Annotated in this window: 792 protein-coding genes, 6 tRNA genes, 1 other RNA gene, 8 pseudogenes and 2 riboswitches (2 of these 809 only partly in view); of the genes and pseudogenes, 473 read left to right on the top strand and 334 right to left on the bottom strand. The window is 65.8% G+C overall.

Translation table 11 applies throughout. From position 1 onward, the window contains the following. The 9 genes and pseudogenes from QFZ41_RS10180 to QFZ41_RS10140 all read left to right on the top strand — a co-directional run. Positions 1–342: the 3' end of a PepSY-associated TM helix domain-containing protein gene (locus QFZ41_RS10180; protein ID WP_429198658.1), read on the top strand. The gene continues 1,260 nt to the left of window position 1, outside the view; only the last 342 of its 1,602 coding nucleotides appear in the window; its start codon lies off the left edge, out of view; it ends in the stop codon at positions 340–342. 296 nt (positions 343–638) lie between these two features. Beyond that, on the top strand, positions 639–1,661 hold the full coding sequence (locus QFZ41_RS10175) for a LacI family DNA-binding transcriptional regulator (protein WP_429198657.1): 1,023 nt from the start codon (positions 639–641) through the stop codon (positions 1,659–1,661). Positions 1,662–1,848: 187 nt separating this feature from the next. After that, positions 1,849–4,890: a TonB-dependent receptor gene (locus QFZ41_RS10170; protein WP_429198656.1), complete on the top strand. Its 3,042-nt coding sequence runs from the start codon at positions 1,849–1,851 to the stop codon at positions 4,888–4,890. A gap of 105 nt (positions 4,891–4,995) precedes the next feature. Further along, complete coding sequence (locus tag QFZ41_RS10165; RefSeq protein ID WP_429198655.1) at positions 4,996–6,513, top strand: tryptophan halogenase family protein; 1,518 nt, start codon at positions 4,996–4,998, stop codon at positions 6,511–6,513. A 117-nt stretch (positions 6,514–6,630) separates the two neighbouring features. Then, positions 6,631–8,112, top strand: coding sequence for a glucoamylase family protein (locus QFZ41_RS10160; RefSeq protein ID WP_429198654.1), 1,482 nt, complete (start codon positions 6,631–6,633; stop codon positions 8,110–8,112). Beyond that, the gene (locus QFZ41_RS10155; protein ID WP_429198653.1) at positions 8,106–9,398 is read left to right on the top strand and encodes a sugar ABC transporter substrate-binding protein; all 1,293 of its coding nucleotides are present in this window, start codon (positions 8,106–8,108) and stop codon (positions 9,396–9,398) included. The genes QFZ41_RS10160 and QFZ41_RS10155 overlap by 7 nt, the downstream gene beginning before the upstream one ends. Continuing rightward, entirely contained in the window at positions 9,395–10,273 is an 879-nt protein-coding gene (locus tag QFZ41_RS10150) for a carbohydrate ABC transporter permease (RefSeq protein ID WP_429198652.1), read from the top strand. The genes QFZ41_RS10155 and QFZ41_RS10150 overlap by 4 nt, the downstream gene beginning before the upstream one ends. Continuing rightward, entirely contained in the window at positions 10,270–11,091 is an 822-nt protein-coding gene (locus tag QFZ41_RS10145; RefSeq protein ID WP_306848624.1) for a carbohydrate ABC transporter permease, read from the top strand. The genes QFZ41_RS10150 and QFZ41_RS10145 overlap by 4 nt, the downstream gene beginning before the upstream one ends. A gap of 2,339 nt (positions 11,092–13,430) precedes the next feature. Further along, a pseudogene (locus QFZ41_RS10140) lies at positions 13,431–14,033 on the top strand (discoidin domain-containing protein); the annotation flags it as partial. Between the two features lie 164 nt (positions 14,034–14,197). Here the strand turns inward: QFZ41_RS10140 and QFZ41_RS10135 are convergent. The 9 genes from QFZ41_RS10135 to QFZ41_RS10095 all read right to left on the bottom strand — a co-directional run bounded on the left by QFZ41_RS10135 (position 14,198) and on the right by QFZ41_RS10095 (position 21,417). Then, positions 14,198–14,554 (bottom strand): hypothetical protein, encoded by a 357-nt coding sequence (locus QFZ41_RS10135; RefSeq protein ID WP_429198651.1) that lies wholly within the window; start codon positions 14,552–14,554, stop codon positions 14,198–14,200. Positions 14,555–14,647: 93 nt separating this feature from the next. Next, the gene (locus tag QFZ41_RS10130) at positions 14,648–15,331 is read right to left on the bottom strand and encodes an HAD family hydrolase (RefSeq protein ID WP_429198650.1); all 684 of its coding nucleotides are present in this window, start codon (positions 15,329–15,331) and stop codon (positions 14,648–14,650) included. Between the two features lie 65 nt (positions 15,332–15,396). Then, a complete protein-coding gene (locus QFZ41_RS10125) occupies positions 15,397–16,227 on the bottom strand; it encodes a pirin family protein (protein WP_429198649.1) in 831 nt (276 codons plus the stop codon). Positions 16,228–16,317: 90 nt separating this feature from the next. After that, positions 16,318–16,989, bottom strand: a complete 672-nt coding sequence (locus QFZ41_RS10120) for a YecA family protein (RefSeq protein WP_429198648.1) — start codon at positions 16,987–16,989, stop codon at positions 16,318–16,320. Next, complete coding sequence (gene xth / locus QFZ41_RS10115) at positions 16,986–17,753, bottom strand: exodeoxyribonuclease III (protein ID WP_429198647.1); 768 nt, start codon at positions 17,751–17,753, stop codon at positions 16,986–16,988. The genes QFZ41_RS10120 and xth (QFZ41_RS10115) overlap by 4 nt, the downstream gene beginning before the upstream one ends. Before the next feature lie 57 nt (positions 17,754–17,810). Next, positions 17,811–19,856 carry a M3 family metallopeptidase gene (locus QFZ41_RS10110; RefSeq protein ID WP_429198646.1) on the bottom strand — a complete coding sequence of 682 codons (2,046 nt, stop codon included), beginning with the start codon at positions 19,854–19,856 and terminating at the stop codon, positions 17,811–17,813. 94 nt (positions 19,857–19,950) lie between these two features. Then, positions 19,951–20,484, bottom strand: coding sequence for a gamma carbonic anhydrase family protein (locus tag QFZ41_RS10105; RefSeq protein WP_429198645.1), 534 nt, complete (start codon positions 20,482–20,484; stop codon positions 19,951–19,953). A gap of 37 nt (positions 20,485–20,521) precedes the next feature. Next, positions 20,522–20,818, bottom strand: coding sequence for a hypothetical protein (locus QFZ41_RS10100; RefSeq protein ID WP_429198644.1), 297 nt, complete (start codon positions 20,816–20,818; stop codon positions 20,522–20,524). 65 nt (positions 20,819–20,883) lie between these two features. Continuing rightward, complete coding sequence (locus QFZ41_RS10095; protein ID WP_429198643.1) at positions 20,884–21,417, bottom strand: energy transducer TonB; 534 nt, start codon at positions 21,415–21,417, stop codon at positions 20,884–20,886. A 447-nt stretch (positions 21,418–21,864) separates the two neighbouring features. Between QFZ41_RS10095 and QFZ41_RS10090 the strand changes: the two genes are divergently transcribed. The 3 genes from QFZ41_RS10090 to QFZ41_RS10080 all read left to right on the top strand — a co-directional run bounded on the left by QFZ41_RS10090 (position 21,865) and on the right by QFZ41_RS10080 (position 25,600). Beyond that, positions 21,865–22,554, top strand: a complete 690-nt coding sequence (locus tag QFZ41_RS10090; protein ID WP_429198642.1) for a protease pro-enzyme activation domain-containing protein — start codon at positions 21,865–21,867, stop codon at positions 22,552–22,554. Then, positions 22,518–25,001 carry an FG-GAP-like repeat-containing protein gene (locus QFZ41_RS10085; protein ID WP_429198641.1) on the top strand — a complete coding sequence of 828 codons (2,484 nt, stop codon included), beginning with the start codon at positions 22,518–22,520 and terminating at the stop codon, positions 24,999–25,001. Before QFZ41_RS10090 ends, QFZ41_RS10085 begins: the two co-directional genes overlap by 37 nt. 140 nt (positions 25,002–25,141) lie before the next feature. Then, positions 25,142–25,600, top strand: coding sequence for a DUF4126 family protein (locus QFZ41_RS10080; RefSeq protein WP_429198640.1), 459 nt, complete (start codon positions 25,142–25,144; stop codon positions 25,598–25,600). A gap of 4 nt (positions 25,601–25,604) precedes the next feature. On the opposite strand, the gene QFZ41_RS10075 is transcribed toward QFZ41_RS10080, so the two are convergent. Then, complete coding sequence (locus QFZ41_RS10075) at positions 25,605–27,917, bottom strand: TonB-dependent receptor (protein ID WP_429198639.1); 2,313 nt, start codon at positions 27,915–27,917, stop codon at positions 25,605–25,607. 282 nt (positions 27,918–28,199) lie between these two features. Here QFZ41_RS10075 and QFZ41_RS10070 point away from each other — a divergent pair, with 282 nt between their 5' ends. Then, positions 28,200–28,508 (top strand): hypothetical protein, encoded by a 309-nt coding sequence (locus QFZ41_RS10070; protein WP_429198638.1) that lies wholly within the window; start codon positions 28,200–28,202, stop codon positions 28,506–28,508. On the opposite strand, the gene QFZ41_RS10065 is transcribed toward QFZ41_RS10070, so the two are convergent. Next, positions 28,480–29,913, bottom strand: a complete 1,434-nt coding sequence (locus QFZ41_RS10065; RefSeq protein ID WP_429198637.1) for a PLP-dependent aminotransferase family protein — start codon at positions 29,911–29,913, stop codon at positions 28,480–28,482. The two genes, QFZ41_RS10070 and QFZ41_RS10065, sit on opposite strands and share 29 nt — an antisense overlap. Positions 29,914–30,002: 89 nt before the next feature. Here QFZ41_RS10065 and QFZ41_RS10060 point away from each other — a divergent pair, with 89 nt between their 5' ends. From QFZ41_RS10060 to QFZ41_RS10050, 3 genes are read left to right on the top strand one after another with little or no spacing between them, the layout of a single operon-like run. Beyond that, positions 30,003–30,413: a cupin domain-containing protein gene (locus QFZ41_RS10060; RefSeq protein WP_429198636.1), complete on the top strand. Its 411-nt coding sequence runs from the start codon at positions 30,003–30,005 to the stop codon at positions 30,411–30,413. Between the two features lie 8 nt (positions 30,414–30,421). Further along, entirely contained in the window at positions 30,422–30,883 is a 462-nt protein-coding gene (locus tag QFZ41_RS10055) for a carboxymuconolactone decarboxylase family protein (RefSeq protein WP_429198635.1), read from the top strand. A gap of 16 nt (positions 30,884–30,899) precedes the next feature. Next, complete coding sequence (locus QFZ41_RS10050; protein ID WP_429198634.1) at positions 30,900–31,571, top strand: HD domain-containing protein; 672 nt, start codon at positions 30,900–30,902, stop codon at positions 31,569–31,571. On the opposite strand, the gene aroE is transcribed toward QFZ41_RS10050, so the two are convergent. Continuing rightward, a complete protein-coding gene (gene aroE, locus QFZ41_RS10045; protein WP_429198633.1) occupies positions 31,544–32,374 on the bottom strand; it encodes a shikimate dehydrogenase in 831 nt (276 codons plus the stop codon). The two genes, QFZ41_RS10050 and aroE, sit on opposite strands and share 28 nt — an antisense overlap. A gap of 135 nt (positions 32,375–32,509) precedes the next feature. On the opposite strand from aroE, the gene QFZ41_RS10040 reads away from it, so the two are divergent. Continuing rightward, the gene (locus QFZ41_RS10040; protein WP_429198632.1) at positions 32,510–32,728 is read left to right on the top strand and encodes a hypothetical protein; all 219 of its coding nucleotides are present in this window, start codon (positions 32,510–32,512) and stop codon (positions 32,726–32,728) included. Positions 32,729–32,737: 9 nt separating this feature from the next. On the opposite strand, the gene QFZ41_RS10035 is transcribed toward QFZ41_RS10040, so the two are convergent. After that, positions 32,738–34,222 carry a RimK family protein gene (locus QFZ41_RS10035; protein WP_429198631.1) on the bottom strand — a complete coding sequence of 495 codons (1,485 nt, stop codon included), beginning with the start codon at positions 34,220–34,222 and terminating at the stop codon, positions 32,738–32,740. 237 nt (positions 34,223–34,459) lie between these two features. Between QFZ41_RS10035 and QFZ41_RS10030 the strand changes: the two genes are divergently transcribed. The 5 genes from QFZ41_RS10030 to QFZ41_RS10010 are packed head-to-tail and all read left to right on the top strand — an operon-like array spanning position 34,460 to position 37,677. Next, positions 34,460–34,930 (top strand): GNAT family N-acetyltransferase, encoded by a 471-nt coding sequence (locus QFZ41_RS10030; RefSeq protein ID WP_429198630.1) that lies wholly within the window; start codon positions 34,460–34,462, stop codon positions 34,928–34,930. Between the two features lie 44 nt (positions 34,931–34,974). Continuing rightward, positions 34,975–35,190, top strand: coding sequence for an LPS translocon maturation chaperone LptM (gene lptM / locus QFZ41_RS10025; RefSeq protein ID WP_429198629.1), 216 nt, complete (start codon positions 34,975–34,977; stop codon positions 35,188–35,190). A 6-nt stretch (positions 35,191–35,196) separates the two neighbouring features. Beyond that, positions 35,197–36,024: a diaminopimelate epimerase gene (dapF, locus tag QFZ41_RS10020; protein ID WP_429198628.1), complete on the top strand. Its 828-nt coding sequence runs from the start codon at positions 35,197–35,199 to the stop codon at positions 36,022–36,024. 58 nt (positions 36,025–36,082) lie between these two features. Beyond that, entirely contained in the window at positions 36,083–36,769 is a 687-nt protein-coding gene (locus QFZ41_RS10015) for a DUF484 family protein (RefSeq protein WP_429198627.1), read from the top strand. Then, entirely contained in the window at positions 36,766–37,677 is a 912-nt protein-coding gene (locus QFZ41_RS10010) for a tyrosine recombinase XerC (RefSeq protein ID WP_429198626.1), read from the top strand. Before QFZ41_RS10015 ends, QFZ41_RS10010 begins: the two co-directional genes overlap by 4 nt. 18 nt (positions 37,678–37,695) lie before the next feature. On the opposite strand, the gene QFZ41_RS10005 is transcribed toward QFZ41_RS10010, so the two are convergent. Next, a complete protein-coding gene (locus QFZ41_RS10005; protein WP_429198625.1) occupies positions 37,696–39,006 on the bottom strand; it encodes a hypothetical protein in 1,311 nt (436 codons plus the stop codon). Further along, positions 39,003–41,381, bottom strand: coding sequence for a hypothetical protein (locus tag QFZ41_RS10000; RefSeq protein WP_429198624.1), 2,379 nt, complete (start codon positions 41,379–41,381; stop codon positions 39,003–39,005). The genes QFZ41_RS10005 and QFZ41_RS10000 overlap by 4 nt, the downstream gene beginning before the upstream one ends. Before the next feature lie 252 nt (positions 41,382–41,633). On the opposite strand from QFZ41_RS10000, the gene hslV reads away from it, so the two are divergent. The 9 genes from hslV to rbsB all read left to right on the top strand — a co-directional run bounded on the left by hslV (position 41,634) and on the right by rbsB (position 49,513). After that, entirely contained in the window at positions 41,634–42,167 is a 534-nt protein-coding gene (gene hslV, locus QFZ41_RS09995) for an ATP-dependent protease subunit HslV (RefSeq protein ID WP_250339282.1), read from the top strand. A 4-nt stretch (positions 42,168–42,171) separates the two neighbouring features. After that, a complete protein-coding gene (gene hslU / locus QFZ41_RS09990) occupies positions 42,172–43,509 on the top strand; it encodes an ATP-dependent protease ATPase subunit HslU (RefSeq protein ID WP_429198623.1) in 1,338 nt (445 codons plus the stop codon). 39 nt (positions 43,510–43,548) lie between these two features. Continuing rightward, positions 43,549–44,166 (top strand): hypothetical protein, encoded by a 618-nt coding sequence (locus QFZ41_RS09985; RefSeq protein WP_429198622.1) that lies wholly within the window; start codon positions 43,549–43,551, stop codon positions 44,164–44,166. Between the two features lie 203 nt (positions 44,167–44,369). Then, the gene (locus tag QFZ41_RS09980) at positions 44,370–44,723 is read left to right on the top strand and encodes a gamma-butyrobetaine hydroxylase-like domain-containing protein (RefSeq protein ID WP_429198621.1); all 354 of its coding nucleotides are present in this window, start codon (positions 44,370–44,372) and stop codon (positions 44,721–44,723) included. Between the two features lie 115 nt (positions 44,724–44,838). Beyond that, the gene (gene rbsK / locus QFZ41_RS09975; protein ID WP_429198620.1) at positions 44,839–45,735 is read left to right on the top strand and encodes a ribokinase; all 897 of its coding nucleotides are present in this window, start codon (positions 44,839–44,841) and stop codon (positions 45,733–45,735) included. Then, the gene (rbsD, locus tag QFZ41_RS09970; RefSeq protein ID WP_429198619.1) at positions 45,732–46,130 is read left to right on the top strand and encodes a D-ribose pyranase; all 399 of its coding nucleotides are present in this window, start codon (positions 45,732–45,734) and stop codon (positions 46,128–46,130) included. The genes rbsK and rbsD overlap by 4 nt, the downstream gene beginning before the upstream one ends. Next, positions 46,130–47,611, top strand: a complete 1,482-nt coding sequence (locus QFZ41_RS09965; RefSeq protein ID WP_429198618.1) for a sugar ABC transporter ATP-binding protein — start codon at positions 46,130–46,132, stop codon at positions 47,609–47,611. Before rbsD ends, QFZ41_RS09965 begins: the two co-directional genes overlap by 1 nt. A 1-nt stretch (position 47,612) precedes the next feature. Next, positions 47,613–48,557 (top strand): ABC transporter permease subunit, encoded by a 945-nt coding sequence (locus QFZ41_RS09960; protein WP_429198617.1) that lies wholly within the window; start codon positions 47,613–47,615, stop codon positions 48,555–48,557. A 20-nt stretch (positions 48,558–48,577) separates the two neighbouring features. Continuing rightward, on the top strand, positions 48,578–49,513 hold the full coding sequence (rbsB, locus tag QFZ41_RS09955; protein ID WP_371024383.1) for a ribose ABC transporter substrate-binding protein RbsB: 936 nt from the start codon (positions 48,578–48,580) through the stop codon (positions 49,511–49,513). A gap of 304 nt (positions 49,514–49,817) precedes the next feature. On the opposite strand, the gene QFZ41_RS09950 is transcribed toward rbsB, so the two are convergent. Next, on the bottom strand, positions 49,818–52,331 hold the full coding sequence (locus QFZ41_RS09950) for a DNA translocase FtsK (RefSeq protein ID WP_429198616.1): 2,514 nt from the start codon (positions 52,329–52,331) through the stop codon (positions 49,818–49,820). A gap of 200 nt (positions 52,332–52,531) precedes the next feature. Then, complete coding sequence (locus QFZ41_RS09945; protein ID WP_429198615.1) at positions 52,532–53,326, bottom strand: SDR family NAD(P)-dependent oxidoreductase; 795 nt, start codon at positions 53,324–53,326, stop codon at positions 52,532–52,534. 79 nt (positions 53,327–53,405) lie between these two features. Here QFZ41_RS09945 and QFZ41_RS09940 point away from each other — a divergent pair, with 79 nt between their 5' ends. Next, positions 53,406–53,858 carry a winged helix-turn-helix transcriptional regulator gene (locus QFZ41_RS09940; RefSeq protein ID WP_429198614.1) on the top strand — a complete coding sequence of 151 codons (453 nt, stop codon included), beginning with the start codon at positions 53,406–53,408 and terminating at the stop codon, positions 53,856–53,858. A gap of 49 nt (positions 53,859–53,907) precedes the next feature. Here the strand turns inward: QFZ41_RS09940 and QFZ41_RS09935 are convergent, their stop codons facing one another. Both QFZ41_RS09935 and QFZ41_RS09930 read right to left on the bottom strand, forming a co-directional pair. Continuing rightward, positions 53,908–55,098 carry an MBL fold metallo-hydrolase gene (locus tag QFZ41_RS09935; RefSeq protein WP_429198613.1) on the bottom strand — a complete coding sequence of 397 codons (1,191 nt, stop codon included), beginning with the start codon at positions 55,096–55,098 and terminating at the stop codon, positions 53,908–53,910. A gap of 121 nt (positions 55,099–55,219) precedes the next feature. Further along, the gene (locus QFZ41_RS09930) at positions 55,220–56,269 is read right to left on the bottom strand and encodes an NAD(P)-dependent alcohol dehydrogenase (RefSeq protein WP_371024378.1); all 1,050 of its coding nucleotides are present in this window, start codon (positions 56,267–56,269) and stop codon (positions 55,220–55,222) included. Between the two features lie 110 nt (positions 56,270–56,379). On the opposite strand from QFZ41_RS09930, the gene QFZ41_RS09925 reads away from it, so the two are divergent. Both QFZ41_RS09925 and QFZ41_RS09920 read left to right on the top strand, forming a co-directional pair. Then, positions 56,380–57,306, top strand: coding sequence for a LysR substrate-binding domain-containing protein (locus QFZ41_RS09925; protein ID WP_429198612.1), 927 nt, complete (start codon positions 56,380–56,382; stop codon positions 57,304–57,306). Positions 57,307–57,358: 52 nt separating this feature from the next. Next, entirely contained in the window at positions 57,359–58,582 is a 1,224-nt protein-coding gene (locus QFZ41_RS09920) for an MFS transporter (RefSeq protein WP_429198611.1), read from the top strand. A 39-nt stretch (positions 58,583–58,621) separates the two neighbouring features. Here the strand turns inward: QFZ41_RS09920 and mnmE are convergent, their stop codons facing one another. The 4 genes from mnmE to rpmH form a co-directional block, all read right to left on the bottom strand. Further along, positions 58,622–59,965, bottom strand: a complete 1,344-nt coding sequence (mnmE, locus tag QFZ41_RS09915) for a tRNA uridine-5-carboxymethylaminomethyl(34) synthesis GTPase MnmE (protein ID WP_429198610.1) — start codon at positions 59,963–59,965, stop codon at positions 58,622–58,624. Between the two features lie 52 nt (positions 59,966–60,017). Next, on the bottom strand, positions 60,018–61,715 hold the full coding sequence (yidC, locus tag QFZ41_RS09910; RefSeq protein ID WP_429198609.1) for a membrane protein insertase YidC: 1,698 nt from the start codon (positions 61,713–61,715) through the stop codon (positions 60,018–60,020). Positions 61,716–61,779: 64 nt separating this feature from the next. Continuing rightward, positions 61,780–62,145: a ribonuclease P protein component gene (rnpA, locus tag QFZ41_RS09905; RefSeq protein WP_429198608.1), complete on the bottom strand. Its 366-nt coding sequence runs from the start codon at positions 62,143–62,145 to the stop codon at positions 61,780–61,782. 29 nt (positions 62,146–62,174) lie between these two features. Then, on the bottom strand, positions 62,175–62,309 hold the full coding sequence (gene rpmH, locus QFZ41_RS09900) for a 50S ribosomal protein L34 (protein ID WP_008211413.1): 135 nt from the start codon (positions 62,307–62,309) through the stop codon (positions 62,175–62,177). Between the two features lie 191 nt (positions 62,310–62,500). On the opposite strand from rpmH, the gene dnaA reads away from it, so the two are divergent. From dnaA to QFZ41_RS09855, 9 genes are all read left to right on the top strand, one after another. Then, the gene (gene dnaA / locus QFZ41_RS09895) at positions 62,501–63,853 is read left to right on the top strand and encodes a chromosomal replication initiator protein DnaA (protein WP_429198607.1); all 1,353 of its coding nucleotides are present in this window, start codon (positions 62,501–62,503) and stop codon (positions 63,851–63,853) included. Positions 63,854–64,065: 212 nt separating this feature from the next. After that, the gene (gene dnaN, locus QFZ41_RS09890) at positions 64,066–65,166 is read left to right on the top strand and encodes a DNA polymerase III subunit beta (protein WP_429198606.1); all 1,101 of its coding nucleotides are present in this window, start codon (positions 64,066–64,068) and stop codon (positions 65,164–65,166) included. An 87-nt stretch (positions 65,167–65,253) separates the two neighbouring features. Further along, positions 65,254–66,336 (top strand): DNA replication/repair protein RecF, encoded by a 1,083-nt coding sequence (recF, locus tag QFZ41_RS09885; RefSeq protein ID WP_429198605.1) that lies wholly within the window; start codon positions 65,254–65,256, stop codon positions 66,334–66,336. 70 nt (positions 66,337–66,406) lie between these two features. Next, complete coding sequence (gene gyrB / locus QFZ41_RS09880) at positions 66,407–68,851, top strand: DNA topoisomerase (ATP-hydrolyzing) subunit B (protein WP_429198604.1); 2,445 nt, start codon at positions 66,407–66,409, stop codon at positions 68,849–68,851. A 285-nt stretch (positions 68,852–69,136) separates the two neighbouring features. Next, positions 69,137–70,438, top strand: coding sequence for a tetratricopeptide repeat protein (locus tag QFZ41_RS09875; RefSeq protein ID WP_429198603.1), 1,302 nt, complete (start codon positions 69,137–69,139; stop codon positions 70,436–70,438). A 260-nt stretch (positions 70,439–70,698) separates the two neighbouring features. Beyond that, entirely contained in the window at positions 70,699–71,301 is a 603-nt protein-coding gene (locus tag QFZ41_RS09870; protein ID WP_429198602.1) for an energy transducer TonB, read from the top strand. Between the two features lie 52 nt (positions 71,302–71,353). After that, a complete protein-coding gene (locus QFZ41_RS09865; RefSeq protein WP_429198601.1) occupies positions 71,354–72,124 on the top strand; it encodes a MotA/TolQ/ExbB proton channel family protein in 771 nt (256 codons plus the stop codon). An 11-nt stretch (positions 72,125–72,135) separates the two neighbouring features. After that, a complete protein-coding gene (locus QFZ41_RS09860; RefSeq protein WP_072323402.1) occupies positions 72,136–72,549 on the top strand; it encodes an ExbD/TolR family protein in 414 nt (137 codons plus the stop codon). A gap of 6 nt (positions 72,550–72,555) precedes the next feature. After that, positions 72,556–72,960: an ExbD/TolR family protein gene (locus tag QFZ41_RS09855; protein ID WP_306848550.1), complete on the top strand. Its 405-nt coding sequence runs from the start codon at positions 72,556–72,558 to the stop codon at positions 72,958–72,960. A gap of 270 nt (positions 72,961–73,230) precedes the next feature. Here QFZ41_RS09855 and QFZ41_RS09850 read toward each other — a convergent pair whose 3' ends face one another. Continuing rightward, positions 73,231–73,974, bottom strand: a complete 744-nt coding sequence (locus QFZ41_RS09850; protein ID WP_429198600.1) for a pyridoxine 5'-phosphate synthase — start codon at positions 73,972–73,974, stop codon at positions 73,231–73,233. 137 nt (positions 73,975–74,111) lie between these two features. Next, positions 74,112–74,741, bottom strand: a complete 630-nt coding sequence (locus tag QFZ41_RS09845) for a 4'-phosphopantetheinyl transferase family protein (RefSeq protein ID WP_429198599.1) — start codon at positions 74,739–74,741, stop codon at positions 74,112–74,114. A gap of 254 nt (positions 74,742–74,995) precedes the next feature. Here QFZ41_RS09845 and QFZ41_RS09840 point away from each other — a divergent pair, with 254 nt between their 5' ends. Then, positions 74,996–78,481, top strand: a complete 3,486-nt coding sequence (locus QFZ41_RS09840; protein ID WP_429198598.1) for a hybrid sensor histidine kinase/response regulator — start codon at positions 74,996–74,998, stop codon at positions 78,479–78,481. Position 78,482: 1 nt separating this feature from the next. Here QFZ41_RS09840 and QFZ41_RS09835 read toward each other — a convergent pair whose 3' ends face one another. Both QFZ41_RS09835 and acs read right to left on the bottom strand, forming a co-directional pair. Then, positions 78,483–79,151 (bottom strand): response regulator transcription factor, encoded by a 669-nt coding sequence (locus QFZ41_RS09835; RefSeq protein WP_429198597.1) that lies wholly within the window; start codon positions 79,149–79,151, stop codon positions 78,483–78,485. A 3-nt stretch (positions 79,152–79,154) separates the two neighbouring features. Beyond that, positions 79,155–81,095: an acetate--CoA ligase gene (acs, locus tag QFZ41_RS09830; RefSeq protein WP_429198596.1), complete on the bottom strand. Its 1,941-nt coding sequence runs from the start codon at positions 81,093–81,095 to the stop codon at positions 79,155–79,157. A 166-nt stretch (positions 81,096–81,261) separates the two neighbouring features. Between acs and QFZ41_RS09825 the strand changes: the two genes are divergently transcribed. From QFZ41_RS09825 to QFZ41_RS09815, 3 genes are all read left to right on the top strand, one after another. Continuing rightward, positions 81,262–82,737: a hypothetical protein gene (locus tag QFZ41_RS09825; RefSeq protein ID WP_429198595.1), complete on the top strand. Its 1,476-nt coding sequence runs from the start codon at positions 81,262–81,264 to the stop codon at positions 82,735–82,737. A 12-nt stretch (positions 82,738–82,749) separates the two neighbouring features. Continuing rightward, the gene (locus QFZ41_RS09820) at positions 82,750–84,414 is read left to right on the top strand and encodes an MFS transporter (RefSeq protein WP_429198594.1); all 1,665 of its coding nucleotides are present in this window, start codon (positions 82,750–82,752) and stop codon (positions 84,412–84,414) included. Positions 84,415–84,750: 336 nt separating this feature from the next. Continuing rightward, on the top strand, positions 84,751–85,452 hold the full coding sequence (locus tag QFZ41_RS09815; protein ID WP_429198593.1) for an MgtC/SapB family protein: 702 nt from the start codon (positions 84,751–84,753) through the stop codon (positions 85,450–85,452). Positions 85,453–85,462: 10 nt separating this feature from the next. Here QFZ41_RS09815 and QFZ41_RS09810 read toward each other — a convergent pair whose 3' ends face one another. Next, positions 85,463–86,239: an alpha/beta fold hydrolase gene (locus QFZ41_RS09810; RefSeq protein ID WP_429198592.1), complete on the bottom strand. Its 777-nt coding sequence runs from the start codon at positions 86,237–86,239 to the stop codon at positions 85,463–85,465. Between the two features lie 183 nt (positions 86,240–86,422). On the opposite strand from QFZ41_RS09810, the gene QFZ41_RS09805 reads away from it, so the two are divergent. The 3 genes from QFZ41_RS09805 to QFZ41_RS09795 all read left to right on the top strand — a co-directional run bounded on the left by QFZ41_RS09805 (position 86,423) and on the right by QFZ41_RS09795 (position 89,972). Next, positions 86,423–87,487, top strand: coding sequence for a PA0069 family radical SAM protein (locus tag QFZ41_RS09805; RefSeq protein ID WP_429198591.1), 1,065 nt, complete (start codon positions 86,423–86,425; stop codon positions 87,485–87,487). Positions 87,488–87,720: 233 nt separating this feature from the next. Continuing rightward, entirely contained in the window at positions 87,721–89,604 is a 1,884-nt protein-coding gene (locus QFZ41_RS09800; RefSeq protein WP_429200214.1) for a M61 family metallopeptidase, read from the top strand. A gap of 74 nt (positions 89,605–89,678) precedes the next feature. Continuing rightward, complete coding sequence (locus QFZ41_RS09795; RefSeq protein WP_429198590.1) at positions 89,679–89,972, top strand: hypothetical protein; 294 nt, start codon at positions 89,679–89,681, stop codon at positions 89,970–89,972. 22 nt (positions 89,973–89,994) lie between these two features. Here the strand turns inward: QFZ41_RS09795 and QFZ41_RS09790 are convergent, their stop codons facing one another. Together QFZ41_RS09790 and QFZ41_RS09785 are read right to left on the bottom strand one after the other, a co-directional pair. Further along, a complete protein-coding gene (locus QFZ41_RS09790) occupies positions 89,995–90,579 on the bottom strand; it encodes a methyltransferase family protein (RefSeq protein WP_429198589.1) in 585 nt (194 codons plus the stop codon). Between the two features lie 18 nt (positions 90,580–90,597). Next, positions 90,598–91,506, bottom strand: a complete 909-nt coding sequence (locus tag QFZ41_RS09785; protein ID WP_429198588.1) for a LysR family transcriptional regulator — start codon at positions 91,504–91,506, stop codon at positions 90,598–90,600. A gap of 144 nt (positions 91,507–91,650) precedes the next feature. Between QFZ41_RS09785 and QFZ41_RS09780 the strand changes: the two genes are divergently transcribed. Continuing rightward, positions 91,651–92,517, top strand: coding sequence for an NmrA family NAD(P)-binding protein (locus tag QFZ41_RS09780; RefSeq protein ID WP_429198587.1), 867 nt, complete (start codon positions 91,651–91,653; stop codon positions 92,515–92,517). Between the two features lie 21 nt (positions 92,518–92,538). Here the strand turns inward: QFZ41_RS09780 and QFZ41_RS09775 are convergent, their stop codons facing one another. The 3 genes from QFZ41_RS09775 to QFZ41_RS09765 form a co-directional block, all read right to left on the bottom strand. Then, a complete protein-coding gene (locus QFZ41_RS09775; protein WP_429198586.1) occupies positions 92,539–93,219 on the bottom strand; it encodes a type 1 glutamine amidotransferase domain-containing protein in 681 nt (226 codons plus the stop codon). A gap of 66 nt (positions 93,220–93,285) precedes the next feature. Then, entirely contained in the window at positions 93,286–93,894 is a 609-nt protein-coding gene (locus QFZ41_RS09770) for a TetR/AcrR family transcriptional regulator (RefSeq protein ID WP_429198585.1), read from the bottom strand. Between the two features lie 57 nt (positions 93,895–93,951). Next, positions 93,952–94,539, bottom strand: a complete 588-nt coding sequence (locus QFZ41_RS09765; protein ID WP_429198584.1) for a nucleotidyltransferase family protein — start codon at positions 94,537–94,539, stop codon at positions 93,952–93,954. Between the two features lie 184 nt (positions 94,540–94,723). Here QFZ41_RS09765 and QFZ41_RS09760 point away from each other — a divergent pair, with 184 nt between their 5' ends. From QFZ41_RS09760 to QFZ41_RS09750, 3 genes and pseudogenes are all read left to right on the top strand, one after another. Further along, the gene (locus tag QFZ41_RS09760; RefSeq protein ID WP_429198583.1) at positions 94,724–95,971 is read left to right on the top strand and encodes a polyketide synthase; all 1,248 of its coding nucleotides are present in this window, start codon (positions 94,724–94,726) and stop codon (positions 95,969–95,971) included. Then, positions 95,937–96,428, top strand: a pseudogene (locus QFZ41_RS09755) (alpha/beta fold hydrolase); the annotation flags it as partial. The gene QFZ41_RS09760 and the pseudogene QFZ41_RS09755, both read left to right, overlap by 35 nt. Positions 96,429–96,546: 118 nt before the next feature. Then, positions 96,547–96,777 carry an alpha/beta fold hydrolase gene (locus QFZ41_RS09750; RefSeq protein ID WP_429200302.1) on the top strand — a complete coding sequence of 77 codons (231 nt, stop codon included), beginning with the start codon at positions 96,547–96,549 and terminating at the stop codon, positions 96,775–96,777. Between the two features lie 30 nt (positions 96,778–96,807). Here QFZ41_RS09750 and QFZ41_RS09745 read toward each other — a convergent pair whose 3' ends face one another. Then, positions 96,808–97,464 carry a response regulator transcription factor gene (locus tag QFZ41_RS09745; protein ID WP_429198582.1) on the bottom strand — a complete coding sequence of 219 codons (657 nt, stop codon included), beginning with the start codon at positions 97,462–97,464 and terminating at the stop codon, positions 96,808–96,810. A 121-nt stretch (positions 97,465–97,585) separates the two neighbouring features. Here QFZ41_RS09745 and QFZ41_RS09740 point away from each other — a divergent pair, with 121 nt between their 5' ends. The 6 genes from QFZ41_RS09740 to QFZ41_RS09715 all read left to right on the top strand — a co-directional run bounded on the left by QFZ41_RS09740 (position 97,586) and on the right by QFZ41_RS09715 (position 109,537). Beyond that, positions 97,586–100,492 carry a sensor histidine kinase gene (locus QFZ41_RS09740; RefSeq protein ID WP_429198581.1) on the top strand — a complete coding sequence of 969 codons (2,907 nt, stop codon included), beginning with the start codon at positions 97,586–97,588 and terminating at the stop codon, positions 100,490–100,492. A gap of 71 nt (positions 100,493–100,563) precedes the next feature. Further along, positions 100,564–101,097, top strand: coding sequence for a helix-turn-helix domain-containing protein (locus tag QFZ41_RS09735; RefSeq protein ID WP_429198580.1), 534 nt, complete (start codon positions 100,564–100,566; stop codon positions 101,095–101,097). Then, positions 101,094–101,972, top strand: coding sequence for a glyoxalase (locus tag QFZ41_RS09730; RefSeq protein WP_429198579.1), 879 nt, complete (start codon positions 101,094–101,096; stop codon positions 101,970–101,972). Before QFZ41_RS09735 ends, QFZ41_RS09730 begins: the two co-directional genes overlap by 4 nt. A gap of 121 nt (positions 101,973–102,093) precedes the next feature. Continuing rightward, a complete protein-coding gene (locus tag QFZ41_RS09725; RefSeq protein WP_429198578.1) occupies positions 102,094–102,870 on the top strand; it encodes an alpha/beta fold hydrolase in 777 nt (258 codons plus the stop codon). 620 nt (positions 102,871–103,490) lie between these two features. Next, complete coding sequence (locus QFZ41_RS09720) at positions 103,491–108,671, top strand: YadA-like family protein (RefSeq protein ID WP_429198577.1); 5,181 nt, start codon at positions 103,491–103,493, stop codon at positions 108,669–108,671. Positions 108,672–108,682: 11 nt separating this feature from the next. After that, a complete protein-coding gene (locus QFZ41_RS09715) occupies positions 108,683–109,537 on the top strand; it encodes an OmpA family protein (RefSeq protein WP_429198576.1) in 855 nt (284 codons plus the stop codon). A gap of 78 nt (positions 109,538–109,615) precedes the next feature. Here the strand turns inward: QFZ41_RS09715 and QFZ41_RS09710 are convergent, their stop codons facing one another. Further along, complete coding sequence (locus tag QFZ41_RS09710) at positions 109,616–110,125, bottom strand: Lrp/AsnC family transcriptional regulator (protein ID WP_429198575.1); 510 nt, start codon at positions 110,123–110,125, stop codon at positions 109,616–109,618. A 73-nt stretch (positions 110,126–110,198) separates the two neighbouring features. Here QFZ41_RS09710 and QFZ41_RS09705 point away from each other — a divergent pair, with 73 nt between their 5' ends. Beyond that, positions 110,199–110,612 (top strand): DUF2000 family protein, encoded by a 414-nt coding sequence (locus QFZ41_RS09705; RefSeq protein ID WP_429198574.1) that lies wholly within the window; start codon positions 110,199–110,201, stop codon positions 110,610–110,612. A gap of 28 nt (positions 110,613–110,640) precedes the next feature. On the opposite strand, the gene QFZ41_RS09700 is transcribed toward QFZ41_RS09705, so the two are convergent. Further along, the gene (locus QFZ41_RS09700; protein WP_429198573.1) at positions 110,641–111,642 is read right to left on the bottom strand and encodes a LacI family DNA-binding transcriptional regulator; all 1,002 of its coding nucleotides are present in this window, start codon (positions 111,640–111,642) and stop codon (positions 110,641–110,643) included. 93 nt (positions 111,643–111,735) lie between these two features. Between QFZ41_RS09700 and QFZ41_RS09695 the strand changes: the two genes are divergently transcribed. From QFZ41_RS09695 to paoC, 7 genes are all read left to right on the top strand, one after another. Further along, complete coding sequence (locus QFZ41_RS09695) at positions 111,736–112,788, top strand: sugar phosphate isomerase/epimerase family protein (RefSeq protein WP_429198572.1); 1,053 nt, start codon at positions 111,736–111,738, stop codon at positions 112,786–112,788. 21 nt (positions 112,789–112,809) lie between these two features. Continuing rightward, positions 112,810–114,027, top strand: a complete 1,218-nt coding sequence (locus QFZ41_RS09690; RefSeq protein ID WP_429198571.1) for a nucleoside permease — start codon at positions 112,810–112,812, stop codon at positions 114,025–114,027. Positions 114,028–114,038: 11 nt separating this feature from the next. Next, a complete protein-coding gene (locus tag QFZ41_RS09685) occupies positions 114,039–115,163 on the top strand; it encodes a Gfo/Idh/MocA family protein (protein ID WP_429198570.1) in 1,125 nt (374 codons plus the stop codon). 20 nt (positions 115,164–115,183) lie between these two features. Further along, entirely contained in the window at positions 115,184–116,074 is an 891-nt protein-coding gene (locus QFZ41_RS09680; protein ID WP_429198569.1) for a sugar phosphate isomerase/epimerase family protein, read from the top strand. A gap of 109 nt (positions 116,075–116,183) precedes the next feature. Continuing rightward, a complete protein-coding gene (gene paoA / locus QFZ41_RS09675) occupies positions 116,184–116,825 on the top strand; it encodes an aldehyde dehydrogenase iron-sulfur subunit PaoA (RefSeq protein WP_429198568.1) in 642 nt (213 codons plus the stop codon). After that, positions 116,822–117,781 (top strand): FAD binding domain-containing protein, encoded by a 960-nt coding sequence (locus QFZ41_RS09670; protein WP_429198567.1) that lies wholly within the window; start codon positions 116,822–116,824, stop codon positions 117,779–117,781. Before paoA ends, QFZ41_RS09670 begins: the two co-directional genes overlap by 4 nt. Then, the gene (paoC, locus tag QFZ41_RS09665) at positions 117,778–119,976 is read left to right on the top strand and encodes an aldehyde oxidoreductase molybdenum-binding subunit PaoC (protein WP_429198566.1); all 2,199 of its coding nucleotides are present in this window, start codon (positions 117,778–117,780) and stop codon (positions 119,974–119,976) included. Before QFZ41_RS09670 ends, paoC begins: the two co-directional genes overlap by 4 nt. Before the next feature lie 12 nt (positions 119,977–119,988). Here paoC and QFZ41_RS09660 read toward each other — a convergent pair whose 3' ends face one another. Next, positions 119,989–121,758 carry an FAD-dependent oxidoreductase gene (locus QFZ41_RS09660; RefSeq protein ID WP_429198565.1) on the bottom strand — a complete coding sequence of 590 codons (1,770 nt, stop codon included), beginning with the start codon at positions 121,756–121,758 and terminating at the stop codon, positions 119,989–119,991. Positions 121,759–121,936: 178 nt separating this feature from the next. Here QFZ41_RS09660 and QFZ41_RS09655 point away from each other — a divergent pair, with 178 nt between their 5' ends. After that, positions 121,937–123,010 carry an NAD(P)H-dependent flavin oxidoreductase gene (locus tag QFZ41_RS09655; protein WP_429198564.1) on the top strand — a complete coding sequence of 358 codons (1,074 nt, stop codon included), beginning with the start codon at positions 121,937–121,939 and terminating at the stop codon, positions 123,008–123,010. A 5-nt stretch (positions 123,011–123,015) separates the two neighbouring features. On the opposite strand, the gene QFZ41_RS09650 is transcribed toward QFZ41_RS09655, so the two are convergent. Continuing rightward, positions 123,016–123,786: a glycosyltransferase family 2 protein gene (locus tag QFZ41_RS09650; RefSeq protein ID WP_429198563.1), complete on the bottom strand. Its 771-nt coding sequence runs from the start codon at positions 123,784–123,786 to the stop codon at positions 123,016–123,018. 78 nt (positions 123,787–123,864) lie between these two features. Here QFZ41_RS09650 and QFZ41_RS09645 point away from each other — a divergent pair, with 78 nt between their 5' ends. The 12 genes from QFZ41_RS09645 (at position 123,865) to QFZ41_RS09590 (ending at position 139,592) form a co-directional block, all read left to right on the top strand. Next, positions 123,865–124,896, top strand: coding sequence for a CDP-glycerol glycerophosphotransferase family protein (locus QFZ41_RS09645; RefSeq protein ID WP_429200213.1), 1,032 nt, complete (start codon positions 123,865–123,867; stop codon positions 124,894–124,896). A gap of 167 nt (positions 124,897–125,063) precedes the next feature. Continuing rightward, positions 125,064–126,128 (top strand): HlyD family secretion protein, encoded by a 1,065-nt coding sequence (locus tag QFZ41_RS09640; protein WP_429198562.1) that lies wholly within the window; start codon positions 125,064–125,066, stop codon positions 126,126–126,128. Further along, a complete protein-coding gene (locus tag QFZ41_RS09635) occupies positions 126,125–127,663 on the top strand; it encodes a DHA2 family efflux MFS transporter permease subunit (protein ID WP_429198561.1) in 1,539 nt (512 codons plus the stop codon). Before QFZ41_RS09640 ends, QFZ41_RS09635 begins: the two co-directional genes overlap by 4 nt. A 27-nt stretch (positions 127,664–127,690) precedes the next feature. Then, the gene (locus QFZ41_RS09630) at positions 127,691–128,263 is read left to right on the top strand and encodes a TetR/AcrR family transcriptional regulator (protein WP_429198560.1); all 573 of its coding nucleotides are present in this window, start codon (positions 127,691–127,693) and stop codon (positions 128,261–128,263) included. A gap of 112 nt (positions 128,264–128,375) precedes the next feature. Then, positions 128,376–129,035 (top strand): M24 family metallopeptidase, encoded by a 660-nt coding sequence (locus QFZ41_RS09625; protein WP_429198559.1) that lies wholly within the window; start codon positions 128,376–128,378, stop codon positions 129,033–129,035. Between the two features lie 105 nt (positions 129,036–129,140). Next, on the top strand, positions 129,141–131,426 hold the full coding sequence (locus tag QFZ41_RS09620; RefSeq protein ID WP_429198558.1) for a CocE/NonD family hydrolase: 2,286 nt from the start codon (positions 129,141–129,143) through the stop codon (positions 131,424–131,426). 119 nt (positions 131,427–131,545) lie between these two features. Continuing rightward, on the top strand, positions 131,546–133,648 hold the full coding sequence (locus QFZ41_RS09615; RefSeq protein ID WP_429198557.1) for a TonB-dependent siderophore receptor: 2,103 nt from the start codon (positions 131,546–131,548) through the stop codon (positions 133,646–133,648). 115 nt (positions 133,649–133,763) lie between these two features. After that, complete coding sequence (locus QFZ41_RS09610; protein WP_429198556.1) at positions 133,764–134,711, top strand: glycoside hydrolase family 43 protein; 948 nt, start codon at positions 133,764–133,766, stop codon at positions 134,709–134,711. 134 nt (positions 134,712–134,845) lie between these two features. Beyond that, positions 134,846–135,340 (top strand): (2Fe-2S)-binding protein, encoded by a 495-nt coding sequence (locus tag QFZ41_RS09605; RefSeq protein WP_429198555.1) that lies wholly within the window; start codon positions 134,846–134,848, stop codon positions 135,338–135,340. After that, the gene (locus QFZ41_RS09600; RefSeq protein ID WP_429198554.1) at positions 135,337–137,610 is read left to right on the top strand and encodes a molybdopterin cofactor-binding domain-containing protein; all 2,274 of its coding nucleotides are present in this window, start codon (positions 135,337–135,339) and stop codon (positions 137,608–137,610) included. The genes QFZ41_RS09605 and QFZ41_RS09600 overlap by 4 nt, the downstream gene beginning before the upstream one ends. After that, positions 137,607–138,911 carry a c-type cytochrome gene (locus QFZ41_RS09595; protein WP_429198553.1) on the top strand — a complete coding sequence of 435 codons (1,305 nt, stop codon included), beginning with the start codon at positions 137,607–137,609 and terminating at the stop codon, positions 138,909–138,911. Before QFZ41_RS09600 ends, QFZ41_RS09595 begins: the two co-directional genes overlap by 4 nt. Positions 138,912–139,007: 96 nt before the next feature. Further along, positions 139,008–139,592, top strand: coding sequence for a TetR/AcrR family transcriptional regulator (locus QFZ41_RS09590; RefSeq protein WP_429198552.1), 585 nt, complete (start codon positions 139,008–139,010; stop codon positions 139,590–139,592). Here QFZ41_RS09590 and QFZ41_RS09585 read toward each other — a convergent pair whose 3' ends face one another. After that, positions 139,593–140,519: a patatin-like phospholipase family protein gene (locus QFZ41_RS09585; protein WP_429198551.1), complete on the bottom strand. Its 927-nt coding sequence runs from the start codon at positions 140,517–140,519 to the stop codon at positions 139,593–139,595. It lies immediately after the preceding gene. Between the two features lie 106 nt (positions 140,520–140,625). Beyond that, positions 140,626–141,651, bottom strand: coding sequence for a class 1 fructose-bisphosphatase (locus QFZ41_RS09580; RefSeq protein ID WP_429198550.1), 1,026 nt, complete (start codon positions 141,649–141,651; stop codon positions 140,626–140,628). Between the two features lie 132 nt (positions 141,652–141,783). Here QFZ41_RS09580 and QFZ41_RS09575 point away from each other — a divergent pair, with 132 nt between their 5' ends. From QFZ41_RS09575 to QFZ41_RS09545, 7 genes are all read left to right on the top strand, one after another. Continuing rightward, a complete protein-coding gene (locus tag QFZ41_RS09575; RefSeq protein WP_429198549.1) occupies positions 141,784–141,996 on the top strand; it encodes a hypothetical protein in 213 nt (70 codons plus the stop codon). A 19-nt stretch (positions 141,997–142,015) separates the two neighbouring features. After that, the gene (locus QFZ41_RS09570) at positions 142,016–142,654 is read left to right on the top strand and encodes a glutathione S-transferase family protein (protein WP_429198548.1); all 639 of its coding nucleotides are present in this window, start codon (positions 142,016–142,018) and stop codon (positions 142,652–142,654) included. 69 nt (positions 142,655–142,723) lie between these two features. After that, a complete protein-coding gene (locus tag QFZ41_RS09565) occupies positions 142,724–143,428 on the top strand; it encodes a helix-turn-helix transcriptional regulator (RefSeq protein WP_429198547.1) in 705 nt (234 codons plus the stop codon). A gap of 743 nt (positions 143,429–144,171) precedes the next feature. Beyond that, positions 144,172–145,902, top strand: a complete 1,731-nt coding sequence (locus tag QFZ41_RS09560) for a DUF885 domain-containing protein (RefSeq protein WP_429198546.1) — start codon at positions 144,172–144,174, stop codon at positions 145,900–145,902. Positions 145,903–145,965: 63 nt separating this feature from the next. Continuing rightward, a complete protein-coding gene (locus QFZ41_RS09555; protein WP_429198545.1) occupies positions 145,966–146,367 on the top strand; it encodes an MbcA/ParS/Xre antitoxin family protein in 402 nt (133 codons plus the stop codon). Next, the gene (locus QFZ41_RS09550) at positions 146,364–147,065 is read left to right on the top strand and encodes an RES family NAD+ phosphorylase (protein ID WP_429198544.1); all 702 of its coding nucleotides are present in this window, start codon (positions 146,364–146,366) and stop codon (positions 147,063–147,065) included. Before QFZ41_RS09555 ends, QFZ41_RS09550 begins: the two co-directional genes overlap by 4 nt. Positions 147,066–147,083: 18 nt before the next feature. Beyond that, on the top strand, positions 147,084–147,791 hold the full coding sequence (locus tag QFZ41_RS09545) for an SGNH/GDSL hydrolase family protein (RefSeq protein WP_429198543.1): 708 nt from the start codon (positions 147,084–147,086) through the stop codon (positions 147,789–147,791). Positions 147,792–148,193: 402 nt separating this feature from the next. Here the strand turns inward: QFZ41_RS09545 and QFZ41_RS09540 are convergent, their stop codons facing one another. Both QFZ41_RS09540 and phhA read right to left on the bottom strand, forming a co-directional pair. Next, on the bottom strand, positions 148,194–148,442 hold the full coding sequence (locus tag QFZ41_RS09540; RefSeq protein ID WP_429198542.1) for a hypothetical protein: 249 nt from the start codon (positions 148,440–148,442) through the stop codon (positions 148,194–148,196). Between the two features lie 69 nt (positions 148,443–148,511). Continuing rightward, positions 148,512–149,399, bottom strand: coding sequence for a phenylalanine 4-monooxygenase (gene phhA, locus QFZ41_RS09535; protein ID WP_429198541.1), 888 nt, complete (start codon positions 149,397–149,399; stop codon positions 148,512–148,514). 137 nt (positions 149,400–149,536) lie between these two features. Between phhA and QFZ41_RS09530 the strand changes: the two genes are divergently transcribed. From QFZ41_RS09530 to QFZ41_RS09485, 10 genes are all read left to right on the top strand, one after another. After that, a complete protein-coding gene (locus QFZ41_RS09530; RefSeq protein WP_429198540.1) occupies positions 149,537–150,016 on the top strand; it encodes an Lrp/AsnC family transcriptional regulator in 480 nt (159 codons plus the stop codon). An 83-nt stretch (positions 150,017–150,099) separates the two neighbouring features. Further along, entirely contained in the window at positions 150,100–150,900 is an 801-nt protein-coding gene (locus QFZ41_RS09525; RefSeq protein ID WP_429198539.1) for a lysophospholipid acyltransferase family protein, read from the top strand. Next, positions 150,897–151,898 carry a YheT family hydrolase gene (locus tag QFZ41_RS09520; RefSeq protein ID WP_429198538.1) on the top strand — a complete coding sequence of 334 codons (1,002 nt, stop codon included), beginning with the start codon at positions 150,897–150,899 and terminating at the stop codon, positions 151,896–151,898. The genes QFZ41_RS09525 and QFZ41_RS09520 overlap by 4 nt, the downstream gene beginning before the upstream one ends. 50 nt (positions 151,899–151,948) lie before the next feature. Continuing rightward, positions 151,949–153,040, top strand: coding sequence for a PQQ-dependent sugar dehydrogenase (locus QFZ41_RS09515; protein ID WP_429198537.1), 1,092 nt, complete (start codon positions 151,949–151,951; stop codon positions 153,038–153,040). Positions 153,041–153,053: 13 nt separating this feature from the next. Next, entirely contained in the window at positions 153,054–153,677 is a 624-nt protein-coding gene (locus QFZ41_RS09510; protein ID WP_429198536.1) for a YbhB/YbcL family Raf kinase inhibitor-like protein, read from the top strand. Between the two features lie 114 nt (positions 153,678–153,791). Then, on the top strand, positions 153,792–153,950 hold the full coding sequence (locus QFZ41_RS09505) for a DUF1328 domain-containing protein (RefSeq protein ID WP_306848471.1): 159 nt from the start codon (positions 153,792–153,794) through the stop codon (positions 153,948–153,950). Between the two features lie 58 nt (positions 153,951–154,008). Next, positions 154,009–154,398: a DUF883 family protein gene (locus tag QFZ41_RS09500; RefSeq protein WP_429198535.1), complete on the top strand. Its 390-nt coding sequence runs from the start codon at positions 154,009–154,011 to the stop codon at positions 154,396–154,398. 27 nt (positions 154,399–154,425) lie between these two features. Next, positions 154,426–154,908 carry an ABC transporter ATP-binding protein gene (locus tag QFZ41_RS09495; RefSeq protein ID WP_429198534.1) on the top strand — a complete coding sequence of 161 codons (483 nt, stop codon included), beginning with the start codon at positions 154,426–154,428 and terminating at the stop codon, positions 154,906–154,908. After that, the gene (locus QFZ41_RS09490; protein ID WP_429198533.1) at positions 154,905–155,222 is read left to right on the top strand and encodes a hypothetical protein; all 318 of its coding nucleotides are present in this window, start codon (positions 154,905–154,907) and stop codon (positions 155,220–155,222) included. The genes QFZ41_RS09495 and QFZ41_RS09490 overlap by 4 nt, the downstream gene beginning before the upstream one ends. Continuing rightward, positions 155,219–156,382 (top strand): AI-2E family transporter, encoded by a 1,164-nt coding sequence (locus QFZ41_RS09485; RefSeq protein ID WP_429198532.1) that lies wholly within the window; start codon positions 155,219–155,221, stop codon positions 156,380–156,382. The genes QFZ41_RS09490 and QFZ41_RS09485 overlap by 4 nt, the downstream gene beginning before the upstream one ends. Before the next feature lie 6 nt (positions 156,383–156,388). Here QFZ41_RS09485 and QFZ41_RS09480 read toward each other — a convergent pair whose 3' ends face one another. Genes QFZ41_RS09480 through QFZ41_RS09465 form a run of 4 tightly spaced genes read right to left on the bottom strand, consistent with a single transcriptional unit; the run spans position 156,389 to position 163,001 of the window. Then, the gene (locus QFZ41_RS09480) at positions 156,389–157,162 is read right to left on the bottom strand and encodes an SDR family NAD(P)-dependent oxidoreductase (RefSeq protein ID WP_429198531.1); all 774 of its coding nucleotides are present in this window, start codon (positions 157,160–157,162) and stop codon (positions 156,389–156,391) included. After that, on the bottom strand, positions 157,159–158,592 hold the full coding sequence (locus QFZ41_RS09475) for an efflux transporter outer membrane subunit (protein WP_429198530.1): 1,434 nt from the start codon (positions 158,590–158,592) through the stop codon (positions 157,159–157,161). The genes QFZ41_RS09480 and QFZ41_RS09475 overlap by 4 nt, the downstream gene beginning before the upstream one ends. A 1-nt stretch (position 158,593) precedes the next feature. After that, on the bottom strand, positions 158,594–161,785 hold the full coding sequence (locus QFZ41_RS09470) for an efflux RND transporter permease subunit (RefSeq protein ID WP_429198529.1): 3,192 nt from the start codon (positions 161,783–161,785) through the stop codon (positions 158,594–158,596). Between the two features lie 7 nt (positions 161,786–161,792). After that, positions 161,793–163,001, bottom strand: a complete 1,209-nt coding sequence (locus tag QFZ41_RS09465) for an efflux RND transporter periplasmic adaptor subunit (RefSeq protein WP_429198528.1) — start codon at positions 162,999–163,001, stop codon at positions 161,793–161,795. A gap of 190 nt (positions 163,002–163,191) precedes the next feature. Between QFZ41_RS09465 and QFZ41_RS09460 the strand changes: the two genes are divergently transcribed. Further along, positions 163,192–164,175 carry a LysR family transcriptional regulator gene (locus QFZ41_RS09460; RefSeq protein WP_429198527.1) on the top strand — a complete coding sequence of 328 codons (984 nt, stop codon included), beginning with the start codon at positions 163,192–163,194 and terminating at the stop codon, positions 164,173–164,175. A 93-nt stretch (positions 164,176–164,268) separates the two neighbouring features. Continuing rightward, positions 164,269–165,411, top strand: a complete 1,143-nt coding sequence (locus QFZ41_RS09455) for a serine hydrolase domain-containing protein (RefSeq protein WP_429198526.1) — start codon at positions 164,269–164,271, stop codon at positions 165,409–165,411. On the opposite strand, the gene QFZ41_RS09450 is transcribed toward QFZ41_RS09455, so the two are convergent. Continuing rightward, the gene (locus QFZ41_RS09450; protein ID WP_429198525.1) at positions 165,408–166,964 is read right to left on the bottom strand and encodes a winged helix-turn-helix domain-containing protein; all 1,557 of its coding nucleotides are present in this window, start codon (positions 166,962–166,964) and stop codon (positions 165,408–165,410) included. The two genes, QFZ41_RS09455 and QFZ41_RS09450, sit on opposite strands and share 4 nt — an antisense overlap. A gap of 20 nt (positions 166,965–166,984) precedes the next feature. Next, a complete protein-coding gene (locus QFZ41_RS09445) occupies positions 166,985–167,779 on the bottom strand; it encodes an undecaprenyl-diphosphate phosphatase (protein ID WP_429198524.1) in 795 nt (264 codons plus the stop codon). 158 nt (positions 167,780–167,937) lie between these two features. Here QFZ41_RS09445 and QFZ41_RS09440 point away from each other — a divergent pair, with 158 nt between their 5' ends. Genes QFZ41_RS09440 through QFZ41_RS09430 form a run of 3 tightly spaced genes read left to right on the top strand, consistent with a single transcriptional unit; the run spans position 167,938 to position 172,274 of the window. Next, positions 167,938–169,455: an efflux transporter outer membrane subunit gene (locus QFZ41_RS09440; RefSeq protein ID WP_429198523.1), complete on the top strand. Its 1,518-nt coding sequence runs from the start codon at positions 167,938–167,940 to the stop codon at positions 169,453–169,455. Further along, positions 169,452–170,720 carry an efflux RND transporter periplasmic adaptor subunit gene (locus tag QFZ41_RS09435; RefSeq protein WP_429198522.1) on the top strand — a complete coding sequence of 423 codons (1,269 nt, stop codon included), beginning with the start codon at positions 169,452–169,454 and terminating at the stop codon, positions 170,718–170,720. The genes QFZ41_RS09440 and QFZ41_RS09435 overlap by 4 nt, the downstream gene beginning before the upstream one ends. A 3-nt stretch (positions 170,721–170,723) precedes the next feature. Beyond that, complete coding sequence (locus tag QFZ41_RS09430) at positions 170,724–172,274, top strand: DHA2 family efflux MFS transporter permease subunit (protein WP_429198521.1); 1,551 nt, start codon at positions 170,724–170,726, stop codon at positions 172,272–172,274. 7 nt (positions 172,275–172,281) lie between these two features. Here QFZ41_RS09430 and acpA read toward each other — a convergent pair whose 3' ends face one another. After that, the gene (acpA, locus tag QFZ41_RS09425; RefSeq protein WP_429198520.1) at positions 172,282–173,964 is read right to left on the bottom strand and encodes an acid phosphatase; all 1,683 of its coding nucleotides are present in this window, start codon (positions 173,962–173,964) and stop codon (positions 172,282–172,284) included. 45 nt (positions 173,965–174,009) lie between these two features. Next, positions 174,010–175,848, bottom strand: coding sequence for a family 43 glycosylhydrolase (locus QFZ41_RS09420; RefSeq protein WP_429198519.1), 1,839 nt, complete (start codon positions 175,846–175,848; stop codon positions 174,010–174,012). A 258-nt stretch (positions 175,849–176,106) separates the two neighbouring features. Between QFZ41_RS09420 and glnA the strand changes: the two genes are divergently transcribed. The 3 genes from glnA (at position 176,107) to QFZ41_RS09405 (ending at position 179,747) form a co-directional block, all read left to right on the top strand. After that, positions 176,107–177,519, top strand: coding sequence for a type I glutamate--ammonia ligase (gene glnA, locus QFZ41_RS09415; RefSeq protein WP_306848445.1), 1,413 nt, complete (start codon positions 176,107–176,109; stop codon positions 177,517–177,519). Positions 177,520–177,604: 85 nt separating this feature from the next. Further along, positions 177,605–178,390: a glutaminyl-peptide cyclotransferase gene (locus QFZ41_RS09410; protein WP_429198518.1), complete on the top strand. Its 786-nt coding sequence runs from the start codon at positions 177,605–177,607 to the stop codon at positions 178,388–178,390. A gap of 163 nt (positions 178,391–178,553) precedes the next feature. Beyond that, positions 178,554–179,747: an OprO/OprP family phosphate-selective porin gene (locus tag QFZ41_RS09405; RefSeq protein ID WP_429200212.1), complete on the top strand. Its 1,194-nt coding sequence runs from the start codon at positions 178,554–178,556 to the stop codon at positions 179,745–179,747. A 17-nt stretch (positions 179,748–179,764) separates the two neighbouring features. Here QFZ41_RS09405 and QFZ41_RS09400 read toward each other — a convergent pair whose 3' ends face one another. The 3 genes from QFZ41_RS09400 to bglX form a co-directional block, all read right to left on the bottom strand. Then, positions 179,765–180,541, bottom strand: coding sequence for a 3-hydroxybutyrate dehydrogenase (locus tag QFZ41_RS09400; protein ID WP_429198517.1), 777 nt, complete (start codon positions 180,539–180,541; stop codon positions 179,765–179,767). A gap of 90 nt (positions 180,542–180,631) precedes the next feature. Then, complete coding sequence (locus QFZ41_RS09395) at positions 180,632–182,332, bottom strand: alpha/beta hydrolase (protein ID WP_429198516.1); 1,701 nt, start codon at positions 182,330–182,332, stop codon at positions 180,632–180,634. Positions 182,333–182,442: 110 nt separating this feature from the next. Continuing rightward, positions 182,443–184,620, bottom strand: coding sequence for a beta-glucosidase BglX (gene bglX, locus QFZ41_RS09390; protein ID WP_429198515.1), 2,178 nt, complete (start codon positions 184,618–184,620; stop codon positions 182,443–182,445). A 325-nt stretch (positions 184,621–184,945) separates the two neighbouring features. Between bglX and QFZ41_RS09385 the strand changes: the two genes are divergently transcribed. From QFZ41_RS09385 to lanKC, 7 genes are all read left to right on the top strand, one after another. Then, a complete protein-coding gene (locus QFZ41_RS09385; RefSeq protein WP_429198514.1) occupies positions 184,946–185,257 on the top strand; it encodes an ATP-binding cassette domain-containing protein in 312 nt (103 codons plus the stop codon). Next, positions 185,205–185,708, top strand: a complete 504-nt coding sequence (locus tag QFZ41_RS09380) for an ABC transporter ATP-binding protein (protein ID WP_429198513.1) — start codon at positions 185,205–185,207, stop codon at positions 185,706–185,708. The genes QFZ41_RS09385 and QFZ41_RS09380 overlap by 53 nt, the downstream gene beginning before the upstream one ends. A gap of 23 nt (positions 185,709–185,731) precedes the next feature. Then, positions 185,732–188,089, top strand: coding sequence for an ABC transporter permease (locus QFZ41_RS09375; protein WP_429198512.1), 2,358 nt, complete (start codon positions 185,732–185,734; stop codon positions 188,087–188,089). 11 nt (positions 188,090–188,100) lie between these two features. After that, positions 188,101–189,474 (top strand): sigma-54-dependent transcriptional regulator, encoded by a 1,374-nt coding sequence (locus tag QFZ41_RS09370; RefSeq protein ID WP_429198511.1) that lies wholly within the window; start codon positions 188,101–188,103, stop codon positions 189,472–189,474. 64 nt (positions 189,475–189,538) lie between these two features. Then, positions 189,539–190,840 (top strand): sensor histidine kinase, encoded by a 1,302-nt coding sequence (locus QFZ41_RS09365; RefSeq protein WP_429198510.1) that lies wholly within the window; start codon positions 189,539–189,541, stop codon positions 190,838–190,840. Positions 190,841–191,048: 208 nt separating this feature from the next. Next, positions 191,049–191,177: a hypothetical protein gene (locus QFZ41_RS09360; protein WP_429198509.1), complete on the top strand. Its 129-nt coding sequence runs from the start codon at positions 191,049–191,051 to the stop codon at positions 191,175–191,177. 37 nt (positions 191,178–191,214) lie between these two features. Continuing rightward, on the top strand, positions 191,215–193,896 hold the full coding sequence (gene lanKC / locus QFZ41_RS09355) for a class III lanthionine synthetase LanKC (protein WP_429198508.1): 2,682 nt from the start codon (positions 191,215–191,217) through the stop codon (positions 193,894–193,896). 38 nt (positions 193,897–193,934) lie between these two features. Here lanKC and QFZ41_RS09350 read toward each other — a convergent pair whose 3' ends face one another. From QFZ41_RS09350 to QFZ41_RS09330, 5 genes are all read right to left on the bottom strand, one after another. Then, complete coding sequence (locus QFZ41_RS09350) at positions 193,935–196,232, bottom strand: TonB-dependent receptor (RefSeq protein WP_429198507.1); 2,298 nt, start codon at positions 196,230–196,232, stop codon at positions 193,935–193,937. Between the two features lie 46 nt (positions 196,233–196,278). Continuing rightward, on the bottom strand, positions 196,279–196,614 hold the full coding sequence (locus tag QFZ41_RS09345) for a DUF2946 family protein (RefSeq protein ID WP_429200211.1): 336 nt from the start codon (positions 196,612–196,614) through the stop codon (positions 196,279–196,281). A 138-nt stretch (positions 196,615–196,752) separates the two neighbouring features. After that, the gene (locus QFZ41_RS09340; protein ID WP_429198506.1) at positions 196,753–198,348 is read right to left on the bottom strand and encodes an MFS transporter; all 1,596 of its coding nucleotides are present in this window, start codon (positions 198,346–198,348) and stop codon (positions 196,753–196,755) included. Then, positions 198,345–199,781 (bottom strand): efflux transporter outer membrane subunit, encoded by a 1,437-nt coding sequence (locus QFZ41_RS09335; RefSeq protein ID WP_429198505.1) that lies wholly within the window; start codon positions 199,779–199,781, stop codon positions 198,345–198,347. Before QFZ41_RS09335 ends, QFZ41_RS09340 begins: the two co-directional genes overlap by 4 nt. Continuing rightward, positions 199,778–200,770, bottom strand: a complete 993-nt coding sequence (locus QFZ41_RS09330) for an HlyD family secretion protein (RefSeq protein ID WP_429198504.1) — start codon at positions 200,768–200,770, stop codon at positions 199,778–199,780. Before QFZ41_RS09330 ends, QFZ41_RS09335 begins: the two co-directional genes overlap by 4 nt. Before the next feature lie 155 nt (positions 200,771–200,925). Between QFZ41_RS09330 and modA the strand changes: the two genes are divergently transcribed. From modA to QFZ41_RS09300, 6 genes are all read left to right on the top strand, one after another. Beyond that, positions 200,926–201,675 (top strand): molybdate ABC transporter substrate-binding protein, encoded by a 750-nt coding sequence (gene modA / locus QFZ41_RS09325; RefSeq protein WP_429198503.1) that lies wholly within the window; start codon positions 200,926–200,928, stop codon positions 201,673–201,675. Positions 201,676–201,680: 5 nt separating this feature from the next. Then, entirely contained in the window at positions 201,681–202,355 is a 675-nt protein-coding gene (gene modB / locus QFZ41_RS09320; protein WP_429198502.1) for a molybdate ABC transporter permease subunit, read from the top strand. Next, positions 202,352–203,014, top strand: a complete 663-nt coding sequence (locus tag QFZ41_RS09315) for an ATP-binding cassette domain-containing protein (RefSeq protein ID WP_429198501.1) — start codon at positions 202,352–202,354, stop codon at positions 203,012–203,014. Before modB ends, QFZ41_RS09315 begins: the two co-directional genes overlap by 4 nt. Positions 203,015–203,117: 103 nt before the next feature. After that, positions 203,118–204,062 (top strand): lysylphosphatidylglycerol synthase transmembrane domain-containing protein, encoded by a 945-nt coding sequence (locus tag QFZ41_RS09310; protein ID WP_429198500.1) that lies wholly within the window; start codon positions 203,118–203,120, stop codon positions 204,060–204,062. After that, positions 204,059–205,381 carry a serine hydrolase domain-containing protein gene (locus tag QFZ41_RS09305; protein ID WP_429198499.1) on the top strand — a complete coding sequence of 441 codons (1,323 nt, stop codon included), beginning with the start codon at positions 204,059–204,061 and terminating at the stop codon, positions 205,379–205,381. Before QFZ41_RS09310 ends, QFZ41_RS09305 begins: the two co-directional genes overlap by 4 nt. Positions 205,382–205,487: 106 nt before the next feature. After that, positions 205,488–205,964, top strand: coding sequence for a T6SS immunity protein Tdi1 domain-containing protein (locus QFZ41_RS09300; RefSeq protein ID WP_429198498.1), 477 nt, complete (start codon positions 205,488–205,490; stop codon positions 205,962–205,964). A 7-nt stretch (positions 205,965–205,971) separates the two neighbouring features. Here the strand turns inward: QFZ41_RS09300 and QFZ41_RS09295 are convergent, their stop codons facing one another. The 7 genes from QFZ41_RS09295 to QFZ41_RS09265 all read right to left on the bottom strand — a co-directional run bounded on the left by QFZ41_RS09295 (position 205,972) and on the right by QFZ41_RS09265 (position 210,750). Continuing rightward, positions 205,972–206,271, bottom strand: coding sequence for a type II toxin-antitoxin system RelE/ParE family toxin (locus QFZ41_RS09295; RefSeq protein ID WP_429198497.1), 300 nt, complete (start codon positions 206,269–206,271; stop codon positions 205,972–205,974). Further along, positions 206,268–206,543 carry a YlcI/YnfO family protein gene (locus QFZ41_RS09290; RefSeq protein ID WP_429198496.1) on the bottom strand — a complete coding sequence of 92 codons (276 nt, stop codon included), beginning with the start codon at positions 206,541–206,543 and terminating at the stop codon, positions 206,268–206,270. The genes QFZ41_RS09295 and QFZ41_RS09290 overlap by 4 nt, the downstream gene beginning before the upstream one ends. A gap of 71 nt (positions 206,544–206,614) precedes the next feature. Then, entirely contained in the window at positions 206,615–207,889 is a 1,275-nt protein-coding gene (locus QFZ41_RS09285) for an RNA polymerase sigma factor (RefSeq protein WP_429198495.1), read from the bottom strand. 52 nt (positions 207,890–207,941) lie between these two features. After that, a complete protein-coding gene (locus QFZ41_RS09280) occupies positions 207,942–208,712 on the bottom strand; it encodes a YciI family protein (RefSeq protein WP_429198494.1) in 771 nt (256 codons plus the stop codon). A gap of 10 nt (positions 208,713–208,722) precedes the next feature. Further along, positions 208,723–209,175 carry a VOC family protein gene (locus tag QFZ41_RS09275; RefSeq protein ID WP_429198493.1) on the bottom strand — a complete coding sequence of 151 codons (453 nt, stop codon included), beginning with the start codon at positions 209,173–209,175 and terminating at the stop codon, positions 208,723–208,725. Between the two features lie 22 nt (positions 209,176–209,197). Continuing rightward, positions 209,198–209,623 (bottom strand): YciI family protein, encoded by a 426-nt coding sequence (locus QFZ41_RS09270; RefSeq protein ID WP_429198492.1) that lies wholly within the window; start codon positions 209,621–209,623, stop codon positions 209,198–209,200. A gap of 92 nt (positions 209,624–209,715) precedes the next feature. Next, positions 209,716–210,750, bottom strand: coding sequence for an HWE histidine kinase domain-containing protein (locus QFZ41_RS09265; protein WP_429198491.1), 1,035 nt, complete (start codon positions 210,748–210,750; stop codon positions 209,716–209,718). Between the two features lie 343 nt (positions 210,751–211,093). Between QFZ41_RS09265 and QFZ41_RS09260 the strand changes: the two genes are divergently transcribed. The 18 genes and pseudogenes from QFZ41_RS09260 (at position 211,094) to QFZ41_RS09175 (ending at position 237,523) form a co-directional block, all read left to right on the top strand. Beyond that, positions 211,094–217,081, top strand: coding sequence for an alpha-2-macroglobulin (locus QFZ41_RS09260; RefSeq protein ID WP_429198490.1), 5,988 nt, complete (start codon positions 211,094–211,096; stop codon positions 217,079–217,081). A 26-nt stretch (positions 217,082–217,107) separates the two neighbouring features. Continuing rightward, positions 217,108–219,447, top strand: a complete 2,340-nt coding sequence (gene pbpC / locus QFZ41_RS09255; RefSeq protein WP_429198489.1) for a penicillin-binding protein 1C — start codon at positions 217,108–217,110, stop codon at positions 219,445–219,447. A gap of 81 nt (positions 219,448–219,528) precedes the next feature. Then, entirely contained in the window at positions 219,529–220,920 is a 1,392-nt protein-coding gene (locus QFZ41_RS09250) for a sugar porter family MFS transporter (protein WP_429198488.1), read from the top strand. Positions 220,921–221,205: 285 nt separating this feature from the next. Continuing rightward, positions 221,206–221,754 carry a fimbrial protein gene (locus QFZ41_RS09245; RefSeq protein ID WP_429198487.1) on the top strand — a complete coding sequence of 183 codons (549 nt, stop codon included), beginning with the start codon at positions 221,206–221,208 and terminating at the stop codon, positions 221,752–221,754. A gap of 93 nt (positions 221,755–221,847) precedes the next feature. Then, positions 221,848–222,591, top strand: coding sequence for a fimbrial biogenesis chaperone (locus tag QFZ41_RS09240; RefSeq protein WP_429198486.1), 744 nt, complete (start codon positions 221,848–221,850; stop codon positions 222,589–222,591). An 83-nt stretch (positions 222,592–222,674) separates the two neighbouring features. Beyond that, positions 222,675–225,233: a fimbria/pilus outer membrane usher protein gene (locus QFZ41_RS09235; protein ID WP_429198485.1), complete on the top strand. Its 2,559-nt coding sequence runs from the start codon at positions 222,675–222,677 to the stop codon at positions 225,231–225,233. Between the two features lie 115 nt (positions 225,234–225,348). Continuing rightward, positions 225,349–226,302 carry a P-type conjugative transfer ATPase TrbB gene (gene trbB, locus QFZ41_RS09230; RefSeq protein WP_429198484.1) on the top strand — a complete coding sequence of 318 codons (954 nt, stop codon included), beginning with the start codon at positions 225,349–225,351 and terminating at the stop codon, positions 226,300–226,302. A 14-nt stretch (positions 226,303–226,316) separates the two neighbouring features. Beyond that, positions 226,317–226,715 (top strand): TrbC/VirB2 family protein, encoded by a 399-nt coding sequence (locus QFZ41_RS09225; RefSeq protein ID WP_429198483.1) that lies wholly within the window; start codon positions 226,317–226,319, stop codon positions 226,713–226,715. Next, complete coding sequence (locus QFZ41_RS09220) at positions 226,715–227,026, top strand: conjugal transfer protein TrbD (RefSeq protein ID WP_429198482.1); 312 nt, start codon at positions 226,715–226,717, stop codon at positions 227,024–227,026. Before QFZ41_RS09225 ends, QFZ41_RS09220 begins: the two co-directional genes overlap by 1 nt. Continuing rightward, positions 227,023–229,554: a VirB4 family type IV secretion/conjugal transfer ATPase gene (locus QFZ41_RS09215; RefSeq protein WP_429198481.1), complete on the top strand. Its 2,532-nt coding sequence runs from the start codon at positions 227,023–227,025 to the stop codon at positions 229,552–229,554. The genes QFZ41_RS09220 and QFZ41_RS09215 overlap by 4 nt, the downstream gene beginning before the upstream one ends. Positions 229,555–229,556: 2 nt before the next feature. Then, positions 229,557–230,273, top strand: a complete 717-nt coding sequence (locus QFZ41_RS09210; protein ID WP_429198480.1) for a VirB8/TrbF family protein — start codon at positions 229,557–229,559, stop codon at positions 230,271–230,273. A gap of 13 nt (positions 230,274–230,286) precedes the next feature. Continuing rightward, positions 230,287–231,180: a P-type conjugative transfer protein TrbG gene (trbG, locus tag QFZ41_RS09205; protein WP_429198479.1), complete on the top strand. Its 894-nt coding sequence runs from the start codon at positions 230,287–230,289 to the stop codon at positions 231,178–231,180. Between the two features lie 20 nt (positions 231,181–231,200). After that, positions 231,201–231,584, top strand: a complete 384-nt coding sequence (locus QFZ41_RS09200) for a hypothetical protein (RefSeq protein WP_429198478.1) — start codon at positions 231,201–231,203, stop codon at positions 231,582–231,584. A 5-nt stretch (positions 231,585–231,589) separates the two neighbouring features. Next, entirely contained in the window at positions 231,590–232,849 is a 1,260-nt protein-coding gene (locus QFZ41_RS09195; RefSeq protein ID WP_429198477.1) for a TrbI/VirB10 family protein, read from the top strand. A 51-nt stretch (positions 232,850–232,900) separates the two neighbouring features. Continuing rightward, positions 232,901–233,728 carry a hypothetical protein gene (locus QFZ41_RS09190; RefSeq protein WP_429198476.1) on the top strand — a complete coding sequence of 276 codons (828 nt, stop codon included), beginning with the start codon at positions 232,901–232,903 and terminating at the stop codon, positions 233,726–233,728. Positions 233,729–233,805: 77 nt separating this feature from the next. Then, positions 233,806–236,058 (top strand): P-type conjugative transfer protein TrbL, encoded by a 2,253-nt coding sequence (trbL, locus tag QFZ41_RS09185; protein ID WP_429198475.1) that lies wholly within the window; start codon positions 233,806–233,808, stop codon positions 236,056–236,058. Between the two features lie 8 nt (positions 236,059–236,066). Then, positions 236,067–236,501 (top strand): annotated as a pseudogene (locus QFZ41_RS09180) (conjugal transfer protein TrbN); the annotation flags it as partial. A gap of 32 nt (positions 236,502–236,533) precedes the next feature. Further along, positions 236,534–237,523: a fimbrial protein gene (locus QFZ41_RS09175; protein ID WP_429198474.1), complete on the top strand. Its 990-nt coding sequence runs from the start codon at positions 236,534–236,536 to the stop codon at positions 237,521–237,523. Between the two features lie 836 nt (positions 237,524–238,359). On the opposite strand, the gene QFZ41_RS09170 is transcribed toward QFZ41_RS09175, so the two are convergent. Further along, positions 238,360–240,645, bottom strand: a complete 2,286-nt coding sequence (locus QFZ41_RS09170; RefSeq protein ID WP_429198473.1) for a discoidin domain-containing protein — start codon at positions 240,643–240,645, stop codon at positions 238,360–238,362. A gap of 99 nt (positions 240,646–240,744) precedes the next feature. Here QFZ41_RS09170 and QFZ41_RS09165 point away from each other — a divergent pair, with 99 nt between their 5' ends. Next, positions 240,745–241,290, top strand: a complete 546-nt coding sequence (locus QFZ41_RS09165) for a DUF2058 domain-containing protein (protein WP_429198472.1) — start codon at positions 240,745–240,747, stop codon at positions 241,288–241,290. Between the two features lie 7 nt (positions 241,291–241,297). Then, entirely contained in the window at positions 241,298–242,284 is a 987-nt protein-coding gene (locus tag QFZ41_RS09160) for an NAD-dependent epimerase/dehydratase family protein (protein ID WP_429198471.1), read from the top strand. 73 nt (positions 242,285–242,357) lie between these two features. Here QFZ41_RS09160 and QFZ41_RS09155 read toward each other — a convergent pair whose 3' ends face one another. Beyond that, positions 242,358–243,413, bottom strand: coding sequence for a bifunctional transcriptional activator/DNA repair enzyme AdaA (locus QFZ41_RS09155; RefSeq protein WP_429198470.1), 1,056 nt, complete (start codon positions 243,411–243,413; stop codon positions 242,358–242,360). 71 nt (positions 243,414–243,484) lie between these two features. Next, a complete protein-coding gene (locus QFZ41_RS09150) occupies positions 243,485–244,831 on the bottom strand; it encodes an MFS transporter (RefSeq protein WP_429198469.1) in 1,347 nt (448 codons plus the stop codon). Between the two features lie 154 nt (positions 244,832–244,985). Between QFZ41_RS09150 and cyoA the strand changes: the two genes are divergently transcribed. The 6 genes from cyoA (at position 244,986) to QFZ41_RS09120 (ending at position 250,968) form a co-directional block, all read left to right on the top strand. Continuing rightward, on the top strand, positions 244,986–246,050 hold the full coding sequence (cyoA, locus tag QFZ41_RS09145) for a ubiquinol oxidase subunit II (RefSeq protein ID WP_429198468.1): 1,065 nt from the start codon (positions 244,986–244,988) through the stop codon (positions 246,048–246,050). Between the two features lie 70 nt (positions 246,051–246,120). Beyond that, positions 246,121–248,094 (top strand): cytochrome o ubiquinol oxidase subunit I, encoded by a 1,974-nt coding sequence (cyoB, locus tag QFZ41_RS09140; protein WP_429200210.1) that lies wholly within the window; start codon positions 246,121–246,123, stop codon positions 248,092–248,094. Between the two features lie 52 nt (positions 248,095–248,146). Further along, the gene (cyoC, locus tag QFZ41_RS09135) at positions 248,147–248,722 is read left to right on the top strand and encodes a cytochrome o ubiquinol oxidase subunit III (RefSeq protein WP_426287962.1); all 576 of its coding nucleotides are present in this window, start codon (positions 248,147–248,149) and stop codon (positions 248,720–248,722) included. Continuing rightward, positions 248,719–249,114 (top strand): cytochrome o ubiquinol oxidase subunit IV, encoded by a 396-nt coding sequence (gene cyoD, locus QFZ41_RS09130; RefSeq protein ID WP_306848404.1) that lies wholly within the window; start codon positions 248,719–248,721, stop codon positions 249,112–249,114. Before cyoC ends, cyoD begins: the two co-directional genes overlap by 4 nt. Then, positions 249,111–249,890 carry an SURF1 family protein gene (locus QFZ41_RS09125; protein WP_429198467.1) on the top strand — a complete coding sequence of 260 codons (780 nt, stop codon included), beginning with the start codon at positions 249,111–249,113 and terminating at the stop codon, positions 249,888–249,890. The genes cyoD and QFZ41_RS09125 overlap by 4 nt, the downstream gene beginning before the upstream one ends. 148 nt (positions 249,891–250,038) lie before the next feature. After that, on the top strand, positions 250,039–250,968 hold the full coding sequence (locus QFZ41_RS09120) for a DUF535 family protein (protein ID WP_429198466.1): 930 nt from the start codon (positions 250,039–250,041) through the stop codon (positions 250,966–250,968). Between the two features lie 11 nt (positions 250,969–250,979). On the opposite strand, the gene QFZ41_RS09115 is transcribed toward QFZ41_RS09120, so the two are convergent. From QFZ41_RS09115 to QFZ41_RS09105, 3 genes are read right to left on the bottom strand one after another with little or no spacing between them, the layout of a single operon-like run. Further along, a complete protein-coding gene (locus QFZ41_RS09115; RefSeq protein ID WP_429200209.1) occupies positions 250,980–253,436 on the bottom strand; it encodes a TonB-dependent siderophore receptor in 2,457 nt (818 codons plus the stop codon). Between the two features lie 30 nt (positions 253,437–253,466). Further along, the gene (locus QFZ41_RS09110; RefSeq protein ID WP_429198465.1) at positions 253,467–254,483 is read right to left on the bottom strand and encodes a FecR family protein; all 1,017 of its coding nucleotides are present in this window, start codon (positions 254,481–254,483) and stop codon (positions 253,467–253,469) included. After that, entirely contained in the window at positions 254,480–255,022 is a 543-nt protein-coding gene (locus tag QFZ41_RS09105) for an RNA polymerase sigma factor (protein ID WP_429198464.1), read from the bottom strand. The genes QFZ41_RS09110 and QFZ41_RS09105 overlap by 4 nt, the downstream gene beginning before the upstream one ends. 221 nt (positions 255,023–255,243) lie before the next feature. Here QFZ41_RS09105 and QFZ41_RS09100 point away from each other — a divergent pair, with 221 nt between their 5' ends. After that, on the top strand, positions 255,244–256,959 hold the full coding sequence (locus QFZ41_RS09100) for an ArnT family glycosyltransferase (protein WP_429198463.1): 1,716 nt from the start codon (positions 255,244–255,246) through the stop codon (positions 256,957–256,959). Between the two features lie 8 nt (positions 256,960–256,967). Here QFZ41_RS09100 and QFZ41_RS09095 read toward each other — a convergent pair whose 3' ends face one another. Continuing rightward, positions 256,968–257,591, bottom strand: a complete 624-nt coding sequence (locus QFZ41_RS09095; RefSeq protein WP_429198462.1) for a YrbL family protein — start codon at positions 257,589–257,591, stop codon at positions 256,968–256,970. 129 nt (positions 257,592–257,720) lie between these two features. Between QFZ41_RS09095 and QFZ41_RS09090 the strand changes: the two genes are divergently transcribed. Beyond that, a complete protein-coding gene (locus QFZ41_RS09090) occupies positions 257,721–259,649 on the top strand; it encodes an LTA synthase family protein (protein WP_429198461.1) in 1,929 nt (642 codons plus the stop codon). A 16-nt stretch (positions 259,650–259,665) separates the two neighbouring features. On the opposite strand, the gene QFZ41_RS09085 is transcribed toward QFZ41_RS09090, so the two are convergent. From QFZ41_RS09085 to QFZ41_RS09055, 7 genes are all read right to left on the bottom strand, one after another. After that, the gene (locus QFZ41_RS09085) at positions 259,666–261,279 is read right to left on the bottom strand and encodes an ABC-F family ATP-binding cassette domain-containing protein (RefSeq protein ID WP_429198460.1); all 1,614 of its coding nucleotides are present in this window, start codon (positions 261,277–261,279) and stop codon (positions 259,666–259,668) included. A gap of 130 nt (positions 261,280–261,409) precedes the next feature. Next, entirely contained in the window at positions 261,410–263,152 is a 1,743-nt protein-coding gene (locus QFZ41_RS09080) for a response regulator (RefSeq protein WP_429198459.1), read from the bottom strand. An 87-nt stretch (positions 263,153–263,239) separates the two neighbouring features. Then, positions 263,240–264,112 carry a cobalamin-binding protein gene (locus tag QFZ41_RS09075; protein ID WP_429198458.1) on the bottom strand — a complete coding sequence of 291 codons (873 nt, stop codon included), beginning with the start codon at positions 264,110–264,112 and terminating at the stop codon, positions 263,240–263,242. Further along, positions 264,109–264,897, bottom strand: a complete 789-nt coding sequence (locus QFZ41_RS09070) for an ABC transporter ATP-binding protein (RefSeq protein WP_429198457.1) — start codon at positions 264,895–264,897, stop codon at positions 264,109–264,111. The genes QFZ41_RS09075 and QFZ41_RS09070 overlap by 4 nt, the downstream gene beginning before the upstream one ends. After that, positions 264,894–265,919: a FecCD family ABC transporter permease gene (locus QFZ41_RS09065; RefSeq protein WP_429198456.1), complete on the bottom strand. Its 1,026-nt coding sequence runs from the start codon at positions 265,917–265,919 to the stop codon at positions 264,894–264,896. Before QFZ41_RS09065 ends, QFZ41_RS09070 begins: the two co-directional genes overlap by 4 nt. Then, the gene (locus QFZ41_RS09060) at positions 265,912–266,970 is read right to left on the bottom strand and encodes a Fic family protein (protein ID WP_429198455.1); all 1,059 of its coding nucleotides are present in this window, start codon (positions 266,968–266,970) and stop codon (positions 265,912–265,914) included. Before QFZ41_RS09060 ends, QFZ41_RS09065 begins: the two co-directional genes overlap by 8 nt. Positions 266,971–267,053: 83 nt before the next feature. Further along, positions 267,054–267,596: a cysteine hydrolase family protein gene (locus QFZ41_RS09055; RefSeq protein WP_429198454.1), complete on the bottom strand. Its 543-nt coding sequence runs from the start codon at positions 267,594–267,596 to the stop codon at positions 267,054–267,056. A gap of 105 nt (positions 267,597–267,701) precedes the next feature. Here QFZ41_RS09055 and mgrA point away from each other — a divergent pair, with 105 nt between their 5' ends. The 3 genes from mgrA (at position 267,702) to QFZ41_RS09040 (ending at position 270,777) form a co-directional block, all read left to right on the top strand. Beyond that, positions 267,702–268,733: an L-glyceraldehyde 3-phosphate reductase gene (gene mgrA, locus QFZ41_RS09050; protein WP_429198453.1), complete on the top strand. Its 1,032-nt coding sequence runs from the start codon at positions 267,702–267,704 to the stop codon at positions 268,731–268,733. 533 nt (positions 268,734–269,266) lie between these two features. Continuing rightward, positions 269,267–270,061: an SDR family oxidoreductase gene (locus QFZ41_RS09045; protein WP_429198452.1), complete on the top strand. Its 795-nt coding sequence runs from the start codon at positions 269,267–269,269 to the stop codon at positions 270,059–270,061. Beyond that, complete coding sequence (locus QFZ41_RS09040; protein WP_371023594.1) at positions 270,058–270,777, top strand: hypothetical protein; 720 nt, start codon at positions 270,058–270,060, stop codon at positions 270,775–270,777. Before QFZ41_RS09045 ends, QFZ41_RS09040 begins: the two co-directional genes overlap by 4 nt. A gap of 7 nt (positions 270,778–270,784) precedes the next feature. Here the strand turns inward: QFZ41_RS09040 and QFZ41_RS09035 are convergent, their stop codons facing one another. Beyond that, entirely contained in the window at positions 270,785–271,024 is a 240-nt protein-coding gene (locus QFZ41_RS09035) for an ATP-binding protein (RefSeq protein ID WP_429198451.1), read from the bottom strand. After that, complete coding sequence (locus QFZ41_RS09030) at positions 270,990–271,547, bottom strand: sensor histidine kinase (RefSeq protein ID WP_429198450.1); 558 nt, start codon at positions 271,545–271,547, stop codon at positions 270,990–270,992. The genes QFZ41_RS09035 and QFZ41_RS09030 overlap by 35 nt, the downstream gene beginning before the upstream one ends. 170 nt (positions 271,548–271,717) lie before the next feature. On the opposite strand from QFZ41_RS09030, the gene QFZ41_RS09025 reads away from it, so the two are divergent. Beyond that, complete coding sequence (locus tag QFZ41_RS09025) at positions 271,718–272,674, top strand: GlxA family transcriptional regulator (protein ID WP_429198449.1); 957 nt, start codon at positions 271,718–271,720, stop codon at positions 272,672–272,674. On the opposite strand, the gene QFZ41_RS09020 is transcribed toward QFZ41_RS09025, so the two are convergent. Next, positions 272,663–273,307, bottom strand: coding sequence for a DUF2238 domain-containing protein (locus tag QFZ41_RS09020; RefSeq protein ID WP_429198448.1), 645 nt, complete (start codon positions 273,305–273,307; stop codon positions 272,663–272,665). The two genes, QFZ41_RS09025 and QFZ41_RS09020, sit on opposite strands and share 12 nt — an antisense overlap. A 104-nt stretch (positions 273,308–273,411) precedes the next feature. Between QFZ41_RS09020 and QFZ41_RS09015 the strand changes: the two genes are divergently transcribed. From QFZ41_RS09015 to QFZ41_RS08980, 8 genes are all read left to right on the top strand, one after another. Continuing rightward, complete coding sequence (locus QFZ41_RS09015) at positions 273,412–274,110, top strand: DUF3348 domain-containing protein (RefSeq protein WP_429198447.1); 699 nt, start codon at positions 273,412–273,414, stop codon at positions 274,108–274,110. Between the two features lie 10 nt (positions 274,111–274,120). Next, positions 274,121–276,043, top strand: coding sequence for a DUF802 domain-containing protein (locus tag QFZ41_RS09010; protein ID WP_429198446.1), 1,923 nt, complete (start codon positions 274,121–274,123; stop codon positions 276,041–276,043). Further along, the gene (locus tag QFZ41_RS09005; RefSeq protein ID WP_429198445.1) at positions 276,040–276,690 is read left to right on the top strand and encodes an OmpA family protein; all 651 of its coding nucleotides are present in this window, start codon (positions 276,040–276,042) and stop codon (positions 276,688–276,690) included. The genes QFZ41_RS09010 and QFZ41_RS09005 overlap by 4 nt, the downstream gene beginning before the upstream one ends. A gap of 1 nt (position 276,691) precedes the next feature. Continuing rightward, positions 276,692–277,069, top strand: coding sequence for a DUF2894 domain-containing protein (locus QFZ41_RS09000; protein ID WP_429198444.1), 378 nt, complete (start codon positions 276,692–276,694; stop codon positions 277,067–277,069). A gap of 91 nt (positions 277,070–277,160) precedes the next feature. Continuing rightward, a complete protein-coding gene (locus QFZ41_RS08995) occupies positions 277,161–277,604 on the top strand; it encodes an SRPBCC family protein (protein ID WP_429198443.1) in 444 nt (147 codons plus the stop codon). Between the two features lie 18 nt (positions 277,605–277,622). Continuing rightward, positions 277,623–278,276: a glutathione S-transferase family protein gene (locus QFZ41_RS08990; RefSeq protein ID WP_429198442.1), complete on the top strand. Its 654-nt coding sequence runs from the start codon at positions 277,623–277,625 to the stop codon at positions 278,274–278,276. 185 nt (positions 278,277–278,461) lie between these two features. After that, positions 278,462–280,030 (top strand): glycoside hydrolase family 30 protein, encoded by a 1,569-nt coding sequence (locus tag QFZ41_RS08985; RefSeq protein WP_429198441.1) that lies wholly within the window; start codon positions 278,462–278,464, stop codon positions 280,028–280,030. 31 nt (positions 280,031–280,061) lie between these two features. Then, positions 280,062–280,580, top strand: coding sequence for a hypothetical protein (locus QFZ41_RS08980; RefSeq protein ID WP_429198440.1), 519 nt, complete (start codon positions 280,062–280,064; stop codon positions 280,578–280,580). Between the two features lie 110 nt (positions 280,581–280,690). Here QFZ41_RS08980 and QFZ41_RS08975 read toward each other — a convergent pair whose 3' ends face one another. Beyond that, entirely contained in the window at positions 280,691–281,788 is a 1,098-nt protein-coding gene (locus QFZ41_RS08975) for a PQQ-dependent sugar dehydrogenase (protein ID WP_429198439.1), read from the bottom strand. A 262-nt stretch (positions 281,789–282,050) separates the two neighbouring features. On the opposite strand from QFZ41_RS08975, the gene QFZ41_RS08970 reads away from it, so the two are divergent. From QFZ41_RS08970 to QFZ41_RS08950, 5 genes are all read left to right on the top strand, one after another. After that, positions 282,051–283,145 carry a sensor histidine kinase gene (locus QFZ41_RS08970; protein WP_429198438.1) on the top strand — a complete coding sequence of 365 codons (1,095 nt, stop codon included), beginning with the start codon at positions 282,051–282,053 and terminating at the stop codon, positions 283,143–283,145. Further along, positions 283,142–283,975 (top strand): LytR/AlgR family response regulator transcription factor, encoded by an 834-nt coding sequence (locus tag QFZ41_RS08965; RefSeq protein WP_429198437.1) that lies wholly within the window; start codon positions 283,142–283,144, stop codon positions 283,973–283,975. Before QFZ41_RS08970 ends, QFZ41_RS08965 begins: the two co-directional genes overlap by 4 nt. 110 nt (positions 283,976–284,085) lie before the next feature. Next, the gene (locus QFZ41_RS08960) at positions 284,086–284,592 is read left to right on the top strand and encodes a nuclear transport factor 2 family protein (protein ID WP_429198436.1); all 507 of its coding nucleotides are present in this window, start codon (positions 284,086–284,088) and stop codon (positions 284,590–284,592) included. 286 nt (positions 284,593–284,878) lie between these two features. Continuing rightward, complete coding sequence (locus QFZ41_RS08955) at positions 284,879–285,688, top strand: hypothetical protein (RefSeq protein ID WP_429198435.1); 810 nt, start codon at positions 284,879–284,881, stop codon at positions 285,686–285,688. 20 nt (positions 285,689–285,708) lie between these two features. After that, positions 285,709–285,837: a hypothetical protein gene (locus QFZ41_RS08950; protein ID WP_429198434.1), complete on the top strand. Its 129-nt coding sequence runs from the start codon at positions 285,709–285,711 to the stop codon at positions 285,835–285,837. Positions 285,838–285,840: 3 nt separating this feature from the next. Here the strand turns inward: QFZ41_RS08950 and QFZ41_RS08945 are convergent. The 3 genes from QFZ41_RS08945 to dtd form a co-directional block, all read right to left on the bottom strand. Next, positions 285,841–285,916, bottom strand: a tRNA-Ile gene (locus tag QFZ41_RS08945). Positions 285,917–286,133: 217 nt separating this feature from the next. Next, positions 286,134–287,996, bottom strand: a complete 1,863-nt coding sequence (gene rpoD, locus QFZ41_RS08940) for an RNA polymerase sigma factor RpoD (protein WP_306848285.1) — start codon at positions 287,994–287,996, stop codon at positions 286,134–286,136. A 180-nt stretch (positions 287,997–288,176) separates the two neighbouring features. Beyond that, positions 288,177–288,617: a D-aminoacyl-tRNA deacylase gene (dtd, locus tag QFZ41_RS08935; RefSeq protein WP_429198433.1), complete on the bottom strand. Its 441-nt coding sequence runs from the start codon at positions 288,615–288,617 to the stop codon at positions 288,177–288,179. A gap of 76 nt (positions 288,618–288,693) precedes the next feature. Between dtd and QFZ41_RS08930 the strand changes: the two genes are divergently transcribed. Beyond that, positions 288,694–289,599: a lipid A biosynthesis acyltransferase gene (locus QFZ41_RS08930; RefSeq protein WP_429198432.1), complete on the top strand. Its 906-nt coding sequence runs from the start codon at positions 288,694–288,696 to the stop codon at positions 289,597–289,599. Here QFZ41_RS08930 and QFZ41_RS08925 read toward each other — a convergent pair. From QFZ41_RS08925 to QFZ41_RS08910, 4 genes are all read right to left on the bottom strand, one after another. Beyond that, on the bottom strand, positions 289,574–289,897 hold the full coding sequence (locus QFZ41_RS08925) for a tetratricopeptide repeat protein (protein WP_429198431.1): 324 nt from the start codon (positions 289,895–289,897) through the stop codon (positions 289,574–289,576). The two genes, QFZ41_RS08930 and QFZ41_RS08925, sit on opposite strands and share 26 nt — an antisense overlap. Then, a complete protein-coding gene (locus QFZ41_RS08920; RefSeq protein ID WP_429200208.1) occupies positions 289,894–291,837 on the bottom strand; it encodes an ArnT family glycosyltransferase in 1,944 nt (647 codons plus the stop codon). The genes QFZ41_RS08925 and QFZ41_RS08920 overlap by 4 nt, the downstream gene beginning before the upstream one ends. Before the next feature lie 112 nt (positions 291,838–291,949). Further along, the gene (locus QFZ41_RS08915) at positions 291,950–292,948 is read right to left on the bottom strand and encodes a glycosyltransferase family 4 protein (RefSeq protein ID WP_429198430.1); all 999 of its coding nucleotides are present in this window, start codon (positions 292,946–292,948) and stop codon (positions 291,950–291,952) included. Positions 292,949–292,951: 3 nt separating this feature from the next. Next, positions 292,952–294,208, bottom strand: a complete 1,257-nt coding sequence (locus QFZ41_RS08910) for an O-antigen ligase family protein (RefSeq protein ID WP_429198429.1) — start codon at positions 294,206–294,208, stop codon at positions 292,952–292,954. Positions 294,209–294,353: 145 nt separating this feature from the next. On the opposite strand from QFZ41_RS08910, the gene QFZ41_RS08905 reads away from it, so the two are divergent. Continuing rightward, positions 294,354–295,493: a glycosyltransferase family 4 protein gene (locus QFZ41_RS08905; RefSeq protein WP_429198428.1), complete on the top strand. Its 1,140-nt coding sequence runs from the start codon at positions 294,354–294,356 to the stop codon at positions 295,491–295,493. Here QFZ41_RS08905 and rsmB read toward each other — a convergent pair. The 3 genes from rsmB to def are packed head-to-tail and all read right to left on the bottom strand — an operon-like array spanning position 295,454 to position 298,220. Further along, complete coding sequence (gene rsmB, locus QFZ41_RS08900; protein ID WP_429198427.1) at positions 295,454–296,773, bottom strand: 16S rRNA (cytosine(967)-C(5))-methyltransferase RsmB; 1,320 nt, start codon at positions 296,771–296,773, stop codon at positions 295,454–295,456. The two genes, QFZ41_RS08905 and rsmB, sit on opposite strands and share 40 nt — an antisense overlap. Next, a complete protein-coding gene (gene fmt / locus QFZ41_RS08895) occupies positions 296,770–297,714 on the bottom strand; it encodes a methionyl-tRNA formyltransferase (RefSeq protein ID WP_429198426.1) in 945 nt (314 codons plus the stop codon). Before fmt ends, rsmB begins: the two co-directional genes overlap by 4 nt. A gap of 2 nt (positions 297,715–297,716) precedes the next feature. Next, positions 297,717–298,220 carry a peptide deformylase gene (def, locus tag QFZ41_RS08890; RefSeq protein WP_429200207.1) on the bottom strand — a complete coding sequence of 168 codons (504 nt, stop codon included), beginning with the start codon at positions 298,218–298,220 and terminating at the stop codon, positions 297,717–297,719. A 203-nt stretch (positions 298,221–298,423) separates the two neighbouring features. Here def and QFZ41_RS08885 point away from each other — a divergent pair, with 203 nt between their 5' ends. The 5 genes from QFZ41_RS08885 (at position 298,424) to QFZ41_RS08865 (ending at position 305,420) form a co-directional block, all read left to right on the top strand. Next, positions 298,424–299,578: a LysM peptidoglycan-binding domain-containing protein gene (locus QFZ41_RS08885; RefSeq protein ID WP_429198425.1), complete on the top strand. Its 1,155-nt coding sequence runs from the start codon at positions 298,424–298,426 to the stop codon at positions 299,576–299,578. 64 nt (positions 299,579–299,642) lie between these two features. Then, the gene (dprA, locus tag QFZ41_RS08880; RefSeq protein ID WP_429198424.1) at positions 299,643–300,782 is read left to right on the top strand and encodes a DNA-processing protein DprA; all 1,140 of its coding nucleotides are present in this window, start codon (positions 299,643–299,645) and stop codon (positions 300,780–300,782) included. Positions 300,783–300,883: 101 nt separating this feature from the next. After that, complete coding sequence (locus QFZ41_RS08875) at positions 300,884–303,469, top strand: DNA topoisomerase I (RefSeq protein WP_429198423.1); 2,586 nt, start codon at positions 300,884–300,886, stop codon at positions 303,467–303,469. A 1-nt stretch (position 303,470) separates the two neighbouring features. Continuing rightward, complete coding sequence (locus QFZ41_RS08870) at positions 303,471–304,040, top strand: L-threonylcarbamoyladenylate synthase (RefSeq protein ID WP_429198422.1); 570 nt, start codon at positions 303,471–303,473, stop codon at positions 304,038–304,040. Positions 304,041–304,055: 15 nt separating this feature from the next. Then, positions 304,056–305,420 carry an AMP-binding protein gene (locus tag QFZ41_RS08865; RefSeq protein ID WP_429198421.1) on the top strand — a complete coding sequence of 455 codons (1,365 nt, stop codon included), beginning with the start codon at positions 304,056–304,058 and terminating at the stop codon, positions 305,418–305,420. A gap of 7 nt (positions 305,421–305,427) precedes the next feature. On the opposite strand, the gene blaOXA is transcribed toward QFZ41_RS08865, so the two are convergent. After that, positions 305,428–306,273 carry a class D beta-lactamase gene (blaOXA, locus tag QFZ41_RS08860; RefSeq protein WP_429198420.1) on the bottom strand — a complete coding sequence of 282 codons (846 nt, stop codon included), beginning with the start codon at positions 306,271–306,273 and terminating at the stop codon, positions 305,428–305,430. Positions 306,274–306,407: 134 nt separating this feature from the next. On the opposite strand from blaOXA, the gene purD reads away from it, so the two are divergent. Together purD and QFZ41_RS08850 are read left to right on the top strand one after the other, a co-directional pair. After that, positions 306,408–307,691: a phosphoribosylamine--glycine ligase gene (gene purD, locus QFZ41_RS08855; protein ID WP_429198419.1), complete on the top strand. Its 1,284-nt coding sequence runs from the start codon at positions 306,408–306,410 to the stop codon at positions 307,689–307,691. A gap of 60 nt (positions 307,692–307,751) precedes the next feature. Beyond that, positions 307,752–309,626 (top strand): MFS transporter, encoded by a 1,875-nt coding sequence (locus tag QFZ41_RS08850; protein WP_429198418.1) that lies wholly within the window; start codon positions 307,752–307,754, stop codon positions 309,624–309,626. Positions 309,627–309,629: 3 nt separating this feature from the next. Here QFZ41_RS08850 and QFZ41_RS08845 read toward each other — a convergent pair whose 3' ends face one another. The 8 genes from QFZ41_RS08845 to QFZ41_RS08810 form a co-directional block, all read right to left on the bottom strand. Beyond that, positions 309,630–310,496, bottom strand: a complete 867-nt coding sequence (locus QFZ41_RS08845) for a beta-lactamase induction protein (protein ID WP_429198417.1) — start codon at positions 310,494–310,496, stop codon at positions 309,630–309,632. Positions 310,497–310,548: 52 nt separating this feature from the next. Next, positions 310,549–311,535, bottom strand: a complete 987-nt coding sequence (gene nudC / locus QFZ41_RS08840) for an NAD(+) diphosphatase (RefSeq protein ID WP_429198416.1) — start codon at positions 311,533–311,535, stop codon at positions 310,549–310,551. 13 nt (positions 311,536–311,548) lie between these two features. Then, a complete protein-coding gene (erpA, locus tag QFZ41_RS08835; RefSeq protein ID WP_371023634.1) occupies positions 311,549–311,914 on the bottom strand; it encodes an iron-sulfur cluster insertion protein ErpA in 366 nt (121 codons plus the stop codon). Positions 311,915–311,963: 49 nt separating this feature from the next. After that, positions 311,964–312,398 (bottom strand): bactofilin family protein, encoded by a 435-nt coding sequence (locus tag QFZ41_RS08830; protein ID WP_429198415.1) that lies wholly within the window; start codon positions 312,396–312,398, stop codon positions 311,964–311,966. Then, the gene (locus tag QFZ41_RS08825) at positions 312,385–313,128 is read right to left on the bottom strand and encodes a DUF6776 family protein (RefSeq protein ID WP_429198414.1); all 744 of its coding nucleotides are present in this window, start codon (positions 313,126–313,128) and stop codon (positions 312,385–312,387) included. Before QFZ41_RS08825 ends, QFZ41_RS08830 begins: the two co-directional genes overlap by 14 nt. Positions 313,129–313,240: 112 nt before the next feature. Then, positions 313,241–313,720, bottom strand: coding sequence for a bacterioferritin (gene bfr, locus QFZ41_RS08820; RefSeq protein WP_072323582.1), 480 nt, complete (start codon positions 313,718–313,720; stop codon positions 313,241–313,243). A 105-nt stretch (positions 313,721–313,825) separates the two neighbouring features. Next, positions 313,826–314,038 (bottom strand): (2Fe-2S)-binding protein, encoded by a 213-nt coding sequence (locus QFZ41_RS08815; RefSeq protein WP_371023637.1) that lies wholly within the window; start codon positions 314,036–314,038, stop codon positions 313,826–313,828. Positions 314,039–314,106: 68 nt separating this feature from the next. After that, complete coding sequence (locus tag QFZ41_RS08810) at positions 314,107–314,649, bottom strand: RNA pyrophosphohydrolase (RefSeq protein WP_429198413.1); 543 nt, start codon at positions 314,647–314,649, stop codon at positions 314,107–314,109. 170 nt (positions 314,650–314,819) lie between these two features. Between QFZ41_RS08810 and QFZ41_RS08805 the strand changes: the two genes are divergently transcribed. Next, positions 314,820–314,896 (top strand) — tRNA-Met (locus QFZ41_RS08805). A gap of 61 nt (positions 314,897–314,957) precedes the next feature. Here the strand turns inward: QFZ41_RS08805 and QFZ41_RS08800 are convergent. Then, positions 314,958–315,575, bottom strand: coding sequence for a response regulator transcription factor (locus QFZ41_RS08800; RefSeq protein WP_429198412.1), 618 nt, complete (start codon positions 315,573–315,575; stop codon positions 314,958–314,960). Positions 315,576–315,786: 211 nt separating this feature from the next. Between QFZ41_RS08800 and queD the strand changes: the two genes are divergently transcribed. The 12 genes and pseudogenes from queD to glmU all read left to right on the top strand — a co-directional run bounded on the left by queD (position 315,787) and on the right by glmU (position 326,485). Continuing rightward, positions 315,787–316,140 carry a 6-carboxytetrahydropterin synthase QueD gene (queD, locus tag QFZ41_RS08795; protein ID WP_429198411.1) on the top strand — a complete coding sequence of 118 codons (354 nt, stop codon included), beginning with the start codon at positions 315,787–315,789 and terminating at the stop codon, positions 316,138–316,140. Positions 316,141–316,528: 388 nt separating this feature from the next. Then, positions 316,529–316,894: an ATP synthase subunit I gene (locus QFZ41_RS08790; protein ID WP_306848233.1), complete on the top strand. Its 366-nt coding sequence runs from the start codon at positions 316,529–316,531 to the stop codon at positions 316,892–316,894. A 3-nt stretch (positions 316,895–316,897) separates the two neighbouring features. Further along, positions 316,898–317,737 (top strand): F0F1 ATP synthase subunit A, encoded by an 840-nt coding sequence (gene atpB, locus QFZ41_RS08785; RefSeq protein ID WP_429198410.1) that lies wholly within the window; start codon positions 316,898–316,900, stop codon positions 317,735–317,737. 82 nt (positions 317,738–317,819) lie between these two features. Next, the gene (gene atpE, locus QFZ41_RS08780) at positions 317,820–318,107 is read left to right on the top strand and encodes a F0F1 ATP synthase subunit C (RefSeq protein ID WP_139978979.1); all 288 of its coding nucleotides are present in this window, start codon (positions 317,820–317,822) and stop codon (positions 318,105–318,107) included. 82 nt (positions 318,108–318,189) lie between these two features. Further along, positions 318,190–318,660 (top strand): F0F1 ATP synthase subunit B, encoded by a 471-nt coding sequence (locus tag QFZ41_RS08775; RefSeq protein WP_429198409.1) that lies wholly within the window; start codon positions 318,190–318,192, stop codon positions 318,658–318,660. Between the two features lie 2 nt (positions 318,661–318,662). Next, positions 318,663–319,196, top strand: coding sequence for a F0F1 ATP synthase subunit delta (locus tag QFZ41_RS08770; protein WP_429198408.1), 534 nt, complete (start codon positions 318,663–318,665; stop codon positions 319,194–319,196). Between the two features lie 57 nt (positions 319,197–319,253). Continuing rightward, positions 319,254–320,805, top strand: a pseudogene (atpA, locus tag QFZ41_RS08765) (F0F1 ATP synthase subunit alpha). A gap of 74 nt (positions 320,806–320,879) precedes the next feature. Then, the gene (atpG, locus tag QFZ41_RS08760) at positions 320,880–321,788 is read left to right on the top strand and encodes a F0F1 ATP synthase subunit gamma (protein ID WP_306848220.1); all 909 of its coding nucleotides are present in this window, start codon (positions 320,880–320,882) and stop codon (positions 321,786–321,788) included. Between the two features lie 70 nt (positions 321,789–321,858). After that, positions 321,859–323,271, top strand: a complete 1,413-nt coding sequence (gene atpD, locus QFZ41_RS08755; protein ID WP_371023646.1) for a F0F1 ATP synthase subunit beta — start codon at positions 321,859–321,861, stop codon at positions 323,269–323,271. Between the two features lie 39 nt (positions 323,272–323,310). Continuing rightward, positions 323,311–323,736 carry a F0F1 ATP synthase subunit epsilon gene (locus QFZ41_RS08750; protein ID WP_306848216.1) on the top strand — a complete coding sequence of 142 codons (426 nt, stop codon included), beginning with the start codon at positions 323,311–323,313 and terminating at the stop codon, positions 323,734–323,736. 225 nt (positions 323,737–323,961) lie between these two features. Beyond that, positions 323,962–325,038: a DUF748 domain-containing protein gene (locus tag QFZ41_RS08745; RefSeq protein ID WP_429198407.1), complete on the top strand. Its 1,077-nt coding sequence runs from the start codon at positions 323,962–323,964 to the stop codon at positions 325,036–325,038. Between the two features lie 67 nt (positions 325,039–325,105). Continuing rightward, on the top strand, positions 325,106–326,485 hold the full coding sequence (glmU, locus tag QFZ41_RS08740) for a bifunctional UDP-N-acetylglucosamine diphosphorylase/glucosamine-1-phosphate N-acetyltransferase GlmU (RefSeq protein ID WP_429198406.1): 1,380 nt from the start codon (positions 325,106–325,108) through the stop codon (positions 326,483–326,485). Positions 326,486–326,569: 84 nt separating this feature from the next. Here the strand turns inward: glmU and QFZ41_RS08735 are convergent, their stop codons facing one another. Then, positions 326,570–327,538 (bottom strand): pteridine-dependent deoxygenase, encoded by a 969-nt coding sequence (locus QFZ41_RS08735; RefSeq protein ID WP_429198405.1) that lies wholly within the window; start codon positions 327,536–327,538, stop codon positions 326,570–326,572. A gap of 194 nt (positions 327,539–327,732) precedes the next feature. Here QFZ41_RS08735 and QFZ41_RS08730 point away from each other — a divergent pair, with 194 nt between their 5' ends. The 6 genes from QFZ41_RS08730 (at position 327,733) to QFZ41_RS08705 (ending at position 332,668) form a co-directional block, all read left to right on the top strand. Beyond that, complete coding sequence (locus QFZ41_RS08730) at positions 327,733–328,005, top strand: phosphopantetheine-binding protein (RefSeq protein ID WP_429198404.1); 273 nt, start codon at positions 327,733–327,735, stop codon at positions 328,003–328,005. Between the two features lie 106 nt (positions 328,006–328,111). Further along, entirely contained in the window at positions 328,112–328,426 is a 315-nt protein-coding gene (locus tag QFZ41_RS08725; RefSeq protein WP_429198403.1) for a hydroxymyristoyl-ACP dehydratase, read from the top strand. Continuing rightward, positions 328,423–329,370 carry an acyltransferase gene (locus QFZ41_RS08720; RefSeq protein ID WP_429198402.1) on the top strand — a complete coding sequence of 316 codons (948 nt, stop codon included), beginning with the start codon at positions 328,423–328,425 and terminating at the stop codon, positions 329,368–329,370. Before QFZ41_RS08725 ends, QFZ41_RS08720 begins: the two co-directional genes overlap by 4 nt. Then, positions 329,294–329,938, top strand: coding sequence for a LolA-related protein (locus QFZ41_RS08715; RefSeq protein ID WP_429198401.1), 645 nt, complete (start codon positions 329,294–329,296; stop codon positions 329,936–329,938). The genes QFZ41_RS08720 and QFZ41_RS08715 overlap by 77 nt, the downstream gene beginning before the upstream one ends. Beyond that, positions 329,935–332,259 (top strand): MMPL family transporter, encoded by a 2,325-nt coding sequence (locus tag QFZ41_RS08710; RefSeq protein ID WP_429198400.1) that lies wholly within the window; start codon positions 329,935–329,937, stop codon positions 332,257–332,259. The genes QFZ41_RS08715 and QFZ41_RS08710 overlap by 4 nt, the downstream gene beginning before the upstream one ends. Further along, entirely contained in the window at positions 332,234–332,668 is a 435-nt protein-coding gene (locus QFZ41_RS08705; RefSeq protein ID WP_429198399.1) for a phosphotransferase, read from the top strand. Before QFZ41_RS08710 ends, QFZ41_RS08705 begins: the two co-directional genes overlap by 26 nt. Positions 332,669–332,784: 116 nt before the next feature. Here QFZ41_RS08705 and QFZ41_RS08700 read toward each other — a convergent pair whose 3' ends face one another. The 4 genes from QFZ41_RS08700 to QFZ41_RS08685 are packed head-to-tail and all read right to left on the bottom strand — an operon-like array spanning position 332,785 to position 337,171. Beyond that, on the bottom strand, positions 332,785–334,377 hold the full coding sequence (locus QFZ41_RS08700) for an NAD(P)/FAD-dependent oxidoreductase (protein ID WP_429198398.1): 1,593 nt from the start codon (positions 334,375–334,377) through the stop codon (positions 332,785–332,787). A gap of 27 nt (positions 334,378–334,404) precedes the next feature. After that, positions 334,405–335,175, bottom strand: coding sequence for a glycosyltransferase family 2 protein (locus QFZ41_RS08695; RefSeq protein ID WP_429198397.1), 771 nt, complete (start codon positions 335,173–335,175; stop codon positions 334,405–334,407). Continuing rightward, on the bottom strand, positions 335,172–335,972 hold the full coding sequence (locus QFZ41_RS08690; protein WP_429198396.1) for a beta-ketoacyl synthase chain length factor: 801 nt from the start codon (positions 335,970–335,972) through the stop codon (positions 335,172–335,174). The genes QFZ41_RS08695 and QFZ41_RS08690 overlap by 4 nt, the downstream gene beginning before the upstream one ends. Beyond that, the gene (locus QFZ41_RS08685) at positions 335,969–337,171 is read right to left on the bottom strand and encodes a beta-ketoacyl-[acyl-carrier-protein] synthase family protein (RefSeq protein WP_429198395.1); all 1,203 of its coding nucleotides are present in this window, start codon (positions 337,169–337,171) and stop codon (positions 335,969–335,971) included. Before QFZ41_RS08685 ends, QFZ41_RS08690 begins: the two co-directional genes overlap by 4 nt. Positions 337,172–337,285: 114 nt before the next feature. On the opposite strand from QFZ41_RS08685, the gene QFZ41_RS08680 reads away from it, so the two are divergent. Next, a complete protein-coding gene (locus tag QFZ41_RS08680) occupies positions 337,286–337,996 on the top strand; it encodes a YdcF family protein (RefSeq protein ID WP_429198394.1) in 711 nt (236 codons plus the stop codon). Positions 337,997–338,090: 94 nt separating this feature from the next. Continuing rightward, positions 338,091–338,993, top strand: coding sequence for an oxygen-dependent coproporphyrinogen oxidase (gene hemF, locus QFZ41_RS08675; RefSeq protein WP_429198393.1), 903 nt, complete (start codon positions 338,091–338,093; stop codon positions 338,991–338,993). Positions 338,994–338,999: 6 nt separating this feature from the next. On the opposite strand, the gene QFZ41_RS08670 is transcribed toward hemF, so the two are convergent. Beyond that, a complete protein-coding gene (locus QFZ41_RS08670) occupies positions 339,000–339,650 on the bottom strand; it encodes a hypothetical protein (RefSeq protein WP_429198392.1) in 651 nt (216 codons plus the stop codon). Positions 339,651–339,807: 157 nt separating this feature from the next. Between QFZ41_RS08670 and gpmA the strand changes: the two genes are divergently transcribed. Next, complete coding sequence (gene gpmA / locus QFZ41_RS08665; RefSeq protein ID WP_429198391.1) at positions 339,808–340,542, top strand: 2,3-diphosphoglycerate-dependent phosphoglycerate mutase; 735 nt, start codon at positions 339,808–339,810, stop codon at positions 340,540–340,542. Positions 340,543–340,667: 125 nt separating this feature from the next. Continuing rightward, complete coding sequence (locus QFZ41_RS08660; protein ID WP_429198390.1) at positions 340,668–341,198, top strand: DUF1453 domain-containing protein; 531 nt, start codon at positions 340,668–340,670, stop codon at positions 341,196–341,198. A 28-nt stretch (positions 341,199–341,226) separates the two neighbouring features. Here QFZ41_RS08660 and glnK read toward each other — a convergent pair whose 3' ends face one another. Beyond that, positions 341,227–341,565, bottom strand: a complete 339-nt coding sequence (glnK, locus tag QFZ41_RS08655; RefSeq protein WP_306848181.1) for a P-II family nitrogen regulator — start codon at positions 341,563–341,565, stop codon at positions 341,227–341,229. A gap of 179 nt (positions 341,566–341,744) precedes the next feature. On the opposite strand from glnK, the gene ubiK reads away from it, so the two are divergent. From ubiK to QFZ41_RS08640, 3 genes are all read left to right on the top strand, one after another. Continuing rightward, on the top strand, positions 341,745–341,996 hold the full coding sequence (gene ubiK, locus QFZ41_RS08650) for a ubiquinone biosynthesis accessory factor UbiK (protein ID WP_429200206.1): 252 nt from the start codon (positions 341,745–341,747) through the stop codon (positions 341,994–341,996). Between the two features lie 172 nt (positions 341,997–342,168). Then, positions 342,169–343,668: a YifB family Mg chelatase-like AAA ATPase gene (locus tag QFZ41_RS08645; protein ID WP_429200205.1), complete on the top strand. Its 1,500-nt coding sequence runs from the start codon at positions 342,169–342,171 to the stop codon at positions 343,666–343,668. 252 nt (positions 343,669–343,920) lie between these two features. Then, entirely contained in the window at positions 343,921–345,414 is a 1,494-nt protein-coding gene (locus tag QFZ41_RS08640) for an N-acetylmuramoyl-L-alanine amidase family protein (RefSeq protein ID WP_429198389.1), read from the top strand. A gap of 232 nt (positions 345,415–345,646) precedes the next feature. Here the strand turns inward: QFZ41_RS08640 and aceA are convergent, their stop codons facing one another. Together aceA and aceB are read right to left on the bottom strand one after the other, a co-directional pair. Further along, a complete protein-coding gene (gene aceA, locus QFZ41_RS08635; protein ID WP_429198388.1) occupies positions 345,647–346,936 on the bottom strand; it encodes an isocitrate lyase in 1,290 nt (429 codons plus the stop codon). 25 nt (positions 346,937–346,961) lie between these two features. Further along, positions 346,962–348,560 (bottom strand): malate synthase A, encoded by a 1,599-nt coding sequence (aceB, locus tag QFZ41_RS08630; protein ID WP_429198387.1) that lies wholly within the window; start codon positions 348,558–348,560, stop codon positions 346,962–346,964. Positions 348,561–348,765: 205 nt separating this feature from the next. Between aceB and QFZ41_RS08625 the strand changes: the two genes are divergently transcribed. Further along, a complete protein-coding gene (locus QFZ41_RS08625) occupies positions 348,766–349,728 on the top strand; it encodes a LysR family transcriptional regulator (protein WP_429200204.1) in 963 nt (320 codons plus the stop codon). Positions 349,729–349,741: 13 nt separating this feature from the next. Here QFZ41_RS08625 and QFZ41_RS08620 read toward each other — a convergent pair whose 3' ends face one another. The 8 genes from QFZ41_RS08620 to QFZ41_RS08585 all read right to left on the bottom strand — a co-directional run bounded on the left by QFZ41_RS08620 (position 349,742) and on the right by QFZ41_RS08585 (position 355,646). Beyond that, on the bottom strand, positions 349,742–350,200 hold the full coding sequence (locus QFZ41_RS08620; protein ID WP_429198386.1) for a hypothetical protein: 459 nt from the start codon (positions 350,198–350,200) through the stop codon (positions 349,742–349,744). 635 nt (positions 350,201–350,835) lie between these two features. After that, positions 350,836–351,423, bottom strand: coding sequence for a 1-acyl-sn-glycerol-3-phosphate acyltransferase (locus tag QFZ41_RS08615; RefSeq protein WP_429198385.1), 588 nt, complete (start codon positions 351,421–351,423; stop codon positions 350,836–350,838). Continuing rightward, a complete protein-coding gene (arfB, locus tag QFZ41_RS08610) occupies positions 351,420–351,842 on the bottom strand; it encodes an alternative ribosome rescue aminoacyl-tRNA hydrolase ArfB (RefSeq protein WP_429198384.1) in 423 nt (140 codons plus the stop codon). The genes QFZ41_RS08615 and arfB overlap by 4 nt, the downstream gene beginning before the upstream one ends. A 53-nt stretch (positions 351,843–351,895) precedes the next feature. Beyond that, a complete protein-coding gene (locus QFZ41_RS08605) occupies positions 351,896–352,615 on the bottom strand; it encodes a pseudouridine synthase (protein WP_429198383.1) in 720 nt (239 codons plus the stop codon). Positions 352,616–352,620: 5 nt separating this feature from the next. Then, positions 352,621–354,270, bottom strand: a complete 1,650-nt coding sequence (gene ubiB, locus QFZ41_RS08600) for a ubiquinone biosynthesis regulatory protein kinase UbiB (RefSeq protein WP_429198382.1) — start codon at positions 354,268–354,270, stop codon at positions 352,621–352,623. Next, positions 354,267–354,935 (bottom strand): ubiquinone biosynthesis accessory factor UbiJ, encoded by a 669-nt coding sequence (locus tag QFZ41_RS08595; RefSeq protein WP_429198381.1) that lies wholly within the window; start codon positions 354,933–354,935, stop codon positions 354,267–354,269. Before QFZ41_RS08595 ends, ubiB begins: the two co-directional genes overlap by 4 nt. A 35-nt stretch (positions 354,936–354,970) precedes the next feature. Next, complete coding sequence (locus QFZ41_RS08590) at positions 354,971–355,444, bottom strand: tRNA (cytidine(34)-2'-O)-methyltransferase (RefSeq protein ID WP_429198380.1); 474 nt, start codon at positions 355,442–355,444, stop codon at positions 354,971–354,973. Positions 355,445–355,451: 7 nt separating this feature from the next. Continuing rightward, positions 355,452–355,646, bottom strand: a complete 195-nt coding sequence (locus QFZ41_RS08585) for a hypothetical protein (RefSeq protein ID WP_429198379.1) — start codon at positions 355,644–355,646, stop codon at positions 355,452–355,454. Positions 355,647–356,039: 393 nt separating this feature from the next. Between QFZ41_RS08585 and QFZ41_RS08580 the strand changes: the two genes are divergently transcribed. From QFZ41_RS08580 to QFZ41_RS08550, 7 genes are all read left to right on the top strand, one after another. Next, positions 356,040–358,949, top strand: a complete 2,910-nt coding sequence (locus QFZ41_RS08580; RefSeq protein WP_429198378.1) for a M16 family metallopeptidase — start codon at positions 356,040–356,042, stop codon at positions 358,947–358,949. 82 nt (positions 358,950–359,031) lie between these two features. Next, the gene (locus QFZ41_RS08575; protein ID WP_429198377.1) at positions 359,032–359,439 is read left to right on the top strand and encodes a DUF4156 domain-containing protein; all 408 of its coding nucleotides are present in this window, start codon (positions 359,032–359,034) and stop codon (positions 359,437–359,439) included. Between the two features lie 447 nt (positions 359,440–359,886). After that, positions 359,887–360,378, top strand: coding sequence for a MarR family winged helix-turn-helix transcriptional regulator (locus tag QFZ41_RS08570; protein ID WP_429198376.1), 492 nt, complete (start codon positions 359,887–359,889; stop codon positions 360,376–360,378). An 11-nt stretch (positions 360,379–360,389) separates the two neighbouring features. Continuing rightward, on the top strand, positions 360,390–362,516 hold the full coding sequence (locus QFZ41_RS08565; RefSeq protein WP_429198375.1) for an FUSC family protein: 2,127 nt from the start codon (positions 360,390–360,392) through the stop codon (positions 362,514–362,516). Continuing rightward, positions 362,506–362,703 (top strand): DUF1656 domain-containing protein, encoded by a 198-nt coding sequence (locus QFZ41_RS08560; RefSeq protein ID WP_371023683.1) that lies wholly within the window; start codon positions 362,506–362,508, stop codon positions 362,701–362,703. The genes QFZ41_RS08565 and QFZ41_RS08560 overlap by 11 nt, the downstream gene beginning before the upstream one ends. Positions 362,704–362,714: 11 nt before the next feature. Continuing rightward, positions 362,715–363,071 (top strand): biotin/lipoyl-binding protein, encoded by a 357-nt coding sequence (locus QFZ41_RS08555; RefSeq protein WP_429198374.1) that lies wholly within the window; start codon positions 362,715–362,717, stop codon positions 363,069–363,071. A 7-nt stretch (positions 363,072–363,078) separates the two neighbouring features. Beyond that, positions 363,079–363,735, top strand: a complete 657-nt coding sequence (locus tag QFZ41_RS08550) for an HlyD family efflux transporter periplasmic adaptor subunit (protein WP_429198373.1) — start codon at positions 363,079–363,081, stop codon at positions 363,733–363,735. A gap of 19 nt (positions 363,736–363,754) precedes the next feature. On the opposite strand, the gene QFZ41_RS08545 is transcribed toward QFZ41_RS08550, so the two are convergent. After that, positions 363,755–364,351, bottom strand: coding sequence for a GNAT family N-acetyltransferase (locus QFZ41_RS08545; RefSeq protein WP_429198372.1), 597 nt, complete (start codon positions 364,349–364,351; stop codon positions 363,755–363,757). 8 nt (positions 364,352–364,359) lie between these two features. Then, positions 364,360–364,566 carry a YdcH family protein gene (locus QFZ41_RS08540; protein WP_306848145.1) on the bottom strand — a complete coding sequence of 69 codons (207 nt, stop codon included), beginning with the start codon at positions 364,564–364,566 and terminating at the stop codon, positions 364,360–364,362. Between the two features lie 106 nt (positions 364,567–364,672). Between QFZ41_RS08540 and ttcA the strand changes: the two genes are divergently transcribed. The 4 genes from ttcA to QFZ41_RS08520 all read left to right on the top strand — a co-directional run bounded on the left by ttcA (position 364,673) and on the right by QFZ41_RS08520 (position 368,594). Continuing rightward, entirely contained in the window at positions 364,673–365,545 is an 873-nt protein-coding gene (gene ttcA / locus QFZ41_RS08535) for a tRNA 2-thiocytidine(32) synthetase TtcA (RefSeq protein ID WP_429198371.1), read from the top strand. A gap of 35 nt (positions 365,546–365,580) precedes the next feature. Further along, on the top strand, positions 365,581–366,768 hold the full coding sequence (locus tag QFZ41_RS08530; RefSeq protein ID WP_429198370.1) for an amino acid aminotransferase: 1,188 nt from the start codon (positions 365,581–365,583) through the stop codon (positions 366,766–366,768). Between the two features lie 77 nt (positions 366,769–366,845). Further along, positions 366,846–367,754, top strand: coding sequence for a recombination-associated protein RdgC (locus tag QFZ41_RS08525; RefSeq protein ID WP_429198369.1), 909 nt, complete (start codon positions 366,846–366,848; stop codon positions 367,752–367,754). A 72-nt stretch (positions 367,755–367,826) separates the two neighbouring features. Then, the gene (locus tag QFZ41_RS08520) at positions 367,827–368,594 is read left to right on the top strand and encodes a M48 family metallopeptidase (protein ID WP_429198368.1); all 768 of its coding nucleotides are present in this window, start codon (positions 367,827–367,829) and stop codon (positions 368,592–368,594) included. Between the two features lie 12 nt (positions 368,595–368,606). Here QFZ41_RS08520 and QFZ41_RS08515 read toward each other — a convergent pair whose 3' ends face one another. The 8 genes from QFZ41_RS08515 to QFZ41_RS08480 form a co-directional block, all read right to left on the bottom strand. Then, entirely contained in the window at positions 368,607–369,605 is a 999-nt protein-coding gene (locus tag QFZ41_RS08515; protein ID WP_429198367.1) for an alpha/beta fold hydrolase, read from the bottom strand. A gap of 97 nt (positions 369,606–369,702) precedes the next feature. Continuing rightward, a complete protein-coding gene (locus QFZ41_RS08510; RefSeq protein ID WP_429198366.1) occupies positions 369,703–371,553 on the bottom strand; it encodes a M1 family metallopeptidase in 1,851 nt (616 codons plus the stop codon). A gap of 120 nt (positions 371,554–371,673) precedes the next feature. Beyond that, positions 371,674–374,901 (bottom strand): dermonecrotic toxin domain-containing protein, encoded by a 3,228-nt coding sequence (locus QFZ41_RS08505; RefSeq protein ID WP_429198365.1) that lies wholly within the window; start codon positions 374,899–374,901, stop codon positions 371,674–371,676. A 131-nt stretch (positions 374,902–375,032) separates the two neighbouring features. Beyond that, positions 375,033–375,782: a bifunctional demethylmenaquinone methyltransferase/2-methoxy-6-polyprenyl-1,4-benzoquinol methylase UbiE gene (gene ubiE, locus QFZ41_RS08500; RefSeq protein WP_429198364.1), complete on the bottom strand. Its 750-nt coding sequence runs from the start codon at positions 375,780–375,782 to the stop codon at positions 375,033–375,035. A 57-nt stretch (positions 375,783–375,839) separates the two neighbouring features. Beyond that, a complete protein-coding gene (locus QFZ41_RS08495; RefSeq protein ID WP_429198363.1) occupies positions 375,840–379,469 on the bottom strand; it encodes a dermonecrotic toxin domain-containing protein in 3,630 nt (1,209 codons plus the stop codon). Positions 379,470–379,710: 241 nt separating this feature from the next. Then, on the bottom strand, positions 379,711–382,323 hold the full coding sequence (gene plsB / locus QFZ41_RS08490) for a glycerol-3-phosphate 1-O-acyltransferase PlsB (protein WP_429198362.1): 2,613 nt from the start codon (positions 382,321–382,323) through the stop codon (positions 379,711–379,713). A gap of 17 nt (positions 382,324–382,340) precedes the next feature. Next, positions 382,341–383,309 (bottom strand): hypothetical protein, encoded by a 969-nt coding sequence (locus QFZ41_RS08485; RefSeq protein ID WP_429198361.1) that lies wholly within the window; start codon positions 383,307–383,309, stop codon positions 382,341–382,343. Positions 383,310–383,577: 268 nt separating this feature from the next. Beyond that, positions 383,578–384,480 (bottom strand): 5'-nucleotidase, lipoprotein e(P4) family, encoded by a 903-nt coding sequence (locus tag QFZ41_RS08480; protein WP_429198360.1) that lies wholly within the window; start codon positions 384,478–384,480, stop codon positions 383,578–383,580. Between the two features lie 143 nt (positions 384,481–384,623). On the opposite strand from QFZ41_RS08480, the gene QFZ41_RS08475 reads away from it, so the two are divergent. Both QFZ41_RS08475 and QFZ41_RS08470 read left to right on the top strand, forming a co-directional pair. After that, on the top strand, positions 384,624–385,643 hold the full coding sequence (locus QFZ41_RS08475) for an AI-2E family transporter (protein WP_429198359.1): 1,020 nt from the start codon (positions 384,624–384,626) through the stop codon (positions 385,641–385,643). Positions 385,644–385,692: 49 nt separating this feature from the next. Beyond that, positions 385,693–386,712, top strand: a complete 1,020-nt coding sequence (locus tag QFZ41_RS08470; RefSeq protein WP_429198358.1) for an AI-2E family transporter — start codon at positions 385,693–385,695, stop codon at positions 386,710–386,712. Positions 386,713–386,724: 12 nt separating this feature from the next. Here the strand turns inward: QFZ41_RS08470 and QFZ41_RS08465 are convergent, their stop codons facing one another. Further along, positions 386,725–388,719 carry a UvrD-helicase domain-containing protein gene (locus QFZ41_RS08465; protein ID WP_429198357.1) on the bottom strand — a complete coding sequence of 665 codons (1,995 nt, stop codon included), beginning with the start codon at positions 388,717–388,719 and terminating at the stop codon, positions 386,725–386,727. A gap of 118 nt (positions 388,720–388,837) precedes the next feature. Between QFZ41_RS08465 and QFZ41_RS08460 the strand changes: the two genes are divergently transcribed. Both QFZ41_RS08460 and QFZ41_RS08455 read left to right on the top strand, forming a co-directional pair. After that, the gene (locus QFZ41_RS08460; protein WP_429198356.1) at positions 388,838–389,491 is read left to right on the top strand and encodes a thymidine kinase; all 654 of its coding nucleotides are present in this window, start codon (positions 388,838–388,840) and stop codon (positions 389,489–389,491) included. Continuing rightward, entirely contained in the window at positions 389,488–390,264 is a 777-nt protein-coding gene (locus QFZ41_RS08455; RefSeq protein ID WP_429198355.1) for a hypothetical protein, read from the top strand. Before QFZ41_RS08460 ends, QFZ41_RS08455 begins: the two co-directional genes overlap by 4 nt. Positions 390,265–390,273: 9 nt before the next feature. On the opposite strand, the gene QFZ41_RS08450 is transcribed toward QFZ41_RS08455, so the two are convergent. The 6 genes from QFZ41_RS08450 to QFZ41_RS08425 all read right to left on the bottom strand — a co-directional run bounded on the left by QFZ41_RS08450 (position 390,274) and on the right by QFZ41_RS08425 (position 395,521). Beyond that, positions 390,274–391,218, bottom strand: coding sequence for a hypothetical protein (locus QFZ41_RS08450; RefSeq protein WP_429198354.1), 945 nt, complete (start codon positions 391,216–391,218; stop codon positions 390,274–390,276). Positions 391,219–391,308: 90 nt separating this feature from the next. Beyond that, on the bottom strand, positions 391,309–392,121 hold the full coding sequence (mutM, locus tag QFZ41_RS08445; protein WP_429198353.1) for a bifunctional DNA-formamidopyrimidine glycosylase/DNA-(apurinic or apyrimidinic site) lyase: 813 nt from the start codon (positions 392,119–392,121) through the stop codon (positions 391,309–391,311). An 83-nt stretch (positions 392,122–392,204) separates the two neighbouring features. Then, the gene (locus QFZ41_RS08440; protein ID WP_429198352.1) at positions 392,205–392,690 is read right to left on the bottom strand and encodes a hypothetical protein; all 486 of its coding nucleotides are present in this window, start codon (positions 392,688–392,690) and stop codon (positions 392,205–392,207) included. Position 392,691: 1 nt separating this feature from the next. Beyond that, on the bottom strand, positions 392,692–394,038 hold the full coding sequence (locus QFZ41_RS08435; RefSeq protein WP_429198351.1) for a GldG family protein: 1,347 nt from the start codon (positions 394,036–394,038) through the stop codon (positions 392,692–392,694). Further along, a complete protein-coding gene (locus tag QFZ41_RS08430) occupies positions 394,038–394,793 on the bottom strand; it encodes an ABC transporter permease (protein WP_429198350.1) in 756 nt (251 codons plus the stop codon). Before QFZ41_RS08430 ends, QFZ41_RS08435 begins: the two co-directional genes overlap by 1 nt. Then, positions 394,790–395,521, bottom strand: a complete 732-nt coding sequence (locus QFZ41_RS08425) for an ABC transporter ATP-binding protein (RefSeq protein WP_429198349.1) — start codon at positions 395,519–395,521, stop codon at positions 394,790–394,792. Before QFZ41_RS08425 ends, QFZ41_RS08430 begins: the two co-directional genes overlap by 4 nt. Positions 395,522–395,756: 235 nt before the next feature. Between QFZ41_RS08425 and QFZ41_RS08420 the strand changes: the two genes are divergently transcribed. After that, a complete protein-coding gene (locus QFZ41_RS08420; protein WP_371023874.1) occupies positions 395,757–396,950 on the top strand; it encodes a DesA family fatty acid desaturase in 1,194 nt (397 codons plus the stop codon). A 179-nt stretch (positions 396,951–397,129) separates the two neighbouring features. Here the strand turns inward: QFZ41_RS08420 and rpmG are convergent, their stop codons facing one another. Together rpmG and rpmB are read right to left on the bottom strand one after the other, a co-directional pair. Next, positions 397,130–397,294, bottom strand: coding sequence for a 50S ribosomal protein L33 (gene rpmG, locus QFZ41_RS08415; protein WP_036109728.1), 165 nt, complete (start codon positions 397,292–397,294; stop codon positions 397,130–397,132). A 12-nt stretch (positions 397,295–397,306) separates the two neighbouring features. Further along, a complete protein-coding gene (gene rpmB / locus QFZ41_RS08410) occupies positions 397,307–397,543 on the bottom strand; it encodes a 50S ribosomal protein L28 (RefSeq protein WP_089981369.1) in 237 nt (78 codons plus the stop codon). A 303-nt stretch (positions 397,544–397,846) separates the two neighbouring features. Here rpmB and secB point away from each other — a divergent pair, with 303 nt between their 5' ends. The 3 genes from secB to QFZ41_RS08395 all read left to right on the top strand — a co-directional run bounded on the left by secB (position 397,847) and on the right by QFZ41_RS08395 (position 402,509). Further along, positions 397,847–398,338: a protein-export chaperone SecB gene (gene secB / locus QFZ41_RS08405; protein WP_306848085.1), complete on the top strand. Its 492-nt coding sequence runs from the start codon at positions 397,847–397,849 to the stop codon at positions 398,336–398,338. A gap of 3 nt (positions 398,339–398,341) precedes the next feature. Beyond that, on the top strand, positions 398,342–399,379 hold the full coding sequence (locus QFZ41_RS08400) for an NAD(P)H-dependent glycerol-3-phosphate dehydrogenase (RefSeq protein ID WP_429198348.1): 1,038 nt from the start codon (positions 398,342–398,344) through the stop codon (positions 399,377–399,379). A gap of 121 nt (positions 399,380–399,500) precedes the next feature. Next, positions 399,501–402,509 carry a DEAD/DEAH box helicase gene (locus QFZ41_RS08395; protein ID WP_429198347.1) on the top strand — a complete coding sequence of 1,003 codons (3,009 nt, stop codon included), beginning with the start codon at positions 399,501–399,503 and terminating at the stop codon, positions 402,507–402,509. A gap of 153 nt (positions 402,510–402,662) precedes the next feature. Here the strand turns inward: QFZ41_RS08395 and glk are convergent, their stop codons facing one another. Then, positions 402,663–403,703, bottom strand: coding sequence for a glucokinase (glk, locus tag QFZ41_RS08390; protein WP_429198346.1), 1,041 nt, complete (start codon positions 403,701–403,703; stop codon positions 402,663–402,665). A 224-nt stretch (positions 403,704–403,927) separates the two neighbouring features. On the opposite strand from glk, the gene QFZ41_RS08385 reads away from it, so the two are divergent. From QFZ41_RS08385 to QFZ41_RS08375, 3 genes are all read left to right on the top strand, one after another. Then, positions 403,928–405,022 (top strand): ABC transporter ATP-binding protein, encoded by a 1,095-nt coding sequence (locus QFZ41_RS08385; RefSeq protein ID WP_429198345.1) that lies wholly within the window; start codon positions 403,928–403,930, stop codon positions 405,020–405,022. 82 nt (positions 405,023–405,104) lie between these two features. Continuing rightward, entirely contained in the window at positions 405,105–406,094 is a 990-nt protein-coding gene (hemB, locus tag QFZ41_RS08380) for a porphobilinogen synthase (RefSeq protein WP_429198344.1), read from the top strand. Between the two features lie 155 nt (positions 406,095–406,249). Next, complete coding sequence (locus QFZ41_RS08375) at positions 406,250–408,058, top strand: monovalent cation:proton antiporter-2 (CPA2) family protein (protein ID WP_429198343.1); 1,809 nt, start codon at positions 406,250–406,252, stop codon at positions 408,056–408,058. Here QFZ41_RS08375 and QFZ41_RS08370 read toward each other — a convergent pair whose 3' ends face one another. Together QFZ41_RS08370 and QFZ41_RS08365 are read right to left on the bottom strand one after the other, a co-directional pair. After that, positions 408,059–411,490 (bottom strand): ankyrin repeat domain-containing protein, encoded by a 3,432-nt coding sequence (locus QFZ41_RS08370; RefSeq protein ID WP_429198342.1) that lies wholly within the window; start codon positions 411,488–411,490, stop codon positions 408,059–408,061. A 90-nt stretch (positions 411,491–411,580) separates the two neighbouring features. Next, positions 411,581–411,883 (bottom strand): YcgL domain-containing protein, encoded by a 303-nt coding sequence (locus tag QFZ41_RS08365; RefSeq protein WP_429198341.1) that lies wholly within the window; start codon positions 411,881–411,883, stop codon positions 411,581–411,583. 235 nt (positions 411,884–412,118) lie between these two features. Between QFZ41_RS08365 and QFZ41_RS08360 the strand changes: the two genes are divergently transcribed. Next, on the top strand, positions 412,119–413,546 hold the full coding sequence (locus tag QFZ41_RS08360) for an OmpP1/FadL family transporter (RefSeq protein ID WP_429198340.1): 1,428 nt from the start codon (positions 412,119–412,121) through the stop codon (positions 413,544–413,546). Positions 413,547–413,615: 69 nt separating this feature from the next. Here QFZ41_RS08360 and QFZ41_RS08355 read toward each other — a convergent pair whose 3' ends face one another. The 3 genes from QFZ41_RS08355 to trxA all read right to left on the bottom strand — a co-directional run bounded on the left by QFZ41_RS08355 (position 413,616) and on the right by trxA (position 417,464). After that, entirely contained in the window at positions 413,616–414,986 is a 1,371-nt protein-coding gene (locus tag QFZ41_RS08355; protein ID WP_429198339.1) for a glutamate--cysteine ligase, read from the bottom strand. A gap of 169 nt (positions 414,987–415,155) precedes the next feature. After that, positions 415,156–416,976 (bottom strand): transcription termination factor Rho, encoded by a 1,821-nt coding sequence (gene rho / locus QFZ41_RS08350; protein WP_429198338.1) that lies wholly within the window; start codon positions 416,974–416,976, stop codon positions 415,156–415,158. A gap of 161 nt (positions 416,977–417,137) precedes the next feature. After that, a complete protein-coding gene (trxA, locus tag QFZ41_RS08345; RefSeq protein ID WP_429200203.1) occupies positions 417,138–417,464 on the bottom strand; it encodes a thioredoxin TrxA in 327 nt (108 codons plus the stop codon). A 433-nt stretch (positions 417,465–417,897) separates the two neighbouring features. Between trxA and QFZ41_RS08340 the strand changes: the two genes are divergently transcribed. The 5 genes from QFZ41_RS08340 to ung all read left to right on the top strand — a co-directional run bounded on the left by QFZ41_RS08340 (position 417,898) and on the right by ung (position 423,220). Next, positions 417,898–419,742, top strand: coding sequence for a DEAD/DEAH box helicase (locus tag QFZ41_RS08340; RefSeq protein ID WP_429198337.1), 1,845 nt, complete (start codon positions 417,898–417,900; stop codon positions 419,740–419,742). Positions 419,743–420,012: 270 nt separating this feature from the next. Beyond that, the gene (gene ftsE, locus QFZ41_RS08335; RefSeq protein ID WP_429198336.1) at positions 420,013–420,690 is read left to right on the top strand and encodes a cell division ATP-binding protein FtsE; all 678 of its coding nucleotides are present in this window, start codon (positions 420,013–420,015) and stop codon (positions 420,688–420,690) included. Then, entirely contained in the window at positions 420,687–421,667 is a 981-nt protein-coding gene (gene ftsX, locus QFZ41_RS08330; protein WP_429198335.1) for a permease-like cell division protein FtsX, read from the top strand. The genes ftsE and ftsX overlap by 4 nt, the downstream gene beginning before the upstream one ends. Positions 421,668–421,682: 15 nt before the next feature. After that, positions 421,683–422,522 (top strand): response regulator, encoded by an 840-nt coding sequence (locus QFZ41_RS08325; protein ID WP_429198334.1) that lies wholly within the window; start codon positions 421,683–421,685, stop codon positions 422,520–422,522. 8 nt (positions 422,523–422,530) lie between these two features. Further along, a complete protein-coding gene (gene ung, locus QFZ41_RS08320; RefSeq protein WP_429198333.1) occupies positions 422,531–423,220 on the top strand; it encodes a uracil-DNA glycosylase in 690 nt (229 codons plus the stop codon). A 9-nt stretch (positions 423,221–423,229) separates the two neighbouring features. Here the strand turns inward: ung and QFZ41_RS08315 are convergent, their stop codons facing one another. Further along, entirely contained in the window at positions 423,230–423,721 is a 492-nt protein-coding gene (locus QFZ41_RS08315; RefSeq protein WP_429198332.1) for an RES family NAD+ phosphorylase, read from the bottom strand. Then, complete coding sequence (locus QFZ41_RS08310; RefSeq protein WP_429198331.1) at positions 423,718–424,290, bottom strand: antitoxin Xre/MbcA/ParS toxin-binding domain-containing protein; 573 nt, start codon at positions 424,288–424,290, stop codon at positions 423,718–423,720. Before QFZ41_RS08310 ends, QFZ41_RS08315 begins: the two co-directional genes overlap by 4 nt. Positions 424,291–424,745: 455 nt before the next feature. On the opposite strand from QFZ41_RS08310, the gene rpoH reads away from it, so the two are divergent. The 6 genes from rpoH to QFZ41_RS08280 all read left to right on the top strand — a co-directional run bounded on the left by rpoH (position 424,746) and on the right by QFZ41_RS08280 (position 433,739). Continuing rightward, on the top strand, positions 424,746–425,606 hold the full coding sequence (rpoH, locus tag QFZ41_RS08305) for an RNA polymerase sigma factor RpoH (RefSeq protein ID WP_371023837.1): 861 nt from the start codon (positions 424,746–424,748) through the stop codon (positions 425,604–425,606). 82 nt (positions 425,607–425,688) lie between these two features. After that, a complete protein-coding gene (locus QFZ41_RS08300) occupies positions 425,689–426,369 on the top strand; it encodes a response regulator transcription factor (protein ID WP_429198330.1) in 681 nt (226 codons plus the stop codon). Then, the gene (locus QFZ41_RS08295; RefSeq protein ID WP_429198329.1) at positions 426,347–427,717 is read left to right on the top strand and encodes a sensor histidine kinase; all 1,371 of its coding nucleotides are present in this window, start codon (positions 426,347–426,349) and stop codon (positions 427,715–427,717) included. Before QFZ41_RS08300 ends, QFZ41_RS08295 begins: the two co-directional genes overlap by 23 nt. A gap of 80 nt (positions 427,718–427,797) precedes the next feature. Then, positions 427,798–431,001, top strand: coding sequence for an efflux RND transporter permease subunit (locus QFZ41_RS08290; RefSeq protein WP_429198328.1), 3,204 nt, complete (start codon positions 427,798–427,800; stop codon positions 430,999–431,001). After that, positions 430,991–432,190 carry an efflux RND transporter periplasmic adaptor subunit gene (locus QFZ41_RS08285; protein WP_429198327.1) on the top strand — a complete coding sequence of 400 codons (1,200 nt, stop codon included), beginning with the start codon at positions 430,991–430,993 and terminating at the stop codon, positions 432,188–432,190. The genes QFZ41_RS08290 and QFZ41_RS08285 overlap by 11 nt, the downstream gene beginning before the upstream one ends. Before the next feature lie 94 nt (positions 432,191–432,284). Next, positions 432,285–433,739 (top strand): efflux transporter outer membrane subunit, encoded by a 1,455-nt coding sequence (locus QFZ41_RS08280; RefSeq protein WP_429198326.1) that lies wholly within the window; start codon positions 432,285–432,287, stop codon positions 433,737–433,739. A 259-nt stretch (positions 433,740–433,998) separates the two neighbouring features. Here the strand turns inward: QFZ41_RS08280 and tal are convergent, their stop codons facing one another. The 3 genes from tal to QFZ41_RS08265 all read right to left on the bottom strand — a co-directional run bounded on the left by tal (position 433,999) and on the right by QFZ41_RS08265 (position 438,823). Continuing rightward, positions 433,999–434,952, bottom strand: coding sequence for a transaldolase (tal, locus tag QFZ41_RS08275; RefSeq protein ID WP_429198325.1), 954 nt, complete (start codon positions 434,950–434,952; stop codon positions 433,999–434,001). 146 nt (positions 434,953–435,098) lie between these two features. Further along, positions 435,099–437,273, bottom strand: coding sequence for a primosomal protein N' (locus QFZ41_RS08270; RefSeq protein WP_429198324.1), 2,175 nt, complete (start codon positions 437,271–437,273; stop codon positions 435,099–435,101). Positions 437,274–437,644: 371 nt separating this feature from the next. Continuing rightward, the gene (locus tag QFZ41_RS08265) at positions 437,645–438,823 is read right to left on the bottom strand and encodes a DUF3667 domain-containing protein (RefSeq protein WP_429198323.1); all 1,179 of its coding nucleotides are present in this window, start codon (positions 438,821–438,823) and stop codon (positions 437,645–437,647) included. Between the two features lie 89 nt (positions 438,824–438,912). Between QFZ41_RS08265 and QFZ41_RS08260 the strand changes: the two genes are divergently transcribed. Together QFZ41_RS08260 and sppA are read left to right on the top strand one after the other, a co-directional pair. Next, positions 438,913–440,301, top strand: coding sequence for an MATE family efflux transporter (locus QFZ41_RS08260; RefSeq protein ID WP_429198322.1), 1,389 nt, complete (start codon positions 438,913–438,915; stop codon positions 440,299–440,301). 53 nt (positions 440,302–440,354) lie between these two features. Next, the gene (gene sppA, locus QFZ41_RS08255) at positions 440,355–442,274 is read left to right on the top strand and encodes a signal peptide peptidase SppA (protein WP_429198321.1); all 1,920 of its coding nucleotides are present in this window, start codon (positions 440,355–440,357) and stop codon (positions 442,272–442,274) included. Between the two features lie 144 nt (positions 442,275–442,418). Here the strand turns inward: sppA and QFZ41_RS08250 are convergent, their stop codons facing one another. Both QFZ41_RS08250 and QFZ41_RS08245 read right to left on the bottom strand, forming a co-directional pair. After that, positions 442,419–442,634, bottom strand: coding sequence for a hypothetical protein (locus QFZ41_RS08250; protein WP_429198320.1), 216 nt, complete (start codon positions 442,632–442,634; stop codon positions 442,419–442,421). Positions 442,635–442,680: 46 nt separating this feature from the next. Then, positions 442,681–443,481: an ABC transporter ATP-binding protein gene (locus QFZ41_RS08245; protein WP_429198319.1), complete on the bottom strand. Its 801-nt coding sequence runs from the start codon at positions 443,479–443,481 to the stop codon at positions 442,681–442,683. 69 nt (positions 443,482–443,550) lie between these two features. Between QFZ41_RS08245 and QFZ41_RS08240 the strand changes: the two genes are divergently transcribed. Both QFZ41_RS08240 and QFZ41_RS08235 read left to right on the top strand, forming a co-directional pair. Next, on the top strand, positions 443,551–444,333 hold the full coding sequence (locus QFZ41_RS08240) for an SDR family oxidoreductase (RefSeq protein WP_429198318.1): 783 nt from the start codon (positions 443,551–443,553) through the stop codon (positions 444,331–444,333). 81 nt (positions 444,334–444,414) lie between these two features. Further along, complete coding sequence (locus QFZ41_RS08235) at positions 444,415–445,800, top strand: Hsp70 family protein (protein WP_429198317.1); 1,386 nt, start codon at positions 444,415–444,417, stop codon at positions 445,798–445,800. Between the two features lie 243 nt (positions 445,801–446,043). On the opposite strand, the gene QFZ41_RS08230 is transcribed toward QFZ41_RS08235, so the two are convergent. Continuing rightward, positions 446,044–446,694 (bottom strand): DUF4124 domain-containing protein, encoded by a 651-nt coding sequence (locus tag QFZ41_RS08230; RefSeq protein ID WP_429198316.1) that lies wholly within the window; start codon positions 446,692–446,694, stop codon positions 446,044–446,046. Between the two features lie 2 nt (positions 446,695–446,696). Beyond that, positions 446,697–447,641 (bottom strand): DegV family protein, encoded by a 945-nt coding sequence (locus QFZ41_RS08225; protein WP_429198315.1) that lies wholly within the window; start codon positions 447,639–447,641, stop codon positions 446,697–446,699. Between the two features lie 196 nt (positions 447,642–447,837). On the opposite strand from QFZ41_RS08225, the gene QFZ41_RS08220 reads away from it, so the two are divergent. Next, positions 447,838–448,626 (top strand): AMP nucleosidase, encoded by a 789-nt coding sequence (locus QFZ41_RS08220; RefSeq protein ID WP_429198314.1) that lies wholly within the window; start codon positions 447,838–447,840, stop codon positions 448,624–448,626. A gap of 416 nt (positions 448,627–449,042) precedes the next feature. Here the strand turns inward: QFZ41_RS08220 and QFZ41_RS08215 are convergent, their stop codons facing one another. Further along, positions 449,043–452,165: a carboxypeptidase regulatory-like domain-containing protein gene (locus tag QFZ41_RS08215; RefSeq protein WP_429198313.1), complete on the bottom strand. Its 3,123-nt coding sequence runs from the start codon at positions 452,163–452,165 to the stop codon at positions 449,043–449,045. Between the two features lie 438 nt (positions 452,166–452,603). Here QFZ41_RS08215 and QFZ41_RS08210 point away from each other — a divergent pair, with 438 nt between their 5' ends. Continuing rightward, complete coding sequence (locus QFZ41_RS08210; protein WP_429198312.1) at positions 452,604–454,262, top strand: Na+/H+ antiporter; 1,659 nt, start codon at positions 452,604–452,606, stop codon at positions 454,260–454,262. 192 nt (positions 454,263–454,454) lie between these two features. Here QFZ41_RS08210 and QFZ41_RS08205 read toward each other — a convergent pair whose 3' ends face one another. Next, on the bottom strand, positions 454,455–455,246 hold the full coding sequence (locus QFZ41_RS08205; protein ID WP_429198311.1) for a TatD family hydrolase: 792 nt from the start codon (positions 455,244–455,246) through the stop codon (positions 454,455–454,457). 531 nt (positions 455,247–455,777) lie between these two features. On the opposite strand from QFZ41_RS08205, the gene QFZ41_RS08200 reads away from it, so the two are divergent. The 17 genes from QFZ41_RS08200 to QFZ41_RS08120 all read left to right on the top strand — a co-directional run bounded on the left by QFZ41_RS08200 (position 455,778) and on the right by QFZ41_RS08120 (position 480,859). Beyond that, positions 455,778–456,221, top strand: coding sequence for a post-PEP-CTERM-1 domain-containing protein (locus QFZ41_RS08200; RefSeq protein ID WP_429198310.1), 444 nt, complete (start codon positions 455,778–455,780; stop codon positions 456,219–456,221). After that, positions 456,218–458,197, top strand: a complete 1,980-nt coding sequence (locus tag QFZ41_RS08195) for a PA domain-containing protein (protein ID WP_429198309.1) — start codon at positions 456,218–456,220, stop codon at positions 458,195–458,197. The genes QFZ41_RS08200 and QFZ41_RS08195 overlap by 4 nt, the downstream gene beginning before the upstream one ends. A gap of 219 nt (positions 458,198–458,416) precedes the next feature. Beyond that, a complete protein-coding gene (locus tag QFZ41_RS08190) occupies positions 458,417–465,283 on the top strand; it encodes an ESPR-type extended signal peptide-containing protein (protein WP_429198308.1) in 6,867 nt (2,288 codons plus the stop codon). Positions 465,284–465,489: 206 nt separating this feature from the next. Further along, positions 465,490–467,205: a type II secretion system ATPase GspE gene (gene gspE / locus QFZ41_RS08185; protein WP_429200202.1), complete on the top strand. Its 1,716-nt coding sequence runs from the start codon at positions 465,490–465,492 to the stop codon at positions 467,203–467,205. A gap of 8 nt (positions 467,206–467,213) precedes the next feature. Next, positions 467,214–468,431 (top strand): type II secretion system inner membrane protein GspF, encoded by a 1,218-nt coding sequence (gene gspF, locus QFZ41_RS08180; RefSeq protein WP_429198307.1) that lies wholly within the window; start codon positions 467,214–467,216, stop codon positions 468,429–468,431. 25 nt (positions 468,432–468,456) lie between these two features. Continuing rightward, positions 468,457–468,882, top strand: a complete 426-nt coding sequence (gene gspG / locus QFZ41_RS08175; protein ID WP_429198306.1) for a type II secretion system major pseudopilin GspG — start codon at positions 468,457–468,459, stop codon at positions 468,880–468,882. A gap of 27 nt (positions 468,883–468,909) precedes the next feature. Continuing rightward, positions 468,910–469,350 carry a GspH/FimT family pseudopilin gene (locus tag QFZ41_RS08170; protein ID WP_429198305.1) on the top strand — a complete coding sequence of 147 codons (441 nt, stop codon included), beginning with the start codon at positions 468,910–468,912 and terminating at the stop codon, positions 469,348–469,350. Next, the gene (locus QFZ41_RS08165; protein WP_429198304.1) at positions 469,347–469,763 is read left to right on the top strand and encodes a prepilin-type N-terminal cleavage/methylation domain-containing protein; all 417 of its coding nucleotides are present in this window, start codon (positions 469,347–469,349) and stop codon (positions 469,761–469,763) included. Before QFZ41_RS08170 ends, QFZ41_RS08165 begins: the two co-directional genes overlap by 4 nt. After that, positions 469,760–470,425, top strand: a complete 666-nt coding sequence (locus tag QFZ41_RS08160) for a prepilin-type N-terminal cleavage/methylation domain-containing protein (RefSeq protein ID WP_429198303.1) — start codon at positions 469,760–469,762, stop codon at positions 470,423–470,425. Before QFZ41_RS08165 ends, QFZ41_RS08160 begins: the two co-directional genes overlap by 4 nt. Next, positions 470,422–471,276 (top strand): general secretion pathway protein GspK, encoded by an 855-nt coding sequence (locus QFZ41_RS08155; protein ID WP_429198302.1) that lies wholly within the window; start codon positions 470,422–470,424, stop codon positions 471,274–471,276. Before QFZ41_RS08160 ends, QFZ41_RS08155 begins: the two co-directional genes overlap by 4 nt. Further along, positions 471,273–472,523, top strand: coding sequence for a PilN domain-containing protein (locus QFZ41_RS08150; RefSeq protein WP_429198301.1), 1,251 nt, complete (start codon positions 471,273–471,275; stop codon positions 472,521–472,523). The genes QFZ41_RS08155 and QFZ41_RS08150 overlap by 4 nt, the downstream gene beginning before the upstream one ends. Continuing rightward, on the top strand, positions 472,504–473,106 hold the full coding sequence (gene gspM, locus QFZ41_RS08145) for a type II secretion system protein GspM (protein ID WP_429198300.1): 603 nt from the start codon (positions 472,504–472,506) through the stop codon (positions 473,104–473,106). The genes QFZ41_RS08150 and gspM overlap by 20 nt, the downstream gene beginning before the upstream one ends. Then, positions 473,103–473,891, top strand: coding sequence for a hypothetical protein (locus tag QFZ41_RS08140; RefSeq protein ID WP_429198299.1), 789 nt, complete (start codon positions 473,103–473,105; stop codon positions 473,889–473,891). The genes gspM and QFZ41_RS08140 overlap by 4 nt, the downstream gene beginning before the upstream one ends. Before the next feature lie 40 nt (positions 473,892–473,931). Further along, complete coding sequence (gene gspD / locus QFZ41_RS08135) at positions 473,932–476,121, top strand: type II secretion system secretin GspD (RefSeq protein ID WP_429198298.1); 2,190 nt, start codon at positions 473,932–473,934, stop codon at positions 476,119–476,121. A 40-nt stretch (positions 476,122–476,161) separates the two neighbouring features. Then, complete coding sequence (gene hrpB / locus QFZ41_RS08130; RefSeq protein ID WP_429198297.1) at positions 476,162–478,672, top strand: ATP-dependent helicase HrpB; 2,511 nt, start codon at positions 476,162–476,164, stop codon at positions 478,670–478,672. A gap of 145 nt (positions 478,673–478,817) precedes the next feature. After that, entirely contained in the window at positions 478,818–479,975 is a 1,158-nt protein-coding gene (locus QFZ41_RS08125; RefSeq protein ID WP_429198296.1) for a hypothetical protein, read from the top strand. Between the two features lie 104 nt (positions 479,976–480,079). After that, positions 480,080–480,859: a hypothetical protein gene (locus tag QFZ41_RS08120; protein ID WP_429198295.1), complete on the top strand. Its 780-nt coding sequence runs from the start codon at positions 480,080–480,082 to the stop codon at positions 480,857–480,859. Positions 480,860–480,867: 8 nt separating this feature from the next. On the opposite strand, the gene dbpA is transcribed toward QFZ41_RS08120, so the two are convergent. The 8 genes from dbpA to QFZ41_RS08080 form a co-directional block, all read right to left on the bottom strand. Continuing rightward, positions 480,868–482,244, bottom strand: a complete 1,377-nt coding sequence (gene dbpA / locus QFZ41_RS08115; RefSeq protein WP_429198294.1) for an ATP-dependent RNA helicase DbpA — start codon at positions 482,242–482,244, stop codon at positions 480,868–480,870. A gap of 70 nt (positions 482,245–482,314) precedes the next feature. Further along, the gene (locus QFZ41_RS08110; protein ID WP_429198293.1) at positions 482,315–483,382 is read right to left on the bottom strand and encodes a hypothetical protein; all 1,068 of its coding nucleotides are present in this window, start codon (positions 483,380–483,382) and stop codon (positions 482,315–482,317) included. 5 nt (positions 483,383–483,387) lie between these two features. Continuing rightward, positions 483,388–484,527 carry a hypothetical protein gene (locus tag QFZ41_RS08105; RefSeq protein WP_429198292.1) on the bottom strand — a complete coding sequence of 380 codons (1,140 nt, stop codon included), beginning with the start codon at positions 484,525–484,527 and terminating at the stop codon, positions 483,388–483,390. Further along, positions 484,524–485,486 carry a hypothetical protein gene (locus QFZ41_RS08100; protein ID WP_429198291.1) on the bottom strand — a complete coding sequence of 321 codons (963 nt, stop codon included), beginning with the start codon at positions 485,484–485,486 and terminating at the stop codon, positions 484,524–484,526. Before QFZ41_RS08100 ends, QFZ41_RS08105 begins: the two co-directional genes overlap by 4 nt. Next, a complete protein-coding gene (locus QFZ41_RS08095) occupies positions 485,483–486,601 on the bottom strand; it encodes a hypothetical protein (protein ID WP_429198290.1) in 1,119 nt (372 codons plus the stop codon). The genes QFZ41_RS08100 and QFZ41_RS08095 overlap by 4 nt, the downstream gene beginning before the upstream one ends. A gap of 140 nt (positions 486,602–486,741) precedes the next feature. Further along, complete coding sequence (locus QFZ41_RS08090) at positions 486,742–487,461, bottom strand: pseudouridine synthase (RefSeq protein ID WP_429198289.1); 720 nt, start codon at positions 487,459–487,461, stop codon at positions 486,742–486,744. Between the two features lie 5 nt (positions 487,462–487,466). After that, positions 487,467–488,240 (bottom strand): ABC transporter permease, encoded by a 774-nt coding sequence (locus QFZ41_RS08085; protein ID WP_429198288.1) that lies wholly within the window; start codon positions 488,238–488,240, stop codon positions 487,467–487,469. Then, positions 488,237–489,169 carry an ABC transporter ATP-binding protein gene (locus QFZ41_RS08080; protein ID WP_429198287.1) on the bottom strand — a complete coding sequence of 311 codons (933 nt, stop codon included), beginning with the start codon at positions 489,167–489,169 and terminating at the stop codon, positions 488,237–488,239. The genes QFZ41_RS08085 and QFZ41_RS08080 overlap by 4 nt, the downstream gene beginning before the upstream one ends. A gap of 83 nt (positions 489,170–489,252) precedes the next feature. Here QFZ41_RS08080 and QFZ41_RS08075 point away from each other — a divergent pair, with 83 nt between their 5' ends. Then, the gene (locus QFZ41_RS08075; protein ID WP_429198286.1) at positions 489,253–489,999 is read left to right on the top strand and encodes an FAD-binding oxidoreductase; all 747 of its coding nucleotides are present in this window, start codon (positions 489,253–489,255) and stop codon (positions 489,997–489,999) included. Between the two features lie 43 nt (positions 490,000–490,042). Further along, positions 490,043–491,323, top strand: coding sequence for a flavohemoglobin expression-modulating QEGLA motif protein (locus QFZ41_RS08070; protein ID WP_429198285.1), 1,281 nt, complete (start codon positions 490,043–490,045; stop codon positions 491,321–491,323). A 7-nt stretch (positions 491,324–491,330) separates the two neighbouring features. Here QFZ41_RS08070 and QFZ41_RS08065 read toward each other — a convergent pair whose 3' ends face one another. Continuing rightward, complete coding sequence (locus QFZ41_RS08065) at positions 491,331–493,328, bottom strand: reprolysin-like metallopeptidase (RefSeq protein ID WP_429198284.1); 1,998 nt, start codon at positions 493,326–493,328, stop codon at positions 491,331–491,333. A gap of 98 nt (positions 493,329–493,426) precedes the next feature. Continuing rightward, positions 493,427–495,265 carry a reprolysin-like metallopeptidase gene (locus tag QFZ41_RS08060; protein ID WP_429198283.1) on the bottom strand — a complete coding sequence of 613 codons (1,839 nt, stop codon included), beginning with the start codon at positions 495,263–495,265 and terminating at the stop codon, positions 493,427–493,429. Positions 495,266–495,485: 220 nt separating this feature from the next. Here QFZ41_RS08060 and QFZ41_RS08055 point away from each other — a divergent pair, with 220 nt between their 5' ends. The 3 genes from QFZ41_RS08055 to QFZ41_RS08045 all read left to right on the top strand — a co-directional run bounded on the left by QFZ41_RS08055 (position 495,486) and on the right by QFZ41_RS08045 (position 501,261). Beyond that, a complete protein-coding gene (locus QFZ41_RS08055) occupies positions 495,486–497,786 on the top strand; it encodes an NADP-dependent malic enzyme (RefSeq protein WP_429198282.1) in 2,301 nt (766 codons plus the stop codon). A gap of 326 nt (positions 497,787–498,112) precedes the next feature. Continuing rightward, positions 498,113–500,806, top strand: coding sequence for a pyruvate dehydrogenase (acetyl-transferring), homodimeric type (gene aceE, locus QFZ41_RS08050; RefSeq protein ID WP_429198281.1), 2,694 nt, complete (start codon positions 498,113–498,115; stop codon positions 500,804–500,806). A gap of 122 nt (positions 500,807–500,928) precedes the next feature. Next, positions 500,929–501,261: a DUF4377 domain-containing protein gene (locus QFZ41_RS08045; RefSeq protein WP_429198280.1), complete on the top strand. Its 333-nt coding sequence runs from the start codon at positions 500,929–500,931 to the stop codon at positions 501,259–501,261. A gap of 178 nt (positions 501,262–501,439) precedes the next feature. On the opposite strand, the gene QFZ41_RS08040 is transcribed toward QFZ41_RS08045, so the two are convergent. From QFZ41_RS08040 to QFZ41_RS08025, 4 genes are all read right to left on the bottom strand, one after another. After that, positions 501,440–501,769: a hypothetical protein gene (locus QFZ41_RS08040; RefSeq protein ID WP_429198279.1), complete on the bottom strand. Its 330-nt coding sequence runs from the start codon at positions 501,767–501,769 to the stop codon at positions 501,440–501,442. A 96-nt stretch (positions 501,770–501,865) separates the two neighbouring features. Beyond that, on the bottom strand, positions 501,866–502,549 hold the full coding sequence (locus QFZ41_RS08035; RefSeq protein ID WP_429198278.1) for a glutathione S-transferase: 684 nt from the start codon (positions 502,547–502,549) through the stop codon (positions 501,866–501,868). A gap of 183 nt (positions 502,550–502,732) precedes the next feature. Further along, positions 502,733–504,037 carry a thioredoxin family protein gene (locus QFZ41_RS08030; RefSeq protein ID WP_429198277.1) on the bottom strand — a complete coding sequence of 435 codons (1,305 nt, stop codon included), beginning with the start codon at positions 504,035–504,037 and terminating at the stop codon, positions 502,733–502,735. Positions 504,038–504,097: 60 nt separating this feature from the next. Beyond that, positions 504,098–505,357 (bottom strand): MFS transporter, encoded by a 1,260-nt coding sequence (locus tag QFZ41_RS08025; protein ID WP_429198276.1) that lies wholly within the window; start codon positions 505,355–505,357, stop codon positions 504,098–504,100. 96 nt (positions 505,358–505,453) lie between these two features. Here QFZ41_RS08025 and QFZ41_RS08020 point away from each other — a divergent pair, with 96 nt between their 5' ends. Continuing rightward, entirely contained in the window at positions 505,454–506,167 is a 714-nt protein-coding gene (locus QFZ41_RS08020; RefSeq protein ID WP_429198275.1) for a hypothetical protein, read from the top strand. A gap of 2 nt (positions 506,168–506,169) precedes the next feature. On the opposite strand, the gene QFZ41_RS08015 is transcribed toward QFZ41_RS08020, so the two are convergent. Then, complete coding sequence (locus QFZ41_RS08015) at positions 506,170–506,991, bottom strand: ferritin-like domain-containing protein (protein WP_429198274.1); 822 nt, start codon at positions 506,989–506,991, stop codon at positions 506,170–506,172. 72 nt (positions 506,992–507,063) lie between these two features. After that, complete coding sequence (locus QFZ41_RS08010) at positions 507,064–507,477, bottom strand: universal stress protein (RefSeq protein ID WP_429198273.1); 414 nt, start codon at positions 507,475–507,477, stop codon at positions 507,064–507,066. 193 nt (positions 507,478–507,670) lie between these two features. Here QFZ41_RS08010 and QFZ41_RS08005 point away from each other — a divergent pair, with 193 nt between their 5' ends. The 5 genes from QFZ41_RS08005 to QFZ41_RS07985 all read left to right on the top strand — a co-directional run bounded on the left by QFZ41_RS08005 (position 507,671) and on the right by QFZ41_RS07985 (position 510,634). After that, positions 507,671–508,120, top strand: coding sequence for a hypothetical protein (locus QFZ41_RS08005; protein WP_429198272.1), 450 nt, complete (start codon positions 507,671–507,673; stop codon positions 508,118–508,120). Positions 508,121–508,249: 129 nt separating this feature from the next. Continuing rightward, positions 508,250–508,774: a peroxiredoxin gene (locus tag QFZ41_RS08000; protein WP_429198271.1), complete on the top strand. Its 525-nt coding sequence runs from the start codon at positions 508,250–508,252 to the stop codon at positions 508,772–508,774. Positions 508,775–508,776: 2 nt separating this feature from the next. After that, positions 508,777–509,319, top strand: coding sequence for a hypothetical protein (locus QFZ41_RS07995; protein ID WP_429198270.1), 543 nt, complete (start codon positions 508,777–508,779; stop codon positions 509,317–509,319). A gap of 60 nt (positions 509,320–509,379) precedes the next feature. Next, entirely contained in the window at positions 509,380–510,132 is a 753-nt protein-coding gene (locus tag QFZ41_RS07990; protein WP_429198269.1) for a DUF2884 family protein, read from the top strand. A 67-nt stretch (positions 510,133–510,199) separates the two neighbouring features. After that, on the top strand, positions 510,200–510,634 hold the full coding sequence (locus QFZ41_RS07985; protein WP_429198268.1) for a PA2169 family four-helix-bundle protein: 435 nt from the start codon (positions 510,200–510,202) through the stop codon (positions 510,632–510,634). Between the two features lie 7 nt (positions 510,635–510,641). Here QFZ41_RS07985 and QFZ41_RS07980 read toward each other — a convergent pair whose 3' ends face one another. Then, positions 510,642–510,866 (bottom strand): hypothetical protein, encoded by a 225-nt coding sequence (locus tag QFZ41_RS07980; RefSeq protein ID WP_429198267.1) that lies wholly within the window; start codon positions 510,864–510,866, stop codon positions 510,642–510,644. Positions 510,867–510,958: 92 nt separating this feature from the next. Further along, positions 510,959–513,958, bottom strand: a complete 3,000-nt coding sequence (locus tag QFZ41_RS07975) for an ATP-binding protein (protein ID WP_429198266.1) — start codon at positions 513,956–513,958, stop codon at positions 510,959–510,961. A 68-nt stretch (positions 513,959–514,026) separates the two neighbouring features. On the opposite strand from QFZ41_RS07975, the gene QFZ41_RS07970 reads away from it, so the two are divergent. Then, positions 514,027–514,704: a response regulator gene (locus QFZ41_RS07970; RefSeq protein WP_429198265.1), complete on the top strand. Its 678-nt coding sequence runs from the start codon at positions 514,027–514,029 to the stop codon at positions 514,702–514,704. Positions 514,705–514,822: 118 nt separating this feature from the next. Next, complete coding sequence (locus QFZ41_RS07965; protein WP_429198264.1) at positions 514,823–515,656, top strand: DUF2884 family protein; 834 nt, start codon at positions 514,823–514,825, stop codon at positions 515,654–515,656. 7 nt (positions 515,657–515,663) lie between these two features. On the opposite strand, the gene QFZ41_RS07960 is transcribed toward QFZ41_RS07965, so the two are convergent. After that, a complete protein-coding gene (locus QFZ41_RS07960; RefSeq protein WP_429198263.1) occupies positions 515,664–516,614 on the bottom strand; it encodes a D-2-hydroxyacid dehydrogenase family protein in 951 nt (316 codons plus the stop codon). Positions 516,615–516,628: 14 nt separating this feature from the next. Continuing rightward, positions 516,629–517,015 (bottom strand): VOC family protein, encoded by a 387-nt coding sequence (locus tag QFZ41_RS07955; protein ID WP_429198262.1) that lies wholly within the window; start codon positions 517,013–517,015, stop codon positions 516,629–516,631. Between the two features lie 201 nt (positions 517,016–517,216). Between QFZ41_RS07955 and QFZ41_RS07950 the strand changes: the two genes are divergently transcribed. From QFZ41_RS07950 to QFZ41_RS07935, 4 genes are read left to right on the top strand one after another with little or no spacing between them, the layout of a single operon-like run. Next, on the top strand, positions 517,217–517,813 hold the full coding sequence (locus tag QFZ41_RS07950) for an anthranilate synthase component II (protein WP_429198261.1): 597 nt from the start codon (positions 517,217–517,219) through the stop codon (positions 517,811–517,813). Between the two features lie 16 nt (positions 517,814–517,829). Next, positions 517,830–518,861 carry an anthranilate phosphoribosyltransferase gene (gene trpD / locus QFZ41_RS07945; protein ID WP_429198260.1) on the top strand — a complete coding sequence of 344 codons (1,032 nt, stop codon included), beginning with the start codon at positions 517,830–517,832 and terminating at the stop codon, positions 518,859–518,861. Positions 518,862–518,911: 50 nt separating this feature from the next. Next, positions 518,912–519,754 (top strand): indole-3-glycerol phosphate synthase TrpC, encoded by an 843-nt coding sequence (gene trpC / locus QFZ41_RS07940; RefSeq protein WP_429198259.1) that lies wholly within the window; start codon positions 518,912–518,914, stop codon positions 519,752–519,754. Between the two features lie 4 nt (positions 519,755–519,758). Next, on the top strand, positions 519,759–520,466 hold the full coding sequence (locus QFZ41_RS07935; protein ID WP_429198258.1) for an HAD family hydrolase: 708 nt from the start codon (positions 519,759–519,761) through the stop codon (positions 520,464–520,466). Here QFZ41_RS07935 and QFZ41_RS07930 read toward each other — a convergent pair. Continuing rightward, complete coding sequence (locus tag QFZ41_RS07930; protein WP_429198257.1) at positions 520,463–521,209, bottom strand: sulfite exporter TauE/SafE family protein; 747 nt, start codon at positions 521,207–521,209, stop codon at positions 520,463–520,465. The two genes, QFZ41_RS07935 and QFZ41_RS07930, sit on opposite strands and share 4 nt — an antisense overlap. A 138-nt stretch (positions 521,210–521,347) precedes the next feature. Between QFZ41_RS07930 and QFZ41_RS07925 the strand changes: the two genes are divergently transcribed. After that, on the top strand, positions 521,348–522,298 hold the full coding sequence (locus QFZ41_RS07925; RefSeq protein ID WP_429198256.1) for a bifunctional helix-turn-helix transcriptional regulator/GNAT family N-acetyltransferase: 951 nt from the start codon (positions 521,348–521,350) through the stop codon (positions 522,296–522,298). 15 nt (positions 522,299–522,313) lie between these two features. On the opposite strand, the gene crp is transcribed toward QFZ41_RS07925, so the two are convergent. Next, the gene (crp, locus tag QFZ41_RS07920; RefSeq protein ID WP_306851143.1) at positions 522,314–523,009 is read right to left on the bottom strand and encodes a cAMP-activated global transcriptional regulator CRP; all 696 of its coding nucleotides are present in this window, start codon (positions 523,007–523,009) and stop codon (positions 522,314–522,316) included. A gap of 337 nt (positions 523,010–523,346) precedes the next feature. Between crp and speD the strand changes: the two genes are divergently transcribed. Together speD and QFZ41_RS07910 are read left to right on the top strand one after the other, a co-directional pair. Then, a complete protein-coding gene (gene speD / locus QFZ41_RS07915) occupies positions 523,347–524,132 on the top strand; it encodes an adenosylmethionine decarboxylase (RefSeq protein ID WP_089981013.1) in 786 nt (261 codons plus the stop codon). 236 nt (positions 524,133–524,368) lie between these two features. Further along, positions 524,369–525,055: an extensin family protein gene (locus tag QFZ41_RS07910; RefSeq protein ID WP_429198255.1), complete on the top strand. Its 687-nt coding sequence runs from the start codon at positions 524,369–524,371 to the stop codon at positions 525,053–525,055. Between the two features lie 8 nt (positions 525,056–525,063). On the opposite strand, the gene coq7 is transcribed toward QFZ41_RS07910, so the two are convergent. Then, positions 525,064–525,705: a 2-polyprenyl-3-methyl-6-methoxy-1,4-benzoquinone monooxygenase gene (gene coq7 / locus QFZ41_RS07905; RefSeq protein WP_429198254.1), complete on the bottom strand. Its 642-nt coding sequence runs from the start codon at positions 525,703–525,705 to the stop codon at positions 525,064–525,066. 267 nt (positions 525,706–525,972) lie between these two features. Between coq7 and rplM the strand changes: the two genes are divergently transcribed. From rplM to QFZ41_RS07885, 4 genes are all read left to right on the top strand, one after another. Further along, complete coding sequence (gene rplM / locus QFZ41_RS07900) at positions 525,973–526,401, top strand: 50S ribosomal protein L13 (RefSeq protein ID WP_306851138.1); 429 nt, start codon at positions 525,973–525,975, stop codon at positions 526,399–526,401. 9 nt (positions 526,402–526,410) lie between these two features. Next, positions 526,411–526,803 carry a 30S ribosomal protein S9 gene (gene rpsI / locus QFZ41_RS07895; RefSeq protein WP_429198253.1) on the top strand — a complete coding sequence of 131 codons (393 nt, stop codon included), beginning with the start codon at positions 526,411–526,413 and terminating at the stop codon, positions 526,801–526,803. Positions 526,804–526,860: 57 nt separating this feature from the next. After that, a tRNA-Gln gene (locus QFZ41_RS07890) sits at positions 526,861–526,934 on the top strand. 148 nt (positions 526,935–527,082) lie between these two features. After that, the gene (locus QFZ41_RS07885) at positions 527,083–527,571 is read left to right on the top strand and encodes a hypothetical protein (protein WP_429198252.1); all 489 of its coding nucleotides are present in this window, start codon (positions 527,083–527,085) and stop codon (positions 527,569–527,571) included. A gap of 53 nt (positions 527,572–527,624) precedes the next feature. Here the strand turns inward: QFZ41_RS07885 and QFZ41_RS07880 are convergent, their stop codons facing one another. Both QFZ41_RS07880 and QFZ41_RS07875 read right to left on the bottom strand, forming a co-directional pair. Beyond that, the gene (locus tag QFZ41_RS07880; RefSeq protein ID WP_429198251.1) at positions 527,625–527,999 is read right to left on the bottom strand and encodes a hypothetical protein; all 375 of its coding nucleotides are present in this window, start codon (positions 527,997–527,999) and stop codon (positions 527,625–527,627) included. Positions 528,000–528,010: 11 nt separating this feature from the next. Beyond that, positions 528,011–531,289 (bottom strand): winged helix-turn-helix domain-containing protein, encoded by a 3,279-nt coding sequence (locus tag QFZ41_RS07875; RefSeq protein ID WP_429198250.1) that lies wholly within the window; start codon positions 531,287–531,289, stop codon positions 528,011–528,013. A gap of 220 nt (positions 531,290–531,509) precedes the next feature. Here QFZ41_RS07875 and QFZ41_RS07870 point away from each other — a divergent pair, with 220 nt between their 5' ends. Further along, the gene (locus QFZ41_RS07870) at positions 531,510–532,163 is read left to right on the top strand and encodes a LuxR C-terminal-related transcriptional regulator (protein WP_429198249.1); all 654 of its coding nucleotides are present in this window, start codon (positions 531,510–531,512) and stop codon (positions 532,161–532,163) included. Between the two features lie 34 nt (positions 532,164–532,197). Here the strand turns inward: QFZ41_RS07870 and QFZ41_RS07865 are convergent, their stop codons facing one another. Next, positions 532,198–534,069 (bottom strand): hypothetical protein, encoded by a 1,872-nt coding sequence (locus QFZ41_RS07865; RefSeq protein ID WP_429198248.1) that lies wholly within the window; start codon positions 534,067–534,069, stop codon positions 532,198–532,200. A gap of 213 nt (positions 534,070–534,282) precedes the next feature. Between QFZ41_RS07865 and QFZ41_RS07860 the strand changes: the two genes are divergently transcribed. The 10 genes from QFZ41_RS07860 to QFZ41_RS07815 all read left to right on the top strand — a co-directional run bounded on the left by QFZ41_RS07860 (position 534,283) and on the right by QFZ41_RS07815 (position 538,752). Beyond that, on the top strand, positions 534,283–534,843 hold the full coding sequence (locus QFZ41_RS07860) for a glycoside hydrolase family 108 protein (RefSeq protein WP_429198247.1): 561 nt from the start codon (positions 534,283–534,285) through the stop codon (positions 534,841–534,843). A gap of 3 nt (positions 534,844–534,846) precedes the next feature. Next, on the top strand, positions 534,847–535,380 hold the full coding sequence (locus QFZ41_RS07855) for a DUF2589 domain-containing protein (protein ID WP_429198246.1): 534 nt from the start codon (positions 534,847–534,849) through the stop codon (positions 535,378–535,380). 72 nt (positions 535,381–535,452) lie between these two features. Then, on the top strand, positions 535,453–536,097 hold the full coding sequence (locus QFZ41_RS07850) for a DUF2589 domain-containing protein (protein WP_429198245.1): 645 nt from the start codon (positions 535,453–535,455) through the stop codon (positions 536,095–536,097). 72 nt (positions 536,098–536,169) lie between these two features. Then, complete coding sequence (locus QFZ41_RS07845; RefSeq protein ID WP_429198244.1) at positions 536,170–536,430, top strand: hypothetical protein; 261 nt, start codon at positions 536,170–536,172, stop codon at positions 536,428–536,430. Between the two features lie 9 nt (positions 536,431–536,439). After that, on the top strand, positions 536,440–536,889 hold the full coding sequence (locus QFZ41_RS07840; protein WP_429198243.1) for a hypothetical protein: 450 nt from the start codon (positions 536,440–536,442) through the stop codon (positions 536,887–536,889). Continuing rightward, the gene (locus tag QFZ41_RS07835) at positions 536,886–537,050 is read left to right on the top strand and encodes a hypothetical protein (RefSeq protein WP_429198242.1); all 165 of its coding nucleotides are present in this window, start codon (positions 536,886–536,888) and stop codon (positions 537,048–537,050) included. Before QFZ41_RS07840 ends, QFZ41_RS07835 begins: the two co-directional genes overlap by 4 nt. Before the next feature lie 13 nt (positions 537,051–537,063). Next, a complete protein-coding gene (locus QFZ41_RS07830) occupies positions 537,064–537,474 on the top strand; it encodes a hypothetical protein (RefSeq protein ID WP_429198241.1) in 411 nt (136 codons plus the stop codon). A 139-nt stretch (positions 537,475–537,613) separates the two neighbouring features. After that, positions 537,614–537,811 carry a hypothetical protein gene (locus tag QFZ41_RS07825; RefSeq protein ID WP_429198240.1) on the top strand — a complete coding sequence of 66 codons (198 nt, stop codon included), beginning with the start codon at positions 537,614–537,616 and terminating at the stop codon, positions 537,809–537,811. Continuing rightward, the gene (locus tag QFZ41_RS07820; protein WP_429198239.1) at positions 537,808–538,104 is read left to right on the top strand and encodes a hypothetical protein; all 297 of its coding nucleotides are present in this window, start codon (positions 537,808–537,810) and stop codon (positions 538,102–538,104) included. The genes QFZ41_RS07825 and QFZ41_RS07820 overlap by 4 nt, the downstream gene beginning before the upstream one ends. 195 nt (positions 538,105–538,299) lie before the next feature. After that, positions 538,300–538,752, top strand: a complete 453-nt coding sequence (locus QFZ41_RS07815) for a hypothetical protein (RefSeq protein WP_429198238.1) — start codon at positions 538,300–538,302, stop codon at positions 538,750–538,752. A 50-nt stretch (positions 538,753–538,802) separates the two neighbouring features. Here the strand turns inward: QFZ41_RS07815 and QFZ41_RS07810 are convergent, their stop codons facing one another. The 3 genes from QFZ41_RS07810 to QFZ41_RS07800 form a co-directional block, all read right to left on the bottom strand. Next, positions 538,803–539,750 carry an MASE1 domain-containing protein gene (locus QFZ41_RS07810; protein WP_429198237.1) on the bottom strand — a complete coding sequence of 316 codons (948 nt, stop codon included), beginning with the start codon at positions 539,748–539,750 and terminating at the stop codon, positions 538,803–538,805. Positions 539,751–539,912: 162 nt separating this feature from the next. Then, positions 539,913–540,554, bottom strand: a complete 642-nt coding sequence (locus QFZ41_RS07805) for an NrsF family protein (protein WP_429198236.1) — start codon at positions 540,552–540,554, stop codon at positions 539,913–539,915. After that, entirely contained in the window at positions 540,551–541,135 is a 585-nt protein-coding gene (locus QFZ41_RS07800) for a sigma-70 family RNA polymerase sigma factor (protein WP_429198235.1), read from the bottom strand. Before QFZ41_RS07800 ends, QFZ41_RS07805 begins: the two co-directional genes overlap by 4 nt. Positions 541,136–541,392: 257 nt before the next feature. Between QFZ41_RS07800 and QFZ41_RS07795 the strand changes: the two genes are divergently transcribed. The 12 genes from QFZ41_RS07795 (at position 541,393) to pnuC (ending at position 553,143) form a co-directional block, all read left to right on the top strand. After that, entirely contained in the window at positions 541,393–541,671 is a 279-nt protein-coding gene (locus QFZ41_RS07795) for a BufA1 family periplasmic bufferin-type metallophore (protein WP_429198234.1), read from the top strand. Between the two features lie 6 nt (positions 541,672–541,677). Further along, entirely contained in the window at positions 541,678–542,514 is an 837-nt protein-coding gene (bufB, locus tag QFZ41_RS07790; protein WP_429198233.1) for an MNIO family bufferin maturase, read from the top strand. Continuing rightward, positions 542,511–543,245 (top strand): HvfC/BufC family peptide modification chaperone, encoded by a 735-nt coding sequence (locus QFZ41_RS07785; RefSeq protein ID WP_429198232.1) that lies wholly within the window; start codon positions 542,511–542,513, stop codon positions 543,243–543,245. Before bufB (QFZ41_RS07790) ends, QFZ41_RS07785 begins: the two co-directional genes overlap by 4 nt. Positions 543,246–543,255: 10 nt before the next feature. Further along, complete coding sequence (locus QFZ41_RS07780; RefSeq protein WP_429198231.1) at positions 543,256–543,726, top strand: DoxX family protein; 471 nt, start codon at positions 543,256–543,258, stop codon at positions 543,724–543,726. Positions 543,727–543,814: 88 nt separating this feature from the next. Beyond that, positions 543,815–544,084, top strand: coding sequence for a BufA2 family periplasmic bufferin-type metallophore (gene bufA2, locus QFZ41_RS07775; protein WP_306851094.1), 270 nt, complete (start codon positions 543,815–543,817; stop codon positions 544,082–544,084). A gap of 59 nt (positions 544,085–544,143) precedes the next feature. Further along, on the top strand, positions 544,144–544,986 hold the full coding sequence (gene bufB / locus QFZ41_RS07770; RefSeq protein WP_429198230.1) for an MNIO family bufferin maturase: 843 nt from the start codon (positions 544,144–544,146) through the stop codon (positions 544,984–544,986). Beyond that, positions 544,983–545,717 (top strand): DNA-binding domain-containing protein, encoded by a 735-nt coding sequence (locus tag QFZ41_RS07765; protein WP_429198229.1) that lies wholly within the window; start codon positions 544,983–544,985, stop codon positions 545,715–545,717. The genes bufB (QFZ41_RS07770) and QFZ41_RS07765 overlap by 4 nt, the downstream gene beginning before the upstream one ends. A gap of 162 nt (positions 545,718–545,879) precedes the next feature. After that, positions 545,880–546,455 (top strand): hypothetical protein, encoded by a 576-nt coding sequence (locus QFZ41_RS07760; RefSeq protein ID WP_429198228.1) that lies wholly within the window; start codon positions 545,880–545,882, stop codon positions 546,453–546,455. A gap of 575 nt (positions 546,456–547,030) precedes the next feature. After that, the gene (locus QFZ41_RS07755; RefSeq protein ID WP_429198227.1) at positions 547,031–549,046 is read left to right on the top strand and encodes an XVIPCD domain-containing protein; all 2,016 of its coding nucleotides are present in this window, start codon (positions 547,031–547,033) and stop codon (positions 549,044–549,046) included. Positions 549,047–549,078: 32 nt separating this feature from the next. Next, entirely contained in the window at positions 549,079–550,212 is a 1,134-nt protein-coding gene (locus QFZ41_RS07750; protein WP_429198226.1) for a phosphotransferase enzyme family protein, read from the top strand. Between the two features lie 21 nt (positions 550,213–550,233). After that, a riboswitch (TPP riboswitch) is annotated at positions 550,234–550,330 on the top strand. Positions 550,331–550,388: 58 nt separating this feature from the next. After that, on the top strand, positions 550,389–552,572 hold the full coding sequence (locus QFZ41_RS07745) for a TonB-dependent siderophore receptor (protein WP_429198225.1): 2,184 nt from the start codon (positions 550,389–550,391) through the stop codon (positions 552,570–552,572). Next, positions 552,562–553,143, top strand: coding sequence for a nicotinamide riboside transporter PnuC (pnuC, locus tag QFZ41_RS07740; RefSeq protein WP_429198224.1), 582 nt, complete (start codon positions 552,562–552,564; stop codon positions 553,141–553,143). The genes QFZ41_RS07745 and pnuC overlap by 11 nt, the downstream gene beginning before the upstream one ends. Positions 553,144–553,341: 198 nt before the next feature. Here pnuC and QFZ41_RS07735 read toward each other — a convergent pair whose 3' ends face one another. The 6 genes from QFZ41_RS07735 to QFZ41_RS07710 form a co-directional block, all read right to left on the bottom strand. Next, a complete protein-coding gene (locus QFZ41_RS07735) occupies positions 553,342–554,262 on the bottom strand; it encodes a hypothetical protein (protein ID WP_429198223.1) in 921 nt (306 codons plus the stop codon). Between the two features lie 65 nt (positions 554,263–554,327). Beyond that, entirely contained in the window at positions 554,328–555,410 is a 1,083-nt protein-coding gene (locus QFZ41_RS07730) for a DNA topoisomerase IB (protein ID WP_429198222.1), read from the bottom strand. A 48-nt stretch (positions 555,411–555,458) separates the two neighbouring features. Beyond that, the gene (locus QFZ41_RS07725; protein ID WP_429198221.1) at positions 555,459–556,628 is read right to left on the bottom strand and encodes a class I SAM-dependent rRNA methyltransferase; all 1,170 of its coding nucleotides are present in this window, start codon (positions 556,626–556,628) and stop codon (positions 555,459–555,461) included. A gap of 19 nt (positions 556,629–556,647) precedes the next feature. Beyond that, the gene (locus QFZ41_RS07720; RefSeq protein ID WP_429198220.1) at positions 556,648–557,091 is read right to left on the bottom strand and encodes a hypothetical protein; all 444 of its coding nucleotides are present in this window, start codon (positions 557,089–557,091) and stop codon (positions 556,648–556,650) included. Between the two features lie 17 nt (positions 557,092–557,108). After that, entirely contained in the window at positions 557,109–558,053 is a 945-nt protein-coding gene (locus QFZ41_RS07715; RefSeq protein ID WP_429198219.1) for a serine/threonine protein kinase, read from the bottom strand. Further along, positions 558,050–558,502 (bottom strand): hotdog fold thioesterase, encoded by a 453-nt coding sequence (locus tag QFZ41_RS07710; RefSeq protein ID WP_429198218.1) that lies wholly within the window; start codon positions 558,500–558,502, stop codon positions 558,050–558,052. Before QFZ41_RS07710 ends, QFZ41_RS07715 begins: the two co-directional genes overlap by 4 nt. Here QFZ41_RS07710 and QFZ41_RS07705 point away from each other — a divergent pair. Continuing rightward, positions 558,495–559,607 (top strand): 2Fe-2S iron-sulfur cluster-binding protein, encoded by a 1,113-nt coding sequence (locus QFZ41_RS07705; protein WP_429198217.1) that lies wholly within the window; start codon positions 558,495–558,497, stop codon positions 559,605–559,607. The genes QFZ41_RS07710 and QFZ41_RS07705 overlap by 8 nt on opposite strands. Here the strand turns inward: QFZ41_RS07705 and QFZ41_RS07700 are convergent, their stop codons facing one another. The 3 genes from QFZ41_RS07700 to QFZ41_RS07690 are packed head-to-tail and all read right to left on the bottom strand — an operon-like array spanning position 559,608 to position 561,002. Continuing rightward, on the bottom strand, positions 559,608–560,054 hold the full coding sequence (locus QFZ41_RS07700) for a rhodanese-like domain-containing protein (RefSeq protein ID WP_429198216.1): 447 nt from the start codon (positions 560,052–560,054) through the stop codon (positions 559,608–559,610). A gap of 46 nt (positions 560,055–560,100) precedes the next feature. Further along, the gene (locus tag QFZ41_RS07695) at positions 560,101–560,514 is read right to left on the bottom strand and encodes a hypothetical protein (protein ID WP_429198215.1); all 414 of its coding nucleotides are present in this window, start codon (positions 560,512–560,514) and stop codon (positions 560,101–560,103) included. A gap of 29 nt (positions 560,515–560,543) precedes the next feature. Next, positions 560,544–561,002 (bottom strand): YiiD C-terminal domain-containing protein, encoded by a 459-nt coding sequence (locus QFZ41_RS07690; protein WP_429198214.1) that lies wholly within the window; start codon positions 561,000–561,002, stop codon positions 560,544–560,546. A 130-nt stretch (positions 561,003–561,132) separates the two neighbouring features. On the opposite strand from QFZ41_RS07690, the gene QFZ41_RS07685 reads away from it, so the two are divergent. From QFZ41_RS07685 to QFZ41_RS07675, 3 genes are read left to right on the top strand one after another with little or no spacing between them, the layout of a single operon-like run. After that, positions 561,133–561,903, top strand: a complete 771-nt coding sequence (locus tag QFZ41_RS07685; RefSeq protein WP_429198213.1) for a uroporphyrinogen-III synthase — start codon at positions 561,133–561,135, stop codon at positions 561,901–561,903. Between the two features lie 46 nt (positions 561,904–561,949). Continuing rightward, on the top strand, positions 561,950–563,086 hold the full coding sequence (locus QFZ41_RS07680; protein WP_429198212.1) for a uroporphyrinogen-III C-methyltransferase: 1,137 nt from the start codon (positions 561,950–561,952) through the stop codon (positions 563,084–563,086). Further along, positions 563,083–564,339 carry a heme biosynthesis protein HemY gene (locus tag QFZ41_RS07675; RefSeq protein WP_429198211.1) on the top strand — a complete coding sequence of 419 codons (1,257 nt, stop codon included), beginning with the start codon at positions 563,083–563,085 and terminating at the stop codon, positions 564,337–564,339. The genes QFZ41_RS07680 and QFZ41_RS07675 overlap by 4 nt, the downstream gene beginning before the upstream one ends. On the opposite strand, the gene QFZ41_RS07670 is transcribed toward QFZ41_RS07675, so the two are convergent. The 6 genes from QFZ41_RS07670 to polA form a co-directional block, all read right to left on the bottom strand. Further along, entirely contained in the window at positions 564,340–565,527 is a 1,188-nt protein-coding gene (locus QFZ41_RS07670; RefSeq protein ID WP_429198210.1) for a M35 family metallo-endopeptidase, read from the bottom strand. 240 nt (positions 565,528–565,767) lie between these two features. Then, positions 565,768–566,814 (bottom strand): hypothetical protein, encoded by a 1,047-nt coding sequence (locus QFZ41_RS07665; protein ID WP_429198209.1) that lies wholly within the window; start codon positions 566,812–566,814, stop codon positions 565,768–565,770. 62 nt (positions 566,815–566,876) lie between these two features. Next, entirely contained in the window at positions 566,877–568,589 is a 1,713-nt protein-coding gene (locus tag QFZ41_RS07660) for an Hsp70 family protein (protein WP_429198208.1), read from the bottom strand. A gap of 26 nt (positions 568,590–568,615) precedes the next feature. Continuing rightward, positions 568,616–570,826: a DNA helicase II gene (uvrD, locus tag QFZ41_RS07655; protein WP_429198207.1), complete on the bottom strand. Its 2,211-nt coding sequence runs from the start codon at positions 570,824–570,826 to the stop codon at positions 568,616–568,618. Between the two features lie 45 nt (positions 570,827–570,871). Further along, positions 570,872–571,090: a hypothetical protein gene (locus tag QFZ41_RS07650; protein WP_426286559.1), complete on the bottom strand. Its 219-nt coding sequence runs from the start codon at positions 571,088–571,090 to the stop codon at positions 570,872–570,874. A 351-nt stretch (positions 571,091–571,441) separates the two neighbouring features. Further along, a complete protein-coding gene (gene polA / locus QFZ41_RS07645) occupies positions 571,442–574,180 on the bottom strand; it encodes a DNA polymerase I (RefSeq protein ID WP_429198206.1) in 2,739 nt (912 codons plus the stop codon). A gap of 95 nt (positions 574,181–574,275) precedes the next feature. Between polA and QFZ41_RS07640 the strand changes: the two genes are divergently transcribed. Continuing rightward, positions 574,276–574,812, top strand: a complete 537-nt coding sequence (locus QFZ41_RS07640; RefSeq protein WP_429198205.1) for a DUF2782 domain-containing protein — start codon at positions 574,276–574,278, stop codon at positions 574,810–574,812. Between the two features lie 21 nt (positions 574,813–574,833). On the opposite strand, the gene QFZ41_RS07635 is transcribed toward QFZ41_RS07640, so the two are convergent. Further along, positions 574,834–575,532: a glutathione S-transferase gene (locus QFZ41_RS07635; RefSeq protein ID WP_429198204.1), complete on the bottom strand. Its 699-nt coding sequence runs from the start codon at positions 575,530–575,532 to the stop codon at positions 574,834–574,836. A gap of 45 nt (positions 575,533–575,577) precedes the next feature. After that, on the bottom strand, positions 575,578–576,468 hold the full coding sequence (locus QFZ41_RS07630) for a LysR family transcriptional regulator (RefSeq protein ID WP_429198203.1): 891 nt from the start codon (positions 576,466–576,468) through the stop codon (positions 575,578–575,580). Between the two features lie 97 nt (positions 576,469–576,565). Here QFZ41_RS07630 and QFZ41_RS07625 point away from each other — a divergent pair, with 97 nt between their 5' ends. Further along, the gene (locus QFZ41_RS07625) at positions 576,566–577,564 is read left to right on the top strand and encodes a bile acid:sodium symporter family protein (RefSeq protein ID WP_429198202.1); all 999 of its coding nucleotides are present in this window, start codon (positions 576,566–576,568) and stop codon (positions 577,562–577,564) included. Positions 577,565–577,654: 90 nt separating this feature from the next. Here QFZ41_RS07625 and purH read toward each other — a convergent pair whose 3' ends face one another. From purH to QFZ41_RS07610, 3 genes are all read right to left on the bottom strand, one after another. After that, positions 577,655–579,244 (bottom strand): bifunctional phosphoribosylaminoimidazolecarboxamide formyltransferase/IMP cyclohydrolase, encoded by a 1,590-nt coding sequence (purH, locus tag QFZ41_RS07620; protein ID WP_429198201.1) that lies wholly within the window; start codon positions 579,242–579,244, stop codon positions 577,655–577,657. 70 nt (positions 579,245–579,314) lie between these two features. Continuing rightward, positions 579,315–579,548, bottom strand: a complete 234-nt coding sequence (locus tag QFZ41_RS07615; protein WP_429198200.1) for a helix-turn-helix domain-containing protein — start codon at positions 579,546–579,548, stop codon at positions 579,315–579,317. A 225-nt stretch (positions 579,549–579,773) separates the two neighbouring features. Beyond that, complete coding sequence (locus tag QFZ41_RS07610) at positions 579,774–580,592, bottom strand: zinc-ribbon and DUF3426 domain-containing protein (protein WP_429198199.1); 819 nt, start codon at positions 580,590–580,592, stop codon at positions 579,774–579,776. A 79-nt stretch (positions 580,593–580,671) separates the two neighbouring features. Here QFZ41_RS07610 and prmA point away from each other — a divergent pair, with 79 nt between their 5' ends. Beyond that, complete coding sequence (gene prmA / locus QFZ41_RS07605) at positions 580,672–581,571, top strand: 50S ribosomal protein L11 methyltransferase (RefSeq protein ID WP_429198198.1); 900 nt, start codon at positions 580,672–580,674, stop codon at positions 581,569–581,571. A 36-nt stretch (positions 581,572–581,607) separates the two neighbouring features. Here prmA and accC read toward each other — a convergent pair whose 3' ends face one another. From accC to cutA, 7 genes are all read right to left on the bottom strand, one after another. After that, positions 581,608–582,969 carry an acetyl-CoA carboxylase biotin carboxylase subunit gene (gene accC, locus QFZ41_RS07600; RefSeq protein ID WP_429198197.1) on the bottom strand — a complete coding sequence of 454 codons (1,362 nt, stop codon included), beginning with the start codon at positions 582,967–582,969 and terminating at the stop codon, positions 581,608–581,610. An 11-nt stretch (positions 582,970–582,980) separates the two neighbouring features. Continuing rightward, positions 582,981–583,436 carry an acetyl-CoA carboxylase biotin carboxyl carrier protein gene (gene accB / locus QFZ41_RS07595; RefSeq protein WP_429198196.1) on the bottom strand — a complete coding sequence of 152 codons (456 nt, stop codon included), beginning with the start codon at positions 583,434–583,436 and terminating at the stop codon, positions 582,981–582,983. Between the two features lie 57 nt (positions 583,437–583,493). Then, positions 583,494–583,943 carry a type II 3-dehydroquinate dehydratase gene (gene aroQ, locus QFZ41_RS07590; protein ID WP_429198195.1) on the bottom strand — a complete coding sequence of 150 codons (450 nt, stop codon included), beginning with the start codon at positions 583,941–583,943 and terminating at the stop codon, positions 583,494–583,496. Between the two features lie 174 nt (positions 583,944–584,117). Then, positions 584,118–584,672, bottom strand: coding sequence for a DUF1415 domain-containing protein (locus QFZ41_RS07585; RefSeq protein WP_429198194.1), 555 nt, complete (start codon positions 584,670–584,672; stop codon positions 584,118–584,120). A gap of 16 nt (positions 584,673–584,688) precedes the next feature. Further along, positions 584,689–585,222 (bottom strand): TlpA family protein disulfide reductase, encoded by a 534-nt coding sequence (locus QFZ41_RS07580; RefSeq protein WP_429198193.1) that lies wholly within the window; start codon positions 585,220–585,222, stop codon positions 584,689–584,691. Next, positions 585,219–587,441, bottom strand: coding sequence for a protein-disulfide reductase DsbD family protein (locus QFZ41_RS07575; RefSeq protein ID WP_429198192.1), 2,223 nt, complete (start codon positions 587,439–587,441; stop codon positions 585,219–585,221). The genes QFZ41_RS07580 and QFZ41_RS07575 overlap by 4 nt, the downstream gene beginning before the upstream one ends. Positions 587,442–587,511: 70 nt before the next feature. Next, positions 587,512–587,835, bottom strand: a complete 324-nt coding sequence (gene cutA / locus QFZ41_RS07570) for a divalent-cation tolerance protein CutA (protein WP_429198191.1) — start codon at positions 587,833–587,835, stop codon at positions 587,512–587,514. Between the two features lie 185 nt (positions 587,836–588,020). Between cutA and QFZ41_RS07565 the strand changes: the two genes are divergently transcribed. Both QFZ41_RS07565 and groL read left to right on the top strand, forming a co-directional pair. Then, on the top strand, positions 588,021–588,314 hold the full coding sequence (locus tag QFZ41_RS07565; protein WP_036110126.1) for a co-chaperone GroES: 294 nt from the start codon (positions 588,021–588,023) through the stop codon (positions 588,312–588,314). 61 nt (positions 588,315–588,375) lie between these two features. Continuing rightward, positions 588,376–590,019, top strand: coding sequence for a chaperonin GroEL (gene groL, locus QFZ41_RS07560; protein WP_429198190.1), 1,644 nt, complete (start codon positions 588,376–588,378; stop codon positions 590,017–590,019). Positions 590,020–590,211: 192 nt separating this feature from the next. Here groL and QFZ41_RS07555 read toward each other — a convergent pair whose 3' ends face one another. Beyond that, entirely contained in the window at positions 590,212–591,183 is a 972-nt protein-coding gene (locus QFZ41_RS07555) for a hypothetical protein (protein WP_429198189.1), read from the bottom strand. Positions 591,184–591,447: 264 nt separating this feature from the next. After that, positions 591,448–593,340 (bottom strand): LTA synthase family protein, encoded by a 1,893-nt coding sequence (locus QFZ41_RS07550; RefSeq protein ID WP_429198188.1) that lies wholly within the window; start codon positions 593,338–593,340, stop codon positions 591,448–591,450. 178 nt (positions 593,341–593,518) lie between these two features. Between QFZ41_RS07550 and glnE the strand changes: the two genes are divergently transcribed. The 4 genes from glnE (at position 593,519) to QFZ41_RS07530 (ending at position 599,441) form a co-directional block, all read left to right on the top strand. Then, positions 593,519–596,407: a bifunctional [glutamate--ammonia ligase]-adenylyl-L-tyrosine phosphorylase/[glutamate--ammonia-ligase] adenylyltransferase gene (gene glnE / locus QFZ41_RS07545; RefSeq protein WP_429198187.1), complete on the top strand. Its 2,889-nt coding sequence runs from the start codon at positions 593,519–593,521 to the stop codon at positions 596,405–596,407. Positions 596,408–596,455: 48 nt separating this feature from the next. Then, complete coding sequence (locus QFZ41_RS07540; protein ID WP_429198186.1) at positions 596,456–597,388, top strand: nucleoside hydrolase; 933 nt, start codon at positions 596,456–596,458, stop codon at positions 597,386–597,388. Positions 597,389–597,641: 253 nt separating this feature from the next. Continuing rightward, positions 597,642–597,887, top strand: coding sequence for a type B 50S ribosomal protein L31 (locus QFZ41_RS07535; RefSeq protein WP_072323753.1), 246 nt, complete (start codon positions 597,642–597,644; stop codon positions 597,885–597,887). A 258-nt stretch (positions 597,888–598,145) separates the two neighbouring features. After that, positions 598,146–599,441, top strand: coding sequence for a citrate synthase (locus QFZ41_RS07530; protein ID WP_306851016.1), 1,296 nt, complete (start codon positions 598,146–598,148; stop codon positions 599,439–599,441). Between the two features lie 91 nt (positions 599,442–599,532). Here QFZ41_RS07530 and QFZ41_RS07525 read toward each other — a convergent pair whose 3' ends face one another. Both QFZ41_RS07525 and QFZ41_RS07520 read right to left on the bottom strand, forming a co-directional pair. Beyond that, positions 599,533–600,189, bottom strand: a complete 657-nt coding sequence (locus QFZ41_RS07525; RefSeq protein ID WP_429198185.1) for a hypothetical protein — start codon at positions 600,187–600,189, stop codon at positions 599,533–599,535. A gap of 61 nt (positions 600,190–600,250) precedes the next feature. Then, a complete protein-coding gene (locus QFZ41_RS07520) occupies positions 600,251–602,833 on the bottom strand; it encodes a penicillin-binding protein 1A (RefSeq protein WP_429198184.1) in 2,583 nt (860 codons plus the stop codon). Positions 602,834–603,067: 234 nt separating this feature from the next. On the opposite strand from QFZ41_RS07520, the gene QFZ41_RS07515 reads away from it, so the two are divergent. The 11 genes and pseudogenes from QFZ41_RS07515 to QFZ41_RS07465 all read left to right on the top strand — a co-directional run bounded on the left by QFZ41_RS07515 (position 603,068) and on the right by QFZ41_RS07465 (position 615,562). After that, a complete protein-coding gene (locus tag QFZ41_RS07515) occupies positions 603,068–604,126 on the top strand; it encodes a pilus assembly protein PilM (protein ID WP_429198183.1) in 1,059 nt (352 codons plus the stop codon). Then, on the top strand, positions 604,126–604,872 hold the full coding sequence (locus QFZ41_RS07510; RefSeq protein WP_429198182.1) for a PilN domain-containing protein: 747 nt from the start codon (positions 604,126–604,128) through the stop codon (positions 604,870–604,872). The genes QFZ41_RS07515 and QFZ41_RS07510 overlap by 1 nt, the downstream gene beginning before the upstream one ends. Next, positions 604,869–605,516, top strand: coding sequence for a type 4a pilus biogenesis protein PilO (locus QFZ41_RS07505; protein WP_429198181.1), 648 nt, complete (start codon positions 604,869–604,871; stop codon positions 605,514–605,516). The genes QFZ41_RS07510 and QFZ41_RS07505 overlap by 4 nt, the downstream gene beginning before the upstream one ends. After that, positions 605,516–606,043 carry a pilus assembly protein PilP gene (locus QFZ41_RS07500; protein WP_429198180.1) on the top strand — a complete coding sequence of 176 codons (528 nt, stop codon included), beginning with the start codon at positions 605,516–605,518 and terminating at the stop codon, positions 606,041–606,043. The genes QFZ41_RS07505 and QFZ41_RS07500 overlap by 1 nt, the downstream gene beginning before the upstream one ends. 19 nt (positions 606,044–606,062) lie before the next feature. Next, positions 606,063–608,330: a type IV pilus secretin PilQ gene (gene pilQ / locus QFZ41_RS07495; protein WP_429198179.1), complete on the top strand. Its 2,268-nt coding sequence runs from the start codon at positions 606,063–606,065 to the stop codon at positions 608,328–608,330. Positions 608,331–608,553: 223 nt separating this feature from the next. Then, a pseudogene (locus QFZ41_RS07490) lies at positions 608,554–609,547 on the top strand (AAA family ATPase). Positions 609,548–609,699: 152 nt separating this feature from the next. Then, complete coding sequence (locus QFZ41_RS07485; RefSeq protein WP_429200201.1) at positions 609,700–610,464, top strand: DUF58 domain-containing protein; 765 nt, start codon at positions 609,700–609,702, stop codon at positions 610,462–610,464. Next, on the top strand, positions 610,464–610,973 hold the full coding sequence (locus tag QFZ41_RS07480; protein WP_429198178.1) for a DUF4381 domain-containing protein: 510 nt from the start codon (positions 610,464–610,466) through the stop codon (positions 610,971–610,973). Before QFZ41_RS07485 ends, QFZ41_RS07480 begins: the two co-directional genes overlap by 1 nt. Next, complete coding sequence (locus QFZ41_RS07475; RefSeq protein WP_429200200.1) at positions 610,966–611,949, top strand: VWA domain-containing protein; 984 nt, start codon at positions 610,966–610,968, stop codon at positions 611,947–611,949. Before QFZ41_RS07480 ends, QFZ41_RS07475 begins: the two co-directional genes overlap by 8 nt. Continuing rightward, on the top strand, positions 611,946–613,856 hold the full coding sequence (locus tag QFZ41_RS07470; RefSeq protein ID WP_429198177.1) for a tetratricopeptide repeat protein: 1,911 nt from the start codon (positions 611,946–611,948) through the stop codon (positions 613,854–613,856). The genes QFZ41_RS07475 and QFZ41_RS07470 overlap by 4 nt, the downstream gene beginning before the upstream one ends. Then, positions 613,853–615,562, top strand: coding sequence for a BatD family protein (locus QFZ41_RS07465; RefSeq protein WP_429198176.1), 1,710 nt, complete (start codon positions 613,853–613,855; stop codon positions 615,560–615,562). Before QFZ41_RS07470 ends, QFZ41_RS07465 begins: the two co-directional genes overlap by 4 nt. Positions 615,563–615,565: 3 nt before the next feature. Here QFZ41_RS07465 and QFZ41_RS07460 read toward each other — a convergent pair whose 3' ends face one another. Continuing rightward, the gene (locus QFZ41_RS07460) at positions 615,566–616,072 is read right to left on the bottom strand and encodes an O-acetyl-ADP-ribose deacetylase (RefSeq protein ID WP_429198175.1); all 507 of its coding nucleotides are present in this window, start codon (positions 616,070–616,072) and stop codon (positions 615,566–615,568) included. Between the two features lie 64 nt (positions 616,073–616,136). On the opposite strand from QFZ41_RS07460, the gene QFZ41_RS07455 reads away from it, so the two are divergent. The 3 genes from QFZ41_RS07455 to QFZ41_RS07445 all read left to right on the top strand — a co-directional run bounded on the left by QFZ41_RS07455 (position 616,137) and on the right by QFZ41_RS07445 (position 621,032). Beyond that, the gene (locus QFZ41_RS07455; protein WP_429198174.1) at positions 616,137–616,613 is read left to right on the top strand and encodes a MarR family winged helix-turn-helix transcriptional regulator; all 477 of its coding nucleotides are present in this window, start codon (positions 616,137–616,139) and stop codon (positions 616,611–616,613) included. Positions 616,614–616,732: 119 nt separating this feature from the next. Then, positions 616,733–617,866 carry an efflux RND transporter periplasmic adaptor subunit gene (locus QFZ41_RS07450; protein WP_429198173.1) on the top strand — a complete coding sequence of 378 codons (1,134 nt, stop codon included), beginning with the start codon at positions 616,733–616,735 and terminating at the stop codon, positions 617,864–617,866. 10 nt (positions 617,867–617,876) lie between these two features. Then, on the top strand, positions 617,877–621,032 hold the full coding sequence (locus QFZ41_RS07445; protein ID WP_429198172.1) for an efflux RND transporter permease subunit: 3,156 nt from the start codon (positions 617,877–617,879) through the stop codon (positions 621,030–621,032). A 59-nt stretch (positions 621,033–621,091) separates the two neighbouring features. Here QFZ41_RS07445 and QFZ41_RS07440 read toward each other — a convergent pair whose 3' ends face one another. The 3 genes from QFZ41_RS07440 to QFZ41_RS07430 form a co-directional block, all read right to left on the bottom strand. Then, positions 621,092–622,534, bottom strand: a complete 1,443-nt coding sequence (locus QFZ41_RS07440; protein WP_429198171.1) for a M20/M25/M40 family metallo-hydrolase — start codon at positions 622,532–622,534, stop codon at positions 621,092–621,094. A gap of 77 nt (positions 622,535–622,611) precedes the next feature. Then, entirely contained in the window at positions 622,612–623,979 is a 1,368-nt protein-coding gene (locus QFZ41_RS07435; RefSeq protein ID WP_429198170.1) for an ATP-binding protein, read from the bottom strand. Next, complete coding sequence (locus QFZ41_RS07430) at positions 623,976–624,689, bottom strand: response regulator (RefSeq protein WP_429198169.1); 714 nt, start codon at positions 624,687–624,689, stop codon at positions 623,976–623,978. The genes QFZ41_RS07435 and QFZ41_RS07430 overlap by 4 nt, the downstream gene beginning before the upstream one ends. A gap of 149 nt (positions 624,690–624,838) precedes the next feature. Between QFZ41_RS07430 and QFZ41_RS07425 the strand changes: the two genes are divergently transcribed. The 4 genes from QFZ41_RS07425 (at position 624,839) to QFZ41_RS07410 (ending at position 631,356) form a co-directional block, all read left to right on the top strand. Further along, positions 624,839–625,831, top strand: coding sequence for a helix-turn-helix domain-containing protein (locus tag QFZ41_RS07425; RefSeq protein WP_429198168.1), 993 nt, complete (start codon positions 624,839–624,841; stop codon positions 625,829–625,831). 185 nt (positions 625,832–626,016) lie between these two features. Further along, entirely contained in the window at positions 626,017–629,016 is a 3,000-nt protein-coding gene (locus QFZ41_RS07420; protein ID WP_429198167.1) for a TonB-dependent receptor plug domain-containing protein, read from the top strand. A gap of 563 nt (positions 629,017–629,579) precedes the next feature. After that, on the top strand, positions 629,580–630,254 hold the full coding sequence (locus QFZ41_RS07415) for a hypothetical protein (protein WP_429198166.1): 675 nt from the start codon (positions 629,580–629,582) through the stop codon (positions 630,252–630,254). A 34-nt stretch (positions 630,255–630,288) separates the two neighbouring features. After that, on the top strand, positions 630,289–631,356 hold the full coding sequence (locus tag QFZ41_RS07410) for a lipase family protein (RefSeq protein ID WP_429198165.1): 1,068 nt from the start codon (positions 630,289–630,291) through the stop codon (positions 631,354–631,356). Between the two features lie 185 nt (positions 631,357–631,541). Here the strand turns inward: QFZ41_RS07410 and QFZ41_RS07405 are convergent, their stop codons facing one another. The 4 genes from QFZ41_RS07405 to QFZ41_RS07390 form a co-directional block, all read right to left on the bottom strand. Beyond that, positions 631,542–635,720, bottom strand: a complete 4,179-nt coding sequence (locus QFZ41_RS07405) for a GH92 family glycosyl hydrolase (RefSeq protein ID WP_429198164.1) — start codon at positions 635,718–635,720, stop codon at positions 631,542–631,544. A 61-nt stretch (positions 635,721–635,781) separates the two neighbouring features. Next, positions 635,782–638,970, bottom strand: coding sequence for a TonB-dependent receptor (locus tag QFZ41_RS07400; protein ID WP_429198163.1), 3,189 nt, complete (start codon positions 638,968–638,970; stop codon positions 635,782–635,784). A gap of 980 nt (positions 638,971–639,950) precedes the next feature. Further along, entirely contained in the window at positions 639,951–640,358 is a 408-nt protein-coding gene (gene mscL, locus QFZ41_RS07395; protein WP_429198162.1) for a large-conductance mechanosensitive channel protein MscL, read from the bottom strand. 42 nt (positions 640,359–640,400) lie between these two features. Then, the gene (locus QFZ41_RS07390) at positions 640,401–641,087 is read right to left on the bottom strand and encodes a fumarylacetoacetate hydrolase family protein (RefSeq protein WP_429198161.1); all 687 of its coding nucleotides are present in this window, start codon (positions 641,085–641,087) and stop codon (positions 640,401–640,403) included. Positions 641,088–641,219: 132 nt separating this feature from the next. Between QFZ41_RS07390 and QFZ41_RS07385 the strand changes: the two genes are divergently transcribed. From QFZ41_RS07385 to QFZ41_RS07370, 4 genes are read left to right on the top strand one after another with little or no spacing between them, the layout of a single operon-like run. Continuing rightward, complete coding sequence (locus tag QFZ41_RS07385) at positions 641,220–642,473, top strand: efflux RND transporter periplasmic adaptor subunit (protein ID WP_429198160.1); 1,254 nt, start codon at positions 641,220–641,222, stop codon at positions 642,471–642,473. A 19-nt stretch (positions 642,474–642,492) separates the two neighbouring features. Beyond that, a complete protein-coding gene (locus QFZ41_RS07380) occupies positions 642,493–643,179 on the top strand; it encodes an ABC transporter ATP-binding protein (protein WP_429198159.1) in 687 nt (228 codons plus the stop codon). A 16-nt stretch (positions 643,180–643,195) separates the two neighbouring features. Further along, positions 643,196–644,362, top strand: coding sequence for an ABC transporter permease (locus QFZ41_RS07375; protein WP_429198158.1), 1,167 nt, complete (start codon positions 643,196–643,198; stop codon positions 644,360–644,362). Positions 644,363–644,373: 11 nt separating this feature from the next. Further along, positions 644,374–645,696: an ABC transporter permease gene (locus QFZ41_RS07370; RefSeq protein WP_429198157.1), complete on the top strand. Its 1,323-nt coding sequence runs from the start codon at positions 644,374–644,376 to the stop codon at positions 645,694–645,696. Between the two features lie 269 nt (positions 645,697–645,965). Here the strand turns inward: QFZ41_RS07370 and yedA are convergent, their stop codons facing one another. The 3 genes from yedA to QFZ41_RS07355 all read right to left on the bottom strand — a co-directional run bounded on the left by yedA (position 645,966) and on the right by QFZ41_RS07355 (position 648,203). After that, positions 645,966–646,880 carry a drug/metabolite exporter YedA gene (gene yedA, locus QFZ41_RS07365; RefSeq protein WP_371022592.1) on the bottom strand — a complete coding sequence of 305 codons (915 nt, stop codon included), beginning with the start codon at positions 646,878–646,880 and terminating at the stop codon, positions 645,966–645,968. 96 nt (positions 646,881–646,976) lie between these two features. Continuing rightward, the gene (locus QFZ41_RS07360; protein ID WP_429198156.1) at positions 646,977–647,855 is read right to left on the bottom strand and encodes a methylated-DNA--[protein]-cysteine S-methyltransferase; all 879 of its coding nucleotides are present in this window, start codon (positions 647,853–647,855) and stop codon (positions 646,977–646,979) included. Between the two features lie 72 nt (positions 647,856–647,927). Continuing rightward, positions 647,928–648,203, bottom strand: coding sequence for a hypothetical protein (locus QFZ41_RS07355; RefSeq protein WP_429198155.1), 276 nt, complete (start codon positions 648,201–648,203; stop codon positions 647,928–647,930). Between the two features lie 80 nt (positions 648,204–648,283). Between QFZ41_RS07355 and QFZ41_RS07350 the strand changes: the two genes are divergently transcribed. After that, positions 648,284–648,625: a Rieske (2Fe-2S) protein gene (locus QFZ41_RS07350; RefSeq protein WP_429198154.1), complete on the top strand. Its 342-nt coding sequence runs from the start codon at positions 648,284–648,286 to the stop codon at positions 648,623–648,625. Positions 648,626–648,633: 8 nt separating this feature from the next. Here QFZ41_RS07350 and QFZ41_RS07345 read toward each other — a convergent pair whose 3' ends face one another. The 6 genes from QFZ41_RS07345 to QFZ41_RS07320 form a co-directional block, all read right to left on the bottom strand. After that, positions 648,634–650,451 carry an SLC13 family permease gene (locus QFZ41_RS07345; protein ID WP_429200199.1) on the bottom strand — a complete coding sequence of 606 codons (1,818 nt, stop codon included), beginning with the start codon at positions 650,449–650,451 and terminating at the stop codon, positions 648,634–648,636. 167 nt (positions 650,452–650,618) lie between these two features. Then, a complete protein-coding gene (poxB, locus tag QFZ41_RS07340) occupies positions 650,619–652,352 on the bottom strand; it encodes a ubiquinone-dependent pyruvate dehydrogenase (RefSeq protein ID WP_429198153.1) in 1,734 nt (577 codons plus the stop codon). A gap of 47 nt (positions 652,353–652,399) precedes the next feature. Then, positions 652,400–653,125 (bottom strand): tRNA (guanosine(46)-N7)-methyltransferase TrmB, encoded by a 726-nt coding sequence (gene trmB, locus QFZ41_RS07335; RefSeq protein ID WP_429198152.1) that lies wholly within the window; start codon positions 653,123–653,125, stop codon positions 652,400–652,402. A 2-nt stretch (positions 653,126–653,127) separates the two neighbouring features. Then, positions 653,128–653,928, bottom strand: a complete 801-nt coding sequence (locus QFZ41_RS07330; RefSeq protein ID WP_429198151.1) for a thiazole synthase — start codon at positions 653,926–653,928, stop codon at positions 653,128–653,130. 27 nt (positions 653,929–653,955) lie between these two features. Continuing rightward, positions 653,956–654,156 carry a sulfur carrier protein ThiS gene (gene thiS / locus QFZ41_RS07325; RefSeq protein WP_306850982.1) on the bottom strand — a complete coding sequence of 67 codons (201 nt, stop codon included), beginning with the start codon at positions 654,154–654,156 and terminating at the stop codon, positions 653,956–653,958. A gap of 128 nt (positions 654,157–654,284) precedes the next feature. Continuing rightward, complete coding sequence (locus QFZ41_RS07320) at positions 654,285–654,989, bottom strand: hypothetical protein (protein WP_429198150.1); 705 nt, start codon at positions 654,987–654,989, stop codon at positions 654,285–654,287. Between the two features lie 135 nt (positions 654,990–655,124). On the opposite strand from QFZ41_RS07320, the gene QFZ41_RS07315 reads away from it, so the two are divergent. Next, positions 655,125–655,198, top strand: a tRNA-Gly gene (locus tag QFZ41_RS07315). Positions 655,199–655,938: 740 nt separating this feature from the next. Here QFZ41_RS07315 and QFZ41_RS07310 read toward each other — a convergent pair. From QFZ41_RS07310 to QFZ41_RS07290, 5 genes are all read right to left on the bottom strand, one after another. Further along, positions 655,939–657,483 (bottom strand): AAA family ATPase, encoded by a 1,545-nt coding sequence (locus tag QFZ41_RS07310; RefSeq protein WP_429198149.1) that lies wholly within the window; start codon positions 657,481–657,483, stop codon positions 655,939–655,941. Between the two features lie 602 nt (positions 657,484–658,085). Further along, positions 658,086–660,044: an AAA family ATPase gene (locus tag QFZ41_RS07305; protein WP_429198148.1), complete on the bottom strand. Its 1,959-nt coding sequence runs from the start codon at positions 660,042–660,044 to the stop codon at positions 658,086–658,088. A gap of 702 nt (positions 660,045–660,746) precedes the next feature. Next, positions 660,747–661,790 carry an alpha/beta fold hydrolase gene (locus QFZ41_RS07300; protein WP_429198147.1) on the bottom strand — a complete coding sequence of 348 codons (1,044 nt, stop codon included), beginning with the start codon at positions 661,788–661,790 and terminating at the stop codon, positions 660,747–660,749. Between the two features lie 182 nt (positions 661,791–661,972). Beyond that, on the bottom strand, positions 661,973–662,851 hold the full coding sequence (locus tag QFZ41_RS07295; RefSeq protein ID WP_429198146.1) for an SDR family oxidoreductase: 879 nt from the start codon (positions 662,849–662,851) through the stop codon (positions 661,973–661,975). 42 nt (positions 662,852–662,893) lie between these two features. After that, positions 662,894–663,826, bottom strand: coding sequence for an NADP-dependent oxidoreductase (locus QFZ41_RS07290; RefSeq protein WP_429198145.1), 933 nt, complete (start codon positions 663,824–663,826; stop codon positions 662,894–662,896). 108 nt (positions 663,827–663,934) lie between these two features. Here QFZ41_RS07290 and QFZ41_RS07285 point away from each other — a divergent pair, with 108 nt between their 5' ends. Then, positions 663,935–664,813 (top strand): LysR family transcriptional regulator, encoded by an 879-nt coding sequence (locus QFZ41_RS07285; RefSeq protein WP_429198144.1) that lies wholly within the window; start codon positions 663,935–663,937, stop codon positions 664,811–664,813. Between the two features lie 93 nt (positions 664,814–664,906). On the opposite strand, the gene QFZ41_RS07280 is transcribed toward QFZ41_RS07285, so the two are convergent. The 3 genes from QFZ41_RS07280 to QFZ41_RS07270 form a co-directional block, all read right to left on the bottom strand. After that, complete coding sequence (locus tag QFZ41_RS07280; RefSeq protein WP_429198143.1) at positions 664,907–665,731, bottom strand: DUF5694 domain-containing protein; 825 nt, start codon at positions 665,729–665,731, stop codon at positions 664,907–664,909. 106 nt (positions 665,732–665,837) lie between these two features. Further along, positions 665,838–668,708: a type 2 lanthipeptide synthetase LanM family protein gene (locus QFZ41_RS07275; RefSeq protein WP_429198142.1), complete on the bottom strand. Its 2,871-nt coding sequence runs from the start codon at positions 668,706–668,708 to the stop codon at positions 665,838–665,840. Positions 668,709–668,795: 87 nt separating this feature from the next. Beyond that, positions 668,796–668,984 carry a DUF6229 family protein gene (locus QFZ41_RS07270; RefSeq protein WP_306850975.1) on the bottom strand — a complete coding sequence of 63 codons (189 nt, stop codon included), beginning with the start codon at positions 668,982–668,984 and terminating at the stop codon, positions 668,796–668,798. A 214-nt stretch (positions 668,985–669,198) separates the two neighbouring features. Between QFZ41_RS07270 and QFZ41_RS07265 the strand changes: the two genes are divergently transcribed. Continuing rightward, positions 669,199–670,875 (top strand): cyclic peptide export ABC transporter, encoded by a 1,677-nt coding sequence (locus QFZ41_RS07265; RefSeq protein ID WP_429198141.1) that lies wholly within the window; start codon positions 669,199–669,201, stop codon positions 670,873–670,875. 49 nt (positions 670,876–670,924) lie between these two features. Here QFZ41_RS07265 and katG read toward each other — a convergent pair whose 3' ends face one another. The 3 genes from katG to QFZ41_RS07250 form a co-directional block, all read right to left on the bottom strand. Beyond that, positions 670,925–673,177, bottom strand: a complete 2,253-nt coding sequence (katG, locus tag QFZ41_RS07260) for a catalase/peroxidase HPI (RefSeq protein ID WP_429198140.1) — start codon at positions 673,175–673,177, stop codon at positions 670,925–670,927. A 143-nt stretch (positions 673,178–673,320) separates the two neighbouring features. Beyond that, positions 673,321–673,731, bottom strand: coding sequence for a VOC family protein (locus tag QFZ41_RS07255; protein ID WP_429198139.1), 411 nt, complete (start codon positions 673,729–673,731; stop codon positions 673,321–673,323). A 40-nt stretch (positions 673,732–673,771) separates the two neighbouring features. Next, positions 673,772–674,233 (bottom strand): helix-turn-helix transcriptional regulator, encoded by a 462-nt coding sequence (locus QFZ41_RS07250; protein WP_429198138.1) that lies wholly within the window; start codon positions 674,231–674,233, stop codon positions 673,772–673,774. A gap of 77 nt (positions 674,234–674,310) precedes the next feature. On the opposite strand from QFZ41_RS07250, the gene QFZ41_RS07245 reads away from it, so the two are divergent. The 9 genes and pseudogenes from QFZ41_RS07245 to QFZ41_RS07205 all read left to right on the top strand — a co-directional run bounded on the left by QFZ41_RS07245 (position 674,311) and on the right by QFZ41_RS07205 (position 686,015). Beyond that, positions 674,311–676,059: a glycoside hydrolase family 13 protein gene (locus tag QFZ41_RS07245; RefSeq protein ID WP_429198137.1), complete on the top strand. Its 1,749-nt coding sequence runs from the start codon at positions 674,311–674,313 to the stop codon at positions 676,057–676,059. Between the two features lie 37 nt (positions 676,060–676,096). After that, a complete protein-coding gene (locus QFZ41_RS07240; RefSeq protein ID WP_429198136.1) occupies positions 676,097–677,404 on the top strand; it encodes an MFS transporter in 1,308 nt (435 codons plus the stop codon). A gap of 188 nt (positions 677,405–677,592) precedes the next feature. After that, on the top strand, positions 677,593–678,042 hold the full coding sequence (locus QFZ41_RS07235) for an ATP-dependent zinc protease family protein (protein ID WP_429198135.1): 450 nt from the start codon (positions 677,593–677,595) through the stop codon (positions 678,040–678,042). Next, entirely contained in the window at positions 678,039–678,974 is a 936-nt protein-coding gene (rimK, locus tag QFZ41_RS07230; RefSeq protein ID WP_371022625.1) for a 30S ribosomal protein S6--L-glutamate ligase, read from the top strand. The genes QFZ41_RS07235 and rimK overlap by 4 nt, the downstream gene beginning before the upstream one ends. Before the next feature lie 194 nt (positions 678,975–679,168). Continuing rightward, positions 679,169–679,873, top strand: coding sequence for a response regulator transcription factor (locus QFZ41_RS07225; RefSeq protein ID WP_429198134.1), 705 nt, complete (start codon positions 679,169–679,171; stop codon positions 679,871–679,873). Then, positions 679,857–681,141 (top strand): annotated as a pseudogene (locus tag QFZ41_RS07220) (sensor histidine kinase). The gene QFZ41_RS07225 and the pseudogene QFZ41_RS07220 overlap by 17 nt, the downstream one beginning before the upstream one ends. Before the next feature lie 138 nt (positions 681,142–681,279). After that, entirely contained in the window at positions 681,280–683,631 is a 2,352-nt protein-coding gene (locus QFZ41_RS07215) for a TonB-dependent receptor (protein ID WP_429198133.1), read from the top strand. Continuing rightward, positions 683,631–685,127 carry an esterase-like activity of phytase family protein gene (locus QFZ41_RS07210; protein WP_429198132.1) on the top strand — a complete coding sequence of 499 codons (1,497 nt, stop codon included), beginning with the start codon at positions 683,631–683,633 and terminating at the stop codon, positions 685,125–685,127. The genes QFZ41_RS07215 and QFZ41_RS07210 overlap by 1 nt, the downstream gene beginning before the upstream one ends. A gap of 12 nt (positions 685,128–685,139) precedes the next feature. Beyond that, a complete protein-coding gene (locus QFZ41_RS07205) occupies positions 685,140–686,015 on the top strand; it encodes a hypothetical protein (protein WP_429198131.1) in 876 nt (291 codons plus the stop codon). 120 nt (positions 686,016–686,135) lie between these two features. On the opposite strand, the gene QFZ41_RS07200 is transcribed toward QFZ41_RS07205, so the two are convergent. The 4 genes from QFZ41_RS07200 to ahcY all read right to left on the bottom strand — a co-directional run bounded on the left by QFZ41_RS07200 (position 686,136) and on the right by ahcY (position 690,464). Beyond that, a complete protein-coding gene (locus tag QFZ41_RS07200) occupies positions 686,136–687,053 on the bottom strand; it encodes a branched-chain amino acid transaminase (RefSeq protein WP_371022631.1) in 918 nt (305 codons plus the stop codon). 94 nt (positions 687,054–687,147) lie between these two features. Beyond that, positions 687,148–687,648, bottom strand: coding sequence for a DUF4124 domain-containing protein (locus QFZ41_RS07195; protein WP_429198130.1), 501 nt, complete (start codon positions 687,646–687,648; stop codon positions 687,148–687,150). Positions 687,649–687,722: 74 nt separating this feature from the next. Continuing rightward, complete coding sequence (metF, locus tag QFZ41_RS07190) at positions 687,723–688,553, bottom strand: methylenetetrahydrofolate reductase [NAD(P)H] (protein ID WP_429198129.1); 831 nt, start codon at positions 688,551–688,553, stop codon at positions 687,723–687,725. Positions 688,554–689,036: 483 nt separating this feature from the next. Continuing rightward, positions 689,037–690,464 (bottom strand): adenosylhomocysteinase, encoded by a 1,428-nt coding sequence (gene ahcY / locus QFZ41_RS07185; protein ID WP_429198128.1) that lies wholly within the window; start codon positions 690,462–690,464, stop codon positions 689,037–689,039. An 18-nt stretch (positions 690,465–690,482) separates the two neighbouring features. Then, positions 690,483–690,564, bottom strand: a riboswitch (S-adenosyl-L-homocysteine riboswitch). Between the two features lie 95 nt (positions 690,565–690,659). Between ahcY and ppc the strand changes: the two genes are divergently transcribed. Then, the gene (gene ppc / locus QFZ41_RS07180) at positions 690,660–693,365 is read left to right on the top strand and encodes a phosphoenolpyruvate carboxylase (protein ID WP_429198127.1); all 2,706 of its coding nucleotides are present in this window, start codon (positions 690,660–690,662) and stop codon (positions 693,363–693,365) included. Between the two features lie 81 nt (positions 693,366–693,446). Next, complete coding sequence (locus tag QFZ41_RS07175) at positions 693,447–695,429, top strand: methyl-accepting chemotaxis protein (RefSeq protein ID WP_429198126.1); 1,983 nt, start codon at positions 693,447–693,449, stop codon at positions 695,427–695,429. 273 nt (positions 695,430–695,702) lie between these two features. Here the strand turns inward: QFZ41_RS07175 and QFZ41_RS07170 are convergent, their stop codons facing one another. The 3 genes from QFZ41_RS07170 to QFZ41_RS07160 all read right to left on the bottom strand — a co-directional run bounded on the left by QFZ41_RS07170 (position 695,703) and on the right by QFZ41_RS07160 (position 700,114). Next, positions 695,703–697,631 carry an ATP-binding cassette domain-containing protein gene (locus tag QFZ41_RS07170; RefSeq protein WP_429198125.1) on the bottom strand — a complete coding sequence of 643 codons (1,929 nt, stop codon included), beginning with the start codon at positions 697,629–697,631 and terminating at the stop codon, positions 695,703–695,705. A gap of 232 nt (positions 697,632–697,863) precedes the next feature. Then, positions 697,864–698,907, bottom strand: coding sequence for an aldose epimerase family protein (locus QFZ41_RS07165; RefSeq protein ID WP_429198124.1), 1,044 nt, complete (start codon positions 698,905–698,907; stop codon positions 697,864–697,866). A 28-nt stretch (positions 698,908–698,935) separates the two neighbouring features. Then, positions 698,936–700,114: a XylR family transcriptional regulator gene (locus tag QFZ41_RS07160; protein WP_429198123.1), complete on the bottom strand. Its 1,179-nt coding sequence runs from the start codon at positions 700,112–700,114 to the stop codon at positions 698,936–698,938. A 270-nt stretch (positions 700,115–700,384) separates the two neighbouring features. On the opposite strand from QFZ41_RS07160, the gene xylA reads away from it, so the two are divergent. From xylA to QFZ41_RS07130, 6 genes are all read left to right on the top strand, one after another. Continuing rightward, the gene (gene xylA / locus QFZ41_RS07155; RefSeq protein ID WP_429198122.1) at positions 700,385–701,701 is read left to right on the top strand and encodes a xylose isomerase; all 1,317 of its coding nucleotides are present in this window, start codon (positions 700,385–700,387) and stop codon (positions 701,699–701,701) included. A 13-nt stretch (positions 701,702–701,714) separates the two neighbouring features. Next, the gene (xylB, locus tag QFZ41_RS07150) at positions 701,715–703,220 is read left to right on the top strand and encodes a xylulokinase (protein WP_429198121.1); all 1,506 of its coding nucleotides are present in this window, start codon (positions 701,715–701,717) and stop codon (positions 703,218–703,220) included. Positions 703,221–703,249: 29 nt separating this feature from the next. Beyond that, positions 703,250–704,263 (top strand): D-xylose ABC transporter substrate-binding protein, encoded by a 1,014-nt coding sequence (gene xylF / locus QFZ41_RS07145; protein WP_429198120.1) that lies wholly within the window; start codon positions 703,250–703,252, stop codon positions 704,261–704,263. A gap of 61 nt (positions 704,264–704,324) precedes the next feature. Next, positions 704,325–705,872 carry a xylose ABC transporter ATP-binding protein gene (locus QFZ41_RS07140; protein ID WP_429198119.1) on the top strand — a complete coding sequence of 516 codons (1,548 nt, stop codon included), beginning with the start codon at positions 704,325–704,327 and terminating at the stop codon, positions 705,870–705,872. Positions 705,873–705,911: 39 nt separating this feature from the next. After that, on the top strand, positions 705,912–707,057 hold the full coding sequence (locus QFZ41_RS07135; protein ID WP_429198118.1) for a sugar ABC transporter permease: 1,146 nt from the start codon (positions 705,912–705,914) through the stop codon (positions 707,055–707,057). Between the two features lie 105 nt (positions 707,058–707,162). Next, positions 707,163–707,537 carry a TIGR03067 domain-containing protein gene (locus tag QFZ41_RS07130; protein WP_429198117.1) on the top strand — a complete coding sequence of 125 codons (375 nt, stop codon included), beginning with the start codon at positions 707,163–707,165 and terminating at the stop codon, positions 707,535–707,537. A gap of 125 nt (positions 707,538–707,662) precedes the next feature. Here QFZ41_RS07130 and QFZ41_RS07125 read toward each other — a convergent pair whose 3' ends face one another. From QFZ41_RS07125 to QFZ41_RS07105, 5 genes are all read right to left on the bottom strand, one after another. Beyond that, positions 707,663–708,181, bottom strand: a complete 519-nt coding sequence (locus QFZ41_RS07125; RefSeq protein WP_429198116.1) for a DUF4142 domain-containing protein — start codon at positions 708,179–708,181, stop codon at positions 707,663–707,665. A 298-nt stretch (positions 708,182–708,479) separates the two neighbouring features. Then, a complete protein-coding gene (gene metK, locus QFZ41_RS07120; RefSeq protein WP_306850936.1) occupies positions 708,480–709,700 on the bottom strand; it encodes a methionine adenosyltransferase in 1,221 nt (406 codons plus the stop codon). Between the two features lie 149 nt (positions 709,701–709,849). Beyond that, entirely contained in the window at positions 709,850–710,662 is an 813-nt protein-coding gene (locus QFZ41_RS07115; RefSeq protein WP_429198115.1) for an SDR family NAD(P)-dependent oxidoreductase, read from the bottom strand. 54 nt (positions 710,663–710,716) lie between these two features. Beyond that, positions 710,717–711,145 (bottom strand): MarR family winged helix-turn-helix transcriptional regulator, encoded by a 429-nt coding sequence (locus QFZ41_RS07110; RefSeq protein ID WP_429198114.1) that lies wholly within the window; start codon positions 711,143–711,145, stop codon positions 710,717–710,719. Positions 711,146–711,184: 39 nt separating this feature from the next. Next, positions 711,185–712,165, bottom strand: a complete 981-nt coding sequence (locus QFZ41_RS07105; RefSeq protein WP_429198113.1) for an aldo/keto reductase — start codon at positions 712,163–712,165, stop codon at positions 711,185–711,187. 720 nt (positions 712,166–712,885) lie between these two features. On the opposite strand from QFZ41_RS07105, the gene fusA reads away from it, so the two are divergent. From fusA to QFZ41_RS07085, 4 genes are all read left to right on the top strand, one after another. Further along, complete coding sequence (fusA, locus tag QFZ41_RS07100) at positions 712,886–714,958, top strand: elongation factor G (RefSeq protein WP_429198112.1); 2,073 nt, start codon at positions 712,886–712,888, stop codon at positions 714,956–714,958. Positions 714,959–715,031: 73 nt separating this feature from the next. Further along, entirely contained in the window at positions 715,032–716,222 is a 1,191-nt protein-coding gene (locus tag QFZ41_RS07095; protein ID WP_429198111.1) for a molybdopterin molybdotransferase MoeA, read from the top strand. After that, positions 716,192–716,752, top strand: a complete 561-nt coding sequence (mobA, locus tag QFZ41_RS07090; RefSeq protein WP_429198110.1) for a molybdenum cofactor guanylyltransferase — start codon at positions 716,192–716,194, stop codon at positions 716,750–716,752. The genes QFZ41_RS07095 and mobA overlap by 31 nt, the downstream gene beginning before the upstream one ends. Then, the gene (locus QFZ41_RS07085) at positions 716,749–717,087 is read left to right on the top strand and encodes a hypothetical protein (RefSeq protein WP_429198109.1); all 339 of its coding nucleotides are present in this window, start codon (positions 716,749–716,751) and stop codon (positions 717,085–717,087) included. The genes mobA and QFZ41_RS07085 overlap by 4 nt, the downstream gene beginning before the upstream one ends. A gap of 4 nt (positions 717,088–717,091) precedes the next feature. Here QFZ41_RS07085 and fdhD read toward each other — a convergent pair whose 3' ends face one another. Both fdhD and QFZ41_RS07075 read right to left on the bottom strand, forming a co-directional pair. Further along, positions 717,092–718,030 carry a formate dehydrogenase accessory sulfurtransferase FdhD gene (gene fdhD / locus QFZ41_RS07080; protein WP_429198108.1) on the bottom strand — a complete coding sequence of 313 codons (939 nt, stop codon included), beginning with the start codon at positions 718,028–718,030 and terminating at the stop codon, positions 717,092–717,094. After that, the gene (locus tag QFZ41_RS07075) at positions 718,020–720,356 is read right to left on the bottom strand and encodes an FdhF/YdeP family oxidoreductase (protein ID WP_429198107.1); all 2,337 of its coding nucleotides are present in this window, start codon (positions 720,354–720,356) and stop codon (positions 718,020–718,022) included. The genes fdhD and QFZ41_RS07075 overlap by 11 nt, the downstream gene beginning before the upstream one ends. Before the next feature lie 217 nt (positions 720,357–720,573). Here QFZ41_RS07075 and QFZ41_RS07070 point away from each other — a divergent pair, with 217 nt between their 5' ends. The 7 genes from QFZ41_RS07070 (at position 720,574) to QFZ41_RS07040 (ending at position 727,744) form a co-directional block, all read left to right on the top strand. Next, entirely contained in the window at positions 720,574–721,926 is a 1,353-nt protein-coding gene (locus QFZ41_RS07070; RefSeq protein ID WP_429198106.1) for a carbohydrate porin, read from the top strand. Between the two features lie 64 nt (positions 721,927–721,990). Next, positions 721,991–722,902: a LysR family transcriptional regulator gene (locus QFZ41_RS07065; RefSeq protein WP_429198105.1), complete on the top strand. Its 912-nt coding sequence runs from the start codon at positions 721,991–721,993 to the stop codon at positions 722,900–722,902. A 134-nt stretch (positions 722,903–723,036) separates the two neighbouring features. Next, the gene (locus tag QFZ41_RS07060) at positions 723,037–724,119 is read left to right on the top strand and encodes a 4-oxalomesaconate tautomerase (RefSeq protein ID WP_429198104.1); all 1,083 of its coding nucleotides are present in this window, start codon (positions 723,037–723,039) and stop codon (positions 724,117–724,119) included. A gap of 23 nt (positions 724,120–724,142) precedes the next feature. Then, positions 724,143–724,865: a PIG-L deacetylase family protein gene (locus tag QFZ41_RS07055; protein WP_429198103.1), complete on the top strand. Its 723-nt coding sequence runs from the start codon at positions 724,143–724,145 to the stop codon at positions 724,863–724,865. Further along, a complete protein-coding gene (locus tag QFZ41_RS07050; RefSeq protein ID WP_429198102.1) occupies positions 724,862–725,554 on the top strand; it encodes a 4-carboxy-4-hydroxy-2-oxoadipate aldolase/oxaloacetate decarboxylase in 693 nt (230 codons plus the stop codon). The genes QFZ41_RS07055 and QFZ41_RS07050 overlap by 4 nt, the downstream gene beginning before the upstream one ends. 4 nt (positions 725,555–725,558) lie before the next feature. After that, on the top strand, positions 725,559–726,428 hold the full coding sequence (locus tag QFZ41_RS07045) for an amidohydrolase family protein (protein WP_429198101.1): 870 nt from the start codon (positions 725,559–725,561) through the stop codon (positions 726,426–726,428). 23 nt (positions 726,429–726,451) lie between these two features. Then, the gene (locus QFZ41_RS07040) at positions 726,452–727,744 is read left to right on the top strand and encodes a dicarboxylate/amino acid:cation symporter (RefSeq protein ID WP_429198100.1); all 1,293 of its coding nucleotides are present in this window, start codon (positions 726,452–726,454) and stop codon (positions 727,742–727,744) included. On the opposite strand, the gene dusB is transcribed toward QFZ41_RS07040, so the two are convergent. Both dusB and QFZ41_RS07030 read right to left on the bottom strand, forming a co-directional pair. Beyond that, complete coding sequence (dusB, locus tag QFZ41_RS07035; protein ID WP_429198099.1) at positions 727,741–728,727, bottom strand: tRNA dihydrouridine synthase DusB; 987 nt, start codon at positions 728,725–728,727, stop codon at positions 727,741–727,743. The genes QFZ41_RS07040 and dusB overlap by 4 nt on opposite strands. Before the next feature lie 23 nt (positions 728,728–728,750). Continuing rightward, entirely contained in the window at positions 728,751–729,803 is a 1,053-nt protein-coding gene (locus tag QFZ41_RS07030; protein ID WP_429198098.1) for a permease, read from the bottom strand. A 185-nt stretch (positions 729,804–729,988) separates the two neighbouring features. Between QFZ41_RS07030 and selD the strand changes: the two genes are divergently transcribed. After that, on the top strand, positions 729,989–731,029 hold the full coding sequence (gene selD, locus QFZ41_RS07025; protein ID WP_429198097.1) for a selenide, water dikinase SelD: 1,041 nt from the start codon (positions 729,989–729,991) through the stop codon (positions 731,027–731,029). 80 nt (positions 731,030–731,109) lie between these two features. Here selD and QFZ41_RS07020 read toward each other — a convergent pair. From QFZ41_RS07020 to selA, 3 genes are all read right to left on the bottom strand, one after another. Beyond that, positions 731,110–731,205, bottom strand: a tRNA-Sec gene (locus QFZ41_RS07020). Positions 731,206–731,216: 11 nt separating this feature from the next. After that, positions 731,217–733,151 carry a selenocysteine-specific translation elongation factor gene (selB, locus tag QFZ41_RS07015; protein WP_429198096.1) on the bottom strand — a complete coding sequence of 645 codons (1,935 nt, stop codon included), beginning with the start codon at positions 733,149–733,151 and terminating at the stop codon, positions 731,217–731,219. Further along, positions 733,148–734,563, bottom strand: a complete 1,416-nt coding sequence (selA, locus tag QFZ41_RS07010) for an L-seryl-tRNA(Sec) selenium transferase (RefSeq protein WP_429198095.1) — start codon at positions 734,561–734,563, stop codon at positions 733,148–733,150. Before selA ends, selB begins: the two co-directional genes overlap by 4 nt. 298 nt (positions 734,564–734,861) lie before the next feature. On the opposite strand from selA, the gene QFZ41_RS07005 reads away from it, so the two are divergent. The 3 genes from QFZ41_RS07005 to QFZ41_RS06995 are packed head-to-tail and all read left to right on the top strand — an operon-like array spanning position 734,862 to position 737,693. After that, positions 734,862–735,482: a hypothetical protein gene (locus tag QFZ41_RS07005; RefSeq protein ID WP_429198094.1), complete on the top strand. Its 621-nt coding sequence runs from the start codon at positions 734,862–734,864 to the stop codon at positions 735,480–735,482. Positions 735,483–735,501: 19 nt separating this feature from the next. Beyond that, a complete protein-coding gene (locus QFZ41_RS07000) occupies positions 735,502–737,175 on the top strand; it encodes a phospholipase effector Tle1 domain-containing protein (protein ID WP_429198093.1) in 1,674 nt (557 codons plus the stop codon). Positions 737,176–737,192: 17 nt separating this feature from the next. Beyond that, a complete protein-coding gene (locus QFZ41_RS06995) occupies positions 737,193–737,693 on the top strand; it encodes a hypothetical protein (RefSeq protein WP_429198092.1) in 501 nt (166 codons plus the stop codon). Positions 737,694–737,743: 50 nt separating this feature from the next. On the opposite strand, the gene fdhE is transcribed toward QFZ41_RS06995, so the two are convergent. The 12 genes from fdhE to QFZ41_RS06935 all read right to left on the bottom strand — a co-directional run bounded on the left by fdhE (position 737,744) and on the right by QFZ41_RS06935 (position 750,132). Further along, positions 737,744–738,688 (bottom strand): formate dehydrogenase accessory protein FdhE, encoded by a 945-nt coding sequence (gene fdhE / locus QFZ41_RS06990; protein WP_429198091.1) that lies wholly within the window; start codon positions 738,686–738,688, stop codon positions 737,744–737,746. Continuing rightward, positions 738,685–739,344 carry a formate dehydrogenase subunit gamma gene (locus QFZ41_RS06985; protein ID WP_429198090.1) on the bottom strand — a complete coding sequence of 220 codons (660 nt, stop codon included), beginning with the start codon at positions 739,342–739,344 and terminating at the stop codon, positions 738,685–738,687. The genes fdhE and QFZ41_RS06985 overlap by 4 nt, the downstream gene beginning before the upstream one ends. Further along, positions 739,341–740,267: a formate dehydrogenase subunit beta gene (gene fdxH, locus QFZ41_RS06980; RefSeq protein ID WP_429198089.1), complete on the bottom strand. Its 927-nt coding sequence runs from the start codon at positions 740,265–740,267 to the stop codon at positions 739,341–739,343. The genes QFZ41_RS06985 and fdxH overlap by 4 nt, the downstream gene beginning before the upstream one ends. A 10-nt stretch (positions 740,268–740,277) precedes the next feature. Beyond that, a complete protein-coding gene (fdnG, locus tag QFZ41_RS06975) occupies positions 740,278–743,352 on the bottom strand; it encodes a formate dehydrogenase-N subunit alpha (RefSeq protein WP_429198088.1) in 3,075 nt (1,024 codons plus the stop codon). 154 nt (positions 743,353–743,506) lie between these two features. Next, positions 743,507–744,427: a GTP cyclohydrolase FolE2 gene (folE2, locus tag QFZ41_RS06970; protein ID WP_429198087.1), complete on the bottom strand. Its 921-nt coding sequence runs from the start codon at positions 744,425–744,427 to the stop codon at positions 743,507–743,509. A gap of 13 nt (positions 744,428–744,440) precedes the next feature. Beyond that, the gene (locus tag QFZ41_RS06965; RefSeq protein ID WP_429198086.1) at positions 744,441–745,730 is read right to left on the bottom strand and encodes a S8 family serine peptidase; all 1,290 of its coding nucleotides are present in this window, start codon (positions 745,728–745,730) and stop codon (positions 744,441–744,443) included. Then, positions 745,727–746,380, bottom strand: a complete 654-nt coding sequence (locus QFZ41_RS06960) for an anti-sigma factor family protein (protein ID WP_429198085.1) — start codon at positions 746,378–746,380, stop codon at positions 745,727–745,729. The genes QFZ41_RS06965 and QFZ41_RS06960 overlap by 4 nt, the downstream gene beginning before the upstream one ends. Next, positions 746,377–746,976, bottom strand: coding sequence for an RNA polymerase sigma factor (locus tag QFZ41_RS06955; protein ID WP_429200198.1), 600 nt, complete (start codon positions 746,974–746,976; stop codon positions 746,377–746,379). The genes QFZ41_RS06960 and QFZ41_RS06955 overlap by 4 nt, the downstream gene beginning before the upstream one ends. 55 nt (positions 746,977–747,031) lie before the next feature. Then, positions 747,032–747,712: a TorF family putative porin gene (locus QFZ41_RS06950; RefSeq protein ID WP_429198084.1), complete on the bottom strand. Its 681-nt coding sequence runs from the start codon at positions 747,710–747,712 to the stop codon at positions 747,032–747,034. A 72-nt stretch (positions 747,713–747,784) separates the two neighbouring features. Continuing rightward, positions 747,785–748,183 carry a c-type cytochrome gene (locus tag QFZ41_RS06945; RefSeq protein ID WP_429198083.1) on the bottom strand — a complete coding sequence of 133 codons (399 nt, stop codon included), beginning with the start codon at positions 748,181–748,183 and terminating at the stop codon, positions 747,785–747,787. Between the two features lie 21 nt (positions 748,184–748,204). Beyond that, positions 748,205–749,527 (bottom strand): cytochrome C, encoded by a 1,323-nt coding sequence (locus QFZ41_RS06940; protein ID WP_429198082.1) that lies wholly within the window; start codon positions 749,525–749,527, stop codon positions 748,205–748,207. A 56-nt stretch (positions 749,528–749,583) separates the two neighbouring features. Continuing rightward, the gene (locus QFZ41_RS06935) at positions 749,584–750,132 is read right to left on the bottom strand and encodes a cytochrome b (RefSeq protein ID WP_429198081.1); all 549 of its coding nucleotides are present in this window, start codon (positions 750,130–750,132) and stop codon (positions 749,584–749,586) included. 143 nt (positions 750,133–750,275) lie between these two features. Here QFZ41_RS06935 and QFZ41_RS06930 point away from each other — a divergent pair, with 143 nt between their 5' ends. From QFZ41_RS06930 to QFZ41_RS06875, 12 genes are all read left to right on the top strand, one after another. After that, positions 750,276–750,704 (top strand): sugar 3,4-ketoisomerase, encoded by a 429-nt coding sequence (locus tag QFZ41_RS06930; RefSeq protein WP_429198080.1) that lies wholly within the window; start codon positions 750,276–750,278, stop codon positions 750,702–750,704. Continuing rightward, positions 750,698–751,828, top strand: a complete 1,131-nt coding sequence (locus tag QFZ41_RS06925) for a DegT/DnrJ/EryC1/StrS family aminotransferase (protein ID WP_429198079.1) — start codon at positions 750,698–750,700, stop codon at positions 751,826–751,828. Before QFZ41_RS06930 ends, QFZ41_RS06925 begins: the two co-directional genes overlap by 7 nt. Continuing rightward, a complete protein-coding gene (locus QFZ41_RS06920) occupies positions 751,825–753,084 on the top strand; it encodes an O-antigen translocase (RefSeq protein ID WP_429198078.1) in 1,260 nt (419 codons plus the stop codon). Before QFZ41_RS06925 ends, QFZ41_RS06920 begins: the two co-directional genes overlap by 4 nt. Before the next feature lie 23 nt (positions 753,085–753,107). Further along, positions 753,108–754,022, top strand: a complete 915-nt coding sequence (locus QFZ41_RS06915) for a glycosyltransferase (protein WP_429200197.1) — start codon at positions 753,108–753,110, stop codon at positions 754,020–754,022. Further along, a complete protein-coding gene (locus QFZ41_RS06910) occupies positions 754,019–755,188 on the top strand; it encodes a hypothetical protein (RefSeq protein WP_429198077.1) in 1,170 nt (389 codons plus the stop codon). Before QFZ41_RS06915 ends, QFZ41_RS06910 begins: the two co-directional genes overlap by 4 nt. Then, positions 755,161–756,003 (top strand): Wzz/FepE/Etk N-terminal domain-containing protein, encoded by an 843-nt coding sequence (locus tag QFZ41_RS06905; RefSeq protein ID WP_429198076.1) that lies wholly within the window; start codon positions 755,161–755,163, stop codon positions 756,001–756,003. Before QFZ41_RS06910 ends, QFZ41_RS06905 begins: the two co-directional genes overlap by 28 nt. A gap of 79 nt (positions 756,004–756,082) precedes the next feature. Next, on the top strand, positions 756,083–756,913 hold the full coding sequence (locus QFZ41_RS06900; protein ID WP_429200196.1) for a class I SAM-dependent methyltransferase: 831 nt from the start codon (positions 756,083–756,085) through the stop codon (positions 756,911–756,913). A gap of 3 nt (positions 756,914–756,916) precedes the next feature. After that, positions 756,917–758,119, top strand: coding sequence for an amidohydrolase family protein (locus tag QFZ41_RS06895; protein WP_429198075.1), 1,203 nt, complete (start codon positions 756,917–756,919; stop codon positions 758,117–758,119). After that, positions 758,116–758,814 (top strand): class I SAM-dependent methyltransferase, encoded by a 699-nt coding sequence (locus tag QFZ41_RS06890; protein ID WP_429198074.1) that lies wholly within the window; start codon positions 758,116–758,118, stop codon positions 758,812–758,814. Before QFZ41_RS06895 ends, QFZ41_RS06890 begins: the two co-directional genes overlap by 4 nt. 20 nt (positions 758,815–758,834) lie before the next feature. After that, positions 758,835–760,346 (top strand): B12-binding domain-containing radical SAM protein, encoded by a 1,512-nt coding sequence (locus QFZ41_RS06885; protein ID WP_429198073.1) that lies wholly within the window; start codon positions 758,835–758,837, stop codon positions 760,344–760,346. 13 nt (positions 760,347–760,359) lie between these two features. Continuing rightward, on the top strand, positions 760,360–761,493 hold the full coding sequence (locus tag QFZ41_RS06880) for a glycosyltransferase family 4 protein (RefSeq protein ID WP_429198072.1): 1,134 nt from the start codon (positions 760,360–760,362) through the stop codon (positions 761,491–761,493). Next, the gene (locus tag QFZ41_RS06875; protein ID WP_429198071.1) at positions 761,490–762,596 is read left to right on the top strand and encodes a glycosyltransferase family 4 protein; all 1,107 of its coding nucleotides are present in this window, start codon (positions 761,490–761,492) and stop codon (positions 762,594–762,596) included. Before QFZ41_RS06880 ends, QFZ41_RS06875 begins: the two co-directional genes overlap by 4 nt. Positions 762,597–762,617: 21 nt before the next feature. Here QFZ41_RS06875 and QFZ41_RS06870 read toward each other — a convergent pair whose 3' ends face one another. Together QFZ41_RS06870 and QFZ41_RS06865 are read right to left on the bottom strand one after the other, a co-directional pair. Then, positions 762,618–763,829, bottom strand: coding sequence for a nucleotidyltransferase family protein (locus QFZ41_RS06870; RefSeq protein WP_429198070.1), 1,212 nt, complete (start codon positions 763,827–763,829; stop codon positions 762,618–762,620). A gap of 7 nt (positions 763,830–763,836) precedes the next feature. Continuing rightward, the gene (locus QFZ41_RS06865; RefSeq protein ID WP_429198069.1) at positions 763,837–765,309 is read right to left on the bottom strand and encodes a B12-binding domain-containing radical SAM protein; all 1,473 of its coding nucleotides are present in this window, start codon (positions 765,307–765,309) and stop codon (positions 763,837–763,839) included. Positions 765,310–765,487: 178 nt separating this feature from the next. Between QFZ41_RS06865 and QFZ41_RS06860 the strand changes: the two genes are divergently transcribed. From QFZ41_RS06860 to QFZ41_RS06850, 3 genes are all read left to right on the top strand, one after another. Beyond that, positions 765,488–766,531 carry a serine kinase gene (locus QFZ41_RS06860; RefSeq protein WP_429198068.1) on the top strand — a complete coding sequence of 348 codons (1,044 nt, stop codon included), beginning with the start codon at positions 765,488–765,490 and terminating at the stop codon, positions 766,529–766,531. A gap of 29 nt (positions 766,532–766,560) precedes the next feature. Continuing rightward, on the top strand, positions 766,561–768,240 hold the full coding sequence (locus tag QFZ41_RS06855; protein ID WP_429198067.1) for an ATP-binding cassette domain-containing protein: 1,680 nt from the start codon (positions 766,561–766,563) through the stop codon (positions 768,238–768,240). A gap of 355 nt (positions 768,241–768,595) precedes the next feature. After that, positions 768,596–769,774 carry a diguanylate cyclase gene (locus QFZ41_RS06850; RefSeq protein WP_429198066.1) on the top strand — a complete coding sequence of 393 codons (1,179 nt, stop codon included), beginning with the start codon at positions 768,596–768,598 and terminating at the stop codon, positions 769,772–769,774. On the opposite strand, the gene QFZ41_RS06845 is transcribed toward QFZ41_RS06850, so the two are convergent. Further along, complete coding sequence (locus QFZ41_RS06845) at positions 769,771–770,025, bottom strand: CsbD family protein (RefSeq protein ID WP_429198065.1); 255 nt, start codon at positions 770,023–770,025, stop codon at positions 769,771–769,773. The two genes, QFZ41_RS06850 and QFZ41_RS06845, sit on opposite strands and share 4 nt — an antisense overlap. Positions 770,026–770,175: 150 nt before the next feature. On the opposite strand from QFZ41_RS06845, the gene QFZ41_RS06840 reads away from it, so the two are divergent. The 5 genes from QFZ41_RS06840 to QFZ41_RS06820 are packed head-to-tail and all read left to right on the top strand — an operon-like array spanning position 770,176 to position 776,454. Next, entirely contained in the window at positions 770,176–772,776 is a 2,601-nt protein-coding gene (locus tag QFZ41_RS06840; RefSeq protein WP_429198064.1) for a TIM-barrel domain-containing protein, read from the top strand. Positions 772,777–772,779: 3 nt separating this feature from the next. Next, positions 772,780–773,682: a glycine betaine ABC transporter substrate-binding protein OsmF gene (gene osmF / locus QFZ41_RS06835; RefSeq protein ID WP_429198063.1), complete on the top strand. Its 903-nt coding sequence runs from the start codon at positions 772,780–772,782 to the stop codon at positions 773,680–773,682. Continuing rightward, the gene (locus QFZ41_RS06830) at positions 773,679–774,815 is read left to right on the top strand and encodes an ABC transporter permease (RefSeq protein ID WP_429198062.1); all 1,137 of its coding nucleotides are present in this window, start codon (positions 773,679–773,681) and stop codon (positions 774,813–774,815) included. Before osmF ends, QFZ41_RS06830 begins: the two co-directional genes overlap by 4 nt. Continuing rightward, entirely contained in the window at positions 774,812–775,738 is a 927-nt protein-coding gene (locus QFZ41_RS06825; RefSeq protein WP_429198061.1) for an ABC transporter ATP-binding protein, read from the top strand. The genes QFZ41_RS06830 and QFZ41_RS06825 overlap by 4 nt, the downstream gene beginning before the upstream one ends. Next, positions 775,735–776,454, top strand: coding sequence for an ABC transporter permease (locus QFZ41_RS06820; protein WP_429198060.1), 720 nt, complete (start codon positions 775,735–775,737; stop codon positions 776,452–776,454). The genes QFZ41_RS06825 and QFZ41_RS06820 overlap by 4 nt, the downstream gene beginning before the upstream one ends. A gap of 13 nt (positions 776,455–776,467) precedes the next feature. On the opposite strand, the gene QFZ41_RS06815 is transcribed toward QFZ41_RS06820, so the two are convergent. Then, positions 776,468–778,522: a M13 family metallopeptidase gene (locus QFZ41_RS06815; RefSeq protein ID WP_429198059.1), complete on the bottom strand. Its 2,055-nt coding sequence runs from the start codon at positions 778,520–778,522 to the stop codon at positions 776,468–776,470. Positions 778,523–778,746: 224 nt separating this feature from the next. Here QFZ41_RS06815 and QFZ41_RS06810 point away from each other — a divergent pair, with 224 nt between their 5' ends. From QFZ41_RS06810 to QFZ41_RS06800, 3 genes are all read left to right on the top strand, one after another. Then, positions 778,747–779,523, top strand: a complete 777-nt coding sequence (locus QFZ41_RS06810; protein ID WP_429198058.1) for a TenA family transcriptional regulator — start codon at positions 778,747–778,749, stop codon at positions 779,521–779,523. 60 nt (positions 779,524–779,583) lie between these two features. Further along, a complete protein-coding gene (locus tag QFZ41_RS06805) occupies positions 779,584–782,322 on the top strand; it encodes a putative bifunctional diguanylate cyclase/phosphodiesterase (protein WP_429198057.1) in 2,739 nt (912 codons plus the stop codon). A 111-nt stretch (positions 782,323–782,433) separates the two neighbouring features. Further along, positions 782,434–783,108: an HAD family hydrolase gene (locus tag QFZ41_RS06800; RefSeq protein ID WP_429198056.1), complete on the top strand. Its 675-nt coding sequence runs from the start codon at positions 782,434–782,436 to the stop codon at positions 783,106–783,108. Positions 783,109–783,202: 94 nt separating this feature from the next. Here the strand turns inward: QFZ41_RS06800 and QFZ41_RS06795 are convergent, their stop codons facing one another. The 3 genes from QFZ41_RS06795 to rsmI form a co-directional block, all read right to left on the bottom strand. Then, the gene (locus QFZ41_RS06795) at positions 783,203–783,571 is read right to left on the bottom strand and encodes a YraN family protein (RefSeq protein ID WP_429198055.1); all 369 of its coding nucleotides are present in this window, start codon (positions 783,569–783,571) and stop codon (positions 783,203–783,205) included. A gap of 29 nt (positions 783,572–783,600) precedes the next feature. Continuing rightward, positions 783,601–785,400, bottom strand: coding sequence for a penicillin-binding protein activator (locus QFZ41_RS06790; RefSeq protein ID WP_429198054.1), 1,800 nt, complete (start codon positions 785,398–785,400; stop codon positions 783,601–783,603). A 187-nt stretch (positions 785,401–785,587) separates the two neighbouring features. Further along, complete coding sequence (gene rsmI / locus QFZ41_RS06785) at positions 785,588–786,415, bottom strand: 16S rRNA (cytidine(1402)-2'-O)-methyltransferase (protein WP_429198053.1); 828 nt, start codon at positions 786,413–786,415, stop codon at positions 785,588–785,590. Positions 786,416–786,483: 68 nt separating this feature from the next. On the opposite strand from rsmI, the gene rnpB reads away from it, so the two are divergent. The 16 genes from rnpB to lpxC all read left to right on the top strand — a co-directional run bounded on the left by rnpB (position 786,484) and on the right by lpxC (position 804,039). Continuing rightward, positions 786,484–786,850: RNase P RNA component class A (gene rnpB, locus QFZ41_RS06780), an RNA gene on the top strand. Positions 786,851–787,348: 498 nt separating this feature from the next. Beyond that, entirely contained in the window at positions 787,349–787,795 is a 447-nt protein-coding gene (gene mraZ / locus QFZ41_RS06775) for a division/cell wall cluster transcriptional repressor MraZ (protein WP_371022700.1), read from the top strand. A 51-nt stretch (positions 787,796–787,846) separates the two neighbouring features. Next, positions 787,847–788,770 carry a 16S rRNA (cytosine(1402)-N(4))-methyltransferase RsmH gene (gene rsmH / locus QFZ41_RS06770; RefSeq protein ID WP_429198052.1) on the top strand — a complete coding sequence of 308 codons (924 nt, stop codon included), beginning with the start codon at positions 787,847–787,849 and terminating at the stop codon, positions 788,768–788,770. Beyond that, entirely contained in the window at positions 788,767–789,039 is a 273-nt protein-coding gene (ftsL, locus tag QFZ41_RS06765; RefSeq protein ID WP_306850873.1) for a cell division protein FtsL, read from the top strand. The genes rsmH and ftsL overlap by 4 nt, the downstream gene beginning before the upstream one ends. Then, the gene (locus tag QFZ41_RS06760) at positions 789,036–790,844 is read left to right on the top strand and encodes a peptidoglycan D,D-transpeptidase FtsI family protein (protein WP_429198051.1); all 1,809 of its coding nucleotides are present in this window, start codon (positions 789,036–789,038) and stop codon (positions 790,842–790,844) included. The genes ftsL and QFZ41_RS06760 overlap by 4 nt, the downstream gene beginning before the upstream one ends. Next, the gene (locus QFZ41_RS06755; protein WP_429198050.1) at positions 790,841–792,334 is read left to right on the top strand and encodes a UDP-N-acetylmuramoyl-L-alanyl-D-glutamate--2,6-diaminopimelate ligase; all 1,494 of its coding nucleotides are present in this window, start codon (positions 790,841–790,843) and stop codon (positions 792,332–792,334) included. Before QFZ41_RS06760 ends, QFZ41_RS06755 begins: the two co-directional genes overlap by 4 nt. Further along, positions 792,331–793,695, top strand: coding sequence for a UDP-N-acetylmuramoyl-tripeptide--D-alanyl-D-alanine ligase (locus QFZ41_RS06750; RefSeq protein WP_429198049.1), 1,365 nt, complete (start codon positions 792,331–792,333; stop codon positions 793,693–793,695). The genes QFZ41_RS06755 and QFZ41_RS06750 overlap by 4 nt, the downstream gene beginning before the upstream one ends. Continuing rightward, entirely contained in the window at positions 793,685–794,767 is a 1,083-nt protein-coding gene (mraY, locus tag QFZ41_RS06745; RefSeq protein WP_371022705.1) for a phospho-N-acetylmuramoyl-pentapeptide-transferase, read from the top strand. Before QFZ41_RS06750 ends, mraY begins: the two co-directional genes overlap by 11 nt. Before the next feature lie 7 nt (positions 794,768–794,774). Further along, on the top strand, positions 794,775–795,998 hold the full coding sequence (ftsW, locus tag QFZ41_RS06740) for a putative lipid II flippase FtsW (RefSeq protein ID WP_429198048.1): 1,224 nt from the start codon (positions 794,775–794,777) through the stop codon (positions 795,996–795,998). Further along, a complete protein-coding gene (gene murG / locus QFZ41_RS06735) occupies positions 795,995–797,089 on the top strand; it encodes an undecaprenyldiphospho-muramoylpentapeptide beta-N-acetylglucosaminyltransferase (RefSeq protein ID WP_429198047.1) in 1,095 nt (364 codons plus the stop codon). The genes ftsW and murG overlap by 4 nt, the downstream gene beginning before the upstream one ends. Further along, positions 797,086–798,525: a UDP-N-acetylmuramate--L-alanine ligase gene (gene murC / locus QFZ41_RS06730; protein ID WP_429198046.1), complete on the top strand. Its 1,440-nt coding sequence runs from the start codon at positions 797,086–797,088 to the stop codon at positions 798,523–798,525. Before murG ends, murC begins: the two co-directional genes overlap by 4 nt. Continuing rightward, positions 798,525–799,499, top strand: a complete 975-nt coding sequence (locus tag QFZ41_RS06725; RefSeq protein ID WP_429198045.1) for a D-alanine--D-alanine ligase — start codon at positions 798,525–798,527, stop codon at positions 799,497–799,499. The genes murC and QFZ41_RS06725 overlap by 1 nt, the downstream gene beginning before the upstream one ends. Continuing rightward, complete coding sequence (locus QFZ41_RS06720) at positions 799,496–800,236, top strand: cell division protein FtsQ/DivIB (protein ID WP_429198044.1); 741 nt, start codon at positions 799,496–799,498, stop codon at positions 800,234–800,236. The genes QFZ41_RS06725 and QFZ41_RS06720 overlap by 4 nt, the downstream gene beginning before the upstream one ends. A 7-nt stretch (positions 800,237–800,243) precedes the next feature. Further along, positions 800,244–801,479: a cell division protein FtsA gene (gene ftsA / locus QFZ41_RS06715; RefSeq protein WP_429198043.1), complete on the top strand. Its 1,236-nt coding sequence runs from the start codon at positions 800,244–800,246 to the stop codon at positions 801,477–801,479. 136 nt (positions 801,480–801,615) lie between these two features. Continuing rightward, positions 801,616–802,800, top strand: a complete 1,185-nt coding sequence (ftsZ, locus tag QFZ41_RS06710; RefSeq protein ID WP_429198042.1) for a cell division protein FtsZ — start codon at positions 801,616–801,618, stop codon at positions 802,798–802,800. Positions 802,801–803,127: 327 nt separating this feature from the next. Next, positions 803,128–804,039, top strand: a complete 912-nt coding sequence (gene lpxC, locus QFZ41_RS06705; RefSeq protein ID WP_429198041.1) for a UDP-3-O-acyl-N-acetylglucosamine deacetylase — start codon at positions 803,128–803,130, stop codon at positions 804,037–804,039. 392 nt (positions 804,040–804,431) lie between these two features. On the opposite strand, the gene QFZ41_RS06700 is transcribed toward lpxC, so the two are convergent. Then, positions 804,432–804,890, bottom strand: a complete 459-nt coding sequence (locus QFZ41_RS06700; RefSeq protein ID WP_429198040.1) for a DciA family protein — start codon at positions 804,888–804,890, stop codon at positions 804,432–804,434. A gap of 31 nt (positions 804,891–804,921) precedes the next feature. On the opposite strand from QFZ41_RS06700, the gene QFZ41_RS06695 reads away from it, so the two are divergent. The 4 genes from QFZ41_RS06695 to QFZ41_RS06680 all read left to right on the top strand — a co-directional run bounded on the left by QFZ41_RS06695 (position 804,922) and on the right by QFZ41_RS06680 (position 810,407). Then, complete coding sequence (locus QFZ41_RS06695; RefSeq protein WP_429198039.1) at positions 804,922–805,860, top strand: M23 family metallopeptidase; 939 nt, start codon at positions 804,922–804,924, stop codon at positions 805,858–805,860. Positions 805,861–805,990: 130 nt separating this feature from the next. Next, positions 805,991–808,705: a preprotein translocase subunit SecA gene (secA, locus tag QFZ41_RS06690; protein WP_429198038.1), complete on the top strand. Its 2,715-nt coding sequence runs from the start codon at positions 805,991–805,993 to the stop codon at positions 808,703–808,705. A 482-nt stretch (positions 808,706–809,187) separates the two neighbouring features. After that, positions 809,188–810,072: an RHS repeat-associated core domain-containing protein gene (locus QFZ41_RS06685; RefSeq protein WP_429198037.1), complete on the top strand. Its 885-nt coding sequence runs from the start codon at positions 809,188–809,190 to the stop codon at positions 810,070–810,072. Then, a complete protein-coding gene (locus tag QFZ41_RS06680; protein ID WP_429198036.1) occupies positions 810,069–810,407 on the top strand; it encodes a hypothetical protein in 339 nt (112 codons plus the stop codon). The genes QFZ41_RS06685 and QFZ41_RS06680 overlap by 4 nt, the downstream gene beginning before the upstream one ends. A gap of 140 nt (positions 810,408–810,547) precedes the next feature. Here QFZ41_RS06680 and QFZ41_RS06675 read toward each other — a convergent pair whose 3' ends face one another. From QFZ41_RS06675 to QFZ41_RS06645, 7 genes are all read right to left on the bottom strand, one after another. After that, the gene (locus QFZ41_RS06675; protein WP_429198035.1) at positions 810,548–811,399 is read right to left on the bottom strand and encodes a symmetrical bis(5'-nucleosyl)-tetraphosphatase; all 852 of its coding nucleotides are present in this window, start codon (positions 811,397–811,399) and stop codon (positions 810,548–810,550) included. A 56-nt stretch (positions 811,400–811,455) separates the two neighbouring features. After that, positions 811,456–811,839 carry a Co2+/Mg2+ efflux protein ApaG gene (gene apaG / locus QFZ41_RS06670; protein WP_429198034.1) on the bottom strand — a complete coding sequence of 128 codons (384 nt, stop codon included), beginning with the start codon at positions 811,837–811,839 and terminating at the stop codon, positions 811,456–811,458. 53 nt (positions 811,840–811,892) lie between these two features. Further along, positions 811,893–812,672: a 16S rRNA (adenine(1518)-N(6)/adenine(1519)-N(6))-dimethyltransferase RsmA gene (gene rsmA, locus QFZ41_RS06665; protein WP_429198033.1), complete on the bottom strand. Its 780-nt coding sequence runs from the start codon at positions 812,670–812,672 to the stop codon at positions 811,893–811,895. After that, entirely contained in the window at positions 812,669–813,664 is a 996-nt protein-coding gene (gene pdxA, locus QFZ41_RS06660; RefSeq protein WP_429198032.1) for a 4-hydroxythreonine-4-phosphate dehydrogenase PdxA, read from the bottom strand. The genes rsmA and pdxA overlap by 4 nt, the downstream gene beginning before the upstream one ends. Positions 813,665–813,671: 7 nt before the next feature. Continuing rightward, on the bottom strand, positions 813,672–815,039 hold the full coding sequence (locus QFZ41_RS06655; RefSeq protein WP_429198031.1) for a peptidylprolyl isomerase: 1,368 nt from the start codon (positions 815,037–815,039) through the stop codon (positions 813,672–813,674). Between the two features lie 30 nt (positions 815,040–815,069). Next, positions 815,070–817,586 carry an LPS-assembly protein LptD gene (locus QFZ41_RS06650; protein ID WP_429198030.1) on the bottom strand — a complete coding sequence of 839 codons (2,517 nt, stop codon included), beginning with the start codon at positions 817,584–817,586 and terminating at the stop codon, positions 815,070–815,072. 144 nt (positions 817,587–817,730) lie between these two features. Then, on the bottom strand, positions 817,731–818,291 hold the full coding sequence (locus tag QFZ41_RS06645; protein ID WP_429198029.1) for a cob(I)yrinic acid a,c-diamide adenosyltransferase: 561 nt from the start codon (positions 818,289–818,291) through the stop codon (positions 817,731–817,733). 84 nt (positions 818,292–818,375) lie between these two features. Between QFZ41_RS06645 and ubiH the strand changes: the two genes are divergently transcribed. The 3 genes from ubiH to QFZ41_RS06630 all read left to right on the top strand — a co-directional run bounded on the left by ubiH (position 818,376) and on the right by QFZ41_RS06630 (position 821,648). Next, positions 818,376–819,584 (top strand): 2-octaprenyl-6-methoxyphenyl hydroxylase, encoded by a 1,209-nt coding sequence (ubiH, locus tag QFZ41_RS06640; RefSeq protein ID WP_429198028.1) that lies wholly within the window; start codon positions 818,376–818,378, stop codon positions 819,582–819,584. Next, entirely contained in the window at positions 819,581–820,798 is a 1,218-nt protein-coding gene (locus QFZ41_RS06635) for an FAD-dependent oxidoreductase (RefSeq protein ID WP_429198027.1), read from the top strand. The genes ubiH and QFZ41_RS06635 overlap by 4 nt, the downstream gene beginning before the upstream one ends. Before the next feature lie 64 nt (positions 820,799–820,862). After that, on the top strand, positions 820,863–821,648 hold the full coding sequence (locus tag QFZ41_RS06630) for a dienelactone hydrolase family protein (protein WP_429198026.1): 786 nt from the start codon (positions 820,863–820,865) through the stop codon (positions 821,646–821,648). Here QFZ41_RS06630 and QFZ41_RS06625 read toward each other — a convergent pair. Beyond that, positions 821,645–822,643, bottom strand: coding sequence for a polyprenyl synthetase family protein (locus QFZ41_RS06625; RefSeq protein WP_429198025.1), 999 nt, complete (start codon positions 822,641–822,643; stop codon positions 821,645–821,647). The genes QFZ41_RS06630 and QFZ41_RS06625 overlap by 4 nt on opposite strands. Positions 822,644–822,917: 274 nt before the next feature. Between QFZ41_RS06625 and QFZ41_RS06620 the strand changes: the two genes are divergently transcribed. From QFZ41_RS06620 to QFZ41_RS06565, 12 genes are all read left to right on the top strand, one after another. After that, positions 822,918–823,472, top strand: coding sequence for a fimbrial protein (locus QFZ41_RS06620; RefSeq protein WP_429198024.1), 555 nt, complete (start codon positions 822,918–822,920; stop codon positions 823,470–823,472). A gap of 74 nt (positions 823,473–823,546) precedes the next feature. Next, on the top strand, positions 823,547–824,281 hold the full coding sequence (locus tag QFZ41_RS06615) for a fimbrial biogenesis chaperone (RefSeq protein WP_429198023.1): 735 nt from the start codon (positions 823,547–823,549) through the stop codon (positions 824,279–824,281). Positions 824,282–824,297: 16 nt separating this feature from the next. Beyond that, on the top strand, positions 824,298–826,739 hold the full coding sequence (locus QFZ41_RS06610) for a fimbria/pilus outer membrane usher protein (RefSeq protein WP_429198022.1): 2,442 nt from the start codon (positions 824,298–824,300) through the stop codon (positions 826,737–826,739). After that, positions 826,736–827,254 carry a fimbrial protein gene (locus tag QFZ41_RS06605; protein ID WP_429198021.1) on the top strand — a complete coding sequence of 173 codons (519 nt, stop codon included), beginning with the start codon at positions 826,736–826,738 and terminating at the stop codon, positions 827,252–827,254. The genes QFZ41_RS06610 and QFZ41_RS06605 overlap by 4 nt, the downstream gene beginning before the upstream one ends. Before the next feature lie 149 nt (positions 827,255–827,403). Beyond that, entirely contained in the window at positions 827,404–827,988 is a 585-nt protein-coding gene (gene ssb / locus QFZ41_RS06600) for a single-stranded DNA-binding protein (protein WP_429198020.1), read from the top strand. Between the two features lie 734 nt (positions 827,989–828,722). Further along, positions 828,723–829,058 (top strand): site-specific integrase, encoded by a 336-nt coding sequence (locus QFZ41_RS06595; RefSeq protein WP_429198019.1) that lies wholly within the window; start codon positions 828,723–828,725, stop codon positions 829,056–829,058. A gap of 182 nt (positions 829,059–829,240) precedes the next feature. Further along, a complete protein-coding gene (locus QFZ41_RS06590; RefSeq protein ID WP_429198018.1) occupies positions 829,241–829,507 on the top strand; it encodes a hypothetical protein in 267 nt (88 codons plus the stop codon). A 229-nt stretch (positions 829,508–829,736) separates the two neighbouring features. After that, positions 829,737–835,133 (top strand): hypothetical protein, encoded by a 5,397-nt coding sequence (locus tag QFZ41_RS06585; protein ID WP_429198017.1) that lies wholly within the window; start codon positions 829,737–829,739, stop codon positions 835,131–835,133. A 5-nt stretch (positions 835,134–835,138) separates the two neighbouring features. Continuing rightward, the gene (locus tag QFZ41_RS06580; protein WP_429198016.1) at positions 835,139–836,101 is read left to right on the top strand and encodes an RHS repeat-associated core domain-containing protein; all 963 of its coding nucleotides are present in this window, start codon (positions 835,139–835,141) and stop codon (positions 836,099–836,101) included. Next, entirely contained in the window at positions 836,098–836,418 is a 321-nt protein-coding gene (locus QFZ41_RS06575) for a hypothetical protein (protein ID WP_429198015.1), read from the top strand. The genes QFZ41_RS06580 and QFZ41_RS06575 overlap by 4 nt, the downstream gene beginning before the upstream one ends. Positions 836,419–836,724: 306 nt before the next feature. Further along, complete coding sequence (locus QFZ41_RS06570) at positions 836,725–837,261, top strand: YfbU family protein (RefSeq protein ID WP_429198014.1); 537 nt, start codon at positions 836,725–836,727, stop codon at positions 837,259–837,261. A 459-nt stretch (positions 837,262–837,720) separates the two neighbouring features. Then, positions 837,721–838,503 carry an alpha/beta hydrolase gene (locus QFZ41_RS06565; protein WP_429198013.1) on the top strand — a complete coding sequence of 261 codons (783 nt, stop codon included), beginning with the start codon at positions 837,721–837,723 and terminating at the stop codon, positions 838,501–838,503. Between the two features lie 19 nt (positions 838,504–838,522). Here the strand turns inward: QFZ41_RS06565 and QFZ41_RS06560 are convergent, their stop codons facing one another. Then, positions 838,523–838,984: a PA2169 family four-helix-bundle protein gene (locus QFZ41_RS06560; RefSeq protein ID WP_429198012.1), complete on the bottom strand. Its 462-nt coding sequence runs from the start codon at positions 838,982–838,984 to the stop codon at positions 838,523–838,525. A gap of 169 nt (positions 838,985–839,153) precedes the next feature. Between QFZ41_RS06560 and QFZ41_RS06555 the strand changes: the two genes are divergently transcribed. Together QFZ41_RS06555 and QFZ41_RS06550 are read left to right on the top strand one after the other, a co-directional pair. Then, on the top strand, positions 839,154–839,966 hold the full coding sequence (locus QFZ41_RS06555; protein WP_429198011.1) for an SDR family NAD(P)-dependent oxidoreductase: 813 nt from the start codon (positions 839,154–839,156) through the stop codon (positions 839,964–839,966). A 101-nt stretch (positions 839,967–840,067) separates the two neighbouring features. Then, entirely contained in the window at positions 840,068–842,407 is a 2,340-nt protein-coding gene (locus QFZ41_RS06550; protein ID WP_429198010.1) for a DPP IV N-terminal domain-containing protein, read from the top strand. A 195-nt stretch (positions 842,408–842,602) separates the two neighbouring features. Here QFZ41_RS06550 and msrB read toward each other — a convergent pair whose 3' ends face one another. From msrB to QFZ41_RS06530, 4 genes are all read right to left on the bottom strand, one after another. Continuing rightward, a complete protein-coding gene (msrB, locus tag QFZ41_RS06545) occupies positions 842,603–843,190 on the bottom strand; it encodes a peptide-methionine (R)-S-oxide reductase MsrB (protein WP_429198009.1) in 588 nt (195 codons plus the stop codon). 83 nt (positions 843,191–843,273) lie between these two features. Beyond that, positions 843,274–843,621, bottom strand: a complete 348-nt coding sequence (locus QFZ41_RS06540) for a glycine zipper 2TM domain-containing protein (RefSeq protein ID WP_429198008.1) — start codon at positions 843,619–843,621, stop codon at positions 843,274–843,276. Further along, a complete protein-coding gene (locus QFZ41_RS06535) occupies positions 843,618–844,553 on the bottom strand; it encodes a YihY/virulence factor BrkB family protein (protein ID WP_429198007.1) in 936 nt (311 codons plus the stop codon). Before QFZ41_RS06535 ends, QFZ41_RS06540 begins: the two co-directional genes overlap by 4 nt. A 103-nt stretch (positions 844,554–844,656) precedes the next feature. Beyond that, positions 844,657–845,361, bottom strand: coding sequence for an HAD family hydrolase (locus QFZ41_RS06530; protein ID WP_429198006.1), 705 nt, complete (start codon positions 845,359–845,361; stop codon positions 844,657–844,659). 82 nt (positions 845,362–845,443) lie between these two features. On the opposite strand from QFZ41_RS06530, the gene QFZ41_RS06525 reads away from it, so the two are divergent. Then, positions 845,444–845,635 (top strand): CPXCG motif-containing cysteine-rich protein, encoded by a 192-nt coding sequence (locus tag QFZ41_RS06525; RefSeq protein ID WP_429198005.1) that lies wholly within the window; start codon positions 845,444–845,446, stop codon positions 845,633–845,635. A 223-nt stretch (positions 845,636–845,858) separates the two neighbouring features. On the opposite strand, the gene QFZ41_RS06520 is transcribed toward QFZ41_RS06525, so the two are convergent. From QFZ41_RS06520 to QFZ41_RS06480, 9 genes are all read right to left on the bottom strand, one after another. Continuing rightward, positions 845,859–847,199 (bottom strand): carbohydrate porin, encoded by a 1,341-nt coding sequence (locus QFZ41_RS06520; protein WP_429198004.1) that lies wholly within the window; start codon positions 847,197–847,199, stop codon positions 845,859–845,861. A gap of 118 nt (positions 847,200–847,317) precedes the next feature. Continuing rightward, a complete protein-coding gene (locus tag QFZ41_RS06515) occupies positions 847,318–848,841 on the bottom strand; it encodes a CoA-acylating methylmalonate-semialdehyde dehydrogenase (protein ID WP_429198003.1) in 1,524 nt (507 codons plus the stop codon). Between the two features lie 26 nt (positions 848,842–848,867). Beyond that, positions 848,868–849,665, bottom strand: a complete 798-nt coding sequence (gene iolB, locus QFZ41_RS06510) for a 5-deoxy-glucuronate isomerase (protein ID WP_429198002.1) — start codon at positions 849,663–849,665, stop codon at positions 848,868–848,870. Next, positions 849,662–850,570, bottom strand: coding sequence for a myo-inosose-2 dehydratase (iolE, locus tag QFZ41_RS06505; RefSeq protein ID WP_429198001.1), 909 nt, complete (start codon positions 850,568–850,570; stop codon positions 849,662–849,664). Before iolE ends, iolB begins: the two co-directional genes overlap by 4 nt. Beyond that, positions 850,567–852,450, bottom strand: coding sequence for a 3D-(3,5/4)-trihydroxycyclohexane-1,2-dione acylhydrolase (decyclizing) (iolD, locus tag QFZ41_RS06500; protein ID WP_429198000.1), 1,884 nt, complete (start codon positions 852,448–852,450; stop codon positions 850,567–850,569). Before iolD ends, iolE begins: the two co-directional genes overlap by 4 nt. Beyond that, positions 852,447–854,414 (bottom strand): bifunctional 5-dehydro-2-deoxygluconokinase/5-dehydro-2-deoxyphosphogluconate aldolase, encoded by a 1,968-nt coding sequence (locus tag QFZ41_RS06495; RefSeq protein ID WP_429197999.1) that lies wholly within the window; start codon positions 854,412–854,414, stop codon positions 852,447–852,449. The genes iolD and QFZ41_RS06495 overlap by 4 nt, the downstream gene beginning before the upstream one ends. A 12-nt stretch (positions 854,415–854,426) precedes the next feature. Next, positions 854,427–855,215: an ATP-binding cassette domain-containing protein gene (locus tag QFZ41_RS06490; RefSeq protein ID WP_371022748.1), complete on the bottom strand. Its 789-nt coding sequence runs from the start codon at positions 855,213–855,215 to the stop codon at positions 854,427–854,429. 11 nt (positions 855,216–855,226) lie between these two features. Further along, positions 855,227–856,387: an ABC transporter permease gene (locus tag QFZ41_RS06485; RefSeq protein ID WP_426286765.1), complete on the bottom strand. Its 1,161-nt coding sequence runs from the start codon at positions 856,385–856,387 to the stop codon at positions 855,227–855,229. A 19-nt stretch (positions 856,388–856,406) separates the two neighbouring features. Continuing rightward, on the bottom strand, positions 856,407–857,450 hold the full coding sequence (locus QFZ41_RS06480) for a sugar ABC transporter substrate-binding protein (RefSeq protein WP_429197998.1): 1,044 nt from the start codon (positions 857,448–857,450) through the stop codon (positions 856,407–856,409). Between the two features lie 201 nt (positions 857,451–857,651). Between QFZ41_RS06480 and QFZ41_RS06475 the strand changes: the two genes are divergently transcribed. The 5 genes from QFZ41_RS06475 (at position 857,652) to QFZ41_RS06455 (ending at position 862,461) form a co-directional block, all read left to right on the top strand. Further along, complete coding sequence (locus QFZ41_RS06475) at positions 857,652–858,518, top strand: MurR/RpiR family transcriptional regulator (RefSeq protein WP_429197997.1); 867 nt, start codon at positions 857,652–857,654, stop codon at positions 858,516–858,518. Beyond that, positions 858,511–859,503, top strand: coding sequence for an inositol 2-dehydrogenase (gene iolG / locus QFZ41_RS06470; protein ID WP_429197996.1), 993 nt, complete (start codon positions 858,511–858,513; stop codon positions 859,501–859,503). The genes QFZ41_RS06475 and iolG overlap by 8 nt, the downstream gene beginning before the upstream one ends. Before the next feature lie 2 nt (positions 859,504–859,505). Then, positions 859,506–860,522 carry a Gfo/Idh/MocA family oxidoreductase gene (locus QFZ41_RS06465; protein WP_429197995.1) on the top strand — a complete coding sequence of 339 codons (1,017 nt, stop codon included), beginning with the start codon at positions 859,506–859,508 and terminating at the stop codon, positions 860,520–860,522. A 283-nt stretch (positions 860,523–860,805) separates the two neighbouring features. After that, complete coding sequence (locus tag QFZ41_RS06460; RefSeq protein ID WP_429197994.1) at positions 860,806–862,038, top strand: MFS transporter; 1,233 nt, start codon at positions 860,806–860,808, stop codon at positions 862,036–862,038. A gap of 30 nt (positions 862,039–862,068) precedes the next feature. Then, positions 862,069–862,461, top strand: a complete 393-nt coding sequence (locus QFZ41_RS06455; protein WP_429197993.1) for a hypothetical protein — start codon at positions 862,069–862,071, stop codon at positions 862,459–862,461. Positions 862,462–862,722: 261 nt separating this feature from the next. On the opposite strand, the gene QFZ41_RS06450 is transcribed toward QFZ41_RS06455, so the two are convergent. Both QFZ41_RS06450 and cls read right to left on the bottom strand, forming a co-directional pair. After that, on the bottom strand, positions 862,723–863,484 hold the full coding sequence (locus tag QFZ41_RS06450; RefSeq protein WP_429197992.1) for a prolyl oligopeptidase family serine peptidase: 762 nt from the start codon (positions 863,482–863,484) through the stop codon (positions 862,723–862,725). Between the two features lie 323 nt (positions 863,485–863,807). After that, positions 863,808–865,229, bottom strand: coding sequence for a cardiolipin synthase (gene cls / locus QFZ41_RS06445; RefSeq protein WP_429197991.1), 1,422 nt, complete (start codon positions 865,227–865,229; stop codon positions 863,808–863,810). Between the two features lie 116 nt (positions 865,230–865,345). Between cls and QFZ41_RS06440 the strand changes: the two genes are divergently transcribed. Then, positions 865,346–866,530 carry an MFS transporter gene (locus tag QFZ41_RS06440; protein WP_429197990.1) on the top strand — a complete coding sequence of 395 codons (1,185 nt, stop codon included), beginning with the start codon at positions 865,346–865,348 and terminating at the stop codon, positions 866,528–866,530. 10 nt (positions 866,531–866,540) lie between these two features. Here the strand turns inward: QFZ41_RS06440 and QFZ41_RS06435 are convergent, their stop codons facing one another. Both QFZ41_RS06435 and QFZ41_RS06430 read right to left on the bottom strand, forming a co-directional pair. Beyond that, complete coding sequence (locus QFZ41_RS06435; RefSeq protein ID WP_429197989.1) at positions 866,541–867,935, bottom strand: FAD/NAD(P)-binding protein; 1,395 nt, start codon at positions 867,933–867,935, stop codon at positions 866,541–866,543. 46 nt (positions 867,936–867,981) lie between these two features. Further along, on the bottom strand, positions 867,982–868,560 hold the full coding sequence (locus QFZ41_RS06430) for a cysteine dioxygenase (protein WP_429197988.1): 579 nt from the start codon (positions 868,558–868,560) through the stop codon (positions 867,982–867,984). Between the two features lie 160 nt (positions 868,561–868,720). On the opposite strand from QFZ41_RS06430, the gene QFZ41_RS06425 reads away from it, so the two are divergent. Then, on the top strand, positions 868,721–869,005 hold the full coding sequence (locus tag QFZ41_RS06425; RefSeq protein WP_429197987.1) for a hypothetical protein: 285 nt from the start codon (positions 868,721–868,723) through the stop codon (positions 869,003–869,005). Between the two features lie 6 nt (positions 869,006–869,011). Here the strand turns inward: QFZ41_RS06425 and QFZ41_RS06420 are convergent, their stop codons facing one another. Continuing rightward, a complete protein-coding gene (locus tag QFZ41_RS06420; RefSeq protein WP_429197986.1) occupies positions 869,012–869,680 on the bottom strand; it encodes an energy transducer TonB in 669 nt (222 codons plus the stop codon). 169 nt (positions 869,681–869,849) lie between these two features. Then, the gene (locus QFZ41_RS06415; RefSeq protein WP_429197985.1) at positions 869,850–870,677 is read right to left on the bottom strand and encodes a universal stress protein; all 828 of its coding nucleotides are present in this window, start codon (positions 870,675–870,677) and stop codon (positions 869,850–869,852) included. A 103-nt stretch (positions 870,678–870,780) separates the two neighbouring features. Here QFZ41_RS06415 and trhA point away from each other — a divergent pair, with 103 nt between their 5' ends. Further along, complete coding sequence (gene trhA / locus QFZ41_RS06410) at positions 870,781–871,449, top strand: PAQR family membrane homeostasis protein TrhA (protein WP_429197984.1); 669 nt, start codon at positions 870,781–870,783, stop codon at positions 871,447–871,449. Between the two features lie 199 nt (positions 871,450–871,648). Here the strand turns inward: trhA and QFZ41_RS06405 are convergent, their stop codons facing one another. The 3 genes from QFZ41_RS06405 to QFZ41_RS06395 all read right to left on the bottom strand — a co-directional run bounded on the left by QFZ41_RS06405 (position 871,649) and on the right by QFZ41_RS06395 (position 874,749). Continuing rightward, positions 871,649–873,424: a DUF885 domain-containing protein gene (locus tag QFZ41_RS06405; protein ID WP_429197983.1), complete on the bottom strand. Its 1,776-nt coding sequence runs from the start codon at positions 873,422–873,424 to the stop codon at positions 871,649–871,651. Positions 873,425–873,496: 72 nt separating this feature from the next. Continuing rightward, positions 873,497–873,979 (bottom strand): DUF456 domain-containing protein, encoded by a 483-nt coding sequence (locus QFZ41_RS06400; protein WP_429197982.1) that lies wholly within the window; start codon positions 873,977–873,979, stop codon positions 873,497–873,499. Next, positions 873,979–874,749: a DUF3298 domain-containing protein gene (locus QFZ41_RS06395; protein WP_429197981.1), complete on the bottom strand. Its 771-nt coding sequence runs from the start codon at positions 874,747–874,749 to the stop codon at positions 873,979–873,981. The genes QFZ41_RS06400 and QFZ41_RS06395 overlap by 1 nt, the downstream gene beginning before the upstream one ends. 93 nt (positions 874,750–874,842) lie before the next feature. Here QFZ41_RS06395 and QFZ41_RS06390 point away from each other — a divergent pair, with 93 nt between their 5' ends. Next, the gene (locus tag QFZ41_RS06390) at positions 874,843–875,493 is read left to right on the top strand and encodes a serine/threonine protein kinase (RefSeq protein WP_429200195.1); all 651 of its coding nucleotides are present in this window, start codon (positions 874,843–874,845) and stop codon (positions 875,491–875,493) included. Positions 875,494–875,510: 17 nt separating this feature from the next. Here QFZ41_RS06390 and QFZ41_RS06385 read toward each other — a convergent pair whose 3' ends face one another. Beyond that, positions 875,511–876,287, bottom strand: a complete 777-nt coding sequence (locus QFZ41_RS06385) for a ferredoxin--NADP reductase (RefSeq protein WP_429197980.1) — start codon at positions 876,285–876,287, stop codon at positions 875,511–875,513. A 230-nt stretch (positions 876,288–876,517) separates the two neighbouring features. Here QFZ41_RS06385 and QFZ41_RS06380 point away from each other — a divergent pair, with 230 nt between their 5' ends. Together QFZ41_RS06380 and QFZ41_RS06375 are read left to right on the top strand one after the other, a co-directional pair. Further along, positions 876,518–876,910, top strand: a complete 393-nt coding sequence (locus QFZ41_RS06380) for a hypothetical protein (RefSeq protein WP_429197979.1) — start codon at positions 876,518–876,520, stop codon at positions 876,908–876,910. A 366-nt stretch (positions 876,911–877,276) separates the two neighbouring features. After that, entirely contained in the window at positions 877,277–877,720 is a 444-nt protein-coding gene (locus QFZ41_RS06375; RefSeq protein ID WP_429197978.1) for a lysozyme inhibitor LprI family protein, read from the top strand. A 164-nt stretch (positions 877,721–877,884) separates the two neighbouring features. Here QFZ41_RS06375 and QFZ41_RS06370 read toward each other — a convergent pair whose 3' ends face one another. After that, positions 877,885–880,914, bottom strand: a complete 3,030-nt coding sequence (locus QFZ41_RS06370) for a TonB-dependent receptor plug domain-containing protein (RefSeq protein ID WP_429197977.1) — start codon at positions 880,912–880,914, stop codon at positions 877,885–877,887. A gap of 487 nt (positions 880,915–881,401) precedes the next feature. Between QFZ41_RS06370 and xth (QFZ41_RS06365) the strand changes: the two are divergent. From xth (QFZ41_RS06365) to QFZ41_RS06350, 4 genes and pseudogenes are all read left to right on the top strand, one after another. Further along, positions 881,402–882,226 (top strand): annotated as a pseudogene (gene xth, locus QFZ41_RS06365) (exodeoxyribonuclease III); the annotation flags it as partial. Positions 882,227–882,334: 108 nt separating this feature from the next. After that, the gene (locus QFZ41_RS06360) at positions 882,335–884,503 is read left to right on the top strand and encodes a hybrid sensor histidine kinase/response regulator (RefSeq protein WP_429197976.1); all 2,169 of its coding nucleotides are present in this window, start codon (positions 882,335–882,337) and stop codon (positions 884,501–884,503) included. Then, positions 884,500–885,357 (top strand): alpha/beta hydrolase, encoded by an 858-nt coding sequence (locus tag QFZ41_RS06355; RefSeq protein ID WP_429197975.1) that lies wholly within the window; start codon positions 884,500–884,502, stop codon positions 885,355–885,357. The genes QFZ41_RS06360 and QFZ41_RS06355 overlap by 4 nt, the downstream gene beginning before the upstream one ends. Positions 885,358–885,405: 48 nt before the next feature. Next, positions 885,406–888,447 (top strand): sensor histidine kinase, encoded by a 3,042-nt coding sequence (locus QFZ41_RS06350; protein WP_429197974.1) that lies wholly within the window; start codon positions 885,406–885,408, stop codon positions 888,445–888,447. On the opposite strand, the gene QFZ41_RS06345 is transcribed toward QFZ41_RS06350, so the two are convergent. After that, positions 888,441–890,240: a glycoside hydrolase family 97 catalytic domain-containing protein gene (locus QFZ41_RS06345; RefSeq protein WP_429197973.1), complete on the bottom strand. Its 1,800-nt coding sequence runs from the start codon at positions 890,238–890,240 to the stop codon at positions 888,441–888,443. The genes QFZ41_RS06350 and QFZ41_RS06345 overlap by 7 nt on opposite strands. 117 nt (positions 890,241–890,357) lie before the next feature. Between QFZ41_RS06345 and QFZ41_RS06340 the strand changes: the two genes are divergently transcribed. Continuing rightward, positions 890,358–891,197 (top strand): methyltransferase domain-containing protein, encoded by an 840-nt coding sequence (locus QFZ41_RS06340; protein ID WP_429197972.1) that lies wholly within the window; start codon positions 890,358–890,360, stop codon positions 891,195–891,197. On the opposite strand, the gene QFZ41_RS06335 is transcribed toward QFZ41_RS06340, so the two are convergent. The 3 genes from QFZ41_RS06335 to QFZ41_RS06325 all read right to left on the bottom strand — a co-directional run bounded on the left by QFZ41_RS06335 (position 891,177) and on the right by QFZ41_RS06325 (position 893,517). Next, positions 891,177–892,088: a hypothetical protein gene (locus QFZ41_RS06335; RefSeq protein WP_429197971.1), complete on the bottom strand. Its 912-nt coding sequence runs from the start codon at positions 892,086–892,088 to the stop codon at positions 891,177–891,179. The two genes, QFZ41_RS06340 and QFZ41_RS06335, sit on opposite strands and share 21 nt — an antisense overlap. A 12-nt stretch (positions 892,089–892,100) precedes the next feature. Then, positions 892,101–892,589 carry a hypothetical protein gene (locus QFZ41_RS06330; RefSeq protein ID WP_429197970.1) on the bottom strand — a complete coding sequence of 163 codons (489 nt, stop codon included), beginning with the start codon at positions 892,587–892,589 and terminating at the stop codon, positions 892,101–892,103. 100 nt (positions 892,590–892,689) lie between these two features. Beyond that, entirely contained in the window at positions 892,690–893,517 is an 828-nt protein-coding gene (locus tag QFZ41_RS06325) for a plasmid replication/partition related protein (protein ID WP_429197969.1), read from the bottom strand. Between the two features lie 171 nt (positions 893,518–893,688). Here QFZ41_RS06325 and QFZ41_RS06320 point away from each other — a divergent pair, with 171 nt between their 5' ends. Continuing rightward, positions 893,689–894,852: a threonine aldolase family protein gene (locus QFZ41_RS06320; protein WP_429197968.1), complete on the top strand. Its 1,164-nt coding sequence runs from the start codon at positions 893,689–893,691 to the stop codon at positions 894,850–894,852. Between the two features lie 16 nt (positions 894,853–894,868). On the opposite strand, the gene QFZ41_RS06315 is transcribed toward QFZ41_RS06320, so the two are convergent. Continuing rightward, the gene (locus tag QFZ41_RS06315) at positions 894,869–895,771 is read right to left on the bottom strand and encodes an SDR family oxidoreductase (protein ID WP_429197967.1); all 903 of its coding nucleotides are present in this window, start codon (positions 895,769–895,771) and stop codon (positions 894,869–894,871) included. A 37-nt stretch (positions 895,772–895,808) separates the two neighbouring features. Then, positions 895,809–896,546, bottom strand: coding sequence for an SDR family oxidoreductase (locus tag QFZ41_RS06310; protein WP_429197966.1), 738 nt, complete (start codon positions 896,544–896,546; stop codon positions 895,809–895,811). Positions 896,547–896,670: 124 nt separating this feature from the next. Here QFZ41_RS06310 and QFZ41_RS06305 point away from each other — a divergent pair, with 124 nt between their 5' ends. The 8 genes from QFZ41_RS06305 to QFZ41_RS06270 all read left to right on the top strand — a co-directional run bounded on the left by QFZ41_RS06305 (position 896,671) and on the right by QFZ41_RS06270 (position 902,762). Beyond that, positions 896,671–897,564 (top strand): LysR substrate-binding domain-containing protein, encoded by an 894-nt coding sequence (locus QFZ41_RS06305; RefSeq protein ID WP_429197965.1) that lies wholly within the window; start codon positions 896,671–896,673, stop codon positions 897,562–897,564. Between the two features lie 42 nt (positions 897,565–897,606). After that, positions 897,607–898,020 carry a DUF1801 domain-containing protein gene (locus QFZ41_RS06300; RefSeq protein ID WP_429197964.1) on the top strand — a complete coding sequence of 138 codons (414 nt, stop codon included), beginning with the start codon at positions 897,607–897,609 and terminating at the stop codon, positions 898,018–898,020. A 162-nt stretch (positions 898,021–898,182) separates the two neighbouring features. After that, positions 898,183–898,584 (top strand): hypothetical protein, encoded by a 402-nt coding sequence (locus tag QFZ41_RS06295; protein WP_429197963.1) that lies wholly within the window; start codon positions 898,183–898,185, stop codon positions 898,582–898,584. An 84-nt stretch (positions 898,585–898,668) separates the two neighbouring features. After that, the gene (dusA, locus tag QFZ41_RS06290; RefSeq protein WP_429197962.1) at positions 898,669–899,649 is read left to right on the top strand and encodes a tRNA dihydrouridine(20/20a) synthase DusA; all 981 of its coding nucleotides are present in this window, start codon (positions 898,669–898,671) and stop codon (positions 899,647–899,649) included. A gap of 32 nt (positions 899,650–899,681) precedes the next feature. Next, positions 899,682–900,188: a GNAT family N-acetyltransferase gene (locus QFZ41_RS06285; RefSeq protein ID WP_429197961.1), complete on the top strand. Its 507-nt coding sequence runs from the start codon at positions 899,682–899,684 to the stop codon at positions 900,186–900,188. Between the two features lie 154 nt (positions 900,189–900,342). After that, the gene (locus QFZ41_RS06280) at positions 900,343–900,630 is read left to right on the top strand and encodes a PepSY domain-containing protein (RefSeq protein WP_429197960.1); all 288 of its coding nucleotides are present in this window, start codon (positions 900,343–900,345) and stop codon (positions 900,628–900,630) included. Further along, positions 900,630–901,322, top strand: a complete 693-nt coding sequence (locus QFZ41_RS06275; RefSeq protein ID WP_072321955.1) for a response regulator transcription factor — start codon at positions 900,630–900,632, stop codon at positions 901,320–901,322. The genes QFZ41_RS06280 and QFZ41_RS06275 overlap by 1 nt, the downstream gene beginning before the upstream one ends. A 54-nt stretch (positions 901,323–901,376) precedes the next feature. Beyond that, a complete protein-coding gene (locus tag QFZ41_RS06270) occupies positions 901,377–902,762 on the top strand; it encodes an ATP-binding protein (protein ID WP_429197959.1) in 1,386 nt (461 codons plus the stop codon). 54 nt (positions 902,763–902,816) lie between these two features. On the opposite strand, the gene QFZ41_RS06265 is transcribed toward QFZ41_RS06270, so the two are convergent. Both QFZ41_RS06265 and QFZ41_RS06260 read right to left on the bottom strand, forming a co-directional pair. Continuing rightward, on the bottom strand, positions 902,817–903,611 hold the full coding sequence (locus QFZ41_RS06265) for a zinc-dependent peptidase (RefSeq protein ID WP_429197958.1): 795 nt from the start codon (positions 903,609–903,611) through the stop codon (positions 902,817–902,819). 19 nt (positions 903,612–903,630) lie between these two features. Next, positions 903,631–903,969, bottom strand: coding sequence for a hypothetical protein (locus tag QFZ41_RS06260; RefSeq protein WP_429197957.1), 339 nt, complete (start codon positions 903,967–903,969; stop codon positions 903,631–903,633). Between the two features lie 200 nt (positions 903,970–904,169). Between QFZ41_RS06260 and QFZ41_RS06255 the strand changes: the two genes are divergently transcribed. The 4 genes from QFZ41_RS06255 (at position 904,170) to QFZ41_RS06240 (ending at position 906,870) form a co-directional block, all read left to right on the top strand. Continuing rightward, the gene (locus QFZ41_RS06255; RefSeq protein ID WP_429197956.1) at positions 904,170–905,150 is read left to right on the top strand and encodes a biotin--[acetyl-CoA-carboxylase] ligase; all 981 of its coding nucleotides are present in this window, start codon (positions 904,170–904,172) and stop codon (positions 905,148–905,150) included. Further along, positions 905,147–905,905: a type III pantothenate kinase gene (locus QFZ41_RS06250; protein ID WP_429197955.1), complete on the top strand. Its 759-nt coding sequence runs from the start codon at positions 905,147–905,149 to the stop codon at positions 905,903–905,905. The genes QFZ41_RS06255 and QFZ41_RS06250 overlap by 4 nt, the downstream gene beginning before the upstream one ends. A 66-nt stretch (positions 905,906–905,971) precedes the next feature. Beyond that, entirely contained in the window at positions 905,972–906,778 is an 807-nt protein-coding gene (locus tag QFZ41_RS06245; RefSeq protein ID WP_429197954.1) for an SPOR domain-containing protein, read from the top strand. Positions 906,779–906,794: 16 nt separating this feature from the next. Then, positions 906,795–906,870: transfer RNA gene (locus QFZ41_RS06240), tRNA-Thr, on the top strand. 16 nt (positions 906,871–906,886) lie between these two features. Here the strand turns inward: QFZ41_RS06240 and QFZ41_RS06235 are convergent. Beyond that, entirely contained in the window at positions 906,887–907,474 is a 588-nt protein-coding gene (locus QFZ41_RS06235; RefSeq protein ID WP_429197953.1) for a class I SAM-dependent methyltransferase, read from the bottom strand. 423 nt (positions 907,475–907,897) lie between these two features. Between QFZ41_RS06235 and QFZ41_RS06230 the strand changes: the two genes are divergently transcribed. Continuing rightward, positions 907,898–908,233 (top strand): hypothetical protein, encoded by a 336-nt coding sequence (locus tag QFZ41_RS06230; protein ID WP_429197952.1) that lies wholly within the window; start codon positions 907,898–907,900, stop codon positions 908,231–908,233. Positions 908,234–908,262: 29 nt separating this feature from the next. On the opposite strand, the gene QFZ41_RS06225 is transcribed toward QFZ41_RS06230, so the two are convergent. Continuing rightward, positions 908,263–908,703, bottom strand: coding sequence for a helix-turn-helix domain-containing protein (locus tag QFZ41_RS06225; protein WP_429197951.1), 441 nt, complete (start codon positions 908,701–908,703; stop codon positions 908,263–908,265). Positions 908,704–908,868: 165 nt separating this feature from the next. Continuing rightward, the gene (locus QFZ41_RS06220) at positions 908,869–909,108 is read right to left on the bottom strand and encodes a hypothetical protein (protein ID WP_429197950.1); all 240 of its coding nucleotides are present in this window, start codon (positions 909,106–909,108) and stop codon (positions 908,869–908,871) included. Positions 909,109–909,423: 315 nt separating this feature from the next. Between QFZ41_RS06220 and QFZ41_RS06215 the strand changes: the two genes are divergently transcribed. Next, positions 909,424–910,788 carry a serine hydrolase domain-containing protein gene (locus tag QFZ41_RS06215; protein WP_429197949.1) on the top strand — a complete coding sequence of 455 codons (1,365 nt, stop codon included), beginning with the start codon at positions 909,424–909,426 and terminating at the stop codon, positions 910,786–910,788. Here the strand turns inward: QFZ41_RS06215 and QFZ41_RS06210 are convergent. Continuing rightward, the gene (locus QFZ41_RS06210) at positions 910,785–911,681 is read right to left on the bottom strand and encodes a LysR substrate-binding domain-containing protein (RefSeq protein ID WP_429197948.1); all 897 of its coding nucleotides are present in this window, start codon (positions 911,679–911,681) and stop codon (positions 910,785–910,787) included. The two genes, QFZ41_RS06215 and QFZ41_RS06210, sit on opposite strands and share 4 nt — an antisense overlap. Positions 911,682–911,778: 97 nt before the next feature. Here QFZ41_RS06210 and QFZ41_RS06205 point away from each other — a divergent pair, with 97 nt between their 5' ends. The 4 genes from QFZ41_RS06205 (at position 911,779) to QFZ41_RS06190 (ending at position 915,130) form a co-directional block, all read left to right on the top strand. Further along, entirely contained in the window at positions 911,779–912,168 is a 390-nt protein-coding gene (locus QFZ41_RS06205) for a rhodanese-like domain-containing protein (RefSeq protein WP_429197947.1), read from the top strand. 10 nt (positions 912,169–912,178) lie between these two features. Next, positions 912,179–913,099 carry an arginase gene (gene rocF, locus QFZ41_RS06200; RefSeq protein WP_429197946.1) on the top strand — a complete coding sequence of 307 codons (921 nt, stop codon included), beginning with the start codon at positions 912,179–912,181 and terminating at the stop codon, positions 913,097–913,099. A gap of 285 nt (positions 913,100–913,384) precedes the next feature. Beyond that, entirely contained in the window at positions 913,385–914,800 is a 1,416-nt protein-coding gene (locus QFZ41_RS06195; RefSeq protein WP_429197945.1) for a tryptophan--tRNA ligase, read from the top strand. A gap of 3 nt (positions 914,801–914,803) precedes the next feature. Beyond that, a complete protein-coding gene (locus tag QFZ41_RS06190; protein WP_429197944.1) occupies positions 914,804–915,130 on the top strand; it encodes a hypothetical protein in 327 nt (108 codons plus the stop codon). A gap of 58 nt (positions 915,131–915,188) precedes the next feature. On the opposite strand, the gene QFZ41_RS06185 is transcribed toward QFZ41_RS06190, so the two are convergent. The 5 genes and pseudogenes from QFZ41_RS06185 to pdhA form a co-directional block, all read right to left on the bottom strand. Continuing rightward, positions 915,189–915,587, bottom strand: a complete 399-nt coding sequence (locus QFZ41_RS06185; RefSeq protein ID WP_429197943.1) for a VOC family protein — start codon at positions 915,585–915,587, stop codon at positions 915,189–915,191. Between the two features lie 80 nt (positions 915,588–915,667). Further along, positions 915,668–916,132 (bottom strand): DUF1456 family protein, encoded by a 465-nt coding sequence (locus tag QFZ41_RS06180; protein WP_429197942.1) that lies wholly within the window; start codon positions 916,130–916,132, stop codon positions 915,668–915,670. A 204-nt stretch (positions 916,133–916,336) separates the two neighbouring features. After that, positions 916,337–917,726: pseudogene (locus tag QFZ41_RS06175) on the bottom strand (dihydrolipoamide acetyltransferase family protein). A 13-nt stretch (positions 917,727–917,739) separates the two neighbouring features. Next, entirely contained in the window at positions 917,740–918,720 is a 981-nt protein-coding gene (locus QFZ41_RS06170; RefSeq protein ID WP_371024604.1) for an alpha-ketoacid dehydrogenase subunit beta, read from the bottom strand. Positions 918,721–918,733: 13 nt separating this feature from the next. Then, the gene (gene pdhA, locus QFZ41_RS06165) at positions 918,734–919,813 is read right to left on the bottom strand and encodes a pyruvate dehydrogenase (acetyl-transferring) E1 component subunit alpha (protein WP_429197941.1); all 1,080 of its coding nucleotides are present in this window, start codon (positions 919,811–919,813) and stop codon (positions 918,734–918,736) included. Between the two features lie 228 nt (positions 919,814–920,041). Between pdhA and QFZ41_RS06160 the strand changes: the two genes are divergently transcribed. Both QFZ41_RS06160 and QFZ41_RS06155 read left to right on the top strand, forming a co-directional pair. After that, positions 920,042–920,890, top strand: coding sequence for a tryptophan 2,3-dioxygenase (locus QFZ41_RS06160; protein WP_429197940.1), 849 nt, complete (start codon positions 920,042–920,044; stop codon positions 920,888–920,890). Positions 920,891–920,961: 71 nt separating this feature from the next. Then, complete coding sequence (locus tag QFZ41_RS06155) at positions 920,962–922,467, top strand: peptide MFS transporter (protein WP_429197939.1); 1,506 nt, start codon at positions 920,962–920,964, stop codon at positions 922,465–922,467. Between the two features lie 210 nt (positions 922,468–922,677). Here QFZ41_RS06155 and QFZ41_RS06150 read toward each other — a convergent pair whose 3' ends face one another. Further along, a protein-coding gene (locus QFZ41_RS06150; RefSeq protein ID WP_429197938.1) for a MarR family winged helix-turn-helix transcriptional regulator crosses the window boundary here: on the bottom strand, positions 922,678–922,746 show its 3' portion. 381 nt of this gene lie beyond the right edge of the window; the window shows 69 of its 450 coding nt (coding positions 382–450); its start codon lies off the right edge, out of view; it ends in the stop codon at positions 922,678–922,680.

Here is a 922,746-nt window from a genome sequence, read left to right as displayed (position 1 = left end):
GTCCAGCCCGTCTGCTTCACGGCCTTCGCCGCGGCGATCCTCTGGACCTTCTGGCGCCAGCCCGCCAAGGCGGCGGTGGAACTGCTCTGGGCCACCGCCTTCGTCAGCGTGGCCGTCGGGGTGCTCGACGCAACGATCCATGGCGACCGACTGCTGCGCACGCTCGGCGAAGGCCGCTTCGCGGTGCTGGGTGTCGACCTGGTGGCGATCGCGATGGGTGTGGGTTTCGCTTGGCTCGGCATCGCCACGCGCCGTCGTGCCGTCGAAGGGGACCCGTGCAGCGTATGGTCGTCGCGCCGCGTAAGCAGCGAACGGCGTGCCACGGAACTGCAAGAAGCATGAACGGATTCGGCAATTCCATGTAACGCGCGTTACGTGGTTCCTGACGCGACAGCTATTTACTTCCGTGAACACTTCGTGTGTGTCGGCTGTTGCGCCGCCACAATTTCTTGCGTACCACTCAACCCGCTGACGGTACACGCATTTTTAACGCAAGCCGGCAACTGGTATTCAGGGCTCGCGTAGATCCTACTGCAATGCAGCAAACGCTTGATTTCGCACGCTTTACAAGCCCGTGTGAAAACGTTTACGTTCCGCGCCGTCAGGCCCCGGGAGGGCTAGCCAAGGGCGACAACCACGTGAGTGTGACGATCAAAGACGTCGCGAGAATGGCCAACGTATCGGTGGCTTCTGTCTCGCGCGCCCTCAACGGCCACGGCGGCGTGACGGCGGAAACCCAGAAGCGCATCCGCGAAGTCGCGGCCCGTCTTCGCTATGTCCCGCATAACGCGGCGCGCAGCCTCATCACCCGTCGCACGCAGACCATCGGTGCCCTGCTGCCCGACCTGCATGGCGCCTTCTTCTCCGAACTGATCCGCGGTATCGACCTCGCCGCCCGCGCGCGTGGCTTGTACATGCTCGTTTCCAGTTCGCATGGCGATGCCACGGAAGCGGCGATCGCCTTGCGTGCGATGCAGGGCCGCGTCGACGGTCTGCTCGTGATGTCGCCTCATGCCGACGAGGCCTTCCTCGACGAGAATCTGCCGATCGTACTGCCGACCGTGCTGATCAACAGCCACGTGCGCTCCGATCGCCATGCCTCGCTCGATGTCGACGATTTCGGCGGCGCCCGCGCGATGACAGAGCACCTGCTGGGCCTCGGCCGCAAGCGCATCGTGTTCATCGCGGGTCCGCAGGTGAACCACGACGTGCAGGAGCGTGCGCGCGGATATCGCGAGGCATTGGCGAAGGCCGGGCTCGGCGAACGCGCCGTGATCCTGCCGGGCGATTTCACCGAGGAATCCGGCTATCACGCCGGCAAGCAGGCGCTGGCGATGGTGCCGCGCCCCGACGCGATCTTCGCCGCCAACGACATGATGGCGATCGGCTGCCTTTCCGCGCTTTCCGAGGCGAAGGTGCGCACGCCGGACGACATCGCCGTGGTCGGCTACGACGACATCCCCATGGCGCGCTACGTGACGCCACCGCTTACCACCGTCCGCATACGCATCGCCGAGTTGGGCGAGGCGGCGCTGGAACGCCTCGTCAAGATGATCGAGGCACCCGAGGACGCCGCGCCCGAACCGCGCGTCGTCGTCGGCACTGAACTGGTCGTGCGCGCCTCGTGTGGCGGCAGCGACACGGTACGACGACGGGCCTGACGCCCCGTCGGAACGCACGGCTTGCCGGGCCGTGGATGGGACTCCCCAGGACGGCGTCAATCTCAGGACTTCGCACGACGCGATACACGGGGGCATAACGCTCCAAGAGTGGCTCGACCACCGCGATACGACAGCCATGTCGACTCCGTGGATCACACACATAGAAAATATTTGGGAGAGGGGAACAATGAAAGCCTCGATGCAGTTGAAGAAGAAGATTCTCGCCGGCGTCATCACCGCGACCGTCGCCGCCGCGGTGGTATCGCCGCCGGTGTTCGCGCAGTCCGCCAACGCGACCCTTCGCGGCAAGGCGTCGCCGGGCGCGAACGTCACCGCGTTCAATCCGCAGACGGGCCTGACCCGCCACGCCAAGGCCGGCGCGGATGGCATGTACATCATCAACGGCCTGCCGCCGGCGACGTACAAGGTCGACGCGGGTCCCGGCACCGAACAGACGGTGACTGTCACCGTCGCTTCGACCGCGACGCTGAATCTCGCCGCCGCCGCTCCCGCCGCTGGCGACGTCACCGCCAACGCGGCGAACGCCGCATCGCTGGAAGGCGTGACGGTGAGCGCGACGACGCTGACCGAGGTGAGGACGCCCGAAGTCGCCAAGACGATCTCGCTGCGCCAGATCCAGACCATTCCGCAGGTGTCGCGCAACTTCCTCGAATTCGCTGACACGGTGCCGGGCATGGTGTTCAGCGTCGATGCGCAGGGTCATACCTCGCTGCGCGGCGGTGCGCAGAACAACAGCTCCGTCAACGTCTTCATCGACGGCGTGGGCCAGAAGAGCTACGTAAAGGAAGGCGGCGTCGCCGGCCAGGTCAACAGCCAGGGCAACCCGTTCCCGCAGCTGGCCATCGGTGAATACAAGGTCATCACCAGCAACTACAAGGCCGAGTACGACCAGGTCTCGTCGGCCGCGATCACGGCGGAGACGAAGTCGGGCACGAACGAGTTCCACGGTGAAGTGTTCGATACCTATACGTCGGACAAGTACCGCAGCCGCACCCCTGCCGAGGAAGACGGCGACAAGGCGCGCTCATTCGAGAAGGAATACGGTTTCGCTCTCGGCGGCCCGATCATCAAGGACAAGATGCACTTCTTCGTGACCTTCGAGCAGAAGAAGTTCGACACGCCGATCACCGTGACGCCGGGCTCCGATGTGCCCGCGTCCGCCGTCGGCCTGCTTCCGGCGGCCGCGCAGGCCGCACTGGGTCCGGCAAACCTGCCCTTCGATGAAAAGCTATACTTCGGCAAGATCGACTGGGAACTGACCGACCGCGACCGCATCGAGATCAGCACCCAGGTCCGCCGCGAGACCCAGGCCGATAACATCGGCGCGGGCCAGTCGCGCGAGCAGTCCATCACCACCGAGAACCACGACACCCGTGGCACCTTCCGCTGGCAGCACAGTGGTGACTGGTTCTTCAACGAGTTCAAGGCCTCGTACGAGAACTCGTCGAACGACCCCCTGCCGCTGAATTATGGCAACGGTTACAACTACACGTGGCGCCCGAACAACGATGCGGCCATCATCGGCATCGGCTCGGCATCGGCACTGGCCACCCAGATCAAGGGCCAGGAAGGTCCGATGATCTCGGACGATTTCACCTTCAACGACCTCACCTGGCACGGCGACCATGTCGTCAAGGTCGGCTACAAGTACAAGGAAGTCACGCTGCACGCGCAGGACGCGCAGAACACCAACCCGCAGTTCTTCTACAACGTCGATCAGAACGGCACCAACGAACTGCCGTACCGGGCGCAGTTCTCCAATCCCGTCGCCGGCCTGAATTCGATCGCCGAGACCAACAGCAAGCAGTACGGCGCGTACATCCAGGACGACTGGTCGATCAACGACCACCTCATCCTCAACCTCGGTGTGCGTTGGGACAAGGAAAAGACCCCGTCCTACCTCGACTACGTCACGCCGCAGAACGTGATCGACGGCTTCAACTCGCTCGATCCGAATGCCCAGGGCCAGTTCCCGGGCCAGACCTATGCGCAGACGCTGGCCAAGGGCGGCATCGACTACCAGGATTACATCGGCAACGGCCACAACCGCCACGCGCAGAACCAGTGGGCGCCGCGGCTGGGCTTTTCGTACGACCTGTTCGCCGATGAAGCGCACGTCATCCACGGCGGCGCGGGCCGGTCGTACGACCGCAACCTCTACGATTACCTGCAGCTGGAACAGACCAAGTCGGCCCTGCCGTACCAGGAGATCTTCTTCAACATCCCTGGTCGCAGCTGCAACGTCGGTCCGAACACGAATTGCGTGAACTGGGATCCGTCCTACCTCAATGGCCTCGAGAACCTGCAGGCGCTGGTCGCCGGCTCGAACAAGGGCCAGGAGGTCGACATGATGAACAACGACCTGAAGGCTCCGTATTCGGATCAGTTCAGCATCGGCATGTCGAACAAGATCGGCGACTGGAACACGGATGCGACGGTCACACGCGTGCTTTCGTATGACGGTTTCGCCTTCACGCTCGGCAACCGCTATCCGGACGGCTCGTTCTTCCAGAACGGTACCCAGCCCTGGAACAACGGCGTACCGGGCTTCGGCTCGATGATCATCGGTAACAACGGCATCCGCACCCGCACGACCCAGGTGCTGCTGTCGGCCGACAAGCCGTATACCCGCGAGTCGGGCTGGAGCGCGAACTTCGCATACACCTATACGCGCGCCAAGCAGAACCGTGACATCAAGGAACATTACTCGTTCGACGAAGCCACGATCCAGGATTACCCGTTCGTCACCTCGAACGCGGCGTCCAAGCATCGCTTCGTGGCGACCGGCTCGCTGGACGGCCCGTGGGGCTTCACCTTCTCGGCGAAGCTGACCCTCGCGACGCCGCTGCCCTGGAACGGTACGTATGGGTATGGCTCGCCGTACATCTTCCCGACCGGCGAAGCCAATCGTCCTGGCGCATTCACGCCGCCGGGTTCGAAGTTCCTCGTCGGCGGCAAGATCTGGGGTTATCGCGACATCGACTTCCAGGCCACGAAGGACTTCGTGCTCAACGAAAACGACCAGACGAAGTTCTACATCCGCTTCGACATACTGAACGTCTTCAACTGGAAGAACCTGGTCGACTACAACACGAACTTCGGCGCCAACGGCATCCCGGCGATGGGAACGCCGGTCGTGTTCAACAAGAAGGGCAACATCCAGTTCGTGCCCCGTACCGCCCGCTTCACGGCTGGCTTCAAGTTCTAAGCGCTCCAGCGGCGCATCCGGCACGCATGGCCGGGTGCGCCGTATTTGGCGCCCGCGCGTCTCCCCGCGGGCGCATTTCTTAGCCCCTGCACCAGCGGTCCAGCGATGAACAACGGCATCACCCATATCGTCGTCGTCGGTGGAGGCACCGCCGGCTGGATGGCGGCATCCGCGCTGGCGCGCGTGCTCGGCCGGAAGGCGGCCGTCCGGCTTGTCGAGTCCGACGAGATCGGCATCGTCGGTGTCGGTGAAGCCACCGTTCCGCACATCAAGCTGTTCAACAACCTGCTGGGGCTGAACGAAGCCGACTTCGTCGCCCGCACGCAGGGCACGTTCAAGCTCGGCATCCAGTTCCGTGACTGGGGCAGGCTGGGCGATTCCTATATCCACGGATTCGGCGTGATGGGCCACGACATCGGCCTGACGCCATTCCATCAGTTCTGGCTCAAGGGCCGGCAGGCGGGCCACGCCGCCGACCTGGGCGACTATTCCGTCAATACCGTTGCCGCCATCCGCGGCAAGTTCATGCCCGCGCCGGTCGATGTACCCGCGAGCAATCCCCTCGGTGGCATCGCCTACGCGTATCACTTCGACGCGTCGCTCTATGCCCGTTACCTGCGCGAATACGCGGAAGCGCGCGGGGTTCGGCGCAGCGAAGGCAAGGTGCACAACGTCGAGTTGCATCCGGAGTCGGGCCATGTCGCCGCGGTGCTGCTCGCCGACGGCGAGCGTGTCGAAGGCGACCTCTTCATCGACTGCTCGGGGTTTCGTGGGCTGCTCATCGAAGGCGCCCTAGCATCCGGTTACGAGGACTGGAGCCACTGGCTTCCATGCGACCGCGCATTGGCCGTACCGTGCGTGCGCGTGGAGGCACCGACGCCTTATACGCGTTCGACGGCACGTGAAGCGGGGTGGCAATGGCGCATTCCGCTGCAACATCGCACCGGCAACGGCTACGTGTATTCCAGCCGTCATATCAGCGATGACGAGGCGGCCGCGACGCTTCTGGCGAACCTCGATGGCGAACCTCTCGCGGACCCGCGTCCGCTACGCTTCGTCACCGGCATCCGGAAGAAGGCGTGGAACAGGAACGTAGTGTCGCTCGGTCTCGCCAGCGGTTTCATGGAACCGTTGGAGTCGACCAGCATCCATATGATCCAGGCCGGCATTTCGAAGCTGTTGCAGCTCTTCCCGTCCGATGGCGTGATGGACCCGGTGCTGGTCGACCGCTACAACGCGCAGACCCGCTTCGAGGCGGAGCGCATCCGCGATTTCCTGATCCTGCATTACAAGGCCACCACCCGCGACGACTCACCGTTCTGGAACGATTGCAGGAACATGTCGATTCCGGCTTCGTTGCAGGAGAACATCGACCTGTTCCGCCACAGTGGCCGCTTCTTCCGCACCGCCGAGGAAATGTTCGCCGTGGTCAGCTGGATCCAGGTGATGATCGGCCAGGGCATCATGCCGAAGGGTTACGATCCGTTGGTCGATCAGATGCCCGATGAGGATATTCCCAGGTTTCTCGCCAGCATCCGCGACGTCGTCTCGAAGAACGTTGACCTGATGCCCACCCACCAACAGTTCATCGACCGCGAATGCCGCGCACCGCAGGTGGTGTGATGGCCTCCGCGATTGCCAGGGGACGAGCCGGTACGTATGGTTCCCTTTCGACCAAGGCCCTCCGGGGCCTTTCTCCGACCCTCTGGCGTAAACGTTTACACAGCTAGGATCCGCGTCATGCAAGCCAAAACGACAAAGCGACTCTCCCTCGCCCTCGGTGTCGTCCTCGCCATCGCCACGCCGTTGGCCATGGCGGAGAAGGAAACGCCCAAGCCGAAGCGCGCAACCGCGGTGGCCATCAAAGACGTCCACCCCGTGCCGCCGATGATCGCGGATCTGGAGAAGCGCACATTCCAGTGGTTCTGGGACAGTGCCAACCCGTCCAACGGCCTCATCCCCGACCACTACCCGACCAACTCCTTCGCCTCGATCGCCTCGGTGGGCTTCGGCCTCACCGCGTATGGCGTCGGCGTGGAGCGTGGCTACATCACGCGCGAACAGGCGGTCGACCGCACGCTGGCGACGTTGCGTTTCTTCCACGACGCGCCGCAGAACGATTCCGAAGACGGCGCGACCGGCTACCACGGCTTCTTCTATCACTTCCTCAACATGGAAACCGGCAAGCGTCACGATCGCTGGGTGGAGGTGTCCACCGTCGACACGACGCTGTTGCTCGGCGGCGTGCTGTTCGCGCAGAGCTACTACGACCGCGACGATGCGAAGGAAAAAGAGATCCGCAGCCTCGCCGACGATATCTATCGCCGCGTGGAATGGACCTGGGCACAGAACCACAAGCCGCTGATCAGCATGGGCTGGACGCCGGGCGGCAAGGAGATCCCGCACGATTGGGCCGGTTACAACGAAGGCATGCTCGTGTACATCATGGCCCTCGGTTCACCCACCCACCCGGTCGGCGAAGACGCGTGGGCCGCCTGGACGAAGACCTACGACAAGACCTGGGGCGAGTTCCACGGACAGACCTTCCTCAACTTCGCACCGCTGTTCGGGCACCAGTACAGCCATACATGGGTCGACTTCCGCGGCATCCGCGATGCCTGGAGCCGCGCGCACGACCTCGACTACTTCGAGAACAGCCGCCGCGCCACGTATTCGCAGCAGGCTTATGCGGTAGCCAATCCCGGTGGCTGGACCGGCTATGGCAAGAACGTCTGGGGCCTCACCGCCAGCAACGGCCCCGGCGGGCTGATCGTGAAGCAGGGCGACAAGGAGCGCACGTTCGCCGGCTATACCGCGCGTGGTGCGGGTCTCGACTACATCTCCGACGATGGCACCATCGTGCCGACCGCCGCTGGCGGTTCCATCGCCTTCGCTCCAGAGATCGTTATCCCCGCGCTGGAGGAGATGAAGAAGAAGTACGGCCAGTACATCTATACGAAGTACGGCTTCGTCGACGCCTTCAATCTCAGCTTCCACACGCAGACGGAACTGCGCACCGGCAGGCTGGTACCCGGCTTCGGCTGGGCCGATACGGTGCATCTGGGCATCGACCAGGGGCCGATCGTGCTGATGATCGAGAACTACCGTAGCGAGTTCGTCTGGAACGTGATGAAGAAGAACCCGTATATCCGCAAGGGCCTCGAGCGTGCCGGCTTCACCGGTGGCTGGCTCGATGCCGATACGGAAGCCAACCTATGGTGAAGCGCGTGACGCGCGTCCTGCGTGTAACGCTGGCATGGGCGCTTGCCGTTGCCGGGGTCGCTGGCTGCGCTAAGCAGGAAGAGGGCACGCGGACCTTGCAGTTCTGGACGATCGGCCGCGAGGGCGAGGCCGTGGCGAAGCTGCTGCCCGACTTCGAGGCCGAGCATCCGGGGCTGCATGTCGAAATACAGCAGCTGCCGCTCACCGCCGCGCACCAGAAGCTGCTCACCGCCTACGCCGGCGACTCGACGCCGGACATCACGCAGCTGGGCAATACGTGGATTCCGGAGATGGTGGCGCTTGGCGCACTCGAACCGCTCGATGCGCGTGTCGCAGGCTCGAAGGTCGTCGACCGCGACGATTACTTCCCCGCCATCTGGTCGACCAATGTCATCGACGGCACGCTCTATGGCGTGCCCTGGTACGTGGATACCCGCCTGCTTTTCTACCGCAAGGACCTGCTCGCCAAGGTAGGCTACGACCACCCGCCACGCGACTGGAACGAATGGCAGGCGATGATGGCCCGGCTGGCCCAGCCGCCAGGCAAGGCCTATGGGGTGTTGTTGCCGACCAACGAGTTCGAGCAACTGCTGGCGCTGGCCTTGCAGCAGGACGATCCGTTGCTGCGCGACGACGGACGCTACGGCAACTTCCGCAGCCCCGGATTCAAGAAGGCGCTGGCCTTCTACGTCTCCATGTTCAAGGACCAGCAGGCACCGATGATGACCAACGTCGGCATCGGCAATCCCTGGGCCGCGTTCGGCCAGGGCTTCTATGCGTTCTATCTTTCCGGCCCGTGGAATATCGGCGAATTCCGCAAGCGCCTGCCGCCCGAACAACAGGGCGAGTGGAGCACGGTGGCGCTGCCGGGCCCGAACGGCCCGGGCGCGTCGAACGCGGGCGGCTCCAGCCTGGTGATCTACCGGGCGTCGAAGCACAAGGACGATGCCTGGGCGCTCATCGAGTTCCTGTCCCGCCCGGCGATCCAGGCGCGGTTCTATGAAATCCTGGGCGACATGCCGCCGCGCCGTTCCTCGTGGCTGGCACCCGCCCTGAAGGACGACGACAAGGCCACTGCGTTCCGCGACCAGTTGGAACGCGTGAAGCCCACGCCGCCCGTCGCCGAGTGGGAGCGCATCGTCACCGAGATGCAACTGGTCGCGGCGCAGGCCGCGCACGGCGATCTCACGATCGACCAGGCCGCCGAGGAAATCGACCGGCGCGCCGACCGTCTCCTGGAAAAACGCCGCTGGATGCTGGACCACGGCCACAAGGCAACACCATGAATACCACCCGTGCCGCCTGGCTCTTCGTCACCCCCGCGCTGATCATCCTCGGGCTGTTCTTCCTGCTGCCGGTCGTCGCGGCATTGTTCCTGTCCGTCACCGATTACGACCTCTACGCGCTGGCGGACATCCGCAACCTGCGTTTCGTCGCCCTGCAGAACTACTGGTCGCTGCTGCAGCGTCCGCTGTTCTGGTCGGCGTTGGGGCATACCGTCTACTTCGTGGTGGTGGGCGTGCCGTTGTCGCTGATCGCCTCGCTCGGGGCGGCGATGCTCCTCAATTCACCCCTGGCCCGTTTCAAGCCGTTTTTCCGCACCGCGTTGTTCGCCCCCGTGGTCACGACCGTGGTGGCCGTCGCGGTGATCTGGCGGTATCTGTTCAACACCAAGTACGGCCTGATCAACTACGTGCTCGACTCCATCGGCATGCCCACCGTGGACTGGCTCGGCGATCCGCACTGGGCGATGCCCACCATCATCCTCTTCGCCGTGTGGAAGAACTTCGGCTACAACATGATCATCTTCATGGCCGGCTTGCAGGCGATTCCCGGCGACCTATACGAAGCCGCGCGCATCGATGGCGCCTCGGCCATCGCGCAGTTCCGCCACATCACGTTGCCGATGCTGAAACCCACCATGGTGATGGTCAGCATCCTCACCGTCTCGGGTTACTTCCAGTTGTTTGCCGAGCCCTATGTGATGACCGAGGGCGGGCCGCTGCAAAGCACCACCTCTGTGCTGTACCTGATGTACGAGGAAGGCTTCAAGTGGTGGAACCTTGGCTCGGCTTCGGCGGTGGCCTTCATCCTGTTCGTGATCATGTTCGTGGTCACCGCCGCGATGCTTCGGCTGTCGAAGCAGGGAGAAGCGGCATGAGCCCCCGCATGGCGAAAGCCCTCATCAACGGTCTGCTGATCGGCGGCGCCGCGATCGCCATCGCGCCGTTGCTCTACATGGTCTCGGTGTCCTTCATGCCGCAGGGACAGGCCAGCTCGCTACCGCCGCCGGTACTACCCACGCACGCGACGCTGGACAACTACCGGCAGCTCTTCCTCAACGCCGGCATGGGCCGCTACCTGTTCAACAGCCTGCTGATCTCCACGGCGATCACGGTGATCTCGCTCGCCTTCAACCTGATGGCCGGCTATGCCTTCGCCAAGCTGGAATTCAAGGGGCGGCAGCGTCTCTTCCAGGTGTTGCTCGGCGCGCTGGTGATCCCCGCGCAGGTGGCGATGCTGCCGTTGTTCCTGCTGCTGAAGTACATGGGCCTGGTGAACACCTATGGCGCGGTGATCGTGCCCGCGCTGGCGACGATCTTCGGCATCTTCCTCGTCCGCCAGTACGCCAGCGGCATTCCGGACGACCTGATGGAAGCCGCGCGCATCGACGGGGCAGGCGAGTTCCGCATCTTCGCCACCATCGTGATGCCCTTGCTCAAGCCGATCATGGTCACGCTCGCGATCTTCACCTTCCTCGCCGCGTGGAACGACTTCATGTGGCCGTTGATCGCGCTGACCGGACAGGAGCATTACACCCTGCCCATCGCACTGGCGTCGCTATCGCGAGAACATGTGCAGGACAGCGAGCTGATGATGGCCGGCTCGGTCGTGACCATCCTGCCGGTGCTGGTGCTGTTCCTCGCCTTGCAGCGCTACTACCTGGAAGGCCTGCTGCTGGGTAGCGTCAAGGGCTGAGCATGATGCAGAACCACACCGATGATGCCTCTCCCATGTGCGTCACCCTGGCAGGGACCTCACTTGTGGGAGCCGCTTCAGCGGCGATCCCGCGGCAGCGGGCCAGTGTGAGGCAAGCACCCATCGCCGCTGAAGCGGCTCCCACAAGAGCGATGGCGGCTTCCATGGGGCTGAGCGGGACATTGTTCGCGCTATTCATCGTGGGCGCCTCCGTTGCTGCTTCGGCTACAGCGGCTACAGCAGCTACATCCTCGGCGTCCTCGGCTCCGAAGGTGCTCGACAACTTCGATTCGACCAACGGCTGGCAGGCGACGCACACCGACGACGTCTCCGCCACGCTTCGCACCGTCCCCGGAAAGACCGGGCAGGCAATCTGCCTCGACTACGATTTCAACGGCGTATCCGGCGCGGCCTCCATCCGCAAGACACTACCCATCGATTTTCCCGATGGTTTCGCGCTGAGCTTCGACGTGCGCGGAAACATGCCACCGAACACCTTGCAGCTCAAGCTGATCGACGACAGCGGCGACAACGTATGGTGGTTCCAGAAGCCGTCCTTCGTTCCGCGCGATGCCTGGCAGACGATCGAAGCCACGAGCCGGCAAGTGGAGTTCGCCTGGGGTCCGGTGAAGGACCGGACGCTGCGACACGCGCGCGATGTGGAGTTCATGATCTACGCCGAGGCCCAGCCCAACACCAACAACGGTGAGGTGTGCTTCGACAACCTTCGTCTTGTTGCACGTAAACCCGAAGCCGTGCCCGCTCCACCGCCCACGCCCAATGCGATCTTCGAATCGCGCGCGAAGCAGGTACGCCGCGGTCTCTATCCGCGCGGCTTCTCCGGCGAACAGTCCTACTGGACGATCGTCGGCGTGGATGGCGGGAGCCGCGACTCGGCGCTGATCTCCGAGGACGGAGCCGTCGAAGTGACGCGCGGTGGCTTCTCGATCGAGCCATTCCTTATCGATGGCCGGAAGCTCGTCACCTGGGCCGACGTGAAGACAAGCCAGTCGCTGCGCGACGCGTATCTTCCCATGCCTTCCGTGCATTGGCAGGCGGGCGAACTCGCGCTCACGACCAGCGCCTTCGCGCAGGGCCCGGCGGGTGCGTCGCAGCTGGTGGTGAGCTACCGCGTGGAGAACAGCGGCGACACGGCCCGCGACGTCACGCTGGCCCTCGCGGCGCGACCGTTCCAGGTCAATCCCCCCACGCAGTTCCTCAATGCGCCCGGCGGCATCAGCCGTATCGACGACCTGGCATGGGACGGCACGGCGCTCACCGTCAATGGCACGCGCAAGGTGATCCCCTTGCAGACGACGTCCGCATTCATCGCCAGCGCCCATCGTCCGGCCACCTTGAGCGAACGACTGGATGCGGGCGAACGGCCGTCGACGAAGTCGCTGCATGACGAGGACGGATTCGCCCAGGGCGCGATGCTCTATGAATTGCACGTGCCCGCGCATGGCCACGTGGACCTGGGCGTCGTCGTTCCGGTGAAACCGGACGAACGCGTCCCGATGCCGAAAGACGCCGCGCGTTGGCTCACCGATCATGCGGATGCGGTCGCCGCGTCGTGGCGCGACAAGCTGGATCGCGTGACGGTCACCGTACCCGGCATGGCACGTCCGATCGTCGACACGATGAAGAGCGGCATCGCACAGATCCTGATGTCTCGCGACGGTCCGGCCTTGCAGCCGGGTACCCGCTCTTACTCGCGAACATGGGTCCGCGACGGCGCGATGATGCTCGAAGGTCTGCTGCGTACCGGCCATGAAGACGTGGCCTCTGAATTCATCCGCTGGTACGCCCCGCATCAGTTCTCCAACGGCAAGGTGCCGTGCTGCGTCGACGCGCGTGGCTCCGACCCCGTGCCCGAGAACGACAGCCACGGCGAACTGATCTTCAGCGTCGCGGAGCTCTGGCGCTATACGCGCGATCGCGCGACGGTGGAGGCGTTGTATCCCCATGTACGCAAGGCAGTCGCCTATATGGATGGACTCCGTGCGAGCGAACGCGTGCCGTCGCGACTGGAGGGACCGGACCGTGCTCTTTACGGACTGATGCCCGCGTCGATCAGTCACGAGGGCTATTCGGCCAAGCCGATGCATTCGTACTGGGACGACTTCTGGGCGCTTAAGGGGTACGACGACGCCGTGGAACTCGCGCAGGCACTTCGCCAGCCGGAAGATGCGAGGCGCTTCGCCGCGTCGCGCGACCAGTTCCGTGGCGACGTGCACGCGTCCATCGCCGCGGCGGTGAAGGCCAAGGGCATCGACTTCATCCCCGGCTCGGCGGAACTCGGGGATTTCGATGCCACGTCGACCACCATCGCGCTGTCTCCGGGTGGCGAGCAGTCGCGTCTACCGAAAGCCTTGGTCGAAAACACCTTCGAGAAATACTGGCGTGGCTTCGCCGCCCGCCGTGATGGAAAGACCGCCTGGAAGGATTACACACCGTACGAACTGCGTACGATCGCCAGCTTCATCCGCCTCGGCTGGCGCGACCGGCTCGATGAACTCGTCGCTTTCTTCTTCGCCGATCGCCGTCCCGCCGCATGGAACCAGTGGGCCGAAGTGGTCGGCCGCGATCCGCGTGAACCGCGTTTCGTGGGCGACATGCCGCATGCGTGGATCGCCTCGGACTATGTGCGCTCGGCCCTGGACATGTTCGCGTACGACCGTGAATCCGACGGCGCCCTCGTGATCGCCGCCGGCGTGCAGCCTGGCTGGCTGGAAGGCGAGGGCGTAGCGATCCGCGACCTTCGTACGCCGTACGGACGGTTCGGTTACACGCTGAAGGCCAGGGGCGGGGAAGCGATGCTCGAGATCACGCAGCCGGTGGACGTTCCGGGTGGCGTCGTTCTTTCGCTGCCGTCGGGTGAGGTGAAGGTGCCGGCGGGAGCCAAGCACTTGCGGGCGAAGCTCTTGCCGGCCCGGCGATAGCTTCCGGGCTTCGAATTCGCGGCCCTGGTCACTGCTCTTGTGGGAGCCGCTTCAGCGGCGATGGGTGCTTGCTCCGGACTGGCCCGCTGCCGCGGGATCGCCGACAGGGTCGGCTCCCACCAGGGCGAGGCTAGCCAGGTGGGAGCCGACCCTGCCGGCGATGCCTAGTGCGTCGCCACTCGGGTGCGCAAAAGCGCATCGACCGCCTGTTGCCACTCGGCCGAGCCCGGCGAGGCCTGCGGGGCTTCCTGTCCCAGCTTCGTATTCACCGCCCGGTTCCACTCGTCGGACCCCGGCGTGGGCCCATGCCCGTCATCGCTCACAGCAAGAGTCTTGTCGACCCAGGCGAGCCATTCGGGCGAGCCCAGGGCAGGGTTGGCGGGCGCCGTCTTGCCCGGTGCGGGTGACGCGGCCGTGGACGCGGCGGCAGGCGAGGCCTCGGGCGCGGGAGGCTCGGAGTGCGAGCAGGCCGCGATGATGAACGCGGCGGTCAACGGAATGACGGTGAGCAAAAAGCGCATGTGCAATGAAATCCTCGCGACGCGTATGGGTGCGATCCTACGAACCCTTCCCCGTCCGGCGCCTAAACGCCCCGGGGAACTTGTTGAATCCGTTCAGCTTCGCGCTGCGACTTCGTCGATATGTCGGAGCAGGTCGGCCGGGTCCTCGAACACGCGGTAGGCGCCCGCCCGCTCGAGTTCGTTCTCTCCGTAACCCCCGGAGAGCAAGCCAATGCCCAGTGCCCTGGCCCGCTGGGCGGCGAGCATATCCCAGATCGCATCGCCGATGACCATGGCGTCGCGGATGTCGGTCCCCAGCCGTTCGGCGGCGGTGACGAAGAGATCCGGGTCGGGCTTCGCATGCCGCACCTGGTCACGGGTCACCACCGGCACGGTATTCGGGTCGACGCCGAGGGCAGCGATATTGTGCGCCGCCGTCTCCATGCGCCCGCTGGTGGCGATGGCCCAGGGAATCCTGGCGTCCGTGAGCCACTTCAACAGTTCGACCGCCCCCGGCAACGGCTTCACGGCACCGGCCTCCGCCAGCCGGCCATAGGCGGCGGCATGGTTACGGCGAAGGCGGTCGATACGGTCCGGCGTGATCTCGGTCTGCGTCTCGCGCAGCAGGATGTCGGTGAACAAGCCACCGCTCATGCCGATCTTGCGATGAATCCGCCACACGGAAAGGTCGATCCCCTCCATGTCGAGCGATTCCTTCCATGCAAGCACGTGCTGGTAAACGCTGTCGACGAGCGTGCCGTCGAGGTCGAAGAGGAAGGCATGCTTTTGTCTGGACATGCCCGGCAGGGTACGGCGGCAAGGGCGAATCTGACAACCGCCCTCACCATTACCCTGCTCTTACGTCAGAACTTGCCCGCGCGAAAGTCCGCGATGGCCTCGTGAATCTGCGCCGGCGTATTCATCACGAACGGGCCGTAACGCGCGACCGGCTCAGCGAGCGGACGACCGGCGACGAAGAGGACCCGGGCATGTGCCTCGGCGGCGAAGCTCACGGTGTGGCCCTTCGACAGTACGGCCAGTTCGCTGCGCGCCAGCGTTTCACCGGCCACCGTCGCGGAGGTGCCGTCGAACACGTAGGCGAACGCACTATGGCCTTCCGGCACGTCGAGTTCGAACCGGGCACCGGCGTCCAGCGAGATGTCGAGATAGATGGGATCGGTGCTGATGCCGGATATCGGCCCTTTCCCGCCGGCGAGCTCACCCGCGACGACGCGCACGGTCACGCCATCGGCGGGCCGCACGACCGGGATGTCGTCCGGGGCGATGTCCTGGTAGCGCGGCGCCACCATCTTGTCGGCGGCGGGCAGGTTCACCCAAAGCTGGAAGCCCCACATAAGGCCTTCTTCCTGCTGCGGCATTTCCGAATGCAGGATGCCCCGGCCGGCGGTCATCCATTGGACGCTGCCCGGACCCAGGTCACCGCGATTGCCATGGTTGTCGCCGTGCCGCATGCGGCCGGCGAGCATGTAGGTCACCGTCTCGAAACCGCGATGGGGATGCTCGGGAAAGCCTTCGATGTAGTCGCCCGCCTGATCCGAACGGAATTCGTCGAGCAACAGGAACGGGTCCAGCATGTCGAGCGCTGGCTGGCCGATGACGCGCTTGAGCTTCACGCCGGCGCCGTCGGCGGTATCCATGCCGCGGACGCGGCGGGTGATGTGGCGATGGGTCATGGCGGGCTCCTTGGTTGCCGCCAAGATGCCGGTTGCGGCGCCCGTCGCCAAGGTGCGCGGCGTGAACGATGCGTTTCGCGAAACGGGGCCTCAGTGCACCCAGTGACCCGAACGCTGCCTGGGCGGCCCGTCCTCGCCTTCCACGCGCGGGCGGGTGAGTGCCTGCAACTCCGCTTCCGTCGGCGGGGTTTCGCGCCAGTAATCGCCCACGGCGTTGAGCACCTCGGGCAGTTGGCCCAGGCATTCGTCGTATTCGTCGTCGGTGAGCTTCTCGAACTCCGCGTCCGCCTGGAGCACGCCCTCGTCAACGGCCAGCGCCATGATGGGGCCGAGCAGTTGCATCAGCGTGGGGTCCTCGGCGAGGCGGGTTTCCCATAGCTGGGCACGCATGTCGATGCCACGGCTGAAACCCTCGCACCAGCCGGCGGCGGAAAGCATCGGGCCTTCCTCGGTGTCGATTTCGCCGAGGATGGGCTCGTAGGCGTCCACGTCGAGTTCCGCGCTGATCGAATCGTTGAGCTTGGCGAGCAACTCGAGCACTCGGTTGCCCTCGTTCTCGTCCTCGAAGGCGTCGTGCAGTACCTCGTGCAGCCACTCTTCGGGCTTCACCTCGAGGGGACCGATCGCGACGGCCGAGAGCAGGCCGTGCACGCCATCGAGCATGAGGTCGCCGTCGCTACCGTGCGCGCGCAGGTAGGTATCGAGTTCTTCGAGCTCCCTGTCGTCGAGGGAACTTGGCCATTCGGACTTCGGTGTATTCAAAGGTTCAACTCCAACGCGACGGGCGCGTGGTCGGACGGTTGCTCCCACTTGCGCGGTCCCTTGTCGATGATCGACGAGGTCGCGAGGGATTTGAGCGCATCGCTGATCAAAATGAGGTCGATCCGCAGCCCCATGTTGCGGCGGAAGGCCGCCTGACGGTAGTCCCACCAACTGAAGATGCCGGCATCTTCGGTGAAAAGCCGGAAACTGTCATGAAGACCCACATCGAGCAGGGCCTGCAAGGCAGCGCGCTCGGGCGGCGAACAGAAGATGTCCTCGCCCCAGGCGACCGGGTCGTAGACGTCGCGGTCATCGCGGCAGATGTTGAAGTCGCCGAGCACGACGAGTTTGGGATGCCGGGCGATCTGGGCTTCGAGGAAATCGCGCACGCGCGCCAGCCAGTGCAGCTTATACGTGTACTTTTCGTCGCCCAGCGCCTTGCCATTGACGACGTAGAGGTTCACCACGCGGATGTCACCCACGGTCGCGGCAAGGATGCGCCGCTGGGGGTCGTCGAGGCCCTCGATATCGGTCACGACATCGCCGATCTCCTCCTTGGCGAGGATGGCGACGCCGTTATAGGTCTTCTGCCCGGAAAACACGGCCCGGTAACCCATGGCCGCGATCTCGTCGACGGGAAACTTGTCGTCGGTGACCTTGGTTTCCTGCAACGCGATGATGTCCGGCTGCGCCTCGGCCAGCCACTGCTGGAGGTGGGGCAGGCGGACCTTGAGGGAATTGACGTTCCATGACGCGATCTTCATGGTGCCATTGTAAAGGAAAGCCGTGCGGCGCCTGGGCGCCGCACCGACACGGACCACTCAGCCCAGGCCGTAGCTTTTCAGCAAGGCGCTCGGGTCGGGCTCTCGGCCGCGGAAGGCCTTGAAAGACTCCAGCGCAGGCCGGGTCGCACCCACCGCCAGCACCTCCTTGCGGAAGCGCTCACCCGTGGTGCGGTCGAACACGCCCGCTTCCTCGAAGGCCTCGAAGGCATCGGCGGAAAGCACCTCCGCCCACAGGTAGCTGTAGTAACCGGCCGAATAGCCTCCGGCGAAGATATGCGTGAACGCGTGCGGGAAGCGCTGCCAGGCCGGCGGATGGAGCACCGCGACCTCACGGCGTACTTCTTCCAGCACATCGAGCGCGCGGGCACCCCGGCCCGGGTCGTATTCCAGGTGCAGGCGGAAGTCGAACAGGGCGAACTCCAGCTGGCGGACCAGGAACAGACCCGCATGGAAGTGGCGCGCGTCGAGCATGCGCTGGTAGAGGTCGTCCGGCAGCGGCTCGCCCGTCACGTAGTGCTTCGCGAACGAGCGCAAGGCACCGCGATCCCAGGCGAAGTTCTCCATGAACTGGCTAGGCAGCTCCACGGCGTCCCATTCCACCCCGTCGATGCCGCCCACGGACGGAATGTCCACCTCGGTCAGCATGTGGTGCAAGCCATGGCCGAATTCGTGGAACAGGGTCAGCACGTCGTCATGGGTGAGCAAGGCCGGCGCACCGTCGGTTGGCGGCGGGAAGTTGCAGGTCAGGAAGGCGACGGGCAACTGCAGGTGGTCGCCGTCGCGGAACCGTGAGGCGCAGACGTCCATCCACGCGCCACCGCGCTTGCCCGAGCGAGCGTACAGGTCGAGGTAGGCGCCCGCGAACACCGTGCCATCGGCGTTCTTCAGGTCGTAGTACTTCACGTCCTTGTGCCAGGTGTCGACATCGTCGCGGGGGGCGAAACGGACGCCGTACAGGCGCTCGACCACCATGAAAAGACCGTCGATGGCGGCCGAGGCCGGGAAATACGGCTTGATCTGTTCCTCGTCGATCGCATAGCGCTGCTGGCGCAGGCGCTCGGCGGCGAAAGCGACATCCCACGGCTCGAGGTTGTCGATCTTGAGTTCATCGGTGGCGAAATGGCGCAGTTCGTCGAGCTCCTTACGGGCCACCGGTTTCGCGCGGGCGGCCAGGTCGCGCAGGAACGTGAGCACGCTCTCGGGCGAGGTCGCCATCTTCGTGGCCAGCGATTCTTCGGCCGCGTTGGCGAAACCCAGCAGTCGGGCTGCCTCGTGCCGCAGCGCGACGATCTTTTCGATGCGCGCGGAGTTGTCGAACTTGCCTTTGTCCGGACCCTGGTCGGATGCGCGGGTCTGGTAGGCGTAATAGACCGCCTCGCGCAGTTCACGATTTTCGGCGTAGGTGAGCACGGCCTGCACGCTCGGCTGCTTAAGCGTGACCAGGAAGCCGTCGAGATTTTCCTCGCGGGCGTACTCGCGCAGCACGGCACGGCCCGAGGCGGGAATGCCGGCCAGGTCGCGTTCGTCGGTGATGTGCTTGTGCCAGGCTTCGCTGGCGTCCAGCACCGCGTTGGAAAATTCGGTCGTGAGCTTGGACAGCTCGACGCCGATTTCCCGGAAGCGGCTGCGCGCCGGCTCCTCGAGCGCCACGCCGGACAGGCGGAAATCGCGCAACGCATGTTCCACCGCGGCGCGGCCGGCGACGGGAAGGGCGGCGAAGTCGGGACGATCGGCCACCGCTTGCACGGCGGCGTAGAGATCGCGGTTCTGGCCCACTTCGATGCCGTGATCCGTGAGCTTTTCCTCGGCGGCGCCGTGAACCTTGCGCAGCGCCTCGGAGTCGGCCACCGAATGCAGGTGGCTCACCGGCGCCCAGGCGCGTGCCATCGTCTGGTCGAGGCGTTCCTGGGTGAGGATCACGTGCTCGAAATCGCGGACGCCGCCGGGCGCCGCGATCCGCTCGATGGCGGCGCGCTGCTCGGCGATCAAGGCGTCGATGGCCGGTTCGACGTGCTCCGGCCGGATCGCCGAGAAAGCCGGCAAGCCATTCGGGTCGAGAAGAGGGTTGGTGCTGGTGTCCATCGGGATCTCCTTTCAGGCACCCAGCGTGGTGCCGTGGCCGGCCCAAATCAAGCGGCGGCGCGGCGTGGCGGCCCAGGGCGGGCCGTGTATGGCCTCAAGCGAGGTAATCGTCCTTGAGCCGGACGTAGTTGGCCGCCGAGTAGTACAGCTGCTCCACCTGGGAATCGCTGAGCACGCGCACCCTTCTTGCCGGATTCCCCAACCACAGCTCGCGTTCGCCCACGACCTTGCCCGGGGGAATCAGCGCGCCGGCACCCACGAATCCGTTCTTCTTCACCACGGCGCCGTCCAGCACGGTGGCGTGCATGCCGATCAGGCAACCATCCTCGATGGTGCAGGCGTGGATGATCGCGCCGTGGCCGATAGTGACGTCGGCGCCGATGATCGTCGGGAACCCGCCCGGGCTGTAGGGGCCGTCGTGGGTCACATGGATGATCGCGCCATCCTGCAGGTTGCTGCGGGCCCCGATGCGGATATGGTGCACGTCGCCACGGGCGACGGCCCCCGGCCAGATCGAGACATCGTCGGCCAGTTCGACGTCACCTATGACGGTGGCGGCGGGATCGACGTAGACGCGCGCGCCAAGCCGCGGGAGGACGCCCTTGAAGGGCCGGATGGAAGTGGACATGGCGGAATTGTAGCCGTTCGCGCCATGCCCGCCGGGTTCACATGAACGAACCGCCCACGATGCGGCCTTCCGCATCGAGCTTGGGGAAATAACGGCTGTTGTTCTGGCGCATTTCCCGGGTGGTCATCATGTCGGGCGTCACCAGGATCACATCGGGATAGGCCGCGCGGAACTGTTCCGGCGTGGGCCGGGTGGCGATGAAGGCATCGAACGCCTTCATGTCGGTGACGAAACCGGCGACGGGCTTCGGCTGGGCCGCCGGAGCGGTCTGGCAGGCGGTCACGGCGGCGCCACCGAGGACGGCCAGGAAGAAAAGGGAGGTAAAACGGTTCATGAGGGCTCCTTGCCTGTGCGGAGCCGGGATTATCGCCCCGGCCACCGCCACGTACCATGAACCCGTTAACCGTTACGCCTGCGCATCGCTTCGGCCCGGGCCTCGTCTTCCGCGGTGACCACCTGCTGCTGGGCGTCGAGCTTGGCGCCAAGGATGATCAACGTGTAATTGGTGGGGTCATAGTCGCGTAGCAGCGCGATCTCGCGCCGGGCCTCCTCGAGCTGGCGCCGGTTGATCAGGCGCTCGATCTCCTGCGAGGCGAACGGCAGGGTCTCGCGCAACGCATCCTGTGCGGTCGCGTTGTTCGGTTCGAGCTGGATGACGCTGAGGTAATACTCGTAGGCGTTGTTGCCCTGCGGCGCCACGAGACGGCCTTCGCGGGTGGCCTGGCGGGCGAGGTCGAGCAGGATATCGACGCCCGACGCGCCGGCGTCGCCGGATTCGGCCTGCGCCGGGGACGAGCCATGAGCAGCCATTCCCGCGTCGGCACGGTGCACGCGCAGCGTCGCGAACGCCGCGGCGCCGGCGAGGGCCACGACAACGGCGCCGGCCAGGATGACCACGCGGCGGGGAAGCGTGGCCAGGTTGAACTTGAACATGGGGAAATCCGGGAGAACGACCCGCAACCAGGCCGACCCCCTGTGGCCGGCCCCAGCGGGCCTCACATCTTCCCGCCCGATTGTTGCAAATCCGTGGCGGCCGCCCCGCAAGAACTTCCGTGAAGGTCACGGCCATACGCGGACGCATGGAATGATGCTCTCCATGTTGCGTCGAATATCGGTTCGTTTGGACGGCCAAATGTGAACCCTGTCATGTTCACCATCGCCATTGCGGGTTTACGTTGACCGGGCTGATCGACCTGGTTTGCGGCGTTTAGGGGGAAAGCCTTCGGCAGGGGAGTTCGGTGGGGAAACATCACTCACGCTAAGGGAGTCAACACGATGTTACGCGGATATCACACCTGGCTCGCGCTCGCGAGCCTGACGGCAGGCTGCGCCCTGTCATTACCTTCGGCCGCAACGGATCTGCAGCAAGCGACGCGGTCCTTGCAACCGAAAGCCACCGTACGTATCACGAAAACCGTAGAGAACACTTCGACCTTCGCCCTCCCGGGAACCGCGCCGAACCGGACTATCGCCCGCTACGATGCCGGCGCGATGTCGGCGGACGAACCGGTCGGTGACATCACGCTGGTGCTGAAGCGGGACGACGACCGCGAGAAGGCTTTCCGTTCCTATCTGTCGAGCCTGAACAATCCTGCGTCACCGGACTTCCATCATTGGCTTACCGCGACGGAACTCGGCGAGCGCTTCGGGCCCTCGCTGCAAGACGTGAAAACCATCGAGCAATGGCTGCGTTCCCAGGGCCTGACGGTTTCCAACATCTCGCGCGACCGCATGCGCGTCACGTTCTCCGGACCGGCCGCCTCCGTGTCGAAAGCCTTCGGTACGCAGCTGCATCACTACACGGTCGATGGTGAGCGGCACTTCGCCAACAGCTCCGCGACGAAGGTGCCCGCTTCGCTGGCCCCGTTGGTCAAGGGCGTGTCGTTGCATAACTTCTTCCCGAAACCGCAGCACACCGCGGTGGCCCGCAGCACGTTCGATCGCAAACACGGCAAGTGGAGCACGGCGGACGCGGCGAAGCCGTCATTCACCGTTCCGCCTGGCACGATCAATCCGAATACCCCACGTATGACATGGTGCCGGCCGACTTCAACCAGGTCTATAACGTGAAGCCGTTGTGGGAGCGGCGCGGGGCGGTGCGCGGCGCAGGCCAGACCGTGGTCGTCCTCGAGCGCACGAACGTCGTGCCTGACGACGTGGCGCGGTTCCGCAACGCCTTCCTTCCTGCCGACGCCAAGGGAAGTTTCAGCATCCTCCATCCCGTTTTCGATGGCGCGGCTTGTGTCGATCCCGGTCTGAACGGCGATGAGGGCGAAGCCGCGCTCGACGCGGAATGGGCTGGCGCCGCGGCACCGGACGCCGACATCGTGCTGGCGTCCTGCGCGGACAGCGGTTCCACTTTCGGTCCGTTCCAGGCGGCGGCACGCCTGCTCGATGGCGGTCCCGACGGCGGCCTGCCGCCTCCCGTGTGGAGCCTGAGCTACGGCGCCTGCGAATCGCAGGATCCCAGCGACGCGTTTGTCGCCGACGTCCTCTGGTCCTCGGCGGCCGCCGAGGGCGTGACGGTGTTCGTATCGTCCGGTGATGGCGGCTCGACGCAATGTGACCAGGGCGCGCTGTTCTGGTCCACGTCGGGTGCAGCCGTGAACGGGCTGGCGTCCTCGCCTTCGGCCGTGGCCGTAGGTGGCACGGACTTCAACGATCGTGGCCAGCTGTCCACGTACTGGACGGACTCCAACCTGCCGTATTACCAGTCCGCGATCAGCTACATCCCGGAAATGACCTGGAACAACAGCTGCGCGAGCAGCCACCTGTACACCCTGCTCGGCTACAGCGACGGCATCACCGCGTGTAATGACGATGTCGGCCGCGGACAGGATTTCCTCCAGGTCGGCGGCGGCGGTGGCGGTCCCAGCGGCCAGTTCACCCAGCCCCTGGCGCAGATCGGTATCAGCGGTTCGACCAACCACACCGCGCGCATGCTGCCCGACGTGTCGTTGTTCTCCGCCAACGGCATCTTCGGTCATGCCCTGGTGTTCTGCATGTCCGATGAGGCGAACGGCGGCACCGCGTGCGACTTCAACAATCCGGACAGCGTGTTCGCCAACTCGGCGGGTGGCACCTCGTTCGCCGCGCCGGCAATGGCGGGTGTGCAGACGCTTATCAATCAGGCCAGTGGCGACCGCAGCGGTAACGTGTTGCCGGCGTTCTACGGCGTGGCCGCGCGTCAGTTCGGCACGGTCGGTTCACCGAATACGAAGACGCTCACGGCGTGCAACGCGAGCAACGGCGTGACCATCAGCTCCGATTGCGTGTTCAACAACGTCACCGAGGGCGACATCGTCCAGCCGTGCGGCACGGGCACGCTCAACTGCGATACCGGCAAGAAGCTCAACAACATCGTCGGCATCGTCGAGGGTGGCGATCCCACCACCAACTCACTCGTTCCTGCGTGGAAGACCAACGTCGGCTACAGCATGGCGACGGGCCTGGGGACGATCAACGCGTCCAACCTGGTCGATGCCGTGGTCGACTGGAGCGCGCCTGCCAAGCGCGGATATGCCGCGTCGTCGGACTTCCTCTCGCTCAACGACCTGTTCACCAACGACGGCTACAGCGATTTCGCCTATGTCGATCCTTCCGAAGGCATGCTGCACTCGGTGGCGATGAAGGGCGCGGTCAGCCTGTACGACTACACGCAGGCGATCGACCCCAGCCTCACGGTCGTCACCGCGGGCGACCTCGTCCCGGGGTTGAACGCGCTGTCACTGAAGTCAGGCGAACTGGTGCTGCAAGGCAGTGATCGTCGGCTGAACATCTGGGTGTCGACCGGTACCGGCGGTTACTTCACGTTCGTGGTCAGCCACTCCGTGCCGGCTAGCTACAAGCTGCTCGGCGTCGGCGTCCATGATGCCAGCGGCCGACAGAAGCTCGTCTGGTTCGACACGGCCACCTCGCAGATCATCTGGTGGGCGCTGGATCTCGATCCGGTCACGCAGAACGACATCATCGTCACGGGTACATCCCGGCCTATCCCCGGAGTGCCTGGCGCCAAGCCAACCATCGCCGATGCCAATGGCGACGGCTACACGGATTTCGTATGGACCAGTGCCGGCAACACGGCGGTCACGCTGTGGATCGACAACCAGCAGGGCGCCTTTGTCACCCATGCACTGCCCGCTCGTCCAGCGGGTGCCACGCTCTATGGCGTGGGCGACATCGACGGCAACGGAACGACCGATCTGGTCTGGACCGACACCGCGAACGCGCAGCTCAGCTGGTGGACGCTCGACGGGTTCCGCGTGATCGACCAGCGCAGCCGCGCGATCCCGGCGGGATACGCGCTGGCGAGCATCGCCGATTTCGACGGCGATGGCATCGCGGACCTGCTCTGGCGCAACGCCAGTAACCGCGTGCTCGATTGGCAAGGCACCGGTTCGGGCTTCACGTCGTTCAAGGTGGCTGACGCCTGGGGCACGCCCCTTGTCCTCGGGGCACAGGCTAGCGTCCTGGCCAACCGCTTCCAGGGCGGGAGGCGCGTGAGTACTTCGCTGTAAGCTCATCAAGGCGGGCCGGTCGCGATGACCGGCCCGCTGTCGCGGATTCGCCGTCGACGCGGCTCCTACACCGGAAGAACGATTGCATCGGGTGTTCGCATCACGCCTAATGCAACCACCATCCGGGAAAGGAATGCGCCATGATCCTGTTTCTCGCCTTGCTCATCGGTATCGCCGCCGGCTATCGCGCCATGCTCGCCCCCGCGGCCATCGCCTTCGCTGCCCGCTTCGGCGATCTGCAACTGGCCGGCACACCGCTCGCCTTCATGGGTTATGCCTGGACACCATGGATATTCGGCATCGCCGCCCTCGGTGAGCTGGTCGCCGACAAGCTGCCCAGCACCCCCAGCCGCAAGATTCCCTTGCAGTTCGGCACCCGCGTCATCACGGGCGCGCTGAGCGGCGCTTGTGTCGGTGCCACCGACGAGAGCCTCGTCGGTGGCCTGATCGCTGGCGTCATCGGTGCGGTACTTGGCACGTACGGCGGTTCGGCGGCCCGCGCGTGGATGGCCGCCAAATTCCATAAGGATCTCCCCGGCGCGATCATCGAGGACATCGTGACGATCGTGCTGGCCCTCGTCGTGGTCTTTCTCGTCTGACTGGTCAGAACTGCGCGTTGAGGTTCACGAAGTACTGGCGCGGCGCCCCGGCCATCAGGGTCTGGTTGTAGCCCTGAGGGTCGGATGCGACGTAGCCGTTGGTGCCGGTCGAGGCGAAGTAGTGCTTGTCGAACAGGTTGGTGACGTTCAAGCCGACACTGAGGCCCTTGAACGCCGAGACCGCGCCGAAGTCGTACGCGATGCCCGCATCCGCCACCCAATAGGAGGGCACGGCGGAATCGTTGGTATAGGTGATGTAGCGGCGGCCCGTGTACTTGCCTTCGAGGTTGGCGCGCCAGCCGCCCATCTCGTAGCTCAGCGAGGTTGAGAACATCGTCTTCGGCACGCCGACGACGTACTTGTCGGCGGTGGGCACCGTTCCGGCGTTCTGGTAGTCGTCCTGGTACTGCGACTTGTTGTAGGACAGCGAGTTGAGCCAGGTGAACCCGCGCACCGGCTTCCAGATGAAGGCGAGGTCCGCACCGCGGCTCTTCACGTCGCCTACGTTGTTCAGCGAGGACGCGCAGGTGACGACGGCCGGGCAGGGCGTGGTCACCAGCAGGCGGTTTTCGAAGCGCGTGTAGAACAGGCCGAGCGACGCCTCGAAGGTTTCGCCATGCGCACGGTAGCCGACCTGCCAGGTCTGCGATTCCTCGGGCTTCAGCCGGCTCTTAGCGGCGTCGAAAGCCGCCTGCGACGTGCTGAAAGGCGTGATGCCGAAGGCGGACAGGTTCTTCGCATAGGACCCATAGATGTCCTGGTTCTCGTCCAGGCGGTAGTCGACGCCCGCCTGCGGCAGGAAGCCCTTGCTCGCCTTCATGTCCCCTTGGGCAAACGATGTCGTCGGCACCAGGGACGTCGCGTCCGTCGTCACGCGCAACGACTTCGCACCGAAGTTCACGGTGAGCCGGTCGTCGAGCAAGTGGACGGTGTCTTCCGCGTAAGCCATGCGCGTCTTGGTTTCGTAGTGTTGCAGGAACGCGCGAAGGAACGGCTGCTGGTCGTTGTAGAAGGTGTAGAGGGCGGTGTACTGGCCGTCCAACGTAAAGAAGTTGCGTTCCTGGTTCGTATTGGCGTTCTCGCCCCACACGCCCAGTTCGATGTCGTGGTTGGCCAGGCTGAACTTCAGCGCGGAGGTGAGGCCATAGCGGTCGAGGCCGTAGTCGGTGGTGCGCATGGAAAGTGGTACGGCCGGCGACGAGGCCTGGTAAGGCGTGGCCCACTGACCTTCGCCGCGGTCGGCGTGGTAGTAGCCCGTGGCGTCGAGGGTGGCACCGCCGAGGTTGAACGAACCCGACAGGCCCGCCAGGCCATCGCGGCGAATGCCGCCGCCGGCGTAATACGTCGCGTCACCCTTGCCGTAGTCGGCTGGTAGCGCGTTGAGCAGCGCGGGGTATTGGCCCTTGCCGTTGAGCGCGTTGGCGATGCCGACGGCGGTGTTCCAGTCGGGCTGCAGGTAATCCCAATCCCAGCCCAGCGCGCGCTGGCTGGTCAGGGACAGGTCCATGTAGTCGTATTCCTTGCGCTTGCTGCCGTCCGCGAACAGGCTGATGCGGTTGCCGTCGCCCCATTGGTACACGGCCTTGAGGTTGGCCTGGTTGGACTTCTGGTCGCCGAAGCCCTTCCATTTGTCCGTGTCGGCATGGGCGAACGACACGTACATGGAGAAGCCGCCATGGTCGCCGCTGTCCGCGCGCACATAGGTGCGGCTGGTCGAGTCGGAACCCATCACCTGGTTGAAGCGCACGCCCGGCTTCGCATCCGGATCGGCGGAAAAGAACTGCACGGTGCCGCCGAGATTGGTGTTGGAGGCTGTGCCCAGGGCACCGGCGCCTTGCGCCAGCTCGACCGTGGCGAGATTTTCCGATGTGATGGCGCGAGTGACCTGGAGCCCGTCGGTCACGCCGTAGCCCATCGTGCCGAGCGGGATGCCGTCGAGGGTGAAGCCCAGGCGGGACTGGTCGAAGCCATGCAGGGTGATCTGCGTGGACCACTCGTAGGCACCCCACGGGTCGGCCGACTGAAATTGCACGCCAGGCAGCTTGTCCAGCGCCTTCAGGGCGCTGCTGCCGGGGGTCTGCTGACGCACGATCTCCTCGACGCCGATGCTCTGGATCTGTCGCGTTTCGCCCGGTGCGATCACCGAGATGGCATCGAGCTGCTTCGGGGTGTCACGCGCGTCCGCCGCTGGAGCGGCGGGGGCGGGAGCGGCCTTCGCGTCGTCATCCGCGGTGGCGTGCGCGAACCCGGCGTACAGCGACAGGGCGAGCGCGGTGGCGAGGGCGGTACGACGAAAGGAAATACGAACACGCGTCATCGGGGACGATCCATCGGAGGCAAGAACCCGCGAGCCTGTGGCCCGCGCATGTAACGCTGCTTACCCCGGGATGACGGATGTTTGACTGCCTCCCGAAGTGTGACGAAGTTGGCAACCGTTACGCCTGAAACATTTGGACGTCCATCCTTCGGTGGGTACAGTCGGGTTTCCCGGCGTGAGTTGGCCCCAGGTGATCGTTTCAGTGGGGCTACTACAGCCGCTGTTGCGCTGAAACAAGCCGGTCATCCGGCCGGTGCAGGCTCTATCCATAGGGAGGATCCGATGCGTTACCAAAGCCGTTTCCTTTGGCCCACGCTGGCGCTGCTCGCAGGTTGCGCTTCCACGACCACGCCGGTCGCCGTCGCACCGGCGGCGGCACCCATCGCGGTGTCGTGCACGGAAGACGCGCTGAGCGAGCAACCCTGTGTCGCCATGGCGCGGCAGAAGTGCAGCACGCCAAGGGTCGACACCATCCAGCTGGTCCTGGCGGCACCCGTGGCGACGGCGGATGGCTCGGGAATGAAGCAGCGCTACGACTACCGCGCCACGTACCAGTGCCCCGTCAGCGTGACGAGCGCGGACGCGCCTTGAGCGCGACGTCTTCGATGAGTCGATGCAACTGACTGCACGCCGTGGCGAGCCGTGCCTCGTCCACCGTGGCGACCCCGAGCAAAAGACCTGAGCGGTGGGTGGTGCCGGGACTGAACCACGGCGACAGCGGTACCGGCGCGAGCCCGTGCACCCTTGCCTCGCGTGCCACATCGATATCCGGAACATGGTCCGGGAGATACATGACGGCGCCCAGCCCGCCGATGTGCGCGCGATAGCCGTTCGCTTCCAACGCCGCCTGTAGTGCATGGCTCTTCGCGGAATAGATGCGCTTCATGCGGCGCAGATGCCTCATGTAGTGCCCCTCCCGCATGAAATCGGCGATCGCATGCTGGATCGCGGGGCCCGGCGCCGAGCCGAAGTACAGTGCCGCCTGGGTGAAGGCGCTTACCAGGCCCGCGGGGGCGACGATGAAGCCGAGCCGCAGCGCGGGACTGATGGTCTTGCTGAACGACCCCATGTGTATGACGCGCCCCTCGCGATCCAGAGACGCCAGGGCAGGCGCGGCACGCCGTTCGAGCTGAAGCTCACCGAGGTAATCGTCCTCGAGGATCCACGCTCCCGTGCGGACCGCCCAGGCAAGCAACTCGACCCGTCTGGCCAGCGACAGCGTGGCGCCGAGCGGCGCCTGCTGCCCGGGGGTCACCAGGGCCAGCGCCGCCGCGGGAGCCAGTTCGATACCTCGTGGGACGTCGACGCCTTCATCGTCCACGGGCACCGGCACGGGAACCAGCCGGGCGAGCTCGAGCGCCTTGCGGCTCTGGAAGAAACCTGGGTTCTCCATCCAGGCCTCGCGCCCTTCGACACTGAGCACCCTCAGCGCCAGGCCGAGCGCGCCGGCGAAGCCGGCGGTGATGAAGACCTGCGAGGGACGGCATTCGATGCCGCGCGCCAATGCCAGGTGGGCGGCGATCTCGCGCCTGAATTCGATCTCGCCACGAGGATCGGGGTAGAGCGCGGGCGCGGCCGTCTCGGCGCGCGCGGCGTGGGCGCGCAAACGTGCGAGCAGGCTCGCCGGGAAACCGTCGGAGCCCGGCACTCCCATCTGGAACATGGCGGCTCCGCCGAACAGGTGCTGGTACAGCGCCGGTGGTGTGTCCGCCTCGCTTTGCGGCGCCACGCCAGCCCGGCTCGCCGGATGATCGGCGACGCGGGTACCGCCCGGGCGAGACGAGACGATCACCTGTTCGTCGGCCAGGCGTTCGTAGGCTGCCTTGACCGTTCCCCGCGCCACGCCGAGCTGCGCCGCCAGGGCCAGCCATGACGGAAGGCGGGCACCAGGCGCCAGCGCGCCACTGTCGATCGCCGCCAGCACGCCTGCGCGAATCTGTTCCGTCAGGGTGGCGGGGGCGGAACGGTCGATTCTGATGCGCAGCGCGGAGGCCATGCCTCATGGTACATCCGGAAAGGCGTTTTCTGGTTCTTTTCGATGACCCACGGCAGGCGCACCATGGTGCTCCACTTCAGGAGTCGATCATGAGAACAAAGCGTTTTCTTGGAGCGCTACTGACCGCCGCCATGTTGTCGGCGACGGTGGGAGCGCACAGGCCGGGCGAAACGGTCACGCCCAATTTCTCCCGCGCGATCCCGAACATCCCGGGCAAGTCGCTGGTCGCCGTCGAGGTCGCGTATCCCCCAGGCAGCGCCTCGGCACCGCATACGCACGCGAAGTCGGCCTTCATCTACGCGTACGTCGTGTCGGGCGCGATCGAAAGCCAGGTCGACAATGGCCCCGCACGCGTCTACCACGCCGGCGAATCCTTCTACGAGGCGCCCGGCGCGGAGCACCGCATGAGCCGCAATGCGAGCGCCACGGCCCCCGCGAAACTGCTCGCCGTCTTCGTCGTCGACAGCGGCGACACACCCCTCACCACCCCGCACGAATAGGTTCCGTCATGTCACAACGCATCGATTACACGAAGGTTTCGCCGAACGGCGCGAAAGCGCTCGGCGGCGTCTACGGTTATGTGTCGCAGTCCGGGCTGGATGCCCGGCTTGTCGACCTCGTCTACCTGCGGGTGAGCCAGATCAACGGCTGCGCCTACTGTCTCGACATGCATACCCGCGACCTGATCAAGAAGGGCGTGTCGATCGAGAAGCTGGCGCTTCTGCAAGCATGGCGCGAAGCCGGAGCCCTCTTCGACGCACGAGAACAAGCCGCCCTCGCCTGGGCCGAATCGGTGACCCAGGTGGCGCAAACAGGCGTGCCCGACGACGATTTCCGTGCGGCGGCAAGCGTGTTCAGTGAGAAAGAGCTGGTCGACCTGACCTTCGCCATCGGCTTGATGAATGCCTACAACCGTCTCGCGATCAGCTTTCGCAACACGCCGGAAGCGGCTCGCGTGGCGGAAGCCTGAGCAGGCGGAGATAACGATGAACATGCGCTCGAACGATATCCTCGGTATCGGCCTTCCCGACAGCGGCATCGCCCGCGAGGCCACGGAGCTCCTTCGCGACACGCGTAGCGAGCTCCTGTTCACGCACTCGGTACGGGTCTATCTCTGGGGAGCACTCGCGGGCAGGCGCAAGGACATCGCGTTCGATCCCGAGCTGCTCTACGTCGGCGCGATGTTCCACGACCTGGGGCTGACCGGTCCGTTCCACTCCAGCCCGCTGCGGTTCGAAGTGGACGGCGCGAACGCGGCGCGCGACTTCCTGCGCGGCCACGGCATCGCGGAAGCGGACGTCTACAAGGTCTGGATGGCCATCGCGCTGCACACGACGCCCGGCGTCCCGGAGTTCATGCATGCGGAGGCGGCGCTGCTACAGACCGGTGCCGCCATGGACGTGGCGGGGCGCTTCTACGACGACTTCACGGACGAGGAACGCGACGCCGTGACGGCGGCCTATCCCCGCGCGGACACGTTCGGGCACGACATCATCGACATGTTCCACGAAGGCCTGAAAGACCGGCCCGCCACGACCATCGGCACCTTCAACGAAGACTTCCTCGCCTGCAAGGAACCCCGGTTCCAGCGCGTGGACATGTGCAGCGTCATCCTCGCTTCACCATGGACTCAGAAGCGCTGCCGCAACGCGTTGTAGACCGGGTCGGTGTCGGGACGCGTGCCGTGCCAGCGCTCGAAGGCATCGGCCGCCTGCTCCACGAGCATGCCCAGGCCGTCGCGGAAGTAACGGGCGCCCGCGGCGGTGGCCCAGCCCTTGAAGCTGGCCGCCGCGGCACCGTAGCAAAGGTCGTAGCAGGTGGAATGGTCCTGCAGGATCGACATCGGCAGGTCGAACGAGCCGCCGGTCACGCCGATCGAGGTCGCGTTGACGACGAGGTCGAAGCACTCGCCGTCGAGGCCGTCCCAGTAACGCGTATGGCAGCGCGCGGGTTCGCCGATCGCATCGGCCAGCTGGTCGGCACGCTCCGGCGTGCGGTTGACGATGGTCAACGTCTGCACGCCGGCATCGAGCAGGGCCCAGGCGACGGCCTTGGCCGCGCCGCCGGCACCCAGGAGCAGCGCGTCGTGGCCACGCAGGTCGAGGGAGTGACGTTCGGTGACGTCGCGGACGAAGCCGCTGCCGTCCGTGTTGTGGGCCTGGAGCTTGCCGCCCACCAGCGGCGTGAGGGTGTTGGCGGCCCCGACGCGCGCGGCCGCCTCGCTGCGCTCGCTGGCAAGCGCGAAGGCCGCTTCCTTGTGCGGGAGGGTCACGTTCGCGCCCAGCCCGCCGTCGGCGAAGAAGCGGCGTACGGCGGCCTCGAAATCCCCGGGGGCGGCGTCGATGGTCTCGTAGCTCAGGCGGATGCCGAGCTGCGCGGCGAAGGCCTTGTGGATCTCGGGGGACAGCGAATGCTCGATCGGGTGACCGAACACGGCGTAACGGTGCGCTTCAGCGCTCATGGATTCTCCTGGCACGGCGCCGGAACACCCTGCCCGGCGGAAGGATTCTAACAACGTGCCGTCCCGCGGTCGCGGTCCGTGAGACGGCGGCTGCCTAGGCTCCCTCCATCGCTCTTCCGATGCCAGGAGTACGCCATGCACGACACACTCTCGCCGCGCCGCCTGCGCGCCCTCATCGCCATGGCCTGGCTGGCCGCGGGCGCCCTTTTGCTCCTGCTGACGCCGCTTTCGGGACACAGCGAGACGCTCGGCTGGACACCGGCGTTCTGGTTGCTGCTGGCGCCGGCCAGCGTGCTGGTGGCGATGAAGCCGAGCCTGCCGATGGCCTTGCTGATGGCGTTGTTCCGTCGCTGAGGCCCGGGCTCAGGTCTGGATGCCGAGCCGCTTGAGTTCGAGGCGCCGCAGGAACTCCTGCATGATCCGCAGGTAGAGGTCTTCGCCCAGGTACGCGTCCTCGACACCGGCGTCGATCGACGGGTTGTCGTTGACCTCGATCACCACCGGGCGCTCACCGACCTGCTTGAGGTCCACACCGTAGAGGCCGTCGCCGATGGTCTGCGTGGCTTTCAGCGCCAGCTTCACGACTTCGGCCGGCGCATCGCGCACGGGCACGGTGCGGAATCCACCGGATTTCGCCGTGCCCTTGGCACCATGGTTGTAGATCTGCCAGTGACCACGCGACATGAAGTACTGGCATGCGTACAAGGGCTCGTGGTTGAGCACCCCGATGCGCCAGTCGAACTCGGTATAGAGGTATTCCTGCGCGATCAACAGCGCGCTGTGCGAGAACAGTTCCCCCGCCGCCTTCTCCAGGGCCTCGCGCGTTTCCACCTTCACCACGCCGCGCGAGAACGAGCCGTCCGGAATCTTCAGCACGATGGGCAGGCCCAGCCGTTCATGCAGGTCGCGCAGGCGTTTGGGATCGTCGCGGTAGAGGATCTCCGTGATCGGCGTGGCCAGCTTGCGCGAAACCATCATGTCGTTCAGGAAGATCTTGTTGGTGCAGCGAAGGATCGACGTGGGATCGTCCATCACCACCATGCCTTCCTTCTCCGCGCGATGGGCGAAGCGGTAGGTATGGTTGTCGCTGGCGGTGGTTTCGCGAATGAAGAGGCCGTCGTATTCGGCGAGGCGCTGGTAGTCGTTCTTGCCGATGGGATCGACTTCCATGCCCAGGTGCTTGCCGGCCTCGACGAACTGTTTCAGCGCCTTCTTGTTCGACGGCGGCATCTGCTCGTTCGGATCGACCAGCATGGCGATGTCGTAGCGGAAGCGGCGCCGCGCGCGGGGCTTGCGCCAGAGCTTGCGCGAGAACTTCTCCAGCGCGAGGGCGAAGGAGTCCTCCTGGGCGTCGTCCAGCGTGTGCAGGCCCACTGCCTTGACCGCGGAGACCTGCCAGACCCGGTCGCGCTCGAACTCGATGCGCATCAGCGGGCAAGGGAACATGTCGAACACCTGCCTCGCAAGATCCTGCAGGTCGCCGTAGGAGGTCTCGCCGAAATAGACGAGTACGCCGAAGTCGGTGGTGTCGCGCCCGCCGGCCGGCAGGAACTTGGCCAGTTTCTGGTTGAGGTCGTCGATGTCCAGGCCGTACAGCGAGCGGCGGCGCAGGTCGTTCACGGTGCGCACGGAAGGAATCACCTTGTGCCCACGCGCTTCGGCCAGCAGCGACACGTAATAGCCGGTGCCCAGGTACTTGTAGTTGCGGCACAGGTTGATGACCTGGGTGCGCTCGTCGTCGCCACCCACCGGCTGACGGAGGTAATCCATGGCGGTGACGACATCGGCGGACGGGTAATACGAGCCCCAGTCCGAGGCTTTCTCCACGACGATGACGAGCCGGCTCATGAGACCTCGACAGACGGCAACTCCGTTCACTCGACCCCGCCCGGGGCCGATCGTTCGCCGGTGCCGCAGTGTGTGCCTGCGATGGTGCGACACACAAGCGGGGCCGTCGACGCACGTCCGGAAGGATTCATGAAAAAGTCATTGATCCATGCCGACCCGAGGTCTACAGTGCCGCGCTTGCTTCGCACCACTCGGCCCGCGAGCCGTCCTCCACCCGCGCCGGAGTCCCCAAAGCGCATGCAGCCAACCCCGGTCACCGCCTCGGTGCGTGTACGCCGCGCCGAAGTGAGCGATCTCGACGACCTTGTCGCGCTCGAGGAATCGAGTTTCGCGCAGGACCGCCTGAGTCGTGCCCAGTACCGCAAGCACCTCGACAGCGAAAGCGCGCTGGTGCTCGTCGCCAGCGCCAACCATCGCCGCTTCCTCGGTACGGCCGTCGTGTTCTTCCGCAAAGGCACCACGGTCGCACGGCTCTATTCCATCGCCACCACGCCGCAAGCCCAGGGCAAGGGCGTGGGTTCGGCCCTGATCCAGGCGTCGGAGAACGCGGCACGCGCCCGCGGTTGCCGGTCGCTTCGCCTGGAGGTACGCAAGGACAACGGGGTGGCCATCCGTCTCTACGAACGGCTCGGTTACGTGAGGATCGGCGAATACGCGAAGTACTACGCCGACGGCGCGGACGCGTTCCGTTTCGAAAAGCTGCTTTGAGCGGACCCGAGGCTATACTGGCCTCCGTTTCCGGGGAACCGCCCATGCGCCGACTCATCTTGCCGCTTGCCCTCGCCTCCACCGTCGCCGCACTGACCGGCTGCGGCCAGAAGGGGCCGCTGTTCATGCCGCCGCCGCCGGCCGCGTCCGCCACGGCCAAACCGCAGCCGGGCGCGCATCCCGCCGCCAGTTCGACGTCGCTCGCACCGCCGCCGGCCAGCAGCACGCGCGCACCGTTCAACCCGCTCATCCATCAGTAACCGGCGATGCCTTCCCGCTTCACAAAGATGCACGGGATCGGCAACGACTTCGTGATCGTCGACTGGCGTGAAGACGCGCCGCGCACGCCGAACGCGGCGCGCGTGGCCGCGCTGGCCGAACGCCACACCGGCGTCGGCTTCGATCAGCTGATCAGCATCGAGCCGGCGCGTGATCCTTCCTGCGCCTATTACTACGGCATCTGGAACGCCGACGGCTCACCGTCCGGGCAGTGTGGCAATGGCGTCCGTTGCGTGGCCGCCTGGTTGTACCGTGATGGCGCGATCGAACGTGACAGCGACGTTCGCCTGGAGAGCCCTTCCGGCCCGGTCACGGTGCGCGTGCTCGACGCGGGCAGGGTGGTGGTCGACATGGGCGAGCCGGACTTCACGCCGGCCGCCATTCCGCTCGACCTGCCTGCGCATGCCGTCTACACGCTCGCGGTGAATGGCGAGGACGTGAGCTTCGGCGCGTTGTCCATGGGCAATCCGCACGCGGTGGTATTCGTGGACGATGTGAACGACCCGCGCGTGGATACGCTCGGGCCACTGCTCACTGGCCACCCAGCCTTTCCACAAGGCGCGAACGTGGGATTCGCCCAGCGGCTGGGCCCGAACCGTATCCGCCTGCGCGTGCACGAGCGGGGCAGCGGCTGGACCCGCGCCTGCGGCACCGGTGCCTGCGCGGCCGCCGCCGTGGCCCAATCGCTGGGCCTGGCCGCGCCCATCGTCGATGTGGAACTGCCCGGTGGCACGCTGACCATCGAATGGCACGGCCCGGGCCACACCTTGTGGATGACCGGCCCCGCCGCCTTCGTGTTCGAAGGCGAGGTGTGACGTTCGCACGCGAACGGGGCACACTGCGATACATGCAGCACTTCGAGGAAGAAACGACATGACCGACACCGCGATCGACGGCGATATCAAGCCAGCCACCGTGGCGTCCTACCTGCGACGGCATCCGGACTTCCTCGTCGGCTATCCCGAACTCGCCAATGAACTGGTGTTGCCCAGCGCGAACGGCCCCGCCGCCTCGCTCGCCGTGCACCAGTTGCGGGGCCTGCGCGATAAGAACGCCGAGCTGGAGACGCGCCTCAAGGAATTGACGGCGGTCGCCGCCGACAACGAGAAGCTGATGCGTCGCGTGCACAGCCTCATGCTCGCCCTGCTGGGCGCCAGTGGCGTCGAGGACACCGTGCGCCACGTGGTCCGGCGCCTCACCGAGGATTTCCAGTCGGAGCGTATACGCCTGGTCTTCTTCGGCGACCTCGCCGGCCTGCCCGACGAGCCCTGGCTGCTGCGCGAGCCGCATGGTGCCTCGGGGTTGCCCGAATTCGCCTCGTTCCTGGAGCACGGCGATCCCGTCGCCGGTCGCCTGGCGCCCGACAAGCTGCACCGCCTGTTCGGCGATACCGCACCCGATGTCCGTTCCGCCGCGCTCATGCGGATCGGCAAGGATGCGTTGCTGGCCATCGGCAGCGCCGATCCCGACCGGTTCCATCCGGGCATGGGCACGCTGTTCCTCGACATGATCTCGACCACCGTCGGCTCGGCCATCGAACGGGCCCGGAAGGCGGCGTGAACCCGCGCGAGGCCGTCGAGGCCTTCCTGCGCCACTTCGCCGCCGAGCGCGCGCCCTCGGCGCATACGCTCGCGGCCTACCGGCGCGACCTGGACAAGTTGCTCGAGTACATGGATGCCGAGGGCCTGGAAAGCTTCGATGGCCTGAGCCCCGATCGCATGCGCTCGATGATCGCGCGATTGCATCGCCCCTTGCGCGGCAAGGACGGACGCGAGACGAGGGGCCTGGAGCCGAACAGCATCCAGCGGCTGCTCTCCGCCTGCCGCAGCCTGTTCCGCTACCTCAGCCGGGAAGGCAGGCTCGATCACGATCCCGCCGCTGGCGTGCGCGGGCCGAAGGTGCGCCGCAAGCTGCCCCAGGTACTCGATGCGGACGAAGCGAAGGAACTGGTCGAGACCAACCTCGGCGGAACGCTGGCGCCGCGCGACACGGCGATGATGGAACTGTTCTATTCCAGCGGCCTGCGCCTGTCGGAACTTTGCGGCCTGCACTGGGGCGACCTCGACCTCGATGACGGCCAGGTGCGCGTGCTCGGCAAGGGCAACAAGACACGCATCCTCCCGGTGGGGAGATATGCGGTTGCCGCGCTGAGGGCTCTGGCCGCCCTCGGCGGAGCCGATCCGGAGCAGCCGGTGTTCAAGGGCCGCGGTGGAGCGCCCATCGGCTCCCGCGCCATTCAACTTCGTCTGGCCAAGCTGTCCAGCGGCCAGGCCAAGCGCGTGCACCCGCACATGCTGCGACACACTTTCGCCAGCCACATGCTGGAATCGTCGGGCGACCTTCGCTCGGTGCAGGAACTGCTCGGCCACGCCGACATCGCCACCACCCAGATCTACACCCACCTGGATTTCCAGCACCTGGCGAAGGTGTACGACGCGGCCCATCCGCGGGCGAAGCGAAAGGGTTGAGTAGCCCTCGGCATCCTCCTACAAGCGCATGACCGGCCCGCTGCGCTGCATGACCATCTGCTGGGACTGCTGCATCTCCTGCTGTTGTAGCAGGACCTGCATGGCCTGCTGGTCCAGCTGCACGGCCTGGGCGAGGCTCTCCTCCCTCGGCGGTGCCGGCGTGTCCATCGACACGGCGACCGGGACACCGCGGCGCGTGCCGTCGAAGACGATGTGGCGTTCCTCGATCTCCACCGCCGGGAGGCGGTCGGGCCGGTGGATGCCCGCGTGGCGGGCGCGCAGGGCGACCTCGGCGGCCTTGTCGTCGGAGACTTCCATTGGCAACTGGTTGCGGATCGCGGCGTAGAGCGGGTCGTCGCCCGGTTTCGGCAAGGTCGAGCGGGACCTGTGCACGGCCAGCGGGTGCGGGGACTCGATGTGCCGGCCGGGGTCATCCGGATGCATGGCCTCGCGGGCGGCGGCGCGTTCCTGGCGTAGCCGGTAGGTATCTTCCAGGCGCTGCCGCACCGCCGGATCGGTCACGTCGTCCATCTGGTCCAGGCGCACGCCGATCGTCGGCTGCGCATGGTGGATCTCCACCCATGCGCCCTCGTGGTCGCGGGCGTAGTAGTGGTCGATGCGGCCGATGACGTTCGGTGCGTCGTGCGAGCGTTCGTCGAACGCGCCCAGGTAGGCGGCGCCCATGTCGCGCGCGTAGGCGGCGCGTTCGGCCACCGGCATGTCCTGCGCGGTGGCGAGGTTCAGCAAGGTGTCCTTGCCGCGATGCAGGCCGAGCGCGTCGTTGTCGAGCAGGCTCGACCAGACCTGTTCGACGTGGGCTTCGCGGATGGCTTTGGTATCGACCGTTTGGCCACGCGCGGCGGCCAGATTCTCCTGGTGTTCGGCTTCCCGCTCGCCGGCGTGGCGGGCCGCTTCGAGCAGCTTGCGTGGCGTCCAGGCATCGGGATCGACTTCTATCTTGTTGAACGACTTGTCGTGGGCGTCCTGTATGTCCTTGGCTGGCAGATTCAACGCAAGATGCGTCTGGCCGTTTGTCATATGAACCTCGCGGTAGGCCAGGTCCTTCTTGATCAGGTCGACGCCGAAGTTGTCCCACTCCCGCTCGCTGAGCACCTTGCCGTTGTGCTCGCGGGCGTAGTTCTGCGCGTAGCGGTTCGCCGTCGCCCCGGGCATGTTGTCGTGGCGGACCACGCCCAGGGCCAGGCGGCCGTAGCCGTCGTTGCCCGGCAGTTCGGCGAGGTAGTTCCAATACAACTCGCGGTTCCTCTCTCTTACGTAATGCTTGAGGATGTCCAGGTCTTTCTGACTCAAGCCGGACGGCGTACTCATCGATCCATCTCCGCCTCATGCAACAAGCGGCGGATGCGCGTCTCGATCCGCTGCCAATCGGGCATCATCAGGCGCTGGTAGTACAAGCTGACCATGGCCTTGTACTCCGGGATGAGGAAATCGTGGCTGCAGGTGGCGCGGACGAAGACCCCGTCGATTTTGACCAGACGCCCGTTCTGCATGCGCACCCCATCGGGGATGGCCTGCGGCGAACACTTCAGCACGGTGCGCGGAAGGCCGTCCTCGCCCATGTCGACGTACCAGTCGTCGTTCATGTCCGGCTCGAAGGCGCGCGTGGCGGGTCCGTAGAGCGTCACGTAATACGCTTTGAGCTTGTCGAAATCGGCGTAGTACGGCGTCAGCCCGTGGACCGGCGTGCCCTTGATGCGCAGGCCGAGGTTGTCCGCCGGGTCAGCTCGCTGCACCGGGTCCGACAGGTTGAACGGCTCGATCGTCCGCCGCAGGCGGACCCGATACTGCTCGTCGTTCAGCCGGTTCAGGTACGTCACACTGATACCCAGGCTCGCGAGGAACCGGTTGTTGTCCTTGTACACGTCGAAGCCATACGGCAGCGGCTCCAGCGTCGGCCAATCAAGGAGAAAGCTGATTCCATTGCCGTCACCCGATGGCTGGTGATAGCCGTTGAACAGCTTCGACGCCAAACAAAACTGGTGCGGCCCAAGGCTGGCCTCGGTCAGTCCGTTGGGGTCGGCGTAGCCATTCCGTGGCCCGCAAGGGTACAGCGGCGACTCGGCCACGACCTTCTGCGCCGGTGCGGAGCACCCGGCGACCAACGAAGCCAGCAGCACGGCCAGGGGTTTCGGAAACGGCATGGGCTCTCCTTGAGCGGGAACGGGTGGCGCTGGCGCGATGTCGCGGGTCGCCACGACCCGGCAACGCATGGCATGCGACAGGGAGGGGGCGAACACTGCTTGCTCGCCCGCGCGCAGGGCCAGCAAGGCGTCGGCGCCCGCGCGGGGATAGAGCGGCCGGAACGCGCCGCATCGCGAGGCGGCGTGCCGGTCGATGGCGGCGGCCTCACGCGTGGCCAGCGCACGATCGCACGGCGTCTGCACGGCGAGCACGCCGAACCGGTGCATCAGCGCCGCCGCGGTGCGTCCATAGGCGTCGTAGAGCGTGGCGAGGCTCCGGACCGAGGCCAGGCAACGGAAGTTGCCGTCGGTCCGTTGCAGGCACGGCAGCGGGGGAAGCAGGTCCAGGCCATGGATGACGATGACCGCGCGCTCGTCGCGCACCCGGTCGAGCCACTGCGTCACGAAGGCCTCGATCCACGGGACGGCGTCCTGTCGCCGGGCGTAGGGCACGTCGAGGTACACGGTGGTGCTACCCACCGAGGACAGCGGCCGCCGGGCGCCGCGGGTGCCCGCGTCGAGGTCCGCGCCCGCGAAGGGTTCCAGCGGCGCACGCAGCCGGGTACCGATGCGGCCCAGGGTGTCGCCGTCCAGCGCCGCCGCCTCGCGCAAGGCGTCCCGCGTGGCCGCGCTCAACGCCGGGTGGTGCGCGAGCACGGTGAGCACGCGGCGATCGGTGGATCCTTCGCTGACGGCGAGCAACCGCCACAGGTCGCCCGGCGCCGGTGGCACGGATTCGCCGGCCGCGCGCAGCACCTCGTCGAGGGCGGTCACCAGCGTACGGAACATGCCGCGCACGTGGCTGGCCGGCGCGCGGTCGGTGCGATCGCGCGGCGGGTACCAGCACGCCGCCAGCGCATCGAGCGCCTCCCGGTCCAGCCCCCCGTCGGTCCAGGCGGTCGCCAGCGGGTTCCATGGGCGGCCACCGCCGAACGGGGCCAGACGGTGCACCTCACCGATCACGGCACGCCAACCAGCCGTGGCCTCGTGCATCGCCCCGTCGAGGTCGATGACCAGCAGCGGCGCGCGCAGGTCGCGCAGAACACTCTTCAGCATCGCGTGGGTGGCGCCGTAGGCCGGTGCGGCCAGGAGCAGCGATTCGCCCGGGGGCAGGTGATAACGGCGTAGCCGGTGCGTGGTCAGGACCGGTTGTCCCGGTGCGCCCGGACCGCCGTGCGGCCAGTCCGCCGGCCCGAGGAAGGGCGGTCCGTTGGGCCGCGGGTAGCGCACGCGCGCCAGCCGCCAGAGGCGTACGACCCCGTACAACCAGGCGGCCGGTGCCAGCGCCAGCCCGACGCCGCCCGCCCAGCGGATGCGCAGCGCGTACGGTGCGAAGGCGGGCAGGTCCAGCGCCTGCCAGTAGGCGTAGGCCAGACCGACGCGCAGCGTGGTCAGCGGCAGGCCGAGCACCGCGAGGATGCACACGCCGGCCAGGTAAGGAGCGATCATCACCGCGCCCAGGCCTCCCAGGCCCGCTCCAAGGCGCCACACCAAAGGCATCATGCCGTTTCCAACACCGTCCGAAGCGCGGATGCTGCCATGGCTGACCACCGACGCGCTGCGTAAGAGAACGGCGCGCCTGAAACCATGGGCTTTCGGCGGGGGGACGACGAGCGCCGTCACTTCCCAGGCCTGAGGATATTCGCAGCATGCGCTATGCCATCAGCGCCGGTGCGCTCGCTGCTCCAGGGCGAGGCAGGGTTGCGCCGCCTTGCCGGGGCCCCCACTTCTCGCCTCTCCCCCAAGGAACGCACTATGGAACCGATGCATGCCACGACCATCGTCTGCGTCCGCCGCGACGGCAAGGTCGTCATCGGCAGTGACGGACAGGTGACCCTCGGCAATACCGTCATGAAGGCCAATGCGCGCAAGGTACGCCGCCTCGGCAAGGGCGACGTCCTGGCGGGGTTCGCCGGCGCCACCGCCGACGCCTTCACCTTGTTCGAGCTGTTCGAGGAGAAGCTGGTCAAGCACGGCGGCAACCTCACCCGCTCGGCGGTGGAGATGGCCAAGGAATGGCGCACCGATCGCCGCCTGGGCCGCCTGGAAGCCATGCTGGCGGTCGCCGACAAGGAGGCCTCGCTGCTGATCTCCGGTAACGGCGACGTGCTCGAACCGGAGCACGGCCTTATCGCCATCGGCTCGGGCGGGCCCTACGCCCAGTCGGCCGCCCTGGCCTTGATGGAGAACACCGAGCTGGATGCGCGCACGATCGTGGAAAAAGCGCTCAAGATCGCCGGTGATATCTGCATCTATACCAACCACAACTATTCGATCGAAGAGCTCTGACCCGATGTCCGAACTGACTCCCCGCGAGATCGTCAACGAACTCGACCGTTACATCGTCGGCCAGCACGACGCCAAGCGCGCCGTGGCCATCGCTTTACGCAACCGCTGGCGGCGCATGCAGCTCGAACCGGGCATGCGCGACGAGGTCACGCCGAAGAACATCCTCATGATCGGTCCGACCGGCGTCGGCAAGACCGAGATCGCGCGCCGTCTGGCCACGCTGGCCAACGCGCCCTTCGTGAAGGTCGAGGCGACCAAGTTCACCGAAGTGGGCTATGTAGGCAAGGATGTGGAGTCGATCATCCGCGATCTTGCGGACATCTCGTACAAACTCGTGCGCGATCACGCGAAGACCCGTGTGCGCAGCCAGGCCGAGGACGCTGCCGAGGACCGCTTGCTCGATGCCCTGCTGCCGCGGCGGCAGGCGACCGGCTGGGACGACACCGCCAGCAACGTCACCGCGATCGACAGCGACACGCGGCAGAAGCTGCGCAAGCAGCTGCGCGAGGGCACGCTCGACGACCGAGAGATCGAGCTGGACTTCGCCATGAACGTCGGCGTGGAGATCATGACGCCGCCGGGGATGGAGGAAATGAGCCAGCAGCTGGGCAAGATGTTCCAGAACCTCGGCGGGCAGAAGTCTCAGAAGCGCAAGATGAGCATCCGCCAGGCCCGTCCGCTGCTGGTCGAGGAAGAGGCGGGCAAGCTGCTCAACGACGAGGAACTGCGCAGCCGCGCAGTCGACAGCGCCGAACAGAACGGCATCGTCTTCATCGACGAGATCGACAAGGTGGCCCAGCGCTCGGAGTGGGGTGGTGCCGGCGTGAGCCGCGAGGGCGTGCAGCGCGACCTGCTGCCCCTGGTCGAGGGTTCCACCGTCTCGACCAAGTACGGCTCGATCAAGACCGACCACATCCTGTTCATCGCCTCCGGCGCGTTCTCGCTGGCCAAGCCTTCCGACCTGATCCCGGAATTGCAGGGCCGCCTGCCGATCCGCGTGGAACTGAACGCGCTCTCCGTCGACGACTTCAAGCGGATCCTGCGCGAACCGAACAATGCCCTGACCAAGCAATATGTTGCGCTGCTGCATACCGAAGGCGTGACCCTGGATTTCACTGAGACGGGCATCGATCGGCTGGCGGACGTGGCGTTCCAGGTCAACGAAAGGACCGAAAACATCGGGGCCCGCCGCCTGCACACGGTCATGGAGCGGCTGCTGGAGAAGATCTCCTTCGAAGCGGCGGACAAATCCGGTGAAAAGTATGTGATCGACGCTGATTACGTCGATAAAAACCTGGCTTCCCTGGTCCAGGACGAAGATCTTAGCCGTTACATCCTCTGAACATCGGGGTGCCTCCCCTCTGCTAAACTATTGACGTATATGGGCAAGGTTATTCAACTCAAAACCAACGGCCAGCGAGCTGGACTGCGCGAAGCGCAGGACAACCAGCAACTGGTGCGTCTGTGGCGCGGCGAACTCGAACACGGCAGCTTCTGCGGCTACGTGGGCGGTGTCGGCCGTGAATTCTTCCTGCTGTGGGTGATCGGCGACGGCGTGAGCTATGACGGCATGTACATCATGCGGCATCGCGACATTTCCGAATTCGAGGCGCCGGACAAGCATTCGAGCTTCCTCGAGAAGGCGCTCGCGATGAAGGGCATCCGCCCGACACCGCCGGCGGACTTCCCCCTGGACGACATCGCGCAGGTCGTGAAGGCCGCGGCCGCCCACGCGCCGGTCATCGGCGTGCACGTCGACAGCGAAGACGAGTCGGAAGTCTGCTACATCGGCCGCGTGGTCAGCGTGGACGACGAAGGCTTCAACATGCAGGAGATCACTCCCGACGCGGAGTGGCTGCGCGAGCCCTCGTTCTTCTCGTGGGACGAAGTCTCCACGGTGAGCATGGAAGACGCCTACGCCACCGCCCTCCTTGCGGTTGCCGGCGATCCGCCGCCGCTGGAACAGGGCACGGGCGACGGCTTCGGCCGCGCGCCCTGAGCCGCCGCTGGTGTAAATGTGGGAGCTGCTTCAGCGGCGAAAGGGCGCTCGCGACCATGTCCGGCGCCACTTCGTAGGTAGGCATCGCCGATAAATCGGCTCCCACAACAAGCCGGCACTCCCGCAAGAACTCTTCCACAAGAAGCTTTAAGCTCGGCTCCTTGGTCCTCAGTTCCTTTGCTCCATTCCAAGGCCATCGGCCCATGCCCCGCCCGCGTCCCCTCGACATCGTCCTGCATTCGGCCTCGCGCGTCCTCGAGGTGGCTTTCGACAACGGCGAACGCTTCCGTCTTCCCTGTGAATACCTCCGGGTGAACTCGCCCAGCGCCGAGGTGCAGGGCCATGGGCCCGGCCAGAAGATCCTGGTCTCCGGCAAGCGCAACGTGGGCATCACCGCGCTCGAACCCACCGGCCACTATGGCGTGTTGATCCGCTTCGACGACGGCCACGCCAGCGGCATCTTCGGCTGGGACACGCTCTACGACCTCGGCCGCGCCTACGACACGGCGTGGCCCGCCTACCTCGCCGAACTCGACGCCAAGGGATTGTCCCGGTAAGGGAAAGCATGCGCATGAAAGCAACATGCGCGTGCAAGGCGTATATTTGCGCGCCATCCCGCATCCACCAGCGAACACCGGACGTTCCGCGATCCCTACTCCGGAGCAAACCAGCATGACGCGAATCGTCGTCGTCGGCAGCATCAACATGGACCTGGTCACTCTCGCGCCGCGCTTTCCCGGCCCGGGCGAGACGCTCACCGGCGACCGGTTCCTCACGATTCCCGGCGGCAAGGGTGCGAACCAGGCGGTAGCCGCCGCGCGTCTCGGCGCCTCGGTATCGATGATCGGCTGCGTGGGCGACGACGCCTTCGGCAAGCAACTCTACGACGGGCTCGCCGCCGAGGGCATCGATGTCGGCCACGTCGCCCGTATCGACGGCATCGGCAGCGGTACCGCGTCGATCACCGTCGCCGGTGGCGAGAACAACATCGTCGTGGTGCCCGCCGCCAATGGACGGGTCACTCCCGCGCAGGTCGAGGCCGCACGCGAACTCATTCGCGGCGCCGATGCGGTGCTGGTCCAGTTGGAGATTCCGCTGGACGCCGTCGAGGCCACCTTGCGTATCGCGCGCGAAGAAGGCGCTCCGGTCATTCTCAATCCCGCTCCCGCCCAGCGGCTGCCGGTCGAATGGCTGTCGCACGTGCGCTTCCTCACGCCGAACCAGCACGAACTCGCCACGGTGCTCGGCGCGGAAGGCGAATCCGATTTCCGTGAACTCATGCGTCGCGCACCCTGCCCGGTCGTATTGACCCGCGGCGAGGACGGCGCGTGGTTCCGCGACAAGGACGACGAGCCACGGCACCAGCCGGGCTTCAAGGTCGACGCCGTGGATAGCACGGGCGCCGGCGATACCTTCAATGCCGCTCTCGCGGTGTACCTCGCCGAGGGCCTCGACATGGCGGTGCGCAAGGCCTGCGCCGCCGCCGCGATCGCAGTCTCCCGCCTGGGTGCGCAGGACGGCATGCCACGCGCCGATGAACTCGCGGCGTTCCTGGAGACACATCGATGAGACGTAGCGGCCTGCTGCACGCCGAACTCAACCGGCTCATCGCCGCGATGGGGCATACAGACACGCTGGTGATCGCCGACGTGGGACTGCCGGTTCCCCACGGCGTGTCCTGTATCGACCTGGCGGTGCTGCCTGGCACGCCATCCTTCGCGACGGTATTCGACGCGGTATACGCGGAACTCGCCGTCGAACGCGTCACCGTGGCACGCGAGATCCATGAAAGGAATCCCGCGTTGGTCGCGCTGTCGCGCCGCCTCGCCGGCGACGGCCTCACAGTCGACGAGGTGTCCCACGACGACCTCAAGCGACTGACCGCGCGGGCGGTGGCCGTGGTTCGCACCGGCGAGACCTCGCCCTACGCGAATGTGATCCTGCACGCCGGCGTGACGTTCTGATGAGCGCGCCCCTGGTCAGGATGCAGGACATCCACAAGGCCTTCGGTCCGGTGAAGGTGCTCGAAGGCGTGGCTTTCGAGTTGCTGCCGGGCGAAGTGCATGCGCTGATGGGTGAAAACGGCGCGGGCAAATCCACCTTGATGAAGATCCTCACCGGGATCTACGCGCCGGACTCCGGCAGCATCGAGGTCGACGGCAAGCCGGCGTCGATCACGACGCCAGCGGATGCCGAGAAATACGGCATCGCCATCATCCATCAGGAACTCAACCTGATCCCCGCGCTCAGCATCGCGGACAACCTATTCCTCGGCCGCGAGATCCAGCGCTTCGGCCTGCTCGACCATCGCGCGATGACCAGGCGCGCGATGGAGTGGCTGGCGCGCGTGGGCATGGAGCGGCTCGACCCCGGCACCTTGATCGAACGCTTGTCCGTTGGACAGCAGCAGATGGTCGAGATCGCCCGCGCGCTCGGCCAGAACGCGCGCGTGCTCATCATGGACGAGCCAACGGCGGCGCTGACCGAACACGAGACCAACACGCTGTTCAAGCTCATCCGCGACCTGCGCGCGCAGGGCACGGGCATCGTCTACGTGTCGCACCGCATGGAAGAGATCTTCGCCCTGTGCGATCGCATCTCGGTGCTGCGTGACGGTCACTTCGTTGGCACGCGTCCGGTTCCTGGCCTGGCCTTCGACGAGGTGGTGAAGATGATGGTCGGGCGCACGCTCGACGCGCGCTTCCCCACGCGCACGCCGAACATCCGCGAGGTGCGCCTGAAGGTCGAGCACGTGACCGGTGGCATGGTGAAGGATGTGAGCTTCGACCTGCACTCGGGTGAAGTGCTCGGCGTGGCCGGCCTGCTCGGCGCGGGCCGCACCGAACTCGCGCGCCTGCTGTTCGGCCTCGACAAGCTCAGCGAAGGCACGGTCACGCTCGATGGCAAGGTGGTGACGCCGAAGTCGCCGAACGAAGCCATCCATTCCGGGTTCGGTTTCGTTACCGAGGATCGCAAGGCGCAGGGCCTGGTGCTCGGCATGAGCCTGCGCGAGAACGTCAGCCTTCCGCGCGTCCCGGCGCATGCGGGGCTGGTCGACCGTCCGGGCGAGAAGAAACAGACGCGCGGGCTGATCGACGCCTTGAAGATCCGCACGCGCGACATGGAACTCGATGTCCGGGCACTGTCCGGCGGCAACCAGCAGAAGGTCGTCCTGGCCAAGTGGCTGGCGTTGAAGCCACGCGTGCTCATCCTCGACGAGCCCACCCGCGGCGTCGACGTCGGCGGCAAGGCAGAGATCTATCACATCATCAATCAACTCGCGGAGCAGGGCGTGGCCATCCTCATGATTTCCTCGGAACTGCCGGAGGTGCTCGCGATGAGCGACCGCATCCTGGTCATGCACGAGGGCCGTGCGACGGCCCTGCTCGACGCCCACGGTGCCACCCAGGAATCCGTGATGACCGCCGCGACCGGAGGCAAGTGACATGACTCTCCAACTCGACTGGAGCCGCGCCACGACGCTCCTGCAACGCCTCGGCTCCGTGATCGGGCTGATCCTGCTCTTCATCGCGCTGTCGATCATGAGTCCGGACTTCCTCACCACGGGCAACCTGCTGACCGTGTTGCGCCAGGTGTCGATCAACGCACTGATCGCCTTCGGCATGACCTTCGTGATCCTCGCCGGCGGCATCGATCTCTCGGTCGGCGCCATCCTCGCGCTCACGGGCGCGGTCACCGCCGGCCTCATGGCCGCGGGCCACGGCATGGTGCTATCTGCCGGCGCGGGCTTGCTGCTCGGCCTCGTGCTCGGCATGGTCAACGGCGCCCTGGTGTCCTGGGGCAAGGTCGCCCCGTTCATCGCGACGTTGGGCACGATGACGCTCCTGCGCGGCGTCACGCTGTCGTATACGCAGGGCAGCCCGATCCCCGTCACCAATCCCAGCTTCGCGCTGCTCGGTGGTGGGTACGTGGCCAACCTGATCCCGTTGCCGGTGATCTGGATGTTCGTCGCCTTCGTGCTCTGCGGCTTCCTGTTGCGTGGCACGGTGTTCGGTCGCCACGTGATCGCGATCGGCGGCAACGAGGAAGCGGCGCGTTTGTCCGGCGTCCGCCTGTCGCCGATGAAACTGGCGATCTACGGTCTCTCCGGGCTGCTGTCTGCCTTCGCGGGCATCGTGCTCACCTCGCGCCTGTATTCCGCGCAAGCCACCGCAGGCGCCGGCTACGAGCTGGATGCCATCGCGGCGGTGGTGCTCGGCGGCACCAGTCTCGCCGGCGGCCGTGGCTGGCTCTTCGGCACCCTGGTCGGCGCGCTGCTGATCGGCTTCCTGAACAACGGTCTCAACCTGCTCGGCGTAAGCTCCTTCTACCAGCAGGTGGTGAAGGGCATCGTCATCCTGATCGCCGTCCTGCTCGACAGGCGGCAGTAATAACAACGAGGGAACACACCATGCGCAAACTGACATTCCTCGCCGCGGCCGCGGCAACGCTTCTCGCGGCCTGCTCGCAGCAGGGCCCGGGCGAATCCGCCCCGGCAGCCGGTGCAACCGCCGGCGGCGCCGCGCCCTCGGGCACTCCGGTGGTCGGCCTCGCGCTGTCCACGCAGAACAACCCGTTCTTCGTCGAACTCAAGGACGGCGCCGAGAAGGCCGCGAAGGACGCCGGCGTGCAGCTCGTCGTGGTCGACGCGCAGGACGATCCGGCGCGCCAGATCTCCAGCGTGGAAGACCTGATCCAGAAGCGCGTCTCGGTGATCCTGCTCAACCCGACCGATTCCTCGGCCCTGGCCGGCGCGGTGCAGTCCGCGCAGCGCGCGAACATTCCGGTGGTCACGCTCGACCGTGGCGTCGATGGCGCCGAAGTCGCGTCGCACATCGCGTCGGACAATGTCGCCGGCGGCAAGATGGCCGCCGATTACCTGGCGAAGGCGCTGGGTGGCAAGGGCAACATCATCGAGTTGCAGGGCGTGGCCGGCACTTCGGCGGCGCGTGAGCGCGGCAAGGGCTTCGACGACGAGATCGCCACCACCGGCATGAAGGTCGTCGCGAAGCAGCCCGCCAACTTCGACCGCGCGCAAGGCCTCTCGGTGAGCGAGAACCTTCTCCAGGGCAATAGCGACGTGCAGGCGATCTTCGCCCAGAATGACGAGATGGCGCTGGGCGCGGTGCAGGCCCTGGCCGGAAAGAACAAGAAAGTACTGGTTGTCGGCTTCGACGGCACGCCGGACGGCAAGACCGCCGTGCAGAGCGGCGCGATGGCCGCCACCGTCGCCCAACAGCCGGAAGAGATCGGCAAGCTCGGCGTCGAAACGGCGAAGAAGCTCATCGACAAGCAGCCGGTCGAGAAGTCGATCGCCGTGCCGCTGAAGCTGCTCACGAAGGAATAAGAGCACCGCAAGCGCGATGCACCAGGGGCCGGGCCACCGCGAGGTGACCCGGCCTTTTTGCTTCCGCTTCGCGGAAATCGCCGCTGAAGCGGCTCCCACAAAAGCGGAACTTGCCGCTATCGATGTCGGATGAACCAGGTAGGAGTAGACCCTGTGGGAGCCGACCTTGTCGGCGATCCCGCGGCAGCGGGCTAGGCCATGGCAAGCACCCATCGCCGACAGGGTCGGCTCCCACCGAAGCCCGGACCTACACAGAAGCCCAGACCTGCACAACCGAGGCTGGTTTAGTCTTTACCGGGACTGGTCAGTCCTGCGGCCCCGGCGCAATGACTTCGCGCTGGCCATTGATGCCCATCGACGAGACGAGGCCTGCCGCTTCCATGGCCTCGACGAGCCGGGCCGCGCGGTTGTAGCCGATGCGGAACTGGCGTTGCACGAACGAGATGGACGCGCGGCGAGAACGGAGCACGAACGCCGCCGCTTCGTCGTAGAGGGGATCAAGCTCGGCATCGACCCCGTCTTCGCCCGGTTCGCCATCGACGGCTTCGCTGGGCGGACCGGCGAGGATTTCGTCCTTGTAATCGGGCTCGCCGAACTGCTTCAGCCATGCCACGATGCGATGCACTTCCTCGTCGGCGACGAAGGCGCCGTGGATGCGTTGCGGATAGCCCGTACCGGGAGGAAGGAACAACATGTCGCCCTGGCCCAGCAGGCTTTCCGCGCCCATCTGGTCGAGGATGGTGCGCGAGTCGATTTTCGACGACACCTGAAAGGCGACGCGCGTGGGGATGTTGGCCTTGATCAAGCCGGTGATGACGTCGACGGAGGGGCGCTGCGTGGCGAGGATGAGGTGGATGCCCGCGGCGCGCGCCTTCTGCGCCAGCCGTGCGATCAGTTCCTCGATCTTCTTCCCGGCGACCATCATCAGGTCGGCCAGCTCGTCGATCACCACCACGATCATCGGCAGCGTGTCGAGGTGCTCGGGCACTTCCGGATGCGCGGGGAAAGGGTTGAACAACGGCCTGCCGGCGGCCCGCGCCTCGCGGACCTTCTGGTTGTAACCGGCGAGGTTGCGCACGCGCAGGTCGGACATCACCTTGTAGCGATTCTCCATTTCCGCCACGCACCAGTTCAATGCGTTCGCGGCGAGCTTCATGTCGGTCACGACCGGGGCGAGCAGATGCGGGATGCCTTCGTAGACCGAAAGCTCCAGCATCTTCGGATCGATCATGATCATGCGCACGTCGTCGGGCGTGGCCTTGTAGAGCATCGACAGGATCATCGCGTTCACCGCGACCGACTTGCCCGAGCCCGTCGTTCCCGCGACCAGCATATGCGGCGCCTTGGCCAGGTCGGCCACCACGGGCTCGCCGGTGATGCCCTTGCCCATGGCCAGGGTCAGCAACGAATCGGACTCACGGTATTCCGCCGAGTCGAGGATCTCCGACAAGGCGATCATCTGCCGCTGTTCGTTCGGCAATTCCAGACCCATGCATGTCTTGCCGGGGATGGTTTCCACCACGCGGATCGACGTGCGGCCGAGACCGCGGGCGAGATCCTTCATCAAGGCGACGATCTGGTTGCCGCGCACGCCAACGGCGGGCTCGACTTCGTACCGCGTGATCACCGGACCGGCGGACGCACCGACGACCTGCACGGGCACCTTGAACTCGCGCAGGCGCTGCTCGATCAGTTCACCGGTATCGATGAGTTCCTGCTCGGAGATCGCAGTGGTGGCGTTCGCCGGCGCGGCGGCGAGCAGGGAAAGCGGTGGTACCGTGACGGCACTCGTTTCCGTCGCCCGCAGGGGACGAACCGGAGTCAGTGCAACGACGGGCACTGATTCGACAGCCATTTCGTCGTTCGCCGCGATCGCGAACCGCGACACGGGAGCGACCGGAACAGGCGCAACAGACGTCAGTGGAGCTGTTGCGAGAGGCGCATCGTCGTGCCCTGTAAAACCTGCGTCGTATCCGCCACGAGGCGCGCTGTAGGAGATATCGTTCGAGCGCTTCTGCGAAACCGCCTCGACAACATGCTCGACCGGCATCGCTACGCTACGCTCGGTGGGAGCCGACCCTGTCGGCGATTCAAACCTCGCCTCACGCTCCACGGCGCGCGCGACCACCTCCGATCCACCACTCGCAGCAGCCGCCGTTTTCGGCGCCAGCCACGGCTCGCGAATCACCGTGTCCGGCAGCGCGCGATGCCTCGGCGGCACCGGCGTGGCGACGGAAGGGCGAACGGACGGAACGGACTCGCGCCGCGCGGTGTCGACGCGCGGCTTATGCGCAGCGGGTGCCGAACGTGAAGCGGCCGTTGTCGTTTTCCTCCGTCGAGCGGGTGCACGGTCCGGACGACGCACGGCGGGAACGGAACGTCTGCCCGTCGCGCGAGTCGCCGAGCGATTGAACAGTCGACGTATTCCGCCAACGGCGAGGATGCCCAATGGTTCGACCAGCGCATTGCCACGCGCGAGGAACGCGGACAAGGGAACACCCAGGTACCAGGGCAAGGCGATCACGATAGCGACGATACACAGCAGCGCGGCAAAGCCCGGGAAGCCCGATACAACCCCCGCCAGCCAATGGCACACCGCACCGCCCACGGAGGGATCGTCCGTGTAGTGCGACAGCATGAGTCCTTCGAGCGCGGTGCTCGAAAGCAACACGAGAAGGAACCCCGCCCAGAAACGAATCGCACCGGGGCCTACCGTCGGCGGACGCCGCCGGCGAACCATCGCGACGCCGAGACGCCAGAGCAGGGGAAGCAGCCAGAGGGTGGACAGCCCGAAGGCACCGAACACGAAGGAGAGCATGCCTAACCGCGAGAACCTAGCGAGTTCTACAGTTTAGCGCGCATTCGTGCGCCGCCAAAACGGAAGTGGTGGTAAGCCACTGTTCGTGTTGGAGAGCGTCGCCGACAGGGTCGGCTCCCAGAGGGCTACGAATCGCCGATGAATCGGCTCCCACAAGGTTGCGGTTGGCTGGTGGGAGCCGACCCTGTCGGCGATTGACCTCACCCGCGATAGCGCGGCGCCACTTCCTTGCGCGAGAGGTTCGGTGCCATCGCCAGCCGCGCGGCCTCGAACGTCTTGTACTGCGCTTCATCCTGCAACGGCGGAATGGTCACCACTTCGCCACGGTCGTAGCCGACCAGCGCCGCGTCGACCAGATCGGCGGTTTCCATCACCATCCCCGGAAGCAGCGCATCCACGTCCTTGCCCGACTTCTCCCATATCTCCGACCGCGTCGCACCCGGCAACACGGCCTGTGCGCGCACGTTCGTGCCTTGCACCTTGGCTGCCAGGCTTTGGGTGATGTTGAGCAGATGGGCCTTGGAGCCGCTGTAGATGCCGTCGAACATTTCAGGAACGAAGGCCAGGACGGAGGCGATATTGATGATGCCGCCCTTATCGCGTGCGACGAACGCCTTCGCGGCTGCCGCGGTCAGCAGCGTAGGAGCGAGGATGTTCACGGTGATCAGCTTCTCGATCGGCTCGCTGCCGTTCTCGAGCAGGCTGCCTTCGAGCGAAATGCCGGCGTTGTTGACCAGCAGGGTGATGGACGCGTCCTCGGCGAGGCGGCGTTCCACGGTCGAGATGTCCTTGCGGTCGGTCAGGTCGGCGCGCAAAACCTCGACCTTGCGCCCCGTGCGGGCGGCGATCTTCTGCGCCACCGCTTCCAGCCGGTCCACGCGGCGGGCGGCCAGGATCAGGTCGTAGCCGCGGTCGGCGAGACGCTCGGCATAGACCTCGCCGATACCCGAGGAAGCGCCCGTGACCAGGGCCGTACCTTTGTTTTCAGTGCTCATGACGATGACTCCGTAGGGTTACTTGCAAAGTGATAGTAACTAGGTTGCCCTACGATAGTGACTTCACTATCATAATGCAATGGACATCGACAAACTTTCTTCAGGTACCTGCGCCATCTCCCGGAGCCTCGCCCTGGTGGGCGATGCATGGAGCGCGCTGATCCTCCGCGACGCCAGCCGGGGCATGACCCAGTTCGACCAGTTCCGGACCAGCCTGGGCATCGCGCCGAACATCCTGTCCCGCCGATTGAAGTCCCTGACCGAGGCGGGTGTATTGGAGAAGCGCCGCTACAGCGAACGCCCGCCGCGCGACGAATACGTGCTGACCCTGGCGGGCCGGGATTTCATTCCGATCCTCGCGGCGATGGGCGAGTGGGGCCGCCGGTATAACGGGCACGGCAAGCTCAGCCACCTCGTCAACGAGGAGACTGGCTGCCCGGTGCGGGCCGTGGTGGTGGACGAATCGACGGGCAGGCCACTGGGCGGCATACCGATGCACCTGGAAATGCCGGACGGATCGTTGCCGGCATAGCGCAGGCGCCCGTAGACGGTTGCTCGCTATCCCCGCGCGGCTTGCTCGTTCAGGTGTCGCTTCGGCATACGGGCACCTCGAATTTTTCGTTGGGGTCGCCATGGCGTGACGCGACAATCGCGTGTTGCTCTCCGGTGAACCAGCGCTGCGCTGGCCACCAGCGTGGAATCACGGGATGCGTCGTCGGCTCCACCGCCTGTCCCGGCTCCGGAACCAGCACATCGGCGTGGCTGCATCGCGCCGCCGCGAGGATGCGTTCCGGTGGCTCGGTCCACGCGTGATGCGCCAGCTTGATCAGACCCCAGTGCACGGGAATCAACACGCGGCCACGAACCTCTTCGTGCACCAGCATCGCCTGCTCCGGGCCGAGGTGCCAATCGGGCCATTGCGGATCGTACTGACCGGCCTCGATCATCGTCACATCGAACGGGCCGAGCTTCGTGCCCACGTCGACGAAGGTGTCATTGAGACCGGTGTCCCCGGAATAAAAAGCGCGATGAACGGGGCCGACGAGCGCGAAGCCCGTCCATAGCGTGTGGTCGCTTTGCGGCGAAAGACGGCCAGATGCATGCCGCGAAGGTGTCGACACGACGCGCACGTTTCCCACCTTCGCTTCCTGCCACCAGTCCAGCTCGGTGATCCGGTCCCGCGGCACGCCCCAACCGACGAGATGCGCACCGACGCCGAGGGGCACGATGAAGCGCGTGCCACGAGCGTTCAACGCCTGCACGGATGGGCGATCCAGATGGTCGTAATGATCGTGCGAGATCACGACCGCGTCGACACGCGGCAGGCGATCGATCGGCACCGGAGGCTCGTACCACCGCTTCGGACCGAGCCATGGGAAGGGCGAAGGCCGTTCGCTCCACAGCGGGTCGACGACGATGTTCGCGCCATCGATTTCGACGAGCATCGACGAATGGCCAAACCAGGTCACGCGTAGTCCACTCGACGGCGGCTGCGCATAGACGGCCGACGAATCGATCGTGGGTACCGGGGCATCGGGCTCTTCGCCCGGCTGCGATTCGAGCATCTGCCAGATGCCGCCCTTGAGGTTGCTGTACATCGGCAGGGGATTGGCGAAGCGATCACCGTGCCATTGCGGCGAACGGACGATATCCGGGGCACGCGGGTCGTTCGCTCCCGAACCGACGTTGGGCCACGCGGACACCGCGGCGAAGACGATGAAGACGACGAGCAGGCCGACGATGACGGCCAGGTAACGGAGGAAACGCTTCAAGCCCGGAGTCCTTTGGGATTCGCTTCGACGATAGCGGGTAGCCCCGGGTTAGTCACCGCTGAATAGTGCTCGCGGCCGGGGCTGCCCATGAAAGCTGCCTCGGCCGCGAACGTCATTCGCCTCAGGCCGGCATCGTCGCCATGTCGATCACGAAGCGGTAGCGCACGTCGTTCTTCACCAGGCGTACGAAGGTCTCGTTGATCGAGGCCATGTCGACCAGTTCGATATCCGACACGATGTTGTGCTCGGCGCAGAAATCCATCATTTCCTGGGTCTCGGCCATGCCACCGATGGCGGAGCCGGCGATCGTGCGGCGCGGGAGCATCAGGGCGCCACCGATCATGCCGTCGATCGGCGTGAGCACGCCGACCAGCACCATCGTGCCGTCGAGCTTGAGCAGGTTGATGTACGGATTCAGGTCGTGCGACACCGGCACCGTGTTGAGCAGGAAGTCGAAGCTGGCGGCGGCCGCCTTCATCGCTTCGGCGTCCGTGGAGAGCAGCACGGCATCGGCGCCGAGGCGCTTCGCATCCGCACCCTTGGACGCCGAAGTGGTGATCATCGTGACATGCGCGCCCATCGCCTTGGCGAACTTCACGCCCATGTGGCCGAGGCCACCGAGGCCGACGACGCCGACCTTCTGTCCGGGACCGACGTTCCAGTGGCGCAGCGGCGAATACGTGGTGATGCCCGCGCAAAGCAGCGGCGCGACAGCCTTCAGGTCGAGCTTCTCGGATACCTTCACCACGAAACGCTCTTCGACCACGACATCGGTGGAATAGCCGCCATAGGTCGGCGTGCTGCGGTCCTGTTCCGTGCCGTTGTACGTGAAGCTCGTGTGGTTCAGGCAGTACTGCTCGAGGTCGCGCTTGCATGATTCGCACTCACGGCAGGAGTCGACCATGCAACCGACGCCGGCGTAGTCGCCGACCTTGAACTTCTTCACCGCCGAACCGACGGCCTTCACCCGGCCGACGATCTCGTGGCCCGGAACCATGGGGTAGATGGAGTTGCCCCAGTCGTTGTGAGCCTGGTGCAGGTCCGAATGGCAGATGCCGCTGTAGAGGATCTCGATGTGCACGTCATGGGCGCCGACATCGCGACGCGGAACCTTGAAGGGAACGAGGGGCGCCTTGGCCTGGGGGGCGGCGAATCCGCGGACTTCGAACATGGGAGTCATCCTCTTCTGGAGTGGTTCGGTAGCCGGCAACGGTAATGGTTCAACAATCGTTCCCGCCAACGGGGATTACGGGATGAATCGTTGAGTTATCCTTCACAATCATGCGACCCGACAACCTTTCCCACCTCGCGGCCTTCGCCGCCGTCGCCCGCCATGCGAGCTTCCGCAAGGCCGGGGCGGAACTGACCTTGTCCACATCGGCCATCAGCTATGCGATACGGGGGCTGGAGGAACGCCTGGGGGTGACCTTGTTTCACCGGACCACGCGCAGCGTTTCGCTGACCGAAGCGGGGCAGCGCCTGCTGGAGCGCTTGCAGCCGGCACTCGCCGATGTCAACGAAGCGCTGGAGGAAATGAACAACTTCCGCGCGACGCCCGCCGGCACCTTGCGCATCAACATGCCACGGGTCACGGCCCAATTATTGTTGCCGGACCTCTTGCCCCGGTTCCTGGCCACCTATCCGGACATCCATTTCGAAGCGGTGGACAACGACAGCCTGGTCGATATCGTCGCGCTGGGTTTCGATGCGGGAATACGCTTCCTGGAAGCGGTACCCGAAGACATGATCGCGGTGCCTATCGGGGGCGAGCAGCGGGGTGCCTGCGTCGCGTCACCGGAATACTTCGCCACGCACGGCATTCCGAAGCATCCCAACGACCTCTTCCAGCACGACTGCATCCGCTTTCGCTTTCCCAGCGGGCGTCTCTACAAGTGGGAATTCGAGCAGGGTGCCACGAAGCTCGACCTGGACGTGCGCGGCCGGGTCACCTTCGGCGACTTCCGGCTTTCCGTCGAAGCCGCGCTCACCGGCATCGGCGTGACCCTCGTACTGGAAGACCAGGTGGCGGACGTCATTCGCGAGGGGAAGCTGGTCCGTGTGCTGGAGGACTGGTGCCCTCCCTATCCGGGTTTCATGTTGTACTACCCGCGGCAGCGGCGGGTGACCTCGGCCCTGCGCGCATTCGTGGAGTTCGTCCGCGACGCCCGCTGGACGGTAGCGACCGACCCGGCACCGGGCGTATCCTAGGCGGCATGCTGCGTCGCACCAAGGCGGCGCGCCCCTCGTCCCCGGGCTTTCCATGACTTCTACCGCTCCCGCGATCGCTCCGGGCACGCCGCCCGTCCGCGCCCCCCATGTCGGCCTGGTGATCCTCGCCCTGGCCGTGGGCGGCTTCGCCATCGGCACCACCGAGTTCGCCTCGATGAGCATGCTGCCCTTGTTCGCGCAGGGCCTCGGCATCGATGCGCCCACCGCCGGCCACGTCATCAGCGCTTACGCCCTGGGCGTCGTGGTCGGAGCGCCAATCATGACGGTGTTGGGGGCGCGCGTGCCACGCCGCAAGCTGTTGCTCATCCTCATGGCCATGTTCACGGTGTTCAACGGCCTCACCGGGCTGTCGCCGAACTATCACTGGATGCTGGTGTTCCGCTTCCTCGCCGGGCTGCCGCACGGCGCTTACTTCGGCGTCGCGGCCTTGGTCGCCTCGTCGCTGGTGCCGGCGAACCGCCGAACCCGGGCCGTCGGCCAGATGTTCCTCGGCCTGACCTTCGCCACGGTGGTGGGCGTGCCGCTGGCGAGCTGGCTCGGGCAGGCGGTGGGGTGGCGTTGGGCGTTCGCCTTGGTCGCGATACTCGGCATCGCGACGATGACCGCCGTGGCGGTGTTCGCGCCGGAAGTCGCGGCGGACAAGGACGCCAGCCCGCTGCGGGAACTCGGTGCGCTTAAACGTTCGCAGGTGTGGCTCACGCTGGCCATCGGCGCGATCGGTTTCGGCGGCATGTTCGCGGTCTATACGTATCTGGCGGACATCCTCATCTCCGTCACGCACATGCCGTTGCACACGGTTCCCTGGGTGATCGGCGTCTTCGGTGTCGGCCTGACCGCCGGCAACATGGTGGTGCCCGTCTTCGCCGATCGCGCGCTGATGCGCACCGCCGGCGGCCTGCTGGTGTGGAGCATCGTGATGCTGGCGCTGTTTCCGCTGGCTGCCGGCAATGTCTGGACGCTGGGTCTCGACGTCTTCCTCATCGGTATCGGCGGCGCGCTCGGCACCGTTTTGCAGACGCGGCTCATGGATGTCGCGGGCGATGCGCAGGGCCTCGCGGCTTCGCTGAATCACTCCGCGTTCAATACCGCGAACGCGCTGGGACCGTTCCTCGGAGGGCTGGCTATCGCACACGGATACGGATGGACGTCGCCGGGCTGGGTCGGCAGCTTGCTGGCTGTCGCCGGTCTGGCCATCTGGGCGGTATCCCTGGCTAACGAACGCCGCGCTATCGTCGCCACACCGGAGCATTGCTAGGTTCGGTGGGAGCGGACCCTGTCCGCGATGCACTTCGCCTCATTTCCCGATACAAAACGAACCGAATATAGCCCCGAGCAAATCATCGGATGAATACGTCCCCGTGATTTCACCGAGCGCTTGCTGCGCATGACGCAGTTCTTCGGCAGCGAGTTCACCGGCGTGGCTGTCGTGCAACGCGATAGCCGTTCGATCCAGGGACTCGCGTACCGATTCCAACGCCACGACATGCCTGCGGCGCGCGCTGAACGCGCCTTCGCCAGCGCCGGCCGTGGCCAAGTGGCGCAACAGCGCGCGCAACCGATCCAGCCCCTCACCCGTGCGTGCGGAGAGCCAGAGGGTTTCGTATCCACCGCGATGTTCGTAGTGAGCCACCGATTCCGACAGATCGATCTTGTTGACGATGACGACGCGGGTCGCGTGACCCGGCGTGCCATCGAAGAAGGCGAGGTCCTCGTTCGCATGCTCATCGTCTGTAACGAGTAGCGCGACATCGCAGCGTTCGAGTTGTGCGCGTGCGCGACGGATGCCTTCGCGTTCGACGACATCGTCGGACTCGCGAAGACCCGCCGTGTCCGCTAGCTCGAAGGTGGCGCCGTCGATGCTGACCGACTCGCGTAACACGTCGCGGGTTGTACCGGGAATATCGGTGACGATGGCGCGCTCCTGTCCCGCGAGCGCATTCAACAGGCTCGACTTGCCCGCGTTCGGGCGTCCCACGATAGCCACCACGATGCCGTCGTTGAGGCGGACGCCGCGGCGCGTTTCGATCAACAGGGCGTCGAGATTCGCGCGCAAGGTGGCAAGGTTCCGTCCGATCACCGGGTCGGCGAGGAAATCGATTTCCTCCTCGGGAAAATCGATGGCCGCCTCGATATGCACGCGCAGCGCGATCAGTTCACCGAGCAGTTCATCCACGCGTGCGGAGAACACGCCTTCCATCGAACGCAATGCGGCGCGGGCCCCTGCTTCGGACGTGGCGGCGACGACATCGGCCACCGCTTCGGCCTGGGTGAGGTCGAGCTTGCCATTGAGGAAGGCGCGTTCGGTGAATTCACCCGGCCGGGCGAGCCGGGCGCCGAGCGAGATCGTCCGGCGAAGCAACGCGTCGAGGAGCACCGCGCTGCCGTGACCTTGAAGTTCGAGCACGTGTTCGCCGGTGTACGAAGCCGGGCCAGGGAAATAAAGCAGGATGCCGCGATCGATCAGCTCACCGTCGCCATCGCGAAACGCGGCGAAATGTGCATGACGCGGTACTGGTTCGCGTCCAAGCATGGCGCGAGCGATCGCCGGCGCACCGGGACCCGAAACGCGGACGGCGCCGACGCCAGCCGCGCCGGCACCGGTGGCGATGGCTGCGATGGTGTCGTCGCCGTGGTTCATGGCTTACCCGTCGATAGCGAAGCGGCGCGTCTCTCGACGCGCCGCCCGGTGGTCATGCGGTCTTGGCCTTGATGTCGGCCCTGTCGACGCTCCGGTTGATCCACCACTGCTGAAGCAGGCTGGTGGCACCGTTCACGGTCCAGTAGAGCACCAGGCCCGACGGGAAGAAGGCGAAGAAGACACCGAAGATCAATGGCATCACCTTCATCATCTTGGCCTGGGTCGGATCCATGCCGGCGGTGGGCATCATCCGCTGGGTGAGCAGCGTGACCAGGAAGTAGAGTACCGGCAGCACGTAGAACGGATCGGGCGCCGAGAGATCGTGGATCCAGCCGAAGAACGGCGCATGGCGCAGTTCGATGGATTCGGACAACACGCGCAGCAGGCCGATGAAGATGGGGAAGGTGATCAGGATGGGCAGGCAGCCCGCCATCGGATTGACCTTCTCCTTCTTGTACAGCTCCATCATCGCCTGCTGCATCTTCATGCGGTCGTCGCCGTAACGCTCCTTGAGCGCGGCGACGCGCGGTTGCAGCTTGCGCATGCGCGCGCCGGAGCGGAACTGCGCGTCGGTGAGCTTGTACAACGCGATCTTGATCAGCAGCACGAGCAGGATGATCGCCACGCCCCAGTTGCCGCTGATCGCGTGCAGCTGCGAAAGCAACCAGTGCAGTGGCTGGGCGATGATCGTGAACCAGCCGTAGTTGCTGGTCAGTTCCAGGCCGGGCGCGATGACGTCGAGCGTGCCTTGCAGCTTCGGGCCGATGTACAGGCGCGCGACGCTGTCCGCGGTCTGGCCGGGTGCCACCTGGATGGTGGGACCGAACGCACGCACGAGATAACGCGGCGTGGCCGAGTTGGGATCGACGATGGTGCTGCTGTAGTTCACCGACTGGTCGGCCGGCGGGATCCAGGCGACGAAGAAGTAATGCTGGAGCATGCTGACCCAGCCACCGGTGATCTGGCGGTTGAGCGGCTTCTTCGCGAAGTCTAGGAACGGCAACGACTCGAACTTGTTTTCCGGGCTGTACCAGGCGGCGCCGAAGAAGCTGTGCTGGGCGGGGTCGGTATACGCCTTGAACCAGTTCACCTTCTCGGCGGGCACGCGCTGCAATTGGTGGTACGCGTTACCCGTCCACACCGCGCTCGTGCCATTTTCCACGCGCTGGTCGAGAGCGACGACATAGTCGGTGCGCTTCAGTGTGTAGCGCTTGATCACCTTGAGCCCCGACGGGTCGGTCCAGGTGAGGTCGATGCTTACTTCCTTCTCGCCATCGGCCAGCGAGGCCTGCGTCTTCCCGGCGTGGAACAACGCGCGGTGATCGGGCGCGGCACCCGTGTTGCTGACGAGGCCATCCTGGGCGGCGAAGAAATGCGCTGCCTCGTCGTCGAGCAGGCGTGCCGGCGGCGGATTGGGATTCTTCTTGGTGACCGGTTCGTCCGGGTAAGCCAGCAGTTCGGAGCGGACGATGCTGCCGCCACGGGTGTCGATGGTCAGGCGAAGCACGTCGTTCGACAGCGTGACCAGTTCGGCCTTGCCTTCCTCGGCGGGCGCGACGGTGTCGCCCGGCACCTTGGCCGGCGCGACGGCACCTGGAATGCTGCTGTCCGCATTCGGCTTGCCGGCATCGGTCTGGGCCGCCGGCGTCGGAGCGGCGGGCTGGGGACCGTAGTCTTTCTCCCATTCCGTCCACAGCAGGTACGCCACGAACATGAGCGCGAAGAAGAGGAGCGTGCGCGTTTGATTCATTGCAGGGCCAGATCCGAATGGCGCCACGGCCGGATGGCCGGGAAAGGCGGGGAGGACGGGAAGGTCAACGCGCGATTGTGCCGTCGGCACCCTCGCGCTTCAACGGCCGGATACGGCGAAACAGCGCATCGAGCTCGGCCAGGAGCACCGCACCGGTCTCGTTGACCGCGCTGTCGCGGGCCATGACCAGGATATCGACGGGTGGCAGGGCGGGGCGGGCGTGGCGAAATGCCTCACGCGCCAGGCGCTTGATCCGGTTTCGGTCGACGGCGCGCTTGGAACAGCGCTTGGAGATCGCCAGGCCGAGGCGGGCAGTGTCGAGCTCGTTGTTTCCGAAGCGCAAAAGAAAACAGCGGCCGCCGAGGCGACCGCTGACTGTTCGCAACGCTGCGAAGTCGGCGGCGCGGCGAAGCCGCGCATCGCGCGGCAAGGCTGCGGCACGCACGACAGGCGAGCCGCTTACGGGATCAGGCGCTTGCGACCCTTCGCGCGGCGCGCGTTGAGGATCTTGCGGCCGTCGGCCGTGGCCATACGAGCGCGGAAGCCGTGGGTGCGGGCGCGCTTGAGCTTGCTGGGCTGGAAAGTACGCTTCATGGCGCTTACATCCGGGTGAAGATTGAATATGGCCGGAAAGTATGGCCGAGATTCGCGAGGACTGTCAACCGTTTGGGACACCGCGCCAAGGTGAAGACGCGGGCCGGCGGACTCCGGCGAGGGGCCGGAACGCTGGTAGACTTCGTCGTCCACCCCGCGCGCATGCGCCCCTTCTGTGGCAAGAATACCCGATGAGTGATCTCTGGAGACGCTGTCTCGAGCGTCTTGAAGGCGAATTGAGCGCCGAGGATGTCCATACCTGGCTGATGCCCCTGCAGCCACGGGAGGACCCGACCGGCCTGTTCCTGTACGCGCCCAATCCCTATTCGCTGGATACGGTGCGCGAGCAATACCTGGTGAAAATCCAGTCGATCGTGGAACACCTCACGGGCCGTCCCCTGCCCGTGCGTCTCGAAGTCGGCTCGTCCGGCGGCCGTCCGGCGCCGGTGCGTCCGGCGTCGGCCACGCATGTTTCCGCGCCGGCATCGCCGCGTGCTCCGGAGGCGGCACCCGAACCGCCGCATGTGCACAACCTCGACCCGCACTACACGTTCGAGACCTTCGTGGAAGGCAAGTCGAACCAGCTGGGCAAGGCCGCGGCCATGCAGGTGGCGATGAATCCCGGCCGGGCTTACAACCCGTTGCTGCTGTACGGCGGCACTGGCCTGGGCAAGACCCATCTCATGCATGCGGCCGGCAACCTGCTGATGCAGAACAACCCGGGCGCCAAGGTGCTGTACCTGCGCTCGGAGCAATTCGTCAGCGGCATGGTGAAGGCGCTGCAACAGAAGAACATGGACGACTTCAAGCGCCGCTTCCGCTCGGTGGACGCGCTGCTCATCGACGATATCCAGTTCTTCGCCGGCAAGGACACCACGCAGGAAGAGTTCTTCCACACCTTCAACGCGTTGTTCGAGGCGAAACAGCAGATCATCCTCACCTGCGACCGTTATCCGAAGGAGCTCGACAAGCTCGAGCCGCGGCTGAAGTCACGACTGGGGTGGGGCCTGTCGGTGGCGATCGAGCCACCGGACTTCGAAACGCGCGCGGCCATCCTGCTTTCCAAGGCGGCCGACAAGGGCATGGAGGTGTCCGAGGACGTGGCGATGCTGCTGGCCCGGCGCATCCGCTCCAACGTGCGTGACCTCGAGGGCGCGCTCAACACGCTGGCGGCCCGCGCGAACTTCTATCGCAAGCCGATCACCACGGACTTCGCCGAGGAAACCCTGCGCGACCTGCTCAACACGCATGCGCAGGCCGTGACGGTGCCCAACATCCAGAAGACCGTGGCCGACTATTACCAGGTGCGCCTGTCCGACCTGCTCTCCAAGCGGCGTGTGCGCTCGCTGGCGCGCCCCAGGCAGGTCGCCATGGCGCTCTCCAAGGAGTTGACCGAGCACAGCCTGCCGGAGATCGGGGAAGCCTTTGGCGGCCGCGACCACACGACGGTGCTGCATGCCTGCCGCACGATCCGCGGCTTCTGCGAAAAGGACGTGCGCATGCGTCAGGACTGGGAGCAACTCATCCGTATATTGACGGGCTGAGAACCTGTGGATAATAGGTGGATGGACGGAGGACGGTTTTGAGGCCTGAAGTTATCCACAAGGCACCCACATGAAACCGCGTGTTCGGGCTAGTTGATATCTCAAAGCAACCATTTGAAGATTAAACAATTTTCAGACTTGTCAAGATATCCACCGGCCCTACAACTACCACTAATAAAATCTTAAAAACTAAAAGCAGGAGTAGGGGACGCATGCAATTCAGCATCCAGAGGGAAGTACTGCTCAAACCCCTGCAGCAGGTGGTGGGCGTGGTGGAACGCCGCCAGACGCTGCCCGTGCTGGCAAACCTTCTGGTGCGCGCCTCCGGTAGTGAGGTGTCCTTCACGGGCACCGACCTCGAAGTGGAGATGATCGCCACCACCGCCGCCGATGGCGTGCAGGAAGGCGAGATCACCATTCCAGCGCGAAAGTTGTTCGACATCGTTCGCGCACTGCCCGACGGCGCGAAGATCGACGTCAAGTTGAATGGCGAGCGCATCGCCCTCAATGCCGGCCGCAGCCGCTTCACGCTGGCCACGCTGCCGTCGAGCGAGTTCCCGACCATCGATGAGATCGAACTGGTCGAGCGGGTCACGTTGCCGGAAGAGGTGCTGCGCGACCTGATGGACCGCACCGCCTTCGCCATGGCGAACCAGGACGTGCGCTATTACCTCAACGGCATGTTGCTGGATCTGCAGGAGCACACGCTGCGCTGCGTGGCGACCGACGGCCACCGTCTGGCGTTGAAGGAGACCAAACTGGAAAGCTCGGTTTCCGCCCGCCGCCAGATCATCATTCCCCGCAAGGGCGTGAACGAGCTGATCGGTCTGTTCGAAGCGGGCGAAGGCTCGGTCGAACTCGAGTTCGGGCGCAACCACCTGCGCGTGCGTCGTGGCGGTGTCATCTTTACGTCGAAGCTGATCGACGGGCGGTTCCCGGACTACGAGGCGGTCATCCCGCTGGGCGCCGACAAGACGGCCACGATCGAGCGTGACGTGCTGCGCAGCGCCCTGCAGCGTGCCGCGATTCTTTCGAACGAGAAGTACCGCGGCGTGAAGCTGGAACTCAGTCCGGGCCGTATCAAGATCGTTGCTCACAACCCCGAGCAGGAAGAAGCCCAGGAAGAGGTCGAGGCTGAGACCGTGGTCGACGATCTCGCCGTCGGCTTCAACGTGGGTTACCTGCTGGATGCGCTTGGCGCCTTGCGCGGCGACAAGGTGCGCATCAACCTGCGCGACGCCCAGTCGAGTTGCCTCCTGCAGGAAGAGGGCAATGAAGAAGCCCGCCATGTGGTGATGCCGCTTCGCCTCTGACCGGCAGGCACGTTAAAGTTCGGCCCACGACGCCGGGGATGTCTTCGACACCCCGGCGTCGTCCGTTTTGGATGGGAAAGGCTGGGAATGAAGTTCGAGTCGTTACGGATAGCCGGTTTGCGTTGCCTGGAGTCGGTGTCGTTGACACCGGCACCGGGGATCAACGTGTTCGTAGGCCCGAACGGCGCCGGCAAGACCAGCGTGCTTGAAGCCGCCTATCTGCTGTCGCATGGCCGCTCGTTTCGGGCCGGTTCGCGTGACGTCCTGTTGAAACGGGGCGCGAGCGCCCTGTCGGTCTTTGCCGAGGTGCGGTCCGAAGACGGTCGAACACGACGGCTTGGCCTGGGGCGGGAGAGCGGGCGCTGGCAGGCGCGGGTCGATGGGGATTCCGCCGCATCACTGGGTGCGTTGGTACAGGAGTGCGCCGTGGTGTGCTTCGAACCCGGATCGCACGACTTGATCGCAGGCGCCTCGGACGAGCGTCGCCGCTTCCTCGACTGGGGTCTGTTCCACGTGGAACATGCCTTCGTGAATCAGTGGCGCCGGTATCAACGCGCCCTGAAACAGAGGAACGCCGTGCTTCGAGGCGGAGGACCGCTGGATGCAGGCCTGCTGGAACCATGGGAGGCGGAACTGGCGATGGCGGGCGAGGGCATGACGACCTTCCGGCGTGGCTATCTGGACCGGCTGATTCCTCACATCCAGGGCTTCACGGTGAACGTCCTGCCGGAACTCGGTGATTTCTCCATCCGCTACCGGCCCGGCTGGGACGAAGCCGCCGATCTAGCTACGACGTTGGCAGAACGGCGCCTGCGCGATCTGGGCCGGGGCCACACGACCGTGGGTCCCCACCGCGCCGACTTCTCCATCGCTTTCGAACACGCTCCCTTGCGGGAACATCTGTCGCGTGGGCAGGAGAAACTGTGTGCCCTGGCGTGCCTGCTTGGGCAGGCTTCCCTTCACGCTGAAATCCGCGGGGAATGGCCGGTCGTCTGCCTCGACGACCTTGCATCGGAACTCGATCGTACCCATCAAGAGTGGGTAGTCGCGCAGCTTCTTGGCCGCGATGTGCAGGTCTTTATCACGGGTACCGAGATCCCGTCCGCCCTCGCCGATCAGTCCGTCACGATGTTCCACGTGGAACAGGGTGTGGTCGCGGCTTTGCTATAATCGACCGACTGTCCCGAAGCCTTTCCGCGCCGCATCGGGGCCGCTCTATGGCGCCATCACCAGGCATCGCATGAACGAACCTCTCGATCCGACGAATTCGAACGCCTACGACTCCGGCAGCATCAAGGTCCTGAAGGGCCTTGATGCCGTCCGCAAGCGCCCGGGCATGTACATCGGCGATACCGACGACGGTACGGGCTTGCACCACATGGTGTTCGAAGTCGTCGATAACGCCATCGACGAAGCCCTTGCCGGTTACTGCGACTACGTCACGGTCACCATCCATCAGGACGGATCGGTGAGCGTGGCCGATAACGGCCGCGGCATCCCGGTCGACACCCATCCGGAAGAGGGCAGGTCCACGGCCGAAGTGGTCATGACCGTGCTCCACGCAGGCGGTAAGTTCGACGCGAACTCCTACAAGGTTTCGGGCGGCCTCCATGGCGTCGGTGTTTCCGTGGTCAACGCCCTCAGCTCCAGGCTCTGGCTCACCATCTGGCGCGAAGGCAAGGAACATCGCCAGGAATATGCCCACGGCGAGCCGGTAGCTCCGATCGCCGTCACCGGCGACACGAACCGTCGCGGCACCATGGTGCGCTTCCTGCCCAGCCCGGCCACGTTCACCAGCAACATCGAATTCCACTACGACATCCTGGCGAAGCGCTTGCGTGAGCTGGCCTTCCTCAACTCGGGCGTCACGATCGAACTGGTCGACGAACGCAACGAGCGAAAGGACATCTTCGCGTACGAAGGCGGCATCAGGTCCTTCGTGCAGCACCTGGCACAGCTGAAGACCGCGCTGCACCCGACCGTCATCAGCTTCAGCTCGCAGATCGATGGCATCACCGTCGAACTGGCGATGCAATGGACGGACGCGTACCAGGAAACGATGTTCTGCTTCACCAACAACATCCCGCAGCGCGACGGCGGCACCCATCTCACGGGTTTCCGCGCCGCGCTGACGCGTACCCTGCAGAACTACATCGAAAAGGAAGGCCTGGCCAAGAACGCCAAGGTCGGCCTGTCCGGCGACGACATGCGTGAAGGCATGATCGCGGTGTTGTCGGTGAAGGTGCCGGATCCGAAGTTCTCGTCGCAGACCAAGGACAAGCTCGTCTCCAGCGAGGTGAAGACCGCGGTGGAGCAGGTGATCAACGAGAAACTCGCCGAGTTCCTCCTCGAACACCCGGCCGAGAGCCGCAACATCGCCTCCAAGGCCGTCGACGCCGCCCGTGCGCGTGAAGCGGCCCGCAAGGCTCGCGAGATGACCCGTCGCAAGGGCGCCCTCGACATCGCCGGCTTGCCGGGCAAGCTCGCCGATTGCCAGGAGAAGGACCCGGCGCTGTCCGAACTGTTCCTGGTCGAGGGTGATTCCGCAGGTGGTTCGGCCAAGCAAGGCCGCAATCGCCGTACGCAGGCCGTCCTGCCGTTGAAGGGCAAGATCCTCAACGTGGAGAAGGCCCGCTTCGACAAGATGATCTCGTCCGCCGAAGTCGGCACCTTGATCACCGCGCTGGGCACGGGCATCGGCAAGGACGAGTACAACCCGGACAAGCTGCGCTACCACCGCATCATCATCATGACCGACGCGGACGTGGACGGCTCGCACATCCGCACGCTCCTGCTCACCTTCTTCTACCGCCAGATGCCCGAATTGATCGAGCGTGGCCACGTCTACATCGGCCTGCCGCCGTTGTACAAGGTGAAGCAGGGCAAGCAGGAGATGTACATCAAGGACGATACCGTCCTGAACGAGTACCTGATCTCCAGCGCCGTGGACAACGCATCGCTGATGCCGGAAGAGGGTGCGCCGGCCATCGATGGGGTGACCCTGGAGAAGTTGCTGCGCGACTACCAGACCTCGCTCGACCAGATCGCGCGCCTCAGCCATCGCTTCGATACCGTGACCCTCACGGCGATGATCGAGCACGTGCCGATGGAAGAGGGCCTGTGGTCGGACGCGGCACGGATGCAGTCCTGGCTCGACGGTATCGCGCAACGACTCAGTGCGAGCGGTCTGGGCAAGCCGAGCTACGCCCTGCGTTTCCGCCCGGCCCTCAACGAGCAGCAAGGCGCGGCGATCGAAGTCGAGCGCATGCAGCATGGCCTCAGCCATACCTGGATCATGCCGCAGAGCTTCTTCAGCGGTACGGAGTTCCGTGCCATCCAGTCCATCTCGCAACAGCTCGCCGAACTGCACCTGCAGCCGGGCGCGGTCGTTCGCCGGGGCAACGCATCCCGCGGCGTGCTCAGCTTCGCCGAAGTGCGCAACTGGCTGCTCGACGAAGCGAAGAAGGGCCGTACCATCCAGCGCTTCAAGGGCCTGGGCGAAATGAATCCGGAGCAGTTGTGGGAAACCACGGTGAATCCGGAGACCCGTCGCATGCTCCAGGTGGGAATCGAAGACGCCGTCGCGGCGGACCAGATGTTCTCGATGCTGATGGGCGAGGCGGTGGAACCCCGTCGCGACTTCATCGAAGCGAACGCGCTGAAGGTCGCGAACCTCGACATCTGAGGACGCCTTGCCACCCCCGGTGGGACGGAAAGAACGCCCGGTCGGCAGCGACCGGGCGTTTTTTTGTACTCCGTCACAATTCCACGTAACGGGGATGAAAATGCCGTTTTCAAGGCAACCTTTTACCTATAAATCTGTAAGCCCCAACATTCTTCTAACAAGTGGTTGTTTTGGTTGGAATTTTTTCTTGCACTGCGACTTGTTCTTAGGAATCGAATCGGGTTAACCTCTGTAGTCCCCCGGAGCACGTCACTGTGCGACGACTCCTTCAACAGAGGTCAGTCAATGAAACAGGGTTCCTTCATCAAGATGGCGCTCGCTACTGCGATCGCACTTTCCCTTGTCAGTGGCGCCGCGGTTGCTCGCGATACCGCTCCCAAGGACAAGAAAGAGGCGCTGTATCCGAACGCCACTCGTACGGAGCCCAAGCTCGACCTCAAGAGCGAGAAAGACCAGAAGGCCATCAACGAAGGCCTGGACGCCGCCAACAATGGCGAGAAGGACAAGGCACTGCAGATCCTGCAGCCCCTGGCCGACGGCTCGGCTACCAGCAGCAAGTACGCGCAGGCGCTCGCGCTGCAGGGCATCGCGAACCTCAAGTACAACGATGGTGACGTGAAGGGTGCGATCACCACGTTGAAGCAGGCGCTCGATATCGGCGTCATGCCGAACGACACCTACTTCCAGCTGAAGTACATGTACGTGCAGTTCCTCGTCGCCGACGAGCAGTACGCTCCCGCGCTCCAGGCACTCCAGGAATGGCGTGCCGAGGGCAAGAAGGAAACCGCCGATTCGTATGGCCTCGAAGGCAATATCGACTATCGCCTGGAGAAGTACCCCGAAGCGATCGCCGCGATCACCAAGGCCAAGTCCATGCCGGACGCGAAGCCGCAGGGTTCGTGGGACCAGATCCTCGCCGCCAGCTATGCCGAGACCGGACAGGGCGACAAGGCCGCCGATCTCGCCGCCGCCGAACTGGCGAAGAACCCGAACGATCCCACCGCGCTGAACAATGCCGCCTCGGCCTTGATCCAGGCGCAGAAGTACCCGGAAGCGATCTCGCTGATGGAGAAGGGTCGTGCCGCCGGCGCCTTCAAGGACGAGAAGCAATACGTGAACCTCGCCAAGGTCTACCTGATCGACGGCCAGGACCATACCGACCGCCAGGAAGCCAACGCCGCGAAGGCTGGCCAGGTGCTCGAGGACGGTCTCGCCAAGGGCGTCGTCAAGCCCAGTGCCGAGGTCTACAAGCTCCAGGGCGACGCGGCGATCACCGGCGGCAACACGAAGGCCGCGCTGGCCGCCTATCAGAAGGCCGCCCCGCTCGCGAAGGATGGCGAGGTGACGCTGAGCGTCGCGCGGCTCCAGCTACAGGAAAACAAGTACGGCGAGGCCAAGAAGGCCGCGACGGACGCCATCAGCAAGGGTGTGCAACATAAGGGTCAAGCCTACATGGTGCTCGCGGAAGCCGAGCGTGGTCTGAAGAACAAGCCGGGTGCCATCGCCGCCATGAAACAGGCAGCGCAGGATCCGGAAACGTCTGCCAAGGCCAACGCCTGGTTGAAAACCGCAGGTACCGGCAAGTAAGTGTTTGTAAAGTCCCGGAAGTGGGGGGTTGTGAAGAGCCGTAAATCCTCCCTTCAGGTGTCTATACAAACACCAAATGCTGGTGTAACTTGCATATCTTTCCGCTTGCAGAAACCTGCGTTTTCGGCAATGTCAACACGCCGAGCGCCGGAAGAGCAGTGCGGGCTCACTTCCGCTTGATTAGCTCTTGATAGTGACTGATGGCCTCAAGTAACGAATCAACCGGCCAAGCGCCGTTCAGTTGGGGGCGCACAAGTGCGTTGGCAGTAGCCATTGCACTGCACTCGTTTGCCTTCCTGCTGCTGGTCGCGCCGATGGCGCCGCCGAAGTCGCAGGAAAAGCAGAAAGAGAAGGTGGTACAGGTCGATTTCATCGAACCGCCGCCGCCGCCCCCGCCTCCTCCGCCGCCGCCGCCGGAACCCCCTAAGCAGCCGCCCCCGAAAATCATCCAACAGGTGAAGCCGCCTCCGACACCTCCGCCGCCGGCCCCACCGCCGCCGGCTGTCGAAGAGGCGAGCACGAATGCTGTTCCGGCACCGCCGCCGGCGCCTCCCGCGCCGCCAGCACCGCCGGCCGACATCGCACCTAGCGAGAATCTGTCGTACCGTCAGCGTAATCCGCCAAAGTATCCGCCGCAGGCGGTTCGCCAGCGGCATGAAGGTACGGTGGTACTTCTGGTCCTCGTGGGTGTCGACGGTGCACCGAAAGACATCCAGATCGATCAGTCCAGCGGTTTCCGCGAACTGGACAAGGCAGCGCAGGATGCGGCAAGGAACTGGCGATTCAACCCGGGCAAGCGAGGCGGTCAGGCCGTCGAAGGCTATGCACGTGTCCCCGTTACGTTCAACCTAAACCAGCTGTAAGTTTCCTCGACTTACTGCTCCGTTAATGTTTGATTTCCCCAAGGGTAGCGTTATGTTGCAAGACACCTCCGCTCAGCCTGCTAATCCAGGTCAAAACTCCAACGCCGACGCCCTCAAGCAGATGGGCTTCGACCACCTGATCCACAACTTCGACTTCCTCGGTTGGATCGTGTTCGTGGTGCTGGTCGCGATGTCCGTGCTCTCGTGGTACTTCATCGTCGCCAACTTCATCCGTAACAGCATGGTGCGTGCGCGCGCCGACAAGGTCATCCAGGGTTTCTGGAACACCTCGTCGACGCAGGAAGCCATTCGTATGCTCGAAGAGCAGCCGAAGGGCGAACCGTTCTCGAAGATCGCTCTCGATGCCGCTTCGGCCGTCGCCCACCATCAGGCAGCTGCCGGTGGTCGCCTCGCCGAGACGTTGTCGCGTTCGGAATTCATCGATCGCGCCCTGCGCCAGGCCGTGGCTCGCGAGAGCCTGCGTCTGGAAGGCGGCCTGACCCTGCTCGCCACGGTCGGTTCGTCGGCTCCGTTCATCGGTCTTCTCGGTACGGTGTGGGGTATCTACCACGCGCTGATCGGTATCGCCGCTTCGGGCTCCGCGTCGATGGACAAGGTCGCCGGCCCCGTCGGTGAGGCGCTGATCATGACCGCGTTCGGTCTGTTCACCGCTATCCCGGCCGTGCTCGCGTACAACTTCTTCATGCGCTCGAACCGCCTGACGTACGCCCAGTTCGACGAATTCGCGCACGACCTGCACGACTTCTTCGCCACCGGCGCCCGCGTCGAAGGCAATGCGCCGGTCGCACCTGCCAAGAAGTGAGGAACTGACCCATGGCTATGAGCAGCGGGGGCAACAGTGGCGGTCCGATGTCGGAAATCAACGTCACGCCGCTCGTCGACGTGATGCTGGTTCTGCTGATCATCTTCATGATCACGGCACCTCTGATGTCCCATAAGGTCCAGATCGATCTGCCGAAGGCTAATCCGAACGTTAAGGATGACACCCCGGTCGAACCGATGGATCTCGCGGTCAAGCCGGACGGTACGTACTTCCTCAATGACGGTGAAGTCAGCGAGGCTGAACTGAAGGCCCAGTTCGCGGTTGCGGCGGCGAAGTCGCCGCAGCCGGAACTCCAGATCCGTGCGGACCGCACCACCGAATACAAGGTGGTAAAGAAGATCCTTGGCGACGCCAAGGATGCCGGCATGGTCCACGTCGGCTTCATGTCGACTGGCAAGGAGTAACGAACCATGGCATTCAGCTCAGGCAACTCCGGTGGCCCGATGTCGGACATCAACGTCACGCCGCTCGTCGACGTGATGCTGGTGCTCCTGATCATCTTCATGATCACGGCTCCGATGCTGTCGCATAAGATCAAGATCGATCTGCCGCAGCCGAACCCGAACATCGTCAACCCAGAGAATCCGCCGGATCCCGTCCGGCTGCAGATTCGCCAGGATGGCTCGCTGTACTGGAACGACACACCGGTCGACGAACTGGGCCTCAAAGCTCAGATCGCGGTGATCGCCCAGCAGTCGAACCAGCCGGAACTGCAGATCGACGCGGATGACGCGGTTCAGTACGAGGTCGTGGCACGCGTGCTCTCCGACGCGAAGGGCCAGGGCCTGACCAAGATCGGTTTCGTCAACAACTGATCGCAACGGTCGTCCGGTAACACCGAAAACCCCGCCTCACGGCGGGGTTTTTTTTCACGCGTGATCGGGCGTGCCGGGATGCCTTGGTGGTGGAGGCCCGGGATGCCTTGGTGGTGGAGGCTTTGGTGGGAGCCGACCCTGTCGGCGATCCCGCGGCAGCGGGCCAGGTTACGGCGAGCACCCATCGCCGACAGGGTCGGCTCCCACCAAAGCTCTCCTACCGAGGCTATCGGTTCCCTACCTGGAGTCGTCTGGCCCTGCCTGTTGCGATCAGGAAAGGATGTCGAGGTACGCGCGGACAGTGTTCGCCAGGCCCTGGTACAACGCTTCGCCGATCAAGGCATGGCCGATCGACACTTCGGCAAGGCCGGGAATGGCCGACTTGAACGTGCCCAGGTTCGCCTGGCTGAGGTCATGACCTGCGTTCACCGCGAGCCCTGCCTGTTGCGCACGCGTGGCGGTATCCGCGAACGAGGCGAGTTCCGCTCGGGCATCGCCTTTCGCGAAGGCCGCAGCATAAGGCCCGGTGTAAAGCTCGATACGCTGGATGCCGATCGCCTTTGCCTGTGCGAAGCCCTCGCCTCCCGCGTCGACGAACACGCTGACCCGGCAACCGAGTTCGCGGAACGCGGCCACCACGGGCTTCAGCAGCTCGATGTCCTTGGTGAGGTCGAAACCGTGGTCTGACGTGATCTGGCCGTCGCCGTCCGGCACCAGGGTGACCTGGGTCGGCCTTACTTCGCGGGCGAGTGCGATCAGCCCGGGATACGGGCCGCGGGGGTCCGCGAAGGGGTTGCCCTCGATGTTGTATTCGACGCGGCCGCGCAGCAGACCGGCCAAGGTGCGCACATCGTCGGGGGTGACGTGGCGCATATCCGGGCGCGGGTGCACGGTGAGACCACCGCAACCCGCATCGATGCAGGTGTTCGCGGCGGTGGCGATATCGGGTTCATCGCCCCCACGCGAATTGCGCAGCACGGCGATCTTGTTGAGGTTGACGCTGAGTAGGGTCATCGACGGTCCATAAAAAAACGCACGCTGCCATTGCAACGTGCGTAATGACTGTCATCCCAGCATAACTCGCCACGTCCCTGTGGCGCACTCCACGGTCACACACACGTTCAATGAGACACGGCCCACGGGGAAAAGGTTCAAAGCGGAAATGTGAAGACGCGGACGCTTCGTTCATGACCGCGCCACGCCACGGCGGACACCAGTCCCTCGCCCTGGTCCAATGGACGGACGCACCACGTGGACGCAGGTCCAACATCGCCGTCGAAGCGGTCGGGGACAGCGCCGAGGGCAGACAAACGGAACGACACGCGGTGCAACCCATAGGAAAGGCCGCCGCCGTGCGCCTTGAGTACGGCTTCCTTGGCCGTCCACAACGTGAGGAAGCCGCCGAGTCGCTCCGCTTCGGGCAAGGCTTCGAGCATGGCCGTCTCACCCGGTGCGAAGAATCGCTTAGCCAGTTCCAGCGCGCGGGCGCGCGGACGCACGGTTTCGACGTCCACGCCCACTTCGAAACCCGCCGGTCCACGCCCTACCGCCAACACGGCCGTATCGCCGCTGTGCGACCAGTTGAAGCCCAAGGTGTCGAAGGGGGGCGGAAACCGGGGTTTTCCGTGTTCACCGCGTTCGATGGGGCGCGCGCCGGAGCCTGCATAACCGGTGAGCAGGCTGGCGAACGCAATCTCTCCGGCGCCGCCGGACCAGCGGGCGCGCCAGATGTGGATTTCATCGTGATCCAGAACGGGTACGGTGGGCGGAACGTCGCTCATTCGGCTGATCGTGCTTTGAATGGGGGCTTGGGGCAAGCGGGAGTGTGGCGCGGGCGGCTTCGGAAAATGGTGGTGCGGCTGTCCAGGTACATCGTTCCGGAATATCGCCGACAGGGTCGGCTCCCACCAGGTAGCGGTAACCAGGTGGGAGCCGACCCTGTCGGCGATGCTCCTGCGGCAATTCAAGGCACGGATCGGCAACACGCACCATCAGGCCCTAGAATGTCCCTCGTGTCATATGGGGAGCGCCATTCGTGATCGCAGGCTGGCTTTTGCTGCTGGTATCGCTGCTCTATGTGGGCTTGCTTTTCGCGATCGCCTACGTGGGAGATCGCCGCCCGCTCTATCCGCGACAGCCGAAGTTGCGTCCCGTCGTCTACAGCCTGGCGCTGGCGGTCTACTGTTCCTCGTGGACGTTCTATGGCGCGGTCGGCACCGCCGCGCGTTCCGGCTTGTCCTACCTGCCGATCTACCTCGGGCCGCTGCTTCTTTTCGTCCTCGGATTCGGCTTGCTCGAACGCCTGGTGCTCGTGGCCCGCGAGCGCAATATAACGTCGATCGCGGACTTCATCGCGGCACGTTTCGGTAAATCGCATGGCCTCGCGGCGCTCGTCGCCATCATCGCCGTCGTCGCGATCATTCCGTACATCGCGCTGCAGTTCAAAGCTGTCGCCATGTCGTTCTCCGTGCTGGGATCGGGCAGTACCGCCTGGTGGTTCGGAGACACCGCCTTGTGGTGCGCCGCCCTGCTCGCCGTCTTCGCCATCCTGTTCGGCACCCGCAACATCGACGCTACCGAACACCACCACGGCATGATGCTCGCCATCGCCGTCGAATCCCTGGTGAAGCTGCTCGCCTTCGTCGCCATCGGAGTCTATGCCTACATGCATGGGCCGGGCATCGTCGAAACGATGCGTGGCCCGATGCTCCAGGTCGAAAAAGGCAGCATGCCGCCCGGTTTCGTCGCACAGACCCTGCTGGCGTTCTGCGCGATGTTCTGCCTGCCACGACAGTTTCAGATCGGCGTCGTCGAGTGCGAAGACCCACGCGATCTTCGCCGTGCGCGCTGGTTCTTTCCGCTTTACATGATCCTGATATCGGTGGCCGTGCTGCCGATCGTCAGCGCCGGCCTCGGCCTTCCGCAGGTGACGCAGGGCCACGTGGACGCATGGGTGCTGAACCTGCCTATCGCGCTCGGCGACAACGGCATGGCGCTGCTCGCCTTCGTCGGTGGTTTCTCGGCGGCGACCGGCATGGTCATCGTCGCCGCCGTGGCACTCGCGACCATGATCAGCAACGACCTGGTCATGCCCGCCTTGCTGCGCGTGAAACGCTTCGACCTGGAGCGCCGCGGCGATCTCTCCAACATCGTGCTCCTGGTGCGGCGCATCGCCATCGTCGCCCTCGCCGGCCTCGCATACATGTACTACCGCGTGATCGCGGATGCGGAAAACCTTGCCGCCACCGGCCTGCTCTCGTTCGCGGCGGTCGCGCAATTCGCACCGGCGATCGTGTCCGCGTTGTACTGGCGTGGGGCGAGCCGCGTCGGCGTGTATGTGGGATTGCTGGCGGGTTTCGTCGTCTGGGCGTACACCTTGCTGCTTCCCGCGATGACGCGTGCGGGATGGTTGCATCCCGCGTGGATGGACGAGGGTCCGTTCGGTATCGGTTGGTTGAAACCGACCGAGCTGTTCCACCTGTCGGGTTGGGAGTCGGTCACGCACGGGACGTTCTGGTCGTTGCTGTTCAACGTCGGCTGCCTCATCTTCATCTCGCTGCGCTTCCGCCCGAGCGTGGCCGAGCGACTGCACGCGGCACTCTTCGTCGATCCTTTCGTGCGCAGCGCGACCGGCGCCGGCGATTGGCGCGGCCGGGTGACCGTGCGCGATCTCGGCACGATCGCCGGCCGCATCGTAGGCGACCGCGTGACGGTGCGCGCGTTCAATGAATACGGCCAACGTCACGGCGTGACGCTCTCCCCCACCGACTCCGCCGATCGTCCGCTCATCCAGTTCACCGAGCGCCTGCTCGCCAGCGCCGTTGGCGCGGCAAGCGCGCGCCGCATCCTCATGGGTGCCCTGTCCGGAACGGGCCTCGACATCGCGGAAGCCATGGCGCTCATGGATGAAGCATCGCAGGAACTGCGCTTCAACCGCGAACTGTTGTCGACGACGCTGGAGAACGTTTCGCAAGGCATCAGCGTGGTCGACGGTGAAATGCGGCTCGTCGCGTGGAACCGCCGCTACCTGGAACTGTTCGATTACCCGGAAGGGATGGTGTACGTCGGGCTACCCGTGGCCGACCTGATCCGCTGGAACGCCGAGCACGGCGAATGCGGTCCTGGTGAAGTGGACGAGCACGTGGCCAAGCGCGTCCGCTACATGCGCGCCGGTTCACCCCACGTGTTCCAGCGAGTGCGGCCGGACGGCACCGTGATCGAAATGCGCGGACGCGCCCTGCCAGGCGGCGGCTTCGTAACGACCTTCACCGATGTCACGGCGTACAAGTCGGTGGAGCAGGCCTTGATCGACGCAAACGAAACGCTCGAGCAACGTGTGGACGTGCGCACGGCGGAACTGTCCGAAGCCCTGACTGCCACGGCGATCGCACGACGCGAAGCGGAAGCGGCCAACGCATCGAAGACGCGTTTCCTCGCGGCGGCCAGTCACGATCTTCTCCAGCCCCTGAACGCCGCGCGCCTCTTCACTTCCGCGCTTCGGCAACACCCGGGCCTCGACAGCGAAGCGGCGCAGCTGGCGGAGCGCATCGATGCCTCGTTCCGGGCGGCGGAAGATCTGCTGGACGCCTTGCTCGACGTGTCGCGGCTCGACGCCGGCAGCTACCGTCCGGAGATCGCGCCCTTCGCGCTGGCCGACTTGTTCGATTCGTTGCGTCAGCAATTCGCCGTTGTCGCGGAACAGCGCGGGTTGACCCTGCATGTCGTGCCGACCTCGCTGTCCGTACGCACCGATGCGCAGCTGCTGCGCCGGATCGTGGCGAACTTCCTTTCCAACGCCTTGCGTTACACCCGCGCCGGCGGCGTCGTGCTGGGTGTCCGCCGAAACGGCGAACAGGTACGCATCGAGGTCTGGGATAGCGGCCCGGGTATCGCCGACGAACAGCAAGCCCGGATCTTCGGCGAGTTCCAGCGACTGGAACGACCCTCGCCCTGGGGCGAAAAAGGCCTCGGCCTCGGCCTTTCGATCTGCGACCGTCTCGCGGGAATCCTCGGCCATCCGCTAGGCCTGCGTTCGCGCGTTGGCCATGGCAGTTGCTTCAGCATCTCCGTGCCGCGCACCGAAGCGGTGTCGCGCAAGCGCGCTCCTGCCGTGGTGCGTCCGGGTGGCGGCGAACAGTTGCCGCTCACCGTGCTCTGCCTGGACAACGACGAGACCATCCTCGAGGGCATGCGTGCGCTGCTCGGGCGCTGGGGCGTCGATTGCCGCGTGGCGGTCGACCTCGACACCGCGCTGGAAATTCTCTCCGCGACGCATGTCGACCTGATCCTCGCCGACTATCATCTTGGCGATGAAATGGATGGGCTGGAAGCATTGCACGTGTTAGGCACGAAGATCACGCCGATGCCGCCGGCAGCCATGGTCACGGCGGACGGCAGCACGGAGCTGAAGCAGCGCGCACGCACCCTGGGTTATCCGCTGTTGCACAAACCCGTACGCCCTGCCGCCCTTCGCGCGTTGCTCGTCGCACTGGCCAAACGAACTGGTACGCACGCGGCCTGAATCAACCTTCCTGGGATACGCTCGGGAACGATTCCTTCTCCACGTCCAGGTGGCTTGCCGCCAGCGCGACCTGTGTTCGGTTGGAGACGCCGAGCTTGCGCATGATCGCCGTCATGTGCGCCTTCACCGTCGCTTCTGACACGCCCAGGTCGTACGCGATCTGCTTGTTGAGCAAACCCTCCGCGATCATCGTGAGCACGCGGAACTGCTGCGGCGTGAGCGATGCCACGCGGGCGGCCACGTCGGCCTCATCCGCTTTCAGTTCCACGCTGCCACCGACCAGCTGATGCGGCAGCCATACGTCGCCATCGAGCACGGCGCGCACCGCCTCGACGATCTGTTCCACCGCCGCCGACTTCGGGATGTACGCGGATGCGCCATGTGCGAGCGCACGCCGGGCGATCTGCCCTTCCTCGTGGCCGGACACGACGATCGTCGGTAACCCCGGGTACTGCCCGCGAATATGCGCGAGTGCCGAGTAACCCCGTGCGCCCGGCATGTGCAGGTCCATCAACAGCAGGTCCGCGTCGGGCAGGGATTCGATCAGGGCGAACAGCGCGGGCACACTGTCGGCGGTGTGCACGGTGGCGTCCGGCAGCGCCGCCAGCACCGCACGCTGCAAGGCGTCGCGAAACAGCGGATGGTCGTCTGCGATCAGGACATCGGACATGGGCTATTTGATCAACCGTTCTTCCACGAGGTTCTTCACCACGCCCGGATCCGCCAGCGTGGACACATCGCCCAGTTGATCGGGCTGGTTCTCCGCGATCTTGCGCAAGATGCGGCGCATGATCTTGCCCGATCGTGTCTTCGGCAGGCCCGGCGCCCATTGCAGGTGATCGGGCGCGGCGATGGGACCGATCTCCTTGCGCACGCCAGCGATCAATTCCTTGACCAGTTCGTCGCTACCGGTTTCCCCCGCATTGAGGGTGACGAAGGCATAGATGCCCTGGCCCTTGATGTCGTGCGGGCAACCGACCACGGCGGCTTCCGCCACTTTCGGATGAGCCACCAGTGCGCTTTCCACTTCGGCGGTACCGATGCGGTGGCCGGACACGTTGATCACGTCGTCCACGCGGCCGGTGATCCAGTAGTAGCCATCCTCGTCGCGACGCGCACCGTCGCCGGTGAAGTAGTTGCCCGGATAGGTCTTGAAGTAGGTGTCGATGAAGCGCTGGTGATCGCCATAGACGGTGCGCATCTGCCCCGGCCACGAGTCCGTGATCACCAGGTTGCCGCTGCAAGCGCCTTCCTGCGGCCGGCCTTCGGCATCGACGATGGCCGGCACGATGCCGAAGAACGGCAGGGTCGCCGAGCCCGGCTTAAGGTCGGTCGCACCGGGGAACGGCGTGATGAGGAAGCCGCCGGTTTCCGTCTGCCACCAGGTGTCCACGATCGGGCAGCGCTCGTCGCCCACCACGCGGTAGTACCAGTTCCATGCCTCGGGGTTGATCGGCTCGCCCACCGTACCGAGCAGGCGCAGGCTCTTGCGCGAGGTCTTTTTCACCGGGCCTTCGCCCTCGCGCATCAGCGCACGGATCGCCGTCGGTGCCGTGTAGAACAGGGTGACCTTGTGCTTGTCGACCACCTGCCAGAAGCGGCTGAAGTCCGGGTAGTTCGGCACGCCGTCGAACATCACCACGGTGGCGCCATTGGCCAGCGGGCCATAGACGACGTAGCTATGGCCGGTGATCCAGCCCACGTCGGCCGTGCACCAGTAGATATCGTCCTCGCGCAGGTCGAAGGTCAGTTCGTGCGTCAGGCTGGTGTAGACGAGGTAGCCGCCACTGGTGTGCAGCACGCCCTTGGGCTGGCCGGTGGAGCCGGAGGTATAGAGGGTGAACAGCGGATCCTCCGCGTTCATCGGCTCGTAGGCGCAGTCGGTGGACTGCCCTTCCATCAGCGTGTGGTACCAGCGGTCGCGCGGCGACTGCAGGTTGATGGCACCGCCAGTGCGGCGCACCACGATCACGGTTTCCACGCTGTTGGTGCGCGGCCGGGTCAGCGACTCGTCCACGTTGGCCTTGAGCGGGATCTTCTTGCCGCCACGGCAGCCCTCGTCGGCGGTGACGATCAGCTTGGCACCGGAATCGGCGATGCGGCTGGCCAGGGAATCGGGCGAGAAGCCGCCGAACACCACGGAGTGCACCGCGCCGATGCGTGCGCAGGCGAGCATCGCCACGGCCGCCTCGGGGATCATCGGAAGGTAGATCACCACGCGGTCGCCCTTGGCCACGCCCAGGTTCTTCAGCGTGTTGGCGAACTTGCATACCTCGGCGTGCAACTCCCGATAGGTGATGCTGCGTGACTCGCCAGGATCGTCGCCTTCGAAAATGATGGCGGTCTTGTCGCCACGCTGGTCCAGATGCCGATCGAGGCAGTTGGCCGAGACGTTGAGCTGGCCGTCCTCGTACCAGCGGATATGCAGGTCGGCCGGGTCGAACGACACGTCCTTGATCTTCGTCGGCGGCACGATCCAGTCCAGCCGCTCGCTCATCTCCTTCCAGAAGCCCTCGGGATCCTGGATGGAACGCGCGTACATGCGCTCATAGTCGCCCTTGCGGACGCGCGCCTGGGCGGCGAAGGCGGGATCGACCGGATGGATATCGGACATGCTTGCTCCTGGAGACGAGGGTGCGTGGGGCTATGCCTGAAGTTTAGCCTCGCGGCGCAACATAAAGCTGCGACTCCGCTACGACTTTGGTCGAGGTTCGACCTTTGGCGAATGGCACCCCACCCGGGTGTGTCACATGCTCAGCTCGCCAATGGTTGGGGAGACCATGATGAAGACGATCCGTTCCGGTGGCCGCAAGGCCATCGCCCTGAGTGTGGCCTGTGCCCTGATGCTGCCCATGGCGGCGGTGCCGGACACGGCCCACGCCCAGTCCAAGTCGAAGAAGGCGTCGAGCCGCGAAGCGGAACTCGAGTCCAGGGTGAACCAGCTCGAGCAGCAACTCGCCGAGCTGAAGGCCATGATCCAGGAGCAGAAGGCCGCCACCACGCAGGCCACGGCCACGGCGCAAGCCGCGCAGACGCAGGCGCAACAGACCGACGACAAGGTCGCCAAGGTCGAGAAGACCGTGGCCGCGGTACCGGCCAAGCCCACGTTCACCTCGGCGCCCGGCGTATCCGTGGCGCTGCACGGCTTCATCAACGCCAACGCATTCACCCAGAGCAAGGGATACACCTTCGGTAACGGCGCCAACGCCGAGTACCCGATCCCTGGCCAGGGCGGCCGGGTAAACGATTCGCTCAGCGGCGTGGACGTACGCAATACGCGCTTCTGGCTCGACTTCACCGGCGCCAAGTTCACCGAGAACTGGGGCGGTGGCGGCCGCATCGAGATGGACTTCTTCGGCGGCTTCAACGGCACCGGTCCTTACAGCCAGCAGCAGCCGACGCCACGCCTGCGCCAGGCATACATGGACATCACCAACGCGAACACGGGCACCACCTTCCGCGTGGGCCAGATGTGGGACCTCATGTTCCCGCTCGACTATATCCCGCAGTCCCTCTCGCATATCGCCTTCCCGCTGGGCTACGGCACCGGCGTCATCGGTTGGCGTTATCCGGGTGTCATCTGGATGCAGGACCTCAATCATGGTTCCACCGGCACCAAGTGGCGCTTCGACCTCGCCGTGCTCGAAGGCAGCTGGAACGGCCCCGGCCTGACCACGAACTACCTCACGGCGGGCAACGCGGGCTTCAAGCCGCAGGTCGAAGCGAGGATCACGGCGAAGGGCAGCAACTGGCAGGCCTTCGCCGCCGGCCATTACAGCAAGATGGACCTGCACGGCGTGGACGGCACGGTGGTCACACCGATCAAGAGCAACATCAAGAGCACCGCATTCGAAGTGGGCGGCATGTGGATGCCGGGCAACTTCATCGTGAAGAGCGCTCTCTATACGGGTAACGCCATCGGCCAGATCTTCGGCGACCTGTCGCAGTTCGGCGACATCAAGGACAAGGGCGGTTACCTCCAGGTCGGCTACAAGTTCACCCCGAACTGGAGCGTCTATGGCTTCGCCTCGGCCAGCAAGCCCGACGAGGGCGACGTGCTGCGCTGGCGCGCGCCGAACACCGCCGGCTTGCTGAAGAACCGCCAGCAGGCACTCAGCCTGCAATACACCGCCGGTTCGTACGACCTCAGCGTGGAATGGATCCATTCCAATCTCGATTCGACCACGACCAATGGCCTCGGCAGGCAAAAGACGTCGGCGAACGAGTTCACCCTCAACGGCAACTACCGGTTCTGATTGGAGACCGATATGGCGACTACCGCAGGCGGCCTTCGAGCCGACGGCACGATTGGAACCAGCCACAAGCGCGTGATCTTCGCGTCCAGCCTTGGCACGGTTTTCGAATGGTATGACTTCTACCTTTATGGATCGCTCGCCGCGATCATCGGCAAACAGTTCTTCACCGGCCTGAACGAGACCAGCCAGTTCATCTTCGCGCTGCTCGCCTTCGCCGCCGGTTTCGCGGTGCGCCCGTTCGGCGCGATCGTGTTCGGTCGTGTCGGCGACCTCATCGGACGCAAGTACACGTTCCTGATCACCATCGTCATCATGGGTACCTCGACCTTCCTGGTCGGCGTGCTACCCGGCTATTCGACGATGGGTGTGCTCGCGCCGGTCCTGCTCATCCTGTTGAGACTGCTGCAAGGCCTGGCGCTCGGCGGCGAATACGGTGGCGCGGCCACCTATGTCGCGGAGCATGCGCCACAGGGCAAGCGTGGCCTGTACACCAGCTTTATCCAGATCACCGCGACCTTCGGCTTGTTCCTTTCGCTGCTGGTGATCCTGGGTACGCGTCTTGGCCTGGGTACCGAAGCGTTCGAAGCCTGGGGCTGGCGCATCCCGTTCCTGATCTCGGCGGTGCTGGTCGGTGTGTCAGTGTATATCCGGTTGCAGTTGCAAGAGTCGCCGGTATTCAAGCAGATGAAGGCCGAGGGCAAGCAGTCGAAGGCGCCGCTCACGGAGGCTTTCGGCCAGTGGAAGAACCTCAAGCTGGTGATCTTCGCCCTGCTCGGTGCAACCGCCGGCCAGGCCGTGGTCTGGTACACGGGCCAGTTCTATTCGCTCTACTTCCTGACCCAGAGCCTGAAGATCGACGGCACCACGGCGAACCTGTTGATCGCCGCCGCGCTGCTCATCGGCACACCGTTCTTCGTGTTCTTCGGTTGGCTTTCCGACAAGATCGGTCGCAAGACCATCGTGCTGGCCGGTTGTCTGATCGCCGCGCTGACGATGTTCCCGATCTTCAAGGGCCTCACCCACTTCGGCAATCCCGCCGTGGAAGCCGCCGCCGCCTCGGCACCGGTGGTGGTCACCGCCGATCCGAACGCGTGCACTTTCCAGTTCGATCCGGTCGGCAAGAAGACCTTCACCAGTTCGTGCGATGTCGCCAAGAGCGTTCTCGCGAAGAAGGGCATTCCGTATAGCAACGCGGAAGCGCCGGCGGGTACGCTGGCCACGGTGAAGATCGGCGACGAAGTGATCGAGTCGTTCGAAGGCACGGGGCTGGACAAGGCGGCGTTCACCGCGCAGAGCAAGGATTTCACCGCGAAGGTGGCGGCGCAGGTCAAGGCCGCCGGGTATCCGGAAAAGGCCGACCCGGCGCAGTCGAACTACCCGATGCTGGTGTTGTTGCTGGCGATCCTCGTGCTCTACGTGACGATGGTCTACGGCCCGATCGCCGCATGGCTGGTGGAGATGTTCCCGACGCGTATCCGCTACACGTCGATGAGCTTGCCGTACCACATCGGCAATGGCTGGTTCGGCGGATTCGTACCGACCATCGGCTTCATGCTGGTGGCCTGGAAGGGCGATATCTACTACGGCCTCTGGTATCCGGTGGCCGTGGCGCTGATGACTTTCATCATCGGATTGTTCTGCGTCCGCGAAACGAAGGATGTTCCGCTGGAGCATTGAGCCGCGCTGCGTCGTAAGTGATACAAGCCGGCGGCCGCAACGCCGCCGGTTTTTTTCGGTGGGAGCCGACCCTGTCGGCGATCCCGCGGCAGCGGGCCAGATTGAGGCAAGCCCCCATCGCCGCTGAAGCGGCTTCCCACCACAGCATCGAGTAGACCGGTTAGGAATACCTCTGTGGGACTTGGAGCAGACCTGTGGGAGCCGACCTTGTCGGCGATCCCGCGGCAGCGGGCCAGATTACGGCAAGCACCCATCGCCGACAGGGTCGGCTCACCAGGGCATCTATAGCTGCCGCAGGTCACGGCGTCTTTATCGGCTGCGCCGTACGCTGGCTTCATGAGCCTCGACCCCCTCGACATCTTCCTTCGCCTGGCCACCGCCGCCGTCCTGAGCGGCATCATCGGCCTCAACCGTGGAAGGCTGGAATGGACCGCCGGGCTGCGCACGCACATGCTCGTCGGCGTGGGAGCCGCGCTGGCCATCGTGGTGTCCGCCTTCGGTTTCGCCGAGGTCATCAGCGAGCCGCATGTGGTGCTGGACCCTTCGCGAATCGCCGCCCAGGTCATCAGTGGCGTCGGCTTCCTTGGTGCGGGCACGATCCTTTTCGTGGAACGGGACCAGATCGTGCGTGGCCTCACGACGGCCGCGAGCTTGTGGGCCGTGGCATCGGTGGGGCTTGCCGCCGGCAGCGGCCTCTATGTGGCGGCCGTCATGGCCACCGCGATCATCTGGGTGATCCTCGCCTTGCTGAAACCGGTGGAACGGCGCTTCACGGGGAGAAAGGGTCGACGGCCACGTCTGGTTGCGAGGCTGACCGGCACGAACGCATTGGCCGCGTGCGAAACGGCGCTCGCCGAACAGCACCTGCCGTTTACCAAGACGGTGCTGCGTCGCGAAGAAGATGGCGACGATGTCGTCACCATCTTCTTCGCCAAACCCGTCCGCCACGATCAGCTTGCGGCGCTGGCCGATGTGTTGCGCCAGGTGGACGGGCTCAAGTCGGTGAGTTATGACTCACCGGACCTCGCGAAACGCTAGCGTGTCTCGCTCAGTCGCCCTTGGCGGCCTTTTCGATCAGGCTGGCCACATCCTTCGGGTGCGAGATCATCACGACGTGTGAGGCCCCCTTCACCACCACGGTCTTCTTCGACTTCGCGCGCTCGGCCATGAAGGCCATCGAAGCCGGCGGAATGTTCTTGTCCGAGTCGCCGTAGATGTGCCACGACGGGATGTGCTTCCACGCCGCCGCGGTTTCGGTTTCATTCAAGGCCGACGCGGTGATCGGGCGCTGCTCGGCGGCCATCACGGTGGCCTGCTTCACCGGGAGGTCACCGGCGAACTGCGCCGGGAACTTGTCCTGCTGCACGTAGAGATCCTTGTCGCCGTTCGACAGATCCACCGGCGGTGCCAGGGCGGGACCGAGCGTGCTGCCGGGGAACTTGCCCGAGAGACTCGCGGCGGATTCGCCCACTTCCGGCGAGAAGGCGGAAACGTAGACCAGAGCCTTCACGTTGTCCTGCCCTTCGGCCGCCTCTGTGATCACCGAGCCACCGTAGGAATGGCCGACCAGCACCACGGGCGACTTGATGCCCTTCACGACGTCGGCGATATAGGCGGCGTCGGACTTCACGCTACGCAGCGGGTTCGCTGCGGCGACCACGGTGTAGCCGTCCTTGTGCAGTTGTTCGACAACACCGTTCCAGCTCGAGGCATCGGCGAAGGCGCCGTGGACGAGGACGACGGTGGGCTTGTCGGCAGCGAAGGCCGCCGGGCTGGCGGCCAGGGCAGCCAGGGTGGCGAAACGAAGTAGCGAGCGGTGCAGCATGGGCGGAATCTCCTTAAGGGGGACGGGCATCGGGCACGTTGGCCGACGATGGGCGTCGATTGGAGCACCCGCCAGCGGGGGCTTTCTTGTCGCATTCACGCTCGGCCTTACCATTGCCGCCGCCGTATCGCGCCATTTGAGACGATGGAGTCGTACATTTGTACAATGTCAGACCCGATCCCCATGATTCGCCAGCACAAGGGCCGCGGCGCCGCCTCGAACCCGGAAGGCCGCTTCGAAACCACGCGCTTCCAGGCCGAGGATGACGGTTGGCACCGCGAGGAAGACGAGCACCGGCCCGCCACGGAAGTGCGCGAGGAACTGGCGCGCAGTGTCATCACGCGGAACGATTCCCCGGACGTCGGTTTCGAGCAGGCGACCAATCCTTATCGGGGTTGTGAGCACGGCTGCATCTATTGCTATGCGCGTCCCTCGCATGCCTACCTCAACCTCTCGCCCGGCCTCGACTTCGAGACCAAGCTGTTCGCCAAGACCAACCTGGAGGAAATCCTCCGCGCGGAATTGTCCAAGCGAAGCTATGTATGCAAACCGATCAACATCGGCAGCAATACCGACCCCTATCAGCCGATCGAGAAGAAGTGGCGTCTCACTCGCGCCGCGCTGGCGCTGCTCAACGAGTGCAATCATCCGTGCACGATCGTCACGAAGAACGCGTTGATCGAGCGCGACCTCGACATCCTCGTTCCGATGGCCGAGCGCAAGCTGGTGCAGGTGTTCCTCTCGATCAACTCGCTGGATAACAAGCTGGCATCGAAGCTGGAACCGCGTGCGAGTGCTCCACATCGGCGGATGAAGGCGGTGGAGACGTTGGCGAACGCGGGTGTTCCCGTGGGTGTGCTCGTTGCGCCGATCATCCCGGCGCTCAACGAGCGCGACCTGGAAGCGATCATCGAACAGGCGGGTACGGCTGGGGCGAACTCGATCGGTTATACGTGCGTGCGCTTGCCGCATGAGCTCAAGCAGCTCTTTCGCGAGTGGTTGGAACTGCATTACCCGGATCGCGCGGCGCATATCATCAGCCTGATCCAGCAGATGAATGGTGGGAAGGATTACGACTCTAACTTTGCGACGCGGATGCGCGGGCAGGGGGTGTTTGCGGACATTATCCGCAAGCGGGTGCAGGTGGCGATGCGGAAGGCGGGGTTGGATCGGGCTTGGGATACGGTGTTGGATACGTCGGGGTTCGTGGCGCCTAGGGTAGTTTCGCCTCAGGGCGAGTTGTTCTGACGAGGTGGCGACCTCAGAGCCCATTATCATCCGCGATGACCGCACGCCTCGCCATGTTCAAGGACGGCTTCACCGTCATGAAATCTACTCAGCCGGTCTATGATGAGCAGCGACGCATCGTTCGCATGGCGCCCCTCTCCACTCACCGCGAGTTCTTCATGCACCCAATCACTCCTGCTGGTTCGCCGGCTACCACAAGCCGTAAGTTATTGCGCCCTGTCGTAGCCCTGTCGATGGCGCTCGCAGCGATCACGGCCGATGCTCAACAGCCGGTTTCTGATCAAGTCCCACCCCCGCAGGATTCGCCCTACGTCGGAACGTTGACTATCCATGTCGACGCCAACGATACCGTACAGGGCATCTTCCGCGTCCACGAAACCATTCCGGTGAAGGCAGGCGCGTTGACCCTACTATACCCGCAGTGGATTCCCGGCGATCACTCACCGACCGGCCCGATCGCGATGCTCGCCGGCCTCAAGCTCCGCGCCAATGGCAAGCCACTCGCATGGAAGCGCGACGAGTACAACGTCTACGCATTCCACCTCGACGTACCTGCGGATGTCTCCACGATCGACGCGGAATTCCAGTACCTGTCGGAGCGCGAAGACAGCGCGGACTTCGAGATCACCGACCGCATGATGGCCATGGAATGGAGCAAGGTGGCGCTATATCCAGCGGGCTACTATTCGCGCCGCATCACCTTTGCGCCCAGCTTGACGTTGCCGCACGACTGGCAGCTCGGTACCGCCTTGGAAACGGCTTCGAAGTCGGGCGATACCACGACCTTCAAGCCTGTGACATTGGAGAACCTGGTCGATTCGCCGGTCTACGCAGGCCAGTACTTCAAGCGCGTCGCGCTCAATCCGGGGGACAAGGCGCCGGTGTATCTGGACGTCGTCGCCGACGAGCCGAAATACCTTGAGATGTCACCTGAGCAGATCACGGTGCATCGCGCGCTGGTGACACAGGCGGTGAAGCTCTTCGGATCGCACCATTACGATCACTACGACTTCTTGTTCTCGCTATCGGATCAATTGGCTGGCAACGGTACGGAACACCATCAGTCCAGCGAAGACGGCCTGGGTGCCGACTACTTCACGGCGTGGAAGGATGCAGCGTCGGAGCGCGACCTGTTGGCTCACGAGTACACGCATTCGTGGAACGGCAAGTTCCGTCGCCCGGCTGACTTGTGGACGCCCAACTTCAACGTACCCATGGGCGATTCGCTCCTGTGGGTCTACGAGGGCCAGACCCAATACTGGGGTTTCGTGCTGACCGCACGCGCCGGTATGTGGACGCCGCAACAGTTCCGCGACGGGTTGGCCATGGTCGCGGCCAACTACGAGCGCAACCGCGAGGGTTTCCACTGGCGCACGCTCGAAGACACCACCAACGACCCGACCGTCGCGAGGCGCTCGGCCCTGCCTTACCGAAGCTGGCAGATGAGTGAGGATTACTACAGCGGCGGTCAGCTGATGTGGTTGGCCGTCGACGCCAAGCTGCGCAACCTGACGCACGACAAGCAGTCGCTCGATGACTTCGCACGCGCGTTCTTCGGTGTCGACAACGGTAGTTACGTGCCCAAGACGTACACGTTCGACGACGTGGTGGCGACCCTGAATGGTGTCGCCAAATACGACTGGGCAAGCTTCCTGAACGCGCACGTCAATACGCTGAATCCGCCACTTCAGGACGGCCTCGCCGCCACGGGCTGGAAGCTGGTCTACGACGAGAAGGAAAGTGAGTACGAGAAGCAAGCGGACGGACGGCCCGAATCCTCCCGCCATCTACTCAACTTCACGTGGTCGATCGGCCTGACGATGACCGACAGTGGCAAGGTGAACGATGTGCGCTGGGATGGCCCTGCGTTCAAGGCGGGCGTGAGCACCGGCGCCACCGTGGTCGCCGTCGACGGCAACACCTATTCGAAGGATGCCCTGACCAGCGCGATCACCGCCGCCAAGGACAGCAAGACACCCATCGTGCTGACGGTGAAGTACCAGGGCCGTTTCCGTACGATCCCGGTGGACTATCACGGCGGTCTGCAATACCCGCACCTGGTGCGTATCGAAGGTACTTCCGACTACCTGAGCGAGATCATCGCCGCGCGCAAGTAATGTGACACTTTTATTGGACAGAGGTGGACAGCGGCTCGTCGGTAGTGCCGCTGTCCCAAGGGAACAAGGAGAACGTGATCAACACGACTAAGCTAGTCAACGTGGCTTTAGCGCTAGCACCCCTCGGCTGGCTGCTAGCGTTCTACGGCGTGATGTCTCAGCTTGGCGATCCAGCGCCGATGGCCTCACGTTCTTTCATTGAGAGCCATAGACATACCTCGATCATCATTCTGCTGATCGGGGTCATGTGCCTGGTTGCCTCACTCTGGCTTTCAGGTCTCTCATTCACGTTGGCCAGGAAGCGTTCCATGTTGGTTGCGAGTTTTATTGTGATTCCAACCATCGCAATCATCACCGAGTTGTACTGATGGAGCGCGAACCTGTGAGGCTTTAAAGAATCCCGGGAATCAATGCCTTCGTACGTCTCTTGTACGCGGCGTACGTCTCACCGAATGTTTCCCCAAGCATCCGCTCCTCCATCCGTAGCTTTCGCCAGAACGACGCGAAGAGTATCAAGATGGCGACTATCCCTCGGACGTCGCCTTCCTTCGCTGCGGTTCCGATGAAGGCGATCAGGATACCGGTGTAGATGGGATGGCGAATGTATCGATACGGCCCAGCCTCCACAAGTTCGTGGCCGCGCTTTATTTGGACGACGCTGCTCCAGTTGCGCCCCAGTAGTACGCGCGACCAGATGGCCAGGCCCACCCCCACGACGACGATTACCAGCGAAACGGCGAACACGGGCACCGTATGCGGCACGATGCCCTCGCGCAACCACGTGTGACCGAACCAGTCGCCCGGCCCGAGTAGCCCGAACGCCACCACCAGTGGTATCCAATAGAGCAGCATTCGGGTATGCCACGGCTCACCGCGCGCGGCACTTTTGTTACCCCTCGAACCCCATATCCACCACGCCAACAAGACCCACCAGGCGGCACTGATACCTTGTTTCAGCCAGTCTTCGGTCGACAACGGTTCGTTCTCCTTGTTTCAAGTGATTTCCTCAGCGGCCTCGACACAGAACTCGACGAACTTTTCGACCTTGAGCGGCGTGAACTTCCTCGAGGGCCAAACGATGTACAGCGGAAAGGTTTCGCCCGGCCATTCAGGAAAAAGGTCCACGAGCGTGCCACGGCGCAGTTCTTCTTGCACACTGATCGCTAGCGCCTGAGTGACTCCACCCCCAGCCAAACACGCACCGATCTTCGTATCCACGTCGGAGAAAGTCTGTTTGCCGACCGTGCTGACGGGAAGTGTCTCCCCAGCACGCTGAAACTCCCATTCGAAGGGGCGGCCGCTCTGGGGATCCACGAATTGCAGGCAGTTGTGGTTGGTTAGTTCCGACGGATGAGCAGGGCGTCCAAATTTTTCCAGATAGGCGGGCGATGCCACCGTAAGCACGCGCGTCTCGAGAAGGCGGCGAGAAATCATGCTCGATGACGGCTGGGCGCCGAATCGAACGGCGACATCCACTCCATCGGCATTCAAGTCGCCGGTGTCCGAATGCTGGCTGATATGAAGGTCGACAGCCGGATAGCGCCGGGCGAACTCGGGCAATCGCGAGCTCAGGACATGGCGCGCGAATGCAGCCGCCACGCTAACGCGAAGTAGTCCGGTGACCTCCGACGCGTCGCGTGAAGCAGCCGTTGCGGCTTCCTCGATAGCCGCCAGATGAGGCGCTGCCATCTCATACAAGCGGCTCCCCTCCGCCGTCAGCTTCAGCGCACGGGTCGAGCGGGCGATAAGCCGGACAGCCATGCGCGCTTCCAGGCGTGAAATGGCCCGGCTCACCCCCGAAGGGGAGAGGCCCAGAAGCGTGGCCGCCCGCGTGAAGCTGCCGTGTTCCACCACGGCGGCGAGGATGGTCACACCCGAAAGCAAGCGCGCGTCGATGGGCATGGGTGCACTCTTGAAAAAATGCAAAGAAAGCTTGACCGACTTGCATCTAATCACAGGTGGTCCGCCGCGGCTACAGTTGATCGTCGGCAAGGCCTTCCCAGACAAGCCTTGCCATAGCCGCAATCGATTATTGAAAGGTGACCTATGTTCGCTATTACAGGCATTACCGGGCGTGTCGGCGGTGAGCTCGCCAACACCTTGCTCGCTGCGGGAAAGGGCATTCGCGCGATCGTTCGGGACGAAAGCAAGGCCCAGCCCTGGGCTGCCAAGGGCTGCGAGGTAGCCCTCGCCGACCTCGACGACGCGAAGTCTCTCACCGAGGCACTGCGTGGCGTGGAAGGAGCTTTTATCCTTTTCCCGCCAATCTACGACTCGGAACCAACGTTCCCTGAGCTACAGCCCCGTATCGACGCGGTCCGCCGCGCCCTGATCCAGGCGCGACCGGGCAAGGTCGTGGTGCTGTCGACGATCGGCGCCGACGCGGCCCAGCCGAACCTCTTGAACGCGCTCGGGATGGTCGAAGCCGCCTTGGCGGACGTGCCGCTTCCCATCACGTTCCTGCGCGCCGCCTGGTTTATCGAGAACGCGGAGTGGGATGTCGCGTCGGCGCGCGACGAAGGCGTGCTGCATTCTTACCTTCAGCCACTCGATCGTGGAGTGCCGATGATTTCCACCGTGGACGTCGGTCGCACCGCCGCCGCGCTGCTGATGGAAGATTGGGACGGGCACCGGATCGTCGAACTGGAAGCCACCGAGCGCGTGACGCCCCACCAGATGGCGGCGGCGTTCGGCCGTGCCTTGGGTCGGAGCGTCCATGCACAGGTCGTTCCACGTGATCAGTGGGAAACCATCTTCCGACAGCAGGGCATGCGTCACCCAACGCCGCGCATGCAGATGATCGACGGTTTCAATCAGGGTTGGATCGACTTCAAGGACCGGGGAACCCATGCACGGAAGGGGCGGGTCACCCTGGACGAGGCGATCACCCGTCTTGTCGGACGGAAGGGCTGAGGCGGTCATGGAAAAGGGAAGTCACGCCGATAGCTGCTTCATCAGCACCGCGGCGGCTTCCGAGGACGATGCGGGGTTCTGTCCGGTGATCAGCAAGCCGTCGGTGACGACGTAGGAGCCCCAGTCCGGACCCTTCGAATAGAGGCCGCCCTTGGCCTTGAGCTCGTCCTCGACCAGGAAGGGCACGACGTCCGTCAAGCCGACGCCGGCTTCCTCGGTGTTGGTGAAACCCGCGACCTGTTTGCCCTCGACCAGCGGCTTGCCATCGGCCGCCTTCACGTGGCGGAGCACGCCCGGCGCATGACAGACCAGCGCGACAGGCTTCCCTGCCTCGATGAAGGATTCGATCAAGGCGATGGAATGCTTGTCTTCGGCGAGGTCCCACAGCGGGCCATGGCCTCCCGGGTAGAACACGGCGTCGAAGTCTTCCTGTGACACGCTGTCCAGGCGCACGGTGTTGGCGAGCTGCGCGTTCGCCGCGGCATCCGCTTCGAAACGGCGCGTGACATCGGTCTGGAACGACGGCTCGTTGCTCTTCGGGTCCAGTGGCGGTTTGCCACCCTTGGGCGAGGCGAGGACGATCTCGGCACCTGCGTCCTTGAAGGTGTAGTAAGGCGCGGCGAGTTCTTCGAGCCAGAATCCCGTCTTGCGGCCGGTGTTGCCGAGTTCGTCGTGGGAGGTCAAAACGATGAGGACTTTCATGGAGGCTCTCCTGTATGTGTGTATGAAAAGTAGACCAGTCGTCTATCGACAAGGCATAAAAAAACCTCAGGGCGAGGACTGGAGGATCTGGCGAGTGGTGGCCATCGCCTTATGGAACGGCCCGGTGTTGCGAACGATCTTTACCATGACACTGGCGCCCAGCCACAGTTGGTAGAGGCTTTGGGCCACATCCACAGGCTTACCGTCGACGGAGAGGGAGCCATCCGCCACGCCGGCTTCGATCGCCTCGGCAAGGCGCTCGATGATTCCCGCGGTGCCTCGGTTGAGTGACGCGCGCATGGCTTCGGACAAATCCGCGACCTCCGCGCCGAGCTTCACCGCCAGGCACTTGCCCTGGCAGTCCTGGAAGGACTGGTTGTCCTGCCAGGCCTGGAAATAATTCTCCAGCTGGCGAGACACCGGCCCGCTCGCCTGACGCAAGGTGCGGTCCATGTCGGCGAGATAGTCTTCGAAGTAGTCCTCCAGCAGTGCCTCGCCGAACGCCTCCTTCGACCCGAAGTAGTGATAGAACGACCCCTTCGGCACGCCGGCCGCGGTCAACACCTCGTTGAGCCCGACGGCGGAGAAGCCCTTGCCGCCCATGATGCGCTGACCGGTCGCGAGGATCTTCTCGCGAACGTCGGTCGCTTCATTGATATGGGCGCTGGACTTCATGGGAGCTACTCTAGATCAAATTAGACCGGTCGTCTAGTTCTTTTTCCCGGTATATGGTCAGCCGTCGAGGAGGCCGGCGCCGACCGCACCAGCGAGGTCTTCCGGAGTGTCCAGGCGACGAGCGAGAGCGTCCCGACGAATGGCAGCGGGGTGGCCGGCGGTCCACAGACGGCGGAACGCCGCTTCGCCACGCAGCGTATGGATCTGCGCCACGGTCTGCGAGCGAAGCAAGGACGGCGGGCCGAGGGCGTCGCCGTAAGCTGAGACCACATCGCAGCTACCGTCATAGGCGATGAGCAGCTTGTCGAGGTGTTCCTGGGTGAGACAAGGCTGGTCGGCCATGGTGACCAGCAACGGATAGGACCGGCCGCTCAAGGCAGCGGCCGCACGACGAAGCGACGAGGCCATGCCTTCCTCCCACGAAGGGTCGAACACGATGGCCGTACCCGTGACCAACGGCGCCAATCGCTCTGCGTGCGCGCCGAGCACCACCAGCAGATGCGTAGGTCTGGTGGCCTTGGCCATGCGCACGGCGCGTTGGAGGAGCGTTTCACCACCGATGGTCAGCAGTTGCTTCGGCGTGCCTAGCTGTTCGCTCCCCTCGGCCGCCAGGACAACCGCGTCATGTGCCTCGCATCCACGCATATCGATTCCAGAAAAGACGATCAATCCATTTGCCTGTCCCGGTCACCGCTTGGTGCCGGGGAGCCGAATCCACCTAGGGAAGCCCTACGACCAGCGGAGTATTCCCATAAGAAGTTCCCGATGCATAGTGTGGGTAGCGTACTCGCGAGGAAGAAATGCTCGCGTCATACAAGGATGTAACGCCATGATCGCCATTGCGGGAATGAGTTGTCACTTTCCAGGCGCGGAGGGTCTCGACGCGTACTGGCGCCTTGTCAATGCCAATCGCTCCGCGATCAGCGACCCGCCTGCTCACCGGCGCGAGTTCATACGACAGGCGGCGCTGCTCATGCTGCCCGTGCGCGGCGGATATATCGAACATGAAGGCCGCTTCGACCGCCGCTTCTTCAATATGCCGGAGCGCGAAGCCGACAGGATGGACCCTCAGCAGAAGTTGGTTCTCCTGCACGCATGCAGGGCGTTCGAGGATGCGGGGCTTACCCTGGACGATGTCGGAGGTAGTCGAACCGGGGTATTCGTAGGAGCCATGGCCAACGACCTGGCGTATCTGAGGTGGGGCGATGTCGCGCAAACATTACCCGAGGACATCACAGGTAATGGCTTGTGCCTGATCGCCAACCGTCTTTCCTACGAACTGGACCTTCGTGGGCCCAGCATGACCATCGATTCCGCATGTTCGTCGTCGCTGGTGGCCATGCACCAGGCCGTCCGATCATTGCGCGAATTCGAATGCGATTTCGCCCTGGTTGCCGGTGTCAACGTCATCCTGTCCGCCTTGCTGCAAAAGTTCTACCGCGATGCGGGAGTCGGTGCCGCCGATGGCGGTTGCCATTCCTATAGCCGGGAGGCCAACGGAATCGGGCGCTCCGAGGGAGTAGGCGTGCTTCTTCTCCGCCGGGAGCAGGACTTGCCAAGGCGGCGCCGGCGAAGCTATGCCGCCGTAAATGCCACAGGTGTGAACCATGGCGGGCAGGCCATCAGATTCACCGCGCCAAGCGTCCAGGCGCAGGTGGAGTTGCTACAGCAGACCTATGCGAGAGCAGGGGTGCAGCCCCAAGAGATTGCCTACGTGGAGGGCCATGGCACCGGCACCCGCCAAGGTGACCTCATGGAGATAAGGGCGTTACAACAGGTGTTCAGTGGTCGCGATCCCCCGTGCTGGCTCGGCTCGGTAAAAAGCCTCATCGGGCATACGGAAGCGGCCTCGGGCATCGCTGGTTTGATCAAGGTCGCTCTCATGCTCCATTACGCGCACATTCCGCCCAGCGCGCACGCCGACTCGCCCGCCAATCTCCTCGACTCGTCTTCCCCCGTGCGCCTCGTGGAAGCGATGAGATCGCTGAATCCCCGGCGCAGGCATTTCATGGGAGTCAGCGCGTTCGGGCTGGGTGGTACCAATGCACATGTGCTTCTCACCTCCCATCATGCCTAAGATCCGGATCGCGGGAGAACCCATGTATTACATGGAGCGCGGCAACGGGCCCGCGGTTGTCCTTCTGCATAGCTACCTCGCAAATGCGTTCATGTGGTCGCCGCAAGTGCGGGCAATGGAAACGAACCACCGCGTGATCGTGCCCGAACTGTGGGGCCACGGCAGTTCTGGGCATCTGCCGCAGGTGACGAGCGATCTATCGGGCCTGGCAAACCAGGTGGGTGAACTCATGGAGAAGCTGGAACTACACGAGTACGCCTTGATCGGACAATCGGTTGGGGGAATGCTGGCGGGAGAACTCGCTGCGGCCTATCCCCATAGGATCACGAGGCTGGTGCTCATGGCGACCTACCTGGGTGAAGAGAGCGCGGTATCACGCACGAGATTCATGGATCTCCTTGACCGGATCGACGCACGAGGATGCATCGATCCTCCTTTGCTAGAAGAACTCATGCCCATATTCTTCGGGCCGTACGGTTCAGCGGAAACCGTTGCCCTGAAGGTCTCGTTCCGGAGGCAGGTGTCAGCTTTAATGGCCGGACCAACTGAAGCGGAGCATCGTTCCCATCGGCCGCATGATCTTCGAGCGCCGCAGCTTACTCGCGGGCCTGAAATACATCGCCGGCGATTCGATGATGGTGTTATGCGGAGAGCACGACAAAATACGTCCTCCGGCCGAATCCATTCATATGGCGCGACTGGCGGGTTGCCGATACGTGGAGGTTCCCGACGCAGGTCATATTCCCAATCTGGAATCCTCGGCATTCGTCACGCGCGCACTCGTCGATTTCATCGATGGGCATTGAATTCCCAACCCCGCCTTCTCACGAGTTGGCCTAACGGAAGAACCCCCGCTCCAGCGCGATGGCCAGCGCATGCGAGGGATTGCTGGCGTGCAGTTTGCCCATCGCGTTCGACAGGTATTCCTTCACCGTTTCCGGGGATAGCCCCAGGCGCTGCGCGATCTGCTTGTTCGACAAGCCCGCGCCAACGCCGCGCAGCACGGCGATCTCCCGCTCGGTGAGGCATTCGTCGGCGCTGATCTCCCGCTCGGTGAGGCATTCGTCGGCGCTGTGTTCCGCCAACTGTTGCGCCACCTCGGAGGACACCCGTTGTTCGCCGGCGTAGATGGACCGCACGGTCGAGACGAGGTCGTCGGCAAGCGAGGTTTTCAGGAGATAGCCTTGGGCCCCCGCGGCCAGCGCGCGTCGCGCGGACGCATCGCCTGCGTAGGTGGTCAGCATGACGACCTTGGCCAGCGGGTCGATCGACCGCATCGCGACGATGACCTGATCACCGGACAGGTCGGGCAACATCAGGTCCACCACGGCGACATCCGGACGCAGGGTCCGGAACGCCTCGATCGCCGACTTCCCCGTGTCCGCTTCACCCGCCACGACCATGCCTGGATCGGAAGACAACATCGCCACCACACCCGCGCGAAAGAGCGGATGGTCGTCGACAACCAGGATGCTAAGAGGCCGTGCGGTCATGGAGGCCGTCGAATCGGTAAGGGCGCGAGCTTACCCTAGCCGGCCCGCGCGGTTCTGGCCATGGTGCTGGAAGCGCGCCGTGGCAGAGGTCAGAATAGCTCTCGCTTCCCGGGTTTTCCTCATGGCACGCCGCTCGCTGGCAAGGCTGACGTTTCTTTCCCTGTTCGGGCTGTTCGCATGGACCGGCGCCGCCGTGGCCGCGGCACCGGTAACGCCGATCGCTCAATGGCAGCACACGATTTTCACCGCGAAAGATGGCGCGCCCGCGGAAATCAAGGCGATGGCCCAGGACCGTGACGGCTTCCTGTGGTTTGGCGGGTCGACGGGGTTGTTCCGGTTCGATGGCGTGTCCTTCGACGGCAGCCTGACGGAACGGCTGCCCCAGCAGTCGATCATGTCCTTGCTCGCCGCGCGGGATGGCAGCCTGTGGGTTGGCGACCGGCACGGCTACATCACGCATGTCGACCATGGAAAGGCCACCGTCTACTCGCTCGACGGCGACAAGTCGACGGTGATGCAATTCGCCGAACGGGCCGACGGTTCGCTCTGGGCGGTGACCCCGCGTGCCGCCTATCGCTTCGACGGCGCGCAGTGGCGGAACCGGAAGGCTGGGCCCTTCATGCAGGCGATACACGCGCCGGATGGTTCGCTGTTCCTCTTGAGCCGTGCAACGAACGACCGTACGGCCTGGCGCCTCGGCCCGGGCGAGAAGGACTTTGCACCGTCGACGATCGAAGTGGCACGGGAGGCCGTGCTGGGCCGAAAGGGCACGTCGTGGCGTCCCGACACGATGATCGCCGACGAAGTAGTCGATGGCGAAGGCGCGCTCTGGGTCGGCACTGAGACAGGCATCGAGCGCCTTTCCTGGCCGGGCAGCGGAGACCCGAGCGAGCCGCCGCTCAGGGAGTCGTATGCCCGCGCCCAGGGCCTGGGCGGAGCGCAGGCACTGGCCACGCTGCGCGATCGTGAAGGCAACCTCTGGGTCTCCACGCCCGCCACCATCGAGCAGTTCCGGCTGGGCAAGTTCCGCCGCCTGGCCCTGCCCGCCGACAGCTACCTGCCCGCCATCGCCGTGGACGGACGCGGCCACCTCTGGGCCAGCCGGCTCAACGACACCGTGATGGAGTTCGGTAGCGGCAGTCCACGCACCTGGCCCGGGGCGGGCAAGCGCGTCGGTGTCGCGGCGACGGGCACGGACGGCTCGGTGCTGATGGTCGGCAGTGGCGGCCTCGTTCGTATGGACGGCCGGACGGTGGCGCATATTCCGCTGTTTCCGTCGATCCGCGCGGGTGACACCGGATTCCGCGCCCTGGCGCAAGCTCGCGACGGATCGGTCTGGGTCGGCATCGGCCCCGCGTATCGGCACAAGGACGGCGACGCACGCCTGATGGGTGCCGATGCCGGCCTGCCGGACCGGCCGAACCACCTGTGGGCGATCGCGCGGCGCACCGATCACGGGTTGTGGCTGGCCTATAACGACAACACGCTCGCGATGTCCGAGGACGATGGTAGGGAAGCCCGAGTGTTCACCACCACCGATGGCATCGACGTTGGCCACATCTACGCGATCTGGCCGCACGATGGTGGCGTGTGGATCACGGGCCAGCGTGGCGTCCAGTTCTTCCATCCCGGCGAACCGATCGCGAACCTGCGCTTGCGCGGCGGGGAAACCGTCCGCGAAGCCTCCGGCATCGTGCAGCGTCCGGACGGATCGTTGTGGATCAACACGATCCATGGGCTCTACCGCGTCGATCCTGCCTCGATGGCTGCCTGGTGGCGGGCGCACGATAGCGAGGTCGGCTACGAGCGCTTCGACGAACGGGATGGACTCCAGGGCGTGCGTGATTCGCGACCGGCGCCGTCACTGGTGCCGGGGTCGGACGGTCTGCTCTGGATCGCCTCCGACACCGGCATCGCTTCCATCGACGCGGATCGCATTCCTCGCAACATGATCGCCCCCGTGGCCGTCGTGCGGGAAATCAACGGCGAACGCGTGGATGGGCCGGTCGAACTGCCCGCCGGGAGCCGTCGTCTGGAGATCGCGTATTCCGCGCCGGTGCTCGGCGTGCCGACGCGCGCACACTTCGCCTATCGCCTGCAAGGACTCGAAACGGCGTGGCAGGATGTCGGCAACGTCCGTCATGTCTCGTACACCAACCTGGGTCCGGGCGCTTACCGCTTCGAACTCAAGGCGGCGAACGAGGACGGCGTCTGGTCTCGCGTTCCCGCTGCCGTCGACATACGTATCGCGCCTTTCTTTTACCAGTCATGGTGGTTCAGGACGCTCTGCGGCCTGGCCTTGCTCGGCCTGCTGTACCTCGCATACCTCTGGCGGCTGCGGAGCCTGGGCATATTGATCTGTGCGCGGCTGCTGGAACGCGAGCGCATCGCGCGCGACCTGCATGACACCCTGCTGCAAAGCATGCAGGGCGTGCTGCTGCGGGTGAAGGTTGCCGCCGACACCATCAAGGAGCCCGAGACGCGCGACAAGCTGGAACTCGCCTTGAAGGCGACACAGGATGCCCTCGTCGAGGGTCGGCGCAAGATCGTCGGCCTGCGCGGTACGCGAGGCGATGCCAGCAGCCTCGCCGAGCGGCTTCAGGCATACGCCGCCGAGGTCATGGCCGATGATGCCGCCGTCATCGCGGTTTCGACGGCGGGCCGGCCGCGTTCGTTGAATCCCGCCGCGGAAGACGATATCGAGGCGATCGTTTTCGAGCTTCTGTCCAACGCCGCACGGCACGCGCAGGCGGAACGGGTGGACGTGCGGATCACCTTCGCGCGGCGTCGGTTCGAAGTGGAAGTGCGCGATGACGGCAAGGGCATGCAAGGCGGCCGTACCGGCGATCGACCGTCGTTCGGGCTGATCGGCATTCGCGAACGAGCCGAGAAGCTCGCCAGCCGCCTGACGATTCGTCCCCGTTCGCCGAAGGGTACGCAGGCGATGCTGCGCGTGCCGGGCCCCGTGGCCTACTGGTTACCCGAGCGGACGGTGGCGCGCCTGCGCTCGAGGCCGTGGTTCCGTTGACCTGCCGGTAAGCGCGTCCCCCCATCCAGGGGGTCACGCACGTGACATGGCCGGATAGCATCCCAGGCAAGATGCAACACGAAGCGATCGCGCCGCGTAACAACCCAAGCCATGCCCGGACGCGCGTGGTGCGGCAGCTCCTGAACCAGGCGCTCCGCCAGCTCGCCGATTTCGACCGCGCGGACCGCGCCGCCTGTGCGCACTACATCGCGCAGGCATTGCGCATACACCGCGAGTCCACCCAGGGGCATGGCGCCCGGCGCCCCGGGACCGGCCTGGCGCCTTGGCAAGTAAAGACCGTGAAGGAACTGGCGCTGTCACGACTCGACGCGCCACTGGCGGTCACCGAACTAGCGACGGCGTGTAACCTGTCGCGAGGGTATTTCACCCGCGCGTTCAAGGCGACCTTCGGCGTGAGTCCACATCGCTGGCGCCATGGAAAGCGTCTGGAACAAGCGTGCCACCGTCTCATACACTCCGACGAAGCCATCGCCGATATAGCCATCGCCTTCGGCTTCAACGACCAGGCCCACTTCACGCGAGCCTTCAAGAGCGCCATGGGCATCACACCGAACGTCTACCGAAGGCGCAGCAATTCACCATGACGCGAACACAGGCTTTCTTCTTATCCCTCGCACTGGCCGTCACGCCGGCAACCTTCGCGTCCACGCGGGATGTCTCGGTAGGTCCGCAATACGACACCACCCATGTTTACGTTTCCGCCGGGGACATGGACGCCTTCGTTCGCAGTTTCACCGCCACGTTCGAAGGCCAGCCGACGACGCCCGTGGCCGTCACGGTGACGCCGACACCGTCGAAGACGCTATCGCAAGTGGTGCGGACGCCTTCCGGTGCGATCTCCGTCTTCGGCTTCCAGACGCCGGTACCGTATCCGTTCGGGCTGGAGCGCACGGGCTATCTGGTCACCAACGTGGACGACGCCGTCAAGGCGGCCAACGCGGCCGGCGCCGCGACGCTGGTAGCGCCGTTCGACGATCCCATCGGACGCGACGCCGTGGTCAGCTTTCCGGGTGGCGTCAACACGCAGCTCTACTGGCATACGGCGAAGTCGACTTCGGCCCCGCTCGAACACGTGCCGGAGAACCGGATCTACCTGCCGGTCCAGTCGGCCGATGCGTTCGTGAAGGCCTTCGTCGCGTTCGCGCATGGCAAGGTCGTATCGGACGATCGCAAGGCGTCCGCGGTCGAGATCGGCCGTAGCGGAGGCACGTACCGGCGCATCCGCATCGTCTCGGGGTTCGGCAAGGCCACGGTACTGGTGACCGATGGGCATCTCGACTGGCCTTACGGCACGGAACTCACCGGGTACGAGGTAGGCGACCTGGACGCCACCTTGCGCCGTGCGCGTGACAGCGGTGCGACGGTGGTCGTGGCAGCGCACGCCGAGGGTGATCGGCGTGCGGCGATGGTCAGGTTCCCCGGCGGGTACGTCGCCGAAATCCATGGCGCGGCGAACTGAAACGGTTGGTGATATCTGCTGCTTCGCCCGTGCGAACGCCTGCCGATATTTCAATCGCACACGACAGCGGCTCCCTAAGCTCCTGAAAGGTCACCCGACCCTTCACCACCAGGAGCAACCCTTGAAAAAGAACATCTTGTTTCGCCTGACCACGGCGATCGCACTCGCTGGCGCCTCGTTCGCTTCCGCGCAGGCCGCGGAAGCCGCCAGGCCGACCATCGTCCTCGTCCATGGCGCATGGGCGGACGGCTCCAGCTGGAGCAAGGTCATTCCGCTGCTGCAGGCCAAGGGCTACACCGTGCTCGCGGTGCAGAATCCGCTCACTTCGCTGGCCGCGGACGTCGCCGCCACGAAGCAGGTATTGCAGTCGGCCACGGCGCCGGTGGTTCTCGTCGGCCACAGCTGGGCCGGCACGGTGATCACCGAAGCCGGTAACGATCCCAAGGTCGCGGCGCTCGTCTATGTCGCGGCGTTCGCCAACGACGATGGCCAGTCGGCCGGAGAACTGGTCAACGCATACGCGAAGACGCCGGCGCTCGGCACCATCCGTGACGATGGCCATGGCTTCCTCTACCAGACGGAGCAGGGCGTGCTCGAGAACTTCGCACCCGACCTTCCGCGAGTCGAGGCGAAGACGCTGGCAGTGACGCAGGGCGCGCTGGCCGCCAGCACGTTCGGCGACAAGGTCACCACCGCCGCATGGAAAACCCATCCCACCTGGTACATCGTCTCGGCCAACGACCGGGTCATCAACCCGCAGCTGGAGCGCGACGTGGCGAAGCGGATGAACGCGCATACCACGGTGCTCCCTTCGAGTCACGTTTCGCTGCTTTCGCATCCGCGCGAGGTGGCCAAGGTGATCGAGGAAGCCGCCGACGCGGTGAGCAAGAAGGATTGATGCCGTCGGGGCAGGAGGCTTCGCCTCTTGCCCCGTACCGAGTTTGCCGAAACGGCACATCTTTTGCGCGTTGAAGCAACCGCCGTGCCACGTTTGTCCTGAAAATCGACATCAAGAAAACGTGATGATTTTGTGAGAAGAGTGTCACGATTTAGATCGTGCATATCTCTCCTGTAGGAGTAATTGCGCTATAAAAAAACCACGGGTCAGGTTCCGGCATCCATGCCGGCTGAACCATGGAAGAAAGCTGCAGGGGGAGTAGCTCACGCGATGGATAATTCGTACCCATCCAGGTGGATTAGCGAGCGGAATATCCGGACAGGCCCTCGCCTGTGCCGAAGCCATTCCAGCTTTCCCCGAGCCGGGAACCCCGGCTTTGCCCGTACCGGCGCCCAACATCCCCCGCCCTCGGCGCATCACCGATTACGACCAAGCCTGGCTTGAGACGTCCCGTCGTTCGATGGGACGCGTGACGTCCGCGCGTGATCGCGCGCGGACGTAAATAAGAAGAAAGCACCCCTCCATCCGGACGCGTTCCTGCGTTCGCGGACCTTTGCGCGCCTGCGTTTCAGTTCCCCACCACGCTCCTCGGTGCATCAGCCCATGCAGAAGGAAATCGTATGAACAAGATCCACAGCAAAGTCTGGAACCGCGCGCTGAACCAGCTCGTGGTCGCTTCCGAGATCGCTACATGCCATCGCGGTGGCAGTTCGGGACAAGCAAGCGGCAGATCGCCTGCGCGCGGCCTGGCTCCCATGGCCCTGACCCTGCTGATGGCCGCGGGATGGGTCGGATGGAGCGGAGCGGCGGATGCACAGGCGGTCGATTGCACGGCGGCGCCCTATAACGCCTATGCCAGCACCGCGTCGTGCATGGGGTATTCGGCTGCCGCCAGCGGGATCGGGGCAACGGCCGTCGGGTCGCTGGCAAGGGCCAACGTATTGGGCGCCCTTGCGCTCGGCTATAGCTCGACTGTAAATGCCCAGAACGGAATAGCCGTTGGCTTCGGCGCCTATTCCAATGCCGTCAATTCGATCTACCTTGGCGCGCGTACTGCCAACGGCACGGGCGCACTCGCTGGCGGTGCCATCGGCATCGGCACGGACGTAACGGCCTCTGGTCCGAACGCGATCGCCATCGGAACCCAGGCCATCGCGAACGACTCGTCGAACGTCGCGCTTGGCTTGTCCGCTCATGCGACCGGTCTTGAAAGCACCGCGCTCGGTTATGCGACCAACGCGACTGGCGTCAACTCGACAGCCATCGGCAACCAGATCACCGCGGCTGGCGCGGGGAGCATTGCCCTCGGCGCCAATACTGGCGTCATGGTCGATGCCGGTTCGACCAATAGCTTCGCGGGCGGTTGGGGCGCGAAGGTCACCGGTGCGCCCAATGCCGTGGCCCTGGGTACGTTCGCCGCCGCGAATAACGGACAGGCCACCGCCCTGGGCGGATTCACGGTAGCCACGGGGGAAGGAGCGACAGCCGCGGGTCTTTCGTCGCAAGCGGTTTTCGCCCATTCGACCGCCATCGGCTGGCAGGCATATTCGACGGCCCTCAATGCGGTCTACCTGGGAGCCCGCACCGTTGGGACAGGTGCATCGGCCGAATCGGCCATCGCCATCGGCACGGACGTGACTTCGTCGGGTGTCTACTCGATCGGCATGGGCTTGCAGGCGAACGCTAGCCAGGCCGACGCGATCGCCATCGGCAGGCAGGCAAACGCGACGGGTATCAATTCCATCTACGTGGGCGCGCTTCAAAGCGGCGTGGCGGGCGGTGGTGCCACGGCGAACAACGCCATCGCGCTCGGTATCGACATCGTCGCCAGCGGCGTGGGCGCGGTCGGCATAGGTAACTTCACGCTGGCGTCGGGCACGAACAGCACCGCCGTGGGCGGCAGTTCCGCGACAGCGACGAACGCGCTGGCGCTGGGCCGCGCGAACACCGCGTCGGGCACCAACAGCGTGGCGGCCGGTACGTCCTCGCAGGCGCAAGCGGCCTCCACCGTCGCGATTGGCGATACGAACACTGTCGCCGCGGGCGCAGGCGCGGGTTCGTTCGCCGGCGGTCATAACTCGCAGGTGCTCGGTGGTCTCGGCGCCGTGGCCCTGGGTGAAGCGCAGGTCGCCAACGGCAACGGCGCGGTGGCCATCGGCGATCCCAACTCCGCCATCGGCAATGGCGCCGTGACCGTCGGTTCGAACAACACGGCGAACGGCGATGGCGCCGTGGCGGCGGGTAACGGCAACAACGCCCAAGGTGTGGGTTCGGTAGCCCTGGGCAACGCCAGCAGCGCACTCGGCGCCGGCTCGGTCGCCTTCGGCAACACCGCCACGGCGAACAACGCCAACGACGTCGCGTTGGGTTCCGGTTCGACCACCACGACGGCGGTGGGCACGGCGAGCGCCACCATCAACGGCACCACCTACGCGTTCGCAGGCACCACGCCCGGAAGCACGGTGAGCGTGGGTGCCGCCGGCGCAGAGCGGACCATCACCAACGTGGCCGCAGGCCGCATCGACGGCGGCAGCACCGATGCCATCAATGGGTCGCAGTTGTTCGCGGCCAACCAGGCAATCGATACAGTGGGCACCACCGTAACGAACCTCGGTAACACCATCGCCACGACCATCGGCGGCGGCACCACCTACGATCCCAGCACGGGCAACATCACCACCAACGTCACCTACGGCGGCAATACCTATGCCTCGCTGCAGCAGATCTTCAACCAGATCGGTGGCGACATATCAGCGAGCGCCGTTCACTATTACAGCGTCAACGACAACGGCACCCCGGGCGCGAACTACGCCAACGACGGCGCGACCGGCCTCAATGCGCTGGCCGCGGGTGTCGGTGCCACGGCCACCGCCGACAATGGTACGGCGCTGGGCCAGGGCACGGGCGTGTCCGTGCTGGGTGGCGTCGCATTGGGTTCCGGCGCCGTCTCCGACCGCGCCATCGCGCCGACGTCCGGTTCGATCCTCGTGGGCACCAACGTCATTCCATACAACACCACCGATCGCACCTTGCTTGGCTCCGTGTCCGTCGGCAACGCCACGGACTTCCGCCAGGTCACCAACGTGGCGGATGGCACGGAAGACCAGGACGCGGTGACCTTGCGCCAGTTGAAGGGGGCGATGAGTTCATTCTCGGTCACGCCGATCAAGTACTTCCACGCCAATTCCGCCGCCACCGACTCGGCGGCCATTGGTGCCGAATCCGTCGCTATCGGTCCGCAGACCACGGTGAACGGCGATAACGGCATCGGCATGGGCAACGGTGCGATCGTGCAGCAGACCGCACCGGGTGGCACGGCGATCGGCCAGAACGCGACGGTGAATCTCGCCGATGGCGTGGCGCTGGGCACCAATGCGGTGTCGAACGGTATCCAGGCGTTGGCGCTGGGCCCGGGCTCGCAGGCGGCATTCGCCGGTAGCGTGGCGCTGGGTGCGGGTTCCGCGACGGACGCGGCGGTGGGTACCACCAACACGGTGATCAACGGCACCACCTACGCGTTCGCGGGCACGACACCGGGCTCGACGGTGAGCGTGGGCGCGGCCGGTGCGGAGCGGACCATCACGAACGTGGCGGCGGGCCGCATCGACGGCGGCAGTACGGATGCGATCAATGGTTCCCAGTTGTTCGCGACGAACCAGGCGATCGGCACCGTCGGCACCAGCGTCACCAACCTGGGCAACACGGTGACCAACCTCGGTGATTCGATCGCGAACAGTTACGGCGGCGGCACCACCTACGATCCGGCCACCGGCACGATCAATGCCAGCATCACCTACGGTGGCAACACTTACGGGTCGCTGCAGCAGGTCTTCAACCAGATCGACACCGGTGGCATCAAGTATTTCCACGCCAATTCCAACCTGGCCGACTCGCTGCCGAACGGCTTGAACAGCGTGGCGATCGGACCTGTGTCGACAGCCAACACGGAAAACGCCGTATCGATCGGTAACGGCGCCACCGCGGGAGCCAACGTGGGCGATGTGGCCTTGGGTGCGGGTAGCACCACCGGTACGGTGGTCCAGACCGCCAGCGGAACCATCGCAGGTAACACCTACGCGTACGCCGGCAACACGCCCGGCAGCACGGTGAGCGTCGGCACGGTGGGCGCCGAGCGCACCATCACCAACGTCGCGGCAGGACAGGTGAACGGCAACAGCACGGATGCGATCAATGGCTCACAGTTGTTCGCCACCAACCAGGCGCTGGAAACCCTGAACGACACGGTGGCGGCCAACGCCATCCACTACTACAGCGTCAACGACAACGGCACGCAGGGCGGCAACTACGCCAACGACGGTGCGACCGGCATCAACGCACTGGCGGCAGGTGTCGGCGCGACGGCCACCGCCGACAACGCCACGGCGCTGGGCCAGGGCACGGGCGTGTCGGTGCTGGGAGGCGTGGCGCTGGGTTCGGGTGCCGTGTCCGATCGCGCGATCGCTCCCACGTCGGGTTCGATCCTCGTGGGCACCAACGTGATTCCCTACAACACCACCGACCGCACGCTGCTCGGCGCTGTATCGGTGGGCAACGCCACGGACTTCCGCCAGATCACCAACCTTGCGGACGGCACGCAAGACCAGGATGCGGTGTCCTTGCGTCAGCTGAAGGGCGCGATGAGCTCGTTCTCGGTAACGCCGATCAAGTACTTCCATGCCAACTCCACCGCTTCCGATTCGTTGGCGGCCGGTGCCGAGTCGGTGGCGATCGGCCCGCAGACCACGGTGAACGGCGATAACGGCATCGGCATGGGTAACGGTGCGATCGTGCAGCAGACCGCACCGGGTGGCACGGCGATCGGCCAGAACGCCACGGTGAACCTCGCCGATGGTGTCGCGCTGGGCACCAACGCAGTCTCGAACGGTATCCAGGCGCTGGCCCTGGGCGCGGGTTCGCAGGCGGCATTCGCCGGTAGCGTGGCGCTGGGTGCGGGTTCGTCGACGGAGGCGGCGGTGGGTACGGCCAGCACCACGCTCAACGGCACCACCTATGCGTTCGCGGGCACGACACCGGGCTCGACGGTGAGCGTCGGCGCGTCGGGCGCCGAGCGTACGATCACCAACCTGGCGGCTGGACGGATCAGCGGCAGCAGCACGGACGCGATCAATGGTTCGCAATTGTACGCGACCAACCAGACGCTGGAGTTGCTGGGCTCGCAGATCATCAACCTGTCGAACGCCGTCAACAACTTCCCCACCGGTGGCGGTGGCGGCAACACCAACAACACGTACCAGAACAGCGGCGACAACAACACCGCCTCGACCGCCACGGGCGACAACAGCACGGCGATCGGCGCCGGTTCGTCGGCCACGGGTGACAACAGCGTCGCCATCGGCGCGGGTTCGGTGGCCAACCAGTCCAACACCGTCTCGGTCGGTTCGGTGGGTAACGAACGCACGGTCACCAACGTGGCGGCCGGTGTGAACAGCACCGACGCGGTGAACGTGGGTCAGTTGGACCAGGCGATCGAGAGCGCGAAGAACTGGACCAAGAGCTACGTCGACCAGCGCTTCCAGAGCGTCGACCAGGAACTCAACCGCATCGGCAACCGCGCCAACGCCGGCATCGCCTCGGCGATGGCCATGGCCAGCCTTCCGCAGGCCTACCAGCCGAACCAGAACGCGGCGGCGGTGGCGGTCGGCAGCTTCCATGGCGAGACCGGCATCGCCGTCGGCATGTCGACGATCACGGAAAGCGGACGCTACATCATGAAGCTCAACGCCACGACGAACTCGCGCGGCGATGCCGGCGCGGGCATTGGCGCGGGCGTGGTGTGGTGAGGAGCGAACCCATGAATGCTATCCAAGGAATCAAGAACATGCGCACATCGTTGAAAGGCATCTCCGTGGTTTCGTTCGCGCTGGCGTTGGCCGCCTGTGGAAACATCAGCCACGACGTGGCGAAGGACGGCCGCTCCGCAGGCGAAGTGGTGTGGCCCGCAGTGGGCGAGGTCACGCCCATGCACAAGGGCGGCACGTTTCCCAACCTGGCGAACCTGCGACAGGTGAAGTCGGGGCTCAACAAACAGCAGGTATCCGATCTTATCGGCTATCCCCACTTCAGCGAAGGCATCTGGGGCGTGCGGGAGTGGAACTACGTGTTTAACTTCCGTAAGACCGGCAGCGATGAAGTGACCGTGTGCCAATACAAGGTGTTGTTCGACGACGGGAAGCTGGCTCGCAGTTTTTACTGGAAACCCGAGGCGTGTGCCGACTTCCTGAAGGAAGCGGCGCCGGCTCCCGCACCGGCAGCCGTCGAGCCGGTGGCGGCGCGCAAGCCGCGCGTGCTGTCCGCCGATGCACTCTTCGCATTCGACAGCGCCGAGTTGTCGCCGGTCGGCAGGGGCAGTCTCGACGAGATGGCTACGACGCTGCGTGATCAAGGCGACAAGCTGCGGTCCGTACGCATCGTTGGCTATACCGATCGCCTTGGCGGCGATGCCTATAACAGGGCCTTGTCACAGCGCCGTGCCGAAGCGGTGAAGCGTTATCTCGTGGCGAAGGGCATCCCCGCCGATCGTGTGACCGCGGAGGGCCTGGGCGAGGCCGATCCGGTTAAGGGTTGCGAGGACGCGCCGCGCGGGCAATTGATCGGATGCCTGGCACCGAACCGCCGCGTGGAGGTCTGGGTGACCGGCGTCGAGTAACGCGTCGATCAACCAGGATGGCACCGTTGCCGGCACCCCCGGCGACGGTGCCATCGACAATGGATCGGCCTGTGCACATCACATGGGCCCCGTCGGTTCCTCCGGGCTCGGTCCACGCTCGAGGTACGTCGAGAGGGCAATGTAGCTGCGCGTGCCCTTGAAGCCTTCCATCGCGTGGATTCTCTCCAGGAGGTTCTCGAGGCCCCGGGTGTCCGCCGTGCGCACTTTGAGCAACATGGCGCTCTCGCCGGTCACCGTATGGATTTCCTCCACTTCGGGAAACGCCTTCAGCGCGAGAAGCTGGCGTGTCACCGCCCAACTCGTCGTATCCACGTGCACGAAAGCGAGCAGGGGTCGGCCGATTTTCACGCCGTCCAACGAGGCCACCGTCGCCTTGATGACACCGTCGCGGCGCAGGCGCTTCACGCGCTCGTGCAAGGCCGGCGGAGAAAGGTGCACCTGCCGTGCCAGTTCCGCGTAACTGAGCGTCGCGTCCATGGACAACGCGGCTAATAATTTTCGGTCGATCGCGTCGAGACGGACGGTATCACCCTCTTTTCGCTGAAGGTCCTTCGGATTTCTTGGCATACGATGCTTTACCTATTTAACCGAACCTCATTCGGCGTTTTACTCGCTTCATCGCAGAAACGTCCATAGTCCCATGACCACCTTCGATACCCGCGTCGCCATCCTCATCCGAAACGACCTCAAGACCTGGCAACGGCTGAACGTCGCCGCTTTCCTCGCCACCGGCATCGCCGGCGCGGCACCTGAAGCCATGGGTGAACCGTACCTCGACGAGGCCGGGCGCACGTATGCGCGCCTGCTCGGGCAACCGATGCTGGTATTCGAAGCGGACGCGTCCCAGCTCGCCCATGCGCATAAGGTCGCCATCGACCGTGACATCGTCCGTGCCGTCTACGTCGAGGCGATGTTCTCCACGGGCGACGACGCGGCCAATCGCGAGGCATTCCTCGCCGCAGACGCCGATGCACCGAACCTCGTGGGCATCGCCTTGCGCGGTCCCCGCAAGGCGATCGAGAAAGCGACCAAAGGTGTGCCGCTGCATCGGTAAGGGCAGGGAAACGCCCCGTGTCGAGACGTTATCGCGGGGGCGCCGTCGATTCGCGAACGATGAGTTCGAAGGGCAGCTCGACCCCATCGGGGTGAGGCTTGCCGGCCAGGATGCCCAGCAGCACGCGCACCGTTTCGTGGCCGATCGACCGCATGGGTTGGCTGATGGTGGTGAGTGCGGGCGCGAGGTAGCGTGTCGTCCGCAGATCGTCGAAGCCGACGACGGAAAGGTCCGCAGGTACGTTCACGCCGTGCTCCCGGCAGGCGGCCAGCACGCCCATGGCCATCTGGTCGCTGAAGCAGAACACCGCGGTAGGACGTTGCGGGAGGGCGAGCAATCTCCGGCCTGCCGCATAGCCCGATTCGACGGAGAAATCGCCGCGTTCAACGCTCAATGAGCGCACGGCCCGGTGCACCTTCGCCGCCCCGCGCGCACCGTCGAGGCGCTGATGATGCAGCGGATTCGTCTCCGGCCCACCCACGATGCCGATGCGGCGATGGCCCAGGGCATACAGATGTTCCATCGCCACGTGCGCGGCGGCGCCATTGTCGATGTGCACGCTGGGGACACCGAGGTCGGGCGTGAATTCGCAGCCATTCACCACGGGCGCCGCATCGCCGAGTTCGTCGACGAGTTCTCGCGCGGTGGGAGGCAAGCGGTGCCCGAGGACGATGAGGCCATCGGCTTCCTGGCGACGCAGGATCTGCGCATAGCTCTCTTCGCGTTCCGGCTGTTGCTGCGTATCGCCGAGCAGCACGGCATAGCCCTTCGGCTGCGCGGCTTCCTCGACGCCCTTGACGATTTCCGCGAAGAACGGATTGGATACGTCGGGGACGGTCACCAGGAGTTTGCCCGTGCGTCGCGTGCGCAGGCTCTTCGCGGCCGCGTTCGGCACGAAGCCGAGCCTGGCCACCGCGGCCTGCACGCGGCGGCGGGTGGCTTCGGAAACCAGGTCGGGCTGGCTAAGCGCACGCGACACGGTGGCCGGTGAGACCTTGGCCAGCTTGGCGATGTCGTAAATGGTGGCCACGCGCTACCCCGTTCCGTCCTGCCGCACCGCATCATGATCTTGCGAATTTCCGCTGATAGTATCCGTGAAATCGATTTCATTGCAGGCGGCACGATGAAAACGCTCAAAGGCCCCGGCCTGTTCCTCGCCCAGTTCATCGGCGACGAGGCGCCATTCAACCAACTGGATACCCTCGCTGCGTGGGCGGCCGGTCTGGGCTATGCGGGTTTGCAGATACCCACCAGCACACCGCATATCTTCGACCTCGCCAGGGCCGCCACCAGCCAGGCCTACTGCGACGAGATCGGCGCCATGCTCGATCGCCATGGCTTGCAAGTCACCGAGCTTTCTACGCATCTGCAGGGGCAACTGGTCGCCGTGCATCCGGCCTACGACCTCCTGTTCGATGGCTTCGCACCGGAAGCCATTCGCGGAAACCCGGCCGCGCGCCAGGCATGGGCGGTGGACCAGCTGAAGCTCGCGGCGAAAGCCAGCGCGCGCCTTGGTCTCAAGGCCCACGCCACCTTCTCGGGCGCGCTCGCTTGGCCGTATTTCTACCCGTGGCCACAGCGCCCGCCGGGACTCGTGGAAGAGGCCTTCGTCGAACTCGGACGGCGCTGGCGCCCGATCCTCGACGTGTTCGACGAGCAGGGCGTCGACCTCTGCTTCGAGATCCATCCCGGCGAAGACCTGCATGATGGCGTGACGTTCGAACGCTTCCTCGATGCGGTGGATGGCCACCCGCGAGCGAAGATCCTCTTCGATCCGAGCCACCTGCTCCTGCAACAGCTCGACTACCTCGGCTTCATCGATCGCTACCACGAGCGCATCGGGATGTTCCACGTCAAGGATGCCGAGTTCCGACCGGACGCGCGCAGCGGCGTCTACGGTGGCTATCAATCCTGGGTCGACCGGCCGGGCCGGTTCCGCTCCCTCGGCGACGGACAAGTCGATTTCCGCGCGATCTTCTCGAAGTTCGCCCAGTACGACTTCCCCGGCTGGGCGGTGCTGGAGTGGGAATGCTGCCTGAAACATCCCGAGGACGGCGCGCGGGAAGGCGCGCCGTTCATCCGCGACCACATCATCCATGTGACGGACCGCGCGTTCGACGATTTCGCCGGCGCCTCCACCCCGCCCGAGACGCTGCGGCGCCTGCTCGGTCTCTGACCCGCCATCGAGGAAGACACTATGCGACCGATGCTGCTCCGCCTGGGTTCGATGATGTTCCTGGAGTTCTTCATATGGGGCGCGTGGTTCGTCACCCTCGGCACGTATCTGGGCCAGGGGCCGCTCCATGCCGATGGCTCGCAGGTCGCGGCTGCCTTCCTCAGCCAGTCCATCGGCGCCATCATCGCGCCCTTCGTGGTCGGTCTGATCGCTGACCGGTACTTCGCCGCGCAACGCATCCTCGGCGTCCTCCAGATCGCGGGAGCCGCCTTGCTCTGGTGGGCATCGCAGGCGGCGACATTCCCGGCGTTCCTCACCTTGATCATGGTGTACATGGTGTTGTTCATGCCCACGCTGGCACTCGTCAACAGCGTGGCCATGCGCCACATGGAAAACCCGGAGAAACAGTTTCCGCCTGTGCGCGTCGCCGGCAGCGTCGGCTGGATCGTGGCTGGCGTGCTGATCGCGTGGCTGGGCTGGGAGCATGCGCACCGGCTCGAATGGACGTTCCGCATGGCCGCCATGGCCTCGCTGCTGCTCGGCCTCTACGCCTTCACCTTGCCGGACACGCCGCCGCTCAAGCGGGGCGCCAACGTGTCCATGAGCGACATCCTGGGCCTCGACTCGTTGCGCCTGCTGAAGAGCCGGTCGTACCTGGTCTTCTTCCTGGCATCGGTGGCGATCTGTATCCCGCTGTCGTTCTATTACAACTTCACCAACCCGTTCTTGAACGACCTCGGCGTACGCGGCGCCGCCGGCCTGCAATCGCTGGGCCAGGCGTCCGAGGTCGTATTGATGCTGGCGATGCCTTTCTTCTTCACCCGGCTCGGTGTGAAGAAGATGCTCGCGCTCGGCATGGCGGCCTGGGTGGCCCGCTACGTGCTGTTCGCCTATGGCGACGTGAACGCCGGGTACGCCTTGCTGGTCGGCGGCATCATCCTGCACGGCATCTGCTACGACTTCTTCTTCGTCACCGGGCAGATCTACACCGACGCCCACGCCGGACCGCGGTTCCGCAGCGGCGCGCAGGGATTCATCACCCTGGCCACGTATGGCGTCGGCATGCTGATCGGAACCTACCTTTCCGGGTTCGTCGTCGATCGCTTCACGGTGGATGGCGTACATGACTGGCGCAGTATCTGGATGGTGCCGGCCAGCATCGCCTTCGTCGTCCTGCTGGTCTTCCTGTTCCTGTTCAAGGAACGTAGTGCGCGCGCCGCCGCCGCGGAGCCGTTATGAGGGAAAAGCACATGCCACGGTTGAACATCGCCATCGTCGGTGCGGGGATGATCGGCGCGGTCCATCGACGTGCCGCGATGCTGGCGGGCGCCGAGGTGCGTGGTGTCTGCGCTTCGACGCCGGAGCGTTCCAGGGAAGTGGCCGATGCATGGAACCTGCCGCGTGCTTATGCCGGTATCGACGAGGTGATCGCCGACCCCCAGGTTCAGGTGGTGCACGTGTGCACGCCCAACGCCCTGCACAAACCCTACGCGCAGGCCGCACTCGGGGCGGGCAAGCATGTCGTGTGCGAAAAGCCGCTGGCGACCAGCATCGACGATGCGGAGGCGCTCGCGGAGACGGCGCGCCGGACCGGCCTGGTCGCCACCGTGCCTTTCGTCTATCGGTATCACCCCGTGGTCCGCGAAGCGCGTGCCCGCATCGCCGCCGGGGAGTTGGGGCCACTCCGCTTGATCCACGGCAGCTACTTGCAGGACTGGCTCATGGACGCCGGTGCGAACAACTGGCGGGTCGATCCACGGCAAGGAGGCCCGTCGCGCGTCTTCGCCGATATCGGATCGCATTGGTGCGATCTGGTGGAGTGGGTCGGAGGCCAGCGCTTCGCGGAAGTGAGCGCCATGTTCGCCACCGTGGTTCCCGAACGCGCGGCATCCTCACGACAGAGTTTCACCGTGGCGGCGAGCGGCGGTGCCATGGACGCGGTATCCAGCGAGGACGTGGCGGCGGCGATGTTCCGCACCAGCGAAGGCGTGCTGGCGAATGTCACGGTCAGTCAGGTGTCGCCGGGCCGGAAGAACCGTCTGTGGTTCGAACTGGATGGTTCCAGGGCGAGTATGAGCTTCGACCAGGAAGACAGCGAGCGCCTGTGGCTCGGGTATGCGGATCATTCGATGTGTTTCGTGCGCGATCCGTCGGCGGGCAGTGCGGAGCAACGTCGCCTGGCGGTGTTGCCGGCCGGGCATGCGCAGGGTTACGCCCAATGCTTCGAAGCCTTCGTCGCCGATACGTATGCGGCGATAAGGGGCGAGCGGCCCGATGGCCTTCCCACCTTCGACGATGGCCTTCGTGCGGCCCGAATCACCGATCGCGTCGTGGCTTCGGCGGCCAGCCGACGCTGGCTCGACATAGAAGAGTGAGCCCGAGGGAGGCCGGATGCATGTTGAAAAGCCGTCGCACCTTCCTGCGCAATACCACCCTTGCACTAGCCGCGCTGGGAACAGGCATGCCCTTGCTCGCTGACGTGCGGAACGAACGCCCGGCGAGACACTCCGTGGGGTTCCAGCTGTACACCCTGGGTGATGCGGTCGTCACCGACACGGCCGCCGTGCTGGCCAAGCTCGCCAGCTTCGGCTACAGGGAACTGGAAGCCATCAGCTACGCGAACCTCCCGCCGGAGACCCTGCGCCGCCGCGTTGACGAGGCTGGTATGACGCTCCGCAGCGTCCATCTGGATTTCTCGGGCGAACGCGATGCGGCGAAACTGTTCGACACGGCGCATCGCCTCGGCGTGAACCAGGTCGTCAGTTCGGTGCTCTCTCCTTCGGCCGGCGAAAAGCACGTCGATTTCAGTGTGCTCACGGCCGACGACTTCAAGCGTGTCGCAGAGCGCGCGAACAGGATCGGCGAAGCGGCGAAAAAGGCGGATCTTCGTTATGCGTATCACAACCACGACTTCGAGTTCCGAAAATTCTCATCCGGTGGCGGCGGATACGACATCCTGCTCGCTGAAAGCGATCCGCGCCTGGTGCATTTTCAAGCCGATTGCGGCTGGATGAGCAAGGCGGGCGCCGACCCCGTCTCGTATTTCACCCGTCACCCGAAGCGCTATCTGTCCGCCCACATCAAGGACTTCAATGCCGCCGGTGACATCGTCGAACTGGGGCAGGGAATCGTGCCGTACCCGCCAATCCTGCGGGCCGCGCGAAAGGCGGGCATCGAACATCTTTTCGTCGAGCATGATCCGCCGGGCGGCGTTCCCATACCGATGGACGAAGTCCGTCGTGAGGGCGCCTACCTCGGCGAGCTCATTCATGAATTGTCGATATGAGATCTTGCCGATTGGGAGATCTACAATCGCGGCCGTGAATGGCCTACCCTCGGCTAGCAAGCTCCGGCCGCCTGTCCAGGCAAAACCCAACAGCGCTGAGGATCGACTCATGGACCCGTCGAACGATTGGAAATTCACGCGCCGCGATGTCCTGAAAATGGGAGCGGTCTCGGCAACGGCCCTCGCCGTGCCCGGACTCGTCGCCGCCCCCGCCACGAGGGACGCCGCGCAACCGCCCGTCACCGCCAAGGTCGCCATGGAGGTCAACGGCAACCCGCAGACACTGGACCTCGATACGAGGACGACCCTGCTCGACGCCTTGCGCGAGCACATGCATCTCACCGGCACGAAGAAAGGCTGCGATCACGGCCAGTGCGGTGCCTGCACCGTGATCGTCGATGGCCGCCGCATCAACAGTTGCCTCACCCTGGCGGTGATGCACCAGGGCGCCAGGATCACCACCATCGAGGGCCTCGGCACGCCCGCGCGCCTTCATCCGATGCAGGCCGCTTTCATCAAGCACGATGGTTACCAGTGCGGCTATTGCACGCCCGGGCAGATTTGTTCGGCGGTGGCGGTCCTCGATGAGATCCGCGACGACATTCCCAGCCATGCCACGACCGACCTGACCGCCAAGGCCCGGACGACTCCCCTGGAATTGCGCGAACGGATGAGCGGGAACATCTGTCGCTGTGGCGCGTACTCGAATATCCAGGAAGCGATCGCCGAAGTGGCAGGGGTGAAGGCATGAAGCCGTTTACTTACGAGCGTGCCGAATCCCCGGCTGCCGCCGCGTCCGCGGCGGTGCGTGTTCCCGGGGCGAAATTCATCGCCGGCGGCACGAACCTCCTCGACCTGATGAAGTCCGGGATCGAGGAGCCGGCCCACCTGATCGACGTCAACGGACTGGAGCTCGGCAAGATAGAACCGACCGACGAGGGCGGACTGCGACTCGGCGCCATGGTCCGCAACACCGACCTGGCCGCGGACGCGAGGATCAGGCGTGACTACCCGTTACTCTCGCGTGCCTTGCTCGCGGGCGCCTCCGGCCAGTTGCGCAACAAGGCCACCACGGGCGGCAACCTGCTCCAGCGCACGCGTTGCCCCTACTTCTACGACACCAATCAGGCGTGCAACAAGCGGTTGCCCGGCAGCGGTTGCGCGGCGATCGGCGGCTTCAGCCGGCAGCACGCGATCGTGGGCGCGAGCAAGTCGTGCATCGCCGTGCATCCGAGCGACATGGCCGTGGCCATGCGGGCGCTCGACGCCACGGTGGAAACGGTGCGGCCGGATGGCGGCACGCGCCGCATCCCCATTGCCGATTTCCACACGCTGCCCGGCAATACGCCACACATCGAGAACGTGCTCGTGCCGGGAGAACTGATCACCGCCGTCACCTTGCCGAAGCCTGTCGGTGGCACGCAGCTCTATCACAAGGTTCGCGACCGCGCCTCGTACGCCTTCGCCCTGGTATCGGTGGCCATGATCGTGCAACCCGATGGCGGCGGCCGCGTGGCCCTCGGTGGCGTGGCACACAAGCCATGGCGGGTGGAGGCGGCCGAAGCCGAACTGCCGAAAGGAGCCAAGGCGATTGCGGCACGGCTGCTCGCCGGTGCGCAGCCCACCGAAGGCAACGCCTTCAAGGTCACATTGGTCGAGCGGTCCATCGCGGCGAGCCTCGCCGAAGCCAAGGAGACGAAGGCATGAAATTCGACACTCCCGCCACCACCAACCCGATCGACCGCCTGAAGGTCGTCGGCCAGCCGGTGGATCGCATCGACGGGCCATTCAAGACCACGGGCACGGCGCGCTACGCGTACGAACAGCACGAAGCCGTTCCCCATCATGCTTACGGTTATGTCGTCGGCTCGTCCATCGCCAAGGGCCGCATCGCCTCGATCGATCTGACCCGTGCGCAGCGCGCGCCGGGCGTGCTGGCGATCGTCACCGCGAAAACCGCGGGCAAGCTCGGGAAGGGCAAATTCAACACGGCGACCTTGCTCGGTGGCCCCGAGATCGAGCATTACCACCAGGCGGTCGCGGTGGTGGTCGCGGAGACCTTCGAGCAGGCACGCGCCGCGGCACAGCTCGTGCGCGTGGATTACGCCCGCACACCCGGCAAGTTCGACCTCGCGGCGGCGAAGGACAGCGCGACCAAACCGGAACGAGGAAAGTCGGATACGTCCGTGGGCGACTTCGCCGCGGGCTTCGCGGCCTCGGCCGTGAAACTCGACGCCACATACACCACGCCAGACCACTCGCACGCGATGATGGAGCCGCATGCCTCCATCGCGGCGTGGGAAGGCGACAAGCTCACGTTGTGGACGTCGAACCAGATGATCGACTGGGGGCGCGGCGACGTCGCCCTCACGTTGGGCATTCCGAAGGAGAACGTCCGGCTGATCTCGCCGTACATCGGCGGCGGCTTCGGCGGCAAGTTGTTCGTCCGGTCCGACGCGTTGCTCGCGGCGCTCGGCGCACGCGCCGCCAAACGACCGGTGGCAGTGGCGTTGCCGCGCCCCTTCATGATCAACAACACGACGCACCGCCCCGCGACGATCCAGCGCATCCGCATCGGTACGTCGAAAGACGGAAAGATCCAGGCCATCGGACATGAAAGCTGGTCGGGCGACCTGCCCGGCGGCGATCCGGAAACCGCCGTGCAACAGACCCGCCTGCTCTACGCCGGCGCCAACCGCATGACGGCCACCCGCCTCGCCGTGCTCGATCTTCCTGAAGGCAACGCCATGCGCGCGCCTGGCGAGGCGTCCGGCCTGATGGCGCTGGAGATCGCTATCGACGAGATGGCCGAGAAACTCGGCATGGACCCGGTCGAGTTCCGCATCCTCAACGACACCCAGGTCGATCCGGAAAAGCCGGACCGTCCGTTCTCGCAGCGCCGGCTGATCGAGTGCCTTCGCACGGGGGCGAAGCGCTTCGGCTGGGAACGGCGTCCCACGCGGCCCGCGACGCGACGCGACGGGCGTTGGCTCGTAGGCATGGGCGTGGCGGCTGCGTTCCGCAACAACCTCGTGATGAAATCCGGCGCCCGCGTGCGACTGGATCGCAACGGCCGTGTCACGGTGGAAACCGACATGACCGACATCGGCACCGGCAGCTACACGATCATCGCGCAGACCGCCGCCGAAATGATGGGCCTGCCGCTCGACCGCATCGATGTGCGTCTCGGTGATTCGACGTTCCCCGTCTCGTCGGGCTCGGGTGGTCAGTGGGGTGGCAACAGTTCGACCGCGGGTGTCTACGCCGCGTGCGTGAAGTTGCGCGAGGCCGTCGCGCAGAAGTTGGGGCTTGACCCGAACGCCGCCAACTTCGAGGACGGCAAGGTGGCCGTGGGACAACGCAGCCTGCCGATCGCGCAGGCCGCGGCGGACGGCGACGTGGTGGCCGAGGACAGCATGGAATACGGCGACCTCGGAAAGCGCTACCAGCAATCGACATTCGGCGCGCACTTCGTCGAGGCGCGGGTCGATTCGGCGACCGGAGAGATCCGTGTCGGCCGCATGCTGGCCGTGTGCGCCGCCGGGCGCATCCTCAACCCGAAGTCGGCGCGCAGCCAGGTGATCGGAGCGATGACGATGGGTGTCGGCGCGGCCCTGATGGAAGAACTGGTGGTGGACCGGCGGCTGGGCTTCTTCGTCAACCACGACCTTGCCGGATACGAAGTGCCCGTGCATGCCGACATCCCTCACCAGGACGTGATCTTCCTCGACGAGACCGATCCCATGTCCTCGCCGATGAAGGCCAAGGGGGTCGGCGAGCTTGGCATATGCGGGGTCGCGGCGGCCGTCGCCAATGCGGTGTACAACGCGACTGGTGTTCGCGTGCGCGACTATCCCGTGACGCTGGACAAGTTCATCGACAAGTTGCCGCCCGTGGCCTGACCCGGGCGGCGCTCATGCGTCGGTGCCCTCGCTGCCGACGCCGTGATGAACGAGGAACAGGCGGTCGGGATCGTAACGGCGCTTTGCCGCGGCGAGGCGCGCGTAGTTGCCGCCCCAGAAGGCGCGTTGCCAGTCCTTCTGGAAGTAATCGCTTTCCGAAACGTATGATCCGGCGTTCGTGACGGTCTTCGTGAGCCGCGCATAGGCGGCTTTCACGCGCTCCGCCCCGTCTTTCGCGCGGATCTCGTCGACCTGCGCACCCGGCAGTCCTTCATAGACCGGGTCGCCGCCGTTGCCGATGATCGCAAGGGCGAAGGCATCGAGGACGGCGGGATTCGTCGCCGTGTCACGGCTTGCGGCAAGGGCTTCGGGCGGAGCGCCGAAGAGACCCTTGTTGAAGTGCAGGCCCACGTCCATCTTGCTGGCGGCCTCGCATATCGCCGCGGCCAACGTATCCCGCTCGCCATCGCCGAGAAACCGCGATGGCATCCACGCCGACGCATAGCCATGGATGTACCAGCCCACCTGCGCCTGGTCGCCTTTCCAGAGGATGTGGTCGCGCGGCGCGCCCTCGCGTGCGTCGGCGACGACCACGTCGGGTGCGTGCTCGCGGAAGAAATCCACGTCCCAGTAGTGGCGTGCCGGCATGGCGACCACCTGGAGCGGTTTGCGGAACGCGTACGCGGGGCGCTGCTTTACCCAGGCGACGAAAGGCGCCCAGGCGGCTTCGGCGGCTGCCCGGTCCAGGCCCTGGAAGACCATCGTCACCGACATCCGGCGTTGGCCGCGGAAACCGATCTGCTCGCCCCAGTGCGGGTTGCACAAGGCATCGTGATAGAAGCGCAAGGTCTCCGACGCGAGCGCACGATAGGCTTCCTCGGAGTCGGCCTGGATCTCGCCGAATACCGCGCCGACGGTGTCGGGCAAGTCGTGCGTGCGCAAGGTCAACCGCGTGACGACGCCGGCACACCCACCGCCGCCGCCCTTGATGGCCCAGAAGAGTTCGGGTTCACGGTGGGCGTTCACCACGCGGATCTCGCCGTCCGCGGTGACCACCTCGGCTTCCAGCAGGTTCGACGCGGCGGTGCCGTAGCGCTTCGAGAAGCTGCCGAATCCCCCACCGGTCACCAGGCCCGCGACGCCGACGGTGGTGCAGCCACCACCCTGCACATAGCGGCCACCCCGGGTGGTCACTTCGCCATAGGCGTCGATCCACATCGCGCCCGCGCCCACGCTGACCGCCGGCATGGGACGTGTATCAGGCGCCGCGCCACTGGGGACGAAGGCATCGTGCATCTGCACGTGGTTCATCTTCCGCGTCCAGACCAGGAGCGAGTCGGCGGCGCAGGAGGTGCCTTGATAGCTGTGACCGCCGCCTTTCACGACGAGGCGGACACCATGCTCATGGGCGAATTTCACGGCGGCGGCGATGTCTTCCGCGCTCTCGGCGGTCAGGGCGTAAGCGCTCGGCCGTGACGTCCAGGCGCCGAAGTAGCCGCTGGTCTGGGTGAGCGCCACCTGGTCGCCGATGTAGAAGGGGTTCGTCAGCTGGGCGACGGCTTCGGCGCGGGTGGCCGCATCGGCGAGGAAGGGCGAACGAGGCACGGACAGACGTCCTCCGACCTGACGGCTCAAGGCCTGCCATTGCGCCTGTGTCGGCCAACCCGCCGCGCCTGGCCGCATGCGGGTGGCTGCGCGCGCCGCGGTGAAGGCGTCCAGCTTCAGGGCATAGGGAAGCAGCGGCAGGACGAGGGCGGTCTTGAGAACGGTGCGTCGATCCATGGAAGGAGCCTCGTGGAGGACGCGCCGGCGTCCGTTGGGATGGACCGAGCTTGACGCCACGCCGGGGGCGTGTCGCTCACGAAGTGAGGAAAACCGCGGACTCAGGGACGAAAGGCGGGCCTGCGGTGACGAACGGGGAGCTATAATCACGAAGTACCTGTCGCTCGCGAGCTTCCCCGTGCCTGCCTGGACCGACCGCCGTATCCTCGACCTCCTGTCGATCGACCAGCCCCTCCTGCTGGCACCGATGGCGGGGTCCGGCCTGTCCGCGCTGGCCATCGCCGTGGCGCAGGCCGGTGGGCTCGGCGCCATCCCTTGTTCCTCGATCAGCGTGGAGAAAGCGACCGCGGAGGTCGAGGCGTACCGTGACGCGGTCACAGCGCCGATCAACCTCAACTTCTTCGCGCACCGGCCCATCACGCCGGATGCCGAGGCCATGGCGCGCTGGCTGGCGCGGCTCGCGCCGTACTTCGACGAGTTCGGCATCGATGCGGGCGACCTGCCTGCCGCCGGTGGCCGCGCACCGTTCGACGAGGCGATGTGCGCCATGGTCGAGGCGTTGCGTCCGGAAGTGGTGAGCTTTCATTTCGGGCTGCCGGAGGAACGCCTGCTGGCACGGGTGAAAGCGATCGGATCGGTGGTGTTTTCCTCGGCGACCACGGTGGCCGAGGGCCGCTGGCTGGAGCAGCGCGGCTGCGACGCGGTCATCGCGCAGGGCTACGAGGCCGGCGGCCATCGCGGCAACTTCCTCACCGACGACATGTCGGCCCAGCCGGGCACCATGGCCCTCGTGCCGCAACTGGTCGACGCCTTGACCATCCCCGTGATCGCGGCCGGTGGCATCGCCGATGGACGTGGCATGGCCGCGGCGCTTTGCCTGGGTGCGTCGGCCGTGCAGGTGGGGAGCGCGTTTCTGCTTGCAGACGAGGCCACCAGTGTGGACGTGCATCGCCAGGCCTTGCGTACCGCACGCGACGACAACACGGCGATCACCAATGTGCTCACCGGACGGCCCGCGCGCGGCGTGATCAACCGGATCATGCGCGAAGTGGGTCCCTTGTCCGACGACGCCTTGCCATTCCCGCTGGCGGGCGGGCCGCTGGCGCCGTTACGCAAGATCGCCGAAGCGTGCGGCAGCGGCGACTTTCAGCCGTTATGGGCGGGGCAATCCGCCATCATGGCGCGCGAGGGCCCGGCGACCGCGATTGCCTCGGACATCGTGGAGAACGCGGCGCGCCTGCTTCGCCTCTGAGCCGTTCAGGCCTTCTGGCCGTGCTGCAGTAGCCAGAGCTTCACGTACTTGCGCCGCACGTATTCCACGCGGAGCAGGGCATAAACGATGCCGCGCCAACCGTCGAGGAAGCCCGCGCGCAGCACGTAGCCACGAAAGAACCGCCACATCGGGCTCACGATGATCTGGGCGAGCGTGGCGCGCTTGCCGGCGGCGAATTCCTCGGTGGCCATCATGTGCGCGTAGCGCTCCTGCTTGGCCATCCATTCCGAAAGCGAGCGATACGGGTAATGGTCGAGGAAACCGGGCAACATCCGCACCTCGCCGTCGACACTCACCGATTCGTGAATCTCTCGCGGGCCGCGCCAGCCGCCCTGGCGGCGATCGAACAGGCGCAGGACCTTGTCGGCTCCCGCGTTGCCGTGGCGCATGAAGCGGCCGAAGAAATCGTTGCGGCGATAGAAGCGAAAGCCTGCCGCGCCGCGAAATCCCTCGTCACATGCTTTCTCGATCGCGGCCCTCAACTCGGCCCCGACGCGTTCGTCCGCATCGAGGCAGAGTACCCAGTCGTTCGTGGCCTGGGCCACCGCGAACGCCTTCTGGCTGCGGAAACCGTCGAATGGCCGCGAGATCACCCGCGCCCCCGCATCGCGCGCGATGGCGACGGTGTCGTCGGTGGATCCGCCGTCGACCACGACGAGGTCGTCGCAGAAAGGCGCGGCGGAGGCCAGGCAGTCCCCGATGCGATCGGCCTCGTTCTGGGTGATCACGCAAAGGGAAAGGGGGCGTCGGGTCATCGGGGTGCGGTGTCGGGTATCGAGCCGTCATAATGCCACGTCGTCCAGCGTGGAGTGCCGGCCTTGAGCGCGTGCCTGATGTTCGCCACCGAAACCTATGCGTTGCCGATCCTGCGCCCGTTGGCCGCGGCGGCACAGGCTCGCGGCGTGGAGGTGGGCTGGGTGGTGCCGGCGGCGGTCGCGGCGGAGCTTGCGATGGACGAACGCCGCGTGCGCAGCCTGCGTGAGGCGAGGGCGCTGAATCCGGAAGCCGTGTATTGCGCGGCCAACTGGGTTTCGCCCGCCTTGCCCGGGATCAAGGTGCAGGTGTTCCATGGCTTCAACGCGCAGAAGCGCGAGCCGGATCGTGGTCACTTCGCCATTCGCGGTTTCTTCGATCTCTATGTCACGCAGGGTCCGTCGACCACGCTTCCTTTCGAGGAGCTTGCGCGGGAACACGGCTACTTCGCCGTGCGGGAAACGGGCTGGCCCAAGCTCGATCCGTTGTTCGGGCCCGCGTCGGCAGCCGCGCTCGACATGCCTTCGGACGGCCGTCCGGTCGTCATGTACGCCTCGACCTTCAGCCACCGCCTGAGCAGCGCGCCCGCGATGGTCGAGCCGCTGCGCGACATGATCGCGCGTGGCGACCGGCAGTGGTTGCTCACCTTGCATCCGAAGTGTCCCGGGGAAGTGTTCGCCGCGTACCGTGCCCTGGAAGCGCCGAATGCCCGCTTCTTCACCTCGGAACGTCTCGTGGACATGGAAAGGGCGGCGGACGTGCTCGTTTGCGATACGTCCTCGGTGGTGCACGAGTTCGCGGTCATGGGGAAGCCGGTGGTCACCATCGCCAACCGCGTGCCACAGCCCTTCATGCTCGACGTGCCGACAGCGGCCGATGTCGACGGCGCGATCGACCGCGCGCTATCGCATCCGCCCGAACTGATGGCCGCCCTACGTGCGCATGGTGACGACATCCACCCATATCGCGACGGCCACTCCAGCGAACGCGTGCTCGATGCCGTCGACGAATTCCTCCGCGGCGACTTCGGGCTGCTGAAACGGAAACCGCTGAACCTGGTCCGGCGTTTCAAGGCCCTGCGCGACATCGGCCACCTGCTCGACCTGCGCTGACCCCAGCCGGCCACACCAGCCGAGCAAGCCGGGCCAGCCGGGACCGTGTGGGAGCCGACCTTGTCGGCGATCCCGCGGCAGCGGGCACCCCGAAGTAATCCCACCCCTTGAAATTATTCCTATCATCTATAGAATTACAGATGTAATTCAACTTCCCCTGGTGCCCCGTGGCCGCCGTCGCCGACTCCGCCGTCCCCGTCAGGGCACGCAAGAACTCGCTGAAATTCATGGCCCTGGGCACAGCTGCGCTAGGCATCGCCCTCTACGGTGCGCACTGGTGGACCAGCGGACGCTTCCTCGAAACCACCGACGACGCCTACGTCGGCGGGGATATCACGGTGATAGGACCGAAGGTACCGGGCTATATCGAGACCATCGCCGTCACGGACAACGAGGTCGTGCACAAGGGCGACCTGCTGGTGAAGATCGACGACCGGGACTACCGCGCCGCCCTGGAGAAAGCCGAGGCGGCCGTGGCGGCGCAGCAGGCCGCGTTGCGCAATCTCGACGCCGTATTCGAGTTGCAGCACAGCCATATCGCCGAAGCGCACGCGGGGCTCACCGCCGCGCAGGCAGAGGCCACGCGATCGAAGCTGGACGATGAGCGCTATCGCCTTCTGGTCGGCCGTTCGGCCGTGTCGGTGGAAAGCGCGCAACGCGCGACGGCCACTTTCCAGACCGCCCATGCGGTGACGGCGAGCGCGTCGGCGGCGGTGCAGGCCGCGCAGCGGCAACTCGACGTGATCGACACGCAGAAGCGGCAGGTGGAAGCGGCGCTTGCGCAGGCGCGCGCCGAAGCCGATATCGCACGGCTCAACCTTTCATACACCGAGCTGCGCGCGCCGGTGGACGGTGTGATCGGCAATCGCCGCGCCCGCGTCGGCGGCTATGCGGCAACGGGCAGTCAGATGCTGGTGGTGGTGCCTTCGCATGGTTTGTGGGTAGACGCCAACTTCAAGGAAGACCAGCTTGCGCGGATGCACGTGGGCCAGGAAGTCGAGGTGCGCGCGGACGTGCTGCCGGACAAGGGCTTCAAGGGCCATGTCACCAGCCTCGCTCCCGCCACGGGCGCGCAGTTCAGCGTGCTGCCGCCGGAAAACGCCACGGGCAATTTCACCAAGATCGTGCAGCGCGTGCCGGTAAGGGTGACGCTCGACGGCAGCGATGGCGATCTCGGCGTGCTGCGTCCCGGTTTGTCCGTGACCGCTCGCATCGACACGAAGGCGCCATGAGCCCGGTCGCGCACCTCACGCCGGGACAGAAGATCTTCGCCTTCGCCTCGATGTGCCTGGGCATGTTCATCGCACTGCTGGACATCCAGATCGTCTCGGCGTCGTTGCGCGACATCGGCGGTGGCCTGTCCGCCGGAGCGGACGATACGGCCTGGGTGCAGACCAGCTACCTGATCGCGGAAATCGTGGTGATTCCCCTGTCGGGATGGTTGAGCCGCGTGTTCTCCACGCGCTGGCTGTTCGCCGCGTCGGCCGCCGGTTTTACGCTGACCAGCCTGCTTTGCGGCATGGCCTGGGATATCCAGAGCATGATCTGGTTCCGCGCCGCGCAGGGCTTCCTCGGCGGCTCGATGATCCCGTTGGTGTTCACGACGGCGTTCGTGTTCTTCCAGGGCAAGCAACGCGTCATCGCCGCCGCGACCATCGGTGCGATCGCGTCCCTGGCACCTACGCTCGGGCCCACGCTAGGTGGCTGGATCACGGACAACTATTCCTGGCACTGGTTGTTCTTCATCAACCTGCTGCCCGGCGCCTTCGTCACCGTTGCCGTTCCCCTCCTGGTGAAGATCGACGACGCCGACCTCTCCCTGTTGAAGGCCGGCGACTGGCTCGGCATCGCGCTGATCGCCATCTTCCTCGGCTGCCTCGAGTACACGCTGGAAGAGGGGCCGCGCTGGAACTGGCTGGAAGACGACACCATCCGTGCCACGGCATGGGTCAGCATCGCGGCGGGCGTGCTATTCGTCTGGCGCGGACTGACGGCGGCACATCCCATCGTGGACCTGCGCGCGCTGCGCGAGCGCAACTTCGCGCTCGGTTGTTTCTTTTCCTTCGTCACCGGCATCGGCCTGTTCGGCACGATCTACCTTACGCCACTGTTCCTGGGGCGTGTGGAAGGGTACAGCGCACTGCAGATCGGGAAGGCGGTGCTATCGACCGGCGTCTTCCAGATCATGGCGATCCCCGTCTACGCGATGCTGGCCAATCGCGTGGATCTGCGCTGGCTGCTGATGCTGGGGCTGGCGTTGTTCACGTTGTCGATGTTCGAGTTCACGCCGATCACGCACGACTGGAGCGCCACGGAACTGATGCTGCCGCAGGCCTTCCGCGGCCTCGGCCAGCAGTTCGCCGTGGCCCCCACCGTGACGCTCACGCTGGGCAGCCTTCCACCCGCGCGACTGAAGCAGGCCTCCGGACTCTTCAACCTGATGCGGAACCTGGGCGGGGCGATGGGCATCGCCGCCTGCGCGACCATACTCAACGACCGGACCAACCTGCATTTCTATCGGCTTGCCGAGCGTCTGACGCCGGCGAACGAACCGATGAACCATCTGTTCGACGGCGTGCAGCCCGGCACCGAGTCTTACACCGTCGCGTTACGTTCGCTATGGCAGCTGACATTCCGCGAAGCGCAGACGCTGACCTATAGCGACGCCTTTTTTTCCATCATGGTGTGCTTCGCGATCGCCACCGTGATGGTCCCCCTGATGCGCAAGGTGCAGGCGCCCCAGGCGCCTTCCGCCGACGCGCACTGATCCTTCTTCCGTAGCGGGACACGACCCATGCGTTATGAAAAAGACCACAAGGAGCGGACGCGCCAACGCATCGTCGGCACAGCGTCACGGCGGTTCCGCGAACACGGCATCGAAGCCGAAGGCATGAAATCCCTGATGTCCGCCGCCGGTCTCACCAACGGCGCGTTCTACAATCATTTCGAATCGAAGGAAGACCTGACACGCGAAGCCGTGACCGCCGCGATGAACGAGCGCCTGGGCAGGCTGCGCCACTGGATCGAATCCGGTGAAGGTCTGGCGGGCATGATCCGCAGCTATTTCTCGACACGCCACCGTGACCACCCCGGCACGGGCTGCCCCGTCGCCATCCTTTCCGCCGAAGTGGCGCGGCATTCCGGCATCGTCCGCAGCGCCTATACCGATGGCGTCACGGCGTTCATCGAACTGGTGGCCGCGCAGTGGCCTTCCCTTCCGCACGAGGAAGCGCTCTCGCGTGCCACCGCCCTCTACAGCCTCATGGCAGGCGCCATGCAAGTCGCCCGTGCCACCAACGACGAGGCCCTCTCCGTACGTGTCCTCGACGGCGGGATGCGCGCGGCCCTGGCTTTGGCGGACGCCTGACGGGATCGCAAGCACCCATCGCCGCTGAAGCGGCTCCCACAAGGGCGGGTCGCTGTACCCGGGTGGACGCGAAGCGGCGATAATGGCGGCCGACCCACGCCTGGCCGCGACCATGCCGATACCCACCGCCGAAAACGTCGGCGCCGCCTTCTCACGCGAACGCATGCTCGCCGCCCGTGAACGTTCCTGGGCGGCGTTGCGGGACATCGCCGGGCGCATCGTTCCCGGAATGAGCGAAACCGATGCCGCCGCGTTGGCAAAGGAACGCCTCGACGCGGCCGGCATGCAGCGCATCTGGCATCCCAGCACCGTCCGCTTCGGGGCGAATACGTTGAAGACCTTCCGGCAGCCTTCCGCGCCAGATGCGGTCCTGAGGGCCGACGACATCTTCTTCATCGACCTCGGGCCCGTATTCAATGGTCATGAAGGCGATGTCGGGGATACGTTCGTGGTCGGCGATGATCCCCGGATGCATGCCTGCGCGGCGGCTGCGCGCGAGCTGTTCGCACGGACCGAAGCGAGGTGGCACGAAGGTGTCACCGGCAGCGCCCTGTACGCCTATGCGGAAGACGAGGCCACCGCCATGGGCTGGCGCCTCAATCACGAGACCAAGGGCCATCGTGTCGGTGACTATCCGCATGCGGTGCACAAGGCGGGGTCGTTGGGTCGGTTCGACGCCACGCCGGCGCCGGGCCTGTGGATCCTCGAGATACAGATCGCCCATCCCGTCCTGCCCATCGGCGCTTTTTTCGAAGACCTGCTGGTGGCTTGACCGTCGCTGTGTGCTACCGCAGTGCGCGGGCAAGACATGCCCGACGGCACTATCCCGTGCGGGCGGACGTGGGCAACCTCGAAGTACATCCAGGGAAGCCCGATCATGCCGACGTCATCCATGCACCGCTGGGTTATCGCCCTCGTCTTCGTGTGCGTCGCAGGCCCCTTGCTGGCAGGGACCGCGACGCTGCCGTGGAAAGGTGGGTCGACGGGTGAGGCGGGCATCCGTGATCTGGCGGCCGAGGCGATCGTGGCCTATGCGGAGCCGGACCGCGCGACGTACCTCGACAACCTCGCCTCCTTGCAACTGGCCGCTCGCCGCTACGACGATGCCGCGCGGAGCCTCGCCGAACTCGTCGCTCTTCGCAAGGCGGGCGTCCAGCCCCTCGATGCGGCGGGGGCGACTCGATGGCAGGTCTATGCACGTGCCCGCAAGACCGAAGCCGTCATGCGCCTGCCATTCGGCGACGCATATGCGCGTGCATTCCGCGACGTGTTCGCCACGCTCGACGACGTGCTCGCTTCCCAGGTCATCGCCAGCTTTGGCTCGGACGAGGAACCGTATGGTCCACAGCCCGCGCAGTTGCGGGCGGATTACCTGGCGCTGCTCGCGCAGCGGAAAGAGGGCGCCCTCGCCGTCACCGAGGCGGTTGCGCTGGTCAAGGCGTATCAGGCCGCCGAGGCTTACGCCGCATTCCGCCCATTCACGGCGAAGCTGATCGACGAAGACGACCGTCGCCGCTACGAGGTACGGGCGCCCGTGTTGGTGCCGAGTTCCGACGGCGCCTCGGTGACGGCGCTGGTCATGTTGCCCAGGCATCACCCAGCGCCGCTAGCCACGCTGCTCGGATTCACTATCTACGCCAATCCGTGGTGGTCCTCGACCGAATTGCGTCTCACGGCCGCGCATGGCTATGCCGCCGTCGTCGGATACTCGCGCGGAAAGGGACTGTCGCCGGGACAGGCCGTGCCATACGAACACGATGGCGTGGACGCGGACGCCACGATCGAGTGGATCGCGAAGCAGCCCTGGAGCGACGGCCGTGTCGGCATGTATGGAGGAAGCTACAACGGCTTCACCCAATGGGCCGCCGCGAAACACCGGCCAAAGGCACTGCGCGCGCTCATGCCGTCCGTCACGGTGGCGCCCGGCATCGACGTGCCGATGGAGGGGAACGTGTCGTTGACCTTCGTCTATCCGTGGGCGCCCTACGTGGCCGGGGGCAAGGGCCTGGACGAAGCCCGGTACGGCGACAACGCGCACTGGAACGGGCTTTACCGGCGGTGGTACGAAAGCGGGAAGAGCTACCGCGCGCTCGACGAACTGGAAGGCAAGCCGAACCCCGTTTTCCAGCGCTGGCTGGACCATCCTTCCTACGACGCCTACTGGCGGGACATGATCCCCCAAGGCGGGGAGTTCTCCGGCATCGACATCCCCGTACTCACGACGACCGGCTACTTCGATGGCGGGCAGATCGGCGCGCTGCATTACGTGCGCGAACACGAGCGCTACAACCCGCGCGCCGAGCACTATCTCCTGATCGGCCCCTGGGACCACGTGGGGGCGCAACGCAAGGCGCGGCCCGTCGTGGACGGCTATGCCATCGACCCGGTGGCGAAGATCGACATCAGCCGTGTGCTTCGTTACCAGTGGTTCGACTATGTTTTCCGTGGTGGTGCGAAACCGGCCCTGCTGAAGGACCGGATCAACTACGAGGTCATGGGTGCGAACACGTGGAAACATGCACCCAGTGTCGACGGGATGGCGCCGGCAAAGCGGCGGCTCTTCCTGGTGACGGAGGACGGCGCGGCCACGTTGCGGGAACGCCCTTCCGCGGGTACATCGCTCCTCACCGTGGATCTTGGCAAGCGTGACGATCTTCCCGCGGCGGATGCGCCGCCGGGTGTGCTCGACGATCGTAACGCCCTCGCCTTCACCAGCGAACCGCTGTCGGCGGGGACCGAACTGAGTGGCTTGTTCTCGGGCAAGCTCGACCTGGTGACGAACAAGCGCGATTTCGACCTGCGCATCACGCTGTACGAGAAGAAAGCCGGCGGCGACTACTTCCCGCTGTCCTGGTACCTGGCCCGCGCCAGCTATATGGAGGACCGCTCGCACCGGCGCCTCCTGGTTCCCGGCAAACGCACGACGCTCGCCTTCACCAACGGACGTACCACCAGCCGGCTGTTCGAACCGGGCAGCCGGCTGGTCGCCGTGGTGTCCGTGGTCAAGGATCCTGGCTCGTCGATCAACATGGGAAGCGGCGGGGATGTCGGCTTGGAAAGCGCCGCCGATGCCGGTGAGCCGCTGCGGATCGAGTGGCTGGGCAGCAGTTACCTCGACCTGCCGATGGGTCCGACGGAGCCCCCGACCGGCGTACGCAAATAAGAGTCATTCGCAATATTGCGCGACCGGGGCTTTCTGGGTCATCATAGTAATGAGATTCATTCGCAATAGTGACCGGGCGTGAACGGTGATGCCACCGCGTGCCCGACCAGGGAAAGTCCATGATCCTACGCAAGAAAACCTTGCCCGTGCTGCTCGCCGGGCTGCTGACGTCGCTCGCCGGGCAGGCGCAGGAAGCGGCGCCTTCCGCCCCTGGGGACAAGGCTGTGCAACTCGCCCCTGTCGATGTCCACGGGCAGAGGCTGGACGAGGGTTACGCCCGTACCGATGGCTCGGCCGCCACCAAGACCGACACGCCCCTCATCGAAACACCGCAGGCGATCTCGGTGATCTCCGGCACGCACATGATCGACCAGGGCGTGCTCACGGTGCAGGACGCCCTGCGCTACTCGGCGGGCGTCCGCGCGGACGCCTATGGCGTGGACAGCCGTGGGGACGACGCGTTCCTGCGCGGCACGTCGTTCACCCAATACCTGGATGGGCTGAAGCAGAACTTCGGCTATGCCTATGCCCGCACGGAGCCTTACTTCCTCGACCGTCTCGAGATCGTCCGTGGTCCGTCATCGGTGTTGTACGGGCAGGGAACCACGGGCGGCCTGATCGCGCTTTCGTCCAAGCTGCCGCAGTTCACGGCGTCGCACGAGGTGGAAGCACAGCTCGGAAACAATGCGCGCAAGCAGCTGGCGTTCGACTTCACCGGCCCCCTCGATGCGGCCGGCCACTGGGCCTACCGCCTGATCGGCGTCTACCGCGACGCCGATTCGCAGATCGACCACGTGCCGGACGACCGCAAGGCGATCGCGCCCTCGATCACCTGGATGCCCGATGCCGATACCCGCTGGACGCTGCTGGCCAACCTCCAGTTCGATCACAACGGCACGTCGCTGAACTTCCTGCCGCACGCGGGCACCTTGCTGCCCAACCCCAATGGCCGGATCGACACGCGGCGCTTCGTCAGCGAGCCCGGTTTCGACCGTTACGACACCCAACAGCGGTCGTTCACCTCCTTGTTCGAACACCGCTTCAACGACACCTGGACGTTCGTGCAGAACATGCGCTACTCGCACGATAACGTCGACTACCGGAGCCTCTACCCGGATGTCTACTCGAACCCGTCGTACCCCTTCCTGGACGAGTCGCAGCGCACCGTCGCACGTTACAGCTACGTCAGCATCGACCGGCACAAACGCTTCGTCACGGACACGCATGCCGAAGCGGACTTCGACCTCGCGTCGATGCACCACCGCGTCCTCATCGGCCTGGACGTCGGCTATTCACATACGGACAGGCGACAGGGCAACGGTTTCGACGCTGTTCCCTTCGACCTCTACGCGCCCGTCTACGGCAATGGTTTCGTCGCTCCGGATATCTTCCCCGTGGCCTCGAGCCACACTCGCCAGAGAGGCGTGTACGTGCAGGACCAGATCAACTGGGGTGAGCACTGGATCGCCACCCTCGGCCTGCGCCATGACCGCGCGACCCTGACCACCGGCGACAATCGCTCGGTCGACAACGCCACGACGTCGCGCTTCGGCCTCATGTACCGTTTCGACAGCGGCTTGGTGCCGTACGTGAGCTATACGGAGTCGTTCCAGCCACTGGACAGCCTCGACTTCTACAATCGTCCCTACGAGCCCCTTCGCGGCAAGCAGTACGAGGCGGGCCTGAAGTACCAGCCGGCCGGTTCGCCCACCCTGGTCACGGCGACCTACTTCGACCTGCGCGAGGAAAATCGCCTCGCCCCGGACCCGGAAAACCCGCTCAACCAGGTGCAGGCCGGAAAGGCGAAGACACGGGGCGTGGAACTCGAGACCTCCACGCGCATCGGCCGCCACGTGGACCTGATCGGCACGTACACCTGGACGAAGGCGCGTCCGGACGACGGCACGATCGTCGCTGGCCTGCCGAAAAACCAGGGCTCGGTGTGGGGCGTGTACCACGTGAACGATGCGGACGGCGATGGCTTCAGCTTCGGTGCCGGCGCGCGCTACATCGGAACGAACTACGACGAGACCGGTTCGCTGAAAGTCCCGGGGAAGACCTTGTTCGACGCCATGGCCGCGTACACGCAGGGACCCTGGCGTTTTTCGGTCAACGCCGCCAACGTCACCGACCAAGCCTACAACGCCACGTGCCTGGCCCGCGGCGATTGCTTCTACGGCCCACGCCGCAGCATCGTCGGCACGGCGCGCTACAGGTTCTGACCGCCATTCGCATCCGGCCATCCAAACCCGTTAGGATCGGAGATTCCACACGAACGACGGGATGATCGGGATGGGAGTTCGGAAGGTTTTCCAGTGCGCGCTGCTGGCAGTATCGATGTCGACCGCCGCGGTTGCCGCGCCACCGCCGGGGCATGCGGGCAATCCCGTGTTCCCCGGCTGGTACGCCGATCCCGAGGCCGCCATCTTCGACGACACCTACTGGATCTACCCGACGACGTCGAAGGCATACGCGGCACAGACCGGATTCGATGCCTTCTCGTCACCCGATCTGGTGCATTGGACGAAGCATGCCGACGTGCTCGATATCAAGGACATTCCCTGGGCGAAGAAAGCGCTTTGGGCTCCTTCGGTGATCGAGAAGGACAACAAGTACTACTTCTTCTTTTCCGCGAACGACATCCAGAACGATCACGAGGTAGGCGGTATCGGCGTCGCGGTGGCGGACAAGCCTGATGGCCCGTTCCGCGACCTGCTCGGCAAGCCACTCGTCGGCGCCTTCCATAACGGCGCCCAGCCCATCGACCAGTTCGTGTTCCGCGACGACGACGGCACCTGGTACATGATCTACGGCGGTTGGAAGCACGCGAACATCGTGAAGCTGAAGCCCGATTTCACCGCCGTGGAACCGATGGCCGATGGCACCGTGTTCAAGGAGATCACGCCCGCGCCGGAGTACGTGGAAGGCCCGATGATGTTCAAGCGAGGCGGCAAGTATTACTTCATGTGGTCGGAAGGCGGGTGGGGCGGCCCCGATTACTCCGTCGCCTATGCCATCGGCGATTCGCCGATGGGTCCCTTCAAGCGGCTCGGCAAGATCCTCCAGCAGGACCCGAAGATCGCCACGGGCGCCGGCCATCATTCGCTCTTCCACGTGGCGAAGGACGACAGCTGGTACATCGTCTACCACCGCCGTCCGCTGGGACACACGAAGGCGAACGACCGCGAAACCTCGATCGACCGCATGTACTTCGACAAGGAAGGCCACATCCTCCCGGTGAAGATCACCAACGAAGGCGTGGAAGCCAACCCCCTGAGCCCATAGCGGCGCAGGCGCGACCATTTTTTTCAAATGCGCCGGTTCCAGCAAAACTCGCGCGAGGGGTTTCGGCGTAAGCTGCGTGTCGTCATGCATCCCGCCAGCGGAACGTTCGGTCCGCCCAGCCCCAAGGAGCCGTCATGGTCACGTTGCGCGTCAATGGAGAGGATCGTCAGGCGGATGTGCCACCGGACATGCCCCTTTTATGGGTGCTGCGCGATGTCATCGGCCTGACCGGCACGAAATTCGGTTGCGGTATCGCCCAGTGCGGCGCTTGCACCGTGCACCTCGACGGACAACCCGTGCGGTCGTGCCAGTTGCCCGTATCCGCGGTGGGTGACAAGGCGATCACCACCATCGAGGGAATCGGCGCCACACCCGAAGGCACCAAGGTGCAGCAGGCGTGGCTGGCGGTCGACGTCGTCCAGTGCGGCTATTGCCAGTCGGGTCAGATCATGAGCGCGGCGGCCTTGCTGGCGCGCACGCCGAACCCGACGGATCGCGATATCGACGCCGCCATGTCCGGCAATATCTGCCGCTGCGGGACCTACGTTCGCATCCGCGAAGCGATCAAACAGGCTGCCACCGGCAAGCCCAACGGATTGCAGGTGATCGTCGACGGAGGTACGGCATGAGCGCCCGAGACTCCGCCGGCTCCACCATCGACGAAGGGCGCCGGCAGGCGATCCGCCTGGCCGGCGGCGGCCTCGCGGTCGCCTTCCTCTGGACCGCGGGCATGGGGCCCGCCGTGGCGCAGATGAATCCGCGACGCCAGCCCGCCGATGAAGCCGCGGCCGCGGCCGACGGCAACCCGCCGTTCGCGCCCAATGCCTTCATCCGTATCGATGCCGATGGCAGCGTGCGCCTGGTCATGCCTTCGGCGGAAATGGGCCAGTCGATCTACACCGGTATCGCGATGATGCTGGCCGAGGAACTCGGCGTGGGCTTCGACCAGATCAGGGTGGAGCACTCGCCACCGAACGACGCGCTCTACGGCCAGGTGCTGCTCGGCGGCGAACAGGCCACCGGCGGCTCAACCAGTACGCGAGGCCAGTGGCAGGCCCTGCGCGAGGCTGGCGCGGTGGCGCGCGAGTTGCTCGTCGCGGCCGCCGCCGCGCAATGGCATGTCGATCCGGAGGGTTGTTCGGTGGCCCGCGGTGTCGTCACCCACGTCCCTTCCGGTCGCACGCTGGGTTTCGGCGCCGTGGCCGAAGCCGCGGGACGGTTGCCCCAGCCCGCGAGCGTCAAGCTGAAGGAACGCAAGGATTTCACGCTCATCGGCAAGCCCCTGCGCCGCATCGATTCGCCGGACAAGGTCAACGGTGGGACGCAGTTCGGCATCGACGTGAAGGTGCCGGGCATGAAATTCGCGGCAGTGAAAACCAGTCCCGAACTCGCCGGCACGCTGGGCGCCGTGGACGACGGCAAGGCCCGCGCCATCCCCGGCGTGATCGAGGTCATCAAGCTCGACGATGCGGTGGCGGTGGTCGGCGAGCACTACTGGGCCGCCCAGCAGGGCTTGCAGGCCCTGGACATCGAGTGGAAGCCCGGCGTCAACGCGAAGCTGGACACCCAGACCCTCATCGCCGCGTTGCAGGAGACCTCGCGCAACGGCAAGGCGCTGGTCGGCCGCAAGCCGAAAGGCGAGGCGCCCGCGGGCGGCAAGCGTGTGGAGGCGGCCTTCGTCTCGCCCATGCTCGCCCATGCGACGATGGAACCGTTGAACGCCACCGTGCACGTCACGCCGGGCCACTGTGAAGTGTGGACCGGCACCCAGGTGCCCACGCGCGTGGTGAGGGAAGCGGCACGCATCTGCGGTATTCCCGAGCAGGCCGTGGTGCTGCATAACCAGTACCTCGGCGGTGGCTTCGGCCGCCGCCTGGAAACCGATCAGGTCGAACAGGCCGTCGCCTTCGCGAAGCAGGTGTCCTACCCCCTGAAGGTGATCTGGAGCCGCGAGGAAGACATTCGCCACGACCGCGTGCGTCCGCTGTACTACGATCGCATTTCCGCCACGCTCGGCGACGATGGCAAGCCCACGTCGTGGCAGCACCGCATCACCAGCGGCACGGTGCTGGGCCGTTGGCTACCAGCGGCGATGAGCAAGGACGGCATGGACAGCGACGCGATCGAATCCGCCGCCGACCTTCCCTACGAGATGGACAACGCGCTGGTCGAGTGGGCTTATCACGTGATGCCTCCCGGCCTGGTCGTGGGCTGGTGGCGCGGCGTCGGCCCCACGCACAACCTGTTCATCGTCGAAAGCTTCATCGACGAACTGGCGCACACGGCGGGAAAGGATCCGCTCGAATACCGCCGGTCGCTGATGAAGCCCGGTTCGCGTGCCCTGGGCGTCCTGAACCTCGCCGCCGAAAAGATCGGCTGGGGTGGTCAGCCCTTGCCCGCTCGCGTGGGTCGCGGAATCGCCGTGGGTTCACCCTTCGGCAGCCATGTCTGCGCGATCGTGGAAGCGGAAGTGACCGCGCAAGGCCAGGTGCGCTTGCGTCGCGCGGTGGTGGCGGTGGACAACGGCATCACCATCAACCCGAGTTCGGTGCAGGCGCAGATGCAGGGCGGCCTGCTGTTTGGCCTGAGCGCGGCGCTCTACAGCGGCATCACCCTGAAGAACGGCGCCATCGAGCAGAGCAACTTCCACGATTACCGTAACCTCCGTATCAACGAGGTGCCGCAGATCGACGTGTACTCGGTGGAAAACGACGAAGCGCCGGGTGGCATCGGTGAAGTGGGCACGGCGATCGCCGCGCCGGCCCTCGCCAATGCGATCTTCGCCGCCACCGGTATCCGCCTGCGCGAGCTGCCCGTGTCGCGAACCCAACTGGCCGAGTCGCCGGACGCGCTGAAGAAGATAGCCGGCTTGGCTACGAGCAAGGAGGACGTCGCATGAAACGCTTCCTCATCGTCGTCCTGCTCGTGGTCGTGATTGGCGCGGGAGCTTACTTCGTGCTCAACCGCACGGACCACGACGACGGCACGGCACCGGCCATCGCCGGCGCGCCCGCCGATGCCGATCCGGTGGCACGCGGGGAATACCTCGCCCGCGCGGCCGACTGCGTTGCCTGTCATACCGTTCCCGAAACGGGAAAACCGTTCGCCGGTGGCGTCGCGTTCAAGTTGCCGTTCGGCACGATCTACTCGTCCAACATCACCGCCGACGAGGAAACCGGCATCGGCAGGTGGACCGATGACGATTTCGTGCGCGCCGTGCGCGAAGGCGTGCGCAAGGACGGCAAGCACCTCTATCCGGCCTTTCCGTACACCTCGTACACGCAGTTGAGCCGCGCCGACGTGCTGGCGATCAAGGCCTATCTCTTCACCCTGCCCAAGGTGCGCCAGCCGGAAACGCCGAACGATCTCGGTTTTCCGTTCAATCAGCGCTGGGCGATGGGTTTCTGGAACGCGGCCTTCTTCCGCAGCCAGCGCTTCGAGCCGGATGCCTCGCGTTCGCCTGAATGGAACGCCGGCGCCTACCTGGCGGGTCCGCTCGGTCATTGCGCCGAATGCCATACGCCGCGCAACCTCGGCTACGGGCTCAACCATCGCGACGAACTCGCCGGCCAGGAGCTACAGGGCTGGCGCGCTTACAACATCACTTCGGATCCCGTGCACGGCGTCGGCAAGTGGAGCGACGATGCCCTGGCGAAGTACCTCAGCACCGGCTACGCCGCTGGCCATGCCTCGGCAAACGGCCCGATGGGCGAGGCCGTGGCGCACAGCCTGCAGTTCCTCAAACCGGAAGACACCGCGGCCCTCGTCGCATGGCTGCGCACCGTGCCGCCGCGCGAAGGCAAGGATCCCATCGTGGTCGATCCGGCGCCCAAGGCCGTCGTCGCCTCCACCGCCATGGCGCCGGGCGGCGACGATCCGACCGCCGACGTGGACGGACAGCGACTGTTCGAGGGTGCCTGCGCGAGCTGCCACCAGTGGAACGGGGCGGGGCAGCAGACGCCGAACGCGGGTCTGGCCGGTACGCGCGGCGTCAACGACCCGCGCGGCGCGAATGTCACCCAGGCGATCCTGCAGGGAGTGAAGATGCGCATCGGCCAGACCGACATCTACATGCCCGCCTTCGGCCACGCCTATAGCGACCCCGAAGTGGCGGCCCTGGCCAATTACGTGATCCGCCACTTCGGTGGCAAGGAAGGCACGGTGACGGCGAGGGACGTGGCGGATCGCAGGCAACTGTGATCCGCCGGGAAAGGCCTCCATGACGCCCGACATTTCAATGCGCAAGGATTGGCTACAATAGCTCCGGGCAGGGAGAATCCCTGGGGAGCGAGCAGCATGCGTTACGAGAAAGGCCATAAGGAACAGACGCGCCAGAAGATCGTCGAGGCGGCGTCGCAGCGTTTTCGCGCCGACGGCATCGATGCCGTCGGCGTCGTCAGCCTGATGGGCGAGGTCGGCCTCACCCAGGGCGGCTTCTACAACCATTTCGGTTCGAAGGAAGACCTCGTCCGTGAGAGCGTGGCGATGGCGGCGGCCAGCGCCGTCGAACGGCTGGGTGCCCGCGTGGCGGCATCGCGCGGCGAAAGCTACCGCGCGCTGGTCAACAGCTATCTGTCGGCGGAACACCGTGACGCGCCCGAGGCCGGATGTGTCGCCGCCGCCCTCTCGGCCGAGATGGCGCGGCGCCCCGCGGCGACGCGCGCGGCCTTCACCGAAGGCTATGCCGAAATGGTCGAGCTCATCGTGTCGACCCTGCCGGACAGCATCCGTGGCAAGCGCCGCCGCACCCTGGCCATGGCGGTGTTCGCCTCCCTGGTCGGTTCGCTCTCGCTGTCGCGTGCGGTGGCCGATCCGGCGCTGTCCGACGAGATCCTCACGCTCGGCCGCCAATCGGCCCTGGCCCTCGTCGAAGCGGGCTGATCAGTGCGCCGCCGCGACCGGCGCCTTGCCCATGGCGGCCGTCTTCTCGGCGATCTTCGCCCTGATCGCCGGGATGGCCGCTAGCGCCGCACGTTCACCTTCGAGGATCGCCACGTTTTTCTGGTCGAAGTCGGTCGGGCCGATCTGGCCCACCTTCGGCCGGATGACGATGTCGGCCCTTGCGAGCTCCTGTTCGGCCAGCTTGCGTCCCATGATCGTGATCGACTGGCCGACGATGCCGACCATGCTGTCGGGGTTGCTGCCGTCGGGGCGCGCCGAGATGTCGACCGCGATGACGATGTCGGCACCGAGCTGGCGTGCCGCGTCCACCGGTACCGGGCTGACCACGCCGCCGTCGACGAAGTGCTTGCCGTTGATATCGACCGGTTCGAACACGCCGGGGATGCTGCTCGACGCGCGCACCGCCTGGCCGGCGTTGCCACGGATGAAGACCGCGCGAGAGCCGTTCTCCAACTCGGTGGCCACGGCGGCGAACGGTATGCGCAGCTTCTCGATCGGCGTCTGCTTGAGCAGTTCGTTCACGTAATCCTGCAGCTTCTGGCCCTGGACCAGGCCGCCCGAGAAGAAGCGCACGTCGCGGATCTTGCCCTCGTCGAGAGCGAAAGCCTGTTCCTGTAGCTGGAAACCGTCCATGCCACTCGCGTAGAGCACGCCGACCACGCTGCCCGCGCTCGTTCCGGAGACGGCATCGGGATGGATGCCGCTGGCCTCCAGCATCTTGATGACGCCGATGTGCGCGAAGCCCTTGGCCGCGCCGCCGCCCAGCGCGAGTCCGATGCGTGGCTTCGCCGCCAGCACGGGCAGGGCGGTATCGGGACGGGCCTCCGGTTTGCTGCCGCCGAAACAACCGGCGAGCAGGGTCGCTAAGGCCAGCGGGAGCCAATGACGGGCGCGGCGAACGGGCATGGACGGGACCGGGAGGATGGCAGGCGGATCATCGGGCACGCGCGCGGCGGCGGCATGACCGGTTCATGGCGGAAGCCGGGCGGTGGGACCGCCCGGCCATGACACGTCAGTCGCGGGTCTGGTCGGCCTCGAGGTGGTAGCGGGTCGCGACCTCGATCTCGTTCCTCGAACCGAGGAAGACGGGAATGCGCTGGTGCAGGGCGCCCGGCTGGATCTCCATGATCCGCTCGCGGCCCGTGGTGGCCGCGCCGCCGGCCTGTTCGACGATGAAGGCCATGGGGTTCGCCTCGTACATCAGGCGCAGCTTGCCGGTGCCGCCCTTGGCCGTGATCTTCGCGTCGAGCGGGTAGATGAAGACGCCACCGCGGGTGATGATGCGATGCACGTCGGCCACCATCGAGGCGACCCAGCGCATGTTGAAGTCGCGTCCGCGCGGGCCGCTGGCGCCGGCCAGCAGCTCCCCGATGTAGCGCTGCATCGGCGCTTCCCAATGGCGCTGGTTCGACATGTTGATGGCGAACTCGCTGGTCTCCGCGGGAATCGTGATGCCGCGCCGGGTGAGCACGAAGCTGCCGTGCTCGCGGTCGAGGGTGAACTCGTGCACGCCGTGGCCGAAGGTCAGCACCAGCAGGGTGCTCGGGCCGTAGACGACATAGCCCGCGGCCACCTGATCGGTGCCGGGCTGGAGGAAGTCTTCGACCTTCGGCTCGGTGACGCCATCCGGGCAGCGCAGCACCGAGAAGATGGTGCCCACCGACACGTTGACGTCGATGTTCGAGGAGCCGTCGAGCGGATCGAACAGGAGCAGGTGGTTGCCCTTCGGGTAGGCATCGGGAATCGGCTGCGGATCTTCCATCTCTTCCGAGGCGCACGCGGCGAGGTGACCGCCCCAGGCGTTGGCCTCGAGCAGGATCTCGTTGGAGATCACGTCGAGCTTCTTCTGCGCCTCGCCCTGGACGTTGTCCGAGCCGGCATTGCCGAGCACGCCACCCAGCGCCCCCTTGCCGGTGGCCACGGAGATGCGCTTGCAGGCGCGGGCCACCACCTCGATCAGCAAGCTGAGCTGGGCATTGATGTGCCCCGCGCGCTTTTCTTCGATCAGGAACTGGATCAGGGAAACGGGTTTCGTCATCGGAAGGAGCCCTGGCGCGAAAACCCGCATTGTCCGGGTGGCGGGTGAACCGCGCCAGAGGGACTGCTGACAGTACGGTGTCAGTAGCCCCCGCGCAGACTCTCCTTCACACCAACGGGAAGGGGTACTCGCATGAATCGGTTCCTCGAACGGCTTGCCGATCTTTACGCGCCACTGGGCCGCCGCGGCTTGCTCATGGACGGCCACTACCGCTTCGCCCCCGATACCGGCGCCGCCAGCGGAAGCCGCTCCGGCGGCCAGCCCGTGAAAGCGGTCAGGTCCACGCCACGGCTGGCGCGATCAGCCTCGCTCGCCCTCCGCATCGCCCATCCTTTTCATCGCTGACACACAAGGGAATCACCGCATGAACGCCAACAGGATCAAGTTTCACCACGCCCCGAACAGCCGTTCCGGCAGCACGCTGATGTTGCTGGAGGAATTGGGAGCGCAGTACGACATGCACGTGATGAATCTCACCCAGGGCGAGCAGCGCCGGCCGGAGTACCTGAAGATCAATCCGATGGGCAAGGTTCCCGCCATCGAACACCTGGACGGCCTGGTCACCGAGCGGCCGGCGATCTTCACCTATCTCGCCGACCTCTACCCGGAAGCCGACCTCGCACCGGGGCTGCGCGATCCCCTGCGCGGGCCCTACCTTCGTTGGCTGGCGTTCTATGGCTCCTGCTTCGAGCCGGCGGTGATGGACCGCTTCATGAAGCACGAGCCCGCGCCCGTCTCGACGTGTCCGTATGGCGACTTCGACACCGTGATGGACACCATCGAGGCGCAGCTCACGCCGGGGCCCTGGCTCTTCGGCGAGCGGTTCACGGCAGCGGACATCCTCTGGGCCAGCGCGCTGGACTGGACGATGAAGTTCGGCATCGTGCCGCGCCGTGATGTCTTCGAGCAGTACGTGGCGAGGCTGATGGTGCGTCCGGCCATCGTCCGCGCCGTGGCGCAGGACACGGCGCTGGCGCGCGCCCAGACGCTGGCCGCGGCCTGAGCCGGCGGATATGCGCGGCCATGACCATCATCGCTTCCCGCGCGGCGCGCGGGAAGCGATGATTCGGGCATGCGCCGCGCCGACCGCCTGTTCCTCATCATCAACGCCCTGCGCGGGCGGCGCACCGCGCTGCCCGCGCGACAGTTGGCCAGCACGCTCGAAGTCTCGCTGCGCACGGTCTATCGCGACGTGGCGGACCTCCAGCTCTCCGGCGTTCCGATCGAAGGCGAGGCCGGCGTGGGGTACATCCTGCGCAAGGGTTCGGACATCCCTCCGCTGATGTTCTCCGCCGACGAGCTAGAGGCATTGGTCGCCGGTACCCGCTTCGTGCGGGCGTTCGCCGGCGAGCGCCTGGCGCGCGAGGCGCAGGCCGCCCTCATCAAGATCGAGGCGGTGTTGCCGCCGGACCTGCGCGAGAAGTCGGCGCAGTCGAAGATCTTCGCGCCCATCTGGCGCGACCCTTTCCAGAACCAGATCGCGGCGATGCTGGACCGGCTGCATGCCGCCGTGCTGGCGAGGCGCGTGCTCTGCCTCGACTACCGCGACGCCGAGGGCCGCGGCAGCACGCGCGAAGTGGAACCGTTGTGCCTGTCCTTCTGGGGTGGCGCGTGGACCCTGGGCACCTGGTGCCGTCATCGCCAGGCGTTTCGCAACTTCCGTCCCGACCGCATCGCCGATTGCCGCGATGCGGGCGAGACCTTCGCCGATCTTCCCGGCCGCAACCTCGAGGCCTACCTCGACACCATGCGCGGACACTACGCCGGACTCGAGTAACGATTCGTCGAGGAATATCCCGGGCCGCGCTTCGGCTCGGCTTCGCCCTCGCAGTGGTGTGTGTGGGGCAGAGCCGTCGGCCGCCACCCTCGTCGCTCCGGTTCCACCGTCGCTCGGGAAAGGATGCCGCTGCGCGGCCATGTTTGATGGCTGACGCCCCGTCGCGCCCGTCACGCCGGGCGGGGTTTTCGATTCGGCTCCTGCCTCAGCGAAAACGGCCGCCCGTCCAGGCCGGCCCCCTACGGGCCTTTTCGCCCGTCGCTCCTCGGTTCCACAAGTCGCCACGAGGGTGGCGGCCGACGGCTCTTCCGGGCACTGAGGGGGCGTGTGGCACAAGCAACGCCCGCACCTGGGAAGCAAACCGTTCCGTGTGAGCGCCCCTCACCCGGGTGGGAAGCGGGCTGGCCCGCGATTCGCCACCCTATGTCGAGCGAATGAGGCTGTGCACTGCAACCGAGCGAGCGACAAGCCTCCCCCGATCACGGCAAGGCTTCCTTCGCTAGCAGAAAGATTGAGGAATCGCGGGCCAGCCCGCTTCCCACCCGGGTGCGGCATCCAGCATCTAGCAAGTGGTTAGTGACTAGCGGCACGGCGGGCTTTGCTCTTCCTCAACCCACCGCCTGTCGCGCCGAGGGTGGCGCCCGGCAGCTCTACCGCGACGCACATAACGAATGCGAGGGCGAAGCCGAGCCTGAATACAGCCGTGCGATGATCGGGGTTTTCCCCGCACCCACGGAGCCCGCATGTCCCCCTGGATCCGAGCCATCGCCTTCGCCGGACTGTTCGCCGGTACCGCCCATGCCACGCCGCCGGCCGACGACGCGTTCAAGGCCATCTACACCAAGGAATGGACATGGCGTAACGGCCAGGCGGGCATCCTCACCTCGGGCGAGGCGCAGCCGGGCGATGGACGGCTCGACACGGTGGATGCGGCGAGCCAGGCCAAGCGGCTCGCCTACTGGAACGACGTGCTGGCGCAACTCGACCGTATCGATCCGAAGTCGCTGAGCGGTACCGTCCGGGTCGACTACGCCGTCTACCGCGAACAGATCGGCAACCTCGCCGCCGCGCAGCGCTTCGCGCAGTGGCAGATGCCATTCAACAGCGACTCCGCGTTCTGGTCCGATGTCTCCTATGTGCTGCACGGCGACGACCTGCGCACGCGCGACGACTACCGCCACTACATCGAGCGCCTGCGCCAGATCCCCGCGTACATGGACCAGGAGATCGCGAACATGCGCCTGGGCCTGGCGCGTGGCTTCACCGTGCCGCGCGAGGTGCTCGGTGGCCGCGACGTCTCGATCGCCGCGGTGGCGGAACTGAAGAACCCCGAGGACAGCGCGCTGTACAAGCCGTTCAAGGCCATGCCGAAGAACCTCCCGGCGGCCGATGCCGAGGCCTTGCGCAAGGACGCGCGCAAGGCGATCGCCGAGGGCGTGATCCCGGCCTATGGCCGCCTGCTGACGTTTTTCCGCGGCGAGTACGTGCCCAGGGCGCGGCCGACGCTGGCGGCCGAATCGCTGCCTGACGGCAAGGCGTATTACCGCCAGCAGATCCACGAATACACCACGCTCGACCTGTCGCCGGACGAGATCCACGCGATCGGCCTGCGCGAAGTCGCGCGACTTCATGCGGACATGCTGGAGACGATGAAGGAGACTGGGTTCAAGGGTGACTTCCCGGCCTTCCTCACCTTCCTTCGCACCGATCCACGGTTCTATGCGAAGACGCCGGACGAACTGTTGATGCGTACGGCGTGGGTCGCCAAGCAGGTCGATGCGAAGCTGGGCAAGTATTTCGGCTTGCTCCCGCGCCAGCGTTTCGCCATCGAACCGGTGCCCGCCGACATCGCGCCTTACTACACCTCAGGCCGTGGTGGCGCGGACGTCTATCTGGTGAACACGTACGACCTGCCGTCGCGGCCGCTGTTCAACATGCCGGCACTGACGCTGCACGAATCCATGCCCGGTCATGCGCTGCAGCTGGCGCTTTCGGCGGAGCAGCAAGGCTTGCCGCCGTTCCGTCGCGACGGCTACATCTCCGCCTACGGCGAAGGCTGGGCACTGTATTCGGAGTACCTCGGCGAGGAGATGGGCATCTACCACACGCCGTATGAGCACTTCGGCTACCTCACCTACCAGATGTGGCGTGCCTGCCGCCTTGTCGTCGACACGGGCATCCACCATCTGGGCTGGACGCGCCAGCAGGCGATCGATTACCTCACGCAGAACACGGCGCTGAGCGACCGCGAGATCGCCAACGAGGTGGACCGGTATATCAGCTGGCCGGGGCAGGCCCTGTCGTACGAGCTGGGCTACCTGAAGATCCGCGAGTTGCGCGAGCGCGCCGAGAAGCAGCTTGGCGAGAAATTCGACCTGCGCGCGTTCCACGATACCGTTCTGGCGCTGGGTTCCGTGCCATTGCCGGTGCTCGAACAGCATGTCGACGCGTGGATCGCCTCGAGGAAATCGTAAGCGGTACTCCAATTTCTCCATAAGTGGAGTACACTGCGTCACAACTCCACAGGTAAAGCCACGATGCAACCAGCCATCCACGCCGAACCGATCCACGCCGGAGACCTTGGCGGTCCCGCCCTCCGCGCCTTCTTCGCCCTCGCGGAGCGGTGGAAATTACGCGCCGCCGAGCAGCGGACCCTGCTCGGCGAGCCGCCGGAATCCACCTATTTCAAATGGAAGAAGCAGCAGGACGGCGCACTCTCTCGCGACGTGATCGAGCGCATCAGCTACCTGCTCGGCATCTGGAAAGACCTGCAGATCCTCTTCCCGGATCCCGCCCAGGCCGATGCGTGGGTACGCAAGCCTAACGATGCGCCGCTCTTCGGCGGCCAATCGGCCCTGGAGCGGATGCTCTCCGGCAACGTCGCCGACCTCTACGTCGTCCGCCAGTACCTGGACGCCCAACGCGGCTGGAACGGATGAGCCCGGCGCCACCGCTCCACCGGATTCGCTGGAGCCAGGCTTACCGGATCGTGCCCAGCCGGTTCCCGCCCGTGGGCCTGTTCGATCGCATCGCCGAGCCGAAGGACATCGACGCGGTCATGGCCATCGAATCGCTGACCAACCCGCGCCTGCGCGAGGAAATGGGCGCGCTCCGGCTGACGCCGCCGGAACGCCGCGTCTCCGGGCCCGGCACGTCGCCGATCATGGCGGCCTTCACCCATATCCCGCCCGAGGGAAGCCGGTTCAGCGATGGGCATTGGGGCGTGTTCTACGCCGCGCACAGCGTGCCGACGGCGATCGAGGAAACCGTCTTCCACCGCGAGGCCTTCCTCGCCGCCACCCACGAACCGCCTACGGACGTGCAGGTGCGCTGCTACAAGACCTCGATCTCGGGCCGCTTCCACGACATCCGTGGTGGCTGGGGCCCCGAGCACGATCCCGATTCCTACGCCGCCAGCGTGAAGCTGGCGCGGACGCTGCGGGAACAGGGCTCCAACGGCATCGTCTACGACAGCGCGCGCCATGCGGGTGGCGAGTGCGTTGCCGTGTTCTACCCCGATCTCGTCGCGCCGTGCGTGCAGGCCGAACATTTCATCTACCGCTGGAACGGTACGCGGATCGAAGCCGTGCTGAAGGTGACGCCGGTCGAACGGCAGGGTTTACCCCAGCGTCCGTAAGGCGTTACGGTGCGTGGAATGAAACGCCTGACGATTTTCCTCACCCTGCTCGTATTTTCCTTCGCCGCCCACGCCAAAGGGCCGGACCACGGTCAGTGGGAACACGACATCCAGGCTTTCGAGGCCGCGGACCGCGCCAGCCCGCCACCGGCCCACGCCGTGTTGTTCGTCGGCAGCTCGTCGATCCGCTTGTGGGAGAGCCTGGCTTCCGATTTCTCGGAATACCGTGTCATCAACCGTGGCTTCGGCGGTTCCGACCTCGACGACGCCACGGCCTTCGCCGACCGTATCGTCGAGCCGTACCACCCCGTCGCCATCGTCATCTACGCGGGTGACAACGACCTGCAGAATGGCGATACGCCGGAGCAGGTCCGCGACGACTTCGCCGCTTTCGTCGCGAAGGTGCGCCAGGATCAACCGGACGTGCCGATCGCCTTCATCTCGATCAAGCCCAGCGTGGCGCGCCTGAACCTGCTGTCGAACATCGAACGGGCCAACGCGTTGATCCGCGATTGGTCGATGGCGCAGAAAGGAGTCGCGTTCCTCGATGTGGCGCCGGCGATGCTCGACGCGAACGGCCAGCCGAAGCAGGAACTCTTCGTCGGCGACGGCTTGCACATGAACCCGAAAGGTTATGCGCTGTGGGTTGCGCAGGTACGTCCCTGGCTCGCGGAACACGCTGCGGCGGCCGAAGTTAAACGGGACCCAAACGCGGCCATGAAGTGATACGGGAACTTCACGGCTCCGCCCTTATCTAAGTATTCGATCGCCGAGAGGCGACCTGTTGGCAACCGGCGCGTTTGATTCGCCCGTTGTCCCGGGTCCCGCTATTTCCCCTGATAGCCTGGACCCGACGCGACCCCGGCAGCTCCTCCCCTGGCTGCCGGGGTTTTATTTTGTCCGATTTTTGACTTTCCACCGGTAATAGCCAGGTGGGAGGCGATCCAGAGGAGATGGCCCGGACCTGGTGGGAGCCGACCTTGTCGGCGATCCCGCGGCAGCGGGCCCGGATACCGCAAGCACCCATCGCCGACAGGGCCGGCTCCCACCAAGCAGGCTCCCAAAGAAAAAGGGCGGGTCAGCCTCTCGGCCAACCCGCCCTTCGTGGATACGGTCGGTACTTCTGGATCAGACGTGATGCACCCGAGTCGCGTAGGGACGAATCGACGTATCGAATGCCCGCCACACGCCGTCGTTACCTTCGATGTTCAGCACGATGTCCGAGGTGGCGTTGGCCGCCTCGATACGGCGGGCCTCCTGCAGGGCGCATTCGAGCGCGTCATCGCGCGAACAGAATTCCCCGTACTCGAACTCGTTTTTCTGCAACAGCCAAAGACCGGGACCGACGGACTCGAAGGGAATATCGAAGACGACCACGATGGACCCACCCTGTTCAATGGAGTTGGGCCCATCGTAGAGACCCGTTCGTTAGGCCGTCGTTGAGTTTCAGTTGTCTGCGCCGGAAACGAAGCCTTCGCGTGTACCTCGCTGGTACACCTTGTCCGTCGGCAGCACATCGCTAGCCGCCACGGGCGTTCCACCCGCCAGCCCGGCGTAGATCGGGGTGAAATCCGGTCGGGTCGCATCGAACAACTGCTCGAAGTCGTCGATCACGAAGTAGGTCTGCTGGTAAGTGTCGATCTTGTAGCGGGTATTCATGACCCGCTCCAGGTCGAATCCGATCCGGTTCGGCGCCGGCGAATCGATGGAGTAGATGGATTCGCCCTTGGAACTGACGATGCCTGCCCCGTAGATGCGCAGGCCCGCCGCTGTCCGGATCAGGCCGAACTCCACGGTGTACCAGTAGAGGCGCGTGAGGTTCATCAGCGCGTCCGGGCCGATGGCGTGGGCTTTCATGCCGCCCTTGCCGTAGGCCTGCATGTAATCCGCGAACACCGGGTTGAGCAGGAGCGGCACGTGGCCGAACAGGTCGTGGAACAGGTCCGGTTCGGCCAGGTAATCCAGCTGGTCGGGCTTGCGGATCCACCAGCTGACCGGGAAGCGGCGATTGGCGAGGTGATCGAAAAACACCTCATCCGGCAGCAAGCCTTCGACGCCGACGACTTCCCAGCCCGTCGCCTTGCCGAGCACCTTGTTCAAGTCGTCGAAACGCGGAATACCCCCATCGCCCAGGCCGAAGCGATCCACGCCATCGAGGAACTCCTGGCAGGCGTAGGCGGGCAACAACTCGCGCTGGCGCCGGTACAGCGTGTCCCAGACCTCGTGGTCGACCTTCGAGTAACTTGCCCACGGCTGCTCCACGGTGCCGGTCGCATAGACAGGCACGTATCCGCGGTCGGTCTGCTGGTGTTCGACGCGACGGGGTGTGTCCATGGCGGGCCTCCTTCGGGCAGTGGTGGTCGTGAAGCAACAGCATAGCGAGGAGTACGCGCAATAAGCTTGCTATGTTGCGTGCATATGGATTGAACGTGCAATAATGAAGCGAATTATAGAGATTAGGTAGAATAATCGTGCATGGAAGTCTGGACCGTACCGACCTGAGGCTCCTGGCCGCCCTGCAGGCTAACGGCAGGATCAGCAACGCCGAACTGGCCGCGGAAGTGAACCTCTCGCCCTCGGCCTGCCTGCGCCGGGTGCAGAAGCTGGAAGCCGACGGCGTCATCGCCGGATACGGCGCCCGGCTGGAGCCACGCTCCCTGGGTCTCGGTCTTCAGGCCTTCGTACGTGTGCAGCTGAGCCGGCACGAGTCCGAGGCGATCGACTCCTTTACGGAACGGGTCGCCGAATGGGAGGAGGTGGTGTCGTGCTACGCGCTGACCGGAGACATGGATTACCTGCTCCAGGTGTACGTGGCCGACCTGGATGGATTTTCCCGCTTCCTGCTCGACCGTCTGTTGAACTCGGCAGGCGTGGCGGACGTCAACACCAGCTTCGTCCTCCGCACCGTGAAGGCTTCAACGGCCTTGCCCCTGGGGAATATCCGGCCATAGCACGGCGCAAGCCCACGTGTCTTAAGAATAAAGACAACTTCCCCTAGCGGCAGGGACCGGCCATCGTTAATCTTGTGCGCTCGATGGAAGCCACCACCGCCAACCCGACCCCACGCGACCGACTGCGTCCGCTGCGCTATGTGTGGCGCGTGCCGTTGTTGGTGCTCCACGTCCTGTTCGGCATCGTCATCTGTGCGGTGATCCTGAGTTGGGCGGGTGGGGTGATGAAGGACGGACGGGAGCCCCTGGCCCACCGGACGATCCGCATGTGGTCTACGCTGCTGTTGCGCGTCTTCGGCTTCCGCAGCCGCCGCTTCGGCCAGCCCTTGCCCGATCCGGTGCTGTTCGTGGCGAACCACACCTCATGGCTGGATATCGAGCTGCTGCACTCGCAGCGCGCGGCCTGTTTCGTCGCCAAGGCCGAGATCGCGCGCTGGCCGCTGGTGGGCTGGATGGCGGCGCGCGGCGGGACCATCTTCCATCGCCGGGGCAACAACCATTCACTGGCCTCGGTCATGGCGTCGATGGTGGAACGCCTGCGCGAGGGCCGTTCCGTGGCCGTCTTCCCCGAAGGGGGCACGGGCCACAACGGGGTGTTGCGCGTGTTCCATGCGCGTATCTTCCAGGCCGCCCTCGATGCCGGCGTGCCCGTGCAGCCGGTGGCCCTGCGTTTCGCGCGGCACGGCCGGCGCCTGATCGATGCCGGGTTCCGCGAAGGCGAGAGCTTCATGGGCAATTTCCTGCGCTTGCTGGGCGAGCCGCCGCTCGACGTGGAAGTGCATTTCCTCGAGCCGGTTCCCGTATCGGCCGACGGACGTCGCCGCATGGCGGAGGCCTCGCGCGAACGCATCGCGCAGGCCCTGGATACCGATACCCCGGCATGAGTCTGCCGAAGGGATCCGACTTCCTGCCGCCATGGCCGCTGCGCAGCGGCCACATCCAGACCATGCTTTCTTCCAGCGGCATTCGCCGCCGCCTGTTGCCCAGGCGGGCGCACCAGGTGCAGGAAAATGCGCAGGAGGTGCTGATCGACGTCGGCCGCGGCGATCGCTTGAGCGGCCGCTTCACCGCCCAGCGCACGGGCCGTGAATCGCGGGGCTTGGCCATCCTCTTCCATGGCTGGGAAGGCAGCGTCGACTCCACGTACGTGTTGCAGACCGGCAGCCGGTTGCTCGAGGAGGGCTGGGATGTCTTCCGACTGAACTTCCGTGACCACGGCGATAGCCATGGCCTCAACGAAGCCCTGTTCCATTCCTGCCGTATCGACGAGGTGGTGATCGCCCTGGGCGAAATCGTGCGGATGTTCCCGGCGAAGGCCGTCGGCGTGGCCGGTTTTTCCCTCGGGGGCAACTTCGCCCTGCGCGCCGGCATGCTGGCACCCACGCAGGGCGTTTCGCTGGACTACGTGCTGGCGGTGTGCCCGATCGTCGATCCGAGCGAAGGATTGTTCTCGCTGGAGAGCGAGGCCCCCTGGTTCTACCAGGCCTACTTCATGCGCAAGTGGCGCCGCTCGCTGCAGCTCAAGCAGCAGGCGTTCCCGCATGCGACGTACTTCGAGCTGGAGGAACTGCGCCAGAACATGCGCGATCTCACGCGCTCTCTGGTGTTGCGCCACACCGACTTCGGGTCGCTCGAAGCCTATCTCGACGGGTACTCCGTGGCCGGGGACCGGCTGATGGACCTGCACCTGCCGGCGACGATCCTCACGTCACGCGACGACCCGGTGATTCCGGTCGGCGCGTTCGACCAGTTGAGCGTGCCGCCGAACATCGAACTCGATATCGCGACCTACGGCGGCCATTGCGGTTTCATCCGCGACTTCAGCATGACCAGTTTCACCGACGACTACATCGCAGCCCGATTCGACGCCATCGCCCGTTGAACCTTCCACGCGTGGAAAGGGACAGACGGGTCCTCAACGGGAGTCCGTTCATGCGTAGTGCCCTCTTCCTCGGCCTGGTACTTCTCGCCGCTCCGGCCTTCGCCACCACTCCGTCCCTGGGGTCACTGAAGCTGCCGCCGGGCTTCCAGATCGCGGTCTGGACCGATCAGGTGCCGGATGCCCGCGAAATGGCGCTTGGGGCGAAGAACACGGTCTTCGTCGGATCGCGCGACGCCGGCAAGGTATACGCCGTGAATTACGCCGCCGACGGGAAGGTGGAAAAGGTGCGCACGATCGCCAGCGGCCTCCAGCTTCCGGTGGGCGTGGCCTTCCATGGCGGCGACCTGTACGTGTCGGCGATCAGCCGGATCTACGTGATCCGCGACATCGAAAACCACCTCGACGCACCGCCGAAGCCCGAACTGGTCACCGACAAACTGCATACCGAAACGTCCCACGGGTGGAAATTCATCGCGTTCGGGCCGGACGGCAAGTTGTACGTGCCGGTCGGCGCACCATGCAATATCTGCGACCGTGGCGACGAAGGCTTCGCCCAGTTGCTGCGCATGAACCCCGATGGCAGCGGTGTCGAGACCGTGGCGCGCGGCATCCGCAACACGGTGGGATTCGACTGGCGGCCCACGGATAAATCGTTGTGGTTCACCGACAACGGGCGCGACATGCTCGGCGACGATCTGCCCAGCGATGAACTCAACCGCGTGGCCAAGCCCGGCGAGCACTTCGGTTATCCGTATTGTCACCAGGGCGATACGCTCGATCCGGAGTTCGGCAAGGGCAAGAACTGCAAGGACTTCACGCCCCCCGTGCTTAAGCTGGGCGCCCATGTGGCGGCACTCGGCATGCGCTTCTACAACGGAAAACAATTTCCCGCCGCCTACCATGGCGCGCTCATCATCGCCGAGCACGGCTCGTGGAACCGCACCGCGAAATCCGGCTACCGGGTGATGAGCGTGCGCCTCAACGGCAACAAGGTGGCCAGCTACGAGCCGCTCGTCGAGGGCTTCCTCGCCGACGAAAAAGTGTCGGGCCGCCCCGCAGATGTACAACCACTCCCCGATGGCAGCCTGCTGATCAGCGACGACGACAACGGTGCCATCTATCGCGTGACCTATAAGAAGTAGAAGGAGTCCCCCCATGCGCCTCAACAGCGACAGCATCCAGAACGGCAAGCCCATCCCCTCGAACCACGCCTTCATGGAACTGGGCGATCCGATCAAGCCGGCCGGCAATGTGACCCCACACCTCGCCTGGACCGAAGTTCCCGCGACCGCGCGTTCGTTCGCCATCGCGGTCATCGACACGGACGTGCCATCGAAGCCGGACGATGTGAACGTGGAAGGCCGCGAAATACGCCGCGACCTGCCTCGCGTGGAATTCGTCCACTGGCTGATGGCCAACATTCCCCTGGAGTGCCGTGAACTGGGTGAAGGTGCTTGCGGCGAAGGCATCGTCCCCCGTGGGAAGAAAGATCCCGTCGGGCCCCCCGGATCGGTGCAGGGGCTCAACGACTACACCGGCTGGTTCAAGGGCGACCGTGACATGGAAGGCCACTACCACGGCTACGACGGCCCGTGCCCGCCGTGGAACGACAGCATCCCCCATCATTACCACTTCCACATTTATGCTCTGGACGTCGAGAGCGTGCCCCTGGAAACCGGCTTTTCACTGGCCGAGTTTCGCGATGTGATCGAAGGCCACGTGGTGGACCAGGCGACGATCACCGGCACCTATTCGCTGAACCCCAAGGTCAAGGCGTGAGGATGGGGTGAAGGGTACTTGGCTGAATGTCCATTGAGTGAAGCCTCCGGGCTTCACGCGGCCTGCGCGGGGCGCGGGACTAAATGGTCCCGCGCTACCCACGGAGAAACCACCATGTTGCACTACGCCCTCGTTTTCCTGGTCATCGCGATCATCGCGGCCGTGTTCGGCTTCGGCGGCATCGCGGGCACGGCGGCCGGTATCGCGAAGATACTGTTCGTCATCTTCCTGATCCTGGCGATCATCTCGTTCTTCCGCGGCCGTAACGTATAGACCACGGCATCACCCTTTTTGCCGTACCTTGTTCGATCCCAGTCCCGGAGACCGTCACATGAACAATCCTGCCGACCCCGTCGCCAACGCCGCGACCGCCGCCGCGAACACCGTTTCGGCCGCCGAGCGCATCGATGCACGTGCCGAACGAGTGAAGCAGGCCACCTCCGAGGTCGTGGACCGGACCAAGGAAGTGGTCGACCGCGCCGCGGACAAGGTGGAAAACACACTGCACAACGCCACCGACAAGGCCGCCCACGGCGCCACGCGCGCGGCAGAAAAGGCCGAGGAAGCCAAGTTGCGCGGCAAGGAAGCCTATGGCGAGGCCGTGGAGACCGCCAACGACTGGCTGGATACCGCCAGGGAATACGTGCGCGAGAAGCCCGTGCAGTCCATCGCCCTTGCCCTCGCCGCTGGCTGGCTGGCCGGCCGCATCCTGCGCAACTGATCCTTTTCTCGCCCAGGGGCGCGACACATGCTGGAAGACAGCCCCTCGGGGCGAGACGACGCTGACGAGACCGCGCCGCCCGACGCGGCGGCCGGCCCCAAGCTGGCGATGCCGGCCTGGGTGGCGGACGTCCGCCGCCTCGGCGCCGGGCTGAAGAATCTGTTCGCCGCGCAGTTGAAATTGCTCGGCGCGGAAATCGGCCTGGCCCGGAGTGGCATCGTCATGATGCTGTTCATGGGCCTGGCCGCCATCGTCTTCGCGGTGGCGCTCGGCTTCACCCTGCTTGCGCTTGCCGGCTGGGGCCTGGCCCAGTGGTTCGGCTCGTGGGCCTGGGCGCTCACTGCGCTGGCGGGTCTGCAACTGGTGCTGCTGGTCGGCGCCATCCTCGTCTTCCGCCGCGGCATGCACTGGCTTACGCTCCCGGCGACGCGCGCCGAACTATCCACGCTGGCCAGGGAAGCCGCCAGGCAGGGTAAGGCCGAGGGCGAGAAGGAGGAAGGAAAGGCATGAGCATTTTCAGCAGCATGGCGAAAGTCAGCGCCGCCCGGGCACGCGTCGCGGCCGCCCGGCGGGAAACCGTCGAACCGGCCGCCGCCCTGATCGCGCGCGGCTACGAGCATCCCCTCACCGTGCTCGGCATCGCCGCCGGCTCGGGGTTCCTGCTCAGCAAGGTCAAGCTCAATCCGCTCGCGGTGCCTGGCGTCACCGGCATCGTGGCGGCGGGTAGCGCCGATCTCATCGGCAAGGTGGTCTCCATCGCCGCCGGCAGTTTCCTCGGCGAGATGGCCAGCCATGCAGCCGACGCGGCCGAAGAGGCGCCGTGAGCGACTTTCCTAGTCCACTGCCCACGCCGGTCCCTTCGACGGCGGCACCGGGTGCCGCCGTTTCCACATTGACCGTGCCGTCGCGGCGAAAGCCGGGTAGCGGCCGGAGTTCCCGGCGCATTTCGCGCCATCTGCATGCCATCCGCATCTCGCTGACCGTGCTCATCCTGCTGGCGGTGGTCTATACGATCGCCATCGGCAAGTCGTTGCTGGTGCCGCTGGTGCTCGCGGGGTTCATCGGGCTGGCGCTCAATCCGATCGTCGCCGCCGCGGCGCACCTGCGCATCCCGCGGTGGTTGTCCGCGGTCACGGTGATGTTCCTGCTCGGCTTCGGTCTCGTATCGGCGGTGACGACGCTTTCGGAGCCGGCGCTCAACTGGTTCCACGAAGCGCCGACCGCGATGCGCGCGTTCGCCCCCAAGATCAAGCCGATGACCCAGCAGATCGAGGCGGCCAGCCGAGCCACCCAGAACCTGGTCGGCGGCACGGTCGCGCGCAACGCACCGCAGAGTCCCAACAGCTTCGCCTTCACGGCGTGGGATATCGTGGCGGGCGCGCCCAAGGTACTCGCCAGCGTGCTGACCGTAGCCTTGCTGGTGTTTTTCTTCCTCGTCTACGGCGACGAGATCCTGCGGCGCGCGGTCGAGATATCACCCACCTTCGCCTATAAGCGGCATACCGTGAGCATCGTGCGCAGCATCCAGGTGGAAGTGTCGAGCTACCTGCTGCTCACGGCCGCCATCAACGTCACGCTAGGCCTCGTCACGGCGGGCATGCTCTACCTCTACGGCGTGCCCGACCCGTTGCTCTGGGGCACGGTCGCCACGATCGCCAACTTCATTCCCTACGTCGGCGCGATCACCACCACGACGGTGCTCGCGATCGTCGGTGCGCTGCATTTCCAGGAACTCGGTCCCGCCTTGCTTCCGGCGGCCACCTTCGCGGGCATCACCGCGGTCGAAGGCAACATGATCACGCCGATGCTGCAGGGGCGCCGCTCGCGGCTGAGCCCCGTGGCGATCCTGCTCTGGCTGCTGGTGTGGGGATGGCTCTGGGGCGTGCCGGGCGCACTGCTGGCCGTGCCGATGTTGACCTGCGTGAAGCTGATCACCGCGAAACTGCGCGGCTGGCAGTGGTTCGCGCACATCATTTCGCGCTGAGCCCGCTCACCAGCCGATCTTCACCCGGTCGCGAAAGAACTCACCCGTCGCCGCTTCCCGCTCCGGCAACAAGGCCGCCCACACGATGCCTTCGGCACTCTCCGCCGCGGGCCGGCCACCGCTGCCGCCGAGTGCGGTGGCCGTCCAACCCGGGCAGACGGCGTTGACGAGGATGCCGCTGCCCGCGACTTCACGGGCAGTGACTTGCGTATACGCGTTGAGAGCTGCCTTGGAAATGCGATACGCCGGTGCCTTGTCGCTGCACATGGCGTGTGCGGCACATTCGCTCGACACGTTGACGATGCGGCCGTAGCCATGCCGGTGCATCAGCGGCAGCGACGCCGCGGTGAGGCACCAGGCCCCGAGCAGGTTCACTTCCAGCGCACCGCGGATGGTATCGAGATCCGGCGTGGACGTGCGTGCGTCCGGATCGTAATAGCCACCCGCATTGTTGATCAGGATATCGAGCCGGCCGAAGCGGCCGTCGATGTGTGCGATGGCATGTTCGATGTCGCCCTGGCGGGTCACGTCGAGCTTGAGCGCATACGCGTCGCCGCCGAGCTCACGAATGGCGCGCGCCGCTTTCTCTCCCTTGCCGGGTTCGCGCATGCCCATGAATACCGTCACGCCAAGCGAGGCGAGCTGGCGCGACACTTCCAGGCCGATCCCTCGGTTGGCGCCACTCACCAGCGCGACACGCTGGGTGAGTGGCGGTTCGACGGCCATCGCGCTGCTGCGCTTCGCCTGCACGGGCAGGCGATGAACCTTGGCGGCACTCATGGCACCTTCGCAACCTCGCTGCACGCGTTGTCGCCACACGCCTGCCAGCCACCGCCCAGCGCCTTGTACAGCTGCACCGCGCGCGTATTGATCGCGGCCTCCGCCTCCGCCAGCTGGTCCTCGGCGGACAGCTGGTTGCGCTCTGCATCGAGCAGTTCGAGGTAGTCGGTGCGGCCGGCGTCATAGCGGATCTTCGCGAGATCCGCGGCGCGGCGGCTTTCTGTCGCCTGCACTACCAGCTTCTCGACGCGCTGGCGTTGCTGGTTGAAGCCGACCAGCGAATTGTCGACATCCTCCAGCGCCGTCAGGACGGTGCGCTCGTAGTTCGCGCGCGCCTCGTCGGCGCGGGCCTCCGCACCCTTCACGCCCGACCGCACGCGCTGCACGTTCAGGCCGGACCACGAGATGCTCGGGGCGAGCGACCACGCGCGCGAGTCGGCACCGCCGAAATCGTTGCTGCGGCCGGCGAGGAAGCCGATGAATCCGCCCAGCGTGATGTGCGGGAAGTAATCCGCCTTGGCCACGCCGATGCGGGCGTTCGCGGCCGCGAGTTCGCGTTCGGCGATGCGGATGTCGGGACGCCGTTGCAACACCTCGTCGGCACCGCCGATGGCGAGGCTGACGTCGATGGGCTTGAAGGTCGCCGGCGAGAGGTCGATGTCCAGTTCGCCCGGACGCGCGCCGAGCAGCACCGCGATGCGGAACTGATCGGCGCTGGCCTGGGTTTCCAGCACGGGCAACTGCGCTTCCACCGAAGCGAGCCTTGCCTTCGCGCTGGCGAGGTCCTGCTCGGCCCCGGTGCCCAGTTCGACCCGTGCGGTGATCACCTTCAGCGAATCCTGCTGGTTGGCGATGTCCCGCCTGGCCACGTCGATGCGCAGTTGCGCGCCGCGCAGGTCGAAGTAGTTGCGCGCCACTTCGGCGAACAACGTGACCTGCGCGTCCTGCAATGACGCCTCACCGGCGGCGGCATCGGCACGCGCGGCCTCGACCGAGCGGCGGATGCCGCCGAACAGGTCGAGTTCCCACGAGGCATCGAAGCCCGCCTGGTAGGCGGTGATGGTCTGGCGCTGGTCGCTGAAGCCCGGCTGCTGCTCGCGGCTGCGCTGGTAAGACACCCCGGTTTCGATGTCGGGGATCTGCTGCGATTTCGCCGTGCCGAGCGCGGCACGCGCCTGGTTGAGACGCGCCACCGCGATCTTCAGGTCCGGCGAGCCCTGCGCCGCGCGGACGATCAGCGCGTCGAGGGTCGGATCGCCGAACTGCTTCCACCAGCGAGCCTGCACATCACCGTTGTTCTGGTGAGTCGCATCGACGCCCTGCAAGGTCACCGGGGCTTCCTTGGGCGCGTGGTAGTCGGGGCCCACGCTCGCGCAACCGGCGAGGACGAGGGCCGCGAACAACGCGGTACTGCGAAGAACGATTTTCATATCAGGACTCCCGGGCCGCGTGGGCGAGGAGACGGCGTTCGCGGCGGGCCTGGCGGCGCGCCTCCGAACGCTCGTTCCACGCGCGGATCAGCACGTAGAAGAGCGGGGTGAAGATCAGGCCGAAGAAGGTCACGCCGAGCATGCCGGAGAACACCGCCACGCCCATCGCGTGACGCATCTCCGCACCCGCGCCATGCGAGGTCACCAGCGGCACCACGCCCATGATGAAGGCGAACGAGGTCATCAGGATCGGGCGCAGTCGCAGGCGCGCGGCCTCGAGCACGGCATCGACGCGGTTCATGCCGTCGATCTCCGCTTCGCGGGCGAACTCGACGATCAGGATCGCGTTCTTGCAGGCCAGGCCCACGAGCACGATCAGGCCGATCTGGGTGAAGATGTTGTTGTCGCCACCGGTGACGATGACGCCGGCAATGGCGGACAGCAGCACCATCGGCACGATCAGGATGACCGCGAGCGGCAGGCTCAGGCTTTCATACAGCGACGCCAGCACCAGGAACACCAGCAACACGGACAGCGGGAACACCAGCACCGCGGTATTGCCGGCGAGGATCTGCTGGTAGGTCAGTTCGGTCCACTCGTAGCTCATGCCGTTGGGCAGGCTCGAGGTGACCAGCTTTTCCATGGCTTCCTGTGCCTGGCCCGTGCTGTACCCAGGGGCCGCGCCGCCGTTGATTTCGGCCGTGGGATAACCGTTGTAGTGCTGCACGCGGTCCGGACCGTTGGTCTGGCGCATGGTGAGGAAGGAACCGAGGGGCACGAGGTCGCCAGCGGCGTTGCGGGTCTTGAGACCGACCACGTCGGACGGCTCGTGACGGAAGGACGGCTCCGCCGACACGTTCACCTGGTAGGTGCGGCCGAAGCGGTTGAAGTCGTTCACGTAGAGCGAGCCGAGATAGGCCTGCAGCGTCTGGAACACGTCGCCCAGGTCGATGCCTTCCGACTTGGCCTTCTCGCGATCCACGTCGGCGTCGAACTGCGGCACGCTCACCTGGAAACTGGTGAACAGGTGCGCGAGTTCCGGCGTTTTCTGGCTGGCCGCGATGATGCCCTGGGTCTGCTTGTAGAGTTCCTCGAAGCCCATGTCGCCACGGTCTTCGATCTGCATGCGGAAACCGCCGATCGTGCCAAGGCCGTTGACCGGCGGTGGCGGGAAGATCGCCATGTACGCACCCTGGATCGACGCGAACTGGGCGTTGAGGCGCGCAGCGATCGCATCCGCCGAAAGGTCGGCCGACCGGCGTTCCTCGAACGGCTTCAGCGCGACGAAGACGATGCCCGAGTTGGTGCTGTTGGTGAAACCGTTGATCGACAGTCCGGGGAACTGGATGGCATTGGCGGTACCAGGATCCTTCAGCGCGATATCGCCCATCTGGCGGATCACGGCCTCGGTGCGGTCGAGCGAAGCGGCATCGGGCAGCTGCGCGAAGGCGACGAGATACTGCTTATCCTGCGGCGGCACGAAACCTGTCGGCGTCCTCATGAAGCCGAAGACACCGAGGGCCACGAGGCCGGCGTAGATGAACAGCACCATGGCGGAGAAGCGCAGGATCTTCTGCACGCCACCGACATAGCCATGCGAAGCGCGTTCGAACGTGCGGTTGAACGGGCGGAACAGCCAGCCGAGGCTCCGGTCCATCCAGACGGTGAGCTTGTCCTTCGGCTCATCGCGGCCCTTGAGCAGCAGCGCGGCGAGCGCGGGGCTGAGGGTCAGCGAGTTGAAGGCGGAGATCACCGTCGAAATGGCGATGGTCAGGGCGAACTGGCGATAGAACTGGCCGGTAAGGCCGCTGATGAAGGCGGCCGGGACGAACACCGCGCACAACACGAGTGCCGTCGCGACGATCGGGCCGGTCACTTCGGTCATGGCCTGGCGCGTGGCCATCTTCGGATCGAGCCCATGCTCGATATGACGCTCCACGTTCTCCACGACCACGATCGCATCGTCGACGACGATGCCGATGGCGAGCACCAGTCCGAACAAGGACAGCGCATTGAGCGAGAACCCGACCATGTACATCACCGCGAACGTGCCGATGAGTGACACCGGCACGGCCACGAGCGGAATGATGGACGCACGCCACGTCTGCAGGAACAGGATCACCACGAGCACGACGAGAATGATCGCCTCGAACAGCGTGTGCACGACGGCTTCGATGGAGCCGCGCACGAACACCGTGGGGTCGTAGACGATGGTGTAGTCGACGCCTTGCGGGAAGTCCTTCTTCAGCAAGGCCATCTCCGCCCTGACTTCGTCCGAAATGGCGATGGCGTTCGAGCCCGGACGCTGGAAGATCGGGATCGCCACCGCTTCGCGGTTGTTCAGAAGGCTGCGCAGGGCATAGTTGTTCGAGCCCAGCTCGACGCGGGCGACGTCGCGCAGGTGCGTGACGGAGCCGCTCGGGTCGCTACGCACGATGATATTGAGGAAGTCGTCCTCGGTAACGAGGCGGCCACGCGTATTGATGTTGACCTGGAAGGCATTCGTACTCGGACCAGGGGGCGCGTTCAGCGCACCGGCGGCGACTTCGATGTTCTGCTCACGCACCGCCTTGATCACGTCGCCCGTGGTGAGGTTACGGGTGGCCAGCTTCTCCGGGTTCATCCAGATACGCATGCTGTATTCGCCCGCGCCAAACAGCTGGACGTCGCCCACGCCGTCGAGACGGGCGAGCTGATCCTTGATGCGCGTGCGGGCGTAGTTCGACAGGTAGAGCATGTCGTACCGGTTATCCGGCGAGGTGAGATGCACGACCATGGTCAGGTCGGGCGAACTCTTGGTCGTCGTCACGCCGAGGCGTTGCACTTCTTCCGGCAGTCGCGGCAGGGCCTGGGCGACGCGGTTCTGCGTCTGTACCTGCGCGTTGTCGAGGTCGGTGCCGAGGGCGAAGGTGACCGTGAGGGTCATCGTGCCGTCGCTGGTCGCCTGCGAGGAGGTATAGAGCATGCCTTCCACGCCGTTGATCTGCTCTTCGAGCGGCGTGGCGACGGTTTCGGCGATGACCTTCGGGTTCGCACCCGGATAGGTCGCTTTCACCACGACGGTCGGCGGGACGACTTCCGGATATTCGCTGATCGGCAGCTTGAACACGGCGATACCGCCCGCGATCAGGAACAGCACCGATAGCACGCCCGCGAGGATCGGGCGTTCTACGAAGTATTGAGCGATTTTCATGGTGGAATCAGTCCTGGTTCTGCGCCACGCTGTCGACGCCGGCCGGCCGCGCCGCGGCGACGTTGCGCCCGGTGTCCGGCACGAGCGAAGCCATCGTCACGCGCTTGGCATTCACTTCCACGCCCGGGCGCACGCGCTGCAGGCCGTTCACGACGACCACGTCGTCCGCGTTGAGACCGGAATCGACCACGCGCAGGCCATCCACCAGCGCACCGGTGGCGACGCGGCGGTATTCGACCTTCTTGTCCTTGCCCACCACGTAGACGAACTTGTTGCCGAGGTCGGTGCCCACGGCCTTGTCGTCGATCAACGCGCGCGGCTGCATGTTGCCGCTACGCAACTGCACGCGTGCGAAGAGACCGGCGGTGTAGGCGCCGTCGGCGTTCGGGAACACGGCGCGCAAGCGGATCGTGCCGGCACCGGCACGCACCTGGTTGTCGACGAAGTCGATCTTGCCGACGTGCGGATAGGCCTGCTCGTCGGCGAGGCCCATTTCCACTTCCGGGGCGCGTCCGTTCTGCCGGCGCAGGCGGTCCAGCTTCAGGAAGGTCTGCTCGTCGACATCGAAGTAGACGTACATCGGGTCGACCGTCACCACGCTGGTCAGCGTGTCGCTGGGGGTGACCAGGTTGCCTGGGGTGATCTGGGCATTGCTGACCTTGCCGTCGACAGGGGCACGCACCTCGGTGAACGACAGGTTGAGGCGGGCGTTATCGAGCGCGGCCTGCACCGAGGCCACCTGGGCCCTGGCGCTGGCGGCGGCGGTATCGAGACGGTCGGCTTCTTCGCGCGACACCGCGTGCTGTTCCACCAGCTTGGTGCCACGGGCGGCGTTGGCGTCGGCGTTCTTGCTTTCGGCCCGGGCCTGGGCGAGGTTCGCGGCGAGACGGTCCACCTCGGCGCGGTACGGGCGCGGGTCGATGGTGAAGAGCAGGTCGCCCTTCTTCACCGTCGCGCCTTCGCGGAAGTGGATCGAATCGACGTAACCGCTGACGCGCGGCTTGATCTGGATCGTGTCCACCGCCTGGATCCGGCCGGTGAACGCGTTGGTGTCCGACACCGGGCGCAGGAGCACCTGGGCGACGGTCACTTCGGGAGCGGGCGGCGCGGCGGCGGGCTCGGCGGCGTGGCTTGGCGTGCCACCGGAGCTCAGCCAGATCGCCGAGGCGACGGCGACCGCCAGGGCGGTCGAACCGAACAGGATTTTCTTTTTCATGACGGGTCCTGGAGTGTCGAGGGGGATGCAAGATCTTTCGGCGGCCGCGCAGCGTGCGACCTCAACGTTGGTTGAGGTCAAGTCGGTCCGTCGCAGGTGGCGAAATTTAGGTCTTGCTCGTCAAGCGAAAAATGGGTCTACAATCATCCCGCCTGTGACGCCCAGTCATGAATGCATTCCGGAGTCGACGATGGAAGACTTTTCCGCGATCAGCGTTTTCGTCCGCGTGGTGGAAGCCAAGAGCTTTTCCGCCGCCGCGCAACACCTGCAGATGACCCCGTCGGGGGTCAGCCGGGCTATCTCGCGCCTGGAGGAAAGCCTGGGTGCACGATTGTTCTTCCGATCGACACGTTCGCTGAGGTTAAGCGACGATGGCGCCGCGTTCTATGCGCGTTGCAAGGAGATTCTTGCCGACCTGACCGAAGCCACCGAGGCTCTCGGATACGCCAAGACGAAGCCGGCGGGCAAGTTGCGCGTGGCGGCTTCGTCGGCGGTCGGGCGTGCGGCGTTGATCCCCAACCTCGCCGAGTTCGAGCACAAATTTCCCGATATCCGCCTCGAACTGACGATGTGCGACTTCCCGTTCGACCTGAACGAGGAAGGCTTCGATTGCGCCATCCGAATGGGCGAACTGGCCGATTCGAGCCTAATCGCACGCAAGATCGGCCATTTCAGCAACGTCCTGTGCGCCGCGCCGTCCTATCTGGCGCGGCACGGCATGCCGACCTCGATCGAGGACCTGAAGAACCACCGCTCGGTGAATTTCGTCCATCCGAGCACCGGCAAGCCGTACCAATGGCAGTTCGATTCGCCCAGCGGCCGGGTGTCGGTGGATGTCGACGCGCACATGCTGATCAACGACGGCGAGTCGGTGATCCAGGCGGCCATCGCCGGCCTGGGCATCATCCAGGCGCCGCATTGCCTGGCGGCGAGCGCCCTGGAGAAGGGCCTGCTCGAGATCATCATGACCGACACGATCTCCACGGGGTCGAACCTGTGGATCGTCTATCCGCAGAAGCGTCACCTCTCGGCGCGGGTCCAGGCTTTCATCGAGTGGACCAGCGAGTTGTTCCAGCGCACCAGCGAGCCGAAGTGCAAGCTGGTGCAACAGCAACAGGCGGAACTGGCGCGCATGCGCACGGCCCAGCCCCTGGAAATCGCGGCGGTCGCCTAGGCGCCGCCCCCGCTTCATAAATCTTCATACGCACTTCAGGCGCTTCACCGCGCCACGCGCTTCACTCCGGGCTCCACCAAGGGAGCCCAGACCATGCGCCGCACCACCCCTCGTTCCGTCCTTTCCAGCATGCGCCGCGCGACTGCGGCGTTGACGCTCGCCTTCGCCCTTCCCGCCGGTGCGGGCCAGTACCAGACGCCGAGGCAGGCGAACGATGGCTGGCCCACGGCCGATGCGACCGCGCTCGGCTGGAAGACCGCCATCCTGACGACCGTCGAGGACAAGATCGCCGACGGAACCTACAAGAAGATCACCAGCGTGCTCGTGGCCGACCACGGCCGGCTGGTTTACGAGCATTACTTCAATGGCGGGTCCGCCGACCTGCTGAACGACGTTCGTTCGGCGACCAAGAGCCTGACCGCCATGCTCGTCGGGGCGGCCATCGCGCGTGGCGCGATCCGCGATGTCACGGTGCCGGTGTACGGGTACTTTTCCGATGTCCATCTGGAGCGCGGCGATGCCCGCCGTGCGGCGATCACGCTGGAAGACCTGCTGACGATGAGCTCGATCTGGGAATGCGACGACGACAATTCGTTCTCCACGGGCAACGAAGAACGCATGTACGTATCCGAGCGCTGGCTGGACTTCGCGCTCAACCTGCCGGTTCGCGGGTATGCGCCGTGGGTCAGCCGGCCCAAGGACTCGCCCTACGGCCGTACGTTCTCCTATTGCACCGCGGGAGCGTTCGTCGCCGGGGCCGTGATCGAGCGGGCGACGAAGCAGCCGCTGGCGTCGTTCGCGCACGAGGCGTTGGAGGCGCCGCTGGGCATCTCGCAGGTGAAGTGGAACGCGTCGAGCGAGGGCATCGGCATGGGCGGCGGCGGAACGCGCTATCGCGCGCGGGACCTGGCCAAGCTCGGCCAGGTCGCCGCCGACGCGGGGCGTTGGCAGGGCAAGGCGGTGCTGCCAGCCGCGTGGGTGACCACGATGCTCACGCCGCATGTGCAGGCGCGGGACGATGCCGACTACGGTTACCTCTGGTGGCAGTTCCGCTTCCCCATCGCCGGCGTGGAGACGAAGGTGTGGGCGATGGGGGGCAATGGCGGCAACTATGTCTTCGTGCTGCCCGAGCGTGGACTCGTCGCGGTGATCACCAGCCAGGCCTATAACCAGGGCTACGCACATGCCCAGTCGCAGGCGATCTTCCGCGACATCGTGCTCAAGTCGTTGCCTTAACGCGCGGGGGCGCCGAGGTCGGAGGGCCGCCAGGGCGCCTGAAGGACACGGTTCCGGTCGGCCTCGACGCGGCGGGCGATGCTGTCGAGCACCGCGTCGAAGCCGGGGTCGCCGGCCAGTGGCGAGAACAGCGGCGACGCGCGCAGGTAACCGGCATCGCGCCAGCCCTTGTCCACGGCATCGGAAAGGGCGTCGATCGCGCCTCGCCGGTCGCCCGCGGTTTGCAACAGCAAGGCGAGTTCGAGCCGGCTGGCCGGCCAGGGGTCGCCCGCCAGCGAAGCGCGGGTGGCGGCGATGCGCTGGTTCAGCCATGCCGGATCGACTGGCGCCACCCCATGCAATACGGCCAGAGTGGCAGGCAGGCTCGCGTCGGGCCGTAACGCCCTCGCTTCGGCGAAGGCGTTGGCGGCCGCCGTGCGGTCGCCGCGGCGCAAGGCCAGTTCGCCTTCCAGCTGGGCCAGCTCGGCGCGCGCGGTGCCGCGCGTGCGTGCCTGCGCCAGCGCTTCGCGTGCCTCGTCGAAGCGCCCGTGGGCGAACAGGAAGGCGGGCCAGCCAATGTTGCCGAAGACGTTGTCCGGCGCGAGGTCGAAGAGATGCTTGTAGCGGATCTCCGCGACGCTGGCGAAGCCCAGCAAGTCGTAGGCGCGGGCAAGCTGCACCTCGCGGAACCGCACCCGCGAAGGGTCTCCGCGCATGTCGAGGTTCGCGTGCAGGGCGTCGGCCAGCCGGCCCTGCTCCTGGTAGAGATAGGCGGCGGAGGCGCGGCTTGGATCGTCGGAGGGGTCGAGGCGTACCGCACGCTCGTAGCCCGCGATCGCACCGGGAATATCGCCGAGACAATCGCGGGCATAGCCGAGGGCGGACCACGCCATCGCGCTGTCTTGCCGCGCGGCGACCGCCCGGGTAGCGAGCCGCAGTGCATCGCGCGCTTCCGCCGGGCCGGCGTTGTAGAGGCAGCTGCGCGCGGAACGCGTGCGGCTGGCGCCCGACAGCGCCTCGACATCGCCCGGCGCTTCCCGCAGGGCGCGATCGTACAGCGCGAGGGCGCGTTCGTTGTTGTCGCGCTGGCCCATGGCCGCATACCAGCGCGCGCGATCCAGCACGTCGCGTTGCGCGCCGGCCACGGGCTTCTGTTCGCGGGCGAGGAAGCCGACGCCGACCGACGTCGCAGCGAGGATGCCGACCGCCGCGACCGCAGGCCACAACGTGCGCCGCCGTGGCGCGGCTCCGGTGAGCGGTAACGGCGCCGCACCCAGCTGATAGCCACGGCTGCGTACGCTACGGATGTAGCGCGGTTGCCGCGCATCGTCGCCCAGGGCCTGGCGAAGCAGGCGCACCCGCTGGGTGACGGTCTCCTCGTTCACCACCGCCGGTGCCCATACCTCCGATATCAACTCGTCGAAACCGACGACGCGGTCGCCGTGTCCTACCAGGTAAGCCAGCAACTGGAAGCTCAGGCCCGCCACGTCGAGGGGCGTCCCGCCACGTTCGACCCGCTGCCGTGCGAGATCGATCGTGAGGTCGAGCAAGCGGTAGCGGGTCACCTTGTCCATGTGGGTGGTTGTCGCGGGTCTCAGCCGCCGGCCGGCAGGAGCAGCAACAGCGCGATACCCAGCGCGATGCGATAGATGGCGAAGGCGGTGAATCGATGCGAACGGATGTAGCCGAGCAACCATTTCACGGCCACGAAGGCGACGATCGTGGACACCACGAAAGCCACGCCCAGCCCGGTCCAGTCTTCACCGGCGGCACCGCCGTGCTGGAAGGTCTTCAGCAACTCATACCCGGTCGCCGCGTACATCGTGGGAATGCCGACGAGGAAGGCGAACTCCGTGGCCGCCGCGCGGTTGTTCGTACCGGCGAGCATGGCGATGAAGATCGTGGCGGCGGATCGCGACGTGCCGGGAAAGATGCCCGCGACGATCTGGGCCAGGCCGACGAGGATCGCCACCTTCCAGGTGATGAAAGCGCGTTCGGGCCGCTGCGCGGCGAGCTTCTCCGCCAGCATCATCCAGATGCCACCGATGATGAGGGCCCAGGCGATGGGGGTGACGGTCTCGGGCAACTTGAAGCCGAGCTTGGCCACGACGAGGCCGAGCGCCGCGGTGATCAGGAAGGCGACCAGCAGTTTCAGCACGTAGTCGCGCGTCTCCGGCCTGCGCCAGTTCATGGCCAGGCTCCACAACGTGCGCCAGTAGATGAAGGTGACGGCGAGGATCGCGCCTGCCTGGATCGCCACGTTGAACAGGTCCGAGCGGGCACCGAGCCAACGTTCGGCGATAAGCAGGTGACCGGTGCTGGAGATGGGCAGGAATTCGGTGATCCCCTCGACGATGCCGAGGAGGATGGCGCTGATCAGGTCGTTCACGTCGGGGACTTTCCGATAGGGGACGGCCCCATAGCTTAGCCGCAGGCCACCCCACCCCGTCACGCGATGCCCACGCGGGGCGCTGATATGTTCGGTGACGCATGGCGGGCGGCCCCCCGTGGCCGCCCGGTCGCAAGAACTTCCGATACGGAACTGCCATGGCGTCATTCATCCAACGGACGCGCCGTCCCCACGGCGGCATGCGCGTCGCCGTCATCGTCGCGTTGCTGGCGCTCGCCGGATGCGCTCCCCCGGTGAGGCCTCCGGCCTTCGTGCCACGCGATGAAGTGCCTCTCGCGGGATTGCCCACCTCGCAGGCGGGCTGGCCGCGCGCGGAATGGTGGAAGCGGTATGGCGACGCCCAGCTGGATCGCGTCGTCGACCTCGCCATGCGTGGCTCGCCGGACATGGAGCAAGCCGAAGCACGCTACCGCGCGGCGCTGCGTGCCGTCGACACCGCCAGAGCCGAGCTGAATCCGCAGGTGCGCGGCTTGCTGGACGGTACGCACGGTTATAGCGACGTGGCCGTACGCGGCGACGTGCCGGGCGCCGCGGGTAGCGCGCAGCGTTTCCAGCTCAACCCCGGGCATAGCTGGAGCAACAGCGGCGTGGCCGGTGCGCTGGCGACATGGGACCTCGATCTCTGGGGCAAGCAGAAGGATGCCGTGGCCGCGGCCGTGGGACAGGCCCGCGCGGCCGAAGCGGAGCGGGCGTCGGTGGCGACGTCGCTTCAATACAACGTAGTGAATACCTATTTCGACTGGCAAGCGCAGCAGGCACGCCTCGCCATCGCCCGCCATGCCGCCTCGAGTTCGGCGCAGTACCGTGAACTGGTCGCGCTGCGCGTGCGCAGCGGCCTGGACGATCCCTCGGCACTCGACCAGGCCGACGCGCAGCTCGCGCAGTTGCGCCGCTCGGAAGCGCAACTCGAAGGCGCCGCGAACCTCGATAGCGTGCAACTCGCGGCGCTGGCCGGCGTCTCGCCGGACGAGTTGGGCGCGCTGACGTCGACGCCGTTGCCGTCGCCCGATACGAGCCTTCCGCCCGACGCCCGGCTCGGCCTGCTGGCACGGCGGCCCGACATCGCCGCCGCGCGCTGGCGGATCGAGGCTTCGTCGAAAAACATCGACCAGGCACGCAAGGCCTACTATCCGGACGTGAGCCTGATGGCCCTCGGCGCGTTCCTGCGCACCTATCCCGACCTGGGCTCGGGCACGCGCACCGACCTGACCCTCGGCAACGTGGGTGCCAGCGTGCAATTGCCGATCTTCAGTGGCGGGCGCTTGCGCGCGCAGTACGAGAGCGCGCAGGCACAGCTGGACAGCGCCGTCGCCCAGTACGACGGGGCCGTGGTGCAGGCGGCGGGTGAGATCGCGCAAGGCGTCGCCACGCTGCGGATGCTCGACGACCAGCGCCTGCAGGTGGACCGCCAGTACGAAGCGACGGCGGCACAGAAGGCCAAGGCCGCCGATCGCCGCTCGAAGGGCCTGATCGACGACCGCACCTGGCTCAACGCCGACATGCAACTGGACCAGCAACGCGACGCGCGCCTGCAACTCGCCAGCCAGATGCTTTCGGCCAACCTGTCCCTCATCCATGCGCTCGGCGGCGGCTACCACGTCGACGACCTGCCCGATCTTCCGGCACCTGCCGCCGGAAAGGACTCAACGCGATGACTCCAGAGAAAGACGAACCCCGCGACGACGAAGCGCGGCGCGAGAAAAACGAAAACAAGGACGAAAAGAAGAAGGAGGAAACGAAGGACGACCCGAAGGCCCGGCGCAAGAAGGTGATCATCCTCTCCGCCATCGCCGCCGTCTTCGTCCTCGCCGGTCTTGTCTGGCTGCTGCTCTACATCTTCGTCTTCTCGCAGCGGGAAACCACCGACGATGCCTACGTGAAAGGCGACATGGTGACGATTTCTTCCCGTGTCGCCGGTACGGTGGTCGAAGTGGCGGTCGAGGAAACCGAACGCGTGCACCAGGGGCAGGTACTGGTGAAGCTCGATCCCGTCGATGCCCGCGTCGCCCTGATGAACGCCGAAGGACAACTCGCCCAGGCCGTTCGCGAGGCGCAGGCGCGCATGCAGCAGGCGAACCAGGCCGATGCGGCGATTCCGCAGCGTCGCGCCCAGTACGAGCAGGCTCGCGACGAATACAACCGTCGTCATCCCTTGCTGGAGCGCCGGGCGGTATCGGCCGAGGAAGTGGACACCGGCAAGCGGCAGATGCAGCAGGCGATGGCTGCCTTGCAGGCCGCCGAACGCGAGGCCGCGGCCGCCCACGCGCAGGTGGATGGCACCACCGTGGAGGACTTTCCCGCGGTGATCCAGGCGCGTGCGCAGTTCCGCAACGCATGGGTGAACAACGGGCGGAACGCGATCGTCTCACCCATCGAAGGCTACGCGGCCCGGCGCCAGGTGCAGGTCGGGCAACGGATCCAGCCCGGGCAGGACCTGCTCACGGTCGTTCCCTTATCCGACCTGTGGGTGGACGCGAACTTCAAGGAAACGCAACTCGAAAACATCCGCATCGGGCAACCGGTGAAGATAACGACGGACATGTACTCCGATGTCGAATACCACGGCACGGTGGTCGGCCTCAACGCGGGCACGGGCAGCGCCTTCTCGCTCTTGCCGGCAGAGAACGCCACCGGCAACTGGATCAAGGTCGTGCAGCGGCTGCCGGTACGCGTGGCGATAAACGCCGACGACCTGCGCAAGCATCCCCTGCGCATCGGCTTGTCCACGTACGTGAACGTGGACACGCACGATCGCGACGGCCGGGTGCTGGCGGAAACCCCGCGGGACAAGCCGTTGGCGAGCACCAACGTGTACGAGCAGGAGATGGACCGCGCCGACGAACGCGCTCAGGAAATCATTCGCGCCAACACGGTCGACGCGGTGCCGAAGCCGGTCGCGGCGGCAAGGCGTGGCGGCTGAACCATGGCGGCACCGAACGGGAGCGGCCAGTCGAGGCCACCGCTGCGCGGCGCGCAACTGGCGCTCCTGACCGCCGGCGTGGCGTTCGCCACGTTCATGGAGGTGCTCGATATATCCATCGTCAACGTGTCGGTGCGGACCATCGCCGGGAACCTCGGCGTCAGCAGCAACGAAGGCACGATGGCGATCAGCGCATACTCCATGGCGAGCGCGGTGATGCAGCCGCTGACCGGCTGGATCGCGCGGCGCTTCGGCGAAGTGCGCACCTTCGCCATCTCGGTGACGTTGTTCGTGGTGTTCTCGGCCTTGTGCGGCTTCTCGCAAAGCATGCCGATGCTCATCGTGTTCCGCCTGTGCCAGGGGGCCGTGTCGGGGCCGATGGTGCCGTTGTCGCAAACCCTGTTGCTGAACAATTATCCGGTGGCCAGACGCCCGATCGCGCTGGCGTTATGGGCGATGACCGTCGTGGTGGCGCCCGTGTTCGGTCCCATCCTCGGCGGCTGGATCACCGACAACTACCACTGGTCGTGGATCTTCTTCATCAACATTCCCGTTGGCCTGTTCGCCATCGTGGTCACGTATGCGCTCCTGCGCGACCGCGAATCGAAGATCGTGAAGATGCCGGTCGACGCGGTGGGCCTGTTCCTCCTCGCCGTAGGCGTGGGCTGCCTGCAGTTCATGCTCGACAACGGCAACGACGACGACTGGTTCACCTCGAAGACAATCACCGTGCTGGCGATCGTATCGCTGGTGTGCCTGACCTTCCTCGTCGCCTGGGAGCTGATGCACAAGAACCCCGTGGTGGAGCTGCGCCTGCTGGGCAAACGGAACTTCCTCGTCGGCGTGCTATGCCTTTCGTTGGGCATGTTCGCGTTCTTCGGTGGCACGGTGGTCATGCCGATGTGGGTACAGGAGGTGCTCGGCTATACGGCCACATGGGCCGGCTTCGTCGTCGCGCCGATCGGCCTGCTGGCCATCGTCATGTCACCGCTGGTCGGCGCCTTCCAGAACAAGTTCGACCTGCGTCTGCTGAACACGGTCGGCTTCGCCATCTTCGCCGGCGCGTCGTTCTACATGTCCACGTTGAGCACCAACGCGCCTTACAGCGAACTGGCGCTTCCACGCATGTGCATGGGGGCGGGCGTGGCGTTGTTCTTCGTGCCGGTGAACCAGATCATCCTGTCCGGCCTGCCCGACGAGCGCGTGGCCAGCGCCTCCGGCCTCTCGAATTTCTTCCGCACGCTGGCCGGCAGCATCGCCACGGCGGTCAGTACGACGATGTACTCGCATCGGACGACCTACCATCACGCGGTGCTTGCCGAAAACGTCTCCGAGGGCAGCCGGGCGTCGACGGAGTACCTCGACCGCTTCCAGGCTTTCGGCGTGCAAGGCCCCACGGCGAACGCGGCGTTGAACCGTATCGTGGACATGCAGGCCGCGACCCTCGCCGTCAACGACGTCTTCTGGGTCTTCGGCCTGATGTTCGGGCTGGCCATGATCGCGATCTGGTTCGCGAAGCCGCCGTTCGCCTCGGGCGGCACGCCGGGACACTGAGCGGTGGCTAGGCCTTGAGGCTGAAGTCCAGCGTCTCGGTCAGGTCGCCGGGCGCGGGTCCGCCAGCGGCGATCATCGCGTCGTCGCGCATCTTCAGACCGGGCAGGGTTTCCAGCTTGAACCTGCGGGTGATGAAGCGGGCGATGGAGCCTGTGTCGTAGACCGTATGTTCCACGTGACCGCGTTTCGCGTAAGGCGAGATCACCAGCGCGGGAATGCGCGTGCCCGGCCCCCAGCGGTCGCCCTTGGGAGGTGCGACATGGTCCCACCAGCCACCGTTCTCATCGAAGGTGACGATGACCAGCATGTTCTTCCATTGCGCGCTCTTGCGCAGGTGGTGGACCACGTTGGCGATGTGACGGTCGCCCGCTTCCACGTCGGAGTAACCCGCGTGCATGTTGAGATCGCCTTGCGGCTTGTAGAACGTCACCGCCGGTAGCTTGCCCGCGTCCACGTCGGCGAGGAAGCGATTGGTCGCCGATGTCTCTCCCAGGCCACCATCACGCAGGTGCCGCTTGCGAGCCTCGGTTCCCGGGGCCAGCGACACGAAGTAGTTCAGTGGCTGGTGGTGGGCCTGGAAGTTCGGCGTCTGCGGAAAGCCGCCATCCGTGCCGTCGCCTTTTCCGTCGAGGGCGGCCTGGAAGCCGCCCGCGTACCATGCCCAGTCGACACCCTTGTCCGACAGCAGGTCGCCGATGTGCTTGTGCGTTTGCGGCGGCAGCGTATTCGCGCTGGTCGCATCGGTGAGCAAGGGGTTCTTGCGATCCACGTTGAAGCCGGGCGAGTAGGGCGGTCCCATGGTGTTGACGGCCCGGAAATCCGGCGTCAGCGAATTATGGTGGGCGAACTTCGGCTTGCCCTGCATGGCGCTGGCCGGTGAGTCCTCCGCCATCTTCAGGCGGTGATCCTGCGGGTCGCCGCTTTCGGTCACCGCGATGTTGAACTGCGCCGGGCTCTTGCCCGCGTCGGGATAGAAGGGCGGCTGCGCGGCCACGAGGTACTGGTGGTTGAGGAACGAGCCGCCGAACGCGCCCATGAAGAAGTTGTCGCAGAGGGTGAACTGCTCGGCGAGGCGCCAGAGGCGCAGGTGCACGGGCGTGCTGGCGTAGTAGCCCATGGTGAGCGCGCCATTGTCGCCCCAGGCCACGAAGCCGTCGTTCTTTCCGCCGTTGATCTGCAGCTGGTTGTTGTAGAACGCGTGCACGAGGTCGCGCGTGACGAGACCGTGGGGCAGCGGCGTGCCGTCGCCCGTGTGCAAGGCCCAGGGTGCGTTGGGCAAGCCGGCGATATCTTTCTCGACGATCTTGTAACTCTTGTGATCGACGACCTGTTCATGGGGCACCATGCCACCCCAGATCGGCGGAAGCGTCTTGAAGACGGTTCCGTCGCGATCACGCTGCATGTACCGCTCCGGCGGCACCGCGCTCAGGGGTTGCTGCAAGCCAGGGAAGTCACCGAACAGGTTGTTGAAACTGCGGTTCTCCGCATAGATCACCACGACATTCTGGATGTGCTTGTCGAGCAAGGCATCCAGGTCCTTCCCGCCGGGCGGCCGTGCAGCGGGCTTCTTGTCGTCGGCGATGGCCTCCTGCACCCCGCCCAGCGCAAGCAGCGCGCCCGTGGCGGCCATGCCTCCGAGCAGGCGGCGCCGCCCGGTGTCGAGGGTGTCGTCATCGTGTTCGTTCGTCATGCCATTACCCAGCAGCCTGGTGGGAAGCGGCCTGGGCCGCGACTCTTAAGGAATTATGTTTACAATCTGCGACAAGCCAGAAACGCCACGCTCGTCGAAAGCCTCCACGGCCACGACGTAACGGACGCCCTTGTTGAGAGCACGCAGGGTAAACGATGTCGGCTGGTCCGCGAAACGCTGGTAGCTCGAGTGCAGGCGATCGGCGGCCAGGCCCCAACGGACGTTGTATCCGACGGCACCTGGCACGGGCTCCCACGCGACCGTCGCCTCGCGGGCATCGTGGCCGCGCTTCGCGGTGAGGCCTTTCGGCGCGGATGGCGGCGCGCCGTCCGCGTTCCCGAAAACGCGCAGGTCGGAGATCGCAAGATGCTTCGCCCCCACGTGCTTGTGGACATAGCGGATGAAGCGCAGGCGTCGCGGTTCGCGCAATTCGACGTAGGCGTTGGGGCGGTCGCGCGTCTCGTTCGACAAGTCGGCCAGTACCGTCCAGTGCTCGCCGTCCGTGGAGCCTTGCAAGACGAAGCGCGTCACGAGGTCAGGTGCATCGCCGAACCGGCCGGACCGGTAATCCGCGTAGTCGACCTGCACGGCGCGCACGGTCGGCGTGCCACTGAGGTCGAGCGTGAGTGTTTGTCCAGTCTCGTTCGCCTTCGCCACCCAGAACGAACGAGGGTCTTCATCGGTCAACGTGGATGCGGGATGGCCGGGCAGCGCGGACGACGCGACCACGTTCTTGCGATACGAGAGCAGCATCCAGCCGGTGAAGGTGTCCTCGCCATCGCGCAGCGCGCGATCAGGCATGCGATGGGGGAAGTCGCCGAACCGCGTGTCGATCCACATCTGGCCATCGTCGTGCCATCCGGCGGGAAAGAGATCGATGCGCCGCTCGAAGGTCCAGTTCACGCCGAGCCACGCGGTGCCCGCGTTCCACGTATTGCCATAGGCATCCTCGAAGGTGGAACCGTGGCCCGCGCCGGTGACGAAGCCACCGGGCTTGTAGCCCACCGGGTTGTATGGCGCGTATTCGAAGGGCCCCAGCGGGCTCCGGCCAACGTAGACGCCCGTGGCGTACACGTTGTACTCGGTGCCGGGCGCGCCGTACTGGAGGTAGTAGCGGCCGCCGTGCTTGTTCATCCACGAGCCTTCCAGGTACGCCGGCTTGTCGCCCATCGAATGGTCCGGGCCGAAGCGCTCCCAGCCGTGGTTGGCGGGGTCCATCCGGACGGCCGCCTGCGGCTTGGTCAGGAAGGCGAGCCGCTTGCCTTCGCCTTCCCGGGAATCGAGCTGGAAATCGACTTGCGCCGCATACAGGGGATGCGTGTCCGACGAGCCCCAGTACAGGTACACCTTGCCGTCATCGTCCTGGAAAAGGCCGGGGTCCCATGGCCCCGGCGGCAGCGGCCCCGTGCTTTGCCGCTTGCCCGCTTCGTCGTATTGGGTCGCGCCCGGCACGGGCGGCAACTGCCGCGTCCAGAATTCCCATCGGCCACTCGCCGGATCGGTGGACACCATCAGCGGACGCGGGGCGAACGCCGATTGCATCAGGAACAACTTGCCGTCCGCGACCAGGGTCGCCGGTGCCACCTCGCTGTCGAAGGGCCAGTGGTCCGGCTTCACGAAGCGCCAGTTCACCAGGTCGGTCGAGGTCCAGTACCCGTCGGCGAGCGTCTGGAACAGGTAGAACGCGTCGCCATACCTCACGATCGCCGGGTCCGCGCCCGTCCGGTACGAGATCCCTTCGTTCATCTGCTCGAAGTTGTAGCGGTAGTCGATGTCGAGGGGGTTGGCGTAGGTGCGCGGCGGGTCTCCCTGCCCGGTGGTGTCAGTGGCGGCGACGCTGGCGTGGGCAAGCAGGAGGCCGAGCAAAAACAGGGTCTGGCGCATGGAAAAGTCCGGCAGGGGCCGCTGGGCACGGGAGGCGAAAGGATTGTGCCGCGTAACACCGGTTACGCCTCGGACGGGACGGGTCGGCGCTCAGAACGGTGCATCGCGCCGGATTGTGCACCAAAATGGTGCGTTTGCACGCGACGCCTTTGCCCGTTCTATGATGCCGAGGCTTACCCCAGGCCGGTCCGTCGATGGCGGAGACGCTGGCATAGCGATTGCTAAACGCACTCCGCCCCATACCCATTCGAGGTTTGTATGTCCGCCGCTTCCAAAGTGCTGAACCTGATCCAGGACGAGGAAATCGAGTTCGTCGACCTGCGCTTCGCCGACATCCTCGGCAAGCACCACCATGTCACGTTCCCCGCTCATGCCATCGACGAGGGCACCTTCGAAGACGGCAAGATGTTCGACGGTTCGTCGATCGCCGGCTGGAAGGGCATCAACGAGTCGGACATGGTTCTCATGCCCGATCCGGAAACGGCGCACCTCGATCCGTTCAGCGCGCACAAGCAGCTGATCATGCATTGCGACGTGCTCGAACCGAGCACCATGCAGGCCTACGGCCGCGACCCGCGCTCCATCGCCAAGCGTGCCGAAGCCTTCCTGAAGTCCACCGGCATCGCCGACACCGCGTTCTTCGGTCCGGAACCCGAGTTCTTCATCTTCGACTCGGTGCGCTGGCAGAACGACATGGGCCGCGTGTTCTACGAGATCGGCTCGGAAGAAGCCGCGTGGTCGTCGCGCTACAAGTACGACGGCACCAACACCGGCCACCGCCCGGGCGTGAAGGGCGGCTATTTCCCGGTCAGTCCCGTGGACAGCCTCGGCGACTTGCGCGCCGACATGTGCAAGGTGCTGGAGTCGCTGGGCCAGGTCGTCGAAGTACACCACCATGAAGTGGCCAACGCCGGCCAGTGCGAGATCGGCACCCGCTTCAATACCCTGGTGAAGAAGGCCGACGAGCTGATGACGATGAAGTACGTCATCAAGAACGTCGCCCACCAGGCCGGTAAGACCGTCACCTTCATGCCGAAGCCGATCGTCGGCGACAACGGCTCGGGCATGCACGTGCACCAGTCGCTGTCGAAGAACGGCGAGAACCTGTTCGCGGGCGACCTCTACGGTGGCCTGTCGCAGACGGCGCTGTGGTACATCGGCGGCATCTTCAAGCACGCCAAGGCGATCAACGCCTTCGCCAACTCCACCACGAACAGCTACAAGCGCCTGGTCCCGGGCTTCGAAGCGCCGGTGATGCTGGCTTACTCGGCGCGCAACCGCTCGGCGTCCTGCCGTATCCCCTACGTGTCGAGTCCGAAGGGCCGCCGTATCGAGATCCGTTTCCCGGACCCGATGCAGTCGGGCTACCTGACCTTCACCGTGCTGATGATGGCCGGCCTCGATGGCATCCTGAACAAGATCGACCCGGGCGCGCCGGCCGACAAGGATCTCTACGACCTGCCGCCCGAAGAAGAGAAGAACATCCCGCAGGTCTGCGCCAGCCTCGACGAGGCGCTCGTCGCCCTCGACAAGGATCGCGAGTTCCTCAAGGCCGGTGGCGTGTTCACCGACGACTTCATCGATGGCTACATCGCGCTGAAGATGCAGGAAGTGACCCGCTACCGCGCGAGTACGCACCCGCTCGAGTTCCAGATGTACTACGCGATCTGATCGTGCGATCGGTGTCGTGGTGATCAAAGGGGCGCTTCGGCGCCCCTTTCCTTATGATGCGGCGTCCGCCGTGGAAGTCCTTCCCTTGAACAAGATCGCCGCGCTCGCTTTCGTCGCCCTGGCCGCGGTTTCCTTCGGCCCGCGGGCCGGGGCCGCCGCCATTCCCGTGTATGGCTACAAGGTGGTCCATACGTATCCGCACGACGCGCAAGCCTTCACGGAAGGCTTGTTCTATGAAGACGGTTACCTCTTCGAAAGCACCGGCGAGCGCGGCATGTCCACCGTCCGCAAGGTAAAACTCACCACGGGCGAGGTCGTGCAGCGGCTGGATACGCCACCCGGGTATTTCGGTGAAGGTATCGTTTCCACCGGCACGAAGCTGGTGCAGTTGACCTGGCAGGAGGGCATCGCGTTCGTCTACGACAAGGCGAGCTTCCGGTTGATCGGTGGGTTCCGTTACCCCGGCGAAGGCTGGGCCTTCACCCGCGACGCGGCACATATCTACATGAGCGACGGCACGCCGACCATTCGTGTCCTCGACCCTGCCAGCTTCGAGCGCACCGGATCGATCGACGTGACCGCGGAAGGCGTTCCCCTGCGGAACATCAATGAGCTGGAATGGGTCAAGGGCGAGATCTACGCCAACATCTGGCAGACCGACCGCATAGCCCGCATCGATCCCGGTACCGGCCACGTCGTTGGCTGGATCGACCTGAAGGGCTTGATGGACAGGTCGAAGCTGGCCGACCTCAGCGACGATGTGCTCAACGGCATCGCCTACGACGCCGCGCACGATCGGCTGTTCGTGACGGGCAAGCGTTGGCCTTCCCTGTTCGAGATCCGGCTCGTCCGTGAGCCCCAACGTCCCTGAGCCGCGCGCGTTCGTCTCGTTCGACCACGAATGTGAAGACGGGAATTTCAAGCCCTGGCGTCCCCTGCCGATGACGTATGAGCGGCGTTGAGTGGATTCTCATGCTCGCTGTATAGTCAGGTTCACATCGTAAGCAGGCATCGTCGGCTTGCCTGGAAGGGGTATCCGCTTGAAGAAGTTCATCCTCGGCGCCGTCGCGCTGATCGCGCCCGTGCTCGCGGAGGCGGCCGATGCCGCACGCAACGATTACGACTGGCGCAGCAACTGGCCCACGCATTACGTGTTCGCCGATGGCACCGATATCGGTTTGTCGGTGAAGTACCAGTACGACCTCGACCGCTTTTCGCATGACGAGGGCACCTACGAGGACGCGCAGACCAACCGCCGCAAGGAGTTCGGCTTCTTCGTCCGCAAGAAGGGCGTGTACGACGCCACGGCGGTGTTCGATTTCCAGACGAAGACCTGGCTCGACGTGTTCTTTCGCCTGCAGAGCAAGGCCGTGCTGGGCAGCGATGCCGGGGCGGTGCGCCTCGGCTTCATGAAGACGCCGGTGGGCTTCGAGGGCAATACGAGCACGGGGAGCACCTCCTTCATGGAGACCTCGCTGCCGATGCAGGCCATCTACGCGAACCGGCGCCTCGGTATCGACTGGGCGCTCTCGCGCAAGGCTTACCTCGTGCAGCTCGGCTACTACAACGGCGGCAACCTCCAGGGCGATCTCGACGGCCACATGGTGGCTGGCCGTGCCGCCTGGACACCGTTGAACTCCCCCGGTGACGTCCTGCATATCGGTGGCTCGTTGTCGCGCGAAACACCCTACGGCTCGACCGATGGCCGTGGCATCCATACGCCGCCGAGCGTGCGCTTGCGCGCGTTGCCGGAGGCGGGTCTCGCCACCCAGCGCCTGATCGACTCGGGCGCGCTCCGGGTGGCCGAGCATGTCGACCGCCGCGGACTCGAGGCCTTGTGGATCGGCGGCCCGTGGTCCGTGCAGGGCGAATACCTGGACGCCCGGGTGAAGCTCGAGAACAAGCCAGCGTACAAGGCGCACGGTTGGTATGCGTTCGGCAGTTGGGTCGCCACGGGTGAGTCCCGTGCGTACAACGCCGGCAATGTCGGCGACGTGGTGCCCAAGGGCCCCTGGGGCGCATGGGAGTTCGTGCTCCGCTACAGCACGCTCGACCTCGACGATGGCGTCACGCTCGGCGGCACCGAGCACGACTGGACCCTCGGCGCGAACTGGTACCTCACGAAGTACCTCAAGTTGCAGGGCAACTACGTGCGCGCCATCAGTGACCGGCGTGACGTTCGCATCGATCCGCGCATCGTCGAGGTACGCGCCCAGATCATGTTCTGATCCGGCTCGCCACCGCTCTACTGCATGTGCCACCCGTGCGTCACGACCAGCGACTGGCCCGTCAGGGCGTTCGATCCGAAGCCCGCGAGGAACAGCGCGGCATCGGCGATATCTTCCAGCGTGGTGAACTCGCCATCGACGGTGTCGCGCAACATCACGTTGCGAATCACTTCGTCCTCGGACATTCCAAGTTCACGCGCCTGTTCCGGGATCTGCTTCTCGACCAGCGGCGTACGGACGAAGCCGGGGCAGATGACGTTCGAACGAATGCCGCTGGCGGCGCCCTCCTTCGCGATGACCCGCGCCAGGCCGAGCAGGCCGTGCTTGGCGGCGACATAGGGTGCCTTGAACTTGGACGCGACGTGCGAATGCGCGGATCCCATGAGGATGATCGACCCGCCACGGCCGGATGCGATCATCTGGCGCATGGCTGCGCGGCTGGTGAGGAACGCACCGTCCATGTGGATCGCCAGCATGCGTTTCCAGTCGGCGAAGGAAAGCTCGACCAGCGGCGAGATGATCTGTACTCCCGCATTGCTCACCAGGATGTCGACGGCGCCCAGTTCCCGCTCCGTGCGGGCGAAGCCCGACTCGACTTGTGCTTCGTCCGTGACATCCATGGCGATGCCGATGGCGTGCCCATGGATCTCCGCGGCGGCCTCGTCGGCCCGCTGATGGTCGATGTCGGCAACGGCCACTCGCGCTCCGGCTTTCGCGTATGCCGTGGCGATGGCGCGGCCGATGCCGCTGGCGGCGCCCGTGACGAGGGCGACCTTGCCGGTCAGGTCGTTCATTCGCGCATTCCGATAGCTGGTATGGCGACGATTATGCGCTTCACCGGCGGGCCACCGCATCGTACCAAGGTACGTGGCGGATCCATGCAGTCAGCTGTGGCGAAGGAGGGATTCCAGTTCGTCGCGCACTTCGCTTTCGGTCGGCGTGCCGTCCACATCCCGGCTTTGCCGGATCGCCGGCGTAGCCACGAAGTCGCATACCGACTCGTGCGGGTGGGGAGGCTCGCCGGTAAGCAGGAAACGGCCCACCGACTTCTCGACGCACGGTGTCGCGGATTGACCGAACAGCCCGTGCTGGCCTGCGCCGCGCGCAAGCACCAGGTAGGCCCCGGGCGATGCGTTGAAGGCCCTTATCGCCCCGCTTAGCGGCGTCGCCGGATCGAATTCCGAGTGGATCATCAACAAGGGCGGAGCTTTCGCCAGTCGCGCGAGGGATGGCCGCCACCGGGGCGCCGACGGCCAGTGGGCGCAAATCAGTCCCGTCAGGATCGCGCCACCGCCCGCGGCGGGATATTTCGTCGCGACGTCACTGGCGAGTGCCCGCAGTGCCTTCGTATCGTTCCGCCATGGCGTATCGCCGCAGACGACGGCCATGTACACGGAAAAGTCGACGACGGCGTCGACGGTCGGGTCGGTGGTCTCTTCGAGCAGGGGCGCAAGTTCCAGGGCCACGCGCCTGATCGCGTCATCCAGCGAGGGAATAGTGCTGAAGACATGATTCCGCACGCGTGACCTCAACCGCTCGCTGGTAGGTTTGGGATCGCCACGCATCCAGTCGGCCATGGTCAATGCGGCAACGAGATCGTGTGGCGTCGTGATCGCCCTGGCCCACGCCTGGAGCGCCTGGTAGGGCATGGCGCGAAATCGGGACATGACCTTGCGTGGATCGGTTCCGAGGCCGAACGCGCCGGGCCGCGCGAGCGCCGGACGCAAGGCCGTCCGCGCGAAGTCGACCTGGCGCTCCATGGGGTAGCTGTTCACCTGCTGCTCGAATGTGCCGGCATGGTTCATGACGGAATCCAGCACGATGCGGCCCGCGTGCTCCGGGTACATCGACGCATAGAAGGCGCCGACCCATGTCCCGTAAGAGATGCCGACGAAATGCAGCACGGGTTCACCCAGCACGCGCCGCGCATGTTCCATGTCGACGACGTGCTGCAACGTGCCGATGTACGGATGGAGCGGATCCTGACCACAGCTGTTCGCGTAGTCCCGGGCGGCGTGGACGAAGCCGGCCCAGTTCCAGTCGGCCAGGTAGACGGTCGGATCGTGCTCGCCAAGGAAGGCGGGATAGCGGCCGCATGCGAAGCGCGTGCCACCGCGCAACCCTCGCGGCACCACCGCGACAAGGTCGAAACGGTCCGCCAGGCGGCGCTTGTCGCCGTCCAGCGGATGATCGAGGGACCGCGAAGCCCACAGGCGCGCGGTGGGCGGAAGGAAGTCGAGCGGATTGGCGCCGGGGCCGCCGAAGTTGAAGAAGATGGAGCCTTCCCGCCGGTCGGGTTGCCCCGCCTTGACCCGAACCATTCCGATGGTGAACGAGCCTGCGTCCGGAACGGATTCATCCGCCGCCGCCAACATGCTGCCGCACTCGAGCCGGTCGCCCCAGGTGGTGATCCAGCGCTCGGTGACCATGTCGGACGCGCAGGGACCCCAGGTGATCGGTGACGCGTCATAGCGTGTGGGCGAGGTCACGGCGAGGGTGCACGAGGTGGCGACCGAGGCCACGCAAAAGGCGATGAATCGTCGGCCTCCGGGCGCGCGGCGGGAAGTCCCGGTTCGTTCCTTCATCGTGATGCTCCTTGTGGGGAGCGTACGCTAAGGCAACGATGGCGACCCGGGCAGCGGCGGGAGCGCAGGGTGACGTAGTCCCCCGCCGCGAAGTGCCATGGCTTATCGCATCACGGCTTCGAAAGGACGAAGGTCGCCGGGCTGCCCGTCGCCGACGAACCGGTGATCCACACCTGAAAATCGCCGGGTTCGGCCTCGAACGTCGTGCCGTCGCGATGCGTGAAAGCGAGGTCCCTGCGCGTCAGTTCGAAGGACACTTCTTCCGACGCGCCGGGAGCCAGCATGATCTTGCGGAACGCTTTCAGTTCGCGCACGGGCCGGACGCGACTGGCCACGCGGTCATGGATATACAGCTGCACGACCTCTTCACCCGCGATCTTCCCCGTGTTGGTCACGGTGGCCGATACGACGATGGTTTCGTTCCAGCCTATCCTCGCCTTCACCTGGGGCGGGCTGTACTCGAAACTCGTATAGCTGAGCCCGTGCCCGAAAGGATAAAGCGCCTCGAACGTGACTTCGCGATAGCGCGACTTGAACGCCGGGGGCTGGTCGGCGAGCTCCGGCCGCCCCGTGCGCAGGTGATTGTAGAAATACGGCTGCTGGCCGGAATCCTGCGGAAAGCTCACGGGAAGGCGCGCCGAGGGGTTGTAGTCACCGAAGACGACGTCGGCGATCGCCGGGCCCGTCTGGCTACCGAGGAACCAGGTGACGAGGATCGCGTTGGCCTCGCGCACGGCGCCGGTGAGCGCCAGGGCGCGGCCGTTCTTCAGTAGCACCACCACCGGCGTGCCCGCCGCGGCGACGGCTTCCGTCAGCGCCTGTTGTGCCGGCGGTACCACGATCTGCGTGCGCGATTGCGCTTCACCGGAATAGTTCTGCGGCTCGCCGATGGCGAGCAGCACCACGTCCGCCCGCTTGGCCGCGGCCACGGCGGCATCGATGCCGCCTTCGATGGCGTCTTCGAAGCCACAGCCCTCGACGACCTCGAGCGAATGCCCGTCCGCCAGCGCGTCACGCACGCCGGTCTCGATATTCACATGGCGCCGCTTGTCACCGAAGAGTGTCCAGCAGCCTTCGAGGTTGTCCACGTCGGATGCGAACGGCCCGATCAGCGCGACTTTCTGGCCGGCCTTGCGCAGTGGCAGCACGCCGTCGTTCTTGAGCATGACGATGGAGCGCCGCGCGGCGTCGCGCGCGAGCGCCGCGTGAGCGGCGTTCGGCGAGGTGTCCGCCTCGACGGACGGGTCGAGCGAACGGTACGGGTTGTCGAGCAGGCCGATCGCCTGCTTCACCGAAAGCACGCGCCGCACGCCTTCGTCGAGTACTTCCATCGGGACGTCGCCTTTCTCGACCAGGTCGGCCAGGTGCGCCGCATAGAAACCGCTCTGCATGCTCATGTCGACGCCGGCGAGGAAGGCCAGTCGCGCCGCGTCGCGCTCGTCGTCGGCGAAGCCGTGGGCGATCAGTTCCATGTCCGCCGTGTAGTCGGAAACGACGAGCCCCTTGAAGCCCCATTCGCCACGCAGGATATCCGTCATCAATTCCCGGTTGGCCGACGCCGGTACGCCATTGATGTCGTTGAACGCGCTCATGAAGGTGAGGGCGCCCGCATCCAGCGCCGCCTTGAAGGGCGGCAGGTGGACATCGCGCAGTGTCTGCGGCGCGATGTCCACGGCGTTGTATTCCATGCCGCCGGCGACGGCGCCATACGCGGCGAAGTGTTTTGGCGTGGCGAGGAGCGAGTCGTCCGCCGTCAGGTCGGGACCCTGGAAGCCACGCACGCGCGCGGCGGCGAACGCCGAACCCAGCACCACGTCTTCACCGGCACCTTCGGCCACCCGGCCCCAGCGCTGATCCCTGGCGATATCCACGGCGGGTGCGAACGTCCAGTGGACGCCCGCCGCGGTGGCTTCCACGGCGGTGGCGCGCGCGGTGCGTTCGGCGAGATCCGGTTCGAAACTGGCCGCTTCACCGAGCGGAATGGGGAAGACGGTGCGCATGCCGTGGATCACGTCGGCACCGAAAAGCAATGGGATGCCCAGCCGGCTCTCCTCCACGGCGACGCGCTGGGCTTCACGGCCTTCCGCCGCGCCCACACCGTTGAACAATGCGCCGACCCGTCCGGCACGGACCTGCTCCAGCACCTCGGCGGCGCCGCGCGCATTCGTCTCTGGATTGATGTCGGGGGCGAAGGGACGTACGGCATCGGCGAATACGCCCAACTGGCCGACCTTCTCTTCGAGGGTCATGCGGGCGAGCAGGTCTTCGATGCGGGGATCTCGGTTCATGAGCGGGGCCTTGGGGACGGAGCGACGGCGGGCGGAGCACGTCAAGCGGGCAAGGATACTGGCATCGGGCAACGAAGTGGCGACGTAAATGGCGTTACATGTAAACGATTACGTCGTTGGGACGCAATGTTTTCACAGGGGTGAAGAGGGTATGCCGGCCCCTCCCGGGGAAGAGGCGCGCATTCCTCGTCCCGGGGCCCCGGCGGGTCGATCGCTACGTCTTTCCGGCAGCGTTGGCGTCTTCTTGACACAGGACGGTATAGCGGCCGGGACAACGCCATGGACTGCGGCTAGGCTGGGTGAACCGCCGCACCGGAGTTCCGCGATGCAAGCGTACGCGCGGCCAGTCATCATCGAGATGCATGGCATCGGCAAGGTTTTCCACGCAGGGTCGATCGAGTGCCAGGTGCTGACCGACGTCCACCTCGCCATACGGCAGGGGGAATTCGTTTCGATCGCCGGTCCCTCGGGCTGCGGGAAGACCACGCTGTTGTCCCTGATGGGTCTTCTGGACGTGCCCAGCCATGGAGAATTCCGTTTCCGCGGCGAGTCGGTCGAGTCGCTGGGACGGGCGGAGCGCGCGCATGCGCAACCGCCACATCGGCTTCGTATTCCAGGCGTTCAACCTGATCGATGACCTGAGCGTGGCGGACAATGTCGCCCTGCCGCTGAGCTTCCGGAAGGACATGCCGGCGCGCGATCGCGCACGCCGGGTCGTCGAAGCACTGGGCAGCGTCGGCATGGCACATCGGATGCGCCATTATCCGGCGCAGCTGTCCGGCGGCCAGCAGCAGCGCGTGGCGGTGGCGCGGGCGCTGGCGGGCGACCCGTCGATCCTGCTTGCGGACGAACCGACCGGCAACCTCGACCTGCACAACGGCGAGACCGTGATGACCTTGCTGAGCCGCCTGCACGTCGCCGGCCGCACCATCTGCATGGTGACGCACGACGATCGCTTCGGTTCGATGGCCGATCGCACCATTCGGCTTCTCGACGGCAGGGTAGTCGACGAGAGCACGTTCAGGCAGTCGCAGAGCGAAGTGGAGTCGGGCCTCGACGAGCATCGGCACAGCGCGTCGTTCCCATGAAACGCCCCAGGCACATCGTTTATATGCCGCGGATCTTTCCGCGCCAGTCCGGTGCCCTCCTGCTGGCGTCGCTGACGCTGGCTATCGGGGTAGCCGCCCTGGTTGGTGCGCTCACGCTTCTGGACGCCGTCCTGCTGAGGCCGCCGCCGTGGCCGAACCACGCCAGCCTGGCGATCTACGGTGGCCGGACCGCGGACGATCCCATGCGGGCGATCTCGCCCAGGCTCTACAGCCTGGTGGGCGATCCTTCCATGGTGCTCTCGCGCGGCGCGGCGCGGATGCCCGAAGCGGTGAATGTCGTCCAGGGCCGTCATAGGGGCCTGCTGCGGGCACAACGTGTCGACCGCGGGTTTCTTCCCACGCTCGGCGTACTTCCGGCGCTTGGTCAGCGTATGAGCTTCCGCGCCGGACTGCCGGAGGTGCTGTTGTCGGATGCGTTGTGGCGGCGCTGGTTCGGAGCCGATGAAACGGCGATCGGCCGGATGTTGACCGTCGACGGACAACCGATGCGAATACGTGGCGTGCTGACTGCGGATTACCGGTTCTTCACCGACGTCGACCTGGTCCTGCCTTCGAGTCTTTCCACGGCGGCTTTCGACACCGGGGAAAACATGACCGCGATCGCCCGGGTGCCGGCCGGGAGCGTCGCGGCGTTATCCGCGCACATCGGGAACACGGCCGCGCGCAACGCCGCGAACCTCGGCCTGGGGCCCGCGGACACCCGGTGGTACGGCGCGACGCCCGTGGATGAATTGATGGCCCGCGGGGCAGGAACGACCATCTGGCTCAGCGTCGGCTGTGCCTTGCTCGTGCTTGTCGTGGCCGGCATGAACGTCTCCAACCTCATGCTCACCCGCGCGCTCGACAGGAGCCACGAAACGTCCTTGCTCTTCGCTCTGGGGGCGACGGGCTGGCGCCCCTGGATGCCGGCATTGGCCACCGCCCTGGCGATCGCGGTGCTCGCCGCGGTGGTGGGCGTGCTCGCCGGTCGCGTCCTGGTAGCCGTCTTCCATCCGCTCGTGCCGGAAAGTTGGCTGGCGTCGGCTGGCCCGCTGGAGCCAGGCCGCGGCGTGCTGGCCGTTGTTTTCGTCAGCACCCTGGCCGTCGCCTCGGTGGCGACGGTAGGCGCCGCGATCAGCGCCAGGGCGGAGCCCGCCCTGCGCCAGCACGTCGCCGTCACCGGCCATCCGGCCGGCGGGCTCGCAAAGCGCCGGATGTACTCGGCGATGACCATGGCGCAGACGGCACTGGCGACCTTGCTGCTTTGCGCCTCCGCGGCGGCGACGTTGCGTTGGTGGCGGCTCGACCAGCTTCCGCTGGGGTTCGACCATTCGCACGCCATGGTGATGGAGATGCGCGCCCCCGTCGCCTCTTACGCGGACCGCGAGGCTGTCGATGGTCTCTTGCGGAAGCTGCGCGCGAGGGCCTTGCAACTGCCGGGCGTCGAAACCATGGGATGGTCCACCCAGCTCCCCGTCGGCGATGGCTTCGTCATGCCGTTCCTTCGTCCAGGCGGCACCGTGGAGCGGTTGCAATACGTGGTGGTGACACCGGGCGCGCTGGAGTCGCTCGGACTGGAAAAGACCGGCGGCCGATGGATCGACGATGGCGACCGCGCCGACGCCGGGCCCGTCGTGATGGTGAACCGCGCCTACCTCGAACAGATGGACGGGCGCGGCATCGGCGGCACGGTGCATCCCGCATCCGGCGGGCCTGTCGCGCGCATCGTAGGGGTGGTCGCCAATACCGCGCTCGCCGGTCTCTCCGCACCGGCGGAACCGGCTGTCTTCGTTCCACTCGCGCAGGTCGATCGTGCGTCGTTCGGCATCGTCCGCCAGTGGACATCCTTTCACGCGGTGCTGCGGGGACGGAACGTGGGGCCCGTTACCGGTGACGCTTTCACGCGTATCGTGGCGGACGTCGCGCCATCGCTCTCCCCGGATAAAGGGCGTACCCTCGACGAGGTCGCGCGAGCCGCCTCGGCGGCTCCTCGTCGCGATGCCGTGCTCATGTCCCTGTTCGCCGCGTTCGCCGTGGCGCTCGCCAGCGTCGGACACTATTCGGTGCAGGCGGTCGACGTGATGTCGCGTCGCCGCATGTTCGCCTTGCGCAGCGCGCTGGGCGCGACTCCGGCCGAACTGATGGCGCAGGTAGTCAGGCGTGCGCTGGCTTGGGCCATCCCCGGCATTGCCGCGGGCTTGTCAGCCGCGTTCGCCCTGCATCGATGGTTGCTCACGGCGGAACCATTCCTCGGCATGCGCGACCCGTGGGTGATCGCCACGGTGGCACCCACGATGATCGCGGCCACGGTCGCCGCGGTGCTACTGCCCGCATGGCGGGCGGGCGCCGTGGAACCGTGGGGCGTCGTGCGCGTTAACTGAAAAGGACAGGTATGTATCGAGATCATGAAATCACGGTTCCCGTACTTGTCGTCGATGACGATCCGGACGTACGGCTGGCGATGCGGATGCTGTTGCGTTCGGAAGGCATTCCATCGGTCGAGGTAGATTCTCCGGCGGCGGCGCTCGATGCGGTCTCGCGGCGTGAATTCTCCTGCGCCCTCGTCGACCTGAACTACACCGCCGACACCACGTCCGGACACGAGGGTCTCGAACTCGTCGTACGGATTCGGGAAGATGCGCCGGAATTGCCGTTGGTTGCCATGACCGCCTGGGGAAGCATCGACGTGGCGGTGCAGGCGATGCGCCTGGGCGCCGCCGATTTCATCGAGAAGCCATGGAACAACGCGCGGATGATCCACACCTTGCGCAGCCAGATCGCCCTGGGCGAGATCCGTGAGGAGAACAGGCGCTTGCGCACGGAGACCGCCCTTGCGCGCCAGGCAGGGGACATGCTCCGCGTATGCGACTCGTCCGCCATGCGCCGCGTGGTCGAACTGATCGGAAGGATCGCCGTCGGCGACGCCAATGTGCTCATCCTTGGCGAAAACGGCACGGGGAAGTCGTTGTTCGCCCGCGAGATCCACGCGTTGTCCGGGCGCGCGGCACATCCGGTGATCCGCGTCGACATGGGTAGCCTGCCGGATGCTCGTTTCGCCGACGAGATGTTCGGCGAAGACAAGCCGGTGCCGCGATCCGGCCGCTTCGAGCTGGCGCACGGCGGAAGCCTGATCATGGAGGAAATAGCCAGCATCCACCCCCTGCAACAGGCAAAGCTGCTGCGCGTGCTCGAGGAGGGCGAACTGGAACGTGGCGGCACCATGCGTACGCGGCGTGTCGACGTGAGGATCATCTCCACGACCAACGCCGATCTCGATGCCGCCATACGCAGCGACCGGTTCCGCCGCGACCTGCTCTACCGGCTCAACGCCATGCAGGTCCGCTTGCCACCCTTGCGTGAGCGCCAGGACGACATCGTGCCGCTCGCCCGCCATTTCATGTTGCGCGACTGCCGGCGCCGCGGGCGTGGCGCGATGACGTTTTCGCCTTCCGCCGAGCGTGCGTTGAGAACCTACGACTGGCCGGGTAACGTGCGCGAACTGGAGCATGCGATCGAACGCGCCGCGCTGCTCGGCAACCATGACACGATCGATGCGGAAGGTCTCGCGCTCCGCCGCCTGAGCGACACGCCGATGGCGCTCGACAACCTCACCTTGCCGGAGGCCGAGGAACTCCTGGTCAGGAACGCGCTCGAGCGCAACGAGTACAACCTGCAACGCGCCGCCGATTCACTTGGCATATCGCGCCAGGCGCTGTATCGCCGCCTGGGGAAGCACAGGGCGAAGGGGACGGAGTTCATCGGATGAACCTTGCTGGTCTCCTTGTTCCCAGGTGCTAGGGAAATGGGTGCCTGCCGGGCATCCTTCCAGGATGCACCGCGATACCGTCCGTTGGGCGGGCATCGTGCTGCTGCCGATGATCGCGGCCGGGGGCGTGCTGGCGCTGGTCGATGGGCTTCCGTGGCCGATGCGCACGAGCGCTTTCTCCATCGGGCTGGGGTTGACGCTTCTGCTGGGCTGGCTCGCGGGGCGTCGCGTGCTGGGAACGCTGGATGTGGTGTCCGACCTGCTCGGGGCCTTGCGCGAGGGCGACTGGGGCATGCGGGGCAGGGTCCGTCCCGGCTACGATCCCTTGCAGGACCTGGTCGCCGACGTGAACCTGCTTTCCGACGAACTGCGCGAGGGACGGAGGAAGCGGGCTGAAACCTCGCGCTTCCTGGGCAAGACGCTCATCGCGCTGGGCGATCCGGTATTCGTCGTCGACGAAGACGACACCTTGCGCCTCATCAATCCCGCCGCCCGCAAGCTCATCGGCGCGGAAAGGACGGCGGTCATAGGCCGTCACCTGGGGCCGCTCGGACTTGCCGAAGTGCTCGCCGCGCCCGACAACGCCGTCTTCAACTGGCGCTTCCCCGGCGGAAGCGGACGCTGGTCCATACGCCGCGCCTCGTGGCGCAGCGAGGGGCGGCAGCACCGGCTGGTCATGCTGCGCGATCTTCGCGTCGCATTGGGCGAGGAAGAGCGGCGGGCGTGGCAGCGCCTGATCCGTGTGCTGAGCCATGAGTTGAACAATTCGCTCACTCCGATCGGCTCACTGGCAGGCAGTCTCTCGACCCTCCTGGCGGACCGTGATGTGGCCGAGGCGAGGGAGGAGTTGCGGATCGGCCTGGAAGTCATCGAGCGACGCGCCATATCCCTGGCCCGTTTCCTTTCCGGTTACGGCAAGCTCGCGCGGCTTCCGCCGCCGCAACCGAAGGGTTTTCGCCTGGACCACACGCTCGCCAGGCTGGCGATGCTGGACCGGCGCCTGCCCGTGGAGGTCGGCGGCTCGGAGGCCGTGGCCATGAGCGGCGACGAGGACCAGCTGACGCAGGCTTTCATCAACCTCCTGCGTAACGCCGTCGAGGCGGCGCTTCCCGTCTCGGGCACCGTCCGGTTGGACTGGCGGGTGGAGGGGCGCCATGTCCGCGTGGTCATCGAGGACAGCGGTACAGGCTTGCCCTCCAGCGACGCACTGTTCGTTCCGTTCTTCACCACGAAGCCGGAAGGATCGGGTATCGGCCTCAGTCTTACCCGCCTGATCGTCGAAGCCCACGGTGGCACCGTGGAACTCGCCGCGAGGGCCGGCGGCGTGGGAGCCGTCGCCACGGTCCGGCTTCCCCTTGGCGACTGAAGCGGCGTCCGGAAACGGACGCGCTCGTTCATTTCCGGACATCGGATCGACCGCTTTCGATGCGGCATGAAAGAAACATGCAGGGCGCGTGAAGAAACCGGTCCCACGCAGGCGCCGCCTCATTGCCGCCGACGGCCGCGGTACCTAGATTCGCCGTGCACCCGCGCCCCGCGGGTGCGGAACCCGATACCGATGAGAGAGGTGTGGCATGGAACGGATACTGGATCTTCAGCGCCTGTTGGCGGAAATGGACTCCGCCGACGTGACGAACACCAACTACAGCAGCTGCAGCCATCGCGCCTGCTCGACCGCTAACTCGGATGGATTCGAGGACTGAACCACCCCCGCCAAACCTTCACGGGAAGCACCGAAGCATGGAGCGACGTACCGAACTGATGCACTACACCGCGATCGATCGTGAGTTCTTCGAGCCCTATGGAAGACACGTCATCGATCCGGCGGATTTCGTCGACCCGGTGCGAAAGATCGTTCCGGATCACTGGGAGATGCGGCGCTCCGGCATCTGGATGCATTGCGCGCCGCCGGACGCCGCCTTGCCGGCCCAGGGATGGAAGATACACATCTCGTCGGTCGCCTCGACCGCCCGTATCGTCCTTTCGATCGCGGCGGCGATGCTGGCCGCCGCGGGCGTCGCCTTCAAGTTCGCGGCGGATGCGCGGATACATGCCGCGGTCAACGGGAAGCGTTGGCCTCGCGGCGGCTCGGGTAAGTTCATCACCGTCTATCCGCGTGATGCCACCGACTTCCGCGGCATCATCGACGATCTCCACGTCGCGCTATCCGGATACGCCGGACCCTACATACTGAGCGACCGGCGTTACCGCGATTCGCGCGTCCTCTATTACCGTTACGGCGGTATCGCGGGCGGATACCGTGTCGCGGCGGACAGCCGCCACGAGTGGCTGTTGCGCGGGCCGGACGGGCAGCTGGAGCCGGACGAGCGCAAACCGTACTTCCACCTCCCCGACTGGCTGCGCGATCCCTTCCCGCGGGAGGAAGCGGGCGACCCGCGCGGTACCGCGCTGCTGGGTGGAGGTCGCTACCGCATCAAGCGTCCCTTGTCGTTCTCGGCGGCCGGAGGGATATACCTGGCCGACGATCTCGACGAAGGCCGGTCCGTCATCGTGAAAGAGGCACGCCCCTTCATCGGGGGAGGTGACACGGCGACGGCGATGCTGCGCAAGGAGTACCGGCTATTGCGCCGGCTGGCGCCCCTGCGCATCGCTCCGGCGCCGGTCGCCTACTTCCAGGACTGGGAACATAGCTACCTCGTAGAGGAATACGTGGAGGGCGATACGTTGCGCAGCTGGCTGGCGCGCCGTTACCCGTGGTTGAAGGTGCGCGCGACCCGTGGGGATGTCGCCGGCTTCCTCGACGAAGTCGTGGCCGTCTTCACCAGCATCGCCTTGAACCTCGAACGGCTGCATGCCGCGGGTATCTCGATGGGGGACTTGTCGTTCCACAACTGCATCGTCACCCCCGATGGCGGTACGCGGCTCATCGACCTGGAATCGGCGGTCGAGGAGGGTCTGGACCATCCCATGGACGTGCGAACGCCTGGGTTCGCATCCCCGACGCCGACGCGTGGCACCCCTGCGGATGCCCTGGCTGAAGATATATATGCCTTCGGTGCGAACCTTGCCGCCGCGATCATGCCCATCAATGCGATGCTGCCACTGGACAGGAGTGCCGCGCTCCGATTCGCGCACCGCGTGTCGATGGACATGGGCTATCCGGATGCCTTCGCCAACGCCATCGAATGCTTTCTTGCCAACGACACGGCCCGGCGACCCCCGCCCCTGGTGGCCATGGCGTCGTTGCGCGAGTCGCTTGACGCGCTGCCTCGCGATACCGTACCCGTCCCATACCGCGTGTCATCAGTCGATACCACCGCCGACGCGGCGGCCGCCTTGTTCGCCTATATCGACGAAAGTGCGTGCGGAGCCCGCGCGGATCGCTACGTGCCCGCCGGCCCCGAGGTTTTCGAAACACATCCCTGGGGCGTGGCGCACGGTGCCGCTGGCGTGCTGCACGCGTACTTGCGCGGAGGCAGGCCGGCACCGGAGGGCTTGCTGGCATATGTGCTGGATGGCTGCCGGCGAGCGAAAGACCGCGGCGAAAGCCTCATGTATGGCGACGCGGGCATTTCCTGGGTGTTGTTCGACGCGCACGCGCATGCCGAGGCGGTGTCGCTGCTCCGAAGGCCGTCGGGCGAACGCCTCCGCGAGCGTCATGGCCTCCATGACGGGCTGGCGGGTTGGGGGCTCGCGAGGATGAAGGCGTGGCACGAAACCACCGATGCGGCGTTCCTCGCCGACGCGTGCGGCGCCGGTGACATGCTCCTGCGCGACGCGCGCATCGACAAGGGCATGCTGCACTGGCCTCGCGGTACGACACAACCGGTCGGCCTCGCCCACGGTGCTTCTGGCATCGCGCTGTTCCTCTTGCACCTGCACGTAGCCACCGGTGACGGGCGCTATCTTCGTGGTGCGCGTGACGGCCTCGCTTTCGACCTGGCACAACGTGGCATCAATCCGGATGGCGCGGCGACGTGGCCCGCCGAGGTCGGCGGCGCGACGCTCTTTCCGTACCTTCGAAACGGGACGGCGGGGATCCTCGCCGTCGTCGCGCGGTTCTTCGCCTGCACGGGCGACATCCGCTATCGCGATATCGTGATCGACGCGGAAGGTGACCTGCTGCGGCGTCATGCCCTGTCGCCCGGCGTACACGACGGACTTGCCGGTATCGGCGAGACACTGCTCGACCTCGCCACCCTGCTTCCGGAACGGGCACCGGTCTACAGGGAAGCGGCGCACGGCATCGCGCGGGGCATCGAACCGTTCCTGGTGCGACGTCCCGGCGGTCTCGCGGTTCCCGGCGCGGAACTACTCCGCCTGAGTTGCGACCTGGCAACCGGAAACGCCGGCGTGGGAGCCTTCTTCGACCGTCTCTGGCGGGGCGGGCCGGCGTCTTTCATGCTCGACGAGCACATGCCGGCGGCCGCGCGGGAGCGTGCCGTGGAGGTGGCGGCATGACCGGCAGGCGGCGGCGCCCTAACGCCGCCGCCTGCCGGTCAGAGGCGGAAGGTAGCCTCCATCAGCCAGGTTCGCGAAGGGTAGGGGTAGTACACGTAATAGCGGCGGTCGGTGAGGTTATCGACACCGATGCCAAGCTCGACGTGCGGACTCATCTTCCAGTTGAGTTTCGCATCGAATACGAGGAAATCGCTGGCGCCGCCGAACGTGTCCGGATTCACATCGCTGTGGTCGAGCGTGTTGTACTGCCGCCCCGAGTAGCGCCCGGCCAGCACCAGCGAAAACCGTTCGGTCGCGCGCCAGGTGGCGATGACGTTCGCCCGCCAGCGCGGTATGCGATAGAACTGTTTTCCCTCGGAGCCCGGGTTGCGGGTGTTTCGCACGGTCGTCGCTTGCGTATACGCCGCGTTGGCTGTCAGGTCGAATCCCTGCCACAGGACGTCGCGCCCGTCGTAACTCAGCTCCGCGCCGCGCGTGCGCACGAGATCCACGTTCTGCACGCTGGTGACATTGGGAAACACGGTGGTGTCGGTCTGGCTGAACAACGTGTCCCGCGTGTCGCTGCGGTAGAGCGTGAAGCGGGTAAGGCTGTTCTCCCGGTACCATTCAACCGACAGCTCGCGCGAGAGATCGTTTTCGGGCTTCAGGTCCGGATCGTTGTTGATCAGCGAGATGCCGTTGAAACTCCCCTGGAACAGTTCGTTGACCGTCGGGAAACGATAGGCCCGGGCCCCCGAGAGCCGCATCACCACGTTGTCGGCCACGTTCCACGCCAGCGACGCCTTGGGCGATGTGTGCGATTCGTCGCGCGCGGGATAGCCGGTCGACGCGGCACCCGTCGTGCGCGATCCGCCGAAGGCACGCCACTGCTCGTATCGCGCACCCACCGTCAGGCGCCACCGGTCGTCGAGCTGCCACGCGTCCTGGAGGTATACCGCCTGCGTCTGGGTGCTGCCGCCGTTGGCGGCGGTGAGCGCACCCGCGCCTCCCGTGCGCCACTGCGCGAGCGTGTAGCTGGCGTTGTCGAGCCGGTAACCATCGAAGTGGTATCCGAAGCTCACGGTATGCGTGTTCGGCGAGAGCGAATCCGGCGTGTGGCTGGCGCGAAGGTCGAACGTGCGCCAGCGGCTGCCGTCCCCGGCGGTCAGCAGGCCCGGGCCATCGTAGGTCACCCCGGAAGCCACGCGGTCGCGGTTGCGGCCCATGTCGAACAGCGAGGCATCGGTCTCGATGTTCCATCCGTTTTTCCGGTGAGTCCCTAGTGAAACACCGTAGAGCGTATTTTGACTCTGCCGCGTGCTGGGAGCGAAGAAGTTCGCGGGAATCGTGTACTGGCGGCCGTCGATCGTGACGGGACCCGACCAGACGGGGTTGCCGTTGCCGTCGCGCAGGAAGGTTTCCGTGCGATGCGACAGGTCCTGCTTCCAGTAGCCGGCGGTGAACGCGCCGGTCACCTCGGGCGTGAAATCGTAGCTGAGCCGCAGGTGCGCCTCGTCTTGGCTGGTCGCTTCCTGTCCCTCGCTGTTGATGCCCAGCACTTCACGCGGCAAGCCATTCGCGCCCGTATCGGCGATCGCGCCCGTGACGGAATTCGACGCGCCGCGCAGCGCGGAACGGTTCTGCGTCGCGTAGACCAGCGGCTGCCCATTCGATTGCAGGTGCGCGACGCCGAGGAGGAAGGCGAAGCGGCCGGAACGGTCGCCTATCGTCGCGCTCTGCCGGCTGCCGCCGTAGTCGCGGTCCACGCCGTAGGTATCGACGTGCTGGGTGAACGCCTGCACCTGGCCCGAGACTTCCAGCTTCTCGGGCATGCGCGTGGTCATGAGCACCGTCGCGCCGATGGCGTTCCCGGGATACAGCGCGGAATAGGCGCCGTAGATCACCTCCACGCGCGCCAGGTTCTCCGGAAACGCCATGGACCAGCGGGGTGGATTCGCCCAGTTGTTGCCAAGCAGGTTGGAGAGCAGCAGGCCGTCGAGGTAGACGAGTCCCCGTGCACTTTGCTGGTTGCTCGTGCCACGTACGGAGAAGGTGGCGTTCTCGTCACCGCTGAAGCGTTTGCGGATGCCGAAGGAAGGCAGGTACTTCAAGGCGTCTTCGGTATTGACGATGGCGAGCCGGTCGAGTTGTGCGGCGCTGATGGTCTCCACCGCGGAAGGCATGTCGGGATCGACGGTGCTGGCATGGCTGGCGGCCGAGACGCGCACCTCGCGCAGCGTCGTCGTGCGCTGCGGCTCGTCGATGCCATCGGTGGCATGCACCGTGAGCGGAGAGGTGCCGATGACGCAGACGATGGCACGCGCGAGCGCGCGTCCATGATAGGGAAGCAGAGGCATGGGAGCAGGGTCCGTGGTCGTTGGCGTACGTCGGGATCGGGAGCGATCAGGCGTGCGCGGCGGACGGCGGACCTCTGGGCGACGCATGGGCCGTGAGCAGCGCCACGCCGTGAAGGACGGCTGGCGACATGGCCGGTGACGGAACGGGCGGCACATGCACGTGGCCGATGAAGAACGACCCGGCAAGCGCGGGTTGCTGGGTGAACAGGGTGCAATACCCGCATGCCGCATCGAGACCGGCATCACGCGTGTCGTGCCCGTCGCCGTGGTGTTCGCCGGGGGCGCTTTCGCACCATGCGCCAAGATCGGGAAAGACGAAGACTTCCGCCGTCCGCGATACCGTCGGCGCGAGCGCGGTGAGCCAGACGGCGACGAGCGCCACCCATGCCAACCAGCTGCTTCTTGTCCGACCTCGACGCACCGGCGCGCCCCTATGTTGCAACCCTGGACATGGGTCCAGGGATCATCGCACGGCCGGCCGTGAAGGCCATGCGACACGGTGTCGCTGGCGCGCGAGTCCCTATGACGGGGGCAGGGGTGGCACGGCGGGCGCCGTGGCGATCACCGGCGGTTCGCGCAGCAACAACACCAGCGCCACGCCGAGCACCCCCACGCAGGAGGCGAGGAGAAAGCCGTCGAGGATGGACAGGGTGTACGCCTGCGCGCGGATCGTGGATGAAAGCAGCCCGGCGCCACGCGCCTCCGCCTCGCCCGCGCCCTGGCTGGCCGAGCCGACGACACGCGCATAGGCGGCGATGCGCTCGGCGGTGACGGGATCGTTGACCGTCACATGCTGGCCGATCAGGTTCGAATGCCATTGCTCCGCCTTGCGCGTGAACATGATCAACAGCGACGTGCCCAGTTCGCCACCGAATAACCGCGCCGTCTGGATGATCGCGCCGAACGTGATGCCATCGGTTGGCCCCACGTGATGGCCGAAGAAATAGATCACCGCGGTCAGTTCCAGTGTTTCGCCGACCGCCTGCAAGAGCAGCGCGAGGCTGAAATTACCTTCCACCCATTGCGAGGTGATGCCGGTCGCGAGAAGGAATCCCGCCGTGGCGATCGCGAAGCCCGTGCCGATGGCGAAGCGTGCATCGATCCGGTTGAGCAGCCACGCCACCGTGGGCGCGATGATCAATTGGGGCAACGCGACCCAGAGCAGCGCGTTGCCCACCTCCAGGGGGCGCAGGCCGCGTACCTGGATGAGGTAGTTCGCGACCAGCGTGTTGCTCGAGGTCACCAGGAAGCGGGTCGCGAGCACCAGCACGATGAGAACGAACACGTTGCGGCGGACCAGAAGGCCGAAATCCACGCTCGGCGTGTCCAGCGTCGACTCGTGCAACAGGAACAACCCCAGCAGCATGACGCCCGAGGCGAGCAGGGTGACGACCAGCGTGGAGGAAAACCAATCCAGGCGGTCGCCCTGGTCGAGGCCGATGAACACGAGGGTGAAACCGGAGGCGCCGATGAGCATGCCGCGGAAATCGCCGCCACGAAGGTATTCGCGATCGATGGGAAGGCGGCGCAGGCCGAACCAGTAAAGCGCGAACAAGGGAAACGCGACCACCGTGTTCTGCCAGAAGATCCAGTCCCAGGTCACGTGCTCGACATACCAGCCTTCCAGCGACGAGGCGACATTGAGGCCGAGGATGATGTTCATCGCGTACGCCGCCAGCCCCCACGGCCAGAGGTTGCGTGGCAGGCTGAGCAGGATGAACGATGCCGTCAACGGGATGAACGTGCCCGAGCCGAGGCCGGCGAAAACCTGCAACACAATGAGCGTGCGCAGGTCCGGCGAAAAGGGAATCAGGAACTCGGCCAGTCCATAGACGACGCAGCCCACCAGCAGCACACGCCGCGGCGTGAACGCGCGGCCGAGGAAGATCGCCAGCGGCCCGATCATCATCTGCGATGCCGAGAACGCCGTCGGTATCCATGCACCCTCGTCGAAGCCGGCGCCGATCGCCCCCCGCAGGTCGGCCAGGCCGATGGAGGTGAGGCGTGAGGTAAGCGTCGTGGCGACCGCGCCGACGAGCACGGCCACGATGCCCAGCCAGGGCAGGTTGGCGGGCTGCGCGGGAGTCGCGGTGGCGGTGCCGGCGACCGCGTTCATGGGGAATCCGGCGCGCTCGCCACCGGTTGCCTCGGCACGCTGTCGCCTTCCTGCCATCCACCGCCCAATGCCTTGATCAGCGACACCGCGGCGAGCAGTCGCTGCTGGTCGTTCTGGATCGCGGCGCGCTGGCTGGCCAGGGCCTGCCGCTCGGAATCCACCACCTCGAAGTAACCGGCGAGGCCACGGTCGTAACGGGAACGGGAGACTTTCGCCGTCGCGGTGGCGGCTTCCACCGTGGCATCGAGCGCCTCGCCACGCTCGCGCAACCAGCGCGTATCGCCGAGGGCGTCCTGCACTTCGCGGAAGGCGACGATGCCGCTTTGGCGCCAGTTCGCGAGCGCGCCGCGATAAGCCGCTTCCGCGGCTTGCAGGCGGGAGCGGTTGCGTCCGCCTTCGAAGATCGGCAGGTGCACGGACGGCCCGATCGACCATGCGCGGCTGTCGGCGGCGGTGAGGTCACCCAGGCCATTGCTGGCGACGCCGCCGGAGGCGGTGAGTTTCACCTGCGGAAAAAAGGCGGCTCGCGCCACGCCGATCCGCGCGCTCGCGGCGGCCAGCGATCGTTCGTTGCCCGCGACGTCAGGCCGCCGTTCGAGCAACGAGGAAGGCAATCCGGCGGGTACCTCGGGAACGTTCGGTATCCAGGGCCGGGGTGCCACCGAGAAATCCGGCGCGTGGCGCGCCTGGAGCACGGCCAGCGCGTGCTCCAGGTTGTCCCTCCGGCGGTGCGCGTCGGCGAGATCGGCGCGGGTCTGGGTCAGGTCGGCGCGCGCGCGGAGCACGTCGAGATCGCCGACGACGCCGGCGTGCGCACGCCGTTCCGCAAGATGCAGGGCATCCTCGCGCAGGCTCACCGTGCGCGCGAGCACGTCGATATCGCGGTCGGTGCTGCGCAGCGACAGGTAGGTCGACGCCGTGGTGGCCGCGAGGCTCAGGCGTAGCGCCGCCACCGCGTCGGCACCGCTTTCCACGTCCGCGCCGGCGGCCTCCACGCTACGCCGCACGCGGCCCCAGAGGTCCACCTCGTACGCGACATCGACCGGCACGCGCCAGAGCGTGGTTTCGAGTTCGGGCAGCCGGTTCGATACGTTGCCCGAGGTGCGTCCGCGTGCGAAGGCGGGATCGAGGGCGACATCGGGAAATTCGTCGGCCCGCGCGACGCCGAGCAGGGCACGGCTCTGGTCGTAGCGGGCCAGCGCCACGGCCAGGTCCTGGTTCGCGGCGAGGGCCGCTTCCACGTGACGGCCCAGCTCCTCGTCACCGAACAGGCTCCACCATGCGTCCGGCAACACGGCGGCCGGCACGGAGGACGCGGGGGCATCGCGCCAGCGGGCGGGAGAGGACACATTCGGACGCCGGTAGTCGGGGCCGACCACGCAACCGCCCAGGTCGAGGGCGAGGATCGCCAGCAGGAACGGCCGCGCCTTCATGGCGCTTTTTCCCCTTCGCCGCGGATCTTCACGACGGTCGACAGCCCGGGCGCCAGCCGCTCGCGATAACGGCCGAGGTCTTCCGCGGAGAAGAGGATCTTCACCGGCACGCGCTGCACCACCTTGGTGAAGTTGCCGGTGGCGTTATCAGGCGGAAGCAAGGCGAACTGTGAACCGGAGGCCGGAGAAAGACTGTCCAGATGGCCGATGAAGGTCACGCCGGGAATCGCGTCGACCGTCATGCGCGCCTCGGTGCCGCGGTGCATGCCGTGCAGCTGGGTTTCCTTGAAGTTGGCGACCACCCATACCTCGTCGGAGACGATGGAGAGCAGGGTCTGGCCCGCGTTGACGCGGGCGCCGACCTCGACGGTGCGACGTCCGACGTAGCCACTGACCGCAGCGGTCACGCGCGTGTATCCGTAGGCAAGCGAGGCGTCGTGCAACGAGGCATCCGCGGTGGCGACTTGCGCCTTGGCCGATTCGCGGGCGGCGAGCGCGGCTACTTTGCGCGCGCCGGCGCTGGCACGGTTGGCCACGGCCGAGTCGGCGGCGGCCTTGGCCGCGTCGTATTCCTGTTGCGAGACGCCGCGTGGCGTCTCGTTCACGAGCTCGCCCGTGCGCCGCAGGTCCAGCGCGGTCTTCCGAACGCTCGCCTCGGCGGCGACGATGGACGCCTCCGCCTCGGCGATCTGCGCCTCCGCGCTGGCCAGCTGGCCCTTCGCCCGGTCGATCTCCGCCCGCGCCTGCTCCACGCGCACGTCGAAGTCGCGCGTATCCAGCTCCAGCAACACGTCGCCGGCTTTCACGTGCTGGTTGTCGTTCACCCGCAGCGTCTGCACGGTGCCGGTGACACGCGGGGCCACGGGATGGATGCGCCCGGTCACGTAGGCATCGGTGGTCGTTTCCGTGCGGTCCAGCCAGAAGAACAGGAGCACCGCCAGCGTGCCGAGCACCAGCAGTCCCCCGATGATGCGCAGCGCGTGTTTCATGCGGGCCCCTTCCACCCTCGATACAGCGCCCAAACTGCCATCGATGGCCACGGGTGGCTTGGCGATTCCTGCGCGGACGCGTCGGGTGGAATGTCATTGACCGACCGCCATGCAGGTTCCTATATTGCGGTGACCCACGTCCGGACCCCCTCCTCATGCGCCTTCGGCCGTTCGTCGCCGCGCTGTTCTTTCTTGCCGGCCCGGTCAGCGCGACCGCCGCCGAGCTCGTCGTATCGGCGGCCGCCAGCCTGACCGACGCCTTCCGGGCGGTGGGCAAGGCCTATGAGGACAGGCATCCGGAGACGCGTGTCATCCTCAATTTCGCCGCCTCGGACGTGTTGCTGCGCCAGATCTCTAACGGCGCCCCGGCCGATGTGTTCGCCTCCGCCGACCAGGCGGCCATGGACAAGGCCGTGGCGGCCGGTGCCGTGGATCCGGCCACGCGGAGGGACTTCGCCAGCAACCGGCTCGTCCTGGTCGTGCCGAAGGATGGCCGGGTGCGCGTGACCTCGGTGGCCGGTTTGCGGGACCCGGCGGTAAAGCGTGTGGCCTATGGCGATCCGGCGTCCGTGCCTGCGGGCCGCTACACCAGGTCGGCCCTGGAACATCAGGGGCTGTGGGACACGGTGTCGGCAAAGGGCGTGCTGGCGCAGAACGTGCGCCAGGGACTGGACTATGTGGCCCGGGGAGAGGTCGATGCCGGTTTCGTTTTCGCCACCGATGCCTCGATCATGAGGGACAAGGTGCACGTGGCGGCCATCGTGCCCATGCCTGTACCGATCACCTATCCGATCGCCATCGTCGCGGGTTCGAAACAGGCGGCCGAGGCAGGCCGGTTCGAGGCGTTCGTGCAATCGGCCGAAGGACGGGCGATCCTCGCCGGCTTCGGTTTCCAGGCTCCCTGAGGCCCGTGGGCGCGGTCTGGATTCCCCTCGCGCTTTCACTCAAGGTCGCGCTGTGGGCGACCGCGATCAATCTCGTCCTCGGCGTGGCCGTGGCCTTTGGCCTCTCGCGCTGGCGTTCACATGCGCGTGAACTGGTCGATTCGATCCTGACCTTGCCGCTGGTGTTGCCCCCCACGGTGCTGGGCTATTACCTGCTCGTATTGCTCGGCCGCCGCGGCGTGTTCGGCGAATGGCTGGACCGCCTCGGCATCCAGCTCGTCTTCACCTGGCAGGGCGCGGTGATCGCCTCCACCCTGGTCGCATTCCCGCTGGTGCAGAAAGCCGCGCGCGCGGCTTTCGAGGCGGTCGATCCACAGATGGAAGACGCCGCGAGGGTGCTGGGCCTGCGCGAGGCGGCGGTGTTCTTCCGTGTATCGCTGCCGCTGGCCGCGCGGGGCATCACGGCCGGCGCTCTGCTCGCTTTCGCCCGTGCATTGGGTGAATTCGGCGCGACGTTGATGATCGCCGGCAATCTTCCCGGGCGGACGCAAACCTTGTCCGTCGCGATCTACGCCGCGGTGCAGGCGGGCGACGATCGCTCCGCGGGCATCATGGTGGCGGTCACGTCGGTGACGTGCGTCGCCGCCCTGCTGCTTGCCGGCTGGCTGGCGCCCGCTCACCTGCGGCGGACGCGCCCATGAGCGTCGACGTCGCCATTCGCACGACGCTGCGCGCCGACGACCGGCACTTCGACCTGGACGTGAGCTTCGTGTCGGAGCACCGGCGTATCGTCATCTACGGCCCCTCCGGTGCGGGCAAGAGCCTGACCTTGCGCACGATGGCCGGCCTGCTCACGCCGGACGCGGGCCATGTCCGCGTCGACGGGCGCACGCTGCTGGACGTCGCGGCGGGTGTGAATCTGCCGGCGCGCGACCGCGAAGTGGCGTATGTGTTCCAGGATTACGCCCTGTTCCCGCACCTCACTGTCGCGCAGAACATCGGCTTCGGGCTGGCGCGCGGTTGGCTCAATCCGCGCCGCCGCGCCCACGACGACCGCGTGCGCCGCTGGATCGAGACGTTCGAACTGCCGGTCGTCGCCGATAGCTATCCGGTGCGCATCTCCGGTGGGCAGCGCCAACGTGTCGCGCTGGCACGCGCCCTGGCGGCCGAACCGCGCCTCGTGCTGCTCGACGAACCGTTCGCGGCGCTGGACCCCGCGCTGCGTGGCCGCATGCGCGCGGAACTGATGGCGTTGCAGGCGCGCCTCGACCTGCAGCTGCTGGTGATCACGCACGATCCGGCCGACGTGGAGGCGATGGACGGCCACACGATCGAAGTGCGCGACGGCCGCGTCGTCTAACGCCGCGTCATTCGGTCACGCCGAGGATGAACGACGAGGGCCCTCCTCGTGGGATGATGCCCGCCGTTCATGGGCGATCGCCCGATGGGGTGAGAGTGCAGCAGTGACGGATAACGACAAGAAGCGGTCCCCGAAGGCGATCGTCGCGTGGCTGGCGAAGCACGTGCTGATGGTGGCGATACTCGGCGTCGCCGCGTTCCTCCTGCACCGGTACATCGCGCGCATGGCCTGGCACGACGTGCGCAACGCCGTCGACCGGATTCCCGGCTGGCATGTCGCGGGCTCCGTCGCCGCGGCCTTGCTGAGCTGGGCCTGCCTCACCGCCTACGACGTCTTCGCCATCGAGACGGTGGTGCCGGGCAAGGTATCGATGCGCATGAAGATCTTCGCTGGCGCGACCACGCATGCGATCTGCAACGCCCTCGGGTTCCACGCGATCACCGGCACGGCGTTGCGTTATCGCATCCTGTCGACACGAGGCGTGAGCGCACCCGATGTGGCGCGCATCGTCGGATTGGTCGGTTTCGCCGTGGCCATGGGTTTCGCCGCCGTGACCGCCATCGCGCTGATGCTGGAGCCGTCGATAGCTCACGGCTGGGGGCGTTGGCTGGGTGCGGCGCTGGTGAGCCTCTTCGTCCTCTTGCTGCGTTGGCTGGCCGGCAAGCACGACGAACTGCGAGTCTGGAAGTTCAGCACGCCCGTGCCCTCGGCACGCTCGGCCGGGGCACAGATCGTCATCGGCGTGGTCGAGATGATCGGCGCCATCGCCGCCATGTACCTGCTGCTTCCCACCGAGGTCGCGGGCAGCTTCCTCGACTTCGCGCCGATCTACGTCGGTGCGATCATCGCCGGCATCGTCAGCAATACACCGGGCGGGATCGGCGCGTTCGAAGCGCTGACGCTGGCGGCCTTTCCGCAGGAGCAGCGTGCCCAGGTCCTGGCGGCCTTGCTGGCGTATCGCGTGATCTACGGCCTCGGGCCGCTGGCGATCGCTTCGCTCGCACTGGGCGCCTTCGAACTCCGCCGCCGCACGAGGAAAGCCTTGTGAGCCGCCTTTCCCGCAATCGGTGGGAGCTTGGCTTGTCCGCGATCGTGCAGGCTCGGTGGGAGCCGACCCTGTCGGCGATGGGTGCTTGCGGGAAACTGGCCCGCTGCCGCGGGATCGCCGACAAGGTCGGCTCCCTCCTGTTCGGCTCCTACCCATGGCGGCGGCTCCCACCGGGCCTTGGGTCGTTGCTTGTCCTCATGTTCCTTGCCGGATGCGCGGCGCCGCATGCTCGCCGTACCGACGTGCTGTTCTGGAACCAGCCGCAGCGCGAAGCGGCGTTCCGCACGATGGAAACGCATTACGCGAGCAACGTGGTGCGGCACGGCAAGGCGCATCCGCTAGCCGTGGGCACGCTGCTGTCGCCGCGCTTCGAAGACGGTTCGACGCTCGAAAGTTACATGGCCGCCCACCACGTGGCGGGTGTCATGGTGGTCGAGGATGGTCGTGTACGCCTTGAACGCTATGGCCTCGGTGCCGGTCCAGCTACCCGCTGGACTTCGTTTTCCGTGGCCAAGTCGTTCACCTCCACCCTGGTCGGCGCCGCCTTGCGCGATGGCGCGATACATGGTCTCGACGACAAGGTGACGCGCTACATCCCCGAACTGGCCGCGGGTGCCTATCGCGACGTGACGATACGGCAACTGCTTTCGATGACCTCGGGTGTGCGCTGGAACGAGGACTATGCCGATCCGAAGTCGGATGTGGCGATGATGTACGAAGGGGCGCGACAGCCCGGCGTTCCTTTGCTGGTCTCGTACATGGCACGGTTGCCTCGCGAGTTCGCGCCTGGCGAACGCTGGGTATACAAGACGGGTGAGACGGACTTGATCGGCATCCTGGTCACCCGGGCGACCGGCAAGACGCTGGCGGCATACCTTTCCGAGAAAATCTGGAAGCCCTATGGCATGGCCGCCGATGCGTTGTGGCTGAAGGACGATGTAGACGGCACGGAGGCCGGAGGCTCCGGCGTGTCCGCCACCTTGGGCGACTACGCGCGGCTAGGCCAGTTCCTGCTCGACCGCGGCATCGCCGACGGCAAGTCCGTGCTGGCCGATGGCTGGCTCGACGACGCCACGCGCTCGCACGCCGGCATCGGCGTTAAGGGCCGTGGCTACGGCTACCAGTGGTGGACGTACGACGATGGCAGCTTCGAAGGCATCGGCATCTTCGGCCAGTTGTTGCACGTCGATCCGAAGCGGCACCTCGTCATCGTGCAACTGGCGGCGTGGCCCGTGGCGACGGACGAGGCCCAGGCCAACGCGCGGGCCGCCTTCGTGCGCGCGGTGAACCGCGCCGTGGACGACGTGCCGGGCCGCTGAATCCCACTCGGATGCAGAGGGGTTCACACGGAACGGCTCTTCCCAACTTGCTTCCCGGACTTCCGGAAGAACCCTAAAATGGCGGCCCCGATCAAAAGGCGCCCCCATGGCCCTCTCCTGGAACGACCTCATCTGCACGCCGGACAAGGACGCCATCGACGCGCTCGCCGAATCCTGGCGCTGGCGCATCGGCGACGCCTTCACGCCTCTGCTGTTCACCGCGCTGGGTGACATGTTCTACGAAGCCGACGAAGGTGGCATCTTCTGGCTCAACACGGGGACGGCCGAGATCGAGCGCGTCGCGGAGAGCGTTCCCGGGTTCAACAACCTGCTGCGCGAGGAGGTCGCCGAAGACTGGCTGTTGCCACCACTGGTCGAAGCGCTGATCGAAGCGGGAAAGACCCGGGCGGAAGGCGAGTGCTACACCTACGTCACCTTGCCGGTCTTCGCCGAGGGCGAATACACGGTCGAGAACCTGAACCCGGTGTCGGCCAGGGAGCACTTCGAGCTGACCGGTTCGGTACTACAGCAGTTGCAGGACGTGCCCGACGGCACCAACGTCAAGATCGACATCACGCATTGAGCGCTGATCAGGCGAAGTAGTCGTCTTCGCGTTGGTGGCGGATGGCGACGATCGCCACGTGTTCCTTGCCGATATGGAAAAGCGCCACGTAGCCGTGGGCGCCGAAAGGAATCACGAGTTCGCGGAGGAAGGGATGGTTCGCCTCCGCCTTGCGGCAGGTATAGGGAAATTCCTCGAGGATCCGCACGGCGCGCACGAGCGTCGCGAGCGCCCGTTCGGCCAGGTCCGGATCGTGGCCGGCGAGGAAGTCGGTGAAGCGGAGGAGGTCGGATCGCGCGCCATCCGTGTAGCGAACCTCGTAAGTCATTCCTTTCCTTTCTTTCGTCGCGCGGCGGCGATTCGCTCGGCGGCCTCCTTATGTATGCTCTGCGCGGCGTGATAGATGCCGGTCCGCTCCGCCTGCGCCAGTGAGGCAAGGCCACGGGCAACGAATTCGCGCTGCATGGTTCGACGCTCGATGGCTTCCGCCATGGCGGTCTCGACGAAGGCGGACAGGGTTTCCTCCTTGCCGAGGACATCCTCGGCTTTCTCCCGGAAGGCGGGCTCCACGCGGATCGAAGGAATGGTGGCGGTCTTCATGGCGCGCTCCTGCATTGCATTTGCGATGCAGGCTAACACGGTTCGGGAAGGCGCGCACGGTCGCGCGGGGTTCAACCTGGTATCGAGGTCGTGCAGGCCCGGGCCCGTGATTCGAGCAGGACGCGTTCGCGTTCGTTCCGCGTCATGCGCGCCGCGCGTAGGAACGCTTCGCGGGCGTCGCCCATGCGGCCGAGGCGGAACAGAAGGTCGCCATGCACGCTGGGCAACAGGTGATAGTCGCGCAGCGACGGCTCGCCGATCAGCGCCTCGACGATGGGCAGGGCCGCCTCGGGCCCCTCGGACATCGACACGGCCACCGCGCGGTTGAGTTCAACGACAGGCGAAGGCACGACCTCGACCAGCTCGGCGTACAACGCGGCGATGCGCGGCCAGTCGGTATCGCCGGCACGCGTGGCGCGTGCATGGCAGGCCGCGATGGCGGCTTGCAGCGCGTAGGGGCCATGCGCGCCGCCCAGGCGCTCGGCGCGTTCCAACGCGGTGAGGCCGCGCCCGATCAACAGGCGGTCCCAGCGGTGCCGGTCCTGGTCGAGCAACAGGATCGGCTGCCCGTCCGGACCGGTACGTGCGCCTGCGCGGGAGGCCTGGATTTCCATGAGCGCCACCAGCCCATGGACTTCCGCTTCGCCAGGCATCAGTTCGGCGAGGATGCGGCCCAGCCGCTGCGCTTCATCGCAGAGCGCGGGACGCATCCAGTCGCCACCGGTGGTGGCGGCGTATCCCTCGTTGAAGATCAGGTAGAGAACGCGCAGCACCGACGCGAGCCTCTCCTTCAGGGCGTCGCCGCGAGGCACCTCGTAGGCCACGGCTTCATCCGCCAGGCTACGCTTGGCCCGCACGATGCGCTGGGCGACCGTGGCCTCGGGAACGAGAAACGCGCGTGCGATCTCGTCGGTGGTCAGTCCGCCGAGCAGGCGAAGCGTCAACGCCACGCGCGCCTCGATCGACAGCGCCGGATGGCAGGCGGTGAAGATCAACCGCAGCATGTCGTCGCCGATGTCGTCGTCGAGCGCGTCGATCAGCCGGTCGTCGTCCGACTCGAGCAGACCTTCCATATCCTTGCCAAGGGCTTCGAGCTTGCGGCCGGCCATGCGTTCCCGCCGGATGCGATCCACGGCGCGGTGCTTCGCCGCCTGGGTCAGCCACGCGCCGGGATTGCGCGGCACGCCTTCACGCGGCCACTGCTCCAGGGCGGAAACGAGCGCGTCCTGGGCCAGTTCCTCGGCGAGATCGAGGTCGCGCACCATGCGCGCGACCGTGGCGATCAGGCGAGGCGACTCGATCTTCCAGATCGCATCGATGGCGCGATGGGTGTCGTGTTTCGTCATGGCCACGCATGACAGCACCCGCCGTCATGCGTGGCAAGCCGCGTTGCGGCAATCAGGACGCCACGGGCATCAGTTCTTCCATGCGGTAGAGCTCGCGGATTTCCAGCCGGGCGTCGTTGCCGTCGGGGAACGGATAGCTTTCCGCCCAGGCGATGACATCGTCGAGGCTATCGACGCGAAGCACCCAGAACCCGGCGACCATCTCCTTGATCTCGGCGAACGGGCCGTCGAACACCGTGGGCTTGCCCTTGCCGAAGCGCACCCGCTTGGCATGGCGGCTGGACGACAGGCCGTGTCCCGCGATGAGGAAGCCCGCCTCGTGCCCTGCGCGGTTGGCCTCGGTCATGCGGCCAAGAATCTCCGGGCCCGGGTCCCAATCGGTTTCGCTGCGTTCGTTCGCCTTCAACATCACGATGTAGCGGGACATGGGCGAGTCCGCTTCGCTGGGATCGCCGAAACCGCCCAGGCCGCCGGGGCAGCCGATCGGGCGGATGTCCACCACGGCGTCGCCGTGCGCATCTTCCGCCGGCCAGCCTTTCACCCAATCCACGGCTTCATCCATCGACTCCGCCTCGATGATGCTGATACCGGCGACCAGCTCCTTCGTTTCAGTGAACGGGCCGTCCTGTATGACGGCCTTCCGGTCTGGTCCGAAGGTCACGCGTACGCCTTCCCGGCTGGGTTTCAAACCTTCGCCGGCGAGGAAACGGCCGTCTGCGGCAAGCGTGTCCACATAGTCGCCCATCGCCTCGATGAGCTCGCGCGTGGGGCGCACGCCGGCTTCACTATCGCTGTCCGCCTTGCGGATGATCAGGAATCGCATGGTTGGCTCCTCACGGGCTTGGCTTGTCGCCGGCGTTGATCATCCAGGGCACCCCGAACTGGTCCTTGAACATGGCGAAACCGTTGGCCCAGAAGGTCTCGCCATAGGGCATCTGCACCTTGCCCTTCTCCGAGAGCGCCTCGTACACCTTGCGGCCTTCCTCCACGTCGGTGAAGCCGAGGGTGATGGTGACGCCCTGGATGCCGTTCTGGGAATCGTCGGGGCTGTCCGACCCCATGATCATCTGGTCCCCGACGACCAGGTTCACGTGCATGACCTTCTCGCCCATGGCCGCGAGCGCTTCCGGCGTCATGCCGCCGCAGCCGTCGTTGGCGGCGCCTTCCTGTGGAGGCATGTCCTTGAATCGATGCAATTCGCCGATCTTGCCGCCAAGCGCCTTCTCATAGAATCGGAAGGCCGCTTCGCAGGTGCCGTTGAAAAAGAGGTAAGGCTGGATCTTCATGACGAACTCCGTCTGTCGTGGGTCAATGGTGTGAGGCGAGTTCGGCGCGCAGGCGCTCTTCCTGGACGCGTGCTTCCGGGGTGAACTCGGCACCGAAATCCTCCGCCTCGAAGATGCGGCGGATCTCGATTTCGGATTCCCCTTCGAAGGGGTTGGGTGCGCGCTTCACCCACTCGATCGCCTCGTCGAGCGAGCGCACCTGGATGAGCCAGAAACCGGCGATGAGTTCACGGGTTTCCGCGAAGGGGCCGTCGACGACGTCGCGGCGATCGCCGGAAAAACGCACACGGGCGCCCTTGCTACTGGGGTGGAGGCCCTCCCCGGCGAGCATGACGCCGGCCCGGACGAGTTCCTCGTTGTAATTGCCCATGGCCGTGAGCAGTTCCTCGCTCGGCATCTGGCCGGCTTCGGAAGCCTCGGTCGCCCTTACGATCACCATGAAACGCATCGCCGTTCTCCTTGCTGGTCACCGGAAAGGACTCCCGGCGTTCATGGAGACGTCGATTGTGGACCGGCGGTATCGACAAGGGCGACCGACATTTATTCAACAGGGGGCGTCTTGCCCGGCATGGGGTGCCCGGGTGGTCCCACCGGAGCCTCGAAAACGGCGCGGACGCCATCCTGCTCGAACCGGACGGACGCCTCCCCGCGCGTGGGGCCGCCCAGCACCCGCTCGATGAACCGCGTGCCGAATCCACGGCGCATGGGTGTCGCCACCGGCGGGCCGCCGCGCTCTTTCCATTCCAGCCGCGCTTTCGCTGCGCCGGGTGTCCCGACCAGCGACCACTCGATGGTCACTGTGCCCGACGATGTGGAAAGCGCGCCGTACTTGGAGGCATTGGTCAGGAGTTCATGGACGGCCATGGCCATCGCCACGGCGGCTTCCGGCTCTAGTGCCAGGGGCGGTCCCTCCAAGGCGATCCTGGCGTCGCCGGGATCGTGCGGCGCGACCGCGGCTTCGATCACCCCGCGCACGGTCAGGTCGGCGTGCGAGGGATCGAGCAGCAGGTCCTGCGCACGGGCCATGGCCCGCAGCCGGTTGCTGAAGGCGCTCATCGAAACCTCCACCGGGCGGTCGTCGCTGAAACTCTGCATGGCCATGGCCTGGACCACGGCGAGGAGGTTCTTCATGCGATGGTTGAGGTCGTTGATGACGATGCGCTGCGCGCGCTCGGCGTCGCGATGGCTGGAGACATCGACGCAGCTGCCCCAATAGCCGGCGAACTTCCCGCCACGATGGAAGGGCGCGCCATTATCCAGTAGCCAGCGGTACTGGCCGTCGTGCCGGAGCAGGCGGTACTCCATCGAGAACGGCCTGCGCGCGTCGAACGCATCCACATAGGTGTCGAGGCAGCGTTCCAGGTCGTCGGGATGGACGCCGGATGCCCAGCCCTCGCCGATCTCCGCGGACATGTCGCGGCCGGTGTAGTCGAGCCAGGGCTTGTTGAACCAGTCGCACAGCTTGTCCGGCCCCGAACGCCAGATCATGATCGGCGCGAAATCCGCCAACTCACGAAACTCGTGGTCGCCCGTGGCGATCGCCCTCTCGATCGAACCGGTCGCGTCGTCGTTCATAGATTCACGTTGTCGGCGAATGCCCCGACCATAGCGCAATCTTCACGCCCGTTACATGCCGTTACGCGGCTTGCGTGAGGCGGGTCACGTCGCGCCGGGCGGGTGGTCATTTTCAGAATCCTTCTATTGCAAAGCGTTGCTCCGCCGTGGCGCGCCCCGAAAAGTCCCGAACTCGTGCCGCGCTGTGCCAGAATCCGGTCGCAGCCGCGACATCGTTCGCGCGCAGCATGTCACTGGGGATACGAAACGAAGACCGGTTCACCGCGCAGGCGGGGGACGGGCCTTGCCGTATCCGCGGCACGGCGACGATTACGCCGTCATCTCACGGGATCGGAAGGGACACATGGATCTGCTTCGCTTTATCGCCCTGTTGCCCGTGCGCTTCGTGCGCGGCCTGTTCTGGTTGCTGGGCCGCTTGTTCAGGCCCATTTTCGGCAATATGGCCTGGTCGGCGCCCGCCTGGGTTCCGGCCACCGGCCGCGTCGCCCGCAGCCATCCGCTGAAGTTCACCGGCAGCATCGCCGGCGTCCTGCTCCTGGTCGCTGCCGGATGGTTCGGCTGGCAATGGTGGGAGAACAGGCCGAAGCCCGTGGAGCCCGACCGCGTCAGCTTCGAGGCGCCGGCCCCCGGGACGAGCGACTACGAACACGTGCCGGTGACCATCCATCCGCTCACCGTGACCTTCTCCGCTTCCGCGGCGCGGCTGGAAGCCCTCGGCAAGCCGGTGACCGATGGCATCGCCATGGATCCGAAGCTGCCCGGCCAATGGACATGGGAAAACGACCGCGTGCTGCGTTTCGTCCCGGCGAGCGACTGGCCGGTCGGCCGCAAGATCGATGTGAGCTTCGACAAGGCGAAGGTCTTCGCGCCTCAGGTGTTGCTGGCCGACGACCATTTCAGCTTCAGTACCGCGCCCTTCACCGCGAGGGTCGTCAACGGCGAGTTCTACCAGGACCCGCAGGACCCGACGAAGAAAAAGACGATCGTCCAGTTCGGCTTCAACTATCCCGTGGACGCGGCGCAGTTCGAGAAGCGTCTGTCGCTCGACCTGCGCAACGGCGACGAAAAGCGCGGGAGCGCACTGAAATTCAGCGTCACCTACGACGAGCGCCGCCTGAACGCCTTCGTCCACTCGCAACCGCTCCAGTTACCGCGGGACGATGGCGCGGTGGGCGTCAAGCTCGATGATGGCGTACGTAGCAGCCGCGGTGGCGATGGAACGCAAGAGGCGCTGGAGACCTCGGTGCGCGTGCCCGGCCAGTACAGCCTGAAGCTCGACGAGGTCTCGGCCACGCTGGTCGACAACGCGAGGTTCGAGCCGGAACAAGTGGTGGTGATGCATTTCGGCGGCCCGGTGAGCGACAACGAGCTGGCCAGGCGCTTGCACGTATGGGCCGTGCCGGAAGGAGACGACAAGCATTATTCGGTGTCGCAAGTGGGCGACGCCGACCTGCGGTCCTTCACCCCGCTCAAGCCGGAAGTCGTGCCCACTGAGAACGACTGGTCGGAAACGCAGAGCTTCCGCTACCACGCCCAGCCAGGCCAGCGCATCTATGTGCGCGTGGACAAGGGCATGACCTCCTTCGGCGGTTACGTGATGCCGAAAGCCCGGGCCGACATGCTCACCGTTCCGGACTATCCACGCCTGCTCCGTTTCATGGCCGACGGATCGCTGCTGTCGCTCAGTGGCGACCGGCGCGTTTCGGTGGTGTCGCGCAACATCCCCGGCATGCGCGTGGAGGTGGGCCGCGTGTTGCCGGACCAGTTGCAACACCTCGTTTCACTCAACACGGGCAGTTATGCGAAGCCGGAGATGTATGGCTTCACTCCGGACCACATCGTCGACCGCTTCGTGAAAAAGGTTTCCTTTCCCGAGGAAGGTCCCGGCAAGGCGCATTACGAAGGTTTCGACCTGGGGCAGTACCTCGCCACCGGCAAGCGTGGCGTATTCCTGCTCAAGCTCTCGGGCTACGATGCCAAGGCGGAACAGGAAGCGCGCGAGCGGCGCGAAAAGGCCGCGCGTGAGGCGGCCGCACGCGAGGCGGGAGGCGATGCGGACAGCGCGGCGGCCGACGCCGTGCCCGAGGACGATATCGATTCGGCTCCCTACGACTGGCCGAAGGACGAACGCCTGGTCGTCATCACCGACCTGGGCGTCATCGCCAAGAAATCGCTCGATGGCAGCCAGGACATCTTCGTGCAATCCATCCGCGGCGGCCAGCCGGTGGGTGGTGCTTCCGTGTCGGTGATCGCCAGGAATGGCAGCACGTTGTTCACCCAGGGCACCGGTGCGGACGGTCACGCTCACTTCGCCAACCTCAAGGGCTTCACGCAGGAGAAGGCGCCGGCCATGTACGTGGTCCGCCAGGGCGACGACCTGTCCTTCCTCCCGGTGACTTCGTACGACCGCACTCTGGACTTCTCACGCTTCGACATCGGCGGCGAACCGAACGCGCACAGCCAGGGCCAGCTATCGGGATACCTGTTCTCCGACCGCGGCATCTACCGGCCAGGCGATCTCTTCCACGTGGGGATGATCGTGCGCGCCAACAGCTGGACGCGCAGCGTGGCCGGCATGCCGTTGATCGCCGAGGTGGTGGACCCGCGAGGCACCACGGTACGTCAGCAGACGGTGGCCATGGACACCGCGGGCTTCGCGGAACTGGATTACACCACGGCAGAAACCTCGCCTACGGGTAACTGGACCGTCAACCTGTACATCGCCAAGGACGGCAAGCCGTACTCGCAGATCGGGAGCACCACGGTGCAGGTGAAGGAGTTCCAGCCCGACCGGATGAAGGTCTCGGCCGCGCTCTCCACGGCCGTGCCCGAAGGTTGGGTGAAGCCCACGCAGCTGAAAGCGCTGGTCGACGTGCGGAACCTGTTCGGCACGCCTGCGGCGGACCGGCGCGTGGAAGGTTCGTTGACCCTGCGACCCGCGTTTCCTTCGTTCCCGAGCTACAAGGACTACCACTTCTACGACGTACGCCGGGCGAAGGAAGGATTCGAGGAGAAACTGGCCGACGTGAAGACCGACGACAAGGGCCATGCGGAGTTCGCGCTGGACCTGTCCAAGTACGCCGACGCCACGTACCAGCTGTACTTCCTCGCCAAGGCTTACGAGGCGGAAGGTGGCCGCAGTGTCGCCGCGGCCACGCAGGGCATGGTGTCGTCGAACGATTGGCTGGTCGGCTACAAGTCGGTCGACAACCTCGACTATGTGAGCCGTGATGCGAAGCGCAGCGTCAACCTCGTCGCGATCGATCCGAATGCGAGGCGCATGGACCTGCCGGGCCTGAAGCAGGCGATCGTTGAGACACGTTACGTTTCGGTGCTCACGAAACAGGATTCAGGCGTCTTCAAGTACGAGTCGAAGGCACGCGAGTCGACGCTGTCGGAGGTGCCCTTGAGCATCCCCGCCGCCGGTGCCGACGTGACACTGCCCACCGACAAGCCGGGTAACTTCGCCCTGGTGGTGAAGGATGCCAGCGGCAAGGAAGTCAACCGCGTCGCCTGGTCGGTCGCCGGCGAAGGCAATGTCTCCCGCTCGCTGGAGCGCAACGCCGAACTGCAGCTCACGCTGTCCAAGACCGACTACGCACAGGGCGAGGCGGTGGACATAGCCATCCGTGCTCCCTACGCGGGCAGCGGCCTCATCACCATCGAGCGCGACAAGGTCTACGCGCACGCCTGGTTCCATGCCGATGCCACGAGCACGGTGCAGCACATCACCGTGCCCGCCGATTTCGAAGGCAACGGTTACATCAACGTGCAGTACGTGCGTGACCCGTCCTCCGACGAGATCTTCATGAGCCCGCTGTCGTTCGGCGTGGTGCCGTTCTCGGTGAACATGGACGCGCGCCGCAACGGGATAGCCGTCGAGTCGCCTGCCCTGGTCAAGCCGGGAGACACGGTGACCTTCCACATCACCTCGCCGGTGCCGACGCGCGCCGTGGTATTCGCCGTGGACGAAGGCATCCTGCAGGTGGCCCGCTACAAGCTGGGCGATCCGCTGCAGTACTTCTTCCGCAAGCGCATGCTCGAGGTTTCCACCTCGCAGATCCTCGACCTCATCATCCCCGACTTCCAGAAGTCGATGGCGATGGCCGCTCCGGGCGGCGATGCCGATGGCGCGATCGGCCGCCAGCTGAATCCGTTCCGGCGCAAGCGCGACAAGCCGGTGGCGTACTGGTCGGACATCGTCGATGTCGACGGCTCGCGCGACCTTACCTATAAAGTGCCCGACTACTTCAACGGCAAGCTGCGAGTCATGGCGATCAGCGTGTCGCCCGATCGCATCGGTACGTTCGAAGGCGCCACCACGGTCCGGGGCGACTTCGTCCTTTCACCGAACGTACCCACCACGCTCGCGCCCGGCGACGAGGCGGAGATCAGCGTCGGCGTGGCGAACAACCTCACCGGCCTGGGTGGCAAGGAGGTGCCGGTCGCCGTGGGCCTCAAGCTGGGCCCGCAGTTGCAGATCGTGGGCGACGCGACCAAGACCCTGAATCTTGGCGAGATGCGGGAAGGTGTCGCCACCTTCCGTGTGCGCGCGACGGACAAGCTGGGCTCGGGCAACCTCGGTTTCACGGCGAGCTACAACGGCAAGTCCGCGAAGCAAGGCGTCGACCTGTCGGTGCGCCCGGCATCGCCCATGCGCACGGATCTCGCCTTCGGTCATGTGGATGCGCATTCACGCGGTGACGTGACCGGCCTGCGCGACATGCACGACGAGTACGCCAAGCGCGACGCGGCCTTTTCCACCGTTCCGGTCGTGCTGGCGCGCGGCCTGGCCGCGTATCTAGTGGATTTCCCGCATTACTGCACGGAGCAGGTGATCAGTGCGGCGATGCCCGCCCTGATCCTCGGACAGCACCCGGAGTTCGGTGACGTGAAGCCGGCCCGGATGATGGACGGCACCCAACCGCCCGCGGACCCCGTGGCGGCCTTGTTCGACACCTTGCACGCGAGGCAGAACGGGCAAGGTGGCTTCGGCCTGTGGACGGCGACACCGGACACCCATGCGTTCGCTACCGACTACGCCGTGCACTACCTCATCGAGGCGAGCGACCGCGGCGTGGCCGTACCGCGCGACATGCTGGCGTCGGCCGACGAGGCACTTCGCCAGATCGCGGCTGACGACAGCGGCGATTCGCTGGTGGAGATGCGCCAGAGGGCGTACGCCATCTACCTGCTGACGCGGCAGGGCAACGTCACCACGAACGACCTCGCCTCCCTGCAACGCCGCCTGCAGGAAGTCCATGCGAACGAGTGGAAAAACGATCTTGCCGCCGCGTGGCTCGCGGCCTCGTACAAGCTGCTTCACCAGGATCGCCTCGCAAGCGACCTGATCGCCGGGCCGCGAAAAGTCCTCGTGCGCAAGCCGGCGGACGAGCCATATGTCTATGCCGACTATTACGACGCGCCCATCCGCGATGCCACGGTGCTGTACGTGCTATCGAAACACTTTCCCGATCTGGCGAAAGCCCTGCCGCCGGAGACGGTCGAGAACCTGGTCGGCCCGTTGTCCAGGGGGCACTACAACACCTTGTCTTCGGCGATGATCATTCTCGCGCTGGACGCATGGGCGAAGGACGCGGGGGGTGACCCGGCGAGGCTTTCCATCGGCGCGGTCGCCGCGAACGGCACGGTCACGCCGATCGGCGCACCCAAGGGGTCGATCCTCGACGGGCGATGGTCCGCGGGCACGCAACGTCTCCGGCTGGTCAACGACGCCGACGCCACGGCCTGGTACGGCGTGGCGCAGACCGGTTTCGACCGCAAGCCGGCCAGCGATACGCGCAAGGACGGCCTGGAGATAACCCGCACCTATACGGACACGAAGGGCAAGGCCGTCGACACCGTGAACACCGGCGACGAGATCGACGTGCACGTGCGCATCCGCGCCACGAAGGACGAGGGGGTCGACAACATCGCGATCGTCGACCTGCTGCCGGGCGGCTTCGAGCCCGTGCTCGACACCGCGGCGCCGGCCGAAGCGGCGACGGTATCTTCCGACGAGGCGGCGCCGGAAGAGGGATCCGAGGTGAGTGAAGCAGCCGAGGGTGAAGCCGGTGATACGCCGGCATGGCGTTCGCCGATCGGCAACCCCGAGTCCACATGGAAACCCGAGTACGCCGATGTTCGCGAGGATCGCGTCGTCGTTTACGGTTATGCCAGCCGTGACGTGCAGGAGTTCGTCTACCGGATCAAGGCGACGAATGCGGGCAGGTTCGTCATCCCTCCGGCCCTCGTCCAGTCCTTGTACGACCGGGGCGTGCAGGCCAGCGCACCCGGCGGCGGCACGATGACGGTGGAGCGGAAGCCATAAAGGCAGGTCCCATCCGACTCGTCCGCATGAAGTGGCACAACGCCCTGGTGGCGTTGTTGCTGCTCCTGGCCGTTATCCTCGGGTTGCGGTTGTGGCCGCACGATACGCTGCGCACGTGGTTCCCTTCCTCGACCGCGGTGTACGACGCGAACGGCCGGTTGCTGCGGTTGACGCTGGCGAGCGACCAGCGCTACCGCTTGTGGGTGCCGCTCGAGGACATCTCGCCCACGCTGGTCGACGCCGTCTTGCTGCACGAGGATCGCTGGTTCTACTGGCACCCGGGTGTCAGTGCCTGGGGCCTCGCGCGCGGTGCGTGGATGACCTATGTACGGCGCGGCAACGCGCAAGGCGGTTCGACGGTCACGATGCAGCTTGCCCGGTTGATGTGGCGCCTGGATACGCGCAGTCCGGGCGGAAAGTTCGTGCAGGCGGCCCGCGCGGCGCAACTGGAACTGCTTTATTCCAAGCACGACATCCTCGAGGCGTATCTGAACGCCGCGCCCTATGGCCGCAACGTCGAGGGTGTCGGTGCCGCCAGCCTCGCTTATTTCGGCAAGGCGCCGTCGCGACTGAGCCTGCCCGAGGCGCTCACCCTCGCGGTCATTCCGCAGGACCCCTCGCGCGGGCTGCCGGGCCACATCGAGGGGAGCGCCGTGATCGGCAAGGACCTCAAGCTATCGCGCGACCGGCTGTTCTCGCGCTGGTTGAGCAGGCATCCCGGCGACGCCGGCGCCAGGCCGCTGTTCGACCTGCCACTTCGCTTGCGCCCGTTGTCACAGTTGCCCTTCGAGGCGCCGCATTTCGTCGAGCAGGTGCTCGCGGAGCGCCGCCTGGACGGCGATAGCGACATGCGCGTCGCGACGACGCTCGACCTCGGTCTCCAGCACAGCCTGGAACGCCAGGTGCGCCAATACATCGAGCGCAGCGGCGATCGCGGTATCCGCAATGCCGCGGCGATCCTCGTCGACACCCGCGACATGGGCGTCAAGGCCATGGTCGGTTCCGCGGACTATTTCAATGCCTCGATCCAGGGACAGGTGAACGGCACGCTGGCGAAACGGTCGCCGGGTTCCACGTTGAAGCCTTTCATCTACGCGCTCGGCTTCGACCAGGGCGTGCTCCATCCGGAGACCGTGCTGCGCGATGTGCCGTCGGCTTTCGGCCCGTATACGCCGGAGAATTTCGACGGCCATTTCCTCGGGCCGGTGACGGCGACGCAGGCGCTGGTTCGAAGCCGCAACATCCCGGCGGTGCAGGTGGCCGCAAGGCTCGCCAATCCCAGCCTCTACCAGTTCCTCCGCGATGCGGGCATCTCGCGCATGGCCAGCGAACAGCACTACGGGTTGGCACTGGTGCTCGGCGGCGGCGAAGTGACGATGCAGGAGCTCTCCGGTCTCTACGCGATGCTGGCCAACCGCGGGGAGCTGCGGCCGCTGCGCCTGCTCGCTACGCAGGCGAAAAGGGGTGGGACGCGCCTGCTCAGCGAGGAGGCGAGCTTCATGGTCATGGACATGCTCAGGCAGAATCCGCGACCGGACGATGCGGTGGCGGCGCAACCCTCCCGGCTTCCTGTGTATTGGAAGACCGGCACCTCGTGGAGTTTTCGCGACGCCTGGACCGCCGGAAGTTTCGGTCCCTACGTGCTGGTCGTCTGGATCGGCAATTTCGACGGCGCGGGCAACCCGGCCTTCGTCGGCGTGGACGCCGCGGCACCGCTGTTCTTCCGCATCGCCGACGCGCTGCGTGCCGAACGCCCGGGCCTGGCCGAGCCGGTCCGGCGCAATCCGCCGAACCTCCGCCGTGTGCCCGTTTGCCTTGCGAGCGGCGACCTGCCGAACGCATGGTGCCCGCAGGTCGGCAGCACCTGGTTCATTCCCGGTAAGTCACCGATCAAGGTGAGCAACGTGCATCGCCCCGTGGTGGTCGACACGGCGACGGGCAAGCCGGCATGTCCCCCCTACGCTCCCGGCAGGACGCGCATCGAGGTCTACGAATACTGGCCGTCCGACCTGGCTCGCGTCTTCGCCCAGGCTGGCATGCCACGAAGGGCACCGCCGGCCTTGCCGGATTGTCAGGGCGGCGGCCAGCCGGCGGGCGATCCGCCGAAGATCACGTCGCCGCTGAAAGGCAGCACGTACCAGATTCGCGTGTCCCGGCTCGGCAGCGAGCGTGTCGCCTTCTCCGCCACGACCGACGCCGGCACGCGCATGCTCTACTGGTTCGTCGACGACGCCTATCTCGGTAGCGTGCCCAGCGGGCAGGCCCTGATGTGGGCACCGGAGCGCACGGGCCGCTTCCTCGTCCGCGTGGTGGACGACCAGGGCCGCACGGATTCGCGCGAGTTGGGCGTGGGCGCGCTCGAATAGCCGTAGACGCGCCGCACACGGGGCGGATACATGCCTAGTCCTCAAATGCCGGGCATGTCATCCATAGAAGGAACGGTTCCCATGGACGTCGCAGCCCATCGGACACAAGCCACCCATCCCAAGGCGGCCATCGTCACGACATGTGTGCTGGCCGCGCTGGCGGGCCTGATGTTCGGCCTCGATATCGGCGTGATCTCCGGTGCCACCCAGTTCATCCAGTCCGACTTCAAGGTGTCCGACCGGACCATCGAATGGATCGTCAGCGCCATGATGGCCGGTGCGGCCGTCGGCGCGCTTGGCGCCGGATGGATGTCCGCCGCGCTGGGGCGGAAGCGGTCCCTGATCCTCGCCGGCGTGCTGTTCATCGCCGGATCCCTGTTCTGCGCGGTGGCGGGCTCGGCCACGATCCTCATCGTGGCGCGCTTCGTCCTCGGCCTGGCGATCGGCGTGGCGACGTTCACCGCGCCGCTCTACCTGGCCGAGGTCGCGCCGGAGAAGATCCGCGGTGCGATGATCTCCACCTATCAGCTGATGATCACCACGGGCATCCTCCTGGCCTTTCTCTCCGACACGGCCTTCAGTTCGAGCGGCAACTGGCGCTGGATGCTTGGCGTCATCGCCGCGCCGGGCGTGCTCTTTCTGCTCGGCCTGTTCTATCTGCCCGACAGCCCCCGCTGGCTGTTGATGCGCGGCCGGCGCAAGGACGCGGAAACCGTCCTGGTGAAGCTCCGCGGCGACGAAGCCATCGTGAAGAAAGAGATCGACGACATCGACGAGCAGTTGAAGACGCGGCAGCATGGCTTCAGCATGTTCAGGGAGAACCCGAACTTCCGCCGTTCCGTCGGACTCGGCGTGCTGTTGCAGGCGATGCAGCAATTCACGGGCATGAACGTGGTGATGTATTACGCGCCGCGCATCTTCAAGGACATGGGCTACGACACGCAGGCCCAGATGTGGTTCACCGCCGCCGTGGGCCTCACGAACGTGCTCGCCACCCTGATCGCATTCGCCTTCGTCGACCGCCTCGGCCGGAAGCCGATCCTCTACGCGGGTTTCACGATCATGGCCGTCGGCCTGGGCGTCGTCGGCACGATGCTCGGTCTCGGCGTGAACTCGCGCGGCGAGCAGTATTTCACCGTGGCGATGCTGCTGCTTTTCATCGTGGGTTTCGCGATGTCGGCGGGTCCGCTGATCTGGACGCTGTGCTCCGAGGTGCAACCGTTGAAAGGCCGCGATTTCGGCATCGCGTGCTCCACCTTCACCAACTGGGTGACCAACATGATCGTGGGGGCGACGTTCCTCACCCTCCTGAGTGGCATCGGCAATGCGCAGACCTTCTGGCTGTATGCGGCTCTCAACGCCTTGTTCATCGGCATCACGTTCTGGCTCGTGCCCGAAACCAAGAACGTGACACTCGAACAGATCGAGCGAAACCTGATGAGCGGGAAGTCGCTGCGCAAGATCGGCCAATGACCCACCGGGGCCCTTGATCTGTCGCTTCCATAGCACGGGCCAAGGGCCTCCGTCTTGAGATCTGAGACCACTTTTCGAAGGCGTGAGCCGCGTCGAAGTTCGGAAACAAACTCGAATTTTTGAGGAATCTTCCATATGGATCCTCGGCGCATTCCTACACACTTTCCTTAGCGCTCGCGTCTGTCGAGCTCGGCTGCGTGATGCGCGGGGATGACCCGTGTCTCCCCAGGCCGACGGTTCCGAAGGAGCCGTTGCTCAGAACTCAAGAAAAGAAAGGTTAATTGGATGAACCTCAAGGTTATGACTTCCGCCCTGCTTATCGCAGGCCTGGCGGCTCCGTCCGCTTTCGCAGTCGACGGTGGCACGATCACGTTCGACGGCTCGATCACCAACGTGACCTGCTCGGTCAGCGGTGGCGATCCGGGTAATGGACCCGATTTCACCGTGCAGATGCAGGGCGTGAGCGCAGGCAACTTCGCCAACGTGGGTGACGTCGCCGGCAAGACCGGGTTCCGCATCTATGTCGGTAAAGATGGAGAAACCAGCTGCACGAACGGCACGAAGGTCTGGGCCGCGTTCGAGCCGGGTACCACGGTCGATCCGAGCACGGGCGCCCTCATCGTGTCGGGCGGCGCCACGGGCGTTCAGATCCGTCTCTTCGACAAGTTGGACAACCCGATCGACATCGACGGCAACAACCAGGGCGCGGTGCAGGAAACGGTCACCGACAACCAGGCGATCCTCGTCTATGCGTCCGCGTACCAGCGCACGGCCGCCGTCGTCGCGGGTGAGGCAGACAGTTCCGTGGTGTACGGCGTGCGCTTCGAGCCGTAAATCGACTGTCCGCGGGTAAGTGACCGCGGTTTGCAAGGAGCGGTCGCCGGCTGTGGCCGGCGACCGCATCGTCCACAGGAAGGAACGCTTCGAATGCCAGGAACGAACCGGATGATGTCGCGATGGTCCGCCGTGGCGGTTGCCCTGGCAACCGTCACGGCCAGTGGGGTGACGGAGGCGGGCATCGTCATGAACGCAACGCGTTATGTCTACGACGCCGGAGTGAACGAGGTCACCGTAAAGGTGAGCAATACGGGAAGTCTTCCCGTGCTGACACAGGCATGGATCGACGAGGGCGACGCGCACTCGACGCCCGAACGGGTAGACGTTCCCTTCAACCTCACGCCGCCTATCGCGCGAGTGGAATCGGGCAAGTCGCAAACGCTTCGTATCTCGTACACGGGAGCCGCGCTGCCCGCCGACCGCGAATCGCTTTTCTGGATCAACGTGCTCGAAGTGCCGCCAAAGTCGGCGGAGGACAAGGACAGCAGCAAGATGCAGCTCGCATTCCGTTACCGTCTGAAGCTGTTCTACCGGCCGAAAGGACTTGCCGGCTCGGCGAGTGGGTCGCCGGACAGGATCGTGTGGACACGCGCTTCGGGCGGAGGTCTTTCGGCTGACAACCCCACGGCCTACCACGTCACCATGAACGATGTTCACCTCGAATCCGCCGGCCGTTCGGTAAGCATCGAGCCTTTCGCCATCGCTCCCTTTGCGAAGGCGACGCCGAAGCTGGCGGAGGCGATACCCCTGGATGGCGGTGTGACGGTACGCTACCAGAGCATCAACGACTACGGCGGCTTCGTCTCGCACGAAAAAACGGTCGGCGCACCATGACCCGGCGTCGTCCAGGCATACGATTGGCGCGACGCCCGTTGGCGGTAGCGCTAGCCCTGCTGGGCCCGGCCGCAGGCAGGGCCGTGGCCATCGGGCCCGTCGGACCGGATCCGTCACTCGATCCCACGGCACCGCAGGCCACCTTCAGTTCCGATTTCATCCACTCATCCGGGGGCGCCATCGACCTTTCCCGGTTCGAGCGAGGCAACATCACGTTGGCGGGCATCTACCGGCCGAGCGTGCTGGTGAACGGCGAGCCGATTCCCGGCATGCGGGACGTCGTATTCCGCCAGGTGGCCGATAGCGAGAGCGCGCAACCCTGCTTCGATCGAAGCACGTTGCTGCGGTTCGGTCTCGACATCGAGAAGTTACAGGCACGCACCGCCGCCGACGCGTCGATCCGCCTACTGGGCGATACCGCGTTCTGCGGTCATCTCGAGCAGTACGTGCCGGGGGCGACGGTCGATTTCGACGATGGCGACCAGATCCTCCGGGTCACGCTCCCGCAGGCATTTCTCCGGACCCGCGCCCGTGGCTACGTGAGCCCGGAGTTCTGGGAGGATGGGGAGCAGGCGGCCATGCTCAACTACAACGCGAACACTTTCCAGGTGCGCCGCGACGGCAAGCGTTCCACGGACAGCTACGTCAGCCTGAATGCAGGCGCCAACCTCGGCGGGTGGCGTCTGCGCCAGGCCGGCTCCCTTTCGTTGCGCGACGGCAGCAGTCGCTGGCGGAACAACCAGGTCTATGCCCAGCACGACCTCACGGATGCCAGGGCACAGCTCACGGTGGGCGAGATGTACACGAACGGGGAGATCCTCGACAGCGTGCGCGTCCGTGGCATCGGCATCGTCAGCGACCAGCGCATGCTGCCCGCATCGCAACGTGGATACGCGCCGGTGATCCGCGGCGTGGCGGACAGCAACGCCCAGGTGACGATCCGTCAGAACGGCTACGTCATCCACAGCACGACGGTGGCGCCCGGCGCGTTCGAGATCGACGATCTGTACCCCACCGGATACGGCAGCGACCTCGAAGTGACGATCACCGAAGCGGACGGCCGGACGAAGATCATCCTCGTTCCCTATACGGCCGTACCCCAGATGCTTCGGGAAGGCACGACGCGCTTCGGCGTATGGGCGGGGCAGGTCGACGAGGCACGGGTCGCCGACACACCTTTCATCTTCCAGGGCACCGTGCAACACGGCATCACGGCGAACAGCACCCTCTATGCAGGCGTGACGGCATCGAACAGCTATGTCTCGAGCCTCGTCGGTGCCGCGATCAACCTGCCGTTCGGCGCGATCGCATTGGACGTCACCGGTTCGCGGGCCGCCTTTCGCAGGGACGGTGTACGCCGGGGCGTCAGCACGCGATTGCGCTATTCCCGTTCGTTGGTGTCGACCGGAACGAATTTCGGGCTGGCGGCGCAGCGATTCTCCACCCGGGATTATCTCGGCGTGACCGATGCTTCGCGCCTGCGCAGCCGCTTGCGGCGCGGCCTGGCCGGAGAGTCCGCCGGTGGCGAGCGCAGCCGCTTCGACGCGAATATCGGCCAGTCGATAGCGAGCGGCCGCTTATCGCTCACCGGTTCGCTCGTCGACTTCTGGGGTGACCGCCAGCGGCGCGTCGACTACACGCTCGCCTATGGGAGCAGCTGGCGCTCCTTTTCCTACAATATTTCGGTACAGCGGTCGCGCCTCGGTGACATGGACGGCCTGAGGGCCACGTACGCGCGGCACGGAGCCACGGACACCACCGTCTTCGTCTCGTTCTCGGTCCCCCTGGGCGGCTCCCCTTCCTCGCCGAACCTCGGTGTCTCGTACAACCGCGGCAGCGCGAACGATGCCACCGCGCAGGCGAGACTCAATGGGAAATGGGCAGGTAACGACGACCTCACCTATACCGTCGCCGCCGGACGTTCGAAGGCGCCGTCGAGCGCATCCGTCACCACGGGCAATGCCAGCGTGGCCTATCGCGGCTATGCGGGCACCTATCGCGCCGGCATCAGTCGCAACAGCAGCGGTGGAACGCAGTATTCGATGGTGGCGACAGGCGCGATCGTGGCGCACGGCGATGGCGTCACGCTTGCGCAGGAACTTGGTGAGACGAACGCCATCATCCATGCACCCGGCGCCGCGGGCGCGGGCATCGAAAGCCAGTCCGGCGTGCACCTCGACCGCCGTGGCAACGCCGTGGTTCGAAGCCTCCTGCCCTATCAGATCAATACGATCGCCATCGACCCTCGCGGCGCGTCGCACGACGTGCAGCTCGAAAGCACGAGCGAAACCGTGGTTCCACGCGCTGGCGCCTTCGCGCGGCTCGACTACCGCACCTCGGTCGCCGAATCGCTGCTGATCCACGCCACACGGCCGGACGGCGAGCCGCTGCCCTTCGGAGCATCGGTACTCGACGCGGCGGGGCAGACGGTCGGCGTCGTAGGGCAGGGCAGCAAGATCTTCGCGCGCGGCGCCCTGGCGGGATCGAAGCTCACCGTGAGCTGGGGTGAGGGTGAAGCGGGAAGTTGTCGCGTCACGATTCCCGAGACGCTGGATGGACTTGAAACACACGGCATGCATCGCGCCATCCGCGCGTCCTGTGTCATGGGCAGCTCTAGCGTGGCGATGAAGAAAGCGGCCTGACCGGCCACACGAATCGGGACGCGGAGGCGCCCGTTGGAAAGAAGCGGCGGTAGCGACCATGAGGGTCGGGCCGGCGTCCGGCGAATCGATCGACATACCGATGGAACAGGGACATATGGGCGGACCTACCGCCGTCGTCAGGGAGCGCGCGCGCGAAAAGCTGCTGCGCGATCTCGGCGATACCTTCATGAACGCGTTCAACGACCCGAAGACGGTCGAGATCATGCTCAATGCGGACAATCGCCTGTGGCAGGAGCGTCTCGGCGAAGGCATGCGTTGCATCGGCACGATGCGGCCCAGCCAATCCGAGGCCGTGATCAAGACCACGGCCGGCTACTACGGCAAGGAGATCACCCGGTCCAATCCGGTGCTCGAGTCTGAATTTCCGCTCGACGGATCGCGCTTCGCCGCACAACTTCCCCCCATCGTCAGCGGACCCACCTTCGCGTTACGCAAGAAGGCGGTGTCGATCTTCAGCCTCGCCGACTATGTCGCCAGCGATACGATGTCCGGACACCAGCGCCGCGTGCTGGTCGACGCCATCCACCGGCACCGGAACATCCTCGTCATCGGCGGTACGGGATCGGGCAAGACGACCCTGATCAACGCGATCATCCGGGAGATGGTGGACGCCAACGCGGACGAACGCGTGTTCATCATCGAAGACACCGGCGAGATCCAGTGCTCGGCGGAGAACTTCGTGCAATACCGCACGTCGTTCGATGTGAGCATGACGCAGCTCCTGCGCACGTCGCTCCGCATGCGGCCAGATCGCATCCTCGTTGGCGAAGTCCGCGGCCCGGAGGCCCTCGACCTGCTCATGGCGTGGAACACGGGACATGAGGGCGGGGCGGCCACACTGCACGCCAACGATGCGCGCGCCGGTCTCTCCCGGTTATCGATGCTCATCAGCATGCACCGCGACGCGCCCCGGCCGATCGAGCCGCTGATCGGCGAGTCGGTGCACATGCTCGTCCATATCTCGCGTACCCCAAGCGGCCGCCGCGTCCAGGAAATCGTAGCCGTCGATGGTTATGAGGATGGGCGTTATGTGCTGCGTAATCTTTGAACCATGGAGTTGTCATGCCACATTTTTTGAAACAGAAGCTGCACTCATTTTCAGTTCTTCGCCTGCTAGCGACCATGGCGATTCTTCTGGTCTCTGTCCTGCTGCCAGAAATCGCGTTTGCCGAAGATGCGGAATTGGCGCTTCCCTATGAAGAGGGCCTTGGAAAATTTCAGGAGTCGCTGGAGGGCCCCGTACCCTTCGCCATTTCATTGGTTGGCATCGTTGGTTGCGGAGCGATGCTGATCTTCGGCGGTGAGATAACTGGCTTCATGCGCACGATGATCTTCATCGTCCTCGTCGTCGCCGTCATGGTCCAGGCAAAGAACGTCGTTAGCATGCTGGGAGGAACACGTAGCTTGAGTGACACGGCATACGTCATCCCTGATACGCCATCTTTACGGTATTTCAGCTGATGTCAATCCGTACCGTCCCGATTCGACGCGCCGGAAATCGCGACAACCTTGTCCTGGGTGGGGACCGTGAACTGGTGATGTTCACCGGCTTGCTGGCGGGTGCGTTGGTCTTCTCCGCACAAGAACTAAAGGCGGGCATGTTCGGCGCCGCCATGTGGATTTGTTCATTGCAGGTGTTTCGCTTGATGGCGAAGGCCGATCCGAAGATGCGCCACGTTTACATGCGACAGCGCCGCTATCGTAAGTACTACGCCCCCCGATCCACGCCGTTTCGTCTCAACGGCCCGGCGGAGGAGCGTCAGTACCGATGATGGTCTGGATCATCGCGGGGATGGCGGCGATCGCCGCCGTCCTCGTTCTCCTGCTGATCGCGAGCATCCGGCGTCTGGATGCCGAGCCCAAGCTCGATTTCCGCCGGCCCCACGGGCAGGCGGTGGCCGATCTGCTCAATTACGCGGCCGTGGCGGACGATGGCGTGATCGTGTGCAAGAACGGCGCGTTCATGGCCGCGTGGATGTTCGAAGGCGACGACGCCGCGAGCAGCACGGACGAGCAGCGCGAGACGGCATCCATGCGCGTCAACCAGGCCCTCTCGCGCCTGGGGAACGGATGGATGATCCACGTGGACGCCGTCCGGCGGCCCGCGAGCGATTATGCGGACGTCGCCACCTCGCACTTTCCCGATCCGGTCTCCGCGGCCATGGACGAAGAGCGGCGGCGACTGTTCCGTAGCCTGGGCACGACCTACGAGGGCTACCTCGTGATGACGCTCACCTATTTCCCGCCGCAAATCGCGCAGCGGAAATTCGTCGAGATGATGTTCGACGACGATGCGGAGATCGCCGGCAGCACCGAACAGACGCATGGACTGGTCGCGGACTTCCAGCGCGAGTGCCGTAGCTTCGAGAGCCGTCTATCCAGCGTATTCCGCATGAAGCGCCTGAAGGCGCATGAAAAAGTAACCGAGGAAGGACGCAAGCTCACCCACGACGATTTTCTCCGCTGGTTGCAGTTCTGCATCACCGGGCTGGATCATCCCATCGCCTTGCCGGAGAACCCGATCTATATCGACGCACTGGTGGGAGGCCAGGAGATATGGGCCGGCGTGGCCCCGAGGATAGGCCGTCGCTTCGTCCAGGTGGTGGCGATCGAGGGATTCCCGCTGGAGTCCTACCCCGGCATCCTCGCTTCGCTGGCCGAGCTTCCCAGTGAATACCGTTGGTCGAACCGCTTCATCTTCATGGACCCGCATGAGGCCCTGAAGCAGATGGAGAAGTTCCGGAAGAAGTGGCGGCAGAAGGTACGGGGATTCTTCGACCAGATCTTCCAGACCAACAGTGGATCGGTGAACTACGACGCCTTGTCCATGATGCAGGATGCCGAGGCGGCGATTGCCGAGATCAACAGTGGTCTCGTGGCGCAGGGCTACTACACGAGCGTGGTCGTCGTGTCCGACGACGACCGGTCGCGGCTCGACCGTTCCGTGCGCCAGATCGAAAAGGCGATCAACGCTCGCGGCTTCGCCGCGCGAGTGGAAACGGTGAACACGATGGACGCCTTGCTCGGAAGCTTCCCCGGTCACGGCGTCGAGAACGTACGGCGCCCGCAGATCAATACGCTCAACCTGGCCGATCTCTTGCCGAGCGCCACGATCTGGACGGGCCAGGGGGAAGCCCCGTGCCCGATGTATCCGCCGAATTCGCCTCCGTTGATGCAGTGCGTTACCCAGGGTGCCACGCCATTTCGCCTGAACCTGCACGTGAACGACCTGGGTCATACGTTTCTCTTCGGCCCCACGGGTTCGGGCAAGTCGACGCACCTGGGCATGCTCGCGGCGCAGCTTCGGCGGTACAAAGGCATGTCGTTGTACTGCTTCGACAAGGGGCGTTCGCTCTATCCGCTGGTGAAGGCCTGTGGGGGATTGCACTTCGACGTGGCCGGCGATGACGACACGCTTGCATTCTGCCCGCTGCAGTTCCTGGATTCGAAGTCGGATCGCGGCTGGGCCATGGAATGGATCGACTCCATGCTCGCCCTTAACGGCGTGCAGACCACGCCTGCCCAGCGCAATGAGATCGGCAACGCGATCCTTTCCATGCAGCAGTCCGGCGCGACGACGCTCTCGGAGTTCGTATTGATGATCCAGGACGAGTCGATCCGCGAGGCGTTGAAGATCTATACCGCGGACGGCGCCATGGGGCACCTGCTCGACGCCTCCGTCGACGGCTTGCGGTTGTCGGACTTCGCCGTCTTCGAGATCGAAGACCTGCTCAACCTGGGCGACAAGTTCGTGCTGCCGGTCTTGCTGTACCTGTTCCGCCGCATCGAGACGTCGCTGAAGGGCCAGCCAGCCGCGATCATCCTCGACGAGGCTTGGTTGATGCTCGGTCACCCGGTGTTCCGGGCGAAGATCCGCGAATGGCTGAAGGTGCTTCGTAAATCGAACTGCCTCGTGATCATGGCGACGCAAAGCCTGTCTGACGCGGCCAACTCGGGCATCCTCGACGTCATCGTCGAATCCACCGCGACGAAGATATTCCTGCCGAACCCGTTCGCACGCGATGACGATGCCGCCGCGCTGTACCGGCGCATGGGCCTCAACACGCGCCAGATCGAGATCCTCGCCACCGCGGTGCAGAAGCGCCACTACTACTACGTTTCCGATAGGGGGCGGCGACTCTACGACCTCGCCCTCGGCCCCCTCGCCCTGGCCTTCATCGGCAGCACCGACAAGGAATCCATCGCCACCATCCGCAAGCTCGAGGCCCGTTACGGCGAGGCCTGGGTGCACGACTGGCTGCAACTCAAGGGCCTGCGCCTAGCGGATTACGGAGTCTGATCATGACCATCAAGAAGAAGAGGGTAAAGCCGGGCGCGGCCATTCCAGCGGGAACTCCACATCCCTATCTCAACGCACGGCGAAGCTGGAATTCACACGTAGGAAGCCTGATCGCGTCGCGTACGCTGTGGCAAGCGGTGGCCCTCATCAGCCTGTTGATCGCCTTCGCGGCCGTGGGTGGCGTGGTCTACATCGGAAGCCAGTCGAAGTTCGTGCCCTATGTGGTCGAAGTGAACAAGCTGGGCGAGGCGATGGCGGTGGCACCTGCTTCACAGGCCGACAAGGTGGATCAGCGCATCGTCCGCGCGGCGACCGCCGAGTTCATCGTCAATGCGCGCACCGTCACGCCGGATATCGCCATGCAGCGGCGGGCGATCTTCAAGATATATGCCTTGATGAAATCGGGTAGTGCGGCCACGCGGAAGATGACGGCGTTCCTCAACGGATCTCCCGAAACCAATCCGTTCAAGCGCGCCGAGAAGCAGACGGTGAACGTCGAGGTCGTCTCGGCCATTCCGCAGACGGCCAGCACCTGGCAGGTGGACTGGCTGGAGACACAGCGTACGCGCAAGGGCGAGATCATGGGTAAGCCCTACCGCATGCGCGCGTTGCTCAACGTGGGAAGCAATGCGATGCCGCCCGATGCGTCCGACGACCAGATCCGTCTCAACCCCATGGGCATCTACATTTCCGACTATTCCTGGTCGAAGCAGTTCTGACAGAGCACGTTCAATGAAAAAAGCCCTACTCGTCGCCGCGATGGCGATGCTCGCGGCGGCGACAGCGTCCGCCACTACCGAGACGGATCTCGCCAACCAGTTCTTTTCAGCCGACAACCCCAAGCTCACACCACAAGAGAAAGCGGGACTGGATATCTCGCGCAAGTGGGTGGCAGCCACGTCCGCATCCGTGAAGCCGGTCCCCGGGCCCGACGGCACCATACGCTTCCTGTATGGGCAATCGCAGCCAAGCATCGTCTGTGCCGTGCTTCAGGTCTGCGATGTAGAGCTTCAACCGGGTGAACAGGTGAGTTCGGTGAACCTCGGTGACGCCGTCCGCTGGCTTGTCGAGCCCGCGTTGTCGGGTGCGGGTGACGATGCCATCCAGCACCTGGTGATCAAGCCACTCGATGTCGGCCTCGAGACATCACTCATGGTGACCACGGACCGCCGCACCTATCACCTTCGCCTGCGTTCTCATCGCACCGAGTACATGCCTCGCGTGGCGTTCTCGTATCCGGAATCCGCGGTGTCCAAGTGGGCGGCGGTCAAGAAGACCGCGGCCGCCGAGCGCAGCCGTAAGGGCGAGGCGACACAGAACGAATACCTGGGAAATCTCGACTTCGGCTATCGCGTGACGGGCAACGCTCCATTCAAGCCAGCTCGCGTCTACAACGACGGTGTGAAGACGATCATCGAAATGCCGTCGACGTTTTCACAAGGCGAGGCGCCCACCTTGTTGGTGATCCGAAAGAGCGGCAGCGTCTTCAAGAAAGATGACGAGGTCATGGTCAACTACCGCGTCCAGGACGGCCGTTACATCGTCGATACCCTGTTCGAGAAGGCGGTTCTCGTCGCCGGCGTGGGTATCGGCCAGCGCAAGATCGCTATCGAGAGGCGGCGATGAGGAAGAGCTGCTTTTCCGTCATGGCACTGGTATCACTGGCCGCGGCGTGTGCACCGATCGCGCCCAAGGCGGGCATGGCCGATCGCGATCCCCTCCGCCGTGCGGTGGTGGAGGATGTCGCGGAAGGCATGAGCCACGTATTCGATGCACCCGGAACCGTTCTGGTGAGGTCCCGCCCCAGCGCGGGAGCGTTTGACACGGCCTTGATGGCGGCCTTGCGTGGCAAGGGCTTCCAGGTCAGCGCGACGCCAGGACGCGGGGAAACCTTCGACTGCCGGGTCGATCCGCTCGAAGGCACCATGTACCGGGTGACGGTAATCGTCGGAAATACCGAGCTCTCGCGCCTGTGGGTGCTGGATGGCGCAAACGCCTATTCGGGCGGCGCGTGGACGCGGCGGGAGTGAGCGACATGGAGAAACAACCGCCTGGTATCGATGAGCTCGACCGGGATGCGGAGTTGTCGCCCCGCCAAGGCGACGTGCCGACCGGCGTACGCAGGGTCAACAACATGCCGTTGCTGATCATCGGCGGGGTGCTGCTCGTGTTCGTCGTCCTGGTCGCCATGGTGGCCTCCCAGCGGGGCCGGTCGTCGAAGAAGCAGGACACCGCTGCGACCAGCGGCGCGCTCCCGGAGAACAGTCAGTTGCTCGACCAGATGCTGGCACACGGCGCGCTCGGCGGCCTGGTGCCGGATCCCGACGAGGATCGCGTGCCGTCGTTCCCGGTCGCGAGGGTCGAAGATCCGGAGGCTCCGCCCTTACCCCAAGGCACCACGTCGAACGGTTCTTCTACGCATGCCGGGGCGGATGACGGCATGGCAAAGGAGCGCATGAAGCTGTTCCAGACCGCCATGCATGCCAAAACGGGGGTCGGCAATCAGACGCAGGCCGCAGCTGCGAAGGACGCCGATGACGGAGGAAAGGACAAGCCAGCGGCCGCTTCGTCGATGGGGGCGGACCGTGACTTGCGAGTGCCCGTAAGCGCCAACGGCGATTACTCCAAATTCGACGGCGCGCAGAGCAAAGGCGGGAAGAAGAAAGACCGCTGGTTGCTCGGGTCGGATATGGACGCGCCGCGCACTGCATATGAGGTGCGGGCTGGCGCCGTCATACCGGCCACCATGATCTCCGGTATCAATTCAGACCTGCCCGGGCAGATCACGGCGCAGGTGAGCCAGGACGTTTTCGACACGCCTACCGGTCGCCATCGGCTCATCCCGCAGGGATCGAAGTTGGTGGGCCGTTATAGCAATAGCATCGTGATGGGACAGTCGCGCGTACTCGTCGCCTGGCAGCGCATCGTGTTTCCAGACGGGAAGGCGCTGGATATCGGTGCCATGGAAGGTGTGGACAGTGCCGGCTATGCCGGCTTCGGCGACAAGGTCGATCGTCACTACGTCCGTCTGTTCGGATCGGCGATTCTCATGTCCGCCATTGCGGCTGGTCTGACTTCGTCGCGCGTCAATCCTGAAAACGATCCCTACGGTTCGTCGAACGAAGCGACCCTCAGCCAGGGCACGGCGCTTCAGTTCGCCGAGGTGGCGACGAAGATGATCGAGAGAAACCTGGACATCGCGCCGAATCTGCAAATTCGTCCGGGATACCGCTTCAATGTCATGGCGGTGAAGGACCTGACGTTCGAAAAGCCGTATCAGGCGTTCGATTACTGATCTCATCTCCCCAATACCCGGATTCGCCGGGGAAAAAACTGGAGTCTCACCATGAATGGAAAAACACGCACCACTGCACGTTGCCTCGCGGTCGCAATCTCCGCTTCGATGATCTTGCCCGCACATGCGGTACTTGTACTGGATGCAGCGAACCTGTTCGTCAACAAGATGAACTTTTTTCAATTGTTGGCGATCAATCATCAGCTGCAAGATGACGGCAAAGGGACCATCAAGAACTACACGTGGAACATCAGCAATCAAACCGCGAACATCAATAACAATGTGTCGGTAATGAAGGAAACGGTAAATAATATCTCGGTGCTGACCCAGAAAAACTACGACATCGATACATACTTTACTTGGATAATCAATGGTAATGGGGAGGAAATCATTCCCATTCCGCGAGACGTGCAGGCGACATTGGACACGATCACTAACTGGAACGAAGTGGGCAAGTTCAATAGCAAGTTCAAGACAGCGAGCGACTACAAGGGCTCTATCGAGTCCACGAGTTCGCTGGACGTGGCCTTCAAGGGGTCAGAGGCACGAAAGGCTGCCAATGACGCCTTGATCGAGGCCGTCGGCGCGGAACAGAAAGCCTTCACTGAAGAACTCGCGGATCTCGTAAAAATAGCGAAGGTAGGCGAGAAAGCCCAGGGCCACGGACATCAGCTGCAGGTAGCGAACGCACTGGCCGTTACCGAGGTGAACCAGCTCATGAAGTTGCGCTCGATGATGATGGTTTCGGAGGCATCGCGCGCCGTCGAGGCGCACGCGGCGGCCGATAAGGATGCCCGCGCCATCGCGGTCAAGGATCGCCTCCGCACCGGGTTGCAAGGCGCCGTCAGCCAGAGCCTGACTCCGCTTCCCAAGTACTGATGAGCCCGGCGGTGCTGCAAGGCACCGCCGGATGAAGCTTGCTCGTCACCCCACGATTCTCTCCTCCGATCGGACTCATGCATTCATTTACCGCAGGACAGCGGGCGCTCGTCGCCGTGCTCTCGATAATGGCCGTCCCCGCCGCATTCGCCGATCCCATAGCGGTGCGCGACGTGGCTGGAGAGGTGATGAAGCAGTTCACCGACTACCCGTTGAACGAGAACATCCTGGAGGCGGCGAAGACGCTGTTCACTTCCCTCGCCACCATCAGCCTGGTCTGGACCATGGGCATGCTGATCGTGCGCCAGGACATCGGCGAGATGCTGATGGAACTCCTGCGCTTCATCGTGGTGACCGGTACGTTCTACTGGTTGCTCGTCAACGCAAGCTCTCATGATGGGGGAGACGGATTCGTCGACGACATCGTCCATTCCTTCTTCAACATGGTGAACGACAGTACGTCCGACGAGTTGGTCCGTAACAAGGCGAACAGCATCCTGGCCCGGGGCCTGAACGTGTTCTACAAGGCCGTGGAGGAAACGTCGGGCGGTGACGATGGCGACCGTCTGCTAGCGGGTGGCATCGCTCTCGCCGTTCTCGTGGTCTGCGCCATCATGGCGGCCCAGTTCCTGCTCGCGCTGGTCATGGCGTGGGTACTCGGCTACGCCGGCATCTTCCTCCTTGGATTCGGCGGGGCGCGATGGACCTCGTCGATAGCGATCAACTTCTACAAGCACGTCGTCGCGATCGGTGTCGCCTTGTTAGCGCTAAGCATTGTCGGCACCGTGGCGGCGGGATTCCTCGATCAGCTCGAGTTCGACCCGAATCGCCGCGGCGCCACCGATTTCCCCAACCTTGGCCTCATGCTGGCGGGGTCGATCGTGATGATGGTGCTTTCGACCAAGCTCCCCCAGTTGTTGTACACGCTCGTGACCGGCTCGACGCTCGGTATGTACGCTGGCTCGGCGAATGCCGCCGGCACCGCCATTGCCAGTGCGGGTGCCGCCGCGATGGCCACGGCGGCCACCCGGCTCCCCGGTGGCGGGAGTCATGGTGGCTTCGCGGCGGGGCATGTGGAATCCGGCAGGACGGAATCCGTGATGAGTGCCGTGCAGCGATCCGCTTCCGTCACCAGTGGTATGAGCGATCCATTCCACGTGGGAACGGCCGCTGATTCGTTCGGGATGGCCCGCTCGTCGAATCCGTACCACCAAACCACCGGCGGCAGTGTTTTCACCGCCACGCAGAACCTGTCGACCATGGGGCCGGCACCGGCATCCTCGCCCGTCGCTGGTTGGCATGGCCGTGCGCCGGCTTCCGTCGACGACGTCGTCAGGGGCGGCTCAGCGCCGGCAGGAGAGGCGGCTCCCGGAGACATGCGGGGAGATTCCGGGGAGAGTGTGTCGGCGAGTGGCATCACGGCGAAGATCCATGGTGACGTTCGCGGGGCCACCGGTGTCACCGGTCTCAGTACCGACCGCGGAATGGCGCAGCCCGACTACCTGGCGGAGTTGGAGAGCATCGAAGCGGCCGCACTGCATCCGGAATCGGCACGAGTGACTTCCATGCCGACGCATATTGAAGATGCGCAAGCTATCGAGTCCCTGACGGAGCCGGACGAAAGAGAAGCGCGTAACACCGACGTCGGGGTCTCCAATGTCACCCGGCGCGTCAGCGGAGAAACCGGCGTCGCCGGCTCAGAGCACTTGAGCATCAATGAGGCCGTGCCGACGAACCTTTCCAAAGGGCAGCAGGGCGACGTGCCTGAATCCGCCGTGCTGTCTTCAAGAGACGAGACAGCTGATGGCGCTACCGCTCATGAAGCGACGGCCAATACCCCGCTCTCGATTCCGGCGAGCCAGTCGGAAGATCACGGGACGGTTGAAAGGAGTCTTACCGGAGTGGCCGAACCCGCCGGCCTGCCGGACGAGCGAGAAGTGCCTGATGCCGGCTTAAAGGTTTCAACCGATGTTCAAAGCGTCAGCGGTGAGATCGACGTCGCCCTTGGAGAGCATTCGAGCATCGATGTGACGTTGCTTCCCAGCCTCCCGACCGAGCAGCCGAGCGATGTGGCCGACTCCGCCGTGCAGTCGACGAGGAGCGAGACGGCTGATGGCGTTACCCTCGATGGAGCGACGGCCAGCATCCAGCACGCGATTCCGGCGAGGAGCGTCAACGTCACATGGGTCCCCACGGTGGACGACGAACATGCCTCCGCCCGCCAGGAAGAAGACCGGGACCGGTCGCCGCCGAGGCACGGTAAACAACCCCTGGGCAAGAGCATTCCGCCACAACCCATCGACGATGCATCACCGGAACTCCCGGAGTGATCGACACCTTGCCCGACGTTCCGGCAGAGCGCCAGGAAATGGTGACGTGTTCCCTCGGAGCCGCGCTCGCCTATGACGTCCCTGCCAACCTCCTGCTCGCCGTGGCCGAAAAGGAGGCAGGCAAGCCAGGCCAGTGGGTGCGCAACGACAACGGAACCTTCGATGTCGGCGCCCTGCAGTTCAACACCGCCTACCTTCGCGACCTCGATCGTTACGGCATCACCGCCGCGGACGTCGCCGCACCGGGTTGCTACCCCTTCATGCTCGCTGCCTGGCGGATACGCGGACACCTTCGCCATGACAAGGGCGACATATGGACGCGAGCGTCGAACTACCATTCGCGCACGCCGAAATACAACATGCGCTACCGCGCCGACCTGATCCGCCGGGCGGTGCGCTGGGCCGCGTGGCTGGACAGCCATTTTCCGACACACGACGCCGTCGTGGATGTCGACCTTACGGAAAGAGGTGATTGATGAGAATCCGAACGAAGCCCTTCTCCCGCTACATCGTCGGGGCCACCATGCTGATCGCGGGATGTCACGTCGCACCAGCGATGGCCTTAAGCGGCTGCGTGAAGCGAAACCTGGCGACCTACCAGATCGGGCAGACGACATTCGTCGACGTCTATAACGACATCGAGCCAGGAACGATGGTTCGCGCCGGCGAGGCTGCCGGTGAGGGCCAGTTGTTGCTCGTTTGCGGCGCAGGCACGGTGCAGGTGCGCGGTCGATGGCAGGGCACGGTACCTGAAGGTGCGCCATACCCACTGAGCGTGAACGGAAAACCTTCAGGATTCGGGGTGCGCTTGTACCTGAAGGACGACGACGGGGGCGAGCCGAAGCCTTTCCCGCATACCTTCTCCCGCACGTTCACCGAGGGCGAGGAAGTCCGTAGCGACCACGACACCATTCGCTATGAAATCTATCGAACGGAAGGCCCCGTGGAGTTCGGTGCCGTGGATGCAGGCCCGATCGCGCAATCGAATATCGACCGGCAGGGGGGTGGCCTGGTGGTCTTCCGCTCCATGGAGATCTATGACCTGGTCTTCCGCAGGCCGGCCTGCAGCATCACGTCGGAGAGCCTCAACCAGGATGTCCACGTCGGCGATTTCAATGCCAGCAACTTCGCCACTCCCGATCGTGCGACGCCATGGAAGGAATTTCGTCTCACGATGAAGGAGTGCCTCGAGCCGATCGGGCTCGTGGCCGGTTTCGTCTTCGGCAACGCAAGCGATGCGGATGAGGACGACCCGCGGCTATTCTCGTTATCGGGTCCTGAAAACGTTGGCCTCGAGCTGGGCGATCCGGACAAGAACATCATTGAGCCGGGCAAGCAGGCGAGGTTCAACGCCGTCGGCACAGGCAAGGACTTCGTCTTCAATGTGCGGCTGCGGGAGTCGAAGCCGACGGTCCGGGGTGGGACGTTCAGCCGTCCCATCACGGTGCGCGTCGACTTCATGTGAGAAATCAGGATCAATACTCCGCCACCAGGGTATGGAAAGGCTTGGCCAGCTTCACGCCATCCGCATCCCATGCCTTCGCCGGCTTGCCGTCGACCGTCACCTTCACAGGCTTCTCCCGCCCGGGCCAGAACACCCGCACGGGCGTGCCCGCGCGAATGCCCTTGTCGAGCGTCACGGTAAAGGTCTTGCCGTCGCGTCGCGCGTTCATGCTCAACGATCCGTAGGCGACGGGCAGTCGTGTTACCGACAGGCCTTCTCCCGCCACCCACGATGCCGGTGCTCCCGGCAACAGGTAGAGTCCATCGTCCGCTTCACGCATGAGCATGCCGAAGAGCGTGCGGGCGTACTCGGAGCCGATCCAGGTGTGCGGCATGTCGCCGAGATAACCGGGATGACGCAGGCGCGAATGCACCACCTCGGCCCACATGTTCCACTCGGGTGGCCGCCGGTCGCGAACGACGTCGGCCAGTAGTTCGGCGGCGTCGTCCGGCCGGTCGAGGTAGACGTAGGTCAGCACGTTGCGAAGTTCGTACGGCGTGTACGCGAACAATTCACCGGGCGCTTCGCGCTTACGTACGTCGGCGAGGTAGCGGTCGAAGGTCTTCACCAGCGCGTCGTGGGGAAGCACGTCCATCTGCCCCGCCGGATCGAGCGCGATGGACACGCTGGTGGGATCGCCATCGCCGAGGTCCGCGGCGGCGGGAATGGTGTCCACTCCCTTCCACGCCATCGTCGTCTCGATCGACTTGCGCACCGACTCGCGCAGGGCGGCGTACTGCTCGCGTGCATAGGCGGCCAGTTCCTTGTCGCCCCATTGCTCGGCCAGCCACGCACCGTCATGCCAGCCCTTCAGCGCCCAGTAGTCGTCCCAGTAACTGTGCGTGGGGCTGGAATAGCCTTCGTGACTGATCGACGGCGCGATGATCCCGTGGAAACGTTCCGGCGCGGGCAGGTTCGACAGGTAGCCCGGCACCATCGTGCGATTCGCGCAATTCCTGCATGAAACGCATCGCCGCGCGGACCTTGGGCAGGTAGTCCTTGACGCTGTCGGGGCCCCCGCCGAAGCGGGCCACGTCGGCGACGAGGTTGATGAATTCGCCCTGGCTGTCGTACTCGATGTCCGAGCCGAAGCCGCGGTTCACGCTGCCATCGGCGTTGAGGATCGGTGAGACGAGGCCGTTCTCGTGCACCGCGTGCGCCGCGTACCAGTCGAGGTAGTCGCGTGCGGTCTTTACCTCGCCCATGCGCAAAAGGATCGAGGCGGTGGCGGCCCCGTCGCGGATGAAGGAGCGGTTGTAGTTGCGCGGTCCGGCCTGCATGGCGTGGCCGGTCTGGTTCACGAGCATGTACGCCGCTTGCGAGCGCAAGATGTCCACGAGCGACTTGTCCGGCAGCGAAATGCCCACGCCGCCAAGGCGCTTCTGCCATTCGTCGGACACCCTGGCCGCCAGGACGTCGTATCCGGCGGCGGTGAAGACCGAACGATCGACGGGCGGCGGCTCGGGAAGACGGCCATTCGCATCGGCCGGTGCATTGCCGAGCGGGAAAACGAGCACGACGTCGCGCTGCTCACCGGGCGCCAGGTGCACGCGATAGCCGAGCAGCCCGGCGGCGAGACCGTCTGCATCGTGTGCTTCCTTCGCGCCGGGAACGGTGCCGGCGGCCGCGTTCGCCGTGATCTCCGTCTCGCCATGCGCACCGAACGGCGCGGCGCCCGCCTGATCCACCGGCGTGAGCGAGGCGAGCAGCGTCCGTCCCTCCACCCGGACGTTCGTGCTCGCCGTGTCGCCGGTGATCGCGATGTCGTGGATGGGCGAAGCGCCACCGTTCTGCCAGGGTGGATTCACCTGGATCGGACGCACGACAAGGGACAGGGTGCCGTCGACGGGAGTGGTGCCCGTATTGCGCAGGCGATGACGCAGGAGCACGACCGGCTGGCCGCTCGCTTGCACCGCCACCGCTTCGCTGGTCATGGACAAGCCGGGTTGCACCGTCCAGCTGACCGATGGCATGGGCTTCCAGCCGTCGCGCAGCGCGTGCGAGCGTTCGGCGCCGTCGGAGACGGCCGTGCGGCCGGATGCGTCGCGCCAGATCGCCTGGATCTGCGGGCCGCCCTTGAACGGCTCGATGTTGCCGTACTCGTCGAAGATCGACTTCTGCAGCCCGGCGGGCACGCCGACGGCCGTCCAGTACACCTGTTGCATGTGCAGCGACGACGGGAAAAGGTCGGCATGGGCGCGGGATGCGGCGATCTGGTACCGCTTCATCGGTGTCATCGCCCGGAGCGGGCCGAGAAAGCGCAAGCGCTTGATACGGGGTGTCGCGCCATCCTTCATGCCGACAACCAGGCGCAGAGCGCCGGCATCACGTGCTTCGCGGGCGGCGAGGTACGAACTTTCGCCGAGACTGCCGGGGTCACTGTCCAGGGCCGACCATGCGCCCCTGGCGTCGCGTGCCTGGAGCGTGGCGCCATCACGCGGTCCGTCCCAGAGCACTTCAACGCCTGCGATGTCCAGCGGACGGGGCAGGGCGATCTCGAGTTGCCGCGTGCCTCCGGGGCCCTTGCCGGCGATCCCCCTGGCGTGGCCGTCGGACCAGAGTGAAGCGCCGTCGTCCTTGCCGTCGAGTCCGTCGATGCGGGCCGCGTCGCTCGCCGCGAACGGTTCGAACTCGAAGACGGACACGCCCCAGTCCGCCGTCCGGGCCGGCGCGGCAAGGCGTACGAAACGCGCCTCGGTGGCCGGGAACACGAGGTATTCCGTTCCGCCTGGCGAGTCCGTCACCGTGTAGACAGGATGGAAGTCCTTGCCGTCCACGGAGGTCTGGATCGAATACGAGGCGGCGAAACCGCTGTCCCAATGGATCCGGACGCCGCCGACCTTCGCCACCTTGCCCAGATCCACCTGGAACCATTGGCCGGGGCTGAAGGCACCGCCCCATCGGGTGGTCTCATCCGTGTCGATCGCGTGTTGCGGGGCCAGCGCGGGCACCTGCTGGGACGAACTGCTCGCCTTCCATTCGGTGCGTGGCGGCAGCCGGTCGGCCGCGAAAGCGGGGGTGGCGAGGAGCGTGGCCAGGGCCAGGCTCAGGCGCAGGGAGCGCGGGAAAGTTCGGGCTAGCATTCGTTCTACCTCCGGGGAGGCCACCAAGCCTAGGCACGTAACGCGATGTAACCAACCCTTCGGGCTAGAATCGAGGCCCCGCGGAACGAAATGCTCGATATGCGCAATCCATTACAGGAACAACTCCTCAAGGCTGGCCTTGTCAAGAAAGACAAGGCCGCCAAGATCGTGCGCGACCAGGCCAAGCAGCGGCAGGGCAAGGCGCCGGCGCCGCCGGTCGAGGAATCCGTCGACGCGCGCAAGCTGCAGGCCGAGCGTGCCGAACGCGACCGCGCGCTCGCCGCGGAGCGCAATGCCGAGGCGCGAGCGCGGGAAATCCGCGCCCAGGTCCGCCAGATCATCGAGACGACCAAGGTGAAGCGCGAAGGCGACAGCGCCTATCGGTTCCCGGACGGCGAGAAGATCGCCAGCATCTTCGTCAACGACGCACTGCGTGCGCAACTGGCATCCGGTGCGCTGGCGATCGCGCGTGCCGGCGAGGGTTACGAATTGATTCCCCGCGCGCCGGCGGACAAGATCCATGCCAGGGCGTCGGACATGATCGTGCTCGACCACGGCCGCAAGGAAGGCGCGGCCGCACCTTCAGAAGAAGATGTCGACGATTATTACAAGCAGTTCGTCGTGCCCGACGACCTCATCTGGTGAGCATGCGATGACCATTCTCGTCACAGGCAGCGCGGGTCATCTCGGCGAGGCGTTGGTGCGCCGTCTGCGAGCGGATGGGCGCACGGTGAAGGGCATCGACATCAAGCCCTCGTCACACACGGACATCGTCGGTTCCATCGCCGACGAAGCCTTCGTGCGCGATGCCATGTCCGGCGTCACGCGCGTGATCCACGCCGCGACGTTGCACAAGCCCCACGTCGCGACGCATTCGAAACGTCAGTTCATCGACACCAACGTCGGCGGTACGGTGGCGTTGCTGGAGGCGGCCGTGGCGCATGGCGTGCGCTCGTTCGTTTTCACCAGTACGACGAGCACGTTCGGCGCGGCGTTGTCTCCCGCACCCGGCGAGCCGGCGGCGTGGATCGACGAAGACGTCGTCCCCGTGCCGAAGAACATCTATGGCGCGACGAAGATCGCCGCCGAAGGCATGTGCGAACTGATCGCGCGCAAGGAGCATTTGCCGGTGCTCGTGCTGCGCACCTCGCGTTTCTTTCCCGAGGACGACGACAACGCGAGCGTCCGCTCCGAATACGCCACGTTGAACATGCAGGCCAACGAGCTGTTGTACCGGCGAGCCGACATCGAGGACATCGTCGAGGCCCATCTGTGCGCGCTCGACAAGGCGCCCGCGCTAGGGTTCGGTCGTTACATCGTCTCCGCGGCGACACCTTTTGCGCGGAACGAGGTCAGCGCGCTGCGCCGTGATGCGGCTGCCGTGGTGCGAGGACTGTTCCCGGAAGTCGACGCACTTTATGCGGCGCAGGGGTGGAAATTGCTGCCGTCGCTCGACCGTGTGTACGACAGTGCGCGGGCCCGTCGCGACCTGGGCTGGACGCCGAAGCGCGACTTTCCCTTCGTGCTGGCATGCCTGCGGCGTGGCGAGGATTTTCGTAGCGAGCTGGCGCGGGCCATCGGCGTGAAGGGCTATCACGACGAGGTATTCGCGGAAGGGCCGTATCCGGTGCTGGGGTGAGGCTAGCACCCATTGCGGACAGGGTCCGCTCCCACCAAGCATGAGCGGTGGTGGGAGCGGACCCTGTCCGCGATCAAGGTGCCGCGGCCTTCCTCTCGTGTCGCAGCAGCCAATCCTTCCGCCATAAGCCACCGCCGTACCCGGTGAGCGATCCATCCGCCCCGATCACCCGGTGGCAGGGGATCACGATGGCCAGTTGGTTCGCCCCGTTGGCCCTGGCCACCGCCCGGACCGCCGTGTGCCGCCCCGCGGCCGCCGCGATGTCCGAGTAACTGCGCGTCGTCCCCGGCGGAATGGCGATCAGCTCGTCCCACACGGCCTTGGTGAACACCGAACCGTGCAGGGTGAGTGGTGTTTCGAAGACCAGGCGGGTTCCGGCGAAATAATCGCGCAACTCGGCCTCGATCCGGTCGATGACCGGCGTACGGCCGAACGTGATCGTGGAGCGGCTCGCCTCGCGCAACCGCTTCAATTCGTTGGGCAGGGCCGTCCGGTCGAAGAACTCGAGCAGGTGCAAGGCGTGCGTATCGGCGACGGCGAGCATGCTGCCGATGGGCGTTTCGATCCAGTCGGCCTTGAGCAACTCACGCCCGCGCAGTTCGGCGGGGCTGTCGCCGATCAGCTTGACGATGGCCTCGCGAAAACCGCTGCCGGAGTCGTACCCGGCCCATTGCTGCGCGTCGATGACGCTGGCGCCCGCCGCCAGCCGGTCCATGCCGCGCCCGGCCCGGCGCAGGCGGGCCATGTCGAGGAAGGTCAGGCCGAGGTGACGCTTGAACGCGCGGCGGACAGTGGACGGATCGTAGCCGAGGCGGACCAGGTCGTCTTCCGACCAGACGCGCTCCGGCTCCTCTTCCAGCCGCCGGAGCAGGGCGGAGACCATGGGCTCGCGCTGGCCCACGGGATCGAGCGGACGGCAACGCAGACAGGGGCGGAAGCCCGCCTCGAAGCAGCCGGCGACGGAGTCGAAGAAACGCGTGTTCTCGAGCTTCGGCTTCCGCGCGGGGCAGGTGAGCCGGCAGAAAACGCCCGTACTGGTCACGCCGACGAAGACATGGCCTTCATAGGCGGGATCGCGTTCGAGCAGGGCCCGGTAGAGCGTCTCGTGGTCTGGAAGGTCGAAGAGCATGAGGCGTAGCGTACGCCGTGCCGGATGGGCACGGCGCCGGGAATCGGGCGGCTATTTCGGGGGTCGCCCCGTCAGGCCTTGTTCCGGTCCGTCTCGAAGGCCTTGTTGATGCGAAGGGCCAGCAGGGTGCAGGCCACGCCCGAGAGCAGATAGGCGCTGACCGCCACCAGGCCGAACCGGGCCGAAAGGCCCAGTGCCACCAGCGGGGCGAAGGCCGCGCCGATCAGCCAGGCGAAGTCGGAGGTCAGGGCCGCACCCGTATAACGGAAGCGCTTGGCGAAGTTGGCGGTGACCGTGCCGGCGGCCTGGCCATAGGAGAGGCCGAGCAGGGCGAAGCCGATGATCAGGAAGGCATCCTGGGCGATCTTGCCGCCGCCCAGCAGCCAGGGCGACGCGATGGCGAACAAGCCGATCAGCACGGCCATCGTTCCGAGCGTATTGCGGCGGCCCACCTTGTCGGCGATGACGCCCGAGGCCACGGTGGCCAGGATCGCCACGAAGGCGCCGACGATCTGCACGACCAGGACGTTATTGATGTCCTGCGAGCGGTTGAGGGAAATCCACGACAGCGGGAAGATCGTCACTATGTGGAACAGGGCGTAGCTGGCCAGTGCGGCGAACGCGCCGATAAACAGGTTGTAGCCCTGCGCGCGGACCATCTCGATGATGCCGATGGGCTCCAGCTCGCGCTCTTCCAGCAGCTGGGTGTATTCCTCGGTGACGACCAGGCGCAGGCGGGCGAACAGCGCGACGACGTTGATCGCGAAGGCCACGAAGAAGGGATAGCGCCAGCCCCAGCCGAGGAAGTCTTCGCGGGACAACTGGGTGTTGAGGAACAGGAACAGCGACGCGGCGATCAGGAAGCCGGTCGGGGCGCCCAACTGGCCGAGCATGGCGTACCAGCCGCGGCGGTTCTTCGGCGAGTTCAGCGAGAGGAGGGAGGGCAGGCCGTCCCAGGAGCCGCCGAGCGCAATGCCCTGCAAGAAGCGCAGCACCGACAGAATCACAATGACCGTGTAGCCGTTGGACGTGTTGGCCGGCAGGAACGCGATGCATACCGTCGAGGTGCCCAGCAGGAAAAGGGCGGCGGTAAGCTTGGTGCTCCGGCTCCAGTTGCGCTGGATCGCCATGAACAGCGTCGTGCCGATGGGGCGCGCGATGAAGGCGAACGAGAAGATCGTGAAGGCCAGCAGGATGCCGTCCAGCTGGTTCAGGAACGGAAAGAACACCGACGGGAACACGAGGACGGACGCGATGCCGTACGTGAAGAAGTCGAAGTATTCCGAAGCCCGGCCGATCACCACGCCCACGGCGATTTCGCCCGGGGCAACGGCGGCATGGCTGGTCTGGTGCTGGCGGCGGACGTCGTTCTCGGCGCCTTCCGCGGCATTGTGATGGGCGTGTGAAATGCTCGACATCGTATTCGGCCCGCTCGGGGAGGTGGATGGCAGGATAGCCAAGGATCGCACTACTCGGCTTGTAGAGCCATGGGACAAAGTGTCCTATGGTCTGCGCAGGCGTATCGGCGTATTTTTTCGTGTCCCCACGGTTGCCTCCATCATGCGAATGTCCATGAAGATGTTGCGCGGATTGCTGATCCCCGCCCTGGCCCTGCTCTTGTCGGGCTGCGATGCCGTGCTGCTATCCCCTTCGGGCGACATCGCCCGTCAGCAGCGCGACCTGATCATCATTTCCGTGGTGCTGATGCTGATCATCATCGTCCCGGTGATCGCGATGATCCTGATCTTCGCCTGGAAATACCGGGCGTCGAACGAGGCGGCCCGTGCCGAATACGCACCGGACTGGAACCACTCCACGGTGCTCGAACTGCTGATCTGGTCGGCCCCCCTGCTGATCATCATCGCCCTGGGCGCCGTGACCTGGACCAGCACCCACAAGCTGGACCCGTACCGCCCCCTGGAGCAGATCTCCCAGGGCCGTGCCGTTGCCCCCGGCACGAAGCCCCTGGTGGTCGAGGTGGTGGCGCTGGACTGGAAATGGCTGTTCCTCTATCCGGAACAGGGCATCGCGACGGTGAACGAGATGGCCGCCCCGGTCGACCGTCCCATCGAGTTCCACATCACGGCGTCGACCGTCATGAACGCGTTCTTCGTGCCCTCCCTCGCCGGCATGATCTACGCGATGCCGGGCATGGAGACCAAGCTCTATGCGGTGATGAACAAAACCGGCGATTTCGAGGGCATTTCGGCCAACTACAGCGGCGCCGGCTTCTCCGACATGCGCTTCCGCTTCCATAGCCTGTCCGACGCCGAGTTCGATGCCTGGGTGGCGAAGGCCAGGGCGAGCGCCGACCAGCTCGGCCGCGACGACTATCTGAAGCTCGAGCAGCCGAGCGAGAAAGAGCCGGTCCATTACTACGGCACCGTCGCTCCCGGCCTCTACCACGCCATCCTCAACCGCTGCGTCGAATCCAACCGCATGTGCATGAACGACATGGCGGCGATCGACGCGCAGGGCGGCCAGGGCGTCGTGGGCACCTACAACGTCACCTCGCTGGACGCCGCGACCCGAGCGCGAGTCGGCCTGGCCGACGCCCGCCAGCGCTATGTCGGCGCCCTGTGCGTCGGCAACGGCGCCGCCGGCCAGCCGATGACACCTGCCGGACGTCCGCTCTAAGAGCGGCGGCCTCCTCAGAATTCAAGCCTTGCCGAGTCCGGTAATGAACATGCCCGATCTAGCCAAACTGATCTTCGGACGCCTCACCCTGGAGGCGTTTCCATACCACGAGCCGATCCTCGTCGGTACCTTCATCATGGTCGCCATCGGAGGCATCGCGCTGCTTGCCCTGATCACCCGGGCGAAGCTGTGGGGCTACCTGTGGAGCGAATGGTTCACCAGCATCGATCACAAGAAGATCGGCATCATGTACATGGTGTTCGGCATCGTGATGCTGCTGCGTGGCTTCGCCGACGCCTTGATGATGCGCGCCCAGCAAGCCATCGCCTTCAATGGCAATCCCGGCTTCCTGCCACCTCACCACTACGACCAGATCTTCACCGCCCACGGCGTGATCATGATCTTCTTCGTGGCGATGCCGCTGGTCACCGGCCTGATGAACTACGTGGTGCCGCTGCAGATCGGCGCGCGCGACGTGGCCTTCCCGTTCCTCAACAACTTCAGCTTCTGGATGACGGTCGCCGGTGGCTTGCTGGTGATGGCTTCGCTGTTCGTGGGTGAGTTCGCCCGCACCGGCTGGCTCGCCTATCCGCCCTTGTCGGGGCTGGCGCAGAGTCCGGATGTCGGGGTGGATTACTACATATGGTCGCTACAGGTGGCCGGCGTGGGAACGACCCTCTCCGGCATCAACCTGATCGCCACCATCGTGAAGATGCGCGCACCCGGCATGTCCATGATGAAGATGCCGATCTTCACCTGGACCTCGCTGTGCACCAACGTGCTGATCGTGGCGGCCTTCCCGGTGCTCACGGCGGTGCTGGTGCTGCTCTCGCTCGACCGCTACGCGGGCACCAACTTCTTCACGAACGACTTCGGCGGCAACGCCATGATGTACGTGAACCTGATCTGGATCTGGGGCCATCCCGAGGTCTACATCCTGGTGCTGCCGGTGTTCGGTGTCTTCTCCGAGGTCGTCTCCACGTTCAGCCGCAAGCGCCTGTTCGGCTACGCGTCGATGGTGTACGCCACCGTGGTGATCACCGTGCTGTCGTACCTGGTATGGCTGCACCACTTCTTCACCATGGGTTCCGGCGCGAGCGTCAACTCGTTCTTCGGCATCACGACGATGATCATCTCGATCCCCACGGGCGCGAAGATCTTCAACTGGTTGTTCACGATGTACCGCGGCCGCATCCACTTCGAGGTGCCGATGCTGTGGACGGTGGGTTTCATGGTCACCTTCGTGATCGGTGGCATGACCGGCGTCATGCTGGCGGTGCCGCCGGCCGACTTCCTGTTGCACAACAGCCTGTTCCTGATCGCGCATTTCCATAACGTGATCATCGGCGGCGTGATCTTCGGTCTGTTCGCCGGTATCAACTACTGGTTCCCGAAGGCCTTCGGTTACAAGCTCGACCCGTTCTGGGGCAAGTGCTCCTTCTGGTTCTGGCTGGTGGGTTTCTACGTGGCCTTCATGCCGCTGTACGTGCTCGGTTTCATGGGCGTCACCCGCCGCATGAACCACTTCGAGGATCCGTCGCTGGCGATCTGGTTCCGCATCGCCGCCTTCGGCGCCGTGTTGATCGCGCTGGGTATCGGCTCGTTCCTTATCCAGCTGTGGGTCAGCTACAAGCGCCGTGACGAGTTGCGCGATGTCACCGGCGACCCCTGGCACGGTCGCACGCTGGAATGGTCGACCTCGTCGCCGCCGCCGGAATACAACTTCGCGTTCACGCCGATCATCCACGAATCCGATGCGTGGTGGGACATGAAGGAGCGCAACGCCGGCCGCCGCACGGAAGGTTACCTGCCGATCCACATGCCGAAGAACACCAGCGCGGGCATCATCATCGCGGGTATCGCCTTCGTGCTCGGCTTCGCGATGATCTGGCACATGTTCCTTATCGCAGGCATCGCGTTCGTAGCCCTGTTGGTGACCGCCATCGGCCACACCTTCAACTACAAGCGCGATTACCACATTCCCGCCGACGTCGTGGCCCGGACCGAGGCCGCCCGCACGGAAGAGCTTGCCGCCCATGTCTGATATGAACGCCACGCCCTCCGCCGCCATCGCGGACAAGGACATCCAGTTCTGGATGAAGGAAGACCACCACCCGGCCAACGGCACGTTGCTCGGGTTCTGGATCTACCTGATGAGCGACTGCCTCATCTTCGCCTGCCTGTTCGCCACCTATGGCGTGCTCGGCCGCAGCTATGCCGGCGGCCCTTCCGGCGCCGACCTGTTCGAACTGCCGCTGGTCGCGATCAACACGACGATGCTGCTGCTGTCTTCGATCACCTACGGCTTCGCCGTGCTGGAGATGCAGAAGAACCGCAAGGGAACGATGATGGCGTGGCTGATCGTCACCGGCCTGTTCGGCGCCACCTTCCTCGGGATCGAGCTGTATGAGTTCGCGAACCTGATCCACGAAGGCGCGGGTCCGCAGCGCAGCGCGTTCCTGTCGTCGTTCTTCACCCTGGTCGGTACCCACGGCCTGCACGTGACGTTCGGCATCATCTGGCTGATCACCCTGCTGTTCCAGGTGGGCCGTTTCGGGCTCACGCCGGCCAACAAGCGCCGCATCATGTGCCTGTCGATGTTCTGGCACTTCCTCGACGTGGTCTGGATCGGCGTCTTCACCTTCGTTTACCTGATGGGAGTGCTGCCGTGAGCGCGCACATCGAATCGCACGATCACCACGACCACGACGATGGTCACAGCCACAGCACGCTGAAGGGCTACATGACGGGGTTCTTCCTCGCCGTGGTGCTGACGGCCATCCCGTTCTGGCTGGTGATGGGCAAGGTCATCCCGAACTCGCAGACGCTGGCGGTGGTGATCCTCACCTTCGCCGCGATCCAGATCGTGGTGCACATGATCTACTTCCTGCACATGAACACGAAGTCGGAAGGCGGCTGGAACATGCTCGCGCTGATCTTCACGCTGGTGCTGGTCGTGATCACGCTGTCCGGTTCGATCTGGGTCATGTTCCACCTCAACTCGAACATGATGCCGGGCATGTCCCATGACATGACCGAGCAGCAGGTGAAGAACCTGCCTTGAGCGGGGAAGGCGCCGACGACACCAGGACGCCGCGCCGACCGCGCGGCGTCCTGGTTCTGGGCCTGATGGCCTTGCTCGGGGTGGTGTTGTTCGCCGGGTTCGTCGCGCTGGGCGTCTGGCAGGTACAGCGCCGGGCGTGGAAGCACGACCTGGTCGCTCGCGTGGACGCGCGGGTGCACGCTGAACCAGTGGATGCGCCTGGCCGAGGCCAGTGGTCTGTGGTGAGCGCTTCCAACGACGAATACCGCCGCGTGAAGCTCACCGGCCGCTTCCTGCAGGACAAGAGCGTGCGGGTCCGTGCCAGTACCGAACTCGGCATGGGCTCCTGGCTGCTGACGCCGCTGCGCTTGCGCAATGGCGACACCGTGATCGTGAATCGTGGCTTCGTCTCGCCCACCTGGTGTGGCGGCAGGGCGACCTGCACGCCAGGCCCATCCGGGGAGACCTCGGTCTCCGGCCTGCTTCGCATCAGCGAACCGAAAGGTGCGTTTCTCCAGCCGAATCAGCCCGCGGAGGACCGTTGGTTCTCGCGAGACGTGGCCGCCATCGCCGCGGCGATGGGCCTCGACAGCGTGGCGCCATACTTCGTGGATGCCGACGCGGCGTCCTCGCCCGGACGCGGCGATGGCAACGACGGCCCGGTCGGGGGGCTCACGGTCATCGCCTTCCCCGACAACCACCTGATGTATGCGATCACCTGGTTCACCATGGCACTGCTGACCCTGCTGGCGGCGTGGATCGTCTGGAAAGACGAGCGGCGCAAGCGCCGCGCCTGATCGCCTGAGAGCCGACCTTGTCGGCGATCCCGCGGCAGCGGGCCAGGTTGCTGCAAGCTCCCATCGCCGACAGGGTCGGCTCCCACCAAAGCGGAAGTTTCCACTAAAACGGCATTTCAATTTCAGGATCGCCGCACGTCTTGTAGGTATGCAGCCTCGCTACCCCCACAGCGCGCCCTTCGACGACCTGCCGCTAGGCTGGAAGTCGCCCCGCCAGGATCGCGGCCCCCTGGGCCTGGTGTTCGACCATGCACGGCGGCGCGCGATCTTGCGACGTTCCCGGCCGATGCCCGAGCGCCGGCTCACCTATCTCCTGCGCACGCTCACGGCATTCCGCCGCCAGGCCCAGTGGCTCCGGCTGGTCGGGTCCTCGCGGGCGATGCGGGCGGCTGCCGAGTTCAACCCGCGGGTGTACGAGCGCTGGCAGTCGCACTACATCTCGCGGTCTTTCGACCTGGCCGCACGCGCACGCCTCATCGAAGCCCATTACCGGTTCGTCGCGCGGGAGTTTCCCGAGCGGTTGAGCAACCGTCTGTTGAAGGGGCACGACGTGCGCCTCGCCACGCTGCCGCTTGGCGACGGTGAAGTGGCCTACCTGCACGCGCGCGCGCCGGAAAGCGAATGCACCGGGGAATTGGGGCTGTACCTGCTGAACGGGGACAAGGAAGTGATCTCGTCCTGCGCGATCACCTTCGGGGGCACCGAAGGCCTGCTCGTCGGTGCCATGCGCGGTTCGTGGGCCTATCTGGGTCGCGGCGCCATCGCCCGGTTCAGCCGGGCCAGCGGCGGGCTGCGTCCCCGCGACCTGCTGCTGGCGGTGGTGCGTGCACTGGCCACGTACTACGGCATCGAACGCGTGCGAGGCGTTTCCTGTGCGGCGCATCCCCTGGATCGCCGGGCTGGTGTCACCGCTGCCGCGTATGACCGGTTCTGGCGCCGTCACGGTGGCGTGGCGGGTGCCGATGGTTGCTATGACATTCCCCGCCTCGGCGAATCGAGCGGCCGCGCCGAGCGGGACAGCTTCCGCCGGGAGGCCTGCGAGGTCGCGCTCAAGGCGTTCGTCAGGTCGGCCGGCTGACGGCCCGTCGCTTAAAAGTCGTAGGTGCCCGTGAGCAACACCACGCGCCCCTGGCGTATCGGTACGAAGGTCTCGTCGAAGTTCACGGCATACAGTGTGCGGGCGAAGAGGTTCTTCACGCCGAGCGTAAGACGCCAGTGCTCGCCGTAGCGCGACACGTTCGTCTCCACGCTAGCCTGGCCGGGGATGCCGAAATACTGCCCGTCCGCACTCGTGCGGCCGAGGCTCCGGCTGCGCGCGAGGACGCCGGCCGCCACGCCCCATGGTTTCACTGGACCGTCGCCGAATCGATAGCTCGCCCACACGGCGGCCTGGTGCTTCGGCGCGCCCGTCGGGCGAGTGTCGTCATGGTTGCTGATGCGTGCTTCGGTGAGGCTCGCGAGCACGTCGAATCCGGGAGCCACCTGTCCGGCGAATTCCACCTCCAGCCCGCGGTTGGTCTGGCCCGGCCCCGGTGTCGCGAAGAAGGGCGGCTCGGGAGACACGAGGTCGATACTGTGGTCGACGTGGATGCGATAAAGCGCGGCCGTCAGGCGTGCGCGCTGGTCGAACAGGTCGAATTTCGCGCCGAGTTCCACCTGGCGCGAGGTAGCGACCGGTAGCGGCTGGCCGTCCTTGCCGAGCAGCGGGTCAGGCTGGAAGCCCGTGGAGGTATCCGCATAGACGGCGATGGTCGGCGAGACCTTGTAGACCACGCCCAGCTTCGGAATCCAGCGCGACTTGTGCACGCGGCGGGGCGATCCGTCCTGCCAGCGTGTTTCCAGTTCGTACTCGGTACGGCGCAGCGCCACCAGCACGTTCCATTGCTCGCCGATCGCCATCTGGTCCTGCAGATACAGGCCCGCGTTGGTTTGCCACGAGCCACCGAGCGCTTGCACCGTCGTACTGACCGGCGCCACCAGCGCGTTGAACTTCGCCGAGAAGTCGCTGCTGCTGCGCAGGCCATAGGCGAGAGGGCGGGTGACGATCACCGCGTCCCTGTCCGATATGTCCGCCGTGACGCCTTCCTCGGTGCTGCCACTGCCGTTGTCGCCCGCGTGGGTACGTGCGAGATCGAGGCCCATCAGCAAGGTGTGCGTGACGTCACCGTGGCGGAAGGTGGTGCTGAGATCGTTCTGCCAGGTCCAGTACGTTCCCGAATAGCGGAAGCGGCGGTCCACGGCGTCCAGCGCACCGGCGAAACCGCTGGCGAGATAGGACTGGCTGCGGCCGTCGCTGCGCTGGCGCACGTACTGACCCTGGCTGTGGAAGGTCCAGTCGTCACCGAACTCGTGATCCAGTTCGAATACCGCGCGGCTCGTACGGTAGGTCGATTCGTCGGTGGGATCGCCGGACAAGAAACGGTAAGGCTTGGCGGTGGAAAGGCCGGGGCCCAGCAAGACGGTGTGGTCGGGACCGGGCACGCGGTTGTCGACGAATTCCAGTCCGCCCATCACCCGCGTCTGCTCCCCTTGCCACGCCAGCGACGGGGCGAGATAGGCACCCCTGCCGCCGCCAAAGCCTTGTGGCGTCTTTTCGCCACGCTGGCCCGCCGCCACGAGGCGGTAGGTCACGCTGCCGTCTTTCGAGGCGGCACCCGCCAGGTCGAGGCCGAGCCGCGCGCCGTCGTATTCGCCCAGGGAATAGGTCAGCGTGCGCACGGGCTGTGCCTGCGGCCGCTTCATCACGACGTTGATCGACCCGCCGAAGTTGTTGTTCTGCGATGCGTCGCCGAGGATGGCCTCGGGGCCGCGCAACACTTCCACGCGTTCGATGCCGATCAGCGGAGGAAGATCTTCCGTGCGGGCGATGCCGTTCGGCATGCCGTCGGTCATGCCGTGGCCGGCATCGAAACCGCGGATCAGGAACAGCGGCGAGCCGCCGTAGCCATCGACGTACTGTACGCCCGCCACGTAGCGGGCGACGTCGCCGATGTCCACCGCCTGCTGCGATTCGATCACTTCCCGCGTCACGACGGTGACCGACTGGGGGACATCGGTGAGCCGCGACTCGTTGCGCGTGACGGTGCGCGTGGTGTCGGCCTTGAAGCCCGTGTCGGAGACCAGGCCCTGCACGTCGACGGTGGCGAGCGGCACGACGGTGCCGGGATCGAACGCCACGTCGGGATCCACGGGCGCGGGAGTCGCATTGTTGGGCTTCTGCCGCTGCCGGACCACGACGGTACGCGTGTCGTACGACTCGCGCTGCAGATCCGTGCCTTCCAGCAACTCGTCGAGCGCCGCATCGGGGGTCAGCACGCCCTGCGCACCGCCCGAGCGCCAGTTGGCTATCGAGCCGGAAGCGGTCAGCACCTGCACGTTCGCCTGCTTGCCCCAGGCCAGCAAGGCCGTGGCCAGCGGTTGCGGCGCGATGGCGAACGGCATGGGAGCGGAAGGGCCGTCGGCGGGTGCTTCGGCCGCCCCTGCGGCGTGCGCCACAAGAGCCAGCGCGAGCGCGCCGGTGAGTGCGCGCCGGCGCCCGCGAAGCATGTACTGCAAGACTTGCGGCCCTTGTGATCTTCAGCGCGGCGGGATGCTCCGCGCCATCGTGGTCTGCCGGGCGAGTTCCAGCCGGTCGGGATATGCATCCACACGGACCGGAAAGACTCGCGGCAAGGCGGAAACCCAGCTGTCGATGGTATCCACCTCGACCGTACCGGTAAACGTCAGCTTGCCGAGGGCGGCATCGGTGAGCCGGATCGGCCGGGCACTATAGCGGTTCACGTTCTCGATCACCGAGGACAGGGGTTCGTTGACGAACTCCAGGCGATGCCCCCGCCAGGCGGTGGCGGCGGCGGGATCGATGTCGAGGATCCTCATCGCCTGGGTCTCAGGGTCGAAAGAGACTTCGCGTCCCGCTCCGAGTTCGATGGTGCCGGCATCACCCTGGGCGGCCAGGGGAGACACCCGCACGCGGCCTTCCGTGACGGCCACGGTCACCCGATCGCCGGTCCGGCGCACGTTGAACGCGGTACCCAGGTCGAGGATCTGCAGCGGCCCCGCATGGACGACGAAGGGCCGTTCGGCGTGGGCGACACGGAAGAACGCTTCGCCTGCTTCGAGGTCCACGGCGCGCTCGTCGCGCCCATAGCGGGCGGTGACCGATGTGGCCCCGCCCAGTTCGATGCTCGAACCATCGGGAAGATCGATGTCCCGGTGGCCCGCCCGCTCGCTGATGTATTGCCGCGGCGCCTCATCTTGCCCGTGGCGCAGGGCGAGGAACGACGCGGCGCCCACGACGGCGAGCAGCACGCTGGCCGCGAGGGCCAGGGCGAAGCGCGGCACCGTGCGGCGTGCGGGCATGGGTGGTGCGAACCGATGGGCGAACGACTTGCGGCTCGCCGCATCCATGGTTCCGGCCGCCTCGGCGAGGGCGGATGCGCGGTCGAAGGCCTCCGCGTGGCGCGGGTCGGCCTCCAGCCATTCGCTCCACTGGAGCAACGCGGGATCGGGCAGCCCGGGATCGCGCAGGCGCGCCCACCAGTCGGCGGCGGTGTACTCGATCTGTCGATCGGGAACGTAGGTGGTCGTGGTCATCGGAGGTTCTCCGCGCGGTCGCGGCGTTCACGGCAATGCGCCAGGGCATTACCGACGTGGTAGCGCACCATGCGCTCACTGAGATTCATCTCACGCGCGATCGTGGCGAAGTCCCGCCCCTCGATCACGTGCATGACGAAGGCGCGGCTGGTCTTGGGTGGCAGTTCGTCCAGCGCCTGGCGCAGGTCGCGCCACTGCTCATGGGCCGAGGCGTGCTGTTCGGGAATGGGCGTGACGTGCCAGTTGTCGTCGTCGGGGTCGGCTGGTGCCATGGCCCGCACGTTGCGCATGCGCAGCCGGTCGACGGCGAGGTTGGAGGCGGCGCGGAACAGGAAGGCGCGGGGCGAATCGATCACGGTGCCATCGTCCAGCGAGAGCAGCTTGAGGTAGACCTCCTGGGCCACTTCCTGGGCATCGGCGAGCGAGTTCAGCCGGGCCCGCAGGAAGCCCACGAGTGCCGCGTTGTGCTCGCGGAACAGGGCGACCACCTGGGTGGCGCGCGTGCCGCCGGGCGGTTTGCCCGCCTCGGATGGATCCATGGTTTGCCTGACCGCGTTCATGGGCTGGAGATAAGCGCTATATGGTCGCACGGTGGGAAATCGACGCCCGTACGGGCAGGGACGAACGCCGATTTCCGCACCGGCGAACCCTTTAGACGTTCCAGCTCCGGAAAATTGAAATGGATTCCCTAAGCGAACGGTAAGGGTGGCGGGGCGCCCCTTCGGCTACGATGCGCGGGACCGCCTAGCCAGACGTATCCATGCTATCCACCGACGAACGATCCCTTCGCCGCGAGTTCGGCTGGTTCATGCTGATCGCCCTGGCCGTGCTGGCGGCGGGCATCGGCCTGCGCGACCCCTGGCCGCCGGACGAACCGCGTTTCGCCCTCGTCGCCCGGCAGATGCTCGAATCCGGCCGATGGCTGTTCCCGCACCGGGGCATGGAGCTGTATTCCGACAAGCCGCCCATGCTGATGTGGACGGAGGCGTTCTGGATGTGGCTCACCGGCGGCTGGCGCGGCGCCTTCCTGTTGACCTCGCTGTTTTCCGGTCTCGGCACGCTCGCCCTGGTCTGGCACCTCGGCAGGCGCCTGTGGGATGCGCGGGTCGGGTTGGTCGCGGCCACCCTCGTGCTGGCGACGATGCAGTTCGTCGACGTCATCAAGCACGCGCAGATCGATCCGCTCAACCTGTTCTGGATCACGCTGGGTAACACCGGCATCTTGCTGCACTGCCTGCGCGGCCCGAACTGGCGCATGTACTGGCTGGGCTGTTTCGCCGCCGGGCTGGGCGTGATCACGAAGGGCGTGGGTGTCATCGCCTTGCTGATGCTCATTCCCTATGCCGTGATGCGTGCGCGGCAATGGCCGGGGGTGACCGTGACCCGCGGCGATGGCTGGCGCTGGGCCGGCGGCGCGCTCGCCTTCCTGCTCGCCATCGCGCTGTGGCTGGTGCCGATGCTCGCGGCGGCGTACGGGCTGCGCACGCCCGAGTACCTGGCCTATGTGCACGACATCCTGTTCCGGCAGACCGCCGAGCGCTATGCCAATTCGTGGCAGCACGAGGAGAAGCCCTGGTTCTTCCTGCTGGTGATCCTGCGCCAGTGGATTCCGATCTGGTTGCTGGTGCCCTTCCTCGTGCCGCGCTGGCGGGAGGCGCTGCGCCTGCGCGAGCCGCGGGTATGGATGCCGTTGCTGTGGTTCGTGCTGGTGCTGGTCTTTTTCTCGATCCCGCGAGGCAAGCGTGAGATCTACATCCTGCCCGCCCTGCCGATGCTGGCGTTGGCGATGGCGCCTTATGTCGTGGACCTCCTGAAGACCCGCTGGCTGCCGAAGGCCGCGTTCTGGACCACGCTGGCGTGCGCGGCGGTGTTCGGTGGCGCCGGCCTGTGGGCGCTGCTCAAGGCGCCGAAGGCGGCGCAACGCATCGCGGAAGGCTATGAATTGCCGGGCCACGGCCACGACCTGTGGCTTTGCGTGATCGCGGTGGGCGTGGGCTTCCTCGTGTCCGCTGTGGCTTTCAGGCCACGGCGCGGCGTCGCCGCCTTGCTCGGCGGCATGGCGCTGGCATGGATTATCTGGCCGTTGGGCACGTATCCGCTGCTCGACGCCAACCAGTCCACGCGCCAGCTGATGGAAGAAGCGGACGACGTCATCGGCACCGATGGGCAACTCGGCCTCGTCGTGTGGCGCGAGGAACTTCTGTATCAGGCGCGGCGTCCCGTCGCCGAGTTCGGTTTCGCTCGCGATTCGGCGGCGCAGCTTCACGATGCGCGCGCCTGGCAGGCCGCCGACCCGGCGCACCGATGGCTACTCATCAACGAGGAGGCGTTCGACGACTGCATCGTCGCCACCAAGGTCGTGCCCTTGGGCGTGGCGAACCGCTCCCGCTTCGCGCTACTTCCCGCCGCGGCATCGAAGCCCGGCTGCGTGCCCGCGATGGCCCCGTCGGAGGAGACGGCCACCGGCCATCCCTGAGGCGGCGGTCACGACGTGACCGTCGCCTCGGCCTTCGTCCGGCGCAGCATGCGCTCGTACTTCTTCTTCGTCCGCGAGGCGTTGTGCGCGCGGTTCATCGAGCAGTGCGGGATGATGTTCTTCTCACCGAAGCCGTCGATCATCACCAGGCGGGGGCCGCCGCGGGAATCCTCGCCGTAGACCACGTTCCAGGCGTGCAGGTCGGCGGCGATGGTGTTGTGCGAGAGCAGGCGCGCGTAGAACTCGTCCAGTTCCGCCTGGGTCTTCGCCGTGAAGCCTTCCGCCTTCACCCAGTCGTGCAGGGTCGGCGCCAGCCGGCCGTCAGGAGTTCGCACCTTCTCCACGATCTGGCCCAGGCCGATATCGGTCATTTCCAGGCCGACCACGCGGGCGATGGGCGAGGTGGCGTAGCCGCCCACGTAGATGCCGGTGACGTACTCGCGGAACTCGCGCACGAAATCCTTGTACGGCCCGCTGCGCGCCATGCGGCGATACCACGGGGCCTTGTTCCAGCGTTCCTCGATGGAGCCGCTGGCGATCACCTTGATGAGCAGGTCAGCCTCGCCCGGATGCTGGTACACCTCGCGGACATGCCCGGTGGCGATCGGCTTGGCGTCGGCCAGTCTGAACATCGTCGATCCTCGCGCGGTGGCCGAAAGGCCGCCGTAAGTTGCTGATGGGACGCACAGTGTAAAGTCTTGGCGCTGTAACATGCGTCCTTCCACGCGCGACCCCCGTCGCGCCCCATCCGGACCCGCACCGTGCGCAAGCTCACCTGGCGTTTCATCGTTGCCGCCCTCGTCTTCCTGACGCTCTCGCGCGTGGGGCTATCGTTGTGGCAGTGGACACGCGTCCACGATGCCGGCGGCCTCTGGCCGGTGCTGTTCGGCGGCTGGCGCATCGACCTCTCGCTGGTCGCCATGATCGTGGCGTGGCCGGCGCTGCTCTCGCCCTGGCTCGGCCACCGCGCATGGCCCACGCGCATCGCCGCGTGGTGGCTGCGCTTCTGGTGGCTCGCCTTCGTGCTGTTGGAAGTGTCCACCCCGCAGTTCATCGTCGAGTACGACACGCGCCCGAACCGTCTTTACTTCGAGTACCTGACCAGCCCGCACGAAGTGGCGGCCATGCTCTGGCACGGCTACAAACTGTCTGTGGCGGCCGGCCTCGTGGCCTTCGCGCTGATCGGCTGGCTGGGCTTCCGCCTGCTGCCCACGCGCCGGCCGGACCGCGTGCCGATGCGCGGATGGCTGCGCCCCGTGGCGACGGTACTGGCCTTCGTGGTGCTCTTCCTCGCCGGCCGCGGCACGTTGCAGCATCGTCCGCTGAATGCCTCGCAAGTCGCCTTCACCAACGACGCGATGGTCAACACCTTGCCGTTGAACTCGCTCTACAACGTGCTGAACGCGGCCATCGCGCTGGGCAATGAGCGCTCGGCATCGGCGGTGTACGGCAAGATGCCCGAAGACGAGATGCAGGCCATCGTGCGCCGCGACGCCGGCCTGGAAGGTGCACCGCTCGATCCGCAATACCCGAGCCTGCATCGCCAGCAAGCGACGCGTCAGGGCGACAAACCGCTCAACCTCGTCATCATCCTCGAAGAAAGCCTCGGCGCGCAGTTCGTCGGCAGCCTCGGCGGCGCGGGTTATACGCCGGAACTGGACAAACTGGCCAACGACGGCTGGTGGCTCACCCGCACGTACGCTACCGGCACGCGCAGCGCGCGCGGCCTCGAAGCCGTAACGACCGGCTTTCTGCCGACGCCTGCGGAAGCCGTGTTGAAACTGCCGCGCAGCCAGCGCGACTTCTTCACCCTGGGTGCGCTGCTGGACACCTTCGGATATCACACGCGCTTCCTGTATGGCGGCGAGGCGCATTTCGACAACATGCGCTCGTTCTTCTTCGGCAACGGCTTCAATGAAGTCGTGGACCGCGCCACCTTCGAGACCAAGCCGGGCTTTGTTGGTTCATGGGGCGCGTCCGACGAGGACATGTTCAACGAGTTGCACCACCGATTGCTCGACGATGGCGACAAGCCCACCCTCACGGTGGCCTTCTCGGTGTCCAATCACACGCCATGGGAATACCCCGCCGGCCGTTTCCAGCCCGAAGGCGATCCGGCGAGCAACGCCAACGCGGTGCGTTACGCCGACTGGTCCATCGGCCGCTTCTTCGAGCGGGCGAAGCAGTCGCCGTACTGGAACCACACGGTGTTCCTGATCGTGGCCGATCACGACGCGCGCGTGTTCGGCGCGAGCCTCGTGCCCGTGCGCCACTTCCACATTCCCGCGTTGATCCTCGGCGCGGGCGTGCCGGTGAAGAAGGATGACCACATCGTCAGCCAGGTGGACCTGGCGCCCACCCTGCTTTCGCTCATCGGCATCAGCAGCGAACACCCGATGCTCGGCGCCGACCTCACCCAGCGTTATCCGGACCGCGCCATCATGCAGTACGGCGACAACTACGGTTACCTGAAGGACGACCGCCTGATCGTGCTGCGCCCGAACCAGCCACCGACGCAGTACCGCTATACCTTGAATGACGAGTACAGCCCCAACGGTGAGAAGCTCGAGCCGCAGCCCGTCGATCCGCAGCTCGAGAAGACCGCGCTGGCGCATGCCTTGTGGCCGAGTTGGGCCTACGGCAAGCAGCGTTACCGTTTGCCTGAGAAGGCTGGCGCGGCGAAACCGTAGACCGTTGCACAGGGCGTCACCAAGGCGTCATCCGCCATCCCTCCGGCGTTGGCGAAAGGCGATCTGTGAGGCGTAGCCGATCGAGGAAAACCTCGTCGTGCGACACCACCACGAGCGCACCGTCGTACTGATCGAGCATCGTCTCCAACGCTTCCAGCGAGGCGAGGTCGAGGTGATTCCCGGGCTCGTCGAGCAAAAGCAGTTGCGGTGGCGGGTCGGCCACGAGGGTTAATGCCAGGGCGGCCTTGAGACGCTCGCCGCCGCTCAGTTCGCCGGCGGGCACCGCGATCTTGCCCGCGTCCAGCCCGAGCAACGCCAGTCGCAGGCGCAACGTATCCTCGCCCACTGCGGGGTTCGCCTCGCGCATGTGCTCGATCACCGCACGCCGGGGATCCAGCGTCGACAGCCGCTGGTCCAGCCAGGCGGACGCAACCGGAACATCGACGCGTCCGCTCCGATGCCCCATCCGCCCCGCCAGCACCTGTAGCAAGGTCGATTTGCCGCTTCCGTTCGGACCGACGACGCCGACACGCTGCCCGCCCGTCAGCACGAGGTCGATCATGCGAGCGCCACCTCGCACGAACGGCAGTTCCGCGCGTTCGAGCACGGCCACCCTGCGTCGCGACACGTGCGTCGCGTTCGGAGCGAGCACGGCGAGCGACACCGTGCCCTCCACCTGCCGGGCCGCCTCGGCGACCTTCTGGGAAAGAGCGTCCCGCGTGTCGTCCTGTCGCCGCTTGAGCTTGCCGGCCGAACCTTCACTACGGCTCTTCCGCCCGCCGAGCAGGATGGGGGCCTGGTTCGCGAGACTCGCGTCGCGCTGGCCCTGTGCCTGCCGGCGCGCCTGTCGCTCCTGTTGCTCGCGCAGTGCCTGCTCGCCGCGCTTGCGCTCGATCCGGCGCGCCTCCAGCACGCGTTCAGCCGCCTGCCGTTCCTCGCGCCGCACCTGTTCGTAGAAGGCGTAGTCGCCCCCATAGCTACGCAAACCTTGGGACGACAATTCGACGATGCGTTCCATCTGGCCGAGCAGCCGGCGGTCGTGGCTGATGACGAGGAGGCCGCCCTGCCATCCTTGCAACCACTGCATCAACGCCGTGCGGCTTTCGTTGTCGAGATGGTTGCTCGGCTCGTCCAGGATCAGGTAATCCGCGTCGCGCAGTCGTGAGCCCAGCAAGGCCACGCGCATGGCTTCGCCGCCGCTCAAGGCGTGGGCCGGGCCACGTGCGTCCACATGGGCGAGGCCTGCCGCATCGAGCGCATCACGAAGCTGTTCGCGCACGGTCCACCGATCGCCCACCGTATCGAAGTCGCGCTGGTCGGTGCTTCCGGCCTCGATTCTTTCCAGCGCCGCGATCGTGTCGTCGACACCGGCAAGCGAAGCGACCGATTCAGCGGGATCGTCGGTGACACGCTGCGCGAGGTAATGGATGGACGCGGCGCGTATGCAGCGCCCGCGCGTCGGCTCCTGCCGCCCCGCGAGGATGCGCGCAAGCACGCTCTTGCCCACGCCGTTGCCACCGACCAGCCCCGTGTGGCGGCCATCGAACGATTCGTGAAGATCGGAGAAAAGCGTCCTTCCATCGGGAAGGACGCAGGTGACGCCATCGAGCGTCAGCAGGGTCGTCGTCATGTGCCATCTCTTCATGCCATCCGCTTCCCACCGTGGGGAAGATCGAAACTCGCCCGCGAGGGGCAACGGCATTACTGGCGCATGGTGGCGATACCTGGCTGAAAGGATGGAGAGGGAAATCTTACCGCGGTTACGGTCCGGCTGCAGGAATGACGACGCGTGAGACGACCTCCGCCAACGACGCCTGTGAAAAAGGCTTGGCCAGGCGAGGAAGGTCCAGTTGGGGGCCGGTCGGCAGATCCGCGTAGCCGGTGGCCATCACGACGGGTAACGTGGGGTAGCGTTCCCTCAGTCGCACGGCAAGCTGCATGCCCGTCATGTGAGGCATCGCATGGTCGGTGATGACGAGATCCACGCACTGGGTGTCGAGCAAGCTGAGCGCTTCCGCCCCCGAGCTTGCGGGAACCACCGCATAGCCGAGGTCTTCGAGCATTTCCACCGTGGTCGCTCGAACGAGTTCGTCGTCGTCCACGGTCAGGATCGTCAAGGTGCGTGACGAAGCGCAGCGTCCGGTCGAGGGGCCGGGCGGCACGGTCGCCACAGGTGCGTCGGGGAGCGGCGCCGCGGCGGGCAACCAGATTTCGGCCGTGGTGCCTTCGTCGACGCGGCTGTGCAGGATCAGCGCGCCGCCGAGCTGCTCGGCGAGGCCGTGCACCATCGACAAGCCAAGCCCGGTACCCTTGCCGACGCCCTTGGTGGTGAAGAAGGGTTCGACCGCCCGCTTGAGTGTCGCTTCGTCCATGCCCGAGCCGGCATCGGACAACGCGAGGCGAACATAGTGACCCGGTGCGACAGGGCCCTCGCCGGCGCCTACCCACGTTTCGTCCGTGGCGATCACGATGGTGCCGGCGCCGTCCATGGCGTCGCGTGCGTTCACGGCCAGATTGAGCAACGCCGATTCGAGTTGGTTCGGGTCCGCCTCGACGGCCGGAAGGCCGGGCGCGAATTGGGTCTCCACCGCCACCGTGCCACCGAGCGTTCGCTGCATGAGTTCCTTCATGCCCTCGACGAGCGTGCGGAGGTCGACGCGTTCTTTCTTCAGCTCCTGGCGGCGCGCGAAAGCGAGCATGCGCCGGGTAAGCGTGCTTCCGCGTTCGGCGCCGGCCCGTGCATTGTCGAGCAGGCGCACGAGCAGGGGCTCCTGGGGCATGCGCTCGCGGAGCAGTTCGAGGCTGCCCTGCACGGCCATCAGCAGGTTGTTGAAGTCGTGTGCGATACCACCCGTGAGATTGCCCAGTGCCTCCATCTTCTGCACCTGGGCCAGCGCCTGTTCGGCTTTCGCGCGCGCCACCCGGCTGCGCTCCAGGTCGGCCGTGCGCTCCGCGACCTTCGCTTCCAGGTCCTCATGGAAACGGCGGAGACGTTCCTCGGCCAGGACGCGCTCGGTCGTCTCCGACACGATGGCGATCACGCCTGCCGGCTTGCCGCTTTCATCCAGCACGGGGGAATAATCCAGATTCATCCAGACCGGCTCGGGCTTGCCATGGCGCACCAGGGTCAGTTCCTGGTCCCTGTAGGCGAGCGTGCCGCCGGCCAGTCCCACGCGCATGACGTTGTCGTTGAAGTCGGCCACTTCCGCCCAGCCTTCGCGTACCTCCGAGCCGAGCAACGCCGGATGCCGGTTGCCCGCGAAAACCGAGTAGGCATCGTTGTAGATCATGATCCCCTTCTCGCCCCAGAGCAGCACGATCGGCACCGGTGACAGCAGGAGTAGCCCGGTCACCGTGCGCAGACTTTGCGGCCAGGTTTCCAGCGGGCCGATGCCCGCCCGCGTCCAGTCGAACGCGCGTATCAGCGCGCCGGCTTCGCCTCCCTGATCGAGCCAGGAGAGGTCGGCGGGGTCGCCCGGTGTGGCTGGAAAAACGAGGGTCATCGGCTCCGTTCCGGTGGGGGACGTGTCGATGTGGAGTTTAGCGAAGGGGAATGTGACGGCCGCCGCAAGATGGCTGAATGGGTGGGGTCAACGCGTCGCCCTCGCGCGAGCCTCGTCCAGGGCATGGCAGAGAGTCGCGACCCCGGCCAGGATGGAGGGGGACGGAAGGGCGAGCGTCGGCGCGTCGATCGCGAAAACGTTGTCGTGTTTCACGGCGCTGAGGAAGGCGGAGGCCTTCCAGCCGTTCAACGATTCTCCCTCCCCGCCGCCGCTCAGGATCACGTCGGGATCGCGCGCAAGCACGGCCTCACGGCCCACCGAGGGCGCCGGCTGATCGAGGTCGGCGAAGATGTTGTCGCCACCGCAAAGAACGAGGGCGTCGTCGATGATCTGCGCACGTCCGACGGTCATCAGCGGGCGGTCCCATATCTGGAAGAACACCTTCAGGCGCTTCTTGCCCGCGTTCGCGGTTTGCAGCCGCCGGAGTTCGGCCTCGAAGGCGGCGGCGTTGCGCTCGGCCGCCTCTTCCGTCCCGGCGAGCTTGCCGAGCCGGCGCGTGGTGGACGCCACCTGGGCGAGCCTTGCCGTTTCCGAATAGAAGACCGGAATGCCCAGGCGCGTGAGCTTATCCACCTGCGCCGCCGAATTGCCGCTTTTCCACACGACGACGACATCGGGCTTCAGGCCGACGATGCGCTCGAGATCGATCATGGTGGCGTCGCCGACCACCGCCACTTTTTTCGCTTCCGCCGGATAGTCGCTGAATCGCGACGTGCCGACGACATAGGCCCCCGCGCCGGCCGCGAAGAGGGCGTCCGTGATGTTCGGGGCGAGGCTGACGATGCGGTGGGCGGGACCGGGCAATGTCACGCTGCGGCCAGCGTCGTCGACCACGGTGACCGATGCCGTCGCGCTGGCGGTGACGAGGATCAAGCCGAAGAAAGTGAGTAGTCGCGTCATGGTGACGATCCGTTGAGGCGTTCGGCGCGGAAGAAGAGGTCGTCGCCGAGCGTGACGCCATGAATGGGATGGTGGAAAGCGGCGCTCAGATGCTCGCTGGTGACGACATCGTCCTTGAGCCCGGCCAGCGCACCGCCCTTGCCGTCCAGCAGGACCGCATGCGTCGCATGCTGGAAGGCGAGATTGATGTCGTGGACGGTGTAGATCACGGACTTGCCATGGTCCGCGGCGGCACGCATCAACTCGTGCAGGGTTTTCATCTGATGGTGCAGGTCGAGCGACGACAAGGGCTCGTCGAGCAGCATGATGTCCACGTCCTGGGTGAACAGCGTGGCGATGTTCACCCGCTGGCGTTCACCGCCGGACAGCGTGGTGATATCTCGCTCCGCCAGCGTTTCCAGCTCGAAGGTGCGCAGGGCACGTTCCGCATGGCCGGCGTCGTCGTCGCCCCAGGCCCAGAAGGGAAGGCTGGGGTGGCGGGCGGACATCACCGCTTCGATGACCGTGAGGCTGAAAGCGTCCACGATCGTCTGGGGAAGGAAGCCCCTGCGGCGTGCGATGTCGATCGGGCGGTACGAGGCCACTTCGCGGCCGCCGAGCATCACCCGGCCGCCGTCGGGCGCGCGCAGGCCCGCCAGGGTGCGCAGCAGGGTCGACTTGCCTGCTCCGTTCGGACCGAGCACGCACCACACCTGCCCGGGGGTGACACGCATGTCCAGCCTGCCGACGAGTGATCGGCCGCGGATCGACACGGACAGCGATTCGGCGACCAGTTCGATGCTCATCGACGCCGCACCAGCAGGAACATGAAGGTCGGCACCCCGATGATCGCCATGACCGCGCCGACAGGAAGCTGGATGGGATCGGCGACGATGCGCGAGATCGTATCGGCCACCACCACGACGACGCCGCCGCAGATCGCGCAGGCCGGCAGCAGCACGCGCTGGTCGTTGCCGACGATGCGGCGCAGCGCATGCGGCACCACGAGCCCGACGAAACCGACCGTCCCCGCCGTGGTCACGGCCACGGCCGTGGCCAGCGACGCGATCGCGAAGATGGCGGACTTCACCACGTTCGGCCGCACTCCGAGCGCGCTGGCCGATTCTTCGCCGCGCATCAGCAAGTTGAGCTGCCGTCCCAGGGGCGCGATCAGGAGCACGCAGGCGAACAGCGTGACCACGGGCAGCAGCCAGTTCGCCACGCCGCTGAGGTCGCCCATCATCCAGAACAGCATGCCACGCAGGTTCTTGTCCGGCGCGAGCACCAGCATCATGCTGACGATCGCTCCCAGGCCCGAGGCCAGCATCACGCCGATCAGGATGAGGTCGGTGGAATCTTCCCGTTGCGCGGCGCGCGCGCGGGCGAGCAGGTCGCGATGGGCGAGCACGAACACCGCCACGCATGCCAGGAGGGCTCCCGAGGCCGCGCCCAGGGCGGTCGCGAGCGCACCGGCGCCAGCCAGCATGGCGCCGAGCGCGCCCACGGCGGCGCCGCCGGAAAGGCCGAGCGTGTAGGGGTCCGCCAGGGGATTGCGCACGAGGATCTGCATGAGGCAACCCGCGATGGCCAACAGCCCGCCCACGCCGTAGGCGGCCACCGCGCGCGGAATGCGTAGCTCCCAGACGATGGCATGCATCGGCGTGTCCGCAGGCGACACCAGCGCCTGCCATGACGCGGCGATGGTGGATTCGCCGCCGCCGATGAGCACCGAGCCCAGCAGCACCGCTAGCCCACAGGCCAGCAATGCCAGCCACAGCCGGAGCGCGGAGAGGAAGCTCGTCATGCGGGGTGCGGTGGACTCACGCATCGGGTCGCCCCGTGTCCGCGCTGCCCGTGCCGGGCCATGCGATGCGGTACCGCGTGCTACGGCCGCCCCCGGGCAGGCGCGCGATCATTCCCTTCTCGAGCAAGTCGCCCAGGTGACGCGTCGCGGTGGCCTTGGAGACTTTCGCGACGGCCTGGTATTGCGACGCGCTGATACCTTGCGGGAATCCACGGTCCCCTCCATCGAGCAGGCGATTGAGCACGTTCACCTGTTCTGTCGAAAGCTCCTGCGTACGGTGTTCCCGCCAGAAGCGACTCTTGTCCATCACGCGGTCGATGTGCGCCAGCGCCTGTTCGAGGCTTCGCAGCAAGGTTTGCAGGAACCACTCGAGCCACGCCGTGATGTCCAGCCCATCGCGCTGGCTCGCTTCGAGTATGTCGTAGTAGCCCCCGCGATCGCCCAGGATGCTGGGAGACATCGTGTAGAAGCGGATGGCCTGCTGTTCCGCCTGGGCAAGCGCGAGGTCCGTGAGCGCACGGGCCATTCGGCCGTTGCCGTCGTCGAAGGGGTGCAGCGTGATGAACCAGAAGTGGGCGATGCCGGCGCGAAGCAGGGGATCGAGCGCAGGGTTCTCGCGACTGGCCGAAAACCAATCGAGGAAGGCATCGAGCTGACGTTCCAGTAGGACGTTTTCATCCGTGGGAGAAAGAAACGTGTGCCAGTGCAGCAGGCGCGGGAGATCGAGGCGCGCGCGGCAGTTCCTCGTGGCATCCAGCATGAGTTCGGCCAGACCCTCGCTGCGCGCACTCCGCCGGCTGGGAGCCTCGTCATTCAGGCCGAGGCGGCGCGCCAGCGACGAACGGACCGAGCCGACGTCGAGAACCTCTCCCTCGATGGCCGATGAGGCCACGACGTTCTGCAGCAAGGCATCGAGTTCGCTTCGCGCTCCCAGGTCGGCATCCACGGCGCCGGCGGTGCCGATCAGCCGGCCCTGGGCGAGTTGGCAGGCGCGCAGGAGTGGCGCGATCGCCTCGTCACGCCAGCGGAACGCCGGCCAGTCGGAGTGCTGCCAGATCCAGGTGAGGTCGTTCATGCCGCCGTCGTGAGCCGATGAGGCGAGCCATTCGGCTCATTTCGTGAGCCGAATATACTCTCTATTCGGCTCACCACCAACGGTCAGACCGCCAGGAAGCGAATCTCCGCCGCGGCTTTCACCCTCGCGCGCGGGCCGAAGCTCGCGATATTGCTAAGCGTACGGTTGTGATGGGCGATGATCTGGGCCGCGGTAAGCACGCCGTTGTCGAGGGTCGAGTGCGCATCCCCCGCGAGGGTGACGGGAAAGCCCAGGGCCAGGGCCCGCCGGACCGTCGTGTCGACGCAAAAATCCGTCTGCAGTCCGCAGACGACGAGGTCTTTCACTTCCAGTCGCTCCAGTACCTCGTTCAGCTCCGTCTTGTGGAACGCGTCGGGGGTGGCCTTGCGCACACGGATATCGCCATCGGCCGCCGCAAGGCCCTGAGCGAGCTGCCATCCGTCGCCGCCGAGGACCAGGGAGCCTTCTTCCTCTTCGTGCTGGATGAAGATCACGTGGGCACCGCCGATCTTCGCGTTGGCGATCAGCACGTTGACGCGTTTGAGCACGTCCTTGATGTCGAACGCTTCTTCCTCGCCGGAGCAGAGTGCTTGCTGCATGTCGATGACGAGCAGGGCCGTGGTCATGTGTGCGCTTCATCCGTCTTTCGAAGATGCCGCACAGTCTGCACCTATATCCGCTTCAGCGGAACGACGCGTAATATTCAGGACTTCATTTGATGGAGCATCGTCGTGTCCTACCAAGCCGCATCGAACCGCTACGACCACCTCATGCCCTACCGCCGCTGCGGGCGGAGTGGCATCGACCTTCCGGCCATTTCGCTGGGCTTGTGGCAGAACTTCGGCGGCGCCGACGTCTTCGAAACCGGCCGCGCCATCCTGCGCCGCGCCTTCGACCGCGGCGTGACCCATTTCGACCTCGCTAATAATTACGGGCCGCCCTATGGGTCGGCGGAGGAGAACTTCGGCCGGGTGATGGCGAGCGACTTCGCTCCTTACCGTGACGAACTGATCATCTCGACCAAGGCCGGCTGGGACATGTGGCCCGGCCCCTACGGTGGCATCGGCGGCAGCCGGAAGTACCTGATCGCGAGTCTCGACCAGTCGCTCAAGCGCATGGGCCTGGACTACGTCGACATCTTCTATTCGCATCGCGTCGATCCCAGCACGCCACTGGAAGAAACGATGGGGGCGCTGGCGCACCTGCACCGCCAGGGCAAGGCCTTGTACGTGGGCATCTCCAGCTACTCGCCCGAACTCACGCGCAAGGCGGCCGCCATCCTGGCCGAGGAGCGCGTGCCGCTGTTCATCCACCAGCCCAATTACTCGATGTTCAACCGCTGGATCGAAGGCGGCCTGCTCGACACGCTGGACGAACTGGGCACGGGCTGTATCGCCTTTTCGCCGCTGGCCCAGGGCCTGCTGACGTCGAAATATCTGAAGGGCATTCCCGCCGACGCACGCGCCACCCGCGATGGATCGCTCGGCAAGGACCAGCTCAGCGAGGCGAACCTCGAGCGCATCCGCGCGCTCAACGCCATCGCCGAGCGCCGGGGCCAGACCCTCGCCCAAATGGCGATCGCCTGGTCGTTGCGCGACCCGCGCGTGACGTCCTCGCTGATCGGCGCTCGCACGGTGGAGCAACTCGACAATTCCCTCGACGCCGTGAAGGGCCTCGACTTCACGGCCGGTGAATTGGCCGAGATCGACGTCTACGCGACGGACGGCGGAACGGATCTCTGGCGCGAATCGGCGAAGCTCTGAGGCGCTCCGGAATCGCGGCACCGGCATTCCATGGCGCACGGATTGGCGTAATCTTCCCTACACCGCACGCCGTGCGACCGCGATCTCAACCAAGGAGACGATATGAGCAAGGGTATGGATTCAAAGAAGAGCGACAAGAAGAAACCGGCCAAGACGATGAAGGAAAAGAAAGCCGCCAAGGACGAGAAGAAAAAGAACCTCCGGTAGCTACCCGGGCCGTCATGGCCCGGGTTGGTCGTCTCGTGCCCGAGAGGGCTTCTGGTGGGAGCCGACCTTGTCGGCGATCCCGCGGCAGCGGGCCAGATTATGGCGAGCACCCTTCCCCGGCAGAGCCGGCTCCCACAGGGAGCAGGGGCTCTACGGCAAGCACCCATCGCCGACAAGGTCGGCTCCCACCAGGCGCTCTTTCGAGTGCCACCTTGTCCGAAAGTGCTGTTTATTCGTCATGTGATTGCTGGGCCCTCGTCCATACACCGTAGATAGGTTGCAGCCGCTTCGGCGCGCCCACCTTTCACCTTGTATCGGAGCACAGCATGAAACTGACGGGTAACACGATTTTCATCACCGGCGCGACATCCGGCATCGGCCGGGGCCTCGCCGAAGCATTCCACAGGCTCGGCAACCAGGTCATCATCAGCGGGCGGCGCAAGGAGCTCCTCGAGGAAGTGACGGCGGCCAATCCCGGCATGCAGGCGATCGAACTCGACATCGCCGACCCAGCCAGCATCAAGTCCGTCGCCGACTGGCTCAAGAACGCACACCCGAGCCTCAATGTGCTCATCAACAACGCCGGCCTTATGCCGTTCGACGACCCGTCCGGCGTGATGGACGACGAGCAGATGCAGAAGATCATCGTCACGAACTTCTTCGGCCCCATCCGCATGACTTCAGCGCTCATCGACGTGCTGAAGGCCCAGCCGTCGTCGACGGTCATCCACAACACGTCGGTCGTGTCGTTCATGCCCCTGGCCACCAACTCCGTGTATTCGGCCGGCAAGGCCGCGCTGCATTCGTTCACCCAGACCCAGCGCTTCGCTCTCCGCAAGACGTCGGTCGAGGTCATCGAGATCGCCCCGCCCTGGGTCAACACCGACCTCATCTACAAGAGCGGTGACCCCCGTGCCATGCCGCTGGATGACTATGTCAACGACACGATGCGCCAGCTCGGCACCGACGAGCAGGAAATCATCGTCGACGCCATCCGTGACCTGCGCGACAACCCCGGTACCGGGGAGTACAAGCTCATCGCCGAGTTCAACGAGTACCTCGCCGAGCATCCCATTCCCGTGGAATCCCAACCCTCGCTTACCGAGGGAGTCGTCGCATGAGCACGTTCGTCGACGACATCCTCGACGCCCACGGCGGCCTCGACCGCTGGCGTCGATTTACCACGGTCCACGCGAAGCTGCTTCAAGGCGGTGCGCTATGGGGTCTCAAGGGCAAGGCGGGCGTTCTCGATGACACGGCTGTTACGGTATCGACGGATCGCCAGTGGGCATCCCATGCGCCATTCGGCACGAGAGCGGCCCGTTCGGACTTTACGAGCCAACGTATCGCGCTGCTGGATGCCTCGGGGACGGTCATGGAGGCGATGGACCGTCCGCGCGCCTCATTCGAAGGGCACTCCCTGGAGTCACCCTGGAACGACATCCAGCTCGCCTTCTTCGCGGGCTGCGCGATGTGGACGTATCTCAATACGCCATTCCTTCTGGCATGGGAGGGCGTGCACGCCGAGGACGGCGGCACCTGGGAGGAGAACGGCGAGACATGGCAGAAGGTGAATGTGCGCTACCCGGACTCGCTCGAAGTCTTCAGCAAGGCGCAGGCGATCTACGTGGGGCCGGACAAACTGGTGCGACGTCTCGACTACGACGTGGAGATCGCGGGAAACACGCCCGGCGCGCACTACGTCGACGGCTACATCGATGTATCGGGCATCCGTATCCCGACCCGACGACGCATCTACCCGCGCCTCGCCGATGGGACGTCATCGGGCGAACCGCTGGTCGTTTCCATCGAACTCAGCGACATCGTCCTGCGCTGATCCTCGTTCAAGTCATCCGAGAAGCACGGGGGAGGGAGACCAGGAAACGTGTGGACCAGCCCATTGGCGCGTGATCGAGTCGGATTTCGCCACCATGTGCATCAAGGATCGACCGGCAGATCGCCAGGCCGAGCCCCATCCCGTGATCCTTGGTCGTAAAAAAGCTATCGAACAGGCGGCCGAGGTTCTCGGCCGCGATGCCCGGGCCCGTGTCATCGACATAGACGCCGCACGTGCAACTCGTCATCTTCCATCGAGACACGTAAACGACGAAGCCTTGCCGACATCTGGTGCATCGCTTGCGATGCATTCAGCGCCAGGTTCACGATCACCTGCTGAATCTGGATGTGATCCGCCTGCACGGTGGGAAGACCCGGCAAGGTTGTCGCCTCGACCTCGACCTGGTTTCTGTCGAGCTCCCCGTGCACGAATGAAAGTGCGTCGTTTACGACCTCGTTCAGGTCAACCTCGCAGAAGGTCGTCTGTTCACGGCAGGCCATCTTCCGGACGCGTGAAAGAACACTTGCTGCACGCTGCGCCTGGGCGGCTACACGCTCCGCGATGGCACGCAACTCGTCGTGATCCGGGTCGGGATGCGAGAGCCATCGCAGGGCGGAATGCGAATCCAGCGCAATGGCGGAAAGCGGCTGGCTCACCTCATGCGCGATGGAGGCTACGAGTTCGCCTAGAGTGGCGATACGTCCCGCATGCGCGAGGTCGGCTTGCGTCTGGGCAAGGACCGCCAGCGGGACGGTACGAGGCTTCTGCATGGGGTGTTCTTGTACATTTTCGTCTGTCCTCCGAGACTAGCCCTCAAGGGCCGGTTCAGAAGGACGAAATAGCCACCAATCCGGACATCCGGCTGGATGTCGGATAAAAGCCGCCCCATCTGGCTGGCTGGCTGGTTTGACGTGAGTCTTTTGCTACGGAGGAGCCGAGCGTGCGGCACGTAGGCTTGATTGTTTATCCCGACTTCCAGGTCCTTTGCTTCGCTGCCCTTTCCGTATTCGAGGTGGCCAACAAGGAGGCCGGAAAGCGTCTGTATGACCTGCAGGTCCTCGGCAGCGGAGGCGCGTCGGTGCGTGGCTCCTTTGGGCAAGAAGTGACCTGCATGCCTTTGGTGGACGACGGTTTCGATACGCTGCTTTTGGGTGTCGGGATGGACATACCTCCGCATGACCGCCGTGTCTCGGAATTTCTGACGGAGACGAGCGTTCGCACCCGTCGCATCGCGTCCATTTGCCTGGGCAGTTTCGTACTCGGCGACGCAGGGCTGCTGGATGGCCGCAAGGCGACCACCCACTGGAACTATGGAGACCAGATGCGGAAGCGCTATCCCCGATGCGAGGTGGACCTCGATCGGATCTTCGTTCGCAGTGGTCGTATCTGGTCTTCAGCCGGAATGGCCGCGGGCGTCGACCTCGCCCTGGGGCTCGTCGAGGAGGACCACGGTCGCGAACTGGCCGCCATGATCGCGAAAGGCATGGTGTTGCCCCACCGCCGGGCAGGCGGGCAATCCCAGCATTCGGCGCTGCTGGAGCTGGATGCTCAGAGCGACCGCATCCAGGCCACCCTCGCCTATGCCCGACGCAACCTGAGGAACCCACTGACGATCGCCGAGCTCGCGGGAGTCGCGTGCATGAGTCCTCGACATTTCTCCCGCGCGTTCCGGGCGGAGACGGGGCGCTCGCCGGCTCAGGCCATAGCGCAGTTGCGCCTTGAACAGGCACGGATACTCGTCGAACAGGGGAGCCAGACACTTGAAAGCATTGCCCGGGAGACCGGGTTCGGCGACAGCGAGCGGATGCGCCGCGCTTTCCTTCGCTGGATCGGGGCCATTCCTGCCGATCTTCGGCGCCACGCGCGGACCAGCCGTAGGATCGACTTAGGCGCCTGACCGTTGGCTCGGGTGCGATACGTACTTGCCGCTGACGCCGAGAAACACCATGGTTACGATGCTACCCAGCGAAGCCAGCAGCATGTCCTGCTGCGCATCCCACACATCGCCTTGCGTGCCCAGGTATTCCTGCCCGATGCCATCGCCGAACGCGGTGGCCGCGGCCCATTCGATCAGTTCGTAGATCAAGGCGTGGGACATGATGAAGGTGACCGGAAGAATCCACCGCCAGATGCCCTGCGGCGGCGCACGCCGTGCGAACAGTTCCACGGCGGCGGGCGTAATCAACAGCCCGTAGGAAAAATGGACGAGCCGGTCGAAGTGGTTGCGGGTCAGGCCGAGCAGGCCGTTCAAGGTGACGCCGAAGACGCTGGCGAACCACTCGTCGTAGGGAACATTCGAATACGTGTAGTGCGCCCCGATCTCGTGGAGGATCAGGAACACGAAAAGCGATACACAGGCGGCGTTCGAGAAATGCAGCCGGCGGTAGCCCACGACCAGCAGCGGCAGGGCCACCACGACGACGGCATTCTCGAGCAGCCAATTCGTCCAGATGGCCGGCCTGAAAGCCGAAATCGCGATAACGAGGATCGAGCCCGCCAGCAGGGCGGATGGGACGCGGCCGCGGTTCATGGCGTGCAAATCAGCTTCCCCATCCGAGGTATCCATGACGTCGTGGCGTGGGATCTACGATATCCGAGGCAAGAGGCGAAATAAAAGAGTAAAATCAGCCTCTTTTGACCAGCAGAACCGTGCAATCTTCCCATCGGACGGTGGTCCGGGGGCCGACGTTCATCCGCCTGCTTGCCCGGGTCACGGATGTCGAGACTCCGCCATCCAGCCAATCGCTGTCGGACCGCTTGAGCCAATGGCTCGAGTGGACCCACGCCATCGCGCTCTCCACGGCCCTCGACGGCACGCCGTCGGTGCCGGCCGAGGATGTGCCGGCTTTTGGCAGTGCGCAGGAGGAGGAATGCGCCCGCGCCAGGGCGTCCCTGGTGAATGCCATCGCGGGAGCGCGCGAACTGGCTCCCTCCGGCGATCGCGGGGCCGGGCGGGGCGTCGGAGTGGACGAGACGGCCGATTACGCGCCGTTCCGCCAGCGCTACCTCGCCCTGCAACGGTCGATGCAGGCCACGACAGGCCAGCTGCGTGGCCGCCTGCGGGACATGCTCGCGGCGACATCGCCCGCGCTTGCCCGGCTGGCGGAGGTCGATGCGGTGATGGAACTCGCGTTGAGCCCGCGCGAGCACAAATTGCTCGGTGCCGTGCCCGCCGTGCTCGGGGGGCACTTCGATCGCCTCCGCCAGCGGGAGCAGGGGGCGGGCGCATGGATGGACGTATTCCGAAAGGACATGAAGAGCGTCTTGCTCGCCGAACTGGATGTTCGTTTTCAACCGGTCGACGGCCTGCTCGCAGCGCTGCGCGGCAGCTAATTGGGTAGTCATGTTCAGAAATCTTCTCTATTTCGCCGTGTTCCTCGTCGGCCTCGCCGCCATCGGCTGGGTCGGCATCGGCTACATCGGTTCGAACCCGCTGGGGGCGGCGGTCGCCGGCCTGATCGGCGCCTGCTACCTGGTCGGTGCGCTGGAACTCCATCGCTATCGCCAGGCCACGCAATCCCTGCGATTCGCGGTGGATGGCCTTTCCGCACCCCCGTCTAGCCTGGCGGCATGGCTCGAACCGCTGCATGCGAGCCTGCGAAACCCGGTGCGCTTGCGCATCGAGGGCGCGCGTGCCGCGATGCCCGCGCCGGCACTGACCCCTTACCTGGTCGGCCTGCTCGTCTTGCTCGGCATGCTGGGCACGCTGCTGGGCATGATGGCGACGCTCCGTGGCACGGGCATCGCGCTGGAAAGCGCGACCGACCTGCAGGCGATCCGCGGTTCACTGGCGGCACCGGTGAAGGGGCTCGGCTTCGCCTTCGGCACGTCGATCGCGGGTGTGGCCAGCTCGGCGATGCTGGGGCTGCTCTCCGCGCTGTGCAGGCGCGAGCGGCTCGAGACGGCGCAGTTGCTGGATGTGAAGATCGCGACGACCCTTCGCGTCCATTCCCAGGCGCACCAGCGTGAAGAAGCCTTCCGGCTCCTGCAGCAACAGGCCGAGTCGATGCCCGCCCTGGTCGATCGCCTGCAAGCGATGATGGCCGCCCTGGAACGAAACGGGCTCGAGGCAGGGGAACGCCAGCTCGCGAACCAGGAAGCGTTCCATGCCTCGACCCATGCGATGTATTCGCGTCTCGCCTCGTCCGTCGAGGCGTCGCTGAAAGACAGTGTCGCCGAAAGCGCGCGCGCCGCGAGCGCGGCGCTTCAGCCAGTCATCGACGCGACCATGGCCGGTCTCGCGCGCGAAGCGGCGTCGTTGCACGACACCGTGACGGACGCCGTGCAGCGGCATCTCAATGGCTTGACAGCGGGCTTTCAGGCATCCACCGCGGCTACTAATGGCCTCTGGAACGAGGCACTGGCGGAGCAGCGCCGGACGAACGAGGCACTGTCAAAGGATCTGCGCGGCTCGCTGCAAGAATTCACGCAGACATTCGAAGAGCGTTCGACGGGTGTGGTGGAAACGGTCTCCGCGCGTTTCGAAGCCATGTCCATCGACACGGCGGCCGTCTTCGAGCGGCACGCCTCGTCGCTGGTCGACGCGGTGCGCCAGTCGCAAACGAATCTGCAGAATGCACTGGCATCGCGCGACGAAGAACGGCTCACGCTGTGGGCCGACACGCTGGCCCGTACCGCCGGCGAGATGACCGCACAGATCAAGACCGACGCCGCTGCCACCATCGCCGAGATATCCCGCCTCGTCGAGGCCGCTTCCGAGGCGCCGAAGGTCGCCGCTGACGTGGTAGCCGAACTGCGGCAGAAACTCTCCGACAGCATGGTCCGCGACACGGCGATGCTCGAGGAGCGGAGCCGTTTGCTGGCGACGCTGGAAACCCTGCTCGATGCCGTCAACCACGCATCGACCGAACAACGTTCCGCCGTGGATGCGCTGGTGGCGACTTCGGCCGACTTGCTGGAGCGTGTGGGTTCGCGATTCACCGGCCAGATCGAATCCGGCACCGGCACGCTTGCCGCTGTCGCCGCGCAGGTCACCGGCAGCGCCGTCGAAGTGGCGAGCCTGGGCGAGGCATTCGCTTCGGGCGTGCAGCTGTTCGGCCAGTCGAACGAGGCCTTGATGGAACGCCTCGAGCAGGTCGCTACCGCGTTGGATAATTCGCTCGTGCGCAGCGACGAGCAGCTGGCTTATTACGTGGCGCAGGCAAGGGAAGTCGTCGATCTTAGCGTGCTGTCGCAAAAGCAGATCCTGGACGACATGCAGCGCCTCGCCGCGCAGCGCATGCCTGCCATGGATGAAACGGCATGAACGACGACGTCGAATTCGAATCGGAATCCGCAGCGCCCATATGGGCCGCGTTCGGCGACCTGATGTCGGTGTTGCTGGGGGCTTTCGTGCTGATCCTGGTGGGCGTGATCGGCATGCAGTTGCAGCTGTCGAATCGATTGGACGAAGAGGTCAAGCAACGGCAGGCTGAAGCACAGCGCCGCATGACACTCGAACAAGCCTTGGCCGCGCCCCTCGCCGCAGGCCGCGTCACGCTGGTGGACGGCCGCATCGGCATTCGCGGCAGCGTGCTCTTCGCCCTGAATTCCGATCAGCTCCAGCCGGAGGGGCGCGAACTGTTGAAGAGCCTGGCGGCTCCGCTTACCCAGTACCTGGCATCGAGAAACGAGGTGTTGATGGTCAGCGGCTTCACCGACGACCAGCCGGTGCGCGACAGCAATCGACACTTCGCGGACAACTGGGAGCTGTCGGCGCAACGCGCCCTCACGGTGACGCGCGCGCTGATCACCGAGGGGGTTCCCGCACCGTCCGTGTTCGCCGCCGCGTTCGGTTCCGAACAGCCTGTCAGCCCGAACGCCACCGACGAAGGCCGTGCGAAAAACCGGCGTGTAGAGATCGCACCGATTCCGAAACCGTCGACGGCCACCGTGGCGTCCCATGGACCGTAGCGTGTCACGTGTACGCGGCCGGCTGGGGCAGCTGGTGGACGAGTTCGCCGGCGACGTCGCATCCCGCGCCTATCCCGAGCTTCCCGCCCTCGAGGAATTCCGGAAGATATGGTCCGGCCTGCGCGCCGAAAGCCGGCTGCGGCAGACGCTGGAGTATGTCCCCCGGAACGCGGGGCCGCTCAACTCGAATGCGCTCGTGCACCGGTCGATCGAGCTCATGCGCGAACTGTCCCCGGGATATCTGAGGCACTTCCTTTCCTATGTCGACGACCTGGCGTGGACGGAACGGGTGACAGCCGGAGGCGCGTCGGTGGAAAAGGGCGCGTCCCAGGCGGCGAGCATCGGCAAGCGGGCCAGGGGAAAGCGGGTCCGCCGATAGCCTTCGTGGTTTTTTTTTGAACGGATGTCGATCCGGGATGTCCCCGTTCGTCGTAGGCAATGAGGACTCCACCTCGCCACGAGAACTTCCCATGACCGGCACCGTTCGCCTGCATCGCGTATTCACCGCTCCGACCGAGCGCATCTACCGAGCCTTCCTCGACGCCGCCGCCACGTCCAAGTGGCTGCCGCCCGATGGCTTCACCTGCACCGTGCACGAACTGGATGCGCGGGTGGGCGGTAAGTATCGGATGACCTTCACGAATTTCTCCACCGGCAACGGCCACAGCTTCGGCGGCACCTATCTGGAACTGGTGCCGAACGAGCGTATCGTCCATGACGACCGTTTCGACGATCCCAACCTGCCCGGTAAGATGGTCACGACGATCACCCTGCGCGCCGTGTCCTGTGGGACGGACGTGCAGATCGTCCAGGAGGGGATTCCCGACATGATTCCGGTCGAGCAGTGCTATCTCGGCTGGCAGGAGTCGCTGACCCTGCTCAAGCGGCTGGTCGAAGTGGCGATACCGGACTGACCCAAAGGACATTCACGCATGAGCATTGTCATCACCGCGTTCGAGCGTTCCCCCGACGGCGGCATGGGCCTGGCGCGCGATACGCGTGTCCGCTGGGCGCTCGAGGAAGTGGGCCAACCGTATGAGGTCCGCCTCGTGCCCTTCGGGGCCATGAAGGAGCCCGCGCACGTGAGCCTTCATCCCTTCGGCCAGATTCCCACCTATGAGGAAGGCGACCTCGTGCTGTTCGAGAGCGGCGCGATCATCTTCCACCTCGCCGACCGCCATACGGGCTTGTTGCCGATGGATGCCAACGCCCGGGCGCGTGCGATCACCTGGATGTTCGCCGCGCTCAACACCGTGGAGCCGCCGATCCTCGAGCTCGTCACCGCCCGCTTCGTGGAGGGCGACAAGCCCTGGACTCCGGAGCGCATGCCCCTGATCGCAGGCCGTATCCGCGAACGGCTGGGGCGGCTCGTGACGCGCCTGGGCGACGCGGAGTGGCTTGATGGCGGTTTCAGCGCGGGCGACCTGACGATGGTGTCGGTGCTGCTCAGGCTCAGGCCATCGGGAATCCTTGCCGAGTTTCCGAGCCTGGCCGCTTATGTCGCCCGCGGCGAAGCGCGCCCGGCATACCAGCGGGCGTTCGCCGCCCAGTTGGCGATCAACGCCGCGCCGGTCCCCGGGCCCTGAGCCAGGCGTTCGTTTCCTCGCTGTGTGACGTCTTCTTGCGATGCGGTCAGGCCGTTCTTCTCGAGCGACTGCCGCGCCTTGCTCACCGAGACGTGGGGTAAGATCCCCCCATGTCTCGATGCGAAAGCCAGGAAGGTTCGTGGTCCTAATGAACGGCAACACGAGCGTTGGGATCTCCGGGCGCCATGGCTGAACGCCCGTCGGAGCCCGCGCGGACGGTCTACGTCTTCATCGCCTTGATCTCGCTGCTCACCATGGCAGCGCTTTATGCATCACGTTTCGTGCAGCCTGCCATCGGGCTCCAGGCCCCTCCGCCCGTAAGGCCGATCATGCCCGAAGTCGAGGTCTGGCTGAGCACGGCCGATCACCGACTGAAGCTGGCATCGCAGCCTGACGTCGAGATGAAGCCACACGATACCTCGCCCGCCGATGTGGTCATCGATCTCGGCACCAGGTATCAGACCATGACCGGCTTTGGCGCGGCCATGACTGATTCCTCGGCGTGGCTTCTCCAGAACACGTTGAACACCCTGCAACGCCGCGCCTTGTTGCGCGAACTGTATGGCGCACCACCGAACCTCAATCTCAACATGATGCGCCTGACCATCGGCGCGTCGGATTTCTCGTTGAGGTTGTATACGCTCGACGACATTCCTTTCGGCCAGACCGATACGACGTTGCAGCACTTCAACGTCGCGGCCAACCTTCAGGACGTGATCCCTGTGGTGCGTGAAGTCCTCTCCATCCATCCCGGCATGCTGATCGTGGCCTCACCATGGAGTGCCCCGGCGTGGATGAAGACCAACGAGAACCTGATCGGTGGCGAGCTCCTGGAGCAGTACGAAAGCACGTATGCGGACTACCTCATCAAGTATCTCGACGCTTACCGCAGCCATGGCATTCCCATCTTCGCCCTGACCTTGCAGAACGAGCCCGCTTACTCGCCCATCAGTTACCCAGGCATGGTCATGGGTACGGAGACACGCGCGCGGATCATCGCCAGGTACCTGGGGCCGAGGCTCGAAGGGCGAAAGCCGCGAACGGCGATCCTGGACTGGGACCACAACTGGAGCCATCCGGAGCAACCGCTCGCCGTGCTGGCCAACGCGGATGCCGCACGTTATGTCGATGGCGTGGCCTGGCATTGCTACGAAGGCAGCCAGCACGAGCAGGGCCGCGTGCACCGCCAGCACCCCGACAAGGACGCCTATATCACCGAATGTTCGGGTGGCGACTGGCCATTGAACATGAACGGTGAACTGCTCTGGTTCACCCGCAACCTGCTCGTCACCGGAACCCGTCAATGGGCGCGCGGGGTCATCTACTGGAACCTGGCGCTGGACGAGAACCACGGCCCCCATTTCGGCGGATGCCTGGCTTGCAAGGGCGTCATCACGATCGATTCGCAGACGGGCGCGGTGAGCCGCAACGACGAGTACTACGCGCTGGCGCACTTCAGCAAGTTCGTCCTGCCGGGCGCGACGCGGGTGAAGTCGACCGACACAGACGCCGACAAGGGCATCGCCAACGTGGCCTTTCAGAACGACGTCGACGGATCGATCGTTCTGGTGATGGTGAACATCAACACCTCGGCGCGACCTGTTTCGGTGACGGATGGCCGGTTCCGCTTCGAATACACGATGCCGCCGGAAAGCGTGGCGACTTTCGTGTGGAATCCGGATCTGCCGACGGCGTTGGTGCGGCGTGCGTTGCGATGGTTGGGTGGGGGTGGTGTTCCAGCACGGGTGGAGTGAGTATGAAGAACCCGCATGGAAAGGAGTGGAGATGAGATTCCTGCCGAGAGCCCATGTACTAGCGTTCACCCTCATGGCGTTCGCGACCAGTTTGTCCGCCGCCGCCGGGGCGCCGGAGGCCGCGCTTCCGACGCATCCGGCAACCTCACCTTTAATCGGAAGCTGGTCGCTCGATACGTCGCGCCTACCCATGCCGCCCGACCAGCGTCCGAAGAGCGTCACGTTTACATTCGGCGATGCAGGCGGCGGCAAGTGGGTCACGCGCGTCGATATCGTCTATGCGCCTGGCGTAGAGGTTCACTCCGTTTCCACGGCCACGCCGGACGGGACTTACGCCGCCATCGAGAACAGTCCGGAAGCCGACCATGTCGCACTGGAGCGGCCCGCGCCCAACGTCCTGGTCATGGCGCTGCAGAAAGACGGCGTTCTCATGTCGACGCGAATCTATACCGTGTTGCCAGATGGACGTAATCTCGTCGAGACCGTGGTTTATCCAGGAGCCAACCGTACGCCCGTGATGCGCGCCAACTACTTCGCCCGCGTCCGCTGACTCAGCCGTTCATGATGCGTGAGAAGATCGCCTGGTGCAGCCATCGTGGCGCTATCTCGAACACACTGTGCTGGCATTGATGCGGGAGCGACGCAGGCATGAGCCTTGAGTCAGGGTCGCCGCTCCAGCCGCAGCAAACGTCCATCGGATTCGTCCGTGAGCAGGTAGACGCTACCGTCCGGTGCCTGCTTCACGTTGCGCAGGCGCACGCCGGTGAGCAGTACTTCCTCGCCGACCACGCGATCTCCCTGCAAGTCCAGCCGGAGCAAGCTGCCCGTGCTCAGCCCCGCCAGGAGCAGGTCACCGCGCCATTCCGGAAACTGCTTCCCACGGTAAACGGCCAGTCCGGCGGGTGCGATGGTGCGATCCGTCCAGGTCCATGCCGGAGCGGTGTAGACCGCGCCCGGTAGCGTCTGCGGCACATAGCCAGCATCGCGGTGGCGGCCCGCCGTATGCACGGGCCATCCATAGTTCGCATGGGGCCGCAGCAGATTGATCTCATCGCCCCGCGTGGCCCCGTGCTCGGACATCCAGATGCGCCCATCGTCCGCCTGTGCGAGTCCTTGCGCGGAACGGATGCCCAGTGCGTAGATCCCCGGTACCGCGCCCTTGCCGAAATCGGGATTGCCGCGCGCCGGTTTGCCATTCAGGGTGAAGCGATAAATTTTACCGCGTCGATCCGTGGGGTCCTGCGACACAGGTAGCGGAGGGTTGCTGCTTTCGCGGAAATGGCGCTCGCCGATGGTCATGTAAAGGTGACGCTGGCGATCGATCAGCAGCCCACCACCGTAATGGAAGCGCTCCGACGAGCGTGGCGTGGCATCGAAGAGCGGTCGCACGTCGACGAGGCGATCGTCAAGCAGACGGGCCGTGGACAGGCGGGTCGTCGTGCCATCCACACCGCGCGATGTATACGTGAAATAGATACGGTGGTTGCGAGCGAAATCCGGGTGCAGCACCACGTCGAACAGGCCGACATTGTCGCCGCGTCCTTGCGCGGCATTCTCCAGATCGTCCGGCATGCCGGCGACCGGGTGTTTTTCGCCCCCTGGAGTGATCCGAACCAGCACGCCTTCTTTCTCACTGACGAGGAAGTCCCCTTGAGGAAGGAATGCCATCGACCACGGGCGCCGGAGGCCCGCAGCAACGGGGACCGTTTCCACCCGGGCCGTCGCCATGTTCGCGGCCAGTATCAGTTCGAGCAGCATCGACGACTCCTTTGGTATGGTGCGTTCGCGGCCCGTATCGGGCACGCGTCGGGTGGAAGGAGGGGACTGCTTATGTCGTCGACGAGGCTAGCCGTTACAGAGACACCCGGTAGGGCGTTTGCGCCGAAGCGTTCCGCGTGCGCGCCGAACCGAATCGCGGCGGCCACCCGGCGGAGGTGTCCCGTCTATGCTGTCGACAGGTCGCACCACCTACGCCATGACTCCTGATCCCGTCGTTCCGAACGATCCTCCATCGCCCCCTGTGCTGGGCGCGCTGCCGCCGGCAAGATCGACGAACGCGCTGTTCTGGTGGCTGCACGCCGGCGGCTGGGGTGGCGTGTTCCTGGTCAACTATTTCTCCGCACTCGCCAACGGGAAACCGGCCGAGTACTGGACGGTATTGCTCGCCGTGGCCGTCACTGGCTTCCTCGGCACGCTCGGGCTGCGTTACCTGCTGCGCGCGTGCGGCGACCGGCCGCCGGCGCGAGTGGCGTTGCTGATGATCGTGCCAGCGGTGCTGATCGCCGCGTCGATGGGGCTCACTTATAAGCTGGTGACTGATCTGGAATGGTGCCGCCAATGCCTGCCCTTCACCGGTTTCGGCTATTTCACTTACGTGATCAGCCAGCTCTACGTGGTGGTCGGTTGGGCCAGCCTTTATCTGGTCATGACCACCTGGCGCAAACTCCGCATGCAGACGGAAACCGCGTTGGCCGCGACCGCGATGGCGCACCAGGCGCAGCTGAAGATGCTGCGCTATCAGTTGAACCCGCACTTCCTGTTCAACACCCTCAATGCGATCTCGACGTTGGTGCTCGATCGCGACAACGCCACCGCTAACCGGATGGTGCAGGGGTTGAGCGCCTTCCTCCGTCATTCGCTCGATGCCGATCCGATGCAGCGGGTGACGTTGAAGCAGGAACTGGATGCGATCGGCCTGTACCTGGATATTGAAAAGACCCGTTTCGCCGAGCGTCTGCGGGTGGACGTCGAGGTCGAACCGTCTTGCTGGCAGGCGCTGCTGCCAAGCCTGTTGCTGCAACCGCTGGTGGAGAACGCCATCAAGTATTCGGTGGTCAAGCGGGTGGAGGGCGGCATGATCGGTTTGCGTGCGATTCGCGAAGGTGATTATCTGAAACTCTCGGTCATCGACGATGGCCCGGGATGGCCGGAACTGGAGCAAGGGGGCATGCCGACGGACAGCACGCCACGCGGCACCCGGGTCGGCCTTGCCAATACCCGTGACCGGCTGAGCGTGCTGTATGGGGTACGGCAGAACTTCGAGTTGCGTAACCGCAGCGAGGGCGGTTTTGCGGTGACGATGACATTGCCATTCGAGATCGAGGGGATGTCATGACTTCGTCCAAGGCCACACAGGAAAGGACGATCCGGACGCTGCTCGTCGACGACGAACCCTTGGCCCGGCGGGGACTGGAATTGCGCCTGGCCGGTGAACGCGACATCCATATCGTCGGCCAGGTCGGCGATGGCGCGGCGGCGGTGCGCGCGGTGTCGGAACAGGCGCCGGACCTGCTGTTCCTGGACGTGCAGATGCCTGGCCTCGACGGCTTCGCGACCCTGCGCGCGATTCCGGCGCAGCAGATGCCACTGGTGGTGTTCGTTACCGCCTATGACCACTACGCGCTCGATGCCTTCGAAGCGAGCGCGGTGGATTACCTTCTCAAGCCGGTGGACGACGGGCGGCTGCATCAGGCACTGTTTCGCGTGCGCGAAGCGCTTGATCGTCGTGAGGCCAGCGATCACCGCGCAAAGCTGCTCGGCCTGCTCGGTGCGCTGAGTGGCCGCCCGGCACTGACCCTCGACGAGGCACTTGAGGCCGAGGGTGCGCAGGAACTGCGTGATCCTGAAGCGCCGCTGGCCGTTCGCGACGGTGCGCGAACATTGCGTCTGTCGCGCGCCAGCATTCGTTGGATCGATGCAGCGGGTGACTACCTTTGCATCCACACCGATCGTGATACCCACGTGCTACGCGCCACCCTTGGGCAGCTAGAGAAGCGCCTGCACGCGAGTCGTTTTCCGCGCATCCACCGTTCGACGCTGGTCAATGCCGACCGCGTCGTAGCGCTAAGACCGCATCTAAACGGCGAGTACTTCCTGACCCTGGACTGTGGGCAGGAACTCAAGTTGTCTCGCAGTTACCGCGACAGGCTCGCGCTGTTCAAGTGAGATGATGCGCCGGAAGGCGTTGCGCCGAAGCGTGCGAAATCCGCGGTGAAAGCGATTGTCCGAGGGGCTATCGCCGGACATTCTGCGTCGACTTCCCACGGAGACGTGCCATGAACCAGCAACAGATTCGCAGCCTGCTCGCCGTCGCCCTCGTTACGTTCACGACAGGCGCGCAAGCCCTGCAAGTCGATGTACCCGCGAATCGACAGACGGCGCAGCAGGACTCCGCCGCCCAGCAAGGTATGAGACAAGCCATCCAGCACTACTTCAGCGGACAAGCCACCGGCGAGGCATCGCATATGCGCCAAGCCTTCCTGCCGAGCGCTCGAATCGAGAGCGTGCGCGACGGCAAGTTCACGTCGCTGTCCCTGGACGAGTTCTGTGCGCTCTTCAAGGGAAAGGTGGCTGACAATGAAGCGTCGCGCGTGCGGACGATCGATTTCATGGATGCTTCGGGCAATGCGGGCACTGCCCGAGTCACCCTGAATTATGGTGCTGTCGTGATTACCGACTACTTCTTGCTGCTGAAGGTAGGCGATGAATGGAAGATCGCGAACAAGATTTCGTACTTCGACCGAAAAGAATCAGTTCGGCCGAGCAATGCCGCCATCAGGTAACTGCCGCACTCCGGTGGGCTTTGTCGCAGAACGCGTAGGGCCTGCCCCGGATGACCTTTTTTCGCCCTCGGTGGGCCGCCCGTACCGAGATAGGCCGTCTTTGCGAAAATTCTCAAAGCTGTCTGCCCAGCGTGCCTGTCCGGCAGCGCAGGTTTAACCTGCGACCGCAGATATGGCGCCCCTAGGCGCGGCAGGTATTGACGGAGCCGGCCGACCTCATTTCTGCTCCGTAAGCCTGCTAGTCCCGGCCGGCATTCGACGTTCATCTCAGACAAGGACTTGTGTGATGCGCATGTTCGATAAATGGCTTGCTTCTACCCTTCTTGCCGCTACCCTCACCAGCGCTCCGGCCCTCGCCGCCCCCCAACCTCCCATCGACCCGCCATCGGAAGCGCTTGTCATCAGTGGCGCTGATGCGGATCTCCGTCTGGCGCTTGGGGATGCCTACCCGGCCTTTGCCCGGAACTTCACTGTCACGGCCCATCCTGTGGCCCTGAAAGACGGTGGGTTGTTCCTTGACGGCTGGCGAACCGGCGCTCCGCTCGCCCACGCTGCAGCGTTCGTCCACTATGCCGACGGCCGGACGTTCGCCGCTTACTTTGACGAAGAACGGGGCGAAATCATTTACGTCGGTGATGGTTCCGTTCATCCCGCGCTGCGCATCTGGGCACGGCGATTCGGTCCTGCCTTGCACGTGACGCCACCCGTCACCCCGTCGACCTCGCCCGCCCGCACGTCGTCCAGCACGGCGCCGTCGGCCACTGCCGACACACCGACAGCAGAAGATCAAGTGGAGCTACGAAAGGTTGCAGCCTCCGTATGGGGCGAGGGCCTTGCCTCCGGATGGGACATGAATGCCGAAGTCGGCGACATCCTGGGCACCGTCACCCACGAAATCATGGAGTGCTCGGCTGCTTTCAGCCTGGTCCCAAAGCCAGTCGGCTGGGTTCCGGGATGGTCGTACGTGGCCAAAAGTGCTCTGTCCATCGTCGCGTACGTCACCGGCGTTTCCAAAGACCGCCGCTACCAGACCTGCGTGAGTGCCGCTGCCGTCAATTGGCGTAGCGCCATCGAAATCGCCTCTGCCGGCATTTGACCATCGTGGCGGAATTTGTCGTGTACTTGCTCAGCGCCATTGCCGACTACTGGGGCCAGGCCGGACAGCGCCGGGCCTGGTGGATGCTGGGCGCCACCTTGATCGTCATCGCGGTGGTGTGGGCAGTGTTCGTCAAACGTGCTGCATAACGTTGGTGGGCCCACCAGGACTCGAACCTGGAACCAAAGGATTATGAGTCCTCTGCTCTAACCATTGAGCTATAGGCCCTTGCAGCGCAAGGAGTGTAGCGGATGGCGCAAGGCAGGTGGAGAGGTGGCCGTGCCGTCGGCGCGATCGAACCCATGTTCAATAATTTCGTATGTTCATTTTCATAGAACATATAAAACAATTGAACAAAAGTCTGAAGGCCGACGATTAGATTGCGGCCCAAAAGAAAATGCCCGCTTGCGCGGGCATTTTTGTCTCACTTGGTCACGTCGCCCGATCAGTCAATATCGAGGAACGAGCGCAGCGTTTCCGAGCGACTCGGGTGGCGCAGCTTGCGCAGGGCCTTGGCTTCGATCTGGCGGATGCGCTCGCGGGTGACGTCGAACTGCTTGCCGACTTCTTCCAGCGTGTGATCCGTGTTCATGTCGATGCCGAAGCGCATGCGCAGCACCTTCGCTTCACGCGGGGTGAGGCCGGCGAGCACGTCACGCACGGTTTCCATGAGGCCCGTCTCGGTCGCCGACTCGACGGGCGAGCTGGCGTTGGTGTCTTCGATGAAGTCGCCAAGATGCGAATCTTCGTCGTCGCCGATCGGGGTTTCCATGGAGATCGGTTCCTTCGCGATCTTCAGGACCTTGCGGATCTTGTCTTCCGGCATCTCCATTTCCTTCGCCAGCTCTTCCGGCGTCGGCTCGCGGCCGAACTGCTGGAGCATCTGGCGGGAGATGCGGTTCAACTTGTTGATCGTTTCGATCATGTGCACCGGGATACGGATGGTGCGGGCCTGATCGGCGATCGAGCGGGTGATGGCCTGGCGGATCCACCACGTCGCGTAGGTCGAGAACTTGTAGCCGCGACGGTATTCGAACTTGTCCACCGCCTTCATCAGGCCGATGTTGCCTTCCTGGATGAGGTCGAGGAACTGCAGGCCGCGGTTGGTGTACTTCTTGGCGATCGAGATCACCAGGCGCAGGTTCGCCTCGACCATTTCCTTCTTGGCGCGGCGGGCCTTGGCCTCACCAACGGACATCGCGCGGTTGATTTCCTTGATGTCGGTCAGCGGCAGATACAGGGTGCGCTCGATCTGGGCGAGCTTCTCCTGCTCCGCGTCGATGGCTTCGCGGTAGTTCTTGATGTTCGGCGACCACTTCTGGCGCTTGCGCGACAGTTCGGCGGCCCATTCGAGGTTGCCTTCGTTCGACGGGAAGCTCTTCAGGAACTCGGCGCGCGGCATCTTCACCTGCTTGACGAAGATGTCCATGAGCACGCGCTCGTGGTGACGGATGTCGTTCACCACTTCGCGCAGCTTGCGCACGAAGCTGTCGATCAGCGCCGACGGGAGCTTCAGGTTGAGGAAGGCTTCCGACATCTGCTCGCGGATCTTCGCGACCTTCTTGTCGTTGATCTCCGCCTTCGGTGCGGCCTTCTGGAACTTGGCGTGCAGCGAACGCAGTTCTTCCATGCGGCGCTTGACCTCTTCCGGGTCGGGACCGGTCGGGCCGGCTTCCTCTTCCTCGGCGGGGGCACCCTCGACTTCCTCGTCGTCGGTCTCGGCATCGGCGTCGACCACCACGGCCGCGTCGGCCTCGGCCTGGGCGGCGTCGGCGGCTTCTTCAAGATCGGCGAAACCGGCGAGGATCTCGCTCAGGCGGCGCTTGCCTTCCACGTGCTGGTCGTATTCCTCGAGCAGCAGCTGGATGGTGAGCGGGAAGCTGGCCAGCGCGGTCTGCACCTGGCTGAGGCCTTCCTCGATACGCTTGGCGATGGCGATCTCGCCTTCGCGGGTCAGCAACTCGACCGTGCCCATTTCGCGCATGTACATGCGGACGGGGTCGGTGGTGCGGCCCACCTCGGCGTCCACAGCAGATAGCAGCGCCACGGCTTCTTCAGCCGCCGACTCGTCATCGGTGCTGGCGCCGGGGGCGGCACCGTCGGAGATCGTGTCGGTATCCGGCGCGGAATCGTGGACTTCGATGCCGACGCCCTTGAGCACCGCCATGATGTCTTCGATCTGCTCCGGATCGACGATGTCGTCGGGCAGGTGGTCGTTGATTTCCGCGTAGGTCAGATAGCCCTGCTCCAATCCCTTGGAGATGAGCTGTTTGATTTCAGACTGTTGCTCGTGAGCTTTATTAGTCATGCCGACCGCCGCGGGTTACAGGAACCGATCAGTATAGTCATCTGATGATTTTTTGACCAGTTTTCAAGTGGATCGGCCTCACCGGCACCACGCAAAAATCGCGCCAGAGGGCCTGTTCGGGCCGGGGCGTTCACGTGGCGGTGAGGAAGGATGGGGGCTCGGCCCCTCGGGCAGGACACCTCAGCGCACCTCCAGACGGAAGGTGACCGGGCCATCATTGATCAGGTGAACCTTCATATGGGCACCGAAGCGGCCAGTTTCCACCCCCGGCTGGGCAATGCCCGCCAGGGCGACCAGGCGATCGAACCAGCGGCGCCCCTCTTCGGGAGGTGCCGCCGTGGTGAAGCTGGGGCGCATGCCCTTGCGGGTGTCGGCGGCGAGGGTGAACTGGCTGACCAGGAGCAGCCCGCCACCGGTCTCCGCCAGGCAAAGATTCATCTTGCCTTGCGCGTCGGAGAACACCCGGTAGCCGCGCAGGCGCTCCAGCATCCGCACGCACTGGGCTTCGCCATCGCCCGGTTCCACGGCCACGAGAGCGAGCAGGCCGGCACCGATGGCGCCCACCGTTTCCCCGTCGACCTCGACGCGTGCGGACTCGACCCGCTGGATCACTGCAATCATGGACAAGCTTAGCGGCGGATGGGCGCCAAGCTTAATGGGAACGAGGCCGATTGGCAGGCGAGTTACACTTCGCGGAATGCGCCCGGACATCTACCTCCTTTATCTCCTGCTCAGGCTGGTGAGCCTGTTCCCGCTGCGTACCGTCCATGCCATGGGTGCCTGGATCGGCCGGCGTTCGTTGCGTTCCCATTCGCGCAGCGCCCGCTATAGCGCGGTGAACCTGCGCCTGACCCGCCCGGAGTTGTCCGAGGCCGAACGTGCCGACCTGCTGCGCCGGACGATGGAGGAATCGGGCAAGTCGGTGACCGAGGTGGCCGCGATCTGGGGCGGCGGCGCCGAGAAATCGCTGGGCATGGTCCGCGAAGTGGTCGGTGGCGAACTGTTCGCCGAGGCCCTCGCCTCGGGCAAGGGCGTCATCGTGGCCGCCCCCCACCTCGGGTGCTGGGAGCTGCTGAACTACTGGCTGTGCAGCAAGACGCCGATGGCCATCCTCTACCGCCCGCCGCGTATCCAGGCGATCGAGGCGCTGCTGCGCAAGGTCCGCGGCAAGCTCGCACCCGAACAGGTGAGGGCGGAAGGTGCCGGCGTGCGGACCTTGTTCAAGCGCCTGGGAGCCGGTGGCACCGTCGGCATCCTGCCGGACCAGAAGCCGCGCGAAGGCGAGGGTGAGTTCGCGCCGTTCTTCGGCGTCGACGCGCTCACCATGGTGCTGTTGCCGCGCCTCGCGGCGCGCACGGGAGCGACGGTGCTATTCAGCTTCGCCGAGCGCCTGCCCGATGGCGAGGGCTTCCGCATCCACGTGCTGCCCGCGCCGGAAGGCATCGACAGCGCCGACCTCAAGATCGCCTGCACGGCGCTGAACCAGGGCGTGGAGCGTTGCGTGGAGCGGGCCTTCCCGCAGTACCAGTGGCACTACAAGCGGTATACGGCGCACGACCGCCCCGACCCGTACAAGCTCAACGCGGGCGCGAAAGCCGGTTGAGGAAGACGGTCATTTCCTTCGCCGCCTGGATGTCGCCGCGCCGGGTGGCGGTGTCGATGCCGGAGCGCCACGCCGTGGCGGCGCCTTCCTCGTCATCGACCGCCAGCAAGGCCTTTCCCAGCAGCTTCCACGCCGCGGAATAATCCGGATCGAACGACAGCGCCTCGCGGAACGATTGCGCGGCGTCCACGTACTGGCCGTCGCCGAGCAGCGCGTTGCCGATCGAAAAGCGCAACAAGGCCCCGTCGCGGACGCCGCCGATTTGCGCGCGCAGCCGTTCGACGAGGGGATCGGTCACCGCAGTGCCGTCCGCGTGCGCCAGTAATCCTGCGGATAGAGCAGGGTCGGTTGACGCGGCTCGGCCGGAAGCCGGCCGTTCTGCAACGCGTTGAGCGTCGGTGCGTCCCAGATCATCAGCCACCCCGTGCGCGACGGCTGGATCAGGCGCGCGTAGCGGAAGGCGTTCGCCGGCGGATGCTTGGCGTAGGAGATCACCAGTCCATCGGGATGGTGGCGCGCGAAATCGTCGAGGGTGTCGCCGTCGTGCACCACGTCATCGTCGTCCTCGTCCACCTGCGCGGGCATGCCAGGCGCGACCTTCAAGCGCGCGATGGGATGCATCAGCCGGCCGGCGAAGTGGTACTGGCCGTTGTAGGAGACGCCGAGGTTGCCGATGGGCCGCCCGGCGGCGTCCGCCTGGCCGAGGAAGAGCGAGGCGGGCGTGAGGTCGTAGCGATACCAGAGACCCAGGGTGAAGAGCGCGTTGAGCGCCACCGTGCCGATGAGGCCGGCGAAGGCCAGCCGGCGCATTTCGCCACGGCCGCGAAGCAGCAGCAATGCGCCCAGCACGATGAAGATCACGCCGAAGAAGCGCGCGTACGGCGCCATCCCCACGAGCCAGATGTTGTCGGGGAAACGCGAGGGCACCACCGACGGCATGGCGAACAACGCGATCGCCAGCAGGAAGGCGCCGAGCGACAGCGGCCACGTGCCCAGCGCGTAATGCGACGCCAGTCCCTTGTGGCGTTCGCGCAGGTCGGCGACCGACGAGGCGACCAGCATGGTGGCGCCCGCCAGTTCGGGCAACACGTAATAGAGCTGCTTGCCGGTGATCAACGAGAAGGTGAGCAGGGTGGGCAGCAGCCACGCCACGAGGAAACGCAGCCCGGGTTCCAGTGGCTGCCGCGCAAGCGCGAGGAACAGCGGCAGCAGCACGAGCACCACGAGGACCTTTTCGGCCCAGCCGGGGAAGTGGGCGCCCGCGGCGGACGCGAGCAAGAGCAGCAACGCCACTCCCGCGCAGACCAGCGCCGCCGTGGTCCCCGGACGCCAGGGCCGACGGAACAGGGTGGTGGGCACGGCGACGAGGCCACGTAACCAGCCGCTGAGCGGGAACAGCAGCACCGGCAGGAACAGGAGGTAATACCAGACCGGCCGAGCGTGGTTCTGCAGGTCCTGCACCTTCGCATCGACGACGCGGCCCGCGGTCTGGGTGAAGAACAGGCGCTGGCGATAGGCCTCGCCACCGGCTTCACCGGCGGGGATCGCCCAGGCCAGCAGGATCGCGAAGCCGATCAGGACGCCCAGCACGCCGAAGCCGTACCAGCGGGCCTTGTTCTGCCGCGCCCAGTCGTTCCACAGCGGGCCGAGCAGGAACGGGAACAGCACGTGGACCACCATCACCGGCCCCTTGGTGAGCAGGCCGGCGCCGATCATCAGGCCGAACAACCACCATCGCGGTTGCGCCCGCGTGGCGGTGGGCGTGAGGCAGAGCAACGCGGCCAGCACCCAGACCACGAGGAGCACCTCGTACATGATCTGCAGGCCGAACAGGAAGGCGTACGACAGCGCCATCAACAGCCACGGCGTCGCCTTCGCCACCCACGGCCGCGTGGGGAACAGCCGGCCCGCCAGAAGAGAGGCGAGCACCAGCTGCACGCCGCCGAAGATCACCTCGAGGATGCGCGGCCAGACGTCGGTGACGCCGAATACCGCCCAGCCGGCATGGATCATCCAGAACAGGAGCGGCGCCTTCTCGCTGTACGGGTCGCCATTGATGTGCGGCACCAGCCAGTGCCCATGCGCCCACATCTCCCAGGCGACGGCGAGCGTTCGCGTGGAAAACATGGGCATCGGGCCGTGCGCGAAGATGGCTAGCAAGGCCATGGCGGCCCACAGGGGCAGCCACGGCCAGAGGGCGCGCAGATGTTCCGATCGGGTATAGGCGCTGTTGGACAAGGGCGTCGTCACCGTTAAAGGATCATGAATTCTAAACGTACCGTGGCGGGAATGGCTGACTTTAGTCGTACCGCTCCCGCCGTCTGTGCGGCGTGGACAGCACCGGGCGGCGTTAGCGAAGCAGGCTGTCGAGCGCGCCGCGGAGCCGTCCGGCAAAGCCGGACTGGTTGTTTTCATACCAGCGCCGCGCACCATCCCCGAGCCGGCGCAGTTCGTCGTCCGGCAGGGCGGCGGCGCGTTCGACGCAGGCTTCGAGGGCCGTTTCGTCGAACTGCCACAGCGGGGACGCGTTGAGCGTGCCGTTTTCGCGTGCCGCGACCAGCAGACCCCTGTCCTCGCCCACCAGCTCGTTCATGGGCGGTGCGTCCGTGGCGAGCACGACGGCGCCGCAACTCATCGCTTCCACGATGTAGTGGCCCCAGCCTTCGGCTTCCGATAGGCAGAGATGGAACGCGTGCGCGTTCTGCAGCCGCCGGATGTCCTCGATGTCGTCGACATAGGTGATCCGGTGATCCAGGTTCGCGGCCGTGCCGGCCGTGTCGCCGCGCGCGGTGGAGGGCGATTGCAGCACGTGCAGGGTGGGCCACTCCGGGTGGCGCCGCCAGACGTCGAGCAAGCGCTCGGTCCCTTTCATCCGGCTGGCGCCGGCGAGGTGGAGGAAGTCGCGGTTCCGTTCGATGCCCTCCCGGCGGCAGTCGATGCTCTGGAAGCCGATGACGTGCACGGGCAGGCCCTGGGCGGCGAAGGTGTCCTTCGCCACGGCGGTCTTGCACAGGATCGCGTCGAAGCGATGCAACTGGCGCCGGTCGCGGCGCGAAAGCCATTCGGGGTTCGGCACGAGCGCATTACGCCGCGCGAGCGGCAGGTAGGCGGCGTGCACATGTTCGAGCGTGATGCCCAGGTCGAACCGGCGCGGCCCCCGCCGGGCAAGCCATCGGGCATGCATCCGCCATCGTAGCCACCACGCGCGCCAGGGCAGGCCGCGGCTGCGTCGCGGCACCGAGGTGATCGACACCTCGTGGCCCAGCCCGCGCAGGGCGTCCTCCAACAGACGGATGTCGTGGCTGAGGCCACGGCCGTTGTTCCAGGCAATCAGATGGATGAAAGCCACGCCTCAGCGCACCGCGGCCGGTCGTTCGGCGGCATACAGCAGGCGGCCGATATGGACGGCGAGGCCCAGCGTGAGGAAGAAATAGAGCGAGTGCGGCATCGGACGGTAGAAAACGTTGTCCGTCAACGCGCACAGCGCGTACATGCACACGGTGCTGAGGCCCGCGCTGGCCGGCATGGCGATGGCGTTGTCCGGGTGGAACGCGTGGCGCAGGAAGAACGCCAGCGCGCAGCCGAACAACAGCACGAGCACGGCCAGCCCCGGCAGGCCACCCGTCACCGCCCATTCGAGGTATTCACTATGCGGGTGGTCGTAGCGCTCCACCGTGGCGTTGACCTTGCCCTCGGCGATGCGTGCCCGGGCGTAGTCGCCGAACTGGTTCAGGCCCACGCCCGCGAGCGGATGGTCGTCCAGCGCCATGGTCGCGGTGCGCCACATTTCCAGGCGTTCGCGCACGGCGCCACTCGCGTCCTGCTCGCTGTACGTGGACATTTCCTCCGTCACCGCGGCGAAACGGGTGAGCACTTCACCGTGCAGCGTCGTCGCCGCGCCGGCCGCGGCGGCGATGCCGATCGCGAGGAAGGCCAGCCCTTCGCGCCAACGTCCCGTCCGCCGTGACTGGATCAGCACCACGATGACGAACACGGGCAGGAAAGCGAGCAGGGGGCCGCGGCTCTGCGTCAACAACGCGCCGTAGATGCCCAGTGCGGCGAAGACGAGGTGCAGCACGCGCTCGCCGCGGCCAAGCTCGCTGCGCAACGCCTGCACCACGGCGATCAGTGCCAGCACGAGCATGAACATGCCGAATTCGATGGCGCCCCACAGCCCGTTGTTGATCCCGTAGACGCGATCGATGCCCTCGATGTAGTGCTGTTCGAGGCAGACGATGCCGAGCACGCCCGCGGACGCCCCGAAACCGAGACGCAACACCACGGGCCGCAAGGGGCTGGCGAAAGCGACGGCGATCACCAGGAAGGCGAGGATGTGCGAGGTGACGTCGAACTCACGCCAGTCGATGCCGTGCACCGCCACGTTCACCAGCCAGAAGAGGAAAGCCAGTGCCGCCGGCCCCAGCACCCAGCGGGCCCGGCGGCAGGCAGCGCGCGCCTCGGGATCGCGAATCAGCATCCACACGCCCAGAAGGAACAGGACGGCGGCGGGAATGGCCTTCGCCTTGATCGGAAGCGCGAACGACAGCGGCATGATCGCGATCAGCAGCGAGACGATCCACACGCGCCCTGGGTTGGTTTTTTCGAGCACTCGGCACCTGGCTTGGATCGGGGACGGCGTGGCGGCCACGCCACACGGCGGCCCAGATGGTACTTTACCGGACGGCCGATGCCGCTCCGGAGCGATCCTCGTGGGCCGGCCGGAATTCAGCTTCGGCGAGGACCGACCCAGGACGATGAAGCTCCTCTTCACGAATTTCCACGACGGCGACGGCGGCGGTCACACCACTTACATCATCGGCCTGGCGCAAGGGCTTGCGGGGCGCCATGAGGTGCATGTCGCGGCGCCTCCCGGCAGCCGTCTGAACCGCGAATCCCGCGGAATCGCCGGCGTGCACGTGCTCGACCAGCCGTTTCCGAACGGCCTGGGCCGTCTCCCGGCACGTCGCCGGGCGCGCCGCCAGTTGGCTGCATACCTCCGGCGCGAACGGTTCGACCTCGTCCACGTGAACGGCTCGGCGGACCATCGGCTCGTTATGTCGGCCCTGCATGGCCTGCAGCCCCGTCCTCCCATCGTCCTGACCAAGCACAACTCCAAGCCGATGACCGGCCTGGGGCATGCGTGGCGCTCGCGCTTCGGTACGGATCAGGTGATCGCGGTATGCGAGTTCGTGCACCGCCAGGTGCTGGCGTCGCCCTATAAGCGCTGCCGCGTGGCCACGGTGTTCAATGGCGTGGACGTCGATCGCTTCGCGCCTCGCGCTTCCGATCCCGCGCAACGCGCGGCATGGCTCGCGCTGGAAAACGGTACCGGCGAACCCCTGTTGATCGGAAGCAACGCCGGCACCGCGCGCTACAAGGGCTGGATGGACTTGATCGAAGCGATGGCTTCGCTCGCCCCCGGCGACCGCACGCGATTGCGGGTGGTTCTCGCCGGCGGCATGCCCGGCGCGGACGACCTGGCGCGGATCGAGGCGCTGGGCGTCGCCCCTCAGGTTCATTTCACCGGCCGGCTGGCCGACGTGCGGCCCATGGTGGCCGCGTTGGATGCGGGCTTTGTCCTGTCGTGGGATGTCGAGACGATCTCGTTCGCCTGCCGCGAAATGATGGCGATGGGCAAGCCGGTACTGGTCAGCGATTACGCGGGGCTTCCCGAGAACATTCGCCAGGACGAGGACGGCTGGATCGTGCCGGCGCGGGATCGGGGTGCCATCGCGCAGGCCTTGCGCAACCTGCTAGCCATGCGCGCGCGGCTTCCCGACATGGGTGCGGCGGCACGCGCGCATGCGTTGGCCGAGTTCGGGATGGAGCGTTTCGTGAGCGCCACGGAAGCCGTCTACGCGGCGTTGGTCGCTGACTTTTCCAGCAGGGCGTAATACATGCCATCGAGGTCGCCATCGCCCGGCAGGATCTGCCAACCCACGGCGGCGGCTTGTCCCACGGGCAGGGTGAACGGCACGGCGATGGCATCGGTGCGGCTGGCGAGGAAGGCTGTGACCACGCCTTCGTTCTCCCGCCGCAAGAGCGAACACGTGACGTAGAGCAGGCGCCCGCCGGGAGCCAGGACGTCCCAGCAAGCAGCGAGGATGCGTTCCTGCTGCGGAACCAACGCGTCGATGTCGCCCGCTCGCCGATGCAAGCGTACGTCGGGCCGGCGGCGGATCACGCCCGTGGCCGAGCATGGCGCATCGATCATCACGCGATCGAAGGGACGGCCGTCCCACCAACCCGCGGTGTCGCCCGCGTCGCCGACGACGACCTCCGCTTCGAGGCCCAGCCGCTCCAGGTTCTGCCGGATACGCGGCACGCGATGCGCCTCGGATTCCACCGCGAGCAGCGACACCGCCGCCCGCTCCAGGACATGGCAAGCCTTGCCGCCCGGCGCCGCGCATGCGTCGAGTACCCGTTGTCCATCGGCGAGGTCGAGCAGGTCGGCGGGAACCTGTGCGGCACCATCCTGCACGGCGAAGTGGCCCTGGGCGAAACCGGGCAGGCGAGTGACGTCGGTGCTGTGTGGCAGCACCAGTCCGTCTTTCAGCCAGGGATGGAGATCGACCTCCTGTCCGGCGGCGCGCAGGGCTTCCGCCGCCTCGGCACGCGCCACGCGGTGGCTGTTCGCGCGCAGCATCAGCGGCGGTTCCGTGTTCGCGGCGGAGAGGAGGCCGTCGACCTGCGCCGGCCAGTCGTTCGTGATCGCCTCTACCAGCCACGCCGGGTGTGCATGTCGCGTGGCCGGCACCGCATCGAGTTCGGCCAGCAAGGTTTCGCGTTCACGCTGCCACCGGCGCAGTACGGCATTGACCACCCCGGCGAGTCGTGGCCGGCGCAATTCGCGAACCGCTTCGACCGTGGCGGCCACGGCGGCGTAGCCTGGCAACTCGAGAATCTCCAGTTGCACCAGCCCGGCGACCAGCAGTGCGTGCACGATGGGTTCGTTGCGCCGGATCGGCTTGTCGAGGAGGCGATCGAGTGCCGCGTCGAAGCGAGGCCACCAGCGGGCTCCCTCGTTGAGCAGCGCGGTGAGCAGGGCGCGGTCGCGTGAATCCGGCAGTCGGGGCAGCGCGCGGTCGGCGACCTCGCGCAGCGAGTGCCCGGAAAGCGCGATGTCGGCGAGGGCTTCCGCGGCAAGGGCGCGTACCGAGATGGCGCGGCTCACGAGGCGGCCCGCTTCAGCTCCGGACGGGCGTTGAGGTAATCCGCCGCGCCGATCCGGCGCCCGCCCGCCCTTTGCACGGCGGTGAGTCGCAGGGCGCCTTCCGCGCAAGCCACGTCGATGCCCGCCCGGGAAGCCGCGATCACCTCGCCGGCAGGCACGCCGGGGACTCCCTCGATGGCGCGGGCGGACCAGATGCGCAGTCGCTCGCCGGCGACATCCGCTTCGGCGACCGGCCAGGGATCGAAGGCGCGCACCTTCCGCTCCAGTTCGGTGGCCGGCAGGGAAAAGTCGAGGCGGGCTTCCGCTTTGTCGAGCTTGTGCGCGTACATCACGCCGTCCTCGGGCTGGGCCCGAGGGGTCAGGATTTCACCGGCGAGGGTCCTGCGCAGGCCTTCGGCGAGTGCGTCCGCGCCCAGCGCGGAAAGCCGGTCGTGCAGGCTGCCGCCGGTGTCGTCCGCGCCGATCGGCGTGCGCCGCTCGACCAGAATGGGGCCGGTATCGAGGCCTGCCTCCATCTGCATGAGGTCGACCCCCGACTCGCTGTCGCCGGCGAGGATGGCGCGCTGGATCGGCGCGGCGCCGCGCCAGCGCGGCAACAGCGATGCATGGACGTTCCAGCAGCCCAGGCGAGGGATCGCTAACACCTTGCGCGGAAGGATGAGCCCGTACGCGACCACCACCATGAGGTCGGGGGCGTATGACGCGAGCCGGTCGCGGTCGGCTTCCGCCTTGAACGACTCGGGCTGCTCGACGGGAATGCCGGCGGCGAGCGCGGCCTCCTTCACGGGGCTGGCGGCGAGCTTGCGGCCACGGCCGGCGGGCCGGTCGGGCTGGGTGTACACGGCGACGACATCCACGCCCGAGGCGCGGCAGGCCTCGAGGCAGGGCACCGCGAAGTCAGGCGTTCCGGCGAACACCACCCGCAGGGAACGGCCGGCCACGATCAGGCGCTGGCCTTGCGCTGTTTTTCCATCCGCTTGAGCAGCATCCCGCGCTTCAACGGCGACAGGTAGTCGACGAACACCTTGCCGGCCAGGTGATCCATCTCGTGCTGGATGCACACGGCGAGCGGGCCTTCGGCCTCGACGATGATCTCCTTGCCGTCGACATCCCGGGCGCGGACCTTCACACGCAGGGCGCGGGTCACGTCCGCATAGATGCCCGGGAACGACAGGCAGCCTTCCTGATAGACCTGCTGGCCGTCCTTTTCCAGGATCTCCGGGTTGATCAGCGCCAGAGGCTCGTTGCGGTCGTCACTCATGTCGGCCACCAGGACGCGCTTGTGCACGTTCACCTGGGTGGCGGCGAGGCCGACGCCGTTGGCGGCGTACATGGTTTCGTACATGTCGGCGACGAACTGCTTCAGTTCGGCGTCGAACTCGGTGACCGGGGCGGCGACGGTGCGCAGGCGCGGGTCGGGGAATTCCAGGATGGCGAGGGTGGACACGGTGTCACCTTGAACGTTCACGGGCCGCTGCGGCGCCTGTGCCCGGATTTGCGGGCAAATCGGCGAAATCCAAGCAACGGCGTCTGTAGGATGGCCCGGTATTCTACGCCCGCGCCGGGGACCGGGCGAGCAGGCGTATGTATTGTGCCCGTTAACGATTCAGTTACACTCGCGACAGCACCGGGGAAGGGGGAAAACCCGCCATGATCAAGAAGTTCGCCATGCTGCTTGGCGGCATGTTGTTTACTGTGGCCGTCTATGCGGCGGCGGCCCAGATTCGTCCCGATCACCCCGACACCTATACGGTGCGCAGGGGCGACACCCTTTGGGACATTTCGGCCCGCTTCCTCAGCAAACCCTGGCTCTGGCCGGAAATCTGGCAGGCGAATCCGCAGGTTCGCAATCCGCACCTCATCTATCCGGGTGACGTGCTCAACCTCTCGATGACCGGCGGCGGCCCTCGCATCGGCCTGCAGCCGCGCGTGCGCACCGATGGCGATGCCATTCCGGCGATTCCGCTCAGCGAACTGCGCATGTTCCTGAAGGAGCTGCGCGTGATGGACGCCGACGAGGTCGAGCGCTCGCCGTACCTGGTCGGCTTCGAGGAAAACCATCTGCGCGCGACCCCGGGCAACAAGATCTACGCCCGCGACCTGGATTCCGCGCAACCCGGCCAGCGCTGGGCCATCGTCCGCCCGACCAACCGTTTCCGCGACCATGGCGGTTCGGACGGCAGCGTCGACATGGTGGGTAATCCCTCGCACGGCTCCTTCGTGGCCGACGAGCTCGACAGCGACGTGTCCATGGCGCCGAGCCCATGGCGCGAGGATTCGCGCCACGACACCCATACGGGCAAGGGCGACGATCGCGGCGTCGAGGTATCGGTGATCGGCACGGCCGAGGTCATCGCGACCAACGGCGACGTGTCCAGCCTCGTCCTCGTCGATTCCACCCTCGAGGTGCGCAAGGGCGACCGCCTGATGCCGGTCGACGATAAGCCGTACGACCCGTATTTCTACCCGCATGCGCCGAAATCGATGCCGGCCGATCCCCGCGTGATCGGTTTCACCGACGCGCTGAGCGGCGTCGGCAGCCGTCAGGTCATCTCCATCTCGGCGGGTTCGGCGGACGGGGTCGACAACGGCACCACCTTCACCGTGATGAGCCAGGGCGAGAAGATCCCCGACGAAGTCAGCGGCAACTACAACCGCCGCGACACGTCCCGCAAGGTGCAGCTGCCGGACGAGTTCGGTGGCCACATCATGGTCTTCCGCACCTTCGACCATGTCAGCTACGCGCTGGTGATGGACGCACTCCGCCCCTTGCGGAAGGGCGATCGCCTGGTCTTGCCGGAATAAGGCCCCACCCGGATTGGAGGCCGGTTCCGGCAGGAATGGCTTGCGCGCCCCCTAAACTGCGCGGATGACCGATTCCGACGACCTCCGCGACTGGCTGATCCTGCTGCGAACCCCCGGGCTGGGCGCCCGGCGGGTTCGTGAGGGCCTGGCCACTCGCGGCGATGCCGCTTCCCTTCTGCGCTGGCTGGCGCGCCACGCCGACACCCTCGACGCCGAGGGCCGGGCGTGGATCGAGCAACCCGACGAAACCGCGCTTGCCCGGGATATCGCCTGGCTTGCCGGCGGAGACCAGCGCCTGCTTCGTTGCACCGAGGAAGACTTCCCGCCGCAACTGGAAGCCATTCCCGATCCCCCGGCGGCCTTGTTCGTCAAGGGCGATGCTTCGCTGCTGCTGCGCCCGCAGGTGGCGATCGTGGGGGCCCGGCGCGCCCAGGCACCGGGTCTGGCCAACGCCCGGCGCTTCGCCGCCGAACTCTCGGTGGCCGGGCTTCTGGTCACCAGCGGCATGGCCGACGGGGTCGACGGGGCGGCGCACGAGGCCGCGCTGGAGGCCGGCCAGCCCACGGTGGCGGTGATCGGCACGGGTCCCGACCGGGTCTACCCGAGGAAACACCATGCCCTGGCCCGGCGCATCGCCGCCCAGGGCGCCATCGTCAGCGAATACCCGCCGGGCACGCCCGCGCTGGTCCACCATTTCCCCCAGCGCAACCGGATCATCGCCGGGCTGAGCCTCGGGGTGGTGGTGATCGAGGCCGGGCGCCGCTCCGGTTCGCTGATCACCGCCCGGCAAGCCGGGGAACAAGGGCGGGAGGTCTTCGCTTTGCCCGGATCGATCCACAACCCCTTGGCCGAGGGCTGCCACGCCCTCATTGCAGAGGGTGCCCGTCTCGTTCAGAAACCCGACGAAGTCCTCGCCACCCTGGCCCCCGCGGCCCTGGAACTGGGCGCGGAGCTACGTGCCCGGTTGGAGCGGACCGAGAGCCCGGCCGGGGTCGGCCGGCGCAAGACCGGCCCGTTCGATTGGCGCAAGGATGAGGAATATCGCCGCCTGCTCGACGTCATGGGGTACGATCCCGCCTCCCTCGACGCCTTGGTGGACGCGACGGGCCTCGCTCCCGGAGCGCTGTCGTCGATGTTGCTGATACTGGAACTCGAAGGCGAAATCGCGACGCTGCCGGGCAACCGCTACCAGCGCATGGCCTGATCGCCGACGCTTGACAGCCGTCACGGCGATATGTTTCCAACTAAATATATACATACGCTGGGGTTCACTCGCCCCCGCGCTCCCCTCGGAATCGGTAACGCATGGCAAAGAACCTCCTCATCGTCGAATCGCCGGCCAAGGCCAAGACGATCAACAAGTACCTGGGAGCCGACTTCCAGGTACTGGCGTCGTATGGCCACGTTCGCGACCTTCGGCCGAAGGAGGGCGCGGTGGATCCCGAACACGGGTTCGCCATGGCCTACGAGGTGATCGACCGCAACGAGAAGCACGTCGATGCCATCGCCAAGGCGGCGCGGGTGGCCACCAGCATCTATCTCGCGACCGACTTGGATCGCGAAGGCGAGGCCATCTCCTGGCATATCAGCGAGATCCTCCGCGAGAGGGGACTGCTGGAAGGCAAGGACGTCCAGCGTGTCGTGTTCAGTGAGATCACGCCGAAGGCCATCAAGGAGGCCGTGGCCAACCCGCGCAAGCTTTCGCACGACCTGGTCGATGCCCAGCAGGCCCGCCGGGCGCTGGACTACCTGGTCGGCTTCAACCTGTCGCCCGTGCTCTGGCGCAAGGTGCAGCGCGGCCTGTCCGCCGGCCGCGTGCAATCGCCGGCGCTGCGCATGATCGTCGAGCGTGAACTCGAGATCGAAGCCTTCAAGGCGCGCGAGTACTGGACCATCCAGGCCAACCTGACCCACCCGGACGGCGCGTTCGACGCCCGTCTGGTCCGCCTCGACGGCAAGAAATTCGAGCAGTTCGACCTCACCAACGAGGCCGACGCCATGGCCGCGCGGGCCGCGCTGGAGAAGGCCGCCGCCGGCCGCTTCACCGTCGGCGAGGTCACCAGCAAGGAGCGCAAGCGCCGCCCGGCGCCGCCGTTCACCACATCCACCTTGCAGCAGGAGGCCGCGCGCAAGCTCGGTTTCTCCACCAGCCGCACCATGCGCATCGCCCAGGGCCTCTACGAGGGCGTGGGTCTGGGCAGCGAAGGCAACGTCGGCCTCATCACGTACATGCGTACCGACTCGGTGGCGCTCTCGGAAGACGCCGTGGCCGAATTGCGCGACCTGATTGGGCGCGAATACGGCAAGGGAGCTTTGCCAGACGCCGTCCAGGTCTACAAGTCGAAGTCGAAGAACGCCCAGGAAGCGCATGAAGCCGTGCGCCCCACCTCGGCCATGCGCACGCCGCGTAGCGTCGCCTCGTTCCTCAACGACGACCAGCGCAAGCTCTACGAATTGATCTGGAAGCGCACCGTCGCCTGCCAGATGGTCCATGCCACGCTGAACACGGTGTCCGTGGAATTCCCCGTCGGCGACTCGGCGTTCCGCGCCACGGGCACCACGGTGATCGATCCCGGCTTCCTCGCCGTCTACGAGGAGGGCCGCGACCAGAAGGGCGAGGACGAAGACGAACAGCGCCGCCTGCCACGCCTCAAGCAGGGCGACGTGGTGCCGGTCTCGCAGATCGCCGCCGACCAGCATTTCACCGAGCCGCCGCCGCGCTTCTCCGAGGCGAGCCTGGTCAAGACGCTGGAGGAATACGGCATTGGCCGTCCCTCGACCTACGCCAGCATTATCCAGGTGCTGCTCAGCCGCGAATATGTCCTGCTCGAAAGCCGGCGCTTCAAGCCGACCGACGTGGGCCGCGCGGTCAGCCAGTTCCTCTCGGGGCACTTCGCCCAGTACGTCGACTACGACTTCACCGCCCGCCTCGAAGATGAACTGGACGCGGTCAGCCGTGGCGAGGAAGCCTGGGTGCCGTTGCTCGAGCGCTTCTGGCTGCCGTTCAAGACCCTGGTGGACGACAAGACCGAGTCGGTCGACCGCAACGAGGCCACGGGCGCGCGCGAGCTCGGCGACGATCCGAAAACGGGCAAGCCGGTGTCGGTGCGCCTGGGCCGTTATGGCGCCTACGCCCAGATCGGCAGCAAGGACGACGAAGCCAAGCCCACTTACGCGAGCCTGCGCCCTGGGCAGAGCATGCACACCATCACGCTCGAAGAGGCGATGGAGTTGTTCAAGCTGCCGCGCACCCTGGGCAAGTCCGACGCCGGCGAAGACGTCACCGTCGGCATCGGCCGCTTCGGGCCCTTCGTGAAGCAGGGCGACACGTATGCCTCGCTCAAGCCCGAGGACGACCCGTACGTCATCGAGTTGCCGCGTGCGCTGCAGCTGGTGCAGGAGAAGCTCGAGGCCATCGCCAACCGCACGATCCTCGACTTCGGCAATGGTGTGCAGGTGCTCAACGGCCGCTACGGGCCGTACATCACCGACGGCGAGAAGAATGCGCGGATTCCCAAGGACCGCGAGCCGAAGACGCTCACCGAGGCCGAATGCGCTGAACTGCTCGCCGCCGCACCGGTGAAGAAGCCGCGCGGCGGTCGCGCGGCCAAGAAGACCGCGGCGAAGAAGGCGACCGCTAAAAAAGCGGCCACGAAGAAGGTGACCACCAAGGACGCCACGGCCGTGAAGAAGACGGCGACGAAGAAGACGGCGACGAAGAAGGCGGCTACGAAGAAGGCGGCTACGAAGAAGGCGGCTACGAAGAAGACCGCAAGCAAGAAGACCGCGGCGAAAAAGGCCACCGCGAAGAAGACGGCTGCCAAGACCGCCACGAAGAAGGCCGCCGTGAAGAAGACGGCGAGCAAGGCGGCCGCGCCCTTCGCCGACTGACATGCGTCGTTTCACGCCGGCCGCCATCGATCAGGCCGCCTCGCTCCTGCGCGACGGCGGTGTGCTCGCCTATCCCACCGAGGCCGTTTTCGGCCTCGGTTGCGACCCGCACGACCGCACCGCCTTCGAACGCCTGTTCGCGCTGAAGGGCAGGCCTTACTCACAGGGCGTGCTTCTCATCGCCGCGGATTTCCTGCAGGTGGCGCCATACATCGACCTGACGAAGGTTTCCGCCCAGGCGCTGGAGCAAGTGCTGGCTTCCTGGCCGGGCCCGAACACGTGGATCTTCCCGCGCAGCGCGCACGTGCCCGAATGGGTCGCGGGTACCCACTCCGGCATTGCCCTGCGGATCACGGCGCACGCGCCCGCCGCTGCCTTGTGCACGGCGTTCGGTGGTGCGCTGGTATCGACCAGCGCCAACCCCCATGGGGAACCGCCAGCGCGGGATCTGCCGACATTGGATCGCTACTTCGGGGCCCGGCTCGACGGCGTGCTGGACGCTGAACTCGGTGGTCTGGACCGCCCCACCGTCATCCGTGACGCCCTGAGCGGCGCTATCATCCGCGCCTGATAGGGGGAGAAGCCGTTGTCGTCGAACGTATCCGAGATTGCCGGGCGGGCTCCGGGCCCGCGGCTGCCCTTGCTCGTGGGCTCGTTGTCACGCCCAGTCGCATGGCGAGCCGGACAACCCGTGAGCGCCGCGGTGTTCCTCGGCCACGTACGTCAGGTGGCCTCGCTCCTGCCTGACGCCGGCAGCGCCGTGAACCTGTGCGAAGACCGCTACGCCTTCCTGGTCGCCTTCGCGGCGCTGATCGTGCGCGGCCAGACCAATCTCCTGCCGCCGTCGCGAGCGCCGCATGCGGTGGACGAAGTGATGGCCGGACACCCTGGCTCGTACGCGATCGGCGAACTCGACCTGTCGCCCGCGCCGGCGGGCTACGTGCGCATGCCGGCGCTCGACGACCGCTTCCCCGCGGAGACCGAGGTCCCCATGGTCGCCGCCGACGCGGTGGTCGCCATCGGTTATACCTCCGGTTCCACCGGCAAGCCCAAGCCCAACGTGAAGACGTGGGGCAGCTTCGTCTCCAGCAACACCGGTAACGCGAGCATGCTCGGCAAGAGCATCGGCAAGGCGTTCGATGTCGTCGCCACCGTGCCGCCGCAGCACATGTACGGCATGGAGATGTCCGTGCTGATGCCCCTGCTTTCCGAGGTGAGCGTGCATGCCGGGCGACCGTTCTTCCCCGCCGATGTGGCGGCGGCGCTGGCAACGATGCCGGAGCCGCGTGTTCTCGTCACCACTCCCGTGCACCTTCGCGCGCTGGTGGAATCGGGCGTGACACTGCCGACGCTGGCGGCGTTCGTCTCGGCGACGGCGCCCATGCCGGTCGAACTGGCGACAACCGCCGAGCAACGTTTCGGTGCGCCGCTATACGAAGTGTTCGGTTCGACGGAAACCTGCGTCTTCGCCAGCCGGCGCACCTCGACCGACGAGGACTGGACACTCTATCCGGGCGTGACACTGCATCCGCAGCCCGATGGCACGCTGGTCGATGCGCCGCAACTGGCGGAAGCCATCGCCCTGGCCGATATCGTCACGCTGCACGGCGACGGCCGCCTGTTCCGTTTGCGCGGCCGTAACAGCGACCTGCTGGAAATCGCCGGCAAGCGCGCCTCGCTGGGCGACCTCAACCGGCGTCTCCTCGCCATCGACGGCGTGCACGATGGCGTGTTGTTCCAACTCGACGAGGCCGATGCGTCGGGTGTGCGCCGCATCGCCGGTCTTGTCGTCGCGCCCGGAATGAACGAGCAGGCGGTCATGGCCGCCTTGCGCGACGCCATGGATCCGGTCTTCCTGCCTCGTCCATTGCGCCTCGTCGATGCGCTGCCCCGCAACGAAACGGGGAAGCTGCCGCGCGGACAGTTGCTGGCGATCCTGTTCGCGCGTTGAAGCGCGGTCAGCGGGAGCCGAACGCGCCCATCGTCTCCAGTATCTCGCGCGCGATCGCCACGCGGTTGCCGCCGTCCTCGGGTTTGGCGATATCGATGTTCAGCGCGAAGAACCAGCGCTTGCCGCCGTGTTCCACCCAGCCGACGTACCAGCCGATGTCGTCCGCCTTGGAGGCGTCGGCGTTGTTCTGTGCACCGTGCATCGCCCAGCCCGTCTTGGCGTGCAGCACGTAGTCGGTGCCTGCCTCGTAGATCGTGATGCGCCGCGCGATCTCCTGTGCGCGTGCCGAGAAGGGCAGCGTGCCGTCGGCCAGCCGCCGCAGGAAGGCGACCTGTTGCTCGGCGGAGATACGCAGTGCGCCGTCCAGCCAGAACCTGTCGATACCTCCGCCGATGTCGCGGTTGCCGTAGCCGGCCTTGTCGATCCACGACTGCATCCGCTGCTGTCCGGCCCGCCGCGCCACCTCCTGGTAGAGCCAAACCGTGGAGTAGCGCATGCCGCTGGCAAGGCTGTTGGCCCGGTTCCACTCGACCATCGGCTTGCCGCCCATGCTGCGGACCTTGCCGTCCCAGGCGACCGGATCGAACTCGTCGGCGACCGCGCCGGTATCGATGGCCACCATCGCATTGAAGATCTTGAACGTGGACGCGGGGATGTAGGGCTTGCGAGCGCGTGCCGCGTCGAAGACATGGGTCGTTCCCGATCCCTCCTCGTACACCAGGAGGGTTCCGTGCACATGGGCATCGGCGAAGACCTTGCCCCACTCCGGATGCTCTCGCCATCCGGCGGCGTGTGACGAGGTGGCAAGAACGAGGGCGAACAACGCGGTGAGCAAATGGGGCAGGCGTGCCATGCGGGCGATCTCCTTGGTCTGGGGCGTTGAGCTTCCTTCCGCGACGGGCAAGGGGCGGGGCTCCCGTGTGGCGTTTCGCGGGCAGTGCCCGGAGACGCCGGGTAGAATAAGCGGTTCAACGTCTGGAGATACGCATGAAAGTCCTCGTCATCGGCGGCGGCGGGCGCGAGCACGCGCTGGCCTGGAAACTTGGCCAATCCGCGCGCGTGGATGAGGTGATCGTGGCCCCCGGCAACGCCGGCACGGCGCGTGAGCCGGGCATGCGCAACGAAGCCGTGGCGGTGACCGATATCGATGGACTGGTGGCGCTGGCGAAGCGCGAAGCCGTCGGCCTGACCGTGGTCGGTCCGGAAGTGCCACTGGTCGCCGGCGTGGTCGACCGCTTCACGCGCGAAGGCTTGCGTTGCTTCGGACCGGGCGCCGCGGCGGCACAGCTCGAAGGCAGCAAGGCGTTCGCGAAGGATTTCCTCGCCAGGCATCGCATTCCCACGGCCCACTACGCCGTGTTCACCGAACTGGCACCCGCGCTGGCGCATGTCCGCGAGACGGGCGCACCCATCGTCATCAAGGCCGACGGCCTGGCCGCGGGCAAGGGTGTCGTGGTGGCGATGACGCTCGATGAGGCCGAGGCGGCGCTGAACGACATGCTCGGCCAGCAAGCCTTCGGCGATGCCTCGTCCCGTGTGGTGATCGAGGAATTCCTCGACGGGGAAGAAGCCAGCTTCATCGTGATCGCCGATGGGAAACACGCCTTGCCAATGGCCACCAGCCAGGACCACAAGCGCCGCGACGACGGCGACAAGGGCCCGAACACGGGCGGCATGGGCGCGTACTCTCCGGCGCCCGTGGTCACCGGCGAGGTCTCCGCCCACGTGATGCGCGAAATCATCGAGCCGACGCTCGCCGGCATGGCGGCGGACGGTGCTCCCTTCACCGGCTTCCTCTATGCGGGGCTGATGATCGACAAGGCCGGTGCAGCCAAGGTCATCGAGTTCAATGTCCGCTTTGGCGATCCGGAAACCCAGCCGATCATGTTGCGGCTCACCTCGGACCTGGTCGACCTGGTCGAGGCGGCGCTCGATGGCCGAATCGCGCAGGCCACGGCGACCTGGGACCATCGTCCCTCGTTGGGCGTCGTACTGGCCGCGGAAGGGTACCCCGGCAAGGTTCGTGCGGGCGACGTCATCGAAGGCGCGGACACCGACTTCGGTACGGACGTGAAGGTGTTCCATGCGGGAACGTCGGAAGGCGTGGACGGCAAGCCGGTCACGGCGGGTGGCCGCGTGTTGACGGTGTGCGCCCTCGGCGACGACCTGGTCCAGGCACGCGAGAAGGCTTACGCCGCGCTGGGCGCCGTCCATTTCCGAGGCGGCTTCTATCGCCACGACATCGCCCATCGCGCGCTGGCACGCGGCTGATCCGAAGGGTGCCGGTGCGCTCGGCTACACTGGCGTCCATCTTTTCGCAGGGACCACGGCATGTCGCAGTTCTCCCTACTCGCCAAGCGCCGATTCGCGCCGTTCTTCTGGACACAAGCGCTCGGTGCCTTCAACGACAACGCGTTCCGCAACGCCATGGTCATGCTCCTGGCGTTCCAGATGGCCTTGCCGGACGCGCAGGTATCGCTCTACACGAACCTCGCGCCCGCGTTGTTCATCCTGCCGTACTTCCTGTTTTCCGCGACGGCGGGGCAGCTCGCCGAGAAGTTCGAGAAGACACGCATCATCCGCTTCGTGAAGCTGTTCGAGATCGCCGCCATGGCGATCGCCGCGATCGGGTTCTTTACCCACCACGTGTCCTTGTTGCTCGTCGTGTTGTTCCTGATGGGCGTGCATTCCACGGTGTTCGGGCCGATCAAGTATTCGATCCTGCCGCAGGCCCTGGAACGTAGCGAACTCGTCGGCGGCAACGCCCTGGTGGAGACCGGCACCCAGTTGGCGATGCTCACCGGCATGATCCTCGGCAACTCGCTGATGCTGATCGCCGGCTACGGCACGCTCGCCGCGTCGCTCACCACCATAGCCATCGCATGCGCGGGGTATGTCGTAAGCCGCTCGATCCCCACCGCACCGGCGACGGCACCCGGCCTGCGCTTCAACTGGAACCCGTTCAGCGAGACATGGCGCGTACTGAAGATCACGCACGAGGATCGCGCGGTGTTCAACGCGGTGCTGGGCATCTCGTGGTTCTGGTTCTTCGGCACGGTGATGATCGCCCAGTTGCCGAACTACACGCGGCACACGCTGGGCGGCGATGGCTCGGTGAATACGCTCGTGCTGACGTTGTTCTCGCTGGGTACGGGCATCGGCTCACTGTTGTGCGAGAAGCTTTCCGCCAAGCGCGTGGAAATCGGCCTCGTGCCGATGGGCGCGTTCGGCCTCACCGTGTTCGCCGTGGACCTTTTCTTCGCGCGCCCGATGGTCGCGTCCGGCGCGGGCCTCGGCTGGCTCGCCTTCGCTTCCACGCCGGGCGCATGGCGGGTGATGCTCGACCTGACGATGATCGGCGCGTTCGCCGGTTTCTACGTGGTGCCACTGTTCGCCTTCGTGCAGAGCCGTGCACCGCGTGAGCGTCTGTCGCGCATCATCGCGGGAAACAACATCGTCAACGCCTTGCTGATCTGCGTGGCCTCGGGCTTCGGCATCGGCCTGACCGCGCTGGGGCTGGATGTGCCCACGATCTTCCTGATCACGGGCATCGTGAACGTCGCGGTGGCGGTATACATCTTCACGCTCGTGCCCGAATTCATGATGCGCTTCATCACCTGGGTGCTGGTGCGCACGCTCTACCGGGTTCGCGTGGACGGGCTGAAGAACGTTCCTGATGAAGGCGCGGCGCTGGTCGTGTGCAACCACGTCAGCTTCATGGACCCGTTGATCCTCATGGCCAACGTGCGCCGGCCGATGCGCTTCGTGATGTACTACAAGATCTTCAATCTTCCCCTTCTGCGTTTCGTCTTCCGCACGGCCAGGGCGATCCCCATCGCGGGGCGCAACGAAGATCCTGCCTTGATGGAGCGCGCGTTCGAGTTGGTCGATGAAGCGCTGGCGAATGGCGAGGTGGTTTGCATCTTTCCCGAAGGCGGCATCACCCGCGACGGCACGATCCAGAACTTCCGCCCGGGCGTCGACCGCATTCTCGCGCGCCGGCCGGTGCCGGTGGTGCCGTTGGCCTTGCGCGGCATGTGGGGCAGCATCTTCAGCCGCCGCGACAGTGCCTTGCACCGTGCGCGCTTGCCACGCCGGTTCTGGTCGAAGATCGAATTGGTGGGCGGTACGCCCGTGCCCGCAGGCGACGCCAACGCGGCCGCACTGGAAGCGCGCGTCACCGAACTGCGCGGCGACAAGCCCTGACGGTCAGGCGAACCAGGCAGCCAGGACGATCACCGCGACCACGGCCAGCCAGACGATCAATACGCGGCGGATGACGCGCCGCGCGTCCTCCAGTTCCGCGACCGGATCGCTCACATCCTGCACGTAGCCGTCGCCGGCCTCCACGTCCGCGTCGACGCCGGCGCGGGCGACGGCACCGAGGAAGTCCGGGTCCAGCCGCGAACGGGGGCTGCCCGACGTGCGATGCCATTGTTTCCACGCGCCCATGACGGCGTCGAAGTCGGACACCAGCGCCATCGCGAAGACCATCAGGTGGGCCGGGATCCAGTCGAGCGCATCGGCGACACGGCGCGCGGTGGTTCGCGTGACCGCGTCGAGGGCCAGCGCCGCCTCGCGGCCGAGAATCTGGGCCAGGCGATAACCGAGCGCACCCGTGGGGCCGAGCAGGAAGAACCAGAACAGCACGCCGAAGCGGCGGCGCAGCGCGCCGTAGAACGCGGCCTCGACCATCACCGGGGCGAACCACGTCAGCGGTGCATCGTCGTGGCGCAGGGCGGCGATGGCTTCATCGCGGCGCAGGGTATCCGGTGCGCGCAGGATCGCGTCGATGTCGGCCTCGATTTCCCGCGGGCCGAGCGAATAGACGAGCACGATCACCGCGAACGCGAGCCAGCCGAGGTCGAAAAACGGCAGCGAGCGCAGGATTCCCGCGAGAAGGGCGCAGGCGATCACGGGGACCAGCAGCACCACGGCCACGCGTGCCGGCCCGGAGATGTCGCCCAGCCGGTTCACCCAGTGGCGGAACCAGCGATCGTCGCGCCAGCGGGCGAGCTGCGGCACGCTCCAGGCGACGACGAGGGCGATGAGGACGGCGAGGAGACGTAGAGCCATGGCGTAAGTGAATCCGCGAGTTGTTGCCCCGATTGTAGGCGAAGCATCGCTCTCAGCGGCGAGGCGCGTTGGCGACCAGGTCGTCCAGCTGTATGCCGCGAAGCCCCAGCCAGTGCTCGATCAGGCGATACGACACCGAGAGCGGCGGTGGTACCCCGAGCGACCCGGAAGCCATGCCCTGGACGATGTCGTCGACGGTGAACCAGCGGGCATCCTCGAGCTCGTCGTCACGCAGGCGAATGTCACGGGTCTTCGCGGTCGCGGTGAAGCCGACCATCAGGGAGGCGGGCAGGGGCCATGGTTGCGACGAATGGTAGGTAGCGTGTAGCACTTCCACGCCGGATTCCTCGCGCACCTCGCGCTTGACGGCGTCTTCCAGCGATTCGCCCGGCTCGATGAAACCGGCGAGTGTGGAATAGCGGCCGGGAGGCCAGCCGCGTTGGCGTCCGAGCAGGCAGGAGTCGCCGTCTTCCACGATGACGATGATCGCGGCATCGGTGCGCGGGAAATGCATGTGCGCGCCGTCGGGGTTCGTGCATTGCACGCGATGGCCCGAAGCCACCACCAGGGTAGGCGAGCCGCATTGGCTGCAGAACCGGGTCTGCCGCTGCCAGTGGGTGATGCCTTTCGCATAGGCGAAGAGGCCGGCCTCGAATGCCGGCAGGATCAACCCGGCTTCGCGCAATGACATGCGCCGCGCGCCGGTCAGTGAAACGAATAGTTCCGCATGGGCTTCGTCCACGACCAGTGTGAACCAGGCACGCTCACCGGCCAGGCCGAGCAGGGTGGAGGGAAGATCGCCGAAGCGCTCCGAACGCATCGACGGCGCCATCCAGCAGGGCGCATCCGCGTCCGGGTGGACGAAGGCCTGGCCCTCGCTGTCGAGTACGAGGAAGCGGGTGTCCGGCGAGCGTTCCGTCTCTTCGACCCATAACCGGTCGTCGCGGCGCTCCGCCATGCGGTCGATGTCGATACCGGCGAAGACGTTCTCGCGAGCGCGGCTGGCGACCGCCTTGTCCCGCTCCTGCTCGACGCTCACGCTCACCGACCAGTCATGCGCTGAACGAGGAACCGCAGCCGCAGGTGGTCTTCGCGTTGGGATTGCGAATGACGAATTGCGAACCGCTGAACGATTCGGCGTAGTCGATTTCGGCGCCGGTGAGGTATTGCAGCGAAAGCGGATCCACCACCAGCGTCACGCCCTCGCGAGACACGGCCAGATCGTCCTCGGCCTGTTCCTCGTCAAAGGTGAAGCCGTACTGGAAACCCGAACAGCCACCGCCGCTGATGTATACGCGGAGCTTGAGGCCCGGATTGCCTTCTTCTTCGATCAGCTCGTGCACCTTGCGGGCGGCGGCTTCGGTGAAGACGAGCGGCGCGCCCGCGGACCGATAGTCCGGTGCCGAACTCGGAGCCATGGGAAATGGGTTATTCATGCCGCCCATAATGGCGCCGTTCCGTGTCAGGTCAAGCCTCGCTGAGCGCCGGGGTGGCCTCGATCGCCGCCTGGGCCAGTTGGCGGACCGTCTGCGGGGCCCGGTGCACCATCTTGCCGTTGACCTGCGCACCGGCCGCCATCTCGAGCACCTGGTATCGCACGTCGCCTTCCACACGGGCCAGGGGAGCCAGTTCCAGGCGTTCCGAGATGTCGATGTCGCCGGTGACGCCACCATTGATCACGGCCTGGGGCACCTCGATGTGCCCGATGACACGTCCAGTCTCACTGATCGTGAGCACGCCGTCCCCCGAAGGATCGGCATGGATCGAGCCTTCGATCGTCCCGTCCAGGTGCAACGCACCACTGAAGATAACGTCGCCGCGAAAGGTGACACCACGGGCGATAAGACTTGTAGCGGCCGCGCCGACGGCGGGAGCCTGGTTCTTCCGGTTATTGCTGAACATCATTGGCCTCGTCGTTGCGCAGGGCATCGGTCCACGCCACCGTGCCGGTGACGGCCTGATCGCCGGTAATGTCGGCGACCAGGCGCAGACGGGTGGGTCTGAACCCCTCCGGCAAGGTGAAGCTGCCCTGGATCTGCTGGAAATACTTGAAGGAGAAGGGGAGTCCCGCCGTCTGATCACCCTGGCCGAGCGCGGCGCCGTCGAGCGTCGCGACCTTGTCGTCCTGGATACCCTCGACGGCGAGTTTCAGTGAGCCTTTCACCACCTCCCCCCGGCGCGCATTCTGGGTGAGGGTGACCACCAGGTTCCACGCGTTGGCCGTGCCCTTTACCGGCGCGGTGCGGGCCCCCTGGATCTTCAGCCCGTCGCGCTGGCCGCCGCCGCCGACCAGGCGCGAATAAAAAGCGAGGTCGGTGCGCAGGCCACTGATCTCTTCATCGCGCTCGGCCATGTTGCGCTTGAGTTCTTTCGCCGCGATGTCCGCCACTTGTGCGGATCGTTGCAGGTTGGCCAGCTGCTGCCGGAGGTCTTCGTTGTCGGCGGCGAGTTGGCGAACCCCACCGCGATCGGCGATCGTGGCAGGCCCGCGAGCCGCCACGAACCACGCACCGAGACCCACCAACACCAGGCTGAGCACCCAGGCGGCGATCAGGACAAGGCGTTTGCGGCGCGCGCTGACGGTGTCGTCGAGCGAGCGCACGACGAAACGCGGCGGTGGGCGTGAAGCCATGGACGATACCGTGGAGAAGACGTGAAGACGCCGATGGTATAGCCCCCGCCTTCCCCATGGGTCAAGGAACCCATCCCCATAACGGAGAAGGCCGCCTCGCGGCGGCCTTCGGTCAGTCGTGCAGCGATCCGACCTTGCTGAGCATGTACCGCTCGGGGCCGATGTCGGAGATCAGGCTGAACTGGGTTTCCAGCCAGTCGATGTGCTCTTCTTCCTGGCCCAGGATGAACTTGAACAGGTCGCGGCTGACGAAATCGTGGATACCCTCGCTGTAAGCGATCGCCTCGCGCAGGTCCTTGGTGGCCAGCATCTCGAGGTCCAGATCGCCTTGAAGGGCCTCCACCACGTTCTCGCCGATGCGCAGCTTGCCCAGGTGCTGGAGGTTCGGCAGGCCGTCGAGGAAGAGGATCCGCTCGATGAGCTTGTCCGCGTGCTTCATCTCCTCGATGGACTCCTCGTACTCGTGTTTGGCGAGTTCGTTGTAGCCCCAGTCCTTGAACATCCTGTAATGCAGGAAGTACTGGTTGATCGCGGCCAGCTCGTTGTAGAGGACCTTGTTGAGGTATTCGATGACCTTCGCGTCGCCCTTCATGAGGGGTCTCCCTGAGTGTGCAGGGCACGACTATACGTGCCCTGGCGCGGGCATGACGTAACGAGAATGAAGGTGGTTTGCGTCCGCGAATGGGCGCGGGGCGCGTCAGGCCGGCGAGGGCAGGAAGGTGAGCACGGAGCGCGTTTCCGCGACCGCCTCGCGCAGGCACTGGCGGGCTTCCGACTCGCAGGCTCCGCAACAATCCGAGCAACCCGTGCGGGCCTGAAGCTCGGCAAAGGATTCGACGCCCTCGGCCGCGGCGCGGCGGATGGCGTGGTCGGTGACGGCATTGCACATGCAGATGTACATGGCGCGCATTCGAACGCGAATGCGAACGATTGTCAACTACACGAACGTGAAGGCGCAGCCGGCCGGCGGGCAGCCGTTCATTCTCCGCCGCGTGCCAGCCGCTCCGCTTCGGCTTGCTGGGGGCAGGTGCCGATGGTCACCGAGCACACCGTCTCCACCGTGGGGGCGAACTGGCGTAATGCCCGCTCATAGACCTGGCGCTTGAAGTTCACCACGTGGTTGGCCGGATACCAGAAGTCCACCCAGCGCCAGAGATCGAATTCGGGCTTCTCGCAGGCGTCCAGACGGAAGGCGTCCTCGCCGCACTTGAGGCGAAGCAGGAACCATACCTGCTTCTGGCCGATGCAGGTGGGCCGCTGGTGATGGCGCACGAAACGGCTGGGGAGCCTGTAACGCAGCCAGCCGCGGGTCTCCGCCAGCACTTCCACGTGCTGGGCGAGCAGGCCGGTTTCCTCTTCCAGCTCGCGATACATGGCCTCCAGCGGCGTTTCGTCGCTGCGCATGCCGCCCTGGGGGAACTGCCAGCCGTCACGATTGACGCGGCGCGCCCAGAACAGGCGGCCGTCTCCGTTCAGGAGCACGATCCCCACATTCGGTCGATAGCCATCCGCGTCGATCATCCGCCCTCCACGAACCAGTTCGGCGCTTCCGGCGGCAGGCCGGATGCGCTCGATGCGCCCGATTCAACCACAGCGCGAGAAGCGCGGGCAAGGCGCCACTTGAACGGGAGGCCCGCGCCGATTAAACTGCCCGGCCTTCGCGGGTCCGCCCGTGAACGACCAGGTTCCATGGCTAGGTAGCTCAGCTGGTCAGAGCGCGGCACTCATAATGCTGAGGTCGGCGGTTCGAGCCCGCCTCTAGCCACCAATGCAAAAGGCCGCGCCCATGGGCGCGGCCTTTTTCTTTGATGTGATGACCTGTCCGGGAATCAGGACGCCTCGCGTTCCACCAGCGGAAGATCGTCGATGCGCGGTGGCGTATCCAGGACGGCCCGCGCCAGCTCGACCACGTTGTGGACGCGCAGCTTGGCCATCAGGTTCGCCCGGTGCAGTTCGACGGTCTTCGGGCTGATGTTCAACTCGCTGGCGATGACCTTGTTGAGCTTGCCGCCCATGATTCCGTCCAGTACCTGCGACTCGCGGCGGGTCAGCGAGACGTCGGGACGGAGACTGGCGAAGACGTTCGCCGCCGGTTCCTCGCTGCCGGGTTCATCGTCCGGGAGAGGCATCAGGAAGACCGCATGGAAAGCCGCGGGTGGCACGTCGAGCAGTTGCCGGGTGAGCCGATAGCGGCGGGGAGGCGCATGCCGGTCGCGAAAGATGAATTCGTCCGCATGATCCGTGCGATGAAGGTGTTCGTCGAGCCATGCCGGGCCCGCCCGTCCCTTGGCGGTCATGCCGAATTCGCGCTGGAAGGCCGCATTGACCATCACGGCGCGACCGCCTTCGTGGCGCCAGACGACGCAGGGCCAGGGCAGGGCGGCGAATACTTCCTCGGCCAGCCCGCAGGTGTGCGAGCCGTCGAGCGAATCACTAGCAAGGCACATCGATGCCTCCTGAATGTACGCGTGGGAAGCCGGTGAAGCCCCCTCGCTTCACCCGTTGTAGTTACCACTGCAACCGTTTCCCGATGAAAAGTCCATGAACCGCGGCCGCGGATATGCCGAACTGCGACATCCGTCGTGAATACCACTTCCACGGGGGCACCGGCACGCCCTCCGCTACAATGCGGCGTCACCCGCGAAAGACGCCGTCCCCATGCACATATTCAAGACGTTCAACATCGAAGCGGCCCATCGCTTGCCGAATGTGCCCGAAGGGCACAAGTGTTCGCGCCTGCACGGCCATTCATTCCGCATCGAACTGCATGTCGAGGGTCCGACGGATCCGGTGCTGGGCTGGGTGATGGATTTCGGCGACCTCAAGGCGCGTTTCCAGCCGCTCTACGATCGCCTCGACCATCACTACCTCAATGACGTCGAGGGCCTCGAGAATCCGACCAGCGAAAACCTGGCGCGCTGGATCTTCGAGCGCCTGCGCACGGACGTGCCGGGCCTGGCGAAGGTCGTGGTGCACGAGACCTGTACTTCCGGCGCCGAATACGCCGCCTGAGCAAAGGCTCCCGGCCGAAACCTGCCTGCGCAACAATTCGTGGTTGCCGCCCCGTCCGGGGCGGGTCTACACTCCGACACTCCCCGTTCCCCAGCGGTTGCCGCGATGTCCCATGTAAACGCTTACGCCGATCTTGCCCGCTTCGCCGGGCAGGCCGCGCCGGCGACGTGGACGCCATCGTCGCCCGGCGCATTGGCAGGCGTACCCGCGAGGGCCTGACCGACCGCGTCTCCTCGCCAACGACGCGACGGATGGTCGCGCCGGCGGGTGGTTATGGCCTTTCGTCGCTTGTCCCGTCGTTTACGGCACTGGTATACTTTTCCAGATTAAACCGTGGCCCGTTGAACCATCTGGTGCCGCCTTCGAGCGAAACCACGGGAGCCTCGCGTTGCTCAACAGTCTTGCAGCCGGTCGTCACCTCGCCATGCGCATCGTCATCGCGCAGCTGGTGGTGGCCGTCATAGCGGGACTCGCTTTTTCCCTGCAGGGTCGTCCAGCCGCGCTGGCCGCCTTCGGGGGTGCCCTGGTCGTCGCCATCGCAACCGCGCTGCTTGCCGCGCGAGCGTTCAGCGCGCTGGGTGGAGCGGGAGCGACGTTCATGAGGTTCCTCGTGGGAATGATCCTTCGCTGGATCGTCCTCATTGGTGGACTGGCGCTCATCCTGGTTCAGTGGAAGCTGCCACCCTTGCCCGCGTTGGTGGGACTGGTGGCCGGCTACGCGGTCAACGTATTTGCATTCAGATTCAAGGGTTGAGGCATGGCGAGCGAACCGCAAGGCGGTCTGACCGAATACATCCAGCACCATCTGAACCACATGACGGTGAATTTCAGCGCCGATCATTTCTGGTTCTGGAACCTTCGTGCGGACTCGATCATCATTTCGTTCGTCCTCGGCGCGGCGTTCTGCCTGTGGTTCTGGCTGTTCGCGCGCAAGGCCACGTCGGGCGTGCCGTCGAAGGGCCAGGCACTGGTCGAACTGGCGATCGAGTTCGTCGACACGCAGGTGAAAGACACCTTCCATGGCGACCGCCGCACGGTGACGCCGCTGGCGCTGTCGATCTTCATGTGGGTGTTCCTCATGAACGCGATGGACCTGCTGCCGGTCGATCTCGCCGGCTGGCTGGTACATGTATTCGCGGGTGATGAAGTCGCCCACCACACGTACTTCCGCATGGTGCCCACCGCGGACATCAACACCACCGTGGGCCTCTCGGTCGCCGTGCTGTTCATCGTGATCGGCCACGGCATCAAGGCCAAGGGCGGCTTCGGCTTCGGCAAGGAGCTGCTCACGGCCCCGTTCCATGCCGAGAACCCGATCGCCAAGCTCGTGCTGGTGATCCCGAACTTCCTTCTCAACGTCGTCGAAACCCTGTCCAAGCCGGTGTCGCTCGCGATGCGACTGTTCGGCAACATGTACGGCGGCGAATTGGTGTTCATGCTGATTGCCGGTCTGATGGTGAGCTGGATCAGCTTCGTGCCTGGCGTCGTGTTCAACACGGCGTGGGCGATCTTCCACATCCTGATCATCGCCCTGCAGGCGTTCATCTTCATGATGCTCACGATCGTCTACATCGCCACGGCGCGGGAACACCACTAACTCACCGCACCGACGTTAGAACTTCCATTTCGAACCGTTTCGTTTCCACCCTTTCGCTATTCGTATATCCCAGGAGAACACCATGGAACTCGCCTCGCTTCTCGCCCACGTCCAGGGCATGACCGCCATCGCCATCGGCGTGATCATCGGCCTCGGCGCGCTCGGCGCCTGCCTCGGTATCGCCATCATGGGCTCGAAGTTCCTCGAGTCGGCCGCTCGTCAGCCGGAACTGGTTCCGCTGCTCCAGGGCCGTATGTTCCTGCTCGCCGGCCTGATCGACGCTGCGTTCATCATCGGCCTGGCCGTTGCCCTGCTCTTCGCGTTCTCGAACCCGCTGGTCGGTGTCGTGCGCGCCGCGGTCGGCGGCTAAGCAGCCGTTCGTCTTGTCGCCGTGATCCCCTGGGGTCACGGCGACCGTCAGTACCCCAGCGTTCGGAGTCTTTGGAGAGATCATGGAAATCAACATGACCTTCCTGGGCCAGATGATCTCTTTTGCGATCCTGGTCTGGTTCACCACCAAGTTCATCTGGCCCCAGCTCAACGGTGCCATCGAAGAACGCCAGAAGAAGGTGGCCGAGGGTCTGGCCGCCGCGGAGCGCGCGCGCGCCGAGCTCAAGGATGCCGACGCCAAGGTTGCCGTCGAAATCAAGCAGGCCCGCCTGCAGGCTACCGAGATCATCGACAAGGCCCAGCAGCAGGGCAACCAGATCCTCGAGAAGGCCCGCGCCGAAGCCACCGACGAGATCAATCGCCTTAAGGCCCAGGCCCAGGACGAGATCGCGTCGATGGCCCAGCGTGCGCGTGAGCAGCTGCGCGAGCAGGTTGGCGCGCTCGCCGTCCGTGGCGCCGAAAAGATCGTCCAGCGCGAGATCGATCCGGCGACCCACAAGGTCCTGCTCGACCAGCTCGCTGCCGAGATCTGATCATGGCCCAGGCGCTCACCCTCGCTCGTCCCTACGCACGCGCCGCTTTCGAAGTGGCGCATGCGTCGGGTTCGCTCGCCGAATGGCTGGCGGCGCTGAACTTCGCGGCCGCCGTCGCGGTGGATCCGCGTGTCGCCGGCCTCGGTAACGATCCGCGCGTGCTGCCGGCCCAGCTGGTCGCGCTGCACCTGCCCCCCGGCGTGGCGGCCGATGCGCCGTTCGGCCAGTTCCTCGCGGAACTGGCGGAGAACGGCCGCATGGTGCTGTTGCCGGAAATCGCCGCGCTCTACGACGACTACAAGCGTGAGTCGGAGTCGACCCTGAAGGTCAAGGTCACGAGCGCACTGGATCTCGACACGGCGCAGGCCGAACAGCTGCGCGCCTCGCTGAAGCGCCGCTTCAAGCGCGAGATCGAACTGGATACGCACGTCGATCCGGCGTTGCTCGGCGGTGTCGTCATCGACACGGGCGAGCAGGTCATCGACGGTTCGGCGCGAGGCCGCCTGCAACGGCTGGCCAGCGCGCTGACGCACTGATACGAGCTTCTCATACCACCGGGTGCCGTGAGAGCGGCGCGACCCAAGGAACCGACCATGTCCAGCACCACTCTGAATCCGTCCGAGATCAGCGAGCTGATCAAGACCCGCATCGAGCAGTTCAAGCTCGGCGCCGAGGCACGCAACGAAGGCACGATCATCAGCGTGTCCGACGGCATCGTGCGCATCCACGGCCTGGCCGACGTGATGCAGGGCGAAATGATCGAACTGCCGAACGACACGTTCGCCCTGGCGCTGAACCTCGAGCGCGACTCGGTCGGCGCCGTGGTGCTCGGTGAATACCAGCACCCTGCGCGAAGGCGATGCCGCCAAGACCACCGGCCGCATCCTCGAAGTGCCGGTCGGCCCGGGCCTGCTCGGCCGCGTCGTCGACGCGCTGGGCAACCCGATCGACGGCAAGGGTCCGATCGACGCCGTGGGCACCAGCCCCGTCGAGAAGGTCGCCCCGGGCGTCATCTGGCGCCAGTCGGTCGACCAGCCTATGCAGACGGGCTACAAGTCCATCGACTCGATGATCCCGATCGGCCGCGGCCAGCGCGAGCTGATCATCGGCGACCGTCAGACGGGCAAGACCGCCGTCGCGATCGACGCGATCATCAACCAGAAGAACTCCGGCATTAAGTGCATCTACGTCGCCATCGGCCAGAAGCGCAGCTCGATCGCCAACGTCGTGCGCAAGCTGGAAGAGAACGGCGCGCTCGCCAACACGATCGTCGTCGTCGCCTCGGCTTCGGAAGCCGCCGCCCTGCAGTACGTCGCGCCGTATTCCGGCTGCGCCATGGGTGAGTACTTCCGCGACCGCGGTGAAGACGCGCTCATCGTGTACGACGACCTCTCCAAGCAGGCCGTGGCCTACCGCCAGATCTCGCTGCTGCTGAAGCGTCCGCCGGGCCGCGAAGCCTATCCGGGCGACGTGTTCTATCTCCACTCGCGTCTGCTCGAGCGCGCCTCGCGCGTCAGCGCCGAGTACGTCGAGAAGATGACCAACGGCGAAGTGAAGGGCAAGACCGGTTCGCTCACCGCGCTGCCGATCATCGAGACCCAGGCCGGCGACGTGTCCGCGTTCGTTCCGACCAACGTCATCTCGATCACCGACGGCCAGATCTTCCTCGAGACCGATCTGTTCAACGCCGGTATCCGTCCGCCTGTGAACGCCGGTATCTCGGTGTCGCGCGTCGGTGGTGCCGCCCAGACCAAGATCATCAAGAAGCTGTCCGGTGGCGTGAAGCTGGCACTCGCCCAGTACCGTGAGCTGGCCGCGTTCGCGCAGTTCGCCTCCGACCTGGATGCCGCCACGCGCGCGCAGCTCGACCGTGGCCAGCGCGTCACCGAACTGATGAAGCAGCCGCAGTACTCGCCGCTCTCGATCGCCGAACTCGGCGTGTCGGTCTACGCGGCCGAGAAGGGCTACCTCGACGACCTGCCGGTCAACAAGGTGCTGGCGTTCGAGAAGGGCCTGCACGCCTTCATGCGCCAGAACCACGGCGACCTGATGAAGAAGATCGACCAGACCGGCGATTGGGACAAGGACATCGAGGCGACCTTCAAGGCCGCCGCCGACGAGTTCAAGAAGACCGGTAGCTGGTAAGAGCGAAACGCGCGGGGCGCAGGCCGGAAGGCCGGCCCCGCGAGCTGGCGACACCTTTCAAAGACGAGTAAGCCATGGCTAGCGGCCGCGAAATCAAAACCAAGATCAAAAGCACGCAGAACATGCGCAAGGTGACCGGCGCGCTGCAGATGGTCTCGGCGTCGAAGATCCGCAAGGCGCAGGACCTGATGAAGGCCTCGCGCCCGTATGCGCGTCTGATGCGCAAGGTCATCGCGCATGTCGCGCAGGCCAGCACCGATTTCACCCATCCGTTCCTCACCGAACGCGAGAACGTCGCGCGGGTGGGCTTCATCGTGGTGTCGACCGATCGCGGCCTCGCCGGTGGCCTCAACTCCAACCTGTTCCGCCGCACGCTGACCTCGATCCGCGAGTGGCAGGGCAAGGGCGCCGAGGTCGACGTCGTCGCCATCGGCCAGAAGGCCGTCCAGTTCTTCCGTCGCATCAAGGGCGTGAACCTGATCGGCTCGGCCACGCACCTTGGCGAGAAGCCCAAGCTCGAGGACCTGATCGGCGTGATCAAGGTCGTCCTCGATGCCTATTCCGACAACAAGCTCGACCGCGTTTTCCTGGTCTACAACGACTTCGTGAACACTATCGTGCAGAAGCCGAGCATCGACGCCCTGCTGCCGCTGTCGCTGGTGGCCACGGAGCTGGAGAACGCGGAAGGCAAGACGTCCGAGGGCGTGAAGGTCGAGCAGACGCACGACTGGGATTACATCTACGAACCGGACGCACGCACGGTGCTCGAGCACCTGATGACGCGCTACATCGAGTCGGTGGTGTACCAGGCGGCGCTGGAGAACCTCGCCAGCGAACACGCCGCGCGCATGGTCGCCATGAAGGCCGCGTCGGACAACGCCAGCAAGGTCATCGGTGAACTGACGCTCGTCTACAACAAGGCGCGCCAAGCCGCGATCACCCAGGAAATCTCGGAAATCGTCGGCGGCGCCGCCGCGGTCTGACCGAACAAGCCATGGCGACGCGAAAGCGGCGCCGCTACAGAACCTAAAGAAGATTCATCCGGAGCATTCCATGAGCCAGGGTAAAGTTGTTCAGATCATCGGCGCGGTCGTCGACGTCGAATTCCCGCGCGACCAGGTACCGCAGGTCTACGACGCACTGAAGATCGACGGCACCGAGATCACCCTCGAAGTGCAGCAGCAGCTCGGTGACGGCATCGTGCGCACCATCGCGCTCGGTTCCACCGACGGCCTGCGCCGCAACCTCATCGCCCGCAACACCGGCGAAGGCATCAAGGTGCCGGTCGGCAAGGCCACGCTCGGCCGCATCATGGACGTGCTCGGCAATCCGATCGACGAAGCCGGTCCGATCGGCGAGCAGGAAAAGTGGGTCATCCACCGCGAAGCCCCGTCGTACGACGAACAGGCAGCCGCCAGCGAACTGCTGGAAACCGGCATCAAGGTTATCGACCTGATGTGCCCGTTCGCCAAGGGCGGCAAGGTCGGCCTGTTCGGCGGCGCCGGCGTGGGCAAGACCGTCAACATGATGGAGCTCATCAACAACATCGCGAAGGCGCACTCGGGTCTGTCCGTGTTCGCCGGCGTGGGTGAGCGTACGCGTGAAGGTAACGACTTCTATCACGAGATGAAGGATTCCAACGTTCTCGACAAGGTCGCGATGGTGTACGGCCAGATGAACGAGCCGCCGGGCAACCGCCTGCGCGTCGCCCTGACCGGCCTGACCATGGCCGAGTTCTTCCGTGACGAGAAGGACGAGACCGGCAAGGGCAAGGACGTCCTGCTCTTCGTCGACAACATCTACCGTTACACGCTGGCCGGTACCGAAGTGTCCGCGCTGCTCGGCCGCATGCCGTCGGCCGTGGGTTACCAGCCGACGCTGGCCGAGGAAATGGGCGTCCTGCAGGAGCGCATCACCTCGACCAAGACCGGTTCGATCACCTCGATCCAGGCCGTCTACGTTCCCGCGGACGACCTGACCGATCCGTCGCCGGCGACCACCTTCGCGCATCTGGACGCGACCGTGACGCTGAGCCGTAACATCGCCTCGCTGGGTATCTATCCGGCGGTGGATCCGCTCGATTCCTCCAGCCGTCAGCTGGACCCGGCCGTCATCGGCCAGGAGCACTACGACACCGCGCGCCGCGTGCAGATGACGCTGCAGCGCTACAAGGAACTGAAGGACATCATCGCCATCCTCGGCATGGACGAGCTGTCGCAGGAAGACAAGGAAGCCGTGTCGCGCGCCCGTAAGATCGAGCGCTTCTTCTCGCAGCCGTTCCACGTGGCCGAAGTGTTCACCGGTTCGCCGGGCAAGTACGTGGCGCTGAAGGAAACCATCCGCGGCTTCAAGATGATCCTCGACGGCGAGCTGGACTACCTGCCGGAACAGGCCTTCTACATGGTCGGCGGCATCGACGAAGCCATCAAGAAGGGCGAGGAGATGGGTGCGAAGAAGGCTGCATAAGCCCTCTTTCCCCATCCTCGACCAACGGAAGACCAGCCCATGACCCATACCATCCGCGTCGACATCGTCAGCGCCGAAGCCGAGATCTACTCCGGCGAAGCCACGCTCGTGGTCGCCACCGGTGAGCTTGGCGAGCTGGGCATCGCGCCGCGTCATGCCCCGCTGATCACTCGCCTGAAGCCCGGTCACGTGGACGTGGTGGCCGCCAACGGTGAGCGCCAGCAGTTCTACGTCTCCGGTGGCATCCTCGAGGTGCAGCCGCAGGTCGTGACCATCCTCGCCGACACGGCGGCCCGCGCGGCCGACCTCGACGAGGCGGCCGCCCTGAAGGCAAAGGAAGAGGCGGAGGCCGCACTGGCCAACCGCGGCCCGCAAATGGACGTCGCCGAAGCCCAGGCCAAGCTGGCGGAGGCACTGGCCCAGCTCCAGGCACTCGAACGCATGCGCAAGACGCTCAAGCACTGACCGGCGAATACCGATCAAGGAAGCCCCTCCCAGGAGGGGCTTTTTCGTTATTGGGCTCCCATTTGGTGGGAGCCCGCTCTGGTGGGAGCCGAGTTGGCGTGGTGCTTTTGGTGGGAGCCAGTAGTCCCCTACCAGGGCCCGCAGTTTCCACCGGAACCGGTAGTCTTCATCCGAAAATGACTAGGGCGGCGCAACACTCGATGACTACGTCACTTTAGTCGCATCATGCGCATCCATTACCGTCGCAGCCTCTGGATCATCGGTGTCACCGCCGTCGTGCTCATCGCGGCGCGGCTGGCCCTGCCGTACGTGGTGCTCGACTATCTCAACGGCCGCCTCTCCCGCATGGGAGCGTATTCGGGGCATATCTCCGACATCGACATCCACCTCTGGCGGGGCGCCTACTCCATCGACAGGCTCACGGTCACCAAGGTGGACGGCAAGGTGCCGGTGCCGTTGTTCGATACCGCGCGGGCGGATATCTCCCTCAGCTGGCGGGCGATCGCGAAAGGACATATTCGTGGAAAGATCGATTTCCACGAGCCCGTCGTGAACTTCGTCGATGGCCGCGGCGAGGGCGACACCCAGACGGGCAAGGGCGTGGATTGGCGGGCGCAATTGCGCGCCCTGGTGCCGACGCAGCTCGACGAGGTGAACGTGTTCAACGGCACGATCACCTTCCGCAATTTCGTCTCGAGTCCGAAAGTGGACCTGAAGATGACCGACGTCAATGGCACGGCGACCAACCTCACGAACGTGCAGCGCGAGGGAGGATCGCGCGTGGCGCACCTGCATGCCACCGCGAAAGTACTCGGCGACGCGCCCCTTGAAACGCGGGCGGAGTTCGACCCGCTGGAGCGGTTGGGCGACTTCCGCTATGAGTTGAGCATCCGCGACATCAAGCTGGTGAAGGCGAACGATCTGGCCCGTGCTTACTCCGGACTCGATTTCGCGGGAGGCGAGGGCGATTTCTTCATGGAATTGCAGGCCAGGGATCGCCGCCTCAGCGGGTATGCCAAGCCCTTGTTCCACGGCTTGCAGATCTTCAGCTGGAAGCAGGACGTCGAACAGGAAAAGAAGAATCCCCTGAAGCTCGCCTATGAGGTGGTCGCCGAGGGGGTGACGAAGATCTTCAAGAACCACTCCAAGGACCAGTTCGCGACGCGCGTCCCGATCTCGGGCACCATCGACGACAAGAACGTTTCCGCGGGCGAAGCGATCCTCGGCATCCTGCGAAATGCCTTCGTCGAGGCGTACAAGCCGAACCTCGAGCACCTGACTGAGCGGCCGAAGGACGACTAGCCGACTTGGCACGGCGGCGTAAACGCGCGAAAGTGCGGCCCTCCCTTACAGGCAGGCAAGCGTGCCCATGACCGTCAAGCCACTCCATGTCCTGATCCTCGCCGCGGGCGAGGGCAAGCGGATGAAGTCCGCGACCGCAAAGGTGCTCATGCCGCTTGCCGGGCGACCCTTGCTAGCGCACGTGATCGACACCGCCCGGACGCTGGACCCCGCGGGCATCCACGTCGTGCATGGCCATCACGGGCAACAGGTGCGCGACGCTTTCGTGGACGACGCGTCGCTGGCGTGGATCGAGCAGCGCGAACGCCTTGGAACGGGCCACGCCGTGCGTACCGCGCTCGAAGCCATGCAGGCGGCAGGCAAGCTGGAGGGCCGTGTACTCGTCCTGTACGGGGACGTGCCGCTCATCCGCGCGGAAACACTGCAGGCCCTCGTGGCCGCCGACGACGGTCTCGCCATGCTGGCGACCCGCCTCGCCGACCCCCGGGGTTACGGGCGAGTCGTGCTCGACGCCACCGGAAGGGTTCGCCATATCGTCGAGGAAAAGGATGCGAGCGCGGCGCAGCGTGCGATCGATCTGGTCAATACGGGCATCGTCGCCGCCGACGCGTCGCGCCTGCTCGCGTGGACGCAGCGCCTTGGCAACGACAACGCGCAGGGCGAGTTCTATCTCACCGATATCTTCGAGATGGCCGCCGCTGAGAACAACCCCGCCGCCTGCGTGGATTGCGACGCGGTCGAGGCTTCCGGCGCCAACGATCCCTGGCAGTTGGCCGGCCTCGAAGCTTTTTACCGCGAGCGGAGCGCACGGGCGCTGGCAATGGCGGGCGCCCGTCTCGTCGATCCGTCACGACTGGACGTGCGTGGCAAGGTCATCGTCGGACGGGATGTCGAGGTGGACGTCAACGTCATCTTCGAGGGCGACGTGGAACTCGGCGACAATGTGCGTATCGGTCCCTTCACCCGAGTGCGCAACGCGAAGCTCGCCACCGGCACCGTGGTACTCGCGCACTGCGACCTCGATGGGGTGGTGACGCATGGGCCCTGCACGATCGGTCCCTTCGCGCGGCTGCGCCCGGGCACGGATCTCTCCGCGGGCGTGCATATCGGAAATTTCGTCGAGACGAAGAACGCGCGGATCGCCGAAGGATCCAAGGCGAACCACCTCAGTTATCTCGGCGATACCGTCATCGGCAGCAAGGTGAACATCGGTGCGGGCACCATCACCTGCAACTACGATGGCGTGAACAAGAGCCGCACCACGATCGAGGACAACGTCTTCGTCGGTTCGAACAGCGCCCTGGTGGCACCGGTCACGCTGCATGCGGGATCGACCATCGGCGCGGGATCCGTCATCACGAAGGACACCCCGCCGGATGCGCTGACCCTGTCGCGTGCCCGCCAGGGCACGATCGAGGGCTGGCACCGGCCTACGAAGAAGGGATAGAGCATCGCCGACAGGGTCGGCTCCCACCCAACACGGCTCCTCGTGAAGCCCGAATGTCTGGTGGGAGCCGACCCTGTCGGCGATTCAGGCGCGGTAGCGCCAGCCGTCGATCTCCACCAGCAACTCCGCGCGGCAGACATCACCGTGCACGAGCAACAAGGGAGCGTCCGCGAAGTGCGCCGCGGCGAAATCGCGCACGGTCTCCTCATCCTCGGGACGCCGCACGTAAACCTTCAGCGGCGCGTGCGGACCGAATCCACGCGGCATGCCGCCGGTATCCAGCAACGTCTCCAGGTTGCGCAGCGTTTCCGCCAGCTGCGCGTCGATGTCGCCCGCATGCGCCGAGGTGTGACCGACCACCGCCGCGGTGCCGGATATCGCCAGCACGTCCTTGGCGGGCAAAAGCGTGGCGCGCGCGAAGCTCGGCGGAGTACGCCCGTACTGGCGCGGGTAACGCCATGCGCTCACCTGGCGCGGGTTTTCCACGCGTGTGCCGGGGCGGTCCGTCGAGAGGAGGTAGACCTGCAGCAGCCCCGGATCGGCGTGATGCCCGATCGCCGTGGCAGCGGGAAATCCCTGGGCGAAGATCTCACCCATGCCACCGATCCGTCCGGTGCAGAAGTGCTTGTACCGCTCCTCGTCACCCGTACCCGCGTTGATCGCGCCAAGGTAGTTCCATATGCGCTGGACGTGCCGCTCGTCGGCCGTGGCCACGAAGCGCGACAGCAACCCATACGCGTACCGCGCTGCGCCTTCGGGCCCGCCGTGGGCATCCTCGTGGCACTCCACCGCGGCGTACAGCCAGCCGCCGCCACGCGACCAGCGCAGGTCGCCCTCGCGGCCGAAGCTCACTTCGCCGTCCACGTCCCACACTTCGGCGGGGGCATCACCCAATGGTTCCAGCGCGACGCGCAGCCAGCGGGGATCATCATGAGCGGGAGCCGCGCCGCCGAAGCCGAAGGCCGCCAGGGTGGAGGGTGACAAGGCCCCGGCCGGGGGCCGGTAGCCCACCCGTGGCGAGGGAGGGGCCGTGAGCGGCGACCGCTCACGCATTTCACTTCCTGGGAGCATCGAGTCTTCCGTCCTGCGCGTTGGGCGCATGATATCGCCCCCACGCCGGCCCGGAGCGTGAACGCGCGTCCATCAGGCTGAACACGTCCCTAAGCGACGCCAAAGACCCCTGTGTTAAGCTTCGCGGTCGCTGCCATCCGGGGGGAGGCAGGAACATCCAGGACCTGGAAACACCAATGGCAACGCAGACCGCAGCACAGCACGAACTCGCCGAACTCATCGTCACCAGCCTCAATCTCGAAACGGTGAAACCCGCTGACATCGATCCCGAGGCACCCCTGTTCGGCGGCGACCTGGGCCTGGATTCCATCGATGCGCTGGAAATCGCCCTGGCCGTGTCCAAGCGCTACGGGTTCCAGCTGAAATCCGACAATCCGGACAACCGGACGATCTTCACGAGCCTGCGCACGCTGTCCGAGCACATCGAGCAGCACCGCGCCGCGGCCTGACCGTCGTTCAGGTCGCACTTGCCCGGGGCGTGCTTTGCTTCGCCCTGGACGACCAGGTGCGAGCCGCTCTCGCCGGCATGGCCCCGATCGTGCTCCGGAGATACCGATGACCGATCCGACCGACATCGCACCCTGCGTGCGCCCGCTGCGTTTCGACGCGGCACATCCCAGTTTTGCCGGTCACTTCCCGGGGCGCCCGATCGTGGCAGGCGTACTGCTGCTCGAGGCGGTGGCTTCGGCGCTGCGGGAATGGCGGGGACTGGCGGTGCGCCAGGTGATCGATGCCAAGTTCCTCGCACCGCTCCTGCCTGAAGAGGACGCCGAGATCGAACTCGCCGCGATCGACGGTGCCCGTTTCCGTTTCACGATCCGCCGCGCCACCGAGACCCTCGCGCGCGGCACGATCGAGGGAGCGGCATGAGTCACTGGAAGCAACGCGAAGGCGGTGGCCTGTTCGCCATCTGGCTGATCCGCACGATCGCGCTGAAGCTCGGCCGCGGTGTCGCCCGTTTGCTGCTCTACCCGATCACCCTGTACTTCTTCCTGCGCCGCGCCGATGAACGCGCCGCCTCGCGTGCGTACCTGACGCGCGTGCTGGATCGTCCGGTCTCGGGCTACGACGTCTTCCGCCACATCCACATGTTCGCCGCGACCCTGTTGGACCGCATGTTCTTCCTCGCCCACGGCGAACGCGATTTCGTCGTCGATGTGGAGGGCCTGGCCGAACTCGACCGTTGCATCGACGCCGGCCGTGGCGTGCTGCTGATCGGTTCGCACCAGGGCAGTTTCGAGGCGTTGCGCGCGCTCGGCGCCCGCCGGCCGGACGTACCTTTGCGCGTCGTGCTCGACAAGCAGAAGACACCGGCGCTCACCGCCATGCTCGAGGCGCTCGCGCCGGACGTGGGCGCCGCGGTGATCGACGCTTCGCGCGGCGGCGCATCCGTCGCGCTGGCGATGGCCGAAGGCGCCGCGCAGGGTGGCATGGTCGCCCTGCTCGCGGACCGTGGCCATCAGGGCGAGGCCACTTGCCGCGTTCCCTTCCTGGGCACGCCTGCGCCGTTCCCGGCCGGACCGTGGCTGCTCGCGTCGGCGCTGAAGATTCCCGTGGTGCTGTGCATGGGCATCTATCTCGGTGGCAATCGCTATCGCCTGATCTTCGAGGCATTCTCGGACGGCATCGACATTCCGCGGGCGCGACGCGCGGCTGCCCTCGAAAGTGTCGTGGCCCGCTACGCGGCGCGCGTGGAGCACTACGCGCGCCTGTATCCCTTCAACTGGTTCAATTTCTATGACTTCTGGCAAGAAACTGGTCCTGCTGACGAGCCTGCTGCTGCCGCTGCCTTGCGTCGCCACTCCGACGCCTGACGCGGACGCCGCCAAGGCACTCATCACCAGCCTCAACCGGCCCGCACCCGCACGCACCGCTTTCGCCGAGGCTCGCTTCATGCGAGTGCTCGACAAGCCGCTGGTGGTCTCGGGTGAGCTGGCGTGGCTCGGAGGCGACCGGCTCGAGCGCCGTGTCGACAAGCCGACGAAGGAAACCTCCACGATCGCCGACGGGGAAGTCACCCAGGAACGGGAGGGCAAGAAACCGCGAAGCTTTTCGCTGAAGCGCGCGCCGCAGCTGAAGGTGTTGCTCGACAGTTTCGTCGCGCTGCTCGCCGGCGATCCCTCACGGCTCGGCGAATCCTTCGAAGTCAGCCTGGGGCGTGATGCCGATCGCTGGCAATTGACCCTCACGCCGCGCGATCCACGCATCGCGAAGCAGATCGCGGGTATCCACGTGTACGGTAGCGGCAACACGCCCCGCTGCATGCGCATGGACGAAAGCGATGGCGACACGTCCATCGACCTGCTCGGCGACCTCGCCACGAAGATGCCGGCCGAACCGACCCGCGAAGGCCTCATCGCGCAGTGCGGCGGCGCGATGTGAAGGGCGCTCGCCTCGGCATACTCGTCGCCTGGCTCGCCGCGCTCGGCCTCCTTGGCGCTGTCGTCGCCACGCAGCTGAAGGTCGGGACGGATCTGCGCAGCTTCATGCCGGCGCCGACGACTCCGGACCAGAAACTATTGATGGACCAGGTGGGCGAGGGTCCGGGTTCGCGCCTGCTCCTCGTCGCGATCGATGGCGGCGATGACGCCGGCAAGGCCGCCCTGAGCCGCGGACTCGCCGCCGCGTTGCGCAAGGATCCCGCCTTCACCCAGGTGGTCAACGGCGATTTCGATCTCGGCATGCTGGACACCCGTCTGCTGCCCTACCGGTTCCTGCTGTCGCCCACGCTGGACACGCAGGCGCTGGACGAGGACTACCTCGCCGACCAGCTGCAACAACGCCTGGACGATCTGGGATCGCCCGCGGCGACCCTGCTCAAGGGTCTGTTGCCTCGCGACCCCACGCTGGAGACCCTGAAACTCGCCGAGCGCTGGACGCCGGTACGTTCGCCCGACGTGCGCGAAGGCGTGTGGTTTTCCTCGCGCGGGGAAGCGCTGATGCTGGCGCAAACGCGCGGCGCAGGCTTCGATCCCGGTGCGCAGGATGAAGCGATCGGCCACTTGCGCGCCGCGTTCGCGGCATTGCCGGGCAGCGCCGCTTCCCATCTGGCGATCAGCGGTCCCGGTTATTTCACGGTGGTGGTGAATGCGCAGACGCGTGACCAGGCCGACTGGATCGGCCGGATCTCCACCATCGGCTTCATCGTGCTGATGCTCGCCGCTTACCGCAGCGTGAGCAGCCTCGTCTTCGGCGCCTTGCCCGTGGCGACCGGTGCGCTCGCCGGCATCGCCGTGATGACCGTGTGCTTCACCGAAGTGCACGGGATCACGCTGGCTTTCGGGTTCACCCTGCTCGGCGTGGCGCAGGAATACCCCATTCGCCTGCTCAGCCACCGCCGTGCGGGTGAGTCGGCCGTGGCGAGCGTGAAGGGCCTGTGGCCGCTCCTGCTGACAGCGATCGCGTCGGCATGCATCGCTTACCTCGCGTTCTACGCTTCCGGCGTGGGCGGCCTGAAGCAACTCGCCGTGTTCACCATCACCGGTTTGCTGGCCGCGGGATTCACCACCCGTTATGCGCTTCCCTACCTGTTGCCCGAGCGCGCACGCGACGTGGCCGATACGCCGGGGCTGGCCCGCTTCCGTGGCTGGCTCGACGGTTTGCCGCGCCCGCGATGGTTGCCGGTTCCGGTGGCGGCGGCCGCGGTGGCGATGCTCGTGTTCGCTCCGGGGCCCTTCTGGCAGAACGACCTGTCGGCCCTGACCCCGCTGCCGCGCGACCTGCTGATGACCGACGCGCGACTGCGTGGCGAACTGGGCGCGCCCGATGTGCGCTATCTGCTGGTCGTACAAGCCCCGACGGCTGATGGTGTCCTGGCAGCATCGGCGAAGCTGGAGCCACGGTTGCGCGAGCAGGTGGCGGCGAAGACGCTCGACGGATTCGAATTGCCGTCGATCTACCTGCCCGACCTGGCGACGCAGCGTGCACGCCAGGCGAAGTTGCCGGACAGGGCGACGCTGGACGCGGCGCTCGACGGTGCGCTGGACGGCATGCCATTTCGCAAGGATCTCTTCGCGCCGTTCGTGGACGACGTGGAGACGGCCCGCGGCGCGCCCTTGCTCACGCCGGAGGCGTTCGCCCGCTCACCCCTCGGGCAACGGCTCGCGGCGATGCTGGTGCCGCGCGGCGACCATTGGGTGGGCCTGTCCGCGTTGAGCGGCGTGCACGACGCGGCGGCCGTCGCCTCAGCCGTGGCATCGGCGGGCGCGAATGCGCGCCTGCTCGATCTCAAGGACGCGTCCGAATCGCTGGTGGCGGAATACCGCACGCGGATCCTGCACGCGTTGCTCGCGGCGACGCTGCTGTTGCTGGTCACCATCACGCTGGCACTGCGCAGCGTGCGCCGCGCGTGGCACGTGCTGGCGCCCATGACGCTGGCGACCTTCCTTGTGCTGGCCGTGGAACGCATGGCGGGCATTCCGATATCGCTGTTCCACCTCGTGGCCCTGATCCTCGCCGCCGGCCTTGGCCTGCACTACGCGCTGTTCTTCGAGCGCGACACGGGCGACCCCGCCGAGCAACGGCGCACCTTGCATGCGACCGTGGTGTGCGTGATCTCCGCCTTGCTCGTGTTCGGCATGCTCGCGTGGTCGTCGATCCCCGTGTTGCGTGCCATCGGCCTCACCGTGTCGCTCGGCGTCGCCTTCCACTTTTGCCTCTCCATCCTGATGGCACCCCATGCTCGCCAAGACCGACTTCATTGACCTGGTGCCCCATGCGGGCGACATGTGCCTGCTCGACGCCGTGGTGGCGTGGGATGCTTCGTCGATCCACGCGACCAGCACGAATCATGTATCGGTGTCGCATCCGCTGCGTGGCGAGGGTGGGCTGCATGCGGTGCACCTGGCCGAATACGGCGCACAGGCGATGGCCGTCCACGGCGCCTTGCTGGCGCGCGAAGGTGGTGCGACCGAACCCCGGCCCGGCATGCTGGTGAGCCTGCGCGGCGTGAAGCTGGGCGTGGAGCATATCGACAGGCTGGAAGGCGCGCTCGACGTGCATGCCGAATGCCTGATCGCGGACGAAGGCGGCGCGCAGTACGCTTTCCGCATCGAGCACGAAGGGCGCGAGATCGCCTCCGGCCGTGCCGCGGTCATTCACCCGGCGGGATGACGGCCGGCCCGGAGGGGCTGCTTGAAAGGGGACTGATGAGGAGCCTGACCGCTTCCCTCCGGGCCGGCCAGGAGAGTCTGCGCGGCGCCCGTCTCACGGATCGCGACAGGGCGGTCTCAGGCGACGCGCGCGAAGAGGGCCATGCGCGCGTCCTGCGCGAGCAGGTGCTCGTTACCTTCTTGCAGTGAGGGGTGATCCGCCGCGGCGCGCTCGACGATGCTGGCAGCCAGGGAGCGCATCATGCGGACGTTCTCGCGTAGCCGATAAGCGAGCGCCTCGTCGTCGAGCGTGTCGTGCAACGTCGCATTCATCGTCGCGAACCAGGTGAGGTCGCGCTGGTCCATCATGACCTTGCGGTTGCGGCCTTCCGACACGCTGTGCCAGCGCTGGAAGAACGCCTGCATCTCCGTGTTGAGATCCGCCGATGCCATGAGTTCGGGCCCCATGCGGGTGATGAATTCCCCGTCGCCCAGGCGTTCCTGGAAAACGATCTGGCAAAGCACGCCCCAGTAATAGGCGTAGTCCCAGATGACCTTGATCGGCAGGACTTCCGGATCGCCGAACAGGTTGTACTGTCCCCGATACATCCGCAGCGTTCCTTCGTAGAAGGAGAAGAAAAGCCGCTCGTAGTGGCGCGCATGCGCGTTGAGTTTCTCGCCTTCCCGGTCCAGGCCGACCAGCAGCGTGATGTACGTGTTTGCGATGGCGATGAAATCGCTGCCGGGGGAGTAGAACGGATCGAGGAACGCGCCGGCTTCGCCCGTGAGGCCCCAGCGGTCGGAAGAGAACATCCGCGCGCAGCCATACGAAAAATGCCGGAAGAACGCGAAGTCGAGCAACTTGTCCCGCCGGCTGGCCACCTGCCGGGCGACGACGGGCTGGTGCTTCCGCAGCCACTCCAGCGCCAGGTCGAAGGTCTTCATCGTTTCCAGCGGGTGCATGGACGCATCCGCCACGATGCCGACGGAATGGGCGCCCGACGATAACGGGATCAGCCACACCCAATAGCCTGGCCCGCATAGATGATTGGTGGATCGCCAGCGCTCCGGCGGCTCGCAGCGTCCTTTCCATGCCGTGTCGTCGCACCAGCCGTCGATCTCCAGCCTGTCGTCGATCCGGAACCACACCGCGTTGGCGTGATGTCCGTTGTCCCGGGTCAGGTCGAGCTTGCGGCGCATGAGGCCGGCGCGGCCGGATGCATCGAGCAGCCAGCGTGCCCCCATGCTTTCGCTGCCCTGGGACGTCTCGAAGCGCACGGTGTGCGCCAATCCGTCCTTGCCGATGTCGAAGCCCCGCACCGTGGCGCCTTCGCGCAGATCGATGCCGCGGCGGACGGCTTCCTCGCCAAGGAAGTTCTCGAGGATGCCGCGGTCGATCTGGTAGCTGGGGGTCGGCAGCACCGCGCTGACACCCAGCTCGGTCACGTCGGCGAGATCGTCCCGTCCCTCCGAGAAGAAGAAACGGAACCCGAACTTACGGATGTGCGCCTCCTCGAAGTGGCTGCGCAGCCCCAGGGTATCGGTGAAGTAATGCGCTGCGATCTCGACGGTCGACTCACCCACCTTGTGCGCCGCTTCCGGCAGCGGACGGACCTGCCGGTCGAGCACGACGATGTCCATGTCGGGGTACGCACCCTTCAGCTGCATGGCCAGGGTCAACCCCGCGAGGCCTCCTCCCATGATGACGGCGTCGTGCGGCTTGCGATCCATCGATTCGACCTCGTGCGCGTTGGAGGATCAGTGTTCCGTATGCCGTGTCTCGCGTTCGTCGACGATCGTCGGTCTGGCACGCGATCGGCGGTAACTGGCGACGGCCTCGCCGTAGTGGATGATGCGGCCGAGCGTATAGAAGGTGATCCGGCTCACGTCGCGCACCGGGCTGAAATGGCTCAGCCGGAACTCGCCCTGGTAGCGTGAAGCGATGGGCACCGACACCACGCCCACCCCGCGCTCCCGGCAGGCGGTGATGAGCACGGCGGCCTCGAAGACGAAATGTTCCGCCGGCAGATCCACGAGGTCCAGCGTTTCCCTTGGGTACAAGCGCTGTCCGCTCTGCGTGTCCGCGATGGCCCGCCCACACGCCCAGGAGATGCCCCAATCGGCCACCGCGTTGGCACGGCGACGGCCGGGTGGTTGTTGTTCGCGTTGCAGCAGGCGTGCTCCGATCACGATGCTTCCGGGATAGCGGTGGCTCGCGGCGAGCATGGCCGGAATGTCGGAGGCGAGGTGCTGGCCGTCGCCGTCCATGGTGACCACCGCGTCGTAGCCGTGACGAAGGGCCTCGCGGAAGCCGGTGCGTAGCGCCTCCCCCTTGCCGCGACGCGTTTCGTGGCGGAGCAGGGTCACCGGCAGGGCGCTCACAATGTCTGGTGTGCGGTCGTCGGAGCCGTCGTCGACGACGATCACGGGGAGGCCGAGCTCGAGCGCTTCGCCGACGACGCGGCCGATGGCGCGTTCCTCGTTGAGGCAGGGAATCAGGATGCAGTAGCGCGGAGCGGCGGCGCTCACGGGGCGACCTCCACATCGATATGGAGATCGAGGCCCTGCGCCGCCGGCAGGCGCAGGGCCGTGGAACGGGTCACCGCGAGCGCGCGCATGAGAGGTATGGCGCGTGCCGACGGGTTGCTGGACGCGATGCCGTCGAGCCATGCGTCGCCAAGGGCTTCGCTTGCGCTGTTGCCGGGCTCCGGCGTGATGTAGAGGCGCACAGCGGCACCATCCGCCCGTGGCGACAAGACCAGGGCCACGGCGAACGGCCCGGTGGTGCTGGTCATGCCACCCAGCGGACCGGTGCCCGCGATGTCGTAGCTGGCCAGCAGCACGTCACGCTCGTCGGCCACGGCCAGGGTGGCCGCCTCGAGCAGGCCTGCGCCGAAGGCGTCTTCGCCGCCGGAAACGGCACTGGAACTGGCGTGGCAATGGGTGGCGATGGTCCAGTAGCCAGCGGGCGCGTTATGCACGGAGTTGTGGAACCGCGTGGGCGACAGTTCCATGGGCGCCCGCGCCAGCGTTTCGCACATGTAGTCGGTGATCACCTGGTCACCGTGCGCCGAGGCGAAAACACAGGGCAGGGTGGCTGCGTCGAGGCCACTCATCGTTACCGCTTGCCCGGCCACCGCCACCGCCAGCAACACGCTTTCCGGCGCGCGGCGACGCTCGTTCGGTGGCAGGACCTCGGCGCGCGGCCGCTCGTTGGCGGCCGGCGTGGCGGCACCGGTGACGATCTCGCGGAACGCGTGCCAGTCCACCGCGCCCGGCGCCCACAGGCCGATGCCCTTCACCCATACGGACAACGCCGCGCTCATGCGGCGTGTCCCGCGCGGGCGAAGGCGAGGCAGGCGTTGTTCCCGCCGAAGCCGAAGGAGTTGCTCAGCGCGATGCGGATGTCCCGAGTCTCGGTTTGCCACGCCATCTGCGGTCCGCACAGCGGGTCGGGCTCGTTCGCGCCGAGGCTGCCGGGGACGCGCCCGTCGCGCATCGCCAGCAAGGTGAGCACCGCCTCGAGGATACCGGCGGCGCCCAGCGTGTGGCCGGTGAAACCCTTGGTGGAGCTGGCCCGCGTGCTGGCGGGGAAGGTGCGCGCCACGAGGGCGGCCTCGACCTCGTCGTTCTTCTGGCTGGCCGTGCCGTGCAGGTTGATGTAGTCGACATCGCCGGGCTCGATGCCGGCGCGGGCCAGCGTGTCGCGTAACGCCAGTCCGGCGCCGAGGCCTTCCGGATGCGGCGTGGACATGTGGTGCGCGTCGCTGGCTTCGCCATAGCCGATCAGGAGCGGCGCATCGGCCGGTTCCGTCACCCGTTCCACGATGGCGAAGCCGGCGGCCTCGCCGATCGAGATGCCGCTGCGCCGCGCATCGAACGGACGGCACGGGTCGGGCGACACCAGCTCCAGCGAGTTGAACCCGAATAGCACGCTATCGCACAGGCTGTCGGTGCCGCCCACGATGGCGGCATCGACCAGGCCTAGCCGGATCATCCGCTCCGCGTTGGCGAACACCTTCGCGCTCGACGAGCAGGCGGTGGCGACGGTGAGGCAGGGCCCGTCGAGATCGAACGCGGCGGCGACGAAACCGGCGAGCGAATGGGGTGTGTGCAGTACCGGCCGATGCAGGTCCGCCGGCATGCGCCCGTGGTCGAGCCGCCGGTAGCCTTCCTCGGTCGCCCCGATACTCGCGGTCGACGTGCCCAGCAGCACCGCGACGCGTCCCGCGCCGTAACGTTCGCGCGTGGCGCGCACCGCATCGGCGAAGCCATCCTGGCGCAGCGCCAGCCAGGCCAGCCGGTTGTTCCGGCAATCCCACTGGGACAGTCCGGCTGGCAATGGTTCGTCCTCGACACCGCCGACGCGGCCTATCCAGCAGTCGAGCGGAGCGACGCTGAAGTCGTTGGGCGAAAGGCCGCCGCGTGAGGCGGCGAGGGCGTCGGCGTGGGCCTGGAGGCCGCGGCCTAGGGCGGAGGTGGCGGTGTACGCACGGATCGCGAGCGGAGGCATGGGATGGGGCATGCGACGAGCCTATCCTTTTTGATCGATAGCGTCGCGTGAACGCGGACAGGCGTTCAGGCGATTGCACGCCGTGCCCGGAATACGCAGACTGCGCGTCTCCCCGGGACCGTCCCCATGTCCGGTATCCAAGCACCCAAAATCCTGCGCCGCGGTGTCTGGCGGTACCTGAGCGACCGCGACATCCTGGTCGCGGCGCTGGTGACCGCGATCCTCTTCGCGGCCAGCCTCGGCCTGCTCTATGTGGCGCATTTCGTCCGTGTCTGCTGGCTTGCCGGCCGTAGTCCTTCGCGGGTGACGGAACGCCGGATCATGCTCGTCTTCGGCCGCCGGCTCGTCCATGACCGTCTCGAGGGCGATTTCATCGGACGCCTCGCCCGCGTCCGGCAACACGCGCTGGAAGGGACGGCGGAACGCGTGCTCCTGCTCGGTGGCTTCAGCGGCGGAACGGTGAGCGAGGCGGAAGCCGGGCAGCGCTGGTTGTCGGCCGAAGGCTGGCCGCCGACCGTGCCGATGCTGCTGGAACAAGTGTCGATCGACTCCCTCGAGAACCTGCGGCACGCGCGGGTGCTGTTGCGTGAGAGCGACGATGTTCCCCTGCCACGGGTTTGTCTCGTCACCAGCCGCTATCACCTCGCCCGTTGCCTCTACCTCGCCCGCCGCCTGGGCTTCGACGCCACGCCACTCGCCGCGGAAGAACGCTTGCCGCTGACCCGGCGCTATGTGACGAGGCTCTTCCTGGAGGCGGGTTACCTGATGTGGATCGACACCGGCATGCGCTGGGCGGCGCTGACCGGTAACCGGCGCATGGCAGGGCGCATCACCTGATCCGTCCGCTCCACGCGGCGGCGTGCCGCAGCGGCCTCGTCGCCACGTCTTGCTAAGCTCCGTCTATCCCACCCCTCAGAGGCCACGCCTTCCCATGTCCGGACAAGCCGACCTTGCCGAATCGTTCCTGCGCGGGTTGCAGGACCGCATCTGTGCCGCCATCGAAGCGGTCGATGGCAAGGCACGCTTCGAGGAGGACGCGTGGACGCGTCCCGCCGGTGGTGGTGGGCGCACGCGCGTGCTGCGCGAAGGTGGCGTCTTCGAACAAGCGGGCGTGAATTTCTCGCGGGTGTCCGGCTCGCCGCTGCCGCCCAGTGCCACGGCGCATCGGCCGGACCTCGTCGGGGGCAGCTTCATCGCCACCGGCGTGTCGCTGGTCCTGCACCCGCGCAATCCCTATATCCCCACCACCCACGCCAACGTGCGGTACTTCGAGGCATCCAGGGAAGGCGCGGAGCCGGTCTGGTGGTTCGGTGGCGGGTTCGACCTCACGCCGTTCTATCCGTTCGACGAGGACGTGCGCCACTGGCACGGCGTGGCGAAAAGCCTCTGTGAGCCCTATGGCGACGATGTATATGCGCGCTACAAGCGCTGGTGCGACGAATATTTCTACCTCAAGCACAGGGGCGAGACGCGCGGCGTGGGTGGCCTGTTCTACGACGACCTGAACGAGGGCGGCTTCGATCGCTGCATGGACTTCACCCGCGACATCGGCGAAGGGTTCCTGGATGCGTACCTGCCGATCGTGGAGCGCCGCCGCGAGATGTCCTGGGGCGAACGCGAACGCGAGTTCCAGCTGTACCGCCGCGGCCGCTACGTGGAATTCAACCTCGTCTACGATCGCGGCACGTTGTTCGGGTTGCAGTCGGGTGGCCGCACGGAATCGATCCTTATGAGCCTGCCGCCACGCGTGCGCTTCGAGTACGCCTATGCGCCGGAGGCGGGCAGTCCCGAGGCGCGGCTGCAGGAATACCTGAAGCCGCGCGACTGGATCTGACGCTGCTTACGGTGCGCTGCCCGAGAACTTCTTCGCGGTCGCACCTTCGATCTTGCCGACCGTCGCGGAATCGCTGACGTAGAGGTCGACGTCGCGCTCGAAGGTGAGCGAGCCCTGCACGACGGCATGCGGGCCGATCACGATCTTCGGCTTGCGGTCGTTGTTGTTGAACCAGCTCATCGAGGGCTTCTTCACGAGGAGGCCGCCTTCGACCTGGGAGCCTTCGCCTATCGTGACATCGGCATTGACCGTTTCGATGCCGCCGCCCACGTGTGCCTGGTCCAACGAGATCTCGCCGTTGACGTTCGACAGGTGACCCTTGATGTCGGCACCGCGATCGAGCCGCACCCGGCCGTTGACGGTCTCCACCTCGTCGCTGACCTTCGCCTTCTCGTGCAGGGTGACGGCGCCATTGACCGTCTTCAGGACGGTCGCCGTGGCGGATTCGCCGAGCTCGACGGCCCCATTGACGGTGCTGGCTTTCTGTACGACGGCGCGGTCGCCGATGCGAACCGAACCATTGACCGAATGGACGTCCCCGGCGTGCTGCCCGGCCTCGACCGTGGCGCTGCCGTTGACCTTGCTGATGTCGTCGTCGGCCAGGGCCGCGCCGGAAACGGAAAGGGCGATGAGCAGGGAAAGAAGGGTGCGGCGCATGTGTGGGACTCCACGGGACTGGACCCCTAGGATGCTCCTGAACCGGGGAAGGTTTAGCGTGACTGACGGCACGGGTGGCGTGGTGGGTGCCGCCCGAAGTTGACGGGTTCCTGTGCAGGTTCCAACATCGGATTTTTCCCTTCACACGTTGAACGCCATGTACAAGCTCGTCATGATCCGCCACGGCCAGTCGGCCTGGAACCTCGAGAACCGCTTCAGCGGCTGGGCCGACGTCGACCTCAGCGAGCAGGGCATCGCCGAGGCCCGGGAGGCTGGGCGCCTGCTCAAGGACGCCGGATTCACGTTCGACGTGGCGCACACCTCGTACCTGAAGCGCGCCGTGCGGACGCTCTGGCACGTACAGGACGAGATGAACCTGATGTGGATCCCGGTCGTGACCGACTGGCGGCTCAACGAACGCCATTACGGCGCCCTGACCGGCCTCAACAAGGCAGAGACCGCCGCCAAGTACGGCAACGAGCAAGTGCATATCTGGCGCCGCAGCTACGACACCCCGCCGCCGCCGCTGGAGCCGGGCGCGACATCCTTCGCCGACGACGGCCGCTACGAGGGCATCGATGTCCCGTTGACGGAATGCCTGAAGGACACCGTGGCCCGCGTGCTGCCTTATTGGCACGAAGTACTGGCGCCGGCCATCCGCGCGGGTGGCAACGTGCTGATGGCCGCGCACGGTAATTCCATGCGTGCGCTGGTGAAGTACTTCGACGGGATTTCGGACGAGGATATCGCCGAGTTGAACATCCCCAACGGTATCCCGCTGGTCTACGAATTCGATGCGGCCCTGAAGCCCGTGAAGCACTACTACCTGGGCGACCAGGCGGAGATCGAGGCCAAGATGGCCGCCGTGGCGAATCAGGGCAAGGCCAAGTAAGAAGCCGACCCGGGCCCGTGATGGGGAGGGTGACATCCGTCACCCCCGATGGGTCACAACCGCCCCTCGAACCAAAATGGCGACTCGCTAATCTAGCCTCACACCGACCAACCGAGGCCCATGCCATGCTGGCTCCATCCGCCATTTCGTTCATCGTCGCCCCGCTGATGGCCTTCGCCATCTATCGCCGAGTCCGTGGGAGCTTCGGCAGGCAGCCGATCCGCACGAAGCGGATGACCGTCCGGGTGGTCATGTTCGCCGTCATCGTGGGCCTCATGATGCTCTCCGGCCTGCAGGACATCCGGCTGGCCGAGGGCGCGCTGGGCGGGGCCGCGATCGGTGCCTCTCTGGCGCTCCTGGTGGGCTTGCGCCTGACCCGGTTCGAGCAAGGCACCGACGGTACCGACTTCTACATTCCCAATCCCTGGGTCGGGGGCGCGTTATCGGCCCTGCTGCTGGGGCGGCTGGCGTGGCGTTTCCTGGTGCTGGCGCCGGCGTTCGTCGGTGGGGCAGGCACGGCGGTGCAGGGACCGGCCCCGGGCAACAGCCCGCTGACGATGCTCGTGGTGGGCCTGACCGTGGGTTACTACCTGGCCTATTACGCCGGTGTGCTGATTCATCACCGTCGTCACAAGCGGCAGTGGCAGGCAGCCTGACACCTCACTTCATCCGCGACGCCCTCGGTCAGAGGGCGTCGTTGTCCAGTTCACCGGTGCGGATACGGACCACCTGATCCAGTTGGCTGACGAAGATCTTTCCGTCGCCGATCTTGCCCGTCCGCGCGGCCTGCTGGATCGCTTCGACCACGCGCTCGATCTGGTCGTCCGCCACGGCGACCTCGAGCTTGATCTTGGGCAGGAAGTCGACCACGTATTCCGCGCCCCGATAGAGTTCGGTGTGGCCCTTCTGCCGGCCGAAACCCTTCACTTCCGTCACCGTCACGCCCTGGACGCCCACGTCGGCGAGGGCCTCGCGGACGTCGTCCAGCTTGAACGGCTTGATGATGGCGACCACCAGCTTCATGTATGACTCCTCGGGGCGCGGCCGGCCGCCGGCGCGCGAAAGACCATTGTGCCATCCGGGTCCCGAATCGTCTCCATACGGTGGCTTGTAGGAAAAACCCTACACGACGTGTGGGCGAACGCCTATAGCGCCTACAATCCCATCACTTAGAATTCATCCACGACATCGAGGTGCGCAAGATGGATGTGCAGGGTATCGATCAACTCGCACAGCGGTTGGCATCGTTGGTTCCGCCAGGGTTGGCGCAAGCGCGTGAGGACATGCAGGCCAACTTCAAAGACATTCTGGCGCAAGGACTTCGCCGCCTCGATCTCGTAACCCGCGAAGAATTCGACGTTCAGAGCCAGGTGTTGGCCCGTACGCGCGAAAGGCTGGAAGCCTTGGAAAAACGGCTTGCCGAGCTCGAGGCAAGCACGCAACACGGCCAGTAGGAAGGCCACAGGTCCCGGGACCGCCCCCGATCCGTCACCCTCACCCCGAGAGCGGTCGGGGGCGGTTATTTTCCCAGAGAGCGCAAGGAGTGCGTATGCGAGCCGGATCCTTCACGGATCGCGCGTGGTCGTACTCCCAGACGATCCGTTACCCGTTACGATATTCATCGTCATGAGCCTCGCCGTCACCCTCTCGCGCGCGCAGGAAGGTGTCACGGCGCCGCAAGTGGTCGTCGAAGTCCACCTCTCCGGCGGTCTGCCATCCACCTCCATCGTCGGACTGCCCGAAGCGGCGGTCCGTGAAGCGCGCGACCGCGTGCGCGTGGCGATCCAGAATACCGCCTTCGAATACCCGAATCGCCGCATCACGGTGAATCTCGCGCCAGCGGAGCTGCCCAAGGACGGCGGCCGGTTCGACCTCGCCATCGCCCTCGGCATCCTCGCCGCGGGATCCCAGGTGCCGCGCGAACGTCTCGACGATTGCGAATTCCTGGGCGAGCTCGCCCTTTCCGGTGAGTTGCGTGCCGTCCCGGGTATCCTCCCGGCGCTGATCCGCGCCCGCCGTTGTGGCCGCCGCATCGTGGTGCCGCGCGCCAACGCGGCCGAGGCCGCGTTGATCGGGGAGGGCGATGTCCTGCTGGCGGACAGTCTCGCCGAGGTTTGCGCCTGGCTGAGTGGCCATGCCGAGCTGGCCGCGCCTGCCGCCGCGGACTTCTACGACATGCCCACCTGCGGCCCGGACATGCGAGATGTGCGCGGCCAGTATCAGGCGCGGCGCGCCCTTGAGATCGCGGCGGCCGGTCGTCATCACCTCATGCTGATCGGCCCTCCTGGCACGGGCAAGACGATGCTGGCGGAACGCCTGGCCGGCATCCTTCCGCCGATGACGGAGTCCGAGGCGCTGGAAAGCTGCGCCGTCCGGTCGTTGTCGGGCGAGGAGATCGATCCCGGGTGCTGGCGCCGGCGTCCATTCCGCGCGCCGCACCATACGGCATCGGGCGTGGCCCTCGTGGGCGGTGGATCGTCGCCGCGTCCCGGTGAGATATCCCTGGCGCATAACGGCGTGTTGTTCCTCGACGAACTCCCCGAATTCAGCCGGCACGTCCTCGAAGTCCTGCGGGAGCCATTGGAGTCGGGGCAGATCGTCATTTCACGCGCCGCGCGCCAGTCGACTTTCCCGGCGGAGTTCCAGCTCGTCGCCGCGATGAATCCCTGTCCCTGCGGCTATGCGGGCGATCCCCTGCATGAATGCCGTTGCACGCCTGACCAGGTGCAGCGTTACCGCGGCCGCATCTCCGGCCCGCTGCTCGATCGCATCGATCTTTGCGTCGAAGTACCACGCGTCGCCATCGCCGAACTTTCCTCCGCCCGCGGTCCCCATGACGACGACAGCGCAACGGTACGGCAGCGCGTGATCAAGGCGCGCGAGAAAGCCTTGCTGCGCGCCGGCCAGCCCAATTCCGAGTTGAGCGTGGTCAACCTCGAACGCGATTGCGCACTGCCGTCGGCGGAGCGCGAGTGGCTGGAGAGTGCGCTGGACAAACTCGGCGCCTCGGCACGCGCGTATCACCGCATCTTGCGCGTGGCGCGGACGATCGCAGACATCGAAGGTGGCAGCGGGTGCGTGGAACAGGCGCATCTGGCGGAAGCTTTGCATTACCGGCGGTTCTAATGCGTTTGTCAGTCGGTGATACGTATGCATGCGTCACGGGGCGGCTTACGTTTGAATGCCCGATCCTTACCGGGTAGCGTGGGCGAGATCCGCTATGGGACCTTCATCGAAGAGACGAGAGTGATCGGGCAGTGAATGCCGGTGCACGGTGTTCTGCGTCTCGTCCCCCAGGAGGACTTCGATGGATATGTCGTCGCGATGGACTGTAGGTCGAATCGCATGGGCAATGATTGTGGCTCTTACGATGGGGCAATGGTGGCTCACGCACAAGGCGCAATAGAACATGTTCCTGTGGCTGGAACCGCCTCGGTTCCCCCCGCAGCGCCACCAGAGGAACGTTTCGAACTGGAGCCGATCCTCACCGCTATCGTGCAAAGTCACGTTGCCGCAGAGGAACGACTGCCAGGACAACAGCCGATCGTCATACCGCATGTCTGGTATAGCGACACAGGTGATGTGCTGAATGTCGAGCTAGGAAAGGCTTATCTGCCTACCGATTACACGATAACGTTTGAAGAGCAGGTCAACGCTATCGTTAGCTTGTTGATTACATACACGCAGCAACGTACGCCAATCTACAACGTGGATGTATGGTTCGAAGGGAAGGATATTTTCTTCTACTTTCCAGAAGAGCGAGGTCCGGAAGATAGAGTTGTGCCGAAATCAGTTCCAGAAGCGAAGCATCGGCCTAAAAGAGATCTTGGGAATGGGCGAGTGTTGGTTTCGGCGGGGCACGGGGTCTATTACAACTCACGTTACAAAGACTGGAGGGCTCAGCGAGATCCTGTAAATCATATGGTGGAGGATTTTTCGACGCCCGCCTTTGCGCGACGTCTGGAGAGATTTCTTGTGGCACGAGGCGGAGCCGAAGTCATTCAGGCAAGGTCGGACGAGGGAGCCCGACATGTAGATAGTGACATGCCATGGCACTACATGGCTGCCCGCTACCATATACAGGCGATGCTTCCGGAACTTCCTTCCGTATGGAATAGCCCAGGTAAAAGTGCACTTGGTATGGAAGAGCGCGACCAAGATATCCGAAGCAGGCCGCTATTCGCCAATCATCTGGGTGTTGATGCGGCAATACACTTGCATACAAATGCCGACGCCAGTCCAGAGACTCGTGGTATCAGGGTCTTCCACCACGTCAAGAGTCCTGAGAGCAAGCACTTCGCGGGCCTTGCACTGTGTTACATGAAAGAAAGCCTGAGCTCCAATGCTTTCTATGCGAATTTTCCGATCTTGTCGCATGCAAGTCGAGAGAATCATGCAGAGAACAGATTGGCAGATATGGCTAGCATAATCGCGGAGCTGGGTTTTCACACGAACAAGGACGATGCCGATGCTATCCAGAGTGATAGCTTCCAAGTACTAACGATGCGGGGCCTTGAAAAGGCCTACCGGATGTTTAAACAAGGCAATGGGTGCGTTCCCTTTGGTGCAACCTACTCGGACGTGACAGTGATGTCCGACTCGACCGCCGAGGCATCAATTACGTTCGCTGGCTTCCCCCGTTTCCCGGTGAGGCTGGAGTCCGTTGTTGCGGAATGCCCTTCCGGGGTCATGTGCTGGCCCCTTGCTGGTTATTTCAAGGAACCGACCGCCCCTTTGGCGATTTCTCACAGTTGCCTTGCGAAGGAGCCTTTCACCATGAAGTGGAATGTGCGTTTCATTGACGCAGACGGCATTTCTGCTCGAACGACGGCCGTCATGCATTGCAAACCGAAGGCCAAGACTCCCTCGTAAGAGTTAATACTTATTTCATGTACTGACGGGTTGACAAATAGTGGGGTCGAGCGGAGAATTCTGTACCAGGCGGTTCTCTTAATGGGCTGCCCGCCCCGTCCCGGTGTTGGATACCCCTCCCTCCCCCCGCTCCAACACCGGGACCCGGCCTTTCTTCTCGAGGCATTCCACTCGTTGCCCGGATCGGCCCGCCTCCTTGGCGTTGGCCGATTTTTACTTTCTGGCGTCGTCGTCAGGCCGCCGAGGCCGGGTGGAACTGTTCTTCTTCGGTCGAACCGCTGAGCGCCGAGAGCGAACTCAGGGAGCCCGAGATCACCTGGTTCACCGTATCGAAGTACCCGGTGCCGACCTCGCGCTGGTGCTTGGCCGCTGTGTAGCCGTCCTTCTCCGCCGCGAATTCCGCTTCCTGCAACTCGACGTAGGCGGCCATCTGGCGGTCGCGATAGCCGCGTGCCAGCTGGAACATCGAATAGTTGAGCGCGTGGAAGCCGGCGAGGGTGATGAACTGGAAGGCGTAGCCCATCTCGCCCAACTGCTTCTGGAAGGTGGCGATCATCTTTTCGTCCAGGTTCTTCTTCCAGTTGAAGCTCGGCGAACAGTTGTAGGCGAGCTTCTTCCCGGGGAACTTCGCGTGGATCGCATCGGCGAAACGGCGCGCCTGCTCCATGTCCGGCGTCGCGGTCTCGCACCAGATCAGGTCCGCGTACGGCGCATAGGCGAGGCCACGGCTGATGGCCTGTTCGATACCCTGCCGGCTCTCATAGAAACCTTCGACCGTACGCTTGCCAGTGAGGAAGGGCTTGTCGTAATCGTCGACATCCGAGGTAACCAAGCCCGCACCCATGGCGTCGGTACGCGCCACGATCAGAGTGGGCACGCCGGCCACGTCGGCGGCCAGACGGGCGGCGACCAGTTTTTGCACCGCTTCCTGCGTCGGCACGAGCACCTTGCCGCCCATGTGGCCGCACTTCTTCGCACTGGCGAGCTGGTCTTCGAAATGCACGCCGGCGGCGCCGGCTTCGATCATGTGGGTCATCAACTCGTACGCGTTCAGCACACCGCCGAAGCCGGCTTCCGCATCGGCGACGATCGGCACGAGCCAGTCGATGTTGTCCTTGCCTTCCGCATGGTGGATCTGATCGGCGCGCAGCAGGGTCTTGTTGATCTTGCGGACGACGTTCGGCACGGAGTCGACCGGATACAGCGATTGATCGGGATACATGGTGCCTGCCGTGTTCGCGTCGGCGGCCACCTGCCAGCCGGACAGATAGATGGCTTGCAAGCCCGCCTTCACCTGCTGCATCGCCTGATTGCCCGTCAGAGCGCCCAGCGCGTTGACGTAGGGTTTGTCATGGATGGAGCGCCACAGGCGCTCGGCGCCGCGACGTGCGAGCGTGTACTCGACCTGGATCGTGCCGCGAAGGCGGATCACATCCTCGGCGGAGTAGGGGCGTTCGACGCTGCTCCAGCGTTCGTTGTTCTTCCAGTCGAGCGTGATCTGTTCAGCGGTATGCGTCTTCATCGTAAGGCTCCTTGGAAAGAAGGACTCAGGCCAGTTGTTCGTAGGCGGGCAGGGTGAGGAAATCGCGTAGTTCGGGGGCATGGGTGAGCGCGGAGATCAGCGCGGCGGCTTCCTCGGCGCGGCCCGCACCGGGTTGCGTGCTTTCGCGAAGGCGATGGCAATGCGTTGCCAGGGCGTGATCGAACAACGCCATGTCGATGTGCGCGTGATCGCTGAACTCCAGCGGACCGTGATGCAGCCATTGCCATAGTTGTGCGCGGGCGATCTCGGCGGTGGCGGCGTCTTCCATCAGGTGGTGGATCGGCACGCAACCAAGTCCTTCCAGCCAGGCGGCGGTGTAACGCAGGCACACCTCGACGTTGTTGTCGAAACCTTGCCGCGTGATCGTGCCGATGGCGGGTGCGATCAAGGCGTCGCGTGTCACCTCGACATCCTCACGCAGCACATGCAGCTGGTTCGGCGTCGGCATGTGCTCGTCGAAGATCGCCTGCGCGATCGGAACCAGTGCCGGGTGCGCGACCCAGGTGCCGTCGTGGCCTGCGGTGACCTCCCGTAGCTTGTCCGCGCGCACCTTGGCCATCGCCGCCTCATTCGCGGTGTCGTCGCCGCGGATCGGAATCTGTGCGGCCATGCCGCCCATCGCGAACGCTCCGCGGCGGTGGCAGGTGCGGATCAGCAACTCCGAATACGCCTTGAGGAAGGGCACGGTCATCACGACCTGTCCGCGCTCGGGGAGCAGGCGGTCGGGATGGTTACGAAACGTCTTGAGATAGGAAAAGATGTAGTCCCAGCGACCGCAGTTGAGGCCGACGACGCGATCACGCAGCGCGTGCAGGATCTCGTTCATCTGGAACACGGCAGGCAGGGTCTCGATGAGAACCGTGGCCTTCATCGCGCCGTGCGGAAGACCAAGCTCCACCTCAGCGTGCGACATCACATCGTTCCACAGCGCGGCTTCCTCCATACTCTGCAGCTTGGGGAGGTAGAAGTAGGGGCCGCGGTCCCGTTCGTGCAACGCGTTCGCGTTATGGAACGCGTACAGGCCGAAGTCCACCAGAGCGCCGGCGACCACGTCGCCGTCGACTTCCGCGTGACGCTCCGGCAGGTGCCAGCCGCGTGGACGCACCACCAGCACGGCGGGGTTCTCGCCGACGCGATACACCTTGCCTTCCGCATTGGTGAACTCGATGCTGCCGTCCACCGCATCGCGGAGGTTGCGCTGACCGTCCATCTGGTTGGCCCAGGTGGGCGCGCTCGAATCCTCGAAGTCCGCCATGAACACCCTGGCGCCCGAATTCAGCGCGTTGATGATCATCTTGCGTTCGACCGGGCCCGTGATTTCCACGCGGCGGTCCCGAAGTGCATCGGGAATGGGAGCGACGGACCAGTCACCTTCCCGAATGGCAACAGTATCCGCGCGGAAGTCAGGCAGTTGGCCAGCGTCGTATCGCTGTTGCCGGGCCACTCGTTCCGCCAGCAGCGCGAGGCGGCGGCCGTCGAACCGGCGATGAAGTCCGGCCACGAAGGCGACGGCGGCGGGCGTCAGGATGTCGCTGTAGGCGCCGCTCTCGTCGCCGAAGCGGATGCCGGCCTGCGGGTCGATCGCGATCTTGGGAACTGCCATGGGAATAAGCCTCCGGGCGTGGGTCTGGTGTCCACGCTATGCCCGGGGCTATGCTTTTGACAAAGCATATGTTTCAAAGGCTAACTTTAACTATATCAATGATTGATATAACTATTTGAGTAGGAAGTAATTATTGGTGGCTAAGAAGCTGAACACTCTCAGTGAAAGGGCCACGAAGCGTTCTGGCAAGGCGCGGGCCGGTGATGTGGCAAGCGATGCCGCCGCACGCTTCTACTACAAGGGCAACCGCCTGAAGCAACTGCGGGCTTTCGTCTACATCACGCGTCTGGGCACCCTCACCCGTGCGGCCGAGGCCCTGTTCCTGTCTCAGCCATCGGTGAGCCTGCAGCTGAAGGCGCTCGAACGGGAACTGGGAGCTCCGCTTCTGGAGCGAACCCGGCGTCGCATCACCCTTACCGATGCCGGAGAGGCGCTCTACGAGATGGCCCGCCCACTCGTGGAAGGCCTGGAAAACCTGGATCGCGAGTTCCACGCGAAGACCCGTGGCGCCCAGGGAGGGAAACTCACGGTGGCGGCGGGTTCGTCCACCATCCAGTACCTGCTGCCCGAGTTGGTGAAGGCCTACCGTGAGCGCTACCCGTCGGTGCACCTGCAACTCGCCAACGTCACGGGCAAGGACGGCCTCGCCTTGTTGCGCGCCGACGAAGCGGATATAGCCATCGGCTCGATGCTCGATGTGCCGAACGACATCGCGTGGGCACCGGTGTATCACTACGATCCGATGCTGATCATGCCGCCGGATCATCCGCTCGCCGCGCTCGACGACATCCGGCTGGAGGACCTGTCGCCGTACGGGCTGATCCTTCCACCTCAGCGACTGACCACCTTCCGACTGGTCGACATGGTGTTCCAGCAACGGCACGTGCCGTACACGGTGGCGATCGAGGTGGGCGGGTGGGACGTGATCAAGCAGTACGTGGCGATGGGGCTGGGCATATCCATCGTCACCGGTATTTGCATCACGGAAGCCGACCGCGAGCGCCTGGCCGTGCGCAACCTGCGCCAGTTCTTTCCCCAGCGCAGCTATGGCGTCGTCATGCGCAAGGGCAAGTTCCTCAGCCCGGAAGCGCGTGCGTTCATCGACTTGATTCGCCCAGGCCTGCTGACGCATCGCGATTACGATGAGTCGGGGCATTCGGATCGGTGAAATGGCCAGCAGGTCACACGTGGACGTCTACGCGCGGATGCTTGCGCAGATAGGCGATGACCTCGCCCAGGCCGCGAGCTGCAGTGCCGGCTTCCGCATACCAGTGCCCGGTATCGGAGGAAGGATATCTTCCTGTAACAGATCCAGATCGCTTGAAGCCCTGCTGCATGGCGTCTATCAAGTTGAATGGAAGGTCGTCTGATAACTTATCCGCACGCGGCCGTCTTGCTAGCAGGAATTCACTAGCGGTGTCCTCGGAAATCTTTCCTTCCTCATACAGCCGCGTCGCGACGCGCACCAGTTGGCTGGGCCGGATTTTCGTCAGGTCCAGCTTCCTCAGCATGCTCTGAAGGTTATCCGACATTCCTTCCGCTGTCCTCGTGGCGTCTTTCTTGCCCCGCGGTCCACTGCCCAGATCGCGGAGTGTCGGTGCTGGTGGCAACTTCGCGGGTGCCAATGGTTCGGTCTTCATGCAACTGCCTCGACGGTCAAGCCGCGAGAATGTCCAGCCTGCAGAGCGCGCGGTATCGGCGGTTTCCATGGGCACCTGTGGTTTTTTCCTGAAAACGCTATCGCATCCTCCGTCGCTCCCATTTTCGGAAAATCGCGTCGGGTATCGGCGTCACCAACGTAAGAGGAGAAAGACAGGGGCCTGTCCGTGATTAAAGTGGCTCTTGCGCGTTCGGCGCTAATCGGAGCCATACGATGATTTCGTTCGCAAGACTTACGCCCCTGCTTGCTATGACCCTCCTGCCGTTCGCTGCAGTGGGCGCTACAGCACCTGACGCGCGAGCCGCTATGGGAAGGCATTGCCCCTTCAACCTTCCACAGAAGAGTTCAGTCGGGACGCTCGTAAACGGACAAAGCGCAACCGTCGTCCAGTGGTCGCTGACATGCACAGGTCCACTGGCAGCGTCCACAAATGGCGGTACGCTCGTTCTGCAAGTCGCAAATGGATCAGGATGGGACACAGTGCGGCGAGGCCCATCGATCAGTGTGTCTGCGCTTGGTCCCGGTTCTTACCGATTGGTGATACAGAATATCGGCTACGCGAGGATCAGCTACAACGTCGGCTATCGCTACGGGTTCGGTTGAATTCCAGTTTGCTCAAACCCCGCGGTGCTTGCCGCGATACCCGGCGAACATGGCACGGATGGAGGCGAGATCGCCTTCGATGTCCGCACTGGCATTCACCAGCGGCCCCACGGTGAAAGTCTTCGTCGGATAATCGATGAAGACGGTCTGGATAGGCACGTCGGCAGCACGGGCAATACGCAGGAAGCCGGACTTCCACTGCTTCACCGCCTTGCGCGTTCCCTCGGGTGCGATGCCCAGCCACATCTTGTCGTGCGTGGCGAAACGCTCCAGCATCTGGTCCACGACGTTCGTCGCCGCCGAACGGTCGATGGGGATCATGCCGAGGCGGCGCACGATGGGGCCGAAAGGGCCATTGAGCACTTCGCGCTTGATCATCACGCCGAGGTCGAGGCCGATCGCCGACTTCATCAGCAGGCCCCATACGCCGTCCCAATAGGAGGAATGCGGCGCACCGATGAGTACCACCTTGGGTAAGTCGGGCAACTCGCCGACGAGGCGCCATCCGCTCAGGCCGATCGCCCAGCGGCAGGAGCGTTTCCACCATGAATCGGGCAGCGACGGCACCTGTGGCGGAAGTCGCTCGGGAACTCCGATCACTCGTGGCTCCAGTCGCGCGACCGCGTACGCTTCACCTGCCCACGCTGCGTCTTGCCGGTGAGGCGTCGCTCCTTGGAGGCGCGCGTCGGTTTCGTCGCCACGCGCTTCTTCGCCACGACCGTCGCCTCGCGCACGATATCCGCGAGACGGTCGCGTGCGTCCTCACGGTTCCGGGCCTGATCGCGGAAGCGCCGTGCCTGGATGACGAGGACGCCGGCGTCCGTCATGCGGCGGTCGCGTCGCGCCAGCAGGCGGGCACGGACCTCTTCGGGAAGCGACGGCGAACTGGATACGTCGAAGCGCAACTCCACCGCGCTCTCTGTGCGGTTGACATGCTGCCCGCCGGGGCCATCGGCGCGCGTGAAGCGCTCGATCAACTCGGCGTCGGGAATGGCGATGGAGGGGGTCACGATAAGCATGGCGGAACGGATTCTAGCAGCGGCACGACGCTTGGCATGCTGCGGCGCGATTCTTATAGGGTGTCGCGCCAGTTCGTGAAGGCTTCGGCCCACGCGAAGCGTTCGAGCAACTTGACCCAGGTCTCGTCCAAGTCGGCTTGCAGCGTCAGTTGCCCACCTGTCACCGGATGCACGAACGACAAGGCGGCGGCATGCAGGAGTAGCCGGTGCGAGGCGAAGTGTTGCTTGAAAAGGCGATTGTGATCGCCGCGGCCATGCTGGCTATCGCCGACGATGGGATGATGGATGTGGGCGAAGTGCTTGCGGATCTGCCGGAACCGGCCTGTACGCGGCTCGGCCGCCGCGAGTGCATAGCGCTGCTTCTCGTAGCGTCCCAGCGGAATGTCGACCTCGATCGTGGCAAGACGGCGATAGTCGGTGCTGGCGTCACGCCGTGGGCCGCTATCGCGCGAACCGGGCAGGGAGTAGTCCACCGTCCCTTCCTCCGGCTCCGGCCACCCACGCACCACGGCGAGATAGCGCTTGCGCACGCTGCGGCCCATGAACTGCTCGCCGAGCTGGCCCGCCACTTCAGGAGACCGGGCGACCAGGAGCACGCCGGAGGTGGCGCGGTCGAGGCGATGCGCCAGGTGCAGACGTCCCTCCACCTGCTCGCGCAGGAGATCGATCAGGAAGGCATCGTCCGGGCCCACGAACTTCGAGCGGTGCACGGCCAGGTTCGCGGGCTTGTTGACGGCGACGATGTCGTCGTCCTGGTAGAGGATCTCGAGCACGGCGGTCAGGGGGTGCGACGCGGCCAGCCGGCAGCGAAGGAGGCCAGCCCCGCCAGTCCGGCGACCATGGCCGGCCACATGCCGCGTGGCGCGAGCGTCCCGACCAGGGCGGCGAAAACCAGGAGGGCGGCGCCCAGCAGGCTACAGGCCACGAGCCGGCGCATCCGTCGCGCGTCGTCGCGAACCAAGGCCAGCGCCACGGGATCGGCCACCTGTTGGCGCTGGCCGCTGGACACCTCGCGCAAGGCATCCCGCACCAGTTCCGGCATGCGGGGGGCACTGTGGATCCATTCCGGCAGGCGCCGCCGCACGTCGCGCAGCGTCGCGCGCATGCTGTAACGCTCGCGCAGGATGCGCCGCAATACCGGGTGGGCGACGGCCCAGATGTCGATCTCCGGATCGAGCATGCGCCCGACACCCTCGATGTTGAGCAGGGTCTTCTGCAACAGGATCAGCTGAGGCTGTAGCGTGAGTTCGAAACGTCGCGCGGTCTGGAACAGTTTCACGACGAGTTCCGCGATGGATATCTGCGCGAGTGGCCGGGTGAAGTAGGGTTCGCACACCGTACGCACGGCGGCTTCGAGTTCATCGATGCGGACGGTGGCCGGCATCCACCCCGCCGCCACGTGCAACTGTGCAATGCGCGCGTAATCGCGCTCGAACAGCGCGATGAAGTTCTCGGCGAGCCAATACTGGTCAGCCTCCGGCAGCGAGCCCATGATACCGAAGTCGAGCGCGATGAAGCGGGGCTCGTCCACTCGCGATGTGTCGACCCAGATGTTCCCTGGGTGCGCGTCGGCGTGGAAGAAGTTGTCGCGGAAGACCTGTTCGTAGAAGAGGCGCACTCCCTTGGCGGCGAGGTGCTTGCGATCGAGGCCCGCCGCGTCGATAGCGACGACGTCGTCCGCGCTCACGCCATGCACGCGCTCGAGCGTGAGCACGCGTTCCGTGCTGAAGTCCCAGTGCACTTCCGGCACGTAGAGATCGATGCCACTGGCGAAGTTGCGCCGCAGCAGGCTGGCGCTCGCGCCTTCGCGCTGGAGGTCGAGCTCGTTCGAGAGCATCTTCTCCACTTCGGCGACGACTTCGAGCGGACGGATCTTGTCCGCATTCGGATGCCATCGTTGGGCGAGTCCGCCGAGGGCATGCAACAGGTCGACATCGCGGGCGATCCGCCTGTCGATGCCGGGCCGCAAGACCTTGACCACGACCTCGCGACCGTCGTGCAAGGTGGCGGCGTGCACCTGCGCGATCGAGGCGGAAGCCAGCGCGACCTCGTCGAAGGCGGCATACAGCGTGGTGACCGGCGCCTTGAGTTCGCGCTCCACGATGGCACGCGCCTCGTCACCGGGGAAGGGCGGTACCTGGTCTTGCAGAAGCGCGAGTTCGTCGGCGACATCGGCCGGCACGAGGTCGCGTCGCGTCGACAGCACCTGGCCGGCCTTCACGAAGATCGGGCCAAGCTCCGTGAGCGCAAGCCGCAGGCGCGCGCCCCGTGGCATGCCGCGCACATCGGCGGAAGGCTTCGGGAAAAGCGGCCGGACCAGCTTCAGGGGGCGGAAGAGATGGGCTCCGTCGACGAGTTCGTCGAGCTGGTATTTCAACAGGACCGCGGCGACGCGCAGCAGGCGAGGGACGAGCCGCAGCGACGTCATGCGCGAGACCCCTTCAGCGTGCGCTCCAGGCGGGCGAGGCGTGCTTCCGCGCGCTCGGTACGCTCGCGCACCGCGTCCACGCCGTCAAGGAAGATATCCATCTCGGCCGGCGCCACGGCCACGCGGCCTTCGTCGCGCAGCCAGTCCGCGGCGTCCTCGGTGAAGTGCGCGGCCGATTCCCGGGCATGGCCGAGTGCCTCGCGCATGGCCTTCGCCAGCGGCACGCCGATCACGTCGCCGAAGGTCTTCGCGAAGGCCTCCTCGACATCGGGCGCGTACTGCCGTGCCAGTCGTTCCAGGCGGCGGGCGAGTTCGGCGTCGCCCGCGATGTCGACTTTGCCGGGCGCCACGCCGTCATCGTCCCGGCGCAGGGCCATGGCGAGCAAGCTGCCGGGCGACGCTGTCACGCGAAGGCTGCCGCCTTCTTCCGGCGGCCCGACCCGTAGGCCGCCCTTCTCCACGGAAATCCGCAGGGCCAGTTCCGGCCCGCTGAGATACACCTGGATGCTACGGCCGTCGAGCACGTCGAGGCGTGCCCGGGTGTCCGGGTCGAGATCCACGGCACGGTTGAGCGCGGACTCCATGGCCCGTCCGGCGAGGACGCGCAGCGGGTGGGGCAGGAATCGGTTGGGGCCGGCGTCGGCCGCGGGGCGATCGGAGGTCATGCGCCGGATTGTAGCTTGCCCGTACCCGCGGTTCGTCAGGCCTGCGGTGCCGCGCCTTCGAAACCCGCCTGGCGCCAGGCTTCGAAGACTGCCACGGCGACCGCGTTGGAAAGATTGAGGCTCCGGTTTCCCGGCCGCATCGGCAGGCGTATGCGCTGGTCCTCGGGGAGGCTGTCGATCACATCGTCGGGCAAGCCCTCGGTTTCGCATCCGAAGAGGAGGGCGTCGTCCGGGGTGAACGCCACGTCGGTATGCAGGCGGCGGCCGCGCGTGGAGAAGGCGAAGACACGCGGATGGCCGATGGCGGCAAGACAGGATGCGAGGTCGTCGTGCACGGCCACGCGGGCGAACTCGTGGTAGTCCAGGCCGGCGCGGCGCAGGCGGGTGTGGTCCAGCTCGAAGCCGAGCGGTCGCACCAGATGCAGATCCGCGCCGGTATTGGCGCACAGGCGAATCACATTGCCCGTATTGGGCGGTATCTCGGGTCGGAAAAGGATGACGTGGGACATGCCCCCATTATGAGGCCGAACGCGGGCAGACGATGCCGTCCGGCGGGAGGGCGCAAGCCGTCGCCGTCACGCTGACGGCGGTGCCGACGCGAGCCAGCTGAATGGGGTTGCCGGAGTACGTCAGCATGTTGCCGAGGATCAGGCCGCAGACGACCAGCGAGGCGACCAGCAGGCTGCGCAGCATCAGGAGTTCGTGTTTCATGGTGGGTGTGCCTTGATTCGTGGATTCGTCGGAAAGAGTGTTCAGAACATCTGCACGAGGGTGAGGCCGCAGATCAGCATCGAGGTGGCGAGCAGGCTGCGGAGCATCAGCATTTCGTACTTCATGGCGTTCTCCTCATCGGGGTGCCGGGTCGAGAGCGGTCCGGCTTGGCGGGACTAGTAACGCAAACGCCGTGCCAGCCTTTAAGGGCGCGCAATCAGCTGATTCGCATGAGGTTTGTCATGAGCGTCGGCGACGCTTTCCTGTCCGCGGACACTGACCACCTGTAAACGGACACCGTCCGCACCCTGCCCGGATGCGGATTGCGCCCGGAGGACGGCGCGGGCTAGCCTCACCGGGATCGAGGCCACGAAGGCCCCTGAGGAGCCGTACATGAAGCGTCCTTTCGCCCTGCTTGCCGCCGGGCTCATTTCCCTGGTCGGTGCCGCCACTGCGGCTCCCGCGTCGTCCGACGCGATTCCCGACATCCCCTACACGCGTTTCCAATTGCCCAACGGGCTCACCGTGGTCGTCCACGAGGACCACAAGGCCCCCGTCGTCGCGGTCAGCATCTGGTACCACGTGGGCTCGGCGGACGAACCCGCGGGCAAGACGGGTTTCGCCCACCTGTTCGAGCATCTGATGTTCTCCGGCTCGGAAAATCGCAAGGGCACTTATTTCCAGCCGTTCGAACTCGCCGGCGCCACCGACATGAACGGCACCACCTGGTTCGATCGCACGAACTATTTCGAGACCGTGCCCACCACGGCGCTCGACATGGCGCTGTGGATGGAATCGGACCGCATGGGTCACCTGCTCGGCGCGATCGGGCAGAAGGAACTGGATACCCAGCGGGGCGTCGTGCAGAACGAGAAGCGGCAGGATGAAAACCGTCCGTATGGCCGCGTGGACGAGAATGTCCTGGTCAACACCTATCCGGCGAACCACCCGTATCACCACGACACGATCGGCTCGATGGCGGATCTCGACGCCGCCTCGCTGGCCGATGTGAAGAAGTGGTTCCACGATTACTACGGCGCGGCGAACACCACGCTCGTGCTCGCCGGCGACATCACCGTCGCCCAGGCGAAGGCGAAGGCCGAGGAATACTTCGGCGACATCCCGGCGGGCCCGCCCGTGCCGCGCCAGCAGCCATGGATCACCCCGCTGACGACGTCGACGCGCGGCATCCAGCACGACCAGGTGGCGCAGACGCGCGTCGTGCGCACGTGGATCGTGCCGCAGCTGGGCAGCGACGATGCCATCCAGCTCGATCTCGCGACGACCGTCCTCGGTGGCGGCAAGACCTCGCGTCTCTACCAGCGCCTCGTCTACCAGGACAAGCTGGCCGACGACGTCAGCCTGGGCATCGCGCCATTCGCGTTGGCCAGCCAGGTGCAACTCACGGTCGACGTGAAGAACGGCGTCGATCCGGCCAAGGTCGAGTCGGCGGTGGCCGACGTGTGGAAGGAATTCCTGGCGCACGGCCCCACCGACGACGAACTCGTCCGCGCCAAGGTCGCCAACCGCGCCAGCTTCGTCCGCGGCCTGGAAAAGGTCGGGGGCTCGGGCGGCAAGGCCGTGATCCTCGCCGAAGGCCAGGTGTACCGCGACGATCCGGAGGCCTACAAGAAGGACCTCGCGCGCGCGCAGGCGGCCACCGTGGCTTCCGTGCTTTCCGCCACGAAGAGATGGCTGACCAAGGGTGACTACACGCTCACCGTTCTCCCGGCCGCGCCGGGTTTCGATCCTGCCGCGGAAGACAAGGCGGTCACGGCACTCGGTCCCGCACAGGGGCGTCCGGCCGCAGTCACGCCGCCCGCCAAATCGTATGCGGTGGCGAAATCCGCGGTGGACCGCTCGAAGGGCGTGCCGCCGGTCACGAGCTTCCCCGACCTGGTCTTTCCGCAGCTACAGCGCGGCAAGCTCAAGAACGGCATCGAAGTGGTGCTGGCGGAGCGCCACACGGTGCCGGTCACGCAGGTGCAACTGCTGTTCGACGCCGGTTACGCCGCCGACGAGGGCCGCAAGCTCGGCACGGCCAGCTTCACTTCCGCGTTGATCGAGGAAAGCACCAAGACGCTGGACTCGGTCGAAGTGGCACGTCGCAAGGAACGTCTCGGTGCCTTCGTCAATGCCAGTTGCTCGCTGGATACCTGCGGGGTGGGCCTCAACGCGCTCAACTCCGAGCTGAAGCCGTCGCTCGACCTGTTCGCGGACATCGTCCGCCACCCGGCGTTCAAGTCGGACGACATCGAACGCGTCCGTGGACAGTGGCTGGCGGGCATCGCGCAGGAGAAGACGGAGCCCACGGGACTGGCGTTGCGCACGCTCCCGCCGCTGCTCTACGGCAAGGGCCATGCCTATGGCATTCCCTTCACCGGCAGCGGCACCGAGAAGGCCATCGCTTCGTTGACGGCGGACGACCTCGCCGCGTTCCAGCGGGATTTCCTGCGTCCGGACAACGTGCGCATTCTGGTCGCGGGCGACACGACCCTGGCGCAGATCCTGCCCCAGCTCGACGCCGTCTTCGGCGACTGGACAGCGCCCGCATCCGCGGTGCCGAAGAAAAACATCGGCCAGGTCGCGGCGCAGCCGAAGCCCCGTGTCTTCCTGATCAACCGCACCGATGCACCGCAGTCGCTCATCCTCGCCGGCTTGCTCGCTCCCTCCACCAAGGCGAAGAACGCCATAGACCTAGGCATCGCCAACGGCGCGTTCGGCGGCACCTTCACGTCGCGGCTCAACATGAACCTGCGCGAGGAGAAGCGTTGGGCCTACGGCGCCGGCAGCATGCTCTCCGACGCGCAGGGTCAGCGCCCGATGCTGTTCTACGCGCCGGTGCAAACCGACAAGACCGCTGAATCGGCAGCCGAAATCCTCAAGGAAGCGAAGGCGGTGATCGGCCCGAAGCCGTTGACCGACGACGAGATCGCGAAGATCCGTGCGCAGCGTGCCCGTGCCCTCCCGGGTAGCTTCGAGACGACGGGCGCGGTGCTCGGCGCCATGACCGGCATCGTCGTCTACGACCGGCCCGACGATTACGTGCAGACGTTGAAGGCACGTATCGAAGGTGTGGACCGCAAGGCCGCCGAGGCCGCGCTGGCGGCCGTGATACGTCCCGATGCGCTGACCTGGGTCATCGTCGGCGACCTGCGCAAGATCGAGGCACCCGTGCGTGCGTTGAACCTTGGCGAGGTGCACGTGGTCGATGCCGATGGCAATCCGGTGAAGGCCAGCCACGCCGGCGCTTCGACGGGCAAGACCCGCGGTGCCCCGGTCGCATCGTCGGAAAGTAAGTAAAGCGTCGGCGAGGGCATGAACGAAATCGCGCCCTCGCCGGCATCCGTTAGCATATGCCTCGTCGTTTCCCCGGAGTTCCCCCATGCGCAAAGCCTTCGTCCTTCTCGTTCCACTCGTCCTCTCGGCCTGTACCTGGGGCATCAAGCTCGACGATGGCGCGCGTAACGTGCGCACCGCCTGGAACGGCGATGTCGGCAGCTGTAAGGAGCAGGGCAAGGTCACCGTGTCGGTCATGAACCGGGTCGGCCCCGTCGACCGTAGCGATCTGAAGGTCCGTGACGAACTCGAGGTGCTGGCTCGCAACGAGGCGGCGAAGATGGGTGCCGACACGATCAAGCCGCTCGCGGAACCCAGCGAAGGGTCCCAGCCGTGGGGCGCCTATAGCTGCGGTAGCCGCGCCGTGGAGCCAGCGCGTGGCAACGCGCCTCCGCCGCCGTCGCAGAACACGGCCCCGCAAGGCGGCTTCGAAACCGTTCCGCTGAAGAATTGATCCGGCGGCGCCACGTGCGCCGCTCCTCACTTCTCGACGGTCGGCTCGTCTCGCGAATACGCCACCTTCCCCTGGCGAAGTGCTTCGACGATCGACGTGACTTCCCGCACGACCAGCGCCGGCCGGTCCACGTGGATGTAATGGTCACTGCCTTTCGCGATCCGCCGGCCAGTTCGACGGCATGGATGCCGGGTCCCTCGAAAGAATCAAGATGGGCAGGCCGGGGAAGGGGCCCGCATGACGCGTCTCTTCGCCGGCCTGTCATACGGCATCCGGGCCCGCTGGTCGTCCTGGATGGCGACCAGGGACTTCGGTACGCGGTCGTCCTGAAGGGGTGTGGCGCCGTCGATGAAAACCAGGGCGGCATGTCGGGCCTCGAACAATTACCTCTGTTGAATATACACAAATGAACTATATACTTATGAGGTAACCATCGCAGGACCTCCCATGCAGCGTTTCGCCCCCACCGAAGCTCGTCTAGATATCACCCGGGCAAAATATCCGGCGTTCCCGCGCGGGCCTGCCGCGCTCATGCGCCTGGTCAAGCATCTCTTCAAGGACATCACCGACGAGGCGAACGCGGTGATGCGTCCTTACGGGCTCAATCATCCCGAATACAACATCCTGATGATGTTGTACGGCTCGCCGGACAACAGTCTTCATCCCTCGCAACTGGCCGATGCCGCCGGCGAAAAATCCGCGAACGTCACGCGGCTCACCACTCAGCTTTGTGAAAAGGGTTACATCGCGCGTTCGGGAAACGACGAGGATCGCCGCAAGGTGACGCTCACGCTCACGCCGCAAGGCCTCGCGCTCATCGAAAGCTTCCTCCCCGATATCGTCACGTTGCTTCACCGGCAGACGCGTAACCTCACCGCGGGCGAACAGGACCAGCTCGAAGGCCTGCTCAAGAAAATGCTAGCCGGGTTCGGGGAATAGACGAGCGCGTCATGTCCGCTGCCAATCTTTCAACTGGTGCCCCGGTGACGCGACAGGTCGTCGTCGAGACGCTTCGCGAGGAAGCGTCGGTATGGTTGTTCGTGGTCAAGACCCTGACCGCGTTCTTCCTCACCGGCTGGATCGCGATGCGCCTGGATCTCCCCGCACCGTCCACGGCGATGCTGACCACGATCATCGTCGCCAACCGGCAAGCCGGCATGGTGCTGGCGAAGAGCTTCTATCGCGCGCTGGGTACGCTGGCCGGCGCCGCGGCGGCGGTCGGTATCGTCGCCGCTTTCCCGCAACAGCGCGACCTGTTCCTCCTGGCCCTGTCCCTGTGGATCGGCATCTGCGCGGGCGGCGCGACGCTGTACCGGAACTTCAAGTCGTATGCCTTCGTGCTCGGGGGCTACACCGCCGCCATCGTCGCCATCCCTGTCATCGAGAATCCTCCGGGCGTTTTCGACTCGGCGACCGCGCGCATCAGTGAAGTTCTGCTGGGCCTCTTCGTCAGCGGCGTCGTCAGCGACGTGGTCTTCCCCAGTCGGATGCGCGATGTACTGCGGCGCACGGCGCGCGAACAGTTCGCGAACTTCGTCGGTTTCATTCGCGACAGCATCGGCGGCGCCATTCCCCGTGAAGCGATGGAAAAGGCGCACCTGCGTTTCGTCCGAACGGCGGTGACCCTGGAGGACCTGCGCAGTTCGGTGATCTTCGAGGATGCCGAGGCACGCGCGCGCAGCAACCACCTGCGGCTCTTCAACCAGCGTTTCATGGCGGCTTCGACCAGCTTTCAGTCGTTGCATCACCTCATCAATCGCCTGAAGCGGGCACGCCGCGACACGGTGGCGAACCTGTTGATCCGTCTCTACGCGCCGCTGGGCGATGCATTGGACGCGCCGATCGAAGCCGGTGCGGCGGCGCGCGTGCTGCTGCCACGACTGGCGGCCGCGCGCGACGCGATGCGCGGCGATACGAGCGCTTTGCGCGCCACGCTCGACGACACGCAGGACCTGCGCGACTTCGATACGGGTGCCGCGCTGCTGCTGCGGTTCGTCGATGAGCTGCACGACTACGTCGATGCGGCGGCGACCCTGCAAACGCCGCGTGTCATCGCCGGCTCGGCGGAGCGTATACGTTTCGATCGCAGCAACGACTTCCTCGGCGCCGGTATCGCCACCGTCCGTACGACACTGACCATGCTGGTGCTGGGTGCGTTCTGGGTCCTGAGCGCGTGGCCCATGGGTTCCAGCGCGATGCTGCTGGCGACGATCTTCGCCGGTCTCTTCGCCACCACGCCCAACCCCACGAGAGTGACCTGGCTGGTCATGCTCGGTTACCTCTCAGGCATGATCGCGGGCTTCGTCTGCGAATTCTTCGTGCTCACCCAACTGGACGGGTATGGATTGCTCGTTGCTGGCGTCACGCCGTTTCTCGCCGTGGGCCTTGTCATGATGATGACCCAGCAACTCGCGTCGTACGGGCTCGGCTGGGCCATGGGCTTCGCGTATATCCTCGCGTTGAAGAACGTGCAGACCTACGATCCCGCGCATTTCATCAACGATGCGATCGCCCAGGTCATCGGGCTCGGCGCGGCGGCCGTGTCTTTCGTGGTGATTCCGCCGGCCATCGGCAGCGCATGGCTGCGCCGGCGCCAGTTGGCGCGGTTGCGCGGGCAGGTGGCGCTCGCCGCGGAAGCACCCTTGCCGGGCCTTCGCCATCGCTTCGAGAGCGTCAACCATGACCTCGTGAGCCAGGTGGTCGCCCAGACGGAGCCGGGCAGCGCCGATTCGCGTGCCCTGATCGCGTGGGCGCTGGCGGTGCACGAGACGGGCCGGGCGTTGATCGAACTACGCCACGACATGGCGCGCGGCGAATTGCCGCCCACGTTGCGCCCATACCTCGAAGAGGCGTTGCGCACCTTGTCACGTTTCTACGAAAACCCCGATGCGCCGGGTTATCTGCTGGCGCGCGATGCGGTCGCCACGGCCATCGCCAGTGTCGGCGAGCACGATGGCGTCGCGCACTTGCTCGAACACCTGCATCTCGTTCGCATGGCCTTGCTCGACAGTGAGTCGGTGCTTGCCGCGTACATGCCCGATGCGCCCCTCAGCAAGGAGATCATCCATGCCTCGTGAGATCGCGCTCGGCGACGCCCTGGTCCCCGGGCTGCTCGTCTTCTTCGTCCTGGCATTGCTTCTGCTGTGGCTGCTCGATGGCCTCGCGGGCCGGTTCGGCCTGTACCGGCTGGTCTGGCATCCGCCGCTGTTCCGCCTCGCTGTCTTCGTCTGTGTCTTCGGCGCCCTCGCGCTGTTCCTGTACTGAGTGATATCACCATGAAATTCGCCAGCCTCATCCGTTTCGCCGTGACCGCCGTGGTCGTGATCGTCGCGGCCTTCGTCGGCCACGCGCTGTGGAAGCACTACATGTATTCCCCGTGGACGCGCGATGGACGCGTGCGTGCGGAGATCGTGCGGATCGCGCCCGATGTCGCTGGCCTCGTCACCGACGTGCGTGTCGTCGACAACCAGACGGTGAAGAAGGGCGACCTGCTCTTCGTGGTGGACAAGGCGCGCTACCAGAACGCCGTCGCCCAGGCGCAGGCCAATCTCGCCGCCGCCGAGGCCGCGCGCGCGCGCCGCTGGCGCGAACATCAACGCCGCCACGGCCGGCGCCCAGCAGAGCCGGTCTAACTACGAGATGTACGAGGCGCAGTCCGAACGCCGCCAGAAGCTGATCAACAACGTGATCTCCGCCGAGGACAAGGCCAACGCCATGGCCGCCGCCAACGCCGCGCGTGCCGGATGGCAACAGGCCCAGGCGAGCACGAAGCAGGCCAGCGCCGCGCAGCAGCAGGCGCTGGCCGCCGTGGCGCAGGCCCGGGTGGAACTGGCTTCCGCGCAACTCAATCTCGACCGGACCGAAGTGCGCGCGCCGGTGGATGGCTATGTCACCAACCTGGATGTCCGCGTCGGCGATTATGCCAGCGCGGGTACGGCACGGCTCGCCCTGATCGACAGCAACTCGTACTGGATCTACGGCTATTTCGAGGAGACGAAGCTGCCCGGGCTGCGGGTGGGCGATCCCGTGGATATCCGCCTGATGAGCGGCGGCGTGATCCTGGAAGGCCGCGTCGAAAGCATCGCCCGCGGCATCACCGACGCGGACAATCCGACCGGCAGCGACCTGCTCGCCGACGTGAATCCGACCTTCAACTGGGTACGCCTCGCCCAGCGCGTGCCCGTCCGGGTGAAGATCGACGCCACCCACCTGCCGCCGGGCACGGTGCTGGCCGCGGGCATGACGGCGACGCTGGTGGTTCGGCCATCCGGTGGCGAGGCGGTCGCCTCGCGCTGAATCAGGGGGCGTGCCTGGCTCAGGGCCCGTTGGGCGCGAGCCGCTTCAACCGCAGTTCGAGCCACTTGTCCACGTCGGGCCATTCCGTGGCGAGGACGCTGTAGCAGACGGTGTCGCGCAGCGATCCATCGGGGCGCCGCTTGTGGGCGCGGAGGATGCCTTCGCGCCTGGCGCCCAGCTTCTCGATCGCGCGCTGCGAATCCTGGTTGTAGGCGTCGGTGTGGAACTCCACCGCGACCACGCCTTCGTTCTGGAAGGCGTTGGCCAGCAACAGATGCTTGCACGCCGTGTTGACGTGGCTGCGCTGCCAGCGGCGCGCATACCAGGTGTAGCCGATGGCCACGCGGTAGGGGTCGGCCACGATGTCGTAGTAGCGCGTGGAGCCGACGATTTCCCCGCTGCCGTTCTCGCGCACGACCCATGGAGACATCCGTCCTTCGTCCTGGCCGCGCAACGCCGACTCGACGTACTCGGTCATGCGGCCCGGAGCGGGTACCGAGGTGAACCACAGGTCCCAGAGGTTCCCGTCGGCGGCGGCCCGTTCCAGCGGGCCGATATGGGCCAGGGCGAGCGGCTCCAGGGTGACGTAGGCGTTTTCCAGGCGGGCGGGGATCATGGGCGGGCTCAGGCGTCGAGGTCGGGAATCAGCCGGCTTTCGATCCGGGCGATGGTGTCTTTCAGCAGGAGCTTGCGCTTTTTCAGGCGAGTCAGCTGAAGCTCGTCGCGGGTGATCGCGGCCGCCAGGTGCTCGATGGCGGTGTCGAGGTCGCGGTGCTCCACCTTGAGTTCGGCGAGGCGCTGGTTGAGTTCTGCTGGGTCCTGGACCTGCATGGCGTTGGGCCGGGCGGCGAGGGAAGCGCCGATTGTAACTCCGGGCGGGCGGCCCCGCAGCGGCTACAATAGGGACCCCCGTCCCGCCCGAAGCCCTCGCCGCACCATGTCCGCCATCCCCGAAGCCACGCGCAAGCAGACCTACGAGACAGGCAAGCTCGCCAAGCGCCTGCGCCGCCAGGTCGGCCAGGCGATCGCCGACTACGGCATGATCGAGGACGGCGACAAGGTCATGGTCTGTCTCTCCGGTGGCAAGGATTCCTACACCTTGCTGGACATGCTGCTCTCGCTGCAGGCGAAGGCGCCCGTCCGTTTCGAGCTGATCGCGGTCAACCTCGACCAGAAGCAGCCGGATTTCCCTGAACACGTGCTGCCCGAGTATCTGAAGGCCCGCGGTGTTCCGTTCCATGTCATCGAGCAGGACACCTACAGCGTCGTGACCCGGGTCATTCCCCAGGGCAAGACGATGTGCAGCCTGTGCTCGCGCATGCGCCGCGGCGCGTTGTACCAGTGGGCGGCCGACAACGGCATCACGCGCATCGCGCTGGGCCACCACCGCGACGATATCCTCGGTACGTTCTTCCTGAACATGTTTTACCAGGGAAGCCTGAAGGCGATGCCGCCGAAACTGCTTTCGGACGACGGCCGTCACGTGGTGATCCGCCCGCTGGCCTACTGTCGCGAAGACGATATCGCCGCCTATGCCGAGGCCCGGGCCTTCCCCATCATTCCCTGCAACCTCTGCGGATCGCAGGAAAACATGCAGCGCAAGGTGGTGAAGCGCATGCTCGCCGACTGGGAGAAAGCCCATCCCGGCCGTAGCGAGACCATCTTCCGCGCGATGGGCAACATCGCCCCGTCGCAACTGACCGATCGAAACCTGTTCGACTTCGCCGCCCTCGGCTCACGCGAGGACGCGTCGCGCGCCGACGCACGCGCATGGCTCGCGGGTGGCGACGCGGTCGACGACAACGACTGATCATCTCCTTTCACACGTTCCAAGGCCTGCCGATCATGACCCTGTTTTCTTCCGTCGAACTCGCGCCGCGCGATCCGATCCTTGGCCTCAACGAAGCCTTCGGTGCCGACCCCCGTACCGACAAGGTCAATCTCGGCGTGGGCGTGTACTACGACGAGCACGGCCACGTGCCGCTGCTGCGGGCCGTGCGCGAAGCCGAGAAGGCGCGGCTGGAAGCCCAGCTGCCTCGCGGTTACCTTCCCATCGACGGCATCGCGCTGTACGACAGCGCCGTGCAGAAACTCCTTTTCGGCCAGGCTTCTCCCTTGCTGGCCGAACGGCGCGTGGTCACCGCGCAGGCCCTCGGTGGCACGGGCGCATTGAAGGTCGGCGCCGATTTCCTCAAGCGGTTGAACCCGTCGGTTCCAGTCGCCATCAGCAACCCGAGCTGGGAAAACCATCGCGCACTGTTCGAAGGCGCGGGTTTCCAGGTCGTGGAGTACCCGTACTACGACGCCGCGACGCACGGCGTGGACGTCGAGGCGATGCTCGACGGCCTGGCGAAGCTGCCGGCCGGCGCGATCGTGGTGCTGCACGCGTGCTGCCACAATCCGACGGGTGTCGACCTCGGCTCCGATGACTGGAAGCGCGTGATCGCCACGGTGAAGGAGCGCGGTCTCGTACCCTTCCTCGATATCGCCTACCAGGGCTTCGGCGACGGTATCGAGGCGGATGCCGAGGCGGTGCGCCTGTTCGCCGGCGCGGAGGTCGCCTTTTTCGTCGCCAGTTCGTTCTCCAAGTCGTTCTCGTTGTATGGCGAGCGTGTCGGCGCACTGTCGATCATTACCGCGTCGCACGACGAGGCCGTGCGCGTGCAGTCGCAACTGAAGCGTGTGATTCGCACGAACTACTCCAATCCGCCGACGCACGGCGCCGCCGTGGTGTCCGCCGTTCTCAACCACGACGATCTCCGCGCGACATGGGAAGACGAACTCGGTCACATGCGTGAACGCATCCGCGCCATGCGCAGCGGCTTGACCGAACGCCTGGCCAGGGCCGGCGACTTCGCGTTCATCGAGCGCCAGCGCGGCATGTTCTCGTATTCAGGGCTGTCGGCCGCGCAGGTGGAACGCCTGCGCACGGAATTCGGCATCTACGCCGTGAGCACGGGGCGTATCTGCGTCGCCGCGCTCAACCAGGGCAATATCGACCGAGTGGCCGACGCGATCGCCCGCGTCGTCTGATCCCCGGCAAACATCCTTTCGCCGGTGGGCGCACAGCGCCCGCCGTGGCCATCCCTTCGCATGAGATTCATCGATACATGTTCTTTCGCAACCTGACCCTGTTTCGTTTTTCCGAGTCCGTCGCGACCGACCTGGAGCGTCTCGACGAGGCGCTTCCCGAGCACCGGCTGCGCCCGGTGGGCCCCATGGAGTTGACCACGCGTGGCTTCGTTTCGCCGCTGGGCCGTAACGAGGAAGGCCTGACCCATAGCGTGGGCCGCAACACGATGGTCACGGTGGGAAGCGAGGATAAGCTCCTGCCGTCCTCGGTCGTGAACGACGAGCTGGCCAACCGCGTGCAGAAGATCGCCGAGGAAGAGGGCCGCAAGGTCGGTGGCCGGGAGCGCAAGAAGATCAAGGACGACGTCATGAACGAGTTGCTTCCGCGCGCCTTCGTGCGCAGTTCGCGCATGAAAGCGTACGCGGACAAGAAGAACGGCTGGCTGATCCTGGACACGTCCAGCCGGAAATCGGCGGAAAACACGCTCAGCCAGATCCGTGAGGCGCTGGGCAGCTTTCCGGCCGTGCCGCTGGCGCCCGAGGAATCCCCCCGGATCCTCATGACCCACTGGGTCGCGTCGGGGGAATTGCCCGCCGGACTGGCGCTGGGTGACGAGTGCGAGTTGCGCGATCCGGCGACGGCGTCAGGCGCCATCGCGCGGTGCCGTCGCCAGGATCTCGACACCGATGAGATTCGTGAGCACCTGCGGACCGGGAAGCAGGTGTTCCAGTTGGGTCTGGTGTTCGACGACCGCATCTCCTTTGTACTTGGCGAGGACCTGATCCTGCGTAAAATCAAGTTCACCGACGTCGTCCTGGACGAGCAGGCAGACAGCCCTGAATCGGCCGCGGCGGAAATGGATGCGAATTTCTCGCTCATGGCGCTCGAATACGAGCGCCTGCTGGGCAAGCTGGAAGAATGGTTCAAGCTGCCGCGTCCGGATTGATCGGGCGTCGGAGTCGCAGGGTGTGATATGGCTTGGTGGGATGTTCGTCGGGATCGACACGAGACTCGCGACATGGCATCGGACGAAGATGACTGGCTGGAACTGGCGACCCCCACGGGTGGCACCATCCGTGTGCTCAAGGCGGCGCATCCGCGTGCCCGCCGCCTGCGCCTGACAGTGACCCCCAAGGGTGCACGGCTGACTTACCCCAATGGCACCCACACGGCCCAGATGACGGCGTTCCTCCGTCATCACGCCGACTGGCTGGAACAGAAGCTCGGCGAGTTCCACCTCGACGCCCAGCCCTTGCCGCCGCTACGCGTCGGTGTACCCACGACATTTCCCTTCCGTGGCGAGGAAATCACGCTCGACTGGTCGGAAGGTTCCTACCCGCGGGTCGAGCACGAGCCCGGTCTGCTGACCCTGGCCCTTCCCCGGCCGCATACGCGGGCCCTGCTCGTCGCCCGGGGCCTGCTGGCAACCTACTTCGAGGCACAGATCCGCCGCGACGTCTCGCGCTGGCTGCCGGCTTATATCCCCCAGATCAACGCGGCGCCGACGGCGTTGCGCATCAGGCCGTTGAAGAGCCTGTGGGGCAGCCTCGACACGCGGGACAGGATCAACCTGGATCTCGCCCTGGCGCTGGCGCCCCCCGCGGCGTTGCGCTACGTGCTGGTGCACGAGCTCTGCCACCTCAAGGTGCGCAACCACTCGCCGAAGTTCTGGCACTGGGTCGAGAGCGTGTTCCCGGACTACAAGGAACAGCGCGCCTGGCTACGCGCGAACGGCAGCGGACTCAAGATGCAGCTCGACAGGCTTATCGCGGACGTGGCGGATTAGGCTCCTCGCGAGTCAGTGCGCGAGCGCGAAGCCGGTGATGATGCGCGCGGTCTCTTCGGGCTTCTCCAGCATCGGCATGTGGTTGCAACCATTCAGCACGGTGGCGCCGATGGAGGGCGAACTCTTCAGGCCGCTACGCAGGGTGTCCAGCGCCGATACGTCGATGATCTTGTCTTCGCGGCACCAGAGGCCCAGGACAGGCATGGGCAACTTGCCGATGAGGGGATCGAGCGAAAACGCCTGTGCCGGCTCCTTCAGTTGGTTGAAGGTGCGCTCGATGAACGCGTGGTCCTTCTGGTTGCGCGCGACCAGCGCGTCTTCCAGGCGTCCCGGGATGTTCGGCGGCGTGAGGAAGATGCGTGCCAGCAACGCTTCCAGTCCGGCGCGATCGCTGTAGAGGAACGGGTTCGTTCCGGCCTTCACTTCGCGGGTGAAGTCGTTGTCCTTGAAGGTGAGTCCGAGAGAACTCATGAGCACGAGGCTGGCGACGCGCTCGGGATGCTGCTCCGCGTAAACGCCGGCGATCGCGCCCCCCATCGATTGGCCGACCAGCAGGAAGCGCTGCGCGCCGACGGCTGCCGCGAAGGCCTCCAGGCGTGCTGCCTGCGCCGGGACGCCATAGTCGCCGCCTTCGTTGCGCGACGACTCGCCCCAGCCGGGCAGGTCGGGGATGACGACGTGGAAGTGGTCGGTCAGGCCCTTGGCCATCTCCAGCCAGGTTTCCTTGTTCGCGGCAAAGCCATGCAGGAGAACGATGGTCGGGCCATCGCCGCCTTCGTAGTACGACCAGGTGGTATCGCCGGCGACGACCGTTTTCTTCTCGACATGCGATGCCATGGCCAGGCGTGCCGCATCGGCCTTGAGCAGCAGCGAAGGGGCGAAGAGATAGACCAGCCCGGCACCGATGCCGAGCACCAGCGCCACCACGACGAGGAACTTCAGCCGGCGCAGCAGCAGGCGCTGCCAGAGCGGGCGGCTGACGGGGGACGCGGGAATCGGGGTCTTGGCCATGAAATGGGGAGCCTGGAACGGAGGACGCCCCGCAAGATGCGGGGCGTCGCGGAAGGATGCAAGTGTTGCGGCCGCAATGGCACCGCAAGTTCGTGCGTTATTTCTTCTTCGACGTGCCGGCCAGAATGCGTTCCACGGCCTGCTGGGTCATGGGATGGTAGCCGCTCTTCGCCTTGGCGTACGTCTGCCTGGCGAAGGCGAGGCCTTCCGGAGTGCGGGCGAAGGCGCGATAGACCGGCGTGGTGAGGTACAGCCTTCCGATGCGGGTCATGTGCTCGGCGGCCGCCGTCCAGACGTCCTTGTCGCCGGCGGCGATGGCGTGGGCGTACCAGCGCATGCCGATCTCGGCGTTCGGCGTGCCGGTGAGGTGCCAGGCGGCATCGATGTCCTTGATACGGTCCAGCGGCGTGACATCGGGCAAGCGGTCGAGGAAGTACATCCACTCCTGGGTGTTCCAGGTCTTCGCATCGAGCCTGGCGGCGGCGAGCGTGCCCTTCAGGAAGGCCTCGCGCTGCTTATCGATGCCATCGAAGCGTGGCGACGTCGGCAACGGGGCATCTTTCGGGATGCCGGGTTGCCAGATCCATGCGCGAGCCTCTGCTTCGCTCATCTTGCCCGGGTACTTATCGAGCAGGTTGGCCTTCAAGTAGGCGAACATCGTGTCCGTGTCGATGCTCTGGAAGGCGAAGTGGGCGAAATAGCCTTTCAGGTAAGCATCGAAGTTGTCGCGGCCGAAGCGCTGCTCCAGCGTGCGGAGGAACCATGAACCCTTATCGTAAGCGACGGAGGACAAGGCATCGTCCGCGCCGGTGTCGCGAAGATCGGGCGTGAGCTTCTGCGCATTCGCGGGCATCTGCCCGATGGTCTTTTGCAGTTCCCGCGCGGACAGCAGTGCTTCCTCGTCGGCGAGTGCCTTGCCGTAGACCGCCTCGGTGATGCGTCCCTGTACGTACGTGGTGAAACCTTCGTTCAGCCAGCCGTCGCGCCAGGCGGCGTTGGTGACGAGGTTGCCCGACCAGGAATGCGCCAGTTCATGCGACACCAGCGAGACGAGGCTCTTGTCGCCGACCAACACGGTGGGCGTGGCGAAGGTCATGTTCGGATTTTCCATGCCGCCGAACGGGAACGACGGTGGAAGCACGAGGATGTCGTAACGACCCCATGCATACGGACCATAGAGCTTCTCGGTGGTCTCGATCAGCTTCTCGGTATCCTCGAATTCGTGTGCGGCCTTGTCGACGACGCCAGGTTCGGCATAGACGGCGCTGCGTGGGCCGGTCTCCTTCACCGCTATGTCGCCTGCGGCGATCGCGAGCAGGTAGGAGGGAATCGGGTGGGGCTGGTCGAACGAGAATTCGCCGTCGAGCGGATGCTTCGCGTCGTTGATCGCGCTCATCACCACGCGGACATCCCTGGGCGCGGTGATGTGCGCGTCGTAGGTGATGCGTACGGCGGGCGAGTCCTGCAGCGGAACCCATGAGCGGGCATGGATCGACTCGGACTGCGAGAACATGAAGGGCAGCTTCTTGCTTGCCGTCTGTTCCGGCGCGAGCCATTGCAGGCCCGATGCTTCCGGCACGGTGGCGTAACCGATTCGCACGCTCGTGGGATGGGCGGGAGCCTCGATCGTGAGCTTGGAACCCAGTTCCTTATCACGCGGGGCGAGGGCGTATTTCAGCGGGGATGACTTGCCGGATGCGTCGAGCGCCTCGACGCTGGCGATCTTCAGGTCACGCGTGTCCAGGACCAGATCCTTCGCCTTGGCGTCCTTCCAGTCGAGTTTCAGCGTGGCATGGCCGGCGAGTTCGCGCTTGCCGAAGTCCAGCTTGAGGTCCAGGTCCAGATGCGTGACGCGGACCGCATCGGGCTGCGCGTATGAATGCGGATCGGCGGCGAAGGCCACGACGGGCATGGCCATGACGAGGACGGCGACGGGAAAAAGGCGCATTGCTGGTTCCGATGGAAAGGAGAACCAGCAGTATGCCATCGGCGACACCGGGGCTGCCCGCGTCACCGCGCGCAGCCCCGGCACGAGCCGCCCCGCGCATGGCGAGGGGCGGCCTGGCGCCTAGTACCAGCGTTGCCTCAGTGGCCGCAACATGATGTCGAACGGGTAAAGGTGGAGCAATTCGCCCGCACCCGGCCTCAGGTAGAAGACGTTCGCCGCTTCACCGTTTCGGACATACATGGATACACGGCGGCTGGCGTTGTACACGGGGTGCAGTACGGACTGCGAAGAGATGCGAACGGCGAACATGTTCGCTTCGGTCAGGTCCGGGGTGCCCATCGCCTGGCGAATCTGCTCGATGGGAGCGTTCGGCGGCAGGTTGGTGAAGCGTACCCCGACCACGCCGGGCTCGATGTATCTCGTCCGGATGGCACCGGTACCCTGCTGGTAACCCTGGTGTAGACGTCCGCTTCCTCTCTGCTGGCCGACGAACTCGCTGTTGAGGACCGGCTTCCTTCCGTAATACCACAGGATCGGAGGAGCCTCGGCCAAGTCGATGCTTCGCAGACCGCCCGGGCTCATATTGATCGGAACGGCGGCCGCAGGCGTGTGGCCAATTTCGTTCGCCGTTCGGACTCGTGCGCGCTCCACCGCCGCCAGCCAGCGTTCGTACTGCTCGGGAGTAACGCCTTCGGGAATCGTCGTGCCTGTCCTGTTTCGCATGCGGGAGCCGACGCGCTCGCGCACCACCGGCTCCGGGAATGCCCGCTCGAGTTCATCGGTGTACCGGCTGAAAAGGCCCGTCGGCTGAGCTGCCGCTCCCTGATCCATCCCACCACGCAAGCCGACGCGGTGATGGATCCATTGGCCGGCTGGCGTGCGCTGGATCGCCGGCCCACGGAAAGTGTCGGGCGCATTGGGCCGGGTGAGCCGCCAGGTGGCGTAATCGCCATCGTAGCGGACCGAGTACAGCCGTCCATCGTGTTCGATGTATTTCTTTCTCTGGATGGTGAGGATGCCCTCGTGGTCGGCCTTGCCGGTCTTTCGTACCCCCTGTGCGACGAAGCGCGGTTCGAACGCGACGACGGCTTGCACCGCCGGCCGCGCCTGGACGAGACGTCCCGCCGCGAGGAAGCGTGCGCCGACGATGCCGTTCATCGTGCTTGTCGAAGCGAGTGAGTGGAACGGCAGCAGTCCGAGCGAGGCGACGTAGAAGTTGGCGAAATCGACAAACGCTTGCGACGAGTCTCCGGCTTTCACACTGTCATAGAGACGCCAGGAGGATTGCGCCACGTGCACGGGAGCCAGGACGATGCCTTTCATCGCATCTCCGATGATTTTGTGCGACAGGATGCTGCGCGGCCATTCCACCAGCCATGTCCATTGGGCTTGCTCCGCACTGCGCGTGAAGCGCTGCACGTTGCGCAGTCCGAGCTGTACGTCGACATCGTAGGCGGCAAGGGTGAAGTCCCCGGCAACTTCGCGTTCCTCGAACGGCGCCTCGGTTCGCGTATAGGCGGACGATGTACTGGAACCGAGCACCCAGTTGGCCAGGCGGTCGCCAGCGAACTCGCGTGCGCTCCCATTGGGCAGGACGCGCGCGTACTCGGCAGGCAGGCGATCGAGAAGGTACTCCCGGAAAGCGGGGTGATAGAAGAAGAGGCGGCCCGCCTCGGCGCGGTCGTCGAATTCGCGGAAGGTGACGCCGTCGGGTGCATCGGGCGTGTACAGCACGATGGAGGGAACGCTCCGCGGGTCACGCACGCCGATGGACACGATGTCGCGCAGCGGCGTGCCGAGGTAGGTCATCTGGCGCACGACGATCTCGTGGTTCTCGACGCGTGCACGGCCGGATGCTGCCGGCGCATCGATGGCGGCCTCCACCCAGCGGTAGCCACGATCGGCGCGGTCGGGACGAAACGAGCGGGGCAAGCCGTCCAGATAGTATGAGAGGCGGGCTTCCGCCGCCTGCAAGCGCATGTGCGCCAGTTGCATCTGGGACGCGTGTTCGCGCCGCATCGTCGCCTGGGCTCCGGACCGATACGTTGCGTCGATGTCGGCCTGGTAGCGTGTCGACAGGTCGAGTTCACGCACGAGGTTGCGTATGGCGCGGTCGTCCAGCCTGGCGATGGCCGCGCCGTCGCCGGTATGGGCACTGAGCCGCACCGGGTCGAACGTGGCGATGTTCTGGTAGGCGAGATCCAGCAGGCGGATGTCCGCGGGGGCCGGCCCTTGGAACAGTGCCTGCAGCGAATCCAGGCGTGCCGCGGCATCGGCGCCCCGATCGACCCGTACCAGGATATCCGCGGGGGCATCCGTGACACCCATGGCGCGCAAGCGTTCGCCCAGCTTCGCGGCCGCGTATTCAGGCAACGAGGCAAGCGGCTGCAAGCCAGCCTCTGCGCCGCTGGCAATGACGGAGCCGCGTGTCGATGTGTAAATGTCTTCCGCATCCACCCAGTCCGCGGCGACCTGTGCGGGAGCACGTGCGAGCCGCTGCCTGTTGAATGTTTCCAGGAGAGAGGCATGGCGGGTGGCCAGGACGCTTGCCACGTCGAGCGCATGTTCCATGCTCAGGGCCTCCTCCACGGTATCGATAAGAACCGGTACGCGCGCATCACCGCTTCCCGCCAGCGTGAACTCGAACCACGCCTGGTCGAGCTTGTCGCGCTGCACGTCGATGATCCGGTCGACGAACGCGGCGAAGGGATCGCCGCCGGTGGGACGTGACGCGACGAACGGATCGGCGCCAAGGGAAACGGTGTGTTGGTGAGCCATGCCCGGAAGGCCGGGCGTCGAAACCAGGGCAAGGCGGAGCCTGCGTTCCATCTCGGCGTGGGCATCGGCCGTCGTCGGAAACGACTCCCAACCCCGCTCCGAAGAAAAGACGAGCGTCGGGCCCGGCGTTTGCGTGTCGTGGACGAGCAGTACGCCCGAGTAGGCGGTGCCGCCGAGGGTCAATTCGCGTGCTTCGAGGTGCGGGGGCATCCCGGAATGGCGGCTAGCCACCATGGTGCGCACGATGTCGAACGAGCGGTCGTCCAGAACGCCGTCCTCATGACCCAGCAACGCGAGGTCCGAGGCTGCGCCGGCGATCCGATCAGCAAGGGCGGCGCGCCGCGATATGCCATCCGGGGCATCCGCGGGTGCCGTATCCCAATACACGGCGACTTCCGCGAGGTATGGCTGAAACCCGGCCTCGTCGATGGTGTCGGGCAAGGCAGGCTTGCTGGCCTGTTCCGTTGCCAGCCACGCCTGTAGCCGCGAGAGACGATCGAAGGCGCTGACGCCTTGTTGGTAAACGGATTGCGTGGAGGCGGGCGGTGCCTCGGGCGGGAGCATGTCCATGGTGCGTCCTTTGCGTGGGGAAATCCAACGCAAAGTGTATAAATGGACATCTATACGGGTTAGCGGCGCGAGTCGCTCCTGATCCCGTCGCGGCCCGCGAGACGAAGTGCGGAATCCCTGACGCCGTGAGGCTAGATCTTGTAGCCGCGATGGATCGCTACGATGCCATTGCTGAGGTTGCGGACTTCCACGTGTCCGTAGCCGGCCGCGAGCATCATCGCCTTGAGGGTGTCCTGGTCCGGATGCTTGCGAATCGACTCGGCGAGGTAGGTATAGCTGTCCGCGTCGTTGGCGAAGAGACGGCCCAGGCGCGGGAGGATCTTGAAAGAGTGCACGTCGTACAGGCGGGAAAGCAGGGGGCTCTGCACCTTGGAGAATTCCAGTACCAGGGCCCGGCCGCCCGGCTTCAGGATGCGATGCATGTCCGCCAGCGCCTTGTCCTTGTCGGTGACGTTGCGCAAGCCGAACGCGATCGTGACGGCGTCGAAGCTGTTGTCGGGGAAGGGCAGCGCCTCGGCGTTCATCTGGGCCCAACGCAAGCCGGCAACGAGGCCCCGGTCGGTCAGGCGGTCGCGGCCAACGCCCAGCATGGCGGCATTGATATCGCCGATCACCACTTCACCCTCGTCGCCCACCACCGGCTTCAGCAGCGCCGCGATGTCACCCGTGCCGCCGGCGAGGTCGAGTACGCGGTCGCCACGCCGCACGCCGCTGACGGCCACGAAGTGGCGCTTCCACAAACGGTGGATGCCGAACGACATGAGATCGTTCATGAGGTCGTAATTGCGAGCGACCGATGTGAAAACCTGTCCGACAAGTTTTTGCTTGTCGGACAGGGGCACATCGCGGAAGCCAAAGTGAGTGGTTTTCTGGTTTTCCATGCCCTGCATGGTACTCCGTTCGGCCCCGTCAGGCAGCCGTCCCTCGGGTTCGGCGCATCACGGGTGCATCGGGGGGAGAGGCCTTGGGCGCCCGCCACGCTCGCCCACGGAGAGGATGTGCGTCGAGGGAACGCGGATAGGCCGTTCGCTGTGCAGGGTGTACTGATATTCGCCGCCCGGCAGGGGACGCCGGCGCACCTGGAACGGCGCCTCCGGCTCGAGAAGGATGCGGCCGTCGCCCACGTTCCGGTGATGGAAACGCATCATGTCGATCTGCAACCAGTAGCCCAGAGGATCACGGCGCCCTGTCTGGTGGACCGGTGACGTGCCGAGTACATCGGAGAGCAGGGCGGGTGGCGTTTCCGGCGGAAGCGCCGATACGGGATAGGTACGTGGGCCATCGGGTGCGCCAGCCCATATCGGTTCGTGCGTCAGCGTGACGCCTCTGAGGTTTGCGGCCGGCCAGAATTCCGACTCGAACGGACTCTCGCTGAAATACCAGACCTTTTCCGGCCAATCGTGCCAGTTGACGACCTCGGCGGCTGGCGAAGCCTGGGTTATCGCACCGCTGGTGGAGGCGATCGGATCCGGGGACTGACGCGTGGCGTTCCTGGCCACCGTGAGAGCCTCTTCCCACCGCTGCCTCTGCGTTGGAGTCAGCACCGGTGCCGACGGGCTTGCATCGCCCGTGGACGAGGAAATGGATGGAACCTGGTCGTCCACGCCATGGGGGATGCCCGGCGGGGACGGGACGCGCCGGCCGTCGTAGCGCGCGTACCCGGCGATGTTCATGACTTCCGCACGCTCGGTGACGAGCGGGAACTGGCGGTCGACCTCATGGAAGAAGACGCGTCGCTGGTGGGCGTTCAATTCCACGATGTCGGGATGCAGGTGTGGGTCGATCAGTAGCGCGCTGCGTGGCTGGACCGCGAACTTCAAGTGCGTTCCGTCGGGTCGCACCAGCGCGATCGCGCTCGGGTTGTCCGTCAAGGCGGTGGTTATCTCGGCACGCATCGGTTCGAGCACCGGCGGTAACGGCATGGCCTGCGCCGCGGCCGGGGCGGGGGCGGGGAGGGCAGGCGCTTCGTGCGCCGGTACCGGCGCGGGTGGTGCCTGCTCTTCGAGGGACAAGCGACGGAGCAACCGGCGCATCCGGCGCATGCCTCCGCGCAGTCCCGCATCCTGGGCATAGACCCATTTACCATCGACACGTTCGATCAACGGCCCGGTGAAGCGGGCATCGAGGGCGCCTTTCGCCGGGGCAAGTCGCCAGCGGCCATAATCGGTGTCATGCCGAACGAAGAAAAACTTCCCCTCATGCTCTATGTAAGCCTGGTCGCGCACACGAAAGATGCCCTCGTCGTCCGGTTTGCCCGCCCTGCGCAGATTCCGTGCGGCATATCGGTCCTCGAACAGCACACGCGGAGGCGTCAACCGGACAGGAGCGCTTGCCACGCCGCTCGCCGCGGTGCGTGAGCGCACGATGGACGCCGCGATGTGGCGCCCACCGACGAACGGCGGCACGACGAGGTTCAGCGCGTTGACATAGCCGTCGGTAAAGGCGACGAACGCCTGCCCGGTGTCGCCTGCCTTCGCATGATCGTAGAAACGCCAGGACGCCTGCGCGAGGCGTGCGAGGCTGGCGGGTAGCTCGGTCAGCGCGGTTGCCGCCAGGCCGGCTGCCGGATTGATATTGAAACGGCCTCCCAGGTAGGCGAACAACGCATCCTTGTCCGCGCCCGATGTGGAGCGGGCAAGGAAGCGCGTATCGCGCCGGTATTTCTCGACCGTGGCGTCATAGGCCGCGGCGAGGAAATCCCCCTGTACCTGGTGTTCGCCGAACGGTGCGGCGGTGAGCGTGTACGCGATGCTTCCACTGGCTCCGAATACCCAGTGCGCGAGCCGGTCTCCGGCGAAGTGACGGCTCGCCCCGTTAGGCGACAGGGTGGCGAATTCCGCCGGAAGGCGATCGAGCAGGTACTCGCGGAAGGCAGGGTGATAGAGGAAGCGGCGCGCGGCATCCTGCCTGTCGCTGAACTCCCTGAAAGTCAGCCCGTCTGGTGCTCCCGGCGTATACATGACCACGCGGGGCACGCTGTTCGGTGTGCGCACGGCGAAGACGAGGATGCCGTCCATGGGCGCCTGCTGGTAGGTGACCTGGAAAACCGTGATGTCGTGGCCGCCGACGCTGCGATGGCTTGCCGGGGCGTCGAGTGCTGCTTCAACCCATCGGAAACCGCGCTCCTCGCGGTCGTCGATGAATGAACGCGGTTCGCCGGGAAGGTAGTACGACAGGCGCGCCTGGGCGGCCTGAAATCGCATTTCCGCCGCCTGCACGGCCATGGCCATCTTACGGGCCAGGGCGCCAGTGGGGCCCTCGCGAAGCCGCTCTTCAAGGTGCGCCTGATAGCGGTTGGCGATATCGAGGTCGCGAACGATATCGCGGATCGCCCCGTGGCCGAGGCGGTCGCGCAACGACGTGCCTTGCTCGTCGATGGCGTGCAGTGTCTCTAGCGAAAAACGGCCGACATTCTGGCAGGCCAGGTCCACGAGCGACATGCGCCGCACCTGCGTCGAACCCGGTAACGGATCAAGCGGGGCGAGCGCTTCCGGCAGGACCTTGATCCGGGCGGCTTCGATGGTGATCGCTTCAGGCGACTCGTCGATTCCCAATGCCGCCAGCCTGCCCGCGAGCTGGTGCGAAGCGAAGGCGTGCAAGGTCATGGGTGGCTGAATGCCAGTGACCGCCCGGAGCATCCCTACCGCCGCGAGCGACTCGTTATATCTATCGCGTGCCCGGTACCACGCCGTGCGAACCGGGTCCGGGACGTTCGCCAGCCGGCTGGCGACGAGGCCTTCGAGCAGGAGCGCTTCGCGCAGCTGCTCCATGCCCGCGATGTCCAGCAGCGCATCGGACGATAGCTCACCGCGAATCCGGTCGCCGAGATCCTTGGCGGCCTCTGCTCCGGTTCCTGTCCCGGCCGTGTCGAGGACATGGTCGTCCGCCGCCAGTGCGATGCGCCCCGACTGGACCTCGACCATCCGCGTCGCCAGTGTGGTGAAGACGTGGTCCGGAATATCCCGGGAGCCGACGACGCCTCGTGCCTTCGCATCGGTGAATTCGTCATTCTCCAGGCCGGTTCCGTCAGCGAGGTCCACCGACTCCAACAACCTGCGGCGAGTCGATTCCAGCAGCTTCTCCAGCGAGTCGAAGGCCTCCCACCCGCCGTGGGCCGTGAAGAGAAGCGCGAGCCCCGGCGTGCCGTCGTCGTCGACGATCAACGACCCGGCATGTGCGGCATCACCAAGCATGAGCGCGCGGGCGTGCATTCCTTCCGGGAGCGGCGCGTCGTGTAGCGTGGAGATGCGTTTCGCGAGCAATGCCGCTTCCTGGCCGAGTGTTCCGTCGAGTCCGCGCAGCGTGGCCTGTTCCTTCATGGCCTCGGCAAGTCGGCGGCCCAGGACGACGGTGCGTGAATCGTTTCCTTCCGTGGCCGGGGCATGCCAGAACTGGCTTAATTTCGCGAGCAGATCCCGTGCGCCTTCCGCATTGGACTCCGCCAGCGTCGGCTGGGCCTCACATAGCCGAAAGAGCGCGTCCCTTGTCTCCGTCAGACGGCGTAGCGCGTCGATCGCCGCCTGGTTTTCATTCTGTACCGCCTCATGAGGCGTGGTCTGGATATCCATGGTTGCTTCCTTGCGGTGGTTGTCACTTCAATCGCCTGTCGGTCGGCGCGGGTGCGATGCGCTGGACCCGGTGGCATTGCCACGGGCAGCTCGCGGAGGCGCCATATCCGTCTGGCGATCCTTCAGTGCGGGGGAGCCGCAGTGTAGACAAGGCATCATTCCCACCGCCGTCAGCCAATGCCCCGGCTAGACAAGGCCCGTTCTCGCAATCGTGTCGGCCTTCCACAGCCGACGACGCGCTTCAATGATGCTTGTCGTGCCGGGTATGTTCGTTGGACACGTGGCGATCGTGCAGTGACTCGCCTGCGGACCCATCATCGGGATCGACCGGCGGCCGTGCATCGAAGTCGCGGTCGTTCTCGCCACCGGGCGTGATCTTGAGTATCGAGTGCCGTACCTCGCGGGCGAGGATCACGCGGGCATCGCGCACCATGTCCTCCAGCGCATCGCTGAAATCGAGCTTGCCCGCGTCGTCGGTCCAGACCACCTTGGCTTCACGGAGCTTCTGGATGAAACCGCGGAACAGCGCCTTGTCGAAGAACTCGGGCGCCGACAGTTCGTTGAGCATGCTCAAGCGTTGCGCGGTGAGCGTGCAGGCGGTTTCCAGTTCGCCGGCGCTCATCGTGTGCGGGCCATTCTTCACCAGGGCGGCGATGGCGATGTAATAGCGCTCGAACGCCTGGAGCATGCTCCTCGCGATCACGCGAAGCTGGTAAGCCCCATCGTCCTGGCCGGGGCCGCGTTCGAGCAGGCGGCCTTCGGCGCTGGATTCCAGGATGCCGCGGCGGACGAAGAACTCGATCGTCTCCTCCACCTGGTTGGCGAACCCTGCGCTGTCCCAGGGCAGGAACAATTCACCCTGGATGAACGGGTAGATGATCTGCCCGAGGCGCAGCACGGACGAACGTGACATGCGCCGGTTGTTGAGGAAGCAGGCGGCCACCCACGCGGCGGCCGCGTTGAGGTGCAGCACGTTGTTGCGGAAGTACGACAGGAGCACCGCCTGCTCACCGTCGGTGATCAACACGTCGCCGAGCGGATGGCGGACGCGGCGAATCCAGCCCATCTGCTCGCCGTAGGCGACGACGCCCTGCGGGTTCATCGGCGTGATGGTCACGCGGTCGGAATACGGAAGCTCCTGGAACAGCGCCTTGGTCAGTTCGATCTGGGCGAGCAGGTCCGCCTCGGCCATGGCGTGTTTCGGCGTCGCCAGCAGGGCGAGCGCGAGCAGGTTGATCGGGTTCACGTCCGCCGCGCGGTTGATGTTCACCTGGATGCGTTCGGCGAGGTCGTCCACCACGCCGCTCATCCATTCCGGCTTCACATCGGGATCGGCGGTCGCTTCGCGCCAGTTCGGCGCGGCGCTGTCGAGAAGGGGCGTGAGCAGGACGGGCTCGCCGAAGTTCAGCGTCACATGCCCATAGCGCTGGCGCAGCACCTTCAGGCCGCGGATCAGGCCCAGCAACGACTCCTTCTCTTTCGGTTTGCCTGATAGTTCGCCGATGTACGACTTGCCTTCCATCAGCTTCTCGTAGCCGATGTACACGGGCTGGAACAGGACGGGACGGCGCGGCGCGCGGAGAAAGGCGCGCAAGGTCATCGCGAGCATGCCCGCCCGTGGCGCGAGCAGCCGGCCAGTGCGCGAGCGCCCGCCTTCGATGAAGTATTCCAGCGGCACGCCGCGATCGACGAGCTGGGCGAGGTATTCGTTGAACACCACCGAATACAGCGCATTGCCCTTGAAACTACGGCGCAGGAAGAAGGCGCCACCGCGGCGAAGGATCGGACCGACGACGGGGAGGTTCAGGTTCACGCCCGCGGCGATGTGCGGAGGCACGACACCCGAGTGATGCAGCTGGTAGGAAAGCAGCAGGTAGTCCGTGTGACTGCGATGGCACGGCACGTACACTACCTCGTGGCCGGGCGCGGCGGCGCGCGCCTTGTCGAAGTGGTGCATGGCGATGCCGTCGTACAGCTTGTTCCAGAAATTCGACAGCAGGAACGAGGTGGAGCGCACCACGGGATGCGAGTAATCCGCGGCGATCTCGAGGGCGAAGTCGCGCGCACGCCGCTGCGCCTTCGCCAGCGAGATATTCTCCTTGCTCGCCGTGGCCGAGATCGCATCGCGCACCGGCTGCGTGTTCAGCACGGCATCGACCACCGTGCGGCGATGCGAAAGGTCCGGCCCGATCACCGCGGCGCGGATGCGGCGGAAGTGCGTGCGCAGGACACGCGCGATCTTGCGCGTGAGGCGCTCGGGCGTCAGGCCACCCGACTCGCCGAGTACCGAGCGCAGCGATACCGGCGTGGAGAAGTGCACCACGGTGTCGCGACCGTTGAGCAGCAGGGCCAGCATGCGACGGAAACGGCCGACCACGAGCCAGTTTTCGGCGAACAGCACGCTGAACCATCCACTTTCGCGGTTCGGCGCACGGCCGACGTAGATCGATACCGGCACCACCTGGATGTCCCGCGAAGGATCGTCCTGGATCGCGCGGATCAACTGGCCGATCGGCTCCTTGGGTCCGCGCGAGTCGGTGCGCCCGAAGATCCACCCCTGCCGGCGGCTGAGGGAGAACACGGAACGGCGGCGGCGGCCGGGCAGGTTGATCAACTGCATCGGGCTGGGCAGCCCGGCTTCGCGGCAGGCGCGTTCCAGGATCAGCACGTCGGACGTGCCGTCGCGCTCGATGGCATAACAGACCGCCGCCCCGCTGTTGAGCAGGGTCGCGGGTTCGGCGGGATCACGCTTGATCCGCACCCAGGGTTCGAGCAATCGACCCAGCAGCTTGAACCACCAGGGCGAACGGGCGACATGGACGTGCGGATCCGCACTCATCGGAATTTCGGGCATCGTGGGATTGTACGGCTTCAGCGGGTCCGGGCGTCCGCGACCGGGGCGCCCGGGTTACGCGGCGGGGGCGGCGCGGTGGAAGGAGGCGCGGGCACGCTGGAGGCGGGCGCCGGCGGTACCAGCCGTGCGTGTTCGTCGCGCACACGCTGGAGCAGGTCGCTGTCGTACCAGCGGCCGTCCAACAGCACCAGCGTGGCGTCGGTCTGGATGGGCTTGTCGAGCACCGTATAGGTGATCTTCACGTGGGCGGAGCCGCCATTGCTTTCGAGCGCGTCGATGCTTACCGATTCGAAGCTCTTGTCGATCGACAGACCATAGACGTCCAGCAGGCGCTTCAGGCCCATCCAGGCCGTGGACCAGGTGGCCATGGATTGTTCGAAGCTCATGGCGTGCAGCGCTTCTGGGGTCGAGAGACCGCTCTTGCGCGCGGTGTCGACGAGGACGCCGATGGCCTCTTTCGCCTTCGCCTGGTCGGCCCAGTCCACCGTCTGCGTCCACGGCGCGACCGCGTTGACGATCTCCCGCAGCTGCCGCTTCTGGGACAGCGTGAGGTCCTTCGCCTGATCGATCGCGGTCAACGCCATCGACTGGCCTACCCCCGAGAGCAAGGGCATCTGGTCCTTGTAGTCGCGGTTGAAGCGCAGGAGGATGGGGCGCAGGTCGGCGAAGAGCTTCTTCTCGGCATCCGGCTCGGTCAGGCGCTTCACGCCCGCTTCGAATTTCGCCCGGTCGTCCGGAGTGACCGGGCTTTGCGCGGCATTGCGCAGCGGCCAGTCCGCACGCAGCGTGGCGAAGTCCGCCGGCGGTAGCGCGTGCTTCCAGAACAGGTCGAACTTGCCCTCGCGCAGCAGGGCCAGCGACTCCCGGGTGGCGTCTTCTGGAGAACCGCCGCCCGGTGTTCCCGGGGCTTCCTTCTGCTTGTTGCAGGCGGCAAGCAGCGTGAGGAACAGCAGGAGGATCCAGACAATCGGACGATGGCGGCGCATGGCGGGGTCGGCGGCGCTTGGCGAAGGGGAGGTGGAGGATACAGGGCGCCCGGTATCGATGGGGGCGTCGCGCGCCACCTCGCCCGGGCGGCCTTAAAAGAAAAAACCCCGGAGACGCGACGTCTCACGGGGTTATCCAGCCCGAAGCCGGAAAGGGAAATGGCCTTGCCTGCTTTGCTTTGGGCACCGCAGGTTTCGGCGAGAGAAATGATAGTTGGCCGACATTGCTAAAGCAATATGTCAGCTACATGCTATTAAGTCATTGATTTTACTTGGTTCGAAGCGAGTCGATCTTCTTCTGGCGGCGCTCGTTGCGCTGCAGCCCGTAGTCATTGTCGAACAAGGCCGATTCCCAAGCGCCATAGGTCGGGTTCGGCAGCACGAACCAGCGTTCGCCGATCCATGCCGTGTACGGCGCCATGGCCTTCGCACGGCCCTGGGCGGTATTGCCCGGCACGTTGGCGAAATCGCCGATCTGGTCGCCGAACTGCATCAGCACGCGATAGTCCTTCGCCACGAGCTGGCGCCGGCAGCCTTTCTCGCTTCCGACCTGCTCGCAGCCCTCGACGAAGGTTCCGAGACCGAGGAAAGACTGCTTTCCCGCGACGGGGAAGCCTGCGGAGCGAAGGTTGGCCAGCGTGGCTTCGTCCAGATCCTTCGCGCGGTTGGATATGTAGATCACCGCGATGCCGTGGTCGGCCGCGAACCGGGTGAATTCGAGCGCGCCAGGCAGCGGCCGGGCGATGGCTTCCTTGCACCACGCGGCCCATTCCGCCTCGTTGAACTCGCCGCCCGACCGGATGAGGCGAGCCTGGTACGGCGAGTTGTCGAGCGCGGTTTCGTCGATGTCCAGCACCACGGCGGGTTTCAGGCCCTTCAGCGAGGGGTGCGCGGCACGATCGTCTTTCGGCAAGGCATCCCAGGTGGGGTCCTTCTTCGCCTTGAGAAGTTTCTCCCGGGCGTCGCGGTAGGTCTGCAAGTAGATGAAATCGTGCTCGCTCGCGTTCTGCGACCAGGCCACGGCATTCAGGTTGTCATCGGCGGAAGGGGCGGCGGGAGCTTCGGCTGCCGGCGTCGCCGTGACGGGAACGGGAGCCGCCGCCTGCGGTACGTGCGCACAGCCGGCGAGGATCAAGGCGGCTGCGAACGCGGCCGGGACGAACTTCATCATGAAAACCCCTGGCAAACAGGCATCGCGCCCGTGGGGCGGCGATTGTCAGGGCAGTTTACGACAGCATGACGACGGCGGCACGCCTCTGGCGCGACCACCCCGCGTCCTGACAGACTGCGCCCTCATCCACGACGAGACCGCTCATGGAAGCCGCCCCTTCGCGGACGCACGCCGTGCGCATCGCCAGTTACATCGCCGCCGGACTCGGCCTGTTCCTCGTCCTCTACCTGCGTCTGCTCCCGGCCTTGCTCGCGGGCCTGCTGGTCTACGAGGTCGTGGTCTCCACGGCTCCCCTCATGGGGCGGAAGCTGTCGGGCGACCGTGCCCGCGCCCTGGCCGTCGCCCTCGTCGGCGTCATCGTGGTCGGTTTGCTCACCCTGCTGATCCTCGGCGGCATCAGCTTCTTCCGCAACGAGATCGGCAACCCGGAAGACCTCTGGCAGAACAAACTCATGCCCGTGGTGGAGCGCGCGCGCCAGCAACTGCCGCCGGCGGTGGTCGATCGCCTCCCGGAGAGTGTCGACGCCTTGCGCATCACGGCGATGGACTGGATGCGCTCGCACGCCGTCACCTTGCAGCTGGCCGGCAAGGAGGCCGCTCGGGTTCTCGTGCACATCCTCATCGGCCTGGTGCTGGGCGCCATCATCGCCCTGAGCCGGGCCCGGCCCACGCACCAGATAGGCCCATTCGCCGCGGAACTCAGCCTGCGCAGCGCAAGGCTCGCCGACGCGTTCCACAACATCGTCTTCGCGCAGATCAAGATCTCGCTGTTCAACACCTTGTTCACCGCGATCTACCTGCTCTGCGTGCTGCCGCTTTTCGGCGTACACCTGCCGCTGACCAAGACATTGATCGTGATCACCTTCATCGTCGGGTTGCTACCGGTCATCGGCAACCTGCTGTCGAACACGGCGATCACCGTCGTCGGCTTGTCGGTATCGTTGTACGTGGGGCTGGGCGCGCTGGCGTTCCTCGTGGTCATCCACAAGTTCGAATATTTCCTCAATGCACGTATCGTCGGCGGGCAGATCCGGGCCCGTGCGTGGGAGCTGCTGGTGGCCATGCTGCTGTTCGAAGCCGCGTTCGGCCTGCCCGGCGTGGTGGCGGCACCGATCTTCTATGCGTACCTGAAGGCCGAACTGGAAGCGGAACGCTTGATCTAGCGTTCATCGGCCGGCTGCTGGAATCGCGCCACCCTCGAGGAGTTGCAGCATGGCAGGTATCACGCAGGACCCGCGCAGCATCCGCATCGCCACCTATGTGCTGGCGGCGTTGGCGTTATGGGGCATCCTGATGCTTCACCTCATCTCGGCGCTGCTCGCCGGCTTGCTGGTATACGAAGTCGTGGAAGCGCTGACGCCACTCATCCGGCGCGTCATTCCCGGCGAACGCGCGCGACTGATCGCGGTCGGCGTGGTCACCGTGGTCGTGGTGGGCGCGATCATCCTCATCGTCGTGGCGGCGTTGTCGTTCTATCGGCGCGACATCGGCGATCCCCAGGAATTGTGGGACAGCAAACTGCTGCCCCTGCTAAGCAAGGCCCATGAGCAGTTGCCGCCCTGGTTGACCTCGCGCCTTCCCGACAGCTTCGTCGATTTCCGCGAGCAGGGCATGGCCTGGATGCACGAGCATTCGGGCGACCTGCGCCTGGCCGGCACGACGACGGCGCGCGTGTTCGCGCACATCCTCATCGGCCTCGTCCTGGGGGCGATCGTGGCGGTGACCCATGGCGCGGGTGGCCGTCCGGCGCGGCCGCTGTCGTTCGAGCTGTCGACGCGCGCGATGCGGCTGGCCCATGCGTTCCACAACATCATCTTCGCCCAACTGAAGATCTCGGCGATCAACACCGCGCTGGCGGCGGTCTTCCTTCTGGTCGCACTGCCGTCGTTCGGCGTACACGTGCCACTGGCGAAGACGATGGTGCTGGTGACCTTCGTGACGGGCCTGTTGCCCGTGGTGGGGAACCTCATATCGAACACGCTCGTGACCATCGCGGCGCTGTCCGTCTCGCTATGGGTGGGCGTGGCCGCGCTGGGCTTCCTGATCGTCGTGCATAAGCTGGAGTACTTCCTCAACGCGCGCATCGTCGGTGGGCAGATCCGTGCCCGCACGTGGGAACTGCTCGTGGCGATGCTGGTCTTCGAGGCCGCGTTCGGTCTGGCGGGCCTGGTGGCGGCGCCGATCTACTACGCCTACCTGAAGAGCGAACTGGAGGCCGAAAAGCTCATCTGAACCCGCGAGATTTCAGGCGCCGCCGGCCAGCATGGCCCTGATCCTCGCCATGTGCGTCTCGGCCGTTTCCTTTTTCACTTCGGCATCGGCGTCCGGATCCTTGCCGTCCCAGTGAAGATCGTCCTGCGGGAGTTCCTCCAGGAAGCGGCTGGGATCGTTGTTGAGGATCTCGCCGTACTTGCGTGAGCGGGCCGCGAACGACAGCGTCAGCATCTCCTTGGCCCGCGTGATGCCCACGTACATCAGGCGCCGTTCCTCGTCGAGGCGTCCTTCGTCGATGGCCCCTTCATGCGGCAGCGTGCCGTCCTCGCAGCCGACGATGAAAACGAACCGGAACTCCAGCCCCTTGGCCGAATGCAGGGTCATCATGCGCAACGCGTTGCCGGGGTCGTCGCGGTCGGCGTGGCTGAGCAGGGCGAGTTGCGCCGCGATGTCGCCGGTACGGCCGCCATCCTTTCCCATCGCGCGGAACCAGTCGACGAGTTCACGCAGGTTACCCAGGCGGCGTTCGCGCAGCGCCTCGTCGGGCGTGGATGCGGCGATCTGCGCGCCGTATCCGGTTTTCTCGATCACGGTGTCGACGAGGTCGGCGGCACTCTCATGCACCGCGTGGCTGCGCAGTTCGTCCATCAGGCGCGCGAAGCCTGCAAGCGCCGACGCCGGGCGTGGGGAGATGTTTTTCAGCGCGGCGTCGCTACGCGCGGCATCGAGCAGCGACGCGTTGCGCGCCTGCGCCATCTGGCCAAGTTTTTCCAGCGACGTGGCGCCGATCTCGCGCTTGGGCACGTTCACGACGCGGAGGAAAGCCGCGTCGTCCGTGGGATTCGTGAGCAGGCGCAGGTAACAGAGGATGTCTTTCACCTCGGCGCGATCGAGGAACGAAAGCGCGCCGCTTAGGTGATACGGCACGCGGGCCAGGCGGAGTGCCTTCTCGAGGGCGCGCGCCTGGAAATTGCCTCGATACAGGATGCAGAAGTCATCCCAGCGGATACCCTTGTCCTTGTACTTCTCGTGCAGGTTCGCCGCGATGGCGGCGATGCGTTCCGCCTCGTGATCGCTGTCCTTGCACTCGATCACGCGGATGGGTGGACCCTCGATGTGGTCGCTCCACAGCTTCTTTTCATGCGCGTGCGGGTTGTTCGCGATCAGCTGGTTCGCCGCGCGCAGGATGCGCTTCGCGCAGCGGTAGTTCTGTTCGAGTTTGATGACGCGCAACTGTGGGAAATCGCGACCCAGTTGATCGATGTTTTCCGGATTCGCGCCGCGCCAGGCATAAATGCTCTGGTCGTCGTCGCCCACGCAGGTGAACCTCGCTTTCGGGCCGGCAAGCGTCTTGAGCAGGCGGTATTGCGCGTCGTTGGTGTCCTGGTATTCGTCCACCAGCAGGTAACGCAGCCGTTCCTGCCAGATGGCACGCGCATCGGCATCGTTTTCGAGGATGCGCAGGGGCAGGCGGATCAGGTCGTCGAAGTCGACCGCGTTGAAGGCGGCCAGGCGCTGCTGGTAGAGGTCGTAGATCGTGGCCGCCTCGATCTCGCGCGGGCTGCGTGCCGAGGCCATGGCTTCCTCGGGCGTCAGGCCCGCGTTCTTCGCGCGGCCCACGAGGTTGCGAATACCCTGGATGACTTCCGGTTTCACGCCCTTGGGCGACAGCTCCTTGATCATGTTGCCGCTGTCGTCGGCGTCGAGCACGGAGAAGCCGCGGCGCAACTGCGCGCGCTCGTGCTCGATCTGCAGGAACTTCAGCCCCAGCGCATGGAAGGTGCAGACGGTGAGGGCTTTCGCGGCGTCATCGGAAATGAGCCTGCCGACGCGTTCACGCATTTCCTTCGCCGCCTTGTTGGTGAAGGTGATGGCGGCGATCTTCTCGGCGGCCAGGTGCCGGCGCGAGATGAGATGGGAAATTTTTTCCGTGATGACACGGGTCTTGCCGGAGCCGGCGCCGGCCAGCACGAGGAGGGGACCGTCGCAGTATTCGACGGCCGCGTGTTGTTGCGGGTTGAGCATCGGGATCGGCCGTAGGACAGGCGGACGAGGCCCCGGATGTTAGCAGGTGGGAAGGCGGGCCGTATGCCGGCCGGCGGCCTTGGCGGTACCATGGGCGGTCACGCACCGGACCGATCGCATGGCCAAGCTTTATTTCTACTATTCGGCAATGAACGCCGGCAAGACCACGACGCTGTTGCAAAGCGCGCACAATTACCACGAGCGCGGCATGCGCACGCTCATTCTCACGCCGGCGCTGGACCATCGGTATGGCGAGGGCATCGTGGCCTCGCGCATCGGCCTGCAAGCCCGCGCGATGCGTTTCGCTGGCGACGACGACATCTTCGCTCTCGTGGAAGCCGACATCCGGCGCCGCGGGCCGCTCCACTGCGTCCTGGTGGACGAGGCCCAGTTCATGAGCAAGGCCCAGGTCTGGCAGCTCTCCGACGTGGTCGACCGCCTCGGTATCCCCGTGCTCGCCTATGGCTTGCGCACGGATTTCCGCGGCGAGCTTTTCGAGGGCAGCAAGTACCTGCTCGCCTGGGCGGACAACCTCGAGGAGATCAAGACCATCTGCCATTCGGGCAAGAAAGCCACCATGGTGGTGCGGGTGGACGAACATGGCCGCGCGGTGACCCAGGGCCCGCAGGTTGAGATTGGCGGCAACGACCGCTATGTCTCCGTGAGTCGTGCCGAGTTCAAGAGCATCACCGGTGGCGACGGCCGTATCGAGTTGCAGCAATCGGTGCTGCCGCTCGGAGAAAACGATCCCGACGAAGGAAGCCACGCGTGACCGAGACGACGACGCCCCAGGCCGCCGAATGGCCGCGCCCCTACTGGAAGCCCAGCGACGAACAGGCGGTCCTGCTTTTCTTCGTATTCGGCGCCTTCCCCGAGGACCTCGCCATTCCGGCCGCGCGCTACGGCAGCCCTGGCCTGCCGGAAGGGGTCGAGCTGCAGCGATTCCAGAACGCGGTGCTTGCGCGCTGGGAAGGCTATCCCCTGTCCGGCGCGCTGGGTGAGCTGCTGCGCGAGGACAATCCGGAGGCCTTCGCCGCGGCCAAGGCCGCGCCGCACGTCGTGGCCATCCGTGGACGTTTCGCCGACCGCGATCGCCTCGATTACCTGCGAGACACCCTCGGTGTCGTCGCCGCGCTCACGGATACCGGCGGCAAGGCCGTCGTCGATCCCCAGATCCTCACGCTGTTCGACGCAGCCGGTTGGCGCGAGCACTACCTCGTCCAGGGGGGCGCGCCACCGCGGCATCATGTGTTGATCCTGTGCAGCCCCGAGGAAACCAAGGGCCGTTCCTGGATCCGCACGCGCGGCATGCGCAAGTTCGGCCGCCCCGACGTCAGCCTCACCAACGTGCCCGATCGGGAAATCGACCGCGCCGGCGCATTGGCCGAGCGCTTCGTGGAATTGGGAGCGCTTGGCGCCCACTTCGATCCGCGGCAGCCGATCGAGGTGGACGGTGTGGACGGCGGGTTGTCGGTGACCTTGTCCGGCAGCGAGGAAGACCCGGCCTTCAACAATTCCCACGCGGACATGCGCTGGCCTGACTGACCGCGGGCCTCAGGGCATGGCGTCCGGTGCCCACAAGGTGAGCCACGTCGCGAATGTCGCCGCGTCGCCGCGCTCGTGGAAATCCACGGCGACGAAGTTCGGCTTGCGCCGCGCCACCGGACGGCAATACTCGATGTACCGTTCGCTCAATCGTTCGAAGCGATTGTCGGTGCTCGCGTGCAGCCTGAGCGGCACGCCGTGGAACTGGTTCATGGTGAACAATGGCCGCCAGCCCGGCTTTTCGGTGATCTCGCGACGCGAGAGCGGGTGCGTCGTGCCGTTCCAGCGGCTACGGCATTCGTTGTCGTGCTGGAAGATCGTCGCGCCGAGACTCCAGTAGTTCTCCACGGTGAAAACCTCGCTGGGCATGACGTGGATGGCGCCGGCGCCGGTCATCAACGCGCCGCTGTTGTCGGTGTTGAGGCTGAAGACGAGGATGCGCTGTCCGCTCTCGACTATCTCGGCGTAGGTGGGCCACGCCGGTGTCGACCACGCATAGGGGTCGAAGGTCCTGCCTACCAGGCCTGGGGCACGCTCCAGTTCGGCGAGAAGATGGCGCCTGCTGGTGAAATCCTCCAGATGCAGGCTCACGATCGCCTTCGGCTCGCGTTCGAGGAAGGGCAGCAGGGTCTTGTTGACCAGATCGGCGAAGGTCTGCGAATCGCCGAGGCATGTCCTGTGACAGAGCCGCACGCGCCCCCGGTCGTAATAAAGGTCGAGCATCAGGCCGCGTACGCCTTCGGTCAGTTGGCGGTCGATGGTCTGGCTCTGGTTGGGAATGGTTCCGTTGCTCGTGAAGGCGTTGTGGCTGGTCACCCAACTGTAGCGATCGAAAGGCCGGCTCATGTCCGCCGGGATGCCTGCGGTCGTGCTGCCGAGAGCCGTGTTCGCCGCCAGGGCGAGGGCGAGAAGGGCGATGCGCTGGATCGCCTGTATCGGGCGGAGGCTGTTCATGGTGCTTCCATGCAGGGTGGGTGCACGAAAGCTTAGAAGTGGCACCCTTGCGACGCCGTAGTCTTACGACGTCACCCGGCGTCGTCCTCACTACTTCTGGCAGGCCGGGCAATAGAACGAAGCACGTTGGCCCAGGGTCACCACGCGGATAGCCGTTCCACAAACCTTGCAGGGTTCATCGGCACGCCCGTACGCGAACAGCTCCTGGAAGAAATAGCCTGGCGCACCGTCCGGCGCGAGGAAATCGCGCAGTGTCGTGCCGCCACGCTCGATCGCATGGGCGAGGATCCGCTTCACCTCCGTCGCCAGTTTCCGATAGCGTTCGCGCGACACCTTGCCCGCCGCACGGCGGGGATCGATCTTCGCGGCGAACAAGGCTTCGCTCGCGTAGATATTGCCGACGCCGACGACGACGGCGTTGTCCATCAGGAATGTCTTCACCGCGGCGGAGCGTCCGCGGGACACCCGCCACAGCAGGTCGCCGTCGAACTCCTCGGTAAGTGGCTCGGGTCCGATGCCTTCGAGCAACTCGTGCGTTTCGCCGGGCATCTGCCAGAGCAGGGCGCCGAAGCGCCGCGGATCGGTGAAGCGCAAGACCTGGCCGGAATCGAGCGCGATGTCGACGTGGTCGTGCTTGCCGATGGGGGTATTGGCGGGGAGCACGCGCAGCATGCCCGACATGCCCAGGTGCAGCAGCGCGGTGCCGGCCTGGGTGCGTAAAAGCAGGTACTTCGCCCTTCGGTCGACGGAGTCGATCGTCTGTCCCGGCAGCAGTATGGAAACCTCCGGCGGTATCGGCCAGCGCAGGTCCGGACGGCGCAGCACGACGCCGGTGACACGATGGCCCTCGACATGGGGGGCGATACCGCGACGAGTGGTTTCGACTTCGGGCAGTTCGGGCATGCGTGAAAGATGGGGCGTACGGCCCCGCCTGGCAAGCGTCGCCCCGGAGGGGCGCCACGTTCGCGGCAGGGCGATGATGAAAGCTACGGGGCGGTGGAGGTCGTCGGCAGCGACGCCGTCCGCGGTGCGCGTGGCAGCGCCTGGGCAGGCACGAAGGCGATGCGCCCGGCCACGCGCGCGTAGCGTTGCTTGCCCAGGGCGGTCATCTCGCCGAATTCGATGCGAGTACCGTCCAGCACCACGACAGCCAGGGGCGGTGCCAGTCCGATCTTCGCGGCGTCGAAACCACTCGCCGGTGCCCAGGCCGTTACGGGGGTCGCCGCCAGGGTGGCCAGCTCTTGCGCCCGCCCTTCGTCCACTGGGCCGTCCGATGCGGTCCAGTGTCCATCATGGCGTTCGAAACGCTGCGCAGGCAGGCCTTTCAGGGATACCTCGATGTGTCGCACGGAGTCTGGATCGAGTGCGGTGAGAATGTGTTCGCGCGCGTCGGTTTCATCGGCGCGCCACTGCCACGCCACGGCGCCCAGGAGGAGCACGATAAGGACAAGCCCCGCCAGCCTCGCTTTCACCTCAGCGCCTCCGTCGCCGCCAGGCGATGCCCGCACCCAGGCCCAGGAGCACGAGCGGTAGCCCGACGAGGAAGCCCAGCGTGACGGCGTTGAGGCCCTCCTGGGAGAGCGAGATCACGCGGTCCGGCGCACCACGGGCGGGCAGGTCGACGAGCACGTCGTCACCGAGGAGCCAGTCGACGATGCGCTCGCCCAGGGCGCGATTGCCGCCGTTGCCGACGTAGGTGTTCGAGAGGAAATCGCCATCGCCGATGACCGCGGCGCGCTGTTCGCTCTTGACCGGGCTCGGCGACAGGCGGTTCAGGGCGAAGGCGAAATCGAGCGGTCCCTTCAACTCGCCCGCCTCGGGATGGAAGGCGACGGTGGAAGCCTCGTCATTGTCGATCCCGCCGAACGCCGTCCAACTGCGTTCCCCCGAGCGAAGGAAGGGAACGACCGCCCAATCGTGGTCGGAGACCTGAGCGAGCGCGGACACCTGGGGGAACAGCGTGGTGTCGCGGAAGGCCCGGGTGATCGCATGGAAGGGATAGTCGCCGATCACGACGATACGAGGGTCATTGACGTTGAGCGTGCTTCCCTGGCCGTCGACGAGGACGCCGGGAAGCACACGCACGCCGAGCACGTCGGCGAGCGCGCCGGTACCGAGGTCGTCGTCGCCCGGCTCGGTCAGCCACAGCAGGTTACCGCCGGTGCGGACGTAATCGACAAGCGCTCCCACGGTGGCCGGCGGCAAGGGCGCGGTGGGGCTCGCGAGCACCACGAGGTCGGTGTGCTCGGGCACGCCCTGGGTCTGGCTGAAATTGAGCGGCACGGCGCGGACGCCACGACGTTCGACCTGGCTCATGAAGACGCCGAGATCGGCATTGGCGTGTCCGTCCGCCTGGCGTTCGCCGTCACCCGTCACGAAGGCGACGATCCGCTGGCCACCGCGGGCGAGCCGCTCCAGGGCGTTCGACAGGTTGCGCTCGTTGATCGGGCTTTCCACGCGCTCTTCGCGACCCTGGTACCGGATCAGCAATGCGCCGTCGCCGGCTATGCCCAACTGGCGCGAGGCGGCGGGATCGACATCGGGATCGACGAAGGACAGCACGAGGTCCTTCTTCTCGCGTGTGTAGCGCTCCAGGACAGCGGCGATCTGTTCGCGCAACGGCCCCGTGGGCGAGATATAGCCGACGACTTCGACGGGACCATGCAGCTTGTCCAGGACCGCGACGCTTTCAGGCGCGAGGCTGGCCCTCGCGCCGCGCGTCCAGTCGAAGGTCCATACATGGCGCGAACTGAGGAAGCCGATGCAGCCGGTGGCCACCAGGAGGCCGAGCAGCACGAGCCAGCGGTCCAGCCGGCGCATCACTGGCGTTCCCTGTCGAAGGACAAGCGGCGGATCGCGAGGCTTAGCGACAAGGCGATCGCCAGCGCGAACCAGGCGAGGTCGCTCGATGCGACGAGTCCGCGCAGGAGGTTTTGCAGGTGCGTGGCCATGGCGAGCCACTCGAGAAAGCCGCCGCTCACGCCGGCGGCCTGCGCTCCGCGGTCGATCGTCCAGAGTGCGAGCGTCACGATGAGAGCCATCGCCGCGGCGATCGCAGGGAAACTCGTCGCCGCCGAGCACGCGATGCCGATCGCCGCGAGGGCGGCCAGCAAGAGCGCCGTGCCGAGGGTGGCGGCGGCGAGCTTGCCCCAGTCGGCCGTCGAGCCGAGGCCGACGACCAGCGGCATCGCCAGGGTGGCCAGCAGCCACAGGGCCAGCCATACGAGCACGGCCAGGTACTTGCCCAGCACGATGCGCCACGGCGGCAAGCCCGTGGAGGAGAGCAGGGCCAGTGTGCCGGCACGGCGTTCACCGGCGATCAGGGTCATGGTCATCAGCGGGACGACGAGGAAGGCGAGCTTGGCCAGTTCGGCGAGGAGGGGAATCGCCACGAGGTCGGTGAAGCCCGGAGCGTCCGCCACGGCGGCCAGTTTCACCTGCGCCCCGAGGAACTGGCCCAGGCCGAGCACGAAGGTCCAGGCCAGCCATGCGATGGTCAGCGCCGCCAGTGTCCATGCCAGTGGACGAACGGCGAGGCGCCGCAATTCGAGCCGGGCGACGGCGGCGACACTCATGCCGCGGCTCCCGTGGCGATGCCGAAGAAAATCGATTCCAGCGAGGCGCCGCCTTCGTCTCCTCGTAGCGGGGCGTCGTGGCGCAGGCGTCCTTCGTGGAGGATGGCGACCCGATCGCAGACGGCCACGACTTCCGCGAGGACATGCGTGGAGAGGATGACGGCGGAGCCGGCGGCGGCTCGCTCGCGGATGAGCTTGCGCAGTTCCCCGACCTGTACGGGATCGAGGGCGTTGGCCGGTTCGTCGAGGATGATGAGTGCCGGGTCGTGCACCAGCGCGCATGCGAGGCCGAGGCGCTGGCGCTGGCCCTGCGAGAGAACGCCGGCGAGACGCCGGCGCAGGTCGCCCAGTTGTAACCGCGCGATGATCGACTGCGCGGCCCGCCGTGCCGCTTGCCGCGCGGCGCCGCGCAGCCGGGCGAAGGCGACGAGGTGTTCCTCCACGGAAAGTTCGGCCCACAGGGGCGCGTTCTCCGGGAGCCAGCCGACGAGTTGGCGGGCGATCGCGGGGTGGGCGACGAAATCACGCCCGTCGAGTTCGATCCGCCCGTGATCCGGGCGGAGTGCGCCGGAAAGCATCGACAGCGTCGTGGATTTTCCTGCTCCATTGACGCCAAGCAGGCCCAGCACTTCACCCCGGTTCAGGGAGAAGGACACGTCGGTGACGGCATCCCGGCCCGCCCTTCGTCGCGAAACCCCTTCGATATTCAGCAGATGGCTCGTGCTCATGCGGTTACGTCGGCGATCGTCGCGCTATGCCGCGCATGTTGCACCCAACGTGCGAGGCGGCCTTGATCAGTCTGAACGGCTAGGCGGGATGTCATCCGGCGATTGTGCGGAATGGGCTCGCGATCCCACAACAACTCCTTTCACAATTTGCCGTTTTCCGTGCTGGTGGGTATGGATGTTGCTGGTTAGACTGGACTTGTATACCTCCTTTCACTTCCCGCGCGGTACCGACTCGATGCTCGACACCCTGCTCGATTTCCTGGCCAACGGACTCACCCGCGCAAGCTGGGGCGAGATGCTGGTCTATCTGCTCGTGGTCACGCAGCTCACCATCTTCACGGTGACGCTCTACTACCACCGCAGCGCGACCCACCGTGGCGTGGATTTCCATTGGACCCTCAACGGTTTCTTCCGTTTCTGGGGCTGGCTTACCACCGGCATGGTGGTGAAGGAGTGGGTGGCCATCCACCGCAAGCACCACGCCAAGGTGGAAACCGAGGAAGACCCGCACAGCCCGCAGATCGCCGGCATCAAGAAGGTCTTCCTGGACGGCGTGGCGCTCTACCGCGAGGCCAGCTACAACAAGGCCGACATGGAGAAGTACGGCCGCGGCACGCCGGACGACTGGTTCGAGCGCAAGCTGTTCGGCAGTCACCCCTACTGGGGCCCGACGCTCATGGCCATCATCGACATTTCGCTGTTCGGCGTGATCGGCCTCGCGATCTGGGCAGTGCAGATGATCTGGATCCCCTTCTGGGCGGCTGGTTTCGTCAACGGCATCGGCCACTGGTGGGGCTATCGCAACTTCGAGAGCTCCGACAAGGCGACGAACATCTCGCCCTGGGGCTTCTGGATCGGTGGCGAAGAACTGCACAACAACCACCATGCCTTCCCCAGCTCGGCGAAGTTCGCCCTGCGCAAGTGGGAGTTCGATATCGGCTGGGCGGCGATCTGCAGCCTGCGTTTCCTGGGCCTGGCCAAGGTGTTGCGTGTCGCGCCCACCCTGAACATCCGCCCGAACGTGCACCTGCCCGATGCCGAGACGCTGAAGGGTGTGCTGACCCTGCGTTTCCAGGCCACCACGGACTATTACCGGAACGTGATCCTGCCGACGATGCGCGAGGAAATGGGCCAGGCCGGGGACAGCATCAAGTCCGTGCCGCGCCGCCTGCGTCGTGCCCTGGCCGACGGCGGCCGCTGGCTCGACAACGATGCTCGCGAGCGTTTGCAGGCCGCTCTGGCGAATCGTCCCGCGCTGCGCACCGTGTGCGAGTTCCGCGCCCGGCTCGTGGCCCTGATGGAAGAGCGTGGCGCCGACAAGTCGCTCAAGGCCTTGCAGCAGTGGATCGTGGAAGCCGAGCAGAGCGGCATCCGCTCGCTGCAGCAGTTCGCTCAACGCCTCAAGGGCTATTCGGCGGTGGGTGCGTAACCCTCCCGCCTAGCCTGAATCACCGAAAACCCCGCCTCATGGCGGGGTTTTTTTTTTGATCCTCGCAAATGTCGCCCGCCGCTTCCCACCCGGGCGAGGGCTCATACGGAGCCACAAAAAAACCCGCCGTGAGGCGGGTTCTTCGAAGTCAGGGAACGCTGCGCGTCGAACGCGGTGCGTTACTTGATCTTGCCTTCCTTGTATTCCACGTGCTTCCGGACGACGGGGTCATACTTCATGAAGACCATCTTTTCCGGCGTGTTCTTCTTGTTCTTCGTGGTCGTATAGAAATGACCGGTGCCCGCGGTGGAAATCAGGCGGTGCTTATCGCGCTTGCTTGCCATGGTTCGATCTCCTTAGATCTTTTCGCCGCGGGAACGGAGGTCGGCCAGCACGGCTTCGATGCCGTTCTTGTCGATGGTGCGCAGCGCGTGGTTGGAAACGCGGAGCTTCACCCAGCGGTTCTCGCTGGCGACCCAGAAGCGGCGCTCGTGCAGGTTCGGCAACCAGCGGCGACGGGTCTTGTTGTTCGCGTGCGAGACGTTGTTACCGGTCTGCACACCCTTATTGGTGACTTGGCATCTACGGGCCATGGTGGCCTCCTCTAGATTCGTTGGACCATCCTTTGGCCAGGACGGCGACGGCCCAGCCGCGACCCGGGAAAGGGGTCGCCACGCGATGGCTGGCGGGTGGAGCGCTTCCGCCGATGGGGCCCGCATCGCATGACGGGCCTGCCCGACGTGTCGGGTCGGCATAGGGAAGCCGGGCATTCTCTCAGAATCCCACAGGTCTGCGCAAGCCGGACTGTGCGGCGCGACGGGTTGTGTGAAACAATCCCCGCTTTCGTGCCAGTGGCACGCAATCAGCCCACACGACGCCTTTTCGAGGACCACGCAATGGCAGAAATCACCGCCAACGGCCAGGCCGGCCAGCCGCAGCTCGTGCTGCAGAAGATCTACGTGAAGGATGCCTCCTTCGAAGCCCCGAACGCCCCGCAGGTCTTTCAGGAAATGGGCGAGACCGAGGCCCAGCCCCAGGTCCAGCTCAACCTCGGCCACAAGGCCGTCGACCTCGGCAACGATCTCTTCGAAGTCGTGCTCAGCCTCACGCTCACCTGCAACCTGGGCGAGCGCACCGCCTATCTCGCCGAAGTGCACCAGGCTGGCATCTTCGGTATCGGCGGCTTCACCAATGACGACCGCGACGGCATCCTGGGCTCGTACTGCCCGAACCTGCTGTTCCCGTACGCGCGCCAGATGGTGTCGTCCATGATCCAGGAAGGCGGTTTCCCCCCGTTCCTGCTCCAGCCGATCAACTTCGACGCCCTCTACGCCGAACAGCAGCGCCAGCAGCTCGAAGGCGCCGGGGCCCATCCGCTCAACAGCTGATCGATGAGCTTCACTTCCCGACCCACCGTCGCCGTACTCGGCGCCGGGTCATGGGGCACCGCGCTGGCCGCGCTCCTGGCCCGCAACGACGTTCCCACGAGGTTGTGGGGACGCGATGCGGAAGCCCTGGCGGCCATGGCGTCGGCGCGACGCAACCTGCGTTACCTGCCGGATCTCGATCTGCCGCCGGAACTCACGTACGAGGCCGATCTCGCCACCATCCTGCGTGGCGCGGACATCGTCCTGCTGGTGGTGCCGAGCCACGCGTTCGCGGCCTTGCTCGACCAGATCGTGCCGCTCCTGGAGCCGGGCGCGAAAATATCGTGGGCCACCAAGGGTTTCGAGACCGGCACCGGGCGATTCCTGCACGAGCTGGTCGACGAGAAGCTGCCCGGCCGTCCCGCGGCGGTGGTCACCGGTCCTTCGTTCGCCCGTGAGGTCACCGCCGGCCTGCCCAGCGCGGTGACGGTGCACGCCACGGACGAGGCCTTCGGCAAGGAGCTGGCCGTGCTCCTGCACGCACCGAATTTCCGCGCCTATACCGGTAACGACATCCTCGGCGCCGAACTCGGCGGGGCGATGAAGAACGTGCTCGCCGTGGCCACCGGTGTCGCCGACGGCATGGAACTGGGCCTCAATGCGCGAGCCGGCCTGATCACCCGCGGCATGAACGAGATGCTGCGCCTCGGCGTGGCGCTCGGTGCCCGCGCGGAAACCCTGATGGGTCTCGCCGGTCTGGGTGACCTCGTGCTCACGTGCACGGGCGATCTCTCCCGCAACCGCCGCCTAGGCCTGGCCCTGGGCAAGGGCATTCCGCTCGACGAGGCCGTGCGTCAGATCGGCCAGGTGGTCGAGAGCGTCGTCACCGCCGACGAAGTGGCGCGGCTGGCGGGATTCCACGGGCTGGACCTGCCGATCTCGTCGGCCGTACGCGCCGTGCTCCACGGCGAGGTCACGCCGGCGGAAGGCCTGCGTACGCTGATGAGCCGGGAGCAGAAGGCCGAGTATCCCGTCGACCTGTTCCCGAACCGCCGCGGCTGACCGCCCCGGCGCCTCGCGGCTCGCTGAACCGGGACGATCCACCGGGTAAAAAGTCCTACGAGTTCCTTCTCCCGCCTTTGCTAAGCTTCCTGTTTTGGTCGCGCGGGCGGGAACGCTACGGATGCATCAGCCGGACGACAAGCGCAGACGGAACGACATCGCGGGTTCGCTGCCGCAGGCGTGGCGGCGCGCGCTCGACGAGCCCGCCGCCGCGACTCCCGCCGATCGCACGGTGCTCGGCTTCTTCCTCGAAGGCGTCAACGACGACCATGAGCCAGCGGCTCATCTGGATGTCGCCCCCGTCCTGCTCACGGTGAGCGAGGACGGCCGCTATTCACGGCCCTTGCCGCTGGACAGCCGCCATCTTCCCGATACGCCGTTGACGGTGAACGAGAAACGTCTGGCGGCGACCTTGCTGGGCCTGCCGCAAACCTTGCGTAAGAGCCGCAGTTACGCTCGTTTCACCGGCGCGCTGGGCGACCAGCTGCTGGCCGAGGTGCTCGATGCCGCGCCGTGTTTCTTCGGGGGCGTGGCGGGCCTGCAACTGTCGCGTGGCAAGCCGCAGGCGCTGCGCTGGCGCTGGGGCCTGGAAAAGGACGGTAGCCAGAAGCTCCTGCCCGACGTGCCGTCGAGCCAGCGCCTGTTTCGCGTCGGCTCGCTCTGGTTCCTGGACGCCGAGCACGCCGAGGTGGGCCCGCTCGAGAGCGATCCAGCCGAAACCGCATGGCTCGACCTGCCGCCCTTGCCGCCGGAGCACACCGCCGCGTTCCGGGCGGAAATGGAATCGACGCGCATGGGACCGCGCGTGCCCGAGCCGCAGGTATTCAGCGAAATGCGCCGTGCGGAAGTCTCGCCGCGTCCCGTGCTGGTACTGCATGCCCTCACGCGCCACGCGCGGCTCGCCGCCGGCACGCCGCCGCTGGCCTACGGCCGGCTCGCGTTCGACTACGCGGGCGAGCGCCTGCCGGGGCGGGGCGGTGAGCCGCTGGTCCGGCGTGTGCGCAACGGTCTCCTCCTGGAGATCAGCCGCCGCCGTGCGGAGGAACTGGCCTCGATGGAAAACCTCGAGAACGCCGGCCTCAACCCCGCCGTGGATACCGAGGGCCTGCCCTGGGACATGGCCGACACCCTGCCCGACGATGCCTGGCTCTTTCCCGGAAAGGGCTACGCGGGCGCGCTGGAAGTGAATACGCCGGCCCGCTGGCTGGCGCTGCGGCCGAAGCTCGAAGCGGATGGCTTCGTCCTCGAGTACGCGCCGAGCTTCCCTTTCGAGGTGCTGGAAGGGCCGGTGCGCTGGTATGGCCAGGCGCATGAGGATGACGCCGACCGCGCCTTCGACCTGGAAATCGGCATCGAGATCGAGGGCAAGAGGGTGAACCTGCTGCCCGCCGTGGCCCAGGCCCTCGCCGAACATCAACTCAGCCTCAGTCCTTCGCCGGGCGAAGCCGAGGATTCCGTCTGGTACGCTCCGGTGGACGAGCGCCGCCGCGTGCCGGTTCGGCTGAAGGAATTGCGCGGTCTGCTTGCTCCGTTGGCCGAATACCTCGAGAAGCCGCGCCAGCAGTTGCACCTGCCGCGTGTGCAGGCCGGCCGCCTGGAGGAACTGGCGCAGGCGTTGCCCAGCGGGGGCTCGTTCGAGGCCCCGGAGCGCCTGCGGGGCTTCACCAAGCGTCTGCGAGAAGCGGCCGAGCGGGCCAGTGACATCGTCCCGGCCACCCTGCGCGCGGAACTGCGTCCTTATCAACGTGACGGCCTGCGCTGGATGAACGCGCTAGCCGAAGCCGGTACGGGAGGCGTGCTCGCCGACGACATGGGCCTGGGCAAGACCTTGCAGTTGATCACCCACCTGCTGGCGCTCAAGGAAAGCGGCGGGCTCACGTCGCCCGCGCTGGTGGTGGTGCCGACCAGCCTCGTGCCCAACTGGATATCCGAGGTCGCACGGTTCGCACCGGACCTCACGCTCCTGGCCCTGCACGGCCCGCAACGCGCGGAAACCTTCGCGCGGATCGCGGAACACGACGTGATCCTCACCACGTACGCGCTGTTGCCGCGCGATGTCGAGACCTTGAAGAAGCAGGCCTTCTCACTGGTCGTGCTCGACGAGGCCCAGCAGGTGAAGAATCCGCGCACGCAGGCGCGCCGTGCGCTGCTCACGCTGAAGGTGCCTCGTTGCCTGTGCCTCACCGGCACGCCGCTGGAAAACCACCTGGGTGAGTTGTGGTCGCAGGTCGATCTCGCCGTGCCGGGCCTGCTGGGCGATGAAGGCGCCTTCCGCCGGCACTATCGCCTGCCGATCGAGAAACACCAGGACATCGAATGCCAGGAACGCCTCAATCGCCGCATCGCGCCGTTCATCCTGCGCCGCACGAAGGCGCAGGTCGCTTCCGAACTGCCGGCGAAGACCGAGATCACGCGACGGGTCGTGATGGAACCGAAGCAGCGCGACCTCTACGAGAGCTTGCGCCTGTCCCTGGCGGAAGAACTGCGCGAGGTGATCGCGCAGCGCGGTATCGCGCACAGCGGCATCGTCGTGCTCGACGCGTTGCTCAAGTTGCGGCAGGTGTGTTGCGACCCGCGGCTGGTGAAGCTCGAAGCCGCGCGCGGCGTACGTGACTCGGCGAAGTTCGAACTCCTGATGGACATGCTGCCCGCGCTTCTGGCGGAAGGCCGGCGCGTACTGCTTTTCAGCCAGTTCACTGAAATGCTCAAGCTGATCGCCGGCGAACTCGATCGCCGCCGGATCAGCTACGTCACGCTCACAGGTGAAACGCGCGACCGCGCCGAACCCGTGCAGCGTTTCCAGAATGGCGAAGTCCCGCTGTTCCTGCTGTCACTCAAGGCGGGCGGTGTCGGCCTCAACCTCACCAGCGCCGATACGGTCATCCATTACGACCCGTGGTGGAACCCCGCGGCCGAGGCGCAAGCGAGCGACCGCGCGCACCGCATCGGCCAGGACAAGCCCGTATTCGTGTACCGCCTGATCACGGCGGGCACAGTGGAAGAGCGCATCGAGGAACTGAAGGCGCGCAAGGCCCAGTTGGCCGATGCCGTGCTCGAGGGTGGCGGCAGTCGCGAACGCCTCAGCTTCGACGAAACCGACCTGGACGCGCTGCTGGCGCCGCCTGCCTGATTCAGCCGTCCGCCTGATTCATTGGAGAGCCGAACCCTGGGGAAGCCGATCTTATCGGCGATCCCGGGGCAGCAGGTCAGGTCGAGGCAAGCACCCGTCGCCGACAAGGTCGGCTCCCACAAGAGCGTCCCTTCCGAGGGAAGGGCGACTGGCTCAACGGCGCAGCGGCGTGCCGCCAGCCTCGACGATAGCCAATGCGGTGCCGCCGATCAGGCCCGGTTCCGGGTTCATGATCGCCTGCGTCGGCACGACTTCCATGGTGTCGCGGAAACGGCCCTTGGCCTCGAAGCGCTCGCGGAAATTGCCCTTCTGGATCCACGGCAGGAGGATCGGCGTCATGCCGCCGGTGAGGTACACACCGTCCCATGCCCCCAGTGTGAGCACGAGGTCGCCCGCGACGCTGCCGAAGATGCCCGCGAAGGTTTCGACGGCGCGGCCGCACATGACGCAGCTTTCGTCCGTGGCGCGGCGGGTGATTTCTTCCGGCGTGATGGTTTCGTCCGGCTTCTGGCCGGAGATCTCGCAGATGGCGGTATAGAGGTTCACGAGGCCGGCGCCGCTGATCAGGCGTTCGTTCGAGACGCGTCCGTAGCGCAGGTTGAGCACCTTCAGGATCTCGATGTCCTCGGCGCTGTGCGCGGCGAAGCCGGCGTGGCCGCCTTCGGTCTGCAACACGCTCACCTTGTCGCCGCGTATCAGCAGCCCGCCGACACCGAGGCCGGTGCCCGGACCGACGACGACGAACGTCTGTTCTTCCTTGCTGCCGATCTTCGGGATCGCCGATTTGCCCACCTGAACCAGGTCGCGATGGCCGCTGGCGTCTTCCTTGTCAGTCATCAGCATTACCGCCATCGACTGCGCGGCGAAATCGTTCACCAGGTGGACCCATTCCAGGTCCAGCTCCTTGGTGAGGTTTTTCGCCGAGATGGCCCACGGGTTGTTGGTGACCTTCACCGTCTCGCCGTTGTCGATACGGCCTGCGGCGGCGATGATCGCGCGTTGCGCCTCGTGGCCGGTCTCCTTGAAATACTGTTTGGCCGCGTCGCCCAGGGAGGCGTAATCCTTCACGTGGTAGCGCCGGATGCTCTCCTGGATAAGTGGTTGATCTTCATCCGGATGCGCGATGCCGAAACGCACGTTGGTGCCGCCGAGATCGGCGAGCAGGGTCGGCGCCGGGGCGCTAACGTTGGCCATGTTGTAAAACCTGTCGTGTCACGGAAGCACTCAAGGGTGCCTCGCGCGGGGGCTGGCGTCTAGTGAGGACTTACCTTCTGGCTCTTCGGGGAGTCAGGGACATCCGACACGCGACGGTGGAAACCGACACTTTGATGTAAACGATTACGTCGGCAGAATACCGTATTGCCCGGATCGATGTCAGGCATCGCCTGACAGACCGGGACCCAACGGGAGAGTACGTGATGGCAGCCGTTCGCCTCGACAAGGTGCGCAAGGTATATCCGAACGGGCATGTGGCCCTGAAGGAGGCCAGCTTCGACATCGCCGACGGCGAATTGCTGGTGCTCGTCGGGCCCTCCGGCTGCGGCAAGACGACGCTGCTGCGGATGATCGCCGGCCTGGAGTCGATCTCGGGCGGCACGATGACGATCGGCGACCGCGTGGTGAACGACGTCCCGCCCAAGGATCGCGATATCGCCATGGTCTTCCAGAACTATGCGCTGTATCCACACATGACCGTCCGCGAGAACCTCGGCTTCGGCTTGCGTCTGCGTAATGCGCCGAAAGAGGAGATCGACCGCCGCGTGGCCGACGCGTCGGGCATGCTCGGGCTGGACGAGCGCCTGGACCATCGCCCTGCGGCCCTTTCCGGCGGTCAGCGCCAACGTGTCGCCCTGGGCCGTGCACTGGTTCGCGATCCGGCGGTGTTCCTGCTCGACGAGCCACTGTCGAACCTCGACGCCAAGCTGCGCCTGTCGACACGCGTGGAGATCGCGCGCATCCACCGGCGGCTCGGTGCCACCATGGTCTACGTCACCCACGACCAGATCGAGGCGATGACGCTCGGCCAGCGCATCGTCGTGCTGAACGGCGGGGTTATCCAGCAACTCGACACGCCCATGAACCTCTACAACAAGCCCGCGAACCTGTTCGTGGCGGGCTTCCTCGGCAGCCCGGCGATGAACCTGTTCCACGGCACGCTGCGGCGCGCCGATGGGCTGTGCCTGGAAATGACGAGCGGGTCGTTCCCGTTGGGGACCGACTCGCCCGTCCTCGCCGCACACCTCGACAGGCCCGTCATCGTCGGCATCCGCCCGGAAGACCTGCTGACGGTGTCGGATCACCCGGGTATCGCCGAGCGCCTGCATGCCCACGTGGATGTCGTCGAGCCGGTCGGCAACGAGGTGTTCCTCAACATGCGTCACGGCGATGACGAACTCGTCGCACGCGTGCCGCCGCACACGACGATCCAGCCGGGCGACGACGTGGCCCTGGGATTCCAGGCCGAGCGGTTGCACTTCTTCGACCCGGAAAGCACGGCGCGGATAGACGCCTGACGGCATGCGACGCTTTGCCCTCCGGCGTCGGGGCGCCAGGGAGTAAAATCACCGGATCGCCAACGCAAAGGCACGACGTCCCATGACCTTCCCCGCTGTCCGCATGCGGCGCATGCGCCGCGACGCTTTCTCCCGCGCCCTGATGCGCGAGAACGTGCTCACCGTGTCCGACCTGATCATGGTCGCCTTCGTCGTCGAGGGCGAGGGCGTCCGCCAGCCAGTGCCCTCGATGCCGGGCGTGGACCGCCTTTCGATCGATGAACTGGTGAAGCTCGCCGCGGAATGCGTCGCCCTCGGCATCCCCGCGCTGGCCCTGTTCCCCTCCGTGGACGGGTCGGTGAAGACGGAAGACGCACGCGAGGCCTGGAATCCGGAGGGGCTGTTCCAGCGCGCGACGCGCGAGTTGAAGAAGCGCTTCCCCGGGCTGGGCCTGATCGGAGATGTCGCCCTCGATCCCTACACCACGCACGGCCAGGATGGGCTGATCGACGAGAACGGCTACGTGATGAACGAGCCAACCGTCGATGCGCTCATCAAGATGTCGCTGGCGCAGGCCGGGGCGGGCATGGATTTCGTCGCACCGTCCGACATGATGGACGGCCGTATCGGCGCCATCCGCGAAGCGCTGGAAGATGCCGGGTACATCCATACGCGCATCCTCGCGTATTCGGCAAAGTACGCGTCCAGTTTCTACGGCCCGTTCCGCGATGCCGTGGGCTCCGCGGCCAACCTCGGCAAGGGTGACAAACACACCTACCAGATGGATGTCGGCAACAGTGACGAAGCCTTGCGCGAGGTGGAACTCGATCTCGCCGAAGGCGCCGACGCCGTCATGGTGAAGCCCGGCCTGCCTTACCTCGACATCGTCCGCCGCGTGAAGGACGCCTTCGGCGCCCCGACCTTCGTCTACCAGGTCAGCGGCGAGTACGCGATGATCAAGGCAGCCGCGCAGAATGGCTGGCTGGACGAGAAAGCCGTCGTGATGGAGTCGCTCCTGGCGATGAAGCGCGCCGGCGCGGACGCGATCCTCACGTACTTCGCGATCGACGTGGCGCGCTGGCTGAAGGGCTGAACATCGCCGACAGGGTCGGCTCCCACCAGGCCTGCTGCTTGGTGGGAGCCGACCCTGTCGGCGATAGCGTCGAAGAAGCGAAGGAAAGGGGATTCATGCAAATCCCACCGATGTCCCCGTGACATAATCCAACGCGATATTCCGGGAGTCGCAGGATGGATGGGCATCACTTTCTCGAGACGGCGGTCGTCTTCCTGCTGGCGACCGTGGTCGCCGTTCCGCTGACCAAGCGATTCCGGCTCGGCGCGGTACTGGGTTACCTGCTCGCGGGCGTGGTCATCGGCCCCTCGGTGCTGGGGCTGGTCAGCGACACCGAAGGCGTGGCCGCGATCTCCGATTTCGGTGTCGTGCTGATGCTGTTCGTCATCGGCCTGGAACTTTCGCCGTCGCGCCTGTGGGTGATGCGCCGCGCCGTGTTCGGTAGCGGCAGCCTGCAAGTGTTCGCCTGCGCGCTCGCGATCGGAGCGATCGGCTACTTCCTGTTCGGCCTGACCTGGAAGGCCGCCGTGATCGTGGGCGGCAGCCTGGCCCTGTCCTCCACGGCATTCGGCTTGCAGATCCTCGCCGAACGCAAGGAGGCCGGCACCGTCTACGGCCGGCAGGCTTTCGCCATCCTCCTCTTCCAGGACCTGGCCGCCATCCCGTTGATCGCCGCCGTACCGTTGCTCGGCGGCACGATCGCCCACGACGCGCATGCGCCGGACATCATGAGCGTCATCCGCGTCGTCGGAACGATCGTCGCCGTGATCATCGGCGGCCGCCTGCTGTTGCGCCACGTCTTCCGTTTCGTGGCCCGTGCGAAGAGCACCGAGGTGTTCACGGCCACCGCCCTGCTCGTGGTGATGGGCACGGCCTGGCTGATGGAACTGGCCGGTATTTCCACCACGCTCGGCGCCTTCCTCGCAGGCTTGCTGCTTGCCGATTCGGAATACCGTCACGAACTCGAATCGAACATCGAGCCCTTCAAGGGATTGCTGCTGGGCCTCTTCTTCGTCAGCGTGGGCATGTCGGTCGATCTGGGCATGCTGGTGGCGAAGCCCTTGCTCGTGCTCGGCATGGTGGCTTTGCTGCTCGCGGTCAAAGCCGTCCTCATCATGCCGCTCGGGAAGCTGGTAGGCGCGCTGACCACGGCGGATTCGGTCCGGCTGGCGGCCGTGCTCGCCTGCGGCGGTGAATTCGCCTTCGTGATCCTCAACCTCGCCCAACAGAACCGTCTCATCGACGGCGATCAGCGCGGCCTGATGGTGATGGCCATCTCGTTGTCGATGGCGCTGACACCGCTGCTCGTGCTCGCCGCGTCGCGCCTGGTGAATGAGCGGGTGCGCAAGCCGGACCGTGAGTTCGACGCCATCGAAACCGATACGCCCCGCGTCATCATCGCCGGGTTCGGCCGCATGGGCCAGATCGTCGCCCGTGTGTTGCGCGCGCAGGGTATCCAGTTCGTCGCGCTGGAGAGCTCGGTGGAACAGGTGGAAACCTCGCGCCGGTTCGGCGGCACCTCGCTGTTCTTCGGTGACCCCGGACGTCCGGAAATGCTACGCGCCGCCCAGGCCGACAAGGCTGAAGTCTTCGTCATCGCCACGGACGATCCCGAAGCCAACCTGCGCACGGCGCGGCTCGTGCGCCGCCAGTATCCGCACCTGAAGATCGTCGCCCGTGCGCGCAATCGCCAGCACGCGTTCCGGCTGATGGATATCGGCGTGGAGGATCCGGTGCGCGAGACGTTCTATTCGAGCCTGGAAATGACCCGCCACGTGCTCGAATCGTTGGACATGGCGCCCGATGTCGTCGAAAGCCGGATCGCCCGCTTTCGCAAGCACGACGATCAGGTGCTGCGAGCGCAGTACCTGGTGTACGACGACGAGACCGCCCTGGTGCAGACCACGAAGGAAGCGCTGCACGATCTGCAGCAGCTGTTCGAGGCGGACGCCGTGGAAGAGCGCGTCCGCGACGAGGAAAAGTGATCAGTCCGGCTGTGCGGGCTGGCGTAGCGTCTGTCGCACGCTGGGGATAGCGGCTCCCGCACGGCTGCCGAGTTCGTGCGCGATGTCGACATACCCGAGATGACGGGCCACGTCCGCGGCCGTGCGGCCAAACGCGTCCGCGGCGTTACGACTGGCACCCCGGTGCAGCAACAAGCGCGCGGGCGGGAGCAGGGCGTGCATGGCGCAGGCGTGGAGCGCGCTGACACCCCGGTGATCGGCATGCTCGATCTTCGCGCCCGCATCGAGCAGGACCGGCACGAGCGCACCCAGGTGCGTCGCATCGGCGCCGACGCCGGGACGCATGTGCGCACCGAGCAGCATGAGTAGCGGGGTCACGCCGTCCTTGTCGGCCTTGTTCACGTCGGCACCCTTGCCGATCACGGTATCCAGCAGGCGGCGCGCGCGCAGGCTGTCGCTGCTGCCGAAGCAGTACTGGGCGGCGGCATGCAGTGCCGTGTGGCCGTGGGCGTCCTCCGCGGAAGCGTCGGCGCCGGCGGCGAGCAGCATGTCGGCGATCTCGGGATAACCGAGCGTCGCGGCGATCATCAGTGCGGTGGCATTGCCCGGCAGGCGCTGATCGGCGGCGATGCCGCGTGCGAGCAGCAACTCCACCACCGCTTCACGCCGTGCATTCACCGCGGCGGCGAGGGGCGTCACGCCGGATGCCGCGGCCGCGGTGGGATCGGCTCCCGCCGTGAGCAGATGTTCCACGACATCGCGCTGGCCCGCACCGGCCGCGCGGAGCAAGGCGCTCGCGCCGTGGCTGTCGCGCGTGTCGACGGGAAAGCCGAGTTCCAGCAGGCGGTCGACCGCCTGTGTATCACCCGCCGCCGCGGCGGCGGGAAGATCGTCCGCCCGCAGCGCGCGGCGCGGGAGCTGCCACGACGGCCAGCTCAACCAGCGTTCGACCTCGCCATGGCCGATGCCCAGCCCGTAAGGAGTCTCGCCATTGACGTCGGCGGCTTCGGGGTCGGCACCATGGGCGACCAGGAGGCGGACCAGTGGCAAGCTTTCGCCACCCTGTTCCAGCGCGGCGTGCAGGGGCGTGCGGCCGCCGGTGTCACGCGCGTTCGGGTCCAGGCCACGCGCAAGCAAGGCGCCGAGCAGGGCGACGCGGCCGGTGGCCGCCGCCATGTGCACGGGCGTACGGCCGCGTGCGTCGGGGCCGAATGGGTCAGCGCCTGCTTCGAGCATCGCCAGGGTCAGTCGCTCGTCAGCACCTTCCAGGCGGCACACCGCCTGCCCGAGCAATCCTGCGCCAGCCGGCGACGCGCCCGCGCGCATGAGCTGGAGCAGTGCGTCGGCGGAATGCGGCAGCTGGGGTAACAAGGCGTCGAACAACCGGCGGCCGAGCGTGCCTTCCTCGTCGGCGAGCGTGGCGAGCCGTGCTTCGGCCGTGAGGCCATGGTCGAGCAACCAGGCCCGTGCGGCGTCGAAACCGGCGCCGGCGAGATCCACGTAAAGCGCGGCCAGCTCGTGCGCCGGCCATTCGCGCACCTTCGTCGCGAAGGTGGAGGCGACGGCCCAATGACCGAATCGCAGCGCGTCGTACAAGTGCGGCGGCGAATCGGCACCGGCTTCCGGCACCACCGACTCACTGAGCGAGGTCGGCAACGGCGTTTCGGGATCGAGCAAGGCGACGAAATCCCAACGCCCGGTGGCGGCGGCATGGTCCAGGGCGCTGCGACCGTCCGCGCCGGCTTCCTTCGGTTGCGCGCCCAGTGCGAGCAGGGCGCGCACCGTGGCGGCCTGGGCGCGCGGCGACTGGCAGGCGAGGGTGAGCGCATCGCGTCCATGCCCATCGCGCGGCGCGGCGTCGGCATGAGCGTCGGCAAGCAGTTGCACGATGCCATGCGCGCCCGCTCGGGCGGCTTCCATCAGTGCCGTGGTGCCATGACGGTCGGCGAGGTTCGGGTTGGCATGGGCCTGGAGCAGGGCGCGCGCGATCTGTTCGTGGCCTTCGGCGGCGGCTGCGATCAACGCCGTGCGGCCGTGCGCGTTCGCGGCATTCACCGGCGCCTTGTGCCGGAGCAATACGCGGACGCCTTCGCTGTCGTCGTCGGCGATACCGGCTGCCGCCACGAGCGCGGGCTCGCCGCCCACGGGTGCCGGCTTCGCGCCGTGCTCGAGCAGGAAGCGCACCAGTGCCCAGTTCGCGGCACGGCAGGCGATCGCCAGCGGCGTGTCGCCAGCGGCGTTCACCGCATCCACGGGAGCGCCTGCGTCGAGCAGCATCGCGGCGACCGTCGGCTCCGCGCTGAGCACGGCCCCATGCAATGGCGTATTGCCTTCCGCGTCGGTGCCGGCCGCGTTGGCGCCGTTGGTCAGTAGCGTAAGCACGGCTTCGGGGCGGCCGTGCCAGCTGTCACGGCTCGCGGCCAGCAGCGCGGTCATGCCGTTGTGGACGCGATCGACCTGTGCCCCTTTCGCGATGAGCGCACGAAGCAGGCGGATGTCCGGTGAGAGGGCGGCGAGGGTGAGCACGGGGCGCTGGTCGCGGTCGCCCGGCTCCGCGGCGGTGTTCGGATCGGCCCCGGCTTCCACCAGGGCCACCGCGCGTGCGATGTCACCTTCGCGGGTCGCCGTCAGCAGGGCGCGTTCGCGTACACCAGGCTGGCTTTCCTCGTTGCTGAGCACGGGGATGGGGGCCGGTACGGCAGCGACGGGGGGCGAGTCCACATCGCGCCGCGGTTCCGCGCGCGCGGTGCGGATGTGTCCCCGGCGGTCGCAGAGCAGGGCACGCAAGGTACGGTTGGCGATGACCATGCAGCCCAACGGCAGGAGCACGACTGCATAGATGCCGAGCGCCGCGAGACGCATCTCCGCCGGCAGCACGCCATAGAGGCCCGACAAGGCCACGGCGCTGAAGGCCAGCACGAGCAGGCCCAGGGCGGCCGGAAGGAAGTGCGAGAAGAACCGGTCTTCCGCCGAGAGGTGGCGGCCGAAGCTGATCGACCGGGCCATGGCGGTGAATATCCACGAGCCGTCGCCACCCTGGGCGGGATAGGCGTCGTCCCACAGAAACACGAGGCCGAAGGCGGGCCAGACCCGCCACAGCGCGGTCAGGGCGACCACCAGTGTCGCCGCGAGAAGCAGCGCCGCGCCGAGGCTCGGCGCCTGGGTCAACTTCAGTAGCGGCCACGCCACCAGGATGAACACGACGAACGTGTAGGCCGTGAACATGACGACGTAGGCGGATCCGCGGCGCAGGACCGTGCGCAGGTAGCTCGGCTCGGGATCGAAGCCGATGGCGTGGCACACCGCGCTCATCGCCAGCGCGTTTGCCAGCAGCAGGGGAATCAGCGCGAGCGGCGACGCCGTGAGTCCCGCGCAGGCGACGGCCATCAGGGCGGGAAGGAACCAGGGCAGCGCCTTGATCAGCGGCGGTCGACGACGTTTGGGATTGGCCATGCGCAGGAGTATACGGAGCGGAAACCGCCCACGCGGTAACGCCGCGTTAACCCGCGCTGCACGTCTTGTCCATGCGGGGATTCGGCGTTGTCAGGCGCGGACGACGATCTGGTCAGGATCGATCTCGCGGTTATGGTTCGGCTGGTTGCAGACGCTGAGCGTTTCGTTGGGCGGTGTCTGCATATGCCAGCCCTGGCCGGCGAGGTTCGCCAGCACCCGCTCCGAATCGTCGTGGGGCAGGCGGCGCTGCGGCGTGAGTTCCACCTCCAGCACGAAGCTGAGCTCACCCAGCAGGAGGACGAGCGGCTCGGGGAGGACATCGAAGCCCTCGCGGCGGGTGAGCCAGACATAGGTGTCGGGTTTGCGCTGACTGGCGTAGACGAAGCAGTGCATGACGGCAGGTCTCGCTGGCGGCGTGAGTTCCTACCGTAGCAAAACACCGCCCTTTCGGGGGCCTCGTAAGCGGTAACCGTTTCATCTTTGTTGCATTAGCACTTGCAAAACCGCCGTCAACTCGTCCAGAGTTCGCAGCCAGATTGTTAAACGCGCGTATGAAAAGGGGAAAGTTTTACGCTTTCTACGCGCTTTACGTCGCCCCCGAGCAGAACAAAAGCAGGAGCCACTCCGCATGCAGAAGCTGAACCTTTCGACCCGTCCGCTGGCCATCGCCGCCCTTTCGCTGGCCATTGCCGGTGCGTTGGTGGCTCCGCAGGCCGCCCACGCCAGCGCCTTCCAGCTGAAGGAAAACAGCGCCAAGGCACTGGGCCGCGCATTCGCCGGCTCCACCGCCGCCGGTGACGACGCCTCAGTGATCGTCAACAACCCGGCCTCGATGTCCATGCTCAAGGGCAACGTGTTCCAGGCCGACGTGACCGGCATCAATTTCAGCACCAAGTTCCACGGCACGGCCACGGACGCGCAGGGCCGTCCGATCAGTGGAGGCAACGGCGGCGAAGCCGGCACCACGATCCCGGTCCCGGCGATGTACTTCGCGACCCAGGTCAGCGACCGCGTGCACCTCGGCCTCGGCCTGACGGCGCCGTTCGGTTTCAAGACCGAATACGATTCCGACTGGAAGGGCCGCTACAACGGCATCAAGTCGGACTTCAAATCGTTCGACGTGACGCTGTCGGCCTCGTTCGACGTGACCGACGACTTCGCTGTCGGCGTCAGCGCCATCGCGCAGAAGACGAGCGCGGAACTGACCAGCGCGATCAACTACAACACCGTCGGCCTGGGCCTGATCCAGCGCGCCGCGGCCGCTGGCCAGCTGTCCCCGGCCGTCGCCCGTGCGCTCGCCGCCCAGTACGCCGCGGTCGTGCCGCCGGGCAGCGATGGCTACGCCAAGATCAAGGGTGACGACTGGGCCTATGGCTGGCAGGTCGGCGGTCTGTGGAAGCTCACGCCCAACGATCGCATCGCGCTGAACTATCGCAGCAAGATCAAGCACAACCTCGAAGGCACCGGCAACTTCACGATGCCGACCAACGTCACCGCCGTGCTGTCGAACCCGACCGTGGGCGCGCTGCTGGGCAGCGGCCAGCCGCCGTTCACGCACACCGACGGTCGCGCCGGCTTCACCACGCCCGCGATCGCCACCGCCAGCTTCTGGCATCAGGACGAGAAGTTCGGCCTGGGCTTCGACCTGTCGTGGACCAAGTGGGATTCGTTCAAGGACCTCACGGTCAACTATTCGAACCCGAACCAGCCGTCCACGAGCGAGAACTACAGCTGGCGCAACAGCTGGTTCGCCTCGGTCGGTGGCGAGTACTACCTCGACGACAAGTTCACCCTGCGCGCCGGTGTGGCCGTGGACAGCACCCCGACCTACGACGACACCCGCTCCCCGCGCGTGCCGGACTCGACCCGCAAGTGGGTGGCCTTCGGTCTCGGCTACAAGGCGACCGAGCGCTTCGAGATCAACGCAGGCTACGCGCACATCTTCGTGAACAATGCGCACATCGCGGGCGTGTCGAGCTCGACGGGCGATCGTCTGGTCGGCGAGAACGACGACAAGGGCAACCTGCTGAGCGTGTCGGCCCGGTACCAGTTCTGATCGCTCCGGCGATCGGCTGATAGGAAGTCAAAAAAAACCTCCCCGGCGACGGGGAGGTTTTTTGTTGCTTCAGTAGGCGTATTCGTTGAAGACCGGGTCGACGCTCTCGTTCCACTCCTTGTGGAACCGTTCCAGCTTCACGTCGGCCTGCGTCTTGCCGGAGATCGCGATCTCCATCAGGGGCTCGAGGTAGATCGATTCATCCGCGCCGCGGTTCCCCAGCTGGTTGCGACGCTTCAGGCCCGCCTCGGAAATCTTCAGCGCTTCCAGCGAAAGATCGCGCACGGTGTGGCCGCGGAAGCGCAGGTCCAGTGCTTCTTTCGGCACGCCGTCGCGCAACGCGTGGCGCTCGGCCCTGCTGAAGTCCTTTACCAGGTCCCACGCCGCGTCCAGGGCGACATCGTCGTAAAGCAGGCCGACCCAGAAAGCGGGCAGGGCACAAAGCGAGTTCCACGTGCTGGTGTCGGCGCCGCGCATCTCGAGGTACTGCTTCAGGCGTACCTCGGGGAAGGCCGTGGTCAGATGGTCGGCCCAGTCCTTCATTGTCGCCCGCACGCCGGGCAGCGCCGGCAGTTCGCCGCGCATGAATTTCTTGAAGTCCTGTCCGGAGAGGTCGACGTACTGGCCGTCGCGATAGCTGAAGTACATCGGTACGTCGAGGATGTAGTCGACGTAACGCTCGTATCCGAAGCCATCCTCGAAGACGAAATCGAGCATGCCCGTGCGGTCGCCGTCGGTATCGGTCCAGACGTGCGAGCGGTACGACTTGTAGCCGTTCGGCTTGCCCTCGGTGAAGGGTGAATTGGCGAACAGCGCCGTTGCGATCGGCTGCAAGGCCAGTGCGACCCGGAACTTCTTCACCATGTCCGCCTCGCTCGCGTAGTCGAGGTTGACCTGGACGGTGCAGGTGCGGGTCATCATGTCGAGGCCGAGCGAGCCGACTTTGGGCATGTACTCACGCATGATCTTGTAGCGCCCCTTGGGCATCCAGGGCATCTGGTCGCGGCGCCACTTCGGCTGGAAGCCCATGCCGAGGAAGCCGATGCCGAGTTCCTCGGCCACCGAGCGGACTTCCTTCAGGTGGTTCGTCACCTCGTCGCAGGTCTCATGCACGGACCTCAGTGGGGCACCGGACAATTCCAGCTGGCCGGCAGGCTCCAGCGTGATGTTCGCCATGCCCTTGGTCAGCGCCACGGGCGTCTCGCCCTCGCGGGCGATGTCCCAGTCGAAGCGGGATGCCATGCCCTCGAGCACCGCGCGGATGCCTGGCCGCTCGCCCACGAAGGGTGGCGGGGTCAGGTCATCCGTGTAGAAGCCGAATTTCTCGTGTTCCGTACCGATGCGCCAGGCCTCGCGCGGCTTCTCGCCCTCGGCGAGGTAGGCGACCAGGTCGTGACGGTCGCCGATCGGCGTGCTCTTGGCGGCGCTGGGGATGGACACGGACTTTCCTTGACGTTGGGCTTTGGGCCGGTAGCCGCTCCACATGGGGGCGCACATCCACCCCCAAAAGGGATGGCCGGCGGCGCAGCGTAGCAAAAGCCGCTGGGCGGGGCGCGGATACGAAGAGGCCGCCCATCGGGCGGCCTCTTCGCAATATCCCGTGGAGCGCTCAGCGCTTCATGGAATTGAAGAACTCGTCGTTGGACTTCGTGTTCTTCATCTTGTCGAGCATGAACTCCATCGCGGCCAGTTCGTCCATCGGATGGAGCAGCTTGCGCAGGATCCAGATCTTCGCGAGCAGGTCCGGATCGATGAGCAGGTCTTCGCGGCGGGTACCCGAGCGGTTGATGTCGATCGCCGGGTAGACACGCTTCTCGGAGATGCGGCGGGACAGGTGCACTTCCATGTTGCCGGTGCCCTTGAACTCCTCGTAGATCACCTCGTCCATCTTCGAACCGGTATCGGTCAGGGCGGTGGCGATGATGGTGAGGCTGCCGCCTTCCTCGACGTTGCGCGCCGCGCCGAAGAAGCGCTTCGGGCGCTGCAGGGCGTTGGCGTCGACGCCGCCGGTGAGCACCTTGCCGGAGCTGGGCACCACGGTGTTGTAGGCGCGGGCGAGGCGGGTGATCGAGTCGAGCAGGATCACCACGTCCTTCTTGTGCTCGACCAGGCGCTTGGCCCGCTCGATCACCATCTCGGCGACCTGCACGTGACGGACGGCCGGCTCGTCGAAGGTGGAGCTGATGACTTCGGCGCGAACGGTGCGGGCGATCTCCGTGACTTCCTCCGGACGTTCATCGATCAACAGCATGATCAGGTGGACGTCCGGGTGGTTGTACTGGATGGCCTGGGCGATGTTCTGCAGCATCATCGTCTTACCGGATTTCGGCTGGGAGACGATGAGGCCACGCTGGCCGCGGCCGATCGGGGCGACGAGGTCGAGGATGCGGCCGGTGATGTCCTCGGTGGACCCGTTACCGCGCTCGAGCTTGAACGACTTGCGCGGGAACAGCGGGGTGAGGTTCTCGAACAGGAGCTTGTTCTTCGACGCCTCCGGCGGATCGCCGTTGATGTCGTCGACCTTGAGCATCGCGAAGTAGCGCTCGCCTTCCTTCGGATGGCGGACGCGACCGGTGATGTAGTCGCCCGTGCGCAGGTTGAAGCGCCGGATCTGGCTGGGCGAGACGTAGATGTCGTCCGGACCGGCCAGGTAGGACTCGTCGGCCGAGCGCAGGAAGCCGAAGCCGTCCTGCAGGATCTCGAGCACGCCCTCGGCCCAGATGCCGCCACCGGAGCGGGCGTGCGCCTTGAGGATGTTGAAGACGACGTCCTGCTTGCGCTGGCGCGCCACGCCCTCGCGGACACCGAGGGATTCGGCAAACTCGAGCAGCTGGATGGCGTTCTTGCGCTTGAGTTCGGTCAGGTTGATCAGGCGATCGTTGCTGCCGGCGTCGGCATTCTCGTCGTCGTCGACCGGATAGCCGTTGTTGTTGCGCGGATGCTGGTAGTTACCGCCACCGCCACCGCCGCCACTGGTGTTACCCGGGCTGCCGCCACCACCGCCACCCTGGCGCTGCTGGTTGCGCTCGTTGCGACGGCGTCGGCCTCGGCCGTCACGCTCGTTGCGGTCGTTGGCGCGATTGGGGTTCTGCTGCGGGTTCGGGTTGTCGCCCCGCGCCTGCTGCGGGTTGTTCGGCTGTCCGCCACCCTGGGATGCTCCCTGGTTGCCGTCACGCGGCTCGTTCTGCGGCGTGGGCTGCTGCTGCGTGTTACCCAGCTGGAGTTCGGCCTGCGGGGCCGGCGGAAGCGGTGGTGGCGTGGGTGGGGGCATCGCCGCCCGGGCCGGAGCCGGCGACGGAGCGCTCGTCTCTACCGCCGGAGCCTCGGCCGAAGCCGGCGCCTTGCGACGGGTGCGGGGACGCGGTTCGGTCGCAGGCTGGTCGCCGGCGCCCTTGGCGTCGATGGAATCTTTGGTTTCGATATCGGACACGGGCAAACCTCACGGGGCGCCGTTGAAAGAAGAATGGGAGAGGGTTCGCGACGTGGGGGACAAGCGGTGTCCCGGCGAACTCCTGAAGCCTAGCATCGCGTGAGGCGCGGCGTAAAGCGCCTCACGCGGCGGCTGAAGTGAAACGTACAGCTTTAAGACGATCAGATCGCCTTCTGGATCATCTGGTCGAGCTGGCTCTTGCCGACGGCGCCGATCTGGGTCGCCTCGACCTTGCCGCCCTTGAAGACCATCAGGGTGGGGATACCGCGAACACCAAACTGGCGCGGGGTATTCTGGTTCTCGTCGATGTTGATCTTCACGATCTTCAGCTTGCCGTCGTACTGGTCGGCGAGCTGGTCCAGGACCGGGGCGATCGACTTGCAGGGACCGCACCACTCCGCCCAGAAGTCGAGCAGAACAGGGGTGTCGGAATCGAGGACGTCCTTCTGGAACGCAGCGTCGCTCGTGTGGGTGATCTTTTCGCTCACCGGGATCTCCAAGGAGGGGTTAAGGGGGTTGACGACCGTGACGCCCGCATCGGCTACACTAAGGAGCCCCATGTCGCGGGTCCAACCGGAACCGAAGGTCTTGGCCATTGCAGCCGGCGGCCCTCATTCCAACCCAACTAGGGGCGCGATTCAAGCGATTCAAGGGCGCCGACGGGATGGTTCTCGTTGACATAGGTGAGCACGCTCGCGCTTAACAGCCTTTTCACCTATGCCAGCGGGAACCCTCGGGTCGCGCGCCGCCGCCTCCGGCCATCGTGCGCCGGGCGCGTCGTATGGCCCCCGGTCTGGCAACCGGCGCCTGCCGACTCTCCCGTGACGCCGCCGACCGGATCCCCCACCGCCCCGCGGCCCATTCCTGCCGCCGGGGCGACGCCGCGTATGCGCGGCGCGAGACTCCAGGTCACTCATCCACATGTCCCAAACCGTTCTCACCGACGTCTTCTACGAAAACCTCGACCTCCATCCGCTTCTCCAGCAGGGCCTCGCCGCCGCCGGGATCACGCGTTGCACGCCGATCCAGGCGCTGACCCTGCCGATCGCCCTGACCGGCCGCGACGTCGCCGGGCAAGCCCAGACGGGCACCGGCAAGACCTTCGCCTTCCTGGTCGCCCTGATGGACCGCCTGCTCAAGACTCCGGCCCATCCGGATCGCAAGGATTCCGATCCGCGCGCCCTGATCATCGCGCCGACCCGCGAACTGGCGATCCAGATCGAGAAGGACTTCCAGACCATCGGCAAGGCCACCGGCCTGCGCAGCGCCCTGATCTACGGCGGCGTCGACTACGACAAGCAGCGCCAGCAACTGCGCGACGGCTGCGACATCATCATCGCCACGCCGGGGCGCCTGCTCGATTACTACAAGCAGGATGTCTTCGGCTTCGGCAGCGTCGAGGTCATGGTCATCGACGAAGCCGACCGCATGTTCGACCTCGGCTTCATCAAGGACGTGCGCTTCATCTTCCGCCGCCTGCCGTCGCGCGAGGCGCGCCAGGTGCTGCTGTTCTCCGCCACCCTGAGCCACCGCGTGCTCGAGCTCGCGTACGAGCACATGCACGAGGCGGAAAAGCTCGTGGTGGAGACCGAGAACGTCACCGCCGATCGCGTTCGCCAGGTGGTCTACTTCCCGTCGAAGGAAGAGAAGATGCCGCTCCTGCTCAACCTGCTCGAAGAGAGCAAGACCGAGCGCAGCATCATCTTCGTCAACACCAAGGCCGCCGCCGAGCGCATCACCGACCGCCTGAAGCGGCACAACTTCCGCGTCGGCGCCATCTCCGGCGACGTGCCGCAGGTGAAGCGCCAGAAGCTGCTGCAGCGATTCCAGGACGGCCAGATCGACCTGCTCGTGGCGACCGACGTGGCCGCCCGTGGCCTGCACATCCCGGCGGTCAGCCACGTGTTCAATTACGACCTGCCGCAGGATGCCGAGGACTACGTTCACCGCATCGGCCGTACCGCGCGGCTCGGCGCCGAGGGCGATGCGGTCAGTTTCGCCTGCGACCTCTATGCCATGGGCCTGCCCGACATCGAGGCCTATATCAACCAGAAGATTCCGACTGCGTCCATCGAGGCGAAGATGCTGGTGATGCCGCCGCCGCGTCCGCGCGCGGATGGCGTGCAGGATGAAATCGACGACCCGAACGACAATGATGGCCACATTCCCACGCGCGGCGCGCCGCCGGAGAAGGGTGGCCGTGGCGGTCGCGATAGCCGCGGCGGCCCGCGTTCCGGTGAGCGTTCGGGCAATCGCGAGCGCCGCCCGCGCCCGCCGCGCGAAGACAGGCCGGCGGCCGCAGCGGACGCGGTCTCGACCGAAGTGCCGATGAAGACCGTGGTCGTCGCGGAAACGGTCGCCGAACTTCCGGCCGCCGCCGAAGCGATGGCCGATGCCTCCTCGCCGAAGAAGCGCCGCCGTCGCGGCGGTCGTGGCCGAGGTGCCCGTGAGGGTGCCGAGGGCGGCAACGAGGGCCTCGCCGGCAGTGCCGGTAACGGAGCGAGGCCGCGCAACGGCGGCCGCGCAGGCTCGAACGGCGGCCGCGAGGCCTCGGCGACGGGCGATGGCGCCTCGACACGGTCCTCGGTCAAGCCACAGCAGTCCGGTGCTCCGCGGCATGCGGAAGGCCAGCCGAACCCGAACCGCCGCCCGTCGCGACAGGTAACGGCGAACCGGCCGGCGGCCACGCCTGCCACCGCGGCTCCGCCCGCCAAGGAAAAGGTCGGCCTGCTGCGCCGTATCGGCCGTTTGTTCGGCGGGCGCTGAGGCAAGCACCCTTCGCCGACAGGGTCGGCTCCCACCGAGCCGACCCCACCGAGCCAACCCCGCCGAGCCAACCCTGTCGAGCCGGCCTGGTGGGAGCCGACCTTGTCGGCGATCCCGCGGCAGCGGGCCAGCCTGATGCAAGCACCCCATCGCGCCTGAAGCGGCTCCCACAATGAAGCGGCGGTTGGCTGAACCCAGTCGGGCGCCTCACCGCAAAACCAACACCACATCCCTTATCCTCTGTGGCTTCACGGGCCAACGGGTGACGCGGTGATCGGTTTCGATCTGGTGAGCAAACGGTACGAGGGCGATCACCAGGCCCTTACCGATGTGTCCTTTAGCGTCGAGGCGGGCGAAATGGCCTTCGTCACCGGTCACTCCGGTGCGGGCAAGAGCACGCTGCTCAAGTTGCTGGCGATGATCGAGCGCCCCACCAACGGCGTGGTGACCCTCGACGGCCGCAAGCTCAACACCGTGCGCCCGGCGGAAATCCCCAAGATCCGGCGCAAGCTCGGCATGGTCTTCCAGGATCACCGCTTGCTGCTGGATCGCAGCGTCTTCGCCAACGTCGAACTGCCCTTGATCATCGCCGGCGTCTCGCCAGCCGATCGTGGCCGCCGCGTGCGGGCGGCGCTGGAAAAAGTCGGCCTGCTCAGTTACGAGAAGCAATTGCCCGAGGCCCTTTCCACGGGCGAGCAGCAGCGCGTGGGCATCGCGCGCGCCATCGTCGCCAAGCCCGCGGTGCTCATCGCCGACGAGCCCACCGGCAACCTCGACCCGCAACTGGCCATGGAGATCATGGGCCTGTTCGCTGAATTCCAGGCGGTCGGTACCGCCGTCCTCATCGCCAGCCACGACCTCATGCTGATCAAGCGGATGAAGAAGCGCGTCGTGGTGCTCGACCACGGCAAGCTCGTCGCCGACGTGCCCGCGATGGAGATCGTATGAACGCCGTCCGCGAACCGCGTCGCGCCCCCGAGCCGGAAAAGACCCGTCGCAGCGAACCGCGCAAAGTGGGGGCGTGGCGCGAACACCACGCCTGGAGCATGTCCATCAGCCTGCGCCGCCTCGGCGCCCGGCCACTCGGCACTTTGTTGACCGTGGCCGTGATGGGCGTGGCCCTCGCCTTGCCGCTGACCTTCTACCTCCTGCTGGGCAACGTGCAGCGCATGGGTGACGCGCTCGGCCGCAACCAGTCCATCAGCGCCTTCATGAAGCCGGGCCAGAACGCGGGCATGGCCGAAACCGCCGCTTCCGCCCTGCGTGGCCGGCCGGAGGTTGCCGACATCGTCGTGCGTACGCCGAAGGATGGCCTCGACGAACTCGCCGAGGTCCAGGGATTCTCCGGCGCGCTGCAGTCGCTCGACGCCAATCCGTTGCCCTTCGTGCTTTCCGTGCAGCCGAAGCCCGGGTTGTCGGCCGAGGACATCGGTCGCCTCGTCGATTCGATGAAGGCGACGCCCGGCGTCGACATGGTCCAGGACACCGGTGCGTGGCGGCAGCGCCTCGACGCCCTGCTCGGCGTAGGGACGCGCGCGGTGAGCCTGCTGGCCCTGCTGCTGGGCGTCGCCGCCCTGCTGGTGGTCGGCAACACGATACGTGTCGACATCCAGAGCCGCAGTGCGGAGATCGGCGTGCTCCTGCTCATCGGTGCCAGCCGTCCGTTCGTCCGCCGTCCCTATCTGTACGCGGGCATCTGGCTGGGGTTTCTGGCGGGGGTCCTTGCCGTGGCCCTCGCGGTGGTCCTCGAGCTGGCGCTTGCCGGGCCCGTCGGCCGGCTGGCCGCCGCGTACGACGGCAGCGTGAGCTTCGGCGGACTCCCCGCGTGGCTCCTGCTTTCGGTACCCTTCGCCTCGGCCGTGCTGGGGTGGCTCGGTGCGCGGCTCGTCAGCGCGCGGCAGATTCGCCGCGCCGCGGCGGCCTGACAGGGGAGGGGCGGGGTGGGATCTCACATCGGTTCGGGTGTCGCGGGCGCGACGCCGCGCATTCTCGTGGTGGATGGCTCGAAAGTCGTCCGCCAGCTGATCGCCCGCGTGGTCAACGCGGAGGTCCCCGGGGTGGAGATCGTCGGCGCGTCCACCGGTGCCGAGGCGCAGGCCGAACTGCAACGCGGGGTCTTCGATTTCGTGACCGTGGCGCTGCGCCTTCCCGACATGGACGGCCTGGACGTAGCGCGCTTCGTGCGTGAGTCCGCGCCACAGATATACATGCCGATCGTGGTGGTGTCCGGCGATGTCGAGGCGCGTCTGCACCGGCGCGAACTCGGCGAGTTCGTCACCGACTACTTCGACAAATCACTGGGCTTCGGCGCGCTCGCCGAATTCATCCGGGGTTATGTGCGTCCCGAGGGTGGCGCGGAGGGCGATGTGCTCTACGTCGAGGACAGCCGCGTGGTGGCACTCGCGACGCGACGCATGATGGAAAAGTATGGTCTCACGGTGCGCCATGTCATCAGTGCCGAGGATGCGCTCACGCACCTGCGCGAAGCGAGAGCGCGTGGCGAAGTCGGTGCCGACGTCGTCCTCACCGATGTCAGCCTCAAGGGCGAACTCACCGGCGGTGACCTCGTCGAGCGCATCCGCAACGAGTTCGGCTACGGCAAGGGACAGCTTCCGACGCTGGTGATGACCGGTGACGAGAATCCGGCGAACCAGGCGGCCCTCCTGCGCGCCGGGGCCAACGATCTGGTCGAGAAACCCGTCGAGGAAAAATTGCTCATCACCAAGCTGCTGTTCCAGCTCCGTGTGGCCTTGCACCTTCGCGACAGGGCGGAACATTGAACGATCGCGTGAAGCTAGAACCGTCCTGGAAGAAAAGGATCGGCGACTATCTCGACCGCCCGGAGATGCGCGCGCTCTCGGTTTTTCTTCGCGAGGAGAAGGCGCGAGGCAAGACGATCTATCCGCCGGGCCCCGATATCTTCAACGCGTTCGCGCATACGCCCTTCGACAAGGTGCGCGTCGTCATCCTCGGTCAGGACCCCTACCATGGCCCCGGCCAGGCGCATGGCCTCAGTTTTTCCGTGCGGCCCGGCGTGCGCGTGCCGCCCTCGCTGCAAAACATGTTCAAGGAAATCGAGGACTGCCTCGGTATTCCGCGCCCCGACCACGGTTGCCTCACGCCGTGGGCCGACCGTGGCGTGCTGTTGCTCAACGCCGTGCTCACGGTGGAAGCCGGGCAGGCGGGTTCGCACCAGGGCAAGGGGTGGGAAGGCTTCACCGACGCGGCCATCGACGCCTTGAACCGCGAGCGCGAAGGCCTGGTCTTCATGCTCTGGGGCAGCCACGCGCAGAAGAAGGGCCAGCTGATCGACGGCAGGCGCCATAAGATCCTGCGCAGCGTGCATCCCTCGCCGTTGTCCGCGCACCGCGGTTTCATGGGGTGTGGCCACTTCGCCCAGGCGAATGCTTATCTGGAGTCACGGGGTGAGCCGCCGATCGACTGGTCGTTGCCGCCGAAGGCGGAACTCGCCGCCTAGTACTCGTCGCTACGCGTGAACGCGGGCGTCGTAGGTATAGCGCCTTATCCGGGTCGCCTTGATGCGCTTCGAGTCCGGATGAACAGGGTTGATCAGCACGTTCGTTTCTTCCGGCACGACCACGGAAGGCACGATCAACAGCGCGGAGCGGCGGCCGCGTACCCAGCGTTCCCCGGCGTCGAGCGAACTTTTCCCCGGTGGATGCGCGTCCCAGCCCGCGACGTCCTCCGCATGGACCGATTGCGCCTCGGCGACGATGTCCGCCGGCAAGTCCACTCGGATCAGGTAACGATTCAACGGCAGGTCGCCCACGCCCAGATGCACGATCGTTTCCAGCGTCGCCAGCGAGATCGATGGCGCGCAATAGACCAGCGGCGTTCCGGGGCGATTCCAGCGGCCTCCGGAGACGGCGGCACCGGCACCGCCGAGATCGTCGGCACCATAATTGGGCGCTTCGGTGGCGATGCGCCAGACGACGGTCGCCGCATCCTCGCCGCTCAAGCGAAGGTTCCGGTCTGCGCCTGACGCAACAGGTTCGAGATCGTCGCACGCCCCTCCGAAACGTCGAGGAGTTCGATGGGCCTGCGGTTTCCCAGGGCGGGCAAGGGGCGTTGCAGCCATTGCCCCACCCAAGCGGCGGCATCGAAGCCTTCCGGGTCGCCGCTCTCGCCGACCATCTGTTCCACCTGGGCGATCAGCAGGCCCACATCGAGAAGCTTTTCGGATTCGTCGGTCGCCAGCGAACGCCTCTGGGTGATCTTCCGGCGCATCGTGGAGCGCTTGAGGCCCAGGTAACCCATGAAGTTGTCTTCGCCGATACGAAGCGCGTTGGCCAAGTCTTTCACCTGGTCGGATGGCAAGCCCGCCCGCACCGCGCTCACGCGCTCGTCCATCGAGCCAACAAGCAGATGTGCATAACCGGGGAAGGACGTTCGCGAATGGCTGGTTCGCTTCAGCGTCCATATCCTCACCGGCGACCCCGTTCCTTGCATGGCGGGTGCCCTGGCTGCGGAGGGCTCCGAGGGTTGCGCCACGGGTTTCGCCGATTTGTCCGAACGCCGTGCCGTCATGAGGGTGATCTCCTTTGGGAGGCTCAAGTATCTCACATGGGACTTCCGTGGGGAGGGGAGAGCAAAGGTAGTGCTGCGTCGGCGTCTTTAAAATCGGATTTCTGCCTAAATATAAGTAGGCGCAACAGCGGCATAGCCTCTCGCAACGCCCGAGGTTCCCCACCCCTGGTGGGAGCCGACCCTGTCGGCGATGGGTGCTTGCCGTGACCTGGCCCGCGGCCGCGGGATCGCCGACAAGGTCGGCTCCCACCACAGTCGGCCAGCGCCGGCCAGCGCCAGCCAGCCAGCTTCCTGGCGGCTTGCCATCCGCCTCCTGAATACCTGCCTGAGTCCTCTGGACAGCCGGAGGGTATTTCTGTACCATTGCGTACAGTTAACCGATGAACTTCGGGCTGACTTAGCACTCTCACTTCGAGACTGCTAATCTGCATACAGACTTTCAGGAGGTTCCACACATGTCCCAAGCCCTCGCCACCCGTAACTACGGGCTACCGAGCGTCGTTGGCAGTCTGGATTCCTACATCTCGGCGGTCCATCGCATCCCGGTGCTCAGCCTTGACGAGGAGCAGTCGCTGGCGCGCCGCTTCCACGACGACGCCGACCTCGACGCCGCCAAGCAGCTCGTGATGTCCCACCTGCGTTTCGTGGTCCATGTGGCCCGAGGCTACAACGGCTACGGCTTGCAGCTGTCCGACCTCATCCAGGAAGGTAACATCGGCCTGATGAAGGCGGTGAAGCGCTTCGACCCGGACCAGGGTGTTCGCCTGGTCAGCTTCGCGGTGCACTGGATCCGCGCGGAAATGCACGAATTCATCCTGCGCAACTGGCGCATCGTGAAGGTCGCCACCACCAAGGCGCAGCGCAAGCTGTTCTTCAACCTTCGCAAGAGCAAGAAGCGCCTGGGCTGGATGAACGCCGAGGAAGTGCGCGTGGTCGCGCAGGACCTGGGCGTGCCGGAAGCCACCGTCCGCGAGATGGAATCGCGCCTGTCCGGCCGCGACGTGGGCTTCGAGGCCCCGGCCGACGCGGATGACGACGACAAGCCGGCCCCGGCCGCCTTCCTCGTCGACGAAGGTGCCGATCCGTACGACAACCTCGCCGAGGAAGACGCCAGCAACAACCAGATGGGCGCCTTGTCCTCTGCGTTGGGTAACCTGGACGACCGCTCGCGCGACATCATCCAGCGTCGCTGGCTGGCCGAGGACAACAAGGCCACGCTGCAGGATCTTGCGGACGAGTACGGTGTTTCCGCCGAGCGCATCCGCCAGATCGAAGCGAACGCCATGAAGAAGATGCGCGTCGCCATCGCCGCTTGATCCGCGGAACTGGCGTAAGATCCGGAACGGCCCCGCGAGGGGCCGTTTTCCGTTGCTTTCAGCCCATGCGGAGTGAACCCTGATGCCCAGGGCCCTGGTCATCGAAGACGATGAAGTGACCGCCCGCGACATCGTCGCGGAGCTGGGTGCGCACGGTCTCGCCGCCGATTGGGTGGCCAACGGCCGCGACGGCCTCGAGCGCGCGCTGGCGGACGGCTACGACATCATCACCCTCGATCGCATGCTGCCGGGCATGGACGGCATCGACGTGGTCTCCGCCTTGCGCAAGCGCAACGTGGATACACCCGTCCTCATGATCAGCGCCCTGTCGGACGTGGACGACCGTGTGCGCGGCCTGCGCGCCGGCGGCGACGACTACCTCACCAAGCCTTTCGCGCCCGACGAACTGGCCGCGCGCGCCGAAGTCTTGCTGCGCCGACGCCGGCCGAGCGCGAACGACACGCGCCTGCGCGTCGCGGACCTCGAACTCGATCTGGTCCGGCACAACGCCCAGCGCAACGGCGAGGCGCTCACCTTGTTGCCCACGGAATTCCGCCTGCTCGAATTCCTGATGCGCAACGCGGGCCAGGTGGTGACGCGGCAGATGATCTTCGAGCACGTGTGGGGTTTCCACTTCGATCCCGGCACCAACGTGATTGACGTCCACATCGGCCGCCTGCGTCGCAAGATCGACGGCGCAGGGCAGGCGCCACTCATCCGCACCGTGCGTGGTTCGGGGTATGTCCTTGCGCCCGCTGACTGACGCCTGGCGTTCCGCCACCTCGCGCCTGATCATCATCTATGGCGCGTTGTTCGCGATCTGGTGCGTCGTGCTCCTGGGCGTGGTGCAGTGGGAGGCGTCGCGTTACCTGTCCGGCGTGGTCGACCAGATGCTCGCCGCACGCATCCACTACCTCGAGAACACCGATCAACGCCGCCTGCCCTCGACCGTCGAGGCGGCGAGCGCCATCGATGTCCAGGGTTTCATGTGGATCGGCCTGTTCGATGCGAAAGGCACGCGCATCGCGGGCAACATCAGCAAGGTGCCCGACGACCTGACCGACGACGGCGTCGTGCGCTCGGTCAACGCCAGTCTCGCCGGCCCGACGCGCAACGCCACCCTGCGTGCACGCGGCATCACGCGCGTACTGCCCAATGGCGACCGCCTGGTCGTGGCCAAGGAAAGCACGACCATCGACGGCATCGGCGCGATCATCAGCCGCGGCTTGCTCTGGGGCCTGTCGCTGACACTGATTCCCGGCCTGCTCGGTGGCATCCTGATCGCGCGAGGCCCCGCGCGGCGCATCCGCGCCATCCAGCGGGCGATGGAGCCGATCCGCGAGGGCGATCTCAGCGTGCGCCTGCCGGTGACCCGGGGCGGCGACGAAGTGGACCTGCTGGCGGCCACGGTGAATACCACGCTGACGGAGATCGAACGCCTGCTCGGCGAAGTGAAGGGCGTGAGCGACAACATCGCCCACGACCTGCGTACACCCCTCACGCGGATGCGCACGCGCCTGTACCGCTTGCAGCAGCAGTTCGAAGGCAAGCCCGAGGCGGAACAACTCGATGCCTGCGTCGCGGAGATCGACACCGTCTTGGGCCGCTTCCGCGCCCTGCTGCGCGTGTCCGAACTGGAGGACCGCCAGCGCAGCGCCTGCTTCGAGAACATGGACCTGGGCGCCGTGCTGCGTAACGTGCACGAGTTCTACGCGCCGCTGGCCGAAGACCGCGGGCAGTTGTTCGAGGTCGAGGTGGGCCGCCTGCCACCGCTGCGCGGCGATCCCCAGTTGATGTTCGAGGCGTTCGCCAACCTCGTGGGCAACGCGATCAAGTTCACCCCGAATGGCGGCGCGGTCCGCCTCGTCGCGCTCACCGATCCCGCGGGTGACGCGCGCGTGGATATCGCCGATACCGGTCCCGGTATTCCGCCGAACGAGCGCGAGGCGGTCTTCCGCCGGTTCTATCGCGGCGATGAGACCCGCACCAAGCCCGGATGCGGTCTGGGCCTGGCCATCGTCAGCGCCATCGTCCGGTTGCACGGATTCTCGTTGTCGGTGGGTGGGAACGAGAAGGGCGCCGTGTTCTCCGTCACCTGTCCAGCCGCCTAAATAAATCTTAACTACGCGGCGGAATCCGCCGGGCGCAAAATCCGCCGCGACGCAACATCGCGCTCGGAATCCGTCTCCCCATGATTGGCATCGTCCGGATCGCACTCACGCGGCCGTATACCTTCGTCGTCCTCGCCCTGCTGATCCTCATCGTCGGTCCGCTTGCCGCGCTGCGCACCCCGACGGATATCTTCCCCGACATCAAGATCCCGGTCATCGCCGTGGTGTGGCAGTACAACGGCCTGCCGCCCGACCAGATGGTCGGGCGCGTGTCGTCGCCGTTCGAGCGCGTGCTGACCACGACGGTGAACGACGTGGAACACATCGAGGCCAGTTCGATCCAGGGCTTCGGCATCATCAAGATCTTCTTCCAGCCCACGGTCGATATCCGGACCGCCAATGCCCAGGTGACAGCCGTCGCGCAGACCCTGTTGCGCCAGTTGCCGCAAGGCACCACGCCGCCGCTGATCCTCAACTACAACGCGTCGACCGTACCCATCATCCAGCTGGCGCTGTCCGGCGCGGGCCTGACCGAACAGAACCTCGGCGACCTCGGTCTCAACATCATCCGTCCGCAGCTCACCTCGGTGGCCGGCGCGGCCATCCCGTTTCCCTTCGGCGGCAAGACACGCCAGGTGCAGATCGACATCGACCCGCCGGCATTGCAGGCCCGGGGGTTGTCCGCGCAGGACGTGGCCAACGCGTTGGCCGCGCAGAACCTGATCACGCCGGTAGGTACGCAGAAGATCGGCCAGTACGAATACACGGTGCAGCTCAACAACTCGCCATCGAACGTGGACGAGCTGGGCAACCTGCCGGTAAAGACGGTCAACGGCGCCACGGTGTTCATCCGCGACGTCGCCCATGTGCGCGATGGTTCGCCGCCACAGACCAACATCGTGCACGTCAACGGCGACCGCTCCGTGCTGATGACCGTGTTGAAGAACGGCTCCGCCTCGACGCTGGCGATCATCGCGGGCATCAAGGAACGCGTGGCCGCGATGAAGGATGCGCTGCCGTCCAACCTCAAGATCGCGCCCATCGGCGACCAGTCCCTGTTCGTGAGCGCGGCGATCGAAGGCGTGGCGCGGGAAGGCATCATCGCCGCCGCGCTCACCAGCCTGATGATCCTCTTGTTCCTGGGTAGCTGGCGTTCGACGGTGATCATCGCCACGTCGATCCCGCTGGCGATCCTGGGTTCCATCGCCGCCTTGTCGGCCATGGGCGAGACGATGAACATCATGACGCTGGGGGGGCTCGCGCTGGCGGTGGGCATCCTCGTCGACGATGCCACGGTCACCATCGAGAACATCAACTGGCACCTGGAGCACGGCAAGGACGTCGAGACGGCGATCCTCGACGGCGCGGCACAGATCGTCACGCCAGCCTTCGTCTCGTTGCTGTGCATCTGCATCGTGTTCGTGCCGATGTTCTTCCTCGATGGCGTGGCGCGCTTCCTCTTCGTGCCGATGGCCGAGGCGGTGATGTTCGCGATGATCGCGTCCTTCATCCTGTCGCGCACGCTCGTGCCGACGATGGCCAAGTACCTGCTGCATCCGCATTCGCACGACGACCCGCATGGCGAAGGCAGGAAGCCGTCGCACAATCCACTGGTCCGTTTCCAGCGCCGCTTCGAAGCCCGCTTCGAAAAGATCCGCGAGAGCTACCACGGCCTGCTCGCACTCGCGCTGGACCATCGCAAGGCGTTCACCATCGGCTTCATGGCCTTCGTGGTGCTCTCCTTCGCGCTGGTGCCGATGCTCGGCCGCAATTTTTTCCCGGCGGTGGATTCGGGCCAGATCCTGATGCACGTGCGCGCACCGGTGGGCACGCGCGTGGAGGAAAGCGCACGGCTCTTCGCCGAGGTGACGGACGCCGTGCGCCGGATCATCCCGAAGGAAGAGTTAGGCACCGTGGTCGACAACATCGGCCTGTCCTCGTCCGGCATCAACAACACCTATAACAACACCGGCACGATCGGCTCGCAGGACGGTGACATCCAGGTTGCGCTGAACGAAGGCCACGCACCGACCGCGGACTATGTACGCCGGTTGCGCGAACAGTTGCCGCGCGAATTCCCGGGCACGACATTCTCCTTCCCGCCCGCGGACATCATCAGCCAGATCCTCAACTTCGGCTCGCCCGCGCCGATCGACCTGCAGATCCGCGGCCCGAACCTCGCGGCCAACTTCGACTACGCGAGCCGCCTGCTCCGCGAGATCCGCCGCGTGCCCGGCGTGGCCGACGCACGCATCCAGCAGTCGCGGGCCAACCCCACGCTCAACGTCGATGTCGACCGTAGCCGCGCGCAGCAGGTCGGCATCACGGAGCGCGACGTGACCAACAGCCTTGGCGTGAACCTCGCCGGTTCCAGCCAGATCGCCCCGACCTTCTGGCTGAATCCGCAGAACGGCGTCTCCTACCCGATCGTGATGCAGACGCCGCAGTACAGCCTCGACAGCCTTCCCGACCTGGAAAACGTGCCGATCAGCCCGAGCACGGGCGGCGCGGGCTCGCAGATCCTCGGCGGATTCGCCACGGTGTCGCGCGCGGCCACCAATGCGGTGGTGAGCCAGTACAACATCCAGTCGGTGGTGGAGATCTACGCGACGACGCAGGACCGCGACCTCGGCGCCGTCGCCGCCGACATCCAGAAGATCATCGAGTCGAACAAGAAGTTCCTGCCGAAGGCCTCGACCACCGCCTTGCTCGGCCAGGTGCAGACCATGAACAACGCGTTCTCCGGCCTGATCCTCGGCCTGCTCGGCGCGATCGTGCTGATCTACCTGCTGATCGTCGTGAACTTCCAGTCGTGGAGCGATCCGTTCGTGATCGTCACCGCGCTGCCCGCGGCGATCGCCGGCATCGTCTGGATACTCTTCGCCACGCATACGACCCTGTCGGTGCCCGCGCTCACGGGCGCGATCATGTGCATGGGCGTGGCTACCGCCAACTCGATCCTCGTGGTCAGCTTCTGCCGCGAGCGTCTGGCCGAACTCGGCGATGCCACGGCGGCCGCGCTCGAAGGCGGTTTCGTCCGCTTCCGCCCCGTGTTGATGACCGCCTTGGCGATGATCATCGGCATGGCGCCCATGGCGCTCGGCCTGGGCGAGGGCGGTGAGCAGAACGCGCCGCTGGGCCGTGCCGTGATCGGCGGCCTCGTCTTCGCCACGGCGGCCACGCTGTTCTTCGTTCCCGTCGTCTTCAGCCTCATCCACGCGCGTCGTGGTCATCCGTCACCCACACCGGCGAATACCTCCGGAGAGCCCGTCCATGTCGCCTGATACGTTGAAATCCCCCCCGCCGCGCCGGCTCCGGCTCGCAGGCATCATCGCCGCGATCGTCGTGCTGGCCGTCGTCGTGGCTGGCGTGGCGACACGCGCCAACGACTCCCGGAAGTTGCGCGAATGGACGGATGCGCAATCCGTGCCCACGGTCGACGTGGTCACGCCCGAAGGCGGGCAGGGCGGTGGCGAACTGAACCTCCCGGGCCGCCTGCAAGCGTATGCGCGGGCCCCGATCTTCGCCCGCACCAGCGGCTACCTGAAGTACTGGAAAGCCGACATCGGGCAGAAAGTGAAGGCGGGTGAGTTGCTCGCCGAGATCGAGACGCCCGACCTCGACCAGCAGTTGCTCCAGGCGAAGGCGGACCTCGCCAGCGCGCGCGCCAACGAGGCACTGGCAAAGACCACGGCCGCGCGTTGGCAGGCCATGCGCGACTCCGATTCGGTGTCCAAGCAGGAAGTGGATGAAAAGACCGGCGACTACGATGCAAAGCACGCGCTGGCACAGGCCGCGCAGGCGAATCTTGAACGGATCGAGGCACTGAAGGGCTTCGCCCGGCTGGTCGCACCGTTCGACGGCGTGGTCACCGCGCGCGAGACGGACGTCGGCGCGCTGATCAATGCCGGGGGCGGTGGCCAGGAACTGTTCGTCGTGTCCGACGTGCGCAAGCTGCGCATGTACGTCAACGTGCCGCAGAACTACGCGCCGTCCATCAAGCAGGGTGCGACCGTGAAACTCGCCGTGCCTGAATATCCGGGACAGACTTTCACGGGCATCGTCGAATCGTCGTCGGCGGCGATCAACGCCGCGTCCGGTACCACGCTGGTCCAGGTGTCGGTCGACAACGCCGACGGCAAGTTGCTGCCCGGTGGCTATGCGAGCGTCACCTTCGACCTTCCGTCGAACGCGTCGTTGCTGCGCGTCCCCGCGAGCGCCCTCGTTTTCGATAACTCGGGCCTGCGCGTCGCCGTGGTCGATGGAGAGAACAAGGTCAAGTTCAAGGACGTGACCATCGCGCGCGACTTCGGCAAGACGATTCAGCTCGGCTCGGGCCTCGCCGCCGGCGACCGACTGATCGAGAGCCCACCGGACGGCCTCGCCGATGGCGACACTGTGCGCATCAATCCACCCAAGAAGGCGGAAGACGGGCAGGCGAAGAAGGCGGAAGGCGACCATGCCAAGGCCTGACACCGTCCCGATGGGAGCCGCTCCCTTGGTGGGGACCAGTCCCTTGGTGGGAGCCGGTCCCTTGGTGGGAGCCGACCCTGTCGGCGATTCGATCTTGCGGCAAGCTGCCCCCGCCGACAGGGTCGGCTCCCACCGGAGCTGGGCAGGTGCCAGCGTCGCGGCCGCCCTGATGTCGCTCGGCCTGTCGGCCTGCTCGCTCGCACCGGTCTACAAGACCCCCGACGTGCCGGTGGCGGCGCAGTACGCGAACGCGGCCACGCCGTGGACGGAGGCGAAGCCAGCCGATCACCTCGATCGGAACGGCTGGTGGAAGCTTTACGGCGATCCCCGCCTCGACGAACTTCAGTCGAAGCTGGTTGCGAACAACGCGACGCTGGCGGCCGCGCTCGCGCATTACGAGCAGTCGGAAGCGTTCACGCGGCAAGTGCGCGCGGGCCTGTTCCCGCAGATCGGCTTGAACGGCAACGCCACGCGCAATCGTGAGTCCGACACGCGGCCCTTGCGCGGCGCCACGTCGCCCGCTTACTACAACTCGTACACCGTGGGCGCCCAGCTCGATTACGAAGTGGACCTCTGGGGGCGCGTTCGCGATAGCGTCGTCGCCGGTACCGCCGAGCAGGCCGCGTCGGCAGCCGACCTGGCGTCCGTGCAACTGAGCCTTCAGGCGCAACTGGCGGACGACTATCTCCAGCTCAACGGCTTCGATCGCCAGATCAAGGTGCTCAGCGAAAGTATCGACGCGTTCACCCGCGCCCTGGAACTGACCCGGTCACGCCACGATGGCGGCATCGCGTCCGGGCTGGACGTGGCGCGCGCGCAGACGCAATTGTCGAACGCGAAATCGCAGTTGACGCAAGCGCAGGCACAACGCGGGCTGGTGCAGCATGCGATCGCGGTGCTGGTCGGCGAATCCGCTTCGACCTTTGCGCTGGCGACGGATGACGACGCCGTGCGAGTTCCCACGATACCTCTCGAAGTCCCTTCGCTGATCCTGCAGCGGCGCCCCGACATCGCGGCGGCCGAGCGCCGCACGGCGGCGGCGAACGCGCGCGTGGGCATCGCCCGTTCCGCCTTCTTTCCACAGCTCACGCTCGACGCGCAAGGCGGCTGGCAGAGCAGTGCATGGGGCAGCATCGCCACCGCACCGAATCGCTTCTGGTCGATCGGCCCGACCTTGTTCCTCAGCGTGTTCGACGGAGGCCGCCGCAAGGCCGGTGTCGACGCGGCCAAGGCGGCGACCGAGGAGGCGGGCGCGCAGTACCGCGGCGTGGTGCTCAACGCGTTCGCCGAGGTCGAGGACAACCTCACGCTGCTGCGCGACCTGGGCGCGGCGCTCACCGACCAGCGCGCGGCCGCCGACGCGGCGCAGCGGTCCGTGGACCTGTCGCTTGAACGTTACCGGGAAGGCGCGGTGGGTTACCTCGACGTCGTCCAGGCCCAGGCCGACGAGCTAGACGCGCGGCGCAGCGTGATCGATCTCGAAACCCGCCAGTTGCGCGCCAGCGTGCAACTGATCCGCGCCCTGGGCGGCGGCTGGAACAACGGCTAGTCACCCGCCGCCAGGTCGAAGCAGCATGGTGGGAGCCGACCTTGTCGGCGATCCCGCGGCAGCGGGCAAGGTGGAGACAACATGGTGGAAGCCGACCCTGTCGGCGATTCCGCGGCAGCGGGCCGGGTTACGGCTAGCACCCATCGCCGACAGGGTCGGCTCCCACCAGAGCCGGGCTCATGAAGAAGGCGATCAATGAAAAGCGGCACACGAAAAAGGGGCCTTGCGGCCCCTTCGTCTGTCGCGGCTAGAGGATCGCTTACAGCTTCGCGCCCAGCAGCTCTTCCAGCTTGCGCTGGTCGGCGGCGAACTTGCGGATGCCTTCGGCGAGCTTGTCCGTCGCCATTGCGTTCTCGTTGTGGCCCCAGCGGAACTTGGCCTCGTCGATCTTCGCGGGACGATCCTCGCGGCGGCCGCTGTCCTTCAGGGCGACCGGCAGGTCACTGGTGTTCTCGTCCAGTTCCTTGAGCAGGTCCGGCGAGATGGTCAGGCGGTCGCAACCGGCAAGCGCCTGGATCTGGCCGATGTTGCGGAAGCTGGCGCCCATCACCACGGTCTCGTAGCCGTGCAGCTTGTACCAGTCGTAGATGCGACGGACGGACTGCACGCCCGGATCTTCCGCCGGCGCATAGGTCTTCTTGTCCGTGTTGGCCACGTACCAGTCGAAGATGCGGCCCACGAACGGGGAAATCAGGAACACGCCCGCTTCTGCGCAGGCCACGGCCTGTTCGAAGCTGAAAAGCAGGGTCAGGTTGCAGTCGATGCCATCCTTCTGAAGCTGCTCCGCCGCGCGAATGCCTTCCCACGTGGAGGCGAGCTTGATCAAGATGCGCTTCCTGTCGATGCCGATCTCTTCGTAGAAGCCGATCAGGCGCCTGGCCTTGTCGATCGAGGCTTTGGTGTCGAAGGAGAGGCGTGCGTCGACCTCGGTGGAAACGCGGCCCGGCACGATCTTGAGGATCTCACGGCCCACCAGCACGGCGAGACGGTCGCTGGCGTCGACCAGCTGCTGGTCGCGGCTGTTGCTCTGGCCCTTCGCCCACTGCACGGCTTCGTCGATATAGCCCGAATACGTGGGAATGCCGGCGGCCTTCAGCAGCAACGACGGATTGGTGGTGGCGTCTTCCGGCTTGTACTTGGCGATCGCGGTGATGTCGCCGGTGTCGGCCACGACGGTGGTGATCTTGCGGAGTTGCTCGAGCTGAGTGGTCACGTTCGGGGTCCCGTTACCTGGTTAAGACTTTCATTGTCGCGCCGATCGCTTCGCAAATGTAGGCATCCGAAGGTATCGGTTCAGCGATATCCACACGATGTGTGAGCGCGTCCGGTGCGAATCAAGCGGAGGGGCCACCGGCGCCGCTAATAGAGATCGATCGGATCCACGTCCAGCGACCAGCGCACCTTGCGCGCCGCGGGCAGACCGGCGAGGGCGTGCTGCCAGGGCCGCAGGAAGCCATGGAGGCGCGCCCGGGATACCGCCTCCACCAGGAGCTGTCCACGATGGCGGCCCGCGCGCAGGGGCATGGGCGCGGGCATGGGTCCCGCCACACGCAGGTCACCGGGGTCGCCGATGGCCGCATGCGCCTGGCCGAGGAACTCGTCCACCTCGGCCCGGCCAAGCGCGTCGGCGCGCAGCAGGACCTGATGTGCGTAAGGCGGCAGTTCGAGCAACCGGCGTTCCTCGAGCAAGCTGGCGGCTACCGCGGGGTACCCCCCCCGAAGCAGGCCGTGAAGCATGGCGTGATCGGGATGATGTGTCTGCAGGAGGACGCTGCCCGGCTTGCTGGCCCGGCCGGCGCGGCCAGCTACCTGGACCACGAGCTGGGCCAGCCGTTCGCCGGCGCGGAAGTCGACGCTGTGCAGGCCTTCGTCGACGCCGACGATGGCCACCAGCGTGAGATTGGGCAGGTCGTGGCCCTTGGCCAGCATCTGCGTGCCGACGAGGATCGCGGGCTTGTCTTCGCGCAGGCCATCGAGGATGTCGCCGAAGGCGTCGCGCCGCCGCGTGGTCTCACGGTCGATACGGACCACCGGAATGTCCGGAAAACGTTCCACGAGCGCCTCTTCGAGCCGCTCGGTGCCTTGTCCCTGCGGACTGAGGTTGGCCGAGCCACAGGCGGGGCAGGCGGCGGGCACCGCCATGGTGTTGTCGCAATGGTGGCAGATCAGGCGGCGCCGCCCCGCGTGCAGGGTCATCGGCCGTTCGCAGCGAGGGCAGTCGGCGTGCCAGCCGCAGTCGTGGCAGAGCAGTACGGGGGCATAGCCGCGGCGATTGCGGAAGACCAGCGCCTGTTCGCCACGGCCGACGGTCTGCGCGACCGCATGGACGAGCGTCGGCGACAGGCCGTGGTCCAGCCGCTGCGCGCGCATGTCCACGATCTGCACGCGCGTCGGCTGCGACGCGCCCGGCCGCACCTTCAAGACGAGACGGCGATAGCGCCCCGCTTCCACGTTGCCGAGGCTCTCCAGCGATGGCGTGGCCGAGCCCAGGACCACCGGCACGCCGAGTGACCGCGCGCGCACCAGCGCCAGATCGCGGGCGTGGTAGCGGAAGCCTTCCTGTTGCTTATAGGAGGCGTCGTGTTCCTCGTCGACGATGATCAGGCCGGCGTTCGGCAGCGGCGTGAATACCGCCGAGCGCGTGCCGAGCACGACCCGGGCCGTGCCGTCGCGGGCGCGCAGCCACGCCCGGGCGCGCTCGCCTTCCGCCAGGTTCGAATGCAGTACCTCCACCGCCACGCCCAGGCGTTCGCGCAGGCGGCGCACGGTTTGCGGCGCCAGCCCGATCTCGGGCACCAGCAGCAGCGTCTGCTTCCCGTCGGCCAGGGCGCGCTCGATGAGGGCGAGGTAGACCTCGGTCTTGCCGCTGCCGGTGACGCCGTCGAGCAGGTAAGGCTGGAAACCGCCGAAGCCCTCGCCGATGGCAGCCACGGCGGCGGCCTGTTCCTCGCTCAGCGCCGGACCGGGGGCCGGCCGCGCGGGAAGCGAGGTCTCCTCGAGTTCGAGCTTCTCGATGAGACCGGCCTCGACCAGACGCCTCGCGGCGGCGCGCCAACCCGGCAGGGCGAATGCGAGTTCGTCGGCGGCGCGTGGCCCATCGTAGAGCGCCTCCAGCAGCTTGGCCGAACCGCCCTTGCGGCTCTTCGCGTCGCGCGCGCCGCGGCCCTGCGTGGTCAGGGCCCAGACCTCGCGCCCGGTGGCCGGCAGCGGGCGCGGTTCACGCAAGGCCAGGGGCAGGGCGTTGGCGAAGGCTTCGCCCGGAGCGCCCGCCCAGTAATCGGCGGCCCATGCCAGCGTCGCGAGCAGTTCGGTATCGAGCAGCGGGTAGGGGTCGAGCACCTCGCTGACCCGCTTCAGACGCTTGGCGCCTACCGTGGCTTCGGCGTCCGGATCGACCACCACGCCGACCATCTCGCCGCGCCCGAAGGGCACGCGGACGCGCGATCCGGCCCGCGCTTCACCCGCCGCGGGGGGCAGGTAGTCGAACAGGGTCAGCAGGGGGACGGGAAGGGCGACGCGGAGGACGGCGGTCATGCGAGGCCTAGTTTAATGGCATATGCCGATTTTGCTGGTCAATGATTGACCATCCACACATGGGTTTGCCTACGAATGGCATCCCCCGAAAGAGGAACAGGTGCTAAGTGCCCGCCCCGAGAACGCTTTCCGTGTTATCCACAAGTCCTGTGGATAACTCTGTGGATGAGCTTCGGATGGGGGCCATCCAAGGCGCATGGTTGAGCCATTGGGGTTAGCTTGGGTACATTTTAACCAAGCTGAAATATATTTCTAATTCATTGACTTACGAATCGGGTCCCGGCACGCCTTCACTACTTGTCCATCGAGCCTTGACAAACGCGAAGGCATCTCCGCCCCTGTGCACAACCACCCGCTCCTAGGAAGAAATCCTAGTGCGCCGCAGCGATGAGAGCGGCCACGGAAAGGGCGAAAAGAACCAGCCAGAAATAGACGCTGCCTATCAGCCAGTACTTCAGGAGGGTCATCGGCCAACCCTGCCGGTACACCCGCTTCTGCATCAGCAGGAGGTAAATCGGCATCCACACCCACATCGCCGCCTGGACCAGGGAAATGACCGACGCGGCGAAAGGCGCGTGCGGGCGGATGGCCTCCTTGGCGAAGGCCAGGATCATCAGGCCGAGCAGGGAGATGAACAGGAAGGCGTGGCTGTGCAGGGCCACGATGACGTGTTCCATGTAGAGCCGGCGGCGGAACGCGTAGAAGAGCTTCAGGATCAGCGCGAACACCGGGATCATCACGAGCAGGGTCTGCGGGATCACCGAGAAGAAGCCCTCGATCACCCGGCGGAGGGCCTCTTCCTTTTGCGGGCCACCGGCCTGCATCTGCACGATGTTCGCCTTCATGTGCGCGATGCCCACGGCGAGGCGGCGCGTCACGGCGTCGGGCAGCCAGGCGATATCGACCACGGTAGGCTGGCTGAACCAGCTGTTGTGCCGCCTCACCTTTCCGGACGGGTTCTCCCCCGTGCCGCCATCTTCCGCGGGGTCCGCGGCGATTGGCTCGGCTTTCAGCTCGGCCAGGCGGCGATTCGCCGATTCCCGGACCAGGTCGCGGGCGGCGTCGAGACCCGGCTTTGCCGCGGCGGGCAGGCCCGGCGCCTCCATCGCCTCGGTCAGATCCCGGTGCTGCTCCTCGTAGAGTTCGCGGACCCGCTCCGGCGTGGTCGCTTGCCGGATCGCGGCGATATCGTCGCTGGCGGCCGGTTTGCCGTCCGCCCCGCCGATACGCGTGTCGCTGATCGCCAGGTGGACGAAGAAGAAGGCCAGCAGGCAGAACACGAACATCAGGCGGAACGGCGCGATATAGCGAACGCGGCGCCCGGCGAAGTATTCCAGGGTGAGGAAGCCCGGCTTCGTGTACAGGGGCGGCAGCGTGTGGACGATGCGCTCGTCGAGATGGAAGAACAGGTCGCCGGCGTCTTCGAGCATGTGCGAGACGGGCTTGATGACGCTCTTGATCGACTGGCCGCATGCGTGACAGAACTCGCCTTTCAGCTCAGCGCCGCAGTTGGCGCACATCAGGCCGAGCGACGGCTTCAGTTCGTTCATTCCCAGGTTCCCCGAATTTTCCCCTTGCGAATTCGGATGATGGCACGGCAACCGCTACAATGGGCGGCCACCCTCCGCCACTTTTCCCCATGTCCATCGACCGTGCACGCGCGCGGCGTGAGATCGGCGCCACCACCCGGCTGGCCTTGCCGATGATCGTCGCCCAACTCTCCGCCATCGGCACCAATGTCGTCGACGCCGTGCTCGCGGGCCACCAGAGCGCGCACACCCAGGCGTCGGTCGTGACCGGCGCGAACATATGGGTACTGGCCATCGTGACCGGCATCGGCACGATGATGGCCGTGCCGCCGACGGTCGCGCAGCTCGACGGCGCGGGCCGCCGCGCCGAGGTGGGACCAGTATTCCATCAGGCCCTGTACATCGCCTGGGGCCTGGGCCTGCTGCTGGGCTTCGGTGTCTGGCATGCCTCGCCGCTGATGATGCTGTTCGGCGTCGTGGAATCCATGCGCGCCGATGTCGAGGCCTTCCTCCACGCCATCTGCTTCGCGGCGCCGGCGCTGACCACTTATTTCGCGTTGCGTGGCCTTTCCGAAGGCCTGTCGATGCCGCGTCCGTCGATGTATTTCAGCTTCGGCGGGCTCGTCGTTCTCGCGCCGCTGGGTTACGTGCTGATGTACGGCAAGCTCGGCTTCCCGGTGATGGGCGCGCGCGGCAGCGGCATCGCGACCGCGATCGTGCTCTGGCTGGAAATGCTGGGGTTCGCCATCTACGTCCTGAAACACCGCAACTACCGCGACCTCAACCTGCGCGGGCGCATGGCGCGGCCGGACCGCCGGCAGATCGCCCAGCTCCTGCACGTCGGCCTGCCGATGGCGGTGACGCTGCTGATGGAGGCGGGGCTGTTCGTCGCGGTCGCGCTGCTGATCGGACGCCTGGGCGAGACGGTCACCGCGAGCCACCACGTGGCGCTGAACGTGGCCTCGGTGGCCTTCATGATCCCGCTGGGGCTGTCGATGGCGATCACCGTGCGGGTCGGCAACGCGGCCGGGCGGCGCGACGTGGCGGGCGTGCGTTATGCCGGGCTTTCCGGCATCGCGCTGGTCCTGGTCACCCAGCTGGTCGCCTCCGGCACGATGCTGCTTTTCCCGGCGGCGATCGCCAGCCTGTACACCCATGACGCGGCGGTGATCGCCATGGCGTCGCAGTTGCTCATCCTGGCGGGCTTCTTCCAGTTTTCCGACGGCATCCAGGTGGCTTCGAACGGTGCGCTGCGCGGTCTCAAGGACACCCGGGTGCCCATGGGCATTACCCTGTTCGCCTATTGGATCGTCGGCATGCCGATCGGATGGTGGCTCGCCTTCGGCCATGGCCTCGGCGCGCGCGGCATGTGGATGGGCCTGATCGCCGGCCTCAGCATGGCGGCCATCCTGCTGTTCGCGCGGTTCTGGCGGAGCAGCGCGAAGGGCCGCTGGCGCGACGATCCCGACACCGCGAAGCCCATGCCATTCCACACGTGATGCCAACGCACCGACGCGCTACGCTGCGCACAATCCTCGAGGAAACCGCTTAGATGCCGGATCGCTACGACACCGTGCCGCCGCCCCTGCCGGGCCGCCCCCAGCCGGGCCCGCCGCCGCGCCGCGGTGGAGGATTCGGCCGCTTCATGCGTGGCCTTGGCCGTGGCATCAACCTCACCCGGCTGGTGATCATCAACGTGATCTTCTTCGGCCTGCTGGCGGTGTTCCTCCTGCTGCTGTTCGTCGGCGGACGGGCTAACCGGGTCGACGACAAAACCGTGCTGGTGCTGGCCCCGGAAGGGGCGTTGGTGGAGCAGTACAGCGCCGACGCGTTCTCGCGCGCCGTGGGCCGGATGTCCGGTGACGGCGTGAAACAGGTGCAGGTGCGCGACCTGGTGCGCGCCATCGACTCGGCCGCCAAGGACGATCGTGTCAGCCGCATCGTGCTCCGGCCCGACAAGCTGCAGGCCGGTGGCTTCGCCGCCTTGCGCGAAGTGGGCGCCGCGCTCGACCGCTTCCGCGCCACGGGCAAGCCGGTGCTCACCTGGGCGGCCAGCCTCGACCAGGGCCAGTACTATCTCGCCGCTCACGCCGACAAGGTCTACCTCGACCCGCAGGGCGGCGTGATGGCCACGGGACTCGCGAACTACCGCCTGTTCTACAAGGACATGCTCGACCGCCTCGGCGTGCAGGTGCACCTTTTCCGCGTGGGCCAGTTCAAGAGCGCGGCGGAACCCTTCATCCTCGACCACGCGTCGCCGGAATCGAAGGAAGCCGATGCGTTCTGGCTGGGCGGGCTGTGGACCACCTGGATCGACGAGGTGGCGACGATGCGCCACCTCGATCCCGCCGCGCTGCGCGCCGACGTGGACGGTCTCGCCGAACGCGTGCGTGACGCGAAGGGCAGCCTCGCCGAGTTGGCGGTGGAGGAAAAGCTGGCGGACGGCATCGCCACCGAGCAACAGTTCGTGCAGATGCTGCGCAAGGAAGGCGTGCCCGCCGGGAAGAAAGACCAGGGTTTCCGTCAGGTCGATCTTGGCGGCTACCTTGCCGATCGCGGCCTGTCCAGCGTCGACGTGCTACAGACCGGTCCCGGCGTGGCGGTGGTCGTCGCCGAGGGCGAGATCACGGGCGGCAAGCAGGCACAGGGAACGATCGGCGGCGATTCCACCGCCGCATTGATCCGCGCGGTGCGCAACGATCGCCGCACCCGCGCGCTGGTACTGCGGGTGAACTCGCCGGGTGGCGAGGTCTACGCGGCCGAGCAGATCCGCCGTGAGGTCGAACTCACCCGTGAAGCCGGCATACCGGTCGTGGTCTCGATGGGCGACGTGGCTGCCAGCGGCGGCTACTGGATCTCGATGAACGCGAACCGGATCTATGCCGAGCCGAACACCATCACCGGTTCCATCGGCATCTTCGGCATGTTCTTCACCGTGCCGGACACGTTGGCCAAGATCGGCGTGAAAAGCGACGGCGTCGCCACCGGCCCGCTCGCCGGGGCCTTCGACATGACCCGCCCGCTCGACCCCAACGTCGGCGTGCTCATCCAGAGCATTATCGACAAGGGTTATCGCGATTTCGTCGGCAACGTGGCGAAGGCGCGAGGCAAGGATTTCGCCGCCATCGACGCGATCGCACAGGGCCGTGTCTGGACCGGCCAGCAGGCGCTCGAGCGTGGCCTCGTCGACCGCATGGGCAGCCTCGACGATGCCATCCGCGATGCCGCGCAGCAGGCGAACCTCGGCAAGGACTTCAGCGTTCGCTATGCGGAAAAACCGATGGGCGCGTTCGAACGCTTCCTGACCAGCATCGGTGACAGTTCCGAGGCCCGCGTGGCGATGTCGTGGGGATTGCGCCTGCCTTCATGGGTGGCCCAACTGCCGCGCCTGGCACCGGAATGGGCGCTGTTCCGCACGGCGGAAGCCGGTAAGCCGCAGGTTTACGCTTACTGCTTCTGCTCGCCGCGCTGATCGAGAGCATCGCCGACAGGGTCGGCTCCCACCAGAGCAAAGCGGCTCCCACCAAGCCAAGGCGCTGTGTCGCTGACCGTTCCCGGCCTGGTGGGAGCCGACCCTGTCGGCGATGGGTCGCGACAACCCAGCTATCGCGCCCGTCTACTGCGCCTGTGCCTCCACCGCCTTGGCCTGCGCCTTGGCTTGGTCGTCGACGACCTTCTGCACGTCCTGCGCTTTCTTCTTCTGGGCCTCCAACGAATCCCACGGCGTCTCGACACGCGCTTGCGGCGCCGGCGGTTCGTTCGGCTGTGGCGGTTTCGAACAGGCCACGCAGGCGAGCGCGGCCAGGATGGGCAGGGCGACGATGCGGGTCATGACGTGGTTCCTCCGGGGCTGGCCCGAGTCTCGCGCGGCTGTCGGGTCAGCGCAATCGCGCACCGTAGAAACCGTCGGCCCGTTCCACCTCCATGCGCCAGTCGAACAGGCTCGACAGGTGTTCGTCCGCCAACAGCCGTTCTTTCGGGCCCTGGTCGAACAGGGCGCCGTCGCGCAGCATCACCACGTGGCAAATCTCCGGCACGATCTCTTCGACGTGATGCGTGACCAGTAACAAAGTCGTTCCGTCGCGTGCGAGCTCGCGCAGCAGGTCGAGGAAGCGCCGGCGCGTGCCGGGATCGAGTCCGGCGCAGGGTTCATCCAGCAGTAGCGCGCGGGGTCGGTGGACCAGCGCCCGCGCGATCAGCACGCGGCGCGCCTCGCCGGTCGACAAGGTCGAGACGTCGCGCGGCGCCAGGTGCGAGGCGCCGACCCGTTCCAGTGCCTCCATGGCGCGCTGGCGCATGCCATCGTCGACAACGTGGTCGAGTCCCAGCGTCATCGAGGCGAAGAAGCCCGAAAGCACGGCGTTCAGCGCCACCTCGTTACTGGCCTCGAACTCGCGGCGCAAGTCCGACGAGACGACACCCAGCAGCGTGCGCAACTCCGCGACGTTCCAGCGATCGCGTCCGAAGATGCGGACCACGGCGGAACCGTCGTCGTGGACGAGTGGGTAGACCCGGCGTTCGATCAGCTTGACCAGGGTCGATTTGCCCGAGCCGTTGGGTCCTAGGATGGCGGTGTGCTGGCCTTGGGCGATGGCCAGCGACAGCTGGTCGAGCAAGGCGCGACCGTCGCGGAGCACGGTGGCGCGGTCGATGGAAAGCAGCGGTGTCGACGTATCCATGCTCCCGAGCATACCGGCCTCTCGGACCCGGCGGCGATACCTTGTACGATCGTTGCAAAGGAGACCGACATGCATCCACGACTTTCCAGTTGGCGCCTCGACGGGCGCACCGCCCTGGTCACGGGCGCAAGCAAGGGCATCGGCTACGCCTGCGCACGCGAGCTGGCCGCCCTCGGTGCCGACGTGTTGCTCGTGGCGCGCGACGAACTCGTGCTGCAGGAAGTGCGCGACGAACTGGCCGAAGAATGCCCGGACGTGGAAGTGCTCGGCATGGCGGCCGACCTGTCCGACCACGAAGATCGTCTCGCGGTATTCGACTGGGTCGTCGACCTGGGCATGAACCTTTCCATCCTCGTGAACAACGTTGGCGGCAATACGCCCCGTCCGACGCTGGATTACGAAGAAGACGAATATCGGTCGCTGTTCGAACTGAATGTTTTTTCCGCGTTCGAGATGAGTCGCCTGGCCTACCCGCACCTCGTGCAGCATGCCAATGCCGCCATCGTGAATGTCGGGTCCGTCTCGGGCATCACCCATGTGCGCACGGGATCCGCGTACGGGATGACCAAGGCCGCCCTGCACCAGATGACCCGGAACCTCGCGGTCGAATGGGCGGAGGACGGCATCCGCGTGAACGCGGTGGCGCCGTGGTACATCCGTACCCAACGCAGCGAGCCGGCGCTGGCGGATTCGGAATACCTGGAAGAAGTGCTCGACCGCACGCCGATGGGCCGCATCGGCGAACCCGAGGAAGTGGCCGGGGCCGTGGCCTTCCTCTGCCTGCCGGCATCGAGCTACGTCACCGGCGAAATCGTCGCCGTGGACGGCGGGTTCCTGCGCTACGGCTTCTGAGGCCTTAAGATAGGCGGTTCCCCGGGGCCGCCGGCGCGCCGCTGCGCCATGCCGCCCGCCTGTCTTGCCCCCGAGAGCCCCATGAACATCGGTATCGACTTCGGCACGAGCTATTCCGCCGCCGCGACCTTCGTCGGCGACGAACTGACCCTGATCCACTTCGGCGATGCCCGGCAGTTTCGCACGGCCGTCTTCTTTCCCGAGGTGGTGCCCGATCCGAACGACTTCCAGCTGACGCCCGAACTCGACGCGCAGGTCGAGGCCCATATCCGCTCGGCGCGCGCCCAGCAACGCCAGTTCGCCGTGGAGGCGCAGCAGCGCGGTGGCGCCTTCGTCGAACGCAGCGATAACGAATTGCGTCGCGATGCGTTGCGCACGGTGCGACGCCAGTGGATGGAGCGGCGTGCCGCCGAATCGCCGACCGCCACGGTGGAAAGCTTCCAGCATGCATTGTTCGGCGACGACGCCGTGGAGGCCTACCTCGAATACGGCGATGGCAACCTCATCGAATCGCCGAAGTCGATGCTCGGCTATCGCCTCGATCCGCAGGTGCGCAAGGTGATCGTGCACATCGCCACGCACATCCTCGAACACATCCGCCTGGCCGCGAGCCGCCAGCTTGGCGAGGCGGTGCGCACCGCGGTGATCGGACGTCCCGTGCACTTCCGCAGTTCCATGGGCGACAAGGGATCGGAACAGGCGGTGGAGATCCTCCGCGAAGCCGCCGCCGTGGCCGGCTTCGATGCCGTGTCGTTCCTCGAGGAGCCCGCGGCGGCGGCGATGCACTATCACAAGCGGCTCGCGACACGGCAGGCGGCGCTCATCGTCGACATCGGCGGCGGTACCACCGACGTCGCCTTCGCCGAACTGGGCGGCGACGAACTGCCCCGTATCGTGCGCACGTGGGGCCTGGCCAAGGGCGGTACCGACCTCGACATCAACCTCAGCATGCACAGCTTCATGCCCCAACTGGGCAACAACGTCACCCGCGTGCCGGTCCACCATTTCGTCGAAGCGGCCAGCGTGCACAACCTGCCGAAGCAGCGCGAGTTCCGCCGCCAGGATTACCGCATGGTCGACGAGCCCTGGCAGTCGCGTTTGCGCGCGTTGCAGCAGCCTGGCGCCACGACACGCCTCAACCAGACCGCCGAACGCAGCAAGATCATCTTGAGCGGCCTCGACGAGACACATGCCGACCTCGGTTTCCTCGAATCGGGTCTCGGCGTGAGCATCGCTCGCGCTGACATGGACGAAGCGGTGGAACCCTTCATCCACCGCATGCAGCGCCTGCTCGCCGAGGTTCGCGAGGAATGGCCCGGCGTGCCCGCCAGCGTATTCCTGACCGGCGGCACCTCGCGCTCGCCGGTCGTGAAGGCGGCCGTGCGCGACAGCTTCCCGGGCATCCCCATGGTCGAAGGCGACCCGTCACTGGGCGTGGTCTCCGGACTCGCCGTCGCGGCCGCCTGATCGAGCCCTCATTGGGGCCATTGCGCTGTTGCACTTGTGGGAGCCGACCTTGTCGGCGATCCCGCGGCAGCGGGCCAGCTCATGGCAAGCACCCATCGCCGCTGAAGCGGCTTCCCACCACAGCAAGACTCGCCGCCATCAAGATGGAGTCGACCTGGTGGGAGCCGACCTTGTCGGCGATCCCGCGGCAGCGGGCCTGGTCAAGGCAAGCACCCATCGCCGCTGAAGCGGCTCCCACAAGAGCTAGCCGCAGCCCTTCAACTGAGCCTGTAGCCGTGCGTCTTTCGTCTCCAGCGGAGCGCGCTCGCTCTTGAACGCATTGCGGAGCAGCCGCTGGTTCGCTTCGGCATCACTACGCAAGGCCTGGCAGGCCTCGGCGGGACTGAGCCGGCGGCACTGGTCCTGTACCCACACATAGTTGCTGGTCGCCACCGCCGCCGCGTTGCCCTTGCCGCGGTTGAGTTCCGGCGCGGAAGCGACGGCGGCGTCGCGGCTGCCATACGTATCGGCGAGCGACGGCGTCACCGCGCCAAGGACGCCGAAGGGTGCCATGTACGGTTCGGGATGGCCGTTGTCGCTGGTATACGGTTTGCCGTCCGTGGCGCGGATGCAACCGTAGAGCACGGGAGCCGGAGTCGTGGGAGCGGAAGGCGGAGGCATCCCGTCGACAGCTTCGCGGGGTGGCGCTGGCGGCGGTCCGGGCATTGGCGCCACGTGTCCGTCCGCCGGTGCGGAGTCCTGCAACCGGATCGCCTGCTGGCGCTGGTTCTTCGCGCACGGCGTCTGCTGGTAGATCGTCTGCCCACCGGCCTGGCACTTGTAGACCGTCTCCGCCGCCACGTCGCCGCCCGTCGCCAGGGCGAGGGCGGCGAACAGGACGCGCACGCGACGCATGTTCAGAACTCGGCCACGTGTTCTTCGGAAGCGAGCCCGAGGGTCATCGCGCCTTCGCCGACGTTGACCATGCCCGTGATGCCCATGGGGCTTTCCAGAATCTCCACGCCCGCCTCGGCGCAGACGCGCGTGAGCGCGTGGTAACCGGGCAGGTTGCGCATGTCGTCCAGGTCGCCGCCATAGCTGAGCGAGAGCGAAGGCACGAGCAGACCGGCCTGCACTCGCCGGGCCGCATAGTCGAACAGCGCTTGCGCACCGTGCTCGAATCCCCTGACCTTGCCCACGGGGCCGGTTTCGCCCTTATGCGCGCGCAGGATCGGCTTGATGTCCAGTGCGGTGCCAAGCATGGAACTCAGGAAGCTCACGCTGCGGTCGCCCTTGCTGCGGGCGCGGGAGCGCAGGTAGTTGAGGTCGCGCGGCAGCATGTAGCCGTAGGAACAATCGGCGATATGGGCGGCGCGTTCGCGTACCTCCGCGGGGGACTTGCCCGCCTGGATCGTGCGCACCGCCTCGACCACCACCGGGGCGGAACCGGCGAAGATGTTGCGGGTGTCCACCACGCGCATCAGGAAGGGTCCGCCGATACCGGCGGCTTCGCGGATCGGCCGGTAGTTCTTCAGGATAGCGAAGCTCGCCTTGATCACGTTGTCGTGGATGGGGCTGCGCGTGGCCATGATGGTGAGGCAGACGACGCAGTCGTACTCCTTCACCATCCGCTGCAGGAAGAGGTTCTGCACGTCTTCCACCGAGCTGGCCTCGGTCTCGGCGGAATGGCTGCGGCTACCCAGCTTCTGGTTGCGGAAACGCTGGATCTCGACCGGGTCCCGGTCGTCCTTGAAGCGTTGCAGGTCCACCTTCACGGCGATGGGCATCACCGCGATGCCGTTGCGTTCCAGGAAATCCTGCGGCAAGTCGCAGGCCGCGTCGATCGCTACGCCGATTCGCATCGGGCACTACCCCCCCATCGTGGGCCAGACGGCCCCGCGGCGCCCGAAACACCCGATGCGTCCCGGCTTGCCCCGCTGGGCCGGATGCTACACTTGCGCGAATGAATTTGGCACTCCGCCGGCGTGGCGTCGCCGGTAACCGCGCCGTCGGCAAGCAAAGGCGAACGCCGCCGGCGCATGCGCACCCGGATTCGACATGAAAACCAAGAACGAGATCGTCTCCAACTGGCTGCCGCGTTATACCGGCACGCCCGTGGAGGGATTCGGCCAGCACATCCTGCTGACCAACTTCGGCCACTACGTGGAGCGCTTCGCCCTGGAGCACGGCGTGGAGGTGCACGGGCGTGACCGGCCCATGCCCAACGCGACAGCCGACGGCATCACGCTGATCAACTTCGGCATGGGTAGCCCCAACGCGGCGACGGTCATGGACCTGCTCAGCGCGATCGAGCCCCAGGCCGTGCTGTTCCTGGGCAAGTGCGGTGGCCTCAAGAAGAAGAACGCCATCGGCGATCTGGTCCTGCCGATCGCCGCCATTCGCGGCGAGGGCACCTCCAACGACTACCTCTTGCCGGAAGTCCCGGCCCTGCCGGCGTTCCAGCTGCAGCGTGCGGTATCCACGATGATCCGCGACCTGGGCCACGACTACTGGACCGGCACCGTCTACACCACGAACCGCCGGGTCTGGGAGCACGACGACGGTTTCAAGGAATACCTGCGGCGCACCCGCAGCATGGCGATCGACATGGAAACCGCGACCATCTTCGCCGCCGGCTTCGCCAACCACATCCCCTGCGGCGCGCTCCTGCTCGTGTCCGACCAGCCGATGATCCCGGAAGGCGTGAAGACCGAAACCAGTGACGCCGCGGTCACGGCCACCTTCGTCGAACGGCACATCAAGGTAGGCGTCGAAGCACTGAAGCTCGTCCGCCGCCACGGCCGCAGCGTGAAGCACCTGCGCTTCGAAGACGACGGCGAGCCGTGAAACCGATCTGGTCCTGGGCGTGCTCGTCGCGCTGATATGGGGACCATTGTGGGAGCCGACCTTGTCGGCGATCCCGCGGCAGCGGGCCGGTTTCCCGCAAGCACCCATCGCCGCTGAAGCGGCTCCCACAACAGTATTCAACAGACCCGGTAGGAACAGACCTGTGGGAGCCGACCTTGTCGGCGATCCCGCGGCAGCGGGCCAGGTTACGGCAAGCACCCATCGCCGACAGGGTCGGCTCCCACCAGGATCGGCTCCCACCAGGTTTGGTATCCACTAGTTTTTGGTTTCCACTGGTCGGTTTCCGTCAGGGCCTTCCATAAAAAAGGCCGCCCGTGGGAGCGGGCGGCGATCTGGGGAGGTTGCATCGGTCGCGCGCCGGGGGGCGCGCGCCGTTGTCTTCTTGTGGTGGAGCGTCAGAGCGAGAAGTCGTACTCGGCGGAAAGCTGGACGTAGCGCGGCTGCTGGAAGCTCGTCGGGATCTTGTACGTGCTTCCCGAAAGCGAGTTGCCGCTGTCGTCCTCGCCCACTTCGTTGATCGACGTCGTGTGCTGCTTGTTGAACACGTTGAAGACGTTCGCCGAAAGGGTGACGCCCTTCGCCCATACCGGCTTGTACGAAGCGTTCAGGTCGATGTTCCAGTAGCTCGGCGTCCGACCGACCGATCCGCGCTGGATCACCATGCCGTCGCAGTAGAGGTACGCACCCGAGCCGTAGCCGCCGACCACCTGCGAATCGATCGGGTTCAGGCCGTAGCAGTTCTCCGGGCGGCCCGTCTGGAACACGCCGTTGGCGCCGACGAGCCACTGCTCGTTGATCTGCCACGCGCCGTAGATCTTGAACGTGTGCTTGCGGTCGTTCGGCAGGTAGCCGTTCGATCCGGCCATGATTTCCGGATAGTCGAACAATTCGGTCGTGCCGGTGTCGGCCTGGCCGTTGCTGGAGTCGACGCCGCCTTCGGCATTGCCCCGCGTATGCGAGAAGACATACGACGTCTTCAGGTACCAGGTGTTGTCGAAGTTGCGCTCGGCGGTCAACTGCAACGCGAGGTAGGAGCGCTTGTACTTCGGCTCGCCCACGTCCACGCCAGGCAGGTGGATGTTGTAGAGCGTGCCGGTGGCGTCCACCGGCGTACGCAGCGTCACCGAGCTGCCCGGGTTGAAGATGTAGCAACCCGGCACGTTGGCGTCGGCGGGCGTCAGGCTCGTGGTGTCGAGATTGAGCCCGTACTGTGCGTTGGCCGCCTTGGCGATCGGACGGAAGTCGCAGGAGTCGTCGATGCCCGTCAGCACCTTGCGGTAGATGGCCTTGGCACCGAAGGTCCAGTCCGCGACCTGCTGCTGCGCGCCCAGGATGAATTCACGCTGCTTGAACGGCTTCAGGTCCTTGGTGGCGACGGCACCGGGATTCGGAACCACGCCGGCTTCGCCGTTCGAGTAGATGATGCCGGTGCGCGAAGGGAAGGCCGTCGCATAGGCGGCCGGCAAGGCGCCGAGGCCGGTGGGCGCGCCAGTCACCGGGTCGATGCCCGTGTAGCTGAAGTACTGGTTCTGGTACAGCGAAGCCGCCGCCCCACGCAGGGCCACGTTGCCGTCCAGCGGCAGTGAATAGTCGCCGGCGCTGCCATAGACCTTCAGGGTCGAGTCGCCGTGCACGTCCCACGAGAAGCCCAGGCGCGGCTGCCAGCTGTGCACCTGCTTCACATAGGTCTGGCCGAGGCTGTTGGAGTTCTCGAAGCCGTCGTTGCGCACGCCGATGCGGGCGACGAAGTTGTCGGTGATATGCCAGTTGTCCTGCAGGTAGTACGACTTCTGCGTGATGCCCACCTTGGCGCCGGTGGCGAACACGGTCTGCTCGACGACGCTATCCGCCGGATCGAGTCCCGGCGCATGGCCGAGGATGGCTTCCGGCTGGGAGATGTACGTCCAGCGGCTGCCGCCCTCGTAGGCGGTACCGGTATCGGTGGTGAAGTGATCGCGGGCCCAACCCGCCTTCAGCTCGTGGTCGCCGAGGTGATACTCGAAGTCGATGCGGCCGGCGTTACGCTTGTCTTCGCCGTCGGGCGTATTGAGGGAGCCGCTGGTGAACGAGCAATGCGGCGCGGCCATGCCGCCGTTTGCCACCGGGATGCGGTTGTCGTTGATCAACGGGCAACCAGGTGAGTTCACGGCGTTGAAGATGTTGCCGTCGTACTCTTCCAGCGTGCCGTCGGCGGTGGTGGCCCGCTCGTCGCGCCGGTTCGTGCTCTTGCCGTATTGCGCGGACACCGTGAAGTCGTCGGTGATGTAGCTGGTGTACTTCAGGATGTTGTTCATGCCGCCGGTCTTGTCGTAGACCTGGCCGAGGTAGTCGCCGCGATGTGGCTGGCCATCGGCGTCGTAGCTGTAGCCGTAGATGCTCTGTTGTTGCGTGCTGCTGTCACTGAAGCCGGTGTACTCGAGGATGTTGCTCTCGTTGATGTTCCAGTCCAGCTTGACCAGGTAGCGCGGATCCTTGATCGTCGTCTTGTTGAAGTTGCCGCCGCCCGACGAATCGCCGTAGTGTTCATCGGCCGTGCGCGTGCCGCCGACGAGGGCGAACAGGAACAGCTTGTCCTTGATCAGGGGGCCACCCAGCCATGCGTTCCAGCGCTGACCGAAGTCGGTGGCGTTACCGGTGTTGTTGTTACCGACGACGTAGTTGCTGTTGTGCCGGTTGTTTTGCAGCAGGCTTCCATTCTGCAGGTAGATGTTCGGCTGCTTGGCCTGGAACTGGTACGGGTCCCAGGTGAAGTCGACGCCGCCCTTCCACTCGTTGGTGCCGCGCTTGGTGTTCACCGAGATCACGCCGCCGGTGGAGTTGCCGTACTCGGCACCGTAGCCGCCGTCCTGGATTTCTTCCTGGTCGATCGCCTCGAACGGCACCTGCGAATAGGTGAGGCTCTGGAAGAAATTGGTGACGTTGAAGCCGTTCACGTAGTAGCTGTTCTCGGCTACGGACGCGCCGCCGAAGGACGCCAGGTTGCCGAAGGCGCTGTCGCCCTTGGTCGCGCCGGGCGCGAGCAGCGCGACGGCGGTCTGGTTGCGCGCCAGGGGAAGTTGCTTGATCTGCTCGGCGGTCATGACCGTGTTGGTCTGGCTCGACGTGATGTCGATCGGCGGCAACGCGTTCGCGGTCACCGATACCGTCGTCAGGTCCTGGGCTCCGGCGTTGGCCGCGCCACCCGCATTACCGCCGGCAAGGTTCAGGTTGAAACCCTGACCGGCGACGATCTGGATGTCCCGCGTGGAACTCTGGCCACCCTTGGTCGATGTGATCTTGTAGTCGCCAGGCGGCAACGACGAGATGTTGAAGCGGCCGTCGTTGCCGACGGTGGCTGAGCGGCTCAACCCGCTTCCGTTGTTGGTCGCGGTGACCTGCGCTCCCGCGTCCGCCGTGCCGTAGACGGCACCGACGGTGCTCTGCGCGAAGGCACCCGTGGCAGCGAGGCCGAGGCCCAGCGCGATGGCGAACGATAACGAGCGCCGCCTGGTGCGCTCCATTGAGTGACGCGAATCCATGGTGATCTCCCCGGCCATTGGCCAAATGCTGCAAGTCGCCCCGTCATCCCTCGACGAACGGAGCGGAGTGGTTCACGTGGTGGCCATCCAGGCCCCTTATGACGTCGATCTCCTCCGCATCGATGCGCCGCCTGCCGCCGTTAACGAAACTGCAACAAGCGGATGGAAACTACGCCCGCCCGACATCGGCACTCAATGCGAGTTGCATGAACGAAAGTTCTTGTCCCTCTTGCGCGTATCGCAGGCGCAAGGTCCGTGCGGGAGGATCGCAAGGCGGGCGCGGCGGACGCGGGCCATCGAAGCCCGCAGGGCGCAGGAAGATGCGCGGCGCGTTAAGCCTGGGATGAAAAAGATTTCATCAGGAACGAAAGATTTTCTCTGCCCGCGGAAGACACGACAACGCTTGCCTGGCCGCGCCGCCCCGGCTAGCGTCGCGCGATGGACCTCGTCATCACCATCCTCATGCTTCTCCTGGTCGTTGCCCTTTCCGGCGCGGTGGTGCGTGTCCTGCCGGTGAAGCTGCCCTTGCCGCTCCTGCAGATCGCCCTGGGTGCCCTGCTGGCCCGGCCGCTAGGCATGCACGTGGAATTCGACCACGAGCTGTTCTTCCTGCTCTTCATCCCGCCGTTGCTGTTCGCCGACGGATGGCGCATCCCCAAGCGTGAGTTGTTCCTGTTGCGCGGGCCGATCCTCGCGCTCGCCATCGGCCTGGTGTTCTTCACCATCCTCGGTATCGGGTACTTCGTGCACTGGATGATCCCGACGGTGCCGCTCGCCGTGGCTTTCGCCCTCGCCGCGGTCTTGTCGCCGACGGACGCGGTGGCGGTTTCCTCGATCAGCGGCGATGCGACGATACCGCCGCGCTTGATGCATATCCTGTCCGGCGAAGCACTACTCAACGATGCGTCGGGCCTGGTGGTATTGCAGTTCGCCATAGCGGCGGAGATCACGGGCAGGTTTTCGCTCGCGTCGGCCGCGGGCGATTTCGCGGTGATGGCGCTGGGCGGTGTCGCCGCGGGTGCGTTCATCGGGTACGCGTTCGGCATTTTTCGCCGCCGGCTGGTACGTTGGAGTGACGAAGTCGATCCCGCCAGCCAGGTGGCCCTGCTGCTTTTGCTCCCCTTCGCGGCGTACCTGCTCGCGGAGCGTTTCCACGTGTCCGGCATACTCGCCGCCGTCGCCGCGGGCATGACCATGAACTACACCGACGTGCTGAAAGGCGGCTATGTCGCCACGCGCATGCAGAACGGCGCCGTGTGGTCGATGGTGGAATTCGTTTTCAACGGATTGATCTTCCTCCTGCTCGGGCTCCAGTTGCCGGGTATCGTCGACGGCGCGAAGAACGATCTGGTCCAGGCGGGCGGAGGGCCGATGTGGCACCTGCCGGCATATGTGGTCGCCATCACCCTGGCGTTGGTGGTGCTGCGCTTCATCTGGGTGTGGGTGTCGCTGCGCTTCATGCTGATGCGCGCGCTGCATCGCGGGGAGAAGCGTCCGAAGGTGGGCACGCGGCTGGTCTGGACCACGGCGCTGGCGGGCGTGCGTGGCGCCATCACCATGGCGGGCGTGCTTTCGCTGCCCTTGATGAAGAGCGATACGGTGCCGTTTCCCGTGCGTGACCTGATGATCCTGCTCGCCACCGGCGTCATCCTGTGCACGCTGCTGTTCGGTGCGATCGGCTTGCCGTTGTCCGTGAAGGGGTTGAAGATTCCCGGCGAAGATCCGCGTGTGCGCGAAGAGCGCAAGGCGCGCGCGCTGGCCGCGGAAGCGGCGTTGCGCGGCATCGCCGGTGAGCAGCAACGCGTGGACGCCAGTGGCGACGAGAACGCCGTGGCGTTGGCGTCGCGCGTCGCCGCGCGCGTCATGGCGGACTACCAGCAGCGGCTCGAGGCCGCGGGCGAGGAAGGCGACGTTCCGGAGAAGGCGCGTGCCGAAGCGGGGACCGAGCGCGTGATGCGGCTGGCCGCGTTACGTGCGGAGCGGCGTGAGTTGTACGCGTTACGCCGCAGCCATGAGATCAACGACGAGACCTTGCAGACGTTGTTGCGCGAGGTGGATCTCGCCGAGGCGGCGTTGACCGGACTGCATTCGGGCTGAAGGTATAGGGGCACGGTGGCGGCCCACTCCGGTGGAGGCCGGCCCTGGTGGGAGCCGACCCTGGTGGGAGCCGACCCTGTCGGCGATGGGTGCTTGCCGGAGCCTGGCCCGCTTCCGCGGGATCGCCGACAAAGTCGGCTCCCACCAGAGCCGGATTCCACCAGGGGCGGTTGCCACCGAGGGTGCGAATGGTCAGGTGCCGAGGTGGAAGAAGGCTTCCGTCGTGCGCACGCTTGCTTCGGTCAAGGCCTCTCGCGTCTCGCCACGATCCTTCGCCACCTCGTCTCGGATGTGCGCCAGGTACATCGGCTCGTTGCGGCGGTCCTTCGGCATGGGCCGGATCGTGCGCGGGAGCAGGTAGGGCGCGTCGGTTTCCAGCATCAGGCGGTTCGCGGGAATCATCTTCACCAGTTCGCGCAGGTGCGCGCCCCGGCGTTCGTCGCAGATCCAGCCGGTGATGCCGATATGGCAGTCCAGGTCGAGATAGTCGCGCAGCGCTTCGCCGGTGTCGGTGAAACAATGCACGACAGCCGCCGGCACGCGATCGCGGTATCGCTTCAGTATGGCGAGGAAATCGTGGTGAGCGTCGCGCTGGTGCAGGAACAGCGGTTTCCCCACGGATACGGCGATCTCCAGTTGACGTTCGAACACCTCCCGCTGGACATCCCTCGGCGAGTAATTCCGGTTGTAATCCAACCCCGTCTCGCCCACCGCGCGAACTTCCGGCTCTCGCGCGAGCCGCCGCAGCAGCGTGTCGGTTTCGTCGTCGTACTCGATCGCGTGGTGCGGATGCACGCCGGCGGTGGCGTAGAGACGTCCCGGATGGGCGCGGGCGAGTTCGAGGGCGTGCGTGCTGCCTTCGCGTGAAGCGCCTGTGACGATCATCCGTCCGACCCGATGTGCGGTAGCACGTGCCAGCACATCGTCAAGATCTTGACGAAAGGAATCGTGGGTGAGGTTGGCGCCGATGTCGATCAAGTCCATGATTTTTTTCGCTTTGGAATATTTGTTTTAGAGATGTAACAGCGCGTTATTGTCGCGCAAGGCACTGAACACAAAACCTATCCGGGTACTCGATGGTGGTTTGCACGGGCTTTTCGGCGTAGTCCTTCCGGCGGCGCATCTATTTGCGTCAAAAGATTGACGTTCGCATTTTCCTGCTGCTACGTTCCAAAGACCGCCGTCAAGAAGACGGCGCGCAGGAGAGCGGCGGGAAGGATCTCGGATCGACCTTTTCGCAGGGGACGTCCGCCAGGACATCAAAAGGGAGACGGCCCGCAATCGGCCGTCCGCCAGCAGTACCACGGGCAAGGGGTAGTGCAGATGGTAAATCGTTCGAATGTTCACTGGGGCACCACGACGTCATGAATCGTAGCCGCCGGCGCTCGCGCGCTGGCGGGTCGGGATTGGCGTTGAGGGGAACGTCGAATCCTCGAGTGTTTACGCCGGCGAGGGGGTCTTCGCCGGTGGGCGTGCAGGGAGGGGTCCCGGCGCCGCACTAGGGAGGTATGGGTAATGACTTCACGATCACTGGCACAGGCCCTCGGTCTCGTGCTGACGGGCATCTTCACGGTGGCGGGAGCGGCGCATGCCGCCGACACGCCGCATTCGACCCAGCCGCAGACCGTCATGGTCCAGGGCGTCCAGGTGGCCATCGATCCTTCGACCGGCCGCCTCCGCGAGCCGACGGCTGCCGAACGCGCGGCACTTTCGAAGGCTTTCCAGGTTCGCTCCAGCAGGGCTTCGTCGTTGTCGGCGCAGCCGCGCACGGCAGCCGACGCGAAGTCCACGTTCCGCACCGTGAGCCTCGGCAACGGCGTCCGCGCCAAGGCCGTCCGCGTGCCGCAGGAACTGATGAGCAGCGTCGTGGCCGAACGCGCTCCCGACGGAACGCTGAGCGTGCATCACGACGACCACGGCGTACAAGCCGCACCGAAGGCGCCGGAGGTGACACGATGATCCGCCGCAGCCTCCTCTTCACGGCCCTCGCCGCCGCCGGCATGTTCGGCGCGCTCAGCGTCCAGGCGGCCGAGATCAAGATCGTCAACCAGGACGTCGGCACGGGCCAGGGCCTCGACGATCCGACGCCGGCCACGCCCGTCGGCGGCAATCCCGGCACCACCGTCGGCAAGCAGGCACTGAACGTCTACCAGTTCGCCGCCGACATCTGGGGCGCCGTGTTGCAGAGCGACGTCACGATCGTGAACAACGCGACTTTCGAGCCGCTGTCGTGCGATGCCACCTCGGGCGTGCTCGGTTCCTCCGGTACCACGTACATCTTCTATTTCGACGACACCAGCACCTTGCCACCCGGTGCCGTGCGCAACACCTGGTACCACTCGGCGCTGTTCGATGCCCTGACCCACGAAGACGGCGTGCCGGGCGAAGCCGATATCCAGAGCCAGTTCAACGGCGCGCTGGGCACGCCCGGATGCCTGGAAGGTTCGCGCTGGTACTTCGGCCTGGACGGCAAGACACCGGCCGGTTCGATCAACTTCCTCAACGTCGTGCTCCACGAGATGGCGCACGGCCTGGGCTTCTCCGGCTTCAACAGCCTGACCACCGGTTCGCCGTATGTCGGCGACGACGGCGTGGCACGTCCGGACATCTACTCCACCTTCGTCTTCAACGACACGCAGATGAAGAAGTGGTACGACCTCACGCCGGCACAGCGCGTCACTGCGGCACTGGACGACGGCAACCTCGTGTTCACCGGCGCCACGGTGAAGGCGGAGGCCCCGCTGGCCCTCGGCACGCCGAACGTCTTCCGCGTGACGGCACCGGCCGCGGCGGCAGGTGACTACGGTTATTCGCAGGCCGCGTTCGGCCCGACGGCGACCTCGTCCAACTTCACCGGCAGCGTGGCCCAGGCTTCTCCCGCCGACGGTTGCGCGGCGATCACCAACGGCTCGGCGATCGCGGGCAAGATCGCGTTGATCGACCGTGGCACCTGCGACTTCACCGTGAAGACGCTCAACGCGCAGGCGGCCGGCGCTTCCGCCGTGCTCATCGCCAACAACCAGGCTGGCGCGATCACGCCAGGAGGCACGCCCGCCTCGCCGGTGAACATCCCGGTGATCGCGGTGAGCCAGGTCGACGGCAACAAGCTGAAGGCGAACCTCACCGGCCTGACCGGTGCCGTGGGTACGGGTACCGGCCTCGCCGGCACCGACGCCCAGGGCAACGTCCAGCTGTATGCGCCGACCGTGCTCGCCCAGGGTTCGTCGTTCTCGCACTACGACACCCGCCTGACCCCGAACGCGATCATGGAATACGCGATCAGCCAGGATCTCGTCGGCCAGATCGACGTCGACCTGACGCCCGCGCTGTTCCAGGACATCGGTTGGGGCCTCAACCGCACGTCGCAGAAGCTGCTCACCTGCGATACCGGCATCCCGACCCTCGTCCCGGGCGGCGTGATCATCGGCGCGAACGTCATCGCCAACGCCCAGATCCTCGCCAGTGCCGCGGCGAATGTCGGCGACTACCGCACCGCCGTACGTGCCTATGCCGGCCAACTCGCCACCGACGGTCTCATCACGGCAGGCCAGGCCACCAGCCTCAATGCGTGCTTGTCCGACGCCGAGACCGGGTCGCAGTACGACGAATGGGGTCCGCCGCCGGCGCCTCCGGGCATCGTGCTGAGCAACAACACCGCGCTGGGCAACCAGAAGGGTGCGGCCGGTGCGAGCACCGTGTACCTCCTGACGGTGCCGGCCAACGCGAAGACGCTGACCCTGCGCACCTTCGGTGGCTCGGGTGACGTGTCGATCTCGGTGACCGATCCCAGCGGCAAGGTGAAGGAGCAGCCGAACCGCCCAGGCAACAGCGAACCGTTCACGGCGGGCAAGCCGGCGGCCGGTACCTGGACGCTGACCGTGAAGGGAGTCAAGGCGTACTCGGGCGTAAGCGTCCTGGGTGCGTACACGCTCTGACGCACGACAGGAAGAGGCCCCGGTTCGCCGGGGCCTCGACCGTGACGCGCCCGCGACGCGGGCGGGGGACACACACCGAACACGTTCGAGCGGCCGGCGCGCTTGCGCCGGTCTTGGGGATACCTCGTCCGCCGCGGTCGCGACGGACTGGCGAAGGGCCGCGCGCCGCGCGCCCGCGCATCGATCGCTCACATGCGGACATCTGGGAGGAAGGCTGACGTGAACACCATCTACAGCAAGGTCTGGAACAAGACACTCGGGATTCTGGTCGTGGCTTCGGAGCTGGCCCGGGCCAGCGGCAAGGGTGGTGCGTCACGACGCGTGCGTGCCGCATTGGCGGCGTTGCCACTGGCTGCCGGCGCGATGCTGGCGCTGGGCAGCGCACCGGTGCACGCGGGCAACGTGTGTGGCGGCTACCTGTTCGGCATCCAGGGCAAGGCGCCTGTTGCCAAGGGCGATGACGCTTTCGCCTGCGGCACCGCCAGCAAGGCCGCGGGCGACTACAGCACGGCGGTGGGCACGGCGGCGAACAGCAGCGGCGCGTACAGCGTCGCCCTGGGACAGAACGCGCAGTCCACCGGCATCTACGCGACGGCGCTGGGACAAAACGCTCGCGCCGTCGGTACGGACAGTGTCGCGGTCGGCGAGTCCTCCTATGCGAGCGGATCGGCCAGTTCCGCATTCGGCACGGATGCGCGCGCCACGGCGAAGAACTCGGTGGCCCTCGGTGACGGATCGATCGCGGATCGCGCTAACTCCGTATCGATCGGCAAGATCAACGAAGAGCGTCAGCTGGTGAACGTCGCGGACGGCACGCAGGCGACCGACGCGGTCAACAAGCGGCAACTGGACAAGGTCTCGACATCGGTCGGCGGCGTATCGGCGCGCGTGGATACGCTGTCCACCCGCGTCGATGGCGTATCGACGCAAGTGAACCAGCTTGCCGACGATGTCAGCGATGCCACGCACTACTTCAAGGCGAACGGCGCCGGCGACGGCAGCGACGATGCGCAGGCCACGGGCGACTACGCCACGGCCTCCGGATCGGGCGCCTACGCTGGTGCGACGGGCGCGAGCGCATTCGGTTCGGGCGCGGTGGCGACGCAGCAGTTCGCCACGGCGACGGGTTATGGCGCCGTTGCCTCGGGACAGAACAGCTCAGCCTACGGTTCCGGTGCGCAGGCCTCGGCCAACGGCGCGACGGCGATCGGCGGGCAGGCGCTGGACGAAGAGGGCAATCCGCTGATCACGTTCACGGCGACCGGTGAAGCGGTCGGCCCGGCGACGGCCTCGGGCCTTGCCGCGACGGCGGTGGGTGCGAGCGCGCAGGCCGAAGGCCAGTTCGCGACGGCCCTGGGCACGGCGGCGTTCGCGCAAGGCGAGCAGTCGACGGCGAGCGGTTTCCTCGCGCAGGCCTCGGGCGCGGGCGCGGTGGCGAACGGCGCGCAAGCCTTCGCCGATGGCGACCTGTCGGTGGCGACCGGCTACGGCTCGTCTGCCTATAGCAGCGGTTCGACGGCGATCGGCGGTGGCGCGAGCGCGGCGGGCGAGGGCAGCGTGGCGATCGGCAACTATGCCGAGACCGGCTTCGGTCTGTTCGGCATCGAGAGCGCGAACGCGGTGGCGATCGGCGCGGGGAGCTGGGCGCTGGGCAACGGCGGTACGGCGCTGGGCGCGAACGCGTGGGCGATCGGCGAGAACTCGGTGGCGCTGGGCCAGGGTTCGTACGCGGATCGCGACAACACGGTGTCGGTCGGCGACGTGGGCAGCGAGCGGCAGGTCACCAACGTGGCGGCCGGTACCGAAGACACCGACGCGGTGAACAAAGCACAGCTCGATAGCTCCGTAAGCGACGCGACGCGTTACTTCAAGGCTACGGGCAATGGCGACGGTTCCGACGACGCGCAGGCCACGGGACAGTATGCGACGGCCTCGGGTTCGGGCGCTTATGCGGGCGCCGACGGTGCGAGCGCGTTCGGCAGCGGCGCGGTCGCCACGGCGTCGAATGCGACGGCGACCGGCAGCGGAAGCGTCGCCACGGGACAGAACAGCGCGGCCTACGGCGCGGGTGCGCAGGCTACAGGGCCGGCTAGCGTCGCGGTCGGTGGTGTCGCCGTGAACGAGGACGGCGATCCGCTGGTGACCCATCAAGGTGTTCCGGTCGACACGGCGGCGACGACGGCCGCGGTGGGTGGCACGGCGGTCGGCGCGAGTTCGCAGGCGGGCGGCTTCGCTTCGTCCGCGATCGGCGTGGGTGCGTATGCCAGCGGTGCGCAAGGGACGGCGGTGGGCGCGGTCGCCAACGCGATCGGCGATTATTCGACGGCCGTGGGTACGCAGAGCGCGGCGACCGGCGTGAGCAGCGTCGCCGTCGGTGAATCGTCGCAGGCGACGGGCGAGGAAAGCGTGGCGGTGGGTGGCACGGCCTACGGCGGCTTCATTCCCACGCTCGCAAGCGGCATCGGCGCGTCGGCCTTCGGCGCAGGCGCATGGGGTACGGCCGATTACAGCACGGCGATCGGCTGGTCGGCCACGGCCGATCATCTCAATGCCACGGCGGTTGGCGCGAACGCCGGTGCGCTCGATGTCGGCGCGGTCGCGGTCGGTTTCCTGAGCCGCGCCATCGGCGTGCAGACGACGACGGTCGGTACCAACTCCTTCGTCTGGGGCGACAACGCCTCGGCCTACGGCAGCAACACGTCCATCAGTGGCAACAATGCGACGGGCCTTGGCGCCAGCACCATCATCGATGGCGAAAACAGCACGGCGGTCGGTGCGAACACGTCGGTCACGGGTAGCGGCTCCACGGTGACCGGCGAAAGCAGCACCGCCATCGGCGACGAGGCGACGGCGAACGGCCATGGCGCCATCGCCAGCGGTTACGGCGCATCGGGTTTCGGTGCGGGTAGCTTCGCCAGCGGCGATTACACGACAGCGGTGGGCCAGGGCGCGATCGCGCAAGGCACTGGTTCTTCCGCTATCGGCAGCGGCGCGAGCACGAACGCCGATTTCGCCACGGCCACCGGCTATGGCTCGGTGGCGTCCGGTCAGAACAGCTCGGCCTATGGTTCGGGTGCTCAGGCCTCGGCCAATGGCGCGACGGCGATCGGCGGACAGGCGCTGGACGCGGATGGCAATCCGCTGATCACGTACACGGCGACCGGCGAAGCCGTCGGCCCGGCGACGGCCTCGGGCCTGGCCGCGACGGCGGTGGGTGCGAGCGCGCAGGCCGAGGGCCAGTTCGCGACGGCCTTGGGCACGGCGGCGTTCGCGCAAGGCGAGCAGTCGACGGCGAGCGGTTTCCTCGCGCAGGCCTCCGGTGCGGGCGCGGTGGCGAACGGTGCGCAGGCCTTCGCCGATGGCGATCTGTCGGTGGCGACCGGCTACGGCTCGTCTGCCTATAGCAGCGGCGCGACGGCGATCGGCGGTGGCGCGAGCGCGGCGGGCGAGGGCAGCGTGGCGATCGGCAACTATGCCGAGACCGGTTTCGGGTTGTTCGGCATCGAGAGCGCGAACGCGGTGGCGATCGGTGCGGGGAGCTGGGCGCTGGGCAACGGCGGTACGGCGCTGGGTGCGAACGCGTGGGCGATCGGCGAGAACTCGGTGGCCCTGGGCCAGGGTTCGTACGCGGATCGCGACAATACGGTGTCGGTCGGCGATGTGGGCAGCGAGCGGCAGGTCACCAACGTGGCGGCCGGTACCGAAGCCACCGACGCCGTGAACAAGAGCCAGCTCGATGCCGTGGCCAGTGGCGCGAGCGATGCCAGCCATTATTTCAAGGCCAACGGGCTGGGCGACGGTAGCGACGATGCGCAGGCGGTCGGCGATTTCGCCACCGCTTCCGGTTCGGGCGCCTTCGCGGGTGCCACGGGTGCCACGGCCAACGGCAGCGGTGCGGTCGCCACGGGTGTCAACGCGACGGCCACAGGCTATGGCAGCGTCGCTTCCGGACAGAACAGCGCGTCATACGGTGCGGGTGCGCAGGCCAACGGTCCAGGCAGTGTCGCGGTCGGCGGCGTCGCGGTGGATGAAGAGGGCAATCCGCTGATCACCAATGGTGGCGTGCCGGTCGATACCGGCGCGACGAGCGCGGGTGTCGGCGGCACGGCGGTCGGCGCGAGTTCACAGGCGGACGGTTTCGCCGCGTCGTCGTTCGGCGTGGGCGCCTATGCCAGTGGTGCGCAGGCGACGGCGGTGGGCGCGGTCGCCAACGCGATCGGCGATCTATCGACGGCGATCGGCACGCAGAGTTCCGCGACCGGGGCGAGCAGCGTGGCCGTGGGCGAAAGCGCGCGAGCCACGGGCGACGAAAGTGTCGCCGTCGGTGGCAGCACGTTCTTCGGCCTGATTCCGGCGCAAGCCTCGGGCTATGCCTCGTCCGCCTTCGGCACGGGCGCATGGGCCACGGCGGACTACGCGACCGCCCTGGGCTGGAACAGCTACGCGGATGGCGTGAGCAGCACGGCGGTAGGCGAATCGGCGATCGCCGCGGCGGCGAACTCCGTGGCCCTCGGCGCGGGCTCCTTCAACGATCGGGCGAATACCGTTTCGGTCGGCGATGTCGGTAGCGAGCGGCAGGTCACCAACGTGGCGGCGGGTACCGAAGCCACCGACGCGGTGAACAAGGGACAGCTGGATTCGCTCGCCACCAGCGTCGGCGACGCAAGTCATTACTTCAAGGCGAACGGTTTGGGTGACGGTAGCGACGACGCACAGGCGAGCGGTGACTACGCCACCGCTTCCGGTTCGGGCGCCCTCGCGGCCGGCGCCGGCGCCACGGCTACCGGTTCCGGTGCGGTGGCCGCCAACCAGTTCGCGACCGCGACCGGTTACGGCAGCACGGCCAGCGGCCAGAACGCGGCCGCGTTCGGCGCCGGCGCACAGGCGACGGGTGCGGGCAGTGTCGCGGTAGGTGGAAACGCCGTGGACGACGACGGGAACCCGCTTATCGCCGATGGCAATGGCAACCCGGTCGACACCGGCGCGACCAGTGCCGGCGTGGGCGGCACGGCGGTCGGCGCCAGTTCGCAGGCCGCCGGTTTCGCGGCGACGTCGGCCGGCGTCGGTGCCTACGCCAGTGGTGCGCAATCCACGGCGTTGGGCGCGGTGGCTAATGCCACCGGTGACTACGCGACGGCGGTGGGTACCTCCACCACGGCCTCGGGTGCCGGATCGGTCGCGGTCGGTGGGCCGGGCAATCTGGCCGGCGTGGGACTCATTTATACCGGCGCGACCGGCGACAGCGCGGCGGCGTTCGGTGCCGGTGCGCAGGCGACCGCCGACTTCGCCACGGCACTGGGTGCCATCGCGGGAGCCGAGGGCGTGGGTAGTACGGCGCTGGGTTACTTCGCCTATGCGCCGGGTGCCAATGCCACGGCGCTGGGCATCAACAGCTGGGCTTCCGGCGCGAGCAGTGTCGCGGTGGGCGATTTCTCGACGGCCCGCGGCGCCGCCAGCGTCGCCCTGGGCGCCAATGCGACGGCCACCGCGGCGGATAGCGTGGCCATCGGCTCGAACGCCCTTGCCGATCGCGCGGGTACGGTGTCGGTGGGCGCACGCGGCAGCGAACGCCAGGTCACCAACGTGGCGGCGGGTGAGCAGGGAACCGACGCCGTGAATGTCGATCAGTTGACCCAGCTATCCGACAGTGTCGCCAGCGCCCGTCATTACGTCTCGGCCACGGGTGCGGGCGACGGGTCCGACGATGCGAGCGCGACGGGCTCGCTCGCCACGGCCACCGGCGCGGGCAGCAGCGCCACGGGCGATCTTTCCACCGCCAGCGGCGCTTTCACGGTGGCGAGCAAGGAATCCTCCACGGCGGTAGGTGCGTTCGCCAACGCCGGCGCCGCGGGTGCCACGGCGATCGGCGACAGCGCGCGTGCGCTCGCGGCGAATTCGGTGGCCCTGGGCAGCGGTTCGCTGGCGACGCGGGCGAACACGGTCTCGGTCGGCAGCGGAAGCAACAACCGCCAGATCACCAACGTGGCCGCCGGTACGCAGGCGACCGACGCGGTGAACCTGAGCCAGTTGAACACGGCGTTGTCGGGGGCGTTCGCCGGCACCTCGAGTGTCACCGGCAACGCGGTGGCGATGGCCCTTGGAGGCGGGGCGACGATGGGTGCCACGGGCTTCGTGGGCCCTGTGTACCGTGTCCAGGGCGGCTCATACAGCACGGTCGGCGATGCGGTGGGTGCGCTCGATGGCGCGTTGTCTTCCCTGGACACCCGCGTGAACAACCTGGAGTCGGGTGCCGGTGGAAGCACGCTGCCGGGTACCACCCCCATGCGCCGCAACAGCGTCATGTCGGCGTCGACCGCCGGCGCCAGCGTGGCGGCACCGATGGCGGCGCAAGCCGTGTCCGCCCCGGTGCAGGCCGCGGCGGCCGCGCCGGTCACGGCGGCCGTCGTCGATGGCACGGGTAATGGCACCGCCATCGGTTCCGGAAGCTACGCGAAGGATCCGACCGACCTCGCTGTCGGCACCAATGCCAGCGTGGGCGCCGACAACGGCACCGCGGTCGGGACGGGAGCCACGGTCACGGCGGCGGCGACCAACAGCGTCGCACTCGGCGCCAATTCCGTCGCCGACCAGGCCAACACGGTGTCGGTGGGCAGCGCCGGCGCGGAGCGGCGGGTCACCAACGTCGCCGCCGGCACGGCACCGACCGACGCGGCCAACGTGAGCCAGGTCGACCAGGCCGTCGCCACGGCGAAGTCCTACTCCGACCAGGGGGACGCCGCGACGCTGAGCAGCGCCAAGGCCTATACCGACCAGAAGTTCGGAGACGTGGTCAGCGGCGGGGCGTTCGATGAGTACAAGCGCACGGTGGACCGTCGCTTCAGCAACCTCAACGACCGCCTGAACAAGGTGGGCGCGATGGGGGCGGCCATGTCGCAGATGGCGTTCAGCACCCAGGGTGTCAATGGCGACAACCGGCTGGGCGTGGGCGTCGGTGGCTATAAGGGTCAGGGAGCCCTGTCGGTCGGTTACTCACGGAGCATCTCGTCAAACGCCAGCCTGACCTTCGGTGCCGCCGTGAGTGGCGGTGAGACTTCCGGCGGTGTCGGTGTAGGCGTGGGCTGGTAAAACAACCCCGGCGGCGCCCGCAAGGCGCCGCCAAGTCCTTGAAGCCGGCGGAAACGCCGGCTTTCGCTTGTTGCGCCCCGTCGCGAAACAAGCGGATCACGGTCGCCGCCGACGCACGGTATGTGCTACCAATAGCGGCCCGTCAGGTCAGGAACGCCGGGCGGACGACGCAATCAACGGAACGTGGTGGAGATGGCATGTCTGCGATGACCGAGCATAGGGACATGCTTACCGGGGAACCGGGAGAAGCCCAGGTGTGCGCGCACCTTGTGGCGCATGGCCGGCTCAAGGATACCGACCTTGCGCGGGCCCGCCGCCTGCACGATGAAACGCCGGAGGGCACGCTCACGGCGCTGATGGCACGGCTCGGCCTGGTTTCCGAGCGCGATCTCGCCGATGCCTGGACCGACCTGCTCGGCCTGCCCTTGCTGGCGGCGAAGGACGCGCCGGAACTGCCGCCCGCCGATACCGAGCTTTCTCTCCGTTTTCTCAAGCAGTACCACGTGGTGCCGGTCCGCGACGGCGACGATGGCGTCGTTCTGCTCGTGGCCGACCCCGCCGATCCGTATCCGCTGCAGGCCGTCCGCCTGGCCACCGGCCGCGACATCCCGTTGCGGGTGGGCCTGCGCTCGGAGATCGACGACCTCATCGAACGTTATTACGGCCAGGGCCGGTCCGCGATGGGAAGCATCGTCGAAAGCCTGGATGGCAACGCCGCCGTCGAGGACGACGTGGAACACCTTCGCGATCTCGCCTCCGAGGCGCCGGTGATCCGACTGGTCAACCTGATCCTGCAACGCGCGGTCGAGCAGCGCGCGTCGGACGTTCACATCGAGCCGTTCGAGAACCGGCTCAAGGTGCGCTACCGCATCGACGGCGTCCTTCATGAGGTGGAGGCGCCGCCTTCGAGTTCCACGGCGGCGGTGATCTCGCGCGTGAAGATCATGGCGCGCCTCAACATCGCCGAGCGGCGCCTGCCGCAGGACGGACGCATCCAGTTGCGCGTGCAGGGCAAGGAACTCGACCTCCGTGTCTCCACCGTGCCCACCAGCTTCGGCGAATCGGTGGTGATGCGTATCCTCGACCGCGAGTCGGTGGTGTTCGACTTCGCTTCGCTCGGTTTCACCGAGCACTTCCGCGGCCGTTTCGTCGAAGTGCTCGACCGGCCGCACGGCATCCTGCTGGTCACCGGCCCCACCGGCTCGGGCAAGACGACCACGCTGTACACAGCCCTGTCGCAGATCAACACGCCCGACGTGAAGATCATCACGGTCGAAGATCCCGTCGAATACCAGATCGAAGGCATCAACCAGATCCAGGTCAAGCCGCAGATCGGGCTCGACTTCACCGGCGCCCTTCGTTCGATCGTGCGCCAGGACCCGGACGTGATCATGATCGGCGAAATGCGCGACCTGGAAACCTGCCGCATCGCCATCCAGTCCGCGCTCACGGGACACCTGGTGCTCTCCACCCTGCACACGAACAGCGCGTCTGGCGGCATCACCCGCCTGCTCGACATGGGCGTGGAGGATTACCTGCTCGGCTCCACGGTCAATGGCATCCTCGCGCAGCGCCTGGTGCGCCGTCTCGATCCCGAAACCGCGATTCCCTACGAGGCCCTGCCCGAGGTGATCGAGCAGTTCGAACTGCACAAGTACACGGACGAACGTCCCATCCGGCTATGGAAGCCCGGTACCAGCGCCACCAACCCCACCGGCTACCGCGGCCGCCGCGCGATCGTGGAATTCCTCGTGATGAGCGATCCCTTGCGCCGGCTGGTGATGCAGCGCGCCGACGCGGGCGAGATCGAACGACAGGCGCGCGCCGAAGGCATGCGCACGATGTACGAGGACGGCCTGGCCAAGGCGGTGGCCGGCATCACGACGATCGAGGAAGTCCTGCGCGTCACGCAGGAATCGTAGGCCTTCGCATGAGCCAGTTCCGCTATCGAGCCATCAGCGCCGCCGGCGAGGCCCTGACGGGCCGCATGGAAGCATCGTCCGTCGAGGATGTCGTTGCCCGGTTGCAGGACCAGGGGCATACCCCGCTCGAAGCCGCGCCAGCCGATGGTGAATCGTCCGGCAGCGGCATCGCCGCGATGTTCCGCAAGGGCGCCTTCACGGGAGACCAGCTCGCGCAGTTCACCCACCAGCTCGCCACGCTGCTGGGCGCGGGGCAACCGCTGGATCGTGCGCTCGGCATCCTGCTCGACCTGCCCGAGGGCGAGCGCGCCAAGAACATGGTCGAGCGCATCCGTGACAGGGTGCGTGGCGGCACCACGCTTTCGACGGCGCTCGACGAGGAAAACGGTGTGTTTCCCCGGCTGTACGTGAGCCTGGTGCGCGCGGGTGAGGCCGGTGGCTCGCTCGATGAAACGTTGCGCCGCCTCGCCGATTACCTCGAGCGCTCCCAGGCATTGCGTGGCAGCATCATCAACGCGTTGATCTACCCCGCCTTCCTGATGGTCGGCGTGCTCGGCTCGCTGGTGCTGCTGCTGGCCTACGTGGTACCGCAGTTCGTGCCGATCTTCGCGGACATGCAGGTGCCGATCCCGCTCATCACCAAGGTCGTGCTGGCGATCGGCACGGTGATCAGCGACTGGTGGTGGGCCATCGGTGCGTTCCTCGCCGTGTTGGCCATGTTCCTGCGCCTGCGCCTTCGTGACCCGGAGACCCGGCTGGCCTTCCACGGCCGCCTGCTGACGATGCGCGTGGCGGGGCCATTGCTGCTCAAGGTCGAGACCGCGCGCATCGCCCGCACGCTCGGCACGCTCCTGAAGAACGGCGTGCCCTTGCTCTCGTCACTCGCCATCGCACGCCAGGTCACGTCCAACCGCGCCCTCGACCTCGCTCTCGAACAAGCGGCCGAGCGCGTCAAGGGCGGTGCCGGCCTCGGCAGCGCGTTGAGCCAGACCGAAAGGTTCCCGCGGCTCGCCCTGCAGATGATCCAGGTCGGCGAGGAAGCCGGCGCACTGGACACCATGCTGCTCAAGGTGGCCGACACCTTCGATGTGGAAGCCAAGCGCGCTATCGATCGCTTGCTCGCCGCGCTCGTGCCGACCCTCACCATCGTGATGACCGTCATGGTCGCCTTCATCATGGCGGCGATCCTGCTGCCGCTGCTCAGCCTCACCAGCAACATCAACTGATCAAACCGTTCCAAGGAGCTTTCCCATGCGCGCGAACCGTACCCTCCGCCACCGCCACGCCCGCGGCTTCACGCTGCTGGAAATGCTCGCCGTGATCGTGCTGATCGGCATCATCGGCGCCATCGTGGTCACCCAGGTCGGCAAGAACGTCGACAAGGGCAAGTACGGCGCGGGCAAGGCGCAGCTCACGACGCTGAGCCAGAAGATCGAGAACTACGCGCTCGACAACGGCACGCCCCCGCATTCGCTCGACGATCTCACCACCAAGCCCGCCGATGCGAGCAGTTGGCAGGGCCCGTACGCGAAGGCTTCCGATCTCAAGGATCCGTGGGGTCATGCCTTCGGGTACCGCTACCCGGGCGAGCACGGCAGCTTCGATCTCGTGTTCTATGGCCAGGACGGAAAGGCCGGTGGCGACGGCTATTCGGCCGACGTCGGCAACTGGCAGTAACCGGCGGCAGGGGTACGGGTCACGGCCATGCGCGCACGCGGATTCACGCTGTTCGAGATGCTGGCCGTGATCCTGTTGATCGGGATCGCGGCCGCGGCGGTCTCGATCCCGGTGACTCAGGGACTGGCCAGTGCGCGGGTCAATGCCGCCAGCGGCGAACTTGCGGCGGCGCTGCGCTGGACGCGCGCCCAATCGATCGTACGCGGGCAGAGCCTCGCGCTGGAGGTCGACACATCCGCTTCTACTTACAAGGCGCCCGGTAAACCCGACGTGCGCCTGCCCAGGGACATGCGGGTCTCGATCACCAGCGCGCGGGAAGACCAGGCCAATGCCAGCACGGGACGCATCCGTTTCTTTCCCGACGGCAGTTCCACGGGTGGACGCATCACGCTCAAGCGCGGCCAGCGCGAATGGCATGTCAATGTCGGTTGGCTGACGGGCGCGGTCAGCGTGGTGGACACACGATGAGGCGGCTACGCCAGCAAGGCTTCAGCCTGCTCGAAGTCATCGCCGCCATCGCGGTACTCGCCATCGCGTTCGCGGCGCTGATGCAGGTGGCGGGCAGTTCGCTCAGCCTCACCGCGCGCGCGAACGAACGCACGCAGGCCGCTTTGCGTGCGCGCAGTCTGCTCGATGGCGCCTTCGTGATGGAACCGGTACGTGAAGGCGGCAGCGAGGGGCGCTTCGACGATACTTATCGCTGGCGCATGAACGTGAGCCGCTATCAGCCGCCCGACGGGAAGCCGGCGGCGGACGGATTCGCGGCGACCGGCATGTACAGGCTCGACCTCGACGTGATCTGGGGGCAGGGCGGCGACGAGCGGCACGCGCGTTTCTCGACGCTGCGCCTCGCCGGTTCGGGCGGGGGCAATCCGCAGTGACGCGCGAACGCGGATTCAGCCTGATGGAAGTGCTGGCGGCGCTGGCCTTGCTGACGATCGTCCTGCTCGGCGTGTATTCCGGAATCAGCACGGCGACGCGCATCGTGCGCAGCGGCAGCGACGCCATCGAACGCATGGACGAAATCCGCTCGGCGCAGTCGTTCCTGCGCAGCGAATTGGCCCAGGCGCTGGTGATTCCTTTTGCGCAGACCGACGATGGCGATCCCATCGTCTTCGCGGGGGACGATCATTCGTTGCGTTTCGTCGCCCCCATGCCGGGCTACCTGTCGAAAATGGGACCGCAGTTGCAATCGGTTTCGCTCGTGGAAGACGGGCATGCGAGCTACCGGCTGGAAGTGGCGCTCGCCTTGCTGCCTCCCGATGGCGGCGATCCGCAGCCGCTGGGCGAGCCCGAGGTGCTCCTGCGCGGCATTCGCAAGGGTGCGATCAGTTATCGCGGGATGGACGACCAGAACCGCCCGGGGGATTGGCAAGACAGCTGGACCGACGGACGGCGGATGCCGTCACTGGTCCGCATCGCGCTCGACGTCGGAGGCAACGTGGCTTTCCCGACGCTCGTCGCGCCGATCAGAATCGATCCATCCGCATCGCGCAACGGCTTCGGATCGATGCGTGGGACGCGCGGGGCGGTGCTGCGATGACCGTGCGCCGCGACCGGGGCGTGGCCCTGCTCATCGTCCTGTGGGGCTGCACGCTGCTGGCGATCATGCTGGGCGGCTTCGCCGCGCTCGCCCGCACGGAGGGGCTGCAAGCGCGGTACCAGTTCGCGCAGACTCGCGCGCACTACGCCGCCGAGGCCGGCGTCATGCGCGCTATCGAGGGTTTGCAGACGCCGGACGCCGCGTCCCGCTGGGTCGCCGATGGCAGGCCGTACGTCTTCGCGTTCGACGATGCGACCGTGAACATCACCATCGTCGACGAGGATGGAAAGGTCGATCTCAACGCCGCATCCGGCGATGTGCTCACGGGCCTGTTCAAGGCCGCCGGTGCGCCCGATGACAAGGCGGCCGGTTTGTCCGCCGCCATCCAGGACTGGCGCCGCCCGGGGGACGCGGCCTCGCCCAACGGCGCGAAGAAGCCCCAATACGAGGCCGCCGGCCTGGCCTACGGCCCCCGCAACGGACCTTTCGCGACGGTGGAGGAGGCCCGCATGGTCCTGGGCATGGACGCGCGTCTGTGGGCGGCGGTGGCGCCGGCGCTCACCATCTGGTCGGGGCGCGAACGCCCGAACACCGAGCATGCGCAGCCGCTGGCGCTGGCATCCATCCCGGGCCTGGGCAGCGCGGGTGCGGACGCGATCCTGGCAAGCCGCGGCCAGAGCAACGGCGCGGCGGTGGCGGGTGGCAACGGTGTCACGCACACGATACGTGCGGAGGCGATCCTTGACGACGGAACCAGGAGTTCCCTTACATCGACGATCCGTTTGCGTGGGATAAGATCCGGAAACCAGCCCTACGCTGTTTTGCGTTGGCGCGAAGGAGATGTTGAATGAGCACATTGCAGGAAGCTTCCCAGGTCCAGCTCGACCGACTGCGCCGTGCCTGGCGCGGCAGCGCGCTGCCGGGCTTCCTGCGCTGGTGGGGCGGCGAGCTCGCCGCCCTGGTGCCGGTGCGCTGGCGCGCGCTGTTCGCGGGTGGCGAGCGCTGGTACGTCATCGAGCGTGGCACCGGGGGATGGCGGCTGCGCCGCGCTGGCGAATCGGTGGTCCTGGCGGAAGTCGCCGATATCGATGGGACGGAGCATCGCGCCGCCGTGCTGGCGCGGGCGCTGGGGGAGGCCGATCCGACGGATCGCCGTGTCGCCCTGGTGTTGCCCGCCGCCGGGGTATTGCGCCGCCGGCTGGTCCTGCCCGTCGCGGCGCGCGACAACCTGCGCCAGGTGGTCGGTTACGACCTCGACAGGCAGACGCCGTTCCGTGCCGAGGACATCCACTATGGCGTTCGCGAGCTCGGCGAGGGTGGCCCCGAAGGGCGCTTCGTCGCCGAACTCGCCGCCACTCCGCGGGCCATGCTCGATCCTCTGCTCGACGAACTCGCATCGCTCGGCGTCGCTCCCGATCGCGTCGACGTGGGCCAGGGGCATGCTCTCGCCGGCGTCGACCTGCTGCCACCCGCACGCGCACCACGGCGCGTCGACCGGCGCCGGCGACTCAACGCCGCCTTGGTCGCCGCCATCGTCTTGCTCGTGTTCGCCGTCATGGCGGCATGGCTACACAATCGGAACGCGGCGCTCGAAACCATGCGTGCCGACGTCGAGGCGATGCAGGGTGACGCGCAGCGGGTCAAGGCGCTGCGACAACGGCTCACGGAGAGCGCAGGCGCGTCGGGCTTCCTCGCGCAAAAGAAGACAGGGACCGCGGCCGTTCTTCCCGTACTCGAGGAATTGACCCGCCGTTTGCCCGACGATACCTGGCTCGAGCGCTTCACCCTCAACGCGAGCGGCCAACTGGGCTTTCAGGGTCAGAGCCCCCAGGCCGCGCGCCTGATCGACGCACTGAAGGGCGCGCGTACCATCGGCGATCCGAGCTTCCAGGGCACCATCCAGGCGGATCCGACCTCCGGCAAGGAACGTTTCTACATGCAGGCCAAGGCGCTGGTGCCCAAACCGGAAACCGTGCCGGCCAGGGCCGCGCCCGTCGCGGGCGCGTCGTCGGCTAAACCCGCGCCCGCCTCCACGGCACCGGCGAAGTCCGCGTCCGTCCAAGGCAAGGAGACCGCCGATGCGCATGAAGCCCGCTGAATCCCGCATTGCCGCGATCCTGTTGCTCGTGCTCGCGTTGGTGGCCGGCTATTTCTTGTTCGTGCATTGGTGGTTCGTCGCCCCGCAACTGGCGATGGCCGACGAAATGGACGATTTGCGCGATACCCAGCGGCGCTACGCCGCCGCCATCGCCGAGCGGCCCCAGTTGGAAAAGAGACTCGCGTCGCTGGAGCAGGGCCAGACCCATAGCGACGCCTTCCTGCCCGGGGACGATACCAACGCCGCCGCCGCTGGCCTGATGCAGCGCATCGTCGATGTCGCCGCCGCGCATCGCGAGGACGGTGCCTGCGATGTCGTCCAGAAGATGCCGGTGCCCAGCCAGGAAAAAGCCGGCGACCCGTACCGGAAGGTAACGGTGAACATCAGTCTTCGTTGTCAGGTGCAACCGATGACGGCCGTGCTGCACGACATCGAGGAAGAGACCCCTTACCTCTTCATCGAGGATTTCAGCATCTACCGCAATCCCGTGGCGGCGCGTTCCGGCACCGCCGCGCCGATGGAAGTGCAGTTCACCGTGTCCGGTTACATCCATGCCGCGCGCGCGGCGAAGGCGGCCTCGTGAATGCCGCCGGACAACGCCGGCTGACGCCGGTCCTCACCGTGGTCACCGTGGTGCTCGCGACGGTATTCGCATCGCTCGTCTTCGGGGTGGGGCGCGGGGTGCGCTGGGACGACCCGGTGGCCGCGGAGCCGCTCCCTGCCGCGCGTCCTGTCGACATGCCGGCGCCGACGCCGCTCGCACGTTTCGCCGAAGTCTGGCAGCGGCCGTTGTTCATGTCGGACCGCAAACCGGTCGCCGTGGCCGACGCCGATGACTCCTCGAGCAACATCGGCGATCTCGAATTGACCGGCATCATCATGACGCCCGAATTGCGCATGGCGTTGCTCCGCGACCGCGGCAAGGATTCGACGGTGCGAGTGAAGGAAGGCGCGGCGCTGGCCGATGGCCACTGGACTCTCGCGTCGCTGACGCCACGCAGCGCGGTGTTCGACAACGGCGGTGAGCACCGGGAACTGACACTGAAAGTGGCCGCTCCCGAGCCTCTTGCCAAGAACGGGCAACGTCCTGCCGGCATGCCGCCCGGTCAACCCGGCCAGCCACCACAACCGCCTCGTCAACAGCCGGGCCCATCCGGCAATGGCGTCCACGTGGAGCAACTGCCTTCGCAGGGCATGACCGGCCCAGCGCTTCCCCGTCCGGCGGCGGCATCGTCGGCTCGCGAGGCGCCTCCGAGGCAAGACGACGACGCACTCCAACGGGCCCGCATCGAAGCCTTGAAGCAAGCGGTGCAGAAACGGCGCATGGAACAACAGCAACAGCGCCAGCAATCAGTGGATTCGCAGTAGCGGGCGCTCGACGCGCCCCCAGGGAAGGAGGAGCAATACCATGAAACGCAGCATTATCGGCTTGGCCGTGCTCACGGCCTTGCTGACGGCGGCTTGCGCCCCGCATAAGACCCGGCCAGGTGCCGGAACCATCGAGAAGGCCGCGCTGGAAGGAGTGGACCGGCCGGTTCCCACCTCGCTTCCCCTGGCAGGGGAAGCGGGCGGGGAATCCGATATGCCCCGCGCGATAAGCACCCCCGTTACCCGCGAGATCGAACATGGCAGCGGACGCTTCATCCGTCCCCGTGCGGCCGATCAGCCTCGCCCGGCTGCCAGCGGCAAGGGTGCGGTCACGCTCAACTTCGAAGACCAGCCGATCGAGGCGGTGGTGAAAGCCATCCTGGGCGACCTGCTTGGCGAGAACTACTCGGTGGCGCCGGGGGTGCAGGGCACCATCTCCTTCTCCACCTCGCGTCCCGTCGTGCGAGACGACGCCTTGCCCATCCTGGAAACGCTGCTCGCGTGGACGGGTAACGCGCTGGTGCGCGAGCACGGACGCTACAGCATCCTGCCTGCGCACCAGGCGGTTGCCGGGCGCCTCGTGCCGAGTCTCAAGGCGGCCAAGCCGGCGGCCGGCCTGAGCGCACGCCTCTTTCCGCTGCATCACGTGGCGGCCCCCGCCATGGCCAAGCTGCTCGCGCCTTTCGCGACCGCCGATGCCATCCTCCTCGCGGACACCGCGCGCAACGTGCTCGTCGTCGCGGGAACCCGCGACGAATTGGCAAACTACGGTGAAACGATCGATACCTTCGATGTCGACTGGGTCGCCGGCATGTCCGTCGGCGTGTTCGGCCTGGAGCATGCGTCGGTGGGCGAACTGCTTCCGGCGCTCGATTCGGTGTTCGGCGAGAAGAGTGGTGCGCCCGTGGCGGGGTTGATCCGCTTCATGCCCATCGAGCGAACCAACGCGCTCGTCGTGATCGCGACGAAGGCCGCGCATCTCGACCAGGTGGGTGACTGGATAGCCCGTATCGATCGCGGTGGCGGCAACGAGCCGCGTCTGTTCGTGTACGACGTCCGCCATCTGCTCGCCTCGGATCTCGCGCGTTACGTGACCAACGTCTTCGGAGGCTCGGTCTCGGCCCCTCCCGCACCTGCCTTGGCGCCCGGACTTACGCCCATGGCGTTGGGCGGCGGCGATACCGATCCGGGTGAGGGTGACTCCGGCGGGAACGATTCCGCCCCCGAGCAATCGGCATTCTTCCAGCCGCCAACCGCACATCCGCCGCCGGCGGGTGGCGACGGTGCCTCGGGTATCCGGGTGACCGCTATCGATTCCAACAACCAGTTGATGGTGCGGGCGCGTCCCTCCCAGTGGTCGGAGATTCGCCAGGCGCTCGAGCGGCTCGATGCGATTCCGCTCCAGGTGCAGATCGAGACCCGTATCCTCGAAGTCACGCTACAGAACGAGTTCCGTTTCGGCGTGCAGTGGTACCTCGAAGGCCTGGCTGGCGGTAATGGTGGCGTAGCCCAGCCGGGCAACAAACAACGATGGGCCCTGGGTGGAGGACCCGTCTCGAGCGTACGGCCGGACACGCTGTACTACTCGTTCATCAACAAGGATCTGCAGGTCGCCCTGCATGCGATGCAACATAACGACAATGCCAAGGTGCTTTCGGCGCCATCGCTCGTCGTGGTGAACAATCGCAAGGCGCGAATTCAGGTCGGTGATCAGATCCCCGTGACCCAGACCTACGTGAATACCTCGTTGGGCGGGAACAGCCAGGTGGGACAGGTCGAATACAAGGACACCGGTGTCATCCTCGACGTTCGCCCACGCGTCAATCCCGGCGGCCTTGTCTACCTCGATGTCGCGCAGGAAGTGAGCCGTGCGGGGACCGCCGTGGGCGATAACGTACCCATCGTCAAACGTAAACTCACCACCCAGGTCGCCGTTCAGAGTGGGCAGACGGTCCTGTTGGGAGGGTTGATCCAGGAAGCGGAATCCCGGTCGCAAAACGGCGTTCCTTTCCTCTCGCGCGTTCCTTTCCTCGGCGCCTTGTTCCGCTCGAGCAGCGATGCCGGAGCGCGGACGGAGTTGATCGTGCTGATCACGCCGAAGGTGATCTCCAGCGGGGAGGACGCCAAACGCATATCGGACGATTACCGGCGTGCGTTCCGCTCGCTGCGGCCGTTCGAGACGGCGGCGGAAGTCTCCCCGGTCACGGGCGCGGACAAGGCCGAGGGATAGGTCGCCGCGGAGGCGCAGGCTTGCGTACCATAGCCGGTGCATGAGTCCCATCTTTCCCATTTCGGCCCTCCTTCCCGAGATCGTGGCTTCCCTGGCGGAACGGCCACGCCTCGTTCTGGAGGCGCCTCCGGGCGCCGGTAAGACCACCCAGGTGCCGCTGGCCTTGCTGCACGCGCCGTGGCTGGCCAATGGCCGCATCGTCGTGCTCGAGCCGCGACGGATCGCGGCACGGGCGGCGGCTTCGTTCATGGCGAAACAACTTGGCGAGGAGGTGGGCGACACGGTGGGTTACCGCATCCGCTTCGAGTCGCGCGTCGGCCCGCGCACGCGCATCGAGGTCGTCACGGAGGGCATCCTGGGGCGGATGATCCAGGCCGACCCGACGTTGGATGGCGTGGGCGCGGTTCTTTTCGACGAGTTTCATGAGCGCCATCTGGCGGGCGATCTGGGCGCGGCGCTTGCGCTGGATGTGCAGACGAGCCTGCGTCCGGATCTGCGCCTGGTGGTGATGTCGGCGACGCTCGATGGCGAGCGCATCGCCCGGTGGCTCGATGCACCGAGGCTCAGCAGTCCGGGGCGCAGTTTTCCCGTGCGTGTCGAGTATCCGGCAGCACGTCCGCAGGAGGCGGTGGAGCAACACCTCGCGCGTGCCGTGTCGCAGGCGCTTCGCGAGGTGGATGGCGACGTGCTGGCCTTCCTGCCAGGGCGCCGCGAGATCGAGCGCGTACGTTCGATGCTGGAGCGGCAGGTCGAAGACGCCGAAATCATCGTCCTCCATGGCGAGCTTTCGCTGGCCGAGCAGCAACTGGCGTTGGCACCGGCCGATCCCGGCACGCGCCGCGTCGTGTTGGCGACGAACGTGGCGGAATCCAGCGTCACCTTGCCGGGCATCCGTGCCGTCGTGGATTCGGGTCTTGCGCGCGAACCACGCTTCGATCCACCTTCGGGCTTCGCGCGCCTCGAGACGGTGGCGATTTCACAGGCATCGGCCGACCAGCGTGCCGGGCGCGCGGGGCGTGTCGCCGAAGGCGTCGCCTATCGGTTGTGGCCCCAGAGCCGTCGCCTGGACCCGTCGCGCACGGCCGAGATCGAACATACCGAACTTTCCGGACTCGCCCTCGAACTCGCCGGCTGGGGAAGCGACGATCTGCCCTGGCTGGACGCGCCGCCGGCGGGTGCGATGAGCCAGGCGCGCGATCTGCTGCGCCGGCTTGGCGCATTGGACGACGCGTCCACGATAACCGCCCTTGGCCGCGAGATGCTGGTGCTAGGCGCCTCGCCACGCCTGGCGGCAGCGGCCTTGCGGGCGGCGCCGGAACAGCGGCCGCTGGTCGCCGACCTGCTGGCCCTGGTGGAAGCGAAGTCGCCATTGCGAGGCGAACAGGGCCGTTCCGATGATTTCCGCCATCGATTGGCGGCGCTGCACCTCTGGCGCGACGGTGGCGCGCGCGCCGCGCGCGCCGGCTTCGCCGACGTGGGTGCGCTCGCGGCGATAGAGAAGGCATCCTCGGGCTGGCGCCGCCGCCTCGGTGCGCGCACGGCCGCCAGTGGCGTGCCCGGCACGCACACGGCGGGCGATCTTCTCGTCCATGCGTTTCCCGACCGTGTCGCGCGCCGCGACGACGCGCAGCCGTCACGCTATCAGTTGGCCAATGGTCGCGGAGCGCGCTTGCACGAAGCGAGCGCCTTGCACGGTGAGCCTTGGCTCGTGGTCCTCGACCTGCGATTGGAGGCACGTGACAGCCTGATCTTCGCCGCCGCACCGTTCGATCCCGGCGTGCTCGACCGCGACCATGCGGACCGCTTCGTCACGGAACGCGTATTGCGCTGGGACGACGAGCGGCAGATCGCGGAAGGTTTCGAAGAGCGTCGCTTCGATGCCTTGCTGATTTCGCGAAAGCCTGTTCCCATCACGGGTGCCGACGCGCTGCCCGCGCTGTTGGCGGCGATCCGCGCGCGCGGCATGGCGGCGTTGCCCTGGAGCGAACATGCCTCGCACCTGCGTGCCCGCATCGGCGCGTTGCGCGCATGGCGCCCGGAACTGGGCCTGCCCGATGTCTCGGACGATGCGTTGTCACGCACGGCCGACATGTGGCTCTCGCCGTACCTCGACGGCAAGCGCCGTATCGAGGCCTTGCAGGCGGCCGAGCTATCCGAGGCGTTGTCGGCGATGCTCGACTACGAACAACGCCGGGCCCTCGATGCGCACGCCCCTGAAGAACTGAAGGTACCCAGCGGCATGACCCGCCGGCTCGTCTACGGCACGCGCGATGACGATCCGGGAGCGCCGCCGGTGCTTGCCGTGAAGCTGCAGGAACTGTTCGGCCTGCCCGACACGCCGCGTGTCGGCGACGGACGCGTGCCGGTGATGCTGCACCTGCTGTCACCGGCGGGACGGCCGATCCAGGTGACTCAAGACCTCGCCGGATTCTGGAACCGTACCTACCCGGAAGTCAGGAAGGAGCTGAAGGGGCGCTACCCGAAGCATCCCTGGCCGGACGATCCGTGGACGGCGGTGGCGACCCATCGGGCCAAGCCCCGAGGTACGTGATCCTTCACGAAGGGCGGCCGATCGCCCACGCGGCGTGGCCTTTCCCGGCATGAGCCGCCGAGGGTTCCGCCGGTCCTCCCGTGTCCGCTGTAGCGGTCAAATAGGGGTTCTGCATGTGCGGGCGTCCCGCACGAGAGGAATCCCAATGATCTTGTCGCGCTTCCGGGTGCAAACGTGCCCGGTGCTCCTCGCGATCGCCGCGTGCGCGGTCGCACCCGCAGCTTGTGCCACGACGCTTACCGCCGATCCGATGGCCGCGCTCATTCGCGAATACTCACGGGAGGGTAGCAGCGCCGAATATCTGACCAGTGGCACCGACGAGTCGTACGCGCGCTACGTCCTCGATCGTCCCGAATCGCCCTATGCGAACCTCAGGTGGGTATCGCTGCCGGAGCCCGACGCACCGACGCGACGCGCCATCGATAGCGTGTCGACACGAGAGCATCCCGTGAACCTGCGCGATCTCCATGATTTGAAGGTATGGGATCTCGGGTTCACGAAAACCCCCATATCGAGCGAGACATTCGTGATGCCGCGGGAGTTGCGTTACACCCCAGGAGCCTGGAGCATCGTGAAGGCCGGCGTCGAGCCCGATATCTATGTTCAGGCCAATCGAAACCAGGGCTCGGTTTTTCCCGCCTTGACCGCGAACTATGCTCTGGCCGCGCAAATGCTGCGCGCCAAGTTGGCAACGACGCCCAGCAGCTTGTGGAAAGTGCGTGGCCTTCGCCATGACGTGCTCGATCGTTTCGTTCGCGGCGAATTCATGCATGCGCACGATTTTCACTACCTGATCCAGTTTCTCGACGGTGCCCTGGCAACGTGGGACGCGGGCGCGACGAGTGTCTACGGTTTTCGCCAGTTGCCAGCACCGCTTCGCCTGGGGAGGCTTGCAGGCGCGTACCGGCAACGCATGCCGTTCGATAACGAGCCCTGCCAGGAGAACGGCAAGCACGATCCAGCGCATGCCGGAACAGGCATGCACGATCGACGGCCGCTATGCTTCGACGATGCCACCGATCGCGCCGTTCATGCGTGGTACGCCCACGAACTGGTGCACGAGCTCGACTCGATAAGCGTTCAGGACACGAGTCACTTGGGGCGCATGGCGGCGCCGTTGCGATCCAGCCGCCAGGGGTGGATCGGCATCCCGCGAACTGACGTCATAGCGGATGTCACGCGTATCGAGGTCGTGGAAGCAAAGGTGGTCGGTCAGCTGCTCGCCGCCGGTGACTTGCCGTATCGCGACGCCTTCGATGCCTCCAGGCGCGCGTTGCGGCTTTCCTGCGGAAGGAGGTTCTGACGATGGTCATTCGGCATCGGATACGCGTCGCGCTCGCCGCGGCATTCATCATCGCCCTGGGTGGTGCATCGCAATCCGCCGCCCAGGCGCCGCCTGCTGGCGGCGTGACGTTCCTGTCCGTCGATCAAGACGACGATCATATGATGCAGACATGGATCGGGGTGGCAATGGAGCATTATGCGAATGCCTTGGCAAAATGGCTTGCCGACGCTTCGAGTCATCACGGGGGCATGGTGTCGCCCGAAGCGCTGTCGCGTTTCCAGCAACAGTTGCGACGGGCGACGTTCGCGCATTTCGAATACTCCTATGTACTCGAAGGCGTCACGTTCACGCGGATCTACCTTGCCGCATCGGGAAGAGGGTTCGCCACCTACATCAATACGCGGCATCCGGATCTGGTCGCACCGGACCGACCGGACGGCGACTACTTCGCGCAAGACGACGTGGTGACGTTCGAGTTGGCGGGTACGCCCAACGCCGATTCCCGCGTCACGCCGCAGCCGACACGCCAGGGCATACCTAATCGCGGCAACGATGCCGAAATCAAGGTGCTCCAGGCGATCATCCGTGACATAAGCGAAGGGAGGGTCGGCGCGGGCGGTCACCTGCTCGGTTTCGTCAGCAAGCAGCCCTGTGAGTCGTGCGAGCCGGCGTTGCGCCAGTTCGTCGCCGAGACTGGCGCCGAGGTTCACGTCAATTATGTTTTCGGGTCCAATCAGGACGGTCTTCGGACGCCGGCCTGGGCGGCGCTGCGCCATGCGCGGGAGAGCATCGTGAACGACCTCGTCAGCCTGTTCTCGGCGCCGGTCGCGCATACGTTTCCGGGTACCGAGGATCCGCTCGATGACGATTCGTCATCGGCTTCGGTTTGTATGCGCCCGTGACACTGGTTCTAGGCCAGTGAACGAACCCTGAAATTTCTGCCCTTGATCTTGCCTGCCCGCAACCGCTCCATCGCCTTGTTGGCCAAGTCGCGCCGAATGGCTACGTAGGCACGCGTGGCGAAGACATCGATCTTACCGATGTCCTTGCCATCGAGGCCAGCGTCGCCAGTCAGGGCTCCCAGTATGTCGCCGGGCCGCATCTTATCCTTGCGGCCGCCGTCGATGACAAGCGTCTTCATAGGCGCCAGGTTCAACACCTTGCGGGCCTCGTTGACGGGTTTGGCGGGATAGCGCGCGAGTGCCCTGCCGACGTGCTCTTCGATCTGGCGGAGCTTGCCCATTTCACGCGAGCCAGCCAGGACGATGGCCAGCCCCGTCGACCCCGCGCGCCCTGTGCGGCCGACTCGGTGCGTATGGGTATCGGGGTCATGGGCCAGGTCATAACTGACCACCAAAGGCAGGTGGGCGATGTCGAGCCCCCGCGCCGCCACGTCGGTGGCGACGAGCACGGAGCAACTCCGGTTGGCGAAGCGTACAAGCACCTCGTCGCGGTCACGCTGTTCGAGATCGCCATGCAGGGCGAGTGCTGAAAATCCGCGACGGTCGAGTTCCGCCGCCACGGCTTCGGTGTCCTTGCGCATATTGCAGAAAACCAGAGCGGCTTCGGGCTTCTCCTGGGTGAGAATGCGCGTGAGCACGTCGGCCTTCTGGGCGGGTTCGACTTCCACGGCGCGCTGCTCGATCGTCGTCTCGTCGTGGGATTCCTCGACGGTCACGGTCACAGGATCGTGCTGTACCCGGCCGCTCACGGCGCGAATGGCGTCCGGATACGTCGCCGAGAAGAGGAGTGTCTGGTGATGTTTCGAGATGCGCTTGACGATGTCGTCGATGGCTTCCTCGAAACCCATGTCGAGCATGCGGTCGGCCTCGTCCAGCACCAGCACCTTGATGCCGCCGCCGTGCAGGCTTTCTCTCTTGAGGTGTTCCTGTACGCGGCCCGGCGTACCGACGACGATATGGGGATCGTGTTCCAGCGACGCCAATTGAGGGCCGAGCGGCATGCCGCCGCACAGCGTCAGCAGCTTGACGTTGGGCATGTTCGCCGCGAGGCGGCGGATCGATTTGCTTACCTGGTCGGCGAGTTCGCGCGTCGGACACAGCACCAGGGCCTGCAAACGGACCTGCTGCACGTCGATGCGCTGGAGCAGCCCCAGCCCGAAAGCGGCGGTCTTGCCGCTGCCCGTCCGGGCCTGGGCGATGACATCGCGACCTTCGAGGATGGGCGGGAGGCTTTCCCGCTGGATCGGGGTCATCGAGGTGTAGCCCAGGTTCTCGACGGCGGCCAGGAGGGCGGGCGACAGGGGCGTCTGCTGGAAATCATTCATCCGCCTATGATCGCACGCCCGGGCATCCAACGTTCCGGGGGCCGCCGCGCGTGCTCCTGCGCGCCCTCGTTCAACATTGTGGTGGAGGAAGCTCCGTCGCATCCGCATTCGGCGCCGCCGGGTCGCGCCATGTCGAGCTTTCGGTCGCCTGGGACTGGCGCGGCGGGCCGAGACGGAAAGATCGCGGGCGCCAGGGCACGCCTTTGAAGGACCGCTCCAACGACGAGGGATTCAGGCTCCGTCTCACTTGTTGCTCGCGGGCATCGGCCAGGACGTCGCGCGCCAGGAGGGGCCGTCCGCTTTCGCTGGCCACGAGCCTTCGGCCGCGAAGCTTCGCCGTGCCTGCTGCGACCAGTGCGTCCCTCTGCGTACCCGGCAAGGACCCGAACATCTGTGTGAGGCGAATGTCGATGTCATAGGTATCGGCGAGCGCTCGCATGGCTTCGCGACAGGAGCCGCATGTGGCGCCGCCGACGGCTCCGCGTATGCTGCCACCACGTGGGATGACATCGCTTTTCAGGTCATGCTCGATCGCACGTAGCACCTTGAATTCCGGATCCAACGCACGGTCGATGCCATCCACCTCGAAGGGTTCGAGCACCGAGCTTCCCGGCGGAAGAATGCGCGCACGCAGATCGTTTTCGCCGAAGCCGCTGAAGAAGGCGCTGTCCTCCGCATCGGTGGTGGCGTAATCCACGGCATCGGCGGCTGGGGAAGGCCGGCCGTCCGGCCATTCGAGTTCGTCGGGAGGCTCAGGACTGCCCGGTGTCACCGCCGGCGTGGGACCGCTGAAGGCCGATTGGGCCATCGCGCCCAGGGGCGGCCCGCCCAGAGCATGGTAGACGCGGATGCGTGTTTCACCGTTCTGGACGAAACGGTACTCCACGCGCGCGACACTGGCGTTCGTCATGGCGGTTTCCAGCGCTTCCCATCGAATCGCGAGGTACTCGTCCTTGTACCGGTCGCTGATGATCGCGCGCATGGCGTCGACGTAGCGTTGGCTGGTGGCCTCGAGCAAGCCCGTAGTGTTGCCCTCGTCGAGGCCGATGTTATCGACCGTGACGGATGCGGCGCTTCCCTTGCCGGAAACGAGGCAGAAGAGCGAGCAGGCGAGCGTAGCGAGTACGGTACGGGGCATGACGATCACTCCGGAATTCGGCAAGAGAGGATATCGGCGCGTTCGGCGGCGAATTCGGCTTCCGCGGGACTGATGACCTCGGCTGTGACGAGATCGTCGGCGATGAGCGCCTCCACGATCTCCAATGCGCCCACGAGGTCGACCAGAGGGAGGATCGCGCCCGCGAAACGCGCAAAACGTGCCAGACCGCTTTCGATATGAGGTACGACGCGGCCCTGGCGCCGGTACTCGTCGAGATACCAGCGGTGTACCGCGCGGTCGGTCGCCGCGACGAAGCAGAGCGGGCGGTCGTCGCCGGCCATTCCGGTGCCGGCGGTGCCTTCGACAGGGCGCGCGGCCGCGTCGCACGGGTACCCGGCCAGATAGCCTTCCAGGTCACGATAGGCGGCCGCCGTGCGCGCGATGCGATAGGCGATCGGCAACTCCCTTCGCCCCGCGGGCGTCCGCTCGCCGGCCCGCCAATGAACGAGGCGCTGCTGGACGAGGGCGGACAGATAGCGCAGGTCGTACTCCGTGACTTCATCGAAATGGCGCGCCCGCATGAAGCGCATGAAGACGTCTGGATCGACATTCAGCGCGATCCGCCGGTCGTCCGGGGTTTTCGCCAGTTGGCGTCGAAGTATCTGCAGGCCCACCGCGTACCCGGCACCCTTGGCGGAATGGCCGTACCCGGTGAGGTCGAGTACATGCCAGAAAATGTCCGGGTCGACATCGGCCTTGATGGCGCTTGCCGCCGCGAAGTCGTGGCGGTAGCCGGGCTTCGTCTCGATATCCACGCCGGGGCGGGCGCGTGTCATGCCCAGATCCCACTGCATCACGGCAAGTGCCTCGTTCGAGGTCAGTGGCCCACCGGGTATGCGTTCCAGTAGTTCAGGCCATTCCACGTCGTTCGTGAAAGCGGGTTCGGCTATCAAGCCGCTGTAGGGCGACGCCGGTTCCACGAGCATCTGGCGAACGAAGGTCGTGTTGGTATGCGCCAGCGCGTCGGCGGCACCCTGGCGTGAGATGCGTGCCGCTTGCAGGTAGGACAGCACGTCGACGCCGATCGTCGTCGTGGCCATGCAGTCGAGCGCAGCCACGGTGAGCGACGCGGCGAAGGCCATGTGCAGAGACGTCTTTCGTTGAGCGGGCTTCGGCTGCGTCATGGGGCGCACGGGTCTCCGTCGATGTCCCGGAGAACGACACTTTCCTCCTCGAGCCTGCTCACGTCGGCGAGCGTGGATGCCCCTTCTTCGCGCATGGCCACGTAGCGCGCCGGGTTGAGGTTCGCCTTGGCGTACGCTTTCCGCGCGGCAAGAAGATCGTTCGAGGCCGCCCTGCTTCGTTGGATGGCGGTCGCGCCACCGCCCGTGACCGCACCAGTCCCCGGTTCGATCAACTGGTAGATGGTCCCTTCGGCGTTGAACACCCGGGCGAACGTATCGATGACTTCGCGGCATGACTCGCAGACAGTCTTGCTGACGTAGCCTGTCAACCGGCCGCCGGCCGGCACCACCTTGTTCTGAATGTCGGACTCGATACGGCGGAGCGTCTTGAGCTCCGCGTCCCAGGAGTGGTTCATATTATCGACGACGGTGGCTTCGAGCCTCGACGTGTCCTCGGGCAGTTTCGGTGCCCGTACATCGAATTCCGTCTCCCGCCGGTAATACTTCGCTTCGGCGGCATCTCTTGCGATATCGTCCGCTTCCGGAATGTCGATGCCGTCGCCTGATTCCGTGGCCGAGGATTCGGTGCCCGAGGCATGGGACGCGCTCCTCCTCGTCGCTTTTTCGATGATCGTCTCCAACGAGTGGCCGCTGCGCCCGTGGTACACGCGCATCACTCGCTGGCCGTTCTTCTCGAAGGCATACTCGATCCGCGCCAGAGTCGCGCCTTGTACCTTGCTGCGGAGCCATGCGAAGGTCTTCCCCGACGGAGGCGAATCGGTCAAGTCGATGAGGGCCCTGCCGACGGCGTCGGTGAAGTCATGGGCATCACGTTCCAGGAGAGCGGCGACATTTCCCTCACCCGTTTCGATCGCGATCTCACCCGCTTGAACATGCCAAGAAGGCAAGGTCAGGGTGAACGCCGCAAGTAACGCGCGTATCTTTCTCATCTTCTTCATCGGTTGATCCTGCAGGCGAGGCGGGTAGAGCGGTTCGAGGCGAACTCGGCTCCGGCTTCGTCGATAGCGCCCGCGCTGGCCAGGTCCTCGGCGACGACGGCCTCGACGACCTCTACGAATGACACGACGTCGACCAGTGCCAGCACGGTGCCGATTAGATGCATGACCGGCGAAGATGCCGCATGGCCTCGCTGGTGAAGCGCCGCCTTCTCCCGCCGCAATTCGTGCCGATACCATGATTGGACGGCACGGTCGGTGGCCGCGATGAAACACAGGGGTTGGCTGTACTGCCATTCTTCGGCATTCCTCGGCAACCAGGCGGCGGGCTCGTTGACCACGCAATAGGATCGCGAACTGATATATCCCGCGCGATCGGCATAGGCGGCGGCCGTGCGCGCGACACGATAGGCGGCAGGAAGCGCATGGCGGCTACCTGCGTCCGTGGCGCTGCCATTTCGCCCGATCTCGTAACGCAGGATGTCCTGCAGATAACGTTCGTCGTATTCCGTTATGCGGTCCGGATGGGTTTGCTTCATGTAACGATCGAGCACGTCGGGCCTGATCGCACGGCGCGCGTAATCCGCTGGCTGGTAGGCTTTCATCTGATCGCGCACGATCTGCAAGGCGACGGCATATCCGGCGGCGACGGTTTTCATGGTGCCGTTCATGTCGGCGGCTTTCAGGAAGATGTCTGGATCGACGCCGGCCTTGCGCGCATTCGCGGCGGCTTCGCGGTTGCCGTAGGTGGCGATGGCGTTGTCGTCGATGAGGACATCGATACCTGGCCGGGCCTTGCTCAGGCCTGATTGCCATTTCAGTGCCTCGAGCGCGCTGCGCGACGCCAGTGCCGGGTCGCCGGGGATGCCATCGAGGAAAAGGCTCCACCATATTTCGTTGGTGATGAGCGGCGTTCCGCTGAGTTCGGTGTAAAACGCGGTGGGATCGTCTACCAGTTGGCTGAGGAAGCCGTGCGTGGTCAAATCGAACGCTCGGTCCGCACCCAGGTGCTGGCTACGAAAGCGTACGAAGTCACGGTAGATATCGCGCGAATCGGTGGCCGTCGCGGCAATGGGAAGAAGGCCGGCGAGGAACGCCAGTCGAAGGTGTGACTTCATGTCGGGGGAAATCCTTGTGGTGCACTGCTTGCCGTGGGGATCGGCGGGTGCAGTATTGGACAAGGACCCGGTGCTTTATGTCGGCGGAAGTCCCGTCGACGGGTGCGGATTTTGCCGAGCCTGGTGGCCCGTCATGCCTGCTACCACTGTGTCCGTTGGGGCAGCAGTCCGCGAAGTTCCGCCTCGGTCAGGTTTCTCCACTGCCCCGGTTTCAGGTGGCCGAGTTTCACGTTGACGATCCGTACGCGGCGCAGCTGCGTCACGCGATAGCCGAACTCGGCCGCCATCAGGCGGATCTGCCGGTTGAGCCCCTGCGTGAGAATGATGGCGAAACCGAACTTCGCGATCTTGCGAACCTTGCAGGGCCTGGTCATCTGGCCGTGGATGCGCACGCCCTTGGCCATGCCCTTCAGGAATTCATCGGTCACGGCCTTGTTGACCGCCACGAGGTATTCCTTCTCGTGGTGGTTCTCCGCACGGAGGATCTCGTTGACGATGTCGCCGTTGCTGGTCAGCAGGATCAGCCCTTCCGAATCCTTGTCGAGCCGCCCGATGGGAAAGATGCGCTGCGGGTGGTCGACTAAATCGACGATGTTGCCGTCGACCGTGGTATCCGTCGTGCAGGTGATTCCCACCGGTTTGTTCAGGGCGATGTACACGCCACGACTCTTGACCGGGCTGGCGAGAAGGGTGCGTGCCACCACCACTTCGCCGTCGACCTTGACGACGTCGCCGTCGAGCGCCTTGGCACCCATGCCGACCACTTCGTCGTTGATCGTGACGCGGCCGGCGACGAGCAACTCGTCGGCCTCGCGGCGCGAGCAGACTCCCGCTTCGCTGATGTACTTGTTGACCCGCATGCGTTTTAGGAGCGAAGCCCCACGCCGCGGCTGAGCAGTCGCAGCGCGACGGCGGACAAGCCCACGACGAACACCAGCATCACGACGAAGGCGGTGACGATGGGTACGTCGCTGACACCCAGCACGCCGAAGCGGAAAGCGTTCACCATGTACAGGATGGGGTTGACCAGCGAGATGCTGCGCCATGGCTCGCCGAGCAGGTCCACCGAGTAGAAAACGCCGCCGAGGTAGGTCAGGGGCGTGAGCACGAAGGTCGGCACGAGCGCGATATCGTCGAATTTCTTGGCGAACACGGCGTTGACGAAGCCGGCGAGCGAGAACACGGTGGCGCCCAGGACGACCGAGAGGAAGGTGGTGATGGGATGGGCCACGTGCAGGTCGGTGAAGAACAGCGCGATGACGAGCACCAGCGCCCCGACGATGACGCCGCGGGTGACCGCGCCGGTCACGTAGCCGAGCAGGATCACCCAGTTAGGCATCGGCGATACGAGCATTTCCTCGACGAAGCGGCCGAACTTGGCGCCGAAGAACGACGACGAGATGTTGCCGTAGCTGTTCGTGATGATGCTCATCATGACCAGGCCGGGCACGATGTACTGCATGTAAGTGAAGCCGTGCATCTGGCCGATGCGGCTACCGATCAGCTTGCCGAAGATGACGAAGTACAGCGTCATCGTGATGGCCGGCGGGATCAGGGTCTGCGTCCAGATGCGCATGATGCGCATGATCTCGCGGCGGACGATGGTGCCCAGCGCGACGAGGTTGGTCGAGCCGCTCATGCCGCGTTCTCCCGGCCGTGTTCCACCAGGCGGACGAACAGCTCCTCGAGGCGGTTGGCCTTGTTGCGCATGGAGGTGACGGTGATGCCGTGCGTCGACAGCGCGGCGAACAAGGAGTTGAGATCGTGTGCGCGGGACATTTCGGCTTCGATGGTGTGGTCGTCCATGGCGCGCAGGACGACGCCCGGCAGGGCCGGAAGCGAGGAGGGCACGCTCGATACGTCGAGGACGAAGGTCTCCACGTCGAGCGTGGCGAGCAGGCTCTTCATGGTGGTGTTCTGCACGATGCGGCCACGGTCGATGATCGCGATGTTGCGGCAGAGCTGCTCCGCTTCCTCGAGGTAGTGCGTGGTGAGGATCACCGTCGTCCCCGCGGCGTTGATGCCGCTGACGAACTGCCACATCGAACGGCGTATCTCGATATCGACGCCGGCGGTCGGTTCGTCGAGGATCAGCAGCTTCGGCTCGTTCATCATGGCGCGGGCGATCATCAGGCGGCGCTTCATGCCGCCCGAAAGCATCCGCGCCTGGTGGTGCGCCTTGTCCCAGAGACGGAGCTCCTTCAGGTACTTCTCCGCGCGGACAGCGGCCTCGGCACGGCCGATGCCATAGAAGCCCGCCTGGTTCACGCAGATATCGAAGGGTTTTTCGAACTGGTTGAAGTTGATTTCCTGGGGAACCAGGCCGATCAGCCGCATGGCCTCGCTGCGGTTCTTATGGATGGACACCCCGAAAACCTCCGCGTCGCCCGAGGAGGCATTGACGAGGGAGGAGAGGATGCCGATCAGCGTGGACTTTCCGGCGCCGTTGGGCCCGAGCAGGGCGAAGAAATCGCCCGGCTGGACGGTGAGGGAGATGCCCTTGAGGGCTTCCACGCCGTTGCCGTAGGTCTTGCGTAAATCGTTGACGTGTAATGCGGGAGTGGTCATGGGCTGCGCCGGGATGACAAGCCGCCTATTATACCGGGCTTTGCCGGGGGCACCTCGTTCCCCGGCGTCAACAGAGACTTTCCATGGCCGAACAATTCCAGCTCCGCCTCGCCGACAGCTTCATGCTCGCGCCCACCGTGCGGCACCTGTCCTTCGAGCGGGTGGATGGCCAGCCGCTGGCCTTCGTGCCGGGCCAGTTCCTCCAGGTGCACTTCCACTACGACGACGGCAAGCCGACCAAGCGCAGCTATTCGGTCGGCACCGTGGGCGACGGCAGCGGCCCGGTGGAGCGGATCGAGATAGCGGTGAGCTACGTCGAGGGAGGCGCCGCGACCAGGCTGCTGGGTGGGCTGGAGCCCGGCGGCACGATCGACGCCAGCGGCCCGTATGGCCGTTTCTGCCTCATGGACACCGACCGGAACCAGCGTTACATCCTGATCGCGACCGGTACCGGCGTCACCCCCTACCGTGCCATGTTGCCGCAGATGGAGGCCTTGATGGCCAGCCGCGGCTGCCGGTTCGTGCTCCTCTACGGCGCGCGCAACGAGGGGGAGTTGCTTTATGGGGAGGAGTTCGAGGCCTTCGCCCGGACCCACGAAGGTTTCTCCTTCCATCCATGCCTGTCGCGGGGCGCCCGGCCGAATCCGCGGCCGCACGACCGCCTCGGCTATGTGCAGGACATGCTGGCGGAGCTGGAACCCTCCGGTGAAACGGACATCGCCTACCTCTGCGGCAACCCGAACATGGTCGATGCCGCCTTCGCGGCACTGAAGGAGCATGGTCTCGCCGTGCAGCAGATTCGCCGCGAGAAATACATCTCGTCGCGTTGACCGGGTAGGGCCCGGTCGGCCGATCGGCCTATAATCCGGCCCCATGCATGCTCACGTCGCCCCGTCCCACCTGTCGGCCGAGATGCGGCGTTACGCGGCGCTCGACCACCGCCTCCTCGCCGCGGTCCGCGCCGTCCGCATCCTCGCCACGATTTCCTGGCCGGCGTCGGTGGAAGAACGGCTGATCGAGGAGTTCGGTGCGGGACGGCTCTCGATCCCCGACATTCGCTACCGTCCGCCGGACCTGGGGGAGACCCGGGCCGAGCTGGAGGGGATCGAGGCGGAGGTCGATGAGGACCATCCGATCGCCGAGTACTTGCGGCGCACGGCGGAATCCTGGCGGATCGCCACCCGCATGCTGGACGCCGCCGGCACCGACGGAGTGACCGAGGCGTCCATCGCCCTCTATGGGAAACCGGGCGACGCCATCCCGGGCAGCAACCGGAGCAACCTCGATGCCGCCCGATATTTCGTGAACCTGGCGGACGAGCTGGGCGCTGACCTGGACACGGAAGATGCCACGGGCAGCATTCCCGCGGACGAATTGCGGCAGGACATGTCGGAGAGACTGGATGCGTTCTTCGCGCCCGGCACCATTTCCGTGGAAGTCGATCCGGAACTCACCGCGAAGGCCGCGGCGGGCGCCACCCGGATCCGCCTTCGTGGCGGCGTGAGTTTCACCGAATACGATCGCCACCAGTTGCTCGCTCACGAAGCCTTCGTGCATTCACTCACGGCGCTGAACGGACGCGAGCAGCCCGTGCTCGCATCCCTGGCCCGCACTTCGCCGCGCGTGACGGCGACGCAGGAAGGCTTGGCCGTATTCGCCGAGTTGATGTCGGGAGCGATCGATATCTCGCGCCTGAAGCGTATCAGCCTGCGCATCCTTGCGATCGACATGGCACTCAACGGTGCCGATTTCGTCGAGGTATTCCGTTATTTCCGCGATTGCGGACAGAACGTGGCGGACAGTTTCCACTCGACGCAACGTGTGTTTCGCGGCGTGCCGCTTACCGGAGGATCGGCATTCGCGAAGGACAATGTATATCTGAGCGGCCTGCTCGCGGTGCATACGTTCTTCCGCTGGGCGTTGCGGCAGCGCCGCCTCGATCTCCTGCGCAACCTGTTCGCCGGGAAGCTCGCTTTGCACGATGTCATGAGTCTCGAGGCGCATTTCGCGAGCGGTGACATAGCGGCGCCGCGTTACCTTCCGCCATGGATGCAGCACGTGCACGGACTCGCGGGGAAACTGGCTTTCTCGCTTTTCGTGAACCACATTCACATGGCCGGCGTGGAGGCCGAGGAGATCTCCCTCGGCCTCTGATGTCCGGCTAGCGGAGCGTCAATTCGCCGGGCGACAAGGCGAAGAAGCGACCATCGGTACAGCCCACGCGTAGTCGTGCGTGCCGTGACGTGGGCACGCTCTCCGGGATCGTGATGGTCGCCCGGCCCTTGTTCGGCACATCGCCGGCCAACGGCACGTCGAGGAACGTCCGCCCTCCATCGAGCGAGAGGTCGATCTGTACCCGGCGACATGACACCGGGGCGGCGACGGTGCCAGCCACCTCCCAGCGCACTTGCCTCGCCTTGCCACGTTGAAGCGCCGCTCCCGCCTTCGGCAAGAGCATTGCGAACGGCTTGCCGGTATCCACGACGCGCACGGTGCGGTCCGCGGTCACGACATGAGAACGGAAATCGCGGTTGTCCCTGGCGGTGAGGCGGAAGCGCAGGTCGCGGGAGGTCTCGGGAAGGGCATCGCCGCGTCCGACAGGTTCCTCGCCCGTCAGCACGGCCATCGAAGGAAAGGTCTGTTCGGTTTCCGCATGCGGCAGCCGCGAGCGGAACAAGGGGCCGGAGCCGGAATCCGACAAGGCATCTCCCGGAGCCTGCATATCACCGACATCCATCTGCTCGAAGGTGTAGGTCATGCGCGCCGCGGGGTCGCTGAAGCGGGCCAGGGCAGTGAGGCGGAACGGTGTGCGTGCCGGCACGACCAGCGGGCGGTTCCAGCCTGCGATGTCCAGCAGGGGTGACGGCGATGTATTCAGGCGGGCCTTGGCGCAGGAGCCTCCGACACTTCCGATCCACGATTGGACCTGGTCGATGCTGGCAGCATGGAAATACGGATCGCTGTGCGGTTGCAGGTCGTGGGAACCACAAAGCCCCGCGTAGCCCATGATGGTCGAGCCACTGCCGGGAGCGAAGGCGCTCGCCTCGTCGCGCGATCCCGCGCGGCACCCGTTGAACGAGTGCCGCGCCCCGAACTGATGGCCGAGTTCATGGGCGACGAAATCGACGTGGAAGGCGTCTTCGAACGGCCTTGTGCTTCCCGTCATGCCCGCCGCTTTCGAATAAGGACGATGGGCATGCTCGCCCGACCACGCCTGGCACGTATTGCCGATGGCTCCGACGATGCCGGCGTTTCGCTGCCCGTCCATGACGTGGCCGACATCGAAGGCGTCCTTGCCTAGCATTTCCTCCGCGACCTTGACGTTTTGCAGCGCGATCTTCAGGTCGTCGGTGGACACCTTGGCAAAGGGATCGGTGCTTGCCGAGGTGAACACGAGCTTGTCGTTACCTTCGGCGAGCACGAGATGCACGCCAAGGTCGTTCTCGAATATTTCGTTGACGCGGTTGACGGCACGGACGATACCGGCGAGGCCGTCTTCCACTGTGCCACCCATGTGGCCGGTATAGGAATGGGTGGCCGACATCGCGATGCGGAACGTGCGCAGGACCGCGTTGGCACTGCCGCGTGCCGTGGCCGCTTCAGGCCACGCCGCCGTGGCGTCGAGCATCTCGCCATGTTCTTCCCTCGGGGCCGCCGGCGCGTCGGCGCGGCGAAAGACGATATGCGAGCGTGCCGTCGAACGACTGGTGGGTTGTCCGGCGGATTCCGGTTGGAGCATCCAGTCACCCTGGCGGTCGCGGACCACGGCGAACAAACCCTCCGCGGTCATGTCGAGGCGTATCCGGCGGCCGTCGGCGTCGTGGCCCTTGAGGCTACCGAGCCGGGGAAAACGTGCCGCCAGTCCGGGTGGTAGCACGCCGGCGTCTTCGAGTTCGAACCGGCTGGTGCCGCCCCCTGGCAGGGGCAGGACCATGGAACGTCGGGAGGCGCCACGCGCTGCGCGGGTGTTCTCGGCAAGCACGGCGGTGTCCAGCGTGACGCGACGGTACTTCCTGGGGAGGGCGGAGGCGGAGCGCGCGGCAGGAATGACCGCCGGTGTCGCTGCGTCGCTCCACAGTTCGCGCGCCGCGACATCGTCGACGACGCCCGTGGCAAGGAGAGCGACGACGGCGAGAGCCAGGGGGTGGTATCGGAACATGGTGAATCCTTTCGGGAGAGGCACCCGGCATCGCGTCGGGCGATTCATGAAACCTGATTGCCGCTCAGTGATCTGTAGGCCAATACCTATCCGGGACGTCAGTTGCTTGCTGTGCGCCTGATAGCGAAGGACCGTGGCGACACGGCGAAGAACGGCCTCCAGTCACAGCGCACTCGCAGCCGGGCCCGATCCGCGCCGGCATCGGGCGGCAGCGCGAGCCGCGCTTCGCCATCGTTGGGCTCGTCCACGGCGAGCGCGGGCTCACGCCACGTGGCCCCATCGTCGAGCGAGACGTCGATGGACACGAAATGGCAGGAAATCGGCGGCGCATTCGTGTCGGCGACGTCCCAGCGCACCGTCATCGAGCCACCGGCGACCGCGGCTTCCGAAGACTCATCGGCGAGCATCGCGAAGGGCCGGCCGGTATCGACGATCCGCACGCGGGTGTCTGCCTGGGCGACGGTCGAGGTGTCGCCACCGTTGTCGCGAATCGTCAGTCGGAAGTTCAGCGTGCGTGACACGTCGGGGACGGTTTCCCCTGCGTCGGTGGGTTCATGGCCGAGCAGGATCGCCATCCGTGGAAAGACCCTTCGAGCGCTTGGAGAAGGCGGGAATGAGCGAAAAAGAGGCTCTGCGTCCATCTGCTCCCACGTGTAGCTCAGCCGCCGGCCTTGCATGACCGGCTCCGCCCGCGCGTCGAGGGCGAACGCCGTGTGCGCGGGAATGACGGCTTGCTCGGCGAGGGACGCGGGGTCGATCCAGGCCGCGCTGGCGGGATTGATCCGTCTCGACGCGCAGCGGCCGCCTTTCGATGCCAGCCAATCCTGCATCTGTGCCAGGTTGACCGCATGGAAGTAACGGTCGGCCCGCGCCTGGAGCGGCCTGCCGTGCCCACAGGCGAACGGTGCGAAGCCCATCGCGGTGCTGCCGCTCCCCGGTTCGAACGCCCGGTCCTCAAGTGTCGCCTCGTGGCATCCGTCTGCCGTGGGCCACGCGCCCAGCTGACGGCCCAGGACGTGGATCGTGAAGCCGACGGCCTCGGAAGCGGCATGCGCGGGCCGAGCGTGTCCGCTCCAGGCGGCCGCCTTGTGCGTGGCGAGGAAGTCGGCGTCGCGCGCATCGATGCAGGATGTGCCGACGTGGCTTTCTCCGCCGTCGTAGTCGGTGAGCACATGGCCGATGTCGTAGTTTCCCGCGCCGATTTCGCGGTCGATCAGGTTGACCGCGGCCGGGCCCGGATCTTCCGACCGGAAGGGATCGCGGGACGGTAGCGCGCGAATCAACCGGTCGTTGCCGGCCACGAGGGTGAAATGGACGCCGACATCCGTCTCGAACACCTCATTGGCCTGGTTCACCACATGGGCGATCTCGGCGAGGGCGCCTTCGACCGTGCCGCCGAAATGCGCGGCGTAGCGGCTGCTTGCGGCCATCGCGAGGCGGAAATCGAAGCGGACGTCACCTCCCCGCGAGGCCGGACGATTCGTGACTGATGCAAGGGGAGCGGCGGCATCCGCGACCGCCGCCGTGAAAGCCGGCGCCTCCATGTTGCGCACGGCGAGTGACCGCCATTCCGCAGCCGTCCGTGCGCGGGCCGTCCATTCGTGCGGCCCGTCACGCATGCTCATCCTCACTCCGTCCGGGGACAGGTCGAGCCGGACCGTCCTTCCGTCGGCGGCGACGCCACGGAAACTGCGCAGCCCGGGAAACTTCGCCGCCAGCGCCGGCGGCAGCGTTTTCGAGTCCCGCACGATGAACGGGCCGTGCCGGCCGTCGCCTAACGGAAGGCTTACGGTGGCGGTCGTCTTCCCATCCATGGGCAAGCGGGCCAGTTGCTTTTTCAAAGCTGAAAACGTCGTCGCCGCCGTGCACGGATCGAAAGGCATGACGCAGGCCATGGCGCCCGCGAGCGCCGCGTGGAGGAAGGTAAGGCGGACCATGGAGATCCCCGATAATGGAAGGTCACCGAGCGTACGCAGGCGCATGGCTTCGCAATGCAGGTATGCACGCCGTTGATAGGTCGGAATCGGTATCACTGCTTGTCGCAATGCAACACACCGCTGACGGCGGAGACCGCGTAGCGCGGTGCTAACATGGCTGCTTACGTCGCGGTCCCGCCGCCTCGTCCGCATCCCCTTCCGTTACGTCGCACAGGATCCCATGGCCATCTCCGAGGAACTGAGGCAAGCCGCTCTCGAATATCACCGCCTTCCCCGACCGGGCAAGATCAAGGTCACGCCGACCACCTCGCTGTTGACGCAGCGCGATCTCTCGCTCGCTTATTCGCCCGGCGTCGCCGCCGCGTGCGATGCGATCGTCGCCGATCCCGGCGAGGCCGCCGAACTCACGGCGCGATCCAATCTGGTCGCGGTGATCTCCAACGGCACGGCGGTGCTCGGGCTCGGCAACATCGGCGCGCTGGCCAGCAAGCCGGTGATGGAAGGCAAGGGTGTGTTGTTTCAGAAGTTCGCCGGCATCGATGTGTTCGACATCGAGATCGACGAGGCCGATCCTGACAAGCTCGTCGAGATCATCGCCAGCCTCGAACCGACGTTCGGCGGCATCAATCTCGAGGACATCAAGGCGCCGGAGTGCTTCATCGTGGAGCGCAAGCTGCGCGAACGCATGAAGATCCCGGTCTTCCACGACGACCAGCACGGCACCGCGATCATCGTAGGCGCCGCCGTCATCAACGCGCTCCTGGTCACCGGGAAGAAGATCGAGGACGTGAAGCTCGCCACCACCGGGATGGGCGCGGCTGGCATCTCCTGCGTCGACATGTTGGTGACGCTGGGCATGAGGAAGGAGAACATCCTCGCCTTCGATCGGGATGGCGTCCTGCACACGGGTCGCACCGACCTGGACCCGGACAAGCAGCGCTATGCGCGCGACACCGACAAGCGCACGCTCGCCGAGATCGTCGAGGGCGCCGACATCTTCCTGGGCCTCTCCGCCGGCGGCATCCTGAAACCGGAGATGGTCGCCACGATGGCCGCGCGGCCGATCATCTTCGCGCTGGCCAATCCCAATCCGGAGATCCTTCCGGAAGACGCGAAGGCCGTGCGTCCGGATTGCATCATGGCGACGGGCCGCTCGGACTATCCGAACCAGGTCAACAACGCCTTGTGCTTCCCCTACCTGTTCCGCGGCGCGCTGGATGTCGGCGCCACGGTGATCAACGAGCAGATGAAGGTCGCCTGCGTGAAGGCGATCGCGGAGCTGGCGCGCCGCGAGGCCTCCGACGTGAGCGCGCGTGCCTATGGCGGCAAGCCGCCGAGCTTCGGGCCGGAATACCTGATCCCGCAGCCGTTCGATCCGCGTCTCCTGATCCAGTTGCCCTCGGCGATCGCCCGGGCGGCGATGGATTCCGGCGTGGCCGCACGGCCCATCGAGGATTTCCCCGCCTACATCGAGAAACTGACCAGTTTCGTCTTCCGCACCGGCCTGCTTATGAAGCCGGTGTTCGATCGCGCCAAGGCCGACCCCAAGCGCGTGGTATACGCCGAAGGCGAAGAGGAGACCGTGCTGCGCGCCGTGCAGACGGTGGTCGACGAAGGGCTGGCCCGGCCGATCCTGGTGGGGCGTCCGGATGTGATCGAGCGGCGCATCGCGCGCGCGGGCCTGCGCCTGAAGCCGGGCGTGGACTTCGAGATGTGCAACATCCATTCCGATCCGCGGTTCGAGGACTACTGGCGCCTCTACCACTCGATCATGGAGCGCCAGGGCGTGACGCCCGCCTCCGCGAAGGCGGTGGTGCGTTCGCGGCCGACCGTGATCGCCGCGCTGATGGTCGAGCGTGGCGAAGCCGACGCGATGATCTGCGGCCTGGTGGGCACGTATCACAGCAAGCTGGAATACATCACGAACATCATCGGCCTGGACGAAGGCATCGCCGAGGCATCCGCGATGGCGGCCGTGGCGACGGAGAAGGGCACGTTTTTCTTCCTCGACACCTATGTGCAGGACGACCCCAGCGCGGAGCAGATCGCCGAGGCGACCTTGCAGGCCTCCATCCGCCTGAAGCTGTTCGGCATCCAGCCGAAGATCGCACTGCTCTCGCACTCGAATTTCGGGGGCCGCGAGACGCGCAGCGCCCGCAAGATGCGCGACGCGTTGAAAATCATCCGGGAAAAAGTCCCCCGGCTCGAGGTCGAGGGCGAAATGCAGGCGGACGTGGCCCTGACGCCTGAACTCCGCGAGCGGATCTTCCCGAACTCGCGCCTGGAAGGTAAGGCCAACGTTTTCGTCTTCCCCAATCTCGACGCGGCCAATACCGCCTACAACATGGTCCGTGTGCTCTGCGACGGGGTGGTCATCGGCCCGATCCTCATGGGCGTGGCCAAGCCGGCCCACATCCTCACGCCCCAGGCCACGGTGCGCCGGGTGGTCAACATGACCTCGGTGGCCTGTGTCGAGGCGCAGATCCGGGCGGGGAAGCCGAGGACGGTCGTAACCGATTGATTGGCGGTGCCGGGCTTCGGCCCATCGCCGACAGGGTCGGCTCCCACCAGGGCTAGGCGGAAACGGCCCTGATGCGGAAACAGCCCCTGTCGCGGGAGCCGGCGCCGTTGTGGGAGCTGGCGCTGTTGTGGGAGCCGACTTTGTCGGCGATCCCGCGGCAGCGGGCCACCCCGCCAAATCCCGGCCAGTACCCAACTTGCCACGATCCAAATCCCCCATACCGCCGCGTACGCGGGAACCTTGAGTTATCATGGAAAGGTTTTCCCGCCACCCCAGCGGCCTTCTTCAGTCCCCATGAGCGCGCGTCACGCGCGAGCGGAGCATCCATGGACCAGATCGACGATATCCTTCACCAGGACCTCGACCCCACCGAAACCCGTGAATGGGTCGAGTCGCTCAACGCCGTCATCAACCACGACGGCACCGAGCGCGCGCATTACCTGCTGGAGCGCATGGTCGACTCCACCCGTCGCGCGGGCGGCTACCTGCCGTTCGACCCGACCACGGAGTACGTCAACACCATCCCGCCGCACATGGAAGCGCGCAGCCCGGGCGATGCCGCGATCGAATGGCGCATCCGCTCGCTGATCCGCTGGAACGCGCTGGCCACCGTCGTGCGCGCCAACCGCAAGCCCGGCGACCTCGGCGGCCACATCTCCAGCTTCGCCTCGTCGGCCACGCTGTACGACGTCGGCTTCAACCATTTCTGGCGCGCCCCGAGCGCCGACCATCCGGGCGACCTGGTGTTCCACCAGGGCCATTCGGCGCCGGGCGTCTACGCGCGTTCCTTCCTGGAAGGCCGTATCGGCGAAGACCAGCTCGACCTCTTCCGCATGGAAGTGGAAGGCAAGGGTCGCGGCCTGTCGTCCTATCCGCACCCCTACCTGATGCCGGACTACTGGCAGGTGCCGACCGTGTCGATGGGCCTCGGTCCCATCCAGGCGATCTACCAGGCTCAGTTCTGGAAGTACCTCGAGCACCGCGGTCTGATCCCGAAGAGCGACCGCAAGATCTGGTGCTTCATGGGTGACGGCGAGTCGGACGAGCCGGAGTCGCTCGGTGCGATCTCGCTGGCCGGCCGCGAAGGCCTCGACAACCTCATCTTCGTCATCAACTGCAACCTGCAGCGCCTCGACGGTCCCGTGCGTGGCAACGGCAAGATCATCCAGGAACTGGAAGGCGTCTTCCGTGGTGCCGGCTGGAACGCGATCAAGGTGGTGTGGGGCAGCTACTGGGATCCCCTCCTGGCCCGCGACACCACGGGCAAGCTGCGCCAGCTGATGATGGAAACCGTCGACGGTGAGTACCAGGCGTGCAAGGCCTTCGGCGGCGCGTACACGCGCGAGAAGTTCTTCGGCAAGTACCCGGAGACGGCTGCGCTCGTGGCCAACATGTCCGACGACGACATCTGGCGCCTGAACCGCGGTGGGCACGATCCGCACAAGGTATACGCCGCCTACCACGCGGCGGTGAACACCAAGGGCATGCCGACCGTCGTCCTCGCCAAGACGGTGAAGGGCTATGGCATGGGCGCCGCGGGTGAATCGCAGAACCCGGCGCACAACCAGAAGAAGATGGACACCGACGCGATCCGCGCCTTCCGCGATCGCTTCAACATCCCGGTACCCGACGACAAGCTCGACGAGGTGCCTTACTACCATCCGGGCAAGGACTCGGAGGAAGTGCAGTACATGCTCGAGCGCCGTCGCGCGCTCGGCGGATCGTTGCCGCAGCGTCGCCGCAAGGCAGGCCAGTCGTTCAAGGCGCCGGCACTGGAGTCCTTCGAGCAGATCACCAAGGGCACCGGCGATCGCGAGATCTCCACCACCATGGCCCTGGTCCGTGGCATGAACCTCATGCTGCGAGACAAGGAACTCGGTCCGCGTCTCGTACCCATCGTCGCCGACGAAGCCCGCACGTTCGGCATGGAAGGCATGTTCCGCCAGATCGGTATCTACGCGCCGTTCGGCCAGAAGTACCGTCCGCAGGATGCCGACCAGCTGCTGTACTACCGTGAGGACCAGAAGGGCCAGGTATTGCAGGAAGGCATCAGCGAAGCCGGCGGCATGAGCGCGTGGCTCGCCGCGGCCACCAGCTACAGCATCAGCAACGTGCCGATGCTGCCGTTCTTCATCTATTACTCGATGTTCGGTTTCCAGCGCATCGGCGACCTGTGCTGGGCGGCGGGCGACATGCGCGCGCGCGGCTTCCTCATCGGCGGCACCTCGGGGCGTACCACGCTCAATGGCGAGGGCCTGCAGCACGAGGACGGCCATTCGCACCTGCTTTCCGGCGCCATCCCGAATGTCATCTCCTACGATCCGACCTTCTCCTACGAGTTGGCGGTGATCCTGCAGGACGGCACGCGCCGCATGATGCAGGAGCAGGAAGACGTCTACTACTACATCACCGTGATGAACGAGAACTATGCCCACCCCGACCTGCCCAAGGGCAGCGAGGAAGGCATCGTCAAGGGCATGTACCTGTTCAAGGACGGCGGCAAGGCGAAGAAGAACGAGCCGCGCGTGCAGCTGATGGGATCGGGCACGATCCTGCGCGAAGTGATCGCGGCCGCCGAATTGCTGGAGAAGGATTTCGGCGTGACCTCGGATATCTGGTCGGTGCCGAGCTTCTCGGAAGTCCGCCGCGAAGGTTTCGATGCCGAGCGCTGGAACCGCCTGCATCCGGAAAGCCCGCAGCGGGTGCCGTACGTGACCGGCCTGCTCGCCGACCGCCAGGGCCCCGCCATCGCGGCCACCGACTATGTGCGCGAATTCGCCGATCAGATCCGCGCCTTCATGCCGGACGGCATGCGTTACACGGTATTGGGCACGGACGGCTTCGGCCGGAGCGATACGCGTGCGAACCTGCGCAGCCACTTCGAGGTGGATCGCTACTGGATCGCGCACGCGGCCCTCGCCGCCCTGGCGAAGGACGGCAAGGTCAACGCCAGGGATGTCAGCCGTGCCATCAAGGAATACAAGCTCGACATGGACAAGCCCAACCCGATGACGGTCTGACCGCCAGCGCGATGGAACGTGAACGAAGGCCGGAGCGATCCGGCCTTCGTCGTTTTCGCGTCACGCTGCGTCGATGGGTATGCTGTTATCTATCGACCTGTCGACGAACGCGGATCCACGCCATGCGCCTTGCCCTCCTTGCCGCTACCGCCCTGAGCCTGACCGCGTGCGCCATGGCGCCGGCCGACCATGGTTCGCGTTCCCGCCTGTTGTACATCGCCGCGGCGAAAGCGCCGTGCACGAACGGCGTCATGAAGACCGAGTGCTTCCAGTACCGCGAAGAGGCCACGGACTCCTGGCAATTGACCTACGTGCCGATCGAGGGCTTCGACTGGCAGCCCGGCAACGAATACCTGCTGAAGATCACCGAGGTGCACGCGAAGGACGCACCCGCGGATGCGTCACGGGTGACGTGGCATGTAGACAAGGTGGTGGAGCAGCACCCGGTGAAGTGAAACCGCATCCTGGTGGGAGCCGACCCTGTCGGCGATCCCGCGGCAGCGGGCCAGCGTGAGGCAAGCATCCATCGCCGACAAGGTCGGCTCCCACCACAACCGGCTCTCCTGTCGACCGGCGCGCCCACAAAAAAAGGCCGGGATCGCTCCCGGCCTTTCCCTGCCCCTAGCGACAGGTTCAATCGTCGTCACGCAAGACGTGGCGGATCAACAGGAAAGTGCCGATGGCCGCGGCGGCGATGCCGATGGTGAGGCCCGGGTTGCGCCGGACCTGCTTGCGCAGCTTGCGGTACTGGTAGGTGGCCTCGTCGGCGACGTCTTCGGCCAGGTAACGGATGCGCTGGCTGCTCATGCCGTTTCGCTTGGCGAACTTGTTGGTCACGCGACGGCTGCGGTCGAGCAGGTCGCTGCCGACACCGGAGGCTTCGTCGGCATAGTGGCGGACGCGCCCCGACACGCCGTTGACGGCGCTCTCGACCTGACGGGCGAACTCGCGGTTTCTGCTCATCGGATGGCTCCCTCTACAACGTTACTGTCGGAAAGCGACTTTGCGGTCCGCCTCGTGAGCGTGGTGTAAACAGACGCGCGAGGGTTGAAGAGGGATTCAGCCTGGTCGGGCCGGGACGAGGTCGTAGTCGCCGCCCCGCTCCAGCGCCCTTTGATAGGCGGGGCGGGCGTGGATACGTCCGAGGAATCCATGCAGACCGGGGCGGGTGGCGTCGAGCGCCGCGCGGCTGGACGCAGCCTCCAGCGGGAAACTCATCTGGATATCGGCCGCGCTGAACTCGTCGCCCGCGAACCAGCCGGTCTTGCCGATTTCGCCCTCCAGGTAGTCGAGGTGCAGTTTGATCTGCGGGTCGACGAAGGCCTTCTGCGCACCGCGCGCCAGCATGCGGGCGATGGGCTTGGCGAAGAACGGCACGGGAGCCGATTCCATGCGGATGAACACGAGCTTGAGCAGCAGTGGGGGCATGGCGGACCCCTCCGCGTAATGCAGGAAGTAGCTGTAGCGCAGCGCGTCGGGAGTGCCTCGGACCGGCTTGAGCCGTCCCTCGCCATAGCGGCCAACCAGGTATTCGACGATGGCACCGGATTCGGCCAGGGTGATATCGCCATCCACGAGCACCGGCGATTTGCCGAGGGGATGGATGTCGCGAAGCTCCCTCGGGGCCAGCATCGTCTTCGGGTCGCGCTGGTAGCGCACGAGTTCGTACGGCAGGCCGAGTTCCTCGAGCAGCCAGAGCACGCGCTGGGACCGCGAATTATTCAGATGATGAATGACGATCATGGCTGCTTCGGACCGGGAGATATGCGCAGGTTAGCAGCGGGGATGCGGTATGGCTCACAGGGGTGCTTTCGCGGCATCCATCGCCGACAGGGTCGGCTCCCACCAGCTCGCTCCGCCAGACTTACCTATGGCGGGATGTGGCGGGAGCCGACCCTGTCGGCGATGACCCGGAGCCCGAATCGATCAACCCGCCGCGGCCAGCGCCTCCTGCAATTTCTTCGTCTGCTCGGGAAACGCCTTGCCTTCCGCCGCGACGGTGTCGGCTACGCGCTTGCGCGCTTCGTCGTCGCGGTGCAGCGCGCGCAAGGCCTTCACCTGGTACGTCGCCACCGCGAAGCGATTCGCGCCGTACGCCTTCTTCGATGCCGCGTCGAGATACGGAAGGCCCTCGGCGGGCTTGCCGCTTTCGACGAGGCGACGGCCGTAGCGGTAGTTGTAGACGTAGTCGTCCGGATAGGCCGCGATCAGCTGCTTCTCGAGGGTGTCCAGTTCGTCGCCGGCCTTCGCCCGGACAAGGTACACGCGCAGGTTATCGGCCAGGTTGCGGTCGCTCTTCAGGTCGCCGTGCAGCTTTTCACGACTGAGGTCGATCGCCTTGCGCAGCACGGCCTGTTCGGCCGCGTGGTCGCCGAGCGCCGCATCGAGGTCCGCCGCCGTCAGTACCGCGCTGCGCTGGTCGGCGCATGTGGGCGTGGCGGTGAATACCTGCGTGGCGAGGAACTGCTCGTAAGGTGCCCGCTGCGGCGCGAGGGCCGACTGGCGGGAATCCGGGTGCTGCGCTTCCGTGGCGCCGATCAGGTCATCCAGCACATAAGGACGCTCGCAACCGATGTTGCCGGCGAGGACTTTCGTGGCCGCCTGGGCGATGCCCTTGTCGTCCTTGCGGTCCTTCGCCTGCAACAGGAGCAGCCGCTGCTTGGCCAGCGCCACGCGTTTATCCTTGTCGGACACATTGCGCACCATCGCTGGCAAGGTATCGAACCAGGCCATGCCCTCACTGCCCTGGTAACGCTGCTGGTAGGTGTCCAGCACGTCGGCGACGGCGGCCATGGAGCCCTTGGCGGCGTCAGCTTTTTGTTTGGAGAGCCGTGCATCGCCGGAAAGAAGGCCCGCGATCTCGGGATAGAACTTCTCGCGCGGACGTTCGGCGAGTATGCGTCCCAGTTCCTCGCCGTCGGGCCCGATGGCGACGTATGTGGGCAGGAAGTGGACGTTGAGCTTCTTCATCCATGCCTGGTCGGCGGGCTTGTCGGCGTCGGCTTCGTAGAACACCACCTTGCTTTCGAGGTCGTTCCATTCCTTGCCGTTGAGGACATGGCTGGCCATGTAGTAGCAGGAGTAGCACCACACGGCCTGGAAATCGATCAGCACCGGCTTGTGCTCGCGTTTGCCCTGGGCGAGCGCGGCATCGAGGCTGGCGGGTGTCTCATGCGCGGCGAAGGCCGGCGCGGCGAACATGACGAGAACGGCGACGAGCAGGCGCTTCATGGTGGACCCCACCCTTTGGAGGTATAGACGTCCACCTAATAGCACGTTTCCGGCGCGGTGTCAGATCGTTCCGCTGGCGCCCTCGATCGGCTCCGGGTCCGACACCAGGCCCTGACGGCGGCGCAGCGAGGGGAACCACCATATCCACAGGCCCACCACCAGAAGGGTTCCTATGCCGCCGACCAGGGTCGCATTCACCGCACCCACGGCGGCGGCCAGCAGGCCGGACTCGAATTCACCGAGCTGGTTGGAGGTATTCACGAAGATGGCGTTGACCGCACTCACCCGTCCGCGCATGTCGTCCGGCGTTTCCAGCTGCACCAGCGCGCCGCGAATCACCATGCTGACCATGTCGAAGGCTCCCAGGGCGAACAGCGCGACCACGGACAGCCAGAGGGTGGTGGAGAGCGCGAAGACGAGCGTGGCGACACCGAAGCCCGCGACGGAAGCGAACATGATCGGGCCGACCCGGCGTTCCAGCGAATGCCGGGCCAGCCATACCGACATCAGCAACGCTCCGACCGCCGGCGCGGCGCGCAGGATGCCAAGGCCCCAGGGGCCCGTATGCAGGACATCCTTGGCGAAGATCGGCAACAACGCCGTCGCGCCGCCAAGCAACACGGCGAACAAGTCGAGCGAGATCACGCCGAAGACGGCCGGCCGGCGGCGGATGAAGTGAACCCCGGCGAACAGGGTCTTCAAGGTGGCCGGCTCGCGCCGAGGCGGCAGGTGGTCGTAGGCGAGGCGCGACATCAACACGAGCGCCACGAGGTAGAGCAGGCCGGAGACGCCATAGACCGTGGCGGGTCCCGCCACGTACAGCAGGCCGCCCAGCGCGGGTCCCACGATCATCGCGGCCTGGCCGGCCGAGGCGTTCGCTGCCATCGCGCGCGGAAGCACATGGGCGGGGACGAGCGCCGGCAGCATCGACTGAAGGGCGGGGAACTCGAAGGCCTTGGCGACGCTGACCACGAAGACCAGCGCCAGGATGCCCGTTTCGGTCAGGTGGCCCGTCAGGCTGAATCCGGCCAGCAAGGCGATGGCGAACCATTCGATCGCCTGGCATACCGTGACGATGCGGCGCCGGTCGAACTGGTCGGCGATATGACCCGCCGGAAGGGCCAGCAGCACGGATGGCACGAACTGCGCGAGGCCGATCAGGCCAAGGTCGAACGCGCGGTGGGTCAGTTCGTAAATCTGCCAGCCGACGGCGACGGACATCATCTGGAAACCGAAGCTGGAGGCGTTCTTGGCGAACCAGAATTGCAGGAAGGCGCGATGGCGCAGGAGCGAGACCGCTTCCGTGGTGGGCGAAGGCATGGGGAATCCTTGGGGCGTCCCCCGCATTTTACGCCGCGCCTTGCCAGGCGCGGCATCGAGCGGCGAAGCTAGGGGCTTTCCAGCAGGAATCGCAAGATGATGCGCCGTATCGCCGTCCTCCTCGCCATCGTCGTCCTTGCCACGGCGTGTTCCTCATCGCAGGACCAGCAAGCCGCCGCGCCGGCATCGGCCGCGAACGATCAGGCAGCGGATGCCGCGAAGAAGCTGGAGACCTACCAGCAACTGCTGAAGCTGCACAACGACGGCCCGGCGGTGCAGCTTGGGCACGAGATCATCGACAAGTACCCCGACACCCCCGCGGCGGCCGAAGTAAAGAAGACCCTCGACGAGCTCGAGGCCAGCTACAAGGCGGCCAGCGAGAAAGCCCGCCTCGCCGCGCTGTGGCTTTACCAGACCTCGCCCATGCAGGGTGGCACGCAGAGCACGGCCACTATCCAGTCCTCGCGGCCCACGGGCGAGCAGACGGTGCGCCTGATCCTTCGCCGGCATACCGATTGGGGGCAGAGCGTCTTCCTGTATGCCACGGCCGGGAAGGGCTTCGTGTGCAAGGGCGATTGCTCGCTGAAGGCCACGTTCGACGGCAAGGCGAAGACGATCAAGGCGTTCCGGCCGCCCACCGGTGAACCCGCGCTGCTGTTCCGCAACGACGCGCAGTTCCTCAAGGACCTGGCCAAGACCAGGCGGCTGACCATCGACGTGGTGACGATCAGCCGTGGCGAGACCACGCTCGTCTTCGAGACCGGTGGCTTCGACCCGGAGAAGTGGACACCCCTGCCGAAGAAGAAATGACCTCAGTGCAGGAACAGCTTCTCGGTGATCCGCGTCAGCGGCCACTCGAGCATCGAGTTCACCTTCGGCGGCAGGTCCAGCGGGCGTAGCAGCATCTTCACCGTCATTTCGGCGGGTATGTGCCTCTTGAGCAGGCCCTCGGCGCGCGAGGTGATGCGGCGGAATTCCGCGTCGTCGCCGGCCTTGTCCGGGTAGCGCACGTTGAAGACGTGGCGCAGCGCGATGTCGCTGTCCTCGTTCTTGATCTCGCGCAGGCGCTTCAGCAACGTGCGGAACGTGCTGAGGCGGCCGATGCCGTCGCGCTCGCGATAGATGCGGAAGTGCTGGTAGAAGTGCTTGTAATGACGCACCTCGTCGCCCTTGATGTAGTTGGTCAGCTCGCGCAACACCGGTTCGTCGGTGACCTCGTTGAGCGCACGGTACAGACTTGCCGTGCCGGTCTCCACGACGCAGCGCGCGGCCAGCTCCAGCCCACGGTTCGGTTCCAGTTCCTCGGACGTGCAGACCGAGCCGTAATGGGCGAAGAAGGCATTGAAGCCCGCGTCCCAGTCGAAGTCGGGCCACACGTGGCGCACATAGGCGGCCAGCGCGCGGCCGTGCTGCATTTCCTCGTGCTCCCAGTGGTCGCGCAGCCAGCCTTGCAGTTCCTCGTCGCCGGCGAAATGGTCGACGAGGTTGTGCGTGTACAGGTCCGACCCGCTTTCGACGAACGACGAGCTGCACAGGAGCAGGAAAAGGTCTTCGTTGTGCCTGACCTTCTCCACGTCGATGCGCGAGAGGTCCAGTTTTTCGAGCGTCCATGGCAAGGTGGCGGCGTAGCTCACTGCGGAATGTTCCTCGATCACAGGTCTCGGTGCCCGGGGGCACAATGACGGGATTGTGACAAAGGCGGCGCGTCAACGCACCACGGTCACCGGCACATGCGCCTTGGCCAGGACATCGGTGGAGGTCGACCCGACCAGCCAGCGGGCGAGAGCGCCTCGTTCGGTATGACCGATCACGATGTGGTCCACGCCGTGTCCGGCCACGAAGGAGAGCAGGGCATCGCCTGGGCTGCCATGCACCAGCCCGACCTCCACGGGCACCCCCGGGGGCTGGCCGAGCGCGGCGATCTCCTCGCGGAGGCCGCCCAGGCGCTCCTCCAGGACGTCGGTCATCATCAGGGCGGACGTGTCGGCGCCGTTGTCCACCTGCATCACCGAGACCACGTGGACTTTCGCCTTGGAGCAGGTGGCCAGTTCGAGGGCGAAAAGATAGGCGCGGCGGGCGGTTTCCGAACCGTCGTAGCCGACCAGGATGTTCTTGGGCATGGGGAATCCTCATTTTTCGAGCGGATACGCCTCGATATTAGGACCAGGCCACCGCCGCGGGGAGCCGATTCACGCATCCTCCATGTAGCCCGGCCATTCCTGAACGGCCCGACGGCCGCTCCGTGTTTCTTCACATTCGTGAGTGGAGAATCCGCCTCGCAGTTCCCTGCCACCTTTCAACGGAGAAACGAACATGATCAAGCGCATCACGGGTATGGCCGCCCTGGTTCTGGCGGCGGCAGGTGCTTTCGCGGTCCAGCCGGTCCAGGCCGCCGAGGCCGGAACCAAGTGCCACATGACCTTCAGCACGAGCGGTTGGGCGGCGATCTACAAGCGCGCCGACGGCGAAGGCCACGTGCGTTGCGATAACGGCCAGTCCGCCACCGTGATGATCCACGTCCGCGGCGGCGGCCTTACGGCCGGCAAGTTCAGCATCGAGAACGGCAAGGGCGAGTTCACCAACGTCAAGAACATCAACGAGATCTTCGGCGATTACGCCACGGCCGGTGCCAACGCCGGCGCGGTCAAGAGCGCCGAGAGCCTGGCGATGACCAAGGGTGAGGTATCCCTCGCCGTCACCGGCACCGGCCGTGGTTTCAACCTCGGCGTGGACGTCAGCAAGTTCGAGATCTCGCGGAAGTAAACGTCGCTCCGCGGTCCGGAGGGCACCCGCATGGGTGCCCTTTTTTTTCTTGCGTTTCGGCATCGCCGGCGCAACCTTGGGAGGCTCGCGAGTACACTCACCGCGATCCCCACCCACCGAGGTTCCCTCATGCGCCGCCTCCTCAGCCTCATCGCCCTGTGCATCGTTTCCGCCGCCGCCTGGGCGTCCAGCCCCGTGGCGGGAGAAAAGGCCCCCGATTTCCGCCTTCAGGACCAGAAGGGCGATTGGCACACCCTGCAAACCGGGCAGGGCAAGTGGCTCGTCCTGTATTTCTATCCGAAGGACTTCACGGCCGGTTGCACCACCGAGGTCTGCACCTTCCGCGACGACATCGCCAAGCTGCACAAGGCAGGGGCGGTCGTGCTGGGCGTGAGCCTGGACGACGTCAAGTCACATGCCGAGTTCGCCGAGAAGTACCACGTGCCGTTCCCGCTGCTGTCCGACCCGGACGGCGCCGTCGCGACGAAGTACGCGGTGCTCACCAGCCATGGCGACACCAAGTACGCGTTGCGTGAGACCTTCCTGATCGACCCCGCGGGCAAGATCGTCAAGGTCTACAAGGACGTCGACCCGGAGAAGAATTCGGGCCAGGTCCTGGCCGATCTGGCCGCGCTGAAGAAAGCGGGCGCCTGATCGTGTTCCAGGCCGTCAAGGGCGCCCGGCACGCCCGTCCGTTCGCCGCGTGGCGCATCGTGGTCTGGCTGGTGATGCTGCTGGCGGCCGTGGGCTTCGTGATCAATACCTATGCATCGGTGCTCTTCGCCCACGCCGTGGGTTCGGTGAGTGCCGATGCGATCGCCGCGGGCGCGGGTGATCCACGCATCGGCCTGGCGTGGTCACTGGCGTATGCGCTGGCGGCCTTCGCCGTGATGTCGCTGAGCCTGGGCACGCTGCGATGGCGCGACTGGGGCCGGCGGTCGATGCGGATCGTGGCCCTGCTGTTGATGGTCTGGGCGGCCTACACGGCATGGGTCTCGTTCGACCAGTGGAGCCAGCTCGGCACGGTGCTGTCCCAGGCCGGCCTGCCGGCGGATCTGCTGGCGGCCGGACAGAAGCACAGGACGATCCTTCTGGTCGGCCTGCTCCTCAAGGTCGTGTCGGTTCCCGTGCTGGCCTGGCTGTCATGGGTCATGGGCAGCGTCTCGGTGCGCCAGCAATTCGCCCAGCCGGCACTCTGATCGGTTCAGCGCGCATTCGTTCGCCGCAGGCTATCGAAGCTCTTTCCGCCGGAACCCGATATGACCCCACGCTTGCTCGTCTTCGCTGTCGCCGCCTGTCTTGCAGGTGGCGCGGCCGCCCAGGACATGGGCACCACCTGCCAGGTCGCAAGCACCTACGACCTGTCGGTACGGCCGGAAAGTCTCGTGTTCGAAAGGGCCGACGTGGCGCCGCGTACCGTTCGCATGCAGGACGGAAACCTGAGCACCGATGGCCGGCCGGTGTCGCTGCGACCCGATGAGCAGGACCGCGTGGCTCTTTTCGAGCGCAACGTCCGGGCGCTGGTCCCGAAGGTCAAGGCGATCGCCAACGATGGCGTGGACCTCGCCGCGCGCGCCGTGCGGGACGAAGCGGCGACGGCAGCGCCCGGCGCCATCAGCAGCGGCGAACTCGATCGTGTGTTGAACGGCCGGGTGGCGGACATCAAGCGGCGCATCGCCGCCAGCCAGAGCACGCGGGACTGGCAGGAGGACGCCATGCGCGCCTATGCCCAGGAAATCGTGTCCGACGTGACACCGATCCTCACCCAGGACGTCGGTGGCGAGGCCATGCAGTTGGCGATGAACGGCGATCTGCAAGGAGCCGCGGCGCTTCGGGACAGGGTCGCCTCCGTGTCCACGGGTGGACAAGCCCGCGTCGTGGCACGGCTGGAGGCGGCGCTCAAGCCGCGCATACAGGCGCTGTGCCCATCGATCCGGCAGTTGAGCGATCTGCAATCTGGCTTGCACGATGCGGCAGGCAGGCCCCTGCTGCTTCTGGAGCCGGGTGGATGACCGCCGGCTGACCGGCGGCCGGCGCGTTTAAGGCCGGCTAAGTCCCGCGGGACTAACGTCCTGTCCCATGGAACGCAACTCGACCCGAGTGGTAAACGGCCTGATCAGGCGAGTGATTGCAGACCGCGACCTCTACCTGCAGGCCGCACGCGGCGTTCGCGAGCCGGGACTGAAGACCATCCTGGAAGAATCCGCCGCTTCCCTTTCCGCCATTGCGACCGATCTGCAGGACGAAGTGTCGTCCTCGGGTGTGCGCCCGGCGACGGCCGGCGGTCCCCTGAGCGGCGTGCGCCGGACGATGATGGAAGCTTCGGTGAAGCTCTCGCATGATCCCGACGTGACGTATATCCGGACACTGGAACAGATGGAGCGTCGTCTTCTGGATGCTTTCCTGCGCTTGGAGGCGAGTTCCGGCGATCGCGCCATGGTCGGCAGGCATATCGCGCGCCTGCGCCTGCTGCACCTCGACATGACCAACCTTGGCAGCGCCGCGGGCCGCTGAGGGCCGCTTACGCGGCGAGGCGGAGGTCGAGAAGGGTGCGGTGCATGTGGATGTCGGCGGAAACGCGCACCGGAAACGACGACATCAGAGTTTCTCGATCGGCGAAGAAATTGGCGAAGGCGATCGCGTCCACGGGGTCGCTGCGCACGGCGATCTGCACGCCCTCACGGAAGATGCCCCATGTCTCGCCGATATCCGCGATGTGATACTCGATAGCGTGTTCGTCGTTCATGCCTCGTCCTTCGCCGGACGCCTGACGGCGTAGTGGCGTCAGGATGACGACGAAAGGACGCGGGGGAAATCGGACTAGTCTGAAAATGCCAACTATTTTTTGAGCATATGCTCAGTGCACTGTGCATCGAGCGCCGCGCGCAATCGCGCCGCATAGCGCCCCACGACCGATGCCAGTTCGGGCAGGCGTCGCATGGCCGCCGCGCCGTGGGTGCCGCGAAGCGCATTCTCCAGCCGTTCCGCGAAAGCGGCTTCGGGGGACGGGCCGAATATGCGCATGCCACCGAGGATGCGATGCACTCCATCGGCCGCCGCGGCCGGGTCGGTGAGGGAGACGAGTCCTGCCGTGTCCTCGTGCGCGGATTGTTCGAACCGGGCGACCATCACCGGGAGCAGGGCGAGATCGCCATAGGTATCCCGCCACGCATCCAGGTCCCAGGGCGGTTGCGAGAGCAACGTGGCCAGGGCAGCCAGTCGCAACGGCTTGAGCGCGAATCCATCCATGCCGCAGGCGCGGCAAAGCGCTTCTTCGCCAGCAGTGGCATTGGCGGTCATGGCCACGATACGTACCGTCGATCCTCGTTCGCGCAGCGCACGCGCGAGCGCATATCCGTCCATCACCGGCATATGAAGGTCGGTCAGCAAAACGTCGAATGATTGCGTGGACATGCGTTCCAACGCCGCTGCACCGTCCGCGACGATCACGTGACGATGACCCAGGCGTTCCAGCTGCGCGGCGATCAACTGCCGGCTTGCCGGATTGTCCTCGGCCACGAGGACGCCGAGCGCCGCGTTTCCCGCCGAAGGCATGGAGACAGTGCTATCGGCGATGTCTTCGCCGGGGTGCGGCGACCGCTCCATGTCGAGAAGGATCGTGAGCCGCGTGCCCGCACCGGCTTCGCTCGACATCGCGAGGTCACCGCCCATCAGGCCGACCAGGCGCCGGCTGATGGCGAGGCCCAGCCCGCTTCCACCGAATCGGCGTGCGATGGAAGGCTCCGCCTGGCTGAAGGGCGCGAACAGCCGGTCGATATCGGCCTGCACGACGCCGATACCCGTGTCGACCACATCGATGCGAATCCGTTGTCTCGCCGCGTCGTTTTCCATGACATCGACAACGATGCCGATGCCGCCCTCGGTCGTGAACTTGACGGCATTGCCGACAAGGTTGAGCAGTACCTGGCGCAATCTGGCGGCATCGCATATGACCCATGGCGCAAGGCGCGGATCGACGCGGATATCCACCGAGAGCTCTTTTATCCGCGTTTGCCGCCCGAAAAGCGCCACCACGTCGTCGACGAGCCGGCGAAGGTCGAACGCCGTGTACTCCATCTCGACGGCACCCGCCTCGATCCGCGAGAAGTCGAGCACGTCATCGACGATGCGAAGCAGCGCTTCGGCTGACGATTCAGCCGTTCCGAGAAGGTGGCGCTGGTTCTTTCGCAGCGGCGTGTCGCGAAGCATCTCGAGCATCCCGATCAGTCCGTGCATCGGCGTACGGATCTCGTGGCTCATGGTGGCGAGGAACCGGCTCTTCGCCGCCGTGGCTTCCTCGGCCATGCGCGTCGCCTCCGCCAATTGCGCGGCTTGTGCATGCCGGTCGGATATATCGATCCAGTAGCCAGTGAATTCCACGGCACCCGCCGCCATTCGCGGAAGCGCATGCGAGGCGACCCAACGCTCCGGCACGGCATCGCGAATGCGCATCTCCGCGTGGATGGGGGTGAGCGTGCTCGCGGCCCTGGCGACCTCCGCGAGCAGGCCCGCCTGGTCGCGTGGATCGATTCTCGCGAACGCGCGGCCCTCGTCGTGGAGGAACGTCTCCACGGTGACATCGAAGATGGGCTCGGGATTGCCGCCGACATGGATGAACTCGATGCGCCCGTCCGTGTGGTAGCGAAAGCGGTAGAACACCGCGGGAATATGCCGCGTGATATCCGCCAGGCGTTCTTCGCTCGACCGGCGCCTGCGTGTTTCGTGACGCAGGCGGAGGTACGCGTAGGAAACGGCGAGAAGAAGCGCGAGTATCGCCGCCCCCGCCGGGCCGGCCTTGCGCGCGATTTCCCGCCACGAGCCTCCCCATGTGTACCGGGATCGCAGCCATGTGTTGCGGACGGCCTGGGCGCGGCGTTCGGTGACATGCGCGAGCGCCCTGTCGAGCAAGGGTATCAAGGGCGCGTAGCGGTGCTCGACCGCGATCGCGAATTCCGCGCGTTCGTCCGTCGGCGCGGCGAGTTTCAATCGTGCGGGATAGTCCCGACGCATGACGTACTCGGCTGTCGCGATGTCGCCCACGTAGGCGTCGACACGCCCCGTCACCACGGCGTCCAGCCCCTCGGCCGTATCACGCACATCGACCGGTTCGACGCGTGGGAGGTGGCGGACCGCGGCGGCGACCGCGCCCTGGGCCATATTGGCGGCGACACGGCGTCCACCCAGGTCCGCGGGCCCCGCGATGGTGGCCGTGTCCTCGCGTGTCACGATCATCACCGGGAACTCGATGTAGGGCCGGGTGAAACCGAACCGCCTGCCAAGCTCGCCATTTCGCGGGGAAGCCGCGGGCAGGATGTCGATGTCGCCGGAACCCGCTCGTTTCACCGTGTCCGCCCAGTCCGACGCATGCACGGCGACGTGGGCGACGCCCAGCGCCGCCAGGGCATCATCGAGATAATCCATGGACAGGCCGACAGGCTCTCCATGCCGGTCCACGAAGGTCAAGGGTGCCGATGTGGGATCGACGCCAACGCGCAGCACGGGCAACTGCGCCAGCCAGTTTCGTTCCGCGGCGGTCACGGGCACCCCGGCCTTCGTCGTCACGTCGCTCTGCGCGCCCACGGTGGCATGTGAGCCTTTGTCGCCATCGGAACAGCGGTTCGCGGCGCCCCGGGAGCCAGTGGACGGATGGGAATGGCGTGAGTTGTCGCCAATGTCCCGGGTGGTCGGCTCGTGTGTCTTCAGGGGCGCGGGAAACGCCAGGCACGAGGACATCCGGCTTGAAGACGAGGAGGGTGGCGTGGGACCGGACGCACCGGCGGGGGCATCGCGCGCGCAAAGCGCCAGCGAAAAGATGACCAGGATTCTCACTTGCTGCATGGCGTTCCTTCGACCACGAGCGGACGTTTACTGTAATCTCCGCGATGGTACGACGAGTAGCACATCTCATGGAGAGCGGCAGCACTTATCTGCCGGCGAGGGAAGAAATGGTTCTGCGCACGATCATTGCCGACGATCATCCGGTGGTCCTGATGGGCACCCGTGCGGCGCTCGAAGCGGCAGGCGATATCGATGTGGTCGGAGAAGCAGCCAATGGCGATCAGCTTGTCGACCTGCTGGCCTCTCGCCCGTGCGACGTCATCGTGACCGATTTCTCCATGCCTGGTGGACGCCACGGCGATGGCCTGTCGCTGATCGACCTCGTGCGGCGGCGTTATCCGCGATTGCCTATCGTGGTGCTCACCATGGTGAACAACGCCGCGGTGTTGCAGACGATGCGGGTCAGGGGTGCGCTGGGCCTCTGCGACAAGCGGGCGCCATTGAAGGAAGTGGCCGTGGCGGTGCGCCACGCGGCGGCGGGCCGGCCTTATCTCAGCGAGACGATCCGGCGCCAGTTCGACCAGGCCGGCGTGCACAGCGCGACCGACACCACGCGGCTCTCGGCGCGTGAGATCGAAGTCGTCCGCTTGTATGTGAGCGGTATGTCCATCACCCAGATCGCCGAGCGTCTCAGCCGCAGCGTGAAGACGGTCAGCCGGCAAAAGCGCGACGCCATGCGCAAGCTCGGCATCGATCATGACAGCCGGCTATCCGAATATGCCCGGGAAAGGGGCCTCTCCTCCTGACCCTGCTGGAAGTCAGGGCATGACCATCCGCCCATGTGGAGCCGGTGGAATCGGCTTAAACCTTGGATGGCCCGGGCGCATCCTACCCGGGGCCAATCGTTCACTGGGGAGAAAAACCATGCGCCATGCACTGATCGCCGGCACCACCGCCCTCGCGCTGGCCCTCGCCGCCCCAGCCGGGTTGGCCAGGGGCGTCAATTTCAGCACCGACACCTGCAAGCACGACTATTCCACGCCTTACGATGTCGATGTCACGGCCAATGGGCTGTCCTTCCATCGCAAGGACGGGGTGCCGGCCCAGATCTTCCTGCACGATGGCTCGTTGCGCGTGGATGGCAAGGACGTGGCGGTGTCCCGGAGCGACGCGGATTCGCTGCGCCGCTACGAAGATGGCGTGCGCCGGCTCATGCCGCAGATCGCCTCCATCGCCCGTGATGGCGTCGAGATCGGCTTCTCGGCCATGACATCGGTCACGCTCGCGTTCGCCGACGGCGACCAGCGCGCCCGGATGCTCGACAAGTTGAAGCGCAAGCAGGGCGAGGCACTGCGTGAGATCGACGAAGGCATCGGCTCCGGTCACTGGTCGTCGGACCGCATGACCGAGACGGTGGCCGGTTCGGTGTCGGATTCGGTGGGTGAACTGGTCGGCTCGGTGACATCGAGCGCCGTGACCGCCGCGCTTTCCGGCGATTCGAGCAAGGTGGCGGCGCTACAGGCGCGCGCCGAATCGCTCGACAAGGCCATGGATCGCGAAATGGACAAGCGTTCGAAGGCTCTGGAGGCTCGCGCCGACGCCATTTGTCCGCAACTCAACGACCTCGCGGACCTGCAGCGCGGCTGGAACGTGCGTACCACCGACGGCAAGCCGCTGGAATTGATGACGATCAAGCCCAAGGACAGCAAGGATCACGATCGCGACGATGGCGACCCGAAGAAGGTCGCTTCGTCCTGAACGATCCTCAGGCGGCGTGCCGGTCGAGCCAGTCCAGCACGTTGCGGACCGTGTCCCCGTAGAAGGTGCGGTACATCTCTTCCGTGACGTAGCCGATGTGCGGCGTGGCCAGCACGTTGGGCAGGGTACGGAAAGGGTGCGCCGGCGGTAGCGGCTCCTCGTCGAAGACGTCGATCGCCGCGCCGGCCAGGCGGCCGTGCCTCAGCGCATCGATCAGCGCCGCTTCGTCCACGATCGGTCCGCGCGAGCTGTTGATCAAGCGGGCCGTAGGTTTCATCGCGGCGAGGTCACCGGCGCCGATCATGCCCCGGGTGCGTTCGCTCAGTCGGGTATGAATGGTGAGGAAGTCGGACCGCGCGAGAAGCTCCTGCTTCGTGACATGGCGCACACCGAGCGCACTCGCGGTTTCCTCGGCGAGGTTCTGGCTCCATGCGATCACTTGCATGCCGAACGCCTGGCCGATACGGGCCACCTTCGAACCGATTCGTCCGAGGCCGAGAATGCCCAGGGTCTTTCCGTGCAGTTCGACACCCAGGCCGACTTGCCATGCGCCCGCGCGAACCGACGCGGCTTCGTCCGCGATGCCGCGCGCCAGCCCCAGGATGGCGGCCCAGGTGAATTCGATGGTCGGGGTGGACGAGTAGTTCGTGTGAACCACGTCGACGCCACGAGCGGCGGCGGCCGCCTCGTCGATCGACGCGTTCCCTCGGCCAGTGGAAGCGATGAGGCGGAGACGCGGCAACGCCGCGATGAGATCGGCCGTCATCGGCGTTCGTTCGCGCATGACGCAGATGGCGTCGAAGGGCGCGAGGCGCCGGACCAGGGCGTCATGGTCCGCCTCGTGATCGTGGAACACCGTGATCTCGGCGCGTCCATCGAGTGGCGACCAGTCCGCGCAACGCACGGCCGCCTTTTGGTAATCGTCGAGCACCGCGATACGTATCGTTGCGTCGTTCATGACCGTTTCCTGTTTCAGGCGGACTGGATCAGGTCCCAGCCGTTACCGTAGATGTCCTCGAAGACCGCCACGGTGCCGTAAGGTTCATGCCGCGGTTCTTCCCGAAAACGAACGCCATGGGCGAGCATGCGCGCGTGGTCGGCCGCGAAGTCGTCCGTCTGCAGGAACAGGAATACCCGTCCACCGCCTTGCTTGCCGATATGCGCGCGTTGCTCGTCGTTCACGGCACGGGCCAGTAACAGGCGTGTCCCGCTCGATCCGCGCGGCGCCACCGTGACCCAGCGCTTGCCTTCGCCTTGCGGCGAATCCTCGATCAGGTCGAAACCGAGTGCGTCGACGAAGAAGCTGATCGCTTCATCATAGTCGCGGACGAGGAAAGTGACGGCACCCAGCGAGGGCATGGCGTTCTCCGGGAAAGGGGGCACCTAGGATCGCCCGTGCGGGAGATGCGGACAAGCGAGGCGGGTCATGCCCCGCGGCCGCCCGAACCCCGGGCTGTCCGTGCCGGCGGGTTAGTCGGATAATGGTCAGCTGACTGACAAACGCGTGATACTTCGGCTATCCGGTCCTTTAATGGCTCCGCAAATCAATAGGATAAGCACGTGCTCCTCATGATCGACAACTACGACAGCTTCACCTTCAACCTCGTCCAGTACCTGGGCGAGTTGGGGCAGGAAGTGAAAGTCGTAAGGAACGACGCCCTCACCATCGCGGACATCCGCGCACTGGCGCCGTCGCGGATCATGATCTCGCCGGGGCCGGGTACGCCGGACGATTCGGGCGTGTCCATGGACATCCTGCGCGAAATGGCCGGCGAAGTGCCCATCTTCGGCGTCTGCCTGGGACACCAGGCCATCGGCCAGGTATTCGGCGGCAAGGTGATCCGCGCGCGGGAAATCATGCACGGCAAGACATCGCCGGTCCGGCATCGTGGGCAGGGCGTGTTCGCCGGCTTGCCGAATCCGTTCGAGGCCACGCGATACCACTCCCTGGTGGTCGAGAAGGAATCCGTGCCGGACTGCCTCGAGGTGACCGCCTGGACCGAACGCGAGGACGGTTCGATCGACGAGATCATGGGGCTGCGTCATCGCACGCTCGATATCGAAGGCGTGCAGTTCCACCCGGAATCGATCCTCACCCAGCATGGGCACGACCTGCTGCGCAACTTCCTCGGCATGCCGTTGCCGCTCGCCGCGTAAGAAGGATCCAAGCGCCATGCCGATGACTCCCTCCGAGGCGCTGCAGCGCACGATCGAGCACCGCGAGATCTTCCACGACGAGATGATCGAGTTGATGCACCAGATCATGCGCGGCGACGTCAGCCCGCTGATGACGGCCGCCATCCTGACCGGGTTGCGCGTGAAGAAGGAGACGGTCGGTGAGATCACCGGCGCCGCACGCGTGATGCGCGACCTCTCGGCGAAGGTCGATGCGGGTCCGCACCCTCATTTCCTCGACATCGTGGGCACCGGCGGTGACGGCGCATCCACGTTCAACATCTCCACGGCATCCATGTTCGTCGCCGCGGCGGCCGGGGCGCGCGTCGCCAAGCATGGCGGCCGCAGCGTCTCGTCCAAGTCCGGAAGCGCCGACGTGCTCGAGGCTCTGGGGGCACGGATCGACCTGCTTCCGGCACAAGTGGCCGTTTGCATGGACGAAACCGACATCGGTTTCATGTTCGCGCCCAACCATCATCCGGCGATGAAGGTCGTGTCGCCCGTGCGCCGCGAAATGGGAGTCCGGACGATCTTCAACATCCTCGGGCCACTGACCAATCCGGCCGGTGCCCCGAATATCCTCATGGGCGTCTTCCACCCCGACCTGGTCGGCATCCAGGTTCGCGTGCTCCAGGCGCTCGGCGCCAGGCATGCCATGGTGGTATGGGGTCGCGACGGCATGGACGAGATCTCGCTGGGCGCCGCGACGATGGTGGGTGAACTGCGCGACGGCGCCGTGCGCGAGTACGAGATCGAGCCGGAAGATTTCGGTCTCTCGATGGCATCCAGCCGTAACCTTCGCGTGGAAGACTCCGCGGAGTCGATGGGAATGCTGCTGGACGCCATCTCGGGAGTTCCTGGCGTGCCTCACGACATCGTCTGCCTGAACGCCGGTGCCGCGCTGTACACGGCCGACGTCACGCCTTCCATACAGGCGGGTATCGACCTGGCCCGCGCCACCATCGCGAGCGGCGCCGCTCGTGTAAAAATGGAAGCGTTCGTGGCCGCGACACGACGGCTCGGCGCCTGATATCGTCGGGGCTCCCCGAAAGCCCTGGCCTTACCCAAGGAAGTCCATCGATGCCCGATATCCTCCATCGCATTCTCGACCGCAAGGTGCAAGAGATCGCCGAGCGCAGCCGCAAGCGTTCACTCGACGACCTTGCCGCGCGCATCGCCGACCTCGAGGATACGCGTGGTTTCGTGGCCGCCATCGATGCGCGCCTGCACGACGGCAAGCCCGCCGTCATCGCCGAGATCAAGAAGGCCAGCCCGAGCAAGGGGCTGATCCGGGCCGATTTCGATCCCGCGGCGATCGCACGCAGCTATGAGCGCGGCGGCGCCGCCTGCCTTTCCGTGCTCACCGACGCCGACTTCTTCCAGGGTCACGAGGACTACCTCGACCAGGCCCGCAAGGCTTGTTCGCTGCCCATCCTGCGCAAGGATTTCATCATCGACGAATACCAGGTGTACGAAGCGCGCGTGATCGGCGCCGACTGCATCCTGCTGATCGTCTCCGCGTTCGCGGACAAGGGCGGTGAAGACGTCATCTACGACGAGAACCGGCTGACCGAGCTTTCCCTGCTCGCCGCCGAACTCGACCTCGACGTGCTCGTCGAGGTGCACAACGAGGAAGAACTCGAAGTGGCACTGAGCCTCCCGGCACCCTTGATCGGCGTGAACAATCGCAACCTGCGCACGTTCGAGACATCGCTGGGCACCTCACTGAAACTCAAGGACCGCGTGGGTCCGGATACGGCCATCGTCGCCGAGTCCGGCATCCATACGCCCGAGGACGTGCGCAAGCTGCGCGAAGCAGGCATCCACACCTTCCTGGTGGGCGAGGCCTTCATGCGCGCGGCCGATCCGGGGGCCGAATTGCAGAAGCTCTTCGGCACGCAACCCCAACCGCACCGACACTGACGAAATGGACCAGGGGATCGCGACGGCGGTGGCCGACGACACCGCCGCCGATGCGCGGCGCGTCGTCCTGTTCGATTTCGATGGCGTGATCGTCCGCCACCAGACGCTGGAAATGTTCTTTCGCGAACGCCTGTCGGGCGCGGGACGCTGGCGGTTGCTGCTGGCGCTTCCCGTCGTGCCGCTGGTGCCCTTGCTGATCGGCAGCGTGCGTGGCAATCGATTCCTGGGACGGGTCTTCCTGCGCGTGACCACGTTCGGCCGCCGCGAAGCGTCCTACCGCCGCATGATCGATGCCTATGCGCGGACCTACGCGCGGCGCCCGGGCGTGTTCTTCCGCGATGCCGTGGCGACGCTGCGCCGGCACGTGGACGCCGGCGACCGCGTGATCGTCGTCAGTGGCAACGACCGGCAGATGGTCGAAGCGATCCTCGACGAGGTGAACCTCGACGGCCACGAACTGGTGGCTTCGCAGACCCGTGGCGGCTTGTTCGGCATGCACTTCGTCCGGCATGCCGTGGATCGCGCCAAGGTCCGGGCTATCGAACAGGCCGGTGTTCCTCGCCCCTGGAACATCGCCTATGGCGATTCCTTGTCGGACCTGCCCATGCTCAAGGCGGCCGACGCGGCGAAGCTGGTCAATCCCACGCCCAAGATCGCGAAGAAGGCCGGCCGGGTATTGGGTGACAAGCTGGAAATCCTTTACTGGTTCTAGCGCAGGACGTAGTTGCCCAGCTGGTACAGGCTGATACCGACGATGAGGCAGCCCACGGCGACCATGACGTAACGTGGCGGCAGGTGTCTCACCAGCCACGCGGCCAGTGGCGCCGCGATCACTCCGCCCGTGAGCAGGCCCAGCACGATCGGCCAATGCTGCACGCCCATGTGCGCGATCAGCGTGGTGGAAATCGCCAGGGTGACGACGAACTCGGCCGCGTTCACGGTGCCGATGGTGTGGCGCACGGCGCCGCCGCGCGCGAGCAGGGTGGAGGTGGCTATCGGCCCCCAGCCACCGCCGCCGATGGCATCCAGCAGGCCCGCGACGAAGCCGAGGATTCCCTTGTGTCGTACGCGGTGGTGGGAAACCACCTTGCCCGCCGCGCGCACCAGCACGACCACGCCCAGGATCAGGAGATAGGCGTAGACGAATGGCTTGATGGCGTCGCCGGGCACGCTGGCGAGGAACCACGCGCCGATCACCCCGCCGATCACGCCGGGAATGGCGAGCCGGCGAAACGACTTCCAGTCGACGTTGCCGAACAGCGCATGGGCGCCGCCGGAAACGCCGGTCGTGAATATCTCCGCCGTGTGCACGGTCGCGCTGGCGACGGCCGGCGGCAAGCCCAGGGCCAGCAGGACGGCGTTGGAGACCACGCCATAGGCCATGCCGAGCGCGCCGTCGACCAGCTGGGCGAGCAAGCCGACGCCGACGAAGATCAGGAATTGGGTCCAGTCCATGTACCGTCCACCGGGAGTGTCGGGAACCACGATATACGAGGTGGATGCGATCCCGGCATGAAGAAGGGACGCCTCCCTTGCGTGCGGCATCGCGACGCCGCTAGCCTCGCTTTCCCCACCTCCCCATTGGATTGTCCGATGTACCTCTCCTCACTGCGCGAACTGGCGCTCGGCAGTCGTCTCAAGGCCTTGAGCGACCAGTTCTATCAGGCGGTCGACGAGGTGTACAAGGCGTGCGGAGCGGGTATCGAGTCCCGCTGGTTCCCCGTGCTGCGCTACCTGCGCGACGTAGGCCCCACCACGGTCACGGACATGGCGCTGGCGATCGGCCAGACACACTCGGCGGTGAGCCAGCTGGCGGACCGGCTGGTCGATGCCGGCATGGTGGTGCGCCAGCGCGATCCCCACGACGGCCGCCGCAGCGTGCTGGCGCTGACGGATGCCGGCGAACGCGCGCTCGGCGCGCTCGGTCCGGTATGGCTCGCGATCCGTCGGGGCATGGCCGACTCGCTCGGGCCGCGGGGCCTCGCCCTGCTCGAGGCCATCGACGGCTGCGAACAGGCCCTCGCCGAGCGGCCCCTCGTCGCCGCGATCCTCGCCCAACGGGCCACGCTGTCGCGCGCCTCCGTGGAGGTGGTGCCGTTCGAACCCGGTCTGCGCGAACATTTCCGGCGGCTCAACCAGCAATGGCTGGAGCGCTATTTCCGTGTGGAAGAGGTCGACCGCGCGCTGTTCGCCGACCCGGAAGGGATGATCGTCGGCGCTGGCGGGGCGATTTTCTTCGCTCTCTACGCGGGGGAGGTCGTGGGTACGTGCGCGCTCATTCGCGAAAGCGAAGGCGTCTATGAACTGTCCAAGATGGGCGTGGACGAGAACTACCGCGGACTCGGGGCCGGGCGCAAGCTGCTCGACGAGGCCATCGCGGAATATCGCCGCCGGGGCGGCCGTGAATTGTTCCTGGAGTCGAACAGCCGCCTCGACCGGGCGCTGGGCATGTACGAACGGGCGGGTTTCGTTCGCCAGGCATCCGTCCGTCCCGGCTCGCATTACGAGCGGGCGGACGTCTACATGGTTTATCAGGGCTCCTGAGCGATCCGCGGCGCCTTACCGGGTGCCGCGAACCACGATGGTCTTGCCCGCGACGTCGATCATCCGCTCTTCCTCGAGTTGCTTGAGTACGCGGCCCACCATTTCACGGGAACAGCCGACGATACGGCTGACCTCCTGGCGGGAGATGCGTATCTGCGTCCCGTCGGGGTGGGTCATGGCATCCGGCTCCTGGCAGAGATCGAGCAAGGTGCGGGACACCCGGTTCGTCACATCCATGAATGCCATCCGGCTCACCTGGCGCGACGTGCGCAGCAGGCGATGGGTCAACTGCGAACCGATCGCGAACAGCAGTTTCGGACATTCGGCGGCCAGCGGTCCTTCCAGCAGCTGGAAGAGCCGCTCGTAACTGATCTCTGCCATCTCCACGGCGGTTCGCGTACGGACCAGCGACTCACGCTGGGCCTGTTCCACGAAAAGCCCCATTTCGCCGATGAACTGGCCACGATTGATATACGCCAGGATCAGTTCCCGGCCTTCTTCGTCCTCGGTGCAGACGGCAAGCGAGCCGTCGACCACGTAATAGAGCGTGTTGGCCGGGTCGCCCGGCCGGATGATCGCCGTCTTCCCCGGATAGCGACGGCGATGGCAGGCATCCAGAAAACGGCCCATGGAGGCCGGGTCGGGCGCGAAGCTCGAGGGAGCCTGCGACCGTTCGAACGCCTGTTGCAACAGATATTTGAGTTGAGCCACAGCAGATTCCGTTGAGCCTCAATGGCATGGCGTCCCCCTTCAGCGGTCTGCCGACGGAATTCCGTCAGGCGTCGCCGACTCGCCATGTCCCCTGGGGATTATTGCAGACATCCGGGCGCCAAAATCCACCATTTGGGGGGAGCGGCGCGCGGCGTGTTCAAATCTTCACCATCTTGCCTCATAATTTCACCCCCTCGGCGTCCAGACCCCTTGTCTCACGCCGTACACAAGCGCCGGGCAGACTATTCGTCTCGTTCGTCGTCTTTCATCGTTGCGGGGACCCTTGCTGCTAACCCGCGTCTGCTGCTGGCCGTTCCCCCGGCCTCGGAGAGTCGCTGTGGTCAAACCGCTTCCCCGCCTTCGCCTGCAAGGTTTCAACAACCTTACCAAGGCGTTGAGCTTCAACATCTACGATATCTGCTATGCCGTTTCCGAACAGCAGCGGCAGAACTACATCGAATACATCGACGAGCAGTACGACGCCGATCGCCTGACCCAGATCCTGACGGACGTGGCCGAGATCATCGGCGCGAACATCCTGAACATCGCCCGCCAGGATTACGATCCGCAGGGCGCGTCGGTCACCATCCTCATCTCCGAGGAACCGGTGGTCGAGAAGCTCGGCCGCGACACGATCTCGGGCGCGGTCGTGGCGCACATGGACAAGAGCCACATCACCGTCCATACGTATCCGGAAACGCATCCGCACAACGGCATCGCTACCTTCCGCGCCGACATCGACGTGGCCACCTGTGGCGTCATCTCGCCGTTGAAGGCTCTGAACTACCTGATCGACAGCTTCGAGTCGGACATCGTGATCGCAGATTACCGCGTGCGTGGCTTCACGCGCGACGTGAAGGGCAAGAAGCACTTCATGGACCACAAGATCAACTCGGTGCAGGACTACCTGGCCAAGCACATCCGCCAGAAGTACGAGATGTTCGACGTGAACGTGTACCAGGAGAACATCTTCCACACGAAGATGCACATCAAGGACTTCGACCTCGACACCTACCTGTTCGAGGCGCAGGCCGACGATCTCTCGTTCAAGGAGCGCCAGCGCATCGAATCGCTGCTCCGCCGCGAGATCGAGGAACTCTTCCACGGCCGCAACCTGATGTGACGAAAAGCCCCGCGAAAGCGGGGCTTTTTCTTTGGTGGGATGAAAGGGCTGCCGTGGTGGGAGCCGACCTTGTCGGCGATCCCGCGGCAGCGGGCCAGGCTACGGCAAGCACCCATCGCCGACAGGGTCGGCTCCCACCAGAGCCTCTCCCTCCGGCCCTTCCCTTGGGTCACTCCTTTGGCATCGAGGCATCAAGAGGCATCCGGTCTTCACACCTGCCGCATTAGCGTCGTTTCATGCGCCCGCTGCTGCTCTTCGTCCTCCTGCTGGCCCTGGTCGCCGCCGCGTGGCTGCGTGGCTGGCGCCCGCCCGATCGCTACAACCCCTGGGCTCCGCTCGATCTCCGGGCGGAGCCGGACATGTTCCTGCGCTTCAAGCTGGCCCGGCTGGGCGACGATCCCGCCATGTGCCACGCGGCGCTGCGGGGTGCGGGGGCGGTCTTCACCCCTATGGCTGATCGCCAGGAGGCCGGCGGCTGCGGCTGGACGGACGCGGTGCGCCTTTCGTCGATCGGCGAAGCACGGTTGGCATCGCCGGCGATGGTCACCTGTCCACTCGCGGCATCCCTCGTGCTGTTCCAGCGCCGCGTGGTCCAGCCCGGGGCCGAGGCCGCATTCGGATCGCCGGTGCGGACGATCGATCACGTGGGCAGCTATGCCTGCCGGAATGTCTATCACCGGGACCAGGCGCCGCTGAGTCGCCACGCCAAGGCCGACGCCATCGACGTGACCGGCTGGCGCCTGGCGAATGGACGGCGACTGAGCGTGGAGAAAGACTGGACCAGCCGGGATGGTTCAGCCTTCCTCCGCGGCCTGCAACGCGATGGCTGCCGCTACTTCGGAGCCTTCCTCGGCCCTGACTACAACGCGGCGCATCGCACGCACTTCCACCTTCAAGGTGGCGGTTTCGGCGCCTGCCGGTGAGACGCCGCTCAGAGGCGATAGGCGACCGTTTTCATGACCGTGGAGGCGGCATGCATGAGGCGCGGCAGGGGCCAGGGCAGGTCGACACCGCCACGGGCCTGTGCGGCATCGGCATGGCGGATCTCGTCGGCCTGCATCTGGCGGAGGATCGCGCGGGACCGCTCGTCCTGCGTGGGCAGCCGTTCCAGGTGCTCGGCAAGATGGGCTTCCACCTGGCGCTCGGTCTCGACGACGAAGCCCAGGCTGATGGGGTCGCCGACGGCGGCCGCGGCCACGCCGATGGCGTAGCTGCCGGCGTACCACAGCGGGTTGAGCAGGCTGGGGCGGCTGTCGAGTTGCTTGAGGCGCTCGGCGCACCAGGCCAGGTGGTCGGTTTCCTCCTGCGCGGCGTGCATCAGGTGCCCCCGCGTCTCTTCGGTCCGCGCGAGCGCCGCCTGGCCGACATAGAGGGCCTGGGCGCAGACTTCACCCACGTGGTTGATCCGCATCAGGCCGGCAGCATGACGCCGCTCCGCCTCGTCCATGGGGGCGTCAGGGACCGCGTCGCCCGGTGAACGGCGCACGGGTTCCGGTGAGCCGGCGACGGCCTCCATGGCGCGCTCGAGGCCCGAAAGCAGGCGGTCGAGGCGGTTCAGAGATCGAACGGACATGGAAGGCTCCTGACGTACGGGGATGACACACGTTACAATGCCCACAGCCCGATGCCAGGTGAAGGCGCTGCGGCCGCTTGTCGCGGACGCCTTCCCATTGACCGGGCAGGCTTGTGAAGCGGCCCGGTCATCATGTTATGATTGTCGGCCCAAAGCTCACGTGCAACGTGGGCTTGCGCGATGAGGGAAAAGTCCGCTATTCTCTCGCGCCTTTGCTTTCACCGATTCCGTGTTCCGTCTGTCCAGGCGGCAAACCAGGTATTTGAAATGAAAACGTTCACCGCCAAGCCGGAAAGCGTCAAGCGCGATTGGTTCGTGGTTGATGCCACGAACAAGACCCTGGGTCGCCTGTCGACCGAGGTTGCGCGTCGCCTCCGCGGCAAGCACAAGCCCGAGTTCACCCCGCACGTCGATACCGGCGACTACATCGTCGTGATCAACGCCGAGAAGGTGGCCGTGACCGGTGCCAAGCTGGACGACAAGATGTACCACCGCTTCACCGGCTACGTCGGCAACCTGAAGACCACCAGTCTCAAGGATCTGCTGGCCACGCACCCGGAGCGCGTGATCGAGATCGCCGTCAAGGGCATGCTGCCGAAGAACCCGCTGGGTCGCGCCATGTACCGCAAGCTCAAGGTGTACGGCGGCGCCGAGCACCCGCATACCGCACAGCAGCCGCAGGCGCTGGAAATCTAAGGAATCGACATGGCTATCCAGCAGAATTACGGTACCGGCCGCCGCAAGACCTCCGCCGCCCGCGTGTTCCTCCGCAAGGGCACCGGTGGCATCGTCGTCAACGGCAAGCCGATCGAGCAGTTCTTCGGTCGTGAGACCTCGCGCATGATCGTGCGCCAGCCGCTCGAACTGACCGACAACGTCGAGAAGTTCGACATCATGGTGACGGTCGCCGGTGGCGGCATCACGGGTCAGGCCGGCGCCATCCGCCTCGGCATCGCCCGCGCCCTCGTCGAATACGACGAAACGCTGAAGTCGCCGCTGCGCAAGGCTGGTTTCATGACCCGCGACGCCCGCGAAGTCGAGCGTAAGAAGGTCGGTCTCCACAAGGCCCGCCGCGCCACGCAGTTCTCGAAGCGCTAATACACGCGCTTCAAAATTCGACGCATCAAGGTCAGAGCGCGTCGAATCCCGGTTTATTGGGAGATCGTCTAACGGTAGGACAACGGACTCTGACTCCGTTTATCTAGGTTCGAATCCTAGTCTCCCAGCCAAACAGAAAAGGGCCTCGAGAAATCGAGGCCCTTTTTCTTTGTTCGTCACATCGTCGACTCACCACACAAAATCAGCATTTACCCGATGTCGGGCACGTGAGCCACTGGCTACCTTGCCAGCACACCACCCGACAACGAGGTACGCCCCATGCTTCCCGATCTTCCGCGTCCCAAGCAGGCCACGATCTACGCCCTCGTCGGCGATCTGTGGGAGAACAATGGCAGCATCCAGTACGTCGCGCATGCGATCACCGCCGGCGGTAACGCGACACGGCTGCGCGATGTGATCGAAGGGTCGGGCAAGGGCCCGGCGAACCACCCGGACCAGCTTTACTGGGACCCGAGGCGGATTGCCAAGGTCGCTGGCGTCCAGCGCATCGAGATCGATTGCACACTCATGCCGTGCGATGGCGAGTTCGATGGATGCCTATTCCGTGTTCCCGTCCTGGTCGCCGCGTGCGGTTATGCCAACGTGCCGCTTCGCATCTTCTCGCACCGCGACGAGGGGGCCGGTGGCGGCGGCAGCACGAAACGCTATTTCCTTTGCAACACCGGGCAGAAGAACGCCGACCTGAAGGCCGCGTTCGCCGAACACGGCGGCTGGGGCTGGACGCCGTGGAATGGCACCTACGCGTGATGCTTTGAGCGCTCACGCAAGATCCCCTGCCTGAGCAGGGGATCCTCGGATCGTCAGGGCGTCGGGTCGTTCGTGACCTGCGGATCGAGGCCGATGCTCTGCTGCTTCTCGCGGTCCTTTACGACGACCAGCACCACGGTGAGCTGCTTCACCGTATTGGCATGCAACACCCGGATCGCATTGCCCCCCTCGATGACTTCGACACCACTGAACTGGCTGCGTGCGTCGGTCGTGAAGATATCGGACATCTCGAAGCGATCATGATGCTTGCCTTCGAGGCGGTAGACGATCTCGGTATTTCCTTCCGTCACATGCACGCGGTCGGGATTGAACGTGTAGTCGTACTTGCGATCGCTGGTCTGGCCTTGTCCTGGCGGGGCGTCGGTGATGGTCAGCGATACGTCGATGATGGCGTTGGGGCTTGGCACGCGTGCTTCTCCTAAAGTGAATGGACGAACGACTCGAACGCCGGCGCGCGGTATTCCGCATGGCGCAAGCGCTCCAGATAGATGGCCGCTTCGCTGCTGCGACCCAGTAGCAGAAGCGCACGGACATAAGGATCGAGCAGGCGGGGATCGCTGCTTCGCGCGGCCTGCTCCTGCAACTCGTCGACGGCACGGCGCCAGTGCGTGGCCGCCTCGTCACGGCGCCCGAGCGCCCCGGCGGCCTCGCCTTCGGCAATGCTCGCCGAGGCGGCCAGCAAACGCGTCGAGGAGTTGGGCCTGGCCCCCGGCGCAGGCTTGAGAAGGTCCGATGCATCCACGGCGGTGCGCAGTGCCTGGCGCGTCGCGCCGCCGCGCAACAACGCGGTGCTCTGGTAGGTACGGTTGAGTGCGAGCAGGTTGCGCCAGTCGACGACCTTGCCGTCGATCGCGAGCAGGCCCCGCAATAGACGTTCCCCCTCGCCGAGCCAATGTCCGGCTTGGGACGTATCGTCCATGGCGAGCGCGAGCCAGCCTTGCTGGGTTCTCGTCCAGGCGAGATCGCGTTGCCAACTGCGATTGTCGGGCACGTCCCGCACGAGCGCGACGAACGTCGCCGCGGACGATGCATAACCGGAGGCGGCGTCCGCCACGCGGCCGAGGTCGGCCTGTGCCCTCGCCACGTGAAGTTCCGCGAGCGCATGGCGGTATAGCCAGCGATTCGTGGGTGGACCGTCCTCGCGCGCTGCAAGCACCGCCTGCCGTTCCATCTCCAGCATGCGAAGCGCCGTCAGCAGGTCGCCCCGTTGCTGCTCGGCCATCGCCATCCAGCTCATCGTGTCCGCGAGTTCGAGCCACGTCGAGCGGTCCGCCGGGCGCATGCCCAGCACCCGGTGCTTGAACCGGGCCGACGTGTCGAAATACGCGATGGCCTCCTCCAACCGGTCTCGCCGAAGCGCGGCGGAACCGAGGCAGTTGTTCGCATAGGACAGTTCAAGCCAGGCGTCGGGATCGTCCGGTTCGAGAGCGGCGCGCCGGGTCGCATCCTCGAGGTAGGCCAGCCATGCCAGTCGCGCCTCGTCGGCACGGCCTCGACTGGCGGCGACCTGTGCGCGCCAGAAATCGATCTTGCCTCGCTCGGCGTAGGCCGCGGCGATGTCGGGGACGGCGGTGAACAGGTGGCGCAGGCTGGCGTTCGCCGCGAGAAAAGCCTGCGCGGCCGCGTCGACGTCACCGCGGGCGTATCGAATCTCGCCGACCTGGCGCAACGCGCGCGCCTGCCGGAGCACCGCCTCGGGAACGTCCGCCTGCCAATCGTGACCGAGCACGAGCATCGCCCTGCGCGTCACGTCATCGAGCAGGTCGAGGCGGCCCAGGGCATCCAGGCGTTCGTACATATCGCCGAGCATGAAGTCGAGCAAGCCTTCCGCATCCGCGCGCCGCGCTTCGGCGTGCGTTTCCGCTCGCCGTGCATCCACCGCGGCCAGAGAAGAGACGCCTGCCAGCATGACGATGGCCGCGGCCATGGCCACGAAGGTCCCCGTGCGAAGACGCGCTTGCCGAAGCGACCGGCGCACGAATTCGCGTTGCCGTTCGCTGAGGGGCGGCTGCGAAGAGCGATAGAGGATGCGGGCATCCGCGAGAAGCTGTCCGCGCGGAAGCAGGTGTTCGCGGCGGCGGTCTTCGTCGAACCAGCGCATGCACATCGTGGCGATGCGCGAGCGGGAACGGAGCATGGAACGGTGCGCATCGATCCATGCTCCCACGCGGGGCCAATGCCTCAGCAGCGCCTCATGGGCCACGGTAAAACAGGCTTCGTCGTCCTCCAGCAGACTGACCAGCAACCGTGCGTCGACCAGATCGCGCAGCAGGACCCGCTCGCCGTCGTCGAGGTCCCGCCAACGAACGACGCGAGCGGTCACTTCGTCGCCATCGGTGGCGAGGACCACGAGCCTGTGCAGGATGCGCGGAAACGCCAGGGCGGCACTCGCGCCCAGTCCATCGAGTACCTGTTCAGCCCGCTGGCCCAGGGCGCCTTCCATGCCGCCGAGCTGGCGGTAGGCGGCGAAGGTCAGCGTGCCTTTCGCATCGCGCGCCTCGTAAAGCGCCTGCAGCGTGTACTGAAGCAGCGGCAGGCTGCCCACGCGACGGCACGCGGCCTCGATCAGTACATCGTCCAGTTGCCTCTCGGTGGCACCGTCACGCTCGAAATGCAGACCGGCGGCAAGCGCTGGCAGGCGGATCATCTGTGCCACCTCGCCCGGCCCTGGCGCGGCGAGGTCGTAGGAGGCCCCGTCGCGCTTGAGCGCGAGAAGCTCCGGCAGCGCCATCAACCGCGGATAAAAGTCGTTGCGGCAAAGCGCGATCACGGCGACCGTCCCGCTGTGCGCGAGCCGAGTGAGGGCGGAGACGAAGAGGGCCGCGTCGTCCGGTGCGGAAGAGCCGGTGACCAGGCCCTCGAGCGCATCCACGACGAGCAGGAGCACGTCGCCGCCCGATGGCCGTCCCTCGGACAGGCAGAACGCGATGCGCCGGATGACGAAATCCGTGTCGTTCGCCAGCGCATGGACCAGGGCGCGACGCTCCGCGTCCACGAACAGCGGACGGCCGCGAATCTCGCAGCGCGTCATGGCCAACGCCAGGCCTTCCAGCGGTGTCAGGCCTGGCGTCCGGCTCGTCATGGCGCAGCAGGCGAGCGCCCGGAGGCCGTCGTAACCGCCCTGGTTCAGCAGGGCGGGGATGATGCCCGCCTGGATCAACGATGACTTGCCACAGCCGCTGGGTCCCGTCACGAGCATGAAGGCGCAGCCGGCGCGATGCTGCCGCCGCATGGCCGCGAGCACATCCGACGTCGCGCGCGTGCGGCCGAAGAACACGTCGGTATCGTCGCGGCCGAATGCCAGCAGGCCGCGATAGGGAGAGCCGCCGTGCCACGTTCGTGCCGCGCCTCCGGGACCGCGCCCGTCGGCGAACAGCACGGGTGCGACGACCTGATAGCCCCTCTTGCGCACCGTCGCGATATAGCGCGGGTTCCGCGCGTCGTCGCGCAATGCCTTGCGTAACAAGGCGATGGTCTTGTGCACGGGGTTGTCGCCATAGAACGTGCCGCGCCAGCAGTCGGTGAGGAGCTGCTCGGCGCTGACGACGTTCCCGTCCGTTCCGGCCAGGTAGGTCAGCACGTCGATCAACTTGGGTTCGAGCACCAGGCGTTCGCCGGGGCGTTCGATCGAGCGCTGCGCAGGCCGCACGGTCCAGTCGCCGAAGCTGAAAAAGACGGGGTCTCCCGTGCGCTGCATGTCCCCTTCCCGCCGCCGGCGGATGCGGCGGCAACGGCAAGTCCCTGCTTCGACAGGGGTATACCAACCGTAAGGTTTCCGGAAGGACGCATGCGTGCGCCAACCACGAGGGTTCGCGCACCTTCCATCCGGATTCCCCCATGCATGGTCTTCCGCAACACGGTCGCCACGCCGGCCGCATTCTGTCACACGCCTCCCCCCGTCACCACGGACCCTCACTGTGACGCGCGTCACGATCGTGCTGGCCGATGAGCAGGCGCTGTTTCGCGAAGGCGTGGCTGCGTTGCTCGCCGGCGACCCGCGCCTCGACATCGTCGGCAGCGTCGGTGACGGGCGTGAATGCGTGCGCCTCGTCTTGCGAGATCCCCCCGGCCTGCTGATCTTCGACTGCGCCATGCATGGCCTGAGCGGTCTCGAGGCGGCGCGCCGGATCGCGCCCCGATGTCCGGAAACGCGCATGCTTTGCCTGTCGGCCTATGAGGATTCACGCTGGGTACGCGCCGCCTTCGATGCGGGCGCCCACGGCTACGTGCTGAAGCGGGGTGGTTTTCACGTTCTTCACGAGGCGATCGAGACCGTGCTTCGCTCTCGTTACTTCGTAAGCCCCGACATCGCGCATCTGCTGGTGGGAAACGGCAGGGGGCGCGGAGGCCCGGCGGTCGGCGAGCCGGTGGTGCTGAGCGCTCGCGAGCGCGAGATCACCCAGTTGTTCGCTGAAGGCTACGCCACACGGGAGATCGCCGAGCGGTTGCACGTGAGCGTGAAGACGGTCGGCACGCATCGCGAGCACATCATGGCGAAGCTCGGTCTTCACGGCATCGCGCAATTGACCCGCTATGCCATTCGCGAGGGACTGACCACGCTCGACCCTTGAGAGCCGCCGCCTTCGCAGGCGGCGGCCCTCGATGTCACTTACGCAAGGCGTGCCGGGTGTTCTCCCGCAACGCGACCAGGTTCGACGCCTTGTAGAAGGCGCGGTCGACGGCGGCATGGCTGAACACTTCGCCGCGCGCGTCTTGCAGCGTGCCACGGCGGATGCCTTTCCACTTGCCCGGGCGCAGCCATATCTTCATCTCGTCGGCGTCCAGGCCGAACCCCGCGCGGTCGGCCAGCGTATCGACGAAGCGCCGCAGGGCCGCGGTCACGGCTCCGACGGGCACCTGGCCTGCGTCACGCCAGGCCTGGAGGGCCTGGCGCGCGGCCTCGCCTATCTCCTCGAGGCGCTCGTGCGCGGGCGCCTCGAGGAAGACATCCGATTTGCTGGCGGGCAGCCGGGCGCAATCCTTGAGCAAGTCGGTCGCGAGCTCGATGAAGAACGGATCGGGCACCACGACGTCGTCGCGGCCGTGAACGAGGAAGCCGTAGAGGTGCCTCGCGAAGGTCTTGCGTCCCGGTTCGTCGAATACCTCGTCGGAAACGAAACGCCACACCGCCACCGGAGGCATGCCGCGCTCGCCATCGCCTTCCAGTGGCAGCCCGAGCAGGCCCCAACGCAGGAGATCGACGTAGTCCGCGCGCGTCAGCCGCTTTTGCCGCAGATCGCGCTGGAAGGCCTCGACGACGGCCGGCTCGATCACCAGCGGATCGGCGTTGACGCGCGTGACGAATCCCTTGGCCAGGACGGGCTCCATGCCACGTTCGCCCGGTTCGACGACTCCGCGGTGGAGCACGATGTCGCGCAAGGCTCGCAAGACCCAGTAGTCCTCCATATTGCAGCCGGTGACGCCCACCGCCGCGAAAGCGCGCTTCTGGTCCTCGCCGATGAACCACGACGAGGTGCCGCTGACTTCCGGCTTGACCGTATCCCTTGCATACCGTCCCACGAGTTCGGCGATGGCGCTGTCCAGAGCGACGCCGCGCGTCAGGCCCACCTCTTCCTTGCGCCGGTAACGCTCGTCAACGTCGACTTCGTCGATCACGAGGTGCGCGTGATGATCGACGAACCACTGGGCGAGGGTGTCGTCGCCAGGCATGGGTGGCAGGCCGGTTCCCGCCTTTGGCGCGAAATGGTAGACACCACCCTGCGAGCACAAGGCGATCGAGGGCGACGCTTCGCCCCCGGTGTACTCGAGTCCGACATAGAGACTGGCGCAGATGGGAGAGAGCGAACCCGGCCGGCCGCTCGCGGACGCGCCGCCCTGTGCGCCGAAGCAACTCACGCGCAGCGGCCACTCGTATGTGTCGCCAGCGCGATGCGCCAGCTCGCTCGAAAGCGCTGAGATCATCTTCAGGAGGAAGATGATGTAGGGCGCCATGAGGCTCGGCTGCAAACCCATCTCGGGCGCGCGGAACACGACGATGGGTGGTTCTCCGGACGCCGCTTCGCCCAGGTCGAAGCGCACCACCGAGAACTGCGGTCCCGGGCCGTCGAGCGGCACCTTCAATTTCGCCTTACTGCGCAGCGACTGCAGTTCATGCACGTCGATCATGCGGATGACACGGCGATTCGCCTCACGCAACTTCGCCTCCGCTTCCTCGTCGCTGGCGAGGAACACCGAGATGGCGCGGGCGAGGACGCTTTCGATGCGCGCGTCCGGCTCCGCGCCATGGTCCACGTGCCCGGCGTCCGCGTGCGCCACGTGCCGTATGGGTGCCGCATAACGTTCCAGCGGCCACTCCAGCAGAGGGCCTCGCGGATCGACCAGGCCGCGCTCGATCAGCACGACGGGCCGCCGCTTGCCGGCCCCTTTTTTCAGTTCCGCTTCAAGCAATCCATTCAGGACGGTGTTCACTTCCTCGTCCATGAAGCCCATGTAGACGTCGATCAATTTATCGCTCATGGCGTGTCTCGTTGGCACCGGCTCGTGCCGGCACGACAGCCTGACGACACGGCAACCAGGGTGGCATCAGGCGAAAACTGATTTTTTCCGGGACCGCGGTTTCAGTCTTTTGGAAGGCGCGGAATCAGTGTTTTGCCGATGCCGGGCGCGCCGCGCCGCACCGATAGTGTTTCCCGCCGACGCCATTGCCGCGTCGAAACGGAGAGCACGCCGATGGCCGATTTCAACCGCTTCCTGCCCACCCTGCTCAAGCACGAGGGGGGCTATGTCAACGATCCGGCCGATCCCGGCGGCGCCACGAACAAGGGCATCACCATCGCCACTTTCAGCCAGTGCGCGCAGCGCCTTCTTGGCATCGCGCCCTCGCTGGACGCCCTGCGTGCGCTCACCGACCAGCAGGCGGGAGTGATCTACAAAGCGCTGTACTGGGACGCGATCCGAGGCGATCGCATCGCCCTGCAACCGCTGGCCGAGATCGTCTTCGATTTCCAGGTGAACGCCGGTTCGCAGTCCGCGAAGCTCCTGCAGCGCGTACTCAATGACCTGGGCACCAAGCCGCCACTGATCGTGGACGGCGCGATCGGTGCCGGCACGCTCGCCGCCCTCGACGCATCCGACGCCTATGCGGTGTACGCGCGCTTCAAGCAGGGCCGGGCGGATTACTACCGTGCGCTCGTGCAGAAACGTCCCGCGCTCGGCAAGTTCCTCAAGGGCTGGCTGAATCGCGTCGCTTCCTTTCCCGACCTGACACCGCCGACGGCGGGGAGTGTGTGACGCATGGCCACGCAGACATCCCTCAACGACCTGATCGAAGCGCTGGCCGGCGCGGTCATCGACGCCCAGGACCGCATCGAGCAACACCAGATGTCGCACCTGAGCGACTACTTCGACGAAGACAACCGCCCGAAGAGCGTGGTCATCCGCATGCCTTCGTTGCAGCCGGGAGCGGGAGAGGGCGACGAAGACCTGTACCGCGCGCCCATCCTTCCGCTGGTGTCGACCAATGTCCTTCGCATCAAGGACGTGGAGATCCGTTTCGACGCGGATCTGGGCAGCCTGATCCAGGACGCGGCGCCACCGCCGGACACGCCCGAGGCCCCGGCCGAAACGCGGGGTTGGCGGGTGAGGCAGAGGCCGCCCAAGCCCTATGTGCGCGTGGATACGGCCGTGGGGGCGAGCGATCGCAAGGCCGGTGCCGTGCACGTGGTCCTGCGCGTGGAAGGGAGCGAGCCGACCGACGGCGCGGCTCGACTGATGAATCATCTCGCGCAGACCCAGGGGGTCTTCCAGACGTTCAAGCCCGGCGACTGAAGCGGTCGTCCGTAGCGAACCGTGGCGCGCATCCGGCGTGCCGCGTCATGCCAACCGTAAAGGAGTAACGCCATGGCTGACGAACTCGTCAACATGTCCAGCCAGTTCAAGGGCCTGCCGATGGGGGACCTCATCGGGGCCCCGCTGAGCGCGGCTTGCGAAGCACAGGTCAAGCTCGCCCAGGCCACCGCTGACTTCATCAAGGTCATCGGTTTCCTGCCGCCCGCCGCCGCCAACGATCCCACGGGCGTCGGCGCCACCCGCACGGCGTCGTTCAAGTTCAAGCGACCGGTCGACAACCCGGCGGGTACCGGCATCTTCGAGGAGGAGGTCGAACTCGAAGTGCCGTTGCTGGCGATCGTGAAGGTGCCCAACCTGAGCATCACCAACGTCGACATCACCTTCGACATGGAAGTGAAGTCGTCCTTCAGCCAGAAGGAATCCGAGGACAAGAAGGCCGAGTTCGCGGCCGACATGTCGATCGGTTGGGGCATCTTCTCGGCCAAGGTCCACGTGGCCGGTTCCGTCGCGACGCACAAGGAAAACACGCGTACGTCGGACAACTCGGCGAAGTACCACGTCGCCGTGCACGCCGAGGACAAGGGCATGCCCGAAGGCCTGGCCCGCGTGATGGACATCCTGCAGACCGCTTGCGCCCCGCGCAAGATCGGCCCGGCGGTGGCCGTCCCCGATGCGAGCACCCCGCCGCCGAAGTAAGCACGCCTCTTTCGCGTGCGTCACCCCTTCGCGGCGCCCTGGTCGGCGCCGCGATTTTCCGGAGTCCCACCGATGTTCGATCTCACCGATGTGAAGTTCATCAAGCGCGTGGTCGTCGGCAGCGACAACCCGAACCAGATGCGCTCGGAAGCGCAGGTCGAGGACGCGCGTGCGCTGTTGAACCGTTGTCTCACCGATTCACCGCGAGGTTCCATCCTCGGCATCGAAAAGAGCTTCACCATCCTGCAGATCGGCGAGCACCAGGTGGTGCTGCAGTGGCTTTGCTATCACGTGGGTTTCCCACGCAAGCCTGGCTGGCTACAGGAGGCCTAGGAGACCGACATGGCTTCTTGTGACTTCGACACGTTGCTTTATGGCTTGCGCGATGCCGTATGCGCCGCCGATGAATCGATCCATGCGCGTCGCCAGGCGTTGCGGCGCGATGACGATACGCATGCGTTGCATGCCTGGGTTCCGGCCTCCCCCGAGACCGACGCGGCCCTGGAGCCGGTGATCATCCCGTTGCGGCTCTTTCGCGATCACCGCCGGCCGCACATCGCCGTCATGTCCATCGAATTCGAGGGCCGGTTCGTCCTCCGGCGCGAGCGGAACGCGTCGAAGCCACGACTCGTCATCGAGATGGGAAAGCCCCGGTTCCGTTGGTTCTCACGGGCTGTCGTGCACCACGTTCGTATCTCCTATCGGTCGATCGACGCGTGGCGGCCGTTCGTCGAGATCGATGGAAAATCCATCGACCTGCCAGGCATGTGCGTGGCGGGGAACCCATCGTGAAGCACCTGACCCGCTTGCACGTTCCCGCGCAGTGGGAGCCGGCTCTGCTGGCCGTCGTCGTACCGGTCGTCGATCGCCGCCGCCGTTGGGTCACCGCAGCCATCGCGGCGTTCGCCGTCGTCTCGGCGGCCATCGCGGCCGTCGTTTTCTTCCACCCTTGACTGGAGGTTTCGCATGAATCGTTCAAAGCGTTTTTTTTCCGTTCTGGCCAGCGCCATGCTCGTCGCGCTCTGCGCGGCGGCGTCGGCACAACAATCCATTCCCACGAGCGGCACATGGCGGGGCAGCCTGACATCGAATACGAAGAGCGTGGTGGCGGTCGACGCGCAGTTCGATGCCACGAGCGTGAGCCTCCACTTCGACGAGCCCTACAACTGCCGGATCGTCGCCAACCTTCTCGCCAAGGATGGCGTCTCGACACGCTATCGCTTCAAGCCATCGACCAACGGCGGCGACTTCTGCACCCGCCTTTATCCAGGCGACCTCGTCGCGACGCCCGGGACGAAGCAGGTCACCCTCTCGATCGCGATGAAGAACGCCACGACATGGACCGGCGATCTCTCCGGTCCCGCCACGTCGCCCTAGGAGAACGTCATGGATCCTGTCTTGCTCACCCGCCTTCTGGTTACTTCTCGCCGCCGTCGGCGGGGCGATCCTTCCCGTGGCGCTCAGCAATGAAGAGTCGCGGCGACGCGCCCTGGTCCAGGTCGTGTGCGGCGCGTTGATGGCCATCTTCCTGGCCCCCGCGCTCGAGCGGCGGTTCATGCCCGACTCGCCGGCGGAGATTCAGGCCGGGGTGTCGTTCCTTGTCGGCTGCTTCGGCCTGAAGCTGGCCGTGATCGCACAACGATTGATCGACAACCGTGGCGAATCGCTGGCCAACCGGGTCATCGATCGCATCGCGGGGGGAGACGGCAAATGAACCTCGACCTGATGATCGTCAACCTCTGCTGCAGCGCCATCATGTCCCTGTGTGGATTCTGGTTGCTCACCGAGCGAACGATGTCTCGCGCGGTGCGGATCAACTGCGCGCTGGTGGCCTGCGGTGGCAGTGTCAACTCGCTCGGCATGATCGCCGCCCTGGGTCACTACGGCGGCTTCACCTACGGTGTCATCTGGCCGGGCGAAGCCATCGTCAACGTGGGCGCCGCGGCGTTGATGTTCCGTTGGACGTGGCTTTCACGCAGGAGGAGAAAAGGCGCGGAGTCGGCCTGAGGCCGGTCCTGAACGGATCGCGGCGCGGTACGTTCAGGAAGGGATCGACGTATGCGCGAATTCGGCAGGCGCCCCAATGGTGCCCCGGACGATGGGGGAAAGTGGACTGATCGGCCATGGATTCGCCATGGCCGAGTCGCAGGATCTGCGCCATTCCAGGCTCAGACTTGCCTACCAGCCACGAGGACCACGACCATGCGCATCCATGCCCGTTCGTTGCTTGCTTCGCTCATCACTCTCTCCGTCGCGCTCGGCACGGGCGCGGTCCACGCGCAGACCTCGCTCTCGGGGCTAGGCCAGTCCTGGCCGAACGCCACGGACGTCAGCACCAGCCCGAACTATCACGTGTACGTGTTCCAGCGTGGTGCCACTCATTACATCCAGGTCAACGATGCCAACGGAACGGTGCGCGGCGCCTTCGCACGCACGGCATACGCGCTGGTCGGCCTGCCCATCGGTGTGGATGCCACGCGCCTGGCGACGCCGGACGAACCGCTGCCGGTGCCGGCGAGCACGACGGGTGAGACCGTCTACGACGACGGCGCGGTGAAGCTGTTCGTGGCGCCCCAGTCGGACGGTACGATGCAGATGATGATGGTCGGTAGCGACTGCAAGACACCGCCGGAATGCGCCAGCCGCGGTCCGTGAAAGCGGCCGTGTTCGAGAGCGGGGGAGGGGCCGCTGCTGCGGCCCTTCCCTTATCGATGGTGGGGGCTGACCGATGCTTCGCGCGCCCGCGACACGAGCGTCGCCGCGATACGGCGCGCGACTTTCACACCCAGCAACAGCGATGTGGAAATGACGAAGGACAATATCGCCTGCGCCTGGATCATCGATGGATCCTGAAGCTCGAACGCGGTCGATGCCATCGCGATGCTCGCGAGCATCCCGCCGATCGCGGTGCCGTGCCATCCATGCCGCCAGGTCATTCCGAGCACGGGAATGGCCATTGCGACACGCGCGTACTGGAGAGGGCCGTCGCTCAGTTGGGAGGCGAGGCCCATCAACAGTGCCAATGCTGGCACGACGAAAAACAGCGCGTCGCGGGTGAGGGGGCTATGCCACACGGCGCGCCACGTGACCACGCTACCCGGTTGCCGTGTCAGGCGTTCGCGTAGCGCCATGATCGTCGGCGTGAGCGTGAGCGCACCGAGATAGGCACCCAGTATCCAGGCGAGGAAAAGCGATGTCGTCACGGGAGGCGTCACCGAGCCGTCGCCCATGACCACCGATGCGAGCGCAGCCGAATTGCTCGCGGCCGTGGCGGTCGCGCAGACCAATGCCGCTCCCATGATCATGCCCATGTTTATCTGTCCGTCGGCGCGCAGGAGTGTCGTGCGCGCAAGCAGCCAGGCAATGGCGGGCATGCAGAACAGAATGGGCGGGATCGACGCGACGATGGCGAAGTAAACGCCGAAGGCCGACGCGTGCAATACCGCCATCTCGGCGATGGGCAGAGCCTCGCCGATGGCGAGCGCTGGCCAGAAGCGACGAGGGACCAGCAGCAGGCAAGCCAGGCGAAGGCCCGCGGGCAACATCCAATGCGAAAACGAAAAATACCGGGTCAGCTCGTAGCACGCCGCATAGGCACCCGCGACGGCTACATATCGCCCCCAGACAAACGGATCCTTGTTCGTTCCGCCCACGTTATGCCCCTCGCCTCACTCGTCCGGACCGGGTCTGGCCAGCCGATGACGAGGCACTTCATCCACTGACCGCTTACGGCTAGTTTGAGGCTATAGCGGCCGGGCCGCCATCGATTGAAGCCCGTTTCCGAGGATTTGCCGATTAAGGGCCCCGATTGGGCCTTACCAGCGCAGGACCCGTGGCCCGGCCAGGGCGCCCAGGGCGGCGGGAATGAGCATGCCGAGCAGGTACCAGGTGGACCAGAACGGTGGTGCCATCTCGGGGCAATGCAGGCAATAGGCCACCGTTCCTGTCGCCCCTGCCAGCAGGCCGACGGCCGCCCCCGCCAGGCGCGGACGTACCGGGGCCATGCCGCGCACCGCCCAGAGCATGGCGACGAAGGCCGGCATGGCCAGCAGGGCGATCAGGACAGGGCATACCCGCCAGGTGTGGCCAAGGATCAGGGGCAGGTGGGTGCCGGGGGCGGCACGGGCGAGGACCCACGCCATCGCCGCCCAGCCGAGCGCCACCGGGACGGCGAGCACCGCCCAGGCGCCGCCCACGCGGACACCGGGCCGGGCCAGTCGCGAGGTGACCCACAGCGCCGCCGCGGCGATGGCGCTCGCGTAGGCCAGCCGGAACCAGAACGTCGGCACGCGGACCGCCTCGCCGATGTCCGGACGGACACCCAGCAGGAGGATCATCAGCAGCAAGGCGCCACCCAGTCCGGCGATCCAGGCCAACGCGAAGCGCCGCGCGGGTCCCCGGCGGTCGACGGCGGGGGCCCGGCTGGCCAGCAGGGCGACGAGGTCGTCGGTTTTCATGAGCGGCTCCGGATGCGCGCGGCCAACGCCTTCAGGCCACGGTGGACTCCCACCTTCACCGCCGATTCGGACATGCCGCACCGTTCCGCCGCTTCGGCGACCGAGAGGCCTTGCAGCTTCACGAGCACGATGGGCAGGCGGTGGCGATCCGGCAGGGCCTCGAGCAGCACGCCGACATCCCGCCGTGCGTCGGCCGGTTCGACATCGGAGGCGGTGAACAGGCCTCCGTCGTCGTCGAACGGCTCGTGCAGGGCTTCGCGACGCGAATGAGCCCGGAAGAAGTCCATGAGCTTGTACCGGGCGATCGCGTGGACCCAGGCGGTCAATGGCTGCTCCGTGCGATACGTGTGCCGCGCATTGTGCACGGCGAGAAGGGTCTCCTGGAGGATGTCCTCCACGTCCGCACGGGCACGAGGCAGGCGGCGCCGCAGGTAGGCCCGGAGATGACCCGACAGGCCATCGAGGAACTGGCGGTAGCGCGCCGCGTCCCCGGCGAGTCCGGCCACGAAAGAAGCGCGCAGTTCCGCCTCGGCTGTCGGCAGGCCGCTCGCGTCTTGTCCTTCCTCGGAGCGGGCGGTCATCTCCCGGCTTTCCATCGACAGGGATTTAGCCGCGTTGGTTGGGGCATCGCAAGAGCCTCGACGGGAGGGGAACCGGCGCCGGTAGGGTGCCGGGAAGGCGAGGGGCCATGGCGACGCGCGGGTGTGCATGCCGGGTTGTTCGCTGCGCGGCGCGGTTTGGTTACAGCTTCGCGGGAAGTTTCGTTGTAACCGTTAGGGTGCCGGTCGCGAACTTCCCCTCGACCCGGACATCGTGTCCGTTCTCGAAGGAGCACCGTATGAACCGTCACGCCGCCTCGCTCGCCCTCACCCTCGCCGCCCTCGTCGCCGGCGTCGCCCATGCCGGAGAAAACCAGGACGCCAAAAAGCCCGCCGTCGAGAAATGCTGGGGTGTGGCCAAGGCCGGACAGAACGACTGCGCCGCTGGCCCGGGTACGACCTGCGCCGGCACGGCGAAGGCCGATTACCAGAAGAACGCCTGGAAGAATGTCCCCGCCGGCACGTGCACGTCGATCAAGACGCCGAACGGCATGGGCTCGCTGACCAAGGTGGGCTGATCTCGCATGCCGCCGCCGCTCGCCGCCGGCATGGGCTTCAAGCCCGCTCACATGGAGGAGGCGCTTCACTGCGCCTCGCCGGGTCTGTGGTTCGAAGTACATCCGGAAAACTACATGGCCGACGGCGGGCCGCGCCCGGCCATGCTCGAAGCATTGGCGGAGTGCCACCCGCTGTCGCTGCACGGCGTGTCCTTGTCACTCGCGGCGGCGGCACCGCCCGACGCCGGCCATTTGCACCGGTTGCGTCGCCTGGTCGACCGCGTGAAGCCCGCGCTGGTTTCCGAACATCTGGCCTGGTCGGCGTGGGGAGGACAATACCTGCCCGATCTCTTGCCTTTCCCCCGTACGCAGGAGGCACTGGCACGTGTCGCCGCGAACGTCCTGCGTAGCCAGGACGCGTTGGGCTGCCGCATCTCGATCGAGAATCCCGCCCATTACCTCGTGCTCGACGGCCACGACTGGAGCGAAACCGACTTCCTGTCCGAACTGGTGCGCCGCACGGGGTGTGGGCTGCTGCTCGACGTCAACAACGTGCATGTCAGCGCACACAACACCGGCGTCGATGCACTGGCGTACCTGGATGCCTTCCCGTTGCACGCCGTGACCGAGATACATCTCGCCGGGCACGGCGTGGATGAGGATTTTCCGGCGACCCTGCTGGTCGATTCCCATGACGCTCCCGTGGACGAGGCCGTCTGGGGACTGTATCGCCACGTGCTTTCGCGAGGCGGCCCGCGCCCCACCTTGATCGAGCGTGACGGCAACCTGCCTTCGTTCGATGTCTTGCTCCAGGAATGCGCGAGGGCGGGGGACCTTCTCGAAACAAAGGGAATGGCCGCATGAACGCGCTCGCCGATTTCCATGACGCCTTCGTGGCCGCGTTGCACGACGAGATGTCGTCGTTCGCCCCCGCGGGCCACGCCGCTTTCGCCGTGTATCGCAATACCGTCATGCGCGCCTGCCTCGATGCGCTGGAAGCGAACTTCCCCGCCGTGCTTTGCCTGGTCGGACGCGACTGGTTTCGTGCCGCGGCGGGTATCCATGCCAGGGAATCGTTGCCGGAAGATCCACGGCTCGCTCGTTATGGAGACGACTTTCCGGCGTTCCTCGAGGCCTTCGAGCCGGCGGCGGGCTTGCCTTACCTGGCGGACGTGGCTCGCCTCGATCGGCTTTACAACGAAAGTCGCGACGCCGCCGACGCGGAGCCGCTGGACACGGATCGTCTCGTCGGAGTGGCACCGTCCGTGCTGGCGGCCACCCGTCTGCACATCCATCCGGCGACGCGATGGCTTGCGTCACCTTTCCCCGCGCTCTCGATCTGGCGACCGAGCCGGAATGGCGTCGCTGTCGGTGGCGAGCTGGCGTGGCAACCGGAATGCTCGATCGCCGTGCGCGTGGCCGGCGAGGTCAGCATGCTTCCCGCGTCACGTGCCGAACTGACCTTGCTCGAAGCCTGCCGTCGTGGCGCGACGATGGGCGAGGCCGCCGCCACGGTCGCCACGGCACATCCCGATGCTTCCATCGAACTCACCGTTTCCGGACTGTTGCGGTCCGGCGCTTTCGCCCATCCCTGAAGGACTTGCCATGGCATCGACCACCCTTGCCGTCAACGCGCGCCGGTCGCCGCGTTCGCGCTGGAACGCACTCGCCGACCGCGTGGAGCGTTCGATCGGACACGATTTCCTGGCCCTCGTCGCGAGGCTCTCCATCGCCGCCATCTTCTTCCAGTCGGGCCGCACGAAGGTGGAAGGTTTTCTTACCGTCACCGAGGGCACGTACGAGTTGTTCCGCAGCGAGTACAAGGTTCCGCTGATTCCGCCCGAGATAGCCGCGCACCTGTCCGCCGGTGTCGAGACCTTCGTGCCGATCCTGCTCGTGTTGGGGCTGGCCACGCGTTTGTCAGCCTTCGTCCTGCTCGGAATGACCACGGTGATCGAGGTTTTCGTCTATCCGGACGCCTGGCCCACCCACCTGTCCTGGGCGGCTATCCAGCTCTACCTCGTCGCCCGCGGTGGCGGTCGCCTTTCTGTCGACCGTGCCCTTGGCATCCGCTGAAAAAAAGCGTATCCAGCTGTAACCGGATGTCTCGTCACGGCGAATCCGTCCATGCCATCCCGGCATTCCTTTCGTACGGAGAACGACCATGCATACCGCCACCCACAGCATCGCCGCGGCCGCCGCCATCTTCGCCGTGTCGGCCGCCGCGATCTCGGCGCCGGCCCACGCCGCTGAACAGGCCGCCGGCAAGACCGTGCACTGCTATGGCATCAACAGCTGCAAGGGCACGTCCGATTGCAAGTCGGGCAACCACGAGTGCAAGGGCCAGAACGACTGCAAGGGCCAGGGCTTCAAGGCCGTGTCCGTGCAGGAGTGCACGGCGCAGGGCGGCAGCACCACGCCACCGGCCAAGTAAAGGTTTTCGACCATCGCCCGGCTGCCTGTCGGCCGGGCATTTCGTTCGCGGAGCGTGTCATGTCCCATCCATCGCCGACCCCGTTCCATGGATTCGGACTCGGCTTGCGCATTCCGCACTACACCGATTTCCTGGAGACGCCACAGCCGGTCGATTTTCTCGAGGTGATCTCGGAAAACTTCATGGTCGAAGGCGGCAAACCACTCGATGTGCTCATGCGCGTTCGCGAGCGCTACCCCGTGGCATTGCACGGCGTGTCGATGAACATCGGTTCGTCCGACGGCGTCGACATCCCCTATCTGCGCCGCCTGCGTCGACTGGCGGATCGTATCGAACCGCTATGGGTTTCGGACCATCTGTGCTGGACGGGCATCGACGGCCACAATTCGCACGACCTGCTTCCGTTGCCCTATACCGGCGAAGCGCTCGCCTTGGTCGCGGCCAACATACATGCCGTACAAGATGCATTGGGCCGTGCCCTGGTACTCGAGAATCCATCGACCTATCTCGACTTTCCCGAGACGGCCATGGGTGAGGCGGCCTTCCTCCACGAACTCTGCGATCGCACCGGTTGCTTCCTGCTTCTGGATGTGAACAACATCTACGTCAGCGCGACGAACCACGGCTTCGATCCTGACGACTGGATCGAACGTCTTCCGCTGGATCGCGTGCGCCAGGTACACCTCGCTGGCCACAGTCAGGGGCGCGACATGCTCGTGGACACACATGACACGCCCGTGCCCGATCCGGTATGGGCGTTGTATACGCGTTTCGTCGAGCGGCTCGGCGATGTCGCCGTGATGATCGAACGTGACGACAGCATCCCGCCCCTTCCCGAACTGCTGGCGGAAGTCGCTCACGCGCGCGATCTCGCCGATGCCGTTCGCCAGCGCGCCGCATGAATCTGCGCGACCGCCAGCGCGCCTTCGCCTCCGCGCTGTTCGCGGGAACCGTTCCCGAGGATATCGATCCTCGCGGCATGTCGGTCTACGCCGCCAACTACCGCTGCCAACTGGTGGCGTGTCTGCGTGACACCTATGGAAAAACGGCGCTATGGCTGGGCGATGACGTCTTCGATGCGGTGGCGTCGCGCTACGTCGAGAGGCATATCCCTTCGTCATGGACGCTGGACGCGTATGGCGAATCGTTCGTGCTGTTTCTCGAACAGTCCTATCCTGCCGACGATGAAGTGGCCGAACTGGCGTGGCTGGACTGGCATCTGCGCCGGGCGTTCTCAGGACCGGACGCCGAGACCATCGGGGTAGGGGACCTCGCGGCCGATGACTGGGATCGCGTGGAAATCGACTTCGTGCCGACCTTGCGCTTCCGCCCCATGCGAAGCAACGCCGTCGCCATCTGGCGCGCGATCGCCGATGGCGTCGCCCCTCCGGCACCTGTCACCGTAGAGCAAGGCGTGGGCGCACGCGTGTGGCGCAATGGCCTTTCGCCCCAGTTCGCCAGCATGACGGCGGACGAATCCGCCTGTCTCGATCTTGCCCTCACCGGGGCCAGCTTCGGCGAACTCTGCGAATACCTCGGACGCACGCACGACCCTGAGCGCACGGCACGTATTGCCGGTGGCTGCCTCGGCGCGTGGACGGCCGAAGGCATGATTCGCGGGTTACGCCGCTGAGACGAGTTCGTATCCGGGTTGACCTGAATCAATGAATGCTTCTTTCGTCATCAATGTTTCATACGCAGTATTTGCAGTTTTTCAGAACCCTTCTATTGCGGTTGAATCCAAAAGGTGAGTTCATGCCTGCCATGCAGGAGTAGCTGATCTGGAGGATCGCAAATGACATCGTACAAACCCAATCCGGAACTTGCCGGACCGCTATACGGAAAGGACCCATGGCCCTTGCGATTTCACACGCACGGCTTTGGCGCGGTCTGTTTCAACACACTCGCCTGCAGCATCATTTATCACGGTCATGAGTTCGGCACACGCAAGTTGGACGCGTACGCTGAGGTCCAAGATGGACCCTCCGGTCCACCGCCCGCTGACGATTGGCGGGACGACTGGACGGGAAGTCACAGCTTCGTCGCTGTATCAGGACAAACGTTTTCTGGCCCGTTGGAGCTTCATTGGACGTCAATGGATGGCGCCGAGCATGCCGCACTGATTGACTTTGATGAGATGTTTAGTGAACGCCTCGTTCTTCATGTCGTGCGCCGCGATGAGGTGAAGGAGGCTTGGCTTAATGCAGCGTCAATATCTCCTGTCAGTCCTGACATCCTCGTAGAGGTCAACGATCGCGTCGTTAGCGTTTTTATGCGGGCGATGGTAGCGACAGAGGCCGAGCAGGTTCCTGGGAACAGCTTTAGCCATTTCCGCAATGACTTGATTCGGGCGTGGACAAGAACCTATTGAGCAGGGAGTGCTCGAAGTGACAAATATTCGTACAAGCGTTGATGGTTTTCCTGACGACAGAGTCGGGCATGAGTTGATGAGCCCAAGGCACATGGCGCTCTACAAGGAAGCCAGTGAAGCCCTGGCGGATTTCAAGGTTCCAGTTCTGGTGAACGCGGGGAATGCTCACGAGAAGCTCTATGTGGTGGCGTTCGATGGGACGCGGCCAAGTGCATGCCCGTTACGTCGAAGGCCCGGGTACTCAGGCGCAAAGGATCGAGAGGTGGGGAGACTCGCTTACTGGGCGTAGTTACGAATCAAATATTGAGAAGGCTTACGATGATCTGGTTGTCAAGGCTAACGAGTGGAGGCTGAAGGATCCAGCTGCGATCGTCCGCGTCCACAGCATTGGCTTTAGTCGAGGTGCCAGCCAAGTGCCGGCATTTGCGAGGCTCGTTCATGAGAACGGGATACCGGACCTTAGTAGTAGGGTTAGTGCGATTGACGGAACCATTAGCTACCAACGTTATATCGCCCCGCCGGGGAAGGTTGTTCAAGCAGTCGGCCTATTCGACCCAGTAGCCACCGGCGCCCCGATGAACTTCGATCGCCGCCTACCCCCGTCGGTCGTCTCCGGCCTCCAGATCACCGCCGCCGACGAACGCCGCATGGCGTTCCCTTCCGACCAGATCATTCTTCCGGGTCGATCGGCTGACGGTCGCTTCCTCAACATCATGGTGCACGGTGCCCATTCGGACGTGGGAGGTGGTTACCTCCGTAACGGCGCATCGACTCTCTGCGGCAACCTTATGCGTGATTACTGCAATGCGCTTCGTGACGAGCCGTATCTCCAGAGGGAACCCGTTCCGGCGGACCAGCGCATGAATGTCATTCATCACTCGAACAAGGGTATGGATGTGTTTCGGTTCGATCCTCGGGAAGCCACGCGTGGCAAGCCCAGCGGCACGAACGAGCGGCTTGCGCCCCGTCACGTCGAGCATGCTGGACCGGCGCCGCATGGGCCGCTGCCGGTGGATCGGACGTTGCTAAAAGGTCTGACATACGTCGATGGAAGTCCTGGGATGAACATCGTGGCGCCGTCCCAGCCTGAGACAACATCGTCCGATGACATGCGTAGAGCGGGACGGCCGCATCCTATGGCGAGTCCTGTTCTTCGGCGGGTGGGTGTCGCAGGGACCGTAGTGGATGTCGGTTTAACAGCCGCATCAGTTTTGAAGAATGACCTCGACGGGAACATTACGGCTGCGGACTCCCACCTCGTGCACGCCCTTAGTCGGAACGCTGCCGGCTGGGCCGGCGCCCAATCCCTCATGTCAGCCGGCGCCGCCCTGGGCATCGAGTCCGGCCCAGGCATGTTCGTCACCGGTGCCATCGGCGGGGTCGCCGGCTTCGTGGCGGGCGACAAGATCGCAGATGCCTACGACCAGTACCGCATCCGCAATCAGAACGATTCGCACGGCAACACCTGGCATCACGACGACCGGCAAGGATGGACGATCGACGTCCCACCCCTGCCGGATCATCCACGTGGGCAACGGCTGTTCGCGGATGCCGCCCTGTCCAGTCAGTTGTCCTACCAGGCCAGCAATAGGGCGGTCGAGTTGGCCTTGGGTAATGAGTACCCGGCACGCGATCCGTTCGTCCAGCCGGCGTCACCCGCCGACACGCCCAGCCTCCGTGAGGCCCCCTGGACGCATCAGACGCAAACGCACCAGTGGACGCGGCAGGTAACCGACCAGCGGCTCGAGCACGGCATGACCCGCTCCCATGTGGAGGTGGCGAGTCCACAGCGTGCGGCGGAACTGGATCGTCTTGCGGAACGCACGATCCAGCAGAACATCGCGGAGTCGTCGCTCGGTGTCGCCCAGCGCTATCAGCTTGCCTACGAGCGGGAAGGGTGGGATCGGCATGGGCCCATGCCCGAGGCCGTCGCCCATGCCGTGGCGCGGCCCGCCGACCAGATCCTCGCGTCGGACGGCCACACCTATACGCACGGTCGTGACCGCCAGTGGTCCCGCGACACGCTGCTTGGAAGCCGCTCCGCTCACGAGAACCTGCGTGAGGAACTGGATGCGTCGGAGCGCGTAGCCCAAGGACTGAAGAAGGGCGTAGACAGCGTGGCCCTGGCTCATCCGCACGTCGCCCCCGCGTTGCCGACACGGCTGGACGATCCCAACCATCCCGATCACGCCTTCTTCAAGGAAATCCGGGGACACGTGGTCGAACTGGACAGGAGCCTCAACCGTTCCCCGGACCATCACACCGACAACATCGCATCGGCACTGACCGTGCAGGCACGGGCCGATGGCCTCAGTCACGTCGACCGGATCGCCCTATCCGCCGATGGCCAGGCGATGTGGGCCTCGCAAACCCCGGCAGGACGCAAGGACCACGTCTTCGACCTGACCACGAAGGTGCCGACTGCGGAAGCGAGCACGCCGATGGAGCAAAGCGGGGCGAAGTGGCCTGAAGCCATGCAGCAGTTCCAGGGGCATGAGCAGGAACTGGCACAGACCCAACAGCAATCGTTGGAGCGCGCTCAGGCCGAGAACCAGGCCCAATCCATGAGCGGTCCCGTCATGAGGATGTAAGAGCACGGTGGCCATAAGGCTAAACTGCACCGATGATCGACGACGCGCATCTCGCCCATGGGCTCGCGGGTGACCACCTGGAGCCCGACTGGCCGCCGCTGACGGTAGACGAGGTCGTCGCCGTCGTGGCTCGCGTGCCGGCGCTTGGCTCGTTGCTCTCCATCGACTGGCGTAGCCCGCGGCCGCTCTCGGCGGCCGCGCTGGCGACGACATCGTCGGGCCGGGTGTTCGTGAAGCGACATCACCGGAGCGTGCGCGACACGCATGCGCTGGGCGAAGAGCACCGATTCACCGATTTCCTACGGGCGAAGGGCATCCCGGTACCGCGCGTTCTCCGCGATGGTTCGGGCGAGTCCGTGTTCATCGAAGGCGATTGGGTCTTCGAGTTGCACGAGCCCGCACGTGGCGTGGATGCTTACCGCGATGCGTTCTCATGGTCGCCCATCGGCGGCGTGCGGCACGCCCGTGCCGCTGGCGCCATGCTCGCGCGCCTGCATGCCGCGGCGGAGGATTTCCACGCGCCACAACGCGGCACGCATATCCTAATCGCACGCGCGGAGATCCTCGCCTCGCCAGATCCTCTCGCGGCGATCGCTTCACAGTTGTCCGCGCGGCCGGCTCTGGCCGCCTATCTCGGCGAGCGCAACTGGCGAGCGGAGATCGGTGCGGCGGTCGAGCCCTGGCATGCCCGGGTGGCCGATGCCCTGCGGACGCAGCCGCCTCTCTGGACACACGGGGACTGGCATGTTTCCAACCTCTGCTGGAGCGGGACGGACGGCGACGCGGACATCACGGACGTGCTGGATTTCGGCTTGTCTGCCGTGACTTTCGCCTTGTTCGACCTAGCCACCGCCATCGAGCGCAACGCGATCGCCTGGCTCGACGTCGAGCGAGGCGATATCGCCCGTCACGACCTCGCACTGGCCATCGTCGAGGGATACCGCTCCGTCAGGTCGTTGGACACGGCCCAACTCCACATCTTGGCGAACCTCCTGCCCATTGTCCATCTGGATTTCGCCCTGTCCGAAGTGGAGTATTTCGAAGGGATCACCCACCGCCGCGACCACGCCGACGTGGCTTACCACACCTTCCTGCGTGGCCACGCCGCCTGGTTCACCGGCGTCCACGGGCAGGCCCTGCTCGCGGCCATTCGCGGCATTGCCTGACATTTCGTGGTTCAATAGACGTTCTAGAAGCGGGGGTGCCCGGCGAACGCCAGGCTGAGAGAGTCCCTTGGAACCTGACCCGGTTAATACCGGCGTAGGGAGCTTGCAGAGCCATGGAATCCCCCTCGGGGTGACCTGGTTCGCCGTCGCTTCGTCCGTGAACCCCGAAGACGACGATGACCCTCACCCGTACCCCGCTCGCCCTGGCCCTGCTTTCCCTTGTCACCGTGGCACACGCCACGGACGATGCCTCGTCGCAGCCGCAGCAAGCGCGCACGCTGCCCACCGTGGACGTCCACGCGACCACCGCCGGCGGGTACCGCGCCGCCGATTCCCAGCTCGACACCTTCGGCAGCTTCGGCAATGCACCGTTGCACGACACCCCGGCGGCAATCACCGTCATCACCCGGGCGCAGATCGACGACCGCCAGCCGCGTTCGCTGAGCGAACTGGTGCGCGGCGACGCCGCCATCAACGATAACTACGCGCCGGTGGGCTACTACCAGGATGTCTCCATCCGCGGCTTCCCGCTGGACCTCGCCACCGGTTTCCGCTTCAACGGCATGATCATGTCCGCGGAACAGTTGCTGGCGCTCGAAGGCAAGGACCGCGTCGAGGTGTTGAAGGGGCTCGGCGGCCTCGAGGCCGGCGTGGTCGAGCCGGGCGGCCTGGTCAACTACGTAAGCAAGCGTCCGGCGGACGTCCATACGGTGACCGTCGGCACCGATTCGCACGGATCGAACTACGAGGCCCTGGATCTGGGGGCGTGGTTCTCGCCGTCATTCGGCGTGCGCGTGAACGCGGCGAACGAGAAGACGCACTCCTACATCGAGCATGCCGATGGCCGGCGCAGCTTCCTGTCGATCGGCGCCGACTGGAAGATCACGGACAAGGCCACGCTGCTGCTGGACACCGATTACCAGACCAGCGGCCAGCGTTCCGCCTCCGGTTATCAGTTGCTTGGTGGCACGACCCTGCCCGCGCATCCGAGCCGCACGGCGTTGCTCGGCTACCAGTCGTGGCAGCGTCCGGTCGGCATCCACTCGAGCAACACGTCGTTGCGCTTCAACTATCGCTTCAATGACAACTGGAACGCACAGGTTTCGGCTGGCCACAGTCATACCGTGATCGACGACAACGTCGCCTTCGCGTACGGTTGCTTCTACGCGGCCTCCTGCGCTTCAGGTGCCACACCCGGTTATTTCTTCGCGCCCAATGGCGACTACGACGTCTACGACTTCCGCAGCCCGGACGACACCCGGCAGAACGACGAAGTGCGCGGCGTGCTCACGGGTACGTTCGCGACGGGCGCCCTGGACCACGAGGTCAATCTGGGCGCCTCGGCTTTCCGGCGCACGGTCGATCAGCGCCCCTATGTCTACGACTACGTGGGCACCGCCAATATCGATGACTGGGTCGTGCCTCCCTTCGACCCATCACCGAACCAGCCCGGTCCTTCCGCGCGGCGTCTCACCAGTTGGCAGCGCACGCTGTTCGCCATCGACCGCGTCCATCTCGGCGAGGCGTGGCAAGTGCTCGCGGGCGCGCGCTTCGTTCGCCTGAACGAGCGTGCATACGACGATGCCGGGGCACTCGAGCGGACGACGCGGATGACCAGGACGTTGCCGCAGGCGGCGGTCCTCTGGCAGCCGAACGCACCACTCACGACCTACGTGAGTTATGGCGAAGGCCTGTCGCTGGGCCGCGAGGCGCCTTACTGGACGTCGAACGGGGGAACGACTCTCGCGCCGCTGCATTCGCGCCAGGTCGAGGCCGGCGTGAAGTACGCGGTCAACGATGCGCTCGACGTGCAGGCGGCCGTCTACCGCATCCGCCAGTCGTACCAGTTCGCGCGTTCTGACGACACGGCGGAAGGTTTCACCTTCGTGCAGCAGGGCCAGGAAATGCACACAGGCCTGGAACTCAACGCGGCCGGCCGCATCACCGACAACCTGCGCCTGACCGCCAGCGCGAACATCATCCGTGCCCGCGCCGAGAATACGGGTACGCCGTCCTACGAAGACCACCAGGTGGTGAACGTGCCGCGCTGGCGCACCGCTGTCTACGCCGACTACAGCCTCCCGTTCGCGCCGGGGCTCGCGATCCTCGGTGGCTGGCGCTACGCGGGCACCAACGTCGCCACGCCCGACGGCCAGACGCGCGTGCCCGCCTACCACGTGTTCGACGCGGGGCTCCGCTTCACCACGAGCATCCGTGGTCACGCGACGACGCTGCGGCTCAACGTCGACAATGTGTTCAATCATTTCTACTGGCGCGACACCGGTACCTCGGGAGGCGATAGCTATCTCTTCCCCGGCATGCCCCGGCTGGCTCGCTTGTCGATGACCTATGAACTTTGAGCTTTCCCTCTTCGAACTGTTCGCGGCGCTGGTCAGTGCCGCGGGTGTGTGGCTGACCGCAAGGCGCAGTCCCTGGTGCTGGCCGGTGGGACTGGTATCGGTCATCGCCTATGCGTGGATCTTCGTCGACGCGAAGCTCTACTCCGACACCATCCTGCAAGCGATCTTCGCCGTGCTGATCGTGTATGGCTGGCATCGCTGGCTGCGTAACCTCGACGGCAGCGGCCATGTCCGCGTCGCATCGCTGCCGCCCCGTGACGCACTGCTGCACCTGACGGTAGGTACGGCGGCGGCACTGGCGCTGGGCTATGCGATGCACCGCTACACCGATGCCTCGCTGCCCTGGCTGGACGCCGCGCTGACCGCCTTCAGCCTCGTGGCCCAGTGGTGGCAGGCGAGACGTCATGCGGCGGCGTGGTGGTTGTGGATCGCGGTGGACGTGATCTACGTGGGCGAGTACGCCTATAAGTCATTGCCGATCACGGCGGTGCTTTATGCCGGGTTCGTGGTTCTCGCGGCGATCGGGTTGCGCGCCTGGCGCCAGGGCGAGGCGGCTCCGCAAAGCGCATGAGGATGTCGAGCGCGGCGGCGTAGGCGAAATTGGTGACGATTTTCAGAAAACTTCTATGTGCCATGCAGGCGGAGTCCCCCATCATGCATGGGTCGCCGCAGGCCGGGGCGGTTGGCTCAAGGACTTGAGCCCTGTGCTGGCCAGTGAACGGCAACGGCCGGGGCGTGGGACGCGCCCCGGCCGTTCTTCGTCGCACACTCACGGCTTCGGGGAAGCGCCCCAGTCTTCCGGGCCGAAGGAGAGATGAAGCACCGCCTTCGTGTCGTCTTCCAGGGGCGGGTTGTAGTCCAGTGTCGTGCAGCCGGTGGCGAGTTGCCGCTTCACCGCCAGGGTCATGGCTTTCGCCATCTGGCTGGCATAGGCCGGCGATCCCTTGCGCTCGCCCCTGATCGCCACGCGGTAACCGTCGGCGCTGACCCCGTCCTGGAATTCGGCCGGGGCCGACTGCCCGGGCGCCAGCGCCATGACATCCATTTTCTTTCCGCAGGTGCCCACGCTCACGATGTCCACGCCGTCGAGCAGGCTGGCGATGAACCGGTCCGCGCTTTCCGCCAGGGAGTCCACGGCGTCCACCGTCGTGGTGAGGCGGATCTTCACGAAGTACATCTTCCGGTAGAAAAGGTAGGTGCGTGAGGTGAGCATGTCCTGCTGCGCATCGAACACGATCGGCAGGAACCGGCCTTCCAGTTTCTTACCACCCGCAAGACGCGCCGTGTACGCGGCCTCGTCGCCCCACCACACGTTCCGATAGATCTGCTGGCGCTCGGCGAAGGCCACCGACTCGCGGAAGTCGTCGGCGGCGCGGCGTAACATGGTCGCGTTGTCGCCTTCCCCGGCCGGATAGATGAACACGTCGGCGATGATCCAGTCCGCCTTGTCGACGTGGTAACGCAGCGATACGCCGGCCGCGATGTCGCCCTCGTCCGCATAGTTCTTCACAGCGGCAAGGGTGGCCTCGGCCAGGCGCTTGGGCGCGATGATCCAGGTGTCGTCGATGACGCCGCGATGGCTCCGTGCATCGGGCACCGCGAACGGTGGACTGGCTGGTGCCTCCTGCGCACTGGCGACCATGCCGGCCGCCAGGCCGGCCAATACGGGAATCACCTTCCACCGCGACATCGTCACAACAACCCCTGAATAATCGAACGCGAACCCCGTGCGCGCACTATAGCCATCCATTCGCCTCAGCGGGAGCGGTTCGCGCCACGAAGTCGCCGACGCAGAAAAGCGAGGGTCAGCGCTTCCAATTTCCGTGGATACCGCAGCGACGCCTCGGGAATGCGCCGGTGCAATTCGCCTTCCAGCCAGCCCGAGAAAACCTCCGGGTGGATGTACGAGGCGCGGCATACCGCCGGCGTGTTACCTAGTACGGTCGCGACCTGTTTCACGGCGCTGGCGAGGGTGGTTTTCACGGCGCGCTCGCCACCTTCACCGGGCAGCGCGGTCGCGCCGAGCACGGCCACGGCTTGCACGGTGCCACCCCATGTGCGGAAGTCCTTCGCCGTGAATTCGCCGCCGGTCACCTCGCGCAGGTAATCGTTCACCATGCCCGAATCCACCGGCTGGGGGTTGCCCTCGTCATCGATGTACTGGAAGAGGCGCTGTCCGGGGAGTTCCTGCACGCGCCGCACCGCCTTCACCAGCCGGCGGTCGTCGAGTTCGACATCCCGCCACAGGCCGCTCTTGCCACGGAAATGGAAGGTGATGCGGCCCCTGCGCACGGCCACGTGGCGCGAGCGCAGCGTGGTCAATCCGTACGAGTTGTTCTGCTTCGCGTAGCTGTCGTTGCCCACGCGGATCATCGTTTCCTCCAGCAGGCTCACGACCAGGGCAAGCACCTTGTCACGGGGCAGGCCCGGCAGGGCGAGATCCTTGCGCAGGCGCCGGCGCAACTTCGGCAACGCCTCGCCGAACTCGAGGATCCGCTCGAACTTGCCGCGGTCCCGCGTGGTTCGCCAGCGCGCGTGGTAGCGGTACTGCTTGCGCCCCCGCGCGTCGCGTCCGGTGGCCTGCAGGTGCCCGCGTTCGTTGCTGCAGATCCACACGTTCGTGTAGGCCGGGGGAATGGCGAGCGAACGGATGCGTTGGAGCACCGAAGGATCGGTCACGGGCCTGCCGTCCGCATCGAGGTACTGGAACGAGCGGCCCCGCTTGCAGCGGGTCATGCCGGGATCCGTGTCGCACACGTAAACGAGGCCCGCCGCTTTCGCGTGGGCCCGTTCGAGATTCGCCACCGTGAGGGCGTCGGCCGGAGGTTTCCTGGACATGGCCGGCACTATGGTCCGGCGGCCGATCAAGGCCGGGTGAACGTACCGTCAGCCGACGCGGCAGAACACCGCCTTGAGGTAACGGTTCTCCGGCACGTTGCTCGCCACGGGATGATCGGGGCCCGCGCCGGCGATATGCAGTACCTGGATATCGCGGCCCGCGTTCAACGCCACGCGACGGATCATCTCGAGGAAATCGTCCTCGCCCACCAGGCCCGTGCACGAACAGGTGAGCAGGATGCCCCCCGGTGCCAGCACGTCCAGCGCGGTACGGTTCATCGCGAAGTATTTCTTCAACGCGTTCACGACCTGGTTGCGGTCGCGGGTGAGCTTGGGCGGGTCGAGGACCACGGCGTCCCAGGTGTCGCCGCGCGCTATCGCCGCGCGCAGCCATTCGAAGACGTCGCCCTGTTCGAAACGGGCTTCGATGCCGTTCATGCGGGCGTTCTCGCGCGCGACCTCGAGGATGGCCGCGTCGGCGTCCACGCCGGTCGCCTCGCGCGCTCCCGCCTTCATCGCGTGCACGGCGAACCCGCCGGCGTTGCAGCAGAGGTCGAGGACGCGGCGCCCGCGTGCCAGTTCGGCGAAGCGGCGACGGTTGTCGCGCTGGTCGGCGAAGAACCCGGTCTTGTGGCCCAGCCCGGGTGCGGCATGGAACGCCAACCCGTGCTCGTGCACGTCGACCGCCGAGGGCGCATCGTTGGAGCGCACGTCGAAGGATTCCTGGCGTTGCACGTGCTGCTCGGCGAACCAGTGCAGCGACGCCCCCGGGAAGTGACGCAGCAGCTCGGCGTGGATCGTCTCGCGGAAGCGCCACATGCCGGCGGCGAAATATTCCACCACCAGGTGTCCCGCATAGCGGTCCACCACGAGGCCGGACAGTCCGTCGCCCTCGCTGTGAACCACGCGCCATGCATCGCTCACCTCGTCCAGGCGAAGCAACTCCCGGCGCAGTTCCACGGCACGGGCGATACGCTGGGCGATCCAGGCGTCATCGATGGCCTGGTCCGCGTCGGTGGTCAGGAGGCGCAGGGCGACGCGCGCGTGGCCGTTCCAGAAACCGCGGCCGACGAATCGTCCCTTGGCGTCCAGCACGTCCACCACGCTGCCCGGGGGCAGGCGCTCGTCGGGCTTGACGATCTGTGCGGACCAGACCCAGGGGTGGCCGGGGACGCGGTCGGATTTGAGGCGGATGCTGGGAACGGCGGGATTGTTCATCGGTGAATGATACCGGGGCTTAGCGGCCGAAACGCAGGACGAGCCACGAAACCAGGGCGAGCAGGTTGATACCGATGTGGGCGGCCGAGGGGCCGGCGATGGCCAGCAGCCAGCCGTGCTCGGCGATCGCCCAGTCGAAACCGAGGCGCGGCGAGCGCTGCAGGGTCATCGACAGGTTGGCGAAGGCGCCGCTGGAGAGCGCATAACTGAAGAAGGGCGTCGCCACGAGGGGTGCCTGGAGAAACTGCGCCCAGATCGACATGGATGTGCCGCGACTGTCGTTGCTCGCCAGAAATACCCCGGCGACGAGCATGAAGCCGAACAGCAGCACGCCGAGGACGGCCACGATCGCATCCATGCCGACCACGCGCGCACCCAGGAGCCGGTCGAACTGGTGAACGAGGCCGAAGAGCCCGCCGGCGATCTCGAATACCGCGATGATACGAATGAAGAACGAATGCATGGATGCTCCTGGTTGTGTCAAAGGTCGTCGGCGATGTCGTGCAGGTCGGCGATGTGCTGTTCCCACCAACGCGGCTCGGCCGCGAAGGGGAAGGCCGCCGGGAACGCCGGATCGTGCCAGCGCTCCGCGATCCATCCGGCGTAGTGCACTTGCCGCATGGCCCGCAGCACGGGCACCAGGGCAAGCTCCGTGGGATCGAAGTCGCGAAATTGCCCGTAGCCTTCGAGCAGCGCGTTCATCATCGCCTCGTCACCGGCCAGCATCCACAGGTCCTGTACCGCCGGGCCCATGCGGGCGTCGTCGAGATCGACGAAGTGTGGACCCGCATCGGTCCACAGGACATTGCCCGGATGGCAGTCGCCATGCAGGCGAATGGAATGTACGGGACCGATGGCGTCGATGCGTGCCGCCACGGCGTCGTCGACACGCGCGGCCGCCTGGCGATAAGCGTCGAACAGGTGCGCGGGCAACAGGTCCGAACCGAGCGTCGCGCGCATGGGCGCCTCGATCATGGTCGGCCGGTCTAGCGTGGCACGCGTACGGAAGCGCTCGCGCGCCCCGATGGCATGCATCCGTCCCAGCAGCCGCCCGAGCCACTCCAGTTGATCGGCCGATTCCAGCGACGGTGCACGTCCGCCACGGCGCGGGTACAGCGCATAACGGTACCCGTCTTGCCGTAGCAGGCTGCGCCCGTTGAAAACGAGCGGCGCGACCATCGGCAACTCCGCCGCGGCAAGTTCGAGCGCGAACGCGTGTTCCTCTTCGATCGCAGCATCGGTCCAGCGGCCCGGCCGGTAGAACTTGGCGACGACGAAACCGCCGTCTTCGAGGCCGACCTGGAATACGCGGTTCTCGTAGCTGTTCAGCGTGAGCAGGCGGCCGTCGCTCCACGAGCCCGCCGCGTCGACGGCGGCCAGCACGACATCGGGCGACAGTGCCGCGTACGGGGCGGCATCGCTCACGTGCGCAGGTTTCCCGGCGCGCCACCCGTGGAGGGAATCACCGCCATGGTGAGGCGCGAAAGACAGACCAGCTTGCCGCTCTCTTCCTCGATGCGGATCTCCCACACCTGGGTCGTGCGGCCAAGGTGCACGGCCTTGGCGGTGCCGGTCACGATGCCGCCGCGCACGCCACGGATGTGGTTGGCGTTGATGTCCAGGCCGACCGCCAGCTCCTTTTCCACGTCGAGCGTGAGCAGCGCGGCGGAACTGCCCAGCGTCTCGGCGAGCACGACCGACGCGCCGCCATGCAGGAGGCCGAACGGTTGCTGCGTGCGGTGGTCCACCGGCATCGTGCCGCGCAGCCAGTCGTCGCCGAACGCGGTGAAGCGGATGTCGAGGGTCTCCATCATCGTGCCGCGGCTCCAGCCGTTGATCCGGGCGAGGTCGAGGGGTTGCTTCCAGATGGCCATGTTCCGCGTGATCCTGTGGGGCAAGCCGCCATTGTCCTACAATGCGCAGGTGCCCACCGTAACCCTGACATCGTCCGGCAAGCGATTCGACGCCGCCGCGGGCGAGACCGTCCTCGAAGCCGCCCAGCGCGCGGGAATCGCCCTGCCGTATTCGTGCCGCAGTGGCGTATGCGGAAGCTGCAAGGCCACGCTCGTGGAAGGGCAATGCAGTTATCCGCGCAACCCACCGGTCGCATTGTCGGCGTCGGCGCGCCAGCACCGGGCGATCCTGCTGTGCCAGGCCGTACCGTGTGGCGATATCGCCATCCAGGCACGGGAAATCGCCTCGGTGGAAGACATCCCGCACCGCCGGCTCGAGGTCGTCGTGGTGGAACGGCGTGCCCTGGCTCCCGACGTCGTGGGCGTGTGGTTGCTGCCCGCGGACAACGAGCGGCTCAACTGGCTGCCTGGCCAGTACCTCGACGTGATCCTCGAGGATGGCAAGCACCGTCCGTTCTCGATCGCCAGCGGCCCGCGCACGGACGGGAGGATCGAACTGCACGTGCGTCACGTCCCGGGCGGCGGATTCACCTCATGGGTGTATGAATCGCTGCGCGTGGGCGACCGCCTGACCATCGAGGCGCCGTTGGGCACCTTCGTGCCCCGTGAGGATTCCGAACGGCCGATGCTTCTCGTGGCCGGCGGCACGGGCTTCGCGCCGGTGAAGGCGATCGTCGAGCATTTCATCGCGCTAGGCACGCGGCGGCCGATGTTCGTCTACTGGGGCGCACGCACGGTAGCCGACCTCTACCTCATCGACCTGGCGCGGCGCTGGACCGATGAATTGCCCACGATCACCTTCATTCCGGTGCTCTCGGACCCGCAGGCGGCGCGGATGAGCGGCCTGCGCGAAGGCCTGATCCATGAGGCGGTGCTGGAAGATCATCCCGATCTCCGCGACTTCGACCTGTACATGAGCGGCCCACCGCCGATGATCGCGGCGGGCCGGCAACTGTTCGTCGAGGCGAACCTGCCGGAGGACCGGCTCTACTTCGATTCGTTCGACGTGGCGCCCGATGTGCTCGACGCGATCCTGCGCGGCCGCGCCGGCATCCACGGGCTCTGATTATTTCTTGCCCTTCACCACGGGCAGCTGCGCGGTCTGCCAGGCATAGGTGCCACCTTCGAGCACGAACACCTTGCTGAAACCGGCCTTGATCAGACGGTTGGCCGCCTTGCCCACGCCACGGCCGTCCTTGTCGACCAGCACCACCGGCAAGTCCTTCGCCTTCGAGAGATCCTTCTGGGTCTCCGGGTCGAACTGGCTCATGGCCACGTTCTTCGCGCCGGGAATGTGCGCTTTCTCGTAATCGGCGCTGGCCGAGAGATCGACGATCAGCGGTGTGTCGCGGTTGATCAGCTGGGTGAGGCCGGCCGGCGTCAGGCTCTTCCACTTGCGGAACAGACGTCCGACTTCGCCCGCGACCAGGGCGACCAGGATCACCACGAAAAGCGCCACCAGCGCGGTGTGGTTGCTCACGAAGGCGGGCAACTTCTGCAGTACGTCGTTCATCGTGTCTTTTCGCGTCCCAGGGGGATAAACGGCCGATTATATCGGCTTAGCGCGGCGAGAAGTCCGGCAGCCCGGTCATCAGGCGCCACTTGTTCTTTTCGCGGTCGTAATGCCAGCGCTGGCGGTCGACGATGCTGCGCTCGGACTGGGTATTGATGTTCACCACGCTGATCTGGACCACTTGCACGACATCGTCGTCACCGTCGGGCCGGGGGCCCGCGCCCTCGTCGTAGCCGGTGACACGCAGCTGCTGGAGACGGCCCTGTTCGACGGAACTGATGGGGTGTTCCTCGGCGTAGTCCTTGTCGATGAAGGTCTGCGCCTGGGTGAAGTCGCCCCAGCGGATCGCCGAGGCGTAGCCCATGAGGGTCCGGTTGAGCGCCTCGCTGCGCTTGTCGGCGGCGCAACCCGCGAGGGCCATGAGGACTAGGGCGAGGGCGGGCAGGGCGAACGGGCGCATGGTGGCTTCCTTCGGGGCGTCGGGCGGCATTATGCCCGGCGCTTGGCCACGAAACGCGCATCGAGGCTGGCCAGCGGCTTGCCGTCGGCGCCGGGTACCACGCAGGTGAAATCGGCCCGGGCCCGCCCACGGGCATCGAGGGTGGCGAAAAAGGGCTCCCAGCGGGCTCCCGGAGCCAGGCTGGCTTCCGCCCGGAGGTCGTCCCACACCGGGGCGAGATAGCGCACGGTGGAGTCGGCCACGAAGACGTCGCAGTCGTCGCCGCGCCGGCGCAGGCAGGCCTCGACCAGGGCCCAGCAGGCGATCGTCATCAGGCTGGCCAGGCTGCCGCCGAACGCGCATCCCTTGTCGTTGATGTTGGGCTTCAGCGGCGCGGTCATGGTCAGGCGCTCGCCGTCGAACGCGGCGATACGAAGTTCCATGGCGCGGGCCAGGGGAATGCCGTCGAGGATGAAGCGCTCGAGATCGGCCAGGGCAGCTTGAATCATGGTCATAAGCGGTCAAGTCTACGAGGCGCGGCGATCCGTTCGCATCCGTATGGCTTCCCCCCAACCTTCGGCATTGGTGGTCACGCCCCCACCTTCCTATCCTGACCTGTCACTCGCAGGATGCCTTGAAGTGAGCCGCTCCCTTCCCCTTCGTAACGTTACCGTCGTCATCACCCGTCCCGCCGGTACCGCCGGCCCCCTGGCCCGCCGCGTTCGCAAGCTCGGCGGCATCCCGGTGAGCGTGCCCGGGCTCTCCTTGCGCGCCACGGAAGACGCGACGGCCGTCGATGCGGCCCTGCGCCGCGCGCTGGAGGGCGACGTGCTCGTGTTCACCAGCCCGGCCGCCGTGCGTTTCGCGGCCGATGTATTGCCCCTGGCCACCCGTGCCGCCGTGATCGCCGTGGGCCGTGGCACGGCACGCGCGTTGAAGACCGCCAGCGTGGCCGACGTGCGTTTCCCCGAAACCTCTCAAGACAGCGAGGGCGTGCTCGCCCTTCCGGAACTGACAGCCGTCGCAGGCAAGCGCGTGGCCCTGGTCGGCGCGCCCGGCGGCAGAGGGCTGATCCGCGAGCAGCTGGCCCTGCGCGGCGCGCTGATCGAGGATATCCATGTCTACCATCGGGTGGCGCCGCGTATCGACCGGCGTCATATCGACCCCTTGCTGAAGCTCGGGCGCCGCTCGGCGGTGCTGCTTTCCAGCGCCGAGGCCCTGGATCACCTGCGCCGCGCCCTGATCGCTCCGGCATGGCGGAAGCTGGTCCAGGCCGTGGCGGTGGTCAGCAGCGACCGCTTGCGGGAGATCGCTGTGGAGGCAGGTTTCGAGCGCGTGGCGGTGGCGCGTTCGGCGCTTCCGACCGATCTCCTCCAGGCCGCCACCGAGGTCTCGTTCACCCGCCGTTGAGGGAGGTGTTCCATGCGTTGGCGTATGGCCTGCTAGCATGCCCGGCATGACGAACGAGACCCCTCCGACCGATACCGCCCCGGCTTCGCCGGCCCCGGCCGCCGCGCCGTCGCCCGTTCGCGCCGCACGGCCGCCCGATCCTTCGCCTCGCAGGGGTGGAGGCACCCTCGCCGTCGCCATCCTGTTCTCCCTGGCTGCGCTGGGTGCGGCGGGCTACACGGCATGGACGGTGTGGAACCTGCGCCAGGATGTCGGCGCCGCGAACGGTTTGCGTGGACAGGTCGATACGTTGCAGGCGGCGGTCGAGGGGGTGCGGGACGACAACGCCACGCTCCGCCGCCGGATCAGCGACGCCGATGGGGTCAACCGCTCGGCGCGTGAAGAAATGCTCGGGGTCTCCGAGCGCACGCGAAACCTCGAGGACGCCGTGGCGAACCTCTCCGAACGCAGCCTCAGCGGGCACGACGCCATGCTGCTGGACGAGGCCGAGTCGTTGCTGCGCATGGCCAAGGAGCGCTTCGCGCTGTTCGGCGATGCCAGTGGCGCGTTGTCCGCCTACGACCTCGCCGACAAGACGCTCGCTGCCGTGAACGACGCGGCGTTCGCCGCGGTGAGGCAGAACGTGGCGGCCGAGCGCGAGGCGCTCGCCGCCGTGGCGCCCGTCGCACGCGCGAACGACCTGGCGGCGTTGGCCGAGCTGCGCGCGCAGTTACCGACCCTGCCCCTGAAGAGTTCCGATGCGAAGACGGCCGACAACGGGCAGCGTGACTTCTGGCAGCGAGCCGGCAACGCCCTCGGCAGCATCGTGAAAGTCAGTCATGACGACGGCACGCCTCTGGGGCTCGCCGACGACCGGATCGCCCGCGAACTCGCCGCGCTGGATGTCGCGCACGCCGAGGCGGCAGTGCTCGCTTACGACGACGTGAACCGGCAAGCGGCGCTGAAGCGCGTCGACGCCGCGCTCGCCGCGCGATTCGATACCTCCGCGCCGGCGGTGCAGGCCGCCCGTTCGCGCGTATCGGCATTGCTGGCCAGCCAGACGAAGGGAGCCGAACCGAAGCTCGGCGCGGCGCTGACCGAATTGCGCAACCTGCGCTCCGTGCACGCGTTGAAAGGTGGCGCATCCACGGCGGCTCCCGCGCATGCGGGGTCGGCCGCGTCACCGCATGAGGACACGCCATGAAGCTCTGGCGCTGGATTGTCGGCCTGATCCTCATCGCGGCGATCGCCGCCTTCGCATGGCATTGGGTCGCCGACGACCCGGGCTACGTGCTTATCCATCTGCGCGGTACCAACGTGCAGATGACCGTGGTGACGGCGGTGGTGCTCCTGCTGCTCGCCTGGGCGGCGGTTTCGGTGCTGGTCGCCCTGATCCGGTGGCCGTTCGGTGCGATGACCCGGCGCCATCGCCGGCTGAGCCGGCAGCGTCTCGCCGACGGCCTCGTATCGTTGATCGAGGGACGCCACGGGGAAGCGGAACGCGACCTCAACCGGGCGGCACGCTATCCGTCGGTTCGCGGCCCGGCGTTGCTCGCCGCGGCCGAAGCCGCGGAACGCCATGGCGAATCGGCCCGCGCGCTGGAAACACTCGACCAGGCCGCGCAGGAGGCGCCGCGCGCCGCGCGGGTCATGCGCGCGCGTCTGCTGCGTCGTACCGGACGGCCGGGCGAGGCAGCCGCGTTGCTGGCTCCCGAGGCGAACAGCGGTGGACTGACACCCGCGGGCTGGATCGAATTCGCCGAGGCTTCGCTGGAGACCGGTGAGCCGCGCAATGCGTTGCGTGCCCTCGATCCGTTGCAAAAGAGTGGCGAGCTGGGCTCGCGTGCCTACGCCGAGATCGAGTCGCGCGTCATCGCCGCCTATGTACGCAGCGCTCCCGATGGTGCTTCGCTGGCCACGTTGTGGTCGCAGTTGCCGAAGGGCCAGCGCCGCCTGCCTGCCGCCGTGGACGCCTATGCGCAGCAAGCCGCGCGGTTCGGCCAGACGATGGCCGCGATGGACGAGATCGAAACCGCGCTGCGTCGCGAATGGTCGCCGTCGCTTGTCGCCACCTACGGAAGCATGGGCGCGGAAGACCTGGAACAGCGCCTGCGTCGTGCCGAAAGCTGGATAGATACCCATCCCAACGACGCCGTGCTGCTCACCGCCGTCGCTCGCATGTGCGTGCGTGTGCGCCTTTGGGGCAAGGCGAAGCCGTACCTCGAACGTGCGCTGGCGATCGAGCCGAATGCCGCCGCCTGGGAAGCCCTCGGGGATGTCTACGTCGGCGAAGACCATCCGGAACTCGCCCAGCGTTGTTATCGCAATGCCCTGGCATTGGCCCGTGAGGAAGCGACCGAGGCCTTGCCGGACGAATTGCGCAGCCGTCGCATCGACACCCGCGTCACGGCGGTGGAAGAGCGCGACCAGCATGGCGTGCCGCGCTTGTCGCCCTGATCACTGGTTGGCAGCACCAACGAAGTACATCAGGTTGTCTGCATTTTTGACAGCATTCGCTCGGTTGGATGTCGTCAACTCGTGCGCTCCATTCCGGCCGTACACATAGTCCGCCGTCTCTCCACCTCGATAATCCACGAAATGTGAGACTTCGTGGATTATGGTCAGTCGTTGACTGTCATACGCACCATCGCTCACGGGGAGTTCGAAGAATCGATCGCAAAGATGAATGATGTTCCTTGGTTCGGTTTGCGTCCATGCGGCCGTATTCCACGGATATGTGCTCGGGCAGCCACAAAGATACGCTTCGCCTCCCAATCGGAGTCCGACGGAATTGAGCGACTTCACCATGAGATAGTCATCGTCTTTCCGCCAGTAGTCGGTATAGGAAGGCCGTGAAAGATATGACTCCGCCTGGTTCCTCGCCACACCGAACCAGTAGTCGTAAACATTATCTTGCTTCAACCGGCCCGAATAGGTCGTATTGCCGAGGTCATCCTCGCCAAGTTCGACGAAGTAGAGATTTTCAATGCGCGTCCGCGCCTTGCTTACCCATACGTGGGCGTCGAGTCTGGCTGCGGAGATCGCCGAGTATTGCTCAGTGGTGCATTCCTTCGCGGGGTCCGGCTCAGCTCTATGTGTCTGAGCGCTTTCTTTCCTTGGCATGTACGTGAACGTGATCGTGTTGCTCCGCTCCATCAAGCGATGGTCTTTGAGCTGACCTCGGCCACCATCCTCCTGACTGTATCCGTAGGCATATGACTGTTCATAGCTCAGTTCGTAGCGGGTACCAGGTAGAAGCTTGTAATCCGCGGTGAGGTCCACCTCGTGCGAGAGTGTTTCGCCGGGTGCCAGGCGGCCGTAATAGCTATCACCATCCTCCGGCAATATCCGAACAAGGCGGCCGATGAATTTTGCTGCATCACCCCGTTCATCGACCACCTTGAAGACATTGTTCATGAGGTGATTTTCGGGTGTGTACAGAGGCGTATGAACCCTTGGAAGATAGATCGTCGACTTGCCATTGTTCTTCAGCGTGACCGAGACGGTTCCGTTGCTCCACATCGAGGGTCTGCTGGCATCTTCAAGCGAAACTTCCAGTTCGCGGTTTTCTTCTTGTCCACCGGCAAATGCACGGCCAGCAAAGACCAGCGATCCGGTGACCAGCATCAATATCTGTCTTTTCATCCCTATCTCCGGCGTCTCCATTGATTCGTCGACATTAACGAATCGCTTGGGATTGGCAACACAAGATTGCCAAGGTCGCGGGTTGCTTGGCTGTCCTGTCTAGCCCTTGTGATGCTGTCAGAAATTTTCCCTGATACAAATCGGATATACCCGCGTCCTAACTAGGTGAACACTCAGCTGTGAGCTTCTGTGTGGCCACGTAAATCCGTTGCAGTAACGGTTTAGAGGAGGGTCAGCGCTTCATTGCGCCGTGTCGGACAAACTCGAAGACGGGCTCGTTTGCTCGTGCCAGCGGCCGGCTCGTTGGCAGCGATGAGCGCGAGTCTTCAGCGCGTCGACCTCGTCAGGTCGCTTGCCAGCGAATGCATCCGGTTTGTCCAACTCCGTGTAGAGCTCCATGCATCGATTCAGAGTGTCTCCTTGGGAGGACACGCTGAGAAATGGCATAGGCGACAAGGATGGCGAACGTAGTAAGTCACTGACCGTGATACTCGCGAGTCCGCCGACACTGACCACTGCGAGGATGGCGGCGGCGCACCACCCGACTCTTCGATAGCTGCGCTTAGGCGCAGCGGCGGCCTGAGCATCGAATCCTGCGCGCCACGCTTGAAGCGTTTCGCCAGCAAGATGGAGACCGAGCCATGCGGGAAAGCGTTCGTTGAGCTTCGCGATCTCCGGCCAATATCGCAACACGGCGCTATCGAGGCGTGCCTCGGCCTGCGCAAATAGTTCCAGCCATGTCCGTCTCCGATCCGCCGGGAGCGTGAGCCATGCCTCTCGTTGGGACAGCACCACGCCGACCCACTGGCCACGCTGTCTCAACGCCGCGAGGTGTCCTACCTCATTCCAGTGGAAGCGTGTTTCGGCGGCGGCGAACACCTCGGCCCGGTGCGCGATGCGCTGAAGTCCGACGAGATCGATCAGGTGTTCCTCGAACTGGCCAGGTGCGTCGATATACTGCGTGCGCAACTCCGCGAGTATGTCGTCGAGCATGCGCGGTATGCTTTCGGCCCGATGTGCGCCGACGTCGGCGGCGAATCGCCAGGCAAGCGTCACCGTGTAGTCGACCGGGAGGGACGGCGATTCGTCCGGTGATGGCTTGTCCGCCGCGCCACCGGCCGTGAGTGCAGACCCGTCGACAGGCGTTTCGCCGCTCGTGGCCACCGTGGTATCCATCTGCTCGCACCACGCGCGTGCGGCTTCGTAGGCCTGGCGAAGGCGCTGGAAGGCGTCTGGGTCGGTTGCCGGATCGACCTTCCGGACCGCCACCGCATACGCCCGGCGCACGGCGATCTCGTCCGCATGCGCGGGAAGCCCGAGGACGTCCAGGTGCCAGGGAAGCGCCGTGCTCACGCCGGGTCCGGTGCGAATCGATCGTCACGCTCGATCGCCTGCAAGGACTCGCGGAACGCAACGGCGTCGCGTACGATCAGTCGTTGATCCTGCGTGGCAAGCACCTGCTCGAAACGAAGAATGACGCGGCCGAGCCGCTCGCGGGGCTCGCCTAGGAATTGCTCGTAGAGACGTTCGGCGCGCGCGAGAAGGGTGCGGTATTCGAGCGTGTCACGCGGGTGAATCTTGAGGATCGACAGCGCCTGCAATCGCCGTGCGATCTCCTCCGCGGGCATGTGCGCCTCGCCGCTTTCGATCACCAGCCGCCTCACTTCGCCGCTGGCGACGACGCTCACCTCGACTTCCAGGAGGTCGTTCACGTCATAGGTAAACCGGACATCGACGCCGTCGCCGTGTCCTGGGCCGGGCAGAATGGGTATCGTGAGTTCGCCGAGGGTGATGTTGTCGCGGACCATGCGCGACTCGCCCTGGTAGATGCCGATGCGAATCTGTTTCTGCTCCGGCGTCGCTGGCGAAAAGCGCTCGACGCGGCTGACGGGAACGGCGGTATTGCGCTGGATCACCGGCACGAAGAAGCCCGGTGCCTGCGATCCGTCGTCGAGTTGGCGCACGACGTCGGTACCGACCGTGTACGCACACACGTCCGTCATCACCATCTCGTCGAGCGCCTTGTCCTTCATCTTCATGCCCGCCTGCACCGCGGCACCCATGGCGACCACCTGGTCGGGGTTATGGCCGACGGCCGGGAAGCGGCCGAACATGCGCGTGGCCAGCGCGCGGATCACCGGCATGCGCGTGGCGCCGCCGGCCAGCACCACGCTGTCGAGATCCGCGGCACGGATACGCGCGTCACGCATGGCGCGCTCGATCGGGCGCCAGAGGCGGTTGAGCAGCGGTTGGGCCAGCTTTTCGAATGCGGCGGCGTCGATGGCGACCCGGGTCGAACGATCCTCGTAACGAACGTCCAGCGTGGCGGTGCCGCCGGCGCTCAGTTCCCGTTTGGCCCGTTCGGCGCTGGCCACCAGGCGCTGCATGAAGCGTGGATCGTCGCGCGCCGCTTCAGGCACGCCGTTCGCGAAGGCGAGATCCGCGATCGACCTGGTGAAGTCCTCGCCACCGAGCATGTTGTCGCCGGCGCTGGCGCGTACCTCCACGACGCCTTCGAACATTTCGAGGATGGATACGTCGAACGTGCCGCCGCCGAGATCGAAAACGAGAAACCGCGCCAGGCTCCCCGTGTCGTGCCGCCCATGGGCGAGCGCGGCGGCGGTCGGTTCGTTGAGCAGGCGCTCCACCTTGAGGCCCGCGAGCTCGCCGGCCCACCGGGTCGCCTTGCGTTGCGCGTCCGAAAAGCAGGCGGGCACGGTTACGATGGCCCTGGTGACCGGCTCGCCGAGGAAAGCCTCGGCATCCGCCTTGAGCGAGCGCAGGACCAGGGCGGACAGTTCCTCCGCGCGGTAATCGCGGTCGCCCAGGCGCACGCTGCGGGAGCTGCCCATGTAGCGCTTGAACAGCGAGGCCGTCTGTTGCGGATGGGTCTGAAGGCGTTCACGGGCCGCTTCCCCGACGAGGATGCTGCCATCTTCGTCGACACCGACGCACGACGGTGTCAGCACGCCGCCGAGTGCATTGGGAATCAGCCGCGGGGCACCGTCCAGCCACGCCGCGACGAGGCTGTGGGTCGTGCCCAGGTCGATGCCGACGATCATGCGGTCCCCTTCCCCCCGGAAGTCCCTTACAACGCGGTCAGATTCGCATAAGCGTAAACCAACCACTTGCTTCCGGCGTCCTCGAAATTCACCTGCACGCGCATGTGGGCGCCGGCACCCTCGGCACTGACGATCGTTCCTTCGCCGAACTTCGGGTGGCTGACCCGCTGTCCGAGTCGGACCGGTGATGCTTCTTCCATGGACGCGGAAGCGTAGCGGTCGGCATAGGCCGGCCGCGAGACCTGGACGCGCGGACGCAGCTCATCGATCAGTTCCGGTGGAATCTCGCCGAGGAAGCGCGACGGCCGGGCGAGCATTTCCGTGCCGTGCATGCGGCGCGATTCCGCATGGGAAAGATAGAGGCGCTCGCGGGCGCGGGTGATGCCCACATAGGCGAGCCGGCGCTCCTCCTCGAGGCGGTTGTCTTCCTCGGTGGATCGCTGGCTCGGGAAAAGCCCTTCTTCCATGCCGACCAGGAAGACCACCGGAAACTCGAGGCCCTTCGCCGAATGCAGTGTCATCAACTGCACGCAGTCGTCCCAGGCCTCGCCCTGGCCTTCGCCCGCTTCCAGTGCCGCATGCGAGAGGAAAGCGGAAAGTTCGTTGAGCCCCGCGTCGACGTCTTCCGGCGTCATCTCGAAGCGGCTGGCCACGTTGACCAGTTCGTCCAGGTTTTCCACGCGGGCTTCGCCGTTGCCGCGTTTGTCGTTCTCGTAGAAGTCGCGCAAGCCGGTATGGATGATGGCGTGTTCGATCTGTTCGGCGAGGCCGAGCGCGTCCCGCGCATCGTCGTCCGCCGCGTCGCCGTCGCCGCGTCCGGCGAAGGTGCGCGCGAGGTTGTCGATGAGGCCGATGAAGGCCTTCACGGCGTTCTTCGCGCGGCCGGCCATCGAACCGATGGATGCCTCGGTGAGGGAAGCCTCCCACATCGAGCTGCCGTCGGTGCGCGCGCGCCGGCGCAGTTCGTCGAGCGTGCGGTCGCCGATGCCGCGTGGCGGTGTGTTCACGGCGCGTTCGAACGCGGCGTCGTCGTGACGATTCGACGCGAGGCGCAGGTACGCGAGGGCGTCCTTGATCTCGGCGCGTTCGAAGAAGCGAAGCCCGCCGTAGACGCGGTAAGGCAGGTCGCGCTGGATCAGCTGTTCTTCGAAGTTGCGCGACTGGGCGTTGGAGCGGTACAGGATCGCGCAGTCGCGAGCGTTCCCGTGCTCGGCGATGTATTCACGGATGCGTTCGATGACGAAGCGTGCTTCGTCCTGCTCGTTGTAGGCGGCATACAAGGCGATGCGCTCACCTTCACCGCCATCGGTCCATAGCTGCTTGCCGAGGCGGCCGCCATTGCGCGAGATGACCGCGTTGGCGGCTTTCAGGATCGTTGAGGTGGAGCGGTAGTTCTGCTCCAGGCGGATCGTCTTCGCGCCCGCGAAATCACGCAGGAACTGCTGTACGTTCTCGACTTTCGCGCCACGCCATCCATAAATGGCCTGGTCGTCGTCGCCGACGACGAAGGCCTGGCCCGTATCGCCCGCGAGCACGCGTATCCAGGCGTACTGCAGTGTGTTGGTGTCCTGGAACTCGTCGATCAGCAGATAGCGCCAGCGATCCTGGTAGTGCTTGAGCACCTGCGGGTCCTTCAGCCACAACTCGTGCGCACGCAGCAGGAGTTCGGCGAAGTCGACCAGGCCGGCGCGCTGGCACTGCTGTTCGTAGGCCTTGTAGATCTCGACGAAGGTGCGGGTCACCGGGTGGTCGCGGTGCTCGATCGCGTCGGGGCGCTTGCCCTCGTCTTTCCAGTTGTTGATCTGCCACGAGGCCTGTCGCGGCGGAAAGCGCGCCTCGTCCAGGCCCATGCCGGCGATCACGCGCTTTATCAGCCGTTGCTGGTCGTCGGAATCGAGGATCTGGAACCCTTCGACCAGGCCGGCCTCGCGCCAGTGACGGCGCAGCAGGCGATGGGCGATGCCGTGGAAGGTCCCGACCGTGAGGCCTTGCGTGCCCCCCGGGATGACGCCATCCAGGCGGGTGCGCATCTCGCCTGCCGCCTTGTTGGTGAAGGTGACGGCGAGGATCGCCCACGGCGGCACGCGGTCCACCTGCGTGAGCCAGCCGATGCGGTTGGTCAGGACGCGCGTCTTGCCGGAGCCCGCACCGGCAAGGATCAGGTAATGGCCGGGCGGGGCGCTGACGGCCTCCCGTTGGGCGTCGTTGAGGGAGTCGAGAAGGTGGGAAACATCCATCCGCCCATTGTAGCGGTTGGGGGCCGTGCCGGCCCCCGAGCCGCGTCAGCGCTTCTGCGCGATGCCAGCCACGGCGACGATGCCGCCGATAACGATGCCGGCGATGCCCACCCACTGGGGAATGGCCTTGTCATGGGTGGCTTCGATCTTGGCCGAACCGATGGATGCGACGGTGTCGGTCTTGCTGTAGCTGCCGTTGCCCAGGGTCACCCAGAGGCCGAGGCCGATAAGGATGACGCCGACGATGATTAGACCTGCGCGCATATGCATTCCCCTCCTGGTTCGATGTGGCCGAGAGGATGCGGGTGTGAATGTGCAGGCTTTGTCTTTGCCATCGGCAAAAAAAACCCCGAGAGCCAGGGGAGCTCTCGGGGCCGGTGGACGGTCGGACCCAGGGGAAGATCGGACCGTCCGCAGGGTGACTCCAGGAGCGGAGTCCACCGATGGGACGCCGTTGCGTGCGTCCGAAGATATAGACGTCCGGAAGCGGTCGAAGTTGCAACGCGGATCGAAAAAAAGTCAGCCGGCGTTCATGAGCCTATGAATCAGTGGCTTGGCGCCGCCCTACCTGAACGACTATACGGAAATCTTACGTTTGGATGGCTATCCACCCGGTCAGTGGGCTTCGTCCCAGTTCGCCCCGACACCGATATCGACCTGTAGCGGAACGCTGAGAGTGGCAGCACCTGTCATGTGCTTCTCGATACCGGCACGCACCTCGTCCACGGCCTCCTCGCGTACCTCGAAGACCAGTTCGTCGTGCACCTGCATGAGCAGGCGCACGTCGTTCCGGGGTTCGATCCACGCGGCCACGGCGATCATGGCTCGCTTGATGATGTCGGCGGCCGTGCCCTGCATCGGGGCATTGATCGCCGCGCGTTCTGCGCCGGCGCGGAAGGCCTGGTTGCGCGAGTTGAGGTTCTCGAGATACAGGCGGCGGCCGAACAGCGTCTGTACGTAGCCGTCGCGATGGGCCTGTTCGCGGGTGGCGTCCATGAAGGCGCGCACGCCGGGGTAGCGCGAGAAATAACGGCCCATGTAGTCGGACGCCTCGCCACGGTCGACGCCGAGCTGACGGGCCAGACCGAAGGAACTCATGCCGTACATCAGGCCGAAGTTGATCGCCTTGGCCGCGCGGCGCTGGTTCGTGGTGACGTCGGCCGGAGCCACGCCGAACACTTCCGCCGCCGTCGCGCGGTGCACGTCGCCGCCTTCCTTGAAGGCCCGGAGGAGGCCCTCGTCGTTGGAGAGGTGGGCCATGATGCGCAACTCGATCTGTGAATAGTCCGCCGCGAGGATGCGCCACCCCTCGGGGGCGACGAAGGCCTGGCGGATGCGCCGGCCTTCCTCGGTGCGCACCGGGATGTTCTGCAGGTTCGGGTCGGACGAGCTGATCCGGCCCGTGGCCACGGCACCCTGGTGATAGCTGGTGTGCACGCGCCCCGTGCGCGGGTTGACGATGCCGGCGAGCTTGTCGGTATAGGTCGAGCGCAGTTTGGCCAGGCCCCGGTATTCGAGGATCAGGCGCGGCAGTTCGTGCGTATCGGCGATCGCCTCGAGCGCCTCTTCGTTCGTCGACGGCTGGCCGGTCGGTGTCTTGATCTTCGCCGCCAGTCCCAGTTCGTCGAACAGGACGGCTTGCAACTGCTTCGGGGAATCGAGGTTGAAGTCGTGGCCGGCGGAGGCGTAGGCCTGCTTCTGCAGTTCGACCATGCGTTTGCCGAGTTGCTGGCTCTGCTTGCGCAGCTCGTTCGCGTCGATCAGTACCCCGATACGCTCCATCTTCGCAAGGACGGGAACGAGCGGAATCTCGATGTTCTCGTACACGTCGCGCAGCGTGGGCTCGGTTTCCAGCTTCGGCCATAGCGCGTGATGCAGGCGCAGCGTGATGTCGGCGTCCTCGGCGGCGTAGCGGCAGGCCGTGTCGCAATCGACCTGGGAGAAGGAGATCTGTTTCGCCCCCTTGCCCGCGACGTGTTCGTACTTGATCGTCGTGTAGCCGAGGTAGCGCGATGCGAGCGAATCCATGTCGTGACGTGTCGCGGTCGCGTTGAACACGTACGACTCCAGCATCGTGTCGTGCGCCAGGCCCCGCAACGCGATGCCGTAGTGCGACAGGATGTTGATGTCGTACTTGCCGTGCTGGCCGACCTTGGGCCGGTTGGGATCTTCGAAGATCGGCTTCAGGGCGCCGAGCACGTGTTCCCGCGACAGCTGGGTGGGCGCGCCCGGATAATCGTGGGCGAGGGGAACATAGGCCGCCTTGCCCGGTTCCACGGCCAGCGACAGGCCGACGATGTCCGCCTGCATCGCGTCGATGCTGGTGGTCTCTGTATCGAAGGCGATCAGCGGCGCGGTCTCCAGCTTTTCCAGCCAGGCGGCAAGGCGTTCCTCGGTCACGATGAGTTCGTATTCGCCCTCGGCGCCGAGGGCGGCGTCGGGAGCCACGTGGGCCGCCGGCGCCGGGGTGGGCGAGGGTGTCGCGGCGCCCGGCACCGCAGGGCCCGCGGCGGCCGCGTCCAGGTCTTTCAAGGCCGCCTTGAAGTCGTAACGCGTGTAGAGTTCGCGCAGGGCCTCGACGTCGCGGTCGCGCATGCGCAGGTCGGCAGGGCCTTGCTCCAGCGGTACGTCGGTGCGGATCGTGACCAGCTCGCGGGACAGCGGAAGGCGCGGGATCGCCGCCCGCAGGTTCTCGCCGATCTTGCCGCCGATCTTGTTCGCGTTCGCGAGCAGCTGGTCGAGGTCGTTGTATTCCGCCAGCCACTTCGCGGCCGTCTTCGGGCCGCATTTCTCCACGCCCGGCACGTTGTCGATGCTGTCGCCCATGAGCGTGAGATAATCGACGATCTGTTCCGGACGCACGCCGAACTTCTCGATGACACCGTCGATGTCCATCGTGGTGTTGGTCATCGTGTTGATCAGCACGATGTGCGCGCCGACCAGCTGGGCGAAGTCCTTGTCGCCGGTGGAGATGATCGTGTCGATGCCCTGGTCGGCAGCCTGCCGCGCCAGCGTGCCGATGACATCGTCGGCCTCGACGCCGGGTACGCAAAGAATCGGGAAGCCGAGTGCGCCCACGATTTTCATCATCGGATCGATCTGCGCGCGCAGGTCGTCGGGCATGGACGGCCGGTTCGCCTTGTACTCGGGGTACAGGTCGTCGCGGAAGGTGCGGCCGGGCGCGTCGCAGACGAAGGCGACATAGTCGGACCCGGCCTTCATCGTCGTGCGCAGCATGTTGACGATGCCGAACAGCGCGCCGGTGGGTTCGCCGTAGGTGTTGGTCAGGGGCGGCAGCGCGTGGAACGCGCGGTACAGGTACGAGGACCCGTCGATGAGCGTGAGCGTAGGCATTTTCCGATTCTCTCATGGCCGCGCGCGGGTCGTCCGTTCACGTGGCCGGAGGGGTGGGAATTGCTATCCTCGCTGTCCCCTATGGAGAGATTCCCATGAACCGCTCGCATGCTCTCGCTGCCGCGCTTGCCCTGGTCCTGACGCTACCCGCCATCGCGCAGAACGCCCAGGATCCGTCGTCGTTCAAGCCGGCGCCGCCACCGCCGGGCCTGAACGACCCGGGCGTCAAGGCGGGTGAGGCGGACCGCTCGGGCCTGAAGCCGGTCGAGCGGCCGGTGACTTACGACGAGGCCCAGGATGGCAAGACCACGCCGGCCACGTCGGATGCCAATGGCGGTTCGCGTTCCGCCGTGGCGCTGCCCTCGATGCAGGACAATGGCGCGGTCGATGCCCGCGGCCAGCAGGCGCCGCAGGTGACCGTGCGCCAGCAGGGCGACGATCGCGTCGAGGAATACCGCACAGGCGGCAAGCTGTTCATGGTGGTGGTGACGCCGAAGAACGGCGTGCCGCAGACTTACATGGCCGATCCGGATGGGAAACTCCATCACGACCCGAAGAATGGGCCAGTGAACCCGGTGTATTACAAGGTTTACGAATGGGGTCAGGCGCCCAAACCTGCTGGTTCGAACTGAGGTCGGCGATGGGTGCTTGCCTCACCCATCCAGCTCCGGGTAATGCCGGAAGATGCCGTTCGTGTTGAATGGCAGCCGCCGTTCCGAGGCGAGGTACGCCGCGATATTCGGACGATCCGCCACGCGCCTGGCCAGGTCACGTAGCAGCGGCAGTTTCTGCCGCGCCATCGCCTTCGGAAAGGCGTAATCCAGTCCGGCCATCACCTGGAACAACGACAGGTCGACGTAGGAATGCTCGCGCAGCGGATGCTTTCCACCGGCGCGTTCCAGCACCTGTTCGAAGTAACCCAGGAATTTCGGAATCCTCGACTCGCGGAAGTCCTTCGCACGGCGCCTGGCCTCGGCACGCTGGTCCTCGTAGTACTGCTCCGTCGACACCGGATGATGCGTGTCGTGCGCCTCGGCCACGAGGTCGGCGACGGTCAGCTGCAATTGATGGGCGTAGAGACGCTTCGACTCGCTCACGGGGACCAGTCCGTGCCGCGGACCGAGGTACTGGAGGATGTTCGCCACCTGCGCGATCACCAGTCGCCCCGATGTCAGGAACGGCGGCGCGAAGGGCAGGGCCCCCTCCTTTTCTGCCCCGAGGAAGGCCGTCATGACCTCGTCGCCTTCCTCGCGGGCGACGTCGATGTACGCCGCGCCGGCATCTTCCAGGCACAGGCGGACGAATTCCCCGCGGCCTTGCAGGCCCGTCCAGTAATACAACCGATAGCTCATCGGCAGGCTCCCGCGATGAAAGCGCGGATGATGAGACGTGCGCACTCAAGCCAACGTGAGCGCGATGTCCCGCAGCATGTTCCATACGGTCTGTGCCGGTGGCGACAGGGAACGCGCACGGCGTCTCAACAAGGTCACCTCGCGATCCACCAGTGGCGATAGCGGCCGTTCGGACAGGCCGGGACGCAAGGCGTCCAGCGACAGGGCGGGCGTGATCGTGACGCCGAGGCCCGCCTCGACCATGCGGAAGGCGGTGTGCGGATGGCCCACCTCGAGTGCCACGTGCATCGGAATGTCCTGGGTGGCGAACGCGGCGTCGATCAGCCGGCGGCTGCCCGAGGCATGGTCGAGCAGGATCAGGGGCTCTCGCGCCAGCGCCTTCCACGGTACGACCGGCTTCGCTGCGAAAGCATGATCGTCGCGGCAGACCAGCCGGAACGGATCGCGCAGGATCGTCTCCGTGTCGAACTCCTCCACGGTGGCAGGCTCGACCGTGAGCCCGAAGTCGACTTCGCCGCCGCGCACGGCATCCAGCACCTGCGCCTGGGTCTGGTCGCGCAGCAGGATTTCCAGCGAAGGGTGCTCCACGGCACACCGGCCGATGCAGGTGGGCAGGAGGCCCGCCGAAAGAGTGGGCACGGCCGCGACGCGCACCCGGCCGCGTAGCGGATCGGCCTGCGCGCGGGCATGGGTCAGCACGCCGTCGAGTTCATCCAGCACGCGGGACACGGCCTGTTCCAGGTACCTGCCCGCCTCCGTCGGCACGACCTCGCGGGTGCTGCGGTCGAACAGGCGTACGTCCAGTTCCGCCTCCAGGTCGGCGATCAGACGGCTCACCGCGGGCTGGGTGAGGTGCAGAGCCTCCGCAGCGCGACGGAAGTGCCGGTGCCCGGCGACGGCGAGGAAGGCGCGAAGCTGGCGGAGGGAAACATTCATGACTGGAATGTATCACTGGATCAGATAAAACGATTTGCCTTATGGATCGGCCGGCGGTGGAATAGCTCCCCTCCCTCCTCCTTTGCCGATGGCTGCCATGCGCCGCTTCCTACCCGATGGATTCACGCTTTCCCTAGTCGCCACCGTGGTGCTGGCCAGTTTGTTGCCGTGCCGCGGGTATGCCGCGGGCGTCTTCGAGATCGTCACCGACATCGCCATCGGACTCCTGTTCTTCCTGCACGGCGCGAAGCTCTCGCGCGACGCGGTCGTGGCGGGCATGACCAACTGGCGACTGCATCTCACCGTGCTGGCGAGCACGTTCCTGCTGTTTCCCTTGCTCGGCATCGTCTTGAAGCCCGTGCTTTCACCACTGGTCTCGCCGGACCTCTATCTCGGCATCCTCTTCCTCTGCACGTTGCCCTCCACGGTGCAGTCCTCGATCGCCTTCACGTCGATCGCGCGTGGCAACGTGCCGGCGGCGATCGTATCGGCGTCTGCATCGAGCTTGCTGGGTATCTTCATCACGCCGTTGCTGGTCGGCGTGGTGATCGCGGGCACGGGACAGGGAGGGCTTTCCTGGCACGCCGTCGGCGCGATCGTGATGCAATTGTTCGTGCCGTTCGTGGCCGGGCAGATCGCGCAGCGATGGATCGGCGGCTGGGTGCGCAAGCACGCCACGCTGCTTACTTTCGTCGACCGCGGGTCGATCCTCCTGGTGGTCTACACCGCCTTCAGCGCGGCGGTGCTGCAGGGCCTGTGGCATCAGCTGCCGGTGCCGGTACTGACGGGGCTGGTGGTGGTGAATGCGGTCCTGCTGGCCTGCGCGCTGCTGATCACGCGCTATGGCGCGAGGGCGCTCGGCTTCGACAAAGAGGACGAGATCACGATCGTGTTCTGCGGCTCGAAGAAGAGCCTGGCCTCGGGCGTCCCGATGGCGAAGGTGTTGTTCGCGGGGCATCCGTTGGGGTTGATCGTGTTGCCGATCATGCTGTTCCACCAGATACAGCTGATGGCGTGCGCGGTGCTGGCAAGGCGTTATGCGTTGCGCAGGGAGGGGGCTGAAGCGGCGTTTGTCGCGGGCGGTGCGGGGCGGTGAGGCGAGCTTGAATCGCCGACAGGGTCGGCTCCCACCAGGGCAAGTTCAACCTTTGCTTTGGTGGGGGCCGACCCTGTCGGCGATGCTTCGTCAGTGGCGGAAGTGGCGAACGCCCGTGAACACCATCGCCATGTCGTGCTCATCCGCGGCGGCGACCACCTCGCTGTCGCGCATGGAGCCGCCGGGCTGGATGACCGCGCGGATACCCGCCGCGGCGGCCGCGTCGATGCCGTCTCGGAACGGGAAGAACGCATCCGAGGCCATCGCGCTGCCCGGCACCACGAGGCCGGCTTCCTCGGCCTTCAGACCGGCGATCTTCGCACTGACGACGCGGCTCATCTGGCCGGCGCCGATGCCGATCGTCCGGTTGTCCTTGGCGTAGACGATGGCGTTGGACTTCACCATCTTCGCCACGCGCCAGGCGAACAGCAGGTCGTCGAGTTCGCCCGGGGTGGGCTGGCGCTTGCTGACCACCTTCAGTTCGTCCCGCTGGACCTGCCGGTGATCGGCCGTCTGCACGAGCAGGCCCGAGCCCACGCGTTTCACGTCGTGCGTGTTGCGGCCGTCACCCGGCGGGATCTCCAGCACGCGCACGTTGGCCTTCTTCGCGGCTTCGTCGACCGCCCCGGCGTCGACCTGGGGAGCGATCAGCACCTCGACGAACTGGCGCTTCAGAATGGTTTTCGCGGTTTCCGCGTCGAGCGGGCGGTTGAACGCGATGATGCCGCCGAAGGCCGAGGTCGGGTCGGTGGCATAGGCGAGTTCATAGGCCGCCAGCGGGTCGGCCGCCACGGCGACCCCGCAAGGATTCGCGTGCTTCACGATCACGCAGGCCGGCGCATCGAACTGGCGCACGCATTCCCATGCGGCATCGGCATCGGCGATGTTGTTGTACGACAGTTCCTTGCCCTGCAGCTGGCGGAACGTTGCGAGCGTGCCGGGCGCGGGATAGAGGTCGCGGTAGAACGCGCCGGCCTGATGCGGGTTTTCGCCGTAGCGCAGGTCCATCACCTTGATGAAGCGACCATTCGACTGCCCGGGAAATTCCGCGCGTGAAACGATCGCCGTCTGCGTATCGTCGAGCGTGACGCCGGAAAGATAATCGCTGATCGCGGCATCGTAATTCGATACGCGGTTGAACGCGGCGACCGAGAGCCTGAAGCGCGTGGCCCGCGACAGCCCTCCGTTCTGCTCGATCTCAGCCAGTGCATCGTCGTACTGCGATGGATCGGTCAACACGCCGACATCGTTCCAGTTCTTCGCCGCGGCGCGGAGCATGGCCGGGCCGCCGATATCGATGTTCTCGATGGCGTCTTCCAGCGAGCATGCCGGATCGGCCACGGTACGCTCGAAGGGATACAGGTTGAGTACGAGCAGGTCGATCGGGACGATGCCGTGTTCCGCCATCACCGCGTCGTCGGTGCCACGCCGGCCGAGCAGGCCACCGTGGACCCGCGGATGCAGCGTCTTCACCCGCCCGTCCATGATTTCCGGGAATCCGGTGAGGTCGCCCACGTCGCGCACCGGAATACCCGCTTCACGAAGGGCTTTCGCCGAGCCACCGGTGGAAAGGATTTCGACGTTCGCGGCGGCGAGGCGGCGAGCCAGCCCGGTCAGGCCTTGCTTGTCGGAAACGCTGACGAGCGCGCGGCGGACGGGAACGAGATCGGGCGTGGGCATGGGCACTTCCGGGGACGAAAGCGCGTCATTATAGCCGCCCGGACGTCCGTGCGGCCCGGCGATGCGCCAGTCAGGAAATCCCGTGGGCGGCGAGCTTCTTGCGAAGGGTGGCGCGGTTGATACCGAGGGCGGCCGCGGCGCGGCTCTGGTTGCCTTCGTGGAAGGTGAGCACTTCGCGCAGCAACGGGCCTTCGACTTCCCGGATCACGAGGGCGTGCAGGCCTTCACCGAACTCGGTATCACCAATATCGGCCAGGTAGCGACGAACCGTACGACTGACACATTCGCTGAGGGCGCTCTGCATGGAGGTTTCGTTGGCGGCCTCGCCGGCAGACAGTCTCACAGCGTTCAAGGCATTCCCCTCTCGCAGACCGGAGCGCAGGTCTCCGGTCGGTTCTTATCGGTATGGTGCTTCTTGGGCAGCGACCCGTTCACCTCGTCGGGGTGATGAAAAGTCGCGAAGGGAACCGAGTGTACTCGCCCCGGAGAGTGAAGTGCAGGCTTGCAAAAAGAAATTTTTTCGAACGCTTCACTCGAAGCTGAATGCGAAAGCCACCGCCTTCTGGCCCGGGTCTTGCACCTCGAACACCATGGCCGTGGTGACGCCGCTGCCCAGGCCGCGCGAACGTGCCGCGGCATCGCCCGCATAGTCCTCGGGCTGGAAGCGGCGCATGGCCAGGCGTTGGCCGTTGGCGTCCGTGAGGACGATGGTCACGACCGGATACGGTTGCGCGAACGACGCGTCGTTTCGCACGCTGGCGGTGATGAGCAAGCCGTCGGTGACCGACGGGTGTTGTTCGACGTCGCGCGCGAGGAGGCGCAAGCGGGAGGGATCGGACACCAGGGGCAGGCGGCAGCCCAGCATCGCGCAACCGGTTTCCAGCATGGGGCCGATCGCCGGATCGGCGATGAGGGCCTCGCGCTTGGCCCATGCCAGTTGTATTCCCAGGCCGAGGATCAGCACCGTGCAGACGGCCGCCCACGCGGCGGTGTGCCATGAGCGGCGTTGCCGTTTGGCGAACCGGGGCGTGAAGGTCAGTTGCGAGAAGTCTTCACCGGCTTCCGCCGTGGCGTCGTCTTCCGCCGAAGTGCTCGCCTCGGTCTCGAACGGAGCTTCGCCCACATGCGGGCGAGGCCGGAACACCGCCACCATGGCCGTCGGCGGATCCCTGTCCAGCGCATGTTCGGCGAGGTGTGTGAAGGGCTCCGGTGGCAGTTGCTCGGCGAGCGTGCCGAGCGCGTTGAACACCGCGTCGCAATGGCTGCAGCGCACGCAGCCGCAGGCGTGGACCAGAAGTTCCGCTTCCAGCTTATAGACGGTGAGGCACTCGGGGCACTGCGTATACATAGGCCCGGATCATAACGGCCACGCCGAGCCCGTGCTCGCCCGGTAGAATCGGGGATCCGTCCACCGCACTGGCCCCACGATGCCCTGGCTCGAACTATCCCTCACGATCCGTGCCGCCGAGCAACCGCGTGTCGAAGCGACGCTCGAAGACCTGGGCGCGCTGTCCATCACGCTGCAGGACGCCGACGCGGAAACGCCCGACGAAGAGGCCATCTTCGAACCCGGGGTGGGCGAGATTCCGCTCTGGAACCAGATCGTGCTGAACGCGTTGTTCGACGCCGATGCCGACAAGCGTGGCCTGACCGCCGCCATCGCCGACGACCTGCCCTTCATCGAGCCCGCCCACATCACCTGGCGCGAGGTGGAGGACCAGGACTGGGAGCGTGCGTGGATGGACCAGTTCAAGCCCATGCCGTTCGGCCGCCGGTTGTGGGTCTATCCATGGAACATCGAACCGCCGGCCGAGGGCGGAATCGTCGTGGTCCGGCTCGACCCGGGCCTCGCCTTCGGAACGGGAACGCATCCCACCACGGCGATGTGCCTGGAATGGCTCGATGGCCAGCAGATGGCGGGCAAGTTCGTCCTCGATTACGGCTGCGGCTCGGGCATCCTTGCCATCGCTGCGTTGAAGCTCGGCGCGGCGCGCGCCGTCGGCATCGACAACGATCCGCAAGCCTTGCTCGCGTCGCGTGACAACGCCGAGCGCAACGGTGTCCACGACGATCTGGACGTGTATCTACCTGGCCAGGCGCCCGCCGGGCAAGCCGACGTGCTCGTGGCGAATATCCTCGCCGGCCCCCTTGGCGAGCTCGCCCCGACCTTCGCCGCGGCCGTGAAGCCCGGCGCACCGTTCGCGCTCTCGGGCATCCTCTCCGGGCAGCACGAGGAATTGCTCGCGCGTTACGCGGAATGGTTCGATGAACTGGAAGTGCGCACGCTCGAGGATTGGGTACGCATCAGCGGCCGCCGCAAGGCTTGACCAAAAAAATCCCGCCTTGCGGCGGGATTTTCTTCGTTACGTGGATGGCGTTTCTTTCTGCTCGGCCATTCGCTTTTCCAGGTAGTGGATGTTTTGCCCACCCTGCTGGAAGCCGACGTCGGCCATGATCCGCTGCTGTAGCGGGATGTTGCATTTCACGCCCTCGATCACCGTCTCGGTCAGGGCCATGCGCATGCGCGCGATGGCCGTGGCGCGGTCCGGGCCGTGGACGATGATCTTGCCGATCATCGAATCGTAGTTCGGCGGGATGCGGTAGCCGTCGTACAGATGCGTGTCGACGCGTACGCCCGGGCCACCCGGCGCCTCGAAACGCTTCACCGTGCCGGGGCTCGGCATGAAGGTGTCGGGATCCTCGGCATTGATGCGGCATTCGATCGCGTGACCGTTGAGGACGATGTCCTCCTGGCGGATCGACAGCTTCTCGCCACCGGCGATCAGCAACTGCTCGCGGACGAGGTCGATGCCGGTCACCAGCTCGGTCACCGGATGTTCCACCTGGATGCGGGTGTTCATCTCGATGAAGTAGAAGCGGCCGTTCTCGAACAGGAACTCGAACGTGCCCGCGCCGCGATAGCCGATGCGGATGCAGGCGTCCACGCAGACCTTGCCGATCTGCTCGCGCAGTTCCGGCGTGATGCCCGGCGCAGGTGCTTCTTCCACCACCTTCTGGTGGCGGCGTTGCATCGAGCAGTCGCGTTCACCGAGGTGGATGGCGTTGCCCTGGCCGTCGGCGAGCACCTGGATTTCCACGTGGCGTGGGTTTTCCAGGAACTTCTCCATGTAGACCTGATCGTTGCTGAAAGCCGCCTTGGCTTCCTGCTTGGTCATGACGATGGAGTTCGCTAGATGGGCCTCGGTACGCACGACGCGCATGCCGCGACCGCCGCCGCCCCCGGCCGCCTTGATGATCACCGGATAGCCGATCTCGCGCGCGATGCGGATGTTCTCGTCCGTGTCGTCGCCGAGCGGGCCGCCGGAACCGGGCACGCAGGGCACGCCCGCGGCCTTCATGGCGCGGATCGCCTCCACCTTGTCACCCATCAGGCGGATGACGTCGGCCGTGGGGCCGATGAAGACGAAGCCGGATTGCTCAACCTGCTCGGCGAAGTTCGCGTTCTCCGAGAGGAAGCCGTACCCCGGATGGATCGCGCCCGCGTCGGTGATCTCGGCGGCGGCGATGATCCGCGGAATGTTGAGGTAGCTGTCGGCCGAGGGACCCGGGCCGATGCATACCGATTCGTCGGCCAGGCCGACGTGCTTGAGGTTGCGATCGACGGTGGAGTGCACCGCGACCGTCTTGATGCCGAGCGCGTGGCACGCGCGCAGCACCCGCAGCGCGATCTCGCCGCGATTGGCTATAACGACCTTCTCGAGCATGCGTCGGGGCCTCAGGCGATGACGAACATCGGTTCGTCGAATTCCACCGGCTGGCCGTTCTCGACCAGGATGGCGACGACGGTACCGGATACGTCGGCCTCGATCTGGTTGAACATCTTCATCGCTTCGATGATGCCCAGCGTTTCGCCGGCCTTGACCTGCTGGCCGATGCTGGCGAACGCCGGAGCGCCCGGCGTGGAGGCGGCGTAGAACGTGCCGACCATCGGCGCCTTGACCACGTGGCCCGGCGGCAGGCCGGGCTCCGCGGGCGGCGCGGCGGGAGCGGCGGCAGGCGCGGCAGCGACCGGGGCGACGGGCGCGGGCGCGGCCATCATCTGCGGCGCGGCGGCGGTGCCCTTGGGCACTCGCGAAAGACGCACCACTTCCTCGCCTTCCTTGATTTCCAGCTCGGCGAGGTTCGATTCCTCGAGCAGGTCGATGAGCTTCTTTATCTTGCGCAGGTCCATGGGACAAACCTTCTGGTGGTGGATGCGGGCGCCCCGGGGGCGCGCCGCGAATGGGAATCAGGCGGCGGGCAGGGCCAGCCGGAGCAGCGCGGCCTCGAGCGCCAGCCGGTAGCTGTCGCCGCCGAAGCCGCAGATCACGCCGGCGGCGATGTCCGATACGTACGAGTGGTGCCGGAACGGCTCGCGTGCGTGCGGATTGGACAGGTGGATCTCGATGAACGGAATGGCCACGCCGGCCAGCGCGTCGCGCAGGGCGACCGATGTGTGCGTGAAGGCCGCCGGATTGACGAGGATCCAGGCCGTGCCTTCGTCGCGGGCCTGGTGGATCCGTCCGATCAGTTCGTGTTCCGCGTTGGACTGGAACCAGCCCAGGTCGTGCCCGGCGGCTTGTGCCCGGGCTTGCAGCGATGTGTTGATGTCGGCGAGCGTTTCATGCCCGTAGACCGAAGGCTCGCGCACGCCGAGGAGATTGAGGTTGGGTCCGTGCAGGACGAGGATCCTGGCCACTGTTCACCTGTGCCGTGGGTCCGGGGCTCCGGAACGCCGCGAAGTGTGCGCCTGTCGCCCACCCTTGTCCAGTTCGGTGAAGTTCGGCGCAGTTCGCTGGAGATCGCGACTTTCCAGACGCTCGCGTATGTTTCTGCCAACTGTGGGAGCTGACCCTGTCAGCGATTCCGCCCCTCATCGGCGAGCAAACAACGCCCGCCAGCCCTCGATTCCCAACCGGTCCAGCGTCTCCATGTTCGCCTCGAAGATCTTCGAGGCCTCCGGGAAGGCCGCCACCGCGCGGTCGATGCTCGCCTCGCGCAGCAGGTGCAGGGTCGGATACGGCGAGCGGTTGGTGTAGTTAGTGATGTCATCGGGCGCGGTGCCTTCGAACTGGAAGGCGGGGTGGAAACTCGCTACCTGGATATCCCCTTCCAGGTCGAGGTCGGCCACTGTCTCGTCCGCCACTTCGAGGAACTCGTTGTAGTCGAGGAAATCGTCGAGCACGTGAGGATGGATCAACAAGGTGGTGTCCACCACCTCCGGATCGGTGTCGCGAAGAAGTTCCAGCTCACGGACCAGGTCGGCGTGCAGTTGCAAAGGTTGCGTGGCGTCGCTGACGACGTAACGGACCTGGCCCTTCTTGTGCACCGCCTTGGCGAACGGGCACAGGTTGAGGCCGATGACGGCGCGCTCGAGCCAGCGGCGCGTGTCCTCGATCGCCTGGTCGGGTGGGAGCTTGGGGTCCATGCGAGGTTTCCGTGGTTCAGGGCGCGAGCCAGGCGTCGAGTTCCGCCTGGCTGAAGGTACCGAGCTTGCGCCGCAGGATACGCCCGTCCTCGCCGATGAGGACGCTGTAGGGAAGGACGCGGCGGGTATTGCCGAAGGACAGCGAGCCACCAGGCGCGTCGCTGTCGGCCAGCACCACCGGATAGTCCACCGGCTGCGCGGCCAGATAGGCACGCACCGAACCCGCCGTGTCTTCGGCTACGCCGAGGATCGCGACGTTGCGTGCCTTATATCGCCCGGCGTTTTCGCTCAGCAACGGCATTTCACGGCGGCAGGGCGCGCACCAGGTCGCCCAGAAGTTGATGAGCAGGCGCTTGCCGCGCCAGTCCGAAAGCTGGCGCGGCTTGCCGTCGACGGTGAGGAAGGTAGCCGGTGGTGGAAGCTCGCCGATATCCGACACCGTGACGCCTTGCGGTGGTGGTGGATTCAGGCGGCGATGCTCCAGGTACAGGCCCGTGGACGTGGCGGCGATCGCTAGCACCACGATCCAGAAGGTCGGGCCGCGGCTCATGGATGCGCGGCGGCCTCGAGCGCCTTTTCGACGCTGTCGTAGGTGAGCACGGTGGAAAGCTTGCGGCCGTCGCCACCGCCCTTCGGGTAGACCACGTAGAGCGGCACGCCCACCGAATGGTACTGCTCCAGGAAAGCCGCGATGGTGGCGTTGACGTCCGTCCAGTCACCCTTCATGTAGACGGTGCCGGTGCGGGTCAGCAGTGCCTTGAAGGCGTCGGTATCGAGCACCGCCTTTTCGTTTGCCTTGCAGGTGATGCACCAGTCGGCGGTCATGTCGACCAGCACGGGCGTTCCCGCGCCACGCAGCTCGGCCAGCTTCTCCGGCGAATACGGGACCGACCCGTCGGCGGCCACGCGCAGGGCCGCGCCCTGGGCCGGCAGGCCGTGCACGGCCCATAGCGCAGCGGCGGCACCGACCATCAGCACGCCGGTGAACACCCAGGACAAGCGTGCGCCACGGCTGCGGCCGTACCACCACAGGGCCATGGCCAACAGCACGCCGCCGGCGAGCACGAGGGCGGTCGCGTCGGCGCCACGTTGCTTGGTCAGTACCCATAGCAGCCAGACCGCCGTGAGGTACATCGGAAACGCCAGCAACTGCTTGAGGGTCTCCATCCACCGGCCCGGGCGTGGCAACAGCCGCGCGATCGCCGGGACGAATCCGATCAGCAGGAAGGGCAGGGCGAGGCCGAGGCCGAGCGCCAGGAAGATCAGGAAGGCTACGCCCAGCGGCGCGGCGAAGGCGAACGCGATCGCGGAACCCATGAAAGGCGCGGTGCAGGGGCTGGCCACGACCACGGCGAGCACGCCGGTGAAGAAGTCGCCGGAAGGGCCGGACCGCGCGGCGAGTCCACTGCCGACGTTGCCGAGCGAGCCGCCGATCTCGAACACGCCGGACATCGACAGGCCCACGGCCAGCATCACGTAGACGAGCAGGCCGATCGCCAGCGGCTGCTGGAATTGAGCGCCCCACTGGATGCCATGTCCCGCCGCGCGGATGCCGACGATGACCAGGCCCAGGACGGCGAAGGCGGCCAGAACGCCCGCCGTGTACCAGAGCGCGTGCTTGCGTGCGGCGCCCGGGCTTTCCCCGCTTTCGAGGACGGTGATGGCTTTCAGCGACAACACCGGCAACACGCACGGCATGAGGTTCAGTACCAGGCCGCCGAGCAAGGCGAGCCCGATGGCCGCGATGAAGCCGACAGGTGCGTCACCGCCTGGCGCCAGGCCGGGCGGCGGCGGGGTCGGTGCGACATCCGCCGGCGCGGCGGCAGGCTGCTCCTCGGACGGCGCCCCGACGGATGCCGTGCCCGCGCCCAGGTCGACCTTGATGTGCCGCGTCATCACCGGGTAGCAGATGCCGTTTTCGAGGCAGCCCTGGTAAGCCACGTCGATCGCCACCGCCGTGGCGCCCGAGGCGCCATTCAGCGGCACCGGCAGCTCCACCTGGTCGAAGTAGACGATCGTGTCGCCGAAGTGTTCGTCGTGATGGGCGGTGCCGCTGGGCCAGTCCGGCTCGCCCACGGTCACGCCGGCGGGCGACGCCACCGTGATCTGCGTCTTGTCCCGATAGAGGTAGTAGTCCTTGGGCATGGTCCAGCGCAGCAGCAGGCTGCCGTGGTCCTTGACCAGTGCCTCGAAGCGGAACGCCTGGTCGACGGGAAGCGCCTGCGCCTCGCCAGCCGACGCGGTCGTCGTGGGGCCTCCGAGCAGCGCGGCCCCGTTGGCGACCGGGGACGCGGCGGCGGGAATGGTCGACGCGCCGCCTATCGCGAGCTTCAGGTGCTCGGTGTTCGGCGGATAACAGATTTTCGGGTCCACCTCGTGGCAGCCCTGGTACTGGACGTCGAGGGCCAGCGTCCTGGTGGCGGCGTCGACGAGGGTGTACGGCACGCTGGCTTCCACATCACCGTGGTAGATCTCCACGTCGCCGAGGAATTCGTCGTGCTTCTTCAGGCCATCGGGAAGCGTCGGCTCGCCCAGCGTGACCGCCGCGGGCTCCGCCGCCTTGATCTTGATCCGGCCCCGGTAGAGGTAATAGTCCGGCGCGATCCGCCAGTGCAGCTTCACCATGCCGGGCTGGCTGGCATCGGAAGTGAGGTGGAAAGCCTGGGTGACCGGCAGCAGGTCGTCGTCGCTTTGGGCGAGCGCCGGCAGGGCGGCGAACAAGGCGAGGCCGGCGATCAGGTTCCGCGCGAGGCGGGCGAACGACGTCATGGCGACTCCGGGGATCGGTGCGGTGACGAACCGCGTGGGGCGTCGGTCATTATGACCGGGCAAACCCTTATTAGCTTGCATCGACGCTGGCTTCCAGCCAGGCGAGGTAAGGCGCATGGCCTTCCACCAGCGGCAGGGCCACGACCTCCGGCACCTCGTAGGGATGGTGCTCGACGACGAAAGCCTCGACCGCCGCGAAGGCCTCGCGGGTGGTCTTCACCAGCAGGAGGTCTTCGGCGTCGGTGACCACCTCGCCTTTCCAGCGGTAGGTGGACCGCATTCCCGGCAGGTGGTTCACGCAGGCGGCGAGGCCGGCCTGCACCAGGCCGTGGGCGAGGGTGGCGGCGGGTTCGCCGGCGGGACAGGCGACGAGGATGGCGATGGGTTCGGACATGGGTCGATTGTGGTCTTTTTTGTACCGGGGGCCTTGAACGGTTTCGCGCAGGCGCCATCTGTCGATCACCCTGGGGCTCTTCCGATTCGTGGAGAGCTTTGGCTAAAATTCTGGCACTCACCCTTGGCAAGTGCTAACAGGGTGGACCAATTTCGTTATCCGTCAATCACATGGTTGGAGAAGTCATGAGCAAACTGCGCCCGCTGCACGATCGCGTCATCGTCAAGCGTCTCGAAGAAGAGCGTGTTTCCGCCGGTGGCATCGTCATCCCGGACAGCGCCACCGAGAAGCCCACCCGCGGCAAGGTCATCGCCGCCGGTACCGGCCTCCTCCTGGCCAGCGGCCAGCTCCGCCCGATGGGCGTGAAGGAAGGCGACGTCGTCCTGTTCGGCAAGTACGCCGGCCAGGAAATCAAGGTCGATGGCGAAGAACTGGTCTTCCTGAAGGAAGACGACATCGTGGCGGTCCTGGAAGGCTGAGCCCCCGCTCGCCCCGTTCCTCCCGGCTATCCCAAACAACTGATCTCAAGGATTTTCACTCATGGCATCTAAAGAAGTCCGCTTCGGCGAAGACGTCCGCGCACGCATGCTGAAGGGCGTCAACACGCTCGCCAACGCCGTCAAGGTCACCCTCGGTCCGAAGGGCCGCAACGTCGTGCTCGAGAAGAGCTTCGGCGCCCCGACCGTCACCAAGGACGGCGTCTCGGTCGCGAAGGAAATCGAACTCGCCGACAAGTACGAGAACATCGGCGCCCAGATCGTCAAGGAAGCCGCCTCGAAGACCTCCGACGTGGCCGGCGACGGCACCACGACCGCGACCGTCCTCGCCCAGGCATTCATCCAGGAAGGCCTGAAGGCCGTGGCCGCCGGCATCAACCCGATGGACCTCAAGCGCGGTATCGACCAGGCCGTCACGGCTGCCGTCGCCGAGCTGAAGAAGCTCTCGAACCCGACCGCCGACGACAAGGCGATCGCCCAGGTCGGCACGATCTCGGCCAACTCCGACTCGAACATCGGCGACATCATCGCCACCGCGATGGGCAAGGTCGGCAAGGAAGGCGTGATCACGGTCGAGGAAGGCTCGGGCCTCGAGAACGAGCTCGACGTCGTCGAGGGCATGCAGTTCGACCGCGGCTACCTCTCGCCGTACTTCATCAACAACCAGCAGTCGCAGCAGGTTGAACTGGACGACCCGTTCATCCTCATCCACGACAAGAAGATCTCGAACGTCCGTGAGCTGCTGCCGGTGCTCGAGGCTGTCGCGAAGGCTGGCAAGCCGCTGCTGATCGTCGCCGAGGAAGTCGAGGGCGAAGCCCTGGCCACCCTCGTCGTCAACACCATCCGTGGCATCGTCAAGGTCGCCGCCGTCAAGGCGCCGGGCTTCGGCGATCGCCGCAAGGCCATCCTGGAAGACATCGCCGTCCTTACCGGCGGCACGGTCATCTCCGAGGAAGTCGGCCTGGCTCTCGACAAGGCCACGATCAACGACCTCGGCCACGCGAAGCGCGTCGTGATCACCAAGGAAAACACCACGATCATCGACGGTGCCGGCGAAGCCGAGGGCATCCAGTCGCGCATCAAGCAGATCAAGACGCAGATCGAAGAGACCTCGTCGGACTACGATCGCGAGAAGCTGCAGGAGCGCGTCGCCAAGCTTGCCGGCGGTGTCGCCGTGATCAAGGTCGGCGCCGCGACGGAAGTCGAGATGAAGGAAAAGAAGGCCCGCGTCGAAGACGCCCTGCACGCCACGCGTGCGGCCGTCGAAGAAGGCGTGGTCCCGGGCGGCGGCGTCGCCCTGATCCGTGCGCTGAAGGCCCTGGAAGGCCTGAAGGGCAAGAACCCGGACCAGGACCTCGGCATCGCGATCACCCGTCGCACGCTGGAAGCCCCGCTGCGCGCTATCGTCACCAACGCTGGCGAAGAGGCTTCGGTCATCGTCAACCAGGTGAAGGATGGCCAGGGTAACTTCGGCTACAACGCCGCCACCGGCGAGTTCGGCGACATGATCGCGTTCGGCATCCTGGACCCGACCAAGGTCACCCGTTCGGCGCTGCAGTTCGCCGCCTCGGTGGCCGGCTCGATCATCACGACCGAAGCGGCCGTGACCGAGCTGCCGAAGAAGGACGACGGCCACGGCCACGGTGCCCCCGGCGGCATGGGTGGCATGGGCGGCATGGACTTCTAAGTCCGCGCCTCCCTGGTTCGTCACGAAAAGCCCCGCGAAAGCGGGGCTTTTCTTTTTCGGGCCCGGCTTCGCCCGCGCATTCGCCCTGTCACTTGCCGCATTCGGGTGGGAAGCGGGCTTGCCCGCGATCCTTCACCCCAGCGGCGAGGGTGAGCACTCGCGGGCAAGCCCGCTTCCCACCCACCCTCCGCCTCAGTAGGAAATGGTCGCCGAGGTGGCCGTCGTGCTGAGGCCGTAGTTGCATTGCGGGTTGATGCCCGAGGTATCGCTGCCGCCCCAGGGCGGAGACGCGACGCGGACGTTGTTGCGGTCGTACACCTGGATGTTGTGGAAGGTGATCGGGCCACCGGGGTATTCGCCGCAGGTGGAGACGTTGTACACCTCGAGCACGCCGCCGAAGACCCAGGTGAGATCGTCATAGGGGTCGGTGGTGAGCGAACTCGTTCGGCCCGTGGTGGTGTTGCGCGAATCGATCTTCCACGTGGGGCAGTCCTGTCCCGCCGCGCAGGTGGAATAGGTATCGCCGACGACGACATCGCCCGCCTTCGCCGGGACCGGATCGCTGTGGAACGTGGTGCCGTCGACACAGCAGTTCCAGCTCGCCAGGGTCCACGCCTTGTCGTTGTATCCGTTCCAACCGAGCACGGGCTGAAGGATCGATTGCACGTTCGGCAGTTGCTCGAGACCGGGGAAGAAGTAGATGACCTGGTCGTCCTTCGTCGCGGGTGCGGAGGGCACGGTCCATGTCGCGACGATACGGCCGATGGGTGTATTGCTGGCGTAGTTCGCGGCCTGTACCCAGCCGCTCTGCTCGGGTGGCGGGGTGGCGCGCAAGGTGCGGCGGCCGTCGGCTTCGACGCGGTCGCCACGCAAGGTGTAGTTCGCCTTGCCGCAGGTCGCCGGTTTCTCCAGTGCGCCGGACGCGCGCTGGATCAGGCCGTTCTTTTGCAGGCGATCACCTTCGTGCACGGTGGCGACGCAATCGGGAGAGAAGTAGCCATTGGGGGTGACCACGTAATCGTCGGGGACACCCGCGGGTTTCGCGGAGGCGGGCATGGCGCCGACGCGCGTGAGTTCCTGGCCGCGAACGGCTTGTGGATCTTGCGCGGCGGATGCCGCCATGGCGATGAACAACATCGCGCCGATCAAAGCGAACCTCTTCATGTAAACGACTCCTGCATTGGAAAGGATGTCGTCCATGTGACGCCGGCGTCATCGCCGGTGCCGCCCCCTGTTCCGCCGCGCATGATGCGCGGACGGTCAGGCTAGGGGCGAGCGGATCGCTTCAAGTGTGATGTGTGTACCACTCCGTCGCAGCTTGCCGTCGATGCGCATCGCATCGCATGTTCAAGCGCCATGCCGGCGAGGAACCGCAAGAAGTTGCGATCAGGGAGCGGGCGGTATAGGTCATCGACGAATCACGGCGTGCTACTGATGGGCGCCCGCCGCGGCGTTTTCTTCAGCCATGCCTGGCTGACGAGCGAATGCGGCCGCATCGGGCAAGGCGTACTGCGCAACCAGCGGCTCCAGCTTCTGCTTCAGGCGAAGCATCGCGACATTGCTCATCGATAGATCCGTGTATTTCTGCAGGGCATCCTCTGCCGGCGTGGGTGCGTCCGGTGCATGCGTGAGCGCGGCGAGGCGTGGAGCGACGACCTGGGTGAGGGCGAAATAGGGATCGTCGTGCACGCCAGCTTGCTCGAGCAGCTTGCCAGGCAGCATCCAGGCGGCGAGGTCGGCTTTTTCCGGCGCGGGGCCATCGCCATGCGTATCGATGAGGATGTACGGCACCGTCTGGTTGAACATGCCGGCGCCATCGGTGAAGCCGAGTTTGTCGTACGTTTCGGTGAGCGCGGGCAGGTGATCGCCGTAGAACAGGAGCAACGTCGGTCGCTCGCGTTGCTTGAGGAGTTCGGCGAGACGGCCGAGTTCGGCGTCGGCGTGGCGCATGTGATAGATGTAGTTGCGCAGTTGCAGCTTCGCCTCGTCACTGATGCCATCCGGGACGGGAATGGCGTCGCGCTCGTGCGTGTCGATGTTCACGCTCTTGTCGTAGGGCCCATGCGCTTCCATGCTGATCGCGAAGACGAAGCGCGGCGGGCCGGAGTCCTTCAGCTGGCTCATGATCTCGTCGGTCATCGCGCTGTCGGCCATGTACTCACCGTCCTTGCGGAAGTCCCTGGGGAAATCCGGTTGCGACACGAAGCGGTCGAAGCCCAACGACTTGAACGCCGTGCTCCGGTTCCAGAACGACGCGTCGTTACCGTGGACGGCGATGGTTTCATAGCCGTGCGAACGCAGCGTGCGCACCATGCCCGGGACGACGCCCGAATGCATCTGCAGGTAAGGGAACTGCATCGTCGGGAAGTAGCGTAGCGACAGCCCGGTAAGCACTTCGAATTCGGTGCGGATCGTGCCGCCGCCGAATGTCGGCACATGCAGGCGTCCCGTGCTCGCATGCTCGGCGAGACGATGCAGGTTCGGCGCGAAGTCCTCGTTTTCCAGCCCGCGAATCGCGCTCGGGTCGAAGAACGACTCGCTCTGCACGACGACGATGTCGGGCGTTTGCCGCCCGTTGGCCGCCGCCGTCGCCATGTGCTCGCGCAACGCCGGACCGGTGTCCGCGAGGAAGCGCCCGGCTTCGACAGGATCGGCCTTGGTCTTCTTGCCTGCGTCCTGGAGGCGGAATTGCACGATGGTCGTCACCACCCCGTTGTAGCCGGCGTTCGCCGCGGCGGACCAGGGTTGCAGCCCGAGGCGGTCCTTGTTGTAGATCGTGGACCATGCAGGAACGCCCGCGAACAGGGTTCCCATGAGTGCGACGAGCGCCACACCGGCGACGAGGCGGCGTCCTTTCGTGCGCCTGGCGAAAAGGGGCGGCTCGTAGCGCGCTATCAGAACGATGAGCGCGACCGTCCCGAGGATGGCCAGGTACGGCAAGGGATTGGCCGGCAGGTATCCGCCGAGCAGGTGCAGGCCGCCATTCTTCAACTGGCCGACCATCCTGAAGTCGGCCGGCAGCAGCGGCGCGCCCAGGTTCTTCATCTTGATGGCACTGACCACCAGGACCGCCCCCTGGGCCATGAATGCGATGCCGAACGACAACCATGCGCGACGCGTCAGCACCAGCAGCAGGGAGGCGAGGAGCAACCCCGGGAACGCGTTCGCGAACAGATGCCACGGCCGGCTGGACCATTCGGCGCTGGAAACGCCTGGGTTGCCGTCGAGAAAGCCCGTGTAGAGGACGAACGCCACGGCAAGGCAGAGCGGTAATGCCACCCGGCCCATCACGTCACGCCAACGCTTTGAATCGAAAGTCATAACGTCCTCTTGTCACGCCCCTGTAAGCGAGGGGGATGGGACTGTAACGCAGCGGACATGAACCGGTTGTCAGGCGCGGACGCGTGCGTTCTTGCGGCTCGTCGACGAGGCATGAGACGAATCGCAATCCGGTGCCGGAAAGCGCGCCATGCCGTGGCTGAGGCACAATGACCGCCTCATGAATGCATCGACGACGGCTCCGCGCGAAAGCCCTGAACTACGCGCACTGATCGACACCCGTTATGCCGACGTGATGGCGGCCTGCCGTGCCGCGCGCATCCCGCTGTACGACGATGCCGGCGTGGCCGAACGGATCCGGCGAACCTTGCTGGCGTCCGATTTCGCCTTCGACATCTTGCGACGCCAGCCCGAGCTGCTCGCGCCCGCAGGGCTGGAACGGCTCCGCGCTAACGCGGATGCCGGAACGCGCGGTGCCTCGCTGGAGTTGCCCGTGGATGAGGACCGCTGCATGGCGGTACTGCGGCGCTTCCGGCATGCGGAGGCGGTGCGCCTGGTCTTCCGAGACGTGAATGGCCTGGACGACCTGGACGAAACGCTGTCCTCGACGAGCGCCCTGTATGAAACCCTGCTCGAGGTCGCGCTGCGCTGGTCGGAAAACGCCATGCATGCGCGCTACGGCCAGCCGCGCGACGCGCATGGCGTGGCGCAGCGCACGGTGGTGCTCGGCTTCGGCAAGCTCGGCGGCAACGAGCTGAATTTCTCGTCGGATATCGACCTCGTGCTGGCGTACGCGTCGGGTGGAGAAACCGATGGCCCGCGTCCGCTGGACAATGGCGAGTACTTCATTCGCGAAACGCGCCAGCTCGTGCGCCTGCTGGCCGAGCCCACGGTCGATGGCATCTGCGCGCGCGTGGACCTGCGATTGCGTCCATTCGGCAATGCGGGAAGGCTTTCGTTGCCCTTCGCGGCCATGGAGCAGTACTACCAGCGCGAGGGCCGTGACTGGGAGCGCTACGCATGGATCAAGGCGCGCCCCGTGGCCGGCGATCGCGTGGCCGGGCGCGAGCTTCAGGACATGTTGCGGCCCTTCGTCTATCGCCGCTACCTGGACTACACCGCTTTCGCGGGATTACGCGAGATGAAGGCGCTGATCGATGCGGAGGTGGCGCGCAAGGATCTCGCCGGGAACCTGAAGCTCGGGCCCGGAGGCATTCGTGAAATCGAGTTCGTGGTGCAGCTCACCCAGATGATCCGCGGCGGCCGCGACCCCGCGCTGCGCGTGCGAGGCCTGCTGCCGGCATTGCGGGCCTGCGAGGCGCGAGGTTATATCCCGTCGGCACGGGCGAAGCTGTTGCGCTCCGCCTACGTGTTCCTGCGCAGGTTGGAGAATCGCGTGCAGATGCTGCGCGATGCGCAGACCCACGACATCCCGGACGACGTCTTGTCGCGCGAACGGCTGGCGCTCGGGCTCGGCTACCCCTCCTGGGAAGATCTCGCGCTCGACCTCGCCCGTCATCGCGACGCCGTGTCGTCCGAGTTCGCCGCCGTGCTCGTACCCGAGGCGGGTGGAACCGCGACGGCACCGGTCGCCGATGTCGCGCTTTGGCAGGCGGCGCGGGACGAGACACTGGATGCCGCGACGATGGAGGCATCGGGCTTTCGCCCCGGCGAGGAAGCCGCCGCCGAGCTGGTCAAGCTTCCGCGCACGGCCGCGGTGCGATCGATGTCGGCGCGGTCTTCCGAACGCATCGAGCGTCTGATGCCCCAACTGATCGGCGCGGCGCGTGGCAGCGTGGCGCCGGTGGCCAGCCTCCTGCGCATGCTGCGCCTGGTCCAGGCCGTGGCGCGGCGCTCGTCCTACCTCGCCCTGCTGGACGAGCAACCGAACGCGCGGCGCCGTGTCGCGAGCGTGTTCGCGGACAGCGCCTTCCTCGCCGAGCGCGTGATCGCGCAACCGCTGTTGCTGGACGACGTGCTCGATCCGCGCATCGACCAGTTGCCGCTCAAGCGCGCGGATATTTCGGCGGAGATCGCGCGGACCCTCGGTGCGCTGGACGAACGCGACGCCGAGCAGGAACTGGAACGCATCAACGAATTCCGGTCGAGCATCGCCTTTCGCCTCGGACTGGCCTTCAACGACGGCCGCGCGGACGCCACGGCCACGGCGCGGCGCCTCGCCGGACTGGCCGAGGCGGTGGTCGCGGCGATCCTCGCCCTGGCCACGCGCGAACTCACCGCCCAGCATGGCCGCCTGCCGGGCGAGGGCAGCGGCTTCGTCGTCCTCGGCTATGGCAGCCTGGGCGGCGAGGAGCTTGGCTTCGCCTCCGACCTGGACCTGGTCTTCGTCTACGACGGCAAGCGGGCCAACGCGATGAGCGACGGCCCGCGTCCTGTCGACGGCACGCGTTGGTACCAGCGCCTCGCGCAACGCGTGATGCACTGGTTGAGCGTGCAGACCCATGCCGGCAGGCTCTACGACGTGGACACGCGTTTGCGGCCGGACGGATCGAAGGGACTGCTGGTCGCGAGTGTCGACGCGTTCGAGGCCTACCAGAGGGACCGCGCATGGACCTGGGAGCACCAGGCGTTGCTGCGTGCGCGGCCGGTGGCTGGCGACACGCGGCTTGGGGCCGCGCTGGCGGGCATCCGGCGCGAAATCCTCGGCGCCCCCCGCGATGCCGCGCGCGTTCGTGCGGAGGTGGGTGCCATGCGCGCGCGCTGGCGCGGCGAACGCGACCGTTCCGATGCCACGCATGTCGACCTGAAACAGGGCGCGGGTGCCCTCATCGACATCGAGTTCATCCTCCAGGGAATGGTGCTCGGGCACGCGGCGGCGCATCCGTCGGTGCTCGACACGCACGCCAGCAGTACCTTGATCGACGTGCTGCGTGAGGCGGGATTGTTCACCCAGGCCCAGGCCGACACCTTGCACCTGGCACACGCGGACCTGTTGCAGATGGGGCTCGCGTGCACGCTCGACCTGCGGCCGCGCATCGCCACGCGCACGCCCGCGCTCGACGCGCTGTGCGAAGGGGTTGGGCAGGTCGCGACGGAGCTCGGCTTCGACTTCTCCGGACACGGTGAGTTGGCGGCACAGGGTGCCTGAAGCCGTGCGCGGCGGTATGCTGTCCGGCCGCTCAACGACACGATCCCGATGACCCGAACCCCGTTGCTGATCGACACCGACCCCGGCGTGGACGATGCCCTGGCCATCCTCATGGCCCACGAGCACGCCGACGTCGCCGCGCTGACCGTTGCCGCGGGCAATGTCGGGCTCGAGCATACGGTGCGTAACGCGCGCACGCTGGTGGAACTGATCGGTGCTGCGACGCCCGTGCATCCGGGCTGCCCCTCGCCCCTGGTTCGTGCGCCCGACGAGGATGCGGCGTTCGTCCACGGTGCCGACGGTTTCGGTGATGTCGGCTTCGCCGAACCCGCCCTCGCCGCGCAGGCCGAGCACGCCGCGCTCGCCCTGATTCGCCTGACCCGGGAGCGCCCTGGCGAGTTGACCCTGGTGGCGCTGGGCCCGCTCACCAACCTGGCGCTGGCCGTTCGCCTCGATCCGGCGTTCCCGTCGCGGGTGAAGCGCCTCGTCGTGATGGGAGGCGCCGTCACCGGCCATGGAAACACCGGCAAGATCCCGGCGGAGTTCAATATCGGTTTCGACCCCGAGGCGGCCCATGTCGTGTTCGAGGCCTTCGAGATGTTCGACCTCGTGGATTGGGAGGCGACCGTCCGCCACGCCTTTGCCGACGAGGTCTACGAGGGATGGATAGCCAAGGGCGATGGCCGGGCGGTTTTTTTTGAGAAGATCTTCGGCACCGCGCGCCGCTTCAACGCCGAGCACGAGCGCACGGGCTTCATCGCGGCCGATGCGTTGGCGATGGCGGTGGCCCTCGATCCGGCCATGGTGGTCCGAGCGGAGACCCGTCATGTGGCGATCGAACTGGACGGCCGCCTGACCCGTGGCGCCACGGTCGTGGACTGGCACCGGCGTCTCGGTGGCACGGCCAACGCCCGGATCGTGCTCGAAGTGGACCAGGATCGTTTCCGTGACTTGATCGCCGGGGCCTTGGGCGCTCGCTAAGCCCTGTAGGGCCTGGTGGGGGGCTGGTGGGGAGCCAAATAGCGGGAGGGGGCTGGCGGGAGACTGGTGGGAGCCGACCTTGTCGGCGATCCCGCGGCAGCGGGCCACCTCGAAGCAGGCATCCATCGCCGACAGGGGCCGGCTCCCACCTTGAGCCGGACCCCCGGGGCGTCAACATGGCCAGGCTTGCCGCCACCCGCCGCGCTGGTTACAATGCCGCTCTTTTCACCCCGCTATTTCTCAGGTTCAAGCCATGAAAGAGAACATCCATCCGAAGTACCAGCCGGTGGTCTTCCAGGACCTGTCGTCCGATTTCGCGTTCCTGACGCGTTCGACGATGTCCAGCAAGGAGACCGTCAAGTGGGAAGACGGTAACGAATACCCGGTGATCAAGCTGGATATCAGCAGCCATTCGCACCCGTTCTACACGGGCAAGCAGAAGACGCTCGACGTCGGCGGCCGCGTCGACAAGTTCCGCCAGCGTTACGGCAAGAAGTAATACCCGGAAAGCGGCACAAAAACCGCGACGAAATCCGCGCGCCGCCTGCGGGGTGGCGTTTCGCGAGGATCGACGGACACGGGGCGAGCCCATGGCTTGCCCCGTGTCTTTTTGCGTCCGTGGATCGCCGGGATCGAACGGACGTTCGAACAGCCTCTGTGCGATAATGGGGAACTTCGGCTGCACGTAGTGGCCGGTACGACGCCTTCCCCAGGGTGCCGTTTCCCCAAAATCGCCGAGAACGAAGAGGAGCTCGCCGTGTCCGACGCCAAAACCGTCAAATTGGTCGATGAATCCAACAAGCCCGTAAGCGAACTGCCGGTCATCGGCGGCACGCTCGGCGCCGAGTGCGTCGACATCGGCACGCTGTACAAGGACACCGGCTACTTCACCTACGATCCGGGCTACGGCAGCACCGCCAGCACCAAGAGCGCCATCACCTACATCGACGGCGACAAGGGCGTGCTGCTTTATCGCGGCTACCCGATCGAGCAGCTTGCCGAGAAGTCCACTTTCCTGGAGACCTCGTACCTGCTGCTCAACGGCGAACTGCCCAGCAAGACAGAGTTCGCGAAGTTCGAGCACGACATCACGCATCACTCGATGATGCATGAGAACCTCAAGTTCTTCCTGCGCGGCTTCAACCACGACGCGCACCCGATGGCCATGCTGGCCGGCTCGATCGCTTCGCTTTCGGCGTTCTACCACGACAAGCTCGACGTCGATAACCCGGAAGACCGCAAGCTCGCCGCCATCCGCCTGATCGCGAAGATGCCGACGATTTCCGCCGCCATCTATCGCCACTCGATCGGCTGGCCCACGCGTTATCCGCGCAACAACCTCGAGTACGTCACGCGCTTCCTGCACATGATGTTCGAAGTGCCGAGCGAGCCGCTGGAGCTGAATCCCGTCGTCGCCAAGGCGCTCGACCTGCTCTTCATCCTGCACGCCGACCACGAGCAGAATGCCTCCACCTCGACGGTTCGCCTGGTCGGCTCGACCGGTGCCAATCCGTACGCGTCGATCGCCGCCGGCATCACCGCGCTCTGGGGCCCGGCGCACGGTGGCGCCAACGAAGCCGTGCTCAAGCAGCTCGAGGAAATCGGTTCCGCTGACAAGGTCGAGACCGCCGTCAAGCGCGCGAAGGACAAGAACGACTCCTTCCGCCTGATGGGCTTCGGCCACCGCGTGTACAAGAACTTCGATCCGCGCGCGAAGATCATCCGCGAGATGTGCCACAAGGTACTCAACGAACTCGGCGTCAACGACCCGTTGCTCGATGTCGCGATGAAGCTGGAAGAAGCCGCGCTCAAGGACGACTACTTCGTCGAGCGCAAGCTGTACCCGAACGTCGACTTCTACTCGGGCATCATCTACAAGGCGCTCGGCATTCCGACCGAGATGTTCACCGTGATGTTCGCCATCGCGCGCACGTCCGGCTGGATCTCGCACTGGATCGAGCAGCACGAGACGCCGGGATCGCGCATCGGCCGCCCGCGCCAGATCTACACCGGCGCCGACGTTCGCGACTACGTACCGAACGACAAGCGCTGAGAAAAAACCCCGCGAAAGCGGGGTTTTTTTTGTGCCGGCGCCGGGAGTGGAGAAGCGCTCCCACAGGGCGCTCTCACCCTTGGGTTGGCCGTCAGGACGACGCCTGGAAAGCGGCGATGTCCTCTTCCGCCAGCAGCTCCTGCACCATGGCTGCCGTGGCGCGGCGCATGGGCCGTTCGTCCACGCGATCCAGGGGAGCCTGGCGCAAGGCGTCCATGGGCAACACGGTCAGGTCGAAGGGAATGCCGTCGGCACCGAACAGCAGTACCGGATGCTCGCTCTGCGCCGTGCCCGACCAGCGCAACCGGCGTGTCTGCGTCTCCAGCGGAATGCCTTGCTCGCGAAGGAACAGCCCGGGCGCTTCCGGGTCGTCGCTGAAGACGTGCAGGCAGACGGCGGAATGCTCATCGGCCGTACCCTCGAGAACCGCGCCGACCAGGCGCGCATCGAAGCCACGCAGGAACCGCATCGCTTCCACCGCGGCTTCGCGCCGGGCGCGAAGCGCCTGCGGCTGGGTATCGGCGTGGAAGATGCGCTGGTGCTCGCGCAGTGCGTCCTCGATCTCGTTGTTGCGGGGCAGGGCCTGCGTATCGACGATGCCGAGCCGTTCGGCGGCCTTCACTTTCGCGTGGTGGAAATCGCGAATGCCATGCTCGCTCATCAGGCGCGCCGCCTCCTGGGCGACGAGGACGCGGTTACGCTGCGTCCGGTCCTGGGCATGGATCCTGTGGTGTTCGCCTCGTGCCATGACTCACCCCCGTGTGGTGTGAACGTGTGCCAGGCGCGCGACCGCTGGCTCGGCGCGCGCGTCAGAAGATGTCGTAGGCGTGTTCCTGCTGTTCCTCCTGCTGTTTTTGTGTCGCCTGTTCGCGGAGACGGTCGACGTCCTCGACCTTCATGATCTCGTTCATCCCGCCGGGCGAGGGCAGGCCCGAGCCCGGGTCGATCTGCACCGTCGCGATACCCGGCGGCATCGCCAACATATGGGACGGCTTGTCCTTGAGGAAAGCGCCCATGTAGTCCATCCAGATGGGCAGGGCGGCCTTCGCACCGAACTCGCCACGTCCCAACGAACTGAAGTCGTCGAAACCGACCCAGACCGCCGTCGACACGTCGCCGTTGAAGCCGACGAACCAGGCATCGCGATGGTCGTTGGTGGAGCCTGTCTTGCCCGCGATGTCGTCGCGACCCAGGGCCTTGGCCGCGGCGCCGGTGCCGCGCTTCACCACGTCCTGCATCAACGACGTGACCAGGTAATCGTTGCGCACGTCGATCACGTGCGGCGCCAGCTTCGGTGGCTCCGACGTGCTGGCGTGCGCGTCGGCGGGGAGCACGGCATCGCCGGTTCCGCTGCCGGCGGCGGTGCTCGACGTTGCCGGGCGGGCCGGAATCAACGCCGTGGACGCTTGGGTCGGCGGTCCCGGAAGCGTCGGGTTCAACAGGCGTTCCTGGCATTCCGCACAGGCCCGCTCGGGATTGGCCACGTAGACGGGATTGCCGTCGCGATCGTCGATCCGGGAGATGAAGTATGGCGTGACGAGGTAGCCGCCGTTGGCGAACACGGCATAGCCGCGGGCCATGCTCATCGGCGACACGGATGCCGTGCCGAGTGCGAGCGAGAGGTTCTGTGGCAAGGCATCCGGCGTGAAGCCGAACCGGGTCATGTATTCGCGGGCGAAGCGCAGGCCGATGGCGTCGAGCAGGCGCACGGAGACCAGGTTCTTCGACTTGACCAGCGCTTCGCGCAGGCGCATCGGGCCATCGAACTTGTTGTCGTCGTTGGCCGGGGTCCACATGCCGTCCGGCCGCGACGGATCCGGGAAGGCCACGGGCGCGTCGTTGACGATGGACGCCGGCGTGAAGCCACGCTCGAAAGCCGCCGAATACAAGTAGGGCTTAAAGCTGGAGCCAGGCTGACGGGCCGCCATCACGGCGCGGTTGAACTTCGAGCGAACGAAGCTGAAACCGCCTACCAGTGCGCGTACGGCGCCGTCTTCGGGATCGAGCGAGACCAACGCGGCCTGCACCGCGGGGATCTGTGTGAGACGCCATTCGAGCCGGGCTGGTTCCACCCTGGCTGCCGGTGCCTCCTTGCCCTCCTCCGGGGCGCCGCTGGCGACATCCTCGTTCACGTCGTCCTTCGCGGCACGGAACAGGCGGACCACGTCGCCGCGCTTCAGTACGGCGTCCACGCGGGTGGGTGCGGCTCCCGCGCGCCCTTCATTGACGTACGGACGAGCCCATGCCATCGACTCCAGGCTGAGCGTGACCGTCTCCTTGGGCGAGAGATACACCTTGGCCTCCTTTGCGCCGGTCTCCGTGACGATGCCGGGCATCATGCCCGCGACGCTCGTGTAGCCGGCGAGAACGCGGTCGTAATCTTCGGGGCCCGCCTGGGCCGGCAGTTCCTCGTGGCCCTCGGGGCCGCGGTAGCCGTGCCGGCGGTCATAGGCCGAGAGCCTGCCGCGTAAGGCCTCGTTGGCGGCGGCCTGGCTGTCGCTGGGCACCGTGGTATGCACCACGTAACCCTCGGTCAGCGCATCGTTGCCGAATTTCTCCAGCACCTGCTGGCGGACCATCTCGGCGAGGTACGGCGCGTCCACCTCGATCTGCTGCTCGTGCGGGAAGGCGTCGTTGGGCTCCTTGATCGCCTCGTCGTACTCCGCCTTCGTGATGAAACGGTTGCTCAGCATCTGCCCGAGCACCCAGTCGCGGCGGGCGAGCAGGCGCTTGGGGTTGTTCAGCGGATTGACCACGGAGGGTAACTGGAAGGTGGAGGCCAGCGCGGCGCTCTCGGCCACCGTGAGCTGGTCCAGCGTCTTGCCGTAGTAATACGACGCGGCTGCGGCGAGGCCGTAGGAGCGGTGGCCCAGGAACATCTTGTTGATGTAGAGCTCGAGGATCTGGTCCTTCGTCAGCTCGTTTTCCATGCGCAGGGCGATGAACATCTCGGTCAGCTTGCGGGAGTAGAGCTTCTCCGGGCTGAGGAAGAAGTTGCGCGCCACCTGCTGGGTGATGGTGGATCCACCCGGTCCCTTGTCGCCGCCGGAAAGGATCACGTGGATGCCCGCGCGGGCGATTCCGTGCCAGTCGACGCCCGGATGACTATAGAAGTCGGCGTCCTCGGCCGATAAAACGGCATTCTTGAGACGCGCCGGCACGTCGGCGATGCGCACGGGAATGCGCCGGGTCTCGCCGAAGGAGGCGATCAGGCGGCCGTCGGAGCTCAGCACGCGCAGGGGAACCTGCATGTGGTAATCGCGCAGGACCGCCACGGAAGGCAGGCGCGGTGCCAGGAGCCAGTAGGCGACGCCCACGGCGCCAACCACGAACAGGATGCCGGCCAGGGCGAGGTACAGCGCATAGCGCAGCAGACGCTTGAGGATTCGCATGGATGGGGAGGGGTCACCGCCGTATGGTCGTGGCGAAGTATAGAGCCAAGCCGGGGGACGGGCGGGGCGGGCGAGGTTCGACCCGGTATGAGGGGGTTTCGCTAACCCAGTGACTGGATTTGTGAATTAGTGCCGGTAAGCGGCCCCGACCGGCCGTTGCCAATCTGTTAAGTTTTAGATCTAATGCCTTCGCGCCGAAGACCAATTCCGACAAGGCGCGGGGAAGGGGGAATCGTGGGGCTCTTTACACCCAAGGCGGCGCCGTTGATCGGCGTCGATATCAGCTCGACCGCGGTAAAGCTGCTTCAACTCAGCCAAGCCGGCGGGCGTTATCGCGTCGAGCACTACGCCGTCGAGCCGCTTCCACCCAATGCGGTGGTGGAAAAGAACATCGTCGAGGTCGAGGCGGTGGGAGAGGCCATCCGACGGGCTCTCGCCCGTTCCGGCGCCAAGCTCAAGCACGCCGCCGCGGCGGTAGCCGGCTCGGCCGTGATCACCCGCATCATCCCCATGTCGGCGGATCTCTCCGAGGACGACCTCGAAGGCCAGATCCAGGTCGAGGCGAACCAGTACATTCCCTACCCGATCGAGGAAGTCAGCCTCGATTTCGAGGTGCTGGGGCCGGTTCGCGACAATCCCGAGATGAACAACGTGCTCCTGGCCGCCTCGCGGACGGAGAACGTCGACATGCGCATCGCCGCGCTGGACCTGGGCGGCCTGACCGCGCGGGTCATCGACGTGGAAGCGTTCGCCATGGAAAACGCCTTCGGCATGGTGGCCGACCAGCTCGCGGTCTCGCGTGACGCCCTGGTCGCCGTGGTCGATATCGGCGCGACCATGACGACCCTCGCGGTGCTCAAGAACCAGCGGACGATCTATTCCCGCGAGCAGGTCTTCGGCGGCAAGCAGCTCACCGACGAGATCATGCGCCGCTACGGCCTGTCCTACGAGGAAGCCGGCCGGGCCAAGCGCAAGGGTGGCTTGCCCGAGTCCTACGAGATGGAGGCGCTGGAGCCGTTCAAGGAATCGCTGGTCCAGCAGGTCAGCCGCCTGCTCCAGTTCTTCTTCGCCGGCAGCGAGTACAGCCGTGTGGACCAGGTGGTGCTGGCCGGCGGTTGCGCCTCGATCGACGGCATCACCGAACTGCTCGAACAGCAACTGGGCGTGCCTTGCGTGGTGGCCAACCCGCTGGCGCGGATGGCCCTGTCCAGCCGCGTGCAGGCCCAGACCCTCGCCCAGGATGCCCCCGCGTTGATGATCGCCGTCGGCCTGGCCATGAGGAGTTTCGACTGATGGCACGCATCAACCTACTTCCCTGGCGTGCCGAACGCCGCAAGCAGCGGGAAAGGGAGTTCTACACCCAGCTGGGCCTCGCCTTCGGCGCCGCGCTGGTGGTGCTGATCGGGTGGTCGTTCTGGATGGATGCGCGCATCGACAACCAGGGCGAGCGGAACACGTACCTGCAGACCGAAATCAAGCAGCTCGACGACCGCATCGCGAAGATCAAGGACCTGGAGAAGGTCCGCTCCGACCTCCTCCAGCGCAAGCAGATCATCGAGCAACTCCAGGCTAACCGCTCGCAGATGGTCCACCTCTTCGACGAACTCGTGAAGACGATTCCTTCCAGCGCCCGCCTGGCCGGCATGAAACAGTCCGGCGATTCGATGTCGCTGGACGGCGTGTCGCAGTCCAACTCGAGCGTGGCCGAGTACATGCGCAACATCGAGGCGTCGCCCTGGATGGGCCATGCCGACCTGCGCAAGACGGAGAACACGCACGACGCCTCGCGGATGCCGTATCGCTTCGGCCTGGACGTGCGCCTGAACCAGCCCGGCGACACGCCTGATGGCGCCCCGGCGGGCGCCTCGACGAGCGCCGCGCCCGCCCCGGCCGCCGTCGTCCCCGCGCCGCTGGCCAATGCCGCGCAGGCCATCGGTGGGTCACCGGCGCCCGCGGCGCCGGGGCAGGCCCCCGCTACCGCCCCGGCGGGTGCGGCCCCGAACCCGGCCCCGGTCGCGCCGGCAGGAGCCAAGCCATGAAATTCTTCGACGACCTGCGCAACCTGGACCGCCACAACGTCGGCGGCTGGCCGAAGTCGATCAAGCTGTTCTTCACCATCCTGGTGTTCGCGGTGGTGCTGCTCGTGGGCTGGTATTTCCAGATCAGCAACCAGCAGGACGACCTCACCAACGCCGAAAGCCAGGAAGACCGGCTGAAGACCGAGTTCTCGCAGAAGCAAGCCAAATCGGCCAATCTCGAGGCGCTCGAACAGCAGCTGTCGGACATGCAGGACATGCTGCGCACCCTGCTGCGCCAACTGCCCAGCAAGACGGAAATGCCGGAACTGCTGATCGACATTTCGCAGACCGCGCTGGCCGCGGGTATCGAAACCGAGTTGTTCCAGCCCGGTCCGGAAACGCCCAAGGACTTCTACGCGGAGAAGCCGATCACGTTGCGCATGATCGGTACCTATCACCAGTTCGGCACCTTCATCAGCGGCGTCGCGTCGCTCCCGCGCGTCGTCATCCTGACGCTGCACGACGTCTCGCTCAGCCCGAAGGACGCGAAGGATGGCAAGGCTGGCTCCGGACAACTCGTCCTCCAGGGCACGGTGAAAACCTACCGCTACCTCGACGACGATGAAACACCGAAGCCCGCGCAGACGGTGAAGGGGAAGAAGTGATGACACGCGCACATGCCATCCTTCGGCCGGCCGCCATCGCTTTGTTCAGCGTCCTGGCCCTTGCCGGTTGCACGCGCGGCACCTCGGACCTGCGTGAGTGGGTCGATGCCGAGAAACACAAGAAGGGCGAGCCGATTCCACCGTTGCCGGTGATCCGCACGTTCGAAACGTTCGCCTACCAGGACCAGGGCGCCCGTGACCCGTTCAGCCCGAGCACGGCGGAAATGGACACGAGCGTCTCGAACGGCCCACGCCCGGACGAAAACCGTCCGAAGGAACCGCTGGAAATGTTCTCGCTAGACAGCCTGAAGATGGTTGGCACGGTCGGTGCTGGTGCCAAGCTGGAGGCGCTCGTGAAGGATCCCGGTGGGGTGATCCATCGCGTCCACCGCAATGAGTACATGGGGCAGGCCTACGGCCGTATCACGGCCGTCGGGGAGGATCGGATCGATCTGGTCGAGCTGGTGCCGAACGGCAGCGGTGGCTGGATGGAGCGTCCGGCAAGTATCGCGGTCGGCGAAAAATAAGAACTCGGGGATGACGCACATGACGACCAAACTCAATCTGCCGGGTAGCGCGCGCCATCGTTCGCGCCGCTGGATCCTCGGCGCCGCACTGGCCTTGTCCGGAGCTTTCGCGGGCACGGCCATGGCCGCCAACTCCCTGCAGAACGTCACCTACGATGCGCAGCCGGGAGGCCGCGTCGAGTTGACCCTTGCCTTCTCGGACGCCGCCCCGGAGCCCAAGGTCTTCACGACCAGCAATCCGCCGCGCATCGCGATCGACCTGCCGGATACGACCAACGCCTACAGCACCCGCCATCTGGATATCGGCAAGGGCGCCACCTCGGGTGTTTCGGTGGTTTCCGCCGGCGGGCGCACGCGTGTCACCGTCGAACTGTTCCGCGATTCGGCCTATAGGACGCGCGTCCAGGGCAAGAACCTGATCGTGACCGTGAACAACGGCCCGACCAGCGCCACGACGACGACGGCCACCGTGTCGGATCCGACCAAGGCACTGCCATCCAGCGCGGGTGTACCGCTGTCGAACATCGATTTCCGTCGCGGCCAGAACGGCGAAGGCCGGGTACTGGTGACGCTCGGCAGCAGCGCCTCGACGCCGGAAATGCACCGCGAAGGCGATCACGTGATCGTCAGCCTGCCGGGATCCACCTTGCCGCCGAAGCTCGCCCAGCGCCTGGACGTGCTCGATTTCGCGACACCCGTGCAGTCGATCGAGCCCAGCTCACGGCCGGGCGGTGCCCGCCTGGATATCCGCACCAAGGGCGAGATCGAGATCTCGGCCTACCAGAACGGCACCGAATATGCCGTCGAAGTGGCACCGAAGAAGGCCGCCGCACCGACTGGAAAGAACGCCAAGGGGCAGGAACCGACGTATTCGGGTTCGCGCCTGACCTTCAATTTCCAGGACATTCCCGTGCGTTCGGCCTTGCAGCTGATCGCCGACGAAGCCAAGCTCAACCTCGTCGCCTCCGACAGCGTCGGCGGCAGCGTCACCCTGCGCCTCGTCAATACGCCGTGGGACCAGGCGCTCGACGTGATCCTGCGCGCCAAGGGCCTGGACAAGCGCCGCAGCGGCAACGTCGTCTGGATCGCGCCGCAGGCGGAACTGGCCAACTACGAGCAGAGCCTCGCCGACGCCCGCCAGAAGGCCCAGGAGTCCGCGGAACTCATTTCCGACTACATCCCGATCAGCTACGGCAAGGCGGAGGATATCGCCAAGCTGCTGACCTCGGGCAGCATGCAGGGCGGTGGCTCGTCCGGCGGTGGTAACACGACGCGCGGCTTCCTCTCCCCTCGCGGCAGCGTCTCCTTCGACGACCGCACGAACACCCTGCTGATCAACGATACGCCGGACAAGATCCGCGACCTGCGCGAGCTGATCGGCACGCTCGACCGCCCGGTACAGCAGGTGCTGATCGAGTCACGCATCGTCGTCGCCACCGACCAGTTCACCCGCCAGCTCGGCGTCCGCTGGGGCGCGCAGGCGTTCAACCATAACAACGCCAACCAGATCGTCGGCACCACGCCGAACCTGAGCGGCGGCACGGACGGCACCGGCACTGGTGGCCTGGTGACGAGCGTCCGCAACAGCGACGTGAACTACGCCAACGCCGTCAACCAGTACAACGCGAACGGTGGAACCGGTGACCTGCCGACACGCGACGCCTACGAACTGCCGGGCGGCTACAACGTGAACCTGCCCGTCTCGAACCCGGCCGGCAGCATCGGCCTGGCGATCCTCGGCGCGAACTATCTGGTCGATCTCGAACTCTCGGCCGCACAGACCGAAGGCCGCAGCGAAGTGATCTCGAGCCCGCGCGTCATCACCGCCAACCAGCAGGAAGCGGTGATCAAGCAGGGTACCCAGATCGGTTACGTGACCTACCAGGCCTCCAGCACCGGCGGTGGTGCATCCAATGCCACCGTCCAGTTCAAGGATGCGGTGCTCGAACTGCGCGTGACGCCGACGATCACGGCGGACAGCCGCGTCTACCTCAAGATCAACGTGAAGAAAGACGCTCTCGCCGGCAATACGCCGTCGCCGGGCGGTGGCTTCGTCCCGTCGATCGACACCCGCGAGATCAATACCTCGGTACTGGTCGACAACGGTCAGACCGTGGTCCTGGGTGGCATCTACGAGATCACCAAGTCGAACACCACGGACAAGGTGCCCGGTCTTGGCGATATCCCTGGTCTGGGCGTGCTGTTCCGCCGCACCAATCGCGGCAACAACAAGGCCGAGCTGCTGATCTTCGTCACGCCACGCATCCTGAGCGATACGTTGCAGTAAGGTTCCGTCACCCGCTTGTCCGAACGCCCGCGCTCGTCGCGGGCGTTTTTTTTGGGTGGGAGCCGACCCTGTCGGCGATCCCGCGGCAGCGGGCCAGTCCACCGCAAGCATCCATCGCCGACAGGGTCGGCTCCCACCACGGCGAGCTCCCCTGCCGGTGGTTGGCTAAACTTCTCGGCGCGAGTGTGGTCTCATCAGCCATTCCGCGTTACGAGTTGCCCAGATGACCACATCGCCAACCGATGCAACGCCTCTCCAGGCGTCCTTCGTTCGTCTTCGTGAGGAGCTGGCACGCGGCATCATCGGCCAGCCGCATCTGGTCGAATGCCTGCTGATCGCCTTGCTGGCCGACGGCCACCTACTGGTGGAAGGGGCTCCGGGCCTGGCCAAGACCACCGCGATCAAGGCGCTGGCGACACGTGTGGAGGCCGACTTCCACCGCATTCAGTTCACGCCCGACCTGCTTCCCGCCGACCTCACCGGCACGGATATCTTCCGGCCGCAGACAGGTGGGTTCGAGTTCGAGCGCGGTCCCCTGTTCCACAACATCGTGCTGGCCGACGAGATCAATCGCGCGCCGGCCAAGGTGCAGTCGGCCCTGCTCGAGGCCATGGCCGAGCGGCAGATCACCATCGGCCGGCGTACCTGGCCGCTGCCCGACCTGTTCATGGTCATGGCGACGCAGAACCCGATCGAGCAGGAAGGCACCTTCGCCTTGCCGGAAGCCCAGCTGGACCGCTTCCTCATGCACGTGACCATCGGTTATCCGGACGCCAACGCGGAACTGGCCATCCTTCGCCTCGCTCGCGAGCAGGCCCGCCAGGCATTGCATCCCGTACCGCCGCCGTCGCACGTGTTGCGCCCCGCCGACGTGTTCGCGGCTCGCGACGCGGTGCTGGATGTGCACATGGCCGAACCGCTGGAGTTGTACATCACCCAACTCGTGGTGGCGACGCGCGAGGCCGGCAAATACGGGTCGGAATTGGCCCGGTGGATCGCATGGGGCGCCAGCCCCCGCGCAACGATCGCGCTCGATCGTTGCGCCCGCGCGCACGCCTGGCTCGCCGGACGCGACTATGTCGTGCCCGATGACATCCACGTCATCGCGCATGAAGTACTCCGTCACCGCGTCCTTCCCAGCTACGAGGCCGAGGCCGAGGGCGTGCGTATCGACGCCCGTGATCGACCGTTTGCTGGACCTCGTCCCATTGCCGTGAACGCCATAGCACCCATCGCCGATGGGCGCGTCCGTGTGTCGCTCCCGGAACTCATCGCCTTGCGCTCGCGCGTCGCGCGCGCGCCTTCGCCGCCGGTCGTATCACGCGCGCAGCGCAGCGGGCAGAAGCCCGCGCGGTTGCACGGCCGCGGCATGGATTACGCGGAATCGCGCGTCTATCAGGCAGGCGACGATGTGCGCCGCATGGACTGGCGCCTGACGGCACGCAGCGGCGTCGCGCACACGAAGTTGTTCCAGGAGGAGCGCGAGGGGCGCTTGCTGATCCTTCTGGACACGAACGCGAGCATGCGTTTCGGAACGCGCACACGTTTCAAGTCCGTGCAAGCGGCGCGCGTGGCGGCCATGGCCGCGTGGTACGCCGTGCGCGGCTCGGATCGTGTCGGTGTGCTGGCGTTCGGCGGGCAACGACAATTGTTGCGTCCCCAGGGTGGCGCGCGCGGAGCGCTTGCGGTGGCAGGCGCCATCGCCACCTGGGATGGTTTGCCGCCAGGCGACGACGAGACCCTTTCCGCCGCGCTCCAGCGAGCGGGCAGGTTGATGCATGGCGCCTCGCGTGTACTGCTGGTCAGCGACGGCTTCGCGGTGGACGAGGCCGCGCGAGGCCGGATGCTGGGGCTGGTCGCGAAGGCCGAGGTCGCGGTGTTGGCCGTGGCCGATCCGCTCGAACTCGGTGAACCCCCCGCAGGCCGCTATCCGTTCGCGCATAAAGGCACGCATTACGACGTGGTCCTGCATGGCGAACGCCAACGCGCCGATTTCGCACGCGGCCTCGGTGAAGGCAATCGCCGGCTGACCGGGCTTTGCACGGGCCTGGGCTTGCGCCAGCGCACGCTCGACACAAGTGCCGATCCACTCGACGCCGTCGTGGCGCTTCTTGGAACGGCGAGGGGGCGTTGATGCCAGACAACGGCCCGGCATTGCGTGACATCCATGTGCCGCAGGTATCGATGTGGTGGCCGTTGGCGCCCGGCTGGTGGTTCCTGCTCGCTTTACTCGCCGCGCTGGCCGTGGGCCTGGTGATTTTCCTGCGCCGGCGTGGGGCGTGGCGACGTCACGTGGAGGCGACACTGTCGAGCCTGCGTGAGGCCGTGGCGAGGCATGCCGTGGACGGCGACACGCTGGCGTTCGCGGCGGCGGCGAGCGAACTCGTCCGCCGTGTCGCCCGTAGCCGCGACGCCGGCAGTGTGACGAAGTCGGGACAAGCGTGGCGCGATGCCCTTGCCGCCATGGCGCCGAAACGCGATGTCGACGCGCTCGTCGCGCTGGACGCCGCCAAATTCCGGCGCCGTGTGGATCTCGATGTCGCCGCCACGGCGCGAGACGTCGAAGCATGGGTGCGCGTGGCCATGAAGCCCCGGACCATCGTGAATGGGCGACTCGGGAGGCGCGCTCATGTCGCTGCCTGAGTTCGCGTGGCCGTGGATGTTCCTCGCCCTGCCGTTGCCGTGGTTGTTGCGCCGTGTATTGCATCCGGTGAAGCCGGCGCAGGCTCTGAACCTGCCGCAGCCGGGGCTCGTCCTCGTGCAGGCCTCGTTGACCAGGGCGCCTTTCTCCGCGACGTTGCTGCTCGCACTCGCATGGCTCTGCCTGGTGGCCGCCGCCGCGCGGCCGCAGCACCTCGGCCCACCGGAGCCGCAGCGGCGCAGTGGCCGTGCCACCATGCTCGCGGTCGATCTCTCCGGCAGCATGTCGCTCGACGACATGCAGTTGGCCGGCCGCATGGTCACGCGTTTCGCCGCCGTGGAGGCGATCGCCGGCGACTTCATCGATCGACGCGCGGGTGATGAGTTGGGCCTCATCCTGTTCGGTTCCCAAGCCTATCTCGTCACGCCGCTCACCTACGACCTCGATGCCGTGCGTGCGCAACTGCACGGCGCGGTGGTGGGGTTGCCGGGGCGCGAGACGGCCATCGGCGATGCATTGGCGGTGGCGGTGAAGCGGTTGGCCGACATGCCCGAACAGGCCCGCGTGGTCGTGCTACTGACCGACGGCGTCAACAACGCCGGCTCCATAGCGCCACGCGAGGCGGCTCGCGCGGCGAAGGCGGCAGGCGTGCGCGTCTACACCATCGGTATCGGTGCGAACGCGATGCGCGTGCCCGATTTCTTCGGCAGCCGCGTCGTGAATCCTTCCGCCGACCTCGATGTCGGCATGCTCACCGACATCGCCAACCAGACGGGCGGGCGTTTCTTCCGGGCCACCGACACCGATGAACTCGCCCAGGCCTATCGCGCCATCGACGCGCTGGAACCGGTGCCGCAGCAGGGTGCGTCGTTGCGGCCACACTACGAGCTGTTCCGCTGGCCATTGCTCGCCGCGCTGCTGCTGTTCGCGCTCGCGGCCCTGCCGCGCTATGTGACGGGTGCGAGGGCGGCCGCATGACTCGCTGGTTCGCCGATTTCCATTTCATCGAGCCGCGCTGGCTGTGGTTGCTCGTGCTCGTGCCGGTCATCGCATGGTTCGTCGGGCGGCGCCCCGGCGAGGAACGCGCACTGGCCCGTCTGGCCGATCCCGCGCTGTTGCCTTACCTGCTCGACGGCACACCCTCGGCATCGCGTGCGCCGGTCGTCGCTTTCGTCGCCGCCGCCTTGCTCGCCGTCCTCGCGCTGGCCGGACCGGCATGGGACAGGCAGGCGCAACCGCTGTTCGCCGAACGCGCTGCACAGGTGGTCGTGGTTTCGATGTCGCCGCATATGTCGTCACACGACGTGGTGCCCGACCGGCTGAGCAGGGCGCGCTACAAGGTGCGCGAACTCTATGCCGCCAACCGCGATGGCATGAACGCGCTGATCGCCTATACGGGCGAGCCCTTCACGGTGGCACCCCTGACCACCGACGCGCACAGCGTGGATGATCTGCTCACCGCCCTGGCGCCCGACACCATGCCGGTGGAGGGCGATCATCCCGGCAAGGCGATCGACCAGGCGGCTGAATTGATCCGGCATGCCGACCTGCGCGGCGGTTCCATCGTGCTGGTGACCGATCGCGCGGATGCCGAGGCTGTCGCGGCCGCGCGCCGGGCGCGCACGGCGGGGGACAGGGTCTCCGTGCTCGGCATCGGCACCACGCGCGGCGGTCCCATCGCCGCTACCGATGGCGGGTTCCTCAAGGACGAGAGCGGCGCTATCGTGATGGCGCCGCGCGATGACGCCTCGTTGGCCGCCGTGGCCGAAGCCGGCGGCGGACGCTATCTTCCCGTGGCGGACGACGCGTCCGATGTGACCGCGCTTGCCGGACTCTTGCAGGGCGATGGCGATGGCAAGGCTGTCGAGGGTGTTTCCTCCGGCCAGTGGCAGGATCGCGGGCCATGGTTGTTGCTGCCATTGCTGCCGATCGTGGCGCTGGCCTTTCGCCGCGGCTGGTTGCTCATCTTCGTTCTTGCCGTGCTGCCTCTCTCGCCCGCGCGTGCCGATGGTGTCGCCGACGTGTTCCGCACACGTGACCAGCAGGCCGCGCAGGCTCTGGCACAGGGCGATGCCAAGCGCGCGCAGGCACTGGCGCGGAATCCCGCGCTGCGCGGGGCGGCCGCCTATCGCGCAGGCGACTACGCCGCGGCCGAGGCGGCGCTGGCGCATGGCACCGACAGCGACTCGCAGTACAACCTTGGCAACGCGTTGGCGAAACAGCAGCGTTACCAGGATGCGATCGCCGCGTACGACCGCGCGCTGAAAGCGAACCCGGGCAATGCGGACGCCGCCGCCAACCGCAAAGCCGTCGCGGAATTCCTGAAGCGGCAGCAGGAGCAACAGCGCAAGCAGCAAGACAAGAAAGGCGGTAAGGGCCAGCAGGACAAGAACCCGCAAGGCCAGTCCGGCGACCAGGACAAGGATCGGCAGCAAGGCCAGCAGGACGGCAAGGATGGCCGTGACGGCGAAAGTGGAAAGCCATCGGGCGCCGACGGCAAGGAAGGCGGCGACGAGCAAGGCGCGAAAGACAATGCCGGCGAAGGCGAGGGCGGCGATCGCGGCAAGGACAGCGGCAAGGCGCAAGCGCCCCAGGGTGACGCGGCGGCGAAATCGCAGGCCGAACAGGCGCAGGCGAAGCAGGCCCAGGACGCGCTCAAGCAGAAGATGGATGCCGCGCTGACGGCCCCGCAGGAAGGAAAGGAAGGAAAGGATGGCGATCGGGCGCACGACCTCGGCGCGGTATCCGACAAGGATCCCTCGTCGAAATTGCCGCCCGATGTACAGCGCGCGTTGATGCGCGTGCCGGACGATCCCGGCGGCTTGTTACGGAGGAAGTTCATGCTCGAGTATCAACGACGCCATGGCGCGGAGCCGGAAGAATGAGATCGCCCCGGTTCCTGTTGTGCCTCATGCTCGTCTTCGCGCCCGTGCTCGTCTGGGCGCAGCCCGCGGCGCCCGTGGCATCGCTCGACCGCGACAAGATCGGTATGGGCGAGACGGTGACGTTGAACATCGAGATCGGCGACGAGACCTCTGACGCGCCGGATCTATCGCCACTGACGCCTGATTTCGTCGTGTTGGGCACGTCCACCAACCACTCGTTGAGCATCGTCAACGGTCGCCGGGAATCGCACACGATCCTCGGCATCGCCTTGCGTCCCCGCCGCGAAGGGCATCTCACCGTGCCCGCGCTGTCGATCGCAGGACAGCGCACCCAGCCGCTGTCGCTCGACGTGGCACCGTCCGGCGACGGCGGTGGCGCGGCGGCCGATCGTCCCGTCGCATTGGAAGGCAAGGCCGAGCCGTCGCAGGCGTATGTCGGCCAGCAGATCGACTACACACTGCGGCTGTACTTCGCGGTGAACCTCGCCGACGGCCAGTTGGGCGACCCCTCCGCCGAGGGGGCCGAAGTGCGCCGTGTCGGCCAGGACGCGAACTACCAGACCATGCGTGGCGGCCGGCGCTTCAACGTCGTCGAACGGCATTACGCCATCTTTCCACAGCACGCGGGCACGCTCGAAATCCAACCGCCGACCTTCCAGGGCACGGCGGTGGATCCGACGGATGCGAACTCCTTCTTCGGCGCCGGTGAGCCGGTCAGCGCCGTGGCGGATCGCGTGCGCATTGATGTGCGGGCGCGGCCGGCATCGGCGCCGGACGGCGCGTGGATTCCCGCGCGCGAGCTGAAACTGTCGCTCGAGGGCGTTCCCGCGGATGGCAAGGCGCGCGTCGGGCAACCGATCACGTTGAACATGCGTCTCGAAGCGACCGGCATGCCGTTCGAGGCCTTGCCCGCGCTCTCGCTGCCGAAGCTCGACGGCGCGGACGTCTACCCGGACAAGGCCGTGACCGGCGGTGGCAGCAGCGGCTCGTGGGTCACCGGACGTCGGCAGCAGAGCTTCGCCGTGGTGCCGACCCGGCCCGGCACGTTGCATATTCCCGAAACGACGTTGCACTGGTGGAACGTCGTCACCGACAAGGCCGAGGTGGCGACGGTTCCCGCGCACGACATCGTCGTGAGCGCCGGTTCCGCCGCGAGCGCACCCGTCGCATTCCCGCCCGCGTCGCAGGATGGACACGCAGCCGAGCCCGCACACGCATCGACGGCGGGTGGGAGCGCGCTGACGGCGCCAGCCCAGCCGGACATACCGTGGCGCTGGCTTTTCATCACTGCGCTGGCGCTGTGGCTGGCGACGCTCGCTGCATGGTTCGTCTTCGGCCGTCGCCATCGCGAAAAGACGCCGCCTGCCGGTCCTGGCGCTCCCGCCGTACCCGCGGCGACCCGTGAACGCCCTGCGCATGAGGTTTTTCTCAAGGCTGCGGCGGGTGACGATCTCGCCAGCATGGAGCGGACGCTGCTCCAATGGGCGCGCATCGTCAGGCCTTCCATCCGAACGCTGGGCGAGCTTTCGGCGGCGTTGCGCGAAGGGCCGCAGCGGGATGCGATCAACGCCTTGCAGCGTGCACGCTTCGCCGGAGGCGAGGCCCCCGGCCGCGCGCTCCATGGCGCCTTCGCGAAGGGCTTCGACTGGTCGCCATCCGCCGCGGCGAACGACGGCATGGGCCTGCCTCCGCTCTACCCCCGTTAGGAACTACAGCAACGCGGCGTAGACCGCGGTCATCGCGCCGCCGAAGGTGCAGAAGACCACCCGCGCCGGCACCCATGCGGCGGCACGCACGGCGTCAACCGCCATGCGCGCCGCGGCGTCGGCCGGATAGCCGTACACCCCCGCGCTGATGGCAGGGAAGGCGATCGATGCCAACCCTCGTTCGTGCGCGAGCTTGAGGCAATTCCCATAGCACGCGGCCAGCAGTGCTTCTTCCCCCCGCCCACCGCCATGCCACACGGGGCCCACGGTATGGATCACGAAACGCGCGGGCAGGGCGAAGCCAGGGGTGATCCGGGCCTCGCCGGTCGGGCAGCGGACACCGGGGCGAACCTCGGGAATGTCCCGGCAAGCGGCCAGCAAGGCCGGTCCGGCGGCCCGGTGGATGGCGCCGTCCACGCCGCCCCCACCCAGCAATGACTCGTTCGCCGCGTTCACGATGGCATCCACCGCGAGGGTAGTGATATCCGCCTGGATCACCTCGAAAGGCATGGGATTTTTCTCCTTGTGACGGCTCGCCAGCATTTAGCTACGATGACACCTGTCAGTTCTATCCATGCAGCCGAAGGTTATGGCCGACCAGCTCAAAGTTGAAGACATCTCGTTCGCCTATCTCATCAACGACGTGACCTTGCTCTTCCGCAAGCACTTCGACCGGCGAGCGGTGCGCTTCGGCCTGACCCGCGCCCAGTGGCGGGCCCTCAAGGCCCTGCATCGCCGGCCCGGGATGCGCCAGAACGAGCTGGCCGAACAGCTGGACATGGAACCGATCGCGGTGGGCCGTGTCATCGACCGTCTCCAGGCGGCCGGCTTCGTGGAACGTCGCGCCGATCCTAAGGACCGGCGCGCCTGGCGTCTCCACGACACCGAGCAGGCACGGGGTGTCATCGACGACATGGAAGATATCGCCCGTGGCCTGCGCCGGGACGCCACCCAGGGGATTTCCACCGACGATCTGCAGACCATGCTGGCGGTCCTGGATCGCATGAAGGAAAACCTTCAGGGGCTCGACGGACCTGTCGAAGAGGGCTGAGCGGGCGGTCAACCGGTCGGCAGCCATGTGCGTTAGCTTTTACGGATACCCGCCCTAAAACCTACGACCGCGTTCCCCCAGCGCGGCGACCGAAGCCCCAGGATTCGGCCGGAGCCCAGATGCAGCGATCCCCAGGGAAGAAACTCCTACTCGTCGTCGGTCTCGTGGCCGTCGTGGCCGTCGGCGTCGGCCTATGGCGTCACGACGCTGGGGGCAAGGAGACCCAGAATGCCGGGAAGCCCGCGGCCGCCGGCGTGCCCGTCGCGACCGCCGTGGCCACGCAGGGAGAAATCGACCTTTCGCTGAAGGTGATCGGCCGCGCCGAGGCGTATTCGACGGTCAACGTTCGCTCGCGGGTCAACGGGCAGTTGGAGTCGTTGGCGTTCACCCCGGGCGCCCACGTGAAGAAGGGCGACCTGCTCGCCCGCGTGGACCAGCGCCCGTTGAAAGCGGCCTACGACGAGGCACAGGGCAATGTCGCCCGCGACCAGGCACAGTTGGTGAAGGCCGAAGCCGACCTCGAGCGTTACCAGAACATGCTCGGCAAGGGATTCGTCAGCCGTGCGGACTACGACCTTTACAAGGCCAACCTCGGCGTCGCCCGCGCCGCGCTGGAAAGCGATCGTGCCGCCGCCCGCGCAGCGCGGACCCAGCTCGAATTCACCACGATCGTCGCCCCGTTCGATGGCGTGACCGGCGCGCCGCTGGCCTATCCCGGCGCGACGCTGACCGCCGACACGACCGACATCGTGGTGCTGAACCAGGTCGATCCCATTCGCGTCGCGTTCGCCATTCCCGAGGACAGCCTGGCCGCCGTGCGTAACAGCCTGCGCCGCGGCACGCTGCCCGTCCACGCGAAGATTCCCGGCGACGACGGCGAACCGCTGACGGGCGAACTCGAGTTCGTCGACAACGCGGTGGATGCCACCACGGGCACGATCATCCTGAAGGGCCGCTTCGCCAACGCGGACGGGCGGCTCACTCCGGGCCAGTTCGCCGAGGTGACCCTGCCGACCACGCGCCTTGCCGACGCCATCAGCATCCCCGTGGTGGCCTTGCAGAGTTCGACCGCGGGTACGTTCGTCTTCGTGGTGAAGCCGGACGACACGGTGGAACAACGCACGATCGCCACCGGGGCGACGAGCGGGGACCGCGTCGTCGTCGACAAGGGTTTGCAGGCGGGCGAGCGCGTCGTCACGGAAGGCCAGATGTTGCTCGTCGATGGCGCCCGCGTGCGCATCGACAAGGGCTGAGGGTCCCATCGTGAATCTTCCGGAACTCTGTATCCGCCGGCCGGTGATGACCACGTTGCTGATGGCGGCCCTGATCATCTTCGGTATCGCGGCTTACCCCAGGTTGCCGGTCAACGAGCTGCCCAACGTCGACTTCCCCACGATCAACATCAGTGCCAGCCTGCCGGGAGCATCGCCCGAGACGATGGCCTCGTCGGTGGCGACGCCCCTGGAAGCGCAGTTGTCCACCGTCGCCGGCATCGACTCCATGACCTCGTCCAGTTCGTTGGGCTCGACCACCATCACGGTCACCTTCGCGCTGGATCGCAGCATCGACGGCGCGGCGCAGGACGTCCAGGCGGCTATTTCCGCCGCCCAGCGCCAGCTGCCGCAGGACATGCCCACGCCGCCGACGTACCGCAAGGTGAATCCGGCCGACGCGCCGATCCTGTTCCTCACCATGCAGTCCTCGACGCTGCCCTTGTCCACGGTGGATGACTATGCGGAGACGGAGCTGGCGCAGCGCCTGTCGATGGTCGACGGCGTGGCCCAGGTGAACGTCTACGGGTCGCAGAAATACGCCGTGCGTATCGCGGTGGATCCGGACAGGCTCGCTGCCACCGGCATCGGCATCGACCAGATGCGCGAGGCGATCGCCGCGGCCAACGTGAACAAGGCCACGGGTTCGCTGAATGGAAAAAGGCAGTTGCTCTCGATCCGTTCGGACGGCCAGCTGATGCACGCCGCCGACTATGGCCAGGTGGTCGTGGCCTATCGCAATGGCGCGCCGGTGCGCCTGTCGGATATCGCCGTGCCGCGCGACAGCGTGCAGGACGACCAGAAGGCCAGCTGGTTCAACGGCAACCGTTCGATCACCCTGGCCATCCAGCGCCAGCCCGGCGCGAACACGGTGGAGACGGTGGACAAGATCCTCGCCTTGCTTCCCGCGTTCAAGGAAACACTGCCGCCATCGGTGAAGCTGAGCGTTATGTATGACCGTTCGGAATCCATCCGCGATTCCGTGCACGACGTGCAGTTCACCCTCGTGCTCGCGGGCGTCCTCGTGGTGCTGGTGATCTACCTGTTCCTCGGCAATGCCTCCGCCACGTTGATTCCCGCCGTGGCGCTGCCCATCTCGGTACTCGGCACCTTCGGCGCGATGTTCGCGCTGGGCTACAGCCTCGACAATCTTTCCCTGCTGGCGCTCACGCTCGCGGTCGGCTTCGTGGTGGACGACGCGATCGTGATGCTCGAGAACATCATGCGGCATATCGAGCAGGGCGAGGCGCCTTTCGACGCCGCCGTGAAAGGTGCCAACGAAATCGGCTTCACCATTTTCTCGATGACCCTTTCGCTGGTCGCCGTGTTCATCCCGGTGATGTTCATGGGTGGCATCGTGGGCCGTCTGTTCCACGAATTCGCCGTGGTGATCAGCGTGTCCATCCTGATCTCCGGTTTCGTTTCCATCACCCTCACGCCGATGCTGTGCAGCCGTTTCGTCAAGGCGCACGATCATGCGAAGCGCAGCGTCATCGTGGTGTGGTTCGATCGCGGGTTTTCCGCCGTGACCTCCGGCTATACGCGCACGCTGGCCTGGTGCATGAACCATCCCCGCACCGTGGTGGGCGTGTTCGCGCTCAGCCTGGCCGCTACCGCGCTGCTCTTCGTTATCGTCCCCAAGGATTTCATCCCCGCCGGCGATAGCGGCCAGTTGCGCGTGACGACCGAAGGCCCGACCGACATCTCCTTCGCGGCGATGTCCGCTCGCCAACAGTCGTTGGCCGAGATCGCGCAGAAGGATCCGAATATCGAGGCGGTCATGTCCAGCGTGGGCGCCGGTGGCGCGCGCGCCACCGTGAATTCCGGTTCGATGCTACTGCGCCTGAAGGATCGGAGCGAGCGTGGCCATACCACGCCCGACGAGATCATCCAGGAGCTGCGGCACAAGTTCGCCGAGGTGCCCGGCATCCGCACCTATATCCAGAACCCGCCCGCGATCCAGGTCGGCGGCCGCCAGTCCAAGGCGCAGTACCAGTACACGGTGCAATCGACCGACCTGCACGCGCTGTACGACTGGTCCGGCAAGCTGGTCGCAGCGTTCCAGAAGCTGCCCGGATTCCAGGACGTCACGACCGACCTCGACCTCAACAGCCCGTCGATGGTGGTGACGGTCAACCGCGACAAGCTCGCTCCGCTGGGCCTCACCATGGATCAGGTGCAGACGGCGCTGGGCACGGCGTTCGGCGAGAACCAGATATCCACGATCTACGGCGCGGCCACCCAATACTGGGTGATCCTGCAGGTCGAGCGGCGCATGCAGGACGACCCGGCCGTGCTGTCGAGGCTCTACGTCACCTCGGACAGTGGCAAGCTCATACCCCTCAACACCGTGGCGCGTTTCGAACGCAAGCCACAGGTATTGACGGTGAACCACCAGGGACAGCTGCCGGCGGTCACGGTGTCGTTCAATCTCGCTCCGGGCGTGTCGCTGAGCGACGCGGTGGCGAGCATCGACCGGGCGACGACGGAGATGAAATTGCCGCCGACCCTGAGCGGCAGCGTGCAAGGCACGGCGCAGGCGTTCCAGGATTCGGTCAAGGGCATGGGCTTGCTTCTTCTGCTCGCCGTGTTCGTGATCTATCTCGTGCTCGGCATCCTCTACGAGAGTTTCATCCACCCGCTGACGATCCTGTCGGGCCTGCCGGCCGCCGCGGTCGGCGCGCTGCTGACGCTGGTGATCTTCAACGCGTCGCTCGACCTGTTCGCCTTCGTCGGCATTATCATGCTGGTGGGCATCGTGAAGAAGAACGCGATCATGATGATCGACTTCGCGCTGGAGCGTCAGCGCGAGGGAGGCGCCACGCCGTTCGATGCGATCTACGAGGCCTGCCGCGTGCGTTTCCGCCCGATCATGATGACCACGATGGCGGCCTTCGCCGGTACGCTGCCGATCGCGCTCGGCATCGGCGCGGGCGCGGAAACGCGGCGCCCGCTGGGCCTGGCGGTGGTGGGCGGATTGGTGGTGTCGCAGATCCTGACGCTCTACCTCACGCCGGTAATCTACCTCTACATGAATCGCCTGCAGGACCGCCTGTCCCCGATGAGAAACCGCCCCACGGTGGGAAGCCGCTTCAGCGGCGATCCCGCGGCGGCGGGCCAGGGTGAGGCGAGCACCCATCGCCGCTGAAGCGGCTTCCCACCGGAAGGCCGCTCCCCTAAAGGAAACGGCTCCAGCCACGATTTGGGTCAGTCGTGCGCGCCGTCCTTCGCGAAGGCGCCCGGAGCCGAGCCGAAATCACCGTTCGCCTGGGCCGCCATGTACGCGAACGTCGCATATACCGCCACGTTCTGCGCCAGCGCCTTCGGGTCGATCTTGTCGAGCGTGTCGTTGGCGTTGTGGTGGTAGTCGAAATAGTCCGTGCCGTCCTGGGTGAGCGACAGCGCGGCCATGCCCTTGGCGTGCATCTGCGAGAGATCGGAGCCACCGCCGCCGGGCTTGGTCGCGTCGTAGGCCACGCCGATCGGCTCGATCACCCTGGCGATCTGCTCGATGGCGCCGCGCGCTTCCGGCTTGACGCTGGCGGTCATGCGCCAGATGCGGCCCGCGCCGAAATCGGACTCGGTGCCGAGCTGGAACTTCGAGACTTCCTTCGCATGTGCTTCAGCGTAGGCGCGGCCGCCCCACAGGCCCATTTCCTCGTTAGCGAAGGCGATGACGCGGATCGTCCGGTCGGGGCGTTGCGGCATGTCCTTGATCAGCTTCGCCGCGGCGGCGGCGATTGCGACGCCCGCGCCGTCGTCGATCGCGCCGGTGCCGAGGTCCCAGGAGTCGAGATGGCCGCCGATCGCGACGACCTGATCGGGATGCTTGCGGCCCGTGACTTCGGCGATGACGTTGGCGCCTTCATACGTGCCCGCGAAACCGACGTCGAGGTCGAGCTTCAGGGTCACCGGCTTGCCTTCCTTGAGCACGCGTTCGAGCTGGTCCGCGTCGGGCAGCGACAAGGCGGCGGCCGGAATCGCTTTCTTGGGATCCTGGAAGCCGGTGACGCCGGTGTGCGGAGTACGGCTGTGCGGGTCGGTACCGGCGGAGCGCAAGAGGAACGCGGCGGCACCCATCTTCGCCGCCAGCACGGGACCGCCGGTACGGGTGGCCGAGCCCATGCGGTAGTCGTGGCCGTCCTTCTGCTGCTGCATGTGCGTCGAGACGTAGACGATCTTGCCCTTGACCGTCGCCGGATCCGCCTTCTTGAAGGCGTCCAGGTCGTCGAAGCCGACGACCTCGGCGGTGAGTCCGCCCGCCGGCGTGCCTGCCGAATAACCCAGGGCCGTGAGCAGCAGCGGCTGTGGGAACGGCGCGACGATTTCGGCATGCTCGCTACGGCGCTGCCACAACGGGTAGCTGACCTTCTCCGTATAGACCTTGTCGAAGCCCATCGCCCTGAACTTGGCGACCGTCCAGGCCACCGCGCGAGCATCGGCGGCGCTGCCGGCCACGCGGGCGCCGACTTCGGTGGTCAGGCCGGAGACGAATTCGTAGCCGGTGTTGTCGTTCATGGCGCGGTCGCGCAGCGCCGTGGCGGCGGCGACGGCCTGATCGGGAACCGTGGTGGCCTTGTCGGCGGCATGGGCGGAGAAGGCGAGCGCGAGGCACGCGGCGAGCGCGTGAAGGCGGAACGTATGACGCATGAATGACCCCCGGGGACGGAAAGGTCGATTATGGCCCCGTCATGGGGTCCGCCGGCCTAGGTAGGAAGTCATGCATGTCAGATAGCGGCGGACCCTTCGACCGGCAGCGTCACCACGGCGCGGAGCCCTCCATCCTTGCGGTTGCGCAGCGCAACCGTTCCCCCGTGGTCGAGGACGATCGCGCGCACCGTGGCCAGTCCCAGACCAATGCCGCCGGTATCGCGATTGCGCGACGCCTCCAGGCGGAAGAACGGCGTGAACACATGTTGCTGCATCGCCTCGGGGATGCCGGGGCCGTCGTCGTCCACTTCCAGGACGCAGTCGTCGCCGCTGGTGCGCAGGCGCAGGCGGACGCGGTGACCGTATTTGAGGCCGTTCTCGACCAGGTTCACGACCGCTCGCCGCAGGGCGACCGGATCGCCTTGCAGCGTGATCGCAGGCCCGGACTGCACGCTGACCTCGTGGCCGACATCCACCAGGTCGTCCGCCACGCTCTCGACCAGCAGGCGGAAGTCCAACGGTTGCCGCTGAACGCACAGCGAGCGGTCCCGGATGAAGTCCAGGGCGGCGGAGATCATCGCCTTCATCTCCTGGATATCCGCGTCGACCTTGTCGCCGAGCGGACTGGGCAGGCCATCCAGCCGGAAGGACAGGCGGGTGAGCGGCGTGCGCAAGTCGTGCGCGATCGCGGCGATCATGTGCGTGCGTTCCTGCAGGAGACGGTTGACCCGCGCCTGCATCGCGTTGAAGGCATCCACCGCCTTGCGCATCTCCGGCGGTCCTTCGCGTGGTACCGGTGGCGCATGGGTATCCGCACCCAGCCGTTGCGCGGCTTCCGCGAAACGGTCGATCGGCGCGGCGAGCGCCCGCGCGAAAAGCCACGCCACCGGTAGCAGCGCGAGCGCGCCAAGGCCGAACAGCCACAGCAGTTCCTGCTGCAACATGTCGGGAAAGGCCTCGCGTGGCACGGAGACCACCCGCCATTGGCCATCATCCTGGCGCAGGCCGATCATGGACCCCGCACCGAGCACCGCATGCATGGGACCCGGCCGGCGTTCGATGGCGCTGGCGATGGCGTAGACGCGGAGCTTGTCCGTCGGCTGGAGAAGCAGGTCGGACAGCCGCGTGGTCAGGTGGGCGGAGAGGGCGGCGTCGAACTTCGCGGGCGGCGAGGGTGGTTCGGCCTGCGTGGTGATGTCGAGGTCGGTGCCACCGGGTGGCGGCACCTCGTCGCGGGGGGAGCCTTCGCGATCAAATGGCCGCATGGCGAACGGGGGCATGTCCGGCTGCAACGTGGCGATCACGTCGAACAGGCTAGCCATCGGTGGTGGCGTCGGCGGCCGCACGACGAGCACCGCGAGCCCGATGGCGACGGAGAGCAACAGGGCGCAGACCGTCATCAGGAAACTGCGGGCGAAGATCGACAGGCGCGAAAGGGCGATCACAGGCGCGAGACCCTCGGCAGCAGCATGTAGCCCTCGTTGCGAACGGTGCGGATCATCTCTTCCTGCGCGCGATCGTTGAGCTTGCGACGGAGCCGGCTTATCTGTGTATCGATGGCGCGGTCGTATACCTCCGCGCGTCCGCCATGGACCAGGTCGAGCAGCTGGTCGCGGCTGAGAATGCGTTGGGGATGCTCGACGAAGGCGCGCAGCAGTGAGAACTCTCCGTCGGAAAGATTGATGAAGATGCCGGTGGGATCGCGCAGGTCGCGCCGGGTCACGTCCAGGCGCCAGCCGGCAAAGCCATAAGGCCGCACGTCCTCGGTCTTGACAGGCTCCGCGCCGCCCGATCGGCGAAGCACGGCCCTAACCCGGGCCAGCAGCTCGCGCGGGTTGCACGGCTTGGCCAGATAGTCGTCCGCGCCCACCTCCAGGCCGATGATCCGGTCGGTGTCGCTGCCCAGCGCGCTGAGGATGATCACCGGCGGACCATGGCTGGCCGCCAGCCGGCGCGCCGCGCTCAAGCCGTCCTCGCCGGGCATCATCACGTCCAGCACGACCAGGTCCGGCCGCTCGCGTTCGATCGCCGCGTTCATCTGGGCGGCGTTCTCCGCCGCCTGCACGCGATACCCATGGCCACCCAGGAAGGTGGTGATCAGGCCACGCAGTTCGGGGTCGTCGTCGACGACGAGGATGAACGATTTCAGGTCCATGGGCATCCGTGGCTAGATACCAGATCAGTCTATGCGCCGTGTGCCGGTACGGCAAAAGAACCGACACGAAGCTGACACACAAGGACAACCGGCGGTGACGCCGGCCCGGTAGCTTGGGCGAGCCGTATCGCGTATCCCGGAGCCGTGTCTTGTTTTCCAGTCAGTGCCTGTCCCACTCCCCGGGGGCGTTCGATGCCGGGGTGAATCGTGCCAATGCACGGCGGTTCTGGCAGGGATTCGCGGAAGGAACGGCCCGGCACGCCATCGCCACGAGCACATTGGTCGACGGTTATGCCGGCGAGCGGTTGCGGTTGGGCACGTTCCGGCATATGCCGCACGTGCTGACCGGCGACGCGCTGCCACGCGAACACCGTCAGGCGGTGCTGCTCACCCTCCAGCTCAATGGCCGCGCCAGCGTGGAACAGCATGACCGGCGAAGCGAGATCGAGCCCGGTGATTTCTGTCTGATCGACCTTTCACGTCCTTTCAGGCTCGATATCGGCCGCTCCACGGTGCAGACGGTGCATCTTCCCCTGGCCGTCCTGCGCGAGGCGGTGCCACGTCTGGACGAGGTCTCGGCGGTCAGCCTGCACGGGCACCTCGGTTCGGTCGGGTACCTGCGCGTGCTCTACCAGGAGATGTTCGCGCATCCCTCGGGCCTCACCGAAGCAGTGGCCGACCGGCTCGCCGATGCCATACCGCATATGCTCGCCGCCGCCCTCGAATCGATGGACGTGGCGGCCACCTCGCCCTCGCGGTTGCGCCAGTACCACAAGCGGCAGGTGCGCCTGTTCGCCCGCGAGCACTTGTCGGACCCGGCGCTGTGCGTGGAAATGATCGCCAAGGGTGTCGGCCTCTCGCCAAGCCATCTCTTCGAATTGTTTTCCGAAGACGACATCACCCTGATGCGCTGGGTGCGCATGGAACGCCTCGCGCGCTGCCAGCGGGAACTTGCGGATTCCAGCCTGCGCCATCGCAGCATCGCGCAGATCGCGCACGCGTGGGGGTTCGGGGACATGACCCACTTCAGCCGCTGCTTTCGCGAACGTTTCGGCCTGTCGCCCCGCGCCTATCGACAGACGGCGATATCCGGCGTGCGGGCTATCGTTTCTCGCATGGACGTCCATACGTCCAACGAATGATCAAGTTACGAAGCAGTTTCCGCCATATGCGGACGTCTTCTTAACACTAAATTGAGGTGTGGCCTCGCCGCCACCTTTCACCACGTCATTCACGCGTCCATGGACCGGGTGGAGACGGCGCCCCGCCAAGGCGCCGGTCCGGGGACGCCGCACATCCATCTCTTGGGGAGCTTCTCGCTGTGCTGATGAACAAACTGCAATTGATGCGCCTGAGCCGGATCAGCCTCGCGCTGGGCCTGGCGATGAGTGGCGCCGGCGCGTACGCGCAGTCCACGACCGGTAGTGTCTTCGGCCAGGCACCGGCCGCCGAGGGCGAGTCGGTCCAGGTGAAGAGCACCTCCGGCGTGACGCGCGAAGTCGCCGTGGGTACCGATGGCCGCTATACGGTAGGGTCGCTGCCGCTGGGTACCTATACCGTGTCGCTCGTGCAGGGTGGCAAGGTCGTGGATACGCGCACCGACATCACCCTGCGTGTCGGCTCCGGTACCGAGGTGTCGTTCGCGACGGCCTCCGGCGCGGATGCGACCAGTCTTGGCTCCGTGACGGTCTCCGCGAACGCCTTGCCGGCGATCGACGTAAGCAGTGTCGATGCACGCACCGTCATCACCTCGCAGCAGCTGGCCAAGCTTCCGCTCGCGCGCAGCGCGGAAGCGATCGCGCTGCTGGCACCGGGCGTGGTGCCCGGCTACGGCGGCTTCACAGGTACCACCACCGGCGGTTCGCTGGTCTCCTTCAGTGGCTCGTCGGTCACTGAGAACGCGTATTACCTCAACGGTTTCAACACGACGGATCCGCTCAGTGGCTTCGGCGGCATCACCCTGCCATACGGCGCGATCGACCAGCAGGAAATCCTCAGCGGTGGCTATGGCGCGGCGTACGGTCGATCCGACGGCGGCGTGATCAGCCAGAGCGGCAAGCGTGGCACCAACGAATGGCACTTCGGTGCCCAGGTGCAGTGGACGCCGGCCTTCGCCAGTGGCGTGAGCCCCGGGTCCTACTACGTGTCCGGCGCCAAGGCCGATACCCTCTATCGCCGCTATTCCGACAACAAGTCGTGGCAGGCGACCCAGAGCGCCCATGTGGGTGGTCCGCTAATCAAGGACAAGTTGTTCTTCTTCGCCGCCGTGGAAGGCCAGAAGCAGTCCGGTGACAGCGTCGGCGCGGTGACATCGTCGTACGACACCAAGTACGAGTACCACAATCCGAAGTGGTACGCCAAGATCGACTGGAACATCAACGACAACAACATCCTCGAACTGACCGGTGCGTCGACGAAGACCTCGTACAAGGGCAACCTGTACAACTACGACTACGCCACGAACAGCACCAGCGATCTCAACAGCTTCGACACGTCGACCAAGAACAGCGCGTCGGTCTATGTTGCCAAGTTCACCAGCTATATCACCGACGACATCACGCTTACCGCGCTCTACGGCAAGCAGAAGATGACGTACTACAGCGAGACGCCCGGGTACGATCCGAGCCTGACGTACATCAGTGGGTCCGAGTTCCAGAATCCCGACATCACGGGCGGGAACTCGATCGTCAATTCGCAGACCGTGCTCACGGCTGCCGATCCGACGCATCGTGCGATGAGCAACAACCTGCGACTCGACCTCTCGTGGAAACTCGGCGATCACACGATCACGGCCGGTATCGACAACCAGAACTCGCACGACATGAACGATGGCGAGACCGGTACGGCCTGGATCTACGGTTTCGGCGATGCCGACAGCCCCATCAGCGACAGCCCCTTCGTCGCCGCGCCCAACACGGGCGCCGGCGGAGAGAACGGCTACTACGTGTCCAAGTACCTCTACAGCACGTCCGCATCCGTGCGTGTGAAGCAGCGCGCCCAGTACATCGAGGACAGCTGGCAGATCGACGACCGCTGGCTGGTAAAGATCGGCCTGCGCAACGACCAGTTCACCAACTACAACCCGAACGGTGACGCCTTCCTTCGCATGACCAAGCCCCAGTGGGCACCGCGCCTCGGCTTCAGCTGGGACGTGAACGGCGATTCCACGCTGAAGGTGTACGGCAACGCGGGCCGGTACTACCTCGCCATGCCGGCCTCCGTGGCCTTGCGTGCCGCCGCGGGATCGCTCTACACCAATGAGTACTACACCTATACCGGCATCGACGGAAACGGCAACCCGACCGGCCTCACCCAGCTCGCTTCCTCGACGGGCGGCGCGGTGTCGGCCAACAACGAGTACGGCCAGGCGCCGGATGCGAAGACGGTGGCCGCCAGCGGGATCCAGTCCGAATACCAGGACGAGTACCTGCTCGGGTTCACCCAGCAGATCAACAAGGATTACGTCTGGGGCATGAAGGCGCAGGTACGCAAGCTGCGTAACATCCTCGACGATATCTGCGACACGGACACCATCGCCGGGAAGGCGCAGTCACTCGGCTACGACATCGATCCGTCGACGCTCAACGGCTGCTACTTGTCCAACCCGGGCCGCAGCAACACCTACCGCATCCCCGATAGCGCTGGCGGCTATTACAACGTCAACGTGACGGCCGGCGATTTCGGCATGCCCTCGGCCAAGCGTAATTACTATGGCCTGGAGACCTTCCTCGAACATCCGTTCGATGGAACGTGGCAGGCTAAGGTCGACTATGTCTATTCGAAGAGCTACGGCAACTCGGAAGGCCAGGTGCGTTCGGACATCGGCCAGACCGACGTCTCGGCGACCGTCGACTGGGATTTCGGCAAGCTCATGGAGAACTCCAACGGCCTGCTCTCGAACGACCGCAAGCACCAGTTGAAAGTCTACGGTTCATGGCAGGCGGCGCCGGAGTGGATGCTCTCGGCGAACATCGCCCTGTTGTCGGGCACGCCGAAGACGTGCCTGGGCTTCTACGGCGCGGACGAGAGCAATCCGGTCGGCTACGGAAGCTATTACCACTACTGCGATGGCTTGCCTTCCGCACCGGGCGCCGCCGGTCGCCAGCCCTGGCAGCACATCGTCTCGCTTTCGGCGGAATACCGTCCGAAGTGGGCCGACCAGAAACTTGGCTTCAATGTGATGGTCTATAACGCACTCAACGAGTCGGTCGCCACGGCTACCTACGTTCTCCACGGCAGCTCGACGTCCGTGAATACCAACTACGACCGTGTTACGTACTGGAGCACGCCGCGCTACGTGCGCTTCGGCATCAACTACGACTTCTGATCCCAGCCCGACCTTCGCATACCAACAATAAGCGCCCGAGCCTTCCCGGCTCTCCTCCCAGGGCGCAACGATCTCCCCGGATAGGCCGCCGATCTCCCAATCGGCGGCCTCTTTTTTTCGGTAAGTGTTGGATGGCTCGGGCTCGCCTTCGGCATCGTGGGTGCACGTCGAGGCAAGAGCCGGCGAGCGCCGCCCTCGGGGCCACGCCTCCGGCGACCCCTCAAGGAAGGGCCGCTGGCGCGGCCGTGTATCAATGGCCTGCGGCCGGGTCGTGAACCAGCCGGGGTTCTTCGACTCGACATCCTGTCTCGCGAAGAAGGCCAACCATCCATGGTTGGCCCCCTGCGGGCCTGATCCGCCTGGATCACTCGCCTGCGCTAACGACCCCGAGGACGGCACTCGCCGGCTCTTTCGTACGTAGACGGGAGTTGGGTCGGGCACTGCCTCATCAGGTCGAGTGGCAAATGTTCGCTTGCCCTGTCTCGATTGGCGCGCATGAAAAAGCACGGACTTTTGAGGATTCTTCTAAAGATGTCCTCATGCGGTATCGCTAAGCTGTCCCGATGAATCTTCGCGCATGGACACTGCTTTCGCTGCTGTTGTTTCCCACCTTGGCCGCGTGCGCCGAGAAAAAGGATCTCAGCCCGCCGCCTCTGAATCCGCATCCGAAGGAGGCGCTGCACGTCACGGTGACGTTCGATCATCCCGAGGATGCGAAGCGCTACCGCGTCACGATGAAAGCGCTTTATCAGAACCAGCAACGCGAATGTGGTTACTTCGACCCGCTTCGGGGCGGCGGCAGCTTTGTCTATCCCTACGGAACATTCGATATTCCCAATGAGAGTCGGGATCCGAGACAGGCCCGGTTCGATGTTTATTTGGACCGGTACAACGAAGATAGCTGCAACTGGGAACTCGCTGCGCCCGACTTCACGGTTCATGACACCCATACGGGACGTGATGCCTTCGGGCACTGGGGTCTTGATGAGGATCTGGTCCCAGGCACGGAGTACAAGGCTGTTTGCCAGTTTAAAGCCACGGAATTCCCGCAAAACTGCTATGGAAGGCGGCCGGTCCCAGACAGACTCCATTACAGTCGTGTCCCCATCACCGTTCACGTCTCCGCGAACTCGGCACCGTTACGTCCACGCACGAAGGGCTTCTTCAGTCCCGCAAATTTTGTCAAGCCGGTAACGTCAGACAGTGCACCTAGTTCGCCTTCACCGGGCGATCAATAACGATCGATAGTCACTTCTATCCAAGGAAACGGATATGCCTCTTCCATCCGAGCAATATGCTTTTCTTGCTCATGCGATATATGGCCCTCTGCCCCAGGGCAATATCGAAAGCGATGTTCGTCAATATAAGGTGGTCTATGTATCTCCACCTTCAGCCACTAATTATCGTGGTGCGGTAGTTCAAGACGAAGATACATCGCAGCTCATCGTCATTAACAAAGGAACCGACCCTTCCAGCATTCATGACATCACCGCCGATGTGGGCATGGGCATGATGGGTGCGCCCACTCAATGGCCGGAGGCTGCCCACACGATGCGCTGGGCTTTGCATTACGCTGCGGATGAAAATATTCCAGTAAGCGACATCAGCATCACCGGCCACTCCCTCGGCGGCGCCCTCGCACAACTGCAAGCCGCCATGCCCGAGTCGGCGGGCATACACGCGGAAACCTTCAACTCCTATGGCGCCCGGTCCATGGCCGAGGGGCTGGGCCTGGATGTCCGGGCCGCGGAGGATCGCGTCGTCAACCACCGCATGTATCACGATCCGGTATCGACGCTCGCCGATTCGATCGGGCGCAGCGTGGACTACATGGATCACGCCGATTACCAGCGCCACAAGCAGGGAGGTCTGTCACCGGTCGGCGAGGTCGGTGCCGTGGGCCGCGCGCACGGCATCGGCAATTTCTGGGACAAGGAGGGCAATCAACCGGCGGCGGTGTTCGCGCACAACTACATGCGCGACGTGCATCATCGTCCGCTGGACGATTTGCCCCGCGGTGTTCCGCTGGATCTGTCGGCGCCCTGGCACATGCTGGGTGAGCAGCAGGAGCACGCCGCCATGCCGCCACTGGCGGCGACCGCCGATACGGACGAGATGTTCGACTATCTATGCAAGGCGATGGAGCAGGACGATCAGGGCTTCATGGAAGCGCTTCGACAGATCGGCCAGACCGATGCCGCACGGGAATTCCACATGGAGGCGGCGCGGCAGGTGGACATGGAGGACCGCATCGCGGCATTGGAAGCGCAGGTGCAGCAGGCGCAGGAGCAGCAGGTTTCGCAGGTCCGGGAGATCAGCGGTCCGGTGATGCGTCTGTAGGCTGCTTTGGTGGGATTGCCCTTGTGGGAGCCGACCCTGTCGGCGATGGGTGCTTGCCTAGCCTGGCCCGCTGCCGCGGAATCGCCGACAAGGTCGGCTCCCACCAGTCACGGGGGCACCCCACCAGTCGCGGGTGCACCAGCTAATTCTGGTGCACCCGGCTGGTCAGGATTGCTTTCAGTCGCTCAGGGCTTTGCGCCGGCGCGGATGGTGGCCTCGTTGATGGCGCGTACCCTGGCTTCGTCGACCTTTTCGACCTTGCGGTCGTAGGTGAACAGGCCGTTGTGTTCGCCCTCGACGTCGGTGATCTGGGTGTAGACGCTGCCGGATACTCCGATGGCGGGACCTTTGTCGCGTAGCACCGCGGTGTTGGCGACGTAGCCGTCGTTCAGCGCGGCGTTGTCCTTGACCTCGCCATAGGGGTTGATGGCCGTGTTGGGCCACATATGTCCCGGGACGCCCAAGGTGAGGCCGCCATGTTCACCGTCCATGGAGGCACGCGTGGCGTCGGGGTGGGGCAGCCCGGGGCCCTGGTAATCGTGTATGTCGTAGAGGTCTCCGGCGTGCGGATCGCCCTTGGTGTCGCAGCAGTTGAGGCCGCTACGAGCATTCACCAGGCGCGAGGGATCGAGTTGCTTGATCTGCTTCGCCAGTTCGGCGGCGGCGGGGATGCTCCACTGGCCCCAGCCTTCGTTGAACGGAATCCAGCCGATGATCGAGGTCGTACCCGCGAGTTGTTCGACGATGGCCGAGACGTCCGTGCGGAAACCGGTCTTGTCCGTCTCGCTGAGTTTGTCGTTGTGGCCGTTCGGAAGTGACGGCATGTCCTGCCACACCATCAGGCCGAGACGATCGGCCCAGTAGTACCAGCGCGCCGGCTCCACCTTGATGTGCTTGCGGATGGTGTTGAAGCCGAGGTCGCGGGTCTTCTGTATGTCGAACTTGAGTGCCTCGTCGGTGGGCGCGGTGTAGATGCCGTCGGGCCAGTAACCCTGGTCCAGCGTGGCGAGCAGGAAGGTCGGCTTGCCGTTCAGCACGATGCGGTTGCGTCCACCCACTTTTGCGATCGCGATGCTGCGCAGGCCGGCGTAGCTGGTCACTTCATCGCGTTGATCGCCTTGCGCGAGCGTGGCCTTGAACGTATAGAGGAACGGGTCCTGTGGACTCCACGTGCGCGGATGCGCGATGGCCAGGTACAGCGGCTTGCCGGCTGGGCCCTTCGCCTCGCCTGCCGGCTTGCCATCGGCATAGGCGGTGACATGCAGCGTTGCATCGCTTCCGTCGCCGTATAGCTTCGAGGTCACCGTGAAGGCATCCAGGCTCGAAGCGGGCGTGAAATCCAGTTGCGCCAGACTGGTGGCCGCTACCGATTCCAACCACACCGACTGCCAGATGCCCGAGGCCGCGGTATAGAAGATTCCCTCGGGCTTCAGCCGCTGTTTGCCCACCATCACGTTCACGGCGTCAACGGGTGCATGCACGGCGACGACGATTTCCTGTGGACCGCCGGCGCGAAGCGCCTGCGTGATGTCCGCGCCGAAGGATGTGTAGCCACCCTTATGGCGAACCACTTCCGACCCATTGACGTATACCGTCGCGTCCTGGGCCACGGCGCCGAAGTTCAGTCGCACGCGCTGGCCGTTCGCGGTGAAGGCGGCGGGAACATCCACCAGCCGTCGGTAGAACATGAAGTCGGCATGCTGCTGCACGCCGGAAAGCACGGACTCGACCGGGTACGGAACCAGCACCCGATCCTTCAAGGTCCGGCCGAAGGGCGGGGCGGCTTGCTCGTCGGCCGCCGTGTACTGCCACAGCCCATTGAGACTCATCCATCGAGGATGTTCCAGCGATGGTCGCGCCAGTTGTGGGCGCGGATACTCGGGCAAGGCGTTCTCGGGCGAAACCTCCGCCGTCCATGGTGTCGCCAAGGGCGCCTCCTTGCCGCTCCACGTAGCCGTCCGGTCCGTCGCTGGTACCGTCGCGGTGCCCGGCGATGTGCTCGTCGACATGGACGGCGGTGCGTCGTGCGGATCGGTGCCCCACGTCTTGCTGGGCTCCGGCCCCATTGTGAGTACCAGCGTCGCGCCGTTCTCGATATCCGCGTGGCTGAACCAGGGTTTGTTCCACGGCTTGCCGTCGAGGGTGGCGGACTGGATGTACATGTTCCTCGCGGAGTTGTTGCGCGCGACGATCTCGAACACCTTGCCGTTGCCCATGCGCAGGCGGACGCGATCGAAAATCGGGCTGCCGATGATGTACTCGGGGCGGGACGGATCGACCGGATAGAAGCCCATCGCGCTCAGCACGTACCACGACGATGTCGAGCCCTGGTCGTCCATGCCGGGATAACCGTATCCCGTGGCATCGCTGCCATAGAGGTCGGCAAGGATGCGGCGCGTGAGCGCCTGCGTCTTCCAGGGCTGCCCGCTCCAGGCGTAGAGATAGGCGGCCTGTTGGTCCGGCTGGTTACCCTGCACGTATTGTCCGATGACGCCGGTGCAGTCGCGACAGATGCCTTTCGGTTGATACGGCGTGTTGAAGAACGTATCGAGCTTGGCGTTGAACGCATCGCGTCCACCGAGCAGGGTCATCAGCCCCTGCACGTCGTGTGGCACCAGCCACAGCGTGGACCAGCCCGAGGCTTCCTTCATCATGAAGTTGTAGTACGGCTCGGCGGGGTCGAAGGGAGAGATCCACTTGCCGTCATCCGTCCGGCCGCGGAAGAAGCCGACGGACGGATCGAATACGTTGCGGTAATTCGCGGCTCGCCGGAGAAACATGGCGGCATCGTCGTTCTTGCCGAGGCGGTGGGCCATGTCGGCGAGTGCGTGGTCGTCCCAGGCATATTCCAGCGTGGTGGCGACGCCGGCCTTGCCGCCCGCGTAAGGCGGACTCGGATTCCCTGGAGGAACGATGTCGGAGATCCAGCCGTTCTTCATGTATTCGGCGAGATACCCACGCGGCCCCTTGGGATCGGTGGCGTTCTTGTACAGCGCCTCGTACGCGGCGGCGTAATCGAACGGAACGCCACGTTGCATCGCGCCGTCGTAGAGGAATACAGCGTGGTCGCCGTGGAACGACGTGTTCATGTACCCGCGTTCGCGCGCACGGTCGAGTTCCGAGCGCATGATGTCTTGCACGACGGTCGGCGCGAGCAACATCAGGAGCGCGATCTGGTTGCGGCCGGTGTCCCAGAACGGCACGGGGCCGTAGTGGTCGTAGTCGGCCACCTGGTCACGGCCCTCTGCGTCCGTGTAGTGCTCGCCCTTGCGGGCGATCATGCGCGGGCTGGCGAAGGAGTGATATAGCGTTGAATAGAACAGCGTGCGCTGCTTCGGCGTGCCACCGGTCACCTCGACGCGGTCGAACAGCTCCGCCCACTTCGCCCGGGCTTTCGCATGCACGCGATTGAAGTCCGCGTCACTGTCCTGCGCGCGAAGCCGCTGCTCGGCTTCCTGCGCACTGTGACCATGGGCGATGCGCACCACCACCTGGTCGCCTGCCTTCGTGTCGAAGGTGACGTAAGCACCGGCGTAGTCGCCCGACACCGTGCGACGGCCTGCCTCCACGTCTTCGCGTCCCAGCCCTTCTCCCGTGTGGGTCACCTCGGAGTGAAAGCTTCCGAAGCTCGCGAACGGCCGCGAGAATTCGGCGACGAAGAAGGGACCGTCGGCGTCCCTGTCCCTGCGCCCGGCGGTGGCGACGCCACGAATGACCCGGTCACCCACCACTTCCACGTCGCCGCCCGCGCGGCGCAGGTTGACCACGACGTTGGAGCGGTGGCTCTCCGGGAAGGTGAAGCGCATCAGGCTCGTCCACTGCGTCGCGGTCAGTTCCACCTTGGTGTGGAACGTCGCAAGGTCGACCGTGTAGTAACCCGGCGACGCCTTCTCGGTCGCCTTGTCGTAATACGAAGTCGCATAGTCGGGCGGTACCGTCCAGTCGCCCACCACGGGCATGACCATCGGCGCGCCGCGCGCCCCATACGTCGAGCCACCGCCGGTGAAACCGAACATGACGGGACGCCGGTAGTCGTACGCCACCGGCACGCCCGTGGCGAAGCCCAGGTCGGCGTTGATGTTGACCGGCGCCGCCTCGGTGGCGCTCTGCGGAAGACTCGCGCCCGGCGTCGTCATGCCGGTGTAGGTGGGCTCACCGGGCGGCGGCGCGTTGCCGAGCAGCGCCTGGTTGTCGAGCGAGGCGGTTCCCACCAGGGGGTTGGCCAGGTCAACCGAAGCCGAAGCCGCGGAGGATGTCGCGGGTTTGTTGTCCTTGGCCAGCAGGGCCGTTGCCGTGGTCGCGACGAGCATCGACAGCGCGATGGCGAGGGCACGGTGGGGAGGGCGTGCCGTGGGTGGGTTCATGTGTGATTCCTTCGCTTGGAAAGAAGACGGGGCCGGGCGATATGCCCGACCCCGCCGCTTTTTACTTGTTGCTGTCACCACCGAACTTGTAGGTCACGCCAACGTAGTACTGGCGGCCCGGATACAGCAGTTGGACCAGACGCGAACGGGTGTCGCCGCCCAGGTAGGTGTGCGGCCTCGCCTTGTTGAAGTTGATGATCGACGCGGTGACCATGAAGTGCTTGTTGAACTCGTAATCGCCATTCAGGTCGATCTGGTGGTACGGCTGTGCGTAGATCGGCAGGCCGGCGGCCAGGCCTTCCATCGTGCGACCCGTCCAGTTGTCGCTGGCACGCAGCAGCAGGCCGTCCTTTTCATAGAATAGCGACACGTTCGCCGCGTACTTGGCGCTACCGATCAGCTCGGCCTTGCCGACCTGCGTATCGCCCAGCGACACCGCGGTTTCGTTGGTGTGGTTGAGCGTGTAGTTGGCGATGTAGCCGAAGCCCGTGTCCCAGGTGTGCTGCGCGTAGATCTCGATCCCCTTCGACGTGCCGGAGCGGCCGTTGGCATTGGTGCTGTACTGCTTGAAGTTCGTCTGTGTGCCGCCCACGTTCACGTCGATGTCGTTGACGGTGACCGGCACGACGAAGTTCTTCACCTTCTTCTGGAAGAAGTCGATACCGACGACGCCGTGCGGCGCGTAATACCACTCACCGGCGAGATCGAACTGGGTGGCGGTGAAGGGCTTCAGCTCGGCGTTGGCACCGGAGCCGTACCAGCCGGGCAGCGGGGCGCCGAACTGCTTGCGGTCGTTGTAGTACTCCTGCGTGTTGTTGGTCAGCTGGCCCAGCTGGGCCAGGTCGGTGTAGTTGGCGCGGGCCATCGCCTGTGAGCCAGCGGCACGAAGAACGAAGTTCTCCGCGATCGTCCACGCGACGTTGAAGCTCGGCAGGAACTTGTTGTAACGCTTGTTGGTCGTCGAGTTGTTGAAGTTCTCGATCACCGCCACCTCGCGCGGCAGGTACTGGAAGTCGCCCGGTGCGCACGCGCCACCGCCTGCGTTCACCCCCGAAGCGGGGCAGATCAGGATGTTGCCGCCTGCGTCGTGGTAGTACACCGCGTTGTTGGTGGTGACCTGGTTGGCGACAGTGAGGTCCTGCTTCGTGGTGACGAAGCGCACGCCGACGTTGCCGCGCACGGTGCCCGTGTCGAAGTTCGCCTGCACGTAAGCCGCGGCGATCTTTTCGCCGATCGACGACTTGTTCTGCGGCTTGTTGTAGATCGTCCGGTCGTAGGTGTCGTTCAGGTAGTTGTAGTACGCCGGATAGTTGATGGCCGGGAAAATGCTGTCGCCATACGCGTGGTTCACGCCATTGAGGTAGTTCGACAGCAGGAAGCCGGCCGGCAGCTGGCCCGCGTTCGGGTCGCAGGTCTGGAATTGCAAAGTGGTGCCCTTGCAGTACCAGCGCACTTCGTTGCTCTGCTGTTCGGCATTCGCATCGCTGTACTTCGCGCCGAACTGCAGCGACTGCAACCATGAGGAGTCGAACGCCCAGGTGAAGTCCGCCTGCGCGAAGTTCTGCGAATTGCGGGTATTCACCATGTTGGAGCCCGTCGAACCAAGGTCGACCTGGCCGGCCCCCGACTGCATGTTCTGCAACACGGCCGGATCGGCTGTGATGCCCGGCTTGCCGCTGAGGTTCCATGCGGCTCCGGTGCTGCCATTCACCCACTGGCCGTTCACGAAATTGCGTGGCTTGGCGGCCATGCCCAGTTCGATCGACGGACCGCCCTTCGCCCAGGTGCGGCCGACGTTGAACGAGCCGCTCAGGTCACCGCCGTTATCCCATTCGCCTTCCAGGTTGAGAGTCTGCGAGGTCGCCTTCTCGACGGAATAGTTGCCATTGAGCCACGGGATCTCCGTGTTACACACGTCCACCGCCTGGCGGGTGGCGCCGGTGACCGGGTTCACCGTGGAGTTGCAGCCGACGCCGGCGGGCGGGAGCACGTAGTTCGCACCGGTGACGATGGTGCCCGACCTGTCGAAGGTCAGCCCATTGGGCGCGAGGAGCCTGCCGTTCTGGTCGGCGTAGTTCGAATTGTTCGGCAGGCCCCACTCGGGAATTTCGAGGGTGTTGGTGATCTGTGTCTGCTCGCGTTCGAACCGGAAATAGTTACCCGTCAGCAGGAAGTGGTCGCTCGGCTTGAACTGCATCGTGGCCTGGGCGCCCTTGGTCTTCAGGGTCAGGTCGTTGCGGCTCGTGGCGAACTGCTGCGGCATCCAGAAGCCATTGGAGATGTTCCCGGCCTGATCGACGACGCCGTTGCCCCACAGGTCGATGTTGTTGTTGACCCCGGAGCTGTACGGATTGCCGTGGATGTCCACCGGCGGCTGCGTACAGGTTTCGTGGTCCTTGCAGGCATCCGACCACCAGTGCCAACTCGACGCATCCGCCGAGTACGTGGTCGCCTGGCGCTTCTGGTAGGCACCGGCCACGAGCACGCCGAAGGTCTCGTCCTTGTTCTTCCACGACCACAGCGCGGCGCCCTGCGGTTCCGTCTTCGCGCTGGTATCCGAGCTCGCGGCGGTGCCGGTGACGAAGCCTTCGTTCGCTCCCATTTCGAGCGGACGGCGGGTGCGCAGGTCGACGTTGCCACCGATACCGCCTTCGTCCAGGCGTGCCTCGAGGCTCTTGTAGAGCTTGATGTCCGAGAACATGTTCGCCGGGAACAGCGTGTAGTTGAACGAACGCGTCAGGCCCGCCGAGGTATCGGCCGAGGCGACGTAGTTGCCGTTCAACTGCGTATAGGTCAGTTCCGGCGCGAGGCCGCGGATGCTGACCGTCTTGCCTTCGCCCGATTCACGGCTGATGACCACGCCCGGAACGTGCGCCAGCGCGTCGGCGATGTTCTTCGCGGGGAACTGCGCGATGTTCTGCGCGTTGATGACTTCGACGATGGAGTTGGCTTCGCGCTTGTCCAGCACGTTCTGGTCGATCGACTGGCGGTAGCTCGTGACGACGACGGTGTCGAGATTGGTGGGTGACTGCCCACTCTTCTCCTTGTCGGCTTTCTTTTGCTTGTCGTCCTGGGCCGCCGTCGAACTATCGGACGTTTGCGCCGGCGAGGACGCCGGCGCGGTGGCCGGCCCTGATGTCTGTGCGAACGCGTCCGAGGGAATCCCCAGGTAGCCGACAAGCGACAAGGTCGCCGAGGCGAACGCGGCGTAGAGCGGCTTGCGCTTGAGCATGTATGGCAGGTAAGTCATTTTTTTCTATGTCCCCTCAGTGATGCGCCTGTGTGGATTCGGCGCGGTACTCCCCCGTTGGATCACTGCTACGTGTGCGGCTTATCGATGCACGCGTCCTCCTCCTGTCAGTGGCTTGGATCGATCCAAATTTTTGGCGTGCCACGGTCGCCGGTGCGTCGACCGTGGATGGGGAAGCTCAGGAAGTCGCTACGACAGGACCGTGTCGGGGAAGGCGCTGGACGGATCGGCCGCCCGGGTGGTCGAGGCTCGCTGTGGGGAAGCGGCCGAACGTGCCGCGCATGCGTCGGACACGGTGAAAATGCGAGCGGTTATCGGTTTCACGTCACGACTCCCCATTCGTTCGACAGGTCTTGGGAGAGGCGGCAACACGCAAGCGGCGCACACGCGCAGGTCGCGGTTATCCCCTCCCGTTCCAGTTCCGGATATTCCGCGGCCGTTGCAAGGACGCGACTCACCAGAACTTGGATCGATCTAATTTCCCCCGGGGCGCAAATTAAGACGGCGGTATCGAAGGTGTCACGCTGCACCGCAAAAACTCGCTGCCCGACCGGTTGATGCCGTGCCACGCGCCATGTCCCCAAACCCTGGCTAACTCCATGATGTTTCCCGTGTTTAGGCTATGCTGGCTGCGCGATGGCGCACCGGTCATCGACAGGGGAAATCGTCAAGGAAGAGGTGGGTCGTGCTGGCCCTCGGGCTCGTAGCCGTCGTTTGCGGGTCCGTGCCGGCGTTCGCCGATGCGCCCGTCCGAGCCGTCATGCGAGATGACAGCCGCTCGCCATCCTGCGGAATCCAGCCCGCCGCGGTCGATGAATCACGCTTCGTGGTGATCGGTGGCAATTCAAGGTGGGAGCCGACCCTGTCGGCGATCCCGCGGCAGCGGGCCAGGTCGAGGCAAGCACCCATCGCCGACAGGGTCGGCTCCCACCAGAGGCGTCGAGGCAACAGGTCCCGACGGCTCCCGCCTCGTATCAAGCTTACGGCCGCTGTTGCGACTTCAGCAGGTCGCGGATCTCGGTGAGCAAGGCCACGTCGGCCGGGGGAGCTGCGGGGGCTTCCTCTTCACGACGGGTCAGGCGATTGATCGCCTTGACCACGAGGAAGATCGCGAAGGCGATGATGACGAACTGGATGAGTACATTGATGAAGACGCCGTACTGCACCGCGACCTCGGCCGTCTTGGTCGCCGCATCGGCGGGTTTCAGTACCCACTTCCAGTCGGAGAAGTCGATGCCGCCTATGGCCCAGCCGAGTGGCGGCATGATGATGTTGTCGACCAGCGACGTGACGATCTTGCCGAACGCGGCGCCGATCACGACACCGACGGCGAGGTCGACCACGTTACCGCGCAATGCGAATTTCTTGAATTCCGCAACGAAACTCATCGGCCCTTCTCCTCATGGCATGGCAATAAAACATTCGCGAAGTCAGACTACGCGCCCTTCGAGCGTGGCGATGCCTTCCAGCGTGGCACGGAAACGGTCGCCGCGCTGGAGGGCGGAGACGCCCGCCGGCGTGCCCGTGTAGACGATATCACCCGCCTTCAGTTCGAACAGCCTCGACAGCGCACTGAGTATCTCGGGCACGTCGAGCACCATATCGGCGAGTGTCGCCTGCTGACGGGTTTCACCGTTGATTTCCAGCGCGATGCGCGTGCCGGCTTCCGGAACGGCGTCGCTGGCGGGAACCAGGGCGGAGACGGGGGCCGAATGGTCGAATCCCTTGGCCACGTCCCATGGTGCGCCCTTGGCCTTGGCCTGCGCCTGGAGGTCGCGACGGGTGAGGTCCAGGCCCACGCCGTAGCCCCAGACCAGTTTGGCCGCTTCTTCGACGGAGAGGTCCGAACCGCCCGCGCCCAGGGCCACCACCATTTCCACCTCATGGTGGAGATCGTTCGTGGCGGAGGGATAGGGCACGTCGGCGCCGTCGGTGACGATGGCGTCCGCGGGCTTGGTGAAGAACATCGGGTTCACCTTGTCGACCGATGCGCCCATTTCACGCGCATGGTCCGCGTAGTTGCGGCCGATGCAGAAGATTCGGCGGACCGGGAAACGCTCGGCACGACCGACGACGGGGATGCTCGGCTGGGCCGGCGATGGGATGACGGTATTCATGCCCTAAGCGTATCAGGTGACACCTGTCACGACAGATGACTGATAGCGGAAAGTGGTGCACGGTCCGCGCGAATCGCATGATCTTGCTGGGGCGGCGGTCATGCGTCCGACATCACGGGGATCCTGGGGAACATGAACTCGAACAAGGAGCTGCTGCGGCAGCTGAAGATCGACAAGTCGCAGAAGGAAACGCACGGAAACGGGGGTGGACCGCGCGGACGCACCGTCCTGATCGTGACCGGCATGCTCGTCCTCGTGCTGCTGGTTGCAGGCGGCACCTGGGCTTTCCTCTCCCGACAGCCTCTGGAAGTGCGTACCGCCACCGCGGTGTCTCCCGGCACCAACACGGAGGCGGGGGCGGTGTTACAGGCCACGGGCTATGTCACCGCACGGCGGCAGGCGACCGTGTCGGCACAGATCACCGGCACCCTCGTCGAGGTGTTGATCGAGGAGGGCGACCGGGTGAAGAAGGGCCAGGTGCTGGCCCGCCTGGAAGACAACGCCTTGCGCGCCAGCCTGGCGTCGGCCCGTGCCAACGCCGCGGCGGCGCATGCGAATGTGGCCCAGAGCCAGGCGCAACTCGATCAGTCGTTGCGCGATGCCGACCGCCAGGAAGCCCTGGTCGGCCGGGGGCTGGTATCGAAGCAACTCGCTGAGCAGAGCCGCACCCAGGCGCACACGTTGCGTGCTCAACTCAACACGGTGCGCCGACAGGCCGATGCGGCCGAGGCACAAGTGGGCGTGGGTCAGGTGAACCTCGATTACACCGTGGTCCGCGCGCCCTTCGACGGCGTGATCACCGACAAGGCGGCACAGGTGGGCGAGATCGTTTCCCCGCTGTCGGCCGGTGGTGGCTTCACACGCACGGGCGTCGGCACGATCGTCGACATGGATTCGCTGGAGATCGACGTCGACGTCAACGAGGCGTACATCGGCCGCGTGCAACCGGACATGCCTGCCGAAGCGGTGCTCGACGCCTATCCGGACTGGCGCATTCCAGCGCACGTGATCGCCATCGTGCCCGCCGCCGATCGCGGCAAGGCCACGGTGAAGGTTCGCGTGGCGCTCGAGAACAAGGACGCGCGCATTGTGCCTGACATGGGTGTCCGCGTGTCTTTCCTGGAGCGTCGCGCTCCTGCCCAGGCCAGCGCGCCGAAGGGTGTGCTCGTACCCAGCGCGGCGATCGTCCGGCGCGACGGGCAAGACGTCGTCTACGCCATCGTCGACGGCAAGGCTGCCCGGCGGCACGTCACGGCGGCGAAGCAGAACGCGGGCGATCTCCGCCTGGTGACCGATGGCGTGGCCGCCGGCGACACCGTGATCGTTTCCCCTCCCGAAGCCCTCGCCGATGGCACCGCCGTCCGCGTGGCAACCCCATCACCCTGATACGCACGGAGACATAGCGATGGCCACCCTGATCGACATCCAGGATCTTTCCAAGGTCTACGAGCGCGGCCGGCAGAAGGTCGAAGTGCTGCACGGCGTGAACCTGCGCATCGAGGAAGGCGACTTCCTCGCGCTGATGGGTCCGTCGGGTTCGGGCAAGACGACGCTTTTGAACCTGATCGGCGGCCTGGACACGCCGACCGGCGGGAGCATCACGGTGGGCGGCGACCGTATCGACCAGCTGGGATCCGGTGCGCTGGCGAAGTGGCGGGCGGCGCACGTCGGCTTCGTCTTCCAGTTCTACAACCTCATGCCGATGCTCAGCGCGCAGCGCAACGTCGAGCTGCCCTTGCTGCTGACGAAGCTATCGGGCGCGCAACGCAAGCAGAACGCGTCCATCGCCCTCCAACTGGTCGGCCTCGCCGACCGGGCGACACACAAGCCCTCGGAGCTGTCCGGTGGACAGCAGCAGCGCGTGGCGATCGCGCGTGCCATCGTCTCCGATCCCACCCTGCTGGTCTGCGACGAGCCGACCGGTGACCTGGACCGTCAGTCCGCCGAGGAGATCCTGGGCTTGCTGCGCGAGCTCAACCGGGAGCACGGCAAGACCATCGTGATGGTGACCCACGATCCCAAGGCCGCCGAATACGCCAACCACACCCTGCATCTCGACAAGGGCACCCTCGTCGAACAGTCCGTGGCCTGACGCGGAGGATGCCGGCATGAAATACCTGCACCTCATCTGGGCCGCGCTGTTCCGGCGCAAGGCCCGCACGTTCTTCACGCTGATCTCGATCCTCGCCGCGTTCCTGCTGTTCGGCATGCTCGATGCGACGCGTGCGGCCTTTTCCTCGGGCGGCAGCGTGATCGGCGTCGACCGCCTCATCACCACGTCGCGCTATTCCATCATCCAGTCGCTCCCCGCCAGCCTCTCCACGCGCATGGAAGCGGTGCCCGGCGTGAAGTCGGTGGGTCATGCGAACTGGTTCGGCGGTATCTACCAGGACCCGAAGAACTTCGTGCTCAGTTTCGCGGTGAGCGACAACTACCTCGATATCTACCAGGAGATCGTGCTGCCGCCGGAGCAGCGCAAGGCGTACGAGTCGACACGCACCGGCGCGATCGTCGGCGAGGCGCTGGCGAAGCGTTTTGGTTGGAAGGTCGGTGACAAGGTCCCGCTGCAATCCACGATCTTCCCGCAACGCAACGGCGACAAGACCTGGCCGTTCGACATCGTCGGCATCTACACGCCGGCCAAGGGCGCGGCCAACGGCACCGACCAGCAGTTCTTCTTCCATCACAAGTATTTCGAGGATGCGAACGCGTTCCAGAACGTCGGCACGACCGTGGGCTGGTACGTCGTGAAGCTGACCTCGCCCGACCAGGCGGATCGCGTGGCCAAGGCCATCGACGCCTTGTCGGCCAACTCCGATCACGAGACCAAGACGCAGACCGAGCAGGCGTTCAATGCCTCGTTCGCCAAGCAGCTGGGCGATATCGGCCTGATTGTCTCGGCGATCATGGGCGCGGTGTTCTTCACCCTGATCCTGCTCACTGGCAACACCATGGCGCAGGCCGTCCGCGAACGGACCAACGAACTCGCGGTGCTGAAGACGATCGGGTTCTCCAGCAGGAGCGTGCTTTGCATGGTGCTGGCGGAAGGTGTCCTGCTGCTCGTGCTGGGCGGCGTGATCGGCCTCGCATTGGCCGGCGTGCTCGTGCCCATCGTGGCGAAGGGCAGCGGAGGCATGCTCAACCTGCCGCCGATCGGCACGCAGACATGGGTGCTGGGCATCGTCCTGATGCTGGTCATCGGCGCGCTCGTCGGCTTGTTGCCCGCGATCCGCGCGATGCGCCTCAACATTGTCGACGCGCTCGCCGGGCGCTGAGGGAACACACGATGAAATCCTTGAAGAAATTCGGAGCCGGCATCCTCACGCTGTTGGTGATCGCGGTGTTCCTGATGGTCTGGGTCGTCTTGCCGTGGCCAGGCATCGTGGCGCTGGCGGTGGCGCTCGCCCTGTGGATGGCCCTGACCCGCCGCGGCAAGCAGACATGGGAAGTGACCAAGGTAGGTTTGGCGACGGTCACCCAGCGGTTGGGCTCCTCGTCGGTCGTCGTCGTGGGAATCGCCGGCGTGGTGGGCGTGCTGGTGGCCATGCTAGCCATGAGCGAGGGCTTCGCCGAGACGCTGCGCTCCACGGGAAACGAGCACACCGCCATCGTCCTTCGCGGCGGATCGCAGGCTGAACTCAATTCGATCCTCGATCGCGATAGCGCCAACGTGGTCGTGCAGGCGCCGGGTGTGAAGAAGGACGCCAAGGGGCGGCCGATCGCTTCCGGCGAACTGGTGGTCGTGGCGAACCTGCCACGCAAAGGCGATCCCGACAGTGACTCGAACGTGCCCATCCGTGGCGTGAGCGAAGATGTCTGGAGCCTGCGTGACCAGGTGAAGATCGTCGAGGGCCGAAAGTTCCAGCCCGGGCTGCGCGAGCTGATCGTCGGCAAGGGTGCCAAGGCCCAGTTCGCAGGCCTCGACGTCGGCAAGTCCATCCGGCTTGCCGGGCAGACGTGGACCGTCGTCGGCGCCTTCGAATCGAAGGATGCCCTCGAGTCGGAACTCTGGGGTGACACGCAGAGCGTCGCTTCGGCCTACCGTCGCGGCAGCAGCGTGCAATCGGTGACGGTGTTGCTCGACTCGCCCAAGGTGTTCGACGCGTTCAAGGCCTCGCTGGTGGCGGACCCGCGCCTGAAAGTGGACGTCTCGACGACCCGCGAATACTTCGGCAAGCAGTCCGAAGGGCTGACCAAGGTGCTGCGCGCGGTGGGTATCACCGTAGGCATCATCATGGCGATCGGCGCGGTGTTCGGCGCACTCAACACGATGTTCGCCGCCATCCAGGCGCGGGCCCGCGAGATCGCCACGCTTCGGGCCATCGGCTTCCGCGGCGTGCCCGTGGTGGTATCCGTGATGCTGGAGACGATGCTGCTGGCCCTGCTTGGCGGCATCGTCGGTGCGGGTATCGTGTGGATCATCTTCAACGGCTACACCGCGTCCACGCTGGGTGCGAACTTCAGTCAGGTGGTCTTCCGCTTCCACGTCAGTGGCGAACTCCTGTGGACGGGCATCAAGTGGGCCCTGGCCATCGGGTTCATCGGTGGACTGTTCCCAGCACTGCGTGCGGCGCGGGTGCCGGTGACGACGGCGTTACGGGAGTTGTAGCGTCGCCGGGCGTGCCTTCCCGGAAGGGTTGGCACGCCGCCAGCGCGGCGATGCCGATGCCGAATACCGTCGTCATGCGTGCCATCCACCATCGAAGCCTGCGCGAGCAGGCGAAGCGCGCCGATCCGGCTCCAGCCATCGAATCTCTCCCACGAACGAGGAGGGCAGCCTAGGGAGTCGTATCTCGCATGGACATCGAAGGATTCTGAAAAACACCCGCTGCCGGCCGTCTTGCGACCTGCGTCACATTCCCGCACGCGTATCTGCGATCAGGCCTTGCGCACGCGCATCATCGTGATGATGCCCACGCCGACCAGGATGATCGCCATGCCTGCGAGATCGAACGGACCCACGTGTTCCCCGGCCAGGGCCACGCCGAACAACACGGCGACCGGCGGATTCACGTACGCGTAGCTCGTGGCGAGGGCGGGGCGGACGGTCTTCAGCACATAGAGGTAAGCACTGAAGGCGATGATCGAACCGAAGACCACGAGGTAGGCCAGCGCCGCGGTGGCACCGGTTTCCGGGTGCGCCGGGAAGCGTTCGCCATGCAGCACCGCGATGATCGTCAACGAGACGCTGGCGCACAGCATCTGCGCGGCGGTGTTCATCGGCCCCTTCGGCATGTCCTGGCGCTTCGACCACACGGAACCGAACGCCCACGCCATGGCCGCGCAGATTAGCGCGATGGCGCCGAGAGGCGAGCCGGAAAGGCCTGCGCCCAGGTTCAGCACGATCACGCCGACGAAGCCGAGCAACAGGCCGGCGGTTTCACCGCGCGTGGGCCACTCACGATAGATGCCACCGAACAGGGCGGCGAACAGCGGCATGCTCGCCACCGCCACCGCGGCGATGCCGGAGCTTACGGTTTGCTCGGCGAAGCAGACCAGGCCATTGCCGCCGGCGAGCAGCAGGGTGCCGACGATGGCGGCGTTCTTCCACTGGCGCGCGGTGGGCAGCGCGGCCCCGCGCAGGCGCAGCACGGCGAAGAGCAACACCCCCGCCACGGCGAAGCGGATGGCGGCGAGCAGGAACGGCGGGTAGCTCACCAGGGCATAGCGGATGGCGAGATAGGTCGAGCCCCAGATCACGTAGAGCGCGAACAGCGACAGCGGCACCATCCAGCGCGGATCGCTGAGGGCGGTGGCGGGAGCTTGGCTGGTACTACAGGCGGCGTCTGACATGCGGGGGAATCCAGGGGCGGGCGCGCACCGCGTCGTGCGGCGCAATCCCGCAAGATATCGCCGCTACCGGATGGACGGTAGCGAAAGGTTCGACGGTCAGCCTTGAGTGGCTTTCATGGCACGCTCGGTGGCCAGCAGTTGTTGCTTGATGTCCATGCCCCAGCGCCACCCGCCGAGGCTGCCGTCCTCGCGGATGATGCGATGGCAGGGGACGAGCAGGGCCAGCTTGTTGCTGCCACAGGCGCGGCCGATGGCGCGCGCCGCCTTGGGTACGCCCAGCGCCGCGGCCAGTTCGCCGTAGCTCAATGTCTCGCCACGGGGAATGCGCGTGAGCGCATCCCATACGCGCCACTGGAACGCGGTCGCCGCGACATCCAGCGGCGGCATCGCCGGTGCGTCGCGATGGCTCCAGCCAAGATCGTGGGCCACTCGTGCGATCACCGCGTCGAGCCATTCCTCGCGGCCCTCGTCGACCCGCTCCCGGCCGGCCAGCGGAAATTCCTCCGCCAGCCGCGTCTCGAGTTCGTGGTCGTCGCTACCGAGGGTCACGGCGCAGATGCCCTTCGCCGTCGTGGCGACGAGCATCCGGCCGAGCGGTGTCTGCGTGGTGGTGTAGCGGATCGAGGCGCCCGCGCCGCCGGCCCGGTAGCTGGCAGGGGTCATGCCGAGGCGGCGGTCGCTTTCTTCGTAGACCCGGCTGCCGGAGCCGAAGCCGGCTTCGTACACGGCGTCGGTGACCGCCGCCCCCTCGCGCAGGACCTCGCGCAGTTGGCTAAAACGGCGGGCGCGCGCGTATTCCGCCGGGCTCACGCCGTAGCGACGCCGGAAAGCGCGTTGCAGATGGGTGGGGCTCAGTCCCGCGATGGCGGCGAGGCTGGCGAGATCGGTGACGCCGTCGGCCTGCTCGATGGCGGCGCGGACGCGTTCGAGGGCATCGTCGGCGGCGGGACGCATGGCGTAAGCCTGAGAGTTCATGGTGGCCTCCTTCATGGAAGGCCAGCGTAGGCGGGGCGGAGCCCCGTCACCATCCGCTTCTTGCGGAGCCGGTCAGTGGTGGATGGGCGTGTTCTGCCGGATCACCACGAATTCGCCTTCCAGCACGTCGGGATCTTTCGCGGGCGACGGCCGCGAGGCCGGCACGCGGCCCTGGGCGAGCTTCCACTGGCGAACGGCGAGAAAGACCAGGCCGCCCACCATGAGCACGCCGAGCACCACCACGCCGAAGACGAGCAGCACCCCCACCACGGCGAGGCCCAGCACCAGCGACAGGGCGCGGACGAGAGGATTACGCGAACGGCGGACGGGCGGGAAAATGAAGCGCATTGGTTAAAAATCCGTATGGCACAATGACATGCGTGCGTGCCCCTTTACCTTGGGGCAATCGATCCTCATAGACAAGTGCCATGACCACTACCGCCGACACCGCTCCTCTCTGCCTGCTGGCGGACATTCCCGACGGCAACGCCGTCGAAATCGAGACCCTGGTCGACGGCGAGGTGGAGTCCCTGCTGGTCTACCGGCACGGCGACGAAGCCCGCGCCTACTTCAATGTCTGCCCGCATGCGGGACGACGCCTGGACTACGCCCCGGGCAAGTTCCTCGTTCGCGCCGGCCAGATCATCTGCGCGGCACACGGGGCCACGTTCACGGCCGAGAGTGGCGACTGTACGGCTGGCCCTTGCCGGGGCGACCGGCTACGCGGGGTACCGCTCGCCGTGGTGGACGGCGCCGTGCGGCTGGCCTGAGGCCGGCGTCAGCGATACATCAGATTGATCGTAACGAGGGTCAGCGTGAGTATCAGGATCGTCAGCGGCAGGCCCACGCGGAGGAAGTCCTTCGAGCGGTAGCCACCGGGGCCGGCGACCATCATCAAGGCGGGATGGCCGGACGGCAGCAGGAACGTGTTCGACGACGATACCGCCACGATCAGCGCGTATGCCGACGGATTGCCGCCCGTACTCACCGCCACGCTGATCGCGATGGGGACCATCATCACCGTGGCGCCCACGTTCGACATCACCTGCGAGAACATCAGGGTCAGCACGGCGATGGAGAGTTGCAGGGTCCATTGCGGCGCGTGGCCGAGGATGGCCAGCACCTCCTGGGCGATCCACGAGGCGGTGCCCGTGGAATCCATCGACCAGCCCAGCGGGATGAGGCAGGCGGTGACGAAGATCGTCTTCCAGTTGATCGCCTTATAGGCCTCGTCCATGTTGAGCACGCCGGTGAGCAGCATGCCCACCGCGCCGGTCATCATCGCCACCGACAGGTCGAGGTGGGTGAACAGGGCCAGGCACTTGGCCAGCACGAAGAAACCCACCGCCTGCCAGATCTTGCCCGGGCGCTGTTCTTCCTTGGGGATGTCGGTGACCACCACGATGTCGCGGTCTTCCTCGGCCAGCATCAGGTCGCGCCACTTGCTGTGCAGCACCAGGGTGTCGCCCGCGCGCAGGGTCACGGCGCGCACGTCCTCGCGGTAGACCTCGTCGCCGCGGTTCACGGCCAGCACCGAGATACCGAAGCGCTTGCGCAGGCGCAGGTCGCCCACGGTCTGCTTGATGAAGCGCGAGCTCGGCGGTACCACGGCCTCGGAAATACCGGCGCGGGTGGTGTTGAACTGATCGCCCAGCTGGCGCATGCGCATGGACACGCGGCAGAGCTGATTGTTGGCGAACGCGTTGATGGCATCGCGCGGGGCCAGCACGCCGAGCACCGTGCCCACCCAGATCATCTGATCGGAGGGGGGGGCCACACGGCTCTCGTTGCCGTTCTTGATAGCGAGGATCAGCGGCGCCCCGTGCAGTTGCTCCACCTCACCGATGCTCATGCCCACCAGCGGGCTCTCGGCGGTAACGGTCAGCTCGGCGGTCTCGCCGGCGATGCCGTAGGTGTCGGCGAAGTAGCTCTCGGTACGGCCGGGGGTGACCTTGAGGCGCTCGTCCTCGCGCTCCGGGAGCAGCTTACGGGTGAAGAAGTAGAAGAACAGCACGCCGGTCACGGCCAGCACGAGGCCCACGGGCGTGACGCTGAACAGGCCGAACTTCGGGATCGTGTGCGCGCCCGGCGGCAGGTTGCTGTTGGCGCTGGCGATCAGGTCGTTGAGGACGATCAGCGGCGAGTTGGCGATCAGCGTGGTGTTGGTGGCGGTGAGGATGCAGAACGCCATCGGCAGCAGCAGGCGCGACATCGGCACGCCCGTGCGGGCGGACAGGCGGCTGGTGACCGGGATCATCAGCGCGGCCAGCGCCTGGCTGGGAATGACCGCGCTGAACAGGCTGGTGACGCTGTTGATCACCACGCCCAGGCGCGATTCCACGCCACGGGCCATGCGCATGACGAAGGCGGCGGTGAGGTTGAGCACGCCGGCGCGGTCCAGGCCCGCGCCCATGATCATGATCGCGATGATGGCGATGACCGCGTTGCCGGCGAAGCCGTTGAAGACCTGGTCGCCGGGGATCAGCCCGGTGAGGCCGATCGTGACCACCACCAGCAGGGCGACCATGTCGGCCCGGATCCACTCCAGAACGAGCATGAGCATGGTGAAGCCCACCAGGCCCAGCACGAGGATCATTTCGGGAGTGAGGGTCAGTGCCACTAGCCGGCTGTCCGGATCCGGTCGGTTGAGGCGTGCGGTGGCATGGTCTTGCCAGGCTGTGGATATTGCCGCAGGAGTATACGCGCTGGGCGTGGCTCCCGGCTGAAGCTTGCGGCACCGGACCCTCGGTGGTTCTTATCCGCTCATCGGCTGAGGTTGCTCAGCGCCAGGTCGACGATCGTGTCGCCACGGCCACTCATCACCGCCTTCAGCGCGTACAGGCTGAAGCCCTTCGCCTGTTCCGCGGTGATCTTCGGCGGCATGGACAGCTCCAGGCGGTTGCTCACCACGTCCAGCAGCGCGGGGCCTTCGTGCGAGAGCACTTCGGCGATGGCCGAGGGCAGGTCGCTGGCGCGGGTCACGCGGCGGCCATGGATACCCATCGCGTTGGCCATGGCGGCGAAGTCCGGATTGCGCAATTCCACGCCGGTCTCGAGCAGGCCCGCCGCCTTCATCTCCAGCTCGACGAAGCCGAGCGTGCCGTTATTGAGCACGATGACCTTCACCGGCAGCTTTTCCTGGGCCAGGGTGATGAAGTCGCCCATCAGCATCGAGAAGCCGCCGTCGCCGGAGAGCGAGATGACCTGGCGGCCCGGATAGGCCGCCTGCGCACCGATGGCCTGGGGCATGGCGTTGGCCATGGAGCCGTGCACGAAGGAGCCGAGCAGGCGGCGCTTGCCGTTCATGCGCAGGTAGCGCGCGGCCCATACGGTGGGCGTGCCCACGTCGCAGGTGAACACGGCATCGTCCTCGGCCAGTTCGCTGACCAGGCGGGACACCTGCTGCGGATGGATCAGGTCGTGGCCGGGCTCGATCCTCGCCAGTTCGTCCAGACCTTCGCGGGCACGCGCGTAGTGGGCGAGGCAGCGGTCGAGATGGCCTCGCACGCGCTTGGGTTCGATGCGCGGAAGCAGTGCGCGCAGGGTCTCGCCGACATCGCCAACCACACCCAGGTCCACTCGGCAGCGACGGCCGATGTTGCCGGGACGGATATCCACCTGCGCGATCTTCGCGTCCTCCGGATAGAACTGGCGATACGGGAAGTCGGTGCCGAGCATCAGCAGCGTGTCGCAATCCTCCATCGCGTGATAGCCCGAACTGAATCCGATCAGGCCGGTCATGCCCACGTCGAAGGGATTGTCGTACTCGACATATTCCTTGCCGCCCAGCGCGTGCACGATGGGCGATTTCAGTGCATCGGCGAGTGCGATGAGTTCGCCGTGCGCACCGGCCGTGCCACGACCACAAAGCAGGGTGACGCGCTTGCCCGCGTTAAGCAGTGCCGCCAAGGCATCGAGTTCGCGTTCGGCCGGAATGACCTTCGGTGCGGGCGGAAGCAAACCCGCCGCGGGTGTCACTTTCTTCACCGGCGACGCGCGCATCGCGACGTCGCCTGGGATCACCACCACGGCCACGCCGCGTTGCCCGACCGCCGCACGGATCGCCGCGTCGAGCACGAAGGGCATCTGCGCCGGATCGGACACCATTTCGCAATACACGCTGCATTCGCGGAAGAGTTCTGTCGGATGCGTTTCCTGGAAATACCCGCTGCCGATTTCCGCACTCGGGATATGCGCGGCGATGGCCAGCACCGGCGTGCGCGAGCGGTGGCAGTCGAACAGACCGTTGATCAGGTGCAGGTTGCCAGGGCCGCAACTTCCTGCGCAAACGGCGAGTTGCCCCGTGAGCTGCGATTCACCACCGGCGGCGAATGCACCGGCTTCCTCGTTGCGCACGTGCACCCAGTCGATGCGGTTCCGCTCGCGCAACGAATCGGTGATGGCATTGAGGCTGTCGCCCACCACGCCGTAGATGCGACGGATACCGGCTTCTTCGAGGGTTTCGGCGATCAGGTCGGCAAGGTTGGAGATGGTCATGGGGGAACTCCGTGGGCACGAAGTTCCATGTTATGCCGCGACGACGGTCAAGAGGCCGTCGTCGGGCCTATCCATTCGTATAGGTAATCCCATACGCCATGACCGAGTCGCGTGCCCCTGCGCTCGAAGTGCGTCTCGATGCGCCACGCCGGACGCTCCGCGGTTTCGCCTGGCCCGACACGATTGCGCCAGCCTTCGGCGGCTTCCATCGTCTCGCGCATGTGCTCCGCGTAGGCTTCCCAATCGGTGGCCAGGTGCAACAAGCCACCGGGCGCCATGCGCGACGCGAGCAAGGCTACGAACGCGGGTTGCACGAGGCGACGCTTGTTGTGGCGCTTCTTGTGCCATGGGTCGGGAAACCAGATGCGTACCTCGGACAAGCTGCCCGCGGGAATTTCGTTTTCCAGTACCTCGACGGCATCGTGCTTGTACAGGCGCACGTTGGACGCATCGCGCGCAGCCAGCGCGTTCATCAGGCGGCCGACGCCGGGGCCGTGCACTTCGACGCCGATGTAGTCGCGCGCGAGATCGTGTTCGCTCGCCCATGCCAGCGCTTCGCCGTTGCCGAAACCGATTTCCAGCACGCACGGCGCGTGCCGCCCGAAGGTCGCATCGAGATCGCGCTCATGGCCCGTGTAGTCGAGGCCGAAGCGTGACCAGTGATCGTCGAACGCGCGCTGCTGCGCCGGGGTCATGCGACCTTCGCGCAGCACAAAGCTGCGGATGCGGCGGTGGAACGGGGCGTCGCCCGATGTCTCGTCGTCGTGTGCCATGCTCAACCGACCAGCCCGTCGACGGGGCTCGATGCAGAAGCGAAACGTTTGCGCGGGATACGGCCGGCGCGGAAGGCGGCGCGGCCCGCTTCGACGGCGAGCTTCATCGCGTGCGCCATCAGCACGGGATCTTTCGCGCCGGCGATGGCCGTGTTCATCAGCACGCCGTCGCAACCCAGTTCCATCGCGATGGATGCGTCGGATGCGGTACCGACGCCCGCGTCGACGATGACCGGAACCTTCGCGTTCTCCACGATCTCGAGCAGGTTGTAGCGATTCTGGATGCCCAGGCCCGAACCGATCGGTGCCGCCAGCGGCATGATCGCCGCGCAGCCGATCTCTTCCAGGCGGCGGGCGAGGATGGGGTCGTCGGAGGTGTAGACCATCACGTCGAACCCATCGGCGACGAGCTTCTCGGCCGCGACCAGGGTCTGCACCACGTCGGGATAGAGCGTGCGTTCGTCGCCGAGCACTTCCAGCTTCACCAGGTTGTGCCCGTCGAGCAGTTCACGTGCGAGGCGGCAGGTACGCACGGCGTCTTCGGCGGTGTAGCAGCCGGCCGTGTTCGGCAGCAGGGTGAAACGGTCGGGCGGCAGCGCGTCGAGCAGGTTCGGCTGGCTGGCGTCCTGGCCGATGTTCACTCGGCGGATCGCCAGGGTGACGATCTGCGCACCGGCGGCCTCGGTGGCCCGGCGCGTCTCGTCGAAATCTTTGTACTTGCCGGTGCCGGTGAGCAGTCGCGAGTGGAACGTGCGGCCGGCAACGGTGAGCAGGTCGTCGGCGGCGGGAGAGAAGTGGTTCATGCGGGCTATCCGTCGGAGGGCGCGGCGTCAGCCGCCGCCAATGGCGTGGACGATCTCCACCCGGTCGCCTTCGGCAAGCAGGTGCGTCGGGTGCGCGCTGCGCGGCACGATCTCGAGGTTGACCTCCACCGCCACGCGCTTGCCGGCATAACCGGCGGCATCGAGCAGGGCGGACACGGAAGTGCCGGGCGCGCATTCGCGCGCGTCGCCGTTAAGAGTGATCAGCATCCCCCAATTGTACCCAACCCACCTGCTTGGGAAACCAAGATGAGAGCAGCCTAGGATGAGGGAGGCATGCAAGGCGCCCGAGCAGGGTGGCCGAGCAGGGTGGGAAGCGGCCTAGGCCGCGAACCCCCTCACCGCCCCCGCCACCCCTCACCACCACCCCGCAAAGGAACCCCCGTCCCCGGCTGATTCCCCGACCCCATACCCGTCCCCGGCTGCGGAGCCCGGCTGTTCGTCATCCCCGTCCCCGGCTGAGGCTGCGGATTCCCATAACCACCATTCCAACCATTCCGCCAACGGTCATCCCGCTCCGGAGGCCGCTGCGGCGCCAGCTTCACACCCGCTCCGCTGGCCGAGGCATTCCCGCCGGACGGCGCTGCCAGACTCAACGAACCGTTCCGGCCATGGTCGTGATCGTGACCACCACCGTGACCATCGCCCGGGCCATCGTGATCATGGCCATGCCCGTCGTCGTGGCCGTCATGCCCATGCCCGCGCCGGTTGTCCCGGTCGTAGCCGTAGCCGTAGCCGTAGCCCGGGGGATAGCCGCCGCCGTAGTAGTAGCCACTTTCCGCCACGGAGCCATCGCCATAGCCGTACTGGTCCCGGTACCCGTCATCGCCCACCGATACCTGTCCGCCCACATAGAACCGGGGCGGCTGGGGCAGGCTTCCGGTGCTCACGGTGTCCTTGCGAACGGGTACGGAGGGCCCGGAGATATAGCTGACCCCCGGCTTGGGCATGTCCGCCGTGGACACGGTGCGCGATTGCGCACCCGCGACACCCGCGCCGAGCGCGAGCCCGATGGCGATGGAAAGTGAAAGCGCGCGACGCATGGCCTGACCCTCGTAGGGATTCCCTCGCCGGATTATGCGCCCGAGGCCCGGAGCCGGCGTAAGAACCCACGGACGCGTTCAGCCACCCGCCACCTTTCCCCCATCGCCACTGTCGTATTACCATCCATGCCCGACGCGGGTGTAGCTCAATGGTAGAGCTGTAGCTTCCCAAGCTACTGACGAGGGTTCGATTCCCTTCACCCGCTCCACTCAGTGCCACCAGCGCGCTAAGTGCCTTTTCTGCAACGTCTTTTCTGAAAACTGGGCAGCATCAACGATGCCTATGCACTGGCGCGAAAGCTCTACGATGCTGCGCTGATTGGCACTTACCTCAATGTGTATCTCCAGCGGTATGCGTAGCCTGGAGAGCCCTTGGTCGCGCGCATCGATGGTGGATTACCCGGGCGAAAGCGCTTCCGAGAACAGGTGAAATCACAAAGTATGTGGACGCCGCCCCCGAGCTAACGGCGGTCCGCCCTTGCCTGAGTGCGCTTGACTATGCCGGTGTGCGTGAACGGTGCAACGACCAGACCACCATAACTTCCTAGACCGCCTCCTTTTGAACGACGGGACGTTCTATCTGAAGAATCGCGCCGAATGGCTTGGACAGCTGAGGCCGACACGCTCGACATCATCATTTTGTACTTGGCATATTCCTTCTGCCTGAGCGGGTGCTACATGATGTCGTCCGACTATATGGATGCGCTGGAAGTGGGATCAGCCCGGAACACGGCTCGGAAGACTGGGTGGTGCCCTATGTGCAAGCATTCCTCGCCGAGAAGGTCGAGCCAAGCTGCCCGGGGCTCGTCGCGGCGCTGCGGAAAGAGACTGGTATGGAACTCGATGGCTAGGCCCATCGCCTGCGCAAAACTTTATCTTCCACCAGTCTGCTCCAGTCAAAAGGAGAGACCAATAGTGGCGTAGTTGCCCTGTATGCGGAAGAAGGCAGCTAGGCCAGAACGGGCCCCATCAGTTGCATGACGTCGGCCTTATTAGCATCAAAATAGTGCTCACAGAATGTCTGAAATATGCCCCGGCGGACACTATCTTCCGACATGCCGGGCTTCGCCTGCATGATGTGAGCCATCAAAGCCAGGAACGATGCTTTGCAGGCATTACGCAGATTGGACCCCTGCAGCCCGTGATCGATGTTCGTGACATTCGTGTGGAGTTGAATCCGATTGTCCTCAAACTTCTTTTGCAAGCGGCGGAGCGCTTCAGCCCGGTGCGCGGTCAAAAAATGAATGACCAGTCCTTGTTCTGGGGCCCAAGGCAGGTAGTTGAGTGCATCGCCGTGGGCTTGAAATTCTGCCAGCCGGTCGTGGGCGCCCGAGGCTTCCCATCCAGCGATCGTCTCGTCCTTAACATCGCCGTCCAGGACTGCTTTAACGCGCGTTGACTCCGGGAGAATCGAGCGCCCGTGGCCCATAAATCGGACAACGCTCATGAAAGGACCAATGGGTGCAACTTTCACAGTGGGTGCCAATCGGCCGTCGTGCCCGAAACGCTCCGCCTTGAACATTGACGCGAATGCTTCGACCACTTCAACGGCGTTGACATCCTCCACGTAGATGACGACGTCCGGCGCGCGCTCCTCTCCAAGAGCAATGGCACCCAAAGCATAGGTTGGGAAGCAGCCTGGGATGGTGCTAACCGCCCCATCTGTATTCTCAAGATACAGGAGCCTATTTCGCGGGACGGACTTGATGAGGCTGACCGAGTGCGTCGAGAAAATGACCGTGAGGCGCTTTTCCGCGGCTATGCGTTCGAGATACCGGACCAGATTGATTTGCACTCGGGGATGCAGCGCAAGCTCCAATTCGTCAACGAGAAGGAGCGATTCCACCGGGATGCGCTGGAGGGAGCGAATCATTTTCAGCACGCACAGTTCGCCCAGGCTGAAATTCTTCTCTGAAAAGTAGGTGGCACGCGCTGTCTGAAGGAGGAAAGCGGCGTTGCCAACGCCTTTCGATAAATTGATGGTCTTCAAGTCGTCGAAGCGTTGGGTCTCGAAGATTTCGTTCGCGGCGGCACGGACACCTTCGTGAGCCGGTCGGACCCTCCGTGGTTCGAAGTCCTCAGGTCGCGGTGTAATCCGGTCAGCGGTAGCGCCCACATACAACACATCCTTGAAGCCGAAGCGGTCAAGCAGGCGATTATTCGCGCGAGGGCGAGGCACCCAACGCTCACCGCCATAGGCATAAGTGACAGAGGCGGTGCCAAGCTCGTAAGTGATGCGTGCATTAGCGAAGTTATCGAGCCGCTCGCTCTTGCTGGACGACGGGAAATGGACAGCGAACGCCTGGGGGTATGCGATGCGGCGGAGGCAGGCTAAAAGCGTGGTTTTGCCTGCTCCGTTCGACCCGGCAAGAAGATGCACTCCCCGGCCAGGCATCTCGAACCGGAGTGTCCGGATATGCTTCAGCCCCTCTATCTGAATCACTCGTGCCACGATTCCCCCTTGCCCATGGCGGCATTCGCGGATGCCGAGCATGTTCGAGAGTGTCGCGACTCACTCGCACGTTGTCAAAAGAGTTCCCGATAGGCGGGTGATGCGGATTGACCAGCCGTTGAGCGTCACCCTAATTGCATGTAATAGGCATCCCAGGAGCGCGCTAAGCAAATTCGGCAATTTTTTTGACGGTTTTCTGTGGGCGTTATCATATGGCCCCCGTCTTACATGCGCTGCCATGCTTCCCTCCAGTTCGCCCACCACTTCGATGCGCGCGCCCCTTTACGACCTGCGCGCAACAAGGTCGCTGACAGCCTCATCCACACCATCAGGTGCACAGCCCGGGCGATGGCATCGACCGGAGGCACTACATCGCAGAGGGCACCGTCATTGAATGACAAACGGTGCTCGATAGCCTGCCCGTTCCCCACATTCCGCCCCCCTGTCCCAGTCGGTTTGATACCTACTTGACTCACCAGAAGACGGAGCGAGAACGGGAGGCTAGGGCTCGACTAGAGGGGAGGTGTTTTTTGTGAAAGAAGGGCCCCCGCCGTGCACGCCCCCCGAAAAACGGTGGGCGCCAAAAGCAACATAATGTAGTGAGAATGTCCGCGACATTCGAACGTACTACAGAATAACTCTCGTTACAGCATGGCTCCGATTTGCGCAAAAATTTGTTCGAAGCTACGTCGACTTTCCGCAGTCAGACTTTTTCCATCTAATAGAGGCAATACCGCCTGCATGGCGCGATAGTGGTTATATCCCCCATCTTTCATGAGCGACAACTTCTCGCTCTTCAACCACTGATTGATTCGCTCAACAACGCGCGGATGTGTTCCTAGAGCATTAGCGGTGACTGATTTTCCATCCAGCTCTTTCGTATATGCTGAGTTAAATGCAGAAAGATAAACGTCCAGCGGGAGCAAATCTTCGATGTCAGCCTCTGGCGGTGTGGGCTCGATGAACATCGAAAAATCCATCACACGCTTTCGCTCGATGAGCTTTTGTTTAACGAGGTCTTCCAGCTTCTGGTGTGGAGTGCTCGCCCGGTCATGCAGCACCACGATCTTGAGCTTGTTCGACCCAAGAAGTGCTACGAAAGTAGCCAGTTTGTCGAGACCTCCGACAGGCACCAAGATGGCGTCGCTAAGACCCTGGCTTCCCTCGGCTTCGAACAATGCTGCCACATGCTGTAGCAAGATAAGGTCGGCCGCGCCCTCGACAAGAACATTTTTCTTGGCAATGAAAAGATTCTGCGCGATGGAGTATCCGAGTGCGGCTTGAAGCGGAAATAGGCTTTCATCGGAAGAGCCAGCGAGGTCGCCAGTGACTTTGGTGCCTTCTTTGATACGGTCCTCGACGACGCGAACCTCATCCAACCTTGCGCCATCGACCATGAATGGCGAATGGGTCGAATACAGAATCTGATGATGTGTGGATAGCTCTCGGATGTAAGCTAGGAAGTCTGCCTGGGCCAAGGCGTGCAGGTTAAGACCGGGCTCGTCTAAAAGGAGAATCAGCGACTCGCTGGTTTCCGCTCGAGACTGGACGGCATCGAACCACACAAGAAAGCTGAAGAACCAAATGAAGCCCTTGCTTCGCTGGCTAAACGGCACCGTGACACCGTGACGGCGATTCTTGATGCGAATGTAGAGGTTGGGGCCGCTGTTAAACGGCGCAATGTCTTTGTTGTCTGTTTTTACATCAAACTCAACATCGAGGTCGCCATTCTGTTTCCAAAACTCGAAGACCTTTTGGGTGATGCTCAGTCCTATGGCTTCGAGTTTTGCTTTGGCTGACTCGTAGCCTTCCTCGCTGATTAGTTCGTCCAGCGTCGTGCCCGCTAGCTCGAGGAGCCCTTGAGCGGTTTCGTCCGCCTCAGTAATTTTCTTTGCGGCAATCCGCTGTTGCAAAGAAGGAAGATTTATCTTTCCTTCTAGGATTTTATAGTCGTCGAAGTAGAGAAACTTCGGAAGCGCTGGATGCAGATAGTGCTGATAGATGTAACCGTTTATCAGTCCCCAGCCGTTCGCTTTGGGAGTTCGTTTTCTCCACTGCGCAGCAAACGTGGCCAACTTCCCGTCGGAAGGAAGCCCTAGAGCATCAATCTTGTCCAGCGTTTCAGATAGGGACTTCGACCCATCGAAAACCTCGTCCGAGTGTTCGAGGTCTGCTAACGGGGCGCGCAGAGCGGCTATAGCCGCCTTATCGTCGATATGAAAACCGAGGGTGTTTGTATTCGCAATGGTTGTAGTGCGCGTGAACCGCAACCCTGCTTGAATAATTTCATGGCCGCCGAAGACTTCCGCGTTGATGCGGTCGGCCAACGGCTTGTCGATGCGAAAAGTGAGATGAACGACTTCTTCGTAGTCCTTGGCATTGTGCCGTTGCCGATACCGAATGAGGTCCTTTCGGGGGTAATCGGCAATGAAATCAAACCCTGCATCGTCTAGGGGCAATGACTTGTGCAGTCCTTCGAGAAAGGCCGTTTTCCCGGATTCGTTCTTTCCCACCAGCACTGTTACAGCAGGCCCGATCTCGACGACGGAGGAGTCTTCGATCGACTTGTACTTGGTTACTCGTGCTTGGACCAGGGTGAGCATGGAATCTCCGTCCTCAGGATGTCTTTCATCCAAATAGTGATAGCGTGAGATGTCGAAACACCGTGGCCGATGTTGCTTCGGCTTAGCCGAAGGGGAAATCGGGTTAGGTGTCTACCGAGTGGCCGCGCCAAGCGCATTCGAACCTGTCGCGCTCTTGGCGGCCAACGCCCCAGTGCGCGAAGTTCCATTGCCCCTGTTGCCCCCCGTTTTGATTATCAGCTTCAGAGTCGAAGCGCAAGATGTGGTGAGGCTCATCAGACATAGTTGCCTAGGACCCTGGGACGTCCACCCGATCACTATACTGACAGTATCGCGTCCGCATTGAAGGTACAGGCGCGCGCCTGCGGGCTACACCGATCGATCAGGTCGCCTTGTCGCAAGATGGTAATGCTCTTTGGGGTGCGCAAACGCCTCCTGGTCAGAAGGATCATGTTTTTGATCTCACCACGAAGGTGCCGACTGCTGAAGCGCTCACACCGATGGAGAAACGTGGTGCCAGGTGGCCCGAGGCCATGCAGCAGTTCCAGAATCACGAGCATGAGCGTCAACAGAGTCAGCAGCAGACGCTGGAACGTACCCAAGCCGAGAACCAGGCCCAATCCATGAGCGGACCGGTCATGAGGCTGTAAGAGCGAAAAGACGGGCGCGCGTCGGCGTCCGTCTCTGGGATGTCAGCATCCAGAATGAGCTTCCCGGCCACGACTAGCCTGCGCCACGCTCCGCGCGAACCAGCTCAAGCACCGCGTCCGCGAATGCCCTCGGCGCCTCTTGCGGCAGGTTGTGTCCCGCCCCTGGTATCACGCGGTGTATGCGTGGACCCGTGAACTTCGCGGCCTGGGCCGAACCGTCGGTCGGCCGATGGGCGCTATCGTCGCCGCCATCCAGTGTCACCGTCCGCACCGGTATCGCGGGCAGCGACGCAAGCTTGCGACCGATTTCGGCATAGGCGGGGTCTCCCTGGACCGCGCCGAATCGGTGGCGGAACGAATGTATGGAGACTTCGACATGGTCGGGGTTGTCGAACGATGGGGCCGTGTGTGCGAAGGTCGCGTCGTCGAAGCGCCAGGTCGGTGACCATTGCTTCCAGAAAAGCCGGTTGAACTCACGGCGGTACTTTGTGTAACCGGCGCGTCCTCGCTCGGTCTGGAAGTAGAACTGCCACCAGAGCGGCATCTCGCTTTCGGGCTTCGCCGGGATCAACGCTGCAGCCGGGTCCGCGAACGCATAGCCGTTGCCCGATACCAGGCCCGCGCAGCGTTCGGGCCAGAGGGCCGCGACGGCGCTGGCCGCCTTGCCGCCCCAGTCGTATCCCGCCAGCACGGCGCGCGGCAACGACAATGCGTCGAGCAGTGCCAGCAGATCTGCGCCGAACGCCGCGAACTCGCCCGAACGAAGCGTGTCTGCGCTCAGGAAACGCGTGGGGCCGAAGCCGCGCAGATAGGGAACGATCACCCGGCAACCCGCGGCCACCAGGATGGGCGCGACTTCCGCGTAGGCCTCGATGTCGTACGGGAACCCGTGCAGAAGCGCCACCGCGGGCCCATTTACCGGCCCCGCTTCGTAGTAGGCGATGTTCAAGACACCGGCATCGACATTCTTCAAATGCGCCAGGGCCAAGGCGGGTGATCCGATGCCACTGGCGGACGCCACTTTGCCGCCCAGAGCCAGGTGCAGGCCGGCGATGCCGGCACCCGCCGCGACGCCGCGTAGCAGTCCGCGCCGCAGGAAATCCACGTGATTGGTCATACGGACCTCATCCCGCCGCTGTCGCAGCGAAACGCTGGCGCCCGGCCTGCGTCGTTCAATGGGGTCACTGCATCCGTCATCTGAATCTTTCCGTCGTCGAGTCGAAGGCCGCGTCCATCGTAGGTTCGGGCGGGGCCTGCCACTAGTCACGCGCCAGGCCCCACCGTGTTGAGCGATGGACATCAATCGGTTCGTTCTGCCGCGACAACCTCCTCCACGAACCCCCGATACGAATGAAGCGGCCGCCCCAACAACGTCGCCAGCCGCTCGACATCGCCAGCCTCCGGCACCATTCCGTCGGTAACGAACCGCTCGCCCATCAGGCGCATGTCGAAAGCCATCCAGCTGGGCATGTATTGGCGGAGGTTCTGCTCGAATCCAGCCATGTCTTCACCCGGGTAGGCGATCGGGCGGTCAAGCACGTCCGTCCAGATCGCAGCGACATCCGCTCCGGTGAGCGTGTCGGGGCCGACGAGGTTGATCCGGTTGAGCGGCAGCGGTTCGGCCGCTTGCTCGCGACGAAGCAGTTCGATGGCCGCGACCTCGCCGACGTCACGCGTATCGACCATCGCCAGGCCCTTGCTGCCGATGGGCATGGGATAGATGCCGTACCCCGTCACCACGTCCTTGATCGAAAGGTCGTTATTGATGAAGTAGGCCGGACGCAGGATCGTCGCGTGGAGGCCCATGTCTTCGATCATGCGCTCGACGCCATGTTTCCCCGCGAAGTGAGGAACGTTCACGTAGATGTCGCTATGGATCACCGACAGGTAGACGATGCGTTCGATGCCTGACTCGCGGGCGATGTTGAGCGCGATGAGTGCTTGCGTGTATTCGTCGGCGGTCACGGCATTGAGCAGGAACAGCGTGGAGACGCCTGAGAAGGCTGCCCGCAGGGAGTCGACGTCGAGCAAGTCACCTTGGGCGACGGTAACGTTCGCCGGGAAGTTAGCCTTCGAGGGATCGCGTACGAGTGCGCGGACGTCGGCACCGCGTTTCACAAGCTGTTCGACGACATTACGGCCGACATTGCCGGTAGCTCCAGTAACGAGAATGGTCATGATGTTTACTCCGGTGATTTAAATGAGGGAGGGGTTACGGATTCAGAGGGAGAAATCGACGACGACCTTGCCGAGCTGCGGCTGGGTCCGGTTGCGTTCGATAGCTGCGGGGAGGTCGTCGAAGCGCACGACGGCGGCGACCTTGGATTGCAGGCGGCCTTCCGCCACGTCCTCGGCGATCGCGTGCAGGCGGGCGGCGTCTGGCGTGTTCACGAACCAGAGGCCACGGCGTCCGGCGGGTGTGTTCGATTCGATGGCCGGCGACGCGGTGCTGACGATGACGCCGTCATCGGCGAGTACGGACCACGAGCGGCTCAACACCTCCCCACCGACGTAATCGAGTGCGAGGTCGATGTCGCTGGCGCGGTCTTCGAACTGTTCCCGGTCGTAAGCGATGACGTGATCCGCACCAAGGCCGCGGACGTATTCAGCGTGATCGCCCAGCGCGGTGGCGAACACTTCCGCTCCCGCCTGGTGTGCGAACTGCACGGCGAAGCCGCCGAGGCCACCCGCGGCACCATGGATCAGCACGCGCTGGCCGGCGTGTATCGGACCGGCGAAATGCAGGCTCTGCCATGCCGCCACGGAAGCGACGGGCAACGCGGCGGCTTCTACGAAACCCAATGACTGGGGCACCAGGCTGAGATTGGCCTCGTCGACGGCGACCAGGTCGGCATAAGCGCCGAGTCGTCCGAGCGAGCCCATGACGCGGTCGCCTTGACGCAGCCGCGTCACGCCGGGGCCGACCGCCTCGACGACCCCGGCGAGTTCGATGCCCAGCGTGGTCGGCAGTTGCAATGGAAAGATATCCCGCACGTAGCCTTCGCGGACTTTCCAATCGAGCCCGTTGACTCCGGCGGCGTGGACGCGGACCAGGACCTGGCCGGCTTCGGGAGCAGGGGCGTCGACGGAGGACGTCCGGATGGTTTCCGGGCCGCCGTACGCGGCGAGTTGCAGGGCGCGGATAGTGTTCATCGATGCGTTTCCTTTGGTGTTTGGCGGGTACGGACCAAACAATAGGGGGTTCCACATTCGATACACAGACCATAGAATCGAGACGCCTGGTATCAAATACGAGACACCATGGATATCAATGCGCTCGATGACTTCCATCTCGTGGCAACCCACGGAGGCTTTGGAAAGGCCAGCCGTGCCACGGGCCGCTCCAAGGCAACGCTGTCGCGTCGGGTTGGGGATCTGGAAGAGGAACTGGGCGCGCGTCTGATCGAGCGCGGCACGCAACGCCTGGAGCTGACGGACGCAGGCCAGTTGTTGGTGGGACGCACGGAAGGACCCATGCGCGAGATCGCCGAAGCGTTCGCCGCTGTACGCGATGGGCTTGCAACGCCGCGCGGTCGCTTACGGATCGCGGCGCCGCAGTTGTTCTCGCAACTCGCCCTGGGAGGGCTCGCCGCGAAGTTTTTGGAGCGCTATCCGGAAGTACAGATCGAGACCGTATCAGAGGATCGTTTCGTCGACCTGATCGATGAACATTTCGATGTGGCCATCCGTATCAATCCGCAGAAGGACAGCGACCTCGTCGGGCGTTGCTTCGCCCGGGATCGTTTGGTTCTCGCCGCGGCGCCATCCATCCCGATGCCCAAGGGTCGCCGCGACGGACCTTTCCCCATGCCGGCCGTGGTCATGTCCACCTATCGCGACGGCGATGTGTGGACCGTTCGCAACGGCAAGCTCGCCATCGAGCCGCAACCCGTGTTGCGCCTGTCGTCGCTACTGATGGTTCGCGATGCCGTTGCCGCGGGCGCGGGTGTTGCCTTGTTGCCGCAATCGATCGTGGGAAACCTGCTCGAAAGCGGCGACCTCGTGACATGGGGGATCGCGGGCGAGGACGTCGAGCTTTGGGTGCTGCATACGTCACGACGCCTGCAAAGCCCGAAGGTGCGGGCCTTCGTGGAGTTCATGGCGCAGCAGTACCCGAGCGGGTCGTTCACCATCCGCTGAAATAGATGGGGAATCAACTCGGTGATGCTGCCAGCCGTGCGGTAATCGAAGACGTATAGATCGACGATGCCGTTGAGCGTATTTCCTTGTCGTCTAACGGTCAGCCGCCTTTCCGGTCAGCCATGGTTGCGGTTCGACTAGTTCAAACACGTTGGACTCCACGGCATTCTTGCGTAAGTGCGGCCCATGGCCCGCCCCATAGACGACGAGCACGCGATCTCCCGGCTTCGTCGCCAGTGCGCGGATATGCGTGAAGATGCGCAGGTTGCGCGCATACCATTGGCCGACCCATGCCGCGCCGGGGTTGTTGGTGTCGTCGCCGAAGAGCGGGAGCTTGAAGTAGCCTTTCGCGTCCTCGTTCATGCGCTTGGGATCGTTCCACATGAGGTACCAGTCGGTCACGCCGTGGCCTTTGAGGTACTCGGTCTCCCTTGCCGCCGCGGCCTTCCATGGAGCGACGGTTTTCTCCAGCAAGTCGTCCTTGCCGTGCGCTTTCGCCCATGCCATCCAGTCGTAGTCGGCGTCCTTGCCGGGGGCATCCCCATTCCAGTCGACGGCATCGACACGCGGCAACCCAAGCTGCTTGGCCAGCCGCAATCCGATCTGGTCGGTTTCGTCTGCCGACAAGGTGTAACGGCCGGCCCGATAATCCGTATAGCGCTTGTCAAGCTCGCCTTGCTTGGCATAGGGGTATTCGATCGCGATGTGCGTGGGCTTCCAGGCGGCGAGCCGCGCGACCATCTGCTCGATCTCGGCCTGGCGTGCCGGTGTCCGCACGTCTTCCACATGCGTATTGGCCACGTCGCGATTGTGGTTGGCCAGGTGGCCCGAGCCGAGGAACATCATTTTCGGCAGTTCTTGCGCCGTGGCGGTGACGGAAACCAGGGCCAGAAGGGTGGCGGATATCCAGCGATGCATGTGATTCCCGTACTGACGAGTGAGCGGGTGGGATGCCGGCCCTGACGGGATGGTTGGCATGACTGATGGCATGCTGCCGGACCTCGGATATGTCCCGCAGGGACCGCTAAGTCGCCACCACGTCGTATTCGTGAGCCGTGTCGTGCGGCGCCACGGCCACGCGATACTCCATCAGCAACGGCGACGGCATCCGGCATGCCGGGTGCATCCGGGCCAACTGCAGGATCGATCCGGAGACACCGCTCATCAACCCGGGGGTGAATGCGTCGCGTGCGAGGCCGCCGACGATGCCGTGTTCCTCGATGCTGGACAGCACGATGGCCGCGGCTGGCAGCCCTGTGTTCGGCACGAGTGACAGATCGAGCCGCGCCGAGCGCGTCAGCAACTCCCAGGTGCTGAGGTCACCGTGGCACAGGGTGTGGCTGTGTCCCCAGCCGCCGTCGGCGGCCGCGCGCACCGCGCGGCGCAGCGTATCCAGGTGGCGCGGGTGCCTCGTTCGGTCGTAGAGGTCGCACGCGGCCAGACCGATGCCGACGCTGCCGTGGCACCAGGTGTTCGCGAAGTCGCCGCTGTCGGGCTTGCGCACGTCGATCCAGTTGCCCGCCTTCATGTCGAATAGCGACTCTTCGAAATCGAATGCCAGTTCCGCGAGGTTGAGCCAACGGTGCCGGTCGTCCGTGTTGCCCGCATCGCTGAGGCCGAGGCGCGTGAGAGCCCAACCGGTGCCTGTCGCGCCATGGGCGAACCCGCCGATCGGCTCGTCGAATATGGAAGCGGGCCAGCGTGCCCCGCGTTCATCGACGATGGCCGCCGCTTCGAGATGCCTGCCCGCGCGCCCGGCGAGCGCAAGCCAGCGCGAATCGCCGGTGACGTCGGCGAGGTTCAGCAGGGGAACGATTGCGCCGCCCACGCCTTCGAGGATATCGAGCACGCGTTCGTTCTCGATGTCCCAGCGTTCCATGCGCGTCGCCTGCGCAATGGCACGCGCGAGGAAACCTTCGCCGGGGTGAAGGTGGTCGAGCGTCAGCCACGTCTGTACCTGCGAACCCAGGCCGATGAAACCGCCGATCGCCTCGGCTTCGTCGGTGTCCTCCGCCGTGCGCAGGATGCGAAGCACGCCATTCAACGCCTTCATGGTGCCGTCGACCTCGTCGAGCCGTCCGTGACGCATCTCCTCGGCATAGCCGGCAAGTGCGATGGCGATGCCGCCGAGGCCGACATAGAGGTTCGGCTGCAAGGTGCGCATCGTCCATCCCCCGCGCCCCAGGATGGGACTGATCCAGGTCATCGTCCCATCGTCGCCGCGCACAGAAAGGCGCAGGAGTTGTTCGAGCGTCTCCCGCGCCATCGACCGCCGCCTCCGGTCCAGGTCCACGGCATGGGCGTTCCGGGCGGAAAGGTCGTAGGGCGAACGCTTGTCGTCGTTGAGCCGCACGTTGAGGTGAGCGGTAACGAGGGCGCCGCGAATGGTCAGTTCTTCCAGCTCGATGCGCATGTCCAGCCAGGCACGGAATACCTCGTCCCGTTGCGACTCGTCCAGAACGTTGGCGAAGACGGGAACATCGCCGTAACGCATGTCGTCGATCTCGCTGGCGATGATGGCCGGGTCGGAAGAGGCGACGGGCGAGACGGCGGCATTGCGCACCAGGAGATCGCGGGCGCGCTCGATGGCGGCCGGTTCGTCGTGCAGCGATGCGGGATGCCAGAGCATGCGCATCACTTCGACATACGCCTGTGTCGGACGCCGGATGCGCCGTATGCGGCAACCGACGAAGGCTTCGAGCAAGGGCGAGAGCGCCCCGCAGCGGTGCCGTTCGATGAGCGCATCGGTCATCGTGCGGAAACCCGTGACGATGTCTTCCCAGAAGCGCGAGATGTCGGGATTGGTGCAGGGATGGTTCTTGCCGGTCTCGATCTCGACGCTGACCAGCCCCACCCGGGCGTCGGTCGTCCCGGCATCGACGATCTCCGGGACGCGGATCTTCGGTTGCTCGCCCTGAAGCGCGCCGATGGCGGAGATGTCGACGCCGTCCAGGCCCAGCACCGGCGCCCTGAATGGTACCAGCCCCGTGCGCAGCACCGACGAGCGAATGAGTGCCTGCGCGAGATCGACCGCTTCGCCCTTCTGCGAGGGCGGGAGGGGAATCTCCGTGACGAACAGGCTCTCGACGTCGACCACGTAGGGGATGGTGGACGAAGCGATCAGATTCTCGTAGTGGATATCGGTACCGCCGAGCAAGCGCATGACCGCGAGCCAATGCCCGATGTTGCGATAGAAGACGGCAAGCTGCGTGTCGTCAGTGCAATGGACATGGTCGACGTGGCGGCTCCATCCGTAGTCGCCCCGGTCGAGCACTGCGGGTACTCGTATGCGTGAAGGATCGTCGTGGAGCACCGTGTCGAGAAAGCGGTCGAGCACGGCGTCGACCCGCAGTGACCTCGGCTTGTACATGACCGTGCCACCCGCGAAAGTCAGACGCGCCACGGACTGCCCGCCTTCATGGACATCGCCCTCGCCGAGGTACAGCGAGCGCAACTCGCCCAGATCGGCTCCGACGAAGAGGGACAAGGTTTCACGATCGGCGGCCAGCCGCGAAAGCATGGTGACGATGACATGGCGTTGCTGGTCCAGCACCTTCGTGAGGCGAGGCGTCAGGACGGGATAGCGGCGATCGATCGCCGCCACGAATTCCGGTGTCATGGCTTGCATGACGAAGGCGGCGAAACGCGAGGCTTCGGTCCCCTCGGGAAGATCACCGGAGAGCTTTGCCGCATGCAGCTCCAGCAGGAGCACGCGGTTGAGTTTTCGTTCGGCGTTGTCGAGCAAGGCGCGTTTCGCGACCTTTGCGACGAGCAGGCGCTCCATGTCGTCGAGTCCGGGTTGGCGGGCGATGTCTTCGGCGAGCCGCCGGCGTACGTGGTCCGTAAGGAAGGCGATGACAGGGGCGAAGGCATTCTGCGACGCGGATGCATCCATGGGCGGTCCCGGCGATACCGTTGCGGTTTCTAGGATGGTGAAGGGATAGCCGTGGTGGTTGGCCACGGCTATCGCGGCTACCGCGTGTTAGCAGCAGACGCCCGGCCGGGAGGCCGTACAGGAACTACAGTTGGAAATCAGTGCGATGTCCGTGCTGGTCATCGCCATCACCGTCTGGGCGTGGCCCTCGGTGTAGAGCGAACCCGCCGGATTGTCATACCCACCTACGCTGTCGGCGCCACTCAACCATCCCGCCAGGATCTTGTCGGTCTGCATACGAGTACTCCTAGGTGTTACGAATGTGCGCCCGGACGTTGAAGAAGCGCGTCGCGGCGGGCGCGTCCACGACGACGCCGCCGGAGCATTCTGATGACTCCGGGACAAGGATTTGCATGGTTTGCCGAATATGCGCGCAATACGCGTCACATGCCGGCGACCGGTGTCTGGCACCATGCGATGACGCCGTCACGACGGGTGGAAGGAGGCATCGATGATCCTCAAGCGCTTCATCCTTCGACACCGTGGCCTCGTCCTCGGTGCCGTGGCCCTGTCCGCCGCGAGCGCTCTGTCCACCATGATGCTGCTGTCGCATATCAACGAGCTGGCGGCCAACGGCGTGCATGCCGGCCGCACGGCGCCGCTGCTGACGGGTGCAAGCTGGTTGCTCGCCGTGCTCGCGACAGGCGCAATGTCGCAGTTTATCCTGGCTCGCCTGGGCGGCGACCTCGTCGCACAACTGCGGATCGATCTCTCGCGCCGCTTCATCGACCTTGAGTACGAGAAGCTGGCCAACGAGAAGCACGCGATCTTCGGCTCGCTGATCGAGGATGTGGCGAGCATCGCACCGCTGGTGCTCGTCGCACCCTTGCTGGCGTACAACGGGCTGCTCCTCGTTCTGTATGCGAGTTACCTCGCCAGCGTTTCGCCGCCTCTGCTGGGTATCCTCGCCGCTTTTCTCGGCGTCACGGTCGTGGTCTCCCTGGCGTTGGAGCGGTTTCTTCGCCGGCGTTTCGACGCCTTGCGCGAAGCGAACGAAAAGGTCTTCGAATACTTCCGTTATCTCAGCGAAGGAAAGAAAGAACTGGCGCTCAATGCCGCACGCGCCAGGCATGTGGCCGACGAACTCATCCGTCCGGCCATCGGCCGTTCCCGCCGCTTGATGATCCAGGTGCATACGGGGCTGGGTTTCAATGAGGCGTGGTCGTCGGCGGTGATCTACGCATCGGTCTTCGTGATCGTCTATGTCGGTTACGCGAGCCTGGCATTGCCACAGGCGATACTCATGCGGTTCGTGATCGGCGCACTGTTCCTCAGTGGTCCGGTCGCGTTCATCGTGAGCGCGGCGCGGCAGGTGGGCGTCGGTACCGCCAGCTTGCGGCATCTCCAACGCGTCGGCCTGGATCTTGGTGGTGAGGTCGATCCACCCGCACACGAGGCGGATACGGGCACCGGCGACGAATGGCGAAGCATCGCGCTCAGGGGCGCCACCTATGCCTATGCCGGCGAGGAGGACGGACGGATAGCGCTCGGCCCGGTCGACGTGGAAATCCGGCGCGGCGAACTTCTCTTCATCGTCGGAGGCAACGGCAGTGGCAAGTCGACCTTGTTGCTCTTGCTCGCCTCGCTGCTCACGCCACGCACGGGCGAACTCCTCGTCGACGGCGTGCCATTGGAACTCGACAGGCAGCGGCATCGTGAGCGTTTCACGGGCGTGTTCGGCGATTTCTTCCTCTTTCCGCACGTGCTCGACGTGGCGGGACATCCTCTTCCCGACGAACGCATCCGCACGCTGCTGGTAGCGCTGGGACTGGGCTCGCAGGTCGAGGTGACGCAGGGGGAATTATCGAAGCTCACCCTTTCCACCGGACAGCGAAAGCGCCTGGCGCTCTTGCAGTGCTATGCGGAAGACCGCGATATCTTCTTCTTCGACGAATGGGCCGCCGACCAGGACGCGCACTTCCGCGATTACTTCTATCGCAGCTTGCTGCCCGAGCTGAAGGCCCGCGGCAAGACGGTCGTGGCGATCACCCACGATGACCGGTATTTCTCGCTGGCCGATCGCGTGATCAAGCTCGAAGCGGGGCGCATCGTTTCCGATACGCGGCGTCGCGATGATGAAGCGACATATGCGGCACACGCCCCCATGACGGAACACCGCGTGGTCTAGACGAGAAAGGCCCGCCACGCGGTGCGTGGCGGGCCTTTCCTTCTCGGGGCTACTTCCGAAGGTCGAAGCGGTCGAGGTTCATCACCTTCGTCCAGGCGGCCACGAAGTCGCCGACGAACTTCTCCTGTGCGTCGGCACTGCCGTAGACCTCGGCCAGCGCGCGCAGGATGGAATTCGATCCGAAGACCAGGTCCACGCGACTGCCGATCCACTTCAGCTTGCCCGTGCCGCGTTCGCTGCCTTCGAACGACTCCCTGGCGGGTGAGGTCGCCTTCCACACCGTGCCCATGTCGAGCAGGTTACGGAAGAAGTCGTTGGTCAGCGTGCCCGGGCGATCGGTGAAGACACCCTGCTTGCTGCCTTCGACGTTCGCACCGAGCACGCGCAGGCCTCCCACGAGCACCGTCATTTCCGGCGCCGTCAGGGTCAGCAACTGCGCTTTGTCGATCAGCAACGCTTCGGCCGGCACGCTGTAGCGGCCCTTCACGTAGTTACGGAAACCATCCGCCGCAGGCTCCAACGGCTCGAAGGAAGCGACGTCAGTCTGCTCCTGCGAGGCATCGGTGCGGCCCGGCGCGAAGGGCACGGCAACGTTATTGCCAGCATCCCTGGCTGCCTTCTCCACGGCCGCGCTGCCCGCCAGCACGATCAGGTCGGCCAGGGAGATCTTCTTGCCGCTCGCCTGCGCGCCGTTGAATTCGGCACGGAGGCCTTCCAGGCGTTCGAGCACCTTCGCCAGTTGCGCGGGCTGGTTGACCTTCCAGTCCTTCTGCGGCGCGAGACGGATGCGCGCACCGTTGGCTCCGCCGCGCTTGTCGCCACCACGGAATGTGGAGGCGGAGGCCCAGGCGGTCGAGACCAGTTCCGACACGCTGAGGCCGGAGGCCAGCACCTTTTCCTTGAGTTGCTTGATGTCGTTCTCGTCGACCAGCGGGTGATCGACGGCGGGCACCGGGTCCTGCCAAATGAGTTCCTCGGCGGGCACTTCGGGACCGAGGTAGCGCGAGCGCGGGCCCATGTCGCGATGGGTCAGCTTGAACCAGGCGCGCGCGAAGGCATCGGCGAATTCTTCCGGATGATCGAGGAAGCGGCGGGAGATCTTTTCGTAAGCCGGGTCGAGGCGAAGGGACAGATCGGTGGTCAGCATCGTCGGCTTGCGCGCGGGACCGCCATGCGCGTCGGGAATGACATCGCCGGCATCCTTCGCCACCCACTGGTGAGCGCCGGCCGGGCTCTTCGTCAGTTCCCACTCGTGCTTGAACAGGTTCTCGAAGAACAGGTTGCTCCACTTCGTCGGCGTCTGCGTCCAGGTGACTTCCAGGCCGCTGGTGATGGTGTCGCGACCGACGCCGGTGCCATGGCTGTTCTTCCAGCCCAATCCTTGCTGTTCGAGATCGCCCGCCTCGGGCTCGGCCGCCACGTTGGCCGCGTCGGCCGCGCCGTGGGTCTTGCCGAAGGAATGGCCGCCCGCGATCAGGGCGACCGTCTCCTCGTCGTTCATCGCCATGCGCGCGAAGGTCTCGCGGATGTCGTGCGCCGCCGCGATCGGGTCGGGCTTACCCTCCGGGCCTTCCGGATTGACGTAGATAAGACCCATCTGGACGGCGGCGAGCGGATTCTCGAGATGGCGCCCGCCTTCGGTGCGGTCTTCTTCCTCGCCGTGCAGATGGGGATCGGCCACCAGCACGCCTTCGCTGTCCGGCGTGACCTTGCCGTAGCGGTGGTCGCCACCGAGCCACTCGGTCTCGTTGCCCCAGTACACGTCCTGGTCGGGTTCCCAGGTGTCCTCGCGTCCCCCGGCGAAACCGAAGGTCTTGAAGCCCATGGTTTCGAGGGCGACGTTGCCCGTGAGGATCAGGAGGTCGGCCCAGGAGATGCTGTTGCCGTATTTCTGCTTGATCGGCCAGAGCAGGCGGCGCGCCTTGTCGAGGCTGACGTTGTCGGGCCAGCTGTTCAGCGGAGCGAAGCGCTGCTGACCACGGCCACCGCCGCCACGTCCATCGCCGATGCGGTAGGTACCCGCGCTATGCCATGCCATGCGGATGAATAGCGGGCCGTAGTGGCCGAAATCGGCTGGCCACCAGTCCTGCGAATCGGTCATCAGGTCAGCCAGGTCTTTCTTCAGCGCCGCGAGGTCGAGCTTCTTGAACGCCTCGGCATAGTCGAAGTCCGGCGCCAGAGGGTTGGACCGGGACGAATGCTGGTTGAGCAGGTCGACCCTCAGGCGCTTCGGCCACCAGTCGCTATTGGTCGTGCCGCCGCCGGCGGTGTGATTGAAAGGGCATTTCGCTTCGCTCGACATCAGCGCGACTCCTGTGGCTTGCCGGGACGAAGGACCGAGCGCCGGCGACTCGTGGTTTACGTAGTGCCTGGATCATGGGCCGATTGCGAGCATTGCAGAAATTGATTGATCTTATGATGACAAGAGGCTGCGCCTATCGGGAGTCACCGTAACTCCTGCAAGCGGATCAGGTTTCCCGCCGGGTCGCGAACGGCGCAATCGCGAACCCCATACGGCTGATCGGCGGGTTCCTGGACGATTTCCGCGCCACTGGCCTGTATCCGGTCGAACGCTTCCGCGAGATTCCTCGTCGCCAGCAGCAGGATGGCGAAGGTGCCCTTGGCCATCATCTCGGCGATCGTGCGGTGCTCGTCCTCGGTGACACCTGGCGAAGCGGCCGGCGGGTACAGGACGACCGACGTCTCCGGCTGGCCAGCGGGCCCGACCGTGAGCCAGCGCATGCCGTTGTACCCGACGTCCTTGCGGATCTCGAAGCCGAGGATGTCGCGATAGAAGGCCAGGGACGCCTCCGGGTCGTTGTGCGGCAGGAAGCTGGCGTGGATGGTGATATCCATGGCGACAGTGCTCATTGATTGGGAGCGGTCATGCTAGACGTCATGCCGAAGCGCGCGCTTCTCGATTCCTGACCGGTCGCGTGACTTGTTTCGCCACGCACGACGGGATACCGGATACCGCCTGCGCCTCCCGCTGGCGATAGACACTCGGAGGCATGCCGACCAGTTCCGCGAAGCGGGTGCTGAAGGTGCCGAGCGAAGAACAACCCACGGCGAAGCAGACATCGGTGACGCTGAGGTCGCCGCGACGCAGCGACGCCATCGCGCGCTCGATACGGCGCGTCATCAGATAGGCATAGGGCGATTCGCCATAGGCGAGCCGGAACTGGCGGCTGAGGTGCCCCGCGGACATGTGTACGCCGCTGGCGAGTGCTTCGACGTCCAATGGCTGGGCGTACTCGCGATCGATGCGATCGCGGACCCGGCGTAGCCTTGCCAGGTCGCGCAGATGCGGTGTCGGGGCGGGGCGGTCGGTCACGCGGCGGATCGTGACACGCCTCACCTTCTTCCCTCAAGCCGGTTGACGCTATCGACGCCGCGCGCTTTCATCGGGATCTTTCCCCGAGGATGCCCCCTCCGATGCCCCAGCGCATGCGCCGTCTCCTGGCCGGCATGGCCACCGTTCTCGTCGCCGGCATGACCATGGCCGCACCTCACGCGGCTTCACCATGGTGGAAGCACTCCTTGATCCTCGAGATCTATCCGCGCAGTTACGGTGACAGCAACGGCGACGGCGTAGGTGACCTCAACGGCATCACGGCCCATCTCGACGACGTGCGCTCGCTGGGTGCCGATGCGATCTGGATCGCGCCGATGTATCCCTCGCCCCAGGTCGACTTCGGTTACGACATCTCCGATTACCGCGCCGTGGACGCGCAGTACGGCAGCATGGCGGACTTCGACCGGCTGCTGGCCGAGGCGAAGAAGCGCCATGTCCGCGTGCTCCTCGATATGGTGCTGAACCATACTTCCGACAAACACGCCTGGTTCGTGGAATCGGCCAGCTCGCGCCAGAACGCCAGGGCCGACTGGTACGTCTGGAACGACGGCGTTGATGCGAATGCGCCGGGCGTGACGGCCTTCCAGAAGCGTTTCGTGCACGAGGGCAGGGTGCCGCCGAACAACTGGGAATCCGTCTTCGGTGGGTCGGCCTGGGAATGGGTGCCGGCGCGCAAGCAGTTCTACTACCACCGCTTCTACCGGCAGCAACCCGACCTGAACTGGCGTAACCCCGCCGTGGAAGCCGCGATGTTCGACGCGATGCGCTTCTGGCTCGACCGTGGCGTCGCCGGGTTTCGTCTGGATGCGATCTCCACCTTGTTCGAAGACACGAAGTTGCGTAACGACCCCGAGCGGGGCGGCACCAATGCGCAGGGCGATCCGAACCTGCACAACCAGTACAGCGATAACCTGCCGGAAGTGCACGACGTGATGCGCCGCATGCGGAAGATGGTGGACGGCTATGCCGGCGACCGCGTGCTCATCGGCGAAACCTATACGCCGAAGACCAGCGATCTGCTGCCCTGGTATGGCGGCGAGCATCAGGATGAACTGCACCTGCCGATGGACTTGATTCCCGGCTTCGGCTGGCAGGCGAAGTTCGATGCGGCTTGGTTCCGTGAACATTTGCAGGCCGCGCAGACCGATTTGCTCGGGTTGCCGCCATTGATGGTCTTCGATAACCACGACAATCCGCGTTCCATCGACCGGTTCGGCGATGGCCGCAACGACATCGCGCGTGCCCGGATCATCGCGGCAATGTTGCTGACCAACCGCGGCGCGGCGCTTACCTATTACGGTGCTCCCATCGGCATGACCACGAGCACGCCGACGCGCAAGGAAGACGTGCGCGATCCCATCGGGATCACCGGGTGGCCGCAGGAAAAAGGGCGCGATGGCGAACGCACCCCGATGCAATGGACGGCCGGGCCGCAGGCGGGCTTCTCCACGAACCCGAAGACATGGCTTCCTGTGGCCGCCAACTACCGCACCGTCAATGTCGCCAGCGAAATGGCCGACCCATCGTCCCTCCTGCAGTGGTATCGCAAGCTGATCGCCTTGCGCCGCGACAACCCCGCGCTGCGCGACGGTGCGATGACCTTCGTCGACACGAAGAACCCCGACGTGCTCGCCTACGTGCGCGAAGGCAAGGAGCCGGTGCTGGTCGCCATGAATTTCAGCGGCGAGGCACGGCCGCTCACGTCGGGTGTCCAGGGCCACGGCCTGCGCACGCTGGCGGCCAGCGACGCCTCGTTGAGCCGGTCGGACAAGCTGGACGGCACGATCCTGCCGCCGTACTCCGTCTGGGTGATTTCTTTCGAGCGATAAGCACCTATAGTCGCGCGATCACTCCCCGGACATCCCCATGAGCGCCATCATCGATACCGACATGACCGACCGGCGGCCACTGGGCCGCGGCGACGCCAAGACGCTGATCCTGTCCGCGCTCGGCGGCGCACTCGAGTTCTACGACTTCGTCATCTTCGCGTACTTCGCCAAGACGCTCGGGCACCTGTTCTTCCCGCCGGGAACATCCGACTGGGTCGCTCAGTTGCAAGCCTTCAGCATCTTCGCCGTGGGCTATCTCGCGCGGCCGCTGGGCGGCCTGGTGATGGCGCACTTCGGTGACAGGATCGGCCGCAAGCGCATGTTCACCCTCAGCGTCTTTCTGATGGCGGTGCCGACCCTGTGCATCGGCTTCCTGCCCACGTACGCGACGATCGGCGTGCTGGCGCCGGTCCTGCTGACCCTGTTGCGCGTGATACAAGGCATCGCGATCGGCGGTGAGGTGCCGGGGGCCTGGGTCTTCGTGGCCGAGCACGTGCCGCGGCACCGGGTCGGGCTGGCATGCGCGAGCCTGAGTTCCGGGTTGACCTTCGGCATCCTCATCGGTTCGCTGGTGGCCGCGGCCATGAGCGCGCGGATGTCCGAAGCGGCCATGCTCGACCACGGCTGGCGCATCGCGTTCCTCCTTGGCGGCGTGTTCGGGTTCTTCGCGGTATACCTGCGCCGCTGGCTCAGCGAGACCCCCGTGTTCGCACGCATGCGTGAGCGCAAGGAACTGACGACGGAGTTGCCGGCGTGGGTGGTGCTGCGTGACCACCTGCCGGGCGTGGCCTTGTCGATGGTGGTGACCTGGGTGCTCACGGCGGCCATCGTGGTCGTGATCCTGATGACCCCCACGCTGATGCAGACGGCCTTCCACGTCGCACCGGCGCGCGCCTTCACCGGAGGCAGCCTTGCCGCGTTTTCGCTGTGCATCGGCTGCGTGCTGGGTGGCCTGCTGGTGGACTGGCAAGGGAAGGCGCGCGCGATGCTGGTGGGGTCGTTGGGACTGGCCGCCAGCACCTACGCCTTGTACCTCGACCTGAGGAACGGGGGTGGCAACATGCTGGTGCTGTATTCCCTGGCCGGATTGTTCGCCGGCGTGGCGGGCATCGTGCCATCGGTGCTGGTCGCCGCCTTTCCGCCGGCGATTCGTTTTTCGGGCATTTCCCTGTCATATAACGTGGCCTATGCCATCTGCGGCGCCGCGACCCCGGTACTGGTGGGTTACCTGGCGAAAACCTCGGGCGGCCTCGGGCCCGCGCATTACGTCGGCCTCGTGGCCCTGGTCGGTGTCGCCAGCGGTCTCTACATGATGCGGAAAGGGAAGGGCGTGGAGCAGCCCTGAGCGGGCCGGCCGCTTTTTGCGCTTCACGCATTTTTCATGCCCGTGACGAGGGCGGCCGAGCGGCCGCCCTATGCAGTTGCGCCGGCTTCGTACCTTCGGCATGCTTTTCCCATCGAGGCATGCCGCCGCGAACACCGGGTCGTTCCCCGCGCCCCACCGTCGTCCCCCTACCTGTCGCTCCAGACCCCATGACTGACGTCATCACCCTAGGCTGGCGCGAACGGCTCGCACTTCCGTCGCTCGGCGTTCCCATCCTCAAGGCCAAGCTCGATACGGGCGCGCGCTCGTCGTCGCTGCACGTCGAATGGCTGGAGGTGGACCAGCGGGCCGACGGTGCCTGGTTGCGCTTCCAGGTACGTACCACGCGCAAGGGTGGCGTATCCGCGCCGTGTGAGGCGAAAGCCATCGGCCAGCGCGCGGTCACCGACTCGGGCGGCCACACGACGACGCGCTGGTTCATCAGGACGGAGGTGGAACTGGCGGGCCGCCACTTCATGGCCGACATCAACCTGACCGACCGGCGGCACATGCTGTTTCCCCTTCTGCTCGGCCGGACCGCCCTCGATGGACGGTTCCTGGTCGATTCCTCGCTTTCCTACTCGCAGACGCCGCGCCGCGCCGTCCGGGACCCCTCATGAAGATCGCCATCCTGTCGCGCAACGCGCGGCTCTACTCCACCCAGCGCCTGGTGGAGGCCGCGCGCAAGCGCAAGCACACGGTGCGGGTGATCGACCCACTGCGTTGCTACATGAGCATCGCGCCGCAGTCCTTCGCCATCCACTTCAAGGGCAAGCCCCTCGGGCCGGTGGATTGCGTGATTCCCCGGATCGGCGCCTCCAGCACGTTCTACGGCACCGCGGTGCTGCGCCAGCTGGAACTCATGGGCGTCTTCACCCCGAACCCCTCCGACGCCGTGCTGCGCGCCCGCGACAAGCTGCGCTGCCTGCAATTGCTGGCGGCCCGGGGCGTGGACATGCCCCTGACCGCCTTCGGCGACAACCCTGACGATACCGCCGACCTCATGGCGATGCTCGGCGACCCGCCGCACGTCATCAAGCTCAACGAGGGAACCCAGGGCGCCGGCGTGGTCCTGGCCGAGAAGCGCTCGGCGTCGCAGAGCGTCATCGAGGCGTTCCGCGGCCTCTACGCCAATTTCCTGGTCCAGGAGTTCATCCGCGAGGCGAACGGCCAGGACCTGCGCTGCTTCGTGGTCGGCGACCAGGTGGTGGCCTCGATGCAGCGGTCCTCCGCACCGGGCGAGTTCCGCGCGAACCTCCATCGCGGTGGCAGCGCCGCCCAGGTCACGCTGACCGAGGACGAGCGCCGGGTGGCGATCGAGGCGGCTTCCGCGCTGGGGCTGGAAGTGGCCGGCGTGGACCTGTTGCGCTCCTCGCGAGGGCCGCTGCTGCTGGAGGTGAACGCCTCGCCGGGTCTGGAGGGCATCGAGGGCAGCACCGGCGTGGACGTGGCCGGCGCCATCGTGGCCCACTGCGAGGCCCGGCTGGCGGGGCGCCCGGCGGTGCCCAAGGCCCGCCGGCCCAAGGCCCCGAAGGGGTTAACAGCGATTTAAAGGGCGCTCCCCTATAAAGGTCCCACTGTGATTCCGCGACGCGGGGTGACGGTATCGGGGCAGTAGTTCTTTCGGCCCGGGCGGGTTCCCCCCGTCCGGGCCTCTCTTTTAGTCCTGTCCGCTTCACGGTTTCCCCGTTAAGCTTGCCGTCGCAATACTCATAAGACTCAAGCGACCGCACAACGGAGTGCCGCATGCGCGTTCTGGTCATCGAAGACAATACCGACATCGCGACCAACATCGGGGACTACCTCGAGGATCGTGGTCACGTGGTCGATTTCGCCGGCGACGGCGTTACCGGCCTGCATCTTGCCGTGGTGCACGATTTCGACGTCATCGTGCTCGACCTGACCCTTCCGGGGATGGATGGGCTCGATGTCGCCAAGAAATTGCGCCACGAGGCGCACAAGCAGACGCCGGTGCTCATGCTCACGGCGCGCGACTCGCTGGAACACAAGCTCACCGGGTTCGAATCCGGCGCCGACGATTACATGACCAAGCCGTTCGCCCTGCAGGAACTGGCGGCGCGCCTGGAAGTGCTGGCTCGCCGCGGCAAGGGCCCGCAGAGCCGGGTGCTCAAGGTCGGCGGCCTCACCTATAACCTCGACACCCTCACGGTGACCCGTGAAGGCAAGTCGATCCAGCTGAACCCGATCGGCCTGAAGTTGTTGCAGGCGTTGATGGAGGCCAGCCCGTCGGTGGTGACCCGCCAGGATCTCGAACAGCGCGTGTGGGGCGAGGAACTGCCCGACTCCGACTCGCTGCGCGTGCATATCCATGGCCTGCGTGCCGCCATCGACAAGCCTTTCATGGAAGAGCCCTTCAAGAAAGAGCCTCTGATCCACACGCGTCACGGTATCGGATACCGCATGGTCGATCCGGATGCGGTCCAGACGTAAGCTTCGTTTCCGCCTGATCGTCACGTTCACGCTGTTCGGGTTCGGCCTGAGCGCGCTGTTCGCGTTCGCCGCGATCAACATCCGTGAGCGCGTCGAAGAGCAGCTGATCAACTCGGCCCTCCAGGACGAGGTCGATTCGCTGAACGAGAAAGTGCGCGCGAATCCCGAGGAACGGCCGCAGTTCGACATCGTCAAGGGCGCCACGTTCAGCGATCGCACGATCTACAAGGCGCCGCTGAACTGGCAGTCGCTCGGTACCGGCGTGCACGACCTCTACGAGACGGACAAGGACGGGAAGAACCACCACTACAAGGTGGCGGTGCGGCGCGAAGGCGGCATCATCAACTTCCTGCAGTTCGACGTCTCGCGCGATGAGTTGGGCAAGCGCCAGCTGATCACCAGCGTGGTCGCCGCGGTCTTCCTGTTCGGCCTGTTCTCGCTGGTTCTGGGCGTGTGGCTGTCGTCGCGCGTGCTGCGGCCGGTGACCGACCTGGCGCGCCGCCTGCGCGACTTCCGGCGCGTGGGCAAGGCCGAGGCCCTGGCTCCCCATTTTGCCGACGACGAGGTGGGTGAGCTGGCCGTCGCGCTGGACGAATACGCCATGCGGCTGACCTCGGTGGTCGAGCGCGATCGCGAATTCAATTCCGACGTGAGCCACGAGTTGCGCACGCCGCTCGCGGTCATCGCCAGCACGACGGAACTGCTGCAAGGTTCGCCCGATCTCACCGACAAGCTGCGCGAGCGCCTGAAGCGCATCGAGCGTGCCTCGCGCCAGGCCACCGAGCTGATCGAGGCGCTGCTGCTGTTGTCACGCGCGGAGCGTCGCGGGCCGACGCGTGGCGAGACCACGGACGTGGCCAGGGTCGCCGCGGACGTCATCGAAAGCCAGCGTCCGCAGATGGGCGGCAAGCCGATCGAGATCGAACTGATCGCGGATGGATCGGTCACCGTGAACGCACCCGCGTCGGTGCTTTCCGTGGCCTTGACCAACCTGATCGGCAACGCGATCAAGTACACGATGGAAGGCAAGGTCACCGTGCGCGTGCTCGATGGCCACATCGACGTCATCGACACGGGCCCGGGGATCAAGCCCGAGGATGCCGAAAAGCTCTTTCAGCGAGGCATCCGCGGTGAAAAGCGCCACGGGTGGCGGCGCGGGCCTTGGCCTCGCCATCGTTCGTCGCCTGTGCGAACTCTACGACTGGGACGTTTCCCTGCGTCCCCGCCCCGAGATGGCCGGCGCGATCTCGACGATCGACTTCCGCTAGCACGGGAGCCCTCGCGGCTCCCTGTTGTCATCTCGGCTGTCATCAAGATTTCATTTGGACGCCCGACTATCCAACGCTTCCACGGCGTGTACCGGGCTGCCTCAGGGGAGGTGCCGCGGCGCGTCAGCGTGAGTAAGGATGCCGCACTTGTTGAAGCAGACCGTTCTGGCCATCGCCCTGGGCATGGCCTTCGCTTCCGTCGCCCAGGCGACGGACACCGACACCACGGCCGATACCGCCAATGCCGCGGCCAGGCGCGACAAGGCGCAGGATCTCGACGCCGTCTCCGTCATCGGCACCGGCGAGACGCGCCAGGTGCAGCGCCTGCGTACCTCCGACCAGAAGGTGCTTCCGCCGGGAACCAGCCTGCAGAAGGTGCTGAACGTGCTGCCCGGCGTCAACGCGCAGTCTGCGGATGCGCTGGGTACGAACGAACAATCCATGACGCTGAGCTTGCGCGGCTTCAGCGGCACGCGGCTCGGCTACACGCTGGACGGCATGCCGCTTGGCGACAGCGCGTACAACAACTACAACGGCCTCTCGATCAACCGCGCCCTGATCTCCGAGAACTTCGCCGGTGCCGAGCTTTCCGAAGGCATCGGCAACCTCGGCACGCCTTCCACGAGCAACCTCGGCGGCACGATCGCCTACAGTTCCAGCGACCCGCTCAAGACCATGGGTGGCCGCGTCGTGCAAGGCTTCGGCAGCGACCAGAATCGTCACGCCTTCGCCCGCTTCGATACCGGCGAGTACAACGGGTTCTCGATGTACCTCTCGGGCGCGCGCACGACATCCGACCTGTGGAACAACCAGAGCGTTTATAACGGCTCGACCACCAAGCAGTTCAACGGCAAGGCCGTGTGGGACTTCGACTGGGGCCGCCTCACGGGCTTCGCGGATACGTCGCGCACCTCGCAAGCCGATTATTTCTACCTGTCCAAGAGCGAGCTGGCGCGCCGGCTCGGCTGGGACTGGGGCGGCTACGCGCCGGACTGGCAACGGGCGATCGGCAAGGCGTACTGCAACGCCGGCACGCTCAACGCGAAGCTCTGCGACAAGAGCGGCGCGGACACCGATGCCGACGGCGCCTTCACCGCCGGACAGATCCTGCGCGACGACGATCTCTATTATCTGGCCGGCGACTTCTTCCCCAGCGACACGGTCACCCTCCACGCACAGGTCTATCACCACGAGGACGCCGGCGAGGGGCACAACTGGAACAGCGGCACCTATTCGTATCCGGGCACGCCGCGGCAATTGCCGATCATCTTCCGCAACACGCTGTATACGATCAACCGCTCGGGGGCGATCCTTTCCGCCGCATGGGATTTCGCCAACCATCACATCGAAGGCGGCGTGTGGTACGAGCACAACGTCTCCAGCGCCTCGCGCTACAGCAGCTATGTGAGCGGGCCGCGCGACCTGAGCGCTCCCATCGACAGCACGCCTGATCTTGGCGTCTTCGCGCAGCGCACGGTATGGAACACGCGGCAGGCCTTCCTGCAGGACACGATCCGCTTTCTCGACGACGCCCTCACCGTCGACGTCGGCGTGAAGAGCCCGCACGTCACCTCGCAAGCCACGGCGCTTCCTGGTGACGCCGTGCAGCCGATCAAGCCCACGTCGAACAACCAGTTCGCCAGTGGCAAGCTGAGCGCGAGCAAGGCTTTGTTGCCGCAGTTCGGCGCGCGCTACAAGATCGCCGACGGCCAGGAAGTGTTCGCCAGCTTCGCGAAGAACATCGCGATGTTCCAGGGTGGCTTCAAGCTGGGCCCGCAGGCGGTGAGCCAGGCTATCTGGGACACGCAGGGCGATCTCAAACCCGAGAAGTCGCGCAGCATCGAAGCCGGTTACCGCATCGAGACGGGCCCGATCGCCGCCTCGTTGGCCGCGTACAACGTGCGTTTCGACAACCGCTTGCTCCAGTACAACCCCTGCGACTCGCGCCAGCCGGTCGGCCCTTCGTGCGGCAACCGCTTCTACAACGTGGGCGGCGTGGACAGCCATGGCGTGGAAGTGACCTTCGTCTGGACACCGACCGACCACCTGCGCTGGTACAACTCGGCCTCGTACAACCGCTCCACCTATGCCAGCGACTACACTCAGGCAGGTGTCGTCCAGCACACCAAGGGCAAGATCCAGACCGACACGCCGACCAAGCTCTTCGCGACGCAGATCGACTGGACCCAGGGCGCCTGGTTCGCCTCCCTGCGCGGCAAGTACACGGGCGAGCGCTTCTACACGTATACGAACGATCAGGGCTTCGGCGGCTTCACCGTCTGGGATCTTTCCGGCGGTTACGACTTCGGGCCCGTGTCCTTCGCGAAGGACATCCGCTTGTCGCTCAACGTGACCAACCTCGGTGACAAGCGCTACGCGAGCAACTTCGATTCGAGCGCCTTCGTTCCCAGCGATCCGAAGGGCACCGCGTATGTGTTCCATGCCTCGGCGCCGCGGCAGTACTTCGCCAATCTCGACGTGCGCTTCTGATGTTGCGCACGGTCGCCGCCTTCACCGGGGCGCTCCTGTTGGGCAGCGCCATGGCACAGACGGGCGAGGTGCGAGTGCCGGATATCGCTTCGACGCCGTTACCACGCGCCGTTCAGGTGGGTGGCACGACCTATGTCGACAAGGGCCTGGTCGCCGCGGGGTCGTTGCCGGCTGGCACGGTGGATTTCCTCGGCGACACGCTGGGCTCGTTCTCGTCGCTGATGATCGAGCCGGGTAGTTGGAAGCGGGAAGGCGACACGTATACCGGGGTTCTATGGACGCTGCCGGACCGTGGGCGCAACGATCCGGAGCACGACGTGTTCTTCGATTACCGGGGGCGCTTGCACCGGTTTCGTTTCAGCATGACGGTGGGGCGGGCGCGACTTGTGTTGGTGCCCGGCGGCGGACGCGAGTTGCGCGACTTTGACGGCAAGCCGTTCACGGGAGCGGAGCCACGAGGTGGCCTGCGCACGGAGCGGGGCATCGTGCTGCCTTCACCCTCGGCGGGAGAGGGCGCCGGCAAGGTGTCGCTGGACGCGGAATCGCTGCAGTTCACACGCGATGGCGGCTTCTACGTGGGCGACGAGTACGCCGCCAACGTCTATCGCTTCGACGCGAAAGGCCGGCTCGTTGGTGTCCTCGTTCCGCCGAGGTCGGTGCGACCGCTCGACGCCGACGGCAAGCCCGATTTCACGTCCCTGCGTACGCCCGCCAGCGGCCGGCGCAATAACCAGGGCGTCGAAGGCATGGCGCTTTCGCCAGACGGCAAGCGTCTGTTCGTCGTGTTGCAGAGCGCGCTGGTTCAGGACAGTGCTCCCGGCGATGCCTCGGGCCGCACGCTGACGCGTGTGCTCGTCTACGACGTGAGCCGGAATGCGGCGCCGAGACGTCCCGTGGCGCACTACGTGGTTCGTCTTCCCGCGTACGACGACAAGGGCGAAGGCAGCACGCCGAACAAGACAGCCGCACAGAGCGAGATCCGGGTCATCGACGACCACCGTTTCCTCATGCTCGCCCGCGACGGCAATGGCTACGGTGCCGAAAACGGCAAGCCCATCGTGTTCAAGAGCGTGTTGCTGGTGGATACGGATGGTGCCAGCAACCTCGCGGGAACCACGTACGAGACATCGACGACGTCGATACTTGGGCAGGATGGCAGCCTGCGCGCCGGGATCCACCCGGCCTCCTGGAAACCGCTGGTCGATCTGCTGGACCCCGCCGATCTCGCACGCGTCGGACTGTCGATCGAACGCGACAAGCCCGGCATGGCGATGCTTTCCGAAAAGTGGGAAGCGATGGACCTCGTCCCCGTGCTCGATCCGGCCTATCCCGACGACTGGTTCCTTCTGGTCGGCAACGACAACGACTTCATCGCGAAGCACTGCGTCATGGAAGGGCGGCGCTGCGATTCCGCCATCGATAACGACAACCGCATCCTCGTGTACCGGCTGACCTTGCCGGGCATGCGTTCCACCGCCGCCTCCCACCACCATTGAAGGGTCATGCGCATGATGAAACGTACGGTTCTATCCCTGTTGTCGGCCACGCTGCTTCTCGGCGCCACGGCCAGCCATGCCAATACGCCGGCCTACGTCGACAGCAAGGAATACAAGGTGCTGCTCGATCCCACGCGCTTCGCCAGCAATCCGTCCAGCGCGGCGGCCACGCTCCTGCACGATGTTTCGGTGCGTCTGTCCGCGCTTGCCTTCGACAAGACGATCACCGGCAACTTCAGCGCGGGCGACCGCGACACGCTGGCCTATTACGACACGCCGCACAGCTGCTCGCTGATGAATCGTGGCTACTCGGTGCGCACGCGCGCCGGCGACCACAACGACATCCAGTTCAAGTTCCGTCACGCGGATGAAGAGCTGTCCTATTGGACGGACGTGTCGGGTGCGGGCAAGAACAAGGAGACCAAGCTGGAGACCGACGTCACGCCGGGCGGCCTCGTGCTCGCACATTCCACCAAGCAGGACGCGACCACCACGCCTACGACCGTCTCGGCCCTGATCAAGCAGTTCCCGGGTGCGTCGGCGTTGTCCGATATCTCCACCGCCGGGCTTTCGCCGGTGGCGGGTGTCACAGTGACGCAGCAGGAGTACGACGGCCCGGAGTCCGACATCGGTCAATCGGTAGCCGAGTTCACGCTGACCCTGTGGTACGTCAACGGCGCGTCCGCTCCCGCGCTGGCCGAGTTGTCGTTTCGCGTCGAGGCCGACGCGGACAACTACTTCACCACGCCGGTGCTCACCCGCTCGCAGACCTTGAACAAGGCGATCGGGTCGATCGGCAACGGCTGGAACATCGCCAACGACGGCGGCAAGACTAGCTGGCTCTACGCCTATAAGTCGTCGACGTACCCGAACGGCTTCTGCAACTAAGCGGTCTAGGGTAGGAAGAGATATCTAGGGTGGGAAGCGGCCTGGGCCGCGATCGGGCTTGCGGCAAGACCGATCGCGCGCCAGCGCGCTTCCCACCCCACCGCACTCCACGCCAGAGGGTTACAGCGGCTCCAACCAACCCCAGCGGTCTGCGGTCTTGCCCGTGAACAGGCCGAAGAAGAGTTCCTGGAGGCGGCGGGTGATCGGGCCGCCCTTGCCGCTGCCGACCTTCTTGCCGTCCACGGAGCGGATCGGCGTGACTTCGGCTGCCGTGCCGCACATCAGGATTTCGTCGGCGAGGTAGAGGTATTCGCGCGGCAGGTCGCGCTCGACCACCTCGATGCCTTCCTCGCGCGCCAGCGTCATCAACGTGTGGCGGGTGATGCCGGTGAGGATCGAGGCGCTGGCCGGCGTGGTGTGCAGCACGCCGTCGAAAACGAGGAACAGGTTCTCGCCCGCGCCTTCACTGAGCAGGCCCGTAGAGGCCAATGCGATGCCTTCACCGAAGCCCAGGCGGCGCGCCTCGCGGGCGATCAGCTGACCGGAAAGATAATTGCCGCCGGCCTTGGCGCCGGCCGGAATCGTGTTGGGCGCGAAACGCTGCCAGCTCGATACACAAGCGTCGATGCCGTTTTCCAGCGCCTCGGGCCCGAGGTAAGGGCCCATGGGCCACGTCGCCACGGCCACGTCGGTGGGGCATTCGGCCGAAAGGCCGAAACCGCCGAGGCCGCGGAAGGCCACGGGGCGCAGGTAGGCGGCCTTGAGATCGTTCTTCTTGACGACCTCGCGGCAGGCCTCGGCCAGTTCGTCGACCGAATAGGGGATCTCGATGTCGTAGATCTTCGCCGAGAGGAACAGGCGCTTCAGGTGGTCGGTGAGGCGGAAGATGGCGGCGCCATCGGGCGTCTCATAGCTGCGGATGCCTTCGAACACCGACGAGCCATAGTGCAGCGCATGCGCCATCACGTGGACGGTGGCTTCGCGCCACGGCTTGATCTGACCGTTCTGCCAGATCCAATCGGGATAGTTCTGCGACATGGGTACGCTCCGGAGGGGACCGCCCATGATAACGGGTACGGCCGCCACCCACATGGCGCGTCGCGTCAGTGCGGCGGCGGATGGAACACCTGTCTCACCCCGGCGGGCGCAGCCACAGGCATCCGGAATCCCTCACCACGCCGAAGTGCGCACGGCGGGTCGATCCGTCACCGCCCGGTCCCGAGGTCACCGCGTCGATGCCTCCACCCTCGCTGCCTTCGAGCGAGACCAGGGGCTGCCGTACCAACGCTTCCATGGAACGCAGGCTGTCCACGGTGCCGCCGCTGCCGTGGCCGTTCCACAGGATCAGCCCGCCGATGCGGTTGGCGCTGCGGGAGGCGAAGGCTTGCGCCACGCCGTCGCGTAATTCGGCGAGATCCTTCGCGCAGAGCAGTCCGGCCGAAGGGCCGTTCGGTGTGGCCGTCAAAGCGGAGGAAGCCGTCGCGGGCATGATCGACGTGGCGCCGAGGCTGGTGCACGGCTGGTCGCTGAAGACGGGGCGGCCGTCGGAACCGACACAGCGATGGATCGCGGTCTGCGCGGCGGTGGGCAGGGCGAGGAAAAGCAGCAGGAGCAGGGCGATGGCGCGGATCACGGGGCGGAACACGGTGGCGAGCGGTGCGCCATCATCCCCGGCGGCGCCTCAGCGAAGGGTGACGGCGCGCACGTTTAGCGTGCGGCGAGCCGCTCCAGCACGGAGGTCGTCGCCCGCGCGCGATTGATCGTGTAGAAGTGCAGCCCGGGCGCGCCGCCGTCTAGCAAGCGCTGGCACAGTTCCGCCACCACCTCGGCGCCAAGGTCGCGTACCGCGGCCGCATCGTCGCCATGGGCTTGCATGCGCTTCACGATCCAGCGAGGAATTTCCGCACCGCATTGCTCGGAGAACCGGCGCAGCTGGCTGAAATTGGCGATCGGCATGATGCCCGGCACGATCGGCACCTGCACGCCGAGCTTCGCCACGTCATCCACGAAGCGGAAATAGGCATCCGCGTTGAAGAAGTACTGGGTGATCGCGCCATTGGCGCCGGCGTCGACCTTGGCCTTGAAGTGCCTGAGGTCGGTCAACGCGTTCTCGGCCTGCGGATGGGTTTCCGGGTAGGCCGCGACCTCGATATGGAAATGGTCGCCGCTATGCTCGCGGATGAAGGCGACCAGTTCCGCCGCGTAGCGGAAATCGCCAGGGGTGGCCATGCCGGAAGGGAGGTCGCCGCGCAGAGCGACGATGCGGCGACAGCCCGTGGCCTTGTAGGTTTCCAGCAGCGCGGCGATCTCCGCCCTCGTCCCACCCATGCAGGACAGGTGTGGCGCCACCGAAAGCCCGTGCTCGGCACGCATGCGCTTCACGGTGTCGTCGGTGTAGCTGAGCGTCGATCCGCCCGCGCCGAAGGTCACCGAGACGTAGTCGGGCGCATGCGCCTTGAGACGGACGACGGCCGCATCGAGCTGCGCGCGCTGTTCGTCGGTCTTGGGCGGGAAGAATTCGAAGCTGATGGCGGGCATGGGCGATCTCGCGTGGATGTCCGCAGTATAAATATCTTTCCATCCAGATGGAAAGATGGCTGATCCGCCGTCACCCTCGTCGCTTCGGTTACACCGTCGCTCGGGAAAGGGTGCCGCTGCGCGGCCATGTTCTATGGCTGGTGTCCCGTCGCGCCTTGCGAGGCTCCCTCACCCGGGTGGGAAGCGGGCTGGCCCGCGATCCGTCATCCTGTTTCGAGCGAACGAGGCGATGCATCGCATGCGAGCGAGCGGTGAAAAGCCTCGCCCGATCACCGCAAGGTCTCCTTCGCCAGCGGCGAGGTCGAGGATTCGCGGGCCAGCCCGCTTCCCACCCGGCAGCTCCCCCACGACGCCGCACACGGCGAATGCTAATGCGAGGGCGAAGCCGAGCTCCGCACCAGGAGGACCCCGGACATGCGCGAAGAACCATAAAAAACCCCACCTTGTGGGTGGGGCCTTCGATGTTGCAGGTTGATCGTTCGATCAGTAGCGGTAGTGGTCCGGCTTGTACGGGCCTTCCACCGGCACGCCGATGTAGTCGGCCTGTTCCTTGGTGAGCACGGTCAGCTTCACGCCGATCTGCTCCAGGTGCAGGCGGGCGACTTCCTCGTCGAGCTTCTTCGGCAGGCGGTACACCGTCTTCTCGTAGGTGTCCTTGTTCTTCCACAGGTCGATCTGCGCCAGCGTCTGGTTGGAGAAGCTGTTCGACATGACGAAGCTCGGGTGGCCGTGCGCGCAGCCGAGGTTCACCAAGCGGCCTTCGGCCAGCATGTAGATGCTGTTGCCCTTGGCGAAGGTGTAGCGGTCGACCTGCGGCTTGATCGTCTCGCGGGTGACGTCCTTCGCCGTGTTCAGGCGATCGATCTGGATCTCGTTGTCGAAGTGGCCGATGTTGCAGACCAGGGCGTTGTTCTTCATCGCCGCCATGTGCTCGAGCGTGATGATGTCCTTGTTGCCCGTGGTGGTGACGTAGATGTCGCCGAAGCCGAGGGTCTCTTCGATCGTGGTGACCTGGAAGCCTTCCATCGCGGCCTGCAGGGCGTTGATCGGATCGATCTCGGTGACGATGACGCGGGCACCGAAGCCCTTCAGCGAATGGGCGCAGCCCTTGCCTACGTCGCCGTAGCCACAGACGACGGCGACCTTGCCGGCGACCATGAGGTCGGTGGCGCGCTTGATGCCGTCGGCCAGCGATTCACGGCAACCGTAGAGGTTGTCGAACTTGCTCTTGGTGACCGAATCGTTGACGTTGATCGCCGGGACCAGCAGCTTGCCGGCTTCGGCGAGCTGGTAGAGGCGGTGCACGCCGGTGGTGGTCTCTTCGGAGACGCCGCGCCATTCGGCGGCGACCTTGGTCCAGAAACCCGGGCGCTCCTTGGCGACGCGCTTGAGCAGGTCCTTGATGACCTGTTCCTCGTGGTTGGCCCCCGGCGAGTTCACCCAGTCCGAACCCTGCTCGAGTTCGAGGCCCTTGTGGATGAGCAGGGTGGCATCGCCACCGTCGTCGACGATCAGCTGCGGGCCGAGCTCGCCCGGGTGGGTCAGCATGTCGAGCGTGCAGTCCCAGTATTCCTCCAGCGACTCGCCCTTCCAGGCGAACACCGGCAGGCCACCGGCGGCCAGCGCCGCGGCGACGTCGTCCTGGGTGGAGAAGATGTTGCACGAAGCCCAGCGGACCGAGGCGCCCAGCTCGCGCAGCGTCTCGGCCAGCACGGCGGTTTCCTTGGTGACATGCAGGGAGCCGGAGAGGCGCACGCCCTGGAGCGGCTTTTCCTTGGCATATCGGGCGCGGATCTGCATCAGGCCCGGCATTTCCTCTTCCGCCATGCGGATGCGGCGGCGGCCGAGGGCGGCCTGCGAGATATCGCGGACCTTGTAATCCTGGAAGGTGTCTTTGGTGACGGCGTTCATCTGGCGTAGCTCCGGAGATTCACGGGGGCGCCGTTTGGTGGGACGCCGCGCCGAGCCTGGCCTATGGGATGGTCCCACGGTCGCAGCGCCCCTCGGCGGGCAAAACGGTCCCTCGATTGTATCGCGGAATCCGGATGCAGGGATGAACACATCTTTTTCGGTACTCTCGGGGTTTCGACGCCAACCGAGAGTCCCATGGAAGCCGCACGCGATCCCGAGTTCCTACCCCACGACGGCCCCCTGCGCGAGGACGTACGCCGCCTCGGCGCCCTGGTCGGCCAGATGCTGGCGGAACAAGGCGGTCAGGCCTTCTTCGAGCGTGTGGAACACGTGCGCACGGCGGCGATCCACCGCCGGCGCAGCGGAGCGGCGGTGGATGCGCTGGCCGAATCGCTCACCGGCCTGGACGCGGCGGATGCCGAGGCATTGGCCCGCGCCTTCGCCACCTACTTTCAGGCCGTGAACACCGCCGAGCGGGTCCATCGCATCCGCCGCCGCCGCGATTACCAGCGCGAGGGCGGGGCGCCGCAACCGGAGTCGCTGGCGGCCGTGCTCGCCCTGCTGAAGAAAGACGGCGTCGGCCGCGACGAGCTGGTCCGTCTGCTCGAAAGGCTGGACGTGGAGCCGGTGTTCACCGCCCACCCGACGGAAGCCGTGCGCCGCTCGCTACTGGAGAAAGAACAGGAAATCGTCCGCGCCCTGGTCGATGAGTTCGATCCCACGCGCACGCCGCAGGAGTTGCGCGACGACGACGCGCGCATCCTGATGGCGCTCTCGGCGGGATGGCAGACCGCCGAAGCCTCGCCGGTCCGGCCCAGTGTGCAGGACGAGTTCGACCACGTCGGCTTCTACATCTCCCGTCCGATCTACCGTGTGCTGCCCGCCCTGTACGAGTCGTTGCAGCAGGCCATCGCGGAAACCTACGGTGAAGGCGTGGCGATTCCGCGCCTGCTCCGCTTCGCCACCTGGGTGGGCGGCGATATGGACGGCAATCCCAACGTCAACGCGGACACCATCGCCGCCACCCTCGCGGCGCAGCGGACGCTCGTGCTCGAGCGATACATGGAGGACGTAGCTGCCCTCGGCCGCCTGCTCAGCCAGACCGAGGATCGCGTGAAACTGGATGACAGCTTGCAGCGGCGCATCGAGAACTACGGCGAGCGCCTTCCCGATGCCGCGGAGCGTATCCGGCCACGGCATGCCGACATGCCTTACCGGCGCTTCCTCACCTTCGTTGCCGCGCGCCTCGACGCCACGCTGCACGAAGGTTCCGAGGGTTACGCGTCGGCGGACGAGTTCATCGGCGACATCGCGCTGGTCGAGAAGAGTCTCGTGGAACATGGCGGCGCGCATGCCGGTGCGTACGCGGTGAATCGCCTCCTGTGGCGCGCACGCACGTTCGGGTTCCATCTGGCGCGTCTGGACGTCCGCCAGGATGCGCGGGTCCACGACGAGGCGCTGGCGGCCTTGCTTGGCGACGGCGACTGGGCCAACCGCGACACGGCGACGCGCGTGAAGACGCTGCGGCCGTACGCCGCGGGCGAGCGCAGTTTCGTCGCCGGCGACGATCACGAGGCCGCCGGGATGCTGCGCGCGGTGTTCGCCACGCTGGCCGATTCACGCAAGCGTTACGGACCGGAGGCTACCGGGCTCTACATCATCAGCATGGCCGAGACGGCGGCGGACGTGCTCGCCGTGCTGGCGCTCGCGCGAAGAGGCGGTTTGCTGGAAGACGGTCGCGTGCCGCTCGACGTCGCCCCTTTGTTCGAAACCATCGACGATCTCGCCGGGGGCGCGGAAACCCTCCAGGCCTTGCTGGACGACCCCGTGTATCGCGCGCACCTCAAGGCACGCGGGAACCGGCAGTGGGTGATGCTGGGCTATTCCGACAGCGGCAAGGACGGCGGCACGGTGGCTTCCAAGTGGAGCCTTCAGCGCGCGCAGGTGGAACTGCTGGAGGTCGCGTCGAAGGCGGGTATCCGCGTGGCCTTCTTCCATGGCCGCGGCGGCTCGGCGAGCCGCGGTGGATCGCGCATCACGCCTGCCTTGATGGCCTCGCCACGCGGCTCCGTCGGTGGCGTGCTGCGTGTCACCGAACAAGGCGAGGTGATCCATCGCAAGTACGGCATCCGCGCACTCGCCGTGCGTAACCTGGAACAGACGCTCGGCGCCGTGATGCGTGCCTCGCTGCGCCCTCGCGAGATCGAATCACGCGAGGTGGCATGGAAAGAAACCATGGCGCGACTTTCGGAGGAAAGCCGCAAGGCTTACCGCGCCTTCGTCGACACCGAGGGCTTCGTCGAGTACTTCCGCGGCGCCACGCCGATCGATGTGATCGAGCGGATGACCCTGGGCTCGCGCCCCGCGCGCCGGCGCAGCATGAAAGGCGTCGAGGACCTGCGGGCGATTCCCTGGGTGTTTTCCTGGACCCAGTGCCGCGCGGTGCTCACTGGTTGGTACGGGCTCGGCGCCGCGTTGGATGCCGTGGCGCGGGAATGCGGCGAGGAGGCGCTGGTGCGCATGGCGCGGGACTGGCCCTTCTTCTCCACCATGCTGGACGACGTGGAAATGGTGCTGGCCAAGGCCGACATCGACATCGCCGAGGCCTTCTCCCGTCTGGCCGGCCCGCTGCACGAGCGCTTCTTCCCGATGATCCGCGAGGAGTTCGCGCGGACCGTCGCCTGGCTGCTCAGACTCAAGGGCGCGAAGGAGTTGTTGGCCGCCGAACCCAGGCTGGCCACGTCGATCCGTCTGCGCAACCCGTACGTGGACCCGATGAGCCTGCTCCAGGTGGACCTCCTGCGGCGCTGGCGCGCCACCGGCGGGCAGGACGACGCCCTGCTCAGCGCCTTGGTCGCTTGTGTGAACGGCGTCTCACAAGGACTACAAAACACCGGCTGAGGCCTAAAGCCACGCCGGGGTCTGCCGACACAGCGGCCATGGGCACCCGTTCGGGGTGCTCCGCCACTCCGGTAGGACTCCATGAAACAGAACAGCGACCGCGCCGGCCGGCGCGGGATGAGTGTCGGCGCTCGACTGACCCTGCTCGTCGTCGGCATCGTCGCCCTCGGCATCGCCTTGCTCACCGTCGTCGTCACGACCATGGCTTCGCGCGAGCTGGAGGCTAGGGCCCGGGAGGACCTCGCCCGCGGCAACCGGGCCATCATCGGCACGGTCAACACGTTCAGCGGTGCGCTGCTGGCCGAGTCCGACCGTTTCCTCGGCGTGTACAAGAGCTATTTCCCGGGGAAGTTCACGGTCGACGACAAACACCGCGTCACGATGGCGGACCATACCGTGCCCTTGCTGCTGCACGACGGCAAATCGTTGAACAACGACTTCTCCCTGACCGACGAGTTTTCCGCGCGTGCGCACGTGGTGGCGACGCTGTTCGTCCGCGACGGACCCGATTTCGTCCGTGTCACCACTTCGTTGAAGAAGGAGGACGGCTCGCGTGCCGTCGGCACCTCCATCGACCATGCCCACCCGGCGTTTCCCTTGCTGCTCACGGGCAAGTCGTACGGTGGCCCGGCCGTGTTGTTCGACCGTCCGTACATCACGCGTTACGAACCGATCAAGGACGAGGCGGGCAACGTGCTCGGCGTCTTCTTCGTCGGGGTGGAGATCGGCAAGGAGATGCAATCGCTGCGGGACGAGATCGCCGCGATCCACATCGGCCAGAGCGGCTACTACTCCGTCGTCGACGCCAGTGCCGGAAAGCGCTATGGCACCCTCATCGTCGATCCGGCGATGAAGAACGAGGCCGCGAACGCGCCTGGCGCCGCGCTCAAGATGCTCGACGTGGATGGCCAGCCCATCTTCGGCCGCATGCTGTCGGGCGGGAAGGGCGAACTGCGCTATCGAGTCGAGGTGGACGGCCGGCCGGTGGACCGCCTGGCCGTCTACGCGACCGATCCCGCCTGGAGTTGGCTCGTGGCGGGCACCGTGGACATGGATGAACTCCTTGGCCCGGTGCGGCACATGCGCCTCATCGCCGCCGCCACCAGCATCGCCCTGGTCGTCGTCTTGTGTCTGCTCTTGTTCTTCGCGATACGCATGCGTATCACCCGGCCGCTATCCGACGCGGTCGAGGCCGCGCGACGTCTCGCCGAAGGCGACCTCACGGCGCGGCTCGCCTCCGCGCGTGGCGACGAGATCGGCCAGTTGATGCGTTCCATCGACGGCATCGGCGACGGCCTCGGCGACATCGCGCGTTCCGTGCGCAAGGCCGCGGCCAGCATGGCGGGCAGCACCTCGGAGATCGCGGCAGGCAACGCCGACCTCTCCTCCCGCACGGAAACCCAGGCGCACGAGCTTCAGCTGACAGCGTCCAGCCTCGACCTGCTGACGCGTACCGTCCGCGATAACGCGGGCCATTCCGCCCGCGCCAGCGCGCTGGCGGCCGACGCGAGCGTGGCGGTGCAGCAGGAGGCAGGCGCGATGCAGGAGGCGGTGGAAGCGATGAACGGCATCCAGGCCTCCGCGCAGCGTATCGCCGATGTCATCGGCATCATCAACGGCATCGCCTTCCAGACGAATATCCTCGCGCTCAACGCCGCCGTCGAAGCGGCGCGCGCGGGCGAACAGGGCAAGGGCTTTGCCGTGGTGGCGGAAGAGGTGCGCCATCTCGCCCAGCGCAGCGCATCCGCGGCGAAAGAGATCGAGTCGTTGATCACCGAGTCGGTGGCCCAGGTCGATGCGGGGCACGGCCTGGTAACGGATGCGGGGCGCAACATGGAAACGGTGCTGGGCCGCATCCGCGCGGTGGCGGACCTGATGGGCAACATCAGCCAGGCCTCGAGCGAACAGTCCGAACAGATCGGCCGGATCAACCACGCCGTTTCGCGCATGGACGACTCGACCCAGCAGAACTCGGCCCTGGTCGAGGAAGCCGCGGCTGCCGCGAAGAGCCTGGAAGACCAGGCCGCGCAACTGGCCCGCGTGGTCGAGGTGTTCCAGCTATAAAGCGATGCTCTGGTGGGAGCCGACCTTGTCAGCGATCCCGCGGCTGCGGGCCAGGTAAGGCAAGCACCCATCGCCGCTGAAGCGGCTTCCCACCACAGCATCGGGTAGGCCAGTTTAGGAATAGACCTGTGGGAGCCGACCTTGTCGGCGATCCCGCGGCAGCGGGCCAGGTCGAGGCAAGCACCCATCGCCGACAGGGTCGGCTCCCACCGGGGTGAGGGCTTTCCATGTGTCGGTGCTACCCCAGGAGTGCATGCCGGTGGCGGAGAGAACTCAGCCTTCCAGCTCTTCCCACCGCGCGAACGCCACATCCAGTTCTGCCTGCAACCTGGCCAGTTCCTCGTTGCCGCGCGTGATCGTCGCCGCGTCCTGCTGGAAGTACTTCGGATCGTTCATCGCCGCGGTACGTCGGGCGATCTCGGATTCCAGTTCCTCCAGCTTCGCCGGCAGCAATTCGAGCTCCCGCTGCTCTTTGAAGGAGAGCTTTTTCTTCGGCGTAGCTGCGACGGGCGCGGCTATGGCCGTCGGTGCCGAAGCAGAAGTGGAGGCTTGCGTCGCCCCCGGCCCCGATGCCTCTGACGTCGACGAAGACCAGGCAGCCTTCGACCCGGCAGGCTTCGCGGCCACGGCGGGCCTCTGCCGCAGCCAATCGCTGTAACCACCGATGTATTCGCCGACCACGCCATCGCCTTCGAGCACCAGGGTGCTGGTCACCACGTTGTCGATGAAGTCGCGGTCGTGCGATACCAGCAGCAGAGTACCGGTGTATTCGTTCAGCAGTTCCTCGAGCAGTTCCAGTGTCTCGACGTCGAGGTCGTTGGTCGGTTCGTCCATCACCAGCAGGTTCGACGGCTGGGCGAACAGCTTCGCGAGGAGCAGGCGGTTGCGTTCGCCGCCGGAAAGCCGCGTGATCGGCGCGCGCGATCGTTCGGGCGAGAACAGGAAATCCTGCAGGTAGCCGACGATGTGCTTGCGCTGGCCGTTGAGCTCGATGTATTCGCGGCCCTGGGCTACGTTGTCGAGGGCGTTCAAGCGGTCGTCGAGCGTGGAGCGGTGCTGGTCGAAGTAAGCCACTTCCAGCCCCGTGCCCAACGTGACTTCGCCTTCCTGCGGCTTGAGCTCACCCAGCAGGATCTTCAGCAGCGTGGACTTGCCCGCGCCGTTCGGGCCCATGATGCCGACGCGGTCGCCACGCATGATCGTCGTGGAGATATCGCGCAGCAGGGTGCGTCCGCCGTAGGCCTGAGTGACGTGCTTGGCGTCGATCACCTTGCGTCCCGAGGATTGCGCGGTGGCGAGGGTGATCCTGGCGTTGCCGGATTGTTCGCGGCGCTGGGCGCGCTCGTTGCGCATCGCCTTCAGTGCGCGCACGCGGCCTTCATTTCGGGTGCGCCGTGCCTTGATGCCCTGGCGGATCCACACTTCTTCCTGGGCCAGCTTGCGGTCGAAATGCGCCTGGGCCTGGGCTTCCGCATGCAGGCGTTCCTCGCGGCGGCGCAGGTAGTTGTCGTAGTCACCGGGCCAGCTGGTGACCTGGCCGCGATCGATCTCGACGATGCGCGTGGCCAGCGCACGCAGGAAACTGCGGTCATGGGTGATGAAGACGATGCTGCCGGCGAAGCCCTTGAGGAAGGTTTCGAGCCAGGCGATCGCCTCAATGTCGAGATGGTTGGTCGGTTCGTCGAGCAGGAGCAGGTTCGGGTCGCGCACGAGCGCCTGGCCAAGCAGCACGCGGCGCTTCATGCCGCCGGACAACTCGGAGAAATCGGTGTCTGCCGGCAGTTCCAGGCGTTCGATCACTTGCTGTACGCGTGAATCGAGATCCCATGCGTTATGCGCCTCGATCTGCGACTGCACGTCGCCGAGCGCGTCCATGTCGCCCGTTTCGAGGAGGTGGTGGTACCGCGCGAGCAAGTGGCCCAGTTCGCCCAGGCCATCGGCTACCACGTCGAAGACGCTGCCCGAGGTGTCCTGCGGCACTTCCTGCGTGAGACGGGCGATGCGCGTGCCGCCTTGCAGGCGGATCTCGCCGTCGTCCGGGTGCAGTTCACCGGCGATGAGCTTCATCAGCGTCGATTTGCCGGCGCCATTGCGCCCGACGACGCAGACGCGCTCGCCGGCATCGAGGGAAAGGTCGACCTGTTCGAGCAGGAGCGGGCCGCCGACGCTGAAGTCGACGTTGAGGAGTTGGATAAGGGACATCCGGATATTGTACCCGGTGACGCCTTGTCACCTCATGACACCGCCCGTTGGTAGAAGGTCCCGCTCAGGTGGGGAGCCCTGGTGGGAGCCGACCTTGTCGGCGATGGGTGCTTGCCTCGACCTTGCCCGCTGCCGCGGGATCGCCGACAAGGTCGGCTCCCACCAGGGCTGGCCTGTTCCACCAGGGCTGGCCTGTTCCACCAGGGCTGGCCTGTTCCATCAGGCCGCTGCGTTAAGGTGTATCCACCCGGTAGCGCGTGTGCTGGCGCCATACCGCGCCGGGGCGAAGGATCGCGCCTTCCGCATCAGGGCCGTTGACCTGGTCGGGAAAGGCCTGCGTTTCGAGCGCGAAGCCGGCGAACGGCCCGTAGCTGTCGCCGTTTCGCGACGGTTGCCCGGTGAGTTTCTGCCCGCTGTAGAACTGCAGGCCGGGGCGGTCGCTCTCGACGGTGAGACGGCGGCCGCTCGAAGGTTCCACGACCTCCGCGACGACACGTGGCGCCTGGGCCGCTGACGGGCGTGGGATATAGCAATGGTCGAAGCCACCCACCAGCTGCAGTTGCGGATCGGGCCAGTGCAGGCGCGATCCGATTGGTGCCGCCTCTCGGAAATCGAAGGCGCTGCCGGCCACGGGCTGGCGTCCCACCGGTATCGCCCCCGCATCGATGGCCAGGAATTCGTCCGCGTCGATCCGGATCATGTGGTCGCGGATGTCCGGCCGGCGGTCGTTGAGGTTGAAATACGGATGCGCGGTCAGGCTGAGCGGGGTAGGGGCGTCGCTGGTGGCGATATAGCGCAGGTCCAGCGTGCCGTCATCGTCGAGCCGCACGCGCAACTCGACCTTCACTTCGCCGGGAAACCCGCCATCGCCCTCGGGCGACACCAGGCGCAGCACCAGGTCCTCGCCTTCAGGCTCCACGTCCCAGCGTTGCAGGTGGAATCCATAGTTGCCGCCATGCAGGTGGTTTCCGCCGTCGTTGCGGTCGACCTTGTAGTCGATGCCATCGAGCCGGAAGCGTCCGCCACGAATGCGATTGGCCCATCGGCCGACGATCGCACCCATATACGCGTTCGAATCGATGTACTGCCCTGCGTCGGCGTGACCGAGCAGGACCTCGCCCATGCGGCCCTGGCGGTCCGGTGTCTGCCAGGAGAGCAGGGTGCCACCGAGGTCGGATATCTCGACCTGGGTGTCCCGGGCGTTGCGCAGGGTCCAGCGATGGAGCAGGCGGCCGTCGGGGAGTTGGCCCCAGGCGGTGGCGTTGGATACGGGCATGGGTGAAGCGTTTCCCTGCGGAAGGCGATCAGGTCGCCGCCGTCTTGCGATGGAGGTCGAGGTATTGGCGCGGCGTGCAATCGTATTCGCGACGGAACACCGCGTACATGTACTGGAGCGAGGTGAAACCACAGCGAAGCGCGATGTCGGCCAGGGGGGTGTCCGAATTCGCCATGAGGTCGCAGGCGGTATCGAGCTTGTGCTTCAGGATCACCTGGTGCACGGTCTGCTTCAGTTCGCGCTTGAAGTGTTCTTCCAGCACCGTGCGCGATACCCCCACGTAGTCGGCCACCTGTTCGGTCTTGATGCCGAGGCAACCGTACTGGCGAATGTAATGGCTCGCCCGCATCACGTGCGGACTGCGCATCGGCTGGTACTTGCTCGATACCTGCACGTTGATGCCGACCGGCGGCACCAGCACGCGCGTGCCCGAGCAATCCATGCCGCGCAGCATCTGGTGCAGCAGATGAGCCGCGGTGCGGCCCATTTCCTCCGCGCCCTGAATCACCGAGGTGAGTGGAATGCGCGTCAGCAATTGCGCCATGGGGTCGTTGTCGATGCCGACGATGGCGATCTGCTCGGGCACCGCGAAGCCACCCATCACGCATGCCTGCAACAATTGCCGGGCGCGAGCGTCGGTGACCGCGATGATGCCGATGGGCTTGGGAAGCTCGGCCAGCCAGGTGACCAGTTCCTCCACCGCCGTGCCCCAGCCGCCCGCGCTGGTCGGCGAGCCCTGGTAGATCACGCCGTCGATCGATTCCTCGTCCACGATCGCCTGGAAGGCGCGCTCGCGCTCCTGCGCCCAGCGGCTGCCCGGGTGGGGCGGTATGCCGTAGAACGCGAAGCGGCCGAGGCCTTGCTCGATCAGGTGGTCGTAGGCGAGCCGGACGAGCCGCGCATTGTCCGTGGCGATATAAGGCACGCCCGGCGGATAGTCGGCGGGATCGTGATACGAGCCGCCCACCGCGACCACGGGAATGTGCAGGTCGCGCAAGGCTTCCGGCGCTTCCGGGTCATCGAAGTCGGCGATGACGCCGTCGCCGCGAAACTGGTGGATATCACGCATGCGGCTGCGGAAGTCCTCCTCCATGAAGAGGTCCCATTCCACGCGCGTACTGTTGAGGTAATGCCCAATGCCGGCGATGACCTGGCGGTCGTACACCTTGTTGGCATTGAACAGCAAAGCGATTCTGTGGGGAGACATGGGCTTCCGTCGAGGGGGCATCGCCGGCAAGGTCGGCTCCCATTCGGACCTCATGCGAGGCCACCTGGACCTTCTGCGGGGATCGGTGGGAGCCGACCCTGTCGGCGATGATCGCCAGTCGCCAAAAACTATCAGGCTTTGCGTTATCTGACCATGACGCAGCGCGGCATCGAAAAAGAGCCCAGCCCCGTCGGAAATCGCAATTGCGCGGCATAGGCACCGCTCGTCAGGATCGACGGGATTCGTCCCCACGTTTGTCAAGGAATTGTTATGTCGTACTTTTCCAGCGTCCCCAAGATCAGCTTCGAAGGCCCCGGCAGCGATAACCCGCTGGCGTTCCATCATTACGACCCGAACAAGCAGGTGCTCGGCAAGAGCATGGCCGAGCACCTTCGTCTCGCCACCTGCTACTGGCACACCTTCGTCTGGCCGGGTTCCGACGTGTTCGGCGCGGGCACCTTCGAGCGTCCCTGGCAGACGGCAGGGGAGCCGATGGCCAAGGCTCGCGAGAAGGCCGATGCCGCGTTCGATTTCTTCTCCCGCCTGGGCACGCCTTACTACACCTTCCACGACACCGACGTGGCGCCGGAAGGCGACAGTCTCGCCGACTACAAGAAGAACTTCGCGGCGATGGTGGACGTGCTCGAGAAGAAGCAGGCCGAGACCGGCGTGAACCTCCTGTGGGGCACCGCCAACGTGTTCAGCAACCCGCGCTATGCCGCCGGTGCCGCGACCAATCCGCAGCCGGAAGTATTCGCCTACGCGGCCACGCAGGTGCGCCACGCGATGGAAGCCACGCACCGCCTGGGCGGCGCCAACTACGTGCTGTGGGGCGGCCGCGAAGGCTACGACACCCTGCTCAACACCGACCTGAAGCGCGAACGCGAGCAGCTCGGCCGCTTCTTCCAGATGGTGATCGAGCACAAGCACAAGATCGGCTTCAAGGGCACGATCCTGATCGAGCCCAAGCCGCAGGAGCCGACCAAGCACCAGTACGACTACGACACCGCCACGGTTTACGGCTTCCTGAAGGAGTTCGGCCTGGAGAACGAGGTCAAGACCAACCTCGAGGCCAACCACGCCACGCTCGCCGGCCACTCGTTCCATCACGAGGTCGCGACCTCGATCGCGCTGGGCGTCTTCGGCTCGATCGACGCCAATCGCGGCGACCCGCAGAACGGCTGGGATACAGACCAGTTCCCGAACAGCGTGGAAGAGTTGACCCTGGTCACCTACGAGATACTGAAGGCCGGTGGTTTCACCACGGGCGGTTTCAACTTCGACACCAAGGTGCGCCGCCAGAGCAGCGCGCCGGAAGATCTCTTCCACGGCCACATCGGCGCGATCGATGCATTGGCTCTCAGCCTGGAACGCGCGGCGAAGATGATCGAGCGTGATGCGCTCGCCGACTTCAAGGCGAAGCGCTACGCGGGTTGGGATGCCGATTTCGGCAAGAAGATCCTGCAGGGTGGCTTCTCGCTGGCCTCGCTGTCTGACGAGGCGATCGCCCGCGACATCCATCCGAGGCATGTCTCCGGCGGCCAGGAGTTGCTCGAAAACATCGTCAACCGCTATATCTATGGGTGATATGACTCCCGACATGGACGCTTCGGCACGCATGTACCTCGGTATCGACCTGGGCACGTCCTCGGTGAAGGCCGTCCTCATGGACGAGGCCGGCGAGGTGCGTGCCAGCGCGACCAGCCCGTTGGAGGTCTCGCATCCGAAACCGCGCTGGTCGGAGCAAGACCCGGCCACGTGGTGGAGCGCCACCGAGGCGGCCGTTGCGGATGTCCTCAAGGGAACCGATGCCCGCCGCGTGGCGGCCATCGGCCTGTCCGGGCAGATGCACGGCGCCACGCTGCTGGACAAGTCGGACGCTATCCTGCGGCCGGCCATCCTGTGGAACGACGGCCGGTCGGATATCGAATGCGCGGAACTGGAAAAGGTGCCGGGTTTTCGTTCCATCACCGGCAACCTCGCCATGCCCGGCTTCACGGCACCGAAGCTCGCCTGGGTGCGCAAGCACGAGCGCGAGGTCTTCGATCGCGTCGCCAAGGTGCTGCTGCCCAAGGATTACCTGCGCCTTCGCCTCACGGGCGAATACATGACCGACGCGTCCGATGCGGCCGGCACCCTCTGGCTCGACGTCGAGAAGCGCCGGTGGAGCGACACCATGCTCGCGGCGACGGGCCTGGACCGTTCGCACATGCCGCAGGTCTTCGAAGGTAGCCAGCCTGCGGGTCGCTTGCGCAAGGAACTGGCCGAACGCTGGGGCATGGATACCGTCCCAGTCGCCGCCGGCGGTGGCGACAACGCGGCGGGCGCGGTGGGCGTGGGCATCGTGCGCCATGGCCAGGCCATGCTGTCGCTGGGCACGTCGGGCGTCTATTTCGCGGTGTCCGATGGCTTCCGTTCGAGTCCCGAGCAGGCGGTGCACAGCTTCTGCCATGCGTTGCCCGATACGTGGCACCTGATGTCGGTGATGTTGAACGCGGCGAGCTGCCTCGACTTCACCGCGAAGCTCACCGGGCAGAAGGACGTGCCGGCCCTGCTCGCCGAGGCCGAGGCCACGGGTCTTCGGCAGAACGGTCCGCTGTTCCTGCCCTACCTCACGGGCGAGCGTACGCCGCACAACGACGCGCATGCGCGCGGCTCCTTCACCAACCTGGGCCCCGGGATGGATCGCGCCGATCTCGCCAATGCCACGCTGGAAGGCGTGGGGCTGGGGCTGCTCGACGGCCTGCTGGCGGTGGAGTCGACCGGCCTCGTGGCCGAGGAAATCACCGTGATCGGCGGTGGCTCGCGCAGTGCCTATTGGACGCAGATGCTCGCCGATATCCTCGGCAAGCGCCTCGTCCTGCGCAGTGGCGGCGAGGTGGGCCCCGCGCTCGGGGCGGCACGCCTCGCGCGGCTGGCCATCGAGCCGGGCGCCTCGCTCGACGTGGTATGCCCGATGCCCCCGGTCACCGCCGTGCGCGAGCCCGATGCAGCGCGTCATGCTTATTTCCTGCAAACGCGCCACCCTTTGTTCCGCCGCTCTTACGAGCAGTTGAAGCCGCTGTATTCCGACGCCGTCCGCGGCGACGATTTCCGCCCCTCCTGAAGGGCGATCCCATAAGCATGGAGATGAGCATGAAGCAGAAGGCCCTATATACGCTGTTGGCCGTATCGATGATCGGTGCCGGCATGTTCGCGGCGCCTCAGGCGCACGCCAGCAAGGAAAAGCCGGTGATCGGCTTCTCCATCGACGACCTGCGCGTGGAGCGCTGGACGCGCGACCGCGACTACTTCAAGGCCGCGGCGGAAGCCAAGGGTGCCACCGTGTCGGTGCAGTCCGCCGACGCCAACGAGCAGAAGCAGATCCAGCAGATCGAGAACCTGATCTCGCGCAAGGTCGACGTCATCGTGATCGTGCCGTTCAACGCCAAGACGCTGACCACGGTCGTCGCCGAGGCGAAGAAGGCCGGTATCAAGGTCATTTCCTATGACCGCCTCATCCTGAATGCCGACGTCGACGCGTATATCTCGTTCGACAACGACAAGGTCGGCCAGATGCAGGCCCAGGGCGTCGTCGATGCCGCGCCGAAGGGGAATTACTTCCTGCTCGGCGGCGCGCCGACCGACAACAACGCGAAGATCCTTCGCGAAGGCCAGATGAAGGTCCTGAAGCCGCTGGTCGACAAGGGCGACATCAAGATCGTCGGCCAGCAGTGGACCAACGAATGGCTGGCCTCGAACGCGCAGTCGATCATCGAGAACGCGCTCACCGCCAACAAGAACAACATCCAGGGCATCGTCGCCTCCAACGACGGTACCGCCGGTGGCGCCATCGCCGCTCTGAATGGCCAGAAGCTGGCCGGCAAGGTGGCCGTGTCGGGCCAGGATGCCGACCTCGCCGCGATCAAGCGGATCAAGGCCGGCACGCAGACCATGACGGTCTACAAGCCGATCAAGGAAATCGCCACGGAAGCGGCGAACCTCGCGGTGGGCCTGGTCCAGGGTACCGCGCCGAAGTTCACATCGAAGATGAACAACGGCAAGAAGGATGTGGATACCATCCTGCTCACCCCGACCATGCTGACCAAGAAGAACGTCGATCTCGTGGTCAAGGACGGCTTCTACACCCAGGCCCAAGTCGGCCCGTAAGCGTAAGATCGGCGATGCCCCGCCCTGTGCGGCGGGGCATCGTCCAGCGAAAGGAGTAGCGGTGAGCGAATACCTGTTCGAGATGCGCCAGATCGTCAAGGAATTCTCCGGCGTGCGCGCGCTCAATGGCATCGACCTGGCCGTGCGGCCCGGCGAGTGCGTCGGCCTGTGCGGCGAGAACGGCGCCGGCAAGTCCACCCTGATGAAAGTCCTGTCCGGCGTGTATCCCTATGGCACGTGGGAAGGCGAGATTCTGTTCGACGGCAAGCCGCTGAAGGCGTACTCGGTGCGTGACAGCGAGGATGCCGGCATCGTGATCATCCACCAGGAGCTGATGCTGGTACCTCAGCTTTCCGTCGCCGAGAACATTTTCCTCGGCAACGAGATCCACAAATTCGGCGGCGTGATGGACTACGACGCCATGTATGCCAAGGCCGAGGCGTTGCTCGCCCGCCTGAAGCTCAAGGACGTGAACGTGGCGGCTCCCGTGATGAATTACGGCGGCGGCTACCAGCAATTGTTCGAGATCGCCAAGGCGCTGGCGAAGAACGCCCGCCTGCTGATCCTCGACGAGCCGTCTTCCTCGCTGACCTCGTCCGAGACCGACACCCTGCTGTCGATCATCGAAGACCTCAAGCGCGACGGCGTGGCCTGCGTCTACATCTCGCACAAGCTCGAGGAAGTGGCGCGGGTGTGCGACACGGTCACCGTGATCCGTGACGGCAAGCACATCGTCACCAAGCCGATGAGCGAGATGACCACCCATTCGATCATCACCGCCATGGTCGGACGCGACATCGAGAACCTGTTCCCGAAGGTCGAGCACGACATCGGCGAAGTGATCTTCGAGGCCCGGCACGTCACCTGTTGGGACGTGGCCAATCCGAACCGCAAGCGCGTCGACGATATTTCTTTCCAGATCCGCCGTGGCGAGATCCTCGGTGTCGCAGGACTCGTCGGTGCCGGCCGAACCGAACTGGTGTCGGCGATCTTCGGCGCCTACCCGGGGCGCTACGAGGCGGAATTGCTGCTCGAAGGCAAACCGATCAAGGTCCGGTCGCCCGAACAGGCGATCAAGGCCGGCCTGTCCCTGGTGCCGGAGGACCGCAAGCGGCAGGGCATCGTGCCCTTGCTCGGTGTGGGCGACAACATCACGCTGGCGACGCTTTCGCATTATTCCCATGCGGGACAGATCGATCGCCAGGCCGAGTTGCAGACCGTCGATGCCGAGATCAAGCGCCTTCGCGTGAAGACGGCGAGCCCTGAACTGGCGATCGTCGGCTTGTCCGGTGGCAACCAGCAGAAAGCGGTGCTGACCAAGATGCTGCTGCCCAAGCCGAAGGTGTTGATCCTCGACGAACCCACCCGCGGCGTCGACGTGGGCTCCAAGTACGACATCTACAAGTTGATGTTCGAGCTGGCCGCCAAGGGCGTCGCCATCATCATGGTCTCGTCGGAGATGCCGGAAGTGCTGGGCGTCAGCGATCGCGTCCTGGTCGTGGGCGAGGGTAAGCTACGCGGCGATTTCAAGAACGTCGACCTTACCCAGGAGCAGGTGCTCGCCGCGGCGATCTCGCATGCCGCCGAAGGGCCCGCGCACGCGGCCTGATCCTCCGAAAACCATTCACGCGTTACCAGGGAAGCCTTCATGCAGGCCCAGAAAGTCCAGCAACTGTTCGTCCGCTACAAGATCCTCGCCCTGCTCATCGCGGTGGCGATCATCTGGGTGTTCTTCCACCTGAAGACCGAATCGGCCTTCATCACGCCGGGCAACCTCTCCAACCTGTTCCGGCAGATGGCGATCACCGGCATGCTCGCCTGCGGCATGGTGTTCATCATCATCGCCGGCGAGATCGACCTGTCCATCGGCTCGCAGCTCGGCCTGCTCGGCGGCGTGGTGGCGATCCTGACGGTGAACCAGGGCTGGGGTACGTGGCCGGCGATCTTCGCCGTGCTCGGACTCGGCCTGGTGATCGGTGCGTTCAACGGCTTCGTCGTCACCAAGATGCGGGTGCCGTCGTTCATCGTCGGCCTGGGCGGCATGCTCGCCTTCCGTGGCATCGTGCTCTACATCACGGGCAGCTCGACCATCGCCCCGGCGCCGGACGACCTCATCGCACTGGGTCAGGGCTTCGTTCCGCCCGCGCTGTCGCGCTGGATCGGCGCGGTCATCTTCCTCGCCATGATCGCGCTGACCGTGCGCCGCCGCGTTCGCCGCGGCAAGCTCGGCCTGCAGCAGGGCGCGTTGTGGATCGACATCGCCCGCCTGGTGGCCATCGGCGCTTTCATCTTCGGCTTCGTGCGCATCCTCAACGACGCAAACGGCATCCCCATCCCGGTGATGATCCTGCTCGGCCTGCTCGCCGTGTTCACCTACGTATCCACGCAAACGGTGTTCGGCCGGCACATCTACGCCGTCGGCGGCAACATGGAAGCCACCCGCCTGTCCGGCGTGAACGTGGCGCGCGTGAAGCTGGTGGTGTTCGCCCTGATGGGCCTGATGTGCGCCTTCGCCGGCATCATCACCGTGGCCCGCACCGGTTCGGGCTCGCCCTCCGCCGGTACCGGTGGCGAACTGGATGCCATCTCCGCCTGCTTCATCGGCGGCACGTCCATGCGCGGTGGCTCGGGTACGGTCTACGGCGCCCTGATCGGCGCGCTGGTGATGGCCAGCCTCGACAGCGGCATGCAGCTGATGGACGTCGACAACTCGTGGCAGATGATCATCAAGGGCGTGATCCTCGCCCTGGCCGTCTGGGTGGATGTCCTCTCCGGCTCCAATCGCAACGGCTGATGCCACGCATCGGCTGGCTCCAAAGTATCGCCTGATTCCAAAGCATCGCCGACAGGGTCGGCGATGGGTGCTCGCGATAAACTTCAACGAACGGAAAGGGAAATCATGGACGACCTGCAACTACTCCAGGGCGCCTGGAAACAGGTCCGCTTTGAGGAGAACGGCGTCATCGAACCGCCTGATATCCACGGCGGCACCGGCGCCATTACCACCATCGAAGGAGACCGCTTCGCCGTCAGGTCGTCCCACGGCGAACTCCTCCTCGCCGGCCGTTTCATCCTCGACCCGACGACGCACCCGAAATCGATCACCTGGATCGACAGCATGGGCGATGACGCGGGAAAGCTGCTCCCAGCCACGTACAAGCTGAGCGATGACGAATTCCTCTTCATCGCATCGGATGAGGGAAAGCCGCGCTCAACCGTCTTCGTCACTTCCCCTGGACTGACCCTCCGCGGCTTCGTCAGACACCGGACGTAACGCCACGCATGACACCCAGCCAGCCCATGGTGGGAGCCGACCCTGTCGGCGATGGGTGCTGGCCAAAGCATCGCCGACAGGGTCGGCTCCCACCGGGTCGGCCCCACAAGGCCGCGATGGGACGATCAAGGAAGCGCCTTCGCCTGCTTCAAATGATCCTTCAACGTCGGCAGTGTCTTCTTCGCGAAGGCCTTCAGTTGGTCGTTAGAACCTTTCTCGATCTCCACCTCGAAGATGGCCACGGCCTTCTCGTGATCGGCGACCATCAGCTTCGCGTATTCGCGGTCGAAGTCTGCGCCGTGCAAGCGCGACAGGGCGTCGATGCGCTTCTCGCTGTCGGGCAGGGGGTCATGAGCGATCGGGTAGCCCTTGTCGCCCATCTTCAGTGACTTGAGTTCGTCGTGCGCCTTCGTGTGGTCGTCGACCATGCGCTGTGCGAACGCCTTGACCTTCGCCGACGTCGCTTGTTTCAGGGCGAGTTCGCTCGCCTGGACTTCGGCCATGCCGGACGCAGTCGCGTTCTTGAAGAAGCCCGCATCGGTGGCGGTGCCGCCGAGGGTGTCTTTCTCCTGGGCGTGAACGGCACACGCGAGCGCCACGGCGAGGAAGGTGGTGGCGAGGGCACGGACAGGACGATGGGTCATGGTGGCTTCTCCGCTGTAGGCTCCCTAGATGTCGCATCCGGGCCATGAAATGGCTGTGACCAAGGCGGAAGCGAGGCCAGTAGTCACAGGAAGCGGAGGCCGCGCTGCAAGCCCCATGGGACACGGCTTGGTGGGAGCCGACCCTGTCGGCGATGGGTGCTTGCGATGAGCTGGCCCGCCGCCGCGGGATCGCCGATAGAGTCGGCTCCCACCAAAGCTAGGCCCTCACCGAAAGCTGGCTTCACAAAAGAAAACGGGCGCCTGGGCGCCCGTTTTCATGCCTTGCCGGAAGTGCCGCTTACTTGCGGCGGGCGACCGTCGCGCCGAGGCCGGCGGCGTCGCGCAGGACGTCGGCCTTGTCGGTCTTCTCCCAGGAGAACGCCGTGAACGTGTTGCCGTTCTTGTCGGTGATCTCGTAGGGCTTGCGGCCGAAGTGGCCGTTCGACGCGGTCGGCTGGTACATCGGGTGGACCAGGTCGAGCATCTTGATGATGCCGTACGGACGCAGGTCGAAGTGCTTGCGGATCAGCTTCTCGATCTTCTCGTCGGGGATCTTGCCGGTGCCGAAGGTGGTCACCGAGATCGAGGTGGGCTCGGCCACGCCGATGGCGTAGCTGACCTGGATCTCGCAACGGTCGGCGAGGCCGGCGGCGACGATGTTCTTGGCGACATAGCGAGCCGCATAGGCGGCCGAACGGTCGACCTTGGACGGGTCCTTGCCGGAGAACGCGCCACCACCGTGACGGGCCCAGCCGCCGTAGGTGTCGACGATGATCTTGCGGCCGGTCAGGCCGCAGTCGCCCACCGGGCCGCCGATGACGAACTTGCCGGTCGGGTTGATGTGGAACTTGGTGCCCTTGTGCAGGAGCTTCGCCGGCAGCACGGGCTTCAGGATCAGCTCGCGCACGCCTTCGATCAGGTCTTTCTGCTTCACGTCCGGATCGTGCTGGGTCGACAGCACGACGGCGTCGATGGCGACGGCCTCGCCATTTTCGTAACGCAGCGTGACCTGGCTCTTCGCATCCGGGCGCAGCCACGGCAGCGGCGAGTTCTTCTTTTTGCGGACCTTGGTCTGCTGCTCGACGAGGCGATGCGCGTAGTGAATCGCCGCCGGCATGTACTCGCTGGTCTCGTTCGTGGCGTAGCCGAACATCAGGCCCTGGTCGCCCGCGCCCTGTTCTTCGGGCTTCTTGCGGTCGACACCCTGGTTGATGTCCGGGGACTGCTTGCCGATCAGGTTCAGCACGCCGCAGGTCTCGCCGTCGAAACCGACTTCCGAGCTGTCGTAGCCGATGTCGAGGATGACCTTGCGGGTCAGCGCCTCGAGGTCGATCCACGCGCTGGTGGTGATCTCGCCCGCGACGATGGCGACGCCGGTCTTCACCAGCGTCTCGCAGGCCACGCGAGCGCGCGGATCCTGGGCCAGGATGGCGTCCAGAACGGCGTCGGAGATCTGGTCGGCGATCTTGTCCGGATGGCCTTCGGAGACCGACTCGGAGGTGAAGAGGTAGTTGCTCATCGCGGGGATATATCCTTCTTTACGGATAAAGAGATAAAGGGCGCGCCATGATACACGCCTCCGGGCCGGTTTGCAGGGGGAAGGGTAGCGCCCGGGGGTGACGGTTGCATGGATGTTCAGCGGCCTCCGTTTGGAAGGATGCCTGTCGCTCAGGCGGACACCCTGGACCCCACTCCGTACCGCGAGGCGGGCGCCGTGCCCGACAGCTGGCCGAACAGCGCGCGCCTTGCCGACTCGAAACCGTCGATCAGGGCGTTGTCTTCCACGGCGGGCAAGGTCACCAGCTCACCGGCGTCGAACCCGGCGAGCGAGGCGTCGACCATGTCTTCCGCGGACATCACCCACGCCTGCGGCACGTGTTCCAGCGGCGTGCCCGAGATGTCCCAGAAGTCCGTGGCGGTGGCGCCGGGAAGAACGGCCTGTACCTTGATGTTCTTGTCCGCCAGTTCGTGGTGCATGGACTGGGTGAGGGCGAGCACGAAGGCCTTGCTGCCGCCGTAGACCCCGTTGAGCAGTTCCGGTGCGATGGCGACGATCGAGGCAATATTGATCACCGCGCCACCGCCGCGCGCCACGAAAGCGGGGACGGCCTTGTAGATGAGGCGGGTCGGGGCGGTCACGTTGAGCGCGATCATGTCGGTCATCTTGCGAACGTCTGCTTCGAGCAGCTTCGCCGTGGAACCCACGCCGGCGTTGTTGACCAGCAGGCTGATTTCCGGCGTCTCGGCGATCACCGCTTCGACCCGGGCGATATCCACCTCGGCGGTGAGGTCGGCGGCGACGACACGTACGCTGTGGCCGGTGGTCGCGGCGATGTGCTTCGCCAGGGAGTCGAGCTTGTCCTTGTTGCGGGCGACGAGGATGAGGTCGTAGCCACGGCGGGCGAGGCGGTCGGCGTAGATCGCGCCGATGCCGGTGGAGGCGCCGGTGACGAGGGCGATGCCGGGGTTAGGGGTGGTCATGACGAATACCTTTGTCGAGTGTCGTGCATATGCACAGTTATGGGTGAAGAAAAATCAGGCCAGCTGACTCATACGATGAAGCGCGGCACGGGCCTCGGCGGCGGGGCCTGCTCCGCCGAAGCGTTCCACGAATTCGTTCTGGGCGTCGTTCCACAGCGGTATCGCCTGGGCCAGTTTTGCCAGGCCCGCTGGCGTCAGGCGCAGGGCGTTTTGCCGGGGACCGCCCGATCCCGCCGCGCCGACGGCCACCAGACCGTCCCGTTGCAGGGGCTTCAGGGCGCGCACGAGGCTGGTCCGGTCCATCACCAACTCATCGGCCAGTTCGCGCATGCCGACCCCAGGCCGTTCCTCGACCACGATCAGGATGGAGAACTGGCTGCTCGTGAGGCCGCTGGGGGCGAGGTGCCGCTCATAGTCGCGCGTCAACGCCCGAGCCGCCTGGCGGGCGGCGAAGCAATTGCAGAAGACGTTACGGCTGTCCATGGGCGGCATCATGCTCGTGCATATGCACAGATGTCAAGCCTATTCGAATCCGGCGATGGGGTGCGGGCCATAGGCCGCCTCCAGCATCGCCGTCTCCTCGTCGCTCAGTACGAGATCGATCGCCGCCACGGCGTCGTCGAGGTGATGGGGCTTGGAGGCGCCCACGATAGGCGCCGTGACACCCGCACGGTGGGCCACCCACGACAGGGCGACCTGCGCGCGCGGCACGCCACGCCCGTCGGCGACTTTCTTCACCGCGGCGACGATCGCCTTGTCCGAATCGGCCGTCGCGTTGTACAGCGTGCTGCCGAAGACGTCGCTGTCCTGGCGGGTGCTCGTTTCGTCCCAGTCGCGGGTGAGGCGGCCGCGCGCCAGGGGGCTCCAGGGAAGGACCGCGATGTTCTGGTCGATGCAGAACGGAATCATCTCGCGCTCTTCCTCCCGCTGGAGCAGGTTGTAGTGGTCCTGCATGCTCACGAATTCGGTCCAGCCGTGCAGGCGCGAGGTGTAGACCATCTTCGCGAACTGCCATGCGTACATCGACGACGCGCCGAGGTAACGCACCTTCCCCGCCTTCACCAGGTCGTGCAGCGCTTCGAGCGTCTCTTCGATCGGCGTGGTGTGATCCGCGCGGTGGATCTGCAGCAGGTCGATGTAATCGGTACCCAGGCGCTGGAGGCTGTCGTCGACGGAGTGGAAGATCGCCTTGCGTGAAAGCCCGCCGCCATTGGGACCCTTGCGCCAATGGAAGTAGGTCTTCGTGGCGATCACGACTTCGTCGCGCCGTGCGAAATCCTTCAGCGCACGGCCGACGATTTCTTCGGAAGTGCCATCGGAATACGCATTCGCGGTGTCAAAGAAATTGATCCCGAGGTCGAGCGCCTTGCGGATGAAGGGACGGCTTTGTTCCTCGTCGAGCGTCCAGGCGTGGTTGCCGCGCTCGGGCACGCCGTAGGTCATGCAGCCGAGGACCAGGGGAGAAATGTCGAGGCCGGTACGGCCGAGTTTGACGTAGCGCATGCGGGACTCCAGGCCATGTGGGGATGCGGTGCTATCCGAAGCGGATACACCTGCCATCGACTACTGTAAATGCCAGGAGTCACCGTCACGCATGACAATCGCGTCATGTGAAGCGGGACTGCCACCGACACGATAGCGAAGGCAGGAACGCCGCCCCCTTGAAACTGGCCCTGGCGTCCCTAACTAGGGCCCAACGCGAAGACGGCGCGCCTTGCTGGTCAACCAGTCCGGGCGTAGCATTCGCCTCCTGTCACGAGAGCCAAGCCATGTTCCGCTGCAAGCACGATTTGATGCATGTCCCACCGGTCGCCCCATGGGCGCGTCGCGGGTGCGCGCGTTCCGTGCCTGGCGGAGCTTCGTCGTAAGACGGCGCACCGGCCTCCGAGAACACCAAAAGCACCCGCAAGGGTGCTTTTTTTTGTCCGGTGTCAGGCCCGGCTTCGAGCAGGGAAAGCTCTGGTGGGAGCCGACCCTGTCGGCGATCCCGCGGCAGCGGGCCAGATTACGGCAAGCACCCATCGCCGACAGGGTCGGCTCCCGCCAGAGCTTTCCCGAGCGTGAAGAACCTTTTTTGACTTTGGAGCAGCGTGCCATGAAGAACTGCCGCGACCCCCGATCCTGACCGTCCCGCTTAGCCAGGGGCGGCGGTAAACGGATCGGGGAGTGCCTCGCTCGAGATGACATCCGAGCCCCTGGCGACCCCATCAGGAACCGTTAGCCATGAGTACCCCCCGCGAAACCCAGATTCCCGTCGGCCGTTGGCGCAACCTCGGCATCATCGCGCACGTCGACGCGGGCAAGACCACGCTCACCGAACGCCTGCTCTACAAGACCGGCACGATCCACCGTACCGGCGAGGTGCACGACGGCGCCACCACCACCGATCATATGGAACTCGAGCGCGAGCGTGGCATCACGATCGGCGCCGCCGCCGTGCGCGCGAACTGGACGCCGGAAGGTGGCCAGCCGCATCGCCTGACGCTGATCGACACGCCGGGGCACATCGATTTCGCCATCGAGGTCGAACGCTCGCTGCGCGTGCTCGACGGCGCCGTCACCGTGTTCTCCGGCGTTGCCGGTGTGCAGCCGCAATCCGAAACCGTCTGGCACCAGGCACGCCGGCATGGCGTGCCGTTGATGGCGTTCGTCAACAAGATGGACCGCCCGGGCGCGGATTTCGACGCGGTGGTGGGACAGATGCGCGACAAGCTCGGCGCGAACCCGTGGGTGGTGGCGCGGCCGATCATCGAAGGTGAACACATGACGGGCCTGGTCGACCTCGTGGCGGAACGCACGTGGCGTTTCGACGAAGCAGGCACGCCTGCGGTCCAACCGTGGGCGGAAGCCGAACGTGCGATGTACGCGGACGCGCGTGCCGAACTCGTGGCCGCCGTGGCCGATCGTGACGATACGCTGGCCGAACTCTGGCTCGCGGAACAGCCGATCGACGCGGCGACACTCACGGCGGCGCTTCGACGCGGCACGCTCGCGGGTGCCGGTTCACCGGTGCTTCCGGGCTCGGCGTTCCGCAACGTCGGTATCGAACCGCTGTTGGATGCGTTCGTCGCATACTTGCCGTCGCCACTGGATCGTCCGCCCGTAGTCGGGCATGCCGACGATGGCGATGTGATGGTCGCGCCCGACGCGGACGCGCCGTTGGCGGCGCTCGTCTTCAAGGTGGTCAACCAGGCGCACGGTCCATTGGCCTTCATCCGTGTGTACTCGGGCCGGTTGAACGTGGGCGACGCCGTGTGGCGTAGCGGTACCGATCGCGTGCAGCGCATCGGCCGACTGGCGGTCGTGCGTGCCGAAGACACCGAGGCGGTGGACGTCGCCGAGGCCGGAGACATCGTCGCGATCGCGGGCTGGAAAGACGTGGCGACGGGCGAGACGCTCTCCGATACGCACCGCCGCGTGCGGCTGGAGACCATCCAGGCGCAACCGGCCGTACTGTCGTGGCGGTTGTCGCCCGAGCGTTCCGCCGACCTGCTCAAGCTGGGCAACGGACTGGCCCGCCTCGCGCAGGAGGATCCATCGTTCCGCGTCGGTACCGATCCGGATACTGGCGAAACCCTGGTCTGGGGCATGGGCGAACTGCACCTGGAAGTGATGGTGGAGCGTCTGCGCCGCGAGTGGGGCGTGCAGGTGCGCACGGGCTCGCCGCGCGTGGCTTACCAGGAAACACCGGCCGCGGCTTCGGGCGCCGTGGAAGGCAAGCTCGCCAAGCAGACCGGTGGCAGCGGGCAGTTCGCGCGCGTGGTGTTGTCGGTCACGCCGACCGGCGAGGAAACCAACCGCTTCGAGGACCGCACTACCGGCGGCGTGATTCCCAAACAGTTCCAGGCGGCGGTGGAGAAAGGCGTCGCCGCGGCGCTGGTGGAAGGCCCGCGAGGCTATCCCGTGGTCGGTGCGGCGGTCGCCGTGCTGGACGGGCAGGCTCACGCGGTGGACTCGAACGAGGCCGCGTTCCATCGCGCGGCTCAGATCGCGGTGAAGTCGGCGCTGGAAGCGACCGGCACGGTGCTGCTGGAGCCGGTGATGCGCGTGTCGGTGAGTGCGCCGGGTTCGGCGGTGGGCGATGTGCTGGGCGATCTGCAACGCCGCGGCGGGCAGATCGTCAACCTGGTCGACCGGCAGGAACGCACGGAGATCGACGCCGACGTGCCCCTGGCGCAACTCGACGGCTACAGCACCGCCCTGCGCTCGTTGAGCCAGGGCCGCGCCTCGGCCACGGTGGCGTTCCACGCTTACCGGCCGGCGGCGACGCAGGAACAGTCACGCCGTTCGGCGTGACCCGAGGCAAGGGCGGCCATGTGGCCGCCCATTGCTCCTACACGGTGACGCGTGGGCGGGTTACGCTTCACCCATGATTTCCTATCCCGAAGCGCTGGCGCTCCTGCTTGCTGAAGTCCGGCTGCTCGACGTGGAGCAGGTCGGCATCGACGCCGCGCGGCGACGGTTCCTCGCAGCCGACATCGCCAGCCCCCTCGCGCTGCCATCGTTCGACAACGCGGCGATGGATGGCTACGCCCTGCGTGCGGAAAGCGACACGATTCCCGCCGGAACCGTCCGCACGGTGGCCGCGATGCATGCGGCCGGCGATACGGCCGACGCGTACCCCGGCGCCGAAGCCTGCGAGATCGCCACCGGCGCGCGCATGCCGGAAGGATTCGACACCGTCGTGCCCGTGGAGCGCTGCGAAAGGCAGGGAGCGCAGGTCCGGTTCCTCACCGACGAACGCCGCGGGCAGAACGTCAGGCACGCCGGTGCGGACATCGGCGAAGGCGCGCTCGCGCTCGAACGCGGACGGCGCATCGACGCCGGGGCGGTCATGCTGCTCGCCGCACTGGGTATCGAACGCGTCGACGTCGTACGCCGGCCTCGCGTGGCCGTCATCGCGACCGGCAGCGAACTCAACGCCACCGGCCCTTTGCCACCGGGAGGCATCCATGATTCCAACGGGCCCTTCCTCGCCGCCAGCCTCGCGTCCTGGGGCGTCGAGCCGGTCAGGCGCGCGCGGGTGCCCGACGTGGGCGACGCGTTCCATGCGGCGGTGCGCGACGCACGCGCCGCCGGCGCGGATCTCATCGTCACCACCGGCGCCGTGTCCGCGGGCCGCTTCGACTTCGTGCCTGCGTCGCTGGCGTCGCTCGGTGCGCGGGAGCTCTTTCACAAGGTCGCCATCCGGCCGGGCAAGCCATTGCTCGCCGCACGCTTCGACGATGGTCCGTTGGTACTCGCCTTGCCCGGCAATCCCATCGCGGTGGCGGTGGGATATCGCTTCTTCGTCGCGCCCGTGTTACGCGCCATGGCGGGTCTCGCCGCCGAGCGGCCCACGCGCGTCACCATGGCGGAACCCTTCGCCGGGCGCGAAGGGATGCGGCAATTCGCGCTGGGACGTATCGAGAACGATGCGCAAGGAAGACAGGTCGCCTATCTTGCCGATGCGCAGGCCGCGTATCGCATCCTTCCTTACACGCAGGCGAACACCTGGCTGACGGCCGGCAGCGCGGACGGCGCCGACGCGTGGCCGATCGATCCGGCGGACGCGGCGTGATCGTCGGTCTCGTGCTCGCCGGCGGCCGTTCGTCGCGCATGGGCGAGGACAAGGCGCTCATGCGCTTTGGCGGCCGCACCTTGCTCGAGCGCAGCGTGGAGGTATTGCAATCCGCTGGCGCGGAACGGGTGGCCATCAGCGGAACGCGCACGGGCGGAATACCCGACCGCTGGCCCGGTGCAGGCCCCGTCGGTGGCATCGCAAGCGCGGCCGATGCGCTTCCGGATGGCGAGTGGCTGGTGATTCCGGTGGATATGCCGCGGCTACACGAGCGGGTGCTCCGGCCTTTGCTCTCCGCCGCCACGCCAGCGGCGGTCAGCTGGCAGGGTCATCCGCTGCCGATGCGCCTGACGATGAATGCGGCCACGCGCGAGGCGCTTGCCGGCGTCATGGCGCTGAGCGGGCGCGAACGGTCGGTCTTCGCCTTGCAGGAGCGGCTCGGCGCCGCGAGACTGCCGCTCGACGGTATCGATACGCGCTGCCTGTTGAACTGCAACACCCCCGAGGAATGGAACGAGGCGAACGCATGAGAGTGCAACTGGAAGACGACACGGTTCGTGTCCGCATCGACGAGGACGAGTTGGGCGAACTGCTCGACGACATCGCCTTGCTGGGCTCGACCGCGTTCGGCAAGGCATTCACCATGCGCTACTCGATCGATGCCACCGATGGACCCGCATGCACGCTTTCGGGGAACGCCCACGAGTGGCGCATGGGCGTGCCGCGCACGGCGTTGCGCGACCTGCAGTCGCGCTTGCCGAGCAAGGACGGCCTGGTTTTCGACATACCCGGCCACGACACCGTGGCCACCACGGTGCGTTTCGATGTCGACGTGAAGGACAGCCTGCGCCGTCGCAAGGGTTGAGCGGTCAGGCGATGCGCTCGGGACGGCTGTAAATATTGAATCGCCCCGGGCGGGCGAAGCCCAGCAGGGTCACGCCGCAATCTTCGGCAAGGTGCACGGCGAGTGCCGTGGGCGCGGAGATCGCCACGACGATGGTCATGCCGGCGACGGCCGCCTTGGTCACCATTTCGTAGCTGGCGCGGCTCGTGATCACGAGGAAGCCGTCGCGCGGATCGCTGCCGTCGACGAGCATCGCGCCAATCAGTTTGTCGAGCGCATTGTGCCGGCCGACGTCTTCGCGAACCTTCACGATCGTGCCGTCGGGTGTCGCCCAGGCCGCGGCATGCACGGAGCCGGTGAAGGCGTTGATCGGTTGCATGCCGCGCAACGATTCGAGAGCGCGTTCGATGGCATCGGCACCGATCACGGGGCCGGCTGCCACGGGAGCGGGATGGCGCACCACGTCCTCCAGCTCACGGCTTCCGCAGATGCCGCAGCCGCTGCGGCCGGGGAGTTGCCGGGCCATCGGGCCCGATTCGCCGACAAGGTCGGCTCCCACCAGGCTGCAGGAATCGCCGATAGGGTCGGCTCCCACCAAGCTGCAGGAATCGCCGACAGGGTCGGCTCCCACCGGGCTGCGGGGGGTGGTGGGAGCCGACCCTGTCGGCGATAGTCCGGAGGCCGTGCGCACATCCACCGTAATCCCTTCCAACACCTCGCGCACTTCGATATCGACGATCTCCAGCACCGTCGCCACCTTGCCCTCCGTCAATGCGAAACCCCGGGCGAAATCCTCGAGATCGTCCGGCGTCGCCATCATCACGGCAAAGGGAGAGCCGTCGAAATGCATCGCCACGGGAACCTCTTCCGCGAGCCGGTCGTCGTCGGTCGTGCGCAAGCCGCGATCGACCCGTGTCACCGGACGCGTGGCGCAACCGGCAGGAGGGTGACGCTCAGGCGGCATGTTCCGCCTTCGGCCGTGCCGGGGAGGCCGTGCGCACGGTCGAGGCTTCGATTTTCACCGGCACCGACTTATAGGCCGGGGTACCCGAGCGGCGATCGTGGCTTTCCAGCGCGATGAGCGCGTTGCCCTCGGGGTAGTACATCGCGACCGATCCCTCGGCGATATCGTAGGCGACGGCCACGAAGCCACGCACCGCGCGTTCCCTGCCGTCGGCGGCATTGGCCCCGGTGGCGAAGACATCGATGCGGTCGCCATGTTTGAGGCCGCGCGCCGCGAGATCGTTGGCATGCATGAAAACCACGTCGCGCCGCCCGGTGACGCCACGGTAACGGTCGTTGAGGCCATAGATCGTAGTGTTGTACTGGTCGTGCGAACGGATGGTGGTCAGCATGAGACCCCCTGTTTCCAGCGGTGGATCTTCGTCGAGGCCAGGCGCGACGAGAAAACGGGCGAGCCTGTCGGGCGTGGCCCATTCGCGCTCGCTCGCCGGCACCGGCAGGCGAAACCCGCCAGGCACGTTCACACGCTTGTTGAAGTCGCGGAAGATCGGGAACACCTTTTCGATGTCGTCGCGGATGAGGTTGTAATCACCCACGAGCCGGTCCCAGTCCACGCGCGTGGCGGGCAGGGTGGCCTTGGCGATACCGGCGATGATCCACGGCTCGGAACGCAGGTGTTCCGAGGCAGGCGTGAGCGTGCCGGCGGACGCATGCACCATCGACATCGAGTCTTCCACGGTGACCGACTGCGGGCCGGTGGCCTGCACATCCAGTTCCGTCCTGCCCAGGCACGGCAGGATGAACGATTCCTTCGCCAGGATGAGGTGCGACCGGTTGAGCTTCGTGGCGATATGCACCGCGAGGTCGAGCTTCGCCATCGCCGCGAAGGTTTCCGCCGTGTCGGGCATCGCCACGGCCAGGTTGCCGCCAAGCGCGACGAGGGCCTTGGAGCGGCCCTCTCGGATGGCGATGACCGCGGCGACGGCATCGTGCCCATGCGCCGTGGGTGGCTCGAAGCCATAAGTGGCGCGTATGCCGTCGTTCAAGGCATCCGTCGGCTTCTCGGTGATGCCCACCGTACGGTCGCCTTGCACGTTGCTATGGCCACGCAGCGGGCAGATGCCGGCGCCGCGTCGGCCGATGTTGCCGCGCAAGAGCAAAAGGTTGGCGATCTGCTGCACGTTCTCGGTGCCGTGCACGTGCTGGGTGATACCCATGCCGTAGCAGACGATGACGTTCTTCGCCTTGGCGTAAATGTCGGCCGCGTCTTCGACCTGCGCACGGGTAAGCCCGGAGGCGCGTTCGACAGCTTCCCAGGACGTGTGGGAGACATCGGCCGCGAGCGCTTCGAATCCGGCCGTGTTGGCCTCGATGAAGGCCTGGTCGACGACGCGGGGCATGCCGGCGGCGACGGCGCGTTCGTCGGCCGCGAGCACGGCCTTCATCATGCCCTTCAGCACGGCGACGTCGCCGCCGATCTTAAGCTTGTAATAGGTGGACGCTATGCGCGTGGATCTGCCGGTAAGCATTTCCAGGGGATGCTGTGGCGACGTGAACCGTTCCAGCCCGCGCTCGGGCAGTGGATTGAGCACCACGATGGGCACGCCGCGCAGCGAAGCCTCGCGCAAGGTCGAAAGCATGCGTGGATGGTTGGTGCCAGGGTTGTGACCGATGCAGAAGATCGCGTCGCAGTGCTCGAAATCCTCGAGCACCACCGTGCCCTTGCCCACGCCGATCGATTGCGGCAGGCCCACGCTCGTGGCCTCATGGCACATGTTCGAGCAGTCCGGGAAATTGTTCGTGCCGAACTCACGCACGAACAGCTGGTACAGGAACGCGGCTTCGTTGGAGGCGCGGCCCGAGGTGTAGAACTCGGCCATGTTCGGGTCCGGCAACGCGCGCAAGGCCGTGCCGATGCGCCGGAACGCCTCTTCCCATGCGATCGGACGATAGGTGTCGCTCGCGCGGTCGTACGCCATGGGATGGGTGATCCGTCCCAGGCCCTCCAGGGTGTAGTCGCTAAGGTTCCACAGGTTCGCCACCGTGTTCCTGGCGAAGAACTCCGGCCGCACGCGCTTGGCCGTGGCTTCCCATGAAACCGCTTTCGCGCCGTTTTCGCAGAACTCGAAGGAGGAAGTCTCCTTCGGGTCGGGCCAGGCGCAACCCGGGCAGTCGAAGCCTTGCGGCTGGTTCACCTTGTGCAGGGCGATGGACTCGCGGGCGATGGCCATCTGGCCGCTGAGCGCACGGGCCACAGCGCCGAGCGCGCCCCAGCCGCCAGCGGGACCCTCGTAGTCGTCGATACCGGGAACAGGATTTTCATTCATGGCCGCATCATTCTACGCCGCACCAAAAGGGACAATTAAACCAAGGTACGTGGCGCTCGCGTCCCTTGTTGCGATGCACAATGGTCATGACGTAACGCAAGTCATGCATCTTCCGCATACCTGATAGTTCCGCCATCGCGTTGTTCCCCGGCCCACGCAGCGGCGAGGATCGCCCGGCACCGTCGCCTGTCCGACGGGATCGGGGGTTCCACAGCACATGATGTTCCGTCGCTTCGCCATCGCCGCCGTCGTTACGCTAGCCGCATCGGCCGCAACCGCCCAGACCACATCCGATGCGCAACAGCCGCGTCAGGTCGCGCCGGTCCCACCGCAGGACAGCAAGGGGCCGGTGGACCGCCTTCGCGACGAAGGCGTCTCGCTCCGCTTCGTCTGGGCGAACGACTGGGCGGCCAGCGTGCGCGGCGGCGAGCGCCTGGGTGCGACGAATGGCGGCGGTGCCGTCGGCGGCGCCGACCTGGACATGGGCAAGCTCGCCGGCATCGAGGGCGGCAAGATGCATATCACCTTCGCTCGCTATTACGGACACAGCGTCGCCGCGGACGATATCGGGGTGATCCAGAAGATCCAGGGCTACTGGTATCCGAAGCGCCAGTGGCAGCTGGCCCAGCTCAGTTGGGAGCAACAGTTCGCCGACAGTCATATCAACGTACTTGCCGGCCGGCTCAACGCCACCTGGCAGTTCGCCCGTTCCACGTATGGCTGCCGTTTCGTCAGCGCGCCCGACTGCCCTTACCAGCTCACCAATACATCAGGCGGTTTCAGCGGCTTTCCGTACGTGAACTGGGGCGCGCGCGTGAAGTACCAGCCCGACGCGCGCTACGTGTCGATCGGCGCCTTCGAGATCAACCCGGACCGGCGCAACAACAATGGCCTGAACTGGGGCCTCAACAACGCGACCGGCGTGATGATCCCCATCGAAGTGGGTTACGAGACCAGCTTCGCGAACGACCCGTACCCCAAGCACCTGAAGATCGGCGGCTGGTACAACTCCGCACCGTTCACCGATCCGGAGCTCAACACGCGCGGCCTCCATCGCGGCCTCGCCGGTGGCACCGCGCGCAGCTACGACGGCGGGCGCTACGGCCTCTACGTGCTGGCCGACAAAGTGGTCTGGAAGCCTGATCCCAACGCGAACACGCGCAATCTTGCGATCTTCGGCTCGGTCACCGGGCCGATGGACAACGCCGAGAACTACACGTTGCAATCCACTTTCGGCGCGCTCTGGACGGGCTTGTCCGCCGCCCGGCCGAACGATTCGCTCGGCTTCCAGGCCACCTTGTTCCGGTTCAGCCGCAAGGCCACGGGCTTCGAGGACGACCTCATCCACAAGAATAGCGGCACGAACGACCATTTCGCCCGCAACGAATGGATGACCGAGCTCAACTACAGCTACAAGCTCTTCCCCGTGGTCAGCCTGGTGCCCAACCTGCAGTACATCGTGCACCCGGACATCCTCGGCAACACGGTGGGCGTGAAGCGGGTGCCGGCCAACGCGATCGTGATCGGGCTGCGGGTGATGGTGAACATGGGCGGTCCCGGCAGCCAATGAGGCGCGGGCGCCGGCATTGGGCACATAATCGGGGCATCCTGGCCGGCTGGCGCGTGATCTTCCCGTGGACCTGAAACACCTGCAGAGCTTCATCCGCATCGTCGAGTTCGGCAGCCTCACGCGCGCCGCCGCCACGCTCGACGTTTCGCAATCCCTGCTCAGCCGGCAGGTGCGCCAACTGGAAATGGAGTTGGGCACCCACCTGCTCGAACGCAACGGCCGCGGCGTCGTCGCCACCGATGCGGGGCGCGAGCTGGTGGAGCACGGGCGCGGCATCCTGCGCCAGGTCGAAGTCGCGCGCATGCAACTGGGCAAGGCGCGTGGGGTCTACGCCGGCAAGCTGGCCATCGGCCTCCCGCCCAGCGTGGGCGGCCTGCTCACGGTGGATCTCGTGATGCGCTTCCGCGAGCGCTTTCCGGTGGCGCAGATCAGCGTGGTGGAAGCCCTGAGCGCCAGCCTGCTCGAGTGGCTGCAACTGGGCCGGCTCGATTGCGCGCTGCTGTACAACCCGTCGGTAAACGCCAACATGCGGTTCCGCCATGTGCACACCGAGGAGCTCTACCTCATCGGCAGCGTGAAGGACGGCCACGAGTTGCCCGACAGCGTTCCCCTGGCCACGCTAGGCAAGTATCCGCTCATCATTCCCTCGCCACTGCATTCGGTGCGCCAGCTGATCGAGGCCGACACCGCGCGATATGGTGTGTCGCTGGACATCCGTCTTGAGATCGACTCCGTGCGCTCGCTGCTGGATCTCGTCGAGCGCGGGGTGGGCTACGGCATCCTCTCGCGCAATGCCGTGCTGGCCCGCCGTGGTCCGCACGGATTGCGGGCGGTACCGATCGTCATGCCGAACATCGTGACGCGTCTCGTCGTGGCGACGCCCACGCAGCGGCCCATGAGCGCGATCACCGAGCAGGCGCTGATCCTCGTGGACGAACTGATCGCGGAAGGCAAGCTGGACCCGCAGGACGGATGACGCGTTGCATCAATTGCATGGTGCATGCCTAGCTATGCCATTCGTGCATAGCAGATAGGCGCGCCATCGCGTTGTTCGCGTGTCGCGGCAGGACGACCATCGTGCCGGTTGTTTCAGACGATGGGCGACATGCCATGGCACACGAGATTCCCTGCTGGTACATGCGCGGCGGCACGTCCAAGGGCCCCTTCTTCCTGGCGCGCGACCTGCCCGGCGACATCGCCACCCGCGACGCGGTCATCCTCGCGGCGATGGGTTCGCCCGACGAGCGCCAGATCGATGGCCTTGGTGGCGCCCGCCCCCTCACGAGCAAGACAGGCATCCTCTCGGTGCCAACCGATGGTGCCGCCGACCTCGATTTCCTGTTTGGCCAGGTGGGCATCGCCGAAGGCACGGTGGACACCACGCCCAATTGCGGCAACATGCTCGCGGCGGCCCTGCCGGCAGCGATCGAAGCCGGGTTGATCGCGGGCGACCACGGGACCACGACGCGGCGCGTGCGCACGGTCAACACCGGCGTCATCGCCGAGATCAACATCGATACGCCGGCGGGCGTCCCCCTCTACGACGGCGACGCACGCATCGACGGCGTCCCGCGTCCGGCCGCACCGGTGCGCTGCCGGTTCCTCGACACGGAAGGCTCGCTCACGGGTAGCCTCCTGCCCACGGGCAACGTGCGCGACACGGTCGATGGCATCGAAATGACGCTGATCGACAATGGCATGCCGGTGATGATCATCGCGGCCTCCGCCCTCGGCGTGCGCGGCGACGAGCGGCCGGAGGCCCTGGATGCCGACATGGAACTCAAGGCGCGCATCGAGTCGCTGCGCCTGAAGGCCGCGTTGCTGATGAACCTCGGTGACGTCACCCGGAAACCGATTCCCAAAATCACGCTCGTGTCCCCGCCGCGTGCTGGTGGCGCCATCGGCACGCGCACGTTCATACCGCACGACTGCCACACCTCGATCGGCGTGCTCGGCGCCGTCACCGTCGCCACGGCGGCCGTGCTTCCCGGCTCCGTGGCCCATGACGTCGCCGTGCCGGGGCAGGGCGACGTCCGCACGCTCTCCATCGAACATCCCACCGGTGAATTCAGCGTGGAGATCGGGCTGGAAGGCACGCGCGTCGTCCGCGCGGCACTGCTGCGTACGGCCCGCCTGCTGATGCGCGGCAGCGTCCCCGTTTCTCCCTCGATCTGGCGCGGTCCCACCGCCTGATCCTTCCCTTTGGAGCACTGAAGATGTCCGAATCCAAGACCGCGCTCGTCGTGAGCGCCCACTCCGCTGACTTCGTCTGGCGCGCCGGCGGCGCGATCGCGCTGCATGCGGCGCAGGGTTGGCGCGTGCACATCGTCTGCCTCTCGTTCGGCGAACGTGGCGAATCCGCCAAGCTCTGGCGCCAGCCCGGCATGACGATGGAGAAGGTGAAGACCGACCGCCGCGCCGAGGCCAAGGAAGCCGCGGACATCCTCGGCGCCAGCGTCGAGTTCCTCGACATCGGCGATTACCCCATGCGCGCCGGCCTGGACGTGGTCTTCCACCTGGCCGGCATCTACCGTGAACTGCGCCCTTCCTTCGTGCTCAGCCACTCGTTGAAGGACCCCTATAACTTCGACCATCCGCTGGCGACGCACGTCGCCCAGGAGGCGCGCGTGGTGGCACAGGCGCACGGTCATGAACCGGACGTGCCGGTGATCGGTGCGCCGCCGGTATACCTGTTCGAACCGCACCAGCCGGAACAGTGCGAGTGGAAGCCGGAACTGTTCCTCGACATCACATCGGTATGGGAGAAGAAGCGCGCGGCGTTCGAGACCATGCGCGCGCAGGAGCACCTGTGGGAGTACTACACCCGCGTCGGCCTGCAGCGTGGCGCCCAGGCCACGCGCAACTCGGATTTCAAGATCACCTACGCCGAGGCGTTCCAGCGCGTGTTCCCGCATGTGACCCAGGGCACGCTCGCATGATCGGCGTGGTCGTTCGCAACCGCCCATCCCTCACGGCCGACCAGGCTGGGTCGCTCGCCGCCATGGGGGTCGCCACGGTGCACGAGGCGCAGGGCCGCACGGGCCTGTTCCTGCCACCAATCGCACCCATCCAGCGGGACGTGGCCATCGCAGGCCCGGCGGTCACCGTGCTGGCACAGCCGGGCGACAACTGGATGCTCCATGTCGCGGTGGAGCAATGCCGCCCCGGCGATATCCTGGTCGTTGCCTGCACGACGGAAAATACCGACGGCATGTTCGGTGACCTGCTCGCCACGTCGCTGATGTCGCGCAGCGTCGCCGGCCTCGTGATCGACGCCGGCGTTCGCGACAGCGCGGAGCTGCGCCGCATGGGCTTTCCCGTCTGGGCGCGCGCGGTTCACGCACGCGGAACGGTGAAAGCCACCCTCGGCGCGGTGAACGTGCCCGTCGTGATTGGAGGCCAGTACGTGAAACCTGGCGACGCGATCGTCGCCGATGACGACGGCGTGGTGGTGGTGCCGCACGCCACGGTGGACGCCGCCATCGCCGCATCGCGCAAGCGCGTAATGAACGAAGAGTCGAAGCGCGCGCGGCTGGCCGCGGGCGAGCTCGGCCTCGACATCTACGACATGCGTCCGAAGCTGGCCGAAGCCGGCCTGCGCTACGTCGACGACCTTCCCAATGAGTGACCCGATGAAGTCCTGTCTTCCCCCCGATCCGAATCCCACGAAGCCGTTGCACGCGATGCCCGCGCTTTCCTGCGATGCGCACTGCCACGTGTTCGGTCCCGCGGACACGTTCCCCTATGCCCCGGATCGCAGCTATACGCCGCCGGACGCGCCTTATGAACACCTGGTGGCCTTGCACGATTTCCTCGGATTCGAGCGGGGCGTGATCGTCCAGGCCAGCTGCCACGGCACCGACAACACGGCCATGCTCGACGCCATCGCGCGCGGCAACGGGCGCTATCGCGGCGTGGCCATCGTCGACGACGGTATCGGCGAGGCCGGCTTGCAGGAACTCGATCGTGGCGGCGTGCGCGCCGTGCGGTTCAACTTCGTCCAGCACCTGGGTGGCAGGCCCGACATGAACGTGTTCTGGCGCGTGCTCGACCGCGTGGCCGAGATGGGCTGGCACGTCGTGCTCCACCTGGATGCCAACGATATCGTCGAACTCCAGGATGTCCTGGCCAAGATCCGCGTACCCTTCGTCATCGATCATATGGGCCGCGTGCAGGCCGCCCAAGGCCTGGAGCAGGAACCGTTTCGCCTGCTGGTGGCACTCATGCGGGACAATCCGCTGGCGTGGGTGAAGGTCTGTGGCGCGGAGCGGGTCTCCGTCGGCAAGCGGCCTTTCGACGATGCCATTCCGTTCGCGCGAACCCTGATCGAGACGGCACCGGACCGCGTGCTGTGGGGTACGGACTTTCCGCACCCGAATATCTCCAAGGACATGCCCAATGACGGTGGGCTGGTCGACCTGATGTTCCGTTTCTGTCCCGACGAGGCCCTGCGCAAGCGTCTCCTCGTCGACAACCCGGCGCGTCTGTACGACTTCGCCTGATCGACCCACGACCGAGAATACGCATGTCCGATATCGCCGCCACCATTCCCTCGTCGCAGAAGCCGCGCAAACCGTTCTACCGGCAGCTGTACATCCAGGTGCTGGTGGCGGTGATCCTGGGCGTGGTCCTGGGCTACCTTTCGCCGAAGTACGCCGAAGCGATGAAACCCCTGGGCGACGGCTTCATCGCCCTGATCAAGATGGTGATCGGGCCGATCATCTTCTGCACGGTGGTGACCGGCATCGCCGGCATGCGCGACATGCGCAAGGTCGGCCGCGTCGGCGGCAAGGCGCTTCTCTACTTCGAGATGATCTCCACCATCGCCTTGTTCTTCGGCCTCGTGGCGGGGCACCTCTTCCACCCCGGCACCGGTTTCAACGTCGACCCGGACACGCTGAAGGCGGGTGAGATAGGCAACCTCGTCGCCCAGGGCCACAACATCGAATCCATCGGCTTCCTGTTGTCGATCATTCCCGGCACCTTTGTCAGCGCGTTCGCCAAGGGCGACGTGCTCTCGATCCTGCTGGTGTCGGTGCTGTTCGGTTGCGCGCTCGCGGCGGTGGGTGAACGTGGCAAGCCCGTGTACGACGTGATCGAGGCGGGCGCCCAGGTGTTCTTCAAGATCGTGCACTACATCACCGCGGTGTCCTCCATCGGTGCGTTCGGCGCGATGGCGTTCACGATCGGCAAATACGGCGTCGTGTCGCTGGTGCCGCTGATGGAACTGATCGGTAGCTTCTACCTGGTCTGCGTCATCTTCGTCGTGGTGATCCTCGGCATCGTCGCGCGCATCGCTGGATTCAGCATCCTTCGTTTCTGCGCGTACATCAGGGACGAGTTGTTGATCGTGCTCGGCACCAGTTCGTCGGAGGTGGTGCTGGCGCCGCTGATGCGAAAGATGGAAGAACTCGGTTGTCCGAAGGAAACCGTGGGACTCGTCGTGCCTACGGGGTACTCGTTCAACCTGGACGGCACCAACATCTACCTGACCATGGCGATCCTGTTCATCGCGCAGGCGTTGAACATCGACCTCACCATCGAACAACAGATCACCGTGGCCATCGTCGGCATGCTCACGTCGAAGGGCGCCAGCGGCGTCGCCGGCGCGGCGCTGGTCATGCTCGCCTCGACGCTGAGCGTCGTCCCGGTGGTACCGGTGGCGGGCATGGTCCTCATCCTCGGCATCCACCGCTTCCTCGGCACCGGCCTGGCGATGACCAACCTGGTCGGCAACGGCGTGGCGGCGATCGTGGTGTGCGCGTGGGAGAAAGAACTGGACCGGACGAAGATGGCGGCGGTGTTGAAGGCGGCCTAGGCGGCGAGGGAGACGCCGGCTTCCAGGGCGTCGAAGTATTCGCGTGTCAGGCGTAGTTGGGTGGTGGCGTCTTCGGCCTGGTTGACGACGTGGCGGAAGGCGGCGTTCTCCGGTCGATCCTTGGCGTACCAACCCAGGTGCTTGCGCGCGATGCGCACGCCCATCCGCTCGCCGTAGAAGGCGTACAGATGCTCGAGGTGGCCGACGAGGATGCCGCGAACTTCGCCGGGCGTCGGCTCCGGCAGAAATCCGCCGGTGTCGAGATGATGCGCGATCTCGCGGAAGATCCACGGACGTCCTTGCGCACCTCGGCCGACCATCACCGCGTCCGCGCCGGTGGCACGCAGCACTTCGCGCGCCTTCGCCGGGTCGACGATGTCGCCGTTGGCGAGGACGGGGATCGAGACGTTCGCCTTCACCGCCGCGATAGTGGCGTACTCGGCGTCACCTTCGTACTTGTCCGCTCGCGTGCGGCCGTGCACGGCCAACGCGGCGATGCCGGCGTCCTCGGCGATGCGCGCGATGTTCAACGCGTTGCGATGCTCGCGGTCCCAGCCGGTGCGGATCTTCAGCGTGACGGGGATATCCACCGCCTTCACCACGGCCTGCACGATGCGCGCGACCAGCGGTTCGTCCTGGAGCAGGGCGGAGCCCGACCAGACATTGCAGACCTTCTTCGCCGGACAGCCCATGTTGATGTCGACGATCTGCGCGCCGTTGTCCGCGTTGTACTTCGCCGCCTCGGCCAGCATGCCGGGGTCGTAGCCGGCGATCTGCACGCTCACCGGCTCCGGCTCGCCTTCGTGGTCCATCCGGCGCAGTGACTTGGTCGTGTTCCACAGGCGCGGATCGGCCGTGGTCATTTCAGACACAGCCAGGCCGGCCCCCAGGCGCTTGCACAGGAGGCGGAAGGGTTTGTCGGTGACGCCGGCCATGGGCGCGAGCACCACGGCCGGTGCGATGGTGTGGGGACCGATGCGCATGGCATTGATTTTACACGATTCGCTCAATGCATCCCGAACAGGGCGGCGAGTGCGCCGGCGAGGACGCCAAAACCCACGACCGCCACGGCGATCGTCACCAGCAAGCGCACGGGCAGGGACCGGCCCAGCATCGCCAGCGAGGGCAGGCTCACCGGGGGCAGGGTCATCAGCAGGGCGGCGGCCGGGCCGCCGCCCATGCCCAGCGCGAGCATCGCCTGCACGATGGGTACCTCGCCGGCGGTGGGAATCACGAAGAGCATTCCCGCCACGGCGAACGCGGCGATCCAGTACCAGTGTTCACCGATGTCCGGACCGATATGCGGGAACATCCACGCGCGCGCCGCGCCTAGCAGCAAGACGATCACCAAGTATTCCGGTATGAGCCGCAGCGTCATCGTGGTGAAGATCCGCGCCCAGCGCTTGCCGACCTCCGCCAGGGACTGCGGCTCGGCTTCGGCGATCGGCGCGACGGCGGCCGATGAAGGTTCCAGGCCGGACAGGCGGTTGGCGAGATAGCCGAGTCCGAAGACCATCGGTACGCCCAGCACCATGCGTAGAGCGGTCCAGTGCCAGCCGAGGACGAAGCCGGTAAAGACCAGCGTCGCCGGGTTCAGCATCGTATTGCCCAGCCAGAACGCGATCGAGGCGCCCGGTGACGCCTGGTGCTTGCGCAGGCCCACCACCACCGGCGCCGCGCAGCAGGTACACATCATGCCCGGCACGCCCAGCAGGCCGCCCGCGAGGGTGCTGCCGAAACCACGGTTACCCAGGGTGCGCCGTACCCAGTTCACCGGAAGCAGCGCCTGGACGCCGGACCCCAGCAGCAGGCCCAGCACCATCGCCTTCCAGATGGCCTTGCCGTAGGCCAGCGCATAGTCGATGGCCGCGTTCCAGGAGGGCGCAGGCGCACTGGCCAGGTCGCCCATGAGGATCGAATGGCCGATGGAATGCTGGTCCGCCGCGACGAACGCGCGGCCGTAGTACGGGTACCACTTCACATAGAACAGGCCGGCGATCGCCAGCAACAGCCATACCGACCAGCGCACGGTGCGCGCCTTCCGCAAAGCGGCGTCCATAGACCCCTCCGAACAGGGTGTGACATGACGGCCCTACAGGGCACGACGTTGCCGGCCGGAAGCCGCAGGCCCGATGCGCTGCGGAGGGGCAAGACTTTCGCTGGAAGATACTTCAAGCTCCGTTGCCTTCGCTATGCTCTACGTGACCTCGCGGTTGCACCAACGGGACTTTCGCAGGATTTGCCATGACCTCCGTCCGATTGACCGAACTCGCCCACGGTGGCGGCTGCGGCTGCAAGCTCGCGCCTTCCGTGCTCCGACAACTGCTGGCCGACAAGCCATCGGCGATGCCGTTCGCGCAACTGCTGGTCGGCACCGAATCCAGTGACGATGCCGCCGTGTGGCAAGTGGACGAGCGCACCTGCGTGATCGCCACCACCGATTTCTTCATGCCGGTGGTCGACGATCCCTACGACTTCGGCCGCATCGCCGCGGCCAATGCGCTCTCCGATGTGTACGCGATGGGCGGCAAGCCGATCATGGCGTTGGCCATCCTCGGCATGCCCCTGGACAAGCTGGACGTCGACACCGTCCGCGCCATCCTCGCTGGCGGCGAATCCATCTGCGCCGAGGCGGGCATCCCCGTGGCGGGCGGCCATTCGATCGACTCCGCCGAACCGATCTACGGCCTCGCGGCGATCGGCTTGTGCACGCCCGCCAACGTGCGCCGGAACACGGGCGCGCAAGCGGGCGACGTGCTGATTCTGACCAAGGGCATCGGCGTCGGCATCTATTCGGCGGCGTTCAAGAAGGAGGCACTGCCGGAGGACGCATACGCGGAAATGCTGGCTTCCACCACGCTGCTCAACCGCGTCGGTCATGAGCTGGCACAGGACGATGACGTGCATGCGATCACCGACGTCACCGGCTTCGGTTTGCTGGGACACGCGCTGGAAATGGCGCGTGGGAGCGGTCTGCGAATCCGCATCGAGGGAGATCGTGTTCCCTTCCTCGACCAGGCCGAGCGGCTCGCCCAGGCTGGCTTCATCACCGGCGCATCGAAGCGGAACTGGAACAGCTACGGCGATGGCGTCGTCCTGCCCACCGGCCTGCCGGACTGGCGCCGCGCCTTGCTGACCGACCCGCAGACGTCCGGCGGCTTGCTGGTGGCATGCAAGGCGGAACGGGCCGAGGCGATCCTGGCGACGATCGAGGCGGCAGGCTACCCCCGCGCACGCATCGTCGGCACGGCGACAACGGGCGCGCCCGGCGTCGAGTTGGCCTGACACCTCATCGCCCTGGTGGGAAGCCGGCTACCCCGCAACCGGGTGGGAAGCGGGCTGGCCCGCGACCCGTCACTCCGGGATGGCGGAAGAGCATGGGAGTCGAACCCACCCGAGGCAGTCTGGCTGCCTCACCCGGATTTGAAGTCCGGACGTCCCACCGGGAACGATGCTCTTCCATGGATGGCGGTCACGCTGGCACTGAGCCGAACAGGTCGAGGTAACGCGCCTGTATCCGGCGTAGTGTGCCGTGATTCAGCGTAACACCCTGGCGGTCGAAGAACTCCAGTATCTGGATCGCCACTTTCCGCCCGTTGTCGAGCCGGTCGCGAAACTGCGCCGCGGTGAAACGGCCGTCCGCCGCGTGCGACGCGACATCGGCGGCAATCAACAGCATCTCATGCACGGTCGCACGCAGGAAGAAGTGATCGTGCGCCACTTCGTCCACGAGGCCGACGCGGGCCGCGAATTTCATCAGCTGGCGGACCTCCGTCTCCGGGCGCTCGATCACGGCGGCGATGTCGCGTACTCGCGGAGGCCGGAAACGGACGTCGCCGCCAAGCAAAGGTTCGACCGCCCGCCAGGCAGCCTCGCGTTCCGGATTCAACTGCAAGGTGTGCGAGGCCATGCGCACGAACGCACCGTCGCGTACCACGCGGTGGGCGACGTCATCGTGTTGCAGCGCCAAGGCGAATGCGGCGGGCGGCAGCCGAGGGCGCAAGGCTGCCCGCAGTTTTTCCCGGCCGATGCCTTGCACATCCGGATGGGTCTCATGGAATGCTTCGAGGTGTTCGACCAGGGCGTCGACGAAATCCTGCCAGTGCACTTTGTCGATCGCCACGCGCTCGTCACCCGCGTCGAACACCAGCGGTGCGAGCGCGGCGACGATGTCGTCCAGCATGGCCGCCGCCAGCGCGCGATCGCGCCCGAACGCGAGCACGTCCCACGCGAACGGCGGCGCATCGAGCAGCGCGGCGAGCGCCTTCCGTGGATCGTCGATCGCCAGCGCCGCTCGTTGTGCCTGGCGCTCGGGCGTGCGGCGCTGTCGCGATGGCGCGCGGAGGTCGATGAAACGGCCGCCGCCGATGGTTCGCCGTGCGGATACATCACGCAGCACGAAGCGGTCGAGCGCCGCCGCGGCGACCGGCTCGCTCAACACCAGCTGCACGTCGGCCGTCTGTCCCGGAAGCAATTGTTCGCCGTCCAGCGGCACGACGCGCACGCCGACCTCGGTTGCGCCGTGATGCAATCGGGCAGGGAACCATGCACCGATGGGCTTGGGCTCCCCTGCAAGGATATGCAGGCTCGCGTCGATGCGGTCGGTCGGCGCGTGCAGGAAAGGATCGACGAGCATGTCGCCGCGCTGGATCGCGTCCTTGGTGATGCCGTCGCCAGCGAGGTTCAGTGCGCAACGATCACCTGCGCGGCCGGTCTCCACCTGGCGGTTCTGCGCATGCAGCGAGCGCACGCGCGCGGTCAGGCCGGAGGGGCTGAGCATGACCTGATCCTTCACCTTCACGGTGCCGGACAATACGGTGCCGGTCACCACCACGCCGATGCCGGGTAGTGTGAACACACGATCCACCGCGAGCCGGAAACACCCGTCCACACGGCGTTCGCCGAGCGCTCGTGCCTCTATGGCGAGCCGCTCGCGCAGCGCGTCGACACCCAGGCCCGTCGTCGACGACACCGGCAGGATGTCCGCCTTCTCGAGCATCGTGCCCGCAGTCGCTTCGCGGATCTGCGCCGTCACCTCAGCCAGCCGTTCCGGCGGCACCAGGTCGGCCTTGGTCAGCGCGACCAGTCCGCGCCCGATGCGCAGCAAGTCGAGGATCGCGAGGTGTTCAAGCGTCTGCGGCATGACGCCATCGTCGGCGGCCACCACCAGCAGGGCGATGTCGATGCCACTCGCGCCCGCGGCCATCGTGTGCACGAATCGTTCGTGACCCGGCACGTCGACGAAGCCGAGGACGAGCCCATCGTCCAGCGGCAGATAGGCGAAGCCCAGGTCGATCGTGATGCCGCGTGCCTTCTCTTCTTTCAGGCGGTCGCCGTCGACACCCGTCAAGGCCCGGACCAGGGACGTCTTGCCGTGGTCGATATGGCCGGCCGTACCGATGATCATGGCGTGCGGGCGAGGTGGGCGAGGGTGGCCAGGAAGGCGTCTTCGTCGACGTCGGCAAGGCAGCGCAGGTCCAGGTGCAGCGCGCCTTCCCCGATGCGGCCGACGATGGGACGCGGCAACGCGCGCAGCGCCGCCGCGAGGTTTTCCAGCGTGCGCTGGCTGCCGACCGGGCGGACCGACAGCGCGGCGCTGGAAAGCGTATCCAGCGGCAGCGCGCCGGAACCAATCTGACTATGGCAATCGCCGACCTCGACGACGAAGGCATCGCCGATCCGTTCCGCCACCGGTGCCCGCAGGCGGCGGGCCTGTGCCTCGATGTCCGCGAGGGGGCGTGACAGGAAGCACAGGGTCGGCAGCCGTTCGACGAGACGGTCGGGGTCGCGATACAGGTTCAGCGTGGCCTCGATGGCGGCGAGTCTTATCTTGTCCACGCGCAAGGCGCGCTTCAGCGGGTTGCGGTTGATTTTTGCAATGAGTTCGCGGTCGCCGACGATGAAGCCCGCCTGCGGTCCGCCCAGCAACTTGTCGCCGGAGAACGTGACCAGCCGTGCGCCCTCCGCCACCGCTTCGCGCACGGTCGGTTCTCGGGCGAGTCCATAGCGGGAGAGGTCGACGAGACTGCCCGAACCCAGGTCGTTGAGCAGCGGCACGCCGGCCTCGTTGGCGATCGCCGCCAACGCGCGCGCCCCGACCTCGGCGGTGAAACCCTGGATGCGATAGTTCGAGGTATGCACCTTCAGAACGAGGCCGCTGCGCTCGTTGAGCGCGTCGCGGTAGTCCGCGGGATGGGTGCGATTGGTGGTGCCCACCTCGATCATCTTCGCGCCGGCACGCGTCATGATGTCGGGCATGCGAAAGGCGCCGCCAATCTCGATCAGCTCGCCGCGCGACACCACCGCCTCGCGGCCGAGCGCGAAGGTGTTGAGGCAGAGCAACACGGCCGCGGCGTTGTTGTTGACCACGGTGGCATCTTCCGCGCCGGTCAGTTCGCGAAGCAGGGCACGCAGGTGATCGTCGCGTTCTCCGCGTGCCCCGCTGGACAGGTCGAACTCCAGCGCCACCGCGTGGCGCATCGCTTCCACCGCCGCGTCGATGGCGGCTTCGGCGAGTACCGCGCGGCCCAGGTTGGTGTGCAGCACGGTGCCGGTGAGATTGAACAGCGGGCGCAGGCCCGGTGCGCGCGCCTCCAGCAGCACCTTGGCCGATGCCGCGAGTTCGCTCGGACCGGGAACGGTCGCAGGCTTGTCGCGCAGGGAGGCGCGCGCTTCGTTGGCGGCTTGCCTGATGGCATCGGTGGTGGCGACCCGTCCATGCCGTTCCACCAGCAGCGCCGCCTCCGCGGTCGCCAACACGGTGGCAATCGAGGGAAGTTGGCGCAGGAAAGTTGCCTCGGATTCGGACATGACGTTCATCCAGTGACATCGCCCTCATCCCGGCTCCGGTTCGGAAGCAAGGCAACGAAGGTTCAGGGTTTACCTATGCTGCGGTTCCCATAGAACAGGGTCAAGGCGAAAACGTGCGTGGTATTTGGCGATCCGTATCGAGCAAAGAGGTCGGAGTGAGAATGTTCTCACTAAATATGAATAGATTCATGTACTTATTTTTCATTGCGTCGGATGATCGATAGACTCGCGCATTACGAATACCTGTCCGCAGCACGAATGGTTCGTCGCGCAGGCGAAAGCCACACGTGGCATGCAAGGAGCGACGATGAAATGGAATCGACTGAGTGTGCCGTTGAGCCTGTACCTGGCGGCCTGTGTTCAACCCACCGTCGCACCGTCGTTGCAAAAGGAGATTGCCATGACAGATCGGAACGAAGCGGCGATCCGGGCGGAGATGAACTACCGGCCCGTGAAGTGGCCGTTGAAGTTCAAGCGGCACAATTTCGGCGCTCGCTGCTATGACACGCAGTACTGCAGCATCTGGTACGGCGGCATGGAGAGCGGCGACGAGCGTCCGTCGGTTCCATCGTCCACCTATGGCACCGGCTATCTCGACAACTGGAATGGAGGCATGTCATTCGACAACTTTCCGCCACCGGCCGAAGTGACGTGGCGTGCCAAGGACGGAACCGAACATCATGCCGAGATAGACATCGGTGCGATCTTCCGGGACCAATTGACACTGCATAACGTTCCACGCGAAGAAATACGCGAGGTTCCGGATGGCGTGCTACACACTCACCCCTCCATCCTGTTGGAAGTCAACGACCGCACCATCCGAATCTATATGCGTGCAGGTATTCCTACCAGGCATCTTCAGATTCCAGGTAACCCGTATAGCGATGTCCGCTATGACCTGATCCGGGTCAAGACCTATAACTACTGAACACAGGGAGTGTCGGCCCATGGGGCAACTTGTTTCCGGCGGCGCATCGCGTCCCGCTACTTCGCAGGATATCGAACTGTACGAACGGATGCGCCAGCAGCTGGCGCACCAGCCAGTCCCCATGATGCAGCGTCGCCAGGACCCCCATGAGTATCTGTTCATCGCACTGTTCGATGGGACAGGGCAAAACGTTGACGACCCTGCACAGTTGCCGACCAATGTCGGCGTCCTTTCCAAGCGCGCAAATTTGCTGGAAAGGGACCCAGCCAACAACATCGGGGCACACTATGTTCCTGGCATAGGGACGCAGAAGAATCCGGTGGCACGACTGGCCGATGGTGCCTTGGCTTATACCTGGGATGATCGCATCAAGGAGATGTATCACGCGTTGGCGGAACAGGCATATCAATGGCAGCAAGAAGACCCGCAGGCGAAAATTCGTCTGGTCGGCGTCGGCTATAGCCGTGGCGCTGTCCTGGTTCCCGGTTTGGCGCGCCTCGTGGATCGGCACGGCATCTCCAGTCCATATGATCTCAGGTTCGGCCGCGATGCCGACGGCAACCTCACGGTGAAAGCACCCCGTACGCTGATTCCTCCCGGCCAAGTCGCCCAGGCCGTCGGCCTGTTCGACCCCGTGGCGACCAACATGCCGCGCAACTACGACGCGCGCCTGCCGAAGTCGGTACTGTCGGGTTTCTCGCAAATCGCCCGCGACGAACAACGCGAATTGTTTCCGCACCAGACCATCCTCGATCCGGACTGGTCCGATGACGGACGCTTCCTCAGCGTGCCGGTGCCGGGTGGTCATTCCAACGTCGGCGGTGGCAATCGCGAGGCGGGTCTCGAGTCCATGGCCTTCAACGGCATGGCCGACTACCTCAATGCCTTGACCGACCGACCGCTGTTCGAACATCGCCCGGTGCCCGACGATCCGTTTCAATACACGATTTTCCAGGCCAGGGGCGCGACGGCCGCTTTCGGCTTGCGCATGGACGATGACGGCCAGCGCAATCTTCGGGATGAACTGGCGAACTGCAAGATCGTCGATCTCTGCCACGATGCCGATCCCGTGGACGTCTCGTTGGCCCGGCAGTTCCCATGGCACGAGGTGACACCGGCAGTCGTCGAACCGACACCGCCATTGCCCGGGCGGAAATCGCCTTCGGATATCATCCTCGATGACTATCTCGCCGCCGTAAGGAACGGTGACGGACAAGCTATGAGCGAAGCGGCTTCCGCAATGGCCAAATCCGACTATGGGCGGCAACGTTTCGACGAAGCCGAACAATGGGAGTTGGAGAAGCTCCATCGAATCCCAGGCCGCGATAACCCTTTGTTAGATCAGGCGCTACGCCACCTGGAACGGCTTGGGCCGGACGATGCGGGGTATTGGAACCGCACAGAAATGGAACAGATGGCAGGCAGCATCTCATACGAAGCACAGCGTCGGCGCATGCCCGCCATCGATGATCTGTATCCCGTCCGTGGCGGGGAAGGACTCGCTGCCATATGGAAGCATCCGGGCAATGCCGTTCTCGACAGCTTCGTCGTCGTGGAGAAGATGCAGGCGATGGCGCAGCCGTTGGAGCAGAGCCTGCAAGGCCTTGCCGAGGAAGCGCAACGACAGGAACAGATGAATCACGTCCAGGCATTGCAACGCGATCAGCAACAAAGCATAGGCATGTCGCGCTGATTTCAGGGAGAGGAACCATGAACTACGAACACACGACGGATGCGCTCAAGGACATGCTGGTGGTATCGGGCCGCCTGGAGGAGTGGAGCAAGAAGCTGCATAAGCAATCGGAAGATACCCAAGCTGCGATTCGGGCTACCCGGGAACGGGAGGAAGCTCGCTTCATGCAAGATATCCTGACCATGCATGAAGGGCAGCACCGGCGCATCGAAGCGGCACTGCGGCCAAGGATCGTTCGGCCATGGCAGATGATCGCTGCGTTGGCCGGCCTGGGTATCCTGCTCTTCGCCGGCTTCCTGCTCCTCTTGAACAGGGCTAACACCCGATTGAAAGATGCCGAAATTCGCGCCGGTGCTGCCGAAGTTCGCGCCGATGTGCGGGAGGCGTTGCGTCACGTCGATATCACCTCCTGTGGCGGCCGGCCCTGCATTCGTATCGACAGGCGGAGCCCGACATGGAAGAGCGGAAACGCTGAATACGTCGTTGTCGACGGAGGAAGCGTAGCCGGCAAACGGTGATGAACGTTGGGCGCACCGATCGGCCAGTGCGGCGCAAGCATCGGCCGGTGTTATTGGTCCTCGTCCTCACCAGCCAGCAGCAAGGGGTTCGGCGCATGCCGCGCGAAACCGGCCTCGGCGATCAACAGGTCCAGCCCCAGCGAAGCGAGGTCGTCCGCGAACGGGTCGGCCTGCATGTCGTGCACCTGGAAGAACAGCTTTGAGTAGGTGTGGCAGTCGGCACAGGTCTCGGCCTTGACCAGGCCGTTGTCGCCCTCGATGGATTGGAGCGAAAGGTGGCGCGTGCCGCCGCAGGTGATGCATACGGCGCGCACGTGGTTCCACGCGGTGGAACACATCGAGCAGTGCAGGTAGCGCGTGCCGGGCGTGGTGCCGCTTGCGGTGATCACGCCCGAAACCGGCGGTGAACCGCAGCACGGGCAAAGGCCGCGTTCCTCCAGGAGGCGAAGTTCGTCGACGTTCAATCGAGCGGCGGAACAGGTGAAATAGACCTGCAGGGCAGCGGCGACATAAACCGCCGCGCCCGCGTCCGCGGTAGACAGACCCCCGCGCAGGAAGTTGTCGGCCAACTTGTCCAGCGTGACATGGTCGCCACGTCGCAACGTCTCCATAGCGTCGAGGGCGGGAGGTGGCAACCCCGCGACGTCGATGCGATCGAGCAGCAGCATCAACCCGTCGCGCCATGAAACGTCACGGCGATGGCCGTCCGCCGCCAGCGGCGGCAATCGCGCCTCGGTCGCCTGCGCCACGGTATCGGTCCCGAGCGTGGCGGCGGGGCCGAGCGTCGTCGCGACGGCGTGCTGCGCGCGTGCCAGTCCGGCCATGAAGCGCAGCCACGCTTCCATCGGATGGCCCGCCGCAAGATCGTCGAGCCGCTTCGCCGTCGTCGCGAAGCGTCGCGATGGATCGGCGAGCACGATCGGATCGGGAGCCTTCACGCCTGCGTGGGAAGGACCGCTCCACTTGGCGTTGGGTGGTGACTCGGCTTGCTTCACGGGTCTTTCCTGGGCGTGGTCTTGCCGCGCTGGCCGGAAGCCAGCTCCAAGAACCACTTGCGATGATGATGCCAGGCCCAGCCCGGGGTGACATAGCCCTGGGTCATGCTGCGCACCGAGTTGCGGATCCAGATGGCCGCATAGACGTGGGCCACCCAGACGAGGATGGCCGCGATGGCTGCCAGGCTATGGATGAGCACGGCCACGCGTTGCACCTCGATCGAGGTGGCCCCGCCGAAATAGACTTCCCAGATCAGCAGTCCGGTGAGGAACAGCACCGGGACCAGCAGCGTCATCGCCCAGAACACGGCCTTCTGGCCACTGTTGTTGCGGCCGATCGGAGGTACGTGTTCGTCGTCGTTGACGACGACCTGGACGATCGCCTTCGACCATGCGACGTCGTCCTTGTTCGGCACGTTGATGCGCCAGAACTGGATGATCATGCCGATCCAGCTGAGCATGAAGAGGACGCCGAACCACGGATGCGCCGCCCGCGCCCATTGCCCGCCGCCGAACAGGCCGGACAGGAAGAACAGCATCGGATGGAACATGGACAATCCGGACAGGAGCAGCAGGATGAAGAGCCCGGCGTTGGTCCAGTGGTTGATCCGGTTGACCGTGGTGTAGCGGGTGATCGCATACTTCGGGCGGGTCATGACTTCTCCTCCGGGTCCGGTTCACGCTCTCCACGCAGGGCACGCGCGGCCGCTTCCTCGTCCTCTTCCGTGATTTCGTTCGGGCCCACGGTGATCCAGTGGAAGAAACCGGCGATGGCGGCGAAGGCGATGCCCGCCACGGCCAACGGCTTGATGATGCCCTTCCACGCCTCGACCACGGGGCTGATGCGCGGCTTGTCGGGCAGGCCGGAATAAAGCGATGGCTTGTCCGCGTGGTGCAGCACGTACATCACGTGCGTGCCGCCGACCTCCTTCGGATCGTACAGGCCGGCATTCTCGAAGCCGCGCGATTTCAGGTCCTCGATGCGCTCACCCGCCCAATGGGTCATGTCGCTCTTGGAGCCGAACATGATGGCGCCGGTGGGGCAGGCCTTGACGCAGGCAGGCTCCAGCCCGACCGAGACGCGGTCGGAACACAGCGTGCACTTGTACGACTTGTGGTCTTTCTTGCTGATCCGGGGAACGTCGAACGGGCAGCCCTTCACGCAGTAGCCGCAGCCGATGCACTTGTCGCTGATGAAGTCGACGATGCCGTTGGCGTACTGCACGATCGCGCCGGGCGCCGGGCACGCCTTCAGGCAGCCCGGATCCTCGCAGTGCATGCAGCCGTCCTTGCGGATCAGCCATTCGAGGTTGCCCTGTTCGTTCTCGTACTCGGCGAACTTCATCAGGGTCCATACGCTCGGCCCCAGGTCCATGGGGTTCTCGTACGAGCCTTCGAAGTGACCGATCTCCGGACGCAGGTCGTTCCATTCCATGCAGGCCGACTGGCAGGCCTTGCAGCCGATGCAGCGGCTCACATCGATGAGCTTGGCGACCTGGTCCTCGTGGCTGCGCGCCACGGGGGGCGTCATCGTCGAGGCCGAGCGCCGGACATAGTCTTGGGATTGCAGGTCTGACATGTCGTGGGCCTCAGGCGGTGACCGGTGCGCTGGTCTTTTCGACGTTCACCAGGAACGCCTTGAACTCCGGCGTCTGCGTATTGGCGTCGCCGACGGATGGCGTCAGCGTATTCGCGCCATAGCCCTTCCGGGCCTGGCCGGTGAAGCCCCAATGCAACGGCACGCCGATCACATGGGCAGGCTTGCCGTCCACGATGAGCGGCTTGATGCGCTTGGTCACGTAGGCCTTGCACACCACTTCGCCACGTTTGGACGACACCTTCACCCAGCCGCCTTGCTCGATGCCCTTCTCCCTCGCCAGGACCTCGCCGATTTCGACGAATTCCTCCGGCTGGAGGATCGCGTTGATCAGCGCGTGCTTGGTCCAGAAATGGAAATGCTCGGTGAGGCGGTACGTGGTCGCCACGTACGGGAAGTCCTTGGCGTTGCCGAAGGCGGAGCGGTCGTCGGCGAAGACGCGGGCCACCGGGTTGTTATTGACCTTCGGATGCAGCACGTTGTCCACCGGCGATTCCATCGGCTCGTAATGCTCGGGGAACGGGCCTTCCGCCATCAGGTTGCGGGCGAACAGGCGGCCCATGCCTTCGGCGTTCATGATGAAGGGACCGACACCGTCGGAGGGCTTCACGGTCGGGCCGTAGTCGGGCACGTCGATGCCGACCCAGCGCGTGCCGTTCCACTCGATCACCGGTTTCTTCGGGTTCCAGGCCTTGCCTTCGAGGTTGGCGCTGGCGCGGTTGTAGAGGATGCGGCGGTTGGCCGGCCACGCCCACGCCCAGTTCGGGGCGATGCCTTGCTCGCGTGGATCGGTCGCGTCGCGGCGGGCCATCTGGTTGCCTTTCTCGGTGAACGAGCCGGTGAAGATCCAGCAACCCGACGCGGTGGTGCCGTCGTCGCGCAATTGCGCGAAGGCGTCCAGCAGCGTGCCGGCCTTGGTCGTCACGCCCGTGGCCGGGTCGGTGATGTCGACCAGCGCGCGGCCGTTCATGTCTTTCGCCAGTTCCTCCGGGTCCGGTGCGACCGGATCGGTGTACTTCCAGGTGACGTTGAGGATCGGATCGGGGAAGGCGCCGCCCTCCTTGCGATACATCTCGCGCAGGCGATGGAAGATGCCGCTCATGATCCAGATATCGGACATGGCTTCGCCCGGCGCCTCGGCCGCCTTCCAGTGCCATTGCAGCCAGCGCGCCGAGTTGACCAACGAGCCGTTTTCCTCGGCGAAGCAGGTGGTCGGCAACTGGAACACCTCGGTCTGGATTTCCGCGGGCTTGGCGGGATTCTGCGGACCGAAGTCCTGCCAGAAGCGCGAGGTCTCCGTGTCCAGCGGATCCATGGTGACGAGGAACTTCAGCTTGCTGAGTCCCCGGCGGATCTTGCCGCGGTCCGGGAACGCCTGCAGTGGATTGAAGCCCTGGCAGATATAGCCGTTCATCTGCCCGGCGTTCATCATTTCGAACGCCTTGATGATGTCGTACAGGGGCACGTCGAGCTTCGGCAGCCAGTCGTAAGCCCAGTTGTTCTCCTGCGTGGCGGCGTCGCCATACAAGGACTTCTGCAGGCTGACCACGAACTTGCGGTAGTTCTGCCAGTAGCTCGTCTGGCCAGGACGCAAGGGCTTGAACAGCTTCGTCGACATGTACTCGTCGAAGCTGGTTTCCTTGTCGTTGGGCAGGGTCAGGTAGCCGGGCATCTGGTTGGACAGCAGGCCGACGTCGGTCAGCCCCTGGATGTTGGAATGCCCGCGCAGCGCGTTCATGCCGCCGCCGGCCACGCCGATGTTGCCCAGCAGCAGCTGGATCATGGCCATGGCGCGGATGTTCTGCGCGCCCACCGTGTGCTGCGTCCAGCCCAGCGCGAACAGGCTGGTCATGGCCTTGTCGGGCGCGGCGGTGCTCGCGAACAACTCGCAGATGTGCAGGAACTTGTCCTGCGGCGTGCCCGTGATGCGCGAGACCATTTCCGGCGTGTACCGGGCCACGTGCCGCTTGAGCAGGTTGATCACGCAGCGCGGGTCCTGCCAGGTATCGTCCGACCTGGCGAAACCCTGCTCGTCCAGCTCGTAGTCCCAGCTCGACTTGTCGTAGCTATGGGTTTCGCTGTTGTAGCCGCTGAACAGGCCGTCCTGGAAGTCGAAGCCATCCTTCACGATCAGGCCGGCGTTGGTATACGCGCGTACGTATTCGTGCTGGATCGCATCTTTTTCCAGCAGGTAACGCATCACGCCACTCAGGAACGCGATGTCCGTGCCCGGCCGGATGGGGGCGTAGTAATCGGCCACGGAGGCCGTGCGGGTGAAGCGCGGATCGACGACGACGAGCTTCGCGCCGTTCTCGATCTTCGCCTCGATCACCCACTTGAATCCGCAGGGGTGCGCTTCGGCGGCGTTGCCGCCCATCACCAGGACGACGTTGGCGTTCCTGATGTCCTGCCAGGTGTTGGTCATCGCACCGCGACCGAATGATGGGGCCAGACTGGCCACCGTCGGTCCGTGTCAGACGCGCGCCTGGTTGTCGAACACCACCATGCCGAGGGAGCGGGCGACCTTCCAGGTGAGGAAGGCGGTTTCGCTTGACGAGGCCGAGGCCGCCAGCATGCCGGTGCTGGTCCAGCGGTTGACCGTGGTGCCGGCCGCGTTCGTGGCGATGAAGTGCTTGTCGCGGTCTTCCTTCATCAGCCTGGCGATACGGTCCAGGGCGAAATCCCAGGAGACGTCCTTGAACTCGGTCCCTCCCGGTTCGCGATAGCGCGGCGTCTTCAGGCGGGTGGGCGCATGCACGATATCGAGCAGGGCCGAGCCCTTCGGGCACAGGGTGCCACGGTTCACCGGATGGTCCGGATCGCCCTCGATATGGATGATGTTCGAGAGGGCGTTCTTCGCCCGGTCGCCCATGCTGTAGATGAGGATGCCGCAGGCGACCGAGCAATACGTACAAGTATTGCGCGTTTCAGTCGCGTGGGTGAGCTTGAAGGGACGGACGGCGGCGGCTTGCGCCACGCCCGATCCCCCGAAGCCGAGCATGCCCATGCTGGAGGCGGCAAGGCCCAGGCCGGTGAACTTGATGAACTCGCGGCGGGTGAGTGCCATCGCTTGAGCTCCCTAGGAACTTGGCTAGACAGGCCGCCTCGTCGGAGGCGGCGACGTGGCCGGCGACTTCCCTTGGGGAGGGTCGCAGACGTTCATTCAGGAAGGTACATCAAGTTTCACGCAGGGTCGATGACGTTTTTGGACGTTTCAACCGTCATGATTTACTGGCGAACGCCACCGCGTCGTGCGCATGCAGGCTCTCCTGGTGCTCTAGCCGGACGTGGTAGTCGGCGAGGTCCGCGTCACCGTCCAGCACTCTCTGGATCCGCCGCGCCGCGTCCTCGCAGAACATGAGGTTGCCGCCATTGGCGAGGGCGAAGGCCTGCTCGTCTTCGCGCTTGACCGCCGTCTGCACGGGCGTGCCGAGCGCCGCTTCCACGGCGTCGAGCAAACGGATGAGGTTCGGAGTGGCACCCTCGGCGTAGCTCACGCTCAGGCGCGCGACGCTGCGCTGCGCGTGCGGCGTGGCGACGATGCCTTGCTCGCTGCCCAGCCAGGCCAGCACGGCCGCACGGTCGAGTGGAGCATCTGCCGCGAAGTCCTCCGTGAAGCGCTCCTGGATCAGTTGGCGGGCCAGGGCGGCGGAGGCGGGGCAGGTGGACGAATAGGTCACCTCGGTCGACAGCCCGAGACGGAACCCGTGCGCGTCCCGCGTGGCTTCGATCGTCACCGGATACGCACGCCAGCCGCTGTTGTCGCTGCGCAGGGCTCGCCGGCGCACGAGATGCTGGAAGCGGATGGTGATGCGCGCGCGGTCCGCCAATCCCTCGTGCGATGCCAGGAAGGCTTGCAGCATGGCGTCGATCGTCGCCGTGTCCAGGCCGCGCGTGCTCAGGTATTCGTCCACCATCAGGTAGAGCCGGGACATGTGGATGCCACGCACGTCCGGTCGCACGAGGTTGACGAAGGCGCCGATCTTCGCCGCCGCGAACCGGGTGACGCCGTCGCCGGCGTCGAAGCCCACGGGGGCGTCGATGCCGTCCATGCCCACCCATTCCAACGGGGCGCCGAAGCGCGGGGCGGTCTGCGTGGCGACATCGGGCATCGCGCCCGTCGTGTCCGAAAGGATCTTCATGGGTCGTCGCCGATCAGTGGTCGTGGGGAGTTTCGCTCGCGCGCAGCGCGGCGACCGCCGAGGCGGCGTTCACCTCGAGCATGCCGTTGGTGACGGTGCTCGTGCGCAGCAGGATGTCGCGGGCCGTGCGGGCGTCCAGCCGCGGTGCCAGGGACAGCAGCAGCGCGACGATGCCACTCACGTGGGCCGTCGCCATCGACGACCCGGAGGTGAAGTCGTATCCGCCGCCCGGCTGGGTGGTGAGGATGTCGTTGCCCGGCGCGCTGACGATGCCCGTCGGCGCCGGCGTGGTGGCGCTGGAACGGACCACGATCACGCCGGGCGCGTTGTCGGGAAAACCGCCGGTGGTTCCGTCGGGTGGCAATGCCGCGACCACGATGCGTCCCTGGCCCACCAGCTGCGCCAGCAGCTTGCCGAGCAGGGGATCGGCAGGGCCGCCCAGGCTCAGGTTGACGATGCGCGCATCGGTGTCGTTGACGGCGGCGAGCGCCTTGGCAAGGGTGAAGGAATTGCAGCGTGCGGCGCGCTGGCCGGGCGGGTACCAGCAGGCCTTGTAGATGCTGAGCCGCGATTTCGGCGCGATGCCGACCATGCCCTGCCGGTTGTCGCCCACCGCCGCGATGACGCCGGCGACCTCGGTGCCATGGCGGTCGTGGTTGAATGCCGAGGTATCGCTGTCCACGGCGTCGTCGCTGTCGTGGATGTGGCCTTGCAGGTCGGGGTGGGAGATGTCGACACCGGTGTCGACGATCGCCACGTGCACGCCCTGGCCCTGCGTCACCGTATGCGCCACGGCCGCATGGGTTTCCACGAAGCCACGTTGCAGGTCGGTGTACGGATCGTTGTATTTCTTTCCGTCCTGGGGCGCATCCGAGTAGACCGAATAATCCTGCAATGCCTGCGCCAGTTGCACGCGGCCATCGCCGGCCAGGCGTGCGACCAGCGCGTCGCGGTCCGTCCCCTGCGGCGGTTTCAGCACCACGCAGTAGGCGCCCAGGGCCTTGATCGGCCAGCCGGCGACTTCATGCATGCCATAGGCGCGCTTGATGTCGGACAGCACGGAGATGGCCCGCTGGCCCGCGCCATAGTTTGCCGACGGCGCATAGCCGAGCAGGTTGGAACCGGCATGCGTCGGGGCCGGTTCGAGGGGATTGGCCACGACGAGCACGATGTCGCGTTCGCTGTCCATGGCGACGACGCCACGGACAGGCGCGTCGCCTCCCCGAGCCACGTCCGGTCGCACGGGAGCGCAGGCGGCGAGGGTGGAAAGGAACACCGCCAGGACGAAAGGGGCGTGCTTCATGGGGTGTCGGTGACGGGTTCCGCGAAACGGATGCCCGGATCGGCGCGCAGGCGCTGCAGGGTTTGCGGCGCCGGGGCATTGCCGTCGGTGGAGACGAGCGTATACGCGCCCACGTCGTTCGGACCGCCGACGACGCGCAAGTGGTACTGGTGCAGCAGGTTGTTCCACTCGGCCACTTTCAGGGTCGCCACGGGTACGACGTGGAGCGAGCCGGGAGCGGCGGGCGCGGATTCCTGGCTCAGCGTGCGGTAGGCCGGCGCGGCCGCGTGGCCGCCGCTTTCGCCCCCGAGCTTGATCCCGAGCACGCCGATGCCGATGGCCTGGATCAGCACCGCGGCGACGAGGCCGCGGGTCAGCCAGTTCGACGACGCGGCCCAACGCGAAGCGGGGACACGCTGCGGGTCCGCTTCCTCGATGCGCGACAGCAGGCGGGCGAGCCCGGCTTCCGCGTCGATATCGAGATCCGGCGGCAACGCCAGCGCGGCGCGCAGGCGCTCCTGCTGCGCGAATTCCTCGCGGCAGGCCTGGCATTCGGCCAGGTGCATGTTCAGCCAGGCGCCCTGCACGGGCGACGCGTCACCCTGGAGTACCCAGGGCATCGCTTCCCAGGCGCGCGGGCAATCCCGGCCGATGTCCTTCTGGAAAGTCATGGCACGATCTCCCTGTTGATGGTTCGCTCGCCGGCAAGCCCCGGGAGCACGTTGCGCAGTTTCACCCGCGCATGGAAAAGCCGTGCCTTCACGGTGCCCACCGGGCATTGCATGATCGTCGCGACATCGTCGAGCGTATGGCCGATGCCGTAGACCAGTTCGATCACCACGCGCTGGTCGGCGGAAAGACGGTCCAGGCCCTTGCCGAGCCAGTCGCGCATCTCGCGGTCGTCGCCGGGATCGTGCGAGGGCGTGCGGTCTTCCGGCACGCTGTCTTCGTCGACCGGCTCGCTGCCGTGCTGTCGCAGCGCCTTCAGTCCGCAGCGATAGGCGATGCCCATGATCCAGGTGGATACGCGGGAATCGCCCTGGAACGTGGCCGCCTTCTGCCAGGCGATCCAGAAGCAGTCGTTGATCGCTTCCTCGACGACGTCCGTGCGCCGGGTCAGGCGTGAAAGGAAGCGGACGAGCCGCCCGTGGTATCCGCGGTACATGACCGCCAGCGCGGCGCGATCGCCGGCCGACATGCGCTGTAGCAGCATGCGGTCGGCGGCGTCGGCGTCGAGTTCGGCTTCGCTCATGGGCTCGGAAGGCATTCGGATGGGACTCATGAGTACCGTGGTGGGCCTGAAAGGTTGCGCCGGCTACCTTTCAGAAGGCCCACGACACCGTCGCAACCCAAGGTGAGACATCAGGCTGGAAGTCGAGCCTGTCGCGATTGCTCATGATGTGGGCCAGGTCGACCCGCCACGGGCCCTCGTTCCAGGTGAGGCCCAGGTGGCCATAGTAGTAGTGGTTGCGGCGGTCGTAGCCGCTACCGCGTGGCGGAATGAGCTCCTGCGCCACGCCGGCGCTGGCCGTGACCGAGAACCGGTGGGCCAGGGGCCAGCGCAGGCCCAGGTCGGCCGCGCCTCGCGGGCGTTGCCCTCCGTAGTCGTTCATGTGCGCCGCCGACACGTTGAACGTGAGCACGTCGCGATAGATCCAGCCCACCCCCAGCTCGGTGCGGCCGTAGGTGCGTGCCTGGCCGTGGCGGGGATAGTGGTAGTAGAGAAGGTTCGACTGCATCTGCCAGTCGTCCGACAACGACCACGAACGCGCCACCTGGGCGAGGGTCTCCACGAAACGCCGGGGCGTGCGCAGCTGTGCGCTCGCCGAGGCGCCGACGGACCAGCCGCCGGGGAGAGACCAGGTACCCGCGCCCTGGAGGATCGGGCCGGACGGCGTGATCGCCACGCCGCGGTCGACCAGTTGCGAGCCCAGCGCCACCACGCCGCTCCATGACGTCGATTGCGCCTGCGCGGGCGCCGCCGCTCCCGCCGCGAGGAGCATCCATATCGCCCCGAAGCGATACCGGGGCGGGGCGTGAGTGGGGCGGTGCTCCAGCATCGGCTGGGTCTGGCCTCAGTGGAGGGTGTCGAGGTAAGAAATAAGATCGTCCAGTTGCGTGGCGTCGGTGAGGCCGTCGTATTTCATCTTGGTGCCCGGGTTGGCGATCTTCGCGGGTTGCGAAAGATACGTATGCAACTGTTGGGGCGTCCATGTCCACGGGCTTTGCTTCAACGCATCGGAATACTCGTAGTCGGTCACACTTCCCGCCTTGCGACCGACGATACCGAACAGGCTGGGGCCTTTCTTGTTGCGGCCTTCCTTCACCGCATGGCATTCGGCGCACTCGGATTTGAAGACGTCGGCGCCGGCCTTGGCGTCGCCGGCGTGGACGGGCGGTGCCAGGGCCCAGCCGCCGGCCAGCAGGGCCGCGGCGGCGAGGCGCAGGGTTTGTCGCACGATCGGGTTCAACACGCTGTCGCTCCTGAGGTGGGATTAGAAGGCGAGGCTCGCCGTCACGTAAAACGCGTTCAGGTCTCCCGCATTCGTCGGACGGGCCCCCGGCGGGGCGAAGAAGATGTCGTCGCCCCTGCCATTGAAGCGGGTGAAGCGGAACCAGTTGGCCGCCAGTTTCAGATTGGCGATGGAGGTATACGAGTCGTCCCTGCCGAAGGGTGTCCAGAACACGGTGAACACGTTGCTGGTGGTGTCGGGGCTGCCCGAGGGGCCATAGCGCGCCACGTCGTTCGAGCCGGTGCTCGTCATGTGGCTGACCGAAAGCCCGTAGCTTTGCTTGAACGTGTAGGTGACGCTCGCCGTCTGGTCATGCACATTGCCGTGGTCGCGCGCCTGCACGCCGCCGATCACCGGGGCGCTGCCGTAATCACGGCGTTCGAGGATGTTCACGTAGGCCACCTGGACGATGTGATCGCGGTTGCCCAGGTATTGGTAGGTCAGGTCGTAGCCGAGATCGGTGAGCTTGTCGGTCGGCCCGGAACGGGGGAGCTGGCGCTTCGTCGTCAGGCCCACCACGCCCGCGGAGAAGAACTGCCGCTTCATGTCCTTCATATAGGCGAGGCGGAAATAGCCCGTGTCGCTCAGCCGCCCGGGGTCGCCGGCCACGTTGTAGCCGAGGTGGTCTTGCGAGGAGGTCGGCAAGGCGCGGTAGGTGCCTGCTTCGCCGTACCAGTTCGAATCGTAGAGGCCGTACACGCTGGCGCCGATGACACGGTTGGCCAGTGAATTAGGGCTGGAAGGATTGAGCAAGGTGCCGGTGACGCCGGAGGGCCCCAGGTTCGAGAACGACGGCAGCGCGCCGATGGGGTCATTGAAGCCGGGACTGTTGTTCACGCTCACGCCGATCAGCGCATCCTTGCCGTGGATCTTCAGGTCCTTGGCGACGAATCGCAGGTCGACATTGCTCAGCCGCGGGTTATAGGTGTTGTGGCCCGTATGGTCGGCTTCGATCTTCACGTAGCCGCCGACCTGGTCGGTGAGCCGTCCGGCCAGGTACAGGTCGCCTTCGCTGAGCTGGGTGCTGCTTTCGCCGCGTGCCGGTGCGGAATGGCTTTCGATCAACTGCATCGACAGCGGGATCTTGTGGCCCTTGCCGTCCGTGTCGGTGTAGCCGTTGAGCTTGAAGCGCATGCCGTAGGGCGTGAGCGCGGGGCCGTAGGAGCCCGCATGGCAGTCCGCGCAGGACGCGCCTGTCTGCCTCGCGTAGGCGGGGATCGCGTGCGCCGCGGTGCTGGCCAGGAGCAGCAGGAACGCGGTGAATACGGCCCGGAGGGTGTGTCGTCGGTGCGATATCGGCAACATGGCGGGGTCCTTCTTCCTTTGTCGATCGGTGGCAACGGTAAAGCGGCCGCCGCCCATCAGCGGCGGCGCCCCGGGAACATCATTCGGAGGGTGTGGTCGCGCAGCACGAAGTGGTGCCATAGCGCCGCGGCGAGATGCAGCGTGACCAGCGCGAGCAGGGCCCATGCGGCGTCCACGTGCAGGGACTGAAGCGTATCCGCCAGATCCTCGTCCTCGCCGATGAGGGCGGGCAGGGTGAGGCCGAAGAAGTGGACGGGTGTGCCCGCCGCGCTCGACATGGCCCAGCCGAGCAGGGGCAGGGCGAGCAACAAGGCGTAGAGCGCCACGTGCGTGAACCCCGCCAGCACGCGGACGAGCCTCGAATGGTCACCGCCGGATGGCAGTTTGCCGTAGCGGATGCGCAGGCCCACACGTACGGCGAAGAGCAGCAGGACCAGCAAGCCAGCGTGGCGGTGCCCTTCGAGCAGCCATTGGCGCAAGGCGCGGCCGTCGAGTTCGTCGCGTAGCAGGATCAGCGTCGCGGCCACGCACACGCACACGACCGTCAGCCAATGCAATGCCACCAGTTTTCGCGGGCGCCTCGGTGCCGCGTCGTCGTTGTCCACTGTCGTGCCCCATCCATCCTCGTGTTCCGCTTGAGTGCCGGCAACGCGGAGGAAGGTTGTGCCGCCGCGGTGACGCAACCTTCGGGGAAGCCACCGGCACTCAATCCCGACTCTTGCCGCCACCGCCACAGCCGGGCCATCGCATGGACATCCAACCGATTTCCCTGACCTCGCACGGCGACAGCCGGGGAATGCTCGTCGCGCTGGAGCAGGAGAGGAACGTTCCCTTCCCCATCCGCCGCGTTTACTACCTGTTCGCCACCACGCCCGACGTGCATCGTGGCCGCCATGCGCACCGGCGGCTGAACCAGTTGGCCATCGCCGTGCGCGGCCGCGTCACCTTCCTTCTCGACGACGGTGGCGGCCCGGTCGAGGTCGTGCTCGACGATCCCACCAAGGGGCTCCTGTTGGGCGCGATGGTCTGGCGCGACCTCTACGATTTCAGCGACGACTGCGTGCTGATGGTCCTCGCCGACCAGCATTACGATCCCGACGACTACATCACCGACTACGACGATTTCCTGCGCGAGGTCCGTGGCGGCAAGCGGGTGGAAGGGGTGGCGGGATGGTGAGCGTCGCCCCGCCACGGGTACCGTTCCTGGATCTCGGCGAGGTGAATGCGCCGTATGCCGAAGAGCTCAAGGCGGCGGCCAGCCGGGTCATCGACTCGGGTTGGTATGTCCTGGGCGAAGAGCTCCACGCCTTCGAGCGCGAGTTCGCCGGCTATTGCGGTACGACGCATGCGATCGGCGTCGGCAACGGCCTCGATGCCTTGTCCTTGATCCTGCGGGCCTACCTGGACCGCGGCGTGCTCGCCGAGGGCGACGAGATCATCGTGCCCGCCAACACCTTCATCGCCAGCTTCCTCGCGGTCACGGCGAACCGGCTGGTCCCGGTGCCGGTCGAGCCGGACGAAGCGTCGTTCAACCTCGATCCCACCCACGTCGAGGCGGCCATCGGTCCACGCACGCGCGCCATCATGGCGGTGCATCTTTACGGGCGCCTCGCCGACATGACGGCGCTCTCGGAGATCGCGCGGCGCCGTGGGCTGCTGTTGATCGAAGACGCGGCGCAGGCGCATGGCGCCTACTGGCATGACCACAAGGCCGGTGCGCTGGGCCATGCCGCCGCTTTCAGTTTCTATCCCGGCAAGAACCTGGGCGCACTGGGCGATGGTGGCGCGGTCACCACGGACGACGACGAACTGGCGGCGGACATTCGTGCCCTGCGCAACTACGGTTCGCCGGAGAAGTACCGCCATGACAGGTTGGGCGGCAACTCGCGCCTGGATGAAATGCAAGCGGCCATGCTGCGCGTGAAACTGCCCCACCTCGATGCGGACAACGCCCGCCGTCGCGCGGTGGCCGACGCGTATCGCGCACGCATACGTCATCCGCACATCCATCTTCCGGCAGCCGGTGCGCCCGGAGCGCACGTCTGGCACCTGTTCGTCGTGCGCAGCGCGCGCCGCCAGGCCTTGCGCGAGCACCTCGCCGCGCATGGTGTCCAGGCGCAGGTCCATTATCCCGTTCCGCCCCACCGGCAAGCGGCTTATGCCTCGCTACGGGAACTGAGCCTGCCGCTCACCGAGCGACTCCACGCCGAGGTGTTGAGCCTGCCGATGGCCGCGACCCTGCGCAACGATCAGGTCGAGCGCGTGGTCGAAGCATGCATGTCGTTCGCGGGCGGCCCATGAATTTCGTCCGTTCGGGATTCTATGCGGCCCTCGGCACGGGAGCCCGGCTTCTCGCGGCGCTGGTCGTCGTGAAACTGGTCGCCTCGTCGGCCGGTCCGGAAGGCGTGGGACGGCTCGGCCAGTTCATGAGCCTGATGTCCGTGCTGGCCGTGTTCGCGGGCGGAGGCATCAGCTCGGGCGTGGTGAAATATGTCGCCGAGTATCGCGAGGACAGCGTCCGCCTTTCACGCCTGCTCGCTGCCGCGCTGTGGTACGCGCTGCTTGCTTCCTGCGTCATCGGCACGGGCACCCTGCTGCTCAGCCGGCAGATCGCGACATGGCTGATGGGCGACGCCGGCTACGCCGGCCTGGTGCGCGTGCTCGCCGTCGCCCAGTTGGGCATCGCGGTCGTCAACTACATGCTCGCGGTGATCAACGGATTCATGGACGTGCGGCGGCTGGCCCTGATCCAGGTTGCCGGATCGATCCTGGCGATGCTCGCCGCGCTGTGGTTGTCACGCTGGCTGCATCTTTATGGCGCCTTGCTGGCGCTCGTGCTGGGGCAGTCCCTGTGGTTGCTGGTGGCCTTTCCCGCCTGCTGGAAAAGTTCCTATTTCCGCCGCGGCATGTTGCGCGTGCGCTTCGACCGGGAGATGACCGGCCGCCTCGCCGCGTTCTCCACGATGACCCTGACCTCGGCGCTGGTACCGCCCCTGGCCAACATCGCGGTTCGCGACCACCTCGCCCAACGCTTCGGATGGGAGCAGGTCGGCTATTGGCAGGCGGTGAGCAGGGTGTCCGATGCCTATCTGCTGTTCTTCGTCACCGCGATCACGATCCACTACCTGCCGAAACTGGCGTCGACGAGAGACAAGGCAGCGCTGCTCGTGGAGTTCCGCCAGGCGTACCGGACGTTGTTGCCGGTGGTCGTGGCGATCGCGTCGATCGTCTATCTCCTGCGTGAACCCATCACGCGCCTGCTTTTCAGCGCCGACTTCATGGCGGGTGCGAACGGCCTCTACGCCCCGCAACTCCTGGGCGACGTCTTCAAGATCGCGTCCTTCATCCTGGCCTACTTGATGCTGGCGAAGTCGATGACCCGGCTTTTCATCGTCTCCGAGATCGTCTTCGCGGCCACCTATGTCCTGCTCGTCTGCGCCTTCACCATGACCTTCGGCGTGATTGGCGCGATGTATGCCTTCGCCACCAACTATGCCCTCTACCTCGGCTTCAACGTCGTGGTGGTGCGGCGCTACCTGGGAGGACTCCGGCCGTGACGGAGAAGCCGAGTCCCGCATCGATGCCGCTCGTGTCGGTGCTCATACCCGCGTTCAACCACGAGGACTTCGTCCAGCGCTGCCTGGACAGCGTGCTCGACGACCCTTATCCGGCGAAAGAGATCGTCATCATCGACGATGGTTCCACGGACCGCACGGCGGAGCGCATCGAGGCCTGGCTGGCGACCCATGGCGGGGCCATCGCCGTGGAGTACGTCAGCCGGGAGAACAAGGGCATCGCGGCCACGTTGAACGAACTGGCGGCGCGCGCGCGGGGTGAATACCTGCGCATCGGCGCCAGCGACGATTACCTGTTGCCCGGCGGCTCCGGCGTTCTTGTCCGCTACCTCATCGAACATCCGCACAAGGGGGCGGCGATCGGCGACTGCATCGTCGTGGACCGCCACGGCGCGAAGATCCTCGACAGCGGAATGTCAGACCTCCACCATGCGAACAAGAGACAGTATTTCTCCGACGACGGCATCCGCCGTGCCGTGATCAGCCACTGGGCGATCGGCGGCCCCGTCACGATGCTGCGCAAGAGTGCGCTGGAGACCGTGGCCCGCTGGACAGAGGGCTTGCGCATCGACGATTGGGACCTGTTCCTGCGCCTCGCGGCGAGGGATGCCATCGGCTTCGTCGACGAGAAAGTCTGCGCCTACCGCCTGCATGGCGCGAACTTCAGCAAGACCCGCCATACCGCCACGCGTATCGTGAATCTCACGGAAGCGAGGCAGGTGGCCTTGCGCCGGTTGTGCATGTTCGACGAACCCGATCGCACCCTGCTTCGTGCCGAGGCGTTCCGCATCGGTGCCAAGATCGCCTTCCTGCAGGGGCGCTCGTGGCTGGTCGCGGTGCAGATGACGGCCTATGTGTCGTTGTTCGTGCTGTCACGCATACGCCCCGTCCCGCAGCGTCATCGGGTCGGCGAAGCATGAAGGGACTTTTGCGCCTGCCGTCGGCCTATCTTTGCCTGCCACTCCTGCTTGCTTGCGCGATCACGCCGCTGACATACGACCTGCCATCCGGCTACGGCCAGGGCATCCTGCTGCTGGTCCTCGCGGCGGCGGCGATCCTGGCGTTCGATGCGGTGGTGGGCATCCGGTTGCCGTCGCCCGCGCAGTTTCGCGCGCGGCGATACGCTGGAACCCGTGAGGCATTCGTGGCCCTGGCCTTTGCCGCGGTGGTGGTGCTGTTCTGCGGCCTCGACCTCGCACTGTTCCCCATCCCCCTGATCGACGATCCGTCGTCGTACGCGACGATGGAGCCCGGGCGGGAGCACCTGCGGCATATCTCGGACATGTGCTGGACCTTGCCCGTCATCGGCCTGCTGTGCACGCGCCACGCGGGCTTGCGCTATGCGCTCGTCGCGGTGGGGCTGGTATTTCCCGTCCTCGTGATCGATCGCAACCGCATCTTCGCGGCGTTGTTCTCGATCGCCTTTGTCATGATCTTCCGCCGTGACGGCAGCAAGCCATTGCCCTGGAAGGCCATCACCGTGCTCGGCCTGCTTGGATGCGTCGTCTTTTCGGTGCTCGGCGCCTTGCGCTCCGGGTCGCTGGATAACGTGACGCTGCCTTTCAGCGACTTCTACAAGGCGGCTCCCCAGGGTATCAAGTGGCTGCTCCTCTACATCAGCGCGGGCCCGTACAACTTCGGGGCGATGCTGGCCAAGCATTACGTCAACGCCGATTTCCTGATGCACCAGCTCGTGCCCGGCAGTGGCCCCTTGCTGACCACGGACACCGACATTCCCCTCGATGCGATCAACATCAACGTGGGCACCGAATACCTTCCGTTCCTGCTCGCCTGGGGTGCGGCGGGGGCCTTGCTTTCGATCGCCGCCGCGTATGGCGTGCTGATCTGGTGCGTGCGCCGGTTGCGTCCGAACGTGCCGCTCTTCGGCTTGCTGATGTTCCTGCGCATCGCGTACGTCGCGGTCATGTCGCCCTTCGCACCCCAGATTTTCATCTGGATGAATGCCGCCTTCCTCGTTATCTGCTTGCTGCTTCAGCTGCTGGCGGCGCTGCTGCCGAATCGAAACCCTTCCCCTTGCCCTACCGACGAGTCCCCCGCATGGAACGAGCCGACGAAATCTACCTGATCGACATGTGGCGCATCGTCGTCCGCGAGTGGCGCTGGTTCGCCGGCACGGCGGCCGTCGTACTCATGCTCACCTTCGCCTACCTGCATGCATCGCGCAGCCAATGGGAAGCGACGACGTGGATACAACTGGGCCAGATGGGCGTCACGCCGACCGGGCAGGATCCCAAGATCGAACCCTTTCAGCGCACCCTGGAGCGGCTGGAGACCGTCGCTTTCCAGAACGACGTGCTCAAGAGCGTCGGCGTACCTGTCGAAGCCCCTGAGGCGAGGCTTTACCGGCGCAGCCTCAAGCTGGAGCCGCTGCCGTACGCGAACATGATCAAGATCCATGTGCGGGCCTATTCGGAGCAGGACGCCAGCCAGCTCGCGTCGGCGACCGTCTCGGTGCTCCAGGCCATCCACGCGCGCCTCGGCGCGCAGCCCCTGGAACTGGCGCACGACCGCCTGCGCGAGGTCGAAGCCAACCTGAAGCAGGCCAGGGCGGACCAGGAGCGGCTGTCGCGTGAGGCGAGCGGCGGCAAGGATGAAGAGGCACGGCTGGCCGCCCTGCTGCTCGCGAGCGCGAACGACGACGTCCGCGCGCTCGAACAGGCGCGCAGCGACCTGGTCACGCGGCTCGCGGCGAACTACACCTCCGCCACGACGATGCCCTGGCCGATCGACGCGCCGGAAGGCAGGGTTTTCCCCAACGCGCTGCTGACCTGGGGCATGGGCGCGCTGGCGGCGGCCTTCCTCGCTTCACTGGCGGCGGTCGCGCGTCATGCCTTGCGCCGCCGCCACGCCCGCGCCCCGGCCGCGGTGCGCATGGCATGAGTCAACCAAACGCGCCCCAAGCGGCACTCATGGGTATCACACCATGGGTTCGGAGATCGACATGACTGGCCAGGCACGGATGGAGCGCTTGCCGTCCTCGGGAGGCCTCGACGAGGCGCAACTCAAGGAAACGCAAAAGGCGTTCGACAGCGTCGCGGCCGATTACGACGGTCCGCGCGGCAACAACGAACTCATCCAGCGCATGCGCGGCACGATGTGGAAGACCCTCGGCGGCCTGCTGCCCAGCGGATCGCGGCTGCTCGATCTCGGCTGCGGCACGGGCCTGGATGCCGTCGAACTGGCGCGGCATGGCTACGAGGTGGTCGCCAGCGACTGGTCGCCCGAGATGGTGGAACGCACGCGCACGCGCGCCGCCGCGGAAGGGGTGGGATCGAAGGTGAGCGCGGTGCATCTGGGCGTGCAGCAGCTGGACCAGCTGGGTGGCCGCTTCGATGGCGTGTACTCGAATTTCGGGCCGCTGAACTGCGCGCCCGACCTGCGCACGGTCGCGAACGAATGCGCGCGCCTCGTGCGCGCCGGCGGCAGCCTCGTCTTTTCCGTGATGGGCCGCATCTGCCCGTGGGAGGTGGGCCACTACGCCGTGCGCCGGCGGTTTGGCCGTGCCGGTATCCGTTTCGCGCGCGGGGCGCGGTCGGTGGGCATGAACGGGCACACCATCTGGACGTACTACTACATGCCGCGCGAGTTCTACGCCGCGTTCGAGGAACACTTCGAACTGGGTGGCTATCGTGCCTTGAGCCTGTTCCTGCCGCCGCCTTACATGGTCGACCGCTATCGACGCCGGCCGGGGTGGTACGAGCGCCTGGGCCGCATGGATGACCGTCTCGGCGGATTGCCCTGGCTGCGCGACATGGGCGACCATTTCCTGATCGTCATGCGCCGGCGCTGAGCGGTGGACACCACGCTTTCCGGCGCCGGCCTGGTCACCGCGACAGGCACGTCGCGCGCACCGCTGCACCTTGCCGGTGGCCGCATCGGATCGCGCGCGGCCAAGGCGGCATTCCCGGTGGACCTGCGCGACCACCTGGTCTTTCCGGGATTGATCAACGCCCATGACCACCTGCAAGTGAATGGAGTGCCGCCGCTTCCCGCTCACGCACCGTTCCCGAACAGCTACGCATGGATCGAGGCGTTCCAGCGGCATTTCAGCGATCCCGCCGTGGCCGCCGCCCTGGCCATACCCAAGCAGCGGCGGCTGCGCCATGGCGCGCTCAAGAACCTGCTCGCGGGCGTCACCTGCGTCGCGCACCACGATCCGTGGCATCCCGAGCTCGACGCGCGGAATTTTCCCGTCGCGCTGCTGCGCGGCCACGGCTGGAGCTACACCCTGGACGGACCCGCCTACGGGCCGCCCGTGCAGGCGAGCTTCGCGGCCACGCCACCTTCCCGCCCCTGGATCATCCATCTCGCCGAAGGGACCGACGTGGTGGCCGCCGGCGAGCTCACGCGGCTGGACCGGCTCGGTTGCCTGGCCGCGAACAGCGTACTGGTACACGGGGTGGGTCTGGGCGAGCGCGACATCGATCGCGTCATCGCGGTGGGAGCGTCCGTGGTGTGGTGCCCGGGCAGCAACCGGCGCCTGCTTGGCCGTTCCCTCGATCCCCGTCGCTTGCACGCGGCGGGACGCCTCGCGATCGGCAGCGACTCGCGCCTCAGCGGGGCGCGCGACCTTCTCGAGGAATGGCGCGAGGAATCCCCGCGCGGTGAACTGGACAGTCGCGCGTTACTTGCGTTGGCGACCTCTGCCGCCGCACGGGTACTTCGCCTCGCCGGGCGCGGTGGCCTCGACCCCGGATGCACGGGCGACATGGTGATCGTCGCGGATCGCGGTGGCGACGAGGTGGACAGCCTGGTCGGCCACACCCGCGCCGACCTGCGCGCCGTGGTACGTGATGGCTTGCCGCGCCTTGCCGATCCCGACTTCGCCGGCTGGTTCGCCGCCGCCGGCATCGAGACCGTGGCGGTGACGCTCGATGGGAAGGCGAAGCTGCTCGCCCGCGACCTCGCCGACGACGACCTGCTCGCGCTGGAGCCGGGGTTGGAGCCGGTATCACCAGCGGCGCCTGCACGGCGCCGGGTCGGGGGTGCCCGGTGAACGCCACGCCGATCCTCGAACCCTCGGCCGCGTACGCGCTGTGGGCCGACAGTTACCCCGCCCACGCGCACAATCCGGTGATGCGTGCCGAGGAGCGCGCGATGCTCGGCTTGTTGCCGGTCGACCTGCACGGCCAATCCGTGGTCGATGCGGGTTGCGGCAGCGGCCGCTACGTGCGCCATGCGGTCGAACGCGGCGCGGCACGCGTGCGCGGCGTCGACCTCTCGCCCGAGATGCTTCAACGCGCGGCCGGCGCATTGGCCGACGTCGCCACGAGCACGCATGTCGAACTGGGTCGGGGTGACCTCGAATGTTTGCCGCTACCTTCGGACGACGCCGACATCACGCTGTGTGGCCTGGTGATCGGACACCTCGAGCGGCTCGAACCGTCGCTCGCCGAATTGCGCCGCGTGACCCGGCCGGGCGGCACGATTCTTTGCAGCGACGTGCATCCCACCGGCCACGCGCTGGGCTGGTTGCGTGATTTCAAAAGCGGTGGCCGGCGTTACGCCGCGCGCCACACCCCTCACCTCTACAGCCACTGGCATGCGGCCTGCTCGCACCTCGGCCTCGTCATCGAACACGTGCTCGAACCCATGCTCGATGCCGCCGATATCCCCGAGGGCGCGCGTTTCGACCGCCTCGCGCTCGACGTGCCCGTCGCCCTGGTCTTCCAGCTGCGCCGGCCCTCCTGAACCCTTGCGATCCGCCTCCCATGACCTCTTCCCCGAATACCCTGCTGGTCAACCCGACGATCACCTCACGCGGTAGCGCCCGCTTTCCGCTCTCGTTGCTCCACCTGGCCGCCGCGCTGGATCGCACGGGCACGAGCCGCGTCGTGGACGGCAACATCGACCGCGACGTCGTCGGCGCGACCTTGCGAGCGATCGAGACGGAGCGCTTCGATGCCGTCGGCATCAGTGTCATGGGCGGCCCGCAGATGGAGCCCTCCATCGCCGTATCGAAGGCGATCCGTGAGCGTTTCCCGCGCATGCCCATCGTGTGGGGCGGCTATTTCCCGACCCTGTACACCGACACCGCGCTTTCGGCACCGTACGTGGATTACGCCATCCGCGGCCAAGGCGAGGAAAGCCTGCCGGAACTGATGGCGGCGCTGGGGCGCCCCGACGCCGATGTCTCGCGCATCGGCGGGCTTTCCTGGAAGCGCGACGGCGACATCGTGCACAACCCCAGCCGGCGCTTCTCGCTCGGCGACAGTGGCATCGTCTTGCCGTACGACAAGCTCGGCGATCCGCGCCGTTACCTGGCGCCGACCTTCCTCGGCCGGCGCACCGCGGCGCACCAGGCCGCCATCGGTTGCCGTTTCCGCTGCACGTTCTGCGGCGTGGCGGCGATGTTCGGTGGCACGACGGCATTGCCCGCCGTGGCACGCCTCGAACGCGACCTCACCTACCTCAAACACGGCCTGGGCGCCGATTCGATCCAGTTCTTCGACCACAACTTCTTCGACCGCGAAGAGGACATGGTGCCGCTACTGGAAGTGATGGCGAAGCTGGAACTGCCCTGGTGGTGTTACGCGCGTTCCGACGCCTTGCTCAACCTGTCGGAAAGCTCCTGGAAGCTGGTGCGCAAGAGCCGGTTGCGCATGGCCTACATCGGCGCCGAGTCACCCAGCGGGGCGATGCTGAAGGAAATCCGCAAAGGCACGCGGCCCGACCAGACCCTCGAAGTGGCGGAACTGTGCCGCCGCCATGGCGTGATTCCCGAGCTTTCGTTCATGGTCGCGCCGCCGCAGAACACCGAGGAAGAGACCCTGCACACCTTCGAGTTCATCCGTGAACTGAAGAAGATCAACCCGCAATCGGAAATCATCGTTTACATCTATACGCCGCTGCCGGAAGGGAGCAAGCACGAGAAAGACCGTGGCAAGCGCGCTTCCACGCCCTTGCTCGACCTGAATGGCGAGCCGGTGGTCTTTCCGTCGACTCCCGAGGAATGGACGCAGAAGCGGTGGGTGGACTACGCCTGCCATGCGGATGCTCCGTGGCTGTCGGACGACCTGCGCAGGCACATCCAGGATTTCGTCACGGTGCTGCGTTGCCGCTACCCGACGGTGCAGGATCTGCGCTCGCCGCCGTGGGCCAAGCGCGGGCTGAGTGCGATGGCGTCGTGGCGCTACCAGCGACGCAAATACGACAAGCCCTGGGAACTGAATCTCGCCAACCGCCTGGTGCGGCTGCGCCTGCCGCAGGTCTCCGGACTCTGAGCAGGCGGCGCACATGCGAGCCGTCCTGATCAACTTCGCCGCCGCGCCCGCGCCACTCGACGCGGATGCGATCTTCGATCGGTGGCCATCGTTGGCCGATATCGCCGAAGCCATCGCCAGCGGAGGCACGCGGGTGACCGTGATCCAGATGGCGGGCTTCAGCCGGCATGTGACACGCGGCGGCGTCGACTATCGCTTCGTCGACAGTCGCGAACTGCATGGCGCCGGCGACCTCGGCCGATGTGCCGCACGTCTCGCCGGTGAGGCGGGCGCGGATATCGTGCACGTGCACGGCCTGGCTTTCGCGCGACACGCGGCGGTACTGACGCGATGTCTTCCCGGAGTGCCGGTCGTCCTGCAGGATCACGCGAACGGCCTGCCGTCGCGATGGCGGCACATGCCCTGGCGGCGCTGGTATGGCGCGGCCGACGGCATCGTCTTCACCGCGCTCGAACAGGCCGAGCCCTTCACGCGGCGGCGATTGTTCGGGAGGCATACGCGGTTGATCGCGATCCCCGAAAGCAGCAGTCGCTTCTCGCCCGGTGACCGGCACGCCGCCCGCGCGGCCACCGGCTTGCATGGCGATCCTTGCGTACTTTCCGTCGGACACCTCGCGGCGGGCAAGGACCCGTTGACCATGCTCGATGGCGTGGCCCGGGCCTGCGAGCGCTTGCCCGGCCTGCAACTGTGGTGCGCGTATGGCACGGCACCGTTGATGGCCGAGGTGCGCAGGAGGATCGACGGCGATGCCCGGCTGGCCGGGCGCGTCCACCTGCTGGGAGCCGTGCCGCATGCAGGGATCGAGCGGCTCATGCATGCAGCCGACCTGTTCGTCTCGGCGAGCCTTGCCGAGGGCTCCGGGTACGCCTTGCTGGAGGCGATGGCATGCGGTCTCCGTCCCGTGGTGACGGACATCCCCTCGTTCCGCGTGATCACCGGGGGCGGACGCGTCGGCAACCTGTGGCCTCGCGGCGACGCGGCGGCGCTGGCGGGGGCGCTCGTCGCGGCGGCATCGGACATCGTTGCGTCCGCTACGTCCCGGCACGAGGTGCGCGAGCATTTCGACGCCTCCTTGTCGTTCGATGCGCTGGGCCGTCAATGGGCTGAGGCGTACCGCCAGCTCGTGGATGGAAGGAACGCCGCATGAAAATCGCACTGGTGCTTCCCGGCGGTGTGGACCGGGGAGGCGAGCAGAGGGTGATACCCGTCTTCCTCGCCCTGATCGAGCGCCTTGCGCGAGCGCACGAGGTGCACGTGTTCGTGTTGCACCAGGAGCCGGAACCCGGAACCTGGCCCCTGCGGGGAGCGACGATCCACAACATCGGCGAAGGCCGCACCGTATGGCGTGCCATCGCGGCGATCCGCGCCGAACATCGCGGCGCACCCTTCGATATCGTCCAGTCGATCTTTTCCGGGCACTGCGGCCTGATCGGCGTCGTGGCGGCGAAATCGCTGCGACTCCCGGTGTTCGTACATATCGCTGGCGGCGAGTTGGCCGCCCTGCACGCCATCGGCTACGGCGGAAGGCGGAAGTGGCGAGGCCGGCTGCGCGAGGCGGTGATCCTGCGCCTCGCGGACATCGTGACCGCGGCGAGCGCGCCGATCGTCGATGCCTTGCATGCGTTGGGTATACCGGCCAGGCGCGTGCCCCTCGGGGTCGATACCGGCGCATGGAGGCCGCTCGCGCCGCGGCCGCGCGATCACGCGCCGGCGAAACTGATCCACGTCGCCAGCCTCAACCGCGTGAAGGACCAGGCGACCTTGCTGCGCGCACTGGCGATCCTGGCCAACGCGGGGGTCGACTTCGACATGCGTATCGCCGGGGTGGACACGCTCGGCGGCGAGATGCAGGAACTCGCGCGGTGCCTGGGCATCGAGCGGCGTGTCACCTTCCTCGGGTTCCATACGCAGGCGGAGTTGCGGCCCCTCGTGGCTTCGTCGGACCTGCTGGTGATGTCGTCGTTGCACGAAGCGGGGCCGCTGGTGCTTCTGGAAGCCGCCGTGGCGGGCGTACCGACGGTGGGTACGGCCGTGGGCCACATCGCCGAATGGGCTGGCGCGGCGGCGTTGGCGGTACCGGTGGGCGACGCGAGCGCGCTGGCGGAAGCGATGTCCCGCCTCCTGGACGACGATGCGTTGCGCATGCGTCTCGCGAACGAAGCGCAGCGGCGTGCGCTGGCGGAAGACGCCGACCATACGGCCGCCACTTTCGAAGTCATGTACCGCGCGTCGCGGCCGTCGCTTCCGTGACGGCCACGACCCGACGTCGTGTCAGCCCGCTACGACGGCGTCCAGCGCCTTGCGCACCACGTATAACGTGTCCATGCGCGGTATCGGACGGGTAAGCCAGGCGAGGAGACGGCGCCGATGGCCGAGGGTCACCCAGCTCTGGTCCTGCAGCCAGACCTGGGTCCGCACCATGTCGGCGCGCTCCTTCACGCTTTCCTCGGTGGGCCGCAGCCGGTTCTTCAGGCACCGGGCCGCTTCGCCGAACGAACGCGACCACTCGACACCCGGAAGGGCATGCAGCCACAGGTTGGAACAGGAGACGTGGGTCAGGGTCTGCCGGCGCGCGGCCATGCGCAGCACGCGTGGACAATGGCGACGGAGCCGCTTGAGCACGGTCGCCGGCACGGCGCCGCGGTAGTAGCGCGCGACCAGTTCGAGCGGCGGTAGCGCCCACCAGGGACGATCGCCGGACCAGAGCACGTCCCAGTCGTCCGACTGCATGCGCGTGGCGAGCAGCGCGATATCGTTGAGATGAATCAGGCGCAGGCTACGACCACACATGTTGCCTGCGGCGTGCAGCAACAAATGACTCATCAACGCACCCGAGGACGGATACGCATGGATGCCCGGCCGGGCGCCGCGGGGGCGGACGCGGGGCGTGATGTCCACCGTGTCCAGCGGCAGCCTTTCGTGGATGCGCGTGTGCAGTTCGATGTTGATCGGCGTGTCGCGATGCTCGCCGAGCCCCGCCACGGCATCGGTTGCCGACGGCTTGAACACACGGTGTTTCCACTGCGCGAACGATTCCTCGTAACCGATGGCGACAAGCATGGCGGCCGTGGTGTCCGCATCGGCCTCGTCCACCAGGAGATCCACGTCCGCCATCGGCCGGTCACCCGGCGCGTACAGTCCGAGCGCGTGCAGTGCCGCGCCTTTCAGGGCGATCATCGGCACCTGCGCGTCGCGGGCGCCCGCGTCGATACGGCGCAACAGCGCAGCGATCCGCTCGTGACGCTGGATGACGTGCTGGCGCTGGTCGACGAGGAAGCGACGCCACGAAGGCCGTTGCCAGGTGGAGAACCTGCAAAGCAGCGGCGACACGCCGTGGGCGACGGCGGCAGCCGACGCGAGCCTCCATTCGAGATCGGTCCAGTCGGGCATCGGCGTGCCGGGCTGGGCGAGGGCGAGTTCGGCCGCCAACGTTTCCGTCGTGCGGTGCAGGCCGTGCCTGACGAGTTTCAGTGGCGGCAACATGGCGTGCTCATGCGAGGGGAAGGGCGACGCCTTGCGACGTCACGGGAGAGGGCAGCGTGGGTGTTTCCGTGCGATGTGCCTGTTCGCTGGCGACAAGGGCGTTCCAGCGCGAACGCAAGGACGCCCGGGCCTGCAGGTCCGCCGCGCCTTGCTGCAGCGTCACCTGGTCGTGCAGCAGGTTGCGGAACTGGCGATAGAAATCGGAATCGTAGGCGCCACGGAACATCATCGCGAGGTCGGCGCTATCGTCCCAGTGTGTCTTGTCGCCCAGCTGCGCCTTCACTTCCTCGAAGAACTTCGTACCCGGCAACGGGTAGGACACGCTCACGCCGATGTCGTCGGGCGCGGCCATTTCCACCAGCTGTCGCGTCGCCAGCAGGTCGTCGAGTTGTTCACCCAGGTAACCGAGCTGGATGAAGAAGCCGACGCGGATGCCGTGCGCGCCGAGGCGCCGCCGCGCGGCGACGAGGTCGGGTACCTTGGTGCCTTTGGTCATGCGGTCGAGCACGCGCTGGCTGCCGCTCTCGGCGCCTATCCACGCCTCCGCGCAACCGGCTTTCGCCAGCGCGGCGCACATCCGTTCGCTGGCGAGGTCGGCGCGTGTCTGGATGGTGAAAGGTATCGACCCATCGCTGGCGTCGAGGTGCGCGGCGAACTCGCTCACCCAGTCCACGTGGAAGCCGAAGATGTCATCGGCCATCCAGATGTGATCAGGCGCGAAGGTGCGCTTCAGGTAAGTCATCTCGGCGGCGACTTCCTCCGCCGGGCGCTGGTTGTAGTGATTGCCCCAGATCGGCTTCGCGCACCAGTTGCAGCGGAACGGGCAGCCCCGTGACGCGGCCATGTTGAGGCTGAAAAAGCCGTGCCGGGCTTGCCAGAAGGCGCGGTACCGCTCGACGTCGAGCAGGTCCCATGCCGGCTGTCCGGCGACGCGCGGATCGGGTGGCACGGCGCCGATGCGGGTGATCCGCGTCGTGCCGCCGGCGATCGTGGCGACACCGGGGAGACCTTCCGTCCAGCCTTCGCGATCGATGCCGGGCTGTCGTTCGAGGCGGTCGACCAGGGCCATCAGCGCGCCGATGCCTTCGCCGATCAGTACGGCGTCCGCGCCCGCCTCGAGGAAGGGCTCAGGGTGGTCGGAGGCATCGGAGCCGGCCACGATCACGCGCGCGCCATTCGCGCGTGCCTCGGCGATCATCCGGCACGCCGCGTCACGCATGCGGCCCAGGCACATCTTGGTGAGGAAATTGAAATTGTCCTCGTAGAACACCACCAGGCCGGGCCCGGCCCGGTCGAATGCCGCCGCGTAGTCTTCCACACCATCCGCCAGCATGGAGTCGAACAACGTCACCTCGTGTTCCATCCGGCGCAGCAACGCGGCGATGTGGATCGTCGCCAGGGGGGGATAGGGCTTGCCACGTTCCCATTGCTTGCTGTCGTAGCGCAGGAAGTAGGAGTGGCCTACCTGGATCTTCAACATCGGTGACGGGCCTCGGACTGGACCAGGGGAGCGCGGCGCGCCAGCGCCGCTGCGATGGGCGTAGGTGCCGTCCGATGCGGGTGAGGTTGCGTCGATGCCACACCGCGCGTCGACAACCTTCCCGCGCCGCCGCCGCACTCACCGCCTCAACCGTTCCAGCCGGGAAGATCGACAGGCGATGACGTTTTCGACCGATGTCCATGCACAGGGCGAAGCCGCCGCCGACCCGTTCGGAGAGCGGCTGCGCCCCACCATTTCCGTCCGCCGCCAGATACTCGGCGGACGCTTCCGTTTCGAGAGCGACAGCGCCGACCTGCTGGCCCTCGTGGATGCGGCGTATGCGGGCTTGCCTGAGCATCGCTTCGCGACCGTCGCGCCGGAATTCCGCATCGAGTTACGCGTGCTTCCACGCGAAGCCGCCACCGGTCGCGCCACGCCACCTCCGGTGCGCGCGCAGGCAGGTGCCGGACTGCTCTGCGGCATGATGGACGAAGCGAACTACGTGGTGCTGGTTCCCGCGCAACACCGCGGCCTGGTCGTCGTTTCGCAAGACATGCTGGCGCATCCGTACCACGTGCGTTACGAGTTGATCGAGTTCGCCGTCTTCATGCTGGCCGCGCGCGGCCTGGGCCTGGTCCCCTTGCATGGCGCATGCATCGGCCAGGACGGACGGGGAGTCCTCCTGCTTGGCGCGAGCGGAGCGGGCAAGTCGACGCTCGCCCTGCAGGGTTTGCTCGATGGCATGGACTTCCTCGCCGAGGATGGCGTCTTCGTGCATCCGGACAACCTCCTGGCGACCGGCGTGGCGAACTACCTGCACGTGAAAGAGGATGTATTCCGCTTCGTCGAGGACGAAACCGTGCGTGCATGGATCGAAACCTCACCCGTCATCCACCGGCGCAGCGGCGTCGCCAAGTTCGAAGCCGACCTGCGCGAGGGAACCGGCCGCCCGGCGGCGATGCCGTTGCGGCTGGCCGGTGCCGTCATGGTCAGCGCGGAGACGGCAGCCGATCCGTCCCGTCTGTTGCGTCGCCTGCCGTGGGAGGAGGTGGCCGCATGGCTCGCCGCCGACCAGCCATATGCGGCGGGACAACCGGGCTGGGAACGCTTCGTCCATCGCCTCGGCGGCCTCGGTGTGTACGAATTGCGTCGGGGGGAGCATCCGCGCGACGCCATCGCCGCGTTGCGCGCCTTGCTCGCCGCCGGCGTCACGGGCCGTTGACGGTGCGCGAAGGCACCCGCCACCGGACGATGCCCTTGCACGCTTTGCTTCGTTCATTGCCGCACGACCATCGCCTCGGCACGGGGGTGTACGTCGCGTTGTCGCTGGTATCCGCTTTCGCGGGCACGCTCGCGACCGTGCTCCTGGTGGCCCTGGTGCAACCACGGCAACCCCTGCCGCTGCCGCTGCCGCATGTCCTGGGCGAGAGCACGGACGCGATGGCCAGTGCCTTCGCCCTGGTAACGGGAATCTTCGCGATGTCGCGCTGGTATGCCGCGCGATGGGGTGCCCGCCTGCTCGGACGTTATGGGATGGGCTTGCGCCGCCAGGTGCAGGCGCGGCTCGTCGATGCATCCTTGCCCGCGCTGGCGAACGCGACTTCGGCGGAAATCGCCAACGTGCTCACCTACAACACGGAAGGTCTCGTGCAGGGACTGAGCGCGGCACAGCAGTTGTTCGTCACGGGCGCGACCGCCGCGGCGAGCGTGGCCGCCGCTTGTTGGGTGTCGCCGGTGCTCGTGCTCGCCATGCCCCCGCTGGCGGTGTTCGGCTTGCTTTGTTCGCGCGGGTTCGGCCGCGAACAGTCGGAGGTGAGCCGCGCCTACGTGGCGGACATGACCAACCTGTTCCGTCACAGCGAGGATTTTCCGCGCCGGCTGCGTCATGTCCGGTCGTACGGACGCGAAGCCGCCGAGAAAGCGAGTTATGCCGACGTGGCGTCGCGCCTGTGCCGGGGCTATGCACGGCAACTGGAGCTGATCGCATCCGGGCGGCTCGTGCTGGAACTGGCCGCCGCCGTCGGCATCGCCCTGGTGTTCGCGCTCGCGCATCGCTGGCACGGTATCGACGGCTCATCGCTGGTCGCCGTCTGCCTGCTGCTCGGACGACTGGTGCCCTACATCGTCACCACACGGCAGAGTTTCCAGCAACTGCGCTCTGCGGCGCCCGCCCTCGAGCTCTGGCGGCGCTACATGGAACTGGATACGGTGACGCGAACGACCCCTCGGTCACGGGCGACGACGGACCCCGCCGGCGCGCTGCGCATCCAGCGCGTTCGCGTGGTTCCCCCCGCGGGCGGCCTCGAAGTGCATGACCTGGACCTGGTGCCGGGCGAGCTGACCTTCGTCTCCGGCGACTCGGGCATCGGCAAGAGTTGCCTGATGGACGTGCTGGCGGGGATGGTGGTTCCGGAGACGTTTGTCGCTTGGGCGGGCAGCGAGCGCCTCGATTTCGAGGCGTACCGCCAGCGTGTGTCGAAGGGCTCTTACGTGGGCCAGAGTGTGCGCCCGTGGCAGCGCACGGTGCGCGAGTGCCTGCTCTGGGCGGCGCCGTCGGCCAGCGATGCCGCGTTGCGCGAGGCGCTGGCCGACGTAGGCCTCGATAGCCGCCTCGCGACCACCGGCCTCGACACCCCGCTGGATGACGCATCGAGCCGCTTTTCCGGGGGCGAATCGCAGCGCCTCCTGCTCGCCCAGGTGATCCTTCGCCAGCCGGTCCTGGCCGTGCTCGACGAAGCGACCAGCGCACTCGACGCGGCATCGGAAATCGCCGTCCTGGCCGCGATGAAGCGACGCTTGCCGCGGACCGCCATGGTGGTGGTGTCGCATCGTGGCGCGGTGGCGGCGCTGGCCGGGCAATGCCTGGTCATCGCCGCCGATCGCGGGCGGGCCATGTCACCCACGCGGGCCACGGTACGGGCCAGCGCGTGAGCGTGGTCCTTCGAACGGCCATCCCTGCCGTTCGGTCTATTGTCCCGTCCGGCGCCACGGCATAACGTCGAAGCCGCACACAGGGGGACTGGCCGATGCGACCCACCGTCAGATACATGGCCCTTATCGCGGGACTCGCCGTCGCGATGGCGAGCGGTTCCGCCTCGGGGCCCGGCCGGCCCTCGTTCGAGGATGTCGCCGCCGCGCACCGCGGCTACCCGTGGAACACCGATCCCTGCGGCTTGCACCGGCCGATCGTGGGGTTGTGCCGCATGTTGCGGCCTGTCCGCGGATAACCCGCCGCGCTACCCGGCCGCGGTTGGGCGTACGATGCCCCCAGGGCCACGAACGACCGGTGGGTAGTTGCTTGGAGCAGGATGTCTGGGAGCGCAAGTACCATCTTGCGCTGGAGCGGATGGAGCGTGACGAGCGCGATTTCCGCGCGCTGGAAGAGGGGTTGCGCCGCCTGGCGTTACGCCTCGCCGTGCTCGCGCGGGGTCAGGACCGCGAACTGGATGGCCTGCTCGACCACCTGGCCAGTGAACTCCGCCACGTTCCTTCACTCGCGGCCCTCGAGCCACTGCTCGACGCGCTGGCGACGGCCGTCGCCAGCGCGGACGATCTCCCGCCTGCCGGCGGAGAGTCCGACGCGGCCAGCATCGACGGACTGCGTGCCGACATCGCGCGACTGCAGGAATTGCTGGCGGCGGTGAGCCTCCGCCTCGGCGACATGACCCGATACCTCGCGGTCGAACTGGAACGCGCGGCCCTCGACGATCGTGAAGGGCGGGCGCTGGACGCGACGGTGCGCGAGGAGATGCGTGCGCTGGGCGAGACGACCCTGGCCGCGGCGGACCTGGGCAGCTTGCAGGCCGAGGTCGCCGAGAGGCTTTCCCTCATCGACCGTCATTTCCGCGAATACCGGGAGCGCGAGGATGCGCGTCTTGCCGCGTATCGCGATCGTGCCGAGCGCATGCGCGACCGCGTGCAGGAGCTGGAAAACCAGGCGACTTCGCTACAGGATTCGTTGCGTCGCGAACACGAGCTCGCGCTCACCGACGGCTTGACGAGCCTGCCGAACCGCCTGGCCTACGAGCGGCGTGTCGCGGAGGTGGAACGCGAGGTCCGCGAGGGTGGTGGCACGGCCTGCCTGGGCGCATTCGATATCGACCATTTCAAGAGCATCAACGACACCTACGGCCACGGCGCCGGTGACGCGGTATTGCGTATCGTGGGACAGACGCTGGCCCGCGAACTGGAGGGCAGAGCCTTCGTCGCGCGCTACGGCGGCGAGGAATTCGCCGTCGTGTTCGCCGGCATGGATACCGGCGCGGCGGGACAACTCGCGCGGGAACTCTGCGCCACGGTGGAGAAGCTGGCGTTCCATGCCAGCTCCAGGCCCGTGACGGTGACGATGTCCGGCGGGATCACCCGCTTCGGCGTCGACGACACCGCGGCCGCGGCCTTCGACCGCGCCGACCGCGCGTTATACGCGGCGAAGCGGGCGGGCCGGAACCGCTGCGTCCTTCTCTAGTCGCGCCGGGCCAGCAGCATGCCCACGAGGATGCCCACGCCGAAACCGCTGAGGATCGCCCCGAGCGGGCGGTGGCTAACGGCGTCGCGCACGGATTCCACCGCCTCGCCGGCCTTTGCCTGCACCCGGCCCGCGGTTTCGCGGATGGCGCCTTCGGCTTCCACGCCGTGGTCTCCCGCGAGGACACCGGCCGCACGTTGCACGCGGCCGCCGACGGTATTGGCCGCGCCGCGGATCTGGTCTTCGTTCATGGTCGTCTTCTCCGGTGATGTCGGGGTGCACGGTGACGTCAGCGGAGTGCACGTGGCGCCAAGACGCCGTCAAGCCGATCCTTTCACCGGCTCCATGCGGCAACGCGTCATAATGATCCACCTCCGGTTCGCAAAGGGGTGACCCCGCCCATGGAAGCCACGACAGAGCGCCGCCGTTCCACGGGGGCTGCCGCCCGGCCCGAGGCCATCATCGAACGCGGCGAGGTTCGCTTCACGGTGCTGACCCCGCGACTCGTCCGCCTGGAATGGAGTGGCGATGGCCGCTTCCGCGACAGTCGCACGCAGGTCGTCGTGCACCGGGCGCTCGAGGTGCCGCCCTTCGGCCTGGCCGAGGACGAGCGTTTCATCGAGATCGATACGGGCGTCTTGCGGCTGCGCTACGAGAAGGGCGGCGGCCGCTTCGCCGCCGACAACCTCGCGATCCTGGTTCGCCACGAGGGCGTGCAGGTCACCTGGAATCCTGGCGATGCGCAGAAGGCCAATCTTGGCGGCACCTACCGCACGCTCGATCGCTACGACGGCGACACCTGGCAGGACGGCAGCACCCTGCCCCTCGAAGAGGGGCTGATCGCGCGCGACGGCTGGCATGTCGTCGACGATACCCACGGCTTCGGACTGGACGACGACGGCTGGGTGGAGGAACGTCCCGACGGTGATCGGCAGGACTTGTACTTCTTTGGATATGGTCGTGATTACCGCGCGGCGCTGGGGGATTTCGCGGCCATCGCCGGCCCGCAGCCGATGCCTCCACGCTTCGTCTTCGGCTACTGGTGGTCGCGCTACTGGAATTATTCGGACGAGGAACTGCGTACGCTGGGTGCGCGTTTCGAGAAGGAGCGCATCCCGCTCGACGTGCTGGTGCTCGACATGGACTGGCACACGACGCCGGGGCTTTCATTGCGTCCCGGCCATGAGCAAAACGACGTTTTCGGCGAAGCGTCCGGCTGGACCGGCTATACCTTCAACCGCAGCCTTTTTCCCGAGCCGGCTGCCTTCATGCGCTGGGCCCATGGGCAGAACCTTCGCGTCACGCTCAACCTGCATCCCGCGTCGGGCGTGATGCCGCACGAGGAAAACTACGGAGCGATGGCGAAAGCGCTGTCGTGGGACACCTCCACGCACGCGCCCATTCCGTTCGAGGGTACGTCTCAGCCGTACATGCGGGCCTTGTTCGACACCATCCTGAGGCCGCTGGAAAAACAGGGCGTGGACTTCTGGTGGCTGGACTGGCAACAGTGGCCGGAGTCGAAGGCGCACCCGGGCTTGTCCAACACGTGGTGGCTCAACCATGTGTTCTTCACCGAGATGCAGCGCGACGGCGACCGTCGCGGCCTCATCTACCATCGCTGGGGTGGCCTCGGTAACCATCGTTATCCCATCGGTTTTTCCGGCGACAGCGTGATTTCGTGGACGTCGCTCGCCTACCAGCCCCATTTCACCGCGATGGCGTCCAACGTGCTCTATGGGTACTGGAGCCACGACATCGGTGGGCACACCTTCCACAAGCACATCCCCCGGCCGGAACGGCACCTCGAACCGGAACTCTACGCACGCTGGATGCAACTGGGCGTGTTCAGCCCCGTGCTGCGCACGCATTCGGCGAAGGAAGCCAGCCTGCACAAGGAACCGTGGCACTTCGGACCGCCCTATGGCGACGCGATCTTCGCGGCGATCCGCCTGCGCTATCAGCTCGCGCCGTATATCTACGCCGCCGCGCGGCAAGCCTACGACACCGCGGTGTCGATCGTCCGGCCCATGTACTACCACTGGCCGGAGCACGAGGAAGCGTACGCACATCCGGCCCAGTACATGTTCGGCAACGATATCCTCGTGGCACCCGTGACCGCGCCTGTCGGTGCCGACGGTACCGCGCCGTTTCCCGTATGGCTGCCTCCGGGCAAGTGGTACAGCCGCGACGGCGCGGAAGCCTTCGAGGGGGGCCGCAGGGTGGAGCGTGCGTACACGCTGGAGGAAATCCCGATCTTCGTGCGCCCGGGGAGCGTGATCCCGTTGTACCCGGAGGGCATGCGCGACCTCGCCAGTGTCCCCGATACGCTGATCCTGCAGGTGTTTCCCGGTGCCCAGGGGGCCACCGAACTCTACGACGACGACGGGGCGAGCCAGGGCTACCAGCGCGGCGAGTTCGCTCGAACCCGCGTGCGCAACCGGCATGGCGATCGTGCGCACCGGGTGCACATCGATCGCATGGAGGGACGGTACAAGGGGCGCCCGGCGAAGCGCACGTACGTGGTGGAGTTCCTCGATGCCGGTATCCCCGAAAGCGTCGAGGTGAATGGCGAGGCGCTGCCCTATAGCGCGGAGCCGAAACCGGGGTCCTGGCTGTTCGACGCGGCATGGTTGTGTATCCGGGTGGACCTGGGCCTGGTTCCCGTGGACGAGGCGCAGGACGTCGTGGCTCGCTTCGTTCCCGAACACGCCGCGCCGGCGGGATTGCTGCATCGCATGCGCCGTGCCGCCGATGCGGTGCGATACCTCAAGCAGGTGTGGGGAGATATATCGGCCTTGCCCGACGATGTCGACCTCGCCGGCCAGGCCGCCCGTGTACTGGCGTATGCCGTGGACGAGGGCGATGACGAGGGCAGGGCGGCGCGCTTCACGGCGGCCGTGCGTGCCTTCGAAGAGCGCTTCGCCGGGCTCGCCGCCAGCGTGGACGCCACGCCGATCGACGATGCGTTCAAGCACGCCTTCGCCGACCGGCTGGGGCGCTGACCGTTGCGCCGGCTTCTGGTCCTGCTACTGGTCGTGTTCGGCGGCGCCGCGCATGCGCAACCCGCGTTGCGTGTCGGTTCCAAGGCCGATAACGAAGGCGCGCTGCTCGGACAGATCGTGTTGCAGGTGCTGCGCCACGAAGGCGTGCCCGTGGTCGACCGCACGCAGCTGGGGCCGACGTCGATCGTGCGCCGCGCGTTGCTCAACGGTGACCTGGACATCTACCCGGAGTACACCGGCAACGCCGCGTTCTTTTTCCACCGCGAGAACGACCCGGCCTTTCGCGACGCGGCGAAGGCGTATGCGCTGGCCGCCTCGCTCGACCTCAAGGCGAACAAGCTGGCCTGGCTGACTCCCGCGCCTGCCGACAATCACTGGGCCATCGGCGTCCGCCGTGACATCGCCGCGAAGGAGCGGCTGCGCACGCTGGACGATTTCGCACGATGGGTGAACGGAGGGGGCGACGTGCTGCTCGCCGGCTCCGCGGAGTTCGTGGAAAGCGAGGCTGCGCTGCCCGCGTTCCAGGCCGCGTATGGCTTCACCCTTCGTGGCAGGCAATTGCTGGTGCTTGCCGGCGGCGATACCTCGGCGACGATCAAGGCGGCGGCGGAAGGGACTTCCGGCGTCAACGCGAGCATGGTCTATTCCACGGACGGCGCGATCGCTGTGACGGGCCTGGTGGTGCTCGAGGACCCGAAGCACGTGGAAATGGTCTACCAGCCCGCGCCCGTCGTGCGCGAGGATGCGCTGAAGCGTTATCCCGCGATGCGCCCGGCGCTGGAGGCCGCGTTCCGGCCACTGACCGTCGACGTGCTGCGGATGCTCAACGCGCGTACGCAGATCGACGGGGAGGACGCGGCGACCGTGGCGGCGGATTACCTGCGCTCCCATGGATTACTGAAATGAAGGGGGCTCGCCCGTTCGAGGCCTTGCCGGTCATCGTGCTATCGGTGATCGGGCTGCTGGCGGCGGCGTTCGGGGCGTTCCTGCATGTCGCGCCGAACCGCCTGCTCGCCGGCGAAGCGATCCATCCACACCCGTGGTTGTGGATGGGCGCGTGGTCCATCGTGATGGCCTGCGCCGTGTCAGGGCTTCCGCGGCATCGTCTGGTCGCCGTCTCCTTCGCCTGGGCGGCGGTGGCCGGCCTGCCGCTGCTCGCCGGTCTCGACGCGCAGCGCATCCTCGCCCACGCCGCACCGTCGACCCGCGTTCAACTGGGCGCGGGGTTCTGGCTCATGTGGCTCGCCGCCGCGCTGTTGCTGCTCGACCGGTTGCGTGGTGCGCGCATCGCGGTGCAAGCCACGGCGTGGCTGGCGGCGCTGGCGCTCGTCGTGGCCCAGTGCGCCACGGGCATGCTCGACGGGCTTGCGTTGCTGCGTGAATGGCACGCGCAGCGCGCGCCGTTCGCCGAAGCCTTGTCCGTCCACCTGCGGCTCAGCGCGATCACCCTGGTGCTGGCCTTGCTGACCGGTGCGCCACTGGGCTGGTGGGTATGGCGAGGACGAAGGAACGACGGCCTGCTCGTGGGCGTGCTCGCCTTCCTGCAGACGGTGCCCTCGCTCGCGCTGTTCGCATTGCTGATCGGCCCATTCGCATGGCTGGCCCATGCGTGGCCCGCGCTGGGTTCGTTGGGCTTCGGTGGCACGGGCGCGGCGCCCGCGGTGTTCGCCTTGCTGCTGTATGCCCTGCTGCCCGTCGTGCGCTACACGGCGGCCGGCCTGGACGCCGTGCCCGCCGACGCCCGGGAGGCGGCGCGTGGATTGGGCATGAGCCGCATGCAGTTGCTTCTTCGTGTGCAACTGCCCCTGGGCTGGCCCGTGCTGCTCGCGGGGCTGCGTGTCGTCGCCGTGCAGACGATCGGTCTTGCCGCCGTCGCCGCGTTGATCGGCGCCGGTGGCCTCGGCCGTTTCGTCTTCCTCGGCATTGGGCAGGGCGCCACCGACATGGTGCTGCTCGGTACGCTGGCTATTCTGGTCCTGGCATTGGCCGTGGACCTTCTTTTCCAGGGCCTGCTCGCCCTCACGGAGCGTCACGCATGATCGAGTTCGAGCACGTCGGCAAGCGCTTCGGCGAGCACATGGTGATCGACGACCTTTCGCTACGCATCGACGACGGCGAGTTCTTCGCCCTGGTCGGCCCCTCCGGTTCGGGTAAGTCGACCCTGTTGCGCACGGTGAACCGGCTGGTACATGTCGACGCGGGCACGGTGCGTGTCGACGGCGAAGATGTCGCCACGCGCGACGTGGAGACCTTGCGCCGTGGCATCGGCTACGCGATCCAGTCCGTCGGGCTATTTCCGCACCGCACCGTGGCCGAGAACATCGGTACCGTGCCGCGTCTTCTGCGTTGGCCCGGGGAGGCGATCCGCGCGCGCGTCGCGGAGTTGATCGAACTGCTGCGGCTGGATGAACCCGGTATCGCCGATCGCTATCCGCATACGCTTTCCGGCGGCCAGCAACAACGTGTGGGCGTGGCGCGCGCACTCGCCGCCAGGCCGCGCATCGTGTTGATGGACGAGCCGTTCGGCGCGTTGGATCCACTGACGCGCGAGTCCCTGCAGACGAGCCTCAAGGCGATCCAGCGCGACACGGGAACCACCATCCTGTTCGTCACCCACGACATGGATGAAGCCTTCGGCCTGGGTGACAGGGTCGGCCTCATGCTGGACGGAAAGCTGGCCCAGGTCGGCGCACCCCTGGCCTTCCTCCGGCACCCGGCCGACGAGCGCGTGCGCGACTTCGTCGGCGGCACGCGTGCGCGACTGCGCGAACTGGCGGTGCGTACCGTGCGCGACAGCATGCGCAACGGCGAACGGGCCGAGGGCGAGGCGGTCGAGGCGGGCGCATCGTTGCAGGACGCCCTGGGCGCGATGCTCGCGCAGGGCCGCGACCGCCTGCCCGTGTGCGAGGGCGGTGAGCAGGTCGGGGCGATCGTGCTGACAGACCTCGTGGCGCGCCCATGAAGCTGGCGGTGACCCTCGCCGTGCTGGTCGCGCTCTTGCTGGCGCTGCCTCATTCGGCGCCATTGTTCCATGCATGGCAGCCGTCGCTTCCGCATCCGCTTTACACGCGCACCTCCTTCCTCGCGCTGACGCTGGCCCACTTTGTCCTCGTGCTGGCCGCCACGCTCGCCGCGGTGGCCATCGGTTTGACGCTCGGCATCCTTGCGACGCGTCCGCCTGGCCGCTCGTTGCTGCCGACGGTTCGCGCGGTGGCGGTGATCGGCCAGACGTTCCCGCCGGTCGCCGTGCTGGCCATCGCCGTGCCGCTGCTCGGCTTCGGCGCCGCGCCGACGCTGTTCGCGCTGGTGCTGTATGGCGTCCTGCCGGTGCTGGGGCAGGCCGTGGCGGGCCTGGACCAGGTACCGGCCGCCGCGTTGCACGCGGCCGACGGCATGGGCTATGGGCGTTGGCGCCGCTTGCTCGACGTGGAACTACCGCTCGCGGCGGGGCCGATCATGGCGGGCATTCGTCTTTCGGCGATCGTCAGCGTGGGCACGGCGACCATCGGCTCGGCGGTCGGCGCGACGACGCTGGGTTCGCCGATCGTCGAGGGGCTGGTGGGGAACAATCCGGCTTACGTGGTGCAGGGCGCCTTGCTGGTGGGCGTGCTGGCGTTGACGGTGGATGCGGCGCTGGCGACGGTGGAGAGGCGCGTGCGGCGGTCGGATCGCCGCTGAAGCGGCGATGGGGTCACCAGATCCTCACCCGCTGCTTCGGGTCCAGGTACAGCTTCTGCCCCGGCTTCGGCTGGAAGGCGTCGTACCAGGGATCCAGGTTGCGCACCGTCTGCGCGCGGAACTCACCCGGTGCGTGGCCATCGCCGATCACCTGCTGGCGCAATGCCGCATCGCGCGTCTTGGTGCGCCACGACTGCGCGTAAGCGAGGAAGAAGCGCTGGTCGCCGGTCAGCCCGTCGATTACCGGCGCGGGCTTGCCCCCAAGGCTTTCCTTGTACGCGGCATAGGCGATCGCCAGGCCCGATACGTCCGCGATGTTTTCGCCGAGCGTCTGCTGGCCGTTGACGTGCAGGCCCGGCAGCGGCTCGTACTCGTTGAACTGCTCGACCAGGCGCTGGCCCGCTTCCTTGAAGTGCTTCTCGTCGGCTGCCGTCCACCAGTTGGCGAGGCGTCCCTGGGCATCGAACTCGGCACCGGTGTTGTCGAAGCTGTGGCTGATCTCATGCCCGATCACCGCGCCGATGGAGCCATAGTTGGAGGCGGCGTCGGCCTTCGGATCGAAGAACGGCGCTTCCAGGATGGCGGCGGGGAAATTCAGCGCGTTCTGCAACGGCAGGTTCACCGCGTTGACGGTCTGCGGTGTCATCCACCATTCGTCGCGATCCACCGGCTTGCCCAGCTTGGCGACCTGGTGGTGGTACTCGGCGAGTTCCGCGCGGGCATGGTTGCCGAGCGGATCGTCGGGCCGGACCTCCAGCTTCGAATAATCGCGCCAGGAGTCGGGATAGCCGACGCCGACCTTGACGGTGGCGATCTTCGCCCTGGCTTTCTGCTTCGTGCCGGCGGACATCCAGTCGAGCGTGTCCACGCGCGCGTCGAACGCCTTGAGGATGTTCTTCACCATGTCCTGTACTTCCGCGCGCGACGAGGCCGGGAAGTACTGCTTCACGTAGAGCTGGCCCATCGCGTCGCCGAGGTCGGTGTTCACGCGGCCGAGACCGCGCTTCCAGCGGTCGCGCTGCTTCGGCGTGCCGGAGAGGGTCTTGCCGTAGAAGTCGAAGGCGAGGGCGTCGTAGGCCTTCGGCAGCAAGCCGGAAGCGTTCTCGTTGATGGTGTGGAAGCGCAACCAGGCCTTCCAGGTATCCAGCGGCTCACTGGCGACCAGGGCGGCGAACTTCGTCACCGTGGCCGGTTGCCAGACGATGAAAGTCGGCTGGCCGTCGAGACCGGCGGCCTTGAACCACGCGTTCCAGTCCATGCCTGGTGCCTTGCCCGCGAAGCTCGTGCGCGGCCACGGGTTGTTGGCCTTATGGATGTCTTCGCTCTCGACGATGGACAGCTGGGCCTGGGCGATCTTCGTTTCGAGGGCGACGATGGCCTTCGCCTTGCCGGCGGCATCGGGCGTGCCCGCCTGCGCGAGCAGGGCCTGGACGTAGGCGGCGTATTTCTCGCGCGTCTCGACCATGTCCTTGTCGTTCTTCAGGTAGTAGTCGCGGTTGGGCATGCCCAGGCCGCCCTGCAACAGGTAAGGCATGTTTTTCGAGGGATCCTCGAGACCCTGGGCGACGAAGAGGCCTAGCAGGTGTTCGGTGTCGAGGTTGGTCGCGTTGATCGGATCGACGTCGGCTCGCAGCTGCGCACCGAGTGCCGCCGAGAGCTGCGTCTTGTCCTTGATCGCGTCGATCCGCGCCAATGCCGGTTCGAGCGGCTTGAGACCGGCCTTCTCGATGGCCGCCTCGTCCATGTACGCCTTGTAGTAGTCGGCGATGAGGCGCTCGTTGCTGCCCGGCGCCGCCTTGCCGTCGCTGGCCGCCTTGAGCAGGTCCGCGTTGCGCTTCTCGGCTTTCTGGAACACCTCCAGGAAGATGCCGGTGCTGGCCCGGTCGGCCGGAATGACCACGGTCTTCTTCCAGTTCCCGTTGGCGTAGCCGTCGAAATCGTCGCCGGGCTGCACCGAGCGGTCGATGCCCTTGAGATCGATGCCCGAGGGCTGGCCGACGGCTAGCGCGCCCGTGGAAGCGAGGCCGCAGGCGATCGAGGCGGCGAGGATCCGGTGGATGGTGGCCATGGAAGGGTCCTTGCGGGTGGGGCGCCCACGATAGCCCTCGCCGTGGCGCTTGTGTCCATGACCGATGGACTAGGCGCAAGGCCACCTCACGGGCCCCACAAAGCAGCCGGGGGGATGTGCCCTAATGATCGTCCGGCTTCGCAACGAGGCCGGTAACGGGGCGGGCCGCGGGTCGCCCGGGCCCGCCCGACCATCATTGGCAGCAGATCTTTAGGGAGATCTTTATGAACGCACGTTTCGAACTGACCGGCTCGCAGACCGAGATCGCCAGCTATCCGCTTTGGGCACAGGACATGGTGTCGTCCTGCGAGGATACCCGGCGGGGGATCGTCAACCATGAGATGTGGACGGCGATGTGCGCCGCCACCCTCGACCCGCAGACCACGCGCAACTTCATGGTCGGGGTCTGGCCGGTGATCGAGCGGTTCCCTGGCTATATGTCGCATAGCCTGTTGAAGACCCGTTATGGCCGCAGCCCGGGCGACGATCTCGCCCGGCGCTGGCTGGTCCGCAACATCCGGGTGGAGCAGAACCACGCCGAGTACTGGCTGAACTGGGCGGAGAGCGCGGGGGTGCCGCGCGAGGACGTGCTGGCGGCCGAGCCGCCCAAGGGCTCGCAGGCCCTGGCCGACTGGTGCGAGGAGGTGTCCCGCAACGACTCGCTGGCCGCCGGCATCGCCGCGACCAACTATGCCGTGGAGGGAGCTACGGGGGATTGGTCGCAGCTCGTCTATGAAAGCAAGGCTTATGCCGAAAGCTTGCCGGTTTCCGGCCGGAAAGCCGGCCTTCGCTGGCTTCAGCTTCACGCCGCGTATGACGATACCCACCCGTGGGAGGCCCTGGAAATCGTCTGCGCCCTGCTCGGGACCAACCCCCCGGTGGACCAGGTCGAGCACATCAAGGAGTGCGTTCGCCGCAGTTATGTGTCCATGAGCATCACGCTGGACCGTTGCATGGACGCGGCCGGATCGATCCGCAAGTGGAACGAGGCGGCGGCGTAACTCGCAAGTTGGGCGTCATATGGAGCACTATCACGACCGGTTGAGGAACAAGGGGATCCAATGCGCCGCCTCGAGGCCAATCACCAGCAGCTTCTGTCCAGGCGCCTCAGGCCGCTGGCCTATGCCTTGGTGGCGGTCGTCGGCCTCATCCTCACCCTGACGTGGGTCGCGCTCCAGACCCAGGTGACCCTCGCCGGTTTTCTCAACGGCGAGAGTCTCTGGTCCAAGGCGCAGAAGCAGTCGGTCATCGACCTGGACGCCTACGCCGCCCACGGCCGGCCGGCGGACCTCGCCGGATTCAGGCGGAACTACGCCGTGCTCATGTCCGACCGCTGGGCGCGCGACGCGATCGCCAGCGGCGACTTCTCCCATGCGGAGGTCAACGACGCCTTTGCCCGGGGCGGGGTGATCCCCGAGGCCATCCCGGGAATGGTCTTCATCTTCCAGTACTTCGACGGCATGCCTTACGTGCGTGAGGCCGTATCGGAGTGGCGTTCCGTGGACGGCAGCCTGGCCGACCTCGAAGACACGGCCGACCGCCTCGAGAAGGGCTATGGCGCCGGCACGTTGCAGCCGGCCGACGTCGCCGCCGAAAGAACGCGGATCGCCACGCTCAACAACTACATCGAACCCCGCGCCAAGGCGTTTTCCCTTTACATCGCCAATGGCGCCTCGTGGCTTGGCCGGGTGCTGTTCTTCACGGTGCTCGGCGTCGCCGCCCTGGCCTCGTTGCTTTGGCTGCGCATGGCGGGACGCATCCTCGCCGGGATCCGCGGCACGGAGGAGCGCTACAGCCTCCTCTTCGACAGCGCCGCGGATGCCATTTTCATGGTCGACGAGGAGAGCGGTCTCATCCTCGACGCCAATCGCCGCGCCGCCGCGTGGCTGGGCTGTTCGCGCGAAGAACTCACCGGGATGGAACTGGCGAAGCTTTTCGTGGAGGGCTCGCCCGACACGGGCGTCGGCAGCCTGCGCAATCCGGACGGCAGCCTGCGCCCGGTGGAGACACAGAGCAGCCTCGTCGTCTGGGGCGCGCGTCGCGTGTCGCAGGCCATCGTGCGCGACATTTCCGACCGCGTGGCCATGGAGCAGGAGCGCAAGATCGCCTCCGAGGCGCTGGCCAGCATCGCGGAGGGCGTGATCATCGCGGACGCCGACCGCCGGGTCACCACCGCCAACGCGGCGCATACGAAGCTCACCGGGTACCCCGTGCAGGCGCTGCGCCGTACCCGCTTCGACATCACGCGGACGCTGCCGGATGGCCGTCCCTTGCCGCAGTCCTTGTGGGACGACATCGCGGCGGGCGACAACTGGGTGGGCGAGGTGGAAAGCCGCCGCGCGGATGGCAGCACCTACCCGGAACTGATGAGCATCAGCACCATCCGCGACCGTGACGGACGTCCGCAGCACTACGTGGCCGTGGTCTCGGACATCACGGCGCGCAAGGCCGACCGCCAGCGCCTGCAACACCTCGCCACGCACGATCCGCTCACCGGCCTGGTCACCCGCTCGGAGTTCGAACGCCGCTGCGCCGAGGCGATCACCCGCGCGGCGCACGAGCGTGGCGCGGTGGCGGTGCTGTTCGTCGACCTCGACGCGTTCAAGGTGGTGAACGACAGCTACAGCCACGCCACGGGCGACGCCTTGCTGATGCGCGTCGCCGAGCGTATCCGCGCCCAGCTCTCGCCGCACGACGTCGCCGGCCGCATCGGTGGCGACGAATTCACCGTGCTGCTGGCCGACCTGCGCTCGCGCGAGGAAGCGCTGGTGGTGGCGGAGACCATGCTCGCCGCGCTGGCCCGCCCCTTCGACCTGGGCGATTACGAACTCTATGTGAGCGCGAGCATCGGCATCGCGGGTTACCCGCTGGACGGCAACGACGCGGTCACCCTGATCGCCAACGCCGACGCGGCGATGTACGTGGCCAAGACCGAAGAGCGCAACGCGCTGCGTTTCTACACCCCGAAGATGCATGCCGACGCGCGGCGCCGCCTCAAGCTGGCGTCGGAGTTGCGCCAGGCGCTGATCCGGAATGAATTTCACCTCGTCTACCAGCCGAGCGTCGAAATGAAGAGCGGGCGCATCGTGGCCGTCGAGGCCCTGATCCGCTGGCGCCACCCGGAGCGGGGCAACGTCGGCCCGGACGAGTTCATCCCGATCGCGGAGAGCCTCGGCCTGATCCGCCAGATCGACCAATGGGTGCTGGAGACGGCCTGCCGCCAGTTGCTGCAATGGGACGAGGCGCGCCTCCCGCCCTTGCGCATGGCGGTCAACGTATCGGCCGGTTCGTTCGGCCATCCCGACTTCCTGCAGGGCGTCTTCCAGGCGCTGGAGGAGATCGGCATCCCCCCGAAGCGCTTGCTCGTGGAACTGACCGAGAGCGCCATCCTGCGCCTGGGCGAGGATACCGAGCGCGCCATGCAGGCCCTGCACAACCTGGGCGTGGCGGTGGCCATCGACGACTTCGGTACCGGCTATTCGTCGCTCGCTTACCTGAAGCTGCCGGCGGTGGCGTATCTCAAGATCGACCGCTCCTTCGTCACCGGATTGCCGATGAATGCGAACGACGTGGCGATCACGGAAGCGATGGTCGCTATCGCGCGAAGCCTCGACCTGCACACGATCGCCGAAGGCATCGAGACCGAAGGCCAGCATGAGTTCCTGCTCCGCGCCGGCTGCCAGGAAGGACAGGGCTTCCTGTATTCGCGTCCGCTGCCGCCGGACGAGATCGAGCGCCTGCTGGCGCCACGGGCCACGGGCGGCAAGCGCCTGTCGCTGGTCCCGCCCAAGCGCGCGTGACCCGCCGAAGGGCGTTCAGCGAAAGGCATGCCGTGCCAAGAAGGTGCGGCCTCTTCGAATCAGAATGACCAGCCCCATATAGGCGGTCATGTACCCGCGCAAGGATCCATCGTGTCCCACCACGACCCCATCGTCTTCCTGTTCGACGTCGACAACACCCTGATCGATAACGACCGCTTCAGTGCGGACCTCCGTGCCCGCCTGGAACGCGATTTCGGCGCGGAGGGCCGTGCCCGCTACGAGGCCATCGACAAGGACATCCGCGGCCAGGTCGGCTACGCCGACTACCTGGGTGCGTTGCAGCGCCTGCGCGGCCAGGCGAGCAGCCCCGAATTCATGGCGATGTCGTTCTTCCTGCTCGACTACCCCTTCGACGAGCGCCGCTTCCCCGGCGTGCTGGAAGCCATCGCGCACCTGCGCACGATCGGCCGTCCGGTGATCATGTCCGACGGTGACACCGTGTTCCAGCCGCGCAAGATCCGCCGCGCGGGGCTGTGGGAGGCGTTCCGGGAAGACGTGCTGATCTACGTGCACAAGGAAGAGATGCTCGACGACATGCGCCGCCGTTATCCCGCGGACCACTATGTGATGGTGGACGACAAGCCGCGCATCCTGGTGGCGTTGAAGAAGCTGCTCGGCGACAAGGTCACCACGGTGTTCGTGAAGCAGGGGCACTATGCGGCCGCTGCGGGCAAGGAACTGGAAGAGACGCCGCCGGACATCACGATCGATACGGTGGCGGAGCTGGCGACGATGCGCCGCGAGGATTTCCTGGCGGCGGCCTGACCGACCGCCATCGCCGCTTTAGCGGCTATGCCTTCGGGTGGGAAGCCGCTTTAGCGGCGATGCCTTCAAGGTAGGAGCCGACCCTGTCGGCGATTCACGCCTCGAAAGCCCCCCGCACCCACTCCACGCCATCGCCTTCGAACGCCAGCACGTCGAACCGGCAAGGCCTGCGCGCATCGTGCGGATGCCACGCGATCCACAGGTGCGCCGCGCTGATCAGCTTGCGCCGCTTGGCCGCCGTCACCGATCCCAGCGCGCCGCCGAAGGCGCCATTGCACCGGTAGCGCACCTCGACGAACACGACGGTATCGCCCTCGCGCATCACCAGGTCGATTTCGCCATGCCGGCAGAGGAAGTTGGCGCGGACGAGGCGCAATCCCCGTTCTTCGAGAAATGTCCGGGCCGCGCCTTCGAAACGGTCGCCGGTGGCGCGGCGCGGAGTGGTTTTTTTCGTTGCCGTCACGCGAACTCCCGGTTCGCGCCGGCGGGGGATCAGCCCCCGCCGCTTTCGACGTCGGGAGCCGTGGCCGGCGCTTCGAGTTCGAGGCTACCCGCGACGGGGCGTGCCACGCCGTCGGCGAAGCGCGCCCAGATGAGTACGCGGCGCACGCGGCCGAACTCATCCGCGACCAGTTGGCCGGTCGCGCCGGGCAGGTAGCTGCCTGGATGACCGCGCATCCAGTCGATGTAGGGCACCAGGCCCCACGCGTCCATGCCGAAGGCGAACAACCGCGCCGTCACGCCCTTGGTCGACGGCAGCGCGTTGTTGAGATCCGCGCGCCGCGGCAGTCCCGGCTGTGCGTCGAACAACCAGGGCGCGTCGCAGAACTCCACGCCTTCGAGGTCGCGATCCGCCGTCGCATCGTCACCGCCCGCGTAGACGTGCGAGGTGGCGAAGACCGGCAGCGTGTTTTTCGCCAGGCGCAGTTGGGGCAGCAGGAGACGTGCCTGCTGCGGTTTCATGCTGATGAAGACGCCGCTGGTGGCGGGATCCTGTCCGACCGGCTCGGACAGTTGCGAAGCGAAATCGATGCTCCCCGAGTCCAGCGTCACCTGGCCGGCCAGCGTGCCACCGCGGGCTTGCCATTCGGCCTTGAACGCGTTGCCCGCACGGCGCGCGAAATCGTCGGTGGATACGATCACCGTGGCGGTTCGCATGCCGCGATCGGCCATGTGGTCGGCCACCTGGGCGCCCTCGGTTTCCGGCAGCAAGCCGAACTCGTTGGCGCCGGCGGGCGGCAGGTTCTTGTTGTCGTTCGGGTAGTTCAGCGTGAGCATCGGCGCGGGCAGGGCGCCCTTGGCGAAGATCGCGGAAACGCCGTCGCGATTGAGCGGGCCCACGACGAAGCGCGCGCCTTCGGCCACGGCCTTGTCGTAGGCGGCGACGGCATGCTGGGCATCGTTGCCGGAATCGTAGACGGCCACTTCCGGACGGGGCGCATCGTTATGCGCCGCCTCTATGTAGTTGGTGAAGAACCCGTCGCGGATGGCGGCGCCCGCACCGGCCAGCGGGCCGGACAGCGGCAGCAGCAGCGCGACCTTGGTCGGCACCTTGTATCCCTCGCGCACGCCCTTGTCGCCGGTGACCGTGCCGACGGCCTGGTCGAGCACGGCCGGCGCACGGCTCACGCTGCCGAGCTGGGCCTGGGCTTCCGTTACCCAGGGTTTCATCGGATCGTTAGCCGGAAGGGCACCACCGCGTTCGGCCAGCGCTTGCGCACCGAGGCCCGTGAGCTGGGTGAGGATTTCCTTGCGGTTCTGCTCGCGGTCGATGCCGCGCAACTGGCCGTCCAGTTCGATCCGGGTCTGCGCCGCGCTCCACGGATCGCCGGCGGCGGCCTGGGCGCGGGCGCGCAATTCGGCGAGGCGCTGGTCGATCTGCGGCGACACACGCGACGACGGCTTACCGGTAAGCGAGAGCGCGGTCTTCGTGTCGTTGTTCTTCAGGGCGACTTCGGCGCGCAACGCATCGAGGCGCAAGGCGTCCTCGCCTTCGAGGCGAGAGCGGCGAACATCGGCGACGATGGGAGCCGCGCGGTCGAGGGCCCCTTCCTGACGGTACGACTCCGCGGCGAGCAGCTTGTAATAGTCGCGGTGGTCGCCGTCCTGCGCGGCCAGCGCGAGGTAGGCCTGCGCGGCCTGGTCGAACTGGCCCTTGATATAGAGCGCCTGCGCCGCCTGGGTGGCTTCACCCGAAGGTGCGGCACCGTGCTGGACTCCGCCCTGCGTCACGCAACCGGCGAGGCCGGCGGAAAGCAGGAGGACGAGGGTGGTGGCGCGGATCGATCGCATCGCAACGGATTCCTTGACTGCACGAAGGCGCCCTCCGGCGCCGAAACGACCGGATCATAGCCCATCGCTCCGCGAGGCCGTTGTGAGCCGGCCCGTGCTTGCGCCGATCCGGCCCCTGCCAACCCTGATCCGGCTCCCGGCCGATCCTGGTGGGAGCCGACCCCGTCGGCGATAGCCCGCCCGCCGGTCAAGCCCCGTAAAGCGCCTTCCGCGGCGCACCGGTGATCGCGGCCGCCAGCTTCGCCGCCTTGGCGGGAGGCAACTCATCCTTGAGGATCGCGAACACACGCAGGCCCTCGGCCAGGCGCTCCTCCTCGCCGGCTTCGCGGCCGGCGACCATCACCACGAATTCCCCGCGCTGCTGGTTCGGATCGGCGGCCACGCGCTCGACCAGGGCGGCGAGCGGGCCATCGAGCACGGTTTCGAACATCTTGGTGAGTTCGCGCGCAACGACCGCCTCGCGTTCGACCCCGAAGATATCGCGCATGTCCTGCAGCGATTCGAGGATGCGGTGCGAGGACTCGTAGAAAATCACGGTGCGCGTTTCGCCGGCCAGTTCACCGAGTCGCGCACGGCGGGCCCCTGCCTTGGCTGGCAGGAAGCCCTCGAAGACGAAGCGATCGCTCGGCAACCCGGCCACGGAAAGCGCCGCGACGACCGCGCTGGGACCCGGAACGGGGCTGACCCTCAGCCCCGCCGCCCGCGCCGCGCGGACGAAGCGGAAGCCGGGGTCGCTGATCAGCGGCGTGCCTGCATCCGAGACCAGGGCGATGTCGTCGCCGCCGCGCATGCGCTCGACGAGGCTGTCGACCGCCGTACGCTCGTTGTGGTCGTGCAGCGCGACCAGTGGCGTCTCGATGCCCAGGTGCTGGAGCAAGGGGCGCGTATGCCGCGTGTCCTCGGCCGCGATGACCTTCACCCGGCGCAGCGTCTCGATGGCGCGGGCGCCGATGTCGTCGCGATGGCCGATCGGCGTGGCGACGACGTGCAGCGTGCCGGGACGTGGTGATGACATCGGGGGATCCGCTGGACAGGGCGGATCATTCTACGTGCAGGTGCCGCTTCTGCCGTACAATCGCAGGTGGAGTCGGCCGGACAGTCGCGTCGCGCCTTCGGGCGTATCGAGGAAAGTCCGGGCTCCACAGGGCAGGGTGCCAGGTAACTCCTGGGCAGCGTGAGCTGACGGCCAGTGCAACAGAGAGCAGACCGCCGATGGCCCCGAAAGGGGATCAGGTAAGGGTGAAAGGGTGCGGTAAGAGCGCACCGCGTGCGGGGCTAACGCCGCATGGCACGGTAAACCCCACCCGGAGCAAGACCAAATAAGGGAACCATGACGCGGCCCGCGTCGTTCCCGGGTAGGTTGCTGGAGCCTGGCGGTGACGCCAGGCCGAGAAGAATGACTGTCACGTCGCAAGACGCACAGAACCCGGCTTACAGGCCGACTCCTTTTTCTTCCAGGCATCGCGGCGCCGTCTCACAGACGGCGCCGCGGCGTTTCCAGGTACGGGTGGTCTGGGACAAACAGATGGCCGGGCTGTGATGGCTGTGGCGAGCCGTGGTGGGAGCCGACCCTGTCGGCGATCCCGCGGCAGCGGGCCAGATTACGGCAAGCACCCATCGCTGACAGGGTCGGCTCCCACCAGGGTGGGTTCCACCATGGCGGCTGCCAATGGTCGGACGCCATCGCCGGAAGCCGACTTCGATGAACGTGGAGTTCAGTCGGGGGTGGTTTTGCATCGTTCGGCGACCGCTGGAACCGCGAGATCTGTCACAAAAAACCTCAACGATTCAACCACCTTCCGCCCCTTCCTCAGAAACGGCTGGAAATTGGCATGAACGTGAGCTTTCTCCTTGATTCACAAGAAAAAATTCCTTGACAGTCTCAGGACCCGAGACTATCGTGGGCCCCAGTGTTAAATCGTGGGATTTGGTGGGGCGGCCAACGAAGATGTTTCAAGGCGAGACAGCCATCACGGTCGACGACAAAGGTCGTCTGACGATTCCGACGTCGTATCGGGATCTGGTGGCTGACGCGTGCGCGAATCGTCTGGTCGTGACCTACAACCCGTTCGAGACCGGCTGCCTCTGGATCTTTCCGTACGCGGAGTGGGAGCAGGTGCGTGACCAGGTCAATGCGCTGCCCAGCGTGAAGGCCGTCCACCGGGCGTTGCAGATGAAGTTGGTGGGCGCCGCGGCCATCGTCGAACCCGACGGAGCGGCCCGCATCCTCCTCCCTTCCAGCCAACGATCGGCGGCAGGCATAGAAAAAAAAGCCGTGTTGCTCGGCATGGGCAAGAAGTTCGAGCTCTGGAGCGAACTGGCCCACCTCGCGAAGATCCGCCAGACGATCGGCGAGGACGACATCAGCGACGACATGGCGGAGCTGCGGTTGTGACGACGAACTAACTTTCGAGGTTTTTTGGTGGAACGGGAGCGGGATGTGGCAATGGCGGGGCGCGATGTGCACATCCCTGTGATGCTCGACGAAGTGCTGGAGGGCCTCGCCTTGCGCGAGAACGGGCGTTATCTGGACGGGACTTTCGGCCGCGGCGGTCACGCCCGGGCGATCCTCGCCCGTCTCTCCGACGCCGGCAGGCTCTTCCTCATGGATCGCGACCCGGCCGCCATCGCCGTGGCCGAAGCCGGCCTCGCCACCGATCCCCGCGTATCCCTGCGCCACGACAACTTCGCCACGATGGGCGACTGGCCGGCCCTTGAAGGCGGCCTCGACGGCATCCTGCTCGACCTGGGCGTGTCTTCCCCTCAGCTCGACGATGCCAGCCGCGGTTTCAGCTTCATGGCCGACGCGCCGCTGGACATGCGCATGGACACCACGCGTGGCATCAGCGCGGCGGAGTTCCTTGCCGATGCCGGCGAGGCCGAGATCGCACAGGTCCTGTGGACCTTCGGCGAGGAGCGCTTCAGCCGCCGCATCGCCAAGGCGATCATCGAGCGCCGCGCCACCGATCCCATCACGCGCACCGGCGAACTCGCCGAACTGGTCGCGCGTTGCGTCGGCCGCCGCGAGCCGGGCAAGAATCCCGCCACGCGTACTTTCCAGGCGCTGCGCATCCGCGTGAATGCCGAACTCGATTCCGTCGAGCGTGGCCTCGACGCCGCGCTGGAATTGCTCAACGTGGGCGGCCGCCTGGCGGTGATCAGCTTCCACTCGCTGGAAGACCGCACGGTGAAGCAGTTCATCCGCGGTCACGAGGGGCGCGTGCAGGGCAGCCGCCGCGGTCCGCCCGTCGAGGCGAAGACCGCCCGCCTGAAGCCCGTCGGCAAGGCCATCTTCCCGTCCGACGCCGAAGTGTCCGCGAACCCGCGTTCGCGCTCCGCCGTGCTGCGCATCGCGGAGAAACTCGCATGAAAGCCTTCGGCGCCGCCTGCCTCTCGATCCTGCTGCTGGCGGTCATCGCCAGCGCGATCGGCGTGGTGTGGACGCGCCATGAGAGCCGCGTGCTGTTCGTCGAGCTCTCGCGGCTGCAAAGCCAGAAGGACGATCTCGGCGTCGAATACGGCCGCCTCGAACTGGAACAGGCGACCTACGCCGAACCCAGCCGCATCGATGCGGACGCCCGCGGCAAGCTCGGCATGTTCACGCCGAAGCCGCAGGACATCCAGTTGGTGCGTCGATGAAGGCCCGTTACGGCAAGCCCGTCGTGCCGAGCCGCCGCCGCGGCCAGGGCCCGAGCCCGCGCAAGCGCATGACGGTGATCGTCGCGCTGCTCTGCGTTGCCGTCTCGGGCCTGGTGGTGCGCGCGTTCGACCTGCAGGTGGTACGCAAGCAGTTCTACCAGGACCAGGGCGACGCGCGTTTCCTGCGCGAGATGCCCATCGCGGTTTCGCGCGGCACCATCTTCGATCGCAATGGCGAGCCCCTGGCGGTGTCCACGCCGGTGGCTTCGATCTGGGCGAATCCGCCGGAAGTGCTGGAGAACGAGGACCGCATTCCGGAACTGGCCAAGGCGCTGCACGTCGACGCCGACGACCTGAAGCAGAAGATCGTGCAGCGCGCCGACAAGGAGTTCATGTACATCGCGCGCCAGCTGCGTCCGGAAGATGCGCAAGCGATCGTGGACCTGAAGATCCCCGGCATCGCCTCGCAGCGTGAATACCGCCGCTACTATCCGTCGGGCGCGGTGAACAGCCATATCCTCGGCTTCACCAATATCGACGACCACGGCCAGGAAGGCCTGGAACTGGCGTTCGACGAATGGCTGGCTGGAAAGCCCGGTGCGAAGCGCGTCATCCGCGACCGCATGGGTCATGTCGTCGAGGACGTGGAACTGGTGCGCGAGCCGCAGCCGGGCCGCGATCTCACCCTGTCGATCGATCGCCGCATCCAGTACCTCGCCTACAGCGCCCTGAAAGACGCGCTGGAGAAGAACAAGGCCGAGTCCGGTTCCATCGTCGTGATGGACGTGCACACGGGCGAAGTGCTCGGCATGGCCAACCTGCCCTCGTTCAACCCGAACGCGGTGCGCGGCAGCACGCCGTCGGAACGGCGCAACCGCGCCGTCACGGACGTGGTCGAACCGGGTTCGACCATGAAGGCGTTCACCATGGCCGCGGCGCTCACCAGTGGCAAGTACACGCCGACCTCGCCGTTGATCGAGACGTCGCCGGGCACCTGGATGATGGGCGGCCATCCGGTACGCGATACCCACAACTGGGGCACGCTCACGCCCACGGGCGTGATCACGAAGTCGTCCAACGTGGGCGCGGCCAAGATCGCGATGACGCTGGACACCGATTTCCTCTACGGCGTCTATAAGTCGTTCGGGCTCGGCAACAGCACCGGCAGCGGATTCCCGGGCGAAGCGGCGGGTTACCTGCCCGTGGGCCGCACCTGGAAGCCGATCGAGAAATCGCGTCTGGCCTACGGCTACAACCTCAACGTCACGCCGTTGCAGCTGGCCACGGGCTATGCCGCCATCGCCAACGGCGGCGCGTTGCGCTCGCCGAGCTTCATCAAGGGCGCGGACAACCCGCCGAACCAAATCGTCACGCCCGACGTGGCGCACAACCTCGTGCGCATGCTCGAAACGGTGATGGCGCCGGGCGGCACGGGTTATGGCTTCGCCTCCGTCGCCAACTACAGTGTCGCGGGCAAGACCGGTACCTCGCACAAGAATTCCGCAGGCGGTTACTACGCCAACAACTACATCTCGTTGTTCGTCGGCATGATCCCGGCGAGCGCGCCGCGCCTGGTGACCGTCGTCGTCATCAACGACCCGAAGGGCGGCCACTACTACGGTGGTTCCGTGGCCGGCCCGGCCTTCGCCCAGGTGATGGAAGGCGCCGTGCGCCTGCTCGACATCCCGCCGGACAACGTGGGCCGCTGGTACGCGGGCGGTCCGAGCCAGGGCGGCCTGATCGGCACCACCAACGCGCAACCGCCACAGGCGGACGAAAGCGCCGCCGAAGAGGTGGTGCCATGACCATGCGCCTCACCGACTTGCTCGGTGGCTTCGCCGACGTATCCAGCGCCGGAGACATCGACGTGTCGGGCCTCGCCCTGGATTCTCGCGAGATCGTGCGCGGCGATGCATTCGTCGCGTTGCGCGGCATGAAGGGCCACGGCATCGAGTTCGCGGCCAAGGCGGTCGGGCAGGGTGCGGTGGCGATCCTCGCCGAGCCGCCGTTCGATGCCATCGACGCGGGCGTCCCCGTCATCACGGTCGACAAGTTGCGCGACAAGGCCGGTCCCATCGCCGCGCGTTACTACGGCGACCCGTCCCGCGCGCTCGATGTCATCGGCGTGACGGGTACCAACGGCAAGACCTCCACCGTCCAGTTGATCGCGCAGGCGCTGGCCTTCCTCGGCCGCAAGCCCGCCACGGTCGGCACGCTGGGCGCAGGCCTGCACGGCGCGATCGCCGAAGGCGAGCGCACCACGCCGGACGCGATCCGCATGCAGGCGCTCCTCGGCGAGTTCCGCGACGCGGGCGCCACGCATGTCGCGATGGAAGTGTCCTCGCACGCGCTGGAACAGGGCCGGGTGAACGCCATCGCCTTCGACGTGGCCGTGTTCACCAACCTCACCCGCGACCACCTCGACTACCACGGCACGATGGAGGCGTACGGCGCCGCCAAGGCCAGGCTGTTCGCTTTCGAAGGACTGCGCAGCGCGGTCATCAACGTGGATGACCCGTTCGGCGCGAAGCTGGCCAAGGGCCTCGGCGAAGGCATCGCCAAATTGCGCGTGTCGATGGCGGGCGACAGCACGGAAAAGGACGCCGAGGTCCGCGCGGACATCGTCGTCACGTCGGCGAAGGGCCTGTCGTTCAACCTCAATACCCCGTGGGGCATGCGCACCGTGCGCAGTTCGCTGCTCGGGCGCTTCAACGTGGCCAACCTGCTTTCGGTGGCCGCCGTGCTCGGCGCGCTGGGTGAGCCGTTCGACCGCATCCAAGCGGCGCTCGAGGCGCTGCAGCCGGTGAATGGCCGCATGAGCCGCCTCGGCGGCGACGGCCGCAAGCCGCTCGTGGTGGTCGACTACTCGCACACGCCCGACGCCTTGAAACAGGCACTGCTCGCCCTGCGCTCGCACACGAAGGGCAAGCTGATCTGCGTGTTCGGCGCCGGCGGCGATCGCGACCAGGGCAAGCGCCCGATCATGGCGGCTATCGCCGAGCGGCTCGCCGACGTGGTGATCGTGACCGATGACAATCCGCGCACCGAGGACGGTAATGCGATCGTCGCCCAGATCGTGGCCGGGTTCGCCCATCCCGACACCGTCATGGTCGAGCGCGACCGCGCGCAGGCCATCGCCCTGGCACTCGCCGACGCGAAGGCCGACGACGTCGTGCTGATCGCCGGCAAGGGCCACGAAACGTATCAGGAAGGTCCGGAGGGCAAGCGCCCCTTCGACGACCTCGCCATCGCCCGCGAGGCGATGGAGACGAGCAAGAAGGGAGCCCGCGCATGATGCGCCTGTCCGCCGTCGCCCTCTGGACCCGCGGCCGCCTGCAAGGCGCCGATGCCGAGGTGAGCGGTTTTTCCATCGATACCCGCAGCCTTCGAGCGGGCGATCTTTTCGTGGCCCTGCCGGGTGAGCACGTCGACGGGCACGACTTCGTCGCCGCCGCCGCGGAGCGTGGCGCCGTCGCCGCGCTGGTCACGCGTCCGGTCGACGCGCCGATTCCGCAGGTGATCGTCGACGATACCCAGGCCGCTCTGGGCGACCTGGCCAGCGCCGTGCGCGCGCAGCGCGACGTGCGCGTCGTCGGCATCACCGGTTCCAATGGCAAGACCACGGTGAAGACGCTCACCGCGTCGATCCTGTCCCGCCATGGCCGAACCCACGTCAACGCCGGCAACTTCAACAACGAGATCGGCATGCCGCTGACCTTGCTGGCGATGCCCGAAGACACCCGCTATGCGGTGCTGGAAATGGGCGCCGGCAAGCCGGGCGACATCGATTACCTCGCCGCCATCGCGCGGCCCGATATCGGCCTCGTCAATTCCATCGCGCCCGCGCATCTTGAGCGCATGGGCACGATCGAAGGCGTCGCCGAAACCAAGGGCGCGTTGTACCGGTCGCTGCCGGCCGACGGTATCGCCATCGTCAATGCGGACGACGAGCGCTTCGCCGGATTCTTCGCCAACCTGGCGGGTTCGCGCACCATCCTGCGCTATGCGCTGGACCATCGCGCGGACATCGGCGCGGACATCGTCGAAGAGCGCATCGACGGCACGCACTTCGTGCTCTCGACGCCGCATGGCGACGGCGACGTGCACCTTCCGCTGCCGGGTCGCCACAACGTGGCCAACGCGCTCGCGGCGGCGGCGATCGCCACGGCGCTCGGCGTGCCGGTGGACGTCATCGTCGAAGGCCTGGAGCAGGTACCGCACGTGCCCGGCCGGCTCGTGCTCGAACCGATGCCCGGTGGCTGGACCTTGATCGACGACAGCTACAACGCGAATCCCGGTTCAGCAGCCGCGGCGATCGATACGCTGGCGCTCGCCCGCGGCGAACGCTGGCTCATTCTCGGCGACATGGCGGAACTGGGACCGGACACCATGGAGCTTCATGCCGGCGTCGGCCGTCTCGCCCATGCGCGCGGCATCGAGCGCCTGCTCGCCACGGGAAGCAGGAGCGCCGCGGCGGTGGAAGCCTTCGGTCCGGGGGCGCAGCATTTCGCGACGCAAGAGGCACTGATCGAGGCCGCCTGCGCGCAGATCCACGAGGGCGTGACCTGCCTCGTGAAGGGGTCGCGTTCTTCCGGCATGGACCGGGTCGCGGCGGCAATGAAGAAATACGCTGAAGGAGCATTCCATGCTGCTTGAACTGGCGGAATGGATGGCTCGGCACTTCACGTCGCTGCATCTGTTCCAGTACATCACCTTTCGCGCGATCATGGCCGCGCTCACGGCGCTGGCTGTCTCGCTGCTGCTCGGGCCGGCGCTCATCCGCAAGCTCGCCGCGCTGAAGGCGGGCCAGGTCGTGCGCAGCGATGGTCCGCAGACCCACCTCGCGAAGGCAGGCACGCCGACCATGGGTGGCCTGCTCATCCTGTTCGCGGTCGGCATCGCCACCCTGCTGTGGGCCGACCTCGGCAACCGCTACGTGTGGGTGGTGCTGGCGGTGACCGTGCTGTTCGGCGCGATCGGCTTTTACGACGATTACCGCAAGCTGGTGCTGAAGGACAGCCGCGGCCTCGCCAGCCGCTGGAAGTATTTCTGGCAGTCGGTGTTCGGTCTCGGCGCCGCGGTGTTCCTCTACCAGACCCACCAGCTTCCGGCCGAGATCGCGCTCTACGTGCCCTTGTTCAAGCAGGTCGCCATCCCGCTCGGCGTGTTCTTCGTGGTGGTCGGCTATTTCATCATCGTCGGCTTCTCCAATGCGGTGAACCTCACCGATGGCCTCGACGGCCTCGCGATCATGCCGAGCGTCCTGGTATCGGGCGCGCTGGGCATCTTCGCCTACCTCGCCGGCAACAAGCTGTTCTCCGAGTACCTCGGCATTCCGGCGATTCCCGGTGCCGGCGAACTGGCGATCTTCTGCAGCGCGTTGGCCGGCGCGGGGCTCGGCTTCCTCTGGTTCAACACGTATCCGGCGCAGGTGTTCATGGGTGACGTGGGTGCGTTGGCGATCGGCGCCGCGCTCGGCTGCGTCGCGCTCATCGTCCGCCAGGAAATCGTGCTGTTGGTGATGGGCGGCGTGTTCGTGCTGGAAACCGCCTCGGTGATGCTCCAGGTCGGCAGCTTCAAGCTGCGCGGCAAGCGCATCTTCCGCATGGCACCGATCCACCATCACTTCGAATTGAAGGGCTGGCCCGAGCCGCGGGTCATCGTCCGTTTCTGGATCATCAGCGTGGTGCTGGTGCTCATCGGTCTTGCAACCTTGAAGGTGCGCTGAGAAAAGCATGTTCGGCTTCGGTAACAAGCAGGCGAAACGCCGTCAGGGCCCGCGGGGGAGCTTCGACCTCCCCTTGCTCGTGGCCGCGCTCGCGTTGGCCGCCCTGGGCGTGGTGATGGTCACCTCCAGTTCGATCGCCGTGGCCGACGGCTCGCACCAGGGCGCCTTCTATTACCTGAAGCGCCACCTCGTCTTCCTGTTCCTCGGTGGCTGCCTCGCCGCCGCCGCGATGCGTACGGAACTGAAGACGCTGGAGAAGCACAGCTTCCTGCTCCTGCTGGTGGGCATCATCATGCTGCTGATGGTGTTCCTGCCGGTGTTCGGCATGCGCATCAACGGCGCGCGGCGCTGGGTGAACCTGCTGGTCACCAGTTTCCAGCCGGTCGAGGCGGTGAAGCTCATCCTCGTCGCCTATCTGTCGAGCTATCTCGTGCGTCATCGCGAAGGCGTGGAGTACGAATTGTTCGGCGTGGTGAAGCCGGTGGGCGTCGCCGGTTTCATCGTGTTGCTGCTGCTGGCCCAGCCCGACTTCGGCTCGGCCGCGCTGGTCGTCGCCACCACCGTCGGCATGGTCTGGCTGGCGGGTGCGCGCATGCGCAACCTGCTGGTGCTCGCCACGCCGCTGGTGCCCGCGCTGATCTACGCGGCCACGGCGGAGGATTACCGCATCAAGCGCCTCACTTCCTTCCTCGATCCATGGAAAGACCCCTTCAACGACGGCTTCCAGCTGACCCAGGCGTTGATCGCCGTGGGTCGCGGCGAATGGACCGGCGTGGGGTTGGGCTCCAGCGTCCAGAAGCTGTTCTACCTGCCCGAGGCGCACACCGACTTCATTCTCGCGGTGCTGGCCGAGGAGCTCGGCCTCGCCGGGATCATGGTCGTCATTTTCCTCTACGTCGTGCTGGTCGGCCGCGGCCTCTACATGGGCCTCAAGGGCGTTGAACTCGGTCATCGCTTCTCCGGCTACGTGGCCTACGGCATCTCGCTGATGATCGGCTTTCAGGCGATGGTGTCGATCGGCGTGAACCTGGGCGTGCTGCCGACCAAGGGCCTCACCCTGCCGCTGATCAGTTCGGGCGGTTCGTCCGTGCTGATGACCTGCGCGATGGTCGGCGTGCTGCTGCGCGCCACCTTCGAGATCAACCGCGCCGAAGACGCGCGACAGACGGCGGTGCGCCTTCCCGCGAACGCCGTGCCCGATTCCGCCGCCGCGGCGGGAGGCATGGCATGAACGCGCCCGTGCTGATCATGGCCGGCGGTACCGGTGGCCACATCTTCCCCGGCCTAGCCGTCGCGGACGAACTGCGTTCGCTCGGTATCCCCGTGGCCTGGCTCGGTGCCGAGGGCGGCATGGAGACGCGCGTGGTGCCCGCGCATGGCCTGGACCTGCATACCGTCGCGGTCGGCGGACTGCGCGGCAAGGGCATGAAGACGCGTGTCCTCGCGCCGCTGATGCTCGCCCGTGCGTTGTTCGCTTCGCTGAAACTCCTGCGCACGCTGCGTCCGCGCTGCGTCCTTTCGATGGGCGGCTACGTGGCCGGACCGGCCGGCGTCGCCGCGCGGATCGCGGGAATCCCGCTGGTCGTGCACGAGCAGAACGCCGTCGCCGGGTTCACGAACCGCAAGCTCGCCTCGTTCGCCAGGAAGGTCCTGACGGGTTTCCCGAATGTGTTGCCGAACGGCGAGTGGGTGGGCAACCCGGTACGCGCGCGGATCGCCGCCCTGCCACCGCCGGAGGAACGCCTGGCCGGCCGGACCGGGCGCGTTCGCCTGCTCGTGCTGGGCGGTAGCCTCGGCGCCCGCACACTCAATCTCGTGATCCCCAAAGCGCTCGCGCATATGCGCGGCAATGCCAGCCTCGATAACGCCGAGCCGGAAGTGGTCCACCAGACCGGCGAGCGCGGCCTCGAGGAAGCGCGCGACGCGTACACCGAGGCGGCCGTGGCCGCCACCATCGTGCCCTTCATCGAAGACATGGCCGGCGCCTACGAGTGGGCCGATATCGTGGTTTGCCGTGCCGGTGCGCTGACCGTGGCGGAACTGTGCGCCGTGGGTATCGAAGCCTTGCTGGTGCCGTTCCCGCACGCCGTGGACGACCACCAGACGGTCAACGCGCGCGCCATGGTCGACGTCGGCGGCGCACGGCTGGTGCCCGACGCCACGCTGAATCTGCCCGGTGCCGAGGAGGCGCTCGCGACCATCCTGTTCGACATGATGCTGGACCGCCAGCAGATCCTTTCAGCCGCCAACGCGTCCCGCACGCTGGCCAAGCCCGACGCAGCAGCAACGATTGCCCGTCACTGCATGGAGGTTTCCGCATGACGCCCGGTCGTTTGCGTGCCCACGAAGATTTCATGACCTCGTTCCGCCGTGTCCATTTCATCGGCGTGGGCGGCGTTGGCATGAGCGGCATCGCCGAGGTGCTGTGCAACCTCGGTTACAGCGTGTCCGGTTCCGACCGCGCGCACTCGCCGACCACGGAACGCCTCGCCAAGCTGGGTATCGAGGTGCACATCGGCCACGAAGCCTCGAACGTGGATGGCGCCGACGTGATCGTCACTTCGAGCGCGATCCGCCAGGACAATGCGGAGCTCGTCGCCGCGCGCGCCGCGCGCATCCCGATCGTGCCCCGTGCGGAAATGCTCGGCGAACTGATGCGTTTCCGCCGCGGCATCGCCATCGCCGGCACGCATGGCAAGACCACGACGACGAGCCTGGTGGCGAGCGTGCTGGCCGAGGCCGACTACGATCCGACCTTCGTCATCGGCGGGCAGCTCAACGCCGCCGGCGCGAACGCGCGACTGGGTACGGGGCAATACCTCGTGGCCGAAGCCGATGAATCCGACGGCTCGTTCCTGATGCTCTCCCCGGTGATCGCGGTCGTGACCAACATCGACGCCGACCATCTCGAGAACTACAACGGCGATTTCGGCCAGGTGAAGAAAGCCTTCGGCGATTTCCTGCATCGCCTGCCGTTCTACGGCCTGGCCGTGCTGTGCATCGACGACGAGGAAACGGCGAAGCTGGCCGAGGACACCTCGCGCCGTCTGCTCACCTACGGCATCGACAAGCCGGGCGCGGACGTGACGGCGAGCAACGTGCGCCAGGTCGGTTTCGAGATGCATTTCGACCTGCACCTGCCCGGCATGGCCGGCACGTTGCCGGTGACGCTGAACCTGCCGGGCCGGCACAACGTGCAGAACGCGCTCGCCGCCGCGGCGGTGGGCTGGCAGCTGGGCGTGGAAGCGGAAGCGATCGCGCATGCGCTGGCACGTTTCGAAGGCGTCGGCCGTCGCTTCCATCGCCGTGGCGAGATCGCACTGGATACGGGCAGCGCGTTGTTGGTGGACGACTACGGCCACCATCCGCGCGAGTTGGCCGCCGTGTTCGCCGCCGCGCGTGGTGGCTGGCCCGAGCGCCGCCTCGTGGTCGCCTTCCAGCCGCATCGCTACAGCCGCACGCGCGACCTGCTCGACGACTTCGCCAAGGTGCTCGCCGAGGTGGACGTGCTCGTGCTGACCGAGGTGTACCCGGCTGGCGAGTCGCCCATTCCCGGTGCGGACGGGCGAGCCCTGGCGCGTGCGATCCGCGCGCGGGGAAAGACCGATCCGGTTCTCGTCGACCATCCGCGCGACCTGCGCGACACGCTGCCCGCCCTCGCGCGGGACGGCGACCTGATCATGCTGCTCGGCGCCGGCGACATCGGCGCGGCGGCCATCGAGCTGGCCAACGCCGGCAACCTGAGGACTCGTACGTGATGAGCAGTACCCGCTTCCCCCGCACCGTCACGGACGCCGCCGATTTCGGCCGCGTCGCCGTCGTGATGGGCGGCAATTCGGCCGAGCGCGACGTGTCGCTCGACTCCGGTCGCGGCGTGTTCGAGGCCCTGCGCTCCAGTGGCGTGGATGCCCACCTGATCGACGGTATTCCCGCCTTGCTCGACGCCGTGCGCGCGGGCCATTTCGCGCGCGTGTTCAACATCCTCCACGGCGCCGGCGGCGAAAATGGCGAACTGCAGGGAGCCCTGCAGTCACTCGGCGTGCCCTACACGGGCTCGGGCGTGCTGGGTTCGGCGCTGGCGCTGGACAAGGTGCGCGCCAAGCAGGTGTGGATCGCCCTCGGCCTGCCGACTCCGAAGTTCAAGGCGTTGCCGCGCGGTGCCGACGTGCACGCCGCAGCGCGCGAAGTCGGTTTCCCGCTGATCGTGAAGCCGGCCTGGGAAGGTTCCAGCGTGGGCGTGACGCGCGTGTTCGACGAATCCGGCCTCGACGCGGCGGTCGAACTGGCGCGCAAGTATCCGGGCGACATGCTTATGGAGACCCTCATCGAGGGCGACGGGAACGAAGGTGGCGAATTCACCGTCGGCATCCTCGGCCGCGAAGTGCTGCCCACGATCAAGATCGTCCCCAAGGGCGAATATTACGATTACAACGCCAAGTACATCGCGGAAGACACGCAGTACATCGTGCCCGGCCTGTCGGGCGAGGAAGAGGAAGCCATGCGCGCGCTCGCGCTGCGGGCCTTCGACGCGCTCGACTGCGTGGGTTGGGGCCGCGTCGACGTGATGCGTGACCATCACGGCAAGAACTGGTTGCTCGAAGTGAACACCGCGCCGGGCATGACCTCGCATTCGCTCGTGCCCAAGGCCGCTGCCGCCGCGGGCCTGGACTATGCCGCCCTGTGCTGGCGGATCCTCGAGACCTCGATGCAGCGGGAGGGCGCGAAGGCATGAAGGGAGTCGCCGCCACGCGGATCGTCGCCTGGGGTATCGCCATCACGCTGGTGGTGTTGCCCGTGGTCGGCGTGATGCAGGGTTGGTTCGCCGCCGGCCGCTGGCCGGTGACGCAGCTCAAGGTCGAGGCGGAGTTCGCGCACGTCAGCGCCGAACAGATCCGCAGCGCCGTGCTGCCGCGGCTCGGCAAGGGATTCTTCGCCACGGATCTGGAAGACGTGCGCCATGCAATCGGTGCGCTGCCCTGGGTGGAGTCGGTGGAGGTGCGCAAGCGCTGGCCCGATACGCTGCTGGTTCGTATCTACGAACGGCAGCCGTTCGCGCGCTGGAACGAAGACCGTCTGATCAGCCGCCAGGGCCTCGTTTTCGACGCGCCGGGTGCCGACCAGATGGGTGACCTTCCGCGACTGCGCGGTCCCGATTCGCGCCTTGCCGAGGTGGTGAGTTTCTACGCGCAGGCACGCAAGTCCTTCGAGGGGCGCACGGGCCTGTCCATCGTCGGCGTCAGCCTGAGCGAGCGCGGGAGCTGGAGTGTCACCACCGACAGCGGTGCCGAAATCGTGATCGGCGATCGCGACCAGGCCGATCGCCGTCTCGCGCGCTTCCTCGATGTCTACCCGCAACTCGTTGCAGGCCGGCAGGGCGGTTTCGCCTATGCCGACCTGCGTTACACCAACGGATTCGCCATCCGGTGGCCGCAACCGGAAACCACGGCCACACCCAAGGTCGGAAGCTGAGCTAACCATGAGAAACAAGAACGACAAACAGCTCGTCGTCGGCCTCGACATCGGAACCTCGAAGGTGGTCGCGATCGTGGGCGAATACGAACCGGGCGAACCGATCGAGGTGATCGGTATCGGCACGCACGTCTCGCGTGGCATGAAGCGTGGATCGGTGGTCGACATCGAATCCACCGTGCATTCCATCCAGCGCGCGGTGGAGGAAGCCGAACTGATGGCGGGTTGCGATATTCGTTCGGTATACGCCTCGATCTCGGGTAGCCACCTGGAAACGCGCAACTCGCACGGTACCGCGGCCATCCGCGACCGCGAGGTGATGTCGGCCGATCTCGAGCAGGTGCTGGAAGCCGCCAGCGCGGTCGCCATCCCGGCGGACCGCAAGGTTCTCTACAAGGAATCGCAGGAATATCGCATCGACGGCCAGGACGGCATCCGCCATCCGGTCGGCATGAGTGGCGTACGCCTGGAAGCCAGCGTGCACCTGGTGACCGGTGCGGCGAGCGCGGTGCAGAACATTTCCAAGTGCATCCAGCGTTGCGGCCTGTCGGTGGACGAGCTCGTGCCGGCGGCCGTCGCCAGCGCAAAGGCCGTGCTCACGGAAGACGAACTGGAACTCGGCGTCTGCCTCGTCGACATCGGCGCGGGCACCACCGATATCGCCATCTACACGCAAGGCGCCATTCGCTATACCAAATCGCTCCCGGTCGGCGGCGACCAGGTCACCAACGACATCGCCTATGGCGTTCACACGCCGACCGCGCACGCGGAAGAGATCAAGATCAAGTACGCCTGCGCGCTGGCCCAGCTCGCGCACGCGGAAGAAACCATCCAGGTGCCCAGCGTTGGCGACCGTCCGCCGCGCCGCCTCGCGCGACAGGCGCTCGCGCAGTCGGTGCAGGCGCGCTACGAGGAGATCTTCGAGATGGTCCAGGACGAACTGCGCCGCTCGGGGTACGAGAGCCTCGTCGCCGCGGGCATCGTCCTGACCGGCGGCGCCTCGCGCATGGAGGGCGCCCTGGAACTGGCCGAGGAGATCTTCCACAAGATGGTGCGCATCGGTGTCCCGCAGCACATCTCGGGCCTGGGCGACGTCGTTTCCAGCGAACTGCACTCGACCGGCGTGGGCCTGCTCCTGCATGGCTCGCGGTCGAGCGCCGGTTCGCGTCATGCGAGTTCGGCTGTCGGCAACGTCGGCAGCGTGGTCGAGAAGTTCCGGAGTTGGTTCACCAAGAACTTCTGAAGTTCGATTCACCGGATTGTCGGTGCCCGATGGAAGGGGGGCGCCGGGGCACGAGGAAGGCCCGCAACCCGCGGCCGACAGGAGTCGGACACGGGACATAAACCAAAAAAACTAAAAGTTCTGCGGAGGACGGGAAATGTTTGAACTGATCGAAAAACTGGCACCGAATGCGGTCATCAAGGTCATCGGCGTGGGTGGCGGCGGCGGTAACGCCGTAGCCCACATGGTGAATTCCAACATCGAAGGCGTCGAGTTCGTCGTCGCCAACACCGACGCGCAGGCGATGAAGAGCTGCGCTTCGCGTACCCACCTCCAGCTCGGTGGCAACGTCACCAAGGGCCTGGGTGCCGGTGCGAACCCGGAAGTCGGCCGCCAGGCCGCGCTGGAAGACCGTGAGCGCATCGAGGAAATGCTCGAAGGCGCGGACATGGTCTTCATCACCGCCGGCATGGGCGGTGGCACGGGTACCGGCGCCGCGCCGGTCGTTGCCCAGCTGGCGAAGGAGAAGGGCATCCTGACGGTCGCGGTAGTGACCAAGCCGTTCCCCTTCGAAGGCCGTCGCCGCATGCAGGTGGCCCTCAAGGGTATCGAGGACCTCTCCCAGCACGTCGACTCGCTGATCACCGTGCCGAACGAGAAGCTGCTCTCGGTGCTGGGCCGGGAAGTGACCCTGCTCAACGCCTTCAAGGCGGCCAACGACGTGCTCCAGGGCGCGGTCCAGGGCATCGCCGACCTGATCACGGCCCCCGGCCTGATCAACGTCGACTTCGCCGACGTCCGCACGGTCATGAGCGAGATGGGCATGGCGATGATGGGCTCGGGCACCGCCCGCGGCGACGATCGCGCCCAGGCCGCCGCGGAAGCGGCGATCAACAACCCGCTGCTCGAGGACGTGAACCTCGCCGGCGCCTGCGGCATCCTGGTCAACGTGACCGCCGGCCCGAACCTCACCATGCGTGAGTTCGACGAGATCGGCCGGGTGATCCACGACTTCGCTTCGGAAGACGCGACCGTCGTGATCGGCACCTCGCTCGACCCGGAAATGCAGGACGACGTGCGCGTGACGGTCGTCGCCACGGGCCTCAACCGCGGTGTCGCCACCAAGCAGCCGGTGCGTCAGCCGGTCCAGCAGCATGTGGAAATGCGCCAGCGTCCGCGCCCGGTCGTGCTGCGCACGGGCACCGGCAACGAGGTGGTGGATTACGCGCAGGCCGATGCGATGCCTTCGGTCCGTTCGGAACCCGCCCAGCCGCAGAAGAACGCGGAACCGGCTATCGACTACCTGGATATCCCGGCGTTCCTGCGCCGCCAGGCCGACTGACCGGCACTCACCGCTGAAGGCACGTTAAGGAAAACGTGAGGCCGACCCGGCACGACGCCGGGCCGCCCGGTGCCTCGCCGCCGTCCCGTTCCGGGCGGCGGGGCACCGCCGTGCCTCGACGGGAAAACCTGCAAGCGATATCAGTCACTTGCAAGTCATTGAATGGGCGCTATTTCAGTCGCAGGCCAGATGAGAATGGATCGCGGTTCTTGCTGAAGGAACGGTGAAGCAATGCTGGACTGTACCGTCTGGTTTGTTTATTCCGAGGTTAAGACTGTGTTAGCATGTTCGCCACTTTAGGCTGCTGCCAACAAGGTTCGACCCAACATGATCAAGCAGCGCACGCTCAAGAACATCATTCGCGCCACGGGCGTCGGTCTTCATACCGGCGACAAGGTGTACATGACACTTCGTCCAGCGGCGCCGAACACGGGCATCGTGTTCCGCCGTACCGATCTCAATCCGCCGGTCGAGTTGCACTCGCGCCCGGAGAACGTCGGTGACACGCGTCTTTCCACCACGCTCATCAATGGCGACGTTCGCGTCTCTACCGTCGAGCACCTGCTCTCGGCCATGGCCGGTCTCGGTATCGACAACGCCTACGTCGACCTCTCGGCGCCTGAAGTGCCGATCATGGACGGCAGCGCCGGTCCGTTCGTGTTCCTGATCCAGTCCGCTGGCATCGAGGAACAGGAAGCGGCCAAGCGCTTCATCCGCATCAAGAAGCCGGTGATCGTGCAGGACGGCGACAAGTGGGCCAAGCTCGAGCCGTTCGACGGCTTCAAGGTCGGTTTCTCCGTCGAGTTCGACCACCCGTTGTTCAACAAGCGCAATTCGCAGGCCGAGATGGATTTCTCGACGACCTCGTTCGTCAAGGAAGTCAGCCGTGCCCGCACGTTCGGTTTCATGCGTGACATCGAAATGCTCCGCGAGCGCAACCTCACGCTCGGCGGCTCGATGGACAACGCCGTGGTGCTCGACGACTACCGTGTGCTCAACGAAGACGGGCTCCGTTACGACAACGAATTCGTCAAGCACAAGATCCTCGACGCCATCGGTGACATCTACATGCTGGGCCACAGCCTGATCGGCGCGTACTCCGCGCACAAGTCGGGTCACGAGCTCAACAACAAGCTGCTCCGCAGCCTCATGGCCGACGCCACGGCGTGGGAAGAAGTCAGCTTCAAGGATCCCGCCAAGGCACCGATCTCCTACGCCCACCCCGCCCAGGCGGTGTAAGGCGCCGCCCTTCGGGGCGACCCCCGGCGGCGCCCTCCGGGCTATCCGCAATGAAAAAGGCCGCGAGCAATCGCGGCCTTTTTCATTGCGGACCCCTGCGGTTTAGCAGGGGCCTTGGTGGGAGCCGACCTTGTCGGCGATCCCGCGGCAGCGGGCCGGCCTACGGCAAGCACCCATCGCCGACAGGGTCGGCTCCCACAGTTGAAGCGGCGGCTTCCTACCAAGCCAGTTAGTGGCCTCCTGGACGCGTGAGACCGCCCGTGACCCACGTCACGTCCGTGAAATTTATGTGCAATTTAGGCACTCAGGCGCTTCATGCGTGCTATAAAGTTTGCCGCCCTTGTGGATCCGTGGGTACTTACGGATCACCGAAGGTGAACGCAAACCTAGGATTAATCTGAATTTTCGGCCTTCGAGGCCAATTCAAGGAACAGATCCCGCAACGTGGGGTCCGAGAGTGACGCCGCGGCGCTCCGAAGATGTCGGGCCGCCGAGGTGGAAAGCGGTTTGTGCCGGTCGGGGATCACTTCCACGGGCGGTAGGGGGGCCACTTTCACGGCAACCGAGTGGGCCTTCGTGCCGATGGCGCGAGCGGCTTCGAGGATTTGCGTCTGGTAAAGGCGTACCCGCGAAGCCCAGGCCGACGAGGGCGCAAGGAAGACGAGCCTGCCATCGCGCAGGTCCGCGAAACGGACCTGGTCACGCAATGGCGAGGGCAATGTCGCGCGCAGCTGGCGATCCAGTTGGTCGAGTTGGCGGGCCCGTTGGGCCAGCGATGCGACAGGCCCGAACTCCGTGATGGACGTCAGTCCACGAGTGGAGCGGCGGGGCGGCTGGGATGGCGGTGGCATGGGCCGGCTTTAACTATTCGATGTGGAACGTATGCAGATCATACTCGTGTCTCGCGGCCTGAAAGGGCCGAAAACGCTCGACCTGACTTGCCGGCGCCTGCGCTGCAAATTCGCCCTGATGGGCCTGGCCGGTTTCGTGGCTATCGCCTGTGCCGGGGCGGGCGTGGCGCTCGCGGTGGCCAGCCCGAAGCAGCGCGCGCTGGGGGATATCGGTAGCCTCGCGCAGCGGGTGGGCGACCAGGACGCCCGGGTCGCTGCTATCAAGCGGGACGCCCAGCGCGACCTCGACGCCCTTGCTGTGAAGCTGGGCCAGCTCCAGGCCCAATCCGTTCGTCTCAATGCCCTCGGGGAACGACTGACCCAGGTGGGTAAGCTGGACGACGGCGAATTCGATTTCGACGAGGAGCCAGGCCAGGGCGGGCCGGAACTCACCACCGGCGCCGACGCCCCCGCCTACGCCTTGCCGGCCTCGCTGGACAAGAGCATCGACCAGCTCTCAGGCCAGTTCGATACCCAGCAGGCTCAGCTCGAGGCGTTGCGCGACATGCTGATGGACCGCAACATCGAATCCAGCCTTCGACCCACCGGCATGCCGGTGAACGGCTACATTTCCTCTTATTTCGGAGGGCGGCCGGACCCCTTCAGCGGCCATGCCGCCCGCCATACGGGCATCGATATCGCCGCGCCCACGGGTACGCCCGTGACGGCGGTCGCCGAAGGGATGGTCACCTTTGCCGGTCAGCGCAGTGGTTATGGCGACGTCGTCGAAATCGACCATGGCAACGGTTACATGACCCGGTACGCCCATAACAGCGTTATCCTGGTGCACCCCGGGCAGCGCGTCCGGGTCGGCGATGCCATCGCGAAGGCCGGCTCCACCGGGCGCTCGACGGGCTCGCACGTTCACTTCGAGGTCTGGTACCACGACCGCGTGGTGAACCCGCTCGCCTACGTCCGCAGCCACCGTTGAGAAGGCTTGAATCCTGCCGGGCCCGCCGCCACCCCGAGGAAAGCCGGGGACGCCCGTAGTATGATCGTCCCTTCGTGCCGGCCGGCCATGGCCGTTCGGCAGCCCTTTTCGCTTCAGATCCGGATGATCGATGTTCAATCGTGCCCTGACGAGTATTTTCGGCAGCCGTAACGAGCGTGTCCTGCGCGACCTCTCCAAGACGGTCAAGCGCATCAACGCCCTCGAACCGGAATACGAAAAGCTTTCCGACGACGCCCTGCGTGGGAAGACCGAGGAATTCCGCCAGCGCCTCGCCGCCGGTGAAACCCTCGACAAATTGCTGCCCGAAGCCTTCGCGGTCACCCGCGAGGGAGCCAAGCGCGTCCTCGGCATGCGTCATTACGACGTGCAGCTGATCGGCGGCATGGTCCTGCACGGCGGCCGGATCGCGGAAATGCGCACCGGCGAAGGCAAGACCCTGGTCGGCACGCTGCCGGTGTACCTCAACGCCCTGGAAGGCAAGGGCGTACACGTGGTCACCGTGAACGACTACCTGGCGCGTCGCGATTCGGCGCAGATGGGCAAGCTCTACAACTTCCTCGGCCTCAGCGTCGGCGTCGTGTATCCGGGCATGGACCACGCCGACAAGCGCAGCGCCTACCAGTCCGACATCACCTACGGCACCAACAACGAGTTCGGCTTCGATTACCTGCGCGACAACATGGCGCTCAGCAAGGAACAGCGCAACCAGCGCGGCCTGCACTACGCCATCGTCGACGAGGTCGATTCGATCCTGATCGACGAAGCCCGCACACCGCTCATCATCTCCGGTCCCGCAGAGGATTCCCCGCAGCTGTACATCGCGGTGAACAAGATCGTGCCGGGCCTGACGCGCCAGGAAAAGGAAGACGGCCCGGGCGATTATTTCGTCGATGAAAAGCAGAAGCAGGTGCATATGTCCGAAGAGGGCATGGAGCACGCCGAGCAACTGCTGCGCGAGGCGGGTGTCATCGATCCCGATAGCGGGCTGTACGATTCGAAGAACCTCGCCGTCGTCCATCACATGAACGCGGCGCTGCGCGCCAACGCCATCTACCAGCGCGACGTCGACTACATCGTCCGCGACGGCGAAGTCATCATCGTCGACGAGTTCACCGGCCGTACGCTGGCTGGCCGCCGCTGGTCCGATGGCCTGCACCAGGCGGTGGAAGCGAAGGAAGGCGTGCCCATCCAGCGCGAGAACCAGACCCTGGCGACGGTCACGTTCCAGAACCTGTTCCGCATGTACAAGAAGCTGGCCGGCATGACCGGTACGGCCGACACGGAAGCGTACGAGTTCCAGACGGTTTACGGCCTGGAAGTCGTCGTGATCCCGACGCACAAGCCGATGATCCGCGTGGACAACCCGGACTCCGTATTCCTCGGGCAGGAAGCGAAGTACAAGGCGGTCATCGCCGACATCAAGTCGTGCCACGAGCGCGGCCAGCCGGTCCTCGTCGGCACCGCTTCCATCGACGTGTCGGAACTGGTGTCGGGCCTGCTCAAGCAGGAGCGCATCCCGCACGAAGTGCTCAACGCGAAGCAGCACGAACGCGAAGCGCATATCGTGGCCCAGGCGGGCGCCCCCGGGGCCGTGACCATCGCGACGAACATGGCCGGCCGCGGAACGGACATCGTGCTCGGCGGCAGCCTCGAGGCCGCGCTCGCCACCTTGCCGGAGACGGCGACGGAAGCGGAGCGCCAGAAGGTTCGCGAGGACTGGAAGAATCGCCACGAACAAGTGCTCGCCGCGGGCGGCCTGCACATCATCGGCACCGAGCGCCACGAATCCCGTCGTATCGACAACCAGTTGCGTGGCCGTTCGGGCCGCCAGGGCGATCCGGGTTCCTCGCGTTTCTACCTGTCGCTGCAGGACAACCTGATGCGCATCTTCGGCGGCGAACGCATCGGCCGCTGGATGCAGATGTTCGGCATGAAGGAAGACGAGGCGCTCGAAGATCGCCTCATCACGCGCCAGATCGAGAAGGTGCAGCGCAAGGTCGAGCAGCACAACTTCGACATCCGCAAGAACCTCCTCGAGTTCGACGACGTCGCGAACGACCAGCGCAAGGTCATCTATGCGCAGCGCGACGAACTGCTCGAGACCGACGATATCTCCGACATGATCGTCGACATCCGCCAGGACGTCGTCGTGGCGCTCGTGCGCAAGTACGTGCCGGCGGACAGCATCGACGACCAGTGGGACATCCCCGCCCTCGATCGCGAACTGGCGAGCGACCTGAACCTGCGCCTCGACCTGGTTCAGTGGATCGAGACCCAGAAGGACATCGACGCCGACGGCATCCTCGACCACGTGCGCGAGGCGGTGGACGCCATGTTCGCCGAGAAGGAAGCCCAGGTCGGTGCGGAAACCATGCGCTCGCTCGAGAAGCACGTGATGCTCTCGGTGGTCGACAACGCATGGAAGGAGCACCTCGCCAGCATGGACTACCTGCGCCAGGGCATCTACCTGCGCGGTTATGCGCAGAAGCAGCCGAAGCAGGAGTTCAAGCGCGAGTCGTTCGAACTATTCGCCGAGATGCTCGACCGCATCAAGCTCGAAGTCGTGCAGATGCTCGCGCGCATTCGCATTCGCAGCGAAGAAGAAGTGCTCGCGATGGAAGCGGAGCAGCAACGCGCCGCGGAAACGCAGCGCCTGCAGTTCCAGCACGCCGATGCACAAGCCATGGGCCAGGGCGGCGGCAACACCGAGTCCGACCAGACGACGGCACCGATCTTGAACGACGGTCCCAAGGTCGGCCGCAACGATCCGTGTCCCTGCGGGTCGGGCAAGAAGTACAAGCACTGCCACGGCCAACTGAGCTAATAAAAAAGACTGGCCGAGCGGATTGAGCAAAAATTTGCTAACGTGGCCAGTAAGGCGCCCCTCGTGAGAGGGGCGCTTTTTCTTTGTGGTGAACGAGAACAGTTCGGCTGGAGTGCCTCGATTAGTTGTTCACTCCGCATCATTGAAGTCCATCCCCGCGATGCCATATCGGCCGTCACTCTGCGAGTTTCTCAGAGACCGTGAGTTCAATACTGCTCGGGATCGAGGAGAGCGAGTGCCAAGCATCGGGTAGCGGGCAGTATTCCCAACCGGCAGGATCAAATCGTGTTGGATACATCTAAATATCTTGAACCAGAATAAAAAGCGCCATAGAGTGCAGACCACTCACCCGAGGTATTAGCCTACAGAGGTGGGTTGATTACGGACTACGGGGGAACGAAGGAATGCGAAGAATATGCTTCGGGTTATCTCGAGCAAGAGCTCGTAAAAGTAAATGTCCTAAGAATGCTCTGGTCGTTTCGATGATCGTCGTGAGTAACTTCTGGCCTATGGCGATGGCCCAGAAACAGGTTACGTACTACTACACCGATCCACAGGGCACACCCTTGGCACAGACGGACGCCACCGGCAACATAGTTGCGACATTTGATTATCGTCCTTACGGCGAACAAGTGCTCGGCGACAATTCTGCTGGACCCGGATATACGGGTCATATAACGGACGCAGACATAGCACTGACATATATGCAGCAGCGCTACTACGACCCGAGTATAGGGCGCTTCCTCACTACTGACCCCCTCCGCCCGTCTGGCAGGAATGCAAGCCGTTTTACACGTTACGGCTACGCGAAGAATAATCCCTATCGGTATATAGACCCGGATGGACGAGATACCTTTGCCATCGGAATTGGGGCGAGCGCATCGTGGTTGGGTGGTGTCGCTGCTCAAGGTCAGCTGACCTTTAGTTTTCCATCCGCTAACCCGACGACTTGGCGTCTTGGCGGCGTTGGCTCCGTCGGTGGTGCAGCGAGCACGGAGCTAGGCCTTGGCGTCGGATTGGCGTTAAGTCATTCAGCTGCCGATTCGGCCGAGGAAATGGCTGACAACGGCGGCGATGCCTCTGTCGGCGGTTCCGTGAACCTAGGGCCTGCTTCGATCGGTTATGAACAAAGCATGTGCAGCGACTGCCAACCGACGAGGACTTTACTTATTGGACCAAAGTTGGCTGTGTTGCCAGGGGAAATACATACAACGGTTGCAAAGTCCATAGGAAGTACATGGGTTGGCTCATCACCCGTTACACCAACAGTAACCGTTGGCCCAGCGCAGGTAGTCAGCCCGCTCCCCGCCCCCGTGGTGGAGCCAGTGAAAGACGATAAGGATACGCTGCCGAAGGAAAATATATGAGTTCCGGTGCATTAGGTTTTTTCTTAGGAGCTGCGCCGGGATTGATGTATTTGGCGAAGAATATGTTTGGATTTCAGCGTGAACTGGTCGCAGCGCAGGATATGGCGCGCGAGGATAGTGATCTGCTCGATATGCATTTTTCTTTTGCGCTGAAGGCCGATTACTTACTTCGCCCTGGAAATTTCGTCCGGCCGGGAGATGGGCCAGGACTTCGTCGCGCGAAGTTACACCTTTTATCCGTAAGAAAAAAATTCCTGGTCAGACATGCCATCGGCGCGCTATTGGTCGCTGTCGGGGCGTTCCTTGGCACTTTGCTTGCGGTCATCGTTCGATGAGATGAGCTCGCTTGCCAAACACTCCGCCGTGCCGTCCGGAGGGGAGGCGTCGGGTGTCGTTCTCAGAGCGATTCCGCAGGGAGGCGAAGGCCGGACGAGGACTTAGCGAACGAGAACGGCAGCCGGCGGCTCCCCCTTCCTCAGTCCCCGCCGCCCTTAGGCTTCTGCCGATACGACTCCGCATCGACGGTGACATACACCGGCTCAGGCACGTCGATACGCATGGCGGTCAGCTGACCGCCCCACACGCAGCCCGTGTCGATCGCATAGACGCCAAGGCCCGCGAAACGCCCCAGAGCGGACCAATGCCCGCAGACGATCTTCGTCTCGCGACGACGCATCCCCGGTACTTCGAACCATGGGTACATGCCGGGCTTCTGTGTGCCCGGAATGCCTTTGCCCTCGAAATCGATGCGGCCGTTGACGTCGCAATAGCGCATGCGCGTGAGCGTGTTGATCGTGGCGCGGTGACGCTCGACGCCCTGCAACCGATTGTTCCAACCGGGCGGACGATTGCCGAAGAGGTTCTTCAACAGGCGCTGATGGCGCGGGCCGCCGAGTTCGCGTTCCACTTCCAGCGCGGCGCGCTGCGCCTGGCGCAGTGTCCAGATGGGCGCGAGGCCGGCGTGGATCATCGTCCAGCCCAGTTCCTCGTCATGGTGCAGCAGCTTCTGCATGCGCAACCATTCCAGGAGCACGGGAGCGTCCTCGGCGAACAGCACTTCACGCAGTTCGGGATTGACCCGCGCCTGAGCGTCTTCGCGACGCTGGCCGATCGCCAGCAGCGAGAGGTCGTGGTTGCCCAGCGTGATGACCGACTGGTCGCGCAGCGAGTGGATCAGGCGCAACGTGGCCAGCGATTCGCCGCCTCGATTCACCAGGTCTCCGCAAAACCACAGCCGGTCGCTGGCCGGGTCGAAACGGAGCTTCTCCAGCAGACGCTGGAGTTCGGGGTAGCAACCCTGGACGTCGCCGATCGCGTAGACGGCCATCAGTACTGTTGCTCCGTGATGCCGTTCCCGGCGTGCGCACTATCCATGGGTCGATCCTAGTGGAGCGTGCGGGGGATCGAAAGCACGAATGCCGGAATGGGTGCGTCGAAATGCGTTCCGTCGTCCGCGACCATGCGATAGCTGCCTTCCATGGTGCCGACCGCGGTTTCGAGCACGGCACCCGAGGTGTATTCGAACGTGTCGCCAGGGCGCATCCACGGTTGCTCGCCGACGACGCCGTCGCCGCGCACTTCTTCGACCTTGCCGTTCGCATCGGTGATCACCCAATGCCGCGTGAGCAGCTGGGCCCCGGTGTCACCGACGTTGCGCAGCGTGATCGTGTAGGCGAACACATAGCGGTTGTCGGTGGGTTGCGATTGGTCGGGAACGAAGCGGGAAGCGACCTCCACGTCGATCGTGTAGGGGGTTTTGGAATTCATGCCGCGATTGTCAGGGACGGGGAGGGGGTGGGCAAGTGAGTCCGCAGCAGCCTTCACATGGCATTCGCGAGTTTCACGAAGTCACCAGGGGCCAGGGTTTCCGCGCGTGCGCGCGGATCGATGCCGAGTTCACGAATGGTGGCTTCGCCGACCAGGCCCTTCAGCGTGTTCGAAAGCGTCTTCCGGCGCATCGCGAAGGCCGCCTTCACCACGGCGTGGATCTTCACGGGGTCGCCCTTGGGCAGCTGTTCCGGAGGCAGGGGCACGAGGCGAACCACCGCCGAATCCACCTTGGGGGGCGGCCGGAAGGCGCCGGGCGGCACCGTGAAGAGCGGCGTCACCTTGCAGGCGAGCTGGAGCATGACGCTCAACCGGCCATAAACCTTGCTTCCTGGCTCGGCGGCCATGCGATCGACCACTTCTTTCTGGAGCATGAAGTGCATGTCCTGGATCGCGGGCGCGTGATCGACGCAATGGAACAGGATGGGACTGGAGATGTAGTAGGGCAGATTACCTGCGATACGTAGCCGCTCTGTGCCGAGTTCGCGGGCGAGCTGGCTGAAGTCCACCTTCAGCACGTCGGAATGGACGATCCGCAACTCGCCGATCTCGGCGGCGCGCGCCTGTAGTCCAGGGATCAGGTCGGTGTCCAGCTCGATGGCCGTCATCTTCCGGGCCACCGCGAGGAGGGGCAGGGTCATCGCGCCTTCGCCCGGGCCGATCTCGACGACGGTATCGCCGTCCTTCGGTGCGATGGAGGCGACGATGCGCTCGATATAGCGCTTCTCGTGCAGGAAATGCTGGCCGAAGCTCTTCTTGGGGCGTGCGTTCATGGTCGGCGCCGGTGGCGGGCGAGATCGAGGGCGAGGCGCGTGGCAGCGAACAGGCTGGCCGGGTCCGCGCGGCCGGTGCCGGCGAGATCGAGCGCGGTGCCGTGATCGACGGACGTACGGACGAAGGGCAGGCCGAGGGTCACGTTCACGGTGCGGTCGAACGCTTCGCTCTTGAGCACGGGCAAGGCCTGGTCGTGATACATGGCCAGCACCGCGTCGTAGCGCTCGCGCATGGCGGGTACGAAGGCGGTATCGGCCGGCAGGGGCCCGATCAGGTCCATGCCTTCGCCGCGGAGGCGTTCCAGCGAGGGAATGATGGTGTCGATCTCCTCGCGGCCCATGTGCCCGCCTTCGCCCGCGTGCGGGTTCAGGCCAAGCACCGCGATGCGCGGGTGGGGAAGTCCGAAAAGCAAGGTCAGCGCCGCGGCGACGATGCGCAGCGTGCGCTCCAGCAAGGCGGGCGTGATGGCGGCGGGCACCGCGGAAAGCGGCAGGTGGGTCGTGGCCAGCGTCACCCGTAGTTCGGGACTGGCGAGCATCATCACCACGTCGGCGCCTGCGCGCTCGGCGAAGAATTCGGTGTGGCCGCTGAAAGCGACGCCGCCCTCGTTGATGCTCGATTTCTGCACGGGGCCGGTCACCACGGCGTCGAAATCGCCGGCCATGCAGCCGTCCGCGGCCATGCGCAGCAGATCGAGCACATGGTGCGCGTTGCGTGGATCAGGATGGCCGAAATGGATGTCGGCCCCCAGCGGCACGTGACGAATCCGGATACGGCCAGCGGGACGCGAGGCGATGCGCGTTCCATCGTCGTCCACGATGTCGAGGTCGAGCCCGCAGAGGCCGGCCGCACGGCGCAGCAGTTCGCGGTCGGTGACCGCGACGAGATCGGCGGGAAGATCGGTCGCCGCGAGGCGGGCGACCAGCTCGGGCCCCACCCCGGCGGGCTCACCGGCGGTAACGGCGAGCCGTGGCAGGGTGGTGGTGATCATCGAGGCATTACGGCGTGGTCGAGACCTGCTTGTCGTCGGGATCCTTCAGCTCCGGCACGCGGATGTCGACGAACGAGGTCGAGCGCAGTTCGCGCAGGTAGTTCTCGTAGGCTTCGTCCGCCTTGCGGTTGCCAATGGCCTGACGTGCCTGGTCACGCTGGAGCTGATCGGTGAGATCGCTCTGGCGGCTACCGAGGCGCTGCAGCACGATCCAGCCCGCATCGGTCTGGATCGGGTGCGAGATCTCGCCGTCCTTCAACTGGTCGACCTGGGCCGCGATGGCCTGGCCCCAGGCGTCCTTCACGAACCAGCCCATGTCGCCGCCGTTGTTCGCCGTGGTGTTGTCCTTGGACTCGTCCTTGGCGATCTTGGCGAAGTCTTCCTTCTTGTCGACGACGCGGGTGTAGATGTCCTGCGCCTTCTTCTCGGCCTGCTCAGGAGTGACGATCTCGGACGGCTTGATGAGGATCTGGCGAGCGTGGTACTCGGTGACGATCTGCCGGCCCGGCTGGCGGGTTTCCACCAGCTTGAGGATGTGGAAGCCCGTGGGGCCGCGCATGGCCGGCGTGTTCTCGCCCGCCTTGAGCGTGGCCACGGCGTCGGCGAACGCCGGCGGGACTTCATCGAGCCGGCGCCAGCCGAGGTCGCCGCCATCGAGGGCGTCGGGAGCGTCGGAATAACGGATCGCCGCGGCGTTGAAGTCCATGCCGCCCTGGATCGCCTTGATCGCTTCCTCGGCCTTGGCCTGGGCCTGGGCGATGTCACTGGCGCCGCCGCCGGCCGGGGTGCTGATCTGGATATGCGCGAGGTGGACCTCGCCGGCCTTGTAGGTCGGGCTGGCCAGCAGGTTGTTCACTTCGGCATCGGTGACCGTGACCTGGTCGCGGACGATGCTTTCATGCAGCTTCTGCGCGACGATCTGGTCGGACAACTGCTGACGGAACGCCGCGTAGCTGTAGCCGTCCTGTTCGACCGCGGCACGCAGCTGGTCGGGGGTCATCTTGTTCTGCTGGGCGACGTTGGCGGCGGCCTGGTCAACGTCCTGGTCGGAGACGCGGATGCCCTGGTCGCTGGCGCGCTGGACCTGCAGCTTCATCAGGACCAGGCGGTCGAGCACCTGGCGGGCGAGCACGTCCTTGGGCGGCAACTGCGCCGGATTCGACGCGTACTGCCGCACGATGGCATTGATGGCCTCGTCGAGCTCGCTCTGCAGGATGACGTCTTCTTCCACGACCGCGACGATGCGGTCGAGTGAGCCGTTACCAACGCTCGTGCCCTGCGACGGCTGGGCCGAAGGCATCAACTGGGCCTGGGCGGGAGGCACGGCCACGAGCAGGGAAGTGGCGAGCAGGGAGTACGCGAGGATCTGCTTCATCGAATAGGGAGCCCGGGGCGCCTGCCCCATTTATTGATAGCCAAGGATAGCACGCCGCAGGTACTGGCCCGATTGCGGGTTGAGCGAGCCAATGCCCTTGAATTCCACCTCGAACATGATCGCGTTGGCCGTGGAACGGGTGTAGTCGTGTACGTAATGGCGGCCGAGAATGCGGATCGCGACGCAGCAGCTGTCGTACTCGACGCCCGCGGCCGCCTCGAGCGTCCGGTGTGAGAACGTGAAGGTATTGAACGTGCCGACGTTGGTGACGGTGGTGGGCAGGATGTCGCGACGTGCGTACACCCACCGGGCCAGCGCGCGCCAACGATCGGATACCGGAAAGACCACCGAAGTGTCGAATTGTTCCATCACGTTGCGGCGGTACCGGTACGAGAAGTTGAGGATGCCGTCGCCCTTGATCCGGCGCTGGAGCTGGATCGTGGCCAGGTCGGTGTCACGGCCCTGCTGGAAGGGCTGGCCCTCGTCGTTCAGGTACGGACTCGGCTTCTTGTTCGGGTTCCACTGGTAGGAGCTGTTCAGGCGCCACTTGTCGTTGAACTGGATCCCGAGCTGCGCGATGTAGTCCGAGCGGCTGAAGTCGGTGGGCAGGACGCCGGGCATCTGCACTTTCTGGTCGCTGAAGTACTTGATCTGGCCGATGCTGGCCGACAGCCGCTCCACGCCGTTGTCGTCCAGCAGGCGGGTGGTCAGCGCCGCGGTCAGGTTGTTCGCGTCCATCTGGCGGTCGGCGCCGGAGAACCGGTTGGTCGTGAACAGCTGCCAGAAGTCGAACGACATCTCATTGGTGTCGAACGTGGGCAGGTTGGTCTGGTTCCGGTACGGCACGTACAGGTAATACAGGCGCGGTTCGAGCGTCTGCGTATAGGTGTTGCCGAACAGGCTGGTCTGCTTGTCGAAGATCAGGCCGGCGTCCACGCTGCCGATGGGCAGGGAGCGCGAGGGGCTCTGCTCGGCGTAGTTGAAGTGCTGGTAGTCCGAATCGAGCCGGTACGCCGTATAGCGGTACTCGACGCGCGGCCGGACGAACCACGACGCACCGGAGAAATCGGCGGCGAGGAAGGGCGCGATATCGAGACGGTTACCGTCGACCTGGCCGGGGAAGCCGGGCGAGATCGGCGCCGGATCGCTCTTGCGGAAGGCCACCGCCTCGGTGTCGACGCCGGCATCGAGCCAGCTGTTGAGCGGAGTGTCCAGGTTGAACGTAGCGCGCGGCCAGCGGCGGTACGGCTCGACGTAGTTGGGCAGGCCCGCGTCGACGTTCTGGTAGTCGTCCGCGCCGATGGCGGCACTCCAGTATTTGCCACCGGTGGTGACGTAGGCGCTGGACGAAAGCAGGCCCGTCGCCGATGAATAGAGATCGTTGCTGAAGTCGCGGAAGTACTGGTTGTCCGACGCCCGGTTGATATTCGCCGAGAAGGTCCAGCCCTTCGCGATGGTGGTCGAATTGGCGACCTGCAGCAGCCAGCGCTGGGTCGAGCCATCGCGGTCGCTCGTATTGCTGATGTCGTCGTCCGGGCCCTTGTCGTGCGGCATGTACTGGAAGTCGAACGTGCCGTTGGATCGCGGCAAGAGATAGCGGAACTCACCGCCAAGCATGGCGCCGCGATCGGAGTAGTAGCCCGGCGTGATCGTCGCGTCGTAGTTCGGCGCGAGGTTCAGGTAGTAAGGCAGGTTGAGGAAGGTGCCCGAGTGGCTCGACGAGCCGAAGGTTGGATAGAGGAAACCGCTCTTGCGCCGGTCGTCCAGGGGGAACGTGAAGTAGGGCAGGTACATGAACGGCACGTTCTTGTAGCGCATGGTCGCGCTGCGCGCCGTGCCGACGCCCGTCTCCTTGTTCAGGTTCATCGTCTTCGCACGAAACTCCCACTGGTGGTTGCCCACGTCGCAGGTGGAGTAAGTGGCGAGGTTGAAGCGGCCGTGCTGCGGATCCATGATCTTCGCGTGGTCGGCCACGCCGTTGCCGCGCGATTGCAGCAGCTGGTAGCGGACATGGTCGGCATCGCCCTGGTTAGGCGTGGTGGTGCCGGTCATGCGGTCGGCGGACACCAGCATGCCCGCCTCCTGGTAGCGGACATTGCCGCGGGCGTCGTAGGCCGTGGAATCGGAGTTGTACGTGACGTCGTCGGCACGCATCACCTGGTCGGCGCGCTCGAGGCGTACGCCGCCGGTCATGTGATAGAGGTTGGGCTCGGGGCTCTCGACCTTGATGCCGCCGGTGTCGCCGTCGAGGCCCGAGTGGATGTCGGTGACCGCCGTGTCGCGCAGCGTGCTGTCCTTGGTGATGCCCGGCTCGTAGAAATCGAGCATCGCGTTGGGACGGCAGAGGACGTAGCTGACCGGCCTCGGCGGACAGACGAACGAACCCAGGGCGCAGGTTTCCGCAGGCGCCGGCGCGTTCGCGCGGGTTTCCCCCTGCGTCGGAGCGGCGGTCTGGGCCGATGCGTCGCAGGCGGCGCCCGAAACGATGAGGGCGACGGCGGTCGCCAGCAGGCGGCGTTTAGGCAGGATGCTGATGCGTGACGTCACAGGCTCGGTCTTGTCCGTTCGAAAGGTCGCCAACTTAGCAGAATCGCCAACCCCACCGCACGATGGCACGTCGCCCATGAGCATGATCCCTCGAAGGATGCGGCGGCGATCGCCGCACCGGCCGGACGAGCTTACACCGCCGGATCAGCCGCGCGGGCGGCGCTCGTGCTGCCAGAGCACCTCGCAGTGGCCACTGCGGCGGGCCAGCACGCGGGCGATGACGAAGAGCAGGTCGGAAAGCCGGTTCAGGTAGCGCTGCGCTTCCGGGCGCACCTCCTCGACCCGGCCGAGAGCGACCACCTCGCGTTCGGCGCGGCGGCAGATGGTGCGGGCCAGGTGGCAAGTCGACGCGGGCATGCCGCCGCCGGGCAGGATGAAATCCTTCAGCGCGGGAAGATCGGCGTTGAAGGCGTCCAGGACCGTCTCGAGGCGATCGACATCGCGCCCCTGGATCATCGCCATACCCGGGATGCACAGCTCGCCACCCAGGTCGAAGAGTTCGTGTTGTACCTGGACCAGGGCCTCGCGGATGTCGTCGTCCACGCCGCCGGACGCCATGACCATGCCGATGGCGCTGTTGAGTTCGTCCACGGTGCCGTAGGCGCCGACCCGGAGGGAATCCTTGCCGGTGCGGCTGCCGTCGCCCAGGCCGGTGCTGCCGTCGTCGCCGGTGCGTGTGTAGATCTTCGAAAGTCGATTGCCCATCGGGCCATTCTATCGGGGTGCGTCATCGCTGCGGCAGGGGGCCGCAGGATCGGCGCCTTCACGCGGCGAGGGTATGATCCGCGGATGAGCCTGCCCGAACCCATCCTCATCGTCGGCGGCGGCCTTGTCGGCGCCAGCCTCGCCATCGCGCTGGACACCGCCGGCCTCCCCGCCATCCTCGTGGAAGCATCCGCGCCGCGCGTGGGCGAACAGCCCAGCTACGACGAGCGCAACCTCGCCCTCGCCCGCGCGACCGTGAACGGACTGCAGGCCCTCGGCGTGTGGGGCCTGGCCAGTCACCGCGCCACGCCGATCACCCATATTCATACGAGCCGCGCCGGCGATTTCGGCAGCGTTCGCATGGACGCCGCGGCCGAGGGGGTCGATGCCCTCGGCTGGACCCTGCCGGCGCGGGAGTTGGGCGCCGCCCTGCTGGACCGGCTGGACACCTGCCACCACCTGACCCGGCTTGCACCGGCGCGGGTGGAGGCCATCGAGCCCATCGAAGGGGGGTGGGCGGTGACCATCGCTTCCGGCGGGGAGCGGCGCCGCCTGACCACCCCCTTGCTGGTCGGCGCGGATGGCACGGCTTCCGGCGTACGTAAGCAGCTGGGCATCGGCACCCGCGAGCACGATTACGAGCAGGCCCTGTTCGTCAGCACGATGACCCCCGACCGCGATCCGGCCGGCCGAGCCTTCGAGCGGTTCACCGACCAGGGGCCTGTCGCGGTCCTGCCGCTCGCGGAACGGAGGGTCGGCATGGTCCTCACGGTACCCGCCGAACGGGCGGGCGAGGTGGCAGCCATGGACGACGAGGCCTTCCTCGCGCTTGCCCAGCAGCGCTTCGGCTGGCGTCTCGGGCGCCTGACCCGGCCAGGGAAGCGCGTTCCTTACCCGATTCGCCGCGTCGCCGCGGAATCCCTGACGGCGCCCCACGCGGTCCTGGTGGGCAATGCGGCACAGACGGTGCACCCCATCGGGGCGCAGGGTTTCAACCTGGGCCTGCGTGATGCGCTGACCCTGGCAGAGCTGGCGGTGGCGTCCACCGATCCGGGGGATGCCGCCTTGCTCGACGAATACGTGCGCCGGCGCACGCCGGATCGCGAGGGAACGATGGCGATGAGCCACGGCCTGGTGCGTCTGGCATGCATGGACCAGCCTTTGCTGGGACCACTGCGTTCGCTGGCCATGCTGGCACTCGACCGCGTGCCGCCCCTGCGGCATGCCCTTAGCCGGCGCGGCATGGGGTTCCGCGCGCACGCGCCCTTCGCCGTGAGGGAGAAGACGCCGTGAGCGATACCTGGACCAACGCCGCCCCATCGCGACGGCGCAACGGCGGTCTCCTCGACGTGGCCGTGGTGGGTGGTGGCATGGTCGGCGCGGCGGCCGCGCTGGCCCTGGCCCGTGCCGGTTTTTCCGTCGCGCTGGTCGATGCGCGCGAACCCGCCCCCTGGGCCGCGACGGACGAGGTGGACCTGCGCGTGGTCGGTCTGGCGCCGTCGTCCATCGGCCTGCTCGACGAGCTGGGCGTATGGACGTCCATCCGGAGCGCCCGCGCGTCCGCCTATGACCGCATGGTGGTGTGGGACGCGGAGAACGGCGCGACGATCCGCTTCGACGCCGCGGACGAGGCGCGCGACGTCCTTGGTTACATCGTCGAAAACAGCCTCGTGCAGGCATCGCTCTGGCATGCACTCGACGATGCGGGCGTGCGCCGTATCGTTCCGGCCGAAGTGGTCGCTTATGCGGCGCGCGAGGATCGGGTCCAGCTGGATCTGGCCGACGGGCAGATCGTCGTCGCCCGATTGATCGTCGCGGCGGACGGCGCGGAATCGCCGTTGCGCGCCATGGCGGGCATCGGTACGCATGGGCGCGACTACGCCCAACGCGCCGTCGTGGCGCATGTCGAGACGGCGCGCCCGCACGAGCGGACGGCATGGCAGCGGTTCCTGCCTTCGGGTCCCCTGGCGCTGCTGCCGCTCGCCGACGGGCGCAGTTCGATCGTCTGGTCGCTGCCGGACGCCGATGCGGCGCATGTGCTGGCGCTGGATGACCGCGGCTTTCGCGACGCTCTCGGCGTGGCCAGTGACTTCCGTCTGGGACCCATTGGCCCGGTCAGCCGCCGCGCCGCGTTTCCCCTTCGCCTGAAGCTCGCCGACCGCTACGAGGCCGAGCGCCTGGTTCTCCTTGGCGATGCCGCCCACGCGGTCCATCCCCTGGCGGGACAAGGGGTCAACCTCGGCATGCGCGATGTGGCCGAACTGCGCCAGACGCTGGTCGACGCCAGGGAGGCGGGCCGCGATATCGCCGCCGCCCACGTCCTGCGTCGCTACGCGCGCCGCCGCCGCAGCGCCGACGGCCTCGACGCCTGGACGTTCGACGCGCTGGAGCGCATCTACGGATGGAAGGCGGCGCCACTGGTGGCGGCGCGAGGTGCCGGTGTCCGGCTGCTCGAGGCCCTGGGACCGTTGAAGCGAAAACTCGCCAGGCACGCGGCAGGCCTCTGAGGCCGCATTCCATCCCCCGGGGCGGGCGCCTATGCTTGGCGCACCTTTCCCTGGAGCCACGCCCATGCGCCGTTCGCTGCTTGCCTTGTCCTTGCTGGTCTTCGGTCATGTCGGTGCCGCTTCGGCGGCGATGGTCGCCAAACCGGTGCAGTGGACCGACCAGGGCGTCACGTACAAGAGCTTCCTCGTCTACGACGACGCCGTGACGGCGAAGCGGCCCGGGTTGCTCATGGTGCCGAACTGGTTCGGCGTGAACGACATGGCGGTGGCTAAGGCGAAGGAAATCGCGGGCAAGGATTACGTGATCCTCTTGACCGACATGTACGGCGGCGGCATTCGCCCGACGTCGGAGGCCGAAGCGGGCGCCGCCGTGAAGCCGCTCTACGCCGACCGCAAGGTGATGCGCGAGCGTGTTTCCCGCGCGTTCGAAGAATTGAAATCCCAGGCGAGGCAGGCGCCGATCGATCCGGCCAGGCTCGCCGCCATCGGGTTTTGTTTCGGCGGCTCGGCCGTGCTCGACCTCGCGCGCAGCGGCGCGAATGTCGCCGCCGTGGTCAGCTTCCACGGCATCTTGTCGACCGACGATCCGAAGCTCGCGTCGAACATCCATGCGAAGGTGCTGGCGCTCAACGGGGCCGACGACGCAAGCGTCCCGGCCGAGCAGCGCGCCGCCTTCGAGGCGGAGATGCGCGGCGGCAAGGTGGACTGGGCGTCCGAGGATTTCGGCGGCGCCGTGCATTGCTTCACCGAGAAGGAAGCGACGGCGGCCACGGGGAACTGCCGTTATGACGCGAAGGTTGCCCATCGCGCTTATGCCGCGATGCGCTCGTGGTTGGGCGAGGCGTTCTAGAACCGCCTCTCGACGGAATAGTCGGCCAGCGCCGTGAGTGCATCGCGGTAGCTGGAGGCGGGCAGTTCGGTAAGCGCCTCGCGCGCCGCGGCGGCGTGTGCCACCGCCTTTTCGTGCGTACGCTCGATCGCGCCGGAGTCGCGTATGGCGGCGATGATGCGATCAAGTGAATCCAGCCCGCCGTGCTCGATCGCGTGACGCAGCGATTTCAGCTGGTCCGCGTCCGCCACCTGCATCGCGTAGATCAGCGGAAGGGTGGGTTTGCCCTCGGCGAGATCGTCTCCGATGTTCTTGCCGAGGGTCTCGGCATCGGACACGTAGTCGAGCAGGTCGTCGGCGATCTGGAAGGCGTAGCCGAGCTCCATGCCGTAGCGGCGCAATGCGGCGACCTGCGTTTCCGGTAAGCCACCCAGCACGCCGCCAAGTTCGGTGGCGGCGGCGAAAAGCACCGCCGTCTTCCGTTCGATCACCGCGAGGTACGCGTTCTCGTCGACGTCCGCGTTGCCGATGTTCAACAGCTGCAATACCTCGCCCTCGGCGATGGTGTTGGTGGTGTCGGCGAGGATGCGCATGATGCGCATGTCATCCAGTTCGACCATCAGCTGGAACGAACGCGAATAGAGGAAGTCGCCCACCAGCACGCTCGCGGCGTTACCCCAGAGCGCGTTCGCCGTCTTGCGCCCACGGCGCATATCGGATTCGTCGACCACGTCATCGTGCAGGAGCGTGGAGGTGTGGATGAACTCGACGATCGCGGCGAGCTTGGCGTGCTGCTGCCCGTGGTAGCCCGCGGCACGTGCCGCAAGAACGTGGAGCATCGGACGCAACCGCTTGCCGCCGCCGGCGATGATGTGATCTGCGATGCGGTTGATCAACACCACGTCCGACGAGAGGCGGTGGCGGATCAGCGCATCGACCTCCTTCATGTCGTCTGCCGCCAGGGCGCGGACGCCGGCAAAATCGAGAGGGGTGGAGCGAGCGGCGATGGAGGACATGGACCAGGGTCGTAATCGATAGATTGGCGGTCATTATAGGGGTAGGGCGTCACTTCCGTGTTCCTGCCGCCGGGGGAGGGTGACGTCAGCGTGTTCCTTCACATATTGCCTCCCGCGGCCGACGCAGGAGCCCCGGATGCCGGCGGCAATCCGTGGATGCGCCCGATTTTTCAGATTTTACGTATCGTCATGGCCCATCCTCGCTGTGCAGACTGGTTTTGCGCGCCGAGGGTTGAAACGCCCGGCGCGCATTCCCTTTCCCCAGGAAGCCGCCATGCATCGAAAGCACCTCACCATCCCACTGCTCGCCTCGGCCCTCGTCGCCCTTGTTCCCGCCGCTCGAGCGGCCAACGACGGTGTCATCGAAATCAGCGGCCGTATCGTCGCCACCACCTGCACGGTGGAAGGTAAGCCGCCCGGTGGAGGCGCCGCGATGAAGGCCGTCGACCTCGGCGACATCAGTGAAGGCGTCTTGTCCACCGCGGGCGCGACGGCGGGCGATCGGGGTTTCGTCATCCGTATCGGGGGAAATGCCGAATGCTCCGACGGCACCACGGCCAAGGTCCGCTTCGATCCCGCGAGTCCTTCCCTCGACCGCGGCAGCGGCCGGCTCAACATCGACGCGGGTAGTGGCGCGGCAAGCAACGTGCAGATCCAGATGACGAACTCGGACGGCACGCCGATCAACATGTACACCGAGGATTCCCAGGGCGTGACGATTGCCGGGCACGTCGCTGAAATCGGCCTCATCGCCCGCTACTACAGCCTGGGCGGCGTGACCCAGGGGCTTGCCGCTTCAAGGGTCGGTTTCCAGGTCGTCTACGAGTAAGCATCTCCGGGTGCACGACGCCCGGGTCGCACCGGCCCGGGCGGTTCATGGAAGCGAAGACTGAAGGAGTCGTCATGTTTCGACCGATACCGATCCTGCTGGCCACTGCCGTGGCGGTTTGCCCCCTTTCCGCATACGCCGCCGTGGTCATCGGCGGCACGCGCGTGGTTTTCCCGGCTTCATCCCGCGATGTTTCCGTGCGGGTAGAGAACAAAGGAGACGACCCCGCCCTCGTGCAGGTGTGGATAGACGATGGCGATGAACTTTCGACACCCTCGACCGCACGAGCTCCGTTCGCGATAACGCCACCCCTGTTCCGGATCGACCCGGGCCAGCGGCATGCGCTGCGTATCGTGCACGTGGGCGACGAAAACCCACGCGACCGAGAGGCCCTCTACTGGCTCAACGTGTTGGAAATTCCACCCAGGGCCACCGGCGCGAACGACAAGAATGTGCTGCAGCTGGCCTTTCGTCACCGGCTCAAGCTTTTTCACCGGCCGCAAGGCCTTCCCGAGCCGTCTGATCGCGCCGCGGCCACGCTGCGGTGGTCGATCGAAAAGGACGCCGGGACGCCCCGTCTTCGCGTGACGAATCCCTCGCCCTATCACGTGTCCTTCAACAGTGTGCAACTGCCCGGCGGGACGGATGGCAAGCCGGTGATGCTCGGGGGAGGCATGGTGAAGCCAGGCGGATCGACACATTTCTCGCTTTCCCGGAGCACTCCTGCCACGGCGTTCACCAAGGTCGCCTTCGTGACGATCAACGACTTCGGTGCAGCGATCGGCGGCTCCGCGGCGATCGGTCCGTGAGCGGGAGGGTAAATCCATGCCACGTCCCGCCAGCGAAGGCCAAGGCAAGCCTGTCTCTCGCTGTATGGCTGCCGTGGCATGCCTCGTTTTCGGTGGATGTGCCGCCTCGGCATCGCGGGCGCATGCGCAGGCTGAGCGCGTGGTGGCGTTCGATCCCGCCTTCCTCACCGGGGACGGCCTCTCTGCGGCGGACCTGCAGCGGTTTTCGCGCGGCAACCCGGTACTCCCGGGAATCTACGACGTGGATCTATGGATGAACGGTGAGTGGCAGGTTCGCAGGCCCATCCGGTTCGAAGCCCGCTCCGGGGACGCCGATGCGACGCCGTGCATCGCGTACGACGATCTTGTCTCGTTCGGGCTCGCTCCCGACCGCACGCATCCGCCGGTCGACGATCCATGCCTCGAGATCGGGCAGCGCATCGGCGCCGCGACGGCGCGCTTGGACGTCAGTGAACAGCGCCTCGATATCGAGGTGCCGCAAGCTGCCATGGCCCGCCGCCGGCCCGGCGTCGTGCCACCTGGCCAATGGGATGCCGGGGTGACGGCGGGCCTTCTCGCCTGGCGCATGAGCGTCCGCGACTCCTCGTTGGCAGGACGTCGCCACACATCGGGTTTTTTCGGCGCTGACACCGGAGTGAACCTGGGATCCTGGCGCCTCAGGCATGCGGGCGCATGGTCGAGCGGGCGCTATCGGCGGAGGCACGGATTCGTCGAGCGGCATGTGGCCTCGTTGGGTTCGCGTCTTCGCGCCGGGGACATCTCATTGGCAGGCGATCTGTTCACGCCCCTGCGCTTGCGGGGACTGAGCATCGCCAGCGACGCGCGCATGACAGCCGATGCGTCGAGCGGCTATACGCCGCCGGTAAAGGGCGTGGCCGCGACGCACGCGACGGTCCGCGTAACGCAGAACGGCATTCTGCTTCGCGAGTTGACGATACCGCCCGGTCCTTTCTCGATCGACGACCTCCACGGGGCGGGGGGCGGCGGCGATCTGGAAGTGAATGTCGAAGAGAGCGACGGCCGCCGGTGGTCCTTCCGGGTGCCCTTCTTCCCGGTGCCGGAGTTGATGCGCGAGGACCATACCGGTTACGCCGTCAGCGCGGGACGCGCGTTGGTGGGCACACGCTATGCACAGGGCATGGTGCAGGGCACTTGGCGTCATGGGTTTCCTCGCCGCATCACGGCGTATGCCGGGGCGCGCATGGGGCCGGGGCAAGCCTCCGGTCTCGTCGGAGCGGCCACCGACACTCTCGTCGGCGCGTTCGCCACGGACCTCACCTACTCGTCGTCCCGCCGCGGTGGAAACGCGCGGCTCTGGCGCGTGCGCCACGGTAAGCGGTGGAATCACCGGACGCTCCTATCCTTCGGTGCGTCCCGGGGCCGTGAAGCGCCTCCACCCGGCTCGTGGCGCGCGAGGACGCGAGCGGCTGCGGTGCGGCGGGTGGACACCGCTATGCAAAGGGATCTGGGGGACGATCGGGGCGCATTGAGCTTGAGCGCCAGCTACGGCTCCTATGGACAACAGGATGGTAGCGGCAGCGATCAGGCGGTGTCGTGGACCCGCGGCTGGCGTCGCGCGACGATGGACCTGTCGCTGCGCCGATCGGCCCGCCGCGGCGCGACGAGCAGGCGAAACGACATGTCCGGGCAGTTCGGAGTGTCCCTTCCGCTCGGTGTCGCGGCCACGTCCACGAACCTGCACACCGCGATAACGGGCGGGGCGGTTGGCGGTGCGCGGATGGGCGTCACGGGAAGTTCGGGCGAGGGCGGAGCGACCCTGTATGGCGCGACGCTTGGCTACGAACATCGCGGAGCACGCCGGTTGGACGTATCGCTTGTCCGGCTGCTACCGATGGGAGAGGTCGCCGCGGCGCTGGACCGGACGGACTCCAGGCAAGCGGTTTCGCTCTCGGCGGCCGGAGGCCTCGTGATCCATGCCGGGGGCATCAGCTTCTCCCAGCGATTGGGCGAAGCCGTTGCCTTGGTCCGGGCTCGCGGTGCGACGGGGGCACGCATAGGCGGCGGTCATGGAGTCCGTGTCGACCGGCGTGGTCATGCGATCGTTCCCTACCTCACCCCCTTCCGCTGGAACAGCGTCGATCTCGATCCGACCGGCCTTCCGATGGACGTGGCGGTCGTTTCCACCCACCGGCGCGTTGCGCCCACGCCGGGTGCCGTGGTCCTCGTGCCCTTCGATACGGACGTGACAAGGACATGGCTGGTGACCGCGAGCCTCGTCGATGGCACGCCGCTGCCTTTCGGGGCCGAAGTGATCGATGCGCTCGGCCGTTCCGTGGGCGTCGTCGGGCAGGCCGGCCGGATGTTCCTGCGGGCACCCGACACCGAAGGTCGCTGGGCGGTGCGGTGGAAAGGATCCCCGGGCGAATGCGTCCTGCGTCTGCATGACATCACCAGAACGGCCGCCGGCGATGTCCGGTATCTCGGAGCATGCGAATGACCATGAATGCCCCATGCGGGTGCCGTCCCGCCACGGCGGTGCTTTGCGTCGTCGCCATAGCCTTCATCTGCGGCGGCGTTCGCGCCGGCGATACGCTCGATTTCGAGGTGCGGGGAGCGATAACACCTTCGTGTGGCCTCGCCCTCAACCGCGTGCAGATCGATCTGGGAACCGTCTCCGCATCGGAGCTGGCAGCGGTAGGTGACGGCAGCCGTTGGCAGGCTGGCAGTTTCGCCGGCGTCGACTGCGTCGGCCAACCCTCCGCGAGCGTCACGATGCGCGCCAAGCCCCACCCGGCCGACCCGCGCTACATCGCCCCCCGAGGCGAAGAGTTGGGAGTGGCCATCGAGATACGTGCCGGGGATGGTCAACTCCTGCCTCCCGATGGTTCGGTCGAGTTCGACTGGGCGGGCGGGGCGCCGGAACTGGCTTTCAAGGCCCGTTACGTCCGTGTGGGGCCGTTGAAGCCCGGGGACGCCGAGGCCAAGGCCCAGATCGATATCCAATGGCATTGAGACCAGACCTTACCTCGCGGACCGGCCTCCGCCGTCACGAAACGGTTTGCCCTCCGCGCCCCCTTCGCCCAAACTAGCCGGTCCGACCCCGCCAGCCCCGGCCCCGGCTGGCTATCATGGGCGGGAAGACACGCATACGAGGGAAATCCATGGCACGCGGCATCAACAAGGTCATCATCGTCGGCAATCTCGGCGCGGATCCGGAAACCCGTTACACCGGTAGCGGCACGGCGATCACGTCCTTGCGCATCGCCACGTCCGAAGCCTGGACGGACAAACAGTCCGGCGAAAAGCAGGAGCGCACCGAATGGCACCGGGTGAAACTCTTCGGCAAGCTCGCGGAAATCGCGGGTGAATACCTGAAGAAGGGTCGCCAGGTGTACATCGAGGGCTCGCTACGCACGGACAAGTACACCGACAAGGACGGCGTCGAGCGCTACTCGACCGACATCATCGCCAACGAGATGCAGATGCTCGGTGGCCAGGGTGGCGGTGAAGGCGGCGGCTTCGCCGGCGGCCAGGGCGGCGGCGCCCGTCCGCAGCAGCAATCCCGCGGCAATTTCGGCGGCGGCGCGGGTGGCGGCGGTGGCACCGGCGGCGGCCAGCAACGTGGCAACTTCGGTGGGGGCGCGCGCGGCGGCGACGACTATGGCCAGCCGCGAGGCGGCAACGCCCCGCAGCGCTCGGCTCCGCCGGCCAACGAAGGTTTCGACGATGACGATATCCCGTTCTAGGACATACCTTAGACCGTCTTTGTACGGTTTTGACTTACAAGCCCCCGATTCGTCGGGGGTTTTTCTTTTTAAGACTGCACAATTTCGTGTTGCGCTCGTTTCCCAGCCCTCGCCTGAGCTGCACCTTGAGAACTGTTACGAACCATTGATCGGAGTGCGGAGATGCAACTGAAATGCAGAACTCGAGATTTCATCATGGAAGATGGTGAAAGGTACCGAGTGCTTGTTGATCCCCGCTCGGGCATGCCACTCTTCTATCCGAACCTGTTTGTAACGACACAGGTGCGTAATCGATCACTGTCAGTGGCGAGCATGGATGCTGTATGTGCGGCTCTAAACGTACTCCTCACCCACTGCAGCACGTGCAGTATCGATCTGGAGGGCCGAATCAGAGATCGGCGCTTCTTGAACCCCGCCGAGCTGGATGCAATCAGAGACATATGCCAGAAACGGTTCGGTAAGCATGACAGCGCAGTGGTGGTGCCTCTTCGGCATGACAAGGCAAACCAGCGGGTACAAACGGGAAGCGAGTACGTCCGCTTGACGCACATGGGCAACTATCTGCGCTGGCTGTCCTACACCATGCTGGGTTCAGCAGTGGATGAGTCGGCCGCACGTCAAATTGAACCGGTTCATCGTGGACTGACGAGTCGTCGGCCCATCGGAAGACGATACGCTGAGGTAAGAGGGGGCCGACTTCCGAGCAAGTGGCGGTTCTCTGGTGAGACAGTAGCGTGCGTATAAGAAACGCACTGATCATTGATCTTCTGTTCTACCTAGGCATCCGTGGTGGAGAGCTCCTCAGCCTCTGCACGACAGATATTGACTGGGAGCGCTGCCAGATCGTGATTGCCCGTCGCCCGGATGAAAGAACGGATCCGCGACAACGCCAGCCCTTAGTCAAGACGCTCGATCGCCGCATTCCCTTGGGAGACGCGCTCATCGATCGACTGCACACCTACATAGTCAAGCACCGCAACAAGGTGCCGGGTGCAAGACGACACGTCTTTCTCTTTGTTATTCATAAGAGTGGAGCGACGCAGGGGGAACCCCTTTCTATCTCTAGCTAGCGGAAGGTGATTCGGGCTATCGCCGCCGCATCGCCTGAACTCAAAGGACTCCACGGACACTTGTTTCGGCACGGATGGAACGAGCGCTTTTCCGAATATATGGATCGGCAAGAGGCACCGCCATCCGTGACAACTTTATCTGTATATGTCAGGTCACAAGTGCGAACGCGAGCTTCTATGCCGTGTCTGGCTATGATGTTGTTGATATCGTCTACCAGTTGCTCGTTCCAAGCCTTTGTCATTTGCTAGATCGTCCTTTTTTGTTATTCATCAACAGGCCGGTAGCCGCGCCGGCGGTGGAGGTAGGGTCGGACGGCTCGCGCTGGCTGTGGGGCGCCAATGAACTGGGCCTGTTCGTGGACTGCACGACGAAAACTCACAACAAGCCGGTGCAAGTGGGAATCGGCTTTGTTCACGCAGCGGTCGGCGCGCAGTTCCTTTCGCCATGAAAGCCGACGGCACCGTGTGGACGTGGGGCTGGCCTTGGGATGGACGGATGAGTATGCATTTTCGGCAACATCCCGCCGCGCTCTTAGATGTGTGCTGATTAAGGGTCGCAATAGCTTGCTCTTGGCGTCGAGAGTTTCGTATAAACCTACAACACGAAGTGCGCACGATGGCCGCCACCTAGTCCGGCCGCCTCGTTCCGAACAAGCAGTTCTACAGGGGAAACAACGGATGGGTGCTTTCTGGCAGTCGCGTTTGCGCGACGCTGTGCTGGCGTGTGTCGTTGGGACATTGGCGACGGCGGTCACCGCTCAGTCGGTATCCATCGAGTCGGAATGGAAGAAGCTGCTTCGTGTCAGCGACGACATTCAACCGTTAGGACCCAATGCCCTCGGCGAATCCATTAGCACTTACGACGGATCCCTGTCGTTTCGGCAAGTAGATCTCGAGGCGAAGGGTAATGGCCTTCCCATCATTGTCGAACGAACCGTCCACGCGCGGCCTGTCGGTGGCCCGCAGGCCTACGTGTTTCCACTGATGTCGCAAGGCTTCGCCGATTGGGAATTGACGGCTCCGCAGCTAGAGACTTTGTCTGCGGAAACGAATTTCACTGATACCTCCGGGCATGACGTTCACTTCTGGTACTTCCTCGAGGAGCCGCAACGCTGTAGCAGCTTCTATGGGGCCGGCACTATCGACGTGCCGACGAAGCCCGGCGAAGACGGGGTGATGTGGGAGCCGGACACTTGGTGGCATGGTATCCAGCTGAAGATCCCAGGCGCGGGTACTCAAGACGTGCTCAAGCGCGACACGTCGAACAACAACGTGCCGCAGTTGACGATGCCCGACGGTTCGCCCATCCCAATCACGGCAGTCACGCGCGCGAACTGGGTACTGGGTTGCGTTAATACGGCGGGGGTCGGCGAAACCTTTGTGGCCGTAAGCCCCGACGGTACGCGCTACTGGCTGGATCGTCTGTCCTGGCGACCGACCTCGGGTCTGGCGCATCCCGGCGGCGGCGCGCTAAAGCGGCGCATTGTTACCCTGCAGGCCAGTCATGCCGAGGATCGCTTCGGCAGGACGCTCACGTACGGTTACGACGTCGACAACCACCTCACCTCGATCACGGCGGACGACGGCCGCAGCGTCACCTTTACCTATCAGCAGTGGACGCATTCAGCGGGCGTCTACCCTATGGGCGAGCGCGTGACCACGATGACGCAGCACGCGTCGACGGGCGACCGCACCTGGACGTACAACTACGGCGGCACGGCCGATGAGCCTGTCCTTTCCGGAGTGACATTGCCCAACGGTTCGGGGTGGACCTTCGACAATATGCTTGCGCTTGGCACGGGGCAGGGCGGTGGTTCCGGCCAGTTGCACGTGGATTACACCGGGTGCCTGTACAACGTCTTGGGTCCGCCCCAGGTCGGTACAGTCGCCGTCACGCATCCTTCGGGATTGACCGGCACCTTCACGCTGACTTCCACATTGCGCGGACGGTCCGCTGTCCCGCGGAATTGCATTCTGGATCGCGGGGTGAATCGCATCACCATTCCGCATGCCTACATTGCTTCGTCGGTAACCCAAAAGCAGTACACGGGCGCCGGCGTTACGCAGGTTTGGACATTTGCGTATTCCCCGCCGAACCAAAGCTGGAATACAGAATGCACCGCCGGTTGCGCCAACACCGTATGGACAGAAGAAACGGATCCGGACGGCAGCCGTGTCAGGCACACTTTCTCCAACCAGTGGGGAGCGACGGAAACGCTCCTGCGGCAAGAGGATACTTATTCTGCCGGCAACCCCACGGCGATCCGCTCCGACATTAACGAATACGCTGCAGCGAACGCCGGCCCGTGGCCCGCGCGCTTAGGCTCGAACCTCCAGCTGCTGATGAACCACGATCAGCTGGAGATGCTGTCGCCCGTGCGGAAGCGCACGATTCTGCAGGATGGGGATTCTTATCTTTGGGAGGTGCCCGCAGGCGGTTTTGATGTCTTCGCACGGCCGGTAACCGTCGTTCGTGGTGGCGGCATTCCGGGCCAGGGCAGCCGCACGGAGCGCGCCACCTACGCCGATGACCATTCCCATTGGGTGCTTGGGCAGGTGGGAAAGATGGAGGTCCTGGAAGGCTCGCAGGCGACACCCGTGTCAGAGACTATCTTCGACGGACTTGCAAGGCCGATTGAGCGGAAAAGTTTTGGTCGTACGGTGATGACCTACGGTTGGAACGGTGGCGACCTGGCTTCGTTAACCGACGCCAATTTGCACACCACTGGCCTCAGCAATTACCGGCGCGGCATTCCGCAAACCGTCACCTACCCGGATGGGCACGCACAGTCCGCTGTGGTGGACGACCTGGGTCAGATCGTGTCGGCGACCAACCAGATGGGTGTCACGTTCGGTTACCAATACGACAGCATCGGGCGGGTCAAACAGATCGACTATCAATCCGAGCCGAACGGCAAGGGTTGGGAGTCCAAAGTCGTCACCTACGAATTCGTCGGTGACGAACCCGGTATCGTCGGCGGTCACTGGCGACGAACAGTAAACCAGTTCGACCATGCGGAGATTCAGCGCTTCGACGCCTTACTTCGTTCTCTGTCGGTCGAACAACGCCGGGCATCGGATGGCGCCCTTGCGATCACCGCGCTCGCAGCATACGACTGGCGAGGCAATCGAACTTACGCGTCCTATCCAATCGCGGGGTCGGCCGCGTATAACGTGGCGGCAGAAGGCGTAAGGCACACGTTCGACGCCCTCGGGCGGGAAATCTACGTGGCGCGCGACGCGGGCAGCGACGGCGTCGTCACCACCGGCACGACGTACTTCTACGGAGCGCGCCAGAAAATCACCGATCCACGCGGCAACGAAACCACGACCACGTTCCAGGCCTTCGACACACCCTCGTACGATCAGGCGCTTCGTGTCCAGGCGCCCGCCGGCGTGGATCAAGTGATCGATCGAAGTGTTTATGGCGAAGTGAGTGCCATTCATCAATTGGGCGGCGATCCGCGTGGCGATAAACTGTACGTGCACGACGAGTTCCATCGTGTCTGCCGTGTCGTTGAGCCCGAAACGGGCAGTACGGTGATGCAGTACGACGGCGCGGACAACGTGATCCAGATCGCGCGAGGCCTTTCCATCGCCGGCACGGCTTGCGTGGCCGCCGCCGACATGCCCGCCGCGGCCACTGTCGTGCGTGGTTTCGACGCCATGAACCGGCTGACCTCGATCGCTTATCCCGATGGTTCCCCACCGGTGGCGCTGTTCTACGACGGCTTGGGCAATCCGCAAACGGCCCAATCCGGAACGGACACCATCTGGTCGTATGTGCGCAACAACCTCAACCTGATCGCCCTTGAGCATCTTCAGGTCGATGGGCGGGCTTGGGACATCGCCTACGACTACGACGCCAAGGGTGCGTTATTCTCGATCACCTATCCAGACGACAAGGTGGTTACTTACGCGCCCGATGCCTTAGGCCGTGCGACACAGGCCGGTGCCTATGCCACGGCGGTGAGCTACTTCCCCGACGGGAACCTTGCGTCGTTCGCCTTCGGTAGTGGCGCGGCGTATGTGGCGAACCAGAACGGACGCCGGGCATTGCAAGATTTCGCATACGGTCAGGCCGGCGCGGAGATCATTGACCAGTCTATTGCGTATGACCCGGCCGACAACATCATCGGTATAGTCGACCACACGGCGGGTGCCCAGCGAAGTAAGACGTTCTCCTACGACGGGCTTAATCGTCTCGCCACGGCGGCATCGCCGCTGTGGGGTGTGGACACGTATCACTACGATGTGCTGAACAACATCACCGGGGTCGACACACTGAACGGTGGAGTGACCACGGGGCGTAGCTATAACTACGGCACATCGAACCGCCTTGAGTCGATCACCACGTCTGGTGGGGTCGCCACGTCTTACGGTTACGACGTGCACGGCAATGTGACGAATCGGGCGGGGCAGGTGCTGGCCTTCGACCTGGCGGACCGCCTCAGCGGTATCGCCGGCATTGCAAGTTACACCTACGACGCGAACGGTCGTCGCGTCAAGAACACGCCTTCGGGCGCCTTGCTGCCCAAATACTCCGCCTACAGCTCATCTGGTCAACTGATGTGGGAATACAACCCGAATACCCAGACAGCCAAGGATTATATCTATCTGGGCAAGAAACTCGTGGCCGCGGCGGAAAACGTGCAGGAAACCCTGCTTGGTTTCGTGGCCGGCGTGTCCGAGAGCGGCGTAAACGCCACGCTCAACGGTTGGGCGTGTTCGCAGGGATCCACGAATGCCGTGCCGGTGGAAGTGTTCATCGGTGGGCCGGCTGGAACGGGCACCTCCATGGGTCCCGCAGTGCTGGCCAACAAACCCAGTGTCGGCACAGATACCGTCGCTTGCGGAACGACGGGAACAGGTTACGGCTTCGCCATCGCGATTCCGGAGGCGACTCGCCTTGCCCACGCCGGCGCTTCCATTTACGTGGTGGCACATTCGAACCTTGGTGGCGACGACAGGCAGCTCGATAATTCGGGCGTTCCGATCGTGCCCGCCTCGGCGTCGGCACCGGATACGCCGGCGAGCGCATCCGCCGGCGTGGCGGGCGACCTTGCGTCCATCACTGTAAGCTGGGCCGCCTCCGCGCGTACCACGGCCTACCAGGCGGAGCGGCAATACAACGGAGGCGCCTGGGCCGCGCTCTATACAGGCGCGAACCTCTCGACGGTGGTAAGCAATCCCGCCGACGGCACATGGACCTTCCGGGTGCGCGCATGCGTCGCCGCGAATTGTAGTGTAGAGAAGGTTTCGAACACCGTTACGGTGGCCCACATTCCGCCGGCACCTGCAACGATTTCCGTGCCGGGAACGAGCAACGGGCCCATGGTCGTGTCGTGGTCGGCAGCGACATATGCCACGACGTATCAGTTGGAACAGAGTTTCAACGGTGGAGCCTTCGGTCTTATCTACAGCGGGGCGGGAACGTCATTCTCATTCAATGTCGGGGCGACGGGGACATACGTTTATCGTGTGCGCGGATGTAATGGCGGCAACTGCGGGCCTTACAAGACTAGCGTCGGCGTCGGCGTCACGATCGCACCGCAGTCGGCGCCAGGTATCAGCGCACCAGCTACCGTGAGCAACGGCGCCTGGACGGTAAGCTGGGCCGGCGTGGCGGGCGCGGCCAGCTACGCCCTGTATGAGCGTGTGAACGGTGGCAACTGGGGCCTTGTCCAGAACAATGCGGCGGGTAGCTGGAGTACCGCGGGACGAGGCAACGGCACATACGCTTACGTCGTGGCGGCTTGCAATACCGGCGGTTGCGGTCCGAACAGCGCCGTTGCGACAGTCTCCGTCAACAACGTCCCCTCGGCTCCCTCCAACGTCCATGCCATCGACTCTTTCAGCGGCAATCGCGAGATCTATACCATCACATGGAGCGCTACACCGGGGGCCACATATCACGAAGTGCTCCGCAACAACACGACCACGATGTGGCACGTGAACGCACCGACGACATCGCAGCTAGTCGAAACGGGACCGATCGGGGAGATCATTCTCTACGGGTACCAGGTGCGTGCCTGTAATGCGGTGGGCTGCTCTGCCTGGGTGAATGCGATATGAGGGCGATGGCGATGATTAATTTAAAGCGATTGCTCGCGCTGGTCGGCTTCCTCATGCTCGCCTCAGGTATCCGTGTTGCGCATGCCGCAGAGGTGGTCACTTACTTCTACACCAGTGCCGAAGGAACAGTGCTGGCGACCACCGACGCGGCCGGAAATTTGCTCTCGACGGCGGACTACCGGCCTTACGGTGCCCAAGTGAGCGGAGTGCCAGAGGCGGGCCCGGGCTATGTCGGACATGAGAACGACATCGATACCGATCTCACCTACATGCAGGCTCGGTACTACGATCCCGAGACGGGTCGCTTCCTGAGCATCGACCCGGTAGAGGAACTTCCGGCCGACGTGTTCTCGTTCAATCGCTATGCATACGCGAACGACAACCCGACCACCTATTCCGATCCGTTTGGCGAGGAATGCATCGACAATATGGGGGGCGAAACGCCATGCCCAGTGCCGGGCAACAATCAGCCCGAGGTTTCACCCGAAGTCCAGCGCTTGAGGGATACCAGCGATCGGCGGGGCGGAACATCCGTGCAGCCCACAACGTCCCAGTACCAGGACGAGTGGTTTGGGAACGTCGATCCAATGGGTAACCCAGGCGGAGGCAATCCCCTTGGTGGCGTTGCGATGACCACGGGAGTGGGAGGTTTCACCGTCCTTGCGACAGGTGCCGTGGGCTACGAAGCGGTTGGCGGTGCGGCTGGGGTTGCGGTTGGCGCGCGGGCTCTGCGGAAGAATATTAGCTTCGATGGTCCGTCGCCGGGCGCAGCGTATGCGAATGGACGACTCTTCGGGGTCCGTTGGAAGCAAAGTCAGTGGGGCATACGCTTGGATCTTCACCCCTACAAGGGTGACCCCACTAATACGCCTATCCTGCATCTCAATGTGGGTCGCCTTTCTCGCGGAGAGGCCAGTCACATAACGTTGTTTGACCCTCGGTGGCTGCGTTGGAGAAAGAAACCGTGAAGCCAGAACACGATCGCATATACGAGCTGCATACCCTGCTGTCTGAGTTGATGAGGAAAGATATCTCGACCAAAGAGGGATTGCGTGACTGGTACGTCGAAGCTCGCCGGGTCCAGGACACGTTGACCTCGGCGGGCGGACTTGGTCCATTCGTCCCTGAACTGATCTGGCACTACCTGGCGGACGCGGACATAAGGGCGAAGGATTCGGCGTATCGGGAGCAGCAGGATGCCTTCGTCCGTGCCTTCGTGACACTTCTGGAGAAGGGGGAGGTTCCAAGTGAGGAGAGTGTCCGCGCATATGCCACCGATGCGTAGCGCCTTTCTATGTTGGGAAAGGCACCGGCGACCGTGTGGAGGTAGTCGCGGACAAACTATCGACGAGTTCATTCAATGTCTCTCATTTCGGACAACCTTCGGGTGAACGCATAGTCCGTCAAGGTTCGCGAAGTCGGACAAACTATGGCGGATCGCGCAATCTGCGCGTTAAGGCATAGTTTGGCCACTCCACTAATGCATAGGTCGGCCCTCCCGCTGGGCCGGAACCGACGATTTTCGCCTGGTGCGCCAGATGGCTGTAGCATCCGTCCCCGGGTGAGGATCAACCAACGCGAGGGGAAGGGCATGGAACTGACTGACGCAGAAAAGCTCATGCTGGCGATGGTCGCCGAGATGCATCAGGCGGCAGGGATCAAGAACGGGATCAACGCGAAGCTGATCCACGACGCGCTATGGAGCGGGAACGAGTGGGCCATTAGATGGGATGTTCAGCTACCGTGGTCGAGCGACCAAGAAAATCCGCCGTACGTTGATCACGTTGTCGATGTTCTGGACATGTGGTCGTTCATTGAGGAGGGATTCGCTGCACTCCCTGCGGCAGATGTGCAGAGGGTACTGGACGAGACCGAATCCACTCTGGCACCGACCCTACCAGGGTTCGACGGGAACAACGAGACCGACGAGTACAGTGCGGCCCGGTTTCTGATCGATACGATGGGACGATTCAGCCGATTCGCGGGAAGGGACTTGAACTCCCATCACGACACAATCGCCAGGAGCAACCGACGATTGGCCGTTTTTGATCCGATCCGCGTAAGCCTCGGAAACCGGCACCCCGTCCGCGTGACCGCCGACGAGATCATCGAGGTCGTGAATGCCTAGGCTCGCCGCTGAACGGTGTTTAGCCCAGCGCGGCAGACTGACTTCGCTTAAGTTAAACCATAGGCGTCCCATTCTGGCCAGGCTATGGTTAATCGAGATGGTGGGCTCACTAGGGCTCGAACGTCATCGTCCGCAGAAGGAGCGTTTTTGTAGCGTTTCGTGCAGGATTCGCCCCAGATCTCGACAATTTTGTCGCTCGGTGTAGAGTTTGGACCGGCTAAGTGATTGTTCGAATTGAAGTACTTTCATAAAGTACGTAGCTCAGGTGGGCACAACCGTTCTAAGGCACCGTCACGACGGGCACGATTACGGCACGTTCGAAAACCCACGAGTCATCGTGGGTTTTTCGTTTTTAGGTGCAAGGTTCGCCAATAACACCGCGCCGATGAAGCCAGAATGGGCGGTACCGGGCAGACAGCTCTTGCTCTCTCCGGATTCCCTCCGCCAAGGCCTCTCCCGATGAACAGCAAGAAAGGCGCGACCCTGCTCCTCTTCGCCGCGATCCTCTTCGGAGGCGCCTTCGCCAGTGGCTCCGCCATGGCGGCGACTCCCGTGCGAAACATCGTCCTGGTTCACGGCGCGTGGGTGAACGGAAGCGGGTGGAAGCCGGTCTACGACATCCTCGTGAAGAACGGCTACCACGTATCGGTAGCCGAGCATCCACTGACCTCGTTCGCCGACGACGTGACAGCGGTCAAGCGCATCGTCGACATGCAGGACGGCCCGACGATCCTCGTGGGCCATAGCTATGGCGGCGCCATCATCACCGACGTGGGCAACGATCCGAAGGTAGTGGGGCTGGTCTATATCGCAGCGCATGCGCTCGACCAGGGCGAGACCGAGGTGGCGAACGGGAAGCGCTTCCCCAGCGCGACGAGTCAGACCAAGGACATCAAGAAAACCACCGATGGCTTCCTCTATCTCGATCCCGCGAAATATCCCGCCGACTTCGCCGCGGACCTTCCACTAAGCCAGGCCACGTTCGAAGCGAATGCGCAGGGGCTCACCGCGGCGTCGGTATTCGACTCGCCCGCCGGTCATCCCGCCTGGAAGGACAAGCCGAGCTGGTACGCCGTGGCGACCGCCGACAAGATCATCAATCCCGACCTGGAGCGTATGTACGCCAAGCGTGCGCAGAGCCACACGATCGAGGTCAAGGGTGCGAGCCATTCCGTCTACCAGTCGCACCCGAAGGAGATGGCGGCGCTGATCGAACAGGCCGCCACCCAGGCCACTCCGTGACGGAGTGGCCTCGTCTGGATCAGTGCGTCGAACCGTGAAGCGCATGCTTGAGGTCGCGCATCTGGTCGTGCCCGCTCTTCACCGTGACGTAGGCTTCGTTGATCAGTGAGCGCGTGCCGGCCGTCACGTCGTTGTCTTCGAGGGCGTGTTCGTACTTCGCCTTGATGTGGTCCTCGCCGCGCTCCACCTCGTCGACGATGGCCGTGTCGTCCCTCGAACTCATCTTCGCGCGCAGTTCCACGAACATGCGATGCGCCTTGGCCAGTACCGAACCATCGTCCTCGGGTTTGCCGCCGAGCGAGCTGACTTGTTGCTGCAGGCGACGGGCAAGCTGGCGGCGTTCGGCCGCGCGCTGCTGGAACGAGGCGGCGTAGCGGGTATTTTCGGCATCCTTCGCTGCCTCGCCGTAGCCTTCGGCGCTGTCGATGGTGGTTTCGATAAGGGTGTTGAGAACCTTGATGTCGTGGTCGGTGCTTGTCATCGTCATGGACTCCTCATTGGCCGACAGGGTTGCCGTAGGGACATGAGCTTCGCGGCCCGAGGGCGTATGGAACCGTGAAAGGCGCGTCGTGCCTGCGACGACGCCCCCCTTTCGTTCATGCTTCGCCGGTGCATACTCGTGTTCGAACAGGCTGCACGGGAGAGCATCCATGACATCCAATCGCCGCGCCCTGGTGACGGGCGCATCGGCGGGCATCGGCGAGGCGTTCGCCCGCGAACTGGCCCGTCGCGGGTACGATCTCGTACTGACGGCGCGCCGTGCCGACCGGCTCGAAGCGCTGGCCAAGGAATTGCGGGAACGCCATGCGGTCGAGGCGATCGTCGCGCCGCTGGATCTGGCGCGGCCGGACGGTCCCGAGGCCCTCGTGGCGGCGCTCGATGCCCAGGGCTTGTCCATCGACGTATTGGTGAACAATGCCGGCTATGGCGTCACCGGCTACTTCGACGAGCAACCGTGGCCGACGCACGCGGCCTTCATCCAGGTGCTGATGACGGCGCCGACCGAACTGGCGTATCGCCTTCTGCCGGGCATGAAGGCGCGCGGCTACGGCCGCATCGTCAACGTCGCCTCGCTCGCGGGCCATGTGCCGGGCTCGGCGGGGCATACGCTGTATGCGGCCTCGAAGGCCTACCTCATCAAGTTTTCGCAGTCGCTGGCGCTGGAAGGGAAGGGCACGGGCGTGCACACCACGGCGGTGTGTCCCGGCTTCACGTATTCCGAGTTCCACGACGTCACCGGGTCACGCGAACTGGTCTCGAAGATGCCCGGTTTCATGTGGATGGACGCGCCCACGGTGGCCCGCCAGGGGCTGGATGCCGTGGATGCGGGCAAGGCGGTGTACGTGAACGGCCGGGTGAACCGGGCCATAAAAGGCCTTTTCAAGCTCATGCCGGATGCCCTGGCCCTGAAAATGGTGGAACGCCAGGGCCGCCGTTTCCGTACGGAGCCGCACAACGCCTAGCCCACCCATGACCTCTGGCATAGGCCCCGCCGACCGGCGGGGGCTAGCCTCGTCCGGTTTGCGGCGCTTTCCGCGCCGCCCTGCCGTCACGGGGACCATCGATGTCAATCACACGCAACGCGGCGCTTTCCGGCGCCGTCCTCCTCGGCCTGATCGGGGCCTCCGCCTCGGCACAGACCGTCACCACCGACGATTACCGGCGCGCGGACTCGTTCCTCGCCAACAACACCATGCCGCTGGTGGACCATTCGGTCCAGCGCGTGACCTGGATCGACGATGGCCACTTCTGGTATCGCGACCACGATAAGGACGGCGACCAGTTCATGAAGGTGGACGCCGCCACCGGCGAAGCCACCCGCGCGTTCGATCGGGACAAGGTTGCCGCGGCCCTTTCCGCCGCGACCGGCAAGAAGGTCGACGCGGCCAAGCTGCCCGTCACCGGCTTCGTCGTCCGTCCGGACGATGGCCTGGACATCACCTCGCATGGCAAGCGCTACGTCTGCGACAAGGCGGTCGGCAAGTGCGAACTCGCCGCGTTGAGGAAGGACGCGAACGGCAAGACCTACGGCGACGAGCCCGGGCTGAAGTCGCCGGACGGCAAATCCGAAGCCTTCATCCGCGACTGGAACCTCTGGGTGCGCGACATCGCCTCGGGCGCGGAAACGCAGTTGACCACCGACGGCGTCAAGGATTACGGCTACGCCACCGACAACGCGGGCTGGAAGCATACCGACGAGGCCATCCTGGTCTGGTCGCCCGACTCGAAGAAGATCGCCACATTCCAGCAGGACCAGCGCAAGACCGGCGAAATGACCCTGGTCAGCGTCAATGTCGGCCACCCGAAGGTCGACACCTGGAAGTATCCGTTGCCGGGCGACAAGGACGTGACCATGATCGAGCGCGTCGTCATCGACGTGCCGACGAAGAAAGTCGTCCGCTTCAAGATGCCGCCCGATCAGCACCGTTCGACCATCTGCGACGACGTTTCGTGCAGCCCCGGCGTGTGGGACGACGTGCGCTGGTCCGACGACGGTAAGAGCATCGCCTTCGTTTCCACCGCGCGCGACCACACGCACGAGTGGTTCCGGGTGGCCAATCCGGAAACCGGCGAGGTCCGTACCGTATTCGAAGAAAAGGCGAAGACCTATTTCGAAGGCGGCAACGAAATGGCCAACTGGCAGTACGTGCCAGAAACCGACCAGGTGATCTGGTTCTCCGAGCGGAGCAACTGGGGTCATCTGTACATGTACAGCCTCAAGACCGGCAAGCTCGAACAACAGATCACCAAGGGCGACTGGAACGTCACCCAGGTGCTGCACATCGATCCGAAGACGAAGACGATCTGGTTCCGTGGCGTGGGCCGCGAGAAAGGCGTCGATCCGTACTACCAGCAGTTCTACAAGGTCGGTTTCGACGGCAAGGGACTGACCTTGCTCACGCCTGAAAACGCCGACCACAGCGTGTCGATGTCGAAGGACGGCACGTACTTCTTCGACTCGTATTCGACGATCGATACGCCGCCGGTCGCCGTGGTGCGCCGCTCCGATACCGGCGCCACGGTGAAGGAAATCGCGCGCGCCGACATCTCGCGTCTCAAGGCCAAGGGCTGGGTGCCGCCGACCGCGTTCACGGTGAAGGCGCGCGACGGCAAGACCGACCTCTACGGCCAGATGTTCAAGCCGACGAACTTCGATGCATCGAAGAAGTACCCGCTCGTGGTCTACATCTACCCGGGCCCGCAAACGGGCTCGGTGCGCACGCGCAGCTTCATTCCCTCGCACGGTGACAATCAGGCGCTGGCCGAACTGGGCTTCGTCGTGGTGGCCGTCGACGGCATGGGCACGCCGTGGCGCTCCAAGGCTTTCCACGACGCGTACTTCAAGAACATCGGCGACAACACGCTGCCCGATCAGGTCGCCGCGGTGAAGCAGCTGGTGCAGAAGTATTCCTGGCTGGACGGCGATCGCGTCGGTATCTGGGGCCACTCCGGCGGCGGCAATGCCACCGCTACGGCCATGTTCCGTTACGCCGATGTGTTCAAGGTCGGTATCTCGGAATCGGGCAACCACGACAACCGCAACTACGAAGACGACTGGGCGGAGAAGTGGCAGGGACTGTTGGTTACCGACAAGGACGGCAAGTCCAACTACGATGACCAGGCGAACCAGAAGTGGGTGTCGGGCCTGAAGGGTCACCTGATGCTCGCCCACGGCACCTCGGACGACAACGTCCCGCCGTACGAGACGTTGCTCGTCGTGGACGCGCTGATCAAGGCCAACAAGGATTTCGACCTGGTCATGATCCCCAACGCCCACCACGGTTACGGCGCCGCCACGCAGTACATGACGCGCCGCCGCTGGGACTACTTCGTGCGTTACCTGAAGGGTGACACGCCGCCGAAGGAGTTCGAGCTGACACCGATGACGCCGCCGGGCGGTTGAACGAAAAACCCCGCCTCGACGGCGGGGTTTTTTTCTGGCCGTCCTGGGAGCCAGCCTGGTGGGCCTGGTGGGAGCCGACCTTGTCGGCGATCCCGCGGCAGCGGGCCAGGTCGAGGCAAGCACCCATCGCCGACAGGGTCGGCTCCCACCGGTAGACTGTGTGGGAGCCGCTTCAGCAGCGATTCCCGCCACCAGCTACGCCGCATAAGCCACGAACCGCATCGCCGCCGCGTTCATGCAATAGCGCAGCCCGGTCGGATCGGGGCCATCGTCGAACACATGGCCCAGGTGCGCATCGCAGCGCGCGCAATTCACCGCCGTCCGCTCCTCGACCAGGCTGCGGTCGGTCTTCCCGGTGATGTTTCGCTTCGAGATCGGCTGGTAGAAACTCGGCCAGCCGGTGCCCGAATCGAACTTGGTGGCCGAGTCGTAAAGAGCCGTATCGCAACAGATGCATCGGTAGATGCCGTTGTCGTGCCGGTCCCAGCCCTCGCCCGTGTAGGGCGGTTCGGTGCCGTCGTGGCGGGTGATGTAATACGCCTTGCTGCTCAGTTTCGATTTCCACTGCTCGTCGGTGAGGACGATGCGGGGCTCGACGCAGGACCCCAACGGCTTTTTGTCGTTGCCGAAGCAGTCCAGAGTGACATTGCCCCCTTTGGGCATGGGTGCATCGGCCGCCATCGCCGGCCGGGTCGCGCGCAGGACGAAGGGCAGGGAGATCGACGCGGCCGCCGTGGCGGCCAGTACGCCGAGGAAACGACGACGATCGGGATCGGTACGCATATAGCCTCCGGAAGCGGGAAAGGGCGCCTGGGCGCCCTTTCCATGAGACCGGCGTCACCGGCGTCCGCTTACAGCCCGTGGGTTCAGTCGTCCACCCAGCGGCAACGGCGCTCGGTGGTGTACGAGGCGTTCTTGTCCTGGTGGCTCTTCTGGATGCGATTGCCGGCGTAGCCGCCGCCGACCGCGCCGGCCACCGTGGCCAGGGTCTTGCCCTTGCCGCCACCGACCTGGTTGCCGATCAGGCCGCCGGCCACGGCGCCCACGCCCGTGCCGATCAGGCGATTGTCGTCCTTGGAGTTGATCTGCTTGACCCGGACGTTCTCGCAGACCTGGTGCTGGCTCCGCCGGGCCTGGGCCTCGGCCGGCGGCGTGGAAACGGCAGCCGTGCTGGCGATGGCGATCGCGGCGACGGCGAGCAGCTGGGTCTTCATGGCAGGTCCTCCTTCTCGGTGGCCTTCAGGGATACCGCCGGCTTCGTGACGGACGGGTCAATCCCGGCCGTTTGGGGCGCCCGGGTCGACATCGCGTATGGCCGCGGTTTAATCGGCGTGCCGCGCTCCTCCGCCACGGCCTCGGTCAACTCGGCCCCAAGCAGCAGGATCAGGGCCGAGTAATAGACCCATACCAACAGGACGACCACGCCTCCCGCAGGGCCATAGGGGCCCCCTACGTTGCTGCGGTCGAGATAGATGGCGATGGCGAACTTGCCCACGGCGAAGAGCAGCGCGGTCAGCGTCGCGCCGATCATCGCGTCACGCCATTCGATGATCGCATCCGGCAGCACCTTGTAGATCGCGCCGAAGATCAGCACGAACACGGCCAGGGAAATAACGATCTCCAGGATCTGCCAGCCGGTGGTCCCGCCGCGCACGAACACGGCGATCAGCGCGCTGGCCGAAAACGAGATCACCAGCAGGAAGGCCAGCGACAACAGCAGGCCCAGCGCGTGCATGCGTGCGCGCAGCCAGCCGAGGATGGCACCCCTGGTCGAGCCGGGGCGGGGCTGCAGGCTCCAGACCCGGTTCAGCGCGCCCTGCAACTGGGCGAAGACGGCGGATGCGCCGACCAGGGTGACGCCCAGGCCGATCACGCCGGCCATGCTGCCCACACTGGGTCGTTGCCTTGCGTTTTCTATCACCAGTCTCACCGCCTCGGAGGCCCGGGGCCCGACCAACCCATTGAGGCTGTCGATCAACTGGGCCTGCCACTCAGGCCGCAGTGAGGCGACGATCCAGAGGAGGAGCACCAGCAACGGCGCGAAAGACAGGGCGGAATAGAAGGCGAGCGCCGCGGCGCGCGTCATCAGTTCATCGTCGCTGAAACCCTTCGCCGTGGTCCTGACCACGCGCCAGGCCAGGTGCAACCGTGAATCCATGCCGCCACCTCCGTTTCGACTGGTGCAAGCTTCGTGCGAACGGTGCGAAAGAAACGTGGACCGGCGCGGCGTCAGCGTGCGCCGGTGATCATCATGCCGCATGCATCCGCGCGATGGCGGTCGCGATGCCACTTGCGTCGGCAACCTCGAGCACCCGCTCGGTCATGGCGAATTCCGTCACCAGTTCGTGCGCCCATGTGCTGTGGTACGGCATGTATACGCCCCAGCCGCCGAGCTCCACTACCGGAACGATGTCCGACTTCAACGAGTTGCCCACCATCGCGAAGCGGTCGGGGCTCACCTCGAACTCGCCGAACAGGCGCGCATACGCGGCCGGGTCCTTTTCAGAGACGATCTCGATGCGGTGGAAGATGTCCGCGAGGCCACTGCGGGCGACCTTGTACTCCTGATGGAACAGGTCGCCCTTGGTGATCAGGACCACGCGGTGCTTCGCCGCGACGGCTTCCACGGCATCGCGGATGCCGGGCAGGAGCTCCACGGGGTGGGACAGGACGTCCTTGCCCAGGCGCACGATGCGGTGGATGTCGCGTGCTTCGATGCGTCCATCGGTCAACTCGATCGCCGATTCGATCATCGACAGCGCCATACCCTTCGCGCCGTAGCCGAACAAGGCGATGTTGCCGCGCTCGGTGGCGAGCAAGGCGTCGCGGAGGCCTTTGGTGGTGAGGTCGACATAGCGCCCGAGGATGGCTTCGAAGGCCTCCTGGGCGTGATCGTAGAACTCCTGGCTGCGCCAGAGGGTGTCGTCGCCGTCGAAGCCGACCAGATCGATCATGGGTACAAGTCTCGTTCGTCGCAGCGGGATAGGATACCGCGAACCGCATCGCCGACAGGGTCGGCTCCCACCAGAGCATCCCATGTTCAATTTCACCGATATCGCATGCCCCTACTGTGGCGAGACCATCGAAGTCGCCGTCGACACCTCGGCGGGCAGCCAGACCTATATCGAGGATTGCCAGGTGTGCTGCCGTCCGATCCTGATGCGGCTGACGGTGGATGAAGGCGACGAAACCTTTGAACTCCACGCATCGGCGGAAAATGATGGGTGAGGGAATCGCCGCTGAAGCGGCTCCCACACAAGGCCTGGCTTGCCCCGGATGACTACAGGTTCCCTGACAACCCAGCGGGCTCCGGATGATGATGAGGTTCCCGGATGATGCGAAGGTTCATGTGGGAGCCGCTTCAGCGGCGATAACGGGAAACGAAGAAGGCCCGGGTTTCCCCGGGCCTTCCAACGTCAAACGAACCTACCGCTCAGGATGAGCGCGTCGCTCAGAACGCCACGCTCGTCTTCAGGCCCAGCACGAAGGCGTCGTCGTTCTGCTTGCTGCCGCCCGGATCCTTGATGTACTGAAGGTTCGGACGGATCGCGATCGAGGGAATCGGCGACCAGCTGTAGAACACTTCGGCCACTTTCTCGTAGCCGTCGTTGATGATGCCTTCCTGGCCCGGATGCGTCGCGTTGAACAGGCGCTGGTTCTTCGCGGCGTAACCACTGGCATGCGAACCACCGAGTGCCGCGCCGACGAAGTCGTTCGGGCGATCGAAGATGCCCTTGTACTCAACGCCCAGCGCGATCTGGTTGTTCGTCGCCGAGGTGGCATGATCGGCCGAGGTAACGTTCAGGAATACGGTGGCGCCCTTGCCACCGGCTTCGCCGGTCACCTGCTGCTGGAACGTGATCCACGCACCCTTGCGGGAGTCGTGCTGCAGCGGATCACCGCCGGCGATCGCCAGCGGCTGGCGATCCTCGTTCAGGTACAGGTCGTCGCCCTTGGAGGTGTTGTACCAGACGCCCGCGCGGTACGAACCCGGCAAGCCGTTCACCATCGGCTTCCAACCGAACTCCAGCGGAATGAGCGCGCCGGTGGTGCCACTCGGGAAGTTCGGCTTCAGGCCGTTGTGGCGCTGGTACGAGTCGTCGACGTACTTTGGATTCATCTGGTACGCGGCGATCTGCACGAAGGTTTCCTTCGAGGTATCCAGCTTCAGCACCGTGGCCCACTGGCTGGTCGGCCAGTTGACCCAGTAGTCGCCGACGATGTTACCCGGCTGCGCGCCGCAGAAGGTCAGGTTCTGGAAGTCGCACGAGAACTGGTTGATGTCCTCGCCGACCGGCAGGCGGCCGATCTTCCAGGTCAGGCGGTCGTTGAAGAATTTCTGCTCCAGCGAGAACACCGTCAGGTGCCAGGTCTGGCCGCGTCCGTACACTTCCTGGATCAGCTGGTTGTTGCCGATGTTCGCGTCCGCGCCGATGTTGCGGCCGTTACGATCGGTGATGACGATCTTGAACGTGGCACCGGTCCATCCCCACAGCTTCTGCAGGTCGAACGCGCTGCCGAACTTCCACTGGTCGGTATAGCGGGTGATCCTGCGATCGCCACCCGAGTAGTTGTGCGCGGCTTCGAAACCATAACCGAAGTCGAACGAGATGCCCTTGTCTTCAAGACGCGTGCGTTCACCACCCCAGTCGCCGAACAGGTATTTGCTGCTCGCCATCGGGCTGGGGTCGGACCTCATCGAATCATCTTGCGCGTGTGCCGCGGTGGCACCGAACGCGAGGCACGCCAGCACCAGTCCGGCAAGGGGACGCTTTTTGAATTGATTGCGCATGTACCCTTCTCCCTGAAGAAAAAATTATGCTTTTTCGTAATTGACTTTTGATTATCTCAGTTGCAACGCACAATGCTCCCCGTGCGATCAACCGCCGCATCATAGTGTTTTTGTCGGACTAATGGGTGGGCATCGCAAATTCGGCGCCAGCGCTTTCATCGTGGTTCAGCCAACGCTGTGTAACGGCCTTCTGTCTTGTGTAAAAGCGCACGGATTCCGGGCCGTGGGCATGGTGGTCTCCCATCAGGCTCTTCTTCCATCCGCCGAAACTATGGAAGGCCATCGGCACCGGAATGGGCACGTTGATACCGATCATTCCCACCTGTACACGATGCGCGAATTCACGCGCCACCTGGCCATCGCGCGTGAAGATGGCGGTGCCATTGCCGAATTCGTGTTCATCCACGAGCTTCAGTGCGCTAGCGAAATCGGGAACGCGCACCACGCAGAGAACGGGTCCGAATATCTCTTCCTTGTAGATACGCATGGACGGTGACACGCGGTCGAACAGCGTGCCGCCGACGAAGAAGCCCTGCTCGCAGCCGGCGACTTGATAGCCGCGTCCATCGACGACCAGTTCGGCACCCGACGCGACACCATCATCGATGTAGCCTGTGATGCGATCGCGATGTACTCCGGTAACGACGGGACCCATGTCGACCTTCTCATCCATGCCATGGCCGATGCGAAGCGCGCGCACGCGCGGCGCGAGCTTCGCGACCAGGGCGTCGGCGGTGGCTTCGCCGACCGCCACGGCCACGGAGATCGCCATGCAGCGTTCGCCCGCGGCGCCATATCCGGCGCCCATCAAGGCATCCGCGGTCTTTTCCAGATCGGCGTCGGGCATGACGATCATATGATTCTTCGCCCCACCCAGTGCTTGTACGCGCTTGCCCTTGGCGCAACCGCGTGCATAGATGTACTCCGCGATCGGGGTGGAGCCGACGAAGCTCACCGCGCGCACGAGGTCATGATCCAGCAAGGCGTCGACCGCGGTCTTGTCGCCGTGCACGACGTTGAACACGCCGTCCGGCAAGCCGGCTTCCTTGAGCAGCTTCGCCAGCTCCACGGCGAGCGAGGGATCGCGTTCGGACGGCTTGAGCACGAAGGTGTTGCCGCAGGCGATCGCCATCGGGAACATCCACATCGGAACCATCGCGGGGAAGTTGAAAGGCGTGATGCCTGCGCAGACGCCAAGGGCCTGGCGCATCGTCCAGGCATCGATGCCGTTTGCGATCTGCTCGGTGTATTCACCCTTGAGCAATTCGGGAATGCCGCACGCGTACTCGACGACTTCGAGCCCGCGCACGAGCTCGCCCTTCGCATCGGAAAGCACCTTGCCATGTTCGGAGACGATCACGCGGGCGAGCCGGTCCATATCGCGTTCTATCACCTCCTTGAAGCGGAACATCACGCGGGCGCGCTTTAGCGCGGGCATTTGCGACCACGCGGGGAAGGCGGCATGCGCGGCGCGCACGGCGGCGTCGACGTCGGCGACGGAAGCGAGATCCACCTCGGCGGCGGGAATGCCGCGCGCCGGATCGTAGACGGGAGCGGAGCCGGCGGGCGTACCCGCGTAGGGCTTGCCGGCGACGAAGTGACCGATGCGGGGAAGGGCGTTGCTGGACGGTTGAGCGGACATGTCTTGGTTACTCCGACCGCGGCGCCTCAGCGCGCGATCATCCATTCGTGGGCGGGATCGTTGCGGAAATGCCATTCACGGCGGGGGCCGGCCATCACGTTGAGGTAATAGCCCCGGTATCCGTGCGGCATCACCACGGGGTGGTAACCGCGCGGCACCATCACCACGTCGTGGTCGCCCACGGCCATCGACTCGTCGATGTCGCGGGTATCGGTGTAGACGCGCTGGAAGGCGAAGCCCTGGGGCGGATCGATACGGTGGTAATAGGTTTCCTCCAGCACGCTTTCTTCCGGAAGCGCGTCGGTATCGTGCTTGTGTGGCGGGTAGCTGGACGAATGACCGGCGGGCGTGAGCACCTCGACGACGAGCAGCGATTCGGCCGGCTCCGTCTCGGGCAGGATGTCGCACACATAGCGGGTGTTCGAGCCGGTGCCGCGCACCGAGCGCTTCATCGATTCCGGCGGGATCAGCCGCACGTCCAGCCGGCCTGAAGCGGGCGCCGAGGCGATGGCGAACTCGGCGTCGGTCGTCGCCAGGATCCTGAATACCGATGATGGCGGAGCGTAGACGGCGTGCGGGGAGCGGTCCTCGAAGACGCTCGCCCGGCCGCCGAGGTTCTCCCATGCATGGTCTCCCACGCTTACGTCGACGCTGCCCGTGAGCACGACGAGGCAGCCTTCGCGATCGGCTGGCAGGGTGATCTCGGTGCGGTTGCCGGCAGCGAGCCGGCGCGCCTCGAAGCCCACATGTTTCCAATGCGCCGTTTGCGGCGTGACCTTCACGATGGCCTCGCCGGTCGGCATCGATTTAACGAGCAGGCTCATGCGACCTCCCTCACCGGTGTCCGGTCGAGCAGGGTGCGGAGCGTGTCGTAGCCCTTCTTCGCGAAGGCGTAGCTGGGTGCCACCGCCGGGTCCTGTTCGGCCTCGACCACGAGCCACCCTTTGTAGCCGTGCTCCTTCAGCTTGCCGATGAGGGTGGCGAAGTCGATCACGCCGTCGCCGGGCACGGTGAACGCGCCGTTGAGCACGGATTCGAGGAAGGTCCACTGGCGGTTACGCGCGAGGCGCACGATGCCGGGCCGCACGTCCTTGCAGTGCACGTGGCAGATGCGCGCGATGTGACGCTCCAGCACGGCGACCGGGTCGCCGCCGCCGAAGTAGGTGTGGCCGCTGTCGAACAGCAATCCGACGTCCTCGCCGGTATGCGCCATGAGCTGGTCGACATCGTCCGGAGATTCGACGTACGCGCCCATATGATGGTGATAGGCCAGGCGCACGCCGTGCGACAGTGTGAAGCGGGCGAACTCCGTCACCTTTTCACCGTAGCGCTTCCACTCGTCGTCGCGACGAAAACGGGGGCGCTTGTACAGCGGTACCGGCTCACCCTGGATCGCGTGGGCCACTTCCCCGTAGACCATGACCTTGCAACCATTCTCCGCGAGCAAGCGCAGATGCTGCGCGACGGCGGCCTTTTCCTCCTTCGCCGAGCGCTCACCGAGACGCCCCGAGTACCAGCCGGAGACGACATCGAGCCCGTAGCCCGCCATCAGCTCACGCAGTGCCGCCGGTTCCTTCGGGAATTTGTTGCCGAGTTCGAAGCCCTCGTAGCCGATGGCCTTGCCTTCGGTGAGTGCGGTGGACAACGGTATTTCTCCGCCGAGCGATGGCAGGTCGTCGTTGCTCCAGGAGATCGGGTTGATGCCGATGCGGATGGGATCGTTCTTCATGCTGGCGTGATCCTGGCCTTGCGGCCCGCGATGGCGGTCTCATAGTCCGCGCGCGCTTCGCGCACGGCGTCCCGCGTGGAAACTTCCGGCACCGCCACGTCCCACCACACGCCACCCTCGTCGGTCGTGCGTGTGTGGTCGGTGTCGATGCTGATGAGGTAGGTACGGTCGGCGGCGCGTGCGCGCTCCATGGCGGCCTCGAGCCCGGCGATGTCGGACACGTGCTCGGCGATCGCGCCGAGACTGCGGGCATGGGCGGCGAAGTCGACGCTGGGAGCGCCATAACGGCCCTGCACGCAGTCCTCGAACATGTTGTTGAACGGCGCTCCGCCGGTTGCTTGCTGCAGCCGGTTGATGCAACCGTAACCGCGATTGTCCAGCAGCACGATGATGAGTTTCGCGTCGAGCATCACGGAGGTCGCGATCTCCGAGTTCATCATGAGATAGCTGCCGTCGCCCACCATCACGATGACCTCGCGGTTGGGATAGGCCAACTTCACGCCCAGGCCGCCGGCAATCTCGTAACCCATGCACGAGTAGCCGTATTCCATGTGATAGCCACCAGGCGTTTCGGTACGCCAGAGCTTTTCGAGCTCGGCAGGCAGGGTGCCCGCGGCGCAGACTACGATGTCGTCCACGGCGGAACGCGGCGACGAGCGCTGCACCGCGCCGATCACTTCACCGTCATAGGGCAAGCGCCCGGCGGGCGGATCGCGCTGGCCGGTGATGCGGGAGACGATGTCCACCCATTCCCCGGCCACTTCACGGGCACGCGTCGTCCAGGCTTCGGGCGCCGACCAATCCTCGAGTCCGAAGCTGATGTCGTCGAGTACCTGTGCCGCATCGCCGATCGCTTCCAGGCCATTACCCTTGAGCGCGTCGAAGCTGTTCACGTTCACCGAAAGAATGGGCACGTGGCGGAACAGGGCGTTCGAGCCCGTGGTGAAATCCTGCAGTCGCGTGCCCACGGCGATGATCAGGTCCGCCTCGCGGAGCAAGGCGTTCGCAGCGGTCGACCCACTGACGCCGGCCGGGCCGAGGTGCAAGGGGTGGTTCCACGGCAGCACGCCCTTGCCCGCCTGGGTCTCGCAGACGGGGACGCCATGCTTGTCCGCGAAGTTGAGCAATGCCGGGGTGGCCTTGGCGTAGAGGGCGCCACCACCGGCGATGATCACCGGGCGCTCCGCCGCCTCGATCGCGTCGAGCGCCGCCATCAGCTCGTCGTCGGTAGGTTGCGGGGCGCGGAAGACGATCTCGCGAGGCTCGAAGAACGATAACGGGTAGTCGTACGCTTCCGCTTGCACGTCCTGCGGAAGGGCGAGGGTGACCGGTCCGCACAGCGCGGGATCGGTCAGCACCCGGATGGCGCGGGGAAGCGCGGTCAGCAACTGTTCCGGCCGGACGATGCGATCGAAGTAGCGCGATACCGGCCTGAAACAATCGTTGACCGAGACCGTGCCGTCGGAAAAATCCTCGAGCTGCTGCAACACGGGGTCGGGCTCGCGCGAGACGAAGATATCGCCGGGCAACAGGAGCACGGGCAGGCGGTTCACGTGGGCCAGCGCGGCGGCCGTGACGAGATTGGTCGCGCCCGGGCCGATCGACGTGGTGACGGCCATCATGCGCCGGCGCATGTTCGCCTTGGCGTAGGCGATCGCGGCATGCGCCATCGCCTGCTCGTTATGCGCACGGAGCGTCGGCAACTGTCCACGCACGCCGTACAGTGCCTCGCCGATGCCGGTCACGTTGCCATGGCCGAAGATGGCGAACACGCCGCTGAATAGCGGCACGGATTCCTCCTGGTCGGCGTCGCGCCCGCGCAACGCCGCGAGGTAACGAACCAGTGCCTGCGCACAGGTGAGTCGGATCGTCTCGCTCATGCGGCCGCGCCTTCCTTCAATGTTTCGGGACTGCGCCGGCCGTCGCGCCACAGGGCGATCATGCGTTCGAACGAGGCCCGCGCCTGGGCGACGAGCGCGTCGTCGTCGATGCTTCCGGCGAGCCACGCCTTCGCCGATTCCGCGAAGATCGTGCGGCCGACGGCGAAGCCCCGGCAGGTGGTGCTGTCGATAGCGTCGGCGAAGCCGGCGGCAAGGGTCTCCGCTGGCGCGTTGAGGCCGAGCAGGAGCACGCCGCGGCAATGCGGGTCGCGCTCGTGGATCAGCGCGTCGATCGCGGTCCACGCCTCGCGGCGCGGCGGGCAGAGCTTCCACCATTCGGGCTTGATGCCCAGGTTGTAGATGCGCTTCAGCGAACGCAGCACGAGTTCGTCGCGCTCCGCCTGGCTCTTGCAGCCCGGCGAGATGACTTCCAGGAGCAATTCATGGCCGCTGATCTTCGCCGCGTCGTAGAGCGAGCGGAGCTGGGTTTCCTGCTCCACGCGGTCCATGGGGCTCGCATCCGGGTCGAAGGCGACCAGGCACTTGATCACATGCTCGCGCGGCCAGGCGATCAGCTGACTGCCGATGGAGCGGCCGCGCTCCAGTTCCAGCGGGTTCGACCCGGAGACCTCGACGGGCCGGCCGATCCACCATCCACGGCCGGTGGCGGCATTGAGTGCGTCCTGTCCATAGCGGTCGTCGGCCAGCAAGCCGACATGGCCCTGGAGCTTTCCGGCATGTTCCGTGGCGGCCACGGCTTCCACCAGCAATTCCTTCAGGCGCGGTATGCGTGCCTCGTCGCCACCGACCTGCCTGGCCAGTTCGAAGAACGGCACGCGGTGGTCGAAGGCGAACACGTAGAGGTCGTCCCACGTCTTTCGCGGCACGGCCGTGCGATGAAGATGTGACAGTTCGGCGTCGAGATCGGGGCGGCGGATGCCGCCTTCGCGCTGAAGGAACGCGTCCAGTTCCGCGCGTCCGGGCATGGCCGGGGCGCAGCCATGGCGGGACACCACGATCGCACCGCAGGCATTGGCGAAGGCACAGGAGCGCTCCAGCGATTCGCCGCGCAACCAACCCGCGAGGAAGCCGGAGAGGAAGGCGTCGCCGGCACCGAGCACGTTGAGCACGTCCACCCGCGTACCGCGATACGTGGGCGCGTCGTCGATGTCCGAAGGGATCGTACCTTCGATCACGCTGCAACCCAGCGGTCCGCGCTTGACCACGAGGGTGGCCGCGCTGATGCCACGCACGGCGCGCAACGCGGCAAGCAGATCCTCGCTGCCGCCGGCGATGTGGAATTCCTCTTCCGTGCCGACGATCACGTCGAAACCGGAAAGGATGGCCTGCAGATGGGCGGTGACATGATCGGCGGCGACGAAGCGCGTTTCGCCTTCACCCCGGCCGGTGAGGCCCCAGAGCACGGGGCGGTAGTCGATGTCGAGCACGGTGCGCACGTCGTGCTTGCGGGCCAGTTCGACGGCGCGCGTGCTGGCGGCGTGCACGCCGGGCTCGGAGAAATGCGTTCCCGTGATGGCCAGTGCGCGGCAGGATGCGATGAAGGGCTCATCGATATCGCCGGCTGCCAGGGCCATGTCGGCGCAGTTCTCGCGGTAGAAAAGAAGGGGGAAGGTCTCGCGATCCTTGATGCCGAGGATCGCCAGCGCGGTCAGGCGCTCGGGGTCGATCCGCACCTGGCTCACGTCGCAGCCCTCCGCGTCGAGGGTTTCGGTGAGGAAGCGGCCCATGTGATCGTCGCCCACGCGCGAGAGCATGGCGGAGCGCAAGCCCAGCCGCGCGGTGCCGAAGGCCACGTTGGCCGACGAGCCGCCAAGGTATTTGGCGAAGCTGGTCACATCCTCCAGGCGGGCGCCGATCTGCTGGGCGTAGAGATCCACCGCGAGCCGGCCGAGGCAGGCGACGTCGATGGGGCGGGAGGAAGAGCGGGGAAGGGGATTGCGCATAGGGGTTCCGTATCAGGCCGCGCGGCCTTCCAGTTCATCGACCAGGCTCTGGATCTCGGTGCCGCCGGCCATCATGTCGAGCACTTCTTCCTTCGTGATGTCGCTCTTGGCGAAGGTGCCCATGGACTGGCCACGGTTGAGCAGCGTGAAGCTGTCCGCGATGGGGTAGGCGTGGTGCACGTTGTGGGTGATGAAGATCACCGAGATGCCACGCTCGCGGGCGTTGTGGATCAGCTTGAGCACGTTGCAGGACTGCTTCACGCCAAGGGCGGCGGTGGGCTCGTCCAGGATCAGCACCTTGGCGCCGAAGTGGATCGCGCGGGCGATCGCCAGGCATTGCCGTTCGCCGCCGGACATCGTGCCGACTGGCTGGCTCGCGTCGCGGACGCGGATGCCCATCTCGGCAAGCTTGTCGCGGGCGGTCTCGTTGGCGTAGTTCATGTCGATGACCGGAATGACGCCGAACATCTTGCGGCGCGGCTCGCGGCCGGCGAAGAAATTGCGTGCCACGCTCATCAGCGGTACCAGCGCGAGATCCTGGTACACCGTCGCGATGCCACGATCGAGCGCTTCGCGCGGCGAGTTGAAGCGCACTTCCTCGCCATCGACGCGATACGCGCCGGAACTGGGCTGGTGCACGCCTGCCAGGGTCTTGATCAGGGTGGACTTGCCCGCGCCGTTGTCGCCGAGCAGGCAGTGCACCTCGCCACGCTTCAGGCGCAGCGTGACGCCCTGGAGCGCGATCACGGTACCGAAATACTTGCTGACGTTGTCGAGCTCGAGGATGTAATCGTCGGCCATGGTGGCGCTCCTCATTTCGTCGCCGCGGCGCGGCTGCGGATGTAGTGGTTGAACAGCACCGCCAGCAGCAACATGCCGCCCAGGAACACGCGGTACCAATCGGAATCGATATTGGTGTACGAGATGCCGATCTGCACGACGCCGAAGATCAGCGCGCCGAAGCAGGCGCCGATCACCGAGCCGAAGCCGCCGGTGAGCAGCGTGCCGCCGATGACCACGGCGATGATCGCCTCGAATTCCTTTTGCAGGCCGCGGTCGGCCGCGGCGGAGCCGACGTCGGCCACCTGGAGCACGCCGAACAGGCAGGCGCAGAAGGCGGTGAGGACGAATAGCGATATCTTCACCCGGCGCACGGGGACGCCGACATTCTTCGCGGCGTTCGCATCGCCACCCACCGTGTAGATCCAGTTGCCGAAACGCGTGCGGGCTAGCACGAAGCCGGCGGCGATCGCCATCACGATCCACCAGACCAGCACCTTGGGTAGGCCCGCCACGACCGGATCCCCGCTGGGCAGCTTCTCGATCAGGTTCATCCCGGCGAGCGCGCTGAACAGCCAGTGCAGGGTGGTGCCCTGGAACAGGGCGGAGACGACCGGGTCCTCCGTGAACTTGTCGCCGATGCCGCTGACGATCGTGCTGTTGGCGAAGCCGGTGGAAAGGACCAGGGTCAGGCCACGCAGGATGAACATGAAGGCCAGCGTGACGATGAACGACGGCAACTTCGTGCGAACCACGAGGTAGCCGTTCAACGCACCGAGCGCCATGGAGCCGGCGAAGGCGAAGATCACCGACGCCCACAGCGGCCAGCCCAGGTACATCGGCGGGATGGCCACCATGACGCCGGCGAATCCGATCATCGAACCCATCGACAGATCGAATTCGCCGGCGATCATCAGCAGGCAGGCACCCACGGCGATGATGCCGAGGTAGCCCGCCACCTGCGCCCAGTTGATCACGCCATCGAGCGCGAACATGCCCGAGCCGCCGGCGAAGATGCCGAAGAAGACGAAGACGAGCACGGTGCCCGCGATGGACCCGAGTTCGGGCCTGTCGAGGAGGATGCGCCACGGAGATATCTTCCGCACGCGTTCGTCCGTGGATGCCGCTTCTTCCGGCGCTTTCGCGCGGTTGCTCTGGATCATGTTCGTGACGCTCTCGTTGATGGCGCTCATGGACTTCTGCTCCTGCCGGTCAGCGGTACTGGCCGGCGTACTTCTCTACGGTGGCGACGTTGTCCTTGGTGACGAAGGCGGGCCCCGAACTGACGCCGGTGGCGGTGTAGACGGGCTTCAGGTCGTACTGCTTCAGGCGCGCCTGGAACTTCGGGTTGGCCTTCAGCGCGGCGATGATCTTGGCCGGGTCCTTGGTGTTCTGGTCGTGCGCGATCACCAGGGCCGCGATGCCCATGTAGCCTTGCAGGTAGGGCTGCTGGTCGATGGCGTACTGGATCGTTCCGGACTTGATGCCGTTGATGATCGCTGGCGAAAGATCGAACGTGCCGAAGTTGATCTTGCCGACCAGGTGCATGTCCTGGACCACCTTGATCGACGGCTCGGCGGCATTGGGGCCCAGCGCGAGGATGGCCTGCGTCTTGGGATTGCTGCGCAGGTAGGCGCTGAGCTTGCTGGCGACCACGGTCGGATCCATGCCCGTGTCGATCATCGAAGTCTTGCGCCAGTTCTTCAGGCCGATGGCGTCGGCGAAGCCCTGGCAACGCTCGAACGAGGCGTTGTTGGTGGCGTAGTGGTTCACGCAGACGAAGCTGGTGACTCCGGCGGCCTTGGCCCGCTCGCCGGCGGCCTTGCCCGCGTCGTATTCCCCCTGGCCCACATGCATGATCGCGCCGAGCTTCTTGCTCTCGTCGGGCGTGCCGGAGTTGATCGTGACGATGGGGATGCCCTTGGCGGCGACCTTCGCGGCCGGGGCTTTCAGCACCGCGTAGCTGGCGATGTCGAAAGACACGCCCTTGTAATTCCGGGCAGCCGCGGATTCGAGCTGGCGAGCCATTTCACTGAGGTCGCCCGTGCCGGACCCACGGTAGTCGACATCGACACCGAAGTCCTCGCCCGCTTGCTTGATCGAGTTCTTGATGGTGTTCCACCAGGAATCGGAATCGGCGGCGTGGGTAACGAGAACATAACGATCGCCGGGAGCCGCCTGCGAGGCGGGGGCGGCGAGGCCAAGACCTAGGGCTAGGGCTGCCGCCAACGAGGCGTGGAACAGTTTGGATCGCATAGTGCCTCCACAGGTGACCGGCTTTGCGGTCGGATGGATGGATATCGAAGTGCGATGCGGCCTTGCGGCCGCTGTTTGCCGAAAGCGGGTCGAGCATGGACCCCCCGTTCCACGGTTGCAATTTGCATTGCAGCAAAAAAATAAATGGAAAAAACGTTCCATCGCGTGCTTCAATGCGGCCGGTCCCCGATGGAGCCGTCCATGGCCAAACGCAGCGAAGCCGATGCCCTCATGCAGCGCATCGCGGAGGAATTCGAAGCCCTGCCACGCCAGCTGCAGGGCGTCGCCCGTTACCTTGAGGAACATCGCAGTTCCATCATGGTCCAGCGCGTGGGTGAGATCGCCGAAGGTTGTGGCGTGCACGCTTCCGCGGTGGTCCGCTTCGCGCAGCGCTTCGGTTATTCCGGGTTCTCCGAAATGCAGGCGGTGTTCCGCGACGCGTGGGCAGCGCAGTCCGCGCCGTCGCGCAGCTACCAGCAGCGCATCCGCAGCGTCATCAAGGGCCGGTCCGGCGGCATGCCCGCCGTGGAGATCGCATCGCGCTTCATCGACGCCAGCCGGGCGGGGCTCGACGAACTCGCGGAGGAGCTGGACGAGGCACGGTTCCAGAAGGCGGTGGACATGCTCGCCGCGGCGGAAAACATCTACGTGATCGGCGTGCGCCGTTCGTTCGCCATCGCGACCTATATCGCCTACGCGCTGCAGCACACGCAAAAGCGCGTGCACCTGGTGAACGGTCTTGGCGGCATGTTCCGCGAACAGTTGCGCAGCATCGGCAAGGGCGACGCACTGATCGCCATCAGCTTTCCCCCGTTCGGCAAGGAGACCCTCTATGCCATGCGGGTGGCCCAGCAACACCGGGCGGGCGTGCTCGGCATCACCGAGAGCGATCTCGGTCCGCTGGCGCGGCATTCGGATGTGCTACTCAAGGTGAAGGAGGGCAGCGCTTTCGCGTTCCGCGGCCTCACCAGCACCATGTGCCTGTGCCAGGCGCTGTTCGTCGCGCTGGCCTACAAGCTCGAACTCACTGTCGAAGAAACGATTCCCCGAGGAGAATACGATGATTGAAGTTGCCGTTTTCGGTGCCGGTCGCATCGGCAAGATCCACGCGGCCAACGTCGCCCGCCACCCGGAAGCGCGCCTGCGCTACGTGGTGGACGTGCACGCGCCCTCGGCGCAGGAACTTGCGGGCAAGCACGGCGCGAAGGTCGCCGGTGTGGACGAGGCATTGAACGATCCCGCCGTGGGTGCCGTGGTGATCGGTTCGAGCACCGACACCCATGCCGATCTCATCCATCGGGCCGCCGCGGCGGGGAAGGCGATTTTCTGTGAGAAGCCGGTGGACCTCGATGTCGAACGCGCGCGTTCGTGCCAGGCCGCCGTGGAAAAGGCCGGCGTCGTCTGCATGATCGCTTTCCAGCGACGTTTCGATCCTACCTTCTCATCGCTGAAGAAGCGCCTCGACGAGGGCGAAGTGGGTACGCCTGAAGTTCTGATCGTGACGAGCCGCGACCCCGGCGCGCCACCGGTCAACTACATCAAGAGTTCGGGCGGCATCTTCAAGGACATGCTCATCCACGATTTCGACATCTTCCGCTGGATCCTCGCGGACGAAGCCGTCAGCGTGCACGCCACCGGCAGCTGCCTGACCGATCCGGCGATCCAGGAGGCAGGCGACATCGACACCACCGCCGTCACCATTCGTACCAGGAGCGGCAGGCTCTGCCAGATCAATACCTCGCGGCGCGCGGCCTACGGTTACGACCAGCGCTTCGAGGTGCTAGGCAGCAAAGGCATGCTGCAAGCGGGCAATGTCGCGCCGACCCAGGTCGTGTCGCACACGTCGAAGAACATCGCCCATGACCTCCCGGAGCACTTCTTCCTGGAGCGCTACCGCGACGCGTATGCCGCCGAGATCGCCCACTTCTTCGACGCGCTCTCCGGCGGCACGCCCGTACGCACGACCATCGCCGATGGCATCAAGGCGTTGGAGTTGGCGGAGGCCGCCGCGCGTTCATGGCGCGAAGGCAAGGCCGTCGAGGTGAGCATCTGACCATGGGCAAGCTCCGTATCGGCCTGGCCGGCCTCGGCCGGCTCGGCCAGCGCTACGCAGAAAACCTCGCGCGCGCCGTGCCGCGCGCCGAACTCGCCGCCGTGTGCAGCCCGGTCGAGGCCGAGCGTGAATGGGCGCGTGGCAGCCTCGGCATAGGGACGATCCATCACTCGTACGAGGAAATGCTCGCTGATCCATCCCTGGACGCGGTGTTCCTCGTCACGCCGACGTCGTTGCATGCGGCGCAGATCGAGCAGGCCCTGGACGCGGGCAAGCATGTGTTCTGCGAGAAGCCGCTATCGTTGGACCTGGACGACTGCCGTCGCGCCGCCGTGCATGCCGGGAAGGCGGGCAAGCGCGCCATGGTCGGCTTCGTCCGCCGCTTCGACGAAAGCTATCGCCACGCCTTCATGCACATCGAGGGTGGCGGTATCGGGCGGCCGTTCCTGGTGTACTCGCAGACGACGGATCTCGCCGACCCGAGCGGCGCATTCCTGAAGTTCGCGCCGACCAGCGGCGGCATCTTCCTCGACTGCAGCGTGCACGATATCGACCTCGCTCGCTGGCTGCTCGGCCGGCCAAAGGCGACCAAGGTCTATTCCACGGGTGCGGTGGCGATGTATCCGCCACTGGAAGCCATGGGTGACGTCGACAACGGGATAGCCATCGTCGAGTTCGAAGGTGGACGCATGGCGATGTTCTACGCTTCGCGCACACAGGCGCATGGCCACGATACGCACACCGACGTCACCGGCACGGCAGGGAAAGTGAGCATCGGGCGCAACCCGCGCGCCGACCGTGTGGAGATCGCCGATGCGAGCGGCGTGCGCAACACGGTCGTCCCCTCGTTCTACGAGCGGTTCGCGCCGGCCTTCGTGACCCAGGCGAAGCATTTCGTCGACGCGGTGCTCGACGACACGCCGTTCGAACTGACCATGGACGACGCGGTGGAAGCGACCCGCATCGCCATCGCCTTGCGCGAATCGCTGCAAAGCGGCCAGCCTGTCGAACTCGGCTGATCATCCTGCCGGGAGCCTGTTGGAAGCCGAACTTGTGGGACCGGCCTTACGGGAGCCGACCTGGTGGGAGCCGACCTTGTCGGCGATCCCGCGGCAGCGGGCCAGACTGAGGCAAGCACCCATCGCCGACAAGGTCGGCTCCCACCAGGATACGGCTCATCCCGGTTAAGACTCGGTCCCACCAAACAGCGGTTTCTCCCACGAGGCTGCGGTTTCTCCCTTCAAGTGGCCGCATGGCGAGCCATGACGCACTGCAACAACGGCGCGCTATAATCCTCCGGCCATGTCTCTTCCCTCCCTCGTTCCCCATCGCGGACGGCGTTTCGCCGTCACGGCCCGGATTCTTTCCGCCGTCGTATTTTCCTTCGTCTGTTACCTGTGCATCGGCATCCCGCTCGCCGTGTTGCCGGGATTCGCGCACCTGGACCTGGGTTACTCGACGATCATCGCGGGCCTGGCGGTCAGTGCGCAGTACCTCGCGACACTGCTGAGCCGCCCGCACGCGGGGCGAATGGCCGATGCGATGGGGCCGAAACGGACCGTCGTCGCCGGGTTGATCGTGCTGGCGATCTCCGGTCTTTTCCTCGCGCTCGCCGCGCTGGTGCCGAAGATTCCCGCCCTATCGCTGGCGCTGATCCTGCTCAGCCGCCTGGGCCTCGGCTTCGCGGAAAGCTGGGTGAGTACCGGTTCGATCACCTGGGGTATCGGCGGCATCGGCGGCGAACATACCGCTCGGGTGATTTCATGGAATGGCATCGCCACCTACGGCGGCATCGCACTGGGTGCGCCGCTCGGCGTGACGCTGGGGCGAGACCACGGCTTCATCTCCCTGGGAATCCTGACCTTCGCGTTGGGTGTGGTGGCCTTGCCGCTGGCGCTGGCGAAGGCCCGCGTGGCACCCAGCCATGGCGAGCGCCTTCCGTTCAAGAGCGTGCTTTCGCGGGTCATGCCTTACGGCGCGGGGCTCGCGCTGGCATCCATAGGCTTCGGCTCCCTCTCCACCTTCGTCGCCCTCTACTACGCGAGCCGCGGCTGGGCCGATGCGGCGCTTTCGCTATCGGTGTTCGGCTGCTGTTTCATCGGCATCCGCCTGATCTTCGGCAACGCCATCGACCGCTTCGGCGGTTATCGCGTCGCGATCGCTTCGCTGTTCGTCGAGTGCCTCGGCCTGATCCTGCTCTGGCAGGGGACGACGCCGCATGCCGCCCTCGCGGGCGCGGCGCTCACGGGCGCCGGATTCGCGCTGGTGTTCCCGGCTCTGGGTGTCGAGGCGGTCGGCCGCGTCAGCACGCACAATCGCGGCGCGGCCCTGGGCGCTTATTCGGTATTCCTCGATGTCGCGCTGGGCCTTACGGGCCCGGTCGGCGGCTGGGTCGCAGGTCTTTACGACTATCCCGCGATCTTCCTGCTGGCCGGTTTCGCCGCGCTGGCGGCGATGCTCCTGGCCGCCTCCCTCTACCTGCGTTTCGGCCGCGATAGAAACGTACGCGATAACCGGGCCAACGCGCGGGCATAATGCGCTCTCGGTTCCCCTAGAGTTCTTCGCATGCCATACGATCGCAGTTGGACGGGCTTCGGCATCGTCGGTGCCCTGGAAACGGGCGCCATCGCGCTGCTCATCGGCATCGTGGTCTTCGGCTTGTTGCATGCCTTCGGCAAGGGCAACGGATGGAGCGATGGAAAGCGCATCGCCATCGCCTATGTGTTTTCCGTGGTACTGGGCGCCGGGCAGGACCTGTGGGACCTGTTCTACTTCAACATGGCGCCGCTTCAGTCACTCACCTTGTTGAAGCTGAAGCTGGCCGCCGTGCATGATCCGGATGCGATCGGCCTGCGCGTCTTCTTCGAACTCGTCGGCGCGTTGGCCGGCGTATGCATCGGCTGGCTCGTATTCGCCGGCGGGCTGAAAAAGCTGTCCGCCAGCATGCGCAGTTCCTGACAAGCCGACTCCGGTAGGAGCCGACGCAGGTAGGAACCGACCTTGCTGGGAGCCGGCCCTCATGGCAGCCGGCCCTGTGGGAGCCGGCCCTGATGGGAGCCGACCCTGTCTGCGATGGGTGCTTGCCGTAACCTGGTGGGAAGCCGCTTCAGCGGCGATGGGTGCTTGCCTCAACCTGGCCCGCTGCCGCGGGGTCGCCGACAAGGTCGGCTCCCACCAGGTTGATTCCCACCAAGGACGGTTCCTACCTTAGGACGGTTCTTATCGGGTGTGGCTGAACATCCAGTCCCATAGATCCGGTGTCGCATAAGCCTTTTCCCATGAGCCGTGGTTCACGCCAGGGAATTCGCTGTACTTCACTTCCGCCCCGCGCTTGACCAGCGCCGCATTCATCTTGCGCGACTGTTCGGTGGGCACGACGTTGTCGTCGCCGCCATGGAAGATCCATACCGGCAGCTTGCCGATCTTTTCCGCTACCCGGGTGAAGGGATCGTCGCCCTGCGGTACGCCGTGTACGTAAAGCGCCCGCTCGTCGCTCAACGGGGTGACGCCCCCACAAATGATGGCCGCGGCGGCGAACGTACCGGGGTGATCCACGGCGAGTTGCCAGGAGCCGTAACCGCCCATGGAGAGGCCGGTGAGATACAGGCGCTTCCGGTCGCCATGGAACTCTTTCACGCTGTTCTCCAACGCGGCCATCGCCATGTCGGCCTCGGCCCGGTCGGTCCATTCCGCATCGTCGGGTGCCTGCGGAATCACCACCACCGCCGGAAAATCCATGTGCTGTTTCAGCCAGGGTGGCAGGCCTTGCGACATCTGCTTCTGGTTGTCGGTGCCACGTTCGCCGCTGCCATGAAGGAACAGCACCACGGCCGGATGCTTCTTCACATCCGCGGGCACGAATACCTGATAGCGGTAGGTCTTGCCGTGGACATCGACGGAGCGCTCGACGAAGCGTGCCGGGGCAGCGAAACCCGCCGTGCTGGCGATGGCGGCGGTGAGGAAGGCGAGGGTACGAAGCATCGTGGCGGTTCCCTGAGGACAGGTAGTAGAGTCAAGCGGAGTAACGGACGTATCGCAAGGCTCTGGAGTACTCGGTGACAGCAGACCCGGGTGGCGCTTGCCTCTGGTGGGAGCCGACCTTGTGGGAGCCGACCCTGTCGGCGATGGGTGCTTGCCGTAACCTGGTGGGAAGCCGCTTCAGCGGCGATGGGTACTTGCCTCAACCTGGCCCGCTGCCGCGGGATCGCCGACAAGGTCGGCTCCCACCAAGGCCGGCTCCCGACAAGGCCGGTTCTCACCAAGGTCGGCTCCCACCAGGGCTTTTCCGGGAATGAGCGAAGAACCTACAAGATGGGATCGAACAGGCGGGCGACATGCAGCGCCACGCGGCGGAAGTACGACAAGCGCCGATAGTCGTTGGGATTCACTTCCTCGCTGTTGGCGAAATCCGTCATCAGCATCGTCTCCACTTCGGCGGCGAAAGCCTCGTCCACGTTCAGGGCGGCTATCTCGAAGTTCAGCCGGAAGCTGCGGTTGTCCAGGTTCATGCTGCCGACGACGGCCGTGTCGTCGTCGATCAACATCACCTTCTGGTGCACGAAGCCCGGCTGGTAGCGGAACATCCGGATGCCGGCGAGGGTCGCCTCGTGCGCATAGAGCGTGGATGCCATGAACACCGTGCGATGGTCCGGGCGGCATGGGATGAGGATACGCACGTCCACGCCCCGGAACACGGCGAGACGCAACGCCCCGAACACCGCCTGGTCCGGGACGAAGTAGGGCGTGGTGATCCATGCGCGATTTCTTGCGGCATGGATGGCCTGGGTGAAGAACAACGAACAACTTTCCTGGCGGTCGGCCGGACCGGTGGCAACGATGAGGCTGGCGGCCCGTCCGCACCGTTCGGGCGGTGGCGACGACGGTGGGCGTTCGCCCGTAACCCAGTACCAGTCCTCGGCGAACACGCGTTGCAAGTCGGCCACCGCTGGTCCCTCGATCTCCATGTGCGTGTCGCGCCATGGCGACAACGGCGGCTTCTCGCCGAGGTATTCGTCGCCCGCGTTGAGCCCGCCGACGAAACCGCGCACACCGTCCACGACGAGCACCTTGCGGTGGTTGCGGAAGTTCAGCTGGAAGCGATTGCGCCAGCGCCGCGTGGCGAAGCGGCGCACCAGCACGCCGCCGTCGCGCAGGCGTTCCACGTAGCTGTCGGGAAGGGCGTGGCTGCCGATGCTGTCGTACAACACGCATACCTCCACGCCCGCCGCCGCGCGTTCCAGCAGCGCTTCACTCAGCCGGCGTCCCAGTACGTCGTCATGGATGATGAAGAACTGCAGGAGCACGTAGCGCTCCGCCCTGGCGATGGCGGCGAACATGGCGGCGAATGTCGCCTCGCCGTCGATGTGCAGGAACAGCGCGTTGCCGCCGTGCATCGACGTGTTCAGCATCCTCCCGATGGCGTCGTAGCGTGCGTCGTGTATGGGCGTGGCCGGCGGCGACACGCCGGGCCGCGCGGAGTGCGTGGCTTCTTCATGGAGCATGAAGAAGCGCGCCTGGCGCTGCCGGTGCAGGTCGACGTAGCCTCCGAAATGGCTCGCGCCGAGGAACAGGTACGGCACCAGGGTGACATAGGGCAGCAGCACCAGGCCCAGTACCCACGCGAACGCGCCCTGCGCGGTGCGGGTGTGCATCACCGCGTGCATGGCGGCGAACACGCCGGCGACGTGCAGGCAGAGCGCCGCGATGGCGATCAGGGTGGTGATCATGCGCGGGCGGTCTCCACTATCAAGTTTCCGGCAACAGTGTTTGGCGCCAGGAGGTGTTTTTGCATAAGGGCCCGGGCGGGAGAATGCACGTTATCGCTTTCCTTCGAGCCTATCCTATGAACCTTCCCTCGTCCCGTCTGCCCTTGCTGGCCCTGGCCGTGGCGGCTTTCGCGATCGGCACCACCGAGTTCGTGATCATGGGCCTGCTGCCCGAGGTGGCCGCCGACCTGCGGGTGAGCATTCCTTCCGCGGGCATGCTCGTTTCCGGCTACGCCCTCGGCGTGGCCGTCGGCGCGCCGTTGCTCGCCGCCCTGACCGCCCGCCTGGAGCGCAAGCGTGCGCTGCTCCTGCTGATGGGCCTTTTCATCCTCGGCAACCTGCTGTGCGCCCTCGCACCGAATTACGAGGTGCTGATGATAGCCCGCGTGGTGGCCGCGTTCTGCCATGGCTCGTTCTTCGGCATCGGCGCCATCGTGGCGGCTCATCTCGTGCCCGCCAACCAGCGCGCGCGTGCGATATCCCTCATGTTCGCCGGGCTCACCCTGGCGAATGTGCTGGGCGTGCCGTTCGGAACCTTCCTCGGTCAGTGGGCGGGGTGGCGGGCGACCTTCTGGGCGGTGACCGGCCTGGGCGTGGCGGCATCGCTGGCGGTCGCGCGATTCGTACCCGCGCTGCCGCACCTGAAGGCACCGCACATGGGCCGGGAATTGCGCGTGCTGCGCGAACCGCAGGTCCTTCTCGCCCTGGGCATGACCGTGCTCGGCTTCGGCGGTGTGTTCACCGTGTTCACCTACATCGCGCCGATCCTTCAGGAACAGTCGCACATCGGCCCGCACTGGACCGGCGCGGTGTTGGTGCTGTTCGGTCTCGGCACCACGATCGGCAACATCCTCGGCGGGCGGCTTGCGGACTGGAAACTGATGCCGTCACTGATGGGCATCCTGGTGACGCTGACCTTGTTGCTGGTGATCTTCGCCTGGACGATGCACTCGACCATCGCCGCCGTCGTCACGGTGTTCCTGTGGGGCATCGCGGCCTTCGCCACGGTGGCCCCGCTGCAGTCACGCGTGGTGCATGTGGCGGGCGACGCGCCCAATCTCGCCTCGACGCTCAACATCGCCGCGTTCAACCTCGGCAACGCCGGCGGCGCGTGGCTGGGTGGCGCCGTGCTGGCCGCGGGTTACGCCATGCCGGTGGTGAGCCTGGCCGGCGCCGCGGTCACCGTGGCGGGCCTGCTGGCCACGATGGCCAGCGTTGCGCTCGAACGTCGCGCCGTCTCCCTCGCCGCGGGATGCGCCTGACATCCCACCGTTACCGGGTGGCGACTCGTTCCAGCTTCTCGGCCAGCAGCATGTTGGCCAGGTTCTGGGCCTGCTTGCGGATCTCGGGGATCGCGGTGGATTCCCAGAGCGCACCGCGCAGAAGGCTGCCTAGCGCGAAGAGGTTCGGGCGCGGCTTGCCGTTGCCGTCCAGCAGGTGGCCGTCGGGCAGCGCGGCGAAACCGAGTCCGAGCGGATCGGGAGTGACGAGGCCGCCGAGCACCAGCTGGCGCACCAGGCGGTGCTCGGTGCGCTGTGTGTCCGTATTGAGCCCCACCGTCTGAATGACGACGTCGTAGGCGTCGGTGGAATCGCCCCCGCCCGGTAATCCATGCACGACCGAGAGCGTACCGTCGTGCGACAGCTGCACGGCGCGCATGCGTCCGCGGCCCCGGGTGAAGCGTCCGCCAGCCTCCAGCGCCGCGATCGTCGCGGCGACCTGCGGCGGCATGCGATGGCGTGCGCGCTCCCACGCCCAGCGGGCATGCCGGAGGAAGCGTGCACGTTCCGTCCGTGGCAGGTCGTGCCATAGCGATTGCGTATGCGGGCGCATGCCATCGATCACGGTACGCCAGTCTTCGGCGCCGGCCGTCGTTTCGCGCAAGCGGCGCAGCCATGCGCGGATGTTGGCGTCGTCGCGCATCGACTCGATCAGTTCACCGCCATCGTCGTTGGGGGCGGATGCGGCGGCGAGATGCGGCTCGGGTAGCTTCCCGTGACGTGACAGCGCGTCGAAGTGGGCGTTCGGCCAGCGGGTCGACAATTCCAGCAGGACGTCGACGGCGGTGAGGCCCAGGCCGATGACCAGGACGCGCAAGGGACGCTCGTCATGCCCGGCGGATGCAAGGAACGGCCATGGGTCGGTGATGTAGCGGCCACTCGCGATCGCGGCTTCTTCCACGCCCGGCAACGGACGCGGTGGCAGCGAACCGATGGCCAGCACCGCGGCCTCGGCCTGCGTTTCTCCATCCCCGTAACCGATGGTGACGCCTTCGGCCGAAGGCACCACGGATTCCGCGGCGAACGGCAAGACGTTCACGTCGTGGCCGTAGGAGCCGGCGTTCTTCACGGCTTCTTCGGCGCGGGACTGCAGGAAATCGCCGTACATGCGGCGCGGCAGGAAATCGGAGCCCTTCACGGAAGGGTCCAGCGCCTGGGCGTACTCGAGGAAGCCGCCCGGCTTGCTGACGAACATGCCCATCGAGGCGGCGCGCACGTTGAGCAGGTGCCGCTCGGAAGGCGTGCCATAAGCGACGCCGCGGCCGGCCACCACGCCGCCCGTATACCAGTCGAGATGAAGCGGGCGCTGCGTGCGCCGCTCCAGCAATTCGCTTACCAGGGTCGCCGCTGCCGCGCCACCGCCGATGATGGCGACTTTATGAAACATGAGTTGGTCCTTCGCCCGATGGCTGGGGTGGAGGGCCGTGAGACCGTCAGGCCGTCAGGCGTCCCGCGATGATCGATTGCCTCGGTCGTGCGATCCAGTGTCCGGAAGGACCGGGCTGCTCATACGCGAGGTACTGTGCCAGATCGCCACCGTACACGTGAAGCGTGAGGGCCGTGTCGTGCCGCGACAAATTGCGGCAGCGGTGCGTGTGGCTTTCCGTGGCGTCGAACCAGGTGGCATCGCCCGGGCCGAGCCAGGTACGGCCGCTGCTGCGCAGGGAAAGGTCGGCGTCGTCCTTGATGAAGGATTCCACCTCGAGCGCACCGGCGATGGTCGCTTCCAACCCCCACAGCCCGCCGTGATCGTGCACGGGCGTGGCATAGCCGGGAGGCCATGCCATGACCAGCATGCTCACGGGCGGACGTGCGCGCTCGGCGAGCATCCAGCGCTCGAAGCCGCGCCGGCGCTCGCGCAGGGGACCCAGCATGGCGGCCAGGTCGGCGCTGCGGCCGTGCAGGACGCTTCCGATCTCCCGCCCCATGGAGGCGAGGTCCGGATGCTCGGCATCCGAGAGGTCGAACGCTATGTCCCGCAAGGTCCTGATGATGGAAGAACGCTTACCCATGGACGGGCTGTCCGCTAAATCAACTGGCGGGAAGTGGAGCATGCAGGCCGTTAAACCATCGTAACCTCCGTCTTTCACGGCCCTTTAAACGCTTTCACGGAAGGCCGCATCCAAGCCGTGACCGCCCCGTGGGCGGCCCCGTCCTCGGAGAGCAAACGCCATGATCGTCTTCACTTCGCTCGTCGTCCTTGCCATCGCCTTCTGGCTGGTCCTCGCCTTCGTTGGGATCGTCCTCAAGGTGGTCTTCGGCATCATCGGTGGCGTGTTCAGCATCGTCGGCAGCATCCTGGGCGCCGTGATCGGCGGCGTGGTGATGCTGGCGATGGCGCCGGTGGTCGTCCTGGCCCTCCTGCCGGTCCTCCTGCCGGTGGCCTTGCTGGCCATCATCGTCTGGGCGATCGCCCGCGCCACGCGCAAACCCGACGTCGTGGTGATGCCCCGCTGAGTAACCCTAGATGTCGCGCAGGTTGAAGGTCACCGGAATCCGCGCCCAGGCGCGGACCGGCTGGCCGTCCGTCTTCGCGGGCTGAAAACGCCAGCGGGCCAGGATCTGGTCACGTGCCGCCTTGTCGAGCACGGGATGCCCGCTGCTGCTCTCCACGATCACCTCGACGGGCTTGCCGGTTTCGTCGACGAGCACGCGCAGGGTCACCGTCCCCTGCAAATGGCCGGCCCTCGCGGCGCGGGGATAGGCCGGCGCCGGCGCCGACACATAGGCGAGGGTGGCTTCCACGGGAGCAGACGGCACGGCGGGCGCGTTGACCGGCGTGCTGTCGAACGCCGCGGGCGGGGCCGCCTGTGCGCTGCCTTCATCGGTCGGAACAGGTTGCGCCCTGGGTGGGGCGATCTGCACGGGCTGCGCGGCGTGCGGCTGTTCCACCCGTTTCGCCGGCAGGGGTTTCAGCTCGATCGGTGGTGGGGGAACGACCTTCGGTTCCACCGGATGGTCGATGAGGCGAATCGAGGGCGCCGGCAGGGGCGCGAACGATATCGTCGCCATCATCGGCCGCATCACGGCGATCAAGGCGGCGGCATTGAGGGCGATCGCCGCGCTCATGGCGACGATTCGGACGGTGTCCGGATGCACTCCGGCGTGGGATTGCGGACGAGCGAACGACATGAGCCACCTCCTGCAACGTGGGGGAAGGTGATGCGCGGTCGGGAACACGGCCGGTGGGGACCGGCGGGGATCGTGTTCAGGTCCGATGGCAGGTTAGGCTGCCTTCGAAAGCATTTGCAACAGGGCCGTCCGGACGGCTATTTCGTAAGTGGTGACCGACGTGTCGCGCCTAGTGCGCGACGAGCATCGGCACGTCCGATTGCATGAAGAGGAACCGCGTAGTTCCACCCAACACCATCTCGGACAACCGGGAACGCCCCCAGGCGCCCATGACGATGAGATCGGCGTTCTCGGCATGCGCGATGTCGAGCAAGGCGGGGCCGGGGGCGGCGATGGCCGCCTCGTCGAGGCGCCTGACCTCCGCCGTCACGTCGTGAGTCTTCAGCCAGCCGCAGATGTCGGTATCCGGAAGGGCACAGGTGCCGACGTCTTCGTCGCGGCTGCCGTCGATGACGGTCACCCTGGCCGCCTTGCGCAGCATCGGAAGCGACGAGCGCACGGCGAGGGCGGATTCACGGCTGCCGCTCCATGCCACCAGCACATGCTCGCCGAGGGTCACGACCGGCGAGGCCTCCGGCACCACGAGCACGCCGCGGCTGGACGCGAAGACGGTGCGCGACACGACGCCGAATCCCACCGGCGCATCGCCACGCATCGTGGAGGAGCGCTCCATGACGACGAGATCGTAGCCCGCCGAAGCGTGCGCAAGCAGGGTGACCGTATCGCCGTTGCCGACACGCCAGTTGCCATGGAGTCCGTGGGAGGAGAGCAGGGCGGCCCAGTCCCCGGCCACCGCCCGCGCGTCCGTCGAACGCTGGCGCACCGCGTCCAGTTGCATCGGCACCGCCTCGGGTACCGTGAACGCCGCAGCCGGAAGGTCCACCACGTGCAGGGCATCCAGGCGGGCGCCGAGCCGCGAGGCCATGGCCAGCGCGGCCCGCAAGCCCGCGCCCTGGGGCGGGAGCCGTCCGATGTGCACGAGCAGTTCGTGGGTCATGCCCCATGGAACAACGGCGGGGATACCGAGGTCAATGATTCGTCTCCACCGGGTGCCGCATCGGTTACCCTCGACCGGCACCGACCACTTCAGCGGAACATCCATGGTTATCGACAGCGCACAGCCCCGCTACCCCTACGCCGAGGAAGTCGCCAGCAGCGTCATCCATGGCATCGGGCTGGTGCTGAGCATCGCCGGCCTTGCGGTGCTGGTGGCGTTTTCCGCCATGTACGGCGGCGCGCGCGCCGTGGTGGCGAGTTCGGTATTCGGCACCACGCTGATCCTGCTCTACACCGCGTCGACGCTCTATCACTCCATTCCCGGCGACATGGCGAAGCGCGTGCTGCGCACGCTCGATCACATCGCGATCTTTCTGCTCATCGCCGGCACGTATACCCCGTTCACGCTGCTCGCCCTGCCCGGCGCATGGGGATGGGGCCTGTTCGCCACGATCTGGGCGCTGGCGATCATCGGCAGCGCGGCCGAACTGGGCTTGCTGAAGCGTTACCGGAAGGCAGCGGTGGCGATGTACATCGCGATGGGCTGGGTTGCGGTGGTGGCTATCGAACCGCTGCGCGACAACGTGCAGCCGGGTGGGCTCATGCTGTTGTTCGGCGGCGGCCTGGCGTATACCGCGGGCGTGCCGTTCTACATGGCGCGGAGACTTCCGTATCACCATGCGATCTGGCATTTCTTCGTGCTCGCCGGCAGTGTGCTGCATTACCTGGCGGTGTTGCTTTATGTGATCCCGGGTGCGCCGTCGCAGGGTTGATTCCCTCAGCACGTGTGGGAGCCGCTTCAGCGGCGATGGGTGCTTGCCATGACCTGGCCCGCTGCCGCGGGATCGCCGACAAGGTCGGCTCCCACCAGTAATCGTCGGCTTGGTGGAAGCCATCCTTCTGGCGATAACCTGGTGGGAGCCGACCCTGTCGGCGATGCTCGCTGACAGGGTCCCACTCGGGTTCGAAGGCTCAGATCTTCTTCGCCTTCTTCTCCTGCTCCGGAATGAAGCGCGTGCGCACGGCCTCGGCCAGCAGGTCCGGGGGCAGCAATCCCTGGGCGATCAGGAAATCGTTGAAGGCCTTGCGGTCGAAGCGGTCACCGAGCTTCGTCTGCGTTTCCGCGCGCAACTGCAGGATGCGGGTATAACCGTAGAAATACGCGGTGGCCTGACCCGGCGAGTTGAGCGTGTAGCGATCGAGTTCCTGCCGCGCCATCGGCTCGGACAAGCCCACGTCGTGCACGAGGATCTCGCGTGCCCGGTCGCGGTCGATCATGCCGAGGTTGAGCATCGGGTCGAGGAAGGCGCGGGCCGCACGCAGCAGGCGGAATTGCAGCGCGATGAACTGCCCTGCCGGTGGCTCGTACGGCATCATCTCCGCTTCGGCGTACAGCGCCCATCCTTCCACGTTCACGCTGTTGAAGGCGAACAGGCTTCGCGTCAGCGACACGCCTTGCTCGACCATGGCCGCGAACTGCAACTCGTGGCCCGGACGGCCTTCATGCGCGGTGAGCGTCCATGCCGCGGCTTCGAAAGTGAAGTCGTCGTACATCTGGGTCTTGTCGCCATCGGCCGGCGGATTGCCCGTGGTGAGTACGAAGGTGCCGCGTTGGCCTGTGTTGCCGACGAACGGAGGCGGGTCCATATGCGGTGCCGGCGTGCGCGCGTTCTCGGCTTCGGAAGCGAGGCGCATGGCCATCTGACGCTTCGGCAGTTCGACGATGCGCTGCTGGCGGATCGTTTCTTCGATCTTGCCGATGACGTCGTGGTACGTCGGCTCGACCTTGTCCTTCGCAAGCTGCTTCTTCTTCAACGCCTTGAGCACATCGCGATAATCGCCGTTGGGTAGGCCTTCCGCCTTCGCGACGACGGGTGCGAGCATCTGCAGCGCGTAAGTCGTTTCCATGAACTCCAGCTGGGCGCGATCGATCAGGTCATGCGGCGATATGTCGAGGCCGACCTGCTCGAGGTTGTACGCGTACAGCGGCTCGGGAAGGCGGAAATCCGTGCGTGCATGCGGCAACACGACCTTCTTCACCCAGGCGTTGTAGTCCTTGAGCTGCTGGTCCAGCTTCGCCATGGCCTCGTCGGAACCCGCGATCTTCTTTTCCGCGAACAGTTTGCGGATGCCGTCGACGTAGCGCTGGGTATTGCCGAGCTTCTGCTCGACATCCGCCTTCACGGGACCGAGCAAGGCTTTGTCGCCCAGCTTTTCCGTGGTGCGGGCGCGGGCCTGGTCGACGAGGGCCGCACAACCGGGCGCCATGCCTACGTAACACTTCAGGCGCCCGAGGGCGGCCTTGTTCTGTTCCGGCGTGCTTTCGGCGTTGAGCAAGGAGAACTCACCGCTGAAGACGATCTGCCCGGCGTCGAACCATGGCAGCAGGTACTTGTCGTTGAGGTCGATACCCTTGATGTTGCCGTCGATCTGCTTGAGCAGAATCTGAAGATCCTGCTTCACGTTGGGATCCTTTTCCTCGGCGAGGCGCCTGTTCACCTTCGCGCGTACGTCGACCAGCGCGGCGCGCTGGCGCTTGTCGACATCGGGCCCCAGGTCCACCGTCTTTTCATCGAAACCCTTCAGGCCGATGTCGGTGGCGGATTCGGGGCTGAAGCGGGCGGTGACGTCGAGCAGCGCCTGTGCGTCGGCGTTGCTGCGCGCGATCCAGGCGGGTTGCGCCGTTTCCGCGTGCAGGCCGCCGATGGCGAAGGTCACGGCAGTGGCGAGGATGAGTCGTCGGAACATGCGTATCTCCCCAGTGAAGTCCGGCGAGACTAGCTTCTGCGGACGGCGCGCGCCAATGTGCCTGATGGCCGATCAGCTGAGGAGCAGCGCGAGCCCGGCCATGCCGATCATCAGGAAGGAGATCACCACCTTGGCGAGGATGCCCACCAGCATGCCTATCCAGGTGCCGATGCCCACGTGGGCCGAGCGGAGGATGCTGGTTCCCGACCATAGCTCGCCGATCACCGCACCGGCGAACGGCCCGATCAACAGGCCGGGGATGCCGAAGAACATGCCTACGGTGGTCCCGATGCCCGCGCCCCACAAGGCGCGTGGACTGGCACCGATCCGCTTCGCGCCGAGCGAGGCGGAGATGAAATCCAACGCGATGCCGACCGCGCCGACGATGCCGATGGCGACCAGCCAGCCCCAGCCCAGGTGCTGATAGTCGTCCACGGCCGCTGCCAGCCAGATGCCACCGAAGATCATGGGGATGCCCGGCAGCACCGGCAGGATCGCACCCACCACGCCGCCGGCGATCAACGCGGCGGCGAGCAGGTAGAGGACGGCTTCCATTAACGGAAAGCCTCTCGGTACTCGGGTTTCAGGTATGCCGAAAACGATTCGCTGGGAACATCGACGGCCTGGGGGCCAGCGGCGTAGGAAGCCACCTGGTAAGGCGGAAAGATGAAGGTGAGGCCATGCACCTTGTCGTCCGGCCCGGTGAGCAGGCTGAACACCCGGTAGTGGTCCTTGCCCGGCGCCGTGCCTTCATCGATTTGCTCGCTGTCGGAAGCGAGCGGCTCGTCCTGGTCGTCCAGCGCGGTAAGCAGTTGCCGGCGCGCTTCCGCCGCGAAGGCGTTTTCCGCCGCATGCGGATCGGCGAACAGGTCGTCGATCCCGACCACCCGCTGGTCGTCCAGGTCGTAGGTGAAACTGTCGACGATCGGTGCGGGATGGGCGCCACCGGTGAAGGCCGAGCCATCGACCTGCACGTTGATGAAGCGGTCGGTACGGGCGGCCACGGCAATGTCCAGGTTGAGGTCCCAGGGCAGTTCGCGCGCCCGGGCCTTGGCGCCGGGCGCATCGAGGCTGGCGAGGAACGATTCCTTTTGCCGCTCCACGTAGCGGTCGATGGCACCGCGCAACGGTGCCGCCTTCGGCGGCAACTCCGGGAGTTTCAGTTCCATCGTGTACAGGCCCTCCCTTCCGGATTGGGTATCCTTAGCCACGTTCGCCTTGGCGGGCGGTGGCGTATCCCCGTCGTTCGTCCGGTCGGCGCCGTCGCGGCAGGCCACGAGCCCGGCCGTGGCGAAGACCAGCGACAGGATGTGTCGCACCAGCATGTTGCGTCTCTCCCTGCGAGGATCGCATCTTACCGTAGCTCCCCGTTAGCGGAGAGCGCGTCAACGAATCGAAGGACCAGCGTGCATACCGTGATGACGGAGTCCGTCACTCTGCTCAAGGCCGATGAGCTTGGCCGCATCGAACGCGTGGAACGCGACGGCGTGCTGCTGATCCGTCGCGACATCGGCGCCGCTCGCTGGTGGGCCCGCTGGTTCGCCCGTCGTGCCGCGGCGCGCGAGGCACGTGCGTTGACCCGGCTGGACGGTATCGACGGGGTGCCACGCCTGCTCGCCTGGAACGGCCGCGTGCTGGAGCGCAGCTACATGGCGGGCCAGCCGATGCAACTGGGCAAGCCGCTGGACGCGGCCTATTACCGCGATGCGCTGCGCCTGCTCGCCGTGCTGCACCGCCGTGGCATCGTCCATAACGATCTTGCCAAGGAGCCGAACTGGCTCGTCCGCGAGGACGGCTCGCCTGGCCTGGTGGATTTCCAGATCGCCTGGACCCGAGGGCGGCGCGGGGCGCTATTCCGCCTGCTGGCCCGGGAGGACCTGCGTCACTTGCTCAAGCACAAGCGCACATACGCGGCGGACCGACTTTCCTTGCGTCAACGCGCGATGCTCGCGCGCCCGGCGGCGCATTCCCGGCTGTGGCGAGCTACCGGGAAGCGTCTCTACAAGCTGATCGCGCGGCGGATCTTCGGTTACTGGGATAACGAAGGGCAGGGCCGCATTCGGCGTTGAGGCCGTCAGCGCGTCCTTTATTTCTCGACGAACGCGCGCTCGATCACATAGTCGCCCGGCTCGCGCGTACGCGGTGACGCCTGGAATCCCTCGCCATCCAGAAGGATGCAGATGTCCTCGAGCATCGACGGGCTGCCACAGAGCATCACGCGATCCTCTGCGGGATTCAGCTGAGGCAGGCCGGTGGCGCGTGCCAGTTCGCCGTCGGCGATGGCGTCCGTGATACGGCCACGATTGCGGAATTCCTCGCGCGTCACCGTGGGGTAGTACACGAGCTTCTCGCGCACCAGGTCGCCCAGGTACTCGTGGTTCGGCAGCTCGTTCTCGATATAGGTGGAGTAAGCGAGGTCATCCACGTGGCGGACGCCATGGGCAAGCACGATCTTGTCGAAGCGCTCGTAGGTTTCCGGGTCGCGGATGATCGAGAGGAAGGGGGCGAGGCCGGTGCCGGTGCCGAGCAGGTAGAGGCGCTTCCCGGGCTTGAGGTCGTTGAGGACCAGGGTGCCGGTCGGCTTGCGGCTGACAATGATGGGATCACCGGGTTTCAGGTGCTGGAGCCGGGACGTGAGCGGGCCGTCCTGCACCTTGATGCTGAAGAACTCCAGGTGCTCCTCGTAATGCGCGCTCGCGATGGAGTAAGCGCGCATCAAGGGCCGCCCATCGACTTCCAGTCCGATCATCACGAAATGCCCGCTCTCGAACCGGAAACCGGGATCGCGGGTGGTGCGGAAACTGAAAAGACTGTCATTCCAGTGGTGCACGTCGATGACGTGCTCGGTCGCCAGTGCCACCATGGTTGCTTGAACCTCGAAAAACGAAAGGGACGGGCCAACGCGCCGTGCGCGTAGCCTGGGGATCGGCTGGGGAAGCGGCCCCGGGGCCGCGCTGCCTCGCGCATGGCGTCGCACCCGCGTAGGTGCGCGCCCATGGGGCGTAAGTTTAAATCAAACCGGCGGAGACCGCCCTGCGGGCGCCTGAACGCGCCCTGGTCTAAGATGCGGGGCCGCCCAGCAGGAGAATTCCGGTGCCCAAACCCGACTACGCCGTGGGCCAATCCTGGACCTACCGTACCCGCCCCGGCGAGGAGGCGTCGCGTGTGGCGATCCGCCACATCGACCATGAACCGGAAGACGGCGAGGTTTTCCACGTCTCGATCCTGGACGTGAAGTTGCGCAATCACCGGGTGCCGGGAGGCATGCAGGGGGCCATGAACCATGCCGCCGTGTCCCGGGCCACGCTGGATGCGAGCCTGCTCGCTCTGGCAGGCGAGGCCGATGCGGACGAAAGCTGGCGCGACGGATACGGCGTCTGGCGCCAGGCCTACGACAACGGTGACGCGGGCATCTTCGACATCCCGGTGAACGAGATACTCGGCTACATCGAGATGGTCGTCGCGGCCTCGGGCGAGGCTCGATAAAAATTTCTAGTGGAAGTCTGGGGCTCGGCTCGGCTTCGCCATCGCCCTTTGTGTTGCGTCGAAGCAGGGGGAGCCGTCGGGTGCCGTTCTCGTTCGCTAAGTCCTCGTCCGGCCTACGCCTCCCTGCGGAATCGCTCAGAGAACGACACCCGACGACTCCCCTCCGAATGACGCGGTGGGTTGTTGGGCGAGTACTGCGAGGATGCTTTTCCGCACAATTTTTTCAGGTGGGAGCCGACCCTGTCGGCGATGGGTGCTTGCCCAAGCCTGGCCCGCTGCCGTGGGACCGCCGACAGGATCGGCTCCACAACCCGGCGGTGACGGGGCAGTTTGTTAGATACATGTGCCAGATAGGGAGTTCGAAAGATGCGAGCCGTCACGAAGAGGTGCTTTAGCTCGATCCTTGGCGCAACATTTTTTGCAGTAGTGCCGGCAGCCAGTGCACAGAGCACAGGCCCCGCACCGTATGGCCTGGATGAATTCAGTGCGTCCTTGAAATTTCGTCCTTCCTACCAACATTGCCTCGATGCTGCTGGCGGCACTACCCCTGGCATGCAAGATTGCATCAACGCAGAGTTCTCGTACCAAGATAAACGTCTGAATTTTGTCTATAAACGCTTGATGTCTGTCGCCTCCGCTTCTGAGCGAACCAGGCTTAGGAACGAAGAGCGGGAATGGATTGTTGCGAAGGAAAAACGTTGTGCTGTACCAGGAAGTCCGGGGCAGGGTGACATTATCGATTCGGCAAGTTGTGTCGTTACGGAAACGGCGAAGCGAGCAACCGGGTTGGAATCACGGAAGATCAAGTAGCGACCCATTATCAGCCATTGATTGGGGAGCTTGAATCGAAGCCTATGGCGAGGCGTACTTTCGCAAGGAATCAAAAAAAGGGCGCCCGGTCTCCGGATGCGGGCCGGGGAGTTGCCGGCATCCGGAGGGGGCGCAAGTGTCACACAGGGATCTGGGGTCTTCGATTAAAAGTCGTAGCTGACCGAGAGTCGGGCAAAGCGCGGATCTTGGGTGTAAAGCGGTACACCGTAGATCGCGTTTGCGGTGAAGGGTGCATCTTCACTCGACGGATAGCGGAAGATTGCTCGCTGTTGATTAAGCACATTGAACACGTTCGCCGAGAATGCGAGCTTCTGGTCCGCGAAATTCGGGCGATAAGTCAGGCCCAGGTCGAGCTGGAATGTCCACGGCAGTCGGCCGTGCGACCCCGGCGGGGACGGCTGACCATCGCAGTAGTGATAAGTGCTGCCGTAAGTAACGGGATCGCTATGTGTGGGACCGTAATAGCCGAGGCAGACCCGGGGTGCGCCGGAGATAGCCTGCAAGTTCCCGGATAGCTGCCACTCAGGAGCGAACTGCCAGTAGCCGTAAGCCTTGACCACGTGTGTATGGTCGTTGCCCTGTGGGCCATTGGAGTATTCCATTACATAATGATTGTCCCAGTCCACGCTGCCGGCTGCGCCCGATTGGCGGGTGTCGGTACGTGCCTGGCCTTCCGTGTTCCCATAGGAGCGGGAAAACACATAGTCGAGCTTGCCGTACCAGACGCCGTCGAAACTGTGTTCGACGAAGGTTTCGAGGCTGTAGTACTTGCGCTTCGCTGCCGGGAATCCCATCTCCTTGCGGCTCAGCGGCACGCTGTACGGATTGCCATCGGCATCCAGTAGCGTAAACGTGTTCGATGCGCCGCCATTGGCGAGATAACAGCTGTTCGTCGAACCTATGGTGTGGCCGAGTTCGAGGGCTTTGTTCTTCACCACATCGATATCGCAGAAATCGTCGATGACGCTACGCAGGATCCGTCGTGTGAACTTGGCTCCATAGACCCAGTTTTCCCCGAAGGACTTGTCGAAACCAAGGATGAACTCATCCTGGTGTTCTGCCTTGAGGTCCTTGCCTGCGACGGTCCGGGGGTCGGGAGGGATACCGTACGAGTTGTTCCCCGAGACCACTCCGCTGATCTGCGTGAGTCCAGTCGGCGCACCGTTGCTGGGGTCGATACCACTATATGTGTAGTACTGCTGGGTCGAGACATAGCCCGCCGCGGCGCCCGTTGCAGGGTTGAGCGGCAGGCCGAGATAGTAACGGCCCGCGTTGGCGAACACCTTGAACGAGCCGTCGCCGTTGACATCCCATGACGCGCCAAGACGAGGTGCCCATTGCGGCTTTGTCTGTTCAATAAATGCCTGGCCAAACTGGTTGTAATCGGTGAACTGATCGTTGCGAAGGCCGATGGAAAGCAACCAGCGATCGCTTACCTGCCATTTGTCTTCGATGTATTGCGCCCGCTGATCGGCACGTACGTTGACCAGGTTGTTAACGATGTTGCGGCTCACGTAGTAGCCACTCTGGCCGTTCGGGAACAAGGCGGGAGCAGGCACGAAATTAACGCCGGCAGCGTCCGAGATCGGTGCATTCGGGTTGTCGGTGTGGCCATAGTTCCAGATGTAGCCGGGGCCGGGGCTGGCCGTGCCGAAGTCATCGACGCGCGACTTCACATTGTCGATGCCGGCCGAGATCGTATGGTCGCCAAGGACATAGGCGACGTCGAAACGGAAGTTGGTGGACTTGTTGCCTCGTCCCGGTGAACTGATGTCACCCACCTGGCCGTTGCGAATGGCGCTGCCGCCATTGAGCGCCGGATTCTGAAGCTGGGACTTGTCGACGCGAACCAGTTCGGGGTCGTAGTCGGTCGGCTGGTCGTAGTTCTTCGAACGCATCTGGCCGTACATGGCGCTGATCGTAAGGTTATCGGTGATGTAACCCGTGTACTTGGCCACATAAAGATCGCCACCGGTCTTGGTGTCGTTCAGGCCCCCGATCGTGCTGGTGCGTACGCGGTCGGCGTAGTCGTAGTTGTAACGGGTCCCTGAACCTTCGCGCTTGTCCGACGCCCCGGTGAATTCGAGGATGTTGCTATCGGTGATGTTCCAGTCGAGCTTGCCGTACCAGCGCGGGGAGCGGTACTCGGTGGTCGAGGAGGGGGTGTTATTCCCGACTTCGTTGACGGTGCGCTTATTCTGTTTCTCGAACTCCCCCGCTACGAAGAAGAACAGTTTGTCCTTGATCAGTGGACCGCCGGCATAGGCGCTCACCGTCGTTATCCAGGACCTGTTTTCACTGCGGGGCTGGTAGAGGCTGCCTGCCGGAGCAGATGCTGGGGTATTCGAGTAATAAAGATTGTCCTGGCGGGCACGGGCGAAGCCCGGTTCCCACAATACCTGCGCACCGAAATGCCATTCATTCGTGCCGCGCTTGCCGACCTGGTTGATTACGCCACCATCGGAGCGGCCGTACTGGGCGCTATAGCCGCCGGTATAGACCTCTTGCTGGTCGATGGCGCCATAGGGCAGCTGAAGCCCGCCCAAGGCGTTGAGGGGGTCGGTGGTGTTGAAGCCGTTGACGTAGTAGGCATTTTCGTTCGAAGCCGACCCGCCGAAACTGGCAACCGAGCGGCCGGTATCGCTCTGGAAGTTGCCGCCGTTGTTAACCACGCCCGGTGCTAGGCGCGCGATGGCCTCCGCAGAACGGCCAAGCGGTAATTTGGCGAGTTGCTCGGAGGTGATCACGGTGCGCGAGTCGACCGACGTGACATCGATGCTCGGCAAGGAAGTACCGGTAACGGTCACCCCTTCCAGGCTCGCCGCGTCGCTGGCGGCAGCGCCGGCTGGCGCGGCAAAGGACACGTCGGTGCTCGCACCCACGCGAAGGGTCACGTCCTTGCGCGTGTCGACGACGGCGCCATCGCGCATGAGGGTGACCGTGTACGTGCCCAGAGGCAGCTGGGTCGCGCTGTAGCGGCCGCGCGCATCGACTGGCACTTCGCGACGAAAACCCGTACCGCTCTCGACGACGACGATTTCATTGCCGCCCATGGGAACCGAACCGTTGAGTCCGCCCGTCGTGGACTGCGCATATACGCTCGAAACGCCGCCCAGGCAGGTACATACCGCCAGTGCGAGTGCGCTCCTGCGAGAGAGAAACTGCTTCTTCATGCCTTCCCCGGAAAGTGATGCCAAAAAATGAAGACAGCACGGGACCGCGACGCTGGGCCCCCGCCCGGCGCTGTGATGTGGAGTCTGCAAGACCCCTCCCGCACTCCATCGCTGTAGTGCCCATTTGCCTCGATCCAAATGGGTCTAGCCGACGGTTTACAGTACGGCGTCGGCCTTGTCCAGAGCGCTAATGTACCCGGGGGATGGCCGTCCAGCCGTCCAAACGCGATGCCGCGCCGCAGCAGAAAATGGAGTAACTATGGGTATTTGTGGGAATTTATGCGGTCGAAAAAGCTTGCCGAAAACGTGCCGGGACGACTCGGAACCCGGGCGTAAAAATTTACGCCCGGGTTCCCTCCAGGCGCCTCCTGCACATCTGGAAAGCCGTCGGCTTTGGATCGAGGCAAATCTCGTGCCAAGTTCTCGCGGTCGGTACCGCTCGCGCTCGTCACCCGTCTTCCACTTCGTCTGACCGACATTCCGGCGGATGAAGATCGCGACCTACAACGTCAACGGCATACGTAGCCGCTTGCCCCACCTCATCGAGTGGCTGGAGCGCGAGGCGCCCGATATCGCCTGCCTGCAGGAACTGAAGGCGGCGGACAGCGGATTCCCCATCGGGGCGATCAACGATGCCGGTTATGGCGCGCTATGGGCAGGCCAGACCTCGTGGAACGGGGTGGCCATCCTGGCGAAGGGAGTGGACCCTGTGGAAAGCCGCCGCGGACTGCCCGGAGACGAAAAGGACACCCAGAGCCGTTACCTCGAGGCGGCGGCGCACGGCGTTCTCGTCGGATGCCTTTACCTGCCCAACGGCAATCCATGGCCGGGTCCGAAGTTCGATTACAAGCTGGCGTGGTTCGAGCGCTTCATCCGGCATGCCAGGGGCCTGCTCGACAGCGGACACCCCGTGGTGCTGGCGGGTGACTACAACGTCGTGCCCACGGACGAGGACATTTACGACCCCAAGGGTTGGCGCCGCGACGCCTTGCTCCAGCCAGAGAGCCGTGAGGCGTACGCCAGGCTTCTGGCGCAGGGATGGACGGACGCGCTGCGCGCCATCCATCCGGGGGAGCGCATCTACACGTTCTGGGATTACTTTCGCCAGCATTGGCCGCGTGACCGGGGGCTCCGGATCGATCACCTGCTGCTGTCGCCGGACCTCGCCGGCCGGCTCGAGGACGCCAACGTCGATCGCTGGGTTCGCGATCTACCCAAGGCCAGCGACCACGCCCCGGCGTGGATCGAGGTGGGAAAACCGGCCCGGAAGCGCGCCCCGGCAAAGAAGGCGGCTGCCGCCCGAAAGCGGGCGTAGAGCGGCTGGAAACGTTTTCACGAAGGTGAATCCGCACGCCGCACTTGCCAGCGGCGACAGAGTTCATAGACTAGGCGACTATTGGGGGAGGTGGACCAATCGAGCATGAAGATCGATGGCGGTAGCGGCAAGCGCGCCGAACCGGTGATGCTCAGTGAGGTCGCCGAGCGGTTGCGCAACCCACGCATCGATCGCATCGTTGCGAGCTTTCGCGAATACCACGTGTCGTTGATGCGCACGGTGGTCCTCGGATTCGTCGTCATCTGGTCCGCCGCCTGGCTACAGGGGCCCGCGCCCATGGCGACCGAAGCCCATCGGGTGGTGCCCGTCGCCGCCGCCCTTTTCGTGCTCAGTACCTTCTGGATGCTCGGCATCCGGGCGGGCTCCCTGCGTCAGAACGTGGCGATCGACGCCGTCGGCGGCATCGCGAACTTCGTCATGGTCGCGGTGCTGCTCAAGTCGGCGTTCATGCTGCTGATCACGCTGACACCGGTGCTGCCCTTCCTCTCGGTCGCCCTCGGGGTGCGTTACAGCCGGTGGGCCTTCGCCGCCAGCGTCGCCGCGTCCGTGGTCATCCTGGCCGTGGCGGCGCCGGACGGCTTCTGGATCGCACGGCCCGCCTATGCGCTGTATGCGCTGGCGCTGGTGATCGTCCTGCCCATGACGCTCTATCGCATGATGGATGCGTTGCGCGAAGTATCGGCCGAGGCGATCGCCTCGCGCGAGGCGCAACACCGCTTCATCTCGATGATGAGCCACGAGATGCGCACGCCGCTAGGTACGGTCATCCACGCGGCATCGTTGCTCGACACGGCCGCCATGAAGGAAGACCAGCGCCGGCTGGTGGCCCTGCTTTCCTCCAACGCCAACGCGCTGCTGCACCGCGTGAACGCCGTGCTGGACGTCGCGTCGTTCGCCGGCGGCAACTTTACCCTTCGCCACCAGGCCTTCGCCTTCGACGAGGTGCTGGCCACCGTGGGCGCCGTGTGCAGGCCCTACGCGGCGGAGAAGCGGATCGCTTTCAGCCTCGCGCGCGATGCTTCGGTCGAGGGAGTGTTCGAGGGCGATCCCGGCCGTATCGAGCAGGTGCTGTCCAATCTTGCGTCGAACGCGTTGAAATTCACGCCGCCGGGCGGTACGGTCGACGTGCGGGTGGAACTGCTGGAAGGCATGGCCGGACGCGATCCCACCATCGTCTGCACCGTGACCGACACCGGCATCGGCATTCCCGACAGCGACAAGCAACGGATCTTCGACCCCTTCCATCAGTTGAGCGTGGGCGAAAGCAGGCGCCAGGAGGGCGTCGGGCTCGGTCTTTACATCGTGCGCAACGTTTCAGAACAGATGCAGGGCAGCCTCGACGTCGGCGACAACCCGATGGGCGGTTCGGTGTTCAGTTGGCGCTTCGCCCTCCCTCGCGCGGCCGCGGGGGCACGCAGCGTGGCCGACACACCGCTGGTCGACCTGCTCGACGAACACCGTGGCCGCGTGGGTCCGCAGCGTTGCCTCGTGGTGGACGACAACGCCGCCAACCGCGAGATCGTCGGGCGGATACTCGAGCGCGCCGGCCACCTGCCCGTGTTCAGTACCAGTGGCGACGAGGCCCTGTCGCGCCTGGCCAACGAAAGCGTCGACCTGATCTTCATGGACCTGCACATGCCCGGTAGTTCCGGTTGGGACGTGCTCGGCCGCATCGAGGTGGCACGACGCACCGGCAGCGTGCCGCCGATCGTGATGCTCAGCGCGGATTCGAGCCACGACGCCGTGCGCATCGCCTTCAAGGCGGGGGCGCGTGCCTACCTCACGAAGCCGATCGCTGCGCAACGCCTGCTGGATGTGATCGAAGCCATCGCGGAGGAGCGCCGGCTGGAACACGCGGTGCGGCATTGGCAACCGGCGATCGATTCCCCTCTCGACGGCCGTGTCCACACCAGCACCCCGCTTGAGGATATGCGCGCCCTCAGCAGCCAGGACGAGTTCGCCAACTTCGTCGAACTCTGTGCGCGCACCACGGGCCACCATCTCGAGTCGCTGCGATCCGCTATCGTTTCCCGCGACATGGCTGCGGCGTCCGAGGCCGTGCACGCCCTGCGCAACGTGCTGGGCAATCTCGGCGTACCTGGAGCGAGCCGGGTCTGTGACGACATCGCGGTGATCGTGGACGCCGGCGGCGACATGCGTGCAGCCGTGGGCGAGATCGATGCGCTGGGCCGGTCGGTGCGGCGCTTCGTGGAAATCCAGCGGGAGCAGGCGGGCGTGGCGGCCAACGCGTGACCAACCTGGACGAACTGGCCAGCGACATCGACGAGAACGAGCGCCACGTGCCGGGCATCAAGCCCGACAACGAGGCGCGCATCGTGTTTGGCGCCGGCCTGCCGCGTACGCGGCAGGCGCTGTCCGTCGTCTATCTGCATGGCTTCACCGCCAGTCAGGCGGAGGGCGCGCCCGCACACCGTACGATCGCCGCCGCATGCGAGGCCCATCTCTTTCTCAACCGGCTCGCTGGTCATGGCACCGACGAGCCCGGCGCCATGGCCGGTGCGTCACCGGAACGCTGGCGAGCGGACGCCGACGCGGCACTGGAAGTGGGGCTGCGCCTGGGCGAGAAGGTGGTCCTCGTGAGTACCTCGATGGGAGCGTCGCTCGCGCTCGATCTGGCGGTGCGCCGTCCGGAGGCGATCGCGGCCGTGGTCGCGTGGTCTCCGGGCATCCGCGTGCATGACCCCGAACAGCTGCGTGCGGCGGTCTTGCTGCAGGGTGCGGTGCCGTCGCCCGGCGAGCGCTCGCCATTCCAGCGGCGCTACTGGTCGTCGATGGTCCATACCGACGGATACCGGGCCATCGCGCGGTTGTTCATCGAGTGGATGCGGCCCGAACGCCTCCGTGCCATCGCCTGTCCGGTGTTCTTCGGCCTGTGGGATGGTGGCGAGAACGACCGGGATACCCTCACGTCCGTCATGGCGATGCGCGATGCGTTCGGCTGGCTGGGGACGCCGGCCTCGCGACGGCGCCTGGTGGCCTATGACCACGCCGCACATGTGCTCGCCTCCCCCGAGCGCTCGCCAGCCGCCGCCCGGGTGCTGGCCGATTCGCTGGCGTTCCTGCACGACATGGGCGTCGCGCGCTGACCGGGCGCCAACGCGCTATCTTTGCCCGTTCCGATGGAGGTCGACCGAGTGCGCTTCAGCCGCGCGATCGCTGCGTGGGTATCCGTCTGGCTGGTGGTTGCCGGCTGGCTGGCGTTCGCCTGCGAAACCCGGGCCGCCGACAGCCGCGACCGCGACATCGCGCAGTTCTACCACACCGCATGGACGGTACGCGAAGGTGCGCCCGGCCAGGTGACGGCCCTGGCGCAGACTCGCGACGGCTATCTCTGGCTGGGCACCCAGACGGGCCTTTACCGGTTCGATGGCGTGCGCTTCGAGCGCTACCGCCCACGCGAGGGCGGCGATTTCCAGGCGTCCAGCGTGGCCTCGCTCTACGCGCCGCCTTCCGGCGGCCTGTGGGTCGGATTTCGCTACGGTGTCGCCAGCTTCATCGATGGCGACCGCGCCACCCACTACGCGGCGTCGTCCGGGTTGCCCACCGGAACGCTCTACGCCATCGGCGGCACGCCCGACGGCAACATCTGGGCGGCGACCTTCAATGGGTTGGTCCGTCTCGACCACGGCCGCTGGAGGCCTGTGGGTGCTTCGATGGGGCTGCCGGGCGCACGCGCGCGGAATCTGTTCGTGGATCGCGAAGGCCGTCTCTGGGTGGCGACCGAAGACGCACTCGCCTGGCTGCCACGGGGCGGGCAGCGCTTCGAAGTGGCGACACGCGAGGTCGGGCGCGTGAACCGGATCGCCGAAGCCGCCGATGGTTCGATCTGGGTGGCCGAGGCTGATGGTGGCGTGCGTCCTGCGTGGGCGGGCGACACCGGACCTTCCGACGCCGGCCCCGTGCTGCGATTGTCGTCCGCGGGCCTGTTGTTCGACCGCGACGGCGCGTTGTGGATGCCTACCCTGGGTGATGGCATCCGGCGCGTGCCGCGCGTACGCGACCTTCCGCGCCGCGTGATCGGCGCGGAGAGCGCGGAGGCCCAGCGTTTCGTGGAGCGCGACGGCCTCAGTTCCGATTACGCGAGCAGCGTGATCCAGGATCGCGAAGGCAATATCTGGGTAGGTGGGAGCCGCGGTCTCGACCGCTTCCGGGTCAGCCGCCTGCTGCCGGCGCCGCTTCCCTCCGGCGCCACCGACTTCGCGATGGTGGCGGCGAAGGGCCACGGCGTCTGGGTCGGCACCAAGAGCCGGCCGCTCAGCCGCGTCGAGGCCACCGGCATCGAGTCCGTCGGGCTGACCGAGGCGATCACCGCCGCCAGCCGCGACGCCGATGGCGTGTGGCTCGGCGGCCCCGGCGGCCTGTGGCGTCTGCACGACGGCCAGCCCGAGCCGTTCGCGGCCTTGCCCTATCCCGACTATTCGGGCGTGCAGGCCGTGGTGGGAGACGGCAAGGGCGGTGCCTGGGTGTCGGTCAACCGTCCTGGCATCTTTCATTTCACCGAAGGGGGGTGGGAGCACGACCCGCTACCCGCCGTCGCCGTCGACTCGGCGCCGCTGGTCCTGGTGAACGACCGGCATGAACGCCTGTGGATGGGCTTCGCCCGCAATATCATCCTGGTGCGTTCGCGGGACAAGGATGTCCTGATCGGATCCGGTGAAGGCTTGGCGGTGGGCAACGTCACCGCGTTGCTGGAAGACGGCGAGGCCATGTGGGTCGGCGGTGAACTGGGCATCGCTGCCGTCATCGCCGGCCATGCGCGAATGATCGCGATCACCGGGGAACCCTTGCGCGGCGTTTCCGGGCTCGTCCGCGACCACCGCGGTGACTTCTGGGCGAACGCGGCGCAAGGCGTGGTCCGCATCGCGGCGGCCGACATGGCGCGTGCGCTCGAAGATCCGGACTACCGGCCGCCGGTGACCGTGTTCGATTCGCTCGATGGCTTGCCGGGCACTCCCGCGCAGTTCAGGCCGTTGCCTACGGCTGTCGTGGCTGACGACGGCCGCTTGTGGTTCGCCACCACGAGCGGCATCGTCTCCATCGATCCGGCCGACGTGCCACGCAATCCGCTGGCGCCTCCGGTGTCCATTCGGTCCATCTCCACCGATGTGGGTACCTGGCCCGCGGGTGCCCGGATCAATCTGCCCGCGCACACGGAGCGGCTACGGATCGCGTTCACGGCCACGAGCCTGACCGTGCCGGAGCGTGTACGTTTCCGCTACCGCATGGAAGGGCTCGACACGCGCTGGCGCGACGCCGGAAACGATCGCGAAGCCGTATATACCGATCCCCCGCCGGGTCACTACGTGTTTCGCGTCACCGCGGCGAACGAAGATGGCGTGGTGAACGAGCAGGGCGCATCGATCGAGGTCGACGTCGCGCGTGCCTTCTATCAGATGCCTTGGTTCTTCCTCCTGTGCCTGCTTGCGGTCGCGCTCCTTGCCTGGCTCATCTTCTTCCTGCGCCTGCGAAGCATGGCCGCGCAGCTGCGTGCGCGTTTGCAGGAGCGGCATGCGGAACGCGAACGCATCGCCCGCGAGTTGCACGATACGTTGCTGCAGAGCATCCAGGGCCTGACCATGCGCTTCCAGGCCATCGCCAACCGCGTGCCGACGAAGGAACCGCTGCGCGTCGAGATGGAGCGTGCGCTCGATCGCGCCGACGAGGCCCTGGTGGAAGCGCGTGACCGTGTACGCGACCTGCGCGCCCACGCGGGGGAGTCGGCTTCGCTGGACGCCGCCTTGCAGGCCCTGTCCGCCGCGTATGCGGCGGAGCATACGGTGCCGGTGGTCGTGACCACTTATGGCGACCTCGGCAACTTGAACGATCTGGTCCGTGACGAGTTGTACGGCATCGCCCGCGAGGCCGTGCACAACGCCGTCACGCATGCCGGTGGCAGTCGCGTCGACGTGGAGCTGCGCGTCGAGGATGACGAGCTGCTGCTTTCGATCCGCGACGACGGGCGCGGCATCGACGAGGCGGTGCTGCGCGACGGCCGCGATGGGCATTGGGGCTTGCGCGGCATCCGTGAGCGGGCGGCCGCCATCGGCGGCCGCGTGTCCATCGCGACACGCCTGGACAGCGGCACCGAGGTGGGCGTGCGGTTACCGTTGGCCCGGGCCTTCCCGAATCAGGCGGGATGGCTGAGCCGGGCCCTGCGGGCATTGCGTTATCAGTAACAACCGTTCGCGAACTGTCCCTTGGCGGCCGGGCACAGGATCGCGGCGAAACCGCCGTTCACGGGCACGTCGAACGAAAGCGAACCATCGGCCGTGACGTTTTGCGCCGTGCGGACCACATCACCGCGGCCGCTGCCGTCGCGAACGATGTCGGCATGCCAGGGACCGACGCCCAGGGACGACAGCGGCACGCTGAGGCGGCGTGCCGGACCTGCCGAGATCGCGCCGATGAACCAGCGGTCGCCGCTGCGGCGGGCGAAGATCGCGTCCTGCCCCGGGGTTCCACCGACCAGCTTGGTTTCATCCCATACGGTAGGAATCTGGTCGAGGAAGGCGAGGGCCTGCGGCCGGCGCTCGTAGGCTTCCGGCATGTCGGCCAGGTGCGTCCAACCGGACTCGAAGACGATCGGCAACGCCACTTCGTGCGCGATCGAGGCCTCCTTGCGGCCGGCATCGAAGGCCACGGGCGTGTAATCCATCGAGCCGACGACATTGCGCGTATAGGGCTGGATCGTGTTGCCCACGGCGGGAGGATCGTTTTCAGCGCCGCGTACGCCCTCCATGGTCATCAGGTGCGGCCAGGTGCGTGCGAGGCCATGCGGAATGGTCGCGCCGTGGAAGTTCACCATGAGGTGCAGTTTCGCCGTGTCCGCGAGCGTGTCGTCGTACCAGCGATAACGCGCTTGCGAATCGGACTCCATGAAATCGACCTTCACGCCCTTCACGCCCCAGCCTTTCACCCGCGTGAGTTCGGCCATGCGTTTGGCTGGCGTGTCGAGCTTCGACCAGTGGAACCAGAGCAGGATGTCGACGTGCTTCGCGTTCGCGTAGCGGACCAGGCCCGGTACCCAACTCTCGCTCCAGCCTTCGTCGACGAGCACATAGGGGATACGGTTGCGCGCGGCGAAGTCCACATAAGCCTTCTGCCGCTCGGCATTCGAAGGGCTGTCGTGCTCGCTCAGCCACGACCAGGCGACCCTGCCCGGACGGATCCACGAGGTGTCGGCGAAGCGCGCGGGATCGGCGAGATCGTCGACGAGCGTGGACTCGGTGACGGTGGCGAGGTCGCCGGCGATCACCGTGCGCCATGGCGTGACGCCGGTGCTTTCCACGCGGGCGTCGGCGAGGGTCAAGGCATATGTGCCGCTGTTCGCCGTGTGCGTAAGGCGGCTGCCGTCGTAGCGGCCGTCGGCGTTGGCTTCGGTGACCAGCACGTAGTTGTCGCCGACCTGGAACAGCGAGGGGTAGCCGTAATCGCCCGGCGCGGCACCTCCCGCGGTGGTTTCGATGCGCTCTTTTTCATACTGCGGGTTATAAGGAAGCAGCCAGGCCTTCGCCGTCGTGGGCAGGGCGAACGACGTGGCCTCGCTCGTCACGGTCGCTCGCGCCACCCCCGGCAGCTCGTAGCGGAATGCCACGCCGTCGTTGGCGATACGCACGACGACGTCGAGCTTTTGTCCCTTGCCGTTCTGCAAGGCGTAGCGGGTCTCGGAAAGATTGGCGCTGCGGTCGAGGCGCTTGCCGACGGTCATGCGGTAGCGCTCGGCGATCTGCCGCTGCGAGGTGCCGACGAGCTTCAGGCCGTGGGTGAGGTCCGCGTCCGTCGTGCGCAGGCCGAGGGTCTCGTCGACCAGGGTGAGTCCATGCGGGTCGGTGATGGTGAGCACCGGCCGCCCGCCATCGCGGAACACCAGCGTCGCCAGCGGAGGAGTTGCCAACGCGGGAAGGCTGAAGCACGCAACGAGCGCGGCGGCGGTGCGGCGGAGGGCGAGCGAGCGGCGTATGGGCTTCATCCGGCGGTTCCTGTCGTCTGCGGGAGGCGGGGCGTCACGGTCGATCGTCGAGGATTCCACACGGCACCCCCTCACTCAAGGCATCCTTGGCCGAATTGTGAGGAGACACACCGTTCCATGGAATCGCTGGCATCCACCGTCGCGCTGCTCGAACAGGAACCGGCATGGCGCGATCCCGCCGCCTTCCTCTGGCGCGCCGAGGCCGCCGACCGTCTCGATTTGCTCCTGATCGGCGCGCATGACGCCGCGTGGCGCGAGCGTGCGGTACGGCTCATCGACGCCATGGAAGCGGTCGACACGGAGGGCTTCGCTTCGATCCGGGAGGCCATCCGCCGCGGTGAAGGACGCGCCGCCCTGGCCGCATGGCTCGATGTCGGCTTTCCGACGGGACAGCATTACGACGTGCTGGACCATGTGCTCGCCGGCGTGCTCGCGCTCGAAGAACCCGAGGTGCCTGCCGTCCTGCCGGCTGAAATGGTGTTCTATCAGCCGAGCCCGGCCAGGCACATCGTCGACGGGGTGGCGCGCGCAGGCATCACGGCAGGCGACGTCGTGCTGGACCTGGGGGCGGGCATGGGCCACGTACCGATCCTGGTGGCTATCCTTACGGGAGCGCGCACGCTCGGCGTGGAGCGTGAACCCGCGTATGTCGAGAGGGCGGTGGACGCCGCGGCACGGCTCGGCCTGTCCCACGTACGGATGGGCGTCGGCGACGCGCGCGATGCGGACCTGACGGAGGCGAATGTCTTCTACCTGTTCACGCCCTTCATCGGCGGCGTGCTGCGCGACGTCGTGGCGAACATCGAACGGGAAGCGCGGCGAAGACCCGTCCGCGTGGTGACGCTTGGCCCTTGTTCGCGCACCTTCGCGCGGCAACCGTGGCTGCGCAGCGACGATCCCGATCCCGGGGCGGCGGAGCGGATCGTGGTTTTCCGATCAGCGCTTGGCGGGTGGTAACTTGCTTATCAGCGTCGCGCGAAAAATACCCGCGAGTCGATGGAACCCCGCTTCGGTGGGATGCATCTCGTCGTTCCACTGGGCGTCATCGGTCAACTGTCCGCGCAGGTCGACGTAATCGAACATGCCACCGAAAGCGGGGTCGCGTTTGACCGGCTCGAGTACGCGCTCGACGAAACCATCGATCAGGAGGCGGGTGAACGCGCGCCATGCCTCGATGCCGCCGTCGATCACGGTCTCGATGGCCGGCCCGATCCACGGGCCGACCGATTTCTTCAGCAAGGCCGCGGCACCGAGGTTGCGCAAGCCGAGCCCGGCCGCGCTGCCGATGCGTAGCGGATAGTCGTATGTGTGCGCGATGATCGGCACATCGGGTCGTACTTCATGGAATGCCCCGACGAAGAACGCGTAAGCCTCGCGTACCTGTTCGTAGCGGCCGGTGGCCACGATGACGTCGAACGCCTCGCTGGCGCTCAGGCCGTGCTGGCCGGCCAGCGCATCGCGCAGCCATGTGTCGACGAAATCGTTGCCGCCCGCACTCAGCAATACGGCGTCGAACCGATAGCGGGTGAACCAGCCGACAAGGTCGTCGACGTTGTCTTTCGTGAACATCGACCGCCCGGGACGCGCGGCTTGCGGGGCCGCCTGGTCGCCGCTGCGTTCCACGCGAAAGAACAGGCCGCCCTTACCGAACTGCGGCACGCCACGGGCCTCGTCCTCCGGGGCTGGGGACACGATCCAGTCGAGCAGGTTCATGGCCAGTGGCGTGGAAAACCAGGAGTCGCCCTCGCACAGGATCACGGGCGTGTGTTCGAGCGCGTGCTGGCTCTTGAGGCCCATGTACATGGCGCGAAACTGCCCGCGCTGGGACAGTGCGGAGGATTGCGGCATGGCGTGCCCCGTTTAGCGGATGCGGCCGCCGCCGAAGCGGCCGGTGCCGCCACCCACGGAAATGCTGACCCCGCCGGTGGGATGCTCGCAGCTGCCGAAGGCCTGGCTGAGGCTCACCGTGCCCGCCTGATAGCTGCCGCTGCCACCGTGGCTGGCGCTGACCACGCCCGTGCTGACGCTGCCATGCACCTGCGGCTTGTTGTAGGTGGCGTCATCGCAGCGGGGGCCATCGTCTTCCACCTCGGCACCGGTCATGCGGCCGCTGGTGTCGCCGTAGTAGGTGCCGGGCGGATCTTTCGGGCGGGAAGGCGTCACGGCGACGCTTTCGCCGCTTTTCGTCACCGCGGGTCCGGCGGGACCCTGTGTGGCGGCCGGGGGTGCGGCGGTGCTGGAGGAAGCAGGCACATAGTCCGACGGCAACCTTAGATTGAGCGGTTTTTCCTGCGCCACGGCGGCCGTGGCGAGGAAGGAAAGGGCGGTGAGGGCGAGGATGGGTTTCATGGGACGCTCCGGGTTAGGCCATGGAACGCATCAGGGCGCGTCCGGTGTACCGGCCTTGGAACACCGGGGCGCCACCGGAGTTCCCGGCCTTGCCGCCACCTTACTCCGCCAGTGCCTCGTCCGCGTCCTCGGGCACGCTTTCACCCAGGCGGGCACGCAGGGCGTCGATCTCGCGGCGCAGGTTGCGGTTCTCCGCTTCCAGCTCGGCGACCTGATCGCGCAAGGCCTTCACCTCGTCGGTCGGCTTGTCGCGAGGTTTACGCTTCGATTCGCGAACGCGCTTGGCTGCTTCCTTCAGTTCCGCGTCGCCGGCCGTGGCCGCGGCGCGTTGCTCATCCTCGGGCAGGCTGGCCACGGCCGCCGCCGCGCTGATCGACAAAGTGCCGGATTTCACCGCCGCGACGACCTCCGGGGCGGCCTCCTTGCGGATCTTCTCGATCATTCCGACCTGGTTGCTGCTGATCCGGGCCTCGCGAGCGATGTCCTTGCGGCTCTCTGCCGGATTCACCTTCGCGGGTTTCCCTTGCGCCGGCTGTGCCCCAGTGGTGTCGAAGGGCACGTCCGACGGTGTCTCGGCTCCGTCTGCCGCGGCCATGCGGGCGCGCCGCTCGGCGAGGATCTCGCGCTTGCGCAAGGCCAGCACGCCGCGCTGGAAGTCCGAGACGCTGCGCCGTCCCAGGTGCTGTTCGATCATCCACAGGTGCACGTCGTCCATGGACTGGAAACGCTCGTTCTGCACCGTATTGAACGGGATGTCGTGCTTGCGGCAGATGCCATAGCGATTGTGGCCGTCGACCAGCGTGTCGCCCCAGAGCACCAGCGCGTCCCGGCAGCCCTCGGCAAGCAGGCTGCGTTCCAGTGCCTCGTACTCGTCCGGTGTCAGCGGATCGATGTAGGCCTTGAGGTCTTCGTTGATGACGATATGCATGATGCGGCTACAGACGGACGCGACGGCGGGGGCGGCATTCTAGTGCCTGTGGCGGAACCGTGCAGGAATATCGGAGGCGCCCTTGCGGCCCATGACCGACGGCCGTTGGCGGGCCCACGTGGACGTGCGAGTCTTGGCCGCCACAGGGGCATCGCTTACCGGAGGGGTCGGATGGTCAGTCGTCGCCAGTTCATGCAGGCCGCGCCGTTGGGCGCGCTTTCCCTTGCCAGCCTGGGCGTGCCCTGGGCCGCCGCAGAGGCCGCCGCCAAGGCGCCACGTTCGATGCAGGACATCCCGGTCGAGAAGATCGTTTCCCTGGCTGGCGACAACGTGCCGAGGAAGCCGGCGCAGTACCCCAACCAATTGGCGGAGATACTGAAGGACGCGAGCGACGTGGGCGACTCGTATCTCGCCGAGGGCGCCGTGGGGAACCTTGAAGCGCAGTTCGCGACGTTGCTGGGCAAGGAAGACGCGGCTTTCATGCCGACCGGCACCATGGCCAACCAGATCGCCATCCGTCTCCTGAGCGGCGACCGTTCGCGCGTGCTGCTGCAGAAGGAAAGCCACGTCTATCGCGACGAAGCCGACGCGGTCGCCGTGATGAACGCGATCAACCCCGTGCCGGTGGATGGCGGTGCGTCCGACGGCCTCTACGACGCCGTGGCCGCGGCATTCGCGCAAAGCGCCGAGAAACCCTACCCGGTCGAGATCGGGGCCGTATCGGTCGAGAGTCCCGTGCGGCGACTGGATGGTGCGGCGGTCTCCCAGGAAACCGTGTCGAAGATCGGAGAGCTCGCACGGAGCAAGGGCACGGGCATGCACCTGGATGGCGCCCGCTTGTTGTTGATGTATGGCAAGACGGACTTCGATCTCCAGCGCTATTGCGCGCCGTTCGATTCGGTCTATGTATCGCTTTACAAGTACCTGGGCGCGCCGTTCGGCGCCGTGCTGGCGGGCGACAAAGCTTTCGTCGCGAAAGCACGCCTGGCACGGCATGTGTTCGGCGGCACGATCTACCACGGCTGGATGGCCGCGGCGATCGCGTCGAAGACACTGGCGGGATTCGACCAGCGCTTCGCTCGCGTGCATGCCGAGGCGGAGAAGTTGCTCGGTTTGCTCGGTGCCATGCCGGGAGTCGAAGTGCAGCGCGTACCGAACGGTAGCAACATCGTCTTCCTCAAGCTCGACGAACAGGTGGCCACGGGATTGCGGGAACGCCTGCTGGAGCGGGACATCGTCGTCGGCCCGGTCCGTGAAGGCAGGTTGCAACTCACCTTCAACGAAACGATCCTGCGCAAACCCGTGGCGGCGATCGCGGCTGCCTTTTCGCCATAGCTCGCGGGTGACGGATTCAAGCCAGTGTGACTGGCTTGAGCAGGTCGGACAGGCCCACGCGGTGGAGCATCTCCGCGCGAAGACGATCGAGTACCGCGAAGCCCACGTCCGCGCCGTCTTGCGTAGGGTCGTAGTGGAAGCGGAAGGGGCGGGTACCGAAGGGCATGTCCACGATGTCGACGATACCCTTGGCGACACCGCCAACGTCGGCATCGTCCGGGACGATCTCGGCGAACGCTTTCTGGACCTGCTCGCCAAAGTCCTTGTAGGGGCCTGCTTCGTACTCGGCAAGGCGCGCGTCGTCGGCGGGACGCCCCGAATGGGCGAAGTGGTTGGTGCCCTTGGTGAAGGCGCCCGGCACGACGATCGAGGTCTCGATGCCCCAGCGCGACAGTTCGCGCGCATATTGCACCGCCAGCGCATCCATCGCGGCCTTGGCGGCGAAGTAGGGCGACAGGTAGGGCGGCGTGCCGCCGGCCGAACTGCTGCTGGAAACCCATACGAGGAGGCCTTGCTTCGCGGCGCGCATGTGCGGAAGCGCGGCACGGTTGACTCGCTGCGTCCCTAGTACGTTCACGTCGTACTGCTGGGCGAACTGTTCGGGCGTGAAGGCTTCGGCGGGACCGAACATCATGTGGCCGGCGTTATGGACGAGGACATCGATACGCCCGCTCTCCGCGATGAGGGCCTCGATGGCGGCTTCGGTCGAGGCTTCCGATTGCACGTCGAGTTCGAGCGGCCGCAAGTCGATGCGTTCGGACGCCGAAAGCCGGGTCATCTCGGCGGCGTCCGTGGCGTTGCGTCCGGCGACGTCGCGCATGGATGCGTACACGGTATGGCCGGCGCGGGCCAGCGCTTCGGCGGTGATGCGGCCGAAGCCGCTGGAGGCGCCGGTGATCAGGATGATTTTCTTGCTCATGACGGGATGTCCTGGATGGAAAGTCGTTCGGAAGGGATCAGATGACGCCGCCGTTGGCGCGCAATACCTGGCCGTTGATCCAGGCACCGTCCGGGCCGGCGAGGAATGCGACCACGCTGGCGATGTCTTCCGGCTGGCCAAGGCGTTCCAGCGGCGAGAGCTTCGCCAGCTGGTCGATGACGGCCTGCGGCTTACCATCGAGGAAGAGCGCGGTGGCCGTGGGACCAGGCGCCACGGCATTCACCGTGATGTTGCGGCCGCGCAGTTCCTTGGAAAGGACGTGGGTCATGGCTTCCACGCCGGCCTTGGTGGCCGCGTACACGGCGTAGTTGGGCTGGTAGAGGCCGACGACGCTGGACGACAGGTTGATGATGCGGCCACCCTCCCGCAGTCGCTTCGCCGCTTCGCGGAGCATGTTGAAGCTGCCCTTGAGGTTGATGGCGATGTGGCTGTCGAACAACGCGTCGTCGGTATCGGCGATGCTCGAGAGCTTCATGATGCCGGCGTTGTTGACGATGACGTCCACGCCACCGAAGGCGGCCTGCGCGGCGTCGAACATGCGGGCCACGGCGGCGCCGTCGCTTACATCGGCCTGTGCGGGAATGGCCCGGCCACCGGCGGACTCGATCGACGCGACCAGCCGCTCGGCTTCCTTGACGTTGCCGGCGTAATTGACCACGACGGTGAAGCCGTCGGCCGCGAGCCGGCTGGCGATGGCGGCACCGATGCCGCGCGAAGCACCCGTCACGATGGCAACCTTGTTCGTCTCGTTCATGATTTCGTCTCCAGTAGGGCTACCCGCGGTGGGTGGCGTGGGACGAACTATCCGCGCTTGAAGCTCGCAAATAATCCAGCTAGATTTGGCAACACCATTCCATATATACGAACAATGAGAGCGAATGGACCGTCTCGATGCCATGCGGTTGTTCACCCGGGTCGTCGACCGCCGGAGCTTCACCCAGGCCGCCAATGACCTGGAGGTTCCCCGCTCGACCGCCACCCAGGTCATCAAGCAACTGGAAGACCGGCTAGGCGTGAAGCTCTTGCAGCGGACCACGCGAACGGTACGGCCGACCCTCGACGGCGAGGCCTACTACCGCCGCTGCCTGGCGATCCTCGATGACATCGAAGACGCGGAAGGCGCCTTCAGCGGAGCGGTACCCAAGGGCATGTTGAGGATCGAGGTGCAGGGCACCCTGGCCCGCCACTTCCTGATGCCCAGCCTGCCGCGCTTCTTCGCCACGTACCCGCAGATCGAGATCGCCATGAGCGAAAGCGATCGGTGGGTGGATATCATTCGCGAGGGCTGCGATTGCGTGCTGCGCTACGGCGCGTTGCCGGATAGCGACCTGATCGCGAGACCGGTGACGGCACTCGAGCGCATCACATGCGCCGCGGCAAGCTACCTGGACACGCATGGCGAGCCGATGAGCCTGGATGACCTGCGGAACCACCGGGCCGTCTGCCTCCGCTCCGTCACCACGGGCGCGTTGCGGCCCTTCGAGTTCGTCGAGGCCGGCGAGGTCACGAAGGTGGACATGACGGTGCCATTATCCGTCACCGGGACGGAGAGCTTCCTGGAAGCCGTGAGGCTAGGCTTCGGTCTTGCGCAGATGCCGCTGTTCCACATCGAGCGGGACCTTGCCGAAGGGCGTTTGCGGCGGGTGCTTGCGTCCTACGCGCTGCCACCAGGGCCGGTGTCCATCCTGTATCCGCGGGCTCGCCAACTGAGTCCGCGCGTGCGCGTGTTCATCGATTGGGTGATCCAGCAGTTCAGCCCCGTGGGGCGATAAACTCCGACGCGGGGTAGCGACCACGATGGGGAGGAACGGGATATGAAGACTAAGGACGTATCGGAAAGCGAATCGGCCTCCAGGCTGATCGACGAACGCATCGCGAGTCTCGGCGACTGGCGAGGAGAAGCGTTGGCGAGGATGCGCAAACTCATCCATGAGGCTGACCCGGAGGTCGTCGAAACGTGGAAGTGGATGGGCACCCCGGTATGGGAGCACGGCGGAATCATCTGCACCGGCGAAACCTATAAGGCGAAGGTGAAGCTGACGTTCGCCAAGGGCGCGTCGTTGAAAGACCCCTCGAAGCTGTTCAATTCCAGCCTGGACGGGAACGTGAGGCGTGCCATCGATCTCGGCGAGGGCGAGGAGGTGGATGCGGATGCGTTCAAGGCGCTCGTTAGGGCCGCTGTTGCTCTTAATGCGTCTGGTGGGAAGGCGGCCAAGCGAGCAAAGTAATTCGGGGACTGCGGAATCCACGCGAGGAGATGAGGAGCGCAGGGCAGTATTTTTCACGATGACCTGTCGAAATCAGGCTTGTTCGTTCGACGATAAGTGAAGGCAGCCAATCGGCGCCTCTCACGGGTTGGCTGAAACAGCCCCATCGTCAGGAGGATTTCCATGCACAAGGCCAAGCGGACGATCGGCGTCATGAGTTTCGCGTTTCTTGCGGTGTCCGGCATGTCGCAGCAAGCCATGGCGCAGGGCACGCAGAAGGCCGGCGCTACAGCGCCTTATCCAGAAATGGCGCCGGTCGACCAGTACCTGATGGCGAACCGGGACGATGAAATCGCCCTGGCGCGAAGCGCCGCTCCTGCATCCGTTTCCCGTGACGCGACGGTCCTGGTTCTCGGACGAAAAGGTTACGAAACAGCGATCGAAGGCAAGAACGGCTTCGTGTGCGTGGTAGGCAGGAGTTGGACAGGACCGTTCGAGACGAAGGGCTTGCCGCCCATCTTGGTATTTCTGGTCGGGGTGGGAACATGGTCCGATGGGACGCCAGCGGACATGCATGGTCACTGATGTCAGGGTCGCGTGGGGCTCGGCGGTAAGAGTCACTGGTGCACTTAGCGTATGACCACGCGAGTCGTCCGCTAGAATATTGCCATGCAACCCACCGCCCCCTCCGCCTTCCGCCTGACCGTCGCCCCCATGATGGACTGGACGGACCGTCACTGCCGGTACTTCCACCGCCTGCTCTCTCCGCACGCCCGCCTCTATACCGAAATGGTCACCAGCGCCGCCCTGGTGCGCGGCAACCAGCTACGTCTGCTCGAGCACAGTCACGAAGAACATCCGGTCGCCCTGCAGCTGGGCGGCAGCGATCCCGTGGAGTTGGCCAAGGCCGCCGTGATGGGGGCGCAGGCGGGCTATGACGAGATCAATCTCAACGTGGGTTGCCCGTCGGATCGGGTGCAGTCCGGCAAGTTCGGCGCCTGCCTGATGCGCGAGCCCGAGCTCGTCGGCGAATGCGTCCGTGCGATGGCCGACGTGGTCGACGTGCCGGTGACGGTGAAATGCCGCATCGGCGTGGACGATCAGGACGAATACGCCGATCTGCAACGCTTCACCACGACCATGATCGAGGCGGGCGTGCGGATACTGGTGGTCCATGCCCGCAAGGCCTGGCTCGACGGTCTCAGCCCCAAGGAAAACCGCGAGATTCCGCCGCTGGATTACGAGCGGGTGTACCGGCTGAAGCGCGAGTTTCCCGATCTCACCATCGTCATCAACGGCGGCATCACGACGGTGGACGCCGTGCGCGAGCATCTGGCTCACGTCGACGGCGTGATGCTCGGCCGCGCCGCCTATCACGACCCCTTCGTCCTGGCGAAGCTGGAAGCCGACCTCTATGGCACGCCGCTGCCCGAGCGGTCGGACATCCTGGAACGGATGCGCATCTATATCGACGCCGAGCTGGCTCGCGGTACGCAGCTGAAGCACATCACCCGGCACATTCTCGGGCTGTACCAGGGTGAGCCCGGTGCGCGCGGGTTCCGCCGCCAGCTGTCCGAAGGCGCCCATCTGCCCGGCGCCGACTGGCGTCTGATCGAAACCGCGCTGGCCGCCTTCCGGCAGGCCGCCTGATACCCCCGACACTTTCCCGAGGTCCGCACCGCATGATCGTCACCGAGCGTCTGATCCTTACCCCGAGCGCCGTCTCCGATTTCGACGACTGCCATGCGATGAGGACGGACCCCGAGGTGATGCACTTCATCGGTGGTGTCGCGCCGGGAGAAGACACCTGGATCCGGTTGCTGCGTAACGTGGGGCATTGGACCTCCTTCGGCTATGGGCTATTTACCCTGCGCGAGAAGGACGGCGGCCGGTTCGTTGGCGAGGCGGGCCTGGCGCACTTCCGCCGTGGATTGGGCGAGCGGTTCGATCCGTTCCCGGAAGGCGCCTGGGCGCTGGCCCGCTCGGCGCACGGCAAGGGCTACGGCGCCGAGGCGCTGCTGGCGGTACACGACTGGTTCTTCGAACGCCGCGGGGTGGGCCGGACGGTCTGTCTGATCGATCCGGCGAACCTGGCGTCGGTGCGGCTCGGCGAACGCATCGGGTACCGGCCGTTCGACCAGGCCGAATACAAGGGCAAGACGCAGACGATGTTCGAGCGCGTCCCGTAGCCCGGTATCCAGCTTAAAGGGACCGGATTGCCGGCCAGTTCGTGAGGCCCTGGCGGGTCCGGCGGTGGGCCGCCTAAGTTTCGTTCAGCTTCGGGCTGGGCGGTGCTGGGCATGATCGGTCGACTAGCCAGACCCCGGTCGCCTCGCGCCAGACATGAAAATCACGTTTCTTCCGCTACTTTTCGCCGCGCTCTGCCTTGCCTTGCCCGCCGTCGCCCTGGCCGACCAGTCGTTGACGCTGGAGCAGGCGGTAAGCAAGGTGCAGAAAGATACCGGGGGAAAGGTGCTGTCGGCGGATACGCGGCTGGTGGAGCGCGGCCGGATTACCGAATACCGGGTCAAGGTGCTCACCCTCGACGGACACGTCAAGGTGGTGCCCGTCCGTACCGAAACCGCCAAGCCCCTGGACGTGAACGCCGGGGATAACAAGGAGAAACATTGATGCGAATCCTGCTGGTAGAGGACGAGGCCCCGCTGCGCGAGACCCTCGCTGCACGCCTCAAGCGCGACGGTTTCGCCGTCGATGCGGCGCAGGACGGCGAAGAGGGCCTGTACCTCGGCCGCGAGGTGCCGTTCGATCTCGCCATCATCGACCTGGGCCTGCCCAAATTGTCGGGCATGGACCTGGTGAAGGCCCTGCGCGAGCACGGCCAGCGCTATCCGATCCTCATCCTTACCGCCCGCGGCAGCTGGCAGGACAAGGTCGAGGGGCTGAAATACGGTGCCGACGACTACCTGGTGAAGCCCTTCCACGTCGAGGAACTGCTGGCGCGCATCAACGCGCTGGTGCGCCGTGCCAGCGGCTGGTCGAAGCCGGTGCTGGCCTGCGGCCCGATCAAGCTCGACACCACGGCACAGACGGTGACCGTCGAAGGCCGCCAGGTCGACCTGACCAGCTACGAGTACAAGGTGCTGGAATACCTGATGCTGCACGCGGGCGAGCTGGTCTCCAAGGCCGATCTCACCGAGCACATCTACCAGCAAGACTTCGACCGCGATTCCAACGTGCTGGAAGTCTTCATCGGCCGCCTGCGCCGCAAGCTCGATCCGGAAAGCGCCCTGAAGCCCATCGAAACCGTCCGTGGCCGTGGCTACCGTTTCGCCATTCCACGCAACGAAGCGGACGAAGACTGATCATCTGCGGGCGGCGCGGCACGATGCCGCGCCGCCCGCAGGTAAGCTCGAAGCATGGACAACGCTTCCCCGACCAAACGCCGGCCCCTCTCGCTGGCCGCGCGCGCGGCGCTGGCGACCGGCTTCGCGCTGGCCGCTTTTCTCGGCCTGACGGGCCTCGCCCAGAACAAGGCCAACTACGCGTCCGAACTGTCGGCCATGCACGACCGGCTGCACAACTACGCCATCGCGTACATCACCGGCACCGATATCACCCGCGCCGGCAAGGTCACCACGCCGGATAGCCAACCCAATCCGGACTTCTCGCGGCCCGGTTCGGGCCTCTACGCGATCATCGTCGGCAACGACGGCTTTCGCTGGGAGTCCTCGTCCGCGCTGGGGCGCGATTTCGATTTCGTGCGAATGCTGTCGCCGGGCGAAACCGCTTTCGAACCGGTGGAGACACGCAGTGGCAAGCTCTATGTCTTCAGCTACGGCGTCTCGCTGGATAGTACGGATAAGCGCAGCGTGCCGCTGACTTTCGCGGTGGCGCAGACGGAAGACCAATTCGAGCGCCAGGTGGCGACGTACCGGCGCACGCAGTTCCTGTGGCTGGCGATGCTCGGCATGATGCTCATGCTGCTGCAGCTGTTCCTGTTGCGCTGGAGCCTCTTGCCGTTGCGCCGCGTTTCCAGTGACCTCGCCCACATCGAACGTGGCACGCGGGATCACCTCGATGGACCGTATCCGGTCGAATTGACGGTGCTCACCCGTCGCCTCAACGCATTCATCGACAGCGAACGCGAACAGCGCTCGCGTTACCGCGACACGCTGGCCGATCTCGCGCATAGCTTGAAAACCCCGCTGGCGGTGGTGCGTTCGCAGTTGGAGAGTGGCGGCGACGCCGACACCCTGCGCGGCGACATCCTCGACCAGGTACGCAAGATGGACGAGATCGTGGCGTACCAGCTTTCGCGCGCGGCAACCTCGGGGCGGCGCACCATCGCCTCGGTGGAACCGATCGCCGGTCATGCCGAAGATCTCGTGCAGAGCCTTGAAAAAGTCTATGCGGCGAAGAATGTGCTCTGCGAGTTCGAACTCGAAGAGGGCGTGACGTTTCCTGGCGAGCAGGGCGACCTGCTCGAACTCATGGGCAATCTCGTCGAGAACGCGTTCAAGTGGGCGTCGCACCGTGTGCTGCTCACGGCGCGGTCCGTCGGCAAGGTGCGTGGCCGCAGTGGCCTCGAACTGGTCGTCGAAGACGACGGTCCTGGTATTCCCGACGAGAAGATCGAGAAAATCCTCCAGCGTGGCGTGCGCGGCGACGAACGCGTGCAAGGCCATGGCATCGGGCTGTCCATCGTGCAGGACATCGTCAAGGCCTATCAGGGCGAGCTGCATGTGGATCGCTCGGAGGAGCTGGGCGGGGCCCGGTTTAGCGTGAAGCTTCCGCCGCCTTGATGGGGTGAGGTGCGGGGCATCGCCGCTTAAGCGGCTTCCCACCAAGGCAACGGGTCACCAGGGCAACGGGTGTTCGGTGTGTTGGTCAGGTGGTGGGGAGGGGCCGTAGAAGGCGTCGAGCAGGCGCGCCACGTCGGGCTCGGCTTCGCGGAGCAGGTCCGGTTGCGAGAAATGCAGTTCGCTGGTCACGGCGAAGTATTCCTCGGGTGCCTCGGCGGCGTACGGGTCGATCGCCGTCCTTCTGCCTCGTTCCACCGCCTTGGACAGACGGTCGTAGCCGCGTTGCATCGTTTCGATCCACTGCCGCCGGTTCATCGAGGAGGGTAGCGGCGGTACGCCGTTCGCCGGGCCAGAGAGCATGTCGAGCTTATGCGCCATCTCGTGGATCACCACGTTGAATCCGTCCCATGGCGCTTCCAGGTCGAGCGCCACGTCGGCGAGCGACAGGATCATCGGACCCCGTTCCCACGCTTCGCCGATCAAGGTGTCGTCGCTGTCCGTCACCACGCCCGTGGGGGCGTCGCGGTGGCTGCGCCTGACGTTGAACTCCCCCGGATAGACCAGCACGTTGGTCCAGCCCTTGAAGGCCTTCGGGCCATGCGGAAGCGCGGGCAGGCTGGCCTGCATGGCGATCGCCAGGCGCCAGAAATCATCCAGGGGCGCATCGCCCATCGCGTGGAAGCGCTTGCCGTGGAGGAAGATCGCCGCCAGCTGCCGCAGGTAGTGCGCGCGTGGGGCATCCAGGGCCTTCGCGAGTGGCACGCGCTGGACGGCCTGCCGCCAGGCCGCATCGTCGATCGGGGGAACGGGCGCGCGAAAGCGCGCGATCAGCGACTGGAAGAAGCCCAAGGTGATCGACCGGAACGAGTCAGAACATCGACCCGGGGAGCAGCGACTGCCAGCTCGGCGAGGACGACCGCATGGGCAGGCCATCGTCGTGCACGCCGTCGCCGGCGTCGACCGGAGGGGGCATCGGCGTGGGGCTGGCGTTGCGGTGCGGTGAGTTCACGGGGCGCGACGAACCGATCTCGTTACCGCCGCCGTCGCGGCCGCCGCCCTGCGGTGATCGCGAGCTGCCTTCGAACGACGTCGACGAGGTGCTGCCCATGGAGAGCAGACCGTTGGACGGGTCGATGTCGGAAGCGGCGGCGGTGCCGGCGGCACCGACGAGGCACAGACATCCGAAGATGTACGGTCTGGCGTTCATCGGTAAACCCTGAGGCCCCTCGGGACGAAAGGGGGGACAACCGATCCTCGCAGAAAATTCACGAGGGTGCCAGTGCTGGAGGTCGCCCGGCGGCGCACCGGGTGCCGGACGGGCGAAAAAGGCGCCACTGCCCTAGAATCGCCGGATGTCCCGGCTCTCCCCACCCTCGACAGCGGCCTCCTGACGGCCCGACGGCAACCATGCTCGCACGCGATCTCCTCGAAGCCCTCGCCGGCGGCGATGCCGTGTCCGGTGCCACCCTGGCCAGGAAGGCCGGGGTGACCCGCGCCGCCGTCTGGAAACAGATCGAGGCCTTGCGTCTCAAGGGCGTGCCGGTGGAAGCCAAGGTCGGCGGTGGCTACCGGCTGCCGTGGCCGACCGAACTGCTCGACGGCCAGCGCATCCGTGCGGCCTTGCCGTCCGCGGTTTCTGCGGCCGTGGGCATGCTTGAGGTTCACTGGGAGATCGATTCCACATCCAGCGAACTGGCCCGGCGCATTCCGGTGCTGGACGACCTGGCCTTTGTGATGTCCGAAAGCCAGTCCGCGGGACGCGGCCGCCGAGGACGTCCCTGGCTGTCGCCGCCGGGCATGAATCTGTATCTGTCGGTGCTCAAGCGCTTCGACAGCGGGTTCGCATCGCTGTCCGGCCTGTCGCTCGCCGTGGGTGTCATGCTGATCCGCGCGCTCGGGGAGGTCGGTGTCCGCACGCCCGGTTTGAAATGGCCCAACGACGTGCTGGCAGGCAACGCCAAGCTGGCGGGCATCCTGGTGGAACTGTCGGGCGAGTACTCCGGTCCGTGCGCAGCCGTGATCGGCGTGGGGGTCAACATTCGCCTTCCGGATGACCTGCACGAACGCGCCGGCCAACCGATCACCGACCTCGCCTCGGTCACCGGTGGTGAACCGCCCGGCCGTAACCGTTTCGCGAGTGCCCTCGTGGCGGAACTCACCGACGGATTGCGCACGTTCGAGCGCCACGGATTCGCCGCGTTCGCCGACGAGTACGCGGCGAACGATCTCTTGCGTGGTGAATCCTTGCGCATCATCGATCCGCGCGGCGAATACATCGCCGTAGGCGAAGGCGTCGATGAGCGCGGTGCCTTGCGCGTGCGCCGCGCCGATGGAGAACGGCTCACCGTGGACAGCGCCGAAGTCTCGGTGCGCCGGAGCGGCGCATGATCCTGTTGCTGGACCTGGGCAACACCCGCCTCAAGTTCGCCATGCTGGATGGCGGTGAATTCACGCATCGTGGTGCGTTCGGCTGGGATGCCGATATCGCGCACGAACTGGCCACGCTCTGGGCATCGTGGCCGACACCCGAGCGCATCGTCGGCGCGTCCGTGGTCGATTCCGCGCGCGAGACGGCGGTGGCCGTGGCGGCCGACAAGGCCTTCGGTTGCACACCCGTGTGGGTGCGTACGCCCGCCGAGGCCTGCGGTGTCACGAACGCCTATGCCGAACCGCAGCGGCTCGGCGTGGACCGCTTCCTGGCGATGGTCGACGCATTGGCGGCGGCGCGCGCGCCTTGCGTCCTGGCCAGCGTCGGTACGGCGCTTACCCTCGACGCGCTGGATGGAGAAGGGCGGCACCTCGGCGGGTGGATCGCCCCGGGGCCCTTGTTGATGCAGCAGTCGGTGCTCGGTGCCACGGTCCAGGTGCGGCCGGATCATGCCGGTGCCGTGCGTGATCTCGCCGACAACACCGCCGATGGTCTCGCTTCCGGTTGCTGGCAGGCGTGCGCCGCGCTTGTCGATCGTTTCGTGGAGCGGTCGGCACTGCTGCTTGGCGGTAGCCCGACGGTGACCTTGGGCGGGGGCGATGCGGATGTCCTGGCCCCCTTGCTGGAACACGAGGTCGTCCTGGTGCCGGACGCGGTGCTGCGCGGACTCGCCGTGTGGGCGAAGACGCATGCCCGCGCGGACAATATCGCCTAGAATCCCGACGCCGCCGGTTCTTACAGGGGAACGCGCGCAGGCCACCACCGGAAGCCCAAGGCCACCATGCTGCTGCGTTTGCTGTTCGTCTTGCTGATCGCCCTCAATATCGCGGTGGCCGCGTGGCTCCTGCTGGGCGATTCCGCGACGCACGCGGTCGATCCGACGGATGGCGGCGTGCCGAAGCTGAAACTCCTGGCCGAATTGCCGGCTCCACCGGGGAGTGTCGCGCCGCCAGCGGCATCCTCAGCCGTGGCCGCGCCCGCATCCGTCGCTGCGTTGCCGAAGGCGGCATCCACCGTGGCCACGGCCACGACATCGCCAGCCAGCCCGCCCGCGAAACCTGCAACGAAGGCCGTGGCGGGGGACATGCTTCTCGCGCCCGCCGAGACCGCGCCGACCAGCCCTCGCCGCAGCTACCGCTGCCTGGCCCTGGGGCCGTTCGCCAACCAGGTGGACCTGCGCGCGGCACGCACCGCCATCGCGCCACGCACCGTGCGCAGCCGCCAGCGCCAGGAGCAGACCAGCGAGTCGCACGGCTGGCGGGTCTTCCTGCCCGCCTTGGCCACGCGCGAGCAGGCACTCGCCCAGGCACGCCGCCTGGATGCGAAGGGCATCAAGGACTATTTCGTGGTCACCGCCCAGGGCGACCTGCAGAATTCGGTCGCGCTCGGCCTGTTCCACGACCCCGCCAATGCCCGCAAGCGCCGCGACGAGGCCATCGCCGCCGGCTTCCCGGCGCGCATGAGCGAACGCACCGAGACCACGCCCGTCTGGTGGCTCGACGTGGTCGTCCCCGACGAGGCCGGCACCGACATCCGCCGGAGCATTCGCACCCCCGGCATCACGGCTAGAACCACCGGGTGCTTCTGATAAACTCTGCGACTTCGCCGGCATAGCTCAGTTGGTAGAGCAACCGCCTTGTAAGCGGTAGGTCCCCAGTTCGAATCCGGGTGTCGGCACCAGAAACTCAGCCAAAATCTAGCCCACGGACGGCTTGATGGCTTCGAAGTAATTGTTTTCGCCCTCGTCGAGGCGACAGCCAATCAGGCGTAATCCCGTTGCTTCCAGATGCCGTTCGTACGCTTGCTGACCAAGCGAGCGTGACGGCCGGCCCGTCTGCCTATCCCGCCACTCGCAGGCTTCGCGCGGTGCGCTGAAGAGAAATCGTCCGCCTGGTATCAGCGCGTTCGCGACCCCGCGAAGAACCTTCTGCTGGTCGTCCGCGGAGAGAAGAAACAGCAAACCGATGGAAACGGCCCCGGCAAAGGTCCGGTGAAAGAACGCGCTGTCCTGCGCAGCCTCGCAGGCGGTTTGCGTTTCAGGAACCAGGCGCCGGAACGCGGCGATCAGAATCGGCGAGGCGTCGATTCCGAAGACGGTGAAGCCGTCCTCGATGAGCGCTTGCGCGATCGGCGTTCCCGAGCCGCAACCGACATCGACGATCGAACTCGACGGCGGTAGATGATCTCGCGCCCAGGATCGTACGAGCGCCGCGCCTACGCCGGAGCGGACGGCCATGAACTGCTCGGCGACGGCATCCCAGCCTTCGGAACGGTCGACGTTCATGCCGGGCTATTTCTGGACGCTATGAATGACTGCGTTCACAGCGATAGTTGCAACGCACGGACCGGCGTTCCCTCCGCTGGACGAGCATTGTGCGGTCGGCGTGACGGGGCCGACAGAGCCTTCATCGGTCCTCCAGTGCGGCTGGGTGCTGGCACAACCAGAGAGGGCGGCGCAGGCGAGACTAAGCAGGCAAATGAGGCGCATGGCAGGTGTCCAGTCAGTTCGCGCGTATTTTGCGCCGAGAGGGCCTAACTGTCTGTAGGAGATCGCCTACAGCCTACCTTCACCTTGTCGCCCCCCATCCGCCGAGGTCATCGCCGCATTGCACCATGCCGGCAGGGGTAGTTGCATGGGTGACTATTCCCCCTCAAAGTCCGTCCCCGGGAATGCTCGACCGAGCCAGTCGTACCGGGGGACCAGGACATGAAAAGCCTCGCACACACAGACCTCACCACCTTCTATGGATCGGCGAGCGAGATCTACGGCCACCTGAGAAGGGAGCAGGAACGAGACGTCTTCCTGCATCAGGTGGCGTATACGGCCTTCGTGGGCATGACGATCGTCGCGGCCATCGCGTTCTCGACAGGCTGGACTATCGCGCCGTGGCTGACGGTCGTGGCGGTGTTTTGTTTCGAGAGAACGTTGTGGTGGGGCCGCGAGGTCAGTTGCCGGAATTACACCATGCACGTCCTGACTTTCAGGCGCCTGCCTGTCGAGGACACGTCCGTATCGAATGCGGTCACACGACATACCGCTTAGCCAACTTCAGAGCGGTTGAACCGCTCGCTTCAAGCAGCGTGCGACCACTTCCTTCCATGTTCCTGGAATATCAATCGAGACTGGTGGTCGGCCGCGTCGAGCCCGTTGAGCACGTCGATCGCGCGACGGATCGTGGCGTTACCGTTGAAGTGTCCTTTGACGATTAACCGTATCAATTTTTCCGCTGGTCCTGTAATTCCACTTTTATCTTTCTCCCACAGCGCAATCGACTGTGCGGACACGCCGATGAAGCCAGCAAGCGCTGATTGCGACAGTTCCATTTCCGTGCGCAAGAAGCGGATTTCTGCTCCATTGAGTTTCCGGGGCTTCTCGACGAGCGCCAGAGCGATCGTTCGGTGCAGACCAAGCAAATCGTCGATGGCGATAGTCTTGCCATAGGGAGACTGTTGTTCAACATAGCCATTCTTGAGCCAGATATTCGGCAGCCCCGACTCCAGGTAGTGGTACATGTCATTTCACCCAAAATGCCGTGATGATGATTGCCTTCGGCTGCATCGTCCTGCGCGTCGACTGAGTCTACGTACTATAAAATTTATAGGCAACAGCCGGTGCGGGCGAAGCTCTCCGCTGGCGGTGGAATTCGTCGCATCCGCATGTCGGGTGGAACACTGCAGCTATGAGGCCCCGCCCTCGCGCTCGCGGGGGAATTGCCGATCGAGCACGATCGACAGTGCACGGTGGTCCACCGGGCCATGGGTGATGCGCTGTTCGAGCAGCGCCGCGGCCAGCTCGCGTTCTTCTTCCGTGCAGGCATAGCCGTTGGCCCGGAGATAGAACACGACGAACATCTGCACCCGCCAGGGCAGGCGGGTGAAAGGGTGGATTCCTTGTCTGAGGTCCGAGGGAGTGATCACGCGGCAGGTCCTTGCGATGCATGGAGGACAGCAATGGGTGTGCCAAGCCCGAAGGCGCCGCGCGGTGGCGGCTGGCCACCTCGCGTGGTCTCCTCGGAACGTCCGCGGACACAAAAACGCGGACAATGCGGACATCGCTGATGCGATATCGACCGCCTTCGCCGGGCTAAACCTTCCCATCCTCGCGGGCATCTATCCCGCTCGTGCGCACCTCATGGCGAAGGGGAAGGAAACGTGGGATTTGCATCGACAGGGCTCAAGGCAACGGCAAGCATCGCGCTGCTCGGAACGCTCATAGGTTGTGCAGGGAACGAAGTGCGCGACGACTCCCACCGGCAGGCCGTGGAACATAGCCTCCGGCCCCGCGTGGAAGTGGCCGGTGAACCAGCCATGCAGTGGGACGTCTTCGAGCGGATGCGGCGTTATCGCGTTCCGACCATGGCGGTGGCTGTTATCGAAGGCGGGCGCGTTGTCTGGTCCGCCACTTATGGGATCGATGGGAGCATCCGCCTTCCTGCGACGAAGGAGCGCTTCCAGGCAGCCTCGTTGAGCAAAGGCGTGACCGGCAGTCTCGCCGCCATCCTTGCCGCGCGCAGGACGATCGAACTGGATGCCCCCGTGGACGCCTGCCTGGCCCCGCTGACCCTACCCCCGGGAAAGCAGGGCGCGGAGCATCCCGTGACGCTGCGCAACCTTCTTCACCAGACGTCTGGCGCGACGGTGAACGGTTTCGACGGTTATGCGCCCGGCGAGCCGGTGCCGACGCCGGAGCAGGTCGTACGTGGCGAAACACCGGCGAATTCGCCTGCCGTCGTGATCGCCACGACGCCTGGGAGCATGTATGCCTATTCGGGCGGCGGGTACACGGTGGCCCAGATCGCCATGAGCCATTGCGCAGGCGCCTCGTTCACCGACCTCATGCGGCGTGAGGTGCTCATGCCGGCAGGCATGCGCGACAGCACCTTCGCTCAACCGTTGCCGGCATCGATACTTCATGCCTCAGGCCATGCCGCGGACGGCAAGCCGGTACCCGGCGGTGCCAATACCTATCCCGAACTCGCCGCCGCGGGACTCTGGACCACGCCGCACGATCTCGCGCGCTGGCTGATCGGGGTGCGTGATGCGGAGGAGGGACGGCCTTCCTTCATGCCCACCGGCGCGGCGAGAACCATGCTCACGCCAGGCATGACCAAATATGGGCTGGGAGTGTTCGTCAGCGGCGAAGGCGAACACCGCCGCTTCATGCATTCCGGTGGCAATCTCGGCTTCAAGAGCAGCTACGTCATGTTCCTGACGAGCGGAAACGGCGTGGTCGTCTTGACCGATGGTGATAACGGCTCCTACCTGGGTGGTGAGTTCATCAAGGCCGTCGCTGCCGCCTACGGCTGGCCCGACTTCGCACCTCGGGTCGCGACACGGGCCACGCTCGATGAAAAGACGATGGCCCGGTACATCGGGCACTACCGGTTCGCCGATGCCGACTCGCGAGGAAACCGCGATCTGTCGCTGATTCGCGAGGGGGCACGGTGGTTCCTGGATCTGCCGGATATCGGACGGGCCGGCTTGGTGCCGACGTCCGCCCTGGCATTCGTCGCACCGGAGACGGGCTTTGCCGTGACGGTGGACGAAGATGGGAGCTTGCGCGTGGGGTCGCGCGTGGCGCGGAAGACTCAGGACTAGCCGAGCAACTCGCCCAGCCGCACGCGCAGGAAGTCCCTCAGCCGTTGCACCGCCGGAGTGAGTTGCGAACGGTGTGCGCTCACGAGGTTCAGTGGGGAGCGCTGGCCGATGCCGGGCATGAGGTCGACGAGCCGGCCGGCGGCGAGATCGGCGACCACGTCGATGTGCGACTTGTAGACGATGCCGTGGCCGGCGAGGCCCCACCGGCGGGTGACCTCGGCGTCGTCGCTGATACGGTTTCCGGAAACCTTCACCGTATGCGCGCCTCGTGGCAGTTCGAAGGTCCAACGGTCGTGAATCTGCTCACCCCAGACGAAGCAGAGGCAATTGTGCTCACGCAGGTCGTCGGGTTGCTTCGGTGCGCCGTGGCGCGCGATGTAGTCCGGCGAAGCGCACAGTACGCGGCGATTGTCGGGTGCCAGCGACTGTGCGACCAGTCCCGAATCGTCCAGCGTCCCGTAGCGAATGGCCGCATCGATCGGGTGACGGTGGAGATCGGCGGAGCGGTCACTGATCCGCAACTGCAACGACACGTTGGGATGATTGGCCTGGAAGGCGTCCAGCCACGGCAACAACACGTTGCGGCCCAGGTCGGACGGCACGGAGAGGCGAAGCGGCCCGGCGATGTCTCCCCGGGCTTCGGCCAGTGCCTGGGCGCCCCCGGCGAGGGACTGGAGCATCGCCCGCGCGTGGGGCAGGTAGCGCTCGCCGTCGTCGGACAGGCGCATGCTGCGGGTCGAGCGCACGAACAGCCGCGTGCCGAGTTCGCGCTCCAGTCGCTGCACGGCGTTGCTGGCCATGGCCGGCGTGCTGTCGAGCAGGCGGGCGGCTGCCGAAAAGCTGCCGGCATCGGCGGTATGCACGAAGATCTGCACATCGTCCAGTCGAATCATCGCGGCGCTTCGCTCGAGGTATGCGCCTATGGTGCCCTTTTTTTCATCCTGACGCGCTGCAACGTGGCTGTTGCAAGGTCCGGTGTAAACTTGCGGAATGATCAGCTTCCGCGTGTCGTTGCTTGCCGTTTTGCTGCTTCCCGCCGCCAGTTGGGCGCAAGACCTGTCCCGGGATGCGCTCGCCGCACGGATGGCGGCGCACGAGACACCGCTGCTTCTCGATGTGCGCACGCCCGCGGAATACCGCGAAGGGCACCTGGCTGGCGCACTGAACGTGCCCGTCGACGAGGTCGCCGCGCGCTACGGCGTGCTGGGCATCCCGCACGACCGCGAGCTCATCGTCTATTGCAAGACTGGCAAGCGCGCCGCCCGCGCCCGCGACACCCTCCAGGCGCTGGGATACTCCCACGTGCAACTGCTCGAGGGCAGTGCCGATGCCTGGCGTGCCGAAGGACGGCCGCTCGTCCAAGAACATCCCTCACCCTGAGTCCCCCGTCATGAGTCCAACCACCCGTTCGGTCGCCTTGATCGGCGTCCCCACCGACATCGGTGCCGGTCACCGTGGCAGTTCCATGGGACCGGAAGCCCTGCGTGTCGCCCGCCTCGGCGAGCGGCTCGCGAAGCGCGGCATGCACGTCGTGGATCGCGGCAACCTTTCCGGCCCGCTCAACCCCTGGCTGCCGCCCACGGAGGGCTATCGTCACCTCGAGGCCGTTGTCGCCTGGAACACAGCGGTGCATGAGGCCATCTACGCCGAGTTGAACGCGGGTCACCTGCCTGTGATGCTCGGCGGCGACCACTGCCTCGCCATCGGCTCGATCTCCGCCGTGTCGCGGCATTGCCGCGAGAACGGCAAGAAGCTCCGGGTGTTGTGGCTCGACGCGCATGCGGACTTCAACACGAGCCAGATCACCCCGTCCGGCAACATCCACGGCATGCCGGTGGCGTGCCTGTGCGGTTACGGCCCCGACGCGCTCACCCATATCGGCGGCACGGTGCCGGCGACCACGCCCGACGTGTTCCGTCAGATCGGCATCCGCTCCGTGGACGAGGGCGAGAAGCGCTTCGTGCACGAGGTCGGGATCGACATCTACGACATGCGCTACATCGACGAGATCGGCATCAAGGCGGCGATGGAAGAGGCGCTGTCCGGCGTGGACGAAGACACGCACCTGCACATCAGTTTCGACGTGGATTTCCTGGATCCGTCGATCGCGCCGGGTGTGGGCACGACGGTGCGGGGCGGGCCCAATTATCGCGAGGCCCAGCTGTGCATGGAGATGATCGCGGACACCGGCCGGGTCGGCTCGCTGGACATCGTGGAGTTGAACCCGGCGTTCGACAAGCGGAACCAGACGGCGAAGCTGGCGGTGGACCTGGTGGAGTCGTTGTTCGGGAAGTCGACGTTGATGCGTTGATGTGTTGCGAAGCTCCGGGGTTGGTGGATCGAGGGGCTTGATGGCCTGAGGCGGCTCGTATCGCCGACAGGGTCGGCTCCCACCAGAGCCCCCTCGGGGCCCGGCCACCAGCGGAATAGGTGGGAGCCGATCCTGTCAGCCAGACTCCAGCGGAAGGGGTGGGAGCCGACCCTGTCGGCGATCCGCGCGCAGCGCGGCAACCTGCCGCACGGCCAGGTCGCCCCGGAACCGTCACGCGGGCTACACTCGAACGGTTACCGTCCGTCCAGGCTCCCAGGTCCCCCCATGCATACCCGCGTCCTTACCGGCATCACCACCACGGGCACGCCGCACCTCGGCAACTACGTCGGTGCCATCCGGCCCGCCGTCCTGGCCAGCCGCGATCCCGAAGTCGACGCGTTCTACTTCATGGCCGACTACCACGCCCTGATCAAGAGCGACGATCCGGATCGCGTCGAGGCCTCGCGGCTGAAGATCACCGCAACGTTCCTGGCCGCAGGGCTGGACCCGAACGTCGCCACGTTCTACCGGCAGTCGGACATTCCCGAAGTGCCCGAGCTCATGTGGCTGCTCACCTGCGTGACATCCAAGGGCCTGCTCAACCGCGCGCACGCCTACAAGGCGGCCGTGGACCGCAACATCGAAACCCAGGAAGACGCGGATGCCGGCGTCACCGCGGGCCTCTACATGTATCCGGTGCTGATGGCGGCCGATATCCTCGCCTTCAACGCGAACAAGGTGCCGGTGGGCCGCGACCAGATCCAGCATATCGAGATGGCGCGCGATATCGCCCAGCGCTTCAACCACACCTACGGGCGCGAGTTCTTCGTGATGCCCGAGGCGCTGATCGAGGAGCAGGTGGCGACGTTGCCCGGCCTCGACGGGCGCAAGATGTCCAAGAGCTACGACAACACGATTCCCTTGTTCGAGGGCGGCCCCAAGGGCCTGCGCGAGGCGATCATGAAGATCGTCACCGATTCGCGCGCGCCGGGCGAACCGAAGGACACCGAGGATTCCGCGCTCTTCACTATCTTCCAGGCATTCGCTTCTCCCTCGGAAACGACGGCGTTCGCCGATGCATTGCATAGCGGCATCGGCTGGGGAGAGGCGAAGCAGGTGCTGTTCGAGCGGATCGAGGCCGAGGTGGCACCGATGCGTGCGCGGTACGACGCGCTGATGGCCCGTCCGGACGACATGGAAGACATCCTTCTTGCCGGGGCCGCCAAGGCACGTGCGATCGCCGGGCCGCTGCTCGAGACGCTGCGCGATGCCGTCGGCCTGCGCAGCGCCCGGCACAGGCTGAAGACGCCCGAGGAACCGGCAAGCGCGCCGGTGGAGCAGAAATCGAAGCCGCCTCGCTTCGCCAGTTTCCGCGATACCGAGGGGAGCTTCCGTTTCCGCCTGTTCGGCGCGGATGGTGAAGAGCTGTTGCTGTCGGTGCCGTTCTCCGATCCCAAGGCGGCGGGAACATTGCGCCAGACGCTCTCCATGATGGGGGGTGCGCACGCCGCCATCGAATCGCAAGGCGACCACGTCGCGCTGCTCATCGAGGGCAAGGTCGTGGCCAATGGCGCGTCGTACCCTGACGAGGTAGCGCGTGCCGCCGGCGTGCTGCGTCTACGGACGGCACTGGACGTGCTGGCCGCCGCGACCGCCGAAGAGGCGGCTGCCAAGGCGGACGCCGCCCGGCAAGGGACCTGACGCATGCGCTACCTCGCCATCATGTTGCTCGCCCCATGGCTGGTCGTGCTTGGCTGGGCGTATTGGGCCTATCCGAAGTCGCTGCTGACGAACATGACGCGGCGCGGTTTCGACGTGCTGGCGCTGGTGGCGGCGACCGTCGCGGCGATCCAGGCGGCCGTGCTGGCGTTCGATGCCGTCGAGCTTCCGGCGGCGGATCAGTTCGGGCCCAAGAGCGGGGCGATCTGGCAGCAGGTGGTGCCGGCGCTGTGGGGGTATGGGGCGTTCGTGGCTGTGCTGGTGGTCGCGCTGGTTATTCGCCAGGTGGTCTGGAAGAGGCGCGCTTCGTAGGGATCGCCGACAGGGTCGGCTCCCACCGGACTGCGGGCTGCGGGCTCCCAGCGAACTGCTATTCCCCAGACGAGGGACGGTCCCATTGATTGAGGTGAGGGCCGAAGTCGTCGCCTTGTCTCGGGACGATGCAGAAACGGTGTCCTGTCGGGGCTTCCATCACCCACCAGCGCTTCACGAAGCCGATCCGTTTCGCACCCAGGGCTTCCAGCCGCCGGGCTTCGGCCTCGAGGTCGTCCGTTTCGATGTCCAGGTGCACGTGGCTGTGATGGTCCACGCGTTGCAACAGGATGCGCAGTTCGTCCTTTTCCATCTTGAGCACCGCGTACTTGCCGTCGCCGTCGTCGTCGGTGGTCTCGATCGGCTTGCCGAGTGCGCGGCTCCAGAATTCGGAGGCGGCGACAAGGTCGCCGTCGTGGCAGTCGAGGACCAGGGTGCAAAGCCTGCTGTGATGCATGGTCGGGCCTCCACGGGATGGGAGGCCGACGCTATCACCGGAGACACCGACATGACGTGAGCCCGGTGTCGAGGCGACGCTTACGGGCCGCGCAAGCGCGCCGTCAGGCCTTTGAGGAAGTTACGCAGGAACTGGTCGCCGCAAAGGCGGAAGTTGGTGTGCTTCGGCTGGCGGAAGAGGGCGTTGATCTCGCCCCGGGACACGCGGAATCCGGCGTCGGTCATGATGGAGAGGATGTCGTCTTCCTTGAGTTCGAAGGCGACGCGCAGCTTCTTCAGCACCACGTTGTTGTTGACGCGGTTCTCGACGGGGCGAGGCGGTTGACTCTCGTCACGCCCGCGGCGATGGATGATGAGGCCATCGAGAAAGTGCGCCAGCGCGGTATCGGGCATCTCAACGAAGCCGGGCTCGTCTTCCTTGCGCAGCCAGGGTTCGACCTGTTCACGGGTGGCGGGAAATCCGCTGAGCTTCATGACCTCGACGACGTGGACGTCGCCGAGATCGAGCATGTAGCGGATGCTGCGGAGGGTGTCGTTGTTGAGCATGGTGCCAAGGGTACCATCGCGGTAGCCGCTATCGCCGCTGAAGCGGCTCCCACACAAGAGCATGGGCTGGCAGGAACGGTTTGGGGCAGCGGCTTCGGTGGGAGCGGACCCTGTCCGCGATTCCCGCGGAGCGATACTCCCGAATCGCGGACAGGGTCCGCTCCCACCGAGCTGTTCCCATCAGGCTTTGGCCGGGCGACCGGCTTAGTTGGGCAGCCCCAGGTCGTCGATCATGGCTTTCAGGAAGCGGGCGGCTTCCCCGCCCGTGGCGGCGCGGTGGTCGAAGGTGAGCGACAGCGGCATGCGGCGGTGTACCTCGATGCCACCCATCACCGCGACCACGTCATGGCTGAGCTTGCCGGCGCCGACGATCGCTACCGTCGGCGGCACGACCACCGGGGTGGCGTAGCGGCCGGCGAACATGCCGAAGTTCGACAGGCTGATGGTGTAGCCGGACAACTCCGAAGCCGGGATGCTGCGGTCTTCCACCGAACTGCGCAGGCGCTTGATCGCGGCACGGATACCGGCGCCGTCGAGTACGTCGGCATTACGCAGCGCGGGCACGAACAGGCCGTCCTCGGTGTCCACGGCGATGCCGATGTCCACGTGCGGATGCAGGGTGCGGCTGAGGTTCTTGCCGTCGAACCAGGCATTGAGCGCGGGCACGGTCTTGCACGCCACCACGATCGCGCGGATGAGGCGCGCCGTGATGTCCTGCTTGCCGATCCAGGCGTGGAGGTCGGCATCGTCGACGATGGTGGTCGGGACGACGTTGGCGTGCGCCTCCGCCATCACGCGCGCCATGTTGCGGCGGACGCCCTTCAGCTGCTCCGGCTGGCCCATCGCTTCCTTGCCGGGGGGCGCGGTGCGGACGGCCTTGCCGGCGAGCGACACGGCGGTGCGCTGCTGCGGCGCCGGGCCGGGCTCGGGGAGGGTGGGCGCGAGATGCTGGGCGGCGGCCGGGCGGGCCGGTGCGGCACCCAGGGCGGCGCTGCCGTTGGCGGCGGCGTTCTTCACGTCGCCCATGGTGATCACGCCGCCGGCGCCCGTGGGCTGCACGCGGGTCAGGTCGACTTTCAGCTTCTTCGCGGCGGCACGCACGGCCGGCACGGCCTTCACGCCACCGGCGCTGCTCACCTGCTCGGTGTGCACGGCGTTGCCGCTGACCATGGCGCCGACGACGGTGCCTTCGTCTTCGCGGTCGGCCTTGCCGTCGCCCGAGTCGATCTCGCCGCCGTCATCGGAAGCGACCACCTTGGAGGCGCCGTCGGGGGCGGGGCTGCCCACGCCCTTCTTCGGGCCGTGGTGATGGCCGGTGGATTCGGCTTCTGCACGCTGGCGCGCGTTCGGGTCGATCTCGAAGTCGGCCAGCGAGGCGCCCGGTCTCGATGATGTCGCCCGGTGCGCCGTGCAGCTTCTTCACGGTGCCGGAATAAGGCGAAGGCACGTCGACGACGGCCTTGGCGGTTTCCATCGACACCAGCGGGGCGTCGAGCTTGATCGTGTCGCCTTCCTTGACGTGCCATTCCACGACGGTCGCGTCGGGAAGGCCTTCGCCGAGGTCCGGCAGGAAAAAGGTCTTGATATCGGCCATTTCTATCGGTTCCTCAGGAGGCGGCCAGCGTGCGCTGGGCGGCTTCGACGATGCGTTCCACGCTGGGCAGGTACTTCATTTCCAGGCGGAACAGCGGGATGTGGGTATCGAAACCGGTGACGCGTTCCACCGGTGCGAGCAGGCTGTAGAGGCATTCCTCGGCGAGGCGGGCGGCGATCTCCGCGCCGAAGCCGGCGGTTTTCGGTGCCTCGTGCACGATCACGCAGCGGCCGGTCTTGGTCACCGATTCGGCGATGGTGTCGAAGTCGAGCGGCGTGAGCGTGGCGACGTCGATCACCTCGGCGCTGATGCCCTTCTGGGCCAGCTCATCGGCGGCCTCGAGGCATTCCTTCACCTGCGCACCCCAGGTCACCAGGGTCACGTCGGTACCGTCGCGCAGCACGAAGCAGACGTCGAGCGGCAGGGCTTCGCCGTCGTCGGGCACTTCTTCCTTGTACTGGCGGTAGATGCGCTTGGGCTCGAAGAAGATCACCGGGTCCGGATCGCGGATGGCGGCGAGCAGCAGGCCATAGGCACGTGCCGGCGAGGACGGCATCACCACGCGCAGGCCGGGGATGTTCGTGAACAGATGCTCGTTCGCTTCCGAATGATGCTCCGGCGCGCGAATGCCGCCACCCCAGGGGGCGCGCCATACGGCAGGGACGGTCATGCGGCCACGGGTACGGTTGCGCATGCGCGCGGCGTGGCAGGCGATGTGTTCCATCATCGGGTAGATGAAGCCTTCGAACTGCGCTTCGGCCACCGGCTTCATGCCCTGCGCGGCCAGGCCGACGGTGAGGCCGGCGATGGTGCCTTCGTCCAGCGGCGTGTCGATGACGCGCATCTCGCCGAACTGTTCCTGCAGGCCCTGCGTGGCGCGGAACACGCCACCGTTGACGCCGACGTCCTCGCCGAGCACCACGACGCTGTCGTCGTTGCGCATCTCATAGGCGAGCGCCTGGGTCACCGCTTCAATAAGAGTGATTTGTGCCATGGGACGGAATTCCTTACGACTTGCGATCGAGGGAAGCGACGAGCTCGCGCTGTGCTTCGAGGTCGGCCGGGAGCTCGGCGTACAGGTAGTCGAACATCGCCGTCGCCGGCTGGTTCTTCGTTTCCAGGTACGCGTTCACTTCGTTGTCCATCCAGTCGTCGCACTCGGCCTTCCAGGCTTCTTCCTTCGCGTCGTCCCACTTGCCCTTGCCTTCGAGCCACTTGCGCAGGCGCGGCACGGGATCGCGTTCCCAGGCGTCCTTCACTTCCTGCTCGCCGCGGTAGCGGCGGGCATCGTCGGCCGTGGTGTGATCGCCCAGGCGGTAGGTGACCGCTTCGATCACCGAGGCGCCCTGGCCGGAGCGGGCGCGCTCCAGCGCGATCTCCATGGCGGCGCGCACGGCGATGATGTCGTTGCCGTCCACCTGGATGCAGGGCAGGCCGGCGGCGATGCCCTTCTGCGCGAGCGTGCCGGCGCCGGTCTGGATGCGGCGGGGCACCGAGATCGCCCACTGGTTGTTCACGATCACGGCCACGAGCGGCAGCTGCTGCGCGCCGGCGACGTTGATGGCGCCGTAGAAGTCGCCCTTGGACGAGCCACCGTCACCGATGGTGCAGACGGCGACCCGCGGTTCCTTGCGGATCTTGAAGGCGAGCGCCGAGCCGGCGGCGTGCAGGCACTGCGTGCCGATGGGCACGCACCACGCGAAGTCGTGCGCGGGGGCGTCGGCGTAGTCGTTGCCGCGCTCGTCGCCACCCCAGTAGGTGTAGACCTCGCGCGGCTTCACGCCGCGGTACAGCTGGGCGCCGTACTCGCGATAAGACACCGCCAGGGAGTCTTCGCGGCGCATCGCGCTGCCGATGCCGACGTGCGCGGCCTCATGGCCCAGGCAGGAGGCATAGGTGCCCAGCTTGCCGGTACGCTGCAACGCGATCGACTTGGCGTCGAACACGCGGGTGGAGACCATGAGCTTGTAGAGCTCGACCATATGGTCGAGATCCTTGGTGAACGCGGGGAGTTCCTTACCGGTTTCCTTGCCGTCCTGGTCAAGGTATTGCAGGTATTCGATTTCGAACTTGGCGGCGATGGACACGACTCGCTCCCAGGGGAAGGTTAGAAACGACACGCACGAGTGGGGAAGCGGCCAGGCCCATCCAGCGGGGCGCGACACGGCTTTTGGGTTCTTGCGAGCCGGACTAGATATCAGGGGTATTATGGCGCGGCAAGGCACGGCGCAGCATGGATTTCCCCGCCAGAGGCCACGGATGGCGTCATGGCGCGGGTTTGGCGGCTGTCAACCCCTCATTGTGAATTCGTCCCCATGGCCAATCCCAGGCGCGACCTCGAACCCGGAATCCGCACCGATCTCGACGGGAGCCTCACCTATGCCGAGTACCTGAAGCTCGACCAGGTGCTCACCGCCCAGCATCCGCGCAGCCAGCCGGCGCATCACGACGAGATGCTGTTCATCGTGCAGCACCAGACCTCGGAGCTGTGGCTGAAGCTGATGATCCACGAACTGGACGCCTCGCTCGAGCGCCTGCGCGCCGACGACGTGGACGGCACGCTGAAGATCCTTGCGAGGGTCAAGCAGATTCAACGCCAGCTCTACGAACAGTGGGGGGTGCTGGAGACACTGACACCGGCGGAGTACCTGCAGTTCCGCGACGTGCTCGGCCCTTCGTCGGGCTTTCAGTCGCTGCAATACCGCATGGTGGAGTTCCTGCTCGGCAACAAGCACGCCGACATGCTGCGTGTGTTCGAGCACGATCCCGTGGCGCACGAACGCCTGCGCACGGTCTTCGAGGCGCCCGGCCTTTACGACGAGTTCCTGCGCTACCTCGCGCGCCGCGGCCACCCGGTGCCGGTGGAATTGCTCCAGCGCGACCTGACCCAGCCCTGGCGAAGCCAGCCCGCCCTGTTGCCCGTGTTCAAGCGGATCTACGAAGACACCGCCAACCACTGGCCTGAGTACCATCTCAGCGAGGAACTGGTGGATATCGAGGAGTCGTTCCAGCTCTGGCGGTTCCGGCACATGAAGACCGTGGAACGCATCATCGGCTTCCGCCCCGGCACCGGCGGATCCTCCGGCGTAGCCTTCCTGCGCAAGGCCCTGGAGCAGAGTTTCTTCCCGGAATTGATCGAAGTGCGCACGATCCTGGGGACCTGAAAAGCCGGCGGATTTGACGCATGCGGCCGGTCCAGCTAAACACCCTGCACGAATCTTCCACAGGGAAAGCCATGACACCGACCGCCCCAGCCGCCGCCCGGCCCGTGCCCGACTACCCGCAGACCCTGGGTCATCCGCGTCCCCTGTGGATGCTGTTCATGACCGAATTCTGGGAGCGTTTCGCCTTTTACGGCATGCGCTGGGCCCTCACGCTGTACATCGTCGCCGAGTTCTTCCACGGTGATCAGGCGGGACAGGGCTATGCCAGCCGGACCTATGGCGCCTATCTGGCGCTGGTCTACGCCTCGGCGATCTTCGGTGGCTGGGTGGCGGACCGCATCCTGGGTTACCAGCGTTCCATTCTCGTGGGCGCGGCGGTGATGGGGACCGGCCTGTTCATGGTGATGGTGCCGAACCAGCAGGTGTTTCTTGCGGGCCTGGCCACGGTGATCGTGGGCAATGGCCTGTTCAAGCCGAACATTTCCTCGCTGGTAGGGCAGATCTATCCGGTCGGCGACGACCGCCGCGATCGCGGATTCACCATCTTCTACATGGGTATCAACCTCGGCGGTTTCCTCGCGCCGCTGGTCACGGGCTGGCTCGCGTCAGTGATGACGGATACGCCGCTGCAGGACAACTACAAGGCCGTGTTCGCCGCCACCGGCGTGGGCATGGTGATCTGTTTCATCTGGTTCCTCGTCGGCAAGCACCAACTCAAGGGCGTGGGCGTGCCGCCGCCGGAGCGCCACGAAGGGAAGAACCTGGTCGCGGTGATCGTCGGCATCCTCGTCGCCATTCCGCTCGTCTACCTGCTGATGGCCAAGGCGGGCGCGATCTTCATCGCGTGGTTGCTCGGCATCCTCTTCATCGGCGTGGCGGTGATGCTGGTGATCGAGGCGGTGCGCCACGACCGCATCCAGATTCATCGTGTGATCGCGATGCTGTTGCTGTTTACCTTCAACGTGCTGTTCTGGATGTTCTTCGAGCAGGCGGGCAGTTCGTTCAACTTCCTCGCGCAGAACATCGTCGACCGGCAGATGTTCGGCTGGGAATTCCCCACGGGATGGTTCCAGTCGGTGAACTCGGCGGCCATCCTGATCTTCGCGCCGATCGTCGCGCTCGCCTGGGGCTGGTCGGCGCGCCTTCGCAAGGAACCGTCGATCCCGCGCAAGTTCGGCCTCGGCCTCATCTTCAACGCGCTGGGCTTCCTCGTGCTCATGTACGCGCTGACGAGCCTGGTCGGCGGCAACGGCCTGATCCCGTTCTGGCCGCTGGCGGCGTGTTACGTGCTGCAGACGATCGGCGAGCTTTGCCTTTCGCCCATCGGCCTGTCGATGGTGACCAAGCTGGCGCCGATCCGGGTGGTCGGGCTGGCGATGGGCGGCTGGTTCCTCTCCACCGCGATCGGCAACAACCTGTCCGGTCTGTTGGCCGGGCACATCAGCGGCGAGACTGGCATGACCGTGAGCTCGGCGTTGTCCGGTTTCAGCTTCAGTTTCGAACTGCTGATCGGGGCTGGCATCGTGCTGTTCCTGATCGCGCCCCTGATCAACCGGCTGATGCACGGGGTGAAGTGAAGCATCGCCGACAGGGTCGGCTCCCACCGGGCCCCGGAGGCTGGGTGGGAGCCGACCCTGCCGCATCGCCGCTGAAGCGGCTCCCACCAGGTCGCCGGACTTTTGGCTAGCCGGTGGGAGCCGACCCTGTCGGCGATAGCCTGCCCCTGGCAGACGCGGTCCCAGGAGTCCCACACCCTGTGGGAGCCGCTTCAGCGGCGATAACGCGCCTCAGGGCGCCAGCAACTTGTCCAGTATCCGGTTGAGCTGAGCCCGCTCTTCCTCGTCGAGCTTCGCCAG

This window comes from Luteibacter sp. W1I16 (assembly GCF_050434905.1).
Lineage (GTDB): Bacteria > Pseudomonadota > Gammaproteobacteria > Xanthomonadales > Rhodanobacteraceae > Luteibacter.
The sequence above is the reverse complement of the archived record's forward strand: the minus strand, read 5'-3'. Positions and strand labels throughout refer to the sequence as shown.

What these genes read in the sequence shown, in the direction of transcription:
- QFZ41_RS10170 (WP_429198656.1), top strand. Translation starts at nt 1,849, where the DNA reads ATGAAAGCCTCGATGCAGTTGAAGAAGAAGATTCTCGCCGGCGTCATC.
- QFZ41_RS10165 (WP_429198655.1), top strand. Translation starts at nt 4,996, where the DNA reads ATGAACAACGGCATCACCCATATCGTCGTCGTCGGTGGAGGCACCGCC.
- QFZ41_RS10160 (WP_429198654.1), top strand. Translation starts at nt 6,631, where the DNA reads ATGCAAGCCAAAACGACAAAGCGACTCTCCCTCGCCCTCGGTGTCGTC.
- QFZ41_RS10155 (WP_429198653.1), top strand. Translation starts at nt 8,106, where the DNA reads ATGGTGAAGCGCGTGACGCGCGTCCTGCGTGTAACGCTGGCATGGGCG.
- QFZ41_RS10150 (WP_429198652.1), top strand. Translation starts at nt 9,395, where the DNA reads ATGAATACCACCCGTGCCGCCTGGCTCTTCGTCACCCCCGCGCTGATC.
- QFZ41_RS10145 (WP_306848624.1), top strand. Translation starts at nt 10,270, where the DNA reads ATGAGCCCCCGCATGGCGAAAGCCCTCATCAACGGTCTGCTGATCGGC.
- QFZ41_RS10135 (WP_429198651.1), bottom strand. Translation starts at nt 14,554, where the DNA reads ATGCGCTTTTTGCTCACCGTCATTCCGTTGACCGCCGCGTTCATCATC.
- QFZ41_RS10130 (WP_429198650.1), bottom strand. Translation starts at nt 15,331, where the DNA reads ATGTCCAGACAAAAGCATGCCTTCCTCTTCGACCTCGACGGCACGCTC.
- QFZ41_RS10125 (WP_429198649.1), bottom strand. Translation starts at nt 16,227, where the DNA reads ATGACCCATCGCCACATCACCCGCCGCGTCCGCGGCATGGATACCGCC.
- xth (WP_429198647.1), bottom strand. Translation starts at nt 17,753, where the DNA reads ATGAAGATCGCGTCATGGAACGTCAATTCCCTCAAGGTCCGCCTGCCC.
- QFZ41_RS10110 (WP_429198646.1), bottom strand. Translation starts at nt 19,856, where the DNA reads ATGGACACCAGCACCAACCCTCTTCTCGACCCGAATGGCTTGCCGGCT.
- QFZ41_RS10105 (WP_429198645.1), bottom strand. Translation starts at nt 20,484, where the DNA reads ATGTCCACTTCCATCCGGCCCTTCAAGGGCGTCCTCCCGCGGCTTGGC.
- QFZ41_RS10100 (WP_429198644.1), bottom strand. Translation starts at nt 20,818, where the DNA reads ATGAACCGTTTTACCTCCCTTTTCTTCCTGGCCGTCCTCGGTGGCGCC.
- QFZ41_RS10095 (WP_429198643.1), bottom strand. Translation starts at nt 21,417, where the DNA reads ATGTTCAAGTTCAACCTGGCCACGCTTCCCCGCCGCGTGGTCATCCTG.
- QFZ41_RS10085 (WP_429198641.1), top strand. Translation starts at nt 22,518, where the DNA reads ATGGTGCCGGCCGACTTCAACCAGGTCTATAACGTGAAGCCGTTGTGG.
- QFZ41_RS10080 (WP_429198640.1), top strand. Translation starts at nt 25,142, where the DNA reads ATGATCCTGTTTCTCGCCTTGCTCATCGGTATCGCCGCCGGCTATCGC.
- QFZ41_RS10075 (WP_429198639.1), bottom strand. Translation starts at nt 27,917, where the DNA reads ATGACGCGTGTTCGTATTTCCTTTCGTCGTACCGCCCTCGCCACCGCG.
- QFZ41_RS10070 (WP_429198638.1), top strand. Translation starts at nt 28,200, where the DNA reads ATGCGTTACCAAAGCCGTTTCCTTTGGCCCACGCTGGCGCTGCTCGCA.
- QFZ41_RS10065 (WP_429198637.1), bottom strand. Translation starts at nt 29,913, where the DNA reads ATGGCCTCCGCGCTGCGCATCAGAATCGACCGTTCCGCCCCCGCCACC.
- QFZ41_RS10060 (WP_429198636.1), top strand. Translation starts at nt 30,003, where the DNA reads ATGAGAACAAAGCGTTTTCTTGGAGCGCTACTGACCGCCGCCATGTTG.
- QFZ41_RS10055 (WP_429198635.1), top strand. Translation starts at nt 30,422, where the DNA reads ATGTCACAACGCATCGATTACACGAAGGTTTCGCCGAACGGCGCGAAA.
- QFZ41_RS10050 (WP_429198634.1), top strand. Translation starts at nt 30,900, where the DNA reads ATGAACATGCGCTCGAACGATATCCTCGGTATCGGCCTTCCCGACAGC.
- aroE (WP_429198633.1), bottom strand. Translation starts at nt 32,374, where the DNA reads ATGAGCGCTGAAGCGCACCGTTACGCCGTGTTCGGTCACCCGATCGAG.
- QFZ41_RS10040 (WP_429198632.1), top strand. Translation starts at nt 32,510, where the DNA reads ATGCACGACACACTCTCGCCGCGCCGCCTGCGCGCCCTCATCGCCATG.
- QFZ41_RS10035 (WP_429198631.1), bottom strand. Translation starts at nt 34,222, where the DNA reads ATGAGCCGGCTCGTCATCGTCGTGGAGAAAGCCTCGGACTGGGGCTCG.
- QFZ41_RS10030 (WP_429198630.1), top strand. Translation starts at nt 34,460, where the DNA reads ATGCAGCCAACCCCGGTCACCGCCTCGGTGCGTGTACGCCGCGCCGAA.
- lptM (WP_429198629.1), top strand. Translation starts at nt 34,975, where the DNA reads ATGCGCCGACTCATCTTGCCGCTTGCCCTCGCCTCCACCGTCGCCGCA.
- dapF (WP_429198628.1), top strand. Translation starts at nt 35,197, where the DNA reads ATGCCTTCCCGCTTCACAAAGATGCACGGGATCGGCAACGACTTCGTG.
- QFZ41_RS10015 (WP_429198627.1), top strand. Translation starts at nt 36,083, where the DNA reads ATGACCGACACCGCGATCGACGGCGATATCAAGCCAGCCACCGTGGCG.
- QFZ41_RS10005 (WP_429198625.1), bottom strand. Translation starts at nt 39,006, where the DNA reads ATGAGTACGCCGTCCGGCTTGAGTCAGAAAGACCTGGACATCCTCAAG.
- QFZ41_RS10000 (WP_429198624.1), bottom strand. Translation starts at nt 41,381, where the DNA reads ATGATGCCTTTGGTGTGGCGCCTTGGAGCGGGCCTGGGAGGCCTGGGC.
- hslV (WP_250339282.1), top strand. Translation starts at nt 41,634, where the DNA reads ATGGAACCGATGCATGCCACGACCATCGTCTGCGTCCGCCGCGACGGC.
- hslU (WP_429198623.1), top strand. Translation starts at nt 42,172, where the DNA reads ATGTCCGAACTGACTCCCCGCGAGATCGTCAACGAACTCGACCGTTAC.
- QFZ41_RS09985 (WP_429198622.1), top strand. Translation starts at nt 43,549, where the DNA reads ATGGGCAAGGTTATTCAACTCAAAACCAACGGCCAGCGAGCTGGACTG.
- QFZ41_RS09980 (WP_429198621.1), top strand. Translation starts at nt 44,370, where the DNA reads ATGCCCCGCCCGCGTCCCCTCGACATCGTCCTGCATTCGGCCTCGCGC.
- rbsK (WP_429198620.1), top strand. Translation starts at nt 44,839, where the DNA reads ATGACGCGAATCGTCGTCGTCGGCAGCATCAACATGGACCTGGTCACT.
- rbsD (WP_429198619.1), top strand. Translation starts at nt 45,732, where the DNA reads ATGAGACGTAGCGGCCTGCTGCACGCCGAACTCAACCGGCTCATCGCC.
- QFZ41_RS09965 (WP_429198618.1), top strand. Translation starts at nt 46,130, where the DNA reads ATGAGCGCGCCCCTGGTCAGGATGCAGGACATCCACAAGGCCTTCGGT.
- QFZ41_RS09960 (WP_429198617.1), top strand. Translation starts at nt 47,613, where the DNA reads ATGACTCTCCAACTCGACTGGAGCCGCGCCACGACGCTCCTGCAACGC.
- rbsB (WP_371024383.1), top strand. Translation starts at nt 48,578, where the DNA reads ATGCGCAAACTGACATTCCTCGCCGCGGCCGCGGCAACGCTTCTCGCG.
- QFZ41_RS09950 (WP_429198616.1), bottom strand. Translation starts at nt 52,331, where the DNA reads ATGCTCTCCTTCGTGTTCGGTGCCTTCGGGCTGTCCACCCTCTGGCTG.
- QFZ41_RS09945 (WP_429198615.1), bottom strand. Translation starts at nt 53,326, where the DNA reads ATGAGCACTGAAAACAAAGGTACGGCCCTGGTCACGGGCGCTTCCTCG.
- QFZ41_RS09940 (WP_429198614.1), top strand. Translation starts at nt 53,406, where the DNA reads ATGGACATCGACAAACTTTCTTCAGGTACCTGCGCCATCTCCCGGAGC.
- QFZ41_RS09930 (WP_371024378.1), bottom strand. Translation starts at nt 56,269, where the DNA reads ATGTTCGAAGTCCGCGGATTCGCCGCCCCCCAGGCCAAGGCGCCCCTC.
- QFZ41_RS09925 (WP_429198612.1), top strand. Translation starts at nt 56,380, where the DNA reads ATGCGACCCGACAACCTTTCCCACCTCGCGGCCTTCGCCGCCGTCGCC.
- QFZ41_RS09920 (WP_429198611.1), top strand. Translation starts at nt 57,359, where the DNA reads ATGACTTCTACCGCTCCCGCGATCGCTCCGGGCACGCCGCCCGTCCGC.
- mnmE (WP_429198610.1), bottom strand. Translation starts at nt 59,965, where the DNA reads ATGAACCACGGCGACGACACCATCGCAGCCATCGCCACCGGTGCCGGC.
- yidC (WP_429198609.1), bottom strand. Translation starts at nt 61,715, where the DNA reads ATGAATCAAACGCGCACGCTCCTCTTCTTCGCGCTCATGTTCGTGGCG.
- rpmH (WP_008211413.1), bottom strand. Translation starts at nt 62,309, where the DNA reads ATGAAGCGTACTTTCCAGCCCAGCAAGCTCAAGCGCGCCCGCACCCAC.
- dnaA (WP_429198607.1), top strand. Translation starts at nt 62,501, where the DNA reads ATGAGTGATCTCTGGAGACGCTGTCTCGAGCGTCTTGAAGGCGAATTG.
- dnaN (WP_429198606.1), top strand. Translation starts at nt 64,066, where the DNA reads ATGCAATTCAGCATCCAGAGGGAAGTACTGCTCAAACCCCTGCAGCAG.
- recF (WP_429198605.1), top strand. Translation starts at nt 65,254, where the DNA reads ATGAAGTTCGAGTCGTTACGGATAGCCGGTTTGCGTTGCCTGGAGTCG.
- gyrB (WP_429198604.1), top strand. Translation starts at nt 66,407, where the DNA reads ATGAACGAACCTCTCGATCCGACGAATTCGAACGCCTACGACTCCGGC.
- QFZ41_RS09875 (WP_429198603.1), top strand. Translation starts at nt 69,137, where the DNA reads ATGAAACAGGGTTCCTTCATCAAGATGGCGCTCGCTACTGCGATCGCA.
- QFZ41_RS09865 (WP_429198601.1), top strand. Translation starts at nt 71,354, where the DNA reads ATGTTGCAAGACACCTCCGCTCAGCCTGCTAATCCAGGTCAAAACTCC.
- QFZ41_RS09860 (WP_072323402.1), top strand. Translation starts at nt 72,136, where the DNA reads ATGGCTATGAGCAGCGGGGGCAACAGTGGCGGTCCGATGTCGGAAATC.
- QFZ41_RS09855 (WP_306848550.1), top strand. Translation starts at nt 72,556, where the DNA reads ATGGCATTCAGCTCAGGCAACTCCGGTGGCCCGATGTCGGACATCAAC.
- QFZ41_RS09850 (WP_429198600.1), bottom strand. Translation starts at nt 73,974, where the DNA reads ATGACCCTACTCAGCGTCAACCTCAACAAGATCGCCGTGCTGCGCAAT.
- QFZ41_RS09845 (WP_429198599.1), bottom strand. Translation starts at nt 74,741, where the DNA reads ATGAGCGACGTTCCGCCCACCGTACCCGTTCTGGATCACGATGAAATC.
- QFZ41_RS09835 (WP_429198597.1), bottom strand. Translation starts at nt 79,151, where the DNA reads ATGTCCGATGTCCTGATCGCAGACGACCATCCGCTGTTTCGCGACGCC.
- acs (WP_429198596.1), bottom strand. Translation starts at nt 81,095, where the DNA reads ATGTCCGATATCCATCCGGTCGATCCCGCCTTCGCCGCCCAGGCGCGC.
- QFZ41_RS09825 (WP_429198595.1), top strand. Translation starts at nt 81,262, where the DNA reads ATGATGAAGACGATCCGTTCCGGTGGCCGCAAGGCCATCGCCCTGAGT.
- QFZ41_RS09820 (WP_429198594.1), top strand. Translation starts at nt 82,750, where the DNA reads ATGGCGACTACCGCAGGCGGCCTTCGAGCCGACGGCACGATTGGAACC.
- QFZ41_RS09815 (WP_429198593.1), top strand. Translation starts at nt 84,751, where the DNA reads ATGAGCCTCGACCCCCTCGACATCTTCCTTCGCCTGGCCACCGCCGCC.
- QFZ41_RS09810 (WP_429198592.1), bottom strand. Translation starts at nt 86,239, where the DNA reads ATGCTGCACCGCTCGCTACTTCGTTTCGCCACCCTGGCTGCCCTGGCC.
- QFZ41_RS09805 (WP_429198591.1), top strand. Translation starts at nt 86,423, where the DNA reads ATGATTCGCCAGCACAAGGGCCGCGGCGCCGCCTCGAACCCGGAAGGC.
- QFZ41_RS09800 (WP_429200214.1), top strand. Translation starts at nt 87,721, where the DNA reads ATGGCGCTCGCAGCGATCACGGCCGATGCTCAACAGCCGGTTTCTGAT.
- QFZ41_RS09785 (WP_429198588.1), bottom strand. Translation starts at nt 91,506, where the DNA reads ATGCCCATCGACGCGCGCTTGCTTTCGGGTGTGACCATCCTCGCCGCC.
- QFZ41_RS09780 (WP_429198587.1), top strand. Translation starts at nt 91,651, where the DNA reads ATGTTCGCTATTACAGGCATTACCGGGCGTGTCGGCGGTGAGCTCGCC.
- QFZ41_RS09775 (WP_429198586.1), bottom strand. Translation starts at nt 93,219, where the DNA reads ATGAAAGTCCTCATCGTTTTGACCTCCCACGACGAACTCGGCAACACC.
- QFZ41_RS09770 (WP_429198585.1), bottom strand. Translation starts at nt 93,894, where the DNA reads ATGAAGTCCAGCGCCCATATCAATGAAGCGACCGACGTTCGCGAGAAG.
- QFZ41_RS09765 (WP_429198584.1), bottom strand. Translation starts at nt 94,539, where the DNA reads ATGCGTGGATGCGAGGCACATGACGCGGTTGTCCTGGCGGCCGAGGGG.
- QFZ41_RS09760 (WP_429198583.1), top strand. Translation starts at nt 94,724, where the DNA reads ATGATCGCCATTGCGGGAATGAGTTGTCACTTTCCAGGCGCGGAGGGT.
- QFZ41_RS09750 (WP_429200302.1), top strand. Translation starts at nt 96,547, where the DNA reads ATGATCTTCGAGCGCCGCAGCTTACTCGCGGGCCTGAAATACATCGCC.
- QFZ41_RS09745 (WP_429198582.1), bottom strand. Translation starts at nt 97,464, where the DNA reads ATGACCGCACGGCCTCTTAGCATCCTGGTTGTCGACGACCATCCGCTC.
- QFZ41_RS09740 (WP_429198581.1), top strand. Translation starts at nt 97,586, where the DNA reads ATGGCACGCCGCTCGCTGGCAAGGCTGACGTTTCTTTCCCTGTTCGGG.
- QFZ41_RS09735 (WP_429198580.1), top strand. Translation starts at nt 100,564, where the DNA reads ATGCAACACGAAGCGATCGCGCCGCGTAACAACCCAAGCCATGCCCGG.
- QFZ41_RS09730 (WP_429198579.1), top strand. Translation starts at nt 101,094, where the DNA reads ATGACGCGAACACAGGCTTTCTTCTTATCCCTCGCACTGGCCGTCACG.
- QFZ41_RS09720 (WP_429198577.1), top strand. Translation starts at nt 103,491, where the DNA reads ATGAACAAGATCCACAGCAAAGTCTGGAACCGCGCGCTGAACCAGCTC.
- QFZ41_RS09715 (WP_429198576.1), top strand. Translation starts at nt 108,683, where the DNA reads ATGAATGCTATCCAAGGAATCAAGAACATGCGCACATCGTTGAAAGGC.
- QFZ41_RS09710 (WP_429198575.1), bottom strand. Translation starts at nt 110,125, where the DNA reads ATGCCAAGAAATCCGAAGGACCTTCAGCGAAAAGAGGGTGATACCGTC.
- QFZ41_RS09705 (WP_429198574.1), top strand. Translation starts at nt 110,199, where the DNA reads ATGACCACCTTCGATACCCGCGTCGCCATCCTCATCCGAAACGACCTC.
- QFZ41_RS09695 (WP_429198572.1), top strand. Translation starts at nt 111,736, where the DNA reads ATGAAAACGCTCAAAGGCCCCGGCCTGTTCCTCGCCCAGTTCATCGGC.
- QFZ41_RS09690 (WP_429198571.1), top strand. Translation starts at nt 112,810, where the DNA reads ATGCGACCGATGCTGCTCCGCCTGGGTTCGATGATGTTCCTGGAGTTC.
- QFZ41_RS09685 (WP_429198570.1), top strand. Translation starts at nt 114,039, where the DNA reads ATGCCACGGTTGAACATCGCCATCGTCGGTGCGGGGATGATCGGCGCG.
- QFZ41_RS09680 (WP_429198569.1), top strand. Translation starts at nt 115,184, where the DNA reads ATGTTGAAAAGCCGTCGCACCTTCCTGCGCAATACCACCCTTGCACTA.
- paoA (WP_429198568.1), top strand. Translation starts at nt 116,184, where the DNA reads ATGGACCCGTCGAACGATTGGAAATTCACGCGCCGCGATGTCCTGAAA.
- QFZ41_RS09670 (WP_429198567.1), top strand. Translation starts at nt 116,822, where the DNA reads ATGAAGCCGTTTACTTACGAGCGTGCCGAATCCCCGGCTGCCGCCGCG.
- paoC (WP_429198566.1), top strand. Translation starts at nt 117,778, where the DNA reads ATGAAATTCGACACTCCCGCCACCACCAACCCGATCGACCGCCTGAAG.
- QFZ41_RS09660 (WP_429198565.1), bottom strand. Translation starts at nt 121,758, where the DNA reads ATGGATCGACGCACCGTTCTCAAGACCGCCCTCGTCCTGCCGCTGCTT.
- QFZ41_RS09650 (WP_429198563.1), bottom strand. Translation starts at nt 123,786, where the DNA reads ATGACCCGACGCCCCCTTTCCCTTTGCGTGATCACCCAGAACGAGGCC.
- QFZ41_RS09645 (WP_429200213.1), top strand. Translation starts at nt 123,865, where the DNA reads ATGTTCGCCACCGAAACCTATGCGTTGCCGATCCTGCGCCCGTTGGCC.
- QFZ41_RS09635 (WP_429198561.1), top strand. Translation starts at nt 126,125, where the DNA reads ATGAGCCCGGTCGCGCACCTCACGCCGGGACAGAAGATCTTCGCCTTC.
- QFZ41_RS09630 (WP_429198560.1), top strand. Translation starts at nt 127,691, where the DNA reads ATGCGTTATGAAAAAGACCACAAGGAGCGGACGCGCCAACGCATCGTC.
- QFZ41_RS09625 (WP_429198559.1), top strand. Translation starts at nt 128,376, where the DNA reads ATGCCGATACCCACCGCCGAAAACGTCGGCGCCGCCTTCTCACGCGAA.
- QFZ41_RS09620 (WP_429198558.1), top strand. Translation starts at nt 129,141, where the DNA reads ATGCCGACGTCATCCATGCACCGCTGGGTTATCGCCCTCGTCTTCGTG.
- QFZ41_RS09615 (WP_429198557.1), top strand. Translation starts at nt 131,546, where the DNA reads ATGATCCTACGCAAGAAAACCTTGCCCGTGCTGCTCGCCGGGCTGCTG.
- QFZ41_RS09610 (WP_429198556.1), top strand. Translation starts at nt 133,764, where the DNA reads ATGTCGACCGCCGCGGTTGCCGCGCCACCGCCGGGGCATGCGGGCAAT.
- QFZ41_RS09605 (WP_429198555.1), top strand. Translation starts at nt 134,846, where the DNA reads ATGGTCACGTTGCGCGTCAATGGAGAGGATCGTCAGGCGGATGTGCCA.
- QFZ41_RS09600 (WP_429198554.1), top strand. Translation starts at nt 135,337, where the DNA reads ATGAGCGCCCGAGACTCCGCCGGCTCCACCATCGACGAAGGGCGCCGG.
- QFZ41_RS09595 (WP_429198553.1), top strand. Translation starts at nt 137,607, where the DNA reads ATGAAACGCTTCCTCATCGTCGTCCTGCTCGTGGTCGTGATTGGCGCG.
- QFZ41_RS09590 (WP_429198552.1), top strand. Translation starts at nt 139,008, where the DNA reads ATGCGTTACGAGAAAGGCCATAAGGAACAGACGCGCCAGAAGATCGTC.
- QFZ41_RS09585 (WP_429198551.1), bottom strand. Translation starts at nt 140,519, where the DNA reads ATGCCCGTTCGCCGCGCCCGTCATTGGCTCCCGCTGGCCTTAGCGACC.
- QFZ41_RS09580 (WP_429198550.1), bottom strand. Translation starts at nt 141,651, where the DNA reads ATGACGAAACCCGTTTCCCTGATCCAGTTCCTGATCGAAGAAAAGCGC.
- QFZ41_RS09575 (WP_429198549.1), top strand. Translation starts at nt 141,784, where the DNA reads ATGAATCGGTTCCTCGAACGGCTTGCCGATCTTTACGCGCCACTGGGC.
- QFZ41_RS09570 (WP_429198548.1), top strand. Translation starts at nt 142,016, where the DNA reads ATGAACGCCAACAGGATCAAGTTTCACCACGCCCCGAACAGCCGTTCC.
- QFZ41_RS09565 (WP_429198547.1), top strand. Translation starts at nt 142,724, where the DNA reads ATGCGCCGCGCCGACCGCCTGTTCCTCATCATCAACGCCCTGCGCGGG.
- QFZ41_RS09560 (WP_429198546.1), top strand. Translation starts at nt 144,172, where the DNA reads ATGTCCCCCTGGATCCGAGCCATCGCCTTCGCCGGACTGTTCGCCGGT.
- QFZ41_RS09555 (WP_429198545.1), top strand. Translation starts at nt 145,966, where the DNA reads ATGCAACCAGCCATCCACGCCGAACCGATCCACGCCGGAGACCTTGGC.
- QFZ41_RS09550 (WP_429198544.1), top strand. Translation starts at nt 146,364, where the DNA reads ATGAGCCCGGCGCCACCGCTCCACCGGATTCGCTGGAGCCAGGCTTAC.
- QFZ41_RS09545 (WP_429198543.1), top strand. Translation starts at nt 147,084, where the DNA reads ATGAAACGCCTGACGATTTTCCTCACCCTGCTCGTATTTTCCTTCGCC.
- phhA (WP_429198541.1), bottom strand. Translation starts at nt 149,399, where the DNA reads ATGGACACACCCCGTCGCGTCGAACACCAGCAGACCGACCGCGGATAC.
- QFZ41_RS09525 (WP_429198539.1), top strand. Translation starts at nt 150,100, where the DNA reads ATGGAAGCCACCACCGCCAACCCGACCCCACGCGACCGACTGCGTCCG.
- QFZ41_RS09520 (WP_429198538.1), top strand. Translation starts at nt 150,897, where the DNA reads ATGAGTCTGCCGAAGGGATCCGACTTCCTGCCGCCATGGCCGCTGCGC.
- QFZ41_RS09515 (WP_429198537.1), top strand. Translation starts at nt 151,949, where the DNA reads ATGCGTAGTGCCCTCTTCCTCGGCCTGGTACTTCTCGCCGCTCCGGCC.
- QFZ41_RS09510 (WP_429198536.1), top strand. Translation starts at nt 153,054, where the DNA reads ATGCGCCTCAACAGCGACAGCATCCAGAACGGCAAGCCCATCCCCTCG.
- QFZ41_RS09505 (WP_306848471.1), top strand. Translation starts at nt 153,792, where the DNA reads ATGTTGCACTACGCCCTCGTTTTCCTGGTCATCGCGATCATCGCGGCC.
- QFZ41_RS09500 (WP_429198535.1), top strand. Translation starts at nt 154,009, where the DNA reads ATGAACAATCCTGCCGACCCCGTCGCCAACGCCGCGACCGCCGCCGCG.
- QFZ41_RS09495 (WP_429198534.1), top strand. Translation starts at nt 154,426, where the DNA reads ATGCTGGAAGACAGCCCCTCGGGGCGAGACGACGCTGACGAGACCGCG.
- QFZ41_RS09490 (WP_429198533.1), top strand. Translation starts at nt 154,905, where the DNA reads ATGAGCATTTTCAGCAGCATGGCGAAAGTCAGCGCCGCCCGGGCACGC.
- QFZ41_RS09480 (WP_429198531.1), bottom strand. Translation starts at nt 157,162, where the DNA reads ATGAGTGCCGCCAAGGTTCATCGCCTGCCCGTGCAGGCGAAGCGCAGC.
- QFZ41_RS09475 (WP_429198530.1), bottom strand. Translation starts at nt 158,592, where the DNA reads ATGAAAATCGTTCTTCGCAGTACCGCGTTGTTCGCGGCCCTCGTCCTC.
- QFZ41_RS09470 (WP_429198529.1), bottom strand. Translation starts at nt 161,785, where the DNA reads ATGAAAATCGCTCAATACTTCGTAGAACGCCCGATCCTCGCGGGCGTG.
- QFZ41_RS09465 (WP_429198528.1), bottom strand. Translation starts at nt 163,001, where the DNA reads ATGAAAAAGAAAATCCTGTTCGGTTCGACCGCCCTGGCGGTCGCCGTC.
- QFZ41_RS09460 (WP_429198527.1), top strand. Translation starts at nt 163,192, where the DNA reads ATGGAAGACTTTTCCGCGATCAGCGTTTTCGTCCGCGTGGTGGAAGCC.
- QFZ41_RS09455 (WP_429198526.1), top strand. Translation starts at nt 164,269, where the DNA reads ATGCGCCGCACCACCCCTCGTTCCGTCCTTTCCAGCATGCGCCGCGCG.
- QFZ41_RS09450 (WP_429198525.1), bottom strand. Translation starts at nt 166,964, where the DNA reads ATGGACAAGGTGACCCGCTACCGCTTGCTCGACCTCACGATCGATCTC.
- QFZ41_RS09440 (WP_429198523.1), top strand. Translation starts at nt 167,938, where the DNA reads ATGGCGTCATTCATCCAACGGACGCGCCGTCCCCACGGCGGCATGCGC.
- QFZ41_RS09435 (WP_429198522.1), top strand. Translation starts at nt 169,452, where the DNA reads ATGACTCCAGAGAAAGACGAACCCCGCGACGACGAAGCGCGGCGCGAG.
- QFZ41_RS09430 (WP_429198521.1), top strand. Translation starts at nt 170,724, where the DNA reads ATGGCGGCACCGAACGGGAGCGGCCAGTCGAGGCCACCGCTGCGCGGC.
- acpA (WP_429198520.1), bottom strand. Translation starts at nt 173,964, where the DNA reads ATGACGAACGAACACGATGACGACACCCTCGACACCGGGCGGCGCCGC.
- QFZ41_RS09420 (WP_429198519.1), bottom strand. Translation starts at nt 175,848, where the DNA reads ATGCGCCAGACCCTGTTTTTGCTCGGCCTCCTGCTTGCCCACGCCAGC.
- glnA (WP_306848445.1), top strand. Translation starts at nt 176,107, where the DNA reads ATGTCCGCCGCTTCCAAAGTGCTGAACCTGATCCAGGACGAGGAAATC.
- QFZ41_RS09400 (WP_429198517.1), bottom strand. Translation starts at nt 180,541, where the DNA reads ATGAACGACCTGACCGGCAAGGTCGCCCTCGTCACGGGCGCCGCCAGC.
- QFZ41_RS09395 (WP_429198516.1), bottom strand. Translation starts at nt 182,332, where the DNA reads ATGAAGGAACGAACCGGGACTTCCCGCCGCGCGCCCGGAGGCCGACGA.
- bglX (WP_429198515.1), bottom strand. Translation starts at nt 184,620, where the DNA reads ATGAACCGAGATCCCCGCATCGAAGACCTGCTCGCCCGCATGACCCTC.
- QFZ41_RS09385 (WP_429198514.1), top strand. Translation starts at nt 184,946, where the DNA reads ATGCAAGCGTACGCGCGGCCAGTCATCATCGAGATGCATGGCATCGGC.
- QFZ41_RS09380 (WP_429198513.1), top strand. Translation starts at nt 185,205, where the DNA reads ATGCGCAACCGCCACATCGGCTTCGTATTCCAGGCGTTCAACCTGATC.
- QFZ41_RS09375 (WP_429198512.1), top strand. Translation starts at nt 185,732, where the DNA reads ATGCCGCGGATCTTTCCGCGCCAGTCCGGTGCCCTCCTGCTGGCGTCG.
- QFZ41_RS09370 (WP_429198511.1), top strand. Translation starts at nt 188,101, where the DNA reads ATGTATCGAGATCATGAAATCACGGTTCCCGTACTTGTCGTCGATGAC.
- QFZ41_RS09365 (WP_429198510.1), top strand. Translation starts at nt 189,539, where the DNA reads ATGCACCGCGATACCGTCCGTTGGGCGGGCATCGTGCTGCTGCCGATG.
- QFZ41_RS09360 (WP_429198509.1), top strand. Translation starts at nt 191,049, where the DNA reads ATGGAACGGATACTGGATCTTCAGCGCCTGTTGGCGGAAATGGACTCC.
- lanKC (WP_429198508.1), top strand. Translation starts at nt 191,215, where the DNA reads ATGGAGCGACGTACCGAACTGATGCACTACACCGCGATCGATCGTGAG.
- QFZ41_RS09350 (WP_429198507.1), bottom strand. Translation starts at nt 196,232, where the DNA reads ATGCCTCTGCTTCCCTATCATGGACGCGCGCTCGCGCGTGCCATCGTC.
- QFZ41_RS09340 (WP_429198506.1), bottom strand. Translation starts at nt 198,348, where the DNA reads ATGAACGCGGTCGCCGGCACCGCCACCGCGACTCCCGCGCAGCCCGCC.
- QFZ41_RS09335 (WP_429198505.1), bottom strand. Translation starts at nt 199,781, where the DNA reads ATGAAGGCGCGGCCGTTCCTGCTGGCGATCCTCGCCCTCGACCTGGGC.
- QFZ41_RS09330 (WP_429198504.1), bottom strand. Translation starts at nt 200,770, where the DNA reads ATGAAACACGCGCTGCGCATCATCGGGGGACTGCTGGTGCTCGGCACG.
- modA (WP_429198503.1), top strand. Translation starts at nt 200,926, where the DNA reads ATGCGCCTTCGGCCGTTCGTCGCCGCGCTGTTCTTTCTTGCCGGCCCG.
- QFZ41_RS09315 (WP_429198501.1), top strand. Translation starts at nt 202,352, where the DNA reads ATGAGCGTCGACGTCGCCATTCGCACGACGCTGCGCGCCGACGACCGG.
- QFZ41_RS09300 (WP_429198498.1), top strand. Translation starts at nt 205,488, where the DNA reads ATGGCCCTCTCCTGGAACGACCTCATCTGCACGCCGGACAAGGACGCC.
- QFZ41_RS09295 (WP_429198497.1), bottom strand. Translation starts at nt 206,271, where the DNA reads ATGACTTACGAGGTTCGCTACACGGATGGCGCGCGATCCGACCTCCTC.
- QFZ41_RS09290 (WP_429198496.1), bottom strand. Translation starts at nt 206,543, where the DNA reads ATGAAGACCGCCACCATTCCTTCGATCCGCGTGGAGCCCGCCTTCCGG.
- QFZ41_RS09285 (WP_429198495.1), bottom strand. Translation starts at nt 207,889, where the DNA reads ATGACGAAACACGACACCCATCGCGCCATCGATGCGATCTGGAAGATC.
- QFZ41_RS09280 (WP_429198494.1), bottom strand. Translation starts at nt 208,712, where the DNA reads ATGCGATTCCTGATCATCCGCAAGGCGGACAGCGATAGTGAAGCCGGC.
- QFZ41_RS09275 (WP_429198493.1), bottom strand. Translation starts at nt 209,175, where the DNA reads ATGAAGATCCAGCCTTACCTCTTTTTCAACGGCACCTGCGAAGCGGCC.
- QFZ41_RS09270 (WP_429198492.1), bottom strand. Translation starts at nt 209,623, where the DNA reads ATGCGTTTCATGGTGATCGTAAGGGCGACCGAGGCTTCCGAAGCCGGC.
- QFZ41_RS09265 (WP_429198491.1), bottom strand. Translation starts at nt 210,750, where the DNA reads ATGAACGACGACGCGACCGGTTCGATCGAGAGGGCGATCGCCACGGGC.
- QFZ41_RS09260 (WP_429198490.1), top strand. Translation starts at nt 211,094, where the DNA reads ATGGATCTGCTTCGCTTTATCGCCCTGTTGCCCGTGCGCTTCGTGCGC.
- pbpC (WP_429198489.1), top strand. Translation starts at nt 217,108, where the DNA reads ATGAAGTGGCACAACGCCCTGGTGGCGTTGTTGCTGCTCCTGGCCGTT.
- QFZ41_RS09250 (WP_429198488.1), top strand. Translation starts at nt 219,529, where the DNA reads ATGGACGTCGCAGCCCATCGGACACAAGCCACCCATCCCAAGGCGGCC.
- QFZ41_RS09245 (WP_429198487.1), top strand. Translation starts at nt 221,206, where the DNA reads ATGAACCTCAAGGTTATGACTTCCGCCCTGCTTATCGCAGGCCTGGCG.
- QFZ41_RS09240 (WP_429198486.1), top strand. Translation starts at nt 221,848, where the DNA reads ATGCCAGGAACGAACCGGATGATGTCGCGATGGTCCGCCGTGGCGGTT.
- trbB (WP_429198484.1), top strand. Translation starts at nt 225,349, where the DNA reads ATGGGCGGACCTACCGCCGTCGTCAGGGAGCGCGCGCGCGAAAAGCTG.
- QFZ41_RS09225 (WP_429198483.1), top strand. Translation starts at nt 226,317, where the DNA reads ATGCCACATTTTTTGAAACAGAAGCTGCACTCATTTTCAGTTCTTCGC.
- QFZ41_RS09220 (WP_429198482.1), top strand. Translation starts at nt 226,715, where the DNA reads ATGTCAATCCGTACCGTCCCGATTCGACGCGCCGGAAATCGCGACAAC.
- QFZ41_RS09215 (WP_429198481.1), top strand. Translation starts at nt 227,023, where the DNA reads ATGATGGTCTGGATCATCGCGGGGATGGCGGCGATCGCCGCCGTCCTC.
- QFZ41_RS09210 (WP_429198480.1), top strand. Translation starts at nt 229,557, where the DNA reads ATGACCATCAAGAAGAAGAGGGTAAAGCCGGGCGCGGCCATTCCAGCG.
- trbG (WP_429198479.1), top strand. Translation starts at nt 230,287, where the DNA reads ATGAAAAAAGCCCTACTCGTCGCCGCGATGGCGATGCTCGCGGCGGCG.
- QFZ41_RS09200 (WP_429198478.1), top strand. Translation starts at nt 231,201, where the DNA reads ATGGCACTGGTATCACTGGCCGCGGCGTGTGCACCGATCGCGCCCAAG.
- QFZ41_RS09195 (WP_429198477.1), top strand. Translation starts at nt 231,590, where the DNA reads ATGGAGAAACAACCGCCTGGTATCGATGAGCTCGACCGGGATGCGGAG.
- QFZ41_RS09190 (WP_429198476.1), top strand. Translation starts at nt 232,901, where the DNA reads ATGAATGGAAAAACACGCACCACTGCACGTTGCCTCGCGGTCGCAATC.
- trbL (WP_429198475.1), top strand. Translation starts at nt 233,806, where the DNA reads ATGCATTCATTTACCGCAGGACAGCGGGCGCTCGTCGCCGTGCTCTCG.
- QFZ41_RS09175 (WP_429198474.1), top strand. Translation starts at nt 236,534, where the DNA reads ATGAGAATCCGAACGAAGCCCTTCTCCCGCTACATCGTCGGGGCCACC.
- QFZ41_RS09170 (WP_429198473.1), bottom strand. Translation starts at nt 240,645, where the DNA reads ATGCTAGCCCGAACTTTCCCGCGCTCCCTGCGCCTGAGCCTGGCCCTG.
- QFZ41_RS09165 (WP_429198472.1), top strand. Translation starts at nt 240,745, where the DNA reads ATGCGCAATCCATTACAGGAACAACTCCTCAAGGCTGGCCTTGTCAAG.
- QFZ41_RS09160 (WP_429198471.1), top strand. Translation starts at nt 241,298, where the DNA reads ATGACCATTCTCGTCACAGGCAGCGCGGGTCATCTCGGCGAGGCGTTG.
- QFZ41_RS09155 (WP_429198470.1), bottom strand. Translation starts at nt 243,413, where the DNA reads ATGCTCTTCGACCTTCCAGACCACGAGACGCTCTACCGGGCCCTGCTC.
- QFZ41_RS09150 (WP_429198469.1), bottom strand. Translation starts at nt 244,831, where the DNA reads ATGTCGAGCATTTCACACGCCCATCACAATGCCGCGGAAGGCGCCGAG.
- cyoA (WP_429198468.1), top strand. Translation starts at nt 244,986, where the DNA reads ATGAAGATGTTGCGCGGATTGCTGATCCCCGCCCTGGCCCTGCTCTTG.
- cyoC (WP_426287962.1), top strand. Translation starts at nt 248,147, where the DNA reads ATGAAGGAAGACCACCACCCGGCCAACGGCACGTTGCTCGGGTTCTGG.
- QFZ41_RS09120 (WP_429198466.1), top strand. Translation starts at nt 250,039, where the DNA reads ATGCAGCCTCGCTACCCCCACAGCGCGCCCTTCGACGACCTGCCGCTA.
- QFZ41_RS09115 (WP_429200209.1), bottom strand. Translation starts at nt 253,436, where the DNA reads ATGCTTCGCGGGCGCCGGCGCGCACTCACCGGCGCGCTCGCGCTGGCT.
- QFZ41_RS09110 (WP_429198465.1), bottom strand. Translation starts at nt 254,483, where the DNA reads ATGACCACGACCACCTACGTTCCCGATCGACAGATCGAGTACACCGCC.
- QFZ41_RS09105 (WP_429198464.1), bottom strand. Translation starts at nt 255,022, where the DNA reads ATGGATCCATCCGAGGCGGGCAAACCGCCCGGCGGCACGCGCGCCACC.
- QFZ41_RS09100 (WP_429198463.1), top strand. Translation starts at nt 255,244, where the DNA reads ATGCTATCCACCGACGAACGATCCCTTCGCCGCGAGTTCGGCTGGTTC.
- QFZ41_RS09095 (WP_429198462.1), bottom strand. Translation starts at nt 257,591, where the DNA reads ATGTTCAGACTGGCCGACGCCAAGCCGATCGCCACCGGGCATGTCCGC.
- QFZ41_RS09085 (WP_429198460.1), bottom strand. Translation starts at nt 261,279, where the DNA reads ATGACGACGACCCTGCTGACGCTCGATGGCGTCACCTGCGTCCTTCCC.
- QFZ41_RS09080 (WP_429198459.1), bottom strand. Translation starts at nt 263,152, where the DNA reads ATGACCCTCGTTTTTCCAGCCACACCGGGCGACCCCGCCGACCTCTCC.
- QFZ41_RS09075 (WP_429198458.1), bottom strand. Translation starts at nt 264,112, where the DNA reads ATGACGCGACTACTCACTTTCTTCGGCTTGATCCTCGTCACCGCCAGC.
- QFZ41_RS09070 (WP_429198457.1), bottom strand. Translation starts at nt 264,897, where the DNA reads ATGAGCATCGAACTGGTCGCCGAATCGCTGTCCGTGTCGATCCGCGGC.
- QFZ41_RS09065 (WP_429198456.1), bottom strand. Translation starts at nt 265,919, where the DNA reads ATGCGTGAGTCCACCGCACCCCGCATGACGAGCTTCCTCTCCGCGCTC.
- QFZ41_RS09060 (WP_429198455.1), bottom strand. Translation starts at nt 266,970, where the DNA reads ATGAACGACCTCACCTGGATCTGGCAGCACTCCGACTGGCCGGCGTTC.
- QFZ41_RS09055 (WP_429198454.1), bottom strand. Translation starts at nt 267,596, where the DNA reads ATGACCACGGCCCTGCTCGTCATCGACATGCAGCAAGCACTCTGCTCC.
- QFZ41_RS09045 (WP_429198452.1), top strand. Translation starts at nt 269,267, where the DNA reads ATGAAACTGACGGGTAACACGATTTTCATCACCGGCGCGACATCCGGC.
- QFZ41_RS09040 (WP_371023594.1), top strand. Translation starts at nt 270,058, where the DNA reads ATGAGCACGTTCGTCGACGACATCCTCGACGCCCACGGCGGCCTCGAC.
- QFZ41_RS09035 (WP_429198451.1), bottom strand. Translation starts at nt 271,024, where the DNA reads ATGACGAGTTGCACGTGCGGCGTCTATGTCGATGACACGGGCCCGGGC.
- QFZ41_RS09030 (WP_429198450.1), bottom strand. Translation starts at nt 271,547, where the DNA reads ATGCAGAAGCCTCGTACCGTCCCGCTGGCGGTCCTTGCCCAGACGCAA.
- QFZ41_RS09020 (WP_429198448.1), bottom strand. Translation starts at nt 273,307, where the DNA reads ATGAACCGCGGCCGCGTCCCATCCGCCCTGCTGGCGGGCTCGATCCTC.
- QFZ41_RS09010 (WP_429198446.1), top strand. Translation starts at nt 274,121, where the DNA reads ATGTTCAGAAATCTTCTCTATTTCGCCGTGTTCCTCGTCGGCCTCGCC.
- QFZ41_RS09005 (WP_429198445.1), top strand. Translation starts at nt 276,040, where the DNA reads ATGAACGACGACGTCGAATTCGAATCGGAATCCGCAGCGCCCATATGG.
- QFZ41_RS08995 (WP_429198443.1), top strand. Translation starts at nt 277,161, where the DNA reads ATGACCGGCACCGTTCGCCTGCATCGCGTATTCACCGCTCCGACCGAG.
- QFZ41_RS08990 (WP_429198442.1), top strand. Translation starts at nt 277,623, where the DNA reads ATGAGCATTGTCATCACCGCGTTCGAGCGTTCCCCCGACGGCGGCATG.
- QFZ41_RS08985 (WP_429198441.1), top strand. Translation starts at nt 278,462, where the DNA reads ATGGCTGAACGCCCGTCGGAGCCCGCGCGGACGGTCTACGTCTTCATC.
- QFZ41_RS08980 (WP_429198440.1), top strand. Translation starts at nt 280,062, where the DNA reads ATGAGATTCCTGCCGAGAGCCCATGTACTAGCGTTCACCCTCATGGCG.
- QFZ41_RS08975 (WP_429198439.1), bottom strand. Translation starts at nt 281,788, where the DNA reads ATGCTGCTCGAACTGATACTGGCCGCGAACATGGCGACGGCCCGGGTG.
- QFZ41_RS08965 (WP_429198437.1), top strand. Translation starts at nt 283,142, where the DNA reads ATGACTTCGTCCAAGGCCACACAGGAAAGGACGATCCGGACGCTGCTC.
- QFZ41_RS08960 (WP_429198436.1), top strand. Translation starts at nt 284,086, where the DNA reads ATGAACCAGCAACAGATTCGCAGCCTGCTCGCCGTCGCCCTCGTTACG.
- QFZ41_RS08955 (WP_429198435.1), top strand. Translation starts at nt 284,879, where the DNA reads ATGCGCATGTTCGATAAATGGCTTGCTTCTACCCTTCTTGCCGCTACC.
- rpoD (WP_306848285.1), bottom strand. Translation starts at nt 287,996, where the DNA reads ATGACTAATAAAGCTCACGAGCAACAGTCTGAAATCAAACAGCTCATC.
- dtd (WP_429198433.1), bottom strand. Translation starts at nt 288,617, where the DNA reads ATGATTGCAGTGATCCAGCGGGTCGAGTCCGCACGCGTCGAGGTCGAC.
- QFZ41_RS08930 (WP_429198432.1), top strand. Translation starts at nt 288,694, where the DNA reads ATGCGCCCGGACATCTACCTCCTTTATCTCCTGCTCAGGCTGGTGAGC.
- QFZ41_RS08905 (WP_429198428.1), top strand. Translation starts at nt 294,354, where the DNA reads ATGAAGCTCCTCTTCACGAATTTCCACGACGGCGACGGCGGCGGTCAC.
- QFZ41_RS08885 (WP_429198425.1), top strand. Translation starts at nt 298,424, where the DNA reads ATGATCAAGAAGTTCGCCATGCTGCTTGGCGGCATGTTGTTTACTGTG.
- dprA (WP_429198424.1), top strand. Translation starts at nt 299,643, where the DNA reads ATGACCGATTCCGACGACCTCCGCGACTGGCTGATCCTGCTGCGAACC.
- QFZ41_RS08875 (WP_429198423.1), top strand. Translation starts at nt 300,884, where the DNA reads ATGGCAAAGAACCTCCTCATCGTCGAATCGCCGGCCAAGGCCAAGACG.
- QFZ41_RS08870 (WP_429198422.1), top strand. Translation starts at nt 303,471, where the DNA reads ATGCGTCGTTTCACGCCGGCCGCCATCGATCAGGCCGCCTCGCTCCTG.
- blaOXA (WP_429198420.1), bottom strand. Translation starts at nt 306,273, where the DNA reads ATGGCACGCCTGCCCCATTTGCTCACCGCGTTGTTCGCCCTCGTTCTT.
- purD (WP_429198419.1), top strand. Translation starts at nt 306,408, where the DNA reads ATGAAAGTCCTCGTCATCGGCGGCGGCGGGCGCGAGCACGCGCTGGCC.
- QFZ41_RS08850 (WP_429198418.1), top strand. Translation starts at nt 307,752, where the DNA reads ATGTCGCAGTTCTCCCTACTCGCCAAGCGCCGATTCGCGCCGTTCTTC.
- QFZ41_RS08845 (WP_429198417.1), bottom strand. Translation starts at nt 310,496, where the DNA reads ATGGCTCTACGTCTCCTCGCCGTCCTCATCGCCCTCGTCGTCGCCTGG.
- erpA (WP_371023634.1), bottom strand. Translation starts at nt 311,914, where the DNA reads ATGGCTCCGAGTTCGGCACCGGACTATCGGTCCGCGGGCGCGCCGCTC.
- QFZ41_RS08830 (WP_429198415.1), bottom strand. Translation starts at nt 312,398, where the DNA reads ATGTTCAGCAATAACCGGAAGAACCAGGCTCCCGCCGTCGGCGCGGCC.
- QFZ41_RS08825 (WP_429198414.1), bottom strand. Translation starts at nt 313,128, where the DNA reads ATGGCTTCACGCCCACCGCCGCGTTTCGTCGTGCGCTCGCTCGACGAC.
- bfr (WP_072323582.1), bottom strand. Translation starts at nt 313,720, where the DNA reads ATGAAGGGCGACGCGAAGGTCATCGAATACCTCAACAAGGTCCTCTAC.
- QFZ41_RS08815 (WP_371023637.1), bottom strand. Translation starts at nt 314,038, where the DNA reads ATGCGCGCCATGTACATCTGCATGTGCAATGCCGTCACCGACCACGCC.
- QFZ41_RS08810 (WP_429198413.1), bottom strand. Translation starts at nt 314,649, where the DNA reads ATGATCGACGCGGATGGCTATCGACCGAATGTGGGGATCGTGCTCCTG.
- QFZ41_RS08800 (WP_429198412.1), bottom strand. Translation starts at nt 315,575, where the DNA reads ATGTGCCTTGCTAGTGATTCGCTCGACGGCTCGCACACCTGCGGGCTG.
- queD (WP_429198411.1), top strand. Translation starts at nt 315,787, where the DNA reads ATGCACATATTCAAGACGTTCAACATCGAAGCGGCCCATCGCTTGCCG.
- atpB (WP_429198410.1), top strand. Translation starts at nt 316,898, where the DNA reads ATGGCGAGCGAACCGCAAGGCGGTCTGACCGAATACATCCAGCACCAT.
- atpE (WP_139978979.1), top strand. Translation starts at nt 317,820, where the DNA reads ATGGAACTCGCCTCGCTTCTCGCCCACGTCCAGGGCATGACCGCCATC.
- QFZ41_RS08775 (WP_429198409.1), top strand. Translation starts at nt 318,190, where the DNA reads ATGGAAATCAACATGACCTTCCTGGGCCAGATGATCTCTTTTGCGATC.
- QFZ41_RS08770 (WP_429198408.1), top strand. Translation starts at nt 318,663, where the DNA reads ATGGCCCAGGCGCTCACCCTCGCTCGTCCCTACGCACGCGCCGCTTTC.
- atpG (WP_306848220.1), top strand. Translation starts at nt 320,880, where the DNA reads ATGGCTAGCGGCCGCGAAATCAAAACCAAGATCAAAAGCACGCAGAAC.
- atpD (WP_371023646.1), top strand. Translation starts at nt 321,859, where the DNA reads ATGAGCCAGGGTAAAGTTGTTCAGATCATCGGCGCGGTCGTCGACGTC.
- QFZ41_RS08750 (WP_306848216.1), top strand. Translation starts at nt 323,311, where the DNA reads ATGACCCATACCATCCGCGTCGACATCGTCAGCGCCGAAGCCGAGATC.
- QFZ41_RS08745 (WP_429198407.1), top strand. Translation starts at nt 323,962, where the DNA reads ATGCGCATCCATTACCGTCGCAGCCTCTGGATCATCGGTGTCACCGCC.
- glmU (WP_429198406.1), top strand. Translation starts at nt 325,106, where the DNA reads ATGACCGTCAAGCCACTCCATGTCCTGATCCTCGCCGCGGGCGAGGGC.
- QFZ41_RS08735 (WP_429198405.1), bottom strand. Translation starts at nt 327,538, where the DNA reads ATGCGTGAGCGGTCGCCGCTCACGGCCCCTCCCTCGCCACGGGTGGGC.
- QFZ41_RS08730 (WP_429198404.1), top strand. Translation starts at nt 327,733, where the DNA reads ATGGCAACGCAGACCGCAGCACAGCACGAACTCGCCGAACTCATCGTC.
- QFZ41_RS08725 (WP_429198403.1), top strand. Translation starts at nt 328,112, where the DNA reads ATGACCGATCCGACCGACATCGCACCCTGCGTGCGCCCGCTGCGTTTC.
- QFZ41_RS08720 (WP_429198402.1), top strand. Translation starts at nt 328,423, where the DNA reads ATGAGTCACTGGAAGCAACGCGAAGGCGGTGGCCTGTTCGCCATCTGG.
- QFZ41_RS08715 (WP_429198401.1), top strand. Translation starts at nt 329,294, where the DNA reads ATGACTTCTGGCAAGAAACTGGTCCTGCTGACGAGCCTGCTGCTGCCG.
- QFZ41_RS08705 (WP_429198399.1), top strand. Translation starts at nt 332,234, where the DNA reads ATGCTCGCCAAGACCGACTTCATTGACCTGGTGCCCCATGCGGGCGAC.
- QFZ41_RS08700 (WP_429198398.1), bottom strand. Translation starts at nt 334,377, where the DNA reads ATGGATCGCAAGCCGCACGACGCCGTCATCATGGGAGGAGGCCTCGCG.
- QFZ41_RS08690 (WP_429198396.1), bottom strand. Translation starts at nt 335,972, where the DNA reads ATGAGCGCGGCGTTGTCCGTATGGGTGAAGGGCATCGGCCTGTGGGCG.
- QFZ41_RS08685 (WP_429198395.1), bottom strand. Translation starts at nt 337,171, where the DNA reads ATGCCCCATCCCATGCCTCCGCTCGCGATCCGTGCGTACACCGCCACC.
- QFZ41_RS08680 (WP_429198394.1), top strand. Translation starts at nt 337,286, where the DNA reads ATGTCCGGTATCCAAGCACCCAAAATCCTGCGCCGCGGTGTCTGGCGG.
- hemF (WP_429198393.1), top strand. Translation starts at nt 338,091, where the DNA reads ATGTCCGGACAAGCCGACCTTGCCGAATCGTTCCTGCGCGGGTTGCAG.
- QFZ41_RS08670 (WP_429198392.1), bottom strand. Translation starts at nt 339,650, where the DNA reads ATGCGCCGCACCCTTCTTTCCCTGCTCATCGCCCTTTCCGTTTCCGGC.
- gpmA (WP_429198391.1), top strand. Translation starts at nt 339,808, where the DNA reads ATGTACAAGCTCGTCATGATCCGCCACGGCCAGTCGGCCTGGAACCTC.
- QFZ41_RS08660 (WP_429198390.1), top strand. Translation starts at nt 340,668, where the DNA reads ATGCTGGCTCCATCCGCCATTTCGTTCATCGTCGCCCCGCTGATGGCC.
- glnK (WP_306848181.1), bottom strand. Translation starts at nt 341,565, where the DNA reads ATGAAGCTGGTGGTCGCCATCATCAAGCCGTTCAAGCTGGACGACGTC.
- ubiK (WP_429200206.1), top strand. Translation starts at nt 341,745, where the DNA reads ATGGATGTGCAGGGTATCGATCAACTCGCACAGCGGTTGGCATCGTTG.
- QFZ41_RS08645 (WP_429200205.1), top strand. Translation starts at nt 342,169, where the DNA reads ATGAGCCTCGCCGTCACCCTCTCGCGCGCGCAGGAAGGTGTCACGGCG.
- QFZ41_RS08640 (WP_429198389.1), top strand. Translation starts at nt 343,921, where the DNA reads ATGGTGGCTCACGCACAAGGCGCAATAGAACATGTTCCTGTGGCTGGA.
- aceA (WP_429198388.1), bottom strand. Translation starts at nt 346,936, where the DNA reads ATGAAGACGCATACCGCTGAACAGATCACGCTCGACTGGAAGAACAAC.
- aceB (WP_429198387.1), bottom strand. Translation starts at nt 348,560, where the DNA reads ATGGCAGTTCCCAAGATCGCGATCGACCCGCAGGCCGGCATCCGCTTC.
- QFZ41_RS08620 (WP_429198386.1), bottom strand. Translation starts at nt 350,200, where the DNA reads ATGAAGACCGAACCATTGGCACCCGCGAAGTTGCCACCAGCACCGACA.
- arfB (WP_429198384.1), bottom strand. Translation starts at nt 351,842, where the DNA reads ATGCTTATCGTGACCCCCTCCATCGCCATTCCCGACGCCGAGTTGATC.
- ubiB (WP_429198382.1), bottom strand. Translation starts at nt 354,270, where the DNA reads ATGACGTCGCTGCGGCTCGTCCCTCGCCTGCTGCGCGTCGCCGCGGTC.
- QFZ41_RS08595 (WP_429198381.1), bottom strand. Translation starts at nt 354,935, where the DNA reads ATGACCTCCGATCGCCCCGCGGCCGACGCCGGCCCCAACCGATTCCTG.
- QFZ41_RS08590 (WP_429198380.1), bottom strand. Translation starts at nt 355,444, where the DNA reads ATGTCCCACGTCATCCTTTTCCGACCCGAGATACCGCCCAATACGGGC.
- QFZ41_RS08585 (WP_429198379.1), bottom strand. Translation starts at nt 355,646, where the DNA reads ATGAAACACGAACTCCTGATGCTGCGCAGCCTGCTGGTCGCCTCGCTG.
- QFZ41_RS08580 (WP_429198378.1), top strand. Translation starts at nt 356,040, where the DNA reads ATGAAGCGTCCTTTCGCCCTGCTTGCCGCCGGGCTCATTTCCCTGGTC.
- QFZ41_RS08575 (WP_429198377.1), top strand. Translation starts at nt 359,032, where the DNA reads ATGCGCAAAGCCTTCGTCCTTCTCGTTCCACTCGTCCTCTCGGCCTGT.
- QFZ41_RS08570 (WP_429198376.1), top strand. Translation starts at nt 359,887, where the DNA reads ATGCAGCGTTTCGCCCCCACCGAAGCTCGTCTAGATATCACCCGGGCA.
- QFZ41_RS08565 (WP_429198375.1), top strand. Translation starts at nt 360,390, where the DNA reads ATGTCCGCTGCCAATCTTTCAACTGGTGCCCCGGTGACGCGACAGGTC.
- QFZ41_RS08560 (WP_371023683.1), top strand. Translation starts at nt 362,506, where the DNA reads ATGCCTCGTGAGATCGCGCTCGGCGACGCCCTGGTCCCCGGGCTGCTC.
- QFZ41_RS08555 (WP_429198374.1), top strand. Translation starts at nt 362,715, where the DNA reads ATGAAATTCGCCAGCCTCATCCGTTTCGCCGTGACCGCCGTGGTCGTG.
- QFZ41_RS08550 (WP_429198373.1), top strand. Translation starts at nt 363,079, where the DNA reads ATGTACGAGGCGCAGTCCGAACGCCGCCAGAAGCTGATCAACAACGTG.
- QFZ41_RS08545 (WP_429198372.1), bottom strand. Translation starts at nt 364,351, where the DNA reads ATGATCCCCGCCCGCCTGGAAAACGCCTACGTCACCCTGGAGCCGCTC.
- QFZ41_RS08540 (WP_306848145.1), bottom strand. Translation starts at nt 364,566, where the DNA reads ATGCAGGTCCAGGACCCAGCAGAACTCAACCAGCGCCTCGCCGAACTC.
- ttcA (WP_429198371.1), top strand. Translation starts at nt 364,673, where the DNA reads ATGTCCGCCATCCCCGAAGCCACGCGCAAGCAGACCTACGAGACAGGC.
- QFZ41_RS08530 (WP_429198370.1), top strand. Translation starts at nt 365,581, where the DNA reads ATGACCCTGTTTTCTTCCGTCGAACTCGCGCCGCGCGATCCGATCCTT.
- QFZ41_RS08525 (WP_429198369.1), top strand. Translation starts at nt 366,846, where the DNA reads ATGTTCTTTCGCAACCTGACCCTGTTTCGTTTTTCCGAGTCCGTCGCG.
- QFZ41_RS08520 (WP_429198368.1), top strand. Translation starts at nt 367,827, where the DNA reads ATGGCATCGGACGAAGATGACTGGCTGGAACTGGCGACCCCCACGGGT.
- QFZ41_RS08515 (WP_429198367.1), bottom strand. Translation starts at nt 369,605, where the DNA reads ATGGCCAAGACCCCGATTCCCGCGTCCCCCGTCAGCCGCCCGCTCTGG.
- QFZ41_RS08510 (WP_429198366.1), bottom strand. Translation starts at nt 371,553, where the DNA reads ATGCGCCTTTTTCCCGTCGCCGTCCTCGTCATGGCCATGCCCGTCGTG.
- QFZ41_RS08505 (WP_429198365.1), bottom strand. Translation starts at nt 374,901, where the DNA reads ATGGACATGCTCCCGCCCGAGGCACCGCCCGCCTCCACGCAATCCGTT.
- ubiE (WP_429198364.1), bottom strand. Translation starts at nt 375,782, where the DNA reads ATGGAAAACCAGAAAACCACTCACTTTGGCTTCCGCGATGTGCCCCTG.
- QFZ41_RS08495 (WP_429198363.1), bottom strand. Translation starts at nt 379,469, where the DNA reads ATGGATATCCAGACCACGCCTCATGAGGCGGTACAGAATGAAAACCAG.
- plsB (WP_429198362.1), bottom strand. Translation starts at nt 382,323, where the DNA reads ATGCCCGAAATTCCGATGAGTGCGGATCCGCACGTCCATGTCGCCCGT.
- QFZ41_RS08485 (WP_429198361.1), bottom strand. Translation starts at nt 383,309, where the DNA reads ATGCGCCGCCATCGTCCGATTGTCTGGATCCTCCTGCTGTTCCTCACG.
- QFZ41_RS08480 (WP_429198360.1), bottom strand. Translation starts at nt 384,480, where the DNA reads ATGATGAAGTTCGTCCCGGCCGCGTTCGCAGCCGCCTTGATCCTCGCC.
- QFZ41_RS08475 (WP_429198359.1), top strand. Translation starts at nt 384,624, where the DNA reads ATGGAAGCCGCCCCTTCGCGGACGCACGCCGTGCGCATCGCCAGTTAC.
- QFZ41_RS08470 (WP_429198358.1), top strand. Translation starts at nt 385,693, where the DNA reads ATGGCAGGTATCACGCAGGACCCGCGCAGCATCCGCATCGCCACCTAT.
- QFZ41_RS08465 (WP_429198357.1), bottom strand. Translation starts at nt 388,719, where the DNA reads ATGCTCAACCCGCAACAACACGCGGCCGTCGAATACTGCGACGGTCCC.
- QFZ41_RS08460 (WP_429198356.1), top strand. Translation starts at nt 388,838, where the DNA reads ATGGCCAAGCTTTATTTCTACTATTCGGCAATGAACGCCGGCAAGACC.
- QFZ41_RS08450 (WP_429198354.1), bottom strand. Translation starts at nt 391,218, where the DNA reads ATGAACAGCCTCCGCCCGATACAGGCGATCCAGCGCATCGCCCTTCTC.
- mutM (WP_429198353.1), bottom strand. Translation starts at nt 392,121, where the DNA reads ATGCCCGAACTGCCCGAAGTCGAAACCACTCGTCGCGGTATCGCCCCC.
- QFZ41_RS08435 (WP_429198351.1), bottom strand. Translation starts at nt 394,038, where the DNA reads ATGCGCCGGCTGGACCGCTGGCTCGTGCTGCTCGGCCTCCTGGTGGCC.
- QFZ41_RS08430 (WP_429198350.1), bottom strand. Translation starts at nt 394,793, where the DNA reads ATGAGTGTCGCCGCCGTCGCCCGGCTCGAATTGCGGCGCCTCGCCGTT.
- QFZ41_RS08425 (WP_429198349.1), bottom strand. Translation starts at nt 395,521, where the DNA reads ATGAGCACGAGCCATCTGCTGAATATCGAAGGGGTTTCGCGACGAAGG.
- QFZ41_RS08420 (WP_371023874.1), top strand. Translation starts at nt 395,757, where the DNA reads ATGCTCGACACCCTGCTCGATTTCCTGGCCAACGGACTCACCCGCGCA.
- rpmG (WP_036109728.1), bottom strand. Translation starts at nt 397,294, where the DNA reads ATGGCAAGCAAGCGCGATAAGCACCGCCTGATTTCCACCGCGGGCACC.
- rpmB (WP_089981369.1), bottom strand. Translation starts at nt 397,543, where the DNA reads ATGGCCCGTAGATGCCAAGTCACCAATAAGGGTGTGCAGACCGGTAAC.
- secB (WP_306848085.1), top strand. Translation starts at nt 397,847, where the DNA reads ATGGCAGAAATCACCGCCAACGGCCAGGCCGGCCAGCCGCAGCTCGTG.
- QFZ41_RS08400 (WP_429198348.1), top strand. Translation starts at nt 398,342, where the DNA reads ATGAGCTTCACTTCCCGACCCACCGTCGCCGTACTCGGCGCCGGGTCA.
- QFZ41_RS08395 (WP_429198347.1), top strand. Translation starts at nt 399,501, where the DNA reads ATGCATCAGCCGGACGACAAGCGCAGACGGAACGACATCGCGGGTTCG.
- glk (WP_429198346.1), bottom strand. Translation starts at nt 403,703, where the DNA reads ATGGCCAACGTTAGCGCCCCGGCGCCGACCCTGCTCGCCGATCTCGGC.
- QFZ41_RS08385 (WP_429198345.1), top strand. Translation starts at nt 403,928, where the DNA reads ATGGCAGCCGTTCGCCTCGACAAGGTGCGCAAGGTATATCCGAACGGG.
- hemB (WP_429198344.1), top strand. Translation starts at nt 405,105, where the DNA reads ATGACCTTCCCCGCTGTCCGCATGCGGCGCATGCGCCGCGACGCTTTC.
- QFZ41_RS08375 (WP_429198343.1), top strand. Translation starts at nt 406,250, where the DNA reads ATGGATGGGCATCACTTTCTCGAGACGGCGGTCGTCTTCCTGCTGGCG.
- QFZ41_RS08370 (WP_429198342.1), bottom strand. Translation starts at nt 411,490, where the DNA reads ATGGCCAATCCCAAACGTCGTCGACCGCCGCTGATCAAGGCGCTGCCC.
- QFZ41_RS08365 (WP_429198341.1), bottom strand. Translation starts at nt 411,883, where the DNA reads ATGCACTGCTTCGTCTACGCCAGTCAGCGCAAACCCGACACCTATGTC.
- QFZ41_RS08360 (WP_429198340.1), top strand. Translation starts at nt 412,119, where the DNA reads ATGCAGAAGCTGAACCTTTCGACCCGTCCGCTGGCCATCGCCGCCCTT.
- QFZ41_RS08340 (WP_429198337.1), top strand. Translation starts at nt 417,898, where the DNA reads ATGTCCCAAACCGTTCTCACCGACGTCTTCTACGAAAACCTCGACCTC.
- ftsX (WP_429198335.1), top strand. Translation starts at nt 420,687, where the DNA reads ATGAACGCCGTCCGCGAACCGCGTCGCGCCCCCGAGCCGGAAAAGACC.
- QFZ41_RS08310 (WP_429198331.1), bottom strand. Translation starts at nt 424,290, where the DNA reads ATGACGGCACGGCGTTCGGACAAATCGGCGAAACCCGTGGCGCAACCC.
- rpoH (WP_371023837.1), top strand. Translation starts at nt 424,746, where the DNA reads ATGTCCCAAGCCCTCGCCACCCGTAACTACGGGCTACCGAGCGTCGTT.
- QFZ41_RS08300 (WP_429198330.1), top strand. Translation starts at nt 425,689, where the DNA reads ATGCCCAGGGCCCTGGTCATCGAAGACGATGAAGTGACCGCCCGCGAC.
- QFZ41_RS08295 (WP_429198329.1), top strand. Translation starts at nt 426,347, where the DNA reads ATGTCCTTGCGCCCGCTGACTGACGCCTGGCGTTCCGCCACCTCGCGC.
- QFZ41_RS08290 (WP_429198328.1), top strand. Translation starts at nt 427,798, where the DNA reads ATGATTGGCATCGTCCGGATCGCACTCACGCGGCCGTATACCTTCGTC.
- QFZ41_RS08285 (WP_429198327.1), top strand. Translation starts at nt 430,991, where the DNA reads ATGTCGCCTGATACGTTGAAATCCCCCCCGCCGCGCCGGCTCCGGCTC.
- QFZ41_RS08270 (WP_429198324.1), bottom strand. Translation starts at nt 437,273, where the DNA reads ATGACCGCCGTCCTCCGCGTCGCCCTTCCCGTCCCCCTGCTGACCCTG.
- QFZ41_RS08265 (WP_429198323.1), bottom strand. Translation starts at nt 438,823, where the DNA reads ATGAACGAACTGAAGCCGTCGCTCGGCCTGATGTGCGCCAACTGCGGC.
- QFZ41_RS08260 (WP_429198322.1), top strand. Translation starts at nt 438,913, where the DNA reads ATGTCCATCGACCGTGCACGCGCGCGGCGTGAGATCGGCGCCACCACC.
- sppA (WP_429198321.1), top strand. Translation starts at nt 440,355, where the DNA reads ATGCCGGATCGCTACGACACCGTGCCGCCGCCCCTGCCGGGCCGCCCC.
- QFZ41_RS08250 (WP_429198320.1), bottom strand. Translation starts at nt 442,634, where the DNA reads ATGACCCGCATCGTCGCCCTGCCCATCCTGGCCGCGCTCGCCTGCGTG.
- QFZ41_RS08245 (WP_429198319.1), bottom strand. Translation starts at nt 443,481, where the DNA reads ATGGATACGTCGACACCGCTGCTTTCCATCGACCGCGCCACCGTGCTC.
- QFZ41_RS08240 (WP_429198318.1), top strand. Translation starts at nt 443,551, where the DNA reads ATGCATCCACGACTTTCCAGTTGGCGCCTCGACGGGCGCACCGCCCTG.
- QFZ41_RS08235 (WP_429198317.1), top strand. Translation starts at nt 444,415, where the DNA reads ATGAACATCGGTATCGACTTCGGCACGAGCTATTCCGCCGCCGCGACC.
- QFZ41_RS08230 (WP_429198316.1), bottom strand. Translation starts at nt 446,694, where the DNA reads ATGCGTCGCGTGCGCGTCCTGTTCGCCGCCCTCGCCCTGGCGACGGGC.
- QFZ41_RS08225 (WP_429198315.1), bottom strand. Translation starts at nt 447,641, where the DNA reads ATGCGAATCGGCGTAGCGATCGACGCGGCCTGCGACTTGCCGCAGGAT.
- QFZ41_RS08220 (WP_429198314.1), top strand. Translation starts at nt 447,838, where the DNA reads ATGAAAACCAAGAACGAGATCGTCTCCAACTGGCTGCCGCGTTATACC.
- QFZ41_RS08215 (WP_429198313.1), bottom strand. Translation starts at nt 452,165, where the DNA reads ATGGATTCGCGTCACTCAATGGAGCGCACCAGGCGGCGCTCGTTATCG.
- QFZ41_RS08210 (WP_429198312.1), top strand. Translation starts at nt 452,604, where the DNA reads ATGGACCTCGTCATCACCATCCTCATGCTTCTCCTGGTCGTTGCCCTT.
- QFZ41_RS08205 (WP_429198311.1), bottom strand. Translation starts at nt 455,246, where the DNA reads ATGGACTTGATCGACATCGGCGCCAACCTCACCCACGATTCCTTTCGT.
- QFZ41_RS08200 (WP_429198310.1), top strand. Translation starts at nt 455,778, where the DNA reads ATGACTTCACGATCACTGGCACAGGCCCTCGGTCTCGTGCTGACGGGC.
- QFZ41_RS08195 (WP_429198309.1), top strand. Translation starts at nt 456,218, where the DNA reads ATGATCCGCCGCAGCCTCCTCTTCACGGCCCTCGCCGCCGCCGGCATG.
- gspE (WP_429200202.1), top strand. Translation starts at nt 465,490, where the DNA reads ATGACCGAGCATAGGGACATGCTTACCGGGGAACCGGGAGAAGCCCAG.
- gspF (WP_429198307.1), top strand. Translation starts at nt 467,214, where the DNA reads ATGAGCCAGTTCCGCTATCGAGCCATCAGCGCCGCCGGCGAGGCCCTG.
- gspG (WP_429198306.1), top strand. Translation starts at nt 468,457, where the DNA reads ATGCGCGCGAACCGTACCCTCCGCCACCGCCACGCCCGCGGCTTCACG.
- QFZ41_RS08170 (WP_429198305.1), top strand. Translation starts at nt 468,910, where the DNA reads ATGCGCGCACGCGGATTCACGCTGTTCGAGATGCTGGCCGTGATCCTG.
- QFZ41_RS08165 (WP_429198304.1), top strand. Translation starts at nt 469,347, where the DNA reads ATGAGGCGGCTACGCCAGCAAGGCTTCAGCCTGCTCGAAGTCATCGCC.
- QFZ41_RS08155 (WP_429198302.1), top strand. Translation starts at nt 470,422, where the DNA reads ATGACCGTGCGCCGCGACCGGGGCGTGGCCCTGCTCATCGTCCTGTGG.
- QFZ41_RS08150 (WP_429198301.1), top strand. Translation starts at nt 471,273, where the DNA reads ATGAGCACATTGCAGGAAGCTTCCCAGGTCCAGCTCGACCGACTGCGC.
- gspM (WP_429198300.1), top strand. Translation starts at nt 472,504, where the DNA reads ATGCGCATGAAGCCCGCTGAATCCCGCATTGCCGCGATCCTGTTGCTC.
- gspD (WP_429198298.1), top strand. Translation starts at nt 473,932, where the DNA reads ATGAAACGCAGCATTATCGGCTTGGCCGTGCTCACGGCCTTGCTGACG.
- hrpB (WP_429198297.1), top strand. Translation starts at nt 476,162, where the DNA reads ATGAGTCCCATCTTTCCCATTTCGGCCCTCCTTCCCGAGATCGTGGCT.
- QFZ41_RS08125 (WP_429198296.1), top strand. Translation starts at nt 478,818, where the DNA reads ATGATCTTGTCGCGCTTCCGGGTGCAAACGTGCCCGGTGCTCCTCGCG.
- dbpA (WP_429198294.1), bottom strand. Translation starts at nt 482,244, where the DNA reads ATGAATGATTTCCAGCAGACGCCCCTGTCGCCCGCCCTCCTGGCCGCC.
- QFZ41_RS08110 (WP_429198293.1), bottom strand. Translation starts at nt 483,382, where the DNA reads ATGCCCCGTACCGTACTCGCTACGCTCGCCTGCTCGCTCTTCTGCCTC.
- QFZ41_RS08105 (WP_429198292.1), bottom strand. Translation starts at nt 484,527, where the DNA reads ATGACGCAGCCGAAGCCCGCTCAACGAAAGACGTCTCTGCACATGGCC.
- QFZ41_RS08100 (WP_429198291.1), bottom strand. Translation starts at nt 485,486, where the DNA reads ATGAAGAAGATGAGAAAGATACGCGCGTTACTTGCGGCGTTCACCCTG.
- QFZ41_RS08095 (WP_429198290.1), bottom strand. Translation starts at nt 486,601, where the DNA reads ATGAAGTCACACCTTCGACTGGCGTTCCTCGCCGGCCTTCTTCCCATT.
- QFZ41_RS08090 (WP_429198289.1), bottom strand. Translation starts at nt 487,461, where the DNA reads ATGCGGGTCAACAAGTACATCAGCGAAGCGGGAGTCTGCTCGCGCCGC.
- QFZ41_RS08085 (WP_429198288.1), bottom strand. Translation starts at nt 488,240, where the DNA reads ATGAGCGGCTCGACCAACCTCGTCGCGCTGGGCACCATCGTCCGCCGC.
- QFZ41_RS08080 (WP_429198287.1), bottom strand. Translation starts at nt 489,169, where the DNA reads ATGACCACTCCCGCATTACACGTCAACGATTTACGCAAGACCTACGGC.
- QFZ41_RS08075 (WP_429198286.1), top strand. Translation starts at nt 489,253, where the DNA reads ATGGCCGAACAATTCCAGCTCCGCCTCGCCGACAGCTTCATGCTCGCG.
- QFZ41_RS08070 (WP_429198285.1), top strand. Translation starts at nt 490,043, where the DNA reads ATGCATGCTCACGTCGCCCCGTCCCACCTGTCGGCCGAGATGCGGCGT.
- QFZ41_RS08065 (WP_429198284.1), bottom strand. Translation starts at nt 493,328, where the DNA reads ATGTTCCGATACCACCCCCTGGCTCTCGCCGTCGTCGCTCTCCTTGCC.
- QFZ41_RS08060 (WP_429198283.1), bottom strand. Translation starts at nt 495,265, where the DNA reads ATGGTCCGCCTTACCTTCCTCCACGCGGCGCTCGCGGGCGCCATGGCC.
- QFZ41_RS08055 (WP_429198282.1), top strand. Translation starts at nt 495,486, where the DNA reads ATGGCCATCTCCGAGGAACTGAGGCAAGCCGCTCTCGAATATCACCGC.
- aceE (WP_429198281.1), top strand. Translation starts at nt 498,113, where the DNA reads ATGGACCAGATCGACGATATCCTTCACCAGGACCTCGACCCCACCGAA.
- QFZ41_RS08045 (WP_429198280.1), top strand. Translation starts at nt 500,929, where the DNA reads ATGCGCCTTGCCCTCCTTGCCGCTACCGCCCTGAGCCTGACCGCGTGC.
- QFZ41_RS08040 (WP_429198279.1), bottom strand. Translation starts at nt 501,769, where the DNA reads ATGAGCAGAAACCGCGAGTTCGCCCGTCAGGTCGAGAGCGCCGTCAAC.
- QFZ41_RS08035 (WP_429198278.1), bottom strand. Translation starts at nt 502,549, where the DNA reads ATGATCGTCATTCATCATCTGAATAATTCGCGGTCCCAGCGCGTGCTC.
- QFZ41_RS08030 (WP_429198277.1), bottom strand. Translation starts at nt 504,037, where the DNA reads ATGAAGCGCCTGCTCGTCGCCGTTCTCGTCATGTTCGCCGCGCCGGCC.
- QFZ41_RS08025 (WP_429198276.1), bottom strand. Translation starts at nt 505,357, where the DNA reads ATGCCTTCGCCCACCACGGAAGCGGTCTCGCTCCTGCGCCATCGCGCC.
- QFZ41_RS08020 (WP_429198275.1), top strand. Translation starts at nt 505,454, where the DNA reads ATGATGCGCCGTATCGCCGTCCTCCTCGCCATCGTCGTCCTTGCCACG.
- QFZ41_RS08010 (WP_429198273.1), bottom strand. Translation starts at nt 507,477, where the DNA reads ATGCCCAAGAACATCCTGGTCGGCTACGACGGTTCGGAAACCGCCCGC.
- QFZ41_RS08005 (WP_429198272.1), top strand. Translation starts at nt 507,671, where the DNA reads ATGATCAAGCGCATCACGGGTATGGCCGCCCTGGTTCTGGCGGCGGCA.
- QFZ41_RS08000 (WP_429198271.1), top strand. Translation starts at nt 508,250, where the DNA reads ATGCGCCGCCTCCTCAGCCTCATCGCCCTGTGCATCGTTTCCGCCGCC.
- QFZ41_RS07990 (WP_429198269.1), top strand. Translation starts at nt 509,380, where the DNA reads ATGACCCCACGCTTGCTCGTCTTCGCTGTCGCCGCCTGTCTTGCAGGT.
- QFZ41_RS07985 (WP_429198268.1), top strand. Translation starts at nt 510,200, where the DNA reads ATGGAACGCAACTCGACCCGAGTGGTAAACGGCCTGATCAGGCGAGTG.
- QFZ41_RS07980 (WP_429198267.1), bottom strand. Translation starts at nt 510,866, where the DNA reads ATGAACGACGAACACGCTATCGAGTATCACATCGCGGATATCGGCGAG.
- QFZ41_RS07975 (WP_429198266.1), bottom strand. Translation starts at nt 513,958, where the DNA reads ATGCAGCAAGTGAGAATCCTGGTCATCTTTTCGCTGGCGCTTTGCGCG.
- QFZ41_RS07970 (WP_429198265.1), top strand. Translation starts at nt 514,027, where the DNA reads ATGGAGAGCGGCAGCACTTATCTGCCGGCGAGGGAAGAAATGGTTCTG.
- QFZ41_RS07965 (WP_429198264.1), top strand. Translation starts at nt 514,823, where the DNA reads ATGCGCCATGCACTGATCGCCGGCACCACCGCCCTCGCGCTGGCCCTC.
- QFZ41_RS07960 (WP_429198263.1), bottom strand. Translation starts at nt 516,614, where the DNA reads ATGAACGACGCAACGATACGTATCGCGGTGCTCGACGATTACCAAAAG.
- QFZ41_RS07955 (WP_429198262.1), bottom strand. Translation starts at nt 517,015, where the DNA reads ATGCCCTCGCTGGGTGCCGTCACTTTCCTCGTCCGCGACTATGATGAA.
- trpD (WP_429198260.1), top strand. Translation starts at nt 517,830, where the DNA reads ATGCCGATGACTCCCTCCGAGGCGCTGCAGCGCACGATCGAGCACCGC.
- trpC (WP_429198259.1), top strand. Translation starts at nt 518,912, where the DNA reads ATGCCCGATATCCTCCATCGCATTCTCGACCGCAAGGTGCAAGAGATC.
- QFZ41_RS07935 (WP_429198258.1), top strand. Translation starts at nt 519,759, where the DNA reads ATGGACCAGGGGATCGCGACGGCGGTGGCCGACGACACCGCCGCCGAT.
- QFZ41_RS07930 (WP_429198257.1), bottom strand. Translation starts at nt 521,209, where the DNA reads ATGGACTGGACCCAATTCCTGATCTTCGTCGGCGTCGGCTTGCTCGCC.
- QFZ41_RS07925 (WP_429198256.1), top strand. Translation starts at nt 521,348, where the DNA reads ATGTACCTCTCCTCACTGCGCGAACTGGCGCTCGGCAGTCGTCTCAAG.
- QFZ41_RS07910 (WP_429198255.1), top strand. Translation starts at nt 524,369, where the DNA reads ATGCGCCCGCTGCTGCTCTTCGTCCTCCTGCTGGCCCTGGTCGCCGCC.
- coq7 (WP_429198254.1), bottom strand. Translation starts at nt 525,705, where the DNA reads ATGTCCGTTCGATCTCTGAACCGCCTCGACCGCCTGCTTTCGGGCCTC.
- rplM (WP_306851138.1), top strand. Translation starts at nt 525,973, where the DNA reads ATGAAAACGTTCACCGCCAAGCCGGAAAGCGTCAAGCGCGATTGGTTC.
- rpsI (WP_429198253.1), top strand. Translation starts at nt 526,411, where the DNA reads ATGGCTATCCAGCAGAATTACGGTACCGGCCGCCGCAAGACCTCCGCC.
- QFZ41_RS07885 (WP_429198252.1), top strand. Translation starts at nt 527,083, where the DNA reads ATGCTTCCCGATCTTCCGCGTCCCAAGCAGGCCACGATCTACGCCCTC.
- QFZ41_RS07875 (WP_429198250.1), bottom strand. Translation starts at nt 531,289, where the DNA reads ATGCAGCGCACGGGAGACCCCGTCTTTTTCAGCTTCGGCGACTGGACC.
- QFZ41_RS07865 (WP_429198248.1), bottom strand. Translation starts at nt 534,069, where the DNA reads ATGAGCGATAAATTGATCGACGTCTACATGGGCTTCATGGACGAGGAA.
- QFZ41_RS07860 (WP_429198247.1), top strand. Translation starts at nt 534,283, where the DNA reads ATGGCCGATTTCAACCGCTTCCTGCCCACCCTGCTCAAGCACGAGGGG.
- QFZ41_RS07855 (WP_429198246.1), top strand. Translation starts at nt 534,847, where the DNA reads ATGGCCACGCAGACATCCCTCAACGACCTGATCGAAGCGCTGGCCGGC.
- QFZ41_RS07850 (WP_429198245.1), top strand. Translation starts at nt 535,453, where the DNA reads ATGGCTGACGAACTCGTCAACATGTCCAGCCAGTTCAAGGGCCTGCCG.
- QFZ41_RS07845 (WP_429198244.1), top strand. Translation starts at nt 536,170, where the DNA reads ATGTTCGATCTCACCGATGTGAAGTTCATCAAGCGCGTGGTCGTCGGC.
- QFZ41_RS07840 (WP_429198243.1), top strand. Translation starts at nt 536,440, where the DNA reads ATGGCTTCTTGTGACTTCGACACGTTGCTTTATGGCTTGCGCGATGCC.
- QFZ41_RS07830 (WP_429198241.1), top strand. Translation starts at nt 537,064, where the DNA reads ATGAATCGTTCAAAGCGTTTTTTTTCCGTTCTGGCCAGCGCCATGCTC.
- QFZ41_RS07825 (WP_429198240.1), top strand. Translation starts at nt 537,614, where the DNA reads ATGGCCATCTTCCTGGCCCCCGCGCTCGAGCGGCGGTTCATGCCCGAC.
- QFZ41_RS07820 (WP_429198239.1), top strand. Translation starts at nt 537,808, where the DNA reads ATGAACCTCGACCTGATGATCGTCAACCTCTGCTGCAGCGCCATCATG.
- QFZ41_RS07815 (WP_429198238.1), top strand. Translation starts at nt 538,300, where the DNA reads ATGCGCATCCATGCCCGTTCGTTGCTTGCTTCGCTCATCACTCTCTCC.
- QFZ41_RS07805 (WP_429198236.1), bottom strand. Translation starts at nt 540,554, where the DNA reads ATGAAAACCGACGACCTCGTCGCCCTGCTGGCCAGCCGGGCCCCCGCC.
- QFZ41_RS07800 (WP_429198235.1), bottom strand. Translation starts at nt 541,135, where the DNA reads ATGACCGCCCGCTCCGAGGAAGGACAAGACGCGAGCGGCCTGCCGACA.
- QFZ41_RS07795 (WP_429198234.1), top strand. Translation starts at nt 541,393, where the DNA reads ATGAACCGTCACGCCGCCTCGCTCGCCCTCACCCTCGCCGCCCTCGTC.
- bufB (WP_429198233.1), top strand. Translation starts at nt 541,678, where the DNA reads ATGCCGCCGCCGCTCGCCGCCGGCATGGGCTTCAAGCCCGCTCACATG.
- QFZ41_RS07785 (WP_429198232.1), top strand. Translation starts at nt 542,511, where the DNA reads ATGAACGCGCTCGCCGATTTCCATGACGCCTTCGTGGCCGCGTTGCAC.
- QFZ41_RS07780 (WP_429198231.1), top strand. Translation starts at nt 543,256, where the DNA reads ATGGCATCGACCACCCTTGCCGTCAACGCGCGCCGGTCGCCGCGTTCG.
- bufA2 (WP_306851094.1), top strand. Translation starts at nt 543,815, where the DNA reads ATGCATACCGCCACCCACAGCATCGCCGCGGCCGCCGCCATCTTCGCC.
- bufB (WP_429198230.1), top strand. Translation starts at nt 544,144, where the DNA reads ATGTCCCATCCATCGCCGACCCCGTTCCATGGATTCGGACTCGGCTTG.
- QFZ41_RS07765 (WP_429198229.1), top strand. Translation starts at nt 544,983, where the DNA reads ATGAATCTGCGCGACCGCCAGCGCGCCTTCGCCTCCGCGCTGTTCGCG.
- QFZ41_RS07760 (WP_429198228.1), top strand. Translation starts at nt 545,880, where the DNA reads ATGACATCGTACAAACCCAATCCGGAACTTGCCGGACCGCTATACGGA.
- QFZ41_RS07755 (WP_429198227.1), top strand. Translation starts at nt 547,031, where the DNA reads ATGAACTTCGATCGCCGCCTACCCCCGTCGGTCGTCTCCGGCCTCCAG.
- QFZ41_RS07750 (WP_429198226.1), top strand. Translation starts at nt 549,079, where the DNA reads ATGATCGACGACGCGCATCTCGCCCATGGGCTCGCGGGTGACCACCTG.
- QFZ41_RS07745 (WP_429198225.1), top strand. Translation starts at nt 550,389, where the DNA reads ATGACCCTCACCCGTACCCCGCTCGCCCTGGCCCTGCTTTCCCTTGTC.
- pnuC (WP_429198224.1), top strand. Translation starts at nt 552,562, where the DNA reads ATGAACTTTGAGCTTTCCCTCTTCGAACTGTTCGCGGCGCTGGTCAGT.
- QFZ41_RS07735 (WP_429198223.1), bottom strand. Translation starts at nt 554,262, where the DNA reads ATGTCGCGGTGGAAGGTGATTCCCGTATTGGCCGGCCTGGCGGCCGGC.
- QFZ41_RS07730 (WP_429198222.1), bottom strand. Translation starts at nt 555,410, where the DNA reads ATGTCCAGGAAACCTCCGGCCGACGCCCTCACGGTGGCGAATCTCGAA.
- QFZ41_RS07725 (WP_429198221.1), bottom strand. Translation starts at nt 556,628, where the DNA reads ATGAACAATCCCGCCGTTCCCAGCATCCGCCTCAAATCCGACCGCGTC.
- QFZ41_RS07720 (WP_429198220.1), bottom strand. Translation starts at nt 557,091, where the DNA reads ATGCATTCGTTCTTCATTCGTATCATCGCGGTATTCGAGATCGCCGGC.
- QFZ41_RS07705 (WP_429198217.1), top strand. Translation starts at nt 558,495, where the DNA reads ATGGCCATGTTCCGCGTGATCCTGTGGGGCAAGCCGCCATTGTCCTAC.
- QFZ41_RS07710 (WP_429198218.1), bottom strand. Translation starts at nt 558,502, where the DNA reads ATGGCCATCTGGAAGCAACCCCTCGACCTCGCCCGGATCAACGGCTGG.
- QFZ41_RS07700 (WP_429198216.1), bottom strand. Translation starts at nt 560,054, where the DNA reads ATGAACGACGTACTGCAGAAGTTGCCCGCCTTCGTGAGCAACCACACC.
- QFZ41_RS07695 (WP_429198215.1), bottom strand. Translation starts at nt 560,514, where the DNA reads ATGCGCCCGTTCGCCCTGCCCGCCCTCGCCCTAGTCCTCATGGCCCTC.
- QFZ41_RS07690 (WP_429198214.1), bottom strand. Translation starts at nt 561,002, where the DNA reads ATGATTCAAGCTGCCCTGGCCGATCTCGAGCGCTTCATCCTCGACGGC.
- QFZ41_RS07680 (WP_429198212.1), top strand. Translation starts at nt 561,950, where the DNA reads ATGACGAACGAGACCCCTCCGACCGATACCGCCCCGGCTTCGCCGGCC.
- QFZ41_RS07675 (WP_429198211.1), top strand. Translation starts at nt 563,083, where the DNA reads ATGAAGCTCTGGCGCTGGATTGTCGGCCTGATCCTCATCGCGGCGATC.
- QFZ41_RS07670 (WP_429198210.1), bottom strand. Translation starts at nt 565,527, where the DNA reads ATGAAAAGACAGATATTGATGCTGGTCACCGGATCGCTGGTCTTTGCT.
- QFZ41_RS07660 (WP_429198208.1), bottom strand. Translation starts at nt 568,589, where the DNA reads ATGATCGTCGGCATCGACCTGGGCACGACCCACAGCCTCGTCGCGGCG.
- uvrD (WP_429198207.1), bottom strand. Translation starts at nt 570,826, where the DNA reads ATGGATGTTTCCCACCTTCTCGACTCCCTCAACGACGCCCAACGGGAG.
- QFZ41_RS07650 (WP_426286559.1), bottom strand. Translation starts at nt 571,090, where the DNA reads ATGCGCGCAGGTCTAATCATCGTCGGCGTCATCCTTATCGGCCTCGGC.
- polA (WP_429198206.1), bottom strand. Translation starts at nt 574,180, where the DNA reads ATGCCTACGCTCACGCTCATCGACGGGTCCTCGTACCTGTACCGCGCG.
- QFZ41_RS07640 (WP_429198205.1), top strand. Translation starts at nt 574,276, where the DNA reads ATGAACCGCTCGCATGCTCTCGCTGCCGCGCTTGCCCTGGTCCTGACG.
- QFZ41_RS07635 (WP_429198204.1), bottom strand. Translation starts at nt 575,532, where the DNA reads ATGAGCTATCGGTTGTATTACTGGACGGGCCTGCAAGGCCGCGGGGAA.
- QFZ41_RS07630 (WP_429198203.1), bottom strand. Translation starts at nt 576,468, where the DNA reads ATGAATGTTTCCCTCCGCCAGCTTCGCGCCTTCCTCGCCGTCGCCGGG.
- QFZ41_RS07625 (WP_429198202.1), top strand. Translation starts at nt 576,566, where the DNA reads ATGCGCCGCTTCCTACCCGATGGATTCACGCTTTCCCTAGTCGCCACC.
- purH (WP_429198201.1), bottom strand. Translation starts at nt 579,244, where the DNA reads ATGCCCACGCCCGATCTCGTTCCCGTCCGCCGCGCGCTCGTCAGCGTT.
- QFZ41_RS07615 (WP_429198200.1), bottom strand. Translation starts at nt 579,548, where the DNA reads ATGCAGAGCGCCCTCAGCGAATGTGTCAGTCGTACGGTTCGTCGCTAC.
- QFZ41_RS07610 (WP_429198199.1), bottom strand. Translation starts at nt 580,592, where the DNA reads ATGTATACGCAGTGCCCCGAGTGCCTCACCGTCTATAAGCTGGAAGCG.
- prmA (WP_429198198.1), top strand. Translation starts at nt 580,672, where the DNA reads ATGCCCTGGCTCGAACTATCCCTCACGATCCGTGCCGCCGAGCAACCG.
- accC (WP_429198197.1), bottom strand. Translation starts at nt 582,969, where the DNA reads ATGCTCGAGAAGGTCGTTATAGCCAATCGCGGCGAGATCGCGCTGCGG.
- accB (WP_429198196.1), bottom strand. Translation starts at nt 583,436, where the DNA reads ATGGACCTGCGCAAGATAAAGAAGCTCATCGACCTGCTCGAGGAATCG.
- QFZ41_RS07585 (WP_429198194.1), bottom strand. Translation starts at nt 584,672, where the DNA reads ATGGACCCCAAGCTCCCACCCGACCAGGCGATCGAGGACACGCGCCGC.
- QFZ41_RS07580 (WP_429198193.1), bottom strand. Translation starts at nt 585,222, where the DNA reads ATGAGCCGCGGCCCGACCTTCTGGATCGTGGTGCTAGCGATCGCCGCC.
- QFZ41_RS07575 (WP_429198192.1), bottom strand. Translation starts at nt 587,441, where the DNA reads ATGACGTCGTTCGCCCGCCTCGCGCGGAACCTGATCGCCGGCCTCGCC.
- cutA (WP_429198191.1), bottom strand. Translation starts at nt 587,835, where the DNA reads ATGTCCGAACCCATCGCCATCCTCGTCGCCTGTCCCGCCGGCGAACCC.
- QFZ41_RS07565 (WP_036110126.1), top strand. Translation starts at nt 588,021, where the DNA reads ATGAGCAAACTGCGCCCGCTGCACGATCGCGTCATCGTCAAGCGTCTC.
- groL (WP_429198190.1), top strand. Translation starts at nt 588,376, where the DNA reads ATGGCATCTAAAGAAGTCCGCTTCGGCGAAGACGTCCGCGCACGCATG.
- QFZ41_RS07555 (WP_429198189.1), bottom strand. Translation starts at nt 591,183, where the DNA reads ATGAAGAGGTTCGCTTTGATCGGCGCGATGTTGTTCATCGCCATGGCG.
- QFZ41_RS07550 (WP_429198188.1), bottom strand. Translation starts at nt 593,340, where the DNA reads ATGACTTTCGATTCAAAGCGTTGGCGTGACGTGATGGGCCGGGTGGCA.
- glnE (WP_429198187.1), top strand. Translation starts at nt 593,519, where the DNA reads ATGAATGCATCGACGACGGCTCCGCGCGAAAGCCCTGAACTACGCGCA.
- QFZ41_RS07540 (WP_429198186.1), top strand. Translation starts at nt 596,456, where the DNA reads ATGACCCGAACCCCGTTGCTGATCGACACCGACCCCGGCGTGGACGAT.
- QFZ41_RS07535 (WP_072323753.1), top strand. Translation starts at nt 597,642, where the DNA reads ATGAAAGAGAACATCCATCCGAAGTACCAGCCGGTGGTCTTCCAGGAC.
- QFZ41_RS07525 (WP_429198185.1), bottom strand. Translation starts at nt 600,189, where the DNA reads ATGGCACGAGGCGAACACCACAGGATCCATGCCCAGGACCGGACGCAG.
- QFZ41_RS07520 (WP_429198184.1), bottom strand. Translation starts at nt 602,833, where the DNA reads ATGCGAATCCTCAAGCGTCTGCTGCGCTATGCGCTGTACCTCGCCCTG.
- QFZ41_RS07510 (WP_429198182.1), top strand. Translation starts at nt 604,126, where the DNA reads ATGGCACGCATCAACCTACTTCCCTGGCGTGCCGAACGCCGCAAGCAG.
- QFZ41_RS07505 (WP_429198181.1), top strand. Translation starts at nt 604,869, where the DNA reads ATGAAATTCTTCGACGACCTGCGCAACCTGGACCGCCACAACGTCGGC.
- QFZ41_RS07500 (WP_429198180.1), top strand. Translation starts at nt 605,516, where the DNA reads ATGACACGCGCACATGCCATCCTTCGGCCGGCCGCCATCGCTTTGTTC.
- pilQ (WP_429198179.1), top strand. Translation starts at nt 606,063, where the DNA reads ATGACGACCAAACTCAATCTGCCGGGTAGCGCGCGCCATCGTTCGCGC.
- QFZ41_RS07485 (WP_429200201.1), top strand. Translation starts at nt 609,700, where the DNA reads ATGGATTACGCGGAATCGCGCGTCTATCAGGCAGGCGACGATGTGCGC.
- QFZ41_RS07480 (WP_429198178.1), top strand. Translation starts at nt 610,464, where the DNA reads ATGCCAGACAACGGCCCGGCATTGCGTGACATCCATGTGCCGCAGGTA.
- QFZ41_RS07470 (WP_429198177.1), top strand. Translation starts at nt 611,946, where the DNA reads ATGACTCGCTGGTTCGCCGATTTCCATTTCATCGAGCCGCGCTGGCTG.
- QFZ41_RS07465 (WP_429198176.1), top strand. Translation starts at nt 613,853, where the DNA reads ATGAGATCGCCCCGGTTCCTGTTGTGCCTCATGCTCGTCTTCGCGCCC.
- QFZ41_RS07460 (WP_429198175.1), bottom strand. Translation starts at nt 616,072, where the DNA reads ATGCCTTTCGAGGTGATCCAGGCGGATATCACTACCCTCGCGGTGGAT.
- QFZ41_RS07455 (WP_429198174.1), top strand. Translation starts at nt 616,137, where the DNA reads ATGCAGCCGAAGGTTATGGCCGACCAGCTCAAAGTTGAAGACATCTCG.
- QFZ41_RS07450 (WP_429198173.1), top strand. Translation starts at nt 616,733, where the DNA reads ATGCAGCGATCCCCAGGGAAGAAACTCCTACTCGTCGTCGGTCTCGTG.
- QFZ41_RS07440 (WP_429198171.1), bottom strand. Translation starts at nt 622,534, where the DNA reads ATGCGTCATACGTTCCGCCTTCACGCGCTCGCCGCGTGCCTCGCGCTC.
- QFZ41_RS07430 (WP_429198169.1), bottom strand. Translation starts at nt 624,689, where the DNA reads ATGGACCTGAAATCGTTCATCCTCGTCGTCGACGACGACCCCGAACTG.
- QFZ41_RS07420 (WP_429198167.1), top strand. Translation starts at nt 626,017, where the DNA reads ATGAACAAACTGCAATTGATGCGCCTGAGCCGGATCAGCCTCGCGCTG.
- QFZ41_RS07415 (WP_429198166.1), top strand. Translation starts at nt 629,580, where the DNA reads ATGAATCTTCGCGCATGGACACTGCTTTCGCTGCTGTTGTTTCCCACC.
- QFZ41_RS07410 (WP_429198165.1), top strand. Translation starts at nt 630,289, where the DNA reads ATGCCTCTTCCATCCGAGCAATATGCTTTTCTTGCTCATGCGATATAT.
- QFZ41_RS07405 (WP_429198164.1), bottom strand. Translation starts at nt 635,720, where the DNA reads ATGAACCCACCCACGGCACGCCCTCCCCACCGTGCCCTCGCCATCGCG.
- QFZ41_RS07400 (WP_429198163.1), bottom strand. Translation starts at nt 638,970, where the DNA reads ATGACTTACCTGCCATACATGCTCAAGCGCAAGCCGCTCTACGCCGCG.
- mscL (WP_429198162.1), bottom strand. Translation starts at nt 640,358, where the DNA reads ATGAGTTTCGTTGCGGAATTCAAGAAATTCGCATTGCGCGGTAACGTG.
- QFZ41_RS07390 (WP_429198161.1), bottom strand. Translation starts at nt 641,087, where the DNA reads ATGAATACCGTCATCCCATCGCCGGCCCAGCCGAGCATCCCCGTCGTC.
- QFZ41_RS07385 (WP_429198160.1), top strand. Translation starts at nt 641,220, where the DNA reads ATGAACTCGAACAAGGAGCTGCTGCGGCAGCTGAAGATCGACAAGTCG.
- QFZ41_RS07380 (WP_429198159.1), top strand. Translation starts at nt 642,493, where the DNA reads ATGGCCACCCTGATCGACATCCAGGATCTTTCCAAGGTCTACGAGCGC.
- QFZ41_RS07375 (WP_429198158.1), top strand. Translation starts at nt 643,196, where the DNA reads ATGAAATACCTGCACCTCATCTGGGCCGCGCTGTTCCGGCGCAAGGCC.
- QFZ41_RS07370 (WP_429198157.1), top strand. Translation starts at nt 644,374, where the DNA reads ATGAAATCCTTGAAGAAATTCGGAGCCGGCATCCTCACGCTGTTGGTG.
- yedA (WP_371022592.1), bottom strand. Translation starts at nt 646,880, where the DNA reads ATGTCAGACGCCGCCTGTAGTACCAGCCAAGCTCCCGCCACCGCCCTC.
- QFZ41_RS07360 (WP_429198156.1), bottom strand. Translation starts at nt 647,855, where the DNA reads ATGAACTCTCAGGCTTACGCCATGCGTCCCGCCGCCGACGATGCCCTC.
- QFZ41_RS07355 (WP_429198155.1), bottom strand. Translation starts at nt 648,203, where the DNA reads ATGCGCTTCATTTTCCCGCCCGTCCGCCGTTCGCGTAATCCTCTCGTC.
- QFZ41_RS07350 (WP_429198154.1), top strand. Translation starts at nt 648,284, where the DNA reads ATGACCACTACCGCCGACACCGCTCCTCTCTGCCTGCTGGCGGACATT.
- QFZ41_RS07345 (WP_429200199.1), bottom strand. Translation starts at nt 650,451, where the DNA reads ATGATCCTCGTGCTGGGCCTGGTGGGCTTCACCATGCTCATGCTCGTT.
- poxB (WP_429198153.1), bottom strand. Translation starts at nt 652,352, where the DNA reads ATGACCATCTCCAACCTTGCCGACCTGATCGCCGAAACCCTCGAAGAA.
- trmB (WP_429198152.1), bottom strand. Translation starts at nt 653,125, where the DNA reads ATGGCACACGACGACGAGACATCGGGCGACGCCCCGTTCCACCGCCGC.
- QFZ41_RS07330 (WP_429198151.1), bottom strand. Translation starts at nt 653,928, where the DNA reads ATGAACCACTTCTCTCCCGCCGCCGACGACCTGCTCACCGTTGCCGGC.
- thiS (WP_306850982.1), bottom strand. Translation starts at nt 654,156, where the DNA reads ATGCTGATCACTCTTAACGGCGACGCGCGCGAATGCGCGCCCGGCACT.
- QFZ41_RS07320 (WP_429198150.1), bottom strand. Translation starts at nt 654,989, where the DNA reads ATGCGTCGCGCGCTTTCACTTTCCATCGCCATCGGGCTCGCGCTCGGC.
- QFZ41_RS07310 (WP_429198149.1), bottom strand. Translation starts at nt 657,483, where the DNA reads ATGCTCGGCATCCGCGAATGCCGCCATGGGCAAGGGGGAATCGTGGCA.
- QFZ41_RS07305 (WP_429198148.1), bottom strand. Translation starts at nt 660,044, where the DNA reads ATGCTCACCCTGGTCCAAGCACGAGTAACCAAGTACAAGTCGATCGAA.
- QFZ41_RS07300 (WP_429198147.1), bottom strand. Translation starts at nt 661,790, where the DNA reads ATGACCAATCACGTGGATTTCCTGCGGCGCGGACTGCTACGCGGCGTC.
- QFZ41_RS07295 (WP_429198146.1), bottom strand. Translation starts at nt 662,851, where the DNA reads ATGACCATTCTCGTTACTGGAGCTACCGGCAATGTCGGCCGTAATGTC.
- QFZ41_RS07290 (WP_429198145.1), bottom strand. Translation starts at nt 663,826, where the DNA reads ATGAACACTATCCGCGCCCTGCAACTCGCCGCGTACGGCGGCCCGGAA.
- QFZ41_RS07285 (WP_429198144.1), top strand. Translation starts at nt 663,935, where the DNA reads ATGGATATCAATGCGCTCGATGACTTCCATCTCGTGGCAACCCACGGA.
- QFZ41_RS07280 (WP_429198143.1), bottom strand. Translation starts at nt 665,731, where the DNA reads ATGCATCGCTGGATATCCGCCACCCTTCTGGCCCTGGTTTCCGTCACC.
- QFZ41_RS07275 (WP_429198142.1), bottom strand. Translation starts at nt 668,708, where the DNA reads ATGGATGCATCCGCGTCGCAGAATGCCTTCGCCCCTGTCATCGCCTTC.
- QFZ41_RS07270 (WP_306850975.1), bottom strand. Translation starts at nt 668,984, where the DNA reads ATGCAGACCGACAAGATCCTGGCGGGATGGTTGAGTGGCGCCGACAGC.
- QFZ41_RS07265 (WP_429198141.1), top strand. Translation starts at nt 669,199, where the DNA reads ATGATCCTCAAGCGCTTCATCCTTCGACACCGTGGCCTCGTCCTCGGT.
- katG (WP_429198140.1), bottom strand. Translation starts at nt 673,177, where the DNA reads ATGTCGAGCGAAGCGAAATGCCCTTTCAATCACACCGCCGGCGGCGGC.
- QFZ41_RS07255 (WP_429198139.1), bottom strand. Translation starts at nt 673,731, where the DNA reads ATGGATATCACCATCCACGCCAGCTTCCTGCCGCACAACGACCCGGAG.
- QFZ41_RS07245 (WP_429198137.1), top strand. Translation starts at nt 674,311, where the DNA reads ATGCCCCAGCGCATGCGCCGTCTCCTGGCCGGCATGGCCACCGTTCTC.
- QFZ41_RS07240 (WP_429198136.1), top strand. Translation starts at nt 676,097, where the DNA reads ATGAGCGCCATCATCGATACCGACATGACCGACCGGCGGCCACTGGGC.
- QFZ41_RS07235 (WP_429198135.1), top strand. Translation starts at nt 677,593, where the DNA reads ATGACTGACGTCATCACCCTAGGCTGGCGCGAACGGCTCGCACTTCCG.
- rimK (WP_371022625.1), top strand. Translation starts at nt 678,039, where the DNA reads ATGAAGATCGCCATCCTGTCGCGCAACGCGCGGCTCTACTCCACCCAG.
- QFZ41_RS07225 (WP_429198134.1), top strand. Translation starts at nt 679,169, where the DNA reads ATGCGCGTTCTGGTCATCGAAGACAATACCGACATCGCGACCAACATC.
- QFZ41_RS07215 (WP_429198133.1), top strand. Translation starts at nt 681,280, where the DNA reads ATGCCGCACTTGTTGAAGCAGACCGTTCTGGCCATCGCCCTGGGCATG.
- QFZ41_RS07210 (WP_429198132.1), top strand. Translation starts at nt 683,631, where the DNA reads ATGTTGCGCACGGTCGCCGCCTTCACCGGGGCGCTCCTGTTGGGCAGC.
- QFZ41_RS07205 (WP_429198131.1), top strand. Translation starts at nt 685,140, where the DNA reads ATGATGAAACGTACGGTTCTATCCCTGTTGTCGGCCACGCTGCTTCTC.
- QFZ41_RS07200 (WP_371022631.1), bottom strand. Translation starts at nt 687,053, where the DNA reads ATGTCGCAGAACTATCCCGATTGGATCTGGCAGAACGGTCAGATCAAG.
- metF (WP_429198129.1), bottom strand. Translation starts at nt 688,553, where the DNA reads ATGCCCGCCATCAGCTTCGAATTCTTCCCGCCCAAGACCGACGAACAG.
- ahcY (WP_429198128.1), bottom strand. Translation starts at nt 690,464, where the DNA reads ATGAACGCCGTCACCAAAGACACCTTCCAGGATTACAAGGTCCGCGAT.
- ppc (WP_429198127.1), top strand. Translation starts at nt 690,660, where the DNA reads ATGGAAGCCGCACGCGATCCCGAGTTCCTACCCCACGACGGCCCCCTG.
- QFZ41_RS07175 (WP_429198126.1), top strand. Translation starts at nt 693,447, where the DNA reads ATGAAACAGAACAGCGACCGCGCCGGCCGGCGCGGGATGAGTGTCGGC.
- QFZ41_RS07170 (WP_429198125.1), bottom strand. Translation starts at nt 697,631, where the DNA reads ATGTCCCTTATCCAACTCCTCAACGTCGACTTCAGCGTCGGCGGCCCG.
- QFZ41_RS07165 (WP_429198124.1), bottom strand. Translation starts at nt 698,907, where the DNA reads ATGCCCGTATCCAACGCCACCGCCTGGGGCCAACTCCCCGACGGCCGC.
- QFZ41_RS07160 (WP_429198123.1), bottom strand. Translation starts at nt 700,114, where the DNA reads ATGTCTCCCCACAGAATCGCTTTGCTGTTCAATGCCAACAAGGTGTAC.
- xylA (WP_429198122.1), top strand. Translation starts at nt 700,385, where the DNA reads ATGTCGTACTTTTCCAGCGTCCCCAAGATCAGCTTCGAAGGCCCCGGC.
- xylB (WP_429198121.1), top strand. Translation starts at nt 701,715, where the DNA reads ATGGACGCTTCGGCACGCATGTACCTCGGTATCGACCTGGGCACGTCC.
- xylF (WP_429198120.1), top strand. Translation starts at nt 703,250, where the DNA reads ATGAAGCAGAAGGCCCTATATACGCTGTTGGCCGTATCGATGATCGGT.
- QFZ41_RS07135 (WP_429198118.1), top strand. Translation starts at nt 705,912, where the DNA reads ATGCAGGCCCAGAAAGTCCAGCAACTGTTCGTCCGCTACAAGATCCTC.
- QFZ41_RS07130 (WP_429198117.1), top strand. Translation starts at nt 707,163, where the DNA reads ATGGACGACCTGCAACTACTCCAGGGCGCCTGGAAACAGGTCCGCTTT.
- QFZ41_RS07125 (WP_429198116.1), bottom strand. Translation starts at nt 708,181, where the DNA reads ATGACCCATCGTCCTGTCCGTGCCCTCGCCACCACCTTCCTCGCCGTG.
- metK (WP_306850936.1), bottom strand. Translation starts at nt 709,700, where the DNA reads ATGAGCAACTACCTCTTCACCTCCGAGTCGGTCTCCGAAGGCCATCCG.
- QFZ41_RS07115 (WP_429198115.1), bottom strand. Translation starts at nt 710,662, where the DNA reads ATGACCACCCCTAACCCCGGCATCGCCCTCGTCACCGGCGCCTCCACC.
- QFZ41_RS07110 (WP_429198114.1), bottom strand. Translation starts at nt 711,145, where the DNA reads ATGGACAGCCGTAACGTCTTCTGCAATTGCTTCGCCGCCCGCCAGGCG.
- QFZ41_RS07105 (WP_429198113.1), bottom strand. Translation starts at nt 712,165, where the DNA reads ATGCGCTACGTCAAACTCGGCCGTACCGGCCTCGACATTTCTCCCCTG.
- fusA (WP_429198112.1), top strand. Translation starts at nt 712,886, where the DNA reads ATGAGTACCCCCCGCGAAACCCAGATTCCCGTCGGCCGTTGGCGCAAC.
- QFZ41_RS07095 (WP_429198111.1), top strand. Translation starts at nt 715,032, where the DNA reads ATGATTTCCTATCCCGAAGCGCTGGCGCTCCTGCTTGCTGAAGTCCGG.
- QFZ41_RS07085 (WP_429198109.1), top strand. Translation starts at nt 716,749, where the DNA reads ATGAGAGTGCAACTGGAAGACGACACGGTTCGTGTCCGCATCGACGAG.
- fdhD (WP_429198108.1), bottom strand. Translation starts at nt 718,030, where the DNA reads ATGCCGCCTGAGCGTCACCCTCCTGCCGGTTGCGCCACGCGTCCGGTG.
- QFZ41_RS07075 (WP_429198107.1), bottom strand. Translation starts at nt 720,356, where the DNA reads ATGAATGAAAATCCTGTTCCCGGTATCGACGACTACGAGGGTCCCGCT.
- QFZ41_RS07070 (WP_429198106.1), top strand. Translation starts at nt 720,574, where the DNA reads ATGATGTTCCGTCGCTTCGCCATCGCCGCCGTCGTTACGCTAGCCGCA.
- QFZ41_RS07060 (WP_429198104.1), top strand. Translation starts at nt 723,037, where the DNA reads ATGGCACACGAGATTCCCTGCTGGTACATGCGCGGCGGCACGTCCAAG.
- QFZ41_RS07055 (WP_429198103.1), top strand. Translation starts at nt 724,143, where the DNA reads ATGTCCGAATCCAAGACCGCGCTCGTCGTGAGCGCCCACTCCGCTGAC.
- QFZ41_RS07050 (WP_429198102.1), top strand. Translation starts at nt 724,862, where the DNA reads ATGATCGGCGTGGTCGTTCGCAACCGCCCATCCCTCACGGCCGACCAG.
- QFZ41_RS07045 (WP_429198101.1), top strand. Translation starts at nt 725,559, where the DNA reads ATGAAGTCCTGTCTTCCCCCCGATCCGAATCCCACGAAGCCGTTGCAC.
- QFZ41_RS07040 (WP_429198100.1), top strand. Translation starts at nt 726,452, where the DNA reads ATGTCCGATATCGCCGCCACCATTCCCTCGTCGCAGAAGCCGCGCAAA.
- dusB (WP_429198099.1), bottom strand. Translation starts at nt 728,727, where the DNA reads ATGCGCATCGGTCCCCACACCATCGCACCGGCCGTGGTGCTCGCGCCC.
- QFZ41_RS07030 (WP_429198098.1), bottom strand. Translation starts at nt 729,803, where the DNA reads ATGGACGCCGCTTTGCGGAAGGCGCGCACCGTGCGCTGGTCGGTATGG.
- selD (WP_429198097.1), top strand. Translation starts at nt 729,989, where the DNA reads ATGACCTCCGTCCGATTGACCGAACTCGCCCACGGTGGCGGCTGCGGC.
- selB (WP_429198096.1), bottom strand. Translation starts at nt 733,151, where the DNA reads ATGATCATCGGTACGGCCGGCCATATCGACCACGGCAAGACGTCCCTG.
- selA (WP_429198095.1), bottom strand. Translation starts at nt 734,563, where the DNA reads ATGAACGTCATGTCCGAATCCGAGGCAACTTTCCTGCGCCAACTTCCC.
- QFZ41_RS07005 (WP_429198094.1), top strand. Translation starts at nt 734,862, where the DNA reads ATGAAATGGAATCGACTGAGTGTGCCGTTGAGCCTGTACCTGGCGGCC.
- QFZ41_RS07000 (WP_429198093.1), top strand. Translation starts at nt 735,502, where the DNA reads ATGGGGCAACTTGTTTCCGGCGGCGCATCGCGTCCCGCTACTTCGCAG.
- QFZ41_RS06995 (WP_429198092.1), top strand. Translation starts at nt 737,193, where the DNA reads ATGAACTACGAACACACGACGGATGCGCTCAAGGACATGCTGGTGGTA.
- QFZ41_RS06985 (WP_429198090.1), bottom strand. Translation starts at nt 739,344, where the DNA reads ATGACCCGCCCGAAGTATGCGATCACCCGCTACACCACGGTCAACCGG.
- fdxH (WP_429198089.1), bottom strand. Translation starts at nt 740,267, where the DNA reads ATGTCAGACCTGCAATCCCAAGACTATGTCCGGCGCTCGGCCTCGACG.
- folE2 (WP_429198087.1), bottom strand. Translation starts at nt 744,427, where the DNA reads ATGAAGATCCTTTCGGACACGACGGGCGCGATGCCCGATGTCGCCACG.
- QFZ41_RS06965 (WP_429198086.1), bottom strand. Translation starts at nt 745,730, where the DNA reads ATGAAGCACGCCCCTTTCGTCCTGGCGGTGTTCCTTTCCACCCTCGCC.
- QFZ41_RS06960 (WP_429198085.1), bottom strand. Translation starts at nt 746,380, where the DNA reads ATGACTTTCCAGAAGGACATCGGCCGGGATTGCCCGCGCGCCTGGGAA.
- QFZ41_RS06955 (WP_429200198.1), bottom strand. Translation starts at nt 746,976, where the DNA reads ATGCCTTCCGAGCCCATGAGCGAAGCCGAACTCGACGCCGACGCCGCC.
- QFZ41_RS06950 (WP_429198084.1), bottom strand. Translation starts at nt 747,712, where the DNA reads ATGCTCCTCGCGGCGGGAGCGGCGGCGCCCGCGCAGGCGCAATCGACG.
- QFZ41_RS06940 (WP_429198082.1), bottom strand. Translation starts at nt 749,527, where the DNA reads ATGTTGCCGATATCGCACCGACGACACACCCTCCGGGCCGTATTCACC.
- QFZ41_RS06930 (WP_429198080.1), top strand. Translation starts at nt 750,276, where the DNA reads ATGGACATCCAACCGATTTCCCTGACCTCGCACGGCGACAGCCGGGGA.
- QFZ41_RS06925 (WP_429198079.1), top strand. Translation starts at nt 750,698, where the DNA reads ATGGTGAGCGTCGCCCCGCCACGGGTACCGTTCCTGGATCTCGGCGAG.
- QFZ41_RS06920 (WP_429198078.1), top strand. Translation starts at nt 751,825, where the DNA reads ATGAATTTCGTCCGTTCGGGATTCTATGCGGCCCTCGGCACGGGAGCC.
- QFZ41_RS06915 (WP_429200197.1), top strand. Translation starts at nt 753,108, where the DNA reads ATGCCGCTCGTGTCGGTGCTCATACCCGCGTTCAACCACGAGGACTTC.
- QFZ41_RS06910 (WP_429198077.1), top strand. Translation starts at nt 754,019, where the DNA reads ATGAAGGGACTTTTGCGCCTGCCGTCGGCCTATCTTTGCCTGCCACTC.
- QFZ41_RS06905 (WP_429198076.1), top strand. Translation starts at nt 755,161, where the DNA reads ATGGAACGAGCCGACGAAATCTACCTGATCGACATGTGGCGCATCGTC.
- QFZ41_RS06900 (WP_429200196.1), top strand. Translation starts at nt 756,083, where the DNA reads ATGGAGCGCTTGCCGTCCTCGGGAGGCCTCGACGAGGCGCAACTCAAG.
- QFZ41_RS06885 (WP_429198073.1), top strand. Translation starts at nt 758,835, where the DNA reads ATGACCTCTTCCCCGAATACCCTGCTGGTCAACCCGACGATCACCTCA.
- QFZ41_RS06880 (WP_429198072.1), top strand. Translation starts at nt 760,360, where the DNA reads ATGCGAGCCGTCCTGATCAACTTCGCCGCCGCGCCCGCGCCACTCGAC.
- QFZ41_RS06875 (WP_429198071.1), top strand. Translation starts at nt 761,490, where the DNA reads ATGAAAATCGCACTGGTGCTTCCCGGCGGTGTGGACCGGGGAGGCGAG.
- QFZ41_RS06870 (WP_429198070.1), bottom strand. Translation starts at nt 763,829, where the DNA reads ATGTTGCCGCCACTGAAACTCGTCAGGCACGGCCTGCACCGCACGACG.
- QFZ41_RS06865 (WP_429198069.1), bottom strand. Translation starts at nt 765,309, where the DNA reads ATGTTGAAGATCCAGGTAGGCCACTCCTACTTCCTGCGCTACGACAGC.
- QFZ41_RS06860 (WP_429198068.1), top strand. Translation starts at nt 765,488, where the DNA reads ATGACGTTTTCGACCGATGTCCATGCACAGGGCGAAGCCGCCGCCGAC.
- QFZ41_RS06855 (WP_429198067.1), top strand. Translation starts at nt 766,561, where the DNA reads ATGCCCTTGCACGCTTTGCTTCGTTCATTGCCGCACGACCATCGCCTC.
- QFZ41_RS06845 (WP_429198065.1), bottom strand. Translation starts at nt 770,025, where the DNA reads ATGAACGAAGACCAGATCCGCGGCGCGGCCAATACCGTCGGCGGCCGC.
- QFZ41_RS06840 (WP_429198064.1), top strand. Translation starts at nt 770,176, where the DNA reads ATGGAAGCCACGACAGAGCGCCGCCGTTCCACGGGGGCTGCCGCCCGG.
- QFZ41_RS06830 (WP_429198062.1), top strand. Translation starts at nt 773,679, where the DNA reads ATGAAGGGGGCTCGCCCGTTCGAGGCCTTGCCGGTCATCGTGCTATCG.
- QFZ41_RS06825 (WP_429198061.1), top strand. Translation starts at nt 774,812, where the DNA reads ATGATCGAGTTCGAGCACGTCGGCAAGCGCTTCGGCGAGCACATGGTG.
- QFZ41_RS06820 (WP_429198060.1), top strand. Translation starts at nt 775,735, where the DNA reads ATGAAGCTGGCGGTGACCCTCGCCGTGCTGGTCGCGCTCTTGCTGGCG.
- QFZ41_RS06815 (WP_429198059.1), bottom strand. Translation starts at nt 778,522, where the DNA reads ATGGCCACCATCCACCGGATCCTCGCCGCCTCGATCGCCTGCGGCCTC.
- QFZ41_RS06810 (WP_429198058.1), top strand. Translation starts at nt 778,747, where the DNA reads ATGAACGCACGTTTCGAACTGACCGGCTCGCAGACCGAGATCGCCAGC.
- QFZ41_RS06805 (WP_429198057.1), top strand. Translation starts at nt 779,584, where the DNA reads ATGCGCCGCCTCGAGGCCAATCACCAGCAGCTTCTGTCCAGGCGCCTC.
- QFZ41_RS06790 (WP_429198054.1), bottom strand. Translation starts at nt 785,400, where the DNA reads ATGCGATCGATCCGCGCCACCACCCTCGTCCTCCTGCTTTCCGCCGGC.
- rsmI (WP_429198053.1), bottom strand. Translation starts at nt 786,415, where the DNA reads ATGTCATCACCACGTCCCGGCACGCTGCACGTCGTCGCCACGCCGATC.
- mraZ (WP_371022700.1), top strand. Translation starts at nt 787,349, where the DNA reads ATGTTTCAAGGCGAGACAGCCATCACGGTCGACGACAAAGGTCGTCTG.
- rsmH (WP_429198052.1), top strand. Translation starts at nt 787,847, where the DNA reads ATGGCGGGGCGCGATGTGCACATCCCTGTGATGCTCGACGAAGTGCTG.
- ftsL (WP_306850873.1), top strand. Translation starts at nt 788,767, where the DNA reads ATGAAAGCCTTCGGCGCCGCCTGCCTCTCGATCCTGCTGCTGGCGGTC.
- QFZ41_RS06760 (WP_429198051.1), top strand. Translation starts at nt 789,036, where the DNA reads ATGAAGGCCCGTTACGGCAAGCCCGTCGTGCCGAGCCGCCGCCGCGGC.
- QFZ41_RS06755 (WP_429198050.1), top strand. Translation starts at nt 790,841, where the DNA reads ATGACCATGCGCCTCACCGACTTGCTCGGTGGCTTCGCCGACGTATCC.
- QFZ41_RS06750 (WP_429198049.1), top strand. Translation starts at nt 792,331, where the DNA reads ATGATGCGCCTGTCCGCCGTCGCCCTCTGGACCCGCGGCCGCCTGCAA.
- mraY (WP_371022705.1), top strand. Translation starts at nt 793,685, where the DNA reads ATGCTGCTTGAACTGGCGGAATGGATGGCTCGGCACTTCACGTCGCTG.
- ftsW (WP_429198048.1), top strand. Translation starts at nt 794,775, where the DNA reads ATGTTCGGCTTCGGTAACAAGCAGGCGAAACGCCGTCAGGGCCCGCGG.
- murG (WP_429198047.1), top strand. Translation starts at nt 795,995, where the DNA reads ATGAACGCGCCCGTGCTGATCATGGCCGGCGGTACCGGTGGCCACATC.
- murC (WP_429198046.1), top strand. Translation starts at nt 797,086, where the DNA reads ATGACGCCCGGTCGTTTGCGTGCCCACGAAGATTTCATGACCTCGTTC.
- QFZ41_RS06725 (WP_429198045.1), top strand. Translation starts at nt 798,525, where the DNA reads ATGAGCAGTACCCGCTTCCCCCGCACCGTCACGGACGCCGCCGATTTC.
- QFZ41_RS06720 (WP_429198044.1), top strand. Translation starts at nt 799,496, where the DNA reads ATGAAGGGAGTCGCCGCCACGCGGATCGTCGCCTGGGGTATCGCCATC.
- ftsA (WP_429198043.1), top strand. Translation starts at nt 800,244, where the DNA reads ATGAGAAACAAGAACGACAAACAGCTCGTCGTCGGCCTCGACATCGGA.
- ftsZ (WP_429198042.1), top strand. Translation starts at nt 801,616, where the DNA reads ATGTTTGAACTGATCGAAAAACTGGCACCGAATGCGGTCATCAAGGTC.
- lpxC (WP_429198041.1), top strand. Translation starts at nt 803,128, where the DNA reads ATGATCAAGCAGCGCACGCTCAAGAACATCATTCGCGCCACGGGCGTC.
- QFZ41_RS06700 (WP_429198040.1), bottom strand. Translation starts at nt 804,890, where the DNA reads ATGCCACCGCCATCCCAGCCGCCCCGCCGCTCCACTCGTGGACTGACG.
- QFZ41_RS06695 (WP_429198039.1), top strand. Translation starts at nt 804,922, where the DNA reads ATGCAGATCATACTCGTGTCTCGCGGCCTGAAAGGGCCGAAAACGCTC.
- secA (WP_429198038.1), top strand. Translation starts at nt 805,991, where the DNA reads ATGTTCAATCGTGCCCTGACGAGTATTTTCGGCAGCCGTAACGAGCGT.
- QFZ41_RS06685 (WP_429198037.1), top strand. Translation starts at nt 809,188, where the DNA reads ATGATCGTCGTGAGTAACTTCTGGCCTATGGCGATGGCCCAGAAACAG.
- QFZ41_RS06680 (WP_429198036.1), top strand. Translation starts at nt 810,069, where the DNA reads ATGAGTTCCGGTGCATTAGGTTTTTTCTTAGGAGCTGCGCCGGGATTG.
- QFZ41_RS06675 (WP_429198035.1), bottom strand. Translation starts at nt 811,399, where the DNA reads ATGGCCGTCTACGCGATCGGCGACGTCCAGGGTTGCTACCCCGAACTC.
- apaG (WP_429198034.1), bottom strand. Translation starts at nt 811,839, where the DNA reads ATGAATTCCAAAACCCCCTACACGATCGACGTGGAGGTCGCTTCCCGC.
- rsmA (WP_429198033.1), bottom strand. Translation starts at nt 812,672, where the DNA reads ATGAACGCACGCCCCAAGAAGAGCTTCGGCCAGCATTTCCTGCACGAG.
- pdxA (WP_429198032.1), bottom strand. Translation starts at nt 813,664, where the DNA reads ATGATCACCACCACCCTGCCACGGCTCGCCGTTACCGCCGGTGAGCCC.
- QFZ41_RS06655 (WP_429198031.1), bottom strand. Translation starts at nt 815,039, where the DNA reads ATGAAGCAGATCCTCGCGTACTCCCTGCTCGCCACTTCCCTGCTCGTG.
- QFZ41_RS06645 (WP_429198029.1), bottom strand. Translation starts at nt 818,291, where the DNA reads ATGGGCAATCGACTTTCGAAGATCTACACACGCACCGGCGACGACGGC.
- ubiH (WP_429198028.1), top strand. Translation starts at nt 818,376, where the DNA reads ATGAGCCTGCCCGAACCCATCCTCATCGTCGGCGGCGGCCTTGTCGGC.
- QFZ41_RS06630 (WP_429198026.1), top strand. Translation starts at nt 820,863, where the DNA reads ATGCGCCGTTCGCTGCTTGCCTTGTCCTTGCTGGTCTTCGGTCATGTC.
- QFZ41_RS06625 (WP_429198025.1), bottom strand. Translation starts at nt 822,643, where the DNA reads ATGTCCTCCATCGCCGCTCGCTCCACCCCTCTCGATTTTGCCGGCGTC.
- QFZ41_RS06620 (WP_429198024.1), top strand. Translation starts at nt 822,918, where the DNA reads ATGCATCGAAAGCACCTCACCATCCCACTGCTCGCCTCGGCCCTCGTC.
- QFZ41_RS06615 (WP_429198023.1), top strand. Translation starts at nt 823,547, where the DNA reads ATGTTTCGACCGATACCGATCCTGCTGGCCACTGCCGTGGCGGTTTGC.
- QFZ41_RS06610 (WP_429198022.1), top strand. Translation starts at nt 824,298, where the DNA reads ATGCCACGTCCCGCCAGCGAAGGCCAAGGCAAGCCTGTCTCTCGCTGT.
- QFZ41_RS06605 (WP_429198021.1), top strand. Translation starts at nt 826,736, where the DNA reads ATGACCATGAATGCCCCATGCGGGTGCCGTCCCGCCACGGCGGTGCTT.
- ssb (WP_429198020.1), top strand. Translation starts at nt 827,404, where the DNA reads ATGGCACGCGGCATCAACAAGGTCATCATCGTCGGCAATCTCGGCGCG.
- QFZ41_RS06585 (WP_429198017.1), top strand. Translation starts at nt 829,737, where the DNA reads ATGGGTGCTTTCTGGCAGTCGCGTTTGCGCGACGCTGTGCTGGCGTGT.
- QFZ41_RS06580 (WP_429198016.1), top strand. Translation starts at nt 835,139, where the DNA reads ATGGCGATGATTAATTTAAAGCGATTGCTCGCGCTGGTCGGCTTCCTC.
- QFZ41_RS06570 (WP_429198014.1), top strand. Translation starts at nt 836,725, where the DNA reads ATGGAACTGACTGACGCAGAAAAGCTCATGCTGGCGATGGTCGCCGAG.
- QFZ41_RS06565 (WP_429198013.1), top strand. Translation starts at nt 837,721, where the DNA reads ATGAACAGCAAGAAAGGCGCGACCCTGCTCCTCTTCGCCGCGATCCTC.
- QFZ41_RS06560 (WP_429198012.1), bottom strand. Translation starts at nt 838,984, where the DNA reads ATGACAAGCACCGACCACGACATCAAGGTTCTCAACACCCTTATCGAA.
- QFZ41_RS06555 (WP_429198011.1), top strand. Translation starts at nt 839,154, where the DNA reads ATGACATCCAATCGCCGCGCCCTGGTGACGGGCGCATCGGCGGGCATC.
- QFZ41_RS06550 (WP_429198010.1), top strand. Translation starts at nt 840,068, where the DNA reads ATGTCAATCACACGCAACGCGGCGCTTTCCGGCGCCGTCCTCCTCGGC.
- msrB (WP_429198009.1), bottom strand. Translation starts at nt 843,190, where the DNA reads ATGCGTACCGATCCCGATCGTCGTCGTTTCCTCGGCGTACTGGCCGCC.
- QFZ41_RS06540 (WP_429198008.1), bottom strand. Translation starts at nt 843,621, where the DNA reads ATGAAGACCCAGCTGCTCGCCGTCGCCGCGATCGCCATCGCCAGCACG.
- QFZ41_RS06530 (WP_429198006.1), bottom strand. Translation starts at nt 845,361, where the DNA reads ATGATCGATCTGGTCGGCTTCGACGGCGACGACACCCTCTGGCGCAGC.
- QFZ41_RS06525 (WP_429198005.1), top strand. Translation starts at nt 845,444, where the DNA reads ATGTTCAATTTCACCGATATCGCATGCCCCTACTGTGGCGAGACCATC.
- QFZ41_RS06520 (WP_429198004.1), bottom strand. Translation starts at nt 847,199, where the DNA reads ATGCGCAATCAATTCAAAAAGCGTCCCCTTGCCGGACTGGTGCTGGCG.
- QFZ41_RS06515 (WP_429198003.1), bottom strand. Translation starts at nt 848,841, where the DNA reads ATGTCCGCTCAACCGTCCAGCAACGCCCTTCCCCGCATCGGTCACTTC.
- iolB (WP_429198002.1), bottom strand. Translation starts at nt 849,665, where the DNA reads ATGAGCCTGCTCGTTAAATCGATGCCGACCGGCGAGGCCATCGTGAAG.
- iolE (WP_429198001.1), bottom strand. Translation starts at nt 850,570, where the DNA reads ATGAAGAACGATCCCATCCGCATCGGCATCAACCCGATCTCCTGGAGC.
- iolD (WP_429198000.1), bottom strand. Translation starts at nt 852,450, where the DNA reads ATGAGCGAGACGATCCGACTCACCTGTGCGCAGGCACTGGTTCGTTAC.
- QFZ41_RS06495 (WP_429197999.1), bottom strand. Translation starts at nt 854,414, where the DNA reads ATGCGCAATCCCCTTCCCCGCTCTTCCTCCCGCCCCATCGACGTCGCC.
- QFZ41_RS06490 (WP_371022748.1), bottom strand. Translation starts at nt 855,215, where the DNA reads ATGGCCGACGATTACATCCTCGAGCTCGACAACGTCAGCAAGTATTTC.
- QFZ41_RS06485 (WP_426286765.1), bottom strand. Translation starts at nt 856,387, where the DNA reads ATGAGCGCCATCAACGAGAGCGTCACGAACATGATCCAGAGCAACCGC.
- QFZ41_RS06480 (WP_429197998.1), bottom strand. Translation starts at nt 857,450, where the DNA reads ATGCGATCCAAACTGTTCCACGCCTCGTTGGCGGCAGCCCTAGCCCTA.
- QFZ41_RS06475 (WP_429197997.1), top strand. Translation starts at nt 857,652, where the DNA reads ATGGCCAAACGCAGCGAAGCCGATGCCCTCATGCAGCGCATCGCGGAG.
- iolG (WP_429197996.1), top strand. Translation starts at nt 858,511, where the DNA reads ATGATTGAAGTTGCCGTTTTCGGTGCCGGTCGCATCGGCAAGATCCAC.
- QFZ41_RS06465 (WP_429197995.1), top strand. Translation starts at nt 859,506, where the DNA reads ATGGGCAAGCTCCGTATCGGCCTGGCCGGCCTCGGCCGGCTCGGCCAG.
- QFZ41_RS06460 (WP_429197994.1), top strand. Translation starts at nt 860,806, where the DNA reads ATGTCTCTTCCCTCCCTCGTTCCCCATCGCGGACGGCGTTTCGCCGTC.
- QFZ41_RS06455 (WP_429197993.1), top strand. Translation starts at nt 862,069, where the DNA reads ATGCCATACGATCGCAGTTGGACGGGCTTCGGCATCGTCGGTGCCCTG.
- QFZ41_RS06450 (WP_429197992.1), bottom strand. Translation starts at nt 863,484, where the DNA reads ATGCTTCGTACCCTCGCCTTCCTCACCGCCGCCATCGCCAGCACGGCG.
- cls (WP_429197991.1), bottom strand. Translation starts at nt 865,229, where the DNA reads ATGATCACCACCCTGATCGCCATCGCGGCGCTCTGCCTGCACGTCGCC.
- QFZ41_RS06440 (WP_429197990.1), top strand. Translation starts at nt 865,346, where the DNA reads ATGAACCTTCCCTCGTCCCGTCTGCCCTTGCTGGCCCTGGCCGTGGCG.
- QFZ41_RS06435 (WP_429197989.1), bottom strand. Translation starts at nt 867,935, where the DNA reads ATGTTTCATAAAGTCGCCATCATCGGCGGTGGCGCGGCAGCGGCGACC.
- QFZ41_RS06430 (WP_429197988.1), bottom strand. Translation starts at nt 868,560, where the DNA reads ATGGGTAAGCGTTCTTCCATCATCAGGACCTTGCGGGACATAGCGTTC.
- QFZ41_RS06425 (WP_429197987.1), top strand. Translation starts at nt 868,721, where the DNA reads ATGATCGTCTTCACTTCGCTCGTCGTCCTTGCCATCGCCTTCTGGCTG.
- QFZ41_RS06420 (WP_429197986.1), bottom strand. Translation starts at nt 869,680, where the DNA reads ATGTCGTTCGCTCGTCCGCAATCCCACGCCGGAGTGCATCCGGACACC.
- QFZ41_RS06415 (WP_429197985.1), bottom strand. Translation starts at nt 870,677, where the DNA reads ATGACCCACGAACTGCTCGTGCACATCGGACGGCTCCCGCCCCAGGGC.
- trhA (WP_429197984.1), top strand. Translation starts at nt 870,781, where the DNA reads ATGGTTATCGACAGCGCACAGCCCCGCTACCCCTACGCCGAGGAAGTC.
- QFZ41_RS06405 (WP_429197983.1), bottom strand. Translation starts at nt 873,424, where the DNA reads ATGTTCCGACGACTCATCCTCGCCACTGCCGTGACCTTCGCCATCGGC.
- QFZ41_RS06400 (WP_429197982.1), bottom strand. Translation starts at nt 873,979, where the DNA reads ATGGAAGCCGTCCTCTACCTGCTCGCCGCCGCGTTGATCGCCGGCGGC.
- QFZ41_RS06395 (WP_429197981.1), bottom strand. Translation starts at nt 874,749, where the DNA reads ATGCTGGTGCGACACATCCTGTCGCTGGTCTTCGCCACGGCCGGGCTC.
- QFZ41_RS06390 (WP_429200195.1), top strand. Translation starts at nt 874,843, where the DNA reads ATGACGGAGTCCGTCACTCTGCTCAAGGCCGATGAGCTTGGCCGCATC.
- QFZ41_RS06385 (WP_429197980.1), bottom strand. Translation starts at nt 876,287, where the DNA reads ATGGTGGCACTGGCGACCGAGCACGTCATCGACGTGCACCACTGGAAT.
- QFZ41_RS06375 (WP_429197978.1), top strand. Translation starts at nt 877,277, where the DNA reads ATGCGAGCCGTCACGAAGAGGTGCTTTAGCTCGATCCTTGGCGCAACA.
- QFZ41_RS06370 (WP_429197977.1), bottom strand. Translation starts at nt 880,914, where the DNA reads ATGAAGAAGCAGTTTCTCTCTCGCAGGAGCGCACTCGCACTGGCGGTA.
- QFZ41_RS06360 (WP_429197976.1), top strand. Translation starts at nt 882,335, where the DNA reads ATGAAGATCGATGGCGGTAGCGGCAAGCGCGCCGAACCGGTGATGCTC.
- QFZ41_RS06345 (WP_429197973.1), bottom strand. Translation starts at nt 890,240, where the DNA reads ATGAAGCCCATACGCCGCTCGCTCGCCCTCCGCCGCACCGCCGCCGCG.
- QFZ41_RS06340 (WP_429197972.1), top strand. Translation starts at nt 890,358, where the DNA reads ATGGAATCGCTGGCATCCACCGTCGCGCTGCTCGAACAGGAACCGGCA.
- QFZ41_RS06335 (WP_429197971.1), bottom strand. Translation starts at nt 892,088, where the DNA reads ATGCCGCAATCCTCCGCACTGTCCCAGCGCGGGCAGTTTCGCGCCATG.
- QFZ41_RS06330 (WP_429197970.1), bottom strand. Translation starts at nt 892,589, where the DNA reads ATGAAACCCATCCTCGCCCTCACCGCCCTTTCCTTCCTCGCCACGGCC.
- QFZ41_RS06325 (WP_429197969.1), bottom strand. Translation starts at nt 893,517, where the DNA reads ATGCATATCGTCATCAACGAAGACCTCAAGGCCTACATCGATCCGCTG.
- QFZ41_RS06320 (WP_429197968.1), top strand. Translation starts at nt 893,689, where the DNA reads ATGGTCAGTCGTCGCCAGTTCATGCAGGCCGCGCCGTTGGGCGCGCTT.
- QFZ41_RS06315 (WP_429197967.1), bottom strand. Translation starts at nt 895,771, where the DNA reads ATGAGCAAGAAAATCATCCTGATCACCGGCGCCTCCAGCGGCTTCGGC.
- QFZ41_RS06310 (WP_429197966.1), bottom strand. Translation starts at nt 896,546, where the DNA reads ATGAACGAGACGAACAAGGTTGCCATCGTGACGGGTGCTTCGCGCGGC.
- QFZ41_RS06305 (WP_429197965.1), top strand. Translation starts at nt 896,671, where the DNA reads ATGGACCGTCTCGATGCCATGCGGTTGTTCACCCGGGTCGTCGACCGC.
- QFZ41_RS06300 (WP_429197964.1), top strand. Translation starts at nt 897,607, where the DNA reads ATGAAGACTAAGGACGTATCGGAAAGCGAATCGGCCTCCAGGCTGATC.
- QFZ41_RS06295 (WP_429197963.1), top strand. Translation starts at nt 898,183, where the DNA reads ATGCACAAGGCCAAGCGGACGATCGGCGTCATGAGTTTCGCGTTTCTT.
- dusA (WP_429197962.1), top strand. Translation starts at nt 898,669, where the DNA reads ATGCAACCCACCGCCCCCTCCGCCTTCCGCCTGACCGTCGCCCCCATG.
- QFZ41_RS06285 (WP_429197961.1), top strand. Translation starts at nt 899,682, where the DNA reads ATGATCGTCACCGAGCGTCTGATCCTTACCCCGAGCGCCGTCTCCGAT.
- QFZ41_RS06280 (WP_429197960.1), top strand. Translation starts at nt 900,343, where the DNA reads ATGAAAATCACGTTTCTTCCGCTACTTTTCGCCGCGCTCTGCCTTGCC.
- QFZ41_RS06275 (WP_072321955.1), top strand. Translation starts at nt 900,630, where the DNA reads ATGCGAATCCTGCTGGTAGAGGACGAGGCCCCGCTGCGCGAGACCCTC.
- QFZ41_RS06270 (WP_429197959.1), top strand. Translation starts at nt 901,377, where the DNA reads ATGGACAACGCTTCCCCGACCAAACGCCGGCCCCTCTCGCTGGCCGCG.
- QFZ41_RS06260 (WP_429197957.1), bottom strand. Translation starts at nt 903,969, where the DNA reads ATGAACGCCAGACCGTACATCTTCGGATGTCTGTGCCTCGTCGGTGCC.
- QFZ41_RS06255 (WP_429197956.1), top strand. Translation starts at nt 904,170, where the DNA reads ATGCTCGCACGCGATCTCCTCGAAGCCCTCGCCGGCGGCGATGCCGTG.
- QFZ41_RS06250 (WP_429197955.1), top strand. Translation starts at nt 905,147, where the DNA reads ATGATCCTGTTGCTGGACCTGGGCAACACCCGCCTCAAGTTCGCCATG.
- QFZ41_RS06245 (WP_429197954.1), top strand. Translation starts at nt 905,972, where the DNA reads ATGCTGCTGCGTTTGCTGTTCGTCTTGCTGATCGCCCTCAATATCGCG.
- QFZ41_RS06235 (WP_429197953.1), bottom strand. Translation starts at nt 907,474, where the DNA reads ATGAACGTCGACCGTTCCGAAGGCTGGGATGCCGTCGCCGAGCAGTTC.
- QFZ41_RS06230 (WP_429197952.1), top strand. Translation starts at nt 907,898, where the DNA reads ATGAAAAGCCTCGCACACACAGACCTCACCACCTTCTATGGATCGGCG.
- QFZ41_RS06225 (WP_429197951.1), bottom strand. Translation starts at nt 908,703, where the DNA reads ATGTACCACTACCTGGAGTCGGGGCTGCCGAATATCTGGCTCAAGAAT.
- QFZ41_RS06210 (WP_429197948.1), bottom strand. Translation starts at nt 911,681, where the DNA reads ATGATTCGACTGGACGATGTGCAGATCTTCGTGCATACCGCCGATGCC.
- QFZ41_RS06205 (WP_429197947.1), top strand. Translation starts at nt 911,779, where the DNA reads ATGATCAGCTTCCGCGTGTCGTTGCTTGCCGTTTTGCTGCTTCCCGCC.
- rocF (WP_429197946.1), top strand. Translation starts at nt 912,179, where the DNA reads ATGAGTCCAACCACCCGTTCGGTCGCCTTGATCGGCGTCCCCACCGAC.
- QFZ41_RS06195 (WP_429197945.1), top strand. Translation starts at nt 913,385, where the DNA reads ATGCATACCCGCGTCCTTACCGGCATCACCACCACGGGCACGCCGCAC.
- QFZ41_RS06190 (WP_429197944.1), top strand. Translation starts at nt 914,804, where the DNA reads ATGCGCTACCTCGCCATCATGTTGCTCGCCCCATGGCTGGTCGTGCTT.
- QFZ41_RS06185 (WP_429197943.1), bottom strand. Translation starts at nt 915,587, where the DNA reads ATGCATCACAGCAGGCTTTGCACCCTGGTCCTCGACTGCCACGACGGC.
- QFZ41_RS06180 (WP_429197942.1), bottom strand. Translation starts at nt 916,132, where the DNA reads ATGCTCAACAACGACACCCTCCGCAGCATCCGCTACATGCTCGATCTC.
- QFZ41_RS06170 (WP_371024604.1), bottom strand. Translation starts at nt 918,720, where the DNA reads ATGGCACAAATCACTCTTATTGAAGCGGTGACCCAGGCGCTCGCCTAT.
- QFZ41_RS06160 (WP_429197940.1), top strand. Translation starts at nt 920,042, where the DNA reads ATGGCCAATCCCAGGCGCGACCTCGAACCCGGAATCCGCACCGATCTC.
- QFZ41_RS06155 (WP_429197939.1), top strand. Translation starts at nt 920,962, where the DNA reads ATGACACCGACCGCCCCAGCCGCCGCCCGGCCCGTGCCCGACTACCCG.